At 59.1% G+C, this 749448-nt stretch carries 627 protein-coding genes, 7 tRNA genes, 4 rRNA genes, 20 pseudogenes and 1 riboswitch (1 of these 659 only partly in view); of the genes and pseudogenes, 318 read left to right on the top strand and 340 right to left on the bottom strand.

What is annotated here, in order from left to right:
• Positions 1 to 29 precede the first annotated feature (29 nt).
• Both ACYZTM_RS18965 and aptA read right to left on the bottom strand, forming a co-directional pair.
• The gene (locus tag ACYZTM_RS18965) at positions 30 to 1523 is read right to left on the bottom strand and encodes a CoA-acylating methylmalonate-semialdehyde dehydrogenase (RefSeq protein ID WP_131058949.1); all 1494 of its coding nucleotides are present in this window, start codon (positions 1521 to 1523) and stop codon (positions 30 to 32) included.
• 64 nt (positions 1524 to 1587) lie between these two features.
• A complete protein-coding gene (aptA, locus tag ACYZTM_RS18960; protein WP_131058948.1) occupies positions 1588 to 2937 on the bottom strand; it encodes an omega-aminotransferase AptA in 1350 nt (449 codons plus the stop codon).
• A 124-nt stretch (positions 2938 to 3061) separates the two neighbouring features.
• On the opposite strand from aptA, the gene ACYZTM_RS18955 reads away from it, so the two are divergent.
• The 3 genes from ACYZTM_RS18955 (at position 3062) to ACYZTM_RS18945 (ending at position 5461) form a co-directional block, all read left to right on the top strand.
• Positions 3062 to 3982, top strand: a complete 921-nt coding sequence (locus ACYZTM_RS18955) for a LysR family transcriptional regulator (RefSeq protein ID WP_008006295.1) — start codon at positions 3062 to 3064, stop codon at positions 3980 to 3982.
• 239 nt (positions 3983 to 4221) lie between these two features.
• A complete protein-coding gene (locus ACYZTM_RS18950) occupies positions 4222 to 4872 on the top strand; it encodes a TetR/AcrR family transcriptional regulator (protein WP_131058947.1) in 651 nt (216 codons plus the stop codon).
• 7 nt (positions 4873 to 4879) lie between these two features.
• Positions 4880 to 5461 carry an IMPACT family protein gene (locus ACYZTM_RS18945; protein ID WP_461984026.1) on the top strand — a complete coding sequence of 194 codons (582 nt, stop codon included), beginning with the start codon at positions 4880 to 4882 and terminating at the stop codon, positions 5459 to 5461.
• Between the two features lie 226 nt (positions 5462 to 5687).
• Here ACYZTM_RS18945 and ACYZTM_RS18940 read toward each other — a convergent pair whose 3' ends face one another.
• Entirely contained in the window at positions 5688 to 5963 is a 276-nt protein-coding gene (locus ACYZTM_RS18940) for a hypothetical protein (RefSeq protein ID WP_461984024.1), read from the bottom strand.
• Positions 5964 to 5993: 30 nt separating this feature from the next.
• On the opposite strand from ACYZTM_RS18940, the gene ACYZTM_RS18935 reads away from it, so the two are divergent.
• From ACYZTM_RS18935 to ACYZTM_RS18925, 3 genes are read left to right on the top strand one after another with little or no spacing between them, the layout of a single operon-like run.
• Positions 5994 to 7559, top strand: a complete 1566-nt coding sequence (locus ACYZTM_RS18935; protein ID WP_461984022.1) for an ABC transporter ATP-binding protein — start codon at positions 5994 to 5996, stop codon at positions 7557 to 7559.
• 11 nt (positions 7560 to 7570) lie between these two features.
• The gene (locus tag ACYZTM_RS18930) at positions 7571 to 8677 is read left to right on the top strand and encodes an ABC transporter permease (RefSeq protein WP_461984020.1); all 1107 of its coding nucleotides are present in this window, start codon (positions 7571 to 7573) and stop codon (positions 8675 to 8677) included.
• Positions 8677 to 9603, top strand: a complete 927-nt coding sequence (locus ACYZTM_RS18925) for an ABC transporter permease (protein WP_461984018.1) — start codon at positions 8677 to 8679, stop codon at positions 9601 to 9603. The genes ACYZTM_RS18930 and ACYZTM_RS18925 overlap by 1 nt, the downstream gene beginning before the upstream one ends.
• On the opposite strand, the gene ACYZTM_RS18920 is transcribed toward ACYZTM_RS18925, so the two are convergent.
• On the bottom strand, positions 9600 to 10082 hold the full coding sequence (locus tag ACYZTM_RS18920; protein ID WP_461984016.1) for a hypothetical protein: 483 nt from the start codon (positions 10080 to 10082) through the stop codon (positions 9600 to 9602). The genes ACYZTM_RS18925 and ACYZTM_RS18920 overlap by 4 nt on opposite strands.
• Positions 10083 to 10165: 83 nt before the next feature.
• Between ACYZTM_RS18920 and ACYZTM_RS18915 the strand changes: the two genes are divergently transcribed.
• The 3 genes from ACYZTM_RS18915 to ACYZTM_RS18905 all read left to right on the top strand — a co-directional run bounded on the left by ACYZTM_RS18915 (position 10166) and on the right by ACYZTM_RS18905 (position 12773).
• A complete protein-coding gene (locus tag ACYZTM_RS18915; protein ID WP_131058955.1) occupies positions 10166 to 10516 on the top strand; it encodes a MerR family transcriptional regulator in 351 nt (116 codons plus the stop codon).
• Positions 10517 to 10541: 25 nt separating this feature from the next.
• Entirely contained in the window at positions 10542 to 11228 is a 687-nt protein-coding gene (locus ACYZTM_RS18910; RefSeq protein WP_461984014.1) for an SDR family oxidoreductase, read from the top strand.
• Positions 11229 to 11414: 186 nt separating this feature from the next.
• A complete protein-coding gene (locus tag ACYZTM_RS18905) occupies positions 11415 to 12773 on the top strand; it encodes an 8-oxoguanine deaminase (RefSeq protein WP_461984012.1) in 1359 nt (452 codons plus the stop codon).
• 79 nt (positions 12774 to 12852) lie between these two features.
• On the opposite strand, the gene ACYZTM_RS18900 is transcribed toward ACYZTM_RS18905, so the two are convergent.
• Positions 12853 to 13941 (bottom strand): calcium:cation antiporter, encoded by a 1089-nt coding sequence (locus ACYZTM_RS18900; RefSeq protein WP_461984010.1) that lies wholly within the window; start codon positions 13939 to 13941, stop codon positions 12853 to 12855.
• Between the two features lie 314 nt (positions 13942 to 14255).
• Between ACYZTM_RS18900 and ACYZTM_RS18895 the strand changes: the two genes are divergently transcribed.
• The 3 genes from ACYZTM_RS18895 to ACYZTM_RS18885 all read left to right on the top strand — a co-directional run bounded on the left by ACYZTM_RS18895 (position 14256) and on the right by ACYZTM_RS18885 (position 17512).
• A complete protein-coding gene (locus ACYZTM_RS18895) occupies positions 14256 to 15338 on the top strand; it encodes a BMP family ABC transporter substrate-binding protein (protein WP_461984008.1) in 1083 nt (360 codons plus the stop codon).
• Positions 15339 to 15510: 172 nt separating this feature from the next.
• Entirely contained in the window at positions 15511 to 16476 is a 966-nt protein-coding gene (locus ACYZTM_RS18890; RefSeq protein WP_461984006.1) for a 2-oxoglutarate and iron-dependent oxygenase domain-containing protein, read from the top strand.
• 82 nt (positions 16477 to 16558) lie between these two features.
• Positions 16559 to 17512: an adenosine deaminase gene (locus ACYZTM_RS18885; protein ID WP_131058934.1), complete on the top strand. Its 954-nt coding sequence runs from the start codon at positions 16559 to 16561 to the stop codon at positions 17510 to 17512.
• A 226-nt stretch (positions 17513 to 17738) separates the two neighbouring features.
• Here ACYZTM_RS18885 and ACYZTM_RS18880 read toward each other — a convergent pair whose 3' ends face one another.
• On the bottom strand, positions 17739 to 18473 hold the full coding sequence (locus tag ACYZTM_RS18880; protein WP_131058933.1) for an ArsR/SmtB family transcription factor: 735 nt from the start codon (positions 18471 to 18473) through the stop codon (positions 17739 to 17741).
• 317 nt (positions 18474 to 18790) lie between these two features.
• Complete coding sequence (locus tag ACYZTM_RS18875) at positions 18791 to 19720, bottom strand: LysR family transcriptional regulator (RefSeq protein WP_461979140.1); 930 nt, start codon at positions 19718 to 19720, stop codon at positions 18791 to 18793.
• Positions 19721 to 19838: 118 nt separating this feature from the next.
• Here ACYZTM_RS18875 and ACYZTM_RS18870 point away from each other — a divergent pair, with 118 nt between their 5' ends.
• From ACYZTM_RS18870 to ACYZTM_RS18860, 3 genes are all read left to right on the top strand, one after another.
• Complete coding sequence (locus ACYZTM_RS18870; protein ID WP_131058931.1) at positions 19839 to 20132, top strand: putative quinol monooxygenase; 294 nt, start codon at positions 19839 to 19841, stop codon at positions 20130 to 20132.
• A gap of 32 nt (positions 20133 to 20164) precedes the next feature.
• Complete coding sequence (locus tag ACYZTM_RS18865) at positions 20165 to 21178, top strand: zinc-binding alcohol dehydrogenase family protein (RefSeq protein WP_461984003.1); 1014 nt, start codon at positions 20165 to 20167, stop codon at positions 21176 to 21178.
• Between the two features lie 150 nt (positions 21179 to 21328).
• Positions 21329 to 21499: a hypothetical protein gene (locus ACYZTM_RS18860; protein WP_165557415.1), complete on the top strand. Its 171-nt coding sequence runs from the start codon at positions 21329 to 21331 to the stop codon at positions 21497 to 21499.
• Positions 21500 to 21507: 8 nt separating this feature from the next.
• On the opposite strand, the gene ACYZTM_RS18855 is transcribed toward ACYZTM_RS18860, so the two are convergent.
• Complete coding sequence (locus tag ACYZTM_RS18855; protein ID WP_131058929.1) at positions 21508 to 22704, bottom strand: multidrug effflux MFS transporter; 1197 nt, start codon at positions 22702 to 22704, stop codon at positions 21508 to 21510.
• A gap of 219 nt (positions 22705 to 22923) precedes the next feature.
• Entirely contained in the window at positions 22924 to 23121 is a 198-nt protein-coding gene (locus ACYZTM_RS18850) for a heavy-metal-associated domain-containing protein (RefSeq protein ID WP_131058928.1), read from the bottom strand.
• Between the two features lie 148 nt (positions 23122 to 23269).
• Here ACYZTM_RS18850 and ACYZTM_RS18845 point away from each other — a divergent pair, with 148 nt between their 5' ends.
• From ACYZTM_RS18845 to cueR, 3 genes are all read left to right on the top strand, one after another.
• Positions 23270 to 23653: a hypothetical protein gene (locus tag ACYZTM_RS18845; protein WP_461984000.1), complete on the top strand. Its 384-nt coding sequence runs from the start codon at positions 23270 to 23272 to the stop codon at positions 23651 to 23653.
• 196 nt (positions 23654 to 23849) lie between these two features.
• Positions 23850 to 26243 (top strand): heavy metal translocating P-type ATPase, encoded by a 2394-nt coding sequence (locus ACYZTM_RS18840; protein WP_461983998.1) that lies wholly within the window; start codon positions 23850 to 23852, stop codon positions 26241 to 26243.
• Entirely contained in the window at positions 26240 to 26653 is a 414-nt protein-coding gene (gene cueR / locus ACYZTM_RS18835; RefSeq protein WP_461957074.1) for a Cu(I)-responsive transcriptional regulator, read from the top strand. The genes ACYZTM_RS18840 and cueR overlap by 4 nt, the downstream gene beginning before the upstream one ends.
• Here the strand turns inward: cueR and ACYZTM_RS18830 are convergent.
• Together ACYZTM_RS18830 and ACYZTM_RS18825 are read right to left on the bottom strand one after the other, a co-directional pair.
• A complete protein-coding gene (locus ACYZTM_RS18830; RefSeq protein ID WP_461983996.1) occupies positions 26607 to 27824 on the bottom strand; it encodes an MFS transporter in 1218 nt (405 codons plus the stop codon). The genes cueR and ACYZTM_RS18830 overlap by 47 nt on opposite strands.
• A 199-nt stretch (positions 27825 to 28023) precedes the next feature.
• The gene (locus ACYZTM_RS18825) at positions 28024 to 28917 is read right to left on the bottom strand and encodes a PA4780 family RIO1-like protein kinase (RefSeq protein WP_123369234.1); all 894 of its coding nucleotides are present in this window, start codon (positions 28915 to 28917) and stop codon (positions 28024 to 28026) included.
• Between the two features lie 401 nt (positions 28918 to 29318).
• Between ACYZTM_RS18825 and ACYZTM_RS18820 the strand changes: the two are divergent.
• Positions 29319 to 30407: pseudogene (locus tag ACYZTM_RS18820) on the top strand (cache domain-containing protein); the annotation flags it as partial.
• Between the two features lie 90 nt (positions 30408 to 30497).
• Positions 30498 to 31265, top strand: a complete 768-nt coding sequence (locus ACYZTM_RS18815; RefSeq protein WP_370655161.1) for a methyl-accepting chemotaxis protein — start codon at positions 30498 to 30500, stop codon at positions 31263 to 31265.
• A gap of 124 nt (positions 31266 to 31389) precedes the next feature.
• Here the strand turns inward: ACYZTM_RS18815 and ACYZTM_RS18810 are convergent, their stop codons facing one another.
• On the bottom strand, positions 31390 to 32703 hold the full coding sequence (locus ACYZTM_RS18810) for an IS4 family transposase (protein WP_131063535.1): 1314 nt from the start codon (positions 32701 to 32703) through the stop codon (positions 31390 to 31392).
• A gap of 100 nt (positions 32704 to 32803) precedes the next feature.
• Positions 32804 to 33595: an AraC family transcriptional regulator gene (locus tag ACYZTM_RS18805; protein WP_131058922.1), complete on the bottom strand. Its 792-nt coding sequence runs from the start codon at positions 33593 to 33595 to the stop codon at positions 32804 to 32806.
• 9 nt (positions 33596 to 33604) lie between these two features.
• Here ACYZTM_RS18805 and ACYZTM_RS18800 point away from each other — a divergent pair, with 9 nt between their 5' ends.
• On the top strand, positions 33605 to 34708 hold the full coding sequence (locus ACYZTM_RS18800; RefSeq protein ID WP_461983994.1) for a bile acid:sodium symporter family protein: 1104 nt from the start codon (positions 33605 to 33607) through the stop codon (positions 34706 to 34708).
• Here ACYZTM_RS18800 and ACYZTM_RS18795 read toward each other — a convergent pair.
• Positions 34695 to 35972: an acetyl-CoA C-acetyltransferase gene (locus ACYZTM_RS18795; RefSeq protein WP_461983992.1), complete on the bottom strand. Its 1278-nt coding sequence runs from the start codon at positions 35970 to 35972 to the stop codon at positions 34695 to 34697. The genes ACYZTM_RS18800 and ACYZTM_RS18795 overlap by 14 nt on opposite strands.
• Positions 35973 to 36246: 274 nt before the next feature.
• Between ACYZTM_RS18795 and ACYZTM_RS18790 the strand changes: the two genes are divergently transcribed.
• Both ACYZTM_RS18790 and ACYZTM_RS18785 read left to right on the top strand, forming a co-directional pair.
• Positions 36247 to 37599 carry a 3-oxoacyl-ACP reductase gene (locus tag ACYZTM_RS18790; RefSeq protein WP_131058919.1) on the top strand — a complete coding sequence of 451 codons (1353 nt, stop codon included), beginning with the start codon at positions 36247 to 36249 and terminating at the stop codon, positions 37597 to 37599.
• A gap of 2 nt (positions 37600 to 37601) precedes the next feature.
• On the top strand, positions 37602 to 38456 hold the full coding sequence (locus ACYZTM_RS18785; RefSeq protein WP_461983989.1) for a MaoC family dehydratase: 855 nt from the start codon (positions 37602 to 37604) through the stop codon (positions 38454 to 38456).
• A 164-nt stretch (positions 38457 to 38620) separates the two neighbouring features.
• On the opposite strand, the gene ACYZTM_RS18780 is transcribed toward ACYZTM_RS18785, so the two are convergent.
• The 5 genes from ACYZTM_RS18780 to ACYZTM_RS18760 all read right to left on the bottom strand — a co-directional run bounded on the left by ACYZTM_RS18780 (position 38621) and on the right by ACYZTM_RS18760 (position 43640).
• Positions 38621 to 41008, bottom strand: coding sequence for an autotransporter family protein (locus ACYZTM_RS18780; RefSeq protein ID WP_461983987.1), 2388 nt, complete (start codon positions 41006 to 41008; stop codon positions 38621 to 38623).
• 332 nt (positions 41009 to 41340) lie between these two features.
• Positions 41341 to 41898, bottom strand: coding sequence for a DUF4136 domain-containing protein (locus ACYZTM_RS18775; RefSeq protein WP_131058916.1), 558 nt, complete (start codon positions 41896 to 41898; stop codon positions 41341 to 41343).
• A 54-nt stretch (positions 41899 to 41952) separates the two neighbouring features.
• On the bottom strand, positions 41953 to 42576 hold the full coding sequence (locus tag ACYZTM_RS18770) for a DUF4136 domain-containing protein (RefSeq protein WP_131058915.1): 624 nt from the start codon (positions 42574 to 42576) through the stop codon (positions 41953 to 41955).
• 12 nt (positions 42577 to 42588) lie between these two features.
• Entirely contained in the window at positions 42589 to 43338 is a 750-nt protein-coding gene (locus ACYZTM_RS18765; RefSeq protein WP_131058914.1) for a methyltransferase domain-containing protein, read from the bottom strand.
• Positions 43338 to 43640 carry a MazG-like family protein gene (locus ACYZTM_RS18760; protein ID WP_109627796.1) on the bottom strand — a complete coding sequence of 101 codons (303 nt, stop codon included), beginning with the start codon at positions 43638 to 43640 and terminating at the stop codon, positions 43338 to 43340. Before ACYZTM_RS18760 ends, ACYZTM_RS18765 begins: the two co-directional genes overlap by 1 nt.
• Positions 43641 to 43915: 275 nt before the next feature.
• Here ACYZTM_RS18760 and ACYZTM_RS18755 point away from each other — a divergent pair, with 275 nt between their 5' ends.
• Together ACYZTM_RS18755 and ACYZTM_RS18750 are read left to right on the top strand one after the other, a co-directional pair.
• Positions 43916 to 44209, top strand: a complete 294-nt coding sequence (locus ACYZTM_RS18755; RefSeq protein ID WP_109627794.1) for a hypothetical protein — start codon at positions 43916 to 43918, stop codon at positions 44207 to 44209.
• A gap of 166 nt (positions 44210 to 44375) precedes the next feature.
• Positions 44376 to 45725: an MATE family efflux transporter gene (locus ACYZTM_RS18750; protein WP_131058913.1), complete on the top strand. Its 1350-nt coding sequence runs from the start codon at positions 44376 to 44378 to the stop codon at positions 45723 to 45725.
• A gap of 47 nt (positions 45726 to 45772) precedes the next feature.
• Here ACYZTM_RS18750 and ACYZTM_RS18745 read toward each other — a convergent pair whose 3' ends face one another.
• The 10 genes from ACYZTM_RS18745 to ACYZTM_RS18700 form a co-directional block, all read right to left on the bottom strand.
• Entirely contained in the window at positions 45773 to 46570 is a 798-nt protein-coding gene (locus ACYZTM_RS18745) for a DUF4123 domain-containing protein (protein ID WP_131058912.1), read from the bottom strand.
• On the bottom strand, positions 46567 to 47889 hold the full coding sequence (locus ACYZTM_RS18740; protein ID WP_461983983.1) for a type VI secretion system Vgr family protein: 1323 nt from the start codon (positions 47887 to 47889) through the stop codon (positions 46567 to 46569). The genes ACYZTM_RS18745 and ACYZTM_RS18740 overlap by 4 nt, the downstream gene beginning before the upstream one ends.
• 233 nt (positions 47890 to 48122) lie before the next feature.
• On the bottom strand, positions 48123 to 50036 hold the full coding sequence (gene speA / locus ACYZTM_RS18735; protein WP_131058910.1) for an arginine decarboxylase: 1914 nt from the start codon (positions 50034 to 50036) through the stop codon (positions 48123 to 48125).
• Positions 50037 to 50259: 223 nt separating this feature from the next.
• Positions 50260 to 50631: a translation initiation factor Sui1 gene (locus tag ACYZTM_RS18730; protein WP_131058909.1), complete on the bottom strand. Its 372-nt coding sequence runs from the start codon at positions 50629 to 50631 to the stop codon at positions 50260 to 50262.
• Positions 50632 to 50899: 268 nt separating this feature from the next.
• Positions 50900 to 51457, bottom strand: a complete 558-nt coding sequence (locus ACYZTM_RS18725) for an NUDIX hydrolase (RefSeq protein ID WP_131058908.1) — start codon at positions 51455 to 51457, stop codon at positions 50900 to 50902.
• A 3-nt stretch (positions 51458 to 51460) separates the two neighbouring features.
• Entirely contained in the window at positions 51461 to 52528 is a 1068-nt protein-coding gene (locus ACYZTM_RS18720) for a DUF2333 family protein (RefSeq protein WP_131058907.1), read from the bottom strand.
• Positions 52529 to 52708: 180 nt separating this feature from the next.
• Complete coding sequence (locus tag ACYZTM_RS18715; RefSeq protein ID WP_461983980.1) at positions 52709 to 53158, bottom strand: hypothetical protein; 450 nt, start codon at positions 53156 to 53158, stop codon at positions 52709 to 52711.
• Entirely contained in the window at positions 53155 to 53661 is a 507-nt protein-coding gene (locus ACYZTM_RS18710) for an Hcp family type VI secretion system effector (protein ID WP_461983978.1), read from the bottom strand. Before ACYZTM_RS18710 ends, ACYZTM_RS18715 begins: the two co-directional genes overlap by 4 nt.
• On the bottom strand, positions 53640 to 54350 hold the full coding sequence (locus ACYZTM_RS18705) for a hypothetical protein (protein WP_131058904.1): 711 nt from the start codon (positions 54348 to 54350) through the stop codon (positions 53640 to 53642). The genes ACYZTM_RS18710 and ACYZTM_RS18705 overlap by 22 nt, the downstream gene beginning before the upstream one ends.
• Positions 54347 to 55498 (bottom strand): DUF2515 family protein, encoded by a 1152-nt coding sequence (locus tag ACYZTM_RS18700; protein ID WP_461983975.1) that lies wholly within the window; start codon positions 55496 to 55498, stop codon positions 54347 to 54349. The genes ACYZTM_RS18705 and ACYZTM_RS18700 overlap by 4 nt, the downstream gene beginning before the upstream one ends.
• 326 nt (positions 55499 to 55824) lie before the next feature.
• Between ACYZTM_RS18700 and gcbA the strand changes: the two genes are divergently transcribed.
• The 13 genes from gcbA to ACYZTM_RS18635 all read left to right on the top strand — a co-directional run bounded on the left by gcbA (position 55825) and on the right by ACYZTM_RS18635 (position 74025).
• Positions 55825 to 57495 carry a diguanylate cyclase GcbA gene (gene gcbA / locus ACYZTM_RS18695; RefSeq protein WP_461983973.1) on the top strand — a complete coding sequence of 557 codons (1671 nt, stop codon included), beginning with the start codon at positions 55825 to 55827 and terminating at the stop codon, positions 57493 to 57495.
• 52 nt (positions 57496 to 57547) lie between these two features.
• A complete protein-coding gene (locus ACYZTM_RS18690) occupies positions 57548 to 59494 on the top strand; it encodes a methyl-accepting chemotaxis protein (RefSeq protein ID WP_461983971.1) in 1947 nt (648 codons plus the stop codon).
• Positions 59495 to 59684: 190 nt separating this feature from the next.
• Positions 59685 to 61436 carry a protein-disulfide reductase DsbD gene (locus tag ACYZTM_RS18685; protein ID WP_461983969.1) on the top strand — a complete coding sequence of 584 codons (1752 nt, stop codon included), beginning with the start codon at positions 59685 to 59687 and terminating at the stop codon, positions 61434 to 61436.
• Positions 61437 to 61567: 131 nt separating this feature from the next.
• Positions 61568 to 62020, top strand: coding sequence for a type II 3-dehydroquinate dehydratase (gene aroQ / locus ACYZTM_RS18680; protein ID WP_020797556.1), 453 nt, complete (start codon positions 61568 to 61570; stop codon positions 62018 to 62020).
• Positions 62021 to 62066: 46 nt separating this feature from the next.
• Entirely contained in the window at positions 62067 to 62528 is a 462-nt protein-coding gene (gene accB / locus ACYZTM_RS18675; RefSeq protein ID WP_054044024.1) for an acetyl-CoA carboxylase biotin carboxyl carrier protein, read from the top strand.
• Between the two features lie 17 nt (positions 62529 to 62545).
• Positions 62546 to 63904 (top strand): acetyl-CoA carboxylase biotin carboxylase subunit, encoded by a 1359-nt coding sequence (gene accC, locus ACYZTM_RS18670; protein WP_131058899.1) that lies wholly within the window; start codon positions 62546 to 62548, stop codon positions 63902 to 63904.
• A 430-nt stretch (positions 63905 to 64334) separates the two neighbouring features.
• A complete protein-coding gene (gene prmA, locus ACYZTM_RS18665) occupies positions 64335 to 65213 on the top strand; it encodes a 50S ribosomal protein L11 methyltransferase (RefSeq protein ID WP_461983967.1) in 879 nt (292 codons plus the stop codon).
• Positions 65214 to 65243: 30 nt separating this feature from the next.
• On the top strand, positions 65244 to 66461 hold the full coding sequence (locus ACYZTM_RS18660) for a DUF3426 domain-containing protein (protein WP_131058897.1): 1218 nt from the start codon (positions 65244 to 65246) through the stop codon (positions 66459 to 66461).
• Between the two features lie 185 nt (positions 66462 to 66646).
• Entirely contained in the window at positions 66647 to 67657 is a 1011-nt protein-coding gene (gene dusB, locus ACYZTM_RS18655) for a tRNA dihydrouridine synthase DusB (RefSeq protein ID WP_461983964.1), read from the top strand.
• Positions 67654 to 67974 (top strand): DNA-binding transcriptional regulator Fis, encoded by a 321-nt coding sequence (gene fis / locus ACYZTM_RS18650; protein WP_007907419.1) that lies wholly within the window; start codon positions 67654 to 67656, stop codon positions 67972 to 67974. The genes dusB and fis overlap by 4 nt, the downstream gene beginning before the upstream one ends.
• A gap of 81 nt (positions 67975 to 68055) precedes the next feature.
• Positions 68056 to 69663, top strand: coding sequence for a bifunctional phosphoribosylaminoimidazolecarboxamide formyltransferase/IMP cyclohydrolase (purH, locus tag ACYZTM_RS18645; protein WP_131058895.1), 1608 nt, complete (start codon positions 68056 to 68058; stop codon positions 69661 to 69663).
• Positions 69664 to 69855: 192 nt separating this feature from the next.
• Positions 69856 to 71151 (top strand): phosphoribosylamine--glycine ligase, encoded by a 1296-nt coding sequence (gene purD, locus ACYZTM_RS18640; RefSeq protein ID WP_131058894.1) that lies wholly within the window; start codon positions 69856 to 69858, stop codon positions 71149 to 71151.
• Positions 71152 to 71250: 99 nt separating this feature from the next.
• Entirely contained in the window at positions 71251 to 74025 is a 2775-nt protein-coding gene (locus ACYZTM_RS18635; RefSeq protein ID WP_131058893.1) for a hybrid sensor histidine kinase/response regulator, read from the top strand.
• A 22-nt stretch (positions 74026 to 74047) separates the two neighbouring features.
• Here the strand turns inward: ACYZTM_RS18635 and ACYZTM_RS18630 are convergent, their stop codons facing one another.
• Genes ACYZTM_RS18630 through ACYZTM_RS18620 form a run of 3 tightly spaced genes read right to left on the bottom strand, consistent with a single transcriptional unit; the run spans position 74048 to position 76258 of the window.
• The gene (locus ACYZTM_RS18630) at positions 74048 to 74689 is read right to left on the bottom strand and encodes a hypothetical protein (RefSeq protein WP_461983961.1); all 642 of its coding nucleotides are present in this window, start codon (positions 74687 to 74689) and stop codon (positions 74048 to 74050) included.
• Positions 74686 to 75414 carry a hypothetical protein gene (locus ACYZTM_RS18625; RefSeq protein WP_461983959.1) on the bottom strand — a complete coding sequence of 243 codons (729 nt, stop codon included), beginning with the start codon at positions 75412 to 75414 and terminating at the stop codon, positions 74686 to 74688. The genes ACYZTM_RS18630 and ACYZTM_RS18625 overlap by 4 nt, the downstream gene beginning before the upstream one ends.
• A 58-nt stretch (positions 75415 to 75472) precedes the next feature.
• Positions 75473 to 76258 (bottom strand): hypothetical protein, encoded by a 786-nt coding sequence (locus ACYZTM_RS18620; RefSeq protein WP_461983957.1) that lies wholly within the window; start codon positions 76256 to 76258, stop codon positions 75473 to 75475.
• Positions 76259 to 76516: 258 nt separating this feature from the next.
• Between ACYZTM_RS18620 and ACYZTM_RS18615 the strand changes: the two genes are divergently transcribed.
• Complete coding sequence (locus tag ACYZTM_RS18615; protein ID WP_017336334.1) at positions 76517 to 77113, top strand: MarC family protein; 597 nt, start codon at positions 76517 to 76519, stop codon at positions 77111 to 77113.
• A gap of 21 nt (positions 77114 to 77134) precedes the next feature.
• Here the strand turns inward: ACYZTM_RS18615 and ACYZTM_RS18610 are convergent, their stop codons facing one another.
• The 6 genes from ACYZTM_RS18610 to cobG all read right to left on the bottom strand — a co-directional run bounded on the left by ACYZTM_RS18610 (position 77135) and on the right by cobG (position 96159).
• Positions 77135 to 84226: a TcdA/TcdB pore-forming domain-containing protein gene (locus tag ACYZTM_RS18610; protein WP_461983955.1), complete on the bottom strand. Its 7092-nt coding sequence runs from the start codon at positions 84224 to 84226 to the stop codon at positions 77135 to 77137.
• Positions 84227 to 84338: 112 nt separating this feature from the next.
• A complete protein-coding gene (locus ACYZTM_RS18605) occupies positions 84339 to 91382 on the bottom strand; it encodes a TcdA/TcdB pore-forming domain-containing protein (RefSeq protein ID WP_461983953.1) in 7044 nt (2347 codons plus the stop codon).
• A 419-nt stretch (positions 91383 to 91801) separates the two neighbouring features.
• Positions 91802 to 93502, bottom strand: coding sequence for a precorrin-3B C(17)-methyltransferase (gene cobJ, locus ACYZTM_RS18600; RefSeq protein ID WP_461983951.1), 1701 nt, complete (start codon positions 93500 to 93502; stop codon positions 91802 to 91804).
• Positions 93502 to 94233, bottom strand: coding sequence for a precorrin-2 C(20)-methyltransferase (locus ACYZTM_RS18595; RefSeq protein ID WP_461989162.1), 732 nt, complete (start codon positions 94231 to 94233; stop codon positions 93502 to 93504). Before ACYZTM_RS18595 ends, cobJ begins: the two co-directional genes overlap by 1 nt.
• Positions 94233 to 94859 carry a precorrin-8X methylmutase gene (locus ACYZTM_RS18590; RefSeq protein WP_131058887.1) on the bottom strand — a complete coding sequence of 209 codons (627 nt, stop codon included), beginning with the start codon at positions 94857 to 94859 and terminating at the stop codon, positions 94233 to 94235. Before ACYZTM_RS18590 ends, ACYZTM_RS18595 begins: the two co-directional genes overlap by 1 nt.
• Positions 94852 to 96159 (bottom strand): precorrin-3B synthase, encoded by a 1308-nt coding sequence (gene cobG / locus ACYZTM_RS18585; protein ID WP_461983949.1) that lies wholly within the window; start codon positions 96157 to 96159, stop codon positions 94852 to 94854. Before cobG ends, ACYZTM_RS18590 begins: the two co-directional genes overlap by 8 nt.
• Positions 96160 to 96301: 142 nt before the next feature.
• Between cobG and cbiE the strand changes: the two genes are divergently transcribed.
• The 26 genes and pseudogenes from cbiE (at position 96302) to ureC (ending at position 119975) form a co-directional block, all read left to right on the top strand.
• Positions 96302 to 97513, top strand: a complete 1212-nt coding sequence (gene cbiE, locus ACYZTM_RS18580) for a precorrin-6y C5,15-methyltransferase (decarboxylating) subunit CbiE (RefSeq protein ID WP_131058885.1) — start codon at positions 96302 to 96304, stop codon at positions 97511 to 97513.
• Positions 97506 to 98603 (top strand): cobalt-precorrin-5B (C(1))-methyltransferase, encoded by a 1098-nt coding sequence (locus ACYZTM_RS18575; protein WP_461983946.1) that lies wholly within the window; start codon positions 97506 to 97508, stop codon positions 98601 to 98603. Before cbiE ends, ACYZTM_RS18575 begins: the two co-directional genes overlap by 8 nt.
• Entirely contained in the window at positions 98600 to 99325 is a 726-nt protein-coding gene (locus tag ACYZTM_RS18570) for a cobalt-precorrin-6A reductase (RefSeq protein WP_131058883.1), read from the top strand. Before ACYZTM_RS18575 ends, ACYZTM_RS18570 begins: the two co-directional genes overlap by 4 nt.
• A 56-nt stretch (positions 99326 to 99381) precedes the next feature.
• Complete coding sequence (locus tag ACYZTM_RS18565; RefSeq protein WP_461983944.1) at positions 99382 to 99717, top strand: type II toxin-antitoxin system RelE/ParE family toxin; 336 nt, start codon at positions 99382 to 99384, stop codon at positions 99715 to 99717.
• Between the two features lie 4 nt (positions 99718 to 99721).
• Complete coding sequence (locus tag ACYZTM_RS18560; protein WP_461983942.1) at positions 99722 to 100045, top strand: helix-turn-helix domain-containing transcriptional regulator; 324 nt, start codon at positions 99722 to 99724, stop codon at positions 100043 to 100045.
• A 117-nt stretch (positions 100046 to 100162) separates the two neighbouring features.
• Complete coding sequence (locus ACYZTM_RS18555) at positions 100163 to 100561, top strand: DUF2946 domain-containing protein (protein WP_461983940.1); 399 nt, start codon at positions 100163 to 100165, stop codon at positions 100559 to 100561.
• Positions 100562 to 100609: 48 nt separating this feature from the next.
• On the top strand, positions 100610 to 101089 hold the full coding sequence (locus ACYZTM_RS18550) for a copper chaperone PCu(A)C (RefSeq protein ID WP_131058879.1): 480 nt from the start codon (positions 100610 to 100612) through the stop codon (positions 101087 to 101089).
• Between the two features lie 20 nt (positions 101090 to 101109).
• Positions 101110 to 101559, top strand: coding sequence for a DUF2946 domain-containing protein (locus tag ACYZTM_RS18545; protein ID WP_461983937.1), 450 nt, complete (start codon positions 101110 to 101112; stop codon positions 101557 to 101559).
• Between the two features lie 84 nt (positions 101560 to 101643).
• A complete protein-coding gene (locus ACYZTM_RS18540; protein WP_461983936.1) occupies positions 101644 to 103761 on the top strand; it encodes a TonB-dependent copper receptor in 2118 nt (705 codons plus the stop codon).
• 142 nt (positions 103762 to 103903) lie between these two features.
• Positions 103904 to 105283: a PepSY-associated TM helix domain-containing protein gene (locus ACYZTM_RS18535; protein WP_461983934.1), complete on the top strand. Its 1380-nt coding sequence runs from the start codon at positions 103904 to 103906 to the stop codon at positions 105281 to 105283.
• Positions 105284 to 105429: 146 nt separating this feature from the next.
• Positions 105430 to 105573 (top strand): annotated as a pseudogene (locus ACYZTM_RS18530) (hypothetical protein); the annotation flags it as partial.
• A gap of 168 nt (positions 105574 to 105741) precedes the next feature.
• Positions 105742 to 106530, top strand: coding sequence for an ABC transporter ATP-binding protein (locus tag ACYZTM_RS18525; RefSeq protein ID WP_461983932.1), 789 nt, complete (start codon positions 105742 to 105744; stop codon positions 106528 to 106530).
• The gene (locus ACYZTM_RS18520; protein ID WP_461983930.1) at positions 106527 to 107474 is read left to right on the top strand and encodes an ABC transporter substrate-binding protein; all 948 of its coding nucleotides are present in this window, start codon (positions 106527 to 106529) and stop codon (positions 107472 to 107474) included. Before ACYZTM_RS18525 ends, ACYZTM_RS18520 begins: the two co-directional genes overlap by 4 nt.
• Positions 107471 to 108481 carry a FecCD family ABC transporter permease gene (locus tag ACYZTM_RS18515; protein ID WP_461983928.1) on the top strand — a complete coding sequence of 337 codons (1011 nt, stop codon included), beginning with the start codon at positions 107471 to 107473 and terminating at the stop codon, positions 108479 to 108481. The genes ACYZTM_RS18520 and ACYZTM_RS18515 overlap by 4 nt, the downstream gene beginning before the upstream one ends.
• A 597-nt stretch (positions 108482 to 109078) precedes the next feature.
• Entirely contained in the window at positions 109079 to 109450 is a 372-nt protein-coding gene (locus ACYZTM_RS18510; RefSeq protein WP_131058872.1) for a DUF6124 family protein, read from the top strand.
• Positions 109451 to 109704: 254 nt separating this feature from the next.
• Positions 109705 to 110970: an urea ABC transporter substrate-binding protein gene (gene urtA, locus ACYZTM_RS18505; protein WP_461983926.1), complete on the top strand. Its 1266-nt coding sequence runs from the start codon at positions 109705 to 109707 to the stop codon at positions 110968 to 110970.
• Between the two features lie 180 nt (positions 110971 to 111150).
• The gene (gene urtB, locus ACYZTM_RS18500; RefSeq protein ID WP_461983924.1) at positions 111151 to 112653 is read left to right on the top strand and encodes an urea ABC transporter permease subunit UrtB; all 1503 of its coding nucleotides are present in this window, start codon (positions 111151 to 111153) and stop codon (positions 112651 to 112653) included.
• Positions 112653 to 113732 carry an urea ABC transporter permease subunit UrtC gene (urtC, locus tag ACYZTM_RS18495; protein ID WP_461983922.1) on the top strand — a complete coding sequence of 360 codons (1080 nt, stop codon included), beginning with the start codon at positions 112653 to 112655 and terminating at the stop codon, positions 113730 to 113732. The genes urtB and urtC overlap by 1 nt, the downstream gene beginning before the upstream one ends.
• Positions 113729 to 114601, top strand: coding sequence for an urea ABC transporter ATP-binding protein UrtD (gene urtD, locus ACYZTM_RS18490; RefSeq protein ID WP_461983920.1), 873 nt, complete (start codon positions 113729 to 113731; stop codon positions 114599 to 114601). Before urtC ends, urtD begins: the two co-directional genes overlap by 4 nt.
• A gap of 133 nt (positions 114602 to 114734) precedes the next feature.
• Positions 114735 to 115433: an urea ABC transporter ATP-binding subunit UrtE gene (gene urtE, locus ACYZTM_RS18485; RefSeq protein WP_461983918.1), complete on the top strand. Its 699-nt coding sequence runs from the start codon at positions 114735 to 114737 to the stop codon at positions 115431 to 115433.
• Positions 115434 to 115463: 30 nt separating this feature from the next.
• Positions 115464 to 116303 carry an urease accessory protein UreD gene (locus ACYZTM_RS18480; RefSeq protein WP_131058865.1) on the top strand — a complete coding sequence of 280 codons (840 nt, stop codon included), beginning with the start codon at positions 115464 to 115466 and terminating at the stop codon, positions 116301 to 116303.
• 139 nt (positions 116304 to 116442) lie between these two features.
• Positions 116443 to 116745: an urease subunit gamma gene (gene ureA, locus ACYZTM_RS18475; protein ID WP_074873350.1), complete on the top strand. Its 303-nt coding sequence runs from the start codon at positions 116443 to 116445 to the stop codon at positions 116743 to 116745.
• Positions 116746 to 116754: 9 nt separating this feature from the next.
• Positions 116755 to 117288 carry a GNAT family N-acetyltransferase gene (locus ACYZTM_RS18470; RefSeq protein ID WP_461983915.1) on the top strand — a complete coding sequence of 178 codons (534 nt, stop codon included), beginning with the start codon at positions 116755 to 116757 and terminating at the stop codon, positions 117286 to 117288.
• A gap of 6 nt (positions 117289 to 117294) precedes the next feature.
• Positions 117295 to 117828: a GNAT family N-acetyltransferase gene (locus ACYZTM_RS18465; protein ID WP_461983913.1), complete on the top strand. Its 534-nt coding sequence runs from the start codon at positions 117295 to 117297 to the stop codon at positions 117826 to 117828.
• The gene (locus tag ACYZTM_RS18460; protein WP_008146494.1) at positions 117828 to 118133 is read left to right on the top strand and encodes an urease subunit beta; all 306 of its coding nucleotides are present in this window, start codon (positions 117828 to 117830) and stop codon (positions 118131 to 118133) included. Before ACYZTM_RS18465 ends, ACYZTM_RS18460 begins: the two co-directional genes overlap by 1 nt.
• Positions 118134 to 118274: 141 nt before the next feature.
• Positions 118275 to 119975 carry an urease subunit alpha gene (ureC, locus tag ACYZTM_RS18455; protein WP_461983911.1) on the top strand — a complete coding sequence of 567 codons (1701 nt, stop codon included), beginning with the start codon at positions 118275 to 118277 and terminating at the stop codon, positions 119973 to 119975.
• A 48-nt stretch (positions 119976 to 120023) separates the two neighbouring features.
• Here ureC and ACYZTM_RS18450 read toward each other — a convergent pair whose 3' ends face one another.
• On the bottom strand, positions 120024 to 125312 hold the full coding sequence (locus tag ACYZTM_RS18450) for a dermonecrotic toxin domain-containing protein (protein ID WP_461983909.1): 5289 nt from the start codon (positions 125310 to 125312) through the stop codon (positions 120024 to 120026).
• A 236-nt stretch (positions 125313 to 125548) separates the two neighbouring features.
• Here ACYZTM_RS18450 and ACYZTM_RS18445 point away from each other — a divergent pair, with 236 nt between their 5' ends.
• Positions 125549 to 126676 carry a sensor histidine kinase gene (locus ACYZTM_RS18445; RefSeq protein ID WP_131058859.1) on the top strand — a complete coding sequence of 376 codons (1128 nt, stop codon included), beginning with the start codon at positions 125549 to 125551 and terminating at the stop codon, positions 126674 to 126676.
• A gap of 157 nt (positions 126677 to 126833) precedes the next feature.
• Here the strand turns inward: ACYZTM_RS18445 and ACYZTM_RS18440 are convergent, their stop codons facing one another.
• Positions 126834 to 127139: a chaperone modulator CbpM gene (locus tag ACYZTM_RS18440; protein WP_131058858.1), complete on the bottom strand. Its 306-nt coding sequence runs from the start codon at positions 127137 to 127139 to the stop codon at positions 126834 to 126836.
• 23 nt (positions 127140 to 127162) lie between these two features.
• Positions 127163 to 128113 (bottom strand): DnaJ C-terminal domain-containing protein, encoded by a 951-nt coding sequence (locus tag ACYZTM_RS18435; protein WP_131058857.1) that lies wholly within the window; start codon positions 128111 to 128113, stop codon positions 127163 to 127165.
• A 297-nt stretch (positions 128114 to 128410) separates the two neighbouring features.
• Between ACYZTM_RS18435 and ACYZTM_RS18430 the strand changes: the two genes are divergently transcribed.
• The gene (locus ACYZTM_RS18430; RefSeq protein ID WP_033055595.1) at positions 128411 to 129685 is read left to right on the top strand and encodes an Hsp70 family protein; all 1275 of its coding nucleotides are present in this window, start codon (positions 128411 to 128413) and stop codon (positions 129683 to 129685) included.
• Positions 129686 to 129820: 135 nt separating this feature from the next.
• On the opposite strand, the gene ACYZTM_RS18425 is transcribed toward ACYZTM_RS18430, so the two are convergent.
• The 4 genes from ACYZTM_RS18425 to ACYZTM_RS18410 form a co-directional block, all read right to left on the bottom strand.
• Positions 129821 to 130834 (bottom strand): AI-2E family transporter, encoded by a 1014-nt coding sequence (locus ACYZTM_RS18425; protein WP_131058856.1) that lies wholly within the window; start codon positions 130832 to 130834, stop codon positions 129821 to 129823.
• 246 nt (positions 130835 to 131080) lie between these two features.
• Positions 131081 to 131386, bottom strand: coding sequence for a PsiF family protein (locus tag ACYZTM_RS18420; RefSeq protein WP_131058855.1), 306 nt, complete (start codon positions 131384 to 131386; stop codon positions 131081 to 131083).
• Positions 131387 to 131484: 98 nt separating this feature from the next.
• Complete coding sequence (locus ACYZTM_RS18415; RefSeq protein WP_461983905.1) at positions 131485 to 135903, bottom strand: dermonecrotic toxin domain-containing protein; 4419 nt, start codon at positions 135901 to 135903, stop codon at positions 131485 to 131487.
• 147 nt (positions 135904 to 136050) lie between these two features.
• On the bottom strand, positions 136051 to 136833 hold the full coding sequence (locus ACYZTM_RS18410; RefSeq protein WP_178083811.1) for an AraC family transcriptional regulator: 783 nt from the start codon (positions 136831 to 136833) through the stop codon (positions 136051 to 136053).
• A gap of 99 nt (positions 136834 to 136932) precedes the next feature.
• Between ACYZTM_RS18410 and ACYZTM_RS18405 the strand changes: the two genes are divergently transcribed.
• The gene (locus ACYZTM_RS18405; protein ID WP_131058853.1) at positions 136933 to 137820 is read left to right on the top strand and encodes a DMT family transporter; all 888 of its coding nucleotides are present in this window, start codon (positions 136933 to 136935) and stop codon (positions 137818 to 137820) included.
• Between the two features lie 126 nt (positions 137821 to 137946).
• On the opposite strand, the gene ACYZTM_RS18400 is transcribed toward ACYZTM_RS18405, so the two are convergent.
• The 3 genes from ACYZTM_RS18400 to ACYZTM_RS18390 form a co-directional block, all read right to left on the bottom strand.
• Positions 137947 to 138837 (bottom strand): esterase/lipase family protein, encoded by an 891-nt coding sequence (locus ACYZTM_RS18400; protein WP_131058852.1) that lies wholly within the window; start codon positions 138835 to 138837, stop codon positions 137947 to 137949.
• A gap of 108 nt (positions 138838 to 138945) precedes the next feature.
• Entirely contained in the window at positions 138946 to 139251 is a 306-nt protein-coding gene (locus tag ACYZTM_RS18395; RefSeq protein WP_007947555.1) for a DMT family transporter, read from the bottom strand.
• Positions 139252 to 139890: an FMN-dependent NADH-azoreductase gene (locus tag ACYZTM_RS18390; protein WP_461983902.1), complete on the bottom strand. Its 639-nt coding sequence runs from the start codon at positions 139888 to 139890 to the stop codon at positions 139252 to 139254. It abuts the gene before it with no gap.
• 123 nt (positions 139891 to 140013) lie between these two features.
• Between ACYZTM_RS18390 and ACYZTM_RS18385 the strand changes: the two genes are divergently transcribed.
• Together ACYZTM_RS18385 and ACYZTM_RS18380 are read left to right on the top strand one after the other, a co-directional pair.
• Positions 140014 to 140916, top strand: coding sequence for a LysR substrate-binding domain-containing protein (locus tag ACYZTM_RS18385; protein ID WP_131058850.1), 903 nt, complete (start codon positions 140014 to 140016; stop codon positions 140914 to 140916).
• A gap of 14 nt (positions 140917 to 140930) precedes the next feature.
• Positions 140931 to 141320: pseudogene (locus tag ACYZTM_RS18380) on the top strand (ferritin-like domain-containing protein); the annotation flags it as partial.
• A gap of 104 nt (positions 141321 to 141424) precedes the next feature.
• On the opposite strand, the gene ACYZTM_RS18375 reads toward ACYZTM_RS18380, so the two are convergent.
• Positions 141425 to 143500: an AsmA family protein gene (locus ACYZTM_RS18375; RefSeq protein ID WP_131058849.1), complete on the bottom strand. Its 2076-nt coding sequence runs from the start codon at positions 143498 to 143500 to the stop codon at positions 141425 to 141427.
• A 385-nt stretch (positions 143501 to 143885) separates the two neighbouring features.
• Here ACYZTM_RS18375 and ACYZTM_RS18370 point away from each other — a divergent pair, with 385 nt between their 5' ends.
• From ACYZTM_RS18370 to ACYZTM_RS18340, 7 genes are all read left to right on the top strand, one after another.
• The gene (locus ACYZTM_RS18370; protein WP_131058950.1) at positions 143886 to 144272 is read left to right on the top strand and encodes a hypothetical protein; all 387 of its coding nucleotides are present in this window, start codon (positions 143886 to 143888) and stop codon (positions 144270 to 144272) included.
• A 172-nt stretch (positions 144273 to 144444) separates the two neighbouring features.
• Positions 144445 to 145077 (top strand): TetR family transcriptional regulator, encoded by a 633-nt coding sequence (locus ACYZTM_RS18365; protein WP_010464134.1) that lies wholly within the window; start codon positions 144445 to 144447, stop codon positions 145075 to 145077.
• A 267-nt stretch (positions 145078 to 145344) separates the two neighbouring features.
• Positions 145345 to 145845: an urease accessory protein UreE gene (gene ureE / locus ACYZTM_RS18360; protein ID WP_131058848.1), complete on the top strand. Its 501-nt coding sequence runs from the start codon at positions 145345 to 145347 to the stop codon at positions 145843 to 145845.
• Positions 145842 to 146516, top strand: coding sequence for an urease accessory protein UreF (locus tag ACYZTM_RS18355; protein WP_131058847.1), 675 nt, complete (start codon positions 145842 to 145844; stop codon positions 146514 to 146516). The genes ureE and ACYZTM_RS18355 overlap by 4 nt, the downstream gene beginning before the upstream one ends.
• A 23-nt stretch (positions 146517 to 146539) precedes the next feature.
• Complete coding sequence (gene ureG / locus ACYZTM_RS18350) at positions 146540 to 147154, top strand: urease accessory protein UreG (protein WP_059405780.1); 615 nt, start codon at positions 146540 to 146542, stop codon at positions 147152 to 147154.
• A gap of 29 nt (positions 147155 to 147183) precedes the next feature.
• A complete protein-coding gene (locus ACYZTM_RS18345) occupies positions 147184 to 147756 on the top strand; it encodes a HupE/UreJ family protein (RefSeq protein WP_461983898.1) in 573 nt (190 codons plus the stop codon).
• Between the two features lie 182 nt (positions 147757 to 147938).
• Positions 147939 to 149066 (top strand): AGE family epimerase/isomerase, encoded by a 1128-nt coding sequence (locus ACYZTM_RS18340; protein WP_461983896.1) that lies wholly within the window; start codon positions 147939 to 147941, stop codon positions 149064 to 149066.
• A gap of 119 nt (positions 149067 to 149185) precedes the next feature.
• On the opposite strand, the gene ACYZTM_RS18335 is transcribed toward ACYZTM_RS18340, so the two are convergent.
• The 8 genes from ACYZTM_RS18335 to amaB all read right to left on the bottom strand — a co-directional run bounded on the left by ACYZTM_RS18335 (position 149186) and on the right by amaB (position 159174).
• Positions 149186 to 149956, bottom strand: a complete 771-nt coding sequence (locus tag ACYZTM_RS18335) for an SDR family oxidoreductase (protein WP_131058842.1) — start codon at positions 149954 to 149956, stop codon at positions 149186 to 149188.
• Positions 149957 to 150797: 841 nt separating this feature from the next.
• Positions 150798 to 151514 (bottom strand): ABC transporter ATP-binding protein, encoded by a 717-nt coding sequence (locus ACYZTM_RS18330; RefSeq protein ID WP_131058841.1) that lies wholly within the window; start codon positions 151512 to 151514, stop codon positions 150798 to 150800.
• Positions 151511 to 152386, bottom strand: coding sequence for an ABC transporter ATP-binding protein (locus ACYZTM_RS18325; RefSeq protein ID WP_131058840.1), 876 nt, complete (start codon positions 152384 to 152386; stop codon positions 151511 to 151513). The genes ACYZTM_RS18330 and ACYZTM_RS18325 overlap by 4 nt, the downstream gene beginning before the upstream one ends.
• Positions 152383 to 153666: a high-affinity branched-chain amino acid ABC transporter permease LivM gene (livM, locus tag ACYZTM_RS18320; RefSeq protein ID WP_131058839.1), complete on the bottom strand. Its 1284-nt coding sequence runs from the start codon at positions 153664 to 153666 to the stop codon at positions 152383 to 152385. Before livM ends, ACYZTM_RS18325 begins: the two co-directional genes overlap by 4 nt.
• 3 nt (positions 153667 to 153669) lie before the next feature.
• The gene (locus tag ACYZTM_RS18315) at positions 153670 to 154584 is read right to left on the bottom strand and encodes an ABC transporter permease subunit (protein ID WP_131058838.1); all 915 of its coding nucleotides are present in this window, start codon (positions 154582 to 154584) and stop codon (positions 153670 to 153672) included.
• Positions 154585 to 154756: 172 nt separating this feature from the next.
• Positions 154757 to 155890 (bottom strand): ABC transporter substrate-binding protein, encoded by a 1134-nt coding sequence (locus ACYZTM_RS18310; RefSeq protein WP_131058837.1) that lies wholly within the window; start codon positions 155888 to 155890, stop codon positions 154757 to 154759.
• A gap of 365 nt (positions 155891 to 156255) precedes the next feature.
• Entirely contained in the window at positions 156256 to 157539 is a 1284-nt protein-coding gene (amaA, locus tag ACYZTM_RS18305) for an L-pipecolate oxidase (RefSeq protein ID WP_131058836.1), read from the bottom strand.
• A 144-nt stretch (positions 157540 to 157683) separates the two neighbouring features.
• Positions 157684 to 159174, bottom strand: coding sequence for an L-piperidine-6-carboxylate dehydrogenase (amaB, locus tag ACYZTM_RS18300; RefSeq protein ID WP_461983891.1), 1491 nt, complete (start codon positions 159172 to 159174; stop codon positions 157684 to 157686).
• A 175-nt stretch (positions 159175 to 159349) separates the two neighbouring features.
• Here amaB and ACYZTM_RS18295 point away from each other — a divergent pair, with 175 nt between their 5' ends.
• Both ACYZTM_RS18295 and ACYZTM_RS18290 read left to right on the top strand, forming a co-directional pair.
• Positions 159350 to 160261, top strand: coding sequence for a LysR family transcriptional regulator (locus ACYZTM_RS18295; protein ID WP_461983889.1), 912 nt, complete (start codon positions 159350 to 159352; stop codon positions 160259 to 160261).
• Positions 160262 to 160558: 297 nt separating this feature from the next.
• Positions 160559 to 161827, top strand: coding sequence for an IS110 family RNA-guided transposase (locus ACYZTM_RS18290; protein ID WP_461983557.1), 1269 nt, complete (start codon positions 160559 to 160561; stop codon positions 161825 to 161827).
• A 179-nt stretch (positions 161828 to 162006) separates the two neighbouring features.
• Here ACYZTM_RS18290 and ACYZTM_RS18285 read toward each other — a convergent pair whose 3' ends face one another.
• Positions 162007 to 162816: a helix-turn-helix domain-containing protein gene (locus tag ACYZTM_RS18285; RefSeq protein WP_461989160.1), complete on the bottom strand. Its 810-nt coding sequence runs from the start codon at positions 162814 to 162816 to the stop codon at positions 162007 to 162009.
• Positions 162817 to 162986: 170 nt separating this feature from the next.
• Here ACYZTM_RS18285 and ACYZTM_RS18280 point away from each other — a divergent pair, with 170 nt between their 5' ends.
• The 4 genes from ACYZTM_RS18280 (at position 162987) to nadE (ending at position 167218) form a co-directional block, all read left to right on the top strand.
• The gene (locus ACYZTM_RS18280; RefSeq protein WP_461983887.1) at positions 162987 to 164447 is read left to right on the top strand and encodes an alanine/glycine:cation symporter family protein; all 1461 of its coding nucleotides are present in this window, start codon (positions 162987 to 162989) and stop codon (positions 164445 to 164447) included.
• Positions 164448 to 164579: 132 nt separating this feature from the next.
• Complete coding sequence (locus ACYZTM_RS18275) at positions 164580 to 164849, top strand: hypothetical protein (RefSeq protein WP_461983885.1); 270 nt, start codon at positions 164580 to 164582, stop codon at positions 164847 to 164849.
• A gap of 301 nt (positions 164850 to 165150) precedes the next feature.
• Positions 165151 to 166386, top strand: a complete 1236-nt coding sequence (gene pncB / locus ACYZTM_RS18270; RefSeq protein ID WP_461983883.1) for a nicotinate phosphoribosyltransferase — start codon at positions 165151 to 165153, stop codon at positions 166384 to 166386.
• Positions 166387 to 166390: 4 nt separating this feature from the next.
• Positions 166391 to 167218, top strand: a complete 828-nt coding sequence (gene nadE / locus ACYZTM_RS18265) for an ammonia-dependent NAD(+) synthetase (protein ID WP_131058830.1) — start codon at positions 166391 to 166393, stop codon at positions 167216 to 167218.
• Positions 167219 to 167384: 166 nt separating this feature from the next.
• Here the strand turns inward: nadE and azu are convergent, their stop codons facing one another.
• Entirely contained in the window at positions 167385 to 167831 is a 447-nt protein-coding gene (azu, locus tag ACYZTM_RS18260; RefSeq protein WP_131058829.1) for an azurin, read from the bottom strand.
• Positions 167832 to 168174: 343 nt separating this feature from the next.
• Here azu and ACYZTM_RS18255 point away from each other — a divergent pair, with 343 nt between their 5' ends.
• Both ACYZTM_RS18255 and ACYZTM_RS18250 read left to right on the top strand, forming a co-directional pair.
• Positions 168175 to 168762 carry an LOG family protein gene (locus tag ACYZTM_RS18255; RefSeq protein ID WP_461983880.1) on the top strand — a complete coding sequence of 196 codons (588 nt, stop codon included), beginning with the start codon at positions 168175 to 168177 and terminating at the stop codon, positions 168760 to 168762.
• A 68-nt stretch (positions 168763 to 168830) separates the two neighbouring features.
• Positions 168831 to 169019 (top strand): hypothetical protein, encoded by a 189-nt coding sequence (locus tag ACYZTM_RS18250; RefSeq protein WP_131058827.1) that lies wholly within the window; start codon positions 168831 to 168833, stop codon positions 169017 to 169019.
• Between the two features lie 460 nt (positions 169020 to 169479).
• On the opposite strand, the gene ACYZTM_RS18245 is transcribed toward ACYZTM_RS18250, so the two are convergent.
• The 11 genes from ACYZTM_RS18245 to rnr all read right to left on the bottom strand — a co-directional run bounded on the left by ACYZTM_RS18245 (position 169480) and on the right by rnr (position 186407).
• The gene (locus tag ACYZTM_RS18245) at positions 169480 to 170370 is read right to left on the bottom strand and encodes a transglutaminase family protein (RefSeq protein ID WP_461983878.1); all 891 of its coding nucleotides are present in this window, start codon (positions 170368 to 170370) and stop codon (positions 169480 to 169482) included.
• Positions 170370 to 172856, bottom strand: a complete 2487-nt coding sequence (locus ACYZTM_RS18240) for a circularly permuted type 2 ATP-grasp protein (RefSeq protein ID WP_461983876.1) — start codon at positions 172854 to 172856, stop codon at positions 170370 to 170372. Before ACYZTM_RS18240 ends, ACYZTM_RS18245 begins: the two co-directional genes overlap by 1 nt.
• A gap of 88 nt (positions 172857 to 172944) precedes the next feature.
• Complete coding sequence (locus tag ACYZTM_RS18235) at positions 172945 to 176220, bottom strand: transglutaminase family protein (protein ID WP_461983874.1); 3276 nt, start codon at positions 176218 to 176220, stop codon at positions 172945 to 172947.
• Between the two features lie 397 nt (positions 176221 to 176617).
• A complete protein-coding gene (locus ACYZTM_RS18230; protein WP_131058823.1) occupies positions 176618 to 178921 on the bottom strand; it encodes a YgiQ family radical SAM protein in 2304 nt (767 codons plus the stop codon).
• 186 nt (positions 178922 to 179107) lie between these two features.
• Positions 179108 to 180502 carry a replicative DNA helicase gene (dnaB, locus tag ACYZTM_RS18225; RefSeq protein WP_131058822.1) on the bottom strand — a complete coding sequence of 465 codons (1395 nt, stop codon included), beginning with the start codon at positions 180500 to 180502 and terminating at the stop codon, positions 179108 to 179110.
• A gap of 134 nt (positions 180503 to 180636) precedes the next feature.
• Positions 180637 to 181083, bottom strand: a complete 447-nt coding sequence (gene rplI / locus ACYZTM_RS18220) for a 50S ribosomal protein L9 (protein WP_003197251.1) — start codon at positions 181081 to 181083, stop codon at positions 180637 to 180639.
• A 19-nt stretch (positions 181084 to 181102) separates the two neighbouring features.
• Complete coding sequence (locus ACYZTM_RS18215; RefSeq protein WP_131058821.1) at positions 181103 to 181996, bottom strand: YybS family protein; 894 nt, start codon at positions 181994 to 181996, stop codon at positions 181103 to 181105.
• 36 nt (positions 181997 to 182032) lie between these two features.
• Complete coding sequence (gene rpsR / locus ACYZTM_RS18210; protein WP_002551829.1) at positions 182033 to 182263, bottom strand: 30S ribosomal protein S18; 231 nt, start codon at positions 182261 to 182263, stop codon at positions 182033 to 182035.
• Positions 182264 to 182291: 28 nt separating this feature from the next.
• Complete coding sequence (rpsF, locus tag ACYZTM_RS18205; RefSeq protein ID WP_003217491.1) at positions 182292 to 182714, bottom strand: 30S ribosomal protein S6; 423 nt, start codon at positions 182712 to 182714, stop codon at positions 182292 to 182294.
• 298 nt (positions 182715 to 183012) lie between these two features.
• Positions 183013 to 183780: a 23S rRNA (guanosine(2251)-2'-O)-methyltransferase RlmB gene (gene rlmB, locus ACYZTM_RS18200; protein ID WP_131058820.1), complete on the bottom strand. Its 768-nt coding sequence runs from the start codon at positions 183778 to 183780 to the stop codon at positions 183013 to 183015.
• Positions 183777 to 186407, bottom strand: coding sequence for a ribonuclease R (gene rnr / locus ACYZTM_RS18195; protein WP_131058819.1), 2631 nt, complete (start codon positions 186405 to 186407; stop codon positions 183777 to 183779). Before rnr ends, rlmB begins: the two co-directional genes overlap by 4 nt.
• A gap of 226 nt (positions 186408 to 186633) precedes the next feature.
• Here rnr and ACYZTM_RS18190 point away from each other — a divergent pair.
• The 4 genes from ACYZTM_RS18190 (at position 186634) to ACYZTM_RS18175 (ending at position 189912) form a co-directional block, all read left to right on the top strand.
• Positions 186634 to 186720: transfer RNA gene (locus tag ACYZTM_RS18190), tRNA-Leu, on the top strand.
• Between the two features lie 166 nt (positions 186721 to 186886).
• Positions 186887 to 186973, top strand: a tRNA-Leu gene (locus tag ACYZTM_RS18185).
• A 363-nt stretch (positions 186974 to 187336) separates the two neighbouring features.
• Positions 187337 to 188347 carry an extracellular solute-binding protein gene (locus tag ACYZTM_RS18180; protein ID WP_461983870.1) on the top strand — a complete coding sequence of 337 codons (1011 nt, stop codon included), beginning with the start codon at positions 187337 to 187339 and terminating at the stop codon, positions 188345 to 188347.
• Entirely contained in the window at positions 188347 to 189912 is a 1566-nt protein-coding gene (locus ACYZTM_RS18175; RefSeq protein WP_131058817.1) for an ABC transporter permease, read from the top strand. The genes ACYZTM_RS18180 and ACYZTM_RS18175 overlap by 1 nt, the downstream gene beginning before the upstream one ends.
• 112 nt (positions 189913 to 190024) lie before the next feature.
• Here the strand turns inward: ACYZTM_RS18175 and ACYZTM_RS18170 are convergent, their stop codons facing one another.
• The 12 genes from ACYZTM_RS18170 to ACYZTM_RS18115 all read right to left on the bottom strand — a co-directional run bounded on the left by ACYZTM_RS18170 (position 190025) and on the right by ACYZTM_RS18115 (position 205030).
• On the bottom strand, positions 190025 to 191959 hold the full coding sequence (locus ACYZTM_RS18170; RefSeq protein WP_461956898.1) for a methyl-accepting chemotaxis protein: 1935 nt from the start codon (positions 191957 to 191959) through the stop codon (positions 190025 to 190027).
• Positions 191960 to 192109: 150 nt separating this feature from the next.
• Positions 192110 to 193402 carry an adenylosuccinate synthase gene (locus ACYZTM_RS18165; RefSeq protein ID WP_010464193.1) on the bottom strand — a complete coding sequence of 431 codons (1293 nt, stop codon included), beginning with the start codon at positions 193400 to 193402 and terminating at the stop codon, positions 192110 to 192112.
• Positions 193403 to 193456: 54 nt separating this feature from the next.
• Complete coding sequence (locus ACYZTM_RS18160) at positions 193457 to 194644, bottom strand: ATP phosphoribosyltransferase regulatory subunit (protein ID WP_461978935.1); 1188 nt, start codon at positions 194642 to 194644, stop codon at positions 193457 to 193459.
• A 315-nt stretch (positions 194645 to 194959) separates the two neighbouring features.
• On the bottom strand, positions 194960 to 195829 hold the full coding sequence (gene hflC, locus ACYZTM_RS18155) for a protease modulator HflC (protein WP_131058813.1): 870 nt from the start codon (positions 195827 to 195829) through the stop codon (positions 194960 to 194962).
• Positions 195829 to 197001 carry an FtsH protease activity modulator HflK gene (gene hflK / locus ACYZTM_RS18150; protein ID WP_131058812.1) on the bottom strand — a complete coding sequence of 391 codons (1173 nt, stop codon included), beginning with the start codon at positions 196999 to 197001 and terminating at the stop codon, positions 195829 to 195831. The genes hflC and hflK overlap by 1 nt, the downstream gene beginning before the upstream one ends.
• A gap of 96 nt (positions 197002 to 197097) precedes the next feature.
• Positions 197098 to 198399, bottom strand: coding sequence for a ribosome rescue GTPase HflX (gene hflX, locus ACYZTM_RS18145; protein ID WP_461983867.1), 1302 nt, complete (start codon positions 198397 to 198399; stop codon positions 197098 to 197100).
• 12 nt (positions 198400 to 198411) lie between these two features.
• Positions 198412 to 198672 (bottom strand): RNA chaperone Hfq, encoded by a 261-nt coding sequence (gene hfq, locus ACYZTM_RS18140; RefSeq protein WP_007902656.1) that lies wholly within the window; start codon positions 198670 to 198672, stop codon positions 198412 to 198414.
• A gap of 94 nt (positions 198673 to 198766) precedes the next feature.
• Positions 198767 to 199738 carry a tRNA (adenosine(37)-N6)-dimethylallyltransferase MiaA gene (miaA, locus tag ACYZTM_RS18135; RefSeq protein ID WP_461983865.1) on the bottom strand — a complete coding sequence of 324 codons (972 nt, stop codon included), beginning with the start codon at positions 199736 to 199738 and terminating at the stop codon, positions 198767 to 198769.
• On the bottom strand, positions 199738 to 201648 hold the full coding sequence (mutL, locus tag ACYZTM_RS18130) for a DNA mismatch repair endonuclease MutL (RefSeq protein ID WP_461983863.1): 1911 nt from the start codon (positions 201646 to 201648) through the stop codon (positions 199738 to 199740). Before mutL ends, miaA begins: the two co-directional genes overlap by 1 nt.
• A complete protein-coding gene (locus ACYZTM_RS18125; RefSeq protein WP_461989158.1) occupies positions 201645 to 203024 on the bottom strand; it encodes an N-acetylmuramoyl-L-alanine amidase in 1380 nt (459 codons plus the stop codon). Before ACYZTM_RS18125 ends, mutL begins: the two co-directional genes overlap by 4 nt.
• Positions 203025 to 203072: 48 nt before the next feature.
• Positions 203073 to 203543 (bottom strand): tRNA (adenosine(37)-N6)-threonylcarbamoyltransferase complex ATPase subunit type 1 TsaE, encoded by a 471-nt coding sequence (tsaE, locus tag ACYZTM_RS18120; protein ID WP_461983861.1) that lies wholly within the window; start codon positions 203541 to 203543, stop codon positions 203073 to 203075.
• Positions 203531 to 205030 (bottom strand): NAD(P)H-hydrate dehydratase, encoded by a 1500-nt coding sequence (locus tag ACYZTM_RS18115; protein WP_461983859.1) that lies wholly within the window; start codon positions 205028 to 205030, stop codon positions 203531 to 203533. Before ACYZTM_RS18115 ends, tsaE begins: the two co-directional genes overlap by 13 nt.
• Before the next feature lie 63 nt (positions 205031 to 205093).
• Here ACYZTM_RS18115 and queG point away from each other — a divergent pair, with 63 nt between their 5' ends.
• Positions 205094 to 206158 (top strand): tRNA epoxyqueuosine(34) reductase QueG, encoded by a 1065-nt coding sequence (gene queG, locus ACYZTM_RS18110; RefSeq protein ID WP_461983857.1) that lies wholly within the window; start codon positions 205094 to 205096, stop codon positions 206156 to 206158.
• Positions 206159 to 206273: 115 nt separating this feature from the next.
• Here the strand turns inward: queG and ACYZTM_RS18105 are convergent, their stop codons facing one another.
• Positions 206274 to 206885, bottom strand: coding sequence for a trimeric intracellular cation channel family protein (locus ACYZTM_RS18105; RefSeq protein ID WP_007945604.1), 612 nt, complete (start codon positions 206883 to 206885; stop codon positions 206274 to 206276).
• A gap of 178 nt (positions 206886 to 207063) precedes the next feature.
• Positions 207064 to 207606 (bottom strand): oligoribonuclease, encoded by a 543-nt coding sequence (gene orn, locus ACYZTM_RS18100; RefSeq protein WP_008035288.1) that lies wholly within the window; start codon positions 207604 to 207606, stop codon positions 207064 to 207066.
• Between the two features lie 107 nt (positions 207607 to 207713).
• On the opposite strand from orn, the gene rsgA reads away from it, so the two are divergent.
• The gene (gene rsgA, locus ACYZTM_RS18095) at positions 207714 to 208745 is read left to right on the top strand and encodes a small ribosomal subunit biogenesis GTPase RsgA (protein ID WP_461983855.1); all 1032 of its coding nucleotides are present in this window, start codon (positions 207714 to 207716) and stop codon (positions 208743 to 208745) included.
• Positions 208746 to 208901: 156 nt separating this feature from the next.
• On the opposite strand, the gene ACYZTM_RS18090 is transcribed toward rsgA, so the two are convergent.
• The 9 genes from ACYZTM_RS18090 to motA all read right to left on the bottom strand — a co-directional run bounded on the left by ACYZTM_RS18090 (position 208902) and on the right by motA (position 220325).
• Positions 208902 to 209171: a hypothetical protein gene (locus ACYZTM_RS18090; RefSeq protein ID WP_461983853.1), complete on the bottom strand. Its 270-nt coding sequence runs from the start codon at positions 209169 to 209171 to the stop codon at positions 208902 to 208904.
• 354 nt (positions 209172 to 209525) lie between these two features.
• A complete protein-coding gene (locus tag ACYZTM_RS18085; protein WP_461983851.1) occupies positions 209526 to 210482 on the bottom strand; it encodes a hypothetical protein in 957 nt (318 codons plus the stop codon).
• Between the two features lie 299 nt (positions 210483 to 210781).
• A complete protein-coding gene (locus tag ACYZTM_RS18080; protein WP_461964636.1) occupies positions 210782 to 212038 on the bottom strand; it encodes an IS256 family transposase in 1257 nt (418 codons plus the stop codon).
• A 51-nt stretch (positions 212039 to 212089) separates the two neighbouring features.
• Positions 212090 to 212863: a hypothetical protein gene (locus tag ACYZTM_RS18075; RefSeq protein WP_461983849.1), complete on the bottom strand. Its 774-nt coding sequence runs from the start codon at positions 212861 to 212863 to the stop codon at positions 212090 to 212092.
• Complete coding sequence (locus ACYZTM_RS18070; protein WP_461983847.1) at positions 212854 to 215547, bottom strand: toxin VasX; 2694 nt, start codon at positions 215545 to 215547, stop codon at positions 212854 to 212856. Before ACYZTM_RS18070 ends, ACYZTM_RS18075 begins: the two co-directional genes overlap by 10 nt.
• Positions 215544 to 216110, bottom strand: coding sequence for a DUF4123 domain-containing protein (locus ACYZTM_RS18065; protein ID WP_461983846.1), 567 nt, complete (start codon positions 216108 to 216110; stop codon positions 215544 to 215546). Before ACYZTM_RS18065 ends, ACYZTM_RS18070 begins: the two co-directional genes overlap by 4 nt.
• Positions 216107 to 218200, bottom strand: a complete 2094-nt coding sequence (gene tssI, locus ACYZTM_RS18060) for a type VI secretion system tip protein TssI/VgrG (protein ID WP_461983844.1) — start codon at positions 218198 to 218200, stop codon at positions 216107 to 216109. The genes ACYZTM_RS18065 and tssI overlap by 4 nt, the downstream gene beginning before the upstream one ends.
• 241 nt (positions 218201 to 218441) lie before the next feature.
• Positions 218442 to 219470: a flagellar motor protein MotB gene (motB, locus tag ACYZTM_RS18055; RefSeq protein ID WP_461983842.1), complete on the bottom strand. Its 1029-nt coding sequence runs from the start codon at positions 219468 to 219470 to the stop codon at positions 218442 to 218444.
• A gap of 3 nt (positions 219471 to 219473) precedes the next feature.
• The gene (gene motA / locus ACYZTM_RS18050; RefSeq protein ID WP_131058799.1) at positions 219474 to 220325 is read right to left on the bottom strand and encodes a flagellar motor stator protein MotA; all 852 of its coding nucleotides are present in this window, start codon (positions 220323 to 220325) and stop codon (positions 219474 to 219476) included.
• Between the two features lie 166 nt (positions 220326 to 220491).
• On the opposite strand from motA, the gene ACYZTM_RS18045 reads away from it, so the two are divergent.
• From ACYZTM_RS18045 to asd, 3 genes are read left to right on the top strand one after another with little or no spacing between them, the layout of a single operon-like run.
• The gene (locus ACYZTM_RS18045; RefSeq protein WP_461983840.1) at positions 220492 to 222030 is read left to right on the top strand and encodes an HDOD domain-containing protein; all 1539 of its coding nucleotides are present in this window, start codon (positions 220492 to 220494) and stop codon (positions 222028 to 222030) included.
• A gap of 43 nt (positions 222031 to 222073) precedes the next feature.
• Complete coding sequence (locus tag ACYZTM_RS18040) at positions 222074 to 222889, top strand: rhodanese-like domain-containing protein (protein ID WP_131058797.1); 816 nt, start codon at positions 222074 to 222076, stop codon at positions 222887 to 222889.
• Positions 222890 to 222907: 18 nt separating this feature from the next.
• Positions 222908 to 223768, top strand: a complete 861-nt coding sequence (gene asd, locus ACYZTM_RS18035) for an archaetidylserine decarboxylase (RefSeq protein ID WP_131058796.1) — start codon at positions 222908 to 222910, stop codon at positions 223766 to 223768.
• Between the two features lie 57 nt (positions 223769 to 223825).
• Here asd and ACYZTM_RS18030 read toward each other — a convergent pair whose 3' ends face one another.
• Positions 223826 to 224227: a lectin OAA family protein gene (locus tag ACYZTM_RS18030; RefSeq protein ID WP_131058795.1), complete on the bottom strand. Its 402-nt coding sequence runs from the start codon at positions 224225 to 224227 to the stop codon at positions 223826 to 223828.
• 196 nt (positions 224228 to 224423) lie between these two features.
• On the opposite strand from ACYZTM_RS18030, the gene ACYZTM_RS18025 reads away from it, so the two are divergent.
• On the top strand, positions 224424 to 226202 hold the full coding sequence (locus tag ACYZTM_RS18025) for a molecular chaperone (protein ID WP_461983837.1): 1779 nt from the start codon (positions 224424 to 224426) through the stop codon (positions 226200 to 226202).
• A gap of 145 nt (positions 226203 to 226347) precedes the next feature.
• Here ACYZTM_RS18025 and serB read toward each other — a convergent pair whose 3' ends face one another.
• Positions 226348 to 227562, bottom strand: a complete 1215-nt coding sequence (serB, locus tag ACYZTM_RS18020) for a phosphoserine phosphatase SerB (RefSeq protein WP_131058793.1) — start codon at positions 227560 to 227562, stop codon at positions 226348 to 226350.
• Positions 227563 to 227697: 135 nt separating this feature from the next.
• On the opposite strand from serB, the gene ACYZTM_RS18015 reads away from it, so the two are divergent.
• Entirely contained in the window at positions 227698 to 229230 is a 1533-nt protein-coding gene (locus ACYZTM_RS18015; protein WP_131058792.1) for an AhpA/YtjB family protein, read from the top strand.
• Between the two features lie 249 nt (positions 229231 to 229479).
• On the opposite strand, the gene ACYZTM_RS18010 is transcribed toward ACYZTM_RS18015, so the two are convergent.
• The 7 genes and pseudogenes from ACYZTM_RS18010 to ACYZTM_RS17980 all read right to left on the bottom strand — a co-directional run.
• Positions 229480 to 230193 (bottom strand): PqiC family protein, encoded by a 714-nt coding sequence (locus ACYZTM_RS18010; protein WP_131058791.1) that lies wholly within the window; start codon positions 230191 to 230193, stop codon positions 229480 to 229482.
• 442 nt (positions 230194 to 230635) lie between these two features.
• Positions 230636 to 232903 carry a DNA topoisomerase IV subunit A gene (gene parC, locus ACYZTM_RS18005; RefSeq protein WP_131058790.1) on the bottom strand — a complete coding sequence of 756 codons (2268 nt, stop codon included), beginning with the start codon at positions 232901 to 232903 and terminating at the stop codon, positions 230636 to 230638.
• A 7-nt stretch (positions 232904 to 232910) separates the two neighbouring features.
• Positions 232911 to 233435 (bottom strand): retropepsin-like aspartic protease family protein, encoded by a 525-nt coding sequence (locus ACYZTM_RS18000; RefSeq protein WP_461983834.1) that lies wholly within the window; start codon positions 233433 to 233435, stop codon positions 232911 to 232913.
• The gene (locus tag ACYZTM_RS17995) at positions 233432 to 234421 is read right to left on the bottom strand and encodes an esterase-like activity of phytase family protein (RefSeq protein WP_131058788.1); all 990 of its coding nucleotides are present in this window, start codon (positions 234419 to 234421) and stop codon (positions 233432 to 233434) included. Before ACYZTM_RS17995 ends, ACYZTM_RS18000 begins: the two co-directional genes overlap by 4 nt.
• Complete coding sequence (parE, locus tag ACYZTM_RS17990) at positions 234421 to 236325, bottom strand: DNA topoisomerase IV subunit B (protein WP_461983831.1); 1905 nt, start codon at positions 236323 to 236325, stop codon at positions 234421 to 234423. The genes ACYZTM_RS17995 and parE overlap by 1 nt, the downstream gene beginning before the upstream one ends.
• Before the next feature lie 69 nt (positions 236326 to 236394).
• On the bottom strand, positions 236395 to 237003 hold the full coding sequence (locus tag ACYZTM_RS17985) for a YqiA/YcfP family alpha/beta fold hydrolase (RefSeq protein WP_131058786.1): 609 nt from the start codon (positions 237001 to 237003) through the stop codon (positions 236395 to 236397).
• Positions 237004 to 237209: 206 nt separating this feature from the next.
• A pseudogene (locus tag ACYZTM_RS17980) lies at positions 237210 to 237428 on the bottom strand (DUF6124 family protein); the annotation flags it as partial.
• A gap of 659 nt (positions 237429 to 238087) precedes the next feature.
• Between ACYZTM_RS17980 and ACYZTM_RS17975 the strand changes: the two are divergent.
• Positions 238088 to 239083: an IS110 family RNA-guided transposase gene (locus tag ACYZTM_RS17975; RefSeq protein WP_131063537.1), complete on the top strand. Its 996-nt coding sequence runs from the start codon at positions 238088 to 238090 to the stop codon at positions 239081 to 239083.
• A gap of 584 nt (positions 239084 to 239667) precedes the next feature.
• On the opposite strand, the gene cpdA is transcribed toward ACYZTM_RS17975, so the two are convergent.
• The 3 genes from cpdA to ACYZTM_RS17960 all read right to left on the bottom strand — a co-directional run bounded on the left by cpdA (position 239668) and on the right by ACYZTM_RS17960 (position 241642).
• On the bottom strand, positions 239668 to 240483 hold the full coding sequence (gene cpdA, locus ACYZTM_RS17970; protein WP_461983828.1) for a 3',5'-cyclic-AMP phosphodiesterase: 816 nt from the start codon (positions 240481 to 240483) through the stop codon (positions 239668 to 239670).
• Positions 240484 to 240581: 98 nt separating this feature from the next.
• Positions 240582 to 241034 (bottom strand): DUF1249 domain-containing protein, encoded by a 453-nt coding sequence (locus tag ACYZTM_RS17965; RefSeq protein WP_131058783.1) that lies wholly within the window; start codon positions 241032 to 241034, stop codon positions 240582 to 240584.
• Positions 241025 to 241642 carry an NUDIX domain-containing protein gene (locus ACYZTM_RS17960; RefSeq protein ID WP_131058782.1) on the bottom strand — a complete coding sequence of 206 codons (618 nt, stop codon included), beginning with the start codon at positions 241640 to 241642 and terminating at the stop codon, positions 241025 to 241027. The genes ACYZTM_RS17965 and ACYZTM_RS17960 overlap by 10 nt, the downstream gene beginning before the upstream one ends.
• Before the next feature lie 228 nt (positions 241643 to 241870).
• Between ACYZTM_RS17960 and ACYZTM_RS17955 the strand changes: the two genes are divergently transcribed.
• Complete coding sequence (locus ACYZTM_RS17955) at positions 241871 to 242617, top strand: RsiV family protein (RefSeq protein WP_461983826.1); 747 nt, start codon at positions 241871 to 241873, stop codon at positions 242615 to 242617.
• Here ACYZTM_RS17955 and cytX read toward each other — a convergent pair.
• Positions 242586 to 243878 carry a putative hydroxymethylpyrimidine transporter CytX gene (gene cytX, locus ACYZTM_RS17950; protein WP_461983824.1) on the bottom strand — a complete coding sequence of 431 codons (1293 nt, stop codon included), beginning with the start codon at positions 243876 to 243878 and terminating at the stop codon, positions 242586 to 242588. The genes ACYZTM_RS17955 and cytX overlap by 32 nt on opposite strands.
• Positions 243879 to 244032: 154 nt before the next feature.
• Positions 244033 to 245922, bottom strand: a complete 1890-nt coding sequence (thiC, locus tag ACYZTM_RS17945; protein WP_461983822.1) for a phosphomethylpyrimidine synthase ThiC — start codon at positions 245920 to 245922, stop codon at positions 244033 to 244035.
• 168 nt (positions 245923 to 246090) lie between these two features.
• Positions 246091 to 246196: riboswitch (TPP riboswitch) on the bottom strand.
• Between the two features lie 191 nt (positions 246197 to 246387).
• Between thiC and ACYZTM_RS17940 the strand changes: the two genes are divergently transcribed.
• The gene (locus tag ACYZTM_RS17940; RefSeq protein ID WP_461983820.1) at positions 246388 to 247827 is read left to right on the top strand and encodes a TolC family outer membrane protein; all 1440 of its coding nucleotides are present in this window, start codon (positions 246388 to 246390) and stop codon (positions 247825 to 247827) included.
• A 119-nt stretch (positions 247828 to 247946) separates the two neighbouring features.
• Here the strand turns inward: ACYZTM_RS17940 and waaA are convergent, their stop codons facing one another.
• Together waaA and ACYZTM_RS17930 are read right to left on the bottom strand one after the other, a co-directional pair.
• Positions 247947 to 249224, bottom strand: a complete 1278-nt coding sequence (gene waaA / locus ACYZTM_RS17935; RefSeq protein ID WP_461983818.1) for a lipid IV(A) 3-deoxy-D-manno-octulosonic acid transferase — start codon at positions 249222 to 249224, stop codon at positions 247947 to 247949.
• A complete protein-coding gene (locus tag ACYZTM_RS17930; protein WP_131058776.1) occupies positions 249217 to 250137 on the bottom strand; it encodes a LysR family transcriptional regulator in 921 nt (306 codons plus the stop codon). The genes waaA and ACYZTM_RS17930 overlap by 8 nt, the downstream gene beginning before the upstream one ends.
• A gap of 103 nt (positions 250138 to 250240) precedes the next feature.
• Here ACYZTM_RS17930 and ACYZTM_RS17925 point away from each other — a divergent pair, with 103 nt between their 5' ends.
• The 4 genes from ACYZTM_RS17925 to ACYZTM_RS17910 all read left to right on the top strand — a co-directional run bounded on the left by ACYZTM_RS17925 (position 250241) and on the right by ACYZTM_RS17910 (position 253759).
• On the top strand, positions 250241 to 250573 hold the full coding sequence (locus tag ACYZTM_RS17925) for a DMT family transporter (RefSeq protein ID WP_131058775.1): 333 nt from the start codon (positions 250241 to 250243) through the stop codon (positions 250571 to 250573).
• 200 nt (positions 250574 to 250773) lie between these two features.
• Positions 250774 to 251949 (top strand): NAD(P)/FAD-dependent oxidoreductase, encoded by a 1176-nt coding sequence (locus ACYZTM_RS17920; protein WP_131058774.1) that lies wholly within the window; start codon positions 250774 to 250776, stop codon positions 251947 to 251949.
• Positions 251946 to 252758 (top strand): aldo/keto reductase, encoded by an 813-nt coding sequence (locus ACYZTM_RS17915; protein WP_461983815.1) that lies wholly within the window; start codon positions 251946 to 251948, stop codon positions 252756 to 252758. Before ACYZTM_RS17920 ends, ACYZTM_RS17915 begins: the two co-directional genes overlap by 4 nt.
• A gap of 32 nt (positions 252759 to 252790) precedes the next feature.
• Positions 252791 to 253759, top strand: coding sequence for a metal ABC transporter ATPase (locus ACYZTM_RS17910; protein ID WP_131058772.1), 969 nt, complete (start codon positions 252791 to 252793; stop codon positions 253757 to 253759).
• 102 nt (positions 253760 to 253861) lie between these two features.
• Here the strand turns inward: ACYZTM_RS17910 and hldE are convergent, their stop codons facing one another.
• The 3 genes from hldE to ACYZTM_RS17895 form a co-directional block, all read right to left on the bottom strand.
• A complete protein-coding gene (hldE, locus tag ACYZTM_RS17905) occupies positions 253862 to 255286 on the bottom strand; it encodes a bifunctional D-glycero-beta-D-manno-heptose-7-phosphate kinase/D-glycero-beta-D-manno-heptose 1-phosphate adenylyltransferase HldE (RefSeq protein WP_131058771.1) in 1425 nt (474 codons plus the stop codon).
• 173 nt (positions 255287 to 255459) lie between these two features.
• Positions 255460 to 257262 (bottom strand): lipid A export permease/ATP-binding protein MsbA, encoded by a 1803-nt coding sequence (msbA, locus tag ACYZTM_RS17900; RefSeq protein ID WP_131058770.1) that lies wholly within the window; start codon positions 257260 to 257262, stop codon positions 255460 to 255462.
• A 33-nt stretch (positions 257263 to 257295) separates the two neighbouring features.
• Positions 257296 to 257544 (bottom strand): hypothetical protein, encoded by a 249-nt coding sequence (locus ACYZTM_RS17895; RefSeq protein WP_256656896.1) that lies wholly within the window; start codon positions 257542 to 257544, stop codon positions 257296 to 257298.
• Positions 257545 to 257595: 51 nt separating this feature from the next.
• Between ACYZTM_RS17895 and ACYZTM_RS17890 the strand changes: the two genes are divergently transcribed.
• Complete coding sequence (locus ACYZTM_RS17890; RefSeq protein ID WP_461983811.1) at positions 257596 to 259281, top strand: O-antigen ligase family protein; 1686 nt, start codon at positions 257596 to 257598, stop codon at positions 259279 to 259281.
• Positions 259281 to 260498: an acyltransferase family protein gene (locus tag ACYZTM_RS17885; RefSeq protein ID WP_461983809.1), complete on the top strand. Its 1218-nt coding sequence runs from the start codon at positions 259281 to 259283 to the stop codon at positions 260496 to 260498. The genes ACYZTM_RS17890 and ACYZTM_RS17885 overlap by 1 nt, the downstream gene beginning before the upstream one ends.
• A 172-nt stretch (positions 260499 to 260670) precedes the next feature.
• Here ACYZTM_RS17885 and ACYZTM_RS17880 read toward each other — a convergent pair whose 3' ends face one another.
• The 16 genes from ACYZTM_RS17880 to glnE all read right to left on the bottom strand — a co-directional run bounded on the left by ACYZTM_RS17880 (position 260671) and on the right by glnE (position 279771).
• Positions 260671 to 261555 carry a glycosyltransferase gene (locus ACYZTM_RS17880; protein WP_131058767.1) on the bottom strand — a complete coding sequence of 295 codons (885 nt, stop codon included), beginning with the start codon at positions 261553 to 261555 and terminating at the stop codon, positions 260671 to 260673.
• Positions 261552 to 262706, bottom strand: coding sequence for a glycosyltransferase family 4 protein (locus tag ACYZTM_RS17875; RefSeq protein WP_461983806.1), 1155 nt, complete (start codon positions 262704 to 262706; stop codon positions 261552 to 261554). The genes ACYZTM_RS17880 and ACYZTM_RS17875 overlap by 4 nt, the downstream gene beginning before the upstream one ends.
• On the bottom strand, positions 262703 to 263587 hold the full coding sequence (locus ACYZTM_RS17870; protein ID WP_131058765.1) for a DUF6625 family protein: 885 nt from the start codon (positions 263585 to 263587) through the stop codon (positions 262703 to 262705). The genes ACYZTM_RS17875 and ACYZTM_RS17870 overlap by 4 nt, the downstream gene beginning before the upstream one ends.
• 53 nt (positions 263588 to 263640) lie before the next feature.
• A complete protein-coding gene (locus tag ACYZTM_RS17865; RefSeq protein WP_461983804.1) occupies positions 263641 to 265074 on the bottom strand; it encodes a PIG-L family deacetylase in 1434 nt (477 codons plus the stop codon).
• An 8-nt stretch (positions 265075 to 265082) separates the two neighbouring features.
• Positions 265083 to 265979 carry an antimicrobial resistance protein Mig-14 gene (locus ACYZTM_RS17860; RefSeq protein ID WP_461983802.1) on the bottom strand — a complete coding sequence of 299 codons (897 nt, stop codon included), beginning with the start codon at positions 265977 to 265979 and terminating at the stop codon, positions 265083 to 265085.
• Positions 265979 to 267109 (bottom strand): glycosyltransferase, encoded by a 1131-nt coding sequence (locus ACYZTM_RS17855; RefSeq protein ID WP_131058762.1) that lies wholly within the window; start codon positions 267107 to 267109, stop codon positions 265979 to 265981. Before ACYZTM_RS17855 ends, ACYZTM_RS17860 begins: the two co-directional genes overlap by 1 nt.
• Positions 267093 to 268850 carry a carbamoyltransferase family protein gene (locus ACYZTM_RS17850; protein WP_461956849.1) on the bottom strand — a complete coding sequence of 586 codons (1758 nt, stop codon included), beginning with the start codon at positions 268848 to 268850 and terminating at the stop codon, positions 267093 to 267095. Before ACYZTM_RS17850 ends, ACYZTM_RS17855 begins: the two co-directional genes overlap by 17 nt.
• A gap of 164 nt (positions 268851 to 269014) precedes the next feature.
• Positions 269015 to 269350, bottom strand: coding sequence for a YceK/YidQ family lipoprotein (locus ACYZTM_RS17845; protein ID WP_042932434.1), 336 nt, complete (start codon positions 269348 to 269350; stop codon positions 269015 to 269017).
• A 237-nt stretch (positions 269351 to 269587) separates the two neighbouring features.
• Positions 269588 to 271039, bottom strand: coding sequence for a lipopolysaccharide kinase InaA family protein (locus ACYZTM_RS17840; RefSeq protein WP_461983799.1), 1452 nt, complete (start codon positions 271037 to 271039; stop codon positions 269588 to 269590).
• Positions 271039 to 271791 carry a lipopolysaccharide kinase InaA family protein gene (locus ACYZTM_RS17835; RefSeq protein ID WP_131058759.1) on the bottom strand — a complete coding sequence of 251 codons (753 nt, stop codon included), beginning with the start codon at positions 271789 to 271791 and terminating at the stop codon, positions 271039 to 271041. Before ACYZTM_RS17835 ends, ACYZTM_RS17840 begins: the two co-directional genes overlap by 1 nt.
• Positions 271788 to 272522 carry a lipopolysaccharide kinase InaA family protein gene (locus tag ACYZTM_RS17830; RefSeq protein WP_131058758.1) on the bottom strand — a complete coding sequence of 245 codons (735 nt, stop codon included), beginning with the start codon at positions 272520 to 272522 and terminating at the stop codon, positions 271788 to 271790. Before ACYZTM_RS17830 ends, ACYZTM_RS17835 begins: the two co-directional genes overlap by 4 nt.
• Positions 272522 to 273328: a lipopolysaccharide core heptose(I) kinase RfaP gene (gene rfaP, locus ACYZTM_RS17825; protein WP_131058757.1), complete on the bottom strand. Its 807-nt coding sequence runs from the start codon at positions 273326 to 273328 to the stop codon at positions 272522 to 272524. The genes ACYZTM_RS17830 and rfaP overlap by 1 nt, the downstream gene beginning before the upstream one ends.
• Positions 273328 to 274449 carry a glycosyltransferase family 4 protein gene (locus ACYZTM_RS17820; RefSeq protein ID WP_131058756.1) on the bottom strand — a complete coding sequence of 374 codons (1122 nt, stop codon included), beginning with the start codon at positions 274447 to 274449 and terminating at the stop codon, positions 273328 to 273330. Before ACYZTM_RS17820 ends, rfaP begins: the two co-directional genes overlap by 1 nt.
• Complete coding sequence (gene waaC, locus ACYZTM_RS17815) at positions 274449 to 275510, bottom strand: lipopolysaccharide heptosyltransferase I (RefSeq protein ID WP_131058755.1); 1062 nt, start codon at positions 275508 to 275510, stop codon at positions 274449 to 274451. The genes ACYZTM_RS17820 and waaC overlap by 1 nt, the downstream gene beginning before the upstream one ends.
• 1 nt (position 275511) lies before the next feature.
• Positions 275512 to 276546, bottom strand: coding sequence for a lipopolysaccharide heptosyltransferase II (gene waaF, locus ACYZTM_RS17810; RefSeq protein ID WP_131058754.1), 1035 nt, complete (start codon positions 276544 to 276546; stop codon positions 275512 to 275514).
• A gap of 285 nt (positions 276547 to 276831) precedes the next feature.
• A complete protein-coding gene (gene glnE / locus ACYZTM_RS17805) occupies positions 276832 to 279771 on the bottom strand; it encodes a bifunctional [glutamate--ammonia ligase]-adenylyl-L-tyrosine phosphorylase/[glutamate--ammonia-ligase] adenylyltransferase (RefSeq protein WP_461983795.1) in 2940 nt (979 codons plus the stop codon).
• Positions 279772 to 280154: 383 nt separating this feature from the next.
• Here glnE and aceE point away from each other — a divergent pair, with 383 nt between their 5' ends.
• The 5 genes from aceE to msrA all read left to right on the top strand — a co-directional run bounded on the left by aceE (position 280155) and on the right by msrA (position 290164).
• Entirely contained in the window at positions 280155 to 282800 is a 2646-nt protein-coding gene (gene aceE / locus ACYZTM_RS17800; protein ID WP_131058751.1) for a pyruvate dehydrogenase (acetyl-transferring), homodimeric type, read from the top strand.
• A gap of 11 nt (positions 282801 to 282811) precedes the next feature.
• Complete coding sequence (aceF, locus tag ACYZTM_RS17795; protein WP_461983793.1) at positions 282812 to 284779, top strand: dihydrolipoyllysine-residue acetyltransferase; 1968 nt, start codon at positions 282812 to 282814, stop codon at positions 284777 to 284779.
• A 270-nt stretch (positions 284780 to 285049) separates the two neighbouring features.
• Positions 285050 to 286444 carry an alkaline phosphatase D family protein gene (locus ACYZTM_RS17790; RefSeq protein WP_461983791.1) on the top strand — a complete coding sequence of 465 codons (1395 nt, stop codon included), beginning with the start codon at positions 285050 to 285052 and terminating at the stop codon, positions 286442 to 286444.
• 192 nt (positions 286445 to 286636) lie between these two features.
• Positions 286637 to 289330, top strand: coding sequence for a sensor domain-containing phosphodiesterase (locus tag ACYZTM_RS17785; RefSeq protein ID WP_131058748.1), 2694 nt, complete (start codon positions 286637 to 286639; stop codon positions 289328 to 289330).
• Between the two features lie 186 nt (positions 289331 to 289516).
• Positions 289517 to 290164 carry a peptide-methionine (S)-S-oxide reductase MsrA gene (msrA, locus tag ACYZTM_RS17780; RefSeq protein WP_461983788.1) on the top strand — a complete coding sequence of 216 codons (648 nt, stop codon included), beginning with the start codon at positions 289517 to 289519 and terminating at the stop codon, positions 290162 to 290164.
• A 124-nt stretch (positions 290165 to 290288) separates the two neighbouring features.
• Here the strand turns inward: msrA and ACYZTM_RS17775 are convergent, their stop codons facing one another.
• Positions 290289 to 291128, bottom strand: coding sequence for a 23S rRNA (adenine(2030)-N(6))-methyltransferase RlmJ (locus tag ACYZTM_RS17775; protein WP_131058746.1), 840 nt, complete (start codon positions 291126 to 291128; stop codon positions 290289 to 290291).
• A gap of 260 nt (positions 291129 to 291388) precedes the next feature.
• Here ACYZTM_RS17775 and ACYZTM_RS17770 point away from each other — a divergent pair, with 260 nt between their 5' ends.
• A complete protein-coding gene (locus ACYZTM_RS17770) occupies positions 291389 to 291802 on the top strand; it encodes a hypothetical protein (protein ID WP_461983785.1) in 414 nt (137 codons plus the stop codon).
• Positions 291803 to 291847: 45 nt separating this feature from the next.
• On the opposite strand, the gene ACYZTM_RS17765 is transcribed toward ACYZTM_RS17770, so the two are convergent.
• The 7 genes from ACYZTM_RS17765 to putP form a co-directional block, all read right to left on the bottom strand.
• Positions 291848 to 292171 carry a hypothetical protein gene (locus tag ACYZTM_RS17765; protein ID WP_461983783.1) on the bottom strand — a complete coding sequence of 108 codons (324 nt, stop codon included), beginning with the start codon at positions 292169 to 292171 and terminating at the stop codon, positions 291848 to 291850.
• A 443-nt stretch (positions 292172 to 292614) separates the two neighbouring features.
• Positions 292615 to 293034, bottom strand: coding sequence for a hypothetical protein (locus ACYZTM_RS17760; protein ID WP_461983781.1), 420 nt, complete (start codon positions 293032 to 293034; stop codon positions 292615 to 292617).
• 134 nt (positions 293035 to 293168) lie between these two features.
• Positions 293169 to 293525 carry a hypothetical protein gene (locus ACYZTM_RS17755; protein WP_461983779.1) on the bottom strand — a complete coding sequence of 119 codons (357 nt, stop codon included), beginning with the start codon at positions 293523 to 293525 and terminating at the stop codon, positions 293169 to 293171.
• Positions 293525 to 298306 (bottom strand): RHS repeat-associated core domain-containing protein, encoded by a 4782-nt coding sequence (locus ACYZTM_RS17750; RefSeq protein WP_461983777.1) that lies wholly within the window; start codon positions 298304 to 298306, stop codon positions 293525 to 293527. Before ACYZTM_RS17750 ends, ACYZTM_RS17755 begins: the two co-directional genes overlap by 1 nt.
• The gene (locus tag ACYZTM_RS17745; protein WP_461983775.1) at positions 298306 to 299043 is read right to left on the bottom strand and encodes a DUF4123 domain-containing protein; all 738 of its coding nucleotides are present in this window, start codon (positions 299041 to 299043) and stop codon (positions 298306 to 298308) included. Before ACYZTM_RS17745 ends, ACYZTM_RS17750 begins: the two co-directional genes overlap by 1 nt.
• Positions 299033 to 301051, bottom strand: a complete 2019-nt coding sequence (locus ACYZTM_RS17740; RefSeq protein ID WP_461983773.1) for a type VI secretion system Vgr family protein — start codon at positions 301049 to 301051, stop codon at positions 299033 to 299035. The genes ACYZTM_RS17745 and ACYZTM_RS17740 overlap by 11 nt, the downstream gene beginning before the upstream one ends.
• A gap of 365 nt (positions 301052 to 301416) precedes the next feature.
• On the bottom strand, positions 301417 to 302901 hold the full coding sequence (gene putP, locus ACYZTM_RS17735) for a sodium/proline symporter PutP (RefSeq protein ID WP_461983771.1): 1485 nt from the start codon (positions 302899 to 302901) through the stop codon (positions 301417 to 301419).
• A 462-nt stretch (positions 302902 to 303363) separates the two neighbouring features.
• On the opposite strand from putP, the gene putA reads away from it, so the two are divergent.
• The 3 genes from putA (at position 303364) to ACYZTM_RS17720 (ending at position 310746) form a co-directional block, all read left to right on the top strand.
• Positions 303364 to 307314: a trifunctional transcriptional regulator/proline dehydrogenase/L-glutamate gamma-semialdehyde dehydrogenase gene (putA, locus tag ACYZTM_RS17730; RefSeq protein WP_461983769.1), complete on the top strand. Its 3951-nt coding sequence runs from the start codon at positions 303364 to 303366 to the stop codon at positions 307312 to 307314.
• Positions 307315 to 307571: 257 nt separating this feature from the next.
• On the top strand, positions 307572 to 309374 hold the full coding sequence (locus ACYZTM_RS17725; protein ID WP_461983767.1) for an acyl-CoA dehydrogenase: 1803 nt from the start codon (positions 307572 to 307574) through the stop codon (positions 309372 to 309374).
• A gap of 115 nt (positions 309375 to 309489) precedes the next feature.
• Complete coding sequence (locus tag ACYZTM_RS17720) at positions 309490 to 310746, top strand: IS256 family transposase (RefSeq protein ID WP_461964636.1); 1257 nt, start codon at positions 309490 to 309492, stop codon at positions 310744 to 310746.
• 137 nt (positions 310747 to 310883) lie between these two features.
• Here the strand turns inward: ACYZTM_RS17720 and ACYZTM_RS17715 are convergent, their stop codons facing one another.
• From ACYZTM_RS17715 to ACYZTM_RS17700, 4 genes and pseudogenes are all read right to left on the bottom strand, one after another.
• Complete coding sequence (locus ACYZTM_RS17715; protein WP_461989156.1) at positions 310884 to 311615, bottom strand: methyl-accepting chemotaxis protein; 732 nt, start codon at positions 311613 to 311615, stop codon at positions 310884 to 310886.
• 132 nt (positions 311616 to 311747) lie between these two features.
• Positions 311748 to 312791, bottom strand: a pseudogene (locus ACYZTM_RS17710) (HAMP domain-containing protein); the annotation flags it as partial.
• Positions 312792 to 312936: 145 nt separating this feature from the next.
• Positions 312937 to 313239: a cell division protein ZapA gene (locus ACYZTM_RS17705; protein WP_131061408.1), complete on the bottom strand. Its 303-nt coding sequence runs from the start codon at positions 313237 to 313239 to the stop codon at positions 312937 to 312939.
• The gene (locus ACYZTM_RS17700; RefSeq protein ID WP_461983765.1) at positions 313236 to 313466 is read right to left on the bottom strand and encodes a hypothetical protein; all 231 of its coding nucleotides are present in this window, start codon (positions 313464 to 313466) and stop codon (positions 313236 to 313238) included. Before ACYZTM_RS17700 ends, ACYZTM_RS17705 begins: the two co-directional genes overlap by 4 nt.
• Before the next feature lie 386 nt (positions 313467 to 313852).
• On the opposite strand from ACYZTM_RS17700, the gene ACYZTM_RS17695 reads away from it, so the two are divergent.
• From ACYZTM_RS17695 to selO, 4 genes are all read left to right on the top strand, one after another.
• On the top strand, positions 313853 to 315478 hold the full coding sequence (locus ACYZTM_RS17695; protein ID WP_131061410.1) for a methyl-accepting chemotaxis protein: 1626 nt from the start codon (positions 313853 to 313855) through the stop codon (positions 315476 to 315478).
• Between the two features lie 335 nt (positions 315479 to 315813).
• Positions 315814 to 317556, top strand: a complete 1743-nt coding sequence (locus ACYZTM_RS17690; RefSeq protein ID WP_131061411.1) for a potassium/proton antiporter — start codon at positions 315814 to 315816, stop codon at positions 317554 to 317556.
• A 34-nt stretch (positions 317557 to 317590) separates the two neighbouring features.
• On the top strand, positions 317591 to 320941 hold the full coding sequence (gene mscK, locus ACYZTM_RS17685) for a mechanosensitive channel MscK (RefSeq protein WP_461983762.1): 3351 nt from the start codon (positions 317591 to 317593) through the stop codon (positions 320939 to 320941).
• A gap of 48 nt (positions 320942 to 320989) precedes the next feature.
• Positions 320990 to 322453, top strand: coding sequence for a protein adenylyltransferase SelO (selO, locus tag ACYZTM_RS17680; protein ID WP_461983760.1), 1464 nt, complete (start codon positions 320990 to 320992; stop codon positions 322451 to 322453).
• 6 nt (positions 322454 to 322459) lie between these two features.
• Here the strand turns inward: selO and ACYZTM_RS17675 are convergent, their stop codons facing one another.
• The gene (locus tag ACYZTM_RS17675) at positions 322460 to 322861 is read right to left on the bottom strand and encodes a helix-turn-helix domain-containing protein (protein ID WP_131061414.1); all 402 of its coding nucleotides are present in this window, start codon (positions 322859 to 322861) and stop codon (positions 322460 to 322462) included.
• Positions 322858 to 323154: a type II toxin-antitoxin system HigB family toxin gene (locus ACYZTM_RS17670; RefSeq protein ID WP_131061415.1), complete on the bottom strand. Its 297-nt coding sequence runs from the start codon at positions 323152 to 323154 to the stop codon at positions 322858 to 322860. The genes ACYZTM_RS17675 and ACYZTM_RS17670 overlap by 4 nt, the downstream gene beginning before the upstream one ends.
• Positions 323155 to 323353: 199 nt before the next feature.
• Between ACYZTM_RS17670 and trxC the strand changes: the two genes are divergently transcribed.
• Entirely contained in the window at positions 323354 to 323788 is a 435-nt protein-coding gene (trxC, locus tag ACYZTM_RS17665; protein ID WP_131061416.1) for a thioredoxin TrxC, read from the top strand.
• A 146-nt stretch (positions 323789 to 323934) separates the two neighbouring features.
• On the opposite strand, the gene ACYZTM_RS17660 is transcribed toward trxC, so the two are convergent.
• A complete protein-coding gene (locus tag ACYZTM_RS17660; RefSeq protein ID WP_461983756.1) occupies positions 323935 to 324705 on the bottom strand; it encodes a ParA family protein in 771 nt (256 codons plus the stop codon).
• A gap of 360 nt (positions 324706 to 325065) precedes the next feature.
• On the opposite strand from ACYZTM_RS17660, the gene ACYZTM_RS17655 reads away from it, so the two are divergent.
• From ACYZTM_RS17655 to queC, 23 genes are all read left to right on the top strand, one after another.
• Positions 325066 to 325791, top strand: a complete 726-nt coding sequence (locus tag ACYZTM_RS17655) for a beta-ketoacyl synthase chain length factor (protein WP_131061418.1) — start codon at positions 325066 to 325068, stop codon at positions 325789 to 325791.
• Positions 325767 to 326576 carry a lysophospholipid acyltransferase family protein gene (locus ACYZTM_RS17650; protein WP_461983754.1) on the top strand — a complete coding sequence of 270 codons (810 nt, stop codon included), beginning with the start codon at positions 325767 to 325769 and terminating at the stop codon, positions 326574 to 326576. Before ACYZTM_RS17655 ends, ACYZTM_RS17650 begins: the two co-directional genes overlap by 25 nt.
• Positions 326557 to 326817: a phosphopantetheine-binding protein gene (locus ACYZTM_RS17645; protein ID WP_131061420.1), complete on the top strand. Its 261-nt coding sequence runs from the start codon at positions 326557 to 326559 to the stop codon at positions 326815 to 326817. Before ACYZTM_RS17650 ends, ACYZTM_RS17645 begins: the two co-directional genes overlap by 20 nt.
• A gap of 9 nt (positions 326818 to 326826) precedes the next feature.
• Complete coding sequence (locus ACYZTM_RS17640; RefSeq protein ID WP_007992314.1) at positions 326827 to 327081, top strand: acyl carrier protein; 255 nt, start codon at positions 326827 to 326829, stop codon at positions 327079 to 327081.
• Entirely contained in the window at positions 327078 to 327623 is a 546-nt protein-coding gene (locus ACYZTM_RS17635) for a COG4648 family protein (protein ID WP_461983751.1), read from the top strand. Before ACYZTM_RS17640 ends, ACYZTM_RS17635 begins: the two co-directional genes overlap by 4 nt.
• Positions 327620 to 329302 carry an AMP-binding protein gene (locus ACYZTM_RS17630; RefSeq protein ID WP_461983749.1) on the top strand — a complete coding sequence of 561 codons (1683 nt, stop codon included), beginning with the start codon at positions 327620 to 327622 and terminating at the stop codon, positions 329300 to 329302. Before ACYZTM_RS17635 ends, ACYZTM_RS17630 begins: the two co-directional genes overlap by 4 nt.
• Positions 329303 to 329433: 131 nt before the next feature.
• Positions 329434 to 330168, top strand: a complete 735-nt coding sequence (locus tag ACYZTM_RS17625; RefSeq protein ID WP_461983747.1) for a glycosyltransferase family 2 protein — start codon at positions 329434 to 329436, stop codon at positions 330166 to 330168.
• Positions 330165 to 331112: an LpxL/LpxP family acyltransferase gene (locus tag ACYZTM_RS17620; RefSeq protein WP_461983745.1), complete on the top strand. Its 948-nt coding sequence runs from the start codon at positions 330165 to 330167 to the stop codon at positions 331110 to 331112. The genes ACYZTM_RS17625 and ACYZTM_RS17620 overlap by 4 nt, the downstream gene beginning before the upstream one ends.
• Positions 331093 to 332637 carry an HAL/PAL/TAL family ammonia-lyase gene (locus ACYZTM_RS17615; RefSeq protein WP_461983743.1) on the top strand — a complete coding sequence of 515 codons (1545 nt, stop codon included), beginning with the start codon at positions 331093 to 331095 and terminating at the stop codon, positions 332635 to 332637. Before ACYZTM_RS17620 ends, ACYZTM_RS17615 begins: the two co-directional genes overlap by 20 nt.
• Positions 332630 to 333055: an acyl-CoA thioesterase gene (locus tag ACYZTM_RS17610; RefSeq protein WP_461983741.1), complete on the top strand. Its 426-nt coding sequence runs from the start codon at positions 332630 to 332632 to the stop codon at positions 333053 to 333055. The genes ACYZTM_RS17615 and ACYZTM_RS17610 overlap by 8 nt, the downstream gene beginning before the upstream one ends.
• Positions 333052 to 333654, top strand: a complete 603-nt coding sequence (locus ACYZTM_RS17605) for an outer membrane lipoprotein carrier protein LolA (protein WP_461983739.1) — start codon at positions 333052 to 333054, stop codon at positions 333652 to 333654. Before ACYZTM_RS17610 ends, ACYZTM_RS17605 begins: the two co-directional genes overlap by 4 nt.
• On the top strand, positions 333638 to 335977 hold the full coding sequence (locus ACYZTM_RS17600) for an MMPL family transporter (protein WP_131061428.1): 2340 nt from the start codon (positions 333638 to 333640) through the stop codon (positions 335975 to 335977). The genes ACYZTM_RS17605 and ACYZTM_RS17600 overlap by 17 nt, the downstream gene beginning before the upstream one ends.
• The gene (locus ACYZTM_RS17595) at positions 335974 to 337134 is read left to right on the top strand and encodes a sodium:proton antiporter (protein ID WP_461983736.1); all 1161 of its coding nucleotides are present in this window, start codon (positions 335974 to 335976) and stop codon (positions 337132 to 337134) included. The genes ACYZTM_RS17600 and ACYZTM_RS17595 overlap by 4 nt, the downstream gene beginning before the upstream one ends.
• The gene (locus ACYZTM_RS17590; protein WP_461983734.1) at positions 337121 to 338368 is read left to right on the top strand and encodes an NAD(P)/FAD-dependent oxidoreductase; all 1248 of its coding nucleotides are present in this window, start codon (positions 337121 to 337123) and stop codon (positions 338366 to 338368) included. The genes ACYZTM_RS17595 and ACYZTM_RS17590 overlap by 14 nt, the downstream gene beginning before the upstream one ends.
• A gap of 49 nt (positions 338369 to 338417) precedes the next feature.
• Positions 338418 to 338900 carry a hypothetical protein gene (locus ACYZTM_RS17585; protein ID WP_131061431.1) on the top strand — a complete coding sequence of 161 codons (483 nt, stop codon included), beginning with the start codon at positions 338418 to 338420 and terminating at the stop codon, positions 338898 to 338900.
• Positions 338897 to 340093, top strand: a complete 1197-nt coding sequence (locus ACYZTM_RS17580; RefSeq protein WP_461983732.1) for a beta-ketoacyl-[acyl-carrier-protein] synthase family protein — start codon at positions 338897 to 338899, stop codon at positions 340091 to 340093. Before ACYZTM_RS17585 ends, ACYZTM_RS17580 begins: the two co-directional genes overlap by 4 nt.
• The gene (locus ACYZTM_RS17575) at positions 340090 to 340554 is read left to right on the top strand and encodes a hotdog family protein (RefSeq protein WP_131061433.1); all 465 of its coding nucleotides are present in this window, start codon (positions 340090 to 340092) and stop codon (positions 340552 to 340554) included. Before ACYZTM_RS17580 ends, ACYZTM_RS17575 begins: the two co-directional genes overlap by 4 nt.
• Positions 340547 to 341275, top strand: a complete 729-nt coding sequence (fabG, locus tag ACYZTM_RS17570; protein WP_131061434.1) for a 3-oxoacyl-ACP reductase FabG — start codon at positions 340547 to 340549, stop codon at positions 341273 to 341275. The genes ACYZTM_RS17575 and fabG overlap by 8 nt, the downstream gene beginning before the upstream one ends.
• Complete coding sequence (locus ACYZTM_RS17565) at positions 341275 to 342501, top strand: beta-ketoacyl-ACP synthase (protein WP_131061435.1); 1227 nt, start codon at positions 341275 to 341277, stop codon at positions 342499 to 342501. Before fabG ends, ACYZTM_RS17565 begins: the two co-directional genes overlap by 1 nt.
• A 29-nt stretch (positions 342502 to 342530) precedes the next feature.
• Entirely contained in the window at positions 342531 to 342977 is a 447-nt protein-coding gene (locus ACYZTM_RS17560) for an excinuclease (protein ID WP_461983728.1), read from the top strand.
• A 253-nt stretch (positions 342978 to 343230) separates the two neighbouring features.
• Positions 343231 to 344562, top strand: a complete 1332-nt coding sequence (locus ACYZTM_RS17555) for an S-type pyocin domain-containing protein (RefSeq protein ID WP_461983726.1) — start codon at positions 343231 to 343233, stop codon at positions 344560 to 344562.
• Between the two features lie 7 nt (positions 344563 to 344569).
• Positions 344570 to 344824: a bacteriocin immunity protein gene (locus ACYZTM_RS17550; protein ID WP_131061438.1), complete on the top strand. Its 255-nt coding sequence runs from the start codon at positions 344570 to 344572 to the stop codon at positions 344822 to 344824.
• A gap of 132 nt (positions 344825 to 344956) precedes the next feature.
• The gene (gene queC / locus ACYZTM_RS17545; RefSeq protein ID WP_461983723.1) at positions 344957 to 345655 is read left to right on the top strand and encodes a 7-cyano-7-deazaguanine synthase QueC; all 699 of its coding nucleotides are present in this window, start codon (positions 344957 to 344959) and stop codon (positions 345653 to 345655) included.
• Positions 345656 to 345670: 15 nt separating this feature from the next.
• On the opposite strand, the gene ACYZTM_RS17540 is transcribed toward queC, so the two are convergent.
• Both ACYZTM_RS17540 and ACYZTM_RS17535 read right to left on the bottom strand, forming a co-directional pair.
• A complete protein-coding gene (locus tag ACYZTM_RS17540) occupies positions 345671 to 346549 on the bottom strand; it encodes a queuosine precursor transporter (protein WP_461983721.1) in 879 nt (292 codons plus the stop codon).
• Positions 346549 to 347139 carry a helix-turn-helix transcriptional regulator gene (locus ACYZTM_RS17535; RefSeq protein ID WP_461989154.1) on the bottom strand — a complete coding sequence of 197 codons (591 nt, stop codon included), beginning with the start codon at positions 347137 to 347139 and terminating at the stop codon, positions 346549 to 346551. Before ACYZTM_RS17535 ends, ACYZTM_RS17540 begins: the two co-directional genes overlap by 1 nt.
• A gap of 446 nt (positions 347140 to 347585) precedes the next feature.
• Here ACYZTM_RS17535 and ACYZTM_RS17530 point away from each other — a divergent pair, with 446 nt between their 5' ends.
• The 3 genes from ACYZTM_RS17530 to ACYZTM_RS17520 all read left to right on the top strand — a co-directional run bounded on the left by ACYZTM_RS17530 (position 347586) and on the right by ACYZTM_RS17520 (position 349223).
• A complete protein-coding gene (locus ACYZTM_RS17530; RefSeq protein WP_461983719.1) occupies positions 347586 to 347954 on the top strand; it encodes a DUF6124 family protein in 369 nt (122 codons plus the stop codon).
• 33 nt (positions 347955 to 347987) lie between these two features.
• A complete protein-coding gene (locus tag ACYZTM_RS17525) occupies positions 347988 to 348242 on the top strand; it encodes a hypothetical protein (protein WP_109627596.1) in 255 nt (84 codons plus the stop codon).
• Between the two features lie 159 nt (positions 348243 to 348401).
• Positions 348402 to 349223 carry a hypothetical protein gene (locus tag ACYZTM_RS17520; protein ID WP_461983716.1) on the top strand — a complete coding sequence of 274 codons (822 nt, stop codon included), beginning with the start codon at positions 348402 to 348404 and terminating at the stop codon, positions 349221 to 349223.
• 193 nt (positions 349224 to 349416) lie between these two features.
• Here the strand turns inward: ACYZTM_RS17520 and ACYZTM_RS17515 are convergent, their stop codons facing one another.
• The 3 genes from ACYZTM_RS17515 to ACYZTM_RS17505 all read right to left on the bottom strand — a co-directional run bounded on the left by ACYZTM_RS17515 (position 349417) and on the right by ACYZTM_RS17505 (position 350986).
• Positions 349417 to 349704, bottom strand: coding sequence for an addiction module antidote protein (locus ACYZTM_RS17515; protein ID WP_131061443.1), 288 nt, complete (start codon positions 349702 to 349704; stop codon positions 349417 to 349419).
• Complete coding sequence (locus ACYZTM_RS17510; RefSeq protein ID WP_461983714.1) at positions 349701 to 350006, bottom strand: type II toxin-antitoxin system RelE/ParE family toxin; 306 nt, start codon at positions 350004 to 350006, stop codon at positions 349701 to 349703. Before ACYZTM_RS17510 ends, ACYZTM_RS17515 begins: the two co-directional genes overlap by 4 nt.
• A gap of 77 nt (positions 350007 to 350083) precedes the next feature.
• Entirely contained in the window at positions 350084 to 350986 is a 903-nt protein-coding gene (locus tag ACYZTM_RS17505) for a LysR family transcriptional regulator (RefSeq protein WP_461983712.1), read from the bottom strand.
• A gap of 166 nt (positions 350987 to 351152) precedes the next feature.
• On the opposite strand from ACYZTM_RS17505, the gene ACYZTM_RS17500 reads away from it, so the two are divergent.
• Positions 351153 to 352382 (top strand): MFS transporter, encoded by a 1230-nt coding sequence (locus ACYZTM_RS17500; protein WP_461989152.1) that lies wholly within the window; start codon positions 351153 to 351155, stop codon positions 352380 to 352382.
• A 1-nt stretch (position 352383) separates the two neighbouring features.
• Here ACYZTM_RS17500 and ACYZTM_RS17495 read toward each other — a convergent pair whose 3' ends face one another.
• From ACYZTM_RS17495 to ACYZTM_RS17440, 12 genes are all read right to left on the bottom strand, one after another.
• Positions 352384 to 352896 carry a cytochrome b gene (locus tag ACYZTM_RS17495; RefSeq protein ID WP_461983710.1) on the bottom strand — a complete coding sequence of 171 codons (513 nt, stop codon included), beginning with the start codon at positions 352894 to 352896 and terminating at the stop codon, positions 352384 to 352386.
• A gap of 241 nt (positions 352897 to 353137) precedes the next feature.
• Positions 353138 to 354205, bottom strand: a complete 1068-nt coding sequence (gene hemE / locus ACYZTM_RS17490; RefSeq protein ID WP_461983708.1) for a uroporphyrinogen decarboxylase — start codon at positions 354203 to 354205, stop codon at positions 353138 to 353140.
• A gap of 227 nt (positions 354206 to 354432) precedes the next feature.
• Entirely contained in the window at positions 354433 to 355851 is a 1419-nt protein-coding gene (locus tag ACYZTM_RS17485; RefSeq protein ID WP_131061450.1) for an FAD-dependent oxidoreductase, read from the bottom strand.
• Positions 355852 to 355884: 33 nt separating this feature from the next.
• Positions 355885 to 360330, bottom strand: a complete 4446-nt coding sequence (gltB, locus tag ACYZTM_RS17480) for a glutamate synthase large subunit (protein WP_461983705.1) — start codon at positions 360328 to 360330, stop codon at positions 355885 to 355887.
• A gap of 350 nt (positions 360331 to 360680) precedes the next feature.
• Positions 360681 to 362282, bottom strand: coding sequence for an SPOR domain-containing protein (locus ACYZTM_RS17475; RefSeq protein WP_131061452.1), 1602 nt, complete (start codon positions 362280 to 362282; stop codon positions 360681 to 360683).
• A gap of 10 nt (positions 362283 to 362292) precedes the next feature.
• On the bottom strand, positions 362293 to 363393 hold the full coding sequence (gene aroB / locus ACYZTM_RS17470; protein WP_131061453.1) for a 3-dehydroquinate synthase: 1101 nt from the start codon (positions 363391 to 363393) through the stop codon (positions 362293 to 362295).
• 151 nt (positions 363394 to 363544) lie between these two features.
• Entirely contained in the window at positions 363545 to 364063 is a 519-nt protein-coding gene (gene aroK, locus ACYZTM_RS17465; protein WP_010464421.1) for a shikimate kinase AroK, read from the bottom strand.
• Positions 364064 to 364067: 4 nt separating this feature from the next.
• Complete coding sequence (pilQ, locus tag ACYZTM_RS17460; protein ID WP_461983702.1) at positions 364068 to 366149, bottom strand: type IV pilus secretin PilQ; 2082 nt, start codon at positions 366147 to 366149, stop codon at positions 364068 to 364070.
• Between the two features lie 13 nt (positions 366150 to 366162).
• A complete protein-coding gene (locus ACYZTM_RS17455; RefSeq protein WP_461983700.1) occupies positions 366163 to 366690 on the bottom strand; it encodes a pilus assembly protein PilP in 528 nt (175 codons plus the stop codon).
• A complete protein-coding gene (gene pilO / locus ACYZTM_RS17450; protein ID WP_131061456.1) occupies positions 366687 to 367310 on the bottom strand; it encodes a type 4a pilus biogenesis protein PilO in 624 nt (207 codons plus the stop codon). Before pilO ends, ACYZTM_RS17455 begins: the two co-directional genes overlap by 4 nt.
• A complete protein-coding gene (locus tag ACYZTM_RS17445) occupies positions 367307 to 367873 on the bottom strand; it encodes a PilN domain-containing protein (RefSeq protein WP_461983698.1) in 567 nt (188 codons plus the stop codon). Before ACYZTM_RS17445 ends, pilO begins: the two co-directional genes overlap by 4 nt.
• The gene (locus tag ACYZTM_RS17440) at positions 367873 to 368937 is read right to left on the bottom strand and encodes a pilus assembly protein PilM (protein ID WP_131061458.1); all 1065 of its coding nucleotides are present in this window, start codon (positions 368935 to 368937) and stop codon (positions 367873 to 367875) included. The genes ACYZTM_RS17445 and ACYZTM_RS17440 overlap by 1 nt, the downstream gene beginning before the upstream one ends.
• Positions 368938 to 369154: 217 nt before the next feature.
• Between ACYZTM_RS17440 and ACYZTM_RS17435 the strand changes: the two genes are divergently transcribed.
• Positions 369155 to 371599, top strand: coding sequence for a penicillin-binding protein 1A (locus ACYZTM_RS17435; RefSeq protein ID WP_371928424.1), 2445 nt, complete (start codon positions 369155 to 369157; stop codon positions 371597 to 371599).
• 255 nt (positions 371600 to 371854) lie between these two features.
• Here the strand turns inward: ACYZTM_RS17435 and ACYZTM_RS17430 are convergent, their stop codons facing one another.
• The 3 genes from ACYZTM_RS17430 to rpmE all read right to left on the bottom strand — a co-directional run bounded on the left by ACYZTM_RS17430 (position 371855) and on the right by rpmE (position 374347).
• The gene (locus ACYZTM_RS17430; protein ID WP_449642738.1) at positions 371855 to 373123 is read right to left on the bottom strand and encodes a malic enzyme-like NAD(P)-binding protein; all 1269 of its coding nucleotides are present in this window, start codon (positions 373121 to 373123) and stop codon (positions 371855 to 371857) included.
• Between the two features lie 169 nt (positions 373124 to 373292).
• Positions 373293 to 374105: a thermonuclease family protein gene (locus ACYZTM_RS17425; protein WP_461983695.1), complete on the bottom strand. Its 813-nt coding sequence runs from the start codon at positions 374103 to 374105 to the stop codon at positions 373293 to 373295.
• A 14-nt stretch (positions 374106 to 374119) separates the two neighbouring features.
• A complete protein-coding gene (rpmE, locus tag ACYZTM_RS17420) occupies positions 374120 to 374347 on the bottom strand; it encodes a 50S ribosomal protein L31 (RefSeq protein ID WP_131061460.1) in 228 nt (75 codons plus the stop codon).
• A gap of 224 nt (positions 374348 to 374571) precedes the next feature.
• Here rpmE and ACYZTM_RS17415 point away from each other — a divergent pair, with 224 nt between their 5' ends.
• From ACYZTM_RS17415 to ACYZTM_RS17370, 10 genes are all read left to right on the top strand, one after another.
• Positions 374572 to 376791, top strand: coding sequence for a primosomal protein N' (locus ACYZTM_RS17415; RefSeq protein ID WP_461983692.1), 2220 nt, complete (start codon positions 374572 to 374574; stop codon positions 376789 to 376791).
• Positions 376792 to 377040: 249 nt separating this feature from the next.
• The gene (argS, locus tag ACYZTM_RS17410) at positions 377041 to 378777 is read left to right on the top strand and encodes an arginine--tRNA ligase (protein WP_131061462.1); all 1737 of its coding nucleotides are present in this window, start codon (positions 377041 to 377043) and stop codon (positions 378775 to 378777) included.
• Between the two features lies 1 nt (position 378778).
• Positions 378779 to 379483, top strand: coding sequence for an SPOR domain-containing protein (locus tag ACYZTM_RS17405; protein ID WP_131061463.1), 705 nt, complete (start codon positions 378779 to 378781; stop codon positions 379481 to 379483).
• Between the two features lie 290 nt (positions 379484 to 379773).
• Positions 379774 to 380304 carry an ATP-dependent protease subunit HslV gene (gene hslV, locus ACYZTM_RS17400; protein WP_007899242.1) on the top strand — a complete coding sequence of 177 codons (531 nt, stop codon included), beginning with the start codon at positions 379774 to 379776 and terminating at the stop codon, positions 380302 to 380304.
• 55 nt (positions 380305 to 380359) lie between these two features.
• Positions 380360 to 381697 (top strand): ATP-dependent protease ATPase subunit HslU, encoded by a 1338-nt coding sequence (gene hslU, locus ACYZTM_RS17395; protein WP_131061464.1) that lies wholly within the window; start codon positions 380360 to 380362, stop codon positions 381695 to 381697.
• Positions 381698 to 381825: 128 nt separating this feature from the next.
• Positions 381826 to 382203 (top strand): gamma-butyrobetaine hydroxylase family protein, encoded by a 378-nt coding sequence (locus tag ACYZTM_RS17390; protein ID WP_461983689.1) that lies wholly within the window; start codon positions 381826 to 381828, stop codon positions 382201 to 382203.
• Between the two features lie 258 nt (positions 382204 to 382461).
• Positions 382462 to 384141 carry a class II poly(R)-hydroxyalkanoic acid synthase gene (gene phaC, locus ACYZTM_RS17385; RefSeq protein ID WP_131061466.1) on the top strand — a complete coding sequence of 560 codons (1680 nt, stop codon included), beginning with the start codon at positions 382462 to 382464 and terminating at the stop codon, positions 384139 to 384141.
• 143 nt (positions 384142 to 384284) lie between these two features.
• A complete protein-coding gene (phaZ, locus tag ACYZTM_RS17380) occupies positions 384285 to 385139 on the top strand; it encodes a poly(3-hydroxyalkanoate) depolymerase (RefSeq protein ID WP_131061467.1) in 855 nt (284 codons plus the stop codon).
• 115 nt (positions 385140 to 385254) lie between these two features.
• On the top strand, positions 385255 to 386937 hold the full coding sequence (gene phaC / locus ACYZTM_RS17375; protein ID WP_461983686.1) for a class II poly(R)-hydroxyalkanoic acid synthase: 1683 nt from the start codon (positions 385255 to 385257) through the stop codon (positions 386935 to 386937).
• A 59-nt stretch (positions 386938 to 386996) separates the two neighbouring features.
• Complete coding sequence (locus ACYZTM_RS17370; RefSeq protein ID WP_131061469.1) at positions 386997 to 387617, top strand: TetR/AcrR family transcriptional regulator; 621 nt, start codon at positions 386997 to 386999, stop codon at positions 387615 to 387617.
• Between the two features lie 194 nt (positions 387618 to 387811).
• Here the strand turns inward: ACYZTM_RS17370 and ACYZTM_RS17365 are convergent, their stop codons facing one another.
• The 3 genes from ACYZTM_RS17365 to ACYZTM_RS17355 form a co-directional block, all read right to left on the bottom strand.
• Positions 387812 to 388615, bottom strand: a complete 804-nt coding sequence (locus ACYZTM_RS17365) for a phasin family protein (RefSeq protein ID WP_461983684.1) — start codon at positions 388613 to 388615, stop codon at positions 387812 to 387814.
• A 10-nt stretch (positions 388616 to 388625) separates the two neighbouring features.
• The gene (locus tag ACYZTM_RS17360; RefSeq protein WP_131061471.1) at positions 388626 to 389048 is read right to left on the bottom strand and encodes a phasin family protein; all 423 of its coding nucleotides are present in this window, start codon (positions 389046 to 389048) and stop codon (positions 388626 to 388628) included.
• A 158-nt stretch (positions 389049 to 389206) separates the two neighbouring features.
• A complete protein-coding gene (locus ACYZTM_RS17355) occupies positions 389207 to 389482 on the bottom strand; it encodes a polyhydroxyalkanoic acid system family protein (RefSeq protein ID WP_131061472.1) in 276 nt (91 codons plus the stop codon).
• Between the two features lie 155 nt (positions 389483 to 389637).
• Between ACYZTM_RS17355 and ubiE the strand changes: the two genes are divergently transcribed.
• The 10 genes from ubiE (at position 389638) to ACYZTM_RS17305 (ending at position 397875) form a co-directional block, all read left to right on the top strand.
• Entirely contained in the window at positions 389638 to 390408 is a 771-nt protein-coding gene (gene ubiE, locus ACYZTM_RS17350; RefSeq protein ID WP_007948968.1) for a bifunctional demethylmenaquinone methyltransferase/2-methoxy-6-polyprenyl-1,4-benzoquinol methylase UbiE, read from the top strand.
• Positions 390408 to 391031 (top strand): ubiquinone biosynthesis accessory factor UbiJ, encoded by a 624-nt coding sequence (locus ACYZTM_RS17345; RefSeq protein ID WP_131061473.1) that lies wholly within the window; start codon positions 390408 to 390410, stop codon positions 391029 to 391031. Before ubiE ends, ACYZTM_RS17345 begins: the two co-directional genes overlap by 1 nt.
• On the top strand, positions 391028 to 392632 hold the full coding sequence (ubiB, locus tag ACYZTM_RS17340) for a ubiquinone biosynthesis regulatory protein kinase UbiB (protein WP_131061474.1): 1605 nt from the start codon (positions 391028 to 391030) through the stop codon (positions 392630 to 392632). The genes ACYZTM_RS17345 and ubiB overlap by 4 nt, the downstream gene beginning before the upstream one ends.
• A gap of 81 nt (positions 392633 to 392713) precedes the next feature.
• On the top strand, positions 392714 to 393115 hold the full coding sequence (gene hisI / locus ACYZTM_RS17335; RefSeq protein ID WP_054054645.1) for a phosphoribosyl-AMP cyclohydrolase: 402 nt from the start codon (positions 392714 to 392716) through the stop codon (positions 393113 to 393115).
• The gene (locus ACYZTM_RS17330) at positions 393108 to 393440 is read left to right on the top strand and encodes a phosphoribosyl-ATP diphosphatase (protein WP_008047820.1); all 333 of its coding nucleotides are present in this window, start codon (positions 393108 to 393110) and stop codon (positions 393438 to 393440) included. Before hisI ends, ACYZTM_RS17330 begins: the two co-directional genes overlap by 8 nt.
• 25 nt (positions 393441 to 393465) lie before the next feature.
• A complete protein-coding gene (locus tag ACYZTM_RS17325) occupies positions 393466 to 393744 on the top strand; it encodes a twin-arginine translocase TatA/TatE family subunit (RefSeq protein ID WP_010464483.1) in 279 nt (92 codons plus the stop codon).
• Between the two features lie 10 nt (positions 393745 to 393754).
• Complete coding sequence (gene tatB / locus ACYZTM_RS17320; protein ID WP_461983679.1) at positions 393755 to 394198, top strand: Sec-independent protein translocase protein TatB; 444 nt, start codon at positions 393755 to 393757, stop codon at positions 394196 to 394198.
• Entirely contained in the window at positions 394195 to 394989 is a 795-nt protein-coding gene (tatC, locus tag ACYZTM_RS17315) for a twin-arginine translocase subunit TatC (RefSeq protein ID WP_131061476.1), read from the top strand. The genes tatB and tatC overlap by 4 nt, the downstream gene beginning before the upstream one ends.
• On the top strand, positions 394986 to 395693 hold the full coding sequence (locus ACYZTM_RS17310) for a 16S rRNA (uracil(1498)-N(3))-methyltransferase (RefSeq protein ID WP_131061477.1): 708 nt from the start codon (positions 394986 to 394988) through the stop codon (positions 395691 to 395693). The genes tatC and ACYZTM_RS17310 overlap by 4 nt, the downstream gene beginning before the upstream one ends.
• A gap of 265 nt (positions 395694 to 395958) precedes the next feature.
• Positions 395959 to 397875, top strand: coding sequence for a methyl-accepting chemotaxis protein (locus ACYZTM_RS17305; RefSeq protein ID WP_461983676.1), 1917 nt, complete (start codon positions 395959 to 395961; stop codon positions 397873 to 397875).
• A 363-nt stretch (positions 397876 to 398238) separates the two neighbouring features.
• Here ACYZTM_RS17305 and ACYZTM_RS17300 read toward each other — a convergent pair whose 3' ends face one another.
• From ACYZTM_RS17300 to pip, 7 genes are all read right to left on the bottom strand, one after another.
• Positions 398239 to 398973: an amino acid ABC transporter ATP-binding protein gene (locus tag ACYZTM_RS17300; RefSeq protein WP_131063383.1), complete on the bottom strand. Its 735-nt coding sequence runs from the start codon at positions 398971 to 398973 to the stop codon at positions 398239 to 398241.
• The gene (locus tag ACYZTM_RS17295; RefSeq protein ID WP_461983674.1) at positions 398966 to 399925 is read right to left on the bottom strand and encodes an amino acid ABC transporter permease; all 960 of its coding nucleotides are present in this window, start codon (positions 399923 to 399925) and stop codon (positions 398966 to 398968) included. The genes ACYZTM_RS17300 and ACYZTM_RS17295 overlap by 8 nt, the downstream gene beginning before the upstream one ends.
• Positions 399926 to 400062: 137 nt before the next feature.
• Complete coding sequence (locus ACYZTM_RS17290) at positions 400063 to 400860, bottom strand: transporter substrate-binding domain-containing protein (RefSeq protein WP_131063394.1); 798 nt, start codon at positions 400858 to 400860, stop codon at positions 400063 to 400065.
• A gap of 247 nt (positions 400861 to 401107) precedes the next feature.
• Positions 401108 to 403678 (bottom strand): glucans biosynthesis glucosyltransferase MdoH, encoded by a 2571-nt coding sequence (gene mdoH, locus ACYZTM_RS17285; RefSeq protein WP_131063385.1) that lies wholly within the window; start codon positions 403676 to 403678, stop codon positions 401108 to 401110.
• Positions 403671 to 405503 (bottom strand): glucan biosynthesis protein G, encoded by a 1833-nt coding sequence (locus tag ACYZTM_RS17280; protein ID WP_461983671.1) that lies wholly within the window; start codon positions 405501 to 405503, stop codon positions 403671 to 403673. The genes mdoH and ACYZTM_RS17280 overlap by 8 nt, the downstream gene beginning before the upstream one ends.
• Positions 405504 to 405779: 276 nt before the next feature.
• Entirely contained in the window at positions 405780 to 406217 is a 438-nt protein-coding gene (gene dtd, locus ACYZTM_RS17275) for a D-aminoacyl-tRNA deacylase (protein ID WP_084322529.1), read from the bottom strand.
• Positions 406214 to 407185, bottom strand: a complete 972-nt coding sequence (gene pip, locus ACYZTM_RS17270) for a prolyl aminopeptidase (RefSeq protein WP_461983668.1) — start codon at positions 407183 to 407185, stop codon at positions 406214 to 406216. The genes dtd and pip overlap by 4 nt, the downstream gene beginning before the upstream one ends.
• A 516-nt stretch (positions 407186 to 407701) precedes the next feature.
• On the opposite strand from pip, the gene ACYZTM_RS17265 reads away from it, so the two are divergent.
• Positions 407702 to 408097 (top strand): DUF6124 family protein, encoded by a 396-nt coding sequence (locus ACYZTM_RS17265; RefSeq protein WP_461983666.1) that lies wholly within the window; start codon positions 407702 to 407704, stop codon positions 408095 to 408097.
• Between the two features lie 100 nt (positions 408098 to 408197).
• Here ACYZTM_RS17265 and ACYZTM_RS17260 read toward each other — a convergent pair whose 3' ends face one another.
• Positions 408198 to 408527: a hypothetical protein gene (locus ACYZTM_RS17260; protein WP_461983664.1), complete on the bottom strand. Its 330-nt coding sequence runs from the start codon at positions 408525 to 408527 to the stop codon at positions 408198 to 408200.
• A 344-nt stretch (positions 408528 to 408871) separates the two neighbouring features.
• On the opposite strand from ACYZTM_RS17260, the gene ACYZTM_RS17255 reads away from it, so the two are divergent.
• Positions 408872 to 409591 carry an EexN family lipoprotein gene (locus ACYZTM_RS17255; RefSeq protein WP_461983662.1) on the top strand — a complete coding sequence of 240 codons (720 nt, stop codon included), beginning with the start codon at positions 408872 to 408874 and terminating at the stop codon, positions 409589 to 409591.
• 184 nt (positions 409592 to 409775) lie between these two features.
• Here the strand turns inward: ACYZTM_RS17255 and ACYZTM_RS17250 are convergent, their stop codons facing one another.
• The 18 genes from ACYZTM_RS17250 to hutC form a co-directional block, all read right to left on the bottom strand.
• On the bottom strand, positions 409776 to 410660 hold the full coding sequence (locus tag ACYZTM_RS17250) for a hypothetical protein (protein ID WP_461983660.1): 885 nt from the start codon (positions 410658 to 410660) through the stop codon (positions 409776 to 409778).
• Between the two features lie 229 nt (positions 410661 to 410889).
• Entirely contained in the window at positions 410890 to 414522 is a 3633-nt protein-coding gene (locus ACYZTM_RS17245) for a toxin VasX (protein ID WP_461983658.1), read from the bottom strand.
• Positions 414519 to 415385, bottom strand: a complete 867-nt coding sequence (locus ACYZTM_RS17240; protein WP_131063391.1) for a DUF4123 domain-containing protein — start codon at positions 415383 to 415385, stop codon at positions 414519 to 414521. The genes ACYZTM_RS17245 and ACYZTM_RS17240 overlap by 4 nt, the downstream gene beginning before the upstream one ends.
• Positions 415382 to 417382: a type VI secretion system Vgr family protein gene (locus ACYZTM_RS17235; RefSeq protein WP_461983655.1), complete on the bottom strand. Its 2001-nt coding sequence runs from the start codon at positions 417380 to 417382 to the stop codon at positions 415382 to 415384. The genes ACYZTM_RS17240 and ACYZTM_RS17235 overlap by 4 nt, the downstream gene beginning before the upstream one ends.
• 97 nt (positions 417383 to 417479) lie before the next feature.
• Positions 417480 to 418448, bottom strand: coding sequence for an alpha/beta hydrolase (locus ACYZTM_RS17230; RefSeq protein WP_461983653.1), 969 nt, complete (start codon positions 418446 to 418448; stop codon positions 417480 to 417482).
• Between the two features lie 196 nt (positions 418449 to 418644).
• Positions 418645 to 419592 (bottom strand): choline ABC transporter substrate-binding protein, encoded by a 948-nt coding sequence (locus ACYZTM_RS17225; RefSeq protein ID WP_461983651.1) that lies wholly within the window; start codon positions 419590 to 419592, stop codon positions 418645 to 418647.
• 211 nt (positions 419593 to 419803) lie between these two features.
• Entirely contained in the window at positions 419804 to 420604 is an 801-nt protein-coding gene (gene hutG, locus ACYZTM_RS17220; RefSeq protein ID WP_461983649.1) for an N-formylglutamate deformylase, read from the bottom strand.
• Positions 420605 to 420614: 10 nt separating this feature from the next.
• Positions 420615 to 421820 carry an imidazolonepropionase gene (gene hutI, locus ACYZTM_RS17215; RefSeq protein ID WP_461983647.1) on the bottom strand — a complete coding sequence of 402 codons (1206 nt, stop codon included), beginning with the start codon at positions 421818 to 421820 and terminating at the stop codon, positions 420615 to 420617.
• A 17-nt stretch (positions 421821 to 421837) separates the two neighbouring features.
• On the bottom strand, positions 421838 to 423247 hold the full coding sequence (locus ACYZTM_RS17210) for an amino acid permease (RefSeq protein ID WP_461983645.1): 1410 nt from the start codon (positions 423245 to 423247) through the stop codon (positions 421838 to 421840).
• A 72-nt stretch (positions 423248 to 423319) separates the two neighbouring features.
• A complete protein-coding gene (hutH, locus tag ACYZTM_RS17205) occupies positions 423320 to 424852 on the bottom strand; it encodes a histidine ammonia-lyase (RefSeq protein ID WP_461983643.1) in 1533 nt (510 codons plus the stop codon).
• Positions 424853 to 424985: 133 nt separating this feature from the next.
• Entirely contained in the window at positions 424986 to 426509 is a 1524-nt protein-coding gene (gene hutH, locus ACYZTM_RS17200) for a histidine ammonia-lyase (RefSeq protein ID WP_461983641.1), read from the bottom strand.
• A 160-nt stretch (positions 426510 to 426669) separates the two neighbouring features.
• On the bottom strand, positions 426670 to 427500 hold the full coding sequence (locus ACYZTM_RS17195) for a quaternary amine ABC transporter ATP-binding protein (RefSeq protein ID WP_461983639.1): 831 nt from the start codon (positions 427498 to 427500) through the stop codon (positions 426670 to 426672).
• On the bottom strand, positions 427497 to 428348 hold the full coding sequence (locus ACYZTM_RS17190) for an ABC transporter permease (protein ID WP_053153259.1): 852 nt from the start codon (positions 428346 to 428348) through the stop codon (positions 427497 to 427499). Before ACYZTM_RS17190 ends, ACYZTM_RS17195 begins: the two co-directional genes overlap by 4 nt.
• A gap of 70 nt (positions 428349 to 428418) precedes the next feature.
• Complete coding sequence (locus ACYZTM_RS17185; protein WP_461983637.1) at positions 428419 to 429387, bottom strand: ABC transporter substrate-binding protein; 969 nt, start codon at positions 429385 to 429387, stop codon at positions 428419 to 428421.
• A gap of 68 nt (positions 429388 to 429455) precedes the next feature.
• Positions 429456 to 430928, bottom strand: a complete 1473-nt coding sequence (locus tag ACYZTM_RS17180; protein WP_461983635.1) for a purine-cytosine permease family protein — start codon at positions 430926 to 430928, stop codon at positions 429456 to 429458.
• A 165-nt stretch (positions 430929 to 431093) separates the two neighbouring features.
• Positions 431094 to 432782, bottom strand: a complete 1689-nt coding sequence (gene hutU / locus ACYZTM_RS17175; RefSeq protein ID WP_461983633.1) for a urocanate hydratase — start codon at positions 432780 to 432782, stop codon at positions 431094 to 431096.
• Positions 432783 to 433249: 467 nt separating this feature from the next.
• Positions 433250 to 433819, bottom strand: a complete 570-nt coding sequence (locus ACYZTM_RS17170) for a HutD/Ves family protein (protein WP_461983631.1) — start codon at positions 433817 to 433819, stop codon at positions 433250 to 433252.
• Positions 433816 to 434526, bottom strand: a complete 711-nt coding sequence (gene hutC, locus ACYZTM_RS17165) for a histidine utilization repressor (RefSeq protein WP_177326944.1) — start codon at positions 434524 to 434526, stop codon at positions 433816 to 433818. Before hutC ends, ACYZTM_RS17170 begins: the two co-directional genes overlap by 4 nt.
• 146 nt (positions 434527 to 434672) lie before the next feature.
• On the opposite strand from hutC, the gene ACYZTM_RS17160 reads away from it, so the two are divergent.
• Positions 434673 to 436037 (top strand): formimidoylglutamate deiminase, encoded by a 1365-nt coding sequence (locus ACYZTM_RS17160; protein ID WP_461983629.1) that lies wholly within the window; start codon positions 434673 to 434675, stop codon positions 436035 to 436037.
• 129 nt (positions 436038 to 436166) lie between these two features.
• On the opposite strand, the gene ACYZTM_RS17155 is transcribed toward ACYZTM_RS17160, so the two are convergent.
• Entirely contained in the window at positions 436167 to 436736 is a 570-nt protein-coding gene (locus tag ACYZTM_RS17155) for a lipocalin family protein (RefSeq protein WP_131061243.1), read from the bottom strand.
• 31 nt (positions 436737 to 436767) lie between these two features.
• Positions 436768 to 437022, bottom strand: a complete 255-nt coding sequence (locus ACYZTM_RS17150; RefSeq protein WP_131061244.1) for a hypothetical protein — start codon at positions 437020 to 437022, stop codon at positions 436768 to 436770.
• Positions 437023 to 437052: 30 nt separating this feature from the next.
• On the opposite strand from ACYZTM_RS17150, the gene ACYZTM_RS17145 reads away from it, so the two are divergent.
• From ACYZTM_RS17145 to ACYZTM_RS17135, 3 genes and pseudogenes are all read left to right on the top strand, one after another.
• Positions 437053 to 437262: a hypothetical protein gene (locus ACYZTM_RS17145; protein ID WP_131061245.1), complete on the top strand. Its 210-nt coding sequence runs from the start codon at positions 437053 to 437055 to the stop codon at positions 437260 to 437262.
• Between the two features lie 40 nt (positions 437263 to 437302).
• A pseudogene (locus tag ACYZTM_RS17140) lies at positions 437303 to 438337 on the top strand (HAMP domain-containing protein); the annotation flags it as partial.
• Between the two features lie 93 nt (positions 438338 to 438430).
• Positions 438431 to 439195: a methyl-accepting chemotaxis protein gene (locus ACYZTM_RS17135; RefSeq protein WP_370694726.1), complete on the top strand. Its 765-nt coding sequence runs from the start codon at positions 438431 to 438433 to the stop codon at positions 439193 to 439195.
• 124 nt (positions 439196 to 439319) lie between these two features.
• Here ACYZTM_RS17135 and ACYZTM_RS17130 read toward each other — a convergent pair whose 3' ends face one another.
• The 5 genes from ACYZTM_RS17130 to ACYZTM_RS17110 form a co-directional block, all read right to left on the bottom strand.
• Positions 439320 to 439922 (bottom strand): DUF924 family protein, encoded by a 603-nt coding sequence (locus ACYZTM_RS17130; protein WP_461983625.1) that lies wholly within the window; start codon positions 439920 to 439922, stop codon positions 439320 to 439322.
• Between the two features lie 3 nt (positions 439923 to 439925).
• Positions 439926 to 440936 (bottom strand): class 1 fructose-bisphosphatase, encoded by a 1011-nt coding sequence (locus ACYZTM_RS17125; RefSeq protein WP_131061248.1) that lies wholly within the window; start codon positions 440934 to 440936, stop codon positions 439926 to 439928.
• A 241-nt stretch (positions 440937 to 441177) separates the two neighbouring features.
• A complete protein-coding gene (locus ACYZTM_RS17120) occupies positions 441178 to 442551 on the bottom strand; it encodes a DUF3999 domain-containing protein (protein ID WP_131061249.1) in 1374 nt (457 codons plus the stop codon).
• A complete protein-coding gene (locus ACYZTM_RS17115) occupies positions 442548 to 446135 on the bottom strand; it encodes a DUF2339 domain-containing protein (RefSeq protein ID WP_461983622.1) in 3588 nt (1195 codons plus the stop codon). The genes ACYZTM_RS17120 and ACYZTM_RS17115 overlap by 4 nt, the downstream gene beginning before the upstream one ends.
• Positions 446136 to 446422: 287 nt before the next feature.
• The gene (locus ACYZTM_RS17110; protein ID WP_131061252.1) at positions 446423 to 448873 is read right to left on the bottom strand and encodes a glycogen/starch/alpha-glucan phosphorylase; all 2451 of its coding nucleotides are present in this window, start codon (positions 448871 to 448873) and stop codon (positions 446423 to 446425) included.
• A 260-nt stretch (positions 448874 to 449133) separates the two neighbouring features.
• On the opposite strand from ACYZTM_RS17110, the gene ACYZTM_RS17105 reads away from it, so the two are divergent.
• Positions 449134 to 449574 (top strand): YkgJ family cysteine cluster protein, encoded by a 441-nt coding sequence (locus ACYZTM_RS17105; protein WP_131061316.1) that lies wholly within the window; start codon positions 449134 to 449136, stop codon positions 449572 to 449574.
• A 206-nt stretch (positions 449575 to 449780) separates the two neighbouring features.
• Here the strand turns inward: ACYZTM_RS17105 and typA are convergent, their stop codons facing one another.
• Both typA and thiI read right to left on the bottom strand, forming a co-directional pair.
• On the bottom strand, positions 449781 to 451601 hold the full coding sequence (typA, locus tag ACYZTM_RS17100) for a translational GTPase TypA (RefSeq protein ID WP_131061253.1): 1821 nt from the start codon (positions 451599 to 451601) through the stop codon (positions 449781 to 449783).
• A gap of 139 nt (positions 451602 to 451740) precedes the next feature.
• Positions 451741 to 453195 carry a tRNA uracil 4-sulfurtransferase ThiI gene (gene thiI / locus ACYZTM_RS17095; RefSeq protein WP_461983619.1) on the bottom strand — a complete coding sequence of 485 codons (1455 nt, stop codon included), beginning with the start codon at positions 453193 to 453195 and terminating at the stop codon, positions 451741 to 451743.
• Between the two features lie 330 nt (positions 453196 to 453525).
• Here thiI and glnA point away from each other — a divergent pair, with 330 nt between their 5' ends.
• The 5 genes from glnA to ntrC all read left to right on the top strand — a co-directional run bounded on the left by glnA (position 453526) and on the right by ntrC (position 459108).
• Positions 453526 to 454932, top strand: coding sequence for a glutamate--ammonia ligase (glnA, locus tag ACYZTM_RS17090; protein WP_131061256.1), 1407 nt, complete (start codon positions 453526 to 453528; stop codon positions 454930 to 454932).
• Between the two features lie 300 nt (positions 454933 to 455232).
• A complete protein-coding gene (locus tag ACYZTM_RS17085) occupies positions 455233 to 455742 on the top strand; it encodes a DUF4124 domain-containing protein (protein ID WP_461983617.1) in 510 nt (169 codons plus the stop codon).
• On the top strand, positions 455739 to 456359 hold the full coding sequence (locus ACYZTM_RS17080) for a DUF4124 domain-containing protein (protein ID WP_461983615.1): 621 nt from the start codon (positions 455739 to 455741) through the stop codon (positions 456357 to 456359). The genes ACYZTM_RS17085 and ACYZTM_RS17080 overlap by 4 nt, the downstream gene beginning before the upstream one ends.
• A 230-nt stretch (positions 456360 to 456589) precedes the next feature.
• Positions 456590 to 457675, top strand: coding sequence for a nitrogen regulation protein NR(II) (glnL, locus tag ACYZTM_RS17075; RefSeq protein ID WP_008024908.1), 1086 nt, complete (start codon positions 456590 to 456592; stop codon positions 457673 to 457675).
• Positions 457672 to 459108, top strand: a complete 1437-nt coding sequence (ntrC, locus tag ACYZTM_RS17070; protein WP_131061259.1) for a nitrogen regulation protein NR(I) — start codon at positions 457672 to 457674, stop codon at positions 459106 to 459108. The genes glnL and ntrC overlap by 4 nt, the downstream gene beginning before the upstream one ends.
• A 523-nt stretch (positions 459109 to 459631) precedes the next feature.
• Here the strand turns inward: ntrC and ACYZTM_RS17065 are convergent.
• Positions 459632 to 460072: a hypothetical protein gene (locus ACYZTM_RS17065; RefSeq protein ID WP_461983612.1), complete on the bottom strand. Its 441-nt coding sequence runs from the start codon at positions 460070 to 460072 to the stop codon at positions 459632 to 459634.
• On the opposite strand from ACYZTM_RS17065, the gene ACYZTM_RS17060 reads away from it, so the two are divergent.
• Positions 460071 to 460526 carry a tRNA (cytidine(34)-2'-O)-methyltransferase gene (locus tag ACYZTM_RS17060; protein WP_007949025.1) on the top strand — a complete coding sequence of 152 codons (456 nt, stop codon included), beginning with the start codon at positions 460071 to 460073 and terminating at the stop codon, positions 460524 to 460526. The genes ACYZTM_RS17065 and ACYZTM_RS17060 overlap by 2 nt on opposite strands.
• A gap of 130 nt (positions 460527 to 460656) precedes the next feature.
• On the opposite strand, the gene secB is transcribed toward ACYZTM_RS17060, so the two are convergent.
• From secB to ACYZTM_RS17045, 3 genes are read right to left on the bottom strand one after another with little or no spacing between them, the layout of a single operon-like run.
• Positions 460657 to 461142, bottom strand: coding sequence for a protein-export chaperone SecB (secB, locus tag ACYZTM_RS17055; protein WP_131061261.1), 486 nt, complete (start codon positions 461140 to 461142; stop codon positions 460657 to 460659).
• Between the two features lie 41 nt (positions 461143 to 461183).
• Entirely contained in the window at positions 461184 to 461438 is a 255-nt protein-coding gene (gene grxC / locus ACYZTM_RS17050; protein WP_131061262.1) for a glutaredoxin 3, read from the bottom strand.
• A gap of 1 nt (position 461439) precedes the next feature.
• Positions 461440 to 461853, bottom strand: a complete 414-nt coding sequence (locus tag ACYZTM_RS17045) for a rhodanese-like domain-containing protein (RefSeq protein WP_131061263.1) — start codon at positions 461851 to 461853, stop codon at positions 461440 to 461442.
• 151 nt (positions 461854 to 462004) lie between these two features.
• Between ACYZTM_RS17045 and gpmI the strand changes: the two genes are divergently transcribed.
• The 4 genes from gpmI (at position 462005) to ACYZTM_RS17025 (ending at position 467193) form a co-directional block, all read left to right on the top strand.
• The gene (gene gpmI, locus ACYZTM_RS17040) at positions 462005 to 463534 is read left to right on the top strand and encodes a 2,3-bisphosphoglycerate-independent phosphoglycerate mutase (protein ID WP_461983609.1); all 1530 of its coding nucleotides are present in this window, start codon (positions 462005 to 462007) and stop codon (positions 463532 to 463534) included.
• A gap of 240 nt (positions 463535 to 463774) precedes the next feature.
• Complete coding sequence (locus ACYZTM_RS17035) at positions 463775 to 465070, top strand: murein hydrolase activator EnvC family protein (protein ID WP_461983607.1); 1296 nt, start codon at positions 463775 to 463777, stop codon at positions 465068 to 465070.
• A gap of 34 nt (positions 465071 to 465104) precedes the next feature.
• Positions 465105 to 466424: a S41 family peptidase gene (locus ACYZTM_RS17030; RefSeq protein WP_131061266.1), complete on the top strand. Its 1320-nt coding sequence runs from the start codon at positions 465105 to 465107 to the stop codon at positions 466422 to 466424.
• 1 nt (position 466425) lies between these two features.
• The gene (locus tag ACYZTM_RS17025) at positions 466426 to 467193 is read left to right on the top strand and encodes a divergent polysaccharide deacetylase family protein (RefSeq protein WP_461983604.1); all 768 of its coding nucleotides are present in this window, start codon (positions 466426 to 466428) and stop codon (positions 467191 to 467193) included.
• A 51-nt stretch (positions 467194 to 467244) separates the two neighbouring features.
• Here ACYZTM_RS17025 and ACYZTM_RS17020 read toward each other — a convergent pair whose 3' ends face one another.
• From ACYZTM_RS17020 to ACYZTM_RS16990, 7 genes are all read right to left on the bottom strand, one after another.
• Complete coding sequence (locus ACYZTM_RS17020) at positions 467245 to 468000, bottom strand: substrate-binding periplasmic protein (RefSeq protein ID WP_131061268.1); 756 nt, start codon at positions 467998 to 468000, stop codon at positions 467245 to 467247.
• Between the two features lie 78 nt (positions 468001 to 468078).
• Positions 468079 to 468849, bottom strand: coding sequence for an imidazole glycerol phosphate synthase subunit HisF (gene hisF / locus ACYZTM_RS17015; protein ID WP_121731627.1), 771 nt, complete (start codon positions 468847 to 468849; stop codon positions 468079 to 468081).
• Positions 468850 to 468858: 9 nt separating this feature from the next.
• Positions 468859 to 469596 carry a 1-(5-phosphoribosyl)-5-[(5-phosphoribosylamino)methylideneamino]imidazole-4-carboxamide isomerase gene (gene hisA, locus ACYZTM_RS17010; protein WP_010464588.1) on the bottom strand — a complete coding sequence of 246 codons (738 nt, stop codon included), beginning with the start codon at positions 469594 to 469596 and terminating at the stop codon, positions 468859 to 468861.
• Positions 469597 to 469638: 42 nt separating this feature from the next.
• Entirely contained in the window at positions 469639 to 469896 is a 258-nt protein-coding gene (locus ACYZTM_RS17005) for a DUF2164 domain-containing protein (RefSeq protein WP_008024930.1), read from the bottom strand.
• A complete protein-coding gene (gene hisH, locus ACYZTM_RS17000) occupies positions 469897 to 470535 on the bottom strand; it encodes an imidazole glycerol phosphate synthase subunit HisH (protein ID WP_461983602.1) in 639 nt (212 codons plus the stop codon).
• Positions 470535 to 471128, bottom strand: coding sequence for an imidazoleglycerol-phosphate dehydratase HisB (gene hisB, locus ACYZTM_RS16995; protein ID WP_123367004.1), 594 nt, complete (start codon positions 471126 to 471128; stop codon positions 470535 to 470537). The genes hisH and hisB overlap by 1 nt, the downstream gene beginning before the upstream one ends.
• A 277-nt stretch (positions 471129 to 471405) precedes the next feature.
• Positions 471406 to 473070 (bottom strand): OFA family MFS transporter, encoded by a 1665-nt coding sequence (locus tag ACYZTM_RS16990; protein ID WP_461983599.1) that lies wholly within the window; start codon positions 473068 to 473070, stop codon positions 471406 to 471408.
• Positions 473071 to 473293: 223 nt separating this feature from the next.
• On the opposite strand from ACYZTM_RS16990, the gene ACYZTM_RS16985 reads away from it, so the two are divergent.
• From ACYZTM_RS16985 to ACYZTM_RS16960, 6 genes are all read left to right on the top strand, one after another.
• Positions 473294 to 473698, top strand: a complete 405-nt coding sequence (locus tag ACYZTM_RS16985; protein WP_131061271.1) for an acetyl-CoA sensor PanZ family protein — start codon at positions 473294 to 473296, stop codon at positions 473696 to 473698.
• A gap of 78 nt (positions 473699 to 473776) precedes the next feature.
• Positions 473777 to 476008 carry an AsmA family protein gene (locus ACYZTM_RS16980; RefSeq protein WP_461983597.1) on the top strand — a complete coding sequence of 744 codons (2232 nt, stop codon included), beginning with the start codon at positions 473777 to 473779 and terminating at the stop codon, positions 476006 to 476008.
• A complete protein-coding gene (gene mutY / locus ACYZTM_RS16975) occupies positions 476005 to 477072 on the top strand; it encodes an A/G-specific adenine glycosylase (protein WP_461983595.1) in 1068 nt (355 codons plus the stop codon). The genes ACYZTM_RS16980 and mutY overlap by 4 nt, the downstream gene beginning before the upstream one ends.
• Positions 477069 to 477341, top strand: coding sequence for an oxidative damage protection protein (locus tag ACYZTM_RS16970; RefSeq protein ID WP_008149405.1), 273 nt, complete (start codon positions 477069 to 477071; stop codon positions 477339 to 477341). The genes mutY and ACYZTM_RS16970 overlap by 4 nt, the downstream gene beginning before the upstream one ends.
• Positions 477342 to 477444: 103 nt before the next feature.
• Positions 477445 to 477520 (top strand) — tRNA-Phe (locus tag ACYZTM_RS16965).
• A gap of 326 nt (positions 477521 to 477846) precedes the next feature.
• Positions 477847 to 478308: a DUF4234 domain-containing protein gene (locus ACYZTM_RS16960; protein ID WP_131061274.1), complete on the top strand. Its 462-nt coding sequence runs from the start codon at positions 477847 to 477849 to the stop codon at positions 478306 to 478308.
• Between the two features lie 37 nt (positions 478309 to 478345).
• On the opposite strand, the gene ACYZTM_RS16955 is transcribed toward ACYZTM_RS16960, so the two are convergent.
• Positions 478346 to 478795: a carboxypeptidase regulatory-like domain-containing protein gene (locus ACYZTM_RS16955; RefSeq protein ID WP_461983592.1), complete on the bottom strand. Its 450-nt coding sequence runs from the start codon at positions 478793 to 478795 to the stop codon at positions 478346 to 478348.
• Between the two features lie 262 nt (positions 478796 to 479057).
• On the opposite strand from ACYZTM_RS16955, the pseudogene ACYZTM_RS16950 reads away from it, so the two are divergent.
• From ACYZTM_RS16950 to ACYZTM_RS16935, 4 genes and pseudogenes are all read left to right on the top strand, one after another.
• Positions 479058 to 480117 (top strand): annotated as a pseudogene (locus ACYZTM_RS16950) (PDDEXK nuclease domain-containing protein).
• A gap of 69 nt (positions 480118 to 480186) precedes the next feature.
• A complete protein-coding gene (locus tag ACYZTM_RS16945) occupies positions 480187 to 481161 on the top strand; it encodes an alpha/beta hydrolase family protein (RefSeq protein WP_461983590.1) in 975 nt (324 codons plus the stop codon).
• A 38-nt stretch (positions 481162 to 481199) separates the two neighbouring features.
• Positions 481200 to 481616, top strand: coding sequence for a hypothetical protein (locus tag ACYZTM_RS16940; RefSeq protein WP_131061277.1), 417 nt, complete (start codon positions 481200 to 481202; stop codon positions 481614 to 481616).
• A 6-nt stretch (positions 481617 to 481622) separates the two neighbouring features.
• Positions 481623 to 482075, top strand: a complete 453-nt coding sequence (locus ACYZTM_RS16935) for a hypothetical protein (protein WP_131061278.1) — start codon at positions 481623 to 481625, stop codon at positions 482073 to 482075.
• Positions 482076 to 482153: 78 nt separating this feature from the next.
• Here the strand turns inward: ACYZTM_RS16935 and ACYZTM_RS16930 are convergent, their stop codons facing one another.
• Positions 482154 to 482480, bottom strand: coding sequence for a hypothetical protein (locus ACYZTM_RS16930; RefSeq protein ID WP_131061279.1), 327 nt, complete (start codon positions 482478 to 482480; stop codon positions 482154 to 482156).
• A gap of 362 nt (positions 482481 to 482842) precedes the next feature.
• Positions 482843 to 484234, bottom strand: a complete 1392-nt coding sequence (gene gabP, locus ACYZTM_RS16925; protein WP_461983587.1) for a GABA permease — start codon at positions 484232 to 484234, stop codon at positions 482843 to 482845.
• A gap of 552 nt (positions 484235 to 484786) precedes the next feature.
• Between gabP and ACYZTM_RS16920 the strand changes: the two genes are divergently transcribed.
• From ACYZTM_RS16920 to ACYZTM_RS16840, 17 genes and pseudogenes are all read left to right on the top strand, one after another.
• Positions 484787 to 485560 carry an ABC transporter ATP-binding protein gene (locus tag ACYZTM_RS16920; protein ID WP_461983585.1) on the top strand — a complete coding sequence of 258 codons (774 nt, stop codon included), beginning with the start codon at positions 484787 to 484789 and terminating at the stop codon, positions 485558 to 485560.
• A 13-nt stretch (positions 485561 to 485573) separates the two neighbouring features.
• Entirely contained in the window at positions 485574 to 486320 is a 747-nt protein-coding gene (locus ACYZTM_RS16915; RefSeq protein WP_131061281.1) for an ABC transporter substrate-binding protein, read from the top strand.
• Between the two features lie 78 nt (positions 486321 to 486398).
• Positions 486399 to 487094, top strand: coding sequence for an ABC transporter permease (locus ACYZTM_RS16910; protein ID WP_010464638.1), 696 nt, complete (start codon positions 486399 to 486401; stop codon positions 487092 to 487094).
• Positions 487091 to 487780 carry an ABC transporter permease gene (locus ACYZTM_RS16905; RefSeq protein ID WP_131061282.1) on the top strand — a complete coding sequence of 230 codons (690 nt, stop codon included), beginning with the start codon at positions 487091 to 487093 and terminating at the stop codon, positions 487778 to 487780. The genes ACYZTM_RS16910 and ACYZTM_RS16905 overlap by 4 nt, the downstream gene beginning before the upstream one ends.
• A complete protein-coding gene (locus tag ACYZTM_RS16900) occupies positions 487761 to 488990 on the top strand; it encodes a methyltransferase (protein ID WP_461983582.1) in 1230 nt (409 codons plus the stop codon). The genes ACYZTM_RS16905 and ACYZTM_RS16900 overlap by 20 nt, the downstream gene beginning before the upstream one ends.
• Positions 488991 to 489333: 343 nt before the next feature.
• Complete coding sequence (locus ACYZTM_RS16895; protein ID WP_461983580.1) at positions 489334 to 490158, top strand: FkbM family methyltransferase; 825 nt, start codon at positions 489334 to 489336, stop codon at positions 490156 to 490158.
• A gap of 78 nt (positions 490159 to 490236) precedes the next feature.
• Positions 490237 to 490312: transfer RNA gene (locus ACYZTM_RS16890), tRNA-Thr, on the top strand.
• Positions 490313 to 490483: 171 nt separating this feature from the next.
• Positions 490484 to 490723: pseudogene (locus ACYZTM_RS16885) on the top strand (Arm DNA-binding domain-containing protein); the annotation flags it as partial.
• A gap of 886 nt (positions 490724 to 491609) precedes the next feature.
• Positions 491610 to 492533 carry a LysR family transcriptional regulator gene (locus ACYZTM_RS16880; protein WP_131061285.1) on the top strand — a complete coding sequence of 308 codons (924 nt, stop codon included), beginning with the start codon at positions 491610 to 491612 and terminating at the stop codon, positions 492531 to 492533.
• Positions 492534 to 492812: 279 nt separating this feature from the next.
• The gene (locus ACYZTM_RS16875; protein ID WP_131061286.1) at positions 492813 to 493838 is read left to right on the top strand and encodes a beta/alpha barrel domain-containing protein; all 1026 of its coding nucleotides are present in this window, start codon (positions 492813 to 492815) and stop codon (positions 493836 to 493838) included.
• The gene (locus ACYZTM_RS16870; RefSeq protein ID WP_131061287.1) at positions 493835 to 495025 is read left to right on the top strand and encodes an isocitrate/isopropylmalate dehydrogenase family protein; all 1191 of its coding nucleotides are present in this window, start codon (positions 493835 to 493837) and stop codon (positions 495023 to 495025) included. The genes ACYZTM_RS16875 and ACYZTM_RS16870 overlap by 4 nt, the downstream gene beginning before the upstream one ends.
• Positions 495009 to 495722, top strand: a complete 714-nt coding sequence (locus ACYZTM_RS16865; RefSeq protein ID WP_131061288.1) for an RraA family protein — start codon at positions 495009 to 495011, stop codon at positions 495720 to 495722. The genes ACYZTM_RS16870 and ACYZTM_RS16865 overlap by 17 nt, the downstream gene beginning before the upstream one ends.
• Positions 495719 to 496282: a flavin reductase family protein gene (locus ACYZTM_RS16860; RefSeq protein ID WP_461983576.1), complete on the top strand. Its 564-nt coding sequence runs from the start codon at positions 495719 to 495721 to the stop codon at positions 496280 to 496282. The genes ACYZTM_RS16865 and ACYZTM_RS16860 overlap by 4 nt, the downstream gene beginning before the upstream one ends.
• A gap of 32 nt (positions 496283 to 496314) precedes the next feature.
• On the top strand, positions 496315 to 496683 hold the full coding sequence (locus ACYZTM_RS16855; RefSeq protein ID WP_131061290.1) for an antibiotic biosynthesis monooxygenase: 369 nt from the start codon (positions 496315 to 496317) through the stop codon (positions 496681 to 496683).
• 72 nt (positions 496684 to 496755) lie between these two features.
• Entirely contained in the window at positions 496756 to 497727 is a 972-nt protein-coding gene (locus ACYZTM_RS16850; RefSeq protein WP_131061317.1) for an NAD(P)H-dependent flavin oxidoreductase, read from the top strand.
• A 68-nt stretch (positions 497728 to 497795) separates the two neighbouring features.
• Positions 497796 to 498569: a hypothetical protein gene (locus ACYZTM_RS16845; protein WP_131061291.1), complete on the top strand. Its 774-nt coding sequence runs from the start codon at positions 497796 to 497798 to the stop codon at positions 498567 to 498569.
• Complete coding sequence (locus tag ACYZTM_RS16840; protein WP_131061292.1) at positions 498566 to 499435, top strand: DUF6282 family protein; 870 nt, start codon at positions 498566 to 498568, stop codon at positions 499433 to 499435. The genes ACYZTM_RS16845 and ACYZTM_RS16840 overlap by 4 nt, the downstream gene beginning before the upstream one ends.
• A gap of 43 nt (positions 499436 to 499478) precedes the next feature.
• On the opposite strand, the gene ACYZTM_RS16835 is transcribed toward ACYZTM_RS16840, so the two are convergent.
• The 4 genes from ACYZTM_RS16835 to ACYZTM_RS16820 all read right to left on the bottom strand — a co-directional run bounded on the left by ACYZTM_RS16835 (position 499479) and on the right by ACYZTM_RS16820 (position 504460).
• Positions 499479 to 500669 (bottom strand): LLM class flavin-dependent oxidoreductase, encoded by a 1191-nt coding sequence (locus ACYZTM_RS16835; RefSeq protein ID WP_131061293.1) that lies wholly within the window; start codon positions 500667 to 500669, stop codon positions 499479 to 499481.
• Positions 500670 to 500686: 17 nt separating this feature from the next.
• A complete protein-coding gene (locus tag ACYZTM_RS16830; RefSeq protein ID WP_461983573.1) occupies positions 500687 to 501850 on the bottom strand; it encodes an MFS transporter in 1164 nt (387 codons plus the stop codon).
• Positions 501851 to 501917: 67 nt separating this feature from the next.
• Complete coding sequence (locus ACYZTM_RS16825) at positions 501918 to 502892, bottom strand: LLM class oxidoreductase (protein WP_461989149.1); 975 nt, start codon at positions 502890 to 502892, stop codon at positions 501918 to 501920.
• 8 nt (positions 502893 to 502900) lie between these two features.
• Positions 502901 to 504460 (bottom strand): MFS transporter, encoded by a 1560-nt coding sequence (locus ACYZTM_RS16820; protein ID WP_131061296.1) that lies wholly within the window; start codon positions 504458 to 504460, stop codon positions 502901 to 502903.
• A 158-nt stretch (positions 504461 to 504618) separates the two neighbouring features.
• Between ACYZTM_RS16820 and ACYZTM_RS16815 the strand changes: the two genes are divergently transcribed.
• A complete protein-coding gene (locus ACYZTM_RS16815; protein WP_461983571.1) occupies positions 504619 to 505518 on the top strand; it encodes a LysR family transcriptional regulator in 900 nt (299 codons plus the stop codon).
• Between the two features lie 160 nt (positions 505519 to 505678).
• On the opposite strand, the gene ACYZTM_RS16810 is transcribed toward ACYZTM_RS16815, so the two are convergent.
• The 3 genes and pseudogenes from ACYZTM_RS16810 to ACYZTM_RS16800 form a co-directional block, all read right to left on the bottom strand.
• A complete protein-coding gene (locus ACYZTM_RS16810) occupies positions 505679 to 506389 on the bottom strand; it encodes an SDR family NAD(P)-dependent oxidoreductase (RefSeq protein WP_461983570.1) in 711 nt (236 codons plus the stop codon).
• A gap of 43 nt (positions 506390 to 506432) precedes the next feature.
• Positions 506433 to 507088 (bottom strand): annotated as a pseudogene (locus tag ACYZTM_RS16805) (DsbA family oxidoreductase).
• Positions 507085 to 507306 carry a tautomerase family protein gene (locus ACYZTM_RS16800; protein WP_056745525.1) on the bottom strand — a complete coding sequence of 74 codons (222 nt, stop codon included), beginning with the start codon at positions 507304 to 507306 and terminating at the stop codon, positions 507085 to 507087. The pseudogene ACYZTM_RS16805 and the gene ACYZTM_RS16800 overlap by 4 nt, the downstream one beginning before the upstream one ends.
• Positions 507307 to 507639: 333 nt before the next feature.
• Between ACYZTM_RS16800 and ACYZTM_RS16795 the strand changes: the two genes are divergently transcribed.
• The 3 genes and pseudogenes from ACYZTM_RS16795 (at position 507640) to ACYZTM_RS16785 (ending at position 511932) form a co-directional block, all read left to right on the top strand.
• Complete coding sequence (locus tag ACYZTM_RS16795) at positions 507640 to 508797, top strand: AAA family ATPase (RefSeq protein ID WP_461983567.1); 1158 nt, start codon at positions 507640 to 507642, stop codon at positions 508795 to 508797.
• Between the two features lie 228 nt (positions 508798 to 509025).
• Positions 509026 to 510578 (top strand): annotated as a pseudogene (locus tag ACYZTM_RS16790) (IS3 family transposase).
• Positions 510579 to 511005: 427 nt separating this feature from the next.
• Complete coding sequence (locus tag ACYZTM_RS16785) at positions 511006 to 511932, top strand: LysR family transcriptional regulator (RefSeq protein ID WP_109627420.1); 927 nt, start codon at positions 511006 to 511008, stop codon at positions 511930 to 511932.
• Here the strand turns inward: ACYZTM_RS16785 and ACYZTM_RS16780 are convergent.
• The 7 genes from ACYZTM_RS16780 to ACYZTM_RS16750 all read right to left on the bottom strand — a co-directional run bounded on the left by ACYZTM_RS16780 (position 511849) and on the right by ACYZTM_RS16750 (position 516911).
• On the bottom strand, positions 511849 to 512166 hold the full coding sequence (locus tag ACYZTM_RS16780; RefSeq protein WP_094469616.1) for an AzlD domain-containing protein: 318 nt from the start codon (positions 512164 to 512166) through the stop codon (positions 511849 to 511851). The two genes, ACYZTM_RS16785 and ACYZTM_RS16780, sit on opposite strands and share 84 nt — an antisense overlap.
• On the bottom strand, positions 512145 to 512861 hold the full coding sequence (locus ACYZTM_RS16775; protein WP_131061304.1) for an AzlC family ABC transporter permease: 717 nt from the start codon (positions 512859 to 512861) through the stop codon (positions 512145 to 512147). Before ACYZTM_RS16775 ends, ACYZTM_RS16780 begins: the two co-directional genes overlap by 22 nt.
• Positions 512858 to 513271 (bottom strand): GNAT family N-acetyltransferase, encoded by a 414-nt coding sequence (locus tag ACYZTM_RS16770; protein ID WP_461989147.1) that lies wholly within the window; start codon positions 513269 to 513271, stop codon positions 512858 to 512860. Before ACYZTM_RS16770 ends, ACYZTM_RS16775 begins: the two co-directional genes overlap by 4 nt.
• 46 nt (positions 513272 to 513317) lie before the next feature.
• Positions 513318 to 514067, bottom strand: a complete 750-nt coding sequence (locus ACYZTM_RS16765; RefSeq protein ID WP_461983564.1) for a 2OG-Fe dioxygenase family protein — start codon at positions 514065 to 514067, stop codon at positions 513318 to 513320.
• 232 nt (positions 514068 to 514299) lie between these two features.
• Entirely contained in the window at positions 514300 to 515586 is a 1287-nt protein-coding gene (locus tag ACYZTM_RS16760; protein ID WP_131061306.1) for an OprD family porin, read from the bottom strand.
• A gap of 240 nt (positions 515587 to 515826) precedes the next feature.
• The gene (locus ACYZTM_RS16755) at positions 515827 to 516222 is read right to left on the bottom strand and encodes a nuclear transport factor 2 family protein (RefSeq protein WP_131061307.1); all 396 of its coding nucleotides are present in this window, start codon (positions 516220 to 516222) and stop codon (positions 515827 to 515829) included.
• A 17-nt stretch (positions 516223 to 516239) separates the two neighbouring features.
• Positions 516240 to 516911, bottom strand: coding sequence for a DsbA family protein (locus ACYZTM_RS16750; RefSeq protein WP_461983561.1), 672 nt, complete (start codon positions 516909 to 516911; stop codon positions 516240 to 516242).
• Positions 516912 to 517163: 252 nt separating this feature from the next.
• On the opposite strand from ACYZTM_RS16750, the gene ACYZTM_RS16745 reads away from it, so the two are divergent.
• Positions 517164 to 519254, top strand: coding sequence for a TonB-dependent receptor (locus ACYZTM_RS16745; RefSeq protein WP_461983559.1), 2091 nt, complete (start codon positions 517164 to 517166; stop codon positions 519252 to 519254).
• Between the two features lie 136 nt (positions 519255 to 519390).
• Here ACYZTM_RS16745 and ACYZTM_RS16740 read toward each other — a convergent pair whose 3' ends face one another.
• The 5 genes from ACYZTM_RS16740 to ACYZTM_RS16720 form a co-directional block, all read right to left on the bottom strand.
• Complete coding sequence (locus ACYZTM_RS16740; RefSeq protein WP_461983557.1) at positions 519391 to 520659, bottom strand: IS110 family RNA-guided transposase; 1269 nt, start codon at positions 520657 to 520659, stop codon at positions 519391 to 519393.
• 384 nt (positions 520660 to 521043) lie between these two features.
• On the bottom strand, positions 521044 to 521256 hold the full coding sequence (locus ACYZTM_RS16735) for a hypothetical protein (protein ID WP_131061311.1): 213 nt from the start codon (positions 521254 to 521256) through the stop codon (positions 521044 to 521046).
• A 245-nt stretch (positions 521257 to 521501) separates the two neighbouring features.
• Positions 521502 to 522608 (bottom strand): agmatine deiminase, encoded by a 1107-nt coding sequence (aguA, locus tag ACYZTM_RS16730; protein WP_461983554.1) that lies wholly within the window; start codon positions 522606 to 522608, stop codon positions 521502 to 521504.
• Positions 522609 to 522612: 4 nt separating this feature from the next.
• Positions 522613 to 523491 (bottom strand): N-carbamoylputrescine amidase, encoded by an 879-nt coding sequence (gene aguB, locus ACYZTM_RS16725; protein ID WP_461983552.1) that lies wholly within the window; start codon positions 523489 to 523491, stop codon positions 522613 to 522615.
• Between the two features lie 296 nt (positions 523492 to 523787).
• Entirely contained in the window at positions 523788 to 526700 is a 2913-nt protein-coding gene (locus ACYZTM_RS16720; RefSeq protein WP_461983550.1) for an aminotransferase, read from the bottom strand.
• 175 nt (positions 526701 to 526875) lie between these two features.
• Between ACYZTM_RS16720 and rfbB the strand changes: the two genes are divergently transcribed.
• The 7 genes from rfbB to ACYZTM_RS16685 are packed head-to-tail and all read left to right on the top strand — an operon-like array spanning position 526876 to position 533970.
• Positions 526876 to 527958 (top strand): dTDP-glucose 4,6-dehydratase, encoded by a 1083-nt coding sequence (gene rfbB / locus ACYZTM_RS16715; RefSeq protein ID WP_461983548.1) that lies wholly within the window; start codon positions 526876 to 526878, stop codon positions 527956 to 527958.
• On the top strand, positions 527955 to 528830 hold the full coding sequence (gene rfbA / locus ACYZTM_RS16710; RefSeq protein ID WP_461983546.1) for a glucose-1-phosphate thymidylyltransferase RfbA: 876 nt from the start codon (positions 527955 to 527957) through the stop codon (positions 528828 to 528830). Before rfbB ends, rfbA begins: the two co-directional genes overlap by 4 nt.
• Positions 528827 to 529372: a dTDP-4-dehydrorhamnose 3,5-epimerase gene (gene rfbC, locus ACYZTM_RS16705; RefSeq protein WP_461983544.1), complete on the top strand. Its 546-nt coding sequence runs from the start codon at positions 528827 to 528829 to the stop codon at positions 529370 to 529372. The genes rfbA and rfbC overlap by 4 nt, the downstream gene beginning before the upstream one ends.
• Positions 529369 to 530238 (top strand): dTDP-4-dehydrorhamnose reductase, encoded by an 870-nt coding sequence (gene rfbD, locus ACYZTM_RS16700; protein WP_461983542.1) that lies wholly within the window; start codon positions 529369 to 529371, stop codon positions 530236 to 530238. Before rfbC ends, rfbD begins: the two co-directional genes overlap by 4 nt.
• Before the next feature lie 36 nt (positions 530239 to 530274).
• Positions 530275 to 532083, top strand: coding sequence for a sensor histidine kinase (locus ACYZTM_RS16695; protein WP_131063294.1), 1809 nt, complete (start codon positions 530275 to 530277; stop codon positions 532081 to 532083).
• Positions 532080 to 533474: a sigma-54-dependent transcriptional regulator gene (locus ACYZTM_RS16690; RefSeq protein WP_131063293.1), complete on the top strand. Its 1395-nt coding sequence runs from the start codon at positions 532080 to 532082 to the stop codon at positions 533472 to 533474. Before ACYZTM_RS16695 ends, ACYZTM_RS16690 begins: the two co-directional genes overlap by 4 nt.
• A gap of 40 nt (positions 533475 to 533514) precedes the next feature.
• Positions 533515 to 533970 carry a YiiD C-terminal domain-containing protein gene (locus ACYZTM_RS16685; RefSeq protein ID WP_131063292.1) on the top strand — a complete coding sequence of 152 codons (456 nt, stop codon included), beginning with the start codon at positions 533515 to 533517 and terminating at the stop codon, positions 533968 to 533970.
• Positions 533971 to 534128: 158 nt separating this feature from the next.
• Here the strand turns inward: ACYZTM_RS16685 and cysQ are convergent, their stop codons facing one another.
• The gene (gene cysQ / locus ACYZTM_RS16680) at positions 534129 to 534956 is read right to left on the bottom strand and encodes a 3'(2'),5'-bisphosphate nucleotidase CysQ (RefSeq protein WP_461983538.1); all 828 of its coding nucleotides are present in this window, start codon (positions 534954 to 534956) and stop codon (positions 534129 to 534131) included.
• A complete protein-coding gene (gene nudE, locus ACYZTM_RS16675) occupies positions 534953 to 535519 on the bottom strand; it encodes an ADP compounds hydrolase NudE (RefSeq protein ID WP_109627374.1) in 567 nt (188 codons plus the stop codon). Before nudE ends, cysQ begins: the two co-directional genes overlap by 4 nt.
• A gap of 89 nt (positions 535520 to 535608) precedes the next feature.
• Between nudE and yrfG the strand changes: the two genes are divergently transcribed.
• The gene (gene yrfG / locus ACYZTM_RS16670; protein WP_131063290.1) at positions 535609 to 536271 is read left to right on the top strand and encodes a GMP/IMP nucleotidase; all 663 of its coding nucleotides are present in this window, start codon (positions 535609 to 535611) and stop codon (positions 536269 to 536271) included.
• A gap of 155 nt (positions 536272 to 536426) precedes the next feature.
• On the opposite strand, the gene lysM is transcribed toward yrfG, so the two are convergent.
• Positions 536427 to 536876, bottom strand: a complete 450-nt coding sequence (lysM, locus tag ACYZTM_RS16665; RefSeq protein ID WP_461983535.1) for a peptidoglycan-binding protein LysM — start codon at positions 536874 to 536876, stop codon at positions 536427 to 536429.
• Between the two features lie 137 nt (positions 536877 to 537013).
• Between lysM and ACYZTM_RS16660 the strand changes: the two genes are divergently transcribed.
• The 4 genes from ACYZTM_RS16660 to ACYZTM_RS16645 all read left to right on the top strand — a co-directional run bounded on the left by ACYZTM_RS16660 (position 537014) and on the right by ACYZTM_RS16645 (position 542022).
• On the top strand, positions 537014 to 537901 hold the full coding sequence (locus ACYZTM_RS16660) for a LysR family transcriptional regulator (RefSeq protein WP_131063288.1): 888 nt from the start codon (positions 537014 to 537016) through the stop codon (positions 537899 to 537901).
• A gap of 94 nt (positions 537902 to 537995) precedes the next feature.
• Complete coding sequence (gene fdhD, locus ACYZTM_RS16655) at positions 537996 to 538835, top strand: formate dehydrogenase accessory sulfurtransferase FdhD (protein ID WP_131063287.1); 840 nt, start codon at positions 537996 to 537998, stop codon at positions 538833 to 538835.
• Positions 538832 to 541180: an FdhF/YdeP family oxidoreductase gene (locus tag ACYZTM_RS16650; RefSeq protein WP_461983532.1), complete on the top strand. Its 2349-nt coding sequence runs from the start codon at positions 538832 to 538834 to the stop codon at positions 541178 to 541180. The genes fdhD and ACYZTM_RS16650 overlap by 4 nt, the downstream gene beginning before the upstream one ends.
• Positions 541181 to 541536: 356 nt before the next feature.
• The gene (locus tag ACYZTM_RS16645) at positions 541537 to 542022 is read left to right on the top strand and encodes a glycine zipper domain-containing protein (RefSeq protein ID WP_131063285.1); all 486 of its coding nucleotides are present in this window, start codon (positions 541537 to 541539) and stop codon (positions 542020 to 542022) included.
• 69 nt (positions 542023 to 542091) lie between these two features.
• On the opposite strand, the gene ACYZTM_RS16640 is transcribed toward ACYZTM_RS16645, so the two are convergent.
• The 4 genes from ACYZTM_RS16640 to ACYZTM_RS16625 form a co-directional block, all read right to left on the bottom strand.
• Positions 542092 to 542523: an acyl-CoA thioesterase gene (locus ACYZTM_RS16640; protein ID WP_131063284.1), complete on the bottom strand. Its 432-nt coding sequence runs from the start codon at positions 542521 to 542523 to the stop codon at positions 542092 to 542094.
• Positions 542524 to 542697: 174 nt separating this feature from the next.
• Positions 542698 to 543924, bottom strand: coding sequence for a 3-hydroxyacyl-CoA dehydrogenase (locus ACYZTM_RS16635; protein WP_461983530.1), 1227 nt, complete (start codon positions 543922 to 543924; stop codon positions 542698 to 542700).
• Between the two features lie 230 nt (positions 543925 to 544154).
• Positions 544155 to 546089 carry a RecQ family ATP-dependent DNA helicase gene (locus ACYZTM_RS16630; protein WP_461983528.1) on the bottom strand — a complete coding sequence of 645 codons (1935 nt, stop codon included), beginning with the start codon at positions 546087 to 546089 and terminating at the stop codon, positions 544155 to 544157.
• Between the two features lie 257 nt (positions 546090 to 546346).
• Positions 546347 to 546850: a polysaccharide deacetylase gene (locus ACYZTM_RS16625; RefSeq protein ID WP_461983526.1), complete on the bottom strand. Its 504-nt coding sequence runs from the start codon at positions 546848 to 546850 to the stop codon at positions 546347 to 546349.
• Positions 546851 to 547121: 271 nt separating this feature from the next.
• On the opposite strand from ACYZTM_RS16625, the gene ACYZTM_RS16620 reads away from it, so the two are divergent.
• From ACYZTM_RS16620 to ACYZTM_RS16585, 8 genes and pseudogenes are all read left to right on the top strand, one after another.
• Entirely contained in the window at positions 547122 to 547385 is a 264-nt protein-coding gene (locus ACYZTM_RS16620; protein ID WP_131063280.1) for a hypothetical protein, read from the top strand.
• A 103-nt stretch (positions 547386 to 547488) separates the two neighbouring features.
• A complete protein-coding gene (locus ACYZTM_RS16615) occupies positions 547489 to 548616 on the top strand; it encodes a hypothetical protein (RefSeq protein WP_461983523.1) in 1128 nt (375 codons plus the stop codon).
• A gap of 44 nt (positions 548617 to 548660) precedes the next feature.
• On the top strand, positions 548661 to 548852 hold the full coding sequence (locus ACYZTM_RS16610) for an antitoxin PaaA2 family protein (protein ID WP_461983521.1): 192 nt from the start codon (positions 548661 to 548663) through the stop codon (positions 548850 to 548852).
• A gap of 332 nt (positions 548853 to 549184) precedes the next feature.
• Positions 549185 to 549481 carry a hypothetical protein gene (locus ACYZTM_RS16605; protein ID WP_131063277.1) on the top strand — a complete coding sequence of 99 codons (297 nt, stop codon included), beginning with the start codon at positions 549185 to 549187 and terminating at the stop codon, positions 549479 to 549481.
• Between the two features lie 113 nt (positions 549482 to 549594).
• Positions 549595 to 549708 (top strand): annotated as a pseudogene (locus tag ACYZTM_RS16600) (transcriptional regulator); the annotation flags it as partial.
• A gap of 107 nt (positions 549709 to 549815) precedes the next feature.
• Positions 549816 to 550187, top strand: coding sequence for a DUF1493 family protein (locus ACYZTM_RS16595; RefSeq protein WP_461956637.1), 372 nt, complete (start codon positions 549816 to 549818; stop codon positions 550185 to 550187).
• A 62-nt stretch (positions 550188 to 550249) separates the two neighbouring features.
• Entirely contained in the window at positions 550250 to 550738 is a 489-nt protein-coding gene (locus ACYZTM_RS16590) for a helix-turn-helix domain-containing protein (protein WP_461983519.1), read from the top strand.
• Positions 550739 to 550880: 142 nt separating this feature from the next.
• Positions 550881 to 551735 (top strand): EamA family transporter, encoded by an 855-nt coding sequence (locus ACYZTM_RS16585; protein WP_461989145.1) that lies wholly within the window; start codon positions 550881 to 550883, stop codon positions 551733 to 551735.
• 62 nt (positions 551736 to 551797) lie between these two features.
• On the opposite strand, the gene ACYZTM_RS16580 is transcribed toward ACYZTM_RS16585, so the two are convergent.
• On the bottom strand, positions 551798 to 553339 hold the full coding sequence (locus tag ACYZTM_RS16580) for a phosphoenolpyruvate carboxykinase (RefSeq protein ID WP_461983517.1): 1542 nt from the start codon (positions 553337 to 553339) through the stop codon (positions 551798 to 551800).
• Between the two features lie 179 nt (positions 553340 to 553518).
• On the bottom strand, positions 553519 to 554421 hold the full coding sequence (hslO, locus tag ACYZTM_RS16575) for an Hsp33 family molecular chaperone HslO (RefSeq protein WP_461983515.1): 903 nt from the start codon (positions 554419 to 554421) through the stop codon (positions 553519 to 553521).
• A 138-nt stretch (positions 554422 to 554559) separates the two neighbouring features.
• Here hslO and ACYZTM_RS16570 point away from each other — a divergent pair.
• A pseudogene (locus ACYZTM_RS16570) lies at positions 554560 to 554744 on the top strand (phosphatase PAP2 family protein); the annotation flags it as partial.
• A 172-nt stretch (positions 554745 to 554916) separates the two neighbouring features.
• Here the strand turns inward: ACYZTM_RS16570 and ACYZTM_RS16565 are convergent.
• On the bottom strand, positions 554917 to 555324 hold the full coding sequence (locus tag ACYZTM_RS16565) for an RNA-binding S4 domain-containing protein (RefSeq protein WP_461983513.1): 408 nt from the start codon (positions 555322 to 555324) through the stop codon (positions 554917 to 554919).
• A gap of 116 nt (positions 555325 to 555440) precedes the next feature.
• Between ACYZTM_RS16565 and rimA the strand changes: the two genes are divergently transcribed.
• The 3 genes from rimA to rimK are packed head-to-tail and all read left to right on the top strand — an operon-like array spanning position 555441 to position 557619.
• Positions 555441 to 556220, top strand: a complete 780-nt coding sequence (gene rimA / locus ACYZTM_RS16560; RefSeq protein WP_461983511.1) for a S6 modification regulatory phosphodiesterase RimA — start codon at positions 555441 to 555443, stop codon at positions 556218 to 556220.
• Between the two features lie 17 nt (positions 556221 to 556237).
• Positions 556238 to 556717: a retropepsin-like aspartic endopeptidase RimB gene (gene rimB, locus ACYZTM_RS16555; protein ID WP_010464766.1), complete on the top strand. Its 480-nt coding sequence runs from the start codon at positions 556238 to 556240 to the stop codon at positions 556715 to 556717.
• Positions 556714 to 557619: a 30S ribosomal protein S6--L-glutamate ligase gene (rimK, locus tag ACYZTM_RS16550; protein ID WP_092274955.1), complete on the top strand. Its 906-nt coding sequence runs from the start codon at positions 556714 to 556716 to the stop codon at positions 557617 to 557619. Before rimB ends, rimK begins: the two co-directional genes overlap by 4 nt.
• Positions 557620 to 557790: 171 nt before the next feature.
• Here rimK and ACYZTM_RS16545 read toward each other — a convergent pair whose 3' ends face one another.
• Positions 557791 to 559104, bottom strand: coding sequence for an ATP-binding protein (locus ACYZTM_RS16545; RefSeq protein WP_461956631.1), 1314 nt, complete (start codon positions 559102 to 559104; stop codon positions 557791 to 557793).
• A gap of 101 nt (positions 559105 to 559205) precedes the next feature.
• Positions 559206 to 559946, bottom strand: a complete 741-nt coding sequence (gene ompR / locus ACYZTM_RS16540) for an osmolarity response regulator transcription factor OmpR (protein ID WP_010464774.1) — start codon at positions 559944 to 559946, stop codon at positions 559206 to 559208.
• Positions 559947 to 560306: 360 nt separating this feature from the next.
• Between ompR and ACYZTM_RS16535 the strand changes: the two genes are divergently transcribed.
• From ACYZTM_RS16535 to tauD, 7 genes are all read left to right on the top strand, one after another.
• Positions 560307 to 562631 (top strand): Tex family protein, encoded by a 2325-nt coding sequence (locus ACYZTM_RS16535; RefSeq protein WP_461983508.1) that lies wholly within the window; start codon positions 560307 to 560309, stop codon positions 562629 to 562631.
• Entirely contained in the window at positions 562631 to 563014 is a 384-nt protein-coding gene (locus ACYZTM_RS16530) for a PaaI family thioesterase (protein WP_461983506.1), read from the top strand. The genes ACYZTM_RS16535 and ACYZTM_RS16530 overlap by 1 nt, the downstream gene beginning before the upstream one ends.
• A gap of 292 nt (positions 563015 to 563306) precedes the next feature.
• The gene (gene gshA, locus ACYZTM_RS16525; RefSeq protein ID WP_461983504.1) at positions 563307 to 564890 is read left to right on the top strand and encodes a glutamate--cysteine ligase; all 1584 of its coding nucleotides are present in this window, start codon (positions 563307 to 563309) and stop codon (positions 564888 to 564890) included.
• Between the two features lie 261 nt (positions 564891 to 565151).
• A complete protein-coding gene (gene tauA, locus ACYZTM_RS16520; protein WP_461983502.1) occupies positions 565152 to 566129 on the top strand; it encodes a taurine ABC transporter substrate-binding protein in 978 nt (325 codons plus the stop codon).
• Between the two features lie 16 nt (positions 566130 to 566145).
• On the top strand, positions 566146 to 566940 hold the full coding sequence (gene tauB / locus ACYZTM_RS16515) for a taurine ABC transporter ATP-binding subunit (protein ID WP_461983500.1): 795 nt from the start codon (positions 566146 to 566148) through the stop codon (positions 566938 to 566940).
• Positions 566937 to 567776 (top strand): taurine ABC transporter permease TauC, encoded by an 840-nt coding sequence (tauC, locus tag ACYZTM_RS16510; RefSeq protein ID WP_131060560.1) that lies wholly within the window; start codon positions 566937 to 566939, stop codon positions 567774 to 567776. Before tauB ends, tauC begins: the two co-directional genes overlap by 4 nt.
• Before the next feature lie 143 nt (positions 567777 to 567919).
• Entirely contained in the window at positions 567920 to 568762 is an 843-nt protein-coding gene (gene tauD / locus ACYZTM_RS16505) for a taurine dioxygenase (protein WP_461983497.1), read from the top strand.
• Between the two features lie 145 nt (positions 568763 to 568907).
• On the opposite strand, the gene mgrA is transcribed toward tauD, so the two are convergent.
• Entirely contained in the window at positions 568908 to 569945 is a 1038-nt protein-coding gene (gene mgrA / locus ACYZTM_RS16500) for an L-glyceraldehyde 3-phosphate reductase (protein ID WP_461983495.1), read from the bottom strand.
• 224 nt (positions 569946 to 570169) lie between these two features.
• Here mgrA and ACYZTM_RS16495 point away from each other — a divergent pair, with 224 nt between their 5' ends.
• Entirely contained in the window at positions 570170 to 570430 is a 261-nt protein-coding gene (locus ACYZTM_RS16495; protein WP_131060557.1) for a hypothetical protein, read from the top strand.
• Between the two features lie 27 nt (positions 570431 to 570457).
• On the opposite strand, the gene betT is transcribed toward ACYZTM_RS16495, so the two are convergent.
• Positions 570458 to 572413, bottom strand: a complete 1956-nt coding sequence (gene betT / locus ACYZTM_RS16490; protein ID WP_165557453.1) for a choline transporter BetT — start codon at positions 572411 to 572413, stop codon at positions 570458 to 570460.
• Between the two features lie 425 nt (positions 572414 to 572838).
• Positions 572839 to 573765, bottom strand: a complete 927-nt coding sequence (gene epsC, locus ACYZTM_RS16485; protein ID WP_131060555.1) for a serine O-acetyltransferase EpsC — start codon at positions 573763 to 573765, stop codon at positions 572839 to 572841.
• Positions 573766 to 573959: 194 nt separating this feature from the next.
• Between epsC and ACYZTM_RS16480 the strand changes: the two genes are divergently transcribed.
• From ACYZTM_RS16480 to ACYZTM_RS16415, 14 genes are all read left to right on the top strand, one after another.
• The gene (locus ACYZTM_RS16480) at positions 573960 to 574952 is read left to right on the top strand and encodes a D-cysteine desulfhydrase (protein ID WP_131060554.1); all 993 of its coding nucleotides are present in this window, start codon (positions 573960 to 573962) and stop codon (positions 574950 to 574952) included.
• A 331-nt stretch (positions 574953 to 575283) separates the two neighbouring features.
• Entirely contained in the window at positions 575284 to 576078 is a 795-nt protein-coding gene (gene tcyJ, locus ACYZTM_RS16475; RefSeq protein ID WP_461983493.1) for a cystine ABC transporter substrate-binding protein, read from the top strand.
• Entirely contained in the window at positions 576078 to 576743 is a 666-nt protein-coding gene (gene tcyL, locus ACYZTM_RS16470; protein ID WP_084318303.1) for a cystine ABC transporter permease, read from the top strand. Before tcyJ ends, tcyL begins: the two co-directional genes overlap by 1 nt.
• Before the next feature lie 4 nt (positions 576744 to 576747).
• Positions 576748 to 577503, top strand: a complete 756-nt coding sequence (gene tcyN, locus ACYZTM_RS16465) for an L-cystine ABC transporter ATP-binding protein TcyN (RefSeq protein WP_131060552.1) — start codon at positions 576748 to 576750, stop codon at positions 577501 to 577503.
• Between the two features lie 490 nt (positions 577504 to 577993).
• A complete protein-coding gene (locus ACYZTM_RS16460) occupies positions 577994 to 578758 on the top strand; it encodes a hypothetical protein (protein ID WP_461983490.1) in 765 nt (254 codons plus the stop codon).
• A 405-nt stretch (positions 578759 to 579163) separates the two neighbouring features.
• The gene (locus tag ACYZTM_RS16455; RefSeq protein WP_461983488.1) at positions 579164 to 580405 is read left to right on the top strand and encodes an SfnB family sulfur acquisition oxidoreductase; all 1242 of its coding nucleotides are present in this window, start codon (positions 579164 to 579166) and stop codon (positions 580403 to 580405) included.
• A gap of 38 nt (positions 580406 to 580443) precedes the next feature.
• Positions 580444 to 581649 carry an SfnB family sulfur acquisition oxidoreductase gene (locus tag ACYZTM_RS16450; RefSeq protein ID WP_131060549.1) on the top strand — a complete coding sequence of 402 codons (1206 nt, stop codon included), beginning with the start codon at positions 580444 to 580446 and terminating at the stop codon, positions 581647 to 581649.
• Positions 581649 to 583007, top strand: coding sequence for an LLM class flavin-dependent oxidoreductase (locus tag ACYZTM_RS16445; RefSeq protein ID WP_461983485.1), 1359 nt, complete (start codon positions 581649 to 581651; stop codon positions 583005 to 583007). Before ACYZTM_RS16450 ends, ACYZTM_RS16445 begins: the two co-directional genes overlap by 1 nt.
• A 142-nt stretch (positions 583008 to 583149) precedes the next feature.
• Positions 583150 to 583959 (top strand): MetQ/NlpA family ABC transporter substrate-binding protein, encoded by an 810-nt coding sequence (locus ACYZTM_RS16440; protein WP_131060547.1) that lies wholly within the window; start codon positions 583150 to 583152, stop codon positions 583957 to 583959.
• Positions 583960 to 583961: 2 nt separating this feature from the next.
• Complete coding sequence (locus ACYZTM_RS16435) at positions 583962 to 585083, top strand: methionine ABC transporter ATP-binding protein (RefSeq protein ID WP_461983483.1); 1122 nt, start codon at positions 583962 to 583964, stop codon at positions 585081 to 585083.
• Positions 585073 to 585717 carry a methionine ABC transporter permease gene (locus tag ACYZTM_RS16430; RefSeq protein WP_030128490.1) on the top strand — a complete coding sequence of 215 codons (645 nt, stop codon included), beginning with the start codon at positions 585073 to 585075 and terminating at the stop codon, positions 585715 to 585717. Before ACYZTM_RS16435 ends, ACYZTM_RS16430 begins: the two co-directional genes overlap by 11 nt.
• A gap of 258 nt (positions 585718 to 585975) precedes the next feature.
• Positions 585976 to 587156 (top strand): IS3 family transposase gene (locus tag ACYZTM_RS16425; protein ID WP_461983481.1). Its coding sequence is split into 2 segments (ribosomal slippage): positions 585976 to 586228 and positions 586228 to 587156, totalling 1182 coding nucleotides; the frame shifts between segments, so codons are not numbered across the junction.
• Positions 587157 to 587525: 369 nt separating this feature from the next.
• The gene (locus ACYZTM_RS16420; RefSeq protein WP_131060545.1) at positions 587526 to 587882 is read left to right on the top strand and encodes a DUF6124 family protein; all 357 of its coding nucleotides are present in this window, start codon (positions 587526 to 587528) and stop codon (positions 587880 to 587882) included.
• A 159-nt stretch (positions 587883 to 588041) separates the two neighbouring features.
• Positions 588042 to 588668 carry a class I SAM-dependent methyltransferase gene (locus ACYZTM_RS16415; RefSeq protein ID WP_131060544.1) on the top strand — a complete coding sequence of 209 codons (627 nt, stop codon included), beginning with the start codon at positions 588042 to 588044 and terminating at the stop codon, positions 588666 to 588668.
• A gap of 134 nt (positions 588669 to 588802) precedes the next feature.
• Here ACYZTM_RS16415 and ACYZTM_RS16410 read toward each other — a convergent pair whose 3' ends face one another.
• Genes ACYZTM_RS16410 through ACYZTM_RS16400 form a run of 3 tightly spaced genes read right to left on the bottom strand, consistent with a single transcriptional unit; the run spans position 588803 to position 594020 of the window.
• Positions 588803 to 591856, bottom strand: a complete 3054-nt coding sequence (locus ACYZTM_RS16410; protein WP_131060543.1) for an efflux RND transporter permease subunit — start codon at positions 591854 to 591856, stop codon at positions 588803 to 588805.
• Positions 591853 to 592920 carry an efflux RND transporter periplasmic adaptor subunit gene (locus ACYZTM_RS16405; protein ID WP_461983478.1) on the bottom strand — a complete coding sequence of 356 codons (1068 nt, stop codon included), beginning with the start codon at positions 592918 to 592920 and terminating at the stop codon, positions 591853 to 591855. The genes ACYZTM_RS16410 and ACYZTM_RS16405 overlap by 4 nt, the downstream gene beginning before the upstream one ends.
• Positions 592917 to 594020, bottom strand: coding sequence for an efflux RND transporter periplasmic adaptor subunit (locus tag ACYZTM_RS16400; protein WP_131060541.1), 1104 nt, complete (start codon positions 594018 to 594020; stop codon positions 592917 to 592919). Before ACYZTM_RS16400 ends, ACYZTM_RS16405 begins: the two co-directional genes overlap by 4 nt.
• A 306-nt stretch (positions 594021 to 594326) precedes the next feature.
• Here ACYZTM_RS16400 and ACYZTM_RS16395 point away from each other — a divergent pair, with 306 nt between their 5' ends.
• Together ACYZTM_RS16395 and ACYZTM_RS16390 are read left to right on the top strand one after the other, a co-directional pair.
• Entirely contained in the window at positions 594327 to 595487 is a 1161-nt protein-coding gene (locus ACYZTM_RS16395) for an AAA family ATPase (protein ID WP_461983475.1), read from the top strand.
• Positions 595488 to 595710: 223 nt separating this feature from the next.
• Entirely contained in the window at positions 595711 to 597093 is a 1383-nt protein-coding gene (locus ACYZTM_RS16390) for an IS4 family transposase (protein WP_461983473.1), read from the top strand.
• Between the two features lie 93 nt (positions 597094 to 597186).
• Here the strand turns inward: ACYZTM_RS16390 and ACYZTM_RS16385 are convergent, their stop codons facing one another.
• The 11 genes and pseudogenes from ACYZTM_RS16385 to ACYZTM_RS16335 form a co-directional block, all read right to left on the bottom strand.
• Positions 597187 to 598050 carry a transporter substrate-binding domain-containing protein gene (locus tag ACYZTM_RS16385; protein WP_131060539.1) on the bottom strand — a complete coding sequence of 288 codons (864 nt, stop codon included), beginning with the start codon at positions 598048 to 598050 and terminating at the stop codon, positions 597187 to 597189.
• The gene (locus tag ACYZTM_RS16380; RefSeq protein WP_461983471.1) at positions 598047 to 598829 is read right to left on the bottom strand and encodes an amino acid ABC transporter ATP-binding protein; all 783 of its coding nucleotides are present in this window, start codon (positions 598827 to 598829) and stop codon (positions 598047 to 598049) included. Before ACYZTM_RS16380 ends, ACYZTM_RS16385 begins: the two co-directional genes overlap by 4 nt.
• Positions 598826 to 599485, bottom strand: a complete 660-nt coding sequence (locus tag ACYZTM_RS16375) for an amino acid ABC transporter permease (protein ID WP_131060537.1) — start codon at positions 599483 to 599485, stop codon at positions 598826 to 598828. Before ACYZTM_RS16375 ends, ACYZTM_RS16380 begins: the two co-directional genes overlap by 4 nt.
• Positions 599466 to 600131: an amino acid ABC transporter permease gene (locus ACYZTM_RS16370; RefSeq protein WP_131060536.1), complete on the bottom strand. Its 666-nt coding sequence runs from the start codon at positions 600129 to 600131 to the stop codon at positions 599466 to 599468. The genes ACYZTM_RS16375 and ACYZTM_RS16370 overlap by 20 nt, the downstream gene beginning before the upstream one ends.
• A 572-nt stretch (positions 600132 to 600703) precedes the next feature.
• Positions 600704 to 601486: a MetQ/NlpA family ABC transporter substrate-binding protein gene (locus ACYZTM_RS16365; protein ID WP_461961800.1), complete on the bottom strand. Its 783-nt coding sequence runs from the start codon at positions 601484 to 601486 to the stop codon at positions 600704 to 600706.
• A gap of 302 nt (positions 601487 to 601788) precedes the next feature.
• On the bottom strand, positions 601789 to 602718 hold the full coding sequence (locus ACYZTM_RS16360; protein WP_131060535.1) for a sigma 54-interacting transcriptional regulator: 930 nt from the start codon (positions 602716 to 602718) through the stop codon (positions 601789 to 601791).
• Between the two features lie 54 nt (positions 602719 to 602772).
• Positions 602773 to 603354, bottom strand: a complete 582-nt coding sequence (locus tag ACYZTM_RS16355; RefSeq protein WP_131060534.1) for an alpha/beta hydrolase — start codon at positions 603352 to 603354, stop codon at positions 602773 to 602775.
• 350 nt (positions 603355 to 603704) lie between these two features.
• Positions 603705 to 604559: pseudogene (locus ACYZTM_RS16350) on the bottom strand (fatty acid desaturase); the annotation flags it as partial.
• Between the two features lie 98 nt (positions 604560 to 604657).
• Positions 604658 to 605413: an IS21-like element ISPsy14 family helper ATPase IstB gene (gene istB / locus ACYZTM_RS16345; RefSeq protein ID WP_025163932.1), complete on the bottom strand. Its 756-nt coding sequence runs from the start codon at positions 605411 to 605413 to the stop codon at positions 604658 to 604660.
• Between the two features lie 20 nt (positions 605414 to 605433).
• A complete protein-coding gene (istA, locus tag ACYZTM_RS16340) occupies positions 605434 to 606948 on the bottom strand; it encodes an IS21 family transposase (RefSeq protein ID WP_461983466.1) in 1515 nt (504 codons plus the stop codon).
• A gap of 143 nt (positions 606949 to 607091) precedes the next feature.
• Positions 607092 to 607361 (bottom strand): annotated as a pseudogene (locus ACYZTM_RS16335) (fatty acid desaturase); the annotation flags it as partial.
• Positions 607362 to 607461: 100 nt separating this feature from the next.
• On the opposite strand from ACYZTM_RS16335, the gene ACYZTM_RS16330 reads away from it, so the two are divergent.
• Entirely contained in the window at positions 607462 to 608466 is a 1005-nt protein-coding gene (locus ACYZTM_RS16330) for an AraC family transcriptional regulator (RefSeq protein WP_131060532.1), read from the top strand.
• Positions 608467 to 608546: 80 nt separating this feature from the next.
• Here the strand turns inward: ACYZTM_RS16330 and ACYZTM_RS16325 are convergent, their stop codons facing one another.
• The 4 genes from ACYZTM_RS16325 to ACYZTM_RS16310 all read right to left on the bottom strand — a co-directional run bounded on the left by ACYZTM_RS16325 (position 608547) and on the right by ACYZTM_RS16310 (position 611376).
• Positions 608547 to 609779, bottom strand: a complete 1233-nt coding sequence (locus ACYZTM_RS16325; protein ID WP_461983464.1) for a type II toxin-antitoxin system HipA family toxin — start codon at positions 609777 to 609779, stop codon at positions 608547 to 608549.
• Positions 609772 to 610020 carry a helix-turn-helix domain-containing protein gene (locus tag ACYZTM_RS16320; RefSeq protein WP_461983462.1) on the bottom strand — a complete coding sequence of 83 codons (249 nt, stop codon included), beginning with the start codon at positions 610018 to 610020 and terminating at the stop codon, positions 609772 to 609774. Before ACYZTM_RS16320 ends, ACYZTM_RS16325 begins: the two co-directional genes overlap by 8 nt.
• Before the next feature lie 111 nt (positions 610021 to 610131).
• Positions 610132 to 610497, bottom strand: coding sequence for a response regulator (locus tag ACYZTM_RS16315; protein WP_131060529.1), 366 nt, complete (start codon positions 610495 to 610497; stop codon positions 610132 to 610134).
• Positions 610498 to 610689: 192 nt separating this feature from the next.
• On the bottom strand, positions 610690 to 611376 hold the full coding sequence (locus ACYZTM_RS16310; protein WP_461983459.1) for a Crp/Fnr family transcriptional regulator: 687 nt from the start codon (positions 611374 to 611376) through the stop codon (positions 610690 to 610692).
• Positions 611377 to 611460: 84 nt separating this feature from the next.
• Here ACYZTM_RS16310 and ACYZTM_RS16305 point away from each other — a divergent pair, with 84 nt between their 5' ends.
• A complete protein-coding gene (locus ACYZTM_RS16305) occupies positions 611461 to 611979 on the top strand; it encodes an Mpo1 family 2-hydroxy fatty acid dioxygenase (protein ID WP_461983457.1) in 519 nt (172 codons plus the stop codon).
• A gap of 93 nt (positions 611980 to 612072) precedes the next feature.
• Here ACYZTM_RS16305 and ACYZTM_RS16300 read toward each other — a convergent pair whose 3' ends face one another.
• The 6 genes from ACYZTM_RS16300 to dibA form a co-directional block, all read right to left on the bottom strand.
• Positions 612073 to 613062, bottom strand: a complete 990-nt coding sequence (locus tag ACYZTM_RS16300) for a sulfate/molybdate ABC transporter ATP-binding protein (protein ID WP_131060526.1) — start codon at positions 613060 to 613062, stop codon at positions 612073 to 612075.
• Positions 613063 to 613065: 3 nt separating this feature from the next.
• Complete coding sequence (cysW, locus tag ACYZTM_RS16295) at positions 613066 to 613935, bottom strand: sulfate ABC transporter permease subunit CysW (RefSeq protein WP_131060525.1); 870 nt, start codon at positions 613933 to 613935, stop codon at positions 613066 to 613068.
• Between the two features lie 12 nt (positions 613936 to 613947).
• Positions 613948 to 614766: a sulfate ABC transporter permease subunit CysT gene (gene cysT / locus ACYZTM_RS16290; protein ID WP_131060524.1), complete on the bottom strand. Its 819-nt coding sequence runs from the start codon at positions 614764 to 614766 to the stop codon at positions 613948 to 613950.
• Between the two features lie 69 nt (positions 614767 to 614835).
• Positions 614836 to 615849 (bottom strand): sulfate ABC transporter substrate-binding protein, encoded by a 1014-nt coding sequence (locus tag ACYZTM_RS16285; protein ID WP_131060523.1) that lies wholly within the window; start codon positions 615847 to 615849, stop codon positions 614836 to 614838.
• A gap of 69 nt (positions 615850 to 615918) precedes the next feature.
• On the bottom strand, positions 615919 to 616101 hold the full coding sequence (oscA, locus tag ACYZTM_RS16280; RefSeq protein WP_007945260.1) for a sulfur starvation response protein OscA: 183 nt from the start codon (positions 616099 to 616101) through the stop codon (positions 615919 to 615921).
• A 199-nt stretch (positions 616102 to 616300) separates the two neighbouring features.
• Positions 616301 to 618220, bottom strand: a complete 1920-nt coding sequence (gene dibA, locus ACYZTM_RS16275; protein ID WP_461983455.1) for a phosphodiesterase DibA — start codon at positions 618218 to 618220, stop codon at positions 616301 to 616303.
• 147 nt (positions 618221 to 618367) lie between these two features.
• Here dibA and desA point away from each other — a divergent pair, with 147 nt between their 5' ends.
• Together desA and ACYZTM_RS16265 are read left to right on the top strand one after the other, a co-directional pair.
• Positions 618368 to 619552: a delta-9 fatty acid desaturase DesA gene (desA, locus tag ACYZTM_RS16270; protein WP_131060521.1), complete on the top strand. Its 1185-nt coding sequence runs from the start codon at positions 618368 to 618370 to the stop codon at positions 619550 to 619552.
• 295 nt (positions 619553 to 619847) lie between these two features.
• Positions 619848 to 620837: a GGDEF domain-containing protein gene (locus ACYZTM_RS16265; protein WP_461983453.1), complete on the top strand. Its 990-nt coding sequence runs from the start codon at positions 619848 to 619850 to the stop codon at positions 620835 to 620837.
• A gap of 136 nt (positions 620838 to 620973) precedes the next feature.
• Here the strand turns inward: ACYZTM_RS16265 and ACYZTM_RS16260 are convergent.
• From ACYZTM_RS16260 to gabD, 3 genes and pseudogenes are all read right to left on the bottom strand, one after another.
• Positions 620974 to 621294 (bottom strand): annotated as a pseudogene (locus ACYZTM_RS16260) (histidine kinase); the annotation flags it as partial.
• A gap of 109 nt (positions 621295 to 621403) precedes the next feature.
• Positions 621404 to 622681, bottom strand: coding sequence for a 4-aminobutyrate--2-oxoglutarate transaminase (gabT, locus tag ACYZTM_RS16255; protein ID WP_461983451.1), 1278 nt, complete (start codon positions 622679 to 622681; stop codon positions 621404 to 621406).
• A gap of 197 nt (positions 622682 to 622878) precedes the next feature.
• Positions 622879 to 624321 carry an NADP-dependent succinate-semialdehyde dehydrogenase gene (gabD, locus tag ACYZTM_RS16250; protein WP_131060516.1) on the bottom strand — a complete coding sequence of 481 codons (1443 nt, stop codon included), beginning with the start codon at positions 624319 to 624321 and terminating at the stop codon, positions 622879 to 622881.
• A 349-nt stretch (positions 624322 to 624670) separates the two neighbouring features.
• Between gabD and ACYZTM_RS16245 the strand changes: the two genes are divergently transcribed.
• Positions 624671 to 624747: transfer RNA gene (locus ACYZTM_RS16245), tRNA-Arg, on the top strand.
• A gap of 54 nt (positions 624748 to 624801) precedes the next feature.
• On the opposite strand, the gene ACYZTM_RS16240 is transcribed toward ACYZTM_RS16245, so the two are convergent.
• From ACYZTM_RS16240 to ACYZTM_RS16215, 6 genes are all read right to left on the bottom strand, one after another.
• Complete coding sequence (locus tag ACYZTM_RS16240) at positions 624802 to 625983, bottom strand: Wadjet anti-phage system protein JetD domain-containing protein (RefSeq protein ID WP_461983449.1); 1182 nt, start codon at positions 625981 to 625983, stop codon at positions 624802 to 624804.
• A gap of 285 nt (positions 625984 to 626268) precedes the next feature.
• Positions 626269 to 627525 carry an IS256 family transposase gene (locus ACYZTM_RS16235; protein ID WP_461964636.1) on the bottom strand — a complete coding sequence of 419 codons (1257 nt, stop codon included), beginning with the start codon at positions 627523 to 627525 and terminating at the stop codon, positions 626269 to 626271.
• Between the two features lie 63 nt (positions 627526 to 627588).
• Positions 627589 to 629547 carry an ATP-binding protein gene (locus ACYZTM_RS16230; protein WP_461983447.1) on the bottom strand — a complete coding sequence of 653 codons (1959 nt, stop codon included), beginning with the start codon at positions 629545 to 629547 and terminating at the stop codon, positions 627589 to 627591.
• A 60-nt stretch (positions 629548 to 629607) separates the two neighbouring features.
• The gene (locus ACYZTM_RS16225) at positions 629608 to 630708 is read right to left on the bottom strand and encodes an ATP-binding protein (RefSeq protein WP_461983445.1); all 1101 of its coding nucleotides are present in this window, start codon (positions 630706 to 630708) and stop codon (positions 629608 to 629610) included.
• A gap of 69 nt (positions 630709 to 630777) precedes the next feature.
• Positions 630778 to 631431, bottom strand: a complete 654-nt coding sequence (locus ACYZTM_RS16220) for a DUF4194 domain-containing protein (RefSeq protein ID WP_461983443.1) — start codon at positions 631429 to 631431, stop codon at positions 630778 to 630780.
• Between the two features lie 2 nt (positions 631432 to 631433).
• Positions 631434 to 632885 (bottom strand): DUF3375 domain-containing protein, encoded by a 1452-nt coding sequence (locus ACYZTM_RS16215; RefSeq protein ID WP_461983441.1) that lies wholly within the window; start codon positions 632883 to 632885, stop codon positions 631434 to 631436.
• Between the two features lie 219 nt (positions 632886 to 633104).
• On the opposite strand from ACYZTM_RS16215, the gene ACYZTM_RS16210 reads away from it, so the two are divergent.
• Positions 633105 to 634112 (top strand): Abi family protein, encoded by a 1008-nt coding sequence (locus ACYZTM_RS16210; protein ID WP_461983439.1) that lies wholly within the window; start codon positions 633105 to 633107, stop codon positions 634110 to 634112.
• Positions 634113 to 634447: 335 nt separating this feature from the next.
• On the opposite strand, the gene ACYZTM_RS16205 is transcribed toward ACYZTM_RS16210, so the two are convergent.
• The 6 genes and pseudogenes from ACYZTM_RS16205 to ACYZTM_RS16180 all read right to left on the bottom strand — a co-directional run bounded on the left by ACYZTM_RS16205 (position 634448) and on the right by ACYZTM_RS16180 (position 638503).
• Entirely contained in the window at positions 634448 to 634660 is a 213-nt protein-coding gene (locus ACYZTM_RS16205) for a hypothetical protein (protein WP_461983437.1), read from the bottom strand.
• Entirely contained in the window at positions 634657 to 634923 is a 267-nt protein-coding gene (locus tag ACYZTM_RS16200; RefSeq protein ID WP_461983436.1) for a hypothetical protein, read from the bottom strand. The genes ACYZTM_RS16205 and ACYZTM_RS16200 overlap by 4 nt, the downstream gene beginning before the upstream one ends.
• A 20-nt stretch (positions 634924 to 634943) precedes the next feature.
• The gene (locus ACYZTM_RS16195; protein ID WP_461983434.1) at positions 634944 to 635588 is read right to left on the bottom strand and encodes a hypothetical protein; all 645 of its coding nucleotides are present in this window, start codon (positions 635586 to 635588) and stop codon (positions 634944 to 634946) included.
• Positions 635585 to 636151, bottom strand: a complete 567-nt coding sequence (locus ACYZTM_RS16190; RefSeq protein WP_461983432.1) for an RNA polymerase sigma factor — start codon at positions 636149 to 636151, stop codon at positions 635585 to 635587. The genes ACYZTM_RS16195 and ACYZTM_RS16190 overlap by 4 nt, the downstream gene beginning before the upstream one ends.
• Position 636152: 1 nt before the next feature.
• Entirely contained in the window at positions 636153 to 637853 is a 1701-nt protein-coding gene (locus tag ACYZTM_RS16185) for a vWA domain-containing protein (protein ID WP_461983430.1), read from the bottom strand.
• 89 nt (positions 637854 to 637942) lie between these two features.
• Positions 637943 to 638503 (bottom strand): annotated as a pseudogene (locus tag ACYZTM_RS16180) (YbhB/YbcL family Raf kinase inhibitor-like protein).
• A 139-nt stretch (positions 638504 to 638642) separates the two neighbouring features.
• On the opposite strand from ACYZTM_RS16180, the gene ACYZTM_RS16175 reads away from it, so the two are divergent.
• Entirely contained in the window at positions 638643 to 640172 is a 1530-nt protein-coding gene (locus ACYZTM_RS16175) for an apoptosis inducing factor family protein (protein WP_131060494.1), read from the top strand.
• Between the two features lie 75 nt (positions 640173 to 640247).
• Here the strand turns inward: ACYZTM_RS16175 and ACYZTM_RS16170 are convergent, their stop codons facing one another.
• From ACYZTM_RS16170 to ACYZTM_RS16130, 9 genes are all read right to left on the bottom strand, one after another.
• Positions 640248 to 641753 (bottom strand): YdgA family protein, encoded by a 1506-nt coding sequence (locus ACYZTM_RS16170; RefSeq protein ID WP_131060493.1) that lies wholly within the window; start codon positions 641751 to 641753, stop codon positions 640248 to 640250.
• Between the two features lie 283 nt (positions 641754 to 642036).
• Positions 642037 to 642672: an NADH:ubiquinone oxidoreductase subunit N gene (locus ACYZTM_RS16165; protein WP_461983427.1), complete on the bottom strand. Its 636-nt coding sequence runs from the start codon at positions 642670 to 642672 to the stop codon at positions 642037 to 642039.
• Positions 642673 to 642754: 82 nt separating this feature from the next.
• Positions 642755 to 644203, bottom strand: a complete 1449-nt coding sequence (locus tag ACYZTM_RS16160) for an efflux transporter outer membrane subunit (RefSeq protein WP_461983425.1) — start codon at positions 644201 to 644203, stop codon at positions 642755 to 642757.
• Entirely contained in the window at positions 644200 to 645087 is an 888-nt protein-coding gene (locus ACYZTM_RS16155) for an efflux RND transporter periplasmic adaptor subunit (protein WP_131060490.1), read from the bottom strand. The genes ACYZTM_RS16160 and ACYZTM_RS16155 overlap by 4 nt, the downstream gene beginning before the upstream one ends.
• The gene (locus ACYZTM_RS16150) at positions 645084 to 645293 is read right to left on the bottom strand and encodes a DUF1656 domain-containing protein (protein ID WP_008148151.1); all 210 of its coding nucleotides are present in this window, start codon (positions 645291 to 645293) and stop codon (positions 645084 to 645086) included. The genes ACYZTM_RS16155 and ACYZTM_RS16150 overlap by 4 nt, the downstream gene beginning before the upstream one ends.
• Positions 645290 to 647362, bottom strand: a complete 2073-nt coding sequence (locus ACYZTM_RS16145) for an FUSC family protein (protein WP_461983423.1) — start codon at positions 647360 to 647362, stop codon at positions 645290 to 645292. Before ACYZTM_RS16145 ends, ACYZTM_RS16150 begins: the two co-directional genes overlap by 4 nt.
• Entirely contained in the window at positions 647359 to 647787 is a 429-nt protein-coding gene (locus ACYZTM_RS16140; RefSeq protein ID WP_131060488.1) for a MarR family winged helix-turn-helix transcriptional regulator, read from the bottom strand. The genes ACYZTM_RS16145 and ACYZTM_RS16140 overlap by 4 nt, the downstream gene beginning before the upstream one ends.
• A gap of 130 nt (positions 647788 to 647917) precedes the next feature.
• Positions 647918 to 649393 (bottom strand): Fic family protein, encoded by a 1476-nt coding sequence (locus tag ACYZTM_RS16135; protein WP_461983421.1) that lies wholly within the window; start codon positions 649391 to 649393, stop codon positions 647918 to 647920.
• 143 nt (positions 649394 to 649536) lie between these two features.
• Positions 649537 to 649719 (bottom strand): antitoxin, encoded by a 183-nt coding sequence (locus tag ACYZTM_RS16130; RefSeq protein WP_131060486.1) that lies wholly within the window; start codon positions 649717 to 649719, stop codon positions 649537 to 649539.
• Between the two features lie 165 nt (positions 649720 to 649884).
• On the opposite strand from ACYZTM_RS16130, the gene ACYZTM_RS16125 reads away from it, so the two are divergent.
• Positions 649885 to 650160: a CopG family ribbon-helix-helix protein gene (locus ACYZTM_RS16125; RefSeq protein ID WP_131060485.1), complete on the top strand. Its 276-nt coding sequence runs from the start codon at positions 649885 to 649887 to the stop codon at positions 650158 to 650160.
• Positions 650157 to 650438 (top strand): type II toxin-antitoxin system RelE/ParE family toxin, encoded by a 282-nt coding sequence (locus ACYZTM_RS16120; RefSeq protein WP_461983418.1) that lies wholly within the window; start codon positions 650157 to 650159, stop codon positions 650436 to 650438. Before ACYZTM_RS16125 ends, ACYZTM_RS16120 begins: the two co-directional genes overlap by 4 nt.
• 14 nt (positions 650439 to 650452) lie before the next feature.
• Here ACYZTM_RS16120 and ACYZTM_RS16115 read toward each other — a convergent pair whose 3' ends face one another.
• Positions 650453 to 650698, bottom strand: a complete 246-nt coding sequence (locus tag ACYZTM_RS16115; RefSeq protein WP_131060483.1) for a DUF2789 domain-containing protein — start codon at positions 650696 to 650698, stop codon at positions 650453 to 650455.
• A gap of 140 nt (positions 650699 to 650838) precedes the next feature.
• Positions 650839 to 651300: an aminoacyl-tRNA deacylase gene (locus ACYZTM_RS16110; RefSeq protein ID WP_131060482.1), complete on the bottom strand. Its 462-nt coding sequence runs from the start codon at positions 651298 to 651300 to the stop codon at positions 650839 to 650841.
• Positions 651301 to 651499: 199 nt separating this feature from the next.
• On the opposite strand from ACYZTM_RS16110, the gene ACYZTM_RS16105 reads away from it, so the two are divergent.
• The 3 genes from ACYZTM_RS16105 (at position 651500) to ACYZTM_RS16095 (ending at position 653521) form a co-directional block, all read left to right on the top strand.
• Positions 651500 to 652030 (top strand): NfeD family protein, encoded by a 531-nt coding sequence (locus tag ACYZTM_RS16105; protein ID WP_131060481.1) that lies wholly within the window; start codon positions 651500 to 651502, stop codon positions 652028 to 652030.
• Between the two features lie 2 nt (positions 652031 to 652032).
• Positions 652033 to 652791: a slipin family protein gene (locus ACYZTM_RS16100; RefSeq protein ID WP_131060480.1), complete on the top strand. Its 759-nt coding sequence runs from the start codon at positions 652033 to 652035 to the stop codon at positions 652789 to 652791.
• A gap of 346 nt (positions 652792 to 653137) precedes the next feature.
• A complete protein-coding gene (locus ACYZTM_RS16095; RefSeq protein WP_131060479.1) occupies positions 653138 to 653521 on the top strand; it encodes a DUF6124 family protein in 384 nt (127 codons plus the stop codon).
• Between the two features lie 86 nt (positions 653522 to 653607).
• Here ACYZTM_RS16095 and ACYZTM_RS16090 read toward each other — a convergent pair whose 3' ends face one another.
• From ACYZTM_RS16090 to ACYZTM_RS16070, 5 genes and pseudogenes are all read right to left on the bottom strand, one after another.
• Positions 653608 to 654603, bottom strand: a complete 996-nt coding sequence (locus ACYZTM_RS16090) for a sulfotransferase family protein (protein WP_461983415.1) — start codon at positions 654601 to 654603, stop codon at positions 653608 to 653610.
• On the bottom strand, positions 654591 to 655376 hold the full coding sequence (locus tag ACYZTM_RS16085) for an aspartyl/asparaginyl beta-hydroxylase domain-containing protein (RefSeq protein WP_461983413.1): 786 nt from the start codon (positions 655374 to 655376) through the stop codon (positions 654591 to 654593). The genes ACYZTM_RS16090 and ACYZTM_RS16085 overlap by 13 nt, the downstream gene beginning before the upstream one ends.
• Positions 655373 to 655978 carry an adenylyl-sulfate kinase gene (cysC, locus tag ACYZTM_RS16080; RefSeq protein WP_461983411.1) on the bottom strand — a complete coding sequence of 202 codons (606 nt, stop codon included), beginning with the start codon at positions 655976 to 655978 and terminating at the stop codon, positions 655373 to 655375. The genes ACYZTM_RS16085 and cysC overlap by 4 nt, the downstream gene beginning before the upstream one ends.
• Positions 655962 to 656165 (bottom strand): annotated as a pseudogene (locus tag ACYZTM_RS16075) (TolC family protein); the annotation flags it as partial. The pseudogene ACYZTM_RS16075 and the gene cysC, both read right to left, overlap by 17 nt.
• 1 nt (position 656166) lies before the next feature.
• A pseudogene (locus tag ACYZTM_RS16070) lies at positions 656167 to 656469 on the bottom strand (efflux RND transporter periplasmic adaptor subunit); the annotation flags it as partial.
• Positions 656470 to 656646: 177 nt separating this feature from the next.
• Here ACYZTM_RS16070 and ACYZTM_RS16065 point away from each other — a divergent pair.
• Both ACYZTM_RS16065 and ACYZTM_RS16060 read left to right on the top strand, forming a co-directional pair.
• Positions 656647 to 657012: a type II toxin-antitoxin system RelE/ParE family toxin gene (locus tag ACYZTM_RS16065; protein ID WP_461983409.1), complete on the top strand. Its 366-nt coding sequence runs from the start codon at positions 656647 to 656649 to the stop codon at positions 657010 to 657012.
• Entirely contained in the window at positions 657005 to 657310 is a 306-nt protein-coding gene (locus ACYZTM_RS16060; RefSeq protein ID WP_083375321.1) for an XRE family transcriptional regulator, read from the top strand. The genes ACYZTM_RS16065 and ACYZTM_RS16060 overlap by 8 nt, the downstream gene beginning before the upstream one ends.
• Positions 657311 to 658140: 830 nt before the next feature.
• On the opposite strand, the gene ACYZTM_RS16055 is transcribed toward ACYZTM_RS16060, so the two are convergent.
• The 11 genes from ACYZTM_RS16055 to ACYZTM_RS16005 all read right to left on the bottom strand — a co-directional run bounded on the left by ACYZTM_RS16055 (position 658141) and on the right by ACYZTM_RS16005 (position 672595).
• Entirely contained in the window at positions 658141 to 659718 is a 1578-nt protein-coding gene (locus tag ACYZTM_RS16055; protein ID WP_461983407.1) for an efflux transporter outer membrane subunit, read from the bottom strand.
• Complete coding sequence (locus ACYZTM_RS16050; protein ID WP_461983405.1) at positions 659715 to 660782, bottom strand: HlyD family secretion protein; 1068 nt, start codon at positions 660780 to 660782, stop codon at positions 659715 to 659717. The genes ACYZTM_RS16055 and ACYZTM_RS16050 overlap by 4 nt, the downstream gene beginning before the upstream one ends.
• Positions 660783 to 660808: 26 nt before the next feature.
• Complete coding sequence (locus ACYZTM_RS16045; RefSeq protein ID WP_461983403.1) at positions 660809 to 662344, bottom strand: MFS transporter; 1536 nt, start codon at positions 662342 to 662344, stop codon at positions 660809 to 660811.
• A gap of 219 nt (positions 662345 to 662563) precedes the next feature.
• Entirely contained in the window at positions 662564 to 663484 is a 921-nt protein-coding gene (locus ACYZTM_RS16040; RefSeq protein WP_131060475.1) for a LysR family transcriptional regulator, read from the bottom strand.
• 202 nt (positions 663485 to 663686) lie between these two features.
• Positions 663687 to 664553, bottom strand: coding sequence for an ABC transporter permease (locus tag ACYZTM_RS16035; RefSeq protein ID WP_438658301.1), 867 nt, complete (start codon positions 664551 to 664553; stop codon positions 663687 to 663689).
• Positions 664554 to 664573: 20 nt separating this feature from the next.
• Positions 664574 to 665434 (bottom strand): ABC transporter ATP-binding protein, encoded by an 861-nt coding sequence (locus ACYZTM_RS16030; RefSeq protein ID WP_461983401.1) that lies wholly within the window; start codon positions 665432 to 665434, stop codon positions 664574 to 664576.
• A 5-nt stretch (positions 665435 to 665439) separates the two neighbouring features.
• Positions 665440 to 666465, bottom strand: a complete 1026-nt coding sequence (locus tag ACYZTM_RS16025) for an ABC transporter substrate-binding protein (RefSeq protein WP_461983399.1) — start codon at positions 666463 to 666465, stop codon at positions 665440 to 665442.
• Positions 666466 to 666482: 17 nt separating this feature from the next.
• On the bottom strand, positions 666483 to 667370 hold the full coding sequence (locus ACYZTM_RS16020) for a TauD/TfdA dioxygenase family protein (RefSeq protein ID WP_461983397.1): 888 nt from the start codon (positions 667368 to 667370) through the stop codon (positions 666483 to 666485).
• Positions 667371 to 667692: 322 nt separating this feature from the next.
• Positions 667693 to 669060 carry an HlyD family type I secretion periplasmic adaptor subunit gene (locus ACYZTM_RS16015; protein ID WP_461956530.1) on the bottom strand — a complete coding sequence of 456 codons (1368 nt, stop codon included), beginning with the start codon at positions 669058 to 669060 and terminating at the stop codon, positions 667693 to 667695.
• Positions 669050 to 671206 carry a type I secretion system permease/ATPase gene (locus ACYZTM_RS16010; RefSeq protein WP_461983395.1) on the bottom strand — a complete coding sequence of 719 codons (2157 nt, stop codon included), beginning with the start codon at positions 671204 to 671206 and terminating at the stop codon, positions 669050 to 669052. Before ACYZTM_RS16010 ends, ACYZTM_RS16015 begins: the two co-directional genes overlap by 11 nt.
• Before the next feature lie 36 nt (positions 671207 to 671242).
• Positions 671243 to 672595 carry a TolC family outer membrane protein gene (locus ACYZTM_RS16005; RefSeq protein ID WP_131060468.1) on the bottom strand — a complete coding sequence of 451 codons (1353 nt, stop codon included), beginning with the start codon at positions 672593 to 672595 and terminating at the stop codon, positions 671243 to 671245.
• Positions 672596 to 672953: 358 nt separating this feature from the next.
• Between ACYZTM_RS16005 and ACYZTM_RS16000 the strand changes: the two genes are divergently transcribed.
• Entirely contained in the window at positions 672954 to 684095 is an 11142-nt protein-coding gene (locus ACYZTM_RS16000) for a retention module-containing protein (protein ID WP_461983392.1), read from the top strand.
• Between the two features lie 148 nt (positions 684096 to 684243).
• Positions 684244 to 684582: a tryptophan synthase subunit beta gene (locus tag ACYZTM_RS15995; RefSeq protein WP_131063426.1), complete on the top strand. Its 339-nt coding sequence runs from the start codon at positions 684244 to 684246 to the stop codon at positions 684580 to 684582.
• 137 nt (positions 684583 to 684719) lie between these two features.
• On the opposite strand, the gene lapD is transcribed toward ACYZTM_RS15995, so the two are convergent.
• Together lapD and lapG are read right to left on the bottom strand one after the other, a co-directional pair.
• Entirely contained in the window at positions 684720 to 686666 is a 1947-nt protein-coding gene (gene lapD / locus ACYZTM_RS15990) for a cyclic di-GMP receptor LapD (RefSeq protein WP_461983390.1), read from the bottom strand.
• Between the two features lie 14 nt (positions 686667 to 686680).
• Positions 686681 to 687373 (bottom strand): cysteine protease LapG, encoded by a 693-nt coding sequence (lapG, locus tag ACYZTM_RS15985; RefSeq protein ID WP_131063424.1) that lies wholly within the window; start codon positions 687371 to 687373, stop codon positions 686681 to 686683.
• Positions 687374 to 687593: 220 nt separating this feature from the next.
• Here lapG and ACYZTM_RS15980 point away from each other — a divergent pair, with 220 nt between their 5' ends.
• The 5 genes from ACYZTM_RS15980 (at position 687594) to ACYZTM_RS15960 (ending at position 694641) form a co-directional block, all read left to right on the top strand.
• Positions 687594 to 688304, top strand: coding sequence for a GntR family transcriptional regulator (locus tag ACYZTM_RS15980; RefSeq protein WP_131063423.1), 711 nt, complete (start codon positions 687594 to 687596; stop codon positions 688302 to 688304).
• A 715-nt stretch (positions 688305 to 689019) separates the two neighbouring features.
• Positions 689020 to 689796, top strand: coding sequence for a DUF3050 domain-containing protein (locus ACYZTM_RS15975; protein ID WP_461983387.1), 777 nt, complete (start codon positions 689020 to 689022; stop codon positions 689794 to 689796).
• Entirely contained in the window at positions 689793 to 690722 is a 930-nt protein-coding gene (locus ACYZTM_RS15970; RefSeq protein WP_131063421.1) for a diiron oxygenase, read from the top strand. The genes ACYZTM_RS15975 and ACYZTM_RS15970 overlap by 4 nt, the downstream gene beginning before the upstream one ends.
• A gap of 13 nt (positions 690723 to 690735) precedes the next feature.
• Positions 690736 to 694146: a non-ribosomal peptide synthetase gene (locus tag ACYZTM_RS15965; protein WP_461983385.1), complete on the top strand. Its 3411-nt coding sequence runs from the start codon at positions 690736 to 690738 to the stop codon at positions 694144 to 694146.
• Positions 694147 to 694173: 27 nt separating this feature from the next.
• Positions 694174 to 694641 (top strand): SRPBCC family protein, encoded by a 468-nt coding sequence (locus ACYZTM_RS15960; protein ID WP_461983383.1) that lies wholly within the window; start codon positions 694174 to 694176, stop codon positions 694639 to 694641.
• A 145-nt stretch (positions 694642 to 694786) separates the two neighbouring features.
• Here ACYZTM_RS15960 and ACYZTM_RS15955 read toward each other — a convergent pair whose 3' ends face one another.
• Complete coding sequence (locus tag ACYZTM_RS15955) at positions 694787 to 696667, bottom strand: methyl-accepting chemotaxis protein (RefSeq protein ID WP_131063508.1); 1881 nt, start codon at positions 696665 to 696667, stop codon at positions 694787 to 694789.
• Positions 696668 to 696969: 302 nt separating this feature from the next.
• Here ACYZTM_RS15955 and ACYZTM_RS15950 point away from each other — a divergent pair, with 302 nt between their 5' ends.
• The 4 genes and pseudogenes from ACYZTM_RS15950 (at position 696970) to ACYZTM_RS15935 (ending at position 701940) form a co-directional block, all read left to right on the top strand.
• Positions 696970 to 697470 (top strand): sigma-70 family RNA polymerase sigma factor, encoded by a 501-nt coding sequence (locus ACYZTM_RS15950; RefSeq protein WP_461983380.1) that lies wholly within the window; start codon positions 696970 to 696972, stop codon positions 697468 to 697470.
• Positions 697470 to 698483: a FecR domain-containing protein gene (locus ACYZTM_RS15945; protein ID WP_461983378.1), complete on the top strand. Its 1014-nt coding sequence runs from the start codon at positions 697470 to 697472 to the stop codon at positions 698481 to 698483. Before ACYZTM_RS15950 ends, ACYZTM_RS15945 begins: the two co-directional genes overlap by 1 nt.
• A gap of 88 nt (positions 698484 to 698571) precedes the next feature.
• Positions 698572 to 701073, top strand: a pseudogene (locus ACYZTM_RS15940) (TonB-dependent siderophore receptor).
• 71 nt (positions 701074 to 701144) lie between these two features.
• Positions 701145 to 701940, top strand: a pseudogene (locus ACYZTM_RS15935) (PepSY-associated TM helix domain-containing protein).
• Positions 701941 to 702016: 76 nt separating this feature from the next.
• Here the strand turns inward: ACYZTM_RS15935 and rrf (ACYZTM_RS15930) are convergent.
• From rrf (ACYZTM_RS15930) to ACYZTM_RS15895, 8 genes are all read right to left on the bottom strand, one after another.
• Positions 702017 to 702132 (bottom strand): 5S ribosomal RNA (gene rrf, locus ACYZTM_RS15930).
• 107 nt (positions 702133 to 702239) lie between these two features.
• Positions 702240 to 702355, bottom strand: a 5S ribosomal RNA gene (rrf, locus tag ACYZTM_RS15925).
• Positions 702356 to 702509: 154 nt separating this feature from the next.
• A 23S ribosomal RNA gene (locus ACYZTM_RS15920) occupies positions 702510 to 705401 on the bottom strand.
• Between the two features lie 239 nt (positions 705402 to 705640).
• Positions 705641 to 705716 (bottom strand) — tRNA-Ala (locus tag ACYZTM_RS15915).
• A gap of 9 nt (positions 705717 to 705725) precedes the next feature.
• Positions 705726 to 705802, bottom strand: a tRNA-Ile gene (locus ACYZTM_RS15910).
• A gap of 123 nt (positions 705803 to 705925) precedes the next feature.
• Positions 705926 to 707464 (bottom strand): 16S ribosomal RNA (locus tag ACYZTM_RS15905).
• The 16S, 23S and 5S rRNA genes sit together here with 2 tRNA genes alongside, the layout of an rRNA operon.
• A gap of 642 nt (positions 707465 to 708106) precedes the next feature.
• Positions 708107 to 709327 carry a CaiB/BaiF CoA transferase family protein gene (locus tag ACYZTM_RS15900; protein ID WP_461983376.1) on the bottom strand — a complete coding sequence of 407 codons (1221 nt, stop codon included), beginning with the start codon at positions 709325 to 709327 and terminating at the stop codon, positions 708107 to 708109.
• 13 nt (positions 709328 to 709340) lie between these two features.
• Positions 709341 to 710522: an acyl-CoA dehydrogenase gene (locus ACYZTM_RS15895; RefSeq protein WP_010465741.1), complete on the bottom strand. Its 1182-nt coding sequence runs from the start codon at positions 710520 to 710522 to the stop codon at positions 709341 to 709343.
• 157 nt (positions 710523 to 710679) lie between these two features.
• Between ACYZTM_RS15895 and ACYZTM_RS15890 the strand changes: the two genes are divergently transcribed.
• The 11 genes from ACYZTM_RS15890 (at position 710680) to ACYZTM_RS15840 (ending at position 720782) form a co-directional block, all read left to right on the top strand.
• Positions 710680 to 711579 (top strand): LysR family transcriptional regulator, encoded by a 900-nt coding sequence (locus ACYZTM_RS15890; RefSeq protein WP_131059141.1) that lies wholly within the window; start codon positions 710680 to 710682, stop codon positions 711577 to 711579.
• Positions 711580 to 712014: 435 nt separating this feature from the next.
• On the top strand, positions 712015 to 713136 hold the full coding sequence (locus tag ACYZTM_RS15885; protein WP_461983374.1) for a Re/Si-specific NAD(P)(+) transhydrogenase subunit alpha: 1122 nt from the start codon (positions 712015 to 712017) through the stop codon (positions 713134 to 713136).
• A gap of 15 nt (positions 713137 to 713151) precedes the next feature.
• Entirely contained in the window at positions 713152 to 713475 is a 324-nt protein-coding gene (locus ACYZTM_RS15880) for an NAD(P) transhydrogenase subunit alpha part 2 (RefSeq protein ID WP_131059140.1), read from the top strand.
• Positions 713475 to 714911 carry an NAD(P)(+) transhydrogenase (Re/Si-specific) subunit beta gene (locus ACYZTM_RS15875; protein WP_461983372.1) on the top strand — a complete coding sequence of 479 codons (1437 nt, stop codon included), beginning with the start codon at positions 713475 to 713477 and terminating at the stop codon, positions 714909 to 714911. The genes ACYZTM_RS15880 and ACYZTM_RS15875 overlap by 1 nt, the downstream gene beginning before the upstream one ends.
• Positions 714912 to 715092: 181 nt before the next feature.
• Positions 715093 to 716586 carry an acetyl-CoA hydrolase/transferase family protein gene (locus ACYZTM_RS15870; protein WP_461983370.1) on the top strand — a complete coding sequence of 498 codons (1494 nt, stop codon included), beginning with the start codon at positions 715093 to 715095 and terminating at the stop codon, positions 716584 to 716586.
• Between the two features lie 319 nt (positions 716587 to 716905).
• Positions 716906 to 717121: a DUF1127 domain-containing protein gene (locus ACYZTM_RS15865; protein ID WP_007902752.1), complete on the top strand. Its 216-nt coding sequence runs from the start codon at positions 716906 to 716908 to the stop codon at positions 717119 to 717121.
• A 259-nt stretch (positions 717122 to 717380) separates the two neighbouring features.
• Positions 717381 to 717590 (top strand): DUF1127 domain-containing protein, encoded by a 210-nt coding sequence (locus ACYZTM_RS15860; RefSeq protein ID WP_131059147.1) that lies wholly within the window; start codon positions 717381 to 717383, stop codon positions 717588 to 717590.
• Between the two features lie 143 nt (positions 717591 to 717733).
• Positions 717734 to 718051, top strand: coding sequence for a DUF2388 domain-containing protein (locus tag ACYZTM_RS15855; RefSeq protein ID WP_010465729.1), 318 nt, complete (start codon positions 717734 to 717736; stop codon positions 718049 to 718051).
• A 106-nt stretch (positions 718052 to 718157) separates the two neighbouring features.
• Positions 718158 to 718475 (top strand): DUF2388 domain-containing protein, encoded by a 318-nt coding sequence (locus ACYZTM_RS15850; RefSeq protein WP_131059137.1) that lies wholly within the window; start codon positions 718158 to 718160, stop codon positions 718473 to 718475.
• A 28-nt stretch (positions 718476 to 718503) separates the two neighbouring features.
• Entirely contained in the window at positions 718504 to 718824 is a 321-nt protein-coding gene (locus ACYZTM_RS15845; RefSeq protein WP_131059136.1) for a DUF2388 domain-containing protein, read from the top strand.
• Between the two features lie 32 nt (positions 718825 to 718856).
• Positions 718857 to 720782 (top strand): DUF7844 domain-containing protein, encoded by a 1926-nt coding sequence (locus ACYZTM_RS15840; RefSeq protein WP_461989143.1) that lies wholly within the window; start codon positions 718857 to 718859, stop codon positions 720780 to 720782.
• Positions 720783 to 721015: 233 nt separating this feature from the next.
• On the opposite strand, the gene trpA is transcribed toward ACYZTM_RS15840, so the two are convergent.
• Together trpA and trpB are read right to left on the bottom strand one after the other, a co-directional pair.
• Positions 721016 to 721828, bottom strand: coding sequence for a tryptophan synthase subunit alpha (gene trpA / locus ACYZTM_RS15835; protein ID WP_461983367.1), 813 nt, complete (start codon positions 721826 to 721828; stop codon positions 721016 to 721018).
• The gene (gene trpB, locus ACYZTM_RS15830; RefSeq protein ID WP_131059132.1) at positions 721828 to 723063 is read right to left on the bottom strand and encodes a tryptophan synthase subunit beta; all 1236 of its coding nucleotides are present in this window, start codon (positions 723061 to 723063) and stop codon (positions 721828 to 721830) included. Before trpB ends, trpA begins: the two co-directional genes overlap by 1 nt.
• A 112-nt stretch (positions 723064 to 723175) precedes the next feature.
• Between trpB and ACYZTM_RS15825 the strand changes: the two genes are divergently transcribed.
• A complete protein-coding gene (locus tag ACYZTM_RS15825; protein ID WP_131059131.1) occupies positions 723176 to 724069 on the top strand; it encodes a LysR family transcriptional regulator in 894 nt (297 codons plus the stop codon).
• Here ACYZTM_RS15825 and ACYZTM_RS15820 read toward each other — a convergent pair.
• Positions 724066 to 724392 (bottom strand): ElaB/YgaM/YqjD family protein, encoded by a 327-nt coding sequence (locus tag ACYZTM_RS15820; protein ID WP_010465712.1) that lies wholly within the window; start codon positions 724390 to 724392, stop codon positions 724066 to 724068. The two genes, ACYZTM_RS15825 and ACYZTM_RS15820, sit on opposite strands and share 4 nt — an antisense overlap.
• A 157-nt stretch (positions 724393 to 724549) precedes the next feature.
• On the opposite strand from ACYZTM_RS15820, the gene ACYZTM_RS15815 reads away from it, so the two are divergent.
• Together ACYZTM_RS15815 and ACYZTM_RS15810 are read left to right on the top strand one after the other, a co-directional pair.
• Positions 724550 to 724765, top strand: a complete 216-nt coding sequence (locus tag ACYZTM_RS15815) for a dodecin (RefSeq protein WP_010465710.1) — start codon at positions 724550 to 724552, stop codon at positions 724763 to 724765.
• 122 nt (positions 724766 to 724887) lie between these two features.
• Complete coding sequence (locus ACYZTM_RS15810; RefSeq protein ID WP_461983364.1) at positions 724888 to 725109, top strand: DUF1161 domain-containing protein; 222 nt, start codon at positions 724888 to 724890, stop codon at positions 725107 to 725109.
• 67 nt (positions 725110 to 725176) lie between these two features.
• Here ACYZTM_RS15810 and ACYZTM_RS15805 read toward each other — a convergent pair whose 3' ends face one another.
• On the bottom strand, positions 725177 to 726178 hold the full coding sequence (locus ACYZTM_RS15805) for an LLM class flavin-dependent oxidoreductase (RefSeq protein ID WP_131059129.1): 1002 nt from the start codon (positions 726176 to 726178) through the stop codon (positions 725177 to 725179).
• Between the two features lie 242 nt (positions 726179 to 726420).
• Here ACYZTM_RS15805 and ACYZTM_RS15800 point away from each other — a divergent pair, with 242 nt between their 5' ends.
• The gene (locus tag ACYZTM_RS15800; RefSeq protein ID WP_131059128.1) at positions 726421 to 726852 is read left to right on the top strand and encodes an OsmC family protein; all 432 of its coding nucleotides are present in this window, start codon (positions 726421 to 726423) and stop codon (positions 726850 to 726852) included.
• Positions 726853 to 727087: 235 nt separating this feature from the next.
• The gene (locus tag ACYZTM_RS15795) at positions 727088 to 727321 is read left to right on the top strand and encodes a DUF1161 domain-containing protein (RefSeq protein ID WP_438660436.1); all 234 of its coding nucleotides are present in this window, start codon (positions 727088 to 727090) and stop codon (positions 727319 to 727321) included.
• Positions 727322 to 727327: 6 nt separating this feature from the next.
• Here the strand turns inward: ACYZTM_RS15795 and ACYZTM_RS15790 are convergent, their stop codons facing one another.
• Both ACYZTM_RS15790 and ACYZTM_RS15785 read right to left on the bottom strand, forming a co-directional pair.
• Entirely contained in the window at positions 727328 to 727750 is a 423-nt protein-coding gene (locus ACYZTM_RS15790) for a PA0061/PA0062 family lipoprotein (RefSeq protein WP_461983361.1), read from the bottom strand.
• A 40-nt stretch (positions 727751 to 727790) separates the two neighbouring features.
• Entirely contained in the window at positions 727791 to 728213 is a 423-nt protein-coding gene (locus ACYZTM_RS15785; RefSeq protein WP_461983359.1) for a PA0061/PA0062 family lipoprotein, read from the bottom strand.
• Between the two features lie 60 nt (positions 728214 to 728273).
• Here ACYZTM_RS15785 and ACYZTM_RS15780 point away from each other — a divergent pair, with 60 nt between their 5' ends.
• Positions 728274 to 729365 carry an aminopeptidase gene (locus ACYZTM_RS15780; RefSeq protein ID WP_461983357.1) on the top strand — a complete coding sequence of 364 codons (1092 nt, stop codon included), beginning with the start codon at positions 728274 to 728276 and terminating at the stop codon, positions 729363 to 729365.
• Positions 729366 to 729464: 99 nt separating this feature from the next.
• Here the strand turns inward: ACYZTM_RS15780 and ACYZTM_RS15775 are convergent, their stop codons facing one another.
• The 4 genes from ACYZTM_RS15775 to ACYZTM_RS15760 form a co-directional block, all read right to left on the bottom strand.
• Entirely contained in the window at positions 729465 to 729923 is a 459-nt protein-coding gene (locus ACYZTM_RS15775) for an REP-associated tyrosine transposase (protein WP_461983355.1), read from the bottom strand.
• 123 nt (positions 729924 to 730046) lie between these two features.
• Entirely contained in the window at positions 730047 to 731360 is a 1314-nt protein-coding gene (locus ACYZTM_RS15770; RefSeq protein ID WP_131063535.1) for an IS4 family transposase, read from the bottom strand.
• Between the two features lie 142 nt (positions 731361 to 731502).
• Entirely contained in the window at positions 731503 to 732153 is a 651-nt protein-coding gene (locus ACYZTM_RS15765; RefSeq protein WP_131059123.1) for an HAD family hydrolase, read from the bottom strand.
• A gap of 25 nt (positions 732154 to 732178) precedes the next feature.
• Positions 732179 to 732724 (bottom strand): gamma carbonic anhydrase family protein, encoded by a 546-nt coding sequence (locus ACYZTM_RS15760; protein ID WP_131059122.1) that lies wholly within the window; start codon positions 732722 to 732724, stop codon positions 732179 to 732181.
• 89 nt (positions 732725 to 732813) lie between these two features.
• Here ACYZTM_RS15760 and prlC point away from each other — a divergent pair, with 89 nt between their 5' ends.
• The 3 genes from prlC to ACYZTM_RS15745 all read left to right on the top strand — a co-directional run bounded on the left by prlC (position 732814) and on the right by ACYZTM_RS15745 (position 737304).
• A complete protein-coding gene (prlC, locus tag ACYZTM_RS15755) occupies positions 732814 to 734865 on the top strand; it encodes an oligopeptidase A (RefSeq protein ID WP_461983351.1) in 2052 nt (683 codons plus the stop codon).
• On the top strand, positions 734862 to 735149 hold the full coding sequence (locus ACYZTM_RS15750; RefSeq protein WP_131059120.1) for a YheV family putative zinc ribbon protein: 288 nt from the start codon (positions 734862 to 734864) through the stop codon (positions 735147 to 735149). Before prlC ends, ACYZTM_RS15750 begins: the two co-directional genes overlap by 4 nt.
• Positions 735150 to 735261: 112 nt before the next feature.
• A complete protein-coding gene (locus tag ACYZTM_RS15745) occupies positions 735262 to 737304 on the top strand; it encodes a M3 family metallopeptidase (protein ID WP_461983349.1) in 2043 nt (680 codons plus the stop codon).
• An 8-nt stretch (positions 737305 to 737312) separates the two neighbouring features.
• On the opposite strand, the gene ACYZTM_RS15740 is transcribed toward ACYZTM_RS15745, so the two are convergent.
• Both ACYZTM_RS15740 and ACYZTM_RS15735 read right to left on the bottom strand, forming a co-directional pair.
• Positions 737313 to 737960 (bottom strand): phosphatase domain-containing protein, encoded by a 648-nt coding sequence (locus tag ACYZTM_RS15740; RefSeq protein WP_461983347.1) that lies wholly within the window; start codon positions 737958 to 737960, stop codon positions 737313 to 737315.
• Between the two features lie 235 nt (positions 737961 to 738195).
• On the bottom strand, positions 738196 to 738498 hold the full coding sequence (locus ACYZTM_RS15735; protein WP_461983345.1) for a hypothetical protein: 303 nt from the start codon (positions 738496 to 738498) through the stop codon (positions 738196 to 738198).
• A 222-nt stretch (positions 738499 to 738720) separates the two neighbouring features.
• On the opposite strand from ACYZTM_RS15735, the gene ACYZTM_RS15730 reads away from it, so the two are divergent.
• The 3 genes from ACYZTM_RS15730 to ACYZTM_RS15720 all read left to right on the top strand — a co-directional run bounded on the left by ACYZTM_RS15730 (position 738721) and on the right by ACYZTM_RS15720 (position 742370).
• A complete protein-coding gene (locus ACYZTM_RS15730; RefSeq protein ID WP_461983343.1) occupies positions 738721 to 739779 on the top strand; it encodes a PA0069 family radical SAM protein in 1059 nt (352 codons plus the stop codon).
• A 242-nt stretch (positions 739780 to 740021) separates the two neighbouring features.
• On the top strand, positions 740022 to 740753 hold the full coding sequence (locus ACYZTM_RS15725) for a carbonic anhydrase (protein WP_131059115.1): 732 nt from the start codon (positions 740022 to 740024) through the stop codon (positions 740751 to 740753).
• Between the two features lie 90 nt (positions 740754 to 740843).
• Positions 740844 to 742370, top strand: coding sequence for a SulP family inorganic anion transporter (locus ACYZTM_RS15720; RefSeq protein ID WP_461983341.1), 1527 nt, complete (start codon positions 740844 to 740846; stop codon positions 742368 to 742370).
• 118 nt (positions 742371 to 742488) lie between these two features.
• On the opposite strand, the gene ACYZTM_RS15715 is transcribed toward ACYZTM_RS15720, so the two are convergent.
• Entirely contained in the window at positions 742489 to 743139 is a 651-nt protein-coding gene (locus ACYZTM_RS15715) for a hypothetical protein (protein ID WP_461983339.1), read from the bottom strand.
• Positions 743140 to 743510: 371 nt separating this feature from the next.
• On the opposite strand from ACYZTM_RS15715, the gene coxB reads away from it, so the two are divergent.
• The 4 genes from coxB (at position 743511) to ACYZTM_RS15695 (ending at position 747982) form a co-directional block, all read left to right on the top strand.
• On the top strand, positions 743511 to 744638 hold the full coding sequence (gene coxB / locus ACYZTM_RS15710; protein ID WP_131059112.1) for a cytochrome c oxidase subunit II: 1128 nt from the start codon (positions 743511 to 743513) through the stop codon (positions 744636 to 744638).
• A gap of 82 nt (positions 744639 to 744720) precedes the next feature.
• Positions 744721 to 746313: a cytochrome c oxidase subunit I gene (gene ctaD / locus ACYZTM_RS15705; protein ID WP_131059111.1), complete on the top strand. Its 1593-nt coding sequence runs from the start codon at positions 744721 to 744723 to the stop codon at positions 746311 to 746313.
• Between the two features lie 204 nt (positions 746314 to 746517).
• The gene (locus ACYZTM_RS15700) at positions 746518 to 747069 is read left to right on the top strand and encodes a cytochrome c oxidase assembly protein (RefSeq protein WP_461983336.1); all 552 of its coding nucleotides are present in this window, start codon (positions 746518 to 746520) and stop codon (positions 747067 to 747069) included.
• A 25-nt stretch (positions 747070 to 747094) separates the two neighbouring features.
• The gene (locus ACYZTM_RS15695; protein WP_131059109.1) at positions 747095 to 747982 is read left to right on the top strand and encodes a cytochrome c oxidase subunit 3; all 888 of its coding nucleotides are present in this window, start codon (positions 747095 to 747097) and stop codon (positions 747980 to 747982) included.
• Positions 747983 to 747986: 4 nt separating this feature from the next.
• On the opposite strand, the gene ACYZTM_RS15690 is transcribed toward ACYZTM_RS15695, so the two are convergent.
• Entirely contained in the window at positions 747987 to 748190 is a 204-nt protein-coding gene (locus ACYZTM_RS15690; RefSeq protein WP_094469789.1) for a twin transmembrane helix small protein, read from the bottom strand.
• Between the two features lie 70 nt (positions 748191 to 748260).
• Between ACYZTM_RS15690 and ACYZTM_RS15685 the strand changes: the two genes are divergently transcribed.
• The gene (locus ACYZTM_RS15685; RefSeq protein WP_131059108.1) at positions 748261 to 749001 is read left to right on the top strand and encodes an SURF1 family protein; all 741 of its coding nucleotides are present in this window, start codon (positions 748261 to 748263) and stop codon (positions 748999 to 749001) included.
• Positions 748967 to 749448 carry the 5' portion of a hypothetical protein gene (locus ACYZTM_RS15680; RefSeq protein WP_461983333.1) on the top strand. The gene runs 112 nt beyond the window's last position, so only the first 482 of its 594 coding nucleotides appear in the window; it begins with the start codon at positions 748967 to 748969; its stop codon lies beyond the right edge, outside the window. The genes ACYZTM_RS15685 and ACYZTM_RS15680 overlap by 35 nt, the downstream gene beginning before the upstream one ends.

Genomic DNA, 749448 nt, shown 5'->3' with positions numbered 1-749448 from the left:
CCTTGGGGCTCGGCCTTCTACCCTTCTACTTACAAGCTAGGGAATGCGAATTGCGACGCTTCATGGCTCGCACGCTGCGGCCAGCGCTGGGTGATGGCCTTGCGACGGGTGTAGAAACGCACGCCATCCGGGCCATACGCATGCAGATCGCCGAACAGCGAACGCTTCCAGCCGCCAAAGCTGTGATAAGCCACCGGCACCGGCAACGGCACGTTGACGCCGACCATACCGACTTCGATCTCATCACAGAACAACCGCGCCGCTTCCCCATCACGGGTGAAGATGCAGGTGCCATTGCCATACTCGTGATCGTTGATCAGCTGCATCGCCTCTTCCAGGCTATTGACCCGAACGACACACAGCACCGGCCCAAAGATCTCTTCTTTATAGATGCGCATCTCTGGCGTGACGTTATCGAACAGGCAGCCACCCAGGAAGAAGCCTTCCTCATGACCGGCAACGCTCAGACCACGACCATCCACCACCAAGGTCGCACCAGAAGAAACGCCGTCTTCTATATAGCCACTGACTTTGTCGCGAGCCTGGCCGGAAACCAGCGGCCCCATGTCCAGACCACAGGTCGTACCGGCACCGATTTTCAGTGCTTTGACCTGCGGCACCAGTTTGGCCACCAACGCATCCGCCACCTGATCACCGACGCAAACGGCCACCGAAATCGCCATGCAACGCTCACCGCAAGAACCGTAGGCCGCGCCCATCAGTGCGCTGACCGCGTTATCCAGATCCGCATCCGGCATCAGCACCGCATGGTTCTTCGCGCCACCCAGTGCCTGAACGCGCTTGCCGCGCTTGGTGCCCTCGGCGTAGATGTATTCGGCTATCGGTGTCGAACCCACAAAGCTCAACGCTTTGACTTCCGGCGCTTCGATCAGCGCATCCACCGCAGCCTTATCGCCATGCACTACGCTCAGCACCCCTTTTGGTAGACCGGCTTCCAGCAGCAATTGAGCAATCAACAGCGTCGAACTTGGGTCACGCTCGGACGGTTTGAGGATGAAGCAGTTGCCGCAGACGATCGCCAGCGGATACATCCACAGCGGCACCATGGCCGGGAAGTTGAACGGGGTAATACCGGCCACCACGCCCAACGGCTGGAAGTCCGACCAGGCATCAATGTTCGGACCCACGTTACGGCTGTATTCGCCCTTGAGAATTTCCGGCGCTGCGCAAGCGAACTCAACGTTCTCGATACCGCGCTTCAATTCACCCGCCGCATCTTCCAGCGTCTTGCCGTGTTCTTCGCTGATCAGTTGAGCGATACGCCCTTCGTTCTGTTCCAGCAGCTGCTTGAAGCGGAACATCACCTGCGCACGTTTGGCCGGTGGCGTGTTACGCCAGGCCGGGAACGCAGCCTTGGCCGAGTCGATGGCTTTCTGAATGGTTTCGCGGCTGGCCAACGGCAGCTTGTGGATCGCCTGGCCGGTGGACGGGTTGAACACGTCAGCCGTGCGACCGTCTTCGGTCACCAGTTCGCCATTGATCAAATGCGGGATAAGGCTCATGCGGGGCTCCAGAAAAGTTGTCCACAGGCGCCCTTCAAAGGACGCCTCTATATAGAAAGGAATATCAGTCGATTTTGTTCAGCACTTCGCCGACCGCGTCGAACAGGCGATCAAGGTCTTGGGGCTTGCTGTTGAAGGTTGGGCCGAACTGCAGGGTATCGCCGCCAAAGCGCACGTAGAACCCGGCTTTCCACAACGCCATGCCCGCTTCAAACGGACGCACGATGGCGTCGCCGTCACGTGGTGCGATCTGGATCGCCCCGGCCAGACCGTAGTTACGAATGTCGATAATGTTTTTCGAGCCCCTCAGGCCATGCAGCGCATTTTCAAAATGCGGCGCGACTTCGGCCACGCTCTGCACCAGGTTTTCCTTTTGCAGAAGATCGAGTGCGGCCAGGCCAGCCGCGCAAGCAACAGGGTGTGCGGAGTAGGTATAACCGTGCGGGAATTCCACCGCGTACTCCGGCGTCGCCTGGTTCATGAACGTCTGATAAATCTCGGAACTGGCAACTACAGCGCCCATCGGGATCGCGCCGTTGGTGACTTGCTTGGCAATGCACATCAGGTCCGGGGTCACGCCAAAGCTGTCAGCACCAAACATCGAACCGGTACGGCCAAAACCTGTGATCACTTCGTCGAACACCAGCAGGATGTTGTGCTGATCGCAGATTTCACGCAGACGCTTTAAGTAGCCCTGCGGCGGAACGAGTACGCCAGCGGAACCGGCCATTGGCTCGACGAACACCGCAGCGATGTTCGAAGCATCATGCAGTTCGATCAGCTTGAGCAGTTCATCAGCCAGCGCGATTCCGCCCTCTGTCGGCATGCCACGGGAGTAGGCATTGCTCGCCAGTAACGTGTGCGGCAAGTGATCGACGTCCATCATCGCCTGACCGAACATCTTACGGTTGCCGTTCACACCGCCAAGGCTGGTGCCGGCGATGTTCACTCCGTGGTAGCCCCGGGCACGGCCGATCATTTTGGTCTTGGTGGCCTGGCCTTTCAGGCGCCAGTAAGCACGCACCATTTTCACTGCCGTGTCGGCGCACTCGGAACCCGAGTCGGTGAAGAACACGTGATTCAGATTGCCCGGCGTCAGATCAGTGATTTTCTCGGCCAGTTGAAACGACAACGGATGGCCGTACTGGAAACCTGGCGAGTAATCGAGCGTGCCGAGTTGCTTGGCGACGGCTTCCTGGATTTCCTTGCGAGTATGCCCGGCGCCACAGGTCCACAGACCCGACAACGAATCGTAGACCTTGCGACCCTTGTCGTCCGTCAGCCAACTGCCTTCAGCCGCCACGATCAGTCGCGGATCGCGCTGGAAATTGCGGTTGGCGGTGTAGGGCATCCAGTGAGCATCGAGCTTGAGCTGGCTGGCCAGGGAAGTCGGGGCGTTTTCGGGCAAGTTCATGGGCAAAACCTCGCAGGGCAATAAGCGGCATAGAGATCAAAAGCGTTCTTGCAGCTAAATTGCCACGGGGATAAAGTCGATGAAATCCAACTCTTCTAACGTTCAGTCAGGCCACCACTAAACTATGAGTAGCCGCCGTCCCGATCCACTCGCACAAGTCAGCGACTTTGATATCCGCTTATTGAGGATCTTCCGCAGCGTCGTTGAATGCGGCGGCTTCTCCGCGGCGGAATCGGTGCTGGGAATCGGTCGCTCGGCCATCAGCCAGCAAATGAGCGATCTGGAACAACGCCTCGGCCTGCGTTTATGCCAACGCGGTCGCGCCGGGTTTTCCCTGACCGAAGAAGGTCGCGAGGTTTACCAATCGGCGTTGCAACTATTAAGTGCGCTGGAAAGTTTCCGCACCGAGGTCAACGGTCTGCACCAGCATCTGCGCGGTGAATTGACTATCGGCCTGACCGACAACCTCGTCACCCTGCCCCACATGCGCATCACCCATGCCCTCGCGCAATTGAAGGAGCGCGGGCCGGACGTACAGATTCAGATCCGCATGATCGCGCCCAACGAAGTCGAACAAGGTGTGCTCGACGGACGCCTGCATGTCGGCGTGGTGCCACAGGCCAGTGCGCTGTCGGGGCTTGAATATCAGCCGCTCTACAGCGAACGCTCGCTGCTGTATTGCGCGGTCGGCCACCCCTTGTTTTATGTCGACGACAAGCAGCTGGACGACGAGCGCCTCAACAGTCAGGACGCCATCGCGCCGACCTTTCGTTTGCCGGCAGAAATCCAGGCGCACTACCAGGCACTCAATTGCACCGCCAGTGCCTCGGACCGCGAAGGCATGGCGTTCCTGATCCTCACCGGGCGCTACATCGGCTACCTGCCGGACCATTACGCCAGCCTCTGGGTGCAGCAAGGTCGATTGCGTGCGCTGAAACCCAAGGCGCGCTTTTATGACCTGAGCCTCGCATCGGTCACGCGCAAGGGCCGTCGCCCGCATTTGGTGCTGGAAAGCTTTCTGGAGAGTCTTGCCGCAACCCGCTAAGAACCAACATGCACTGTAGGAGCGAAGCTTGCTCCGGGCGGCGTTCCGACGAAGACGTCGGCTCAATCAACATCAATGCTGAATGTTAAGACGCCTTCGTCGGAACGCCGCCCGGAGCAAGCTTCGCTCCTACAGGGATCTGGGGTGTTCAGGTTTTATCGCGTCGGGACTTGTCTGAAGCCTGTGGGTGCGCTATCAACGCATTTGGTTGCACCCACCCATCCTGTTCGGAAGTGCCTATGACCTTTGAAGTCCCCGCTCACGGCGGCAAACCTGCCAGCCGCATTCGTCAGAAGAACGAAGAGACCATCATCAAAGCCGCCGAAGACGAATTTGCCCGTCACGGATTCAAAGGCACCAGCATGAACACCATCGCTCTGAATGCCGGGTTGCCGAAGGCGAACCTGCATTACTACTTCACCAACAAACTCGGTTTGTACGTGGCGGTGTTGAGCAACATCCTCCAGTTGTGGGACAGCACTTTCAACACCCTGACCGCCGAGGATGATCCGGCCGAAGCGCTGACGCGTTACATCCGCGCCAAAATGGAATTCTCCCGTCGCCAGCCGCAAGCCTCGCGGATCTTCGCCATGGAAGTGATCAGTGGCGGCGAATGCCTGACCGAGTATTTCAACCAGGACTATCGCGCCTGGTTTCAGGGTCGGGCGGCGGTGTTCCAGGCGTGGATCGACGACGGCAAGATGGACCCGGTCGATCCGGTTAACCTGATCTTCCTTCTGTGGGGCAGCACTCAGCATTACGCCGACTTCGCCACACAGATCTGCCGTGTCAGCGGTCGCACCAAGCTGACAAAACAAGACATGGAAGACGCCGGCAACAACCTGATCCGCATCATCCTCAAGGGCTGCGGCCTCACGCCAGTTATCTAAGACACTTATGCCTTTTACCCTCAGCGGTTTTTGCGAATACCGCGAAGAGATTCGCAAAAGCCGTTTCATCACCTTCGCCGCACCGATCTCCAGCCCCGCTGAAGCCCAGGCATTCATCGATCAGCACAGCGATTTGAACGCCTCGCACAACTGCTGGGCCTGGAAGCTCGGCGATCAATACCGCAGCAATGACGATGGCGAACCGGGCGGCACCGCAGGACGGCCGATTCTGGCGGCCATCGAAGCGCAGGATTGCGATCAGGTCGCGGTGCTGGTGATTCGTTGGTACGGCGGCATTCAACTGGGCACCGGTGGTCTCGCCCGGGCCTATGGCGGCGGCGCCAACAAGTGCCTGCAAGGCGCGGCAAAAGTCGAACTGATTAGCCGGGTGCCGGTGAGTTGTGCCTGTGCATTTGGCGAGTTGGCGCTGGTGAAACTTCGGGTCGCGGAATCGGGTGGTTTGGTGGTGGAAGAAACCTTCACCGCCGATGGCGTGGAATTGCAATTGGCGATCGGCAAAGAGCAGATCACGACCTTGCAAACGCAGCTCGCAGACTTGAGTCGCGGGCGCATTGTGTTAAAGCACTGATCGCACCAACAACGTTCACTGGCCTTTCGTCGAGCTTGTTCACTTGCCCACATCTGCTGTGCACCCGGCTGTGGATAACCTGCGCATATCCTGCTGTAACCCTTCTGTCATGCGGCTTTGCGGGCTTTGCTCGTTTTTCGTCCAATCTCCCACACTGAAGAGTAATTCCACGAAAAAACAAACGGTTAGCGTCGGTTATCACCTTTAGAAGATAGCCGCACAGTGCTTATGCCAGTGCTTTCGGCTTGCGCACAAATACTGTGGAACAACCTGTGGATAACCCGTTCATGGCTGGCGCAGCCCTATACCCGGCATAGGTCGCCGCGTGCTGCTCGTTTTTTGACCAATTCACAGCGAGCAAAATCAGAGCCTGATCAAAGACTTTGCCCCCAAGTAGTGCCTGATCGGTGTTCGAAAAATGACGAGGCCCTGTGCCCAATGCCTTTGCCACCAGGGATTTTCGGTTTTCCTGACTCAATGGCCAGGAAATTGCTTTATCCACAAGCATAACTCCTGTCGACCCGAGCCAGTCATGCCCAACCCCGTGCCGATCCCCGATCAAACGCCCCGCCTGCAATTGCGCAGCATCAGCAAACGTTACCCCGGTTGCCTGGCCAACGACGCCATCGACCTGAACATTGCTCCCGGTGAAATCCACGCCCTGCTCGGCGAAAACGGCGCGGGCAAAAGTACGTTGATGAAAATCATCTACGGCGTCACCCACGCCGATTCTGGCGAACTGATCTGGCAAGGCCAACGCGTGAACTTGCGCAACCCGGCGCAGGCTCGCGGACTGGGAATCGGCATGGTGTTCCAGCATTTCTCGCTGTTCGAAACCCTCAGCGTGGCGCAGAACATCGCCTTGGCGATGGGGGCGGCGGCCGGCACGCCGAAACAGCTTGAGCCAAAGATTCGTGAAGTCTCCCGGCGCTACGGCATGGCGCTGGAACCGGAGCGACTTGTCCACAGCCTGTCGATCGGCGAGCGGCAACGGGTGGAAATCATTCGCTGCCTGATGCAGGACATTCGTCTGTTGATTCTCGATGAGCCGACTTCGGTGCTCACACCGCAGGAGGCCGACGACCTCTTTGTCACCCTGCGCCGACTCGCGGCAGAGGGCTGCAGCATTCTGTTTATCAGCCACAAGCTCGGAGAAGTACGCGCGTTGTGTCACAGCGCCACGGTGCTGCGCGGAGGTCGAGTGGCCGGGCATTGCGTGCCGGCCGAGTGTTCGGATCAGCAATTGGCAACGCTGATGGTGGGCGAGGCGGCTGAACTGATGACCGATTATCCAAAGGTGATCGGCGGTGATGGATTTTTGAACGTAAGCGACTTGTCGTGGCACAACCCGGACCCGTTCGGCTGCTCCCTGTCGGACATTACCCTCGAAGTGCGCAGCGGCGAAATCGTCGGTATCGCCGACGTTGCAGGCAATGGTCAGGATGAGTTGCTGGCCCTGCTAAGCGGCGAAGAACGGCTGGCCCGAAACGACAACGCGACGATCCGTTTCGGCGAGCAACCGGTCGCCGATTTACGGCCCGATGCACGACGCAAACTCGGTCTCGCGTTCGTTCCTGCCGAGCGTCTTGGCCACGGTGCGGTGCCCGAATTGAGCCTCGCCGACAACGCCCTGCTCACCGCATTTCAACAAGGGCTGGTCAGCAATGGGCTGATCCAGCGCGCCAAGGTCGAAGCGTTGGCGCAAGAAATCATCAGCCGCTTTGGCGTGAAGACACCCGATACCCAGGCGCCAGCCCGCAGCTTGTCCGGGGGCAATTTGCAGAAATTCATCCTCGGCCGCGAGATCCTTCAGCAGCCGAAGTTGCTGGTGGCCGCGCACCCGACCTGGGGCGTGGATGTCGGCGCTGCCGCCACCATTCACCGTGCGCTGATTGCCCTGCGCGATGCCGGCGCGGCGATCCTGGTGATCAGCGAAGACCTGGACGAATTGTTCCAGATCAGCGACCGCCTCGGCGCCTTGTGCAGCGGACGTCTGTCGCCACTCAGGGCCACGGTCGACACGCGCCTGATCGATGTTGGCCGCTGGATGGCCGGCCAGTTCGACACCCCTCAATCACACGCATCCGCAACGGCTTAACGGAGTTTCACATGCTGCTTTCTCTCGAACCCCGTGGCCAGCAATCGCGCCTGATGCTGTGGTGCTCGCCGTTGCTGGCGGCCGTCCTGACATTGGGCTGCGGTTCGCTGCTGTTTATTGCGCTGGGCCATGACCCGCTGCTCACGTTGCACACCCTGCTGATCGCGCCGGTCAGCGACTTGTACGGGGTCTCCGAACTGTTGGTCAAAGCCTTGCCGATTCTGCTTTGCGCGCTGGGCCTGGCCGTGGCGTATCAGGCGCGGATCTGGAACATCGGCGCCGAAGGCCAATTGCTGCTCGGCGCCCTGGCCGGCAGTGCACTGGCGGTGAACATCATCGACATGCAAAGTCGCTGGGCGCTGGTGCTGATCCTGCTCGTCGGCACCCTCGCCGGTGCCGCGTGGGGCGGGCTGACAGCGTGGTTGCGCACGCGCTTCAATGCCAACGAAATCCTCACCAGCATCATGCTCAATTACATCGCGCTGAACCTGCTGCTGTTCTGCGTGCATGGGCCACTGAAGGACCCGGCCGGGTTCAACTTTCCGGAATCGGCGATGTTCGGCGATGCCAGCCGCTTGCCGCTGTTGATGGAGGACGGCCGGGCTCACGCCGGGGTGTATTTCGCCCTGCTCGCGTTGGTGGCGGTCTGGGTTTTATTGCAGAAAAGCTTTGTCGGGTTCCAGATCAAAGTGCTCGGGCTGGACAAGCGTGCGGCGGGTTTCGTCGGGTTTCGCGAGAAACGGCTGATCTGGCTGGCGTTGTTGATCAGCGGCGGACTGGCAGGGCTGGCCGGGGTTTGTGAAGTCACCGGACCCATCGGCCAACTGGTGCCGCAAGTCTCGCCGGGTTATGGCTATGCCGCGATCACTGTGGCGTTTCTCGGGCGACTCAACCCCATCGGCATTCTGTTTTCCAGCTTGCTGATGGCGTTGCTGTACATCGGCGGCGAGAGCGCGCAGATGAGCATGAATCTGCCGCAAGCGATCACCCAACTGTTCCAGGGCATGATGCTGTTTTTTCTGCTGGCCAGTGACGTGCTGATTCTCTACCGACCGCGTTTGAACCTGCGCTGGACTCGCCGCGCGCCAGCCACCGCCAGACACGCAGGAGCGCTGTGATGGACATCGATCTGCTGAGCAATATTTTCTACGCCATGGTCCGCTGCGGCACACCGTTGCTGTTGGTGGCTTTGGGTGAATTGGTCTGCGAGAAGAGCGGCGTACTGAATTTGGGTCAGGAAGGCATGATGCTGTTTGGCGCGGTGATCGGGTTTATCGTCGCGCTGAACAGCGGCAACCTGTGGCTCGGCGTGTGGCTGGCGATGCTCGCCGGGATGCTGTTGTCGTCGTTGTTTGCGCTGGTGGCGCTGGTGTTCAACGCCAATCAGGTGGCCACCGGATTGGCGCTGACGATTTTCGGCGTGGGCCTGTCGACGTTTGTCGGCGCGGCGTGGGTCGGTAAACCACTGGCGGGTTTTGAGCCGGTGGCGATTCCCTGGTTGAGTGAGATTCCGCTGATCGGGCGGATGCTGTTTGCGCAGGATCTGCTGGTGTATCTGTCGTTCGCACTGTTTGCGCTGGTGGCGTGGGTGATTCTGAAAAGTCGTGTCGGGCTGATCATTCAGGCCGTCGGGGAAAGCCCGGATGCCGCCAGTGCGATGGGCTTGCCGGTGTTGCGTGTGCGCACGTTGGCGGTCCTTTTTGGTGGGGCGATGGCCGGGCTGGCCGGGGCTTATTTGTCCCTGGCCTACACGCCGATGTGGGCGGAAAACATGAGCGCCGGGCGTGGCTGGATTGCCTTGGCGCTGGTGGTGTTTGCCAGTTGGCGAGTGTGGCGATTGCTGTTGGGGGCGTACCTGTTCGGGCTCGCCAGCATCCTGCACCTGGTGGCGCAGGGATTGGGGCTGGCGATTCCGTCGAGTCTGCTGGCGATGCTGCCGTACGTCGCGACGATTGTGGTGTTGGTGCTGCTGTCGCGGGATGCGGTGCGCACGCGGTTGTATGCGCCGGTGTCGTTGGGGCAGCCGTGGCAGGGCGGACATTAGTGATGGCCTGCACCGGCCTCATCCCGAGCAAGCTCGGTCCCACAGTAGACCGAGTTCCCCTGTGGGAGCGAGCCTGCTCGCGATGACACCCGCACTGGCAACACCTGAGCTACGCCCCACGCCAATTCAAAGAACAGGAAAATAGCCAATAGCGAACTCCCGCCGTGGGCCAAGGCATAAGCCTGCCAGGCCGCAAACAAAAACCGCCCCACCGCGTCATACCGCCCATACACTTGCTGCGGATCCCGAATCCGCAGCACCGCCCAGACGCAGACAATCGACCCCAACAGATTGGCCATCAGCATGTGCATCGGCTCAAACGGCGGCAGCTCGCCGGACAATTCGAAAGCCTGACTCACACTCAACAACATCCCATGCAATGCAGCAAAACTCCACGGCGTGACAAACGCCACCATGACGATCAAGTCATACCAGGCGCTGCCCCGCACCAACCGGCGATATTGCGTTGAAGTCCACATCGGCCTTGCTCCATAAATTCAGGGAGCAACTAGGCTAAAGCCTGGAGTATGCTCCAAGGTCAAGCCCCTCTCGAGACGTCATGATGCGCATCGGTGAATTAGCCCAGGCCAGCGCGGTCAGCCGCGACACACTGCGCTTCTACGAGCAGCGCGGACTGATCGCGGCGCAACGCAGTGCCAACGGCTATCGCGACTATCCGCCCGATATGGTGCAACTGGTGCTGTACATCAAGACGGCTCAGCGGTTGGGCTTTACGCTTGGCGAGATCGGCAACAGCGTCGCCGCGATATGGCAATCGCCCGACCCTGACAGCGCCGTCACGCAATTGCTGCAAGACAAGCTCAAGCTGATTGAAACCCGTATGGACGAACTCGGTGCATTGCGAAACGAGTTGCAACAACGGCTCGGGCAACGCTGTCCATTACGTCCATGATCCTCATTTATCAAGGAAGCCACTCATGTCCAAGGCAAAAACCGCACTCATCATCGGCGCCTCCCGGGGCTTGGGCCTCGGTCTGGTGAAAACCCTGCTGGGCGACGGCTGGCAAGTCACCGCCACCGTGCGCAACCCGCAGAACGCCGAAGCGCTGCAAGCGTTGGGCAAGGTACGGATCGAGAAACTCGACATGGATGATCAGCAGGCCGTCATCGCCCTGAGCCAACAGCTCAAGGGTGAAGTGTTTGATTTGCTGTTCGTCAATGCCGGGGTCAAGGGGCCGGAGGTGCAGACGCCGGGCGGCGCGACGTTGGCCGAAGTCGGTCAACTGTTCTTCACCAACGCCGTGGCGCCGATCAACCTGGCACAACGTTTTGCCGGGCAGATTCGCCCGGACACCGGCGTGCTGGCGTTCATGAGTTCAGTACTCGGTAGCGTGACCATGCCGGACGCGCCGGAGCTGGCGTTGTACAAGGCCAGTAAAGCGGCGCTGAACTCCATGACCAACAGCTTCGTGACTCAACTGGGCGAGCAGAAACTTACTGTGCTGTCGTTGCATCCGGGCTGGGTGAAGACCGACATGGGCGGTGAAGGCGCCGACATCGATGTGGAAACCAGTACGCGTGGGTTGGTTGATCAGGTGAATGCTTATGTCGGCAAGGGTGGGCATCATTTTGTGAACTACAGAGGCGAAACCATTCCCTGGTAATCACCGCAATTCGCCTGTGGGAGCGAGCCTGCTCCGGGATTTGCGTCGTCTGGTCGGTCCGGGCTTGCCCGCTGCGTGGTTTTGTTTGAAACTCCGCACCTCGCCCTAGCGGCGACCCTGGATCAGCAGACAGGGTAATCACTGAGCTGGCTAACCTGAACCCCACTTTCAGAGGAGCCGGCCAACATGCCTGCGACCCGTACCTGGTTAAAAACCCCCCTCGCGATCTTTACTGCCAATGACCTCGATGCCCGTGGCGGTCTGGTTGTGCAAGACAGCGTGATCGTCGAAGTGCTCGCCGCTGGCCAGCAACCGTCCGCGCCCTGTGGACAAGTCTTCGATGCCCGCGAGCATGTGATCCTGCCGGGGCTGATCAACACCCATCACCACTTCTATCAAACCCTGACCCGCGCCTGGGCGCCAGTGGTCAATCAGCCGTTGTTCCCCTGGCTGAAAACCCTCTACCCGGTCTGGGCACGCCTCACCCCTGAAAAACTCGCCCTCGCCACCAAAGTCGCGTTGGCTGAATTGCTGCTGTCCGGCTGCACCACTGCCGCCGATCACCACTATCTGTTTCCCGAAGGTCTGGAAAATGCGATCGACGTGCAAATCGAGAGCGTCCGCGAACTGGGCATGCGCGCCATGCTGACGCGCGGTTCCATGAGCCTTGGCGAAAAGGACGGCGGCCTGCCACCGCAGCAAACCGTCCAGGAAGGCGAAGTGATCCTCGACGACAGTCAGCGTTTGATCGCCGAATACCACGAGCGTGGCGATGGCGCGCAAATCCAGATCGCCCTGGCACCGTGTTCGCCGTTTTCAGTGACGCCGAAAATCATGTCCGCCAGTGCCGAACTGGCGAACAAACTCGACGTGCGCCTGCACACGCACCTGGCCGAAACCCTCGACGAAGAAGACTTCTGCCTGCAACGCTTTGGGTTGCGCACCGTGGATTATCTGGACAGCGTCGGCTGGCTCGGCCCACGTACCTGGCTGGCCCACGGCATCCACTTCAACCCGGACGAAATCGCCCGCCTCGGCGCCGCGGGCACCGGGATTTGCCATTGCCCGAGTTCGAACATGCGCCTGGCCTCTGGCATTTGCCCGACGCTGGACCTGACCGCTGCTGGCGCGTTGCTGGGGCTGGGCGTGGACGGCTCGGCGTCCAACGATGCGTCGAACATGATGCTCGAAACCCGCCAGGCGCTTTACATTCAGCGGCTGCGGTATGGCGCGGAGAAGATCACGCCTGAACTGGTTTTGGGTTGGGCGACCAAGGGCTCGGCGAGTTTGCTCGGGCGTACCGATATCGGTGAGCTGGCGGTGGGCAAGCAGGCGGACCTGGCGTTGTTCAAGCTTGATGAGCTGCGTTTCTCCGGTAGCCATGATCCGGTGTCGGCGTTGCTGCTGTGCGGCGCGGACCGGGCGGATCGGGTGATGATCGGTGGCAAGTGGCGAGTGATTGACGGGCAGGTTGAAGGGCTGGATCTCAAAGGTTTGATCGCCGATCACAGCCAGGCGGCCCGGCAGTTGATCGCCGGCACCTGACCGGACGCCTTCGCGGGCAAGCCTCGCTCCTACAGGGATGCGCATTTCCCTGTAGGAGCGAGGCTTGCCCGCGAAGCTTTTAGAGGCCCAGCAGCGACAACATGATGAACGTCGCAAACAATACGAAATGCGTCATGCCTTCGATGGCATTGGTTTCGCCGTCGTTGAGGTTGATTGCACTGACAATCAGGGTGAGGAAGATCATCACCGTTTGCACCGGGGTCATCGCCATCTGGAACGGCTGGCCGGTGTAGAGCGCCATCGCTTCCATCACCGGCACCGTCAGAATCACCGTCGACAGTGACGCGCCCATGGCGATGTTGACCACCGATTGCATGCGATTGGCCAACGCCGCGCGCAACGCGGTCAGAATCTCAGGTGCAGCGGAAATGGCCGCCACCAGAATCGCCGTTATCACCGGCGGTGCGCCCGTGCCTTCCAGGCCCAGGTCGAGGGTCTTGGACATCACTTCGGCCAAGGCGCCAATGACCACCACGCCAAACACCAACGTGCCGATACTCAGCGCCAGATTGACCGGTTCAGGCTCCTCCTCCGGGACTTTCCTGCGACGTTTTTCCGGGTAGCTGTAACTGAAGAAATAACTGTGCGGCCCGACCTGCATACGCAGGAACAGGGCATAGAGCACGACCATCGCGCCAATCGTGAACGCCGAATAAATCTTCCAGTTGGCCTCGGGGATGAACTCCGGCACCACCATGGAAACGCCCATGGCGGTGAGGATCATCACGCTGTAGCTGCGGGCCGAGTCGTCGTTGTAAGACTGTTCGCCATGCTTGATCCCGCCCATCAACGCGGCCAGGCCAAGTATGCCGTTGATGTCGAGCATCACCGCCGAATAAATCGTGTCCCGCACCAGGGTCGGCGAAGCTTCGTTGCTCATCATGATCGCCAGGATCACCACTTCCACCAGCACCGCGGCCAGGGTCAGGATCATCGTGCCGTAAGGGTCGCCGACTTTTTCAGCGAGCAGTTCGGCGTGATGGGCGACGCGCATGGAGGCGACGACGATGAACGCGATCAGCACCAGGCCGGCGGTCAGCGCAATGGGTTGGCCGCTGTGCAGCATCCAGTGTTCCATCGGGTAAGCGATGAATGCTGCGATCAGGGCAAGCAACAAAAACTTTTCTTGCTTGAGGAGTGTGAGCATTCCAGGCCTTTTTGCCGAGTGAAGCGAAACCAGTGTGATGAGCTACTGACTGCGAGGCGGCGCTAACGTTTCGTTACACCTTAGCGCACCAGTGGATGGCGGCTGTGATCGGCGATGCACTTTTATTGACCTTGCGGGCCTCTTCGCGGGCAAGTCGGATCGCCGCACCGCTCGCTCCTACAAGAGCGACGCCGACCTGTAGGAGCGAGGCTTGCCCGCGAAGGCCGTTACACGGTTTCGAATCGCTTGTTGTCCTGTTGGTCAGCAATTTGCATTGCCCCTGCCAACCTCACAACAACATGGAGTTCGAATTCATGCACAAACGTCCGTTGAAGAAGCTGCTTTGCGCCGTCGTCGCAGCCATCGGTCTGAGCGCCAGCCTGACCGCCAGTGCCGCCGACCCGCTGAAAGTCGGCTTCGTCTATATCGGTCCGATCGGTGACCACGGCTGGACGTATCAGCATGAACAGGGGCGAAAGGCGCTGGCCGACAAGTTCGGCAATCAGATCACCACTAACTACGTGGAAAACGTCGCCGAAGGGGCCGACGCCGAGCGGGTGATCCGCAACATGGCCAAGGACAACTACGACCTGATCTTCACCACGTCCTTCGGCTACATGAACCCGACCCTGAAAGTCGCCAAGCAGTTTCCCAAGGTGACCTTCGAACACGCCACCGGCTACAAGCAGGACAAGAACCTCGGCACCTACCTGGCGCGCACGTATGAAGGTCGCTACGTTGGCGGCTTCCTCGCGGCGAAGATGACCAAGACCAAAAAGATCGGCTACGTCGCGTCCTTCCCGATCCCGGAAGTGATCCGCGACATCAACGCCATTCAACTGGCCCTGAACAAGTACAACCCCGGCACCGAGATCAAGGTGGTGTGGGTCAATTCCTGGTTCGACCCGGGCAAGGAAGCCGATGCCGCCAATGCGCTGATCGACCAGGGCGTGGACGTGGTGTTCCAGCACACCGACAGCCCTGCGCCCATTCAGGCGGCTGAACGTCGCGGCGTGTACGCCGTCGGCTACGCTTCGGACATGGCGCACTTCGGGCCGAAAGCGGTGCTGACTTCAATCGTCAACGACTGGGGCCCGCATTACATTCAGGCGACCCAAAGCGTGCTCGACCACACGTGGAAGTCGCAGGACTACTGGGGCGGATTGAAAGAAGGCACGGTTGAGCTGCCAATCAGTGACCTGGTGCCAGCGGCAGTGAAAACCGAAGCCGAGCAGATCATTGCGGACATCAAGAGCGGCGCCTTCCACCCGTTCACAGGGCCGATCAAGGATCAGGTCGGCACCGAGAAAATCGCGGCGGGCGCGACGGCCAGCAATGCGCAACTGGCGTCGATGAACTACTACGTTGAAGGCATGAAGGCCGACATCCCGAAGTAACTCCCAAGGCGAACACAAATCCCTGTGGGAGCGGGCTTGCTCGCGAAATCGGCAGTACATTCAGCATTGATGTTGGCTGACACACCGCTTTCGCGAGCAAGCCCGCTCCCACATTGGATCTGTGGTGTTTGATGGATTGTGATCCAGCCAATACCTCTATCAGGACAGCCGCATGAATAGCCTTCCCATCATCGACATCACCCCGCTCTACAGCAAAGACCAGCACGCCTGGAAATGCGTTGCCGAAGAGATCGACCACGCCTGCCGCGAGTGGGGCTTTTTCTACATCAAGGGGCACCCGATCAGCCCTTCGCGCATCGACGCCGTGCTCGACCATGCCCAACGCTTCTTCGCCCTGCCCGTCGGCGAAAAGCTCAAGATCGACATCACCCAAACCCGTCACCATCGCGGCTACGGCGCCATCGCGACCGAGCAACTTGACCCGAGCAAACCCAGCGACCTGAAAGAAACCTTCGACATGGGCCTCCACCTGCCGGCCGATCACCCGCACGTGTTGGCGGAAAAACCGTTGCGCGGCCCCAACCGTCATCCATCAATCCCTGGATGGGAAGCCTTGATGGAGCAACACTACGTCGACATGCAGGCGCTCGCCCAAACCCTGTTGCGAGCCATGACGATGGCGCTGAACATTGAGCGCGACTTCTTCGACACCCGTTTCGTTGAGCCGGTCAGCGTCCTGCGGATGATTCATTACCCGCCGCGCCACACTGCCAGTTCCATCGATCAGCAAGGCGCCGGCGCTCATACCGATTATGGCTGCATCACCCTGTTGTACCAGGACGCCGCAGGTGGCCTGCAAGTGCGCAACGTCAAAGGCGAGTGGATCGACGCGCCGCCAATCGAAGGCACGTTCGTGGTCAATCTCGGCGACATGATGGCGCGCTGGAGTAACGACCGTTATGTGTCGACGCCGCACCGGGTGATCAGCCCGCTGGGTGTCGATCGATACTCGATGCCGTTCTTCGCCGAACCCCACCCCGACACACCCATTGAATGCTTGCCCGGTTGCCAGGACGAATCACACCCGGCGAAGTACCCGGCCACCACCTGCGCCGAATTCCTGCTCTCGCGCTTCGCCGAGACCTACGCCTATCGACGGGAACAGCCAGCGGTGTGATGAACCGGCTGGTCAGGTTTTGCTAATTGTTTCTACGGGCATCTGTAGAATGCTCGCCATCTGCACCTGATGAGAAAAGACTATGTACGACTGGCTGAACGCCCTGCCCAAGGCAGAACTGCACCTGCACCTCGAGGGTTCGCTGGAGCCTGAGTTGCTGTTCGCCCTGGCCGAACGCAACAAGATCGCCCTGCCGTGGAGCGATGTCGAAACCCTGCGCAAGGCGTACGCCTTCAACAACCTGCAAGAGTTTCTCGACCTGTATTACCAGGGCGCTGACGTGTTGCGCACCTCCCAGGATTTCTACGACCTGACCTGGGCCTACCTGTTGCGTTGCAAGGCGCAGAACGTGATTCACACCGAACCGTTCTTCGACCCGCAGACCCACACCGATCGTGGCGTGCCGTTCGAAGTGGTGCTTAACGGCATCGCGGCGGCGCTCAAGGATGGTGAGCAGCAACTGGGCATCACCAGCGGTTTGATTCTGAGCTTCTTGCGTCACCTGAGCGAAGAAGAAGCACAGAAAACCCTCGACCAGGCGCTGCCGTTTCGCGAGGCGTTTGTCGCAGTGGGCCTGGACAGTTCGGAAATGGGTCACCCTCCGAGCAAGTTCCAGCGCGTGTTCGATCGTGCCCGTCACGAAGGTTTCCTGACTGTCGCCCACGCCGGTGAAGAAGGCCCGCCCGAGTACATCTGGGAAGCCCTCGACCTGCTGAAAATCCAGCGCATCGACCATGGCGTGCGCGCCATCGAAGACGAGCGCTTGATGCAGCGAATCATCGACGAGCAGATCCCGCTGACCGTGTGCCCGTTGTCCAACACCAAGCTCTGCGTGTTCGACCACATGTCCCAGCACAACATTCTCGACATGCTTGAGCGTGGCGTGAAAGTGACGGTGAACTCGGATGACCCGGCGTACTTTGGCGGGTATGTGACAGAGAACTTCCATGCGCTATACACCGATCTGGGCATGACCCAGGATCAGGCCAAACGACTGGCGCAGAACAGCCTGGATGCCCGATTGGTGAAACCATAAGCCCCACCGCATAACCCCTGTAGGAGCGAGCCTTTGTGGTGAGGGGATTTATCCCCGTTGGGTCGCGCAGCGGCCCCAAACCTGCAATAACGCAGTATCAGATACACCGCATGCACTGATTTTGCGACTGCTTCGCAGCCGAACGGGGATAAATCCCCTCGCCACAAAGGCCCGCTCCCACAGGTTCTGTGTTCAGCCGGCTACCGGCTTAGTCCATCAATCGGTTCTAAAGCGCCATTTCCAGCTCGGTTTCCTTGGCAAAACGATGGATCTCCCGCTGCCCCGCGGCCGTGATCTGCAAGGCTCGCGAATCGTTGGGCAGGCTCAACCAGCCGGACTGCATGAACAGCTGCAACAACGCAGCGCCCAGCGAACCGCCCATGTGCGGGCGTCTTTCGCTCCAGTCGGGACACGGGCACGCAACTCTGCTGTTGCGATGGGCCAGGGCCTGGATGAACACTCCGCGCGAGGCCAGTTGAGTGGAACCCTTGTGGGTGATCATGACGCGCTGTTCGAACTGCTCGATCCAGCCCGCATCCAGCAGCCGCTGGTAAAGATCGGCGGCCAGGGTGCCTCCCAAATGGTCATCGCACAGTCGGGCCCGCAATAACGACGAAGGCGCTGCCTGAGGTTTGGCAATGGGGCTGGGGCGCTTGAAAACGTCCGGGACTGGCTGCGGGGTACTGGCCAGCGTCGCGCTGGCCAATGCTTCGATTGCCGCGCCGACTTCAGGCGCGGCCAGGCGGAAAAAGCGTTTGCGCCCACGGATTTCGACTTTCAACAGACCTCCGGCGGACAAACGCCCCAGGTGTGCACTGGCCGAAGACGGTGACAGACCGGTCAGTAGCGCCAGCTCTTCGGTCTGCCGCGCCGAGCCGTCCATCAAGGCCCACATCATTGCGCTGCGCTTGGGGTCAGCCAGTAACGTGGCGATCTGGCTGATGCAAGGTGCATGTTCCATGTATTCACTCCCTGTTGAATCGTTTCGTCTGCTGCTCAGAGACATCTTGACCAGTAATGTGTCATCGGCCAAGACGCGGAAACCGCCATAAGCCGGGCAAAGTCCCTCACTCACCTGTGCCATTGCCTCGCAGGTATCGCGAAGGTCTGATGCCTGGCCGAGGGTCCGTGCCGACTGGAACGCGGACTCGCCATCGCGAGATCGACGGTGCGTACATGAGGCGGGCGCTAGTATAAGCGGGTTAACCGCCGGTTCCTGCCCTTGGGAAAGCGCGGGTGGTGATAGTTCCTGACAGAAATTTCGCTATTTGCCTGCGACTAATGATCGATGCCCGATATCGTCGGAAATTGACTGCCTAAATGAGCGCATCGGCTGGCAAGCATTTCCCGCAAAAGGTTCACCGGCTTACTCAATTGTGCGCGATGGGCGCACAGCAGATTCAGCGGTGCGCGCTCGCAGAGCAACTCCGGCATCAGCACTTTCAATCGTCCGGCGAGCACATCGGCGGCGACATCGAGCCAGGACTTATAAGCAATCCCTGCCCCTGCGACCGCCCACAACCGCACGACATCGGCATCGTCACTGAAGCGATCACCACTGACGGTCAGGCCGACCTCGCGTTTGCCGTCGTGGAAACTCCAGTGGTCATGGACCCGGCTGCCGAGCATGAACAACAAACAATTGTGCTGCGCCAGTTGTTCCAGATGCCGCGGCTCGCCATGCCTGGCCAGATAACTCGGCGCCGCGCAGAGCACACGGCGGTTCTGCGCAGCGATGGGCAGTGCCACCAGGCTTGAGTCTTCCGGTTCGCCGTAACGCAGGGCAATGTCCACCGGCTGGCGGAACAGGTCGGCGATGCGATCACCCAGCAACAGGCGCACGGTCAGTTTGGGATGCTCACGCTGGAATTCGTCGAGCCATGGCAGCAACAGGTTGCGGCCGAAGTCCGACGGTGCCGACAACTGCAAAATCCCGCTGACCTGATCCTGACCGCTGGCCAGCAAACGGCGACCCTCATCGAGATTGCTCAGGGCAGCCCGGGCATATTCCAGAAAGCCCTCACCTTCGGCGGTCAAGCGCAAACTACGGGTGGAACGCGCCAGCAAACGCGCGCCGAGTTGCTGTTCGATGCGCTTCAACGCCGCACTGGCCACCGCCGCCGACATGTCCATCACCCGTGCAGCCGCCGACAAACTCCCCAGGTCCGCAGCCCGGACGAATAACTGCAAGTCATCGAAACGCAGCATTTCCAGCCCCGATTATCAAAAAAATACTGAAAGAGACTGCTCTTTTAGCGGGTTTTATCTTGCAGAGAAATAGCCAATCATCCGTCCCATCGAAATCATCCCGTTTCTGGAGCTGACCATGTCCCAGCCTTTCACCGCCATTGCCACCCTCATCGCCAAAGCCGGCCAGCAAGACGCCCTCGAACAGCACCTGCGTGCGCTGGTTGAACCGACCCGCGCCGAGGCCGGTTGCGGTCAATACGACCTGCACCAGGACCTGGCCAATCCGCTGGCTTTCTACATGATTGAACACTGGAGCAGCGACGAGGCCCTGCAAGCCCATGACGCCAGCGCCCATGTCCAGAGCTTCCGCGCCAAGGCCGACGACTTTCTCGAGCACTTCGAACTCAAGCGCCTGCGCACCGTGGCTTGATCCCTTCTTCTATGACTGTTCAGGAGCCCTACATGAAAGCCATCGCCTATTACGCGTCTTTGCCGATCAGCGACGCCAATTCCCTGCAAGACATCGAACTGCCAGAACCGGTTGCCGGTCCGCGGGATCTGCTGGTGGAAGTCAAAGCCATCTCGGTGAACCCGGTCGACACCAAGGTCCGTCAGAACGTCCAGCCTGAAGATGGCGCGGCGAAAGTGCTGGGTTGGGACGTGGCCGGTGTGGTCAAGGCTGTCGGCAGTGAAGTCACACTGTTCAAGGCGGGCGACAAGGTGTTTTACGCCGGTTCCATCGCCCGTGCGGGGGGCAATAGCGAATTGCACGTGGTGGACGAACGCATCGTCGGCCATATGCCGAAAACCCTCGGTTTCGCCGAAGCCGCCGCGTTGCCGCTGACCGCCATCACCGCCTGGGAATTGCTCTTCGAACGCCTGCAAGTGCGCGAAGGTCAAGACGATGAAGGCCAAAGCCTGCTGATCGTCGGCGCGGCGGGCGGTGTGGGGTCGATCCTCACGCAACTTGCCAGCCAGCTCACCGGGCTGAATGTCATCGGCACCGCTTCCCGTGCGCAAACCCAGAGCTGGGTGCGCGAGTTGGGCGCCGATCTGGTGATCGATCACAGCCAGCCGTTGAGTGAAGAACTCAAACGCGCAGGCGTCGGCCATGTGACCCACGTCGCCAGCCTGACCCAGACCGAGCACCACCTGGATCAACTGGTCGAGGCGTTAGCGCCACAGGGCAAACTGGCGTTGATCGATGATCCGAAAGCGCTGGACGTGACCAAGCTCAAGCGCAAGAGCCTGTCGCTGCACTGGGAGTTCATGTACACCCGCTCGCTGTTCGAAACGGCGGACATGATCGAGCAGCACAAACTGCTCAACCGCGTGGCCGGGCTGATCGACGCCGGTACGCTGAAGACCACGGTCGGCGAGCACTTCGGGACCATCAACGCGGCCAACCTGCGTCGCGCCCATGAGCTGCTGGAAAGTGGCAAGTCCAAGGGCAAGATTGTGCTCGAAGGGTTCTGAAACAAGATGAAACAGGTGTCGTCCATCTGGACGACACCGTCAGTCCGAGAGTTGACCTTTGTCATATTTGTGATCGTATACGGGTCTACAATCGAAACCTCTGCGATGCATTCTTTTACGTAACATCTTTTAAGAGAGGAGAGTTCAGCAATGAAGATCCTGATAAAAGAAGTGGCTAAATCCCAGTGGCAGGTCCGTCTGGACCAACACGCTGTAACGTTCCGCAGCGAAGCTGAAGCACTCGCCTTCACTAAAACCCTTGAAGCGCGATTGCTTGCGCCCCATCAATTCCCCGACCGCCAGCAGCGCGCTGCTGGCTGAGTCCGTCCTCAGACCTGGGCTTGCGCCAATGCCCGGGCATTTTGCAAACGCCGGGTGAGCATCGCCACGCTCACCACCAGAATCCCGCACAGGCTGATGACCATGGCCATCGGCACGGCGCTGCCATCGTGTAAAACACCGACCAACGCCGCAGCACCGGCGGCGACGCTGAATTGCAGGCAACCGAGCATCGCCGACGCACTGCCGGCGCGGGCGCCCTGCCCGTTCATGGCGCAGGCCGAGGCGTTGGGGAGGATGCAACCGAGGCTGGCGATGCAGATAAACAGCGGAATCAGCAGCGGCCATAACTGCTCGGTGTGCAGCGCACTGACGGCGAGCAGCGTCAGGCCCGCACCCAGGTAGATCCACACTGTACGCACCAGCAAGAATGCCGGGCCACGCTTGGCCAGCAGTCGCGCGTTGACCTGCGCCACCAGAATGAAACCCGCCGCGTTGGTCCCGAACAGCCAGCCGAAATGCTCGGCCGGTACGCCGTAGAGTTTGATGAAGACGAAGGGTGAACCGGCGATGTAGGCAAACATCCCGGCAATGGCGATACCGCCGGTCAAGGCGTGGCCGAGGTAGACCGGATCCGACAACAGCCGACCGTATTGACGCAACGCTCCCGACAGCGGCTGACGCGGTACATGGGCCGGAAGGCTTTCCGGCAACCCGATCGCCACGGCCAACCCCGCCAGGGCACTGAAACCGGTCAGCACCAGGAAGATCGACTGCCAGCCCGTCGTATTGACGAGCAGTCCACCCAGCATGGGCGCGAGAATCGGTGCCAGGCCCATCACCAGCATCAGCTGCGAAAAGACTTTCGCCGACCCCACCGCATCGCATTTGTCACTGACCACCGCTCGGGCGATCACCATCCCCGCGCAACCACCGAGCGCCTGAATGAACCGCGCACCGATCAACCATTCCAGATTCGGCGCAAACGCGCAGGCCAGGGAGGCGGCGGTGAACAACCCGACGCCCGTCAGCAATGGAATCCGCCGCCCGAAGCGATCCGCTACCGGTCCGTACGCCAGTTGACCGAGGGACAGGCCCAGGAAATACGCGGCCAGTGTCAGCTGAACGTGTTTCTCATCGGTGCCGAACGCGAGCGCCATCGCCGGGAACGCCGGCAGATAGAAATCGATCGCCAGCGGGCCGAAAGCGCTCAGGGCGCCAAGAATCAAAATGGTACGGAAGTTCATCAGGCATCCAGTTGGGCATAAGTCGGCAGCCCGACAGTCTAGCCGCGCATCGACGCCTTGAACATTCCGTTAGGTCGCTAACTATTAAAATCACTTAATGAATGCAAAACCTGTGGGAGCGGGCTTGCTCGCGAATGCGGTGTGTCATTCAACAGTAATGTCGCCTGATACTCCCTCTTCGCAAGCAAGCCCGCTCCCACAGGAGATTTATGTTGGGTCTTAAGCGAGTTTTACGTTGTAGCCTTCTTCAGTGATCGCAGCGATCACTTGCTCGGCCGACAGCGCGCTTTCAACGCCGACTTCCTTTGCCGCCAGATCAACCCGCACGCTGGCCGCAGGATCCTTGGCTTGCAGCGCCTGGGTAATGGCTTTGACGCAGTGACCGCAGGACATGCCTTGAACGTTGAACACTTGCATGGTGTGGCTCCTTTCATGAGGGTTGCGGGCAGTCTCGAGCTTGCCACCCTGGCAAGGTCAAGTTCTGGAGAGAGCTGCCGGGCTGGCAATCGGCGTCGTGCTCGGCCAAGCTGCGTGCATCAATGACTCGACTTCAGGAGATTCAGCCATGCGCTGGTCAGCTCTCAGCCTGTTTGGCTTCCTCAGCCTATTGGCCGCGACACCTTCGGTTCAAGCCGCCGGGGAGGACTATGGCGTACTGATCATTTCCCGCGAGCGCCTGGAAGTCGCGACCTCCTGCGAGATCGGCGTGTACATCCAGGATCAACTGTCGGCGCGGCTGTTCCAGGAACAAAGCACTTCGTTCAACCTGCCGCCGGGCAATGTGTCCCTGCGCCTCAAACTGTTGCCGGGCCAGGCACCGGGTTGCAACCCGGGCATGCTCGCACCGGGCTCGCAGAACATCACGCTCAAGGCCGGGGATGTGTTGAAATTCCGGATTGCGATGACGCAGGAAGGGATGTACCTCAAGCCCACTGTCCTGGACTACTGACCACCATCGACCCCTGTAGGAGCGAGGCTTGCCCGCGAAAGGGCCGTTGCATTCAGTATCAATGTTGAATGTTACGGCCCCTTCGCGGGCAAGCCTCGCTCCTACAGGGCGGGTTTGAGCACCTCGATCTTTGCGCTTGACCTTGCCAGCATGGCAAGGTTGATCCTGTAGGCATCTTCTACAGGGAGCGCGACCGATGTCCGAATCCACCACTTTCGATCTGCCGATTGCCGGCATGACCTGCGCCAGTTGCGCCGGGCGTGTCGAGCGTGCCTTGAGCAAAGTCATCGGCGCCTCTGCCGTCAGCGTCAACCTCGCCACCGAGCAGGCCCGGGTCCAGGCACCCCGCGACAGCCTGCCGGCCTTGATGGACGCGGTGCAACAGGCCGGATACAGCGTCCCGCAGCAAAGCCTGGAATTGAGCATCGACGGCATGACTTGCGCATCCTGCGTCGGCCGCGTCGAACGGGCGCTGGCCAAGGTGCCCGGGGTAAAAAGCGTCAGCGTCAACCTCGCCAACGAACGGGCACACTTGGAACTGCTCGGACAAATCGATCCGCAAGCCTTGATCGCCGCTGTGACCAAGGCCGGTTACAGCGCCAGCGTCTGGGAAGTCGAACACCCGCAAACCGACCAGCAACAACAGCGCCTGCACCGTGAGCGTTGGGCGTTGATCATGGCGACTGCCCTTGCCTTGCCGCTGGTGTTGCCGATGCTGCTGCAGCCGTTTGGCGTGCACTGGATGCTCCCGGCCTGGGCGCAATTCGCGCTGGCCACACCGGTGCAGTTCGTTTTCGGCGCACGTTTTTATGTGGCCGCCTGGAAAGCCGTGCGCGCCGGGGCCGGCAACATGGATTTGCTGGTCGCCCTGGGCACCAGCGCCGGCTATGGTTTGAGTCTTTATGAATGGGCCACGGCGGCCGGGCGCATGCCGCACTTGTATTTCGAAGCCTCGGCGGTGGTGATTGCCTTGGTGTTGCTGGGCAAATACCTGGAAAGCCGCGCCAAGCGCCAGACCGCCAGCGCTATCCGCGCCCTCGAAGCCTTGCGCCCGGAACGCGCGATTCAGGTGGTCGACGGCCGCGAGCAGGACGTCGCCATCAGCGCCTTGCGCCTCAATGACCTGGTCATGGTCAAGCCCGGCGAACGCTTCCCGGTGGACGGTGAAGTGGTCGAAGGCCAGAGCCACGCCGACGAAGCGCTGATCAGCGGCGAAAGCCTGCCGGTGCCCAAACAACCCGGTGACAAAGTCACTGGCGGCGCGATCAATGGCGAAGGCCGGTTGCTGGTTCGCACCCAGGCCCTGGGCGCAGAAACCGTGCTGGCGCGGATCATCCGTCTGGTCGAAGACGCCCAGGCCGCCAAGGCGCCGATCCAGAAACTTGTGGATAAAGTCAGCCAGGTGTTTGTGCCGACCGTTCTGTTGATCGCGTTGGCGACTTTGATCGGCTGGTGGTTGTACGGCGCACCGATGGAAACCGCGTTGATCAACGCCGTCGCCGTGCTGGTCATCGCCTGCCCTTGCGCACTCGGGCTGGCCACGCCGACCGCGATCATGGCGGGCACCGGCGTCGCCGCCCGCTACGGAATTCTGATCAAGGACGCCGAGGCACTGGAACGTGCGCATGAAGTCAGCGCCGTGGTGTTCGACAAAACCGGCACGCTGACCTCGGGCGCACCGCGTATCGCTCATTTGAGTGCCATCAACGCTGATGAAGCCGCCCTGCTGCAAATGGCCGGCGCTCTGCAACGCGGCAGTGAACACCCACTGGCCAAGGCGGTTCTGGACGCTTGCGCCGAACGCGGTTTGACCGTGGCCGATATCAGCGACAGCCAATCGCTGACCGGTCGTGGCATCGCCGGTACGCTCGACGGTCGTCGTTTGGCGTTGGGTAATCGCAGGCTGCTGGAAGAAAGTGGATTGAGCGCAGGCCTATTGGCTGAGTCCGCAACTGCGTGGGAAACCGAAGGCCGCACCCTCTCCTGGCTGATCGAACAAAGCCCCGAGCCCAACGTACTGGGTCTGTTCGCGTTCGGTGACACGCTCAAACCCGGCGCTTTGCACGCGGTGCAACAGCTCAGCGCACGCAACATCAGCAGCCACCTGCTGACCGGCGATAACCGTGGCAGTGCCAAAGTGGTTGCCGAAGCCCTGGGCATTACCGATGTCCACGCCGAAGTGTTGCCGGCAGACAAAGCCGCCACCGTCGCCGAATTGAAGAAAACCGGCGTGGTGGCGATGGTCGGTGACGGCATTAACGACGCCCCGGCCCTGGCGGCCGCCGACATCGGCATCGCCATGGGCGGTGGCACCGACGTAGCCATGCACGCGGCCGGTATCACACTGATGCGCGGCGATCCACGGCTGGTGCCCGCCGCGCTGGAAATCAGCCGCAAGACCTACGCGAAAATTCGGCAAAACCTGTTCTGGGCGTTCGTCTATAACCTGATCGGCATTCCTTTGGCAGCATTCGGTTTCCTCAATCCGGTGCTGGCCGGCGTGGCGATGGCGTTGTCGAGCGTCAGCGTGGTGAGCAATGCGCTACTGTTGAAAACCTGGAAACCCAAGGATCTGGAGGACAACCGATGAACATCGGCCAAGCAGCCCGCCATAGCGGCCTGAGCGCGAAGATGATTCGTTATTACGAATCCATCGGCTTGCTCAAGGCTGCCCATCGCACCGACAGCGGCTACCGCGTTTATGGCGATGACGACTTGCACACGCTGGCGTTCATCAAGCGCTCCCGGGATCTGGGGTTTTCACTCGAGGAGGTCGGCAAACTGTTGACCCTCTGGCAGGACCGCCAGCGAGCCAGCGCCGACGTGAAGGCCCTGGCCCGCCAACACATCGACGAACTGAACCAGAAAATCCGCGAACTCGGTCAGTTGCGCGACACCCTGCAGGACTTGGTCGAACACTGCCAGGGCGACCATCGCCCCGACTGCCCGATCCTCAAGAACCTGGAGTCGGGCTGCTGCGCGCAACCCGTTCGCCCCTGATCGCGAGTGCCTTCACCACCAGCAACGTGGTGACGGGAATGCCGTGGAACAGCAGCACCACGGCCCCCGGCGTCCACCACGAATAGAACGGCGCGGCGATCAACATGCCGACGCCGAAGCCGGTCATTTGCAGCAACGTCAACAAGCTGAAAATCGGCAGGCGCAGACTGTCCGGTTCACGTTGAAGGCGCGACATCAAGCCGACCTCGGAGAAGCCGTCGCCCAATCCCGCCGGTAACGAGAACAGCAGCAATCCGTAGAGGGTCTGCTGCTGAAACATCAGGATGAAGCCGCAGGACATCAGCAACACGCCGAAGAAAAACCGCCGCTCCAGGTGTGCATTGTCAGAACCTTTCAGGCGACTGGCGATGCGCGCGCCGATGAGTTTTCCACAGGCCCAGACCGCCAGCATCAAACCCAGCGTGGTGCTGGCCGACTCCGGGGTCAGCAGTCTGGAAATGATCGGGAAGCCAACGTTGTGCGCGGCGCTGCCCAGGGTGTCGGCCATGGTGACAGCGAGCATCGCGGCCACCACGGGTGTACTGCGCAGGCCTTGGCGCAGGGCGTGCCACTCACCACGCGCCGGGGTTAGCTCAGTACTGGGCGCAGGTCGGGAAAACCGCAACGGCAGGATAAACAACGCGGCCAGCAGATAAGTGACCACGTTCAATGCAAATACCGTTTCAAAGCCAAACGCCGCCACCAACAAGCCCGCCACCAGGCTTCCGCCGACCATGGCAGTGGACGATGCCGAAGTGATCCAGGCGTTGGTCTTGAGCAGGTGTTCGCCTTCGATCAGGTGCGGTAACTGGCTGTTGAGGCCGATAGCGAACATTGAGTTGCCGAACCCCAGGCCGAACGCGATCACCGGTAAAAGCAGTGCTTGCTGGGCGACCGGCAGCACCAGCAGCAGGCCCAACAACCCCGCGCGCAGCAGATCAAAGGCAATCAGCGGCATGCGCCCGGCACAGCGACGATAGAACGAAGTGCCAATCAGGCTGGCGAAAACCCCTCCGCCCACGCGGCTGGCGAGGAAGATCCCGACGCTCATGGCGCTGTTGCTGAGCAGATAAACGTAAGTGGCCAGGGCGACCATGTTGAGGAAGGCGCCGAAGTCCGAGACCAGACGGGCGGCGATAATCAACTGGGCGTTGCGGGTGGAGGTGTTCACATTCAGTCCTTGAGTGTGGTGGGTATGAAAATTCCGGGGCGCACAGACTGACGCCTTCGCGGGCAAGCCTCGCTCCTACAAAATATTGCTGCCACACAAATCCCTGTAGGAGCGAGACTTGCCCGCGAACCAGGCGACTCGGTCTTTTACCAGGTCATGAACCAAAAAACCCGGCCGAAGCCGGGTTTTCTTTAACCGATCACTGCATCCACGGTGGAGGCGGTTCTTCGGTTTTGCCCGGTGGTGCATCATCTGCCGCACGCACCGCTTGCTTACGCTCTTCATCCAGGCGTGCCGCCTCGATCTCGCGCATGATCCCGCCCACGTCAGCCAACTCTTCAGGCTCGTCGAACTCGCCGGTCAAGACACTGGCCGGGTGCAAGGTGCCGGCTTCGAACAAAGCCCACATTTCCTTGGCGTACTTGGTCTTTTTCAACTCTGGCGCAAACCGCCCGAAATAGGACGCCATGTTGCCAACATCCCGCTCCAGCATGCTGAACGCGTGGTTGTTGCCCGCCGCGTCCACCGCTTGCGGCAGGTCGATGATCACAGGGCCAGTCGGGGTCAGCAATACGTTGAACTCCGACAGGTCGCCGTGCACCAGACCGGTGCACAACATCAGCACGATCTGCGAAATCAGGAACGCGTGATATTCGCGCGCCTGATCCGGTTCCAGCACCACGTCGTTCAGACGCGGTGCGGCATCGCCGTACTCGTCGGCCACCAGTTCCATCAGCAGCACGCCTTCAAGGAAGTCGTAAGGCTGAGGGACCCGAACGCCAGCACCGGCCAGACGGAACAACGCCGCCACTTCGGCATTTTGCCAGGCGTCTTCGGTTTCTTTCTTGCCGAACTTGGAGCCCTTGGCCATCGCTCGAGCCTGACGGCTGTTGCGCACCTTGCGGCCTTCCTGATACTCGGCCGCTTGACGGAAACTGCGTTTATTCGCCTCCTTGTAGACCTTCGCGCAACGTAACTCGTTGCCGCAGCGCACCACATAAACAGCTGCTTCTTTACCACTCATGAGTGGGCGCAGCACCTCGTCGACCAGACCGTCCTCGATCAGGGGTTCAATGCGTTTTGGAGTCTTCATCAGCTTTTATTGGGGGTCCTTTATTACCAAACACGCGAAAGTCATTCGTTATACGGCAATCCGCTCATTCGGGGGAGGGGTTGCCGACCTATGAACGTTCCCATCGACATCAAGAAGCACACACTGTGCCGGATTAATCAGGCAAACCCGACCCTCGTCATCGGCCGCCCCAGATCATAGCTGAGCCAGCGTCACTTGGTGCTGTAAGGCTTGGAGGGTATTTGCGACAGAAGTTGACACCTCGACTCATACCCTTCGTAGGATTTTTCTTAATAGGCCTCAATTTCCGCCTCCATCAGCCGAATTCATCAGTGACAAAGTGATTTGTCCGACAATCGTTCTGCCAATAATCCGCGAGTCATCTGCACTGCGTGGGCCTACAAGAAAAATCTGGAGCGCGGATGAACATCAAACAAAAGTTGACCTGGGCGTTTGCAATCATCGCCTGCTTGCCGGTGGTGCTGGTCGCGACCCTCGTTGTGATGAACTTGCGCAGTGACGCCAAGGACAATTTCGTCGACGGCAGTGGTCGTGAAATTCGTCAGGTCAGCAACGCCATGCAGCTGTTCTTTGACGGCATCAGCCAGAACGTCGATTACCTGGCCAAACAACCCCTGATCAAGGAGTCCGACGACAGCCTCAAGACCTACATGAGCGCCAACGCCGAGAGCATTCCCCAGGGTGAGATGGACAAAAAGGTTTTCAGCCTTCTGCAGGACCTGGGCAACAGCCATCCGTCCTACGCCTATGCCATCCTCGGCACTGCGGCGGGGGGTTACGTTTCCTGGCCGGACGATGCGAAGCTGAGCAATTACGACCCGCGTCAGCGCCCGTGGTACAAGGCTGCCCAGGCCAAACCGGGCAAGCCGTTCCGTACTGAGGCCTATTACTGGGCCCAGGACGACGCGACCTACGTCAGCACCGTGCGCACCATCGACAACAAGTTGGGCACCCATGGCGGCGTGGTCAGCATCGACGTGACGCTCAAGCAGCTCACCGAAATCGTCAAACAGATCAAGCTCGGTGAAACCGGCTACCTGATGTTGCTGGAGAACACCGGCACCGTGCTGGTCGATCCGAAGCAACCGGAACACAACTTCAAGGCATTAAGCAGCCTGGGCGAGGGTTACGCGCAACTGGCCAAGGCCGGTAAAGGCCTGGTGGAAGTCGAGTTGAACGGCGAACGCTACATGGCCAACGTCTGGCCGTCGGAGCAGCTGGGCTGGACCTTTATCGGCCTGATCAAGCAAAACGACGTGATGAGCTCCGCGACCCAGCTGACTTGGCTAATCGCAATCATCGCCGCCGTACTGGCGGTGGTCTTCGCCATCCTCGGCGCCAGTTTCGCCAGTGTCATCGTGCGGCCGATCCGCAGCGTGGCCAGCGGCCTGGAAGGTATCGCCCAAGGTGAAGGTGACCTGACCAAGAACCTGGAAATCCGTGGCAGCGACGAAACCGCTCAGTTGGCCAACTGGTTCAACCAGTTTTTGACGGCGATTCGCAACCTGATCCAAAGCATCGGCGGCGCCGCGACGAAAATCCTCGCCACCTCCAAGAGTTCAACCCAGGTCTCCAGCGACATGGCTGAAGCCGCCGGGCGCCAGCGCGAAGCGGTGGACATGGTGTCCACCGCGTTTCACGAAATGGTTGCCACCGCCAACGAAGTTGCGCGCTCTTGCAGCCAAGCGGCGGAATCCGCCGACAGTGGGCAGCGCCAGGCGCGTCAAGGTCAGCAGCAGATTGATGCGGCAGTGACCAGCGTTGATCGCTTGAGCCAGGAAATCGAACAGTCGGCGCAATCGATGCAACAGCTTGAACGCGACAGCAACGACATTCAGTCGATCCTGGGGACCATTCGCTCGATTGCCGAACAAACCAACCTGCTGGCCCTGAACGCGGCCATTGAAGCGGCTCGGGCCGGTGAGCAAGGTCGCGGGTTTGCGGTGGTGGCGGATGAAGTCCGGGCCCTAGCCAAACGCACGGCGGATTCCACGGCGGAAATCGATGGCTTGCTCGGCAACCTGGCCAAGCGCACCAGCCAAGTGACTCAGCAAATGCATGCGAGCCTGGAAGTGTCGCAACAATCGGTGACCCGCATCGGCGAAGCGCGCAGCAGTTTCGGGCTGATTCGTGAATCGGTGGATGTGATCCGTGACATGAACACGCAGATCGCCACGGCGGCGGAAGAACAGCATCAGGTGGCTGAAGACATCAATCGGCACATCAGCCAGATCCATGGCGATGCGCAGTTGGTGGCGGAACTGGCGAACTCGGCGCGACTGGACTCCCAGAGCCTGGCCGGGTTGTCGAATGAGCTGGATGGGTTGGTTCGCCGTTTCAGGACCTGATCCTGAATCCCGGTGGCCGCTTCGCGGCCATTCGCGGGCAAGCCTCGCTCCTACAGGTTTCGTGTCGTACCTGATTTTGGTACAGACGCCATCCTTGTAGGAGCGAGGCTTGCCCTAATGCCAGTCAGTTAAGCCCTCCAGCCCTCTTTTTGGGGTATTTGACTGGTCTAGGCTTGACCACTCTTGGGTAACTTCGCTCTCGTCTGGCTGGCAGTATGAAGTGCTGAGCCTGGATTCTCAGTTCTGCCAGTCGTTTAGGGATCGTGCCTGGCGTTTCCAGCGGACAGAAGCGCAGCGCATTGCTGACCGCTTGAGACAACCAGAGAAAACTCAAGCGTTGCGGTACCACCTTTATTTCTTCAGCCATCAAGCGCATTTCCTGACGGATCAGGTTGTAGGCCAGCAGAGTTCCCCACAGTTCTTGACGCACCAGATCAGGTTGTTTACTGCGTAATTGCTCTCCTTTGAGCAGGTTTTGCTTGATCTCGCGGTAACCCAACTCGATTTCCCAGCGTTCGTTGTAGTGCCCCGCCACCTGATTGGCAGGGTAACGTTCGGCATCGATCAACGAGGTGAGATAGCGGCGGGGTTTGTCGTCTATCGAGTACTCAATCAGTCTTGCCTGCCAATGGCTAGGAAGGTCTGGACGTTGCTTGAGCGCATCTCTGGAAACCGTCAGTCGCACAAGCCAATCACCGGCGCCCAACTCTTCGATCACCTCGTACTTGAGCGGTTTGCGTGCCCGCATGAGCCAGTGCCGTTCGGTTCCACTGTGCTGCCAGTCGAGCAAGAGGGCCGCCGAGTAATAGGCGCGGTCAAAAATCGTCACCGAATGATCGCTTACCGCTTTCTCCAGACCTTTGGCATAGCGAAGTTCGCCGACAGCAAACTCGCCAAAACAGGCAGCCCGAATCAAGTGACTATAGGTATCCATCAGGCAAACACCGCGCACTTGTGGCCAGGCTCCGTCTCCCGAGTGAGTCCGCCCGCCACCAAAGGCTTGGCGGTTTTCTGGTGTGTCAGGGGTGGACCAAACCACGCCGTCTACCGCAAAGCTGCGTAACCCTAAAAAGCCAGCCGAAGCTGGCTGCTCAGCACCGCCCCATGACTCTGCCAATTGCTTAAACAGTGCGGCAAGGGGCTCTGCTCCCAGCCGTTGCCGGGCCTGGACTGCTGCGCTGGGCACAGGCACCTTTGCTTCGCCCAAAGCCAGTCCCAGCTGCTGCACGATGAGCCAAATCGGCTCGTTCTTGAACAAGGCCAACCCCACCACCAACCAGACAATACGCTCGGCCGGCAGGCGTCTACGGCGCAGAGAAACCGTTCCGGTCGAGGCCAGCGCTTGCTCGATCCACAGGGGATCGATCAGTTGCGCAAAGCGTTCGAAAGAGATCGGATTGAGTTTGGTAACTTCTTGAAGGGCGTTTTGTAGGGACATGAAGCGGGCTCATAAAAACATAAGCCCGTTTCTATTACTGCTGGGCGGGCAAGTCAATTTCTTAACTGACTGGCATTAAGGCTTGCCCGCGAAGGCGTCATCACTGCCGAAACAACTCCCCCGGCGTAAACCCGAATAACCCCTTGAACGCCGCAATAAACGCCGACGTCGAGTCATACCCGCAAGACAGCGCCGCATTGGTCACGCTGTCGCCCTCCTCCAGCAAACTCAACGACGACAGCAACCGCATCCGCTGCCGCCAGCCTCGAAAGCTCAACCCGGTCTCGCGCTGAAACAAGCGCATCAGCGTCTTCTCCGACATCCCCAGGCGCTGCGCCCATTCCTGCAATGTCACGGTGTGCTCCGGGCTTTCGATCAGCTCATTGCACAACCCGAGCAACCGCTCATGCCGCGGCAACGGCAGGGAAAACCCCACCTCCGGCAGATTCGCCAATTGATCGAGCAGCACATTCACCAACCGCGCTTCCTGGCTGTCGCCCTGTGGATATTCCACCGGCAGCAGGCAAAAACTCTTGATCAGCTCCCGGGCCAACGGCGTGACTTCCAGCACCCGGCAACGCCCGTCCGCCCATTCGCAATCCTCGCGGCGCACGTAGAGGCTGCGCATCTCGGCGCGCATCGAGGTCACCACCTGGTGCTCAAGATCCGCCGGAATCCAGATCCCCCACTGCGGTGGCGCAAAGAAGCTGCCCTCAGCAGTGTGCACACCGAGAACGCCGCTGATGGCGTAGGAAAATTGCACCCAGTCGTGGCGATGAGGCGGCGTCCACGACCCGGCATTCAGACTTTCCGCCCGCGCGAACAGCGGACGCGGCAACGCCTTCAGTGTCGGAATCGTTCGTTCGAGGGAAAGTTGTCCGTTAGTCGGCATTGATTGGCCTTGTGTCGCAAGACGGCAGATAGGGCCGACGTTAGGCTAAGTCATCAATTCTTACAAATGTATTCGGTGCCTGTTATGCATGCCTCTAAACACCTCAAACGTGTGGTCACCGACTGGTTCTTGTGCGGCATGCTGATCGCCACGCTGCTGTCCTATTTCTTCCCGGTCTTCGGCGCCACGGGCGGCGGGATGCATGCCGAGTACGTGATCAACATCGGCGTGTTCCTGGTGTTCTTCCTGCACGGGGTCAACCTGTCCAGCGAGCAGATCAGCCATGGCCTGAAAAACTGGAAGCTGCACGTGATGGTTCAGGGCTTCACCTTCGCGGTGTTCCCGTTGATCTGGTGGCTGAGCGACAAGTTGTTGGGTTCGCACATTCCGTCGCTGCTGATGCTCGGCTTCTTCTACCTGTGCGCCCTGCCTTCAACCATTTCTTCTTCCGTGGCCCTGACTGGCAGCGCAGGCGGCAACGTGCCGGCGGCGATTCTCAACGCGAGCCTGTCCAGCGTGCTGGGGATTTTTCTGACGCCGTTGCTGGTGAGTCTGGTGGTCGGCAGCGGTGCCGGCGGCATTGATCTGGGCTCAACCCTGCTCGACCTCTGCGCCATGTTGCTGTTGCCGCTGGTGCTCGGCCAACTGTTGCGACCGCTGTTGGGCAAATTCTTTGCCCGCCACAAGCGTTACACCAACATCGTCGACAAGCTGGTGATCCTGCTGCTGGTGTACTCGGCGTTCTGTAATTCAATGGTCTCGGGCATGTGGCAGCAACAGGGCAACAGCGTGATTCTCAGCGCGCTGATCGGCAGTGCAATCCTGCTGGCGATCATCCTGTGGATGACCACCCTCACCGCCCGCGCCTTGAAGTTCAGCCCCGCCGATGAGATCGCGGCGGTGTTCTGCGCCAGCAAAAAATCCCTGGCGGCAGGTGCGCCGATGGCCGCGTTGATCTTCGGCGCCAACCCGGGCCTCGGCTTGATCCTGCTGCCGATCATGATCTATCACCCGTTGCAGCTGATTGTCTGTTCGGTGATGGCCGAGAATTACGCCAACCGCAACCGCGAGCGCATAGCGCAGCAAAATGCCGAACCGATCAGCGCTCGATAATCGCCGTCACGCCCTGACCACCGGCGGCGCAGATCGAGATCAGGCCTCGGCCCTTGCCCGCCGCGTCGAGCAACTTCGCCAGGTTGGCGACGATGCGCCCGCCGGTCGCGGCAAACGGATGCCCGGCCGCCAGTGAACTGCCTTTGACGTTGAGGCGGCTGCGGTCGATGGAGCCCAGCGGCGCGTCGAGGCCGAGACGGGTTTTGCAATACTCCGGATCTTCCCAGGCCTTCAACGTGCAGAGCACCTGCGCGGCGAAGGCTTCGTGGATTTCGTAGTAGTCGAAGTCCTGCAAGGTCAGGCCGTTGCGCGCCAGCAAACGCGGCACCGCGTACACCGGGGCCATCAACAGCCCTTCGGCGCCGTTGACGAAATCCACCGCTGCGGCCTCGCCATCACGCAAATACGCGAGGATCGGCAAGCCGCGTTCCTTCGCCCATTCTTCACTGCCCAGCAGCACCAGCGACGCGCCATCGGTGAGCGGTGTGGAGTTGCCCGCCGTCATCGTGCCCTTGGCGCTTTTCTCGAAGGCCGGTTTCAGCGAGGCGAGTTTTTCCAGGGTCAGGTCCGGGCGCAGGTTGTTGTCGCGGGTCAGGCCGAGGAACGGCGTCATCAGGTCGTTGTGCCAGCCCTCGGTGTACGAGGCCGTGAGTTTCTGATGACTCTCCAGCGCCAGTTGATCCTGTTCTTCGCGGGGAATGTTCCAGGTCTGGGCCATCAATTCGCAGTGTTGGCCCATGGACAAACCTGTGCGCGGCTCGCCGTTGCGCGGGAACTCCGGGATCAGGTCCCGGGGACGCAGTTGCAGAAACGTTTTCAGTTTGTTGCCGGTGGTCTTGGCGCGATTGGCTTGCAGCAGCACCCTGCGCAAACCTTCACTGACGCTGATCGGCGCATCCGAGGTGGTATCGACGCCACCGGCAATGCCGCAATCGATCTGTCCCAGGGCAATCTTGTTCGCGACCAGCAACGCCGCCTCAAGACCCGTGCCGCAAGCCTGCTGGATGTCATAGGCCGGCGTATAAGGGGACAACCGTGAACCGAGCACACACTCGCGCGTCAGGTTCATGTCTCGTGACAGCTTGAGGACCGCCCCCGCGACCACTTCGCCGATGCGCAGGCCATGCAGGTTGTAGCGTTCGATCAGGCCTTCGAGCGCTGCGGTGAGCATCGCCTGGTTACTGGCGGTGGCGTATGGCCCGTTGGAGCGGGCGAAGGGAATACGGTTACCGCCAATAATCGCAACGCGGCGCAGCTGAGTCATGAAAAGCTCCTTACAAATATTTAATTGTGAACACCGAACCCTGTGGGAGCGGGCTTGCTCGCGAAGGGGCCGATACATCCAACATCTGCGGTGAATGACACACTGCTTTCGCGAGCAAGCCCGCTCCCACACTGACCGCATTTCCCCTGCGAAGCTTGCTGAACCCAGGTTCAACTAATCTGATGAATTCAAGCGTAGGCCTTATCTCGTGGATCGAACGACTGATTGCCATTCGTGGTCCACACTTTGAACCCCAGCTGCCGGAGTGCGTTCCATGTCTGACCGTTATATCGACTTCGCCAATTCGTCCATCGGCCATCGGCTGGTCGGGGCCATGGGACTGCCGTCTCCGGTGCGCCTGGAGCGCTGGCAAGCAGGCCGGCTGCGGCCTGTCGAAGGGGCGCTGTTGATTGGCGGCGGCCCATTGGCGGAGAAAGTCAGTGCCTTCGCCAATCGCCTGACCGACGCGATCTACAGCTACGGCGCCGAGCCGTCCCTGGCCACCGAGTGGATTCCCGGCCACGGCCCCAAGCTCAAAGCCGTGGTGTTCGACGCCAGCGACCTGGTGCAAACCGATCAGCTTAAACAGCTGCGCGAGTTCTTCCAGCCGCTGATGAAAAACCTCGATCACAGCGCGCACCTGGTGATTCTGGGGCGTGCGCCAGAGACATTGACCGACCCGTTCGCCGCCAGCGCTCAGCGTGCGGTGGAAGGTTTCAGCCGTTCGCTGGCCAAGGAACTGCGCAGTGGCGGCACTCTGCAACTGATCTATGTCGGTGAAGGCGCCGAGGATCAACTCGAAGGGCCGCTGCGGTTTTTCCTCTCGCCCAAAAGCGCGTTTGTGTCCGGGCAAGTCGTTCGCTTGAAGGCCTGCGATACGCAGGTGACGGACTGGACTCGCCCACTGACCGGGCGCAAGGCGCTGGTCACGGGTGCCGCCCGCGGCATTGGCGCCTCCATCGCCGAAACCCTGGCCCGTGACGGCGCCGAGGTGATTTTGCTTGACGTGCCTCCGGCCAAAACTGACCTCGATGCACTCGCCGCGCGCCTTGGCGGGCGCAGCATCACCCTGGACATTTGCGCCGAAGACGCCGCTGCGCAGTTGGTTGAACTGCTGCCCGACGGCGTCGACATCGTGGTCCACAACGCCGGCATCACCCGCGATAAAACCCTGGCCAACATGACCCCGGAATTCTGGGACGCGGTGCTCGCCGTCAACCTCAACGCGCCGCAAGTGCTGACCAAGGCACTGCTCGACAGCGGCGCCCTGCATGACAACGGTCGTGTGATTTTGCTGGCGTCCATCAGCGGCATCGCCGGCAATCGCGGGCAGACCAATTACGCCGCGAGCAAGGCCGGGCTGATCGGTCTGGCCCAGGCTTGGGCGCCGCTGCTGGATCAGCGCGGTATCAGCATCAACGCGGTGGCACCGGGGTTCATCGAAACCCAGATGACCGCGCACCTGCCCTTCGGCATCCGCGAGGCCGGGCGACGCATGAGTTCATTGGGCCAAGGCGGCCTGCCACAAGACGTTGCCGAAGCGGTCGCGTGGCTCGCTCAACCGGGGACCGGCGCGTTTACCGGGCAAGCGTTGCGAGTCTGCGGGCAAAGTGTCTTGGGGGCATAAAGATGATCACCGATTGGCACACACTCAACCGCGAACCGAGCCTGACGGGCCTCTACGTGCAGGCGGCGACACGGCGCAAAATCACCGGCACCACGTTGCCCGACACGGGTTTGCGCTGCTGGGTCGAGGTCGATCCGCAACGCCTGGCGGCGTATCGCACGGTCTGCGGTTTTGCCGACAACGGTTTGCTGCCACCGACCTATCCACACATCCTGGCGTTTGCTTTGCAGATGCAATTGCTCACGGCCAAGGCATTTCCGTTCCCGCTGCTGGGGCTGATTCACCTGAGTAATCGCATTCGTGTATTGCGCCCCATGGGCGGGGTGAACCGCGTGCGGGTCAGCGTGCAGGTGCAGAACCTGCAACCCCATGCCAAGGGTGCAACGTTCGATCTGGTGACGTCGCTCGACGATCAGTTGGGGCCGCTGTGGGAGGCTGAAAGTCAGATGCTGTGTCGCGGGGTCAAGCTGGAAGGCGAACCTGTCGAGGAAGTCCTGGCCTCCACCCTGGAGATGCTGGAAGTGGCGCGCTGGAAAGCCCCGGCGGACATTGGCCGGCAATACGCCAAGGTGTCCGGGGATTACAACCCGATTCACCTGAGTGCCGTCAGCGCCAAATTGTTCGAGCTCCCGACAGCCATCGCCCATGGCCTGTGGAACAAGGCCCGGACATTGGCGGCGTTGAGTGAGCATCTGCCCACGGCGAATGCCGAGATTTCGGTGCAATTCAGGAAACCGGTGCGGTTGCCGAGCGAGGTGACGTTGCTGGCCAGCGCGGCAGGGTCAAGCGGGGACTTTCGGCTGGTGGGGGCGGGTGATCTGGAGCACATGGCGGGGCATTGGCGGCCGATTGCCTGATTGATTTCAGGTGTCTGTCAGATTGACATCGCGAGCAGGCTCACTCCCACAACGGCTCACCTGCGTGCACAAAATCTGTGATCGCCAACTATCCAATGTGGGAGTGACGGTGCGACGATTCGACCTGCTCGCGATGACGGTGGCGCAGGCACCACCGAACCCGATCAGAACGCGTAACGCACTTTCGCAGTAAACGTATCGGCATTGAAATCGCTGCCGGTCACGTAGTTATACGAACCACCCACGCTCCAGGCGCCCAGTCGGTAGTTGGCACCGAGGCCTACTTCATAGGTGTCACGCACCGGGGTCGTGCCGCGCGTGGTGAACGAATCGCCCCCCAGCACGAACGCCGAGGTGGTGGCGGTTTTGTCGCCGATGAAGTCGTGCCAGGCCATAACCTTTGCCTCAGGTTCGAGACTGCCGGCGCCGACATCAAACGCAGCGGCCAGCCGCGCACCGACACCCATCTCGCCGACTTCATAACGCTGACTGCCGACATTCAGCGACGCCGAACTGCCCTTCTCGCGATAAGCATCCATGCCCACGTTGGCATAACGCGCGCCGACCTGAGGCTCCAGCAGAAGGCTGTGATTGAGGCGAAAACTGTAGCCGGCCAACGCACTCACACCAAAGATGTCGCTGTCGTAATCGGCCTTGGCGCGAGTGCCGGCGATGTAGCGTTTGGACTCGTTGTCGTTCCAGCCGTACATCAGCGATGAGTCCACGAACCAGTTGTCGTGGGTCCAGTTGCCGTACAGCGTCAGCGCATGGCCGGTTACGTCGGTTTTGCTGCCGGCGTCGGATTTCACATCGGTGTTGAGGTAGCTGTATGCCAGACCGAGGGTGGTATCGGCGTTCAACTGGCCGTCGGCACCCACCGCGATGCCCTGGCTGTCGGCGTCGTAGCCATCGACACCACGGCGAGCGTCCTGATCGGCATTGCTCGTCAGCGCTTGCAGCCACACGCCTTTTTCAGTGGATGAATTCAGTGTGCGCGCGCGGCTCGAACGATCGTTGATCACGCTCGACACCAGCGTCTGACTGTTCGTGGCGGCGTGCAGCACACCACGGCTCACGTCCGGGCTGAGTTTTTCGGCGAGCGCGGCCAGCTCGGCATCGGTGCTGGCATTGGCGAATGCCTGGAATACCGGGTCTTGTTCATCGAGTCCGGGCATGACCGCCGAAGAAAAACGTCCGACTGCCGTAGCGGCGTTACGGGTGCCGCCGGCAACCAGGGTGTTTTGCGCCAGCACCTCTTCCGACTTGGCGCTGACCAGCGCCTTCACGTCGTTTCCTTCGACCCCGAAGCTTTTGACGTCCAGTAAGGCCGAGGTCGAAGAAATGTTCAGGTTCTCGCCACCAATCAGTTCCCCCGAGCTGATCAGGGTGTAGCGATTACCGTCCGCGGTTGTGCGGAAATCGCTGGAACGGGCCTGTAGTTCAAGACGTGCGCCAGCGCCGATTTCCGTGGTGCCCGTGACCTTCAACACCGGTTGATTGACGTCGGTATCGTTGCCCAGGAACATCCCCAGTACCGAATTGGAATCCTGCATGTCCAGATCACCGATGATCGTCGTGTGCGGGCGCAACAGCGTCAGTTTGCCGTACTGCACATCCACATAACCGGACTGGATCGTCGTACCGTCAAAGGTCACATCATTGTCGATGAGCACCCCGGAAAGCCCCATCAGGTTGCCTTTCACATCACCGCCATTCCAGTAGAAATAACTGAAGCCATCGTCGACCTGAATGGCCACCGCACCGCCTTCGATCAGCCCCTGGTTTTGATAAATATTGAATGAGCCCTGACCCGCAGGTTGATGGCTGACATGAATACCAATGGACTGGCCGGAGATCGTGCCCGAGTTCCACACGTCGTAGCGATTGGTGACCGGAGAGATTACCCCGTAGAAGCTCAACGCTTCGGCATTGTTTCCAGTGGCGCGAATACTGCCGCTGTTATTGACGGTTGCGCGCAGGTTCGCGCGGTCCATAAGCACCGCCACGGCGTCATCACCACTGACACTGATCGTCCCTTGGTTGTCGATACCCGCCAGCGCCGTGTGCGAAAGCAAAATGCCGGACGCTTCCGTACCGCGGACTGAAATCTCACCGCGATTGATCAGGCTGCCGGTCACCTGGCTACCAATGTCGTACAGGCCCCTGAAGAGATTGCCTCCCGCTGCGCCGTTGATTTTGATTGAACCGTCATTGACCAGATTGCCGCCGATGACCGAGGCACTACCACCACTTGTCCCCACCTCGATCCCGACACCCGACGTGGCGCCGTCAATGCTGATCGAGCTTCTATTGATCAGGTCATTTTGCGTGGTCAGGCCGTTCAGGCGCACAGCAAAAGTAAGACCCGGGGAAGCAACGGTCACGACATTGGCATTGCCGGAAAACGTCAGGGTTTGCCAGTTATCCTGAAGTGTTGAATAAGGTCCATTGCCCACGTTGTAGTCGAGATTCGCGGCAACGACCGCCCAGGAATGAGAAGCGGCAGCAACAGACAGCGCCAGCAGGGAGCGGCGCAGGCAAGAAGTGTTCAATCGAGAATCCCTTCCGAAACGTAAATGTTCCAGCAGGGCTCGCAGTTTCAATCAGGCATCCCTACCGGCCCGTCAGCAGGCTGCTTGTTCGGGCGCGGCAAATGTACACGAGCCATCATTTAGACACTACAGAAATGTCAAAGTGATGGCGTCAATTTATCAAGCACTGCAAGCGGAGGAGAAAAAGCAGCGCACCCGATGTGGGAACGACGGTGCGGCGATCCGACCTGCTCGCGATGGCGATGCATCAGGCGATATCTGTATCGACTGAACGACCGTCATCGCGAGCAGGCTCACTCCCACAGGGGGCTTGTGGTGTTTGAGGGCTGGGTTTAGCGCGGTGGATAGTTGGCGAGGATTCGCCCGACGGTTTCACGTATCGCCGTGCTGCGATCGGACGGATTCGTTGTACGGCTGAGCATTTGCTCATCGCTGCCACGCCACACCAGTTTGCCGTCCTTGCCATCGAGCAGGTCGATCTGGATGGTCGCCACCTTATAGGTAACGTTGCGGGTTTCGTTGTACATCGGCCCGCCCCAGTAGCCGCTCCAGGGATTACCCCAACCGCCGCCATAGTTGGTGGTCACCTGTTGCTGGCGCTCTTCGACGATCAGGTAGGTCTGAACGTTCAATTCCCCTTTGCTGCCGGCTGCGGCCGGACGCAGGCCTCGCTGATCCAGTTGATCGGCAACCGATTGGCGGATGCGCTGTTCGGTCAGGTCGCTCTTGATCCGTGGGTCATCGGGGCGATATTGCAGGGCGGGTTCCTTCCAGGTCCAGCTGCGATAGGCGGCGAAGTCGCGGCTGGCATCGAAGTCATTATTGACCCGGTTGGCGGCACAGGCACTGAGCAACGCGGCCACAACCAGTAAAGCGAAACGGCGGATCATGATGATTCTCCGGTTGAAGACATGAACCTGTGAAAGGCTTCTCAACTAGAGAAGCTAACTAGGAGGATACGCCGACATGGCCTTTTCCACAGCCTCCCGTATTGCATCGGCACGCTCACTTTGACTACCCCGATTACCGGTTTCGGCGCTGGCACTCCACACCGGCTGACCGCTTTGAGCGTCGAACAAATCGACCCGCACAACCACGACCTGTTCCTGATAAGTGCGCACGATCGGCACCGTGTTGTACATGCCATACCCGTTGCCATAGCGGTTGTAACCACCGCCATAGTAGCCCCCGCCGTAATAACCATAGTCATCCTGAACCTGGCGCAAACGGGTTTCAAGATGCAGATTGGCGCTGACAAACAGGTCGGCCGGGCGGGCGTTATCGTGCAATGGGCGCAAGCCGCGCTGATCGAGGGCGTTGCTGACCGCTTCGGCGACCTGGGCCGAGTCCGCCCAGGCGCTGCCAGGTGGCAGCTGACCGTTGAGCCAGGCCCAGCTGCGGTAACGCCCATAGTCACGCGGCGGTGCCGGGTAGGCACTGCGGTCGATCGTGTTCGCCGCCTGAGGCGGTGCGGGCGGCAAGGGGTTGGAGGTCGCCACATAAGGGTTGCTGCCCTGGCAGGCCGCCAACCCGAGACAGATCACCAGTAACCCTGAACGACTTTTCATGTTGCGCTCCGATCAGACCGGCCGACAGATCCAGTGTAAATAGCGCCCAAGCCCGGCGAAGCTTGGGTGACGGCGGTGGGCCAGCTCCATTTCGAGCAAGTCCACAAGTTCGGCGCGTGCCTGAAATTCCACCGGCATGTAGTCGTGAAAAACCCGCACCCCGCTCTGGGTTTCGACCTGCCACAGCCCCTCAAGTTGCGCCGCCAGTTCACGCGGATCAAGGGGCTGCTGCGGGGTCAGGCTCTGCTTCTCGCCGGCCATGTCGTTCTTGCGCATCTTGCGGAAATGACCTTTGAGCAAGTTGCGGTAGATCAGCGCATCGCGGTTGTAGAAGGCCAGCGACAGCCACCCATCCTGCTTGGTCAACTGATGCAGGACCGGCAGGATCGCATGGGGTTCGGCCAGCCATTCCATCACGGCGTGGCACAGCACCAGGTCGTAAGGTTCGGTGAGCTGACCGAGCAACTCCTGCCACGGCGCCTGAATGAAAGTAGCGGTCTGCCCGGCGTCAGCGAAGCGCTGGCGGGCGCCTTCGAGCATCGGTTCGGCGGGTTCGGCCAGCGTGACGTCATGACCGCGCTGGGCCAGCCACAACGACATGTGCCCCAGGCCCGCGCCGATATCCAGCACGCGCAACGGCCGGTCCGGCAGGGTTTCGGCCAAGTCGGCCTGAAGTACCGCCAAACGGATCGCGCCTTTGGCACCGCCGTAGATTTTTTCGGCAAACCGGGTCGCCAGTTGATCGAAATGACGATCGCTCATCAGCTGAACCTCTTTTCGCTGTCCGCGAGTTTGCTGCGCACCACTTCATTCATGTCCAACCCCAACTCGCCGCACAGCAGCAGTAAATAGAGCACGATGTCGCCGATTTCCTGCCCGGCGTGAGCGAGCTTATCCGCCGGCAACTGGCGCGACTGGTCTTCAGTCAGCCACTGGAAAATCTCCACCAGCTCGGACATTTCCACGCTCGCGGCCATGGCCAGGTTTTTCGGGCTGTGAAATTGCCGCCAGTCATTGCGGTCACGGATGGCGTGCAGGCGTTCGGTCAGTTCAACAAGGTTCATCGGGCTCTCCTGAAGGCGTATAGCTTCGGGGGGATGGCCGGGGATGGCAAGTGGGCAGATTTAATGTGGGAGCCACGGTGCGGCGATCCGACTTGCTTGCGATAGCGGACTGAAATCCAACACCGATGTTGACTGACAGACCGCTATCGCGAGCAAGCCCGCTCCCACAGGGGCTATGCAACCCTCTATGCTTGTGGGGAACTCGGCACCGTGATCCATGGCCCAAGGCTCAAGTCCGGCAAGCACGCCACCACTTACATCAGGACGTTCACGACATGCAGGTAGAAAGTTTTTTTGAATGGCTCGGACAGGCACTCGGTTCGGTCATCCGGTTTATCGTTGATGGCCTCAGCGGCTTGTTCAACCTGTTGAGCCATGCCGGCAGCAATTTTGTCGAAGGCTTGTCCCGTGCGTTGGGGATGGATACTTCGATCATCAGCATCATTGCGCTGATTCTGGGGCTGATGCTGTTGTGGTCGGCGATCCGGGCATTCATGAACGCGTCGATCATCATGGGGATTATCTGGTTGTTGTTGGGGCTGTGGTTGCTGAGCTGGATCATTCACTGACACCACCAATCCCCCCTGTGGAAGTGAGCCTGCTCGCGAATGCGCAGTGTCAGACGACATCAATATCGACTGGACTGCCGCCATCACGCGAGCAGGCTCGCTCCAACAATGGATCGCTGTAGATCTCAAATGTGTCGCTACAATGCCCGCTCCCCAAGGAGCCTGCATGTCCAACCTGATTGCCGACTGGCGCGACCGTCCTACCCATCGTCGGGTCTGGGCGCTGGCCGCGCCGATGATTCTTTCGAACATTTCCGTTCCGCTGGTAGCACTGGTCGACAGTACCGTCATCGGTCACCTGCCCCACGCCCATCAGTTGGGCGCCGTCGCGGTAGGGGCCAGCCTGTATACCTTTCTGGCTTGGGGCATGGGCTTTCTGCGCATGGGCACGACGGGGTTCGCTGCCCAGGCTGCCGGACGCGGGGATGGCGCGGCGTTGCGGCAGATTTTGTTGCAGGGCTTGTTGCTGGCGATGGGGCTGGCCATTGTCCTGGGCGCACTGGGCGTGCCGTTGAGCGGCGTCGCGTTGCATTTCATGCAGCCTTCGGCCGAGCTCGATCAACTGACCCGCGAATTTTTCCACACCCGGCTATTCGGTCTGCCGGCGGCGCTGGCCAGTTATGCGCTGGTCGGCTGGTTCCTTGGCACCCAGAACGCCCGGGCACCGCTGGCGATTCTCTTGAGCACCAACCTGGTGAACATCGCGCTGAACCTGTGGTTCGTCCTCGGTCTGGACTGGGGCGTGGTCGGCGCGGCCAGGGCGTCGGTGATCGCCGAATGGACCGGCGCCGTGATCGGACTGCTGATGACCCGAAAAGCCCTGCGTGCCTATCCCGGCCACATTGCCTGGGCTGCATTGGCGTTGTGGCAAAGCTGGCGGCCACTGCTGGCCGTCAACCGCGATATTTTTATCCGCAGCCTGGCGCTGCAATCGGTGTTTTTTCTGATCACCGTACAGGGGGCACGGCTGGGTGATGCCACCGTCGCCGCCAACGCCCTGCTGCTCAATGGCTTGCTGCTGACCGCCCACGCGCTGGATGGTTTGGCCCATGCTGTGGAAGCCCTGTGCGGGCATGCCATCGGCGCGCGCGATCGAGAAGCGTTGCGTCGTTCATTGGTGGTTGCCTGCGGCTGGTCGTTGCTGGCGAGCCTGGGCTTTGCCGTGCTGTTCGCCTTCGCCGGGCACCTGTTCATCGAGATGCAGACCGACATCCAGAGCGTGCGCGACACTGCGTTTATCTACCTGCCCTACCTCGCCGTGCTACCGCTGATTGCTGTGTGGAGTTACTTGCTCGACGGGCTGTTCATCGGTGCCACGCGTGCCCGGGAAATGCGCAACGGCATGCTGCTGACGGTCATTGCGCTGCTGCCGTTCGCCTGGGCACTACAAGGCTTGGGCAACCACGGACTGTGGATAACGTTCCTGTTGTTCATGGCGTTGCGCAGCCTGACCCTCGGCGCGATTGCCTGGTTGCTGCGCAAGAATGACGGCTGGTTCACAGGCCGAGTTGATTGAGTCGGCATCCGCCGGATAGGGGCCGCCATCAACATCGAACCGTGTGTTCAGGGTTGATCGTTCTGCCACAGGTTGCGCAGGCTATCGAGACGTTCCTGCTGGGTAACGCCCGGCAATGGCTGAACGGGCGTAGCGCCAGGGTACTGCAAGCGCAGCCATAACCAGCCATCGAGCACCACGCGTTCGCTGAAACCCAGCGCCAGCCCTTCCTGCACGTGAGCCCACAGGTGGTGGTAATCGGTCCCGGTGGACCGGCTCCAATGCCAGGCATGCTGCTCAAGCAAGCAGGTTTGCAAGGAGTCCCGCTGACGAGGCGTCAGATTTTCCTCGATGGCTAACGGGCTGACGGCAAGCCCCGGATTGAACAACTGCTGCCAGCCCTGACTGCCGATTGCGCGGTCGGCCCAGGTTCCGCCGAACCAGCGCAACTGACTGATCGGCCCCAGCCAGCGACTCAGTTCCAGGGCATCGCAGGCATCGAAAAAGTAGCTCGCGGTGTGGGGGTTGTAGTAACTCAACAACGCGCGGTGGTGCAGGCCGAAGGTGACCGTGAGCATGCGGCGCAAATGCTCGAGCAGTTGCGCCGACGAAGCCTCACTGACCAGCAACAAACCGCTCCAGATGTGAGGTTCGCGCAGGCACAATTCGGCCAGTGCCGGGCAGCCCTTGAGATCGATCAACAGCGGCCCGTGCTCGCGTATCGGCTGCAATTCGGTGCCATCGAACAGCCAGAACCGTCGGACTTGCGCAAACTGCTGGCGCAGCACCGCACCGGCCCGGGGCTCCCCCGGGACATCGAGCAACAGCCATTGCGCGATGGAGTCGGGCGCCTGGGCTACGATCATGCCGCACCGCTCTGGCCAAACTGCGTTGCTGCCCGGCAGGTGCAGAAGGCTTGCGCACATTGGCTGAAACTGCCCCCGCCGGGCAGCAGACACAGCAGCACGATCGGTTCGCTGGATTGCAACAAACGCAACAGTCCGTCGACCGCAACGTGGTCATCTGTTGCAGCAGCGGGTGGAAGCTCAGGCAAGTCTGACGCTTGGGTGAAGGGTGGGCCGGGAAGAAAACCAGTGATTAAGGGTTGATCCGGATCACCTTCGATATAGCTCACCAGCACCTGCGCACCTTCACTCAACGGCATGACGTGCGCGCCGTCCAGCTCCGGTGCCAACGGCAGCCAGCAGTGGCTGGGCGCAGCGCCTTCGCCCTGATAGACCCAGTCAAATTGCACGGCAACGGGTCTGGATGAATCGGGTTGCGGCTCATCGACATCGACCACCCAGGCCCGCTGCAAGCTGTGTATCCGGGGTTTCATGGTCGAATGAGGCGCCGCGAAAGGAAACTCCCCGGCAACAGCGCGGATCTGGTTGCCATAAGCAAACCCCGGCGTCTGCCCGCCCTGATGCTCGACATGGGTCAGCAGCCAGAGACGATTCCAGTCGGCGCACGGATGGCTTGAAAGCAGAACGCGCTGACCGCTGCGCAGCGTCATCAGGTTCGTCTGACCTTCGCCAGCCTGCGTCTTGCCTTGAACCTTGAACTGCTGCACGCCGGGCTGTTCGGTGTCGGGTTCAAAGACCATCTCGGCTCCCCGCTGAAACTGTCCCTGCCCGTCACCAAAAACCAGACAGTGCCCGCGCCGGCGATGCTCGAAGTGGTAATGAAGCCCTTCCTGAGTACACAGACGCTGGAGAAACCGCAGATCCGATTCCCGGTATTGCGTGCAGAAATCACGGAGTGGGTAATCGCCGCTAAGGTCAAAGCGCCGATCCTTGCCGACAATGCCATGCTCCTTGAGCACCTGGGCGAGGATCTCGGGTACAGAACGGTTACTGAAGATACGCTGGCTGAAACGCTGGGCCAGGCAGGCCAGTTTCGGCCTCAGACGCACGCGACAAAGCCTCGGGGCAGCACCATGACCAGCCTGGACGAGCTCATGCAACTGCCCGTGAAAACCGGTCCCCGGCGGCCCGAGATGCAAAAAGGCCGGACGGTACAACAGGCTTGCCAGGTCCAATGTCGGGTCATCGATCAGCAGATCAACGTCGAACACGAAGGGTTCGTTGATCGCTTCACTGCCGGTAAAGGCCAAGACCTCAACGGGGTCGGGCAGACCCTCTACATCCAGACGAAATGACGGCTCGTTGACTGGATCGAACATCGGCGATTCTCTACAGGAGGGGCGGCCGGGGATTCTCTCTGAGAGAGTTGGCCGAGTAGAGTGCCGAAGTACAACTTAGGAAATGACCTACGCGAAAAGAGGACCACATCGCTTGGATAGCCGGGGATGTGAGTCATTTCGCTTGAAATCAGGGAAGCGTCCCACCAGGTCATCTGAAATTTCCGCAGCGTGCGGAACATTTTCTGACAACCTGATGAGAGCAGTGCCTTACCTCAAGAAGACAGGTAAGACGAACGGGTCAGGCCCAGACGCAAAGCATCGAGGAACTGGGTGCGCTCGGCAGCAGTGATGCGCGCACTCGCGCACTTGTCGCGGTAGTGGGTCATCAGCTCTTCCGGCGACAAGTGCACGTAGCGCAGCATGTCTTCGATGGTGTCGTGGGTTTCGATACCGGCGTGGTACACGCTGCCGTCGGCGTTCTGGTAGATGTTCACCGAATCGGTATCGCCGAACAGGTTGTGCATGTCGCCGAGGATTTCCTGATAGGCGCCGACCAGGAAGATCCCCAGCAGGTAATCTTCGCCTTCGTTCAAACCGTGAACCGGCAGGCTGGTTTCGATGCTCTGCTCGTCGACGTATTGCTTGATCTTGCCGTCGGAGTCGCAGGTCAAATCTTGCAGCACGGCGCGGCGCAGCGGCTCTTCGTCGAGGCGGTGCAGCGGCAGGATCGGCAGCACCTGACCGATGGCCCAGGTGTCCGGCAGGCTCTGGAATACCGAGAAGTTGCAGATGTACTTGTCGGCGAGCTTGTCGTTGAGTTCGTCGAGCACCTGACGGTGCGAACGCTGACGGGCCTTCAACGAGTTGTGCAGGCGACGGCACACGGCGAAGTAGCATTGCTCGGCCAGGGCTTTTTCAGCCAGGGTCATCTTGCCATCGGCGTACTGGGTGGCCACGTCGCTCATGTAGTGCGTCGCGCGCCAGTAGGTTTCGGTGACCATCTCGATGTCGGTCGGGCCCAGCAGGTCAACCAGCCACTGCACGGTTTCCGGCAGCTCTTCCTTGTTCTCGATCTGCGGCACGTCGTCGTTGTGTTTCTCGACGTCGGTCACTTGCACCACCAGCATGGCGTGGTGAGCGGTCAGGGAACGGCCGCTTTCGGAGAAGATGTTCGGGTGCGGCAGGTTCTGCGCGTCGCAGAATTCCTTGAGCATCCCGACCACGACACCGGCGTAATCGTCCATGTCGTAGTTGATCGAACTGGCGTTGCGCGAGTGCGTACCGTCGTAGTCCACGCCCAGACCGCCGCCGACGTCGATGTGGTCAACCGGCAAGCCGAGGTTGCGCAGTTCACCGTAGTAACGAATCGCTTCCTTGAAGCCGTGCTGGTAGTCCGCCAGGTTGGCGATCTGCGAGCCCATGTGGAAGTGCAGCAAGCGAATGCCTTGATCCAGGCCGGCCGCGCGGAAACGCTCGACCACCGACAGCAACTGCGCCGCCGACAGACCGAACTTGGATTTCTCGCCACCGGTGTCCGCCCACTTGCTCGACGCCAGGGAAGACAGACGCACGCGCAAACCAACCTGCGGCTTGACCTTGAGCGAGGCGGCTTCTTCGATCACCAGCGCGACTTCGGATTCTTTCTCGATCACGATGAACACGTTGTGGCCAAGCTTCTGGCCGATCAGCGCCAGACGAATGAACTCGCGGTCCTTGTAACCGTTGCAGACGATGGTGCCGCCCTTCGGCGCCAGGGCCAACACGGCCAGCAGCTCAGGCTTGGAGCCGGCTTCCAGGCCGATGGAAACGTCCTGGGTGGCGATGATGTTTTCGATCACCGCTTCTTGCTGGTTTACCTTGATCGGGTACAGCGCGGTGTACTTGCTCTGGTATTCCAGGCGCTCGATGTTGGCGTCGAACGCACCGGTCAACTGACGCACGCGGTCTTGCAGAATGTCAGGAAAACGCACCAGCAACGGCAAGGACAGGCCGCTTTGGCGCAGCTGGTCGACTTGCTCGAAGAGGTCGATAGGCGAACTGGTCGGACCGTTCGGACGAACTTCGACGCGACCGGCGTCATTGATCGCGAAGTACCCGGCCCCCCAATGGCGAATCCCGTAAACACTGCGGCTGTCCGCAACTGTCCATTGGCTGCCATCGTCTTTGCGTGTGCGTCGTACGGACATTGAAGTCCCCTATAAAGAAGTCATAGAGCGTCGCCTGGGTTCAGGCCGGCGCAGTCTAAAGAATGAAAATGACGATTAGCCTGCATGCAAGGGCCATAGACCTCACATTCAGCGCTGAGTTTAGAAACCGGTCAGAACAGGCTCTGTGAAAACCATGTAGACGACGCCAGGCCAGAGTAGAAACGGGACTGGATCAAGCCGGGGGTGGTTTTCACAGAGGCTGCTAGCCGCCGGATTTCTTCGCTTTGAAACCCAGCTTGATCAGTTCAGCCAAGAGTAGCTCGACATGATCGCCCTGGATTTCGATGATTGCGTCTTTCAACGCTCCCCCGGTCCCGCAACGTTTCTTCAACGTGGTGGCCAGGTCCTTGAGCGCTTCTTCCGCCAACGGCACGCCGGTAATGGTGGTCACCGTCTTGCCACCGCGACCCTTGCTTTCGCGACGCACGCGAGCGATGCCGTCGCCGGCCGGGATAACGGTCTGTTTGCAGATGCAGGCGTCCACCGGTTTACTGCAATCGGGGCAATGACGACCTGCGTCGGTGGAAAATACCAAGCCACCAAGGGCGGCGAAGGATGCGGCTTTTTTGGCCACCGGCAATCCTCTTGGGAGGACAAAGACTGGTCGCAGCAACTCGGGAAGCTGCCATCGACCGCGAAGCCCCACTCAGGCAGGGGCAGCGCTACTGATACGGTACAACCCTGTAGGAGCGAAGCTTGCTCGCGAAGAACGCAAGGACGATGCGTACATCCTGAATGTATGCGTTATCGTTGAAGACCTTCGCGAGCAAGCTTCGCTCCTACAAAAGGTCGCGCAGTGTAACGGCAAAAAGCCGACTTGCTAAGAGCCAATCGGTGCCAATTTATAGCTCTTTTGCGACGTTCTCGCCACGCGCGCGCAGATAGCGCTTCAACGCGGCCAAAGAGTCCGGGCAATAAGGCTTTTGCTGGATTTCCAGCAGGACCTGATCGATGGGGATGAAGCGCGCTTCCAGCACCTCTTCCGGCTGTAGGATCAACGGGCCGTCCCACACCGCCGAAAATGCCGAACACCAGAGGCGATTGCCGGTGTCCTCGAAGAAGAAGTGATCATGAGCGGTCAGTTCTACGCCGCTCACACCCAGCTCTTCTTCCAGTTCACGTGCAGCCGATTCGGCATACGTCTCGGTGGCGAGCACCATGCCGCCCGCCGCCACGTCCCAGTAACCGGGATAAATGGCCTTGCTCAGGGTTCGACGGTGAACGCACAGTTCACCGGCCGAATTGAACAGCATGATGTAGGTGCCGCGCCCGATCAGCCCGCGCTCGCGCAGGTCGGAACGGACCAAAGCGCCGAGCAGGTTGTCCTGCTCGTCGACCCAGGCGATCTGTTCGGCATCCGAGGCCGCGCGGTGGGCAGCCTCTTTGGCAGTATCGACCATGACTCAGCCCTGATTGAGCAATTGACGCAGATCGATCACTGCGGCGTTGGCCCGGGAGATGTAGTTGGCCATGACCAGCGAGTGGTTGGCCAGCACGCCAAAGCCGCTGCCGTTAAGGATCATCGGGCTCCAGACCGGTTCTTGCGAGGCTTCCAGCTCACGAATGATCTGGCGCACGCTGACCGTGGCGTTTTTCTTGGCCAGCACATCGGCGAAGTCGACTTCGATGGCGCGCAACAGATGGGACAAGGCCCAGGCCTGGCCGCGGGCTTCGTAGAACACATTGTCGATCTGCATCCACGGGGTTTCGACGATCTCTTCGTCAACCTGCGGTACCTGACCTGGAGCGACGACTTCAGTTTTCAATGCGGTGTTGAGCTTGACCCGGCCAACACTGGCCGACAGCCGTTGCGACAGCGAACCCAGACGGGTGCCGACATCGCCCAGCCAGTTGTTCAGGTTGTCGGCGCGGGCATAGAACAGCGCGTTTTTCTGCGACGGATCGGACAGGCGCGCCTGATAACGGCTCAGGGAACTAATGCCTTCCAGGTACTCGGACTCGCTGGACGGCAGCACCCAGCTCTTATTGTCGAAGTTGAAACGCGGCTCGGCCTTGGCCAGATCAGAGTCTTCGGCAGATTGCGATTGCGAGCGGGCGAAGTCTTTACGCAAGGCACGCGTCAAGTCACGGACCTGGACCAGCACGCCATATTCCCAGCTCGGCGTGTTGTCCATCCACAGGCCCGGCGGGAAACGGTCGTTGGAAATATAGCCACCCGGCTTGGTCAGCAAAGTACCGGCGACGGTCTTGAGGGTTTCGACCGTGGTGTAGCCGATGACCATTTGCTTGCCTTCTTTCTCGGCGGCCATCTGGGCATTCTGCTGAACCGGGAACAGTGCAGGTTCCTGGCTCCAGTACCAGCCCAGCGCAATAGCCACCAGCAGGTAAATGGCAATCAGAGTGGCCAGCGCCCGGCTGAACAACAGGCCACCCAAGTAACTGCGGGTGGCCGATTTCGGTTCAGCGGCACGTTCAGGCGCGCTGCCCGCGCGATTCTTCCAGTCCAGCATGGCGATATCCTTTCAATCACTTGAGTTCATCGGTTCGACCACAACCATACAACAACGTGCCTTTGGCCGGCACCTGCCGTTGGGTTAATCCAAAAAAATTACGGCCGAACCTGCGGCAATCGTTGCCGATAAACTCAAGCGTCCATCCATGCGCTATACGCCTATGACCTCCATTGAAATCTACCGCACCTCGGCCTGCGCAAAAAGATGGGCGATGCCTTCGCCGTCGGTTCTTCTCTGGGCAGCCTGCCCGTCCACGGTTGCGACGTAACGCTGCTGCGCCAGCGGCTCGGCCGTTATGCTGTCAACGAGGCGGAAAATCCTTGGCGATCGTGAGGTCTGGGCTGGCGCATTTTTCATCAATTCAATGATCTTCTGATCGAAGATCCGGACCGGTATTGGCCAGTCGCCGTAGTCGGCCTCAGCACGGATCAACCGCCACGATCCACGCTCAAGCTGTTCAAGCACCTCGCTGTCGATATCGATCAACAGGCCCGCACGCAACTCGTCAAGACCTTCGATGGGTTGCCGATCAAGCAACGCCTGGCGCACGTGATCCAGCGCTTGCTCACTGGAATAGGCATGTTGGCGCTCCCACGCGGACAGATGAAATTCATTGACCAGCCTCATACCTGCTCCTCGGCGCGCCATTCGTCGGAGCCCATGGTCCGGCTGATCTCATGCCGCCAATAGATCCGCCGGTAACTGAAGTGGACCTTTTCCAGCTGAGTCAGGTGAGCAGTACCGGGATCCTGGCAATGAGGCATGAGCACTTCAGCGCCGACGATCACCGCGTCTTCCAGCTCCATCGTGTAAAAATGTTCCTGGATTCCCTGAGCCGAGGTGCGATACCACTCGACGCGGCACTTGCTGAGCAGTTCCCCGGAACACAAGGCGATGTTGATCAGCGGCGACGACTTGTCGATTGCCTTGGTAATGACCAAGGGCTTGTGCATCCGGCGCCCCGCCCCCGACCCTTTGGGCACGAAAGTGCCATGGCTCAGGGCTTGAATCATGATCTGGTCTTCGCGGCCCAGTTGGTAGACGTTGCCAACCGACGCCTCGGTGAAGGCGCCGGCGCTGATCAAGCCTTGTCTCTCACCATGGAGTGTCATGAAGGCGGGGGTTGGCATGGTGGGGCTCCGTCAGATTTGGATGGGAATACGGGAGTGATCGAATGGTCTTGAATCCGCGCATGCTCGGCGTATTCGAAGGGTAACCAGGGTTCAGCAAGAGTGACGAAGATCAAATAGCGCTGGTCAGTTCGATGACGAGAACGATTGAACGGCTCAAGGTCCAGCATTAGCTGATACCTGTCACCAGCCAACCAGAAAGACATTGCGTACCCTGTCCCGTCCCGAAGCCAAGCTCGCCATTCAGGCGTATCGGCTATCACAGGGTCATCAAGAACTTTCGCCGCAACCCAGCCTTTTTTGCGCCATTGATCATGCAAGCCCAGTACGACTTTAAGAGCGTCATCAAGCGGTAGTGGCTCGATTTGTGGGGATAAACGCACCGTTCCAACCCGTCCGTTCTTGGACGAGATTGTGAAATAGCGGGCCAGTGGCGTGACAAAACCATAATCAGGGTCATTGAAACGCAGGCATACACCGGATCTGGATTTGTTGGACCATACCTTTCCCGAGGGTATGGGGCCGATTGCAGCGTTTGAACGCTGAAGCATATCCTCCCAAGGCTCATTGATAATCAGGGAGATTTCGAAGTCGTCCAGCGTAGAGTCAATACACCAGCGCAGCAACGTCACCGCCAGCACCATCAGCAGTATGAAGCGCCAACCATCGATCCATCGTCGGAAATTCATGGAGGTGCACCACCGGCTGCAATTTCCCGGATCGACTGCTCTAGAGCAGAACGGTTATCGTCGCGCAACAGATCATCGAAACGTTCGGCAGCCCTGAGTACAAATACCATGCGCTGTTCAACATCGGAGAGGTTGGCCAGAGGATTGTTGCCAAAACCAATAGTGCGCCCATCATCAAGTCGCTGACATTGACTGGTAAGTGTCAGCTCGATTGCTTGGGCTACGCCTGAAGGGAAACCCGTAACAAAAGACGCATGATTGCCCTGCAGCAAAGCGGCGAGATGCGAGTCCTCATAAATAGTCGGCTGCAGGATATTTCGCTGTTCATGCTCTGCCAAATGCTCCACGCTCAATGCCACATCGCCTATTTCAATCGCGTCGAAAGCTTTCAAGATTTCGTCGTGTTGCAACCCGAACTGGAGCTTTTCCTGCCCTACCGGCCAAATCACCGGAAATTCCGGATGCCCAAAAATCCCAACCCGCGCTTTCAGGCACGTTTTCAATTCCTTGAGGCCTCGCTTCGCGTAAAACGCATGTAGAGGAAAAATATCCAGAAACAGCGTGGTGTTACCCAATGCCATCATCTCGTGCACATATCGAAATTGCTGCTGCACCAGAGACAAGTCCTCCCCCGTTAAATGCAGGTCAACAAAGGGAACAGGATTGCGCGCGTCTGCTTCTTTATAGTCACGCAAGGCGTCTGCCTGTTCCGCCATTCGGTCGGGCCTCAACAATCCGAACTCTCGGCGGCTATCTCGCAATCGCTGCCTGGTTTCCCGCTCATCACGGATTCGCTCCTCACTGTGCGCCGCACGCAAAAGTCCGCAGCCGACCTGCTTAGAGGCAAACGCAGCCAGCCCAGCCCACTGAAACCGCGAGTCGTGTAACCACAGTCGGGCATACGCAGCGTTGATCGCGCGATTCCGCTCCACTGGATCAACGATCAAAAACCCATCAGGAGCGATGATGTCTTCGGCCTCGCGCTGGTAGATGCGCCATAGGCCTGCGCAAGTCAGAATCGGTACATCGGTAACAAGCGTCTCGCTGCCATAAAGCCGCACCTCCTTACATTCACACTCAGCAACCGGCGTGCTGTTGTGGTTCAGGCGCTGCTCATCGCAGGGGTGTTCTTTGAAACACTGGGTCATGGTTTGCGGACGGCTTTCAAGGGAATCCCTGAACCCTATCAGCCACAAATCCCGATCGGATCATCTGTGCGGAAAATCAGAAATACCTGACAGACGAAGCTTGCCGAGCCCTGGGAAGTTGCCTTGAAATGATCAGGAGACGTCCTGAAACGCGCGATTCATCAGGCTCTATCGGTCAGTGATGCCCCGACCGAGACTCATCGGTCATAAACTGAATAACGTCGCTTTGCAGTTTATTGACGTGCGACACTCATGCGATCGAAAAAGAGGTGCTAGCATAGAGCCACCAGTCGATCTCAGCATGCACCCTAACTAGTAGTCAGGATATGACCGAGCCAGAAGACCCCAGCCGTGAGCGCCTCAAGCACCACTTTACCCAGCGGGTAATTCATCAGGCACGTCAAATTCTTGAGATATGGCAGCGCCTGCAACGCAGCGAATGGTCCACCATCGATTTGTCGGAACTGAGCGAGGCCAACCTGCGCCTGCTGCGGTTTGCCGAGCGTTTCGAACAACCGGAACACACTCAACTGGCGCGCTACATCGGCCAGTCGCTGGAGGCTGTCGACGCCAATCGCGGACGCCTGAGCAGCGGACTGATCACCGACCTCAATCGCTTGATGCAGCGCCTGTCGCGAACCGGTCTGCGCCACGGCGATCAGCTCGATCAAACCTTTCTGCCGCCGCTGCGCAAGCCCATCTACGTGATGCTGCAGGATCATGACCGCGCCGAACGCCTGGCCAAGCAGCTGGAATTTTTCGGGCTCAGCGCCCAGTCCCTGGACAGCGTTGCTGCGTTTCGCTCCTCGATGGTCGAGCGCCTTCCTGCCGCGATCGTCATGGACGTGGACTTCAGTGGCCCCGGCATCGGCCTGAAACTGGCCGCCGAGGCCCAGGAAGGTCTCGACCATCGGCTGCCGCTTTTATTTTTCAGCTTGCTTGAAACCGACACCCCGACCCGCCTCGCCGCCGTGCGGGCCGGTGGCCAGGAATTCCTCACCGGCACCCTCGAAGCCTCGAGCCTGCTGGAGAAGATCGAAGTCCTGACCTGTGTCGCCCAGTACGAACCTTATAGAGTGTTGATCATCGACGACTCCCGCGCCCAGGCCTTGCACACCGAGCGCCTGCTCAACAGCGCCGGGATCGTCACGCGAACCTTGATCGACCCGATTCAGGCCATGGCTGAACTGGCGGACTTCCAGCCAGACCTGATCATCCTCGACATGTACATGCCGACCTGCACCGGCACGGAACTGGCCAAAGTGATCCGTCACAACGACCGTTACGTCAGCGTGCCGATCATTTACCTGTCGGCCGAAGACGATCTGGACAAGCAACTCGACGCCATGAGCGAAGGTGGTGACGACTTCCTGACCAAACCGATCAAGCCGCGACACCTGATCACCACCGTGCGCAACCGCGCGGCGCGGGCGCGCAATCTGAAAGCGCGGATGGTCCGCGACAGCCTGACCGGCTTGTACAACCACACCCACATCCTGCAATTGCTCGAAGACTGCAGCTTCCGCGCCCGCCGCGAGAGCAAGCCGCTGAGTTTTGCGATGCTCGACATCGACCACTTCAAACGGGTCAACGACAGCCACGGCCACCCCATGGGTGACCGGGTCATCAAGAGCCTGGCGCTGTTCCTCAAGCAGCGGTTGCGCAAGACCGACTTCATCGGCCGCTACGGCGGTGAAGAATTCGCCATCGTCATGCCGGACACCGATCTCGAATCGGCCCACAAAGTACTCGATGAAATCCGTCAGCGATTTGCCGAAATCCACTACCCGGCCCAGCCCCAGGATCTGTGGTGTACGTTCAGCGCGGGTGTGGTGGAGCTGTGCGAACACTCCGACAGCCTGATGATGGCCAGCCAGGCAGACGAAGCGCTGTACCGCGCCAAGGATGGCGGACGTAATCGCGTGCAAGCTGCGCGGACGTCAAAGCAAAGTGCCACTTTTTCATCGGAATGGACCCATTCGGTCATAACTCTGTAACAGAAACGCAATAACTTCAGGCGCTTACCATTCTGCCGTTGGTAGACCCGCGATGCGCCTGAAGCTGCTGACCAATCTCAACACCCTCCTTTTAGTCGCCGTGTGCGTGGCCCTTGGCGCGACGCTCTGGTGGTCGCAAAAAGCCCTCGAACGCCCTTATCTGCTGATGGAGCGTTACCTGAGTTTGTCCCAGCAATTTCAAAATGAAGTGGAGCGAAACGTCGACGACTACCTCGCCAGCGGCGATGCCCTGCGCCTGAGCAGCGCCAACCAGGCCATTGACGGCCTGCAAAAGGAACTCGGTGAACTGCCGCCGGCCCTGGCCGACACGTTGCGTCCGAGCCTGTCGAACCTGAATGAATTCAGCAAAACCGACCTGCTGGCCGCCGGCAAACTCGCCGGTGATCCTCAGGCGCTGTTGCTGCAAGCCGAACGCGAACTGGGCGCAAGTCTCGACCAACTCAGCCAGTACGCCAGTGGCAACGCGGCGTACCTTGCGCCCTTGCTCGCTGCGTCCCAGCACCTGGGCAAACTGTCGCTGACCCGGGACAAACTGGTCAGCAGCGGTCGCAGTGAACTGGCCGCTGATGTCGAGCGCGAAGTCGCCAGCATCCGCGCGCAGTCTGAGCTGATTGGCGCCTTGCCGTTGCTCGGCGTGGCGGCCAGCAGCGAATCCGGCACGGATGATTTCGCGGCGATGATGGGCCTGGAGAATACCGAAAAAGCCGTCGCCGAAGATGCCGGTGTCGGCCTCAAACGGGAACTCAACAGCCTGCTGACGCGCTACCCCGCAGAACTTTCACGCACTCGCGACCAGATCCAGAAGCGCACCGACCTCAGCACGGCGACGCACCTGAAAATCGCCGACGTGCAGCAGGCCATCGCCGCACTGGAGCCGGTGGTCCGCGCCCAGCACGGGCAGATTCAGGGCGAAGTGCGCTTGATGCAAGGCGTGATGATCGGCCTGATTCTGCTGATCGCCTTGTTGATCGACACCTTGCAACGGAAACTGGCCCGGACGCTGACCAACCTCGCCCCCGCCCTTTCGACCTGGGCCGAAGGCGACTTCAGCCAGGACATTCAATTGGGCAAAACCAATCGCGAACTGCACGACATTGAAGCGTCGCTCAATCGCATGCGTGCGTACCTGGTGGACCTGGTGGGGACCATTCGCCTGAATGCCGAGCAGGTCGCCGGCAGCAGTCGCACCCTGGCCGAGTTGAGCAACGACTTGCACAGCGGCGCCGAACACCAGGCCGGCGACACCGCGCTGATTCGTGATTCTCTCGGCGAACTGGAAGCAACGATTCAACAAGTCGCCGGCGATGCCAGCCAAGCCGCCGACGCCAGTCGCCATGCCGGATTGGCCGTTGAGCACGGCCAGAAAGTCATCGGCCTGAGCCTCACCGGCCTGCACGCGCTGGTGGGTGAAGTGCAAGGCAATGCGCAGATGATCGAGCACCTGGCTGAAGAATCGGCGACCATCGGCGGCGTGCTGACGGTGATCCGCTCGATTGCCGACCAGACCAACCTGCTGGCCCTGAACGCCGCCATCGAAGCCGCCCGCGCCGGGGAGATGGGGCGTGGGTTTGCGGTGGTGGCGGAAGAGGTTCGCTCACTGGCGCAACGCACGGCCGGGGCCACGGCAGAAATCCAGACCTTGATCGCCGGCCTGCAAACCGCCGCGCGGCAATCGGTCGAAGGCATGCGCGCCCAGGTCGAGCACGCCGAAGCCACGGCCAATCAGGCTCAGGCGGCCGACGGTGCACTCGATAAAATCGTCGGGGCGATCCAGACCATTTCCGACACCGCCGTGCGCATCGCCGATGTCACTGCGCAGCAGAGTGGGGCCGTCAGTGAGATCCGCGATCACAGCGAGCGGATTCACCAATTGGGCGGGGATAACTTGCTGCGCATCGGCGAGGGACGCGAGCAGGGGGAAAATCTGCTGGTGTTGGGCGGGCGATTGCATACAGCCGTTCAGGCCTTCCGCGTCTGACGGCTTACTGATGATCGTTCCCACGCTCTGCGTGGGAATGCCTCAATGGACGCTCTGCGTCCGCTTTTGGGACGCGGAGCGTCCCGGGCTGCATTCCCACGCGGAGCGTGGGAACGATCAAAAACGCCCCGCCCTGCACACCCCGCGACTGTCCGCTATCATGCCCCCAATTCCGACACGCGAGATTGTCATGCGCCGTTTGCTCTGCCTGCTGCTTTTAGTGCTCGCCCTGCCGGCCACCGCCGCCGGGTTGCTGGAGAGCCGGCCCAGTTCCACCCTGGGCTCGATCAACAACAGCGCCGACTTCCTGCCGGTGCGCGAGGCGTTTCAGCTGAGCCTGGTAGACAGCACGCCGCAATCGATCAAGCTGCGTTTTGTCGCGACGGAGGGTTACTACCTCTATCGTCATCGCTTTCAGTTTCGCGCCGATCCGGCCGAGGTCGGCCTTGGCGCGGCGCAATTGCCCAAGGGCGAACAGAAGCACGATGAGTACTTTGGCGACGTCGAGGTCTATCACGGCATTCTCGACATCGAAGTGCCGCGCACCGATCCCCGCGCCTTCACGCTGGCCGTGACCTATCAGGGCTGCGCCGACAAAGGCCTGTGTTATCCGCCCGAAACCGAGCGCCTGAACATTGATGGCATTGGCGCACCGACACCCGCCACGACACAGCGCTGGAGCTGGCGCGAGCTCGCCTTGTTCTTTCTCGCGGGTCTGGGTTTGACCTTCACCCCGTGTGTGCTGCCAATGCTGCCGATCCTTTCCGGCGTAGTTTTGCGTGGTCAGGTCGGCGGGTTGCGCGGCTTCAATCTGTCGCTTGCTTACGTCCTGCCAATGGCCGCCTGCTTCGCATTGCTGGGGGCGTTGATGGGGATGTTCGGTGCTCAGCTCAACCTTCAGGCGCGTCTGCAATCGGCGTGGGTGCTGGTGCCGTTCGCGATGTTTTTTGCGCTGTTTGCCCTCGCGATGTTCGGCGTGTTCGAACTCAAGTTGCCACAGGCCATCAGCAGTCGGCTGGACCGGATCGCCGGCCGCACCGAAGGCGGTTCGCTCTGGGGCGCCGCGGTGCTGGGCGTGGTTTCCAGCCTGCTGGTGTCGCCCTGCGTTTCGGCGCCGCTGGCCGGTGCGCTGCTTTACATCAGCGCCAGCGGCGATGCGCTGGGGGGCGGATTGAAACTGTTCATGCTCGGCCTCGGCATGGGCACACCGCTGCTGCTCGTGGCCACCGGTGGCGCGGCCTGGCTGCCGAAAAGCGGGCCGTGGCTGGTCTATGTGAAAAATGCGATTGGCGTGTTGTTGCTGGGATTGGCGATCGGGCTGGTCAGTCGCGTATTGCCGGGCCAGATCACCTTGCTGCTGATCGGTTTGCTGGCCGGTGGCGTCGGCCTGTTCATGGGCGCTCTGGAATTCGTCTACAAACCTCCTCGAAAACGCCTCGGCCAACTGCTCGGGGTGTTTCTGCTGTTTTACGCGCTGGCCTGTTGGTTCGGGGCGTTCAGCGGGCAGACCGACCCGCTCAACCCGATTGGTCAGCCGCGCATTGTTGCCGGCAATGAACAGCCGAAAAGCTCCAGCGCCTGGCAAACCATCAGCACCCCGGCGGACCTGGACCGCGTCCTCGCCGAAGCCAAATCTTCAGGCACCCCACTACTGCTCGACTGGTACGCCGACTGGTGCATCAGCTGCAAAGTCATCGAACGCGAAGTGCTCAACGACGCCACGGTCGTCGAACGCCTGAAAGACTATCGCCTGATCCGCTTCGACATCACTGCCAGTAATGCCGAGCAACGCGCACTGCTCGATCGCTACAAATTGTTCGGCCCTCCGGCCCTGATGTTTTTCGGCAAGGACGGTGTCGAACGCGCCGATGTGCGAGTGATCGGCGAGATCAACGCGCCAGACTTCGCCGAACGTGTTGCGAAAGCAAATGACCGGATTTAATCACCCGGTCACATATTTCGCGCAAACATCGGCCATCGTGCTGGCTATTGCATAGAACTGGACAGTCACAAAGGCTTTGCGGCATAGTCGCCGGGTTCTGACAACTGCACACAGATAACAAGGAACAGCAGATGGCGACGCTATTGGTTTTGCACGGACCCAACTTGAACTTGCTCGGCACCCGCGAGCCGGGCACCTATGGCGCTACGACACTGGCGCAGATCAACCAGGACCTGGAACGCCGTGCCCGTGAAGCCGGCCACCATCTGCTGCACCTGCAAAGCAACGCCGAGTACGAATTGATTGACCGCATCCACGCTGCCCGCAGTGAAGGTGTGGACTTCATTCTGATCAATCCAGCAGCTTTTACGCACACAAGCGTCGCATTACGTGACGCGTTGCTGGCGGTGAGCATCCCATTCATCGAAGTGCATTTGTCTAACGTGCACAAACGCGAACCTTTCCGCCATCACTCTTACTTCTCCGACGTAGCGGTGGGAGTGATCTGCGGCCTTGGCGCCAGCGGTTATCGACTGGCCCTGGAGGCCGCCCTGGAGCAGCTTGAAAGACCGGCAACAGCTTGAACAACAAGCGTAACGCCCCTGACCGACCCTTGGGAGTTGATGATTCATGGATATCCGTAAAGTTAAGAAACTGATCGAACTGCTGGAAGAGTCCGGCATCGACGAGCTCGAGATCAAGGAAGGCGAAGAGTCCGTACGCATCAGCCGTCATAGCAAGACCCCGGCTCAGCAGTACTACGCACCGGCTCCAATGCACGCTCCGGCACCTGCGCCTGTTGCTGCCGCTCCGGTTGCCGCTGCAGCACCTGCTGCTCCGGCCGCGCCAGTTCTGAACGGCACCGTTGCCCGTTCGCCGATGGTCGGCACCTTCTATCGCAAGTCTTCGCCAAGCTCGCCGTCCTTCGTTGAAGTCGGCCAGACCGTGAAGAAAGGCGACACCCTGTGCATCGTCGAAGCCATGAAGATGATGAACCACATCGAAGCTGAAACCAGCGGTGTGATCGAATCCATCCTCGTCGAAGACGGCCAGCCGGTTGAGTACGACCAACCGCTGTTCACCATCGTTTGAACCGCGGAGAGACTTTGATGACTGCGAAGTTGGAAAAAGTTCTGATCGCCAACCGCGGTGAGATCGCCCTGCGAATCCTGCGCGCCTGCAAAGAGATGGGCATCAAGACCGTCGCCGTTTATTCCACGGCTGACAAAGAGCTGATGCACCTGGGCCTGGCAGACGAATCCGTCTGCATCGGTCCGGCCTCGGCTGCAAAGTCTTACCTGCATATTCCGGCAATCATCGCTGCAGCCGAAGTGACCGGCGCTACCGCCATTCACCCAGGCTACGGTTTCCTTGCGGAAAACGCTGATTTCGCTGAACAGGTCGAGAACTCCGGCTTCGCGTTCATTGGTCCGAAAGCCGACACCATTCGCCTGATGGGCGACAAGGTTTCGGCCAAGCACGCCATGATCGCTGCGGGCGTTCCAACCGTTCCGGGTTCCGACGGCCCACTGCCTGAAGACGAAGAAACCGCTCTGCGCATCGGTCGCGAAGTCGGTTACCCGGTGATCATCAAAGCCGCTGGCGGCGGTGGTGGTCGTGGCATGCGCGTTGTGCATAAAGAAGAAGACCTGATCTCCTTCGCAAAGCTGACCCGCACCGAAGCAGGCGCGGCGTTCGGCAACCCGATGGTCTATCTGGAAAAATTCCTGACCAACCCACGTCACGTGGAAGTCCAGGTGCTTTCCGATGGCCAGGGCCACGCCATCCATCTGGGCGACCGCGATTGCTCGCTGCAACGTCGTCACCAGAAGGTTCTCGAAGAAGCGCCGGCACCGGGCATCGACGAGAAGGCTCGCGCTGAAGTCCTCGCCCGCTGCGTCAAGGCGTGCATCGACATCAACTACCGTGGTGCGGGTACTTTCGAGTTCCTGTACGAGAACGGCGCGTTCTATTTCATCGAAATGAACACCCGCGTTCAGGTTGAGCACCCGGTTTCGGAAATGGTCACCGGCATCGACATCGTCAAGGAGATGCTCAGCATCGCCGCTGGCAACAAGTTGTCGTACACCCAGGAAGACGTGGTTATCCGCGGTCATGCACTGGAATGCCGGATCAACGCCGAAGACCCGAAAACCTTCATGCCGAGCCCAGGCACGGTCAAGCATTTCCACGCCCCAGGCGGCAACGGCGTTCGCGTCGATTCGCACCTGTACAGCGGTTATGCTGTTCCGCCGAACTACGATTCGTTGATCGGCAAGCTGATCACCTACGGCGCAACTCGTGACGAAGCGTTGGCGCGCATGCGCAATGCGCTGGACGAAATCGTTGTCGACGGGATCAAGACCAACATCCCGCTGCACCGCGATCTGGTCCGCGACGAAGGCTTCTGCAAAGGTGGAATCAACATCCACTACCTGGAACACAAGCTGGCTGGCGACAAGCACTAGTCTGTGATCCGATCTAACAAAGCCGCTTTCGAGCGGCTTTGTTGTTTCTGGAGGTTTCATATCTCCCTCTGTTGGAGCGAGGCTTGCCCGCGACGAAGGCTTCTGCAAAGGTGGAATCAACATCCACTACCTGGAACACAAGCTGGCTGGCGACAAGCACTAGTCTGTGATCCGATCTAACAAAGCCGCTTTCGAGCGGCTTTGTTGTTTCTGGAGGTTTCATATCTCCCTCTGTTGGAGCGAGGCTTGCCCGCGAAGGGCGCGCATCAGTCGAACAGACATACCGCGGCGCCTGGTTCGCGGGCAAGCCTCGCTCCTACGAAGAACACGCATATGTCGGCCTTGTCGTCTTCTGCTCCGCGCTCGCGTAAACTTGCGCGCTTCTCGCAGCCCGCTAGGCTGCAATCAATATTTTTCAAAGGTGCCCGCCATGCCTTGGCTGCAAGTCCGTCTCGCCATCAGCCCAGAACAAGCCGAAACCTACGAAGACGCTTTCCTTGAAGTGGGCGCCGTGTCGGTGACCTTCATGGACGCCGAAGACCAGCCGATCTTCGAGCCAGAGCTCAACACCACGCCGTTGTGGTCGCACACGCACCTGCTGGCCCTGTTCGAAGGTGGCACCGAAGCCGCCAACGTGCTGGCCCATCTGGAGCTGCTGACCGGCAGCCCGCTGCCCGAGCATCACAACGAAGTCATCGAAGACCAGGATTGGGAACGGAGCTGGATGGACGATTTCCAGCCAATGCGCTTCGGTCAGCGCCTGTGGATCGTTCCAAGCTGGCACGCCGCCCCTGAACCCGACGCCGTGAACATTCTGCTGGACCCGGGCCTGGCGTTCGGCACCGGCACCCACCCGACCACCGCGCTGTGCCTGGAATGGCTCGACGGCCAGGATCTCAAAGACTGCAACGTCCTCGACTTCGGTTGCGGTTCGGGGATTCTGGCGATTGCCGCCCTGCTGCTGGGCGCCAAGGAAGCTGTCGGCACCGACATCGACGTGCAGGCGCTTGAAGCGTCCCGCGACAACGCCGGGCGCAACAACATTGCCGAAGCACTCTTCCCGCTGTACCTGCCAGAAGATCTGCCGCAGGTTCAGGCCGATGTGCTGGTGGCGAACATTCTTGCCGGACCGCTGGTTTCCCTGGCGCCGCAATTGTCCAGCCTGGTCAAACCCGGTGGTCGTCTGGCGCTGTCGGGCATCCTCGCCGAGCAAGGTGAAGAAGTCGCCAAAGCCTACGCTCAAGACTTCGATCTGGACCCGATCGCCAATCGCGATGGCTGGGTGCGCATCACTGGCCGTCGGCGCTAGAATGAGCGCCTGCATAAACCGGATCGCCGCATGACCGACAGCTTCGTCACCCAGTGCCCGCATTGCCAAACCAGTTTCCGCGTCAGCCATGCTCAATTGAGCGTGGCACGCGGAGTGGTTCGTTGCGGCTCGTGCTTGCAGGTGTTCAACGCCGCCAAGCAGCTGCTAGAGCAACGGGCCGACAAGGACGCGGTCAAACCGGTCGCCCCGGCCATTGTCGAACCGCCGGCCCAGCGCGCCATCAGCCAAAAGCAATGGTCCGCCACCGAACTGGATCTGGACAGCCTGGACCTGGACGAAGAACTCGCCCGGCTCGAACAACGGGAAATCCAGCCGACTACGGAATTCGGCCGGCAACGCGAAGACAGCCTCAGCGCTCGACGCGACTCTAACGATCATGACGAAGCCCCTTGGTCCGACAGCCTCTTCAGCGAATCGGCGGCTGATCGCGCCCAGGCGGTCGAAGCCGACCAACGGGAAACACAGACTGATCCGGGCAAGCACTCGCGCACTGAACCTTCGTTCTCGCTGGAACCGGTTGATCTGGACGACGAGCCCCAGGTGCCGCAATTGCGCCTGAATGATCCGCTCGACATGCCCCTGCACCATGATCGCCTGTCGGCAACCGATGCACCCGACGACGACTTGCCCCCGATTGTCCCCTTGCGCAAGCGACACGAACGCAGCGAGTCGACCGAACGTGCCGACGCCTTGCAAGACCTGACTGACGATCCGCTGCAACTCGATTGGCAAAAACGTCGCTCCCCCTGGGGCCGACGGCTTTTCTGGCTGCTGCTGGTGCTGCTCGGTGCCGCCGCGCTCGCCGGCCAATACGTCGCTTACCACTTTGACGAACTGGCGCGTCAGGACCAGTACCGTCCATGGTTCCAGCAACTGTGCCCGCAACTCGGTTGCACGGTGCCATCTAAAGTAGACATTGCGAAAATCAAAAGCAGCAACCTCGTGGTCCGCAGCCACCCGGAGTTCAACGGAGCCCTGGTGGTCGATGCGATCATCTACAACCGCGCACCCTTCTCCCAGCCCTTCCCGCTGCTGGAACTGCGCTTCGCCGACCTTAACGGTCACCTGATCGCCAGCCGTCGCTTCAAGCCCGGCGAGTACCTCAACGGCGATCTCGAAGGCATGGCGGAGATGCCACCGCAAACGCCGATCCACATCGCACTGGATATCCTCGATCCAGGCGCCAAAGCGGTGAATTACAGCCTGAGCTTCCATTCCCCCGAGTGAAACGGTTCAGTGTTACGGCTTTGACGGCATATTTCTGACTTCGACCGCTCATACCAAACCGCTGGCGATAACAGAATTACTGTTCAGATTTTGTTCAATTCAGCCTTTATCCAGTCATCGAGAGCGGGTATCATGCCAACCCTTTTTCGAACTCTCATGATCCGGCCCCACAACAGGGAAGTCCTATGTCGGCGGTACGCATCGGTCCATATACATTGCACAACGGCTTGATTCTCGCCCCCATGGCGGGCGTCACCGACCAGCCCTTTCGTCAGCTGTGCAAGCGACTGGGCGCAGGGCTTGTAGTCTCGGAAATGGTCACCAGCGACATGAGCTTGTGGAACACCCGCAAATCGCGGATGCGCATGATCCACGAAGGTGATCCCGAGCCACGCTCGGTACAGATCGCCGGGGGTGATGCACAGATGCTGGCGGATGCGGCCCGGGCCAACGTCAAACTGGGCGCACAGATTATTGACATCAACATGGGCTGTCCGGCGAAGAAGGTCTGCAACAAGGCCGCCGGTTCCGCACTGTTGAAGGATGAAGCATTGGTGACCGAGATCCTGCAAGCCGTCGTGGCTGCGGTTGATGTGCCGGTCACCTTGAAGATCCGTACCGGCTGGGACCGCGACAACAAGAACGGCCTGACGGTGGCGAAGATCGCCGAGCAGGCAGGCATTACGGCGCTGGCGGTGCATGGCCGCACCCGTGCCGATCTGTACACCGGTGAAGCCGAGTACGACACCATCGCCGCGATCAAGCAGGCGGTGTCGATCCCGGTCTTCGCCAATGGCGATATCGATTCACCCGAGAAGGCCCGGTACGTGCTCGACGCGACCGGTGCCGATGGCCTGTTGGTAGGCCGGGCTGCCCAGGGGCGGCCATGGATTTTTCGCGAGATCGATCATTTCCTGCGTACCGGCGAGAAACTCCCGGCGCTGGAACTGATCGAGGTGGAACGCATTCTGCTAGAGCATCTGGCTGCGCTGCATGTCTTCTATGGAGACGTCATGGGCGTACGCATTGCTCGAAAGCATGTGGGCTGGTATCTCGCAACCTTGCCGGGCGCCAGGGAGTTTCGCGCCCACTTCAATCGTTTGGAAGATACGGAAGCACAATGCGCCAACGTTCAGGGTTTCTTCGCCGAACGTAACAAGAGCCTGACAGGGGACGGAGACGAGGTGGCCGCATGACGATGATGACCGAGACTTTAGTGAGTGGAACAACACCCGTGAGCGACAATGTGAATTTGAAACAGCACCTCAATACGCCGAGCGAAGAAGGTCAGACCCTTCGCGGGAGTGTCGAGAAAGCGCTGCACAATTATTTCGCCCACCTTGAAGGCGCTGCCGTCACGGATGTGTACAACCTTGTGCTCTCCGAAGTCGAGGCTCCCCTGCTCGAGTGCGTGATGAACTACGTCAAGGGCAACCAGACCAAGGCCAGCGAGTTGCTCGGGCTGAACCGAGGCACGCTGCGCAAGAAACTCAAGCAGTACGATTTGCTGTAAGCATTCAATCAAACCAGAAAGGCGCCCGCGTAAAACCGGTCGCCTTTTTTGCTGACTCCTTTGCTTTTGATGGAAATTGAAATGACCGACCAGACTACCCGCCTGCCGATCCGCCGCGCCTTGATCAGCGTTTCCGACAAGACCGGGATCCTCGAATTCGCCAAAGAGCTTGAAGCCCTGGGCGTCGAGATCCTCTCCACCGGCGGAACGTTCAAGCTGCTGCGCGACAACGGTGTTGCCGCAGTGGAAGTCGCGGATTACACCGGTTTCGCAGAGATGATGGACGGTCGGGTCAAGACCCTGCACCCGAAAATCCACGGCGGGATCCTTGGTCGTCGCGGTATCGATGACGCCATCATGAACGAGCACGGCATCAAGCCGATCGACCTGGTCGCGGTCAACCTGTACCCGTTCGAAGCCACCATCAACAAGCCAGGCTGCGACCTGCCGACCGCCATCGAAAACATCGACATCGGCGGCCCGACCATGGTCCGTTCGGCAGCGAAAAACCACAAAGACGTGGCCATCGTGGTGAATGCCAGCGACTACGCCAGCGTCCTCGAAGGCCTGAAGGCCGGCGGCCTGACCTACGCCCAGCGTTTCGACCTGATGCTCAAGGCCTTCGAACACACCGCGGCCTATGACGGCATGATCGCCAACTACATGGGCTCCGTGAACCAGGCCGCTGACACCCTCAGCACCGAAGGTCGCAGCGAGTTCCCGCGCACCTTCAACAGCCAGTTCGTCAAGGCGCAGGAAATGCGCTACGGCGAGAACCCGCACCAGAGCGCGGCGTTCTACGTGGAAGCCAAGCCAGCCGAAGTCGGCATCGCCACCGCGACCCAACTGCAAGGCAAAGAGCTGTCGTACAACAACGTGGCCGACACCGACGCCGCGCTGGAATGCGTGAAGAGCTTCGTCAAACCGGCTTGCGTGATCGTCAAGCACGCCAACCCGTGCGGCGTTGCCGTCAGCCCGGACGCCGAAGGCGGTATCCGTCAGGCCTACGAACTGGCTTACGCCACCGACACCGAGTCGGCATTCGGCGGCATCATCGCGTTCAACCGCGAGCTGGATGCTGCAACCGCCAAGGCTATCGTCGAGCGTCAGTTCGTCGAAGTGATCATCGCGCCAAGCGTCAGCGAAGAAGCCCGCGCCATCGTGGCGGCAAAAGCCAACGTGCGCCTGCTGGCCTGCGGCGAGTGGTCGGCTGATCGCGCTGCTGCGTGGGACTACAAACGCGTCAACGGTGGTCTGCTGGTGCAGAGCCGCGACATCGGCATGATCGGTGCCGACGACTTGAAAGTCGTGACCAAGCGTGCTCCGACCGAACAGGAAATCAACGACCTGATCTTCGCCTGGAAAGTCGCCAAGTACGTTAAGTCTAACGCCATTGTCTACGCCAAGAATCGCCAGACCATCGGTGTCGGCGCGGGCCAGATGAGCCGCGTGAACTCCGCTCGTATTGCGGCGATCAAGGCTGAACACGCTGGTTTGCAGGTACAAGGTGCGGTCATGGCATCGGATGCGTTCTTCCCGTTCCGCGACGGCATCGACAACGCGGCCAAGGTCGGTATCACTGCGGTGATCCAGCCAGGCGGCTCGATGCGTGACAACGAAGTGATTGCAGCCGCTGATGAAGCCGGCATCGCCATGGTCTTCACCGGCATGCGCCACTTCCGTCACTGATTTTCGCTCTTTGCTTCTGTAGGAACGAGGCTTGCCCGCGAAGGGGACGCCGCGGTGTAACAGCAACATCGAGGTGAGGCCTTCGCGGGCAAGCCTCGCTCCTACAGGTTCGGTGTGGTGGCAGATGCCGCGCACTGGCAGCCAGGCAGCTGAGGCTGCTCCACAGAATTAGCGTCATCCGAGGTTTTTGAAATGAATGTTTTGATCATTGGCAGCGGTGGCCGTGAACACGCACTGGCCTGGAAAGTGGCTCAGGATCCGCGTGTGCAGAAAGTGTTTGTTGCCCCGGGCAACGCCGGCACCGCCATTGAAGCCAAGTGCGAGAACGTCGCCATCGACGTGCTGGCCCTTGAACAGCTGGCCGACTTTGCCGAGAAAAACGTTTCCCTGACCATCGTCGGCCCGGAAGTGCCGCTGGTTGCCGGTGTTGTCGATCTGTTCCGCTCCCGTGGCCTGGATTGCTTCGGTCCGACGGCCGGCGCTGCCCAGCTGGAAGGTTCGAAAGCCTTCACCAAGGATTTCCTGGCGCGCCACAAGATCCCGACGGCCGACTATCAGAACTTCACCGAGATCGAGCCTGCCCTGGCTTATCTGCGTGAAAAAGGCGCGCCGATCGTGATCAAGGCCGATGGCCTGGCTGCCGGTAAAGGCGTGATCGTTGCCATGACCTTGACCGAAGCCGAAGACGCTGTGCGCGACATGCTCGCGGGCAATGCGTTCGGCGACGCCGGTTCCCGTGTCGTGATCGAAGAATTCCTGGACGGGGAAGAAGCCAGCTTCATTGTCATGGTCGACGGCAAGAACGTGCTGCCAATGGCCACCAGCCAGGACCACAAACGCGTCGGTGACGGCGATACCGGTCCGAACACTGGCGGCATGGGTGCTTACTCCCCGGCCCCGGTCGTCACCGCCGAGGTCCATCAGCGGGTCATGGACCTGGTGATCTGGCCGACCGTGCGTGGCATGGCCGAGGAAGGCAACGTTTACACTGGCTTCCTGTACGCCGGTTTGATGATCGACAAAGCTGGTAACCCAAAAGTCATCGAATTCAACTGCCGTTTCGGCGACCCTGAGACCCAACCGGTGATGCTGCGTTTGCAGTCGAGCCTGGTGTTGCTGGTCGAAGCGGCCCTGGCGCAAGCCCTGGACAAGGTCGAAGCGCAATGGGATCCACGTCCGAGCGTCGGTATCGTGCTGGCCGCGGGCGGCTATCCTGGCGACTACGCTAAAGGCGTTGCCATCAACGGTCTGGATGCAGCCGCCACACTGGAAGGTAAAGTCTTCCACGCCGGCACTGCGCTCAAGGACGGTCAAGTGGTGACGGCCGGTGGTCGTGTGCTTTGTGCAACCGCCATGGGCGCCAGCGTTGATGCTGCCCAGCAGCAGGCTTACAAACTGGCGGCAAAGATTGACTGGGAAGGCTGTTTCTATCGCAAAGACATTGGCTACCGCGCCATTGCCCGCGAGCGTGGCGAAAATCAGGAATAAGCGATCCGTTCGGCAGGGCTTGAGCTTCAAGCCCTTGCCGGACTGTTCCGACGCCGCGCATAGTTATAATCTGGCATCAACCTACGAAGGGATTTCGCCGTGCGCTGGCTCAGGATTGCCATAGGTTTAACCGTCACGTTGCTGACCTTGCTCTGCATGCTTCCGGCCCAGGCCGCGCAAGGCAGTGGCTGGGCGGTATTGCTTGACGAACAGGGCGACCTGCAGCTGAGCGACATCCGTTCCGCTCGCTACACCAATCAATTCAGCCCCATCGAACTCGACCGCCTCTCCGCGGCCGAGCCCGAAGGTGCGTTGTGGCTGCGTTTCAGGCTCACGCCCGGCAAGCACGAGCAATTGCTGCGAGTGTTCGCCCCCGACCTGTCGCACCTCAATCTGTATGTGCTCGACGGCGACACGCTGATCGATCAATTGAACACCGGCACCGGCCAGCCCCAGACTGACCGCCCCCTGCCCAGCAGCGATTTCATGTTGCCGCTGCCGCAAAGCGACAAACCCCTGGACGTCTACCTGCGACTGGTGTCCGAACACCAGTTGCGGCCGTACATCACCCTGCAATCGGCGGTCATGACCGCAGCCAATCAGAACCAGATGCTGATTTACGGCCTGCTGTTCGGTTGCATCGGCATGCTGATCCTGCACAACCTCGTCCGCTATGCCTATACCCGCTCGCGCAGCAGCGTCTGGCTGGCCGGATGCGAAGCCCTGTTGATGCTCAGCCTGTTGCTGCTGCTGAATCTGGCAGGACCATGGCTACCCAACTGGCACGCGGTGCAGACGCCCGGCGCTTATCTCGCCTTGCTGCTGACGGCGCCCTGCGGCCTGATGTTCGCCTATCGCTTCTTCGCCCCGCTCGGGTCGCACCCGCTGAACAAGCTGTTGCTGGGGGACATTCTGTTCATCGTGGTCTGCGGCTTGCTGCTGTTGTTCGTCAACACACTGCCGCTGAACATTATTACCTACGCCCTGGTCGCCCTGGCAGGCCTGAGCATGTTGTTCGTCGGTGCCTATCACTGGCAAAAGGGGTATCGCCCGGCGCGCCTGTTCGTGGCGGCGATGGTGGTGTTCAACATTGGTACGCTGATCATGTTGCCCGCCCTGCTGGGGCTGACCCTGGTCGCCCCTCAAGGGCTGATCATCACGCTGTTGGTGTTCATCTGCATCAGTGGCCTTTTGATGAGCATTGCGCTGGGCGAACGTCAGCGTAGCATCACCGAAGATCGTTTCAGCGTCAGCCGCGACCTGGCGGCCAGCAACGCCGAGATTAACGCCAAGGCCGAGTTCCTGGCGAAGATCAGCCACGAAATCCGCACCCCGATGAACGGCGTGCTGGGCATGACCGAACTGCTGCTGGGCACACCGTTGTCGGTCAAGCAGCGTGACTACGTGCAGACCATCCACAGTGCCGGCAACGAACTGCTGACCCTGATCAACGAGATTCTCGACATCTCCAAGCTCGAATCCGGACAGATCGAACTGGACGACGTGCAGTTTGATCTCAACGCCTTGATCGAAGACTGCCTGAGCATCTTCCGCGCCAAGGCCGAACAGCAGAACGTCGAGTTGATCAGCTTTATCCAGCCGCAAGTGCCGCGCGTCATCAGCGGTGACCCGACGCGCCTGCGCCAGACCTTGCTGAGCCTGCTGGAAAACGCCCTGAAGAAAACCGACGAGGGCGAGATCCTGATCGTCGTCGCCCTCGACGAACGCAGCGCCAAACCGCGCCTGCGCATCGCCGTGCAGGACAGCGGCGTGCCGATGGAGGCCGAAGAACGCGACGCCCTGATGCACGCCGAACTGCACAGCAAACACTTCCTCTCGGCGACCAGCCTGGGCGGTAACCTGGGGCTGGTGATTGCCCGTCAGCTGATCCGCTTGATGCAAGGGGAATTCGGTATCAAGAGCGGTGCCAACCAGGGCAGCACCTTGTGGCTGACCTTGCCGCTGGACCCTGATCGTCTCGAGCACCCGACCTCCGACCTCGATGGACCACTGCAAGGTGCGCGCGTGCTGGTGGTGGACGATAACGACACCTGCCGCAAAGTGCTGGTGCAGCAATGCAGCGCCTGGGGCCTGAACGTCAGCGCCGTGCCATCCGGTAAAGAGGCTCTGGCGCTGCTGCGCACCAAGGCTCACCTGCGCGATTATTTCGACGTGGTCCTGCTGGACCAGAACATGCCTGGCATGACCGGCATGCAATTGGCGGCCAAGATCAAGGAAGACCCGAGCCTGAACCACGACATTCTGCTGATCATGCTCACCGGCATCAGCAACGCGCCGAGCAAGATCATCGCGCGCAACTCGGGGATCAAACGCATCCTCGCCAAACCGGTGGCCGGCTACACCCTCAAGACCACCCTGGCGGACGAGCTGAACCAGCGCAACAAAGGCCCGGCCGTCTCGCAGCATCTGCCCACCGGCCCGACGCTTCCGGTCAAGGTCCCGAGTGATTTCCGCATCCTGGTGGCCGAAGACAACAACATCTCGACCAAGGTGATTCGCGGCATGCTCGGCAAGCTCAACCTGCAACCGGACACCGCCAGCAATGGCGAAGAAGCCTTGCAGGCAATGAAAGCCCGGCGTTATGACCTGGTCCTGATGGACTGTGAAATGCCGATCCTCGATGGTTTCTCCGCCACCCAGCAGTTACGTGCCTGGGAAGTCGGCAACCAGCGGATTCGCACGCCAGTGGTGGCGCTGACCGCACATATCCTGGCCGAGCATAAAGAGCGCGCGCGCCAGGCCGGCATGGACGGGCATATGGCCAAACCGGTCGAGCTGTCGCAGTTGCGCGATTTGATCGAGCATTGGGTTGCGCAGCGGGATCAGCAGAACCGCACAGTGTCGACCATCTGAAATCCCTCGGGCTGGCGCTCGGTCAGATGTCCAGAGCGCTCAAGTATTTCAGGGACTGGGACACCACAGACTTCTTCACCTTCTCCCGAAACACGCCGTAATGAAGCGTGTTGAACGTGATCGTGGTTATCTGTTCGGTGCTTTTTTGCTCAAGCGAATCATTTTTGCTGAACAGGAAGCGAGAGATGCCTCCCACCATCGAAAACTTGCGGTGATAGACGGCCATATCCACCTTGTGCGCGCCGTTCATTACGCAAGGAATCATCTGAAAGTAGGCAATGTCTCCCTTCAGGGTCGTGGACTCAAACATTTCGAGCGCCAGCGAATTGCGCTCCAACGCTGTCAGGGCGCGGCTGATGGGTATTGAGAATTTATCACCGATGGATTCCCGGATACGTTGTATCGCTTTGCTGCCCATCGGAGCGGCAGGCGCGGGTGAAAACGTTTGAGGTGTGGGCACATCCCATCCCAGAAATCGGAGTTGGTTGCAGTAGTAGTCGAACCAATCACCCGATAATCCATCATTAACGGCATCGCGTGTGGCTCTTTGCGCAAAAGCCGTGCTCATGTAGACGTCTTCGCGGTGGGACGCAGGCAGACCGCTGGCGAACGACACGATACTGCCGCCGACCACCGCTGCCGGTGGTGCAATCAGATCCGTCATGACCGAACCTCCCCTGGCTCCGTGGTGCTGCAGGCATCGTCGTGCAGGGTCAGCTTTGCAACATTGGTTCCGATCCGGTCTTTGACCTTCAGAGCAATTTGATCCCGTACAGGTGCATATACCGCTTCCGACAGCTTCGCCCGGACGTAACGGCGGCTAATGATGCCCTGTACATCTTCGCCAAAATAGAGGTGCGCCAAAGGGTTGGAACTCAGCAATTGATTGGTTTTGAGCTCGATACATACGCTGCTGAACGACGTCGGTGTTGGCGCCACGATGACCAGTAAACGAATATCCATCGCAGGTGCCGGCACCTCGGAGGACTGCTCCTTGGACACTTTTTGCATATGGCTGCGCAACAAGTTGGCTGCCGGGTCGATGTCCGATTCGTTGGCAATTCGTGACAACACTTCGGCAGTCACATGCCCTTCATCTGCCCCCACTCTGGACATCGCTGCGGCCGCCCACTGAACCGCCGACTCAACACTCGCTGGAGGGAGACTCAAGTCTTCGCGCGCTTTAACGGGCCACATCCAGATACCATCCAAAACTTTCATATAGGTGTCATACCAACTCACACCTGACTCTAGTTCTGTTTTTTTATTGGCTGCCAACTGTGCATACAACACCGTATTGACCACATCATCATAAGTGGCCAGATCCTCTGATTCGGGCACTATCAAAACCGCAGCCCCGACAAACAGTACTGAATAATCACATCTCATTTAAACACCTCCACACAGAGAAGGGCAGTCGTTGTTTCGACCGCCCTTCCAGACCCTATCAAATATCGTAGTCGAGTTTATCAGTCGAGTACTTAACAAGTTTCGATGCAATCAACTCACGAGTAGCCGCAGCCTGCTGATCATTCTTTTCGAAAACTGATTCACCGCGATACAGATTTACATTACGAACATCCACATCGACGAACAGCACTTTTCTCGATGAATTCTCGCGTAGAAAACGTACTGTACCAATGGCAAAAACAGAAGTACCGTTAACATCGATACACGAGCCGGCCGATATGCCACCCACACCATGTTTCAGCAAGTTGCTCTCATAAAGCGTTAATGCGGTATCGCGTTTTTGCAGGGCGGAAATCGCATCCCCCGCGGTTTTCAGCATCAGAGCAGCAGCCGGGCCCGGTACGGCAAGGCCTGTGACTACCGAAGCAAGGATCTCCAGTACCAACTTGTCCATGCGGACACTGGTTCCCGACACGTCCAGATTATTGAAGTACTTGCTAGTCTCCGCCCAACCAATCTCACCCATGACTTTACGGAACTGCGCGTACCATTCCTTGCCCTGGTGCTCCAGTGGAAACTGTTTGTTTGCCACAAGCGTCGCATACTGATAAGCATTCTGTGCATCACTGCGGTTAATACCGGTGAGGTTACCGCTGAAACTAATAAGGCCTTCGCCTACGATCGACCCCTTCGACGGCACTTCAACTTCGTCACCCGACGCAAACAAACCGCGGGACCGAATAAATAGTTGTTCACCCAGGTCATAAGCCTGAAGACTTTTTAAACAGGCAGCAATATGACCTTCACTAGACAAATTATTCACGACTTCTTCCTTATCAACATTAATGCAAGCTCCTCATGAACTTGCTGGAAGAAACGATAAACAAACAAACTCACTCTGACAAACCCAAACTTGTAACATCATCCACAGAATCAATCACAAACAACTAACCAATCAAACTCAGCCGAACAGACTACACGTGAAGAAAAATAACTTTCAGTTCTTTTAAACTCGACACCCACAGACAATTGGCCGACTGATAGACTCCGACTCACCCCTCTCTGGATGCGAGCCAAAACCATGCTCCACGTGTTATTCAGCGTTTACCTGAAGATGCTGGTGCTCTACAGCCCGTTCTTCGTGTTGTCCTGCTTCATCAGTCTGACCCGCGGTTATTCACGCAAGGAACAGCGTCGACTGGCCTGGAAAGTGGCAACCGCCACGCTGGTGTCCAGCGTTTTGCTATACCTGTTCGGGCGGGTAATTTTCAATGTCTTCGGCATCACCGTGGACGCGTTCCGCATCGGTGCCGGCAGCGTGCTATTTATCTCGGCACTGGGCATGGCCCAAGGCAAGTCGGCGGTGCAGACCGACAATGTGCAGCAGGACGTGACCATCGTCCCGCTGACCATTCCATTGACGGTTGGCCCCGGCACCATCGGTGCCTTGCTGGTTATGGGCGTAAGCCAGCCGCATTGGGACGACAAACTCACGGCCATTCTCAGTATTGCCCTGGCCAGTTTTACGGTCGGCGTGGTGCTTTATCTGTCCAACCGCATCGAGCGGATTCTCGGTGATCAGGGGTTGCAGATCGTCAGCCGGCTGATGGGATTGTTTGTGTGCGCGCTGGCGGCACAGATTATCTTCACGGGCGTGAAAGGTTATCTGGTGCCGTAATCAGCCAGGGAGCGCTACGTTCTAAATAGCCGCTTCTGCGATCACCTCGACCTGATAATTCGACATCAGCTCCGTTAACGTTGCGCTGCCGGAAACGCCCTTTTGCCTCAACAACTCGGTGACTATTTCCGACACCGCACGTGATCGATAGCCATTGAGCGAAAGGAACACGTCACCCCGCAACGCCACATCCGCTGAGTAAACGCCGCGAAAAATCAGGCTGTGCCCGCTGTCCAGGCCGTTCATCACCAAGTGTTCATCGACCAGGCTGACCCATAACCGATCCATGATTGAAGCGTCCAGAATCAATTTCCCCGGAATCAAGGGTGGGCGCTCAAGCGGATAACGACAATCGACGATGACCGATTCAAGTTTCAACCACGCCGCCCGGGTCAGCCGGCCAGTCGTTGCCCCTTGACCCATTTTGAGCACCAGGATGCTGACATCATCGGCAATCAACGGGAGAAGGTCATGAGCCGTCTTCGGTCCCTCGACCACCAGGACTTCGGCGTTTCGCTGAACATAGTCGAGCGGCCCGACCGTGCTGTTTTGCGGATAGGTGTGCAACAAACCATCCCCGCGCTCGTGCAGCATCACATTGGTTTGATCCCGGGTGCCCACCAGCGCGTATTGCGCAGTAATGACGGCTTTCGGAACCCGGATCAATCGTCCGGTCCGGACCACATACCACTGAAGGCTATCAGGGTCTATTACGGACAGAAAATCGGCGCATCGATGTGCGTTCGCCAGCGCCGCCAGCCCCTCTCTCAATGGTCGTTTCAGTGCGGTGACCCAGCGGCTGTCCACACCCGTAATCCGTAACGGTTCGTTGTGCTGTAAGCCTACCTCCAGGCCATCGAGCGTCGTCGCCCTCAGGCCAGCACCTTCCACTTTCACGTCGGTAAAGATCCAGGGCGCCCATTCCTGCATCGGGGCGGGCAATGCCTCAGCTTGCAAAAGTCTGGTTCCTTGGCCGAATGCAGCGCCCAATAGTTTCGTATCGATAAAGCGCTGGCTGAAAACCTTGCCTGTTGAAAGATCGAACAACCAGGCGGCCTGATTGTCTGGAGCGATACTCAGCAACCGCACTTCTTTTCCATGGCCAAGATCCGCGAGCAACAGCCGATCGTCCAGGTACCAGGCGCACAAACCGGCGCCCCCGGTAAAGTTGGTCAACCCAAGGAGGGCGAAACTAGCCACCGGGTACCGCGTCGACACCGCTGGCAATGCTGACCACCATTGGGTTCGATCCTTTAACCAGGTTTCAGTCAATCCGCCCAAGTGCAGATACCCGTCCGGCGTCATATTGAAGAACAGGCCGGAGTCGGTCAGGGCGAGATGGCCCTGCTCAACAGCGACAACATTTTTCAGCCCTGTGGGGGCAATCTCTCTGGAGGACCATTGCACGCGCCCCTCCACCATTGACCTTTGCTGTCGCACGAGGCTTCCAACAGGCTTGTCGAAAGTGACGAACACCTCGCCCTCAGCACTGGCGGGAGCAATCAGTAAAAGGGTATTCAAGGCCTTGATCGAATCCTCCCATCCCCGCGCATGGTGACGCCGGGCAGCCGCACGGATGATCAACCCGTCAACATCGCGGACCCAGACCAGATCACGAGACGTGTCTTCGAACTGCCAACAAATCGAAACCAGCGCCCCAGGGCGCCAATTCACGGTATCGATGGACTCTGCGGGCAACACATAATCGCCCAGTACCTGCTTCCAGTCCGTGAGCGTGTCGACCTGTAAAACGGCCGGCAATGCTGGATCGTGACCGCGGGTGATTGAGCCAAGCAACACTGCCCCGTCATGGATCACATAGGTCAGCTCATCGTGCGGGCCTTCCTTGGGAGTGGACCGCTGAACGATCTGAATGCCACCGTTGACCACAGCCTCACAGCGGGCAATCGTCAAGCCATCTCTGAGCAGCAAACGATAGCGCTGAACCAGCGTGCCGGTGATCGCGTCGACCTGCCAGACATCAAAGTTCTCGGGGTGATAGAAGTAGGCCGAGCCCTCGACCACCGCTCCCAACACGACCTCATCGGCCAACAAGACATTCGGATCGCGGATATACAGAAAACGATCCTGAGCCGAGTCGTAATACGCGGCCACTGTCCTCGGCTCGTCCGGCTTTTCAAACGGCACCACAAAGTTGTGAACGGGGGTGTAAGGCATGGTCAGTCGATGTTCACGCGCCAGTGACTTGAAGTGGTCCAGCAACGCTTGCTCCCCGAGCGCCGGATCGGCCTCTTCTTCGACCACCTCCAACGTCAGGGCAACAAGATCAACGCGCATGATTGTGTTACTCGCAAGCTTGAGCAACACATCGTGAACGCCGCCACTGAACTTCACACCCAGCGTATCCGCAACGAGGCTACCCGCAGCGGCTATGCGGATGTCTGCTTCGGCCAGCCAGGGAGCCTGCAGCACCCAGCGCATGGCCGTGTGACCGGGCGCGTGGAGTTCAAGGTTGACCCCGGGATTGAGCAGTACGGAACAGCGGGCGCCTGCTCCTTCTATACGGTAGGAAACCATGCCATGCCACGCCTTTGGCAGTGCAGGCACCACCAGCGAGCGCTCAATGTTGTCGAGACGAACGTTGAACACCGTTGGTTTGTAGACAGGGTTCAGCCGGTTGACCACGTATTCGCCGGGAAACGAATAGAACGAAAACAGAAATTGCCATTGCCCCTGTGCATTCTTTTTCTCCAGCCGACGGGCCGTATCGAATCCGCCGGCATGACGAAACGAGACAAACGGCAGCAACTTGTACTCATAGCCGTACCAGGTTTTGGGTGTGCAGGGCAAAACGATCGCCTGCCCGGGCTGCGGCGAAAAAGACGCCGAGTCGGGCAACCCTAGGCCCACACGGATATCGGTGGCGCGGTTGTAATCCACATCGAAACCCGGAACCCCTAGATGGTCCCGAAGCGGGAACAACCTGGGGCTGTCGAAACGGATGCTGGATGCACGCAAATCAAGATCGGCGAATACCAGCAAAGGGTGCGCAATCCAGGCATTCGAGGCCTTGTCCAGATGATAGCCGTCCTGTAGATAAGCCTTTTCCAGCCCCTCAAAAAACCGGGCGACCTCTTTGGCTTCCTCGGCAATGGTGGCAAATCCTTCGGCCAGCGCAGCGACGCCCACCGCCAACCCGCCCAGAATCACCCCGGCACCGCCCAGCACCGCCGCCACGGTACCCGCGCCCACTAATGCCGCACCAAGCCCGGCTGCGCCCAACACGGCGCTCGCGGAGTCGAATGCCAGCTGCGTCCCGAACTGCGCCTTTTCAATGTCATTGGTGGCATGGCTCAACTGGTAGATATCAAACCCGACATTCACCATCCCCAACACCGTACCGACGCCTTCATTCGCCACATGACCCAATGCCTTTTGCACCAACGGCGCACTGGTACGGGCGATCAGCTTTTCATCGTCCAGCGCCTGACGCACCAGTGCCACAACGCCAATCACATCCACCACGTTGCCGTGGACCAGTTGGGCGTAGTTGACGTAGGCATGCAAACGAATGGCAGTGGTCAGTGCCTTGTCACCACCGCTGACCTCGCCTTCGTGATGGCGCAACGCGTTCATCAAGGCCTGTACGGTAAAACCGGCATTGAGCGTATGGACGCTACCGGCGTCCGTCGCGTCAGCCGAGCCGGCCGGCTCATGCGGTTGCGCTGCCAACGTATGGAAGGTTTCCGAGAGGTAGTTCTTGATCCTCAGGAATCGATGGTCAGCGGTGGTGACGCGCACAACGGTCTGAGCAGGATCGGTATCGACCAGACTGATTTTGTACTCGCCTGTCGGGGTGATCTCCAGTGACTCGAACAACGCAACGGCGCCCGACGACAGCCCGTGTTGCTCCTGCAACTGCCGTGTCGCCTGCGCGATCTGCCCGCCCCACCAGTGTGCGTCCAGTTCCAGTAACGAATTGCCCAGTACCCCATTTTTGACCAGCGACTGTCCTCGCGCGCTGGCCAGCCGCTGCCTGACCCGAGGCGCCTGCTCAGGCAGGCTGTCCGAATCGGAAAGACTGGACACCCGGACACCCGACGACAGCACCGTTGCATTGAGTCGACCCGCGTCGAGCTCAATCAAATCAAAGGTTGGACGAGCAAGCTCGCCATACGCGGCGTAAGGCCTGGCCATCTCTTGCCGAACAAAAAAATGGGTCAGCGCCGCGCTGAGCGCTTCAGCAGTATCGAACTCGAAAACACCGAAATTCGGATCGTAGAAATGATAGGTACTGCGCTCGTCAACGACACTTTTGGCCACCAGCATCGAGTGGTTATCCGAGTTGAGCATCAACGTGCTGCTGACGGTTTTCTCTTCAAGCATCGCAATCACCTGTGCCAGATCGGCGCGCTCCACCGGCCCACCCAGGTCATGAACGTCGACATCGCGAAGCTCTTCGAGAATGCTCACGAATGCCGTCGAATCGCGGGTACCGGGCTCGATGACCGCCAGGTAAAACCGCTCGCGAAGGATGTTGCCCGCTTCGTTCCCTTTGCTGATCGCAGCCGCCATGGCCAATGACAACGGATAACAGCGCCCGGCGATCCGGTCACCGGCGCCCTGGAGCAACAAGTCTTGTGGCACCAGTTTGAAAGTGCCGTGATTGAAGCTTTCGAGCACATCGGTCATACGCTCGCCAATCCGGTCACGGAACTCGAGTTTTGCGACCTGCTGAATACGGGCGACCTGGCGCCCCCATTGCAGCAGGGTCAGAGACTGCTCCAGCGCCTGTTTCTTCAACTCGATGCTGGTCTCGGACAACGCTACGAAGGGTGTCGAGGCGCTGGCCAAACCGGCAACGAAAGCAGGGTGATTTTCTTTGAACAGCTCCCGCTCAATGGCCCCGTAACGATGGGATACGCCCAACTCGGACACGTTGTTGGCGAGGTTTTCCAGCCGTGCACTGACGAGATCAAAGTTGCGTTTATCCATTGCCCGCGCGCCCAGCAACGAACCGATCAACAACCGCTGCCGGGGGTCAAGCTGTTCAACCTGCAAAGTGTCCCGGCCAATTCGATGAAGCAATTCGTCCAGAGGCAAATCCCCGGCCGCCGGCTCACCGACCAACGACGGCGGTAGCGCGATTTCCTGTGCGAGGATGGATTGACGCTCGTCAAAGCCCAGCTGCAACGGCTTGTCGAAAGTCTCCTCACCGGTGGTCCGCTGACTCATCGCTCGCAAAAAGGGTTCGCCAAAGTGTTGCGCCAGGGATTGCAGCAATTCGGTCGACAACACATGTCGACCTTCAATGACAGGCCAGCCATGGTCGAAATGGATCGTCCGGCTCTTAAGCAACTGATCCACTTTCCCCACGTAACGCGCCTTGAATTGCCCGGTCTCCCAACGTTGTTTTTCGTTTTTGAGCCAGTCGACGGTGTCACTTTCGTTTTCTTTCCAGGAGTGGTCCTGCTCCTCCTCGGTGTCCCGGTTCACCGCTGCGGCGGGGTCAATAGCCACATCGTTTCGCCAGACGCCCGCGGCACGAGGGGTGAAGTGCATTTTTGCGTAATCCGCGAGCGCATCGCGCACCGCAGCAGGCCCGGTCAAATAGATGGTCACTTCGCTTTGGGGGCGAATGCCGTCGCTGTAGTAAAAGGTTGCAGCCTTGGCCAGAAAATACAGCGCGAGTTCTACATCCGCCGGCAGAGCATGCAAAAGGCCGAACTGTTCTTCGACGACCTCCAGCGCAATACGACTGATGGCCTCAGCGTCGATAGCGGCGACCTGGTTCTCCATGGCCAAACGGGCCGTAGCATCAACGATCTCATAATTGAGTTTGAAACGATCGATCACGGCGCTCAACATGGCCGATCCGGGATGAGCCATTAGAAACGCATTACTGAGGCTGCCCCCCTCGGTAACCGCTCGCATTCCGTTCGGACGAACGAGACGTTCTTTGGGGGCGCGAAAAACACTGGTCAACTGCGGGCGACTTTTAGCGAAATTTTCCAGCGCCGGTCGATGCTCTTCAGGAATGTACTTAACGTAGCTTTTGTACTGACTCCTCGATGCTTCGCGACCAGGCATCCATTGCGGGTTTTGATCGAGCAACAACTGCATTACGCCCAGGCGTGCATCGCTGCTGAATTGACTGATGTCCACATCGCCCAGCCTCTCCACAAGAGATGGCAGGTTATCGACATCCGCATAATTTCCACCTTCAGCCATCAAGGCCTCAATGCGTACCACATCGGAGGCCGCTGCAAAATTTCCTCGCAGACTGATTTCCCGTTGGTAAATGTCCTGCAAGTGAAGCGGTGTTACATTCGCCGCAAGATCACGAAGTTCCACGCCGGCCTCGCCCAGTGCCGAAATACTCTGGCCATTTTTGTCACGCAAGGCCTTCAGGCTTGCTTCATTCTGGCCGTATCCACGAACCAGAAGATCAATACGTGCGTCATCCGGGTTAACACCGCGCCCTACCGCTTTATTGATATGGGCGAACATTTGTTGTTTGAGAACAATGGCCCGTTCCTCATATTTATCACCAAGATCATTATTGGATTCAGTGCTATGCCCACCATTAATCATCGCATCGGCCTTCGCGGCTTCGACAATGATCCGGTTGGTTTCATAGGCCAGTAATGCATCGCTGTCGTACCAGAGCTTCACGGCATAGCCCTGCCCGGCCAACACCTTGTTCCAGACATTAATGTAGTCACGCTGGATAGGTCCGAGGCCACCTCCAAGCCAGACGAAGTGCAGATTTTTCGGCACTTCGAAAGCCGCGACACTCAGCTGTTCAATGCTGTCGGACAGGCGCACCTGAAAGTCTTCGATTCTGTCGCGGATTTCAGTCAGGCCCGGAGCGGCAGCGCCCTGCTGTGCAGCTGGCGGTTCCATCCCCGCCGCACGTCGACGCCGGCGCTTGGGTTCAACAAAAGACCCGAGCGCCTCGCGCAGCAACCCAAGTGGGGCAAGCATTCTCGGAAAATCGAGCACGGCGATACAAGCGAAGTAATACCGAAACACCGCGTCGTATTCGTCTGTCCCTTTATGCTTCTGTAACGCCTGTTCAAGATCAGACAGTTTAAACAGATCAATAAAATTGACGTAGCCGTTCACACGACGAACAGTTTGCTCACCCATAAAGATACTTCCCTGTATGTAAGAGCGGCCTCAGGACGAGGCCGCCGACACTCACGAAGATTTCTTCTTCGTACTAACGAGGGCAGACACCCACTGGTCACCCCCTGTTTGTTTAGACCGAGTTCAACTTCTCGACGAGCGCCTTCAATTCAAGACTGCTTTCCTCCTGATCGAACAGGGTTTGCCACAGTTCATGGACGTTGACCTCAAGCGTACCGCCAAGGACTTTCACACTCAGTTTCAGCGACTGGGCCAATGCCCACTCCTCGGATTGCGCCGAACGAAAAACAAGGCTGCTGCCGTTGTCGGGGTCAGTGAACACCAGGTGTTTGTCCGCCCGGGCGACACGCCAGTTGTCCTGCGCTCCGGTGGCCAGAATCAGCTGCGTGGGCACAGCATCAACACCCGGCCAGGCAGTGCAATCGACCACAATGCAGTCGAAGTGCTGCCAGTCGGTTTCCGACACGTGATAAGTCGACCCCGTTTCAGCGCAGCCCAAAATCAATGTGCTGACACCGTCGGGCACCAGGGCCAGAAGATCTTTTACCTCTCCCGAAACTTCCAGCGTCATGACTTCACCCTCCCGGCTGGCCTTGTTCGCCGCGACCCACAGAACCTCACTGCTATTGCGGTTGAAAATCAAGCCGTCCACCGGATCAAACAACAGCGCAACGCGCCCTCGTTTCGTACCGAGGAAGTTCGCCCATTGCCCGTCAGCCCTACCGGAAATATCAAATACACGATTGAGTTCGGGTACGTAATAGGCGTAACGGTTGGTCGAATTCCCGATCGGCAGGTAAGGCGCATGTGCCTGACCGGACACTAAATCTTTCAGGCGACCCGCCAGTGCTTCAGTCGACTCCATGTAACGATAGGTCCAGGCGTACTCGACACTGATGATCCTTGCCGGTTCGTCTTCAATCAGTTCAAGATTGACCCCGTCACGGGTACGGCCACGCAAACCGGTGCCGTCGGACAGCACTTCAGAAAACGACCATGGGCTCCACACTTTTTCTGGTTGAGGGAGCGCCTCGGCATTGACCAGATGCAAGCCGTTGCCGAACGCGCGGCTCAACTGCTCAGGCTCGATAAACGCCTGACGAAAGAGCTGTCCAGCGGAAACATCCAACAGCCAGGCCGCCCGACCATCAGGTGTGGTTGCCACTAACCGCACTACCGATGCGGGCCCAAAATCTGCAATCAACCACTGACGGCCGGTATACCAGGCGCGCAACTTTCTATCCCTTGTACTGTTCTCTAAACCAAGAATGGCAACGCTCGACGCTAGATGGTCGTTGGCAACGGCTTCAACCGCTGTCCACCATTCAAAATCAAAGTCTATTGGCCCCTTGGCCTCATTCAGCCAGTCTGCGGTTATCGCAGCCAACTGCGATTGCCCTTGGTCATCGATATCGAAATAAAACCCCTCGAGGGTCAACGCGAGATAGCGACGCTCATTGGGCACGACCTCTATCACATTGTAGGGTTCGATAATCTCGGCCCGCACATTCACGGCGGTAGTGGCCGGGTCGATCTTCCGGCGATAAAGGGTACGATTGCGCTTGTCGAAAAACAGGAAGACATCGCCCGCACGTGTAGCGGGTGTCAGCAATGACGGACTCACCGCCGCCCCCGGCCCTTCGGTCTGCGGCACATCGGGCCCGATCAAAAGGCCATCTGCACCACGCACCCAAGTACTGACCGGATCCTTTTTACCCTCAAACAACGGGGTGATCGAGACAAACTCCGCCGGCTTGTAGTCCACGACCTTCACTTGGGTCAAAGGCCAAAGTTTCGAATCCGTGACCAATAACTCGTAATCCCAAAAGAAGTTTGACCACCCTTTCATCTCCTTCTTGAGCAACAGGCTTTGCTGACGCTCGGTCAGATGGCCGGCGATTGCCATCAACTTGACGTCCTCCTCACCTAACAGGTAGATCACCTCGGCTTCACGCCCTGTGCGCTGTGTCACCTGCTGAACGATGCGAATGACCCCGTGCCCTAGATCTTGAAACACCGAAATGTTCGAGCCGGGCACCGGATCCATCAGACGATAGAATCGATTGACCTGCCCCGTGACCACATCAGAACGCCAGACAAGCGCTTCGCGGGGACAAAAGAAATACGCCTGTCCTCCTATCACCTCGCCCAGGCTGACTTGATCCGCCAGCGCCGATGGCAGGTCTCGAGAGTAGATAAAGCGATCACGGGCCTGCTCATAAAAAGCCGTTGTGAGTTGTGGTTCTTGTGGGTCTGCGAACGGAACCGGGAAATTCTCTACCGCTGTGAACGGGCTGGCCAGACGATGGGTGCGGGCCAACTCCCTGACTCGGACCTGGACAGTCGCGATATCGACAGTCAGATCAGTCTCCAGCCGTTCGATCAACAACTTCCGATCCGTCCAGTCAACCCGATATGAATGATGCGAGGTCTGGATAACCAATTCAGGCGTATCCGTAACCTGGACGTTTATAGCCCCCAGCTTCAGCTGCCCCTCATCAACAACGACATCTGCTTCGTTTAACCAGAGCGCGCGCAAGGTCCAGGCCATGGGACGAGATTTTTGAACCTGGGACAGAGTCACCGATTGCACGCCCGGGTCAAGTGTCAACGCACAATAGCCACCCTCTCCTTCAATACTGTAAGACAACTTGCCGTGCAATGTTTTGGGCAGTTCGGGTACCAGCAACGAACGTGGCGCCTCATCGAGCAAGACCCTGATCGTTGTGTCGACCTCCACCGGATACAAGTTATGCAAAATGTATTCGGAGGGAAATTTGTAAAAGGTAAACCAGAACTGACGATTGCCTGCTGCGTCGTGTTCCAGTTTCAGGGCGGTTTCAAAATGCTCGGATCGCGTGGTCGATAACGGCAGCGCCGAGTAATCAAAGCCGAACCAGGTCTTGGCTACGCAGGGCAGGACGATGGTTTGAAAGGTCGACGGATCGGTGACCGTGGCATGCTCCGGCAACCCGAGACTTGTCCGGATATTAATGGCATTTGAACGATCAGGGTTCTGATCCGGCACATGCAACGTGGTGGTGGTGGCCGACAAAATCTCCTGGCTATCGAAGGTCATTCGCTTCCTGCGCAAATCGATCTCGCGAATGTCTGCGTATGGATTCGGATAAAACACACCCTCCCTGACCGAGTGCCCCCCCGTGCGATAGGCTTTGTCGACGCGGTTCAGGTACTGACCTACCCGCCGCCCTCGCTCCAACGTACCGTTGAACCCTTCTACCAGCGCGCCCACGCCAATGGCCAATCCGCCCAGAATCACTCCGGCGCCACCAAGAAATGCAGCCGTCGTAGTCGCACCGGCAAGTCCGGCGCCCACCCCGGCCACCGAAAGCCCCAGCCCTAGCGAATCGAACGCCAGTTGGGTAGCGTATTGAGCCCGTTGCAGATCGTCCCTGGCATTGGCCAGCAGATAGATATCGAAGCCCACCGTGGCGAGTTGCAACACGGTGGCCAGACCATCTCTGGCAATGTGTCCCAGCGCGTTGACCACCACCGAGGAGGTGGTCCGGGCCACCAGCTGTGCATCGCTCAACGCCACCTGGAACAACTTGACCAGCTCTACGACGTCGAGAAAATTACCGTGGACCAGTTGCGCGTAACTGAGGTAGCCATGCATTCGCACGGCAGTCGTCAGGCTCCGGTCTTCATTGATGTCGCCGACCTGCTCATGGGTTTTGAGCGCCAACAGCAACGCCTGAACTGTAAAGGCCGCATTCAAGGTATGCACGGCACTGACGTCAGTCGGGTCAACCTTGCCCGGAACGGACGGCTTTACTGAAAGGGTCTGGAAGGTTTCTGTCAGATAGGAACGGATTCGCGACAAAACGCCATCTGCGCTGGAGACCCGGACCGTGCGCGCAGGGTCCTTGATATTGACCAGGCTGATATCATATCGACCGCCTGGCACCTCTCGGACGCTGTCGAACACCGGAACGTATTCTTTCCCAAGGTTGCTTTCCGTGCGAAGACGATCAGTGCTCTGCTGAATTTGCTGCGCCCAGTGGCGGGTATCCAGCTCGTTCAAACCGCGCCCCAATCGGGCATTTTCCGACAACGAACGGGCCCTCAATGCGGCTTGATGTTCCCATGGCGTCACGGTCACACCGGCACTGATCGGGTCATGGCTCAGCAAGCCCGACACATTATTGCGCGACGGTAGCCGCTGATCTGCAATGAGCGGGCCATTGAGGTCAACGACGTTGAAAGCAGCGTCCTTCAGTTGACCGATGTCATACAGTCTGGCGAGCTCGGGATTGCCAAGAAACTGCTCTAGACCCAGTCGCAGGTTCTGAACCTGTTCAAACCCGAAGACACCGAAGTTCGGATCATAAAAGCGGTAGCCCATCGACGCCCCATCAACCACTTTTGCGACCAGCAGGGAATGGCTTTCGGTGTTAAGCATCAGTGTGCTGGTGGAAGTCCTGGCTTCCAGTGTTTGCAGGATCTGGTCCAGCCGGGACGCACCCAACAAAGTGCCGGAGCGCGCCATCGGTACCGTGCGCAGCTCATCGAGGGTTGTGAGAAATGCATGGGTTTCATTGGCGTCGGGCGAGAGGTTGGCATTGGCCAGTCTGCCGCTCAAAGCGTCCACGGCAGAGGTGCCCTTTTCGAGGGCCGCTGCCATGGCCAACACCAGTGGATAACAACGCCTTCCGGGATCGCCTTCACCCCTGATCAGCAATCCCTGAGGCATTAACCTCCCGCTGGAAGCGCCCTGTGCAATGAAGGTTTCCAGCACCGTGGCACTGCGCTCGAAAATAACGTGACGCAGCTCGTATTGGGCCTGGAGCTGGATCCCGGCAATGTGCTCACCCCATTGACGTATGCTCAATGGTTCAGCGAAGGCCAGACCTTTGAGCACCGCAGACTTTTCCGTGGTTCGCGTGTCAGGCACGGGTGTATTGAAGCCAGCCTCAAATGCCGCGCTGTTCTGCTCACGAAGGGTCTGCTCAATCTGTTCGTAGCGCGCACCGAGTCCACGATCCTGGGTGTTGCCGGCGAGGGAACGGGTTGCCTCCCAGGCATCAGCGAAGCCCTCGATGTCCAGAGTTGTCGCGCCAAACAGTCCACCGAACACCAAGCGGTGCAGGGGGCTCAATTGCTCAACAGGCAACTTGTTGCCGGCGATCCGTGTCAGCGCTTCATTCAGATTACCGAACAGCTCGGCGCCTACCGATGGCGGCAGCTCAAGGGCGGGCTGCGCCAGGATCATCTGACGCTGTTCGAAGCTGAGGGCGATACGTCTACCGACGGGGATGTCGCCACTCAATTTGTCATTCATCGCACGGATGAACGGCGCGCCCAAATCATCGAGCAATTGTTGCAGAACCGACGTCAACAATACCTGTTTGCCCTCAATGACCGGCCAGCCTTGTTTGAAGGTGAGCGTTTGCTCTTTCAGCAACTCCGTCACATTGCCGATGTAACGAGATTTGAGTTTGCCTGTCTTCCATTTTTCATTTTCTTTTGCCAGCCACTCGTCCTCAGAACCATTGACCGTCCAGCCAGAAACCATTTCTTCTTCGGTGTAGACGTTATAACCCTCGGTCAATTTCAGCCGTGTACGAACCGCCTCCAGATGATCGGGCTCAAGGTGCTTCAACATATAATTAAGCAACCCGCTCGAAGCGGCGCCAGGCCCGGTCAGGGTAATAGTGCCTCTAGCGCCAATGCGAATCCCGTCCTGGTAATACGTGCCAATGGCTTCGACAAGTTTGCTCGTAGAGAAATTAATTGATGCCGGGAACTTCCCTTCAGCCTGTTTTTTCTCAACGACACTCAGAATGACGTCATATAACCGATTTTTATCATCCGGGGTTATACCTTCCGTGCTGAGTTGGCGTTCAACCTCGTGCAGGCAGTCATAATTCAACCGAATCATTTGCATGATGGCTTGAGTCATTCCGCTGCCCGGATGAGCCAGAAAATGAGCGTTCATTTCACCCGCACTGGGTGACCCGAATGCAGTGCCCATGCGAAACCCGTCCCGCGGCACCAAACTTTCCTTCGGGGCAGTAAAGACTTCGCCAATATTAGGTTTGCTGCGGGCGAACGTAAGCAGTGCTTCTTTATGCTCGGCGGGAATTCTGCCAGTTCTATCAGCATAGCGTTGTTGATCGCGACCAGGCATCAAAGCGTCGTTATGATTTAGCAGAAGTTGCAGCACGCCGATTCGTGCTTGCTCGTCAAATCCACTGATATCAACTCCACCCGGCTTTTCGACCAAGGGTGGCAAATAGTCCATGTCACTGTAACGCCCCCCTTCCAGATACTCGGCCTGTAAACGGACAACATCGCTGGCCGCGGCAAAGTTGCCGCGCATGGCGACCTCACGCTGATAGACATCCCGTAGAAAGTGACCGGCAAATTCATGGCGAACATCGCGCAACTGCAGATCAGGCCCGATCATGGACGTATGACTGTCAAGACACCGCTGGCGGAAAGCCTCAAGAATCGCTCGATCCTTGCCATAGGCTTGAACCATCAGGTCAATTCGCGCCTCATCTGCCCGGCCAGCCCATTGTGCTTGATTGAGATGATCCGCCATCTGCAGCTTCAGCACCCGCGCACGATCTTCAATCATTTGCGACAGATTGGCGGGCCTCGTCACCCGATCCCCTCCTGACGCCATCGCATGAACTCTGGCACTGTCAAGAATCACCCGATTCATTTCAAAGGCCAATAATGCGTCGCTGTCGTACCAAAGATTGAATTTGTAATTCTGCGCCGCCAGCATTTCTCGCCAGATATTCATGTAGTCCCGCTGAATAGCGCCGACCTCACTGCCACCTACCCATACAAAGTGCATGATCCTGGGCACGGGATCAGCCACTGTTGAAAGCATGGCCACAGTATTTGCGAGTCTGGATGTATATCGTGTTAGCCCGGCATATGCCTGTTCGAGCAAAGGCAAAGGTTTCGACTTTTGACGAAGCAACGATTCAAATGTGCTTTGGAACAACTTAACCGGCATCAGCTTTTCATTGGGATCATTAATTTCAACGGCGGCCTGATAATACCTCTCTAACGCTTCATACTCTGCGCTCTCAAAAAACTCGCTGAAGCCGCCTTTAATTTTCGAAAACTCTGCGACCGAGGGGAAACCATGACCATGCGCAGCGCTTGTCCAATTCATTACATTCACATCCTTGCTCCAGTATTGGCAGAACTGCCATTCAAGCACGCGAACTCGCTCGCGCATTCAACATTGGCAAGCGCCGTAATCAAATAGAACCTCAGCTGGCTTATGACTCATCACCGTGAAGACGAGCCACTGGTCAACATTCTAAATACCACGCAACGCGCACAACTTGAGAGCAAGCTATTGCAAAAGAGACAGCCATTCAAACTCAACAAACTTCAAATAATGTCATATGAAACATCAAATAACATTCAACTACAGCATCCCGACGATGCTGTACCTATAAATCGTTAAAAAACGACCTATAAAAAAGGCCGTGAACTAGAGAGTCCACGACCTTCTGTAACGACACGACTTGAATGCAGTTCAGGTTCTCCACCTGTAAAACACTCGATCGTTAGACCGCATAGTCATCAGGACGGCGGCTTTGTACCGTACCACCGCGGGGTGTACACCCATTCGCCGCCTTCGGCGCGAGGGAAGGTGCAGGTAGTGGACGAGCCGATCAGCACCATGGTGCGCATGTCCACCTGATCCGCGGTCAACTGCCCCAAAGTGATAACGCGCAGGGTCTGGCCCGGACGACCGACATCTCGCCCCAACACCACCGGTGTTTCGCCATTGCGGTGCTGCGCGACAATCTCTAGTGCTCGCCCTAATTGCCAAGGTCGCGAACGCGAGATCGGGTTGTAGAACGCCAACGCCAGGTCGGCTTGAGACGCCAAATCCAGACGTTTCTCGATGATCGACCATGGCTTGAGGTTGTCCGACAGCGACATCACGCAGAAGTCATGTCCCAGTGGCGCGCCGGCCTGGGCCGCCGTTGCCAGGGACGCAGAGACGCCCGGTAAAATCTCCAGATCAAGGCTGTGCCAGCTCGGATCGCTCGACTCGTGCAATGCTTCGAGCACCGCCGCCGCCATGGCGAATACGCCCGGATCCCCCGACGAAACCACCACCACCGAACGCCCCTGAGCCGCCAGTTCAAAGGCGTGGCGAGCGCGCTGCATTTCCTCGCGGTTGTCAGTGCAATGCAGCACTTGATCATCGCGGAACGGCCCGGCCATGCGCACGTAGGTTTCATAACCCAGCACGTCATTGGCCCGCGCCAGTTCTGCCTTGACCGCCGGCACCATCAGTTCAGCGGCGCCAGGGCCCAGGCCGATCACGGCCAAACGACCGCGCGCGCGACCGATCTGTGCAAGCTCCAGCGGCTGACTGGTCACCGCGATGGCGATGCCGGTATCTGCCGACAGGACGGTAGCGTTCGGCACTGTGCGGGCCAGCTCACTGACGCCGCCGCTGACCGAGGCAAACCGCAGCGGCACGCCCAGTTCAAGCGCGGCTTCGCGCAACGCAGGACTGGCCATGAGCAGATCGCTGGCCAGCAGGCAGGCCAGCGACTGCGCAGCGATGTTCGCCTGATGCAGCGCTGCGCGAATCGCATTCGGCAAATCCGCCACTTCGGCGTTCACCGCCACCAGCACGCTACGCGGGTAGATCAACAATTCATTGGCCGACGGTGTGCGTTCGGCACTGCCGACGTGGATCGACAACTGCGCCTGCGGGTCTTCCGGTAACTGCGCTTGCGCAAGCCACGGCGCGGCGCCTTCGATGCGCACACTTTGGCCGGCGAGCAAATCCGAGACGAAGCGCTTGCCCAGTTCCAGATCACCGAGGGCGTAACCGCTGGGTGGATTGAGCAGGCAGGTGCCGAAGCGCAATTCACCGCTGGTGGTGATCGCCGCAGCGACCTCGAGACTGGCTGCAATCTCCCGCGCCATGACGTTCACGCCACCGAGGCCGCCGAGCAGCGGCACCACGGCGCTACCGTCTTCGGCTACGGCCAGCACCGGTGGCTCCGCGCCCTTCTCCAGCAGCAACGGCGCCAACGTGCGGATCACGATGCCCGCTGCGCACAAGGCAATAATGGGAGTGTCTTGCTGATAAAGCTCGCGCAAGGTCGCGCCGAACTCGTGATAGACACGATCCGCGCCTTCAACCCGTTCGGCCAGGCCGTGGATCAAGGCGCCGGGGTAGACCTGCTGGATCTTGCGCGCGGTCGCGAGGCTGCCATTGCCAAGAATGACAATCGCCGGAACTGGACGGGCCATCAGCCTTGCCACCGTTCGCCTGGAACAATGATCAACGAGAAGTACGGCGAGGACATCGGCTCGACCTGATCCAGCGCAACGATCTTCTGATTGGCCATGGTCGCGCGCTCGACGTACAGCGCACGCTCTGCCAGACCGAGTTCTTCGAGCACCTGACGGACCTTGGGAAAATTGCGCCCCAGCTTCATGATCACCGCCGCATCGGCATCGGCCAGCCGACGTTTGAGGTCCTCGTGAGGCAGCACGCCGGACAGCACCGACAGGCTCTGATTGCGATACACCAACGGCGCGCCCAGTACCGAAGCGCCGCCGAGCATCGAGCAAACACCTGGTACGACTTCGGCTTCGTAGCGTTCGGCCAGTCGATCGTGCAGGTACATGTAGGAACCATAGAAGAACGGATCGCCTTCGCAGATCACGGCCACGTCACGACCGGCATCCAGATGCGCGGCGAGTTCTTCGCCCGCCGCATCGTAGAAATCGCTGATCACTTGCTCGTACGACAGCGGGGCCGGCAGCGCTTCGGTGGTCACCGGGTACACCAGCGGCAACAGCGTTTGCGCGTCCTGCAAATGCGCTTCGATGATGCCGAAGGCGTTGCCCTTTTTTCCCTTCGCGACGAAGTACGCCACCACGGGCGATTCGCGCAGCAGGCGCAGGGCTTTGACGGTAATCAGTTCCGGATCACCGGGGCCGACGCCCAGGCCGATCAAGCGTCCAGGTGACTGCATCATTCGATCTCCGTGGCGAGGGCGTTGACGGCGGCGGCGGCCATGGCGCTACCGCCCAGCCGGCCTTGCATGATGACAAACGGCACGCCGCGACTGTCTGCCGCCAGCGCTGCCTTGGATTCGGCGGCGCCGACGAAGCCGACCGGGAAGCCGAGGATCAACGCCGGTTTCGGTGCGCCGGCATCGAGCATTTCCAAAAGATAGAACAGAGCGGTCGGTGCGTTGCCGATCACCACCACGCTGCCTTCCAGATGCGGGCGCCACAGTTCCAGCGCGGCGGCGGAACGGGTGTTGCCCAACTCACGTGCGAGTTCTGGAACGCTTTCATCGCGCAGGGTGCAGATCACCTGGTTGTTGGCCGGCAAACGCGTGCGGGTCACGCCTTCGCTGACCATTCGCGCATCGCACAGAATCGGCGCGCCGGCGGCCAGCGCCTCACGCCCGGCCTTGCCCGCGCCTGCGGAAAATTGCAGCCCGTCGATGGCATCGACCATGCCGCAGGCGTGGATCACCCGCACCGCGAGTTTTTCCAGATCGGCCGGGATTCGCTCGAGGTTGGCCTCGGCACGAATGATCGCGAAGGAGTTGCGATAGATCTCCTGACCGTCGCGGATGTAATCAAGCATCAAGGGGGCTCCGTGAGCGGGCGTCGAGCAAGGCCGCGACCGCTTCAATAGTAAGATTGCGTGCGTGCAGCGCGCCGAAACCCGGCTGCGCTGCATCGCGAAAATAGAGGTCGTAGTGACCGAGAGAAACCGCCAGCAAAGTGACCGGTGCGATGTGCGCGGCCGCGCAGGAACGCTGGCAGCCGGACAGGTGTACGTTCAGCGCCTGGCCGTGGCGTTGCAGCAGCGCCGCCAGTTGTCGGGCATCGACCTTGGTGTCGGCCAGGCCTTTGCCGCAGCCGGTCGAGCCGGTGCAGGCGATGAGGTGCGCCAGGGCATCATCGGTCGAACAACGCAGGTCGAGGTGTTCGAGGCTGTGGATAACGTGAGGCGCATCGTCGCCAAAGACACCGGGCAATAACAGGCTCTGCCAAGGCGTGAAACGCAACGTGCCGTCGCCCTGTTCGCGCGCCAGTTGTGCGGCGCCCCTGAGCATCGCCGGATTCAGGCGGCCCAGCGGAGGCACAGCACCGATGTAGAAACGCCCGGCGTCACGCTGTGGATGGGTGCCGATGTGCAGGGCGCCTGGAGTTGCCTCGCGCTGCCAAGCCTTGATGGACATCAACGGCACACGCTCGGCGAGGCGTGCGAGAAACGTGTCGAGCGAACACTCGGCGAGCAGGTGCCGCATGCGGGTCTGCTCGGGGCGTGCCAATTCCAGGAACAACTCCAGCACCGCGACCACCAATGCATGGCCCTGCTCCAGCAACACCGCGCCTACGGGCGCGTCGACAAGGCAACCCGCCAGACCGAATGCAAACACCCGCGTACCGTCTCGTTCAGCTGCGGACAACCAAAGATCATGGGGATGCTCGAGCATCACCAGACGTTCGCCGCCATCCAGTTGCACGGCGAACTTGGCGCTGAGGTCGTGGAAGCGTTCATCGCTTTGCAGCGTCGTGAGGATCTGCTCAGCCAGCGGGCGCGTATCGACCAGCATCTGTTGATCAATGCCGGCGCCGGGGCTGAGCATCAGATTGCGCACATCGTCGCCCGCCGCGCTGCTCGGGCCGAGACCCGCCAACATCAAACTGTCGATCAACGCGCCGTGCTCACGGCCTATCCCGCGGATTTGCAGGTTGGCGCGGTTGGTTGCCTCGATCACCCCGCCAGCGAATCGCTCGGCGGCATCGGCCACTGCTTCGGCCTGAGCCACGCTGATCGAACCGCCATTCAACTTGATTCGGCAGATGCCGCCATCCAGCGCCTGGACAATACGCAGCAATCCCGGGCAGGCCGAGGGGCGTAAGGCTGAGGACATCGGGCGTTCGTTCAAGGGGGCGACCGGCAATGGGGAAAGACGCTTCGCGGGCGAAGGCGCGGTATTATGCCTGCTTTGTTCGACGGCATGAAAAGCCTGCCCGTCGGAACAGCTCGTTTGAGACTATTTTTGAGGGCTACAGATGTCACCCTGGCTGACAGTAGTGGGAATCGGTGAAGACGGCTTCAAGGGCCTGGGCAAAAACGCCCGGCATGGCCTGTTGCGCGCTTCGCGGATCGTTGGCAGTCAGCGACAACTGGATTTGCTGCCGGCCTGCATCCGTGGCGAGCGGCAGTTGTGGCCCAGTCCGTTTTCCCTCGACCCTTTGCTCGCGCTTCGCGGCGAACCCGTCTGCGTGCTGGCCAGTGGTGATCCAATGTTCTTTGGCGTCGGTGCCAGCCTTGCGCGGCAAATGCCCAACGATGAAATGCTGATCCTGCCCGCGCCCTCCTCCTGCTCGCTTGCAGCGGCACGAATGGGCTGGCCGTTGCAGGAGGTGGTGACACTTTCGGTGGTTGCGCGGCCCATCACCGCACTGAACGCGCAGTTGTTCAGCGGCGTGCGTTTGCTGGTGCTGAGCAACGATGGCCAAAGCCCGGCCGCCATTGCGGCACTGCTGCGTGAAAGCGGTTTCGGTCCGAGCCGTCTCAGCGTGCTGGAGCATCTGGGCGGCACAGCCGAACGGCGCATCGATGGTGTGGCCAATGACTGGAACGCTCCATCGGTCGCCGATCTGAACCTGATCGCCATCGAGTGCATCGCCGAGCCGAACGCTCCACGCCTCTCGCGACTGGCCGGCCTGCCAGACTCGGCCTTCAAGCACGACGGTCAACTGACCAAACGCGATGTCCGTGCGATCACGCTTGCGCGCCTCGCCCCGGTCCCCGGCGAACTGCTGTGGGATGTCGGCGCCGGCAGCGGCTCGATCGGCATCGAATGGATGCGCGCTCACCCCAGTTGCCGAACGATGGCGATCGAAGCCGATGACGGTCGGCAACAGCTGATCGAACACAACCGCGATGCCCTCGGCGTGCCCGGTTTACAGCTGATTCGCGGCAGTGCACCACAGGCCCTGGCCGGGCTCGAACGTCCGGATGCGATTTTTATCGGCGGCGGGGTCACCCGTGACGGGGTGCTCGACACCTGTTGGGCTCAGCTCAAACCCGGCGGCCGACTGATCGCCAACGCCGTCACGCTGCAAAGCGAAGTAACCCTGATGGCCTGGCGCGAACGCCACGGTGGTGAGCTGACCCGCATTCACGTCGCCCAAGCCCAGCCCCTCGGAGAGTTCGACACTTGGCGTCAGGCGTTGCCGATTACCTTGCTGGACGTGACGAAGCCCTTCGATGCGTGACGAAACCGCCGAACAACCCGCCCCGCTGCGCAGCGGCCTGACCACGGGCAGCTGCGCCACCGCGACCAGTCTCGCGGCGGCGCGTTTGTTGTTGAGCGGGATGAGCGCGGACGCCGTGGAAATCGTTCTGCCCAAGGGCAAACAGGTACAGATGCGCCTGGAGTTCTGCCGATTGATCGACGACGGCGCCGAAGCCGGGACGATCAAGGATGCCGGGGATGACCCGGACGTGACCCATGGCGCCCTGTTGTATTCCCAAGTGCGACTGAGCCACGAGCCGGGCATCCGTTTCAGCGCCGGCCGTGGCGTCGGCACGGTCACCCGGCCAGGCCTGGTACTGGGTGTCGGCGAGCCGGCGATCAACCCGGTGCCGCGCAAAATGATCACTCAGCATCTGACGTTGCTGGCCGAAGAGCTCGGCTTCAGCGGCGGCTTTGAGGTCACGGTCAACGTCGAGGACGGCGAAGCGTTAGCCTTGAAAACCATGAACCCGCGACTCGGCATTCTTGGCGGGCTGTCGATCCTCGGCACCAGCGGCATCGTCCGGCCGTTTTCCTGCGCGGCCTACATCGCCTCGATTCACCAGGGCATCGATGTCGCCAAAACCAACGGTTACCTGCACATCGCCGCGTGTACCGGCAACGCCAGCGAAGACACCATGCGCCGCGTCTACGACCTGCCGGAAATCGCCCTGATCGAAATGGGCGACTTCGTCGGCGCCGTGCTCAAACACTTGCGCAAAGTGCCTGTGGATAAGCTCAGCCTGTGCGGCGGCTTCGGCAAGATCAGCAAACTGGCGGCCGGGCATATGGATTTACACAGCCGGCATTCCAGTATCGACCTGCCGCAACTGGCCGAATGGGCCGCCGCGATGGGTGCCGATGAGGCGTTGCAGCAAGGCATTCGCGAAGCCAATACCAGTCAGCAAGCCTTGGCGATGGCCAGCGCGGCGGGCATCGCCCTTGGTGACGCGGTCTGCCAGCACGCGTTGGATTTTGCCCGCAGCGTGGTGCCGGCACAGGTGCAAGTCGAGGTGTTTGCCATTGATCGCCAGGGCGGGATTGTCGGCCATGCGGGAGCTTTTCAATGAAACGAATCTTGCTGCTCGGCGGCGTGACGGAAGCCCTGGCCATCGCCCGCACGCTGGGGCCAGAACACATTTACAGCTTGGCCGGTGTCGGTCGAGTGCCGACGGACCTGACCTGTGAGGTTCGCGTCGGCGGCTACGGCGGTGCCGAAGGCCTGGCACAGTTCATTCGCGATGAAGGGATCGACCTGTTGCTGGACGCGACCCATCCCTACGCCGCACAAATCAGTCACAACGCCACGACTGCCGCGCAGCTGAGCGGCATTGCATGCTGGGCGTTGCGCCGCCCGGCCTGGCAGCCACAGACCGGGGATGACTGGCGGGACATCAGTGACTGGGCCGAACTGATCGAAGCCCTGAAACCCTTCCACCGACCGCTGTTCACCCTCGGCCGCGAACCGTTGCAGCACCTGCACGAAATCCCACCGGAGCAATTCTGGACCTTGCGTGCACTGGACGTTTACCCCGGTAATGAACGCTGCGAAGTCATCGGCGCACGCGGGCCGTTTCTGATCGAGGATGAACGGGAGCTGTTTGAACGTCGGCAGATTGATGTGTTGATCAGCAAGAACAGCGGCAGCACGGCGACCGAACCGAAGCTGGAAGTGGCACGAGAGCGTGGGGTGCCGGTGATTGTGTTGCAGCGGCCGATGTTGCCGGGGGTGGATCGGGAGCTACTGACGCTTCAAGAAACACTTGATGCGTTGGCCACCTTTGTTCAATAAGGCAGGATCGCTGGCTTGCATGATAAGTAACTTATTTGTTACCTTCAGGGCCGTCTGTGATCACACTCGAAGAATATTTGCAGGAAAACGAAACAAGCCCCTTTGGACGTTGGTTTTCCACCTTAAATAAGCAGGCAGCGTTTAAGGTATCTACTGCCTTGGTCCGACTGGAGCTGGGCAATACTTCCAATATCAAGTGGCTTGAAGGTCTCGGCGAATACCGAATAAATTGGGACCCAGGCTACAGAATCTATCTTATTCAAGAGGGAAAACGCCTGATCATCCTTTTTGGTGGCGGCGATAAGTCCACCCAAAAGGCCGACATCAAACAGGCAAAAACACTGATAGCTGAATTTAGAACCCGTAAGAAAGCTGAACGAACCCGGAGATAAAGTCATGGCGCTCACCCGAAGCTACAAACACACCATCGCCGAGCGTGCCCAGCGTGATCCCGAGTTCGCTCAGGCATTGTTGGATGAGGCTGCTACTCTGTTTCTTAATGGTGAACCTGAAATGGCCAGGATCACTTTGCGCGATCTCGTCAACGCCACCGTTGGTTTTGAAGAGCTGGCGAAGGAAACAGCAAAACCAAGCAAAAGTCTCCATCGAATGTTGTCTGCCAAGGGCAACCCGAGCATGGATAACCTGGCTGCGATATTTGCCGTAATTCGCGCTACGCTTGGGGTAGATATGCAAGTGCATGCGGTACGTGCGCACTGATGGAACGAAAAAAAACTGTTTTTCCTGCGACACCACACCGCACGCTGCTTTTTTACTTATCGGCCCTGATCAGGCTAAATAGCCGCGCCTGATCGCCCACCCAACGGATTTTGTCCCATGTCCCGACAACGGCTCGCAATTGCCTGGATCGCCTGCTTCGCAGTGCTGTTCAATATGCTCGCCATGCCGATGACCGGAGCCATGGCGCAGTCGGCGAAATCACCCGCCGAGCAATTGTTGTGGGGCAGTTTTTGTACGTCCAGCGGCACGAAGATGGTGGCGATTTCTCTGGGCGACCTCGAGCAGAAAGCTCCGCAGAACGACGATCATTCCAACATGCAGCATTGCTGGTGCTGCTCCGGTTCCGCACCGCTGGTGGCGTTACCCGGGCATGTGCCGCAGCTGTATTTCGCCCGTTTCGATGCCAATCGAAGCGTGCCTGCAACCTCTCTTGAAACACCCACCCCGCGCCAGCAATGGCCGTGCCTCAACCCCCGCGCGTCCCCTCTGGTGTGATTCTTTCTCGCAATTGACCTGCGTCTTGAATCGCTCTGGAGAACTGCCATGTTGAACAAACTCATCGTTCTGGCTGCGTTGCTGCTGCCTGCCTGCTTTGCCAATGCCCATGAATACAAGGCGGGCGAACTGGAGATCGCTCACCCGTGGTCGCAGGAGTTGCCGCCGAACGCGCCAACCGTAGCGGCCTATTTTGTCATTCAGAACCCAGGCAAAACCGCTGACCGCCTGCTCAGCGTCGACTCGCCGATTGCAGGTATTGCTCAATTGCATGAGCACATCATGCAAAACGATCTGATGAAAATGCAGCAAGTGCCGAACGTCGATGTTCCTGCCGGTGGCAATGTCACGTTTGCGCCGATGGCCTATCACGTGATGTTGCTGGAGTTGAAAGACCGCAGCCTGCTGAGCGACGGCAAACGCTTCCCGCTGACCCTGCACTTCGAAAAATCCGGTGACGTGACGGTCGAAGTCTCGGTGCAGAAGAAGCCGCCGGAAGACATGAAAATGCACGCCCACGCCCAGTAACCGACTGAGCAGAAAACGCCATGCGCCCGCTTAGCGCCAGGTCATCCGCACACCGTCGTCAGTCGTCAAGCCTGACGCACGGCAGCTGGATCAGCCTGTTCGCCATGCTGATGATCTTTATCGGCCCGCTGATTTCTCAGTCGATGCCGATGGATCAACGCGCCTCGTCGATGTCGATGAGCCTGTCGATGGACATGAGCATGGACATGTCGGCCATGGAGCACGCCGACCACGGCGCGCAACCCGCCGCCGAACACTGCCCGCCCAAAGCCTCGCACCATGTGCTCTGGGAAAAATGCGGCTATTGCAGCCTGTTGTTCAATTGCCCGGCGCTCACCGGCGGCCAGACCTTCGCCGCGTTCGACACGCCAGCAGCCACCACCTTCACCACACCCTCCCCTCGCCTGGGCCATGCCCGGCAAACCTTCTTCCCTGGCGCCCGAACCCGCGCGCCACCCATCGTCACGTAAACACGCACCTCCGATTTCACACGGTTTCGAAGACAGCCACAGGCTGCCGGCCGTGTCGTTTACGACTGTTCGATGGAAATTGTCATGTCCAGGTTTACTGCTGACACACGCTTGAGCCCTGCCCAAGCTACTTTTGCCCCGAACGAATCGAGTATTCGTTTCAGGCACGCCACCGCCGTTCTTTGCGGCGCATTGCTGACACCCACGGTGCTGGCCAACGAACACGCGGGCCACAGTGAAGATCTGAGCCCGACGGTGATCACCGCCATCGCGCCGAGTTCGCCGCTGACCATCGTCACCAACCCCAAGGACCCGCGCCAACCCGTTCCGGCCAGCGACGGTGGCGACTACCTGAAAACCATTCCCGGCTTCGCCCTGGTACGCAACGGCGGCACCAACGGTGATCCGGTGCTGCGCGGCATGTTCGGTTCGCGGCTGAACATCCTCACCAACGGCGGCCAATTGCTCGGCGCCTGCCCCGGCCGGATGGATGCGCCCACCTCCTACATCTCGCCGGAAACCTACGACAAACTCACCGTTATCAAAGGCCCGCAAACCGTGCTGTGGGGACCGGGAGCATCGGCCGGCACGATCCTCTTCGACCGTGAGCCGGAAAGCTTCGGCGAACTCGGTACGCGAGTGAACGCCAGTGTATTGGCCGGCTCCAACGGCCGCTTTGACAAAGTGGTGGACGCCGCTGCCGGCGGGCCGTTGGGTTACGTGCGCGTGATCGGCAACACCGCGCACGCCGATGACTACAAGGACGGCAACAACGACACCGTGCCGTCGCGCTATGACAAATGGAACGGCGATGTGGCAGTTGGCTGGACCCCGGACGCTGACACCCTGCTGGAACTGACCGCCGGCAAGGGCGATGGCGAAGCGCGTTACGCCGGGCGCGGCATGGACGGCTCGCAGTTCAAGCGTGAAAGCCTGGGCCTGCGGTTCGAGAAGTCCAACATCGGCGACGTGCTGGACAAGGTCGAAGCGCAGATCTACTACAACTACGCCGACCACGTGATGGACAACTACACCCTGCGCACGCCGTCCGGCACCGGGATGATGGCCGGCCCGATGGCCTCCAACGTCGACCGCCGGACGCTCGGCGCGCGGATCAAGGCCACTTGGCGCTGGGCCGATGTGCAATTGATCAGCGGCATCGACGCGCAGTCCAACGAACATCGCCAACGTGGCAGCATGGGCATCGATACCTACAAGGACCTGCCGTACACCAAGGATGCCGACTTCCATAACTACGGCGTGTTCAGCGAACTGACCTGGTACGCCGCCGACCGTGACCGGCTGATTACCGGCGCGCGCCTGGACCGCGCCTCGGCCAAGGATTATCGGCAGACCACCGGTTCCGGGATGATGACCCGCCCCAACCCGACCGCCGACGACACCCGCGCCGGCACCTTGCCGAGCGGCTTCATCCGTTACGAGCACGACCTGGCCGACAGCCCGACCACGCTGTATGCCGGCCTAGGTCACAGCCAGCGTTTCCCGGATTACTGGGAACTGTTTTCACCCAAGTCCGGGCCTGCAGGATCGGTGAATGCCTTCGATTCGATCAAGCCTGAAAAAACCACCCAGCTCGATTTCGGCCTGCAATACCAGACCGAAGACCTCGAAGCCTGGGCCTCGGGCTACGTCGGCCAGGTGCGCGATTACATCCTGTTCAACTACACCCCGACCATGATGGGCACCACCTCTCAGTCTCAGAACATTGACGCGCGAATCATGGGCGGCGAACTGGGAGCGGCTTACCCGTTGACCTCCAACTGGAAAGCCGACGCGACCCTGGCCTACGCCTGGGGCAAGAACAGCAGCGATGGCAACGCATTGCCGCAAATGCCGCCGCTGGATGCGCGTTTCGGCCTGACCTACAGCGAAGACAACTGGAGCGCCGGGGCCTTGTGGCGCGTGGTCGCGGCGCAAAACCGCATCGACCGGAACAAGGGCAACGTGGTGGGCAAGGACTTCGACAAGACCTCGGGTTTTGGCGTGTTCTCGCTCAATGGTGCCTATCGCATCAACAAGAACTGGAAGGTCAGCAGTGGCGTCGACAACTTGTTCGGCAAGGCGTACGCCGAGCATTTGAACCTGGCCGGCAACGCCGGTTTTGGCTACCCGGCCAATGACCCGCAGGCCATTAAAGAACCGGGGCGAACGCTCTGGACCAAGGTGGACATGAGCTTCTAAAAGCATCGCGGGCAAGTCGGATCGCCGCACCGCTCGCTCCTACAGGAACACCTCAATCTGTAGGAGCGAGGCTTGCCCGCGAATGACTGCGCAGCAGTCACCAGACAACAACAAAAGAACCAAGCCAAGCGGAGCACAACCGATGAAACAGCCCAAAGTGAATTTCTACAACCTGGCCTGGCGCTGGCATTTCTATGCCGGTCTGTTCGTCGCGCCTTTCATGGTGATGCTGGCCCTGACCGGTGTCATCTACCTGTTCAAGCCGCAACTCGATCCGTTGATGTACGGCAGCCTGATGAACGTCCCGGCCGGGCATCACAGCGTCCCGGCCGACGACCTGCTCAAGCGGGTGAAACAGGCGTACCCACAAGCCACGATCAAACAGTACCTGCCGCCGGTCAACGCCGAGCGCAGCGCGCAGTTTGTGGTGATCAATGGCGGTAACGAGCTTAACGTGTTCGTCGACCCCTACCAGGGCGACATCCTCGGTGAGCAAGACGCCAAGAAGAATCTGCAAGCGGTGGCGCGAGCAATTCACGGCGAATTGATGATCGGCACCGTCGGTGATCGTTTGGTCGAACTGGCCGCCGGTTGGGCCGTGGTGCTGGTGGTTTCCGGCGTATTTCTGTGGTGGCCCCGTGGCCAGGCCGCGGGTATTTTGTGGCCGCGCCTGACCAGTCGCGGTCGGGTGTTGTGGCGCGATTTGCATGCCGTCACCGGTTTCTGGGGCGCCGCGTTTTTGCTGGTGATGCTGCTTAGCGGCATGACCTGGACCGGGTTCTGGGGCCAGAAATACGCGCAGGTGTGGAACGTGTTCCCGGCGGCGATGTGGGACAACGTGCCCAAGTCCGACGTCGAGGCCCGCAGCCTCAACACCGCCACTCGCCAGACCGTGCCCTGGGCCATGGAAAACACGCCGATGCCGATGTCCGGCGCCCACGCCGAACACATGGCCCACGACGGCGCAAAAGCCGGCCCTGCCGCGCCGACCATCAGCCTGCAAGACGTGCAGAACATCGCCGTGCAGCGCAAGGTCGAGCCGGGTTACAGCATCACCTTCCCAACCACTGCAACGGGCGTGTTCACCATCGCCGTGTTTGCCGACGACCCGCGCAACGACGCCACGCTGCATGTCGATCAGTACACCGGCGTTGTCCTCGCCGACGTGCGCTACGAGCAATACGGCACCGTCGCCCGCGCCACGGAAATCGGCGTGATGTTGCACGAAGGCAAGATGTTCGGCGTGCTCAACCAGATCATCGTGTTGCTGATCTGCCTGATGATTCTGCTCAGCGCGGTCAGCGGCGTGGTGATCTGGTGGAAGCGTCGTCCGCAAGGCAAGATCGGTGTGCCGCCGTTGCGCCACGACCTGCCGAAATGGAAAACCGCGATGGTGATCATGTTCGCCCTGGCCGTGGCGTTTCCGCTGGTGGGTGCTTCGTTGGTGGTGGTGTGGCTGCTGGATCGCGTGCTGTTTTCGCGCTTCACCCGGCAAACTGAATCGGCCTCATCTTCATCATGAAACAGGCGAGATGCGTGGCTTAGAGGGATCTGTAGACTTTCCGCGCTTATCTCCCGGTAAATTTTAGTGTTACTGTATAACGCCAAATGCACCGCCTGACCCGCAGCCCTGGCTGCGGGTTTTCTTTTGAAGAAGTGATTCACAGGAAGGCGTTGCGTAACACGACGCTGGGGCTGCAGGTGAACAATCTGTTTGACCGGCAGTATGCGCAAAGCCAATACAATGAGGGGCAGCAGTGGATCCTTGGTGAGCCGCGGTCGTTCTTTGTCACCGCGGATTATATGTTTTAAGCATCCGGCCTCTTCGCGGGCAAGTCGGATCGCCGCCCGCACGCTCCTACAGAGTTGTGTCGTACGTAATATGTGTGACCGACATAAACCCTGTAGGAGCGTGCGGGCGGCGATCCGACTTGCCCGCGAAGAGGTCATGAGCAACACCGAATAATTCAGAGCAGATGCATGACCTCGCTGAACCTCACACACCTCGCCTGGACGCCCTTGGGCCACGGCCATTGTCATCACCAGTTCCAGCTGCGTGATACCTCCTTGCACGTGGCCGCCGGTGAGTTCGTCGGGTTGATCGGCCCCAACGGCAGCGGCAAGACCAGCCTGCTGCGTTGCGCTTATCGCTTCAGCAAACCGGAGAGCGGCGAGGTCCGACTCGACCACCACAATGTCTGGAAGCAATCCTCACGCTGGTGCGCACAACGCATCGCCGTGGTATTGCAGGAGTTCCCCGACGCCTTCGGCCTGACCGTCGACGAGGTGGTCGCCATGGGCCGCACGCCGCACAAGGGTCTGTTCGACGGCGACACCCTCGAAGACCGCAATCTCGCGACCCAGTCCCTCGAATCAGTCGGCCTCAAAGGCTTCGAAGACCACGCCTTCGCCACCCTCTCCGGCGGAGAAAAACAACGTGTGATTCTTGCCCGCGCCTTGGCTCAACAACCGCAATTGCTGGTTCTCGACGAGCCGACCAACCACCTCGACCCACGCTATCAGCTCGAACTGCTGCAACTGGTCAAACGCCTGAAAATCGGCACGTTAGCCAGCATCCACGACCTCAATCTGGCCGCCGCTTTCTGCGATCGTTTGTACGTGATCAATCACGGTCGCATTGTTGCCAGCGGCACACCGAAAGAAGTCCTGACCGCCCCGCTGCTGCGCGAAGTATTTGGCGTCGAAGCGCTGATCGATCAACACCCCTTGCACGGCTACCCTCGAATCACCTGGATAACCCAACCATGACTTTGCGTTCCCTGCTTTGTGTCACCCTGTTACTGGGCAGTGCCCAAGCGTTGGCCGAGACCACTAAATATCCATTGACGATCCAGAGCTGCAACCGCGAAGTGACGTTCAAGCAAGGGCCGAAACACGCGGTCAGCCACGACATCAACATGACCCAGATGATGCTCGCCCTCGGTCTAAAACCGAGCATGGCCGGCTACAGCGGCGTGACGGGCTGGAAGTCGGTCACGCCCCAGATGCAGACTATCCTCGACGGTCTGCCGGAGCTGGCAGCCAAATACCCGTCGGTGGAAACCCTGCTCAACGCCAACGTCGATTTCTTCTTCGCCGGCTGGGATTACGGCATGCGCGTGGGCGGCGACCTCACGCCGCAAACGCTCCAGCCATTGGGCATCAATGTCTATGAGCTGACCGAGTCCTGCGCCTTCGTCATGAAGCGCCCACCGGCCAGTCTGGAAGACACCTACAACGACCTGCGCAACCTCGGCAAAATCTTTGACGTGCAGGATCGCGCCAATGCCCTGATCGCCGACATGCAGGCGCAAGTCGCCGAGGTGCGCAAGGAGCTGCCCGCCGATAAACCGCGCGTGTTCCTCTACGACAGCGGCGAAGACCGCGCCATGACCTCCGGCCGCCTCGGCATGCCGCAGGCACTGATCGACGCAGCGGGCGGGCGCAACATTCTGGACGACGTCGAGGCGAGCTGGACGCGCGTGAACTGGGAAAACGTGGTCGAGCGCAATCCGCAGGTGATCGTGATCGTCGACTATGGCGAAGTCACCGCCGAGCAGAAGGAGCAATTTCTGCTCAATAACAAAGCGCTGCAATCGGTGGACGCGATCAAGAACCAGCGTTTCATCGTGATTCCGTATGTGCAGGCCACGCCGGGCATCGACAACGTGCTGGCGGTTGAAACCCTGGCCAAAGGGTTCCACGGCGAATGATTGATCGTCGCTATGCCTTGCTGCTGGTGATGCTCGGTGCGCTGTTGCTGGTGTCGTGCGTGGTGTCGCTGGGCTTCGGTCCGGCGCGGGTTCCGGTGGAGGTGGTGTGGCGGATATTGCTGCACAAGATGTTTGGTTTCGGCGTTCCGGACTGGGCCGCAGGACAGGAACATATCGTCTGGTTGATCCGTGTACCGCGCATGCTGTTGGGCGCGCTGGTGGGTGCCGGGTTGGCGCTGATCGGCGCGGTGTTGCAAGCGGTGACGCGCAATCCATTGGCCGACCCGCATCTGCTCGGGGTCACTTCCGGCGCGACCCTTGGCGCGGTGATTGTGGTGCTGCATGTCGGTGAAATCGTCGGCCTGCTGACCTTGCCGATTGCAGCGTTTATCGGCGCGCTGCTGAGCATGTTGATCGTACTGATGATCGCCAATCGCAACGGTCGGCTGGACAGTGACCGGCTTCTGCTGTGCGGCGTGGCGGTGTCGTTCGTGATGATGGCGATTGCCAATTTGCTGCTGTTTCTCGGTGACCATCGGGCGAGTTCCGCGGTGATGTTCTGGATGCTGGGCGGGCTCGGGCTGGCGCGTTGGGAGTTGCTTGCGGTGCCGGCCGCCAGTGTGTTGCTGGGACTGGTTTTGCTGCTGGGCATGGCCCGACCGCTGAACGCTTTGATGGCTGGTGAACAGACGGCAGTGACCCTTGGGCTCAACGCCCGCACCGTACGCCTGCGCGTGTTTTTGATTGCGTCGTTGATGACCGGAGTACTGGTGTCGATCAGTGGTTCCATCGGGTTTGTCGGGCTGATGGTGCCGCACATTGCCCGTCGACTGGTCGGGGCCGAACACCGACGATTGCTGCCGGTGTGTGTATTGCTGGGCAGTATTTTCCTCGTCTGGGTCGATGTGGCCGCCCGCACCCTGATCGCCCCGGAAGACCTGCCGATTGGCGTGGCCACGGCGGCGATTGGCGGGTTGTTTTTCATCGGCCTCATGCGCCGCCGCTGATCCACAAGCACACCACGGAACCTGTGGGAGCTAGCCTGCTGGCGATGACGGCGGCATATTCAGCATCACTTTGCCTGACACTCCGCTATCGCGAGCAGGCTCACTCCTACAGGGGTTTACGTCGTTCACAGGTTCCGTGTTCGACACAAATCCACCGTGGGAGCGGGCTTGCTCGCGAAGGCGGCGGCACGTCCAGCATCAATGAGACAGACATACCGCTTTCGCGAGCAAGCCCGCTCCCACAGGGGGATTGTGATTCTGGGGTTGTTTAGATGTGTTTATACGAATGCAAAAATGCCGGACGTTTCCCACGCTTTTTTCAGGTTGTTCGTCGGACGTGGGCTTTCTAGTCTGGGGCTGTCACTGAAGACTCAGTGATCGGGTGTGAGAACCTGGTAGACCTGTTAATCCAACATCAGTACCACCATAATTGCCGCCAGCTTATTCGCTGCCTGCAATGCACTATGGCGGCTGTGTGCGGGCGGACCTCGGTCCGGCCGGATTTGGGGTCACCGGTTTCTCACTCCGCACATAGCTGCCACCTCTTCGTCGCGTGAGAAACGACAAGGAGTGGCTCAAATTGAGTTGACTCCCCAAATGACTAAGAAAATCGTACCCGATCCACCCATCGACACCACCACTCCCGATCCCGAAACATCGCGCGACGACGAACTGCTCAGAGACCGCGAAGCCATAAAACGCGCCCTCGACTACTACCTCGATCCCCCGGCCCACTACGCCGAAAAACCCCGCCACCCCAGCACCATGTTCATGATTGCCCCGGACAACGACACCGAAAGCCTGTTGGTCAATGCCTGTGAATCCTTGGCATCCGCCAGCGTGATGGCCAGCGATTTCGCCGCCGACCTGATCGGCCCGCAACGCCATAAGGCGATGGCAATCCAGCAAATCATCATGCTCGCGGAACTGGCCGTGAACCGCGCGGTGGACAACGTCGCTCCCACCTAGAAACACAGCAACAAAACTGTGGGAGCGAGCCTGCTCGCTCCCACAGGAGATTACCGTTGCTCGCCCCAATGTGGCGCACCTCCTCGCACCAACGTGCCAGACGCGATCCTTCATGGTGCGTTGCCCAACCGGCGCAACCGCTCTAATACGACATTTCCCTGCCTTTTACCGACCGGGCACAGCCTTTGCACAACAGCCTTCAGTAGTCCGCATCTGCCAACCAAGAAAACTCATAAGTTCATGGAGATCGCACAATGAAGCGTCGCAGCTTGATCAAGGCTTTCACACTCACGGCAAGCATTGCCGCGATGGGCATGACCTGGCCTGTCCAGGCCGCCGAGACCATCAAGGTCGGTATTCTGCATTCGTTGTCCGGGACCATGGCGATCTCCGAAACCTCGCTCAAAGACATGGCGTTGATGACCATCGACGAGATCAACGCCAAGGGTGGCGTGAACGGCAAGATGCTGGAACCGGTGGTCGTCGACCCGGCGTCGAACTGGCCGCTGTTCGCGGAAAAGGGTCGTCAGCTGCTGACTCAGGACAAGGTTGCCGTGGTGTTCGGTTGCTGGACGTCGGTGTCGCGCAAATCGGTGTTGCCGGTGTTCGAAGAGCTCAACGGCTTGTTGTTCTACCCGGTGCAATACGAAGGCGAAGAGATGTCGCCGAACGTGTTCTACACCGGCGCGGCGCCGAACCAGCAGGCCATCCCGGCGGTGGAATACCTGATGAGCGAAGAAGGCGGCAGCGCCAAGCGTTACTTCCTGCTGGGCACTGACTACGTTTACCCGCGCACCACCAACAAGATTCTGCGCTCGTTCCTGCATTCCAAAGGCGTGGCGGACAAGGACATCGAAGAGGTCTACACCCCGTTCGGTCACAGCGACTATCAAACCATCGTGGCCAACATCAAGAAATTCTCGGCCGGCGGCAAGACAGCAGTCATCTCCACCGTCAACGGCGACTCCAACGTGCCGTTCTATAAAGAGCTGGCCAACCAGGGCCTGAAAGCCACCGACGTTCCAGTCGTGGCGTTCTCGGTCGGCGAAGAAGAACTGCGCGGCATCGACACCAAACCGCTGGTGGGCAACCTCGCGGCATGGAACTACTTCGAGTCGGTAGAGAACCCGGCGAACAAGAAGTTCGTGGCCGACTGGAAAGCCTACGCCAAGAAACACAACCTGCCGGGCGCCGACAAAGCGGTGACCAACGACCCGATGGAAGCCACGTACGTGGGCATCCACATGTGGGCGCAAGCGGTGGAAAAAGCCAAGTCCACCGACGTCGACAAAGTCCGCGAAGCCCTCGCCGGCCAGACCTTTGCCGCGCCGTCCGGGTACACCCTGACCATGGACAAGACCAACCACCACCTGCACAAACCCGTGATGATCGGCGAGATTCAGGCGGACGGTCAGTTCAACGTGGTGTGGCAGACTGAAGGGCCAATCCGTGCAGAGCCTTGGAGCCCGTATATCTCGGGTAACGACAAGAAGCCGGATTATGCGGTGAAGAGCAACTAAGCCACTGGGTGTCGGGCTTGAGTTCAAATCTCAGGGCCGACACAACTCCCTGTGGGAGCGGCGGTGCGACGATTCGACTTGCTCGCGAATGCGGACTCACATTCAACATCTGAGTCGCCTGACACACCGCATTCGCGAGCAAGCCCGCTCCCACATTTAGTCCGTGCAAGGCGACTTTCTATGCCCACCGCCCTTTACCGCTTGATCCTCGCCCTCGCGCTGTTACTGCCGATGGCCACTCATGCCGGCGACGCCGAAGATTTCATCGCCGCCAATCCCGTGCAGCAAGCCAAGCTTCTGGAAACCTGGGCGGCACAGCCCGACCAGGCTCGCATCGAGCTGATCAACGCCCTGCAGCAAGGCGAGTTGACCGTCGACGGCCAATCGAAAACCCTGCGCCTGAACAACCGCCTGCGCGGTCTGATCGACACCGCGCTGGCCAGCCACCAATTGCTCGCCACCGACGCCAAAATCCGTCTGGCCGCCGCCCAGCAATTGCAGAAAAGCGCCAAACCGGCGCAGCTGAAATTTCTCGACCAGCAACTGGCAGGCGAACAAGACGAAACCGTTCACGCCGCCCTGAGCCTGGCCCTGGCCAACCTGCAACTGGTCGACATCGCCCCGGCCGTGCGCCTCGCGGCGGTGCGTCTGCTTGGCGAAACCGGCGATCCACTGGCGCGCACTCGCCTCGAAAGCCTGCTGGAGCCGGGCATCGAAGCCGACGCCAACGTGCGCACCGCCGCCGAAACCAGCCTGGCGCAAGTCAAACGCAAACTGCTGATCGGCGAGATCCTCGGTCAAGCCTTCAGCGGCATGTCGCTGGGTTCGATTTTGCTGCTCGCGGCATTGGGTCTGGCGATCACCTTCGGCCTGCTCGGCGTGATCAACATGGCCCACGGCGAGATGCTGATGCTCGGCGCCTACTCGACCTACGTGGTGCAGCTGATGTTCCAGCGCTTCGCCCCGCAAGCCATCGAGTTCTACCCGCTGATCGCGTTGCCGGTGGCGTTTTTCGTCACCGCCGCGATCGGCATGGCGCTGGAACGCACGGTGATTCGTCACCTCTACGGCCGCCCGCTGGAAACCCTGCTGGCGACCTGGGGCATCAGTCTCATGCTTATTCAGCTTGTCCGGTTGCTGTTCGGCGCGCAGAACGTTGAAGTGGCCAACCCGGCGTGGCTCTCGGGCGGAATTCAAGTGCTGCCCAACCTCGTGCTGCCGTACAACCGCATCGTAATCATCGCCTTCGCCTTATTTGTGGTGGTGCTGACCTGGCTGCTGTTGAACAAGACGCGCCTCGGTTTGAACGTGCGCGCCGTCACCCAGAACCGCAACATGGCCGCCTGCTGCGGCGTGCCCACCGGGCGGGTCGACATGCTCGCCTTCGGCCTCGGCTCAGGCATCGCCGGCCTCGGCGGCGTGGCGCTCAGCCAGATCGGCAACGTCGGCCCGGACCTCGGCCAGAGCTACATCATCGACTCGTTCCTGGTGGTGGTGCTCGGTGGTGTCGGTCAGTTGGCCGGTAGCGTCCTGGCCGCGTTCGGCCTGGGCATCGCCAACAAAATTCTCGAACCGCAGATCGGTGCGGTGCTCGGCAAGATCCTGATCCTCGCGCTGATCATTCTGTTCATCCAGAAGCGTCCGCAAGGCCTCTTCGCACTGAAAGGACGGGTGATCGACTGATGAACCAGCCTCTGATGCTCACGGCCACGCAAAAGGCCGGCCCCAAAGTCACGATCGCTGTCGGTGCGGTGATCCTCGTTTTGCTGTTGGCGTTACCGCTGTTGTCGTTGCTATCACCCGACAGCGTGTTTCACGTCTCGGCCTACACGCTGACGTTGGTGGGCAAGATTCTCTGCTACGCGATTGTCGCCCTGGCCCTCGATCTGGTTTGGGGTTACGCCGGCCTGCTGTCCCTCGGCCACGGCCTGTTCTTCGCCCTCGGCGGTTATGCGATGGGCATGTACCTGATGCGCCAGGCGTCGGGCGATGGCTTGCCGGCGTTCATGACCTTCCTGTCGTGGACCGAAATGCCGTGGTACTGGACCGGCACCAGCAGCTTTCTGTGGTCGATGTGCCTGGTGGTGTTGGCGCCGGGTTTGCTGGCGTTGGTCTTCGGTTTTTTCGCCTTCCGTTCGCGGATCAAGGGCGTGTATTTCTCGATCATGACCCAGGCCCTGACCTTCGCCGGGATGCTGCTGTTTTTCCGCAACGAAACCGGATTTGGCGGCAACAACGGCTTCACCAACTTCCGCACCATTCTCGGGTTTGGCATCACCGAGCCGGGCACCCGTGCGGTGCTGTTTTTCGCCACGGTGGTGTTGCTGGTAGCAAGCCTGTTTATCGGCTGGCGCCTGGCGCAAAGCAAGTTTGGCCGGGTGTTGACCGCGCTGCGCGATGCGGAAAACCGCTTGATGTTCTGCGGCTACGACCCGCGGGGTTTCAAGCTGTTTGTCTGGGTGTTGAGCGCGGTGTTGTGTGGCTTGGCCGGGGCGTTGTACGTGCCGCAGGTCGGGATCATCAACCCGAGTGAGATGTCGCCGACCAACTCCATTGAAGCCGCCGTTTGGGTGGCGCTGGGAGGCCGCGGCACGCTGATCGGTCCGCTGCTCGGCGCGGGGGTGGTCAACGGGATGAAGAGCTGGTTCACCGTGGCGTTCCCCGAATACTGGCTGTTCTTCCTCGGCGCATTGTTCATTGTCGTGACTTTGTATTTACCCAAGGGTGTGATCGGTCTGCTGAAAAAGAGAGGTGAATCATGAGAGTCACTGCGACGGCCGAATTCATGCTCGAACCGGCGTTTTTTCCGCCACTGGAACCCAACCGCGATGCCGGCAGCAGCCGCGACGCCATCGGCCTCGGGCAACGCGTCGGCCCCGGCCTGAATACGCGCCACGGCACGATCCTGACCTTGGAAGACATCAGCGTCAGCTTCGATGGTTTCAAGGCGCTTAACGATCTGAACCTGTACATCGGCGTCGGCGAACTGCGCTGCATCATCGGTCCCAATGGCGCGGGCAAGACCACGCTGATGGACGTCATCACCGGCAAGACCCGCCCCAGTCACGGCAAAGCCTGGTTCGGTGAAACCCTGGACCTGACATCGATGAGCGAAGTGCAGATTGCCCAGGCCGGCATCGGTCGCAAGTTCCAGAAGCCGACGGTGTTTGAAGCCTTGAGCGTGTTCGAGAACCTGGAACTGGCGCAGAAAACCGACAAGTCGGTGTGGGCCAGCCTGCGGGCTCGCCTCAGTGGCGAACAGAAAGACCGCATCAGCGAGGTGCTGGAAACCATTCGCCTGACGGCCTCGGTCAATCGCCCCGCGGGATTGTTGTCCCACGGCCAGAAGCAGTTTCTGGAGATCGGCATGCTGCTCATGCAAGACCCGCAATTGCTGCTGCTCGACGAGCCAGTGGCGGGCATGACCGACGCCGAGACTGAGTTCACCGCCGAACTGTTCAAAAGCCTGGCCGGCAAGCATTCGCTGATGGTGGTGGAGCACGACATGGGCTTCGTCGGCTCCATCGCCGACCACGTCACCGTGTTGCACCAGGGCAGCGTGCTGGCCGAAGGCTCGCTGGAGCAGGTGCAGGAAAACGAGCGGGTGATCGAGGTCTACCTCGGCCGCTAGACCTGCAAACACCTATCCAATGTGGGAGCGGGCTTGCTCGCGAAAGCGGTGGGTCAGCATGCATCAATGTTGGATGACCCACCGCATTCGCGAGCAAGCCCGCTCCCACAGGGGATATGAGGAGAATTCGAACATGCTGCAAGTCGAAACGCTGCACCAGTATTACGGCGGTAGCCACATCCTGCGGGGCCTGACGTTTGAGGTGAAGGTCGGTGAAGTCACCTGCCTGCTCGGTCGCAATGGGGTGGGCAAGACCACCCTGCTCAAGTGTTTGATGGGTTTGTTGCCGGCCAAAGAAGGCGCGGTGAACTGGGAAGGCAAACCGATTACCACGTTCAAGCCACACCAGCGGGTGCATGCCGGGATCGCTTATGTGCCTCAGGGTCGGGAAATTTTCGGCCGGCTGACCGTGGAAGAAAACCTGCTGATGGGCCTGTCGAGATTTCCCGGCGCTGAGGCCAAGGAAGTCCCGGCGTTCATCTACGAGCTGTTTCCGGTGCTGCTGCAAATGAAGCAACGGCGCGGGGGTGATTTGTCCGGTGGCCAACAGCAGCAATTGGCGATTGGTCGCGCACTGGCGAGCCGTCCACGGTTGCTGATTCTCGATGAGCCCACCGAAGGCATCCAGCCGTCGGTGATCAAGGAGATCGGCGTGGTGATCAAGAAGCTTGCGGCCCAGGGTGACATGGCGATTCTGTTGGTGGAGCAATTCTACGATTTCGCCGCCGAACTGGCCGATCAATACCTGGTGATGTCCCGGGGCGAGATCGTGCAGCAAGGTCTCGGCGAAAACATGGAAGCCGAGGGTGTACGCGGTCTGGTTACGATCTAGTCTGCAACGTCCTGACGATAATTAGAAAATATGAATTTACCTGTACCCACTGTCCTGTTCACCCCCAGCTGGCACGCCGAGCTGGAACTGGGCTACGCCCGTTTCGGCGACAGCACACGCCCGGTCCTGCGCCGACACAAAGGTCCATTGCGGGTGCAAAAGCATTTGTATGCCGAAGGCCCCGAGGTGTGCCAACACATCATCGTCCATCCGCCCGGGGGTATTGCGGGCGGGGATCGACTGGATATCTCGGCCAGCGTCGGCACGCACGCCTGGGCGCAAATCACCAGCCCGGGTGCCGCCAAGTGGTATCGCGCGGCGGGGCCCGCCTATCAGCGGCTGACATTGAAAGTGGCGCCCGGTGCGACACTGGAATGGCTGCCACAAGAGACGATTATCTTCAGCGGCGCTCAGGCCGAGCTCAGCACCTCCATTGATCTGGAGGGCGACGCACGGTTGTTTTACTGGGACGTTGTGGCACTGGGCCGCCCGGCCAGTGGCGAGCGCTTCGACCTCGGTCACTTTCAGGCGCAACTGGATATCCGCCGCGACGGCCAGTTGCTCTGGCACGAACGCCAGCGCATTGTCGGGGATGACAGTCTGCTCGACTCGCCGATTGGCCTGGATGGGCAACCGGTGTTTGCGACGTTGCTGGTGACGGGGGAGATTGATCGCGAGCTGCTGGAAACCTGTCGCTCGCTGCCCAATGACGTGCGCGGGGATTTGACGCAATTGCCGGGGCTTTTGGTGGCGCGGTGCCTGGCCAGTGAAGCGCTGTTGGCGCGGGGCTGGTTGATTGATTTGTGGCGTTTGCTCCGGCCTGCATTGCTCGGCCGGGAAGCCTTGCCCCCAAGAATATGGAGCACCTGAAATACGATTCCTGTAGGAGCGAGGCTTGCCCGCGAAGAACGGTAACGCGGTCTCCCTGTTAAACCGAGGCGCACCCTTCGCGGGCAAGCCTCGCTCCTACAGAAAGCTTTTTTTAACTGCCGATTATGGATTCCAAACAATGGACCTGACCCCACGCGAAAAAGACAAGCTGCTGATCTTCACCGCCGGCCTCGTGGCCGAGCGGCGTTTGGCTCGCGGCGTGAAACTCAACTATCCGGAAGCCATGGCCTACATATCCGCAGCGCTGCTCGAAGGCGCCCGTGACGGCCGTACCGTGGCCGAACTGATGCACTACGGCACCACCCTGCTCAGTCGCGAACAAGTGATGGAAGGCATCCCGGAAATGATTCCGGAGATCCAGGTCGAAGCGACCTTTCCCGACGGCACCAAACTGGTCACCGTTCACCAACCGATCGCTTGAGGCCGCGCCATGAATTACTCCATTCGCGATGCAGCGCATGCCGACTTGCCGGCGATCCGCGACATCTACAACGACGCCGTGCTCAACACCACGGCCATCTGGAACGAACAGGCCGTGGACCTGGGCAACCGCCAGGCCTGGTTCAGCGCACGGCAAGCCCAGGGTTATCCGATCATGGTGATTGTCGACGGCGATAACAGCGTGCTGGGCTACGCTTCATTTGGCGACTGGCGGCCGTTCGACGGTTTCCGCCACACCGTCGAGCACTCGGTCTACGTACGCGGTGATCAGCGTGGCAACGGTCTCGGCCCGCAATTGATGACCGCATTGATCGAGCGTGCCAAAGGTTGCGACAAGCACGTCATGGTCGCCGCCATCGAAAGCGGCAATGCCGCCTCTATTCGCCTGCATGAACGAGCCGGTTTCGTGACGACCGGCCAGATGCCGCAGGTGGGCACCAAATTCGGCCGCTGGCTGGACCTGACTTTCATGCAACTGACCCTCAATCCTGGCGCGGAGCCGCCACCCGCCAACAAGGAGTAACTCCCGATGAACGCCGCTCAACTGCGCCGCGTCAATGTTGAAAGCTTTGCGCACTATCGTCAGGGTTTGATTGATCTGCTGCTCGACGCCGTCGGCTATGGCGCCAGTGTCGGGTTCATGGCCAATCTGGACGCCGCTGCGGCCCGCGCCTATTTCGATGACGTTCAGGACAACCTGAACAAGGGCAACGTGCTGCTGTGGGTGGTGGTCAAGGACGAGCAAGTGCAGGCCAGTGTGCAATTGACCCTGTGCCAGAAGGCCAATGGCCTGAACCGTGCCGAAGTGCAGAAGCTGCTGGTGCGTGAACATGCGCGCCGTCGGGGTCTGGGCCAACAGTTGATGAGCGCGCTGGAACAGGCCGCGCTCCAGCACAAGCGCGGCATGCTTTACCTCGACACCGAGGCCGGCTCCCCCGCTGAAGATTTCTACAAAGCCCTGGGTTACACCAAAGCCGGTGAAATCCCCGACTATGCCTGCGACCCGACCGGCCAGTACAAACCGACCGCCCTCTACTACAAGATTCTCCAGGGGGCCCACTGATGATTCCCGGTGAATACCAGATCCAGCCCGGCGACATCGAACTCAATGTGGGCCGCCGCACTGTCAGCCTGAAAGTGGCCAACAGCGGCGACCGGCCGATCCAGGTCGGCTCGCATTACCACTTCTTCGAAACCAACGACGCCCTGACCTTCGACCGCGCGGCCAGTCGCGGCATGCGCCTGAACATCCCCGCCGGCACCGCCGTGCGCTTCGAGCCGGGGCAGAGTCGTGAGGTTGAGTTGGTGGACCTGGCCGGGCATCGCCGGGTGTTCGGGTTTGCCGGACGGATCATGGGTGACCTCTAACAAAAGTGGTGTCTGTTCTGGCCCCTTCGCGGGCAAGCCTCGCTCCTACAATTGATCGCCTACCCCTGTAGGAGCGGGGCTTGCCCGCGATAGCGAGCTATGCGAGCGGTCTCAAATCCAATTGAATCTCAAGGCAAGCGCATGAAAATCTCTAGACAAGCCTACGCCGACATGTTCGGCCCCACCGTCGGTGACAAGGTCCGCCTGGCCGATACCGAGCTGTGGATCGAAGTGGAAAAAGACTTCACCACCTACGGCGAAGAAGTGAAATTCGGCGGCGGCAAAGTCATCCGCGACGGCCAGGGCCAAAGCCAACTCCTGGCCGCCGAAGTCGTCGACACCCTGATCACCAACGCGCTGATCATCGACCACTGGGGCATCGTCAAAGCCGATGTCGGCCTCAAGGACGGTCGCATTACCGGCATTGGCAAGGCCGGCAACCCGGACATCCAGCCGAACGTGACCATCGCGGTCGGCGCCAGCACCGAAGTCATTGCCGGTGAAGGCATGATCCTCACCGCTGGCGGTATCGACACGCACATCCACTTCATCTGCCCGCAACAGATCGAAGAAGCGCTGATGAGCGGCGTCACCACCATGATCGGCGGCGGCACCGGCCCTGCCACCGGCACCAACGCGACTACCTGCACGTCCGGTCCGTGGCATCTGGCGCGAATGCTTCAAGCGGCGGATGCGTTCCCGATGAACATCGGCCTCACCGGCAAGGGCAACGCCAGCCTGCCGGAGCCGTTGATCGAACAGGTCAAGGCCGGCGCCATCGGACTCAAGCTGCACGAAGACTGGGGCACCACCCCGGCGAGTATCGACAACTGCCTGACCGTCGCCGACCAATACGACGTGCAGGTCGCGATCCACACCGACACCCTCAACGAATCGGGCTTCGTCGAAACCACCCTCGCTGCCTTCAAGGGTCGCACCATCCACACCTATCACACCGAAGGCGCGGGGGGCGGTCATGCCCCGGACATTATCAAGGCCTGCGGCTTCGCCAACGTGCTGCCGAGTTCGACCAACCCGACCCGGCCGTTCACCCACAACACCATCGACGAACACCTCGACATGCTGATGGTCTGCCACCACCTGGACCCGAGCATTGCCGAAGACGTGGCCTTCGCCGAAAGCCGCATCCGCCGTGAAACCATTGCCGCCGAAGACATCCTGCACGACCTCGGCGCGTTCTCGATGATCAGCTCCGACAGCCAGGCCATGGGCCGCGTCGGTGAAGTGATTACGCGCACCTGGCAGACCGCCGACAAGATGAAAAAGCAGCGCGGCCCGCTTCCCGGTGATGGCGAGAGCAACGACAACTTCCGCGCCAAACGCTACATCGCCAAGTACACGATCAACCCGGCGATCACCCATGGCATCAGCCATGAAGTGGGCTCGGTCGAAGTGGGAAAATGGGCGGATCTGGTGCTGTGGCGTCCGGCGTTTTTTGGCGTCAAACCGACCTTGATCCTCAAGGGCGGCGCCATTGCAGCCAGCCTGATGGGCGATGCCAATGCGTCAATTCCGACACCGCAACCGGTGCATTACCGTCCTATGTTTGCCAGCTACGGCGGCTCGTTGCACGCCACCAGCCTGACCTTTATCAGTCAGGCAGCGCAGGCGGCCGGGTTGCCTGAAGCCCTGGATTTGAAGAAGAAAATCGCGGTGGTCAAAGGTTGCCGCGACGTGCAGAAAACCGACCTGATTCATAACGACTACCTGCCGAACATTGATGTCGACCCGCAGACTTATCAGGTCAAGGCTGATGGGGTTTTGTTGTGGTGTGAGCCAGCGGAGGTGCTGCCGATGGCTCAGCGTTACTTCCTGTTTTGATCATTCGAGGGGCCTGACACGCCAGGCCCCTGCGGAAAGCAACCGCGATCAGGTGTTCGGCTGCACGGCAAAAGGGATTTCTTCCCGTTGCAGTTTTGCCCGGTCGATCGCCTGCTGCGTGAGGGTTTTGACCAATGCCTTTTTGTCTTCATCGATGACATTCAACTCAGTGGCATATTCCGCTTCGGTCATGACCCGTCCCGGCGCAAACGCGCTTTCCGGTTTGTTCAGTTCAGCGCCGAGCACCCTGAGTTCTTCCTTCAACTGAGCCTTTTTTTCAAGGGAAAGCGTGGTGTCGGTCGCGCGCGCGTCCAACGCCATGTAGAACTCTGTCGTGGCATCGATCCGGCGCCTGAAGCCTTTGAAAGCACTTCGGCTGGAACCCTCGACGTAGGAAGACCAGAACGGCTGCTCGATGAGTAAATCACCGAGCAGCTCCCCCTCTTCAAGGTCCAGCACACGGCGGTACGCAGACTCGATCATCGCGGGCGTGACGCCGGCGATCTTTCTGAACTGCATTTTCCGAGACTGCCAGGGCAGATCCAGCTGATCGGCAAGATCCGTCATGAATGCCAGGTGAACTTCAACCTCATCAATCGTGCCCGTCACCTCGCCCGTCGCATCAAGGCGCCTGAACTGCTCGCCCTGCGCCTCGCGCTCGGCAATCGTTTTGCGGGCGATCCTGCTCAATTCATCCAGACGTGACTTGCCCCGCGCCAGCGACACCAGCTCACCCTCGACCAACGCGGGATTTGCCAGTTCATAGGCCTCATGAATCAGCACCTCCATCCCCATGGCGTTGAACAGCTGCGCGCCGGCATCGACGCACGCCGTGGGCACGGTGGACATCGTGAAGAGTTTTTGGCGCAGCTCGGTATTTTTGGCCATGGCCTCGAGCATTCGCCAGACCTTGGCAGTTACATCGACACGGAACCCAGGGTCGCGCTTGAAATGCCCCGACTCGGTGAGTTTACGAATTTCATTGAAAAACCCGACCGAGCCGATCTCATCCTCGACGCTGTTCCAGACCTTTTGTTTCGCCACCCACTCCGGCCGGGTCAAGCCGGCCTCCCAGTCGAGACTGTCGCGCACGCCACGAGGCGGATACGGACGGTCCGGGTCCATACCGACGGATTCGATGTACTCCCTGAGCAACTGCAGATTGGACTCCGCCAACCACTGCGGTTCCCGGTTCAACACCGTGCGGGCCAGCAGTTCTGCCTGGACGGACCCTCGGGGCACCGTCGGGATCTGCGTGATTTCGTTACCCTGCAAATCCAGGTAAAAATGCCGAAACCGCGGTTGTGCGAACAACCCATCCGGCCAGGTAGGAATGCCCGTGTCCGCCAGGATCAGCGTATGTAGCATCATCATGCTGCCAATATCCGGGACTTGCCCCAGAGGATTGCCGAGCAAATCCAGGCTCTCGAGCCGTATCAGGTTGCGCAGGTCAGCTATCCCTCGCGCATCCAGAACGATACGGTTTCCTCGCAGGGACAACTCTGTCAGTTTGCGCATCCAACTGACGGGACGAGGAAACCGGGTGAGCGCATTGCCGTTGACGTTGAGCGAACGCAAACGGGGGAAATGATCGAGGAAGGAAACATGCGCATCGGTCAGTTGAGTCCGGTTCAGATTGAGGCGGGTGACGTGATCGAAATTACCCTCCAGTGCGGGCAGGGTGCCCAGATGACGCCCCAGCGGAAAGTTTTCCAGGTCGAGCACAGCGCCTTGCAAATCGCCGAACGAATCCACATCGCGCAACCCGGTGTGCTGCCAGCACTCCCTGACCGCTTTGTATAACGCGTTTCTGGACTGCCATTCGGCGATGCCCGCAGGCGTGAAGCGAAACGCTGCGGTCGGCGAGTTCAGCCAGCGTTGAAAATTGGCGTTGAGCCGATCGAACTCCGCTTCGAGTGCGCTCGCCCTCTGCTCCAGACTGACGTCGCTTCCACCCGCCTGCAAATAAGCCAAGGCCTCGTCCTCCGTCCATCCGGGACGCACGACACGGACTCGCTCTTGCGGCGTCATTGCCCCGGTGACTTGACGCACCCCCTGCGAAACCCCGCGCATGCCGCCACGTAGACGCATCGTGGCAGGGTCGTACGTCGGCTTGCGTATAGGGTTATCCGCGAGAAGGGCACTGAACGTGTCTCGTGGCAACGGCGCTTTTTGAATGGCGTGCTTGAGCGTGGTGCCTTGATTGATGTGATACCCCAGCGCGTTTCGTTCGGCATCAGGCAGGGCATGCAACACCGAGGCGTAAAGATTATCGGCGCCGTGCAAATGAAGATCATCGGCATCGCGTGCCTGGTACTGACCGTCCTCGCTGACCAGGATTCTGCGCTGGGCAGCATCTGCCGGGCCGACGCTGTTGCGCAACGGTCCGTCGAATGAGTATTCGCGGATTTCGATCCGAACGTTTTCGGGCCAGTGGGGCAATGCTTGCAACGAGTGCAACGCCAGCCGTTCGGTGTCCACTCCGTACACCGAATCGAGGAACAGCCCTTCATAAGCGCGCGCGGTTCGTATCGCCTGTAAGGTGACTCTCACACGTTCCTTGAGCTGCAAAGGGATGCGTGACGGTTCGGTGATGTTCGCCAGGTCTTGCGGTTCGATGTCGGCCAGCAACTCCCGGGCAATCGCCGTGGGGAGTCCGCTGAACGCGTCCTGGAGCACCAGCACTTGCGGGTTGTTGGTCTGTTGCAGACGACGATTTAGCGCGTCAAACAGAGGCCCGCGCCGGATACCTGCCCGCCCGGCAAGCTGGTTTTTCAAGGCATCGATGCGGATTTTCGCGTCAGTTGAAATGCCCTGCCCGAGCATCGCGTGGATGTCGGTCTCGTTCGCAAACTTCACGGCAAGCTCTGGCAGTTTTCCTGCACGGACCTCGGCACGGCTTACCTTCAGCGTGTTGGCCGGCAACGCATCGATGTTGCCAAACTTTATTGAGCTTCCCCCGTGCCCGGCGCCATCAACGAGTTCGATACTTTTTTGCTCGGGCCATCTCGGTAGTTCAACCAGCAACCGGGGCACCTGCTCGATGAACGCTTCCGGCACCTCATTGAGCCTTATCTGCCCGGGCAGCTTTTGCACATCAGCCCAGATCCTGAAGCGCTCGATGGTGTCGTTCAGCAACGCTGGCGGCGGATCGCCGACGACATGCAACCTGCGCAATTCGTCCTCCTCCAGTCCACTGACCAGACGAATCTGCTCCAGCGTGTTATCGGGAAAACCCTCGACCGTCGGCCCCATGCGCCGCATGAGTGTGGTTTTGTCCCACTCGAGGGGGCGGTCGAGTTCTGTCTTCCACACGCCGGCACCGCTGTGCTCCAGTTTCGGTTGATAAGCCTGCGGCCGGTTCGGATGACGCAAACGTGGCTGGCCAGTGCCTGGATCACTTATGACTTCGAAGTGTTTGTCTTCATGCTTGAGGATGTCTTTTTCGCTGTGCCGGAACAGCCCCAGCTCGTTCGGCTTCGCCTCATTGGGCAACGCCACGTCGTGCGCGTAGGGCGAAAGGTCCGGGTTCCACAGACGCGTCTTGCCGTCAGGCCGCTCAACCTTTTTCAACTGGTCGATAAAAGCCGATGGTTTGACAGACGCAGCCGCACCGGAGGGCAAGACATGCCCGGCCGCCATGATTGCCAACTGCGCGAAATTGATCATGACACCGGTAAGGTGGGCCGCCGCTTCTTCCTTGTCGCCCTTGCTCCAGTCTTCGATGCCTTCCATGGTTTCGAAGAGCATCTGCCCGACCATAATGGCCAGCATCGCTTCGCCCAGGTAGGGAACCAACATGGCGCCAAAGTTGAACACGTTCCAGCCGATGTTCAGGTAACTGTTCAGGCGATTCCAGCGGGTGGTGGCGTCTTCATCGCCGGTCGGCACGGCGATTTGCCGCGCATCTGCAATCGCTTTTCCCCTGCGCCATAAGCCCATTTGCGGCCAGAGATCGCCGGGGATGATATTGGTGACAGGCTCTGGATCGGGGTTCTCGACCGCGGCTTCTCGCCACCACGGCCCCATGTCCAGGGGTACACGCTGTTGCCAAGTGTACGTCGAGAGGCGCTCGCGAACCCGGGCAAAAAATCTGCCCTTGTCTTTTTGCGCCACAAAACGGCTGAAAAACTCTTGATAGCTGGGTGAGCGCAACTGGCCCGTCAGTTCTTTCATGAAATCAGTGAAGGACGCGTACTCTTTGAAGGGATGCTCAGGATCATCGGGGACATACACAATCAACGTCCCGTCGAGACGACTTTGTTGATAAACATCATTCTTTTGCAACATGGCGTCGACGAGACCACTGGGGCCATTGGCGAAAAACGCCTCGAGCAACTTGAACTGTTCAAACTCCTGTCCCGGGAGCAGGGTCAGACGGCGCGACCAATCCAGCATTGTTCGTTGATGCTGTGGAATGAGATCGTCGTAAATTCTTTTGATTTTAGAAGGGTCTGCTACAGCGCTGAACAACACAATTCCGGCCAGCCTGAAACCCATGATCGAAAGCCGATGGCATTGCAAGGGACGGCGCCCCATCAAAATGCCTGGTTCATTGTCACGAATCTGCCGAAGCTTCCCGTAGCCATGGGAAGTGATGTCTTTTTTCAGATAAGCGATAAGCGCCGACTCATTGAAAGCGGCTTTTTCACTGACCGTACATTGCCGCACAACTGTCGCTTTGCCTGCGGCCTCTTCGGGTTCCAGTAATGCCTTGATGTGCTGCTGATATTGCGCACCGATATCGAGCGCCCGACACAGGGCAGCAAATCTTCCAACCGTCAGCGCATGTCGCTGAAGTTCATTTTCGTTACCCCTGATGAAGATGCCTGAACCCTCGCGAAACGCGCCCTCCTGCGTTTCGGGCTGTTCAAAATTATGCAATGCAGCTTCCAGTAATGAGGACTGTCTGAGTCGACTGGCATTGGTATCGATGCCAATAGCCAGTTTGGCCGGGATGTACAGTCGAATCAGCGTCGCGTTGACGTCCAGTTCCAGATTCAATTGCTCTTTCAATGCCTGAACAAGCAAGGGCTCGGCAAAGGCATGAATGTTTTGCTGCACATTCTCCAGCGTATCGTCCAATGAACCCTGGACGCGCCAGTGCTCGTCAATCAACGCCTTGAGGTACTGGCGATCAATGGCGCTTGAATTCAAATACCATTCAGGAAATTCCGGTTTCGAATGGGCCAATGCAACAAGGCGCGAGGCGGGTGCGTCTTTTATCGGCGAGGGCAGTTTGCTCAGAAGATAGTCACGATAAACATCGCGCGCGCCCTCTGCTCCTACATACCCGGTAATTATCTGTAACGCCGGAGTATCCGAATGTTCGTTCATTTCGCAAATCCTTATGCGATGAAAGGAGCGACCAGATTATTGATTGGCTGCAAAAACAAAAGATCAAAAAACAGTGCTGAAATCAGGAATACATCGAGAACGCATTCGATTTCAGAATCTGAAAAACAGGTAAATACCACCCGAACGCAGCCAAAAGAGCCCCACCGCGCAATGGTAGTTTTTAGCGGGCAGTAAAGGGGCTAAGATGCGCCAGACTTCCCATCAGGAAACCGGCCATGCGCCTACCCGAATTCATCAGGCAACACGTGGACCGTATCGTCGATGAATGGGAGCAGTTCGCCAGCACCATCACCCCGGCGGCCGAGCACATGGACAGGGTCGCCTTGCGCGATCACGCCAAGGCCATTTTGCTGGCCGCGGCGCGAGACATGACCACCGCGCAAACCTCCAGCGAACAGATGGCCAAGGCCAAGGGCGAAGGCCCGGAAAAAACCCCGAGCCTGGACGAGGCCGCCGCCAGTCATGGCGAGTTGCGGCATACCGCGGGGTTTGATCTGGTGCAGATGACGTCGGAGTTCCGTCATTTGCGCGCGTGTGTCATCCGTTTGTGGGTCGCCAGCCTGGAATCACCGGACCTGGCCTATTTCCAGGACATGATCCGTTTCAACGAAGCCATTGACGAAGCACTCGCCGAATCCACTGCGGCCTACGCCGAGCAGGTCAATCGTTCGCGGGATATCTTTCTGGCAATACTCGGGCATGACCTGCGGGCACCGTTGCAAGCGGTGAGCATGTCCACCGAATTGCTGATGCGCAAAGTAACGCTTGAAGGCGATGCACTGGCCTGCGCGATCAATATCAAGCAGGGCGCGCGGCACATGGCGGTGATGGTCAGCGATTTGCTGGAGCTGGTGCGCAGTCGCCTGGGTAAAAGCCTGCCGATCGAACCGGCGCCCATGGACCTGGCCGATGCCGCCCATGCGGCGATTGCCGAAGCCTGTGCCGGTAACCCGGAATGCGATCCGACCGTCAACGTAGTGGGAGATACCCGAGGTAACTGGGATGCCGGGCGGGTAGGTCAACTGTTGCAGAACTTGATCGGCAACGCGTTGCAGCATGGATTGAACAAACGTGACGTAACGGTGACCCTTACAGGCGAGCCAGACACGGTTCGCCTCACGGTGCATAACTACGGCGTTCCGATTTCCGAAGACGCGATTGGCACGATTTTCGATCCGATGGTGCGCAGCGTTGACGAAGAGCTCGGCCAGCCATCCACCAGCCTTGGCCTGGGGTTGTTTATCGTCAAGGAAGTGGTGGATGCGCACGGTGGGACGATTGAGGTCAGCTCCAGTGAGGCTGATGGCACGATGTTTACCGTGGTGTTGCCCCGGAAGGTATGACGGCTTGAGACCGCGTCATCGTTCTTCGTCGGAACGCCGCCCGGAGCAAGCCCGCTCCCACAATTAACCGAGTTCCTTCAGATGGAATACGGTCGAATGTGGGAGCGGGCTTGCTCGCGAAGGGGCCATATCAGGCAACGCAAAACCATCAGGTCAGCTACTCAACCACCAACCGCCCCAACCGCTGCTTGAGCATGCGATTCTCGGCCCGCAGTTGCTGGACCTCCTCAAGCAGGTCCAGCGCCAGGGCGACGCCTTCCCACTCCAGTTCCAGTTCGCGACGCAGCTTCGCGGCGCGCTTGGCCAGTGCCAGCTCATAATCGTTGAAACGCCAATCCTTGGGCTGCGTGCCCTGAGGTTCGAGGATGCCGTGCTCGACGATTTCGATCACGTAGACGTCCGACAGGTCGGTCGCCTCACAGAATTCTGCCATGTCCAGTTGAACGATCAGGGGGTTGCTCATGATCGGCTACTCCGTCTCTTGGATCAGAAATTTTCTCTCGGGTCGAAAGCGGCTTTTTTCGCCAGTTCCTGCCACAGCGCCTTGACCTCGTCGCTCGAGGTCTTGGGCATGACCGCCTTCAATTGCACGAACAGGTAGCCACGCTCGCCCGCCTTGTTCAGCAGACCGTGCCCCTTGGCGCGCATACGCTGGCCATTCTGGCTGCCGGCCGGCACCTTGAGGTTGATCTTGCCTGTCAGTGTAGGCACTGCCACTTCGGTACCCAGCGCCAACTCCCATGGAGCCAGCGGCAAGGTAATGATCAGGTTCTCGCCTTCGACGTCAAACTTGGGGTGCGGCGCAAAGCGAATGATCAGGAACAAGTCACCATTAGCGCCGCCACCGACACCCGGCGCACCCTGGCCCTTGAGGCGGATGCGCTCGCCGTCGGTCACGCCGGCGGGGATTTTAACGTTCAGGCTTTTGCTGGTGTTGCTGACGTGTTGGCCGGCAGCGTTGTACTGCGGCACCTGGAAGGTGACCTTCTTCGACTCGTTCGAGAGAGTTTCTTCCAGAAAAACCGCTAATTCCATTTCCACGTCTTGCCCTCGACGTCCGGCGCTGCGTCCCGACTGTCCACCACCAAAGCCCGGGCCACGGTTGCCGAAGATCGAACTGAAAAAGTCCGAAAAATCGCCCGTGTCCTGACCGCCACCACCAAAACCACCGCCACCACGACCCTGCCAACCCGGCGGCCCCTGGAACGGTTGGCCGTGCTGGCCATATTTGCGCAAGTCGTCGTATTCGGCGCGCTTGTCGGCGCTTTTCAGCGCTTCGTAGGCTTCCGAGGCGTCCTTGAACTTGGACTCGGCGTCCTTTTCCTTGCTGACGTCCGGGTGGTATTTGCGCGCCAGCTTGCGATAGGCGGCCTTGATCGCCTTATCGTCAGCCGTCGGCTCCACACCGAGAATCTTGTAATAGTCTTTGAAGTCCATCGAGGGAATCACCATCCGTTATCGATATCGCGCCGCCACCGGCAGTCTGCGCTCATTGCCAGCCGCCAGGTTGACCGATCTCAAGTTGTTGACCGGGCAGCGCATCAGAAATTTATCGGCAGCGGCGGGCGGTTCTTGCGACCGTCCTGTGGCTGCCAGGCCCAATGCAGACAAGTTTGGGGCAAAGGATAGTCTTTCAAGGCGTTAATAGCTGAGATTTAGCGGATAGTCGGCCTTCGAATATTCGCCGCACTGACATACACTGCGCGGCCGTTTTTTAACCGGAACTCGAAAGACATGAAAAACGCATCTCCAGCCCGTGCCTGTGGTATCGACTTCGGCACGTCCAACTCCACCGTCGGCTGGTTGCGCCCCGGCATGGAAACGCTGATCGCGCTGGAGGACGACAAGATCACTCTGCCCTCGGTGGTCTTCTTCAATATGGAAGAACGCCGCCCGGTGTACGGCCGGCTGGCGCTGCACGAGTACCTGGAAGGCTATGAAGGCCGGTTGATGCGCTCGCTCAAGAGCCTGCTGGGTTCCAAGCTGATCAAGCACGACACCAGCGTCCTCGGCACGGCGATGCCGTTCAAGGACCTGCTCGGTCTGTTTATCGGTCAGCTGAAAAAGCGTGCCGAGACCGCCGCCGGTCGGGAGTTCGATGAAGTGGTGCTGGGTCGTCCGGTGTTCTTCGTCGATGACGACGAAATGGCCGACCAGGAAGCCGAGAACACCTTGGTGGACGTGGCGCGAGCCATCGGCTTCAAGGATGTGTCGTTCCAGTACGAGCCGATTGCAGCGGCATTCGACTACGAGTCGACCATCGAAAAGGAAGAGCTGGTACTGATTGTCGACATCGGCGGTGGTACGTCCGACTTCTCGTTGGTGCGCCTGTCTCCCGAGCGTCGCACCCACGACAACCGTCACGATGACATCCTCGCCACCGGCGGCGTGCACATCGGCGGGACCGATTTCGACAAGCAGCTGAGCCTGCAAGGCCTGATGCCGCTGTTCGGTTACGGCAGCCGCATGAAGAGCGGCGCCTACATGCCGACCAGCCACCACATGAACCTGGCGACCTGGCACACCATCAACTCGGTCTACTCGCAGAAGTCGACCCTGGCCCTGGGCAGCATGCGTTACGACATCGAAGACACGGGTGGCATCGATCGTCTGTTCAAGCTGATCGACCAGCGCGCCGGCCACTGGCTGGCCATGGAAGTGGAAGAAACCAAGATCCAGCTGACCCACGCCGACAGCCGCCACGTGCCGCTGGACCGCATCGAGCCGGGTTTGAGCGTAGAGCTGAGCCGGGCGCTGTTCGAATCGGCCATCGACAACCTGCTGGAGCGCGTGCGCAACAGTGTCACGCAATTGCTGAACGACGCCAACGTGCGCGTCGATCAGGTCGACACGGTGTTCTTCACCGGCGGCTCCAGCGGGATTCCGGCGCTGCGCAACAGTGTGTCGGCGATGTTGCCGAATGCGCGGCATGTGGAAGGGAACATCTTTGGCAGCATCGGCAGCGGATTGGCGATCGAGGCGATGAAGCGTTACGGCACGATGGACTGATCCAAAAGTCCGCGGCGCCTGCTTCGCGAGCAAGCCCGCTCCCACATTTGACCGAGTTCCTCCAGATGGAATGCGGTCGAATGTGGGAGCGGGCTTGCTCGCGAAGAGGCCCTATCAGGCACTACAAATGCCGGATCAAACCATCCCCACCTGCTTCAACTCGCTCTTCAGATACGCGTAATAAATCGGCCCTGCCACCACTCCCGGCAGGCCGAACGCGGCCTCGAACACCAGCATCGCCAGCAGCAACTCCCACGACTTGGCACTGATCTGCCCGCCGACAATGCGCGCGTTGAGGAAGTATTCAAGCTTGTGGATGACAATCAAATAGCCCAGCGCCGCCACGGCCACCCAGATCGACAGCGACAGGCCGACGATGGTGATCAGGGTGTTCGATATCAGGTTGCCGATCACCGGCAGCAGCCCTAGCAGGAACGTCAGCACGATCAGGGTTTTGGTCAGCGGCAGCTTGATCCCGAACATCGGCAGGACCACCGCCAGGAAAATCCCGGTGAAGAAGGTGTTGAGCAGGGAAATCTTGATCTGGGCGAACACGATGTTGCGAAACGCCTGGACCAGCAGGTGCAAGCGGTCGAACAGCGCGGCGGCCAATGGCTTGCGCTTGGTCAAGTCCGGCACGCGCTGCAAGGCAATGATCGCCCCCAGCACCATGCCGATCAGCAGCGTCACAAACATGTGCGCCGCGTCCTTGCCGACCAGTTGCAAGTCGCTCAGGTGCTTGCTCATCCACTCGCCAATCGCCACGCGGAACTCGGCCGCGCTGGCGGGCAGATAGACGTCGATGAACGGCGGCAATTGCCCGCGCGCACGGTCGACCACAACCATGAATTTGTCGAGAGATGCGCCGGGGTTTTCCGCTTCGTGCAGCAAAAAGCTGATGGCACCGGCAAAGATCAGCGTCAACACACTGACCACTAGCGTCCCCAATAACGCCACCGCCAGCCAGCGCGCCCGCCGACCTTCGATCAGCCGCTGCAATTGCGGGGTGAGCATGTTGACCAATTCGAACACCAGCAACCCGGCCAGCAGGCTGGGCAGCAGCCGCAGCGGGATCACCAGCAGCAAACCACCAAAAATGATGACCCAACTGATCAGCAGCAAAACGTGGCGTTGAGAAAACGTTGGCATACAGCCTCAAAACGAACGACGTAAAAGGATTGGCAGTCTGCCAGCGTTCGGAGGCCAGCACTAGGGATTGTGTAGGTCGACCTTAGTGGGCATTGGCGACTTCTTGCAGCGTCCATGCCGCCCCCTTCGCGAGCAAGCCCGCTCTCATCCTCAGTCTAAATCCTGCGCAAGACACAAGCGGGCTTGCTCGCGAAGAGGCCTTCACAATCGCCACAAACTTCCCGGCCCCAACAAAGACCGCTCGGTTTACTTTTTCTTCAGGCAATCACTCATGAAGGCTTTACGCGCATCGCCTTTCAAAGCCTGGGTAGCCGCGGTGGCGTTGCAGGTTTTCATCTTCTCTTGCTGCGGGGTTAGGGCTTTGGCGTCATTGGCGGCCGGCGCCGCTTTGAGGCAGGTGCTCATGAAAGTTTTGCGCTCATCGCCCTTGAGGCTTTTTGCGGTAGCGTCAGCGTTGCAAGTGGTCATCTTGTTCTGTTGCTCAGTGGCGGCGAAGCCCTGGGCACAAAGCAGCAAACCGATCATCAACAAAGGGACACGCAACATCTTCATGGAGTTTTCTCCTTGTTGCCGCACCGAGGGGTGCGGCCTCATTCTGGAGTGTAGACAACCCCTGTTACACCTTCATCAATCGAAGCCTCATATGACCCTCAATCGGCATCCGCTTGCGCGTCCAGGATGTCCTTGAAAGCGTCCAGGTATCGATTGTAAGCATCAACCCGGTTTTCAATGACCGACGCGGGCATCCGTTCGAACGAAACCGGTGTGCCACCCTCGACAGCATAGGTTTGCCCAAGCTCACCCAATGACGTCCATTGGGCGTATGCCGCCGCTCCCTTCTTATACAGCTTGTCGATTTTTATCTGCCGGTACGTGTTCGCCTCGGAAACCGCAGGCAATGTCGCCGGGCCTGGCGGTACTTCATTGATAAAGTTGTAATCGGCCACGGCGGGGCCGGGTGGCAGTGTCATCAATGGCGTTCTGTCAAACTGGAAGTAGCCATTGCTGGCCAGGTGCGCAGCGGGGAATTCCGGCCAGGAGTCAGCAACGACCAGTCCATTGAGATTGTTCAAGTCATCACCAATCACCACATATTGATGATCAAAATCGGAGACTTTGACGATATGAATGCTGGACGTCCGGGGTTGGCTGGCGAGGATCGAAAACGTTACCTTCGAGTTCTCCGAGCAGTTGCCGCCCTTGATTTCGATGGCTTTGCGAGCGGCTTCGGCAGTGGTCAGTTTTGCGGTGAACCCGCCGTCCTCCAGGTCCAGCCCTCTGAGACCTTTTATTTTCGCGATTGCCGAACCGCCGTTTTCCCAGATGCTCGGCAACTGATTGCCCGACAAGGGCAAGAGTTCCTTGGCTCGATAGATCGCTTCCTGTGCCATTTTCAAGTTGGCCATGGTTTGAGCCGAAACCTGAATCGGCTGTTCGTTCGTGGCTACGGCTTGGGACAACCACTCTCCATAGCTACTGAAATCGGCTAGCTCCGGACTTGGCGTTACAGCGTTCTCCCGGACTGAGCGAAACAGCGCCTGGTATTCATTTGCGCGCCCGGTCTGTTCCAGATTCCGCGCATTCATGCCCAGGTTTCGTTCCGACTCCGTGAGCGGCACCAGGCCTTCTTCGGTAAATAGACGCCCGGTTAAAGAGTTGAACTGTTCAGGCAGCATCAGCTTCTGCAAATCAGGCAACGCCTCAATACTTTGAACGATTTCCAGGCCCGGCCCGGCCTCGCCGGTAGCATTGGCTGCGTTCAGTGCATCCCCCAGATCGTAGAAGTAATCCTGCGCAAAGCGCTCGTGCATCAGTTTCAGGCCACGCAGGTAATCGAACCGTTTGAACGTTGAAATGGAAGGGTGAAACGCAAGGTCAATCAGCTCCCCGTATAGATTGCCAATCTCTTCCAAGGCAACACGCTCGCCGCCAGCGTTCGGCACACCACCGCGCAGGCGCATGAATCGAGGATCGTAAGTGATGCGGTCAAGAACCGGGAGATCGTCCAGCACCTTCAGCAACTGATAGGGCCTCAACGCATTGTCCCGCAAGGCCAGCTTCAATTTTGGCCCTTGGCCGATATGGATCTTTAGCGCATTACGCTCGGCATCCGGCAACGCCTGCAAAATGGAGGAAAACAAATCCATGCCTGAATGCAGAGCGTTGCCGTCTTCGTCATACGCAACGAACGTCGAATCCTGAAGCTCGACGAGCGTGCGCTGAATCCCCGCGTCGCTCTTGCCGATACTGTCGAGCAGGCTACCACCGTACTCGAACCGCCGGACTTCAATGCGGACATCGGGATTCCATCCGCGAAGATTCTCAAGCGAGTGCAGCGCCAGTCTGTCCATGTCGGAACTGTCGACCGAGTCCAGGTAAAAACCCTCATAAGCGCGACTGATCCGCACATCTCGAAGGCCCCAACGTGCGAGGTTTTCGAGTCTCGCGGGCAACTGCCCGCGCTCAATCGCCTTAACTTCTGAACGTGTGGCGATTGACAGCAACTCGCGGGCGACAGTGCCAGGCAGGCCCGGCACTTTGGTCTGGATCGTTTTTGCGTTGCCACTCGTGGCGACCTCGATACGACGATAACGCGCGTCGAACAGGGATGTGCGCTTGCTCTTGGCCAGCTTTACCAATTCTGCTCGCAGATTTTTGGCGTTCATTTCGGGTGTGCTGACTTCAATGCGAAATTCGACGTTCAACAAGGTGTTCAGTTGCGCATCATCAAGGTGCGATAACAGCGTCTTGACCAGATCGACGCCGGACAGACGATTGCTGTTTATCCGGATACGTGACCCGCTCGCGCGACCAATGACTCGAAGTACTTCACCACTGGCGTCTACCAGTTCAATCGCCTTGCCGGGCCACACGCCGTCGAGCAGCTGAAATTGCATGTCGGGATCGGCGCTTGAATAGTCTTGCGCCTGTTCGCTGCCCAACTGCTCGATGAAGGTTTGAATGTCGCGGTCGATACGGAACCGGGTCACGGTATCGCTGAGTAGAGGCAGGGGCCGTTCATTGTCGGCATACATTCGGCGGATCGCATTGGCATCGGTCTGACTGACCACGCGGATGTCCCCGTAGGATTGGGCTAGTTCACCCATGTCCGGAGAGAGTCGCGCCATCAAGGTCGTGTCATCCCAGGTGTGAGGCTGCTCGCCTTCAATCACGAATGCACCTTCGCCGTTGCTGTTCAACTCGGGCTGATAGGCGTCTGGACGGTTCGGATGTTTAACCCTGTGTTTGCCGGTCTGCCGATCTTTCGTGAGCTCGAAGTGCTTGCTGTCCAGTTTGAGAATCGGCTTGCCTTCATGCTGGTGCAGCCAGGTTTCATCAGGCTTCGAATCCGCAGCGAGGGTCAGGTTATGTTTCTGATAGGGTTCGAGGTCCTGGCTCCACAGGCGTTTTGCACCGCTGGGAAGCGTGACCGGTTTTGTCGACTCGATGAACGATGACAGTTTGGGCAATACCACCTCCCCTCCGATTTTCATGCCGGCGGCGAATGCCACTAACTGGATGACGCTTTCGACAAAACCAATGATGTGCTCGGCCCCTTCCAGGTACAGACCTTCAGCCAGATCCACGATGCCTTCGACGACCTCATTGACCAACTGATAAACCATGTAACCCATCATTATCTCGCCCACACCGGGTATGAACGGACCCACAACCATCAACGCAACATTGAAGATATCGGAGAGCATTTTTTCCAGATTGTCGAACCACGCCCAGCGCTCCATGCGGTCTGCATCTTGCGTCGAGATGACCATCTCCCGGGCATCGTTGAGGATTTTGTTTTGCTGTTGCTGATAGAGATATAGCCAAGGGTCGCCAGTAAATATTGTATCGATGTCGTACTCGAACCGAACGTGGTCGAAGTACAGGCGCGGATTCTCCACGGGCGTTTCGCGCCATACTGGCTGATCGACGCCCGGGACTTTGTCGTGCTGGGTTATTTCTACCAGCGCGGCGTTGAGTGCTGCAAAAAAGTGGCCCCGTTGCTGATGGTCGACAAAACGGCTGAAGAACTGCTGATAGCTGGTAGTGGAATCCGCTGGGTCCTTTGCAGTGTCACGTAACTGGCGAGTGAGCTCGCGGGCGAATTCGGCTTTTGAAGCGTACTCTTTCAGTGGATGTTCCGGATCGTGCGGCACATAGGCAATGACTCGCCGGGCAGCGTCGTCGTTAATATAAAGATCGGGCGCGATCAGCACGATCCCTCTTAACTGAACATCGAGCATTTTCAGCTGATAGTAACGAACGGGAAGCCCCCCCAACTTCGACTCTTTAATATCCTTGAGCAGGCTTTTTATAGCCAGATAGCCCTCAAACGAGATATCTTTTTTCAGCATAGCCAGAGACAAGGCTGCGTTCAGGGCAGCTTTTTGGCTTCTGATAACTTTGCGTTGCAACATGCCACGCGCCACCCCATCGGCGGGACGCACATAGCTTTCAAGAAAAGCCTTATATTGGGCACCGATGTCCAGGCTGCGACAAAGCGCCTTGTACTGTTCAATACTCATTTTGTTGCGGACATCGGTTATGTCGAATCGATTCGCTTTGTCGGGCCGAGTAATGAATTGCGAGTCGGAAGTTAATACTTCCTTATCGGAAAAATTATGCAATGCCGCATCAAGCAGCGACACAACACGGGACGCTACCCCGTTATTGAAGTTGTTGGCCCAAGGAGATAAATGGACTGGCGAAAACACCTGTAAAAAAGTTTCTTTGACATTGACGTCAACGCCATATTGATTTTTCAGTGCCTGACGGAGCAGAGGTTCGGCAAAGGCGTGCACATCTTGCGCTTCGCGCAGTATGTGGTCGACATCATTTTGCGCACGCCAACTTTCCTCGATGGCACTTTTGAGAAGTCCATGCTCGATCGATGAGGCCGTTTTAGTCCATTCCGGAAGTGGGGCAATGGCGCCTTTTAATGCGCTTATTCTGTGTGGCGAAGCCTGGTTGATCCACTCTGGAATAGCATTTTTCATAAACTCGTGATGAACGCTTTTTTCTTGCGGCGCGGACATCAGCACTTCACGGATCGGAATAACAGTGGTCACATTCACACTCTGCACAAGTAAGTTAAACAGGAACAGCTTATGCAAACAGCGTACAACGTTAATCCTGCGACCCAATGAAGTGCTTTTCTGATTAATCTGTAAGAAACGTCTCCGCCACAACTTTTAAAACTGGTTTTACGAACTAACTCAGATAACTCGTTGTCGCCGATACTGCTCCGGCGTACACCCGGCCTGACGTTGAAACATCGCGATAAATGCCGAGCCCGTGCTGTAACCCATGTCGAAGGCAATGTTCTGAATGCTGCGCTGACTGTCCAGCGCTTCGATCGCCGCGAGAAATCGCAATCGTTGCCGCCATTCGCCGAAACTCATGCCCAACTCGCGGACAAACTGCCGGGCCAATGTGCGTTCGCTGACATGGATCTGCGCGGCCCAATGCGCCAATGGCCGATTGTCCCCAGGCTCGGCTTGCAGGGCCTCAAGTATCCCAAGCAATCCCGAACTGCTGGCGTATGGCAAATAACACTCGTGGACGGGCGCCTGTTGCAGTTGGTCCACCAGCACTTGCGCCAGACGTGTGTCCGCTTCCTGCTCGGGAATTTTCACGTCGCGGGCGGCGAAGTCCTTGAGGATCGCCTTGAGAATGTCGCTGATTGCCAGCGTGCAGGCTTCCTGGGGCAACGTGCGGCACAACCTCGGCACCAGGCAGACCGCGCGATAGTTGATCGGTTGATTGCTGTAGAAACTGTGCTCGGTCTCGGGCGGCACCCACACGGCGTATTGCGGCGGCGACATAAAGCGGCGGCTGCCGATTTCCATGTGCAGCACACCATTGGCCGAATACTCGAGGGTGCCCCACGGGTGACGATGGGTCGAAGCATATTCGTGGGTATCGAAGTCGGCATAACGGAAGTACACCGGGGACGGCAGTTCCGCGAAGTCGAGCAGGTCGATGTGTTTACTGTTCATGCTGTCCGTCATCAAGGGCAAGTTGTCTGGATCGAAGTATAGGCTTGTATCCAGACACGCGGATAATTGCCCCCTCACTTACGTTTCTGGTTTTTTCTGATGCAATACGCTTATCCCCTGCTGGCCATTTTCATTTGGGCTGGCAACACCGTGATTAACAAACTGGCGGTCGGCGCGATCTTCCCTGCGGAAATCGGCTTCTACCGCTGGCTGCTGGCCGGGATTCTGTTCACGCCGTTCATGCTCAAACCGGTAATCGCTCATTGGCCGCTGATTCGCCCGAACCTGGGCAAGATTTTCATCCTTGGCGTGCTCGGCATGGCGGTTTATCAGAGCCTGGCGTACTTCGCCGCGACGCTGACGTCGGCCACCAACATGGGGATCATTTTGTCGCTGATGCCATTGATGTCGCTGGCCATGGCGATTGTCAGCCTCGGCCAGCGTTTGACGGCAGGCGCACTGGCCGGCGCGGTGCTGTCGTTTGCCGGGGTGTTGGTGGTGGTGTCGTCCGGCAGCCTAGGCGCGCTGTTGGAGCATGGCGTGAACCTGGGTGATGCGATGATGCTGATCGCCACGCTGGCCTATGCGATTTACAGCACTCTGCTGAAGAAATGGCAGCTGCGCTTGCCGCCGCTGGTGTTGTTGTATTTGCAGGTGCTGGTGGCGGTGGTGGTGCTGTTTGCGCTGTTTGTCGCTTCACCGAAGGTTGGCCCGACCTTGCAGAATATTCCGCTGGTGCTTTATGCCTGCTTGCTGGCTTCGATGCTGGCGCCGTTGGCGTGGATGCAGGCCGTGGTGCGTCTGGGGCCGAGCCGGACCACGCTGTTTTTCAATTTGCTGCCGTTGATTACTGCGCTGATTGCGGCGGTGGTGCTGCATGAACAACTGGCGATGTACCACTTGGTGGGCGGGGTATTGACGTTGGGTGGGGTGGTGCTTTCGGAGCGGTGGACCACGGTGCTTGGCCGTAAGGTCAGTGTTGCCTGACCCGACGTCTTCGCGGGCAAGCCTCGCTCCTACAGGGTTGGCGTCGTGCCGATTACCGGCGACCGACACAAAACCTGTAGGAGCGAGGCTTGCCCGCGAAGAACGATGACTCGGTCTGACTGACGTTTACACGCCTGCCGCTTTCAACCGCGCCGCATGCTCGACAAACAAGCGCACCGGATCAGCCCCCTTCCCCACCAGCCCCAGCGACTGATTGACGATGTCGAAGTGATCCATCGGATACTCATCGCCAATCACCGTCCCAAGGTGCGAGCTGTAACGCCCGACCATCCCGTCGCAATGCCCGGTTTCGCGCACAAAGGTTCTGGCAAACAGCCGGCAACTGCGATTCGTCCCGTCGAACAGGTTGCCCCCGCGATCCGTCTTGCCCGGCTGCAACGTCCCGGACCAGGAGTAATAGCGCACGCCGTTGACCTCTTCAGGCCCGTGACCGCCCCAGGTTTCAGGCAGGCCCTGTGGATAACGCTGATTGAACAGCGCCACGCCTTGAGTCGTCAGCGAATGGTGCGAAGCCGGGATATCCACAGGCAATTTCGGCCCGCGATAGCCGGTTTCGAGCAGGCTCATCAATGCGCCGATCCAGCGCAGCAACACGCTGAGAACCCGCCCTTTAAACGTGTCGGCCGGGTAGTGTTTTTCCAGATAATCCGCCAGCTCAGAGCCATGATTCGGCCCTGCGACTGAAGTCACGGACGCCACGCGATCCGGGCGTTTGGCCGCCGCGTATCGGGCCGTGAGCGAACCCTGACTGTGGCCGATCAGGTTGACCTTCTCGGCCCCGGTTTCCCGCAGGATTTCTTCGATCCGCGCCAGCAACTGCTCGCCGCGCACTTCGCTGGAATTGAGCGGCGAGACCTGCACCGCAATCACTGTCGCCCCACCCCGGCGCAACGCTGAAATGATCCCGTACCAGTACGGATACAACACCAGACGGATAAACCCGAGCATTCCCGGGACAAGCACCAACGGGTAGCGCGTAGCGGAACCTTGCGACATGGGCGAACATCCTTGTGATCGGTGAGATGAAGCAAGGCGCGATGCAAGACATCAGCCAAGCATCGTCACCCAAGATGACAACTCGACGACCAGTCTATGACATCCACCCTACTTCAGCCCCACCACGCCCGCCACGATCAGCCCCACTGACACCAGTTTGATCGCCGTCAGGCTTTCACCCAGCAGCGCAAAGCCGAGAAACACCGTGCCCAATGAACCGATGGCAGTCCAGATCGGGTAGGCGATGCTCACCGGCAACTCGCGCATGGCCAGGGTCAGGAAGTAAATCCCGCCGACAGCGGCCACCACCGTGATCAGCGATGGCCAAAGCCGGGTGAAGCCTTCGGCGTACTTCATGCCCATGGCGAAGGTGACTTCGAACCCGGCGGCGATCAGCAGAAACAACCAGGCCATCTAGAACTCCCGGGCAAGCGTCAGCAAACGCTGCTCGGCCTCGGCCGCCGAAATCTCGAAAGTACGCGCGGCGGACTCTTCGCCTTCGGCGGCAACCACGGTGATGTCGGTGATACCGATGAATCCCAGCGCGGTGCGCAGCAACGGATCGGCATGGTTCATCGCCTCCAGCTCACCGCCCGGCCCGAAACCGAAGCCGCCGCGACTGGTGACGATCAGGGCTTTTTTGCCTCGCACCAGCGGCTCGTACTGGGCCACGCCATTGTCCAGCGTGTGATTGAACGTCAGCCCGAGCCGCACAATCTGATCGATCCAGGCCTTGAGGCCGCTGGGCACGCTGAAGTTGTGCATCGGCGTGGAAATCACCAGCAGATCGTGGCCGAGCAACTCGCCGACCAGTTCATCGCTGAACGCCAGGTCGGCCTGCATCGACAAGGGTCGCGCGTTAGGCTCGGGGTAAAACGCCGCGACCACAAAGGCTTCGTTGACCGGCGGTATCAAAGCCCGACCGACTTCCCGGCGAGTCAGCTGCGACTGCGGATGCCGCGCCTGCCAGGCAGACAGAAACACTTCGGCCAAACGCCGGGAGTGCGAACGCTCGCCGCGCGGGCTGGCGTGAACTGCAAGAATCTTACTCATCTGAATCTCCTTCAGGGCTAAACTCAAACTGCTTGTGGCTTGCAGCTTGAAGCGCGTAGCCGCCCATCTTCAACTGAGTAGAAATCAGTCTGGATGAATCCATTTCATCCATGGAGTGTTTGAATGTTTGCCTCGTTGCCGCTGACCGCCCTGCGCGCTTTCGAATCCGCCTCGCGCCTGCTGAGTTTCAAGGCTGCCGCCGAAGAACTCTCAGTGACGCCGACGGCGGTGTCCCATCAGATTCGCTCCCTGGAGAATTGGCTCGGCGTGCCGTTGTTCGAGCGGCTACCACGGCAAGTTCGCCTGACTGACTGCGGCGAACGGCTGTTCCGCAGCCTGCACGGCGCGTTGCTGGAGGTGGCACAGAGTGTCGACACCCTGCGCCCGCAACGCAGCGGCGCAAGCCTGACGATTTCCACCACGGCAGCCTTCGCGGCGCTGTGGCTGGTGCCGCGGCTGGGCCGGTTCTACGCCCGTCATCCGAACATCAGCCTGCGCCTGGATACTCATTGCGAGGTCATCGATCTGCATCAGGACGCCAGCGTCGATCTGGTGGTGCGCTACAGCCTGGGTGACTACCCGAATCTTTATGGGCTGTGCCTGTTCGACGAATCGTTCGGCGTCTATGGCTCGCCCGGGCAAGTGGCTCTGGCAGTTGATCGGGTGCCCACGCTGATCAGCGTGCGCTGGCACAACTCCAAACTGTACGCCCACGGCTGGGCGGCCTGGTGCGCGCAGTCCGGCGAGGCCTGGCTGACGGGACAACCGGCGGTCCGTGAGTACGATGAAGAGCATTACGCCCTGCAAGCGGCGATCGCCGGGCAAGGCCTGGTGCTGGCGAGCAACATTCTGGTGTCGGAAAGCGTGGCCAGCGGTTTGCTGGTGGCTTATCGGGGCGAGATTCAGGTGGATGGCGCCGGCTACAGCGCGCTTTGCGTGCCTGGACGCGAGCGACATCCGCCGGTGCGGGCGTTCTTTGCGTGGTTACGCGAGGAGGCGTTGCTGTCCGGGCATGCGCTGGCGTGATCGGCTCGGCCACTGTGGTCTGCGTGTTGCGCTACAAGCGTCACTACTTTATGGGCAGCGGCTTGAAAGCCAACGTCGCGGCCGATGAATTCCTCGAACACGCGACTCAAGAGGCGGAGCACGCCGACCGACTGGCCGAGCGTATCGTGCAGTTGAGCGGCGAACCGGAGTTCAACCCTGACCTGCTGTCGAAAAACTCCCACGCGCAATATGTGGCGGGCAATTCACTCAAGGAAATGGTCTACGAAGACCTGGTTGCCGAACGAATCGCCATCGACAGCTACCGCGAGATCATTCAGTACATTGGCGAGAACGACCCGACGACGCGGCGCATCTTTGAAGACATCCTGGCTCAGGAAGAAGAGCATGCGGATGACATGGCTGACATTCTGAAAGACCTGTAGCGCCTATTAATCAGCCTTCGCGGGCAAGCCTCGCTCCTACGGGCTACATCGTCCCTGTAGGAGGCGAGGCTTGCCCGCGAAGGCGTCTTCACAGACGCTGCAAATCACTTCGTGGGTTTGACGGTCACTGGCGCCTTGCCCGCCTTCATCTGCTCCAGCAACGGCGCACACTGATTCGGCTCGCCCCCGCTCGGTGCCACCAACGCCAGCAACCCCGCCGCAGGCGCCGCAATCAGACCCAACGCAACCATCCCCGCTCCACGCAAAATCAGCGGCACAGCCTTCACGCCCGCATCAGGCTTGATGAACTTGCCCCGCACATACAGCGGCGACCGTAGCGAAATCAACCGCCAGCCCTTGGATTCCGGAGTAATCGTCAGGTCCAGCTGCTCCGTCGCCATGTTCGCCGTGCCATCGACATAGATGATCGCGTTCTCGGTATCGAAGACAAACAATCGCGTGGTGGCCAAACCGGTCTTGATGTCGAAGTCCGCCGCCGCGCAATTGATCTTCACTTCCTTGTCGCCAAAGATCTTGCCCACCACGTAGTTGCCGACGTTGAGCCCGGCCAGTTCCATCAACTCGCGGCTGATGGCACCGTCGTTGATCAGCATTTTCAGATTGCCATTGGCGCTGCCCAACAGCTTGGCGACCGAGTTGCCACGGCCGGTGATGTCGGCGTCGCCATTGAGCTCGCCGAAACTGGTTTTCATCGGCTCAAAGGTCGGGAACAGCTGCTTGAGCTTGAACTTGCGCGCGGTAAGTTTGGCCCGGCCTTCCAAGGGTTCGGTACGGCCATTAAGGCGTATCTGCGCATCCAGGGTGCCGCCCGCCACGCCGAAACGCAGGGGCTCGAGGCTGAGGACACCGTCGGTCAGCACCAGGTGCGTGTAAAGATCCTTGAACGGCAGTTTTTCGCTGTGGACGATGCGCTTGCCGGTGAATTCGACATCGGCGTCCATGTCGCGCCAGCGTTCGGTCTTGAACTCCTCGACTGGCAACACCTTGTCCGTCGGCTGCTTGCTTTCACCACCCCGGGCCTTTTGCTTGGCGTTGGAATCGGCGCCGATCAGCGGGGCGAGGTCGGCGAACAGCAGTTGATTGGAAACCAGCGACCCAGTGAGTTTCGGCCGAGGCTGGCTGGCGACATAGGCCAGGCTGCCGTGGATGTCGCTCTCGCCGATCTTGCCGTTGAACGCTTCATAGCGGAACACCGCGCCGCCAGACTCATGCAGTTTGGCGATCAAATGCCCGTCGGTCGCGTACGGCGGTGTATCCGGCAGCGTCACACCGGTCAGCGGATAGAGATTGCCCAGGCTGGTGCCGGCCAGTTTCAGGCGCAAGTCCAGAGCGCCGAGGTTCAGCGGATCGGTCAGCGTGCCGGCCAGCTCGACACTGGTGTCGGCGATTTTCACTTGCGCCTGAAGCGGGAACGGCCTGGTCGCATCCTGGAACGCCAACAACCCGCCGATCTTGCCTTCGCCCGCGAGTTTCTGATTGTGGTATTGGCCTTTGAACTTCAGCGCGAACGCGTAATCCTGCGGGGCTGCGCCTTTCTCCTGCGCGGTTTTCGCTGCTTTGTCGCCGACGATATCACTGAACGGAATCGGTTTGCCCAGCGGATCAATCAGTACATCGAGCTGAGTCTTGAGGTTCTGGTCGTCGAGAGTGACGTGGCCCCTGTCGAAGCCGATGGCACCGATGTCCACCACCCAGCTTGAAGGCTCGGCATTCGGATCTTTGGGGTCGAATTTGAACGTCCAGTTGGCGCGGCCGTCGGCCAAGCGCTGCAAATCTGCATTCGGCTCAGACAGGTCAATGCGCGGGATAACCACCCGCTGCGCCAGCAAAGCCAAGGGTGAAATGCGCAGCTCGACCCGCTTGAGGGTGACCATCTGCGGTTTCTTCGACCAGTCCGGGTTACCCAGGCTCAGGTCTTCGGCCACTACGTGCGGCCACGGCACCCACGCCCGCCAACCGCCTTCGTCGGGCTCGCGCTGCCAGACCACCGCCAGGTTGCCATTGATGGCGAACGGACGATGCAGCTCTTCAGAGACCTTGGCATTAAGGGGCGGTTTGATCCGGTTCCAATCGAAGAACACGATGATCAGAACCAATACCGCCAGCAAGACAATCAGGCTGGCGAAGGTCCAGGTAACAATTTTACGAGTGCGCGTCATTGCACAGGGCTCCTGATACGACTGAGCGCCCTGACTGCGACGCACGTGTGAAACGTTAGGCCAGAACCGGCCGGCCATGGAATTTAGGACTTGGAAATGGCGCTCAGGTTTAACCGAATAGCCTTTTAACGCTCAAATAATCGGTCGGGGGCACATTGCCCCCGAATCCGGCGTTACCGGCCCCGCACTTTTGTGCGGCACGAGTGGGTTGAAAATACCCACCGCAGGGCAAAAACGTTCGCCGGAAACGCCCGTTCTAGAGCGCCGCGGCAGAACAATCAATTCCGTTGATTATTACCATTGCGTTTATGAACTTTTATATCGACTTATCGAGAGTAGCATTGCCCTCGTACCCACATTATCGCCCCCCAAGGAGCAAACCATCATGAAACGCCAATTACTGCTTAGCCTTACCCTCTCAATGCTGGCCAGCACCGCTTTTGCTCTGCCCGCTGCTGACCAAGCCACTCCGCAAGTCAAAACCAACTACTCGGTGTTTAGCCAAACCGTCGCTGCCGATGGTTCCGACCGCACTCCACAAGGCCAGACCCTTGCCGAAGGTGGTAATGATCGCCTGAAAGAAAAAGGCTTGATCACCCAGGATGGCTCAGATCGTACCCCACAAGGCCAAACCCTTGCCGCTGATGGCTCCGATCGCACCCCACAAGGTCAAACCCTGGCTGCCGACGGTTCCGATCGCACTCCACAAGGCCAAACCCTTGCCGAAGGTGGTGGTGACCGTGTAATCGAACGCAACAGCTCTGTGAGCTGAGCCCATGGTGGCCCTGAAAAAAAGCCCAATCCCCGGATTGGGCTTTTGACTTTATAGGGTTTGACCGTTTTGAAGCTGCACATCCCCGCTTGATCTCCCGATAGTCGTTCGACGCCAGCGAAGCCGATTTGATAGAGTGCGCCGCTGTCCCTGTCCAGAAAACACCCTTGCGATGCTGCCCCGCGCCGAACAGAAACAACAAACCCGCAACGCCCTGATGGACGCTGCCCGTCACCTGATGGAATGTGGCCGAGGATTCGGCAGCCTGAGCCTGCGCGAAGTCGCAAAAACCGCCGGGATCGTGCCCACCGGTTTCTACCGGCATTTCGCCGACATGGATGAACTGGGCCTGGTGCTGGTAAGCGAGGTCGGCCAGACCTTTCGCGAAACCATTCGCCTGGTGCGCCATAACGAGTTCGTCATGGGCGGCATCATCGACGCTTCGGTACGGATCTTTCTCGACGTGGTCTCGGCCAATCGTTCGCAGTTCCTGTTCCTGGCCCGCGAGCAGTACGGCGGATCGCTACCGGTGCGTCAGGCTATCGGACGTTTGCGTGAAGACATCAGCTCGGACCTGGCAGCTGACTTATCCTTAATGCCGAAACTGCAGCACCTGGATATCGCCGGTTTGAGCGTGATGGCTGATCTGATCGTCAAAAGCGTGTTCGCGACCTTGCCGGACATCATCGACCCGCCGGCCGAGGCTCTACCCGAGCACCTGACGCCCCAGGCAAAAATCACTCAGCAGCTGCGCTTCATCTTCATCGGGCTCAAGCATTGGCAAGGTCTGGGCAGCACCGAATAACCCCTGTAGGAGAGAGCCTGCTCGCGATGCGGCGTGTCAGAGAACTATGTGTTGGCTGACACTCCTTCATCGCGAGCAGGCTCACTCCCACAAAAACCACTCAAGGCATCAATTTGGTGCCACTGAAATATCCTCGCACCATTCCAGCTCAAAATTCTGCAACATCCTGAAACACCCGCTACGCTCCGACAGGTATTTCCTACGTATCGCCCGATTGGCAAGCCCCTTGCTCTAGCCTGAGCATTGTCCATTGCTGGAAGCCTCCCGATGCTGGTGATTCATCGCAGAATCGACCCTCAACCCGTCTGGGCCGCCGAGTTGCACCTGACTTTCGAAGCCCGGAGCAAAAGCCGTTTGCGCTGTTTCAGTGCCGAAGGCGAGGACGTCGGGTTGTTTTTGGAGCGCGGTCAGCCGCCGCTGCATGACGGCGAATGCCTGCAAGCCGAGGACGGACGCATCGTCCGTGTCTACGCCCGACCAGAGCAACTGCTGCACGTCACGTGCGCCAATGCTTTCGAACTGACTCGCGCGGCGTATCACCTTGGCAACCGCCACGTCGCCCTGCAAGTCGGCGATGGCTGGTTGCGCCTGCTCGACGATTACGTGCTCAAGGCCATGCTCGAACAGTTGGATGCCCGTGTCGAAAACATCGAAGCCCCGTTCCAGCCGGAACACGGCGCCTATGGCGGCGGCCACCACCATTCGCGCCACGGTGATGAAGACTTCAACTACCCGCCGAAACTGCACCAGTTCGGCGTCCGTTTATGAACCCGGCCTGGGCGCTGCTGCGCCTGGCCAGCCCACAACTGCCAATTGGCGGCTACAGCTATTCGCAAGGCCTGGAAATGGCAGTGGATAACGACCGGGTGAAGGATGCAGACAGCGCGCGACGCTGGATCAGTGATCAGTTACTGCTCAATCTGGCACGTTTCGAAGCGCCGCTGCTGCTCGCCCATTGCATCGCAGCCGCCGAAGAAAACTGGGCTGAGTTGCTGCAACGCTGCGAAGAACACCGCGCCAGTCGGGAAACCCGCGAGCTGCATCAGGAAAGCCGGCAGATGGGCTATTCGTTGCAGCAACTGCTCAATGGCTTGCCGGAATTCGATGCGCCGGCCCGCGCCTTTCTAGAACAGCGCCCGGAACCGCACCTGGCCCTCGGCTGGGCGCTGGCCGCTCGCGCCTGGAAAATCAGCCCGCAAGATGCGCTGGCGGCGTGGCTCTGGAGCTGGCTGGAAAATCAATTGGCGGTGCTGATGAAAACCTTGCCGCTCGGCCAGCAAGCGGCTCAACGCCTGACCAGCGAACTGCTGCCGTTACTGCAACAAGCCCAGCAGGACGCCACCCGAATCAACCCCGAACACTATGGCAGCGCCGCGTTCGGCCTGTCCCTGGCATGCATGGCCCATGAGCGCCAGTACAGCCGTCTGTTCCGTTCCTAGGGCCTTTAAATTTGGAGAATCACATGAACACACAACCCCTGCGTGTCGGTATTGGTGGCCCGGTCGGTTCCGGCAAAACCGCTCTGACATTGGCGCTTTGCCTGGCCCTGCGCGACCGCTACAACCTGGCCGTCGTTACCAACGACATCTACACCCGCGAAGACGCCGATTTCCTGGTGCGCAACGAAGCCCTGGCGCCCGAGCGCATCATCGGTGTGGAAACCGGCGGCTGCCCACACACGGCGATCCGCGAAGACGCCTCGATCAACCTCGAAGCGGTGGATCAACTGAACCGCCGCTTTCCGGGGTTGGATCTGATTCTGGTGGAGTCCGGCGGCGATAACCTCTCGGCGACCTTCAGCCCGGAACTGTCCGACCTGACCATCTATGTGATCGACGTCTCGGCCGGCGACAAGCTACCGCGCAAGGGCGGGCCGGGAATCTGCAAATCCGACCTGCTGGTGATCAACAAGGTCGACCTCGCGCCACTGGTGGGCGCGTCGCTGGAGATGATGGACAGCGACACCCAACGCATGCGCAACGGCAAGCCGTTTGTCTTCAGCAACCAGAAAACCGGTTTGGGCCTGGAAGAAATCATCGCCTTCATCGAACGCCAGGGCTTGCTGACCGCAGCCTGATCACGACTTATCAACAAGGAAGCTTATCCATGACACTTAAACGCATTCTGGGCGCCATGGCCCTGCTGCTGACCCCGGCCATCGCCTTCGCCCACCCGGGCCATGGCGACAACGGTTTGCTCGCCGGCATCAGCCACCCGATTGGCGGCCTCGATCACTTGCTGGCGATGATTGCAGTCGGTCTGTGGGCAGCGCAACAGAAAGGCGCCGCGCGCTGGGCGCTGCCGTGCACGTTCGTTGGCACCATGCTGATCGGCGGGCTGTTGGGTTTTGAAGGTCTGAACCTGCCGGCACTGGAAAGCGGAATTGCGGCATCGGTGCTGGCGTTGGGCTTGGCGGTCGCCTTGGCGGTGCGTCCGCCGTTGAGCGTGGCGGTGGGCGCGACTGCTTTGTTCGCGCTGTTCCATGGTGTGGCGCATGGGCTGGAGTTGCCGGACATGTCGAGCCCTTGGGCTTATGCGGCAGGGTTTGTGGCGGCGACGGCGGCGTTACATGCCGCGGGTTATGGTGTGGTGCGCGTATTGCCGCAAGCGGCGGCGCCGTTGGTTCGATTGGCTGGGGCGGCTTCGGCGGCGACCGGGGTTTGGTTGTTGGCGGGCTGATTTTTTATCGCCTGTCATGGCCTCTTCGCGGGCAAGTCGGAACGCCGAACCGCTCGCTCCTACAGGGGTCATATGTCCTTCTGTAGGAGCGAGGCTTGCCCGCGAAGACGGCCTGACAGACACCGCATCTCTCAGGCCTGCTAACATGTCGCGCAATCAACCTGCCGTGACGACGCCAGCCAATGCCGCTTGTTTCCCGCTCCGCCTCCCAGCCTGAATTGACCGCCCTGTTCGCCTCGGTGCAACAGCATTTCCAGGACGTGATCGTGCCGCTCTGGCAAGGTCCCGGCTGGAATGCCGACATGGCGTTGCCTTATGAAGCGCTGGACGCCGGGCATCAGTCGTTGCCACCCCAGCGCTACCGGGCGATGGCCTGCGCGCGGCAGCTGTATCTGTTTTCCAGCCTGATCGGCCAGGTGCCAGCCGCCGAGGAGCGTGCAGCGGCGCTGTTCCGTTCCTTGCAACAGCATTTCCACGACGCCGAACACGGCGGCTGGTTCTACAGCATCGACCCGCAAGGCGCGCCACTGGATCAGCGCAAAGACCTCTACACCCATGCCTTCATCCTGTTCGCGTGCGCCCATTATTGGGGCAAGGTTCGCGAACCGTTGGTGGAATCGGTCCTCAATGCCACGCTCGAAGTGCTGGCGCGGCGCTTTGCCACGGGCGACGGCCTGTATGAAGCCAGCCTCGACCGTGACTGGTCCTCGCTCAACTCCGGCCCGCTGCAAAATCCCCTGATGCACCTGGCCGAAGCCTTCCTCGCGACCCTGTCAGTGCGCGAAGACATCGCCGTGCAGCGCGCGCTTGTCGAGTTATGCACAGCCATGCAGAAGCGTTTTATCGACCCGCAACACAGCGTGTTGATGGAGAAACCGCTGGGGGCTGTGGATAACTGGTTTGAACCGGGGCATCAGTTTGAGTGGTATTTCCTGCTGGAGTCTTCGCCGTTACTGCGCGGTTCAAAACTGCATACTTCGCTTGAGCGTGCATTTGCGCTCACCGAGCAACTGGGCGTCGATCCGCAAACCGCTGCGGTGCGGGCGTCGCTCGATCTGGACGGCCACCCCAAGGACGCCACCCAACGCATCTGGGCCCAGGCTGAATACCTGCGCGCCCTGACCTTGCGTCCGGACAGCGAAGCATCGGTGCATCGCCAATTGCAGGCGCTGCAGCAACGCTTTCTGCATGTGGATGGATGGTATGAATGTCGCGATGAGCAGGGCGAAGTCAGCCGCAAGGACATGCCTTCGACGACGCCTTATCACTTGGCGACCTGCTATCGCGGGTTGGTCGATTATCTCGGATGACTGGTCGACCGCCTTCGCGGGCAAGCCTCGCTCCTACAGGTTTAACGTGAATCGCAAAGTGGCGTACGACACAAAACCCGTAGGAGCGAGGCTTGCCCGCGAATGGCCATTACTCGGCCTTAAGCATTGCCACCATTGCGCTCAATGGAAAACCCGGCCCACGTCTGGCTCACCGGCATCAGCTCAAGGCTGTTGATGTTGATGTGCGCCGGCGCATTGAGCACCCAGAAAATGGTCTCGGCGATGTCCTGCGGCTGGATCGGCTCGGCACCGGCGTAGGTCGCGTTGTAACGCTCCTGGTCACCCGCAAAACGCACCAGCGAGAACTCACTCTCGCACAGGCCCGGCTCAATATTGCTGACGCGCACACCAGTGCCTTGCAGGTCGCAGCGCAGGTTCAGCGAGAACTGTCTAACGAAAGCCTTGCTCGCGCCATACACGTGGCTGCCCGGGTACGGGTAGTTGCCGGCGATGGAGCCGAGGTTGACGATACCGGCACCGCGACCGTGGGCGATCAGGCGTGGCAACAGCAGGCGAGTGCTGTATATCAGGCCTTTGATGTTGGTGTCGACCATGGTGTCCCAATCGTCGAGGTCGCACTTCGGCGCCGGGTCAACGCCCAGCGCCAGACCGGCGTTGTTGATCAGCCCGCGCAACTTGGCAAAGGACGGCGGCAGGTTGGCGATCGCCTCCTCCATGGCCTTGCGATCACGCACGTCGAGCACCAGGCCATGAACCTCGGTCTGCTTCGACAACTCGGCGCACAGGGCGTTGAGGCGCTCTTCACGACGGCCAGTCAGCACCAGTTTCCAGCCGGCATCGGCAAAACGACGGGCACAGGCTTCACCAAAACCGGAGGTCGCTCCGGTAATAAACAGGGTGTTGGACATCGTGTTCTCCTTGCTTCGGCCGATCGACAGCCATTGGAATAGAAAGTCAGCAGGCAGCATGCCCGGCCTTGCCCACAGCGGCAACCACCGTAAAAGCTGTACGAAAAACGATCAACTCCACCAACACCATAGCCGCCGTGGCTTGTAGGCATGTACACGCACCTTATCCACAGACCGCTCCACAGTTTCCGGGGGCAAGTGATAAAGCTGGAAGCCGCTATCCACAAGGCTTTGCGGGCAGATTACAAAGTTTTTCGCTTGACCCTCGGGTGCCAGCTGTGTAGCTCAAAGCATTTTGCACGATAGGTCGATCAAACCGACGATGGCGCCAAGCCAGTAACTACGGCCCTCAACCGAGTCTTTCCAGAGTTTAACCACAGACTTATCCACAGGCTTGCCCTTCTCATTTCGAGTCAGTTTGGTCGCCAACAAAAAGGTTGACAAAGCCTGTTCAGGGTCCAGCAAAAACGCCTGGTCAAAAAACAACCACATCGCTGCAAGCCACGGAATCAAAGGCTCTCAGACAGCTACTCCCACGTTATTCACAGCCAGTTCCACAGCAAACGGGGACAAGTCAAAACCGTGACAAAACAACTATTTGCAGCGGCTTTATGTCGCGCTTTGAGAGCTTGTGAATATTGTTTTCCACAATTTCCAGAAAGCCTATGCGGCCCTGTGGGGGTGAGCCTGCTCGCGATAGCGGTGGATCAGTAAAAAGCTTGTCGACTGACACTCGGCTATCGTGAGCAGGCTCGCTCCCACAGGGAGGTTAGGGATGTATTGATGGCGTAAAAAAACCCCGGCGATTGCTCGCCGGGGCTGTGGATATTTCGGCAGCGTGTCAGTGCCCGCCGAGATAAGCGTTACGCACTTCCTCGTTGACCAGGAGCTCCTTGCCGGTGCCAGTGAGGCGAATCTCACCGTTGACCATCACGTACGCCCGGTCCGACAATTTGAGGGCATGGTTGGCGTTCTGCTCGACCAGGAAGATGGTCATGCCGGTACTCGCCAGTTCCCGAAGGGTCGCGAAGATCTGCTTCACCACGATCGGCGCCAGCCCCAGGCTTGGTTCATCGAGCAACAACAGCTTGGGCCGACTCATCAGCGCACGGGCGATGGCGAGCATCTGCTGCTCGCCGCCGGACATGGTCATGGCCCGCTGGGTACGCCGTTCTTCGAGCCGCGGAAACAGCTCGAACATGCGCTGCATGTCTTCCTTGGCGTACTTGTCACCAATAGGGATGGTGCCCATCAGCAGGTTTTCCTCGACGGTCATGTCGGGGAACACGCGCCGGCCTTCAGGCGACTGAGCAATGCCGTTGGACGCGATGTAGTGCGACGACTTGTGGGTGATGTCCACGCCCTGATAGATGATCTGCCCGTCAGCCGCTCGCGGCTGGCCGAAGATCGACATCAGCAGGGTCGATTTACCGGCGCCGTTGGAGCCGATCAGGCTGACGGTTTCACCTTCGTTGATATGCAGCGAGACTTTTTTCAGGGCCTGAATCGGCCCGTAAAACACATCCAGATCCTTGAGTTCGAGGATGGGTTGGCTCATAGCACCACTTCCTCTTCATCAGCGCCCAGGTAGGCCGCAATCACTTTCGGGTCGTTACGAATCGCTTCAGGTCCACCCTCGGCGATGACGATGCCGTGGTCCAGCACCACGATGTGGTCGGAAATGCTCATTACCATGCCCATGTCGTGTTCGATCAGCACCACGGTCAGATCGTGCTCGTCGCGCAGCAGACGGATCATCGCGCTCAGCGCTTCGGTTTCCTGAGGGTTGAGGCCCGCAGCCGGTTCGTCGAGGCAGATGATCTGCGGCCGGGTGCACATCGCCCGGGCGATTTCCAGACGGCGCTGTTGGCCGTAGGACAACTCACCGGCCAGACGGTTGGCGCAGTCCACCAGGTCCACGACTTCCAGCCAGTAGAAGGCATGGTCCAGCGCATCGCTTTCGGCCTTGCGGTAGCCCTTGGTGTTTAGGATGCCGGCCAACATGTTGCGATTGACCCACATGTGCTGGGCCACCAGCAGGTTTTCCAGCACCGACATTTCCTTGAACAGGCGAATGTTCTGGAATGTCCGCGCCAGGCCGGCGCGGTTCACCAGGTGGGTGCCGCCGAACATCTTGTAGCGGAGCCGGGTGATGAAGCTTTTCGGCGAAACGAAATCGGTAGCTTTGAACGATTCACCCAGCAGCTGGATGACATCGGTGCGCTGGCCACGTGTATTGAGTTCGATCTTGCCGCCGGACGCCTTGTAGAACCCGGTCAGGCAGTTGAACACGGTGGTCTTGCCGGCGCCGTTGGGGCCGATCAGGGCGAAGATCGAGTTGCGATGCACCTTGAGGCTGACATCACTCAATGCCTTGATGCCGCCGAAGTGCATCATCAGCTTCTCGACCGAGAGTACGACTTCGCTCATGGCGCTACTCCTTTACGCGGGGTCACACCGGTACGGCTGATCCGAATCAGGCCGCGCGGTCGCCAGATCATCATCAACACCATCAGGATGCCGAACAGCAGCACGCGGTATTCCGCGAAGCCACGCAGCAGCTCCGGGGCCACGGTCAGCACGAACGCCGCGATGACCACGCCGATGGTCGAGCCCATGCCGCCGAGTACCACGATGGCGAGGATCAGGGCCGACTCGAAGAAGGTGAACGAGGTCGGGTTGACGAAGCCTTGATAGGTGGCGAAGAACACCCCGGCCAGGCCGGCCGTCGATGCACCGATGGTGAACGCCGAGAGCTTGACCAGTACGTGGTTCAGGCCCATGGAGCGACAGGCGATTTCGTCTTCGCGCAGGGCTTCCCAGGCGCGGCCGACCGGCATCTTGACCAGACGATGCTTGATGTACAGCACGGCCAGCACCACCAGAAACAACACCGCGTAGATGAAGTAATACTTTACGTCCGGGTTATAGGCGATGCCGAAGAACTCATGGAACGGGACACCGCCCTCCTTCGCGCGCTTGCCGAATTCGAGGCCGAAGAAGGTCGGCAACGGAGCCGCCATGCCATTCGGGCCACCGGTCAGGGACAGCCAGTTGTTAAGGATCAAGCGAATGATTTCGCCGAAACCCAGAGTCACGATCGCCAGGTAGTCACCGTGCAGCCGCAACACCGGAAACCCGAGGATGCAACCGGCAAGGCCCGCGGTAATGGCCGCCAGCGGCAGCACCGTCCAGAAACCCAGTCCGAGGTATTGATACCCCAGCGCCAGTCCGTAGGCACCGATGGCGTAGAACGCTACATAACCCAGGTCGAGCAGGCCGGCCAGGCCAACCACGATGTTCAGGCCCAGGCCCAGCAATACGTAGATCAGCCCCAGGATAACCACGCCCAGCAGGTAGGAGTTGGAGAAAAACGGGAACACCACGGCAACGACGATCACCAGCGGGATGATCCAGCGTAACCGGGATTTGTAATCTGGCGGCAGTACATGAACCCCGGAGCCGGTGCTTTCAAAGCCTTCAAGAATTTTCAGGCCCTTGGGGGTTTGCAGAAACAGGCTCAGAGCAAATCGGCCAGCCATGACGATGGCGACAATCCATGCCACCCGGGTCGTTTCCAGATTGAAGCCGTAGCCGTCGAGGACCACGCCGACAATCGGGCCGAACACAATCAGGGCGACAAGGCCGGCAAGAATCGCGTCAACCAGGCTTCTTTTGAGATCAATGGTTTTTTTAGTGGTTGAAGACATCGCTTACACCTTCGACACAAGAGGACGGCCGAGCAGGCCTTGGGGCCGAAAGACCAGAACGATAACGAGCAGCGAGAAGCTGAAAACGTCTTTGTAGTCCGAGTTGACCAAACCTGAGAACAGCGACTCGGAGATCCCGAGAATGATCCCGCCAAGCATCGCGCCAGGCAGCGAGCCAATACCGCCGAGTACTGCGGCGGTGAACGCCTTGATGCCGATGATGAAGCCGGCATAGAAGTCGAACGTGCCGTAGTTCATGGTGATCAGCACGCCGGCCAGGGCCGCCATCGCTGCACCGATGATGAACACGTAGGAAATCACGCGGTCGGTGTTGATCCCCAGAATCGAGGCCATCTTGCGGTCTTGCTGGGTGGCACGGCACATGCGACCGAGCTTGGTGTACTTGATGATGTAGGTCAGCAGGGCCATACCGGCGAATGCGGCAATCAGGATAAACACCTTGGTGTAGGTCAACTGCACGAAGCCGGTGCCGATTTCGACGCGCCACGCTCCCGTCAGCAAGGTCGGAACACCTTGTTGCTTGGCGCCTTGGGCGATCTGGGCATAGTTTTGCAAGATCAGCGAAATCCCGATGGCGCTGATCAGCGGTGCCAGTCGGGTGGAGTTGCGCAGGGGTTTGTAGGCGACACGCTCGATGACCCAGCCATACACCGCCGTAACCACGATGGTGAAGATCAAGGTGCCGAGCATCAGCAGCGGGAAGGATTCAATACCGAAGTATGCCAGCAGAGCCAGACTGATTGCCGCGAGGTAAGCGGAAATCATATAAACCTCGCCGTGGGCGAAGTTGATCATGCCGATGATGCCATAGACCATTGTGTAGCCGATGGCGATCAGGCCATAGACAGACCCGAGGGTCAGGCCGTTGACCAGTTGCTGCAGGAAAATACCATCCATAACGCAATCTCACGCATTTGAGAGACTGCACAGAAGCCGGGTGCAACGGACCGGGGTTCAGCCGCCGGCGCAACTCGGTTGTGTGCAGCTCTACGAGAAAAGACAGGTACTGCACGGACATGTTCTTTGATCTGCCCGGCGCACAAGGCACCGGGCAAATCAGCAGTTCATATCACTTCTGTTTTTCCAGCTGGTGGTATTTGCCGTCCTTGTCCCACTGGTAAACCACGTAGTCGGAGACTTTCAGGTCGCCCTTGGCGTCCCAAGTCTTCTCGCCCATCACGGTTTTGACCGGATTTTTCTTCAGCCACTCGGCGGCTTTCTCGCCACTGTTGGACTTGGCGCCGTTGAAGGCTGCGGCCAGAGTCTGGACCGAAGCGTACGCGTAGAGGGTGTAGCCTTCAGGCTCGGTACCGGCCTTGCGGAACGCGTCTACCACGGTTTTGCTGTCTGGCAGCATGCGTGGGTCGGCGCCGAAGGTCATCAGCACGCCGTCTACGAATTGCGGGCCGCCAGCGGTGGTCACCAGTTCGTCGGTCACGATGCCGTCATCGGACATGAACTTGACGTCTTTGAGACCTTGCTCACGCAGTTGACGAACCAGGGGACCGGCTTCCGGGTGCAGACCGCCGAAGTAGACGACATCGGCGCCAGCGCCGCGGATTTTGGTGACGATGGTGCTGAAGTCTTTCTCGCCACGGGTCAGGCCTTCATACAGCACCGGCTTCACGCCGCGTTTTTCCAGCTGGGCCTTGGTTGCATCCGCCAGGCCCTGACCGTAGGTGTCCTTGTCGTGCAGGACGACAACTTTTTTGCCCTTGAGCACGTCGACGATGTAGTCACCGGCCACGATGCCTTGCTGATCGTCACGCCCGCACATACGGAACATGGCGCTCAGGCCGCGTTCGGTAACCGCCGGGTTGGTGGAACCAGGGGTGATTGCAATGATGCCCGCTTCGTCGTAGATCTCGGAGGCCGGGATGGTCGACGAGGAGCAGAAGTGACCGACCACGCCGGCGACTTTCTGGTTGGTCAGGTCCTTGGCGACCGTCACAGCCTGTTTCGGTTCGCAGGCGTCATCGCCCTTCACCAGTACGATTTTTTCCCCGTTGACGCCGCCCGCCGCGTTGATCGCGTCGGCTGCAGCCTGTGCACCCTTCATGTACTGCTCGCCAAATGCCGCGTTGGCACCTGTCATCGGACCCGCCACACCGATTTTCACATCAGCCTGTGCAAACGCAGAAACACCCAAAGCAGTTGCCACTGCGAGGGCCAGAAAGCCTTTCTTGTAAAACGTCTGGGACATGAGGTGGTGCTCCAAGGTTTTTTTTTAGTTGGCACTGCGACTTCTCTAAATGCTCAGAGCAAGGGCCGTGCCATCGGTTTTTTATTCTGAAAAAAGTCGCTGCTTTATTGTTATTTCGACTGTTTCGATCCCATTTTCATTGGGCGTGCAACCGTCTAAACCGCGGAAGGTGAAACCATTTATTTTTAAAGGCGCAACCCGCACGCGCCATCATTGCAACCGCGGCGCCAAACGACGTGCAACCAGCCTGTAACAACGTGCGTCACCGAAGTGCACACTGCTGGTGCGGTACTGCTACAACCCGCACCTTTTACAGGCTAGTCGCTGCGCGAAAAAGCGCCGCTTCCAGCAACAAATTTCAACAATCAAATAACGATCCGCAAGCACTGGCCTGCGTGATACAGCGAGAAACCTGCCTCGTACAGACAACTGCGCAAACCCACCCCCGCCAGTGGCTGCATAGGGGCGAAGGGTATCGGCAGCGCCTGAGGATTTCCGTTACACAGATAATCGGCAAAGGCTTTACCGACCACCGTCCCCGTCGTCACGCCCCGACCGTTATAACCTGTGACTGCCACTAAACCGGGCGCCGGTTCGAACAAACGCATCAAGTGGTCAGGGGTAAACGCAATGCAACCGGTCCAGGTGCATTCCCATTCCACGGGTTTGAGATAGGGAAAATAGTGCTGCTGAACCCGATCCGCCCAGGCCTTGAGAAACCAGGCCGGTTTCTGATTGCCATTGCCGAGACTGCCGAGTAACAGGCGACCGTCCTTATCGCGACGAATACTGCTGAGTACCTGGCGAGTGTCCCAGGAACCCTGGCCGCCGGGCAGGATTTGCTGCGCGGCGTCTTCGGTCAGCGGGACCGAAGCCACCTGATAGTAATAACCGGGGAAGAAATTGCGCCGCAGCTCGGTCCAGTCGCCTTCGGTGTAAGCGTTGGAGGCGATGACCACTTGCTCGGCGAGCACCGAGCCCTGAGCGGTTTGTACCGACCAGCGTTGGCCCTGACGTTCGAGTCGGGAGACCGCAGAATGATCGAACAGTTGACCGCCGAGGCTGATGGCCGCGATGGCCAGCCCCGTGGTGTAAGCCATCGGGTTGATCGTGCCGGCACGCTTGTCGAGCAACGCGGCAGCGATCTTTTTGGTGCCCGTCGCTTGCTCGCAAGCTTGTCCGGTCAGCAGTTCGACCGGCGCCCCGCGACGTTTCCATTGTTCTTCACGACTGCGCAGATCGGCTTCGCCACGAGCGTTGTGCGCCATGTGCAGCGTGCCCTCGCGGCGCAACTGGCAATCGATGTTGTATTTGTCCACAAGGCTGAACACCAGGGACGGCGCCGCACCCAGCATGCGATTGAGCTGACTGCCGACCACTTCGCCGAACCCGGCTTCGATCTCGTCCGGTGGAATCCACATCCCGGCGTTGACCAGCCCGACATTGCGTCCCGAACCGCCATGACCAGCGCGATGGGCTTCCAGCACGCAGACCGTTTTACCTTTTTCCAGCAGATGCACCGCCGCCGACAGACCGGTGAAGCCGGCGCCGATGACGCAGACATCGACCTTCACTTCGCCTTTGAGCGCCGCGTTGTCAGGCCTTTGCGGCGTCAGTTTTTCCCACAGACACTCTTCGCGTAACGGCATTGCCAGACTCCAACAGAAACCTAACAAACAACAAAGCAAAAGCTTCGCGGGCAAGTCGGATCGCCGCCCGCTCGCCCCTACAGGTGTTGAGTGATCCTGTAGGAGCGAGCGGGCGGCGATCCGACTTGCCCGCGAAGGGGCCCGTCAGTCGAACGTAATGCCCTGAGCCAACGGCAACTCCAGCGAATAGTTCACGGTGTTGGTCTGACGGCGCATGTAGCCGCGCCATGCATCGGAACCGGACTCACGACCACCGCCCGTTTCTTTCTCACCCCCAAACGCGCCGCCAATTTCCGCGCCGCTCGGGCCAATGTTGACGTTGGCGATGCCGCAGTCACTGCCCACAGCCGACATGAACTGCTCGGCTTCACGCACGTCGGTGGTGAAGATGCACGAGGACAGGCCTTGTGGCACCGAGTTGTTTAGGCGCAGGGCTTCGTCGAAGTCCTTGTAACCGACTACGTACAGAATCGGCGCGAAGGTTTCGTTGCAGACCACATCGCTCTGCTCCGGCATTTCAACGATGGCCGGCGAGACGTAGTAAGCGTTAGGGAATTTGTCTTCCAGCTGACGCTTGCCGCCAAACACCCGGCCGCCTTCGCTCAAGGCTTGTTCCAGCGCGTCCTGCATGTTGTCGAAGCTGTGTTTGTCGATCAGCGGACCGATCAGGTTGCCCTCAAGCGGATTGCCGATGCGCACTTTGGAGTAGGCAGCCTTGAGGCGGGTGACGATTTCTTCCTTCACCGACTCATGGGCAATCAGACGACGCAGGGTGGTGCAACGCTGACCGGCGGTGCCGACAGCGCTGAACAGGATGGCGCGAACGGCCATGTCGAGGTCGGCGCTTGGGGCGAGGATCATGGCATTGTTGCCGCCCAGCTCCAGAATGCTGCGGGCGAAACGTGCGGCAATTTTCGGCGCTACTTCACGGCCCATGCGGGTGCTGCCGGTGGCGCTGATCAGCGCGACACGCGGGTCATCGACCAGGGCCTCACCGGCATCGCGGCCGCCAATGATCACCTGGCTCAGGTGTGGAGGGGCGTCGCTGAAGTTCTTCAGTACGCGGTCGAACAGCGCCTGGCAGGCCAGTGCGGTCAGCGGGGTTTTCTCGGACGGTTTCCAGATCACCGGGTTGCCGCAGACCAGCGCCAGCGTGGTGTTCCAGGCCCAGACCGCGACCGGGAAGTTGAACGCACTGATCACACCGACGATGCCCAGCGGGTGCCAGGTTTCGCGCATGTGGTGGCCAGGACGCTCGGAAGCGATGGTCAAACCGTACAGTTGACGGGACAGGCCGACGGCGAAATCGCAGATGTCGATCATTTCCTGAACTTCACCCAGGCCTTCCTGAGTGATCTTGCCCGCTTCCCAGGACACCAGCTCGCCGAGGTCGGCCTTGTATTCGCGCAGGATGTCACCCAGCTGGCGCACCAGTTCGCCACGGCGCGGGGCCGGGACCTTGCGCCACAACTCGAACGCATGATCTGCACGACTGATGTGCTGCTCGACTTCAGCGGCGCCTTCCCAGTTCACGGCAGCGATCTGGCTGCCATCGATCGGCGAATGCACCGGCACTTTGCCGTTCTGGTACAGGGCCGGGTTCACACCAAGACGATCAAGCAATGCGGCAACCATGGGTCACTCCTCAAGCAAAAAACAGAAAACGTGCAGCCGGATATTCACGGCTGATCAGACCTGTAGTTTTAGCTCCCCGGAGGTTACCCAACAAACGACCTTTAAGAGAGATATCATTCCGTTTATTCATGCTTTGAATTGCTGGCAGTAAAAGAAACAAGAAAAAGGACCGTCCATGCTGAATAAACGCTACTTGCCATCGATCACCGCACTGCAGTGTTTCGAGGCCGTCACCCGGCATTTGAGCTTCACCCGGGCCGCCGAAGAGCTGAACCTGACCCAGAGCGCCGTCAGCAAACAGGTCGCGCAACTTGAAGAGTTGCTGCAGCACCTGTTGTTTCGCCGGGTGCGCCGACGCCTGCAAATGACTCCGGCCGGTGATTTGTACCTGGTGGAGGTACGAAAAATCCTCACACAGGTCGAGATGTCGACCCACTACCTGCGTTCCTACGGCGGCGAGACCGAAGTCTTGCGCGTTTCAACGCCTCCGACCTTCGGCGCGCGTTGGCTGGTGCCGCGCTTGAAAGGTTGGCGCCTGCGCCATCCCTCAATCCATCTGGACCTGTGCAGCGAGCAGGAAGCCGATGACTTGCTGCAAGGTCGCAGCGACCTGGCGTTCTACTTCGGCCAGGGCTCGCGGCCCGGCACCGAATGCCTGAAGCTGTTTGGCGAGGAGCTGGTGCCGGTCTGCGCCCCCGGCAGTCTGCCGGACACGCCATTCACCGATCCTACCCAGCTCACCGACCTCGTCCTGCTACAGAACGCCTCGCGACCCCAGGCTTGGCACGACTGGTTCGACAGTCAGGGCTACCACACCGAACACAGCTACCACGGCCCGCGCTTCGAAACCTTTTACATGTGCATCCGCGCAGCCCAGGTCGGCTGCGGCGTGGCATTGTTGCCGCGCTTCCTGGTGGAAGAGGAATTGGCCGACGGCAAACTGGTCATACCCTGGCAGCACGCGATGCCCAGCACTGATGCCTATTACCTGGCGTATCCAGAGCATTCGGCGGAAGTGCCCAAAGTGCGGGATTTTGTGAAATGGATGCTGGAGCAGATTGATAGCCCGGACGCGCCACCCATTTGAAGCTTCACACAACTCCCTGTGGGAGCGGGCTTGCTCGCGATATAGGTAGTCCGTTCCTTTCTCTTCCATACTGATATCGCTGGAAGTCAGTTGTCGGCGAGGAAGGAACATGCACCTGTGGGCTACGAATATGCTCGCGCAGCACTCGATGATTACGCCTTCACCTTCGAGTCCACAGGTGCGCTTGCGCCCTCTAACGAATTCTCAGGGAAAGCCCGACACGGCTCTCTATATCGCCTTCGCTGGACGCAAGCATGCATGTCCCTGCATGTACTTTAGCGCCTGTTGAGGTGTTCCATGCAAACGCTCCTGTCTCAGAGTTTCACTGCTTATATCGGAATTGATTGGGCAGACGCCAAGCACGACATCTGTTTGCAGATAGCTGGAGAGGCTCAGCGCAGTTTCGAGGTCATCGACCACAAGCCCGAGTCGATTGATCGCTGGGCCAAGTCGCTGCATCAACGTTACGGTGGCCCTATCGCGATCGCCGTGGAGTTGAACAAAGGCCCACTGATAGCGGCTCTGCAAAAATATGAGTTTTTTTGTATCTTTCCGATCAATCCGAGCACCTTGGCCCGGCACCGTAAAACCTTCGTCCCCAGTGGCGCCAAGGATGATCCAACGGATGCTCAATGGGCGCTTGAGCTGTTGCTGAATCACCCCGAACGGTTTCCTCAACTGGTCCAGCAAAGCTCCGCCATGCGTTCGCTCGCCAGCCTGACCGAACATCGGCGCGGGCTGGTCGATGACCGGGTCAAGCTCAGCAACCGTCTGGTCTGCATGCTCAAACAGTATTATCCGTTGGCTCTTGAGCTGTTTCATGACCATGACACGCTGGTTTTCTGTGATTTTTTGGCGCGCTGGTCGACCTTTGAAGTGCTTAAGCACGCTCGGCCGGCCAGCGTTTTGAAGTTCCTTCACGCGCACAATGTTCGCCATGCTGAGCTCAATCAGCAGCGTTTGGCGTTGATCGCCAAAGCCATGCCGTTGACTGAAGATCCAGGCGTGGTCAGTCCTTCAGCGCTGTATGTGGTGGCCCTGGTCTCGCAACTGAAAGGGGTTGTCACGGCGATCAAAGACTTTGATCGGGAGATCGAAAAAACTGCCAACACCCTGGCCGACTACCGACTCTTCAAGGCCTTGCCCGGCGCGGGACAGCAGCTTGCCCCACGGTTGATGGTCGCCTTTGGTGAGCAGCGTGATCGCTTCAAGGATGCCAGTGCGGTGCAGCGATATGCCGGAATTGCCCCGGTCACCGAACGCAGTGGCAAGAAAAAAGTCGTCCACTGGCGCTATCAATGCGCAACTTTTTTGCGCCAGACCTTTGTTGAGTGGGCTGCCCACAGCATCAATCAATCGGTGTGGGCAGAGGCGTATTATCGCCAGCAAAGGGCCAAAGGCAGCTCTTACCAAGCGGCCCTCAGGGCCTTGGCGTTCAAGTGGATCCGGATCGTTTATCGGTGCTGGAAGACCAGTACCGTGTACGACGAAAAGGTTTATTTACAGGCCTTGCTCCGGCACGGCTCACCGTTGACCAGCGAGCTGGACACAGCAAAACCGCGTTGACGGAAAGGCTCAGGGCGTGAAGGCGCCAGTACATTCAACATCAATGTTGGCTGGCATTACGCTTTCGCGAGCAAGCCCGATCCCACAGGAATGTGCACCGTCCAAAAAATCGCTGGCAATAACTCGACAGCTACAAAAGCCGATTTGCAGGATTGCGCAGCGTTCCCAAACAACATCCGTCACGCAATAACAAACAGCCCATGGACAACCATGGCTTGAGCGAGTCGTGCACGCAGGTCTTCATCGATAGCCGGGTCATTAACGTCATACAGACGCACCCGTCGATAGGCATCGCTCCGGTTGATTTCCTGCCCCAGATACTCCCAAACAACTCTCGAGCATGCGGGGGCTCGATGATCTGCGGCCGAAACGCCCATCTTCAGGCCATTAAGCCGTGTGATGCAGCTTTTGAAGCTCGGTATGAGAATGGTTTGGCTGATTTCGTTTGAGGTCAGTGACTCGTAATCGATGAGAAACAGGCGATCTCGCAGATAATAAGCAGTGCCGACGTATCGATACCGCTCAAATTCGCCTTCCACCCCGGCAATCTGCAAGCGCTCGTTTCGCTCGTAGACCACGTCCGGTCCGTCTACACGGACATGCACCAACGAGCACAAGATGGAGCCAGGCTCCGTCATTGCGTGATAGTACTCATAGTAATAACCGATGTGGGCCTTAAGTTCTGGAGAGGATTTTCGACGCAGGTGTTCGAGCATTTTCTGTGATTCCGTGCCCTCACCAGAGTGGCTGGTATTCCTCGATTTCACACCAATCAACGTGATGAATTGCTCGGTTGGAAGTGTTATTTCAAACGCCTCAACCCCAAAGAAATCACAGATACGTTTCAGATTAAAAGGTGTAGGAACGCTATTCCCACAAAGGTACTTATTAAATTGACCACGATTAATTCGAATCTTCCTACAGACTTCTGCGACAGATCTGTAGTGACTACACAGAAGCTTTAAGTTGGCAGGAAGAAACTCCCCCATAAATATCCTTGAAACAGGTTGAGAAGGCGCAACCATAGCAGCAACTCGCATCACTTTTAAGCAACTAGCGAAATTGCGCTCAGGGAAATATGGCTGGATATTACGGGTCCCGAAAGGCTTCGGGATTTGGCTATGCCAACAACTCGCCAGCACTTAGCAAGGAGCTTTGAATGCTAGACGTCATCAACGACTTTCTCTCGGGAAAGGTTTTGATTCCTGTAGTCCTCGGACTGGGTAGCTACTTCACCATACGATCAAGATTCGTCCAGTTCAGATACTTCCTGCATGCGTTCTCTGTCCTGCAGGGCAGTTGGCGCACCGGTGGCCATCATGTGAGCGCGTTTCAGGCATTGACCCTCAGTCTTGCCGGGCGGGTGGGTACCGGCAATATCGTCGGGGTCGGGATTGCCGTGAGCATGGGCGGGCCCGGCGCGGTGTTCTGGATGTGGATGACAGCCTTGCTAGGCATGTCGAGCAGCTTCTTCGAATGTACGCTGGGCCAGCTCTACAAACGCAGCGATGGAAATGGCCTGTATCGAGGTGGACCCTCCTGGTACATCCAGCACGGGCTAAACAAACGCGGGCTCGGAATCATTGCAGCGCTTCTACTGTTGGTGACGTTTGGATTTGCAATCAATGGTCTTGAATCTCATGCAGTATCGCACTCCCTCAAAGACGCTTTCGGCTTGGCGCCCATGTGGTCGGGGCTCGCGTTGTCGTTGCTGCTCGGAGCAGTTTTTATTGGAGGGATAAAGCGAATAGCTTCGGTGGCCGACTTGTTAGTCCCCCTGAAGGTGCTCGCTTACATCGGAGTGACGGGGTACGTGATCGTGCTGCAGTTTGATCAGGTTCCCGCAATGCTGATGACTATCATAAGAAGCGCATTCGGTCTGGATCAGGTTTTTGGTGGATTGCTCGGGAGCGCAATCATCATGGGTGTAAGGCGTGGTGTGTTTTCCAACGAGGCGGGACTAGGTAGCGCTCCCAATGTTGCTTCGGTGGCGAAAATCGACCATCCGGCAGCACAAGGTGTGGTGCAAGCATTCAGCGTGTTCGTCGACACATTCGTGATCTGCACCTGCACTGCATTACTCATTTTGCTTTCAGGTTTCTACTCACCGGGATTTGAAGGCGACGGAGTCGCGCTGGCACAAAATTCGTTGGCTGCAGTGGTCGGTGAATGGGGGCGCATGTTCATCAGCGTGGTGCTGGCATTGTTCGTATTCACGGCAATGCTTTACAACTATTACCTAGGGGAGAACAGCCTCCGGTTTATGTTTGGCACCCCTCGAAAAACATTGTTGTTATATCGCTCGATGGTGTTGGTCTTGGTGTTCTGGGGATCGGTCGAAGATCTTTCGACCGTACTCGCTTTCGCCGACATCACCATGACTTTGCTGGCGCTGGTCAATCTTGTAGCCATGGCGCTGCTGTTTAAAATTTGCATGCGGATCTTGCGAGATTACGACAATCAGCGTCGCGCCGGGATAAAGACGCCGATCTTCGATTCCAGCAAGTTTCTTGATCTGGACCTCGATCCTCTGGCGTGGCCCCCGCAGTCAGGAGCTCCACACATGGCAAATCGCAGTGCAACGCCGGTTTCCAGCGGAGCAAGCACGCAATCTGCTTGAGTTAGCCGACTGCTGAGCCATTCGTTTCAGTAATGGCTCAGCAACTTAGTAAATGCCCCCTATCAACTCTTATTGAAGAACAAACCGTTCTTTGATTTATGACGTCAAAAAGAATCTTGAGGATGTCTCGACATGAATCGCTATTTCCCACTTAAAACCAATGCGACCGATACACCCACTTACTTCATAGACTCACATGCCGCACCCAACCAGTTATTCGAAGATGCCTTTTTCAGAATTCGCGCGGCTGTCGGCCTTCTGGACACGTTGACGTCCGTAACCATCAAGCACACCAACGACTCGGATCTGTATCGCCTGATACTTCCCGTTTATGTGTTACTTCAGGATGGAGTGGACGCAATGGAGCAAATCACCTTCAAGGGGAAGTTCACCCCTGCCTGAAACAGCAACTTATGAAATGCTCAGGGCAGCAATGATCAAAGCGGTTGAAACAAACCTCGTTCCTCGCCATTCCCTGCTCGCAGAGTATTTGAACAGCTGGGAGCGTCTTGAGGCCGTCATTCAAGCCGCGCTTGATGGGTATACCGAAACGGACGAGGCTTCTGGCAGCAAAGCATAGAAGGCGTCAGAGGCAAGAGCCGGTGCAAAACAAAAAATCGCTGGCAATCTTCACGTGGGATATGCGCCACTAGCGCCATTGATTGATACCGCGCAACGCGCGGCCCGTCTGGAGAACCGCGTTATGAGCGAGAGCGTGTTTGGCGATCGCATCGTGCAGAACCTGCTCGACACCGACTTCTACAAACTGACGATGATGCAGGCGGTGCTGCACAACTACCCGAACGTGGACGTCGAATGGGAGTTTCGTTGCCGCAACAGTGAGGATCTGCGTCCGTATCTGGCGGAGATCCGCTTCCAGATCGAGCGGCTGGCCGAGTTGAGCCTGAGCGCCGACCAGTTGAGTTTCATGGAGCGCATCAGCTTCATGAAGCCGGACTTCCTGCGTTTTCTCGGGCTGTTCCGCTTCAACCTGCGCTACGTTCACACCGGGATTGAAAACGGCGAGCTGTTCATCCGTCTGCGCGGGCCATGGCTGCATGTGATCCTGTTTGAAGTGCCGCTGCTGTCCATCGTCAGCGAAGTGCGCAACCGCTATCGCTACCGCGAAATCGTTCTGGAACAGGCCCGCGAGCAGCTCTACCGCAAGTTCGACTGGCTCACCGCCAACGCCAGTGCGGACGAATTATCCGAATTGCAGGTAGCCGATTTCGGCACCCGTCGGCGCTTTTCGTACCGCGTGCAGGAAGAAGTGGTGAACGTGCTCAAGCATGATTTCCCCGGGCGTTTCGTCGGCACCAGCAACGTGCATCTGTCACGGGAGCTGGACATGAAGCCTTTGGGCACCATGGCCCACGAATGGATCATGGCGCACCAGCAACTCGGCCCTCGGCTGATCGACAGCCAGATTGCCGCCCTCGATTGCTGGGTCCGCGAGTACCGCGGCCTGCTGGGGATCGCCCTCACCGACTGCATTACCACGGATGCTTTCCTCAACGATTTCGACCTGTATTTCGCCAAGCTTTTTGACGGTTTGCGCCACGATTCCGGCGACCCGGTGATCTGGGCGGAAAAGGCCATCGCTCACTACCACAAGCTCGGCATCGACCCGATGAGCAAGACGCTGGTGTTCTCCGACAGCCTGACACTGCCCAAATCTCTGGATATATTCCGGGCGTTGCGCGGGCGAATCAATGTCAGTTTCGGTATCGGGACTAACCTGACGTGCGATATTCCGGGTGTCGAACCGATGAGCATCGTGCTTAAAATGGCGGCCTGCAACGGCCAGCCCGTGGCAAAGATTTCCGATGAGCCTGGCAAGACTCACTGCAAAGACCCGAATTTCGTCGCCTATTTGCGACACGTTTTCAAAGTACCTGCCGCCCTTTCCAGCACATTTGGCACAACTAGCAAGGAGTGAATTCATGCAAGCCGTACAGCGTGAGATTGCTGAGCAGCTTAACGTTCAACCGCCGTTCGCCGACCATGCCGCCCTCGAGGCCGAAGTCGCCCGGCGTATCAGCTTCATTCAGGATTGCCTGGTCAATTCCGGGCTCAAGACCCTGGTCCTCGGCATCAGCGGCGGCGTCGACTCCCTGACCGCCGGCCTGCTGGCCCAACGCGCCATGCGTGAACTGCGCGAGCAAACCAGCGACAAAAGCTACAAATTCATCGCCGTGCGTCTGCCGTACGAAACCCAGTTCGACGAACACGACGCCCAGGCCTCGGTGGATTTCATCGCCCCGGACGAACGTCACACCGTGAACATCGGCCCGGCAGTGAAATACCTGGCCAATGAAGTGGCGGCCTTCGAAGGCAAGCACGCGGTCTCGGTGGATTTCGTACTCGGCAACACCAAGGCGCGGATGCGCATGGTCGCCCAGTACACCATCGCCGGCGCGGCACAGGGCCTGGTGATCGGAACCGACCACGCGGCGGAAGCGGTGATGGGTTTCTTCACCAAGTTCGGTGATGGTGCCTGCGACCTGGCCCCGTTGAGCGGTCTGGTGAAAAACCAGGTTCGAGACATCGCCCGCAGTTTCGGCGCGCCGGAATCGCTAGTGGAAAAAATCCCGACGGCCGACCTTGAAGACCTTTCACCGGGCAAACCGGACGAAGCGTCCCACGGCGTGACCTACGCCGAGATCGACGCATTCCTGCACGGCCAGCCGGTGCGGGAGGAAGCGTTCAAGATTATTTGTGATACGTATAAAAAGACGCATCACAAGCGGGTGATGCCGTTCGCGCCATAAGGGCGGTGGCGTCTGTACCGACGCCTTCGCGGGCAAGCCTCGCTCCTACAGGTACAGCGCTGTCCTTGTAGGAGCGAGGCTTGCCCGCGAAGAACAATGACACGGTCAAATATCAGGCACAAAAAAAGCGTCCCGATCGGGACGCTTTTTTATGAGCTCGAATCGATTATTTCAGGGTAACCGTACCTTTCATCATCGAGATGTGGCCCGGGAATGAGCAGAAGAAGCCGTACTTCTCGTTGGCATCGAGCTTCGACACGTCGAAGGTCACCGAATCGGTTTCCTTGGCACCAATGATTTTGGTGTGGGCGATGATGCGAGCATCACCTTCCGGCAAGTATTGCTTGTCGATACCAGCAGCCAGGCCAGCGGTGGCGATCGGCTGCATATCAGCTTCTTTGCTCAGCACCCAGTTATGGCCCATGACGTTTTTCGGCAAGCTGCCGGAGTGAGTCAGTTCAACGGTGAACGTCTTGCAGCTTTTGTCGATTTCGATGGCCTTGGTGTTGAAGGACATCTGATCGGTGGAGTCGACAGTGACCTTGCATTCGGCAGCCATCAGTTGGCTGCTGGCCAGTGTCAGCAGGGATACCGCAACAAGTTTGGCAAACATGGTGAATCTCCAAGGCAGGGTTAACAAAAGTGCGAATGGACAGAAGACTGCCTGAAAACTTCGCAAGTTCCTATGACCTGAATCAAAAATTGTATACAACTTTCGGGCTATGACACCTATCGAAACAATCTACCAGCCAGACGTCTGGCCCGGCCCTATCATCAGGGCGTCATCCCTGATCTGGAGCGCCTGTCATGTCCTTTAACAGCCTGTTACGCAGTTTGCTCGCCGCTTATGCCTGTGGCGCCAGCGGCACGTACGAAACACCTGAACGCGAAGTTTAGACCTTGGAGCGCCGCGCGCCTGCCTTTACTCTGTGGCCATCCTGACCATGGAGTAAGGCATGTCTTTAGCGTCCGTTTGTGTATTTTGCGGTGCCAGCACCGGCACCAACCCGGCTTATCGTGAAGCGGCTGTCGCCCTGGGGCGAGCACTGGCTGAACGCAAGCTGACACTGGTCTATGGCGGCGGCGCCGTCGGGCTGATGGGCATCGTCGCCGATGCGGCACTGGCGGCCGGCGGTGAAGTGATCGGGATCATCCCGCAAAGCCTCAAAGACAAGGAAATCGGCCACAGTGGCCTGACTCGCCTGGAAGTGGTCGACGGCATGCATGCGCGCAAGGCGCGGATGGCCGAGCTCAGCGACGCATTCATCGCGCTGCCCGGCGGCCTGGGCACACTGGAAGAACTGTTCGAAGTCTGGACCTGGGGCCAGCTCGGCTACCACGGCAAACCGCTCGGTCTGCTGGAAGTGAACGGTTTCTACAGCAAATTGACCGGTTTTCTTGATCATATCGTCGGCGAAGGCTTCGTTCGCGAAGCGCACCGTGACATGCTGCAAGTGAGCGAATCGCCGCAAACCCTGATCGATACCCTGGACGCTTGGCAGCCGACAGTGGCGCCGAAGTGGACAGAGCAAAAACCCAGCTAACGGCTCGGCACCGATACAGGGCAGAATATGCGCCGCTCAACCTCACCTTCGACCCCAGAGGATCGCCCATGGCTAAACCTAATTATTCCTTCGCCAAACGTCAGAGAGACTTGGCCAAGGAGCAGAAGAAAGAGGAAAAGCTTCAGCGCAAGAAAGCTACAGCTGAAGAAGAAGCAGCAGCACTGAACCCGGATGCCGAAGGCGAAGTGGCTACAGAAGAAACTGAAGCACCGAAAGATCAGGCGCCCGACGCCTGAGACCCTCAGGGCCCGATGATCTGATCAGGCCCACCGGATCTGTGTCCAGGGTCAGCAGTTCCTTGCTGACCCTCACAGGCCAATCTGAAATACCCATCCCGAACTGACTCGCACAGCCTCCTGTGGGAGCGTAATGCTGTTCACTTAAGCGCGGGCACTCATTTGTGGCGAGGGGATTCAGCGAAACGTCGCACCGCCCCGTTCGGCTGCGAAGCAGTCGTAAATCCACACAACTCGGTCTGTCTGAACGGGCGCAGGGGGCCGCTTCGCAGCCGAACGGGGCGGTGCGACGTTTCGCTGAATCCCCTCGCCACAGGTTCTCGCTCGACTGATGATTGTCTTAAGTGAACAGCATTACCTGTGGGAGCGAGCCTGCTCGCGAAAGCAGTGCTCCATTCAACATTGATGTCGACTGTTAGACCGCTTTCGCGAGCAGGCTCGCTCCTACAGTGGATGTTTGTTAGTCCAGTGGCATCACGGTGACGCGGACCTCGGGGTCGTGATTGCCGCCCCCCAGAATCACCCCACGCAACGGCGAAACATCGGAGAAATCCCGGCCCCAGGCCAGGGTGATGTGTTCCAGCGCCGGTTGCACATTGTTGGTCGGATCGAAATCGACCCAGCCCAGTACCGGGCAAAACACTGAAACCCAGGCATGCGACGCATCGGCGCCGATCAGTCGCGGCTGGCCGGGTGGTGGCTGGGTCAGCAGATAGCCGCTGATGTAACGCGCCGCCAGTCCACGGGAGCGCACGCAAGCGAGCATCAGATGGGCAAAGTCCTGACAAACCCCGCGCCGACGTTCCAGCACCTCCACCAGCGGCGTTGCCACTTGGGTCGCTTCTGCGTCGAAGGTGAATTCGCTGAAAATCTTCTCCATCAACGCCTGGACGCCCAGCAACAACGGCCGCCCCGATGGAAAACAGCTTTCAGAAAACTCGACGAAGTTGCGTTTCAAATGCACGTAGGGCGATTCAAACCGGTAACGGCACGCTTCCAGCAACTCAGGGGAAAGCGGCTGACTGCTGTAGGTCAGCGCGTTGCGGGTTTCTTCCCACGCAGGGGATTGAGTGAAATCCAGCGTTGGACGGGCCAGCACCTCAACGGTGAGACACGCATTGACCAGCAATTCATCGTGCGGCCGCTCAAACGCCAACCGGGTGAGCGGATTGCCAAACACATCCAGCTCATCCCGGCGCGAGGTCGGGTCGGGACTGATCTGCAATTGCTGCTCGGTGCAGCGCTGCCAGGCACAGGTCCGTGGCCACAGGTGCGCGAGCTGCTGGGCCAGGGACACCGGGCTGTCGTAGTGATAATGGGTGTCGTGGAGTATCTGGTAATGGGCGCTCATCAGACGGACACCGTGCGCTGGCTGACATCATCGACATGGGCGAAATGGCGCAAGGCCAGACGATCCGACACTTGTCCGCTGGCATCGGCGATCTCTTGCAGCAAATCCGCCAGACCGTTGATGGCGGCGCGAACGCTGGCTTCGCCGAACAGCGAATTCTCCAGGCACCCCAGATCGAAGCGCGCCAAGCGGTCCACCAGTTGCGGCAGACCCGCTTCGCGAGGCGCACCAAAATCATCGTTCAAGCGTTTCAGGGTGCGGGTCACCAGTTTCAACTGGAACAGCACCGCGTGAGGGTTCTGCTCGTCGAGCAGCAAAAGGTCGAGCACCGGGATCAACTGCGCCACCGCCAGATACCGCGAGCGGTAAGTGATGCTGCTGTTGCCCAGTTCCAGCAGCCATTCCAGCCCGGCCTGATCGAAAGCGCCAGCACCGCGCAGAAACGCCGCCAGGCTGGCGCTGAGAAATTGCAATCGCTCGATCCGCCGGCCAATCATCAAGAAACGCCAGCCTTCATCCCGTGTCATGTCGTCCAAGGCAAAACCGGACAGCGCCGCCAGGGACATCACCAGCCGGTTGAGGAAATCCAGCAACTCGCCGAAATCCGGCTCTTCGGTTTCCAGCTCCATAGCTTCGCGCTGCAATTCCACCAGCGCCTGCCAGTTTTCCCGCGAAAGCTTGCCGCGCACTTGCGAGGCGGCCCATTGCAGGCGCTGCAGATTGGAGCGCAGGCTGAAGGGCCAATCATCGCCGAGTAGTGCCGCCAACAGTCGCTCAGGCAACTCGCCTTCGTCGGGCAACAGATTCAGGCGCTCGCCGAGATCGACCGCCGCTTCCAGGGCTTGCGGATCATCACCATCGACGTAGCGCGCCAGCATGATCCGCAGCAGTCGCGCGCTGTCATCACAACGCTCGCAATAACGGCCAAACCAGAACAGGTTCTCCACCACCCGCGACGGCAGGTACGGATCGCGTCGAACCAGGTCATGCACACCTATCGTGCGCTGGGTTTTCCATTGTTCGCCGCTGGGAGGACGATCCCCCAACACCCAGGTGTCCTTGCTCGCACCGCCGCGCTGCATCGACACCACTTCGGCATCCGCTTCGGCGGCCACACGGGTCAAACCGCCGGGCAGCACCCGATAGCCGTCGCGACTGGCTACCGCATAAACACGCATTCCGATGGCCCGTGGTTGCAGTTGACCGTCCTCGGCCTGCCAGATCGGTGCCTGGGACAATTGCGCCAATTCTTGCGCAACATAGGCATAAGGCCGTGCTTGCATGCGCTCGGCCAAGGCCTGACGCTGTTTTTCACTCAGATCGCGGCCAAATATAGGTGCGAAGCTCTGTGACGGAAACGCGGGTTTGATCAGCAATTCCGGCAGTTTTTCCAATGCCTGGGCCAGCACCGGCGCTTCGCCACACCACCACGTCGCAATGGACGGAAGGATCAGTTCTTCGCCGAACAGGAATTGATTGATCTTCGGCAGAAAGCCCAGCAGCCCCGGCGACTCCAACACACCGCTACCGAGGGCATTGGCCACCAACACCCGCCCCTGCCGCACAGCTTCGAGCAAGCCCGGTACGCCGAGGGCCGAGTCGGTCCGCAGCTCCAGCGGATCGCAGAAGTCATCGTCGAGCCGACGCATGATCGCGTGAACCCGACGCAGGCCACTGAGGGTTTTCAGGTACACCGTGGCATCGCGCACCGTGAGGTCGCCGCCTTCCACCAGCGGATAACCGAGCTGGCGCGCCAGATAGAGATGTTCGAAATAGCTTTCGTTGAAACGCCCCGGCGTCAGCAGCACGATCAGCGGCACGTCATCATCGCTTGGCGCCTGACGAGCGAGGGTTTCCTGAAGCGTGCGGAAGAACCCGGCCAGATGCTGCACCTTCAGGTCGCGGTACAACTCGGGAAAGGCCCGGGACACAATGGTGCGGTTTTCCAGCGCATATCCGGCACCGGATGGCGCTTGAGTTCGGTCCGCCGTCACCCACCAGCGGCCGTCCGGTGTGCGCGCCAGATCGACGGCATACAAATGCAGAAAGGCCCCGTCCGGCGGCGTAATGCCCTGACAGGGCCAGAGGAAATTGTTGTGACCGAACACCAGTTCCACCGGCAGCAGTCCTTCGGCAATCAACCGCTGCGGGCCATAAAGGTCAGCCAGCACGGCGTTCAACAACCGAGCTCGCTGAGCGATCCCGGCCGATAAATGCTGCCATTCATCCGCAGCAATCACATGCGGCAGCAGGTCCAGTTCCCACGGCCGATCGGCCCCCTTGGGGTCGGCGTAGACGTTGTAGGTCACGCCGTTTTCCTGGATCTGCCGGGTCAACAGGGCCTGACGCTGCACCAATTGCGCTGGCGTGCTGCGTTGCAATTGGTCGAACAACCGGCGCCAGTGCGGGCGCACGGCGCCGCTGTCGTCGAGCAGTTCGTGATAAGTGCCCGCCGTCAGCGGGTAGCGGTCAAGCAGGTCAGGCATGGAAAGCTCGGCAGACAGCAAAGAACGGTCAGACTAACGCAGGCTCATGACGCCCGGATATACGAAAAATCCGAGCGTCGCGTACGGTTTAGAAACGTCGCAAATCGAGTGTCATTGGCAGCTCGTCGTTAACTTCCAGAATCGGTACAGGAAGTTTCCCCGGGCTGTGTCCGATGCGGAAGAAACGCGCCATCCGCCGGCTCTCGGCCTCATTGGCATTCACCGGCAAACTGTCGTAGTTGCGCCCGCCCGGATGGGCGACGTGGTACTGACAGCCACCCAGCGAGCGCTGCATCCAGGTGTCGAGCAGGTCGAACACCAGTGGTGCGTGGACCGGGATGGTCGGTTGCAGGCAGTTGGCCGGTTGCCACGCACGGAAGCGCACGCCAGCGACGTACTCGCCGACCCGTCCGGTCGGCTGCAAGGGCACCGGAACGCCATTGCACGTCAGTAAATAACGCTGCGGCGCCAGGCCGTTGAGTTTCACTTGCAAGCGCTCCAGGGACGAATCCACATAGCGCACCGTACCGCCGACCGCGCCCTCTTCACCCAGCACATGCCAAGGCTCCAGCGCCTGACGCACTTCCAGTTCGATGCCGCTGACGGCGTAATCGCCGACCTTGGGAAAACGAAACTCCAGGTGCGCGGCAAACCATTCCGCTCGCACGGGATAGCCGGCGACATTCAGATCGACGATTACATCCGCGAAATCCTGCTCGATAAAGTGCGGCAACAGGAATCGGTCATGCAGCTCAGTGCCCCAGCGCGCCAGTTTCGGCGGCGCATAAGGCTCGCGCCAGAACCGCGCCACCAGTGCCCGCAGCAACAACTGCTGCGCCAGGCTCATACGCGCATGCGGCGGCATTTCAAAGGCGCGCAACTCAAGCAATCCAAGACGTCCGGTCGCGCCGTCAGGCGAATAAAGCTTGTCGATGCAGAACTCGGCGCGGTGCGTGTTGCCGGTCACGTCGATCAGCAAGTTGCGCAGTAATCGGTCGACCAGCCATGGCGCGCACTCCTCGCCCGGTTTCGGCATTTGGGCGAAGGCGATTTCCAACTCGTACAGCGCATCGTTGCGCGCTTCATCGACACGTGGCGCCTGGGACGTCGGGCCAATGAACAATCCGGAAAACAGGTAGGACAAGGACGGATGGTTATGCCAGTAGCTGATCAGGCTGCGCAGCAGATCGGGACGTCGCAGAAATGGTGAGTCAGCCGGCGTCGCGCCACCCAGTACGAAATGGTTACCGCCGCCGGTGCCGGTGTGCCGGCCGTCGATCATGAATTTCTCGGTGGTCAGCCGCGTCTGGCGTGCTTCTTCGTACAAAAACTCGGTGCGCTCGACCAGCTCATCCCACGTGGCGGACGGCTGAACGTTGACCTCGATCACGCCTGGATCGGGGGTGATGCGGAAGTTGCTCAGGCGAGGATCGCTCGGCGGCTCGTAGCCTTCCAGCAACACCGGGCAATGCAGTTCCTGCGCCGTGGCCTCGATCGCGGTGACCAGTTCCAAATAGTCCTCGACCCGTTCCAGCGGCGGCATGAACAGGTACAGCCGGCCCTCCCGAGCCTCGGCGCAGAACGCGGTGCGGGTCAGCCAATCGGCGGATTCATCGACCTCCAGATCCCGCTCGACCGCTTCGGCCGGCGCGCCCGGACTGTTCAACTGCTGAGTGTCTGGAAGCGCGGGGAATTCCTGGTTCGGGTCGTTCGGGTAGATGAACGGATACTCGGCCGCCTTCACCCAAGGCTGCGATCCCAGCGGCAATCGATAACCCAGCGGCGAATCCCCCGGCACCAATCGACAATGCTCGTCACGCAGATACCAGCGACCGCTTTGCCATTGATCACCCTTGGCGGTGCGCGCAAGCGGCAGGACCTGGCCGATCACCTTGTCCAGGCCCTGGCTGAAGACTTTACGCAGGCGCGCCCTCTCCAACGGTTCTTCAAGACGTGAGTCTTCGGCGCTGACGTTCTGCGGCAACGTGCCTTCGCGCCAGAGGTAATAGAAATTGTCTTCGTAGGCAGGGAAAACAAAACGTATCGGAATTTTCAGGCGTTCGGCGACACTCGACAGAAAACGCCCGGCCAGCTCGCCATCGGCGCCGTAGTCTTCCTGCTCATCGGCGATCAGCGCGCTGTTGTGCCAGATCGGCACACCATCGCGGCGCCAGTAGCAATTGAGCGACCAGCGTGGCAGTTGCTCGCCGGGGTACCACTTGCCCTGACCGAAATGCACCAGGCCTTTGGGCGCGTAGCGTTTGCGCATGCGCTGGAACAGCTCAGCGGATAACCGACGCTTGTCCGGCCCGAGCGCGGCGGTGTTCCACTCGGCGCCGTCCGGGTCATCGATGGAAACGAAGGTCGGCTCGCCGCCCATGGTCAGGCGCACGTCGCCTTCCAGCAAGTCGGCATCGATTTGCCGGCCCAGCGCCTGGATCGCCAGCCACTGATCTTCGGAATAGGGCTTGGTGACCCGTGGTGCTTCCCAAATCCGCTCCACATACATTTCGTGGGTGAATTCGCACTCGCACGGTTCCACCAGGCCACTGATCGGTGCCGCAGAGCCCGGATCGGGACTGCACGCCAACGGAATGTGTCCTTCACCGGCAAACAGCCCCGAGGTCGCGTCCAGGCCGATCCAGCCGGCACCGGGCAAATAGACCTCGCACCAGGCGTGCAGGTCGGTGAAATCCACTTCCGTGCCCGATGGGCCGTCGAGGCTTTTGACGTCGGCGGTCAATTGGATCAGGTAGCCGGAGACGAAACGCGCCGCCAGCCCGAGGTTGCGCAGCAGCTGCACCAGCAACCAAGCTGAATCGCGGCAGGAACCGGAAGCCTGTTCAAGGGTGTGCTCGGGCGTTTGCACCCCCGGCTCCATGCGGATCAGGTAGCCGATGTCTTCGCTCAGGCGCTGATTGAGTGCCACCAGGAAATCCACGCTCGGCAGCGGTGTGCGGTCGATACCGTCCAGATAGGCCTTGAACGTCGGCGTCAGCGGCAAGGTTTCCAGGTACGGCGCCAGTTCCTTGCGCTCGTCCGCGGCGTAGGCGAAAGGGATCTTTTCCGCGTAGGGCTCAAGGAAAAAGTCGAACGGATTGAAGACCGCCATCTCCGCCAGCAAATCGACCTCGATCCGCAGCTCATCGGTTTTCTCCGGGAACACCAACCGCGCCAGGTAATTGCCCTGGGGGTCTTGCTGCCAGTTGATGAAATGCTGCTCGGGGAAAACTTTCAGCGCATAGGACAGAATCCGCGTGCGACTGTGGGCGGCCGGGCGCAGGCGAACGATCTGCGGACCGAGCTCGACGGCGCGGTCGTAGCGGTAATGCGTGACGTGGTGCAATGCGACATGAATCGACACGGCGTGCCTCCTGCGAGCCCTAAGCGTATTGGAAAGCGCGCAAGACTTATGCCATCCAGCGGCGCTGGCGCTTTCTTCGGTTGCTTGAGGCAGTACAGCACCAAAATCGGGCGATGCGCGAAATTGGATGGGAGGAGTTGCACGGAAATGTTGCGGCCAGTGGCCTGTCAGCTGAATTTGCTGCGACTGTACCGGCCTCTTCGCGAGCAAGCCCGCTCCCACAGGATTTGCTGAGGACACTAAGTTTGGGCACACCACGAAACACTGTGGGAGCGGGCTTGCTCGCGAAGAGGCCAGTTGCCCCAACATAGCTTCCGACCCGGCGCCTCCAGTTTCCTGGCCCAGAAACGCAAAACGCCAACCCGAAGGTTGGCGTTCTGTTCAGCTCAAGCGAGGCTTAGCGCGGCACAACCGGCTTGCGCGCAGGCTTGGGCCCTTTGCCTTTGGCCGCATCCTTGCGCTCCTTGGCCGCCTGCTGGTTGCGGGCAAACGCCGCAGCCTTGGCCTGTTCACGCTTGTCCCAGGGGTTGCCGCCATCGCTGGCGCGCGGTGGCAAGCCAGTGTGCTGGGTCAGGATCTTGGTGGTCTTCTCGCCTGCCACTTTATGGCTGCCAGCCGGCGTCGAGTTCTTGCGACGGGCGCTCTGGTAGCTGTCGGTCGCCGGCTGGTGCAGCGGGATCAACTGATTCTTGCCCGGCCCGATCAGGTCGGCGCGGCCCATGCGAGTCAGCGCTTCACGCAGCATCGGCCAGCCTTTCGGGTCGTGATATCGCAAGAACGCCTTGTGCAGGCGACGCTGCTCTTCGCTCTTGACGATGGTCACGGCGTCGCTCTTGTAAGTGACCTTACGCAGCGGGTTCTTGCCCGAGTGGTACATCGCGGTGGCGGTGGCCATTGGCGACGGGTAGAACGCCTGCACCTGGTCGGCACGGAAGCCGTTGCCCTTGAGCCACAAGGCCAGGTTCATCATGTCTTCGTCGGTGGTGCCCGGGTGCGCGGCGATGAAGTACGGAATCAGGTACTGCTCTTTCCCGGCTTCCTTGGAGTACTTCTCGAACATGCGCTTGAACTTGTCATAGCTGCCAATGCCCGGCTTCATCATCTGGTTGAGCGGACCTTCCTCGGTATGTTCCGGGGCGATCTTCAGGTAACCACCGACGTGGTGAGTCACCAGTTCCTTAACGTATTCCGGCGACTCGACCGCGAGGTCGTAACGCAGGCCGGACGCGATCAGGATCTTCTTCACACCCGGCAACGCACGGGCGCTGCGATACAGCTGGATCAGCGACGAGTGGTCGGTATTCAGGTTCGGGCAAATGCCAGGGAATACGCACGAAGGCTTGCGGCACGCGGATTCGATTTCCGGGGTCTTGCAGGCGATGCGGTACATGTTCGCGGTCGGACCGCCGAGGTCGGAAATGACGCCGGTAAAGCCTGGAACCTTGTCGCGGATCTCTTCGATTTCGCGAATGATCGACTCTTCGGAACGGTTCTGGATGATCCGGCCTTCGTGCTCAGTGATCGAGCAGAACGTGCAGCCACCGAAGCAGCCACGCATGATGTTCACCGAGAAACGGATCATGTCGTAGGCAGGGATCTTTTCCTTGCCGTACGCCGGGTGCGGAATGCGCGCATAGGGCATGCCAAACACGTAGTCCATTTCTTCGGTGGTCATCGGAATCGGAGGCGGGTTGAACCATACATCGACTTCGCCGTGCTTCTGAACCAATGCACGGGCGTTGCCCGGGTTGGTTTCCAGGTGAAGCACGCGGTTGGCGTGAGCATAAAGCACCGCGTCGCCACGGACTTTCTCAACCGACGGCAGACGAATGACGGTCTTGTCGCGGGTCATCCGTGGGCTGGCCAGGATCTGCACGACCTTGGCTTCGCTCGGGTCTTCAACCGGACCCTTCTCCTGCTCGATGGCGCAGGCCTGGGTGTCTTGAGTATTCACGTACGGGTTGATGATCTTGTCGACCTTGCCCGGACGGTCGATACGCGTGGAATCGACTTCGTACCAGTCTTTCGGCGTATCGCGACGGATGAACGCGGTGCCACGCACATCGGTGATGTCTTCGATCTTGTGACCGTAGGACAGACGCTGGGCGACTTCGACGATCGCACGCTCGGCGTTGCCGTAGAGCAGGATGTCGGCGCAGGCGTCGATCAGGATCGAGTTGCGAACCCGGTCCTGCCAGTAATCGTAGTGGGCGATGCGGCGCAGGGAGGCTTCGATGCCACCAAGCACGATCGGCACGTCCTTGTAGGCTTCCTTGCAGCGCTGGCTGTAAACCAGGCTCGCGCGGTCCGGACGTTTGCCCGCCATGCCACCGGGGGTGTAGGCGTCGTCGGAACGGATTTTCTTGTCGGCGGTGTAGCGGTTGATCATCGAATCCATGTTGCCGGCCGCGACGCCGAAAAACAGGTTCGGCTCGCCGAGCTTCATGAAGTCGTCTTTGGACTGCCAGTTTGGCTGGGCAATGATCCCGACGCGGAAGCCTTGCGACTCTAGCAGCCGGCCAATGATTGCCATACCGAAAGACGGGTGGTCGACGTACGCATCACCGGTGACGATGATGATGTCGCAGGAATCCCAGCCAAGCTGATCCATCTCCTCCCTGCTCATCGGCAGGAATGGCGCTGGACCGAAACATTCGGCCCAGTACTTGGGATAGTCAAATAACGGCTTGGCTGTTTGCATGACGATGACCGGTGTTGAGATGAAAAATCGCGGGCGCGGAATATAGCACAAAAAACAACCAATTCCGACGGCTATGGTCGGAAATTGGTGTCGCACCATTCGCGGGCAAGCCTCGCTCCTACAGATTCTACGCAACCTGTAGGAGCGAGGCTTGCCCGCGAAGAGGCCCGACCAGACACCAACTAACTATTCGTCGTCGAAGTTGTAGCTGCCCGGCGCGAGGTTTTCGAAGCGGGTGTACTTACCGATGAACGCCAGCCGCGACGTGCCGATCGGGCCGTTCCGCTGTTTGCCGATGATGATCTCGGCGATGCCTTTGTGTTCGGTTTCCGGGTGGTACACCTCGTCCCGGTACACGAACATGATCACGTCGGCATCCTGCTCGATCGCTCCGGATTCCCGGAGGTCGGAGTTGATCGGGCGTTTGTTCGGACGTTGCTCCAGGGAGCGGTTGAGCTGGGACAGCGCCACCACCGGGCAGTTGAATTCCTTGGCCAGGGCTTTCAAGGAACGGGAGATCTCGGAAATTTCGTTGGTCCGGTTGTCACCGCCCGAACCCGGGATCTGCATCAACTGCAGGTAGTCGATCATGATCAGGCCGACATCGCCGTGCTCACGGACCAGACGCCGGGTCCGCGCGCGCATTTCCGAAGGGCTGATACCCGCCGTATCGTCGATGAACAACTTGCGATCATTCAGCAGATTGACCGCCGAGGTCAGGCGTGGCCAATCGTCATCCTCCAGGCGACCGGCACGGACCTTGGTCTGGTCGATACGGCCGAGAGACGACAACATACGCATGATCAGCGATTCGCCTGGCATCTCCAGCGAGTAGACCAGCACGCACTTGTCGCTGCGCAACACGGCGTTTTCCACCAGGTTCATCGCAAAAGTGGTTTTACCCATCGAAGGACGACCGGCGACGATGATCAGGTCGGACGGCTGCAGGCCGCTGGTCATCCCGTCGAGGTCAGTGTAACCGGTCGACAGGCCAGTGATGGCGTTGTCGGTGTTGAACAAGGTGTCGATGCGGTCGATGGCCTTGGTCAGCAGGTCGTTCACGCTCACCGGGCCGCCGGTTTTTGGCCGGGCCTCGGCGATCTGGAAGATCTGCCGTTCGGCTTCGTCGAGAATCTCTTCAGCCGTGCGGCCTTCCGGGTTGAACGCGCTGTCGGCGATTTCGGTGGCGATGCCGATCAACTGCCGCAACGTTGCCCGTGCACGGACGATCTGCGCATAGGCCTTGATGTTGGCGACGGACGGCGTGTTTTTCGCCAGCTCACCAAGGTAACCAAGGCCGCCGACCTGCGAGGTCTGACCTTCCTTGTCCAATTGCTCGGCAAGGGTCACGACGTCGATGGGGGAGTTCTGGTCGGCGAGCTTGGCGATCGCGCGGAAGATCAAACGGTGGTCATGTCGATAGAAATCGCCGTCCGACACTTGATCCAGCACGCGTTCCCAGGCGTTGTTGTCCAGCATCAGACCACCGAGCACGGCCTGTTCGGCCTCGATGGAATGCGGAGGCACCTTCAGGGAAGCGGTTTGCAGATCGTATTGCTCGGGAGCGGAGATATCGTTCATGGCCACTTGGTTATATTAGAAAAGCAGGGTGTGAAAAACAGGAACTGCAGAAAGACAAAGGGCACGACCTGTAAACAGGATCGTGCCCGATGTTACCGGCAAGCACCCAAGGGTGCCAGCCGATCAAGTGCTGCTTAAGCTGCTACCACGACAACGCGTACGGTGGCTTCAACTTCGGCGTGCAGGTGCACGGCTACGTCGAATTCGCCTACGTTGCGGATGGTGCCGTTCGGCAGACGAACTTCGCTTTTTGCAACTTCAACGCCAGAGGCGGTCAGTGCATCAGCGATGTCGTGAGTACCGATCGAACCGAACAGCTTGCCTTCGTCACCAGCGGTGGCAGTGATAGTCACTTCCAGCTCAGCCAGTTGGGCGGCACGGCTTTCAGCCGAAGTTTTACGGTCTGCTGCGGCTTTTTCCAGCTCAGCGCGACGCTCTTCGAACGCAGCCAGGTTGGCAGCGGTCGCAGCGGTAGCTTTGCCGTAAGGCAGCAGGTAGTTACGACCGTAACCAGCCTTAACGTTTACTTTGTCACCCAGGTTGCCCAGGTTGGTGACTTTTTCCAGAAGGATCAGTTGCATGTGAAAATCCTCTTAACTTTTAACCTTCACCGTTCGCGCTATCGGCGTCTTTCGGCGCCGAACGACCGCGAAAATCAATCAGGCTGTCGACGATGGCCAAGACCACCAGCAACGGATAGATCAGCTGCATGAACAGCAACAGCGTGACATACAACCCCACCAGCCAGAATCTGGCCAGTCGCTTTTGCGCCACTAGCCCGTGAATCAGGGCCAGCCCGGCGAACACCAGCGGCACGCTGCACAACGGCGTCAACATGGCCATCTGTGGACCGATGTTCGGCCCCAGAAGCATGAACGCCAGCAGCAACATCGCTGGTAAAAGCGGGAATCGGATGGCGCGAAACTCGCGACCAAAACCACCCGGGTTGTACAACAACGCCTGCCAGTAGCGCCCGACAATCAGGCTCAGCACACTGACGATTTGCAACAAGGCCGCAATCAGGCCGGTCAGGACCGGTGCAATCAGGGACGCAAAATGCGCTTGCTCGTCTACCGACAACTTCTGGTAGACATCACCGAGTAGCGACGGCATGACCTTTATCAAGGCCTGCGCCAGCATCTCGATTTGGGGAGCAAAAACTGTCCCCAGCACCACTGCAAACACCACTCCCATCGCTATGCTGACCAGCAGCACGCGGTTCCAGGACTCGCTTGCGCGCAAAACCAACGCAAGGCTCCAAGACCCCAGCAGCACCAGAAGTGCGCGTGGGTCATCGGAGTAAAACCACCAGATCAACGCTGGCAGCAGTCCGAGAGCAAGTACGCCAATGGCGTCCTTCAATCCGCGCCGCAGGAGCACAAAGCATCCAGCGGCAGCACCCAACCAATACAACAACGGCAATGCAGCGCATCCAGCCACTACCAGAGTGGCCTGCATACGGCCGCGCATGATGAACTCAGCTATGGCTCGCATGCATTCAATCCTTTGCTACGTGTCGACTGCCCGGTCTCAGCGGCCGTGGCTGTCGGTGTAGGCCAGCAGGGCCAGGAAGCGGGCGCGCTTGATAGCGGTGGCCAGCTGACGCTGATAACGTGCTTTGGTACCGGTGATACGGCTTGGAACGATTTTGCCGGTCTCGGATACATAAGCTTTCAGAGTGTTGAGATCTTTGTAATCGATCTCTTTCACGTCTTCAGCGGTGAAGCGGCAGAATTTACGACGACGGAAGAAACGTGCCATTTGATAGGCTCCTTAAAAGGTCCGTGGATTACTCGTCAGCGTTATCGCTGTTGTCGCTGTCATCACTATCAGCGCTTTCAGCGCCTTCGTGCTCAGGACGGTCGCGACGCTCACGGCGCTCACTGCGGTTTTCTTCAGCCTTGAGCATCTCGGATTGGCCGGTAACGGCTTCTTCGCGACGGATGACCAGGTTACGGATCACTGCATCGTTGTAGCGGAAGTTGTCTTCCAGCTCGGCCAGGGCCTTGCCAGTGCACTCAACGTTCAGCATCACGTAGTGAGCCTTGTGAACATTGTTGATTGCATAGGCCAGTTGACGACGGCCCCAATCTTCCAGACGGTGGATTTTGCCGCCGTCTTCTTCGATCAGCTTGGTGTAACGCTCTACCATGCCGCCGACTTGCTCGCTTTGATCCGGGTGGACCAAAAAGATGATTTCGTAATGACGCATGAATGCTCCTTACGGGTTGTAGCCTGCCGCTCAAAAGCGGTCAGACAAGGAGTGAATGACACTTATGGACTTGCTTGCGATAGACACATGCGTGCCTGCCGTCACAGCAAGGGGCGCAATTGTAGAGAAGGGACAGGAGAGGTGCAAGGCAATTGGTGATTATTTGAACAACCACCGCATCATCCCTGTAGGAGCGAGGCTTGCCCGCGATCGGAGCTCCGCGATCTTTCAGGAATACCGCCTTATCGTTCTTCGCGGGCGAGCCTCGCTCCTACAGAAGCAAGGCTGCCGCGATGATTCAGGACTTCTTGGCGGTTCCGGCGGCTTTGACGCTGCGCTGGCGCTGGGCCTCAAACAGGCAGACGCCGGTCGCCACTGAGACGTTGAGACTGCTGACGCTGCCGGTCATCGGCAGGTGCACCAGGTAGTCGCAAAGATCGCGGGTCAGGCGACGCATGCCGCTGCCTTCCGCGCCCATGATCAGGATGGTCGGGCCGGTCATGTCCTGCTGATACAGACTCTGTTCAGCCTCGCCCGCCGTACCGACGACCCACAAGCCACGCTGCTTGAGTTTTTCCAGGGTGCGCGCCAGGTTGGTCACGGCGACCAACGGAATCACTTCCGCCGCGCCACAAGCGACCTTTCGTACCGTCGGGGTCAGGGTGGCTGACTTGTCCTTCGGCACGATCACCGCCAGCGCGCCGGCCGCATCGGCCGAACGCAGGCAAGCGCCAAGGTTGTGCGGATCGGTCACGCCGTCGAGCACCAGCAGCAACGGTGCGCCTTCGGTGCGATCGAGCAGTTCGTCGAGCATTGCCTCGCCCCAGACCTGGCTCGGACTCACTTCCGCCACCACGCCCTGGTGCACGCCCTCAACCCAGGCATCCAGCTCACGACGCTCTGCCTGGCCGACGGCTACGCGATTTTCCGCCGCCAGCGCGATCAGCGTCTGAACGCGTGGATCACTGCGGCCTTCAGCCAGCCAGATCTGCTTGACGCGTTTCGGGTGGTGACGCAGCAACGCTTCTACCGCGTGCACGCCGTAGATCTTTTCCAACTGACTCATGACTTGGCCTTAGGTTTACGCGCCCCGCCGCTTTTGGCTGGAGCCGAACCCGCTTTCGGCGGGCCTTTACGGTGTTTGCTTGGCTTGCTGCCGGGAGCCTTGTCAGGCGCCGACCGTCCGGCCTTTCCCCCAGACGCCGCTTTACCGCCGCTTTTCGCTTCAGACAGCAACGCCTGTTTCAATTCACGGCTTTTACGCAGTTCGGCATTTTTCGCCGCGGCATCGCTTGGGCGATAGGCTTCGACAGCCTTTTCCTTGGCAGGACGACGACCGGTTTTCGCCGGTGCCGGCTCGGCAGCGGTTTTCGCAGCAGTCTTGGCGGCTGGTTCAGCCTTTTCAGTGCCGCGCTTCTTGCGACCGATCGGTGCGCTGATGGTTTTTTCCGCCATCTCGAAGTCGATCTTGCGTTCGTCGAGGTCAACGCGCATCACGCGCACTTCAACGGTGTCGCCAAGACGGAAGCTGCGACCTGTACGCTCACCGGCGAGGCGGTGGTGCACTGGATCGAAGTGGTAGTAATCGCCTGGCAGCGCGGTGACGTGCACCAGGCCTTCGACGTAGATATCGGTCAGCTCGACGAACAGGCCAAAACCGGTCACGGCGGTGATCACACCCGGGAACGATTCGCCCACGCGGTCTTTCATGAACTCGCACTTGAGCCAGTTCACCACGTCGCGGGTCGCTTCGTCGGCACGGCGCTCGCTCATCGAGCATTGCTCGCCGAGCTGTTCCAGCGCCGCTTCGTCGTACGGATAGATGCGCGCTTTCGGAATGGTCATCGCGCCGGCACGGCGAACGTGCGGCGTGTCCTGCTTGGAATGGATGACACTGCGGATCGCCCGGTGCGTGAGCAAGTCCGGGTAGCGGCGGATCGGCGAGGTGAAGTGGGTATAGGCTTCGTAATTCAGGCCGAAGTGGCCCTGGTTATCGGCGCTGTACACCGCCTGGCTCAACGAGCGCAGCATGACGGTCTGGATCAGATGGAAATCCGGACGGTCCTTGATGCTGGCCAGCAATGCCTGGTAATCCTTCGGCGACGGGCCGTCCTTGCCTTTGTGCAGGGACAGGCCGAGCTCGCCGAGGAAGGCGCGCAGTTTTTCCAGACGCTCCGGTGGCGGGCCGTTGTGAACGCGATACAAAGCGGGTATTTCGTGTTTCTTCAGGAATTCAGCGGTGGCCACGTTGGCCGCCAGCATGCATTCCTCGATTAGTTTGTGCGCATCGTTACGAACAGTCGGACGGATTTCGGCAATCTTGCGCTCGGTGCCGAAGATGATCCGGGTTTCCTGAGTTTCGAAATCGATCGCGCCACGCACGTGACGAGCGCCCAGCAGCACTTTGTACAGTGCGTAAAGCTGCTTCAGGTGCGGCAGAACATCGTTGTACTCGCCGCGAAGCTGACGCGCCTCGGTGAGTTTCGGCGTCTCCAGCATCGAGCTGACCTTGTTGTAGGTCAGGCGCGCGTGGGAGTGGATCACCGCTTCGTAGAAGCAGTAATCAGTCATCTCGCCGGTTTTCGAGATGGTCATCTCGCAGACCATGGCCAGGCGATCGACGTGCGGGTTCAACGAGCACAGTCCGTTGGACAGCTGCTCCGGCAGCATCGGCACTACGCGCTCAGGGAAGTACACCGAGTTGCCGCGAACCTGGGATTCGTTGTCCAGGGCCGAACCGATTTTCACGTAGCTGGAGACGTCGGCGATCGCCACGTACAACTTCCAACCGCCGGAGAACAGGCGCAGCTTGCCCGGTTTGGCTTCACAGTAAACGGCGTCATCGAAGTCACGCGCGTCTTCACCGTCAATGGTTACGAACGGCAGGTGACGCAGGTCAATGCGCTTCTCTTTGTCTTTCTCTTCGACTTCAGGCTTGAGCTTGGCGGCTTCTTTCAAGACCGCTTCAGGCCAGACGTGCGGGATATCGTACGCGCGCAGGGCGACATCGATTTCCATGCCCGGCGCCATGTAGTTGCCCACGACTTCGACCACGTCGCCTTGCGGCTGGAAGCGTGGCGTCGGCCAGTGAGTGATCTTCACTTCGACGAACTGACCGACCTTGGCATTGGCGTTGCGACCCGGGGTGACCAGCACTTCTTGCTGGATCTTCGGATTGTCCGCAACCACGAAGCCGATACCGCCTTCTTCAAAGTAGCGGCCGACGATGGTCTCGTGGGCACGGGAGACCACTTCGACGATCATGCCTTCGCGGCGACCACGACGGTCGAGGCCGGAAACACGGGCCAAGGCACGGTCGCCATCGAACACCAGACGCATTTGCGCAGGGCTCATGAACAGGTCGTCACTGCCGTCGTCCGGGACCAGGAAGCCGAAGCCGTCACGGTGACCGCTGATGCGGCCGAGGATCAGGTCGAGCTTGTCCACCGGCGCATACGTGCCGCGACGAGTGTAAATCAGCTGAGCATCGCGCTCCATGGCGCGCAGACGGCGGCGCAGGGCTTCGATCTGGTCTTCTGTGGTCAGACCAAACTCTTCGACCAGTTGCTCGCGGTTAGCAGGCGAACCCCGATCAGCAAGATGCTGAAGGATCAGTTCGCGGCTAGGAATAGGGTTTTCATATTTTTCCGCTTCACGAGCGGCCTCGGGATCGAGGGACTGCCAATCGGCCATTAGAGAGTTTTCACCTTGTCTATATGCGGGTTAGTTTGGCATAGGCGTAATGAAACGGGAAATTTCAAGCTGTGACAGCCCATCTAAAGCCTTATATCGACAGCGCAAAGCTGATTTAAATGCCGCTGGTGAAATTTTCCAGGTTTTTTTGATGCTGGGGGTTTACAGTTAAAAAGACGCTCCGTATAGTGCGCGCCATCGACGACGCGCTAGCGTTGCCGATACTGCCCAGATGGTGAAATTGGTAGACACGCCAGCTTCAGGTGCTGGTGACCGCAAGGTCGTGGAAGTTCGAGTCTTCTTCTGGGCACCAATTTAGAGCTTGAGATTAGATCAATTTCAAGGCTCAAACAAAAACCCGCGAAAGCGGGTTTTTTGCATTCCAGGGTCCTGATTTATTAAAACCAAATCAGGGGTTTACAGATCAAAATGCTCTCCGTATAGTGCGCCACATCAACAGCGGCAACGCTGATGATTATGCCCAGATGGTGAAATTGGTAGACACGCCAGCTTCAGGTGCTGGTGACCGCAAGGTCGTGGAAGTTCGAGTCTTCTTCTGGGCACCAATTAAAATTCAAGGTCACGATCTTGAATTTCACAAAAACCCGCGAAAGCGGGTTTTTGCGTTTTTGCCTTCCTGAAAGACAACCCCCCTTTGCAAAAGGGTTCTTGTGGCGAGGGGATTTATCCCCGTTCGGCTGCGCAGCAGTCGTAAACCAGTGCATGTGTGTGTGTGTGTTGTGTCCTGTCACATTGGCGGTGCAGGTTTCGGGGCTGCTTCGCAACCCAACGGGGATAAATCCCCTCGCCACGGAGATCGCCACCAGCCCTCCAGCAAAACCCTCTCCGCCTCGCAAGGCGCACTTGAGAAACAATATCGTTTATTATTGTTTCAAGTTTTTGCAATGCGACAGCGAGGAACCCTGCGAATGATGTTTAGAAATACCCTGCGCCGCGGCTTGACCTTCACCCTGCTCGGCCTGGCACTCGCCACCCCCCTCACCCAGGCTGCTGACCCAGTTTCCCTGACTCTCTACAACGGCCAACACAAGGAAGTCGGCGACGCCATCGCCAAAGCCTTCGAAGCCAAGACCGGCATTCACGTCAACGTGCGCAAAGGCAGCAGCAACCAGCTCGCCAGCCAGGTCGTTGAAGAAGGTGATCGCTCCCCTGCCGATGTGATCTACACCGAAGAGTCGCCACCGCTGAACAAACTCGGCGAACAAGGCCTGTTGGCGCTTACCGATACCGCCACCCTTTCCGTTCTGCCGAAAGACTACGTCGCCGGCAATGGCACCTGGATCGGCATCACCGCTCGAGTCCGCGTAGTCGCCTACAACCCGAAACTGATCGATGAGAAAAACCTGCCCAAGTCGATCATGGAATTCTCCGATCCGAAATGGCAAGGCAAGGTCGGCTTCGTGCCTACCAGCGGCGCGTTCCAGGAGCAGGCTGTGGCAATCATCAAAGTGCATGGAATGGACGCGGCCGAAGAATGGCTGACCGGCCTGCGCGCGTTCGGCAAGACTTACAGCAACAACATGGTTGCACTGAAGGCCGTTGAAAACGGCGAAGTCGCCACCGTGCTGGTCAACAACTACTACTGGTTCGCCTTGCAGCGTGAAAAAGGCCAGCTCGATTCGAAACTGCATTACTTCACTGGCGGTGACGTTGGCGGATTGATCACCGTTTCCAGCGCCGCCGTGCTGAAATCCAGCAGGCATCCGAAAGAAGCCCAACAATTCCTCGCCTACATGGCGAGCGAAGAAGGTCAGCGCGTGATCACCCAGACCACCGCCGAATACCCGCTGCACAAAGGCATGCAATCCGATCGCGGGCTCAAGCCGTTCAGCGAACTCGAGGCACCGAAAGTCACCCCGGCTGACCTCGGCAACGCCGAAGAAGCCCTGGACCTGGAACGTGACGTTGGCTTGAACTGATGAGCGCATCGTTATCCGCCCCCGCCTCGCGCGGGGGTTACGTGCCCCGGCGCAGGCGGCCGTCAATCTGGCTGCTGCTGCCGGTTTTGCTGTTGGTGGTGCTCAGCCTTTTGCCGCTGGTGTATGTCGGGCTCAAGACCTGGCAGGCCGGCTGGGCCGAGGCGCTGCATCTGCTGTGGCGGCCTTATGTGTTCGGGCTGCTGCGCAATACGCTGGCGCTGATGGTCGGCGTGACAGTCGCTTGCGGCGTGATCGGCTTGTCCCTTGCCTGGCTGCTGGAACGCAGCAATCTGCCGGGACGACGTTTGTGGGGTGTGATCCTGTGCTTGCCGTTCGCCGTGCCGGCGTTCGTCAGCAGTTTTACCTGGGTGTCCCTGAGCGCGCATTTCGAAGGTTTGGGTGGGGCGATCCTGGTGATGACCCTGTCGAAGTACCCACTGATATTTCTCCCAGTCGCAGCGACCCTGCGCAATCTCGACCCTTCTCTTGAGGAGTCCGCACGGACCCTTGGGCAGAATCGCTGGGGCGTGTTTTTCAGAATCACCCTGCCGCTGCTCTGGCCGTCATTGCTGGCCGGCTCGCTGCTGATCGCGCTGCACATGCTTGTGGAGTTTGGCGCCCTGTCGATCATCGGCCTGCAAACTTTCACCACCGCAATCTATCAGCAGTTCGAACTGGAGTTCAGCAACGCCAACGCGGCGATGCTGTCGGCGGTGCTTCTGGCGCTTTGCCTGGTGCTGTTGTGGCTGGAGCTGCGCGTCCGCGGCAAAGGTCGGCACGTGCGTACCGGACAGGGCGCAGCACGGCAGGCAGAACAGGTTCGACTGGGGCCGTGGACGATTGCCGGACAGGTTTACTGCCTGGCACTGGCGATTATCGGCAGCGGCATTCCGCTGGGGATGCTTGCGTATTGGCTGGCGGTAGGTTCGTCGGCGGCATTCCCGGTGGCGGCGATCAGCGAGGCGCTGCTGTCTTCCTTGGCGCTGTCCCTGGGCGGCGCTGCGCTGTGCCTGGTGCTGGCGGTGCCGGTGGGACTGCTGGTGGTGCGTCATAAAGGCCGATTGGCGATCTGGGCCGAGCGCTTGCCCTATCTGCTGCACGCGCTGCCAGGCTTGGTAATTGCGCTGACGCTGGTGTATTTCGCCCTGCATTACGTGCCGGTGCTGTACCAGACTTCGGCACTGTTGCTGATCGCTTATGCTCTGCTGTTTTTGCCACTGGCTCAGGCACCGATTCGCACGGCGCTGAACAAGGCCGCGCCGCAACTGGAAGAGGCGGCACGCACGCTGGGGGCGTCGTCTTTCAGTGCGTTTTGTCGGGTGACGCTGCCGATCATCTTCCCGGCGCTGGGCGCGGCGTTCGCGCTGGTGTTTCTGGATGCGATGAAGGAACTGACGGCGACGCTGTTGTTGAGTCCGACCGGGCTCAATACGTTGGCGACTGAGGTGTGGGCGCATACCGCGAATGTGGAGTTTGCGGCGGCGGCGCCTTATGCGGCGTTATTGATTTTGGTGTCGGGGTTACCCGTGTACCTGTTAACAACCCGGATGTATTTGAGCCGCTGAAAAGCTTCGCGGGCAAGCCTCGCTCCTACAGGGAATGCGCGATCCCTTGTAGGAGCGAGCGGTGCGGCGATCCGACTTGCCCGCGAAGGCGTCAGACCAGGCAATACAAATCCTACGCCCTGAACTGCCCCAGGCTAGCCTTCAATTGCGCCGCCAATCCATCCAGCACTTTGCCACTGGCCGTGGTTTCCACCACCGCCTGAGCCGCTTTCTCAGCCTGTGCATGAATGGTCTCAACCCGACCCCGCACCGCTTGCGCGCCTTGCGCCTGATGGGCTGCCGCCTGAGTCGCCAGACCAATCGCCGCATGCACCTGCTCGACCGACGCCTGCACCGACTGCTGCAACCGCGCACTGTCACGCAACACCAGCAAACCTTCATTGGCCTGACGCCCGGCCTGGCCAATCGCTGCCACCGCCTCACGCGCACCTTGCTGCAAGGCGACGATGTGCGCCTGGATGTCGCCGGTAGAGCTCTGGGTCTTGCTTGCCAGCGCCCGGACTTCGTCCGCCACCACCGCAAAGCCGCGACCGGTCTCGCCGGCACGCGCCGCTTCGATGGCGGCGTTCAGTGCCAGCAGGTTGGTCTGTTCGGCGATCCCGTGAATCACCGTCAGCACCACTTCAATCTGTTCACTCTGCTGCGCCAGCCGTTCGATGACTTTCGACCCGGTATCGACCTGCCCGGCCAACGCCTCGATCAGGCTACCGACTTTTGCCGAGGTCCGGGTGTTTTCATCGGTGGCCGAACGAATGTCCACCACCTGCTGCAACGCTGCCTGCATGGCGTGGCTTTCTGACTGCGCTTCATCCGCCATCTGCGACAACGCGCGCAGGCTCTCGGCCACTTCATCGCGCTGCATGCCCGCCGCTTTATCGGCTCCAGCATTGCGCAGGGTCATGGCGCCGATTTCCACACCGGTGCGCTGAGCCACATCGCCCGCTTCGCGCACGATTGGCTGCAACTTATCCACAAAGCGGTTGACCGCCGCGGCCATGTCGCCGATTTCGTCTTTGCTGTTGATCTGCACACGCTTGGTCAGGTCACCCTCGCCCGCCGCCAGGTCATCCATCGCGGCGATGAGCAATTTCAAGCGATTGACCACTCGACGGCCCAACACCACAGCGAGCAACAGCAGCACACCGCAACCGACCAACGCCAGGAACATCCCGATGCGCCAGCGCAATGTCGACGCCGCTTCCTGCACGGTGCTGGTGGTGTTGGCCTTCATTTCCGACGCCGTGGCCTGCGCGGACGTCAGACGCGCACGCATCGCGGTGGCGCTGTCGGCAGCCGCGCCTTTGAGGCTGTCGCCGACCAGTTGATCACCACTGGCGATCAGCGCCGCAAAACGTTTATCCAAAGCCGCCAGATCGGTTTCCACCGAAGCGGTGGAAACGCCCATCAAGACCTTACCGATTTCCACGCCGTTGGGGTTGATCGAGGCTTCGAGGTAGTAGACCGACGGATCGTTCTTCGCCGCATCCAGCACCTTGTCCAGCGCACGCTCGCCCTGGCCTTTCTCCAGAAGCGCCTTGTTGATCGGGTTTTCGCGGTTGAGGTAGCGCGTCAGGTGCTGACCTGTGGCGTCGTCGTAAACCACGAACAACACGTTGGGATTGCGCTGCGCCCGGCGGGCGAATTCGGACAGGGTTGGAACGTCGCTGTCCCACATCGCGCGAGGGGCGACCGAGGCCAACAGTTGCGCCATGTCGTTGGCCGAATCTTTCAGATCCTTCTCCAACGTTGCACGCAGTTGCACCTGCTCGTCTTTCAATCGCGTAGACAGGCCGGCGGTGAGTCGCTGACGGGTACTGGTGGAGAGATTGTCCAGGCTCGACGTGACTTCACGCCCGGCCTGCTCAAGCTCGCCAGAGAGTTTTTGACTGTCGGCACCCAGGCGCACACCGAGTTCGGCCTCAAGCGCAGTCACTGTGCTCCGAGTCAGGGCGACAGCCACCAGCACCTGCACCAAAAGGGCGATACCAAGGGTAACGAACACAGGCCGCAACAAACGGCTTTGTAACAATGAGAGAACGGCCGACACTTGGAATCCCTCTGCTTTGGCGCCATTAAATTGATGGCGCGCTGGAAGCGATGCTTTTATTCAACATCACAGCAAAGGTCATGCCGTCCGGCAGGCATAAACGACAAAGGGTCCAATTAAGGACCCTTTGCTTTTTACATCAACGACTTATTAAGCGAACGGGTGACGCAAAACGATAGTTTCGTTGCGGTCCGGGCCCGTCGAAATAATGTCAATCGGCGCACCGACCAACTCTTCGACGCGTTTGATGTAGTTGCGAGCAGCTTGCGGCAGCTCTTCCAGCGTCTTGGCGCCGACGGTGGATTCGGTCCAGCCTGGCATCTCTTCGTACACCGGCTCCAGGCCGATGTAGCTGTCGGCGTCAGTCGGTGCGTCGATCACTGCACCATCCTGGTTCTTGTAGCCAACACAGATGTTGATGGTTTCCAGACCGTCCAGCACGTCCAGCTTGGTCAGGCACAGGCCCGAAATGCTGTTGACGTCGATAGCGCGACGCAGGATGACGGCATCGAACCAGCCGCAACGACGGGCACGGCCGGTGGTAGCACCGAACTCGTGGCCACGCTTGGCCAGGAAGGCGCCAACGTCGTCGAACAGCTCAGTCGGGAACGGACCCGAACCGACGCGAGTGGTGTAAGCCTTGGTGATGCCGAGGATGTAATCCAGGTACATCGGGCCAAAACCCGAACCGGTGGCAATGCCGCCCGCGGTGGTGTTGGAGCTGGTGACGTACGGGTAGGTACCGTGGTCGATGTCCAGCAAGGAGCCTTGGGCGCCTTCGAACATGATGTCTTTGCCAGCGCGGCGCAGCTCGTGCAGCTCGGCGGTGACGTCGAGCATCATCGGCTTCAGCAGCTCGGCGTATTCCATGCACTCGTCCAGAGTCTTCTGGAAGTCGATAGCCGGCTCTTTGTAGTAATTGACCAGGACGAAGTTGTGGTAATCCAGCAACTCGCCCAGCTTGGCGGCGAAACGCTCACGGTGGAACAGGTCACCGATGCGCAGACCACGACGTGCAACCTTGTCTTCGTAAGCCGGGCCGATGCCGCGACCGGTAGTACCGATCTTCAGCTCGCCACGGGCCTTTTCACGGGCCTGGTCCAGCGCTACGTGGTAGGACAGGATCAGCGGGCAGGACGGGCTGATACGCAGGCGCTCACGCACCGGTACGCCTTTCTCTTCCAGCTTGATGATTTCCCGCAGCAGAGCGTCGGGTGCAACCACCACGCCGTTGCCAATCAGGCACTGCACGCCTTCGCGCAGCACGCCCGAAGGGATCAGGTGCAAGACAGTTTTTTCGCCATCGATCACCAAGGTGTGACCAGCGTTGTGGCCACCTTGGTAGCGCACTACGGCGGCAGCATGTTCGGTCAGCAGATCAACGATCTTGCCTTTGCCCTCATCACCCCATTGGGTGCCCAGGACTACGACATTCTTACCCATAACACTTGTCCTCATTCGCGCAAACTTGGTGCCGGCCGCGGCCGGCGGGAAAACTCAAGAAGCCAGTGGCGATACTTGCCAAAGCCCGTTCTGCTGAATCAATTGCCGGTCGCAGTCCGCTTCACGGGCGGCGGCCAAAGGTTGTCCAGGCAACGCCTGAACGACACGCTGACCCTCACTGCGCAACTGACAAACCTGCTGCCAGAGTGCCGCATCCGTACTGTCAGGCATCCAGATACCGCCAGACGGTAGCTCGATTTCAGCACGCCCCAGGGTCACCAGGGTTTTCAAATCGGTAGAGAAGCCGGTTGCCGGACGTGCGCGACCGAAGTCGGCGCCGATGTCGTCGTAACGACCGCCCTGGGCAATGGACTGACCAACACCCGGCACGAACACCGCGAACACTACACCGGTGTGGTAGTGGTAGCCGCGCAACTCGCCCAGATCGAAGTAAAGCGGTAATTCCGGGAAACGCGTGGACAGACGCTCGGCAATCGCCAGCAAATCGTCCAGCGCTGCCAGAACAGGTGCCGGTGCTTTCGCCAGACGCTCGCGGGCAGCGCTCAAAACTTCACGACCGCCACACAAATCGACCAACGCTCGCAGCATGCCCGACAGATCGGCAGGCAAGCCTTCGGTCAAGGTAATGACCTCGTCGATCGCCTTGCGTTGCAATGCATCGAACAACTGCTGCTCAACTTCACCGGACAGACCGGCCGCACGGGCCAGGCCGCGGTAGATGCCGACATGACCGAGGTCCATGTGCACATCCGGCACATCGGCCAGTTGCAGCATAGCCAGCATCAGGCTGATGACTTCCACGTCGCTGCTCGGGCTGGCATCGCCGTACAACTCGGCGCCCAGCTGGATCGGGCTGCGCGAGGACGACAAGGCGCGTGGCTGGGCATGCAGCACGCTGCCGGCATAGCACAGACGGCTCGGGCCTTCGCGACGCAGGGTGTGCGCATCGATGCGCGCCACTTGCGGCGTGATATCAGCACGAAAGCCCATCTGCCGGCCCGATTGCGGGTCGATGACCTTGAAGGTACGCAGATCGAGGTCCGAGCCCGCGCCGGTCAGCAGGGATTCCAGGTACTCGATATGGGGAGTCACGACAAACTCGTAACCCCAGCTCTGGAACAGATCCAACACCTGACGACGCGCGACTTCAATGCGCGCCGCCTCTGGTGGCAGTACTTCTTCGATGCCATCTGGCAGCAGCCAGCGGTCTACCGTTGCCATTACGCCATTCCCCTATGATCCGGGCGGCCAGCCGTTGGGCGAGCCTTGAGTGAAGCAGAAAATGATCGGCTCATGTGCAAACCACGCGCATAAACAACGTGGCGAAAAGCCTGAAACCGGCTTCGCCAACCACTTTCCTCGAAAAACCTGTCGAGCCATTCAACTCGGGCGCCTGCATAAAAACAGCAATCAAACGTGCAGACGCAAAAAAGCCGGGAATTTCCCGGCTGCCGCATCATACACACGTTTTCCCAAAGGATCACCCCGCCCGAGGCTTTAGCCGCCAGGCGGGGGATGATTCAGGTCAACGTCGTATCAAGGCTTGGCTTTTTCCAGGTAACGGAAGAAGTCGCTGCTTGGGTCGAGGACCATGACGTCGGATTTGTTCGCGAAGCTTTCACGGTAGGCGCGCAGGCTACGATAGAAACCGTAGAACTCCTGGTCCTGGCCGTAGGCCTTGGAGTAGATCGCAGCAGCCTGGGCATCACCGTCACCGCGAACCTCTTCAGATTCACGATAGGCTTCAGCCAGCAGCACGCGGCGTTGACGATCGGCGTCGGCACGGATGCCTTCTGCCAGCTCGTTACCCTTGGCGCGGTGCTCGCGAGCTTCACGCTCACGCTCGGAGCTCATACGCTCGAACACACTGCGGTTCACTTCTTTCGGCAGATCGATGGCCTTGACCCGAACATCGACCACTTCGATGCCCAGCTCTTTTTCCGCCATCTTGTTCAGCGAAGCAGTGATATCGGTCATCAGCGCATCGCGCTCACCGGATACCACTTCGTGCAGCGTGCGCTTACCGAACTGGTCACGCAGGCCCGATTCCAGACGACGGGAAAGACGCTCGTCAGCAATCTGCTTGAGGCCGGAGGTCGCGGTGTAGTAACGCTCAGCGTCCTTCACGCGCCACTTGGCGTAGGCATCGACCATCACGGCTTTCTTTTCCAGCGTCAGGAAGCGTTGCGTCGGTGCATCCAGCGTCATCAGGCGTGCGTCGAATTTGCGCACCTGGTTAACGTAAGGCACTTTCACATGCAGGCCTGGCTGGACATCAGCCTGAACCACGCGACCGAACTGCAGCAGCACCGCACGCTCGGTCTGAGCCACGATGTAGAAGCAGTTCCAGGCAGCGATGGCCACGACGACGCCGACAATAAGGGCAATCAGCGATTTATTGCTCATCAGCGACTCTCCCTGGTACGTGCTGGCTGTTGCTGCAGATCAGCTGCCGCACGCGCGCTCGCTTCATTGCTGGTGGCTGCCGCGCCGGTCACAGAAGTGCCGGTGCTACGACCACTCTCGACCATTTTGTCCAGCGGCAAGTACAGCAGATTGCTCTGGCCATTCTTGTTGCCGGTCACGAGAACCTTGCTGGTGTTGCTGAAGACTTCCTGCATGGTGTCCAGGTACAGACGCTCGCGGGTGACTTCAGGTGCCTTGCGGTACTCGGCGACCAGCTTGGTGAAGCGATCGGCCTCACCCTTGGCGCGCGAGACGGTTTCGTCACGGTAACCATTGGCATCTTCGATGATGCGCTGGGCCTGACCACGGGCTTCCGGCACGACGCCGTTGGCATAGGTTTCAGCCTGGTTGCGCGAACGCTGCTCGTCTTCACGGGCGCGGATCACGTCATCGAAGGCTTCCTGTACTTCACGCGGTGCCGCTGCGCTCTGTACGTTGACCTGAGTGACGGTGATACCGGTGCGATAGGTATCCATGAAGCGTTGCAGACGCTCCTTGATTTCGCTGGCCATCAATTCACGACCTTCGGTCAGCACCTGATCCATCGCGGTGGATCCCACCACATGGCGCAAGGCACTTTCGGTCGCGTGCTGCAGGCTGATTTCCGGCTGGTCGACGCTCAGCACGAAGTCCTGCAGGTTGCTGATCTTGTACTGCACGGTCAGCGGCACTTCGACGATGTTCTCGTCTTCAGTCAGCATTTGACCCTGCTTGGTATAGGCACGCTCACGCGTGACGTTTTCCAGGTACTTGCGATCAAGCGGCGGAAAATAGATGTTCAGGCCCGGGCCGACGGTTTCGTAGTACTTGCCGAAGCGCAGCACCACGGCTTGCTCCTGCTCGTCGACTACGTAGACCGCGCTGTACAGCCAAACAGCTGCCAGCACGACGAGGCCGATGCCAAGAATGCCGCCGAAGCCGCCACTCTTGCCCGAACCACCGCCGTCATCCCCACGTTTCTTACCACCACCGAACAACCCGTTCAGGCTTTCCTGCAGCTTTCGGAAGGCCTCGTCGAGATCCGGTGGTCCCTTGCGGTCGCCGTTATTGCGGCGCTTGCCACCCCAAGGATCCTGATTATTCGAGTTGCCACCCGGCTCATTCCAAGCCATAGCGCTCTCCATCTGATAAAGCAAAGACGCACCCACGGCGCGCCGACCAATGCTACAGAATGCCTGTCACCGCGGCACAACCGCTTTCTCAGGCTTTTATTGCAAAGTGTGTTGCTCGATAAACTCCGTCGGCACAACGCCTTCACGGCTGACCAGTCGATTGAGCTCCGAGCGCGGCAATCTAACGGCCAGCAAGCTGACACCTTCTTCGTCGTGTTCTTCTTTCTGCACCACGCCCAGTTCGAAAAACTGTGCACGCAGTCGCGCAAAACGCTGAGGCAAGCGCAAGGTACCGATAAACAAATCACCGCCCAGCAACTCGGCAATGGCTTGCTCAAGCAATTCCAGACCGCTGCCATCACGCGCCGACAACCAGACCCGCTGAGGCTTGCCGTTTTCATCGCGCTGGATTTGTGGCTCAACGCCTTCAAGCAAATCGAGTTTGTTATAGACCTCGAGGATCGGCAAGTCCTGGGCACCGATCTCGCCCAGCACCACCATTACCTGCTCGATCTGCAACATGCGATCCGGTTCGGCTGCATCAATCACGTGCAACAGCAGGTCGGAGTTGCTCGACTCTTCGAGCGTAGACCGAAATGCCTCAACCAGTTTGTGGGGCAAGTGGCGTATGAAACCCACCGTGTCGGCCAGGACAATCGGCCCCAGGTCGTCCAGTTCCAGACGGCGCAAGGTCGGGTCCAGCGTGGCAAACAACTGGTCAGCCGCGTACACGTCGGATTTCGTCACGTTATTGAAGAGCGTGGATTTACCGGCGTTGGTATACCCCACCAAAGACACGGTAGGGATATCCGCACGCGAACGGCCACGTCGCGACTGTTCGCGCTGGCTGCGCACTTTTTCCAACCGGCCCTTGATCTGTCGCAGGCGAACCCGCAGCAAACGGCGGTCAGTTTCCAGTTGGGTTTCACCCGGGCCACGCATGCCGATACCGCCACCTTGACGCTCAAGGTGAGTCCAGCCACGAACCAGCCGGGTGCTCATGTGGTCAAGCTGGGCCAGTTCGACCTGGAGCTTGCCTTCATGGGTACGGGCACGCTGGGCGAAAATATCGAGAATCAGACCGGTGCGGTCGATCACGCGACACTCGAAAACACGTTCGAGGTTACGTTCCTGACTGGGCGTGAGGATGTGATTGAAAATCACCAGATCGGCCTCTTCGGCATGGACCAGGTCGCGTAGTTCCTCGACCTTGCCGCTGCCGATCAGGAATTTGGCGGTTGGCCGATGACGCGGCACGTTAAAAAACGCAACGGTCTCGGCGCCGGCCGAATTAGCCAACTCCTGAAACTCCTGCGGATCTTCGCGCGCCTCAGGGTCCTGTCCATCCAAGTGAACGAGGATTACTCGCTCACCACCACCGTGGCGCTCAAAGAACAAAGGAGACTCCTATCAGGCGTTACCTGGCTCAGCGTCACCTGCTTCGGATTCGGTTGCGCTAGGCAGACGAATTGGACGAACCGGCACCACTGTAGAGATAGCGTGTTTGTAAACCATCTGGCTGACGGTGTTTTTCAGCAGGATAACGAACTGGTCGAAAGACTCGATCGTGCCTTGCAGTTTGATCCCGTTGACCAGGTAGATGGACACCCCAACTTTCTCTTTACGTAAAGTATTCAAGTAAGGGTCTTGTAGCGAATGCCCTTTTGACATGTGCCGCACTCCTTTAAGGATTCAATATAAAAAATAGGTAAACAGATGGCTTGTGGCCGTCACACCCCCAAGGATAGACGGCAATTGCAAGGACTCAGCTCAATATGGAGATGGTCCTCAGGTATTTCAAGGCGCGCGGCAGATTGTCGCAATCCAGGCTGTCCAGCCAGTGTAAATCAGCCCAACTGCGCAGCCAGGTGAACTGACGCTTTGCCAATTGGCGCGTGGCAATGATTCCACGCTCCTGCATCTCGGCTTGTGTCAGCTTGCCATCCAGGTAGTCCCAGACTTGTCGGTAGCCTACCGCACGTATAGACGGCAACCCTGAATGCAGGTCACTCCGTTTACGCAGGGCTACGACCTCGTCAATGAATCCCTGTTCCAACATAACTGTGAATCTTTGTTTAATTCGTTCGTGCAGTACCTGGCGATTTGCCGGAGCAATGGCCAAGTTCGCGACAGTATAGGGCAATTGTTGCAGTCCCGAAGCGGCTGCTTCAGTACTTTGCGCACTTTGTCTCAGTCGCAGCTCGGTCATGCTCTGACCGCTGACGCGATAAACTTCCAGCGCTCGACTGAGTCGCTGCGGATCGTTCGGATGAATCCGCGCCGCAGAAACCGGATCGATGACCGCTAACTGTTCATGCAGGGCTTGCCAGCCAAGGCGTGCAGCCTCTTCTTCGATCTGCGCGCGAACCTCGGGATCGGCCGCCGGCATTTCTGCCAGCCCTTCGACCAAAGCCTTGTAGTAGAGCATCGTGCCGCCTACAAGCAGCGGAATTTTGCCTCTAGAAGTGATCTCGGCCATGGCTTCCAGCGCATCGCGACGGAAATCGGCGGCCGAATAGCTCTCGGCCGGGTCGAGAATATCGATCAACCGGTGCGGGAATTCGGCCAGAATCTCTTTCGAAGGCTTGGCGGTGCCGATGTCCATGCCGCGGTAGACCAGCGCCGAATCGACACTGATCAGTTCGCAAGGCAGGACCTTGGTCAGCTCGATGGCCAGATCGGTCTTGCCCGCTGCGGTCGGGCCCATCAGAAAAATCGCAGGAGGGAGCTGGCTCATCAGCGACCGCGCAAGAACAGTTTGTCCAGATCGTCCAGACCCAGCTGGGTCCAGGTCGGTCGGCCATGGTTGCATTGACCGCTGCGCTCGGTGTTTTCCATGTCCCGCAGCAGACCGTTCATTTCCGGCAGCGCCAGACGCCGATTCGCCCGGATCGCGCCGTGACAGGCCATGGTGCCGAGCAATTCGTTGAGATGAGCCTGAATGCGGTCACTGGTGCCGTATTCCATCAGATCGGCCAGAACATCACTGACCAAGCGATTGGCTTCTGCCTGCTTGAGCAAGGCCGGAATTTGCCGGATCGCCAGCGTTTCCGGGCCGAGACGTTGCAGTTCAAAGCCCAGACGCTGGAACCATGCGACGTTCTCTTCGGCGCAATCGCCTTCGCGCTCGCTCACCGCCAACGATTCCGGGACCAACAACGGCTGACCGCTCAAGCCTTCGCTGGCCATGGCGACTTTCAAGCGTTCGTACATGATCCGCTCGTGGGCGGCGTGCATGTCGACCAGCACCAGGCCCTGGGCGTTTTCCGAAAGAATGTAGATGCCTTTGAGTTGCGCCAAGGCGTAACCCAGCGGTGGAATATCGTCCTGCCCGGCCGGAAGTGAAGCAGCATTAGCTTCTGGCAGCGGTGCAAAAAACTCCTTGTAAGCAGCCTGAGCCTCAGCCGCCGGCACGCCAGACTGAGGACGCGGCGTGTATTGATACTGATAACCGGCGCCTGCGCCCGAGCCCGCCGCGGTGTTGAACGACGGTTGCGCTTGAGGCTGTTCCAGCAACGCATTGGCCGCCAGGCGCATTTCGCCCTGTGGACCGAACTCGCCGGCATCGATACCGGACGGGCGAACAATCGCCGTCGCAACAGGCGCAGCCAAATGATCATCCGGTCGAACATCACCCAAGGCGCGGTGCAACGTGCCGTAGAGGAAATCGTGAACCATACGCCCGTCACGGAAGCGCACTTCGTGCTTGGTCGGGTGGACGTTGACGTCGACACCGGCCGGATCGACTTCGAAAAACAGCACGAACGTCGGGTGCCGACCGTTGAACAGCACGTCGCGATACGCCTGGCGCACCGCGTGGGCCACCAGTTTGTCGCGCACGGCTCGGCCGTTCACAAAGAAATACTGCAAGTCCGCCTGGCTACGGTTGAACGTCGGCAACCCGACCCAACCCCACAAATGCAGGCCATTGCGCTCGATTTCGATCGGCAGCGCCTGCTCGAGGAAACCCGAGCCGCAAATGGCCGCCACTCGCCGCGCGCGGGCCGCGTCGTCATGGGCTTCGTGCAGGCTGAGGATAGTTTTGCCGTTGTGACGCAAATGGAACGCCACGTCGAAACGCGCCAACGCCAGACGCTTGATCACTTCTTGCAGGTGATCGAATTCGGTTTTTTCGGTTTTGAGGAATTTGCGCCGCGCCGGGGTGTTGAAGAACAGGTCGCGCACTTCCACCGAAGTGCCCACCGGATGGGCCGCGGGTTGAACCCGAGGCGCCATGTCCCGGCCTTCGGTCTCGACCTGCCAGGCCTGGTCGGCATCCTTGGTGCGGGATGTCAGGGTCAGGCGCGCCACGGAGCTGATCGAGGCGAGGGCTTCACCGCGGAACCCGAGGCTCATGACCTGTTCGAGGTCTTCGAGGTTGCGAATCTTGCTGGTGGCGTGTCGCGCCAGGGCCAGCGGCAGGTCATCGGCAGAAATGCCGCTGCCGTCGTCGCGCACCCGCAGCAACTTGACGCCACCCTGCTCCACATCGACATCGATACGCCTGGCGCCGGAGTCGAGGCTGTTTTCCAGCAACTCCTTGATCACCGAGGCCGGACGTTCAACCACCTCACCGGCAGCAATCTGGTTCGCCAGTCGCGGGCTGAGCAGCTCGATGCGAGCCGTATTGGTCAGCACCTGGTTCATTCTTTGGACGCCAGTTCGGTGCCGGGAATGGTCAGGGTCTGACCGATTTTCAGCTCGTCACTTTTCAGGTTATTGGCGCTGCGCAAGGTGGCCGGAGACACTTGATAACGCACGGCAATCATCGCCAGCGTCTCGCCCGGGTTTACCCGGTGATCACGCGGACCCTGGGCAATTTTGCCGGAATCACGCAGCCAGGCGATGTAGGTGCCCGGCGGTGGGTTCTGCTGGAAGAACTGGCGCACGCCGCTGCTGATCGAACGCGCCAGCGCCTGCTGGTGGTTTGCTGCAGCCAGCTTGGACGCTTCGTTGGCGTTAGAGATGAACCCGGTTTCCACCAGGATCGATGGAATGTCCGGCGACTTCAGCACCATGAACCCGGCCTGCTCCACACGCTGTTTGTGCAGCGGCGTGACGCGCCCGATGTTGCTCAAGACCTTTTGGCCAACGTTCAGGCTGGACGTCAGGGAGGCGGTCATCGACAAATCGAGGAGCACGCCCGCGAGCATGCGGTCCTTGTCGTCGAGGCTGACGTTGCCAGCACCGCCGATCAAGTCGGAACGGTTTTCGCTGTCGGCCAGCCAACGGGCCGTCTCCGAGGTGGCGCCGCGATCAGACAGGGCGAACACCGACGCACCGAACGCAGCAGCCGAAGGCGCAGCATCGGCGTGGATCGAGACGAACAGGTCGGCGCCTTTTTTGCGGGCGATTTCGGTACGGCCGCGCAACGGAATGAAGTAGTCGCCGGTGCGGGTCAGTTCGGCGCGGAAGCCTTTCATGCCGTTGACCTGGCGTTGCAATTCGCGGGCGATGGCCAGCACCACGTCTTTTTCACGCTGACCGCGAGAGCCCGAGGCACCCGGGTCTTCGCCGCCGTGGCCGGCGTCGATCACGACGATGATGTCACGCTTGCCGGCCGGCGCGGGCGGCAGTTTGACCGGGGGATCGATCGGGGTGACCGGCACCGGCGCCACTGTCGCGACGTTGGTCGGCGCCGGTATTGGCGCGGCATCGGCGGCGTTATCGAACAAATCGACCACCAGGCGATTGCCGTACTGGGCGTTTGGCGCCAGGGTAAAACTTTTTGGCGTGACGGCTTTTTTCAGGTCGATGACCACCCGCAGATCGGTCGGCGTGCGTTGAGCCGAGCGCATGGCAGTGATCGGGCTATTGGCGCTGTTGACGTTCAACGGCGCACCAAGGGTGGCGCCATTGATGTCGATCACCAGCCGATCCGGTGCGGTCAGGGTGAACACGCTGTGTTGCACCGGCCCGGACAAGTCGAACACCAGCCGTGTGTTGTCCGGCGCCCGCCACAGGCGAACGCTGTTGACCTTAGTCTCGGCCACAGCGTCGACGGTCACCGCCAAAAACAACATCCCTACGGCAGCTACCATCGCGCGAAAGCGCATACCTGACCCCATCATTTAATTGGTTTCCAATGCCAAAGCGGCACACCAGGACTCGCCGCGCGAGCCTTGGGACAAAATTTTCAGCGAACGCCCGCTGTCTTGCGGGCTAATGGTAATGGTCAGGTCGGGCTTTGGCAAAAAGCCTGCACCCTTGCGGGGCCATTCGATCAGGCATAACGCGTCGTCTTCGAAGTAGTCGCGGATGCCGAGGTACTCCAGCTCTTCAGGATCGACCAGTCGATACAGGTCGAAATGGAAAGCCCGAATGTCGCCGATCTCGTAAGGTTCGACCAGGGTAAACGTCGGGCTCTTTACCGCCCCGACATGCCCCAGGCCACGGATGATGCCCCGTGACAGCGTGGTTTTCCCCGCTCCCAGATCACCTTCAAGAAAAATCAGACCGTGCCCTTGGGTGGTTTGTGCGATACGTGCGCCAAATGCGGTCATCGCCTCTTCATCGGCCAGGTACAGGGTTACTTCAGACACGGTGCTTGCTCCTCCAACAACTGACGAATGGCTGGGATCAGATCACTGGCCGCCAGCCCACGGCCCGATTTACCTTCTTGCGCGCCAGCATTGGCGTGCAGCCAGACCGCCAGGCAGGCCGCGTCGAACGCGTCCATGCCCTGGGCCAGCAACGCGCCGACCAGGCCGGCCAACACATCACCCAAACCGGCGGTGGCCATGGCCGGATGGCCCTGATGACACAACGAGAGGCGCCCATCGGGGCTGGCGATGAGACTGCCGGCGCCCTTGAGAATCACAATAGCTGTATATTTTTTGCTCAATGCGTGAGCGGCGGCCGGACGGTCAGCCTGAACTTCGGCAGTGCTTATCCCCAGCAACCGCGCCGCTTCACCCGGATGCGGCGTGATCACGCAGTCCTTGGGCAAGCTCACGTGCCTTGAAGCCAGCAAATTCAGCGCATCGGCGTCCCACACTTGTGGCAGCGGCGCATTGGCCGCCGCCGACAACAGACTGCGACCCCAGGAAGCCTGACCCAGGCCCGGGCCGACCACCAGTACGGAAACCTTTTGAAGCAGTTCCATCAGTTGATTGGCCGACGAAGTCCCCAACACCATCGCTTCAGGAATTCTCGCCAACGCCGCCGGAACATGTTCACTGCGCGTGGCCACCGATACCATGCCCGCACCACTGCGCAGGGCACTTTGAGCACTCAGCAGAATGGCACCGCCAAACCCCCGATCACCGCCAATCAGCAATACATGGCCGAATTTGCCTTTATGGGCGGTTGGCGCTCGACCCGCCAGACGCGGCAAATTGCCGGCCGTCAGGCGACGTACATCAACGGCGACCCCGTTAAACGACTCGGCGCTGGCTTGCAGATCGTTGAACACCAGCTCGCCGACCACATCCGCAGCGTCGCCCGTGAACAATCCCACCTTCAAGCCAATGAAAGTCACTGTCAGATCAGCGCGAACAGCCGTGCCGAGCAAGCGCCCCGTATCGGCGCACAAACCCGAAGGGATATCCACCGCCGCCACCGGCAGGCCACTGGCATTGATCGCGGTGATCACGCTGGCGTAGGGCTCTCGTACCTCCCCCGTCAAACCGGTGCCGAGCAGGGCGTCCAGTACGATACCGCGCAACTCTGACTGCATCGTGAAGGTTTGAACCGCGACGCCTTCGGACACCGCCTCGGCATGGGCCAGTGCCGCATCCCCCCGCAAATGCAGGGGATCACCGGCCGCCAGCACCCGCACATGCCAACCGGCACGCCGGGCCAGCACCGCCACCAGATAACCGTCGCCAGCGTTATTGCCGTGACCGGCCACCACGCTCAATTCATTCGCCGACGGCCACTGACGGACCAGCGCACGCAAGGTCGCCCGCGCTGCGCGCTGCATCAATTCGAAGCCCGGCGTACCGGCCGCGATCAGGTTCGCATCGAGGGCTCGCACGTGCGCGGCGCTGTACAGCGCGTCGGGTAAATCATCTTTAGTGTGCGTCATGCGTCTTCGGGCTCCGATGTCTGGCAGAATTATACGCACCTCAGCTCCGGTTTCTCTCGCCTCATGCCCGCTATTACCACAGACCTGCCCGCCCTCGCCCAATCCATCAAGGACTGGGGCCGCGAGCTGGGCTTTCAGCAAGTCGGCATCAGCGGCCTGGACCTGGCCGAGCATGAGCAGCACCTGGAGCGCTGGCTGGCGGCCGGCTACCACGGCGAAATGGACTACATGGGCGCCCACGGCAGCAAACGCTCACACCCGGAAGAACTCGTCCCCGGTACCTTGCGCGTGGTTTCCCTGCGCATGGACTACCTGCCCGGCGATACCCAAATGGCGCAGTTGCTGGCCCAACCGGAAAAAGCCTACGTATCGCGTTATGCCTTGGGCCGCGATTACCACAAATTGATCCGAAAGCGCGTGCAACACCTGGCAGAAAAAATTCAGGCGGTCATCGGGCCGTTCGGTTACCGCGCCTTCGTCGACAGTGCACCGGTGCTGGAAAAGGCCATTGCGGAAAAGGCCGGCCTGGGCTGGATCGGCAAAAACACCCTGGTCTTGAATCGCAAGGCCGGCAGTTACTTCTTCCTCAGCGAACTCTTTGTTGATCTGCCGCTGCCCGTAGACCCGCCGCATAGCACCGAACATTGCGGCCGCTGCACCGCGTGCCTCGACATCTGTCCGACCAACGCCTTCGTCGGCCCGTATGTACTGGACGCCCGGCGCTGCATTTCTTACCTGACCATCGAACTGAAAAGCGCGATCCCCGAAAACTTGCGCCCGCTGATCGGCAATCGGGTGTTCGGCTGCGATGACTGCCAGATTGTCTGCCCGTGGAACCGCTTCGCCCGCCCGTCCGGCGAAAGCGACTTCAAGCCCCGGCACAACCTGGACAACGCCGAACTGGCTGAATTGTTCATGTGGGATGAGGACAAGTTCCTCAGCAGCACCGAAGGTTCACCGCTGCGTCGCGCGGGGTACGAACGCTGGCTGAGAAACCTGGCGGTAGGCCTGGGCAATGCGCCGTCGAGCATTCCTGTGCTGGAAGCGTTGAAGGCGCGCCGCGACTATCCGTCAGAGCTGGTTCGCGAACACGTCGAGTGGGCCCTGAAACAACACGGACTTCTGTAGCAGCTGCCGAAGGCTGCGTTCGAGGCCGCAGGACTCGCTTTGCAGGATTACGACTGCTGCGCAGCCGAACGCCGCCTCGCGCTGCTCGGCAACTGCTACAGGGACCGTGTATCGATCAGGCTTCGTCGTTATAGACGAACTTCGGCATTTCCCAATGGAAACGAATTGCCAGCAACCGCAGCAGAAAACCGCCAAACAGCGTGATCAAAATCGCCTGTTCACCGGGTAATTGCAGGTAAATGCAAAGCATGTAGCACCACGCCGCTGCGAACGAGACGCTGGCGTAGAGCTCGCGACGGAAGATCAGCGGGATGTCGTTGCAGAAGATGTCGCGCAGGATGCCGCCGAAAACCCCGGTGATCACGCCGCTGACCGACGCCACCAACATGCCGTGGCCCATTTCCAGGGCGGTCATGCAGCCGATCAGGGTGAATGCCACCAGACCCACGGCGTCGAGCACCAGAAACAGCGAGCGCAGGTGGCGCATCCAGCGTGCAGCGAAGACGGTGAACATCGCCGCGATCGAGGTCAGCACCAGGTATTCCGGGTGTTTGACCCACGTCAGCGGGTAGTGACCGAGCAGCACGTCACGCACCGAACCACCGCCGAGCGCCGTAATGCACGCGATCAGCACCACACCAAACCAGTCCATCCCGCGACGGCCGGCGGACAGGGCACCGGTCATGGCTTCGGCGGTGATGGCGATCAGGTAAAGCATCAACAACATGGTGGCGGTCCTTGCAGAAAGGCGCGCAGTCTAGCCATTTCGGTGCGGCACCAAAAGAGGGCGTTCAAGCAGATAGACCGCATCGCGCCCTTCGCGGGCAAGCCTCGCTCCTACGGGTACTCGACTAACTGTAGGAGCGAGGCTTGCCCGCGAAGGGGCCAGAGCAGGCACCACGGAATCAGAACTTGATGAAATGCTTGCGGTAGTGCTGCAGCTCGGCGATGGATTCGCGGATGTCGTCCAGGGCCAGGTGGGTGCTGCCCTTCTTGAAGCTGTCGCGCACGTCCGGCGCCCAGCGTGCGGCCAGCTCTTTAAGCGTCGAGACGTCGAGGTTGCGGTAGTGGAAGAAGCTTTCCAGGGATTTCATGTGGGTATAAAGGAAGCGACGGTCCTGGCAGATGCTGTTGCCACAGATCGGCGACTTGCCCTTCGGCACCCATTTTTCCAGGAAGGCGATGGTTTCGGCTTCAGCTTCGGCCATGCTGATACGGCTGTCGCGAACGCGCTGGGTCAGCCCGGAGCCGCCGTGTTGACGGGTGTTCCATTCGTCCATGCCGGCGAGGATCTCGTCGCTGTGGTGGATAGCGATCACCGGACCTTCGGCCAAGGTGTTCAGGTCACTGTCGGTGACGATGGTGGCCATCTCGATGATGACGTCGGTATCAGGGTTCAGACCGGTCATTTCCAGGTCGATCCAGATCAGATTCTGCGGGTTTTGCATGTGTCGGCTCCTAGGCAATGCTGCGCAGTTTAGCCTAGGCCGGTGGCCGGGCGTGCTAAACTCGCGGCCGTTTTACCTAATCGCTGCATTCTTGATACGGAACACCCATGGCCAAACGCCAACTCAATCGTCGTCAAAACTGGCGCATCGAAAAGATTCAGGGCGAGCGCGCTGCCCGCGCCGCCAAACGCGAGTCCTCGGCTGTCGAGGCACTTGAGGGCGGCGACCTGGGTCCGGAACAGACCGGCCTGGTGATCGCGCACTTCGGTGTGCAGGTCGAAGTCGAAGCCCTTGAGGGCGAACTGGCCGGCCAGGTGTTCCGCTGCCACTTGCGCGCCAACCTGCCTGCGCTGGTGACAGGTGATCAGGTGGTCTGGCGTGCCGGCAACCAGGGCATCGGCGTGATCGTGGCGCAACTGCCGCGCAAAACCGAACTCTGCCGGCCGGACAGCCGTGGCCAGCTCAAGCCTGTAGCCGCCAACGTCGACATGATCGTCATCGTCTTCGCGCCACTGCCCGAGCCTCACGCTAACTTGATCGACCGTTACCTGGTCGCCGCTGAACACGCGGGCATCCGGCCGCTGCTGTTGCTCAACAAGTTCGACCTGATCGACGAGCAGAACGCCCCAGCGTTGAATGCCTTGCTGGCGGTTTACCGCACGCTGGGTTACCCAGTGCTGGAAGTGTCGGCGCACCACGGCAACGGCATGGAGCAACTGCAAGAACAGCTGGACGGGCGCATCAGCGTGTTCGTCGGCCAGTCCGGTGTCGGCAAATCTTCGTTGGTCAACAGCCTGTTGCCTGAAGTCGAAGCCCGTGTCGGCCCGCTGTCCGAGTTGTCCGGCCAGGGCACTCACACCACCACCACCGCGCGGTTGTTCCACTTCCCCGGTGGCGGTGAGTTGATCGACTCCCCGGGTATTCGCGAATTCGGTCTGGGCCACGTCAGCCGTGCCGATGTCGAAGCCGGCTTCATCGAGTTCAACGACCTGATCGGCACCTGCCGCTTCCGCGACTGCAAGCACGACCGCGAGCCGGGTTGCGCCCTGCTCAAGGCCTTGGAAGAAGGCCGCGTGCAGCAGCAACGGATGAACAGTTATCGCTCGATCATCGCCAGTTTGCCCGAAACCAGTTACTAGACCGCCACAAAACCTGTGGGAGCGAGCTTGCTCGCGAAGGGGCCATCAGCTTCAACATCACTGTTGACTGACATACCGCTTTCGCGAGCAAGCTCGCTCCCACAGGGTTTAAGTTCCACACAAAAAAGCCGCGATCATCTCGCGGCTTTTTCGTTTTCAGCGTGCGGCTTTTTCCAGCTTCCAGCCCAACGCATCCAAGGCGTCACAACCATCCTGAATCAACATATGCGCAGCATTGGCGAAATGCTCCAGATCGTGACCTTCGGCGTCTTTGACGCACAGGCAAGTGACGCTGTTGAGCAGATTTCGCGCGGCTTTGAGTCGGTGGACGGCGGTCTCAAGAAGATCGGAAGCGCGAGCTTCGGTGTCGATGTACAGCGTCGGGCCGACGCTGAAGTTGCCTTGGAGCGGGTGGTATCTGGACATGGTATGAATTCCTTCTGAAAGATGAAACTCCCACCCTTTTCGCGGCTAATCGAATGGAGTGGCAGCTGTACGTGGGTTAGCCGACCGGTCAGAGGAACCCGGCACACCCGAAGGTGTCCCACGCACAGCCACCATAGACAGATATGTCAGGCAGCAAATTGCGCCGCGATTATACGGGCGCTCGTGCATTCCTCTCAAACGACCGGCTAAGGTCCGTCACCGATTCGTCGGCGACGGACAAACTATAGGTGAGCCTTAAGCGAAGAAAAACCCGGTTTATACGTCTCGGAGACGTCCTACACCTTTCTCAGAAATGCCTCTTTCTTCGATTTTTTACCGCTCGCGGGGGATAGATCAACCTTCTTTCGATACGCCATAACCCTGCTCGTGTTCCAGATCGACAAGCCGAGTGGTAGGGCCATTGGCTTGAAGGCGGTCAGTGACAATCTTTGGCCACAGGTTGCGGGAGCGGCGTTTGGCGATGCGATAGGTGAGTTCTTGAACGCGACAGGTGGGGTAGAAGCAGAGATCGAGTACCAAGCCCAGAACATCGTTACTGCGTAAATAGTTCTTACCTCCGCTCTCTTGCTTTGCCTGTTTTATCCGTTCCAGTGTCTGCTTGAAGCTGTCGCTCATTCTGGGCCGAACGGATAACTGACTTTTTACAAATGCATCCGACTCACTGTGGTTACCGTGTTCATCGAAATAGGGGCCATTGTTCATGTAGGAACGGATGTACTCCCAAAAGCCTTTTTGCATCGCCAGTGATTTACCGAAGTGCGCACCGAGGCTCACCATCAACGCCGTTTCCGGTTTTTCGAATCTGTACACGCGAATTTCCAGCGATGCGCTTTGCATGCCACCAATGTGAGTGCCAACTAGTTGAAATTCATTAGCCACGGCTGAAATGCCATCCCATGGAGTGTGGAATAGTTCGCCTTCGTGATCGAAGTACACTTCGCGAGTGCGGCGGTTAAACAGGATAGGTAGCGGTAGCGGGCGTAGCGTTTCCCATAGGAATGGCATAACAAATAGCGGAGTACATATCGAAAGCATTATGAAAAGGCCCTCGGCTTCACCGCTGTGCATAAGACTGACAAGTCCAAGCCCGATTCCTGCGACCCCACCAATACCGCCCAACACGCCCGTCATCAGTCCTCGATAAGAGTCGCCACCTGCTTGCAAAGCCAAGTAATGCTCGGTGTGTTCATCGGTAATAAACAGCTCCATCGGCTGTTCACCCGCGGGCTTGTCCGCTTCAAGCATGACCGTGGGTTTAGCGCTGTACCGGAGCTGTTCGGGCGTATTCATATCCATGCTCGTTCCATGATTTTTACTGCTGGCAGCGTCAGCCCTTCAAGCGGATGAAAGATCAACTCTCCTTCGATACGCGACAACCCCGATCACGCTCCAGATCGACAAGTCGCGTGGTGGGACCGCCGGCTTTCAGGCGCTCATTGACAACCTTCGGCCACAAGTTGCGGGAGCGGCGCTTGGCGACGCTGTAGGTGAATTCCTGGATTCGAAAACATGGATAAAAAAGAAACGTAAATACGAGCATGACTACATCGCTAGAGGGTGTCCCTGATTTTGTGTAAACGGGATTTCTATTAAACCGTTAACAGCCGATCTTCAAACTGGATACTGAAGCGATTCAAAGCCGCTTTCCAGTCCCGGATCGGCATTGTCCACTTTTTGCTGATGTTGTTCAGCGCCAGATAAAACAGCTTCATCACCGCCTCGTCGGTCGGAAATGACGCACGCGTTTTGATCACTTTACGCAGACTCATGTTGATCGATTCGATGGCATTGGTGGTGTAGATCACCTTGCGAATTTCGGCTGGATAGTCAAAAAACGGAATCACCCGAGCCCAGTTTCGTCGCCATGACAGGCTGATCGATTGGTACTCGGCGTCCCATTTGGCTTCAAATTCGCAGAGCCGTTGCTCAGCCAGCTCGGCGGTGGCCGAGGTGTAAATCAGCTTGAGGTCAGCCGCGACTTCCTTCTGCCGTTTCCACGATACGAAGTTCAAACTGTTGCGCACCATGTGCACGATGCACAGCTGAACGACGGCTTTTGGGTAAACCGTTTCAATCGCCTCAGGGAAGCCTTTGAGGCCGTCCACGCAGGCGATGAAGATGTCCTGCACGCCCCGATTCTTGAGTTCGGTCACCACTTGCAGCCAGAATTTTGCGCCTTCGGTTTGAGCGATCCACAAGCCCAGCACCTCTTTGTGACCCGCCATGTTGACGCCGATGGCCAGATAAACCGCCTTGTTGCGCACGGCGCCGGCATCGCGCACTTTGACGTGAATGCAGTCCAGATAGAGGATCGGGTACAGCGCGTCCAGCGGCCGCGCCTGCCAGAGTTTGACCTCATCACTCACCGCGTCGGTAATCGCCGAGATCAGGCTGGGAGAGACCTCGGTGCCGTACATTTCCTGCAAGTGCGCCTGAATTTCTCTGACACTCAAACCGCGAGCGTACAGCGAGATGACTTTGTCATCGAAGCCCGTCCAGCGGGTTTGATGCTTGGCCACCAACTGCGGCTCGAAGGACGCCTGCCGGTCGCGAGGGATGTCGAGCGGCAGTTCGCCGAAGTCGCCCTTCAGGGTTTTACCGCTGTGACCGTTGCGCGCATTGGCGGCGGTGTTGGTGATCGTCGCGCTTTTGTCGTGCCCCAGGTGTTCGGTCATCTCGGCTTCAAGGGCCCGCTCGACCAGCATCTTGGTGAGCTGTTTGAGCAGGCCGTTTTCGCCGATGAGATCTTCGGGCTTTTTGTAATTGGCCAACAGACTGTCGGCCAGTTTAACCAGCTCAGGATCAGGCTTGACTCGTTTGGCTCGCTTGGGTTTTGACTCGGTCATTGGATTTCCTTGGGGTAGGCAGTCTCCTGCCAAATGACCGTTTACACAAAACTAATTACACCCTCCATCGCTACCACCCAAGTAGTTTTTTCCGGCATTTTCGGCTTTTGTTTTTTTTACGCCATTGAAAGTGTCCTTAAACCAACCGCTCATATTCGGTTTCACGGCCAACTGACTTTTTACAAAAGCATCCGATTTGCTGTGATTACCGTGTTCGTCGAACCAAGGGCCGTTGTTCATGTAGGCACGGATGTATTCCCAAAACCCTTTTTGCATCGCCAGTGATTTGCCGAACGGTGAACCAAGGCTGATCATGAGTGCCGTATCCGGCTTTTCAAAACTCCACACGCGAATTTCCAGTGCGGCGCTTTGCATGCCACCAATATGGGGGCCCACCAGTTGGAACTCATTGGCTACAGCCGAGATACCATCCCACGGAGTGTGGAACAGGTCGCCTTCATGGTCGAAATACACTTCGCGTGTTCGGCGGTTAAACAGGATGGGCAGAGGTAAAGGGCGCAGGACCTCCCAAAGGAAGGGCACCACAAACAAAGACAGACCAAGGCCAAGCATCATGTAGTCAAAAACACCTTGCATCGCCAGCATTAGGGTAAGCCCTACCGACGCACAGCCACCAATTCCACCTAACACCCCCGTCCATAATCCTCGATCCGAACCGCCGCCTGCTTGCAACGCCAAGTATTGCTCGGTGTGTTCATCGGTAATGAACAACTCCATCGGCTGTTCACCTGTCGATTTGTCCGCCTCAAGCATAATCGTGGTTGCAGCACTGCCTCGGGGTTGCTCCGATGTATTCATATCCATGCTAGTTCCATGATTTTTAATGCTGGCAGCGTCAGCCCTTCTTGTGGGGAATAGATCAACTCACCCTCGATACGCTTCAAGTCCCGTACTCCGTCCTCACGGTACACACGGCGATAAGGGGTAACGCCAACTGGTACAGGAATGCGGCTGCCGCTATGTAGTGAAAAGTCTTTGCCCGTCCATTCGACCTTTTTTATCTTCTCGGGATGGTAGCCGAGTGTATCGCCCCACACTTCAATGCCCTTGAAGTGAATCATCGCATCGGTCAACGATACATTTTTCCCTGGCAGGTTGAGCATCAGGTAGGTGGAAGTAACTTGCCCTTGATAAGGGTGCATTTCTGACAACCGACGAGCATCAAAGCTGATGGGAAACAAAATGGGATACAGCTTATCCATGGAGAGGGTGTAGCTCTTTGACCAAACGTCGTCCGGGCGGATACCAAAATGGCTATTTTTTATCCACTGTTCCAGCGGCGAGTCCGCTGTATAGAGTCGGGTAATGACTCCCGCGACAATCACCACGGTGAGGCCAAGTATTTTTATGGCTAGATGCGGTGCGACATTCATCCCCCCTGCAATGGCCGCAGCTTCACCCACCATCACAGCCGCTTGTGCAGCACGGTACGCCCGGAATAGTTTTACATAAAGCACTATGCCGGCCGACTCGACGCTGACGATAGCCAAATCCGTCCCCATGGTGTCGAGGTCGCCCGCCTGATACGCCTCATAGGCTTCGATCCCGTAGATCACCACATCAAAACTAAGGACAACAGCCTGTAACGATGCAGCAACCGCGGCAATGCCCATTGCTCTGACCAGCATGAGCCTTGCTGGAATAGAAGTCCTCCCACTCTGGCGAACTGCCGAAGCCCAATCAACCTCTGCCACTCGCTGAACGACAGCTGCCCCTGCTGCACCAACGCCAAACACAGCCCCGGCAGCACCAAATCTGCTTTGGGCGGTTTGTTTCTCAGAAAGCTGACCCGTCGCCCAAACAAAATTCACCCCCGCCACCAGCGTCACAATCGACTTGATCGGCGCCTTGCTCAGCGCACTTTTCAAATCAAACACACTGCTCAATTCAACACTCGCAGCCAGATTCACTGGCAACGGTGGCAGCTTGGTGCTGGCAGGGACCAAATGCATGAAAGGGATACCGTCAGCCACACCGCTGGCCAGCGGTGCGACGCTCAAATGCGCAGGCAATGTCTGGCGCGTACCCATCAAGTCGCTATACCACTCGCCCAACTGCCGCGGTGTGACGCCCGAGGTCTGGATGCGCTGATCGCTGCGGGCTAGTGCTGCCGCCATGTACAAATACCCGGCTGTGCCGGTGGCCCTTTCACCCTGATGCAATTGCAGCCCAGCCACCGGGGCAATGGACAGAAATAGAGCCTCTATGCTTGAGGCCGGTTTGTGTTGCTTCAGTTTGTCGGCGGTTTTGTTCAACGCATCGGCATAACCAAAGGCTCTGGCAAGTTTGCTGGCGCCCTCTTGAACAGCAGCCTGGTTATCTCGGGCCACATCACTGAAGTCCACAAGGTATTTGATTTCGCCAACACCCAGCCGTGACGGCAACCCAAGCAATGCCCAAAGCAACCATGGCTTACCGGCCTTGTCACCTTCAAGACTGAGGGTAATGGCCTCGGCCCCGACACTGGTGCTGGCCGGCCCCAGGCAGGCTTCGGCGAAATGCAATTCCAGTGCCTCACGCGCCATCGACTGAGTGATGTCGAAATGGCCGCAAGCCGTGTCCATGCTCGACGGTCCAGCCAATTGCAGGGTGTTGAACCACGCCACCCAGAGTTGGGCCAGACGCCGCGTGTCGGCGGTATACCGGTCGTTCTGGGTTTCTTGATCTTTCCACGCCCGCTGAAGTTCGTCATAGCGAGTGATGGACGGCAACTGTGCCTTCAGTTGGCGGTCGCCTTCGCTCAGTGACTTGATGACACTGGCCATCGCCCACGTTTCAGCGTGATGTTCCTGGTAACTGTCGAATGCTTCTTTACGGACACGCATCAATGCGGCGAGGTCGAGCAGCACGCCCCATGCATCATCTATGACGGCGAAGGTCTGCTGTTCGCAACGCCCCATCTGTTTGAGCACTTTCAACCAATCGGGTGCGTGCTCCGTCTCGGGCTCCGCGCTCCAGCTATAGCTCGTCGCATCGTTGTATTCGCCAATCTGCTTGGCGACCGCGTCAACCTTGCCGCTGAACGGCGCAACCCCCGGTACAAAACTGCGCATGATGCGCTGACGTACGGCTGGGTCTTTTTTGGCGGCCTGGTATTGCGCTTCACTCCAGCGAACGGGCGACCAGACCAATCCGGCAGGGTCGCCCGCCCTCAATACCAGATGGGGTTTGACCCGGGTGTCGATTACCCTGCCCGCACGCGGGGTTTGGGTGAGCTGAGCTTTTTCGACCTGATACTCCACCAACTTGGGTGGACTGCTCTCCCAGACATAGAGCCAACCGTCGCGCAACAAACGTAAGGTGTAATTGAGCACATGCCCGGTCAAGTCAGGATGACGAGACCCCAACTCGGGAATCGAGCCGCTCAACGCCGGCAAGTCGTAGGCATCGGTATCGACAGCGACGGTAGGGCCGAGGGCGTATCGCAGGGGCAAAACGGCAGCGAACAGCGGGCACGTTCCAACGCGGATTTTATTTTGGGCACTCATGCGTTTTTCTCCGGGTTGGCTGGAAGACTCAGTGCATGCAGAAGCGGCTCAGGCAGGGTGATTTGCGCGGCCAGACCTTTATTGGCCGGTGCTGAGTCGAATTCCGGTGCCTGGTTTTCCCAAGCGCACACTGTCGCGTTGCCATGGCGTAGCCAGACGCTTTCCACACCAAACCAAAAGCCTGTTGGCCATTGCACGTCGGCCAACCAGGCGCGGCGCAGAACCGAGCCGTCCGCCAGGCGCAACCACAGTTCTCGCTGGTGTTCATCAAAAATGCGCAACCGACGTTGCAGGATCGGTAGCCATTGTTGGGCGCTCTGTGGAGAAGCCAGCCAAACACCGTCCTGCAAGTCAGAGCCGCCCCACCACGCGGCATAGGCTGCGCTGCCAAGCGAGGCATTCAGCAGAAATGGCCCCGCTGCGCCAATCGGCTCGTAGGCGGCCCCCTTGAAAAGCGATTGAGGAGCGTCTGCGCCATAGTGCTCGTGAAGCCAATCGATAGCGTCCTCATACTGGGCACCGTCAAGCAGGAGCAGGCCTTTGTTCGGGGTGATCGGGGTCATACTTCAGCCCTCTCTGTTACCTGATGTTCCTGGGCGGCATCGCATACCGGGCAAATGCCGGAATCGGCCTCACGAAAGACGATGTTCTGTTTGAGCAGGGCTTCCATGGGGAGGGTGTCGATAACCACTGCCTCGGCAGCTTGGGGAACTACTGACAGTGCCGCCTGCCCGGGCAGGCCAGCTAGCGGTGAACCACCCTCGACAATGGCCACGCTGCTGAAGATCCCGCCGGCGTTGATAACGATGTGGTGACCGCCAGCCTTGAGCGTCAGGCTCATCCCCGCATCGATTACCACGTTCGCAGCGGTGACGTGGGCCTGTGAACCGGCCTGAATCACCAGCGTGCCGCCTGCCGTGGTGCTGCTATTACCGGTGATGGTGATCAGTTCATTGCCGCCGATCACCGTGTTGCGCACGCCTTGGGTGGTGTGCAACTCGTCGCCCTTGATCAGGCTGGCGCTGTGGTTGTCCACCTGTTCGAAACGGTCGTTGCTGATCAGGCTGTGGCTGTCCCGAGTGATCTGTTCGCGGCGGTCGTTGCCGATCTTGGTGTCGCTGTCGTTGAGGATCAGCTGTTCGAGGTCGCGCTGCGCCCGCAGATAGATTTGCTCTTGCCCGGCACGGTCTTCAAGCGACAGCTCGTTGTAACCACCGGTGTGTGGGGAGCTGTGGCTGCGCAATACGGTTTTGGTTTTGTGCTCGGGCAAGGTGTACGGCACGGACGTGACCTTGTTAGCCACGCAACCGGTGATCAATGGTTGGTCGGGGTTCCCTTCCAGATAAGTCACTACCACTTCCATGCCGATGCGCGGAATGGTCACCGCCCCAAAGCTTTCACCCGCCCAGCTGGATGACACCCGCAGCCAGCAACTGCTTTTTTCGCTGTCGAGTTCCGCTCGATCCCAAGGCAGCTCGACACGGACACGGCCATATTCATCGCAATAGATCTCCTCGCCGACCGGCCCGGTGACACGCGCGGTCTGGCTGACCAGCACGGTTTTGCGTGAACGCATCGGTGGGCGGTAAAACACATCCCACGGAATGGCGCTAAAGCTGTTGCGGTAGCCTTGGGTAAAGCCATCTTCAGGTTTGACGTCGCTGGTAATGGCCTCTTCCAGTGACTGAGGCTGCTTTCCAGCGTGCGTCACGCTGAGCAACAACCACAAATCGTTACAGGTTTTGCGCGGGTGTTCGGTCAGGTCGAAGTAGTGACCGCAGCGCAGCGTCGGCTGATCACTTTTGCCCTCGGTCAACTGGTAATCGGTGCGGTGCCGCTCCAGAGCCTGACGAGCGAGCTGCTTGCCGAGGTTTTCAGATTTCATCAACACCGGGTAACGATAGTCTTCAAGCTCTGGGCTGAACTCGGCGGTGAAGCGGCTCTCCAGCAGCAGACTCGGCCGTTTCAGGTCATAACCCCGGCGCGTGACCGTGCTGGTCCGGGTGCTGAAACGCATGGAAAACTGGCTGACCACCGGGTGGTCCGCCACCATGCCAGAGTCTTGTAGATAAGGCGTTTCGCCCAGTTTGGGGAACCAGGTCTGGTCGTCGGTGAACACCAACAGATGACCGTCTGCCGAATGCTGGTGATGCCACGCGATGCCGTCCTCGGCGCATAAACGTTGGACGAACTCGAAGTCATTTTCCCCATATTGCGTGCAGTATTTGCGCTCGGGGCTGGTGCTGACATGGAAGGTAAACGCATCGGCCTGAACGCCGTGACCTTTGAGCACCTGAGCAATGATTTGCGGCACCGTCAGGTTCTGGAAAATCCGCTGATTGTGGCTGAACTGCAAGTAGTGCAGCGCCGGTACGAGGGTCAGGTGATAACGGGTCAGGCGTTTGCCGGCCTCACCCACGAATACGTCTTCGATACGGCCATGAAGACCTTCGCCGTTAAAACCGAACTGGAGAAACGCAGGTTGACTGAGCAGACTTTCGAGATCGAAATCCGGATGCTCGCTGACCAGTTCAACCTGGATCGCGTACAAGGCGCTGATGGCCTCAACACCGTCAAAGGCGAGGACTTTGAAATCGTTACGAACAGCGGGGATGTGCAGCGCGAAGTGCGCCGTATTGGCCGATCCGAACATACGCTTATCCTTAAGCAAAGAGGAAATGAAGCGCGATGTCCAAACCCTCCATGGTCTGTGCACGCGAAATTGGCGGGCACGCTAACAAGGCAGGCAAAGGATAGATGTAGGACTAATCTTTAAACCCAGAAGGAAGCTTCGCTATCGAAGGTCAGCCTCTCAATGAACGACAAAATACCGATTGGTAGGATCCCCCCAGCAGGCACAAAAAAGCCGACATCGCTGTCGGCTTTTTTGTGGGTTACTGCTTCGGTGGCTCACCCGGTTTCGGTGCCGGGCTGTCGAAGAGGTTCAAGCGCTCGCGAAGTTCGTGTGCCGGCAACGGTTCTTTATCCGCCGGCAACGCGTTCGGGTCGGCCGGTGTGGCGGGCACTTCGCCCGGGCCACCCTGCCCTTGCGTCGGCTCTGGAGCCGGTTCCGCACCTTGCGAACCTTCGATGGCGCGCTGGGCTTTCTTGGTCAGCACCACGATGTCGATACGGCGATTGACCGGATTGAACGGGTTCTCGCGATCGAACAACGCCGACGAGGCATAACCGACGACCCGCGCCACCTGCGCATCCGGATAGCTGCCGGCGATCAGCGCACGACGCGCAGCGTTGGCACGGTTGGCCGAGAGCTCCCAGTTACCAAAGTCACCGGTGCCCGTGTACGGTTTGGCATCGGTGTGGCCGCTGATGCTGATCTTGTTCGGCACCGCTTTGATGGTGTCGGCCATGGCCAGCAGGATGTCTTCGAAGTACGGCTTCAGACGAGCACTGCCGGAGTCGAACATCGGCCGGTTTTCGGCGTCCACGATCTGGATGCGCAAACCGTCCGGCGTGATCTCGAACAGGATCTGGTCTTTAAATTTCTTGAGTTGCGGGTTCTCTTCGACTTTGTTCTGCAGTTCTTGCAGCAACAGCTCGAGACGCTCCTTCTCGACCTGCTCGGCCATGCCTTCAACCTGCTCGGTGTCGATAGTCACCTTGTCTGGCTGCGGCTGAGATTTCACCTCGGGGTTGAGGGTGTTCTCCGGCGCCAGGGTCGGCGAGCCGCCCAAGTCAATGATGTACGGCGTGCCGCTTTCGGTAAAGCCGACCGGGTCCTTGAAGTAACCGGCGATGGCGATCTTCTGTTCCGGTGTTGCGGTGGACAGCAGCCACAGCACCAGGAAGAACGCCATCATCGCCGTCGCGAAGTCCGCGAAGGCGATTTTCCAGGCGCCCCCGTGATGCCCGCCGGCGATGCGCTTGACGCGCTTGATGATTATCGGCTGGTTATTTTCCATGACTTAGCGACCGCGAACCGCTTGTTCCAGCTCAGCAAAGCTAGGACGGTGCGCCGGGTACAGCACCTTGCGGCCGAACTCTACCGCCAGCGACGGCGGCATGCCGGAAGCAGAAGCGACCAGCGAGGCCTTGATGGCTTCGTAGACGTTCAGTTCTTCCTTGGCATCGTGGGCCAGGGAAGTGGCCAATGGGCCGAAGAAGCCGTATGCCGCGAGAATACCGAAGAAGGTACCGACGAGTGCCGCGCCCACGTGCAGACCGATTGAGGCCTGGTCGCCCTCACCCAGGGAAGCCATGGTCACCACGATACCGAGTACCGCCGCGACGATACCGAAACCGGGCATGGCGTCGGCAATACCATTCACCGCGTGGGACGGATGCTCGAGGTCTTCCTTGAGGCTGTAAAGTTCCATGTCGAACAGGCCTTCAAGCTCATGGGGAGCCATGTTGCCGGAGGACATGATGCGCAGGTAATCGCAGATGAACGCGGTCATGCGTTCATCTTTGAGCACGACCGGGTACTTGGCAAAAATCGGGCTCGCAGCGGCATCTTCGATGTCGCCTTCGATGGCCATCATGCCTTCGCGGCGGCTCTTGTTGAGGATCTCGTAGACCAGGCCCAGCACTTCCAGATAGAACGTGTGGCTGAAGCGCGAACTGAACATGCCCAAGGATTTCTTGAGCACGTGCATCGTCATGTAACCGGGGTTGGCCTGCAGGAATGCGCCAAGGGCCGCGCCACCGATAATCATCACCTCAAAAGGCTGGATGAGGGCGGCAATTTTGCCGTGGGAAAGCACGTATCCGCCGAGCACGCTCGCGAATACGACGATGATGCCGATAATTTTAGCCATAGGTAGGAGAGCACTTACTGAGTCGGGTTCAAGGTCATATTCGGAAGTTAAAAAATCTCTTCTTCTACTTATCGGCAAAACTGCGCCAGACTATAGCCAGTTCAGGCGAAAAGCCAATTTGGCCCGCTCCGGGCATAGGTAATGCAGACGATGATCGCGTCCAACCATGGCTAACGAAACGAACGTTCCAATTCCAAAACCGACCACTCTCGAAGGCTGGGTCAAGCTGCTCGATGGCGTGCGCCTGCCCGTTCCGCAAGCCAGTCACGACCGTGTCTGCAAGGCCCTCGCCGATAACCGCAGTTCACTTCGCGACATTGCCGAACTGTTGCAAGACAGCCCGGCCCTGGCCTTGAGCGTGATTCGCGAAGCCAATCGCCACACCCACGGCAGCATGACCGAACCGGCTGAAAACCTTGAGGTGGCCATCAATCGCCTCGGGTTGAAACGCACCGAAGAATTGCTCGCCCGGTTGCCAGCCGAACCCCAATCACACATACCAGTGGCGTTGCGTCAGTTGCAGTTGATCAGCCAGCATGCGACCCAACAGGCCAACGGCTTTTTCGCCGGTCGCCTAGCGCGGCTCTGGCAGGACATCCACTGGGGCAGCCTGCTGTTTCTCTCGCCGCTGTGGCCGATGGCGTTGACTCATCCGCAGTTGCTCGAAGAGTGGGAGCTGCGGGTCATTTATAAAGGCGAGTCAGCGCGCAAAGTCGAAAAGCAATTGTTCGGCGTTCGCCTGCTGGACATCTGTCAGGCACTGGTGGACATCTGGCGTCTGCCGATCTGGGTGCAGCAAGGTTATCGACTGCTACTCAACGAGCAGCGAGAACTGGTCAAAGTCCTGCGCATCGCCCGCGACAGCGAGCACCCTTTGCGCCAGCAAAACCGTCTCGATGACGATCCGACCCTGCGTCGCTGGCTCAATCAGCCGGCCAATACCGTGCTGCTGGCCAATGGTCTGGCCCTGTCGGCGCAACAAGCCTGGGACAGTCCGCACAGCGAGCGCTGGCAATACCTGACCAGCCTTTACCTGCAAATGCCGATGAACGACGTGCAGCAGCAATTGCATCAACAGGCCGTCAACAGCGCGCACCAGCACGCCATGCCGGACCTCTGGCACCCCGCTATATCGCTGATCTGGCCATCGGGCGTGAATCGCATTCACGCAGGTTTGCTGCCGGCGCCAGCGCCGACCACCGAAGACCTGATGGCGTGGCGTAAACAATGTGCCGAATTGCTGGTCGAGCCGAGCCGCTTCACCAATGCGATGCACTTGACCACCTCTGCCCGGGACGCGCTGGTCGCGTGCGGCATGCGTCGAGTGATGATTTTGATGGCCGACCGCACCCACGCCAATTTGCGTGCGCATCAAACGGCCGGGCTGGAGAAAGAAGCGGCAGGCCTGAACCTGGCGGTCAGCCAGAGCACCGTGCTGCAGCGTCTGCTCTCGCAACAGGCCCAAGTGCGATTAACCCCGGCCAACAACGCCCAGTTCACGGCCCTGTTACCTGCCAACCTGCGCGCGCAATTTCGCGGCGAACATTTGCTGCTGCGCTCACTGGTCAATAATGGCCGGGTGATCATGGTCGTTGTAGCGGATCAGGGCGGCGGGCCATTTTCGGAAATCACCGTGCAAGCTTTCGGTAAAACCGCGCAGTGCATTGAAAAGGCACTCCATAGCTTTAGCCAGCGCGGTCAATGAATGCTGCGCTACAATCCTCCCCTTTGTGCTCTGGAGACCTCACATGTCTGACTTCTCTGGCTTGGCGCTGGTCATCGAGCCGAGCGACTTGCTCCCGCGTCTCGAGTCCCGCGAACTGATTCTGGTGGACCTGACCAGCAGCGCCCGCTATGCCGAAGGGCATATTCCCGGCGCGCGCTTTGTCGACCCCAAACGAACGCAACTCGGTCAGGCACCTGCGCCGGGGCTGATGCCGCCGCAAGCGGCGCTCGAAGCGTTGTTCGGTGAGCTGGGACACAACCCCGATGCGGTCTACGTGGTGTACGACGACGAAGGTGGCGGTTGGGCCGGGCGCTTTATCTGGCTGCTCGATGTCATCGGCCACCGCAATTACCACTATATAGACGGTGGCCTGACGGCGTGGCTGGCAGAAGGCATGCCCATGTCGATCCAGATCCCGGCCCACGTTGGCGGCCCGGTTGCGCTGACCCTGCACGACGAACCCACCGCCACCCGCGAGTACCTGCAAAGCCGTCTCGGCGCCGCCGACCTGGCGGTATGGGACGCGCGCGGCCCGCTGGAGTATTCCGGCGAGAAGGTCCTGGCAGCCAAGGCCGGGCACATTCCCGGCGCGGTGAATTTCGAATGGACGGCCGGCATGGATAAGTCGCGCAACTTGCGCATCCGCACGGACATGCCGCAGATTCTCGACCAACTCGGCATCACCAAAGACAAAGAAATCATCACCCACTGCCAGACTCACCATCGCTCTGGCTTCACTTATCTGGTGGCCAAATCCCTCGGTTATCCGCGGGTCAAAGGCTACGCCGGCTCCTGGGGCGAATGGGGCAACCACCCCGATACGCCCGTAGAGATTTAAGGTTTTTAAGGACAGTTAATGAATAAGCGTTTGTTTATCCTCAGCCAATACCTGCTGCCTCACCACTTGCTCTCGCGACTGGCCGGCTGCATTGCCGAATGCCGCGTGCGCTGGTTCAAGAACGCCTTTACCGCCTGGTTCGCCAAGCGTTATCAGGTGGACATGTCCCAGGCGCTGGTCGAAGACCTGACGGCTTACGAGCACTTCAACGCATTCTTCACCCGAGCACTGAAAGACGGCGCTCGCCCGCTCGATGAAACTCCGGGCGCGATCCTCAGCCCGGCCGACGGTGCGGTCAGCCAACTCGGCCCGATCGAACACGGTCGCGTGTTCCAGGCCAAGGGGCACAGCTTCAGCGTGCTGGAATTGCTGGGCGGTGATGCCGCGAATGCTGCGCCGTTCATGGGTGGCGATTTCGCGACGATTTACCTGTCGCCGAAAGACTACCACCGCGTGCACATGCCTCTGGCTGGCACCCTGCGCGAGATGGTCTACATCCCGGGCCGGATTTTCTCGGTCAACCAGACCACCGCCGAAAACGTGCCGGAACTGTTTGCCCGCAACGAGCGTGTGGCGTGCATTTTCGACACCGAGCGCGGGCCGATGGCCGTGGTGCTGGTGGGCGCGATGATCGTGGCCTCGATTGAAACCGTGTGGGCCGGGCTGGTGACGCCGCCGAAACGCGAGCTGAAAACCTTCCGTTACGACGAAGCCGCCCGTGCGCCGATCCATCTGGAAAAAGGTGCGGAACTGGGTCGCTTCAAGCTGGGTTCGACCGCTGTCGTGCTGTTCGGGCCGGATCAAGTGAAATGGGCTGAAGAGTTGGCGGCCGGTTCTCCGGTACAGATGGGCCAGGGCATGGGCCTGCCAAACGCCTGATTTGGCTGATCCGCCCCGTCGAACGTCTTCGAAGGGGCGGACATTTCGGTAGCGCCGTTACTCTATCTGTCCACGAAAGCCGATCGGCCCCTCGTTGGCGTAGGTATTGGTGCCACTGAGGTTTTTCCCTCCGTCATTGGAGGTGAAGCTCAACGCCACAACGTTCTGATTATCACGGCCGCCGATGACCCACTTGCCACCCGGATGCCATGGAGCGTCGTTGCCGCCCCACTGATTTTCCACGTTGTACTGGTTCTGGCCCGTGCGTTGAGCCTTGAAGCCAATGGGACCTTCACCCGCGTAAGTCATGGTGCCGGTGAAGCTCTTCCCGCCATCGCCCGATTTGATCTCGATCGCGACCACGTTCTGGTTATCCCGCGCGCCTAACACCCAGTCTCCGCCCGGATGCCAGGGTGCCGAACTGCCGCCCCATTGATTTGCCACTACGTATTTAGACATGAACCTCATCTCCTTGAAGTTACAAGAGACCTGCCCTGCGTAGGCAGCAGGCCGTACGACTGTGCGTATCCAGTCGCACGTGTGTCAGATTAGTAGTACACCCGAGCAGCACTCGGCTGACAGACAAACGGTAGACATCCGTAGGTGCTACAGTCAGGTCATTCACGCCCATTTCCCGGTTGGAGTTTTCCACGGCATGAATGAGACCAGTCCCCACCTGCTGCTACGTGCACCGATCCCGACGCAACTGCGCCTGTCGTTCTGTGAACCGACGCCACGCGACCTCAAGCGCTGGATCGCCAACCTGCCCAAAGCCAACATCGGCGAAACCGCCCGCTTGCTCTATCAAGGCTTGAGCGAACTCAACCAACTGCTCACCCCCAGCGACAATCGCCTGCAACTGCTCGAACTGTTGCGCCCCGAGGTGTATTACGTCTGCAAACACCTGGAACGGCATTTCCTGCATCAAGCGATTGTGCTCGACGAGCGTTCGCGCAAGATCGCCAACCTTTGCCAGGCACTGCAAAGTCACCTGGCGATTGGCTACAAACAGATCGTCGTGCGCATCACCCCGCGCTTCAGCAAGGATCGAGCCCCTCTGCTGACCCAGGCGCTGCAGCGGGCGATCCATTGCCTGAACGGCCCGCTGATTCGCTCTACTCAGTTGTATTGCCCGGTGCCGGAAGGCCTGTGGCTGGAGCTGCATCAGCTGTATCGGATCGCCTGCGCACACAAACTCCAGCATCTGAGCCTGCGCGATGAACTGGCCAGCCAGACGAAAACCCTGAGCATCGAACAGACTTACGTGACGGCCCTGCTGCTGGGCGCTTCCCGCTGCAATCAACTGCGCCAGAATCAGATTGCACGGCTCGCCGAGGTGCTGGAGCCCTGGAGCCAATGGATCAAGTTGCAATCCGGCCAACCTGCTGACGGATTGTTTGCCGTCGCGCCGGACCTCGACACCGGTCCGCGCTACCGTTCGAAGTTCAGGGCCGAGCAGCAGGCCGGTTTGCTGGGGATTGATCCGCAGCCACTGGTCGCCGCCATCGAAGCGCATTTGCAAGGCAATATCGGCACTCCGCCGCTGCCGGTACCGACCGGGCTCAGCCTGGATACACTGCAACACCTGCACGCCGCGTGGGGCCAGGCTGCCGAGCGCAGTTTTCAACGCACCGCTGGCCAAGGCACGCTGACCCTGTGCGTGGGCATGAGCGCGCTGCACTTCTATCTGGGCGGGCAACGTTCGTTCAGCGATATTCTGAAAAACCCCGGCACCCGCCTAGCGCAGTTTTCGGCAACGTCCCCGGCAGGCCGGGAGAGCGACCAATGGGGCCAGGCGTTCGACACCGCTCCCCACGGCAGCGCCGATGCCTTGCTGCCCTACGAAGAGATTGAATACCCGCAACTTCAGAACAACGACGGCCACGAGGCGGCTGATAGCAATCGGCATTTTCCGACATACGCCCTGCCGGTCATCAATCACAGCCCCGGCGGCTATTGCCTTGCATGGCCTGGCGCAGTGCCGGCCGAGCTACAAGCTGGTGAAATGGTCGGAATCGAGGACTCCGCCAATCAGGGCTGGAGTATTGCAGTGGTGCGCTGGATTCGTCAGGTACGTGGCGGTGGTACGCAAATGGGGATCGAACAGGTCGCGCCTTACGCCGAGCCGTGCGGGCTGCAACTGGTGCGAACGCGGGACGACCACAGTCAATATTTGCGTGGCCTGTTGCTGCCGGAAATCAGCGCCATCGACCTGCCCGCTACGTTGCTCGCACCGCGCCTGCCCTTTCAGGAAGGCAGCAAAGTGCTGATCAACACCAACGGCCAGGAGCGCCGCGCCGGGCTGGATCGACGGGTGGCGAGTACCAACAGTTTTAATCAGTTTGCTTATCGCTCGCTGGAGGCGGCCAGAAACGACAACGCCGCAGTGAGCGGCGTTGAGGAGGATTTTGATTCGTTGTGGAAGTTGCTTTGAGGGTGAATCTGTAAGACCGTGGCGCCCCTTTCGCGGGCAAGCCTCGCTCCTACAGGTTCTGCGTCGTTCGCGCGATAGGTGTACGACACCAAACCTGTAGGAGCGAGGCTTGCCCGCGAAGAGGCTAGTTTAGTCAATACAAGACTCAGAGCTGCCCGTCACGATCCCGGAAGCCCAGCAGATACAGCACGCCATCCAGCCCAAGGGTGGAAATCGCCTGTTTGGCCGACTGTTTCACCAGCGGTTTGGCGCGGAACGCCACGCCCAGACCGGCAATCGCCAGCATCGGCAAATCGTTGGCACCGTCGCCGACCGCGATGGTCTGTTCCAGACGCAAGCCTTCCTTATGCGCCAGTTCTTTCAGCAGATCCGCCTTGCGCTGTGCATCAACAATCGGCTCGACCGCCACGCCGGTAACCTTGCCGTCGACCACTTCCAGTTCGTTGGCAAACACGTAGTCGATGCCCAACTTGGCCTGTAGTTGCTTGGCGAAGTAGGTGAAGCCGCCCGACAGGATCGCCGTTTTGTAGCCCAGACGCTTGAGTTCGGCGAACAGGGTTTCGGCGCCTTCGGTCAGACGCAATGAAGCACCGATCGAGTCCAGCACACTGACGTCCAGCCCCTTGAGCAAGGCCAGGCGTTCCTTGAAGCTCGCGCGGAAATCCAGTTCACCGGCCATCGCTCGCTCGGTGATTTCAGACACTTGGTCGCCCACGCCCGCTGCCTTGGCCAGTTCGTCGATGACTTCGGCCTCGATCAGCGTTGAGTCCATGTCAAACACCGCCAGGCGGCGGTTACGGCGGAACAGCGAATCTTCCTGGAAGGCGATGTCGACGTTCAGTTCCTGGGCGACGCTGAGGAACTCGGCCCGCAGCGCCTGCGGATCAGCCGCTTCGCCACGCACGGAAAACTCGATGCAGCCCTTGCCTTTGTCGGCCGGGGTGTCCAGCGGCATACGCCCGGACAAGCGATCGATGTGATCGATGTTCAGGCCATATTTGGCGGTGATCGAACTCACGGCCTGCAATTGCCCGGCGGTCACTTTGCGGGTCAACAGCGTCACGATGTGGCGTTTTTTACCCTGGTTACCGACCCACTGCTGGTAATCCTGTTCGGATACCGGCGTGAAACGCACCTGCTGATCGAGCTCGTAACCCTTGAACAGGATGTCCTTGAGCACCGACTTGCCTTGCTCGGTATCAGGAATTTCAACCAGGATGCCGAACGACAGGGTGTCGTGGATCACCGCCTGACCGATGTCGAGAATGTTCACACCACCCTGGGCCAGAACGCCGGTAATGGCCGCAGTCAGACCCGGACGGTCGACTCCCGTGATGTTTATCAGGACGATTTCGCGCAAGGCGCACCCCCGCAAGTGGAAAAAAACCGCATTCTACCCACTTTCAGTGACCATCGGGCACCGTCAGCGCTTTGCCGGTCTAGGGCCTGTCGCTATACTGCGCGTCAACTTCACGGACAAAAGAGCCGAGCTCAAGTGAACCGGCCCACGCCAGTAAAAACCGATAACTTCTTTCTGCTGATCTTCCGTGCACTGCGCCATCGCCGTGTACCGATTGCATTGCGCATCGCCAGCCATAACGTGATCCTGGTCGCTCTGGCCCTGGTGATCTACGCCTGCGTGATGGGTTTGCAGTTCAAGCAGGCCATGCACGAGCAGGCCGATGCGCTGGGCGAAAGCCTGACCACGCAGACCGCCACCTCCGCCACGGAGCTGTTGGTGTCCAACGACATCCTCAGCCTCAACGTGCTGCTCAACAACCTGACCAAAAACAAGTTGGTGGCCCACGCCGCCATCTATAGCGTGGATAACCGCATCCTCGCCGAAGCCGGTCAGCGTCCCAAGCACAGCCTGTTGGGCGAAGCCGAAGGCATGTACCAGAGCAAAATCACGTTCCAGGACGTGACGGCCGGGCAACTGCGCATCAGCCTGGACATGGATCAGTTCCAGCAGCCGATGACCATCAGCCTGCAAAGCATGGGCATTTTGAGTGCGATTCTGCTGGCCCTGTCCCTGGCCTTGAGCCTGCGCCTGGGTCGGCATATCTCCACGCCGCTGCTGCAACTGCGCGTGTGGCTGCGCAATATCGACGAATACACTCCGGCCACCGAGCGCCAGGATGAGATCGGCGACCTGGCCCGCCAGCTGCACGCCAATTTCGCGCCGGAGCCGGCCGAACCGGAACCTGTGCCCGAGCCGGAATACGACGAAAGCGAATACGAAGACGCCGACGATAAAGAGCCGACCTTCGAAGTGCGCAACCTGCGTGATCCGAGCTTTGACGAAACCAAGCCTGTGGCCGGCCTCAAGCCTGCGCTGCGGCGCAGTGTCAGCACCGTTGAAGACGACGATGACGATGATGCGTTTGCCGATTTGCGTGATGAATCGGCCGACGCTGCGCCTAAACCGGTAGCAAAACAGGTGATCTCGAACGTGCCACAGCACAGCGCGGTGCTGGCCGTGCAACTGGGCGCTCAGGATCAACTGCGTCGTCTGCCCCGAGCGCGCCTGGAAGAACTGCTGAAACGCTATCGCGATTGCCTCGACCAGGCCGCGTCGCTCTATGAGGGCGAACTGCATAGCCTCAACGATGGCAGCACGCTGATGGTGTTCCACACCGAAGACAGCGGCGACGACTACCTGACCAACGCGATCTGCTGTGGTGAGCTGTTGCGTGCGCTGGGCCATCAATTGCAGATCGAAGTCGCGGACAGCGGCATCACCCTGCAATTGCAGTTGGGCCTGACACTGGGGGACGAGTTGTTCGGTATGAGCCAGATCGACCTGCTGCTGACCGAAGCCGCTCAGGACGCCCTGGCCTTGTCGCAACACAGCCGCAACCTGCTGCTGGTGGAGCGCAAGATCAGTGACGACGCGCTGATCCGCCAGCGTGCGCGGATCCGGCCGATTGCCAGCCCTGAGGGTGCTTGCTGTGTTGAGCGGTTGATGGAGCCTTATCCGTCGATGCTTGAGCGGCAACTGGCGCGGATGCATGAGCGTCGGGCCTAAATCTTAGCCCCGCAATAACGAAGCCCGCAGATGAGTGATTGTCTGCGGGCTTTTTGTTGCCTGGCCTGACGCCTTCGCGGGCAAGCCTCGCTCCTACAGGTCCTGCGTCGTTCGCGCGATAGGTGTACGACACAAAACCTGTAGGAGCGAGGCTTGCCCGCGAAGACGTCGGGACAAACAATGGAGATACAACCCGCAGAAACAACAAAGCCCGCATCACTGCGGGCTTTGCTTTGGATCAATCCAGGCTTAGAACCTGAACACTTCCATATCGGTCCGGATCGGCGAAGCCATCGGGATCTTCGGTTGCTTTTCCGCTTCCGCCGCTGGTGCCGCCGGCTTGGCTGCCGGCTTTTTCGGCGCTGCGGCGATCGGTGGTTGATTGGCCAGTGGCTTGAGCGCCGTCGACAGTTGCTCGGCCAGACGCTGCAGCAACACACCCTGAGCCTGAACCTGAGCCGCCGTGCCACCGGCATGCTGCTCTTGCAGGTGAATGATGCGGTTATCGCGAACCTGGCCACGACGGTCGATCAAACGCCATTGCGCATCCAGGATCGCCGGTTGCGATTCGCCCGAGTCCAGGCGAGTAATCGTCATCAGCACCTGGACATCCGGTGTAAAGCCAGTGGTCGCAGGCGCCAGCACAACGCGCTGGCTGTCCAGATGACCCGCTACCTGACGCAGCAATAGCTGATCGATGTCGGAAGACAAGCTACCCGCCCAACGACCGTCCAGCGATGCCAGCAGGCTGCCATCGGGCTGTCGCTGCAACAAGGTTTCGCGTTGCAGGTAATCCGCAACCGTTACCGGGCCCAGCAAAACCGCCATGCCCGCGCTTTGCGCAGGCTGAGCCGGACTTCCGCTGTCCAGCTGGTACAGCGACACCGGTTGGTGAACGCTGCAACCCGCCAGGCCAAGAACGCCGGCGAGCATCAAAATAAAAGGAAGGCGCAGAGCAGTCATCGTCCCATCCAGGTGGTTGCCACAAGGCTAACCACAGTGAAAATACTCAATAAATATGAAGAACGCTCGGCCACGCCGGCGCTTGAAAGGCCATATCATCCGTGAATATGCGTTCCGACTCCAGCGCCAATGCGTCGATCTACGCGTTAAATCGTAGATCGAGGCCTCTAGGGGCGTTATCGACTACTTTCCCCACCGCGTTGTCGCCTTAAAGCGGGCCAGGCAAGGCGGAGGCCGCTGGGAATGGTTTTTCCCTTTCCAAGGCCTCCAACGCAGCCTGGCCCGCTTTAAGGCACAACCCGAAGGGCCGGGCCTGCTGTTGTGCAGGGCTGCGTTGCTCGAAGCTTATTTGGAATGACCAAACCTCGCTTCTCACGCCTTGCCCTGTACAACAGCAGACCCGGCGCGGTGGGGAAAGTAGCCGATAACGCCCCCTAGCCGCTTAATTGAGGTTTTCGACGAGCAGCGCATCAACCCGCTGGAAGCCACGTGGCAGTTTGTTACCACGACGCCCACGCTCACCTTTGTAGTGTTCGAGGTCGTCCGCTTTCAGCGACAACGTACGTTTTCCGGCCTGCAGCACCAACGTGGCGCCATCCGGCAGTACGGCGATGTCTGTGACATATTCTTCGCGACTGGCCACACGCTCACCGTTGATCCCGATGATCTTGTTGCCTTTGCCCTTACCTAATTGTGGCAGATCACTGATCTTGAAGATCAGCAGGCGACCTTCGGTGGTCACCGAAGCCAGCCAATTGTTCTCGCGGTCCGTTACCGGGCGCGGAAGAATGACCTTCGAGTTGTTCGGCAAGCTCAACAGCGCCTTGCCGGCCTTGTTCTTGGCTTGCAGGTCTTCACCCTTGACCACGAAGCCGTAGCCGGCGTCGGAGGCGATCACGTACAGCGAATCGTCTTCCGGCATCAGCACGCATTCGAAGGTCGCCCCTGGCGGCGGCGTCAGACGGCCGGTCAGCGGTTCGCCTTGGCCACGGGCCGATGGCAGCGTGTGCGAAGGCACCGAATAGCTGCGGCCGGTGGAGTCGATGAACACCGCGAACTGGTTGGAGCGACCCGGCGCCAAGGCCTTGAAACCATCCCCGGCTTTGTAGGAAAGCCCGGTGGCGTCGATTTCGTGCCCTTTGGCAGAACGAACCCAGCCTTTTTCCGACAGTACGACGGTCACTTTCTCGTTCGGCAGCAGGTCGTGCTCGGTCAGGGCCTTGGCTTCGGTGCGCTCGACGATGGGTGAACGACGGTCGTCACCGTAGGTTTCGGCGTCCTTGATCAGCTCGGTACGCACCAGTTTTTTCAGCTTGGCTTCACTGCCCAGCAGGGCTTGCAGCTTGGCCTGTTCCTTGAGCAGTTCATCCTGCTCGGCGCGCAGCTTCATTTCTTCCAGTCGCGCCAACTGACGCAAACGGGTGTCGAGAATGTAGTCGGCCTGGATTTCGCTCAGGGCAAAACGCGCGATCAGTGCGGCTTTCGGGTGTTCCTCGGTACGGATGATGTGAATCACTTCATCCAGGTTGAGGTAGGCAATCAACAAACCGTCCAACAGGTGCAGGCGGCGCTCGACCTTGTCCAGGCGGAATTGCAGGCGGCGGCGCACGGTGTTGACGCGAAACTCCAGCCATTCCACCAGCAACGCACGCAGGTTTTTCAACTGCGGCTTGCCGTCCAGACCGATGATGTTGATGTTGACCCGGTAGCTCGACTCCAGCTCGGTGCTGGCGAACAGGTGTTGCATCAGCGCGTCGTGGTCGAAGTTTTTCCGCGCGCCCGGAATGATCACGATCCGGCACGGGTTTTCGTGGTCGGATTCGTCGCGCAAGTCAGCGATCTGCGGGGCCTTGGACGGCTTGGCCTGCATCATTGCAGCGATCTGCTCCAGCACTTTGGCACCGGAAACCTGATGCGGCAGTGCGGTGACGATGATGTCGCCGTCTTCAATGTGGTACACGGCGCGCATGCGCACCGAACCCTTGCCGGTTTCGTACATTTTCAGCAGATCGGCGCGGGGCGTGATGATTTCTGCTTCGGTCGGGTAATCCGGGCCCTGAATGTGTTCGCAGAGCTGTTCGACCGTGGCTTTGGGCTCATCGAGCAAACGCACGCACGCTGTCGCGACTTCGCGCAGGTTGTGCGGCGGTACGTCGGTGGCCATGCCCACGGCGATGCCGGTGGTGCCGTTGAGCAGGATGTTCGGCAAACGCGCCGGCAACACCAGCGGCTCGTCGAGCGTACCGTCGAAGTTCGGGCCCCAGTCCGCGGTGCCCTGGCCCAGTTCGCTGAGCAGCACTTCGGAATAACGCGACAGCCGCGCCTCGGTGTAACGCATGGCGGCGAAGGACTTGGGATCATCCGGCGCACCCCAGTTACCCTGGCCGTCGACCAGCGTGTAGCGGTAGCTGAACGGCTGGGCCATCAGGACCATGGCTTCGTAGCAGGCCGAATCGCCATGCGGGTGGAATTTACCGAGCACGTCACCGACGGTACGCGCCGATTTCTTGTGCTTGGAATCGGCGTCCAGCCCCAACTCGCTCATCGCATAGATAATGCGCCGCTGTACCGGTTTCAGGCCGTCGCCGATATGCGGCAAGGCACGGTCCATGATCACGTACATGGAGTAGTTGAGGTAGGCATTTTCGGTGAAGTCAGCCAGTGACCGGCGTTCTACACCGTCCAGGCTGAGATCAAGGGAGTCGCTCATGCGGGCCTCATCGGTTCGTTGTCTGGCGCAGCAGCATGGTGCCACCGCGCTGGGTAAATTCAAGTTTGTTCAGCGCGCTCATACCGAGCAGCACTTGCTTGCCATCCAGGCCTGGCACGACGATGGCGCGCACGTCACGCAGCACAATGTCGCCCAGTTGCAGCCGGTCGACGCGGGTTCGATAACCCTCGGTGCGACCGTTGGCGGTGCTCAGGGTCACCCCGAAGCCTTTTTCCAGTTTCAGCCGTTCGGCCATTTGGGCCGGGATCGCCACATCGGTCGCCCCGGTATCCAGCATGAAATCCACCGGCTGGCCGTTGATCTGGCCGCTGGCGACAAAGTGCCCCTGGGTATTACTGGCCAGTTTCACTTCAACAAAACCTTCGCCCTGCTCCGAGGTGACGGCCACATTGGGATTCTGCTGTCGATCCTCCCACTGGCCGAAAAACCGCGTTGCCAGGAACAGCGCCGCGCACCAGGCCAGCACCATAAACACCCGGCCGGCGCGTTTCCCCGGCGTTTGCTGGCTCACGGCTTGGCACTCCAGCCACCTTCAGGCGCGGCGAAGCGCCAGACAACCGGGCGAGCCTCGCCATCGGCGCGGGCATCGTTGTTGTTGTCGGTGCCGACCCAGGCCCCCTCGGCGTCGACAATCAATGCTTCGGTCAGACCAAACGGATTTTGATAGCGGCGGTGTTCCTGCAAGGCTTCATCGGCAAACGACCAGCAGCGTTCGACCTTGGCCGTCACCGGGTCGCGGCGGCAGATCTGGTAAGCGTTGCGTTCAAGGGTAAACAGCTTGCCGTTGAACAGCGACAGGTCGGCAAAGTCCCGAGTAACGGCTTTGGCCCGTGGAAACTGTGCCGGCTGCATTTCTTTACCCGCTTCGCTCAGCAATACGCAGCCACCGTCGCAATCCCACACCGTCTGTTTGCGCTTGATCAGCAGCAAGCCACGGCTTTGACGCTCGGCGGCGAGCCACAATTGATCGCCCGAAGGGTTGATCGCCAGGCCCTCGAACAGCGCATTGAATTGCAACAGCATGCCACTGGCCCGCGCTTCGCGAACCAGCATCGGCGAGATCTTCAGCCAGGACGAAGGCCCAACAGGCGGCACTTGCAGGATCGCCGCATGGGACTCGCTGACGATGTAGCGATTACCGGCGCTGTCGCAACTGATGCCTTCAAAATCCAGGTCCCCGCCCCGTACAAACGATGCGACCCAGGCCCGCGAACGCAACCCCCAGGGCAAACCGCTGTCAGGCACCGGAGGGACGCCGATGCCAACGGTTTCGGCCTGCCAGACCGTGTCGCGGGTATCGAGGCGGTAGATCTGATCATCGTCGCGGTCGGAGATCGTCCACAGGTCCTTGCCACATTGGGCCAGCCCCGACAGGTTGCCGCCGCGCATGCCATCGACTGGATGCTCGGACAACAGGCGCAACTCCGGTGCCGGTTCGGCAAACGCCGAAACGGAGGTCAGAAGTAACGCACACGCCAGGGCAAAGCCAACCCGCATCAGCCAAGAACCTCGGCGAGGTTGCCTTTGGATTCCAGCCAGGACTTGCGATCACCGGCGCGTTTCTTCGCCAGCAACATGTCCATCATTTCTGCGGTTGCGTCGTAATCTTCCAGCGTCAGTTGCACCAGACGCCGAGTGTTCGGGTCCATGGTGGTTTCGCGCAGCTGCGGCGGGTTCATTTCACCCAGGCCTTTGAATCGCGTGACCTGCGGCTTGCCGCGTTTTTTCTCGGCCACCAGACGATCCAGAATGCCATCGCGCTCGGCGTCGTCCAGGGCGTAGTAAATCTCTTTGCCAAGGTCGATGCGGTACAGCGGCGGCATCGCGACGTAGACGTGACCGGCATCCACCAACGGGCGGAAATGCTGGACGAACAAGGCGCAGAGCAAGGTGGCGATGTGCAGACCGTCGGAGTCGGCGTCGGCGAGGATGCAGATCTTGCCGTAGCGCAGCTGGGCGATGTCCGCCGAGCCCGGATCGACACCGATCGCCACGGCGATGTTGTGCACTTCCTGGCTGGCCAGCACTTCGCCGCCGTCGACTTCCCAGGTGTTCAGAATCTTGCCGCGCAACGGCAGGATCGCCTGGAACTCTTTGTCCCGCGCTTGTTTGGCCGAACCGCCTGCGGAATCACCTTCCACCAGGAACAGCTCTGAACGCATCGGGTCCTGCCCGGCGCAGTCGGCAAGCTTGCCTGGCAGTGCCGGCCCCGCTGTGATGCGCTTGCGCTCGACCTTCTTGCTGGCCTTGAGACGACGGCCGGCGTTGTTGATCGCCAGTTCCGCGAGCTGCATGCCCAGCTCAGGGTGAGCGTTGAGCCACAGGCTGAACGCGTCCTTGACCACCCCGGAAACGAACGCGGCCGCTTCACGGGACGACAGACGCTCTTTGGTCTGGCCGGAGAATTGCGGTTCCTGCATCTTCATCGACAAAACGAAAGCGATGCGTTCCCAGACGTCTTCCGGCGCCAGCTTCACTCCGCGTGGCAGCAAGCTGCGGAATTCGCAGAACTCGCGCATCGCGTCGAGCAAGCCCTGACGCAGACCGTTGACGTGGGTACCGCCCTGAGCCGTCGGGATCAGGTTGACGTAGCTTTCCTGCACGCTGTCGCCACCTTCCGGCAACCACAACAGCGCCCAATCGGCCGCTTCTTTGTTACCGGCCAGGCTGCCGCAGAACGGTTCGTTGGGCAGGCGCTCAAATTCGCTGACCGCATCTTCCAGGTAGGAGCGCAGACCATCTTCGTAATGCCATTCGACTTTCTCGCCGGTGGCCTTGTCTTCAAAACTGACCAGCAGCCCCGGGCACAGGACGGCCTTGGCCTTGAGCACGTGCTTGAGGCGGCTGATGGAGAATTTTGGCGAATCGAAGTACTTCGGGTCCGGTGCGAAGAACACGCTGGTACCGGTGTTGCGCTTGCCGACGGTGCCGATCACTTCCAGCTCGGTTTTCTTGTAACCATTGGCGAAGGTCATCTGGTATTCGTTGCCGTCACGCTTGACGCGCACCCGGACTTCGTTCGACAGCGCGTTGACCACGGAAATACCCACCCCGTGCAGACCGCCGGAGAACTGGTAGTTCTTGTTGGAAAACTTGCCGCCCGCGTGGAGCTTGGTGAGGATCAGCTCGACACCCGACACGCCTTCTTCGGCGTGAATATCCACCGGCATGCCGCGGCCGTCATCGCTGACTTCCAGGGAATGATCGGCGTGCAGGATGACCTGCACCGAGGTCGCATGCCCGGCCAAGGCTTCGTCGACGCTGTTGTCGATGACTTCCTGGGCGAGGTGGTTCGGCCGACTGGTGTCGGTGTACATGCCGGGGCGTTTGCGCACCGGGTCGAGGCCCGAGAGGACTTCGATGGCGTCTGCGTTATAAGAGCTAGCGCTGGGAGTGGCCATGGGGTCTCGTCGTCCGCCTGTAAAAAGTGTTCTGTGAAAAAGAGTATTCTGTGAAAAAGAGGCGACGACTCACAGTGCTGTGAAATCGATCGCCTGATACAAATCTGCGCCGATGCCGGCAAAACTCAGCATTGCCGGAAGTTGCGCGGCAAAACCCTGGAAACTATGGTCGCCGCCGGCCTGGATGCGCAAGGCACAGGCGCGGTAATACTGCTGGGCGAGGCGATAGTCCAGCGTTTCGTCGCCGGTCTGCAACCACACCTGATACCGCTGCGGATCCCGGGGCGCCGGCACTTCCAGCTCGGCCAGGGCCGTCACATGGTCGTGGGTCAATTCCCAGGCCTCATCGGTATACAGGTTTTTCTGCGTCCCCAGGAACCCGTCGAACATCCGGTGCGGACTGACAGCTGGGTTGATCAACAGGGCCTTGAGGCCATGGCGCTCAGCCAAGTGAGTCGCATAGTAGCCGCCGAGTGAGCTGCCGACCAGCAGTGGCCGCCCCAGCTCTTCAATCGCCTGCTCCAGCTGACCGATGGCTTCGCGCGGATGATGATGCAAGGCCGGGACGCGCAATTGATCGCTCAAACCCAGCCGCTCCATCACGTGCACCAGCTGCGTGGCCTTTTTCGACGAAGGCGCGCTGTTGAAACCGTGGATATAAAGGATCGAACCGGACATTTGAACTCCCTGTGCGTCGGGTAAAGAGGCGCAGTTTACAGGGAGTCGGGGGGATCGGGGATAAAGGCAAGAATCAGGTTGCCCAAACGGACGTCATATCGCGAGCAAGCTCACTCCCACAAGTGACCGAGATGTCCAAGCGGACGCGGCCCTATGTGGGAGCGAGTTTGCTTGCGATGAACGATAACGCGGTTTATCTGAAAAAATTATGCTGGATCAACATTATCCAGCGCCCGATTTACCGCCCGTTCGGCCAGCATGACTATCTGTTGAATCGCCATCGCTGTATGCCGGTCCGGCCCATGCAGGCGCGCGGCAAAATCACTGGCCATGACACTCGCCGACGCCAGGGACTCACAGGAATGGGCCAAAAGGCTTTCCGTGTCCATTTCGGGGACGATCATGTACATCGTGCTGGGTTTGCGGGCGGGGGGATTGGGGGTTGGTTTGAACATAGTAGTACTCCAGAGGAAGAGTGGAGCCACTTACAAATTACCGCGACGCAATTTGGGTGGCAGCTGTACGCAGGTTCGCGGACCGATCCTCTGGCAACTCGGCATACCCGAAGGTATCCCGCGCACAGCCGCCATGACACGAAACGACAGACAGCCGAAAGCGCTGTCGTTAGGCGGGGGGCGATTATGCCTGAGAAAACGGGCCGCGAAGCCAGAACGCTGAATGTGTCAGCGACAGGCAAAAGGCTAGAGAAGCCGCGTCTGACGGGCAACCTGAAAACTTCGTGGGAAGGTTCTGAAATTTTTACTGACCATTAAACAGCGTCGTCGGCGAAGCCGCCTTCGCGGGCAAGCCTCGCTCCTTGTATGTTGACCCTGATTCCAACGAGAGAGGTTACGCTTAAGGATTCATACAACAGCAAGTGCGTTTCTGGGGGAGGCCGATCGCTCCTGAAGGCAGGATTTGCTCCTGACCTTGTCTGTAGAGAGGCCCCCCCGCCTCATTGCCCACCACGAAGAGTATCGAGAAGCCGACAAGTCGGACTTCGCATTACAAGGTTGCAGTGGCATGAAGTTCGAGGTCGGGGGAACCAGGAGCAATCTTACCGAAAATCAGGGAAGTGAAAACCATGAATACTCATGTCGGCATAGACATTGGTGCCCGCACGTCTGCTATGGGATGGCGGCAGAACGGTAAAACATCAGGCCAGTGGGACATTCAGCACACCCCCAAGGGGCGTAAGGCTGCCGTGACCAAGATGTTGGGCCTCAAACCGCTGAGCGTGGTCATGGAGGCCACCGGCATTTACTACCTGGACCTGGCGATAGAGTTGCATGCCGCCGGCTTACCGGTCTCGGTGATCAACCCCAAAAGCTTCCATAACTTTGCCAAGCTGATGCTGCAAAACAGCAAAACTGACCAGATTGATGCTCAGTTGCTGGCCGAGTATGGCGAACGCATGGCGCCAAGACTGTGGGTGCCACCTACCGCAGATCAACTGATGCTGCGTGCGATTGGGCGCCATATCAACCGGCTGATTGGCCATCGGACCCGAGCCAAGAACGAGTTGCACGCACTACAAGCGACGCAAACGAGCGTTGAGCTGCTGATCGAGGATGAAAAAGATGCGATTGCAGCGCTAGACACACGGATTGATCGTTTGAAGAAGGCTGCACGCGAGGCCATCGCCAAATGCCCGGATCTGAGTTTGCAGTTTCGCTGCATGATGGCTGCACCCGGCGTGGGAGAGGCCTCGGCCATCGCAGCACTGGCTGAGTTGACGACACTTCCTGTGACGCTTAAATCGGCGCAGGTAAGCCGTTATGCAGGACTCGATGTAAGGCTGACCCAGTCAGGCACCAGCGTGAACCGGCCAGGGCGAATGTCCAAATGCGGCAACGCGTATTTACGGGCAGCGATGTTCATGCCGGCAATGACGGCAATTCGCTGTGATGAGAATGTGAAAGCCTTTTACGAGGCGCTGGTAGCCCGCGGCAAGAAGAAAATGCAGGCCATCGGAGCAGTGATGCGTAAATACCTGACCGGGTTATGGGCATGCATGCGTTCTGGAGAAGAATTTAATACGGCCAAGCTTTTTAGCGAAAAACATCTCGCGAAAGCTTGACCGTGAACAGAGTATCTACAGGGGATAGGGTACATCCACAAACTGCAGGTCGGCTGTCAGGCCGCCATCGCAGGAAAGCCAGCTCCAACAGGGGATGGGGTATATCCGCAAATTGCAGGTCGGCTGTCAGGCCGCCATCGCGTGCAAGTCGGATCGCCGCACCGCTCGCTCCTACAAGGGGTCGACGTACTCGCTTCGCTTCTCACCACTCAACAGGCCGAGCGTTAGCTCGCCTGCAGCTCTTGATCTTGATCCACCCGCCCCTTCGGGAGGCTGAGTGGAGGTGTTCATCCGGGGAGTGGCGCGCAGCGCCGTTCGACGCAGTCGAACACGCTGCATGTAGGTCGTCGCGAAGCAGACCGGAGGGCAGTGTCCCCGGATGGATACCGGAGCGAAGGAACGCCGAGCCTAAGCGAGGGGCCGGACGCTTGGGGCGAGCCTTTTTTTGCTTACTTTTTTTTGGCGTTTGAAAAAAAAGTGAGTTGCCGTAAGGGCGAAACCGCCAGCCGCCGTTACCGCAGGAATGGATATGTACTCGGCCAGCAAGAGCTTGGTCGGCCCGTAGGCCGCCAAGATCGCAACCGTCAGTAACCGTTGGAACCGTAGTCGATCTGAAAGTCGAACCCAGTGACGCGTTCCACACCGGTTTCCAGTTGACCATCAGCCAACAACCGCAACCACCGATACCCAGGCGCCTGCTCCCCAACCTTGAAATCATCACTCCCCGGCTCAAACTGAATGCAAGTCGAAGGCGAAGCAATCAACCGCACCCCATTGCGATCCTGATCAATCTCCTGATGCACATGCCCCCACAACACCGCACGCACCTGCGGAAAGCGATCCAGCACGGCAAACAAGGCCTCAGGATTACGCAACCCGATCGGCTCCATCCACAAGCAGCCGATCGACACCGGATGATGGTGAAAACACACCAGATGATGCCGCTCAGGCGCCTCACTCAGCGAACGCGCCAGCAACTGCAACTGCTCATCCTGCAAAAACCCCGGCACCGACCCCGGCACCGCCGAATCCAGCAAAGTGACCCGCCAGTTACCGACATCCACGACCGGCTCCAGCAACGCGCTTTGCACAGCCGCCTCGGCCATAATCTGCGGTTCATCGTGATTGCCCGGAATCCAGCGCGCCGGCGCATCGAGCTGTCGAGTCAAGTCGCGAAACAACTGATAAGACTCCAGCGTCCCGTCCTGAGACAGATCACCGCTGGCAACGATCAGATCAATCTGCGGCTGCTGAAGGCGCACCAACTCAATGACCTTTTGCAGGCTGTCCCGGGTATTCATGCCCAGCAACGTCCCGTCCGCTTCGGCAAACAGATGACTGTCGGACAGTTGCACCAGCAACGCCGAATCGGCGGTGGTCAATGTGGATACGCTCGGCAAGGCGTTCTCCCAGGCTGAATCACGGGATTGGATGAGTGCCGCAATTATGCTGGGGGACGATCAAAAGGGGAAACCTGTGAACCTGACGCAGTTCACATCTATCGAACGACGGCGTACTCATGCCCACACGCCAGACAATGGCTCAGCCATTCACCCAGGAACATGTTCAACTGGGCCTTTTCATCCGGCTGATGCATTGAGGCATTCGGATAAGGATAGACGCCGCGAAAGCGTCGCGCATGTTCGGCGCTGACCACTTCGGCCATGCACGCATCGTGATAGACCTGCACTTCCAGCTGCGGCACCGGCAGCCACGGCAGGCTGTGTTCCTGGCGCACTTGCAGGGTCGTGGTATACGGACAGACCTGCAGCACCTCAAGGGCCAGCACGCCAAGCATCTGATCGCCGTGGGTCACGGCAATGCGCCGTGCCTCCGGTTCGTTGCGCATGTCCGGCAACAGTCGCATCAGGCGCGCGTAGTTGGCCTCGCAAGCGGCTTGCAGCCCGACGAGGTCCACCCGATAGCGATCGCGCAACTTGTTTACGACCATAGCCCCCTCACTTCAGCGCGGTTCAAAGCTAACCATTGCAAGGCAATGATGCTGGCCGCGTTGGCAATTCGTCCGTCGCGTACGGCCTGCAGGGCATCTTCGAACGCCCAGACCGTGACGCGGATATCTTCTGCTTCTTCCTCCAGCCCATGCAGGCCGCCGACTCCGGTGCTGTCGCAACGCCCCAGGTACAAATGTACAAATTCGTTGCTGCCGCCCGGCGATGGAAAGTATTTGGTCATCGGCCAGAGCGCCCCGAACACAAGCCCAGCTTCCTCCTGCGCTTCGCGGTGAGCAACTTCTTCCGGTACTTCATCCTTGTCGATCAGACCGGCGACCAGCTCGATCAGCCACGGATTGTCGGTCTTGCCCATGGCGCCGACGCGAAACTGCTCGATCAGCACCACTTCATCGCGCTGCGGGTCGTACGGCAGCACGCACACCGCATCGTGACGGACAAACACTTCACGATTGATCTCGCGACTCATGCCACCGGCAAACAATTCATGACGCAAGTGCACACGATCGAGCTTGTAGAAGCCCTCGTAGCACTTTTCGCGCCGAACGATATCAACGGCGGTCGGAATGGCGTTGGCAAAATCAGTCATGACAATCCTCTTTACTGCAAATCCGTTATGAGGCTCCTTTTTGTTACTTGCAACCTCGACTTCGCGCCATCCTAACGCGCTCGCGGCGTTTGATGCAGCCCCTTTCCCGTCAGCGAGATAGACGGTGAGGGCGAAACCAACTCTAATTAGCTTAGTGGCGAACTGACTGCTTCGTTGAGAGTCGAAGCGGATAACTTTTTGCCTTTCCCAGTTTTATGAAGGACACCCATGTCACTTTTTAAAATCGCCTCCGTGGCCGCAATCGCCCTGACCCTGGGCGCCTGCCAGAGTTTGTTTCAACCCAACTTCCGGGCACCGCTGGAAACCACCCGCGACGCCACCGAAACACTGAAACCGGGTTGCACGACACCTGAATGCCCGCTGGTGAACATCGATACGCTGCGCTTCCCCGCCGAGCCTCAGCTCGACGGCATTATCGAAAAACGCCTGCTGCAAATGACCCGCACCTCGCCCGACGCCCCAGCGGCACCGACGCTGGCGGCCTATCGCGATGAGTTTTTGCGCACCGCCGGTCCGCGCAATAGCAGCTACCTGCAAGCCAAAGTACGTGAGCAGCATGACGGCTTGGTGATCGTCGAGTTTTCCAGCTACCTGGACACCGGCGGCGCGCATGGCACACCGGGCCGCAGCTTCATCAACTATTCGCGCCAGCAGCATAAAGTGCTGACCCTGCCGGACATGTTGGTGCCGGGGCAGGAAGAAGCATTCTGGAAAGCCGCGCAAGTGGCGCACAACAGCTGGCTGATCAGCACCAAGCTCGATCAGGAACCGGAGTTCCTGAAGAACTGGCAGTTCCAGAAAACCCAGAACGTGGCGCTGACCTACGGCGGGGTGATCCTCAAGTACGAAGTGAGCACCATCGCGCCTTACGCGCTGGGTCACGTCGAACTGAAGATCCCTTACCCTCGTTTGAACGGCATTCTCAAGCCCGAGCTGTTTCCTGGCCGTAACTGAAGGCCCGGCCCAGCACCAGCTGGAGCAACCCTGCCAGAATCAACGACGGCAGGGTTGCGCCGATGTCCGGATACAGATTGGCCAGCAAGTGATAAGTGCTCACCCCGCCCAACCAGGCGAGCAACGCCGGCCAGCGCAATGCGGCTGACGCCACCTGGCTACTGCGTTTGCGCAGGATGAAGTGATCCACCAGCACCACGCCGAACAGCGGCGCAAACACCGAACCGATCAACAGCAGAAAGTTTTGATACTGGGCCAACGGCGCCAGGCACGCGATCAGGGTGCAGATCACGCCGATGGCCAGCGCCAGGTGCTCTACTTTCAAGCGCAACAGAATCCCGCTGGAAACCGCCGCCGAGTGAATGTCGGCGAAGGCGTTTTCCGACTCGTCCAACAAAATCAGCAACAGCGGAATCCCCAGACCGGCACCCGCCAATGCCAACAGCAAGGCATTCACTTCACCGCTCGGCGCGAACGCCAGGGTGTACGCCACGCCCAGGCTCATCAGCCAAAAGTTGCCGATAAAGAAGCCAATCGCTGTACCGCCAAAGACGTTTTTCGCACGCTTGCCGAAGCGTGAGTAGTCGGCAATCAGTGGCAGCCACGACAGCGGCATCGCAATCGCAATGTCGAAGCCCACGGCGAACGGCATCGAACCGTCACCGGCCTGCGCCCACAATGCTGCCAGATCCGCTTTGGCGAACAGGTTCCAGGTCAGCCAGATGCACGCGGCCAGCAGCACCCAGATGCCCCATTTGCGCAGGATCTGCCGCACGAACGTCAACGGACCGCTGACGGCCAGCAAGGTCGCCAATGCACCGAAGAACAAGGTCCAGAGCAGCGGATTCGACAGCAGGCTGCCTTCGCTGAAGGCACGTGTACCGAGCAGGCTGGCCGCGTCGCGCATCACGATGATTTCGAACGAACCCCAACCGATCAGTTGCAGCAGGTTCAGCACGGCCGGCAGGCTCGCGCCGCGTTTGCCGAGGCTCAGTTTTAGCGCGGCCATCGACGACAGGCCGGTGTCGCTGCCAATCACGCCGACAGCGGCCAGCAGCAGAACGCCGACCAGCGTGCCGAGGAAGATGGCCAACAGCGAGCCCGACAGGCCCAGGCCTGGCGCGAGCAATGCACCGGTCTGCAGCACCATCAGGCCGATGCCGAGGGAGAACCACAGGGAAAACAGATCGCGACCGCCGAAGACACGTTTGTCGGTGGGCACCGCGATATCAGGGGAATAAGTGCTGGGTTGGATGCTCAAGGTGTTATCTCAGAGGGACATTATTTTTGTACCCGCCCCCTGTAGGAGCGAGGCTTGCCCGCGAAAGCGGTGTGTCAGACAAAACACCTTCGCGGGCAAGCCTCGCTCCTACAGGGACTTCGCCAGCCTTGAGAGACTGGCGTTGCAGGTCAGATCAAACCTTTTTGTACAGCTGACTGCCCTCCTGCTTGAACCGCTCCGCCTGTTCCGCCAATCCCTGGGCGACTTCGGCATCGACGGTTTCGATGCGTTGGTTGGCCGCGTACTCGCGAACTTCCTGAGTGATTTTCATCGAGCAGAATTTCGGCCCGCACATGGAGCAGAAGTGCGCGACCTTGGCCGAATCCTTCGGCAGGGTTTCATCGTGATACGAACGCGCGGTGTCCGGATCAAGGCCCAGGTTGAACTGGTCTTCCCAACGGAATTCAAAGCGCGCCTTGCTCAAGGCATTGTCGCGAATCTGCGCGCCCGGATGCCCCTTGGCCAGATCGGCGGCATGCGCGGCGATCTTGTACGTGATGATCCCGGTCTTCACGTCATCCTTGTTCGGCAGGCCCAGGTGTTCCTTCGGCGTGACGTAGCAGAGCATGGCGCAACCGAACCAGCCGATCATCGCCGCACCGATACCGGAGGTGATGTGATCGTAGCCCGGCGCGATGTCGGTGGTCAGCGGGCCGAGGGTGTAAAACGGCGCCTCGTCACAGCATTCCAGCTGCTTGTCCATGTTCTCTTTGATCAACTGCATCGGCACGTGGCCCGGGCCTTCGATCATGCATTGCACGTCGTGCTTCCAGGCGATCTTGGTCAGCTCGCCGAGGGTTTCCAGCTCACCGAATTGTGCCGCGTCGTTGGCGTCGGCAATCGAGCCCGGACGCAGACCATCGCCCAGCGAGAAGCTGACGTCGTAGGCCTTCATGATTTCGCAGATGTCTTCGAAATGGGTGTAGAGGAAGTTCTCTTTGTGGTGCGCCAGGCACCACTTGGCCATGATCGAACCGCCACGGGAGACGATGCCGGTCACGCGTTTGGCGGTCAGCGGCACGTAGCGCAGCAAAACGCCGGCGTGGATGGTGAAGTAATCGACGCCCTGCTCGGCCTGTTCGATCAGCGTGTCGCGGAACAGCTCCCAGGTAAGGTCTTCGGCAGCGCCGCCGACTTTTTCCAGGGCCTGGTAGATCGGCACCGTACCGATCGGCACCGGCGAGTTGCGGATGATCCACTCGCGGGTTTCGTGAATGTGCTTGCCGGTGGACAAGTCCATGACCGTGTCCGAACCCCAGCGAATGCCCCAGGTCAGTTTCGCCACTTCTTCTTCGATGGACGAACCCAAGGCGCTGTTGCCGATGTTGCCGTTGATCTTCACCAGGAAGTTACGGCCGATGATCATCGGTTCCAGTTCGGTGTGGTTGATGTTGGCCGGAATGATCGCGCGACCGCGGGCGATCTCGTCACGGACAAATTCGGGGGTGATGATTTTCGGCACGCTGGCGCCGAAGCTGTGACCGGCGTGTTGCTGGTCCAGCAGCCCGGCGGCACGGGCCACTTCGAGCTTCATGTTTTCGCGGATGGCGACGTATTCCATCTCGGCGGTGATGATGCCTTTGCGGGCGTAGTGCATCTGGCTGACGTTGGCACCGGCCTTGGCCCGGCGCGGGTTGTTCACGTGGGCAAAACGCAGCTTGGTCAGCTCGGCATCGGCGAGGCGTTCCTGGCCGAAGTTCGAACTCAGGCCGGGCAGGCGTTCGGTGTCGCCACGGGATTCGATCCACGGCGAGCGCACATCGGCCAGGCCTTTGCGCACGTCGATGATGACGTTGGGGTCGGTGTAAGGGCCGGAGGTGTCGTACACAACGACCGGCGCGTTGATCTCGCCGCCGAAGTCGGTCGGGGTCACGTCGAGGCTGATTTCGCGCATCGGCACGAGAATGTCCGGACGGGAGCCCTGAACATAGACTTTTTGCGAGCGGGTAAACGGCTGAACCGATTGTTGATCGACTTGGGCCGAGTCACTCAGGTTCGTAGTGTTTTTTAGTTTTATCGTCATCACGGGCTCTCCAGACAGCATCCAGGCAGTGGAATTTTGTCGGAGCGAACCTGTAACGAATGGACGCGACCAATCAGCCGTAACGAAGCCGTTGGTGCTGTGCTCAGTGCTCGAGGGGTGTTCGATTGTCGAACAACATCCCGGACGAAGCACAAGAGGACTCGCCGGGTGACGAGAAATCTTGTTCCCTACGCAGGCGCTAACCTGATCAGGTTCAACGGGATCCGAAATTATTCGATCTCAGCCTCATAGCAAGGCACCCCGACAAGAACCCGACCAGTCTAGACACAACTGGCAAAGAACGCCAACACTGCGGTAAACACATGATGAATGGCGCAATTACAGGATTGTTGCCGCGCGTGGGCGCCACTACACTCGCCAAGCCATGCTGCGCCTTGACGCTGTATGGGCCGCGCCGTAGCCTTGGCGCTCAAATTATCAGCGTAATTTTTTAGGGATGGCCACATGCTGCGCAAACTCTCACTGGCCCTTGCCGTGTCTTGTGCGTCCAATGGAATGGCCTGGGCAGCAGAAGCGCCCTTATCGACCAAAACCGATCTGGTCAGCGTCTACCAGGAAGCGGTGGACAACAACGCCGACCTGGCGGCTGCCCGCGCTCAATATGGCGCCCAGAAAGAAGTGGTGCCTCAGGCCCGCGCCGGGCTGCTGCCCAATCTCTCGGGCGGCGCTGAGCTGGCCAACGTGCGCACTGCAATCGATCAGCCATCGGCCACCGCCAACCGTAATGCTCACTCCTATCAAGCGACGTTGGCTCAACCCTTGTTCCGTGCCGATCGCTGGTTCCAGTTCCAGGCCGCCAAAGACGTCAACGAGCAGGCCGCACTGCAACTCTCGGCGACCGAGCAAAACCTGATCCTGCAAACCGCCGACAGCTACTTCAACGTCTTGCGTACCCAGGACAACCTGGCCTCGACCAAGGCTGAGGAAGCCGCCTTCAAACGCCAGCTCGATCAGTCCAACGAACGCTTCGACGTCGGCCTCTCGGACAAGACCGACGTGCTGCAGTCGCAAGCCAGTTACGACACCGCACGGGCCAATCGCATCGTCGCGCAGCGCCAGGTGGATGATGCTTTCGAAGCCCTGATCACCCTGACCAACCGTCAGTACAATTCGATCTGGGGCATTTCCCATACCTTGCCGATCCTGCCCCCCGCCCCGAACGACGCCAAGGCCTGGGTCGATACGGCCGCCAGACAGAACCTCAATCTGCTGGCCAGCAACTACGCCGTCAGCGCCGCCGAAGAAACCCTCAAGCAACGCAAGGCCGGCCATGCGCCGACCATCGATGCCGTGGCGAAGTACGAGAAAGGTGACAACGATGCGCTGGGGTTCAGCAACCCGAACGCGTTCGGTCAACCGTACAAAGGCAACGTCGAGCAGACGACGGTTGGGCTGCAACTGAACATCCCGATCTACAGTGGCGGCCTGATCAACTCCCAGGTGCGCCAATCGTATGCACAACTGGACCAGTCCGAGCAGCAACGTGAATCCCTGCGCCGCCAAATCGTCGAGAGCACGCGCAACCTGCACCGCGCGGTGAACACCGACGTCGAGCAGGTACAGGCGCGCAAGCAATCGATCATCTCCAACCAGAGCGCAGTGGAAGCGACCGAAATCGGTTATCAGGTGGGGACGCGCAATATCGTCGACGTGCTGGATGCGCAGCGCCAGCTGTACACCTCGGTGCGCGACTACAACAACACTCGCTACGACTACATCCTCGACAACCTGCGCTTGAAGCAGGCCGCCGGCACCTTGAACCCGGGGGATTTGCAGGACCTGGCGCGTTATCTCAAGGCTGACTACAACCCGGATAAAGACTTCCTGCCGCCGGATCTGGCCAAGGCTGCGGCGGCGCAGTTGAAGGCGAATCCACCCCAATAAAAAGCAAAAGCTTCGCGAGCAAGCCCGCTCCCACATTTGATCTCCGTCGCGCACAAGTTTTGTGTTCACAGGAGATCAAATGTGGGAGCGGGCTTGCTCGCGAATGCAGACGACGCGATCTAACGATCGATCAACCGCCCCAACCCATCCAGCAACCGCTGCAACGCGCCCTGATTGGTGCGCATCACTTTCAATCCCGCTTCCGCCATCCGTTGCGCATCACGCGGCAATTCGAACAGCCGCTGCACCGCCTGCGCCAGGCCTTCGGCATTTTCCACTTCCTGCAACGCCCCGGCGCTGCGCAATTGCGCGGCGATTTCGAGGAAGTTAAACAGGTGCGGCCCGCTCAGTACCGGTTTGGCCAGCGCCGCCGGTTCCAGTAGGTTATGCCCGCCGTTCGGCACCAGGCTGCCACCGACAAACGCGCTGTCCGCCAAGGCATACAGAAACAGCAACTCACCCATGGTGTCGCCCACCAGCACCGAAGTCTGCGCAGTGACCGGGTTGCCAGTGGACCGACGCACCGTGGCGAAACCCTGTTGCTGACACAACTCGAACACCGAATTGAATCGCTCCGGATGACGCGGTACCACAATCAGCAACGCATCAGGATGATTGGCCAGCAACTGGCGATGAGCCGCCAGCACTACCTCGTCTTCGCCTTCGTGGGTACTGGCAGCGATCCACACCGGACGTTCCTGAGCCTGCCATTGCGTACGCAACTCAGCGGCACGCTGCAGCAGTGCCGGGTCGATGGTCAGGTCGAATTTGATCGAACCAGTCACATCCACCGTTTCCGGACGCGCACCCAAATCGCGGAAGCGCTGGGCCTCGGCCTCGGTCTGCACCGCGAACAGGCTCATTTCGGCGAGCATCGGCTGAGTCAGTTTGCCGAAGCGGCCATAGCCCTTGGCCGAACGTTCGGACAGTCGCGCATTGGCCAGTGCCACGGGAATCCCGCGCCTGGCGCATTGATGGATATGGTTCGGCCAGAGCTCGGTCTCCATGATCACTGCCAGTTTCGGCTGGACCCGATCAAGGAATCGCGCCGCAGCGCAAGGCAAGTCGTAAGGCAAATAGCAGTGCTGGATTCGCGGCTCGTTGGCGAACAACGCTTGGATTCGCTCGGACCCGGTCGGGGTCATGCAGGTCACGGTAATGGGCAACTGTGGATAACGTTGCAGCAAGGCGCGAATCATCGGCGCCGCGGCAATGCTTTCACCCACGGACACCGCGTGCACCCAAATGCCGCCCGGCTTCATCGCCGGCAAGCCAAGGGAAAAACGTTCGCCAATGCGTTTGGCATATGCCGGTGCCTTGCGCGAACGCAGCCACAGCCGAATCGCTACCAATGGCAGCCCCAGGTAAAACAGCGCGGTGTAGAGAGTTCTATTCATGGCGGCGGAGTTTATCGGTTTTTTCGCCGATCGCCTGCAAGTGCACGGCAAAACGTTCTGCCAGCCAGCGAGCCGCCGGGCCGAGGGGCTCGTCGCGGCGCCAGACCAGTTCCACGACCAGCGCCGGCGGGGTCCATTCGCTGTCCAGTTCGACCATCAGATCCTGATACGCCGGGTATTGCACCACGTGTCGCGGCAGCCAGGCCCAACCAAGACCGCGCACCAGCCACTCAGCCATCACGTAGAAACTGTCGGCACGCCAGACCTGCGGGCTGGCCGGCTCGCTGCCGGGGTAGACGCTGGACTGGGTCGACATCAGCAACTGGCGATGCCGCGCCAGTTGCTGACAATCGACCTGCGCCTGTTTCGCCAGTGGATGATTGACGCCGCACACGGTGACCATTTCGACGCTCCCGAGTACCCGACGCTCCAGCGCTTCGGAAATCTGGTCGTGATAAAACAGCAGCCCCAGATCGGCACGGCGCTCCACCAGTTTGCGCGCCACATCACCTTGGGCAGCACTGGTCAGCTGCACTTCAAGGCTGGGAAATTTTTCGGCCAGGGCTGCAAAGCTTTCGATGATCGGCTGATAAGGCATCGCCTCATCCTGAGCCACCCGCAAACGCGCCTCCTGACCACGCATCATCGCCAGCGCCCGACCGTTCAGGCGTTCGCACTGACGCAAGACTTCGCGCGCTTCTTCCAGCAAGGCATTGCCGGCCTCGGTGAGTTTCGGCTGACGACCGCTGCTGCGGTCGAACAGGCTGACGCCGAGGTCCTCTTCGAGCAGCGCAATCGAACTGCTGACCGCCGACTGCGCCTTGCGCTGATCCCGCGCCACAGCCGAAAACGAACGCTGCTCCGCTACGCTGACAAACAAGCGCAGTTGCTCCAGATTCCATTGCATATTCATGGATCAACCCATCTTAAGAACAGATAGGTAATGACTTTACCGCATCTGGAGAATCTCTAAAATGCCGAACTCAGACAGCAACACTTCACACGAGGATGCACCTATGACCGCTTACTACTACCTGGCCATCGCCATCTGCGCCGAAGTGATCGCGACCGTTTCGATGAAAGCCGTCAAAGGCTTCAGCACCCCGCTGCCGCTGATTCTGGTGATTGTGGGTTACGGCATTGCCTTCTGGATGCTGACCCTGGTGGTGCGCAGCGTTCCCGTGGGCGTGGCTTACGCGGTGTGGGCCGGCATGGGGATCGTGATGGTCAGCATTGCGGCGCTGTTTATCTACGGGCAGAAACTGGATGTGCCGGCAATGCTGGGGATGGCGCTGATTGTGTTGGGAGTGGTGGTGATTCAACTGTTCTCCAAAACCGCCGGCCACTAAGACCTGAAACACGATTCATTGTGGGAGCGGGCTTGCTCGCGAATGCGGTGTGCCAGTCGACACAAAAGTTGCCTGACACACCGCTTTCGCGAGCAAGCCCGCTCCCACAGGGTTTTGCATCCGCCCTATTGATCACCAACAAATCGCCTCTTCTTCGAGTCTGTATACTGCGCCCTCGTCTTGAACACTGAGGTCGCTGCATGCCATCCGTTATTTCCACCGACGTTCTGATTGTCGGCGCTGGTGTCGCCGGCCTCTGGCTGAATGCGCGCCTGCGCCGCCAGGGTTTTTCGACCGTGCTGGTGGAAAGCGCCAGCCTCGGCGGCGGGCAGAGTGTGAAGTCCCAGGGCATCATCCACGGCGGCGCCAAGTACGCGTTGCATGGCGCCCTGACCGGTGCTTCGGAAGCCATCGCCGACATGCCGCGCCGCTGGCGTGAAGCCTTGGCCGGCGACGGCGAGCTGGATCTGTCCGGCGTGCGCCTGCTGTCCGAGGCCCATTACCTCTGGTCCCCTGGCACCCTCGCCGGCAACCTCACCAGCTTCTTCGCCAGCAAAGCGGTGCGCGGCCGTGTCGATCAGGTCAAGGGCGACCAACTGCCGCCGGCCCTGCAAGACAAGCGCTTCAAGGGCAAGGTGTACCGATTGGCGGAACTGGTGATCGACGTGCCGAGCCTGATCCAGCGCCTGGCCGATCTGGCCGGTGATGGCCTGCTCGCCGGTCAGAAGATCGAACCGTTGCTGGAAGGCGGTGTTCTGGTGGGCCTGAAGGTCGACGAGCGCGAGATCCGCGCCCAGCGCATCGTGCTCAGCGCCGGTGCCGGCACAGCGGCGCTGCTTGAAGCACTGGGGCTGAGCCAGCCCGCCATGCAGCGCCGGCCATTGCACATGATCATCGCCAAAGGCCCAAGCCTCAAACCGCTGTATGCCCATTGCCTGGGCGGCGGCACCAAACCGCGCATCACCGTGACCACCCATCCGGCCAGCGATGGCCAATGGGTCTGGTACATGGGCGGCGACATCGCCGAAGCCGAAGGGGTTGCTCGCGAACCTGCCGAGCAAATCGCCACCGCGCAGAAAGAGCTTGGGCAGTTGCTGCCATGGATCGACCTGAGCACGGCGCAATGGGCCACCTTGCGCGTGGACCGCGCCGAACCGCTGCAATCGGGGCTGACTCGCCCTGACAATGCATTCCTTGCCGAAGAAGGCCGACTGCTGGTCGGCTGGCCGACAAAACTGGCGCTGGCACCGGACTTCGCCGACCGGGTCATCACGTCTTTGCAGCGCGATGGCATCCAGCCGAGCCATCCGGCGCCGCTGCCCGACCTGCCAAAACCACCGATTTGCATTCCAGCCTGGGAGCAACTGCTGCCATGAGCCAACCGACCCTGCATGAACTGCATCGCCCCTTGGGCAGCACCGGCCTGCTGGTGTCGCCGCTGGGCCTGGGCACGGTCAAGCTTGGCCGCGATCAAGGGGTGAAATACCCCAACGGTTTCCAGATTCCCGGTGATGACGAAGCGCGCATGTTGCTTAAGCTCGCGCGCAGCATGGGCATCAACCTGATCGACACCGCCCCGGCCTATGGCCGCAGCGAAGAACGCCTCGGGCCGTTGCTGCGGGGTCAGCGTCAGGATTGGGTGATCGTCAGCAAGGTCGGCGAAGAGTTTGCCGACGGCCAGTCGAGCCACGACTTCAGCGCCGCCCACACCCGCGCGTCAGTGGAGCGCAGCCTGCAACGCCTGGAAACGGATTTTATCGACCTGGTGCTGGTGCACTCCGACGGCAACGACCTGGCGATCCTCAATGACAGCGAGGTCTACGCGACCCTCGCCGCGCTCAAGGCAGAAGGCAAGATTCGCGGCTTCGGTTTTTCCGGCAAAACCGTTGAGGGTGGCTTGAAGGCTCTGGAACAAGGTGATTGCGCCATGGTCACCTACAATCTGAACGAACAGAGCGAGAAGCCAGTCATTGACTATGCTGCTGCTCACGGTAAAGCCATTCTGGTCAAAAAAGCCCTCGCCAGCGGTCACGTCTGCCTGAGTCCGGGCGTGGACCCGGTGCGTGCCAGCTTTGAGTTGTTGTTTGGGCACCCGGGTGTTGCCAGTGCTATTGTCGGGACCATCAATCCGCTGCACCTCGCCCACAACGTCGCGACCGTTGCCCAGGTCCTACGTAGAAACTGATGCCGCCCACGCGGCCTTAAGCAGGAGCCGACATGCCGCGTACGCTCATAAGAAAGAACCCGAGCAACTTCAAAACCCTGCCGTTGTACGTCGAAGCGACTCCCGAAGGCTTGAGCTATCTGAGCGTCGGGATGCCGCTCAATTTCTCCCAGACCCTGCAACGTCGCCGCCCGGTGACGGTGCCTGACACCGAGCGGTTCGCTCTGGAACTGGCCAACCTCGGGGTCTCGGTGCGCCTGACCCTGCATTGGCAGAATCGCGATTACTGGGTGTTGGTGCGTCAGCGCCGGCAAGACCGTGGCGATGTGGTGCTCAAGTTGATCTCCGGTTACGTGCCGGCCCATGAGCTGAACCTGCCCCTGCACACGGCGATCCAGGAGATTGCCGAAGAGTGCCTGCTGGAAACCCCGGAAGGCTGGCTCGGTGGGAAGTTCAATGAAACCTGGCTGCCGGCGCCCTACTCTTCCGCGCTGCATTATCGCGAGGCTTTGCCCTTTCGCCTTACGCCGTTTTCCGGCTCGGCTCGGCCAGTGCGCTGCGCCAAAATGCAGTTGATCGAACGTCCACGGGCTTACGTGCACTTGCCGACAGCCTCATTGCAATTGATTTATGACTTGCGCCTGGACGTGCCCAAGGAAGCCAAATCCCTGAGCCTGTTCCATGTCGACGAACGATTGGAAGGCGATCAACTGGTCGCCCGGCTTGATCGCAAGCGCCCCGATTTGTATTTGATGCCCCTGCAGGACGGCCAGCCGATGGCCGAGTTGTATACCTTGAAAAAGGATCAGCTGTACCCGGCGAGTACGCGCGGGTTGTACCTGGCAGAGAGTTTTGCCCGACAGGAAGGCTGGCTGGTGCGCGATGAGCGGATTCGCTGGAAGGACTGGGTGCGGCAGCAGGGGTTGAGCCCGCCAGGGAAGGACTCGGGCCTGGCCCGGTTACGCGGCAAGGCAAAGCAATTACTGAAGAAGATCGTGCCGCGCAAGAAGGTCAGCTCTTAAAAGCAAAAGATCGCAGCCTCGTTTCACTCGACAGTTCCTACATTGAAATGCGATTCCCTGTAGGAGCTGTCGAGTGAAACGAGGCTGCGATCTTTTATGGCATCACTCGGACTTGCGGATCTTCTCGACAATCGCGGTAGTCGAGCTGTTTGCCACCAGCCCCAAGACTTTCACGGTCCCGCCGTAAGCGGTCACGATGTCCGCGCCGACCACCTGGTCGATCCCGTAATCCCCGCCCTTGACCAACACGTCTGGCTTGACCTCACGCAGCAGGTTTTCCGGGGTGCCTTCAGGGAAGCTGATGACCCAATCCACTGCGCCCAGACCGGCCAATACAGCCATGCGACGGTCGACGCTGTTGATCGGCCGACCCGGCCCTTTCAAGCGGCTGACCGATGCATCGTCGTTGACCGCAACGATCAGACGATCGCCTTGGGCGCGCGCCTGCTCGAGGTAGGTCACGTGGCCGGCGTGCAGGATGTCGAAGCAGCCGTTGGTGAAAACGATCTTCTCTTTGTGCGCACGCGCATCGTCGACCGCCAGCAACAACTGCTCAAGGCCCAGCACACCGCGCTCGGAACCTTCCTCACGCTGGATGGCGCGACGCAGTTCCGGGGCGCTGATCGCCGCCGTACCGAGTTTGCCGACGACGATGCCCGCCGCCAGGTTGGCCAGGGCCACCGCGTGTGGCAGTTCTTCGCCCGCGGCAATCGCGGCCGCCAGCGTGGAAATCACCGTGTCACCGGCACCGGTCACGTCGAATACTTCACGGGCACGGGCAGGCAAGTGCAGCGCCGGATGATCAGGGCGCAGCAAGGTCATGCCGTGCTCACCACGGGTCACCAGCAGCGCACCGAGGTCCAGGTCGTGCATCAGCTGCGCGCCTTTGCTCACCAGCTCATGCTCATCGGCGCAGCCGCCGACGATGGTTTCGAATTCGCTGAGGTTCGGCGTGATCAGGCTCGCACCCCGGTAGATCGAGAAATCCTTGCCCTTGGGATCGGCCAGCACCGGTATGCCACGGGCACGGGCGGCCTGGATCAGCACCTGATGGTTTTTCAGTGCGCCTTTGCCGTAGTCGGACAGCACCAGCACCTTGATGCCTTCGAGCAACTCGTCGACTTGCTCGCCAAGCGCCAGGGCGTCGGTGGCGAAGGGTTCTTCGAAGTCGATACGCAGCAGTTGCTGGTGACGGCTCATGACCCGCAGCTTGACGATGGTCGGCTGGTGCGCGATGCGCTGGAACAACGCGCGCACGCCAGCGCCCTTGAGGCTATTGGCCAGGCTGTCGGCCGCTTCGTCATCGCCGGTCACGCCGACCAGCGAGGCCGGTGCGCCGAGGGCGGCAATGTTCAACGCAACGTTGGCGGCACCGCCCGGGCGGTCCTCGATTTGCTCGACCTTGACTACCGGTACCGGCGCCTCAGGGGAAATCCGTGAGGTACCACCATGCCAGTAACGGTCGAGCATGACATCGCCGACCACCAAGACAGGGGCTTGATCGAATCGCGGCATGGACAACTTCATGGAGCAACCCACATACAAAATGAACAGGGGCGCGATATTACCACAGGGTTGACGCTGGCTTGTGCGACGGCTGCAACGGGATGATTCGACAATCAAAACTGGCCGTTTTTTGAGCAGAAATGCCGACAACTGATACAAATCACCGGGCGCATTGCACGCCCGGTGAACAAGGGTCAGGCGATGTCTTCCGCCGGTGCATCAAGGCCCATGGCATTCAGTCGGGCGTAGTAACCGTTGTGCGCCAGGAGTTCGGCATGGGTACCGCGCTCGACGATCCGGCCCTGATCCATCACCAGAATCAGGTCAGCCTTCTCGATGGTCGACAACCGGTGAGCGATCACCAGGGTGGTCCTGCCTTTCATGACCTGGTCCAGCGCCGCCTGAATATGCCGCTCGGACTCGGTATCGAGGGCCGACGTGGCTTCGTCGAGAATCAGCAACGGAGCGTTCTTCAATAGCGCACGGGCAATCGCCAGGCGCTGGCGCTGACCGCCGGACAGCAACACCCCGTTCTCGCCGACCTGGGTGTCCAGGCCTTCGGGCAACTGCGCGATGAAGTCCATCGCATAGGCGTCTCTCGCCGCTTTTTCGATGTCTTCACGGGGCGCCCCCGCCAGATCGCCATAGGCAATGTTGTTGGCCACGGTGTCGCTGAACAGGGTCACGTGCTGGGTCACCTGGGCGATGTGCTTGCGCAGGTTCAGCAGCTTGTACTGCTCCACTTCAACGCCATCGATCAGGATCTCGCCCTTGTCGTGGTGATAGAAGCGTGGGATCAGGTTGGCCAGCGTCGACTTGCCGCTGCCCGAACGCCCGACCAGCGCCACCATTTGCCCCGGCTCTACCGAGAAACTGATGTCGTCGAGTACCTGGCGATCGGTATCGGGGTAGGTGAAGCTGAGGTGGCGCACGTCCAGACGACCGCTGACGGCATCGCGTTCGACGGTGCCCGTATCGATTTCAGGCGCGACGTCCAGTTGCTCGAAAATGCTCTCGGCACCGGCCACGCCTTTCTGGATGGTCGAGCTGACTTCGGACAATTGACGGATCGGCTTGGGCAGCAGGCCGGCCAGGGTGATGTAGGCGACCATGTCACCGGCCGACGCATCGCCGCGCAGGTACAGCACCAGGAACATCAGCACCGCCATGGCGCTGTAGATCACCAGTTGCAGCAACGGCGTGTAGATGGCGCCGGTACGGGTCATGCGCAGTTGCTTGTCGGTGTTGCCTTGACTGGCTTCGTGGAAGCGTTTTTCTTCGTAGATTTCGCCGCCGAAGCTGCGCACCACGCGATAGCCCTGGATGGTTTCCGACGCCACGTGCGTCACGTCACCCATCGCCGCCTGGATCTTCTTGCTCTGCTTGCGGAATTTCTTGCTCGCGGTACTGACCATTACCGCAATCAGCGGCAGGATCGCGACCATGACCAGTGTCAGTTTCCAGTTCATGAACAGCAGCGAGGCAAACAGGAAGATCACCGTCATGCCTTCACGGATTACGACCTTGATCGCATCCGTGGCCGCCCCGGTGACCATCGTCACGTTGAAGGTGATACGCGAAATCAGATGACCCGAGTTATGCTTGTCGAAATACCGATTAGGCAAAACCAGCAGGTTATTAAACAGTTGCACACGTAAATCATGGACCAGCCCGAGGGAAACCTTGGCCAGAAAGTAGTTGCCCAGATAAGATCCCAGCCCCTGCCATGCGGCGATCAGGATGATCAGCAACGGTACCGCCTGCAGCAGTTGCAGGTCGCGCAGGTAAGGCACGGTTGGAAACAGCACCGCCTCGGGGTTGGACAGGCCGTCGACGAAGTATTTGAGGATGTAGCCGAGCATTGGCTGCGTCGAAGCGAAAATCAGAAAACCGACGATGCTGATCAGAAACAGACTGATGTACGGCCGGACATAGCCGAGCAGGCGGAAGTAGATTTTCAAGCTCGATGGGCTTGCGGAGAGACTGGAGTCGGTCATATCACGCGAATGTCGATAAAAAGGACGCTGACTTTAGCACAGCTTCCTCAGTGTTCTGGCAATCGCATAAAGGCTGTTATTGTTAGGCATCAAATTCAGCATCAAATAGCCATCAACCCGAAATGGCCGATCAACTTCAGGATTGAATCTCTCAGCATGCAACTCAGCGGTTTCAATAGCGTGTCCAATCGAGTCTTCGATTTTATCTGCCTCTGGATTCTTCCAGTCGGCTACCTCCTGCTCCTCTGTGCGCTGTTTTTCCTGCCGGGCCGAAGTTTGCATCACAAGCTTTTTTATGGACTGTTCAGCATTCCAGCACTGATTGCCCTTTGCTTGCGGCCTCGCGAATTCAAGGAGTTGCTCCGAGAGCCGATCTTCATTGCGGTGCTGCTGTTTGCCGCCTGGGCGCTGATCAGTTTGTGCTGGGGGCCTGGCAGTGATCGCATCGCCGCCCAGTTCAAACCGCCACTACATACCTTGCTGCTGTTCGCCGGCTGCTACTTGCTGGTGCGTTATCGCAGCGAAATCGTCCAGCCTTTGTTGTTCACCGCCGCGATGGTCGGGCTGATCGGAACGGTCTATAACCTGTTCATGTACGCTTGCATCTACGAGCCAGGCTTGCGCCTTATCGGCGGCGGTGCGTTCGATAACCCGCTGCTTGCCTCCCACATGTACGGCTTTTTTTGTGCTTACTGGCTGAGTCTGAGCATGATTTGCAAGCGCCGGCAGATGCTCTGGCTAAGCATCCCTGCGATGGCAATAATGTTCGCCGCAGTAATCTCCACCGGCTCCAGAACCCCTCTGGTTGCTCTGACAATGGCCGCGCTGTGGCTGGCTTTCATCTGCTGGAACCGCCGCTCCGTTGTCTTGCTCGGCGCCCTGTTCGTCAGCGGTGCATCTGTGACCGTATTGTTTTCACAGATGATCATCGAACGCGGCGACTCCTATCGCCTGGAAATCTGGCAGTTGGCCCTGCACAAAATTGCCGATCACCCTTGGATCGGCCATGGTTACAACGCTGACCTGACCCTCGACCCCGGCGTTGGCTACTCCTTGCAGGAGCCCCACAGTTTTGCCCTTGGCGTGCTCTATTACGTGGGTATCTTCGGTTTGTTGCCGTGGTTGTTTTTCCAGGTTTGGGGATTATTGAGCAGTTGGCGTAATCGCCTTCAACCGCTGTTCATCATTGCCTCGACCTGGCTGATATTTGGTATCGGTGCCGGTTTGACCGAAGGTGGCGGAATCATTTCCCGACCGAAAGAACACTGGTTCCTTCTGTGGATTCCTTTGGCGTTCATCGCCGCGCTGAGCATCAATCAGCGCGCCAAACGTTTATTGGCGATACCGGTCAAGTCACTAAAATCGACCGTCATGCACCAAATGACCGCCAATGCGCAGGTGATAGAAGAGGATGGTCTGGGCCCCAAAGTCCTGCGTCTGGTCGATGGCAGCTTCCTCAAGCTGTTCCGTCGCCGCCGCTGGTACACCTCGGGCAGTTTCAACCCCTATTCCGAGCGTTTCGCCACCAACAGCATTCAACTGCGCAACCTGGGTATTCCAACGCCGCAGATCCTTGATCTGTACCGGCACGAAGACGGCAGTAGCGCCGTCCATTATTCGCCGCTGCCGGGCAACACGCTGCGTCAGGTCCTGCAAGGCATTACCGCGCCAGCGGTGCGTCAGGCACTGGTGGAGCGTTTCGGCAAATTCATGGCTCAACTGCACGAGCAAGGTGTCTATTTCCGCTCGCTGCACCTGGGTAACGTGCTGGTGCTGGAGGATGGCGAGTTCGGCCTGATCGATGTGGCCGACATGCGCATCTATCCTTCGTCGCTGAGCCTGTCCCTGCGGCAGCGGAATCTGCGCCATATGCAGCGCTACACGGTGGATAAGCGCTGGTTGTTCGAAGAACACTTCGAAGCGTTGCTCCAGGGATACGCCATGACGGCGTCGAAATCCGCTGTTGATAACCTGCACAGGCAAGTGCTGTCCGGGAGTTCCCCGGTCCGGACTCATTGATGACTGAAACCAACCCACTCATTGCGCTGGCAGCCTATCTGCTGGCCATCGTAACCGCCGCCCTGTTGCTGCGCGCAGTTCCGAAAATCGCCCGCCACCTGAAACATTCGGGCGAAAGCCGGAATGCCAGCATTGATGGGCTACGCGGCTATCTGGCGTTCGGTGTGTTCGTGCACCATTCGGTGATTACCTGGATCTTCCTGCGCACCGGCGTTATTGAGTTCCCGCCGAGCAACTTTTACTTGCAGCTTGGCCAAGGCAGCGTCGCGCTGTTTTTCATGATCACCGGTTTTCTGTTCTGGAACCGATTGCTCACCCAGGGACGTCAACACGACTGGCTGGCCTTCGCAGTCTCTCGGGTATTTCGCCTATACCCGTTGTACTTGCCGCTGATGCTGATTGTATTTATCACAGTGTTCTACCTGCAGAACTGGGAGCTCAAAGAGCCCGGCATCCGACTCGTAGGGCAGATCCTGGCCTGGCTGACCTTCGACCGACCGGACGTCAATCAGTACCACCAAACCGGCATGCTGATCTCCAATGTCACCTGGACCCTGGGCTACGAGGTATTTTTCTATCTGGCGCTGCCATTGGCCGGTATGGTCTTCATTTATCGTGGTAGCTGGCTGCAAGTGGTGCTGTGCCTGATCGGCATTTATGCCCTGTACCAATTGGTCGGCTGGGAGCACTCACTGAAGAAGCACTTTCTGGCGAGCTTCCTTGGCGGCATTGGTGCGGCGTACTGGATACGCCGGCCACACTTGATGGCCTGGGGTCAGACGCGACTGGCGGGAATTATCGCGTTGCTGGCGCTGGCGATTGCCTTTACGGCATTCAACCGCGCGTTCAACCTGCTGCCGCTGCTGCTGCTTTCCTTGTTTTTTGTGATCGTGGCCTCAGGAAACACCCTGTTCGGCGCTCTCAAACCGCGCAGCATCCGCTGGCTCGGGGAAATCAGTTACAGCACTTATTTGCTGCACGGCTTCGTGCTTTGGGTGATGGTCCAGCGCCTGCCGCTGGTGCTGCACCTGGACGCTCGTGACACCTGGACCTATCTGTCGCTGCTGGCCGTATGCAGTTGCCTGCTGATCGTCATCAGCAGCTTTACGTTCCTGTACGTAGAGAAACCGGGCATGACGGCCGGCAAGAACGTCTTGCAGTGGCTGCGCCAGGGCAAGATGGCTGACAAGAGCCTGGCGGAGAAGATCGCTCGCTGAAGCTTTCAACCCTCCCCTGTCGCAGCTGGCGCAGCCTGCGTCCGGCTCGGGCCGCGTTCGGACGAAGCAGTCGTAAAACCAGAGCACGCGGTGTATCAGGTAGACCGTGCATTCAGGTTTTACGACTGCTTCGCAGCCGGACGCAGGCTGCTACAGAGATCGCGTTACGGCCTTAGTCTTTTTCCAGCGGCGAGAAGTACAGTCGCCCCAGACCGCGCCAGGTCTTCTTGTTCCAGGCCTTGAACGGGATCTGCGCCAGCAGCTCGCGGGCCAGCTTGCGATCTCGGTTGGCGGTCTTGAGGAACATCGAACTGAGGAACTTGTAACGCACCTCGTCGTACAGCGGATGATCGCTGAACAGCGCGTAGGAGCGCAGGATGTTGTCGACCATGAAGCGGTGGTTCTTGTAAGAGTTGGTGGGGTGCTTGCGATAGCGCGCCATCAGCACATTCAGGCCATCGATAAAGTATCCGGCACGGGTCACCTTCAGCTCGATCAGCAAGTCTTCCAGTCGGATGCTCGGATCGAACCCACCCACCTTGTCCAACGCTTCCCGGCGGATCATCAGGGTTGGCGCGGGTGGATAAGGTTTGCGCTCCAGGAACATGTCATCGAAATCCAGACGACGGAACGGCACATCACGGCGTTGACGCTTCTCCGGATAAAGATTGCCGTCGGCGTCGATCAGCTCGATGTTGCCCGCGCAGATACCCACCTCGGGCTTGCCATCCATGTACGCCACCTGCGTCGCGATGCGCTCCGGCAGCATGATGTCGTCAGAACCGAACGGCACGATCAGGCTACCCTTGGAGCGCGCGATAGCGCCATTGAGCGTGTTGGTCAGCCCCTGATTCTGCTGAACCCGGAAATCGAAACCGTGCTGCGCCTGCAAGACCTTGATCCGCTCGACGCTGTCATCCTTTGAACCGTCGTCGACCACCAGGAACTCGATGTTCTTATAGGTCTGGTTGAGGACGCTGAGAATGCTTTCTTCGATGTAGCGAGCGTGGTTATACGACGCGATGATGACGGTTACTAGAGGTTGCGCGTCGCTCATGGTTGTTCCTTGCGGGCCTGATCCAGGCCGGATTCGATCAAGTTCAGGTACTCCTGGCGGAACACCTCGATGTCATGTTCTTGCTGTAGATAACGGTAGGACTGTTCGCCCTTGGCCTTGAGCTCGTCATCTGACAGCCCGAGGTAGTTATCCAGCGCCGCGACCAGGCTCGGCACGTCCTTTGGTGTAATCGCCAGCCCTCCTGCGCCTTCGATCAGCGGCAGCATGGCCGGCACGTTGGAGGCGATCACCGGCAGATGCCCGCTCATGCCTTCGAGCAATGCCAGCCCCAGGCCTTCAGCCAGGGATGGCATGGTCCAGACGTCGAACGCGCGAATGTACTGCAAGGCGATTTCCTTGAAGCCCAGCAGGTGCGCACGACCGGTCAGGCCCAGGCTTTCGATTTCGGCTTTCAGGCGCGACTCTTCGCGACCGGCACCGATGATCGCCAATTGGGTGTTCGGGTACTTGTCCTTGAGCGCAGCAAACGCCTGCAACAGATAAGTATGGCCCTTGACCGGCACCAGGCGACCCAGCGCCCCGATCAAGCGCACCGACGGATCGATGCCCAACAATTCGCGGGCACGCTCACGACTGTGCTGCAAGCCTTCAGCCTGCTCGATGTCGATAGCGTTGGTAATGGCGTAGGTATTCTGGTCGGTGAAACCGCAGTCACAGTCCAGCAGGTACTGTTTGACCGCCGGCGACACACCGACGAAGCGCCAGTGACGATCGATCAGGCGCTGGGTCTGGCGGCGTCGGTAAAACCGGTCGTACTCGCCAAAACCGTGGGAAATGCCGATGCACAGGGGGACCTTCAACCAGCGGTTGAGTGTCAGCATCATGTTCACCGGTTTGAAGCGGTTACAGATCACCACGTCGAACTTTTCCGCGCGGCAAAACTTGTACAGCTGCCACATCGCGCGCAGGCGCATGCCCTTGAGGGACTTGTCGGAAAACTCGAAATACACCGAACGGTCGGCCCGGCTCACAGCCTCGCCTGGCCCAGGCTTGCCACGCAGGAATGCCGCAGTGACCTCATAGCGATCACTCGGCAGCGCCTTGACGATCTGCTCCGCGAGGTCGGCAAAATCATGGGCTTTGACGTTGTAGTCAGGCTGCAATTGCAGAACCTTTGACCGTTGACTCATAACTCTCCCCGGTGGAAACCTGTCGCATCGATGACCCAGTCCGGTTCGGCGGCAATACGCCTGACCTCGGCTGGATCGGGTGGAGGCAACCGTGACCACTCGTTGCGTTTCCAGCAAACGAAGTGGAAATACGGAAACCGGCGATCGCCATCGCGATCATTACTCAAACAGCCATTGCGCCAATACCAGCGATGCGGAAAATCATCCGTGCCGTCGTGCCACTTGATGCAGCCACCCGGGGTGCTGAACGCCTCGGTGAACTCACTGCGACGACGCCACGGATTGAACTTGCCCACCAAGGTGAACAAAGGCTCGGGGAAATTCTTGCGCCAGAGGAAGATCCGACTGAATGCGCCCTCGTCCAGCGCGTGATGCGCCTGATCGGTAAAGCGTTTGCGCCAGTCCTTCATCTGCATGAACAACTCACGCTTGCGGGCGTTGTTGCGCATCAGGCAAAGATGCCCTGCGACCCGTCGCTCGTGAGTCGAGAACAGGTCATAACCGGCCAGCCGATCAGGGGTGAAGTAACTTCGCAGGTCACCGTACACCAGATCAATATCGCCGAACGCCCAGAAATCATAGCCTTGCAGGCGGTCGACATGAATATGCCCCAGCGCCGGCTTGATGTCACAGAGCTTGTAAGCCGCCTCCGGTGCAAAGTCGATATCCAACCGTTGCGACACAAGCGCGCAGTAATCACTGAACGTCATGCACTCGACGGTGACGTTGGGTGGCAGGTTCTCGGGCGTGCCGCAGTCGCTGAACAGCAACCAGTCGATATCGGCGTTGCGACGACAACTCTCCAGGAAAAACGGCATCCAGAACGGCCATTGGCCGAAATATGGAATCAGGAAAACAATACGCGGGCGTGGGTTGATCACAGAAAAATCACTGCAGTTGTTTAAGACGCGGCCATGCTAGGCCCCGAAGTGCTTCATTTCTGCTGTCGAGATGTTTCACCATGCTTCAACAGCCATAACAATTCATGACGCCTGACCGCTTTGCGAAAAAATTCGTTCTCGCCATAAAGGGGCGGCACTCTACGGGCCAACAGCCGCTGTATCGACCGACGCAAACGTCGCTTGAACGGCATGCGCGGTTGCAGGTCGTGCATCATGCCCAGCGCCATGGCCTTATCACGCTGAAGGTCCAGCGACAGCGGCAGGCAGCAAGGCTGCATCGGCGTCGCCGGGTCAAAGGCCGGCGGCAGTGCGATGCCATGCCCCGCATCGCCCATCGGCCAGCGATCGTTATCGTGCAGATGATTGGCGTAGCCGAGCAAGGTGGTCGGCTGCCACTCAAGGCCTTTCAAGGCTTCGAGGACCGCTTGCTGGGCGCAGAGATGATCCGGATGCGGATCGAGCGTCGGATGCGGCAGCACGATCACTTCAGGGCGCGCGCGCAACAACAGTTCACGCAGATCGGCCAGCAGGTTGTTCCAGGTCGGCGCGCCGTCGATGTCGCCCGGCAGAGTAAATGGATTCAATTGGCGATAGGCGCGGGTGTCGCTCAACTCGGCTTCACGCGAACCCATCGGCTGCGCCGGTGCGGCCTGCATCGCCGCCAGTTGCAGGCAGAAATACCCCAGTTGCACGCAATGCGCTTCGGGCACACCCGCCCAACGCGGCACAGCGATGCTGTCCCAGGCGCGCAAACGGCCTTTGAGTCGGGCGGCCTCGACCTTGTTCAGGCCGATCTGCTGATAATGTTCGGCTTCGATTTCGCCAGCCGTCAGGGTGACGATCCAGGCTTCATCGGCCTGGCTGTACAAACCATAGGCGGCCAGTTCGGCGTCGTCGGCGTGAGGCGCGATCACCATCACTCGCTGGCGGCGATAATCCGGTTGCTCGAACGCCCACAGCACGGGCTCACCGAGCAGCCGGCAGAAACGCCCGCGCAGCCGCAACTCACCCCGCGACAGCACTTGCGACTGACCACTGAGGTTCAGATAACGAAGGCCGTTTACGCCACGCTCGAACGTTTGCCTGTCGGGATTCTCGCCACCCGCCAACTCGACCACCGGGTCGATAAAGCGTCCCAGCCACGTGCTTTTTATCCGCAGCGCCAATACCAGCGTGGCGTCGTCGACCAGCATGACCCCCTCGTCCAGCCGCAAACGCTCCCCGTCCAGGTGAACCTTGGGCTTTTGGGTGTACGGCGGAAAACTGTATTGGTAATCGTCTTTCGTCGAATAGAACAAATGGTCGGCAAACCATGCCTCGTGGGCAATCCAGCCCAGCACCGCGAGCATCAGCGGCAACCACCAGGCCACCAGCACGCCGATGGCAATCAACAGCACCAGCGCGATCAACAGGCCGATCCGTTTGTTGCGCCGATGGCGCTTGAGCAGTTGCTGTTTGCGGCTCATGGGTTCACTCACACGGTGAAGACCGGCACGGGATTGCACCAGCGGTCCTTGTATTCTCGATCGGCGCGGCCGAAGGAAAAACGCAAGGGTTTATCCAGGGCTCGCGCATGCTCCCAGGCACTTTGTGTGTTGAGAAAACTCAGCACGCTACCGGGGCTGAACGCGCGCGTTTCAGGATCGACGCCGCCGTTGATGTACTCGACGCTGATCCACTCAGGCGCCTCGACGCGGTACACCAGTTGAATCGCAATAGGTGCATCGTTGAGGAAAATAACTGAGCCGATCAGCAAGTCCCGCAGCAGTTCGATCACCTCGTCCATGCGTTCGGCCCCAGTGGCCGGGAAACCCCAGCGGCGCTGAAAGAGGTCGCAATAGATCGCGGCCAGCTCAGTGCTGGAGAACTCGGCGACCGACCGCACCACCCCGCCGGCCTCTTCCAGCAGACGCAATTCACGGCGCTGGTTGTAGCGAAACTTCTTCGACAACTCTTCGGGCGTGCGGGCCATGGCCAGTTGTTCGGTCTGCAACTTGATGTCGATGAAACGACCTTCACTGAGCGCCGACAAATAACGTCCGCGATGGCGCAGTGGTGCTTGTGCATCAGCGGCGGCCGGCAGGATCAACTCGGCATTGCCGAGGTCGAACAAGCCCTTTTTGCCGCGGCGTTTGAGCACGTCCTTGGACAGTGCCAGGTCGCGTCCCCAGGTCGGAATAGCGGCTTTCACTTCACCGTTTTGCTCCCAGGCCAGGTAACGCACCGGGATCCCGGCCAGCTGTGCCAGACGTTCAACCACCAGAGGATGTGTCGCGACGCTGCCGCCAAATCGTTGCCAGGCCTGTGCATAAGTCGAGGCGTCGACCACCGCCCAGCCCCGTTCGCGCCAGCCTTGAAATCGGTTGAGCATCAGCCCCTCGGTGCCAGTTCGGTGACGTGCGGCAAATGCCAGAAAGCATCGCGTACCGCGCGGTCGGAGAAACGCTCACGCAGGCGATCGAGCATCAGCTCGGCACACTGGTGACGTTGCTGGTCGTCCATCGCGGCCAGATGTTTGAGCCCTTGGGCCAAGTGTTCGGCATCGCCCAGCGGGAACAGAATGCCCACGCCCTCAACGACTTCCTTCGCCCCACCGCACGCGGTGGCGAGCAACGGTACACCGGCAGCCATGGCTTCCAGCAGCACCATGCCGAAGGGTTCGTGATCAGAACTCAGGGCAAACACATCGAAGGCACGGAAGTAGCGACGGGCATCCGGCACTTGACCGAGAAACAGCACGCGATCGCCGATCCCCAATTCCCGGGCCAGGGCCTTGAGGTCCTGTTCCAGTCGACCGCTGCCGAGGATCACCAATTGGCTGTTGGCCGGCAAGCCCGGCAATGCTTCGGCAAAACCGTGCAACAGCGTGGTCTGGTCTTTGTCCGGATGCAGCCGCCCGACGTTGCCGACAATCCAGGCATCCGCCGACAGACCGAGGGTTTCCCGAGCCTCACGCACTGACACCTGACTGGTCTGCAACGCCGGCACATCAACACGGTTATAAAGCGTCTGAATCCGTCCGGCCGGCCATTTCGGCAGGCAACGGCGCATGTCGTCTCGCACCGCATCGGAGACCCCGAGCAGGCTAAGGCGCTTGCGGAAAAGATGGGCGAAGAGTTTACGGGTGCCGCGCTTGTAATCGTCAAACGCGTGATGCACACCGATCACCGGCAGCGAGGTGCCGAGCAAGGCGATGTAGATCGGCTTGAAACGGTGCGCAATGCAGAAACTGAAGTTGCGCGAGGCGGCGATTTTGCGCAGATCGCTGATGGCGCCCAGCTTTAGGCCACGAATGGCCTTGGAGCTGTATTCCATGAACAGCACTTCATCGGAAGCGCAGTTCGCGGCCACCTCGCTATCGGCGGCCCCGGTCAAAAAGACCGTGGTCACCCGATAGCCAGTGCCCGCGAACAGGCTGGCGTACTGCCGCGCGCAGTCCAGAAACGGCCCGTCATAGCCGTGGCAGAACTGCAACACATGGCGTTCAGCCGAGCGTGTCATAAGCGTTGGCGCCCTCTTTGACCACCAGGATGTCTTCCATGATCAGATACTGTAGATCGGAACCGAAGAACATGTTCAGCGCGTCGGTCGGCGAGCAGATCATGGGTTCGCCACGACGGTTGAGCGAGGTGTTCAGCGACACGCCGTTTCCGGTCAGCACTTCCAGTGCCTTCATCATGTCGTAGTAGCGCGGGTTGTATTCGCGCTTGAGCACCTGGGCCCGGGACGTGCCGTCTTCGTGGACGACTTCCGGCACGCGGGTTTTCCACTCTTCCGCCACTTCGAAGGTGAAGGTCATGAACGGCGCCGGGTGATCGATCTTGATCATCTGCGGGGCCACGGTGTCGAGCATCGACGGGCAGAAAGGCCTCCAGCGCTCGCGGAACTTGATCTGGTGGTTGATCCGGTCAGCCACGCCGACAGCGCTTGGGCAACCGATGATCGAACGACCGCCCAAGGCACGCGGACCGAACTCCATGCGCCCCTGAAACCACGCTACCGGGTTGCCATCGACCATGATCTTGGCGATGTTTTCCGGCATGTTTTCGAGCTTGCGCCATACCGGCTTGCTCGGGTGACGAGCGCAGGCAGCGACGACGTCTTCGTTGCTGTACGAAGGGCCGAGGTAGACGTGCTCCATCTTCTCGACCGGTACACCACGGGCGTGGGACACATAGGCCGCAGCGCCGACCGCCGTACCGGCATCACCGGAAGCAGGCTGTACAAACAGCTCTTTGACGTCATCGCGAGCGATGATTTTCTGGTTGAGCTTGACGTTCAACGCACAGCCGCCGGCATAGGCCAGCTTGCCGGTTTCCTTGAGCACGTCGCCCAGGTAGTAGTCGATCATCTGCAGCGAAATTTTTTCGAACAGCGCTTGAATGCTCGCGGCGTAGTGGATGTAAGGCTCGTCGGCGATATCACCTTCGCGCTTCGGACCCAGCCACTCGATCAGCTTCGGCGAGAAGTAGTAGCCTTTGCCCTTCTCTTTATAACGACGCAGGCCGATGACGTTGGCGTAGTCGGTGTTGATCACCAACTCGCCGTTTTCGAACGAGGCCAGGCGCGAGAAATCGTATTTGCTGGCGTCGCCGTACGGCGCCATGCCCATGACCTTGAACTCACCGTCGAGCATATCGAAACCGAGGAACTCGGTGATCGCGCCGTACAGGCCGCCGAGGGAGTCCGGGTCGAAGAATTCCTTGATCTTGTGGATCTTGCCGTTTTCGCCGTAACCGAAGAAGGTCGTGGCGTACTCACCCTTGCCGTCGATCCCGAGGATCGCGGTTTTCTCTTTGAAACCAGAGCAGTGGTAAGCACTGGAGGCGTGGGCCAGGTGATGTTCGACGGGTTCGATCTTGATTTTCTTCGGATCGAAGCCCAGTTGCTCGAGGCACCAGACAATCTTGTTGCGATAGCGCTTGTAGCGACGGTTGCCCATCAGGATCGCATCGAGGGCGCGGTCCGGGGCGTACCAGTAACGCTTGGCGTACTGCCACCGAGCCTTGCCGAACAGGCTGATCGGGGCGAATGGGATCGCGACCACGTCAACGTCGGACGGCTTGATGCCCGCCTGCTCGAGGCAGAACTTCGCCGATTCGTAAGGCATGCGGTTCTTTGCATGTTTATCGCGCACAAAGCGCTCTTCTTCAGCTGCCGCGACCAGCTTGCCGTCGATGTACAAGGCTGCGGAAGGATCATGGCTAAGGGCGCCGGACAGGCCAAGAATCGTCAATGCCACAGGGGTCTAGCCTCTTTAGTCTGCATGCAGGCGACAAGCGCCTCAAAAATTGATGTGCCCCTCGCAAGGGGCGAGAGACAGCTAAAGGGCGGGATTATAGCGTAAACATGGCGGGAATGACCCAGCGCTTATGACCCCTCTTGGACGAAAGCGTGGCGCCCTGCTTATCCGCGGCCTGCCCGCCAGTAAATACCGAGATTGCCGTCTGTAGCCTGGCGGTAAATCGTGTAGGGCAAGGAAACGGTGTCCATGACCCCTGACAGGGTCAGGTCCAGCAATACGAAGGGGACGAGGAAGCCGGTGGGATCAGGCGGGGCATTCAAGATGCAGAAGTCGTAGGCCAGGCCGCTGTAAATGCGGGGAATGGACTGGCAGTAGGTTTTTTGCTTTCGCAGGCCGCGAGCGGCGTCTTCGTCATCTTGCAGCACCGTCAGCGCGGTCCCGCAGCCCGATAAAGCCAGTGAGAAGGTACCGATCGCAACAGCCGTTTTTATGGTCAAAATCTGCCCTCCGTGAACGTCAGGCAAACTAGCATCGTGGCTATTCAGGGCACAGTTCATGGGGTCTGTGGATCATGTAGGACGATTCACAAGAACTTGTCCCCTTAATCGCGGGTGACTGTTCTGGCCCCTTCGCGAGCAAGCCCGCTCCCACATTTGATCTGCTGTGAACACAGAGCCAGTGTGGGAGCGGGCTTGCTCCGGGCGGCGTTCCGACGAAAGGGTCGAAGACCCGATTCAGGCCGCGCCAGAGATGTCTTTGGGAAGCCGCTGATCAATGACCTGATACAGCGCACTGCTCTCGGGCCAGTTACGCATGAATCGCGCCCGGTCCCGCGCATACGCCGGGGCAAAGCTGCTCGTCGAGCCATGCTGACACATTGAATCCAGATCGATCAGCGCCCAGCGATCCTGCTGCCAGAACAGGTTGTGGCCTTTGAAATCCCCATGACTGATCCGCTCACGAATCAGCTCGGCAAACAAATGATCCAGCGCCACCAGTTCAGCCTCGGGCGCATCACCCCGTTCAACGTATGGCGCAAAGCGCTCGATGATGTCCGGCCCCGGCAGAAACTCGGTCACCAGATACGCCCGACTGCGCAGCCACAGAAAACGCTTCTCCAGCAACGCCAACGGTTTGGGCGTGGCGATGCCGAGGAAGGCGAGGCGATTGCCTTCGCGCCACGAGTGCCAGGCACGGCTCGGGCGCCAGAAGCGTTTGAGCCAGTGTGCAAAGCCTTTGATGTTGTAGCGTTTGATTACCAGCGTCCGACCATTAACCTCGACTTTTCCTACGCTCGCCGCACCGCCGGTCTTGTACAGATGGCCCTGGTCGAGCAAGGCATCGGCCTGTTCCAGCACCGGCACCATCGCCGCTTCTTCTTCACGGCGAATCGCACGCAAACCGAACGCCCCGCGCTGAACGCTGAACAACGAACACTCGCGGCCGACCTTGATCAGGTAATCCTTCAAGCGCCAGCTGCGAACCTTGTCGATCTGCTTCTGCAACGCTTCCATCGGCAATGCGTGCTCGCCGTTGCTCAACAGGTAATACACCAGCAATTCTTCGGTGAACGGTTCCAGCGACTTGGGCAACTGGGCAAAAAATACGCCGAGGTTTTCCAGGACCTTCTGCCGTGACAGCGGCTGGCCCGGCGTTTCAGCACAGACGCCGCCGCCATCGATCAGGTACAACCGGCCTCGCTGACGCAACAGGTTGTCCAGATGCAGGTCTTCCTGCCAGAGCCCCTTGCGATGCATTTGGCCAATGGCGCCCAACGCCTCGGCCAGCACGGCCCCTTGCATATCCGCCAACACCGGCAAGTGTTCGACTTTTTTCCAGGTATCCCCCAGGCTTTCGGCGCTTTCGAGGAAGTCGAACAACAGCCAGCCACCCTCGCCCTCTTTCAGGCCGTCCACCAGCAGCTGCGGCGTGGTCAGCCCCTGATCGGCGAGCAAACGCACGCCGTCCAGTTCACGCTGGAAATGCCGCGCCGCCTTGCTGCCGACCAACAACTTGGCCAGCACCGGCCGGCCGCGCCACACGCCGGCACCCACGTAACGCTGTCCCGGCAAAACCCGCAGCAGACTCAGCAGCTGCAACTCGGCGGGACCCGCGGCATCGGCCAGGGAAATGCTCATCGGCAGGCTCGGGCTGCGGCCGGCGTTTTTCAGTTCGGACAACCGCATCAGCGCGTCTCCTTGTGACTGCGCCGCGCGGTCAGGCGCGAAACCCAACTGTCCACCAGCGAACTGTCCTGCGGCTGATCCACGTACACCGCCAGCAACTCGCGCAACTGCGCTTCAGTCCACTCCGGCGCGCGACGCAGCAACGGCTCCAGGTCCTTGATCCGGTCACGCTGACCGAACAGCAACGGCCGGGTCTTTTCCAGGTCGATCAACTGCGCCTGATAACCGTCGCCCGTGGCCTGCAGAAAAATGTGTTTAGGGTAAAAACAACCGTGAAGCTGGTGTACGCCGTGCAGGCGCCGCGCCAGTTCACCACAGGCTTTCATGACGGCCGAATGTTGCGCTTCGCTGAGGTCCGACCAGCGCTGCAACAGCGAATCCAGGTCATCCCAACCATCCAGCGCACGCGTCAGCAGAACCGCCCGCACTTCCCCGTCTACTTTGCGCTCACCGAAAAACGCCGCCTGCAGCGCCGGAATGCCCAGCTTCTGATAACGACTGATGTTGCGAAACTCGCGGGCAAAACTCGGCTCCCCAAACGGCGCATGGAAGGTGCGCGTCAGGTAGTTGCTCTGGCGCTTGAGGTAGTAGCCATGACCTTCCAGATCCAGCCGAAACACGCTGCTCCAGCCGCCACCGACGGTGTTGGGTTCATCCACCGCGTCGAGCTGCTTGGCCCAGAGTGCGTCGAACGTGCCGAGGCCATGACGCTCAAGCAGCGCACGGTCTTCAGCGGCCAGAAAATCAGTCATTCGCGTCCCTCGAAAAATCTCACCACGTGCCGGATCCGTTTTTTGTCGTCGGCATTCAGCCGGTCACGCTGGCGGTATTGCAGGTAAAAGCGCAGGCGCTGGGTGGCCGACAGGTGATATTTGGCCACCTTGTCGAGACACGCCAGGTCCTTGGTGATCCGGTACTTGAGCCAGAAGCCGCGCCAGAAATCGCCATTGGGGCAATCGATCAGGAACAGCTTGGCCTCATCGTCGACCAGCAGGTTGCGCCACTTCAAATCGTTATGGGTGAAACGGTGGTCGTGCATGGTCCGGGTGTAACCGGCCAATTGACGACTGACGGTATCGACCCAGGCGCGGTCCGCCAGCTTCGGATCGTGCCGGTCCGCGAGGGCCGACAAGTCTTCTGTGTTCGGCAGTTCGCGGGTAATCATCGCGCCACGGGCATACGCGGCGCCGCGCCGCTCCAGGCCCCAGGCAACCACTTCAGCGGTGGGAATACCCCACTTGGCGAAGCGCTTGAGGTTCTGCCATTCGGCCTTGACCCGAGGCTTGCCCAGATAACGGCGCAGGCCTTTGCCGGCGCCGCTGTAGCGCTTGACGTAGTAATTGACGCCGTTGCGATTGACGCGGATGACCTCGGACAACGGGTCGCGGGTCAGGCGCTCGCCCTGAAGTGCGAACACCGCTTCCAGGCAGCCAAAATCTTCCGCCAGATCGCTGTAAGCAGGTTCCAGTTTCCAACCCGGCATCAGAGCGCATCCCCGTATCGCTGTTTACGGTCGTAGAGTTTGTTGGCCTTGCCTTCGAGCCAGGCAAGCAATCCGGCTTCCTCGCCCAGAATCTGACGCAAGGGCCGCTGGAAGTAGCCTTTGAGGAATCGCAGTTTGTCGCGTTTGGTCAGGCCGATGTCCAGTGCCGAAAAGTACAGCGCCGCCAGATCCTTGTTGCGCCAGCGTTGAGTGATCGTCGGACGGGTCTGGGCGCGGTGCAGGTCGATCACCGAGAGTTTGAAGTCGTCGGCAGTCACCGGTTTATCGGTGTGCAGCAGGAAGTGGCAGATGTAGCAGTCACGATGGTTGACTCCGGCGCGGTGCATCATGCCGGTCATGCGTGCGACTTCGGCGATCAGTGCGCGCTTGAGTTTGGGCTCGGGCGGGTTCTTGATCCAGTCGATGCTGAAGTCTTCGAGGCTGACGGTGGGCGCCAGTTCTTCGGTGACGATGAACGAATGCTGATCCGCCGGGTTGCTGCCCTTCTCGCCGTAGGCAACCGCCGTCATGGTCGGCACGCCGACTTCTTTCAGGCGCTGAATGGCCTTCCACTCCTGGCCCGCGCCGAGTACCGGCAGCTTGGCCGTCAGCAGGTTCTTGAAGATCTCGCCCCAGCCGATGCCACGGTGGATCTTCACGAAAAAACCATTGCCGTTCACTTCAGTGCGCAACGTCCGGCGCGCTTCCAGTTCACGGTAAACCTCGCCCTGCAAGCCTTCGACTTCGGTGAACGCATCGCGCCCGGCCCAAAGGCTCTTGAACGGTTCAGCCAGCATCAACTTCATTAAGCGTGCTCCGCCAGAATCACATCGGCCGCGTGTTGCGGCATGCTGTAGAGGTCGGCCGTCTCAGCGAAGGCCAGACCGTTGCGGCTCCAGGCCGCCCGTGCTTGAGCGTCGTTCAACATGCCGGTCAGGTACTGAGTCAGTTGAGCCTGATCGAACGGTTCGTCCAACACCAGGCCAGCGTCGGCCTCGGCGATGTAATGGGCGTAACCACAGACCGCGCTCACCAATACCGGCAACCCGGCGACCAATGCTTCGAGCAGCACGGTCCCGGTGTTTTCGTTATACGCCGGGTGGATCAACAGGTCGGCCCCCAGCAGGAAACGCGGGATATCGCTGCGCCCCTTGAGAAACGTCACGTTGTCGCCGAGCCCCGAGGTGGCGCTCTGCATCTGGAATAATTTGGGGTCATCCTGGCCAATTACAAACAGCCGGGTGCGTTTCTTCAGATCAGCGGGCAATGCGGCCAGCGCCTTGAGGCTGCGATCCACGCCCTTGGTCTTGAACCCGGAGCCGATCTGCACCAGCAGCAGATCATCGTCCTTGAGGTTGAACTCGCGACGGAAATCGGCCCGAATCTCGGCGGCATTTGGCGGCGCGCGACGATCCTGTGAGATACCCGGCGGCAGCAAATGGAAGCGTTCCAGCGGCGTGTCGTAATGCTTGATGAACAGCGGCTGCTGGACCTCGGAAATCATCAGCACTTCGGTCTTTGCATCCTTGGCGAACACCGCGCGCTCGTACTCGGCGAAGTGCCGGTAGCGGCCCCAGCGGCGGTACAGCGAATTGCGCAGGTTCTGTGCCTTGTCTTCGAAACAGCCGTCGGCGGCGTAGTAAACGTCCAGGCCCGGCATCTTGTTGAAACCGATCAGACGGTCCACGGGACGCTTGGCCAGGTCCGCTTCCATCCACTCGCTGAGCTTCTCGTTACGCCGATGATTGAAGAACGCTTTGACAGGCGCCACCAGCACTTCGAAACCCGGCGGGACATCGCCTTCCCAGATCAGCGTGTAGACGCGAATCTGATGACCGCGCTGCTGACATTCCAGGGCGATGCGCATGAAGTCGCGCTGCAAGCCCCCGAACGGAAAGTACTTGTACAAGACGAATGCCAATTGCATCAGCGCAGCTCCTCAGCCAGTAACAACGTGCTCAGTCGGGTCGCGACACGCTCGGGATTCAGACGCGTGAAGCACAGGGGCCACTCGCGTTTCAGGTCGAACTGACGGGCATCTTCGGCCGTCGGTTGATAGGTGCATTTCTTTTGCAGGCACGGCGCGCAGGGGAAGTCGCTGGCGATGTGAATCTGTGCCTTGCCGTAGGCGCCGGTCAGGCCCGGGTTGGTCGGGCCGAACAGCGACAGGGTCGGCACGTCGAGCGCGGCGGCCAGATGACCGAGTCCCGTGTCGACTGCCACGCAGGCTTGAGCGCCGGCCAGCACTTTGCCGACACCGGCCAGGTTCAGTTTGGGCAGCACTTCGACATGCCTGAACCCGGCGGCAATGCGCTCGGCCCGGGCTTTTTCGACTGGATTGCCCCACGGTAGCTTCACGGCGACGCCGAGATAGCCCACGCGCTCGGCCAGTTCGCGCCAGTAGGCTTCCGGCCAGTGTTTGGTGTCCCACGTGGTGCCGTGCAGGAACAGCACGTACGGATTCTTGCGCGGCAATTCCACCAGGCGTTCGACGTTCAGGCCGTAATCGCCCAAGCCTTTGGGCAGGTCGTAGCCCAACGCCAGGGCGAACAATTGGCGGACCCGCTCTACCGCATGTTGCCCACGGCCCACCGCCAGACGACGGGAATAAAAGCGCGAGGCGATTGGCTCGCGCGCCGAGTCCTTGTCGAGTCCGGCGACCGGCGCTTTGACATAGCGCGTCAACCAGGCGCTTTTCAGCAGGCCCTGGGCATCAATCACCAGATCATATTGAGTGGCGCGAACGCTTTGCTTGAAGCGCTTCCACTCGCCACTTTTAATGGTTTGCCAGAGGTTTTTGCGCCAGCGACGGATCGCCACCGGAATCACCTTGCCCACGGCCGGGTGCCAGGTCGGGATTTCGGCGAAGCCTTCTTCCACCACCCAGTCGAACGTGATGCCGGGAATCGCCCGCGCCGCGTCGGTCAACGCTGGCAATGCGTGAATCACGTCACCCAGCGAAGAAGTCTTGATCAACAGAACGCGCAAACTATTTGACCTCGACCACAGTGCCCTGCAACCGCTGCAAGGCTTCGTTCACCGCTTGCGGCATGAGCTGGCGCAGGCAGTTGTAATGTCCGAAGCGGCAGGTGCGATCGAAGCAAGGGCTGCATTCGAGGCCCAGGCGCACGATCTCGACGTGCTCGGCCAAGGGTGGCGTGAAGCCCGGCGACGTCGAGCCGTAAACCGCCACCAGCGGGCGGTTGAGCGCGGCGGCGACGTGCATCAGGCCGGAGTCGTTGGACACCACCGCATCGGCGCAGGACATCAGGTCGATGGCTTCGGCCAGAGAGGTGCCGCCGCTGAGGTTCACCGACTCTTCACGCAGGCCGGGAATCAGCCGCGCGCGGATGTCTTCGCCGACCGCGTGATCGTTTTTCGAACCGAACAACCAGACTTGCCAGCCTTCGCGGATCTTCGCTTCGGCGACCTTGGCGTAGTGCTCGGACGGCCAGCGTTTGGATTCGCCGAACTCGGCGCCGGGGCACAGGACCAACACAGGGCGGTCGAGGGCCAGACCGAACTTGGCCAGCGCCGCCTCGCGGGTGACCGGGTCGATCTGCAGGCTCGGCCGTGGATACGGTGTCGGCAGCTCTGTACCGCGCTCATAAGCCAGCGCCATGAAGCGCTCGATCATCAGCGGATAACGTTCTTTATCCAGGGTGCGCACGTCATTGAGCAGGCCGTAGCGGAACTCGCCACGCCAGCCGGTGCGTTTCGGGATGCCGGCGAAGAACGGCACCAGCGCCGATTTCAAGGAGTTAGGCAGCAGGATCGCCTGGTCGTACTGGCCGGCCAGGGATTTGCCGATACGCCGACGCGTCGCCAGCTCCAAGGCACCGTGGCCGAGCGGAAAGCTCAAGGCCTGACGGACTTCGGGCATGCGCTCCAGGATCGGCCGGCTCCACTCGGGGGCCAGGACGTCGATTTCGCATTGCGGGTGGCGTTGCTTGAGACACTGAAACAGTGTCTGCGCCATCACCATGTCACCGACCCAACTGGGCCCAACGATCAGAATTTTCATGTGGTTTCCAAAAACGAACCGGGGAGGCATACGCCTCCCCGCCTCGAGAATTCTACAAAACACTGCAGATCTACTGTGGGAGCAAGCTTGCTCCCACATTGGGTATTGGTGCACATCCAGTGCGGTGCAGCTTAGCTGCCAAAATCTACAAAACAACGCAGATCACCTGTAGGAGCGAGCCTGCTCGCGATAAGGCCATCACTCCAGCATCGAGGGTGACTGACACTCTGCTATCGCGAGCAGGCTCACTCCTACAGGGGTATTCGGTGCTGCCACTGTCCGGTTTCAGCTTAGCCCCAGCTCGCGCCAGATCCGTAATACCTGCCGCCGTTCGTCCGCGAACTGGTCGCCCGGTATCACCCCCGCGTCCTTCTGCAAGGCCTGCCGGTGCGCGGCGGAGCGGTAGGCTTTATAGGCCTCGCGCAGCAAGCTGGCGTCTTCGGCAGGCATCAGCCCTTCGTTCTCCAGCTCTTCCAGAATGCGGATGTTGTCCGTCCAGCGCAGCAATGGCGGGTGTGTTTCGGACCACGCCAGGGCCGCGTATTGCACCATAAATTCAATATCGACGATACCTCCGGCGTCCTGCTTGAGATCGAACGGCGCCGAGGCCTCGAAGGCGTTTGCCGCGGTGCCGGCCGCGGTGCTCTTGCTACCGAGGTTATCGCGCATCTTGGCGCGCATCTCGCTCACCTCCTGGCGCAAGGTCGCGAGGTCGCGCGACTTGCCCAATATCGCCGCGCGGACCTTCTCGAACGCCAGGCCGACATCCTGACTGCCGACCAGCACCCGCGCCCGTACCAGCGCCTGGTGTTCCCAGGTCCAGGCTTCGTTTTCCTGATACCGGGCAAACGCCCCCACCGAACTCACCAGCAACCCCGAGGCACCGGAAGGTCGCAGGCGCATATCAACTTCATAGAGCTGGCCGGAGTTGGTCTGGGTCGTAATCAAATGAATGATCCGCTGCCCTAATCGGGTGAAAAATTGCGCACCGTCGATAGGTTTCGGTCCGTCGGTTTCCGCCTGCGGATCGCCGTCATGGATGAACACCAGGTCCAGGTCCGAACCATGCCCCAGTTCCAGCCCGCCGACTTTCCCGTAACCGACAATGATGAAGCCGGGATCGCACAAGGTGCCGTCGGTGCGCAGTGGCGTGCCGTATTTGGTCACGGTCTGGCGCCAGGCCAGCGCCAGCACTTGTTCGAGAATCGCTTCGGCGAGCCAGGTCAGGTAATCGCTGACTTTCATCAACGGCAGGCTGCCGGCGATTTCCGAAGCGGCGACCCGCAAGCGGTGCGCCAGTTTGAAATGGCGCAGGGCTTCCATTTGTTGCTCGAGGTCGTCTTCGGGAATCCGCGTCAGACGCTCGCGCAATTCGGCGGCCAGTTCCGGCGCCAGGGGCGGCTTGAACAACCGGCCTTCGTTGAGCAATTCGTCGAGCAGCAGCGGGAAGCGGGTGATCTGTTCAGCGATCCACGGGCTCGCGGCGCACAAGGTCAGCAACCGCCGCAGCGCGCCGGGGTTTTCGGTCAGCAACACCAGATACGCGGAGCGACGGGCCACCGCTTCAACCAGCGGCAGCACACGTTCCAGCACCAGATCCGGATTGGCGTGCTCGACTGCCTGAGCCAGCAACCGCGGAATAAACGCATCGAGGCGTTCGCGCCCCAAACGTTGCATCGCGCGCAATTGCGGGCTGCTGCGCAAACCGGCTAACGCTTTCAGCGCCTTGGTGGCATCGGCAAACCCGCCCTCTTCCAACTGGCGGCAAGCGGCCTCTTCATCCTGGGCTTCTTCCCACAGTGGCAGCCATTCACCGCCGACCACCACTTCGCTTTCAGTGCCTTCCTCTTCATCGGGATCGGCAATCACCTGACCGAAGTGCCAGGCCACGCGACCACGCCAATACATCAGCTGCTCATGGAAAGCCTCCCAGTCAGCGAAGCCCAACATAAAGGCAATGCGCGCCTGATCCTGCGCGCCGTCCGGCAGCATTTGGGTCTGACGATCAGCAATCGCCTGGATCGCATGCTCGGTGTAACGCAGGAATTCGTAGCCTTCGCGCAACTCGCTGACCACCGCCGGCGGCAGGTAGCCCTGACCTTCCAGGGTGTTCAGTACTTTTAATAGAGGGCGTTGCTGCAGGCTCAGGTCGCGGCCGCCGTGGATCAGCTGAAACGCCTGGGCGATAAATTCCACTTCGCGGATGCCACCCGATCCAAGCTTGATGTTGTCGGCCATGCCTTTGCGCCGCACTTCCTGCTGGATCAGCTGCTTCATGGTGCGCAGCGCCTCGATCGCCGAGAAGTCGAGGTAACGCCGGTAAACGAACGGGCGCAGCATCTCTTGCAGTTGCGCGCCGGCCACTTGATCGCCAGCCACCACCCGCGACTTGATCATCGCGTAGCGTTCCCAGTCGCGGCCCTGATCCTGGTAATACTGCTCCAGCGCGTTGAAGCTCAGCACCAAGGCACCGGCCGAGCCGTAAGGTCGCAGGCGCATGTCGACGCGAAACACAAAACCGTCGACGGTCATCGGGTCCAGCGCCTTGATCAGGCGCTGGCCGAGCCGGATGAAAAATTCCTGGTTATCCAGCGAGCGCTTCACGCCGACGGTCTCCCCGCCTTCGGGGTAGGCAAAGATCAGGTCGATGTCCGACGACAGATTGAGTTCCACTGCGCCGAGCTTGCCCATGCCGAGGATGACCATCTGCTGCGGCTCGCCGCTGCGCCGGCTGGTCGGCACACCGAACTGCTGGCAATGCCGCGCGTACAACCACTGATAGGCCTGATCGATGCTGGCATCGGCCATGTCCGAGAGGTCGCGACATGTCTGAACCAGATCAGCCTGGCGGGTCAGGTCGCGCCAGATGATGCGCACTTGTTGGCGGGTTCGCTGACGGCGCAAGGCACGACCGAGCTCGTCTTCGGTTTCGGCCGCATTCACTGCCGCCGCGATCTGCCCGCACAACTCGCCGGGGGCAAAGCTGCGATCCAGTTCGCCGGACTGCACCAGTGCCAGCAACATCAAAGGGTCACGCACACTCTGTTCAGTCACGAAGTCGCTGGCGGCGGTGACGCGGGCAAAGCGCGCCCAGCGTTCAGGCGTCCAGGCAGACAGGCCATGGTCGTCTTCCAACTCGCCAACGGCGGTGCGGAATGACTGCTCGGCGCGGGTGACAAACGGCAGGAGAATGCCGGGCAGTTCGGCAAGCGGAGGAAGGCTCATGGTCTATCCTTGATCGGCGTGTAGAGGGCGGCATGTAGTGAATTCTCAAATCGCACTACGTGATCGACTGTCGAACAAAGGTTAGAAATAGCTGAAATCTGTTTCTTTTTGGCAGACAGCATCAAGCTTTCACCTTTTTCGGTTGGCAAAAGACCAACCTTAACGATTATTCTCACAACGCAGCCGGAGGCCACAAGCCGCTCATCTGTAGTTTTACTACTCGTATATACATTCGAAAGGCTGAAATGCCCGATGATTTGTAGTAAAACTACACGCCGCCGGAACAACCTCTCGGCAATCCAAGAATTTATATCGTCTGCCCACAAGGCCAGTCGCAAACTCAGGCAACCGATTCTGGAAGCCTTTCCGCCCTGGAGCAAGCCATGCAAGACCTCGATCCCGTCGAAACCCAGGAATGGCTGGACGCCCTGGAATCGGTTCTCGACAAAGAAGGCGAAGACCGCGCTCACTATCTGATGACCCGTATGGGTGAACTCGCAACCCGCAGCGGTTCGCAGTTGCCTTACGCCATCACCACGCCATACCGCAACACCATCCCCGTTACCCACGAAGCACGCATGCCTGGCGACCTGTTCATGGAACGCCGCATTCGCTCGTTGGTACGCTGGAACGCGATGGCCATGGTGATGCGTACGAACCTGAAAGATTCGGACCTGGGCGGTCACATCTCCAGCTTCGCCTCCAGCGCCACCCTCTATGACATTGGCTTCAACTATTTCTTCCAGGCCCCGACCGACGAACACGGCGGCGACCTGATCTACTTCCAGGGTCACACCTCGCCAGGCGTTTACGCCCGTGCGTTCATGGAAGGCCGCATCACCGAAGACCAGATGAACAACTTCCGCCAGGAAGTCGACGGCCAGGGCTTGTCGTCCTATCCGCACCCGTGGCTGATGCCCGATTTCTGGCAGTTCCCGACCGTATCCATGGGTCTGGGCCCGATCCAGGCGATCTACCAGGCACGCTTCATGAAGTACCTGGAAGCCCGTGGCTTCATCCCTGAAGGTAAGCAAAAAGTCTGGTGCTTCCTGGGCGACGGCGAGTGCGACGAGCCGGAATCCCTGGGCGCGATCTCGCTGGCTGGCCGCGAGAAGCTCGACAACCTGATCTTCGTCATTAACTGCAACCTGCAGCGCCTCGACGGCCCGGTTCGCGGCAACGGCAAGATCATTCAGGAACTCGAAGGCGTGTTCCGCGGTGCTCAGTGGAACGTGACCAAAGTCATCTGGGGCCGTTTCTGGGACCCACTGCTGGCCAAAGACGTCGACGGCATCCTGCAACGTCGCATGGACGAAGTCATCGACGGCGAGTACCAGAACTACAAAGCCAAAGACGGCGCGTTCGTGCGTGAACACTTCTTCAACTCGCCAGAACTCAAGGCGATGGTTGCAGACTTGTCCGACGACGAGATCTGGAAGCTCAACCGTGGCGGCCACGACCCGTACAAGGTCTACGCGGCGTACCACGAAGCGGTCAACCACAAAGAACAACCGACCGTCATCCTGGCCAAGACCATCAAAGGTTATGGCACTGGTGCCGGCGAAGCGAAAAACACCGCGCACAACACCAAGAAGGTTGATGTTGAAAGCCTGAAGTTGTTCCGCGATCGTTTCGACATTCCGGTTAAAGACTCCGAGCTGGAAAACCTGCCGTTCTTCAAACCCGAAGAAGGCAGCGCCGAAGCCCGCTATCTGAGCGAGCGTCGCACTGCACTGGGCGGTTTCGTGCCACAGCGTCGTGCCAAAAGCTTCGACATTCCGACCCCGCCACTGGATACCCTCAAGGCAATCCTGGATGGTTCGGGCGACCGTGAAATCTCCACCACCATGGCCTTCGTGCGGATCCTGGCGCAGCTGGTCAAGGACAAGGAAATCGGCTCGCGCATCGTCCCGATCATCCCGGACGAAGCCCGTACCTTCGGTATGGAAGGCATGTTCCGTCAGTTGGGCATCTACTCGTCCGTCGGCCAGCTCTACGAGCCAGTCGATAAAGACCAGGTGATGTTCTACAAGGAAGACAAGAAGGGCCAGATCCTCGAAGAAGGCATCAACGAAGCGGGCGCCATGAGCTCCTTCATCGCTGCCGGTACGTCGTACTCCAGCCACAACCAGCCAATGCTGCCGTTCTACATCTTCTACTCGATGTTCGGCTTCCAGCGTATCGGCGACCTCGCCTGGGCCGCTGGCGACAGCCGCACCCGTGGCTTCCTGATAGGCGGCACCGCCGGCAGAACCACACTGAACGGCGAAGGCCTGCAACACGAAGACGGTCACAGCCACATCCTGGCTGGCACCATCCCGAACTGCCGCACCTTTGATCCAACCTACGGCTACGAGCTGGCGGTGATCATCCAGGACGGCATGAAGAAGATGACCGAAGAGCAGCAGGACGTTTTCTACTACATCACCGTGATGAACGAGTCCTACCAGCAGCCAGCCATGCCGGCCGGTGTCGAGGAAGGCATCATCAAGGGCATGTACCTGCTCGAAGAAGACACCCGCGAAGCGGCGCACCACGTTCAGCTGATGGGCTCCGGCACCATCCTGCGTGAAGTCCGTGAAGCGGCGAAGATCCTGCGTGAAGAGTTCAACGTTGCCGCCGACGTCTGGAGCGTTACCAGCTTCAACGAACTGCGTCGCGATGGCCTGGCCGTCGAGCGCACCAACCGTCTGCACCCGGGTCAGAAGCCTAAACTGAGCTATGTCGAAGAGTGCCTGAATGGCCGTAAAGGTCCGGTCATCGCCTCTACCGACTACATGAAGCTGTTCGCTGAGCAAATTCGTCAGTGGGTCCCGTCCAAGGAATTCAAAGTCCTGGGCACCGACGGTTTCGGCCGCAGTGACAGCCGCAAGAAGCTGCGTCACTTCTTCGAAGTCGATCGTCAATTCGTGGTGTTGGCAGCCCTGGAAGCACTGGCTGACCGTGGTGATATCGAACCTAAAGTGGTGTCTGAAGCCATCGCCAAGTTCGGGATCAACCCGGAAAAACGCAACCCACTGGACTGCTGAGGAGACACTCTGTGAGCGAACTCATTCGCGTACCTGACATCGGCAGCGGTGAAGGTGAAGTAATTGAACTGTTTGTGAAGGTCGGCGACCGTATCGAAGCCGACCAGAGCATCCTGACGCTTGAGTCGGACAAGGCGAGCATGGAAGTGCCTGCGCCGAAGGCCGGCACCATCAAGAGTCTGAAAGTGAAGCTGGGCGATCGCCTGAAAGAAGGCGACGAACTGCTGGAGCTGGAAGTCGAAGGTGCCGCTACTGCGGCCCCTGCGGCTGCCGCTGCGCCGGCTGCAAAAGCTGAAGCCAAACCGGCTGCTGCTCCTGCCGCCGCTCCAGCGCCTGCTGCCGCACCTGCTGCTGCCGCTTCCCAGCAAGTGAACGTGCCGGACATCGGTTCGGCGGGCAAGGCTCAGATCATCGAGATCCAGGTCAAGGTCGGCGACACGGTCGAGGCTGATCAGTCGCTGATCACTCTGGAATCCGACAAGGCCAGCATGGAAATCCCTTCGCCCGCCGCTGGCGTGGTCGAAAGCATCAGCGTCAAGCTCAACGACGAAGTCGGCACCGGCGACCTGATTCTGGTCCTGAAAGTGGCGGGGGCTGCGGCCCCTGCTGCTGCCGCGCCAGCTCAGGCCGCTGCGCCTGCTGCCGCTGCTCCGGCGCCAGCCGCTGCGGCCCCGGCGGCTGCACCGGTTGCGGACAGCGTTCAGGACATTCATGTCCCGGACATCGGTTCGTCGGGCAAGGCCAAGATCATCGAAGTGCTGGTCAAGGCTGGCGACACCGTCACCGCCGATCAGTCGCTGATTACCCTGGAATCCGACAAGGCGAGCATGGAAATTCCATCGCCTGCCGCTGGCGTGGTGGAAAGCGTTTCCGTCAAGCTGGATGACGAAGTCGGTACTGGCGACCTGATCCTGAAGCTGAAAGTCAAAGGTGCTGCGCCTGCTGCGGCACCGGCTCCGGCCGCCGCTCCTGCTGCTGCACCCGCGGCGGCCAAGGCTGAAGCTGCTCCAGCTGCCGCTGCGCCTGCCGCATCGGCGGCGGCTCCGGCCAAGCCGGGCGCGAAGGTTCACGCCGGCCCGGCTGTACGCCAACTGGCCCGTGAATTCGGCGTCGAGCTGAGCGCGGTCGGCGCAAGCGGCCCGCACGGTCGTGTGCTGAAAGAAGACGTGCAGGTTTACGTCAAAGCCATGATGCAGAAGGCCAAGGAAGCACCGGCCGCTGCTGCTGGCGCAACCGGCGGCGCGGGCATCCCGCCGATTCCGGTCGTGGACTTCAGCCGCTTCGGTGAAACCGAAGAAGTGCCGATGACCCGCCTGATGCAAATCGGCGCGTCGAGCCTGCATCGCAGCTGGCTGAACATTCCGCACGTGACTCAGTTCGATTCGGCTGATATCACCGACCTGGAAGCGTTCCGTATCGCTCAGAAAGCCGTTGCAGAGAAGGCTGGCGTCAAGCTGACCATCCTGCCGCTGCTGCTCAAATCCTGCGCGCACCTGCTCAAGGAACTGCCGGACTTCAACAGTTCGCTGGCACCCAGCGGCAAGGCGATCATCCGCAAGAAGTACGTGAACATCGGCTTCGCGGTCGACACGCCCGATGGCCTGCTGGTACCGGTCATCAAGAACGTCGACCAGAAGAGCCTGTTGCAACTGGCAGCCGAAGCCGCCGTACTGGCCGCCAAAGCCCGCGACAAAAAGCTCACCGCTGACGACATGCAAGGCGCCTGCTTCACCATTTCCAGCCTCGGCCACATTGGCGGTACCGGCTTCACGCCGATCGTCAACGCGCCGGAAGTGGCGATCCTCGGTGTTTCTAAGGCAACCATCCAGCCAGTCTGGGACGGCAAAGCCTTCCAGCCGAAACTGATGCTGCCCCTGTCGCTGTCCTACGATCACCGTGTGATCAACGGCGCCGCTGCTGCACGCTTCACCAAGCGTCTGAGCGACCTGCTGGCAGACATCCGCACCATCTTGCTGTAACACCGACCGGCCCTCCTTCTCCGGAGGGCCTGTCGCGCTCCACGTTTTCCGAGCGCCACGCTCGTACCTCAACCCCGCCAATTTGGCGGGGCTTTTTTTGCCTTGAATAAAGCATCTTCCTACAGCCGTGGCTTACATCGCCCACAACTCAAGTCCACTTCCGCTCGATATTTTTTGCTGCTCAATAACTAGGCTTAGTTCGACAGCATTTTCTTATGAAGACTGCGAACCTCTTTTGCTTAGTTAGCGTTATTTCGAATGGATTCGAACATGTTCAAACCGACTGTCGGCCCTATTATTGGCCACACTACAACTAACCACGTGCGCATTTTTCTGCGCGGCGAACTTCAAGACAACTCATTGGCCTTTGCCGGTATTCGCTACCGGCGTTATGGAGAAGAGCGTTGGTCCAATGGCGTATTTGCCAAATTGTCCTTCTTGCGCGACATGGCCGATGTGATTGCACTCAACGACCTCGCCATCGACACTGAGTACGAATACCAGGCCGGATGGTTCAGCCCCATGAGTCCGGTGCATACCGTGGAGACCGTTCAGGAGCTGCCGCTGCAATGGCCACGGGAGGTTTATCGCTTTCGCACCCAGTCCGGCAAAGCCAACACGCCGCGGGCGTATATCGTTGGCTCATGCCGCTACCTGCGCCTTACTGCAGGTGTGGCCATCGCACCAAAGGCCGGTGACCGGATTTTTGCGTCGATCATCGATCTTGCGCAGCACGCCGAACCGCGCATCAGCGCGATGCTGATGACGGGCGATCAAATTTATGTGGACGACCTGAACGTTATTGCGCCTGACCGGGAATACAAGGAAATACTCATTAAGTACCGCGCGGCTTTTTCCCAACCGAACATCGCCAGGTTAATGGCCAACCAGTCGACTTACATGATCCTCGACGATCATGAAATAGAAGATAACTGGCCAGCCAACGAAAGCAAGGACGATGCTTATTTATATAAGAACGCGATGACAGCCTATGAGATATACCAGGCCAGCCACAGCCCGGCGCATCATTTATTGGCCAACGGTCAAGTAAGCCGAAAGCTGGAACAGTATTGGTATCAGTTCGCCGAAGGCGATATTGAATGGTTTATCACCGACAGCCGCACCCGCCGTAACTTGTCGGCCGATGATCGACGCATCCTCGACGATGAGCAGGAACAGGCGCTGTGTAAATGGCTGATCCACAGCCCGGCCCGGGTCAAGTTCGTGGTCACCAGCGTGATGTTCTACCCCGACCGCAAACTCAACGGGGATGACGCCTGGAAAGCCTTTCCAGAACAACGCCTACGGTTGTTGGAGACGATTCGTACGCATCGCATCAAGAATGTCGTCTTCGTTTCCGGCGATGTCCACGGTTCCATGACCAGTCGCCTGACCCACAGCGAGGATACGGACTTCGAAGTGCACACTATCGTGTCGTCACCCCTGTGCAACAGCAAGCTGCTGCCGTACGCCTCCGCGTCCACCTTCATTCTCGATCAGGCACTGGCGCTAACCGCAGCGGGAGATTACCGGCATGAATTGACCAGCAAGGTGGTCAGCGAAGACAACTTCGCCCATCTGGTGGTTGATCGGGAGCAGATTCAGGTCAATTACCACGACCGGGACGGCAAGCCTTTGCAATCGATCAACATCCCGTTGCGCTAAGGCGATGAAGGCCAAATGCATTAGTTTTCGGCCCTTGCTGGAGAAATCTTCGCCCCTGCCGACATATTCTTATAGCACTTGGCCTTCATGTCTCTTGTCAGTCAGTGTCGCAATGATGCAACCTTGCCGAAGGCAACAGTAAAGAGGGCGAGAGCCCGGCGCGATCAGCACATTCGAAGCGAGTTTCCCTCAATGAAAAGCCAACCCGATGCCGCCAGCCGTATGGTGGCCGAGGTAGTGACGCAATTGCCTGTGCCCTCGCGGCTCGGCATGCTGCGTTTCGAACGGCTGAATGAAGCTAGCTGGGCGCTCCTGTTTCTCGATCCCAATTGCGAACGACAGTTTGGTCTGCCGGCCGTGGAACTTTGTGCCCTGATCGATTCACCTTACGCCAGCCTGATGGAGCCCGAAGCGCGCTATCAACTGCACGACGCGATTCAGCAGCAACTCAGCGACAGCCCGCATTACCTGATCCGCTACAACCTGCACACCGCCAAAGGCTCCCTGAGCCTGCTCGAATTGGGCGAAGCCTACCGCCAACACAATCGACACCTGCTGCGCGGCTACCTGATGGTCGTGGACGGTTTGTTCGAGGGTGAACCGCTGCTGCCGTCGCTGGACCTGGAAACCCAGAACTCGCGCCTGCAAATTGCCCTGGAACTCAACCAGCGCGCCCAGCTGGAACAACTGCAGCATCTGGACCGAGTACGGGCCCAGCAAGATTTGATCCTGCTGCTGACCCGACAGCGCTACAGCACCAACAATTCCCTGCAAGAAGCCGCTGAACTGATCACCCGCAGCGCCTGCGATATCTACGAAATCGACTGCGCCAGCCTGTGGAACCTCGAAAATTCGATGCTGGTGCCGATTTCGGCCTATCACCGCGCCTCCCGGGAATACCTACTGCCGGATCCGATCGACGTCAGCGGCTTCCCGGATTACCTCGACGCCTTGCACTGCAGCCGCGCCATCGACGCCCACAACGCGATGCGCGACCCGCGCACCCGGGAAATGGCCGAGAGCCTGCGCCCGCGCGATGTGAACGCGATGCTCGACGCCAGTATCCGCATCGACGGCCAGGTGGTCGGCGTCCTCTGCCTGGAACAGACCGGCGCAACCCGCGCCTGGCAGTCGGACGAAATCGCCTTTGCCGGCGAGTTGGCAGACCAGTTCGCCCAAGTCATCAACAACCACAATCGCCGCACCGCCACCAGCGCCTTGCACTTGTTCCAGCGTGCGGTCGAGCAAAGTGCCAACGCCTTTTTGCTGGTCAACTGCGATGGCGTGGTGGAATACGTCAACCCGAGCTTCACGGCGATCACTCAATACAGCACCGAAGAAGTCCACGGCCAGCGGCTGTCGGAACTGCCGGCGCTGGAAAACCTCAGCGAGCTGCTGTTCGACGCGCCCTCGGCGCTGGCCAAGAGCAACAGCTGGCAGGGCGAGTTCAAGAGCCGCCGTAAAAACCTCGAACCCTACTGGGGCCAGTTGTCGATTTCCAAGGTGTATGGCGACAACCGTGAGCTGACGCATTACATCGGCATCTACGAAGACATCACCCAGACCAAACTTGCCCAGCAGCGCATCGAGCGCCTGGCCTACACCGACAACCTGACCAACCTCGGCAACCGCCCGGCGTTCATCCGTAACCTCGACGAACGCTTCGCCCGAGACAGCGACACGCCGATCAGCCTGCTGCTGGTGGACATCGACAACTTCAAGCGCATCAACGACAGCCTCGGCCACCAGACCGGCGACAAACTGCTGATCAGTCTGGCCCGCCGTCTGCGTAACAGCTTGAGCCCGAGCGGCAGCCTGGCGCGTTTCGCCAGTAACGAATTCGCCGTGCTGCTGGACAACACCGACCTCGCGATGGGTCAGCAAGTCGCCAACCAGTTGCTGGCGACCCTCGACAAGCCGATGTTCGTCGATAACCAGTTGATCAGCGTCACCGGCTCCGTGGGCCTGGCCTGCGCGCCGCTGCACGGTCGCGACCCACAGACCCTGATGCGCAACGCCGGCCTGGCGCTGCACAAGGCCAAGGCCAACGGCAAACATCAGGTTCAGGTGTTTACCGAAGCGCTAAATGCCGAGGCCAGTTACAAACTGTTCGTCGAGAACAACCTGCGCCGCGCCCTGACCCAGAACGAGCTGGACGTGTTCTATCAGCCCAAACTGTGCCTGCGCAGCGGTCGCCTGCTGGGCATGGAAGCGCTGCTGCGCTGGAACCATCCGGAAAAAGGCATGATCCGTCCGGACCAGTTCATCAGCGTCGCCGAAGAAACCGGGTTGATCATCCCGATCGGCAAATGGATCGCCCGCCAGGCCTGCCGCATGAGCAAAGACCTGACCGCCGCTGGCCTGGGCAATCTCCAGGTGGCGATCAACTTGTCGCCCAAGCAGTTCTCCGACCCGGACCTGGTGGCGTCCATCGCCAACATCCTCAAGGAAGAAGCGTTGCCGGCGAACCTGCTGGAGCTTGAGCTGACCGAAGGCCTGCTGCTGGAAGCCACCGAAGACACCCACTTGCAGCTCGATCAGCTCAAGCGCCTGGGCCTGACCCTGGCCATGGATGACTTTGGCACCGGTTACTCGTCGCTCAGCTACCTGAAAAAATTCCCGATCGACATCATCAAGATCGATCGAAGCTTCATCCACGAAATCCCGGACAACCAGGACGACATGGAAATCACCTCCGCGGTGATCGCCATGGCCCACAACCTGAAACTCAAGGTCGTGGCTGAAGGCATCGAGACCGCCGAGCAACTGGCCTTCCTTCGTCGTCACCGCTGTGATGTCGGCCAGGGCTACCTGTTCGACCGACCGATCCCGGGCGCCGAGCTGATCGAAAAGCTCAAACGCTACCCACGCGGCCCGCTCGTCTGACATAACACCGCGATCCCCTGTAGGAGTGAGCCTGCTCGCGATTGCGGTGTGTCTGTCGCCATCAATGTTAAATGTCCCGCCGCTATCGCGAGCAGGCTCACTCCTACAGGGGTAGTGCGTAACCGGGCAGCATTGGGCAAACTGGCGGTCTGATCCTACATCCCAACCTGACTGAGAGGACTGATCATGGTTCTGCGCTCGGAAATCCTGGTGAACAAAAACGTGCTCCCTACCAAAGAACAAGCTCTGCCTGGCCGCGAATCCCCAATGACCGTGCCGGAAAAACACTTCGTCCACGACGCCCCGCTGCTGGGCCCGTTTGCGATGGACGTGGATTTCGCGATCTTCGGCCTGGGCTGTTTCTGGGGCGCGGAACGCAAGTTCTGGCAACGTGAAGGGGTGGTGAGTACCGCGGTGGGTTACGCCGGCGGCTTTACACCGAACCCGACGTACGAAGAAGTCTGCTCCGGCCTGACCGGCCACAGCGAAGTGGTACTGGTGGTCTACGAGCCGGCAAAAGTCAGCTACGAAGAGCTGCTGAAAATGTTCTGGGAATTGCATAACCCGACGCAAGGCATGCGCCAGGGCAACGACATCGGCACTCAGTATCGCTCGGTGATCTACGCGACCAACCCGACTCAGCTCGATGCGGCCAAGGCCAGCGAGAAAGTGTTCCAGGCTGAATTGACCAAGGCAGGGAAAGGCGAAATCACCACTGAAATCGACGAAGCGCCGACGTTCTACTTCGCCGAGGCGTATCACCAGCAGTACCTGGCGAAGAATCCTGAAGGGTATTGCGGTATTGGCGGTACAGGCGTTACCTGCCCGATCTAACCCCGCACTGATCGTTCCCACGCTCTGCGTGGGAATGCCTCAATGGACGCTCCGCGTCCGCTTCGGCAGGGACTCGGAGCGTCCCGGGCTGCATTCCCACGCGGAGCGTGGGAACGATCACTGGTCAACTCTCAGCAATCAACCAATCCATCTGCCACCCACCCTGGGTCTGCCCAAGCTTCTTGGACAACCACGGCAGCAACTCACGCAATTCCTCTTCCAGCCCCCACGGCGGATTCGCAATCGCCAACCCCGACCCGTTCAGACTGTTCGGCGTATCCAGCGGATGCACCAACAACTCCACCCGCAACAACTTCGGCGCGCCCGAGCCCGCCAAATCCTGATAAAACCGCCGCAACATGCGCTGGTCCTTCACCGGGTACCAGATCGCCGCCACGGTTTGGCGCATCCGGCCAATCGCCTCTTTCAGCGACGCCGCACAGCGCTGCATCTCATCGAGCTGCTCGAACGGCGGATCAATCAACATCACCGCCCGCTTCTCCTGCACCGGCAACATCGCACGCGGCACATGCCAGCCTTCGCCCAGATGCACCTTCACCCGACGATCACCAGCCATATTGTCCTTGAGCAACACACCATCTTCCGGGTGCTTCTCATTGAGCATCACCCGATCCTGCGGCCGCGTCAGACGCCGCGCCAGCTCCGGCGAACCCGGGTAATAGCGCAACTGGCCATCCGGGTTCATGTCGTGCAGCACCTTCATGTAATCGGCGGTCAGCGCCGGCAGATCCGGCTGATCCCACAACCGCGCAATGCCTTCCAGGTACTCACCGGTACGGCTCGCCTGATCGCCCTGCAAGTCATACAGACCAATGCCGGCGTGAGTGTCGAGATAGGCAAACGGCTGCTCCTTGCGCGACATCAGGGCGATGAGGCGGGTCAAAGTCAGGTGTTTGAACACATCGGCGTGATTGCCGGCATGGAAGGCGTGACGATAATTCATGATTGCTCCTGCGAAGGGCGGGAAGTTTACCTTGTACCGAGGCGGACGTCAGGGGTTGGTGGCTGAGCGGGCAGTTGCAGCACATCAACCCAAAAAACCTGTGGTGAGGGTGGCTTGCCCCCGTTGGGCTGCGAAGCAGCCCCAAAACCTGCCATCCGACGATTCCTGACACCCCCGAATCCTCGGTCGACCACAAAAAACACTTACCAATGCCCTAGCGCTACACTGATCCAAACGTCCGACAGGAAGTCGAAAAACCGATGCGTATTCCAGCCATTTTTTTTCTTTGTCTGCTGTATTCAGGCTTCGTCTTTTCTAACGAACAACACACCGAAGAAGCACGTCAATCGCTAAAGAACTATGGCCTAAGTCACTGCATCTTGAAGCCATTCAAAGAAAAGTCAGCATTAGAGAAAGACATCGGACTGTCCGCGGGCGCCTTCTCATTCATAGGCAAAGGAATGCACACCATTCTTCAAAATGAAGACACGCTTCAGGTACTGCACGACCCTTACAAAGAAACAACTGACTACGTGTTAACGGCCTACAAACAGACATCCTCGACGAGCAAGCACTCGAGCCAAAAAATGGTGTTTTATGGGTGTTTGGAAGTTTACAACTCAGTGGCATTCGACCGTTTCATCAAGACTCAAGACCGGTTTATCTACGAATAACGTCTGCGGCGAGGGAGCCTCCGTCGCCACAGAAGCAACTAGACGCTACTCAGAAGGCCGCGCTTTTAACCGCCGCCCAACCACATCGAGCACATCACACCCATCCCGCAACGGAATGGCACACAGCAAAGCGAAATCACTAAGAATGAACGACTCACACTCGACCGAACCACGCATCGACAGGTTCTCAAGCACCTGCGTGACAGCGCGAATTCGATAGTTGGCGGCGTCATATAAAACATCGAGTGGCGCCTGGGTATCGACGAACAGCGTGGGCATGTCGGTGCAGTTGCCGGTGAGGGCCATGAAACGGTTTTTGGGGTGGGGGATTGGTTTTTCGTAGGGTGGATCTGGCGTTAGCGTCGTCATTTGTAAATTCCATGAGTATGAAAATGAGCTGCCAAACGCCCCCTCCTACAGGTTTGGGTGGCAGCCATGCGCAGGAGTAGGAGTACCGATCACTCATGAACCTCGGCCACGCTGAAGCGTGTCCCGCGCACAGCCGCCGCAAACGATCATATGGACACGAGTTAAGTGCCGCAATCAAACGACAGAGCTGTTGCATCATGAGAGAGGGCTCCTACACCCTGCCACCACTTGCGCAGTGACAGCCAAAGACTATCCCTGCAACCCATCGCCCACCAGTTCATGGAAGCCGCCACAACTTGAAGGAAACTTCCGATGAACTTGCCCGGAAATTTCGCAATAGTTACGTGAACTTTAAACAATACTTAAACATTCCGTAGTGTTGGCAATTGGTATTGAGAATACCGACACGTGGAATTCCAGAATGACAGGCACCACCTTTTCCATCACCAGTTGGCCCGATCTTCAAGGCTCGCTAAAAGAAGATCTTCCTTCCAGGTCTCCTGAGCCAAAACATAGACATCTTGAAGAAACCCACGGGGATCTTCCAATGCATACCACTCACCACGCGGCCAACTCCCTGCATCTTCTTCATCTATATCAAACAAACTCCGAAAATCATAAGACGTATCGCTTAGCTTTTCCGCTAGAAAATCCAGCAGCACGAGCTTATGTCGATAGGACAGATAACCTAGATTCAAGCTGTATCTTTTGATCAGCTCCGCTCTGTCAAAGCGATCATTAGGATTAAATATTTCCAGTTCCGCACCCCGAGTTTCCTCGCGATCATAAACATCAAAGACGCCAATAAACCACATCAAATCGGGTTGAAATTCTTCATTTGAAAATGGATCTCGCAACATCATTTTTTCTCCGAGCATAAAGCATAAAGGGGACGGATTTATTTGTTACTCAAGAACCCCTTAATACTGTGACAAATCTCGAAAAGTGGACAGAAATAAATCCGCCCCCTTTGATCTCGACAAATTTATCTACACCATTATTTATCACCACCCTCAGACTTATAACGCTGCAAACAGTTAAGAAGAACCATCATAAACCCTCTCTGATCCTTAACATCCTCATCAAAATAAGTGTCAATTTTTGAAAAGACCCCATCGAAATTGTCACCACAACCTAAAAAATACTCCAAAGTATCAACAAGTAATTGCCGCTCTTTTTGGCTATAGATAAAAAACTCCGGACGAAGCAAGAGATCAAATAGCTCAGTGAGCTCATTTTCATCATTTACGTCCTTCGAAACTATTATTTCTTCCCTTTTCAAGTCACGTGCATTTTCTATATCAAAAACGAAAAGCAAACTACGTATATCCCAAATATCGTAAGAATTTTTCATTAGTCAAAATCCGTAAAAGCTGTAATAGGCTGACCCATTGAATTCAAGTAAACTATTGCTCTAGTTTGTTCACCGTACTGCAAGCCGTCTCTCTTAAATCCCTCGCCTACTTTTTTACCCATTTCAATTGGACGCTTGGAAGCATTCAAACCACTCTGCCTAAAAATCAATTGCGCACGCTGTATTGCATTCATCTGATCACGATGACTGAGAAAGTGTGTCGCCGCAGAGGGTATTACGGGCTCGCCCCTTCGCCTTCCTCTCTCGTACCTTTCTATTTCACCGGTCCCAGGGTTCCTACCTTCTTGCACTCGCTGAAGCTGGGACTGCAGAGGGGTTTGAGCACCATGTTTCTGTAGAAAGTGGGCCTCATCAATTGAATCTTCCATTTCTTTCAATCGCCTATGAACAACCGCCTCCGCTAGCTCATCAATCCGCGCCCTACGCTGATCACCCGTCAGCTTCGGCAGCGCCGGCTCACCCTCATCAACCCTAGCGCCAGTCGTATCATCCGGCGCCTCACACCCAGCCTTACCCGACTGCGGACAATTCCCGCTCAACCCCAACGGATCAATCCATCCCGTCGGATTCGGCGTGTACCGGTACGGGTTCAGCCCACCCGCCAACTTCACCGGGTCCGGCGTCAGATACCGTCCGACCTCCGGATCATAGTACCGATGCCGGTTGTAGTGCAGGCCGCTCTCGGCATCAAAGTATTGCCCCTGAAACCGCAACGGTTGCTCGAGCTGCTCGCCCCCGCCAAACGCCAGACGCGTGATTTTGCCGTAGGCGTTGTACTTCACCGACCACACAATCTCGCCACCAAAATCGGTCAGTTCCTGCGGCGTGCCGAGGTGGTCGAGTTGGTAGTAGAACGGGCAAGCCTTGCGCGGGCCTTTGCCGTCGAGCAGGGCGAGTGGGCGGAAGCTGCCGGGTTCGTAGAGGTAGCTGCGGTAGTGTTCGCGGCTGCTTTCGGCGACTAGGTTGTCGCCTTGCCAGAAGAACTCGGTGGTTTTGCCGTCGACGGTTTTGGCGATGCGGCGGCCGAAGGCGTCGTAGCGATAACTGGTGCAACTTCCGTCCGGCAACGTCACGCCGACCAATCGGTGCTGGCAGTCGTAGCGGTAATCGGTGACGAGTTTTTGCGCGGTGCCGCGCCGTTCGCGGATGAGGTTGCCGAAGGCGTCGTAGACGTAATGCCGGTCGCCCTGCATCAGCAGGCGATTACCTTTAACGGTCGCCAAACCGGGACGATTCTGCATCAGCAGGTTGCCGGCGGGGTCGTGGGCGAAGGTTTCCGGTGGGTCGTCGCGGGTGTGGCGGACGCGGGTCAGACGGTTGAGCGGGTCGTAGTAATAGCTGCGTTGGCCGTGGCGGCTGTCGGCGATGGTCGCGAGGTTGCCGTTGACCGCGTAGCCGTAATGGCGCATGTACAGCGGACGGGTTTGCTGGTTGATCGCGTGGGCTTGCAGCCGGCCCTGTTCGTCGTAGTGGTAGTGGCTGGTGAGCTGGCCTTGCTGGCGTTGTTGTTCGCGACCGAAGGCAAACTGGTGAGTGGTGAGCCGCGCGCCGTTGAGGTCGATGGCGGCCAGCGCGCCGCCCTTGGCGTGGTGGTAGTCGAGTTTGCTGCCGTCCGGCAGGCGCAGGCGGTTGAGTTGGCCGCAAACGTCATAGCCATACCGCAGCGTGCCCCAACCTTGATGCTCGGTGATCAGTCGGTCTTGTTGGTCGTACTCGAATTCCAGCGGATGGTCGTGGCCATCGTCGACGCCGATCAGTCGACCGAGACTGTCGTAGCGGTATTCGACCTTGATGCCGTCGGGCAGGGTCTTGATCAGCAGTCGGCCGGCGGTATCGCGCTCGTATTGCGTGACGAGCTGCGAACCGTCATCGCCGAACTCGGTTTTCTCCAGCAGGTGACCGTTGAGGTCGTAGGTGTACGCCGTGCGTTGGCCATCGAAGCCGGTTTCCTGTCGGATCAATCCGCCGGGCGTGTAGTCCAGGCGATATTTTTCGCCGGATTCGTTTTCGATCTCGGTAAGAAGCAGCTGCGCGTTGTCGTAGCGATACTTGAGCTGGGTGCCGTCGGCATTGAGTCGGCGGCTGACCAGGTGCAGATCGTCGAGGTATTCGTAGCGGGTGACCCGGCCCAGTTCGTCGCGTTCGGCGGTGATTTTTCCGTAGGCGTTGTAGCTGAAGGCGCGAATGGCACCGGTAGGAAGTGTCGTCTGGATCAGTCGGCCGACGGCATCCCATTGGGACTTGGTGACTGCTCCGTGTTCGTCCTGCCGGGTAATCTGCCGCCCCAGCGCATCGTAGGAAAACCGCCGCTGACCGCCGTCCGGCAGCGTCTCTTCGACCAGTTGCCCCAAGCCATTCCAGACGAACACATGCCGACTGGTGTCCGGGTAGCGGATCGACAGCAGCTGACCTTTTTCGTCGTAGTGATAGTGGCTGACGTGACCGTCGGGGTCGGTCGCTTCGGTGATGTCACCCTGGGCATTACGCTGATACTTCCACACAGCTTTGCCGCGATAGCGCGCGTGCAGGAAACCGTTGCGGTACTCGTAGGAGGTTGGTTCGTCTTCGGGCGGAAGCAGCGCCACCAGCCGTCCGACTTCGTCGTAGCGGTATTCGGTGACAGCGCCGAGCGGGTCTTGCTCGGCAATCAATCGCCCCTGGTCGTCATAGGCCTTGAGGTGTTCACCGCCGTCCAGCTCGACCTTGCGCACCAAACGCGCACTATCGTCGTGGACGTAAACCTCTTCGCTGCCGTCGATGTTGTGGACGGTGACGCTGCCCTCGTCATCCCAGGCATAACGGGCGTCCATCTGCGAAAACGACGCCCAGTGACGGATGCATCGGGCCGCCTTGCCGGACCTTTCCCACTCCCAGAAGAAACTCGCCCCACCGGCCAGTTGCCGCTGGAGAATGACGTGCTGATCGTCGTAGTCGTAGCGCTCGCTTTCGTTGGCAGCGTTGGTGACTTCGATGAGTCGAGCGCGTTCGTCGTAGCGGTATGAGACCAGTGTTTGCTCGGTCTGCCAGGCTTCCTCGAGGGACTGGGCCGGGACGAAAACCTGATAATCGACGGCGGCCAGATGGCTGCGGTCATAGCGCAACAGCAAGGCGCGGCCGGCGCCGTTGTCGAGGCGCTGGATGCGGTCCTGGCGGTCGCGGGTGATGCGCAGGCGGTTGTCGTAACCGTCGCTAATGGTTGTGAGAAAACCATTATGAAAATGGTAGAAACGTGCCTCGTCGCCGGCCTGGGCGAGGATCAGTTCTTCGGGTTCATTGCCGAGGTAAATCGCGGCGCGCGAGAGGCTGTTGTGGATCGCCGGGCGTTCGCTGCTCGGCAGCGGGAAGGTGGTGCGACGGTTTTCGTGGTCGATCCAAATGACGGTGTCGCCGTCGATGTCCAGCCGATGAGATAACGAATGGCTCCAGCCGAATCCGAGGCCGGCGTCGACCTCAGCGGCGCTGGTGCGGTAGAGCCGGGTGAAGGCGAACGGCAGGAGGCCGTCCAGCGAACCGTCGGTGAGGGTCAGCAGTTCTTCGCCGGTGACCATCGATACCGGGCATTTATTGGTGGCGGTTTTATCGACGGAGTCGGCGCTGTCGCCGTTGGGGTTCGTGGCCTGCTTTGAGACGTTGTCGTGGTGTTCATTTTGCTTAAGCGTGGTGTTGCGCTTGGCATCCCAACGCAGTTGCATGCGGCCTTTTTTCAGGCCTGCCGCCACACCGCGTGCGGCAACTTTTTTGTAGCGATCAACGTAAGTAATGAAGCTGTTGATGATGTTGAAGATCGCTTTGACGAAACCCACGACAGCGTCGACGATCCGGGCGCCGTAGTTGGCAAGGCGCATACCCAAATAGGCAATGCCCGCACCTGCACCCGCAAAAGTCAGGACAACCCCGATCAGAATGTCGATGAGTAGCTGCACTACCACGGCTGAAACAGCTTCGGCAGTTTTACCGGCGATCTCGCTGGGCGGCAGCATCTCCAACCAGAGGCTGGCCGTGCGCAGCAACAGACAGAGGGCCGCTTCATCACTGGCCAGCAGTTGGACCTTTTCCATCGTTGCCGGAAATTTTTCTGCCAGGTCGGCCAGTTGGGCAGCGCCACTCCCCAGGCGGTCAACGAACTTTCGTGGATCCTGGAGAATGTCCGAGAGCAGGCTGATGCTGTCCCACACACCAGTAATCGAGGCCCAACTTCCCGCGAGCATGCCGTTACCCGCGGCTGCATAAGTCGATTGCGACCATTGCGGCTTGAACCCTTCCCACTCGTTTCGCAGCCAACCTTCCAGCTCTGAGGTCAGGCCATCGTAAGAGGAGAAAAGATCGTCAATTTGAGCCGGGGTCACTTCACTCTGGACATGAACACGGTAGAACTTGCCAGGCACGCCTTTGAACTGTCCCTTGCCGTTCTCGCCGAGCGCGACAGGCGTGCTTTCACCGCCATCAACGGCAATCACATCAACCGAAATATTCCCCAACGGAATGTCATAGACCGATTCAAACTTGCTCTCGATCTCCAGAACTCCGCTTTCCGGACACTGCGCAACACTGGAGAAAAAATCATCGTCACCACTGCTAACCGCCGTCGTGGTGTTGCCGAGTTTTACAAGCCGCTCCATGTCCATCAGCGACGGCATGTCCGTAGCCCGACTGACCCTGTCCGCATTCCGACTCAAGAAGCCGCCAAGTTGCTGACGATACAAACTCAGCGTGTCTTTAAAACCGTCGAGTTCCTGCTCGATCCGTACGATCTGATCCATCAGTTCAGCTCCGCCATCAGGTAATCCACCAAGTCTTGTTTCGGTGCTTGAGGCAGGTCCGGCGTCTGCAGAAAGATCGCGACTTTGTGCCGCAAAACGGGCTCAGAAAACGCCTCAAAAAGATCAGGACGGTCCTCGCTCAACCACTTCACCAAGTTGTTGATGCGAGTTGTCGCGGACTCGGCGGCGAGGTCTTCGAGCAGCGATTCGGAAACTTCCCACCACGGAAAAACCCTGGAGGTTTTCAACGCACTGCCGCCAATATCGAGCGACTGCCCATTGATCAAACAACGATCAATCACCGGCAGTAACTGCGCGGCGCTAACGTCGGAAGAATGAAGAATGGGCAGCAAATAACGCCCATCCCAGAAGCGGAAAAACACCGCATTACCGTTGGGCAAAAGCACTTGAGTGAGGCTGCGCAGATGCTCCCCCAGCGCTTCTTGAGAGGCAGAAGAAACTGCCAACCAACCCCAGTCACGGGACTCGGTCGTGGCGACCCATTCCAGAAACTCACTGCCAGAAGCGACGATTCCGACATAGGGCATCACCGGTTCCCACTCGGCATAGGCGGTGTCGGCCCAGATCGCGCTCGGCGCTTGCGCCGTGGTCGTGTGTTGCCAGGTGCACAAAGGCTGCGCAGCACTGGCGCTGCCGAAAATCGCAAACAACTGCTCGCCAGGTTTGAGCGGTTGGCGTTCCAGCCAGGCGTGAGGTGATAAGCGATCAGGCTGCACAGACACCGTCCTTACAACGCTCGCATTCCTCACAAAACGGTGCGTCGCTTTGCAGGCTCATGATCTGTGCCGCGCTCAGCAGGGCGGCCGGGGCGGCGACGAGTTTCAACGGTGTATTCGGCGACACGGGCGCTGCAGCCATCGCTGGCATCAGCGCGCCGCCGACCTGAATCGGCACACTGCTGAAAATCCCGCCAGGACCAATGTTGATCCACTGCCCGCCCGCCTGGATCGTCGCGCTGGCGCCACCGTCGATCACCACTTGCTGGCCGGCGCTGACATGGAATTGCTGACTGGCATTGAGCGCCTGACTGGTCACGCGGATGTGCCGATCGCCAATCACTACCAGATGATCGTCAAGCTTCACTTCGGCCTGACGCTGACCATGGGTGATGCGTTGTTCATCAGCCTTCAGCTCATGGCGAGCCGTACCCGTGACGACGATGCTGCGCTGGTTATCGACCTGCACCTGTTGATCGTGCAGCACGTGCTGCGTCCAGTTTCGCTGGGCGCGCAGGTAGATTTCCTCGGCACCTTTACGATCCTCGATGCGCAATTCGTTGTAACCGCCGCCTCCTGGACTACTCTGGCTGCGGAAAATGCTGCGGGTCTTGTCGGCGGGCAGATCCAGCGGCACCGGTGTTGCTGCGTTTGGCAGGCAACTCATCACCAGCGGTTTGTCGGCATCGGCGTCGATGAAACCCACCAGCACTTCCATGCCGACTCGCGGGATCAGCACGCTGCCGTAATGGTCGTGGGCCCAGCCCGTGGCGACCCGCAACCAGCAACTGGAATGTTCGTTGAGCTGACCGTCGCGATCCCAGGCGAGCTGAACCTTGACCCGACCGTACTCGTCGCAATGGATTTCGCTGTCGACCGGACCGGTGACCACGGCAGGTTGGTAGCCGAGCATGCGTGGCTTTTCCGGCCCCAGGGGAGGACGAAACGAAACGTCCCACGGCGTCGCCAGAAAGGTATTGCGATAGCCCTGGAAATCATCCGGGTCGTCGCTGGTGGCCGACTCTTCCAGCACTTGCGGCTGTCGGCCACGGTGTTCGATGCCGGTGATCAGCCACAGATCGTTCCATGCCTGACGCGGGTGCTCGGCGAGGTGCAGGAAATGTCCGCTGACCAAGGCAGAATCGTCGCCACGACCTTCAGCTTGGCGGAAGTCCGCGTTGTGCCTCTCCAGCGCTCGTTGCGTCAGCTGTTTGCCATGCTCGCGATCAGTGAATTGACCGGGAAAGTGGTAGTCCTCCAGCACTGGGCGCTGTTCGCTGTCGACCCGACTTTCAAGGGAAAGACGCGGTTTCTGGAAGTCGTAATCACGCCGGGTGACCGCCGTGGTCCGGATCTCCAGCCGTACGTTGAATCGCTTGATGGCCGGCGCATTCGCCGCCATGCCGCTGCCCGGCAGGTACAGCGTCGACTCGGGCAGACGCGGGAACACCGTTTGATCATCGCCGAACACCAGCAGATGCCCGGCGGGGCTGTGCTGGAAGTGGTAATGAATGCCGATCTCGGCACACAGCCGCTGGATAAACGCGAGGTCGCTTTCGGCGTACTGCACGCAGTACTCGCGCGGTGAGTAGTCGCTGCCGAGTTGAAATTCGAACGCATCGCGCTGGATGCCATGGTCTTTGAGGACCTGCGCGATGATCGCCGGCACGCTTTTGTGCTGGAAGATCCGCTGGTTGATGCGCTGACCGAGGTAGGCCAGCCGCGGTACGAGACTGATTTGGTAGCCCGTCAGACGTTTCCCGGAGTCGCTTTGACCGACGCGAAAGATCTGACCGTGTATGCCGCAATCTTGTGCATCGAAACTCAGAAAGGCCTGACAATGCAGCAGGCTTTCGAGCTCGATGTCCGGCCGTTCGCTGACCAGTTCCAGGTCAAAACGGTAGGGTTGGCTGATGGCTTCCTTGCCCGTGAACTCAAGCACTTTGAGCTCACTCTGGACGCCGTCGAGGGTCAACGTGAAACGCGGTTGATTGGCAGGAGCGAACATCCGATGTGTCTCTGCAGAATGAAGGCGGGCGATTCTGCATGAGCGACAAGGGGTGTTGAGTGAGGGACAGGAAAATCAGATTTGCCCTACTTTTTTAGAGATTTATCCTTCAATAATCTGTGTGTTTGGCTACAGACATTTCCCTCAAACCCACCACCAATCCCCTTGTGGGAGCGGGCTTGCTCGCGAATGCGATTCCACATTCAGCATTGATGCAAGCTGACCCACCGCTTTCGCGAGCAAGCCCGCTCCCACAAGGATCTTCAACATCTCGGGATTTGCGTAACCAAAAAAAACGGCCCGCCTCCAAAGGAAGCGGGCCGTTTTCATGTTCGGCGAAAGGTCAGAGCCTCAGCTCATTCCCATCACTTGTTCAGGCGGAAATCAGCCTCGGCAGCAGCGAAGCGCTGAAGCATGCCGGAAGTCGGCGAGCCCAGTTTGCTGACGAAGTAGATCGCCAGGCTGGCGAAGATGAAACCAGGGATGATTTCGTACAGACCCAGCAACTCGAAGTGTTTCCACACGATCACGGTGATCGCGCCGACCAGGATGCCGGCCAGTGCGCCGTTGCGGGTCATGTCTTTCCAGATCACGGAGATCAGGACAACCGGACCAAAGGCAGCACCGAAACCGGCCCAGGCATAGCTGACCAGACCCAGAACGCGGTTTTCCGGGTTAGCGGCCATCGCGATGGCGATCAGGGCAACCAGCAGCACCATGGCGCGACCAACCCAGACCAGTTCAACCTGAGAAGCAGTTTTACGCAGGAAGGTTTTGTAGAAGTCTTCGGTCAGGGCGCTCGAGCACACCAGCAACTGGCAGCTCAGGGTGCTCATGACGGCAGCCAGAATGGCCGACAGCAGTACACCGGCAATCCATGGGTTGAACAGGATTTTGGCCAGTTCGATGAACACGCGCTCTGGGTTTTCGGTCACAGGACCGGCCAGCTCCGGGTGCGCCGAGAAGTAAGCGATACCGAAGAAACCTACAGCGACGGTGCCGCCCAGGCACAGGATCATCCAGGTCATGGAGATACGACGAGCGTTAGCGATCGACTTGACCGAATCCGCCGCCATGAAACGCGCCAGAATGTGCGGCTGGCCGAAGTAGCCCAGGCCCCAGCCCATCAGCGAGATCACGCCGATGAAGGTGGTGTTTTTCAGCATGTCGAAGTTGCTTGGATCTTGCGCTTCGATGGCCAGGAACGTGGTGTCGACGCCGCCGGTGGCCAGCAGCACGATGATCGGCGTCAGCAACAGGGCGAAGATCATCAGCGTGGCTTGTACGGTGTCAGTCCAGCTGACTGCCAGGAAACCGCCGACGAAGGTGTAGGCAATCGTCGCCGCAGCACCGGCCCACAGCGCTGTCTCGTAGGACATGCCGAAGGTGCTTTCGAACAGACGGGCGCCGGCCACGATGCCGGATGCGCAGTAGATGGTGAAGAACACCAGGATCACGACGGCAGAGATAATCCGCAGCAGACCGCTTTTGTCTTCGAAACGGCTGGAGAAGTAATCCGGCAGGGTCAATGCATCGCCGTTGTGTTCGGTCTGCACACGCAGACGGCCGGCGACGAACAGCCAGTTCAGGTAAGCACCGACGATCAGGCCGATGGCGATCCAGCTTTCGGACAGGCCGGACATATAGATGGCGCCCGGCAGGCCCATCAACAACCAGCCGCTCATGTCGGAGGCGCCGGCGGACAATGCAGTCACGACGCTGCCCAGGCTGCGGCCACCCAGAATGTAGTCAGAAAGGTTGTTGGTGGAGCGATAGGCCATGAAGCCGATCAGCACCATTGCTGCGATGTAGATCACGAACGTGATCAGTGTTGGATTGCTTACGCTCATTAAGTTACGCCCTGGCTTTGTTTTTATGTAGCGGCGGCTGGTGAACCGCGCGCAAACGACGACGTTTGACAGACGATTTCAGGTCCCGCGCATTTATGACTGATGTTTCCCCAGGAAAGCCATCAGCCGGTACACCTGTCTTTTATGACCGGTTGCACCTTGGCCGCGAATGCTATTCAACAAAGCAAATAAGGTGCAACCTGTTTCGTGAGAATAAGTTGCACCTAGTCGGATTTATCTGAAAAAACCCTGTTTTTGCTCCCTTTTAGGGCAGTCCTAACGGTTTTCTAGAATTAAAAGCACCTAGCAGGTGCGGTACGTTCGTACCGGAATTTATTTCCTGACGAGCTGCTTATTATTCCGACAAAAAAAGGGTTGCACCCGGTTGCACCTCGACGGTTGCGCGGCTAATCTTGCCGCCAGCTGATGCCACGCGGTCGTGGCAAACATGAGGATAAAAATATGGCTACCACCACCCTTGGGGTCAAACTTGACGACCCGACCCGCGAGCGCCTCAAGGCTGCCGCGACCTCAATTGATCGCACGCCGCACTGGCTGATCAAGCAGGCAATTTTCAATTACCTGGAAAAACTCGAGGGTGGTGCAACCCTGACCGAGCTGAACGGTTTGACCAAGGATTCCGACGACATCGTCGATGCGCCTCTGGATCACGCCCACCAGTGCTTCCTCGAATTCGCCGAAAGCATCCTGCCGCAATCGGTACTGCGCGCCTCGATCACCGCCGCCTACCGTCGCCCGGAACCTGAAGTGGTGCCGATGCTGATCGAACAGGCGCGCCTGCCTGCTGCGATGGCCGAAGCCACCAACAAGCTCGCCTCCTCGATTGCCGAGAAGCTGCGCAATCAGAAGAGCGCCGGCGGCCGTGCCGGAATTGTTCAGGGCCTGTTGCAGGAATTTTCCCTGTCGTCCCAGGAAGGCGTAGCGCTGATGTGCCTCGCCGAAGCGCTGCTGCGCATTCCGGACAAGGGCACCCGTGACGCGCTGATCCGCGACAAGATCAGCACGGGCAACTGGCACCCGCACTTGGGCAACAGCCCGTCGCTGTTCGTCAACGCCGCGACCTGGGGCTTGTTGCTGACCGGCAAATTGGTTGCCACCCATAATGAAGCAGGCCTGACGTCGTCCCTGAGCCGCATCATCGGCAAGAGCGGCGAGCCGATGATCCGCAAGGGCGTCGACATGGCCATGCGCCTGATGGGCGAGCAGTTCGTCACCGGCGAAACCATCGCCGAAGCATTGGCCAACGCCAGCAAGTTCGAAGCCAAGGGCTTCCGCTATTCCTACGACATGCTGGGTGAAGCCGCACTCACCGAGCACGACGCCCAGAAATACCTGGCCTCGTACGAACAAGCCATCCACTCGATCGGCAAAGCGTCCCACGGTCGTGGGATTTATGAAGGCCCGGGCATTTCCATCAAGCTCTCGGCACTGCACCCGCGTTACAGCCGTGCACAGTACGAACGTGTGATGGACGAGTTGTACCCGCGCCTGTTGTCGCTGACCCTGCTGGCCAAGCAATACGACATCGGCCTGAACATCGACGCCGAAGAAGCCGACCGCCTCGAGCTGTCGCTGGATCTGCTGGAGCGCCTGTGCTTTGAGCCGCAATTGACCGGCTGGAACGGCATCGGCTTCGTGATCCAGGCTTATCAAAAGCGTTGCCCGTACGTGATCGACTATGTGATCGACCTGGCTCGCCGCAGCCGTCATCGCCTGATGATCCGTCTGGTGAAAGGCGCGTACTGGGACAGCGAAATCAAGCGCGCCCAAGTCGAAGGCCTGGAAGGCTATCCGGTCTACACCCGCAAGGTGTACACCGACGTTTCCTACATCGCGTGTGCTAGAAAACTGCTATCGGTCCCGGAAGTCATCTATCCGCAGTTTGCCACGCACAACGCCCACACCCTGTCGGCCATTTACCACATCGCCGGTCAGAACTATTACCCCGGTCAGTACGAGTTCCAGTGCCTGCACGGCATGGGTGAACCACTGTACGAACAGGTTGTAGGCAAAGTTTCCGAAGGCAAATTGAACCGTCCGTGCCGCGTGTACGCACCGGTCGGCACTCACGAAACGCTGCTGGCGTATCTGGTGCGTCGCCTGCTGGAAAACGGTGCGAACACTTCGTTCGTCAACCAGATAGCCGATCAGTCCATCTCGATTCAGGCGCTGGTGGCCGATCCAGTGGCCAGCATCGAGCAGATGGCGACGCTGGAAGGCGGCTTCGGCCTGCCGCACCCGCGTATCCCGCTGCCGCGTGATCTTTATGGTGCCGAGCGCGCCAACTCCAGCGGCATCGACATGGCCAACGAACATCGCCTGGCTTCCTTGTCCTGCGCTTTGCTGGCCACTGCTCACAACCACTGGAAAGCTGCGCCGATGCTCGGTTGCGCGTCCAGCTCCGAAACCCCTGCGCCAGTCCTCAACCCGTCCGATCTGCGTGACGTGGTTGGTCACGTGCAGGAAGCGACCGTCGAAGACGTCGACAACGCGATCCAGTGCGCCCTGAACGCCGCACCGATCTGGCAGGCCACCCCGCCCGCCGAACGCGCCGCGATTCTGGAACGTGCCGCCGATCTGATGGAAGGCGAGATCCAGCCGCTGATGGGCCTGCTGGCTCGCGAAGCCGGCAAGACCTTCGCCAACGCCATCGCTGAAGTGCGTGAAGCCGTGGACTTCCTGCGTTACTACGCAGTGCAGGCTCGCAACGATTTCACCAACGACGCCCACCGTCCATTGGGTCCGGTGGTGTGCATCAGCCCTTGGAACTTCCCGCTGGCGATTTTCAGTGGCCAGGTTGCTGCTGCCCTCGCCGCCGGTAACCCGGTGCTGGCCAAGCCTGCGGAACAAACCCCGCTGGTGGCGGCTCAAGCCGTGCGCTTGCTGCTCGAAGCCGGGATTCCGGAAGGCGTGCTGCAACTGCTGCCGGGCCGAGGCGAAACCGTCGGTGCCCGCCTGGTCGGCGACGATCGGGTCAAAGGCGTGATGTTCACCGGTTCCACCGAAGTTGCGCGTCTGTTGCAACGCAACGTCGCCGGCCGCCTGGATGCACAGGGTCGTCCGATTCCGCTGGTCGCTGAAACCGGCGGCCAGAACGCGATGATCGTCGACTCCTCGGCACTGACTGAACAGGTTGTGATCGACGTGGTGTCCTCGGCCTTCGACAGCGCCGGTCAACGTTGCTCGGCACTGCGTGTGCTGTGCTTGCAGGAAGATTCCGCTGACCGTGTCATCGAAATGCTCAAGGGCGCCATGGCTGAATGCCGTCTCGGCAACCCAGAGCGCCTGTCCGTGGACATCGGCCCGGTGATCGACGCCGAAGCCAAGGCCGGCATCGAGAAGCACATCCAGGCCATGCGCGACAAAGGTCGCAACGTGTACCAGGTGGCGATCGCCAACGGCGAAGAAGTCAAACGCGGCACCTTCGTGATGCCGACCCTGATCGAACTGGAAAGCTTCGACGAACTGCAACGGGAGATTTTCGGTCCGGTGCTGCACGTGGTTCGTTACAAGCGCAAAGACATCGATCAACTGATCGGTCAGATCAACGCTTCCGGCTACGGCCTGACGCTGGGTGTGCACACCCGGATCGACGAGACCATCGCCAAGGTGATCGACAACGTCAACGCCGGTAACGTCTACGTGAACCGCAACATCGTGGGTGCCGTGGTTGGCGTGCAGCCGTTCGGCGGCGAAGGTTTATCGGGCACGGGGCCTAAGGCGGGTGGTCCGCTGTACCTGTACCGTCTGCTGTCGACACGTCCTACGGATGCAATCGAACAATCCTTCGCTCGCGGTGATGCCATCGCTGCCCCGGACGTTCGTCTGCGTGATGCCATGAGCAAACCGCTGACCGCACTGAAAGCCTGGGCCGACAGCAACAAGTTTGCCGACCTGAGCACCCTGTGCGTGCAGTTCGCGGCGCAATCGCAAAGCGGCATCACCCGTGTACTGGCTGGCCCGACCGGTGAGCGCAACAGCTACGCCATCCTGCCGCGCGAACACGTGCTGTGCCTGGCAGAAGTCGAAGGCGATCTGCTGACTCAACTGGCGGCGGTGTTGGCCGTCGGCGGTTCGGCGGTGTGGCCGGAAGCTGAATTGACCAAGGCACTGTTCGCACGTCTGCCGAAGGACATTCAGGCGAAGATCAAACTGGTTGCCGACTGGGGCAAGGACGAAGTGGTGTTTGATGCGGTTCTGCATCATGGCCATTCCGATCAGCTGCGTGCGGTGTGCCATCAAGTGGCCAAACGTGCCGGAGCGATTGTTGGTGTACACGGCCTATCGCAGGGCGAAACCAGCATTGCGCTGGAGCGTCTGGTGATCGAGCGGGCGTTGAGCGTTAACACCGCTGCGGCGGGTGGTAATGCCAGCTTGATGACGATCGGCTAAACGCAATAAGGCCGGGCATCCGCAATGGGCGCCCGGTACGCAACCCCCCTGTGGGAGCGGGCTTGCTCGCGAAAGCGGAGTGTCAGTCGACATCAACATCGACTGTTACACCGCATTCGCGAGCAAGCCCGCTCCCACAGTTGTTTTGTGGTGTCTGCTAAGTCGCTGCGCGGCTCCACCATCACGCTCATCAATCATCCTGTTCAGCCTTTATTCCCACGCCTAGACTCGGTCCATTCCAAAAAAGGTAGGCCGCCATGTCCGAGACGTTGCTCAGTTCCCGCAATCTGGCTTTCGAGCTGTATGAAGTCCTCGATGCCGAAGGTCTGACCCAGCGTGAGCGTTTCGCCGAGCACAACCGCGAAACCTTCGATGCCGCCATCGGCACTGCCCGCAACATCGCCGAGAAGTTCTTCGCCCCGCACAACCGCAAGGGTGACGAAAACGAGCCGCGCTATGAAGACGGCCAGGCGATTCTGATTCCGGAGGTGAAACCGGCGGTGGATGCCTTCCTTGAAGCCGGTTTCCTCAACGCCGCGCGCAGTTTCGACGCCGGCGGCATGCAACTTCCTACGCTGTTGTCCCAAGCCTGCTTCGCGCACTTTCAGTCGGCCAACGCAGCGTCGACCTCTTATCCGTTCCTAACCATGGGCGCGGCGAACCTGATCGAAAGCTTCGGCACCGAGGAGCAGAAACAGCGCTTCCTGCAACCGATGATCGATGGCCGCTTCTTCGGCACCATGGCCCTGACCGAGCCGCATGCTGGCTCGTCGCTGTCGGATATTCGTACCCGCGCAGAGCCTGCGTCTGACGGCACGTATCGACTCAAGGGCAACAAGATCTTCATCTCCGGCGGCGATCACCCGTTGTCGGAAAACATCGTGCACATGGTGCTGGCGAAATTGCCGGACGCACCGGCCGGGGTGAAGGGTATTTCGCTGTTCATCGTGCCCAAGTTCCTAGTTAACGACGACGGTAGCCTGGGCAAACGTAACGACGTGCTGCTGGCCGGCTTGTTCCACAAGATGGGCTGGCGTGGCACTACCTCCACCGCGCTGAACTTCGGCGATAACGGCGAGTGTGTCGGCTACCTTGTGGGCAAACCGCACCACGGCCTGAGCTACATGTTCCAGATGATGAACGAAGCGCGGATCGGCGTCGGCATGGGCGCGGTGATGCTCGGTTACGCCGGTTATCTGTATTCCCTGGAGTACGCCCGCGAGCGTCCGCAGGGTCGCGTGCCGGACAGCAAGGACCCGAACACTGCGCCGGTGGCGATCATTCAGCACGCCGACGTCAAACGCATGTTGCTGACCCAGAAAGCCTACGTCGAAGGCTCGTTCGATCTTGGGCTGTACGCGGCACGGTTATTCGATGACACCACGACCCTTGAGACTGAAGCCGAGCGCAAACAGGCCCAAGAGCTGCTGGATTTGCTGACACCGATCGTCAAATCCTGGCCGTCGGAGTTTTGCCTGAAGGCCAATGAACTGGCGATCCAGATTCTTGGCGGCCACGGTTACACCCGCGAATATCCGGTGGAGCAGTACTACCGCGACAACCGTTTGAACCCGATTCATGAAGGCACTCATGGCATTCAGTCGCTGGACTTGCTGGGACGTAAACTGGCGCAGAACGGTGGTTCTGGGCTCAAGCAACTGATTCGACTGATCGCCGACACTGCTGAGCGAGCGCAGGCGCATGAGTCGTTGACCGCGCTGCGTGAACCGCTGGAGAAACTGGTGGCACGCCTGCAAACAGTGACGATTGGTTTGCTGACGGATCTGGGGCAAGGCAAGGTCAACAGCAGCCTGGCGAACTCGGCGCTGTACCTGAAGGTGTTCGGGCACACGGTGATTGGCTGGCGCTGGCTGGAACAGGCGATTCGCGCCGAGGAAGGGTTGGCCAAGGGTAATGCGGCTGATGCGAGCTTCTATAAAGGCAAGCTGCAGGCGGCGCGGTATTTCCTGACGTGGGAAGTGCCGGGTTGCCACCATGAGCTGGCGATTCTTGAGGCGCGGGATGATGTTTGTTTGAACATGCAGGATGAGTGGTTTTAACCAAAGCCTTGTGGTGCTGCTGCAATCCTTTCGCGAGCAAGCCCGCTCCCGAGGGTGTAATTAGTTTTGTGTAAACGGTCATTTGGCAGGAGACTGCCTACCCCAAGGAAATCCAATGACCGAGTCAAAACCCAAGCGAGCCAAACGAGTCAAGCCTGATCCTGAGCTGGTTAAACTGGCCGACAGTCTGTTGGCCAATTACAAAAAGCCCGAAGATCTCATCGGCGAAAACGGCCTGCTCAAACAGCTCACCAAGATGCTGGTCGAGCGGGCCCTTGAAGCCGAGATGACCGAACACCTGGGGCACGACAAAAGCGCGACGATCACCAACACCGCCGCCAATGCGCGCAACGGTCACAGCGGTAAAACCCTGAAGGGCGACTTCGGCGAACTGCCGCTCGACATCCCTCGCGACCGGCAGGCGTCCTTCGAGCCGCAGTTGGTGGCCAAGCATCAAACCCGCTGGACGGGCTTCGATGACAAAGTCATCTCGCTGTACGCTCGCGGTTTGAGTGTCAGAGAAATTCAGGCGCACTTGCAGGAAATGTACGGCACCGAGGTCTCTCCCAGCCTGATCTCGGCGATTACCGACGCGGTGAGTGATGAGGTCAAACTCTGGCAGGCGCGGCCGCTGGACGCGCTGTACCCGATCCTCTATCTGGACTGCATTCACGTCAAAGTGCGCGATGCCGGCGCCGTGCGCAACAAGGCGGTTTATCTGGCCATCGGCGTCAACATGGCGGGTCACAAAGAGGTGCTGGGCTTGTGGATCGCTCAAACCGAAGGCGCAAAATTCTGGCTGCAAGTGGTGACCGAACTCAAGAATCGGGGCGTGCAGGACATCTTCATCGCCTGCGTGGACGGCCTCAAAGGCTTCCCTGAGGCGATTGAAACGGTTTACCCAAAAGCCGTCGTTCAGCTGTGCATCGTGCACATGGTGCGCAACAGTTTGAACTTCGTATCGTGGAAACGGCAGAAGGAAGTCGCGGCTGACCTCAAGCTGATTTACACCTCGGCCACCGCCGAGCTGGCTGAGCAACGGCTCTGCGAATTTGAAGCCAAATGGGACGCCGAGTACCAATCGATCAGCCTGTCATGGCGACGAAACTGGGCTCGGGTGATTCCGTTTTTTGACTATCCAGCCGAAATTCGCAAGGTGATCTACACCACCAATGCCATCGAATCGATCAACATGAGTCTGCGTAAAGTGATCAAAACGCGTGCGTCATTTCCGACCGACGAGGCGGTGATGAAGCTGTTTTATCTGGCGCTGAACAACATCAGCAAAAAGTGGACAATGCCGATCCGGGACTGGAAAGCGGCTTTGAATCGCTTCAGTATCCAGTTTGAAGATCGGCTGTTAACGGTTTAATAGAAATCCCGTTTACACAAAATCAGGGACACCCTCCCGCTCCCACACTTGATCTGCGGTGAACACATAATTTGTGGACACCAGAAATCAAATGTGGGAGCGGGCTTGCTCGCGAAGAGGCCCGCACCGACAACACATCAACTCAATTTGAAACTGCCCATCTGCCGCGCCAAATCATCCGCCAACCGCTGCAAAGTCTTACAATCCTCTCTGCAAGCCCTGACTTCACCCGCCGTCGCCCGAGCCAAATCCGAAATCCCCTGCACATTGCGATTGATCTCTTCCGTCACCGCCGACTGCTCTTCCGTGGCCGTCGCCACCTGATGGTTCATGTCGCTGATGCGCTCGACCTGCCCGGTAATCGCTGTCAGTGACGCTCCGGTGCGCTGGCTCGACTCGACGCCGGTGCCCGTCGCTGCTTGCCCGGAATGCATGGAGGAAACGGCATTCTCAGCGCCCTGCTTGAGGCTGCCGATCATCTGCTGAATCTCGTCGGTGGACGCCTGAGTCCGCCGCGCCAATGTCCGCACTTCATCCGCCACCACTGCAAAACCACGTCCCATGTCGCCGGCCCGCGCGGCTTCGATGGCCGCGTTCAGTGCCAGTAAATTGGTCTGCTCGGAGATCCCTCGAATCACCGCCAACACCTGATCAATCGACGCCACCTGATTGGCCAGCTCGCCCACGGCGCCCGCCGCGATGCCGATTTCATCGGACATGCTTTCTATATGCCGGATCGAACCACCGACCACTTCCCGTGCCTGCATGGCTTCATCGCGAGCATTCTGCGAAGCGACGGCGGCATTGCCCGCGTTCTGGGCGATTTCCTGCACCGTCAGGCCCATTTCGTGGACTGCCGTGGCAACCATGTCGGTCATTTCCTGCTGACGACCAGAACGTTCCGCAGTGTTATCCACCACCCGCGCTACCTGCCCGACGGCGGTGCGCAATCTCTCGCTCGTGGTCAGCACATCGCCAATCATTTCGCGCTGACTGTCGAGGAATCGATTGAAGCCGCGCGCCAGGTCACCCAGCTCATCGGCGCGGCTGGAATCTAACCGGTGGGTCAAATCTCCCCCACCGCTACCGATGGCTACCAGCGCGGCTGTTACCTGACGGATCGGCCGCACCAACCCACGGGCCAGCAAGACCACCAACATCAGACACACCAGTGCCACCGCCAGGCCAATGCCGCTGCTCATCCACATGGCGCGACGGGCTTCGGCGTAGATCTGCGACTGTGGCACTTCGGCCACCAGGGTCCAGCCCAGATCCCGCAATGGCAGGCTCAATGCCAGAAAATCTTCGCCTTCGCGGGTAAAACCGCTGCTGATGGCGGACGCTTTGGAGGTAGAGAGCTGACCCATGACCGTTTGCGCCGCCGCGGCACCGATTTGCTCGGCCAACGTGCGTTTACCACTGAATTGCGCCTCGGGATGAACCTGGATCAAACCGTCGGAACGCACGAGATAGACCTTGCCGCGCTCACCGAAGTTGAAGTTGTGGATCAACTCCGACAGCTCTTTCATGCTCAGGCCAAGCCCGGCAACGCCCACGACTTTGCCGGCCTGCTCGACTTTGAGGTCGATGAACAGCGCCAGTTCTCCGGTCGCGGTGTCATTGTCGATATTGAGGGTGCGCGGCTGGTTGCTGTCGAGGAATGCGTAGAACCAGGTGTCTTTGGGGTTGGAACGACTGAGGGTCCGGTCCAGGCCTTTTTCAGTGAAGTAATGGTTTGAAGCCGTGCCGACGATTAGCGCGGTGAACGCCTTGTGTTCAGCGCGGATGCCTTCCAGATACTGCACGAACGCAGCGGTCTGGGTACTGCTTTCACCCCCGGCCAACCAGTCGCGCACCATGCTGTTGCTGGCGATGTCCTTGGCGGCGGTGAGGGGTTGGACGAGGATTCGTTCGATGTCGTTGCGCATCGCTTTGATGCTCGACGGCAGTGCCTGTTCGACCAGATAGCTCTGGGCGAGACGGTTGACCACGAGGGTATAAATGCCAACCACGATCAGGATGCTGACCAGCAGGGCAGTGCCCATACTGAGGATCAACTGCCATTGAATACTGCGTCGCCAGAACTGCATGGAACACCCCCAAAGAATAAGAGGCTGAAACACTGCAACAGCCGTGCCGATTGTATACAACTAAACCGACAATCTATTCTTTGGTTGTGCGCAAAGCCGATCAGGCCTGATTGATCGTCTTGGAGATCACTTCAACCGTGGCGCTGACTTGCTCTTGGTAACGGTCGAGTTCCTGCTGGTGCTGTTTTTGCATTTCGATCTGCTGGGAACACAGATTCATCGCGGCCAGCACCAGCAAGCGGTCACCGATCAGCGTCGGGTACTTCCTTTTGGTGTCGGCCAAGGCAGCTTTCAACATCATCGCGGCGTCCAGCAGGGTTTGCTCTTCCCCGGCCGGCGCCTTGATCGAATAGTCCTCCCCCAGGATCGAGACGACTTTTACCCCTGCGGCGCCGTGATTCATGCGCTGACCGGGCCGGCGCTGACGCGCTCAACCAGGGCCTGGATGCGAGCCGCGGTGGCGCCTTGTTTCTCTTCCTGTTCCATCAGGCTCAGCTGCAGGCTTTCGCTTTCATCCTTGGCCTGGGCCAGTTCTGCACTCAGGGTCTGGTTAGTGCCGAGCAGCGTCTGGTTCTGTTGCACCAGGTCGTTGACCAGCTGTTCCAATTGGCTAAGGGATGCTTCCAACATTTTGATTTTCCAAGCATTTTCAAAGGGCGCGTACGATAAAGAAAAGTCACCACGGATGCCAGGGTTATTCAGGCGCAGCCCTTGATTTTCCTGGCGGGTGACCGTCCTCGCGAGCTCTAAAGACTGTGATTGGCGAATCTGGTTCCTTCACTTCGTCGCCCGATTTTGTAGGAGCGAAGCTTGCTCGCGAAGGACGTTAACGATTACGCGGGCTGTCTGGATGAACCCGCTGCCTGGATATTTTTCGCGAGCAAGCTTCGCTCCTACAGAAAACAGCCTTTCTGCGACAAAAACGCGCAGGCGCTCAAGACTTTAGTCGCATGACCGATAAGTCACTCATACGTCAGCTTCAGCGCCGCACGGGTGCGCTCACTTTGGTAAACAGCATGTCCCTTCGTAATATGAATATCGCACCGCGGGCGTTCCTCGGTTTCGCCCTGATTGGCGGTTTGATGCTGGTTTTGGGTGTGTTTGCCCTGAACCAGATGAGCAAGATTCGCGGCGCAGGCGAGAACATCGTCCAGAGCAGCGTGCCGAGCATCAAGGCGCTGGATGAGTTCACCCAACTGACGCTGCGTCTGCGGGTCCTGTCCTATCGCCTGTTGACCAACCGCGAACCGGACGTTCAGCAAAAGACCATCGAGCTGTTCGACCAGCGCAATCAACAGATCCGTGCCGCTCAGACTGAGTATGAAAAGTTCATCTCCAGCCCTGACGAGCGTGCGGCTTACGACCAGTACGTGCAGTTGCTTGGCCAGTATCGTCAGCTTGAAGACCGGATGAAGAGCCTGTCGCGCAACAATCAGATGGAAGAACTGCGCACCTTGCTTAACACCGATCTGCTGAACAACTCTGAAGCCGTCAACGCCGTGCTCAACCGCCTGATGCTGATCAACAACCAACAAGCGGTCGACCTTAACCAGCAGGCAGCTGATCAGTATTCCTCGGCGTTCAACCTGGTCGTCACCCTGCTGGTGATCGCCTCCGGGCTGACCGTGCTGTTCGCCTGGCTGCTGACCAACAGCATCACCAAGCCGATCGCCAATGCCCTGAGCGCTGCCGAAGAAATCGCCGAGGGCAACCTGACTCGCCCGATCACCGTTGATGGCGAAGACGAAGCCGGCCGCTTGCTGCTGGCCATGTCGAAGATGCAGGACAAGCTGCGCGACACCCTGCAACGAATTTCCGGTTCGGCCACGCAATTGGCGTCCGCTGCGGAAGAGTTGAACAGTGTCACCGACGAAAGCGCCCGTGGCCTGACCCAACAGAACAACGAAATCGAACAGGCCGCCACCGCGGTCAATGAAATGACCAGCGCCGTGGAAGAAGTCGCACGCAATGCCGTCAGCACTTCCGAAGCCTCGAAAAACGCCACCACCTCGGCCGGTGACGGTCGTGACTTGGTGCAGGAAACCGTCAGCGCCATTGAACGCATGAGCGCCGATGTGCAGAGCACCGCGACCTTGATTGGCGATCTGGCCAATGAATCCCGTGACATCGGCAAGGTGCTGGACGTGATACGCGGCCTGGCTGACCAGACCAACCTGCTGGCATTGAACGCAGCGATCGAAGCTGCGCGTGCCGGTGAAGCCGGGCGTGGTTTCGCGGTGGTGGCGGATGAGGTTCGTGCACTGGCGCATCGCACTCAGCAGTCGACCAGCGAAATCGAACGCATGATTGGCAGCATCCAGAGCGGTACCGAACACGCGGTGGATTCGATGCGTAACAGCACCGAACGCGCCGAATCGACCTTGAACATCGCTCGCGGTGCAGGTCTGTCGCTGGACACGATCAACAGCGCCATCGTCGAGATCAACGAGCGCAACCTGGTGATCGCCAGTGCGGCGGAAGAACAGGCGCAGGTCGCCCGTGAAGTGGATCGCAACCTGGTGAACATTCGTGATTTGTCGGTTCAATCGGCGACCGGGGCGAATCAGACGAGTGCGGCGAGCAATGAATTGTCGCGATTGGCGCTGGACCTGAACAACATGGTTGGGCGGTTTAGCCTCTAAAGAGTCCCCCCAACTCTGTGGCCAGGCGATTTATCTGTGGTGAAGGGATCTTCTGTGGCGAGGGGATTTATCCCCGCTGGACTGCGAAGCGGCCCCCTGCGTTCTTCCAGGCATACCCCGCAAACAGGCCTTGCGACGGCGTCGCCGCCGAACGGGGATAAATCCCCTCGCCACAGATAAAACCCTCGCCACGGTGATTTCAACCGGCTCTGTAGATGTTGTCAGAATTCTATAAAAGCTTTTTGACAGCATCACATTTCAACAGGTTAGAATCGCTGGCACGCAGACTGCATGGTCAGTTTGTGCCCGCCTTTCAGCTTTCTGGAGTACTGCCTTTGAATGCGACGACCATCAACAGCCTGTTCTTGATCGGCGCGTTGCTGGTAGGTGCGAGCATTCTGGTGAGCTCACTTTCTTCCCGCCTCGGCATCCCGATTCTGGTGATCATCCTGGCGGTGGGCATGGCCGCTGGCGTCGACGGCGGCGGCATTATATTTGATAACTACCCAACGGCTTATCTGGTAGGCAACCTCGCACTCGCGGTGATCCTGCTCGATGGCGGCTTGCGCACCCGAGTCTCGAGTTTCCGCGTAGCGCTTTGGCCCGCGCTGTCGCTGGCCACGGTCGGGGTGTTGATCACGACCGCACTGACCGGTTTCGTCGCTGCCTGGCTATTCAACCTGAACGTCATCCAGGGTTTGCTGATCGGCGCCATCGTCGGCTCCACCGATGCCGCTGCGGTGTTCTCGCTGCTGGGTGGCAAAGGCCTGAACGAACGGGTCACCGCCAGCCTCGAAATCGAATCCGGCAGCAACGACCCAATGGCGGTGTTCCTCACCGTTACCCTGATCGACATGCTCGCCAGCGGCCAGACCGGCCTGCACTGGAGTCTGCTTGCCCACTTCGTGCGTGAGTTCGGCATCGGTGCCGTCATCGGCCTCGGCGGTGGCTGGGTCATGCTGCAATTGGTCAATCGCATCAACCTGGCCAACGGCCTCTACCCGATTCTGGTGATTGCCGGCGGCCTGGCGGTCTTCGCCCTGACCAACGCCCTGCACGGCAGCGGTTTCCTGGCCGTCTACCTCTGCGGCTTGGTGATCGGCAATCGTCCGGTGCGCAGCCGCCACGGCATTCTGCACATGCTTGACGGCATGGCCTGGCTGGCGCAGATCGGCATGTTCCTGGTGCTGGGGCTGCTGGTGACGCCTCACGACCTGCTGCCTATCGCCCTGCCCGCTCTGGGCCTGGCGCTGTGGATGATTCTGTTTGCACGGCCGCTGTCGGTGCTGGTCGGCCTGCTGCCGTTCAAAGCGTTCCACGGCCGCGAAAAGGCGTTTATCTCATGGGTCGGATTACGCGGCGCGGTCCCGATCATTCTGGCGGTGTTCCCGCTGATGGCCGGCCTGCCGAATGCCCAGCTCTACTTCAACCTCGCCTTCTTTATTGTGCTGGTGTCGCTGTTGGTGCAGGGCACGAGCCTGCCGTGGGTGGCGAAGCTTTTGAAGGTGACCGTTCCGCCGGAGCCTGCACCGATCTCGCGCTCAGCGCTGGAAGTGCACGTCACCAGCGAGTGGGAACTGTTCGTTTATCGCCTCGGTGCCGAAAAATGGTGCATCGGCTCGCCCCTTCGCGAACTGAAAATGCCCGAAGGCACGCGTATCGCCGCACTGTTTCGGGGCCAGCAACTGCTCCATCCGTCGGGTAGTACGGTGCTCGAAGTCGATGATTTGCTGTGTGTTATCGGCCATGAACACAACCTTCCAGCCCTCGGAAAACTCTTCAGTCAGGCACCGCAACGCGGCCTCGATTTGCGCTTCTTCGGCGACTTCGTTCTCGAAGGAGACGCCCAGCTGGCTGCGGTTGCAGCGCTGTACGGGTTGAAGGTCGAAGGCATCGATCCGGACATGTCCCTGGGCCATTTCATTGCCCAGAAAGTCGGCGGTGCTCCAGTAGTCGGCGACCAGGTGGAGTGGAACAACACCATCTGGACCGTTGCGGTCATGGAGGGGAACAAGATCGGCAAAGTGGGCGTCAGATTCCCCGAAGGAAGTCGCCCGGGTCCGGGACTCTTCCTCTAAACTCCACACTTCGTCTCGTTTTCGATCGGTCTCTATGTCAACCCTGCGCACCTTTTTCATCATCGCCCTGCTGGGCTTGAGTCTTTCTGTCGGTACGTTGCAAGCGGCCGAACCGCCGTCCAGCGAAGCCGTGCAGGCGAGTCTGGACAAAATCGCCGATCGCAAACTGCCGGAAGCGGATCAGAAAGCCTTGCAGAGCATTCTGCAAAGCACGCTGACACAGCTCGGCAACCAGCGTGATTACCAACAAAAGCTGGTCGCACTCAAACAGCAACTGGCCACAGCGCCCAAGCAGAACATCGAGAACCAGCGTGAGCTGACCAAGCTCAAAGCCACCCGTATGCCGCCGGTGCCGCAACGCTACGCCAACCAGTCAATCCAGCAGCTTGAGCAAATGCTCACCGAGCGCTCGACCCAGCAAAGCGACCAGCAGAAGGCGCTGGCGGACGCCAACAGCCTGGTGATTACCGCCCAGACCCGCCCCGAGCGCGCACAGGCCGAAATTTCCGCCAGCCAGACTCGCATTCAACAGATCAACAACATCCTCAAGGCCGGCAAGGACGCCGGCAAAACCTTGAGCGGTGAACAGCGTGACCTGCTGAATGCCGAGCTCGCGGCACTGAATGCGCTGATTCCGCTGCGTCGCCAGGAACTGGCCGGCAACAACCAGTTGCAGGATCTGGGCAATAGCCAGCACGACTTGCTGACCGAAAAGTCCGATCGCCTGGATCAGGAAATCCAGGAGCTGCAAACCCTGATCAACCAGAAGCGCCTGGCCCAGTCCCAGGAGACGGTGACGCAGCAGTCCATCGAAGCGCAGAAGTCCGGCGGCAGCGCGCTGCTGGCCACCGAAAGCGCGGCCAACCTGAAGCTCTCGGACTACCTGCTCAAAAGCACTGACCGCCTCAATGAGGTCACCCAGCAGAACCTGCAGACCAAACAGCAGCTGGACAATGTGACCCAGAGCGATTCGGCGCTGGACGAACAGATCAACGTGCTCAAGGGCAGCCTGCTGCTGTCCAAGATTCTCTATAAACAGAAACAGGCTCTGCCGCGTCTCAAGCTCGACCGCGACCTGGCCGACCAGATCGCCGATATTCGCCTGTACCAGTTTGAAGTGAGCCAGCAACGGGAATTGCTCAGCAACCCGGCGACGTACGTCGATAACCTGCTGTCCACTCAACCGCCTGAGCAAGTCACCCCGCAGCTGCGCAAAAGCCTGCTGGAACTGGCCACGACCCGCGCCGATCTGCTTGAACGCCTGAACCGCGAACTGAGCGCGGTACTCAATGAATCCATCACCCTGCAACTCAATCAGAAACAACTGCTCAGCACCGCGCAAAGCCTGCGGGCGACCCTCGATGAGCAAATGTTCTGGATTCCCAGCAACAAGCCGCTGGACCTGGAATGGATGCGCGCCGTACCGGAGCGCCTGCAACGCCAGGTCACCACACTGCCATGGGCTTCCAGCCTGAGCGAACTGAGTGATGGCCTGACCCAACGGCCGCTGCTGTTCCTGCCGTTGGCGCTGTTGATCGGTGCCCTGCTGTGGCGGCGTAAAAGCCTGTACGCCCGACTAAGCAAAGTTCACCAGGACATCGGCCACTTCAAGCGTGACAGCCAGTGGCACACGCCGCAGGCCATCCTGATCAATATTCTGCTGGCAATGCCGGTCTCGCTGGGCCTGGCCTTGTGCGGCCTGGCCTTGCAGATCGACGCCCGCGGGCAGAACGCCAACATGGGCGCGGCACTGCTGCAAATGGCCCAGGCCTGGCTGGTGTTCTACACCGCTTACCGGATCCTCGCGCCGGGCGGCGTGGCTGAACTGCATTTCCGCTGGGAAAAGCCCCAAGTCGAATTCCTTCAGGGCTGGGTCCGCCGACTCGGGCTGGTGGTGATGGCATTGGTCGCCGTGGTGGCGGTTGCCGAACTGCAACCCGCGACCCTGGCTGATGACGTGCTCGGCCTGCCAGTGGTGCTGACCTGCTACGCCTTGATGGCCTGGCTGCTCAGCCGCCTGCTGATCGCCAGCCCGACGCACCAGAACGCTTCGCTGTTTCGCAAGGCCGTCGGGATCATGTTCACCGTCCTGCCCGTCGCGCTGTTCGTTGCCGTGTGTTTCGGCTACTACTACACCGCGCTGAAGCTCAGTGACCGGTTGATCAACACCCTTTATCTGCTGATGTTCTGGCTGGTGATCGAAGCCACTTTCGTCCGCGGCCTCAGTGTTGCGGCACGGCGCCTGGCCTACCAACGCGCCCTGGCCAAACGCCAGGCCGCCAAAGAGGCTGGCGACGGCGAAGCGGTAATCGAAGAGCCGACGCTGGACATCGAGAAGGTTAACGAACAGTCCCTGCGCCTTATCCGTCTGGCATTGCTTGGCGGTTTCATCGCGGCGCTGTATTGGGTCTGGTCCGATCTGATCTCGGTGTTCTCGTACCTCGACAACATCACCCTTTACGAATACACCAGCGGCACTGGCGCCAACATGAGCATGGTGCCGATCAGCATCGGCGACATGCTCGGTGCGCTGATCATCATCGGCATCACCTTCGCCCTCGCGCGCAACTTGCCAGGCTTGCTGGAAGTGCTGGTGCTGTCGAAGTTGAACCTGGCGCAGGGCAGCGCTTATGCCACAACCACATTGCTGTCCTACGTGATCGCCGGGGTCGGTTTCGTCTCGACCCTGTCGACCCTCGGCGTGAGCTGGGACAAGTTGCAATGGCTGGTGGCAGCGCTGTCGGTCGGTCTCGGTTTCGGGATGCAGGAGATCTTCGCGAACTTCATCTCCGGCATCATGATTCTGTTCGAACGTCCGGTGAGGATCGGCGACACGATCACCATCGGCAACCTGTCGGGCACGGTCAGCAAGATCCGCATCCGCGCCACGACCATCACCGACTTCGACCGCAAGGACATCATTGTCCCGAACAAGACGTTCATCACCGGGCAACTGATCAACTGGTCCCTGACCGACACCATCACCCGGGTGACCCTCAAGCTCGGCGTCGATTACGGCTCGGACCTGGACCTGGTGAAAGAGCTTCTGCTCAAAGCCGCTCGTGACAACCCGCGCGTCCTGAAAGACCCGGAACCCCACGTGTACTTCCTGAACTTCGGCGAAAGCACCCTCGACCACGAGTTGCGCATGCACGTGCGCGATCTCGGTGACCGCAATCCGGTACTCGACGAGGTCAACCGCTTCATCAACCGCGAGTTCAAGAAGCAGCACATCAACATTTCGTTCCGGCAGATGGAGGTTTACCTCAAGAACCTTCACGGCCAGGAATACAAAATGGTGCCGATCGAGCCGGAAGCCAAAACCATCGTGCCGCTGCTGGATGGCAAGTCGCCCCTTGAGCCGCCGCCCGCCAAGCTCGACTAACCGCCCTATCCCTAGCAGAATGCTCGGACATTCTGCTGGAGATGGCCGTTGAAAGCCCTCGACGAACTGACCTTCGATAATCGCTTCGCCCGCCTGGGCGATACGTTCTCCGCCCATGTGCTGCCCGAGCCCATCGACAACCCGCGTTTGGTGGTGGCCAGCCCTGCCGCCATGGCGCTGCTCGACCTCGACCCGGCCGTGGCGCAAACCCCGGAGTTTGCCGAGCTGTTCAGCGGCCACAAACTCTGGGCCGACGCGGTGCCTCGGGCGATGGTCTATTCCGGGCATCAGTTCGGTTCCTACAACCCACAGCTGGGCGATGGTCGCGGCTTGTTGCTGGGCGAGGTCTACAACGAGGCCGGCGAACACTGGGACCTGCACCTCAAAGGCGCCGGCCAGACACCTTTCTCTCGCATGGGCGATGGACGCGCGGTACTGCGTTCGTCAATCCGCGAGTTTCTCGCCTCCGAAACGCTGAATGCACTGAACATCCCGACTACCCGCGCCCTGTGCGTGATCGGCTCCGATACTCCGGTGTGGCGCGAAAAGCAGGAACGCGCAGCCATGGTCCTGCGCCTGGCGCCGAGTCATGTGCGATTCGGGCATTTCGAATATTTCTACTACACCAAGCGCCCCGAGAAGCAGAAAGAGCTCGGTGAACACGTGCTGGCCATGCATTTCCCCGAGTGCCTGGAACAACCGGAACCCTATCTGGCGATGTTCCGCGAAATCGTCGAGCGCAATGCCGAGCTGATCGCTAAATGGCAGGCGTACGGCTTCTGCCACGGCGTGATGAACACCGACAACATGTCGATCCTGGGCATCACCTTCGACTTCGGCCCGTTCGCTTTCCTCGATGACTTCGACGCCCACTTCATCTGTAACCACTCCGATGACCAGGGCCGCTACTCTTTCAGCAACCAGGTGCCGATTGGTCAGTGGAACCTCAGCGCCCTCGCCCAGGCACTGACGCCGTTTATCAGCGTCGACGCCCTGCGCGAAACCCTCGGCCTGTACTTGCCGCTGTATCAGGCCCACTACCTGGACCTGATGCGCCGCCGCCTCGGTTTCACCACGGCCGAAGACGATGACCAGAAACTGCTGGAGCACCTGCTGCAACTGATGCAGAACAGCGGCGTCGATTACACGCTGTTCTTCCGCCGACTGGGGGATGAATCACCGGAACTGGCCGTCACCCGCTTGCGCGATGACTTCGTCGACATCAAGGGCTTCGATGCCTGGGCCGAACTGTACGTCGCCCGTGTGGTTCGTGATGGCGAGGTTAATCAGGAGCAGCGACGCAAGCGGATGCACGCAGTCAATCCGCTGTACATCCTGCGCAACTACCTGGCGCAAAAAGCCATCGATGCAGCGGAAAGTGGCGACTATTCAGAGGTTCGGCGACTGCATACGGTGCTGAGCACTCCGTTCGACGAGCAAACGGGGATGGAGAGCTATGCCGAGCGGCCGCCGGAGTGGGGGAAGCATTTGGAGATCAGTTGTTCGTCGTGAGGCGGGTCAGATAAAGACTGCTACCGGCACATTGAATCGCTCGGCCAACCAGCGAATCTGCCGCAGGTTGAGCTGGCGCTTTCCGCTCAGGATCTCGGAAATGACTGACTGTGTGCCGACACCAGGCAGGTCGCTTTGAGTCAATCCATGTTCACGCATCATGTAACCAAGCACTTCGGCACCTGTGGCTTCGGGCATTGGGCGATGCTTGTGATCCCATTCCTCAATCCAGTCACCGATGATGTCCACCAGACTCATCAGAGGATGCGACTCGTCAACTCCGGTCATCTCGAGTAACTCGTCGAGTGCCTGCACCAGCGTGTCATAGTCGTCTTCGTTTTTGGGTTTGCGTAGCAATGGCGATACGAACTCCCAGTGCTCGGCCGCATTTTTGATCAGAACGCTCATGTTCTTCCCTCCTTCCAATTACCGCGGTCATATTCGCGGTGATCCAGCACATGCTTGATGTAGATTTTTTGATGCTGATATCGAACATAGGCGATCAGCCGTAATTTGTTACCGCCAATATCGAAAACGTGAAACTCACCGACCTTGTCGGTTGCGGGAAATGAAGATTTCATTGCCGCAAAATCACTTGGCTTGACACGCTTTACCATTCGATACCACTGGTCCAGTGCACTGGCCGCCTGCGGCCACTTTTCCTTGGCGTCCCATATTCGTTTTTCGGAAAACACTCGCATGCAATATCCTTATCGCATTTTGCTATGGATGAGTTAATCACAGGGATTTTTTATCGCAAGTTGCGATACCCCTAAGCAGACCAACGGTCTCAATCGGATCCTTCTCTCAGCCTAGTTTCACCACCAGACGCTGCACGATTGAAAATATGAGCAAACGTCTCCACATAGCAGTGATCGGCTTCTTTACAGGACCATCCTCATGACCGACCCACTCCTCATCCCCTGCCCCCACTGCAACGGCCTCAACCGCATCCCCGCCGAACGCCTCGACGATCACCCAAAGTGCGGCCGTTGCAAGGCCGAGGTGTTGTTGAACAAGCCGTTCGAATTGAAGCAAGGTGATTACGCCAGCCAGATCAAGGGCGATCTGCCGCTGCTGGTGGACGTGTGGGCGGAGTGGTGCGGGCCGTGCAAGTCGTTTGCGCCGGTGTTTGAGCAGGCGGCGGGTCAATTGGCGGGTAAATGTCGGCTGGCGAAACTGGACAGTGAGGCGAATCAGCAATTGTCGGCGCAGTTGGGGATTCGCTCGATTCCGAGTCTGATTCTGTTCAGGAACGGCCGGGAAGTGGCGCGCCAGAGCGGGGCGTTTCCGTTACCGCAGTTGATGAGCTGGTTGCGTAGCCAGGGGATTTAAGAACACCGCGATTTCAATGTGGGAGCGGGCTTGCTCGCGAATGCGGAGTGTCAGTCAACATTGATATCGACTGATACTCAGCATTCGCGAGCAAGTCGAATCGTCGCACCGCCGCTCCCACATTTGGTGCGGTGACGTTGGCAGATTCAGGCGTTTTCGAGCAGGTTATGCAGCTCGACGAATTGCTGGGTCAATTTGTGCCGTGGATCGAGGTGGATCAGCGGTGTATTGGCCTGATGGGATTCGCGCATGCGCACCGAGCTGGTCAGGTACACCGGCAGCACCGGTAAACCTTCGGCGATCAACTCGTCGAGAATTTGCTGCGGCAGGCTGGCGCGAGCCTGGAACTGATTGACCACGATGCCTTCGACTTCCAGGCCTTCGTTGTGGTCATCCTTCAATTCTTCGATTTCCGCCAACAGACCGTACAGCGCCTGGCGCGAGAAGCTGTCGCAGTCGAAGGGGATCAGCACCCGGTCCGCGGCAATCAATGCTGATACCGCGTAGAAGTTCAGCGCTGGCGGGGTATCAAGGTAGATGCGGTCGTAATCTTCCCCCAGCTCCTCAAGCAATTTGCGCAGCTTGTTGATCTTGTGTTTGGCCTCAAGCTTGGGCTGCAGGTCAGCCAACTCGGCGGTCGCGGTGATGACGTGAAGGTTGTCGAACGGCGTTTCGTAGATATCGACCTGGTTTTTCTTCGCGAACGGTCCAGAGGAAAGGGTTTGCTTGAAGAAGTCGGCGATGCCCATCGGGATATCATTCCCGGTGAGGCCCGTCAGGTACTGAGTGGAGTTGGCCTGGGCATCGAGATCCACCAACAGGGTGCGATAACCCTCGCTGGCGCTGACCGCCGCCAGATTGCAGGCAATGCTGGATTTGCCCACGCCACCTTTCTGATTGAACACCACGCGCCGCATGTCAAAACCTCCGTGTATCAAAGAATGACCGAGTGTAGTAGTCCACGGCGCTGCTTTGCTACCTCGTCGGCATGGGGACTACACAGTCAGCGGCAATCTCTCAGTAAAAAACCGCCGAACCTGCCATTGATCACGGACAGAGCCGACAGACGTGCCCACCACGCCTGGGGATAATGGCCAAACGACAGCTTTCCCCGGACCAACCAGTACATTTCATTGAGCAAAATGTAACCATCATTTGCTACACGCCCGCCGCGACGGGATAATGCGCGCCATTCGGCGCCAAGCGCCAAGCGCCACGTAAGGTCGTCGCTTTTTTTGCGACTCGCCGCGTCAAGAAAGCCCGCAGGGGCGGGAAGAATGCCTGTGATCAATTTCAACATCGCCCAATGGCGCGCGTGGGCCCCTGGGCTCGAAAGCGTGGACGATTGGCAGGCCTGGAGCCGACAACCGGTCGTTCTTCAGAGCAGCGATGCCGCCCCCGACGTGTCTTTTCTGCCGGCCATGCAACGCAGGCGGCTCAGCCGTCTGGCGCGGATGGCATTCAGCGTCGGCTGGCCCCTGGCCGATGGTCGCCAGGACCTACCGTTGGTCTTTATTTCCCGTCATGGCGAAACACCCCGCACGTTCGAAATCCTGAGCGATCTGGCAGCGGACCAACCGTTGTCACCGACTCAATTCAGCTTGTCGGTACATAACGCGGTCATTGGCCTGTGGTCGATCATGCGCGGAGAAACCAGCGAAATGACCGCCCTTGCCGCCGCAGGCGATGGCCTTGAACACGGCATGCTAGAGGCCGCGGCGCTGCTTGCCGAAGGCGCGCCTGCGGTACTGCTGATCGTCACCGAAGAACAACCGCCCGAAGCCTATTCGGCCTGGATCGAAGACGTGCCGTTTCCCTATGCCGTCGGTCTGCTACTGACACCGGGTACCGGCTGGCAGCTGTCCCTGAACAGCGGTCCGGATACGTTGTCCAAAGCCCAGTGGCCCCATGCCCTGAATCTCTTGCGTACCCTGCTTGGCCAGCAGACCACCTGCCAACATGCCTGGAAAAATCGTGTATGGACCTGGCAACGCAACCTGTAACCGGAAAAAACCGCGACGCCTACTATTGGCGTTTGCTGGCCACCGCCGCAAGCTTCACCCTGTTCGGGTTGGGTGGGCTGTGCCTGCGGCTGGTGGTTTTCCCGTTGCTGAACTGCCTGCCCGGCGATGCGCAGACCCATCGATTGCGGGCACGGCAAACCGTCAGTCGCTGCTTTTGGTTTTTTGTCCGGTTCATGGCCCGCACCGGCGTACTGACCTACGACATCCAGGGTGCGGAAAAGCTCGGTCGCCCGGGCCAGATGATCATGGCCAACCACCCGTCGCTGATCGATGTGGTGTTCCTGATCGGACTGGTGCGTCACGCCAACTGCGTGGTCAAAAAAAGCCTCTGGGAGAACCCCTTCACCCGCGGTCCGCTGCGCCGCACCGACTACATCAGCAACGACGGCAGCATGGACATGCTCGACGCCGCGGCTGACGCACTGAAAAGCGGCCAGACCCTGATCATCTTTCCCGAAGGCACCCGCACCCAGCCAGGCGAACCGCCGGCCTTTCATCGGGGTGGCGCGGCAATCGCCCTGCGTGGTGCGAAAATTCTGACCCCGGTGATCATCAAGGTCAGCCCGACCACATTGACCAAGGCCGAACCCTGGTATCGCATCCCGAAACGTCGCGTGCACTTCAGTTTCCGCGTTGGGGCCGATATAGACCCACAAGCCTTTGCCGCGTGCGGCCCTGCGCCTCAAGCTTCGCGCAAGCTCAACGATTATTTGCATTCTTACTTTATTAAGGAGCTCGCCGAAGATGAGCGATCTGCACCGTGAAATCAAAGAACTGATCATCGAATCCCTCGGCCTCGAAGACATCAGCGCACAAGACATCGGCGATGACCAGACGCTATTCGGCGAAGGCCTGGGCCTGGACTCGGTAGACGCCCTGGAACTCGGCCTGGCAATCCAGAAAAAGTACGGCATCAAAATCGACGCCGACGCCAAAGACACTCGTAATCACTTCAGCAACGTGGCGAGCCTTGCGGCGTTCGTCACCGCAAAACAGGCAGCTTGAGACCGGACCATGCAAACTCGTGACGACATTTTCAACACCCTGCGCGATGCCTTGGTCGAACTCTTCGAGCTGGACCCTGAGCGCGTGAGCCTCGAATCCAATCTGTATCAGGATCTGGAAATCGACAGCATCGACGCCGTCGACCTGATCGACCACATCAAGCGTCAGACCGGCAAGAAAATCGCCGCCGAAGAATTCAAATCGGTGCGCACCGTCAGCGACGTGGTCGAGGCGGTCTACCGTCTGGTTCAACCGGCCGCATGAGTCGACTGATCGGCCTTGGCCTGCTGCTGGCGGGCCTGCTGTACCCCTTTGCGGTGTATTTCGGCATGGAACACTTTGCTCCGTGGCAGTTCGGTCTGCTGCTGGGCAGCCTGTGGCTGGCCCGGGCGCTGCTCGGTGCGCGTCGCCCCGGCAGCCTGTGGATGGCGCTCACCGCGATTGGCTTTTGCCTGTTGCTCGCGCTGTTCGACAGCCCGTTGTTGCTGCGTTGGTACCCGGTGCTGATCAGCGCGTTCATGCTTGGGCTGTTTGGCCTGAGCCTGAAAATCGGACCGCCGATGGTAGAGCGCTTGGCACGCCTGCGTGAACCGCAGTTGCCGGCCAGGGCGATTGTTTATACCCGCCAGGTGACGATCGTCTGGTGTGTGTTTTTCCTCTGTAACGGTTTGCTCGCCGCCGCCCTGACCCTATGGGCGCCGCTGAGTTGGTGGATGTTGTACACCGGCCTGATTTCCTATGGATTGATGGGCCTGCTGTTTGCCATTGAATGGCTCATACGACAACGGGTACGAGGCCACCCATGAATTGGATAACACTTGAGCAGCTGTTGCTCAAGGCTCAGCCGGAGCGTGCCGTAACGGCCGAACCGGCGTTGAATCACGCACACCTGTGCGAACAGGCGTTGAGCCTCGCGGCCGGCCTGCAATCCCAGGGCGTGCAGCGCATTGCCGTGCACCTTGAAGACGCCGCTGACCTGGCGATCGCCCTGTTCGGTGCCTGGCGTGCCGGGGTCAGCGTGCTGTTGCCTGCCGACCTGCAACCGCAGACTCGCCAACGCTGGTCGAGCGAAGTCGATCTGTGGCTGACCGATCTGGCCGATGACGCGCACCTCATCGATTATCGGCATGCGCCAATGTCCCCAGCGGCACTGGATCTGGATGCCTGTCAGCTAAGCCTGTGTACGTCCGGCTCCAGCGGCGAACCCAAGCGCATCGACAAAACCCTGCGCCAGATAGCCAATGAAGTTCAGGCGCTGGAACAGCTCTGGGGCGCCGATCTGGGCCAGGCGTGCATCATCGGCAGCGTCGCCACCCAGCACATCTACGGTCTGCTGTTTCGGGTGCTGTGGCCGTTGTGCGCCGGGCGCCCGTTCGTGCGCAAGCAACTGGCCTTCCCGGAAGACTTGCAGCGCGCCAGCCGCGAACATCCGGCGTTCGCCTGGGTCGCCAGCCCAGCGCTGCTCAAGCGCATGGGCGACAACCTCGACTGGCCTGCCTTGAGTGCGGTTCGCCGAGTGTTCTCCTCCGGTGGCGCGTTACCGGCCGAGGCCGCGCTAAGCCTTCACGAGCGCCTGCAGCAATGGCCGACGGAAATCCTCGGCAGCTCGGAAACCGGTGGCATCGCCTGGCGTCAGGGGCACGATCTCTGGCGGCCGTTCGCTGACGTTGAGCTGAGTCAGGACAGCGATGGCGCGCTGCTGATCACCTCTCCTTACTTGCCGGCCGGCCACATCGAACACAGCGCTGATGCCGCCAGAATCGCTGCCGACGGCAGATTCGAACTGCTCGGACGGCTGGACCGGATCGTCAAACTGGAAGAAAAACGTATCTCGCTGCCGATGCTGGAAAACGCGCTGATGGACCATGACTGGGTCGCAGAAGCCCGCCTCGGTGTGGTCCAGGAAAACCGTGCCTCGCTGGGTGCGCTGCTGGTGCTGACGGACGCAGGCCTGCATGCCTTGCGCAATCAGGGCCGACGCACCCTTACGCAAGAATTGCGTCAGCACCTGAGCCAGCATTGCGAAGCCCTGGCCCTGCCACGACGTTGGCGATTGCTGCGGCAGCTGCCCTTGAATACTCAAGGCAAACTGCCTCAAGCCGACGTCGAAGCCTTGCTGCTGGCCCCCCGCCCCAAGGCGCCGGAAGTGTTGGAACAGGTCGAATTCGAAGGTGAGTGGAGCCTGCAACTGACGGTGCCGCCGGACTTGGCCTACTTCAGCGGACACTTCCCCCAAACGCCGGTGCTGCCTGGTGTGGTGCAGGTGGATTGGGCGCTGAGCCTTGGCCAGCAATTGATGGACCTGCCGGCCAAATTCGCCGGCATGGAAGTGCTGAAGTTCCAGCAACTGGTGCGCCCGGGCGATGAAGTCCAGCTGCACCTGCGCTTTGACCCGGAGCGCGGCAAACTGTATTTCGCCTATCGCAATGAAACCGCGACGTGCTCCAGTGGGCGGATTTTGCTGGAGGCGTCGCGTGATGCATAACCTTGGTGAGTGCTGCGCACTCAATCGCGAGCAGGCTCACTCCCACATTGGATATGTAAACAACGCGGCCCTACTGTGGGAGCGAGCCTGCTCGCGATGCAGTCACCTCGGTTTTTCAGGCGTGCGCCGACATGCATAACCCCTGCGCAATCATCCCGGTCTACAACCACGAAACCGCGATTACCACGGTGGTCGACGCGTTGATCGCCAGCGGCCTGCCGTGCATTCTGGTAGACGACGCCAGCGACCAACCCTGCGCCAGAGTGCTCGACCGACTGGCCCAGCGTGAAATGGTCAACCTGATCCGCCTCGCCGCCAACCAGGGCAAGGGCGGTGCGGTCATGACCGGCCTGCGTGAAGCCTCGCGCCTGGGCTTCAGCCACGCCTTGCAGGTGGACGCCGATGGCCAACACGACCTGCAAGACGTCGCGACCTTCATCCAACAATCACGCGCTCATCCCAATGCGGTGATCTGCGGTTATCCCCAATACGACGCCAGCGTGCCGAAAGGCCGTTTGTACGCCCGCTACCTGACGCACGTGATGGTGTGGATCAACACGCTTTCATTGCAGATCCGCGACTCCATGTGCGGTTTCCGCGTCTACCCATTACCCCCGACCCTGGCGCTGATCGACTCGGCGAAGATCGGCAAGCGCATGGACTTCGACTCGGACATCCTCGTGCGGCTGGCCTGGCGCAATCTGCCGATGCAGTGGCTGCCGACCAAGGTCCATTACCCGCAGGACGGTGTCTCGCATTTCCGTATGTTCCACGACAATGTGCTGATTTCGATCATGCACACCCGGCTGTTCTTCGGCATGTTGCTGCGGGCGCCGGTGATCCTCTGGCGACGGTGGCGAGCATGAGCAGCAACGCAGACAAACAGCACTGGGCCGACCGTCAGGAGCGCGGCAGTTTCTGGCTGATGAAGCTCACCGCATTCGGCGCCAAAGTGCTGGGCCGGCGGCTGCTGAGTCCGCTGCTGTACGGCATCGTTTTGTACTTTTTCCTGTTCGGTCGCAGCGCCCGCCGCAGCGCCTGGCAATACCAGCAGCGCCTCGCGGACTGGAGCGGTCGCAGCGAATTGCGTCCAACCCACTGGCGAGTGTTCAGCCAGTTCATGGCCTTCGCCGATTCGATGCTCGACAAACTCGACGTGTGGAACGGCAAGCTGAGCATCGAGCAGATCGAAATCGTCGACCCGGCGCTGCTGCGCACTCAGCTGCGCGGCACTCGCGGGCAGATGCTGGTGGGCGCGCACCTGGGCAATCTCGAAGTCTGTCGCGCCCTGGCGGAAATCGGTGAGAAGGTCACCATGAACGTGCTGGTGCACACCAAGCACGCCGAGCAGTTCAACCGTTTGCTGGGCGAAGCCGGCGCGACCAATTTGCGGCTGATTCAGGTCAGTGAGCTGGACCCGGTGATCATGCTGCAACTGCATGAACGCCTGGAACGTGGCGAGTGGCTGGCGATTGCCGGCGACCGCGTCCCCTTGCATGGTGGGCGTAGCGTGACCGTGGACTTCCTCGGTCATCAGGCCGCGTTCCCTCAAGGACCGTGGCTGCTGGCCGGCTTGCTGAAATGCCCGATCCATCTGCTGATGTGCCTGAAGAAACCGACGGGCCAATATCGAGTGACCCTCGAACCGTTTGCCGAGACCGTGGTGTGGAAACGCAGCGACCGCGAACAGGTCATTCATCAGTGGGCTTCCCGCTACGCCGAACGCCTGGGTCACTATTGCCTCGAAGCGCCCCGACAATGGTTCAACTTTTACCCTTTCTGGAAGACCGATGACGACGCCAACGCTTGAGCCGGTAACCTTCGGCGAACTCCCTTTGCGCATCGAAGACGTGCTGGCCGCGGCCAACCGTCAGGTGCCGACGCAGTTGCAAAGCGACCCTGCGTACCGTGAGCGCATTGCCAAGGGCGCACGATTCCTCGATTCCCTGCTGGACAAGGAAGGCGTGATCTATGGCGTGACCACCGGTTACGGCGACTCCTGCGTGGTCGCGGTGCCGCTGCACCACGTCGAGGCGTTGCCCCGTCATCTGTACACGTTCCACGGCTGCGGCCTGGGCAAACTGCTCGACGCCCAAGCCACGCGCGCGGTGCTGGCGGCGCGTTTGCAGTCGCTGTGCCACGGCGTGTCCGGGGTGCGCGTGGAACTGCTGGAACGCCTTCAGGCGTTTCTCGAACACGACATCCTGCCGCTGATCCCGGAAGAAGGTTCGGTGGGCGCCAGCGGTGATCTGACGCCACTGTCCTACGTCGCCGCGACCTTGTCCGGCGAGCGCGAAGTGATGTTCCGTGGTGAGCGCTGGCAAGCCGCCGACGTCCATCGCGAACTCGGCTGGACACCGCTGGTGCTGCGCCCGAAAGAAGCGCTGGCATTGATGAACGGCACCGCCGTGATGACCGGCCTCGCCTGCCTGGCCTACGCCCGCGCCGATTACCTGCTGCAACTCGCCACGCGCATCACTGCGCTGAACGTGGTCGCGCTGCAAGGCAATCCAGAGCATTTCGACGAACGCCTGTTCGCCGCCAAACCGCATCCGGGGCAGATGCAAGTGGCCGCGTGGCTGCGCAAGGATCTGGCGATCGACGCGCCGACCGCACCGCTGCATCGCCTGCAAGACCGCTACTCCCTGCGTTGCGCGCCGCACGTCCTCGGCGTGCTCGCCGACAGCCTGAACTGGCTGCGCTCCTTCATCGAAATCGAGCTCAACAGCGCCAACGACAACCCGATCATCGATGCCGAAGCCGAACGCGTGCTGCACGGCGGGCACTTCTACGGTGGCCACATTGCGTTCGCCATGGACAGCCTGAAAAACCTGGTGGCCAACGTGGCCGATCTGCTGGATCGCCAACTCGCGCTGCTGGTGGACGAGCGCTACAACCATGGCTTGCCGAGCAATCTGTCCGGCGCCACCGCTGACCGGGCGATGCTCAACCACGGCTTCAAAGCCGTGCAGATCGGCACCAGCGCCTGGACCGCCGAAGCGTTGAAAAACACCATGCCGGCCAGCGTTTTCTCGCGTTCCACTGAATGCCACAACCAGGACAAGGTGAGCATGGGCACCATCGCCGCCCGCGATGCGATCCGCGTACTGGAGCTGACCGAACAGGTCGCCGCCGCCACCTTGCTCGCCGCCAACCAAGGCGTGTGGCTGCGCAGCAAGGCCGAGGACGCGCGTCCGTTACCGCCAGCCCTGGCCGCCATGCACGAAGAGCTGGCAAAAGACTTCCCGCCGGTCATAGAAGACCGCGCCCTGGAAGGCGAATTGCGTCTGTGCCTCAAGCGTATCGCCGAGCAACACTGGAGGCTGCATGCGTAGCAAGGGAGTGCTTCACGCCGATACGGAAATCCTCGTGCCGTTCTTTGACGTCGACACCATGAACGTCGTTTGGCACGGCCATTACGTCAAATACCTGGAAGTCGCCCGTTGTGCGCTGCTGGACAAGATCGGCCACAACTACACCGCCATGGTCGAGTCGGGTTACGCCTGGCCGGTGATCGACCTGCAATTGCGCTATGTGCGCGGCGCCGTGTTCGGACAGAAGCTGAACGTACGCGCCAATTTGGTGGAGTGGGAGAACCGTTTGAAGATCAATTACCTGATCAGCGACCTGGAAACCGGTGAGCGTTTGACCCGCGCCAGCTCGGTGCAGGTCGCCGTCGACATGGGCAGCCGCGAAATGCAGTTGGCCTCACCGAAGATCTTCACCGATGCCGTTGAAAGGATGCTCGCATGAACCCGTTTTTCAAATGCCTCGGCGCGTTGGCACTGCTCGGGCTGTCATCGATTGCTCACGCCTTCGATTTGCAACAGCTCAGCGATCAGTTGGCCAAGCCTGATGTGATACACGGCAATTTCATTCAGGAAAAACACCTGCGCGCGTTGCCCAAGCCGCTGACCAGCAAGGGCACGTTCGTCCTCGCTAAAAACCACGGATTGCTGTGGTTGCTGAAAACCCCGCTGCAACAGGATTACCGCATCAGCGCCAAAGGCATCGCCCGACGTGACGCCAGCGGCTGGCAAATGCTCCCGAGCAAGAGCGCTGGCGCCGAGCAGAACCGTTTGTTCCTCGCCGTATTGCAAGGTGACAGCAGCGGACTGCAACGGGACTTTGAATTGTCCCTTAGCGGCGACGCGCAGAACTGGAAGCTGACACTGATCCCGCGTTCATTGCTGCTCAAGCAAGTGTTCAACCAGATCAACATCACCGGCAGCGAATTGGTGCACAGCATCGAACTGCTGGAAACCCAGGGCGACAGCACCCTTTTGCGCATGCAGGACAGCACCAGCGCCCAACCGTTGAGCGACACGGAGCAACATGACTTTGCCGAGTGAACGCAGGCTTCCGTGGCTGTTTCTGATCCTGCTGCTGGCGGTGCTCGCGCTCGCCGGTTGGCAATGGCGTGACGGCGCACCGCTGTCGGCCAACCTGATGGACCTGGTGCCGGGCACGGCGCCAGACGCGCTGGAACTGCGCGCCGAACAACGCATGCAAGAACCGCTGAACCGCGAAATGCTGGTGCTGGTTGGCCATAAGGATCGACCGCAAGCCGTCGCCATGGCGCAGAAACTGGGCGAGCAGTGGCAGGCCAGTGGTTTGTTCGAGAAGGTTCAGTGGAACCTGCAAGCCGACTTACCCGCGCTGCGCACGCAACTGCTGCAGGGCCGATTGGCGATGCTCTCGGCGATGGACCGGCAGCAACTGATCGAACATCCCGACGCCTTTATCCAGCAACGCGTGCAAGCGCTGTTCGATCCGTTTACCGGTTTCAGCCTGGTGCCGAGCCAGGATGACTGGCTGGGCCTGACCGGGCGCATCCAGAACAGCCAGCCGCAACACGGCGCCGTGCAACTGGACATCGGCAGCGGTGCACTGGTCGCCGATGCCGACGGCAAGAGCTGGGTGTTGCTGCGGGCAAAAACCACCGGCAACGCCTTCGACATGAGCCTGCCGCTGCAAGTGGCGGACTTGCTCGAACACAGCCGCGAAGAAGCGGCTCAGGCCGACGTGCAATTGCTCGCCGCCAGCGGTCTGCTGTACGCGGCCAACGGTCAGCGACAGGCCACCCGCGAGATGACATGGGTCGGAGGCGGCGCCACTGTCGGTATTCTGTTGCTGCTGTTGCTGGCCTTCCGCCGCTGGCGTGTCTTGCTCGCTTTCGTTCCGGTACTGGTGGGCATGCTGTTTGGTGCGGTGGCGTGCGTGGCGCTGTTCGGTCACATGCATGTGATGACGTTGGTGCTGGGTTCGAGCCTGATCGGCGTGGCCGTCGATTACCCGCTGCATTACCTGTCGAAAAGCTGGAGCATGAGACCCTGGAACAGCTGGCCGGCATTACGCCTGACCCTGCCGGGCCTGACGCTGAGCCTGATCACCAGTTGCATCGGCTACCTGGCCCTGGCCTGGACACCGTTCCCGGCCCTGACCCAGATTGCGGTGTTCTCCGCCGCCGGCCTGCTCGGCGCCTACCTGTCTGCGGTGTGCCTGTTGCCAGCGCTGCTCAAGGGCGTGAACCTGCGACCGGCGCACTGGCCGCTGAGTGTCTGCGAGTGCTTGCTGAACCTGCGCGAAGCGCTGCTCAAACACGTGAGTACGCCGGTGTTGCTGGCGCTGCTGATTGCCTTCTGCGTCGGCGGTCTGTTGCAGCTCGAGAGCAAAAACGATATCCGTCAGTGGATCGGCGCTCCCCAGCAATTGACCGACGAAGCCCAGGCCATTGCGCGCATCACCGGTTATCAGCCGACCAGCCAGTTCTTCCTGGTGCGCGCGGCCAATCAGCAGGAATTGCTCGAACGCCAGACCGCGCTCAGCGAGCGGCTGGATCAGTTGGTCAACCTGGAAAAACTCAAGGGTTACCTGTCACTGAATCAACTGGTCAGCCAACCGAGCGATCAGCACAAAGTGCGCGACGCATTGAGCAAGTTGCCGCAGTTCTGGCAGCCCTTGCTCGACCTCGGCGTACCGGCAGAAGCACTGCAGGCCGAGCTTGCAACGTTGCAGGCGCTGCCCGTCGAAGACATCGACGCATCGCTGGTCGGTCCGCTGGCGGAACCTTATCGCACTCTGTGGCTGGGGCCGACCGATGACGGCGTGGCGGCAATGGTCAGCCTGCAAGGCCTGAACAATCCTGCGCTGTTGCGGGTTCAGGCGCTGGACTTGCCGGGCGTCGAACTGGTCGACCGTCTTGGTGAATTGAACAGCGTTTTCGCCGCGACACAGATCAGCGCGGCGGAGCTGAAACTCGCCTCCTGCGTGTTGATCGTGCTGGTGCTGATCCTGCCCTTTGGTTTCGGTGGTGCGTTGCGCATCGTCTCGCTGCCCTTGCTCGCCGCCCTGTGCAGCCTCGCCAGCCTTGGCTGGATGGGGCAACCGCTGACGCTGTTCAGCCTGTTTGGCCTGTTGCTGGTGACGGCGATCAGCGTCGATTACGCGATCCTCATGCGCGAACAGGTCGGCGGCGCCGCCGTAAGCCTGCTGGGCACCTTGCTGGCCGCGGTGACCACGTGGCTGTCGTTCGGTTTGTTGGCGGTGTCCAGCACGCCGGCGGTGAGCAACTTCGGTCTGTCGGTGAGCCTCGGCCTGGCCTTCAGCTTCATCCTTGCGCCGTGGGCCGGCCGCCGGGTGCATGCCGCCGCCGTCGTGGAGCCAGCAGCATGATGATTGCCCTGTTTTGGCTGATGGCCCTGGCGATGTTTGCCGTAGCCACCCGCGTGGGTCGGCACTTTGGCCTGATCCCGATCGTCAGCCAGTTGCTGCTGGCGACCTTCGGCCTGCCGTTGCTGATGTACTTCTGGATCGAGCCGGGCTGGCAGCTCAGTGGCGCCGAACTGATCTCGCCAGTGTGGCTGAAAAACCTCTACAGCCTCGCTTTTGCCTTGTTGCTGGGGCACATTCTCAGCGACGTGATTGACCTGCGGCTGGATCGCCAGAGCCTGAAAATCGCCCTGCCGAGTTTCTCCATTCCGTTCACCTGCGGGCTCGTCACGTCGGTCTGGCTGTTGCCGCCGCAACCGTGGATCAGTTCGCTGGCGGTCGGTCTAGTGTTCGCCATTACCGCCATTCCGGTGTTGTTTTTGTACCTGCGACACATCAACTACCCACCCGACGCCACCCGGCGCCTGGTGCAAACCGCGATTCTCATCGACCTGACGTGCTGGACGCTGTTCGGCTTCGCTCAGGGCAGCCTGCACCTGAGCAGTCTGTTGCTGCCGCTGGTTGGCGCCTGTCTGCCGGTGCTGTTGCGCCTGTTGGGTATGCGTCAACGGTTGCTGCACAGCGGCTGCTTCTTCGCGCTGCTGGTGGTCGCTGAACACTTCAAGCTCAACGCACTGATTTTCGGCATCGGTTATCTGCTGTGCATGGCCGCGCTGAAAGTGCCGCTGGTGTTGCCGTTGCCGGCGATCTGGATGAGCCGTCTACAGACGTGGATCGCCATTCCGCTGATCCTCACCTTCGGCATCGTGCAGATCAATGTCCACGCCGCCATGGCCAGTCTCGGCTGGGTACAATTGGCAGCGCTGCTGCTGTTGCCGATTGCCAGCAAACTGCTGGGCAACTGGCTCGGTCTCGGCTGGGCTGGCGCCTCGTTTGAAGGCGCCAGTCGCTGGCGCGAAAGCCTGCTGCTGAACATTCGCGGCTTGAGTGAGATCGTCTTTCTCAACCTGTTGCTGCAACAACAACTCATCAGCCCGGCGCTGTACTTCGCGCTGATGGTGATGGGCCTGATCGCCACACTGCTGCCGGCACTCGCTGGCATGCACCAAACCCCTTTGAATCTCGCCGCCCCGGCAAGGAGCCCCCGTGCCAACAGTTGAAATGGAACGTCGCCAGGTCGTCGTCATTGGCGCGGGTCCTTCGGGCGCCATTGCCGCCGCGCTGCTCAAGCGCAAAGGTCACGACGTGCTGATGATCGAACGCCAGCACTTCCCACGGTTTTCCATCGGTGAAAGCCTGTTGTCGCACTGCCTGGATTTCGTCGAAGAAGCCGGCATGCTCGACGCAGTGAACGCCGCCGGGTTCCAGTTGAAAAACGGCGCCGCGTTCGCCTGGGGCGAGCACTACAGCGCCTTTGATTTCGGCGACACGTTCAGCAACGGCAAGCCGACCACCTTCCAGGTCCAGCGCGCCGATTTCGACAAACTGCTGGCCGATCAGGCTGCGCTGCAAGGCGTCGACGTTCGTTATGGCGAAGCCATCGTCAGCGCCGATTTCGACCTGCCGAAGCCGCAGCTCGATGTGCTTCGCGAGGATGGCAGCCAGTACCGCGTCGAAGCTGATTTCGTGCTCGATGCCAGCGGCTACGGTCGCGTGCTGCCACGTCTGCTGGACCTTGAAGCACCGTCGAATTTCCCGGTGCGCCAGGCCGTGTTTACCCACATCGAAGACCATATCGACAGCCCGACCTTCGAGCGCGAAAAAATCCTCATTACCACCCATCCGACCCACCGCGACATCTGGTTCTGGACCATCCCGTTCAGTAATGGCCGGTGCTCGGTGGGCGTGGTTGCGGCCGCCGAACACTTCGAAGGCCGCATGGAGAATCTTGACGAGTGCCTGCGCGGCTTCATCGCTGAAACCCCAAGCCTGGCCGGCGTCCTGAAAAACGCCGTGTGGGACACGCCGGCACGCACCATCGGCGGCTACTCGGCCAACGTCAAAACCTTGCACGGCCCGGGCTTTGCGCTGCTCGGCAACGCCGCAGAATTCCTCGACCCAGTGTTCTCCTCCGGCGTGACCATCGCCATGCGCTCCGCCAGCATGGCCGCCGGCGTTTTGCATCGACAACTGCAAGGTGAAAGCGTCGACTGGCAGACCGAGTTCGCCGCACCGCTCAAGCGCGGCGTCGACACCTTTCGCTGCTACGTCGAAGGCTGGTACGCCGGGACCTTCCAGGATGTGATTTACCATCCGGACAGCTCAGCGGATATCCGCCGTATGATCAGTGCAATTCTCGCCGGTTATGCCTGGGACGAGCGCAATCCGTTCGTCAGCGAACCCAAGCGTCGGCTGCGCGTGCTGTCGGAACTCTGTGCAAGGGATGTCACATGAGTGACTTAAGCGCTTGTTCGCGACGCACCCCCCTTGAAGGTAATGCCTGATGATCCGTTTCCTGCTCCTGGGTTGCCTGCTGTTGCTGAGCGCTTGCGCCAGCCAGGCGCCGCTGCCCGAGCACACCCCGAACCTGTCGTTGCCCCTGCAATTGCACATCCAGCGCCTGGTGGCCGAGCAACGTCAGGACTGGGTGCTGGTGATCCAGCGCGAAGGCCCTGGCATTCGCTGGTCGATGATGGACTTGCTGGGCATTCCGCAGGCACGCCAAAAACTGATCGATGGCCAGTGGCAGGCCGACGGCCTGTTACCGCCCAACCCGGAAGCCCGGGAGCTGTTCGCGGCCTTGCTGTTCGCACTGACGCCCAAGGATGAGCTGTCGGGCAACTACCCCACCGCTTGGCAGCATGGCAAACAACGAACCTTGCCCTCGCACTGGGAAGTCCGTTACTCACAACCGATGAGCTTTGAATTAAACCTGCCCAAAGGTCCCCGGTATCAAGTCACGCCCTTGAGCGGGGACACGCCATGACCGCCTATCTGAACGCCCTCGGGGTGATTTGCGCCCTGGGTCGCGACAAACAGGAAGTCGCCCGCAACCTGTTTGCCGGCGATTGTTCAGGCATGCGCAGCGAGTCCGGCTGGGTGCCGGAGCGGTCGTTGCCGGTGGCGGCGGTGCGTGGCGAACTGGCGCCGATCCCACCGGAACTGGCCGAGCAAAGCAGCCGCAACAACCAATTGCTGCTGGAAGCCGCACTGCAAATTCGCGACGACATCGATTCGGCGATCCAGGCTTACGGCCGTGATCGAATCGGTGTGATTCTGGGCACCAGCACTTCGGGCATCGATGAGGCCAGCCGTGGTCTGGCCCATTACATCCGCGAACATGAATTCCCTGCCGACTACGACTATCAGCAGCAGGAACTCGGCGCGCCGGCCAACTTCCTCGCCGACTGGCTGCAATTGAGCGGCCCGGCGTACGTGATCTCGACCGCTTGCACCTCCAGTGCCCGGGCGCTGATGAGTGCCCAGCGCCTGCTGGATCTGGGCTTGTGCGATGCCGTGCTGTGCGGTGGTGTCGACAGTTTGTGCAAACTGACGCTCAACGGCTTTTCGGCGCTGGAAGCGGTGTCCGAGCAGCGCTGCAATCCTTTTTCAGTCAACCGTAACGGCATCAATATCGGCGAAGCCGCCGTGCTGTTTCTGATGAGCAAAAAGGCCGGCGACAGCCAACCGATTGCCCTGCTCGGCAGCGGCGCCAGTTCCGATGCGCACCATATCTCGGCGCCGGAACCGACCGGCCGTGGCGCCCTGCAAGCGATGAGCAAAGCCCTGAAACGTGCGGATTTGCAGCCCGGACAAATCGGCTACCTGAACCTGCACGGCACCGCGACCCAACACAACGACGCGATGGAAAGCCTGGCGGTCTCGGCCCTGTTCCCGCACGGCGTGCCTTGCTCTTCCACCAAGCCAATGACCGGTCATACGCTCGGCGCGGCCGGCGCCCTGGAAGCGGCGTTCTGCTGGTTGAGCCTGAGCGCGAACAACCGGGAAAACCACTTGCCGCCCCACGTCTGGGACGGCCAGCCCGACCCCGAGTTGCCGGCGTTGCAATGGGTGACCCCGGCCGACCGCCTGACGTCCATTGCACCTCGCTATCTGATGAGCAATTCCTTTGCCTTCGGTGGCAACAACGTCAGCCTGATTATCGGAGACGCCCCATGATTGACTGGCCGCTCGCCGAACTGCTGCCGCACGCTGGCGACATGATCCTCATCGATCAGATCCTGGCGTTCGATGACGAGCAGATTCACACCCGCCTTACCGTCAAGCCCGGGGGCCTGTTCAACCGTCCCGACGGCAGCCTGCCGGCGTGGGTCGGTATCGAGCTGATGGCCCAGAGTGTCGCCGCCTACGCCGGTTGCCATGCGCGCCAGCGGGGCGATGCGGTGGCGCTGGGCTTTCTGCTCGGCACCCGTAAATTCGAATGCAACGTAGAACACTTCCCCGCAGGCACCGAGCTGACCATCCACGGACTGCGCTCGCTGGAAGACGACAACGGCATGGGCGTGTTCGAATGCCACATCAACGCCCCCGGCATTCACGCCACCGCCCGCCTGAACGTGTTCCGTCCGCCTCAGGCCGCGCAATATCTTCATGAATCTCAAGGAGCCAGCCATGACTGAATCCGTATTGGTCACCGGTTCCAGCCGTGGCATCGGCCGCGCCATCGCGTTGCGTCTGGCCCAGGCCGGGCATGACATCGTGCTGCATTGCCGCAGCGGTCTGGCCGACGCCATCGCCGTTCAAGGCGAAATTCAGGCGTTGGGGCGCAATGCTCGAATTTTGCAATTCGACGTCTCCGACCGCGCCAGCTGCAAAGCCATCCTCGAAGCCGACGTTGAAACGCACGGCGCCTATTACGGCGTGGTGCTGAACGCCGGCCTGACGCGCGACGGTGCTTTTCCGGCGCTGAGCGAGGATGATTGGGATGTGGTGATGCGCACCAACCTCGACGGTTTCTACAACGTGCTGCACCCGGTGATGATGCCGATGATTCGGCGCCGTGCAGCCGGGCGGATTGTCTGCATCACTTCGGTTTCCGGGTTGATCGGTAATCGTGGCCAGGTCAACTACAGCGCCTCCAAGGCCGGTTTGATCGGCGCGGCGAAAGCGTTGGCGATCGAACTGGGCAAGCGCAAAATCACCGTCAACTGTGTCGCACCCGGCCTGATCGACACAGCAATGCTCGACGAAAACGTGCCAGTGGAAGAACTGATGAAAATGATCCCCGCACAGCGCATGGGCACCCCGCAAGAGGTGGCCAGCGCGGTGAATTTCCTGATGTCGGCGGAAGCGTCGTACATCACCCGGCAGGTTCTGGCCGTCAACGGAGGCCTGTGCTGATGAAGCGCGTCGTCGTCACCGGCATGGCCGGCATCACCTCACTGGGCAGCGACTGGGACACCATCGCCGGCCACTTCGCGGCCAACCGCAGCGGCATCCGCCGGATGGACGAGTGGGATCGGTTCACCGAACTCAACACGCGCCTGGCCGGGCCTATCGACGACTTCAAGGTCCCGAGCCACTGGACCCGCAAGCAACTGCGCAGCATGGGCCGGGTCTCGCGCCTGGCCGTCGGCGCGTCGGAACAGGCACTGGCCGACGCCGGACTGTTGGGTGACCCATCGATCAAGGACGGGCGCATGGGCGTCGCCTGCGGCTCGTCCACCGGCAGCACCGACGAGATCAAGGCGTTCGGCAACATGCTGCTCAACTCGGTGGCCGAGGGGCTGAATGCCAACTCCTACGTGCGGATGATGCCGCACACGACCGCGGCGAATATCAGCATCTTCTTCGGCCTCACCGGCCGGCTGATCCCGACGTCCAGCGCCTGCACCAGCGGCAGCCAGGGCATCGGCTACGCCTACGAATCCATCAAGTTCGGCCGCTTGCCGTTGATGCTCGCTGGCGGTGCCGAGGAGCTGTGCCCGACCGAAGCCATGGTGTTCGACGCGCTCTACGCCACCAGCCTGAAAAACGATGCCCCGCAAACCAGTCCGCGCCCTTACGACAAAGGACGCGATGGTCTGGTGATTGGTGAGGGCGGCGGCATGCTGGTGCTCGAAGAGCTCGAACATGCGTTAGCACGCGGCGCGCACATCCATGCCGAACTCGTCGGTTTCGGCAGCAACGCCGACGGCCAGCACACCACCCGCCCAGAGCAGGCCACCATGCGCCGAGCCATGGAACTGGCGCTGGAAGACGCCGGGCTGCAGCCGTCAGACATCGGCTACGTAAATGGTCACGGCACGGCTACAGAACAGGGCGACATTGCCGAAACACTGGCGACCAGCGCGTTGTTCGGCGAGCACATGCCCATCAGCTCGCAGAAGAGCTTCCTCGGTCACACCCTGGGTGCCTGCGGTGCGCTGGAGTCCTGGTTCAGCATCGAAATGATGAATCGTGACCTGTACGTGCACACGTTCAACCTTGACGAGGTCGATCCGCATTGCGGCAAGCTCGACTACCTGCGCGGCGAGTTCCGCCAGATGAGCAACGAGTACGTGATGAACAACAATTTTGCGTTTGGTGGCGTCAACACCTCGTTGATTTTCCGTCGCTGGTCGTAACCGAATTAATCAGGGTCAAGGAGACCTTCATGCACTTCAAGAAACTCGCCGCTGCCGCCACCCTGCTGATCTGCGCCCTGCCGGCCGTCAGCCAGGCCCGCGACACACCGGTGTACCTGCCGTTCGACAAAGCCGTGGCCGAAGCCACCCGCACCGGCAAAATCGACGGCAGCGTGAAGTTCTACCTCGCCGGCAACGCGCCTGCCGGTAACGTCACCGTCGTCAGCCCCGGCGCCGTGACCAACAAGAAAACCAACGCCTTCAACAAGACCGACGCCGTGGCCTGTGAATGGGTCGCGCAATCGGCAATTATCAGCCTGCACCAGGCGGCGAAAAGCGTCGGCGCGAATGCGGTGACCAACATTGTCAGCTTCTACAAGAGCAATGAGCGCAAAGACGCCACGACCTATGAATGCCACGCAGGGGCGATCATGGCGGGTGTCGCGCTGAAAGGGGATTTGGCGAAGGTTCAGTAACGCCAGAATCGACAAAGGGCGCCTTACGAGGCGCCCTTTTTTGTTCCCGCACTTTGATCATCCCCACGCTTTGCGCTCGCTTTGCGTGGGAATGCAGCCCGGGACTCTCCCCCCCCCAGCAAAGCCCTGAGCGCCCTCCGGCAACAATATGAAATAGGAAATTTCAGCGCCTCATTTCGGAAACGTCCTAACGCCAGCACCTGTGCCTCCCAAGTAGGTTCGAGGCTCCTCAGCCTCATACAGAAAAGCATCAATGGCGCGCGACAAGGACATCCCCCAAGTCTGGGAAGTTGGAACTGGTGGCGGCGGTAGTGGAATCGGAATTCGCTACCTGCGAGACATGACCCCAACCGAACTGGCCGAACGTGACGCCAGACAAAAATCCTACGAAGCCATGCTCGCCCGACAACAGGCGTATGAAGACCGCCTGCTCGGGCAATCCGAAAAGCGCAAAGACGCCGCGACTAAAGGTTGCGTGTTCGCCAAAAGCTGCGACCTCCCCGACGGCGTCATCAACTACAACAATCCTGCCGGTTTTGTCCCGCTCGAAAGACTCGCCAACTACGGATCATGGGCCGTGCTGGGCACAGACGCGGCGATTACAGCAGAAGGTCTACCGCTCAAATGGTTGGCCGGTTCGGCAACGGGCAGCGCCATTGCCCAACGCCTCGGCGGTTCTCTTGCGCTGTGTTTGCTGGAAGGCTCAGCCGTCGTGGCGGCGAGCGCAGCCGTCGGAACCGTTGCGCTACTGATACCGAATACCAGCCTTTCCCCCGACAGCGCCTTTTACAAAAACGAGCAATACGCCGAACTGGACATGGGGCGAACCCGCGTCCGCCTCAACGCGAAAACACTGCCTGATGGTTCAGTCAACGCTTACGGTTTCTACACGGGCGGGAAGAAAGAATGGGAATTTGTCCGGGTCATTGGAGCCGACAAGAAAGGCGAAAAGTTTGTTGCCGACATCGGCAACGGGATTGGCCTGACCTGGACGCCAGCGGCAAACCCTGATGAGGTCTTGGGCATTCCCGCACTGGAAGGCGCCCCGTCATTGCCGACCGTGTGGGTGTATCCGCCCACTGACCAAGCCAACAAGATACTGGTGAATCCGGAGCCCCCACCCGAGTATCAGGATGCGATTATCTGGTTTCCGGGTACGAGGATTGAGCCGATTTACATTGCGCTCAGTGCCCGGCATGAATCCGGTGTCGTCACGGGTGTGGGGGAAGATGTGTCGGGGACTTGGCTTGCTGGGGCAAATATCGGGCTAGGTGCACCAATCCCAATACGAATAGCAGATGAACTGCGAGGACGTGAATTCAAAAACTTCACAACATTCAGAACCGCATTTTGGACAGCGGTAAAAAATGATCCTGAGCTTTTAAGCCAGTTCAATGAGGACGCACAGGACCGTCTAATGTCAGGCAACGCCCCTGCTGTTCGAGAGCGAGAAGCGGTAGGCAACAGAACTACTTTCGAGCTACACCACCTCGAGCGAATTGCCGATGGTGGAGCTGTCTACGACATAGATAACCTACGTGTGAACACCCCCAAAAACCATATTAATCAACACAGAAAAATGTAGGTGCAAAATGGCAGCCATTAGCGATTACACCGAAAAAGAGTTCATCAAGTTCATTCAACAAATTCGTGCCATCAACAAAGAGGGATCTGATGAAGAGCTCGGCGAGGTACTGGCACAATTCAGGAGCCTATCTGGCCACCCGGATGGTAGCGACCTGATTTTTTATCCAGAGCCAGGTGCAGATAATTCTGCCGAAGGCGTCACAAAAACAGTAAAGGAATGGCGTGCTGCTCAAGGGTTGCCTGGGTTCAAAGAAGGATGACCTGTTGGCAAGAACTGAACATAGGAAAGCGGGGTACCCAATTTCGGAAACGTCCCACAGCCATAATTTGAGCTTCGCGCTAGGGTCAATGCCCCCGTGACACATCGGGGGAATCCCAAGGAAGAACGAACCATGACTAAAAAGGCCGTTATCGTTTTCAGCGGTGGACAGGACTCCACAACCTGCTTGATCCACGCGTTGCCGCTCTACGATGAAATTCACTGTATTACGTTTGACTATGGCCAGCGTCACCGTGCAGAAATTGAAGTGGCGCAGCAGCTTTCGAGAGAGCTCGGTGTGACGGCCCATAAGGTACTCGACACTTCAATGTTGAATGATCTGGCCATTAGTAGTCTGACGCGCACTAACATCCCTATTCCAAGCGTCAACAGTTCCGAAGAAAATGTACCTAACACCTTCGTACCGGGTAGAAATATTTTATTTTTAACATTGGCTTCTATTTATGCATATCAGGTTCGCGCTGAAACTGTAATCACAGGAGTTTGTGAGACAGAGAGCTCTGGCTATCCTGACTGTGGCGATGCGTTTGTAAAATCTTTAAACAGGTCCGTCGAACTGGGCATGGATTATAAAGTACGCATTGATACTCCGCTTATGCGCTTGAATAAGGCTGAGACGTGGGCCTTGGCAGACCATCATGGAAAACTTGAACTAATTAAACACCACACACTGACTTGCTATAACGGAATAAAAGGCAATGGATGCGGCGACTGTGATGCGTGCAATCTTCGGACAAAAGGTATGAATGAGTTTCTGGAGAACAAATTAGCAGTAATGGAAAGCCTGAAAGAAAAACTGCAATTGGAATAATTTTACACCTCCGCCTTATACGACCTCTGCTCCAGTCATATATTTTTTAAATAATGACCTTGCTCCATAAGCAGGTAAAACGTTAAAAACTGCAAAACACATTTTTATGGCGATCTGAATATAAATGATATTTAGAATTTCTGCATTTGCCATTGCCCCGTAGAACGCGACGAAGCAAAAAATGAAGCTATCTATTATCACTGCAAAAAACGAACTTAAAAACACTCGAAAAAATAAAAATCTGGAATTCGTTAGTTCTTTTATTTTGCACAACAAATACGAATTCACATATTCAGAAAAAAGAAAAGAAATTGAGGAAGCTACTAACACAGACGAGAAATAATTGATTACCTCACCATAAGGCGTATCTAGCCTCCAGCCAGGCAGGCCCGGGAGAAAGCTAGTGAAAGTTAGCAAAACAACAATAAAGGCGTTACTTGAAAAAGCAAACAATATTGCTTTTCTTGCGAGTCTAAACCCATAGAATTCGTTTAGCAAATCAACTATTAAAAACGTCAATGGATAGATAAACACACCGGGAGTAACAACAACATCGAACTGTTCCAAATAAACTAGCTTTGCAGCAGCTACATTTGAAAAAATAAAAAGTGTGAAAAGCAACAGATTGAGCACTACATATATAATCCATGAAGCTTCGTGGCGATCAGCCATATCATAAGCAGTCAACACAGTACCTCGAGAATAGAATTTCCTGCATATATCCTTTATTTCCGCCCTACTCAAATCGTCAACAATTTCACTTTTCAAAAGCTGACTTAATTTTATTTTAACAATTTTTCCTGTGGATATAACCATAATCACAGCGAGACTTCTGCTATTCTCAAACCCCAATAGTTTGTATTTCCTATTCTCAACCCCAACGTCGCCACCCATTAAAATCTTTCCTCCATTATTTCCCCAATAATACAAACCACATCAGAATCGATTGAGAGATCATTAACTATAGATAATTCTCTTGTGTTTTTATCGTACACCAGCATCTCTCCACCGCTACTCGATACGCCTTTTTTAACTATTAATAAATCTCCAGAATCATTCGCGCCTCTGATTTCATTCTCCAGAAGTACACCTATCAAATTACAGGCAACGCCAAAATAATAGGTTAGAGGGTGAATTGTGGACAGCTCTCCTATTCTCTTATCTAGACTCTGAATCAGCTGGCTTTCATTGACTATGGGGACCGCAGCAGGATTCATATTCCCTTGCAAGGAGATACTGCTTTCTATTAACTCTTTCTCTTCAAAATCCACACTTTCTATTTCTTTATAAGAAACACCGAAAAAATTAGAAATCTTAATAATTGTAGACTGCTGTACGTTAACGACCCTACCTTCCAGAATGTTATATATCGTAGTTCTAGTCAATCCACTGGAATTACATAGCGACAGCTGTGTCTCCCCACGACTCTTTATTAGATACTTAATATTATTTTTCAGTTTTTCTGCTTTTTCTTTTTTATGCACCATATTGTTACCATCTGATTACTTCATAAACGCACTGACTGAAAAGCGTCGGTTAATTTTTCCACTATCCGCACCCTATATATAGACGACACATAAAAAACAACATTAAATTTATTCAAAATAAGCGTTAGATAATATTTCAGCACAGGGAAAACTCGTTGACGCAAAGAAATATCCTACGGAAACAAGGAAGTCCTTTAGACTCATGACCTCAGCAGTTCACGCCGATGAGCGCCGCCTATGCTTAGGATTGATGAATTTCGTGAAGAAAATCCAACACGTAGAACTATTAATCATTTAACAATGCAAATGTTCAATAACTTGATTAATACAATAAAATTTATAGATTGGTTATTTCCCTGCTCTTGCAACCGACGTACAGTGTTAAAACAAGTCTAGAAAAAACAATGGACTTGCACTTCTTAAACTTTGCTGGGAGATACACTATGAAAAAGAACACCCCTGACTCTCCACAATCAGCCGACGATCTTGATTCACCCAAACTATCCGATATCACTGAACACCGCGTCAGTGCTCGACTGCGCAAACCCGGCCAACCCGATCCTGTCAGCTACTTCTTCACGCTCCAGCCCGGCATCGACACGCTTTCGCTGCTCGCCCATGCCTGTGAAACGTTGGCCTCGCTCAATGTCATGAGCACGGACCTAGCCCGTAATCTCGAAAGCTCCCATCGCAACATTGCACTGGCAATCCAACAGTTGGCGGTGCTGGCCGAACTGTTGATAAATCGGGCACTGGACAACCTGGACCCACCTGGTGGGATGTCTGAGGCTCCAGTCAATAATGCCCACTGAGTCGTCGCGTTTTTTACCGAGTGGAGGTTTGTCATGGATCGATATATGCCTATCACCGGCACCGATAGCACCATCGCATCGCTGCTGATCGACACCGAAGCACCGCTGGACGTGTTGCATGAAACGGCGGCCTACCGGATCCGCACGGCAACTCAACTGCTGGAGAGTCTCGCCTTTAGCGAGGGGGTCTACAGTGAGTTGGCGCGCGTATTAGTCACGTCACTGCGCGACGGCTGCGACTTGCTGGATGTCGTCGGACGACGATTACAGATGCAGCTCTCGGCGTAAAAAAGAAGGTCGACCTCATTGAGGTCGACCCGCGCTGACGCGTTCGGGCAAAATGCGCACCGAACACGTGATGAACAACACATTCGCTTTGGGTGGCGTCAACACCTCGTTGATTTTCCGTCGCTGGCACTGATCTGAAAAACGTTTGGAGTGAAGGGAATGACTCGGTTTCAGCGCATCGGCGCAATGTTCACCATGGCCGTTGTGCTGAGCGGCTGCATCGGCAGCCCGGTGTACACCGCCAAGGAAAACTTTCCCGGCGACAAGGACATGACCGACAACCGCATGAGCCGCGCCATCGTTACTGCGCTGATTGAACGCCAATGGGTCGTGCAGTCGGCCCGACCGGGCATGATCAAAGCGGCAATCACGGTGCGCGACCGACACCACGCCGAAATCGACATCCCTTACACATCCACCTCGTTTGAAATGGACTACCGCGACAGCCGCGGCCTGGACTACAAGAACGGCAGGATCCACGACACCTACAACCGCTGGATCAACTACCTGCGCGACGACGTGGTCATGCAACTGTCCTCCGACCCGGACGTGGATCAGGTCATCGCGTTGCAAGGTGCCTACGAACCGACCTACCAGGATTTCCAGGAAGGCATAAAACGCGCCACAAAAATCGGCCTGCTGGATGGCAGCGTCAAGTTCTACCTGGCGGGAGAAGCGCTGCCAACGCAGGTGCGCAAGCTGAATGCGGTGAGCAGCAGCCGAAAGACCGACGCCGAAGACAAATCCGCCGAAGACGCCTGTTTCTGGGCCCTGCAATCGACCTTGGCGACCTTGCAAAGCAAGGCCAAGAAGGCCGGCGCCAATGCGGTGATCAACATCGCCGGCATCAACAAACGCGACCTCAGCCAGGACACCGGGAACTACCAGTGCAGTGACGACGGGGAGAGACCTGGGCTGGAGGCGCTGAAGGCGGTGGTGTCCGGGGTGGCATTGCGTGGGAATCTGGTACGCGTTGACTGAGGCTGGCACCTCGAGAACGACAAAGGACGCCTTTCGGCGCCCTTCACAAACAGGTCGGCTTGTCATCGCCCTGTACCTGTCCGGCTCTGCGATGGCTGGTTGCCCAGGATCCTCAGAGTCTCACAAGCCCCTTTCGGGAACGCGCGGAGTATTGCTTAGACACCACCAGTCGTCTTTTTTCTTTTGGTTTGACTCAGGTACTGGCGTGTAACTTCAGTCCTAAAGCCTTCATAACTTTAAGAATGGTTCCGAATTCCGGATTGCCTTCACCCGAAAGTGCACGGTAAAGGCTTTCCCGAGAGAGCCCCGCATCCCGTGCGACCTGGGTCATGCCCCGAGCACGCGCAATAGTCCCAAGTGCTCTGGCGATAAATGCTGGGTCATCTCCCGCTTCTTCCATGCTAGCGTCAAGATAATTGGCCATGTCCTCTTCGGTCTTGAGGTACTCGGCAGAGTCCCAGCGAGTGAATTGTTCGGTCATGGGTTTTGCTCCTGCCAGGATTTTGCAATGAGCCTGGCTTGTTTGATGTCACGTGTTTGGCTGCTTTTGTCACCTCCGCAAAGGAGGATGACTAACTGACGACCTTGCTGCTTGAAGTAGACCCGATAACCGGGGCCGTAATCGATGCGGATTTCACTCAACCCTTCCCCAATGGCTTTGACATCACCAAATTGCCCATCGGCCATACGATCGATTCGCACCTGAATACGCATCCTGGCGCGGCTGTCGGCCAGCTTCAATAGCCAGGCAGAAAATGTTGAGCTTCGAAGGATCTCGGTCATGCAGCGAGTGTAGCTCTTGAGCCACACCTGCTCAACCAAGAATTTTAATCAACCGAAATTCCATGATCGCAAAACAGTTACGACTTCAACGGCTCAACCTTCCTCGTCAACAACTCCACAAACGCCTTGGCCATCGGCGACTTCTGGTCCTTGCGCTGCACCAGCCACACCGCCGACACCGCTGCCGGATCGAGCAACGGCCGGTACACCACACCGTCAATGCGCATCCGCTGATAAGACGCCGGCAGCACCGACACACCCAAGCCCGCCGCCACCAACCCGATAATGGTCATTGCCTCGCCCGCCTCTTGTGCAAAGTGCGGGCTGAAGCCGGCATCACGGGCGAGGCTGAGCAACTGTGCGTACAGACCACTGCCATAACTGCGCGGGAAAAACACGAACGGTTCGAGGGCCAATGCCGACAGGAACAATCCTTCTTCACTGTCGTTCACCAGCGGATGTTTGGAGCTGAGCACCGCCACCAGCGGCTCTCGCATCAGTTCCACGACACTGAGGGAATCCGGCAACCCGAGCGGTCGCATGATGCCGACCTCGATCGACTCATCCACCAGCGCTTCGGCCACTTGGGTGCTGCTCATCTCCCGCAAATTCAAATGCACCGCCGGGAAGCGCTGGCGGAACGAGAAAATCGCCTGGGGAATGGTCGAGTTGAAGGGCGCCGATGAGGTGAAGCCGATCTTCAGCTCGCCTAACTCACCCAGCTGCGCACGCCGGGCTACATCCGCCGCTTTGTCGACCTGCGCCAGCACCAGCCGCGCCTCTTCCAGAAACAGCCGACCGGCTTCGCTGAGCTCGACCCGACGATTGGTGCGTTCGAACAGCCGGGCGCCTACCTCTTGCTCCAGCGCCTGAATCTGCTGGCTCAGCGGCGGTTGCGAGATGCCCAGTACCTGAGCGGCACGGCCGAAGTGCAGTTCTTCGGCGACGGCGATGAAGTAGCGCAGGTGACGCAATTCCATGAAAACTCCATTAGGTCGTTAAACCTATCAAATAGGTCGAACAATATATTGGATTGAATCATTAGGCAGCTATATGCTTTTTTCATTGCCTGACCGGCTGCGCCCTCCGAGGTCCGAAGTGAAAACTGCTGTCGCCCCCCTTGCCCATGAAGTTTCGCCCGCAGCGGTGGACGATGTTGTCGCCGAATTGAAAGAGATCTACATCGAAAAAGGCACGCCGATGTTCATGCGCACGGTATTGGCGCTGTTCTCCGGCGGCTTCGCTACCTTCGCTCTGCTTTACTGTGTGCAACCGATGATGCCGCTGTTGTCCCACGAATACTCGATCAACGCGGCGCAGAGCAGCCTGATCCTGTCGGTGGCCACCGGGATGCTCGCCATCGGTCTGCTGATCACTGGCCCGATTTCTGATCGCGTCGGACGAAAGCCAGTGATGGTGACCGCGTTGTTCGCGGCGGCCTTGTGCACCATGGCCAGCGCGATGATGCCTAGCTGGGAAGGCGTATTGATCATGCGGGCGCTGATAGGATTATCGTTGAGCGGTCTGGCAGCGGTCGCCATGACGTACCTGAGCGAAGAGATCCACCCGCAGCACATCGGTCTGGCAATGGGTTTGTACATCGGTGGTAACGCGATTGGCGGGATGAGTGGCCGCTTGATCACGGGCGTATTGATCGACTTCGTCAGCTGGCACACCGCGATGCTGGTGATTGGCGGTGTGGCGCTGATCGCGGCAACGGTGTTCTGGAAAATACTCCCCGAGTCCCGCAACTTCCGCGCTCGCTCGCTGCACCCGCGCAGCCTGCTCGACGGCTTCACCATGCACTTTCGCGACGCCGGTCTGCCACTGCTGTTCCTTGAAGCTTTCGTGCTGATGGGCGCGTTCGTCACGCTGTTCAACTACATCGGCTATCGCTTGCTGGCCGAGCCGTACCACATGGACCAGGTCTTCGTCGGTCTGATGTCCGTGGTGTACCTGTCGGGCATCTACAGTTCGGCAAAAATCGGCTCTTTGGCCGACAAGCTGGGCCGGCGAAAAGTGCTGTGGGCGACAATCGTGCTGATGCTTGCCGGCCTTGCCCTCACCATGTTCACGCCATTGCCGGTGGTGATTATCGGCATGTTGATCTTCACGTTCGGCTTCTTTGGCGCGCATTCGGTGGCCAGCAGTTGGATCGGTCGTCGGGCGATCAAGGCCAAGGGGCAAGCGTCTTCGCTGTACCTGTTCAGCTACTACGCCGGGTCGAGCATCGCCGGTACGGCGGGCGGGGTGTTCTGGCACTTGGGCGGATGGAACGGGATCGGGTTGTTCATCGCTGCGTTGCTGGTGATTGCGCTGTGGGTGGCGTTAAAACTGGCGAAGCTGCCAACCCTGCCTGGCAATCAACCCGCCTGAGTCAGAAAGTCATACGCTTCAGGACTCTGCGTCCGCATAGTTCGTGTTTAATGACGGCTGAAATGTGCAATGCCACTAATATCAACAACAGCGCGCACGTCCAGACATGGATAGCAAAAAACCTGTCGGTCCACAATGAACTTTCCAAGGGCTGCGGAACTAAAAACAAGTTGAACACATTAATGTCGCGATCCATCATTAAAACCCCGGTAATCAGAACAATTCCGGTAACTATATAAATAGCTTTGTGCATCAGACACGCCACGTGATCTATCAGTGTTTTGTTGCGCTCGTCATCGGCGCATGACATTAAAACCAGATACAACCTTAAGGCGAATACTGGAATAAACAACGCGGTCACAGAAACGTTGACGAAGCCTACCCAATCCTTTGTTTGCGGAGCCACCTCAACGACAGAAACATAGAAGCCAGACAACAACGCCCATAAAATCACTGCTGCTGAAAGCCAGTGCAACACTACCTGTACACGTGAATAACCATTTATCTTCATCATACCCACCAACTCTAAGTTAAGGGCATGATTAAAGTTAGTTATAAACAGACGGTCAAGATGAGCACTAATGAGCAAATACTGCACAATGTAAGCAACTATAAAAAGCAGCCAGAAAAAGCAGGAAAGCAAACAATAATTGCCACTGAAAAGTCAGCACCCAGTCAATATAGAAACAACTAGAAGAACTTTAATTTGTGATTGCCACCCGGCTTTATCGCGCGGGCAGCAATCAAGATGAGAATTACTCGTGATATTGCGCCGACAGCTCATGCACCGCACGCAGGAAAGCGCCCGCATGTTCCGGATCTACTTCCGGCGTAATGCCATGACCAAGGTTGAACACGTGGCCACTGCCTTTCCCGTAGCTGGCGAGGATCCGGCCGACTTCGGTGCGAATGGCTTCTGGCTTGGCGTAGAGCACGGTCGGGTCCATGTTGCCTTGCAGGGCGACTTTGTTGCCGACGCGATCACGGGCGTTGCCGATGTCGCAGGTCCAGTCCAGGCCGAGGGCATCGGCGCCAGCGTCGGCGATGCTTTCCAGCCACAGGCCGCCATTCTTGGTGAACAGGATGACCGGCACTTTGCGGCCTTCGTGCTCGCGGATCAGGCCGCTGACGATTTTTTTCATGTAGGCCAGGGAGAACTCCTGGTACGCCGCCGCCGAAAGGCTGCCGCCCCAACTATCGAAGATCTGTACCGCTTGCGCCCCGGCCATGATCTGGCCGTTGAGGTAGCTGGTGACTGTCTGCGCGAGCTTGTCCAGTAGCAGGTGCAAGGCTTGCGGGTTGTCGTAGAGCATGGTTTTGGTCTTGCGGTAGTCTTTCGACGAGCCGCCTTCGACCATGTAGGTGGCCAGGGTCCATGGGCTGCCGGCGAAGCCGATCAGCGGCACGCGGCCGTTCAGTTCGCGGCGGATGGTGCTGACCGCGTCCATGACGTAGCCGAGGTCTTTGTGCGGATCAGGAATCGGCAGGGCTTCGATGTCGGCCATCGTGCTGACGACTTTCTTGAAGCGCGGACCTTCACCGGTTTCGAAGTACAGGCCTTGGCCCATGGCATCCGGGATGGTGAGGATGTCGGAGAACAGGATCGCCGCGTCCAGTTGTGGATAGCGGTCGAGCGGCTGCATCGTGACTTCGCAAGCGAACTCCGGGTTCATGCACAGGCTCATGAAGTCGCCGGCCTTGGCACGGCTGGCGCGGTATTCCGGCAGGTAGCGACCGGCCTGACGCATCATCCAGACAGGCGTGACGTCTACGGGTTGCTTGAGCAGGGCGCGAAGGAAACGGTCGTTCTTCAGGGCAGTCATGTCGGCATCCGGAAAAAAAGTGCGGGCATTTTCTCAGAGCGCGACGCAAAAGGCACGGCAAGAGCCGTGCCTTTTGTCTATCGGGTCAATTTGTCGCGGGGTTCATCGGCTAGATTTGCGCTGATGCGACGGGCCTCTTCGCGGGCAAGCCTCGCTCCTACAGGGTTTACGCGATCCCTGTAGGAGCGAGGCTTGCCCGCGAATGGAGCGACGCCGATCTAGCAGATTTACACGCCCAGGTAATCCAGGATCCCTTCAGCCGCATTACGGCCTTCGAAGATCGCCGTTACCACCAGATCGGAACCGCGAACCATATCGCCACCGGCGAAGATTTTCGGGTTGCTGGTCTGGTGCTTGTACTGGCCTTGTTCCGGGGCTACAACGCGGCCCTGGCTGTCGGTCTGGATGCTGTGCTGTTCGAACCACGACGCCGGGCTCGGGCGGAAACCGAACGCGATGACCACGGCGTCGGCCGGGATGATCTCTTCAGAACCCGGGATCGGCTCGGGGCTGCGGCGGCCACGGGCGTCCGGTTCGCCGAGACGAGTTTCGACCACCTTCACGCCTTCGACCTTGTCTTCACCAACAATGGCAATCGGCTGGCGGTTGTAGAGGAATTTCACGCCTTCTTCCTTGGCGTTTTTCACCTCTTTGCGCGAGCCCGGCATGTTCGCTTCGTCACGACGATAGGCGCAGGTCACCGACTTGGCGCCCTGGCGAATCGACGTACGGTTGCAGTCCATCGCCGTGTCGCCGCCGCCCAGCACCACAACCTTCTTGCCTTTCATGTCGACGAAATCTTCCGGCGACTTTTCAAAGCCCAGGTTGCGGTTGACGTTGGCGATCAGGAAGTCGAGCGCGTCATGCACGCCCGGCAGGTCCTCACCGGCAAAGCCGCCCTTCATGTAGGTGTAGGTGCCCATGCCCATGAACACGGCATCGTATTCTTCGAGCAGTTGCTCGACGGTCACGTCCTTACCCACTTCGGTGTTCAGGCGGAACTCGATGCCCATGCCGGTGAAGACTTCGCGGCGATTGCTCAGCACGGTCTTTTCCAGCTTGAACTCCGGGATGCCGAAGGTCAGCAGACCGCCAATTTCCGGGTTCTTGTCGAACACCACCGGGGTCACGCCACCGCGAACCAACACGTCGGCACAACCCAGGCCCGCCGGGCCTGCACCGATGATCGCGACACGCTTGCCGGTCGGCTTGACCTTGGACATGTCCGGGCGCCAGCCCATGGCGAATGCGGTGTCGGTGATGTACTTCTCGACCGAACCGATGGTCACCGCGCCGAAGCCGTCGTTGAGGGTGCAGGCACCCTCACACAGACGATCCTGCGGGCACACCCGGCCGCACACTTCCGGCAGGGTGTTGGTTTGGTGCGACAACTCGGCGGCCTGAAGGATGTTGCCCTCGGCTACCAGCTTGAGCCAATTCGGAATGAAGTTGTGCACCGGGCACTTCCATTCGCAATACGGGTTACCGCAACCCAGGCAGCGGTGGGCCTGATCGGCCGAATGCTGGGGTTTGAAGGGTTCGTAGATCTCCACGAACTCTTTCTTGCGTTGACGCAACAGTTTCTTCTTCGGATCCTTGCGCCCGACATCGATGAACTGGAAGTCGTTATTCAGACGTTCAGCCATTGTTAAAACCTCATCAAACTCTTCAGGCGCATATCACTGCGGGTTGGCACGGGTGCTGGAAAGCAACGATTTCAGGTTGGCAGCCTTGGGCTTGACCAGCCAGAAACGGCGCAGATAGTCATCGAGGTTTTCAGCGAGGTTACGACCCCATTCGCTGTCGGTTTCCGCGACGTATTCGTCCAGCACGCGCTGCAGGTGGCTGCGATAGGCTTCCATCGCTTCGCCGCTGATCCGCTGGATTTCCACCAGTTCGTGGTTGACCCGGTCAACGAAAGTGTTGTCCTGGTCGAGCACGTAGGCGAAACCGCCGGTCATGCCTGAGCCGAAGTTGTAACCGGTCTTGCCCAGGACGCAGACGAAACCACCGGTCATGTACTCGCAGCAGTGATCGCCAGTGCCTTCCACCACGGTGTGAGCACCGGAGTTACGCACCGCAAAACGCTCGCCCGCGGTCCCGGCGGCGAACAGCTTGCCGCCGGTGGCGCCGTACAGGCAGGTGTTGCCGATGATGGCACTGTCCTGAGTCTTGTAGACGCTGCCCTTCGGCGGAACGATGACCAGCTTGCCGCCGGTCATGCCCTTGCCGACGTAGTCGTTGGCGTCGCCTTCCAGGTACATGTGCAGGCCACCAGCGTTCCACACGCCGAAGCTCTGACCGGCCGTCCCGTTGAAGCGGAAGGTGATCGGCGCATTCGCCATGCCTTGGTTGCCGTGTTTGCGAGCGATTTCACCGGAGATGCGCGCGCCGATAGAGCGGTCGCAGTTGCAGATATCCAGGGCGAAATCAGCGCCGCTCATGTCGTTGATAGCCGAGGTGGCCATATTGACCATTTTTTCGGCCAGCAGGCCTTTGTCGAACGGCGGGTTGCGCTCAACCTGGCAGAACTGAGGTTTGTCTGCCGGGATGTGATCGCTGCCGAGCAACGGGGTCAGGTCCAGGTGTTGCTGCTTGGCGGTCTGGCCTTCGAGGATGTCCAGCAGATCGGTACGACCGATCAGCTCTTCGAGGGAGCGCACGCCCAGTTTGGCCAGCCACTCACGGGTTTCTTCAGCGACGTAGGTGAAGAAATTCACCACCATGTCGACGGTCCCGATGTAGTGATCCTTGCGCAGCTTTTCGTTCTGAGTTGCGACGCCGGTGGCGCAGTTGTTCAGGTGGCAGATGCGCAGGTATTTGCAGCCCAGCGCGATCATTGGCGCGGTGCCGAAGCCGAAGCTTTCAGCGCCGAGGATCGCCGCCTTGATCACGTCGAGGCCGGTTTTCAGGCCGCCGTCGGTCTGCACCCGGACTTTGCCGCGCAGGTCGTTGCCGCGCAGGGTCTGGTGGGTTTCGGCCAGGCCGAGTTCCCACGGAGCGCCCGCGTATTTGATCGACGTCAGCGGCGATGCACCGGTGCCGCCGTCGTAGCCGGAGATGGTGATCAAGTCCGCATAGGCCTTGGCCACACCGGCAGCGATGGTGCCGACGCCTGCTTCTGCTACCAGCTTCACCGAGACCAGCGCCTTCGGGTTGACTTGTTTCAGGTCGAAAATCAGCTGCGACAAGTCTTCGATCGAGTAGATGTCGTGGTGCGGCGGCGGCGAAATTAGGGTCACGCCCGGCACTGCGTAACGCAGCTTGGCGATCAGACCGTTGACCTTGCCGCCTGGCAGCTGACCACCTTCGCCGGGCTTGGCGCCCTGAGCGACTTTGATCTGCAGCACTTCAGCGTTGACCAGGTATTCCGGGGTCACACCGAAACGGCCAGTCGCAACCTGTTTGATTTTCGAGCTCTTGATGGTGCCGTAGCGCGCAGGGTCTTCGCCGCCTTCGCCGGAGTTGGAACGCGCACCGAGGCGGTTCATGGCTTCGGCCAAGGCTTCGTGAGCTTCCGGCGACAGTGCACCAAGGGAGATGCCCGCGGAGTCGAAGCGTTTGAGCACCGATTCCAGCGGTTCGATCTCGCTGATGTCCAGCGGCGTGTCCAGGGTTTTGACCTTGAACAGGTCGCGGATCATCGACACCGGACGGTTGTCGACCAGCGCCGTGTATTCCTTGAACTTGCTGTAGTCGCCTTGCTGCACAGCGGCTCGCAGGGTGTTGACCACGTCCGGGTTGTACGCGTGATATTCGCCACCGTGGACGAACTTCAGCAAACCGCCCTGCTGGATTGGCTTGCGCGGGCTCCAGGCTTCGGCAGCCAAAGCTTTCTGCTCGGCTTCGATGTCGACGAAACGCGCACCTTTGATGCGGCTCGGTACGCCACGGAAGCTCAGTTCGCAGACTTCTTCAGACAGGCCGATGGCTTCGAACAACTGCGCACCGCGGTACGACGTAATGGTCGAGATGCCCATCTTCGACAGGATCTTCAGCAGGCCTTTGGTGATGCCTTTGCGGTAGTTCTTGAACACCTCGTAGAGGTCGCCCAGTACTTCACCGGTACGGATCAGGTCGCCCAGTACTTCGTAAGCCAGGAACGGATAGACCGCCGAGGCGCCGAAACCGATCAACACCGCGAAGTGGTGCGGGTCGCGAGCCGTCGCGGTTTCTACCAGGATGTTGGAGTCGCAACGCAGGCCTTTTTCGGTCAGGCGGTGGTGCACCGCGCCGGTGGCCAGGGAAGCGTGGATCGGCAACTTGCCCGGGGCAATGTGACGGTCACTCAACACGACTTGGGTACGACCGGAGCGCACAGCCTCTTCAGCCTGATCGGCGACGTTGCGGATCGCCGCTTCGAGGCCGACGCTTTCGTCGTAGTTGAGGTCGATGATCGCGCGCTCGAAGCCCGGACGATCGAGGTTCATCAGCGAGCGCCACTTGGCCGGGGAAATGACCGGCGAGCTGAGGATCACGCGCGAGGCGTGTTCCGGCGACTCCTGGAAGATGTTGCGCTCGGCACCGAGGCAGATCTCCAGCGACATGACGATGGCTTCACGCAGCGGGTCGATGGGCGGGTTGGTGACCTGCGCGAACTGCTGGCGGAAATAGTCGTACGGCGTGCGCACACGCTGGGACAGCACGGCCATCGGCGTATCGTCGCCCATCGAGCCGACGGCTTCGTAGCCTTGCTCGCCGAGCGGACGCAGCACTTGGTCACGTTCTTCGAAAGTGACCTGGTACATCTTCATGTATTGCTTGAGCTGGTCGACGTCGTAGAACGCCGAACCGTGGTCGTTGTCTTCCATGGTCGCCTGAATGCGCAGGGCATTCTTGCGCAGCCATTGCTTGTACGGATGACGCGACTTCAAGCGGTTGTCGATGGCGTCGGTGTCGAGGATCTGACCGGTTTCGGTGTCCACGGCAAAGATCTGGCCCGGCCCGACGCGGCCCTTGGCGATCACGTCTTCAGGCTGGTAGTTCCAGACACCGATTTCAGACGCCAGGGTGATGAACCCGTTTTTGGTGGTGACCCAACGCGCCGGACGCAGACCGTTACGGTCGAGCAGGCACACCGCGTAACGACCGTCGGTCATTACCACGCCGGCCGGGCCGTCCCAGGGTTCCATGTGCATCGAGTTGTATTCGTAGAATGCACGCAGATCCGGGTCCATGGTTTCGACGTTCTGCCACGCAGGCGGAATGATCATCCGTACGCCACGGAACAGGTCGATGCCACCGGTAACCATCAGCTCAAGCATGTTGTCCATGCTGGAGGAGTCGGAACCAACGCGGTTGACCAGCGGGCCGAGTTCTTCCAGGTCCATCAAGTCGTTGGTGAACTTGGTGCGACGCGCCACGGCCCAGTTGCGGTTGCCGGTGATGGTGTTGATTTCGCCGTTGTGCGCCAGGAAGCGGAACGGTTGAGCCAGCGGCCATTTCGGCAAGGTGTTGGTGGAGAAACGCTGGTGGAACACGCAAATCGAGGTTTGCAGGCGCTGGTCGCTGAGGTCTGGATAGAAGGCGGACAAATCCGCCGGCATCATCAGGCCTTTATAAATAATGGTCTTGTGCGAAAAGCTGCAGATGTAGTGATCGGTGTCGGCGGCGTTGGCCACGGACGAACGACGACGAGAGGTGAACAGCTTGATCGCCATGTCCTGATCGCTCAGGCCTTCACCGCCGATGTACACCTGTTCGATCTGCGGCAGGCGCTCCAGGGCCAGACGGCCGAGGACGCTGGTGTCGATCGGGACTTTGCGCCAGCCGACGAGTTGCAGGCCGGCGGCCAGGATCTCGCGGTTCATGTTCTCGCGAGCGGCTTCGGCTTTGACCGGGTCCTGGTTGAAGAAGACCATGCCCACAGCGTATTGCTTGGGCAGTTCAACGCCGAAGGTTTCCTGGGCGATGGCTCGCAGGAACACATCCGGCTTTTGAATCAGCAGACCGCAACCGTCACCGGTCTTGCCGTCGGCGTTGATCCCACCGCGGTGGGTCATGCAGGTCAGGGCCTCGATGGCCGTTTGCAAAAGGGTATGACTGGGCTCGCCCTGCATATGGGCTATCAGGCCGAAACCGCAGTTATCCTTGAATTCATCTGGTTGGTACAGACCTGCTTTCATAGACACTTTCTCACCAGGCTGCCTCTTTTCGAGGCAAATTTCTTTTCAATTCAACCACTTGCGATCCGCGCCGAACGTACGCCGGCTTAGCGGGGGCAAAAGGGTGGTCATTGTACACAGCGACACAGAGGCTCACAAATTTGACGACGAACTGTCGCAAATCTATGTCGCATTTGTGAAAGGTTTAAAGCGATCTGCTGTGCTAGTCAAAACTTTTTTAATTCTGACTGCAACGACTCAAAGACTACTGTGACGCAGACACCACAAGGCACGCGGTCTGTAGAGACGGCATGCACTTGCAGAAATTTTGAGGTGCTTGGAGAGGCGGCCTGGGTAAGGCCGCCGAATCTTCAGCGAGTTGTTGCCAGTTCCTGTTGGACGCTGGCGACAGTGCGAGGCCAAGGTTTACCAGCCTGAACCTTCGCTGGCAAGGCCTTGATGGCGGTAAGGGCTGCATCGCGGTTGGCGAAGTTGCCGTAGGTGATGACGTAAAGCGGCTTGCCGTTGAGTACTTTCTTGAAATAACGGTACTCGCCGCCCTGCTCTTTCACGAAGGTTTGCGCGGTCGCTTCGGAGCTGGTGCCGAGGATCTGCACCACGTAGTTGCTCGTCGGCTGCCCGGCATACCAGGTGCCACCGGCGCCTTTCGCAGCGGCGGCAGGAGCTGGTTTCTCGGCAGGCTTGACGCTGGCCACGACGGCTGGCTTGGCGGGCGCTGGAGCCGGCTTCACGGCTGGTGCAGTCGGGACTGGCTTGGCTGTAGCGACCTGAGTCGGCTCTGGCACCGGCTTGGCGGCAGGCGTCGGCGCAGGGCCAGGCTGGATGCCCGCAGGCGGCGCGGTGGTGGTCACGGTTGGCGGTGTAGCGCTGGAACCTTCGACCGGTACACCGTCGTCGCCTTCGGTGATGCCACCGGCCGCTTCGGCCAGTGGACCGCGCATGACCGGTTGCGAGTTGCCGACCAGCGGCAATGGCATCGGTTGCGAATTACCGGCGAATTCGACGGCAGGAGCGCCGCCACTGTTAGGTTGTGGCGTGCCTTGGCCGAGCGGCAGTTGCGCCTGTTCGTTGGCAGGTGCGCCGGTGGTCGGTGCTTTGCTGCGACCCGGCATCAACCAGGCGGCGGCTACCGCGACCACGACGACGGCGGAAATCGCCAATACGTGTTTCTTCGGCATGTTGAACCCCATACTTGGACGCTTGACCGCTGAGCGGCTGGCAATCATGGCTTCGATCATTGCATCGCGGGCAACCTGGTTAATGGTGCCAGGCCAGCCGTCGGAGCTTTCGTGAATATCAGAGATCTGATCTGCGGTGAAAAGTTCGATACCCCGGCCTGCGCCTTCAAGCCGCTGGTCCAGGTATTCGCGGGTTTCTTCTTCGGTGTAGGGCTGCAATTCGATGACGTGGAAACGCTCTTCCTCGAGGCTCAGCGCGTCCAGTTGCGCAATCAGCGAGGATTCACCGAACAGAAACACATGCGGACGACCTTCCGGAGCGCCGGCGGCCAGGGCCAGCAAAGCCTCCAGCGCGGATTCGTCGAGCTGTTCGGCGTCGTCCACCAGCAAATAGACTTCCTGCCCGGTCAGCGCCAGTTGCACGACCTGCGACAGAATCGCGTTGACCTCCGCCTGGGCGACGTTCAGCGCCTGAGCCACCTGACGCAGTACGCCGGCAGCATCGCCAGCGCCACGGGCGGAAACCACCACGCTCTGCACCGACTGCTTGTTCGTGCTGGCCACCAGGGCCTGGCGCAACAGCGTCTTGCCACTGCCTTGCGGACCGGTGACCACCAACAGCAACTGGCTGTAGCGGGCCAGGTGATGCAGTTGCCCCAGCACCGGTTTGCGCTGGGCCGGGAAGAATTTGAAGCCAGGCACCCGTGGAGCAAAAGGGTCATGACTCAACTGGTAATGGCCGAGGAAAGCCTCGTCGGCATGCAAACTAGTCATCGGGATCTTATTAACCTTTAAGCTGAGCCAGGGCGCGGTAATCCGCTCCCAGCGTGGCCTGTAAAACTTCTTTCGGATAATCGTCGGTCACCACCGCTTCGCCCATGTGGCGCAGCAGCACCAGGCGCAAACGACCGTCGATCACTTTCTTGTCAATTGCCATGTGTTCGAGAAAATCGGCTTCGCTCATCTCTTCAGGCGGGATGACCGGTAAGCCGGCACGCTGAAACAGACGAATGCCGCGATCGCGCTCTTGCTCGCTGATCCAGCCCAGTCGCGCGGACATTTCCAAAGCCATTACGGTACCAGCAGCGACGGCTTCACCATGAAGCCAGACACCATAGCCCATATGAGTTTCGATAGCGTGACCGAAGGTGTGACCCAGGTTCAACGTGGCACGAACACCGGTCTCCTTCTCGTCGGCACCGACTACCGCCGCCTTGGCCGAGCAGGAACGCTCGATGGCGTAGGTCAGGGCGACCTGATCCAGGGCGCGCAGGCGATCAACGTTTTCTTCGAGCCAGGTCAGGAACGGCTCGTCGCAGATCAGCCCGTACTTGATGACTTCCGCCAGCCCCGCAGAGAGCTCGCGGGCCGGCAGGGTATTGAGGGTCGCGGTATCGATCAGCACCACATTCGGCTGATAGAAGGCGCCGACCATGTTCTTGCCCAACGGGTGATTGATCCCGGTCTTGCCGCCCACCGAGGAGTCGACTTGCGACAACAACGTGGTCGGGACCTGAATGAAATCGACACCGCGCTGATAGCAGGCAGCCGCAAAACCGGCCATGTCACCAATCACGCCGCCGCCGAGGGCGATAACGGTGGTGCGGCGGTCGTGGCGTGCAGTCAGCAGACCGTCGAAAATCAGTTGCAGGGTTTCCCAGGTCTTGAAGGCTTCGCCGTCGGGCAGCACCACGGAAATCACCGAAAACTGCGCGAGGCTGCGGGTCAGACGTTCGAGATAGAGCGGCGCAACGGTCTCGTTGGAGATGATCGCCACTTGCCGTCCGCGAATGTGCGGGGCCAGCAGCTCAGGCTGATCCAACAAACCTTCGCCAATGTGAATCGGGTAGCTGCGCTCGCCTAGATCGACCTTGAGTGTCTGCATGTGTCCCCACAGTGAAGATGGAATCAGGCGTCCTGCCTTGAATTAACGAATGTCCACGGCGTCTGCTGGTGTGACGCCGTTCGGTAGCCATCCGCCACAACCTTGAGCAGTCGTGACAGGACGCCGAGGATAGCGCATTTCGCGCATCGCTTTAACGGGGAGGTAGCTGCTGCAAGCGTTCGAGAATATCGAGCACGACCATTCGCGGCGGCCGCTCATCGGTTTCAACCACCAGGTCGGCGATTTCCCGATACAGCGGATCGCGAATCGCCAGCAGATCCCGCAGGGTCTTGGCCGGATCGGCGGTGCGCAACAAGGGTCGATTTCGATCGCGGGACGTGCGACCGACCTGCTGCTCGACAGAGGCATGCAGATAAACCACCCGACCGCCGGCGTGCAGCGCCCGACGATTGGCTTCGCGCATCACCGCGCCGCCACCGGTTGCAAGCACCACGCCATCGCAGCCGCACAGCTCGGCAATCATCGCCTGCTCGCGATCACGAAAGCCCGGCTCGCCTTCCTTATCGAAAATCCACGGGATATTGGCGCCCGTGCGCAATTCAATTTCCTTATCGGAATCTTTGAACGGCAGGCGCAGCTCTTTGGCCAGCAACCGGCCGATGGTGCTTTTTCCAGCGCCCATCGGTCCAACAAGAATCAAATTTCGCACAGAATCAATGACTCACAGCAATCGCCTGGTTATTCATGATACGCGGAGTGAGAAACACCAGCAGCTCGGATTTTTTCTCCGAAACCACGTCACGCCGGAAAAGGCGGCCAAGATACGGCACATCACCGAGAAATGGCACCTTATCTACAACCTTGCTCTGAGTATTTGAGAAAACCCCGCCTATCACGATGGTCTCGCCATCATTGACCAGGACCTTGGCATTGACCTCGTTTTTCTTGATCGGCGGTACATCCTGGACCTTGTTCAGGTAGTCAGGTTCGTCCTTGGTGACCTTGACCTCCATGATGATCCGATTGTCCGGGGTGATCTGCGGCGTGACTTCAAGGGACAGCGACGCCTCTTTGAACGACACCGAAGTGGCACCGCTGGAGCTGGCTTCCTGATAGGGAATCTCGGTGCCCTTGAGGATTTTCGCGGTTTCCTTGTCGGACGTGACCACCTTGGGCTGCGAGACGATTTCGCCGTTACCGGTCTTCTCCATCGCGGTCAGCTCCAGGTCCAGCAGCACGTTATCGGTGATGAAGGCGATGCCGATCCCCGAGGTATTGCCCGCAGCGCCCAGGTCGACAAACGGCGAGTTGGTACTGGTGCTGCCCGGGGTTCCAATGGTGGTCGACGAACCATTGCTGACCCCCGATGTGTTCCAGTTGCCCTTGTTCTGCACCGAACCTCCCCAGCGCACGCCGAGGCTTTTGTCGTAGTCGACGTTGGCTTCGACGATTCGTGCCTCGATCATCACCTGGCGCACCGGGATATCCAGTTGCGCAACGATGCGACGAAGTTCGTCGAGTCGGTCCTGGGTCTGGTAGGCAATGATGTTGTTGGTCCGCTCATCAACCGTGATCGAACCCCGTTCGTCGATTTTCGATTCGGCACTGGTCACCGACGTGAACAGCTTGGCGATGTCGGCAGCCTTGGCGTAGTTGACCTGCAACAGCTCTCGACGCAGGGGCGCGAGTTCGGAGATCTGCTTCTGCGATTCCAGTTCCTGACGCTCGCGCGCGGCGATTTCATCGGCCGGCGCCACCAGCAGGACGTTGCCGATCTTGCGCTTGTCCAGGCCTTTGGTTTTCAGCACCAGGTCCAGCGCCTGGTCCCATGGCACATTCTGCAAACGCAACGTGATACCGCCTTGCACCGTGTCGCTGGCCACCAGATTGAGGTTGGTGAAATCGGCGATCAGTTGCAGCACCGAGCGCACATCGATGTCCTGGAAATTCAGCGAGAGCTTTTCACCGGTATAGGCAAAACGCTCGGCATTACGCTTTTGCAGATCATCGACGGTCATTGGCCGGATGCTGACCGTCAGCTTGTTGTCGGTCTGGTAGGTCGAATAATCGAAGGCGCCGCTGGGCTCGATGCTGATCGTGGCCCGGTCGCCTGTGGCACTGGCGTTGACGAACTGCACCGGGGTGGCGAAATCCTTGACGTCCAGACGTACGCGCAATGGCTCAGGCAATTGGGTTTTGGCAAAACCGAGGATGATCTTGCCGTCGCGTTCCTGAATGTCCGGGACGATGGAAGGATCCGACAGATCAATCACCACATTGCCTTCACCCTGCGTACCGCGCTGGAAATCTACACCACGGATGGCCTTGCCCACGGGTGCGTAGGCTTTCGTCGGGGCTGGCGTTGCAGTCGCGGCGCGAGGTGCACTGGTTGCCGGCCGGGACGCCTTGCTGTTGGCGCCTTGCCCCACCACCACGATCAGATTGTTGCCCTCAACTCGTGCGTTGTACGGGGCCAACTGGGTCAGATTGATGATAAGCCGCGTACGGTCCTTGGCTTCCACCACTGTGGCGGTACGGGCATTTCCGCCGCCCAGTTCACGATTTTTACTTTTTAGCTGACTGACCACGCCTGGCAGATCCAGCGCAATGCGTGCGGGCGATTCGGTCGTGTAACCGTGGGGCTGCGGTGGCGGGCCATCGAAAGATAACTTCAACTCGACACGATCACCCGGCAGCGCGGCGACATCCAGCGCTTTGAGGTTGGCCGCTTGTACCATCGGCGACAGCAACGCTATCCATAGCGAGATACCGAGGGTTGAGAAAATCCTGTTCATTATTCGAGTTCCACTATGAGTGCTCTTTCAAAGGGATGGTCCGCGGCCGTTCCAGCCAGGCACCTTCGCCGTCGGGAACGATTTCGACCACATCGACTTGCGAGCCGCTGATGGCGACGATCCGCCCTTCGTTACGCCCCAGGTAATCGCCGACTTTCAGCCGATGCACCCCGCCTGCTCCGCGCAACAGCGCGAAGGAGCCGGTCGCATTGGAGATCGTGCCGACCATTTCAAACTGCTCGATGTTGAAACCTTCGAGGTATTGCCTGGCCCGATTGGGATCGGGCTTGACGTTGCGCGAGCCGCGCTTCTGACCCGCCAGATCGACCCTGACCTGCCGGGAAAACGGGCTGCGCAGGTTGGCAGCGTTGTAGGTGAACGTTGGGTAAGACCGGAAGGTCGGCGTTGGTTCAATCTTGCCCGGTGGCCTGAGGCGCACTTCGTTCATGTAGGCGTCGAGGTCACCGACGTCATTACCGTTGCCGCAACCAGCCAGGCCGGCGAACAGTAAAACCATCAACAAGTAACGAATCGGGCTCATTTCTGCAGCCCCTTGTCGTTGTAGCGGTAGGTCTTGGCCAGGATGCTCATGCGCAGTTTCGGACCACCTTCAGGGTCGGCCGGCGCGAGGTCGAAATCATGCAGCGTAACGATCCGCGGCAACCCGGCCACGCCACTGACGAAGGTCGCCAGGTCGTGATAGGCACCGGTCACGGTGATCTGGATCGGCAGTTCGATGTAGAACTGTTGGGTAACCTCCGGCAGCAACTTGATTTCTTCGAACTCCAGCCCGCTACCGAGCCCGGTGCGGGTGATGTCTTCCAGCAGTCCGGGCACTTCAGTGTCGCTGGGCAACTGGCGCAGGAGCACGCCGAAAGAGTTCTCCATCTCCTTCATCTGCTGGGTGTACAGCTCCAGGTTTGCCGCCATGTGCGCTTTGGTTGCGAATTGCTCCTTGAGTGTCGACTCCTCTTCACGCTTGAGTTCGAGGTGATCTTCCTGATCACTGATGAAAAAGGTGTACCCGAGGGCCAACACCAGAACCATGAGCAAGCCGCCCGCCAGGGCCTTGATGGCCGGCGGCCAGGACCCCATGTTGTTGGTGTCCAGATCGTTGATGTCGATCTTGCGCAGGCCTTCGAACCATTCGGAGGGGCTCATTTAGCAGCCTCCACAACGGCGGGCTGAGTCTGACGGACGGTCAACTGAAAGACGTTGGCCTGATCCAGCTGACCGGCGGTGGTGGCTTTGACTTCCGTGAGGCTCGGCGCATCGAACCAGTCGGACGCATCCAGATTGCGCATCAAGTCCGAGACACGATTGTTCGATTCCGCCGCGCCGGCAATGGACAGGGTTTTGCCGGCCATTTTTACTTCGGTGAAATACACTCCGTCCGGCAGGGTACGCGCCAACTGGTCGAAAATACGCCCGCTGATCGGACGGTTGCCTTGCAGGTCCTGGATGATGCGCATGCGCTCGACGAGCTGCTGGCGACGGGACTTCAGTTCGCTGATCTGCTTGATGCGCTCGTCGACCACGGCAATCTGTTTGCCGATGTAATTGTTGCGGGTCACTTGCCGGTCAATGGCGCCGTTGATGACCTGGTCCGCGATAATAATCGCGCCCACCGAGCACACCAACACACCGACCAGCGCCAGCAAAAAGCGTTTGCGACGCTCTTCACGCAGCTCTTCGCGCCAGGGTAGAAGATTGATCCGCGCCATCAGTCGAAACTCCGCAGAGCAAGCCCGCAGGCGATCATCAGTGCCGGCGCATCGCCTGCCAGGGCTCCGGCGTTGACCTTGCTGCTCAATGCCATGTCGGAGAACGGGTTGGCCACCTGGGTCGGCGTGCCCAACCGCTGTTCGATCAGACGATCAAGCCCCGGGACCGACGCAGTACCGCCCGCCAGCAGGATGTGATCGACCGCGTTGTACTGGCCGGAGGCGAAGAAGAACTGCAACGATCGGGAAACCTGCTGCACCAGCGCATCGCGAAAAGGCTGCAAGACTTCACTGACGTAGTCGTCCGGCAATCCGCCCTGCTTCTTCGCCAGCCCCGCCTGCTCGATGGTCAGGCCATAACGACGCTGGATTTCCTCTGTCAGCTGACGCCCACCGAACAATTGTTCGCGGGTGTAGATGATCCGCCCGTTGTACAACACGCTCAGGGTGGTCATGGTCGCGCCGATGTCGACCACCGCCACGGTCAACCCTTCCTGCGAGACCGCCAACTGAGCCGCCAGCAAACTGAACGATCGCTCCAGCGCGTAAGCCTCGACGTCAACCACTCGCGCCGTCAGGCCGGCCAGTGCCAGGGCGGCTTCACGCACTTCGACGTTTTCCTTGCGACAGGCTGCCAGCAGCACATTGACCCGCTCGGGGTTACGCGCTGACGCGCCCTGGACTTCGAAGTCGATGGCGACTTCATCCAATGGGTAGGGGATGTACTGATCGGCCTCGATCTTCAGCTGGTTTTCCATCTCGTCGTCGGAAAGACCGGCGTCCATTTCGATGGTTTTGGTAATGACTGCCGAACCGGCGACGGCCACGGCGACATTCCTGAGGCTGGTTTTGGCCTTGAGCAGCACGCGCGAGAGTGCCTGGCCCACGCCTTCGAGCTCGGCAATATTTTTTTCGACCACCGCGTTGGCGGGCAAGGGTTCGACCGCATAGGCCTCGACCCGATAACGCTCGCCTTGGCGACTTAGCTCAAGCAGCTTTACCGACGTGGAGCTGATGTCGATCCCCAGAAGCGTGTTGGCTTTTTTATTGAAGAGTCCTAGCACTACCAATTCCCTATGACTATCCGTGTCTTACGGACTCTGTAATACCCGTTGCGTTCAAACCACCCGTCTTGACAGCAGCGCAAATGACGCCCTCGACGGAAAAATGCTTATAATGCCCAGCGTTTTTTTCCGGTTTTTACTGCAAGCGCGGGTCGTTCCCTGTTATCTGGACCCTGTTGCCCAATTCATTCTTTGCCCTGGATATCCCAAAGCCTTGATTCGTCTGCTGAAATTTTTCGGTTGGTCCATCGTCGCCGTTTTCTGCGGACTGCTCCTTGGTCTGAGCGGCGCGTTTCTTTACCTTAGTCCCGGATTGCCATCTGTGGAGGCCCTGCGAAGCATCCAGTTGCAGATTCCATTGCGGGTGTACAGCAGCGACAACAAGTTGATCGCAGAATTTGGCGAAATGCGCCGCACACCGATCCGTTTCGCCGACATTCCCCCCAATTTCATCAATGCGTTACTAAGTGCTGAAGACGACAATTTCGCCAATCACTACGGCGTCGATCCCAGCAGCCTGATGCGCGCAGCGACCCAGCTGGTAAAAAGCGGGCACATTCAGTCCGGCGGCAGCACCATCACCATGCAGGTGGCGAAGAACTTCTTCCTGACCAGCGAACGCAGCTTCTCGCGCAAAACCACCGAAATCCTCCTGGCCCTGCAGATCGAACGGCAGCTGACCAAGGACGAGATCCTCGAGCTGTACGTCAACAAGATCTATCTGGGTAACCGCGCCTACGGCATCGAAGCCGCCGCGCAGGTCTACTACGGCAAATCGATTCGTGACGTCAGCCTGGCGCAGATGGCGATGATCGCCGGCCTGCCAAAAGCCCCTTCGCGCTTTAACCCGCTGGCCAACCCGGCCCGCAGCAAGGAACGTCGCGACTGGATCCTTGGGCGCATGTACAAGCTCGGCAAGATCACCGAGGCCGACTACACCACCGCGATCAACGAGCCGCTGAATGCCAGCTACCACGTGCCGACGCCGGAAGTGAACGCGCCGTACATTGCTGAAATGGCCCGCGCCGAAATGGTCGGCCGCTATGGCAGCGATGCGTACACCGAAGGTTTCCGCGTGACCACGACGGTACCGAGCAATTTGCAGGAAATGGCCAACACCGCGGTCCACGAAGGCTTGATGACCTACGATCAGCGGCACGGCTATCGCGGTCCCGAGTCGCGCCTGCCGGGCAAGACTCGCGAGGCCTGGGCCACCGAGCTGACCAAACAGCGAGCCATCAGCGGCCTTGAGCCTGCCATCGTCACTCAAGTTGACAAGAACGGCCTGCAAGTGATCACCCGCACCGGTGAAGAACACATCGCCTGGGAGACGATGAAATGGGCACGTCCATTCCTGAACACCAACAGCATGGGCGCCAACCCGAAGCAGCCGTCGGACGTGGCTCAGGTCGGTGACCTGATTCGCGTGCAGCGCCAACCGGACAATTCGCTGAAATTCAGCCAGATCCCGCAAGCGCAAGGCGCGCTGGTGTCCCTTGATCCGCAGAACGGCGCCATTCGCTCGCTGGTCGGTGGTTTTGCCTTCGAGCAGAGCAACTACAACCGCGCCATGCAGGCCAAGCGTCAGCCGGGTTCGAGCTTCAAGCCCTTCGTGTACAGCGCCGCGCTGGATAACGGCTACACCGCCGCCAGCCTGGTGAACGATGCGCCGATCGTGTTCGTCGATGAATACCTCGACAAGGTCTGGCGTCCGAAGAACGACACCAACACCTTCCTCGGCCCGATTCGTCTGCGTGAAGGGCTGTACAAGTCGCGCAACCTGGTATCGATCCGACTGGTGCAGGCGCTGGGCGTCGATCGCACCATCGATTACATCAGCAAGTTCGGCTTCAACAAGCAGGACCTGCCGCGCAACTTGTCCCTGGCCTTGGGCACCGCGACCCTGACGCCAATGGAAATCGCCACTGGCTGGAGCACCTTCGCCAACGGTGGCTACAAAATCAGCCCGTACATCATCGACAAGATCGAAAGCCGCAATGGCGACACGCTGTTCGTCGCCAACCCACCTAGCGTTCCTCAGGGCGACGTAACGACCAATGGCATCGCCGCACCGACCGACGCCCAGGCGTTCACGGTTAATGCGACCCCGGGCGAGGCTCCGGCCGCACCCGGCACCGCACCGCAAACGCCAGCCGTGGCCGAGCGCATTGTCGACGGTCGCACCACCTTCATCCTCAACAGCATGCTTGAAGACGTGATCAAACTCGGCACCGGCCGCCGCGCACTCGCCTTGGGCCGCAGTGACATTGCGGGCAAGACCGGCACCACCAACGAATCCAAGGACGCCTGGTTCTCCGGCTACAACGCCGATTACGTGACCACCGTCTGGACGGGTTTCGATCAGCCTGAAAGCCTGGGCAAACGCGAGTTTGGTGGCACCGTCGCGCTGCCGATCTGGATGAACTACATGGCTGCTGCCCTTAAAGACAAGCCGCCTCACACCCAGGCAGAGCCGGAAGGCCTCCTCAGCCTGCGGGTTGACCCGGTCAGCGGTCGCGCGGCCAGCCCGGGTACGCCAGGCGCGTACTTCGAGCTGTTCAAGGCTGAAGATACGCCACCGTCGGCGAATGAGCTGGGTAACGGCAATGCGCCGGGCAGCCCGCTGCCAGCGGATGAAGCGGCGCCGATCGATTTGTTCTGATCGCGTAAAGCAACGCAAAAGCCCCGCCTTCGAGAGAAGTGCGGGGCTTTTTATTGTGGCGCCTGTCAGGGCCTCTTCGCGGGCAAGCCTCGCTCCTACGGATATGAATCGTTCCCAGCGTTTGCGGACAACCCGCCCCTTGTAGGAGCGAGGCTTGCCCGCGAAGAGGCCATTACAACTACTGCAAAACCCTCAGACATAAAAAAGCCCCAACTCAAATGAGCCAGGGCTTTTTGTTTGAAGCGCTACAACGGCTTAGCCGTTGAACACGTCATCCACGCTTTTCAGCGGGTAGTTCTTCGGATACGGCAGGGTCGCTACGCCGGTCTCGATGGCAGCCTTGGCCACGGCATCGGAGATCAGGGTGATCAGACGGGCATCCATTGGCTTCGGAATGATGTACTCACGACCGAATTCCAGCTTGATGCCGCCGTAGGCGTCGCACACTTCCTGAGGAACCGGCAGTTTGGCCAGTTCACGCAGGGCGTTGGCTGCGGCTACTTTCATTTCTTCGTTGATGCGCTTGGCGCGAACGTCCAGTGCACCGCGGAAGATGAACGGGAAGCCCAGTACGTTGTTGACCTGGTTCGGGTAGTCCGAACGGCCGGTGGCCATGATCACGTCGTCACGGGTGGCGTGCGCCAGTTCCGGGGAGATTTCCGGATCCGGGTTGGAGCATGCGAAGACGATCGGGTTGGCCGCCATGGACTTCAGGCCTTCAGCGCTCAGCAGGTTCGGGCCGGACAGGCCCACGAATACGTCAGCACCGGTCAGGGCGTCAGCCAGGGTGCGCTTGTCGGTCGCGTGAGCGAAGACAGCCTTGTACTGGTTCAGGTCGTCACGGCCAGAGTGGATCACGCCGGTACGGTCAACCATGTAGATGTTTTCGATGTTGGCACCCATGCTCACCAGCAATTTCATGCAGGAGATGGCGGCCGCACCGGCGCCCAGGCAGACGATCTTGGCGTCAGCCAGGGTTTTGCCAGCGATTTCCAGGGCGTTGATCATGCCGGCCGCAGTAACGATCGCGGTGCCGTGCTGGTCATCGTGGAACACTGGAATGTCGCACTGTTCGATCAGAGCGCGTTCGATCTCAAAGCACTCAGGTGCCTTGATGTCTTCCAGGTTGATGCCACCGAAGGTGATGGAGATACGCTTGACGGTGTCGATGAAGGCTTGCGGGCTTTCGGAGTCGACTTCGATGTCGAAAACGTCGATGCCGGCGAAGCGCTTGAACAGCACGCCTTTACCTTCCATGACTGGCTTGGAAGCCAATGGGCCGAGGTTACCCAGGCCGAGAATCGCGGTGCCATCGGAAATGACTGCAACCAGGTTGCCTTTGCCGGTGTATTTGTAGGCCAGTTCAGGATCGCGGGCGATTTCGCGTACTGGTTCGGCTACGCCGGGGCTGTAGGCCAGCGACAGATCGCGGGCGGTAGCGGTGGCCTTGGTGAGCTCGACACTCAGCTTCCCTGGACGAGGATGGGCGTGATATTCGAGAGCGGCAGTTTTCAAATCAGACATGTGGGCATTCCGCTTTTACTGTTGGACAGACGGATCGCCGAGGATACGCGTGTCGCAAAGTCCCCACAAGACTGACCAGTCACCCCTGTCAAGCGCCCTGCCCTACGACTTTGGGCCAAGAGCCACGGAACACAAGGGATAGACTGTTCACAATCAACTGAAAAAATGTCTACAATTCTTCCCAAGGCGCCGCTTGCAGCATCGCCGGGGCGGTCAGTGGCAGAAGCCAGCGAGCCTGCCCGGGTTTCAAACCACCGCGGCGCGAACGATCCAGTACCCAGCCACGCGCCTCAATCTGCTTGCCCTTCAGTCGCTCAAGCGATGCCACATCGAATTGCCCGAGCAAATTGGGTGCAACGCGCAATACAACCGAGTCCTGTAACTCAATCCAAACCCCGCCGCGATTGCGCTGAACCTTGCTCACACGACCGCTGAGCACGGCAAAACCGGAAGCGGTGATTTGCTCCGCTTTCAGTACAGGTGATTGCCGCCACACGCCAAGTCCGGCCTGACGGGCGCTACGTTCGGCGGCTTGCTGGCAGCCGACCAAATCGACATTCGGCGCGACCGCCACTTGAAAACCGAGGCCCTCGGCGAGCATCTGCGCTTCGAGGTTGGCGCCATCGGCACCGTAGACATGCGCCAACGTGCGACCGTAATGGTCTTTGCTTTCTTTGCCGGGCAGCAAACCCACGCGCCCGTCGCTGGACGTCACCAGCGCTTCCAGCCGTTTGCGCGCGACCACGGCAAACGGCTCGTCGGAACGGCCCTGTTTGCCCAGCTCAGGCGTATTCAAGCCGATCATGCGCACGCTGCGGCCATCGCGCAGGCGCAAGGTGTCGCCATCCACCACGCGTTGCACGACGACGGGTGTCAGACCGCTCGGCACCGGGCAAAAGGCCTGGGCGCCGGACAACCAAATCGCGGACACAAAAAAGGCGCCCGCAAGGGACGCCTTTTTCAATAGCAAGGTAAAGCCCATGAGGCCTTCGAACCTTACTCTGCAGCAGCAGGTTTCTTGCCGAAAGCACCGAAACGGTCTGCGAAGCGCTGAACGCGGCCGCCAGTGTCCAGAGTCTTCTGCTTACCGGTGTAGAACGGGTGGCACTCGTTGCAAACGTCGATCGGCAGAGCTTTGCCGAAGGTCGAACGAGTTTCGAACTTGTTGCCACAGCTGCAAGTAACAGCAATGACTGGATAATCTGGATGGATTTCAGCTTTCATGGTGTCTTCCTCGGGCTGCGTGCCGCCACCCAACACTATTGTTGAATACCGCACGTAATTAGGCCGCGGATTCTAACAGACATTGCCAATCACGCAAGCTGTCGCTCACACCAGTCGTCTGCTAGGCTCCCGACCCAAAGCGCCATCCCTGTGGGAGCGCGCCTGCTCCCACAGGTTGTTCGTTCAGCCTTCATTTACTGCCCCGCCCAAAGAGAATCCCCCGCGTGCCCGAAGCCATTTTGCGCCTCGCCCTGCCTTCGCCACTGCGCCGTCTGTTCGATTACCGTGCCCCGGCCGGGGTCCTGCGCGCCCAGTTGCAACCGGGCATGCGCCTGCGGGTGCCGTTCGGCCGCCGGGAGATGATCGGGATTCTTGTGGAGGTCACCGACACCAGCGAAGTGCCGGTAGAAAAGCTCAAACCGGCCCTGGCGTTGCTCGACGCCACGCCGCCGTTGCCGCCGGCACTGTTCAAGCTGTGCCTGTGGACCTCGCAGTATTACCAGCACAGCCTCGGCGACACCTTGAGTTGGGCGCTGCCTGTGTTGTTGCGCCAAGGCGAACTGGCCGAGGCGCGCCAGGAACGCTTCTGGTCCGCCGCGCCCGGCGCCAGCCTTGATGACCCGCGCATCGCCCGGGCGCCGCGCCAGCGCGAAGCCCTGGCCACGCTGGCTCAACACCCCCACGGCGTCGCCCATCAATTGCTGAGCAAACTGATGCTGAGCAAGGACAGCCTGGATTTGTTGCTGGCCAAGGGTCTGGTGCAGGTGGAAATCCGCAAGCACGCCCCCGGCGCTCGCCACGAGCACTGGCTGGCGCAACCGGAGTTGCCGCTCAACCCCGAGCAGCGCGCCGCCTATGAGGCGATTCGCGCCGGGTTCGACAGTTATCACGCGTTCCTGCTGGCCGGTGTCACCGGCAGCGGCAAGACCGAAGTCTATTTGCAGCTGATTCGCGAAACCCTCGAAGCCGGCAAGCAAGCGCTGGTGTTGATTCCGGAGATCAACCTCGGCCCGCAAACCCTGGCGCGCTTCGAGCAGCGTTTCAATGCGCGCATCGCCCTGATTCACTCGGCGGTCAATGATCGCGAGCGCCTCGAAGCCTGGCTCGCCGCCCGGGACGGTGACGCCGACATCATTATCGGCACCCGTTCGGCGTTGTTCACGCCGATGAAAAACCCCGGCCTGATCATCATCGATGAAGAGCACGACGGCTCCTATAAACAGCAGGAAGGCCTGCGTTATCACGCCCGCGATCTGGCGCTGGTGCGCGCGCGGCAGGAAAACATCCCGATTGTCCTCGGCTCCGCCACGCCTTCGCTGGAAAGCTTGCACAACGCCTACACCGGTCGGTACGGCCTCCTACGCCTGAACGAGCGTGCTGGCGGCGCCAAGCAACCGCGATTCCTGCGCCTGGATGTCAAAAGCCGTCCACTGGACAGCGGTATTTCCGGGCCGATGCAGCAAGCGATCGGCCAGACCCTTGCGGCCGGTCAGCAAGTGTTGGTTTTTCTCAATCGTCGCGGGTTTGCGCCGACGCTGCTGTGCCACGACTGCGGCTGGATGTCCGAGTGTCAGCGCTGCGATGCGCGGATGACCGTGCACCAGCGCTCCGGCGAACTGCGCTGCCACCATTGCGGCTACGTCGAGCGCGTGCCACGGCACTGCCCGAAATGCGGCAAGGTCGATTTACGGCCGGTGGGTGCCGGCACCGAACGCGCAGAAGAACGCTTGGCGATTCTATTTCCGGACGTCCCGGTGCTGCGGGTCGACCGCGACAGCACCTCGCGCAAAGACGCGATGAATCAGCTGTTCGCAACCATCCAGAAAGGCCAGCCGTGCATTCTGGTCGGCACGCAAATGCTCGCCAAAGGGCACCACTTTCCACGGGTGACGCTGGTGTCGATCCTCGATGCCGATGGCGGGCTGTTCTCCGGCGACTTTCGCGCCAGCGAACGCATGGCGCAGTTGATCGTCCAGGTTGCAGGCCGTGCCGGGCGAGCCGAAGAGCCGGGCAAGGTGATTATCCAGACGCACCTGGCCGATCATCCGCTGCTGGTGCAATTGACCGAGCAAGGCTATTTCGCCTTTGCCGAACAGGCCTTGAGTGAGCGTCGCTCTGCGGGACTGCCGCCGTTTGCGCATTTGGCGTTGCTGCGGGCCGAAGCGCACAAACCGGGACAGGCCGAAGGGTTTCTCGATGAGGCGTGCAGCGAGGCCGAGCGTTTGTTGGCTGAGCAGAACTTGACCGGGATTGAGTTGCTTGGCCCGGTGCCGGCGCCGATGGAGCGTCGAGCCGGGCGTTATCGTGCGCAGTTATTGCTGCAGGCGACAGCTCGGGCACCGCTGCATCGGTTGCTGGCCAGCTGGTTGCTGGCGCTGGAGCAGATGCCGAGCGGACGGGCGGTGCGTTGGTCATTGGACGTCGATCCCGTCGATTTGTATTGATTGGGCGATCGCCTTCGCGGGCAAGTCGGATCGCCGCCCGCTCGCTCCTACAGGTTTGTGTCGTTCACAATATTGGCGAACGACACAAACCTGTAGGAGCGAGCTTTGCCCGCGAAGGGGCCCGATTTTTCACCACATATCCATAACCTGCCCGCTATAGTTGGCAAGCCCGTCTTCGCAACGGATAATGTCCAGTTTTTCCACTAGCGCATCCAGGCGCCGCCGCGCTTGCGGTCGAAAGAGAACACCATGAAAGACACCATTCGCCAGCTGATCCAACAAGCCATCACCCAACTCGTCAACGAAGGTGTGTTGCCTGAAGGCCTGTCGCCGGCGATCCAGGTGGAAAACTCCCGTGACAAGAAGAACGGCGATTTCGCCAGCAACATCGCCATGATGCTGGCCAAACCGGCCGGCATGAAGCCGCGCGATCTGGCGGAGAAAATCATCGCTGCGCTGCCGACTGACGAAAACGTCACCAAGACCGAAATCGCCGGCCCGGGCTTCCTGAACTTCTTCCAGAATACTGATGCCCTGGCCTCTCGCCTGGACGCCGCCCTGGCCGATGAGCACATCGGCGTGCGCAAGGCCGGTCCAGTACAACGCACTGTCGTCGACCTGTCGGCACCGAACCTGGCCAAAGAGATGCACGTCGGCCACTTGCGTTCGACCATCATCGGCGACGGCGTGGCGCGCGTTCTGGAGTTCCTCGGCGACGAAGTCGTCCGTCAGAACCACGTCGGCGACTGGGGCACCCAGTTCGGCATGCTGATGGCCTATCTGCAGGAAAACCCGATCACCAGCGACGAGCTGTCGGACCTGGAAAACTTCTACCGCGCCGCCAAGCAACGCTTCGACGAATCCGAAGAGTTCGCTGACCGCGCCCGTGGCCTGGTGGTCAAGCTGCAAGCCGGCGACCCGGACTGCCTGGCGCTGTGGACCAAGTTCAAAGACATCTCACTGTCGCACTGCCAGAAAATCTACGAACTGCTGAACGTCAAACTGACCATGGCCGACGTGATGGGCGAAAGCGCCTACAACGACGACCTGATCAACGTGGTCAACGACCTCAAGACCGCCGGCCTGCTGGTCGAGAGCAACGGCGCCCAGTGCGTGTTCCTCGACGAATTCAAGAATGCCGACGGCGACCCGCTGCCAGTGATCATCGTCAAGGCTGACGGCGGCTACCTCTACGCCACCACCGACCTGGCGGCCGTGCGTTACCGCAGCGGCCAGTTGAAGGCGGATCGCGCGCTGTACTTCGTCGACCAGCGTCAGGCCCTGCACTTCCAACAAGTGTTCCAGGTCGCGCGCCTGGCCGGTTTCGTGACGCACCCGATGGAAATGGAACACATGGGCTTCGGCACCATGAACGGTAAAGATGGCCGCCCATTCAAAACCCGTGATGGCGGCACCGTGAAGCTGATCGACTTGCTGACCGAAGCCCAGGAACGCGCCTACACCCTGGTGAAGGACAAGAACCCGGAGTTGGCCGAAGACGAATTGCGCAACATCGCCAGGGTCGTGGGCATTGGCGCGGTGAAATACGCCGACCTGTCCAAGCATCGCACCAGCGACTACAGCTTCAACTTCGACCTGATGCTGAACTTCGAAGGCAACACCGCACCGTACCTGCTGTACGCCTACACCCGCGTGGCCGGCGTGTTCCGCAAACTCGGCAAGGACTTCAGCGAAGTCGAAGGCCAGATCGTCCTCGAAGCGGCGCACGAACACGAGCTGGCGGCGAAGCTCGCGCAGTTCGGCGAAGTGCTGAACAGCGTTTGCGACAAGGGCACGCCGCACATCCTCTGCACGTACCTGTACGATGTCGCCGGCCTGTTCTCCAGTTTCTACGAGAACTGCCCGATCCTCAGTGCCGACACTCCGGCGCAAATGCAGAGCCGTCTGCGCCTCGCCGCGCTGACCGGCCGCACTCTCAAGCAAGGCCTGGAACTCTTGGGTCTGGAAACTCTGGAGCGTATGTAAGTTGGCTGCCAAGAAAAAACCTGCACCCAAGCGTGGCGCCAGCCGTTACCAAGCTCCTGCAAAGCAACCGATCCCGGGTTGGCTGTGGATGGCCATCGGCCTGACGGTCGGCGCATTCATTGTGTTCCTGATGAAGCTGGAGCCAGGCAAGGGCAGCGAGAGTGTCAAGCGCGAGAGGATCGAGCAACAGAAGGCCAAAATCGCCGAGGCTAACAAGACCCCGCCGAGCCCGACGCAACCGGTGAAGCCGAAGTACGACTTCTACACCCTGCTGCCGGAATCGGAAGTCATCGTACCGCCGGATGCCGTGCCGGAGAAAACCCTGCCGACGCCGCAAGTGCCAGCCATTCCGACGACGCCGGTCACGCCAGAGCAAGCGGCGAAGATCGATACCGCGCGGGCTCAGGCCGCACTGGCCGGGATCACTCCGCCGCCAGCGCCACCGGTGTCCAAAGCGGCCCCGGTGACCAAGTTCTTCCTGCAGGCCGGTTCTTTCCGCAAGGAGACTGACGCGGACAAGGTTCGGGCCCAGATCATCCTGCTGGGCCAGGCGGTGGCGGTTGAATCCGGAACCGTTAAGGACGAGACCTGGTATCGGGTTTTGGTCGGACCGTTCAGCAACCGCGAACAGCTGACCACGGCGCAGAAACAACTGTCCGGCGCCGGCTTCAGCAACCTGCTGTTACAACAACGCCAGAACCGCTGATTTCCTCAGCGGCACCGCGTTATCGTTCTTCGCGGGCAAGCCTCGCTCCTACAGATAACGCATCGCTCGCATTATTGTGAACGCCGTAAAATGCACCGTTCGCCGTATGTGTGAACGGTGCATTACCTGTAGGAGCGAGGCTTGCCCGCGAAGGCGCCAGAACAGACAACACACCTTCCCCCGCTATTACACCGCTCGTCCCCCGCCAAGTCCTACAGTTGAAAAACGCATCACCACCCCCATATGAGTTTGCATAAGGCATTTTCGCCCCGCTGCGTGGAGACTCTCCCTTGACCACCATCGTTTCAGTTCGCCGCCACGGCAAAGTCGTCATGGGCGGCGACGGCCAGGTTTCTCTCGGCAATACCGTGATGAAAGGCAACGCGAAGAAAGTTCGTCGCCTGTACCACGGCCAGGTGATCGCCGGTTTTGCCGGGGCCACCGCTGACGCCTTCACCCTCTTCGAGCGTTTCGAAGGCCAGCTTGAGAAACATCAAGGCCACCTGGTTCGCGCTGCCGTCGAACTCGCCAAAGAATGGCGCACCGACCGCTCCCTCAGCCGTCTCGAAGCCATGCTCGCGGTCGCCAACAAAGACGCCTCCCTGATCATCACCGGCAACGGCGACGTGGTCGAACCTGAAGAAGGCTTGATCGCCATGGGTTCCGGTGGCGGTTACGCCCAGGCCGCCGCCAGCGCGCTGCTGAAGAAAACCGATCTGTCGGCTCGCGAAATCGTCGAAACCGCGCTCGGTATCGCCGGCGACATCTGCGTATTCACCAACCACACCTTCACCATTGAGGAGCAGGACCTCGCTGAGTAAGCCTGTTTTGGCCACCACGCCACGGCTTACTTTTGCTTGAGGACCGCCAATTATTATGTCCATGACTCCCCGTGAAATCGTCCACGAACTCAATCGCCACATCATCGGCCAGGACGATGCCAAGCGCGCCGTCGCCATCGCGCTGCGTAACCGCTGGCGCCGGATGCAACTGCCCGAAGAGCTGCGCGTTGAAGTAACTCCCAAGAACATCCTGATGATCGGCCCGACCGGTGTCGGTAAAACCGAGATCGCCCGTCGCCTGGCCAAACTCGCCAACGCGCCGTTCATCAAAGTCGAAGCGACCAAGTTCACCGAAGTCGGTTATGTCGGCCGCGACGTTGAATCGATCATTCGTGACCTGGCTGACGCGGCGATCAAGCTGCTGCGCGAACAGGAAATGACCAAGGTTCGTCACCGCGCCGAAGACGCCGCCGAAGAACGCATCCTTGACGCGCTGCTGCCACCGGCACGCATGGGCTTCAACAATGACGACGCGCCATCGGCCGACTCCAACACCCGTCAGCTGTTCCGCAAGCGCCTGCGTGAAGGTCAGCTGGATGACAAGGAGATCGAAATCGAAGTCGCCGAAATGGCCGGTGTCGATATCTCCGCGCCACCGGGCATGGAAGAAATGACCAACCAGTTGCAGAGCCTGTTCGCCAACATGGGCAAGGGCAAAAAGAAGAACCGCAAGATCAAGGTCAAGGAAGCGCTGAAACTGGTGCGTGACGAAGAAGCCGGTCGCCTGGTCAACGAAGAAGAGTTGAAGGCCAAGGCGCTGGAAGCCGTCGAGCAGCACGGTATCGTGTTCATCGACGAAATCGACAAGGTCGCCAAGCGCGGCAACACCGGTGGCGTCGACGTGTCCCGTGAAGGCGTACAGCGCGACCTGCTGCCGCTGATCGAAGGCTGCACCGTCAACACCAAGCTGGGCATGGTCAAGACCGACCACATCCTGTTCATCGCCTCCGGTGCGTTCCACTTGAGCAAGCCAAGCGACCTGGTGCCGGAGCTGCAAGGTCGTCTGCCAATTCGTGTCGAGCTGAAGGCGCTGACGCCGGAAGACTTCGAACGCATCCTCAGCGAGCCGCACGCGTCGCTCACCGAGCAGTACTGCGCCTTGCTGAAAACCGAAGGCCTGGTCATCGAGTTCCAGCCGGACGGCATCAAGCGCATCGCCGAGATCGCCTGGCAGGTCAACGAGAAGACCGAGAACATCGGTGCCCGTCGCCTGCACACTTTGCTCGAGCGCCTGCTTGAAGAAGTGTCGTTCAGCGCCGGCGACCTGGCCAGCGCCCACGACGACAAGGTGATCCTGATCGACGCCGAGTACGTCAACAGCCACCTCGGTGAATTGGCACAGAACGAAGACCTGTCCCGTTATATTCTGTAAGCCAAACTTGTAGGAGCGAAGCTTGCTCGCGAAATCGGTCATTCATTCAACATACATGTCGACTGAACTGACGCTTTCGCGAGCAAGCTTCGCTCCTACAGGGTTCCATCCATAACGGAACTCAGGCCATGACCCAACTCCCCACCGACATCAAACTGCACAAAGCCTCGAAAACCCTGTCGCTGAAATACGCGTCCGGCGAGGAACATCACCTGTCCGCCGAGTTCTTGCGCGTGCATTCTCCTTCCGCGGAAGTCCAGGGCCACGGCAAACCTATCCTGCAATTTGGCAAGATCGGCGTAGGCCTGATCAAGGTAGAACCGGCCGGTCAGTACGCACTGAAATTGACCTTCGACGACGGCCACGACAGCGGCCTGTTCACCTGGGAATATCTGTACCAGTTGGGCGTGCGTCAGGAGGACCTTTGGAACGATTATCTTGGCGAACTGAAAGCCGCCGGAAAAACCCGCGATCCGAATGAATCCATCGTCAAGCTGATGCTCTAGGTCAAGCCTCTTGCTCTTTAGAGGGCATTTTCTAATTCCATCTGTTTGAATGCTCCGCTTCTGGGTCAATGATTGGCCCGCTTGCGAAAAAAATTAAACTCGGGTAACCAATGGAGCTGGCAAGTTCCCTGCAGTGCTCTCTGCCGTAAAAAGCAGCGATGCAGAATTAACGGTCACCCGAGCAGAAGTACCTGGCCTTGGCTGTGTCACTACACAGCTGGACCCAGGTACTCGTCTCAGGACAATGGAGCGTCGTAGATGAGTAACAAGAATAACGATGACTTGAAGTATCAAGCCTCGGAAAACACCTTGGGGCTGAATCCTGTCGTTGGGCTGCGTGGAAAGGATTTATTGGCGTCAGCTCGAATGGTGCTCAGGCAGGCCATCAAACAACCGATTCACAGTGCCAGGCATGTTGCCCATTTCGGCCTTGAACTGAAGAACGTGTTGTTCGGTAAATCGGAGCTTCTACCCACAAGCGATGACCGTCGCTTTGCCGATCCGGCCTGGAGCCAGAACCCGCTCTACAAACGTTATTTGCAAACTTACCTGGCGTGGCGCAAGGAACTCCACGACTGGATCGACGACAGCAATCTGCCGCCCAAAGACGTCAGCCGCGGGCATTTCGTGATCAACCTCATGACCGAAGCCATGGCGCCGACCAACAGTGCGGCCAACCCGGCGGCGGTCAAACGCTTCTTCGAAACGGGTGGTAAAAGCCTGCTCGACGGCCTCTCGCACTTGGCCAAGGATCTGGTGCACAACGGCGGCATGCCGAGCCAGGTCAACATGGGTGCGTTCGAAGTCGGCAAGAGCCTGGGCGTGACCGAAGGCGCGGTGGTGTTCCGCAACGACGTGCTGGAGCTGATCCAGTACCGCCCGATCACCGAGCAGGTGCACGAGCGTCCGCTGCTGGTGGTGCCGCCGCAGATCAACAAGTTCTATGTATTCGACTTGAGCCCGGACAAAAGCCTGGCGCGTTTCTGTCTGCGCAACAACGTGCAGACGTTTATCGTCAGCTGGCGCAACCCGACCAAGGAGCAGCGCGAGTGGGGTCTGTCGACCTACATCGAGGCGCTCAAGGAAGCGGTCGACGTGGTCACCGCGATCACCGGCAGCAAAGACGTGAACATGCTCGGCGCCTGCTCCGGCGGCATCACCTGCACCGCGCTGCTGGGCCACTACGCCGCGATCGGCGAGAAGAAGGTCAACGCCCTGACGTTGCTGGTCAGCGTGCTGGACACCACCCTGGACAGCGACGTGGCCTTGTTCGTCGACGAACAGACCCTCGAAGCCGCCAAGCGCCATTCCTATCAGGCCGGTGTGCTGGAGGGCCGCGACATGGCGAAAGTCTTCGCCTGGATGCGCCCCAACGATTTGATCTGGAACTACTGGGTCAACAACTACCTGCTGGGCAACGAGCCGCCGGTGTTCGACATCCTGTTCTGGAACAACGACACCACACGGTTAACCGCCGCATTCCACGGCGACCTGATCGAAATGTTCAAAAGCAATCCACTGATCCGTCCCGATGCACTGGAAGTGTGCGGTACGCCGATCGATCTGAAGCAGGTCACGGCCGACATCTTTTCCCTGGCCGGCACCAACGACCACATCACTCCGTGGAAGTCCTGCTACAAGTCGGCGCAGTTGTTCGGCGGCAAGGTGGAATTCGTGCTGTCCAGCAGCGGGCATATCCAGAGCATTCTTAACCCGCCGGGCAACCCGAAATCGCGCTACATGACCAGCACGGACATGCCGGTCAAAGCCGAAGAATGGCAAGAAAATTCCACCAAGCACACTGACTCCTGGTGGCTGCACTGGCAGGCCTGGCAGGCCGAGCGTTCGGGCAAGCTGAAGAAATCCCCGGCGAGCCTGGGCAACAAGGTTTACCCGGCAGGCGAGGCGGCGCCAGGCACTTACGTACACGAGCGGTAACCGACACCCCGCCCTCTGTAGGAGCGAAGCTTGCTCGCGAAAGCGGTCATTCATCCAACATGGATGTCGAATGACTTGACGCCTTCGCGAGCAAGCTTCGCTCCTACAGGGGACCGGGATAATTAACCCACAGGGCCTGAAGCATGCCGCAACCGTTCATATTCCGTACTGTCGACCTGGATGGCCAGACCCTCCGCACGGCAGTACGCCCCGGCAAGCCTCACTTGACGCCCTTGCTGATTTTCAACGGCATCGGCGCCAACCTGGAGCTGGTGTTTCCGTTCGTCGCGGCGCTGGACCCGGACCTGGAAGTCATCGCTTTCGATGTACCCGGTGTCGGCGGTTCGTCGACGCCCAATCGGCCGTATCGCTTTCCGGGCCTGGCGAAACTCACGACGCGGATGCTCGACTATCTCGACTACGGGCAAGTCAACGTCATCGGTGTTTCCTGGGGCGGCGCCCTCGCCCAGCAATTCGCGTACGACTATCCCGAGCGCTGCAAGAAACTCGTGCTGGCGGCCACGGCGGCCGGTGCGGTAATGGTGCCGGGCAAACCGAAAGTGTTGTGGATGATGGCCAGCCCACGGCGCTACATCCAGCCGTCTCACGTGATCCGTATTGCGCCAATGATTTATGGCGGTTCGTTCCGTCGCGATCCGACCCTGGCCGCCAGCCATGCCGCCAAGGTTCGCTCGGCAGGCAAACTCGGTTACTACTGGCAGCTGTTCGCCGGACTTGGCTGGACCAGCATTCACTGGCTGCACAAGATCCATCAGCCGACCCTGGTCCTGGCCGGCGACGACGATCCCCTGATTCCGCTGATCAACATGCGTTTGCTCGCCTGGCGAATCCCCAATGCTCAGTTACACATCATCGATGACGGGCACCTGTTCCTGATTACGCGCGCCGAAGCCGTGGCACCGATCATCATGAAATTCCTCGAGGAGGAACGTCAGCGTGCCGTGATGCATCCGCATCCGTCGCCATTGGGCGGTTAACCGGCCCATTGTCGGTCGGCAGGACGCCGCACCGCGCAACAACCCGTAACAGCGTCTATGGTGTTCTGGTTCGATGTGTTTGTATTTGGCCTGAAAGACGAAGGAGTGTTGACACATGCGCGACAAACCAGCGAGGGACTTTTTGCCCACACCCGCCGCGTTCATCAATGCACAGAGTGCGATCACCGGCCTGCGTGGCCGGGATCTGCTGTCGACCCTGCGCAGCGTTGCCGCCCATGGCCTGCGCAACCCGGTGAACAGCGCACGACATGCCTTGAAACTGGGCGGCCAACTGGGCCGTGTACTGCTGGGCGAAACCCTGCACCCGACCAACCCGCAGGACAATCGTTTTGCCGACCCTGCGTGGAGTCTCAACCCGTTTTATCGCCGCAGCTTGCAGGCCTACCTGAGCTGGCAGAAGCAGGTCAAAAGCTGGATCGACGAGAGCAACATGAGCCCCGACGATCGCGCTCGTGCCCACTTTGCGTTCGCCTTGCTCAATGACGCCGTGGCGCCGTCCAACACCCTGCTCAATCCGCTGGCGATCAAGGAGATCTTCAACTCCGGCGGCAACAGCCTGGTGCGCGGCATCAGCCATCTGTTCGACGACTTCCTGCACAACGATGGCTTGCCCAGACAAGTCACCAAGCACTCTTTCGAGGTCGGCAAAACGGTCGCCACCACCACCGGTTCCGTGGTGTTTCGCAATGAGCTGCTGGAGCTGATCCAGTACAAGCCGATGAGCGAAAAGCAGTATTCAAAGCCGCTGCTGGTGGTGCCGCCGCAGATCAACAAGTACTACATTTTCGACCTGAGCCCGCACAACAGCTTCGTCCAGTTCGCCCTGAAAAACGGCCTGCAGACGTTCATGATCAGCTGGCGCAATCCGGACGTGCGGCACCGCGAATGGGGCCTGTCGTCCTACGTCGAAGCGGTGGAGGAAGCGATGAACGTCTGCCGGGCGATCACCGGCGCTCGCGAGGTCAACCTGATGGGCGCTTGCGCCGGCGGGATGACCATCGCCGCGCTGCAAGGCCACTTGCAGGCGAAGCGGCAACTGCGGCGGGTGTCCAGCGCGACGTACCTGGTGAGCCTGCTCGACAGCCAGATGGACAGCCCGGCCACGCTTTTCGCCGATGAACAGACCCTGGAAGCGGCCAAGCGTCGTTCGTATCAGAAAGGTGTGCTGGACGGCCGCGACATGGCCAAGGTATTTGCCTGGATGCGCCCCAACGATTTGATCTGGAGCTATTTCGTCAACAATTACCTGCTGGGCAAAGAGCCGCCAGCGTTCGACATTCTCTACTGGAACAACGACAACACGCGCCTGCCGGCAGCCTTGCATGGCGACCTCCTGGACTTCTTCAAGCACAACCCGCTGGGTCATCCGGGCGGTCTGGAAGTGTGCGGCACGCCGATCGACTTGCAGAAAGTCAACGTCGACAGCTTCAGCGTAGCCGGCATCAACGACCACATCACGCCGTGGGATGCGGTGTATCGCTCGACGCTGCTGCTGGGTGGCGAACGACGCTTCGTGCTGTCCAACAGCGGTCATGTGCAGAGCATCCTCAACCCGCCATCGAACCCGAAAGCCAACTTCGTCGAGGGCACGAAACTGAGCAGCGACCCTCGGGCCTGGTATTACGACGCCAAGCAAGTCGACGGTAGCTGGTGGACACAGTGGCTGGGCTGGATTCAGGAGCGCTCGGGGGCGCAAAAAGAAACCCACATGACCCTCGGCAACCAGAACTATCCACCGCTGGAGGCGGCACCCGGCACTTACGTACGCGTGCGCTGACTGACAACGAACCACGGCACACGTCTGCCGTGGCATGACTCGACCATTAAGAAGACTGGATGAAAACCCGCGACCGGATCCTCGAATGTGCCCTGCAATTGTTCAATCAGAAGGGTGAACCGAACGTTTCGACCATGGAAGTTGCCAACGAAATGGGCATCAGCCCAGGCAACCTCTACTACCACTTCCACGGCAAGGAACCGTTGATTCTCGGATTGTTCGAGCGTTTCCAGTCCGAGCTTGCGCCACTGCTTGATCCTCCGGCCGATGTGGAGTTGGCACCAGAGGACTACTGGCTGTTCCTGCACTTAATCGTCGAACGGCTGGCCCATTACCGGTTTCTGTTTCAGGACCTGTCGAACCTGGCCGGGCGCTTGCCGAAACTGGCCAAGGGCATCCGCAATCTGCTCAATGCACTGAAGCGCACGCTGGCTTCATTGTTGGCACGATTGAAGGCTCAGGGGCAGTTGGTCAGCGATACGCAAGCGCTGGGGCAGTTGGTGGAGCAGATCACCATGACGCTGCTGTTCTCGCTGGACTATCAGCGGATTCTTGATCGCGAGGGGGAAGTCAGGTTGGTGGTGTATCAGATCATGATGCTGGTGGCGCCGCATTTGCTGCCGCCGATCAAGGTGGCGACGGAGCAGTTGGCCCTCCAATACCTGGAAGAACACGAATAACCCCTGAACACCGTCGCCCCCTGTGGGAGCTAGCCTGCTAGCGATAGCGATTTATCCGTCGACATTGTTGTTTACTGATGAACCGCTATCGCTAGCAGGCTAGCTCCCACAGGGGGCCGCCGTGTGTGCAGAACCGTGCACAAACAAAAAACGCCCGACCTTTGCAGGCCGGGCGTTTTCTTGAGCCCTGAAAATCAGGACTGACTGGTTGGCGTCGATGGAGCTGGCGCGGCAGTCGGGGTTACAGCAGGAGTCGGCGCAGTAGCAGAGTTCGATGTGCTGACCGGAGTCGACGAGGTTGCCGGTTTGGCGGCAGCCACTGCTGGTTTTGGTGCGGCAGCTTTAGGCGCGGCCGGCTTTTTCACTGCTGGCTTCTTCGCTGCGGCCGGTTTGGCTGCGGCTTTGGCGGCGACCGATTTGACCGCTGCCTTGGCTGCTGCAGGTTTAGCGGCGGCAGTTTTAGTAGCGGACTTGGCTGCGGACGCGACTTTCGACGCGGCTTTAGCTACCGGTTTAGCGGCAGCTTTTGCCAGCGGCTTGGCAGCAGTTTTTGCCGCTGCGGTTTTCGCTACGACAGGCGCCACCTTGGCACCGGTGAGTTTTTCGATTTGCTTGGTCAGGGTATCGACCTTGCTGTGCAGCGCTTTCACTTCATTGCGGCTCGGTACACCCAGGCGCGAAATGGCGCTGTTCAGGCGCTTGTCGAAAGCCCCTTCCAGCTCATCCCACTTGCCCAGCGCACGATCTTTCACGCCGCTGATGCGCGACTTGGCCGACGAAGCGGAATCCTTGACGTCATCGACTTTCTTGCCGACAGCGCTCTTGGTGAGCTTCTCGGCTTTCTCGCCGTCTTTAACCAATGTATCGAAGAGCTTGCTGCCGTCAGTGTCGATCTTCGAGTACACGCCTAAACCAGCCAGCCAGATTTTGCGGGAGTAGTCTTCGACTTTCCCGATCCAAGAGCTGCCTTCTTTTTCGGTGTTCTTTTTACCAGCCATCCCGTTCTCCTTAAGATTTACGCGCGACGCGTTCGAGCAATGCCGTCAGCTCATCGAGCTTAGCAGAGAGTGTCTCAACGTCATGTTTAGACGGAATGCCGATACGATTCAAGGCACTTGCGACACGCGAGTCAAAAGCCTTCTCGACCTTGTCGAGTTGAAGTTCGACCTTGGCTTTGAATGTGCTCACTTCACTCTTGGCTTCATCAATCTCTGTGTTAGCGGCTTCAAGTTTCTCGGCAACTACTTCTTTGCCTTTTTTTTCAACAGCTTGACCCGCGACGATCAACTCTTGAAAGTACTCGTTGCCCTCTTGGCCGACCCTGGTGTAGGCCCCCAGGCCTGCCAGCCAGATCTTGCGGGCGTAAGATTTAACGTCGCTCAGAGCAGTCGTCGAAGCGTCGATTTTTTTCTTCAAAATAACTTTGGCCATGGTGCACCTCACGCGCAGAAGGTTTGAGGAACTGCCCGCGAAAGTGTCGGGCTCAGGCACAAAGTAGGGAGAAAAATTAGAAACAGCACCCTAACAACTGACATAAACGTTTGGGTACAACGCTCCCACAGGAATTGCATTCACAAATCCACTGCCGGTCAAGCCAACGCTTTATCGAGGGCCTTCTCGATTTCCGATTTGATGGTGCCGCTCATGGCCGACATCAACAGGCCCAGTTCGACATCGACCTTGATCGAGTCCTCGCTCACATGCACTGCGCCTTTAACGCCGGAACGTTTGAGATTCAGGGTGTCACCGGACCACTGCGGTTCCAGACCATATTGATCGGACAGCTTTTGCGCCAACTTGTCGGCCTTCTCGCGGGCCGCTTCCTTGCCCAGGCCGTGGGCACGCTCAACACTAATACGGGCCATCGAATGACTCCTGCTTTATGAATACTTTCCTGAAGCATCTTGACCGCTGCTGCGGCAAAACGTCCCGGTGGTTACCTATCTTACCTGCAGCCTTGCCAAGACAAAGCAGGCCACCGGGATTAGAATGTCCCGCATTCTCTTTTGGTGACAGCGATATGACTGATCAGCGCAAAGGCAGCGATGCCGAACCCACCACTCACTTCGGCTTCAAAAACGTTCCGGAAAGCCAGAAAGCGGAAAAAGTCGCTGAGGTTTTCCACTCGGTAGCCGCCAAGTACGACTTGATGAACGACCTCCTGTCGGGCGGCATGCACCGTTTGTGGAAGCGTTTCGCGATCGAGCTGTCGGGCGTTCGCACCGGTAACCGCGTGCTGGACATCGCCGGCGGTACCGGTGACCTGACCAAGAAGTTCTCGCACCTCGTTGGCCCGACCGGCCAGGTGGTGTTGGCCGACATCAACGAATCCATGCTCAAGGTCGGTCGTGACCGCCTGCTGGATCTGGGTGTGGCCGGCAACGTCGAGTTCGTTCAGGCCGACGCTGAAAAACTGCCGTTCCCGGACAACCATTTCGACTGCGTGACCATCGCCTTCGGCCTGCGCAACGTGACGCATAAAGAAGACGCCCTGCGTTCGATGCTGCGCGTGCTGAAACCGGGCGGTCGTTTGCTGGTGCTGGAATTCTCCAAGCCGACCAACGCGCTGATGTCCAAAGCCTATGACGCCTACTCGTTCGCCTTCATGCCGTTGATGGGCAAGCTGATCACCAACGACTCGGAAAGCTATCGATACCTGGCCGAATCGATCCGCATGCACCCGAATCAGGAAACCCTGAAGTCGATGATGGTCGAGGCCGGTTTCGACCGCGTGACCTACCACAACATGACCGCAGGCATCGTCGCCCTGCACCGCGGTATCAAACCCTGATGTTGCTGGCCGGCCTGCTCGCCAGCGTTGAACTCGGTCTGAACCGGGTGCTGCGTCTCGACAGCACGGCGCTGCCGAGGCTGGCGCATTTGAGCGGCAAGGTGATTGCCGTCGACTGCCGCAGCCCGGCGTTGCAGCTATTCATCCTGCCCAGCGACGAAGGCCTGATGCTGGCGTCTCACTGGGAAACCGGCGCCGACTGCACCTTGCGGGCACCGGCCTCCAGCCTGCTGAAACTGGCCATGAGCAAGGACAAGACTTCGGTCCTGCATGCTCCCGAAGTCGAACTCGACGGCGACAGCGGCGTGCTGCTGGAACTGGCGGCGATCCTTCAGGACCTTGAGCTGGACTGGGAGTACGAACTCTCGCGCTGGCTGGGACCGGTCGCCACGCAACTGGTCGGCGGTCACCTGCGCAGCCGCGCACGCTGGTATCAGCAAGGGTTCGCCAGCCTCAATCAGAATCTTGGCGAATACCTGGCCGAAGAATCGCGCACCCTCGTCGGTCAGCGCGAAGCTGAAGCCCGTTTCAATGAACTGGACCAGATCAAACTCGATCTGGACCGTCTCGAGGCGCGCTTCGAGCGCCTTTCCCGATCCCTCGACCCAAGCGATAACGCATGAAGCTGCTTGCCGCCCGCCGTTTGTTGCGCATACAGCGCGTTGTGATTCGCTACCGCCTCGATGACCTGCTGTTCGCCCTGCCATTGCCCTGGTTTCTGCTGGCGCTGCGCTACGCCTTACCGTGGCGCTGGTTCCCACGCAAGACGCTGGACCTGAGCCGTGGCGCACGATTGCGTCTGGCGTTGCAGGACCTGGGACCGATTTTCATCAAGTTCGGCCAAATCCTGTCCACCCGCCGCGACTTGTTGCCTGAAGACATCGCTGATGAGCTGATGAAGCTGCAGGACCGCGTGCCGCCGTTCGACTCGCAAGTGTCGATCAAGCTGATTGAAGAGCAGCTCGGCAAAAAGATCAGTGAAGTGTTCAGCCGCTTCGACGTCGAGCCACTGGCCTCGGCCTCCGTGGCGCAGGTGCATGCCGCGCAGCTGAAAACCGGTGAAGAAGTGGTGGTCAAGGTCATCCGCCCGGGCCTCAAACCGATCATCGCGCAGGATCTCGCGTGGCTGTTCATCCTCGCCCGCGCCGCCGAAAAGCTCTCGGCCGACGCGCGCCTGCTGCACCCGGTGGACGTGGTACTGGACTACGAAAAAACCATCTACGACGAACTCGACCTGCTGCGCGAAGCGGCCAACGCCAGCCAGTTGAAGCGCAACTTCGACGGCTCGGAGCTGCTCTACGTGCCGCAAGTCTATTGGGACTGGTGCCGACCGAAAGTGCTGGTGATGGAGCGCATCTACGGGATTCAGGTCACCGACCTCGCGACCCTGGCCGACCAGCGCACCGACATGAAAATGCTCGCCGAACGCGGGGTGGAAATCTTCTTCACCCAAGTGTTCCGCGATAGCTTCTTCCACGCCGACATGCACCCCGGCAACATTTTCGTCAGCACCGTGAACCCGTGGAGCCCGCAGTACATTGCGATCGACTGCGGCATCGTCGGCAGCCTGACCCCGGAAGATCAGGATTACCTGGCGCGCAACCTGTTCGCGTTCTTCAAGCGTGATTACCGTCGTGTCGCGCAGCTGCACATCGATTCGGGCTGGGTGCCGGCGGAAACCAAACTCAACGAATTCGAAGCGGCGATCCGCACCGTGTGCGAGCCAATCTTCGAAAAACCGTTAAAAGATATTTCCTTCGGCCAGGTGCTGATGCGCCTGTTCCAGACCGCTCGACGCTTCAACATGGAAGTGCAACCCCAGCTGGTTCTGCTGCAAAAAACCCTGTTGAACATCGAAGGCCTGGGCCGTCAGCTGTACCCGGACCTCGATTTGTGGAACACCGCCCAGCCGTTCCTCGAACGCTGGATGCGCGAACGCGTCAGCCCCAAAGCCTTGATCGGCAACGTGCAGAGCCAATTCGAACAACTGCCGCACCTGGCCAACATGGCCCGCGACCTGCTTGAGCGCATGTCCCAACCGCACGCTTACGACCCACCGCCGCCGTGGCACCGGCGCAAGGACGACTGGTTCATGCGCTTGCTCGGCTCTGCGCACCTGGCAGGCGGCACGATACTCGCGGCCGGTGGGCCGTTGAACGAACTGGGCCATTGGCCGGCCGGCATCATGGTGGCCGTCGGTTTGTATCTGGTCGTTCGCCGATAGCCAGCGCCCCCGCACGCTGGCACACTGTTTCAACGCTTGGGTTCTACTCATGTAGTGTGGAACCCGCTGTCGGAGTCGAAGATGAAAAACTGGCTGGACGAGATCAAGTGGGACGCTGATGGCCTGGTGCCGGCGATTGCCCAGGATCACAAGACCGGGCGCGTCCTGATGATGGCCTGGATGAACCGCGAAGCACTGGAACTGAGCGCTGCCGAAAACCGTGCCATTTACTGGTCACGTTCCCGTGGCAAGCTGTGGCGCAAGGGCGAAGAGTCCGGCCACGTGCAAACACTGCATGAGATGCGCCTGGACTGTGACGCCGACGTGATCATCCTGATGGTCGAGCAGATCGGCGATATCGCCTGCCATACCGGCCGTCAGAGCTGCTTCTACCGCGTCTTCGAGAACGGCGACTGGAAAACCGTCGACCCGGTTCTGAAAGACCCGCACGCTATCTATTCCGCAGGACACACCCATGAGTGACACTCTGACCCGTCTGGCCGAGGTGCTGGAAGAGCGCAAAGGCGCCGCCGCCGACAGCTCGTATGTCGCCAGCCTGTACCACAAGGGCTTGAACAAGATTCTGGAAAAAGTCGGCGAAGAGTCGGTCGAAACCATTATTGCCGCCAAGGATGCCGCCATCAGCGGTGACTGCAGCGATGTGATCTACGAGACCGCCGATTTGTGGTTCCACAGCATGGTCATGCTCGCCCAACTGGGACAGCATCCGCAGGCTGTGCTCGATGAACTGGACCGTCGTTTCGGTCTGTCCGGACACGCCGAGAAAGCCTCGCGCCCGTCCGCCTGAACAACTATTAGAGAGGAGCAGCAACATGGGCATTTTTGACTGGAAACACTGGATCGTCATCCTGGTTGTTGTCGTTTTGGTGTTCGGCACCAAGAAACTGAAAAACCTCGGCACTGACGTGGGCGAATCGATCAAGGGCTTCAAGAAAGCCATGAACGACGACGAAAAACCGGCTGATCCGACTGTTACCCCGGCACAACCGGTGCCACCGGTTCAGCCACAGACCACGCAGTCCGTGAACCAGCCGCACACCATCGACGTGCAGGCGCAAAAGGTCGAAGAGCCGATCCGCAAAGACGTGTGAGCACTGACTAATGTTTGGTATCAGCTTCTCTGAACTGCTGCTCGTCGGCCTCGTCGCCCTGCTGGTGCTGGGTCCCGAGCGTCTGCCGGGTGCTGCGCGCACCGCCGGCCTGTGGGTCGGTCGTCTGAAGCGCAGCTTCAACGCGATCAAACAGGAAGTTGAACGTGAAATCGGTGCCGACGAGATTCGTCGGCAACTGCACAACGAGCACATTCTGTCGCTGGAGCAGGAGGCGCGGAAGATTTTCACGCCGACACAGCAGGAAGCCACACCGGTTCAGCCGGTTGAGCCGGTCGCGGAGCAGACGATTCATGCTCCTGCCGCCGTGCCTGCACCGGCGGCCACAGAGCCTGCGCCCGTCGTTGCAGCGCCACCGGTTGAACCTGCCACGCCTGCGGCTGCGCCTGTTGCGCCGGCCCCTCATGACCCAACACTGGCGCCGCGAGCCCCATGAGCGATCTTCCTGAAAATGACCAGCACATGCCGCTGGTTTCGCACCTCACCGAGTTGCGTACCCGCCTGCTGCGCTGTGTAGCGGCGATCTTCATTATCTTCGCCGGGTTGTTCGCCTTCACCCAGCAGATCTACACCTTCGTCTCGACGCCGCTTCGCCAGTATCTGCCCGTGGGCGCGACGATGATCGCCACTGACGTGTCGTCGCCGTTCCTGACACCGTTAAAGCTGACCATGATGGTGTCGCTGTTCCTGGCGATCCCGGTGATCCTGCATCAGATCTGGGGCTTCATCGCGCCGGGTCTGTACAAGCATGAAAAACGCATCGCCGTGCCTTTGCTGGTATCGAGCATCATGCTGTTCTACGCCGGCATGGCCTTCGCCTATTACCTGGTGTTCCCGCTGATCTTCAAATTCTTCGCCGCCGCCACCCCGGCCGGCGTGGAAATGATGACCGACATCAGCAGCTACCTCGACTTCGTCATGACGCTGTTCTTCGCCTTCGGCGTGGCGTTCGAGATCCCGGTGGCCGTGGTGCTGCTGGTGTGGATCGGCGTGGTCGACGTCAAATACCTGAAGAAAATCCGCCCGTACGTGATCATCGGCTGCTTCGTGGTCGGCATGATCCTGACGCCGCCGGACATCTTCTCGCAGACGCTGTTGGCGGTACCGATGTGGCTGTTGTTCGAGATCGGCATCCTGTTCGGCGGCCTGATCAGCAAGCGCGGCGAACATCCCGACGACCAGCCGGCTGACGACCACAACGACCAGCCGCCAGCGACCCAGCCGTGAACCTGCTGCTCCTCGAAGAGGCCGACTTCATTGCGGCCGACCGGGTGATCCTGCGGGATCGCCGGCTGACTCACATGCAGGAAGTTCATCGATCCGTGGTCGGCGACAGTTTGCGGGTCGGGCGTATCGGTGGGCTGATGGGCTCGGCCGAGTTGCTGCGTCTGGACGCCGATGAAGCCGAATTGCGCGTCACGCTCGACCAGCCGCCACCGGCCAAGCTGCCACTGACGCTGGTGCTGGCCCTGCCACGGCCGAAAATGCTGCGCAGGGTGTTTCAGACCGTGGCGGCCATGGGTGTGCCACGAATCATTCTGGTGAACAGCTATCGCGTCGAGAAGAGCTTCTGGCAGACGCCGTTTCTGGAGCCAGAGGCGATTCGCGAGCAACTGATCCTCGGCCTGGAACAGGCCCGGGACAGCGTACTGCCGGAAATCGTCATCGAGAAACGCTTCAAGCCGTTCGTCGAAGACCGTCTGCCGGCCGTTACCGAAGGCACTCTCGGCCTCGTCGGCCACCCTGGTAACTACCCGCCCTGCCCCCGGGGTCTGGACGAACCGGTAACCCTGGCCATCGGCCCCGAAGGCGGCTGGATCCCTTACGAAATCGACCTGCTGGCCAAGTCCGGTCTGCAACCGGTACAACTCGGCGAACGCATCTTACGCGTCGAAACCGCCGTCACTGCGTTGCTCGCCCGCCTCTTTTAAGGTCAAACACGGTCCACTGTGGCGAGGGGGCTTGTCGGAACGCCGCATCGCCCCGTTTGGGCGCTAAGCGGCCACCGCTTTTTCCTGCAAAACCGTATCTGCCTATTTGCGACTGCTTCGCAGCCGAACGGGGCGGTGCGGCGGTCCGACAAGTCCCCTCGCCACAGGTATTTACTCGCCTGAACATTGCGTTGCGCCTACAGATTAGTCGTCGCCTGCCGATACAGTTCCCATAAAACCAATGAGTGTCCGAGGGAGTAGCAGCATGTACCGTTGGCTAGCCGAGAATCTGGGAAACGTAAGCGTCAATCGCAAACTGGGGATCGGCTTCGGTCTGGTGCTGCTGCTAACCTTGCTGATCACCTTTACAGGCTGGACCGGCCTGACGGGCGTGATGAGCCGTGGTGACAAGCTCGGGTTCATCGCCAGTCTCAATGACCTGACCAAAGACCTGCGCCTGGCCCGCATGGACTACGACATGCGCCGCGGAGAACAAGGCCCGGCCGCCGTCAACGACCTGCTGAGCCGACTCGACGCCGGCCTGCAAACCGCGCGCAAATTGATCGAACAGCCTTCTGACGTGGCGATGATCGAGCAGCAACTCGCCGCCGTCGGCCAGTACAAGCAAGCCTTCATCGCGATGACCCAGGCCGGCGCCACCCGCGAAGACGCCCGCAGCAAACTGGGCGCGACCGCCGACAACGCAGTGGCCCGCGTCGCCGAGGTCGAAAAATCCATGCTGCAAGGCGACAGCGTCGCCGATTTCAACAGTGTGATCGACCTGAGCAAGCTGATTCAGCAGGCCCGCTTCCAGGTTCGCGGCTACACCTACAGCGGCAAGACCGAGGCCGAGCAACCGGCGCTGGACGCCATCGACAACGCCCTGAAGAACCTCGAAAGCCTGCCGTCCAAACTGCCGGAGCAGCACATCGCCAACCTGCAACAGGCCACCGATTCGCTCAAAGCCTACCGCGCCGCCGTCAGCCAGTTCCGCGACTCCCAGGTTGCCAGCGCCGCCGCCCTCAAACGCATGGCCGAGCAAGGCGAGATCCTGCTCGACGTCAGCAAAAAACTCACCGTTTCGCAAACCATCGTCCGGGACACCGACGCTGCGCACGCCAAGAACCTGCTGCTGATGGCCACCGTTCTGGCCGTGGCGTTTGGCTTGCTGGCGGCATGGGCAATCACTCGCCAGATCGTGGTTCCGTTGAACCAGACCCTCAAAGTGGCCGAGCGCGTGGCCGCTGGCGATCTTACGCAAAACCTTGTTTCCGAGCGTCGCGACGAATTGGGCCAGCTCCAGCGCGCCATGCAGAGCATGACCCTGGGCCTGCGCGAACTGATCGGTGGCATCAGCGATGGCGTCACGCAAATCGCCAGCGCCGCCGAAGAGTTGTCGGCCGTGACCGAGCAGACCAGCGCCGGGGTCAACAGCCAGAAGGTCGAGACCGACCAGGTGGCGACCGCAATGAACGAAATGACCGCCACCGTGCAGGAAGTCGCGCGTAACGCCGAAGAAGCCTCTGAAGCCGCCGTTGCCGCCGATCAACAGGCTCGCGAAGGCGACAAAGTGGTCGGCGAAGCCATCGCCCAGATCGAGCGCCTGGCCCTCGAAGTCGGTAATTCCACCGCGGCCATGGGCGATCTCAAACGCGAGAGCGACAAAATCGGCAGCGTGCTCGACGTGATCAAATCCGTGGCCCAACAAACCAACCTGTTGGCACTCAACGCTGCGATTGAGGCCGCCCGTGCCGGTGAAGCCGGACGCGGTTTCGCGGTGGTCGCCGACGAAGTCCGCAGCCTGGCCCAGCGCACCCAGAAGTCCACCGAGGAAATCGAAGAGCTGATCGTCGGCCTGCAAACCGGCACCCAGCAAGTGGCAACCATCATGGACAACAGCCGCAGCCTGACCGACAGCAGCGTCGAACTGACCCGCCGCGCCGGCAGCTCGCTGGAAAGCATCACCCGCACCGTGTCGGCGATTCAGTCGATGAACCAGCAGATCGCTGCGGCGGCCGAGCAGCAAACCGCGGTGGCCGAGGAGATCAACCGTAGCGTGCTGAACGTGCGCGACGTGTCTGAGCAGACCTCGGCAGCCAGTGAAGAGACCGCGGCCTCCAGCGTTGAACTGGCACGGTTGGGGACGCATCTTCAGATGCTGGTTGGGCGGTTCAAGGTTTGAAACCGAGGTGATGCTTTCGCGGGCAAGCCTCGCTCCTACAGTAATGCTGTTCACTTAAGACAATCATCAGTCGAGCGAGAACCTGTGGCGAGGGGATTCAGCGAAACGTCGCACCGCCCCGTTCGGCTGCGAAGCGGCCCCCTGCGCCCGTTCAGACAGACCGAGTTGTGTGGATTTACGACTGCTTCGCAGCCGAACGGGGCGGTGCGACGTTTCGATGAATCCCCTCGCCACAAATGAGTGCCCGCGCTTAAGTGAACAGCATTACGCTCCTACAGGGCTTTGTGTACCGCTCGATTGAGCCACGACACAATACCGTAGGAGCGAGGCTTGCCCGCGAAGGCGTCAGGACAGGCGCTGAAGTCAGAGAACCTGGCGCAAGAAGGCCTGCGCCCGCGGATCCTTCGGCGCATCGAAGAACTCGGCCGGCGAGGCATCTTCCAGCAATTTTCCGTGATCGAAGAACAGCACCCGATCCGCCACTTCCCGCGCAAACCCCATTTCGTGGGTGACGCAGACCATGGTCATGCCTTCCACGGCCAGGGTTTTCATCACGTCCAGCACTTCGCCGACCATTTCCGGATCAAGCGCCGAGGTCGGTTCGTCGAACAGCATGACCTTGGGTTCCATGGCCAATGCCCGGGCGATGGCGACACGCTGTTGCTGACCGCCGGACAGGCGCGACGGGTACTCGTTGGCCTTCTGCGCAATTCCAACCTTCTCCAGCAATGCCAACGCCTTGGCCTCGCGTTCTTTCTTTCCGCGCTTGCGCACGACTTTCTGGGCCAGACAGAGGTTTTCCAGCACGGTCATGTGCGGGAACAGGTTGAAATGCTGGAACACCATGCCGACTTCGCGGCGGTAGGCATTCACGTCGGTTTTCGGGTCGGCCAGTTGCAGGCCGTCGATGCTCACCGAACCGGAATCGAATTCTTCCAGGCCGTTGAGGCAACGCAGGAAGGTCGACTTGCCGGAACCGGACGGGCCGATCACCACCAGCACTTCGCCCTTGGCCACGTGCGTGGTGACGTTATCCACCGCGCGCACCACCTGGCCACGGGTGTCGAAGACTTTTACCAGATCGCGGACTTCAATCACTTTGTGCGAGCCTCCGCTCAAGCCGGCTGGCGATTTTCGACAGCGGCAGGTTGATCAACAAGTACAGACCGGCCACGCAGAACAGGATTTCGAACGGCGAGAACGAGGTGGTGATGACTTCCCGGCCGCTTTTCAGTAGCTCGGTAATCGCGATCACCGACACCAGCGAGGTGTCCTTTACCAGACTGATGAACTGCCCGGCCAGGGGCGGCAAAACGCGTTTCAAGGCTTGCGGCAGCACCACATGGCGCATCGACTGGCCAGCGCTCAAGCCCAGGGAGCGCGCGGCTTCGTTCTGGCCTCGGGCGATCGACTGCACGCCGGAGCGGATGATTTCCGCAACATAGGCCCCCGTGAACAGCGACAGCGCGGCGATCCCGGCAAATTCCCGCGACAGGTTCATCACGGTGCCGATGAAGAAGTAGAAAATGAAAATCTGCACCAGCAATGGCGTACCGCGCACCAGTTCGACGTATATCGTCGACAGATCACGCAGGGTCGGGTTGTTCGACAGACGGCACAGGCCGGTAGCCAGACCGATCAGCAAGCCGAGCACGCCCGACACCACGGACAGCCACAAGGTGGTCCAAAGACCCCACATCAGCGGTCCGGCAGCCCAATGACGAGTCACGCCAATCACGTCGCCTTCGGCCACATCATCGCCCTGGGCGACTTGCAGGCTGTTGTCGTCGACGATCAGATGCTGCTCGGCACCGGCGTCGTTGCGCAGGGTCACTTCAGCCTGGTCGCCCTTGCGCACCAGTTCGCTGACGGTGGAGATGTCGGCGGCGCGCTGGGATTCTTCGGCGTGGTAGGCGAAGTACTGCGGCACGCGGTTCCAGCGCCATTCGTAGGACATCAGCGAGGTGGCGTAATACAAAGCGCCGGCCAGGCCGATCAGCACCAGCACGGTCAACACGTGCCAGGGCCATTGGGCTTTTTTCTGTTTCATTGAGTCTGAAGGTTCCGAATTCTGTGTCGCTAGGAAAGCCGTCTTCGCGGGCAAGCCTCGCGCCTACATTGGAATGCCTTCCCCTGTAGGAGTGAGCCTGCTCGCGATTGAAGCGACGCGGTCAGTCTGACCGCCGCTTATTCCATGTCCTTCTGCCAAGCGGTGTCTTTGAACCACTTGTCATGGATGCGATCGTAGGTGCCGTCTTTGTGGATCTGGTGCAGGAAGTTGTTGATGAAGTTGATGCTGTCGTAATCACCCTTCTTCAGGCCGAAAGCCAGAGGCTCATAGGTGAACGGCTTGTCGAGGAACACCAGTTTGCCGGCGCCGACCTTGTTCACGGCCACGACGTTGTACGGCGCGTCGTAGATGAAGGCGTCGGCCTTGCCGTTGACCACGTCGAGCACGGCTTCCTGCTCGTTGTCGTAGCCGTGGTACTTGGCTTTGGAGATCAGCTTCTTGGCGACCATCTCTCCGGTGGTGCCGAGCTTGGAGGTGATGCGGTAGTCGGCGGTGTTCAAGTCTTTATAGGACTTGATGGTGCCTTCCAGTTCCTTGCGGATCAGCAGGGTCTGACCCACCACGATGAACGGTTCGCTGAAGTTCAGGCGCAGGTTGCGCTCCTGGGTCAGCGTCATGCCGCTGCCGATCATGTCGAACTTGTCAGTCAGCAGGGCCGGAATGATGCCGTCGTAACCGGTGGACACCAGCTCCAGCTTGACGCCCATGGCCTTGGTCATGGCCTTGAGGATATCGACTTCGAAACCGATGATCTCGCCGCGCTTGTTGGTCATTTCGAATGGCATATAGGTCGGGTCCATGCCGACTTTCAGCGTGCCGCGCTTGACCGCGTCATCGATGGCACCGGCCTGCGCCGCGCTGACTGCAACCAATGCCGTGACGCCGACCAGCAGCATCGACAGATACTTCTTCATCATCAAGTCCCCAAAACCATTGCGTTGTGAGGCGCGCAAACGGCGGGTTTCCTTTGGGAAACCGGCAGATACGAACAGAAAATAGTCCGGGCGCACCAATTCGGGGACGGATGCTAACGCACTCGTCCGTTTGCACAAGGGTTTAAGCAGGAATTGTTGCTCTAACGCTGATCGTTCCCACGCTCTGCGCGCAGAGCGTGGGAACGATCAGCAGCGCAAAAAAACCCCGCTTTCGCGGGGCTTTTCGTTATGCCAACTGAGGCTGCGCACTCAGTGGTTTGAGCGGTAGCAGCGGCGCATGGGGATCGGCTTTCACCGATTTGCGCCAGGCGGCGAGCCACTCGGGGTGGCTTTCATTCCAGATCTGCTCATGCAAGCGAGCCAATGCCACCGGATCGCTCAGCAGCTGCACACGCTCATTGTTGTTCAGACCGTCAGGCCCGACTTTCAATGCGTGGCGCACCCGCTCGATCCGCAACCACTCGATCGGCTCGGCCTGACCGTGACGCGACGTCGCCAGCGAGCACGCCAAGGCGTTCTGCTGTGGATCCACCACCGCGCGGGTGAAGCCGTCGTTCAGCGCATGCCAACGGTTTTCGTGGGTGTACTGGTCGGTTGCCAGCAATGCCTGTGGCGGATTGTATTCCTCAGGGATCAGGAACAGGCTTTCGTCACGGGACTTGAGGCCCAGGCCGACTCGACTGGAGATCACCGACACCGGAATCGACAGCATCAACGAACCGACGATCGGCACCAGCCACCAGAGAAAGCTCGGGTTCAGCCAGATCACCAGCAGGGCCCAGAAGAAGCCCAGCAAAGTTTGCGGGCCATGGCGTTTGACCGCTTCGCTCCATGGTGTGGAGTCGTCGTCACGTTGCGGTGAGTTCCAGGTCGCGGCCCAGCCGAGGAACGCGGCGAGCACGAAACGGGTGTGGAAAATCATCCGCACTGGCGCCAGCAGCATGGAGAACAGCATCTCCAGCAGCATCGACAAGGTCACCTTGAACTTGCCACCGAACTCTTTCGCGCCCTTGGCCCAGATCAGGATGATGCTCAACAGCTTCGGCAGGAACAGCAGCACGATCGTCGTCGAGAACAGTGCAATCGCCTTGTCCGGGTGCCATTGCGGCCACAGCGGATAGAGCTGACGGGGCTCAAGGAAGTACTGCGGCTCCATCAGCGTGTTGACCGCCAGCAGCGCCGTCGATAGCACGAGAAAGAAGAACCACAACGGCGCCGACAAGTAAGACATCACGCCCGTCAGGAACACCGCACGGTGAACCGGGTGCATGCCCTTGACCAGGAACAGCCGGAAGTTCATCAGGTTGCCGTGACACCAGCGACGGTCACGCTTGAGTTCGTCCAGCAGGTTCGGCGGCAGTTCTTCATAGCTGCCCGGCAAATCGTAGGCAATCCACACGCCCCAGCCGGCACGGCGCATCAGCGCAGCTTCAACGAAGTCGTGGGACAGAATCGCACCGGCGAAAGCACCTTTACCGGGCAGCGGCGCCAGGGCGCAGTGCTCGATGAACGGCTTCATGCGGATGATCGCGTTGTGGCCCCAGTAGTGGGATTCACCCAACTGCCAGAAGTGCAGACCGGCGGTAAACAGCGGACCGTACACACGGGTCGCAAACTGCTGCATACGCGCATACAGCGTGTCCATGCCCGACGCACGCGGCGCGGTCTGGATGATCCCGGCGTCCGGCGTGGCTTCCATCAAGCGCACCAGACTGGTCAGGCAGTCGCCACTCATCACGGAGTCAGCGTCGAGCACGACCATGTACTTGTAGTCACCGCCCCAACGACGGCAGAAGTCGTCGAGGTTGCCGCTTTTACGTTTAACGCGACGGCGACGGCGGCGATAGAAAATCTTGCCGAAGCCCTTGGCTTCACGGCAGACGTCCAGCCAGGCTTGTTGCTCGGCAACGCAGATATCGGCATCGTTGCTGTCGCTGAGGACAAAGAAGTCGAAGCGATCCAGGTTACCCGTGGCCGCAACCGACTCGAAGGTCGCCCGCAAACCGGCAAACACCCGTGGCACGTCTTCGTTGCAGATCGGCATCACCAGTGCGGTGCGAGCGTCCCTGGGAATCGGCTCGTCGCCGGCGCTTTTACCGGAAATGCGGTATTTGTCGTGTCCGGTGAGCAACTCGAGGAAGCCCATCAGCGCGGTCCAGAAACCGGCCGATACCCAGCAAAACAGAATCCCGAACAGAATCAGGATGCTGGTTTGCAGTGCATATGGCAGGACTTGCGTGACAGTTTGCAGGAACGGCTGATGCAGGACTTCGTTCAGGTCGACGAACGACCAGCCCTGGTACGGCATGATGCCTTTCATGTACCAGCCGGCAACGATGGTCTGACCGAGCATCAGTACCAGCAGAATGTAGCGGCGGATCGAACCGACGGTGCGCCAGCGAGCCGCCGGCAGCACGTTTTCGTCCTTCGGCGGAGCCGGCGGATTGGTGCGACCGGTCAGACGACGCCAGCCACGCACCAGAATGTTGGTGCGCCACGGCTCCGGCACGACTTTGGTCCGACGGATCGGCGGGGTGGCCTTGAGGCAAACCCGACCACTGGCGTCGAGCACCAGCATTTCCGCTTCTTCCAGCTCTTCAGCGGTGTTCAGGGTCAGGCGACGGCCCACCGAGGCTTGAGCAGCCTCGGCCGGTGCGTCAAACGTCGAAGACGACAGACGCTGGTGCAACTCGCTGAAGGACTGGCAGCCCGCGAGTTCCGCGCGCTGCTGGTCGGTCATCGGTAGATGCGCCAGATACTCGGCAAGAGTCTCTGGCTGAACTTGAGAATTACTCATCGGCAGGCAACTGGTAGCTCCAGGTCTCGGTCAGGACTTCTTCAGTCGAGGCCGATTCCGGTGTGGCTGGGGCCGCGTCCGCAGCAACAGGCTGCTTGGCGTCTTTGTTGTCCTTGTCCTTGGTATCGGCAACTGGCTTGGCGTCGGCCTGCTTGGCTTCGGCTTGCTTGGCGTCCTTGGCTTCCTTGGCTTCCTTGTCCGCCTTCTCTTGTTGCTTGGCGGCCACTTTGTCGGCCTTGGCAACCGAAGAGTTGGAGACTGGAAGCGATGTCTTGGAGAGGTCGCCCGGCACGATGTTCTCGACCAGTGCTGCACGCATCTCGGTAGGCTTGCCCGGATCCTTGATTTTCATCCGCAGGGTCAGGCGCCAGCCCTTGGTTTCAGGGTTGTAGCGCACGCTGTTCTCGACCAGCTCGGCATTCTCGCCAACGCTGACCTGGCTGCGAACGTCCGCAGTTTCCGGCAGTGCTGCAAGGGACGGACCTTCGAAGTCCACCAGATAGGCAACGCTGCCGTCCGGCTGACGGATCAGGTTGGACTGTTTCACGTCACCTGTGGAGCGCAGGGTTTGTTGGACCCAGGCGCTGTCCGGTGCGTGAAGTGCGGCTTCGTCGATGGTCCAGTGCATGCGATAAGCGACGTCCAGCGGCTGGCCAGGCTCAGGCAGTTTTTCCGGACTCCAGAACGCAACGATATTGTCGTTGGTTTCGTCGGCAGTCGGAATCTCGACCAGATCGACGGAGCCCTTACCCCAATCGCCTTCTGGTTCGATCCAGGCACTTGGACGCTTGTCGTAGCGGTCGTCGAGGTCTTCGTAGTGGCTGAAGTCGCGGCCACGTTGCAGCAAGCCGAAGCCACGCGGGTTCTCGATGGCGAAGTTGCTCACCGACAGGTGTTTCGGGTTATTCAGTGGACGCCAGATCCACTCGCCATTGCCGGCATGGATCGACAGACCGCTGGAGTCGTGCAGTTCGCGACGGTAGTTCAGCACTTTCGACGGCTGATTGGCGCCGAACAGGAACATGCTGGTCAGCGGCGCAACGCCAAGCTTGGTGACCTTGTCACGCAGGTACATCTTGGCCTTGACGTCGACAACGGTGTCGCTCCCCGGACGCAGGGTCAGGCGATAGGCACCGGTAGCGCGTGGCGAATCCAGCAGGGCGAAGATCACCAGGTGCTTGTCACCCGGTTTCGGCTGTTGAATCCAGAACTCGGTGAAACGCGGGAATTCTTCGCCGGACGGCAACGCGGTATCGATGGCCATGCCGCGAGCGGACAAGCCATAGACGTGACCCTTGCCAACAACGCGGAAGTAACTCGCGCCGAGCATGGTCATGATTTCGTCTTGTTTGTCAGCCTTGTTGACCGGGTACAGCACACGGAAACCGGCATAACCCAGTTGTTCGGTGGCTTTAGGATCGAACTTCACGTCGCCGAAATCGAAACGACTTGGGTCGTATTTGATCTCTTCGACGGTGTTGGCCGTGATTTCGTTGATTTTCACCGGCGTATCGAAATGCATGCCCTGGTGATAGAACGAAAGCTTGAACGGGGTCTTCTGATCGGCCCATTCGGCTTTTTCAGTGCGGAAACGAATTTTTTGATAGTCCGCGAATTTCATTTCGCGGAATTCGTTCGGCAGGTTACTGCGCGGGGCTTCGTATTTTTGACCGGCCAGCTCTTTTGCCTTGACCGATACATCATCCAGATTGAATGCCCAAAGCTGGCCGGCGCTGAGCAGGCAGAGCAGTGCAGAGCCCGCTACCAGAGCGCTTCGGAACCGTTTGGCAGTCATATTTGGTGCATTACAGGGACTAACAATCACGAGCAACCCTCGCCGAAAACAGATCAAAAAACCAACGGCCAGCTATCTATATGCCAGGTTGGCGAGCATTGTTCCGACTCCCATGGGGCTAAATGATTCCCCAACAGGTCCCGGACAAGTCTCTACCTAAGTCAAAATGGACCAACGAACGCTGATCCCCGTAGCGCGCGATTATCTAGTAGGCCGCGTTACAACGCATCAGGGGTAACAAAGTATTTATCGCGAAAAACCCCTGTTTTCAGTCGAAAAGCCCTGAAAAACATGTTTCAAGGGCTTTCACGTCTGTAACAGGAAGGTGACCGGGCCATCATTGACCAGGTGCACCTGCATATCCGCGCCGAATCTACCTGATGCCACAGTGCCATGCACCTGTTTCGCTTTGCCTAATAGATAGTCGAAAAGTTCCTCGCCCAGGGCCGGAGGGGCAGCGGTCGAAAAACTCGGGCGCAACCCGCTCTTGGTATCGGCGGCCAGGGTGAACTGTGAGACCAGCAGCAACCCACCGCCTACATCCGCCAGGGACAGATTCATCTTGCCCTCGGCGTCACTGAATACTCGATAGTTAAGCAGTTTATGCAGAAGTTTGTCGGCGCTGGCGCGAGTATCCTCGGGTTCGACCGCCACTAGCACCAACAACCCCTGATCCACCGCCCCCACCACCTCTCCCGCTACCTCGACTCGCGCGCCACGCACGCGTTGCAGCAGGCCCTTCATGCTTCTTCGGGCGGCAGGTCGAGCAAGCGGCGAGCCATCTGGCTGGCGGCCCGTACCAGCGCATCGGTGATACCCGGCTCGGACGCAGCGTGGCCAGCGTCGCGGATCACCTGGAGTTCGCTGTTCGGCCAGGCTTGATGCAGTTCCCAGGCATTATCCAGTGGGCAGATCACGTCATAACGACCGTGGACGATCACGCCTGGCAAATGGGCGATCTTGTCCATGTCGCGAATCAGCTGGTTCGGCTCAAGGAAGGCATTGTTGGTGAAGTAGTGACATTCGATGCGTGCGATGGACAACGCGCGTTGCGGCTCGGAGAAGCGATCGACCACCAGCGGGTTCGGACGCAAGGTCGCGGTCCGGCCTTCCCAGGTGGACCAGGCCTTGGCCACGTGCATCTGGGCGATCTGATCGTTGCCGGTCAGACGCTTGTGGAAAGCGCTGAGCAAGTCGCCGCGCTCGTCCAGTGGAATGGGCGCGACGTAGTCCTGCCAGTAATCGGGGAACAGACGGCTGGCGCCACACTGGTAGAACCACTCGATTTCCTGTGGGCGGCAGAGAAAAATCCCGCGCAGAATAAGACCGTGTACGCGCTCCGGATGGGTTTGCGCGTAGGCCAGCGCCAGGGTCGAGCCCCAGGAGCCGCCAAACAACACCCATTTTTCGATGCCCAGGTGTTTGCGAATCCGCTCAAGGTCGGCGACCAGATCCCAGGTGGTGTTGTTTTCGAGGCTGGCATGGGGCGTGGAGCGACCGCAACCGCGCTGGTCGAAGGTCACGATGCGGTACAGGTTCGGATCGAAGTACCGGCGACTCTGGGCATCACACCCGGCGCCGGGGCCGCCGTGGATGAACACCACCGGCAAACCTTCCGGTGAACCGCTTTCGTCGACATACAGGGTGTGAGTGTCATCGACGGCCAGATCGTGCCGGGCGTGGGGTTTGATCTGCGGGTACAAAGTCTGCATTGCGCGCTCCGTAAGGGGTCGAGGTCATCCCTGGGGGGACTTCTATTATTCTGCCGTCCGGCATCATAAACCCGAATTACGCCAATGAGCATGCCCTTGCGGAGTCAGAGTTTTTCAGCCCGTTTTTTCAGACTCGTTCTTGCCAACATTTCGGAAGTCAAACACCGCTAGACAGCATTTGTTTAAAACGCCTCAAGGTTACTTCCTGCAAGCTACAACACCTTGCGTCGTTGCCTACGGCTACGCCAGAATCCGCCGGCTTGTGCGCCTTGGGGGCGGTCGGTAACTTGGTTCCTGTCACTGCCCATCAATGATCGGGTTTAGCAGCCCGTCTTGACGAAGCGCATCTGCATCCAGACAGTCAGGCCATTTCATGCCTGCACTTCTTGGTAGCTGTGCGCAGGGCGCCCTCGGGCGCGCCGGATTCGTCTCCACCGGTCTGCTAACCTGCGCACAGCTGCCACCCTGCGTTTAGCAGCGATTCGGTGACGGCTCCACGTTGTTGGAGAATTGAATATGTTCAAGGTCACACCCAACCCACCAGACACCGATCCAGCTTCTCCCTACGAAAGCCCCGATTCAAACAAACTCAACGAAGCCGCCGAGCGCGCCCTCGACCATCACTTCCCGCCAGCCGACCCCAAACCACCGAAACGCAACGGCCAGCTCTTCAGCGTCTGCCCGGGCATCAACCCTGAAACCCTTCTCGCCAATGCCTCGGAAGATTTGCTGTCCATCAGCGCCATCGCCGCCAACCTCGCCGACGATGTGGACGGTTCCCGCCGCTCCGTAGCCCTGGCGCTCAGCCGGATGACCGACGGGGTGCATTTGATGGTGGAGCGAGCGCTGGATCATCTGGATGAGCCGGAAATGGCAGCGATACTCGCCAAGCAACAAAATCGAGTCAGCTGATTCGTCAGGCATAAAAAATGGGCACCCAACCTCGTTGGTGTGCCCATTTTTTTATCCCGCTCACCCGCTACGCGGGAAGTCGGTGCGTGTTACGGACAGCTCATGCGCGACGTTTGTCCGTCGGATACAAGCGCTGCACTTCGGCAAAAATCTCGGTGATCGGGCGTCGCGGTTGGCGTTTGTGCAGGGCGCGGACCTGTGCGCTCAGGCGCAACAGTTCTTCGCTTGGCTTGGCCCATTGCTCTTTCGGCAGCGGTTCGGACCATTGGCGCATCACTTCGGGCATGGCCTGAGGGCCCAGTTTCTGGAGGCGACGGATTTCCCATTCGGTCAGGTGGTTGGGAATCGTCCACAGCGTCATGACGTGATACAGGTACCAGAAGAAGCTGGACACTCGACCCCGTTGGCCGTCGCGGATTTGCTGATGCATACGCGCCCGGGCGTTGTGGAAGGTGTGCAGGCCTTCGTGGGGCGGTCATTCGGACCTTGCAGGTCTAGCGGGTCCTGGATGGATTTGAGGTCGTGGATTTCGTATTCCATGTAGCCGCGGATGGCTTCCCAGTGGCTGATGGCGATGGCAGGCCGAAGCAGGGGTGATGGCCGAGCGCTAATTGTGGTTGAGGCGCCAGACACCAGGCCCGATGAGTAGGACTAAAAAGCTGGTTAGTAGGTTGCAGAAAGATTCGGAAACAACCTACATGAAAAGTGGAGTCCCCCTGCATCTTTAACTTGGCTGGCTTGCCAAAGTCGCCGTTTTTAAGAGTGATGACCGGCATGAGCAATCCCAACACACCAACGCCAATTTACTTGTCAGCACCTACAGGAAAGAGTGTAAGACTCTCTGTTTTATTGATTTCCTCTTTTGTACTAGCTGGATGCGGGGACGACAAAGCACCGACAGTTGAATGGTTTGTCGATAATCCATCCGAGATATATCGAACGCTAAGAAGCTGTAACAACTCAACAAGATACAACCCTATGCCGCACCACACATGGTGCGCTAATGCACGATTTGCATCTGAAACCAGGAGTATGAGGCTAAGCATACGTGAAGAAGAAAAAAACTTGGAGGATGCAATAAATACGCCTGAGAACCTCAGAACTATCCAATGGTATGAGCGCAATCGTCATGCACGACAAGCGAAACTCAAGGAGTGCAAAATAAGTATAGGGAATGGAGATGTAGAGTTTGACCCCGCCTGTTTTAAAGCTACTCGAGCCGGAATGAACCTGTATGTGAGGGGCGGGGCTGACGCATTCAGTGGCGAGACCATGTCTGAGTTGACGCGGATCCTGCGCGCTATATCTCCACTGCCAACGCCGGTGCCGCCCGACATACGCCAGCATCGTGAAGCCCGCGGCATTGCGCTTGAGCAAGCGGTTCCGGCGGGCAAGTCTCTCCCTGGACTGGAGCCAGTCGTGCTCCATAAACGAGTGGTCAAAGAAGTCGCTCCCCCCCCGCTGGCCATTGAACACAAACCTCTAACTCCATAATGCGCCGGCTGTACTCATTGCCGACTTCGATCCGCGTTTAGATAAGCCGGCTAACGAGCCGCGTTGCTTACTTAATATAGAGATACGACCCTCACTGCAGGGACTTAGGCGAATGACGTGAGTTCGGGAAACACACGCACCATTGGTGTTTAAGGTCTGCGCGTATACACGTAGCCAAAACACTTCATGCGTGGCGTTTGTCCGTCGGATTCAAGCGCTGCACTTCAGCAAAGATCTCGGTAATTGGTCGGCGAGGTTGGCGTTTATGCAGCTGTCGGACCTGATCGCTCAGGCGCAGCAGTTCTTCGCTCGGCTTGGCCCATTGTTCCTTCGGTAATGGCTCGGACCATTGGCGCATCACTTCGGGCAAGGCGTGCGGGGCCTTTTTCTGGAGGCGGCGGACTTCCCATTCGGTCAGGTGGTTGGGAATCGTCCACAGCGTCATGACGTGGTACAGGTACCAGAAGAAGCCGGACACTCGACCACGTTGGCCGTCGCGGATCTGCTGATGCATACGCGCGCGGGCGTTGTGGAAGGTGTGCAGGCCTTCGTGGGGTGGATCGTCGGGGCCTTGCAGGTCTAGCGGGTCCTGAATGGATTTGAGATCGTGGATTTCGTATTCCATGTAGCCGCGAATCGCTTCCCAGTGGCTGATGGCCAGGGAAAGACCGAAACAGGGGAACTCAACGCTGGTCAGGGTCTCGCCGTGCTGGAAACCGATGCCCATGCCGTATTGGCGGTGGATGCCGTACTGGGTGGCGCCTTGGGCTTCGATGACCCAGGCGGAGAGGGATTCCCAGGGGACGAACACGGGTTCGGTGGTGTCTTCGGGCATGAAGCAGACTTCACGGCGTTGGCGGTTGAAGCGGGTGGGGATGATGTGGAGGCGTTTTTTGTGGTTGTGGTGCCAGACGCCGAGGCCGATGAGTAGAGAGCAAAAGCCACCTACTAGCGCGTAGCCATAGCTTTCATCAAACACGCCGAGTATCGAGTCCCAGATTTCTACTTGGTTGTAACCGAACACAACCCCGAGGAACGCAGCAAGCATTGGAGGTAGAAAAGCGAGCATTAAAGTGCCGCTAAATGGCCCACCTAATATGACCTGCCATGAAAATATCTGCGGCGAACCCAACCCGAAGTCCATGTACACCTCATTTAATTCCCCGATATGAGGGCCAAGCGGCGGCAGCGATGTCGGCAATGGCAATGGCGCCAGATAGGTGATTCTCCCACTGGGAAACGGTTCGACATCGCCAGCCTTGCGGGATTGCTCAAGGTGCGGGGAAGGCAGAGGTATATCAATCTTGGTGGGCATGGTCGGCCAGCTCCAGCAGATGGGTTTCAACCAGCAACAGCGGTGGATGCTTGGTAACGGATTGACGGGGCAACGAAGGAAAATGGCCCTTACCGCGCGGGTTGAGGTGAATAACGTCAGTCAGCGATTCCCACACCCCCTTGGCGTTCAAGGTCTGTATGCAGACGGCCAGCTCCAACGTTTCGGACGCCGGGGTAAATTCAGAGTCAGGATCCACGGGATATTGCAGGCACAGCACCAGCCGATCGGGTCCTGTTTGTACGATGCGCAGGCTGTTTGCGACTTCCTGACTAATGACGTCCTTGCGCTCTCGCGGCGTGCCACGGCTGTGGAGAGGAATGGCAATGCTGTGGGCGCCGATCCCCAGGCGATGAGCCGGTTGTCCACTCAACGGTGGCTGGAAATCGCTGAGCTTGAGCCTTGGCAGCACCAAGTGAATATCGCTGGGCTTGGCTTTTAGCAGCAAGTTTTTCAGCCACGAATCATGCTCGTTCAGGCCCAGTTGCGTATACGGAGCGTTCAGCAAATAGGCCAGATAACGCTGATATTCATCCAGGGTATGGTCGCCGCGATGATCGGTGTCCAAGCTCCAGGGTGTGGTTTTCAGCCATTTATCATGGGCACTGATGTTGTAACGGTTGTACAGCCAGGTTCCGCCCAACTCCAAAATGGTAAACAGGGCGCCGGCCAGATTGAAGCGGAAGAACACCGTGGAGAGACGTGTACCTGCCGCGCCCCAGGCCGCTGTTCTTGCTGCCGCACCCCGTGCTGTCAGTACTTTGAAAGTAGCGCGGACAGTATGGTTTAGGCCATAGGCATTAGCAGCCGTCATGCCGCCTGCACCCAGTGTGGCAAGCGCCGCACTAGTTTGTGCCGAGCGATCTCCGGTACGCGTCGCCTGCTGCCATTTCTGCTGTTGGGAATTGAAGCTGGACAGAGATGACACAAAACCAAAAAGGTAGGTAAAGAAACCCAGTCCAACATGCATCTTGCCCATCTGCACCTGCACATTCTGCAAAGCATGGTGTTGAAGTCCGGCAACGAGTTCCGTGCTACGCGCCTTCAGAGCGGTATCTGCCAGACTTTGCGCCGCCGTAAATCCCGCGGCACCCGTAGCGGCAAACGCGGCAAAGAACTCGGCCCGTTTCTTGGGATTTTTGGTCTGATTCATCATCTCTCGATACACCGAAACCAAATTCACCCCCTGCACCAAAAACACCAACAACCCCATCCCCTCGCTCCGAATCAACTTCGCATTCGGCACACTCTGAACCCCCAGCCGAATGTCCTTCAACAAACTCCGCACCTCCAACTGCTGCGCCGGTGGAAACACCACCGTCACCCCCGCCCGAGCCGGCGTCGCGCCGTACAGGCGCACCGACTGATCCGGCAACTCCGCAATCGGGCTCAGCGCCCCGGCCAATCGGCCTTCAAGTTGCGTCAACTGCCCGCGCACCCGCACGATCTCACCCTGCAACTCCACCGCCCGTGGCGTCTTGTGCCCCTGGCGGTTTTTGTTGTGGGTGAGCTGGTTACGTTCACGGGTCAGGGTTTTCAGGTAGTCGCGCTCCCTGAGCAGTTCCTTGAGGTTGGTTTGCAGCGCCGCGTGTTCCGCCGGGCTGGCGACAGTAAAGGTCACCCCGGTGGTTTTCGCCGCATCGAGTATGCGTGGCAACAAGGCTTTGGGCAGGCGCAGGAACAGTTCGTCGAGGTCGGGGATTTTCTCTCCCGCCAGATCGAAGCCTTCCAGCGCCCGACTCAGACCCAGGTTCAGCGCCGGGCTGAGGCTGTGCTGGGCCGCGTCAGCGACGGCGCGGGTGTGCTCGGGCAGATCGTCGAGGGCCGGCAAGTGCGGTTGTTCGATTTTCTGCAACTCGCCCAGCCAGTGCGGCAGGTTGTTAAACACCCCCATGCCGGCGTTGAACAACGTGGCGTATTGCGCGGCCCGTTCCGGCAGGAGGCGCAGGGGCAAGGTGTAGAACAGTGGTCGGGTCAGTTCCGGGTGTTTCTCCAGATAACCGAGGAGGATTTCGCTGGCGTGATCGCTGCGGCAGATGTCCTTGAGGCAGGCGTATTCGGTGGTGAAGGCCTGGTGGAGTTGCTGTTGATCCTGCGCGTCGTAATACCAGGCCGAGCGATGGAAGCGTCCGGCACCCACCAGCATGGTGCGGTCAGCGGTGATGCGCTCGAGCAAGCGGTTCCAGCGGCCAAGGTCGTCGCGATGCTGAAACAGCGCCGCGTCCATGGCCGGGCGGTCGATCAAATCGTTGACCCCGCGTTTGCCACTGAAACTGGAGCCTTCGAGCACATCGATGATGCGTTTGTTTTGCTCTCGGCCGAGTTTTACCAAGGTATCGAGGTGACGTTCGACGAAATCGTCGGGGGCGACCTTGAAATGTTGGCGCGTGTAGTAACGGCGGTCTGCCTCGTCACTGGCGCGGCGATGGGCGGTGAAGTCGGGTGTGGCGCCCTGGTACTTGGCGAGTTTGAACGCTTCGGCATGCGCCTCTTTGCGTGCTTGCTCCAGCGCCGGGGGCACGGGAGCGTCCAGCGACTCGACCTTGCCGCCCTTGTTCAGGTAATCCAGCAAGGCTTTGCGGGTGTGCTCCCGATCCGGTTCGGGCAACTGCTCCAGATCGCCAAAAAGCGCCTGGACTCGCGGATCGTCGCTGGCGTCGACCAGATTGCCGATATCCCCGGGACTGAGCCGGCTCAAGGATTCGATGTAGCAAGCCAACAGGTAATCGCGTTCGTTGTGGTCGGTATTGCTCCAGTCGTCGACCCAGCCGACCACAGTGTCCTGATAGTCGGCCAGATCGCGCAGCACGCCGAGGTCATCCTGCACCACAAGGAACAGCGTGTCGTCCTGATAGGCCGGGCGCACCCGTCCGAGCAACTCGCCGATGTGCGCCTCGCGAAAGCGCCGCGGCTGCTCCCACAAATAGAGTTCACGTTCGTGCGCGGGGGCATCGCTGACCTGCACGGTCGGCAATAGAACGGCGTCCGATGGCGACTCGGCTTCCTGTTCCGTACGGTCTTGTGCGGCTTGCGCCTGCCGGGCCGGATCGGTCGCAATCTCCGCCAGCCACTGTTTGCCTTGCGCGACCGTCAGTAGGTGTTCGCCGCCAGTTTGGCAATGCACCGGGCCGAGATCGACGGCTTGCATGAAGTGTTCGCGTTCCTCACGGCTGTCGAGCACTTGCGTGCATTTGGCCGCCGTCCACTGCACTTCGGCGAAGGTCACATGCAGGGTGCTGCGTCTTGAAAACACCAGTGCAGGACGCTCTTCGATGGGCGTGCGCTGATCGCCGGCAACCTTGGCGCCCTTGTGCAGCAAGGCGCTGACCAGTCCGTTGAGTACTTGATACTCGTGGAGATGGCCGGTCACGCTGTCGATGACGTACAACCAGCCATCGCGCAGCATGCGAATGCCCAGCGGGCGGGTCGTCAGGGCATACGGCAGCTTCAGTTCGGCACTCGGGTCGACGGGCTTTTCCACCAGCCCATAACGCAAAGGCAGCAGTTGCACGTGGGTTTGGCGCAAGGGGCAGGCACCCAAAGAGCCAATGGGCGATTTGGATGCCGCAGCTGCGGCGAGGTTGGCGGGTGAAGTCATGGGTGGCCTCGTTGGCTGGCCCACTGGTGGGCGAGGTCAGCGGCCAGCGCCACGCGCTCGCCGGGGGATTGCAGCGACGGCGTATGCAGCAATCGGTTGATGTGCGGGTGCTGATCGAGCGATGAGCCATCCAGCGAGGCCATGACGTTGGCGTAATAAAACAATTCGGACTGGCTGCTCAAACCCAGCGCGCTGGCCTCAGCCTCCAGTTGTTCCAGCATTGGCCAACGTTCAGACACGCTTTCGCCGCGAAGGCGTTCGGGGAAATGCGTGAGCAGATGAGCGTCGAGTTCGAGCAATACGCGGCGCCGATCAGCGTGGTCCAGCGCAGAATTCTGTTCAGCGCTCAGGCGATAGGGCGTTAGCAATTCAGGGCACTCGGCCAGCCGAGGTTGGTGCTGTTGCCAATTAACCTCGACACCGTCGGCGGTTACCACACAGGACAGAGACCCAAACAATCGCTGATCGCCGCTACCGAACAGGATTCGCGCTACGGCGGCGTCTGCCAGTCGCAGCAAGACCGGCAACCCCTCTGGCAATTCAACTGTCAGCAGTTTGCGCAAATGCTGAGCGACGTCATGCGCAGGCGCGGTGCTAAACAACAGCACGCCCCACTCTTCATGCGCCTGCTGCAGATAGAACTGAACGAGTGGCTCGTCAGGTTGTTGAACGGCCACCAACAGCGGTGATATATCCCGCAGCGCAGTGAACGACGGGCAGTCATACAGCGCGACGGTGGTGGCGCCGGGACTCAGTTGTTTCAAGCGTTCCGGCAAATCGCTCAAGGTCGCACCGTCCAGCAACAGGAAAGCCTGTTGCTCGTTCCATGGCAGGTTTTCAGGCAGAGAGGTCGAGAGGTTCATGCTTGGGCTGCCTCACAAATCAGGCAGCGCGAGGCGCGGGTTGAAATCAACGCATGGCGCTGCTGGACCGCATCGAACGTCACTTTCAGCAGGGGCAAGGCGCCCGGCATCAGAGGCTCGGCGGGTAGACCCACGGCCGGGGCACCGCCCACTAGAATTGGCACGCTGCTGAAAATGCCTTCCGGCCCCAGCGTCAGCCAGTGACCGCCCGCCTGAACTGACAGGCGCGCGCCGCCATCGATGACGACTTGTTGCCCGGCGCTCAGGTGAATGTGCTGGGTGGCATTGAGCAGGTGATTGGTGGTTCGGACGTGGCGGTCGCCGTGAACCAACAGATGATCGTCCTGCTTGAGTTCTGTTAGGCGGTTGCCGTGGGTCAGGTGATGTTCTTCACCGCGCAGGTCGTGGCTGGCAACCCCGCCGATGACCACGGTGCGCTGGTTGTCGACTTGAAGGCGTTCGTCGTTGAGCACGAGCTGGACGAAATCGCGCTGGGCACGCAGGGCAATTTCCTCGGCGCCCTTTTTGTCCTCGATGCGCAACTCGTTGTAACCGCCGCCACCGGGACTGCTCTGGCTGCGGAAAATGCTGCGGGTGTGCTCAGCCGGCAGATCCAGTGGCACCGGGGTTGAGGCGTTGGGCATGCAGCCAAGGACGAAGGGTTTGTCGGGATCGCCGTCGGTGAATCCCACCAGCACTTCCATGCCGACCCGCGGGATCAGCACGCTGCCATAACGGTCATGGGCCCAACCAGTAGCGACCCGAAGCCAGCAGCTCGATTGTTCGTTGTGCTGACCTTCTCGGTCCCACGGCAGTTGAACCTTGACCCGACCGTATTCGTCGCAGTAGATCTCTTCGCCGGGCGGGCCTGTGACGATGGCATGCTGGTTGCCCGTTATTCGCGGCTTGGCGTGTTCAAGAGCCGGCCTGAACAGGACGTCCCAAGGTGTCGCGACGAAGTGGTTACGGTAGCCCTGACTGAAACCGTCCTGCGGACTGGCATCGGTGATCGACTCCTCAAGCACTTGGGGTTGCATGCCAACATGTTCGACTTCAGTCAGAAGCCACAGGCCATTCCAGTCAGCGCGGGGGTGTTCGGACATGTCGACGAAATGGCCGCAGCGCATGGCGCACTGATCGCTGCGCCCTTCGGCTAGCTGGTAATCGGCACGGTGGCGTTCCAGGGCTCGATCAGACAGATGTTTACCGCGTTCACGATGGGTGAACTGCCCTGGGAAGGCATAATCCTCAAGGTGTGGCAGCAGCGGACTTTTAGTCTCGCTGTCGAGTTGCAGGCGCGGTTTCTCGAAGTCGTAATCTCGACGGCTGACATGGGTCGGGCGGGTTTCCAGTCGCAACTTGAAACGGTCGATCACCGGCGCTTCGGCGACCATGCCACTGCCTGGCATGTACGCGGTTGACTGGGAGGGTTTCGAGAAGCTGGTTTGATCGTCGCCGAACACCAGCACATGTCCGTCGGGGCTGTGCTCGAAATGAAAGTGCAGGCCTTCTTCCTCACACAACCTTTGGAGGAAATGCAGTCCGGTCTCGTACTGCACGCAATAGAGCCGTGGCCGATACTCGGCGCTTAGTTGGAAGCGCCAGGCATCGGACTGCATTCCCTGGTCTTTCAGTACTTTTGCAATGATCTGCGGCGCGCTCTGGTGCTGAAAAATACGCTGATTGTGGCTGTGGGTGAGGTAGGCGAGTTGGGGCACCAGGGTCATCTGATAGCGGGTCAGTCGTTTGCCTGAATCACCTTGGGCGATTCGATAGACCTGCCCGTGAATGCCGGAACCGTCAGGACCGAAGCTCAGAAAAGCCGAGCGATGCAGCAGAGACTCGAGGTCCAGGTCAGGGCGTTCGCTGACCAGTTCGAGTTTGACTTCGTAGGGCTGGTTAAGCGCTTCCTTGGCGCGGAATTCGAGTACCTGAAGGTCGTGGGAAAAACCGTCAATGTCGAGTTTGAAAGCGACCTGCTTGGCATCGCTGAGCATCCACATGTCCCTGTGTCTATTTGAAGGCACGGGACTTTGCGTGGATCTACCAATCGGCGCAGTCAGACGAATCGATATTTAGCGTAGGACGCTTCCGTTAAGCCGAATGGTTGTCGAATATCGTTTTCAAATAGCCGAGCAGCATTTCATAGAGCGCCTCGACCTCGGCGACCTGCCCCCGAGCCCGCAGACAGCCGTGAACCAACCCATCCCCGTAATAAAGCGTCGCTGCCACACCTGCTGCGTTCAGTCGCTCGGCGTAGAGCACACCGTCATCGCGCAGCGGGTCGAATTGAGCCACAGCGATCAAGGTCGGCGGCAAACCACTGAAATCCTCGGCGAGCAACGGCATCGCATAGGCACCCGATTGTCGGGTGCCACGCAAGTACAGGGCGTGATAACAATCGACATCGCTGCTGGCGAGCAACGGCGCGTCGATGCATTCGCTGCGCGATGGCAATCGCTGATCACCACCCAGCCCCGGATAAATCAGGACCTGCGCAGCCGGCAATGGCTCGTCCGCATCGCGCAACGCCAGACACAACGCCGCAGCAAGGTTGCCACCGGCACTGTCCCCCGCCACCAGCGTACGCTCGGGATCGAGCTTGAATGGCCCGGTCCGCAGCGCGCGCCAGACACGCAGGCAATCATCGAACGCCGCTGGAAACGGATGTTCCGGCGCCAATCGGTAATCGACAGCGATCACCAGCACGCCGAGTGTCGACGCCAGTTCGGCGCAGATGAAGTCGTGGGAATCCAGATCCCCTACCACCCAACCGCCGCCATGCAGATACACGATGCACGGCGCACCGCCGGTCAGTGGTGAAACCGGCGGCTGATAGGACCGCACCGGTACACCGGCCAACTCGAAATCGACCACGTAAAGCCCGGCGGGACGTGGCGGGGTGAACGCCCGGCACATTTCGCTATAAGCCTGACGCAGGCCTTTGAGGCTGCTGTCGGTGCTGTCGGTGCTGTCGGTGCTGTCGGTGCTGTCGGTGCTGTTGAAGCTGACGGTTTTCTCGACGAACGCCGTCATCTGTTTGGAGAGTGGGTAAGGGGCCATGGGTTTGCTGCCGGTCCATCAAGAAATTTGTGAATGGGGCCTTTGTGGCGAGGGGGCTTGCCCCCGTTCGAGTGCGCAGCACTCGCAAGATCCAGGTTCAATCCGACATTCTGGGGCCGCTTCGCAGCCCAACGGGGCGATGCGGCGTTCCGACAAGCCCCTCGCCACAGGATGCGCACTCACCCTTACGGGTTCATCAGTTTTTTAAACTGGCCTGAACGGTAGCCGCGCCATCCTTGCCTTCAAAACTGCTGACACCCGCCAGCCAGCGCTGAAGGTCTTCCGGATGATCACGTAGCCATTGTTTGGCAACGTCCTGAGGTGTTTTGCGCGCCATGATCGGCACCATCAACTGGCTTTCTTGGGCGGCGGTGAAGGTCAGGTTTTCCAGCAGGCGGTTTACGTTCGGACAGCGCTGGGCGTAGTCCGGGGCGGTCACCGTGGAAACGGTTGCGGCGCCCTCGTTCGGGCCGTAAACGTCTTCGCTGCCGGTCAGGTAGGCGACTTTCATGTTGATGTTCATCGGGTGCGGGGTCCAGCCGACGAACACCACGAATTCCTTGCGATTCACCGCCCGTTGTACGGCGGCAAGCATGCCGGCCTCACCGGACTCGATCAGCTTGAAGTCCTTCAGGCCAAAGCGATTGGTCTCGATCATGGTTTTGAGGGTGGTGTTGGCGCCACTGCCCGGCTCGATGCCGTAGATCTTGCCGCCGAGCTGATCCTTGAATTTGGCAATGTCGGCGAAGGTTTTCAGGCCCGCTTCGGCGACGTACTCAGGTACGGCGAGGGTTGCCTGAGCGTCGGCCAGGCTCGGCTTGTCCATGACCTTCACTTGATTGGCGGCCACGAACGGCGCGATGTTTTTGTCCATCGCCGGTTTCCAGTAACCGAGGTAGATGTCCAGACGCTTGTCGCGGATGCCGGCGAAGATGATTTGCTGCACGGCGCTGGTTTGCTTGCTTTCGTAGCCGAGGCCGTTGAGCAGCACATCCGCCATGCCACTGGTGGCGATGACGTCGGTCCAGTTGACCACGCCCATGCGCACAGCCTTGCAGGAAGCGTCGTCACCGGCCAAGACGCTGGTGCTCAGAAGAGCGGTGCCGCAGAGGATTGAGAGACAGCGGGTGAACAGTCTTTTCATTGGGAGGGTCTCGTGCGGCAGCGGATTATTATGGGCCCGGTGTCTTCATGCACCGTGCCCAGAACAATACGCAGCGTCGAGAGGGTAAAAGCGACCTGTAGCGACCGTGTTTTGCACGGTGGCGACAGTTTTTGCACGTTGATCGTTCCCACGCTCTGCGTGGGAATGCAGCCCGTGAGGCATTCCCACGCGGGAGCGTGGGAACGATCAGTCACCGGTAGTGCTTTTGGCCCCAGGCCAGCAGCCCTTGCAGCAATTCCTTGAGCACCACCTGGGTCGGTGCCGACAGATCCGGGCGGTAACGGAACGGCTCGAACTCTTCCATGTACGTGCACTGGCCCAACTCCAGTTGTACCGCATGGATGTTCTCGGCCGGATTGCCGTAATGGCGAGTGATGTGACCGCCCTTGAAACGACCGTTCAGCACATGGCTGTAGTCGCCGTGGCGCGCGCAGATGGCTGCCAGCTGAGTGGCCAACTGTGGATCGCAACTGGCGCCGTTAAAGGTGCCGAGGTTGAAGTCCGGCAGCTTGCCGTCGAACAGGTGCGGGATCACCGAACGGATCGAGTGCGCATCGAACAGCAATGCGTAGCCAAACTCGGCTTTCAGTCTTGCCAGTTCCTGCTGCAAGGTGGTGTGGTATGGCGTCCAGATCTGCTCCAGATAAGTCGCTCGTTCTGCGGCCGATGGCTCATGCCCTTCGCGGAACAACGGAATACCGTCGAACAGCGTCGCCGGGTACAGGCCGGTGGTGGCGCCGACATACAAAGGCTTGTCGTCAGACGGTCGGTTCAGGTCGATGACAAACCGCGAGTACTCGGCGGCCAAGGTGCTAGCACCCAGGTCGGCAGCAAATTCGTACAACTGCGGGATATGCCAGTCAGTGTCCGGCAGGCTTTTGGCGTCGGGGATCAACCCCGCTTCCACCGCAGGGGTCAGACGTAGACCCGCGTGGGGCATGCTGATCAGCAACGGCACGCGGCCTTGTTTGAAGTTCAGAACCTTATCCACAACTGCTCTCCTAAACGCTTGTTTCGACGCCGTGACGCACGACGCGTTTTTCCAGGTCACCGCCCAGCCAGTACGACAGATCGGCCGGACGATCGATTTGCCAGGCGACGAAATCCGCGACCTTACCGACCTCCAGCGAACCATGAGTTTCAGCCATCCCCAACGCGGTGGCGGCATAAATTGTCGCGCCCGCCAGGGCTTCTTCCGGGGTCATGCGGAAACAAGTGCACGCCATGTTCAGCATCAAGCGCAACGACAGCCCCGGTGAGGTTCCAGGATTGAGGTCGCTGGCGATGGCGATTTTCACCCCGTGTTTGCGCAAGGCGTCCATCGGCGGCAACTGGGTCTCGCGCAGGAAGTAGAAGGCGCCGGGTAGCAACACCGCGACGGTGCCGGACTTGGCCATGGCGATGGAGTCGTCTTCGGTCATGAATTCCAGGTGATCGGCCGACAATGCGTGGTAACGCGCCGCCAGACTCGAACCGTGCAGGGACGACAACTGTTCGGCGTGCAGCTTCACCGGCAACCCGAGTTGTTGTGCGGTGACGAATACGCGCTCGACCTGGGCCGGCGAAAACGCCAGGTACTCGCAGAACGCATCCACCGCATCCACCAGACCTTCGGCGGCCAGGGCCGGGAGCATCTCGGCACAGATGTGATCGATGTAGTCGTCGGCACGGTCCGCGTATTCCGGCGGCAAGGCGTGAGCAGCCAGGCAGGTGCTGCGCACGCTGACCGGCAGTTCGGTGCCGAGACGGCGAATGACCCGCAAGATCTTGCGTTCGCTGGCCAGGTCGAGACCGTAGCCGGATTTCATCTCGACCGTGGTCACGCCGTCACGCATCAGGCTCTTCAGGCGTTTGGCGGCGCTGGCGAACAGTTCGTCTTCAGTGGCCGCGCGGGTGGCGCGTACGGTGCTGGCAATGCCACCACCGGCCGCTGCGATTTCGGCATAGCTGACGCCTTGCAGACGCTGTTCGAATTCACCGCTGCGGTTACCGCCGAACACCGTGTGGGTGTGGCAATCGATCAGACCCGGCGTCACCCAGGCCCCTTTTAGGTCATAGACCGCCGGGTATTCGCCCGCCGGCAGCTCACTGCGCGGGCCCACCCACTCAATGTGCGCTCCTGACGTCACGATGGCCGCATCCTCGATGATCGAGTAGACGCCTTGCGCCATGGTTGCGACGTGGCAGTGTTGCCAGAGAGTTTTCATCCGTGGCCTCCGTTAGGTTATCGATGAGAAAAAGAAGGTTCCTGCTCCACCGGTACTGCCTTCCCTGCCGCCGGTTTCACCCACGTCAGGTAGGCCAGCACCAGCAACACAATCCAGACCACGCCTACGATCAGAGCTGCCTGGGTGTCCGGGAAATAGCCCAGCACGCCGAAGATGAACAACATGAAGGCAATCGCCGCCATCGGTGCATAGGGCCAGAACGGCACCGGGAATTTCAACTGTGCGACCTGCTTCGCGCTCATGGAACGACGCATGGCCACTTGGGTGAACAGAATCATCAACCAGACCCACACCGTCGCAAAAGTTGCGATGGAGGCGATCAACAGAAATACGTTTTCCGGAATCAGGTAGTTCAGCAACACGCCCAGCAGCAGCGCACTGCTCATCACCACTACCGTCAGCCACGGCACGCCATTGCGCGACAACCGGGCGAAGCCCTTGGGCGCGTGCCCTTGCAGGGCCAGGCCGTACATCATGCGGCCAGCGCCGAAAATGTCGCTGTTGATCGCCGATATCGCCGCCGAAATCACCACGATATTAAGAACAGTCGCCGCCGAACTGATCCCCAGATTGTCGAAAATCTGCACAAACGGGCTGCCCTGGCTGCCGATCTGCTGCCATGGGAAGATCGACATCAGCACGAACATGGTCAGCACGTAGAACAGCAAAATACGCAGCGGTACGGCATTGATCGCCCGGGGCAGCACGTGCTGCGGGTCTTTGGCTTCACCGGCGGTCACGCCGATGATTTCAATGCCGCCAAATGCAAACATCACCACCGCGAACGAAGCAATCAGGCCGCCCACGCCATTGGGCATGAAGCCGCCATGGCTCCAGAGATTGCTGATGTCGGTCGCCTGGGCGCCGGGCGCAGTGCTGATGCCGAACAGCATGATACCGAAGCCACCCAGGATCATCGCGACGATGGCCGCGACCTTGAGCAGCGACAGCCAGAACTCCATTTCACCGAAGACTTTGACGTTGCACAGGTTCAAGCCGCCGACCACCGAAACGATGCCCAGTACCCAGATCCAGCGGTCGACTTCCGGAAACCAGAAGCCCATGTAAATACCGAACGCGGTGACGTCGGCCATACCGACGATGACCATTTCAAACGCGTAGGTCCAACCGAGGATGAAGCCCGCCATCGGTCCAAGGTAAGTGCTGGCGTACTGGCCGAAAGACCCGGTCACCGGATTGTGCACCGCCATCTCGCCGAGGGCGCGCATGACCATGAACACCGCCGCGCCACCGATAAGGTAAGCCAGCAGTACCGCAGGCCCGGCCATTTGAATGGCCGAGGCAGAACCGTAAAACAGCCCGGTGCCGATCGCCGACCCCAGTGCCATGAAGCGAATATGTCGGGCAGAGAGCCCGCGTTTCAAACCCTTTTCTGGCTGTTGCATTGCTCGTCCCTAATTATTCTTATTGGCGGAAATGATCGTTCCCACGCTCCCGCGTGGGAACGATCAGCAGACTTACAGGCTAGGCAGCAATTTCGCCGGTACCAGCGCGTTCAGGCAACGGGTCGCCAACAACTCGCTCGCCGCGTTGATGTCCGGCGCAAAGAACCGGTCCTTCTCATAGAACGGCACTTCTTTACGGAGAATCGCCCGGGCCTCTTCCAGCTTCGAAGAAGTCTTCAAACCATCACGCAGATCCAGACCCTGGCACGCCGCCAGCCACTCAACCGCCAAAACGCCGCGAGTGTTTTCGGCCATTTCCCACAGACGCTTGCCGGCAGCCGGGGCCATCGACACGTGGTCTTCCTGGTTCGCCGACGTCGGCAGGCTGTCCACCGAATGCGGATGGGACAACGCCTTGTTCTCGCTGGCCAGTGCCGCCGCTGTCACCTGGGCGATCATGAAGCCGGAGTTCACGCCGCCATTGGCCACCAGGAACGGCGGCAGTTGCGACATGTGCTTGTCCATCATCAGCGAGATACGACGCTCGCTCAGGGAGCCGATTTCAGCGATGGCCAGGGCCATGTTGTCAGCGGCCATGGCCACTGGTTCGGCGTGGAAGTTACCGCCGGAGATCACGTCGCCTTCAGCAGCGAAGACCAGCGGGTTGTCAGAAACCGCGTTAGCTTCGACGACCAACACTTCGGCGGCTTGACGGAACTGAGTCAGGCAGGCGCCCATGACTTGCGGCTGGCAGCGCAGGGAGTACGGGTCCTGAACCTTTTCGCAGTTCTGGTGCGAGTCGGACACTTCGCTGCGCTCACCCAACAAATCGCGGTAAGCGGCAGCGGCGTCGATTTGGCCTTTCTGACCGCGAGCGGCATGGATCCGTGCGTCGAACGGCGAGCGCGAGCCCAGCACGGCTTCGACGGTCAGGGCGCCAAGCGCCACAGCGCCAGCGAACAGGTCTTCACCTTCGAACAGACCACGCAGCGCGTAAGCGGTGGAAACCTGAGTGCCGTTGAGCAGCGCCAGACCTTCTTTCGCCGCCAGGGTCAGCGGGGTCAGACCGGCGACTTTCAGCGCTTCGGTCGCTTCCAGCCATTCGCCTTTGTAGCGAGCCTTGCCCTCACCCAGCAGCACCAGCGACATGTGGGCCAAAGGCGCCAGGTCGCCGGATGCACCGACCGAACCTTTCAATGGGATGTGTGGGTAAACCTCGGCGTTGATCAGGGCGATCAGCGCGTCAATGACCTTACGACGAATGCCCGAGAAACCACGGCTCAGGCTGTTGACCTTCAGTACCATGACCAGCCGAACCAGCGCGTCGCTGATCGGCTCGCCGACACCGGCGGCGTGGGACAGCACCAGCGAGCGCTGCAGGTTTTCCAGGTCTTCACTGGCGATACGGGTCGAAGCCAGCAGGCCGAAACCGGTGTTGATGCCATAAGCGGTGCGGTTCTCGGCGAGGATCTGTTCCACGCAGGCAACGCTGGCTTCAATCTGTTGCGAAGCGCTGTTGTCGAGGGTGATTTTGACCGGCTGCTGATAGATATCACGCAGTTGGGCAAGGCTCAGTTGGCCGGGAATAAGGTTTAACGCAGTCATTTTCGTGCTCCTTTTGAGAGTTTGTCTTCTTCTTAGGTGAAGAGTACTCACCAGACGCTCCGGAGATGTCCGTTGTCCGTCGCTTCCCACCTTTTGGGGGGCTGCGCCTTGGCACGCTGGTGTTTTGTGGAAATCAGTTCAGGTTCGGTAAAGCCTTGTGCAGCAAAATCGGGTCTTTCAACACGCTGGCAGCCGCCGCAATATCTGGAGCCAACCAACGGTCCTGATCGTAGGCCGGGACGCGTTCACGCAGCAGACGCCACGCGGCATCTGTGCCTGCGCCAAAACGTTGTTCTTTCAAAAATTCAAATGCCTGAGCCGCCAGCAAATATTCGATCGCAAGAATCTGCGTGCAGTTTTCCAGGGCGCGATGCAGCTTCAGCGCGGCGTTGGTGCCCATGCTCAAGTGGTCTTCCTGCAGGCCCGAGGTGACGTAGTTGTCGAGCACGGCCGGCTGCGCCAACTGGCGATTTTCCGCGCACAGCGAAGCGGCGACGTACTGGACGATCATCATCCCGGAATTCACCCCCGGGTTGGCCACCAAAAAGGCCGGCAGGCCGCTGACGTGCGGGTTGATCAAACGGTCCAGGCGACGCTCGGCGATGGAGCCGATTTCGGCCATGGCGATGGCCAGCAAGTCAGCCGCCAAGGCCACTGACTGGCCGTGCGGATTGGCCTGGGACATGATGCGGAAATTATCCGGCGTGCCCAGCAGCATCGGGTTATCGGTGACCGCGTTGAGTTCGGTTTCGATCTGCGTTTTGGCGTGCTCAAGCTGATCGCGCGCGGCGCCGTGAACCTGTGGAATCGAACGGATGCTCAGCGCATCTTGAGTGCGAATGCCAAGGCTTGAAGCAATCACTTCACTGCCATCCAGCAGCGCCCGCAGATTGATGCCGACCTGCTGCATGCCCGGATGCGGCTTGAGCGCGATGATCTCGGCGTCGAACGCCGCGATCTGGCCACGCTGGGCCTCGAAGCTCATCGCGCCGATCACGTCAGCCCATTGCAGCAGGCGAGTGGCATCAGCAATCGCCAGGCAGCTGAGGCCGGTCATGCACGGTGTGCCGTTGACCAGGCACAAACCATCTTTGGCGCCGAGCTGGACCGGTTGCAGACCTTCTTCGGCCAAGGCTTGCTGCGCGGACACGATCTGCCCGCGATAGCTGACATTGCCAACGCCCAGCAGCGCGATGCCGACGTGCGCCATGTGGGTCAGGTAACCGACCGAACCCTGGGACGGCACTTGCGGGGTGATGCCGCGATTGAGCAGCGCCAGCAGCGCTTCGACCACCCGACGATGAATGCCGGATTTGCCGTGGCTGTAATTGCGGATTGCCGCGCACATGATCGCGCGGGTCTGTTCGTCGCCCAGTGGAGCGCCAACGCCACAGGCGTGACTGAGCAACGTGTTACGCGACAGTTGGCTGAGTTGCTCGTCTTTGAGCGAGACATTGCACAACGCGCCAAGACCGGTGTTGACGCCATAGGCGCGCTCGCCGCTGGCGACGATGCGCTGGACGATGGCTTGGGCATTCTCGATCCGCGCCCAGGTCTGTGGCGACAGCTCAAGCTGTGCGCCATGGCGGGCTACGGCGACCACATCCTGCCAACGCAGGTGGTCGCCTGCGATAACGATTTTTTCAGCCTGGGACATCATTAACCTCTTACCTGAATATTGATGCAGCTTTGCCGGCCTCTTCGCGGGCAAGCCTCGCTCCTACAGGATTTAGGTTTGCCGTCCAATGTAGGAACGACACAAAACCTGTAGGAGCGAGGCTTGCCCGCGAAGGCGTCCGAACAGCCTCCGCAAACCTTTAAACCACCGCAGTCCGCCGCTGGACAAAGCGGTCGACATACTCATCCGCCGGCGAATGCAGGATCTCTCGCGGCGTACCCACCTGAATCAGGCGCCCGTCCTTGAGAATCGCAATCCGGTTACCAATCCGCACCGCCTCATCAAGGTCGTGGGTGATGAAGACGATGGTCTTGTGCAGGGTCTTTTGCAGCTCCAGCAACTGGTCCTGCATCTCCGCGCGAATCAGCGGGTCGAGCGCACTGAAGGCTTCGTCCATCAGGATGATGTCGGTGTCTGCCGCCAGGGCACGGGCCAGGCCCACACGCTGACGCATGCCGCCCGAAAGCTGGTGCGGGTATTTGTTTTCGTAGCCCTTGAGGCCCACGGTGTTGATCCAGTGCAGCGCGCGCTCGGAGCACAGTTGCTTAGTCTCGCCACGCACTTTCAGACCATAGGCGACGTTATCCACCACGGTCTTGTGCGGCAGCAGGCCGAAGCTCTGGAACACCATGCTGATCTTGTGCCGACGAAATTCGCGCAGGGCTTCCATGTCGTATTGCAGGATGTCCACGCCATCCACCAGGATCGCGCCGCTGGTCGGGTCGATCAGGCGGTTGAAGTGGCGCACCAGCGTCGATTTGCCGGAACCTGACAGGCCCATGATCACGAAGATCTCGCCGGTGCCGATGCTCAACGACAAGTCGTTCACGCCGACCACGCAGCCGGTTTCGGCCAGCACCTGATCCTTGGTTTTGCCCTGGCCAATCATGCCCAGCGCTTCCTTGGAACGGTTGCCGAAAATCTTGAAGACGTTTTTGACTTCGATTTTACTGATGGCTTCGTTGGTCATTTGCTCACCTCATGCCGTGGCCGACCATACGCCTGAGTAATGCGGTCGATAACCACTGCCAGAATCACGATCGCCAGACCGGCTTCAAGGCCACGTCCGACGTTGAGGGTCTGAATCCCCACCAACACGTCTTCACCCAGGCCACGGGCACCGATCATCGAGGCGATGACCACCATCGACAGGGCCATCATGGTGGTCTGGTTAATCCCGGCCATGATGCTCGGCAGGGCCAGCGGCAGTTGCACGCCAAACAGTTGCTGCCAACGGTTGGCACCGAAGGCATTGATCGCTTCCATCACTTCACCGTCGACCTGGCGAATGCCCAGATCGGTCAAGCGGATCAGCGGTGGCGCGGCGTAGATCACGGTGGCGAAAATCGCCGGAACCTTGCCCAGACCGAACAGCATCAGCACCGGAATCAGGTACACGAAACTCGGCATGGTCTGCATGATGTCCAGCAGCGGCATCAGCACCGAACGCAAGCGATTGCTGCGCGCCGAGAGAATGCCCAGCGGAATGCCGATCAGCACCGAAATGACCGTCGCGACCATCATCAGCGCCAGCGTCTGCATCAGCTTGTCCCAGAGGCCAACCGCGCCTACCAGGAACAGCAAACCGACGATCACGGCGGTGGTCACGACCTTGCGGGTCGCGTGCCAGGCAACGCCCGCCACGATCGCCAGCATCAGCCACCAGGGCGCCGCACGCAGCAGGCCTTCAAGATTGACGATGGCCCACAAGAGGGTGTCGGAGATGCTGCGGAACACGTCGCCGTAGTTGGTGACCAGCGAATCGACCCAACCGTTGACCCAGTCGGCGATGGAAAAGGTAAAGCTTTCGGGAAACATAAGAGACTCTCAATCAAGGGGTTGCGATCAAGCGTCCGACTGCCGCTCAGGGCAGTCGGAGAGGCTCAACCTACAAGGCCGCGTCGATCTTTTTGGCTGCGTCTTCGCTCACCCATGCATGCCAGACTTCAGGATGTTCCTTGAGGAAGATTTTCGCCAGTTTTGGTGACTCGATCCGCTCTTTGGCCATACGCCCGAGATTCTGGTTGAGCAGGTCGATTGGCAGGTTGACCTTTTCCAGCACAGCCACCAGTTCCGGGGCTTGCTCGTGGAAGGTCTTGGACAGGCCGACCTTGATGGTCACGCGCTTGTCCACGCCTGGCTTCTCTTCGAGTTTAACCAGGTCCACCTGGCCCATCAGCGGGGTTGGCGACCAGTAGTAGAACAGGATCGGCTCGCCACGCTTGTAGCTCGACAGCACCGCGGCATCCAGCGCCGGACCGGTGCCCGGACGGAAGTTGGTGTAGGTGCTTTCCAGACCGTAGCTTTTCAGCATTTCGCTGTTGTCCAGCTCACAGGTCCAGCCGGCCGGGCAGTTGTAGAAACGGCCCTTGGATGGCTCTTCCTGATCCTTGAACACGGCGGCGTATTTGGCCAGGTCGGCGATGTTTTTCAGGTCCGGCGCCTTGGGTTCCAGCTTGCGCTTGGCGTCGCCTTCGATCACGTAACGCGGCACGTACCAACCTTCGACCGCACCCACCACCGGAGCACCGACACCGACCACCTTGCCGGCCTTCTCGGCCTTGTTCCAGACCTCGCTGCGCCCGACCCACTCTTCGGCGAACACTTGAATGTCGTTGCTGCTCAGGGCGTTTTCCATGGTGATGGAGTTCCCTGGCAGGCTGTCGACCTTGCAGTCGTAACCTTTCTCCAGCACGACCTGCATCACGTCGGTCAACAGCATGCCGCTTTCCCAGTTCAGGCCGGCGAATTTCACCGGTTTGCCCGACTCGCACCAACCGGCTGCCTGAGTAGCGCCGGCACTGGCCAGCAGGCCCATGGAAAGCAATGTGGTCAGCAGGGTCTGATTCGATTTCATTGTGTGACGCTCCTAATCATGAATTGGCTTACGGCAGTCAAGAGGCATCCAGCCCTGTCCACGTCCAATCAGGCCTGCGCCGCAGCGCGACCGGCCCCGCTTTTTTTAGGTTGTACAACGCTGTCCTGCTCGACCGGCAGAATCAGTTGATTGGGTACGGCGCCATGCCATTTTTTTGCGCACACGTAATACAGGGCTGCGGGAAGCACCAGACCGATGATCCAGGAAATATCCACACCACCCAGGGCGTCTACCAGCGGACCGGTATAGAACTTGGTGGAGATGAACGGCAGTTGCACCAATACACCGAAGACATAGACGCTGATACCGAGGGGGTTCCAACGGCCGTAGCGACCGTTCGGATCGGCCAACGCCGGCACGTCATAGCGCTCGCGGGTGATGCAGTAGTAGTCCACCAGGTTGATCGCGCTCCATGGCGTAAAGAACGCCAGCAAGAACAGGATGAACGACTTGAACGCACCGAGGAACGAGTGCTGACCGAGCAGCGCGATCAGGGTCGCAGTACCGACGATGACCAGCACGAAGACCAGACGCTGCAAGCGCGTGACCTGCAGGTGACCACGGAAACCGCTGATGATGGTCGCGATGCACATGAAGCTGCCGTAGGAATTCAGCGTGGAGATGGTGACCTTGCCGAACGCGATGCTGAAGTACAGCAGCGCAGCGGTGGCACCGGTACCGCCCAAACCAACGATGTAGGCTACTTCGTGGCCGGCGAATTGCCCATTGGCCGTGGCGGCGGCAAACACGCCGAGGATCATCGCCACCTGTGCGCCAATGACCGAACCCGCGCCAGCGGCGAAAAAGGTTTTCACCGAGGACGTCTTGCTCGGCAGGTAGCGTGAATAGTCAGCCACATAAGGACCGAAGGCGATCTGCCAGGACGCCGCAAGCGACACCGCCAGCAGGAAGCTGCTCCAGCTGAAGTGGCGGATTTGCAGGAGTGCGCCAACGTCGGTCTGGCTCATCAGACGGCTGAACAGGTAAACGAAGGCGATCACACCAATGACACTGGCAACACGGCCAATCCAATGGATCACCCGATAACCGAGCACCGTGACCAGCACGATGACACTGGCGAAAATCAGGATGCCGACGCTGTCGCTGACGCCAAACAACTGGCCCAGCGCCTGACCGGAAAGCACGGTTCCCGTTGCCGTGAAGCCGAGGTACATCAAACAGACCAGCACGATCGGGATGGCCGCGCCATAAACCCCGAACTGTACCCGGCTGGAGATCATCTGCGGCAGGCCAAGCTTAGGCCCTTGCGCTGCGTGCAACGCCATCACCCCACCGCCCAGCAGTTGACCGATCAACAGACCGATCAACGACCAGAACACATCACCACCGAGCACCACCGCCAGCGCACCCGTCACAATCGCGGTGATTTGCAGGTTGGCACCCAGCCACAGGGTGAATTGGCTTAACAGACGACCGTGTCTTTCCGCTTCCGGGATGTAGTCGATCGAGCGTGTCTCGATCAACGGTTTACTGCCTGCACGATCGTCATTAACAGCCATTGTTCAACCTCTGTGGATTGTTATTAGGGGTTCAACGTGGAAACCGCTTTATGTGGGAGCGGGCTTGCTCGCGAAAGCGGTGGGTCAGCCAGCACAGATGTTGAATGTGCCGGCCTCTTCGCGAGCAAGCCCGCTCCCACATAAAGCAGCTCCACAGGTACTGCGTTATTTGCCGGTGATCATCGGCAGGTTCAGCCCTTGTTCCTTGGCGCAGTCGATCGCGATCTGGTAACCCGCATCGGCGTGACGCATGACACCGGTAGCCGGATCGTTGTGCAGTACGCGAGCGATACGCTCGGCCGCTTCGTCAGTACCGTCGCAGACAATCACCATGCCCGAGTGCTGGGAGAAGCCCATGCCGACGCCGCCGCCGTGGTGCAGGGAAACCCAGGTCGCGCCGCTCGCGGTGTTGAGCAGCGCGTTGAGCAGTGGCCAGTCGGACACGGCATCGGAACCGTCCTGCATCGATTCGGTTTCGCGGTTTGGGCTGGCGACAGAACCGGAGTCCAGGTGGTCGCGACCAATCACGATTGGCGCGGACAATTCACCGCTACGAACCATTTCGTTGAACGCCAGACCGAGCTTGGCGCGCAGGCCCAGGCCAACCCAGCAGATACGTGCCGGCAGACCCTGGAAGCTGATGCGCTCGCGCGCCATGTCCAGCCAGTTGTGCAGATGGGCGTCGTCCGGGATCAGTTCTTTTACTTTGGCGTCGGTTTTGTAGATGTCCTGCGGATCGCCCGACAGTGCAGCCCAACGGAATGGACCGATGCCGCGGCAGAACAGCGGACGGATGTAAGCCGGTACGAAGCCTGGGAAGTCGAATGCGTTTTCCACGCCTTCTTCTTGCGCCATCTGACGGATGTTGTTGCCGTAGTCGAAGGTCGGAATACCCATTTTCTGGAAGTCGAGCATCGCTTTAACGTGCACGGCCATCGATTGCTTGGCGGCTTTGACCACGGCAGCAGGCTCGGTCTTGGCGCGAGCGCGGTACTCGTCCCAGGTCCAGCCGGCTGGCAGGTAACCGTTGAGCGGGTCGTGGGCGCTGGTCTGGTCGGTAACCATGTCCGGGCGCACGCCGCGCTTGACCAGTTCTGGAAGGATTTCAGCCGCGTTGCCGAGCAGCGCGATGGAAATCGCTTTGCCTTCCTTGGTGTATTTAGCGATGCGCGCCAGCGCGTCGTCGAGGTCAGTTGCTTGCTCATCGACATAACGGCTGTTCAAACGGAAATCGATACTGACTTGTTGGCATTCGATGTTCAGCGAGCAAGCGCCGGCCAGGGTGGCGGCCAGTGGCTGAGCGCCGCCCATGCCACCGAGGCCTGCGGTCAGGACCCAACGACCTTTCAGGTCATCGTTGTAGTGTTGGCGACCGGCTTCGACGAAGGTTTCGTAGGTGCCTTGAACGATGCCCTGGCTGCCGATGTAGATCCAGCTGCCGGCGGTCATCTGGCCGTACATGGCCAGGCCTTTGGCGTCGAGTTCGTTGAAGTGTTCCCAGCTCGCCCAGTGTGGCACCAGGTTGGAGTTGGCGATCAGTACGCGCGGGGCGTTGCTGTGTGTCTTGAACACGCCGACCGGCTTGCCGGATTGCACCAGCAGGGTCTCGTCGTCGTTCAGGTTGGTCAGGCTTTCGACGATCTTGTCGTAGCATTCCCAGTTACGCGCCGCACGACCGATACCACCGTAAACCACCAGTTCTTTAGGGTTCTCGGCGACTTCCGGGTCGAGGTTGTTCATCAACATGCGCAGCGGCGCTTCGGTCAGCCAGCTCTTGGCGGTCAGCTTGTTGCCACGGGCAGCGCGGATTTCGACATTGCGGTATTTAGTAGGTTTCTGGGTATTGTCAGTCACGAAAAAGACTCCTCAGCGATCAATCCAAACCAACCCTGACGGTGGGTAAGCCAGCTTGTGCGCATCGTTGCGCCACAAGCGAATCAGTGGACGCTGCGGAGAGTCTCAGTCGACTCATACGCATACGTCTTTACTTGTACATACAAGCATATGCAATCAAGCGGCCAACTTGCTGGAAGGCTGTTCAAGAAAAGTTTTGAAAGGGCTGGAAAGCGCATGGATCAAGGGTTTTGGCAAAGATGAAATTTTTCGGGGGGATTTTGCGAGAGGGATTACAGCTGTTACTTGAGCGGGGGTTTGCGCCACGCTGGGGCGTTCGGTAACAAGTTGGTGCGCATTTGGGAACGGATTTGCTCGGTGAAAAAGCTTCGCGGGCAAGCCTCGCTCCAGGTTTTGCGTCGATCACCAATAGTTGGATCGACATCAATCCTGTAGGAGCGAGGCTTGCCCGCGAAAGGGATTTTGAATCAGCGTGTGATCAGCTCAATCACACAGCACGAGCCGTTAATGGAGACTTCCAAAAGCCCGGTATTACCGTCAAGTTGCAGGCAATCATGGCGGCCAAGATGTGAGGCGCTGTTACCGACCTTCACTTCAAGCTCGTCGGTGACACTGAACACGAGCACAGTGCCCGCCGAGGTGAAAAACCGCTGCTCGCCGTCCAGCCACTGCAACCGCGCGTTGTAACGCTGCGGCGCATAAATCAGGTTGAAATCGCGGATCGGCCCGCCGAGCAATGTGCAGGACACCTGGCTCTCGCCACTAAAGGCAAATGGATCGAGCGGTAACAATGAACGCGTGATCTGACCATCAACCGATAAGGTCATACCGTCGCCTTGCAGCACGGTGATGATCCGCTCGTAACCGGCGAACATTGAAAAGCCGCCCGACTCACCAATATCGGCAATCGACAGGCGCCAGCCGAAACCGTCGAGGCCTGTACCTGCATCACGGGTGATTTCTTCAGTGCTGCCGCCGCCGTTTTTCCACGGCATGCGCGGGTAATCTTTTGCGCGTAGAACCTTTACTTGACTCATTTATGAAAGCGTCCTTCCAGACGATGACGGGAACCAGGGTGGATCAAACGGGCGGCGGTCACCGGCTGACGACCGGACCAGGTGCGGCGACGAATCAGCAGGCACGGCTCGCCTTTCTCAATCTGCAGCAACTTGCATTCGCTGGCCTCGGCCAGAATCGCCTCGACCACATGCTCGCCTTCAGTCAGCGGCGCGACCTGGTTCAGATAGGCGTATGGCGTTTGCAGGGTGAAGTCCTGCTTGAGGTAGTCCGGCGCCACCAGCGCGTTGACGAAACGGTCTTCGATTTGTACCGGGATATCGTTTTCGAAATGCACGATCAGCGAGTGGAAAACTTTCTGGCCTTCGCGCATGTCCAGCGCCAAGGCGCGCTCGGAACCGGCGGCCTCTTCTTCGAGGGTGATGACCTTGCAGGTATGACGATGGCCACGGGAGGCGATTTCGTCGGCGATGTTGTGCACTTCAAACAGCGCGGACTGACTTTTCGGCTCGGCGACAAAAGTCCCGACACCTTGCATGCGCACCAACAGACCGTCGGCGGTCATCTCGCGCAGGGCACGGTTGATAGTCATGCGGCTGAAACCCAGTTGGTTGACCAGCTCGCTTTCCGACGGAACGCGGTAGTGCGGCGGCCAGTTTCCACTGTCGATTTGCTGGGTGATCATCTGTTTGACGCGGGCGTACAAGGGCGCCGGACTGTCGCCCATGTGTGCGGCCAACGGTGACACTGGGGGCGGAGTCGGCACGGTTAATCCTTGTTCGTTGAAAAGAGATTGCTAGCTTGCCGGAGTTTACCGAGCAGGCAAACGTCTGTATATGTATATACAAATAACACACGATGGGGTGCTGAACCATGTCCGCCTTCTTTGCCGAACGCGCGCTGCTGCCTAGTGGATGGGCCAATAATGTACGTCTTGAGGTCAGCGCCGATGGCGTGTTGACCCATATCCAGGCCGATTCCCACGCAGATGGCGCCGAACGGCTGAGCGGTCCGCTGCTGCCGGGCATGCCGAATCTGCACTCCCACGCCTTCCAGCGGGCCATGGCCGGGCTGGCGGAAGTGGCAGGTAATCCGAACGACAGTTTCTGGACCTGGCGCGATTTGATGTATCGCCTCGTCGGAAAAATCAGCCCGGAGCAGCTCGGCGTCATCGCTCGTCAGCTGTACATCGAAATGCTCAAGGCCGGTTTCACCTCGGTCGCAGAATTTCACTACGTACACCACGACACCAACGGTCAGCCGTACGCCGACCCGGCCGAACTGGCGCTGCGCATCAGCCAGGCCGCCAGTTCCGCCGGGATCGGCCTGACCCTGCTGCCGGTGCTCTACAGCCATTCCGGTTTCGGTGGCCAGACCCCGAACGAAGGCCAGCGCCGCTTTATCAACAGCACCGAAAACTACCTCAAGCTTCAGTCGCGCTTGCAGCCGATCCTGGCGCAGCAACCGGCGCAGTCGCTGGGTTTGTGTTTCCACTCGTTGCGTGCGGTAACACCGCAGCAAATCAGCGAAGTGCTGGCCGCCAGCGACAAGCAGTGCCCAATACACATTCACATTGCCGAACAGCAGAAGGAAGTCGATGACTGCCTGAGCTGGAGCGGCCGTCGCCCGCTGCAATGGCTGTACGAAAACACCGAGGTCGACCAGCGCTGGTGCCTGGTCCACGCGACCCACGCCAACCCGGAAGAAGTCGCGCTGATGGCCAAGAGTCGCGCCATCGCCGGTCTGTGCCTGACCACCGAAGCGAACCTTGGCGACGGAATTTTTCCGGCGGTGGATTTCCTCGCGCAGGGCGGACGCATGGGTATCGGGTCCGACAGCCATGTGTCATTAAGTGTGGTGGAAGAATTGCGTTGGCTGGAGTACGGCCAGCGCCTGCGCGATCAGCGGCGCAATCGCTTGTATGGCGCGGATCAGCCGATGGTTGGCCGCACACTGTATGACGCAGCACTGGATGGCGGCGCTCAGGCGCTGGGCCAGCCGATTGGTGCATTGGAAGTCGGCAAGCGTGCGGACTGGCTGGTGCTGGACGGCAACGATCCGTACTTGGCAACAGCCAGTGGTGACGGGATTCTCAATCGTTGGCTGTTCGCCGGTGGCGATCGCCAGGTGCGGGATGTGCTGGTCAATGGCGAGTGGGTCGTGCGGGACGGGCGGCATGCCGCAGAAGAAGAAAGTAACCGCGCGTTCACCCAAGTCCTGCGCGACCTTCTGAGCTAACTCCCCCACTGATCGTTCCCACGCTCTGCGTGGGAATGCCTCAATGGACGCTCTGCGTCCGCTTTGGGACGCGGAGCGTCCCGGGCTGCATTCCCACGCGGAGCGTGGGAACGATCATTAGCGGAGTAATCAGTTCGAGGTCTTGGCCATCTGCGTATCCGACGCGCGCCAGATCAGCCGCGTGGTGTCGTAGCCCTGCTGACGCGCCTTGCTCAGCAGTTCTTCACGCACTACACCGTTAACCGACGGAGTTCGCGACAGCAGCCACAGATACTTGCGGCTCGGGTCGCCGACGATGGCGGTCTTGTAATCTTCGCTGACGTACAACACCCAGTATTCCCCCTTCGCCACACCCGGCAGCAATCGCGAGAACCAGGTATCGAACTCGACCCACAATTTGTCGGTCTTGCCCGGCACTTGCGGATAAGCCACGCCCTTGGCTTCTTCCCATTGCCAATCCGCCGTCAGGCAGCGGTTCAGCACCAACACGTTGCCGTCAGGCTTGAGCGTGTAATGGGCTTCAGATTGCGCGCAGTTGCGCTGGAAATACATCGGCAGACGGGCCAACTCGTACCAGGTCCCTTGGTACTTCTTAAGATTGACGCTGTTGTCAGTTTTCGGTGCCAACGGATCTACGCCGGAAGTGGCGCAGCCAGCCAAAACCAGGCCGGCTAAAAGGACTATCAGTAACCGTTTCATTGTTTTTCTCCCGTGGGCGCTTAGCCCCGGATTACTTCAGGCCTTGGCCGGAAAACATCAGCACTTGGTCACCGGCGTACTGCACGCTGATAAAACTGTTCTTGTCACCCCAGGTACAACTGGACATGCCGAGCGCGCCCGAGCAGTCGGTGGGTTTGCCCAGCAAGGTTTCTACCTCGGCCTTTGGCATGCCTGACGACAGCTTCGAGTAGTTTTCCTGATTGACCTTGCTGCACGCGGCCAACAACACGCAAAACGAAAGCAGGGCGATAGAACGCAGCGACATTGTGTAGCTCCTGGGGCGAAGGGGAATGGCATGACTGCCAAGCTGAAGCTTAGAAGAGAAAACCCCTGTCTGGTTCCGTGGCTGGCCGGCTATTTGTGGGCCGCTCGTCTGTCTTTCGTGAAATATCAGGAACTTTCGTTGGTTGTTGAGTGTTTCGTCGGTTTTCGTAAAAGCCGCCTAATCTTTGCCGCCGCTCAGTCGACATATAAGCAGCGCAAGCCCACGACTGTGGCAAATTGACGCCCCTTCGCTGACCAGCCCCTCCGCGGTAGTGCATTTAATGACCAGAAACATGAAATTCAGCCACAAGATCCTGCTGGCAGCCGCCCTCGTGGTCGCCGTTGCGTTCGCCTGCTTTATCCTGTTCAACGACTACCGCCAGCGCCAGACATTGCGCAGCAGTACCGAATCATCGATGCAGGAACTCGGCAGCCTGACCACCAGTAACATCCAGACCTGGCTGGAAAGCCGCATCCAGTTGCTGCAATCGTTGTCCCAGCAGATCGCCGTGGACGGCAGCGTCCCGGCCAACCTCAAGCGCGCCATCGACTTGCCGGCCTACACCGGCAACTTCCAGTTGAGCTACTTCGGTGGCACTGACGGCGTGATGTTCTCGGTCCCGGCCGGCAATCGTGCGGCGGATTACGACCCCCGCGCCCGCGGCTGGTACAAGGCGGCCAACAGCGCGCAGCAGACCATCGTCACCGAACCGTATATCGCCGCATCGTCGGGCAAACTGGTGATCACCGTCGCCACGCCGGTCAAACATCAGAATCAAATGATCGGCGTCGCCGGTGCGGACATCGACCTGTCGAGCGTCAGCGCGATCATCAACTCGCTCAACTTCGGCGGTCACGGCCACGCGTTCATCGTCAGCGCCGACGGCAAGATCCTGATCCACCCGGACAGCAAACTGGTGCTCAAGAGTCTCGCCGAGGCCTACCCGAACGGCGCGCCGAAAGTCAGCCCAGGCATGAAAGAAGTCGATCTCGACGGCAAGACCCAGTTCATCTCCTTTACCCACGTCAACGGTGTGCCGTCGGCAGACTGGTACGTGGCGCTGGTGCTGGACAAGGAAACCGCGTTCTCGATGCTCAACGAATTCCGCACTTCGGCGATCATTGCCATGGTCATCGCCGTGGTGATCATCATCGCGCTGCTGGGCATGCTGATCAGCTTCTTGATGCAACCGCTGCTGACCATGGGCCGCGCCATGCATGACATCGCCGAAGGCGAAGGTGACCTGACCAAACGCCTGACCATTCATGGCCAGGACGAGTTCGGTGCGCTGGGCACCTCGTTCAACCGCTTCGTGGAACGTATTCACACGTCGATTCGCGAAGTGTCCTCGGCCACCGGCCAGGTCAACGAAGTGGCGCTGCGTGTGGTGGCGGCCTCTAACTCATCGATGTTCAACTCCGATCAGCAAGCCTCGCGCACCAGCAGCGTCGCTGCAGCGATCAACGAACTGGGCGCCGCCGCCCAGGAAATCGCCCAGAACGCCGCCCTCGCCTCCCAGCACTCGAGCGATGCCCGAGCGTTGGCCGAAGACGGTCAGCAAGTGGTAGATAAAACCATCGCAGCGATGCAACAGCTCTCGGCGAAGATCAGCGATTCGTGCGGCAACATCGAAACGCTCAACAGCAACACCGTGAACATCGGGCAGATTCTGGAAGTGATCACCAGCATCTCGCAACAGACCAATTTGCTGGCATTGAACGCAGCGATCGAAGCAGCGCGTGCCGGTGAAGCCGGCCGTGGTTTTGCCGTGGTCGCGGACGAAGTGCGCAACCTCGCCCACCGCACTCAGGATTCGGCGCAGCAAGTGCAGAAGATGATCGAGGAACTGCAAGTCGGCGCCCGTGAAGCGGTGAGCACCATGACCGACAGCCAGCGCCAGAGCGAAAGCAGCGTCGGCATCGCCAACCAGGCAGGCGAACGCCTGGGCAGCGTAACCCAGCGCATTGGTGAGATCGACGGGATGAACCAGTCCGTGGCGACAGCGACTGAAGAGCAGACCGCTGTGGTGGAGTCGATCAACGTCGACATTACCGAGATCAACACGCTGAACCAGGAAGGTGTGGAGAACTTGCAGTCGACCTTGCGTGCGTGTGCGGATCTTGAGCAGCAGGCGGCGCGGTTGAAGCAGTTGGTGGGCAGCTTCAGAATCTAAGGCGCTCTCACTGGCCCTTTCGCGGGCAAGCCTCGCTCCTACAGGATTGGTGCAGCATTGAGACTGTGCATAACCTGTAGGAGCGAGGCTTGCCCGCGAAGGCGGCGTCTGCAACAACGAAGAGTTAGAACCGAGACCCAGGCCCGCTCAGAAACTCCATTTCCTCAGCTGTCGACTCCCTTCCCAACACCGCATTCCTGTGCGGAAACCGTCCAAACCGCGCAATCACCCGCTGATGCTTCTCGGCATAACTTAGGTAATCGGTAAACAGCTTCTGATCCGCCTCCGGCTGCTGCGCAACCAGATCGATATAGCGGGAAATCGCCTCGTTCTGCATCGCCAGATTCTCGCAGTGCTCAAACACCAAGTAGATAAACACCCGCTGGATCGGCCGCAACTGCCGATCGAAATCCGCAGCAATGCCTTGCGCCACCAGTGCCTGAGCCCTGAGATCGCCTGAAAAGGATTTTGGAGAGTCGCGATAGATCATTCGCGGGAGTTGATCGAGTAGCAGCACCAGGGCCAGCCAACCGTCGGGGCGTTGCGCCCAGTCGGTCAATCCGCCGGCCAGTGCCTGCTCGACCCAGTCCCCGAAACGCGTCTGCGCTTCGAGGTCCTGGCTGTCGCGCTTGCCGAACCATAACTTGCCCTTGTCAGCCGCTATTTCGTTGGGGGATTCGAGCGTTCCGAACCACCATTCGAGCAACGGCTGCCAGGGCGCGGTCATGGTTTATTCCTTGTGGTAAGCCGTGACGCGTGCGACTTCTTCTTTCGAGCCGAGGTACACCGCTACGCGTTGGTGCAGGCCTTCAGGCTGAATGTCGAGGATGCGCTGGTGACCGTCGGTGGAGGCGCCGCCGGCCTGCTCAACCAGGAACGACATCGGGTTGGCTTCGTACATCAGACGCAGCTTGCCCGGCTTCGACGGCTCGCGGCTGTCGCGTGGGTACATGAACAGACCACCACGGGTCAGGATGCGGTGCACGTCCGCGACCATCGCCGCGACCCAACGCATGTTGTAGTTCTTTTTCAGCGGGCCTTCATCGCCCGCCAGCAATTCGCCGACATAGCGTTGTACCGGTGCTTCCCAGTGACGCTGGTTGGACGCGTTGATCGCGAATTCCTGAGTGGACTCCGGGATCGTGATGTCTTCATGGGTCAGTACGAAGCTGCCCATTTCACGGTCCAGCGTAAAGCCTTTCACGCCATCACCCAGGGTCAGCACCAGCATGGTCTGCGGGCCGTAGATCGCATAACCGGCAGCGACCTGCTGGGTGCCTGGCTGCAAGAAGGCCTTTTCGTTCAAGGCTTCGTTCTGGCTCAGGTATTCGCTCGGGCAACGCAGCACCGAGAAGATCGTGCCGACCGGTGCGTTGATGTCGATGTTCGACGAGCCGTCCAGCGGGTCGAATACCAGCAGGTACGCGCCTTTCGGGTATTTGCCCGGGATCTGGTAGGCATTGTCCATTTCTTCGGACGCCATGCCGGCCAGGTGACCGCCCCATTCGTTGGCTTCGAGCAGGATCTCGTTTGAGATCACGTCGAGTTTCTTCTGCACTTCGCCTTGGACGTTTTCAGTGCCCATGCTGCCCAGAACGCCACCCAGGGCGCCTTTGGACACGGCGTGGCTGATTTCCTTGCAAGCACGCGCCACCACTTCGATCAGGAAACGCAGATCGGCAGGGGTGTTGTTGCTACGGGTCTGCTCAATCAAATAGCGACTCAGGGTAACGCGAGACATGGAAGGCTCCGGTGGAATGGGGGGCTAAAAACCCGCGCAGTTTAACGCGAGTCGAGGCGCATTTCCTCCTATCAGACGTGATACGCCCAAGAGAGTTCATGCACCGGGTTGAGCGTAGTTCGAAACGGACATTTTTACCGACCGAAGAACCGCATTCGCGAGCAAGTTCGCTCCCACAGGTTTGCGCATTCCACTGTAGGAGCGAGGCTTGCCCGCGAATGGCGCGCAGCGCCAGCCATTCTCAGGATTTGACCGGCGGTTTACGCAGCAAGCTGAACGCCATCGCCGCCAGGAATAAAACGCTCAACAACAACACCGCCCACAACCCGAACTTCTTCCAGTTCGCGTCCGTTGCCGCTGCTGCGGTCACCGTGGATGTGCTGCTCACCACCGCCGCACCTTCCACCGAAGCCTTGCCCAGCGCCGCCCACTTCGCCGCGCTGTAATCCGGAATCAGCGTCGACAACGACAGGTTCGCCGCCTTCACCGTCGCACTCCCGAGCGCCAGCGTATAAGGCCCCGCCCCGCGCGCCAGGAACACCAATTGCGTCGAGCGCACGGCAAACTTCACCGTCGGCGCTTCAGCGCCCAAGCCACCGCCGCGCTCATCCACGACAAGCTTCAACTGCTGCACGGTCTGCCCCGACAGCTGCAATTCGTTTTGCACCACGTCCTGGCCACTCTGGGTCAGGCGATAGAGCAAACCGCTGGTCAGCGGCTGCCACGGCAGACTGCTTTCGCGACGACCGGACAACGTCACCGGCGCCAGGCTGTTGGGCTGACTCAGCTCAATCTGCACCCGTTCGACATTCAGCCCCATCGGCAACTGCCACGTGTACTCCCCCGCCTTCACGCTGTTGCCCGCCAGCGGTTGCGACCAGACCAACGGCAGCGGCAGGCTGCGGGGGCTCGCGCTTTGCAACTGCGCGGACGTCAGCGCCGGCGCCGATTGCGGTGAATTCCACAGCAAACGCAGGTAACGCGCCGATTGCCCGGGCAAGCCAACTTCATGCTGCTCGACCCGCTCGTCAGCAAACGTAAGCCGCGCCACCTGCCCTTCGCCCCACGACTGCCAATGCTGTAAGTCGTCGCTGGCCTCGATGGTGAAACGCTGAAAGCCATCGCGCTCGCTGGTCCAGTCAAGGATCAACTGCTGCAACGGCGCCTTGATGCCGCTGGCGTCGAGCAACCAGCCGCGCAGCACTTCTTCACCCGCCTCCAGCTGACTGGAAGGCTGCACTTCGACCAACGTGCCGTTCGCGCTCGATTGCACGCGTATGCCCGGCACGCGTTCCGTGGCGTCCGCCGAGGTGTACAGCGGGAACCATTTCACATCGGTCAACGTTCGATTTTCACGGGTTGACGCTGCTTCGCGAGCCAAGGCGTAGGCCTGCGCTTCGCCGACAGCGTTGAAGACCCGAACATCGCTGAGATCCGTTTGCCGCGCATTCAGTTGCACGGCCAAGGGCAATTCGAGACGATACCAAGGTCCCTCGCCGCTCAGCGACAACGGCACCTGTGTGGCGAAGTCCGCCGGTTTTTCCTGAGCGCTGGCGGACAGCGCCACACCCAGCGCAACAGCGCCCAACCAGCCCAGGTTCAGCTTCTGACTCAAGACGACACTCCTTCGGTTTCTGGGGCCGGCCTATCAGCATCCGGCGCAGCCTCGGCACGCTTGGGTGGCAGCGGAGCGAAATAGCCCACCACCAGCAGCAACACGCCGACGCCGATAAACGACACGATCCGCGCAAGTCCGCCGCGGTTACTCAATTCGACAAAGAACAGTTTTGCCACCACCACGCCGATCAGCGCGGCACCGATCAGCCACACTTCGCGGCGATGGCGCAGATGGCCGCCGATCATCAGACTCAGCGCCATCAACGTCCAGACGATGGACAGACCGGCCTGCACCAGCATCGACTCAAGCAACGCATCCATCTCGAACGGCACACCGCCCCAATGGTGCGCGGTGCGCATCACCAACGCAGTGAAGAAAACAAACAGCGAACCCCCGGCGATCAGTTGGGTGGCGTGATCCACGTAGTCCTTGCGAATCGTCAGTTGCGCCACGGCGCTGCGGGACCAGACGTAGACGCCGAACAGCGCAAACAGCAGGCCCAGTTCCAACGGATTGATCAGCGGAACATACGGCAGAGGCTCGGCCGTGCCGTCGCTGACTATATTCGCCAGCCAGAACCAGCCGAGCATCAGCACTGCCAACGGAGCCGCCGCGTAGAAGCGGTATTCGCGAGGATAGGCCGCCACTGGCCAAGGCCAATTGCGCGGCACCGCCATAAGCACCAGATACAGGCTCGGCAGGATCGCCCAACCCAGCCAGCGCCAGGCGTTGTACTGCTCGGACAACAGCAGCAAACCGTAACGCAGCTCCAGCGCCAGCACGCCGATCAACAGCCAGCAGCCGAGCACATGGGCGGTGCTCAGGGCGCGTGCCGGCAACATCGGCGCCAAGCGGCGCAGGGAGATGAAGTGCACGACGACCACCGCCGTCCACACCAGCCAGCCGAAGTTGGCCGCAGGATGATAACGCGAGTGCCACGCAGCCAGCAGTACCAGACCGGCAGCAGGAATCAGCAATGTGCAGAGCAGGCCCAGCGCTGACCATTTCAAACGCAACGCCAACACCGTCCACAGCGCCACGCTCACCGCGGCAACAGCCAGCAGCAAGGTCGCTTGCAGATTCAGCGGTGCAAAGCGCAACACTTCGCTGATCCACGCCACCGCCCACCAACCCGCGCCCCACACCAGCAACACTTCGGACAAACGCTTCAAGCTCAGCACATCGAACGCCGAGGCATGGTTGCCAAGCTGCAAGCGCCACGCCCCGACCATGGCGGCCAGGCCCAATACCAGCGGTGTCCAGAAGCCGCTATGGGCCAGCGGTTTCAAACCTTCGCTGGCCAGCGGCCCGAGCAGGTCCGGCCCGGCGAACAGGAATGCCGCGCCGCCAATCACCTGCAACAGCAGGCCGAAGACAAAACTCACACGCTGCTTGAGGTACAGACTGAGCCAAATGATAAACAGGCCACTGGCCGCCCACACCGCACTCGCGGTTTGCCATGGCAGCACGAACAGCACCGCCAGATTGATCAGCACCAGTCCGGCCAGCAACACCACCGACAAGCCGCGCAGCAGTCGAATGTCGTTGCGCACCATCTCATCGCGAGCAGCGAGCAACATGCCGGCGATCAACGCCAGGCCAATTAACGACGCGCTGAGCAAACCGCTCCAGCCCGCGCTGAACACGGCAGCCGATTCACCACTGGAACCTTGCAAGCGCAGCAGGAACAACGCACCACCGAGCAACTGCACGGCGAACGCGGTGAACAGGAACGTGCGCGATTGCAGACGCAGGCCGACAAACAACGTCGCCAACCCCGCCAGCGCCCAACTGATCGCGGTGCCGTGAGTCAGGAAGAACAACGGAGCCAGCAGATAGAGGAAGATCAGGCCGAGGCAGGCCAATACCGGCAGCCCTTTGCGTTCCCATGCCGATGTTTGTTCGGGCAAAGCTTTGCGCAATTGATAGAAGCTGAACAACAAGGCTGCGCCGAGCATCAACGCGCCCAGTGGAGCGCCGTCGAGCAAACTGCCGTCGCCGATCCGCAATTCGCTGACAAACGCCAGCGCCGAGCCCAGTTGCAGCAGCAAGGCAAACGCGCGAGCCAGCGGTCGTTGCTGACGCAGGCCAAGCCAGAAAATACCAGCGCCTTCGACGGCCCAAGCGGCAGCCGTCCAGCGAGCATCGAGCCCCAACGGAATCGCGAGGCTGGCGAAGATTACGCCCAGCGCCAGGCAGGTTTCCGCGAGCAGCAATGCACGGCCGCCCATCAGCAACCGGGCCAGTCCCATGTAGATCATGCCCAACGCCAATGCGCTGAACGCCGCGGCAAACTCCAGGTGTTGGACCAACGCAAACTGCAAACCGAAACCCACCAGCGGCGGGCCGAACAGCATCGTGCCGTCGACGTAATCACCCTTACGCGCGGACCAGCGCAGCAGTGCCTCGCGACTGCCGTCCTCGGGGGCGTCGCTCATCTCCAGCAGCTTGCGTCGGGCGAACAGCAGGCCGATGGCCAGGTACATCAGGAAGAACAGGATCAGGAAGGGCTCGGTGCTCCACAGCAATTCAGGTGTGTAGGAGCGCAGGCCCCAGGCGAAACCGATGCCGAAGGTGCCGACGAAACCGATCAGGTTCAGCAGTCGCCAGGCCTTGAACCAGGCGATGGCGAGGATGCCGGCGTTGAGCAAGGCGAAATAACTGAACAGCGCGACGTGGTTGCCGGCGCCGGTCGAAGTCAGGATCGGTGCGGCGAAACCGCCGAGTGCCGCGGCAACCGCCAGGCCCAACGCATCCTGAGTGATGGCGAGAATCGCCGAGAACACTGTCACCGCGACCAGCAGACCCAGCGCGGCTGTAGGATCGAGCAATGGATGCAGGCGCATCGCGGCAAACACCGTCAGGTACAACACGGCAATCCCGGTGCCTTGCAGCATCAGCGCGTAATTGCTGTTGCGTGTTCTGAGCCACCAACCCAGACCAAGCAAGCCCAATGCAGCCGCCGCAACCCCGGCGTAACGCAGTTCGATCGGCACCACCATGCCTTCGGTGGCATAACGCAGCAGGAACGCCAGACCGAGGAACAACAGCACCACGCCGACCCGCAGCACGGTGTTGCCACCGAACAGCCAGTTGCGCGCGCCACTGATGGCCCGCTCGATGAAATTCGGGCCGCGAGGGATCGCAGGTTGTTGCGGTTCGCGGGCGACCGGTTCGGGTGTCCAGACATCGTCGGGCAGCGGACGGCTGGGTTGCGACGCCGTTGCGGCCATCGGTTCGAGTTCGGGTGGGAGCTCCCAGATCATCTCCGGGGATTCGAGAGGAATTTCATCGAGTGTGAATTCTGGAGACGGGGCGGCTTCGCTGGCAATCGGTTCGCTGATTTGCGGCGCTGTGGCGCCAGACACCTCCAGCAATGCCAGGCGTTGCTGCACCCCATTCAGCGCAACCTGCGCCTGCTCCAGCAGGCGGCGCTGCTCGGCCGCTTCTGAATCCAGGCGGCCGAGGCGAATGGCCTGGCCAATAACCAGCCCGAGCAACGCGCCCAACAGCGCATCGCTGAACGACTCATCGAGTGTCCAGCCCAGCACCAGCCCAATCAGCATGAACATCCATTGCATGGTCGATATCCCTAAGCAGCCCCGCTGCGGGGCGAATCCGGGCGAAGCAGCCTCTGCTCCAGTCTAGTGACCAGACACCCGGAATCCAGTGTGAAAGCAGATTGCATCTGCACCACAAATCCAATGTGGGAGCGGGCTTGCTCGCGAAGGGGCCATCACATTCAATATTGATGTTGAATGTGATGGCCCCTTCGCGAGCAAGCCCGCTCCCACAAGGGTCAAGTTGGCGCCTAGTATATCGATCAGGCCCAACGGACGTTGGGCCTTGCGCACATTTGTCGCCAAAGTTACTCCAACGCCTTCCAAATCTCCGTGGCGTACTCGCGAATGGTCCGGTCGGACGAGAACCAGCCCATCCGGGAAGTGCTCAACACCGCCGACCGCCACCAGGCTTCAGAATCGTGCCAATGGGCTTCCACGCGCATCTGCGCGTCCCAGTAGGAATCGAAATCGGCGCAGACCAGGAAGCGGTCGTAGTCGATCAACGAATCGATCAAACCTGCGTAACGGGACGGATCATCCGGCGAGAACACCCCGCCGCGAATCGCTTGCAGCACGTCGTTAAGCCGATGGGACGCGGCAATGTCCGGCGTCGCATTGAACTCATGGTTCTGCTTGCGCGCTTCAACCTGCTGGGCGCTGAGGCCGAAGATGAACATGTGCTCGACGCCGATGCGCTCGCTCATTTCGACATTGGCACCGTCCAGCGTACCGATGGTCAGCGCGCCGTTGAGGCCGAATTTCATGTTGCTGGTGCCCGAGGCCTCGAAGCCTGCAGTGGAAATCTGCTCCGACAAATCCGCCGCCGGAATAATGCTCTCCGCCAGGCTGACGTTGTAGTTGGGCAGGAACACCACTTTGAGCAGGCCGCGCACCGTCGGGTCGTTGTTCACCACCCGGGCGATGTCGTTGGTCAACTTGATGATCAACTTCGCCTGGTGATAACTGGCTGCGGCCTTGCCGGCGAAGATCTTCACCCGCGGCACCCAATCGATTTCCGGCTCGGCACGAATCGCCTGGTACAGCGCGACGGTGTGCATCAGGTTGAGCAACTGGCGTTTGTATTCGTGGATCCGTTTGACCTGCACGTCGAACATCGCCGCCGGGTTGACCGCGATCCCCAATCGTTCATGAATCAGGTAGGCCAAGGCTTTTTTGCTGTGCAGACGCTGCTCGGCGAAGGCTTTGCGGAACGCACTTTTCTCGGCGAAGGGCTCCAGTTCCAGCAGGCGTTCTTCTGCGTTGTCCAACAGATCCGGGCCGAGGGCATCGACCATCATCGACGTCAGTTCAGGGTTGGCCTGATAGAGCCAGCGGCGGAAGGTGATGCCGTTGGTCTTGTTGTTGATCCGCTCCGGGTAGAGCTTGTGCAGTTCGGAGAACACAGTTTTGCGCATCAGTTGCGTGTGCAGACCGGACACGCCGTTGACGCTGTGGGAACCGAGGAACGCCAGGTTGCCCATGCGCACGCGGCGGCCGTTGTCTTCTTCGATCAGCGACACCGCGCGCAGCACGTCGAAGTCGTGAATGCCTTTGGCGCGCAACGAGTCGATGTGCTGAGCGTTGATCAGGTAAATGATCTGCATGTGCCGAGGCAACATCCGCTCCATCAAACCGACTGGCCAGGTTTCCAGCGCTTCCGGCAACAGCGTGTGGTTGGTGTACGAGAGCGTGTCGACGGTGACCTGCCACGCGGCGTCCCACGCCACGTCGTAGACGTCGACCAATTGCCGCATCAGCTCAGCCACGGCAATAGAAGGGTGCGTGTCGTTGAGCTGGATCGCCGCGTGGTCACCCAGGGTCAGGACCGAGGTGTGCATGTTGCGATGGCGGCGCAGCAAATCCTGCAAGGACGCGGCGACAAAGAAGTATTCCTGGCGCAGACGCAATTCCTGACCGGCTTCGGTGCTGTCCGCCGGGTAGAGCACGCGGGAGATACTTTCCGCCCGGGCGACTTCTGCCACGGCGCCCAAGTGGTCACCGGCGTTGAAGCGTTCCAGGTGCAAATCTTCCATGGCACGGGCACGCCACAGGCGCAGCGTATTGACGCTCGCCCCGCGCCAGCCGACCACCGGCGTGTCGTAAGCAATCGCCCGTACGGTTTCCCCCGGGGACCAGACTTGCTTGGACTTGCCGGCCTCATCGGTCACGGTTTCGACACTGCCGCCAAAGCCGATCGGGTAAACAACTTCAGGCCGCTCAAATTCCCACGGGTTGCCGAAATCCAGCCAGTGTTCGGTCTGCTCCTGCTGCCAGCCGTCGACGATGGCCTGACGGAACAAGCCGTGTTCATAACGAATGCCGTAGCCATGGCCTGCGATGCCAAGGGTCGACATGCTTTCCATGAAACACGCCGCCAGACGACCAAGGCCACCGTTGCCCAAGGCCGCGTCGGGCTCCAGCAGGCGGATGCGCTCAATATCGACGCCGAGTTCGGTCATGGCTTCGCGGGCGACGTCGAGCAGGCCGAGGTTGCTCAGGCTGTCGTAGAGCAGCCGGCCGATGAGAAATTCCAGGGAGAGGTAGTAAACCCGTTTCTGACCTTTGCGGTAAATCTGCCGGGTGTGATCCATCCAGTGCTCGACCATGTGATCGCGCGCTGCCAGGGCGATGGCTTCGAACCAGTCGTGGTCGAAGGCGTGATCCGGGTCTTTGCCCACCGCGTAGGTGAGTTTGGTCAAGACGGCATCGCGAAATGCGGCCACCTCTGCTTCGCGAACAAGTGGTTCTTGAGTCATCGATAGGACCTCGAGCGAGCGTTGAGTTGTCTGAGCCTAGACGGTCTGACAGGCGGTCGGGGCTCTGGTTCGGCAGTTTTTCCTGATAGTGCGAGATAGGCCGGCATTACATTGTCATGTACTTGAATCAATGCAGGGGCCGTGCCGGATTAACGGTGTTATTTGGGTGACAGAGAAAAAATCTGGCGAAAGGTTGTTCAAAAATCCACCAGTCCCGGTATGATCGCGCGCCCTGATGCACACGCTGGTAACAACCGATGATGAAGTCCAACCTGATCGCTGCCGCAGAGATCGATCGCCTCGATACCTGGGCCAAATATTCTGCGCCGATGTGCGGCTCGTGTGTATCCAGCTGCTGCACGCTGCCGGTCGAGGTCAAGATCAAGGACCTGATCCGCATCGGCATCGTCGACGAGTTCGAGCGCGGCGAGCCAGCGAAGAACATTGCCAAGCGCCTGCAGAAGGAAGGGATCGTCGAGCGCTACAGCCAGAAAACCGAGATCTTCACCCTCCAGCGCATGAGCAACAACGATTGCCTGTACCTGGATCGTAAGAGCCGTCTGTGCACTATTTATGAAAAGCGTCCGGACACCTGCCGCAATCACCCGAAAATCGGGCCACGGCCGGGGTATTGCGCTTACAAGCCGAAAGAAGTGGCGCGTGAGACCAGCGAAAGCCGTCGCACCCTCGAAAAATTCTAAAGCCCCCTACATGATCATTCCCACGCTCCGCGTGGGAATGCAGCCCGGGACGCTCCGCGTCCCAAAGCGGACGCAGAGCGTCCATTGAGGCATTCCCACGCAGAGCGTGGGAACGATCAACAAACACCGCACAAACCCCAGACAAACAAAAACGCCCCCGACCTTGCGGTCGGGGGCGTTTTTTTAAGCGCTAACTAAGTCGAGACTCAGTTACCGGCTTTCTTGGCAGCGCGGGTACGCTCGCTTTCGCCCAGGATCTTCTTGCGAAGACGGATGGACTTAGGAGTGACTTCGCACAATTCGTCTTCTTGAACGAATTCCAGAGCCTGCTCCAGGGTGAAGCGGATAGGCGGAACCAGAGCGATGGTTTCGTCTTTACCCGAAGCACGCATGTTGTCGAGCTTCTTGCCTTTGGTTGGGTTGACGCCCAGGTCGTTGTCGCGGCTGTTGATGCCGACGATTTGACCTTCGTACACGTCTTCACCGTGACCCAGGAACAGTTTGCCGCGAGCTTGCAGGGTTTCCAGCGAGTAAGTCAGAGCCTTACCGGTAGCAACCGAAACCAGCACGCCGTTCTGACGGCCGGACATGTCGCCGGACTTCATCACGTCGTAACGGTCGAAGATCGAGGTCAGGATGCCTGCACCGGAGGTCAGGGTCAGGAACTCGTTACGGAAACCGATCAAGCCACGAGCCGGGATGTTGTACTCAAGGCGCACACGGCCCTTGCCATCCGGAACCATGTTGGTCAGGTCGCCTTTACGGATACCGATCTGTTCCATGATCGCGCCCTGGGATTCTTCCGGCAGGTCGATGGTCACGTTTTCGTACGGTTCGTGCTTGACGCCGTCAACCAGACGGATGATCACTTCCGGACGACCAACACCCATTTCGAAGCCTTCGCGACGCATGGTTTCGATCAGTACCGAGAGGTGCAGCTCACCACGGCCGGAGACTTTGAACTTGTCGGCGGTGTCGCCTTCTTCAACGCGCAGAGCAACGTTGAACAGCAGTTCCTTGTCCAGACGTTCCTTGATGTTACGGCTGGTGACGAACTTGCCTTCTTTACCGCAGAAAGGCGAGTCGTTTACCTGGAACGTCATGGAAACGGTTGGTTCGTCAACGGTCAGCGGCTTCATCGCTTCGACGTTCAGTGGGTCGCACAGAGTGTCGGAGATGAACAGCTGGTCAAAGCCGCTGATGCAGACGATGTCGCCGGCAGCTGCTTCGTCAACGTCGATGCGGTGCAGACCGTGGTGACCCATCAACTTCAGGATACGACCGTTACGCTTCTTGCCGTCAATGTCGATAGCCACAACTTGAGTGTTCGGCTTGACGCGACCACGAGCGATACGACCAACGCCGATAACACCCAGGAAGCTGTTGTAGTCCAGTGCCGAGATTTGCATCTGGAACGGACCGTCACGGTCAACTTTTGGAGCTGGAACGTGGTCAACGATCGCCTGGTACAGCGGGGTCATGTCTTCCGCCATGGCGGTGTGTTCCAGACCGGCAATACCGTTCAGGGCCGAAGCGTAAACAACCTGGAAGTCCAGTTGTTCTTCGGTAGCACCCAGGTTGTCGAACAGGTCGAAGATCTGGTCCAGAACCCAGTCCGGACGTGCGCCTGGACGGTCAACCTTGTTGATGACCACGATTGGACGCAGGCCGGCTTCGAAAGCCTTCTTGGTCACGAAACGGGTTTGCGGCATAGGGCCGTCTTGAGCGTCAACCAGCAGCAGAACGGAGTCAACCATCGACATTACGCGTTCAACTTCGCCGCCGAAGTCGGCGTGGCCCGGGGTGTCCACGATGTTGATGTGGTAGCCGTTCCAGTTGATGGCGGTGTTTTTCGCCAGAATGGTAATACCGCGCTCTTTCTCCTGGTCGTTGGAGTCCATCACGCGCTCGTCGTTGAGCTCGTTGCGCTCCAGGGTGCCGGATTGACGCAAGAGTTTGTCTACCAGGGTGGTCTTACCATGGTCAACGTGAGCAATGATGGCGATGTTGCGTAGATTTTCGATCACTTGTGTATCTCGATCAGAGGATTCGGTGTGCTGACAGGTCGTGGCAGCGATTAACAGTAGAGTCAGGCCTTGCCGTTACAGCTTGACGGCAGAGTCGGGGGGCCGGTGACGCAGGCCACAGGCAAACAGCCCCGGGCTCTTAGCTCGGTCGATAAACGCGCACATTGGCATGCCCCTCACTGAGCAAATGGTGGGCATGCAGGCGACTCATCACGCCTTTGTCGCAATACAGCAGGTACTGGCGAGTAGGGTCCAGTTCCTTGAAACGAGCGTTCAATGCATAAAACGGCATCGTTTGTATGTCGATGCCAGCCAAGTCCAGCGGGTCGTCTTCAGCGGCGTCCGGGTGACGGATGTCGATGACGATCTGACCGGCCAGCGCTTCGCTGACTTCTTCAATCTGCACATCCTGGCCCAATTCGTCGATCACGCGATCGATCGGCACCAGTTTGGCGTTCTCGAGCGCACGCTCAAGTACTGCCATGTCGAACTGTTGTTCTTCGTACTCCACGCGCGGACGCTTGGCGTGGGTCTTGGGGTTCACCGAGATGACCCCGCAGTATTCCGGCATGTGCTTGGCGAAGTCGGCAGTACCGATTTCGTTGGCCAAGTCGATGATGTCCTGCTTGTGACTGGCGATCAGCGGACGCAAGACCAGCTTGTCGGTCACGCAGTCGATCACGGACAGGTTCGGCAGTGTCTGGCTCGACACTTGGGAAATCGCCTCTCCGGTAACCAGCGCATCGATGTCCAGCCGATCGGCAATACGGGAAGCAGCGCGCAACATCATACGCTTCAAAACTACACCCATATGACTGTTATCGACTTTCCCGAGAATTTCTCCCAGTACTTCCTCGAACGGCACACTCACAAATAACACGCGTTGGGAGCTGCCGTACTTCTTCCAGATGAAGTGCGCGACTTCCATAACGCCCAGTTCATGGGCCCGTCCGCCCAGATTGAAGAAGCAAAAATGGCTCATCAGCCCGCGGCGCATGATCTGGTAAGCGGCGACGGTGGAATCGAAACCGCCAGACATCAGCACAAGTGTCTGTTCCAGGGCACCCAGCGGATAACCGCCGATGCTGTTGTGCTGGCTGTGGATCACAAACAACCGTTTGTCGCGAATTTCGATACGAACTTCGATTTCCGGCTCTTTCAGCGAAATTCCGGCGGCGCCGCACTGACGACGCAGTTGGCTGCCGACGTATTTCTCGACGTCCATCGAGCTGAATTCGTGCTTGCCGGCACGCTTGCAGCGCACCGAAAAGATCTTCCCGGCCAACGCATCACCGAAGTGCTGCTTGCACTTGGCGACGATGTCGTCGAAGTCGCCCAGCGGGTATTCGTCGACCTGCAGAAAATGCGCGATGCCCGGCATGCAGCTCAGGCGCTCGGTCATCTCCTTCAGGGCTTTGGGCTCGCTGACGCGCGTTTCCAGCTCGAGATTGTCCCACACACCGTTCACCACCACAGCCGGGTCCAGGTCGCGGAGCACGGTACGGATGTTTTTGGCCAACTGGCGGATGAAACGCATCCGTACCGGGCGGCTCTTGATGGTGATCTCGGGGAAGACTTTTACGATTAGTTTCATGAAAACAGCGCGCGCTGGGCCAGCCGAAAAAGGGGGGCGCGGATTATAGCGGAAATTGCTCAAGGTTTAACCAGTTAATGTGCAGAAGGTTTTGCGCGCACCAAAACGGGTCATTTATTGATTCTGACGCTACATTGTAGGGCGAGATTTTCAGCTTACAGGCGCTTTGTACCTTTATAAGCGTGTTATTGGGGCAAAAAACCCATGGTGGGGCACTGGCATGCAATTTGCTCCCTTGTGAGGCAGGTTGCCTTGGCAGAGTATTCGCGCCGGCATCACCCATATTCCAAGGGCATCCACTACTAAGCCCGAAGCCACCCGGAGGACACTATGTCGAAGTCGGTTCAACTCATCAAAGATCATGACGTCAAGTGGATTGATCTGCGCTTCACGGACACCAAAGGCACTCAGCACCACGTGACCATGCCGGCTCGCGACGCGCTGGATGAAGCTTTCTTCGAAGAAGGCAAAATGTTCGACGGTTCCTCCATCGCTGGCTGGAAAGGCATCGAAGCTTCCGACATGATCCTGCTGCCGGACGACAGCACTGCCGTTCTCGACCCGTTCACCGAAGACCCAACGCTGATCATCGTGTGCGACGTCATCGAGCCGTCGACCATGCAAGGTTACGATCGCGACCCACGTGCGATCGCCAAGCGTGCCGAGGAATACCTGAAGTCGACCGGTATCGGCGATACCGTATTCGTTGGCCCGGAGCCTGAGTTCTTCATCTTCGATCAGGTGAAGTTCAAGTCCGACATCTCCGGCTCGATGTTTAAGATTTTCTCCGAACAAGGTTCCTGGATGTCCGACCAGGACATCGAAGGCGGCAACCATGGCCACCGTCCAGGTATCAAAGGCGGTTACTTCCCGGTTCCACCGTTCGACCACGACCACGAAATCCGTACCTCCATGTGCAACGCCATGGAAGAAATGGGTCTGGTCATCGAAGTTCACCACCACGAAGTGGCAACTGCCGGCCAGAACGAAATCGGTGTGAAGTTCAACACCCTGGTCGCCAAGGCTGACGAAGTTCAAACCTTGAAGTACTGCGTGCACAACGTTGCTGTCGCTTACGGCCGCACCGCGACCTTCATGCCTAAGCCTCTGTACGGCGATAACGGCTCGGGTATGCACGTTCACTTGTCCATCGCCAAAGATGGCAAGAACACCTTCGCTGGCGAAGGCTATGCCGGCCTGTCCGACACCGCTCTGTACTTCATCGGCGGCATCATCAAGCACGGTAAGGCCCTGAACGGCTTCACCAACCCGTCGACCAACTCCTACAAGCGTCTGGTCCCAGGTTTCGAAGCGCCGGTCATGCTGGCCTACTCGGCTCGCAACCGTTCCGCTTCGATCCGTATTCCTTACGTGTCCAGCCCTCGCGCTCGCCGTATCGAAGCCCGCTTCCCGGATCCGGCAGCCAACCCGTACCTGGCCTTCGCTGCCCTGGTAATGGCTGGCCTGGACGGCATCCAGAACAAGATCCACCCTGGCGACGCAGCTGACAAAAACCTGTACGACCTGCCGCCTGAAGAGGCGAAAGAGATCCCACAAGTTTGCGGCAGCCTGAAAGAAGCCCTGGAAGAGCTGGACAAAGGTCGTGCGTTCCTGACCAAAGGCGGCGTGTTCTCCGATGACTTCATCGACGCTTACATCGCTCTGAAAAGCGAAGAAGAAATCAAGGTACGTACCTTCGTACACCCACTGGAATATGAGCTGTACTACAGCTGCTGATCCGGTAGCGCTGCGGCACGCGGCGTGACAAAAAAGAGGCCTCCTTCGGGAGGCCTTTTTTGTGGCTGCGATTCTATGGCTGACAAAAATCCAATGTGGGAGCGGGCTTGCTCGCGAATGCGGTGTGTCAGTTACATAAATGCTGACTGATACACCGCATTCGCGAGCAAGCCCGCTCCCACAGGGGGTTTTGTGGCGTTTGAGGGTTTTTGGCAGTTCATGCCCAAATGTTTACAACTTGGGCCAACCGCCCCCTCTGACCTATGCTGCAATCCAACGCGTTCGTTTCTGGTCGATTTTATGGGTCGTGGTTTTCTATTCATCTTGCTGCTGATCGCCCTGCCCGCCGCAGCGCAGATCTATAAGTACACCGACGCCTCCGGCAACACCGCCTACAGCAATCAACCGCCCGATGGCGTCAAGGCGCAGCCGGTCGAGTTGCCACCGCTCAACAGCGTTGAGCGCCAGGCGCCTCCAGCTCCGTCTGCCGAAGCCAGCAACAGCGAACAACCGCGCAGCGCCTATGAGGTGCTGGAGTTGACCGGTTTACCCACCGACGAAGCCCTGCGCGCCAACAACGGCACGTTCACGGTCAGCGTCAAGATCAAACCGCGCCTTCAAGCGCCGCACCTGTTCAGGTTGCTGCTTGATGATCAGCCGTATGGGCAGTCGAGCAACGTACCAATCCTGCAACTGGTGAACATTGACCGTGGCGAACACAGCCTGGCGGTGCAGGTGATCGATGGCGAGAACATCGTTCAGCAGAGTCCGGCGGTGACGTTCACCGTGCAACGGGTGCATAAGCCATGAGGTTGTGGCTGCTGATCGCCTGCCTGATCGCGCTGCCGGTAACGGCCGAGGTCTTTACCTACGTCGACGCCCAGGGCAACCGGGTCTACACCGACCAGCCGGGCTCGGGTAATGCCAAGCGCGTGCCGCTGGCGACGAGCAATCGCATGACCGCCAACCCTACGAGCGCGCGCCCCGTTATTGCCGAGCAGAAGAATGAAGAACGGCCGCTGTTCCATTACGACATGCTCCGCGTGCTGGTCCCGGAACCGGACGCTACGGTCCGTAGCAATGCTGGCGAGTTGATCGTCAGCGTTACCAACGAACCCGGCCTGCAACGGGGTCATCGCTACCGATTGCTGCTCGACGGCCAACCCACCGCTGAGCCCGGCCTCAGCCCGGTATTTGCCCTGAGCAACATCGATCGAGGCAGCCACAACCTGTCCGTGGAAATCCTCGACGAACAAGGCCGCACCGTTGAGCGCACGGCCAATCAACCTTTCCAGATGCTGCGCATTTCCCTCGCGCAGAAACGCAAGGTCAAACCTTGCGTCCTCACCGACTACGGCCAACGGCCGGAATGTCCGCTCAAAGACAAACCCGCAGAAGAAAAAAATCCGTTCCTGCGTTTCTTCTAACCTCGCTCAGGTTTGCGCACTATATTGGTGCAATAGGTTGCACCGTTCCCACATCTCAACCCATTTTGGTTCGAAAGTACCCGCGAAAGCTGGCAGAACGCCACGCAAACGAGCGTCAAACGCCCGTTTCAGGCTTTAAACGCTTCTTTTCGGAGCCTTGGTTTGGTTTTTGCATTTTCCTCGTATCGGCGCGTTATCCACGCGCATGCCCTGCTCCAAAAGAGGTCCTAATGACCATCAGTGACGCACTGCATCGTCTGCTTCTCGACAATCTGACCACCGCCACCATTCTGCTCGACGCCGAACTGCGCCTCGAGTACATGAACCCGGCGGCGGAGATGCTCCTGGCCATCAGCGGTCAGCGTAGCCATGGGCAGTTCATCAGCGAGTTGTTCACCGAATCCACCGAGGCGCTGAACTCCCTGCGCCAGGCGGTCGAGCAGGCGCATCCGTTTACCAAACGCGAAGCGATGCTCACCGCCCTCACCGGCCAGACCCTGACCGTCGACTACGCGGTCACGCCGATCCTCGCCAACGGCGCCACCATGCTGCTGTTGGAAGTCCACCCTCGCGACCGCTTGCTGCGCATCACCAAGGAAGAAGCGCAGCTGTCGAAGCAGGAAACCAGCAAGATGCTGGTGCGCGGCCTCGCTCACGAAATCAAGAATCCTCTCGGCGGGATACGCGGCGCGGCGCAATTGCTGGCTCGCGAGCTGCCGGAGGAAAGCCTGCGCGACTACACCAACGTAATCATTGAAGAGGCCGACCGCCTGCGCAACCTGGTCGATCGCATGCTCGGCTCCAACAAACTGCCGTCGCTGGCGATGTGCAACGTCCACGAAGTGCTCGAACGCGTCTGTCATCTGGTGGAAGCCGAAAGTCAGGGCTGCATCACGTTGGTACGCGACTACGACCCCAGCATTCCCGACGTGTTGATCGACCGCGAACAAATGATTCAGGCGGTGCTGAACATTGTGCGCAATGCGATGCAGGCCATCAGCAGCCAGAACGAGCTGCGCCTTGGCCGTATCAGCCTGCGTACCCGCGCCATGCGCCAGTTCACCATCGGTCACGTGCGTCATCGCCTGGTGACCAAGATCGAAATCATCGACAACGGCCCGGGTATTCCCGCGGAGTTGCAGGAAACCATCTTCTTTCCCATGGTCAGCGGCCGCCCGGACGGTACCGGGCTGGGCCTGGCCATAACCCAGAACATCATCAGCCAGCACCAGGGCCTGATCGAATGTGACAGCCACCCAGGCCACACCACGTTCTCGATCTTTCTGCCCCTGGAACAAGGAGCCACATCGACATGAGCCGTAGTGAAACCGTGTGGATCGTCGATGACGACCGTTCTATCCGTTGGGTCCTGGAAAAAGCCTTGCAACAGGAAGGCATGACCACGCAAAGCTTCGACAGCGCCGATGGAGTGATGAGCCGCCTGGCGCGCCAGCAACCGGACGTGATCATCTCCGACATCCGCATGCCGGGTGCCAGCGGTCTGGACCTTCTGGCGCGGATTCGCGAGCAACACCCACGGTTGCCAGTGATCATCATGACTGCGCACTCCGATCTGGACAGCGCTGTCGCGTCCTATCAGGGCGGCGCGTTTGAATACCTGCCAAAACCGTTCGACGTTGATGAAGCGGTGTCACTGGTCAAACGTGCAAACCAGCACGCTCAGGAACAGCAAGGCCTGGAAGTCCCGGTCGCCCTGACCCGTACCCCGGAAATCATCGGCGAAGCGCCGGCGATGCAGGAAGTGTTTCGCGCCATCGGGCGCTTGAGCCATTCCAACATCACCGTGCTGATCAACGGCGAATCCGGGACCGGTAAAGAACTGGTGGCCCACGCTCTGCACCGTCACAGCCCGCGCGCGGCTTCGCCGTTCATTGCGCTGAACATGGCGGCGATCCCGAAAGACCTGATGGAATCCGAGCTGTTCGGCCATGAGAAAGGCGCTTTCACCGGCGCGGCCAACCTGCGTCGCGGGCGCTTTGAACAGGCTGACGGCGGCACGCTGTTTCTCGATGAAATCGGTGACATGCCGGCAGATACCCAGACCCGTTTGCTGCGGGTATTGGCCGACGGCGAGTTCTACCGTGTCGGCGGCCATGTGCCGGTGAAGGTCGATGTGCGAATCATCGCCGCGACTCACCAGAATCTGGAAACCCTGGTGCACGCCGGGAAGTTCCGTGAGGACTTGTTCCACCGCCTCAACGTCATCCGCATCCATATTCCACGGCTGTCGGACCGTCGCGAAGACATCCCGACCCTGGCCAAGCACTTCCTCGCCCGCGCCGCGCAAGAACTGGCGGTGGAGCCGAAGCTACTGAAAAGCGAAACCGAGGAATACCTGAAAAACCTGCCGTGGGGCGGGAACGTGCGTCAGCTGGAAAACACCTGCCGCTGGATCACGGTGATGGCTTCGGGTCGCGAAGTGCACATCAGCGACCTGCCGCCAGAGCTGCTGAGCCTGCCGCAGGACTCGGCACCGGTGACCAACTGGGAGCAAGCGTTGCGTCAATGGGCTGATCAGGCGTTGGCGCGTGGTCAGTCGAGCCTGCTCGACAGCGCCGTGCCGGCCTTCGAACGAATCATGATCGAGACCGCCCTGAAACACACCGCCGGCCGGCGTCGCGATGCCGCGGTGTTGCTGGGCTGGGGGCGTAACACCCTGACGCGCAAGATCAAGGAGTTGGGGATGAAGGTTGATGGTGGGGATGATGATGAGGCAGATGAGGGTTAAGCACTCGGTCTAATGTGGGAGCGGGCTTGCTCGCGAAGGCGTCATCACACTCAACATCGATGTTGAATGAAACACCGCTTTCGCGAGCAAGCCCGCTCCCACATTTAGGGCTCAGTGCACCGCACCAATGCACCGTGACCCGCAATCGCGCACGACAACTGATTCGAAACCCCGCCTGCTTCTGCAATAGAACCCATTCTTTAAAAACACGAAAGCCCCGGAATACGGGGCTTTCGACGTTTCAGCGCGACATTCTGTTTCAACTTGTTAAAACCTGGCACGCCCCCTGCAATAGTCCATTCAGTGATTCAGTTCACCACCCGGTTTCGGGGACCTTGGTACAGGCAGGCCGGGGATTCCCCTCTTTACATCGGGCTCACACCGCACTTGCGACGAGCCCACGCAGTTTTGGGGCCCTTGATACAGGCAGGTCAGGGGTTCCTTCTTTACACCGGGCTCGACGCAATGCGCGAGCCCTGCCGTTTTGGGAACCTTGGTACAGGCAGGCCGGGGATTCCCTCTTTTATTGCTCCCGGAGATGGATCTCCAGCCGCCAGCGGTCATCGACCTCGCTACCGGTCCACTCGCCCTGCAGTGGCCGGGCCGCCACTACCGTCAGCAACAACCCTCCATCACTCAAGCGCGTCCGCCAGTTCACGACCTTGTCGTTGAGCTTGAGCTGACCTTTCTGCGCCTTGCCTTGCGCCTCGAACAGCAACGCGAGGCTGCCGTCGACGAACTCGCCATGGGTCCTGGGTTCGTTGTTGAACCACACCACCAGCCCATCGTTCGTCACCTCGACCTGTTGCAATTCGCTGGGGTCAGGCGTGGTCAGGCGACCGATCATCAGCCCCACCATCAGTCCGACAATCGCCAGCGAAGCCATTACGCGCGGTAATAGTTTCGAACGTGGATCGACGGGCGGCGTAGAATGCCCGCCATCATTACCTTCGGAGCCGTGCATGTTTCACGTCATCCTCTTTCAACCAGAAATTCCGCCGAATACCGGCAACGTTATCAGGCTGTGCGCCAACAGTGGCTGCCACCTGCATTTGATCGAACCGCTGGGCTTCGAGATGGACGACAAGCGCCTGCGCCGGGCCGGCCTCGACTACCACGAGTATGCCACCCTGCAACGCCACGCGGACCTCGCCAGTTGCCTGGAGAGTCTCGGTCATCCACGGCTGTTCGCCTTTACCACCAAGGGCTCGCGACCGTTTCACGATGCCAGTTTTGCGGAGGGCGACGCGTTCCTGTTCGGCCCGGAAAGCCGTGGCTTGCCGGCCGAGGTGCTCGATGCACTGCCCGGCGAACAACGCCTGCGCTTGCCGATGCGTGAAGGCTGCCGCAGCCTGAACCTGTCGAACACCGTGGCGGTTGCCGTCTACGAAGGCTGGCGCCAGCTCGGTTTCAAATAACACCGCATAACAAATGTGGGAGCGGGCTTGCTCGCGAAGGGGTCATAACATTCAACATCATCGTTGACTGTTACACCGCATTCGCGAGCAAGCCCGCTCCCACATTGGACTTGCTTTGACTCAGGACCGCTTACTGAACGGTCGGAGTCTCGCCAGCCGCCTGCATGCGTTGCAGTTCTTGTGCGTACAGCGCGTCGAAGTTCACCGGAGCCAGCATCAGGGCCGGGAACGAGCCGCGGGTCACCAGGCTGTCCAGGGTTTCGCGAGCGTACGGGAACAGGATGTTCGGGCAGAACGCGCCGAGGGTGTGGCTCATCGAAGCGTCGTCCAGGTTCTTGATCAGGAAGATCCCGGCCTGTTGCACTTCAGCGATGAACGCCACTTCGTCGCCGTTTTTCACGGTGACGGACAAGGTCAGCACGACTTCGTGGAAGTCGCCTTCCAGCGCCTTTTGACGAGTGTTCAGATCCAGACCGACGCTCGGTTCCCACTGCTGGCGGAAGATCGCCGGGCTTTTCGGGGCTTCGAACGACAAGTCACGTACGTAGATGCGCTGCAAGGAGAATTGCGGTGCGGTGTCTTCTTCGCTAGCTGCAGTGTTCTGTTGGTCAGTCATCTCAGATCCTTTCTGATCTTGGGGTCTTACAGGGAAGGCGTTCAGGCCTGGAGCATGGCGTCGAGCTTGCCGGCGCGCTCAAGGGCAAACAAATCATCACAGCCACCGATGTGGCGCTCGCCGATCCAGATCTGCGGCACGGACGTACGTCCGGCCTTCTGGGCCATGGCGGCACGCACCTGTGGCTTGCCATCGACCTTGATCTCTTCGAAGGCCACGCCTTTGTTCTCGAGCAGGTACTTGGCTCGCGAACAGTAAGGGCAGTAATCGCTGGAATAGACGACGACGTTGCTCATATCACTTCACCAGCGGCAGGTTGTCGCCTTTCCAGCTGGAAATACCGCCGGACAGCTTGGCGGCGGTGAAGCCGGATTTCATCAGTTCGCGGGCATGGGTGCCGGCGGTCTGGCCCATGGCGTCGACCAGAATGATGGTCTTGGCCTTGTGCTTTTCCAGTTCGGCAACGCGAGCAGCCAATTTGTCGTGGGGAATATTCAACGCGCCAACAATGTGACCGGCGGCGAAATCCTTGACCGAACGAATATCGATCACAACGCCGGCGTCCTTGTTGACCAGCCCGGTCAGTTCACCGGTGCTCAGGCTGCGGCCGCCGCCTTGCATCTGATAAGCGATCAGCAACGCCAGCAGTACGACGAAGATACCGACGAGCAGATAGTGGTTAGTGGCAAATTCAATCAGGTGAGCAACCATCGAAGGAGGTTCCAGGGCGTTAAAATGTCGGCCAGTATACACAGCCACTATGGCGGGCCAAACCCCGTCCGGCGGTGACGTGGATTGAACTTGCCTTTAAACTGCCACTCCCTTTTCCATCGCCCTCTTAATTCAGCCACGAGTGGAATCCATGACTACCACGCCTAAACCTTTGGTCCTGATTATTCTCGACGGCTTCGGTCACAGTGAGAGCCCTGAATCCAATGCCATCTATGCGGCCAGGAAGCCCGTGCTGGACCGCCTGACCGCTACCGTGCCGAACGGCCTGATCTCGGGCAGCGGCATGGACGTCGGCCTGCCGGATGGCCAGATGGGCAACTCCGAAGTCGGCCACATGAACCTCGGGGCCGGCCGCGTGGTGTATCAAGACTTCACGCGCGTGACCAAATCGATCCGCGATGGCGAGTTTTTCGAAAACCCGACTATTTGCGCCGCTGTGGATAAAGCCGTTGCTGCCGGCAAAGCCGTGCACTTCATGGGCCTGCTGTCCGATGGCGGCGTTCACAGCCACCAGGATCACCTGGTTGCCATGGCCGAACTGGCCTTCAAGCGCGGCGCCGAAAAAATCTACCTGCACGCGTTCCTTGATGGCCGCGACACGCCACCGAAAAGCGCCCAGTCGTCCATCGAACTGCTCGACGCGACCTTCCAGGCCCTCGGCAAAGGCCGGATCGCCAGCATTGTCGGCCGTTACTTCGCCATGGACCGCGACAACCGTTGGGACCGCGTGTCCCAGGCCTACAACCTGATTGTCGACGGCAACGGCGAATTCAACGCCGCCACCGCACAGGAAGGCCTGCAAGCCGCTTACGAGCGAGGCGAGAGCGACGAATTTGTCAAAGCCACCTCCATCGGCGAGCCCGTTAAAGTCGAAGACGGCGACGCAGTGGTCTTCATGAACTTCCGCGCCGACCGCGCCCGCGAACTGACCCGCGTGTTCGTCGAAGACGGTTTCAAGGAATTCGAACGTGCACGCCAGCCAAAACTGGCCGGTTTCGTGATGCTGACCCAATACGCCGCCAGCATTCCCGCGCCATCGGCCTTCGCCGCCGGCAGCCTGGACAACGTGCTGGGCGATTACCTGGCGAAAAACGGCAAGACCCAACTGCGCATCGCTGAAACCGAGAAGTACGCCCACGTGACCTTCTTCTTCTCCGGCGGTCGTGAAGAACCGTTCCCGGGCGAAGAGCGCATCCTGATCCCGTCGCCGAAAGTCGCCACCTATGACTTGCAGCCCGAGATGAGCGCCCCGGAAGTCACCGACCGCATCGTCGACGCCATCGAAAACCAGCGTTACGACGTGATCGTGGTCAATTACGCCAACGGCGACATGGTCGGCCACAGCGGCGTGTTTGATGCCGCGGTGAAAGCCGTTGAATGCCTGGACCTGTGCGTTGGCCGTATTGTTGATGCGCTGGACAAGGTGGGTGGCGAAGCACTGATCACGGCCGACCACGGTAACGTAGAGCAGATGGCCGACGAGTCCACCGGCCAGGCGCATACCGCCCACACCACCGAACCGGTGCCGTTTATCTATGTCGGCAAGCGTGACTTCAAGATTCGCGACGGCGGCGTGCTGGCGGATGTGGCCCCGACCATGCTGATGTTGATGGGCCTGGAAAAACCGGCGGAAATGACTGGCACTTCGATTCTGGTGTAATCGGTATCTCAGACACCACTAAACCCTGTGGGAGCGGGCTTGCTCGCGAATGCGGAGTATCAGTCAACGTTGATGTCGACTGACACTCCGCATTCGCGAGCAAGCCCGCTCCCACATTGGTTTGGCGGTGTTTTCACCCCCGAACCTACTCCAGTCATCACACAGCCCCAATTGGGCGTTTTTTTTGCGGCGCTTGGCGGGCATACTAGGCCGTCCCTTTCCTTGGTGTCGCCCGCCTCTATGCTTCGCGTCCTGATAGCCCTTGCTCTGACTTGCCTGCTCCAACCGGCCTTCGCTGACGAGCGCGCGCAAACCCAACAACAGCTGGACGCCACGCGTCAGGACATTGCCGAGCTGAAAAAACTGCTGGGCAAGCTGCAGGAAGAAAAATCCGGTGTGCAGAAAGACCTCAAAGGCACCGAGACCGAGATGGGCAAGCTCGAGAAGCAGGTCGATGCCCTGCAAAAAGAGCTGAAGAAAAGCGAATCCGAGCTGCAGCGTCTCGATGGTGAGAAAAAAAAACTCCAGAGCGCGCGCACTGAACAGCAACGACTGATCGCCATTCAGGCTCGTGCGGCCTATCAGAACGGCCGTCAGGAGTACTTGAAGCTCCTGCTGAACCAGCAGAATCCGGAAAAATTCGCCCGCACCCTCACCTATTACGACTACCTGAGCCAGGCCCGCCTGGAGCAGCTGAAGAATTTCAACGAAACCCTGCGCCAACTGGCCAATGTCGAAAAAGACATCGCCTTGCAGCAGGCGCAGTTGCTGGTGCAGAAAAGCAGCCTCGACAGCCAGCGCGATGAACTCGACAAGGTTCGCAAGGAGCGCCAGCAGGTCCTGGCCAAGCTGAGCGACGACGTGAAGGCTCGCGATCAGAAGCTGGCTGCCCGCGAGCAGGATCAGGCCGACCTGTCTAAAGTCCTTAAAACCATCGAAGAAACCCTGGCCCGCCAGGCTCGAGAGGCTGAAGAAGCGCGCCAAAAAGCGCTCATCGCCCAGCAGGAAGCCGAAAAAAAGCGATTACGTGAGGCTCAGGAACAGGCCGATGCCACGACTGATGCCCCACGCAAACCCGTTAAATCGACACCCGGCGCAATGGTTTCAAGTTCAGGCGAGACCTTCGGCGGTGCTTTTGCTTCAACTCGCGGCAAACTTCCATGGCCCGTCGATGGTCGACTGCTTGCGCGCTTCGGTGAATCCCGTGGCGACGACGCCCGTACCAAGTGGGACGGCGTGATGATCAGCGCCTCCTCCGGCAGCCAGGTGCACGCCGTGCATGGCGGTCGCGTGGTGTTTGCCGACTGGCTGCGTGGCGCCGGGCTGCTGGTGATTCTCGACCACGGCAACGGTTTTTTGAGTCTTTATGGTCACAACCAGACGCTGCTCAAGTCTGCGGGTGACGTGGTAAAAGCCGGTGAGTCCATCTCCACTGTCGGTAGCAGTGGCGGGCAGGACACACCAGCGCTGTATTTCGCTATTCGTCAGCAGGGTCACCCGAGTGATCCGGCGCAATGGTGCCGCGCGCAAGGATAGGCGTTGAGTCACCTACATTAGGAGTTCGTTCGACATGCTGCATTTGTCCCGCCTTACCTCGCTGGCTCTGACGATCGCCCTGGTGATCGGCGCGCCTCTGGCGTTCGCCGCTCAACCTGCCCCGGCTGTCGCGCCTGCGGGCACTGCTGCGACCACCAAGGCGCCGTTGCCTCTGGAAGAGTTGCGCACCTTTGCCGAGGTCATGGATCGGATCAAGGCAGCCTATGTCGAGCCGGTGGACGACAAGACCCTGCTGGAAAATGCCATCAAAGGCATGCTCAGCAACCTCGATCCGCATTCCGCCTACCTGGGCCCGGAAGACTTCGCTGAGTTGCAGGAAAGCACCAGCGGCGAATTCGGCGGCCTGGGCATCGAAGTCGGCGCCGAAGACGGATTCATCAAAGTGGTTTCGCCCATCGATGACACGCCGGCGTCCAAGGCTGGCATTCAAGCGGGCGATTTCATCGTCAAGATCAACGGCCAGCCGACTCGCGGCCAGAGCATGACCGAAGCCGTGGACAAGATGCGCGGCAAGATCGGCCAGAAAATCACCCTGACCCTGGTGCGCGACGGCGGTACGCCGTTCGACGTGACCCTGTCCCGCGCGATCATTCAAGTGAAGAGCGTCAAGGCGCAGCTGCTTGAATCGGGCTACGGCTACATCCGCATCACCCAGTTCCAGGTCAAGACCGGCGAAGAAGTTTCCAAGGCTCTGGCCAAGCTGCGCAAGGACAACGGCAAGAAGCTCAACGGCATCATTCTCGACCTGCGCAACAACCCGGGCGGCGTACTGCAATCGGCGGTGGAAGTGGTCGACCACTTCATCACCAAGGGCCTGATCGTTTACACCAAGGGCCGCATCGCCAACTCTGAGCTGCGCTTCTCCGCCACCGGCAAAGACGAAAGCGAAGCCGTGCCAATGGTTGCTCTGATCAACGGCGGCAGCGCCTCGGCTTCGGAAATTGTCGCCGGCGCCTTGCAGGATCAGAAACGCGCTGTGGTCATGGGCACCACCAGTTTCGGCAAAGGCTCGGTACAAACCGTGCTGCCGCTGAACAACGAACGCGCACTGAAGATCACCACGGCGCTGTACTACACGCCGAACGGCCGCTCGATCCAGGCCCAGGGCATCGTCCCGGACATCGAAGTGCGCAAGGCCAAGATCACCAACGAGCAAGACGGCGAGTACTTCAAGGAAGCCGATCTTCAGGGCCACCTGGGCAATGGCAATGGCGGCGCCGACAAACCGACCCGTTCCGGCGGCAAAGCCAAGGCCATGCCACAAGATGACGATTACCAACTGGCCCAGGCGCTGAGCCTGCTTAAAGGGCTGAGCATCACCTCTGGTCGCTGAGGTGCGCCTGCGGTTCTTGATCGGCCTGCTGTGCTGTCTGGCGGGTGTTGCTCATGCAGCGCCCGCCCCTCAAAAGGCCTACATCACTCTGATCATCGATGACCTGGGGCAGAACCTGCCCCGGGATCGTCGCGTGCTCGCCCTGCCCGGCCCGGTGACCGCGGCGATCATGCCCGACACGCCCCACGCCACCGAATTCGCCCGCGAGGCTCATCGCGCCGGCAAGATCGTCATCCTGCACATGCCCATGGACCCGGCCACCGGCCCCTTCGCCTGGCATCCCGATTTGCCCATCGACGAACTTGAGAAACGCCTGAGCGCGGCGTTCAAGGTCGTGCCTTATACCGCCGGCATCAACAACCATATGGGCAGCCGCATGACCGCTCAACAACCGGCCATGGCCTGGTTGATGGCGGACTTGCAGCGCCGGCACAAGCTCTTCGTCGATAGCCGCACCAGCGCGCAGACGGTTGCGGCGGCCGAGGCGCAGAAGATCGGGTTGGCGAGCGTTTCGCGGGATGTGTTTCTGGATGATGAGCGTACTGAGGCGGCGATTTTTACGCAGCTGCAGACGGCGATCAGCTTGGCGAGAAAGCAGGGCTCGGCGGTGATGATCGGGCATCCGTATCCGCAGACGTTGGCGGTGCTGGAGCGGGAGTTGCCGAAGCTCAAGGCTCAGGGGATTGAGTGGATTGATATCAAGCAGATGATCAGTGTGCGCAGCAATCGAGCGACGGCTGCGCATGGAAAGGACGGCGTGTACCGTTAACCGCCAAACACCACTTTAGATTGTGCATGGCACAGGATTCAGTGTTGGGCTTTAGAGATACCGCGCCATGATGTCGTCCACCACGCCTTCCTTGCGCAGCTGATCCAGCGCGGCCTGAAGCTTGGCCACCACTTCATCCGGTACATCTTTGTTCAACGCCAGATAGAGCTCGGCGCTGTTGAAGCGCAGTACCGTTTTGAGGCCGTTAACGCCCTCTTGCCGCGCCAGATACCGTCCGGCCGGATCACCCGTCGCCCACAAATCAATCTGACCGCTGACCAGCTTCTTCGCATTGTCCTGATCGCGCAGCACAACAATCGGCTTCAACCCCTGCTTGGCCAGCGTCTCGGCAATCGCATCGCCCTTGTACGCACCAATCTTGTATTTGCGCGCCTGTTCCAGCGACTCAAGGCTGATCTTGCTGTCCGCCTTGGCCAGCATGATCCAGTCATCCGGGCCAATCGGACCGACCCATTTGAACAGCTTCTCGCGGTCCGGCAAGCGCGCCATCACGAATACGCCGTAACCGGGTTTCTCGAGGGCGAGTTTGTAGATTCGCTCCCAAGGGAAGCGCAGCGTCAGGCTGTAGGTGACGTCCGCACGCTTGAACATCTCGCGGACGATGTCCACGGCGATACCGTTGATGTTCTCGTCCTGAGCGAAGTTCTTGCCGTTCTTCGCCATGTTGTACGGCGGGAAATTTTCCGTCAGCAGCACCAGGTCGGTGTCGGGACTTTCTTCAGCGTGGACTCCATTGATGAGCAACAGAGAAGCGCTGGCGAGGACAAGAAGAAGGCGTTTGATCATGTCGGGCTACCGAAATCCATGGCGTGCCCAAGAGTGCCTTGAGCCCGCCATGCTGTCCACTGGCCTGCATTGATTTGTTTAGCGCATTACGATCCCGCGATGCGCCATGTAAGCCTTGGCTTCCTGCACGGTGTATTCGCCGAAGTGGAAAATACTCGCCGCCAACACTGCGCTGGCGTGGCCTTCGATGATGCCGTCGGCCAAATGCTGCAAGTTGCCGACGCCGCCGGAGGCAATCACCGGGATACCCAGTGCATCGCTGATGGCGCGGGTGACGCCCAGGTCGAAGCCGTTTTTCATGCCGTCCTGGTCCATGCTGGTCAGCAGGATTTCGCCGGCACCGAGGCCTTCCATTTTCTTCGCCCACTCAACGGCGTCGAGACCGGTGGGTTTGCGTCCGCCGTGAGTGAAGATTTCCCAGCGCGGGGTTTCACCCGGCAAAGAAACCTTCTTCGCGTCGATGGCGACGACGATGCACTGCGAACCGAAATGCTGCGCCGCTTCGCCAACAAACTCCGGGTTGAACACCGCTGCGGTGTTGATCGAGACCTTGTCCGCACCGGCATTCAGCAGGTTGCGAATGTCCTGCACAGTGCGCACGCCGCCGCCCACGGTCAGCGGGATAAACACCTGGCTGGCCATGCGCTCAACGGTATGCAGCGTGGTGTCGCGGCCGTCGACGCTGGCGGTGATGTCGAGAAAGGTAATCTCGTCGGCGCCTTGTTCGTCGTAGCGACGGGCGATCTCCACCGGGTCGCCGGCATCACGAATGTTCTCGAACTTCACACCTTTGACGACCCGGCCGTTATCCACGTCCAGGCAAGGGATGATGCGTTTGGCCAGCGCCATGGTCAGTCCTCAGCCTTTGTACGAATCGCAGAAAGCTTGCGCTTCAGCGACGTCGAGGGTGCCTTCGTAGATCGCCCGGCCGGTGATCGCGCCGATGATGCCGGGCGCCTTGGCGTCGAGCAGCGACTTGATGTCACCGAGGTTGTGAATACCGCCGGAAGCGATGACCGGAATGCGCGTAGCAGCGGCCAGCGCAGCGGTGAACGGTACGTTGCAGCCCTGCATCATGCCGTCTTTGGCGATGTCGGTATAAACGATCGCGGACACGCCATCAGCTTCGAATTGCTTGGCCAGGTCAATCACCTGAATGGTGCTGATTTCAGCCCAACCGTCAGTGGCGACAAAACCGTCTTTGGCATCCAGACCGACGATCACTTTGCCCGGGAACGCGCGGCAAGCTTCAGCAACGAAGGCCGGATCTTTCACGGCTTTGGTGCCGATGATCACGTAGCTCACGCCCGCTTTCACGTAGTGTTCGATGGTTTCCAGGGAACGGATACCGCCGCCGATCTGGATCGGCAGGTTCGGGTAGCGCTTGGCGATGGCGGTAACCACTTCGCCGTTGACCGGCTGGCCTTCAAAAGCGCCGTTCAGGTCGACCAGATGCAGACGGCGGCAACCGCCCTCCACCCACTTGGCAGCCATGCTCACCGGATCATCGGAGAACACTGTGGAATCTTCCATGCGGCCCTGGCGCAGACGAACACAGGCACCGTCCTTGAGATCGATAGCGGGAATAATCAGCATCTGGCAAACCTTCAAATTCGAGTGTTCAGCTTCGCTCGGAAATCAGTTTTTCTCGAGCGCCCACAAGTCGCTTTCGATGCTTTCGAACCTCTCTTTGAGGTGCGTCTGCACATCGAAAATCGCCCTGTTGTAATAGTGCGGCGCAATTTCACGGGTAAACAGCTCAAGGATTTCAGCCGCTTCGAACGAACCCAGGTCCAGTTCGAAGCGATCCTCCATGAAGCGTTTGATCTTGTGATTGGCCTCGTTCTCCTGCTCGGGAGTGAGGGTCAGGATCGGCGGCTTCTTCTTGACGGCCATTTACCAGCGACCGTCCCACGCAGCGAAGTTCTGCAGCAATTGCAGGCCATGGGTATGGCTCTTCTCCGGGTGGAACTGCACGGCGAAACGCGAGCCGTCGGCCAGCGCCGCAGCGAAATCGACACCGTAGTGACCGCCACCCACCACCTGCCGCGCATTGCCGGCAGCGATGTAGTAGCTGTGCACGAAGTAGAACCGCGCCAGGTCCGGAATGTTGTGCCACAGCGGGTGACTCACCGTCTGCTTCACTTCGTTCCAGCCCATGTGCGGGACTTTCAGGTGTTCGCCGTCTTCGTGCAGGTCTTTGCCAAAGAACCTCACCGCGCCCGGGAACAGGCCGATGCAGTCGACGCCGTCGTTCTCTTCACTGCTGTCGAGCAAGGCTTGCATGCCAACGCAGATGCCGAGGAACGGACGGTCCTGGCTGACTTCACGCACCAGCGAATCGAAGCCCAGACGACGGATCTCCGCCATGCAATCGCGAATCGCACCGACACCGGGGAAAACCACCCGGTCGGCTTCACGAATCACGTCGGCATCGCTGGTAATCAGGACCTTGCCGGCACCGACGTGCTCGAGGGCCTTGGCCACCGAGTGCAGGTTGCCCATGCCGTAATCGATAACCGCGACCGTCTGCATTACAGAACGCCCTTGGTCGACGGCATCTGACCGGCCATGCGGTCATCCAGCTCTACGGCCATGCGCAGGGCGCGGCCGAAAGCCTTGAACACGGTTTCGATCTGGTGGTGGGTGTTGGTGCCACGCAGGTTGTCGATGTGCAGGCTGACGAGGGCATGGTTGACGAAGCCCTGGAAGAACTCCTGGAACAGGTCAACGTCGAAGCCGCCAACGGTGGCGCGAGTATAGGGAACATGCATCTGCAGGCCCGGACGGCCGGAGAAGTCGATCACCACGCGCGACAGCGCTTCATCGAGCGGCACGTAGGCATGGCCGTAGCGACGGATGCCTTTCTTGTCGCCGATGGCTTTGGCGAAGGCCTGACCCAGGGTGATACCGACGTCTTCCACCGTGTGGTGGTCGTCGATATGCAGGTCGCCCTTGCTGACAATATCCATGTCGATCAGCCCGTGACGGGCGATCTGGTCCAGCATGTGCTCAAGAAAAGGAACACCGATATCAAATCGGGCCTTTCCGGTGCCATCCAGGTTGATCGAGGCTTTGATCTGGGTTTCCAGAGTGTCGCGCTCGACTGACGCCTTACGTTCGGCCATCACCAGCTCCGCAAAATCATTGGGCGAAAAAGGCAACCATTATAGGGGCGCGGGCCGGAAACAGAAACACGAGAGGTGATATCCCTGACGGACAGGACCCCGTGTTTTCGGGGATATACATGTCAGTACAAGCGGACGAACACAAAAATTCGTGTTCATGAAGATCAAATAATGTGGGAGCGGGCTTGCTCGCGAAAGCGGAGTGTCAGGCAACATTGATGTCGACTGACACTCCGCTTTCGCGAGCAAGCCCGCTCCCACAGGGTGTTGCGCTTACTTAGTGGAAGAGGACTGCAGTTTTCTGCAGCGTCACCCAAACACCCCACGCCAACGGAATGCCCACCACCAGCCACGCGGCAATCGCCAGCGGCTTGGTGCCTGCATCCGCTTTCCACTCCAGCACGGTGCTGGCATCAGCACCCTTGTCGTGGCCCAGCGCCTGTTCGGCGGCCAGTTCAGCGTCGGTCATGAAGTACTTGTCGGCCACCGGTCGAACCATGAGGTTGCACAGGAAGCCCAGCACCAGCAGGCCCGCGAGGATGTACAGGGTGATGTCGTAAGCCGCGGCGCGTTCAACGCCGATGCTCAGCTGATATTCACGCAGGTAGTTCACCAACACCGGCCCCAACACACCCGCCGCCGCCCACGCCGTCAGCAGACGACCGTGGATCGCGCCGACCATTTGCGTACCGAACAGGTCCGCCAGGTAAGCCGGCACCGTCGCAAAACCACCGCCGTACATCGACAGGATGATGCAGAAGGCCGCCACGAACAGCGCAACGTTGCCCAAGTGACCGAGGTTTGGAATCAACGCGTACAGAGCAAAGCCCAGGGCGAAGAACACGAAGTAGGTGTTTTTGCGACCCAGGTAGTCGGAGAACGACGCCCAGAAGAACCGGCCACCAATGTTGAACAGACTCAGCAAACCGGTGAAACCGGCCGCAATTGCCGCGATCGAAGCCAGTTGCCCGGCGTCCAGTTGACCGAATGGCAAGTCAACACCGATCAATTTACCGCCAAACACTTCCTGCAACAGCGGCGAGGCCATGCCCAGGATGCCGATACCGGCCGACACGTTCAGGCACAGCACCAGCCACACCAGACGGAATTGCGGAGTTTTCCACGCCACATTCACGTGAACGTGACGGTGAGTGATCATCGCGTTCGACGCTTTCTTCGCCGGAGCGGTCCAGCCTTCAAGCTTCCAGCCGGTTGGCGGCACGCGGTAGGACAGTGCGCCACCGATCATGAACACGAAGTAGATCGCGGCCATCACCAGGAAGCTCTGCCATACGCCGACGCTGTCTGCCGAAGCGAAATGCCCCATCAAGGCTGCGGCCAGCGGAGCACCGACCATCGCGCCACCACCGAAACCCATGATCGCCATGCCGGTCGCCATGCCGCGCTTGTCCGGGAACCACTTGATCAAGGTCGACACCGGCGAGATGTAACCCAACCCCAGGCCGATACCACCAATGACCCCGGAGCCGATCCACATCAGCCAGATCTGGTGGGTATAGACCCCCAGCGCTGAAATCAGCAGACCACCACACCAGCACAGCGCCGATACGACGCCAGCCTTGCGCGGCCCGGCGTGTTCCAGCCAGCCGCCCCAGATCGCTGCCGAGCAACCGAGGAAGATGAAGAACAGGGTGTAGATCCAGCCGAGCATAGAGATCGGCCAGTCACATTGCGACGAGAACACTTGCGAGATGAAGCTCATGTCCGGCGCGCAAGCCACTGCCTTGGTCACGCCCAAGGCTTTGGACAGCGGCAACCAGAACACCGAGAAGCCGTAGGCCATGCCGATGCAAAGGTGGATGGCCAAAGCGGCCGGTGGTACCAGCCAACGGTTGAAACCGGGCTTGGCGATGATGCGTTCCTTTGACAGGAACGCGGGCTGATCGGCTTTAAGGCCGTCCGCCGTGATGCTCGTGGTCATTGTGTATCCCCCAATTATTAGTATGGTTCGCCAGCCACTCTTCGACCCCAGCCTTATGCGCACGCATGACTGTCTTTTTCAGGTGAAGCTCCATTTTGGTGCGACATCACGTCGCAGAAGGACGGACGAACTGGCAGAGGTTACCATCTGTACGTGACAGAAAAACCAAAGTGATATCACCTTTATGTAAGTCGTCCGTTCTCGTACCACTGAAGGAACCGCCATGCCGATCATTGTCGAGCTGCTGCACGAAGCCACTTACCAGGATCAGCAAGACCTGCAAAAAATTTACCGCGACGCCCCGGACTGGCTGTTCGCCCCGTATTCAGGGGATGTACAGCTGATTGAAGGCTGCCTGGGCGATGGCACTATGATCGCCGGACGCTTCAATGATCGGCTGCTTGGGGCGGCTCGCTTGCAGCGCCAGTCTGATATTTGGCACTTGTCCCAAATATGCGTACGAAAAATTACCCGTCGTCGTGGCGTTGCCGAGCGCCTGGTGAACGAAGCGCAGAAAATGGCGTCGCAGTCGGGCGCGACATTGCGCTTGCTGGCGCCTGCCGGGCATCTCCAAGCACAGGCCCTGGCCGCCAAGCTGAAAGTGCCGCTGGATGTACTGCCGGCGTGATCGCTGACCGGTCGTCCGCTTCGGAGCGCTATACTCCCCGGCTAAATTTCGAATTCGACTAACTACAAGGACTCGCCCATGAAAGCGTTCGGCAAAATCCTGGGTCTGGTACTTCTCGGGCTGTTGCTGATCATTGTGGCGCTGGGCTTTGCCCTGACCCACCTCTTTGATCCCAACGACTATAAAAACGAGATTCGCCAGATTGCCCGCGACAAGGCCCACATCGAGCTGACGCTCAATGGCGATATCGGCTGGAGCCTGTTCCCGTGGCTGGGCCTGGAATTGCACGATGCCAGTGTCGCGACCCTGGCCAAGCCCACCGAGCCGTTCGCCGACTTGCAGATGCTCGGCCTGTCAGTGCGCGTGCTGCCGCTGCTGCGCCGCGAAGTGCAGATGAGTGATGTGCGCGTCGAAGGCCTGAACCTGCGCCTGAACCGCGACAAGGATGGCCACGGCAACTGGGAAGACATTGGCAAAGTCCCGGCGCCAGCCACCCCGGCCACCCCTCCAGCCACTCCTGGCGAACCTGCACCCGCGCCGGAAACCACCGCTCAGGTGGAAAAACCGGCCCAGCCGATTCGCCTGGACATCGACAGCCTGACCGTCAACAACGCCCGCGTTGAATACAGCGACGAGAAGACCGGCAAGCAGTTCAGCGCCGAAAGCATCCAGCTGAGCACCGGCCCGGTCCACGATTCGACCAACATTCCGGTCAAACTCACTGCGTTCCTCGGCACCAACCAACCGGTCCTGCGGGTGCGCACCGAGCTGAATGGCGAGTTGCGTTTTGAACGCGCATTGCAGCGCTACAAATTCGAAGACATGAAACTCTCCGGTGAAGTCGCCGGCGATCCGCTGCAAGGCAAAACCATGACCTTCGCCGCCCAAGGCCAGTTGCTGCTGGATAAAGCCGCGAACGTCGCCGAATGGACCGGCATCAAGATCTCCGCCAACCAACTGCGCGCACTGGGCGAACTGAAGGTCAACGACCTCGACAAGACGCCGCAAATCAGCGGCGGTATTTCGATTGCTCAGTTTGACCTGGCGAAATTCGTCGACAGCATCGGCCAGAAACTCCCGGCCATGGCGGAAGGCAGCCTGAGCAAAGTCGAGCTGGTCAGCCGTCTAGCGGGCACGCCGACCAGCGTGTCGTTCGACAACATCAACCTGAAAGTCGATGACAGCAGCTTCAGCGGCCGCATCGCCGTCGAGGACTTCGCCAAGCAATCGCTGCGCGCGACCCTCAAGGCTGACACCTTCAACGCCGATCGTTATCTGCCACCAAAATCCGCCGAGGCCAATAGCGCGACACAAGTGCGTCAGGCCGAAGTCGCCAGCACCGAAGCCGATGCCATGGCGGGCGCCGGCAGTACACCGCTGCCGAACGCACCGACCAAAACCGCGTGGAGCACTGAACGCCTGTTGCCGGTAGAACGCCTGAGCAAACTCGACGTGGACGCGGACCTGACCTTCGGCCTGCTGACCCTCGACAAACTGCCGATCCAGAACGCAGCACTCAAGGCCAACGGCCAGGGCGGCCTGCTGACCCTCCAGAACCTGCGCGGCGACCTCTACGGCGGCAACTTCGAAGCCAAGGGCATCCTGGACGTGCGCCAGGAAGTGCCGGCGCTGAGCATGCAGACGAGCATCACCAAAGTGCCTGTGGAAAAAATCCTCGAAAGCCAAGGGAAGAATCCACCGGTCAAAGGTCTGGTGACACTCAACAGTGCGCTGGCCGGGAGCGGCAATAGCCAACAAGCACTGATCGACACCCTCAACGGCAACGCCAGTATCGTCATCAACAACGGCGTGCTGCTAAATGCCAATCTCGAGCAACAGCTGTGCAAAGGCATCGCCACCCTGAACCGCAAATCCCTTAGCGGCGAGCCACGGGGCAAGGACACGCCATTCCAGGAGCTCAAGGGCAACCTGACCTTCCGTAACGGCGTGGCCAGCAACCCGGACCTGAAAGTGCGCATCCCTGGCATGACCGTCAACGGTGACGGCGACGTCGACTTGCGGGTGCTGGGCATGGATTACCGCGTGGGCGTGATCGTCGAAGGCGACAAGAGCGACATGCCGGACCCGGCCTGCCAGGTAGGCGAGAAGTTCATCGGCATCGAGTGGCCGCTGCGCTGCCGTGGCCCGCTGGAACTGGGCGCCAAGGCTTGCCGCCTCGATAACGAACGCATGGGCCAGGTCGCCACCAAACTGGCGGGCGAAAAAATCAGTGAAAAAATCGACGAGAAGCTTGGCGACAAGGTCAGCCCTGAACTGAAAAACGCGCTGAAGGGGCTGTTCAAGCGATGAGAGCCGAGCAGTTTTCATCGGCGGTGCTGGACTGGTACGACCGCCACGGCCGCCACGATTTGCCTTGGCAACAAGGCATCACGCCGTATCGGGTGTGGGTCTCGGAAATCATGTTGCAGCAAACCCAGGTCAGCACCGTGCTGAATTACTTCGACCGCTTTATGGCCTCGCTACCGACGGTCGAAGCCCTGGCCGCTGCGCCGGAAGACGAAGTGCTGCACCTGTGGACCGGCCTCGGTTACTACACCCGCGCGCGCAATCTGCAGAAGACCGCGAAGATTGTCGTGGCCGAGTACGGCGGCGAGTTTCCGCGGGATGTCGAGAAGCTTGTCGACTTACCGGGCATCGGCCTGTCCACGGCCGGCGCCATCGCCAGCCTGAGCATGGGCCTGCGGGCGCCGATCCTCGACGGCAACGTCAAACGGGTCCTGGCGCGCTTTACTGCGCAAGAGGGTTATCCGGGGGAGCCGAAAGTCGCCAAACAGCTGTGGGCGAACGCTGAGCGCTTTACGCCCCATGATCGGGTCAACGCCTACACCCAGGCGATGATGGATCTGGGCGCCACACTTTGTACCCGCAGCAAACCGAGCTGCCTGCTGTGTCCGCTGGAAAAGGGCTGCGAAGCCCACATGCTCGGCCTGGAAACCCGCTACCCGATCCCAAAGCCGCGCAAAGCCGTGCCACAGAAGCGCACGTTGATGCCGATGCTCGCCAACGGCGAAGGCGCGATTCTGCTTTACCGCCGCCCTTCCACGGGCTTGTGGGGCGGTCTCTGGAGCCTGCCGGAACTCGACGACCTCGACGACCTGCAACACCTGGCCACGCAGCACTCCCTGGAACTGGGCACGCAACAAGCGCTGCCGAGCTTGGTGCACACCTTCAGCCATTTTCAGTTGTCCATCGAACCCTGGCTGGTTCAGGTCCAGGAGGCCGGCCATCACGTGGCCGAGGCCGACTGGCTCTGGTATAACCTCGCCACCCCGCCGCGCCTGGGCCTTGCCGCCCCGGTCAAAACCTTGCTCGAACGCGCGGCCGCCGTATTGAACGCAGGAGAGTTGTCATGACCCGCACCATCATGTGCCGCAAGTACAAAGAAGAATTGCCCGCCCTGGAGCGCGCTCCATTCCCGGGCGCAAAAGGTCAGGACATTTTTGACCACGTCTCGGCCAAGGCCTGGGCCGACTGGCAAAAACACCAGACCCTGCTGATCAACGAAAAACGCCTGAACATGATGAACGCCGAAGACCGCAAATACCTTCAGGGCGAGATGGACAAGTTCTTTTCCGGCGAGGAATACGCCAAGGCTGACGGCTACGTTCCGCCAGCTGAATAATCCTGCTTTCTCGGGGGTCGGATCGTAAGCGACGGTAATAATTAAATATTTTTTGAAGACTTGCTTGACGACCCCCTGAAAAACCCGTTTAATGCGCCCCGTTGCCCAGATAGCTCAGTCGGTAGAGCAGGGGATTGAAAATCCCCGTGTCGGCGGTTCGATTCCGTCTCTGGGCACCAAATACCGAAAACCCTGAATCGCAAGATTCAGGGTTTTTTTATGCCTGGGATTTGATAACGACAGCCCACCGCAGCGCAGATGCCGAAAAACAATCACGCTTTACTACTCGGGCACGATGATGGCACCGTGCTATGATTTTGCGCGTGCATGGAATAAAGCCAACATTGATCCCGATGCTCCCGCATCCGAATCAGTCGATACAGGATAGAGACAGCGCAAGGAGTGCGTGCTTTTTACCCCTCCCCGCAAAACACTGCCCTCCCCCTGCTCGACGACAGCTTTCCAGGCACGCCCCCTTCTCGAAAGCCCTGAACATGGAACAGTTATGTCCGACATCAATGAACTGAAAGACAAGATCAACACCAAAACCTTGAACATGGTCCTGCTGTCGATTGCGACCGCCGGCATCTACTTGCTGTTGTGGTTGTACAAGAGCAACCAGAAGATCAACGAAACGACGAAAATCAAAGTGGTCGACGACACTTACGTTGTTTGGATCGCCGTCTGCCTTGGCTGGAGCGGCATGTTGTCGAACCTGGGCGACGTGTTGTTCGACTCACTTTCCGGCATTCTGCTGATCGCATTGAACGCGCTGTACGTCGTATGGGCCTTCAAGGCAAAAAATGCGCTGTCGGAATACGCCCTCAACGAGCACAAAATCGACCTGCGCATGAACGGGTTCTATACCTTCTTCCTGAACATTTTCTACGTAAATTACTGCATCAACGACTTGCCTGAAGAGCAGCGCAAACAACTGATCCTGCGCGGCCAGACGACGCAAGCCTGATCAACTGGCGAGGGGCAGTCTCGACAGACTGCCACTGTCACTCATCACCCTTCCAGTTGAACACCAGATTACGCACGCCAGCGCTGCCGACATCTGTCGTGTCGCGCTTTTCCTCACCATTACGAGTGGCGACCACGGTGTACTTGCCAGCCGGTAACTGGACATACACCAGAGGCCCGGCCTGACTGAGTGTCAGCACTGATCGACCTTGAACACTCTGAATCACCAATTCAACATCCGGTACATATTTGCCCTCCGGCCCAATGGAAAAGGTCATGTGCAGGTTGTAGCCGGCCGTTTGCTGAATGGCCTTCGCCTCATCCTCGCCAATACCGCCGGACAAGTAGGAAATCCCGTTCTGTTCCTGCCGCTGAATCTGCACGCCTGAACTGTCGACGGGCTCGAGGCTGGCGGCAACTGACATTGCAGAAAACATCAGCACACCGACGGTGGCGATGGGCATCATTAGGAAATGGATGGACTTCATGATGACGACTCCTGGGCTCCACAGCGCCCTCCTGGTCCTTCACTTTTGATTTCCCGGGCGACGGCCAAGTTTTAGATTGATTCGGTCTTGAGCTCACCGCGAAATGGACTACGCCTTGTATTCTCCTGTCTGTGCTGCCGTCGGCATGCTCCTGCAAAACGAATCCGGCATTTCCTTCTGGCTTCCCAGACGCGCCCTGCATCTTCGCCCTGCCCTCTCTTGTCATTCTCTTTCGCCTGTTCCTCCAGCCGCGGAAGACTTCATGAGCATTGTCAAAACCGAAAACACTCAAGACCCACAACTCGCCTCTCTCGTAGGCAACCTTGGCGAACTGATTCGTCAGGCGCGCCAGAAGGTGCTGCGAGCGGTCGATACCGTTCAGGTGCAAACGTGCTGGCAGATTGGACGGCACATTGTCGAGTTTGAGCAGGAGGGGGCACGACGGGCGGCATATGGGAAGCAATTGCTCGCAACGCTGGCGATGGTGCTGACATCGGAGTTTGGGAAGGGGTTCGATGAAACCAACTTACGGAAAATGCGACTGTTTTATCAGGCGTTTCCAATTCGAGACGCACTGCGTCTCGAATTGAGCTGGACCCACTATCGCAGGTTGCTACGAGTCGACAGTGACATGGCACGCAAGTGGTACATGGACGAAGCTGCCAACCAAAACTGGTCAAGCCGCGCTCTGGAACGCCAGATCAGCACTCTCTACTACGAACGCCTGCTTATGAGTCAGGACAAATCTGCCGTCATGACGGAAGCCATTACGAATATCCAGGCGATGAACGACAATCCCAGAGAGTTCGTCAGAGATCCCGTGATGCTGGAGTTTCTTGGTTTGCCCGATACCGGGGTGATACTGGAGACCGAGCTTGAACAAGCACTCATCGAGCAACATCAGGGCTTCCTGCTTGAGCTGGGAAAGGGTTTTGCCTTTATCGCTCGACAACAGCGAATAAGCACCGAAGGGCAGAGACTTCTATATTGATCTGGTGTTCTACAACTACTTGCTGAATTGCTTTGTCATCTTCGACCTGAAGCGCGGCGAATTAACCCATCAGGATGTCGGACAGATGGACATGTATGTACGCATGTACGACGACCTTAAGCGCAAAGACACAGACGGTCCGACCGTTGGCATCATTCTTTGCGCTCAAAAAAACGAGTCAGTGGTGCGTTACTCAGTATTACAGGGGAACGAACAACTGTTCGCCAGCAAATACAAACTAGTGCTGCCAAGCGAAGACGAACTTCGCGCTGAACTGGACCGGGAACGGGCGGCAATAGAAGAGCGCCTGCTCGATCAAATCCGCCTATAAACACAGATGGATTGTCCACTGGCCGCACGAAGACTATCGTCGGCAACTACCCGAAAAGGCCAAACGTCGATGAATCTGCAGGACATGCCTTCACTGGCACCGACTCAAATCGAATTGTCGCTGACCACCGACACTGCTGGCGAACCGTTCAAGGAGCCCGCCGCAGACGGCTTCATCCTCGGCGGCTTCACTTGGAAGCACGCCTCTCAGGACAGCGCGCGCCCGGTGGTTATCATCAACGCGGCCACCTCGGTTCGTTGCCGGCACTATTCGCGCTTCGCCGACTACCTGTTCGCCAACGATTTCGATGTCATCACCTATGACTACCGCGGCATCGGCGAGTCGCGCCCGACGTCGCTGAAAGGGTTGGAGGCTTCATGGTCCGATTGGGGCGCGCTGGACTTCGAGGCGATGCTGAACCGCGCTCAGCGCGAATTCCCCGGCCAACCCATCGACGTAGTCGGCCATAGCTTTGGAGGCTGTGCAGCGGGCCTGGGAGCGTCGGGGCATTTGATTCGGCACTTGGTGACGGTCGGCGCGCAATTCGCTTACTGGCGCGACTATGCGCCCGCCCATCGCTGGCGGATGTTTGGCAAATGGCATGTGGTGATGCCGTTGATGACCCTGCTGTACGGCTACTTCCCCGGGAAACGTCTCGGCTGGCTGGAGGACACGCCCGCCGGTGTGGTTCGCGACTGGAGCACGCCCACTGCGCGCTACGAAACACGGCCCAGCGGTCGCCTCATGCACGCAAAAAACGGTCAGCTTCCCTTTTCCTCAGTCACCGCAAAAACCCTGGCCATCAGCATCAGCGATGATCCTTACGGTACGATCGCGGCCATTGAACGCCTGCTTGGCTACTTCACCGGCAGCACAAACACCCATCTGCGAATCGCCCCCGAAGACATCGGCGAAGAAGAAGTCGGACATTTCGCCTTTTTTCGTAGCGCATACCAAGCCACACTATGGCCCATTGCATTGTCCTGGTTGCAGACCGGCGAACTGGCCCCCGATACACCCGGGTGGCGAGTGCCACGCAACTGATCGACCCGCCCCTCTCATCGAATTACGGAACGACACCCATGGCATCCGCCAACAAGCAGAACAAACGCGCCACCCGCGCGAAAGCCAAGGCCAAGCAGAACCGCACCCAGCGGGCCGCCGCGCCGGTCGAGCTGGACCCGAACGACGATCGCATCGATTTTGAATCGGTTGACCTCACCGACCTGTTCAAAGAAATGATCGATGCCGAAAAAATCAGCCAACAAGCCATGTGTGCAGCTTTCCTCGAACACCCGCTGCTCGCGCTGGTGCTGGTGCAAGAAGGCGAAGAAACAGCTACAGACTTCATCATTGGCGCGCTGATCGAATATCGCCAATGGTCCACCGAAGTCGACGAAGCCGGCGCCTTGGCCTGGATCGAGTCCCCAGCCTTCCAGGTTGATTACGTGGCGGCTTCCGAAGCCATCGCAGCCCAAAACCAACAGAAACCGAACTGAGTTCCCATGGCATCCCTGAACAAGCAGCAAAAACGCGCCAAACGCGCCAAGATCAAAGCCAAGCAAATCAACATTCACGGCCGAAAACCCGCCGCGCTGGACGATGACTTGGGCGAAATCGGCGAGCCGATCCCTGAGTACACCCTGGCGATGTTCAGCAAAATGCGCGACGCGGAAGCCACCAGCCGTAACGACATGCTGCTGACCCTGCTGTCGAACCTCGCCGAAATCATCAGCGACCATCCAGAACTGCTGGACATGGAAAACGCCGACAACGAAGCCATGGCCGCTACTCACCTGGCCGCCGACATGCTGATCGACTACCGCATGTGGGCCGACGGCATGGACCGCGATGCCGCACAGGCCTGGCTGACCGATCCGCAGTTCATCACTGATTTTGGCGATGCGCTGGATAGCTATCGTCAGTCGCTGGATGCGCAGGAAGAAAAGGGCGAATAACCACTCGCCCTCGAATGCAAAAACGGCCGCTTGTCATCACTGACAGCGGCCGTTTTTTGCAAGCCTGAAAAACAACAATCAGGCAGCAGCACCTTCCAGACGCGGAATTTCAAAGCCGATCTTGGCGCTGGCATAGCTCAGTTCGCCTTTGGCGATGGATTGAGCCTTGTAACCGGCAGCGATCAGGTCCTGCACGTACAGCTTGTTGTAGATGAACATGAAGACCAGGTTGCTGAGGCTGAACGTGAAGCAGGCCACGACGAACATGATCGCAGCCCACTTGAAATCACCACGGAACAATGCCGGGAAAAAGCCAAAGAAAAACACGGTCCACGAGAAGCCGATCGGCGCTTCTTTCATGGCACCGGTGTTAGGGTTTTTGAACACAACCGATGTAAACGCCATGCCTGTCTCCTTGATGCCCCAATGGGTTGGCTGAATGGCCGGGCTATCTCCATGCAGCTCTTTTAAACGGCAAGCACACGCAAACGCATCCGTGACTGACGTCAGATGAGGGAACAGGCAAGAAAGGGTCGGGGGGCTTTAGCCAGGAAGGCTGGGGGCGTCGAACAATCCATGTCCTGAAACTCCATCGCATCTCGCAACAGCGAGATACATATTCGACAAGAAGGCTACTATCTCGCCATCATCGTGTCCATCAGATAGCGGCTCGATCACTCGCCTGAATGAAAGCAAAAACGACCGCGATCATTTCTGATGGCGGTCGTTTCTGTGTTTCAACAGCGTTTGAGCTGGAGTCAGAAGACTCAGCGCGCTGCGGCTGCGATCAACTTCTCGTTGCGACGACGGCGCGCCACAAACAAGCCAGCAGCCACGACCAACAAGCTCAGCAGACCGGTCGCGAGGATTTCCACGCGATGGGCGTCCTGGAACAGCATGATGGTCAGGGCCACGACAATGAAGATGATCACCGCGTAGGTCAGGCCCGGAAACAGCCACATGCTGAAGGCGATTTTTTCACCGCGAGCCATACGCTGTTTGCGCATACGCAGTTGCGAAATTGCGATCACCAGGTACACCAGCAGCGCGATGGCGCCGGAGCTGGCCAGCAGGAAGTCGAACACCGCGGCCGGAGCCACGTAGTTGGCGAACACGGCGAGGAAGGCTGCGCCAGTGGACAACATGACGGCCCAGTACGGCGTGCCGCTTTTGTTGGTGCGCTGGGAAACGGCCGGTGCATCGCCGCGTTTGCCCAGGGAGAACATCATGCGCGATGCGGTGTACAGCGCCGAGTTCAAGCAACTGGTCACAGCAACGAGTACCACGATGTCGACGATCAGCTTGGCATTCGGGATGCCCATGCGCTCAAGCACGGTCTGGTAGGAGCCGACTGCGGCCAATACCGGGTCGTTCCATGGCACCAGGGCCACAACGATGAAGATCGACACGAGGTAGAACAAGCCAATCCGCCAGATCACCGAGTTGGTGGCCTTGGAGATTTGCTGGCCTGGGTTCTTCGATTCGGCGGCCGCGATGGTCACGATCTCGGTGCCCATGAAGGAAAACATGGTAGTCAGAATGGCGCCCAGTACCGCGCCCATGCCGTTTGGCAGGAAGCCCTGGGTGTCGAACAGATGCGAAACGCCGCTGACCTGGCTGTTCGGCAGAAAGCCGAAGATCGCCATGATGCCGAGGCCAATGAAGCCGATGATCGCGATGACTTTGACCAGGGCGAACCAGAACTCGAACTCACCGTAGTTCTTTACGCTGAACAGGTTGGTCACTGTCAGCAGCAAAGTAATGACCAGGGTGAAGGCCCAGATAGCGATGTTGGGAAACCAGGCATGCAGGATGGTCGCGGCGGCGTTGGCCTCCAGCGGGATCACCAACACCCAGAACCACCAGTACAACCAGCCGATGGTGAAACCGGCCCAGTGACCGATCGCGCGATCGGCGTATGTCGAGAAGGAACCTGTATCTGGCGACGCGACGGCCATCTCGCCAAGCATGCGCATGACCAGCACCACCAGAGCACCGGCGGCGGCGTAAGCCAGCAGAACAGCCGGACCTGCGGCGGCGATGGCGTGGCCGGAGCCGACGAACAGGCCGGCGCCGATAACCCCGGCGATCGACAACATGGTCACATGACGCGGTTTGAGCCCCTGTTCGAGGCCATTGGAGCTTGGGGTACTGCTCATTGAAACTACCTTTGTAAGGGAAAGCGATTTGCATCCATCCCGTCTGGCGTTCCTTCTCGTAAAAAGAAACCAACAGGGCGTTCCGAATTCTGCACGCAATAATTGCGCCAAAATGTTTCAGCCTCCTCAAGCACGGGGCCTGTGGCGTGACCGGACAGTCATCGCAAGTCATTGAGATTAATGGCAATTCGCCAGAGCGTTACCCTGCGACCCACTTCAGGAACGAAACAGCGCACCGGAAACACCCCCATAAATGAGCCGATGCACAATAAAAGTGCAGATCAGGAACGTTTGGCCGGTTAGCGCTTCCAACACCCCGTCAAAGCTGGCAACATCGCGCCCTTTTTTACACGACACCCGCGGGGCAGCTGGTTCAAACGGCTGTTCGGTTGATAGCAGCGCGACAGTCTGCTGCACCGATGCGACAACCTGCCACATGCCACCCGTTTACCGCCCGTAGTGCTGTTGGCTGCCGTTCGAACGCTATGCTAGCTTGGCCGCCTCGCCAGGAAGGCCGCCAACAGCAGGAGCGAAATACTATGAGGAATGCACATGGCTGAGGCCACACCCGCGCTTGAAATCCGCAACTTGCACAAACGCTACGGCCAGCTTGAGGTGCTCAAAGGCATCTCGCTGACCGCCCGCGACGGCGACGTGATCTCGATCCTGGGTTCTTCCGGTTCCGGCAAGTCCACATTCCTTCGTTGCATCAACCTGTTGGAAAACCCGCATAAGGGTCAGATCCTGGTGGCCGGCGAAGAACTCAAGCTCAAAGCCGCGAAAAACGGCGAACTGGTCGCAGCCGACGGCAAGCAGATCAATCGCCTGCGCAGCGAGATCGGTTTTGTGTTTCAAAACTTTAATCTGTGGCCGCACATGAGCGTGCTCGACAACATCATCGAGGCCCCGCGCCGGGTGCTCGGTCAAAGCAAAGCCGAAGCCATCGAAGTCGCCGAAGCCCTGCTGGCCAAGGTCGGCATCGCTGACAAACGCCACGCCTACCCCGCGCAACTCTCCGGCGGTCAGCAACAGCGCGCGGCCATCGCTCGCACGTTGGCGATGCAGCCCAAGGTGATCCTGTTCGACGAACCCACCTCCGCCCTTGACCCGGAAATGGTTCAGGAAGTACTTAATGTCATCCGAGCATTGGCCGAAGAAGGCCGCACCATGCTGCTGGTCACCCATGAGATGGGCTTCGCCCGTCAGGTTTCCAGCGAAGTGGTGTTCCTCCACCAGGGCCTGGTAGAAGAGCAAGGATCGCCACAGCAGGTGTTCGAAAACCCGCTTTCGGCGCGCTGCAAACAATTCATGTCCAGCAACCGCTAACGGAGCTACCCGCATGCAGAACTACAAAAAGGTCTTCCTGGCAGCCGCCGTCACCCTGGCCTTCAGCGCCGGTGCCATGGCCGAAACCCTGAAGATGGGCATCGAAGCGGCCTACCCGCCGTTCAACAACAAAGATGCCAGTGGCAATGTCGTCGGCTTCGACAAGGAAATCGGCGATGCCCTGTGCGCCAAGATGAAAGTCGACTGCACCGTGGTCACGTCCGACTGGGACGGTATCATCCCGGCCCTGAACGCCAAGAAATTCGACTTCCTGATCTCCTCAATGTCGATCACCGACGAGCGCAAGCAAGCGGTGGACTTCACCGACCCGTACTACTCCAACAAACTGCAATTCATCGCCAAGAAAGACGTCGACTTCAAAACCGACAAGGCTTCCCTGCAAGGCAAAGTGATCGGCGCACAACGTGCGACCCTCGCCGGCACCTGGATGGAAGACAACATGGAAGGCGTTGAAGTCAAACTCTACGACACCCAGGAAAACGCTTATCTGGACCTGACCTCCGGTCGTCTGGACGGCATCCTGGCGGACAAGTACGTCAACTACGAGTGGCTGAAAAGCGACGCCGGTCGTTCGTATGAATTCAAGGGCGACCCGGTGGAAGAAAGCGACAAGATCGGTATCGCTGTACGTAAAGGCGACACCCTGCGCGCGAAGCTGAACCTTGCCCTGAAGGAAATCGTCGAGGACGGTACTTACAAGAAGATCAACGACAAGTACTTCCCGTTCAGCATCTATTGATTCTGACTTGCCTGACTGGCGCCGTTCCCTGATGGCGCCAGTCCCTGGCATTGCCTGCTGCAAATTGAAAAGAAATCCATGACTATCGATCTCTACGGATTCGGCCCGGCGCTCGCCGCTGGCGCGCTGATGACTGTGAAACTGGCACTCTCGGCCCTGTGCCTGGGGCTGGTGCTCGGTCTGCTCGGCGCCTTGGCCAAGACTTCCCCGTACAAGCCGTTGCAATGGCTTGGCGGCACTTATTCGACGCTGGTTCGCGGCATCCCGGAATTGCTCTGGGTGCTGTTGATCTACTTCGGTACGGTCAACCTGATGCGTGCCCTGGGTGAGTTCTTCGGCAATCCCGACCTCGAACTGAATGCCTTCGCCGCCGGCGTGATCGCGCTGGGGTTGTGCTTCGGCGCCTACGCCACGGAAGTGTTTCGTGGTGCGATTCTGGCGATCCCCAAAGGTCATCGTGAAGCCGGCGTGGCGCTGGGCCTGTCGAAGTTTCGCATCTTCACCCGGTTGATCATGCCGCAGATGTGGCGCATCGCCCTGCCCGGCCTGGGCAACCTGTTCATGATCCTGATGAAGGACACGGCCTTGGTGTCGGTGATCGGCCTGGAAGAAATCATGCGACACGCGCAAATCGGCGTGACCGTGTCCAAACAGCCGTTCACCTTCTATATGGTGGCCGCGTTCATGTACCTGGGCCTGACGATTCTCGCCATGACCGGCATGTACTTCATGGAAAAACGCGCCGCTCGCGGCTTCGCGAGGAGCACGCAATGAACTGGGAAGTCATCATCAAGTGGCTGCCGAAACTGGCTCAGGGCGCAACACTGACCCTTGAGCTGGTGGCCATCGCCGTCATCGCCGGGTTGCTGCTGGCAATTCCGCTGGGCATCGCTCGCTCGTCGCGCCTCTGGTACGTGCGGGCATTCCCCTACGGCTACATCTTCTTTTTCCGTGGCACGCCGTTGCTGGTTCAGCTGTTCCTGGTCTACTACGGCCTGGCGCAGTTCGACGCGGTCCGTAACAGCGCGATGTGGCCGTACCTGCGCGATCCGTTCTGGTGTGCCACGGCGACCATGACGTTGCACACAGCGGCCTACATCGCCGAGATCCTGCGCGGCGCGATTCAGGCGATTCCGCCGGGCGAGATCGAAGCGGCGCGCGCGCTGGGCATGTCCAAGCCAAAAGCGCTGTTCTACATCATCCTGCCCCGTGCTGCGCGAATCGGCCTGCCGGCCTACAGCAACGAAGTGATCCTGATGCTCAAGGCCAGTGCCCTGGCCAGCACCGTGACCCTGCTGGAACTGACCGGCATGGCTCGCACCATCATTGCCCGGACCTACCTGCCGGTGGAGATCTTCTTCGCCGCGGGCATGTTCTACCTGCTGATGGCTTACGTGCTGGTTCGTGGCTTCAAGCTGCTGGAGCGCTGGCTGCGCGTCGATGCCTGCCAAGGACGCTGATTCCTGCGTGTTGACGGGCGACGCCTTGCTCGCCCGTTTCGCGACGCTGGATGCTTTTCTGATTGAGCATCAGGCGTTGTGGAAACCTCGTCCGTTTACTCATCTGCAGCTTCCTTGGGAAGCGTCCTACCCGGAACTGGCGATTTGGCTACGCGGACGGTCGCTAGAGGAAGCGGAAAGCAGTCATAACCAACCTGGTTTGCTGGATGCGCCGGAGCCGTTTGCTTCGTTGGCGGCGCGGTCCTTTGAGCTGAGTTCGGTGGGTGAGTTGCCCGTGCATGCGCTGGAAGCGGCAGGGCATCGTTTGAATGTCGACGTGCCCGGGCGCAAGTGGCAGCAGATTGAAGCGTTCGCCAGTTGCTTGTCGTTTGCCTCGCCGTCCAAGCATTGGCTGGATTGGTGCTCAGGCAAAGGCCACTTGGGTCGGCGTTTGCTGCAACACGGACAACAAGTGATGTGCCTGGAATACGACCCGGCGCTGGTTGCCAGCGGCCAGGCGCTCAGCCAGCGTCATCACATGCATGCGCTGTATGTCGAACAGGATGTGCTTGCGCCTGACGCAGCTTCTTTATTGAACGCCGATCACACACCCGTCGCGCTGCATGCTTGCGGTGATTTACATGTGCGGTTGATGCAGCTCGCCAGTGCGGCAGGCTGTGAACAACTGGCCATTGCACCGTGCTGCTATAACCGGACCAGCCTTCCTGCGTATCAGCCGCTTTCCTCCGACGGTATGCGATCCGACCTACAACTCTCACTCGATGATCTCTCGCTGCCAATGAGCGAAACCGTCACCGCCGGTGCTCGCGTCCGGCGTCAGCGTGACACCTCGATGGCCCGGCGTCTTGGTTTCGATTTGCTGCAACGGCAACTGCGCGGTGTTGACGACTACCTGCCAACTCCTTCCCTGCCGAGTGCCTGGCTGGACAAATCCTTCGCCGATTACTGCCATCATTTGGCCGCACTGAAAGAGTTATCCACAATAGGCCCGCAAGATTGGTCCGCACTCGAAGCCGCCAGCTGGCAGCGACTCGCCGAAGTACGCAATCTGGAGCTGCTGCGCGGCCTTTTCCGACGCCCGCTGGAGCTTTGGCTGGTACTCGATCGGGCACTTTTCCTTGCCGATCAGGGCTACAGCGTTCGCCTAGGCACCTTCTGCGAAACCCCGCTCACGCCGCGCAATTTGCTGCTCCTGGCGGAACGCCCCTAAAAACCCTCAGCCTGTGGATAACTCTGTTGATGAAATTATCGTGGATCCAATATAAGCGCCTGTTTCAGGGGTGAAAGGCTACTGTTCGATTTTCGTACACATGATAAAAAACCGAGAAAAACAGGCATTTGCGTACAAATGAGAACGGGTCCGCAAAAAAGTCATGAGCGTCACTTCCGAGTACGCCCGTTGTGCATAAGCATTCGATCAAAAGACATAACCGCCGGATCCCGGTCGCGTTCGGCGGAAAATTGCGCGTTGCGATCACCCTTGATATACAGGCAGACAAGAGCGCCGACAGTGCGCCCACGAACAAGAAATCTCCGACAGACAGGAAGCCACAGTGACGTTCATTTCTTACGCACAGAATTTCGAAGACATACGCCTGTGGCGCGCCCTCAAAACCGTTGAAAACGGCTTCTACATCGACGTCGGCGCCAACCACCCCTCACACGACTCCGTGACCAAAGCCTTCTATGACCTTGGCTGGACCGGCATCAACGTCGAACCGATGCCCAATTATTACGACGCCTTGTCCCAAGAGCGCCCCAAAGACACCAACCTGCAATGCGTGGCCGGTGAAAGCGCCGACGACCTGACCTTCTATGGCATCGCCGGCACCGGCCTCTCCACCCTCGACCCCGCCATGGCGCAAATGCACAAAGACGCCGGCATGGATGTGCGCAGCCAAACCGTCAAATCCCGCACCCTGACCTCCATCTGCGAAGAACACGCCCAGGGCCGCGAGATTCACTTTCTGAAAATCGACGTCGAAGGCCACGAAGAAACCGTCCTGCGCGCCATGGACTTCACCCAATGGCGGCCGTGGGTGATCCTCATCGAAACCCCATGGGACCGCGACCAGGCCTGGGAAACCCTCGTCACCGACGCCGGCTACCACTCCATCCTGTTCGACGGCATCAACACCTATTACCTCGCCAACGAACATTTGAACCTCAAACCCGCCTTCGACATCCCACCCTGCAACCTGGACGAGTTCCAGTTCTGCAAAGGCCACAACTTCAGCCACCCCGTCAGCGACGCCGAACACCAGCTCGCCGCCGCCCTGCAACGCGCCGAACAGGCCGAAGCGCAGTTGCGCGCGATGCAAAACAGCCGAACCTGGAAAGCCCTTCAGAAACTCAAGAAAACCCTCCTTCGCGCCTGACTTGAAGCCTGCGTAAAAATAGTCTGAATTCAGGGGTTTACAGAACCATCCCAATCGCTATAATCGTCGCCCTAACACGCCGGTATAGCTCAGTTGGTAGAGCAACTGACTTGTAATCAGTAGGTCCCGGGTTCGACTCCTGGTGCCGGCACCATACAAGGTTTCAGAGAAGGCTTTCAAAATCTCTGGAACCCCGAAAAACCCGCCTTCTGGCGGGTTTTTTCGTTTTAGCGCTCCGTCAGACTCCGGTGAATCCTGGTGGATTCCAACCGGTTTAAGGGTAGAGTTTGGGGTAAAGGTCACTTCGATAAAAGGGAGTACCCTTATGTCGCGCACCACTGCCCCACTCTCTGATTCGGCTTGCCGCTCAACCAAGCCCACCGACCGCGCCTGAAAGCTTTTCGACGGCGACGGCCTCTACCTTCTAGTCCAACCCAATGGCCACAAAGGCTGGCGGCTCCGTTACGTCGAACCTGACGGACGGGAAGGACCGACCTCGTTCGGCAGCTACCCCGTCATTGGCCTCGCCGATGCGCGCCGCAAGCGCTTGGAGATCAAGCAAATGCAGATGGAGGTTGTATCGTGCGGGGCACTTCTATAAATTTTTTGAAGCCGTACTCTTTTTTGATTAAGTCTGGATCTGAACAGAAAGTTTAAAAGCTTCTATCTTTGAATGAGAGAAATGAGTTTCGCCTAAGGTAATCCTCTGGAAAATCTCAAGTGCGGGGTTTCGGTCGCGACTCAGCCAACAGTGTATGGGGTGCACTGCAATGGGATAATCCCGCGTTCGGTGCGACTCAACACTCGCACAGTACAACGATAAAAAATCCAATAAGTAGAAAATTTTCAGCACTTAATAAACTCTTTCATTCGATTTAGCAGTGCCCCTCCTCCAATTGTAACTATAAGCAATTACTTTCAACCCATCACATCAATTCGCCTTTCCGATCGTCCACAGGAGCCTTATGAACAACTCAGTCAAGAATCGTACCTTCAATAGCAGGATCAACGAACAAGTAGAACAACATACTTGGAACATCGTATACCCTTAACTTATTCGTCTTAAGGTCAATGGCTCAAAGCCTCTCGATTCATGTTTATATTCTGATCGCGCCATTCCGGGGACCATTCAGATTACGCAGTGACATAGCCGCCTCACCAGGGGAAGCAAAGCCCACGTCACACTACGCTAGCGTGGATCTCGGTCGAATATACAACCCAAAAACATGCCGCAAGAGGCAGAATACCGGACGTTTCTGTCCTGTATGATCCGACATTCCCGGTACACATCGACCACGCGCAAAGACCTAAGATCACGACGGACTCCAGCCTGCTCATTGGATGCGAATCGATGCTTAGATATCGCTGAGCTTCATTGGATAATTACTATGGGTCGGCTGCTTTCAGCGGTCTAGGGTTTTTACCGTTGCTATTTAAATAGGGAATACTAAATGTCGCTGGCAACCAGGAATAGAACTGCTTCGAATGCTGAGCCTGCCATCTTTAGCCAGAGCGCACCCCATTTTAACTGGGAAGATCTTCGCTACTTCGTGACGTTTTCACAAGTTAGCTCCTTGAGCGGTGCGGCGCGAATTTTGGGCGTTGAGCACGCAACAGTGTCTCGACGTATCGCGTCCCTTGAGAAATCCCTGAACGTAAAATTAGTTGATCGACGGAAGCGACTCTACGAACTTACGGCCGACGGACGCAAACTCGCAGAAATCGGATCACAAATAGAAACTCAGACGGAAGCTATTGAGCGACTGGCCGCCGCCGCCGCCCAGACCCTACAAATTGCCGAAGTTACGATTAGTGCCCCACCGTCCGTGACTTCTGAAAAGCTTATACCAAACCTTGGGCGCTTCCGAGCTAAACACCCGAGCATAGTTTTGCGCCTGCTAGGGGATAATCAGTATTCGTCGCTATCAACTTGCCAAACACATTTGTGCATCCGCTTTGCGAAGCCCCGCCAGATAGGCATTGTTGCCCGGCGAATAGGTTCTGCATCATTTTCATTCTACGGTGCAAAGACCTATCTTCAGGACCGCCGTCCAGAGCAATACGAGTTTATCGGTTATGAAACCGAAGCTATGACACTTCCTCAGAACGACTGGCTCAAAAAAATTGTCGGACATCGCCCATGCGTCCTCAAGGCGAAAACGGTTGATCTGCAGGTTCGGGCAGCAGAGGCGGGTGTAGGGATTGCGCTGCTGCCCAGCTTCGCAGTAGGACATCACTCACAGCTGTGCAAGCTTGAGCTTGCGGACCCGCTGATGGTGGATGTTTGGCTAGGTGTTCACGAGGACTTCCGTGCGATCCCTTCAATCCAGGCCGCCATGGATTACGTTGAGACCTGCTTCCTCAGCCGTGACTGAAAGCAATCACCTGAAGGCGCGCAAATTTGCAGGTGAATCGGCTCCGGCATGGGAAAAAATTCACAGGTACCGGTGATTATCGCGAATTTACAAACCTGCTTGTATTGACGAGGATCAATGGAGAGCACCTTAAAAGGTGTTTCGAAAAACCGAAGCGCAATCAGATCCGCTCGGACACGCTGATGAAGGCCATCTCTTACAAAAACAACAACTAGGATTTCGTGGCCTTTCTTCAAATTGTGCACACCTCGTTACTGCCATCAAAAGCAGGAGATTATCATGGGGAAAGTAAAAGTTCTCGACGTCACGCTACGTGACGGTGGGTATCGCAATAATTTCAACTTCACGGATGAACAGGCCCTGGTAATAACATCAAGCTTGGCAGAGGCCGGCGTTGATTTGTGTGAAGTTGGTTACTGCAGAGGGTCGTTCGCGCCCAAAGCGGAGCATGGACTCACTAGCAATATAAGCGCTGAGTTTATCGAGAAAGTTCGCCATGCTGGAGGTGGTCGAATTGAGCTTGCGGTGATGGTCCACCCAAAGAACGTTGGTGATCAGGATTTCGCCATGCTAAAGGAGCAAGGCGTCTCTATGATTCGAGTCTGCTTGCGCCGAGAGCAGTTGGCTGAAGGGCTTGCCACTCTTTCACTCGCTCGCGATTACGGCTTCAGTGTCAGCGCCAATGTCACTCATGTGACGACACAGACTCTCAGCGCCGTGATTGACACTTCCGTCCGAGCCGAAGGTGCTGGAGCAGACATCATTTGTTTTGCTGACTCTAACGGGCATATGCTCCCGAGCGATGTCGAGCGATTGATCAGTCGCCTCTCTAATCGACTTGCAGTGCCATTGGGTTTCCACGCTCATAACAATCTTTCGATGGCCTTGGCCAATGCTGCCGCCGCCATCGAATCAGGTGCCGAATATATCGACACCTCCATTTGTGGAATGGGGAAAGGTGCCGGCAACTTACATCTAAGTATGCTGGTCGCTTATCTCGAACGCATCGGCACTAGCCATGGGTTTGACCTCGTCAAAATTCTAGAACTGTCAAACCTGACAGCGGCTTCGATCCCATTCAATAACATTCCAAGTCCTCTCCTGGACATCATTATGGGGGCGTACAACTTCCCGTTCGACAGTGCAAAACGTATGCAGGAAACGCTCGAGCGCTTTCAGCTAACGTCCGAGTATCGTGCCCTCGAGATCATGCATCAGCAGGATCAGGTCGCACGCCTTGCTCCGAGAGCCATCGCGAACATCTACGGCAGCGCTACCAAGATTGCACAGGAGATAGCGGGATGAGCGACTTCCACACTCGCAAGCGTATTTGTGTCCTTCCCGGTGACGGTATCGGCATTGAAGTCATGAATGCCGCACTGCCCGTCCTTCAGGCTTTGAATCTGCCCTTCGATCTAGAGTTTGGGGACATTGGTTGGGAATGCTGGAAGCGAGAAGGCAATACCGTCCCGGATGAAACCTGGAAGAAAATCAGTGATTGTGACGCCACATTGTTGGGCGCTATCACGAGCAAACCCCTTGCCGAAACGGAAGCCGAGCTGCCCCCTCACCTTCAGGGGCAAAACCGCCGTTATGTCAGCCCTGTGATCCAACTCAGGCAGAACCTGGACCTTTACGCAAACGTGCGGCCAGTCACTGACATGACAGGCGAAAACCGATTCCGCTTCGTCGTCATCCGGGAAAACACTGAGGGGCTGTACGCCGGCCTGGATTTTGGCCGGATACCTGATGCGTTCTTGCCATTACTGGAAGAACGGGAGGCATTGGGTGCGCCATGGCACCGGGATGGCCAGGAGGACGCGACGATTTCAGTGCGTTTACAGACACGCAGCGGGCTTGAGCGCATCTTCGAATACGCTTTCGAATATGCGGCTAACCAAGGATTCGAGCGGGTCACGTTCGTAGACAAACCCATGGTACTTCGTCACAGCAGTGCCTTCGCCCGACGTGTATTTGAAGGTGTAGCTCAGAGATATCCCGGCATTGAGGGTGTGATCGAAAATGTGGATGCCGTAGCGCTGTGGATGGTGCAGCGCCCAGAGCGTTTCTCCGTTGTAGTGGCCGAGAATATGTTCGGAGACATCCTCTCCGATCTCGGTGCAGGCGTTATGGGTGGTCTGGGTTTCGCACCGAGTGGGAACTTCGGAAAGCTGGGGGCATATTTCGAGCCGGTTCACGGGAGCGCCCCTGCGCATGCAGGGCTCAACAAGGCCAATCCTAGCGCGATGTTCATGGCCATCGCGCTCATGCTTGAGCATTTGGGTTATCCGCAGGAAGCCCGGTACGTCACGGCTGCGGTCAGCCGGGTCTCGCGTTCAACTGTGCGCACCTATGACATGGGTGGCTCACACACCACGGCACAGGTTGGCGAGGCAATTATCGGCGAGTGCGTTTCTATGGCCGCGCTAACCTCGACGGAACGTCCCATCTCAAATTCACACCTGGGAGCAACACATGTTGAAGCCCTTTGAGTCGACCGAAATCTCTCAAACCTTGCTGGACGAATGCGAAAGATTGGACACCGCGTCTCTGTCCGACGCTTTGGATAGCCTGGAGGTTCCTGGTGGCCTGCTGGGTATCGGCACGCAAGTGCCTGGAACTCGCTGCGTGGGCATCGCTTTTACCGTGCAGTATGAACCGGTCGGGAATTCACACGGGTTCAAAAATGCTGCTAATTACATCGATCAGGTCCCGCGCGGAGCAGTGATCGTTAGCTCCAACGCGGGGCGCCAGGACTGCACTGTCTGGGGCGATATCATGACGCATTTCGCGGTGGCGAGAGGCATCAAAGGGACGGTGATCGATGGAGTGGCCAGGGATATCGATACGGTCGTCAAGCTCGGTTATCCCCTGTTCAGTCGCGGACGGTTCATGCAGTCAGCAAAAAACCGAACACAGCTAAAAGCAGTGCAGGTCCCGATTGAGATCGGTGACGTCACTGTCAATCCAGGAGACCTGATGGTCTGCGATGGCAGCGGCTGTCTTGTTATTCCGCAGCAGATAGCTGCCGAGGTCATTCGCCGTGCGTGCGCCGTAGAGCACACCGAACGGCAGATCATCGGGGCGATAACAACCGGGTCTTCACTTGAGGACGCTCGGAAGACCTACCGCTATGACCAGCCTTGGCTGGGTGCTGCTGAAAAGGTTGAAACGGAGCTGAGCCAATGAGCCTTTCAAGTGAGTACTTAGCCAGTGCCAGCGCCTTAAGCGCGCCCCTGCAACAGCATTCCTTCACAGATAAGGGTTCGATCACTGACGCCTTCAAGAAAGCGATGCGTCGCCTGACCTCCACGGTCACCCTCATTGCGACTGAACATCAGGGCGTTCCTTTTGGAATGGCTGCAACCGCCGTAACGTCGGTATGCACCGACCCTTCGTCCATCCTTGTCTGTATCAACCACGGCGCAAGCATGTACTGGCCTCTCATTGACCATGGAAGGTTCTCGGTGAATCTGTTGCGGGTTGGCCAAGAGGATCTGGTGAAAGTCTTCGGTGGGGCAGTCAACGGCCCGGCCCGATTCGAAACTGCCGACTGGCAGCATTCCAACGGCCTGCCGTTTCTGCGAAGTGCACAAGCCTCACTTTTTTGCACCGTTGCTCAACGCATGAGCTACGGGACCCACGAAATAATCATCGGTCAAGTTGACGACGTTGTGGTGGCCGAAGCCATCACGCCATTGCTTTGGCAGGACGGAATGCCAACGGGATCAGTTCCCGTCTTCTCTTAAAACGCTCGTAACTCACTATTGGAAGATAAACCATGAAAATGGAATTGTTTGACCCTCAATCTGTTTCGGACGACACCGCGGTTTACCTCGTGAATGTGGTGCATGTCCAAGAAGGCGCGCAGGACCTCGCCGTGAAAATTCTGGAAGACACGGTCAACTACGTCGCAAGAACGTACAGCGCTTTCCAGTGGAGCCGTTTGATGAAGAGTACGGACGGTAAGACGGTCATCAACCAAGCTCAGTGGAGTGATCGCGGGCAGTTCGAATCGCTCTTCACCGACGAGGAATTTCTATCGCGTTACTCGCGCTTGAAAGAAACGGGTACTTGGGAATACCACCTGTACACCGTCGCCACCTACATCACCCCCGCCACCGCCACCGCCCTCGAAACTGTTGGCTAGCTGCAACCGCGTGCGCAGCGCTTGGCGCTGCGTACCGCCCAAGCCTATCAATATTCGATCAAGGAAGAAGTTATGGTCGCAATTCATTCAGCGTTAACAACATTCCTGGGCATCCAGCACCCACTGGTTCTCGCACCCATGGGGGGAGCGTCCGGAGGACGGTTGGCGGCAGCAGTTTCAAACGCAGGTGGCCTTGGCCTGGTGGGAGCAAGCTACGGGGACCCTGACTGGATGGCTCAGCAGTTGCCGCTCATGCAAAATTTGGACAAGCCGTGGGGCATCGGGCTTGTCATGTTCACTGTCGCGAAACGTTTCGAGTTACTGCATTTGGCGTTGGATTATGGCCCGGACGTGGTAGCCCTGTCCTTTGGCGATGTCCGTCCATTTATCGAACCCATTCATCAAGCGAACGCGAAAGTGATCGTTCAGGTGCATGACGTTGACCAGGCGCTCTACGCCCTCGACGCCGGCGCCGATGCATTGATAGTGCAGGGTGCGGAAGCAGGGGGGCATAGCTTGCGCAGATCCTCCATGCCTTTATTCCCGGCAGTCCGGGATGCTGTGGGCGAGGATGTAATCCTGATCGGAACCGGTGGGATAGCTGACGGCCGGGGAATGGCCGCGGCGATGGCGCTCGGAATGGACGGGGTCATGATGGGAACGCGGTTCTTGGCGTCCGACGAAGCGCTCCCCTCAGAACGGGTGAAAAGCAGACTGGTCCACGCCGTCGCAAGCGATACCGTCAGAACCCGCATCTTTGATGACGTGCGCGGAATATCCTGGCCCGCGGAGTACAGCGGGCGAGCAATTGCGAACCACTTTTCCGAGTCATGGGTAGGCAATGAAAAGGCGTTCTCGGCCGCAATTGATCAGTTGCGGCCTCAGTACGAACAGGCCCTGGCAGAGGATGACATCGGTACTAAGGCTATTTGGGCAGGCGAGGTGGCAGATCTAATCAAAGACGTACAGCCAGCGCACTCAATAGTCGAGGCCACTATGAAAGGCTATGCCGACGTCGTAGCAAAGCTCGGTCTCACCCTCTAACCGGATCCACTGATCACAATCGGCCCGCTTGTAAAAGTGGGCTTCGTTATTTCTGCAGGAGCAAAGCAATGAACCAGGACGTGCAATTCAAAGAGTATGGGGAAGGGAAATTGTCCGTTTTTGTTCTTTCCCCGGTCATGCCTGTGTGGGATGAAGGAGCATTTATCCAGCCCCTGATAGGCCACTTTCTCAGCGCAGGCTATCGGGTGGTGGTGTTTGATTCGCTCTCGATACCGGTTGTCGCAGGTGAGACTTTGAAAGCCTTTAGCGAGCGTTGGGCTGAGGTACTGCAACCTTGGGGCGTACCCAACGTACTTGTCGGCGTCGCGTTAGGCGGCGCGCTTGCCCTGGAACTGGTTAGCTCCTCTTCTCTTGCGTCCACGGCGGCTCTGCTGCTGCTCTCATCCCCGGCCAAAGCCAACGCGTTACTGGATGCCAGACTCGGGCGAATGGCAGAGCTTGCAAAGCTTGGCCAAGTTGAAGAAGCCAAGCGCCTATTGGATGCGCTCGTTTTACCCGAGGGCGGGGTTCCTCAGCAGACCGCAGAGAGTCAAAGTAACGTTCCCCTCGTGGTACAGGGGCAACGGCTAGTGCGTGGTTTTGGATTTTTGGCCGGTATCGATCTCAGTCACAGCCTGCAGAAATATCAAGGAAGGGTCCTGAGTATTTTTGGCGAGCGATCTCAACTTGTTACGCAGACGCACGCGATAGAAACCACCGGAAACAATCAACGCACACTCTGCATCAAGGGGGGAGGTATGCGACCTTTGGCTGACGACCTCGATTCGGTGCTGAGCGACGTCGACACTTTTCTAATACCCCTGTCGGAACGCGCGGCATGAACGATCTCAAAGGTAATAGCCACTCCCCAAGGTTTATAGACCTGCACTACCACGCGAATCCGGACGCGTTCATTCGCCGCCACGGAGCGATAGATGCCGGGAAGCTGTACGCAGCAGCAAAAGGCTGGGTCGTACTGAAAAATCACATGGGGTGCACTGCCGGGCAAGCCTGGGAGGCGCGCTCGCAGGGTTTTCCCGTCAGCGGCTCTTTGGTTTTGAACGAGATTGCAGGAGGTGTGGACTTCAGGGTCGTGGAGCGAAGCCTGTGTGTGCGCGGCGACGAACCGGGACGCTTCATTGTCCACTTTCCTACAGTGACAGGACGCAAGCACACCAGCACCCTCGCGCGTAATGTCAGCCATCCGCTCTTGCTAAGCAAACCGATCAAGCCCCTCCGCGTGACAACAGACGCAGGGCGACTAACGCCCCAGGCGTTGGATGTACTCAAGATGGCGTGTGACTACCCTCTTGTGATATCAACCGGCCACGCTGACGCGCGCGAGGTTCGTGCTTTAGTTGATGAATCCGTTCGGTTGGGCGTGCCACGTTTGATGCTCAACCAACCCGCTAATCCGCTGACTGATTTGAAGGCTGCCGAACTTTTAGAGATCGCCGCGGCCCCAAATGTGTATATCGAGCAGACAGCGCTGACCTATCTTTTAGGGTATCAACAAGAAGAGGATTTTCGCGAGGTGTTGTCGTCTGTCCCCAATGTTGTCTATAGCTCAGACTTGGGGCAAACGAGCCAGATGGACGTCAACGGCTGGCTCGAGCGAAGCCAACAGTGGTTTGATACGTTTGAACTCGATGTCTCTCGCCGCGCGGAAGTGACCCTTTCTAATCCGCAAAAGATGTTGGAAATCTAAGTTAGAGTTGGGCCCCTAGGCTAATTCGCCGGGGCCCCAACAGTTATGCCACTTCCACAGCCGCCCGCTCCTCTTTTGGCGCTGGTAGAGCATCTTTAAGGAATGGCTCGCGCAAACCTGCAGCCTCCATGAGTGGTTGAACGCCCGCCACGAAGTCCTTGATCCCTTGGTGGTAGTCCAACCATGTAAGCGCGATGCCGTCGATTCCCCAGTCTGAATATTTCCGGAAGAGCTCTACAATCTGTTCTGGCGTTCCTACCAACGGTACGCCAGCAAAGCCAGCCTTGAAGTGAAAACGGAACCGGACCGCATCTTCCGGCGTGAAGATTCCGGTCTGAATGCCCAGTTCGGTCGTGATGATGTCGCACCCTTCGTCGTCGCCCACTTGGTTTGCGTAATAATCAAGGTACGCTTCGGCTTCTTCCTGCGTGTCTTTCTGAACAACGTAGCCATAGCACCAAATTTTGAGGTCTCTGCCGAACTCGTTCTTGGCGAGATCCTTGTAGGAGGCGATCTGTTCACGCACAGCCGCTTCGCCATCCAAGTGCTTGATGATTAAGAACGCCGCATCACAATGCTCTGCACAGAACCGCTTCCCGCGAGGGGAGCCGCCAGCGTTGATAAGGTAAGGCTTGTTGATTGGCTGCGGTTGAGAGATCGCGTCGCAGATCGTGAAATACTCCCCTTTGAAGTTAAAAGGGGTCTGCTGCTGCCAGGCGTTTTGCGCGATGTGCAACCACTCCTCAGCGTAGTCATATCGCTTGTCGTGTTCCATCATCTCGCCGCTGAACATCCTCATCTCAGCGCCATACCAGCCACACAAAATGTTTAGACCGAAACGCCCGCCGCTGATGTGATCGATTGTAACCGCCTGTTTAGCGGCGAACAGAGGGTGCACAGTCGGCAAATGCGACGTCGTGAACACCGCGATTTGATCAGTCAGTGCAGCGATACCCGCCGCCCACGTGTAGGTCTCGTAACACACACCACCGGTGTTATTGGCGCCACCAAATCCCTTCCAACGGCCGACCGGGATGAACGCTTCAAAACCTGCCCGGTCCGCATCCTTCGCGATCTCCAGATTGCCTGCCCAGTCATCCCCTCGAATCCGCTCTGGCGCATTCGTCACCGTACAACCACCCTCCGTGTTAGTGGAAAAAACCCCTAATTGCATCTTGTTGCGGCTGACACGCATTGGATTAGGTTTAGCAGGGTTGGACTTTGTAGAGCGCATGATGACCTCCTAGGTCGTCAGTAGTAGTGAACTTCTTCCTTGTTTCTTGCGACGAACCAGGCTGCGAGTAGCGCACAGCTAGCGAGCAGACCTGCCAATGTGTAAGCACCGACGGCCAAGTTAGTTCGGTCGATCAAGAAACCAGTGGCTACAGGCAGTAGGCCAGCGGGCACATAGCCGCCCATGTTGAGCAATGCATTTGCCTGCGCCCGCTTGTTGTCCGATACCCTCAAGGCTATTAACGTCAGCCCCCCCAGTTGCCCCAATCCCTGACCGGCACCGGCCAGCAACGCGGCGATAATCAGAACCGCGGGAGAGGAGATCGCTATCGCAGTGGAGATACCCAGCATCGAGGCGAAGGTCGCGGCAGCACTGAAATAGAAAATGTGTTCAACGGTTCGCCGACGCAGCACAATCTGTACGGCGAAAGCCGAGATAAACATTAGAAACGCAGTGGCACCTGCCATCAGCGGAGTTTTAATGTGGAGCAGACTTGCCAGTAGAGACGGTCCCAACGACAAGACAAAGGAAGTAGCTGTGATTCCCGGACCGAACAGCGCGACACCTAGCAGTATGTGAAGGCGATGATGTCGCTCTACCGAAGGGAACCTCCATCTGGCGCTGCCTGTTCGTTGGGTGTCATTCGCTCCGTTTGGCATCGTCCAGGCGATCAGAAAAGCGAGTGCAAGTATCCCCAACTCCAGGGTAAACACTTTTTCGATCGGCCGGCTGGCAAACGTGGCGAGGCTTCCAGCCAGCAAAGGCCCGAGGCCTGCACCCAGCACCATCGACATTGAGGCCACTAACGAAGATAGTCTTCGCCTCTGCACACCCCCCTGATCAACAACACTTGCCATCCCCGCGGAGACGATAATCCCCACGGCAATGCCTGTCAGTAGGCGTGCGAAAAGCAAGCCTTCAACCGATTCGGCGGACCTGAACAGCAATGCAGCCGACATAGCGCAGACTAGACCGGGCAGCAGTACCACCCTGCGACCATAGCGATCAGATACTTGTCCAGCAATCAGCAAACTGAGCAACAGCCCCAAGATATAAGCCGCGAATATCAACGTGAGGGTTGACGATGCGAAACCGAGTTGCCCCTGCCACAAAACGTATAGCGGGGTCGCAGTATTGGACAAGATAAACACCGACACTACCATCCAACCAGCGAACCACATACGTATGGGGCTCCGGGGCAGGTCGGTACTTTGGTTCAACAAATCTTGAGCAGACGGAGCGTTTCGATCAGACAAGGCTCACTCCCTGTGCCGGAAAAAACGGCAGCACGTATTCTGCAAGTTCCTGCAATACTTCCCTTGCAGGCCGTCGTAATGGCTTCAGGTTCAATGCGACATGTGAAACACCTTGCGCTTGTTGTCGCTGCCACAAGTCAATGAGCGCATTGCGGCCGGTGCTTATCCCTCGTCCAACCTTCAAGGGGGCGTCGGGGTTTTCTTCCAGGTTGAAGAATGTCGCATAGCCGTAGGGTTTGAACGTGTCAGGCTCAGTACAGGACTGCCATTGCTCAATCAAGTTGGGCAGGCTGCCAAAGTCGCTTTGGTGCCAAAGCCATCCATCCATATGCGATGCCAACCACTTCATGTCTTGCCCGCAACGGCCAACAGCGAGCATTGGCATTTGCGTGGACCATGGCTTTGGAAGCAAATCCAGCGTCCCGTCGAGCCTGCCATAGTGACAAAACTCATATTTGGGAAAAGACTGTTGGGTAGCGATACGCAAAATTTCGCAACCTTCTCTGAATCGCTCCGCTCGGTTGTCGAAGTCCTGGCCGAATGCTGGATACTCGCTGGGCCGATCTCCCGTTGAGAGTCCGAGTAGAAAGCGGCCCTGCAGTAGCACATCAAGGGTTGCGGCTTGCTTGGCGACCATCAAGGGATCGCGTAGCGTCAGTACCACCCCGGCAGTACCGATACAGATTCTTTGAGTGACCGCCCCTAAGTGAGCTGCGTACACCAAGGGATCAAACATCTGGCCCGCGTCTCCAAACTCCGGATCCAGCAGAGGCACGTCGCGTAGCCAGATCGCTGAGAAACCAGCGACGTCAGCTTGTCGGGCCAGATCAACATGATCTTGCATAGTCGGAGCCATGAGGTTGGGATATCCCTCCAGCGGCGCGATTAGGCCAAACGTAAGATGGCCTGGTGCGAACACACGGGAAAACGCAGGGTGAGCCTCATTGGATTCGCCGCTCGTTCGTATCCGCCCGATCACTCGCGGTCACCCACGATCACGGGACGGACTGCTTCTACTGGTTGATGATCATGCGCGCTAACTCGACCGAGCGTTGCGAACACAGCAACTGCCGTGAGCACGCTGCCAGCACCCAAGATGAAAAGCAGATGACGAAACGCGTTCGCGTACTCGTGGCGCAAAAGCTCTGACTGCCCTGGCAGTTGATTGCCGGCATTCTGCAGATCGCCGAGCGCAGCCCGGCTGGATGCCTCCATTATCTGATGCGGTGCAAAATTCGTGGCGGCGTCGAATAACCCCCATTGAATGAAGGTCGCCAGCAACGCCCCGGCGACGGCGATGGCTATACCGTCGGCGGAAACGCGAACAGCGTTAAAAATCCCTGTGGCCATGCCAGCGCGTTCTTTTTCCACCACGCTAACGGCCATGCCATCCATCAAACCCCAAGGCAGGCCAATGCCGATGCCGATCAGCGCCATAGGCATTACCGCATTACTTACTCCGCTATCTAGCACGACGCCGAGCCAAAACAGCCCGACAGCCACCAACATCAGCCCGACCGCCGAGAGCATCCCTGAGGTGTAGTGTCGCGCGAGCTGAGCAGCCAGAAACGGCACGAGCAGCAACGGTGCGGCCAGCGCGATCATCATCTGTCCGGTCTGCAAAGCACTCAGCCCATCGACTCCGATGAATCGCGCCGGGAGCATGATGATGAGGACGACAAAAAAGAATGCAGGGCTCGCTGCAAGAATCTGCACACCTACAAACTTGGATTGCTTGAACAGCGACAGGTCAAGCATAGGACTACTGGTTCGGCGCTCTATCATCACGAAGATGATAAACAGCAGGATCGCGCCGGCCACACTCCCCAAAACGATTGGGCTGGCCCAACCGTCCTCAGGCGCGAGGAGAATGCCATAGGTGAACAAGGTCAGTGCGGCCGTGAAGCTGAGAGCACCAGGCCAGTCCATACCATTGTTAGCCGGGTCTTTAGAATCAGTCGCGCTCACGCAGACAAGTATGAAGCCCGCTACGCCTATCAATGCCGTAGCGTGGAACGTCCATTTCCAGCCTGCGGAGTCGACCAGTAGCCCCGCTGCCAATGGGCCGAAGGCTAATCCAATGCCGAAAGTCGTCCCAAGGAGACTGAAAACCTTGGTGCGCTCAGCACCGTGGAATACCTGAGCTAGAGACGACATGGCGCCAGCGAAAGCAGCTGCTCCGCCCAACCCCTGTACAAGCCTCAGGATATCGATCTGCAAGACAGTGGAAGAGAAGGGAATAGCGATGGTAGACAACACAAAGATGACTAGACCAATCAGCCATACCCGCTTGCGTCCATAGATATCCGTCAGACTCCCTGCCGCCATCATGGCGCTGCCATAAGTCAGGATATAGGCGTTGACAACCCAACTGAGCTCGACGGCAGATCCTCCCATGGCAGCGCTGATGGAAGAGAGGACAACTGCGGGCCCTGTGAAGCAAAGCGGGATGAGAACGCCTGTCAGGCAAGCTGCGAATAGCTGTATCCACTTCAATAACGGGGGAGCCGTCTGAACGCTGCGTGTTGAATTCATCTGAATGTTTCCCTGATTGGTGTGCGGAGGTGTTGGTCCTCGGCGCACGGTTGTCTGCGGTGATCGGCCCACCAAGAGGTTAGGGCTTGCGTCCGCAAACAAAAACAGGCCTATAATCCGAACATATCGGACATTGGTGTCCGTAGTGAGGACAGCCCTTGGAATCGCTTGGCAGCATTTCACTATTCGTATTGGTGGCTGAGACTCGAAGCTTTACAGAGGCAGGAAAACGACTAGGTATTTCATCCTCTGGCGTCGGCAAAAGTATTGGTCGGCTGGAGGACAAACTCGGTGTACGCCTATTCCAGCGCAACACCCGCAGTATTGCCCTGACGTTAGAAGGGTCACTGTTTCTCGAGCGGTGCCGACGGATACTGTCGGAGCTTGAAGCCGCAGAAATGGAGCTAAGCAATGCGCGTGAACAACCGAGGGGCAAATTGCGAATCAGCTTGCCTCTAGTCAGCGATCTTGTGATGCCAGCAATCATTCAATTCATGCGCACATACCCCGAAATAGAACTCGACATCGATTTTACTGATCGAATGGTCGACGTTATCGAGGAGGGCTTTGATGCTGTATTGCGGACAGGCGAGCCTAGTGACTCTCGGTTGATTTCTAAAAGACTGGGGGGGTTTCAGCTCCAGATTGTGGCGTCTGCGGACTATCTCGCACAGTACGGTGTACCCCAACGGCCAGCGGATCTTGCTACGCATTCATGTTTGTTACACAAGTTTCCTTCGACAGGGAAGATTGAACCGTGGCCGCTACGCGTTGAGACCGGAGAGCCGGATTTCGAGCTACCTCAGACCATGGTGTGCAACACGACTGAAGTGATTGTCGATGTGGCACGTTCAGGTTTGGGAATTGCTTGCCTACCTGACTTCATGACTTCCAAGTCCATCAAAAACGGCGAACTGGTTCGGGTGTTAGCAGACTATACGGTTCACACTGGGGTGTTCAGGCTTCTATGGCCATCGAGCAAACATCTTTCTCTAAGACTACGGGCCTTCATAGATTTTATGCACAGTCATCTATTCACTAGCGACCTGCATGGATAGCTCCTTTATCTGCTTGCCGACGCAGCTCACCTTCACCTTCATAAAATCATTAATGGCAAATCGTTAAATATCCATTCGACTCCTGATGCCGCACCATACAAAACAAAGCCCTCGGAGAAATACGAGGGCTTTGTTGTTTTTGGCGTTTGGAAAAGCGGTCTTAGTGCCCCGCGCTCTGCCCACCATCCACATGCAGAATCTCCCCAGTAACAAAGTTCGCGCTATCCAGATAAACAACAGCCTGCGCAATGTCACTGATCTCACCCATATGCCCAACCGGATGCAGATTCCCCAGCGCCTCATGAGTTTCTTCACCATGCATCGGCGTCTTGATGATGCCAGGTGAAACCGCGTTCACCCGAATCCCACGCTTGGCGTACTCAATAGCCAGGGACTTGGTCGCAGCGTTCAAACCACCCTTAGTCAGCGAAGCCAGCACCGACGGCACACCATCAATCGCGTGGTCGACCAGGCTGGTGGTAATGTTGACGACGTGGCCTTGGCCTTGTTTCTCCATCTCGGTGATCGCGAGTTGGGTGATGTAGAAGAAACCATTCAGGTTCACCGACAACACCGCCGCGTAGTCTTCAGGGGTGTAAGCGGTGAACGGCTTGGCAACGAAGATCCCGGCGTTGTTGACCAAGGTATCGATGCGGCCAAAACGTGCGATGGCTTCGCGGATCACTTGCTGGGCGACCGCCGGGTCGCCGATGTCACCCGCCACGGTGAGGATATCCGGGTCGGTGGACGGTTTGATCGAACGCGATGTGGCGACAACTTTGTAATCCAGATCACGGAACGCCTTGACCATGCCGGCGCCGAGGCCTTGGGATGCGCCGGTAATAACGATGACTTTTTTCGAATTGCTCATGATGAACCTCTACAAATAAATGATGGTTTGAAAAAGTAAGTAATCAGGCTTCGGCGGGGGCCTTGGCCATTTGTCTCAACATCTGTTCGTAGTACTCGACCGACTGCGAGCCGGACACCAGGTGTCGACCGTTATGCACCATGGCCGGGACCGAGTTGATGCCGTGCTGGCGGTAAAACGCTTCAAGCTCACGCACTTCTTCGGCAAACGCGCCGGACGCCAACACCTCTTGAGCAGCCGCCGCATCCAGTCCCGCTTCAGCCGCCAGACGAACCAGCGTCTCGCGATTACTCGGGTTCTCGCCGTCGGCGAAATAGGCGCGCAGCAGGATCTTCTTCAGTGCGACCTGCCGCCCTTCCTGCAACGCCCACAACAGCAGCCGATGCGCATCAAACGTGTTGTAGAAGTGAGTGCGCTTCTCCAGATCAAACTTGAAACCCAGGGCCGCGCCACGTTCGATTTGCATCGCTTTGCCGGCGGCGACGTCTTCGGCAGTCCTTCCATATTTGCGCATCAATGCTCGACCGCTTTTTCGCCGACTGCCGGCATGTCCGGGTTCAACTCGAAGGGCTTGTAGGTCAGCTCCACCGAAATCTCACCGGCCACGTTCTCTATCGCTTGCTCCAGCGCCGTCGCACCCAACGCACACCACGGGCACACCACGTCGGAGATGAAATCGATGGAGACGGACGCGGTCATGACTGGCCCTCCGCCTCAGCCAGTTGCTTTCGGTACTGGGTGGTGGTGATGCCGGCGTAGCCCCAGTTATCGGTGTCGACTTCTTCGATCACGATGTGGGTCAGGTGCGGATCCTTCTTCAGGACGCGTTCCAGGGTTTCAGTGATTTCGGCGATCACCTGAGCTTTCTGCTCAGAGGTAACGCCATCGCGGGTGATGCGTACGCTTACGAAAGGCATGAGGACTCTCCAGTGACCTTCCCTTCGGAATGAATGGGTAGGCGTTGGAGCTCAATGTATGGAGTTAGCTGGAGGGGATAAAGGTGGGGGCGGGAACATCATTAATTACGTAGTGTAATAGGTGCGCGATTTCACGCCTGCTAGGCGTCGAAACTCCCTTTTCAGCTCAATCATTCGTATGTCGTTGCCAAGCGACATGTCAGTCAGCATTCCTTCTTCGCTCAAAAAACCCTCAGAAACAGCGATCACACTGGCTTCAGGCTGTATTTGAACCTTTATGCTAAATTATGGCTGGCCAATAATTATGGCGTATCCATAAAAAGAGGTAATTGCATGAGCAGTATTTTTCAGCGCCCTGAATTGGCCGAAGAGATGGCGAACCAGCTTCTCAATCCAGGCGTTCTCGATGAAGGTTTGCGCTCAGGTCTGTTTTTATCCGGCCTGCGCAGGACTGGGAAAACGACATTCCTGAGGAGCGACCTGATCCCTGCGCTGAAAGATGCGGGGGCTCTGGTCATTTACGTCGACCTATGGAGTGACACGCTGGCCAATCCAGCGACACTGGTGCATGACGCCATCCGTAAAACCCTGCAGGAGCTCCAAACACCGGGCTCCGATTTGCTCGAAATGCTCAAGCGTGTCAGCGGTGCTGATGTAGGCGTTGCAGGATTCAAGTTTGGTTTCAAACTCGACAGCATCGGGAACTCAGGTGGGCCAACCCTGGCGCAGGCGCTGACAGAGGTTGTTGATCAAGCGAACACCAACTTGGTGCTGATCATCGACGAAGTGCAGCATGCCATTTCTTCCGACGATGGTAATCAGCTGCTTCTGGCACTCAAAGCTGCTCGTGATGCGATCAATCCTCGACCAGATACACCGGGTTACTTTCTATTTATTGGAACGGGATCGCACAGGGCGCAAGTCAGCGAACTCACGGCAAAGAGGAACCAAGCGTTTTCTGGTGCGACATCGACAGCGTATCCGGTACTGAAAGGGGATTACGTTGAATACTTGCTTAACCGGCTCGCTGCGACGGTGAAGAAAGAAAAGCTACCTTCACTCGAAGTCGCCATCGAAGCATTCAATACCTTGGGAAACCGGCCCGAGGAAATGCTCAAAGCGTTGCGACAACTCATGCAGCAAGAAGGTGACCCTGATCTTTTCCTACCGGTTATTGCCAGCACATTGCGCTCGGCGGCGGCCAGCATCGAACTTGAAAAAGTGGAGCTGTTAGGCAGCCTGGCTCAGGCTATTTTCAACAAAATCGCGTCTACGCAAGGCGATGCTCGGGGTATTTTCTCCATCGATGCTGCAGCTGAGTATTCGAAGACTGTGGGCCGGGAGGTGCGTGTAGAAGAGATTCAGCCGGTGGTGATTGCGCTGGTTTCTGAGAACATCATCATGCGGCGCGGGCATGGAATTTATGCGATTACGGACCAGTTTGTTCAGGAGATTTGGTTGGAAGAACGAGCGTTGATTGAAGCTAGCTAGCCGATTGGAGCGCCGATACCGTTGCTTGAAGACCAGGTGGTTTCACGCCCACGCCACCACCTAGCCACGATTGCGCATCCTTCCCCCTCAAGCCAACTTCAAACCGTCGCTGCCAATTCAGCGACCGGGCCTGAGAACTCGAATTCGATGTAGCCCCCGGTGTCAGGATAGTTGTCGCCTCTCCGAATTTTCCTGAAAAAGCATATCGGGGGCGGAAAGAGACTGGTCGTGCCGTACTATTCACCTGAACGCAAAGCCGCATTACTCAAGATGCTGCTTCCCCCGCTGAACCTGACGATGGCCGAGGTTTCCCGGCGTGAAGGGGTTAGCGAAATGTCTTTGTCCAACTGGCGCAAGAAGGTCAGTTCTGAAGGAAGCGCAGTGCCTGAAGACAAGCCACTCCCCGAGAACTGGTCTGCTGAAGCCCGGTTCGCTGTCGTCCTTGAAACCGCCGGTCTGTCGCAGCTCGAACTGGGTGAGTACTGCCGACGAAAAGGTCTGTACCCCGAACATGTCAGCGCCTGGCGCCAAGCCTGTATCACGGGGCAGCAGAGTGTTCAGAACCAACAAAAGGTCGACCGCGAACAGTCTCGCAAGGACAAGAAACGTATTCAGCAACTTGAGCGCGAACTGCTGCGTAAAGACAAGGCGCTGGCCGAGACCGCCGCGTTGTTGGTGCTGCGAAAAAAGCTCAACGATTACTGGGGGATCGACAACGAGGACACCTGACCTCTTTGCCGGAACGGCAGTTGTTGGTGGCTTGGTTGATCGAAGCCATCGTGGCCGGTGCTCGAAAAATCAGAGCGTGCCAGGAGGTGGGGCTGTCGCTCAGAACCTTGCAGCGATGGACGCAGAGTGAGGATGTTTAAGCCGATGCCCGCACAACCACCGTGCGGCCCACGCCACGTAATGCGTTGAGCGAGATCGAACGACAAGCGATCGTGACCCTGTGTAACAGCCCGGCGTATGCCCATTTGCCGCCGAGTCAGATCGTACCGAGGCTGGCTGACGAGGGGCGTTATCTGGCGTCGGAAGCGACGTTTTATCGCATCCTGCGTGCAGCCGGTCAGCAACATCATCGGGGCCGTAGCCAGCGACCCAGACGGCATGCGGCACCGACGACGCATGTCGCCAAAGCGCCCAATCAGGTGTGGTCGTGGGACATCACGTATTTGCCGTCGCCGATACGCGGCAAGTACTACTACCTGTATTTGATCGAAGATATTTACAGCCGCAAGGCCGTGGGCTGGGAAGTTTACGAAGAAGAAAGCGGCGAAAAAGCGGCTGCGCTGCTGCAACGCAGCGTGATCGGCGAGCAGTGTTTACACGAGCCGCTGGTGCTGCACTCGGACAATGGTGCGCCGATGAAATCGCTGACGCTGTTGAGCAAGATGTACGACCTGGGCATCACGCCGTCCCGTGGCCGACCGCGAGTGAGCAACGACAATCCGTACTCGGAGTCGCTGTTTAGAACGCTGAAATATTGCCCGCAATGGCCGCCGGAGGGTTTTGCCGGCTTGGACGCCGCACGCGCTTGGGTGAGAGATTTTATGCGTTGGTACAACAACGAGCACCGGCATAGCCGGATCCGCATCGTGACACCGGCTGAGCGGCATCGAGGGCTGGACCACCAGATCCTGGCGCGGCGGCATGAACTGTACCAGCGAGCGCGCAAGAAAAGCCCGGAACGTTGGTCAGGCCAGACGCGGAACTGGGAGCCGATAGGAGCGGTGATGCTGAATCCGGATCGGGAGCAGCAGGACGAGAAAAGAGCGGCATAGTTGAACGGTTGACGCGACAACTACCTTGAAAAATGCTGCCGCCGTTGAATTGGGGCACCGTCGAACTGACCCCAAACGCATAAAAACGATTTTACTTGCTCAAAAACGATCATAAATCTGGCTTTTTGCACAAAAACGTTTCGAAACCGGACAATCTCACTGAGCCCTCACAACTGAACCCCCGCAATGCCGTCCCTTCCAACCAAAAAAATGCCCAAACCTCTCGGTCCGAGCATTTTTTTGACCCTGATCACCCATTCCTCCCCAAAAACCTCGACTCTATGTAAGCCTCCAGCCATCGGACGCAGCATCATTTCGCTACTAAACTCGGGACAAGCGTGTTCATGTGCAGGATTATAGCCAGCACGTATCGCCCAACCGGCCAGGTACTCAACAATAGCCAGCCCACTTTAGAGGGCATTACCCAATGGATAGCAGAACCTTACGCAACCTGATGCGCATTGTGCAGACCGGCTCTTTGTCGGCGGCGGCAGAGCATTCCTGTTTAACGGTGCAGGCGTTGGCCGCGCAGTTGAACAAGGTCGAAGAGCAGTTCGGTTTTCGGTTGTTTCGTCGCTCCAACAAGGGGTTGACCCTGACCCCGCAAGGCACGGAACTCACGCCTTACATGGACAAGGTGTTGGTCGCCACGCGGCAACTGGAAGAAAAAGTGGCCGCGCTGAAGGTGCCTGGGCAGCGCACGCTCAAGGTGGCGCTGAACACGACGCTGTCGGCTGACTTCAACCGGCGAATGATCGGACGCCTGATTGAGGTGTTTCCCGACTATCAGCTGGAGTTCAGCTACGCCGAGTCGATGGAAAATCTCAGCAAGCTGAAGAATGAAGACTTCGACCTGGCGGTGCTGATCGGCCCGCAGAAGCCGGGGTTGCCCAGCATCATCCTGCCGGAGGTCCAGGTACAGGTGGTCGGTGCGCATTGCGGTCAGGAACATGATCCGCTGGTGTTGCTCGGCAACAAGTTTCAGGTGCGTCCGGCGGACGATTGTCCGTATTCCCACAGCTTCCTGCGCTTTCTCGACGCCGGTCTGGGCAACTACGAGTCGGGCAAGCGGATGGTGTATTCGTGCAGCGAAACCCTGACGTTGTCGTTGATCACGCAAATGGACGGCCTCGGCATGGTCTCGCGGGATGCCGCCCAGCGTAACGGCTTGACCATTTTCCCCGGTTTCGAGGATGCCCTCGAAGTGCGGTTGGCGATCAACAATCCGGAGTTGTCGGGTCAGGCCTTGCACGATGTGGTCGACCTCCCGCTACATGAACGAGCCGAGCGCAATGTACGCAGCCGTTCCCACCGCAACGGAGAGAAAGAGGTTTTTGCTGAAATACGCACATAACAACGTCGGAATCGCGGCGTAAAATTCCGGGCGATCGAGCTGCACGTGCTGATCCTTGATCAACAACGGCGTAAGGCTGATTGCAGCGACGATCGCCACCGGCAGGTATTCCAGCGCCCGGGCGACGAAGGGCGGCCAATGGTCAGTGTTCACTTGCAGCGGCAACGCGCGCGGCAGGAAGGTCACGGCCATCATCAGCGCGACGACCAGAATCAGGAACGTTTGGTCAGGCATACGCCCACCCCGCAGCCCACGAATGTGGCGATAAATACGTTGAAAGGCGAGCTGCCGACCAGGCTCAGCGCGCCCATGCAGGCGACGGCGGCCAGTGCGGCGATGAGCTTGTTACGTGTGTTGCACAGCGACACCAGCACGTAGAGCATCATCGCGGTCAGCGCGTAGTCGAGCTGATACTTGATCAAGTGCGCCGCGTACTGCGCACAAATCGCCCCCAGCAAACCGCCGAGCACCCACGAGGTGTGGCAATACAGATTGAAACCGATCAGGTAACGCACGTTGACGGGCGAGCCCTTGCCCAACTTGACGCTGTGAAAGGCGAACGACTCATCGGTCAGCCCGCCCGCGTAACACCAACGCTCAAACCGACTGAGCCCCATCGCCTGCAACGCTTTGGCCATATAGACCGACATCAGCATGTGCCGCGCATTGATCAGAAACGTGGTGAGGATGATGGTGGTCAGCGAAGCGCCGCTGGAAATCAGCGCCAGGGCGGCAAACTGTGAAGCGCCGGCATAGACGAACAGGCACATGGCGACCGGCAGCCACACGGGCAACCCGGCGTTCACCGCCATCAAACCGAACACAAACGACACCGTGAAGTAACCCGCAACTACCGGACTGGCCTCGGCGAAGGTGCGCGACGCGTGCGGTTCGACCATCAGCGGCTGGCTGCTGGAGGTCTCATTCATAGGTCCCTCTCAAATGTTCTTTCGCCGCGCGGTTCGCAAAAACCCTGGGCACTCCAAAAGCGTTGGCCGGCAAGGTTAGCATCGTCGACAAACAGGAACATCCGCAGCACGCCCACGCGTTTCATATCGGCCGACGCGGATTCAACCAGTCGTTGACCGACACCCTGGCTGCGATACAACGGGCTCACTGCCAAATGGTTGATCGTGCCGCGACTGCCGAGCATTCCGCCCAACACCGCGCCGACGATTTCGCCGCTGGCATCCAGTGCGATAAACGCGGTGGTGGTCTTCTGCACCAGCACACTGCGCAGGCATTTGGCGTCCTGCCATTCACAGAAAGACACTTCTTCGAATTGCCGAAAGAAGCGTTCCAGGCGCTGTGCATCCTTGGCCGTGGTGCGCCGCAGCATCACCGGTGCAGGGCACTCGGCGAGGCTGGCCACGGTGTTGTACTGTTCAGCGAACAATGTCGAAAGCGGTCCCGGGCCGCGAGAAAGAGATCGCCAGAATCTGCCGGTACGCCATGGCGTGAGAATGGGTATTGCGTGCCGGTGTCACGTAGTGACGCATGTCGCGATCGAGAAAGTAGGTGGTGTCGAGGATTTCCTCGTAGGTCGTCGATGCCACTTGCTCTTGATTTTGAGCTTCGTACAAACGGCTCTCCGCCCCCTCAACGTTATTGCGGCCCCAGAAGTGCACCCCACTGAACGGATAACCGTCGCAGTGAATACCTTCCGGGGTGATTTCCAGTTGTTTGCCGGGCTTGATCTCGATGCGGATCTGATGAATCTGGCATTGCCAGATTTCCTCGTGCAATTCGGTCGGCAGCACGTTTTTATACACTTCAAAATCGATGTCGATCAGGCTGCGCATCACTGGCGAATTGATGACCTCATCGGAAAAGTCCTGGAAGTGCCGCACAACCCCGCCCACATAACTGTTGTTGGCCTTGGACTGAACATAGGCGCGATGCGCCAGCTGCTTCAGGTCGCGGGTGACCGGGTTGTACTCAAAATCGCTGTAGCGACGGTACCGCATGCCCGCCTCGGCCTGACCGTAGTAACTGTCCGGCTCCATGCTTTCCCAGCTTTTAGTCAGTCGAACAAAATCGGCGAAATGACCGTAGAGATTGAAGTCAGCACCTTGGACGTTGGCGTATTTGTTACGCCGTAGCGATTCGCCCACTTCTCTGTTCAAAACGATCATTTTCAGAAATCTCCGTACATTTAGCAGCCTAATCTAGAGAGCGCAGGATTTACGTCCATGAGAAAGAATTTGAGGCATATCAAGCGCTGCTTGAAACGAAGCATGACGTTGCTTTAATTCGACTTTTTATGATCGAAAATGGCCGTTTCATGCTTTTTTCAATGATTGTCAGGCGAAAAAAAACCCCGAACCAGTCGGGGTTTTTATCGAGTGTTGAACACTCAATCGATCATCAGAAGATGTTGATCGGATAATCCACAAACACTCGCACTTCGTTACCGCTGACGTTGTACTCGCTGGATTTCTGCGAGACACGCAGGATCGAGCTGCGCAGTTTCACGCTCAGGTCTTTGGCCGGACCGCTTTGCACGACGTACTTGAACTGGTTGAAGATTTCGCGCTCGGTGCCGCCTTCGCTGGTGGACGTGGTGATGTTGTCACCGCGCACGTAGGCGAAGTTGTAGCTCAACCCTGGAATACCGAAGGTGCTGAAGTCCAGGCCGTAGCCCAACTGCCAGCTGCGTTCGTCTTCGGCGTTAAAGTCGGACCAGTAGGAGTTTGCCAGGTAGATGGTATTGCCACCGTCGCCGACACGACCTTGATCTTTCTGGTAACCGCCGTAGGCGTAGCCCAGGTTGCTGTCGCCGGTGCTGCGCTGGTGAGCGAGGGTGAACGAGTGCGGGCCGGTGGCGAAGGTCGCTGCCAGGCTCCAGATCTTGTTGTCGTCGCCGGTGAGACCGTTTTCGCGGACGTAGGAATCATCCAGCTTGGTGCGATAGCCGTTGAAGTCCAGGGTCAGGGACTGATCCTTGTCGATCGGGAACACGTAGTTGGCGTTCACGTATTGCTTCTTCAGCACGTCTTCGACGTCGGATGCGTAGACCGCAGCCTTGAATTGTTCGGTGAACTGGTAGCTACCACCCAACACGTTGATCGACTTCAGGCCACCACTGTCACGGCCTTCAGCGCTTTTGCGCGATTCGGCGGTGAAGCGACCGGCGTTCAGCTCCAGGCCTTTGATCTCCTTGGAGGTGATCAAGGTGCCGGTGTAGCTTTCTGGCAGCAGGCGCCCGTTGTCGTAGCTCAGAACCGGCAGGGCCGGCATCTGGTCACCGTAGGTCAGCGTGGTGCTGGAGAGACGGAATTTGACCGCTGCGCCGCCCTTGGACAGGTCGTCAGCCGCGTTGCCGCTGTCGCCCTTTTTAAAGAAGTCGATGCCTTGAGCGCCGGTGCGACCCTTGCCGCCATCCAGACGCAATGCATATAGACCGAAAGCATCCACCCCGACACCGACGGTGCCTTGGGTAAAGCCGGACGAGAACGTACCGATGGCCGCTTGGCCCCACTCGGCTTTGTCCGGGTTGCCATCTTTGTAATCACGATTGATGTAGGCGTTGCGCATCAGCACTTTGAGGCTGCTGTCTTCAACAAATCCCTTGGATTCGGCCTGGTCGTTAGCCATGGCCTGTGTAGCGCTCAACATCCCCAGAGCGATCAGGCTGATTCGCTTATTCAACATTTTGTTCTTTTCCTTATTACCGGTTGATACGCGCTGTGTCGAACGGCTGAAATGGCGCTATCGCACTCTTTTTTCACCCCAAAACAAAAAGGCCCGCCCACGAGAAAATCGTGGCGGGCCTTTTTATTATTTTGTGAGTCATGGCGGTTAGCCACAGGCGTTGGGCGAATGCTAGCCGCGCCCTTAACGACGTGTCAATTTCATGAATCGTCTATGAAAAGCTGACAATCGTCTAAGCAATTACTTGCCAGCGATCGCCAGTTGTACCGTATGGCTGTCGACGAACTGTTCGAAGTGCGTGACTTTGCCATCGGCCAGGGTCCACAAATGCGCAACGCGAGCGTTCATCGGAAGGCCGGTTGCCTTGTAGATTCCGCTGTAATTGCCGTACGCAAACACCTTGTCGCCCTGTGCTACGTAGTCCTCGATCTTCAACTGAAAATCGTCCCATTCAGTGGCCAGACGCTTGAACACGTTCTCGACGATGGCATCGAAACCGACGTAGGTGCCGGCGTAAGGAAAGCCTGCCGCCTCGGTCCAGCGGGCATCAGCGGCCAGGGCCGCAGCGGTGTTGCGTGCGTTTTCCTGGGCGTTGGCGCCTTCGTAGGTGCTTTTGATCAGGCTCAGATTGTCCATGGTGACTCCGGATGAATTCAAGGGGCACAGCCGTCGATGCCACAAGCTTGTACGGGGGCTGACGAGGTTTGTGCGGGAAGCGATTGGCATAACCATTGCGCGAACGCTTGAGGCTTGCCGAGCCAGGGTCCGATATCGACCAGGGTGAATTGGCCATCCTGTTCAAGGGCGAAGGTCGGAAAACCCTGTCCGCCGACCTTGGCCAAGAGTGCGCGGCTCTCTTTTATATGGCGATCGGTTTCGGCTTCTTTGAATGCCATCTGGAAGGCTTGAGATTCGAGGCCGATATCGTTGGCAAGCTCCAACAACACCGCTTCATCGGCGATGCGCCTACCTTCCACGTAATGAGCCGTCTGCAAACGCCCCAGCAACTCAAGTCCACGGCCCGCAATCTGTTCGGCTGCCAACACCGCAGCAATCGGCGGCGTGGAATCGAACACGGCAGTCTCATCGCGTAACAGACCTTCGAAATACGCTTCGCCAAATGGCTGGCCGGTGTACTCGGCGATACGTCGGTCGTGGGGCATCACGTAGTTGCGCAGTTTTGGGGAAACGGTTTGGCGGCTGGCGCCGCTCATCATCCCGCCACCGTGGGCGATTACCGCCAGCACGCCTTGGGCGGCTTGTACCAGCGGTTTGGCGCCGTAGCACCAGCCGCATAAAGGGTCGTAAATGTAGTGAAGGGTCATAGGAGACTCCGGCAACCATCAGGAAAACTCAGTGCCGGCAGACTAATCCTCGGACCGTTGCGGAAAAACGCTGAAATAGCTTTCAGACTGTTTCAGGAATCGGGCGAATGATCTCACCGAGATTCTGTAGAAATTTCGACACAACTCGAAACAATCAAACAACGGAACTTTTCAAGAATAATTAACTAAAGCAAATAACAAGCATTACCATTCGCGCCCTCGAATTCTTCCACCCTTTCGGATGCGCTTCAGATGCCTGCCCCCTTCCGCCTTACGCCCGTAACCCTTGGGCTTTCTGCCTTCCTGTCTGCCGGTTTCACCTGCGCCGCGACCACCGTTTTACCCGAAACCTCGATCAGTGCCGAAGCTGAAGCCGAAGACCCGCGTGTGAAGGAAACCAGCACCGCGACCCGCACCGCAACACCGGTACGCTACGTGCCTCAAGCCATCGATTCGATTAAAACCGCGAACGTCGTGGATTACGGCACCAATGATCTGGGCACTGCATTGAGCGGCATCCCCAACGTCAGCAGCGGCGCCGACACCCGTTTCGACAGCCTGCGCATCCGGGGTTTCGACGCCAGCAACGACTTCTATCTCGATGGCATTCGTGACGACAGCCAATACGTGCGCGACTTGCACAACATCGAGCGTATCGAAGTCCTCAAGGGCCCGGCCGCCGTGTTATACGGCCGTGGCAGCCAGGGCGGGATCGTCAACCGGGTCAGCAAACTGCCCGAGTTCGGCCGTCGTTCGACCGTCGAAGCCCAAGGCGGCAGCGATGATTTGCGCAGCCTTTATGCCGACCTCAGCACCGATCCGTCGGAGAACATCAGCCTGCGCTTGAACATGGGCAACATGGATCAGAACAGCTTCCGCGATGGCGTCAGCGGCAACCGCCAACTGTTCGCGCCGTCGATGAGCTGGCAACTGACGCCGGACCTGAACTGGCTGGTGCAGTACGAATACAGCCGCTACAACCGTACACCGGATCGCGGCATCCCTAGGGTCAACGGGCGCCCGGCAGACGTAGGACGCGATACGACCTACGGCAGCGAGCACGATTTCATCGACGACAAGTCGCAATCCCTGCGCTCCAAACTCAGCTATGAACTCAGCGACAACTGGCAGCTGCGCCACACCCTGGGCGTGTTCAAGCTCGACAGCGATTTCGACAACACTTACCTGACCGGTTACACCCCGGCCACCAAGGTCACGCGTCAGCACTGGCAGCAGGATCTGACCACCCGCAATGTCTATAACAACGTCGAACTGGAAGGGGGTTTCAATACCTTCGGCCTGGAGCATCGCCTGCTGACCGGCATCGAGACTGGCAGCCAGCGCCGCGATCCGACCTTGTACAACGCGGCCACTTCCGGACCGGGCAGCTCACCAGTGCCGGCGCTGGACTTGTACAACCCGAATCGCGATTTGCGCCATACCGGGCGCATGCAGGTGTCCAGCGACAACCACACCGAAGTCGAAAGCCGTGCGGTGTATGTACAGGATCAATTGCGCCTGAACGATCAATGGCAACTGCTGGCCGGTTTGCGCTACGACACCTTCGACATCGAATCGACCAACAAGCTGCGCAACATTTCCGAAGATCGTGACAGCCACAGCACCAGCCCGCGTGTAGGCCTGGTCTGGACGCCGCTGCAGAATCACTCCTTCTATGCGTCCTGGACCAAGACGTTCTCGCCAGTGGGTGGCGGTTTGATTGGCATCACGCCGGGCGTTGCCGGCAACAGCAACGATTTGAGCCCGGAGCTGACCAAGCAAAAGGAAATCGGCGTGAAGAGCGACTGGCTCGACGACCGTCTGAGCACCACCCTGGCGATCTACGAACTGGAACTCTACAACCGCCGCACCAGCGATCCGCTCAACCCGACCATCACGTTGCTCTCGGGCCTGCAACGTTCCCGTGGCATCGAGCTGACCGGCACCGGCAAAATCGCCGGTAACTGGTACGTGCGCGGCGGCGTGGGCGTACAGGACGCGACGGTCGAGAAGGACAACAACGGCTTTGAAGGCAAACGCATCAGCAACGTAGCCAAGCACAACGGCAGCCTGTTCCTGACTTGGAAACCGGAAATGGGCTGGTATGCGGAAACCGGGTTGACCCTGGTGGGCCAGCGTTATGCCGATAACCTCAACACCGTTGTGCTGCCGGGTTATGGCCGTTGGGATGCACTGGCCGGGTTCCGGCAGAAGGATTGGGACTTGCGCGCGGCACTGAACAACATCAGCGACAAGACCTATTACTCGTCGGCCACCAGCGCAGCACAGATTCAACCCGGCGAACCGCGCAGCCTGGTGGTGACTGGGACCTACAGCTTCTAATACCGTTTAACCGGTGTGGAGCACAAACAATGTGTCCACACCGATCACCTGTGGGAGCGGGCTTGCTCGCGAAAGCGGTAGTTCAGTCGACATCGATGCTGAATGATCCACCGCCTTCACGCCCTGAGCCTTTCCGTCAACGCGGTTTTGCTGTGTCCAGCTCGCTGGTCAACGGTGAGCCGTGCCGGAGCAAGGCCTGTAAATAAACCTTTTCGTCGTACACGGTACTGGTCTTCCAGCACCGATAAACGATCCGGATCCACTTGAACGCCAAGGCCCTGAGGGCCGCTTGGTAAGAGCTGCCTTTGGCCCTTTGCTGGCGATAATACGCCTCTGCCCACACCGATTGATTGATGCTGTGGGCAGCCCACTCAACAAAGGTCTGGCGCAAAAAAGTTGCGCATTGATAGCGCCAGTGGACGACTTTTTTCTTGCCACTGCGTTCGGTGACCGGGGCAATTCCGGCATATCGCTGCACCGCACTGGCATCCTTGAAGCGATCACGCTGCTCACCAAAGGCGACCATCAACCGTGGGGCAAGCTGCTGTCCCGCGCCGGGCAAGGCCTTGAAGAGTCGGTAGTCGGCCAGGGTGTTGGCAGTTTTTTCGATCTCCCGATCAAAGTCTTTGATCGCCGTGACAACCCCTTTCAGTTGCGAGACCAGGGCCACCACATACAGCGCTGAAGGACTGACCACGCCTGGATCTTCAGTCAACGGCATGGCTTTGGCGATCAACGCCAAACGCTGCTGATTGAGCTCAGCATGGCGAACATTGTGCGCGTGAAGGAACTTCAAAACGCTGGCCGGCCGAGCGTGCTTAAGCACTTCAAAGGTCGACCAGCGCGCCAAAAAATCACAGAAAACCAGCGTGTCATGGTCATGAAACAGCTCAAGAGCCAACGGATAATACTGTTTGAGCATGCAGACCAGACGGTTGCTGAGCTTGACCCGGTCATCGACCAGCCCGCGCCGATGTTCGGTCAGGCTGGCGAGCGAACGCATGGCGGAGCTTTGCTGGACCAGTTGAGGAAACCGTTCGGGGTGATTCAGCAACAGCTCAAGCGCCCATTGAGCATCCGTTGGATCATCCTTGGCGCCACTGGGGACGAAGGTTTTACGGTGCCGGGCCAAGGTGCTCGGATTGATCGGAAAGATACAAAAAAACTCATATTTTTGCAGAGCCGCTATCAGTGGGCCTTTGTTCAACTCCACGGCGATCGCGATAGGGCCACCGTAACGTTGATGCAGCGACTTGGCCCAGCGATCAATCGACTCGGGCTTGTGGTCGATGACCTCGAAACTGCGCTGAGCCTCTCCAGCTATCTGCAAACAGATGTCGTGCTTGGCGTCTGCCCAATCAATTCCGATATAAGCAGTGAAACTCTGAGACAGGAGCGTTTGCATGGAACACCTCAACAGGCGCTAAAGTACATGCAGGGACATGCATGCTTGCGTCCAGCGAAGGCGATATAGAGAGCCGTGTCGGGCTTTCCCTGAGAATTCGTTAGAGGGCGCAAGCGCACCTGTGGACTCGAAGGTGAAGGCGTAATCATCGAGTGCTGCGCGAGCATATTCGTAGCCCACAGGTGCATGTTCCTTCCTCGCCGACAACTGACTTCCAGCGATATCAGTATGGAAGAGAAAGGAACGGACTACCTATATCGCGAGCAAGCCCGCTCCCACAGGGTTCAATCGTGATGATGAGCCCGTATTCCACACAAAAACCATCACCCATAAAAAAGCGCCGCCATCCCGGCAGCGCTTTTATCAATCCTTTGTTTTTTCTTCTTATCCTTCCATCACATCCCACAACGCTTCCAGTTCCGCCTCGCTGAACAAACCAGCGGGGTAACGCTCGATCATCATCCGGCGCGGATCAGGTTCTCTGATCTGACGCGTTCCATTGGACTTCAACCAGTGCGCCAGGACCTGGAGCGATTCGCTATTGACTGCCAGGGGATGCAACGCCCGCTCGCTCACTACGTTCACTTCGGCGATCATTTCAGCGCTCTCTCCTGGTTCGTGAGCGGCTAACTTATCCAAGGTTTATGACAGAACATCGCAGTCCTCCCCCTCCCTGTTTTACACCTTGAGAGATACAAGAGCTGTGCCAATGTTTCTCAAGTGTCGACAAGCGGATACAAAGAAGCCCGCAGTCCTTTGGGGCTGCGGGCTTCTTGATTAACGGCGGGGATAAACTTGAGCCTCAGTGATTTTTCAACCGGTTCAGGCTGTTACAACCCCACTCACTCCTTGTGCGGCGCCGGTTGCTGTTGGGTAAGGCAGTGGATGTTGCCGCCTCCCAGTAACAGTTCGCGGCCCGGCACCATCACCACTTCGTGCTGCGGGAACAGACCCTGCAAAATCTCTTTCGCCGGACCGTCCAGCGGGTCGTCGAAACTCGGCGCGATAATGCCGCCATTGACGATCAGGAAGTTCACGTAGGAGCCGGCCAGACGAACGGTCGGATTACGCTCCTGAGTACCGTCCACCGGATCCACGCCAGCGCACTCTTCCTCGGTCGCATACAGCGGCCCCGGGATCGGCATCTTGTGCACCGTGAATGGGCGACCCTTGGCATCGGTGCTGATTTCCAGCACCTTCATTGCCGCCTGGCAGCGCGGGTAGTTCGGGTCCTGCGGATCATCGGTCCAGGCCAGCAATACTTCACCCGGACGCACATAGCAGCAGAAGTTATCCACATGGCCGTCGGTTTCGTCGTTGAACAATCCGTCCGGCAGCCAGATGATTTTATCCACCGCCAGGTTGGCGCTGAGCACCGCTTCGATTTCCCCACGGTTCATGTGTGGGTTGCGATTGCGGTTGAGCAGGCATTCTTCGGTGGTGATCAGGGTGCCTTCACCATCGACGTGGATCGAACCGCCCTCGAGCACGAAACCTTCGGTGCGGTAGCGCTGGTTGCGCTCGATCTCGAGGATCTTGCCGCCGACTTGTGAGTCGCGATTCCACGGCGAATACAGACCACCGTCGAAACCGCCCCACGAATTGAAGTCCCAGTTCACACCACGGACTTCGCCGCTGTTATTGATGACGAACGTCGGACCCGTGTCGCGAACCCAGGCGTCATCGCTGGACATCTCGACCACCCGAATATTCGGCACGTCGAGACGGGCACGGGCGTTTTCGTATTGGCCGGCGGAGACCGCCACGGTCACCGGTTCAAAACGGGCGATGGCTTTTGCCACGGCCACGTGCGCGGCTTGCGCGGGTTTGCCGCCCAGGCGCCAGTTGTCCGGGCGCTCTGGCCAGATCATCCAGGTTTGGGTTTGTGGCGCCCACTCGGCGGGCATGTAGAAGCCGTCGGCGCGCGGGGTGCTGTTTAAAGTGGTCATGCGATCAGGACTCCAGGGAACCGTCGAGGGTTTTGATCGCATTGTATAGGTTCGGGCGACGATCGCGGAACGAACCCCACGCGCTGCGAATGTGCTCCAGTTCGTCGAGGTCGAAGCTCTGCACCAGCACACCTTCTTCGGTTTTATCGAGTTCCTGGACCTTCTCGCCGAACTGGTTGGCGATGAACGACGAGCCGTAGAACGTGATGTCGTAGCCGTCCTGTTCTTCGTTGCCGATGCGGTTGCTGGCAATCAGCGGCATCAGGTTGGCGCCGGCATGGCCTTGTTGCACACGTTGCCAGTGGTTACGGGACGAAATGGTTTTGTCGTGCGGCTCGCTGCCGATGGCGGTCGGGTAGAACAGGATTTCCGCACCCAGCAACGCCATGCTGCGGGCGCACTCCGGGAACCACTGGTCCCAGCAGATGCCCACGCCGATTTTCGCGTAGCGGGTGTTCCAGACTTTGAAGCCGGTGTCGCCCGGGTTGAAGTAATACTTTTCGTGGTAGCCAGGGCCGTCCGGGATGTGGCTTTTACGATAAATCCCGAGGTTGCTGCCGTCGGCATCGATGATCGCGATGCTGTTGAAACGCGCGCGGCCGGCCAGCTCATAGAAGCTGATCGGCAGCACCACTTGCAGTTCCTTGGCGACTTTCTGGAAGTGCTTGATGGCGACGTTGTCTTCGACCGTCGTGGCCAGTTGCAGGTAATCCGCGTTCGGCTTCTGGCAGAAGTACGGTGCCTCGAACAGTTCCTGGATCAGGATGATCTGCGCGCCTTTGGCCGCGGCCTCACGGACCAGTTTCTCAGCGGTCTCGAGGTTGGCTTCAAGGTCCCAGGAACAGGCCATCTGGGTGGCGGCGACGGTAACGATACGACTCATGAATCATCTCCGGGCAAGTGCTGTGGGTCGAGGGTGGAATCGACCGATGACAGAAACGGGAAGCACGGGCGCAGTGATTAACGCCGTGAGCAATGGCGACTTTATAGCCGATAAAAATCGGCTTTAAAAGCTATTAATCTTCCATCTGTCTATTTTTAAGCAATTAAACCCGATAACAATCGACATTCTTGAGGACGCCTTCGCGGGCAAGCCTCGCTCCTACAGGTGATGCGACAACGTTTAAATCGCGCAATTTCTGTAGGAGCGAGGCTTGCCCGCGAAGGCGATCTCAAGCCTTACAACCCTTCATCCAACACCTTCGCCAGCATGTCGACAAAGAAATCCACACTCCGCCGCGAGGTCACCATCGGCGGTTTGATCTTGAGCACGTTCAAATAATCCCCCGTCGGCTGCATGAAAATCCCCAACTCCCGCAACCGATCACACAGCGCCGTGGTTTCTTCGGTCGCCGGTTCAAGGGTGTCCCGGTTGCGGATCAGCTCGACACCCAGGTAGAAGCCGGAACCATGCACCGCGCCCAACAGCGGATGAATATCGATCAGCGCTTCAAGCCGCTCCTTGAAATAGCCACCCACGACCTGGGCGTTTTCCCAGAGCTTTTCTTCTTCCATCACATCCAGCACCGCCATGCCGATCTGGCAACTCACCGGGCTGCCCCCCGCCGACGAGAAGAAATAACCCTCGGCCTCCAGCGCTTCGGCGATTTCCCGGCGGGTGATCACCGCGCCCAGCGGCTGGCCGTTGCCCATGCCTTTGGCCATGGTGATGATGTCCGGCACCACGCCCTGCTCTTCGAAACCCCAGAAAAAGTTGCCCATGCGCCCGTAACCGACCTGAACTTCGTCGGCGATACACACGCCGCCCTGCGCGCGAACCAGCGCATAGACCTGTTTCAGATAACCCGGTGGCAGCGAGATCCCGCCGGCATTGCCGTACACCGGTTCGCAGATGAAACCGGCCAACTGGCGTTTCTGTTCAGCGATTTTCGCCAGGTTGTGTTCGACGCTGCGCACGTAGTCCGGCGCGCTGTCGAGCCCACGGAATTCGCCGCGATAGATATTCGGCGCGGTCACCGGATGCACCCAATCGGGACGGCTGCTCAAGGCTTTCGGATTATCGGCAATCGACGTCGAGACCGCGTCCGCGCCCACCGTCCAGCCGTGATAGGCCTCCAGCACGCTGAGCATGTCGCGACCGCCGCTGTAAGCCCATGCCAGACGAATCGCCAAGTCATTGGCCTCGCTGCCGCTGTTGACCAGGAACACCCGGTCCATGCCCTTCGGCGACAACTTCAGCAAGCGCTCGGAAAACTCGGCCACCGCGGCGTAGTTGAAACGCGAGTTGGTGTTGAGCAACGACCACTGACGGCTGGCCACCGCCGACATGCGCGGATGACCGTGGCCAAGCACCGCGACGTTGTTGAGCATGTCGAGGTAGGAACGGCCCTGCATGTCGATCAGGTGATTGCGCCAGCCGCGCTCGATGCGCGGCGGGTCGACGTAATAGTGCTTCTGGGTCCGCGCGAAACTGGCGTCGCGGCGCGCCAGCAATGTCTGCGAATCGAGTTCTGCTTCAGCATCGCAAGCCAGCCCCAGCAACGCCGCCGGTGATGGGCACAACGCTTGCCAGGCCAGTGCGCGAGACGGCGTGCAAAACAACGGCGCATTGAACGAAGCGCCTCGGCACAACTGCACAATCAACGGCCCGCTGACCGCACCCAGCACCTGACCTTTGACCAACGCTGCGCCGGTGTGCAGCGACGGCGTCACGCCCCACAACCGCACGCTCAATTGCGGACCGTCCAGTTGCAGAACCCCCACCGCCGGCTGATGAACCACACCGGCAAACGGCGATTCGACCGCCGTGCCGTTTGGCACGCGCAACTCCACGTGCAACGGGCACGTGTCGGGCTCGGCGGCGCGGTCCGGTCGGGTGCGGGACAAACGATATTGGCCATACCGACTGGCCGCCAGACCGTGAGCCGCCGCTGCTTCAGTCAGCAAGCGCTGATCAACGCCCTCCTGCTCCCAGTTACCGACTTCAAAATGCGGGCTCAGCACGCCCAGATCGATCAAGGCAAATTCACGCCCCACCAGGCTCGGCAGCAACGGCGCGAAACCTTCGCTACCAATGCTCGGCAGTGTCTGGCCGACGCACGTCAAAATCGCCGCTTCCATCAATTCCAGCGGCAGCGACGTAGCAACGCGGAAGATCTCCCACTCGTGGGTCAGGTTGTCGCGGCTGTATTCATTACCCGGATCAATGCTGACTTGCTGTTCGCCACTGAGCACCAGCACCGCCGCACGCGCGACGATCAGCGGCCACAGCGCCAGCAGCTCTTCGTGGGTTAGCGGATTGACGGCGTGATAAGCCTGAACCGCCGGCAAGATATAGAACGGATCGCCACCGGCGTGATGCAGCAACGCCGCGCAGGTGACCGAAAGATCGGTAATGCGCCAGGTGCGGATCAAGTCGCCGAAATCGATCACGCCCTGCAACTGCCACTGGCGCTGCGAGTCCCGCTGCCAGACCACGTTGTCGTCGGTGATGTCCATGTGAATCGCCTGCACCGGCAATTTATCCACCAGCGGCTGCAAATGCCGCTCGGCCCGTTCGGCCGCCTCGGCGATCGACCGGCGTTGCGCGTCATCCTTGATGACTGGCAGCAAATGGCCAATCAGCGCGTTGGCGTGGCGGGCGTCCCATTGCAGTGTGCGCTCAAGGCCCGGATGCTCGAATGCGGCCAGCGCCAGGTCCATTTCGCCGCAGAGCCGACCGAAACCGGCCACCACCGAACCGGGCAGATGATCGAGGTGCGTCAGCGACTGGCCTTCGATGTAATCGAGCAGGCGCACATGCAGGGCCTGCCCACCGACTTCCAGCGTGAGCAGGTCTGCACCACTCTTGGAGGGAATCACTCGCGGCACATGCACGCCGGAGTGTTCCCCCAACTGCTTGAGCCCGGCATGCTGGGCTTGCAGCTCCAGCGCCGAATAGTCGCCCCGGCAGATTTTCAGGACGAAACGCCCCCGGTCGCTGTCGACCCGAAAGTTGAGGTCCTGCTGGCTGCCCAGAGCGTGTAATTTTCCACTCAGCCCGTAATGCCCCTCCAGCAGCTCTAGTGCTTGCTCCGCAGACACTTGCGGGCTGGGCAAACTGGCGCGGTGAATCAACGTGGCAAGTGGCATACAACGACCCCTGAAATTTTATTAGGCGCTTATATCGCCACTGCATCGGCCGATAATCAACCCCCGTCGGCGCGGCAAAAGCCAAATACGACCAACAACCCTCTTGCACCGCCCTGCTCCTGCCGACAAGCTATGCTCATTCGCTTTATCGTCTTACAGAAAAAGGCTGGCCAACATGCGTATTCTCATCACCGGCGGTGCCGGTTTCATTGGCTCTGCCCTGATTCGCCACCTGATTCGGCATACTGAGCATGAAGTGCTCAATCTGGACAAACTGACCTACGCCGGTAATCTCGAGTCGCTGACCAGCATTGCCACCGACACCCGCTACGAGTTCGTCCAGGCCGATATCGTCGACCAGGCAGCCGTGAGCGCGGTACTGGCACGTTTTCAGCCTCACGCGATCATGCACCTGGCGGCGGAATCCCACGTCGACCGTTCCATCGACGGTCCGTCGGATTTCATTCAGACCAATATTGTCGGCACCTACAGCCTGCTGGAGGCCACTCGCGCTTACTGGCAGACGCTGGCCGAGCCGGAAAAAAGCGCTTTCCGCTTCCATCACATCTCCACCGACGAGGTCTATGGCGACCTGCACGGCGTCGATGATCTGTTTACCGAAACCACGCCCTACGCGCCGAGCTCACCGTATTCCGCGAGCAAAGCGGCGTCCGACCATCTGGTCCGCGCCTGGCAGCGTACTTATGGCCTGCCGGTGCTGCTGACCAATTGCTCGAACAATTACGGGCCGTTCCACTTCCCCGAAAAATTGATCCCGCTGGTGATCCTCAACGCCTTGGCCAGCAAGCCGCTGCCTGTTTACGGAAATGGCTTGCAAGTGCGCGACTGGCTGTTTGTCGAAGATCACGCCCGGGCGTTGCTCAAAGTGGTCACCGAAGGCGTGGTCGGCGAGACCTACAACATTGGCGGTCACAACGAGCAAAAGAACATCGACGTGGTGCGTGGCATCTGCGCACTGCTTGAAGAACTGGCGCCGAACAAGCCTGAAGGCGTGGCGCAATTCGCTGACCTCATTACCTTCGTCCAGGACCGTCCGGGCCACGACCTGCGTTACGCGATCGACGCCAGCAAGATCGAGCGCGAACTGGGTTGGGTGCCTGAAGAAACGTTCGAAACCGGCCTGCGCAGAACCGTTCAGTGGTACCTGGACAACCTTGAGTGGTGCCGCCGTGTTCAGGACGGCAGCTATCAGGGCGAACGCCTGGGCGCCATCAATACCAAGGAGCTGCTCGCATGATGAAAGGCATTGTTTTGGCCGGTGGCTCCGGCACGCGCCTGCACCCGATCACCCTCGGCGTCTCCAAACAGCTGTTGCCGGTGTACGACAAACCGATGATCTACTACCCGATTTCGGTCCTGATGCTGGCCGGCATCAAAGATATTTTGCTGATCTCCACGCCTCAGGATCTGCCGCAGTACCGCAACCTGCTGGGTGACGGCAGCCAGTTCGGCGTCACCTTCAGCTACGCCGAACAGCCGTCGCCAGACGGTTTGGCGCAGGCCTTTCTGATTGGCGAAGAGTTTGTTGGTGATGACCCGGTGTGCCTGATCCTTGGCGACAATATCTTCCATGGTCAGCACTTTGGCGAGCAGTTGAAGAACGCCGCAAAACGCCCCTCCGGCGCTACCGTGTTCGGCTATTGGGTCAAGGATCCGGAGCGCTTCGGCGTGATCGATTTCGACAGCGAAGGCCGTGCCTTGTCGATCGAAGAGAAGCCGAAAAAACCGAAATCCAGCTATGCCGTGACCGGCCTGTATTTCTACGACAACGATGTGATCGACATCGCCAAAGCCGTGAAGCCCTCACCACGCGGCGAGCTGGAAATCACCGACGTCAACAACGCTTACCTCAAGCGCGGTGACCTGCAGGTCGAGCGCTTCGGTCGCGGTTTTGCCTGGCTCGACACCGGCACCCACGACAGCTTGCTTGAAGCCTCGCAGTACGTGCAGACCATCGAGCATCGCCAAGGCCTGAAAGTCGCCTGCCTCGAAGAAATTGCCTACGAAAATGGCTGGATCAGCCGCGAGCTGTTGCTGGAGCGCGCCAGCTATTTCGGCAAGACCGGTTATGGTCAGTACCTGTTTAAGCTGGCCGGGGAAGAACAATGAATGTGATTGAAACCGCTCTGCCCGGCGTGCTGATCATCGAGCCCAAGGTCTTCGGCGACGAGCGCGGTTTTTTCTACGAAAGCTTCAATGCCAAGGCGTTTGAAGAAGCGACAGGCCTGGACACGCAATTCGTTCAGGACAACCACTCCCGCTCGCAGAAAGGCGTGCTGCGGGGCCTGCACTATCAGCTGGAAAATACCCAAGGGAAACTGGTGCGGGTGACCGTCGGTGAAGTGCTCGACGTCGCGGTGGACATCCGTCGCAGCTCGCCGAATTTCGGTCAGTGGGAAGCGGTGCGCCTGTCCGCAGAAAACTGCCGCCAACTCTGGGTGCCGGAAGGGTTTGCCCATGGGTTCGTGGTGCTAAGCGATTTCGCCGAGTTTCTCTACAAGACCACCGACTATTACGCGCCGTCCGCCGAGCGTTGCATTCGCTGGGACGATCCGACGCTCGCCATCGACTGGCAACTGGATGAAGCGCCCAAGCTGTCGGCCAAGGATCAAAACGGCAAACGCCTTAAAGAGGCTGATCTGTTTCCATGAGAATTCTTATCAGCGGTCAGAACGGTCAGGTTTCGCGTGAATTGCAGCGCCGCTTGGCCTCCCTTGGCGAGTTGGTGGTATTGGGGCGCGATCGACTCGATCTGGCTCAACCGCAGCAGATTCGCCAGCAAGTGCAACGAGTTCGCCCGGACCTGATCATCAACGCGGCGGCTCACACAGCGGTCGATCAAGCTGAAAGCGAGCCGGAGCTGGCGTTTGCCATCAACGCGACCGGCCCGGGCGTTTTGGCCGGAGAAGCGTTGGCGCTGGGTATCCCGCTGATTCACTACTCCACCGATTACGTGTTCGACGGCAGCAAGAACGAGCCGTACAACGAAGCCGACGCGCCGAACCCGCTTGGCGTTTACGGCAAAAGCAAACTGGCCGGCGAGCAAGCGATTACCGAGGTACAAGACCAGCATCTGATCCTGCGCACCAGTTGGGTCTACTCGACCCACGGCCGTAATTTCCTGCTGACCATGCAACGCCTGCTGCAAGAAAAACCGGAGATGCGCATTGTCGCAGACCAGATTGGCGCGCCAACCTGGGCCGGCACGATTGCCAGCAGCACCCTGGCACTGATCGAGCGGTGGCAAGCGGGACAGGCCGGTGCCTGGGGCATTTATCACCTGACCGCTCAGGGCGAAACCTCCTGGTTCGGTTTCGCCCAGGCCATCGGCGAAGCGCTGCGGGAACAGGGCAAGCCTTGCGCAAACCTGCTGCCGATCCCCTCCAGCGACTATCCGACACCGGCCGTTCGGCCACTGAACTCGCGCCTGGATTGCAGTCGCCTGCAACGCGAATGGGGCGTCAGTCAGCCTGACTGGCAAACCGCGCTGCGCGAGTGTCTTGCCGAGCAAGCCTAGGCATAATGCGCCTGTACCCACAGGCGCCCGATGCTCATGACTCCGACCCTCCCCCGCAGACCCCGCTGGCGCAGCCTCGCACTGCTTGCGCTGTGCCTGGCGCCGTTGCTGTGGCCGCTGGAGCATCTGGCTGAGCGTTATTACCGCAGCGAGCTGGCCGGGCAGAACCGTCAGACCCTCGACCTTTACGTCGCCAACCTGCTGGGCACGCTGCACCGTTATGAAGTGCTGCCGCAGATCCTCGGCGATCTGCCAGCCCTTCGCGCGGTACTCGGGGCACCGGACGACAGCGTCACCCAGGGCAATGCCAATCGCCTGCTGAAGAACATCAGCGCCCAGACCGGCGCCGAAGTCATGTACCTGATGGACACCACGGGCAAGACCCTCGCAGCATCCAACTGGGACAAACACGACAGTTTTGTCGGCCGCAATTTTTCCTTCCGGCCGTATTTCAGCGAAGCCATGGCCGGGCGGCTCGGACGCTTTTTCGGCTTGGGGACGACCTCGGCCAAACGCGGCTATTTCTTCGCCGCCGCCGTGCGCAACGGCGAGAAAATCATCGGCGTGCTGGTGGTCAAGGTCGACCTGGACCACACCGAAAGCCTCTGGGGCAAAACCCCGGAACAATTGCTGCTGACGGACCATAACGGCGTGGTCATCCTCACTTCGCGACCTGAGTGGCGGTTCCGTTCGACCCGCCCCTTGAGCGAAGCCGAAAGCACAGCGATCACCGCGATTCAGCCGTATCCGACCCGCGATCCGAAACCGTTGAAGCTCAATCCCAACGCCTGGCTGACCCAAACTCAGCAGATCGCGGAAACCGGCTGGAACGTCAGCATCCTCGCCCCACGCACCCTGATCGACCGCCCGGTGCGCACCGTCGTCGCCATTGGCGGCGCGACGTTGCTGGTCTTGATGCTGCTGCTCGGCCTGATGATGCAGCGCCGCCGCCACTACCTCGAACGCATCGCCTTCGAGGCCAAGGCCAGGCGCGAGCTGGAAGGCCGGGTCGCCGAACGGACCAGCGACCTCGAAGGCCTCAACCGTCGACTGAAACAGGAAGTGCTGGAGCGCGAACACGCCCAGCAGGAACTGGTGCGCGCCCAGGACGACCTGGTGCAGGCCGGCAAGTTATCGGCGCTGGGGACGATGTCCGCGAGCATCAGCCACGAATTGAATCAACCGCTCGCCGCCATTCGCAGCTACGCGGAAAACGCCGAAGTGCTGCTCGATCATCAGCGCACCGACGACGCCCGCGGCAACCTCAAATTGATCAGCGAGCTGACCGGGCGCATGGCGTCGATCATCGCCCACCTGCGCGCCTTCGCCCGGCGCGATCGCCATGCGCCGGAAAGCGTCGCCCTGCAACCGGCGCTGGATGACGCGTTGGCGTTGCTGGCCAAGCGGCGGCGCAGCATGGAAGTCGAGTTGATCCGCGATTTACCGGCTGCCACGTTGTGGGTAGAGGCGGGGGAAACCCGTCTGCGTCAGGTGCTCGGCAACCTGCTGGCCAACGCCCTCGACGCGCTGACCGAAAAAGGCCCGCCGCGTAAACTCTGGTTAAGTGCCCAATCCACGGCGGACGGCGTCACTCTGTACATTCGCGACAACGGCCCCGGCTTTTGCATGGAAGCCCTTGGTCGCGCCAGCGAGCCCTTCTACACCACCAAGACCCGCACCCAGGGGCTTGGCCTGGGGCTGGCGATTTGCGAAACCCTGATGCGCGCCTTCGGGGGTGAACTGTCGTTCGCCAACCACAAGGAAGGCGGCGCCCTGATTACCCTGAAGCTGCGCGCAGGCGCACCGGGTGTGAGCCTGCAACCGTCCGAGGACCGAAGTGCATGACCATCGACAACCGCATCCAGGTCGTGCTGATCGACGACGATCCCCATCTGCGCCAGGCCTTGAGCCAGACGCTGGACCTGGCGGGCCTGAAAATCCTGCCACTGGCCGAAGCCAAGGGCCTGGCCGGGCAACTGGAACGCGACTGGCCGGGCGTGGTCGTCAGCGATATCCGTATGCCAGGCATGGACGGCCTCGAACTGCTGACCGAACTGCATGCCCAGGACTCGGATCTGCCGGTGCTGCTGATCACCGGCCACGGCGATGTGCCGCTGGCCGTCCAGGCCATGCGTGCCGGGGCTTATGACTTTCTGGAAAAGCCCTTCGCCAGTGACGCGCTGCTCGACAGCGTGCGCCGCGCCTTGGCCTTGCGCCGCTTGGTGCTGGACAACCGCAGCCTGCGTCTGGCCCTGAGCGATCGCAATGAACTGAGCACCCGACTGGTCGGCCAATCGGCGCCAATGCTGCGCTTGCGCGAGCAAATTGGCGCGCTGGCGGCGACCAAGGCCGACGTGCTGATCCTCGGCGAAACCGGTGCCGGCAAAGAAGTCGTGGCCCGGGCGCTGCACGATTTGTCGAGCCGCCGCAGCGGTCCGTTCGTGGCGATCAACGCCGGGGCATTGGCCGAGTCGGTGGTGGAAAGCGAGTTGTTCGGTCACGAGCCGGGGGCGTTCACCGGCGCGCAAAAGCGCCGCATCGGCAAGTTCGAATTCGCCAACGGCGGCACCTTGTTCCTCGATGAAATCGAAAGCATGAGCCTGGACGTGCAGGTAAAACTGCTGCGGTTGCTGCAAGAGCGCGTCGTCGAGCGTTTGGGCGGCAATCAGCTGATCCCGCTGGACATCCGCATCATCGCCGCAACCAAGGAAGACCTGCGCCAGTCCGCCGATCAGGGGCGCTTCCGTGCCGACTTGTATTACCGCCTGAACGTCGCGCCGCTGCGCATTCCGCCGCTGCGTGAGCGCGGCGAAGATGCGCTGATGCTGTTCCAGCATTTTGCCGACGAAGCCAGCGCCCGCCACGGCTTGCCGCCCCATGTACTGCAACCGGGGCAGCGCGCCCTGCTGCTGCGCCACACCTGGCCGGGCAACGTGCGGGAACTGCAAAACGCTGCCGAACGCTTTGCCCTGGGCCTGGAACTGGCCCTGGATAACAACACCCCTGAGGGCGCTGCCGGCATGACGGTCGATGTGTTCAGCGGCGGCCTGAGCGAGCAAGTGGAAAACTTCGAGAAGAGCCTGATCGCTGCCGAACTGACGCGCCCTCACAGCTCCGTGCGCAGCCTCGCCGAAGCCCTCGGCATTCCGCGCAAGACCTTGCACGACAAACTGCGAAAACATGGCCTGAACTTCGCCGACGGTGGCGCCAGCAGCCACACCGACGAACTCGATTGAGCTACTGTCCAATCAACATCTTCAAAAAAGAGACCCGTGAATGAGCCGCGACCGTCGCCACCTGGAATCAGTCCTCCATCACGATATTCCGCTGACGCGGGACATGGGCCTCAAAGTACTCGACTGGCACGACCAGCAACTGCGCCTGCACTTGCCGCTGGAAGCCAACGTCAATCACAAAAGCACCATGTTCGGCGGCAGCCTGTATTGCGGCGCTGTGCTGGCCGGTTGGGGCTGGCTGCATTTGCGTTTGCGTGAAGAAGGGGTGGAAGGCGGGCACATCGTTATTCATGAAGGGCACATCACTTACCCGCTGCCGGTGACCATGGACGCGATCGCGATATGTCAGGCGCCAAGCGCGGTGGTGTGGAAGAAGTTTTTGGCGACGTATCAGCGGTATGGACGGGCGAGGCTGGCGTTGCACTCGCGGATCGTCAATGCCGATAGCGATGACGATGCGGTGAGGTTTACCGGGCAGTACGTCCTCCACCGCTAAACCTGCGTAGCCACAAAACCTGTGGGAGCGGGCTTGCTCGCGAAGGGGTCATCAGCTTCAACATCAATGTTGACTGATACACCGCTTTCGCGAGCAAGCCCGCTCCCACATTGGTTTCACTCAGCTGGTTTGTTTTGGGGAAAGTTATCTCGTCCCGATCAGAAACGCGCAAGTTCCAGCAGTTTTTCGCGCCATGCAGCCTTCGCCGGCAGCGCCAGGAAGAACTCATTCAACAACGACTCCCGCGCCGGATAACAAAACAGCGCACCGCTCAAATCCAGCACCTCGCCACCCGCCCCTTCCAGCACACCTTGGGCCGCCGCCGTGTCCCACTGCGAAGTCGGCGCCAGGCGCGGATAACAATCCGCCGCGCCTTCCGCCAACAGGCAAAACTTCAATGAACTGCCGATGTTCGCCAGTTGCAGTTCACCCAGACTGGCGCTCAACCCGGCCAGCAAGCGTTCCTGCTCGGGGCTTGAATGCCGACGGCTGGCAACAACGGTGAACGCTTCGCCCGGCGCGGGAACCTCGCGAACCTGAATCGGCAGCGCCTCGGCACCTTTATCACCACGCCACGCGCCCAGGCCGGCACCACCGACATAAAAGCGCCCGTTGGTCGGCATCGACACCACGCCAAACACCACCCGGCCTTGCTCGATCAGCGCGATGTTGACGGTGAACTCCTCGCTGCCAGAGATGAACTCCTTGGTCCCGTCCAACGGATCGACCAGCCACCAGCGCTGCCAGCCGGCACGCACGCTCAGGGGAATGTTGGCGTCTTCTTCGGACAGCACCGGAATGCTCGGGTCCAGCGCCGTCAGCCCATCCAGAATCAAATGATGAGCGGCCAGGTCTGCTGCAGTGACCGGAGAATCATCAGACTTTGCAGTAACCACCACGCCTGAGCGCCAGAACGGCAGAATCGCTTCGCCAGCCTTCAACGCCAGTTCAACCACCGGCGCCATCAACGGATGCGGGAAATTCATGGCAGAAATACCCCGCGCTGAGTCAGCAGATCACGGGCCAGGTACAGCGCCGCCAAGGCACGGCCCTCAGTGAATCGCGGGTTCTGCGCCAGGGCCGACAACTCGCGCAGGTTGATCTTGTCCACGCCCATCGGCTCGGGCTCATCGCCCTCCAGGCTTTCTTCGTACAGATCGGTGGCCAGCACCACCTGGATCTTCTGGCTCATGTAACCGGGCGACAACGACAACTCGGTCAGGTGCTCCAGCTGCCGCGCGCCATACCCGGCTTCTTCCTTGAGCTCACGCTCGGCCGCCGCCAGCACGTCCTCGCCCGGCTCGATCAAGCCTTTGGGCAACGACAACTCATAGGCATCGGTGCCGCCGCAATACTCTTCGACCAGTACGGCGTGATCCGCATCGAGCATCGCCACGATCATCACCGCGCCATACCCGGCGCCTTTGCCGACCAAACGCTCGTAGGTGCGCTCCACGCCATTGGAAAAGCGCAGCTTCAGCTCCTCGACGCAGAACAAACGGCTGGTGGCGACGATCTCGCGGGCAAGTACGGTGGGTTTCTGGCGCATAAAAGGCTCCTTGGCGATAGCGGGTTACTATACCCGGCCTATCCTGATTGTTGACCTCGGATATCCTTTTACCGCTGGAGAAGTTTTTTATGTCCCTGCTGCCCTGGCGCGACATCGACACCGTTCTGCTGGATATGGACGGCACGCTGCTGGACCTGCACTACGACAACCATTTCTGGATGGAGCACCTGCCTCAGCGTTACGCCGAGTTGCACGGAGTAAGCCGAGCCATGGCCGAGATGGAATTGCAGCCGCTGTTCGAGCGCAACGCCGGTCAGTTGCAGTGGTATTGCCTGGATTTCTGGAGCGCCGAGCTGAAGCTGTCGGTGCGTGAACTGAAGCTGGAAACTGCTCACCTGATCGCCCTGCGCCCGGATGCAGACACGTTTCTGGCGGCGATCAAACAGGCGGGCAAGCGCGTGGTGATGATCACCAATGCGCACCGTGATTCGCTGTCATTGAAACTGGAAAGGATTGAACTGGCGCCCTACTTCGAGCGGTTGATCAGCTCGCATGACTACGGTTTTCCCAAGGAGAATCCGCAGTTCTGGGAGGCGTTGCAGGCCGACATCGGTTTCGACCCGGCGCGTAGCCTGTTTATCGACGATACGTTGCCGATCCTGCGCAGTGCGCGCAGTTTTGGGGTGGCGCATTTGTTGGCGGTGAGTGAGCCGGACAGTCGCAAGGGGCCGAAGGACACGGCGGAGTTTGCGGCAGTGGGGGATTATCGGGAGCTTATTGCAGGGCTTTAGACCTTATCGCCTGCTTCGCGGGCAAGTCGGATCGCCGCACCGCTCGCTCCTACAGGTTCAGTGTGTACGCAATATTCGCGCACGACATGGACCTGTAGGAGCGAGCGGTGCGGCGATCCAACTTGCCCGCGAAGGCCATTACACGGTGTCGAGGGTTACACAGGAATCCGCAACGACTGACCCGGATAGATCTTGTCCGGATGCTTGAGCATCGGTTTGTTAGCCTCGAAGATTTTGTTGTACTTGTTGGCATCGCCATACACACGCTTGGAAATGGCACTCAGCGTGTCGCCCTTCTCAACCGTGACAAACTTCGCGGGTGTGGCCACCGGTCCGGTCACCGTGATCTGGTCATCAACACCACTGATACCGGCCACGTTACCCAGTGCAAGAAGGATTTTTTCCTTCTCTTCCTGGCTGGCGGCTTCGCCGGTGGCAATGATTTTTTCACCCTCGACCTTCACCTGGATCTTGGAAGTGTCGATCCCCGTCAGGGCGTCCTTTATGTGCTTGGTCAGCGCCTCGCTGTTGGCTTCGGCCTTGTCCGGCGTCAGCGCATCGAGAATTTTTTCACCGGCTTCTTTTAGAAAACTGAAAAGGCTCATCGTTTGCTCTCCTTGGGTTTTAGGTTCCAGACGCAAAAGACTAGACCAAGCTGGTAACCCCCGGTTCCAACCCGACCAATGACGTTGATCTGGCGCAAGCGCTAGAATCCCCTCCTTCACCGCGCCCTGGAGCGAAGATGGACATCAAGCAGCTGAAATTCCTCATCGCCCTCGACGAAACACGGCACTTCGGCCAGGCCGCGGCGCGCTGTCACATCACCCAGCCGACCCTGTCCATGCGCTTGCGCAGCCTCGAACAAGAACTGGATCTTCCACTGGTCAATCGCGGCCAGCGCTTTGAGGGCTTCACCGCGCCGGGCGAGCGTGTGTTGGCGTGGGCGCGTACGGTGCTGGCGGCCTACGACGGCTTGCAGGCCGAGGCTGCCGCCTGTCGCGGCAATCTGGTCGGCACACTCAGGCTGGGCGTGGTGCCGCTGTCGAGTTTCGACCCGCTGCCTTTAATGCAACGCCTGCATGCCGAGCACCCGAACCTGCGTTTTGAACTCTCGGCCCTGAGTTCCGAACAAATCCTCGAACAGCTGGCGAACAATCGCCTGGACCTCGGCGTGTCATATCTAGAGCGTCTGGACGGCGAGCGCTTCGACTCCCTGGCCTTCAGCGAAACCCGCATGGGCTTGCTTTACGATCAGCGCTTCTTCAGCTTCGGCGAGGCACCGTTGAGTTGGGAGTCATTGATCGAATTGCCGCTGGGCATGCTCACCAGCGGCATGCATTTTCGCCAGTCCATTGACCACAACTTCCACAGCCGTGGCCTGACGCCACAACCGCTTCTGCAAACCGATGCCGTCCACCAATTGTTACAAGCGGTACACGGCGGTCTCTGCTGCGCAGTGATGCCGCTGGAGGGCGGCCTGGAAAACCTGACCGATCACTTGCGCCTGCAACCCATCGAAAACGCCCAGACCCTTGCCCGGCTGGGGCTGATCATGCGCCGCAGTGCCCCTAGATCAGCATTGGCAGAAGCCTGTTTTGCGATTTATCAACAATCGCTAATGGCCTCTTGATCGACGCCATCTATCAACGGATCAGTAATAGCGATTAGACGTGACAACTTGACGCGCATAGGCTTAAAGCTGACTAAACCGTCGGTGATGCCTCATGAACACCAAGCGCCCTGTTTGCGCGGCGCCAGCCCTCGACACGCCCGCGCCCGCTGCCAGCCAGACGTACAGTTACAGCGATCTTCAATACACCGAATCGGCCAGCACCGCGCTCGCCGAAGAAGTCGCGTTGGCGATCGCTTATAACGGCATCAGTCAGGCTGTGATGCTGGTGACCCCGACGGACCTGGAAGACTTCATCGTCGGGTTCAGCCTCGGCAGCGGCATCATCGAAGACGTATCCGACATCTATGACCTGCAACTCAGCGGCTCTGGCTCGGCGCAATTCGCGCAAGTGACCATCGCCAACCGCGCGTTCTGGAACCTCAAGCAGCAGCGTCGGCAAATGGCCGGCACCAGCGGCTGCGGGCTCTGTGGCGTGGAGGCGGTTGAGCAGGCGTTGCCAGACCTCAAGGTGTTGGCCGGCGCACCCTTGCCGCCCGCCGAATGGCTCGATGGTTTGCGTCAGCGCATCGGCGCGTTCCAACCTCTTGGCCAGTACTCCGGCGCGGTGCACGCGGCAGTGTTCATGAACGGTCAGGGCGAATTGCTGCTGGGCCGCGAAGACATCGGTCGGCATAACGCCCTCGACAAACTGATTGGCGGGCTGATCCGCCAGAAGATCCCGACTGAGGGTGGCCTGGCGATTGTCACCAGCCGTTGCAGCCTCGAATTGATCCAGAAAGTGTTGCGCGCAGGCATCCAGACCCTCGTCAGCCTGTCGTCGCCCACGGGCCTTGCCGTGCAATGGGCCCGCCGCCACAACTTAAACCTTATCCATCTGCCCCAGAAGAATGCGCCGCGGGTCTACAGCCCGGCATTGGAGAATCAAGCGTGAGTCAACACCGTCAAGCCGACCAGAAACCCGTCCCTCGCTACAAGCCCTACAAAGGCCCGGCCGGTGGCTGGGGCGCACTGGCCAGCGTTGCCCGGGCCTGGTTGACCAGTGACAATGCGCTGAAAAACCTGCGCATGATGCTCAAAACCAACAAGAACGGCGGCTTCGACTGCCCCGGCTGCGCCTGGGGCGATTCCAACGAAGCCGGCATGGTGGCGTTCTGCGAGAACGGCGCCAAAGCGGTGAACTGGGAAGCGACCAAACGGCGTGTCGACGGCGCGTTCTTCGCCAAGCACAGCGTCAGCTCGTTGCTGGAACAGAGCGACTATTGGCTCGAGTATCAGGGCCGCTTGACCGAGCCGATGAGCTACGACGCCGAAACCGATCGCTACAAGCCGATCAGCTGGGAAGCGGCGTTCGCGCTGATCGGTAAGCACTTGCAAGGGCTGTCGAGCCCGAATCAAGCCGAGTTCTACACCTCGGGCCGCGCCAGCAACGAAGCGGCGTACTTGTATCAGCTGTTCGTGCGCGCCTACGGCACCAACAATTTCCCCGACTGCTCGAACATGTGCCACGAGGCCAGCGGCGTGGCGCTGGCGCAAAGTGTCGGCGTCGGCAAAGGCACCGTGACCTTCGACGACTTCGAACACGCCGATGCGATTTTTGTCTGGGGCCAGAACCCGGGTACCAACCACCCGCGGATGCTCGAACCGCTGCGCGAAGCGGTGAAACGCGGTGCTCAAGTGGTGTGCGTCAACCCGCTGAAAGAGCGTGGCCTGGAACGCTTCCAGCACCCGCAGCACCCGATCGAAATGCTCACCAATGGCGACAAGCCGACCAACACGGCGTATTTCCGTCCAGCGCTGGGCGGTGACATGGCGCTGCTACGCGGCATGGCGAAATTCCTGCTGCATTGGGAGCGCGAAGCGCAGCAGACTGGCCAGCCTTCGGTCTTCGATCACGACTTCCTCAATGAACACAGCGCCAACGTCCTGGAATACCTGGGCGCCATCGACGACACACCGTGGGCGCAGATCGTCGAGCAGTCCGGCCTGACCCTGGTGGAAATCGAGCAAGCGGCGCGCATGTACGCCAAAGGCAAGAACGTGATCATGTGCTGGGCCATGGGCATTACCCAACATCGCCATTCGGTAGCGACCATCCAGGAAATCGCCAACCTGATGCTGCTGCGCGGCAACATCGGCCGGCCGGGCGCCGGTCTGTGCCCAGTGCGTGGCCACAGTAACGTGCAGGGCGACCGCACAATGGGCATCAACGAACGCCCGCCGGTGGCGTTCCTCGATTCCCTGGAGCGGCGCTTCCAGTTCAAGGTGCCGCGTGAAAACGGTCACAACGTGGTCGAGGCGATCCACGCCATGGCCGATGGTCGTGCGAAAGTCTTCATCGGCCTGGGCGGCAACTTCGCCCAAGCGACCCCGGACAGCACACGCACCTTCCAGGCCCTGAGCAATTGCGACCTGACCGTGCAGATCAGCACCAAGCTCAACCGCAGCCATTTGGCCCACGGGAAAGACGCGCTGATCCTGCCGTGCCTGGGTCGAACCGACATCGACATCCAGACCGAAGGCGCGCAAGCGGTGACCGTCGAAGACTCGTTCAGCATGGTCCACGCCTCCAACGGCCAGTTGCAGCCGCTGTCGAACCAGATGCGTTCCGAGCCGTCGATCATCGCCGGCATCGCTGCCGCCACCCTGGGCAGCAAACCGGTGGACTGGAACTGGCTGGTGGCCGATTACAGCCGCATCCGCGACCTGATCGCCGATACCATTGCGGGCTTCCGTGACTTCAACGAGAGGGTCAAAAACCCTGGCGGTTTCTACCTCGGCAACAGCGCCGGTGCGCGCAAGTGGAACACCCCGTCAGGGCGCGCCAACTTCCGGGCGAACGTGCTGCCTAAAGACCTGGTACACGAACGCACCCGCGCCACGGGCGTTTTGCCGGATCTGATCATGCAGTCGATGCGTTCTCACGATCAGTACAACACCACGATATATGGGCTTGATGACCGTTATCGTGGGGTGAAAGGTCAGCGGGATGTGTTGTTCGTCAATGAAGCCGACATCATTCGCCTGGGGTTCAAGCCTGGGCAGAAGGCTGACATCGTTTCGATCTGGGATGATGGGCGTGAGCGTCGGGTGAAGGGCTTTACGTTGCTGGCGTTTGATATTCCTGCCGGGCAGGCGGCGGCTTATTATCCGGAAGTAAATCCGCTGGTGCCGCTGGAAAGCACCGGGGATGGCAGCCATACGCCGACGTCGAAGTTTGTGGCGATCCGGCTGGAAATGGCGAGTGAGACTGGATTGATTTTGGCCAAGTCGGCTTAAAGCGACTGCAGGTCTAGTCTCTTCGCGGGCAAGCCTCGCTCCTACAGAATCCGTGTCATGTACGAAAATGCGTACGACACAGAACCTGTAGGAGCGAGGCTTGCCCGCGAAGGCGTCCGACATGGCAATACATGATCGGAACCATTCGGCAACTTTCCAATCGCCCACAAAAAAGGCCGTTTTTTCACAAAAACGGCCTGTCCGAAGTAGCTAAAGACCGGCGAAAAACACTTAAGTTCCGCCCAAAAAACAGCAACTTATAGAAATGTGCTCAAGTCGTGTTACTCGTCGGATTTCGATTGTCACGACCATGACACAGCCTCAGGATCGCGCCGTCATCCCCTTGAGGTTCCTCTATGAAGTTCTCCTCGATTCTCTTGTTGTCCCTTGGCCTGGTCAGTGGCTTCGCTTCTGCCGGCGGCACCACCGAAGCAGGTGTGGGCGGCGCATTGGGCGGGGTTCTGGGCTCGGTCGTCGGTCAGTCATTAGGCGGCAATACAGGTTCCACCATTGGCGCGGCCCTGGGCGGCGCGGGTGGTAGTGCTGTTGGCGCAGACAAACGCAGCCGTGGCGAAGCAGCCATTGGCGGTGCGTTGGGCGCAGCAGGCGGTAACGTGGTCGGCCGCAGCATGGGCGGCACCACCGGCAGCCTGATCGGCTCCGCAGCAGGCGGCGGCGCCGGTGGCGCGCTGGGTAACTACATGGGCAACAAGAGCGATGACGACGATGATCGTCGCTCCTATCGTCGTGGTCATGATGATCGTCGCTACTACCGTGACGGCCATCGGGGTCGCGGCCATGCCTACGGCCATCGCAAGAATAAACATCGCCATGACGACTGAGGCTTGAATCGCCTCGTGGACCGGTAAATCAAATAATCGCAGCCCTCGGGCTGCGATTTTTTTTGCCTGTCAAACTACCAAGCGCTCCATTGCATCGCGCAACCCGGCGGGAATCGCCACGGGTAGATTCGACACCCTATCCACAAACACATGCACGAAGCGCCCCGCCGCGCAGGCTTCGTCTTCCCCGGCCTTGAACACGGCCAGCTCGTATTGCACCGAGCTGTTGCCCAGCTTGCCCACACGCAGACCGATCTCGATCCGGTCCGGAAAGGCGATGGAAGCAAAGTAATCGCAAGACGAACTCACCACAAAACCCACCACCTCGCCGTCATGGATATCCAGGTCACCGACTTCGATCAGGTAGGTGTTCACTGCCGTGTCGAAGAAGCTGTAGTAAGTGACATTGTTGACGTGACCGTAGGCGTCGTTGTCGTGCCAGCGGGTGGTGATGGGCTGGAAGTGCGGGTAGTCGGTGCGCTGGGGCATCGGGTTGGACATCAGTGTCGATTCCTGGAGTTGGATTGCCAGTCTAAGGCGAAAACCGCGTTATCGTTCTTCGCGAGCAGGCTCGCTCCCACCTCTAATCTTCAGTGAGCACAGATTTGTGTATCACCGGGGTTCAATGTGGGAGCGAGCCTGCTCGCGAAAGCGCCGGCACAGGCGCTGCATCAATTACCTGTCAGCAAACCCCTTACCCACCGCCTCCAACTCGCCAATCAAGCGCGCCGGTTTCCAGTGATCACCCTGCCGGGTCTCCAGCGCCATCAAACGCTGATGAATATCCGCCAGCCCTTGCTGATCCGCCCACGCCATCGGCCCGCCCTTGTCCGCCGGGAAACCATAACCGTTGAGGTACACCAGATCGATGTCGTGCGCCGACCCCGCAATACCTTCCTGAAGGATTTTCGCCCCTTCATTGACCAGCGCCAGCAGACAACGCTCGAGAATTTCCTCAGGGCTAATCTCACGACGCTGGAAGCCCAACCCTTCGCTGACCTGCAACACCAGCGCATCGACTTCCGGATCGTACTCAGCCTGTCGGCTGCCCGGTTCGTAGTGGTAATAGCCGTCGCCACTCTTCTGACCAAAACGCCCCAGTTCGCACAGACGGTTATCTACCTGTACCTCGGGTGCATCCTGCCCTGTTCCAGCCAATTCCCGAGCGCGCCATCCCAGGTCGACGCCAACCACGTCGTACATGCGGAACGGCCCCATGGCAAAACCGAATCCTTGCAGCGCCGCATCCACCTGATAGGGATAAGCCCCCTCAAGCAGCATCTTGCGCGCTTCGAGCACGTAGGTATTGAGCATGCGGTTCCCGATGAAACCATTGCAGTTGCCCGCCACCACGCTGACCTTGCCCATGCGCTTGCCCAGCTCCAGCGCCGCATCGAGCACTGCCGGCGAAGTCTGCGCACCGCGGACGATTTCCAGCAACTTCATGATATGGGCCGGGCTGAAGAAGTGCAGGCCCAGGACCTGAACCGGACGGCGAGTCGCCGCAGCGATGGCGTCGATATCCAGCGCTGAAGTGTTGCTGGCCAGAATGGCTTCAGGTTTGAGCAGCCCGTCCAGTTCGCGGAAGATCTTTTGCTTGAGCTCCAGATTTTCGTAAACCGCCTCGATCACCAGATCAACATCGCGGATCGCCGCATAATCAGCCGCCGCCGTGACCCGTGCGATACGTGCGTCCGCCTCGGCCTGATCGATCCGGCCCTGTCGCACATTGTGCGCGTAGGTATCCGCCACGTTGGCCAGCGCCTGTTCCAGCATCTGCGGGTTGTTATCGACCCACTGCACCGGAACGCCGGCATTGGCCAGGCACATGACAATGCCACGACCCATGGTGCCCGCACCGATGACGGCGGCGCGCTGAATGTTGAACGGTGTCTGGCTCATGTTTGTTCTCTTGTTGGCGATCCGAAGACAGCCCTCACCATAGTCAGCCGCAGGGCATTTTTGAAATTTATTCCTGTGATGAGCAACATTCAGCGGATGGATCTACCCGCGAATACACCAAAGATCCCTGTGGGAGCGGGCTTGCTCGCGAAAGCGATGTGACAGTCAGCGATGATGTCGACTGACACTCCGCTTTCGCGAGCAAGCCCGCTCCCACATTGGTCCGCGTTTCAACTGGGCAGATGCGCTTCAGCCCATTCCCGCACGTCGGCGTAAGGATAATTTTCCAGCGCAGCAAACCCCGGAATCGAACGCGCCTTCAGCTTGGTAAACAACGGCACGCTGATCCCGCACAAAAACCGGGTTACCCGCTCAGCCGACGGGACATTGCCGGTGTGCTGTTCATGCCTGTGGATAAAATCACCGCACAGTGCTTCGAAGTTTTTATCCACAAGCGCGGGCAATTCCGGTGGCGTTGGCAACCGCGCCACGTGCCCATGACACACCGAACAATGCCCGCACTGTCGCGGCGCGTTTTCGTCGCCGAAGTACTCGGCCAGGCGATAACCCAGGCAGTGGTCGGTGGCGAACAGATCCAGCATGGCGTGAATCCGCGCGATCTCGGTGCGTTCGTGCTGGGTGAAATAGGCGTGCAGTTCGGCGCTCAGTGCCTGACTGTCGACATTCGATTGCAGCAGGCTGTAGACCTCGGTCATCTGCTTGCTTTCCAGTTCGACCCAGCCTTTCTCCTGGAAATAATCCAGCGCCTTGACCACCCGGTTGCGCTCGGCTTGATGCTGCTCATACAGCGCATCGAAATTCACCGTGGCCCAGGTCCGCGCGCGGCTGGAGGTCTGGATGATTGCGGCGACAAAGTCTTTGCGCTCGCCCTCGAAGCGGGCCAGCAAGGCTTCCGGTTCTTGCAAATACTTGAAGCGGTATTCGGCGTAATAGGCGTAACGCGGGGCAATCAAACCACGCAGTTCGAGTTGCACCAGCAAGGTCTTGAGCGGCAATTGGCGAATGTTGCTCTGGTCCGCCAAAGGTCCCAACAGAAACTCCCACTGCCCCTCGGGCGCAGCAGCTTGCAACTCGTCGAGCACGCAGCGAATGCCATCCAGCTCCGGCGTGTCGCCGTAGACGAAGTTTTCCAGCACGTTGAGGCTGTCGCGGTTGGCCAGTACCAGGCAGTCGGAGGGCTGCCCGTCACGCCCGGCGCGGCCGATTTCCTGGCTGTAGTTTTCGATGGATTTGGGCAGGTCGAAATGCACGACGTTGCGGATGTCGCTCTTGTCTATACCCATGCCGAAGGCGATGGTCGCGACGATGCAATTGGACTGCCCGCCCATGAAACGTTTTTGAATGGCTTCGCGTTGTTCGTGGGGTAAACCGGCGTGATAGGCCTCAGCCTGAATGCCATTGCGACCCAAGTGTTCGGCGATGTGTTCCGCGGTTTTTTGTAGGGTGACGTAGACGATGCTCGGCTGGCCCGGACGTTCGCTCATCCATTCGACCAAGCGTCGGCGCTTGTCCTGACCGCGTACCGGCTCGACCAGCAGATTCAGGTTCGGCCTGTAGAAACCTGTGGTCACTACATCTTCCGGGGCGATGGCGAATTTGGCCTCCATGTCCGCGATTACTTTGGGCGTCGCGGTGGCCGTCAGCAGCAACGCCTGCGGAATGTTGAACTGACGTTGATAGTCGGGAAGCTTGAGGTAGTCGGGGCGGAAGTTGTGGCCCCACTCCGAGATGCAGTGCGCCTCGTCCACCACCAACAACGATATCGGCACCTGCTGCAAGAAATTGCGGAAACGCTCGTTCTTCAAGCGCTCCACAGAGATCATCAAAATCTTCAGCTCGCCGGACTTGGCCCGGGCCATCACATCGCTTGCGTCGTCACGACTCTGGGCCGAATCAATACTGCCCGCCGCTATGCCGTGGCGTTGCAGGAAGGCCAACTGATCCTGCATCAATGCCAACAGCGGCGAGACCACCAGCGTCAGGTGCGGCAGCAACAGCGCCGGCAATTGATAACAAAGGGACTTGCCCGAGCCTGTGGGGAAAATCGCCGCTGCCGAGCGCCCGGCCAACACCGCGCTGACCGCCGCCTCCTGGCCGGGCCGGAACTGTGGATAACCGAAAACCTGTTCCAGGGTGTTGTGCATAAGCTGTCACTCCGTTGACCGCTGCGAAGCCCAAAGCCTAGCCGGCAAACGCAGCGAGTCGAGAAAAGGTCGGGGAACAAAACGATACGGGATAATACAGCGGATGCAGCGAGGACAAGGTAAGGCTTGAGGGATTGGATGGCTGGCAGAATGCATTCGCGAGCAGGCACGCTCTCACAGGGAAATGCATTTCAAAATGTGAGAGCGAGCTTGCTCGCGAAGAGGCCAGCAAAGTCACCACAAACAATTGAATAAGCTCAGGGCACCAACACCGCCACACGCAATTGCTCATTCAGCGCCTGCTCATGAAATGTCTGGCTTTTGCTCGCCCAAACCGCATGAGCCGGGGTGATTTCGCCCGTGAAGGCCGCTGCCAACTGACGCAAGTCGGCGACGTTTCGCACACGGGGGCAGAAGGGTTCGCCGTCGCAGTTCTGACTGGCGCTGCGGTAGGTGGACAGCAACCGATCCCACAGCCCGTCACGCACTTGCCTGACCGACTTGAGCTTCACTTCCTGCACGCCCAGCCGTTGTTTCAGACTTTGCTCGTCGAGCCTCTCGCTGGCCAGCAGTGCCTTGCCGAACATCAACACTTCGGCGCGGGACGCGGTGTCCACGTTCGCCTGGCTGTTCAGGGCATCCGGCCAACCGGTGCGATCCATATTGGCGAGGACCACCGAGTTGCTCGCGTCAGCCGCGCCCGTCAAACGACAAACACCCGCCCACAGCAACAAAATCGCGGCCATACGTTGCCATTGCATACTTAATTCCCTTTAAGCGTTGGACAGACGTTTTCGAAACGCCCTACAGATTCTGGCGCGCACCATACAGAGGATTGATGCGCTGCGCCTGACAAACACGTAGGAAATTCGACCTCTAGGGGTATTGCTGAAAAAAGCCTCGGGGTACACGTAGGCAAAAGGCGACAGCGCAGGTAAATCCCCTACAAACCCCGTCCATTTGCGCGGTATTGCGACGGCTGAACGCACGCCTCTATAGTTTGCCGCGCCGTTGAACACAGGGACTGACCTCATGCAAGACCGCTATCGCCCGCTCAAAACCAGCTACAGCGAAACGCCCGTGCTGGTCATCGACACCGCCGCCAGCACCGGCGCCGTCCTCGACGCCGCTCACCAACGCCTGCGCGCCGCCAGCGACCTGCTCGAAACACTTTATTGCCTGTGCTTCAAACAGGCTGACGTGAAAGACATTCCACATATAGTAAATGCGCTTTATTTATTAACGCAGGACGGATGCGAACTTCTCGACGTAGCAAGACAACGAATAGAACACTGACTGCAAGAATAGACCCCTCACAAACATCGAAACAACTAACCACTTCATTATTCAAATAACAAATACTAGTCTGCAAGCTCTTAAACCAATCAAGAGCACTACAGTGACTACATTAACTATTTTCTTTTGCGGCACCGGTTCGACCAAGTTCGACGACACTCATGAAAATTTTTGGGACGGTGAACTGGTTTCCACACTTGCCTCTCACCATACCGGACGCGAGTTCGCCGAATGGATTGTGGTCGACGGTCCCGGCAGCGGTAACCTGCAAGCCGATGACCTCTTTACCAAGTCCAAGGACTACGGCCTCAGTGGCTCACTGTTCGGCAAAGGCTGGGCGGAGAACGTTCAACACGCGATCAACATCATCAAAGGCCGATGCGACTGGCAGCGCGAGCAACTGACCGAAGCAGAATATAACCGCCTGAAAGCTGCCGGCATTCCCATCGAAGACGTGAAAGTTGAAGGCTCGTGGTTCTGGCGCAAATACAACTATGGCGACCGCAGCGTGACCCAACAAAAATTACAGGAACAAATTATCAAGACGTTCCGCAAAGACGGTGTTATTCCCACCCAAGTCAATCTGGTGGGTTGGAGCCGCGGCGGCGTAAGTTGCCACATGTTGGCCAATGCCATGCTCAATGACAATGAACTTAAAAACATTCCGGTGAACATCTTTGCCCTTGATCCAGTGCCGGGCACCGGTAACTTTCAGGAGGACAAAGTCAAACTCGGCGCCAACGTCAAAGAGTATGTAGGTTTCTATGCCCAGGACGAACGCTCGAAAGGCTTCTGCTGCGTCATCCCGCAAACTGCCACAGGCACCAAAACCCATATCTACCCCATGGCCGGCCGCCACGCCACCCTGGCGGGCAACGCGTCCCCTACTGGCACTAACGGCCCGAAAACCCTGGCCGAGCCAGGCCGGATCGTCCGCCACCTCGCCGAAGTCTGCCTCAAGCGTTGGGGCGTGCAGTTGGACAAACCGTTGAACCTGACCCAGGCCGACCTGGAAAACCTCAGCAACGCCGTGGCCCGCGACGAAGCGAAGTACCAGCTGATGCACAAATACTCCTACACCTACTTCACCGAACTGGATCAAGGCGAACGCTACGTTTCGCTGGGCAGCAAAGGGGTCAGCTTCTCGACGGTGAAAGGCACGATCTACGCGCCAGAGACCGGGTTGAGCACTAGCCTGCTGGATGTTTCGGCGTATCAGCACATTGGTTGAGTGATGGGTGCGGGGGTCGGCAGCTCAACTGTAAACAATTAGAGATGAAACCGATGAAGGAAAAAACACCATGCAAATGCTGTGGGGCTCCCATCGACAAGGCTGCCTACGAGGCGTGGTTCATCAGGCAGGTTCAAGCCAGCATTGATGATCCACGGCCGAGCATTTCTGATGAGGACGCAAGGAAGCTGATGGCGGAAAAACGCGAGAAAATACGTCGCGGAAAATTCCTATAGAAACGGCCTAACGAAGGTTCGGCCCGTTCCTACAAGCGGGGACTCTTTGTCGTCTATCGCTGGCTGGTGGCTCGTATCTATAGTCGTGACTGTCGCTGCTGATTCAGCGGCTCGGGCTTGGTCACCCGAATGGAGCACAGATACGCTTCCGTTGTATGCTGCCGACACCTCAAGTGTCTGCATATTTTATGGTGGCTGTGTTTGGGACGCCTTCGGGCGTGCCGGCAAATGTGTGCTCTCTCACCGGTTGACCAACCCGAACACAGTCCGCCTCCCATCGCTTGGTCACGATGGTGGCGACACCTTTTTTGATTCATTTGAGAGTTTGCACAATGAACGCATTTAATGAGCTCACCGAACGCTACCGTCCACTCAAAACCAACCTCACCGATTCCCCGCCCCTGGTCATCGACACAGAGGCCAACCCTCAGGACATCCTCGAAGCCGCCCTCCAGCGCATCCGAGCCTCCAGTGACCTTCTCAAAACCCTGCACTGCGTTTGCTTCAAACACGGCGACGTCGAAGACATCCCGCACATCACCCACGCGCTCTTCCTCTTAGCCCAGGACGGCTGCGACCTGCTCCAAGTCGCCCAACAACGCATGATGGACTGGAAAGCACCTGCCTGACGCCGAGTGAAGATCGTTCCCACGCTCTGCGTGGGAATGCCTCTACGGACGCTCCGCGTTCGACCCTTGGAACGTCGAACGTCAAAAGTCGTCATCGAACACCGGAGATAACCATGAGCAAATTTTTCGATGAGCTAATGGAAAGCGTGCAACAGATGAACGAAATCATATGCGGTGAGCGTGAGCCTTCCCGCGAATTCCATGTTGATGCGTTGCAAGTCAAAAAAACCGTGGATCGATCGGATGTCTGTGTGGAAGCGATCAACAGATCCTCCCTTCCCCCCAAGCCAGACGCCCAATAAGATCCGCGTAAGCCCAACCGGACACCTCCACCATGAACCTCGCCCCCAACTTCCCCGACGATCACACCATGCACCTGCTCATGCAGTTGCTACACGAAGAGCTCGGCCTGCCCGAACGCAAAACCATTAACCTCACCACCTCGATCAACTTCGACCTAGGCTGCAACGGTGCCGATGCGCGACACCTGATGGAAGCGCTGGAAGAACAGTTCGGGATCGACTTCGTGGACTACGACGCCTATCGCTACTTTCAGCCGGAAGGGTTTGATGTGCATCTCAAGCGAAGAGCAAAGGGTCGCGGTGACAAAGTCCCGCTGACCATCGGCATGCTTTATCAAGCGGTCAAGACGCAACGCTGGGATACACAGGAAATGGAAAGCAAAAACAGCAGAAGCGGCGACTGAAAAAGCCCATAACTGCAATTATTCTGGCGCTATCACCTCAGAAGTGAAGGAATATTAGCTGCATGGCTAGAAAAACAGCGCCACTGCTTCCTCGTACTAAACGACTGCTTACCGAGTTCGGCGGACGCCTGAAACTGGCTCGTTTACGTCGAAGGCTGACCGCCAAAATGGTGGCAGAGCGAGCGGGTATGTCTGTCATGACTTTACGCTCACTGGAGTCGGGTGCTGCTGGGGTGACAATGGGGGCGTATCTGTCAGTGATGCAGGTATTGAGTCTGGAGCAAGACTTGAACAAGCTTGGCGAATCCGATGAGATGGGACGTCGATTACAGGACGCTCAGTTAAGTCGAGCCCCAAGTCCAAAGATCAAAAAAACCAGACACGAACAAAGCACCACTACCGCCAAGGTAAGCAAACCATTCGGCTCTCAGACAGGTGGTGTTGTTCGTGGGTCAGATTACAGCGGGTTTGACCCGGACGACTTCCCACTGAATGCCCACGCTTTCTCCGCTTTATCTACGGAAAAAAAGAAGCCTGAATCCAACACATAACGAGGCATGTAGATTGGGGCGCGTGCGAGGATTTAATACTGGGAAACCGCTCTCCTCGATTTCACCAGCTATCGCCACTTCCAACCCAAGGTTACGATGCGCTCCCCAAACACACCTAAAAGGACATAGCGTGGACGTATTGATGGGTTTGCTCGCTGCCTTGCTTTGGGGCGGCACGGATTTTCTGGTGGGTTTGAACGCCCGCGCGGTCGGCGTCAAGCGCGCGGTGTATTTCGGTCAGGCGCTGGGCTTCAGCATCATGAGCCTGTTGCTGATCGCTTTTCCTGCCTTCATTCTCAAATCGATGTCGGCATCGCTCGATGTCTGGCTGATCGGCATTGTCGCCGCTGTGTTGACCGTGTCCGGTGCCCTGGCCTTGTCCAAGGCGTTCGCCCTCGGCAAGGCCTCTATTGTGGCGCCGCTGGTAACGTCTTACGGTGTGGTCACCACGTTGCTGTCCTGGGCGGGCGGTGAACAGATCAGCCTGGTCCAGTTGCTGTGCATCGCGCTGTGCGTGGTCGGAGTTGTCCTTTCCAGCATCCACTCTGACTCGAAACTTCCACACACCACTCAGGCCAGCAGTTCGATTGCCTATGCGCTGTTGGCGGCTGTTTTTTATGGCACCAGTTTTTGGCTGCAAGGCCGCTTCGTTCTGCCGGTGCTGGGTCCGGTGACGATGCTTTGGCTGGCCTATCTGATCGGGCTGATCGTGCTGGTTGTCATGGTGTTGAAGATCAAGGATGGCTTGAAAATTCCGCCGTTGAAAAACTGCATGACGTTAACAGGTGCCAGTCTGATGAACCTCGGTGGGTTCTCTTCATTTGCCTGGGGCGCGGTGGCGGGATCGGTTTCCGTGGTGACCGTGATCAGCACGCTGTCCGGAGGAATTGCGGCGATTCTGGGATACGTGTTCTTCAAGGAGAGGCTGGCGAAAACACAGGGGCTTGGCGTGGTTTTGGTCTTGGTCGGCGCGTTCGTTTTACACCTGAAAACCTGACCCGAACGCCCACAAAAAAGCCGCCCTCAAAGGGCGGCTTTTTCATTCACTAAATCCAAGCCTTACAACTTAGGCCCAGCAGCCTTGATCGCGTCGCTCACTTCAAACTTCTTGAAGTTCTCAACAAACAACCCGGCCAATGCCTTGGCAGCTTCATCATAAGCAGCCTTGTCAGCCCAGGTGTTGCGCGGGTTCAACAGGCCAGTCTCAACGCCCGGCACAACCAACGGCACGTCCAGGTTGATGGTGTCGAGGTGCTCGGTTTCAGCACCGATCAACGCGCCGCTCTGGATCGCTGCGATCACGCCACGAGTGGTCGGAATGTTGAAACGCTTACCAACGCCGTAGCCGCCGCCGGTCCAGCCGGTGTTGACCAGGTAGACCTTGGAGCCGAAGCCGCGGATGCGCTTGATCAGCAGCTCAGCGTATACGCCAGCCGGACGCGGGAAGAACGGTGCGCCGAAGCAGGTGGAGAAGGTCGATTTGATGCCGCTGCCGGAACCCATTTCGGTCGAGCCCACCAGTGCGGTGTAGCCGGACAGGAAGTGGTAGGCCGCTTGTTCTTCGCTGAGGATCGACACGGGCGGCAGTACGCCGGTCAGGTCGCAGGTCAGGAAGATCACAGCGTTTGGCTCGCCACCGAGGTTTTTCTCGGAACGCTTGGCAACGTGCTCCAGCGGGTACGCGGCGCGGCTGTTCTGGGTCAGGCTGACATCAGTGTAATCGGCGTGCTTGGCGTCATCGATAACGACGTTTTCCAGGACTGCGCCGTGCTTGATGGCTTTCCAGATGACTGGCTCGTTCTTCTCGGACAGGTCGATGCACTTGGCATAGCAACCGCCTTCGATGTTGAAGACAACGCCTTCGCCCCAACCGTGTTCGTCGTCACCGATCAGGTAACGGCTTTCGTCGGCGGACAGGGTGGTTTTACCGGTGCCGGACAGACCGAAGAACAGGGTCACGTCGCCCTCTTCACCGATGTTGGCTGCGCAGTGCATTGGCAGCACGTCGGCGGCCGGCAGCAGGAAGTTTTGCACCGAGAACATGGCTTTTTTCATTTCACCGGCGTAGCGCATGCCGGCGATCAGCACTTTCTTCTGAGCGAAGTTGAGGATCACACAACCATCGGAGTTGGTGCCGTCACGCTCTGGAACGCATTCGAAGTTGGCGACGTTGAGCACCTGCCACTCTTCACGGCCAGCCGGGTTGTACTGGGCCGGGTTGATGAACAGGCAACGACCGAACAGGTTCTGCCAGGCAGTCTGCGTGGTCATTTTCACGGCCAGGTAGTGATCGGCAGACGCACCTACATGGACGTGGGAAACGAAATGCTCTTGCGCGTTGTTGAAGGCCTCGACGCGGTCCCACAGGGCATCGAACTTGTCGGCCGGGAACTTGCGGTTGATCGGGCCCCAGGCAATGGCGGCCTGAGTGGACGGCTCTTCAACGATAAAACGATCGACTGGCGAGCGGCCGGTACGGTGACCGGTGCGAACAACCAGCGCGCCAGTGTCGGCAAGCTCGCCTTCACCGCGATTCAGGGCTTCTTTAACCAGATCATCAACACTCAGATCGGTGTACACGGCGTTATTGGCTTGCGTCATGAGGTTCCCCGTCGGCCAGTGGCCGAGTGCTCCAAACGTTTTGTAGTAGAAAGTCGTGCACTACTACCGCGAAAAAAGTGGGCCGGATTATGCCAGAAAAGCCCAAAAATAGTAGGGCCCTCCCGTCAGAACGGCGTTATTCCGGCGCTGAGCAGTGAATTTACCTGCGCTGAACCGGTTTAGTGCCGGGTATCTGACGGCGTATCGACCCCCGCGCCAGCGAACAATTGGCTGATATCGGCCGCATCAAACAGGTAACGCTGGTTACAGAATTGACAATCGATCTCGATGTTGCCGCCGTGCTCGATGACCAGCGCTTGCGCGTCTTCCATACCCAGACTGACCAGAGCATTACCCGAACGTTCTCGCGAGCAACTGCAACGGAAACGCAGTTTCTGCACGTCGAACAGACGCACCTGCTCCTCGTGGTAGAGGCGATGGAGCACGGTTTCGTTGTCCAGGCTCAGCAATTCGTCGGCGGTCAGCGTCCCACCCAGCGCGGTGATGTGCTGCCAGCTGGCGGCGCGCTCTTCCTCGTCTTTCAAACGATCGGCAGGCAGTTGCTGCAGCAACAGGCCACGGGCGCGACGGCCATCGGCGTACAGCCAGAAACGGGTGCCGACTTGTTGCGACATGACGAAGTAATTAGTGAAGCACTCCGATAGGGTTTCGCCATCCAGATCGACAATACCTTGGTAACGCTGGCCTTGTGTCGGGTCGATGGTCAACGCCAGCACGCCGTTGGGCATCAGGTCGGCAAGCGTCGCGTCGGGGGCAATCCGGTCGGCTTCATAACGGGCCAGACCACGGATTTCGCGCTCACTGGAGCATTCGATCATCAGCAGCGGAATCGGGCCCTCGGAACGGGCCTGAAGAATCAGCAAGCCGTCGAACTTCAGGGTGCCGACCAACAACGACGCGGCTGCCATCAGCTCACCGAGCAATTGCGCGACCGGCTCCGGATACGGGTGTTTGGCGAGGACTTCGGCGTAACTCCGTTCCAACGAAACCAGCTCGCCGCGGGTGTCGCTGTCATCGAAGATGAAGCGTTGGGTGTAGTCGGTATCCGGTAGATCGGTCATAGGTCTGGGTTCTGAAGTAATGACAAAAGGTTACAAAACGTGAAAATTGCGCCTTTGCAGCACCCCACTGGGTGCGCGATGTTCAGCCATGGGAGGCATTTTATGAACAATCCGGGTTAGTTCCAAGCAAGGTGGAACTTGCGCCGGTTGGTTCTAGCAATTTTGTGCCTCTGACGCTGCTGGCCTTTTGGTTATGGCCTACAGGTCAGATGCTGTGTGCGATTTTCGACGAGTGGCTATTTCAGCTGCTGAATGCGCCGCGGGCTAGTTACCCGATATGGCTACACATCTGGGTGATTGCAAGTCAGCGCCCGTTCGATGTGTAGGGCGGGGGTGCGGATGAGTGTGGTGAGTAGCGGTTGATTCTGTGGTGCTGCCGGCGAGTGCTGCGCACTCGATCGCGAGCAGGCTCACTCCCACAAAGGACTGCGCAATACCTGTGGGAGCGAGCCTGCTCGCGATAGCGTCAGCCCAGACGACACAGAAGCAACATCCTCATTCGTCGTTGCTACTGCCACGAAACTTGAACAAATCCCGCCGCTGTTTCTTGCTCGGTTTGCCATCGGTGCTCACGCCCAACGCACCCGCCTTGCGCATGGCCGCGGCCGCTTCGCGCTTGGCGACGCTGGCATCGGTTTCCGCATACAAGGCCTGAGCCTCTGGCGCGCCGCGGCGCACAATCGATAGCGCCTGAACCACCACCGTGCGCTCCTCGAACCCTGTACGAATCTGAAATTCGTCGCCGACCCTCGGCTCCTTGCCCGGTTTGCAGCGTTCACCCCGGCAATGCACCTTGCCGCTTTCAATCGCCGCCTTGGCCAAGGCACGTGTTTTATAAAAACGCGCAGCCCACAACCACTTATCGAGACGGACCTTGTCGTCCTCTTCCTGTTTTTGTGCCATATGAATTCCTCTTTCAACCAATAGTCGGAACTGTACTACCGTTTCTGTCGGGCGCAAGAACTCGGCCCTCCGGATAGACTGTGATCTTGGCCGGCTCACCGGCATGGAGTGATCGAGTGACTATATTCCCGTCTTCATTGACCTCGCCGCAGGGCGGTTGCCAAGGCTGTCAGCAAAGCGAGCCGCTGGGCTTCGATTTTTCTTTTGCCTACCAACCGATCGTCGATCTGCGTGACCGGTCGATTTTTGCTCATGAAGCGTTGGTACGCGGCATTGCCGGGGAAGGTGCGCTGTCGGTGCTCGACCAGGTCAACGAGAAGAACCGCTACCGTTTCGACCAGCTCTGCCGGATGCGAGCGATTGAGGGTGCGGCCAATCTAAACATGCAGACACACTTGTCGATCAACTTCATGCCCAACGCCGTGTACCGCCCGGAGCTATGCATTCGCAGCACCCTGGAGGCCGCGAAAAAACACAATTTCCCGATCAACCGTCTGATTTTCGAAACACTGGAAAGCCAGCACGTAGATAACTATCGCCATTTGACTAATATTCTGCGTGAATACCGCGAATTCGGCTTCAAGACCGCTATCGACGATTTCGGCGCGGGCTACTCGGGGCTCAATCTGCTGGCTGATTTCCAACCGGACCTGATCAAACTCGACATGGCACTGATCCGCGATGTCGACCGCGATCGTGTTCGTCAGGCTATCGTTCGAGGGATTGTCACAATCTGTGCGGAGTTGAACGTTACAGTCATCGCCGAAGGCATCGAAAGCGCCGGAGAACGGGATTTCCTGGCGGACTGTGGAATATTTCTGATGCAGGGTTACTGGTTCGCCAAGCCTGCATTCAAAGCGCTGGCCCAGGTAACGCCTGAGGCCTGGACGCGTTAATCGCCGGTTTTTTCCTATTGAAGACATTTGACCATTTGACCGTTATCGGTCTGCGCGAGTGGGTGGCGCTCCCGGATTTGGGAGTCGCGGGCCTGCGCGCAAAAATCGATACCGGTGCCAGTACCTCAAGCCTGCATGCCACCGACATCGAGCCGTTCGAGCGCGACGGTGAAAGCTGGGTGCGCTTCACCGCGCACCTGGGCACGGTGGTGCAGTTGCGTCATCGACGCTGTGAGGCGCCACTGGTGACGCGCAAAACCATTAAAAGCTCCAACGGTCACGCGCAGATGCGTTACGTGGTCAGCACTACACTGGCCCTGGGTGATCGGGTATGGCGGGTCGAATTCACCCTCGCCTGCCGCAAGTCCATGCGTTATCGCCTGCTCCTCGGTTCCAAAGCCCTGATCGACGGCCAACTGGTGGTCAATCCGGGCATCAAATATGTACAAGACAAGCCGGTGTTCCCGGTATCTACCTCTTCCACAGGTGTTGCATGAAGATCGCTGTGCTGTCGCGGAACCCGCGTCTGTATTCCACTCGTCGTCTGGTCGAAGCCGGTACCGAGCGTGGCCATGAAATGGTGGTGATCGACACCCTGCGCGCCTATATGAACATTGCCAGCCACAAGCCGCAGATCCACTACCGCGGCAAGCCGCTGGAGGGTTTCGACGCGGTGATCCCGCGGATCGGTGCGTCTGTGACATTTTATGGCTGCGCGGTGTTGCGCCAGTTCGAAATGATGGGGGTTTTCCCGCTCAACGAATCGGTGGCCATCGCCCGTTCGCGGGACAAGTTGCGGTCGCTGCAACTGTTGTCGCGCCGGGGGATCGGTTTGCCGGTGACCGGGTTTGCGCACTCCCCGGATGACATTCCCGACTTGATCGACATGGTCAACGGCGCACCGCTGGTGATCAAGGTGCTGGAAGGTACGCAAGGCATCGGTGTGGTGTTGTGTGAAACGGCGACGGCGGCAGAGTCGGTGATTGAAGCCTTCATGGGCCTGAAGCAGAACATCATGGTTCAGGAATACATCAAGGAAGCCGGTGGCGCGGACATTCGCTGCTTCGTGGTCGGTGACAAAGTGATCGCGGCGATGAAGCGCCAGGCCAAGCCTGGTGAGTTCCGCTCCAACCTGCATCGGGGTGGCAGCGCTAGCCTGATCAAGATCACCCCGGAAGAACGCATGACCGCGTTGCGTGCAGCGAAGGTCATGGGGTTGGCGGTGGCGGGTGTGGATATCCTGCGTTCCAATCACGGGCCGCTGGTGATGGAAGTGAACTCGTCGCCAGGGCTGGAAGGGATTGAGACCACCACCGGAAAGAACGTGGCGGGGATCATCATTGATCATCTTGAGAAGAATGGCGGGCCGAATATGACTCGGACCAAAGGCAAGGGTTAACTCCGGAATCATGTGGCGGCAGGGAGGGCGCCTTCGCGAGCAAGTCGAATCGTCGCAGCGCCGCTCCCACACTGGGTCGTGTCGGACACAGATTTTGTGTTCACAGCAGATCAAATGTGGGAGCGGGCTTGCTCGCGAAGGGGCCATCAGCTCCACCAAAAATGCCAGCTCTTAAACCGCATCCCGAGGAAGCATCAACCCAAGCGGCAACCGCACCCGAGCCTCAAGCCCGCCACCCGACCGATTGCGCAACTCAACATTCCCGCCATGCATCGAAGCAATCCGCTTCACGATCGCCAGGCCCAACCCTGTCCCCTTCCCGCCCCGAGCACGATCACCCCGAGTGAAAGGGTTGAAGATCGCTTCCAATTCAGAAGGATCAATCCCCGCCCCACGGTCCATGACGCTCAGCACCACATACGGCGCGCTGGTATCGCCAGACACATAAGCCGCCACCTCAACCCCGCTGCCAGCGTGATGCAAAGCGTTACCGATCAAATTGTTCAGCAGCCGCTTCATCGACACCCGACGCAGGGGAAACGGCTGGATCGGTTCCAGGCGCAGCCGCACTTTTTCTTCGTTCTGGTTGTACGGCGCAGCGACTTCACGCACCAGGTCGCTCAGGTCCACTTCCTCGACAGACTCGTCACGACCATCGCGAATAAACGCCAGGAACTGGTCGAGGATTGCGTCCATGTCTTCGATGTCGCGCACCATCGCGTCGGTCAGGTCGTTGTGGTCGCCCATCAACTCCAGGGACAACCGCAGACGGGTCAAAGGCGTACGCAGGTCGTGTGACACCCCGGCCAGCATCAGCTCGCGCTCGCGACCCGCCTGCTCAACGTCTTCCGCCATCTGGTTGAAAGCCCGGTACACCTCGGTCATCTCGCTCGGTGTGTCGCTGATCGGCAGACGTATGCTACGCCCCTGGCCGAGTTGCCTTGCGGCATAGACCAGACGTTTCAACGGTTGATTGAGCTGGCTGACGAAGATCCACGCCGATGCGGTGGACAGCAGGCCGATAGCGAGGAACCAGCCGAGCACGTTCCAGATTTTCTGGCCGCGCAACGGATGCGGATAGAGCGGCACTTTCAGCCAGCCATCGCCCAGGCTAGGCGCCCGAACCCACAGGGCCGGCGGCGAGTGCATGCGCAATCGAACTTCAGTGTCGGCACCCAGTTCGGCCTGCATCTGCCGCTGATAAATCTCGCTGTAAGGCCAGTGTTGCTCACCTTCCGGCACACCCGCGCCCACTACCCGGATCAGGGTCGCGGCATCAGCAATTTTTTCACGGTTTTTTTCATCGGCAGCCCAATAGGCACGCAGCGTCAGGGCGACGCCGTGGCTGTATTGGCGGTCCACCAGCACGTCTTCGTTCATCAACAGATAAACCAGGGTCAGTGCCTTGGAGAACAGGACGACGATCAGCACCAGCCACAGGGTGCGGGAGAAGAAACTCTGGGGGAACCAAACGGGGGTTTTCATGAATAACCGCTACACACTTGCAGGAGCGAGCGATGCTCGCATATTGCGGATCGCGAGTCTGCGAACAATCGTGCGCAAGACCCGCTCCTACAAATCGCCGATCACTTGGTGGCGGCGCCATCCGGAACAAACACGTAACCCACGCCCCAGACCGTCTGGATGTAACGCGGTTTGGATGGATCGGGTTCGATCATCCGGCGCAGACGGGAGATCTGCACGTCGATGGAACGCTCCAGGGCATCCCATTCTCGGCCACGGGCCAGGTTCATCAGTTTGTCGCGAGTCAGCGGCTGACGCGCGTTCATGACCAAGGCCTTGAGCACCGCGAACTCACCGGTGGTGAGCATGTGCACTTCGTCACCGCGCTTGAGTTCGCGGGTGGCCAGGGACAGCTCGTAGTCACCGAAGGTCACGCTTTCGTCTTCGCTGCCCGGTGCGCCCGGCACCGGCGTCGACTGACGGCGCAGGACCGCTTTGACACGGGCCATCAGCTCATCCGGGTTGAAGGGCTTGGCCAGGTAATCGTCGGCGCCCAGTTCCAGGCCCTTGATGCGACTCAGTTCATCGCCCTTGGCGGTCAGCATGATGATCGGGATCTGATTGTTCGCCGTGCGCAGGCGGCGGCAGGCGGTCAGACCGTCTTCGCCGGGCAGCATCAGGTCGAGAACGACCAGGTTGAACACTTCACGGGCCAGCAGGCGATCCATTTGTTCGGTGTTCGGCACGGCGCGGGCACGGTAGCCCTTGCTGACGAAAAAACGTTCCAGCAGGCTGCTCAGCCCCGGATCGTCGTCAACAATAAGAATTTTTTCGCCTTCAGCATTGTTTGCAGTGCTGCTCATTAGATGCTCCTTTGATCTCGGCGCGCATTATGGCGTAGCTGCCGTTATACGCACCGTGTGCATTGTTAGCAGATTTTTCCTTCACCGCCAGAAATCCGGCCTTCGCGCTACCGCCAGTGATGCCCCTGAATGATAGAACGCTGGTTATAATGCGCGGCCTTTTGTGTCAGGCAACGTCTGATCATGGCTGCAGGTGGCCGCTTTTTATTTTCATGGTGCCGGCAGTCATTGTTCGATTTCACGGGTCAACGGGATACCTGTTGATCCAGGTAGCGGCGCACGCCAGGCCGCTCAACCAGACTCGCCGAGCCTTTATCTCTGCGCCTGCGAGCCTGCTTTCACAATTTGTCAGGTGGTTTTATGGACAGCATCAACAGCCGCATCGCCGAGGAACTCGGTGTACGCCCACAACAGGTCGAAGCGGCCGTCGCGCTACTCGATGAAGGCTCTACCGTTCCCTTCATCGCCCGCTACCGGAAAGAAGTGACCGGCAGCCTCGATGACATTCAGTTGCGTCATCTGGAAGAACGTCTGCGCTACCTGCGAGAACTCGACGAACGGCGCATCAGCATCCTTGCCAGCATCGAAGAGCAAGGCAAGCTGACCCCGCAACTCGAACGCGACATCAAACTCGCCGACACCAAGACCCGCCTCGAAGACTTGTACCTGCCGTACAAGCAGAAGCGTCGCACCAAGGGCCAGATCGCCCTGGAAGCCGGCCTCGGCGAGCTGGCCGACGGCCTGTTCAACGACCCGAGCCTGACGCCGGACGCTGAAGCCGCACGCTTCATAAACGCTGAAAAAGGCGTGGCAGATGTGAAGGCCGCCCTCGAAGGCGCCAAATACATCCTGATGGAACGCTTCGCCGAAGACGCCGGTTTGCTGGACAAACTGCGCAGCTACCTCAAGCAGGAAGCGACCCTCAGTGCCCGCGTCATCGCCGGTAAGGAAGAGGAAGGCGCCAAATTCCGCGACTACTTCGAACACGACGAACCGCTGAAAAGCATGCCGTCGCACCGTGCGCTCGCCATTTTCCGCGGACGCAACGAAGGCATTCTGAGTTCCGCGCTGAATGTCGGCGACGAGCTGCCAGGCACCATGCACCCGTGCGAAGGCATGATCGGCCAGCAATTCGGTATCCAGAACCAGAATCGCGCTGCCGACAAATGGCTGGGCGAAGTGGTGCGCTGGACCTGGAAGGTCAAGCTCTACACCCACCTGGAAACCGACCTGCTGGGCGAACTGCGCGATGGCGCGGAAACCGAAGCGATCAACGTGTTCGCCCACAACCTGCACGACCTGCTGCTGTCGGCCCCGGCCGGCCCGCGCGCCACGCTGGGTCTCGACCCGGGCCTGCGCACCGGTTGCAAGGTCGCCGTGGTCGATTCCACCGGCAAGCTGCTGGATCACGCCACGGTTTACCCGCACGTACCGCACAACAAGTGGGATCAGACCCTCGCCGTGCTCGCCGCCCTGTGCGCCAAGCATGCGGTGGACCTGATCGCCATCGGCAACGGCACCGCCAGCCGTGAAACCGACAAGCTCGCCGCTGAGCTGATCAAAAAATACCCAGCGATGAAGATGACCAAGGTCATGGTTTCCGAGGCTGGTGCATCGGTTTACTCGGCATCGGAACTGGCTTCCAAGGAATTCCCGGACCTCGACGTGTCGATCCGTGGCGCGGTGTCGATTGCCCGCCGCCTGCAGGATCCATTGGCCGAGCTGGTGAAGATCGATCCGAAATCCATCGGTGTCGGCCAGTACCAGCACGACGTGTCACAGCTGAAACTGGCGCGCGGCCTGGACGCTGTGGTCGAAGACTGCGTGAACGCCGTGGGCGTCGACGTCAACACCGCTTCCGTGGCGCTGCTGGCCCGCATCTCCGGCCTCAACGCGACCCTGGCGCAGAACATCGTCAGCCACCGTGACGAGCACGGCGCGTTCAAAACCCGCGCGGCACTGAAGAAAGTCGCGCGTCTGGGCGAAAAAACCTTCGAACAGGCGGCCGGTTTCCTGCGCGTCATGAACGGCGACAACCCGCTGGATTCGTCGGCGGTTCACCCGGAAGCCTATCCGCTGGTACAGCGCATCGCCGCTGAAACCGACCGCGACATTCGCTCGCTGATCGGCGATGCGAGCTTCCTCAAGCGTCTCGACCCGAAGAAGTACACCGACGAAACGTTCGGTCTGCCAACGGTCACCGACATCCTGCAAGAGCTGGAAAAACCTGGCCGCGACCCGCGTCCGGAGTTCAAGACCGCCGAGTTCCAGGAAGGCGTCGAAGAGCTCAAGGACCTGCAACTGGGGATGATCCTCGAAGGCGTCGTCACCAACGTGACCAACTTCGGCGCGTTTGTTGATATCGGAGTGCATCAGGACGGTTTGGTGCACATCTCTGCGCTTTCGGAGAAGTTCATCAAGGATCCGCGCGAAGCGGTGAAGGCTGGTGACGTGGTGAAAGTGAAAGTCATGGAAATCGACATTCCGCGCAAACGCGTTGGCCTGTCGATGCGCATGAGCGACACCCCGGGCGAGAAAATCGACGGTGCCCGTGGTGCACGTCCGGGTTCGGCTCCGCGCCAGTCCCAGAACACCGCACCGCGTAAAGAAACCACGGCGGCGGCCCCGGCCAACAACGCCATGGCTTCGCTGTTCGCCAACGCCAAGCAGTTGAAGAAACGCTGATGGACTTCCCTGCCGGGCTGACCGAAAGCGCGTTTTTCAAGCTGCTGGGGTGTCGCTTGCACAGCCTGGAATCCGGGGTGGCGCAAGTCGCCCTGGCGCTTGAGCCAGAACTGCGTAATCGCGGCGGCAAGCTGCACGGCGGGGCCTTGTTCAGTCTGGTGGACATTGCCATGGGGCTGGCGTGTTCCAGCACCCACGGCTTTGACCAGCAGAGCGCGACCATCGAATGCAAGATCAATTACATTCGCGCCGTTTCTGACGGTGAAGTGATGTGCACGGCGCGGGTGATTCACCCGGGGCGCCGCACGCTGGTGGTCGAAGCTGACGTGATGCAAGGCGACAAACTGGTCGCAAAAGCACAAGGCACGTTCGCTGTCCTGTAGCTAGTGGTCATCAATTTGAGTTAATTTCGGCGCTGTAACCGCAGCGCCGGAGTTCCCTGTGGGAGCGGGCTTGCTCGCGAATGCGGTGGGTCAGATGACTTTAATGTTGCCTGACCCACCGCTTTCGCGAGCAAGCCCGCTCCCACAGGGGATTGCGGCGATCAATCATTGGCTGGCTGCCAGCCGCCGTGTGCGATCCAAAACCAGGCGAAAACGCCAGTTTTAACTTCACCCTTGTAGACCGTCTTGCCCACCCCCATATTGGGGCGACTGACGCGTGAAGGAATCCAACTTGAGCGAACTTCTCAACCGCCGCCTGGCTCTGCTCGGCGAGCGCGCTAACCTCTCTCTGCTCGAACAGTGCCTTCACGGCATCGAACGTGAATGCCTGCGCGTGACAGGCGAAGGGCGCCTGGCGCAAACGCCGCACCCCGAAGAATTGGGTTCCGCGCTGACCAACGAACAAATCACCACCGACTATTCCGAGTCGCTGCTGGAGTTCATCACGCCCGCCCTGCCCGATCCGGCAGACACCCTGGCGAGCCTGGACAGCATTCACCGTTTTGCCTACAGCAAGCTCGGCAATGAGTACCTGTGGAGTCCATCGATGCCGTGCCCGTTGCCGGCCGAGGAAGACATCCCGATTGCCTATTACGGCACGTCCAACATCGGTCAGCTCAAGTACGTCTATCGCAAGGGCCTGGCCCTGCGTTACGGCAAGACCATGCAGTGCATCGCCGGGATCCACTACAACTTTTCCCTGCCGGAAAAGCTCTGGCCGCTGCTTAAAGAGGCTGAAGGCTTTGTCGGCACCGACCGCGACTATCAGTCGTCGGCCTACATCGCCCTGATCCGTAACTTCCGTCGCTACAGCTGGCTGTTGATGTACCTGTTCGGTGCTTCGCCAGCGCTGGACGCCGGGTTCTTGCGCGGTCGCTCGCATCAGTTGGAACAGCTGGACCCGGACACGTTGTACCTGCCGTACGCCACCAGCCTGCGCATGAGCGATCTGGGTTACCAGAGTAACGCCCAGGCCGGTCTGACGCCGTGCTACAACGATCTGACCAGCTACACCGACAGCCTGCGCAAAGCGGTTGCCACGCCGTATCCGGCGTACGTCGAAGTCGGTACGCACCAGGACGGTGAGTGGGTTCAGCTCAACACCAACATCCTGCAGATCGAAAACGAGTACTACTCCAACATCCGTCCAAAACGCGTGACTTACACCGGTGAGCGGCCGATCCAGGCGCTGGTGGCCCGCGGCATTCAGTACGTCGAAGTGCGTTGCCTAGACATCAACCCGTTCCTGCCGATGGGCATCGACCTGCCGGAGTCGCGCTTCCTCGACGCGTTCATCCTGTATTGCGCGCTGAACGACAGCCCGCTGCTGACCAATACCTCGTGCAGCAATGCGACCTCAAACTTCCTCAGTGTGGTCAAGGAAGGTCGTCGTCCGGGCCTGCAATTGCAGCGCGACGGTCAACCGGTCGACCTGAAGGAATGGGCCGCCGAGTTGCTGGAAAAAATAGCTCCCCTCGCGGCGCTGCTTGATCAAAGCCACGGCGGCGATGCCCACAGCAAGGCATTGGATGCGCAGCTGGCCAAGGTCAAGGACCCGTCCCTGACGCCGTCGGCCCAAGTGCTGGCAGCGATGGCCGCGCACAAGGAGAGCTTTGCCCAGTTCTCCCTGCGTCAGAGCCAGGCGCATGCGGAGTTTTTCCGCAGTGAGCCGTTGAGCGGCGAAGATCAGGCGAAGTTTGAAGCACGCGCGCGTTCCTCGCTGGCTGAGCAAGTGGAGCTGGAGCAGAACGAAGTCGGCGATTTCGATGTGTTTGTCGGGTCGTACCAGGCGAGCATTCTGGCGATCAGCAACTAACCTGCCAGTACAAGTCCCCTGTGGCGAGGGGGCTTGCCCCCGCTGGACTGCGCAGCAGTCCCCTGCATTTTTCCGATAAACCGAGTTGATCAAATTACGACTGCTTCGCAGCCGAACGGGGGCAAGCCCCCTCGCCACAAAAGCCCCTGCTTAGAATTTTCCGCTCATAAGCTCATTCGAAAAAGTTATTTATTTTCGGATTCTTAGATCATTTAGTCTCCTTTCACGCCGACTCTCGGTCGCCTGACAAGGAGCTTCCCAATGAAACTGAATTTCCCTCTTCGCCTCCTGGCGGCCGCGTCTCTGGCTGCGGCGAGTTTCCTGGCCCAGGCGGCCGACGTGACCGTCGCCTACCAGACCACCGTTGACCCGGCGAAAGTCGCCCAGGCTGACGGCGCCTACGAAAAAGCCACCAACGCCAAGATCGACTGGCGCAAATTCGACAATGGCGCCGACATCATCGCGGCCATCGCTTCCGGCGACGTGCAGATCGGCTACCTCGGCTCCAGCCCTCTGACAGCAGCGATCACCCGCAAAGTCCCGGTTGAAACCTTCCTCATCGCCACGCAGATCGGTGCCGCTGAAGCCCTGGTCGCCCGCGACGGTTCCGGGATCAAGACCCCGCAGGACCTGATCGGCAAGAAAATCGCCGTGCCGTTCGTTTCCACCGGCCACTACAGCCTGCTGGCCGCGCTGAAACACTGGAACATCGACCCGTCGAAAGTCACCGTGCTCAACCTCGCACCGCCCGCGATCATCGCTGCGTGGAAACGCGGTGACATCGACGCCACTTACGTGTGGGATCCAGCGCTCGGTGTGGCCAAGGAAAACGGCAAAGTGCTGATCACCTCCGGCGAACTGGCCAAGTTCGGCGCGCCGACCTTCGATGCCTGGATCGTGCGTAAAGACTTCGCCGAGAAGCACCCGGAAATCGTCACCGCGTTCGCCAAAGTGACCCTAGGTGCCTACGCCGATTACCGCAAAGACCCGAAAGCCTGGCTCGCCAACCAAAGCAACGTCGACAAGCTGGTGAAACTCTCCGGCGCCAAGGCCAGCGACATTCCGTTGTTGCTGCAAGGCAACGTCTACCCGCTGGCGGCTGATCAGGTGATCACCCTCGGCGCGCCGACCACCAAGGCCATCACCGACACCGCCGCGTTCCTCAAGGAACAAGGCAAGGTCGAGGCCGTGCTGCCGGATTACGCCCCCTACGTCAGCGCCAAGTACATCACCAACTGACCGGGAGTTAACTGCGATGGCTTTGCTACAGCTGGAGCGCATCAGCGCACAGTACCCCGGCAGTCCGGAACCGGTACTGACGGATATTTCCCTGAGCCTTGGGCCCCAGCAGTTGCTGGTGGCCCTCGGCCCGTCCGGCAGTGGCAAGACTTCGCTGTTGAACCTGATTGCCGGTTTCGTCGAGCCCAGCGCCGGGCGCATCACCCTTGACGGCGTGCCGGTCAAAGGCCCGAGCGCCGAACGCGGCGTGGTGTTCCAGGACGACGCCTTGCTGCCTTGGCAGGACGTGTTGGCCAACGTCGGGTTCGGTCTGGAACTGGCCGGTGTGTCCCGGGACAAACGCGAAATCCGTGCTCGGGAAATGCTCGCGCTGGTGGACCTTTCAGGTTTTGAAAATCGCCGAATCTGGCAGCTCTCGGGCGGCCAGAAGCAGCGTGTCGGTCTGGCCCGCGCCCTGGCAGCCGACCCTCGGGTTTTGCTGATGGACGAACCCTTCGGCGCCCTCGATGCTTTCACCCGTGAACAAATGCAGGAGCTGCTGCTGCAAGTCTGGCAGCGCACCGCCAAGCCGGTATTTCTGATTACCCATGACATTGAAGAAGCGGTGTTCCTCGCCACTGACCTGATTCTGTTGGCGCCAAACCCTGGGCAAATCGTCGAGCGCCTGAGCCTGGATTTCGGTCAGCGTTACGCCGCTGGTGAGTCGGCACGCTCGATCAAGTCCGACCCGCGCTTTATCGAAACCCGCGAACACGTGCTCGCGAAAGTGTTCTCCCAACGCAGCACCGCCCAGCGGCAGGAGCGCGCATGAGCAGCTATGAAATTCCGGCCGCGACGGTAAAAACCAACGGCCAATCGGTGGTCATTCCGGTACGTCGCAGCCTCAGCACTCGGTGGATCAGCGTGCTGACGTTGGTCGCGCTCGTGGTCGTTTGGTGGGCCGTCACCGCCACGGGGATGATCGAACCGCTGTTCCTGCCACCACCCTCCGCCGTGCTGCAAAAAGGCTGGCTGCTGGCGACCACCGGCTACATGGATTCGACCTTGTGGCAGCACTTGGGCGCGAGTCTCAGCCGAATCGGTTTGGGTCTGGGTTTCGCGGTGCTGACCGCCGTGCCGGTCGGCATCGCCATCGGCCACAACCGCATCGCTCGCGGCATTCTCGATCCGCTGATCGAGTTTTACCGCCCTATCCCTCCATTGGCTTATCTGCCGCTGATCGTGATTTGGTGCGGCATCGGTGAGCTGTCGAAAGTTTTGCTGATCTACCTCGCGATCTTCGCCCCGATTGCCATCGCTACCGCCACCGGTGTGCGCACGGTCGACCCGGCCAAATTGCGCGCGGCGCAATCGTTAGGTGCAACCCGGGCGCAGTTGATTCGCCACGTGATTCTGCCCAGCGCCTTGCCGGACATTTTGACCGGTGTGCGCATTGGCTTGGGTGTGGGTTGGTCGACGCTGGTCGCCGCCGAATTGATCGCCGCCACCAGCGGGCTGGGCTTCATGGTGCAGTCGGCCGCGCAGTTCCTGGTCACCGATGTGGTGGTGCTGGGGATTCTGGTGATCGCGTTGATCGCCTTCGCCATGGAGATGGGCTTGCGCGCCCTGCAACGTAAATTGGTGCCGTGGCATGGCCAGGCTCACTAAACATTTTTAATGTGGGAGCGGCGGTGAGACGATTCGACTTGCTCGCGAATGCAATCTGTCAGTCGATATCCATGTGACTGATACACCGCTTTCGCGAGCAAGCCCGCTCCCACAGTCGGCGCCCCGGATTGAAGAGAAAGACCATGAGCATCCTGACAATCGTCCCCCTTAGCTCGGCCCTCGGCGCGCAAATCAGCGGCGTCGACATCAGCCAGCCGCTGAACCTGGAACATCGCGACGCCATCGAGCAGGCATTGCTCAAGTATCAGGTGCTGTTCTTCCGCGAGCAGCCAATCGAGCCACAGCAACAAGCGCGATTCGCCGCCAATTTCGGCGACCTGCATATTCACCCGATCTACCCGAATGTGCCGGAACAGCCCGAAGTGCTGATCCTCGACACCGCCGTCACCGACGTGCGCGACAACGCCATCTGGCACACCGACGTGACCTTCCTGCCGACCCCGGCCATGGGCGCAGTACTCAGCGCCAAGCTGCTGCCGGAGTTCGGTGGCGACACACTGTGGGCCAGCGGCATCGCGGCGTATGAAGCGTTGTCCACGCCGATGAAAACCTTGCTCGAAGGGTTGACGGCTACCCACGACTTCACCCGCTCGTTTCCGCTGGAACGTTATGGCAACACGCCTGAAGCGTTGGCCCAGTGGGAAGAGGCGCGCAGGAAGAATCCGCCGTTGTCACACCCGGTGATCCGCACACACCCCGTGAGCGGGCGCCGCTCATTGTTCGTCAATGAAGGCTTCACGTCGAAGATCAATGAGCTGTCGGAGACCGAAAGCGAAGTGATTCTGAAGTTGTTGTTTGCTCATGCGACGCGACCGGAATTTACCATTCGCTGGTGTTGGCAGAAGGATGACGTGGCGTTCTGGGATAACCGCGTGACACAGCATTACGCCGTGGATGATTACCGGCCGGCGCGGCGGGTGATGCAACGGGCGACGGTGCTGGGGGATGTGCCTTTCTTTCGGTGATCCGCGGATTTTATGCTGAATGACAGGGCCCCTTCGCGAGCAGGCTCGCTCCCACAGGGTCTGTGCCTGACGCAAATCCACTGTGGGAGCGAGCCTTGCTCGCGAAGAGGCCGGAACAGGCGCCGGAAGACCCGGCGCCGAGCGCTTATTCAGCCGTCGAAGGTTTCTCCCAAAGATTGACCCCACCCTCTTGGGCAAACCGGTCAATCTCCGCCAATTCCTCCGCGCTAAAGCTCAAATTCTTCAACGCCCCGACGTTCTCGACAATCTGCTCCGGACGGCTCGCACCGATCAATGCCGAAGTCACCCGCGGATCGCGCAACGTCCAGGCCAATGCCAGCTGCGCCAGACTCTGACCGCGACGCTTGGCGATCTCATTCAGCGCACGCACATGAGCGATGTTGGCTTCGGACAGGTGCGATGTCTGCAACGAACCACCGCCCGGACGATTGACCCGCGCATCCGCCGGCACACCGTTGAGGTACTTGTCAGTCAACAAACCCTGAGCCAGCGGCGTGAACGCAATCACACCCGTACCGAGTTCGTCCGTCGTATCGAGCAGGTCTTTTTCCACCCAACGATTGAGCAGGTTGTAAGCCGGTTGGTGAATCAGCAACGGGACTTTCCACTCTTTCAACAACGCAGCCATTTCACGGGTTTTAACCCCCGAGTAGGACGAGATGCCGATGTACAGCGCCTTGCCCTGTTGCACGGCGGTGGCCAGTGCGCTGGCGGTTTCTTCCAGCGGCGTGTCCGGGTCGAAGCGATGGGAGTAGAAGATGTCCACGTAGTCCAGACCCAGGCGTTGCAGGCTTTGATCAAGGCTGGCCAGCACGTATTTGCGCGAACCGCCGCCCTGTCCATAAGGGCCGGCCCACATGTCCCAACCGGCCTTGCTCGAGATAATCAGCTCGTCGCGATGCTGCTTGAAGTCTTCGCGCAGCAAACGACCGAAATTGATCTCGGCGCTACCGTACGGAGGGCCGTAGTTGTTGGCCAGGTCGAAATGATTGATGCCCAGATCAAACGCGGTGCGCAGCAATGAACGCTGGGTGTCGATCGGCGTGCTGTCGCCAAAGTTGTGCCACAGGCCCAGAGACAGTGCCGGCAGCACCAGCCCGCTTCGCCCCACGCGGCGGTAAGGGATGGAGTCATAGCGGTTTTCGGCAGCGGTGTAGGTCATCGAATCCTCTCTTGTCTGTTTTGAATGTGGTATCGACTGCTTCGCAAGTTGCCCAGCATACGCCCAGACAAACGCCGATAAACCTCTGACTCGAGAAAATGCTGAAACGTTTCATAGATGATCGTTCCCATGCTCTGGTCAATGGCGGGCTGTTTTAACTAAGCTCACACTGACACCGCAGTGCCGACTCAAAGGCAACACACACCTGAAGGGCGGAACACACCATGCACACCACCATCATCATCACCTTCGGCCTGATCCTGCTGGCGCTGATGCTGTTTATCGGCGAGAAAATCGGTTTCAGCCGCCAGACCCTGACCTACAGCTTTGTCATGCTGTGGTTCGCGCTGACGTTGATCAACGGTGCAGTCGGCATGGTCAGTGCTGGCCAGCCCTTTAGCACGGAGCTGGTAGTCGGCAGCGCCGTATTCGGCGTGCCGGTGGCGGCGATGGTGCTGTTCATGGTGTTGAGCGCCGAGACCTGAAAAGGGCCCGGCGCCACCGGTTCTCGATCAACGCACTAAATGCAAAAACTGCAAATGCCGTTCGTACTGATCAAGGATGTCGTTGATGATCTGCTCCTTGGTGTAACCCACCAGATCGTAGTCCTGACTGCCCTCGCTCAAATGCACTTCTGCCCGGTAGTAACGACGGTTGTTGAGTTCCTTGGAACCCATGCCGCCACGGGCAAACGATGGCGTGAAGTAGCCACGCATCTGCACCTGATAGATAAACGGATGCTCCTCGCCGTGACCGATTTCCAGGCTGACGTTGTCGTTGGCCGGATCCGGCTGAGTGACCACGTTCAAACCCTTTTCGACGAACACCGCCGAGACTTCTTCAATCGCCGGGCGCACCGTCGTATCGAGGAAGCGATAAACCTCATCGCGAGACGGGAAATGCACGGCCTGGGTCAAGCGTTGACGCCAGCCGCCACGCCGCGAGCCGGACACCGGCGCCAGGGAATGCAGCTGCGCGATCTGCTTCTGCGACTCCAGATAGAACGCCTTGTGCAGCCCCCACATCATCAGCAGCAAGATCAGCGAGAACGGCAACGAGGTCAGCACCACCGCTGATTTCAGCGCATCAATGCTGCCGGAGAACAGCAGCGCACTGGTCACCAGCGCCGTCATCGCACCCCAGAACACTCGCAGCCATTTCGGCCCGTCTTCATCCGGATTACCGCCCTTGGCGGACAGCGTCGACAGCACCACGGTGCCGGAGTCGGCCGATGTGACGAAGAACACGAAGCTGATGAACACCGTCACCGCGATGACCGTTTTGCTCCACGGATAGGTTTCCAGCAGCAGGTAGAGGGTCATCGACGGGTTGTCGATGGCCGACATGCCGAGCGCGCTCATGCCGTGGTTGAGCACCTGGTCGATGGCGCTGTTGCCGAAGATCGACATCCACGCCAGGGTGAAGCCGAGCGGAATCAACAGCACGCCGAAGACGAATTCGCGGATGGTCCGGCCACGGGAAATCCGTGCGATGAACAGGCCCACGAACGGCGACCATGCAATCCACCAGGCCCAATAAAACACGGTCCAGCCGCCCAGCCAGTCGCTGGGTTTGTCGTAGGCGTACAGGTCGAAACTCTTCATCGGCAAGGCGCCGAGGTAGTCGCCGATGTTCTGGATCAAGGTGTTGAGCAAGTGCTGCGTGGGCCCGGCAAACAACACAAACAGCAGCAGCGCACAGGCCAGCAGCATGTTGATGTCGGACATCACGCGCACGCCCTTGTCGACGCCGGACACCGCCACGAGGATCGCCGCGCCCATCATCAGCGTGATCAGCCCGACCTGAATCCACTGGGTGTGAGCGATGCCGAACAGGTAGTCCAGACCCGAGTTGAGGTGCAACACGCCAAAGCCCATGTCGGCGCCGAGGCCGAACACCGTGGCGATGATGCCAAAGCCGTCCACCGCGTAACCGATCGGGCCGTTGATGCGCTTGCCAATCAGCGGATAGAGCGCCGAGCGCAAGGCCAGCGGCAGGTTGTGACGGTAGGCGAAATAGGCCAGGGCCATGCCGACGAAAGCGAACACCCCCCAGCCGTGCAGGCCCCAGTGCAGAAACAGAATCTGCATCGCCTGACGCGCCGCATCTGCCGTGCCGGCTTCGCCTTGAGGCGGTTGCGCCAAGTGGGTCAGCGGTTCGGACACGCAAAAGAAGAACAGCGTGATGCTGATCCCGGCGGCGAACAGCATGCCGGCCCAGGACAGGTAACTGAATTCGGGCTCGTCGTGGTCGGCACCGAGCTTGATCTTGCCGTAGCCGGACAAGGCGGTGACCACCACGAAGACCAGGTACAAGGTCATCGCGAGCATGTAATACCAGCCGACCGTGTTGGCCGCCCAGTTTTGCGCTTCCAGCAGCCAGGCACCGGCCTGTTCAGGCATGGCGATGACGACGATGCCGAACAGCAAAATAAACGTCGCCGAGAAGTAAAACACCGGCGGATTCATGCGGACCTGGCCGCTTGGAGGGAGGGACGATGCACTCATGAAAGGTGCACCTCGAAAGGGTGAAACAGGTCAATCAATAACGGACTCGGCAAGGCAAGCCTCCTGTTGTGAACGGGCAGCAAACCGGCGGTTTAACTTGAATGAGCGTTCAAGTTAAACATGAATAGGGTGCTAAGGACTAATCGCAGGGCTCGGCGGTCACTTTCCTACGCTAGCTCAAGGATGGGTATGACGGGGGATTTGGAGGATTCGTTCAGAGGGAAATTATCTAAATGCCAGTATTTGGGTTCGGCTTAAAACCATTCGCGGGCAAGCCTCGCTCCTACAGGTTTTGTGTCGTTCACAAAATTGTCGTTCGACACAGACCCTGTAGGAGCGAGGCTTGCCCGCGAAGAGGCCGGGTCAATCAGCCGAGATTTCAGGGCTTACTTCTGCGTCCCATCATCATGCTGCAAATTCGCCTGCGTCAGGTTGCACCCGGCCGGCACGCTGCGGGTCAGCCAGACGTTGCCGCCAATGGTCGATCCCTTGCCGATGGTGATCCGCCCCAAAATCGTCGCGCCGGCATAGATCACCACATCATCCTCAACAATCGGATGCCGTGGATGGCCCTTCTGCAACTGGCCGTCCTCATCCGACGGGAAGCGCTTGGCGCCCAGCGTCACGGCCTGATAAATCCGCACGCGTTCACCAATGATCGCCGTCTCGCCGATCACCACACCGGTCCCGTGATCAATGAAGAAGCTGCGACCGATCTGCGCGCCTGGATGAATGTCGATACCGGTGGCCGAGTGGGCGATTTCCGCGCTGATCCGTGCCAACAGCGGCAGCCCCGCGCGGTACAAATGGTGTGCCAGACGATGGTGGATCACCGCCAGAATGCCCGGATAGCAGAGCAACACTTCATCGACGCTACGGGCCGCCGGGTCGCCGTGATAGGCCGCCAGCACATCGGTGTCCAGCAAGCTGCGCAGCCCCGGCAATGCGAGGGCGAAGTCCTGAATGATCGAAATGGTCTTGGCCTCGACTTCGGTGTCGGCCTCGGCACTGTGGCGAGCGGCGTAACGCAGTTCGAGTCGCGCCTGCGCCAGCAACGCATTCAAGGCGACGTCCAGCGTGTGGCCGACGTAGAAGTCTTCACTCTCCTCACGCAAATCCACCGGTCCCAGACGCATCGGGAACAGGGCACCGCACAGCGCTTCAAGAATCTCCGCCATGGCTGCCCGCGAAGGCAACTCGCGACCGCCCTGCTCGCCGCTGGCACGGCCGTTTTGTGCGCGCCACTGGTCGCGCGCTGTACGCAGTTGGCTGACGATGGTCTGCAATTGCCAATGGCTTGAACGTTCGCTCACGGTAAAAACTCCTCACGGGCGGGCGGCCGGACTGCCTGGCCACGCTGACGGCGATTACTTTACGGCAAGGTCTTGAAGCCGAATTAAGAACCAATTGTGCTGTGTTCTTCACTTTCGGATATAAGCGATTGGCGGTTGCCCACGCATATTGGCGTGCCTATAGTCCTGACATCTTCCTTGGCCAGTACGGACCCATGATCAAACAACAGCTTGCCCGCTTTAACCGCCTCGACCTTCTCGGCCACCCTACCGCACTTGAAAAACTCGAACGCCTGTCGACCTGGCTCGGCCGCGATGTGTACGTCAAACGCGATGACCTGACACCGCTGGCCATGGGCGGCAACAAGCTGCGCAAACTTGAATACCTGGCGGCCGATGCCTTGGCACAGGGCGCCGACACGTTGATCACCGCTGGCGCGCTTCAGTCCAACCACGTGCGTCAGACCGCCGCCATTGCAGCCAAACTTGGCCTGGGTTGCATAGCGCTGCTGGAAAACCCGCTGGGCACCGACGACCCCAACTATCTCGGCAACGGCAATCGGCTGTTGCTCGACCTGTTCGATGCCAAGGTCGAGCTGGTGGAAAACCTCGACAACGCCGACGAGCAACTGCAAGCCTTGGCCGATCGTCTACGCAACAACGGCAAGAAACCGTACCTGGTGCCAATTGGTGGCTCCAACGCACTGGGCGCCTTGGGTTATGTGCGCGCCGGTTTGGAACTGGCCGAACAGATCAAGGACACCGGCCTGGAATTTGCCGCCGTGGTTCTGGCCTCGGGCAGTGCCGGCACCCACAGTGGTCTGGCGCTGGCACTGAGTGAAGTACTGCCGGATTTGCCAGTGATTGGTGTCACGGTTTCCCGTAGCGATGAAGATCAGCGCCCGAAAGTCCAGGGCCTGGCCGAGCGCACGGCCGAGTTGCTGGGCGTGAGCCTGCCGGCGAGTTTCAAGATCGAACTGTGGGACGAGTATTTCGGTCCACGCTACGGCGAGCCGAATGCCGGGACGCTCGCGGCGGTGAAGCTGCTGGCGGGTCAGGAAGGTTTGTTGCTGGATCCTGTGTACACCGGCAAGGCCATGGCCGGGTTGCTCGACGGCATCGGTCGTCAGCGCTTCAATGACGGCCCGATCATCTTCCTGCACACCGGTGGGGCGCCGGCGTTGTTTGCCTACAAAGAATTCCTGTAGTGATCAGCGATCGTTCCCACGCTCTGCGCTCATCGTTCTACATAACTCTGTTTTCAAGTATTTTGGAAACTCGGAAAAATGGAGAGCGATGAGCGCAGAGCGTGGGAACGATCTCGAACACGAGATCGCGTGAATCTAATATGCAAATAAAGAATAACAAACTGAATATTTATTATTTTCCTATCTAAAGGCGCCATCATATAGTCACGCCGCAGGCGAATTTGCAGCGAGACGCATACGCTGCTTTAGGGCAGGATATTGCAGTCGTCCAAATCCCGATTTTGCCAACATTCCTAAAAAGCGTCTTCATAAGAAAACACAGGGGCTTGTCATGAATTTTTCCGCACTACGTCGAAATCTGCTGGTCGGTTCGCTGGGCCTGGCACTGAGCGCCGGTCTGCTGGGGCAAGCGGTTGCTGGTGAGCAGCTGCAAAAAATCAAAGACGCGGGCGTGATCAACGTCGGTCTGGAAGGCACTTACCCACCGTTCAGTTTCGTCGATGCCGACGGCAAACTGGCCGGTTTCGAAGTCGAGTTCTCCGAAGCCCTGGCCAAAGAGCTGGGTGTGAAGGTCAAACTGCAACCGACCAAATGGGACGGCATCCTCGCGGCGCTGGAATCCAGACGTCTGGACGCGGTGATCAACCAGGTCACCATCTCCGAAGAGCGCAAGAAGAAGTATGACTTCTCCGAGCCGTACACTGTTTCCGGGATTCAGGCGCTGGTTCTGACCAAGAACAAAGACACCATCAAGACCGCCGCCGATCTGGACGGCAAGAAAGTCGGTGTAGGCTTGGGCACCAACTACGAACAATGGCTCAAGGACAATCAGCCGAAAGCCATTATCAAGACCTATGACGATGATCCGACCAAGTTCCAGGATCTGCGCGTCGGCCGCATCGACGCCATTCTGATCGACCGCCTCGCTGCACTGGAATACGCCAGGAAGGCCAAGGACACTGTCGCCGCCGGCGAAGCGTTCTCCCGTCAGGAAGCCGGTATTGCCCTGCGCAAAGGCGAGCCTGAGTTGCTGGCTGCGGTGAACAAAGCCATCGACAAGCTGCGTGCCGACGGTACGCTGAAAAAGCTTTCGGAAAAATACTTCAGCGCTGACGTCACTCAATAATGGAAGAAGCTTTCCAACTCGCACTGGACTCCCTGCCCTTCCTGCTCAAGGGGGCCTACTTCACGGTCATCTTGAGCCTGGGCGGGATGTTCTTCGGCCTCATGCTGGGCTTCGGCCTGGCACTGATGCGCCTGTCGCGCTTCAAGCTGGTGAGCTGGATCGCCCGTATCTACGTGTCGTTCTTTCGCGGCACGCCGTTGCTGGTGCAACTGTTCGTAATCTATTACGGCTTGCCGCAATTGGGCATGGAGCTCGATCCGCTGCCCGCGGCCCTGATCGGCTTCTCGCTGAACATGGCCGCTTACGCCTGTGAAATCCTGCGTTCCGCGATCAGCTCCATCGAGCGCGGTCAGTGGGAAGCTGCCGCCAGCATCGGCATGACCCGTGCGCAGACCCTGCGCCGGGCCATCATCCCGCAAGCGATGCGTACCGCATTGCCGCCGCTGGGCAACAGCTTCATTTCGCTGGTCAAAGACACTGCGCTGGCCGCCACCATCCAGGTGCCGGAGCTGTTCCGCCAGGCGCAGCTGATCACAGCACGCACCTTCGAAGTGTTCACCATGTACCTTGCCGCCGCGCTGATCTACTGGATTCTGGCCACGGTGCTCTCGCACCTGCAGAACAAGTTGGAAGAGCGGGTCAATCGGCACGATCAGGAGTCCTGACCCAATGATTGTCGTGGAAAAACTGACAAAGCAGTTCAAGGGTCAAGTAGTGCTTAACGGCATCGATCTGGAAGTGAAGGAAGGCGAGGTAGTGGCGATTATCGGGCCTAGCGGCTCGGGTAAAACCACCTTCCTGCGATGCCTGAATTTTCTGGAAGAACCCACCAGCGGCCGGATCAAGGTCGGCGACATCGAGATCGATGGCAGCCGCCCGTTGAACCAGCAGCAGAGCCTGGTGCGGCGCTTGCGTCAGCACGTCGGCTTCGTGTTCCAGAGCTTCAACCTGTTCCCCCATCGCACCGCCCTGGAAAACGTCATCGAAGGCCCGATCATCGTGAAGAAGATCCCGCACGCCGACGCCGTTGCCTTGGGTAAAAAACTCTTGGCCAGGGTTGGCCTGGCGGGCAAGGAAGACGCCTACCCGCGACGCCTTTCCGGTGGTCAGCAACAGCGTGTGGCGATTGCCCGTGCACTGGCGATGGAACCGGAAGTGATCCTGTTCGATGAACCTACCTCGGCGCTCGATCCGGAGCTAGTCGGTGAAGTGCTGGCGACCATCCGCAGCCTGGCCGAAGAGAAGCGCACCATGGTCATCGTCACCCACGAAATGGGCTTTGCCCGGGACGTGGCCAACCGTGTGGTGTTTTTCGACAAAGGTGTGATCGTCGAGCAAGGCGAAGCCAAGGCGCTGTTTGCCAACCCGAAAGAAGAGCGCACGAAGCAGTTTCTCAGCAAGTTCCTGAATAACGCCAGCCACTAATATCGCTTCATTACTTGTTAACTTCCATGGATGGAAGTGACAACTATCCCCGCTGCAAAAATCTTCCAACACTCTCTCATCGTTCATTCGAACAATGGATTATTCTCTACAGCCACGTGCGGTACATATATATGTCCTGCAACAGATTTACCTCGGCTAAAATTCGCCAAATCCAACGCCATCTTCGAGCACAGGGTCGCCGCCACCCACCTATGAAAATCGATAAATACGCGGCCAAATTCGACAGAGCGATGCGGCTTATTAACTTCAAAGCGTAGGATTTTTCTGAATAACACTGAATACACTACTTAACTAGCCGGCTCTATTGACACCTATTCAAGCGCACTCTTATCTAGTCGCCAGCAGGCGTCAGCCATCGTTCCAAGTCATTATTTAAACTTGCAAATAGTGATCAACTTTGTTGCTCGGTAATTCACGCCTTTTGATCTTTCAGAAACGGACTTCGCTGCAAGGCTTCAAGGAGAAACCCATGACAAGCATCTCGAATAAATCCGGACTTGCGGCCCCTACCCTGGCGCAATCTCACAAGACCGGCATCAATGTCACGTCGGCGGCCCATCTGCTGATCGACGTGGCGCCCTACCCCGGCATGGACGAAGGCGACCTGATCGAACTGTTCTGGGACAACTGCTACGTCGCCTCCCGCGTCCTCACGGCCGATGACGTCGGCGAAGTTGTCAGCCTGCGTGTGCCGCAAAGCTTCATCGCCAATGGCGCCTCCTGCATTCACTACCGCGTCATGCAGGTCGGACAAGGGCCGGCGCTGTCGCTCGCCACCCGGTTACAGATCAAGCTCGATTGCCCGGGCGGCCAGCCGCTGACGCTGTGCGGTCACGAAAACGAACACCTGGCACTGGTAGGCATCCCCGAAACCATTCGCCGTCAGGGGGTCAATCCGAACCAGATCAAGCGCGGCGTGCCGTTGACCATCGAGCCTTACCTGAACATGGCCGTCGACGACGAAATCACTCTGCGCTGGGGCGACATGCGCATGGACCTGCCGAAGCTCAAGGCTGGGGATATCGGCGAGCCGATTCAGGTCTGGGTGCCGCCGGCGATCATCCTCGAAGCCGGCGAAGACCTTCGGCTGGAAGTGACTTACTGCATCCTCGATCGAGTGGGCAACAACTCCGGCTGGGCACCGCCGCGCAGGTTGAAGATCGGTTGCGCCAATCCTTATCTGAAAGTGCCGATCAAAGAGGAATTGAAAGCCGCCGAACCGCGCAAGCGCTGAGATCCCATAGCAGCTGGCGAAGCCTGTGGGAGCGAGTTGTGGCGAGGGGATTTATCCCCGTTGGACTGCGAAGCAGGCCCAAGATTTTGGGGCGGCTGCGCCACCCAACGGGGATAAATCCCCTCGCCACAACTCGCTCCCACAGGGCTTCGCCAGCGACCACAAGGACAGGTGTTGCCCTACGAACGGCGGCCGACGACACCCTTCTATGCATATTCCTAAAAGTTAGTTTATTAATTTTTTATACACGCTTAGGGTATATGCACCGGACCACCGGACATTCTTGATTTTCGTTCGCCGCATCCATCGCGGCGACTCCATGAGATGTGAGGTAGGTATGGTCCGGAACACAATCACCCCAGTGCAGATCGCCAGGGCATTGCGTGCAGCCAAGGAGCGGCACTGATGTCCAGTCTGGCAGATGCAATCGTTCAGAGTGATCTGGACATCGCCCCGTTGTTGTTGCCCGCGCAAGTCTTGCGCAACGACGCACAAGCCATCAAGGCCGCCCATGAGCTGGCGCAAGTCGCCCGCCTGCAAGCAGCCAAACGTGACCGGCAGCGCAAGTTGCCGTGGTCGGAAATCGAACAGTTCACCTGTAGCGGATTAGGCAGCATTGCCATCCCGCGCGAGTACGGCGGCCCACAGGTTTCGTTCGTCACCCTCGCTGAGGTCTTCGCGATCATTTCCGCGGCGGACCCGGCACTGGGACAGATCCCGCAGAACCAGTTCGGCATCCTCAATCTGGTGCTCGGCAGCGCCACCGAGGCGCAGAAAAAGCAGCTGTTCAAAAGCGTGCTCGAAGGCTGGCGCATCGGCAATGCCGGGCCAGAACGCGGCACCAAAAACACCCTTGAACTCAAGGCACGGATCACCGCTGACGGCGACGGTTTTGTCATCAGCGGCCAGAAGTTTTACTCAACCGGCGCACTGTTCGCCCATTGGGTGGCGGTCAAAGCGCTGAACGACGACGGCAAGCAAGTGCTGGCCTTCGTCCGCCGTGGCACACCGGGCCTGCGCATCGTTGATGACTGGTCGGGCTTCGGTCAGCGCACCACCGCCAGCGGCACCATTTTGCTCAACAACGTGCGAGTCGACGCCGAGCTGGTGGTGGACAACTGGAAGATCAACGACAGCCCGAACATCCAGGGCGCCGTGTCGCAGCTGATTCAAGCGGCCATCGACGCCGGCATCGCTCGCGGCGCCATCGACGACGCCATCGAGTTCGTGAAAACCCGCGCCCGGCCGTGGATCGACGCCAAGGTCGAACGGGCCAGCGACGACCTCTACGTAATCGCCGACATCGGCAAACTGAAAATCGAGCTGCATGCCGCCGAAGCGCTGTTGCGCAAGGCCGGGCAAGTACTCGACCAGGTCAACGCCGCGCCACTCACTGCCGAGTCCGCCGCGTGCGCCTCGATTGCCGTGGCCGAAGCCAAAGTGCTGACCACCGAAATCTCGCTGCTCGCCAGCGAAAAGCTCTTCGAGCTGGCTGGCAGCCGCGCCACCCTCGCCGAATTCAACCTCGACCGCCACTGGCGCAACGCCCGCGTGCACACGCTGCACGACCCGGTGCGCTGGAAATACCACGCTGTTGGCGCTTATTACCTCAACGGCACGCTGCCCGCACGGCATTCCTGGATCTAACGACCAGAACACTTTTGACCAGATCTCTGGAGAAACACATGACTCTTTCTCACCACATCGCGGTCATAACCAGCGATGAGCAAGCCCTGATCGTCGCGACCGATCTGGCCGAAGACTTCAAACGCGACAGCGCCCTGCGCGACCGCGAACGCCGTCTGCCGCACCCGGAGCTGGAAGTGTTTTCCCGCTCGGGTCTGTGGGGCATCAGCGTGCCCAAAGAGTACGGCGGCGCTGGCGTTTCCAACGTCACCCTGGCCAAAGTGATCGCGTTGATTGCCCAGGCTGACGGCTCACTCGGACAGATCCCGCAGAACCATTTCTACGCCCTCGAAGTGCTGCGCGTGAACGGCAGCGAAGCGCAGAAAAAACGCCTGTACGCCGAAGTGCTCGCCGGCCAGCGCTTCGGTAATGCCTTGGCGGAACTGGGCACCAAAACCGCCCACGACCGCGTCACCAGCCTGACCCCCGATTTGCATGGAGAGCGCAACGGCTACCGCATCAACGGTCGCAAGTTCTACGCAACCGGCGCGATCTACGCGCAACGCATTCCGACCTCGGTCGTGGATGAAAACGGCGTGCAGCAACTGGCGTTCGTCCCCCACAACAGCAAAGGCCTGACCGTCATCGACGACTGGAGCGGTTTCGGCCAGCGCACTACCGGCAGCGGTTCGGTGGTGTTCGAAGACGTCTACGTCGCCGCCGAAGACGTCATCCCGTTTCAAAGTGCCTTCGAGCGCCCGACTCCAGTCGGCCCGTTGGCGCAGATTCTTCACGCCGCCATCGACACCGGCATCGCCCGCGCTGCTTACGAAGATGCGCTGCACTTCGTGCGCACAAAAACCCGGCCGTGGATTGACGCCACCCATGAAAAAGCCACTGACGACCCGCTGACCATCAAGAGCTTCGGCCACCTGAGCATCCGTTTGCACGCGGCTGAAGCACTGTTGGAACGCTCCGGCGAATTCCTCGACAAGGCCCAGGCCAACTCCAACGCCGAGACCGTCGCCGCCGCCTCGATTGCCGTCGCCGAAGCCCGCGCCATCAGCACCGAAATTTCCCTCGCCGCTGGCAGCACGCTGTTTGAACTGGCCGGGAGCCAGGCGACGCTGATCGAACATGGCCTGGATCGCCACTGGCGCAACGCTCGGGTGCATACGCTGCATGACCCGGTGCGCTGGAAGTATCACGCCGTCGGCAATTACTACCTCAACGATGAAAACCCTCCGTTGCGAGGGACCATCTGATGGCCAACGCCAAAAAGAAGATCCTGCTCAACGCCTTCAACATGAACTGCATCGGGCACATCAACCATGGCCTGTGGACGCATCCACGGGACACCTCCACCCAATATAAAACCATCGAATACTGGACCGAACTGGCGCAGTTGCTGGAACGCGGGTTGTTCGACGGCTTGTTCATCGCTGACATCGTCGGCGTGTACGACGTCTACCAAAACTCCGTCGACGTGCCGCTGAAAGAGTCGATCCAGCTGCCGGTCAACGACCCGCTGTTGCTGGTTTCGGCCATGGCCGCGGTGACGAAAAACCTCGGCTTCGGCCTCACCGCCAACCTGACGTACGAGCCGCCGTATCTGTTCGCCCGCCGCATGTCGACGCTCGATCACCTGAGTCGCGGCCGGGTCGGCTGGAACATCGTCACCGGCTACCTCGACAGCGCCGCCAAAGCCATGGGCCTGAGCGAACAGGTGGAACACGACCGCCGCTACGACCAGGCCGATGAATACCTCGAAGTGCTCTACAAACTCTGGGAAGGCAGCTGGGAAAACGGCGCGGTGCTGAATGACCCGCAGCAACGGATCTACGCCTTACCTGCGAAAGTGCACAAGGTCGAGCACAAGGGCGAGTTTTATCAGGTCGAGGGTTATCACCTCTGCGAGCCGTCGCCGCAGCGCACGCCGGTGCTGTTTCAGGCCGGCAGTTCCGATCGCGGTTTGCTGTTCGCCGGGCGTCATGCTGAGTGTGTATTTATCAGCGGGCAGAACAAACCGTCGACCAAGGTTCAGGTGGACAAGGTCCGCGCCAGCGCCATCGAAGCCGGGCGTAATCCCGAAGACATCAAGGTTTTCATGGGCTTGAACGTGATTGTCGGCGCCACCGAAGAACTGGCCTGGGCCAAGCATGCCGAGTACCTGAGCTATGCAAGTGCCGAGGCCGGTGTCGCGCATTTTTCGGCGTCGACCGGGATCGATTTCTCTGAATACGAGATCGACGAACCGATCCAGTACGTGAAGAGCAATGCGATCCAGTCAGCGACCAAAAACCTGCAAAACAACGACTGGACCCGGCGCAAATTGCTCGAGCAGCACGCCCTCGGCGGCCGCTACATCACGGTGGTGGGTTCGCCTGAACAAGTGGCGGATGAACTGGAATCGTGGATCGCCGAGACCGGGCTGGATGGCTTCAACCTGACACGGATTGTCACGCCGGAAAGCTATGTGGATTTCATTGAACTGGTGATTCCAGAGTTGCAGCGGCGTGGGTCGTACAAGACGGCTTATGACGACGGCAGCTTGCGAGAAAAGCTGTTTCACGGTGAAGCGTATTTGCCTGAGCAACATACCGGATCCGCGTTCCGCCGCTAAAAGCATCGCGGGCAAGCCTCGCTCCTACAGGTTCAGAGTGTACCGGTCATTTGTGAACGACCAATACCTGTAGGAGCGAGGCTTGCCCGCGAAGAGGCCCGCCCAAACACCCAAAATTTATGCACTGACTGGAAAACCCATCATGAAAAAGACCCACCTCTCCCACCCAGTCAAAGCACTGGCCCTGGCCCTCGGCCTCTTCAGCTCCATCACCTTCGCTGCCGACGCGCCGCTGAAGGTCGGCACCACCGCCGCCTTCGCCATCCCGCTGGAAGCCGCCGTCGAGGAAGCGAAAAAACAAGGCCTGCAAGTCGACCTGGTGGAGTTCAGCGACTGGATCGCCCCCAACGTCAGCCTCGCGGCCGGCGACATTGATGTGAACTACTTCCAGCACGTCCCGTTCCTGGAAAACGCCAAGGCCGCCGCCGGTTTTGACCTGGTGCCGTTCGCGCCGGGGATCATCAACAACGTCGGCCTCTACTCGAAGAAATACAAAAGCTTCGACGAGTTGCCGCAAGGCGCCAGCGTCGCGATTGCCAACGACCCGATCAACAGCGGTCGTGGCCTGCAACTGCTGGCCAAGGCCGGGCTGATCACCCTCAAACCGGGTGTCGGCTACAAGGCCACCGAAGAAGACATCATCGCCAACCCGAAGAAAATCAAAATCCTTCAGGTCGAAGCCGTGCAACTGGTGCGCGCCTATGACGACGCCGATCTGGTCCAGGGCTACCCGGCCTACATCCGTCTGTCGAAGACCTTCGATGCCGGTTCGGCCCTGCTGTTCGACGGCCTCGATCACAAGGAATACGTGATCCAGTTCGTGATCCAGCCGAAAAGCAAAACCGACCCGCGCCTGATCAAATTCGTCGATATCTATCAGCACTCGCCGGCCGTTCGTGCAGCCTTGGATAAAGCCCACGGCAAGCTCTATCAAGCTGGCTGGGAAAGCTGAGGATGACGGCCGCCACTCAACGGCGACTGGAAATTCCAGAGCCCCACAACGCGATACACACTGAACTGCATCCGGCCCTTAACCGTGCTCACGTGCGCTTCATTGGCCTGGGCAAAACCTACACCGGCCAGCAAGGCCCGGTGGCGGCGTTGCACGGCATCGACCTGGCGATCCAGCGCGGCGAGGTGTTCGGCATCATCGGTCGCAGCGGCGCCGGCAAGTCGTCGCTGATCCGCACCATCAACCGTCTCGAACAACCGAGCACCGGCCGGGTGCTGATCGATCAAGTGGACATCGGCGAGTTCGATGAAGACCGCCTGGTGGCGCTGCGCCGACGGATCGGCATGATCTTCCAGCACTTCAATCTGATGTCGGCCAAGACGGTGTGGCAGAACGTCGAGTTGCCGCTGAAAGTCGCCGGTGTGCCCAAGGACAAACGCGAACAGAAAGTCCGCGAACTGTTGGAACTGGTAGGCCTGCAAGGCAAGCACAAGGCCTATCCGGCGCAGCTGTCCGGCGGGCAGAAACAACGCGTCGGCATCGCCCGCGCCTTGGTGCACGACCCGGAAATCCTGCTGTGCGACGAAGCCACTTCGGCGCTGGACCCGGAGACCACGCAATCGATTCTCGGCCTGCTGCGCGAGATCAATCAGCGCCTGGGTTTGACCATTGTGCTGATTACCCATGAGATGGCGGTGATTCGCGATATCTGTGATCGGGTCGTGGTGCTGGAACACGGGCAGATTGTCGAGCAAGGCCCCGTGTGGGAAGTGTTCGGCAACCCGCAACATGAGGTCAGCAAGACCTTACTCGCGCCGCTGCAACACGCTCTGCCGGAAGAACTGCAAAGCCGCTTGCGCCCGCAACCGCAGTCCTCGGATGCCGCGGTGGTGTTGCGTTTGCAATTCACCGGCAGCGCCACGGACGAACCGGATCTGGCGGCGCTGTTCAGCGCCCTCGGTGGCCGCGTGCGCTTGCTGCAAGGTGGCGTGGAACGGATTCAGGGTCATGCGCTGGGGCAATTGCTGCTGGCGGTAACAGGTTCGTCGCTTGGCGCTGAAGAATTGCGTCAGCGCGCTGGCCACTGGGCGCAACAGGCGGAGGTGCTGGGTTATGTGGTTTGATCGCTTGCTGCAAGGCTTCATCGACACATTCTTGATGGTCGGTGTGTCGTCGCTGATTGCGCTGCTGGCGGGCATTCCGTTGGCGGTGATTCTGGTCACCAGTTCCAAGGGCGGCATCTACGAAGCACCGGCGTTGAACCGCGCACTGGGCGCGTTCGTGAACCTGTTCCGCTCGATTCCGTTTCTGATTCTGATGGTGGCGCTGATTCCGTTTACCCGGTTGATCGTCGGCACCACTTACGGCGTCTGGGCCGCCGTGGTGCCGCTGACGATCGCGGCCACGCCGTTCTTTGCGCGCATTGCGGAAGTCAGCTTGCGCGAGGTGGATCACGGCTTGATCGAAGCCGCGCAGGCGATGGGTTGCCGGCGCTGGCACATCGTCTGGCATGTGCTGTTGCCTGAAGCGTTGCCGGGGATTGTCGGGGGGTTCACGATTACGCTGGTGACCATGATCAACTCGTCGGCCATGGCCGGGGCGATTGGCGCGGGCGGGTTGGGGGACATTGCGTATCGGTACGGGTATCAGCGGTTTGATAGCCAGATCATGTTGACGGTGATTGTGTTGCTGGTGGTGTTGGTGGCGGTGATTCAACTGGGCGGGGATCGGTTGGCTCGGGGCCTAAACAAGCGCTAGACCTGTTGCGAACACTTTTTGTTGGTGAAGGGGCTTTTGTGGCGAGGGGATTTATCCCCGTTGGGCTGCGAAGCAGCCCCAAAACCTGACGACTTGGTTTGCCTGACACACCTCTTTGAATGGCTTGAGGGGCTGCTGCGCAGCCCAACGGGGGTAAACCCCCTCGCCACAAAAGCGTCCTCGGCACAGGCAATTGTAGTGGTCTAATTTCCCCGGACACCTCGATAGGTGGAAAATGCATCTATCGAGGAGTTTTTCATGACCGACAAACGCAGAACATTCGACGACAGCTTCAAGCTGGAAGTCGTGAAGATGATCAAGGATCAGGGCCTGAGCGTTTCACAGGTTTGTCGTGATCTTAATATCGGTGATACGGCCGTTCGGCGCTGGGTACAGCAGTACGAGGCCGAGCAGTTGGGACAGGCCGGGATGGGCAAACCGCTGACGTCCGAGCAGCAGCGTATTCGGCAGTTGGAGCAAGAAAACCGCCAGCTCAAGATGGATAACGATGTATTAAAAAAAGCTACTGCCTTCTTTGCCCGCGAGCTGAAGTAACGTACCGATTGGTTCGGCAACTGCAACAGAAGGCTTATTCGGTGGCGCATGTCTGTCGGCTACTGGGTATTAGTCGATCCGGTTTCTACGAGGCCAACAAGCGCGCTGAAGTTCCGGCATCGGTTTGTCCGATCACGGTTCAGCTCAAGGCGTCGTTTGCCAAGAGTGGCGGCTGCTATGGCAGTCGCCCGTTGCGTAAAGCTTTACGCGCCAAGGGCATAGAAATAGGCCTTTATAAGATCCGCCGCTTGATGCGTACCAATGGCCTGCGTTCGGCCTGGAAGCGTAAGTTTGTGCACACGACCGATAGCAAACACAACCTGCCGATTGCCGAGAATGTGCTGAATCGCCAATTTGAACCCGAGGCAGCGAACAAGGCCTGGGTGGCAGACATTACCTACATCCGGACCCGTAGCGGCTGGTTGTACCTGGCCGTGGTGCTGGACTTGTTCTCACGCAAGATAGTGGGCTGGTCCATGGCCCCGAACATGCCGGCTGAGCTGGTGTGCAGTGCAATGCAGTTGGCGGTTGCTCAGCGTCAACCGCCACCGGGCCTGATCGCGCACTCGGATCGTGGCAGCCAGTACGCGAGCGCGAGCTACAGATCCCTGCTGGCAAGAAATGACATGCAGCAAAGCATGAGCCGTAAAGGTAACTGCTGGGACAACTCAGTGATGGAGCGCTTCTTCCTGAGCTTGAAAATGGAGCGGGTATGGCGGCGCGATTACGCCAACCACGCCGAAGCGATACGTGACATTACTGAATACATCGTTGGGTTTTACAACAACGAGCGGCTGCACTCGAAACTCGGGTATCTGCCACCGACCGTTTACGAACGGGAGATGGCGTCGAAATCACCTATCGAGGTGTCCGGAATTAGTTGACCACGACACAATTTCCCTCGCTATGGAGGGAACATTTCCCACAGGAAAATCAGCGTGCCTACAGGCCTGTTCCCTTTCATTTGCAGGACGTTTCCTAGATCATTCAGCTCGCTTGCGCCGGTGGATTCTCGCGGCTAGTCTCCGTCCGTCACTGCTCATCAGTGATCGGGTTTAGTCGCCCGGACCGGACGCATAGCGCCACCCATTCTCAGGCATTTCCTTTGCCTGAAATCTATGGTGGCTGTGCGTAGGGCACCTTCGGGTGCGCCGGTTCCCGGTGTCCGGTCGACTAACCTGCGTGCAGCCGCCACCCCTAATTCGTTTAGTCGCGAGATCGGTTGGCTCCAACTAATCACCGGAGTTTTACCAATGAAAAGATCTGTTCCCGATCCACCTCCCGAAACCTCCACCAAAAATAAACCCGCCGACGACCCGCCAAGAGACCGTTCCGCCCTTTATCGCGCCATCGATTTCTACCTCACCGGAGAACAGCCTTCGGCACCCGATGAGCTGCGGTTCTACAACGTCAGCGACGACGTGAGTTTCGAAGACACCCAACTCTATGTCGCGGATCTGCTGCGCTGCGCGTCCGTCACGGCGTATCAATGTGGTGACCACCTGAAAGGCGCGGACCGGGCCATGGTGTTCTCCATTTGGCATCTGCTGGAGATAGCCAAAGCCATGGTTGATCGTTCCATTGATTGTTTGGGGATGAAGCAGGGCTGAGTCATCGGTCGTCAGTGAAATTGCCTTCGCGGGCAAGCCTCGCTCCTACAGGGAAATGCGATCAACTGTAGGAGCGAGGCTTGCCCGCGAATGGCTGCGCAGCAGCCACCGGCCTCATGGCGTATATTCGGCAAACCCCAATTGCCTGCGCAGCCCACCATGAAACAAACCCCCGACGACCTCAAACAGATCACCTCCACCACCCTGGGCCATTACAACTCGGTGGCCGAAGGTTTTCGCGAGGGCACTCGCGATCATGATGTCAGCCAGAACATCGATGCCCTGCTGCGGCATATCCAGGGCGAGGCGCCGTTCGACATTCTCGATTTTGGCTGTGGGCCGGGGCGTGATCTGCAGACGTTCACGCGCATGGGCCACACGGCTGTCGGGCTGGATGGGTCGGAGAAGTTTGCGCAGATGGCGCGTGAAGATAGTGGTTGCGAGGTGTGGCAACAGGACTTTCTGAAGCTGGATCTGCCAGATGAACGCTTCGATGGGATTTTTGCCAATGCCGTGCTGTTTCATATCCCGCGCCAGGAATTACCTCGGGTGTTGAAGGCGTTGCGCGGGGCGTTGAAGCCAGGTGGTGTGTTATTCAGTTCCAATCCGCGGGGTGAGAATCAGGAAGGGTGGAATGGGCCGCGGTATGGGGCGTATCACGATCTTGCGGCTTGGCAGCAATTGCTGACTGAGGCGGGGTTTGTGGAGTTGGAGCATTACTACCGGCCGGCGGGGCTGCCGCGGGAGCAGCAGCCTTGGTTGGCGAGTGTTTGGCGTAAGGTGTAAGGCCTTAAGACTTGCGGTGTCTGTACTTGCGTCTTCGCGAGCAAGCCCGCTCCCACAGTTGACCGAGTTGTCCAGACTGACGCGGTCAAATGTGGGAGCGGGCTTGCTCGCGAATAGAGTGCGAAGCGCTCGCCTTACTGCACCTCTTTTTTCGGTTCGCGGATTTTGTACCAGGCGACGTACAGCGCCGGCAAAAACAGCAGCGTCAGCAACGTCGCAATAATGATCCCGCCAATCATCGCGTAGGCCATCGGCCCCCAGAACACTTCCCGGGCAATCGGGATCATCCCCAGGCTGGCCGCCGCAGCAGTCAGCAGAATCGGTCGGCGCCGATGCTCCGTGGCCTGCGCCACGGCATCCCAAGGTGCAACGCCCTCTTTCTCCAAGGCATCGATCTGCGTCACCAGAATCACCGAGTTGCGGATGATGATGCCGATCAGCGCCAGAATCCCCAGGATCGCCACAAAGCCCATCGGCGTGCCCGTCGGGATCAACGCCAGCACCACGCCAATCAAGCCGAGCGGCGCGACGCTGGCCACCAGGAACAGCTTCTGCACGCTGTGCAGCTGGATCATCAGGAAGGTCGCCATCAGAAACAGCATCAACGGCACCACTTTGGCAATCGGCCCCTGAGCCTTGCCGCTTTCCTCCACCGTGCCGCCCGTGGCGACCGAGTAACCCACCGGCAAGCTGGCGGCGAATTTATCGATGTCGGGTTTGAGCTGTTTCACCAGGTCGGTCGGCTGAATCTCGTCGCGCACTGCGGCTTTGATGGTAATCGTCGGTTTGCGGTCGCGGCGCCAGACCAGCGGTTGCTCCAGTTCATAGCGCACCGTGGCGAAGGCCAGCAGCGGAATCGAGGTGCCGCTCGGCGTCACGATCTGCAAGTTCTGCAGGGTTTCCGGCGTGCCGCGTTCCGCGTCCACCGCGCGGCCCACGACATTGATCAGGTAGATATCGTCATCGACCTGAGTGACCGGCGAACCGACCACGATGCTGTTCATCAGGTTGGCCACATCTTCCGACGACAACCCCAATTGACGCGCCTTGTCCTGAGCGATGTCGATGCGCAGGACTTTGCCCGGTTCGTTCCAGTCGTAAATGATCTCGCCGATGTGCGAGTTCTTGTCCAGCTCGGTGGCCAGGGCAATCGCGTGCTTGCGCACCTGATCGATGTCCTTGCCGCTGACCCGATACTGAATCGGGCGACCCACCGGCGGGCCCATTTCCAGCGCCTGGACGTAGCTGCCGATACCGACAAAATCTTTGCGCAGCCGCTCGCGCAAGCGCTGGCTGAGGACGTTACGCGATTCCAGGCCTTTGCTGACGATCACCAATTGCGCGTAGTACGGGTTCTGCAATTGCTGGTCGAGGGGCAGGTAGAAACGGATCGCACCCTCGCCGATGTATGTGCTCCAGCGCACGATGTCCGGATCGTCCTTGAGCGTCGCTTCTAGCTTATCCACCGCTTTGCGGGTTTCGGCGATCGAGGCGTTTTGCGGCAGGTTCAGGTCGACGAGGATTTCCGGGCGGTCCGAGGACGGGAAGAACTGGTTCTGCACGAACTGCATGGAAAACACTGACGCCACGAACAGCGCAATTGTGATGCCGATGGCCCACCAGCGGTTGCGCATCGCCCAGAGCATGCCGTAATTGAACGTCCGACCGATGCGCCCCGGTTCTGCGTCGTGAGGTTTCACGTTGACGCTGAGAATGTGCACGCCGATCACCGGGGCGAACAGCACCGCGACAATCCACGACACGATCATGGCCACCGCGATCACCGCGAACAGCGTGAAAGTGTACTCGCCGGCCGAGCTGGCGTTCAGGCCGATGGGCACGAAACCGGCCACCGTCACCAACGTACCGGTGAGCATCGGGAACGCCGTCGAGGTGTAAGCGAACGTGGCCGCTTGCTCCTTGGTCTCGCCCATTTCCAGGCGCGTGACCATCATCTCGACGGTGATCATCGCGTCGTCCACCAACAAGCCGAGAGCGATGATCAGGGCGCCGAGGGAAATCCGTTGCATGGTGATGCCGCTGTATTCCATGAAGACGAAGACCATCGCCAGCACCAGCGGAATCGAGCAGGCCACCACCAGTCCGGCGCGCACGCCGAGGCTGATGAAGCTGACGATCAGCACGATAACCACCGCTTCGAACAGTGCGCTGGTGAAACCGCCGACGGCTTTTTCCACCACTTCGGCCTGGTCGGAAACCGTGTGCACACCGACGCCCACCGGCAAGTCCGCAGTCAGGTCGGTCATGCGCTGGTGCAACGCCTTGCCGAACTCCTGGATGTTGCCGCCCTTCTTCATGGCGATGGCGAGGCCGATGCCCGGATGGCCGTTGAAACGGAACTCCGGTGTCGCCGGGTCAACGTAGCCACGGCTGATGTCGGCGATGTCGGCCAAACGGTAGAAGCGATCATTGAGCCGCAGGTTGACGTTGGCCAGGTCTTTCTCGGAAGCGAACTGCCCCGAGGTGCGTACCGAGATGCGCTCGGGACCGGCCTCGATCACCCCGGCCGGGGTCACCGCGTTTTGGGTTTGCAGGCTCTGCACCACCTGGCGCTGATCGATGCCCAGCGCCGCCAGTTTGCGGGTGGAGAAATTCAGGTAGAGGACTTCGTCCTGCTCACCGACCATCTCGACTTTGCCCAGCCCCGGCACTTCCCGAATTTCGGCGCGGACCTGTTCCACGTAATCGCGCAACTGGCGCATCGACAAGCCGTCGGCGGTAAAGGCGTAGACGGAACCGAACACATCACCGAACTCGTCGTTGAACCCCGGCCCTTGCAGGCCCTGAGGGAAGTCGCCGCGAATGTCGTTGATCTTCTTGCGCACCTGGTACCAGATTTCCGGAATATCTTTGGCGCTGGTGGTGTCGCGCAGGTTGACGAACACCGTCGATTCGCCGGGCCGCGTATAGCTTTTCACGTAGTCGAGCGAATCAAGTTCTTCGAGCTTTTTCTCGATGCGGTCCGTAACCTGCTTGAGGGTTTCTTCCTGGGTCGCGCCCGGCCAGCGGGTCTGGATGACCATGGTTTTGATGGTGAACGACGGGTCTTCTTCGCGGCCCAGGTTCATGTACGAGAACACGCCCATCAGCAGCGCGACGAACATCAAATACCAGACAAACGACTGATGCTTGAGGGCCCATTCGGATAAGTTGAAACTCCCTTTCATTGTGGGCTGTCCTCATCGATTTTCACTTTTTGCCCAGGTTTCAGGCTGTTCACACCGGCGCTGACCACCCGCTCACCGGACTTCACGCCACTGGCCAGGATCATCGTTGAATCCGTGCGGCTGACCAGGCTGACGTCTCGTGGGGCAACGGTCTGAGTCTGCGTATCGATGACCCAGATGCGGGTTTTGCCATCGACCTCCTGAAGCGCACTCAAGGGCAGTTCGATGCGTGGTTTGATCGCGGAGCTGAGGGTCACGCTGATCGCGGTGCCCAGGCGAAAACCGGGCGGTGTGTCGGTCAGGGTCAGGCGGGCTCGACGGGTACGGGTCGCACTCTGGGCCTGGGGCTCGATTTCACGAACGATGGCGGTGGTGGTGATGCTCGGGTCCAATTGGGCCGTAACTTGAAACACGACGTCGGTCGGCAGCTGGTCGACCAAGGTGTCCGGCAGGTCGATCACGGCTTCCTTGATGTCTGGCTGCGCCAGGGTCACCACTTGCTGGCCGGCGGTGACGACTTGCCCGGCTTCGGCATTCCACGCGGTGACCACGGCTTTGTGGTCGGCGCGCAGTTCGACGTAGTTGAGCTGGTCCTTGGCCTGATCGACCGCCGCCTGCGCTTGATCGAGGGAGGCCTGGGTGGTTTTGAGGTCGGTCTGCGCGATGTCGAGTTGCGCCTGGGCGCCGACGCCGCGATCGAACAATTCCTTTTGGCGCCGGGCGTTGGCCTGGGTGTTGATGAGTTGCGCCTGGATGCTGGCCAAATTGCCTTGGGCGGAACGCAGTTGGTTCTGTTGATCGGTGGGGTCCAGCGTGGCGAGCAGAGCGCCCTTTTCGACTTCGGCACCGACATCGACGCTCCGGCTGGCGATGCGTCCCGGCACGCGGAACCCGGTATTGCTTTCATAGCGGGCCTGGATGCTGCCGGCGAAGCGGCCGAGATTTTCCTCATCCAAAGCCTGGACTTTGACCGATAGCACCGGGCGTACCGGCTCCGGCGGTGCATCTTTTTCCGAGCAGGCCGCCAGCATCAGCGCGGTGCACACCAGTAACAGACGCTTCATGGCTGGGGTTCCACTGCTAAATCCTTGTAGGTGTTTTCGGCGATTTCGACTTTCACGCCGGGGTGCAGTAACTGGCCACCCGCGATGACGACTTTTTCGCCACCCTGCAGACCGGCGCTGATGATCACTTTGCCGGTCAGGTAACGACCGACCGTGATGGTGTGCAGTTGCGCCTTGCCCTCACCGTCCACCAGCCATACCGCCGGATCGCTGAGGTTTTTGGTCAGCGCCGACCACGGCAGTTCCACGGCGAACTTGCCCGGCGTCTTCGCCGTGGCGCTCACCACCGAGCCCAATTGCATGCCTTCGGGCAGACCGTCGAGGGTGACTTTGACTTGCACGGTGCCGGTCTGCGCGGACACGGCCGGGGTGATTTCCCGAACGGTGCCGGTGGTTTTGATCGCCGGGTTGTCGAGCAGGCTGACCACGATGGTTTTATCCTCCGGCGCCTCGGCCAGCAGCGATTCGTAAACGTTGAACACCGCGTCGCGCTCACCATCGCGCGCCAGGCTGAAAATCGGCACCGTCGCCTGCACCACCTGGCCGACCTCGGCCTGACGCGCAGTAATCACCCCCGGCGCATCGGCAATCAGCGCGGTGTAGCGCAGTTGATCGCGAGCGTTGGCGAGTTGCGCCTGGGCAGCGGTCAACGCGCTCTGACTGCTGCGCAACGCGGCTTGGGCGGAATCGTATTCGCTTTGGCTGGTGTAGCCCTTGGGCAGGAGTTTTTGCTGGCGAACGAAAGCGGCGGCGGTCTGTGTGACCCGGGCCTGCTCGGCGACGACCTGGGCCTGGGCCGAGTCGACGTTGGTCTGCAGATCCTTGGGATCGAGTTTGGCCAGCACTTGCTTGGCCGACACCCGGTCACCGACATCGACCCTGCGCTGAATGATCTTGCCGCCCACGCGGAACGACAATTCGGTCTGGACCCGGGCCTGAACATCGCCGGTGAGCGTCACCGACGCGGCGTAATCCTTGGGTTTGACCTCCTGGACGAACACCCGTGGGCGGTCCTTCTCGACCGGCTTCTTATCGCCGCACGCGGTCAGCAGGGCGAGGAGGCTCAGGCCAACCATTATTTTCAATCCGGGACCAGCCATGCAGACTCCTTTGCGTTGTACGGACGTGCCAATGGCGATAGGACTGTGAGCTTAGAACAGGGTTCCACGGGTGCACCTGACGGCTTCAAATAAAGCGATCACGCCACAATTTCTTGTAGTAGCTGGCGGAGCCCCTGTGGGAGTGAGCCTGCTCGCGATAGCGGTGTATCAGCCAACATTGATGCCGACTGAAACGCCGCTATCGCGAGCAGGCTCACTCCCACAGGGGCTTCGCCAGCTGCTACAGGGGATCACGGTGCTACTGACAATAAGGCAAACTGGCGGCCTCTGCTGCAGGAAGCGCTTATGCTCAAAACCCTCGCGGTGGCCAATTACCGCTCGATCAATAAATTGGTGATTCCGCTGGGCCGGTTGAACCTGATCACCGGCCCCAACGGCAGCGGCAAATCCAACCTCTACCGCGCGTTGCGGCTGCTGGCGGAAACCGCTCAGGGCGGCGTCGTCAATGCCTTGGCCCGTGAGGGCGGGCTGGATTCGACGTTTTGGGCCGGGCCGGAAACCATCACCCGACGCATGCGTAATGGTGAAGTCCCGATTGAGGCGACCGTGCGCCACGGCGCCAAGCGTCTGCGTCTGGGGTTTGCCGGTGAGGATTTCAGCTATGCGATCGCGCTGGGTTTGCCGGAGCCGAGCCTGTCCGCGTTTTCCCTGGACCCGGAGATCAAAAAGGAATGCATCTGGAACGGCCCGTTTTACCGCCCGGCCAGCCTCATGGTGGAACGTAACGGCCCGATGATCCGCGCCCGGGTCGGTCGCGACTGGGACGTGCTGGCCCAGCACACGCCGAATTTCGACAGCCTGTTCGATCAGGTCGGCAGCTTCCGCACCTCGCCGGAAGTCATGCAATTGCGTGAGTTCATCCGCCGCTGGCGCTTCTACGATCACTTTCGCAGCGATGCCGATGCACCGGTGCGCCAACCACAACTGGGCACCCGCACGCCGGTATTGCATCACGATGGTCGTGACCTCGCCGCCGCGTTGCAGACGATTCGTGAAATCGGCGACCCCGAGGCGTTGCAGTCGGCGATCAGTGACGCGTTCCCTGGTGCGCGATTGAATATCGCGCCGTTGCAGGGCGGGCGGTTTGCGATTGAGTTTTTTCAGGAAGGGCTGCTGCGGCCGTTGTCCGCGGCTGAACTGTCGGACGGGACGTTGCGTTATTTGCTGCTGGTGGCGGCGTTGCTGACGCCCCGGCCACCGTCGCTGATGGTGCTGAACGAGCCGGAAACCAGTTTGCACCCGGACCTGTTGCCGGCGTTGGCACGGTTGATTATCCGGGCGTCGGAACAGTGCCAGGTGTGGGTGGTGTCCCATGCGCGGCGGTTGATCTCGGCGTTGCAGGAAGATCCGGAATGCAATTGCATTGTGCTGGAGAAGAACCTCGGCCAGACCGGGATTGTCGGGCAGCGGTTGCTGGATGAGCCGGCGTGGCATTGGCCGGATTAGTCGGCGCCTGAACCACCGCTATCGCGAGCAGGCTCACTCCCACATTTAGACCGCGTCCGCCGGTGCAACTCGGTCAAATGTAGGAGCAAGCCTGCTCGCGAAGGCGTCCGAAAGATCACTGCAAAGGTTGAAGACTACTAATCGTTCCCACGCTCCGCGCTCATCGTTCTACATAACTCTGTTTTCAAGTATTTTTGAAACTCGGAGAAATGGAGAGCGATGATTGAATTGGGCACAGGACGAAATGAAAACCGCCGACTTGGGTGATGGCCGTTTAAATGCCAGGCTCGCCAGCTTTTTAGGACGCCTAGCCGATCATCCCGGCAACAGCATCCCAACTGCTTGTCGAGGGCTGGCAGAAACGACGGCGGCTTATCGATTTCTTGATAATGAGAAAGTCACGTTCCAGAAGGTGTTGCGGCCCCATCAGGACGCGACCCTGCAACGGATGCAAAACAGTCCCGTGGTGCTGTTGGCGCAAGACACGACCGAGATGGACAAATGGGTCAATCTCGGTCCCAAAGGGATGGGCACGATCAAGGCGCAGAAGAAGTTTTCTCGACGTCTGCACCCAACTATTGCCTTTACCCCCGAACGTATTTGTCTGGGCGTCGTCGATGCTCAGTGGTGGAGCCGCGATAAACCAAGCCCCCGCCATGAGCGCCGAGATAAAGGGATTGATGAGAAAGAGAGTCAGCGCTGGATTGACAGTTATCAAACCAGTTGCGCGATTCAGGGGCAGCTACCGCAGACCTTGGTGGTCAACCTCGCCGATGCTGAGGGTGATCTGTACGAATGGTTTATTGATTATCAGCAATTCGCTCCAGACACGCAGGCCCAATGGATCGTGCGGGCGGCTCAAGACAGGCGCTTGTCAGGGCCTGACAACGGGAAGTTGTGGTCGGTACTGGATCAGGCACCCTCTTTGGGAACACTCAAGGTTGAAGTCAAAGCGCGCGTCCAACGCCCCGCCCGGCTGGCTGATGTCACATTGCGCGCAGCAACCGTGACCCTGCGCGCCCCCGACAGGTCGGGTTATAAATTGCCCAGTGTCTCGATCAATGCTGTTTTGGCCCGTGAAGAAAACGCCATAGACGGCGTTGAGCCTCTGGAGTGGATGCTGTTGACCAGTCTACCGGTCACCCGCCTGGAACAGGCGAGCACCGTGGTTGAATGGTACGGGGTACGCTGGTCTATCGAAGTGTTTTTCAATGTGCTGAAGAATGGCTGTCAGGTCAGTCGATTGCAGCTGGAAACCGAGGAACGGTTGTTACCCTGCATTGGTTTGTACTTGATCACGACATGGCGCGTGCTTTACGGCCTGATGCTGGGACGTGCTTGTCCGGATTTAAGCTGCGAGATGGTGTTTGAGGCTTCGGAGTGGAAAGCGGCCTATATCGTGGTCAAACGGTGTCAACCGCCCTCTGCACCTCCTTCTTTGGGCGAGATGGTTTTACTGGTCACAAGCCTGGGAGGTTACTTAGGGCGCAAAAATGACGGACCTCCCGGTCCTAAAGCCATGTGGATAGGGATGCAACGAATACGTGAGTTTGTTATCGCATTAGAAGCCCAGCGTGCGCTCATCGAGAGTTGTGTAGAACGATGAGCGCTCCGCGTGGGAATGCAGCCCGTGACGCTCCGCGTCACTGGACGCGGAGCGTCCCTAGAGGCATTCCCACGCGGAGCGTGGGAACGATCATCACCCCTGCCACTTCCCACCCTCGACAATCACGCTCTCAGGCTTGGTGTCATCGCTCAGCTCTTTACGCACATATTGGTCGTAAAGCTTCAGCAAATACTTCTCCTCACCCAGTTTCGCCAACTCGGCATTCACCCAGTCACGCAGTTCGATATTGCCCTTCTTCACCGCCGGCGCAATCGGTGCTTCTGCGCCCAGCGTCTGGGTCAGCACGCGGTAGCCAGGGTTCTGCTTGGCCCAGCTGAACAGCACCAGATTGTCCTGTGCATAAGCATCGCCGCGCCCATTGGCCAGCGCTTGCAGAGACTCGGAGTTTTTCTCGAACTTCAGCAGTTTCCAGTCCGGGTGATTCTTGGTCAGCCAGATATCGGCCGTGGTGCCCGTGGTCACGATGGTGGTGCGAGTCGCCAGGTCATCGAGGTTTTTCACCGTGCTGGCTTGGGGAACCAGTGCCTGCACCGCGACCTTGAGGTTCGGGTTGGTGAATTCCACCGCTTCCTTGCGCTCCGGGGTAACGGTCATGTTGGCCAGGATCAGGTCGACCTTGTCGCTTTGCAGGAACGGAATCCGACTGGCAGGTTCTACCGCGACGAACTCGACTTTGTTCTCGTCGCCCAGCAGGTCCTTGGCGAATTGACGGCCGATGTCGGTATCGAAACCCACATAACGCCCGGCCTCATTGACGAAGCCAAACGGCGGTTTGTCGGTGAAGACGCCGACGATCAGCTTGTCCCGTGCCTTGATTTTTTCCAGATAGCTGGCGGTGGTCGCAGGCTTGGCGGGTTCTTCGGCTTTGTTGCAACCGGCCAGCAACGCGAGGCCGAGCAGCGGGAGTAGCAGCAGTGAAGTCTTGGCAGTTTTCATAGCGGTTCCAGTTCCTTTGTTTGAGTCGTTTTGGGTAAAGCGGCGACGTAGAAGAACTTCTCCAGGAACTGCTGCGCTCGTGCGGTTTGCGGGTTCGTAAAGAAAATCTCGGGTGGGTTTTGTTCGAGGATTCGCCCGGCATCCATGAACACAATTCGGTCCGCCACGGCACGGGCAAAGGCCATTTCGTGGGTGACGATCAACAGGGTCATGCCCTCGCGGGCCAGGCCCTGAATGACTTCCAGCACTTCCTTGACCATTTCCGGATCGAGGGCGGCGGTGACTTCGTCGAAGAGCATGACTTTGGGGTTCATGCACAGCGAACGGACGATGGCGATGCGTTGCTGCTGGCCACCGGAGAGCTGACGCGGATAAGCGTCGCGCTTGTCCAGCAAGCCAACGCGCGCCAACAAGGCTTCGGCCTGATCCCGGGCTTCGCGGCGGTCGCGTTTCTGCACTTTGACCGGGCCGAGCACCAGGTTGTCGAGCACGCTCATGTGCGGGAACAGGTGATAACTCTGGAACACCATGCCGATCAGCTGCCGCACTTCGCGCCAGTCGGTGCCCTTGTCCAGCAGCTCGCGCCCGGCGAAATTCAGGCTGCCGCTGTGGGCGACTTCCAGTCCGTTGAGGCAGCGCAGCAAGGTGCTTTTGCCACAGCCGCTGGGGCCGAGGATGACAATCACTTCGCCTGACTTCACGTGCAAGTCGATACCGTCCAGCACTTGCTGCTCGCCGAAAAACTTGTTGAAACCCTTGAACTCGATCAATGCGCTCATGCTTGCGTCCAGCGCCGCTCCAGCACGCGCGAGGCAGCCGACAGCGGGTAGCAGATGAAAAAGAAAAACAGGAACAGCGCACCGTAGATCAGCACTGATTCATAGGTGCGTTCGATGATTTGCTGGCCGACCTTGATCACGTCCACCACGCCGATCAGCACCGCGAGGGAGCTGGTCTTGATGATTCGCGTGTAGACGTTGATGGTCGGCGGCGTCATGCGTTTCAGCGCCTGGGGCAGCAGCACGTAGCCGTAGAGTTGCGGGCCGTCCAAACCAATCGACAACCCCGCTTCACGCTGCCCGCGCGGCAACGAATGCAACGCGCCACGCACCACTTCGCCAACTTCGCTGGCGCCCCACAGCGACAGCACCAGCACTGCGCACCAGAAGCTCGGAATGCTCAGGCCAAAAAAAATCGGCAAGCCAAAAAACAGCAGGTACAGCCACACCAGCACCGGGATAGCCCGAAACAATTCCAGGTAGATCCGCAGGATCACGTTCAGCCATTTCACGTTCAGCGTGCGCAAAACGCCGTACAGAACGCCGCCAACGGTGCTGATGGCGATGCTCAAGAATGAAATCGACAAGGTTTGCGCCGCGCCCTTGCCCAGTTGCGGCAAAGACACCCAGAGCAATTCAAGACCCGAACTGGCCATGCTGGAGCCTCCTTTCCAGACGGCTGAGCAGCAGCGACAGCGGCAAGAACAGCAGCACGCAAATCAGCGTCAGCACGGCGAGCATTTCGTAGGTTTTGTAGTAGAGCGCGATGTAGCTTTTGGTGGTGTAGAGAATTTCCGGCACCGCCACCGCCGAGACCACGGTGGTCTCCTTGAGCAGGAAGATGAAATTGGCGAACAGCGACGGCAGGCTGAGAATCCCGGCTTGCGGCAGGATCACGTAGCGCAGCAATTGCCCGTGGGACAAGCCGATGGAGCGGCCGGATTCGAGTTGCGCCTGTGGCACCGCATCCACGCCAGCGCGCAGCACTTCGGTCAGGTAAGCACCGCCGAGAAAGGTCATGGTGACGATCGCCGCGGCAAACCCCGAGACCTTGATGCCCAATGCCGGCAAGGCGAAGTACACGAAGAACAGCTGAATGAGCAGCGGCGTATTGCGCGCCAACTCGACGTAGAGGCCGACCAGCCGCTGCAGGTAGGGCGTGCGAAACACCAGGATCGTTGCGTTGATCAGGGCCACCAGCAACGATGTGCCGATGGCGATCAAGCCGACCTGCAGCGTCACGCCCACGGCTTTGAGAAACGCCGGCAGGGTGCTGAGGATAAAAGCGTAATCGAAGTTCATTGACCATCCTGGACGTCGCGGGGGTAAGCGACGGTGGTGCAGTCCATGGGCAGTGGTAACCACCCGGCAGGAACCGACTCTAAAGGTATAAAAAGAAGAATTTAAATACCGTTAAAGCATATTGATATCACGCAAAAAACTATCCGCCGGATTTGCCCAGGCGAAGGAAGACGACTATTTTCCTTCCAGCTGTCGGAGGGATCCTTTTTTCAAAAAGCCCCTCCAAGGACGCACAGCTTTTGGTCAGACTCCCTGGCCGAACTATCACAAGGAAGAGAAAATGGCTGAGGTGAAAGTGCCACAGCGGTTGGATCCGCAAGAAATCGTGAAATTGTTGGTGGCGTTGCGCAGGGCGCTAGAGGCCAGGGTGGCCTGACCCGGTTCTTGGGGCTGATCACCCCCCTGTGGGAGCGGGCTTGCTCGCGAAGGCGGCGTGTCAGCAACATCAATGTCGACTGACACTCCCTCTTCGCGAGCAAGCCCGCTCCCACATGGAATGTGCAGGCACAAAAAAACGCCGACGCTATTCCAGCCGTCGGCGCTCGAAACCTTGAAGGGGTTTATCTCGCGAATCAGAACGCCGGCAGTACCGCGCCGCTGTACTTCTTCTCGATGAATGCTTTCACTTCCGGGCTGGTCAAGGCTTTGGCCAGTTTCTGGATGGCAACGCTGTCCTTGTTGTCCGGACGAGCCACCAGGAAGTTCACGTAAGGCGAATCGGCACCTTCGATCACCAGCGCGTCTTTAGCCGGGTTCAGGCCTGCTTCCAGCGCGTAGTTGGTGTTGATCATGTCCAGGTCGACCTGGTCCAGAACACGCGGCAACATCGCGGACTCAAGCTCCTTGAACTTGAAGTTGTGCGGGTTCTTGGCGATGTCTTTCGGGGTGGCCAGGGCGTTTTTCGGGTCTTTCAACTCGATCAGGCCAGCCTTCTGCAGCAGGATCAGGGCACGGCCGCTGTTGCTGCCTTCGTTCGGGATGGCAATGGTCGCGCCGTCCTTCAGCTCAGCCAGGGATTTGACTTTCTTCGAGTAGCCGCCGAACGGTTCGACGTGTACGCCGATCACGGTCACCAGGTTAGTGCCTTTGCCATCGTTGAAGCTTTTCAGGTACGGCAGGGTCTGGAAGTAGTTGGCGTCCAGACGCTTCTGATCGACCTGTACGTTGGGTTGAACGTAGTCGGTGAAGACTTTGATTTCCAGGTCCACGCCTTCTTTGGCGAGGGTTGGCTTGATCAGTTCAAGAATCTCGGCGTGTGGAACAGGGGTTGCCGCAACCACCAGTTTCTCGCCAGCCTGGGCCAGGCCCGCAGTCAGGGCAGCCGCCAGTGCGGTGAACAACAGAACCTTTTTCATGCAGTGTCCTTATCGAAAATCACGGTCGTCATCGACGACGGCTATTAGTACGTGTGCCAGCGAAGTGCTATCGCTGGTGTGAAGCGGACAATACCGGGATTTTTTATTCCCGAATAATATCTTTTATTCACTTTGATATTCCATTTTGTTCATACAGCTCTAGCTTGCGTGCTTTACCTGTAGGAGCGAAGCTTGCTCGCGAAAGCGTCTTCCCTGACACACCGCATCGCCTGGTTCGCGAGCAAGCTTCGCTCCTACACGGAACGCGTTTTTTCCGATAGATCGCGTCGTCTGCTTCGCTCCTACAGAAGCCCGGTCTGCTTGAGCAGTTGTTTCAAGGCGACTTTCTCGGCGGCGGAACCGCTTCCGATAATCTGCCGAAGTTGCTGTTCGATCTGCACCAACGACACAGGCACTTCAGGCAGATTCAAATGCTCCGGCAAAATCTCGTCACCGGTGCTGACCAGCAGCGCAAAGTGAATGACGTTTTCCAGCTCCCGAGTGTTGCCCGGCCAACTGTGCCGCTCCAGCACAAGTTGCGCAGCCTCGCTGATCAGCGGCACCGGCAGGTCGAGGCGCTGGCTGTAGATGCCGAGGAAATATTCGGACAGCGAAAGAATATCGCCGACCCGCTCGCGCAACGCGGGCAGTTCGAGCTGGCCTTCGCTGAGGTAGTGATAAAGCCGTTCATGGAATTTTCCAGCCGCCACCGCTTGTGCCAGATCGATGCTGGTGGCGGCGACGAGACGCACATCCACCGGGCTAGGCTGAGGCGCGCCAACGCGGGTGACTTCGTGGTTTTCGAGGGCGGCGAGCAATTTGATCTGGATCGGCAGCGGCAAGTCGCCGATCTCATCCAGGTAGAGCGTTCCACCGTTGGCCGAACCGAACCAGCCCGCGCGGCTGCTGGCCGCGCCGCTGTAACTGCCGGCGGCATAACCGAACAGTTCGGCGTCGGCATAGGTCGGGCTGATGGCACCGCAATTGACCGAGACGAATAACCCGCCGCGATCACTCGCGCGATGAATGTGCCGCGCGAGTAATTCCTTGCCGCTGCCGGTCTCGCCACGGATCAACACCGAGATCGAGCGCGGCGCCAGTTGCTCCAGCTCCTGGCGCAATTGCCGGGAGCGTGGATCGACAAACACCAGCGCCTTGGCGCGAATGCTGAGGGGGCTTTTTTCTGCGTCGGGGAAGGTCAGCAGTGGCTGACCGAAAGCTTCAAAACTCATGGCAGACTCCCGCCCAAAACCGCCGGGAGACGGGGGGCGTTTTTACAAAAAGGTTTAAGCGCGTCGCAGGGCGTGGTGTTCCATTCGGTTTTGCAGGCGATAGAGATAAGCAAAACCCTGCTCCCAGCGTTGATGACCGGACTTCACATTGATGTGCCCGGCACCCGACAAAATCCCCGCCTCGGCGCCCCAGTTGCGTGCCAGTTCCAACGCACGCGGTGTGCTCACGGCGCTGTCGTTGTCGGAGCTGACGACTTGGCTCGCAAAGGGCAAAAGGGTTGTTGGAATCGGTGCGAAGTTGCGCAGGGCCGGTGCGCAGGCCGGGCGCTCGACGTCCGCAGGGGCGACCAGCAAGGCGCCGCGGACCTGACGCAAAAACTGCACGGGCGCAGTGGCAGCCCAATGCGCGACAGTGATGCAACCCAGGCTATGGGCGATCAGGATCACTGGCGTGCTGTCGGCGGCAATCGCCTCGGCCAGTGCCGCCACCCAGTCTTCACGACGCGGCGTCAACCAGTCGGCCTGCTCCACCCGCGCGCTGTTCGGCAGGCTGTTCTGCCAATGGCTTTGCCAATGATCTTCTGGCGATCCTTGCCAGCCCGGCACAATCAGATAGCGAATTGATTCGTTGCGCATGGGGGGAGTTCTCCTGCTGCGTGTCTGTTCCTGAGCAAGTATAGGGAGGAGAGTTATATCCGTTAAGGAATAAGAAGCTATTTATTAAGATCTATAAAGCATATGCTCCAGTTTGGAGCAGGCAAAAAAAGGGACCGCACCCTGCCAAGGAGACGGCCCCGGAAACTCAAAATCTGCTAGCGCTGATCAACATCATTGGATCGATGATTAGCTGAAACGGTTATCTAATAAAGGAATATTTAATTACTTTATTAGGCCGAAATTGCATATGGCAATCACTCCTTGCTGCACAGCTTAGCGTCCCTTTGGGTCAAATTGATGACCAGCGTTTGAGTGTCCGAGCGCATCGATCAAGCCTGAGCGGCACGAACCTCCTGCGCCTCTGTTGTTTCTTTGCGCACAAACCGGTTCGCCCGCCAAAACGTCCCGAAATCATTGAACCGCACTCCCATCTCGCGCATGACCTTATGCGCCACCGGCACGGTCATCTGACGGATGTAAAACGGTTCCTTCACCACAAAATGATGGATGCCGTGGCTGCTGCCAAAGTTGAAGCAGAACGCCTGCAACGGCCACATCCACCACGGATTCAGCACCTGGGTCTGCTGGATCACGTTGCCCGGCTCAATATCACCGTAGTAGTGCATGTTCGAGCTGACGAAATGCAGGCAAAAGGTACGCAACACGTTCGGCCCGATGATCACGACCGCCGCGATATCGATGACATGCATCACCGACAACGTGGTCGCCGACCATTCGATCGGCGTGCCCAGCAGGTGAGCGATGCCCTTAGTCGCATGGAAGCCCAGGAACAGGTACCAAGCGCCCCAATGCACCAGCGCCAGTGGCGCGTAGACCTTCAGCGCGCGCTTGATGATGCTGATCTTGTGAGCCCAGGTCTTGGCCCGCAGCATACGGATGAACGCCGACATTACGTTGTCGCCGACCATCAACAGCCGCGCGAACCCCCACGGCTCGCCGTTGGTGATGGCGCGCTCTTCCATGTCGGATTCTGTGCCGGAGACTTTGTGGTGATTGAGGTGCAGATGCCGGCGAATGCACGGATTGATCGTGCTCGGCCGCGCCAGCCACACCATGCCCATCATCAGGTTGTGCGGCACGCGCTGTTTGCGAAAGTACATGCTATGAATCAGGTCGTGTTCCAGCTCATGAGTCAACGAGGCGAAAAACGCATTGAGTGCGCATTCCACGCCATCCGGCCACTCAGTCCACCAACATCCGGCCACCTATTCCACGGTCATCCGGCCGGGCAGTCGGAGCGCAGCGACGCAGGTTTGCATTGTTAGTCTGAAGTCTCTGTCGCCGTCAATTTCGTTGCGCGTCTGCGCATCGATTCGCCCTTCAGTTCGATCCGATAAGCGTTGTGCACCAGCCGGTCGAGGATCGCATCGCCCAAGGTTGGATCGCCGATCAGCGCATGCCATTTGTCCACCGGCATTTGGCTGGTCACCAGCGTCGAGCGGTTGCCGTAACGGTCGTCCAGCAGTTCAAGCATGTCGCGCCGTTGCGCAGCGGTAAACGGCGCCAGGCCCCAGTCGTCCAGGATCAGCAAGTCGGTCTTGGCATAGCCCGCCATCAGTTTCGCGAAGCGGCCGTCGCCGTGGGCCAGGCCCAGTTCTTCCATCAGGCGCGGCAAGCGCAGATAACGCACGCTGTAACCGTCGCGGCAGGCCTTATGAGCCAGCGCGCAGGCGAGCCAGGTTTTGCCTACGCCAGTTGGGCCGCCGATGATCAGGTTCAGGCCGTCGCGCAGCCACTGGCCGCTACCCAGTTGCAGGATCAGAGATTTGTCCAGGCCGCGCGGGCTGCGGTAGTCGATGTCTTCCAGGCAGGCGTTATGGCGCAGTCGTGCGGCCTTGAGGCGAGTAGTCAGGCGGGCGTCTTCGCGCTCGGTCAGCTCGCGGTCGACCATCAGACCGAGGCGTTCGTCGAAGCTGAGATCGTTGATGTCAGGCGTTGCGTGTTGTTCGCCAAGCGCCTTGATCATGCCGTGCAGGCGCAGGGTTTGTAGCTTGTCGAGTGTCGGGTTGGGCAGCATTTTGGTGCTCCTTTTTCAGGTCAGTGGTAGTAACCAGGGCCGCGCAGGTTGATGTGTTCTTCGGGCAGTAACGGCAGGTTTTGCTGGGCAAGCGGCAGCCGTTCCAGCCCTTGGCGCAGGATCGATTCAAGGCTTTTGTAGCTGCACGCGCCCAGTGCCAGCGCTCGCTGGCAAGCGGCTTCCAGCCGCTCTTCGCCGTGCTGTTTGCTCAGACGCAGGATCCCCAGGCAGGCGCGGAAGCCGTGCTGCGGATGGATCCGGCGTTCGAGGATGTAGGCGATGACGCCGGCCGTATTCGGGCCTGTCTGCTCTGCCCAGTGGATCAGTCGCTGCGGCGTCCATTCGGCATGTTCGCGGTGATTTTTGGGCATGTGCTCGGTTTGGGTGGTGTGGCGGCCTTTGTGCGGCGAGCGCAGATGGCTGGCCACCCGCTGGTTGGCGTGGAAGCACTCGACGGTCTTAGCGGTTAGCCGCACTTCGAGTTGGTGCTTCACCAGCTGGTACGGCACCGAGTAGTAATGGCCGTCGACCTCGACGTGGTAGTCGATGTGTACGCGTACCTTTTTCCATTCGGCGTAGACGTAAGGGTGTTCCGGCAGCGGTTGCAACGCAGGTTGGTCGATGGTCTCGAAGGCTGACCGGCGTGAGCCGGGCAGCTTCTTGAAGGGCTTCTGATTGAGGCGATCCAGCAGCAGCGCGATGGCTGTGTTGAGTTCGCCCAAGGAGAAGAACTGGCGGTTGCGCAGCACCGCCAGGATCCACCGCTCGACGACCTGTACGCCGACTTCAACCTTGGCTTTGTCCTTGGGTTTACGCGAACGCGCGGGCAGTACGGCTACGCCGTAATGCTCGGCGAGATCGCGGTAACTGGGGTTGATGTCCGGCTCGTAGCGATGCGCCTTGGTGACGCCGCTGCGCAGATTGTCGGGCACCAAGATCTGCGATGTGCCGCCAAGAAAAGCGAAGCAGCGGGCGTGCGAGCCCAGCCAGTCGGGCAGTTTCTGCGACCAGGTGGCCTCGGCGAAGGTGTAGCTGGATGCGCCGAGGACGGCGACGAAGATCTGCGTTTGGCGGATCTCGCCGGTTCGCTGATCAATGACTGGCACGGTCTGGCCGGCGTAATCAACGAACAGCTTCTCGCCGGCACGGTGTTCCTGGCGCATGACCACGTCGACCTTGGCGGCCCAGAGGCGGTAGTGCTCGCAGAACCAGCTGTACTGGAAACCTTGCGGGTGGCTGAGCCGATACTCTTGCCAAAGCAGGGCCAGGGTGACGCCGGGGCGACGTAACTCGGCATGAGCCCATGCCCAGTCGGGCATCGGACGCTGATCGCTGGGAACGGCGGGCGGCGGTGGAAAAAGCCGCCGTTGCAACTCGGCGTCCGTTAGCGCAGACGGCCAAGTCAGGCCGCTGGCAGCAAAGCGATTGAGGTACTCACCGACGCTGGCTCGACCCACTTGCAAGCTGACAGCGACCTGGCGGGCAGATAGGCCGACCTCGAATTTGAGACGTAGTACTTCTCGAATCTTACGCATGGATAACCGCTCCACGACGACCTCTCCGCTTCGATAAAAGAGGTCGATGGTAGTGAATTAATCCTGCGTTGCTGCCTGCTTTAAGGGTGGCCGGATGAGCGTGGAACGGGTGGCCGGATCACCGTGGAATCAGTGGCCGTATGTTCATGGAATAGGTGGCCGGATGGCCGTGGAATCCGCACATTGAGCAACAAACACGCCCACCACGCCATGTGCCCAGTCATGTAGAGCGTCGCCGAGCCGATCATCCCAACTAGAGCGAAGGCCAGAATGCCCGCGCCCAAGGCGTCCTGATGGTTGAGAATCGGATAGCGCTGACGCAATTCAACACCCTTGGCCAGCACCACTTCACGAATATGCGCTGATCGTTGAGCTGCATTCAGTTGCTGGGGACTTGCAGAAGTACCGTGCATGCTTCCATCCTCTGGTTATTGATGTTCGCATCCTGCCTTGTGAACCCTCGCAAAGCGGTAGCCGTGAACGCCAACCTGTTGACCGGAAGCGCCAATCAGCATGACTGAACCGACCTCCCTCGCCAGCTGGACCCGCGCCCTGCGTAAGCAACTCGATGCGCTGGGCCTCGACAGCACCGCCCTGTGCCAACAGGCGGGGCTCGACCCGCAATTGATGGACGACCCGAACGCCCGTTACCCGTTGTCGGGCACCACGCGCCTGTGGGAAATCGCCGTGCAGGTCAGCGGCGATCCGGCGATTGGCCTGCGGGTGTCGCGCTTTGTCAGCCCGACCACTTTTCATGCCCTCGGTTATGCACTGGTTGCCAGCGGCAGTCTGCGCGAAGTGTTCGAGCGCATCGTGCGTTATCACCAGGTGGTCAGCGATGCGCTGGAACTGGAGCTGACCCGCGCCGAGGATCGCTACCGTTTCCGCCTGAAAATTCCCCTAGGCAACCCCGCACCAGCGCTGGAGGCCATCGACGCGTTCGCAGCGATCTACGTGCGCACCTGCCGCAATCGCCTGGGCCGCGATTACGCACCGCTGGCGGTGTACTTGCGCCGGCCGGAACCTGCCGACCCGCATCAATGGCACAAAGTCTTTCGTTCACCGGTGTATTTCGCCGCCGACGAAGACCGACTGGAATTTGCGCTCGTGGACTTCGACAGTCACTTGGACGACGCCAACCCGGAACTGGCCGAACACAACGAAGCAGTGCTTAAGCGCACCCTGGCGCAACTCAAACCGCTGACCTGGGAGCGCAAGGTCCGCGATGCCATTGAAGAACAACTGCCCGAAGGTGAACCCAGCGCCGAGCACATCGCCAAGGCCCTGCACCTGAGCTTGCGCAGCCTGCAACGGCATCTGGCGGACGAAGGCTATCGATTCGACACGCTGCTCAATGAAAGCCGCGAAAACCTGGCGCTGCTGCACCTGCGCGACCCGCAATGCTCGTTGAGCGAAATCAGTTATTTGCTGGGGTTCGCCGATACCAGCAGCTTCAGCCGCGCATTCAAACGCTGGACCGGGATGACGCCGGGGCAGTTTCGGGATGGGTTGCGGTGACAGGATCCGGAAGGTGGGCTGGATATACCGGCCTCATCGTCGGAACGCCGCCCGGAGCCGGCTCGCTCCCACAGTTGATCTCAGCTTTTGACCAGACTTCGTGCAACACCTGATGTCCACTGCTCCATCATCGCGTCGCCAACCTCGGCAAAACCGTTGTTGACCCGAATGTAGTGAGCCATCTCACCCATCGCCACATCCATCCCATGAGCAACCTGTTGCAGCAGCTCATTGCAGCGCCCTTCCGTCAGGTTGCAGGCCGACCGACCAAACCGCATCAGCATTTTGTACTTGGGCCATGCTTTTGATCCGCCTAACAGCAATGCCATGCTGTCGGACTTGATGTAGACCGACGTCGTAACGATGTCGTAGGCCGGAGCAAGGCTGATCTGCGCATCGTTGGCGCATTGTTCATACAGCACGCCAAAGTTCTTTAGGTGAGCGTCGCCATTCTTCACACCGGACGAGAGCGCGACGATCTTGAAAAAAGATTCAAGTGCCTGGTTGAGCAATGGCGGGGAGATGAATTCTTTGATTTGCTTCGCGGCACCTTCATACGAGCCATCGTATTTGGCTTTCGACGGCCAGGCATTGAGGACACAGAAATCCTCGAATCCCAAATAACCGTTGTCATTCAGATCAAAGCGTTCGACGACCAGAAATTTGCCGTGCTCGCTGAGTTCAAATGTCGGCACTTCAAGTCCGCAATGCAACGCGGCACGCATGCAGAAATATTCGTTGGCTGCGAGTTCAGGGTATTCCTCTGGACGAAAGGATTTGACCAGATGGGTCGCGCCTCGATGGGTCAGCCGGTCGACCGTTGTCGCACTGTCCCGGACAAGCACTTTCGGCTGCACACCCGAAACACCCGAATACTGGCCATACGTGTGTAACAGATCATCGAACAAACCTTGCGCACCGTCATGCACCAGAAGATCCGCGAGGCTGGTTTCAGGGGGCCGTTCACTCGCATCTGGCGCGTTCGCAATAGCCACTCGCCCAAGCTGATACGGGCCGACGATCGCCAGCATCGCGAAATCATCAAACCCGCGGACCGCTTTGCTGAAACGACGAACCAATGCATCGCGCAGAGCGCCCTCTGGCAGGTTCATTTCGAAAATGGGCGGCACACCTTGCTCCCACGTGTAACTCTCAAGACGAGTCGGCATGGTCAGCGAGACTGCGTTTTCCTCCTGCGCGTTTTCGGTGTAGGTAAAAACCGAATCGCCGCGAGACTGACCACGACCGAGAGTGCCGACTACCGTTTCAGAAACACTGATGTGCAGCCTGTCCTTTTCCTGCTGCTCACTCATGGAAGTTAACCTTCTTCAGAGAGTCCAGAGTTGGACGCTTCGACTGACGAGGTACGGCGGTTAGCTCGTACCCAAAACCGTTCAGGATCGCCTCAACCTTGCGCAGACCGATTTCCGAGATAGTGTTGTTCTCGATACCTGAAATCGTGGAACGGCTCATGCCGTACTGTTCTGCCAGTGCCTGCTGAGAAAGCTTTCGCTCTTTGCGTAAAGACCGGATGAGTTGGCCTAGGTTTTCCATTACTTAACCTGCATCGTATACCGTGCAATTTTTTACAAAATATGGATATGCATTGTATTTAGTGCAGATTTGAGAAGATGTCCAGCTCATTTTTTAACCAGTCTCGAAACACTACCGCCCTCGATCCCGCCGCAACAACTTGCGCACCCGCGCCACCAGCTCGCTCACGGTAAACGGCTTGAGTAAGTAGTCATCGTCATGCAGCTCCAACCCGCGCAGACGATCTTCGATGCCATCCTTTGTCGTCAGGAACAGCACCGGCGTATCGCCGAGCTTGCGGATCTGTTGCTGCAACTGCCAGCCGTTGAGCCCCGGCAGCATCACGTCGAGGATGATCAGTTCGTATTCGCCGGACTCGATAAAGCGACGGCCGTCCATTCCGTTGAGCGCCACGTCGACCGAATAACTCGCCTCGTTCAGGCCGTTGGCCAGGAGTTTGGCGGTCTCCGGTTCGTCTTCTACTAACAGCACACCCATGGCACACCTCGATTGTCGTCATCACAGGCTAGGCGTGTTCGCAGCGGTTGCCCATCACAATATCTCTTTTCACCCTAATCAATTGTGGGAGCGAGCCTGCTCGCGATTGAGGCCATGTCAGCCGCCATCAATGCCATCTGACACTCCGCTATCGCGAGCAGGCTCGCTCCCACAGAGAATGTGTTCAACACGTCAGATTGTCGCCAGTGCCCGCAACCGCTCGGCATCGACAATCTCGATCTCGCCATACTTCAAATTCAGAATGCCCTGCCCCTGCAAGTCCTTGAGGATCTGGTTGGTGGTCTGGCGCGACAGCGACAACATCGACGCCAATTGTTCCTGAGGCAATTGCAGCACCCGGCGCGGCGGATCGTATTCGCCGTAACCCTTGGCAATCATCAGCAGGCGATGAGCCAAGCGTGCCGGGGCGGGCATCAGACTCAGCTGTTCGAGGCTGATGAAGGTCAGGCGCAGTTTGTGGCTCATCAGCAGCGCCAGTTGTCGCCAGTACACCGGTTGTTCATCAAGCAACGCCAGCAGCGCAGCCTGCGGGATGTGCAACAGGGTGCACTGGCCCACGCCGAACGCATCGTGGGTGCGTGGCTGGCCGTCGAACAGACAGATTTCGCCGAACCAATGGGGCGATTCCACGAGGCTCAGCAACGCTTCCTTGCCCTGCTCGCTGACCGCGCCGATGCGCACCGAACCTTCGAGCACCGCGTACAACCCGCACGGCGGATCACCGCGCTTGAACAACAGCTGCCCCGTCGATAACCGCCTCACCCGCGCCGCAGCCAGCAGACTATTCTGTAAGGGAACAGGCAAATGACTGAACCACTGCCCCGACTCCAGGCGCGCACGCCAAACCTGCATGTCCATGAAAACTCCTGGAGATTGTCGCCTGCCTGACAGAGCGAAAGGTGAACCCGAGGCATGATCAATCACCCTACAGGAGGAATAACAATGAAAAGCCTCGTTGACCATCTCAGTCAATACGCCGCTTACCACCGTGACTCGCGCAATATTGCCAGCCACTTTATCGGTATTCCGCTGATTGTAGTGGCGGTGGCAGTGTTGCTGTCGCGGCCGCAATGGACCGGGGGCTGGGTTTCGCCGGCGGTGCTGGTGGCATTGGCGACGGCGTGGTTTTACCTGCGCCTGGAAGTGCGGCTCGGCGTTCTGATGACCGTGTTGCTGGCGCTGTGCGTTTGGGCGGGTCAGGTTCTCGCGCAGCAAAGTACGCTGGTGTGGCTGGCGAGCGGTATCGGGATGTTTGTGGTGGGGTGGGCGATTCAGTTTGTCGGTCATCATTACGAAGGGCGCAAACCGGCGTTTGTCGACGATGTGACGGGGTTGATTGTCGGGCCGTTGTTTGTGGTGGTTGAGTTGGCGTTTTTGCTGGGGTTGCGGCGGGATTTGAAAGAGCAGATCGAGGCGCGGGTTGGAGGAGTGCGGATCAATCCGAATCGCGCTGCGGCATAAGACGCCTTCGCGGGCAAGCCTCGCTCCTACAGGGGATCGATGTACGCCATAGATTCCCTGTAGGAGCGAAGCTTGCTCGCGAAGCTTTTGCTCTTAGATGTTGGCGAGTTTCTGCCAGACCTTAGGTTTGAAGAACAAAGTCTCGCCCTTCGCCAGGCCGATCAGGCTGTCGTGATCCTTCACCACTTCAGCTTCGATCAACTCGCTCTGGCCTTCGACCTTCAGCGTTACTCGAGTCGTCGCGCCCAACGGACGAATATCCCGCACTTCTGCTGCGTGATGGTCTTCCAGTTCATGCCGCGACAGCGACACTTCGTGCGGACGGAACAGGACGTGGTTGTCTTCACCCAAATGCAGACGGTTCGAATCCCCGAGGAAGTGATAAACGAAATCGCTGGCCGGGTTTTCGTAGACATCACCCGGTGAACCGATCTGCTCGATCACGCCTTTGTTCATCACCACGATACGGTCGGCGACTTCCATGGCTTCTTCCTGGTCGTGGGTCACGAATACCGAGGTCAGGTTGATGTCTTCGTGCAACCGCGCCAACCAGCGACGCAGTTCCTTACGGACCTTGGCGTCGAGGGCACCAAACGGTTCGTCGAGCAGCAGGACTTTCGGCTCGACCGCCAGGGCACGGGCCAGCGCGATGCGCTGACGCTGGCCACCGGAGAGTTGTTCCGGGTAGCGATCCGACAGCCAATCGAGTTGCACCATGTTCAGCAGCTCGTGGACTTTCACCGCGATCTGGCTTTCGCTCGGGCGCTGGTTTTTCGGCTTCATGCGCAGGCCGAAGGCGACGTTGTCGAACACGGTCATGTGGCGGAACAGCGCGTAGTGCTGGAACACGAAACCGACGTTGCGATCACGCACGTCATGTCCGGAAACGTCTTCCCCGTGGAACACGATGTTGCCCTTATCCGGGGTTTCCAGGCCGGCAATGATCCGCAGCAGCGTGGTTTTACCGCAACCCGACGGGCCAAGCAGCGCCACGAGCTCGCCGCTTTGAATGTCCAGGCTGATGTTGTCCAGCGCCTTGAACGCATTGAAATTCTTGCTGACGTTACGCACTTCGATCGACATGAATTATTCCTCCGCGGCGCTGGCGCGCAGGCGGTTAATACGGTTTTCGCTCCACTGCTTAAGCAGCAGGATGAAGAGCGCCATGATCAGCAACAGGCTCGCTACCGCGAACGCGGCCACGTGGTTGTATTCGTTGTAGAGGATCTCGACGTGCAGCGGCAAGGTGTTGGTCACCCCGCGAATGTGCCCGGAAACCACCGACACCGCACCGAATTCACCCATCGCCCGCGCAGTACACAACACCACGCCGTAGATCAGGCCCCATTTGATATTGGGAACGGTGACGTGCCAGAACATCTGCCAGCCATTGGCCCCGAGCAAGCGCGCGGCCTCTTCTTCCTGGGTGCCTTGCTCCTGCATCAGCGGGATCAGCTCACGCGCCACGAACGGTACGGTGACGAAAATAGTCGCCAGCACGATGCCCGGCAAGGCGAAGACGATCTGGATGTCGTGATCCTGCAGCCACGGCCCGAACAGGCCTTGGGCGCCGAACATCAGCACGTAGACCAGACCGGCGATCACCGGCGAGACCGAGAACGGCAGGTCGATCAGCGTCACCAAAATGCTTTTACCCCGGAACGAGTACTTGCTCACGCACCACGCGGCGCTGACGCCGAACACGAGGTTCAGCGGGACCGAAATCAACACGGCGATGACCGTGAGTTTCAGCGCCGACAGCGCGTCGGGTTCAAGGATCGCGGTGAAGAACGAACCCAGACCATTCTTCAAACCCTGGGACACCACGATCACTAGCGGCAGCAACAGGAAAAGGGCAAACACCAGCCAGCCAAGACCGATCAGGATTCGCCGTGAATTGGCACTGCCACGGCGGGCAGCGTTCGAGGAAGCAGCAGCAATAGATGATTGGGACATTTCTGCGCCTCCTTATGGGGTTTCAATACGGCGTTGCAGCAAGTTGATCAGCAGCAACAGGACGAAGGAAACCACCAGCATCAGAACACCAATGGACGTGGCGCCGGTGTAATCGTACTGGTCAAGCTTGACCATGATCAGCAGCGGCAGAATCTCGGTTTTCATCGGCATGTTGCCAGCGATGAAAATCACCGAACCGTACTCGCCGACCCCGCGGGCAAAGGCCAACGCGAAACCGGTCAACCACGCAGGCAGCAGCGCGGGCACCAGAATATGGCGGAAAACCTGCAAGGGTTTGGCACCCAGGCACGCCGCCGCTTCTTCGACTTCACGGGGTATATCGGCCAATACTGGCTGTACCGTACGTACTACGAATGGAAGCGTTACGAAAGTCAGCGCCAGCGTGATACCGAGGGGGGTATACGCGATCTTGAAACCCAGGTCCGCAGCAAACTGACCCACCCAACCATTCGGCGCGTACAGCGCAGTCAGCGCGATACCGGCCACGGCAGTAGGCAAAGCGAAGGGCAAATCGATCATTGCGTCGATGATCTTGCGGCCAGGGAAGCTATAGCGCACCAGCACCCAGGCCAGCAGCGTGCCGATGATGCCGTTGATGATCGCGGCATAGAGCGCGGTGCCGAAGCTCAGCTTCAACGCTGCCAGCACCCGCGGCGCCGAGATAATCGCCCAGAACTGATCCCAGGTGAGTTGAGCGGCATGCACGAACATCGCCGCCAGGGGAATGAGCACAATCAGGCTGAGGTACACCAAGGTGTAGCCCAGCGTCAGCCCGAAGCCGGGTATGACGGGGGAGATACGACGCGACATAAAAGTCCTTGGTTGAGAACGCGCAAAGCCCCGAATGTAAATCCGGGGCTCGTTGATGGCTATTTAAAACTATTGCGCCTGGTAGATCTGGTCGAACACGCCTCCATCGTTGAAGAATTTCGGCTGAGCGGATTTCCAGCCGCCGAAGTCCTTGTCGATGGTCACCAGGTCCAGCGTCGGGAACTGCTTGCTGTATTTGGCGGCCACATCCTTGTCACGTGGACGATAGAAGTTTTTCGCGGCAATTTCCTGGCCGGCCGGGCTGTACAGATGCTTGAGGTACGCTTCGGCGATCTGCTCGTTGCCCTTCTTCTCGGCGTTTTTGTCGACCACAGCCACTGGTGGCTCTGCGAGAATCGACAGCGAAGGCACGACGATTTCGAACTTGTCAGCACCGCCGTCTTCTTTCAGCGCCAGGAACGCTTCGTTTTCCCAGGCCAGCAACACGTCGCCCTGACCGTTGTTGACGAAGGTGATGGTCGAACCGCGAGCGCCGGTGTCCAGAACCGGAACGTGTTTGAACAGGGTCTGCACGTATTCCTTGGCCTTGGCTTCATCACCGCCGTTGGCTTTGAGGCCGTAGGCCCAGGCCGCGAGGAAGTTCCAGCGCGCACCGCCGGAGGTTTTAGGGTTCGGAGTGATCACCGACACGTCATTCTTGACCAGATCGCCCCAGTCCTTGATGCCTTTAGGGTTGCCCTTGCGCACCAGGAACACGATGGTCGAGGTGTAAGGCGTGCTCGCCTCGGGAAGACGCTTCTGCCAGTCGGCTGGCAGGGTCTTGCCGAGTTTGGCGATTTCGTCGATGTCACCGGCCAGGGCCAGGGTCACCACGTCGGCCCGCAGACCGTCGATCACGGCACGGCCTTGTTTGCCCGAACCACCGTGGGATTGCTGGATTTTCACGTTGTCGCCAGCGTGGTCTTTTTTCCAGAAGTTAACGAACTCGGCGTTGTAATCCTGATACAGCTCGCGAGTCGGGTCATACGACACGTTGAGCAGCTCGTAATCCTTGGCAACCGCGGAACCAGCAAAAAGGGCACTGGCCAGGGCGGCCAAAGCGAAATGACGAATCGACGACATGGTGAAAGCTCCTGGAATTCTTGGTGTGTTGGCTTTTTTTATGGTGTGCTGGAATCGGGTTGCCGGTTTTTAGCTCGGTTTGTTGCTCGGGTTCTGCAAACGGAATTTCTCTTTGCGTTCGATCTGGACCACCTGGGCGTTGTGCACGGTGATTTCCACGGCGCCAAAACGCAGGTCGCGCAATGCGCTCTGGATCTCACGCAAGATGGTGGCTTCGTCTTGACCGTCAACGCTACGTAGGGATGCGCTCATGGTGCTGCTCCTTCAACTGAGAGGTCGCCTGGCAGTGGCGGCACTGCTTGCGGCGTGAGAGCAATAGTAGAGACGTGCGGATATTCTTAAAAAGACTATTTAAGAATGTTTATATAACCAGAAAACCGATCGTTCCCGCGCTCTGCGTGGGAATGCATCCGGTGACGCTCTGCGTCACGGTTTTTATGGAGACGCAGGCTTAGCGGATTTCCGGCGTGTACGCCCACCCCAGCAGCTCGGCCGGAACCGGTCGCCCAAACCAGTAGCCCTGCCCCAGATCACAGTCCTGTTCGAGCAGGAAACGCGCCTGCTCGACCTGCTCGATACCTTCGGCATGCACTTGCATCCCCATGCTTTGCGCCAGCGCGATAATCACTCGCACGATCGCCGCGTCATCCTCGTCCCACGGCAAGCCTGCGACAAAACCCTGATCGATCTTGAGCTTCTGCACCGGTAAACGCTTGAGTCGCAGCAGCGACGAATAACCGGTGCCGAAATCATCGATGGCCAGCCTTACACCCAGCTCACGCAGGCGATGCATCTGCTCCAACGCCACTTCAGGGTCTTCCATCACCGCGCTTTCAGTGACTTCCAACTCCAGATACGCCGGATCCAGGCCGGTTTCGTGCAGCACCTGAGCCACCTGCTGATACAGCTCACGGCGGGCAAACAACCGCGACGAAACATTCACCGCGACGAATGACAACGCCACGCCGGCGGCTCGCCACTGACACATCTGCTGGCAGGCATGGCGCATGACCCAGGCATCGATCTCGGCAATCAGCCCGGTGCGTTCGGCGATGGGAATGAACTCTGCCGGCGACACCAACCCGCGCTGCGGATGCTGCCAACGCACCAGCGCCTCGACGCCGATCAAGCGGCTGGTCTTGAGGTCATGCACGGGCTGGTAATGAACCCGCAACTCCTGCTTTTCCAGAGCGCGGCGCAGTTCGAACCCGATCTCTACCCGTTGCTGGGCATGTGCAGTCAATTCTTCGGTGTAAAGGGCGTAGCCGTCGCGGCCGGCGCTCTTCGCCTTGAACAGTGCCGAATCGGCGTTGCGCAACAATTGCTCGGCGCTCAAGGCATCGCTGGGAAACAGGCTGATGCCGATACTGGCGTTGATAAAAAGCCGATGCCCTTCGATATGCAGCGGCTCGCGCAGGCCATCGATGATCCGCTGAGCCAGCGCCCCGGCGTGCACCAGTTGCGGACAGCTCTCAGCGAGCACCGCAAATTCGTCACCGCCCAGACGCGCCAACGTGATACCCGGGCCGAACATGGCGTTCAATCGCTCGGCCACGGCTTTGAGCAATTGATCGCCGATCGTGTGCCCGAGGCCGTCGTTGATCATCTTGAAGTGATCCAGATCGACCAGCAGCAACGCGCAGCCGCGTTTGTGGAGTTGCGCCGACGCCAGTGCCTGCTCGGCGCGGTCGGTGAAGAGCAGCCTGTTTGGCAACGTGGTCAGCGGATCGTGGTGGGCCAGGTGCTTGAGCTCATGCTCCGAGTTCTTGATCGCACTGATGTCGGAAAACACTGCGACGTATTGGCTGACCTGCCTCTCGTCGTCGCGAATGATCCGGATGGTCTGCCACTGCGGGTAGATCTCGCCGCTTTTACGCCGGTTCCAGATTTCCCCACTCCACTCGCCGGTATTGTCCAGCGTGGCGAACATCGTCTGATAGAACGCCGGCGGATGATGCCCGGACTTGAACAGGTTCGGCCGCTGCCCCAGCACTTCCTCGCACTGGTAGCCGGTAATTTCCATAAAGGCCCGGTTCACATGAACGATCAGCCCTTCGCTGTCAGTGACCAGCACGCCTTCACGGGTGCAATCGAACACCGCGGCCGCCTGACGCAAACGCTCCCGGTCTTCACTGCGCTCGCGCAACTTGGCGCCGATCCCCAGACACCGGAACAATCGCGCTCGGGCGATGAAAATCAGCCCGGCACTAAACGCGACCCAGACGTAACCGTTGATCAGTTGCCATCGCAGTAACTCAGGAGAGTTATCGAAGAAACTGTTCAATAAGTAGCCGCTAAACTGCAGCCACACTGCGGAAAGCAACAGGTAAAGCAGCGCTGCGCGCAAGGCATCGCGATAGGTGGCAGACATTCGGCCGTCCATGTCCCTACAAAATGGTTGGGATTATAGGTTAAAGAAACATCCGGCCACTCTTATCTGAAAGGGCGACTGGTTTTATCTGTGGGCTTAGTGATAATGCAACGGCTGTTTTTTTCTTTATCGAGGGCCCTATAGCCTATGTGGTACGAAGGTTTTCTCGGCTTGTCGCCCTGGTCACTGGTGGCAGTCACCCTGCTGATGACCCACGTGACGATTGTCGGCGTCACGGTCTATCTGCACCGTTATTCAGCCCATCGCTCGCTTGAGCTCAATGCAGGCCTGAAACATTTCTTCCGCTTCTGGCTGTGGCTGACCACGGCGCAGAACACCCGCGAGTGGACCGCTATCCACCGCAAGCATCACGCCAAATGCGAAACCGTCGATGACCCGCACAGCCCGGTCATCAAGGGCCTGTCCACCGTTCTGCGCAAAGGTGCCGAGCTGTACCGCGCCGAAGCGGAAAACCCGGAAACCCTGCGCATCTACGGCAAGAACTGCCCCGAAGACTGGATCGAGCGCAACCTCTACAGCCGCTACCCGCTGCTGGGTGTGGCGATCATGGCGGTCATCGACCTTCTGCTGTTCGGCACCATCGGCATCACCATCTGGGCCATCCAGATGATGTGGATCCCGGTGTGGGCCGCCGGCGTGGTCAATGGCCTGGGCCATGCCATCGGTTACCGCAACTTCGAGTGCCGCGACGCGGCAACCAATCTGGTGCCTTGGGGCATCCTGATCGGCGGTGAAGAACTGCACAACAACCATCACACCTACCCGAACTCGGCAAAATTGTCGGTGAAGAAGTGGGAGTTCGACCTCGGCTGGGCCTGGATCCAGGTCTTCAGTTTCTTCCGCCTGGCCAAGGTCCAACGGGTTGCGCCGATCGCTCACCGCGTCGAAGGCAAAGGCAGCCTGGACATGGACACCGCCATGGCGATCCTCAACAACCGCTTCCAGATCATGGCCCAGTACCGCAAATTGGTGATCGCGCCGCTGGTCAAGCAAGAGCTGGAAAAAGTCGATCACTCGGTCCGTCACCAGTTTCACCGGGCCAAGCGTCTGCTTTCGCGGGAAACCAGCCTGCTGGACGAAAAACACCACCTGCGCATCCAGACCATGCTCGAGCACAGCCAGGCGCTGAAGGTAATTTACGAGAAACGCCTGGCCTTGCAGCAGATCTGGGTCAAGACCAGCTCAAATGGTCACGACATGCTGGCCGCCATCAAGGATTGGGTTCACGAAGCCGAAGCCAGCGGGATTCAATCCCTGCGCGACTTCGCCGACCAGCTGAAAACCTACTCCCTGCGCCCTGCCGCGGTCTGACCCTGCTGATCGGCGTCCCTGCGGCAATGGGGCTTGTTTGTGGTGAGGGGATTTATCGGAACGCCGCATCGCCCCGTTCGGCGACGAAGTCGCCGTAAGTCGCCGTAAGTCCTGCGACGCGTTTTAACTGAAAAAACGCGTCGCCAGTACCGCCCGGCGGGAGCAAGCTCCCGCGCCCCAAAGGGCGGGAACCAATCTCCAAATCCTCTATCTCAAAGACACTTCGCCACCCGGCGGGCTTTGCTGTAGCCGCTTTCGAATTTCGAGCGGCGTACGCCCTTTGAGATTTGTCCCGATGGTCCCCAAAAACCCACAAGACTCATCCCCTCCTCAGTGGCCGGACGCCGCTCAAACCCTGATGGCGCTCATGCATGCACAGGGCGAAGTGGCGCGCCTGAGCGAACGCGAGCAGCTGTTCAGCTCCCTGCTGGTGAGCGTGAACGCGGTGCTTTGGGCATTCAATTGGGAAACCCGTCAGGTGCTCTACGTCAGCCCGGCCTATGAGCGGATTTTTGGCCGTTCCGCAGGCCTGTTGCTGTCCGACTACAACGAATGGCGCGACAGTATTTACCCCGATGACCTGGATTACGCCGAGCGCAGCCTGGCTGAAGTACTGGTCAAAGGCGCCGTTGAAGACCGCGAATACCGCATCATCGCCGCCGACGACCAGGTCCGCTGGCTCAGCGACAAATGCTTCATCAACCGTCAAGCCGAGCCGGGCCAACCGGTGATCATCGTCGGTATTGCCGAAGACATCACCGAAAAGAAACGGATGGAAGCCGAGCTGCAGCGCCTGGCGACCACCGACGTGCTGACGCAAAGCAGCAATCGCCGACACTTCTTCGAATGCGCCCAGCGCGAGTTTGCACAGGCGCGCAAGCAAGGCGCGCCGATGGCGTTCCTGTTGCTGGACATCGATGACTTCAAAGTGGTCAACGACACTTACGGCCATCAAGCCGGCGACAACGTATTGCAACGAATCGCCGAGAGCGGTCGTGCCGCCTTACGCCGGGGGGATTTTTTCGGGCGGATCGGTGGCGAGGAATTCGCAGCGGTGTTCCCGGGATGCGCACCCGACATGGCCATGCAAGTCGCCGAACGCCTGCAACGGCAGATTCAGCAATTGAGCTTCAGCCATGACGACCAGACGTTCGGCATCACCGTCAGCCAAGGCTTGACCAGCCTGACCGCGGAGGACGATTCCCTCGACAGCGTGTTCGCTCGCGCGGATTCCGCGATGTATGAAGCCAAACGCCAGGGCAAGAACCGCATCATCTCTGGTTGATCCAAAATCCAGATTCAACACAAAACCCCTGTGGGAGCGAGCTTGCTCGCGATAGCGGTGTATCAGGCAACCTCTACGCTGGCTGACACACCGCTATCGCGAGCAGGCTCACTCCCACAGGGGTTTTGTGTGAAGTTTATTTTTTGCGCAGGCGCATCAATTCCGGCAAGCCTATCTTGAGCAACCGCACGGTCCGGCTCTTGGCCAATACCTCAATGCCCTCATGCTCGGTCAAACGCGCCAATTGAGCAGCGATGTTCATCACCAGCGCTTCGCGGGAGTAAACCCCGCCACCGAGCTGGTAGACCGCTGCAATCAGCTCTCGCAACTCCAGCGGCAGACGCCAACGGGTGCGCAGCGCCGAACCGTAAGCCGCGCCGAAGTCGGCCAAGGCCTTTCCCACCTCCTCCCATTCATCCAGCTCGCCACCGGCCTGCTTCCATTCCTGCAAACACCTCTTAGTCAACACTCGCGGCTCGATACAGAACAAATGCCCTCAATGTGTTTCAAGAGGCGAAAAAAAACCCGCCGAAGCGGGTTTTTGTCGATCAGGTCACACTTGGCAATCAGAGCTCGGAGAAACACTCTTCGATGATTGCCAGACCTTGGTCCAGTTGCTCGTCCGGCGAAGTCAGCGGAACCAAGACGCGCAGAACGTTGCCGTAAGTGCCGCAAGACAGCAGGATCAGACCCTTGTCGCGAGCCTTGGCCACAACCGATGCCACAGCGGCAGCGTTTGGCTTGTGGCTGTCGCCGTCGACGAACAGCTCAACCGCGATCATCGCGCCCAGGGCACGGACTTCGCCGATCACCGGGTATTTCGCCTGGATGGCTTTGAGGCCAGTGACCAGACGCTCGCCGACAGCCTTGCAGCGATCCAGCAGGTGCTCTTCTTCGAACACTTCCATCACGGCCAGGGCCGCGGCGCAAGCGATCGGGCTACCGGCGTAGGTGCCGCCCAAGCCGCCTGGAGCAATGGCGTCCATGTATTCGGTTTTGCCGCACACACCGGCCAACGGGAAACCGCCGGCGATGGATTTGGCAAAAGTGGTCAGGTCGGCGGAAACGCCCATCTGCTCCATGGCGAAGAAGGTGCCAGTACGGCCAGCGCCAGTTTGTACTTCGTCAGCGATCAGCAGGATGCCGTGTTGGTCGCACAGGGCACGCAGGCGCTTCATGAACTCTTTAGGCGCGACGTAGAAACCACCTTCGCCCTGAACCGGCTCGATGATGATGGCAGCGATGTCACGCGGCTCAGCGTCGTTCTTGAAGATACGTTCGATGCTGGCGATCGAGTCGTCGACGCTCACACCGTGCAATTCGTTCGGGTACAGCGCGCGGAACACGCCGCCTGGCATCAGGCCCATGCCGGCCGAGTAAGGCACGACTTTGCCGGTCAGGCCCAGGGTCATCATGGTGCGACCGTGGTAAGCGCCGGTGAACGCGATCACGCCGGCACGGCCAGTGGCGGCACGGGCGATTTTCACGGCGTTTTCAACGGCTTCGGAACCGGTGGTCACCAGCAGGGTTTTCTTGGCGAAATCACCTGGCACCTTGGCGTTGATTTTTTCGCACAGCTCTACGTACGGTTCGTAGGCCAGTACCTGGAAGCAGGTGTGGGTCAGCTTGTTCAGCTGCGCGGTCACGGCGGCGATGATTTTCGGGTGCAGGTGACCGGTGTTCAGCACGGCGATGCCGCCGGCGAAGTCGATGAACTCGCGACCTTCAACATCGGTCACGGTGGCGTTCTTCGCGGACTCGGCGAAGATCGGGTGAATCTGGCCAACACCGCGTGGTACAGCGGCTTCGCGGCGTTTCATCAGGGATGCGTTAGTCTTGCTCATAAAGTCCTCATTCACCGCTCATCGGGCGGTGTGGTTCAAGGAAAATGCGGCGGGGAGGCAACTACGGCAGCATGCGATGATCGACTGCCACAGCGTTCCCGGCCACAGAGAAAATTCCGTTTGAAGCACGCAAAGGGTCAGCGCTCTCGTGCCCTTTGCGTTTGAAGCAATGCCTTGCCGGGCTTATCCCTTCGAGCTTAGATGCCCAGGCAGAGGTATTTGATTTCCAGGTAATCTTCGATGCCGTACTTAGAGCCTTCACGGCCCAGGCCCGACGCCTTGATGCCGCCGAACGGCGCGACTTCGTTGGAGATCAACCCGGTGTTGACGCCGACCATGCCGTATTCCAGGGCTTCCGCCACACGGAACACACGACCCAGGTCGCGAGCATAGAAGTACGAAGCCAGACCGAACTCGGTGTCGTTGGACATCGCGATCACTTCGGCTTCGTCTTTGAAGCGGAACAGCGGCGCCAATGGACCGAAGGTTTCTTCCTTGGCCACGGCAGCGTTCTTCGGCACGTTGGTCAGGATGGTCGGTTCGAAGAAGTTGCCTTCCATGACCTTGCCACCCGCCAGAACGGTTGCGCCTTTGCTGATCGCGTCAGCAATGTGTTCTTGAACCTTGGCCACGGCTTTTTCGTCGATCAGCGGACCCGTGGTGGTGCCTTCTTCCAGACCGTTGCCGATCTTGAGTTTGGCCACGGCCACTTTCAGCTTCTCGGCGAACGCGTCGTAGACCGAATCCTGAATGTACAGACGGTTGGCGCAGACGCAGGTCTGGCCGTTGTTGCGGTACTTGGAAATGATCGCGCCTTCGACGGCCTTATCCAGGTCCGCGTCGTCGAACACGATGAACGGCGCGTTGCCGCCCAGTTCCAAGGACACTTTCTTGATGTCCTTGGCGCATTCAGCCATCAACTGACGACCGATTTCGGTCGAGCCAGTGAAGGACAATTTACGCACGATCGGGTTGCTGGTCAGCTCGCTGCCGATGTCGCCGGCGCTGCCGGTCACAACGCTGAACACACCGGCAGGAATGCCGGCACGCTGGGCCAGTTCAGCCAGAGCGAATGCGGAGAATGGGGTTTGCGAAGCAGGCTTGAGCACCATGGTGCAACCGGCGGCCAGGGCCGGGCCGGCTTTACGGGTGATCATCGCGGCCGGGAAGTTCCACGGGGTGATTGCAGCGGTCACGCCGATTGGCTGCTTGATGACGATCAGGCGCTTGTCTGGTTGGTGGCCCGGAATCACATCACCGTAGATGCGCTTGGCTTCTTCGGCGAACCACTCGATAAAGGAAGCGGCGTAAACGATTTCGCCCTTGGCTTCGGCCAATGGCTTGCCCTGTTCCATTGTCATCAGGCGAGCCAGGTCGTCCTGGTTTTCGATGATCAGTTCGAACCAGCGACGCAGTTTGTTCGCACGGTCCTTGGCGGTCAGTGCACGCCAGGCCGGCAGCGCTTTGTCAGCGGCTTCGATTGCACGGCGGGTTTCGGCAGCACCCATTTTCGGCACAGTGCCCAGAATTTCGCCCGTTGCCGGGTTGTTGACCTTGATCGTCAGACCATTGTCCGCATCAACCCAAGCGCCATCGATAAAGGCTTGCTGGCGGAACAACTGGGTGTCTTTAAGCTGCATGTCGGCTTTCCTTAACAGCACCGCGGCAAGCGCGGAGCGAATTATGATTGTAGAAAGGCGCCTTAAAGGCTGCCGTCAGGGAAATCATTCACCGGGCTGAAGCACATAAATAGCGCACTGTTCGAAACTCGTGCGGTTCAGCACCCAGACAAGAGCGTTTGAAATCTCAAACGGATCGTAGGATCAAAGCGCCTAAAGGACAAGACTCTGTTCGAAAAAAAGAACGAAAACGGCGCATTTGCCTAATTTTTCTGATCAACGTAGCAAACGGTTGTTACGGTTGCGAAAACCACAGTCGATTCAGCAGCATGGACGCCCGCGGTGCATATGAGTATCATGGCGCCCGCTTGCACCAGTAGCTCAGCTGGATAGAGTACTGCCCTCCGAAGGCAGTGGTCGTGGGTTCGAATCCCGCCTGGTGCACCATATTAGTAGAAGCGAGAAAGCCTCAGACCGTAGGGTCTGGGGCTTTTTTGTGGGTCACCCACACTCCAATGCTACCAGCGCTGCTTGGAACCACTGGTAGCTGACGTACTCCTGCTCCAACCGCAAGCCATTCTGGATTCGGTTATCCCTCAGCTCATCGAAAAGAGCCCTTTCTTTTTCGGTGAGGTTCGGCAGGTCATGTACAACCTGATCGGCCTCCTCTCCCCATAGATCTTTATGGGCCAACAGCGTGTTGTGGTCCATCAGAAAAGACTCAACATGATCAAAGCGGCGGCGCAGTTGGTCCAGAATAGCGAACCCATGCGTGTCGATGTCCCCCCAATAATGAATGGAGCAGCGCGAGAGCCAACGGGCTCGCCCCAGTGATTGCCAGCCATAACCCGCTCCAAAAATCACAATGGAGTTCGATATGGGAGGGAAAGCGAGAAAGTTGGTTTCGTTCTCAGTAATGAACACATGTTCCACGGATAAATCCAGCCTGGCAAAATTATCCGAGTCCAACGTAATGTCGGGCAATATTAAGACGTGCATTAAAGCAACCCGATCGTCCAGCACTCGAAAGCGTATTCGTACCGGTTTACCTAGAAAGCCATAGCGAGCGGAAAATTTCCCGACACCCGCTTGCTCAAGAGAGACGGCTTCCTCCGGCAACACCAAATCGAATAGCTCACAAAGCACTCCCCTGTACCTTTCGATGAATTTGCTGTGAATACCCGGAATGTCCACCTGCCTCAGGTAAATTCCCGGACGTGGATGCTCGGTGATCCAGTTAACTACTTTCAGAAAATTGGGCCATTGCGCTGCAAGCTCGATAGCGAGTAACGGCCGCGCACTCAGCCAATTGACCAATGAAGGTTGTTCGTGGCGCGTAAGAGCGAGCACCTCCACAAAACGCCTCAAATCTCCGCGCCTTCCAATCAGCGAAGTTGCAGCTTCTAGAGTGTCCACCCAGATGGTATTGGGAAGACGTTGAGCACCTAAAACCCGGTGATTGACGTCACGCCATTCAATTCGGATATAGGGAATGGTGGTGATACTAGTAAGCCATGACCTTACCGAGTCGAATTGTCCGCTCAACTCCCCAGAGCTTGGGGCTGTCAGCTTTAATCGTCGAGGTGTCCATGCATCACCCATCACAAGGGGACGCAGCAAATCGCCACGCTCCCAAAGACGTCGAAGTTGATCCTCAAAATCCTTTGCTGTTGACCAGCTCATGATGAGAAGTCTGCCTTGTTCAACCGATACTCTTCGATTGATAAGTTGCGCAACTTGGACGCCCGACCACCGTCGTTCTGAACAAAACCCACACTGGAGACGAAAGGTTCGATGATGTGGATTTTCTGCAAGGGGGTGACGATGAGTAGTTGCAAGTTGAGCTGCTGAAAGAGCCTCAAGCCGTACTGTGCAGACTCGTCAGAACCACGCCCAAAGGCTTCGTCGATAACGACAAAGCGGAACGAACGCGAGGGTGTCCCTGATTTTGTGTAAACGGGATTTCTATTAAACCGTTAACAGCCGATCTTCAAACTGGATACTGAAGCGATTCAAAGCCGCTTTCCAGTCCCGGATCGGCATTGTCCACTTTTTGCTGATGTTGTTCAGCGCCAGATAAAACAGCTTCATCACCGCCTCGTCGGTCGGAAATGACGCACGCGTTTTGATCACTTTACGCAGACTCATGTTGATCGATTCGATGGCATTGGTGGTGTAGATCACCTTGCGAATTTCGGCTGGATAGTCAAAAAACGGAATCACCCGAGCCCAGTTTCGTCGCCATGACAGGCTGATCGATTGGTACTCGGCGTCCCATTTGGCTTCAAATTCGCAGAGCCGTTGCTCAGCCAGCTCGGCGGTGGCCGAGGTGTAAATCAGCTTGAGGTCAGCCGCGACTTCCTTCTGCCGTTTCCACGATACGAAGTTCAAACTGTTGCGCACCATGTGCACGATGCACAGCTGAACGACGGCTTTTGGGTAAACCGTTTCAATCGCCTCAGGGAAGCCTTTGAGGCCGTCCACGCAGGCGATGAAGATGTCCTGCACGCCCCGATTCTTGAGTTCGGTCACCACTTGCAGCCAGAATTTTGCGCCTTCGGTTTGAGCGATCCACAAGCCCAGCACCTCTTTGTGACCCGCCATGTTGACGCCGATGGCCAGATAAACCGCCTTGTTGCGCACGGCGCCGGCATCGCGCACTTTGACGTGAATGCAGTCCAGATAGAGGATCGGGTACAGCGCGTCCAGCGGCCGCGCCTGCCAGAGTTTGACCTCATCACTCACCGCGTCGGTAATCGCCGAGATCAGGCTGGGAGAGACCTCGGTGCCGTACATTTCCTGCAAGTGCGCCTGAATTTCTCTGACACTCAAACCGCGAGCGTACAGCGAGATGACTTTGTCATCGAAGCCCGTCCAGCGGGTTTGATGCTTGGCCACCAACTGCGGCTCGAAGGACGCCTGCCGGTCGCGAGGGATGTCGAGCGGCAGTTCGCCGAAGTCGCCCTTCAGGGTTTTACCGCTGTGACCGTTGCGCGCATTGGCGGCGGTGTTGGTGATCGTCGCGCTTTTGTCGTGCCCCAGGTGTTCGGTCATCTCGGCTTCAAGGGCCCGCTCGACCAGCATCTTGGTGAGCTGTTTGAGCAGGCCGTTTTCGCCGATGAGATCTTCGGGCTTTTTGTAATTGGCCAACAGACTGTCGGCCAGTTTAACCAGCTCAGGATCAGGCTTGACTCGTTTGGCTCGCTTGGGTTTTGACTCGGTCATTGGATTTCCTTGGGGTAGGCAGTCTCCTGCCAAATGACCGTTTACACAAAACTAATTACACCCTCACGAACGCGAACGCACCGCTCCCCACTCCAAACCGAACTGATACGCAAGGCTTGCCGCTAGGATGGTATAGGCAAGCTTTTCCTTTTGACCTCCGGACTTGCCGCCAGAATCGGAGTAATGCTCGTGCTCTCGGTGGTCCTCGCGCCAACGTTCGCTGGCGGCAAACAGAAACCAATTCCGCACGTCAGTAACTTTGGTCGTCCAGCGCCGATCCTGCTCAGAAAGACCCTCTCGACCACGAAATCGATCGATGATGGTTTTGACCTGCCGAAATTTAACCTCTGAGTACTGGGCGTCGTCGGAACCCGTTAGTGCCCCTTCGGTGCAGGCACGCAGCTCGGTCTGAAAATCTCGAATCTCGGCATCTGGACTGACCTGCGACTCTAGTACGATATAGCGTCCTGGGTTGTAGTCGATCTGCCCTAAAGACTCGTTGATTCTCGCAATGCGCTCTTTGATGGTTTCACGTTCGCGCGCGAGCTGACCATTGAAATTAGCGATTTCGTTTATTGTATTGACGTTAAGCAATTCCTTGAAACGCAACTCAAAGCGCGGCAGATCGTCTCGGTTCAGTTGATCAAGAAGATCTCGATATTCAGGAGCAGCGCTCAAGTCTGCATCAAACTCACTCGTCTCAAGTTTGTAGGCCTCTTTGAAGGCCGCCATCGCCTTGATGATCTTATCTCTAAGCCGCTCCAGCACCTTTGCTTCGGCATCTATCCTTTCCTGCAGTGCCTTGCGTATCTCGCTTTCACGGTTGTCACAGGACTCAACAGATAGCTGGTGATCGCCCAGTACGTCCGCACGCAACTCATCTAAGCGAGAACGGGTTTCGGTCAAGATGTCAGTCAGTAGGTTGCTCGTTTCGAGGTGCAGTGCCGTAGCAGACTCATGTTTCGACCCGACGCTACCGATCTCCTTGTCCAGATTCGACAAGTCGCTCTCGATGACACTCAACTCAGCCTGCACCTTTACGAGTTGGGCACTAAGTTGCAACAAGGTGTCACTGGCGGCTTCCAGCTGCGCCTTCTCATCCTCTAATCGCGCGACGGCAGCAGCGCAGCTAGCCCAGTCGAGATCCCGGTAATCATTGAACTCGTTGAGCGCGGCCAATGCTTCCAGTTGCTGACGCCATTGCCCTCGACGCTTTTCGCCCTCAGCTATTTCTGAGCCGATTTTGCCCAACCGTAGTTCAAGAGTGCCTTTCGTAGTCTCCAGCGCGGCTATTTTGGCGGCGTTGCTCCAACCCAGGACGAAGCGACTACGGTCATCCAGTCGATGACGGTCATCTTTTTCATGACGTTCACCAGGCATCTTGATCTGGCCAGACTTGGAGATAGCGCGAGTTTCTCGGCGAAATTGCTCTGATGTCTCACAGCAGGCATAGTTGAAGCGATAAGCGAGTTCACGCTCCAACCAGTGATAAAAAGTCGAATCGGGTTTGACGCTTAATTTCCTGACCAATGATTCCGGGTGTAAATCTGGCGTATCAGCCTGACGTGGCGACCGAACCCGAAAGTACACCAGCCGACCCGCCAAATGAGTTCGGTCGACCCATTCCGCTACTTGGGCGTAGTACTCGTCCGGGACTAATAAGGCCAAACCGAAATTATGCAGGACGCGCTCAATAGCACCCTCCCAGCCAAAATGCTCCTCTCGAACCTGAAGCAATTCACCGACGAAGGGCATAGATTCTTCGTCGAATCCCAGCGTATTGCACATGGATGCGCGCATGTTAATCTGGGCCGACGGAATATTGCTGCGCCGTGCCTTGAGACTGTTGATTTCGCGGAGCAACAGATCATGCTCACGCTTGCCTTCACGAAGTGATACGCCCCATTCAGTGATCTGATTCTGTAGATCGGCTTCCTGCTGGCCGATCTCTTCGCGGTGAACCGATGTACGCAGCCTCAGTCGGATGAATTCATTTTCATCATTGCCGGGAGACTCGCCCAATGCGGAAAGTAATTGTGCATAACGCTTTGCACGTTGTTGTCGCCGACCACGTTCGCTTTCCTACTCGTGTATTTCCGCAGCTAACTCCTCCAGCCGCGCACCGCCGTGATCTGCCACCGCACGCTTGAGAGACTCTACCTCTTTACGCCGCCCGTCTCGTTGTTCAGTGCCGCGCTCTTTTTTCTTGGCCAACCGCACCAAATCCTCCGCCAACGATTGCAACCGCTTATCCAACAAACTGAGCTTGAGCTCCGAGAACCATGGCTTAAGGGCCTCGCGGCAATTACGTAAGCTTTCATGCTCCGCTGCTTGTATTCGGTGTCGGTCGCAATCATTCACCACAGGCACGAGCAGCTCCACTTGATGCTTAGCTTTAAGCACGGCCTCATGGGCCCGGCTCAAGTCATCGAAGTGAGTGATCAAGGCACTGATACGTTGCGCCGCATCGAAGGGTTCAAGCATATGACTACGTACGAAGTCGGTAAGATTGCCTACTGACTTCATCGACACCGTTTGATGGAAGAGCTCTAACGCCTGATCATTGTCTATACCAAGGCGGCGCCGAAACCAGGCGCCATACTTGGGGAAACTGTCCTCGATATCGGCGCCCAGAGTTCGAAGTCTTTTACGTAGCAGCGCGAAATCCGAATCGAAGTTGGCAAAGTCCTTGGCGATTGAAAGATCTCTTTCGACTCCAACAAAGAAGCGAGCTGGCTGGCCTTGGGCTTCCTTCATCCAAAATACTTGAGCTAAGGTGACCGTCTGGTCATACCCAGCGTTGTGGAATACGCCAAGAATCACCGAATAGTTATTGTGATTGCGCAAGGCAACAGGTTTGGCCGTACCCGTCACCTCATTGCGTTCTGACTTGTAATGCCCAAGGACGTACGAGCGTAGCGTTCGCTCCTTGTTATCGGCACCTGCAGCTTTGTTGTAGGCGATACGATGGGCAGGTACCAGCAATGTGGTGATCGCATCCACCAGGGTGGATTTTCCGGAACCTATATCACCTGTGAGCAAACTGTTTTTGCCGTCGGGCGATAACGTCCAGACCCGGTTGTCGAAAGTGCCCCAGTTGAACACTTCCAGCCGCTGCAGACGAAAGCCTGACAACGTGTCATCGCCGACAAAGTCCAACCCTAACGGTTGCGGTTCATTCATTGTGTATCTCCTTAAGTATGCACAGCTATCGGCAGATGCACTTCCATGTCCTTCTGCACTCCCGCTTTTCTAATCCTTACCACCCTCCAGCCCCACGAACTCACTCGCGAGGCGGGCTTGATACTGCGCCAACCGAGCGTCGAATTCCGCCAACCATTGAGCATCGACGAAAGCCTTGAGAATGCGTCGTACCTCATAGCTGACCGATCCACTTGCCGTCTTAAGACGACGCAAAAAGCCCAGTTCAACAATCTTGGTGATGTGAGTGTCAATCTGGTCGATAAGCTTTGCTTCGTTACTGCTCTCAGGCAGGAATACTCGTATCAGCTCGACAATGTCGTCACGCGTCAGGACTAGCCGTGTATCACCGCCACTGGCATCGAACTCGGCAAGCTTCTTGCGTAGAAGGGCCAACAGCAGGCTGACAGGGAAAGACAAGGGGCGACGGGCGACCAGTCGGGGAATCTTCAGAGCAACGTCTTCTTCGCAGAGTTCGGGTCGGCTCTTGAGGAAAGCGTAGCCCTCAGCCTCATCGAGCATCAGGTCAAGTCCCAAAATAGCTACGTAATCACGAATCCGAGCCTGCAATTCGAGAAGCGTCCCCCACAAACGCTCATCGCCTTCACGGTAAATAACTCCCTTTAGCAGCGAAACTACCAGTGTAGAAAGGTCCATCTGGGCAGGATATATGGGAGCACCAAGCGCGGTTTGCTCTTCGCTCATTCTCACCTCACAAAAATAATGCGTGGCAGCAGAGCCTGCTTGCTCACTAATGCGCCATCGCGGGCCGTCGCATGCCAATCAATAGACTCAGGTGTAGTTTCGTCCACTACCATTTTGAACGAATCGGTGCCTAACTGGAGATAAGCAATCAGCTCTGCCAACCCCTCCTGTAAGGGCTGTAACTCGGTCAGCTCACGCAGTGTGATTTGTGAACGATTCTGCAATGCGTGACGGATATGGCTTGCCAGCCGTGCAGTATCAACCACCTTTTGTGAATACAATGCATCCGCATCTACGTCCTCTTCTCCAGCTTGCAAAGCAATTTCTGCAAACACCGGTTTGAGGGATGGCGTATACAGGGGCCGCTCCATGGTCAGCTCAATATCCGCAGCCAATTCGGCGATGTTCATGAACTCGCCCAAGGGTGGGTCAGCACGTGCATTCAAGGCTTTGGCTTCAATGCCATGCAGGATGTCCATAATCCGACGGTTCTCCAACCAAACCTGATCGTCCAGAAAACGTCGCAATTGTTGTGAAAGTTGAGCGACCGTTCGTTGCGTGTGCTCGCCCGCCTCTAGCCAGTCGTAATGTACTCGTCGAGTGCGGATGTCTGGCTTTAGCTCGGCTACGGGCGCCAACGCAAGTACACGATCAAGCAGTTCAGTCAATTCCTCCTGACGACGGCTTGACATCAGAAACCCCCAAAAAGCTCTAAAACTGCGTCCTTGATCAGAGTCCGAGATCGCATCTCGCTCACCCATTATTTCTTCCAACAGGGCACCCTTGGCTCCATCCCACAGTGCTATCCGCTCGCGCACATGCCGATCAAGCAAACGGAAGTTATGCTCGACCTCTCGGAAATCGGAAAGTAACTCTCGTGCCAACTGAGTGAACTGCTGAAACCGATCCTTTAATGCAGTGTCATCCAGCAACGGGATGTTGCCTGCCAGGATTTGTGCAATTTCTACATCGAGGTCATCACGCCGCTTTTGCAATTCGGTGATGCGTTTGCCAGGATCGGCTTCACTGCCTTCGCTCATTTGCTTCAGCAGCTCGAACAAGGTTAATAGTCGTGACTCCGTGCCGACGAAGCCACGCTCAGTCAGGGTGTCCAACCACGAAATTGCTTTCTCGGTTGAGGGTGTCAGATCGAATTGCGGCTCGTCAGACCCCTGACGATAGAATTTGCGTAACCAACCCTTCTCTGGGCTAGCCCATTCATTCAGGTAGTACAGTGCCGGCTTGGGAAAGGCATCGTCGTCCAACCGTCGACGCAATACGTACAGCTCATCCTCCAACGCTTCAGCCAAGTCGGTAGCGGATATGACACGTACATTAGTAGTTACAAACACTCTATGCAGAAAGCTGACCACCAGCGGCGCATGATCCGAACGCAATAACCGCCACGCTGGATGGTGCGCTCGCATGGCATCTAGGGTGGCGTAATCGATCACTGATTGATTCCTGAGCGGCAGTCGGCGACTCGACAATGTCCCCCCTCTGCTGAATTTACCAGCGCTGAATTGTTTCACCATCCGTATAGACAATTACAGAATGGTGAACAGATTTATGTCGGTTATCTTTGATCCTAGGCCATCCCAAACACCTTTCAACAAGCGCCAGTAGCGGAAGATGGAATACTTCTGAAACCTGGCAATAAGGATGATGACCACATGACGCACGGCTATCCCAAACCGTGGCAGAGCTATAAAGAGCAACTCGAATTGCTACTGGCTCGCGGGATGGTGGTGACGGATCAACCCAAAGCGCTGGAATATCTGGAGCGTATTGGTTACTACCGCCTCAGTGGCTATTGGTTTGCCTTTCGCGAGCGGACTGAACTCTGCTGTCCACTCGATCCGCAGGGCAGTAAAAAGCCATCCAAAACGAAGCCGACTCGCCTACCGCTCGATGATTTCAAGCCTGGGACTACCTTCCAGAATGCGGTCGACCTGTACGTGTTCGATAAGAAGCTGCGGCTATTGATACTGGATGCCCTGGAGCGCATCGAAATTGCATTACGAGTGGACATTTCCCACGGGCTTGGCAAACACGAAAAGTTTGCCTACCTGCGGCCTGAGTTGTTCCATGAAAGCTTTTCAACCCGCCTGGATAGCCAAGCAGGCCTGACTAAACATCATGTCTGGCTCGGTAAACACGCCGCGTTGATCAATCGCTCGAACGAAGACTTTATTCGCCACAACAAGGAAAAGTACGGACTTCCGTTGGCGGTCTGGGTGGCGTGTGAGGTTTGGGATTTCGGTACGCTTTCGACCCTTTATGCCGGCATGACAGAGGCTGATCAAGACGCTATTTCGCAGGAATACGGCGTCAGCAACGGCAGGATCTTCGCCAGTTGGCTCCGAAGCCTGAACTATCTACGCAACGTGTGCGCCCATCACAGTCGCCTGTGGAATCGAAACATCGTAGATCAACCGAAACTGCCCCCAGCAGAGCAGGCCCCGGCATTGTCTACCTTCCATGACGACGCACATCGTCGAGCTCGTCCGTTCATGCTTTTGTGCATCACCCAGCACCTGATGAAGGTCATAAACCCATCATCGAGCTGGGGTAAACGCTTGAAAGCACTGCTAGAAAATGATTTCCCGGATCTGACTCATCTGGATCTCAGCCTGGACGGCATGGGGATCGATCAAGACTGGCAGCAACGCGACTGGTAAGGCGGAAAAATTCAGGCAAAAAAAAACCCCTGAGCAGTCTCAGCGCCGAAACGCATCAACCGACAGGGGCCGTGTTGTGGGCGATTATAAGGGTTGAATAGGTCTCGTCAACTACAGATAAGCAGTGGTGCCCCTATGAACGCAGAGGCAACTATCAAGGAATACTTGACAGTTCAGTTCGACGGCTCGTGCCAAGTTCGCCCCATTTCTTGGGTAGTTCCAGGGTGGTTCTAGGGTAGTTTTCTTGGGTGGTTTCTTGGGTAGTGCGCAAGAATTGCTGCTGAAATTCTTAAATTCGACCTCCACCCAGCGCAATTTCGAATCGATGGAGATCTCTACGTAACGTTTTGCTCAGCTTCGATGCCATCAATGAGCGCATAAAGCTCCGCAAACACTATTTCGGCAGCAAAATCTGGGCGCGGATCACTACGGCAAGCTGCAATGGCCTCAGCTTGAACCCGATCAAGCACCTTCTGCGAGTCCGTGTATGACGCGCGCTTAGCCGCCAAGCCGCCATGATCGGGAAGGTGCATAATGCGGCTTTTCATTCCGTCGTCCAATCAAACTCGTCGTACTCATCATCCTCTTCGTCCTCAACCTCTTCATCATCAAGAACGTCTTCCTCCAGCGCCTCCTCTGCCTGCTTCGCCAGAAGAAACTCCTTACGACTCTCAGTCACAGCACGCCGCAATTCCTCGCCCTTGACCGGGCAGTTGAGCATTTGGGCGATGCGGTCGATTTTTTTTGCCACGGCATCCTCCAACGCATCGGCTATAGGCCGATAGTGCGCGCTTTCGGGTGTTGATGCCAAATCGCTGTCCGCTTTGCCTCTCAGTTTTTCTGCAGATTCTTAAGCCGGAGCACGAGATTCTCCTTGGGAAAGCGTTTGTGCAAGGTCGCCATCAGGTCGTCGGCCGCTTTAGTCTGACCGGCATTTTGCAGGCGTATCACTTCGCGTAATTGATCGTCGAGGAACTTCGGCGGGGCCGCGAAGCGTTTACTGACCTTCGCTTCTTCAGCCATGTCAGCGCTGATCGATTCGCTCTGCGCGGGTGCGGCAAAATCGGCCATTGGCGCCACAGGCGCAGGCGCTGGCGCGGACATCGCGCCAGCCGGGGCAGCCGGGGCAGCCATTGAGCGGGCAACCGATGCAGGCGCTTCTGCGGCTTCTTTCTTGGCCGCAAAAGATGAGATTTTGGGTGCAGGGCTGGAATCGAACGCTGGCACTTGCTCGGGCGTACGTTGCACCAGCGCCAACATCAGCGCGACACCAACAAGGCTGGCAAACGCGACTTGCCAACGGGGTTTCTGGCAGGCCTCGACCCAGCGTTGCCACAGGTTCGGTTTCGGCGCAGGCGCTTCACGGTGTGCAGCGGTGAGAATGAACGCGTCGAGATGGGCCGGTGGTTCACCGGTCGCGTGCTCACGAAAATGCTTCACCACATCGTCTTCCGGTGTTTTGCGGGCGTCAGTCATGTCAGTACCTCCTCGGTCAGCAGCCGACGCAGTTTCTGCTGGGCGTAGCGCAAGCGACTCTTGACGGTTTCCAGGGGTGTTTCGGTGAGGGTGGCGATCTGCGGCAGGTCGAGATCGCCGTGGGCGCGCAGCAGGAAGACTTCGCGCTGGTCGGCGGGCAGGTTTTGCAGGGCGGCTTCGAGGCGCTGGCTGTCGCGGCTCAGGCTCAGCAGTTGCTCCGGGTCGGTCGACTCATCAATCACGGCGTGGGTTTGTTCGTCATAGGTGTCGTGCAAAGGGTTGTGGATTCCATGTTTGCGCCAGTGATCGATCAATCGGTTGCGGGCAATCTGAAACAGCCACGTACGAAAATTCGCCCGGCCTTGTGGTTGACTGGTGCTGCGGATCAGGCTCAGCCAGGTTTCCTGGTAAACCTCTTCGGCGAGTTCGGGCTTGCCGCTCAAGCCGAAGAGGAATCGGTAGAGGCCCTGGCGATGACGGGCGTAGAGAATCTCGAACGCTGGCCCGTCGCCTGCGCGATACCGGACCAGCAGCGATTCGTCGCTCGGTTCAGGCGCAGACATGTCAGTTGTACTCTCCTTTATGCGACTCACTGTTGGAGGCGGAGGTGGTCCGCAGGCTCTGCGCCAACTCCACCAATTGCACGAATTCTGCCCGCAGACCGAATCGGTCGTCACCCCGTGCACCGCGAGCCAAAGCCTCGGTGTCCTTCATGTTGAAATCACCGGTATAGCGCCCGTCCTTGAGCTGCTGGGAAAACGCTGCCACGGCCGCCGCAAATCGCAGGTCATCACTGGCTTTGCCGATCGAAGCACCCGCAATCGGCCGCTCGATCAAGCGACTGTTCCCACCTTCAGGCAGCTGATAACGCACACGCAGCATCGCCAATTCCCCGGTTGCAACAGAAGCAGCCGACTCAGACTTGCCATACCGCAGCGGCTCCAACCAGCCCTTCTCACCCTTGGGCACAATTTCATACAACGCCGTCACCGTGTGTCCTGCACCGATTTCACCGGCATCGACTTTGTCATTGCTGAAATCCTCACGCTTCAACGCCCGATTCTCATAACCCAGCAGCCGATATTCGCTGACCTGCGCCGGGTTGAACTCCACTTGCAGCTTCACGTTCTTCGCCACCACCGCGAGGGTAGAACCGAGTTGATCCACCAGCACCTTGCGCGCCTCGCGCAGGTTGTCGATGTAGGCGTAGTTGCCATCGCCGGCGTCGGCCAGTTGCTCCATCAGGTGTTCATTGTAGTTATCCACACCAAAACCCAGTGTGGTCAGGGAAACACCGGTCTTGCGTTTATCCACAGCCATTTGCTTGAGGCTGTCGAAATCACTGATGCCGACGTTGAAGTCACCGTCTGTGGCCAACAGGATGCGGTTGATGCCTTTGGCAATGAAAGCCTGCTGCGCCATCTGATAAGCCAGTTCGATGCCCGAGGCTCCCGCCGTCGAGCCACCGGCGGTCAATTGATCGATCGCTGTACGAATTTTCGCTTTTTCCCGTCCGGAAGTTGGCTCCAGTACCACACGCGAATCGCCGGCATAGACCACCAGCGACACCCGGTCCTGCTCGCGCAGTTGATCGACCAGCAGCTTCAGCGTGCTTTTGACCAGTGGCAGACCTTCGCGCCGGTCCATCGAGCCGGACACGTCCACCAGAAACACCAGGTTAGCCGGGGCCAGTTCCGCTACCGCACGGTCCGAGGCCTTGATGCCGATGCGCAACAAACGGGTATGCGAGTTCCACGGCGACGGTGCCAGTTCGGTGGTCACGCCGAAGGGCGAGCCATCGGTGGGCAACGCGTAGTCGTAGGGAAAATAATTGACCATTTCCTCCAGCCGCACCGCGCCTTCGGGCGGCAGGCGTCCCTGATTCAGCAAGCGGCGAACATTGGCGTACGCGCCGGTATCGACGTCAGCACTGAAGGTCGAGACCGGTGCCTCGGCCACGCTGTGAATCGGATTATCCGCCAGCGCTTGATATTGCTCGCGCTGCTCATCCCGATAACCCGGCGCAGCCATCTCTGGCGCAAAGCCCGCCATGGGGGCCGGACGAATGCTGCGTTTGGCCATCGAGGCATCTGCCGCAACGGACTCGTTGCGCACCAGCGCCTCAGTCGTCATTGCACCTTGAGCCGGTGGCGACACCACAGCGGAGTCAGGTTCAGAGGAAACGCCGCAACCGGCAACGGCCAGCAGCAACCCGACGGCGAAACCCTGGGCGGCCGGGCGGAGGAAATGCAGAGGGAGGGACATGGGGGCTGACCTCAGGAGGAAATTGATCCATTCATCCTCTGAGACGAGCCCCCGTTCAGGTTCGGGTTAAACCGGCAGAAAAATTATCTTCAGCGGTGATAACGCCGCACCACGCTGCTGTTTTTCAGCACATGGCCTTTGATTTTCTCCAGCAACTGCGCCCGCGTCAGGCCGGAGGGCAAGGCGTCCGGAGCGAGGTCCAGGGCGTAGAGCTGAATAATGTAGTGATGCGCACTGTCGCCAACCGGCGGGCAAGGACCGACATAACCGGTGGTGCCTTTGCTGTTGGTGCCGCCGACGCCTTCAAGGGCGGATTTTGCGCCAACACCGGCCGCAATCTGGTGCGTTGTGGCTTTGATGCCGTAATGCACTCAGTGATCGACACCCTGACCTTTCTGGCCGTCGGGATCGTGCATGACGATGGCATAGCTCAAGGTGCCCGCCGGGCCAGTGTTCCAGTTCAGCGCCGGTGACGCGTTGTGCCCGCCGCAACCCGGGGCATCGCTGGCGGCGGCCGAGGTGAACAGCCGGTCATCCGTGACACCCGGGATATTCAGGGTGAAACGCTCCTGGGCCTGCGCCGGAAATTGCACACATAGGGCGACTGCAACGGCCGCCAGCCAAGGGTTCAGAGAGGTCAATCGGGTCATTCCGGAGCACCTTGTGCGGATGGGGCCTTCTTCGGCTTGCGAACTATAGCGGTACCGTTCATGCGGTGGCAGTGGGAATTGGCTGAACCTCGGGTTAAGCGCCAAACTCTTAAGTGAATCGCCTGCCTGGAGAGTGATCATGGCCCTGCACCGCGTCGCCCGTTTCGCCGATGTGCCCGAAAACCGAGGCCTGGAAGTACGGATCGCGGACACCAAAATCGTTTTGCTGCGGGTCGGCGATCAATTGCGCGCCTATCAAGGCGAATGCCCCCACGCTGGGGCGCCGTTGGCCGAGGGTGCGCTGTGTCATGGGCGCCTGATCTGCCCGTGGCACAAGGCCGCGTATCGGATCGAGGACGGCGGGTTGTGCGAACCGCCGGCCCTGGACAGTCTCAAGCGCTATCCCCTGGAAATGCGCGATGACGAGGTCTGGGTCGACGATCAGCCGCTATCGGATCCCCACACACCGCCGGCCGATGATGAGCGCACGTTTGTGATCGTCGGTGCCGGGGCCGCCGGTACGGCCGGTGCGGCGGCATTGCGCGAGAAAGGCTTCGGCGGCCGCGTCGTGTTGATCGACCGTGAAGCCGAGGCCGGTTACGACCGGACGGTACTGAGCAAATTCGTGATTGCCGGGGAGATGCCGCCAGAAGAAGTCCCGCCGCTACGAGACGAAAGCTTTTACCGCGAGAAGCGGATCGAGCGAATCAACGGTGAAGTGGCGAGTCTGGATGCAGTAAACAAAACACTGCGACTCGCTGACGGTCAGTCGCTGACCTATGACGCTGCGTTGCTCGCTACCGGCGGCACACCCAACCCCCTCGCGCTGCCCGGCGCCGACTTGCCGCAAGTTTTCCTGCTGCGCTCCAAGGATCAGGCGACGCAGATTCTGAGCGCCGCGAAACCAGGCCAAAGGGCGGTGATCATCGGCGACAGCTTCATTGCCTTGGAATCGGCGTCAGCCCTGCGCGAATACGGTCTGCAAGTCACCGTTCTGGCCCGCCACACGGTGCCGTTCGCCAAGCAGTTCGGCGAAGCGGTCGGCAAGGCGATTCGTGCCCTGCACGAGGCCAACGGCGTGGTGTTTCATACCGACAGCGAAGCCGCGCAGATCGAAGGCACGGACAAGGTCGAAGCGGTGAAACTGGAAAACGGTCAACGTTTGCCAGCAGACCTGGTGCTGGTCGGCATCGGTGTCAGCCCGGCAACGGAACCGTTTGCCGATCTGCCCAAAGAAAAGGATCGTTCACTGCAGGCCGACGACGGCATGCGCGTGGCCGAAGGGCTCTGGGCGGCGGGTGATATCGCGACCTTCCCGCTCAACGGCCAGCCGCAACGGATCGAGCACTGGCGCCTGGCCCAGCAACAGGCACGCATCGCCGCGACAAACATGCTGGGCGGCGACGAACACTACCTCGACGTTCCGTATTTCTGGACCTGGCACTTCGGTAAAAACTACGACTACCTCGGCCATGCCGAAACCTGGGACGAAGTCGAGTTCAAGGGCAACCCTGACCATCCTCCTTTTATCGGTTTGTTCAGCAGGAACGGCGTGGTCGCGGCAGCAGTTGCCTGCGACAAAGAGCGCGCGATGGCGATGCTCGCTGAACGGATGAAACAACCGTTGCCGGTGGATGAAGCGTGGCGGCTGATTCGGGACGTGGATTAGCGTTAAACACCACACAGCAAAACGCCCGGCGTCTGCGTGTCGCAGAGGCCGGGCGTTTCGTTGAAGCGAGCGGTTTTACTGAATCGGTGCAACGCCGCCGAGCTTGCTCATCACGAAGCCGACAAATTGCTCAACGGTCATATTCTGGCCATTGAACTCCACCTGATTGTTGGCGTAGTGCAATTGGGTGACGATGTCGTTGCCTTCCAGTTTGGCCAATTGCGTACCGACCGCCATGCTGCTGAACATGTCCGCGGTCGCCGTCGCCTGATCGGCAACGAGCTTGACGTCGGTCTGACCGTCGATTTCCGATTGCACGGTGAGAAGGTCAACGAGCATTGGCTTGGACACTTTCAGATTGAAATCCAGCAGCGCAATCAGCTGTTGGGTCAGTTGGTCTGGCGGCAGGTCCATGGACTGCGGCTTGGTCAGGTCGAGCACCAGGTTGGCGCGGCTTTCACCATTGGTGGACTTGAACGACAGATTCTCCAAAGCCACCTGCGGGCCAGCGGCGAGCAGTTTTTCCAGATTGGTTTTGACCTGCGCCTCTTCGGCCGGGGTCAAGACCAGTTCTGGAGCCGGTTCACCGGCGGCAGCAGCCTCAGCGGCAGCCTTTTCGTACGGCTGCAGCTTGGTCTGGTAGATCTGCATCAGCGCCATGGTCGCCGGCATATCGAGGTTCTTCAGGCTCATGGCCATCTGCGCAGAGCCGACAGTCTTGCCATTCAACGACACTTCGCCAACCTTGTAATCGGCACGTCCCGAACCACTGGTGCCCGATTCTTCGGTCAGGTTCTTCATTTCAAATTTCTTGAGACCCAACACAGACTGCTTGGCACCGAAGGTAGTTTTGCTATTGGTCAGCTCCAAGGTGTTGTCGCCGATGTAATAGCCGTAGCTGCTTTTGGTCAGGTTGCTGGCCACGGTCAGGCCGTTCAGCTCGACCTTCACCGGCGTCTGGTCTTCAGCCACCGTGGTCAACGTCATGCTGTCCATGTAGCCGTTGGCCTTGACCTTTTGGGCCTGGGCGCTGGCGGCGACGTCGAGGTTCAGGCCGGAAAATTTCAGGTTGGACTTGGCATCCAATGCGATGTCCAGCGGCAGGAATTCAAGGGTGCCGTTGGTGGATTCGTCGTAACCGATATTGACCAGGCCCTTGAGTGGAGACTGGTCCTTGGCAGCGGCGAACCATTTTTCGGTGGCCGGGGTTCTTTCCAGTTCGTAGTGACTGGTGGCCATGACCGGCAGCCATTTCAGCGACACCAGACGCGAGAACGGCAGCGGACCGTGTTCGATGTGGTCGACGAACAACAACTCGACCGGCGCTTCACCAAACATTTCACCTTCGCCCTTGAGGCGGTAGTGCGCGGTGCTGCTGAACACATGGCGCTCCAGCGACACCAGTTCCAGCGACGCCGTGCCGTTGGAACCGACCAGCGCGGCATTCAGCTCTTTGTTGGCGTCGGCGATCGAGGTGTTCAGCACGCCTTCGATTTTGGTGCCGGTGTACCAGGCACCACCGGCGCTGATTGCACCGATGGCAACGACGATTCCAAGAAGCACGCCTGCTGATTTATTCATGAATTACCCGATCAATGTCCGTTGTTGAAAATGTGGTCGTCTTCCCTGAACCCATGACGGGTTGCGGTCGCGACTGCGCTGAAAGTGCGATGCAGATTAGCATCAGGCGCACCGGGCGGCCCAATGTTTAAAGGTTAAAGAGTGTCTATTGACTGCGCATGAGGGTTGAGAGTTCGGCGGGCATGAAATCGCCTTCGCGGGCAAGCCTCACTCCTACAAGGATTATGCAATACCTGTAGGAGCGAGGCTTGCCCGCGAAGGCGTCGGTACCGACAACATCAATTCAGGAGTATTGGACCTCCATCTCATCCAGCTGATGATCAAAGCTCTTGAGCCGCGCCGTCCACGTATACACCAGCACTTCAAAATCGCGATTGATCACCGCCCCGCCCGTCACTTCCGCACGCGGATCGCAGAAGTCCAGCTGATAGCGTTCACGGGCCATGGCAGTGGCAACATCGGAGAGTTCACGGGCATTGTTGAGCCAGTGCCTGCCGTCGTCGCAGACTTGCTTGTCCAGCTCAAGGCATTGCTTCTTCAAGGTCTCGAGGCTTTTTTCCAGCGGCGTGCCGGTGAGTTCGCCCATGACTTCCTGGAACGTGCGCCCCGGTTGCCAATAGCTGCCCCAGAAATACCGGTCAAACACTGTTTCGACCCGACGCAACGCCACCTTGGTGTCCCAGATCAGCACCAGGGTCTTGCCTTGTTCAAGTTGTCTTTTTTTGATCCGCTGGCCCTGGACTGAAGCCCAGGCCACCACGACGATTGCCATCACCGCAATCAGCGCCGCGGCGCTGTCCAGGAACACCAAGGCCTTGTCGATCTGGTGGGCCAGCATGATGCCGTAGAAATAGGTGGCCGACAGCAGAACCAATGCTGCAATAGCGCACCAGAAGCCGGGAGCATAAGGGTTTTTCATTATTAGAGTCCCCATGACCAACGCGAGCCTTGATCGAAGAGGTCAACGCGTGACCTCATCAAATCAAAGCATAGCAATGGCCTCAGGGTTTGCCGGGCTGTGACGCTTGCGTTCGTCCGCTTTCCCAACCACCGCCCAAGGCGAGGAACAAATCAATCTGGCTCATGGCAACCTGGGTGTTGGCGGCAGCCAATTGGGCCCGCACATCGGTGTAAGTGCGGGTGGCTTGCAGGTCCGCCAGGAACGACGCGCGGCCGGCCTGGAAGAAGCGGTGGGTCTGGTCTGCAGCCAGTTGCGCCGATTGTTCGGCGTCGGCCAACGCATCGCGGCGTTGCAGCAGTGCGGAGTACTGCGCCAGGCTGGTCTGGGTCTCACGGATGGCGTTGAGCACCACGCCATCGAAGTGCGCCAGCGTGCCTTGGGTCGTCGCTTCAGCCTCGCGGATTCGCGCCCGGGAGCCGTTGGACGGCACGGTCCAGGTCAGCAAAGGGCCGAAGCCCCAGCGATTGGTCGCCGGTTTGCCGAGATTTTCGAGGATACCGACAGTACCGACGGTCGCGCCGATGCTGATGTCCGGGTACAACTCGCCCGTGGCGATGCCGATGCCGGCGGTCGCGGCAGCCAGTCGGCGCTCGGCCTGGCGCACATCGGGTCGGCGTTTAAGCAAGGTTGCGCCGTCACCGACCGGCAACAATTGGGTGATTTTCGGCAGTTCGGTGCAGGTGGCGGTTCCGGCAGGCAACTGCTCGACCGGTTTGGCCAACAGCATCGACAAGCGGAACAACCCGGCCTGACGCGCGGCTTCATAACGCGGCATGTCGGCACGCAAGGATTTGAATTGGGTTTGCGAGCGAGTGACCTGGGTTTCATCGCCGCGCCCGGCGTCGCGCAGACGCTGGATCAGGGTGGTGCCTTGGGCTTGCAGGTCGAGCGAATGCTGGGCAATTTCCCGCTCCTCGTTGGCCGCGCACACCTGGGTGTACGCCCGGACCACATCGGCCACCAAGGTGATGCGTGCGGTATCGGCGGCGGCCTGGGTCGCATCGGCATTGGCCTTGGCCGCTTCGATACCGCGCTGCAAGGTGCCGAACAAATCGAACTGATACGAAGTGGTAATGCCGATCTCGCCGACGTTGGCCACCGGCACTTTCTCCGGTAGCAAGAAGGCTTCGCCGGACTCCTGCAAACGCTGGGCGCCAAGCTTCACACCGGCGCTCCAGCCGCCCGCCGCCTGCGCTTCGTCGACCTGCGCGCGGGCACGGGCCAGGCTCGCCGCCGCCACGCGCAAATCGGTATTGGTGACCATGGCTTGCTGCACCAATTGATCGAGGCGTGGGTCCTGATACAAGCGCCACCAATCGGCGGGCACTGGGGCCGAAACGACGTTTTTACCGTTCACCGCCAGGTCGCCCTGCAAGTCTTCACGGTGAATGGCGGCCTCGTCCGGCAAGTGATAATCCGGTCCGACCACCTGACAGGCCGACAGCAACAAGCCTAATCCGGCGACGGCCAAACCCGAGGCCCTGCTCATTTCGCGGGCTCCTGCGGTTGGTCATCCATGATCGACACTGTCGCGGTGCGCCCGGCGATCATGCGGAAGTCCGCCGGTACGTCATCGAAGGCAATCCGCACCGGAATCCGCTGGGCCAGTCGCACCCAGCTGAAGGCCGGATTGACGTTGGGCAGCAGGTTGCTGCCGCTGCTGCGGTCGCGGTCTTCGATGCCGGCGACGATGCTTTCCACATGGCCGCGCAAACGCGCGCGGTCGCCGACCACTCGAATGTCGACCGATTGGCCGACATGAATGCCGTCGAGCTTGGTTTCTTCGAAATAGCCATCAATGTGGAACGAATTGCTGTCCACCACCGACAACACCGGCCGCCCGGCAGTGACGAATTCCTGTGCACGCGGCGCGCGGTCGTTGACGTAGCCGTCCACGGGGCTGCGGATGGTCGAACGGTCGAGGTTGAGCTGGGCGCTGTCCACCGCCACCTGAGCTTCCATCAAGGCCACTTCGGCACGGGCCACCCGCGACTGGCTTTCTTCCAGTTGCTCGCCCGGCACCAGATTGCCGAGGCCACGGTTCCGCTTGGCTTCGCGTTGCGCCTGGGCCAAGGTTTCCTGACGGTCGGCGACCGCTGCCTTGGCCTGACGCAAGGCCAGTTTGAAACGGTCCTGGTCGATGCTGAACAGCACCTGGCCGCGTTTCACCAACTGGTTGTCGCGCACTTCCACTTGCTGGATCAGCCCGGACACGTCCGGGGCGATCTGCACGATGTCGGCACGGATGTGCCCATCCCGTGTCCAGGGCGCGAACATGTAATACATCACCATGCGCCAGACCACGACGACGGCGAAGGTCACGATCAGCAGGGTCAGGACCACGCGACCGAGGGTCAAAAAAGGCTTTTTCATGTCATCAGGTATCGACTGAGTGAGTCCACGGCGCCGAGCAGCAAGGCGTAGAGAGCCACGTTGAACAATGCCCGGTGCCAGACCAGACGGTAAAAGTGCAGACGCGTCAGCAACCCGTGCACCAACAGGAACAGCACGTACGTAATGCCCATCAGCACCAGCAGCGTGGGCAGGAACACCCCGCTGATATCCAGATCACCGATCATAAAGGCGCTCCATCGATGCCATGGGGAAGCGGTTCTTCAAGTTCGCCCGAGGCGACGAATTCCACCCCGGGCAGCAGCGACAGACGCAGACCGCTCAAGGCATGCAACAGGTGCAGACGCGCGCCTTCATCGCACTCGGTGTTGAGGGCGCGGCGGGTGCGGTCGAGGGTCATCAGCAGCGGGCTCGGTGCCGGCAATCGCTCGCCGGCCTTGAGGCAGGCTTTGAAATACTCGCCAACTTCGGCCACCACTTGCTGCAGCAGCACTTGCGGTGCGCCGAGCACCCGCGGCGTGTAAGCAAGCAGGTCGAGCAAGTTCAGCGCCACGCGCACTTCCCGCAGTGCAATGCCGGTGTCTTGCCCGGTCATGGCCAGACGTGGCAGATGCTGCATCAAGCGGTCGAGCATCTGCACACCCAAATGCCGGTGTTCGGCCAATGTAGCCGGCTCAGTCAGGCTGACAATGTCGCGCCAGCTGAATCGGGTCAGGCGCTTGGCCGCCAGTTCCGCACCGAACGGCCGGGCGATCAGCGTCCAGACAAAGGCAAACAGCAAGCCAACGGGGCCGGCCAGGTTGGAGTTGGCGAAGCTGAGGAAATCCGCGTCGTAAGCGCCCTGAATGCTGATGAACGACGAGGTGTTGACCAGGGTCAGCAGCATGCCCAGGTAAAACTGCGGCTTGACCGTCAGGGTGCCGATGCAAATGAACGGCACGGCAAACGCCAGCACCAGCATCGGGAAGTCATGCAGATTCGGCAGCACAAGGAACAGATAAAGACTGGCAAACAACACCGACATCGCGGTCCAGAAAAAGAACCGGAATATCTGCGGTGCCGGGTCGTCCATCGAGGCGAAGAAGCTGCACGCCACCGCTGCCAGAATCACTGCGGCACCGCCGTCGGTCCAGCCGAGCAGAATCCACAGCACCGACGCGACAATGATCGCGGTCACCGTGGACGCCGCCGAATAGAACATCAGCCCACGGTCAAGAAACGGCGACAGGCGACCCAGACGCCAATGCCTATACACCGCGCGCCAGCTGTCCTGGCTTTCGCACTGAATGGCGTATTGCAGGCTGCGGCAGTCTTGCCACACATCGATCCACTCGCCGAGGCGATACAGGGCGTTGGAGAACAGCAGCTGTTTGCGGTCATCCAGCGCTTCGGCGGACGGTTGCAGGGCTTCTAGTTGATCTTTCAGCGCCTGCCAGCGGCCGAGGTCGGCATCTTTGTGGCCAAGCCATTCGGTGGTCGCGGCCAACAGCGGCGCGAACTTATCCACAAGCTCGGGGGTTCTTCGTTCAAGGGCATAGAGTGCGTCGTCGAGCGCGTCGATCACCGGCAACAGGTGAATCATTCGCCCGCGCAGTTCTTTGGTGTTGCGCACCGTCTGCGGCCGCGCACCCTCGTGTGGCAACTGACCGATCATCAGTTCCAGGCTGTTGAAGGTCGCCACCATCGCCGAGCGCAGGGCACTGACTTCGTCCGGCTGCACGTTGCGGCTGAGGAAACGCAGGCTGTAAGTCGAAGCATCGGCGAACCATTTGTTCACCGAATCGTTGAACACCGGCGCCAGCCGCCGTGGCCAGAACATGGCACCGACCACGGCCGCAGCGGCGATGCCGAGGAAGATTTCTTCGGTCCGCGCTTCCGCTACATCCCACACCGCCAGCGGGTTATCCACCACCGGCAAGGCAATCAGCGGCAACGTGTAACCGGCGAGCATCAGCGCGTAACTGTTGGCCGTGCGCAAATGCAGGGACAGAAACAGCAACGTCCCGGTCCACAGCGCGATCACCACCACCAGCACATACGGGCTCTGGACAAACATCGGCACGAAAAAAACCGCTGCCGCCGCACCGAGCAAGGTGCCGACCGCGCGGTATAAAGCCTTGGAACTGGTAGGGCCGACGAAAGGGCTGGAAACGATGTACACCGTGGCCATCGCCCAATACGGACGCGGCATTTGCATGAGCATGGCGATGTACAGCGCAATCATCGACGCCGCGAACGTGCGCACCCCGTAGAACCAGTCCCGCGCCGGAGGAACGCCGGTGAAAAATCCGCTCAAGGGTTCGCCACCGACGGCGGGGTGGCCGCTTCAAAGGCTCTCAGTACCCGCAGCGTCGCTTCCAGATCACTGCGGTCAATGCCTTCGAGCACTTCATTGCGCAACCGCACCAGCTCGGTCTCGACAGCCTGCACCAACTCCCGACCGGTTTCCGTCAGGCTCAGGCATTTGGCGCGTCGGTCATGGGCGTCTTCGGTGCGACGGACGTAACCGGCATGGCACAGCTGATCGAGCAGACGCACCAGCGAAGGACTCTCCATCCCCGCCGCCTGCGCCACCGTCACCTGCCGCACCCCCTCGCCCAGTCGCCCGATCATCAACAACGGGACGGCACAGGCTTCGGAAATTCCATAATTGACCAGCGTGGTCTGGCAGATCTTCCGCCAATGCCTGGCGGCCACCACCATGGAGCTGCTGATGTTCATCTGGAGAGCGTCGAGGTTTTTCGGCACGAGGGGAAACACACACTGTTAGTTTGCTAACTATCAATATGGCATTGGAGGGGAAAGCTGGTCAAGTTTTGAAACAATTCTGGGACCGGAGGGATGCCTCTCCTTAGCCATCACCCAACAATCTTCCCGCTTCTCCCTCTATAAAATCCAAAACCTCCTCCGACACGCTGTACTGAAATTGCTTGCGTCGGTGTTTTGAAACCTTGCCGTCGTTGTCCAGGCACATCATCACCAGCTTCGACAGATCGCTACCCCGTACATCGAAACGCTGATTAACCGCTTTGACCACACGGTCGTAACGGTCCAGAAACTCAGTCTCCTCTCGCAGTTCAATTTCCAGCGCGCGGCGTGCCATCTGCAACGTAAATTCGACGCAGCGAGTGGCGTCCCAGAAACGATAGATGGAGGGGTGGCCAATGAATTCGAAGGCCATTTGATCGGCGTCCAACCAGGTGACGTTCCAGAAGTCGCGAGCAGGTTTTGAGAAATCCTTCAGCGTTTCCAGGTAGTTCGCCTCCTCGTGTTTCATCGCCACGGAGACGGGCAACAGCAAACCATTTTCCAAGGCGCCGGAATGGCAAAGGGTCTGGTGAATCAAGAAGCGCGAAAGTCGACCATTGCCGTCCATGAACGGATGAAGGAAGACAAATCCGAAAGCGGTTACGGCAGCCGCTACCAGCGGGTCGACTTGCCTTGAAGACTGATTGGCGAAGGTCATCAACTCCTCCATCAGTTCACGGCACAGATCCGGTGCGGGTGGGACATAGCTGACCCCAGCAGCGCCCCGCAAACCGTTATGCAAGTGGTTCTGTTCATGACGAAACAGGACAGCTTTGTCGAAAGGATTGGAAACGGTGCTGTTCTGCAACTCGACCAGATAGTCTTCACTCAGCTCACGCCCTTCATGGGCCTGGCGCAGTAGTTGAACAAAGCGGCGTGATTTTTCTTCGCTGGGTTCTTCTTTCTCGATGGCGAAGGAATCGCGGGTTTCGTGCAGGTAAGCCCAGTTGATGGCTCGGTCCATCATTTCGGGCGGTAATGTCGCCATAAAGGCTTTAGCTCGGCCGAGAATGTCGAGACTGAGCAAGGCTTCGAGTTCAGGCGTTCGTTCTACGGTGGCGCAGTAACGCAGAGAGCCAAGCCCATTGAACTCAATACGCCAACGCGTGTTTCTAACAATCGGGCCAGTTACATAACGTGCGGGGTCGAAAAGCGGCGCAAACCTGCTGTTTATCGGGATTGCATAATCGAGTCGCCGATTCGTCAACTCTTCCCAGAGAAAGCAGGCCTTTCGAACAAAGACGCCATTCGGTGCTTTTGCCAGTTCTTGAAGCAATTGCCCGGCAGCAACAGCTTCAAGCGCGGCGGCCAGAATTCCGAGATTGATGCCTTCATGTTTAAGCGCAAAAAAAATGTGTTCAAGAGTTGAATCGGTTGACGGTGCTACCGATTGAGGAACAGCCAGGCAATCCCCAATCATCGAGATGCGCGTGACAGGTTTGACCATAGCCACACGCGTCGGCGCGATAACTTTGAGTTTTAAAGCATCATGGAGGTGTGCGTATCCAACCAGGGGCATTGTGCGTGTCCACAGAAAAAGTTCACAAACGCGATTAAAGCCCAGATTTCTGCAACGCCTGTAAGTTTTTTGCACATTTCGGTCGTTTCGCTAAGATTTTTACACCCCGCCAGCGTTTTTTGGCACGCGTAAATGGTTCGATCTTAGAGATCATCCAGATTTACTGAAATCGGTTTTTCATGCCGGCGTGAACGAATAATTTCCAACAACTCACGGTCATCGAGGCGTTCCATCGCGCACTCGAAAACATCGGCCGGAACCAATGTCACAGGCTCGCCAGGTGAACATTTCAGTACCGCTGATGGATTTTTCTTCACTTCAGACATTATTTTTTAACCCCCGATGCTGACCGGTTCGGTGCCTAGGCCAAATTGGTTATGAACAGAAAAGGCAGGCTGCGGGCACCGCGCGTCGCGTCGATTTCCCCTCAGGCCATGGTTTGTACTGACGACGTATATACTTTGTCAGTACATCAGTCGAGGATGCAGACCATGTCAAAACAAGCCGTCTTTACAATGAAACTCGAACCGGAATTGCGCGAGCAGTTCATGGCCGAAGCCGAAGCGTCGCATCGCCCTGCTTCGCAGATTGTTCGTGACATGATGCGGCAATTCGTTCAAAAACAGCGCGAGTCGCGTGAGTACGAAGCGTTTTTACAACGCAAAGTAGACCGCGCGCGATTGTCCATGAATGCAGGTGAAGGCCTGCCGAATGATGAAGTTGAGGCAGAATTCGCCGCCAGGCGTGCGAGGGCTGCTAAAGGATGAGGATTATTTGGACGCCTGCAGCAGCACAGGATCGTGCAGAAATTTGGGATTATCTCCATGCCGTCAATCCAAAAGCAGCCATCGACATGGACACCCGTTTCACTCACTCAATATCTCAGCTGTCCCAATACCCTGAAAGCGGCCCCGCCGGAATCATTGCCGGCACACGAGAGCTGATTCCGCACCAGAGTTATCGCATCGTCTATGAACTGGGACGGGACGCGATCTGGATACTCGCGCTGGTTCACACTTCTCGACAGTGGCCGCTGGAGAGTTGAAGTACTCCTCAGATTTACACCCCCCGCCCCTTCCTCATCAGCACATCCAGTTGATCCACCACCTCCGCCCAATCCGCGTCATCCAGAATCTCCTCCCGCAATAACTGCGCTTGGCCCTCGCTCCAGAAAAATGCATCGGCCAAATGCAATTCAGGCTTGAGCGGTGAATGGGTGGCGATGAATTTATCGATGCTTTCGGCGTCGTCCGGCAGGCCGAGTTGTTTGAACAGGGAAGGGAGGCTGTGGGTTGGGGATTCCATGTCGGGCTCCTTTTTTATGGCAGATGATTGGGTGATTGCTTTGCAGTCAATCGCGGGCAAGCCTCGCTCCTACAATGGACAGCGTGACCCTGTAGGAGCGAGGCTTGCCCGCGAAGGCGATGTAACTGGCGCCGCAAAACTCACTGGCTCAACTCTCGCACCTCCGCATGCGGCACCATTTTCAGAAACTCCGGCATGTTCATGTGCACCAGATTGTTGTGGTTGCCGGCTTCGAGGTAGATGTCTTTCTGCCGGGTCAGCAGTGGGTCGATGACCATGTCCAGGCCATAGGATTCACCGAGCGCGGGCACGGCGCCCCGTTCGCAATCTTCGAACAGATGCGCCAGGGTGCTTTCCCGGGTGATCTGCCATTCGCCGCTGGCGCGAACTTTACTCAGGTCAAGGTGACGGCTGGCGGGCAGCACAGCCATCAGAAAATGACCGTGGTGGTCGTCGAGGATCACCGATTTGGCCACCCGTTCGGCAGGAATGCCCGCGACCCGCGCCGTTTCAAGGCTGCTGGCCGAGTGTGGGTGGGTGACAACGTCATATTCGCAGTGCGCCTTGTCCAGGCTGCTCTGCAGGGTTTTTGCCATACGCATGATGCACCTCGGTGTCCGCAAACACTGTTTGGCGGACGATGGTTAACACTTTTCTTCGTACTGAAAGTCTAGGCCTGCTGGCGCGTTTCAGAGTGAAATCCGCCCGCCGGGCCAACGTCAACAACTGGTCAAAATTCGTACAATCCACAGCTCAGCTAGACTGTATAAAGAACCATCAATGACTCTCCCGGAGGGTCACGTGAACACTCGTTGCTGGGCAATTGCGCTGTTGTTGGCCTTGAGCGGATCGGTCTTCGCCGCGGACACCGTCGTCCTGCTGGCGCCCAACCCCATGGGGATCTGGCTGATCACGTTCGGCATCGCGTTTCTGATCGCCGAGGCGGCACTGCCCAATTACGGCGTGATCGGGCTCGGCGGCATTGTGATGTTCGTGATCGGGGCGGTGATCATGACCAACACCGAAGTGCCTGTGCCGTTGATGATCGGCCTGGGACTGATCAGTGCGCTGCTGTTGATCTTCCTTTTGGTCCACGCGCTGAAAACCCGACCGCGCGAAAACGTCAGTGGCGATGCAGGACTGGTGGGTAGCGTGGCCCCGGTGTTGTCGCTGGCCGGCAATGCCTACAACGGTTGGGTGCACCTGCAAGGAGAAAAGTGGCAAGTCCTCAGCGTCACGCCGCTGCAACCCGGGCAAAGGGTCCGGGTGGTGGCGCGCAAGGGATTACTGCTGGAAGTGGCCGCGGCTGATGCGGCGTCGAATGGAGAATAGACATGGGCCTGCAACTGGGTTTTGCCGCGCTGCTGTTACTGCTGATCGCGCTGGCGGGGTCGACCTTCCGCATCCTGCGCGAATACGAGCGCGGGGTGGTGTTCCAGCTCGGGCGTTTCTGGCAGGTCAAGGGCCCTGGCCTGATCCTGTTGATTCCGGTGGTCCAGCAAATGGTCCGCGTCGACCTGCGCACCGTGGTACTCGACGTACCGCCGCAAGATGTGATTACCCGCGACAACGTCTCGGTCAAGGTCAACGCGGTGCTGTATTTCCGCGTGCTCGATCCACAGAAAGCCATCATCCAGGTCGAAGACTTCCTCATGGCCACCAGCCAACTGGCCCAAACCACGCTGCGGGCGGTGCTCGGTAAACATGAACTCGATGAACTGCTGGCCGAACGGGAACGGCTGAACATCGACATCCAGCAAGTGCTCGACGCCCAGACCGATGCCTGGGGCATCAAGGTGGCGAACGTCGAGATCAAGCACGTGGACCTCAACGAGTCGATGGTTCGCGCCATCGCCAAACAGGCTGAAGCCGAGCGGGAACGCCGGGCCAAGGTGATTCACGCCGAAGGTGAGTTGCAGGCCTCGGAAAAACTCATGCAAGCAGCCGAGATGCTGGGGCGTCAGCCTGGGGCCATGCAGTTGCGGTACATGCAGACGCTGAGTTCGATTGCCGGTGACAAGACCTCGACGATCGTCTTTCCGCTGCCGATCGAATTGCTCAAGGGGATGGCGGATTTGTCGTCCAAATCTTGACCTTCTGCAAAAACACCAACGTCTGGTAACTCCGTCGGAGATTTCCTTCAAGTTGTAGTGGTGTTGGTGAACTTGTTCCGGCCTGAACCCAGGTCTAGTCTGGGTTTGTCACTGAATAAACGGTGACACGGACGTGCAAGTCCGACGAAACTGTTTAGGTCGCAATTGCCATATCTCTCATTGAGCATTTAAGTGTTCACTGCTTTATGGCGGCTGCGCGCAGGAGATCCTCGGATCTGCTGGGTGTCCTAAACAGTCCCGGTCTTGCACACCTGCGCACGGCCGCCACCCCATTCGCGTGCAAGCGAACGGTGACGGCTCCAACTTACTGTTTAGGATATTCCATATGATCAAGATAACGCCCAATCCTCCAGAGAACTCTGACGCCCCGTCAGAAGAATCTCTCGAGGCTGAAAAACTCAAAGAAGCCGCTGACCGCGCCTTCGCCCACTACTTCCCCCCGGCTGACGGAAAACCAGCCAGGCGCCGCAAAGGCGCGCTCTTCTCAGTTTCTCCCGACATCGACACCGAAGCCCTGCTGGCCAACGCCTCCGAAGATTTGCTGTCCATCAGTGCCATTGCGGCCGATCTTGCGGACGACGTGGACGGGACACGGCGCTCGGTAGCCCTGGCACTCAGCCGCATGGCCGATGGCGTGCAGTTGCTCGTAGAGCGGGCGCTGGATCATTGGGAGGCGTTGCAAATGGCGAAGGCTCAAACCAAGGTTTAGCCGGGTACATTTGTGGTGAATTGACCACCGCCATCGCGAGCAGGCTCACTCCCACATTGGATCTCCGTCGTACACATAATATGTGTTCACTGAAGATCAACTGTAGGAGTGAGCCTGCTCGCGATGGCGTCAGTACTGTCAATGCATGACTTGGCAACTAGCGCGTCATAAGGCACCCGCGCCCAACGCTCCACCCGCTCACGCAAAAGCGCCGAAGCCTCACGACGCTTCTCATCACCGTCCCCGCCAAACACCGCTGAAGGCTGTTTGGCATGCCGCCCCACCGCTGCAAACACTTGCCCACGCTGCAAATCATCCAATCCGAAAAACCCAGCCAACCGCCCCGCCATCGCACCGGGCAACTCACTGTAATTCACCGCCAACCCACCAAATTCCCTGCATCGCGCCAACCCCGATTCCAGCAACCGCCCCAACCGCCGCGCAATGAAATCCTCACGACTGTCGAACGGCAATTCGTCATCCAGCCCACTCGCGCCAATCATCCCCGGCACCATGTGCATGCCCGGGCGGCGTACATGAGAAACAGCGATTTCCAGAGGATCGCGGTACACAAACAACCAAGGCGTTTCGGGAAAACATTCGCGCAACAGGGGCAATTCAGCGATGTTCCAGGCATCGAGCTTGATCACCAACCGTTGCTCCTTACCGAGCCGACGCTGACCATAGGCGGACAACAACCCTTCGACGGCGGCACGCCGTTCGACGGCTGGCAAACCACTGCGCAACAAGGCATCCAGCGGCGGCGGTTCGCTGATGACGATGTGGTTATCGAGTTGCGCGAGCATCTGACTGATCAGGGTCGAGCCGCAGCGCGAAGCATGAAAGATAAACGTACTCGGCGCCAAACCGGGACTGAGGGCCTGCCAGTCGCCGAGAACAGCCAACGGCGTTTGCCGACGAAACGCCTGATCGAACGGCAACCGCAGCGCCTCTTCCACGGCATCGCGAAAAAATGGCTGATGCAACGACGTGTCGCCGAACCAGCACCAATCGACCTGCCACTCGCCAGCCGGCTGCCAGACCCGAATCGGCAGCCAGCCTTCCAGGCTCAGGCGTTCCATTGTTCATTCCAGCGGCGACGGCCGTTGCGCATCGCAGCACGCAGTTCTTCCCGAGAGAAGACCAAGCCTCTCTCAGTGGCCAATTCCAGCGTCCGGGTGATGAAAACCTCAGTGTCCTGTAAGCCCTGTAACGTCTTCGAAAGCTGCGGATCGCTCGCCACTAACCGCTGAAATTGCAGTAAAGCTCCGTCCCCGATATCAGGTGAAGGCGTGGTGCGTAAACCCTCGAAAATCGCCTGCTCCAACCCAACACCAGGACGGCAATCGAGCACCAGATGAACCCGTGCCGAACTGTCGCGATTGTCCACGCGATGGGGCCGCGACAAATCGAGAAACCAGCATTCCCCCGCCGTCATCGGCATGCGCTGGCCATCGAGCATAAAGTCGACGAGAGGTGGGCTGAGCAAAGGAATGTGCAGTCGCAGATCAGCGTCTGGCTCGCCAAGATCGTAATCACAATGTTCGTGAATCTGCCCGCCCGGACCGAGCCGCAACAGACGCGCGCTGACGATTTCCAGCGGCAAATCGCGCAAGCCCTGCTGCCATCGCAGATCCCGCAACCACGGCGCGCGCAACAGCGGTTCGCCACACCCCGGCGACAGTTCCGTCAGCGCATCCACCGCCGAAACCAGCGCCACACCACTCCAGTCTTCGGCGTAGTAATCACTGTTGAAATGCGCATGCCACGCGTCCTCGCCAATCGCCGCCAACGCTTGCAACAACAGCGGCAAATCCAACGTCACCGGCAGGCGGGAAAATGCCGGTCGATTCATCGCTTCGGCAGCACCGCACATTCGCCGAGCCAGGTCAGCAACCGGTCGAGGCAGGCCTCGACCGACTGCACGCCGGTGTCGAGCACCAAGGAGGCGGACGACGGCGGTACATAGGGCGCGGAAACACCGGTAAACCCTGCCAGGTCAACGCGACGGGCCCGAGCGTAATGACCTTTAGGATCGCGTTGCTCGCACACCGCCAACGAAGCGCTGCACCAGACTTCGCGGTAGTCCTCACCCAGTCGCCGAGCAAATACTTCACGCAGCTCCACCAGCGGCGCGATCATCGCGAGGATGACAATCTGCCCGTTCTCCACCAGCAGCGCCGCAAGCTCGCTGGCGCGGCGGATGTTCTCCAGGCGATCGTTGTCGGAAAATCCGAGGTCGCGATTGAGCCCGACCCGCAACCCGTCGCCATCGAGCACCACGCTCTGCACGCCGCGCTCGAACAGCTCGGCGTTCAGCGCCTGGGCCAGCGTCGATTTGCCCGCCGCCGGCAAACCGGTCAGCAGGATCGCGGTGCCGTGATGACCGTTGCGGGTCTCCCGTTGTTCGCGATTGATGCTCGCGGTCGGCACCCGCAGATTATTGGACCGGAACATGGGCCACCGGCACTGTGATGTTGCCCGACGCCCAAGCGGCTTCACGATTCGCCAGCGCGGTGGCGATGGACTGGACTTCGGTGGACTGAATCTCATCCGGCATCGGGTCGAGGCCGGCGCTGGCGAAGATTTGGCCGTAGGCGTTACGCAGATCGGCGTAGGACAGGTCCCGGCGCAAATCCGTTTGCGCTGGCGGCCTGCGCCGCATTGAGCTGGGCCTGATAAGCGGAACAGTCGAAACGCGCCAGCGTATCGCCCTTCTTGAACGACTCGCCCTCACTGAACGGCAACTCGACAATGCGCCCGGACAACTCACTGGCAAGCACCGCCTGATCCCGGGCACGCAACACGCCACGGGCTTCGCTGCTGGCCGTCGCATTGCTGCCAGTGGCGCTGTTTCCCAACAGCGGATCGTCTGGCGCCGGCGTTTGCGCCTGAACGGCGCATGTCACCAAGGTCAATCCAATAACCCAAACACGAACACGCCGCATAACCGTATCTCCCTGACGGATGAGCGGAGTCTATGACAGGGTGGGTGGGCGTCAAGTGGATAGCCGACACTTGTTGGAAAAGCGAAAGAGCGGGAAAGGCACCGTTGGCTAAAATGGCATCAACCTATCGAAAATATAACCTTGATGGAATATTCCATAGGGTGCATATTCCGCCCCATGAATTGGGATATTGAATACACCGACGAGTTCGGCGACTGGTGGACGGATCTGAGCGAAAGCGAGCAGAGCTCTGTGGCTGCAAGCGTCAAGCTGCTAGGCCAATTCGGCCCAGGCCTGAGGTTTCCCCACAGCTCAGGCATAAATGGCTCACGCCACGGCCATCTCAGGGAACTACGAATTCAGCATGCAGGGCGTCCGTATCGCATCCTGTACGCATTCGATCCCAAGCGGTGTGCCTTGCTGTTGATTGGCGGTGATAAAACCGGTCAGGATCGAGGGTATGAAGTCAATGTACCGCTGGCCGATCAGCTGTACGATGAGCATCTCGACACATTGCGCAAAGAGGGTCACAACGATGGCTAAGAAATTTGCCGAGCTCGAAGCGCGGATGACACCCGAATCCCGGGCACGCGCCGAGTCGATTTATGAACAACATATCAAGGAAATGCCGTTACACGAATTGCGTCAGGCCAAAGCGCTTAGCCAGGCCACGCTTGCAGAAACGCTGCATATCAATCAGGCAGCGATTTCAAAGATGGAACGTCGTACGGATATGTACATCAGCACTTTACGCAACTACATCCGCGCGATGGGCGGCGAACTTGAAATCATCGCTACTTTTCCGGATGGCCAGGTAAAGATCGAAAATTTCGCTGGTTGAGCAGCCAACTGGCTGCTCTATCGCGTCCTGCCAGAAACATTACGATAACCCCGCCAAAATGAGGCTGGCCAACGATCCCCACCAGCATAATCCCAAGACAACCCACATCCAGTTTATTGGGCTGAGTGTTGAATTTTGTCTACCCGAAGCATCGTCCGCCAGATAATTTATCGCCATTTGCACACGCATCAAGCAACTGACTTGAAGGGTCAGAAGCAACATCAGCATCGCAAGACTTAGATGCAGATCCAGATGCGCGTGGACTCAAGGGCACACAGCAGAATGAACGTTAAAGCCAGAAACCTTGGATACCATTTGTATCGAAAACCCGTGGCATTTATGCGCCGATCGATAGCTCTGACCAGGGCATAGGTGAACCACACACTCATGACCGCGCGTATTGATGGCATGACCCGCACCGCAGTAGCCGCTCGATAGTTTTTCCAGTTTCGATACGACCAATACATGAAGTACAAGCCAGAGGTTGCGACAAACAGGACTGCGAGCTTGCGTTTAGACACGACATAGAAGGGACAAAACATGTCGTTGTCCATGGCGCAGTCTGCAGCCGGTGGCGAGTAAGGGTTAGAAGGCATGACGGCGCTTGTTAGGCATAGGGGCCGCAATATTAACGCCGGTTCAGGTGGACCAAATCCCACATAAAAAATCAGGACATTTCCTACGAGATAGTCCGTTGGTCAATCATTGCTTTCAAAATCATTTGGCCCTAACTTCAGCATAACTGAACCTTGTACGCAGCGATTAAGTTCGCTGGCCGTTAGGGTGAGAAAACCGGCCTCGGCCGGTTTTTTCGATTTACCCCCCACGAATTAGCGCTGTGCCGTCTCTGCCAGCGGATACACCGACTCCCATCCCCCGCCCAACGCCTTATACAAACCCACCATCGCCAGCGACACCCCGGTCGAGCTCTCCACAAACTGCTCCTGAGTCGCCAACAACGCGCCTTGAACGGTCAGCACGTTGACGAAATCCACCACCCCTTCCACATATTGCTGCTGCGCGGTGCGCAGGGCGATCTGGTTTTGGCGGACGGCTTCGGCGAGGCTGTCGCGGCGCAGTTGGCTGGCGTTGTAGGCGCTCAGTTGGTCGTCGATTTCATGCCACGCGCGTAGTACGGTTTGCTGGTAGGCGATGGCGGCTTCCTGTTGCTGGGCCTCGCGCAGATTCAGGACCCCGCGCAGGCGGCCGCCGTCGAACAGCGGCAGACTGAATTGCGGGCCGATACCGAACGAGCGCGAGCCCCAGGAACCGAAATCGCTCAGCTGCATGGCTTGTGAACCGATGTTGCCCGACAGGGTGATCCGCGGATAGAAATCACCCTTGGCCACGCCGATGCTCGCGGTGGCGGCATGCAGGCGGGCTTCGGCCTGACGGATATCCGGGCGGCGTTCGGCCAGCTGCGACGGCAGGCCAATGGCGACCTGACGTGGGGTTTGCGGTACGGGCACGTCGCTGGATAACTCGGCGTGCAGCGCTTGAGGCGGTTCGCCCATCAGCAAGCTCAAGGCGTTGATCAGCTGTGATTGGCGCTGTTCCAGCGCGGGCAGGCGCGACTCGATGGCGGCGACTTGGGCGGCCGCTTCGGCGACGTCCAGGTCAGTGGCAACACCATCGGCCAGACGCAGTTGCGAGAGTCTCAGGCTGTGGCGGGCGACATCGAGGTTTTGTTCGGTAACAGCCCGAGTGCTTTGTGCGCCGCGCAGTTGGATGTAGTCCTGAGCGGTTTCGGCGAGCACCGACAGCAGCACACCGCGGCGATCGTTTTCCGCGACTTCCAGCGTCGCGTCGGCGGCTTCGGTTTCGCGGCGCACACGGCCCCAGAAATCCAGTTCCCATGACGCGGAGAAGCCTGCGTCCCAGAGGTTGAACGCCGAGTCGCCGTTGTTGCCTGATGGATCGTTCAGGCCTTCGCCGCTGTTACGTTTGCGCCCGTAGCTGCCGGTGACAGCGGTGTTCGGATAACGGTCGGCGGTGATCGCCTGGCGTGCGGCGCGACTTTGCTGCAAGCGGCTGCTGGCGAGTTTCAGGTCGAGGTTGTCGGTCAGGGCGCGCTGGGTCAGGGCCGAGAGTTTCGGGTCGTTGAAGACGTCCCACCAGCGCTCGTTCATGTCGGTGGGTACGGCTTCACTGGCGGCGGCTTTGGACGGTTTCGACCACTCGGTGATTTGTTGTGCTTGAGGTTTCTGGAAGTCGGGGCCGACGGTGCAGGCTGTAAGGCTCATGATCAGCAAGGCGCAAAAGGTGAGTTGAAGCCACCGGCCTCTTCGCGAGCAAGCCCGCTCCCACAGGGGATCTCTTTTTGCGCACAAAACTTGGGCACCCCGCAGATTAAATGTGGGAGCGGGCTTGCTCGCGAAGGCGTCAGTCCGGTCAACAAAGCTCTTCATCGCTGAACCACCTCAGACGCCGTCGCCGCACCGGCCGTATCAATCCTCGCCTCCACCGACATCCCCACCCGCAACCGGCCGGCCAATGCCTGACCCGGTTCCAGAACAATCTTCACCGGAATCCGCTGCACAACCTTGGTGAAGTTGCCGGTGGCGTTGTCCGGTTTGATCGAAGCAAACGTCACACCGGTGGCCGGCGCGATGCTCTCGACGCGCCCCGTCAAAACCTCGCCACCGAGGCTGTCGACACGCACTTGCACGTCCTGCCCCGGCTTCACGTCGATCAGTTGGGTTTCCTGGAAATTGGCGACCACGTAAGCCTGCGCCAGCGGCACCACCGCCAGAATCTTGCTGCCCGGCGTCACGTAAGCACCGACCCGCACCGCCCGCTCGCCCACCATGCCGTCCTGAGGGGCAACGATGCGCGTGTAAGACAGCTCGTAGCTGGCCATTTCCAGCGCCGCTTGCGCGCGCTTCAATCCACCGTCTGCCGCGTCGCGCTGAGCCGTGAGGATCTCCACCTGCTTACGCTCCGCCGCCAGCACCGCCGTGACGTTGGCCAACTGCGCCGCGGCCTGATCGATGCGCGTGCGCGCTTGCTGAGCATTCTGCACCGTGCCGGCACCGACCCCGGCGAGGTGGTTGTAGCGGTTCAATTCGTGCTCGGCGAAGGCCATTTCAGCCTTGGCCGACACCACCGTGGCCTGGGCCTGAGCGATCACCGAAGTCTGGCGCTCAAGGGTTGCCCGAGCGTTTTGCAGTTGCGCCCTGGCTACCAACGTCTCGGCGTCGGCGGCTTGGGCGGCGGCACGCAGGTCCCTGTCATCGATCAATGCCAGTAACTGTCCGGCCTTGACCTGCTGGTTGTCTTCCACCAGCACGTCCTTGATGAACCCGGCCACCCGAGGCACCACCAGGGTGAAGTCCGCCGAGACAAAGGCATCGTTGGTGTTCTGCTGCGTGCGTTTACCGAAAAGACCTGGCGTCAGCAGGTAAATCAGCACGCCGACCGCCACCACTGCGGCGACGCCGACAACCACTTTTTGCTTTGTTTGAGTCGTCATAAAAACCTTCTGTTTCAGTGAAGCGTTCATGTCGGTGCGCGCGGTGGATAAATCCGCGTCGGCAGCCAGAAAATCAGCAGGATCAGCACCAACGCGACGCCGGTCATGCACAGATAAAGATCCGATGACGTCAGCACCACGGCCTGCTCATGCAGACGATGGGCAAGGCCAGCGCTGTCGCTGTCGGCCAGAGGGGAGTTGCCGAGGTTGTCCACCAGCATGGTCGAATGGAAATGCAGCCTTGCCGTGGTCAACGCCTCGATCACACCGGTGGCGACCACCGCTGACAGGCCTTTCACGGTGTTGAACCAGGCTGAGGCGTACGGGCCTTCCATCGGCGTGATGCTGCCGGTGGAGAGCATCAGCAGCGGCAGTACCGCCATGGGCTGACCGAAGATTTGCAGCCATTGCAGCACGTAAAAGTCGTCACGAATCCACACCGACGTCAGCTGCGAACCACCGATGCAGGACAGCGCCAACATGCTCAGACCGAGCCCCAGTACCCAGCGGCAATCGACCCAACGCAGGTTGCACAGCGCCGCCACCAGCGGCAGCGCGATCAACTGTGGCAGGGCCGCCAACAACATGATCGGTGCGGTCTGAACCGGGCGATAACCCTGGACCTGCGCCAGATAGCTGGACGGAATAATGATCACCGCCAGCAGCACCACCAGCACCCCGGCCAGGGTCAGCAAGGCGAACGCCAGGTTGCGGATCCCGAGCATCTGCATCTTGAAAAACGGGATGGGCTGCGACCACTCGTTGATCAGGAAAAGCACCAGCATCAACAGCCCACCGCCGAGCAATCCACAGATCAGGCTCGACTCGAACCAGTCCAGCCGATTGCCCTGCAAAATGCCGATCACCAGCATGCAGATCGCCGGAAACCCCAGCAGCAAGCCGCGCCAGTTGAATTGTTTGAAGCGCTCCAGACGCAGCGGATCCTGCGGCAAGCCGTAGGCCACGGCCGCCATGGCAATCAGACACGGCGCGATGATTTGCCAGAAGGTCCATTGCCAGCCGACGTATTCGGTCCACAAGCCGGCCAGTGGTGTGCCGAGCCCAGGGCCGAAGGTGGCCGTCAGCGCGTAACCCGCCAGACCGTAAAGCTTCACGTTGGCCGGCAAAAAGCGCAGCGCGACGGTCATCAGCATCGGTGGAAGCGCGCCCCCAGCCAGGCCTTGCAAAGTACGCATCAGCAGCAGGCTTTCGTAGTTCGGGGCGAACGGGCACAACACGCCCAACAGGGTGAAGGCGCTGATGGCGCAGAGGGTGAAGCGCCGCAACGAGAACGTCACCGAGCACCACGGCGCGAAGGCCATGGCGGCTACGGAGGTCGCCGTGTAGCTGGCGACCAGCCAGGTGCCTTCGTCATAGCCGATGGCCAATGCGCCGCGAATGTCGGCCAGAGCGACCTTGGTCACCATCTCGTTGAGGCCCGACACCAGCACCGCCAGCAACACGCCCACCAGACCGATGATGATCCGCGGGCCGAAGACCGGGGGCGTAACGGCGGCCGGACTGGCCGCGGCGAAAGGTGCCGTGACCGTGAGGGAAGTCATTTACTGCAAGCTCCGGGGTTTGAATACCGAAGCAGTTTAAGAAGCGCGGGACGTTACGAAAACTGACTTATTGACAGGTAATAAGTGCGTTTCATGCAGCAATAATAAACCCTGTGGGAGTGAGCCTGCTCGCGATAGCGGTGGATCAGTCAACATCTGTAGTGAATGTGATGGCCCTATCGCGAGCAGGCTCACTCCCACAGGGGTTGGGGGTGAACTTCAAGAGGGTTGCGCGGCCAGCCAGGTCTCGTCGCAACAGGCCTTGAGCGTTTCACGCAGCCAGCGATGCGCCGGGTCCTTGTCGAAACGCGGATGCCATGCCTGGGTCAGCATCAGGGTGGGCAAGGGAATCGGCAGGGTAAACGAGCGCAGCTTCAAACCCAGGCGTCGTACGCTCAGTAACGCTTCCTTGGGCACCGGCAAAATCAGATCGGAATCCGGCAGCGCAAACATCGCCGCGTGGAAACTCGGCGCAATCATCGCCACCCGCCGCTCCAGCCCAAGGGCATTGAGTGCGGCATCAATCGGCCCGCGAGCAATGCCGCGACGGGACATGCTGATATGGGAGAAACCCGCAAAACGCTCGGCCGTAATCTCTTCGTCGAACAGCGGATGGTCCTCGCGAACCAGGCCAACGAAATGAGTGGAAAACAGATTCTGAACCTTCACTTCCGGGGTCAGCGGCCGGGTATTGCTGATGCTCAGGTCGATCCGCCCTTCGCGCAGCGCTTCATCGTCGCCGTCGCCTTCGGGGACGAAGCGCAACTCGCAATGCGGCGCCTGACGGTCCAGGGTGTCGAACAGCTTGCCGCCGTAGACACCGACGAAAAAGTCATTGGCGCGGATGCTGAACCGCCGACGCAACGAACCCAACTCCACCGCATCGGCCGAGCGAAACAGCAAAGCGGCCTGCTCCACGACATCGCGTACTTGCTCGCGAAGCTCCAACGCCTTGGGCGTTGGCACCAAACCACGACCGGCGCGCACCAGAATCGGGTCGCCGATGGCCTCGCGGATACGCGTGAGTGTTCGGCTCATAGCCGCCGGGCTGAGGTTCATCCTCCGCGCAGCGCCCACCACACTGCCCTCGTCGAGCAAGGCGTCGAGGGCGACCAACAGGTTCATGTCCGGGAGTTGCATGCTGAGCACTCGTGTCTGGGCTGGATTGATTCAGACGCAATGCTAGCAAACATCGCCAATTATTGTGTTGGCTGGACCGGCCTCATCGCGAGCAGGCTCACTCCTACAGGGGTTTTGTGTTGAATACAAAATCTGCATCCAATGAAGATCCACTGTAGGAGCGAGCCTGCTCGCGAAGAGGCCGGATCAGACACCGCAAATCTTAGCGCTGCATCCCCCACCGCTTCACCGTGACCCGCTCCAGCGTGTCAAACACCAGGTTCTCCACCAGCAACCCAATCAAGATCACCACCGCCAACCCAGCAAACACTTTGTCGGTGTACAGCTCATTACGATTCTGAAAGATGTACCACCCCAACCCGCCCTTGCCGCTGGTGGCGCCAAACACCAATTCCGCTGCGATCAGCGTTCGCCAGGCAAACGCCCAGCCGATTTTCAACCCGGCAAGGATCGACGGCAGCGCCGCCGGGATCAGGATGAACAGCACGAAGCGCATACCCTTGAGGCCGTAATTGCGCCCGGCCATGCGCAGGGTTTCCGAGACGCCAAGAAACCCGGCATAGGTATTCAGCGCCAAGGCCCAAAGTACTGAATGCACCAGCACAAAAATCAGGCTGTTCTGCCCCAGACCAAACCACAGCAGCGCCAACGGCAATAGCGCAATCGCCGGCAGTGGATTGAACATCGAGGTCAAGGTGCTCAGCAGATCGCGGCCGAACTGCGTCGACACCGCCAACGTGGTCAGGCCAAACGCCAGGACGATGCCGATCAAGTAACCCTTGAGCAGCACCACCAGCGAAATCCAGACTTTGCCCAGCAGTTCACCGCTGAGCAAGCCGTCATACAGCGCGCTGCCGGTTTGCAGAAAACTCGGCAGCAGCAGGTCGTTGTTCTGAACGCGGGCAACCACCTCCCACAGCACTGCGAGCAAAATCAGGATCAGGCTTTTACGTAGCCAAGCCTGTTGCCAGAGGCGCTGACCGAGCGGCAATTCCCGCTCCACCGGCACGCTCGTCAATGGCTGCAAAACGGTTTCGAATTCTTCACGCGCAGATGATAAATGGCTCATCGGGCACTCCTCTCAATGGCTCAATAAGCGATGCGAATGTCGGAAAAATCCAGCTCACGCTCGGTTTCCGGCGACTGACCTTCATCGAACAGCAACCAATGAATCCTTCGCGCCGACTCCTGAAACGCTACGCCACCGAGGCTGTGCAAATCGTATTGATGGCTGTGGACTTCGGCCCGCACCCGACCCGGATGCGGCGACAGCAACAGAATGCGATTGCCCACCACCAGCGCTTCTTCGATGGAGTGCGTGACGAACAGCAGCGTGAAGCGCACCTCTTCCCAGAGCAGCAGCAATTCTTCCTGCATCTTGCGGCGAGTCAGCGCATCGAGGGCGGCGAAGGGTTCGTCCATCAGGAGGATTTTCGGCTGCATCGCCAACGCCCGGGCGATCGCCACTCGCGCCTTCATGCCGCCGGACAATGTGTGAGGATACGCATCGGCAAACGCCGCCAGACCGACCTTTTCCAGATAGTGCAACGCCCGTTCTTCGGCCTCTTTGCGCTTGAGGGTTTTCGAGGCCAGCAGCGGAAACATGACGTTCTGTTTGACGGTTTTCCACGGCGGCAGTTGATCGAATTCCTGGAACACTACAATCCGGTCCGGCCCCGGCGCATGAACGGTTTGTCCTTGCAGCCGGATCTCGCCCTCGCACGGTTGAATGATTCCGGCGACCGCTTTGAGCAGCGTCGATTTACCGCAACCGGACGGACCGAGCAACACAAAGCGGTCAGCCGGATCGATTTCAAAACTGACTTGATGCGTTGCCCGAACCACACGCTGCGGCGTGCGGTACTCCAGGCTGACATTGTCGACGGACAGCAGCGCCTGGGCTGCTGAGATCGGGTTGCTGGCCGTGTGGCCTTGCAAAGGGGCGTTCATCTCGATCAGCTCCCTTGCAGCGGTTTGGCGTCCTGGAAGAAGTAATCCTTCCACGAATCCGGTTTGGTTTTGATCGCGCCGACGCGATATAGGAATTCGGCCAATGGGTAGGTGTTTTTCGGCGTGACGCTGAATTCAAACTGCGGGTTATCGATGATTTTCAGCAACGCGGCACGGTCGATTTTGGCTTTGGTGACACGGATGTAAGTGTCGGCGGCCGCGCCTTTGTCGTTCTGGGCAAACTGCGCCGCTTCGGTCAGCGCCTCGACGAAGGCCTTGTAGGTTTTCGGGTTCTCGTCGCGGAATTTCTCGGTGGCGAACAGCACCGTCGGTGAGTTCGGGCCGAGCAGGTCATAGGTATTCAGCACCACGTGCACGTTCGGGTTTTCCAGCGCCTGGTCCTGGAACGGCGGGTTGGAGAAATGCCCGGTCAATTCGGTGCCACCCGCGATCAGCGCGGCGGTGGCGTCCGGGTGCGGCAACGCGATGGTGTACTTGTCGAGGCGATTGAAGTCCTTGTCACCCCATTGCTTGGCGGCCGCGTATTGCAGGAAGCGCGACTGCACCGACACCCCGACCGCCGGCACCGCGATGCGGTCCTTTTCGGTGAAGTCCGCGATGGTTTTGACCTTGGGATTGTTGCTCACCAGGTAATACGGGAAATTGCCGAGGGAGGCCACGGCTTTGACGTTTTGCTTGCCGTGGGTACGGTCCCAGATGGTCAGCAAGGGACCGACGCCCGCACCGGCAATATCAATCGAGCCCGAGAGCAGCGCATCGTTGACCGCCGCGCCACCGGACAACTGGGTCCAGTCGACTTTGATGTCGATGCCTTCCTGCTTGCCGTACTTCTCGATCAGGTTCTGATCGCGCACCACGTTGAGCAACAGATAAACGATGCCGAACTGCTCGGCGATGCGGATTTCACCTTCGGCGTGGGCCACGGTCGGCGCCACCAGACTGCCGGCGATCAGGCTCAATCCCAAACCGATGGCAGCGGCCAGCGGCGCGAAAGGAAGACGTTTGGACATGGAAGTTCTCCGACAAATCAGAAAGGCGCGTCGCCCTGGATGGTGGTGCGATACAGCTTGCGGCGCAGATGGCTTGGGCATCCGGCGGCGAGGTGGATCAGCGAGCGGTTGTCCCAGAACACCAGGTCGTGGGCCTGCCATTGATGGCGGTAGATGTTTTGCGGCAGCACGCTGTGAGCGTAGAGCTCATCAAGCAGTTGCTTGCTCTCGTCCTCCGGCAAACCGACGATGCGGGTGGTGAAACCTTCGCTGACGAACAACGCCTTGCGACCATTTTCCGGGTGCGTGCGCACGATCGGGTGGACCACTTCGGCCACTTGAGCCAGTTGCTCCGGCGTCAGGGTCGGGCGCCAGTTGCCTTCGAATTTGGTCTCGCTGTAGCGCGCCGTGTAGGAATGCGCCGCCGGACGACCTTCGACCGCTTTGCGCAGCGCCTCGGGCAGGTTGTCCCAGGCTTTGTGCATGTCGGCGAAGAGCGTGTCGCCGCCTTCGGACGGCAGCTCCTGGGCGTGCAGCATCGAGCCCAGGCTCGGCAATTCTTTATAGGAAAGGTCGGAATGCCAGAACTTGCCGGCGTCGCCGAGGCCGATGGATTCGCCATTTTCGATGATGTTGGAAACGATGAGAATTTCCGGATGCCCGGCCAGCAGAAATTGCTTGAGCACGTGGATCTGCAACACGCCGAAACGGCGGCTGAAAGCGATCTGCTGCTCGTGGGTAATGCGCTGGTCGCGGAACACCACGACGTGATGATCAAGGTGCGCGCGGTGGATGCGGGCGAAATCCTGATCATTGATCGGGCGGGACAGGTCCAGACCGATGATTTCGGCACCGACAGCGCCGCTGAACGGGCGAACATCGAAGGTTTGTGGCGCGATTGCGGATGACGCAGAGACGGCTGACATAAAAATCACTCCCACGCACGGCACGCTTCAAAGCGCGCACGTCGATCAAGAAACTCACGGAGGTCCCGTGTTGGTTCGTGTCGTGCGGCGCGCCGATGGGTCGGCAGGTACGCAGGAGAGTGACTTTATAGGTATAAAAATTTAAATTTAAATACCGTTAGCGAATAACGATATGGCTTTTGGATTGTGGCGTTTTTGAGGCCGCCTTCGCGGGCAAGCCTCGCTCCTACAGAGGTTTGTGTCGTATGCCAAATATGTGAACGATACAAATCCTGTAGGAGCGAGGCTTGCCCGCGAAGAGGCCATCAGCCGCGCTCAAGAACTACCGCTCGTGCAACGCCTCAGCCCGAGCCCGAATAATCGGTTTCAGCAGATAGCTTAGAACGGTCTTCTTGCCGGTAATGATATCCACCGAAGCCACCATCCCCGGGATGATCAGCAACGGCTTTTCATCCGTCCCCAGGTGGCTGCGATCAGTGCGCAGCTTGATGATGTAGTACGTGGTCTTCTTGTCTTCATCGGTGATGGTATCGGCACCGATCTGTTCAAGCCTGGCCTTCAGCCCACCGTAAATGGTGTAGTCGTACGCCGTGAACTTCACCGTCGCTTCCTGCCCCGGGTGCAGGAACGCGATGTCTTGCGGGCGGATCTTCGCTTCCACCAGCAAGGTGTCGTCCAGCGGTACGATTTCCACCAGGTCGCTGCCCGGCTGAATCACGCCACCAATGGTGTTCACCAGAAGCTTGTTGACGATGCCGCGCACCGGCGATGTCACCAGGGTCCGGCTGACCCGGTCTTCCAGCGCTTTGCCGGTGGCCTGGGCCTTGTTCAGGTCCGTGCGGGCTTCGTTGAGCTGGGTCAGGGCTTCGCTGCGGAACTTGCCGCGTGTCTCGTCGATCTTGCGCTGCACTTCCTTGATCGCCGATTCGGCGCGCGGGATCGCCAGCGTCGTGGCATCCAGTTGCCCACGGGTTTCGACCTCGGCACGCTTGAGTCGCAACACCTCGACCGGCGACACCGCGCCCTGGGCCACCAGCGGCTCGGACATGTTGATTTCCTGACGCTGCAACGACAATCCATTGCGGTACTGGGACTGTTTGGAAGTGAATTCGCGCAGCTCTTGCTGACGCTGGATCAACTGCTCCTGCAAACCACCGATCTCATCGTGCAGTTGCTGACGACGGCTGATGTACAGCGACTCCTCACTGGCCGCCTGACCGGGAACAGCCTTCAGCACATCGGCGGGGAAGTTCAGCGGACGGTCATCGACCTCGGCGCTCAAGCGCTCCACGCGCAGCAGCATCGACAGCCGATCGGCTTCGGTCTCGCCCACGTTGGAGGCAAACCGTGTGTCGTCCAAGCGAATCAGCGGCGCACCGGCGTCGACAATCTGCCCTTCGGTGACGTACAGCTCGGAAACGATGCCGCCCTCAAGGTTTTGGATTTTCTGGATCTTCGACGACGGAATCGCCTTGCCGTCGCCCTTGGTGACTTCGTCGATCACCGCGTAATTGGCCCAGAGCATCAGGAACACGAAGAAACCGATGATCGCCCAGATCGTCAGCCGCACCACCCGCGGGGCGTCTTCGATGAGGGCTTTGTTGACCTCGGGAAGTGGCTGGCCATGCAGCGACTCGGAGCCTTTGAAGTAACGGCGAATCGAATCCTTGAAACCCGACTTAAGCAACACTGATCTGCCCCTTTTTCAACGCTTCCATCACGGCGGCTTTCGGGCCATCGGCGAGAATTTGTCCACGGTCGATGACGATCAAGCGATCCACCAGCGACAACAGCGATGCCCGGTGCGTCACCAGCACCACGGTCTTGTTTTCAATCACCGCGGCGAGGCGTTGCTTGAGGCGTTCTTCACCGGTGTTATCCATGGCGCTGGTCGGTTCGTCGAGCAGCAGGATCGGCGGATTGAGCAGCAACGCACGGGCCAGGGCCACATTCTGGCGCTGACCGCCGGACAGGTTCTGCCCGCGCTCACCGACTTGCAGTTCATAACCTTGCGGGTGCAGACGGGCGAACTCGTGCACGCCGGCCAGTTCGGCGGCTTGCAGCACCATTTCGTCTTCTACATAGCGCGCACCCGAGACCAGGTTGTCGCGCAGGGTGCCGGCCAGCAGCTGGATGTCCTGCGCCACATAGCCGATGTTGTGGCGCAATTCGCTGACGTCGATCTGACGAATGTCGACGCCGTCCACCAACAGCGCGCCGTCGTCCGGTTGATAGAGACCCACCAGCAGTTTGGCCAGGGAGCTTTTGCCCGAGCCGCTGCGACCGATGATGCCGATCTTCTCGCCCGGCTTGATGACCAGGTTGATGTTGTTCAGCGCCGCGTTCTGTTGGTTCGGGTAGGTGAAATTCATCTGCCGGCATTCGATGGCGCCTTGCAGCACCTTGCGGCTCAACGGGCGCTCTTCGAAGTTGCGTTCTTGCGGCAGCTCCATCATTTGATCGACCGAGGTCATGGTCACCCGCGCTTGCTGGTAACGGGTCAGCAGGCCGGACAACGAAGCCAGCGGGCTGAGCGCGCGACCACTGAGCATGTAGCAGGCGATCAGACCGCCCATGCTCAGGTTGCCGGCGATGATCTGGTACACGCCGAAGACGATCATGATCACCCCGGCCAGTTGCTGGATCAGCAGGGTGATGTTCATTGCCAGACCCGAGAGCATTTTCACTCGTAGCTCGAGGCGGCTGAGGGTGCCGATGGTCTGTTCCCACTGATACTGGCGTTCGCTTTCGGCGTTGTTGACCTTCACCGCATCAAGGCCGGCGAGGGTTTCGATCAGGCTCGACTGTCGCTCGGCGCCCAGGGCCATGGTTCGTTCCATGGTCGCCACCAGCGGTTTCTGCAGCGCATAGCCGATCAGCAAGGCAATCGGGAACGCCAGCACCGGAATCCACACCAAGTGCCCGCCGAGAATGGCGATGACCATGAAGATCAACAGCGTAAACGGCAGGTCGATGAGGCTGGTCAGGGTCAGCGAGGCGAGGAAGTCGCGCAGGCTCTGAAACTCATGGATGTTCTGGGCGAAGCTGCCGACCCGGGCCGGGCGGTACTTCATGGCCATGCCGACGATGCGCTCGAACAATGTCGCCGAGATGATCAAGTCGGTTTTCTTCCCGGCCAGGTCCAGACACAAGCTGCGCAGGCTCTTGAGGATCAGGTCGAACAAATATGCCCCGGTGATGCCGATGGCCAGCACCCAAAGCGTCGATTCAGCCTGGTTCGGCACCACGCGGTCGTAGACGTTCATCACGAACAGCGGCGCGGCCATGGCGATGATGTTGATCAGGAAACTGGCGGCGATGGCGTCGGCGTACAGCCAGCGCGAACGCTTGAGGGTGTCGCGAAACCACGAGCGCGCGCGCGGGATCAGCGTGCCGTGATTGACGTCGAATTTGTGCTGGGGTTGAGCGAAGAACACCTTGCCAATGTAATCGTCGGCCAGCAGTTCACGGCTGACGAGGCTTTCGCCACCGTCGCTTTCACTGATCAGCAGGCGGGCCTGGTCTTCACCGTGCCAGCCGAGCAGGACGGCACTGCGGCCATCCTTGAGCAGCAACAGCGCCGGCATCGCAATCGCCGGAATCTGCTCCAGCTTGCGCACCAGCACGCGCCCTTGCAGGCCGGCGCGAGCGGCAGCGCGGGGCAGCAGCTCAACGCTCAGGCGCTGCTTGGGCAAGGGCAGGCCGGTGGTCAACATCGCGGCGCTGGCCGGCTTTTGATGCAGGGTGCAAAGGGCTAGCAGACCATCCAGTAACGGATCGTCGTGCAGCGCGCGTGGATCATGAATGAGTTGAACTCGACTGACTTCTGATTCCACGCTCGGCACTCTTGGCTAACAGTAAAAAGGGAAGACTCAATTCATCCCGGGTAGCTGGACCCTGGGCTTCACGTCGTTCTGCACAACGGATGCCAATGGTGCGACCACTCCCTGGCTCTTGAGCAACTCGCCCATGGTCGCCTTGATTCGGTACTGAGTAAATAACTGAATGTTTTTGATCTCCGCCAGGCGACGGGCAGCGGTGAACAGTTCGTTTTCACTGTCGAGCAGGTCGAGCAAGGTGCGCTCGCCCAGGCTGAACTGCTTCTGATACGCGGTGCGCACGCTGGTGCTGTGATCGACATATTGCTGGGCGATCGGCACTTGGGCGTTGGCGTTGTTCAACGCATTCCAGGCCAGGCCCAACTCTTCGTTCAATACGCGCAGCGCGTTATTGCGGATATCCAGCGCCTGATTGGACAGGTACGACTTGGATTCCAGATCAGCCTTGTTACTGCCGCCGGCATACAGGTTGAAGCGCATGCGCAACATGGCCTGCCATTCGTTGCTGTGACCGTTCTGACCGTCGAGATCGTTGTCGGCGGAGCGACCCAGTTCGGCATCGAAGCGCGGGTAGAAGGACGATTTGGCGGCGTCGTACTGTTTCTCGGCAGCGGCGATGTCGGACTCGGCAGAGCGCAGGATCGGGCTGTTTTCCAGCATCTGCGCGCGGGCTTCATTCAAGTTGGCCGGCAACAGCGCGAGGAAATCGGCAGGCCGCTCCAGTTGATCGGGCATCTGGCCCACGGCACTGAGGAAGTTGGTCTCGGCGTCAGCCAGGTTGGTCTGTTCGGTGATCAGGTTGTTGCGGGCCTGGGCCATACGCGCTTCGGCCTGATCAAGGTCGGCACCGCTGCCGACGCCGCGCTGGGTGCGCAACTTGATCTGGTCAAAAATGCGTTCGTGGCTTTTCAGGTTGTCTGTGGCCAGGCGCACGAATTCGCGGCGGGTCAGTACATCCAGATAAACCTGAGCCACGGTCAGCGCGGTGCGTTCGGATGTGCCCAGCAAGGAATAAGCACGGGAATTAACGGTGGCTTGTTGACGCCCCACTTCACTGGACGTCGCAAAACCGTCAAAGACCATTTGCGACAGACGCAAACTTGACTCGCTGCGGTTCAGGGTTTCCCAGTGATTGTCGTTACCGGCAGCGCGCGTGGTGACGCTGTCCGTGCCTTCGCGACCATAACCGCCCAGCAAATCGACCCGGGGAAGGTATCCACCTTTTGCTGCCTTTAACTGATAATCCGCGGCCAATCGACTATTAACACCTGCCTGGATCTCCGGATGGACATCCAACGCCTGTTGCATGGCCTCCGGAAGTGATTGCGCCTGAACAAAACTGGCGGCAAGGGCGAAGGGTAAAGCCTTGAACAGGTGCAAACGCATGGTTGGAATTTCCCGGAATTACTTGTCTTGAATCACTGCAGAACGTGCCGCTGCATCGGATGATGACCATCGGAATGACCGTGTGTCGGAAAGTTGGAATTTGGAACTGAGCCACACTCTTGGGGCAGGTAGTTACCTAAATATCAATGTGACATTACGGGGGCGAGTGTTTAGGATGACAGCACTAAGGTCAATAGTTTGGCATATAGTTTATAGCGAAAAAATATAGCCAATTTGCTGACGCTTAAGCGCGTCAACGTTGTGCCTCGAATACCTTGAAAGTACGTCCAGACTGATTTGGCGAACACGCCATCAGGTTTATGGAAGTCAACTGAACGTGACACCCGGAGAGTCTTCAATGAGCAGTGTTGTTGCCATCGTCAAAAGCATTGTCGGTCAGGTTTTCGCGGTGTCCCCAGAGGGCATTCGCCGCGTACTCGTTGAAGGCGACCGGTTGTTTGTCGGCGATCAGGTAGACACGGGTGCCGCTGGCGCCGTTACGCTCGAACTGGCTGACGGCCGGACCCTGGACCTGGGCCGCGACACTCAATGGAGCGCCAGCGACCCGGATTCCAGCACTGACTTGTCAGAAGCCACTGCACAAGCCGCGCCATCGGTTGAAGAACTGCAGCAAGCCATCGCTGCGGGTGCCGACCCGACCACTGAACTCGAAGCCACCGCAGCCGGCCCGACAGCTGCGGGCTCGGGCGGTGCGGCAGGTGGCGGTCACAGCTTCGTGATGCTGGATGCAACCGCTGGCCGGGTCGACCCGACCATTGGTTTCCCGACTGCGGGCCTCAGCACTGCGGCACTGGCCGCCCAGAACACCCTTGGCGGCCAGACGGCAAACACCAGCGCCAACGTGCAGCGCGAATCGACCCTGAGCCTGAGCGCCACGCCGACCATTACCGAAGCGGGCGGCGTACTGGTTTACACCGCGAACCTGACCCAGGCACCGCTGACCGACCTGACCATCACGCTGTCCAATGGCTCGGTGATCGTGATCCCGGCTGGCCAGTTGACCGGCACCGTCAATGTCCCGCTCGCGCCGAACGACACGGTTTATAACGACTCGACCCAGATCAATGTGAGCGTCACCGGCACCACGGGCGGCAACGGCATCACCGTTACTCCGCCGACGACCCCGGCTGTGACCCAGGTTACCGACACCGTCGACACCACCACGGTCACCTTGACCGCCGGCGCCAACGTCACCGAAGGCGGCCAGATTACTTACACCGCCACACTGACCAACCCGGCGCAGACACCGGTCACCATCACCCTGTCCAACGGTTCGACCATCACCATCGAAGCCGGCAAAACCACTGGCAGCGTTGACGTGTCTACACCGGCCAATGACGTCTATCAGAACGGAAGCACCGTTAGCACCACGATCACTGGCGCCAACGGCGGCAACTTCGAGAATCTGGTGCCGAGCACCACGCCAGCGGTCACCACCATTACCGACTCGCCGGACACCACCTCCGTCACACTGACGGCGGGTTCGACGGTCACCGAAGGCGGCCAGATCACGTACACCGCCACCCTGACCAACCCGGCTCAAACCCCGGTCACTGTCACCCTGTCCAACGGTTCGACCATCACCATCGAAGCCGGCAAAACCACCGGCACCGTGAACGTCGACACCGCAGCCAATGACGTTTATCAGAACAGCAGCACCGTCAGCACCACGATCACTGGCGCCACCGGCGGCAACTTCGAGAATCTGGTGCCGAGCACCACGCCAGCAGTCACTACCATTACCGACTCGGTCGACAACACCGGCCTGAGCCTCACCGCCACTGGCACCGTCGTCGAAGGTGGCCAGATCACTTACACCGCAACACTGACCAACCCGGCCGGCACGCCGATGAGCGTGACCTTGAGCAATGGCTCGGTCATCACCATCGAAGCGGGCAAGACCACCGGCAGCGTGATCGTCGATACGGCGGCCAATGACGTCTACAACAATGGCAGCACCGTCAGCACCACCATCACCGGGACCACCGGCGGCAATTTCGAGCAGCTGACCCCGAGCACCACGCCAGCCGTCACCACCATCGCCGACTCGGTCGACAACACCGGTCTGAGCCTCACCGCCACTGGCACCGTCGTCGAAGGCGGTCAGATCACCTACATCGCGACACTGACCAACCCGGCCGGCACGCCGATGACCGTGACCTTGAGCAATGGCTCGGTCATTACCATCGAAGCGGGCAAGACCACCGGCAGTGTGACTGTCGATACCGCCGCGAATGACGTCTACAACAATGGCAGCACCGTCAGCACCACCATCACCGGGACCACCGGCGGCAATTTCGAGCAGTTGACCCCGAGCACCGAGCCGGCGCTGACCACCATTACCGACTCCAGGGACGACACTGGCCTGAGCCTGTCGGCGTCCGCCGAAGTGGCCGAGGGCGGTCAGATTCTGTACACCGCGACCCTGACCAATCCGGCTGGCACGCCAGTGACCGTCACCCTGAGCAACGGTGCGGTGATCACCATCGCGGCCGGCGCCACCAGCGGTTCCGTCAGCGTTGCGGCGCCTACCGATGACGTCTACAAAGATGCCGGCAAGGTCGAAGCGACCATCAAGGACGCTACGGGCGGCAACTTCGAGAACCTGGTGCCGAGCACTGTTGCGGCGGTGACTGACGTTACGGACACCCTCGATACCTCGACCGTCAACCTGACCGCGACTTCTTCCGTGGCCGAAGGCGGTACCGTGGTGTACACCGCGTCCGTCAACGCTCCGGTCACCGGTTCGCCGGTTGTGGTGACGCTGTCCAACGGCCAGACGATCACCATCCCGGTCGGTTCGAGCTCCGGCAGCGTGAATTTCGTTGCGCCGAACGATGCCCTGGCGGGCGGCGCTTCGTTGAGCGTCAAAATCGACGATGCGAAGGGTGGCAATTACGAGAAGCTGGATGTCGACGGCAAGTCGGCGGATACCTCGGTTACCGATACGGCTGACATTACGACTCTTAGCCTGAGCGCGACGGATTCTGTGGCTGAAGGCGGTTCGATCGTTTACACCGCCAACCTGACCAATGCGGCCGGCACGCCAGTGACCGTCACCCTGAGCAACGGCGCCGTGATCAACATCGCTGCTGGTGCCACCAGCGGTTCCGTGACCGTCAAGGCACCTGCCGATGACGTCTACAAAGATGCCGGCAAAGTCGAAGTCACTGTCAAAGATGCCGCCGGCGGAAACTTTGAAAATCTGATCACCAATCCGGCAGCAGCGGTGACTGACGTTACCGACACCGTCGATACCTCGACGGTCAGCCTGACCGCGACTTCTTCCGTGGCTGAAGGCGGCACCGTGGTTTACACCGCATCCGTCACTGCTCCAGTGACCGGTTCGCCGGTCGTAGTGACCCTTTCGAATGGCCAGACCATCTCCATTCCAGTTGGCGCCAGCAGCGCCAGCGTGAACTACTCCGCACCGAATGATGCCTTGGCTGGCGGCGGCTCCCTGAGCGTGAAAATCGACGATGCGAAGGGCGGCAATTACGAGAAACTGGATGTCGATGGCAAGTCGGCCGATACCTCGGTGACTGACACTGCCGACACCACCACCCTCAACCTGAGCGCAACCGATACGGTTGCTGAAGGTGGTTCGATTGTTTACACCGCCACGCTGACTAATGCTGCCGGCACACCAGTGATCGTCACACTGAGCAACGGCGCCGTGATTAACATCGCTGCTGGCGCAACTGTCGGTTCAGTTACCGTCAAAGCGCCTGCCGATGACGTTTACAAAGACGCCGGCAAAGTCGAAGCGACCATCAAGGACGCGACTGGCGGCAACTTCGAAAGCCTGGTCAAAGACCCGGCAGCCGCCGTGACCAGCGTCACCGACACCCTCGACACGTCGACCGTCACCCTGACGGCCACCAGCACGGTGGCTGAAGGCGGCACCGTGGTTTACACCGCCTCGGTCGGCGCACCTGTCACCGGTTCGCCTGTGATCGTGACGCTGGCCAACGGTCAGACCATCACCATTGCGGTCGGCGCCAGCAGCGGCACCGTCAACGCCGTGGTCTCCAACGATGTGCTGAGCGGCCACGCGCCGGTAAGTAATTCGATCACCAACGTCAGCGGTGGCAACTACGAAAACCTGGTCGCCGATAAAACCCCGGTCAGCACCAGCGTGACCGACACCGTCGACACCACCACTCTTTCGCTGACTGCCACTGGCAACGTCAATGAGGGTGGCTCGATCGTTTACACCGCGACCCTGACCAATCCAGCCGGCACTCCGGTCACTGTGACCCTGAGCAATGGCGCCGTGATCACCATTGCGGCCGGCAAAACCACCGGCACCGTGACCGTTGACGCACCGAAAGACGACGTCTACAAGGACGCCGGCAAAGTCGAAGTCACCATCAAGGACGCCGCCGGCGGCAACTTTGAAAACCTGGTCACCAGCCCGAATCCGGCCGTGACCAACGTCGCCGACACCACCAACACCACACAGCTGACCCTCAGCGCTGACAAGTCTGTGCTCGAAGGTTCGAACATCACCTACACCGCGACCCTGACCAACGCCGCGCAAACCCCGGTGACCGTCAAGCTGAGCAACGGCGAGACCATCACCATCGCGGCCGGCAAGACCAGCGGTTCGGTCACCATCGCGGCGCCAAGCGACGACGTCTATAAGGATGCCGGCAAGCTCACCGTCAAGATGACTGACGCCAGCGGTGGTAACTTCGAAAAACTTGACATCAGCAAGGCGTCGGTAAGCACCACCGTCAAAGACACGGTGGACACGACGTCCCTGTCCCTGTCGGCCAGCCATACCGTCGTCGAAGGTGGCCAGATCACCTACACCGCCACCCTGAGCAACCCGACGGACACGGCGATGACCGTGAAGTTGAGCAACGGCGCAGTGATCAGCATCGCCGCCGGCGCCACCACCGGTTCGGTGAACTTCGCCGCACCGGCCAACACGCCGTACATCGACGGCGGCAAAGTCCAGGCGACGATCGCCAGCCAGAGCGGCGGCAACTTCGAAAAAGTTGTCACCGATCATTCGCCAGCGGTCACCACCGTCACCGATTCGGCTGACACTACCGACCTGAGCCTGAGCGCCACCGGTTCGGTCGCCGAGGGCGGCTCAATTGTCTACACCGCAACCCTGACCAACGCCGCTGGCACCGCCATGACCGTGACGTTGAGCAACGGTGCGGTGATCAACATTGCCAAGGGCGCCACCACAGGGTCGGTGAACTTCGCCGCGCCAAAGGATGACGTCTACAAAGACGCGGGCAAAGTCGACGCCAGCATCACCAAGACCACCGGTGGCAACTTCGAAAATCTGGTAGCCGACAAGACGCCAGCGGTCACCGACGTGACCGACACCATCAACAACAGCACCGTGGCCCTGACTGCTACAGCCAGCACGGTCGAAGGCGGCACGGTGATTTACACCGCTTCGGTCAATGCGCCAGTGACCGGTTCGCCGGTAGTGGTGGCTTTGTCCAACGGCCAGTTCATCACCATCCCGGTTGGCGCCAGTTCAGCTAGCGTGAACTTCGTTGCACCGAACGATGCTCTGGCCGGCGGCAGTTCGCTGAGCGTGAAAATCGACGGCACCACCGGCGGCAACTACGAAAACCTGGTGGCGAATCAAACCCCGGCGGTCACTTCGGTGAGCGACGTCAAAGACACCACCACCCTGAGCCTGAGCGCTTCGGATTCGGTGGCTGAAGGCGGTTCGATTGTCTACACCGCGACCCTGACCAACGCCGCCGGCACCCCGGTCACCGTGAACCTGTCGAACGGCGCGGTGATTACCATCGCGGCTGGTGCGACTGTCGGCTCTGTGACGGTCAAGGCGCCTGCCGATGACGTCTACAAAGACGCTGGCAAGGTCGAAGCGACTATCAAAGATGCTAGTGGCGGCAACTTCGAAAACCTGGTCTCCAGCCCTGCGGCTGCGATCACTGATGTAACTGACACCGTCGATACGTCGACCGTCAGCTTGACAGCCAATAGCAGCGTAGCGGAAGGCGGCACCGTGGTTTACACCGCGTCCGTCACTGCTCCAGTGACCGGTTCGCCGGTTGTTGTGACCCTGTCCAACGGCCAGTCCATCACCATTCCAGTTGGCGCCAGCAGCGCCAGTGTGAACTTCACCGCGCCGAACGATGCATTGGCCGGCGGCGGATCCCTGAGCGTCAAAATCGACGACGCCAAGGGCGGCAACTACGAGAAGCTGGATGTCGACGGCAAGTCGGCGAACACCTCGGTTACCGATACGGCTGACACTACGACCCTTAGCCTGAGCGCAACGGATTCCGTGGCTGAAGGCGGTTCGATCGTTTACACCGCCAACCTGACCAATGCGGCCGGCACGCCAGTGACCGTCACCCTGAGCAACGGCGCCGTGATCAACATCGCTGCTGGTGCCACCAGCGGTTCCGTGACCGTCAAGGCACCTGCCGATGACGTCTACAAAGATGCCGGCAAAGTCGAAGTCACTGTCAAAGATGCCGCCGGCGGAAACTTTGAAAATCTGATCACCAATCCGGCAGCAGCGGTGACTGACGTTACCGACACCGTCGACACATCGACCGTCAACCTGACGGCCACGTCCACCGTGGCTGAAGGCGGCACCGTGGTTTACACCGCATCCGTCACCGCGCCAGTAACCGGTTCGCCGGTCGTAGTGACCCTTTCGAATGGCCAGACCATCTCCATTCCAGTTGGCGCCAGCAGCGCCAGCGTGAACTACTCCGCACCGAATGATGCCTTGGCTGGCGGCGGCTCCCTGAGCGTGAAAATCGACGATGCGAAGGGCGGCAACTACGAGAAGCTGGATGTCGACGGCAAGTCGGCGGATACCTCAGTGACTGACACTGCCGACACCACCACCCTCAGCCTGAGTGCAACCGATACGGTTGCTGAAGGCGGTTCGATTGTCTACACGGCGAGCCTGACCAATGCTGCCGGCACACCAGTGATCGTCACACTGAGCAACGGCGCCGTGATTAACATCGCTGCTGGCGCAACTGTCGGTTCGGTTACCGTCAAAGCGCCTGCCGATGACGTTTACAAAGACGCCGGCAAAGTCGAAGCGACCATCAAGGACGCGACTGGCGGCAACTTCGAAAACCTGGTCAAAGACCCGGCGGCGGCGGTTACCGATGTGACCGACACCATCAACACTTCGACCGTCAACCTGACCGCGACATCCTCCGCGGCTGAAGGTGGCACTGTCACCTACACCGCCACTGTCGGTGCACCGGTAACCGGTTCGCCAGTGACCGTTTCCTTGGCCAACGGCCAAACGATCACCATCGACATCGGCAAAACCACCGGTTTCGTGACCACCCTCGCGCCAAACGACGCACTGAGCGGCCACACGCCACTGACCAACGCCATCACCAACGTCAGCGGCGGTAACTACGAAAATCTGGTTGCCGACAAAACCCCGGTCAGCACCACCGTGACCGACACCCCCGACACGACCACCCTGTCGCTGAGTGCGAGCAATTCGGTGGCCGAAGGCGGCCAGATCATCTACACCGCCACCCTGACCAACGCCGCCGGCACACCTGTGACGGTGACGCTGAGCAACGGCGCGGTGATCACCATCGACGCCGGCAAAACCACCGGCACCGTGAGCTTTGATGCGCCGAAAGACGATGTTTACAAAGACGCGGGCACGGTCCAGGCGACCATCAGCAACGCCACCGGTGGCAACTTCGAGAACCTGGTCAAAAGCCCGGCGGCAGCCGTCACCAACGTCACCGACACCCTCGACAGAACCGAAGTCAGCATCACCGGCAGCACCTCGGTGACCGAAGGCCAGACGGCCAGTTACACCGTCAGCCTGACGAACCCGGCACAGACCGAAGTCACCCTGAAGATCACCTACAGCGGCACCGCCGCCGACGGTTCGGACTTCACCGGCGTGTACACCGTGAAAATTCCGGCGGGTGGCAGCACGGCGAGCTTCAACATCGCGACCCTGGACGACAGGATCACCGAAGGCACCGAAAACTTCGTAGTCAAGATCGACTCGGCCACCGGCGGCAACTTCGAGAACCTGGCGATCAGCGCGTCCAATGGCAGCGTCAGCACCTCGATCGTCGACAACGATGCACCGCCTGTGCTCGACCTGGATGCCAACAACTCCAGCGGTGCCACGGGAGCCAACTACAACGTGACCTTCACCGAAGGCACCACGGGCCAAGGCGTATCAATCGGCGACACCGACCTGAAAATCACCGACCCGGACAGCACAATGCTGACCGGCGCGACCATCGTGCTGACCAACCGTCAGCCGGGTGATGCGCTGAACCTGGGCAACAACGTCAACGGCATCACCATCAATGCCAACAGCAAGGAGGGCACCGTCACGCTGACGTTGTCCGGCAACGCGACGCTGGCCGACTACATGCAACAGATCAAAAACATCAGCTTTACTAACAGCAGCGAAGACCCGAGCACCGTGCCGCGGATCATCACTGTGACGGTGACCGATGGCAGCAACTACTCCAACACCGCGACCACCACCGTCAACGTCGTGGCCGTGAACGATGCACCGACCGCCGCGCCGGTTAACGTCACCGGCACCGAGGACACCCCGCTGATCCTCGGCTGGTCGACCTTCGGCGTCAGCGACGTCGACAGCCCTGCCGCCAGCCTCGGCGTGAAAATCACCGGCCTGCCGGGCGAAGGCAAATTGCAGTACCTGAACGGTTCGACCTGGACCGACGTGACGACTAACCAGACCCTGTCCAAGGCTGACATCGACGCGGGTAAAGTGCGCTTCCTGCCGGATGCCAACGAATCCGGCGCCAATGGCTACGGCGGCACCGGCGTGGGCAACAATCTGGCGGACTACGCACAGATCAAGTTCCAGCCAACCGACGGTTCGCTGCTGGGCAACACCGGCACGATCAAAATCGACATCACGCCCGTTGCCGATGCTCCGTCCCTAAGCGTTGCGGACAACGGCGTCAAATCCACCGGGCTGATCAAGGAAGTCTGGACCGGCCTGTCGGGCCTCGGCACCGATGGCAGCGGCGCCTCTTCGGGCACGCTGAAAAGCGTCATCGATGGCGCGGGCAAACCGAACACCAGTGGCACGGTGACCAATGTGCAGTCCGACGGCAGCGTCGCGGCCGGCACGGCGTCGAAAACCTCCGGCCTGATCTACCTCGAAGCGGGCAAGACTTACACCTTCAGCGGTACCGGCGATGACAGCCTGCTCGTGACCATCGGCGGCAAAAACGTCGCGGCGATCACGTGGGGTGCGGGCGGCAAACTGAGCGGTTCGTTTATCCCGACCACCAGCGGTTACTACACGCTGGACATCTACCACCACAACCAGAGCGGCCCGGGCAGCTATGACGTCAACCTGTCGGTCAACGGCGCTGCAGCAGTCGACCTGAGCAGCGCCGGCGTGCCGCTGTACACCGGCGTGGCAGACCTGGCCGCTTCCGGCGTGACAGTTTCCGACCTGCACGGCACTAACGGCGAAGGCTACTACGACGGCTACAAGCTCAACGAAGCGGCCGAAGGCACCAGCGTTCACCTGTCTGCGATCAAGACTGCACTCACCGATACCGACGGCTCCGAAAGCCTCATCGTTAAGATCAGCGGCATCCCGGCGGGCTCGGTGCTCACCGATGGCGCCGGCCACACCTTCACCGCCAGCACCACGTCGGGCGAAGCCAACGTCACCGGCTGGAACCTCGGCACCCTGACCGTGACCCCGCCGCCGTACTACAACGGCCAGTTCAACCTGACTGTGACCTCAACCTCCACCGAGGCACTGGGCGGTTCGGCGCTGAGCACCACGACGATCCCGGTCAAGGTTTACCCGGCGGTCTACAACGCCGTCACCGCCACTGCGGCCGATGACACCATCACCGGCACCGATGGTAACGACATCATGGTCGCCGACATCGGCGGGCTGACCGTGGTGCCGGGCACCAACTACAACATCGCCTTCATGGTCGACAGCTCGGGCAGCATGAGCGCGTCGTCGATCAACGCCGCCAAGGACTCGCTGACCTCGGTGTTCAACACCCTCAAACAGAGCATGGGTGGCAACTCCGGCACCGTGAACATCTTCCTCGCGGACTTCGACAACCAGGTCAACAAGTCTGTCTCGGTGAACCTGAACGACCCGAATGCGCTGATCCTGCTCAAAGCGGTGCTTGATTCCATGGTTTCCGGCGGCGGCACCAACTATGAGGACGTGTTCAAAACCACGGCGAACTGGTTCCAGAGTGCCGACGCCATGGCGAACACCGGGGCGAAGAACCTCACGTACTTCATCACTGATGGCAAGCCGACCTACTACCAGAGCGGTGAGCAGACCAACCCGACCCTGTTCGGCAACGTGAAGCTCGATGACGTCATCACCACCACCAATTACAAGTTGGGTCAGACCTATTCCGGCTATCTGGACAGCACTCACTACTTGACCATCGATAACTCCGGCACCGTCACGCTGCAGACGTACAAGAACTCGAAGGGCGGCTACTGGAGCAGTGACGAGCTGGGCACTATTCGCGCCGAGGGTAACGGCACGTACGAGCTGTCTTATCGCGACGGCAACGGCAGCAGCACCGGCTCCAGCGCCATCGACAACTCCACCGACAGCTTCGCGCTGCTGGGCAAGGTGTCGACGGTAGAAGCCATCGGCCTGAACAAAGACGTCACCCTCAACGACCTCAAGCCGTACGACACGGACAAGACGCCGCAAACCAACATCGATCCGAAAGACTTGGCCAACTCGATCATCGGCCACACCGAAGCGACAATGCCGGGTTCCGACACGGTCAATGGCGGCAATGGTAACGACATCCTGTTCGGTGACCTGGTGAGCTTCAACGGCATTGCCGGCGAGGGTTATCAGGCGATCCAGGCGTTCGTCGCCAAAGAGACCGGCGTGGACGTCAGCAAAGTCACGACCAGCAACGTGCACCAGTACATCACTGAGCACTCCAGCGCATTCGATGTGTCCGGTGCCCATGACGGCAACGACACGCTGTTGGGCGGTGCGGGCAACGACATTCTCTTTGGCTCGGGGGGCAATGACCTGCTCGACGGCGGCAAGGGCAATGACATCCTGCTCGGTGGCACGGGTAACGACTCGCTGATGGGCGGTCAGGGCAACGACATCCTGATTGGCGGTTTGGGCGCCGACACCTTCGTCTGGAAGGCTGGCGATACCGGGAACGACGTGATCAAGGACTTCAAGGCCAGCGAAGGTGACCGCATCGACCTGCGCGATTTGCTGCAAGGCGAAACCGGCAGCACCATCGACAACTTCCTGAAGATCAGCACCGTGGATGGCGTGTCATCGCTGCAAGTCAGTTCCGGCGGCAAGTTCAACGGCGCCGACGCTGCAGCGGCCGCGCCGGATGTGACGATCAAACTGGAAGGCAACAACTGGTCCAGCGCCAACATTCACACGTTGATTGCCGGCAGTGACCCGACCATCAAAGTCGACCACAACAACAGCTGATCCAACGAAAAACGGCCGCCCTTATGGGGCGGCCGTTGCGTTTGTGCCCATCCCCCCGGTGACGATTTCGTCGCCGCACCGCATACTCGCGTCCAGTTGGCCTATGCTGCTGACAGCATGACGCTGGTTCATTTCTGAGGGATGCTCAATGTTCTACGTGCAACGCGATGCGCAAGGTCAGTTAGTGCGCGTGGAAGCCGCGGCCTACGCCGAGGCCACGGAAACGCTGCCGGCTGACAATCACGAGATCCAGGCCTGGTACGCCAACGAAGTGATGGAAACCAGCCTCAAACAGCTCAAGCAAAGCGACCTGGAAATGATCCGGGTACTCGACGACTTGATTCAGGTGCTGACCAGCAAAGGAGTGATCCGCGTTACCGACTTGCCGGCCGCTGCTCAGGCCAAACTGATGGACCGGAACCAGGCCCGTGAGGCGTTGGGTGGGTTGAGTCATTTGATTGATGATGACGAGACGGGGTTGATTTAAGGTCTCGTCATTGTTGTGTCTGTACAGACGCCTTCGCGGGCAAGCCTCGCTCCTACAGGTTTACGCCAACGCACGACCTTGTAGGAGCGAGGCTTGCCCGCGAAGGCGGACGGACTGACGACTCAGCTATCAAAGCCTCACTGCCAGGGCTTCGGCTCACCAAACAACTGCCCCTGAACCCCGTACAGCCCCATCTCCCGAATCACCACCAACTCCCCTTCGGTCTCCACCCGCTCGGCAATCAATGGCAGATCAATGCTGTGCGCCGCCCGCTGGATCGCTTCGATGAACAGGCGCTTGTCGCTTTCCTGATCAATCGCCCGGATGTAACTGCCGTCGATCTTCAGATACGCCAACCCCAGCCGCGCCAGGTTGCCGATCATGCTGAAGCGCCCGCCAAACCGTTGCAGGCTCAAGGAGAACCCGAGCTCACGCAGACGCCGCGTCAGTTCTTCCAGCATCGATTGCTCGGGCAATTGCTCCTCGCCGATTTCCAGGGTCAGCCGTGGTCCGAGGTCGGAGTGAACACGCAAAATCTCGAAGACTTTATTCAGCGCCTGCGGATCGGCCAACGTCGCCGAAGACAGGTTCAGCGCCAGCGACTCTTCATGCTCGGCCATCTGCTCAAGCACCAGCTCCAACATCAGCCGATCCAGGCGCGCGGTCCAGCCAAAGCGCTCGAGCCACGGCAGGAAGCGTCCGGCGGGAATGGTCTGGCCGTCGTCGTCGATCAACCGTGACAGCACCTTGTAATGCAGGACCAGTTGCGTGTCCTGGCTGGCCACCACCGGCTGGAAATACAACTGGAAACGCCGCTGATTCAGCGCCTGATCCAGCAAGTTATTCCAGGCGTGATGGTCATCCCCGACACTGGCCGAGGCGCTGTGATCGAGGCACGCCCAACTCTGTTCACCCTGCCCTTCAGCCTGAGCCAACGCCTGATCGCCCAACCCGAGTACCGCTTGCGGTGAATCGCCATGAATAAACGGCGCTAGCCCGATCGACGCCACCGAAGCCACGTCAGTGGCGCCGGTCGCATGCAGGCTTGCCAAGGCACTGTCGAGGTTCTGCGCCAATTGCAGCGCTTCTTCGCGCACCAGCCCCGGCGCCAGCACGGCGAACTCACCGCCACGGATCCGCGTGACGAGGTTTTGCGTTTCCGGGTACTTGGCGCACTCGCGGGACAGCTGCTCGCCCACCGCTTGCAACAATTGGTCGGTGCGTTGACCGCCCAGCCGCTGGTTCAAACCGGCCAGGTCCTTGACCCGCAACAACAGCAGATAACCAGAGCTCGCCTGTTCCGGATTGCTTACCCGGGCGTTCAGTTGCATCTCGAAATAGCGACGGTTCGCCAGGCCCGTGAGGTTGTCCTGATAGGACTCGACCCGCAGCTTTTCACTGCGCTCGGCCTGTTCCTGAAACAGCGCCTTGAGCTTCTCGACCATCTGATTCATGGCCTGCACCACACGGCGCAGTTCCGGTGTGCGCGGCAGCTCCGGCAGGCTGAGGAATTCGCGGCGAGCAATGGCGTGGGATTGTTTGACCATGTAGTCCAGCGGTTTCAGTTGTCGGCGCAGCAACAGCGCGCCCAACACCGCGCTCACGGCGCCGCAGATCAGCAACCAGCCGAGGCTGCCCAACGCGCTCTGCCACAGTTTGGCCAACGCGAACATCGGATGGCTGACCACCTCGACCCGCGCCGCCTGTTCCCAACCACGGCTGACCAGCGCATCGCCACCGGCCGGCTCCAGGCCGATCATTTTGACGAACCAGTCCGGCACGTTGTTCACCGCTGGGATGCCGCTGCGCTCGACGATGGTCTGGTCAGTCTTGAGGTCGACCACACGGATGCTCGCGTAATAACCGCTGTCGAAGATCGAACTGACCAGCAGCTCGACCATTGCCGGATCGTCGATGTTCGGCGTCAGGGACAGCGCCAATGCTGTCGCAGCGTCCTGGGCGTGGGAGCGCAACTGGTTGACGTACTGGGTGCGCGAGCTTTCCAGGCTGACCATGAAGCTGCCGGTGAAGGCGACCACCAGAAACAGACAGATAGCGATCAACAGCTGTTTGAACAAAGACATCTGAGCGCGTGCTCCTAGTTAGTCGTCTCGACCGGGAAACCTTCGGCCTGCATTTTCTTCAACACGTCCTGCCAACGGGACAGGCGTTTGGTGTCACCGACTTTCTTGTTGCCCTTGGCGCCCGGCAACCACAACCCTTCGGCATTGAAAGAGTAGACCGGCAGCAGATCGGTTCGTTGGCTGGCCGGTTTAATCGCATCGATCAGGCTGTCGAGTACCAGCGGCATGGCCTCGGGGCTCGAGTAGTAAGTCAGCACCATGTGCGCCCGATTCAGCCGCAGAGCCTTGACGTAGGTGATGCGCAGTTTGTCACTGGAAACGCCGAGATGGCGCAGGCTGAAGTACTTGGCGATCGCGTAGTCTTCGCAGTCGCCGGCACCCTTCCACAGGGCTTCGATGGGGGTTTCCCAATAATCGACCTCGTGCCACAGGTCGATGTCCTCGACGTAACGCATCTGTTTGTTGAAGAACTGATTGACCATCTTGAGCTGTTCCAGCTCGTTGACCTGTTTTTGCGTGGACAGCAAATGCTGCCAGGCATCGATGCGCGACTGCCCTTCACCCAACGGTCCGTACAAGGCCTGCGCCTTGCGGCTGATCAGCGAAAAATCCCAATCGGCATGCAGCCCGCCCAGCATGACGCCGGCCAGCATTAACGCGCAGCACAGCCAGCGCAAAGTCCGAGGGATCGCGAAACGTACCGCCAATGCGAGGCATCCAGGTCAGGCAGGTGGAATTCGGTTGATGGTGCAGGTTAGCCCGGTAAAAGACAATGGCACGGTGCAATCACTGGCGACGGGCTAGACTTTGAATGGTGGATGACATGAAAAGTCGCGGATGGTGATCTTCAGTCCGTTTGACAAGCTGCATGGCAGTCACTAGTGTCCATTTGGATCCAAATATTTCAGCCAAACAGGGTGCGTAGTAGTGACACAGAAGCCCAACCCCCTCAGCAGTATCAAGGTCAACGGGCCGATTCCCGCTCACCTGGCACGTTCGGTGATCGAAGAAACCCTGCGTTCGGCCATTCTCGACGGGCGTATTCCCTGCGGCACCGCGTTGCGCCAGCAAGATCTGGCCGACCTGTTCGGCGTCAGCCGCATGCCGGTGCGCGAAGCCTTGCGCCAGCTTGAAGCCCAGGCGCTGCTCAACGTTATCGCCCACAAAGGCGCAGTGGTTGCACCGCTGGTTCAGGGCGATGCCGTCGAAACCTATGCGTTGCGAATCCTGCTGGAATCCGAGGCACTGCGCCTGTCGATTCCCTTGCTGGAGAAGGAAGACTTCGAACAGGCCGCCAAGCATATCGACGACATGGAAACGGAACACGATTACAGCGAGATCGGCCGCCTCAATCGTCTCTTCCACATGGCGCTTTACTGCAAGGCGCCTAACCGCCGGCTGTTGCTGCTGGTCGAGGACGGGTTGAACGAAGAAGAACGCTTCCTGCGCTTCAACCTGGAAGCCATGGGCCTGGGCAAATTATCCCAGGAAGACCACCGAGCGCTGTTGTTGGCGGTCGAGGACCGCGACGTTGAGCGCTCGGTGAAGCTGCTCGACAATCACCTCAATCGCGGTGTCGAGGTGATCACGCGCTACCTCAACAGCCCTGAAGTGCTGAACAAGAAAACCTCCAGGTAACCCTCCGCAAAAAACCTGGGCGCGCAGTTCGAACTGCGCGCCGCGTTTGCCGTGAATAATCTCCTTACACATCCCCTGCGCTAACACCGAGCTATTCGGCGACCGTACTTCCCTTCCCCAAAGCCTTGCCATCGATAGACCTCCCTCAGTTCCATCAATACGCCAGCAAAGATGACGTCCGCGGCGATAGCGGCGGCCGTGATTTACGCCCACTCTTGGGCTGCCAACGAATAATGAACGGGCGACGCACCGCATTGGCGGCGCAGTCCTCGCACCAAGAACCTACGGAAGGAGTCTTGTCACGGGAAAGGAAGCACCGGCGTCAATCCCAGCCAACTTCCACCCCTTGAAGCATTCAACGGAACAACTTTGAAAGTTGCTTTGAGTGAGGCATTCACTCTTTATTTGAATTTTGACGATACTTCGTCGAAAGGAGCAACTACGCCCACATAAAACTGCCGCTTAAAGTTTTATCGGAACGTGTCGCGCGCAAGAAAACACAACTTGCAAATAATATAAAAATAACTTGCTCGACACTTTACTCGTGTATTAGTTTTTCTCCGCCGCCAGCAAACACGGCACCCAAACGACTTTATCGCACTCGATGACATCAATTTAATTGAGGCATCCGCTCGCCAACAAAAAACGTTAAACGACCGTCACTTATAGATCACAACACCCTTAACGGCATTTCAGATCACTTATAGGCTCGCTCATGAAAACGAATAAAGACCGCCTCATCCAAAAGAAAGCAGAACTTAGTGCGCACCCGATCTTCTCTGAAATACATTCACTGTCGGTACTTCAACGTTTCATGGAAAGCCATGTTTTTGCGGTGTGGGATTTCATGTCGCTGACCAAGCGTCTGCAACAGGAACTGACCTGCGTTCAACTGCCCTGGCTGCCGCCGCGAGATCCGCAGGCCGCGCGTCTTATCAATGAGATTGTGCTGGGTGAAGAGTCCGATGATCGTCCGGCCCAGGGTCATTACAGTCATTTTGAGTTGTACCTGGATGCGATGCGCGAAGTCGGTGCCAGCACGGTCGCTGTCGAACGCTTCGTGGCGTTGCAACAAGAAGGTGTGAGTTACGACGTGGCGTTGCAAAGCGTTGATGTCGATCCGGCGGCCGCGCAGTTCGTGCGGCACACCTTGCACACCGCGCTGCATGCGCCGGGACACAGTGTTGCCGCTGCGTTTCTGCATGGTCGTGAGAGCGTTATTCCGCAGATGTTCCAGCGGATTCTCGACGACTGGGGCATTGGCATCGAGCAAGCGCCGACCTTCCGGTACTACCTGGAACGGCACATCGAAGTCGACTCTGAGGACCACGGCCCGGCAGCAGAAAAACTCCTCGCACGGCTGGTCGATGGCGATTCGCAACGCGAAGAAGACGTCTACGCCAGCGCCATCGCCGCCGTGGAAAGCCGCATCGCCCTGTGGGACGGCTTGCGCCTGAGCATGAGCGAACCTATGCCTGAGGTGAGCGCATGAACGCCGCCGACTACCAGTCCTTCGCCGACGCCTGGGAGAGCCGCGCCACCATCCGCACGCGGCCCCGGCGGGTGCTGGAGAACGATGACAAGCTGATCTATCCGTTGAGCCGCCAGCCACTGGTGTTGAGTGAAACCTTCCTGCGCGAATGCCCGGAACAACGGGACTTTGCGCTGGTGCAGACGCTCTACAAATTCATCAACGACGTGGTGATTTTCGAAACCGAGATCGTCGACAAGACCGCCCGCAGCATCGCCAAGAATCGCTTCGCCGTGGCGTTCCCGTTTGCCTGTCGGTATGACGCCATGACCGTGGTGGTGGACGAGGATTACCACGCGCTGGTGGCGATGGATTTCATGCAGCAGACCGTCGCCATGACCGGCATCACGCCGATCCAGCTGCCGGATGAAATCGAGCTGAGCCGGGCAATTCCGGCGGCCGTGGCCCTCGCACCGGAACACCTGCGCAGCGCCGTGGAACTGATCTGCGTGGCCATCGCCGAGAACACCGTGACCGGCGATGTGGCAGCGTTCGCCAAGGACGACACGGTCAAGCAATCGATCAAGGGCCTGATGGCCGACCACTTGCTGGACGAGGGCCGCCACTCCGGGTTCTGGTCGCGGATGGTGCGCATCTACTGGCACACCGCGAGCGAAGACGACCGCCAGCGGATCGCACAGATTCTGCCGGTGTTCATCGGCCATTACCTGACCAACGACATCCAGAAGTCCTTCGACTTCCGCTTGATCGAATCCTTGCAGATCAGCGACTCGGCACGCCAGGCACTCAAGAACGAAATCTCGGGGATGGCCTTCCCGATCAATCGTCATCACCCGCTGGTCGCCAACATCGTGCGGTTTTTCCGCAGCAGTTCGCTGCTCGATTCGCCGTGCGTGCAAGACGCCCTCAGCGACTACCTGGTTTAACGAGGAGAACATCATGAGACGTCTCGACATTCTGCTCATTGGGCAAAGCCAGGCCTTGACCGACCTGGCGCTGGAACTTGAACAGCATGGTCATTCGCTGGTGCGGCTTGGGGCATTCGACGAGCTGCCGTCATTTGATCTGCTGATCGACGACGCTAGCCAAGCGTTTTCAGTCCTGAGTGATGCGCCGCAACTGACATTGCAACTGGACGTCGGCGAGTCAGGCATCTGCGGGCTGCCGCCGATAGACCTGCTGTGCATGCACGGATCAAGACTGTTCACTCGCGTGCCGATTGCCGATGAAACCTCGGGAAACGGCCAGGCATTGCGCCTGCGAGCTGTGGCGGAACTGGTGGATCACGTCGCGCTGCTGGTCAGCCGCTTCTCCCGGGATGAAGGGTATTTTCTGCACGCCGAGCCGGCAGCGGCGGCTCACTTCGAGCGGCTGGAAAACCTGCAATTTCTAGAGGGTCTGGCGTTCGTCCATCAACTCAACAACACAGCTCAACCGTGGCTGCAGCACCTCGCCCGGATCCCGATGATCGAGCGCCTCGAACAGCGCTTCATCGAGTCCGCCGAACGTCCCGCGCTCAACATCGACGGCACCTCGGTCAGCTATCGGCAATTGCACGCCCACAGCCGCGCGATCCAGCAGCGTTTGCTGCCATTGCTCGCTCAGCATCAAGGACCGTTGGTGGTCGGGATTTGCATGCCGAAATGCAGTGCGCTGTATGCGGGGATCCTGGCGATTCTGGGCAGTGGCGCGGTGTACTTGCCGCTGGAGCCGAGCCATCCGCTGCAACGTCAGCAGTACATCCTTTCGAATGCCGGAGCGGTGTTGTTGTTACATGACGGCCAACATCCCCTCGCCGACGAAATGCAGGGCCTGGACATCAGCCGTATCGACTGCGCTGACATCGACCTCGGCCAACCCTTGATGCGCCAGCGACCCGACCTCGATGCGCCCTGCATGGCGCTCTACACCTCGGGCACCACCGGGCATCCCAAAGGGGTATTGCTCAGCCAGGCCAACCTCGCGCACTTCACCGCGTGGTACGCCGACTATGTACAGCTGACCGAGCACAGTCGGGCCTTGCAGTTTTCGTCGTTGAGTTTCGACTCGTCGCTGATCGATATTTTCCCGACCCTGCTTCAGGGCGCCGAGCTTATCGTGCCGAGCGACGACCAGCGCCGCGATCCCTTGCAACTGGTCGAGCTGATCCGCCATCAACGCCTCAGTCACGCGTTTTTACCGCCGGCACTGTTAAGCATTCTGCCGCTGGATCAGCTGCAGGTTCTGGATCATGTGATGACCGGCGGCGACGTCTGCGAGCCCTATGTCATCGAGCAGCTCACCCGTCAGGGCAACCTCTACAACCTCTATGGCCCGACCGAAGCCACGGTGCTGATCACCGCGCGTCAGCTACGCGCCGGCGACAGCAACCGCACACTCGGGGCACCGATTGCCAACAGCCAGGTGCTGATTCTCGACGAGGGGTTTCAACCGGTGACCGAGCAGACCGTCGGTGAGTTGTACATCGCCGGGCCAGGGGTGTGCCTGGGTTATCTGAACAACCCGCAGCAGACTGCCGAGCGTTACCTGGACTTGAATCTGCCGGACGGCCAGAGCCTGCGCGCCTACCGTACCGGCGACATGGCGAAATGGACCGCCGACGGAGTCGAGCTGTGCGGACGGCGGGACAATCAGGTGAAGATCCGCGGCTTTCGGGTCGAGCCGGAAGAGATCGAACGCTGCCTGCGTGACAGTCAGTTGTACCGTCAGGTGGCGGTGGTCATCGACAGTCAGCGACGAATTCTGGCCTTTCTCGCACAACCTCAGGAGGAACAACCGGGCGTCGCTCGCGAAGCCTTGAAGGCTCACTCGACGCAGTTTTTACCGGACTACATGCAACCCATTGCCTGGACCGAACTGCCGAGCATGCCGTTCGCCAGCAACGGCAAAGTCGACCGCAAAGCCCTGCTGGCAATGCCGGTGAATGTTGCCGAAAACACCACGCGGCGCTTGCCCACCAGTGCCGATGAAACGCTGTTGCTGGTGATCTGGGCCGAGCTGCTGGAGCTGCCGGCCAGCGATATTTCGACCGACGAAAGCTTCTTCAATCTGGGCGGCCATTCGATTCTGTTGTCGCGGATGCTGCTGCGATTGCGTGAAGAATTCGGCCGCAGCATCTCGATCAACCGCTTCATTGAATTGCCGACGATTACGAAGTTGGCAACGTTGGTGCGAGGCTCCGGTACCGAGGAAGTCCTGAGCGCGCAGGCACTGGCGGATGCCTTCCGCGAGCTGGATATTCAGCCGCTGCCCATCAGCCGCATGGGCGATGTGCACAAGGTGATCGTCACCGGCGCCAACAGTTTTGTCGGGGTGCACATCGTCGAGGCGTTGCTGGCGTGGGGCGTCAGTGAAGTCGCCTGCCTGGTGCGCGATGGTGGCGGGCAATCGGCGGCAGAGCGCTTCGCTCATGCACTACGGGAAAACCGTCTGGAGCATCTGGACCTGAGTCGGGTGCAGGTTTACGCGGCGGATATTGCGCACCCGGCATTGGGTCTCGATGCGGACGTTTACGAACGCCTCGACCGGGAGTTCGGCGCGTTGGTGCACAACGCCGCCAACGTCAACCACGTGCTCGATTACGAGTCGCTGGCGCGGGACAACGTCGAGCCGATTTTCGAATGCCTTCGGCTGTGCGAGGGGCGCAGCAAGAAGATCTTCAATTTCGTCTCCACGCTGTCGGCGTCCAGCACGATTGCCGACGATGGCCGGGTGCTGGAGTTGCCCGCCGCGCAGACTCCGCCGATCTACATCAAGAACGGCTACAACCTGTCCAAATGGGTCGGCGAACGAATCCTCGAACGGGCGCGCGAGCGCGGGGTGCGGGTCAATCTTTATCGACCCGGCAACATCAGTTTCAACAGCCTGACCGGCGTCTGTCAGCCGCATAAAAATCGCTTGATGCTGATGCTCAAGGGCTCGATCCAGCTCGGCCAGGTGCCGGAGTTCGCGCTGAACTTCGACCTGATGCCGGTGGACTTTCTCGCCCGCTTCATCGCCTTCCACGCCAGCCGTTATTCGCCTGAAAAAGCGGTGTTCAACCTGCACAACCCCGAACCTTTGAGCTGGGACGATTACGTCGCGTCATTCCGTGAGGCTGGCCGGGAGTTTGCCATGGTCAGCGTGTCCGACTGGCAGCAGCAACTGGGCCGGGTCGACAGCGACAACGCGCTGTTCGGCGTGCTCGGTTTCTACCTCAACGGGTTCGAGGAAGACATCGGCGACATCTCGATGATCGGCCACGACAACGCCCAGGCGGGCGTTCGGCAGATGGGCGCGCACTACCCGGAAAAATCCCCAGCGCTGCTGCGTCGCGGCTGCGACTACCTCAAAGAAATCAATTTCATCTGATTCACTCAAACCCAATGGAGCAAGACCATGAGCACTCTGCAACCCGATACCCTGATCAAAAACCCTCAAGGCTGCCACGTCGTGTCTTCAGTAGAAGTGCCGGCTGACTCAGCGAAGGTCTGGGCGGTGGTCGGCAACTTTGCCGGCTTCGATCAATTCATTCCGGCGCTGTCGCACATCGAGATGACGGGCGAAGGCGTGTCGTCGCTGCGCAAGAAATTTTTCAAGGACGGTAACCTGGTGGTCGAGCAACTCAACTCGCGGGATGACCAGGCGTTGAACATGACGTGGACCACGATTTACAACACGCTGGGCGTGGCCAATTTGTGGGCGGCGATGAGTGTTGAGCCGCTGGGTGCGGGCCAGTCGCGGGCGACCTGGACCATCATTGCCGAACCGGCGCAGGGGGGTGATGAGGCGTTGCCGGGGTTCAAAGATTTTGTGCAGGGGTTTGCGGATGATGCGATGAATAATGTGTTGAAGCTGTTTGCGTAGGGCTTTGGTTTGGCGGTGACTTTTCTACCGCTTTCGCGAGCAAGCCCGCTACCACATTTTGACCGGTTTGCCTCGGAAGGAATGCGGTCGAATGTGGGAGCGGGCTTGCTCGCGAAGAACCATAACGCAGTAGAACTGACCTGAATCAGATCTTGAAGCTATCCACCAACTGCTTCAACCGGTTCGCCTGCAACGACAACGCATCGCAATCCTTCAACGTTTCATTGAGGTTGGCCACGCTCTGCTGGTTCAGCAAGTTGATCTGGTTGACGTCGACGTTGAGGGTTTCCACCACGGCGGTCTGCTCTTCGGTCGCCGCGGCCACCGACTGGTTCATGCCGTCGATTTCGCCGATACGCTGGGTCACGCTGACCAGTCGCAGACCTGCCTGGTTTGCCACTTCGACAGTCTCTTCGCTGGAGACCTGACTGGCGTTCATGGTCGTCACGGCCTCGCGAGAACCGATCTGCAGCGAAGTGATCATCTTGTGGATCTCTTCCGCCGACTCCTGCGTGCGATGCGCCAGGTTGCGCACTTCGTCCGCCACCACCGCAAAACCACGGCCGGCCTCACCGGCACGCGCCGCTTCGATGGCGGCGTTGAGCGCGAGCAAGTTGGTCTGCTGAGAGATGCCTTTGATCACATCCAGAATATGCCCAATGTTGTCAGTGCTGGCGTTCAGGGTTTCGATCTGGGTGCAGGACAGGCTGATTTTCTGCGACAGTTCGGTCATGGCCAGGATGGTTTTCTCCACCACCTGACGACCGTCGTCCGCCTGCTCGCTCGCGCCGCTGGCATGCTGCGAAGCATCGGCAGCATTGCGGGCGATTTCCTGAGTAGCGGCGCCCAGTTGGTTGATCGCCGCCGCCACGCTGTTGGTACGCGCGCTTTGTTCGTCGGAACCGACGATCGAGGCGTTGGACGATGCCATCACCCGTTGCGACAAATCGTGCACCTGACGGGTCGCCGAAGACACTTCAGAAATCGATGCGTGAATCCGCTCCACGAATTGGTTGAACGAACCGCCCAACTCGCCGAATTCGTCTTTGCTTTCCACGGCCAGACGACGGGTCAGGTCACCTTCACCCTGGGCGATGTCCTGCATCGCGCGGCCCATGGTGGTCAGCGGACGCATCAGCACGTTGATCAGCAAACTCAGCAGCACTGCAATAACGCTGACGGCGATGAACATTGCGATCAGCGCCGAGGTGCGGAATTGGCTCAGTGGTGCGTAGGCCTTGTCCTTGTCGATCGACAGACCGATGTACCACTCGGCATTCGGCAAACCGCTCACCGGGGTGAACGAGAGGATGCGGTCCTGCTTGTTCAGGGTGACGTCCTGATTGCCCTTCTCGATGCGCACGCCCGAATTTGGATAAATGTCCTTCAGGTTTTTCATCACCTGGTCTTTGTCCGGGCTGACGATCACCTGACCGTCAGCGCTGACCAGGAACGCGTGGCCGATGCCACCGAAGTCCACCGAGTTGATGATCTTCACCAGGGTTTCCAGGCTCAGGTCACCGCCGACCACACCGAGCAATTCGCCGTTCTTCTTCACCGGCATCGCGATGGTCACCACCAAACCACCGACGGCGGCCATATACGGCGGCGTCAGCATGGTCTTGTCGGCAGCCACGGCTTGTTTGTACCAGGGACGCTGACGCGGATCGTAACCGTCCGGCATCTTCGCGTCGGGGCGTTGCGTGAACACGCCATTGGCCTGGCCAACGTAGGTGAACTGGAAGTTCGAGGTGAAGGCTGGTTGATCAACCAGACCTGGCAGGTCCGCGTTGGCGCCTTGATGAGCGACGTTCTGTGCGAGGTTTTCCAGCACCAGCACACGGCCGCTCATCCAGTTAAGCACGCTGCTGGCGGTCAGATCGCCGGCTTGCTGGACGGAGGATTCGAGGTTTTGCCGGATGGTGTTTCGCTGCAGATAGTCGTTGTACAAAGTGAACAACGCAAAAGCCAGCACCACGACGCCAGAGGCGGCCAGAAGGATTTTATGGCTGAATTTGAGATTCATTTCATGGGACTTCTTATGCAAAAAGTGGGGATGCGTTCCAGGTGCAACATTCCATGTAACAGCGCAGGCGGCATTCTTCGTCCGCTCTACTTTGGTGCACGCATGTCTCACCAGTCTGTCGGCACGAGTCGGAGAAATCTTAGGGGTTTGTAAGAAAAGCCCGGCATTCCCGCCGAACGGCATGCTAGAGCGGTTGAATAGCATTTTTGTGATGACGGTTGTTCGCCCGGCAGTTGCAAATTCCGTGACCCTTGATGACAATGCGACTAATTATCATTTGTGACGTTCGGGCTGTCGCGTTCATGTCCTCACCTGAGTTTGCAGTACAGACGCTTTACAGTAGCCATCACGGTTGGCTCAACGCGTGGCTGCGCGCTCGATTAGGCAATGCAGCCGATGCGGCAGACCTGGCGCAGGACACCTTCGTGCGCCTGTTGCAAAGAACCGAACGCCTGGAACTCAAGGCGCCCCGCGCCTTTTTGCGAACCATCGCCCGTGGCTTGGTCATCGACCATTGGCGCCGTGAGGAAATCGAGCGCGCCTACCTGGAAACCATCGCTCGCTTGCCCGAAGCCCACACCCCGAGTGCCGAGGCGCGGGCGCTGGTGCTCGAATTGCTGGAAAGCATCGCCCGCATGCTTGAAGGCCTGAAGCCGAAAGTGCGTCAGGCATTTCTGCTGGCGCAGTGCGAAGGACTTACCCACAAGCAGATTGCCGGGCAGATGGGCTTGTCCATGCGTTCGGTGGAGCGTTATGTCGCTGATGCGCTGTATCACTGCTACGTCTTGCGGTATGAAGCGTGATGTCTGTGGATAACTCGTCACTTCACCGGCGCGGCGAACCTCATCAGCAGGTGGTCAAACAGGCCATCAATTGGCTGCTGCGGCTGCGCAACAACGCGGCCAATCCGAGGTTGCGCCAGCAATGCGATGTCTGGCGCGCAGAGCATTTTGAACACGAACTGGCTTGGCAGCGGGCGCAGTCCCTGCAAGCAGAGTTGAGCAGCAATCTGCGCGCGGTGCCCGGCGCCCAAGTCGCGTTCAACACGCTGGAAAACAGCGCTCAGGGATTGGGACGACGACAGGCTCTGAAGTTGCTGTCGGGCGCATTACTGATGGGTTCTGCGGCATGGCTGGGCAAGGATGCGGTAGGTTGGCAGCAGTGGACCGCCGACTTCGCAACCGCCACCGGCGAGCGACGTGGTTTCCAATTGCCCGACGGCACCCGCCTGGAGCTCAACACCGCCAGCGCGGTGGATCTCGATTACACCGCGCAGCAACGGCTGATCAAACTGACGCGCGGCGAAATCATCGTGACCTGCGGCGGGATCGACGAAGCGTCTTCATTTGATCGACCGTTGCGGGTGCACAGTCGTCACGGCGTGTATGAAGGTGTGGGGGCGCGGTTCATCCTGCGTCAGGAGGATGACTGCACACGCCTCAGTGTCACCAGCGGCATGGTCGCGATTCATTCGCCACGGGCCGCCGACGGTGAGCCGATTCGGGTACAGGCCGGACAGAGTTATTTGATCGATGACCACCAGGCGAAGCTGGCTGCGCCTCTGGATATGGATGCCGGTGCGTGGGTCGATGGCCTGATCGTCACTCGCAACATGCGCCTGGGGGATTTTCTCAATGAAGTCGCACGTTACCGACACGGTTATTTGACGTGCTCAGCGGACATTGCGGACTTGCGGCTGTCCGGAGTCTTCCGTCTGGAGAACTCCGATAAGCTGCTGGCCATACTCCCGCAAACCCTGCCGGTGCAGTTGCGCTACCGCACTCGTTGGTGGGTGACGCTGGAGCGGCAAGTCTGAATTATTTTTGGCGGGTTTTCCGTGCAAGCCCGGCTTAGTCAGTAAGCACTTCAACTCTGACTTCAGCGACTTCCTACGGAAACCTACAATGACTGTGCGCGCCATCGGTAAGAACCTTCCTTGTTTCACTGCGGACACCTGCATTTTGCACGGTGCCGTTCGCGCGGCGCTGTTCTCTACCGTGCTGGGGGTCGGCTGGTTGCCAACACTTTCGGTTGCGGCGCAGAACAGTGAAGTCAGCAGCCATCGCTAAAACATCGGTGCCGGTCCATTGAGCGATGTGCTCAACCAGTTTGCGCGTCAGGCCGGCATCACGTTGTCGACTACGCCTGCGCAAACCAGCGGGCGCCATTCACCGGGTGTGCAGGGAGACCATTCAGTCGATCAGGCGCTGAATCATTTGCTCGATGGTTCGGGCCTTGAGGCCTTGCGCCAGGATGGCAGCAGCTATGTGCTGCGTCCTGCCGCTGAAACTGGATCACTGGCATTGCCCACCACCGACATCAAAGGCTTTGCCCTCGGTAACGCACTGGGCAGCATGGACGGCTACAACGCGACGCACAGCCAGATCGCCACCAAGACCAGTACCGCGTTGCTGGAAACGTCGCAAAGCGTGTCGGTGGTCACCCGCGAGCAAATGGACGACCAGGGCTCGCAAACCGTCTCCCAGGCCATGCGCTACACCCCGGGCGTGCTGACCAATCCATATGGCGCAACCCACCGTTATGACTACGTGGCGATGCGCGGCTTCAACGACGGCTCGGTGGATAACATCTACCTCGACGGCCTCAAATCCATGGGCGATAGCGGCACCTACAGCACCATGCAGGTGGACCCGTACTTCCTGGAGCGTGTCGACATTCTCAAAGGGCCTTCATCGGTACTTTACGGTCGCAGTTCGCCGGGTGGCCTGGTGGCATTGACCAGCAAGAAACCGCTGTATGAGCCCTATCATCAGATCCAGGCCACCGTGGGCAGCCAAGGCCAGCGTGGCATGGGTTTCGACTTCAGCGGCCCGGTGGATGACGACAAGCGCATTGCCTATCGTCTGACAGGGTTGGCGGATCAGTCCGACACGCAGTTCGATTACAACAAGGAAAAGCGTTTCGCCCTGGCGCCTACGGTGAGCCTCGACTTCACCGAAGATACCTCGCTGACCCTGCAGGCCTATCTGCAACACGATCCCGACGGCGGCTATCACGGCGGCATGCCGGCCAATGGGACAATTCATCAGCGCAACGGCAATCGCATCTCACCGCACTTCTTCGAGGGAGAGCCGGGCATTGATGGTTTTCAGCGTGATCAGCAATCCTTCGGTTATCAGTTTGAGCATCGCTTCAACGACGTCTTAACTGCACGGCAGAACTTCCGTTATCTCGATTCCAAGGTGAAGCTGGATCAGGTCTACGCCTATGGCTGGACCACACCGAGCAGTCATGAGTTGAATCGTTACTACACCGGTGGCGACGAGAAACTTCATGCCTCCATTGTCGATAACATGCTGCAAGCGGAGTTCTTCACCGGCGCAACCAAACACACGGTACTGTTGGGTGCGGACTACCAACGGCGCAAGACTGTCGTCGACTGGACCAGCGGCGCCCTTGCACCGATTGATGTGTTCAACCCGGTGTATGGCAACTCGAATATCGACTTCTATGGCACGACCAGCTACCTGCGTCGCCTGGAACAGACTGGCGTCTACCTGCAAGACCTGATCGAAATGGACAAGTGGCGCTTCTCCCTGGGCCTGCGTCAGGACTGGGTCGAGACCTCCGATGAAAACCGACTGGCCGAAGCGCAGCGCCCCGTCGGCACAGAAATCAGCGACAAAAGAACCAAGCTGACCGGTCGTGCAGGCGCGTTGTACCTGTTCGATAACGGCATTGCGCCTTACATCAGCTACTCCGAGTCCTTCAACCCGAACTCCTACTCGGACAGTGCCGGCAATCCTCTGGCACCGACCGATGGGACGCAGTGGGAAGTGGGCGTGAAGTATCAGCCATCGGGCACCGACAACTTGTTCACCGCGTCACTGTTTCGCATCGATCAGGAAAACCTTGCGACCAAACTGCCGCAAGAAAACTTCTACCGCGCTGTAGGCGCCGTCCGCTCCCAAGGCCTGGAACTGGAAGCGCACATGCAACTGACCGACAATTTGAAAGTACTCGGCAGCTACACCTTCACTGACATTGAATACTCGAAGTCTATGGTCAGCACCCTGAGTACGCCCACCGACGTCATCGAGAACAAGGGCCACTCGCCGACCCAGGCGCCGCGTCATATGGCGTCGGTCTGGGCAGATTACAAATTCGACAGCGCGGTACTCGATGGCCTACGTCTGGGCGGTGGTGTGCGGTATGTCGGCTATAGCTGGGCCGATGCGGAGAACACCATGAAGGTGCCGTCCTACACGTTGTTTGACGCCTCTGTCGGTTATGACTTGGGCAAGATTGGGTTGAAGGACGTGGACGTACGCCTCAATGCGAACAATCTGACAAACGAGTCGTACGTGGCGTCCTGTGCCAGCCTGAACTTCTGCTATCTGGGCGAAGAACGCAACGTCGCCGCCACGGTGAGTTACCAGTTCTAATCACTCGTTATTCCTACAAAGCCAGCGCCTGACTCCAGGGGCTGGCTTTGTCGTCTCTGCAGGAAAATTCCATGCGCACACTTCTGGTTTTACTTCATCGCCACATCGGCTTGGCCACAGCGTTGTTTCTGCTGATGGCAGGGATCACATGCAGCATTCTGGCGTTCAATCATGAACTGGATGAATGGCTCAACCCAGTGTTCTATCTGGCGACATCCGAGGGTGAGCGTCTGCCTCCTGGGGATCTGGTCGACAAGCTGCAAAACGAGCATCCGCGCCTTCAGGTCTGGTACATGAAGTACCCGGACGATGTGGGGCATACGGCCTTACTCGCAGCCGTTGCACGTACCGATCCATCGACTGGAAAACCTTTCGCCGAGCCCAACCAGGTGTTCTATCTGGACCCAGTAAATGGTGAGCAGAAGGGGCTGAATCCCGTGGGCTCATAGCCGCTGAGGAATGGGGCCTGACTCGACTGAGTTATCAACAGGCTTATGAGCGTGCGCTGAAGCAAGGTCAAAGACTGGAGTTGACGGCGTCGATCGGGGAGTTGTATTACAGCTTTGAGTACAACTTCTATGGGGCGGGTTTTGGGCAACATGATACTGAGGCCCATTGTAAATCCTGGCTGTTCTTCCATGGCGCAGACGGGCGTTTATTAGGACAGGAGATCGCGGGGCAGGGCACTTTGGGAGAACGTTTTTACAGGCTGCAATTGCCGATACACGGAGGGCGAATCATTGGATTCACCGGGCAAGTCAAGTTGCCGTGTTGGGTATTTTGATTGCAGTGCTGTCGGTGACCGGGAACTATATCTGGTGGCGCAAGTTGGTGGCTCGCAGAAGCAGTAAGGCGCGCAAAGAGTAGTCTGGAGTGAAGTTTTTAGGGCTCCAGAACGACAAAACCCCTGTCTGCGTTAGCAGACAGGGGTTTCGGAATTCAATCTTGACGATGACCTACTCTCACATGGGGAAACCCCACACTACCATCGGCGATGCATCGTTTCACTGCTGAGTTCGGGATGGGATCAGGTGGTTCCAATGCTCTATGGTCGTCAAGAAATTCGGTGACCAGCCCGTTACAGCCGTAACGTGCCAGCAAAATTGGTGACTTCTACTAAAACAAAACCCCTACCTGCATACGCAGATAGGGGTTTCGGAATTTAATCTTGACGATGACCTACTCTCACATGGGGAAACCCCACACTACCATCGGCGATGCATCGTTTCACTGCTGAGTTCGGGATGGGATCAGGTGGTTCCAATGCTCTATGGTCGTCAAGAAATTCGGTAGCCAGGTCGTGGGCCTTTTCAGGTTCACGCTCCAGCGAATGGGTATGCGATAGTTTGGTGTTTTGTGAGTATCTCGAACTTTCGGTTCGTTTCGTCTTCACACACCGCAATCTGGCTTTTACGCTCAAATTGCTTGGGTGTTATATGGTCAAGCCTCACGGGCAATTAGTATTGGTTAGCTCAACGCCTCACAGCGCTTACACACCCAACCTATCAACGTCGTAGTCTTCGACGGCCCTTCAGGGGACTCAAGGTCCCAGTGAGATCTCATCTTGAGGCTAGTTTCCCGCTTAGATGCTTTCAGCGGTTATCTATTCCGAACATAGCTACCCGGCAATGCCACTGGCGTGACAACCGGAACACCAGAGGTTCGTCCACTCCGGTCCTCTCGTACTAGGAGCAGCCCCTCTCAAATCTCAAACGTCCACGGCAGATAGGGACCGAACTGTCTCACGACGTTCTAAACCCAGCTCGCGTACCACTTTAAATGGCGAACAGCCATACCCTTGGGACCGGCTTCAGCCCCAGGATGTGATGAGCCGACATCGAGGTGCCAAACACCGCCGTCGATATGAACTCTTGGGCGGTATCAGCCTGTTATCCCCGGAGTACCTTTTATCCGTTGAGCGATGGCCCTTCCATACAGAACCACCGGATCACTAAGACCTACTTTCGTACCTGCTCGACGTGTCTGTCTCGCAGTCAAGCGCGCTTTTGCCTTTATACTCTACGACCGATTTCCGACCGGTCTGAGCGCACCTTCGTACTCCTCCGTTACTCTTTAGGAGGAGACCGCCCCAGTCAAACTACCCACCATACACTGTCCTCGATCCGGATAACGGACCTGAGTTAGAACCTCAAAGTTGCCAGGGTGGTATTTCAAGGTTGGCTCCACGCGAACTGGCGTCCACGCTTCAAAGCCTCCCACCTATCCTACACAAGCAAATTCAAAGTCCAGTGCAAAGCTATAGTAAAGGTTCACGGGGTCTTTCCGTCTAGCCGCGGATACACTGCATCTTCACAGCGATTTCAATTTCACTGAGTCTCGGGTGGAGACAGCGCCGCCATCGTTACGCCATTCGTGCAGGTCGGAACTTACCCGACAAGGAATTTCGCTACCTTAGGACCGTTATAGTTACGGCCGCCGTTTACCGGGGCTTCGATCAAGAGCTTCGCGTTAGCTAACCCCATCAATTAACCTTCCGGCACCGGGCAGGCGTCACACCCTATACGTCCACTTTCGTGTTTGCAGAGTGCTGTGTTTTTAATAAACAGTCGCAGCGGCCTGGTATCTTCGACCGGCATGGGCTTACGCAGTAAATGCTTCACCCTCACCGGCGCACCTTCTCCCGAAGTTACGGTGCCATTTTGCCTAGTTCCTTCACCCGAGTTCTCTCAAGCGCCTTGGTATTCTCTACCCAACCACCTGTGTCGGTTTGGGGTACGGTTCCTGGTTACCTGAAGCTTAGAAGCTTTTCTTGGAAGCATGGCATCAACCACTTCGTGTTCTAAAAGAACACTCGTCATCAGCTCTCGGCCTTAGAATCCCGGATTTACCTAAGATTCCAGCCTACCACCTTAAACTTGGACAACCAACGCCAAGCTGGCCTAGCCTTCTCCGTCCCTCCATCGCAATAACCAGAAGTACAGGAATATTAACCTGTTTTCCATCGACTACGCTTTTCAGCCTCGCCTTAGGGACCGACTAACCCTGCGTCGATTAACGTTGCGCAGGAAACCTTGGTCTTTCGGCGTGGGTGTTTTTCACACCCATTGTCGTTACTCATGTCAGCATTCGCACTTCTGATACCTCCAGCAAGCTTCTCAACTCACCTTCACAGGCTTACAGAACGCTCCTCTACCGCATCACCTAAGTGATACCCGTAGCTTCGGTGTATGGTTTGAGCCCCGTTACATCTTCCGCGCAGGCCGACTCGACTAGTGAGCTATTACGCTTTCTTTAAAGGGTGGCTGCTTCTAAGCCAACCTCCTAGCTGTCTAAGCCTTCCCACATCGTTTCCCACTTAACCATAACTTTGGGACCTTAGCTGACGGTCTGGGTTGTTTCCCTTTTCACGACGGACGTTAGCACCCGCCGTGTGTCTCCCATGCTCGGCACTTGTAGGTATTCGGAGTTTGCATCGGTTTGGTAAGTCGGGATGACCCCCTAGCCGAAACAGTGCTCTACCCCCTACAGTGATACATGAGGCGCTACCTAAATAGCTTTCGAGGAGAACCAGCTATCTCCGAGCTTGATTAGCCTTTCACTCCGATCCACAGGTCATCCGCTAACTTTTCAACGGTAGTCGGTTCGGTCCTCCAGTTAGTGTTACCCAACCTTCAACCTGCCCATGGATAGATCGCCCGGTTTCGGGTCTATTCCCAGCGACTAGACGCCCTATTAAGACTCGCTTTCGCTACGCCTCCCCTATTCGGTTAAGCTCGCCACTGAAAATAAGTCGCTGACCCATTATACAAAAGGTACGCAGTCACCCAACAAAGTGGGCTCCCACTGCTTGTACGCATACGGTTTCAGGATCTATTTCACTCCCCTCTCCGGGGTTCTTTTCGCCTTTCCCTCACGGTACTAGTTCACTATCGGTCAGTCAGTAGTATTTAGCCTTGGAGGATGGTCCCCCCATATTCAGACAAAGTTTCTCGTGCTCCGTCCTACTCGATTTCATGACTAAGAGATTTTCGCGTACAGGGCTATCACCCACTATGGCCGCACTTTCCAGAGCGTTCCGCTAATCTCAAAGCCACTTAAGGGCTAGTCCCCGTTCGCTCGCCACTACTAAGGGAATCTCGGTTGATTTCTTTTCCTCAGGGTACTTAGATGTTTCAGTTCCCCTGGTTCGCCTCTTAAGCCTATGTATTCAGCTTAAGATAACCATCTTATGATGGCTGGGTTCCCCCATTCAGACATCTCCGGATCAAAGTCTGTTTGCCAACTCCCCGAAGCTTTTCGCAGGCTACCACGTCTTTCATCGCCTCTGACTGCCAAGGCATCCACCGTATGCGCTTCTTCACTTGACCATATAACCCCAAGCAATCTGGTTATACTGTGAAGACGACATTCGCCGAAAATTCGATAATACTCAATTAAGAGCAACTCACAAATTTTACCTTAGCCTGATCCGTTACCAGTGAAAGTAACGTTCAGTCTATCTTTCTATCACATACCCAAATTTTTAAAGAACGATCTAATCAAAGACTAGAAATCAATATTCACTTCAGAATATTCATTTCTAAACTCTAACAGCAGAAGCAGTTAATGGTGGAGCCAAACGGGATCGAACCGTTGACCTCCTGCGTGCAAGGCAGGCGCTCTCCCAGCTGAGCTATGGCCCCATACAAAATTGGTGGGTCTGGGCAGATTCGAACTGCCGACCTCACCCTTATCAGGGGTGCGCTCTAACCAACTGAGCTACAGACCCAATTTCGAGCGCGTAACTGTTAGCTGTGAGCTATCAGCTTGGAGCTTAAAGCTGCTTCTATCGTCTTCTTCAATGAATCAAGCAATTCGTGTGGGAACTTATGGAGCAGCTGATGTCGTCGATTAAGGAGGTGATCCAGCCGCAGGTTCCCCTACGGCTACCTTGTTACGACTTCACCCCAGTCATGAATCACACCGTGGTAACCGTCCTCCCGAAGGTTAGACTAGCTACTTCTGGTGCAACCCACTCCCATGGTGTGACGGGCGGTGTGTACAAGGCCCGGGAACGTATTCACCGCGACATTCTGATTCGCGATTACTAGCGATTCCGACTTCACGCAGTCGAGTTGCAGACTGCGATCCGGACTACGATCGGTTTTCTGGGATTAGCTCCACCTCGCGGCTTGGCAACCCTCTGTACCGACCATTGTAGCACGTGTGTAGCCCAGGCCGTAAGGGCCATGATGACTTGACGTCATCCCCACCTTCCTCCGGTTTGTCACCGGCAGTCTCCTTAGAGTGCCCACCATTACGTGCTGGTAACTAAGGACAAGGGTTGCGCTCGTTACGGGACTTAACCCAACATCTCACGACACGAGCTGACGACAGCCATGCAGCACCTGTCTCAATGTTCCCGAAGGCACCAATCCATCTCTGGAAAGTTCATTGGATGTCAAGGCCTGGTAAGGTTCTTCGCGTTGCTTCGAATTAAACCACATGCTCCACCGCTTGTGCGGGCCCCCGTCAATTCATTTGAGTTTTAACCTTGCGGCCGTACTCCCCAGGCGGTCAACTTAATGCGTTAGCTGCGCCACTAAGAGCTCAAGGCTCCCAACGGCTAGTTGACATCGTTTACGGCGTGGACTACCAGGGTATCTAATCCTGTTTGCTCCCCACGCTTTCGCACCTCAGTGTCAGTATCAGTCCAGGTGGTCGCCTTCGCCACTGGTGTTCCTTCCTATATCTACGCATTTCACCGCTACACAGGAAATTCCACCACCCTCTACCATACTCTAGCTTGTCAGTTTTGAATGCAGTTCCCAGGTTGAGCCCGGGGATTTCACATCCAACTTAACAAACCACCTACGCGCGCTTTACGCCCAGTAATTCCGATTAACGCTTGCACCCTCTGTATTACCGCGGCTGCTGGCACAGAGTTAGCCGGTGCTTATTCTGTCGGTAACGTCAAAACACTAACGTATTAGGTTAATGCCCTTCCTCCCAACTTAAAGTGCTTTACAATCCGAAGACCTTCTTCACACACGCGGCATGGCTGGATCAGGCTTTCGCCCATTGTCCAATATTCCCCACTGCTGCCTCCCGTAGGAGTCTGGACCGTGTCTCAGTTCCAGTGTGACTGATCATCCTCTCAGACCAGTTACGGATCGTCGCCTTGGTGAGCCATTACCTCACCAACTAGCTAATCCGACCTAGGCTCATCTGATAGCGCAAGGCCCGAAGGTCCCCTGCTTTCTCCCGTAGGACGTATGCGGTATTAGCGTCCGTTTCCGAGCGTTATCCCCCACTACCAGGCAGATTCCTAGGCATTACTCACCCGTCCGCCGCTCGCCACCAGGTACAAGTACCCGTGCTGCCGCTCGACTTGCATGTGTTAGGCCTGCCGCCAGCGTTCAATCTGAGCCATGATCAAACTCTTCAGTTCAAACATCTTTGGGTTTTTAAGAAACCCTAAACTTGGCTCAGCAATCGTTGGTTACATCTTTGATTTCTCGCTGAGTAACTTGTGATGCTGATAATCTTGTTGACTACCAGTCTGACTCCACAAGCACCCACACGAATTGCTTGATTCAGTTGTTAAAGAGCGGTTGGTTAAGATCTTTCGTCTCAACCGAGGCGCGCATTCTACAGCAGCCTCTGTTGCTGTCAAGCGGTTATTTTCAGAAGTTTTCAAAGTTTCCTTTGCAACTTCAACCACTTGCGCTTCCGATCTCTCGTTAGCGGGAGGCGAATTCTACAGCGTTACTCGCTGCTGTCAACACCTCTTTTACACCGCTTTCGACCGAGAAGATCGAACCGTCAATCAAGCCAAACCCACCTGCTTGATCAACTCCTTCTGCGCTTCGATAACCTGAAGCAACTCGCTGTCGAAAACTGCGTAACTCTTTGTTTACCAAGGAGTTTTCCGTTTCGACTGCGCCGGAAGTGGGGCGAATTATAGACGTCCAGAATCTGCCGTCAACACCTAATTCAGCTTTTCTATCAATAACTTGCAGAAAGCCAAAAAACAGGCTGATTCCCTTCTATATAGGAGAGCAAAACCACTCTCTCTATATAGAAGGAGTCTTCAGAGTACCCCCGCCACTTTAAAAGCGGCGACCGCATCAGCATCCAGACCCAACACCCGCTGCAGAACCTCCAGCGTGTGCTCACCCAATAAAGGAGGCGCATTACGATATTCCACCGGTGTCTCCGACAGGCGAATCGGGCTCGCTACCTGCGGCACCATCCCGGCCAGTACATGGGGCAGCTCGATAGCCAACCCACGCGCCTTGACCTGAGGATCGGCAAACATCTGAGCCAGGTCATTGATAGGTCCACAGGGCACACCCGCCTGCTCCAGCTGCAGCACCCATTCAGCCGTGGTCTTGAAGACCGTCGCCTGACGGATCAGCGGAATCAACGCCGCACGATTCGCCACCCGCAGCTTGTTAGTCGCGAAACGCAGGTCATCCGCCCACTGAGGCTGCCCAGCCACCTCCGCAAACTTGCGGAATTGCCCGTCATTACCCACGGTGAGGATGAAGTCGCCATCCGCCGTAGGAAAATCCTGATATGGCACGATGTTCGGATGAGCATTACCCAGGCGCTTGGGCGCATTGCCCGTAGTCAGATAGTTCATCGCCTGGTTGGCCAGGCACGCCACCTGAACATCCAGTAACGCCATGTCGATATGCTGACCGCCACCGTCATGATCCCTATGAGCCAGCGCTGCAAGGATCGCCACAGTCGAATAAAGCCCGGTCAGGATGTCTGTCAGTGCCACACCGACTTTCACCGGCCCTGCGCCCTCATCGCCTTCAGGTCGACCTGTCAGGCTCATCAGCCCACCCAAGCCCTGGATCATGAAGTCATAACCCGCACGCTTGGCGTAAGGCCCGGTCTGGCCAAAGCCGGTAATGGAGCAATAAATCAGATTCGGATTGATGGCCTTAAGCGACTCATAGTCCAGCCCATAGGCTGCCAGGCCACCGACCTTGAAGTTCTCGATCAGGATGTCCGACTTGGCCGCCAGGTCACGCACCAGCTTTTGCCCCTCCGGACGCGTGAAGTCGATGGTCACCGATTGCTTGTTGCGATTGGCCGACAAGTAATAGGCGGCCTCGCTGGTGTTCTCGCCATAGGCGTCTTTCAGGAAGGGAGGCCCCCAGGCGCGCGTATCGTCGCCATTGCCCGGGCGCTCAACCTTGATCACTTCGGCGCCAAGGTCCGCAAGGATCTGCCCGGCCCAAGGCCCGGCCAGCACTCGCGATAAATCCAGTACCCGCAGATGCGAAAGCGCGCCCATGGACGTTCTCCTATTAATAGAACGCCTGGATGCCGGTCTGCGCGCGACCGAGGATCAGTGCGTGGACGTCATGCGTACCTTCATAGGTATTCACCACTTCCAGGTTGACCAGGTGACGAGCAACACCAAACTCATCGGAAATGCCGTTGCCGCCCAACATGTCACGCGCCATGCGCGCGATGTCCAGGGACTTGCCGCAGGAGTTGCGCTTCATCATCGAGGTGATCTCGACTGCCGCTGTGCCTTCATCTTTCATACGACCCAGACGCAGGCAGCCTTGCAGTGCGAGGGTAATTTCGGTCTGCATGTCGGCCAGTTTCTTCTGGATCAGTTGAGTAGCGGCCAATGGACGACCGAACTGCTGACGATCCAGGGTGTACTGGCGAGCGGTGTGCCAGCAGAACTCGGCTGCGCCGAGGGCGCCCCAGGAAATGCCGTAGCGTGCGGAGTTAAGGCAAGTAAAAGGGCCTTTCAAACCACGGACATCCGGGAAGATGTTTTCTTCAGGAACAAACACGTTGTCCATGACGATCTCGCCGGTAATAGATGCGCGCAAGCCAACCTTGCCGTGAATCGCCGGAGCGCTCAGGCCTTTCCAGCCTTTCTCCAGAACGAATCCACGAATGTCGCCCGCATCATCCTTACCCCAGACCACGAACACATCGGCGATCGGGCTGTTGGTGATCCACATCTTGCTGCCGGTCAGGCTGTAACCGCCTTCGACTTTGCGTGCACGAGTAATCATCGCGCCCGGGTCGGAACCGTGGTTAGGCTCTGTCAGACCGAAGCAGCCAATCCATTCGCCCGATGCCAGTTTCGGCAGGTACTTCTGTTTCTGGGCTTCAGTGCCGAATTCATTGATCGGCACCATGACCAGCGAGGACTGCACACTCATCATCGAGCGGTAGCCGGAGTCGACGCGCTCGACTTCACGAGCGATCAGCCCGTAGCTGACGTAGTTCAGGCCGCTGCCACCGTACTGCTCGGGAATGGTCGCACCCAACAGGCCCACTTCACCCATCTCGCGGAAGATCGCCGGATCAGTCTTCTCATGGCGGAAAGCTTCAAGAACACGCGGTGCAAGCTTCTGCTGAGCGAATTGCTCTGCAGTGTCGCGGATCATGCGTTCTTCTTCGGTGAGCTGTTGATCCAGCAGCAGGGGATCGATCCAGTTGAAGCTAGCTTTACCGCCCATGAGTGTGTCCTCTCGAATCGGGTCAAATAACGTGGACTGATCCTAGGCCGGGTTTAGCGCTACGGCAAACGAGGATTTTGCATACTGTTGTGCTAATTTCTCACTCCGTAACGTCGCAAGATAGCCTACATGCGATGTATTAGTGAGGTTGAAGTACATGCGCCGGAAAATCCCTAGCACTACCGCCCTGATCAGCTTTGAAGCGGCAGCGCGCCACGAAAGCTTTACCAAAGCGGCGCAGGAGCTTTCGCTCACCCAAGGCGCTATTTGCCGACAGATCGCCAGCCTGGAAGAGTTCCTCAGCGTCGAACTGTTCCGACGCTCGCGACGCGGAGTGAAGCTGACGGAGGCCGGACTTTCCTACAGCCGCCGCGTAGCCACCCAACTCGACGCGGTTGAACGGGACACCTTGTCGGTGATGGGGCAACAAGGCGCGAACGTGATCGAGCTGGCCGTCGTGCCGACCTTTGGCACCCAATGGCTGCTTCCACGGCTCAAGGATTTCCAGCACAAACACCCGGAAGTGACGGTCAACCTCACCAACCGCACACGCCCCTTCCTGTTTGCCGACACCGACTTCGATGCCGCGATTTATTTCGGCGATGCGGATTGGTCGGGTACTGAATCCCACAGGCTGATGGGCGAAAATCCGATGCCGGTGTGCAGCCCAACGCTACTGGGCAAAAAAGCCAACCTGACTCCCGATCAAATCGCCGAATTGCCCCTGCTGCAACAGACCACGCGGCCTTATGCCTGGCGCCAATGGTTCAACTCCCAGCACCTTAATGTTCCGCGAGACATGACAGGACCGCGCTACGAGCTATTCTCCATGCTTGCCCAAGCGGCGATGCACGACATGGGGATTGCGCTGATACCGCCATTCCTGATTCAACGCGAACTGACCGAGAAACGCCTGGTGATAGCCAACACCCAAGCACTGTCGAGCATCAAGGCCTATTACCTGATGATTCCAGAGCGAAAGGTCGAATCGGCCTCCTTACGGGCCTTTCGCGATTGGCTGGTCACCCAGGCACATAGCTACAGCCTAGAAGGATAAAGGCTTACACCCACTAGCTGACCCGGTAGTCAATAAAATCAAAGCCCTACAGATGTACGTATTTGTCGCATATTCGTAGACTGTATCTGCAAGCAGTACAAACGTCCCACAAGCGCCTGAATACGTGGCTTTTAGCCTGCATTTCCCAGATATGACACCTCATTCACCGTAACGATTTGTAATTTCCTAAAACTTGCCAAAAACCCTTACAAGTCACGGTTTACAAGGGATCGAACCGGTAAGTTGCGACATTCGGTCACGGGGTGACTTGTAGTTAATTTTCCGTCACCCGTCATAATCCCTTGAAGGGCACAAAGTTCGCCTGCAAAATGCCGCGCCCCGCCGAGATTTGGCGGGATCGTGCTGATCGGCCGCCCCAGCCGTACCATCCGAAGTGCCTGGGTTTACTCAATAAGATCACGCAGGAGATTTGACGTGCACATTGGTGTTCCTCTCGAAACCCAGACGGGTGAAACCCGGGTTGCTGCAACCCCGGAAACCATCAAAAAGCTGATCGGCCAGGGTCACAAGGTCACTGTGCAAAGCGGCGCCGGCATTAACGCCAGCGTTGTCGACAGTGCTTATGAAGCGGCAGGCGCAATGATTGGCAGCGCCAACGATGCGTTTGGTGCCGAGCTGATTCTCAAGGTGGTCGCCCCCAGCGACAGCGAACTGACGCTGATCAAGAGCGGCACCGTTGTGGTGGGCATGCTCAACCCGTTCAGCAATGAAACCATTGCCAAGCTGGCTGAGTGCGGCATTACCGCGTTCGCGCTGGAAGCGGCTCCCCGCACCTCCCGCGCTCAAAGCCTGGATGTGCTGTCCTCCCAAGCGAACATCGCCGGCTATAAAGCCGTGTTGCTGGCCGCTCACCACTACCCCCGCTTCATGCCAATGCTAATGACGGCTGCGGGCACCGTGAAAGCGGCACGCGTGCTGATTCTGGGTGCCGGCGTTGCGGGCTTGCAGGCGATCGCCACGGCGAAACGTCTGGGTGCAGTGATCGAAGCGTCCGACGTGCGTCCTGCGGTAAAAGAACAAATCGAATCCCTCGGCGCCAAGTTCGTCGACGTACCGTATGAGACCGATGAAGAGCGCGAATGCGCTGTCGGTGTCGGCGGTTACGCCCGGCCAATGCCCGCCAGCTGGATGCAACGTCAGGCCCTGGCCGTGCACGAGCGCGCCAAGCAGGCTGACATCGTCATCACTACCGCACTGATCCCGGGCCGCAAGGCACCGACGCTGTTGAGCGCGGAAACCGTGGCGCAGATGAAACCAGGCTCGGTGGTCATCGACCTCGCGGCAGCCCAGGGAGGCAACTGCCCGCTCACCGTGGCCGACCAGGTCGTGGTCGAGAATGGCGTGACCATTTGCGGCCCGACCAACCTGGCCGGCGCAGTCGCGGCAGATGCTTCGGCCCTGTACGCACGCAACCTGCTGGACTTCCTGAAGCTGGTCTTCAACAAAGAAGGCCAGTTCGAGATCAACCTCGAAGACGACATCGTCGCCGCGTGCCTGATGTGCCGCGACGGCCAAGTCATCCGCAAAAACGCCTAAGCAGGGATTCAGACGATGGAAGAGTTTATCTCCCCCGGTATCTACAACCTGATCATCTTCGTGCTGGCGATTTATGTCGGTTATCACGTGGTCTGGAACGTAACACCAGCACTTCACACGCCTCTGATGGCGGTGACCAACGCCATTTCGGCGATCGTAATCGTTGGCGCCATGCTGGCGGCGGCTTTGACCGTGACGCCACTGGGCAAGACCATGGGCACCCTCGCGGTGGCTCTGGCGGCAGTGAACGTGTTTGGTGGCTTCCTGGTGACTCGCAGGATGCTTGAGATGTTCAAGAAAAAAGCCCCGAAAGTCGTAAAAGAAGAGGCGCCGAAGTAATGAGCATGAATCTTGTAACGACGCTCTACTTGATCGCGTCGATCTGCTTTATCCAGGCCCTCAAAGGCTTGTCCCACCCGACAACCTCCCGACGCGGCAACGTGTACGGCATGCTTGGCATGGCGCTGGCGATCCTCACCACCGTGGGCCTCATCTATAAGCTGGGCGCTGAGCTGGCCACTGCCGGCATCGGTTACGTCATCGTCGGTCTGTTGGTCGGCGGCACTGCCGGTTCGATCATGGCCAAGCGCGTTGAAATGACCAAGATGCCGGAACTGGTCGCCTTCATGCACAGCATGATCGGTATGGCTGCAGTGTTCATCGCGATCGCGGCGGTCGTTGAGCCGCAATCGCTGGGCATCGTTAAACAGCTGGGTGATTCGATTCCTGCCGGTAACCGCCTGGAGCTGTTCCTCGGCGCCGCCATCGGTGCAATCACCTTCTCCGGTTCGGTGATCGCGTTCGGTAAGCTATCGGGCAAGTACAAGTTCCGACTGTTCCAGGGCGCACCGGTACAGTTCGGTGGTCAGCACAAACTGAACCTGGTGCTGGGCCTCGCAACACTGGCGCTGGGCATCACCTTCATGCTGACCGGCAACCTCAGCGCCTTCGCACTGATGCTGGCCTTGGCCTTCGTACTGGGTGTGCTGATCATCATCCCGATCGGCGGCGCAGACATGCCGGTGGTTGTGTCGATGCTCAACAGCTACTCCGGCTGGGCAGCGGCAGGTATCGGCTTCTCGCTGAACAACTCGATGCTGATCATCGCCGGTTCGCTGGTGGGTTCGTCCGGTGCGATCCTCTCGTACATCATGTGCAAGGCGATGAACCGTTCGTTCTTCAACGTATTGCTCGGCGGTTTCGGCAACACGGTAGATGAAACTGGCCCGGCAGGCTCGAAAGAGGCCCGTCCGGTGAAATCCGGTTCGGCTGACGATGCGACCTTCCTGCTGACCAACGCCGACACCGTGATCATCGTTCCGGGTTATGGCCTGGCGGTGGCACGCGCCCAACACTCACTGATGGAGCTGGCGGAGAAGCTGACTCACCGGGGAGTCACCGTGAAGTTTGCAATCCACCCCGTCGCCGGTCGGATGCCAGGGCACATGAACGTCCTGCTGGCCGAAGCCGAAGTGCCTTACGAGCAGGTGTTCGAGATGGATGACATCAACTCCGAGTTCGGTCAGGCCGACGTGGTGCTGGTGCTCGGCGCCAACGACGTGGTCAATCCGGCGGCGAAGAACGATCCGAAATCGCCGATTGCCGGCATGCCGATTCTCGAGGCTTATAAAGCCAAGACCGTGATCGTCAACAAGCGCTCGATGGCCAGCGGCTATGCCGGTCTGGACAACGAACTGTTCTACCTGGACAAAACCATGATGGTCTTCGGCGACGCCAAGAAAGTTATCGAAGACATGGTCAAAGCCATCGAGTAAAACCTGCGGAAGCAGCAATACCCAAAACCTCAGCCTTTAGTAGGCTGGGGTTTTTTTATTCCCCGCGAAACCCGACCAAAGGCTCTAAATCAGGCCTCTGCATTCGACCATGGTAGCGGGACGGATTTTTTTCAAATCACTAGACTGCACACCTTGCTTCCGTTACCCGAGATAACAATCCATGTACCGTGATCGTATTCGCTTGCCTTCGTTGTTGGATAAGGTGATGAGCGCCGCTGACGCTGCCGCTCTGATTGAGGACGGCATGACCGTCGGCATGAGTGGTTTCACTCGCGCTGGCGAGGCCAAAGCCGTGCCCCACGCATTGGCCGAACGCGCCAAAATCACCCCGCTGAAAATCACCTTGATGACCGGCGCCAGCCTGGGCAACGACCTTGATAAACAGCTCACCGAAGCCGGCGTACTGTCACGGCGCATGCCCTTCCAGGTCGACAGCACCTTGCGCAAGGCCATTAACGCCGGTGAAGTGATGTTCATCGACCAGCATCTCTCGGAAACCGTGGAGCAACTGCGCAACCAGCAGCTCAAGCTGCCGGACATCGCCGTGATTGAAGCCGTAGCGATCACCGAGCAGGGCCATATCGTGCCGACCACTTCGGTGGGTAACTCGGCCAGCTTCGCGATTTTCGCCAAACAGGTGATCGTCGAGATCAACCTGGCGCACAACCCGAATCTCGAGGGTTTGCACGACATCTATATCCCGACTTACCGCCCGACCCGCACACCTATTCCACTGGTCAAGGTCGACGATCGCATTGGCAGCACCGCCATCCCGATTCCGCCGGAAAAGATTGTCGCGATCGTGATCACCAATCAGTCCGACTCGCCCTCCACTGTGCTGCCGCCGGACGTCGATACCCAGGCCATCGCGGATCACCTGATCGACTTCTTCAAGCAAGAGGTGGCCGCAGAGCGCATGACCAACAAGCTCGGCCCGTTGCAGGCCGGTATCGGCACCATCGCCAACTCCGTGATGTGCGGCATGATCGACTCGCCGTTCGAAGACCTGACCATGTACTCCGAAGTACTTCAGGACTCGACCTTTGACCTGATCGACGCCGGCAAGCTGAGCTTTGCTTCAGGCAGTTCGATCACCCTGTCGAGCCGGCGCAATGCCGACGTTTTCGGCAACCTGGAGCACTATAAGGACAAATTGGTTCTGCGGCCGCAGGAGATTTCCAATCACCCCGAGGTGGTCCGGCGGCTGGGCATCATTGCCATTAACACCGCGCTGGAATTCGACCTGTACGGCAACGTCAACTCCACCCATATCTGCGGCACGCGGATGATGAATGGCATCGGCGGCTCCGGGGACTTTGCGCGCAATGCGCACCTGGCAATCTTCGTCACCAAATCGATCGCCAAGGGTGGCGCGATTTCCAGCGTGGTGCCCATGGTCAGCCACGTCGACCATACCGAGCATGACGTCGATATCCTTGTGACGGAGATTGGTCTGGCGGACTTGCGGGGCCTGGCGCCGCGTGAGCGGGCACGGGTGATCATCGATAACTGTGTGCACCCGGATTATCGCCCGGCACTGGATGACTACTTTACGGCGGCTTGCGCATTGGGCGGACACACCCCGCATATCCTGCGCGATGCCCTGCGTTGGCACATGAACCTGGAAGAAACCGGGCGAATGCTGGCGGTCTGATCCAGAGAAAAAACAGCTGACGCAAACACAGTTGCGTCAGCTGTTCCTTGCCACATGCGATTCTGTTTAAAACTGTACTGCTGTACCGGTCTTTTCCTACCGTACTTGCCTACCAATTCAAACCAAACCATCAATAATGCACCACTTTAGAGCGGACAGATACAGTTGCCTCAATTTCGACCAGTACACCGCCTATTAACAGTTAACTGGTCCCTCACAATACAGGTGAACTGTATCTAGAGAGACTCGCCAAACGAGAGGATCATTGGCATCAGTTAAACCACTACCTAATCCCGCCACAAGCGGAAGGATGTCAATCATGGAACGTACACTCAGTTCCGAACTGTTCTTCGAAGATACCGCTGCAAAAACCCAGGCTTCCATGCCTCTTCGCGTTATTGCCAACCTGATGCTGTGGCAGCGCCGCATCTCCAGCCGCCATCAATTGGCTCGCCTGGATTCGCGTCTGCTGGCTGATGCCGGGATTAGCGAAGCACAACGCTACGAAGAGCTGAGCAAGCCGTTCTGGCGCTAACCTAGCGTCGCTGGCTCTGACCCACCGGGTCCACCGCCAGCACTCCAAATTGAAAAAACAAAGCCCGTCGTGGGAAACCTCGACGGGCTTTGTCGTTTTCGGCCTTTGTAAGTGCCGGTACAAAAGGAATAGTTGGAGACAGGTACAGTTCTAACAATTATTACATTGCATCAGTACAATTTCATGACGGTGTATCTGTCGGTCCAAACGTGAAGGGCTCAACATGGAAGGCATCACCCACCGGCAAAAGGATTGCGCCATGAATAACCTACTGAATGTTTCCGCTTCAGCCCCTCAAACGAAGCGTCGATTCCACAGGTTTCAACAGTTGCTGAAAGTACTCGCCGCCAACCTTGAGAGGGCTCGAACCCGGCGTTTGCTGGGTCAGTTCGATGATCGTCAACTATCAGACCTAGGCATCAGCCACGCAGATCGGCTCAATGAATTGGATAAACCGTTCTGGCGCTAAGGTCAGCTTTAACAGAAGGGACTGTTCGAACCGATAAAAGCAGGCCTAATATCAAACCAGAACGTGGCGAGCGCTGTACGACAGGCGTCTGACTCAACAGCTGCCTCATCACTTTTCAATCGGTTATCCAAAGGAGTTACACCATGTCCCGTCTTCGTCTGCTCAGCGCTGCAGCCCTGCTTGCCGTGGCTGCCAATTCCCACGCGACCAGCTTTATCGTGACCACGGACGCCGTTGTCGGCGCGCTGAAGTCCAGTTCCGATGCAACCTCCGATGTCACTTCTTCCTTTCGCGATGACAAGATCGTGCGCGCAGCCCGTGACGACGCCGCCAGCTTCGTCGCCAGCGAAGGCGCCATTCGTGGTGTGAAACTGGAAAGCGCACTCGACCACATTCGCCACCAGGCGCCTCAGCTGAACGCTACCGATGCACAGCTGGCACAGGCCATCCTGACGATCTAAGCGACACAGTTACGTGGGACACGCTTGTCGTGTCCCAATGTTTCGGCGCTGGCTCTAGCCCGGGCATTGCGCTAGCCTCTGGACTCGCTTTCAGCAGTCGAGTCTCATGCGTTTTCTTTCAAAGCGGTTTTTCACTTCAGTATTTCTCGCGGCTTTTTGGTCGGGCGCGACCTATGCCTACGACGCGTTCAACCTGTCGACACAAGGCATTGTGGTCACCGGTTACGCCACAAGCATGGTGACCGCCGCCCCCTTCGACCGTAAGCTGCTGATCGCGGCACACGATGACGCTGCGGCGTTCATCGCCAGTGACGGCCAACTACGCGGGGCGCAACTGGAATCCGCGCTGGTTTACCTGCGCCAGACCCAGCCAAAACTTCATGCAAGCGACCTTGAACTGGCGCAGGCAATTCTCGTCCAATAGTTATCCTTTGTCCTTGCGGAGTCGTTCCATGCGTAGCCCTCTGATTGCTGTTGCCCTTAGCCTGCTTTTAATGGCCGATGTGACCCAGGCGCATACCCTGGTCGCCACCAGTAACATCATCATCAATGCCACCCAGCGCACCCTTGATTTCACGTCCGATACCACCACGTCGATCCGCGATTCGAAGATCATCCGTGAAGCCCACGACGATGCGGCCAGTTTCGTTGCCAGCGATGGCGACATACGCGGCGCGCACCTTGAAGCGGCCATCAACACGCTGCGCACCCGTGTGCCGGAAGCCCGGTACGCCAGTGATCAGGTGCTCGCCGAAGCCATCCTCGCACTGTGAAGTCGACAAGCGCCTGGCTGCTGGCCGGGCTGATGTTGCTGCTCTGCAACGCGGCCCAGGCTGACCTGGAATTACGGCTCAAGACCTTGGGTCTGAGCCCCGAACAACAGCAAGCCAGTCAAGCTTTGCTCGATGAAGCCATGCAGGCCTTGCCGCCACGCTTCATTGAGCGACTGGACCGGCGCATTGATGTCGGCTGGACGGATGACATGCCGAGCAATGCCTATGGCCAGGCATCGCTGGTGTCCGAACTCGATCTGAACCGCAACTTGCTCGCCAGCCTCACGGACGGCAGCGCCGCGACAAAGAAAACCTATCGCCCCCATGGCACCGTCCGCCGCGAAATGCTCGCAACGGTGTTGCATGAACTCACCCACATTTACGACCGTTCGCGCCTGTGGCCGGACACGGAGCGCACGCTGATCCAGCGCTGCACCCGGCGCAACAGCAGTTCCGGCCTGGTCGGCATCCCGGATGAATGCCGTGGTCAATCCGACCGCCGCTTTACCCTCAGCGATGACCCGCGCCTGCTCGACCTGGCCGGCTGGCCGCAGTACGTCGGTCGCCGTGGCGAGCGCGAACAGCACAACCGGCAAATCGCCCGCAGCCCCGACATCTACGAAACGAGTAGTCCCAAAGAGTTCGTCGCGGTCAACATGGAGTATTTCCTCCTGGACCCGAGCTATGCCTGCCGGCGCCCCGCGCTGTATCGCTACTACAAAAAACATTTCGATTGGGCACCCGCCGCCAAAGATGCTTGCGGAAAATCCTTTGCCTTCCTCAATGCCGGCAACGACTTCGCCAAACAACCGCTGGGCCAGGTCGACCCGGAACGGGTGTACGCCGTCGACTACCTGCTGGCCGAAGCCAACCAGAACTGGGTCAGCCGCTGGGGGCACAGCATGTTGCGCCTGGTGATCTGCGCGCCGGGTCGGCCACGGGGACCGGACTGTCGACTCGATCTCGACCAGCATCTGGTCTTGTCCTACCGCGCCTTCGTCGGCGACGTACAGCTGTCGAGCTGGGATGGACTGGTGGGCAAATACCCGTCGCGGCTGTTTGTCTTGCCGTTGGCCCAGGTGATCGACGAATACACCAAGACTGAACTGCGCAGCCTGGCCTCGGTGCCGCTGAACCTGTCGCGCAACGAAATTGAAGACGTGGTGGAACACGCTGCCGAGATGCATTGGAGTTACGACGGCAACTATTATTTCCTCTCAAACAATTGCGCGGTGGAAGGCCTGAAATTGCTGCGTAGCGGCAGCAATAACGCGAAACTGGTCGGGCTCGACAGCATCATGCCTAACGGTTTGCTGGAAGTGATGAAGGGTCGCGGACTGGCGAATACCAGCGTGTTGGATGATCCACGCGAAGCGCTACGCCTGGGCTATCGCTTCGACTCCTTCCGTGATCGTTATCAAGCGATGTTCGAAGTGTTGAAGAAGCACCTGCCGATCAAACAGGACAAAGTCGAAGACTGGCTGGCCTTGAAAGCTGAAGAACGTCGGCAATGGTTTGAGCAGGCTGACTTGCGCACCAGTGCCGCATTGCTGTTGCTGGAGCAGGCGAGCTTCCGTCAACAGTTGGTGTTAGCCCAGGATGAAGTGAAACAGCGTTATCTGGGCGCTCGGGAGTTGAAGAACGGCGGCATGGACAAGGCGAACGCGACCTTGCAGCAGATTCTCGCCAACAGCGGCTTCCTCAGCCGTCCCGCGGAGCTGCTCGGCACCGGCGGCTATGGATTGCCCCAACCGAATGAATGGCAGCGCCTGGAATCGGAAAGCAACCTGCGGCAGAAACAGCTTCAAGTGCTGACCGGCGATCTGGACAAGGAAGTCAGAGCGCTGCTCGAACCGAGCCGGGCGGCTGAGATGGCCGCCAATGAAGCCAACCTGAAACAGGTTGGCGAACATTTGCGCAAATTGCATAAAGCCGCGGGCGGACTGGAGTTGCCATAAACAAGAAGGCTTCGTGGATGATCCACGAAGCCTTCTTTTTGCCCGTACGTTAAATCAAAGCACGCCTTCCAGTATTTCATAGACGATCCCGGTGCCCACGGCGATCAGCACAATGGTCTTTCCTCACTGCACATACAGCAAAAAGGGCTTCAGAACGTAGTACTGAAGCCCTCGGTCTTGCTGTTTAGTCTGTGCCGCGAGGCTCTAATTCCTCTGTACCAGGAACTTTACCTTCAGCTGACGCGGGCCTTACGCACGCCTTCAGCCAACGCCGAGCAAAGACTAAGCACGCCATCAACCGCCTGTTCCGGCGTGGTGGCATTGGCGATGTGATCGATCAACGCCGAACCCACCACGACACCATCGGCCAGACGCGCGATGGACGCCGCTTGCTCCGGTGTACGAATACCGAAACCGATGCTGATCGGCAGATCGGTGTGGCGACGCAGGCGAGCAACGGCCTCTTCAACATGCTCCAGGGTCGCTGCGCCCGCACCGGTCACACCGGCAACAGAGACGTAGTAGACGAAGCCGGAGCTGCCATTCAGAACGGTCGGCAGACGCACATCATCAGTCGTCGGCGTGGTCAGGCGGATGAAGTCCAGTCCCGCTGCCTGAGCCGGGTCGCACAGCTCGCCGTTATGCTCCGGCGGCAGGTCGACCACGATCAAGCCATCAACACCGGCTTCGACGGCGTCGGCAATGAAACGCGGCACGCCGTACATGTGAATCGGGTTGAAGTAACCCATCAACACCAGCGGCGTCTCGGTATTGCCTGCACGGAACTCGCGAACCATTTGCAGGGTTTTAGCCAGGTTCTGCTTGGCGCCCAAGGCGCGGATGTTCGCCAACTGGATCGCCGGGCCGTCAGCCATCGGATCGGTGAAGGGCATGCCCAGCTCGATCACATCGGCGCCAGCACCGGGCAAGCCTTTGAGGATCGCCAAGGAAGTGTCATAGCTCGGGTCGCCAGCAGTGACGAAAGTCACCAGGGCGGCGCGATTCTGTTCCTTGAGTTCGGCAAAACGCGTTTGCAGGCGGCTCATCAGTGTTTCTCCTGCTTGGACTGCTCTTGTTGAGAGTTTTCCATGTGGTGCATCACGGTTTGCATGTCTTTGTCGCCACGACCGGACAGGTTGACCACCATCAGGTGATCTTTCGGCAGGGTCGGTGCGCGCTTGAATACTTCGGCCAACGCGTGGGCGCTTTCCAGTGCAGGAATAATCCCTTCCAGACGGCAGCATTTGTGGAACGCATCGAGGGCTTCGTCGTCGGTTACCGAGGTGTACTGAACGCGACCGATGTCATGCAACCAGGCGTGTTCCGGGCCGATACCTGGATAGTCGAGGCCGGCGGAAATCGAGTGAGCGTCGATGATCTGGCCATCGTCGTCCTGCAACAGGAAGGTACGGTTGCCGTGCAGCACTCCCGGGACGCCACCATTCAGACTGGCGGCATGCTTGCCGGTTTCGATGCCGTAACCGGCGGCTTCCACACCAATGATTTCGACGCTTTTGTCATCGAGGAACGGGTGGAACAGGCCCATGGCGTTGGAACCGCCACCGATGCACGCCACCAGGCTGTCCGGCAGGCGACCTTCCTGGGCTTGCAGTTGATCGCGGGTTTCCTTGCCGATAACGGCCTGGAAGTCGCGAACCATGGCGGGATAAGGGTGCGGGCCGGCCACGGTGCCGATCAGGTAAAAGGTGTTGTCGACGTTGGTCACCCAGTCACGCAGCGCTTCGTTCATCGCATCTTTAAGTGTGCCGGTCCCGGCCACAACCGGGATCACTTCGGCGCCCAGCAATTTCATGCGAAATACGTTGGCTTGCTGACGTTCGATGTCAGTGGTGCCCATGTAGATCACGCAATCGAGGCCAAAACGTGCAGCCACGGTGGCAGTCGCCACGCCGTGCATACCAGCGCCGGTCTCGGCGATGATGCGTTTCTTGCCCATGCGCCGCGCCAGCAGAATCTGGCCGATGCAGTTGTTGATCTTGTGCGCGCCAGTGTGGTTCAGCTCTTCGCGCTTGAGGTAAATCTTCGCGCCGCCGCAAAATTCGGTAAGACGCTCAGCGAAATACAGCGGGCTTGGACGTCCGACGTAGTCGCGCTGGAAGTAGGCCAATTCTTCTTTGAACGCCGGATCTTCCTTGGCCAATTCGTATTCACGGGCCAGGTCGAGGACCAAAGGCATCAAGGTTTCCGCAACATAGCGGCCACCGAACGAGCCAAACAGGCCGTTGGCGTCGGGGCCGTTGCGCAGATCAGTCTGGGTCATGGGTCGCTCCAGTGGGATTCGTGAGATGACAATGACGGTCACTCTACCCCTGACGCCCCAGCCTGAAAACCGATAAGATCGCCACAACCTGTCAGGAAAACTCACAGATCCCATGAGCCACGACCTTCCCCCGCTGAACGCCCTTCGCGCCTTCGAAGCCACGGCACGGCTGAACAGCGTCAGCCAGGCTGCCGAACAGCTGCACGTTACTCATGGCGCGGTCAGCCGGCAACTCAAGGTGCTTGAAGAGCACTTGGGCGTGAGCCTGTTCATCAAGGATGGACGCGGCCTGAAACTCACAGATGCCGGCGTCCGATTGCGCGATGCCAGCGGTGAAGCCTTTGAGCGTCTGCGCACTGTTTGCGCAGAGCTGACCCAAACCACCGCCGACGCACCGTTCGTACTGGGTTGCTCGGGAAGTTTGCTGGCGCGCTGGTTTATTCCACGCCTGGGACGATTGAATGCGGACCTGCCGGACCTTCGCCTGCACCTGTCGGCCGGGGAAGGCGATCTCGATCCGCGTCGACCGGGGCTCGACGCCTTGCTGGTGTTTGCCGAGCCCCCATGGCCGGCGGACATGCAAGTCTATGAGTTGGCCAGCGAACGAATCGGACCGGTCATGAGCCCACGCTTTGCGGGTTATGAAAGGCTGCAAGGTGCGCCGGCCACAGCGCTATTGAATGAGCCATTGCTGCACACCACCTCGCGCCCACAAGCCTGGCCGAGCTGGGCACAGCAAAGTGGCCTCGACGCCAAGGCGTTGAAGTACGGTCAGGGTTTCGAGCATTTGTATTATTTGCTGGAGGCTGCAGTGGCAGGCCTGGGGGTGGCGATTGCACCTGAGCCGTTGGTGGCCGAGGACTTGAAGGCGGGTCGCCTGGTTGCGCCCTGGGGATTCAGTGAAACCCCGGCGCAACTGGCTTTGTGGCTACCCAAGCGCGCCGCGGACGGGCGCGCTCAGCAGTTGGCGCAGTGGCTCAAGGCTGAACTGCGCCAGACAGATTAGTCGCCGCGTTTGAACAGCAGGTACGCCGCGAGCAGGCCCAGTGCACCCACAGCGACACCCGCTGTAGTCCAAGGGTGTTCCTGGGCGTAGTCCCGAGTGGCAATTCCGGTTTCGCGGGTTTTGACTTTGACTTCTTCATACGCATCACTGAGCAGATGGCGCGAATGCTTCAGCGCGTTCTCGGCGTTGCCTTTCAATGCTTTCAGGGTTTTACGCGACTCGTCCGAGGCGTCGTCTTTCAGGTTTTCCAAAGATTTCAGCAGACTCTCGATCTCGGCTTCCATGCTTTGCAATGAGGCTTTACGTAAAGAGGTGTTGGCCATGGTGGCTCTCCTTCATTGGTGATGAGTAGCGTGTGTTGGTTGGGACTTCAGGGGTTCGAGAAAGTGCAGTAAATCTGAACTTCCGCGTCGCATGAGCCGACAGAAGTAATACGAAAAATCACTGCTAGGCTGTATTTCACACCTTGAGGAGAACGCCATGACCGATCATCACACCTACAAAAAAGTCGAACTCGTTGGCTCGTCCACCAGCAGCATTGAAGATGCAATCAACAACGCGTTGGCCGAAGCTAATAAAAGCATCAAGCATCTGGAATGGTTTGAAGTGACCGAAACCCGCGGGCACATCAAGGACGGCAAGGCTGCCCACTTTCAGGTGACGCTCAAAGTCGGGTTCCGGATTGCCAGCAGCTGAGTTTGAGCTAGTGTTCTGAACTTGCGCGCTGGCCGCGTGCCATAGGGAATGGCAAAGCGCTATATGAGTGCCTCCAGCTGATGGCTGGATGCTCCCTTTGATCCGACCAGGGAATGCGACCGATGAAGCATTTTATTTTTGCGGTAGGTTTGTTGAGCCTTGCCGGAACAGCGTTTGCTGAAGGCAAGTCGTGCGAAGAGCTGAAAGCCGAAATCGCAGTGAAACTTGATGCCAAGGGCGTTGCCGGCTATTCACTGGAAATCGTCGATAAAGACGCTGCTGCCGTCGGTAAAGTCGTCGGCACCTGTGAAAAGGGCACCAAGGTCATCGTCTACACGAAGTAGGCTGATTCCCGCACAAATCAAAAAGCCGACGCACCGCGTCGGCTTTTTTATGGGCGTCGTCCGAGCCTCAGCCCTTCATGACCTTCGCCAGCAGCTCATAGGAGTGCACGCGATCGGAATGTTCGTACAGGTCGCAGGTGAAAATCAGCTCGTCTGCCTGGGTCTGCTCGATCAGCACCTCAAGTTTGGCGCGGATTTTCTGCGGACTGCCCACCATCGCAAGACCGAGAAAATCACCTACGGCTTCTTTCTCATGGGGCAGCCACAGGCCATCCATGGTTTTCACGGGCGGACGTTGCACCAGGCTTTGGCCGCGCATCAACGCCAGGATGCGCTGATAGACCGACGTCGCCAGGTAATCCGCTTGTTCGTCAGTGTCAGCGGCCACCAGCGGCACGCCAAGCATCACGTAGGGCTTATCCAACACCGCTGAAGGCTTGAAGTGATTGCGGTAGACGCGAATCGCCTCATGCATGAAGCGCGGTGCGAAATGGGAAGCGAAGGCGTAGGGCAAACCGCGCTCACCGGCCAGTTGAGCACTGAACAGGCTAGAGCCCAGCAGCCAGACAGGGACGTTGGTGCCGGTGCCCGGCATCGCGATGATCCGCTGGTCCGGCGTACGCGGGCCGAGGTAACGCATCAGCTCGGCGACGTCTTCCGGAAACTCGTCGGCACTGCCGGAACGTTCACGACGCAAGGCACGGGCGGTCATTTGATCGGAACCGGGGGCGCGGCCCAGCCCCAGATCGATCCGCCCTGGATACAGACTTTCGAGGGTGCCGAATTGCTCCGCGATCACCAGCGGCGCGTGGTTGGGCAGCATTACGCCACCCGACCCGACACGAATGGTCGAAGTGCCACCAGCCAGGTAGCCGAGCAGTACCGAGGTTGCCGAACTGGCGATGCCATCCATGTTGTGGTGTTCGGCAACCCAGAAGCGGTTATAGCCGAGTTTTTCGACGTGCTGCGCCAGGTCCAGGGAGTTGCGCAGCGACTGGGCCGCGCTGCCGTTCTCTCGCACGGGCACCAGATCAAGGGTCGAGAACTTGATATCGGACAGTCGTTTCATATGCCTGCTTCTCCAATTGAGGGCGCAGGTTTTTTCTCGCGAACGAAAACCTGCCGAATCTATAAGCGTGCTTCATGCAATGAGGGCATATACCCGAGTTTCAATAGCCAGGACTAAATTTCCTACGGAAATGGTAGGACTAATGAGATCAGGTGAACTTTGCACCACCGTCTATCCTCAGAACCCTAGCAACCGAAAACCACGAAGGTGCGACGTTCGCACCGGATCTTGAGGAGGCAGACATGGCTATTACGAAGAAAGCATCGGCTCATTGGGAAGGTGACCTGAAAACCGGTATCGGCTCGATCTCCACTGAAACCGGTGTACTCAGAGAAGCGCCCTACGGCTTCAAGGCACGTTTCGAAGGCGGCAAAGGCACCAATCCGGAAGAACTGATCGGCGCAGCCCATGCGGGCTGCTTCTCCATGGCGTTTTCGATGATCCTGGGCGATGCCGGTCTCAAGGCTGACAGCATCGATACCAACGCTGAAGTCACCCTGGATCAGGTCGACGGTGGTTTTTCGATCACTGCGGTGAAATTGATCCTCAAGGCGAAAATCCCCGGGGCCACACAGGCGCAGTTCGAGGAACTGAGCAACAAGGCCAAAGAAGGCTGCCCGGTGTCCAAAGTGCTGAACGCGAAGATCAGTCTGGATGCGACGTTGGTCAGCTGATAATCAGGCGCTGAATGCACTGACGCTTTCGCGAGCTCGCTCCCACCTTTGAAACAAGTACCAAATGTGGGGGCGGGCCTGCTCGCGAAAGCGATCTTGTAAACGACTCAATACCTACGGCAAAAAACATAAGCTTTGTGAGCGATGTCAGAACTCGCCTCGCAAAATTGTGGTCGAATAAATGACAGCAGCCGAAATGCAGTACCCTGCGCGCTGCCTCAATGGAGCTTCAACCATGAAACGTTTTGCCTTGGCGATTATCTGTTGCGCACTGGCCACTTCGGCCCTGGCGGCACCGAAATCCTGTGAAGAGCTCAAGGCCGAGATCGAGGCCAAGATCCAGGCCAATAACGTCTCGTCCTACACCCTGGAAATCGTCACCAATGACGAAGTGCACGATCAGAACATGGTCGTCGGCAGCTGCGAAAACGGCACCAGGAAAATCATCTACCAGAAAAACGACCGCTGATTCACCTCACGGGACGCAATAGGCCTGCCGATCTTCAGCGACGATCTCCCGCTTGGCGTTGAACAATCGGGCGCCGGGGGTGAATGCCATTGAACGGCCCTCCAGCACATAGCGCTGGCCGGCTTCGAAATGATCGTAGTTGACGGTCAGGTAGCACAGCCGTTCCACGGGGGAGCTCATCATGCCCATGCCCCCACCACCGGGCACTTCAAAGTCGAATCTGACCACCAGCTCATGGCTGCCGGGCGTGACCTGGAAAAAACGCCCGTCGCGCATTCGTTGCTTGTCCAGTCGCTCAGCCATCAGCAATTTATCGTTGGGGAATGGCGTCGAGAACTCGACCCAGGCCATCTGCGGATTTAACGCCGGTAACGGGCTCTGGCAGCCTGCAACCACACTTGCAGCGAGCAACAGCATCAACCTGCGCATGATGAATGTCCCAAAGGATGGTCATTCAGCATAGCGCTGATCAGCTGCGTTGGCAGCCCGCCGGTGTACCCTGGCCAATCACTTTCCGTTGCTGATCATAGAGCTTTGCCCACGGCCGGAAACCGATATTCCCCGCTTGCAGCTGATACCGCTCACCGGCGTTGAAGTCGTTGAATTTCACATTCAACTGGCAGTCACGCCATAGAGGCTGCGCGTCGGGGCCGATGTTGGTGGGCTGGACCGGGAACTGGTAACGAACCGTCAGCTCATGACTGCCCGGATGAACCTCGAAATAGCGCTTGTCGGTGGATCTCTTGTCATCGACTTCCAGCGCTTGCAACGCGGTGTCTTCTTGCTGTGATTCCAGGTCGATCCACGCTTGAGCCGGATCATGGTGGGGTAATCCAAATCCGGCACAGCCGGTCAGCATCAACAAGCCTCCCGTTAGCATCAACTTGCGCATGGCGGAGCTCCAGTCAGGCGGGATAGTCTTGCGGGCAGACTCTCCAGGGATGATTTTATTTTGATCAGGCCGCTTCCAAGCCTTGGGTTACTTGATCGCGTTTTGCGCGTTTTGTTTCCGGGTGTGTTGCTTTTATTGCTCAGCGGTTGCGCGGGCGTCAGCTATTACAGCCAATTGGCCAGTGGTCAGTTGCAACTGCTGCGAGCCAGGGAGCCGGTGGCCGAGGTGCTTGCCGATCCGTCTCGCGATCCGATGCTGCGTGCGCATCTGACCCAGTCGCAAAAGGCCCGGACATTCGCTAGCCAGCAGCTGCATCTGCCGGATAACCAGAGCTACCGCCTATACGCCGACATTGGCCGGCCGTTCGTGGTCTGGAACGTCTTTGCCACGTCGGAATTTTCCCTGACACCGCAAAACCATTGTTTCCCCGTCGCTGGCTGTGTCGCCTACCGCGGTTATTACAGCCAGAGTGCCGCCCGCGGCGAGGCTGCCTTGCAGCGTTTGCAAGGTATGGACGTGTCGATTGGCGGCGTCGAGGCCTATTCGACGCTCGGCTGGTTCAATGATCCGATTATCAGCTCAATGATGGGTTGGGGCGACGAGCGGCTGGCGACGTTGATCTTCCACGAGCTCGCCCATCAGCGCTTCTATGTAAAAGACGACACGCAGTTCAACGAGTCTTTCGCCACCTTCGTCGAACAGGAAGGCACCCGGCAATGGCGTGCATCGCGCGGTCTGGCACCCGACAACGGTGCGCAGGCGCAGCAACGGGACCAGTTCATTCAATTGGTTCTGGATACTCGCACACGGCTTGAAAAGCTCTACGCCCTGCCGATACCCGTCGACCAGATGCGCCAACGCAAAGCGGCGGAGTTCGAACAGCTGCGCCATGAGTATCGACAACTGCGCGACAGCCGATGGGCCGGCGACAAGCGCTACGACGGGTGGATCAATGCACCGATGAACAATGCCCGGTTGTTGCCGTTTGGTTTGTACGACCAATGGGTACCGGCGTTTGCGGCGCTGTTCAAGCAGGTCGGTGGGGACTGGTTGAAGTTTTATGCGGCCGTCGAGCAGCTTGGTGCGTTTCCGGTGATTGAGCGCAAGGTAGCTTTGAAGGCATTGGCTGGACCATTAAACTTCGGTGGCTGAGCGGGCCTCTTCGCGGGCAAGCCTCGCTCCTACAGGAGCTGGGTGAGGCTACATAAATCCTGTAGAAGCGAGGCTTGCCCGCGAAGGCGTCTTCAAACTTCACAACCAGATCGCATCCCACAGCGGATAATCCCCCACCTTCTCGACCAAGCCCGCTCGCAACGGATTGGCGACGATGTAGCGAGCAACCGCCTGTAGATCTTCTTCCTTACGAACGGCTCGATCGTGATAACCATGTTGCCAAACCGGACCTTGGCGTCCTGACGAGCGATTTAGCGTCACTGCGATGCGTGATTTGGTTCGAGCCATCAACTTGGGTAACTGAGTATTATGCAACTCGATCAGCCAATGGAAATGATCGGGCATGACGACCCAGGCCAGTGACGTCGCAAACCCTTCTCGCTCGGCAGTTCTCAGAGCGTCTACTACCAATCGCCCACTCTTGAAGTCGCGGAATAACGGTTCCCGATTCAAAACCACGGCGGTCAGCAGGTAGATCTGTCCGGACTCCGAATATCGTCCAGTGCGCAATCGATGAGCATTTTTTAACTCTGGCAAAGATGATCCTCCTTGATCGTGGCCTTAGTCTTTGAGGCTAGGACGATTAGAAGGAATTTGAGTGATAACTGTTGCTCAGGATGTGTCTGGAAGGACGCCTTCGCGGGCAAGCCTTAATGCCAGTCAGTTAAGCCCTCCAGCCCTCTTTTTGGGGTATTTGACTGGTCTAGGCTTGACCACTCTTGGGTAACTTCGCTCTCGTCTGGCTGGCAGTATGAAGTGCTGAGCCTGGATTCTCAGTTCTGCCAGTCGTTTAGGGATCGTGCCTGGCGTTTCCAGCGGACAGAAGCGCAGCGCATTGCTGACCGCTTGAGACAACCAGAGAAAACTCAAGCGTTGCGGTACCACCTTTATTTCTTCAGCCATCAAGCGCATTTCCTGACGGATCAGGTTGTAGGCCAGCAGAGTTCCCCACAGTTCTTGACGCACCAGATCAGGTTGTTTACTGCGTAATTGCTCTCCTTTGAGCAGGTTTTGCTTGATCTCGCGGTAACCCAACTCGATTTCCCAGCGTTCGTTGTAGTGCCCCGCCACCTGATTGGCAGGGTAACGTTCGGCATCGATCAACGAGGTGAGATAGCGGCGGGGTTTGTCGTCTATCGAGTACTCAATCAGTCTTGCCTGCCAATGGCTAGGAAGGTCTGGACGTTGCTTGAGCGCATCTCTGGAAACCGTCAGTCGCACAAGCCAATCACCGGCGCCCAACTCTTCGATCACCTCGTACTTGAGCGGTTTGCGTGCCCGCATGAGCCAGTGCCGTTCGGTTCCACTGTGCTGCCAGTCGAGCAAGAGGGCCGCCGAGTAATAGGCGCGGTCAAAAATCGTCACCGAATGATCGCTTACCGCTTTCTCCAGACCTTTGGCATAGCGAAGTTCGCCGACAGCAAACTCGCCAAAACAGGCAGCCCGAATCAAGTGACTATAGGTATCCATCAGGCAAACACCGCGCACTTGTGGCCAGGCTCCGTCTCCCGAGTGAGTCCGCCCGCCACCAAAGGCTTGGCGGTTTTCTGGTGTGTCAGGGGTGGACCAAACCACGCCGTCTACCGCAAAGCTGCGTAACCCTAAAAAGCCAGCCGAAGCTGGCTGCTCAGCACCGCCCCATGACTCTGCCAATTGCTTAAACAGTGCGGCAAGGGGCTCTGCTCCCAGCCGTTGCCGGGCCTGGACTGCTGCGCTGGGCACAGGCACCTTTGCTTCGCCCAAAGCCAGTCCCAGCTGCTGCACGATGAGCCAAATCGGCTCGTTCTTGAACAAGGCCAACCCCACCACCAACCAGACAATACGCTCGGCCGGCAGGCGTCTACGGCGCAGAGAAACCGTTCCGGTCGAGGCCAGCGCTTGCTCGATCCACAGGGGATCGATCAGTTGCGCAAAGCGTTCGAAAGAGATCGGATTGAGTTTGGTAACTTCTTGAAGGGCGTTTTGTAGGGACATGAAGCGGGCTCATAAAAACATAAGCCCGTTTCTATTACTGCTGGGCGGGCAAGTCAATTTCTTAACTGACTGGCATTAGGGCAAGCCTCGCTCCTACAGATCACATCGACCTGAGCGAGGCTTGCCCGCGAAGGCGATCTAATTAGCGTTGCAAAAACGCCTGATGCATCTCGTCCAGCGTTTCGAAGTGAAAGGCCGGCGCTTCTGCGCTCAATTCTTCCCGGCTGCCAAAACCGTAACCAACCGCCGCCGCATCCAGCCCATTACTGCGCGCGCCGATCAGGTCGTGTTTTCGGTCGCCGATCATCAGGGTGTTGGCCGGGTCCAGACCTTCTTCGGCGATCAGGTGAGCAATCAACTCAACCTTGTTGGTGCGTGTCCCGTCCAGTTCGCTGCCGTAAATCACTTTGAAGTGCTGGGCAAAGTCGAAGTGCCGGGCGATTTCGCGGGCGAAAACCCATGGTTTAGAGGTTGCGATGTACAACTGCCGACCTTGCCCGCTGAGGGTTTCCAGCAGCGGTGTGACGCCGTCGAACACACGGTTCTCGTACAGGCCGGTGACCTTGAAGCGTTCGCGGTAGAGGTTCACCGCTTCCCAGGCCTTGGGCTCGTCGAAGTCGTAGAACTGCATGAACGCTTGCAACAATGGCGGGCCGATGAAGTGTTCGAGCCTGGTCAGGTCGGGTTCATCAATGCCCAGTTTGCTCAGGGCGAACTGGATCGAACGGGTAATTCCTTCGCGCGGGTCGGTCAGGGTGCCGTCGAGGTCAAACAAAACGGTTTGGTAATGCATGTTGAATCCTGAATAAGGGCGCGGGTCAGAGCTGGTCGTAGCCTTCAGCCAGGTGCAAATTCTTGAGCTTCACGTAGTTCGCCGCGCTGTAGGTGAAAAAGGCATTTTCCTTGTCTGTCAGCGGACGGATCTGCTTCACCGGGCTGCCGACATACAGAAAGCCGCTTTCGAGACGCTTGCCCGGCGGCACCAGGCTGCCGGCGCCGACAATTACATCATCCTCGATCACCGCGCCGTCCATGACGATGCTGCCCATGCCGATCAGAACCCGGTTGCCGACGCTGCAGCCATGCAGCATGACTTTATGGGCAATGGTCACGTCGTCTCCGATCAAGCAGGGAAAGCCATCGGGATTGAACGGCCCGGCGTGGGTGATGTGCAGCACGCAGCCATCCTGGACACTGGTGCGCGCACCGATTCGGATGCGGTGCATGTCGCCACGAATTACCGTCAGCGGCCATACGGAGCTGTCTTCACCGATTTCGACGTCGCCGATCACCACCGCCGAGCCGTCGACAAAAGCGCCTTTGCCCAGCAGTGGCGTGTGGTTCTGATACTTGCGAAGGGTCACGATAGGGTTTCTCTCTGTTGCCGATTGCTGCGGTGAGCGTCGATTGTAATTAAGATGGCCGCATGTTTCTTCCAGCCAAGGTGCCAACCGTGAGCGTGAACAACCCTCTTTTGCAGTCCTACGACCTGCCGCCGTTCTCGGCGATCCGTGCCGAACACGTGCAACCGGCCATTGAACAGATCCTGGCTGACAACCGCGCCGCCATTATCGAGATCCTCGACACCCAGGGCAAACAACCGACCTGGACCGGACTGGTGCTGGCGATGGACGAACTGAACGATCGTCTGGGCGCGGCCTGGAGCCCGGTCAGCCACCTGAATGCCGTGTGCAACAGCGCTGAATTGCGCGAAGCCTACGAGTCCTGCCTGCCAGCGTTGAGCGCCTACTCCACCGAGTTGGGCCAGAACCGTGAGTTGTTCGAAGCCTTCGAAGCCTTGGCTAACAGCCCGCAAGCCGCCGGTTTCGACGTGGCGCAGAAAACTATCCTGGAACACTCGCTGCGTGACTTCCGTCTGTCGGGTATCGACCTGCCGAAAGCAGAGCAAAAGCGCTACGCCGAAGTGCAGAGCAAATTGTCGGAGCTGGGCAGCCGCTTCTCCAACCAGCTGCTCGACGCGACGCAAGCCTGGACCAGGCACGTGACCGACGAAGCCACCCTCGCCGGCCTTACCGACTCGGCCAAGGCGCAAATGGCCGCCGCGGCCCAGGCCAAAGATCTGGACGGTTTCCTGATCACCCTGGAATTCCCGAGCTATTACGCGGTGATGACCTACGCCCAGGACCGTGCCCTGCGCGAGGAAGTCTACGCCGCCTACTGCACCCGCGCGTCGGACCAAGGCCCGAACGCCGGTCAGAACGATAACGGCCCGGTCATGGAAGAAATCCTCGACCTGCGCCAGGAGCTTGCAAAACTGTTGGGCTTCGCCAGTTTCTCGGAACTGAGCCTGGCCACCAAAATGGCCGAATCCAGCGATCAGGTGCTGAGTTTCCTGCGCGACCTGGCCAAACGCAGCAAACCGTTCGCTGCTCAGGACCTGGAACAGCTCAAGGCCTACGCCGCCGAACAAGGCTGCCCGGACCTGCAAAGCTGGGACAGCGGTTTCTACGGCGAAAAGCTTCGCGAACAACGTTACAGCGTTGCCCAGGAAGCACTGCGCGCTTACTTCCCGATCGACAAAGTGCTGGGCGGCCTGTTCGCGATCGTTCAGCGCCTGTACGGCATCGAGATTGCCGAACTCAAAGGCTTCGACGCCTGGCACCCGGATGTTCGCCTGTTTGAAATCAAGGAAAACGGCCAGCACGTCGGCCGCTTCTTCTTCGATCTCTATGCCCGCGCCAACAAGCGTGGCGGTGCCTGGATGGACGGCGCCCGTGACCGTCGCCGCACGATCAGCGGCGAGCTGCAAAGCCCGGTGGCCAATCTGGTGTGCAACTTCACCCCGGCCGACAGTGGCAAACCGGCCCTGCTGACTCACGATGAAGTCACCACGCTGTTCCACGAATTCGGTCATGGCCTGCATCACCTGCTGACCCGTGTTGAACACGCTGGCGTATCGGGCATCAACGGCGTGGCCTGGGATGCGGTCGAGCTGCCAAGCCAGTTCATGGAAAACTGGTGCTGGGAGCCGGAAGGTCTGGCGCTGATTTCCGGTCACTACGAAACCGGCGAACCGCTGCCGCAGGACCTGCTGGGCAAGATGCTCGCGGCGAAGAACTTCCAGTCCGGCCTGATGATGGTCCGTCAGCTGGAATTCTCGTTGTTCGACTTCGAACTGCACGCCACCCACGGCGACGGCCGCAGCGTGCTGCAACTGCTCGAAGGTGTGCGTGACGAGGTGTCGGTGATGCGTCCTCCGGCCTACAACCGTTTCCCGAACAGCTTCGCCCACATTTTCGCCGGCGGTTACGCGGCGGGTTACTACAGCTACAAGTGGGCTGAAGTGCTGTCGGCCGACGCCTTCTCGAAGTTCGAAGAAGACGGCGTACTGAATGCCGAAACAGGTCGTGCGTTCCGCGAAGCAATCCTGGCGCGCGGTGGTTCTCAGGAGCCGATGGTGCTGTTCGTCGACTTCCGGGGCCGTGCGCCATCGATTGACGCACTCTTGCGCCATAGCGGCCTGAGTGAGGACGCGGCAGCATGAGTGAGGGGCCTGTGATCACGAAAAAGCGCTTTATCGCCGGCGCGGTCTGTCCGGCATGCAGCGAGCCGGACAAGTTGATGATGTGGAACGAAGACGAGGTCCCGCATCGCGAATGCGTGGCCTGCGGTTATTCGGACACGCTCAATGAACAAGGCCTGTCGGTGCCCAAGGAATTGGGCACGCGGGTCAATACGTCGGCGCTGAAGGTGCCGGACGCCAAGGTTCAGGCCGTGCAGTTCTTCCCGAACCCGAAGCTAAAGAAAAAGCCTGACGAGCAACAGTGAGTCAACGCCACCTTCCACCCTTTGACGGGGTGGAAGGTGGTATCTATTTACCACCCTTCCCCTGCGCTTCCTCCTTAGGCTGATTCCTTCAGCCCTATTCAAGGAAGACGCCATGCCTGATACCAATCCGCTGCTGCAGCACTGGGACCTGCCGCCTTGGACGGACATCCATGCCGAGCATCTGGTGCCCGCCATCGACACCCTCATTGCTGACAATCGCCAGGCCATTGCCGAGATTGTCGCGAGCCAATCCGCAATCCCGAACTGGGACGATCTGGTATTGGCCGTTGATGAAACCGATGCGCGCCTCGATGAGATCATGAGCGTGATCGAAACCCTCTCAATGGTGAAACGCGAGGGCAAGGCTTGGGACCTGGCCAGCGCGACTTGCAGCGATGCCGCCGCGCAGTACAAGTCTGAAAAGATGAGCAATCAGGCACTGTTCCGGGTTTATCAGCGGCTGGCGCAGAGTCCGGCCGCGGTGAATTACGATGAGCCGCGCAAAGCGGTTTTGCACAAAGTTCTGCGCCGGTTTCGCTTGTCCGGCATCCACTTGCCCATCGAACAACAGCAGAAGCTGGGTCGGCTGAATCGCGACATCGGTGTGCTGCAAAGCATGTTCCTGAGCAACCTGGAACGCGCCAGCGCAGCCTGGAGCAAGCGCATCGACGACGTCACGCAATTGAACGGTTTGTCCGCGGCGACACTGGAGCGTCTGGCTTTCAACGCACAACAGGCAGGGCATGAAGGCTGGCTGATGCGCTTGGACCAAGACACCTACACTCGAGTCATGGCGTATGCCGAAGACCGATCCCTGCGCGAAGAATACTTTGTCGCCTACTCCACCCGGGCTTCCGATCAAGGCCCCCACGCCGGGCAATTCGATAATGGTCCGGTGCTGGAGTTCCTGTTGTCGCTGCGTCACCAGAAAGCCAGGTTGCTGGGGTATGAGAACTTCGCGCAACTCAGCCTTGTAACGGAAATGGCAGAATCCACCGAGCAAGTGACCGGTTTCCTGCGGCGGCAAATCATGCAGGTGACACCCGACTTCGAACAGGAGGTACAGGCGCTCAAGGCGTTAGCTCTTGAGCGCGGTATGACTGAGGTCCACCCTTGGGACCATGAATTTCTCGCCGAGCAATTGCGCCAGCAACGTCTCGGCGGGGCGCTGAAAAACCTGCGAACGTACTTCCCGCTGGACGGGACATTGCAACGGCTCTGTCTGTTCAGCGAGCGCATGTTTGGCATACAGATCGTCGAGCAGTCGGTATTCAGCCACTGGCATGACAGCGTGCGCCTGTTCGAGATCAGCGAGCATGGCCAAGTCGTCGGGCACATTTACCTCGACCCTTTTCATCGGGATGAAGCGCCGGACTTCGCCTGGACCGCCACACCACGCAATCGGCGGTTGGACGCCGAAGGTCGATTGACGCTGCCGATCACTGTGCTTCATGGCAACTTCACGCCCGGGAATGTTGAGCATCCTTGCCTTCTCGCCCATCAGGACCTGCGCGTCTTGTTCCATGAGTTCGGCCATTGCTTGCAGCACATTCTTACCCGCTCACCTCACCATCGTCTGTCGGGTATTACCCAGCTGGGACGCGACACCGCAGAGTTCACGGGGCAATTGTTCGAGCTTTGGTGCCTGTCGGGTGAGTTTCTGCTGTGGCTGGCCGCTCATTACCAGACCGGCGAGCGCCTGAGCGAAGCGCGAGTCGACGCAGCGCTGACCGCCATTCACACCCAGACCACTCGGCAAACCGCCGAGCTGTTAATGACCGCATTATTCGACTTCGAATTGCACCGCAGCCAAGGTGATGGACGCAGCGTTGAGCAAATCTTCGACGACGTGCTGCGCGAGATTCCCCACCTGCAACTGCCGCCCTACTGTCGATTCGCCAACAGCTTCGATTACATGGTGACCGGATACGCGGCGTCGGTTTACGCCTACAAATGGTCGGGTGTACTGGCGACCGAGGCGTTCAAACGGTTTCAGCACGAGTGGGTGTTCAACCCGCAAACAGGCAGGGCCTTTCGCGAAGCCTTTTTTTCACCGGGCGATTCGCGCTCACTGCTGGTCGCCCTGGAAGAATTCCTCGGACGGCCGATCGCCGACAATTTTTTCGTGTCTGTGCCAGCCACCGCTGCCAGTTGAGCCAATGCTTATTCAACGTGGGCAGATTTGAACCAACTCTTCATCGAGCAGGCCGCAAACGGACTGGTGCTGCAATCGCCGTTGGCTAGCGCGGTCCGAAGTTTTTCGGCATCGGCCTGCATCATGTAACGCACGCCATCCTTGAAATGGATGCTGTCACCGAAGCCACCCTGGGTCATTTCGTTCAGAGCGTCTTCCTTGCTCCAGCCTTGCACCACCACCCGATACATCGCCGCCATCAGGCCGGTGCGGTCCGAACCGTGTTTGCAGTGCATCAGCACCGGGCCATTGGATTCAGCGGTGTGGATGGCGCGAAGGGCCTTGAGTACTTGTGCGTCGTCCACGTGATTGGTGCGATAAGGCAGCTGCACCTGAGCAATGCCTGGCGTGGACAACCAGCTTGAATCCGACTCGGGCAGAAAAGTGATCACGGTGGCAACGTTGAGTTTCTTCAACAACGGTACGGCACCGGCGTCGGGCAAAGCGCTGCGGTAAAGCGTCGGGGACATTTGATAGAGGTTGTATTGCACCTCGACCGATTGAGCCCATTCCGCCGGGCGGGGTGGGCCGGTTTCATCTGCGCAGGCCAGTGTCAGATTGAAAAGGGCGGCCAGCGACAACAGGAATGTCGCAGGTAAAAGGCGCAATCGGGACATGCTCGGACGACCGTATGGGGAGAAGGTGGTTAGATGCCACATAGTTTCGACACTAAACAGTCAAAGTCCTGTGAGTCAGCTGTCAAAGAATCGTGAACTGGGCCGTTTACACCTTGTTTTTTCAGGGGCAAGTAACGAGCAACAAAAAAGCGATACGGATTTCCGTACCGCTTAATTCAACCCAAGTCAGGCACACTCATACCCATACTTCAAAGTTGCATGTGCTCGATAGTCATCAAGGATTGGTGATTTTCGAATACGCTTTCGCCAGCGCAATCAGAACAGTCTTGTCCTGCGCGTCGATATCACCATCACCGTCCACATCAGGGGTGTTTCCCATTGTGAAGGTCACGCCGCCGTCATTCGACACAGCCTCGCGGAAGGTCGAATCCAGCAGGGAGTGAGTGGCGCTGCGGTTTTCCGGGTCGTAACCCTCTTCCTTCAAAGCAAACTGCATGGAAACCCGAACCTCTTTCGGACTAACGATAGACGGGGGCAACCGTTGAAGAAAGATACCGCGCTGATTGTAATTCGACATTGATTAAATCCTTTTAATAGTTAGAACACGACAACTTCGTGTGCAGCGCATACTACCGACTGATAACAACTAAGCGACTGTCTATCTGTTTCTCATAATTACAAGGAGCTCACCAGTAACGAACAACTAGACAATAATTAACAATTTTCAGGCGCCGAACGGCACTGGCCTATCCGGCTGCGCCCCTATACTGTATGAACATACAGCTCAAGGATCCTGTCGATGGCTATCCCTCTGCCCCCTCGCGGCCGCGGCACCGCAACCAACCCGCACAACCGCTTCGCCCCGAATCGCTCGGTGGCCGAGGATGACGGCTGGTATCAGGAAGCGCCGGTCACGCAGGGCACGGAAGTGCGCATCGAAACGGCGAAAACTATCATCACCCGCAACAACTCCCCGGACTTGCCTTTTGATCGCTCGATCAATCCCTACCGCGGCTGCGAGCACGGTTGCATCTACTGCTATGCGCGCCCCAGCCACGCCTATTGGGACATGTCACCCGGGCTCGATTTCGAAACCAAGCTTATCGCCAAGACCAACGCCGCCGATGTGCTGGAAGAACAGCTGTCCAAACGCGGCTATCAATGCGCGCCAATCAACCTGGGTTCCAACACCGATCCCTATCAGCCGATCGAGCGCGAACACAAAATCACCCGCAAGACCCTTGAAGTGCTGCTGCGTTACCGCCATCCAGTGACCATCATCACCAAGGGCTCGCTGATTCTTCGGGATCTGGACCTGCTGGCCGAACTCGCCGAGCAAAGGCTGGTGGCGGTGATGATCAGCCTCACCACCCTCGACGATGAACTCAAACGCATTCTCGAACCGCGCGCGGCTGCGCCCAAGGCCCGGCTGCGAGCCATTCGTGTGATGCGCGAAGCCGGGATCCCGGTGGGCGTGCTGTGTTCGCCGATGATTCCGATGATCAACGACAGCGAACTCGAAAGCCTGCTCGCCGAGGCGCATGCCGCCGGCGCCCAGAGTGCGGCCTACATGATGTTGCGCCTGCCGCTGGAAGTGGCGCCGCTGTTCGAAGAATGGCTGGCCGCCCACTATCCGCAGCGGGCCGCCCATGTGTTGAGCCTGATCCGCCAGAGCCGTGGCGGGGAGCTCTACGACAGTCGGTTCGGCGCCCGGATGCGCGGTGAAGGGCCGTTTGCTGATCTGTTGGCGCAACGTTTTGCCAAAGCCATTAAACGCTTGGGGCTTAATCGTCGGGAAGGATTCGACCTGGACTGTGACGCCTTCTGTCCGCCGGGTCGCCAGATGTCTTTGATTTGAAGACAATTGGCCTATTGTTGAGTAGTGGGAAAGCGCTTGGCCATTAGGCTGGTCACGTTTTTCGTGACCTGGAACACATGTCCTAGAGCGCTTGATTCAGTTTGAGTTAAGTTTCGGCAGATACCTTGTTCATCGAGTGACTGATGGGTCGAGATGTTCGGCCTGGATGTTTTTTAAACAGCCACTGGCTTCACACCGGACAAAACGGGACAATTCCCTGACTCCGCCAAAGAGGATGAATCATGAGTGACAAGGATAAACAGCCGTTGGCTGCGTCGGCTTCAGCCCAACCCGAGGCGGAAACCGCCGATGCAGCGCTGAAGCATATCGTTGACGGCTTTTTGCATTTTCATCACGAGGTTTTCCCCCAGCAGGAAGAACTCTTCAAAAAACTCGCCACGGCCCAGAGCCCCCGAGCGATGTTCATCGCCTGCGCCGATTCGCGCATCGTTCCTGAACTGATCACTCAAAGCGCCCCCGGCGACCTGTTCGTGACCCGCAACGTCGGCAACGTTGTGCCGCCTTACGGGCAAATGAACGGCGGTGTTTCCACGGCCATCGAATACGCGGTCCTGGCCCTCGGCGTTCAGCACATCATCATTTGCGGGCACTCCGACTGTGGCGCGATGCGCGCCGTGCTCAACCCGCAAAGCCTGGAAAAAATGCCCACGGTCAAAGCCTGGCTGCGTCATGCCGAAGTGGCAAAAACCATGGTCCAGGAAAACTGCCATTGCGCTGACGAAAGCGAAAGCATGCACGTCCTCACCGAAGAGAATGTGATCGCCCAGCTTCAGCATTTGCGCACCCACCCTTCCGTGGCCTCGCGCATGGCCAACGGTCAGCTGTTTATCCATGGTTGGGTCTACAGCATCGAAACCAGCGAAATCAAAGCTTACGACGCCGACAAAGGGTGTTTCCTGCCGCTCGATGGCAGCCATCCGATTCCGGTGGCGACGCCTAAAGCGCGCTTCTAAATCCTCCTAAATCCTTGTGTGGTTTAGCCGGGGCTGCTGATCAAGCAGCCTGGCTTTGCCACGCCTGAAGAAAACTTCGGGAGAGTCACCATGCGTGCTGCTCAACTTAAAGCTGTTCTGCCACGGGAGCTGCTGGCGTCCGTGGTTGTGTTTCTGGTCGCCCTGCCCTTGTGCATGGGCATCGCCATTGCCTCGGGCCTGCCGCCGGCCAAGGGTTTGATCACCGGGATCATCGGTGGTCTGGTGGTGGGCTGGCTTGCCGGCTCACCGCTGCAAGTCAGTGGCCCGGCGGCGGGTCTGGCAGTTCTGGTGTTCGAACTGGTGCGCCAGCATGGCATTGCCATGCTCGGGCCCATTTTGCTGCTGGCGGGTTTTCTGCAACTGGTGGCCGGGCGCTTGAAGCTGGGCTGCTGGTTTCGGGTCACGGCGCCTGCGGTGGTGTACGGCATGCTCGCCGGGATTGGCGTGTTGATCGTGCTCTCACAAGTGCATGTGATGCTCGACGCCGTGCCCAAACCCTCGGGACTGGATAACCTGGCAACCTTCCCGGCGGCCGTGATTCAGGCCTTGCCCTCCCTGGGCTGGCAAGCCGGTTTGCTGGGGCTGTCGACGATTGCGGTGATGTGGCTGTGGGAGAAATTCCGCCCTCATTCCCTGCGTTTCATTCCCGGCGCGCTGCTTGGCGTAGGCTTGGCGACCGTCGCCAGCCTGATGCTCGCCTTGCAGGTCAAACGCGTGGAAGTCCCGGCCAATCTGGCGGAGGCCATCGACTGGCTGAAGCCTGCCGACTTGCTCAATCTCGCCGACCCGACCTTGCTGATCGCTGCTTTCGCTGTAGCCTTCATCGCCAGCGCTGAAACTTTGCTCTCAGCAGCAGCGGTGGACCGCATGCACAGTGGCCAGCGTTCCGACTTTGATCGGGAATTGTCAGCACAGGGCGTCGGCAACATGCTTTGCGGTCTGCTCGGTGCGCTGCCCATGACCGGCGTGATCGTGCGCAGTTCGGCCAACGTCCAGGCCGGCGCCACCACACGAATGTCGGCGATCTTCCACGGCCTGTGGTTGCTGGCTTTCGTATTGCTGCTGTCCAGCGTGCTGCAAAGCATTCCTGTGGCGAGCCTGGCGGGTGTTCTGGTGTACACCGGTTTCAAACTGGTCGACCTCAAGGCCTTTCGCGGCCTGGGCCGTTATGGCCGGATGCCGATGTTCACTTACGCGGCGACTGCTCTGGCAATCATCTTCACCGACCTGCTGACCGGCGTGCTGATCGGCTTCGGGCTGACCTTGGCCAAACTGGCCTGGAAGGCTTCACGGCTGAAAATCAGCCTGATCGACCTGCCCAAGGACGGTGAAATGGAACTGCGATTGATGGGTGCAGCTACGTTCCTCAAAGTCCCGGCGCTGACTCAAGTGCTGGGGACTATTCCACCGGGCGCGACGGTGCATGTGCCGCTCAACAACCTGAGCTACATCGATCACTCGTGTCTGGAGTTGCTGGAGGAATGGGGTCGGGCCAATGCGGCGAAGGGTTCGAAGCTGTTGATTGAAGCGCGGGGGTTGAAGCGCAGGTTGGAAGGCCGATTACGTACGACCACCGGAGTCGGTTCAGCCGCGTAGGTAACAATGTGGGAGCGGGCTTGCTCGCGAAGGCGGTGTGTCAGTCGACATTAATGTTGAATGATTGACCGCATTCGCGAGCAAGCCCGCTCCCACAGGGATTGTGTCGGACTAGAGATCAAGCGGCTGGTTGATCCAGCTCCAGGCCCACGCCCAACTGTCGCGACAGGCACGGCCAGCGTTTCCACGCGGCGCCGGTGTCCGGGCTGTTGAGTTTTTCGCGGTAAGCCTCAACAGACTCCAGCGCGAAACTGTCTTCATTAAGCATCTCGTCCACGGCGTGATGCACCGCCTCATCCAGTTGATTGGCGAATTCCTCGCCGATCAGTTGATGGGCAATCAGGTTGGCGACAGTCATGTCCAAGGGGATCAATGGCTGGCCAAAATGCTTGATGTACAGGTCATTCACCTCTTCAACCAACCGATGCGCCAGATAGGCTTCGTCGAGCAGGCTGTCCAGACCGACATGACCGGTCATGATTGCCGGAGGCTGGAGGAAGAACTGCTCGGCGATTTTCAGCACCGGTTTGATCTGTGATTCGATGCCCGCTTCCCTGGCGACTTCATTGGCTGCGTCCAGCAGGTCTGGCACTTGCTCTATATACGCGGCCACAAAACGCGTCATCACGCCGTTGGCGTCGACATCCGGCAATTGGATGGCGGAGTGAAGGTGTGGCAATTGAGTTTCCAGCTGACGAGTCAGCAGGCCGGTCTCGGCCTCGTGTTGTTGGGCTTTTTGGATCTGCTCGCGCAATGCGGCGGTGTTCATGAAAACTCCAGGAAACAAAGGCAATGAAATAGGGAAGACATAACTTAGCTTGCTTATGAAAAATGCTAAGACGCATTTGTCATAATTGTTTCATCCTTGAGACGCCTCCGTTATATCGATTTGCCGCCACTCGTCTGCATCCTTCTCCATTCTTGACCTTGAACACAAGTCCCAGCTGTTTCAGATCATTTACGCCATCACGTTGCGAGGTAGCAGTCGCTGTCTATACTCGGGTGGGAATGGAGTTAGCTGATGACGCCCGACTGCACACGCAGCAAGGCTCGGCGATTCAAGTTCGTAGTCTGAAAAAGCCGCTCCCTTGCCGCAGGTGAAAGCCGGCGGGATAACAAGAACGATAAGGGGAACCCGCAATGATGCGACATCCACACGTCTGGATGGGCCTCCTGTTGTGGTCGATTTTCAGTCCGGCACACGCCGAATGGGCTGTGAATATGGCGCCGGGAGCGACTGAAATCAGTCACGCAGTATTTGACCTGCACATGACCATTTTCTGGATCTGTGTAGTGATCGGCATCATCGTCTTCGGCGCCATGTTCTGGTCGATGATGGTCCACCGCCGCTCCACAGGGCAGGTGGCCGCAAAATTTCATGAAAGCACCACCGTTGAAATCCTCTGGACCATCGTGCCCTTCCTGATCCTGGTGGCCATGGCGGTTCCTGCGACGGCAACCCTGATCAAGATGTACGACGCCAGTGAGCCGGATATCGATATCCAGGTCACCGGTTATCAGTGGAAGTGGCATTACAAATACCTGGGCCAGGACGTCGAGTTCTTCAGCAACCTGACGACCCCCGCCGACCAGATCCACAACAAGGAAACCAAGGGCGAGCATTACTTGCTCGAGGTCGACAAGCCGCTGGTGCTGCCGATTGGTGCCAAGGTGCGCTTCCTCGTGACTTCCGCCGACGTCATCCACTCCTGGTGGGTGCCGGCCTTTGCGGTCAAGCGTGATGCGATTCCGGGGTTCGTCAACGAAGCCTGGACCCGCGTCGACAAGCCCGGCATCTACCGCGGGCAATGCGCCGAATTGTGCGGCAAGGATCACGGCTTCATGCCAATCGTGGTCGAGGTCAAGGAAAAGGCCGATTACGAAAAATGGCTGGGCGAGCGCAAGGCCGAAGCCCTGCAACTTAAAGAGCTGACCAGCAAGGAATGGACCCTCGACGAGCTCAAAGAGCGCGGCGACAAGGTCTATCACACCAGCTGCGTCGCCTGTCACCAGGCCGAAGGTCAGGGCCTGCCGCCGATGTTCCCGGCACTCAAAGGCTCGAAAATCGCCACCGGACCGATCAAGGATCACTTGAACATTGTCTTCCACGGCAAGCCCGGCACCTCAATGGCGGCGTTCGGCAAGCAGCTCTCGGAAGTCGATATCGCGGCGGTCGTGACCTACGAACGTAACGCCTGGGGCAACAACAAAGGCGACATGGTCACTCCTAAAGAAGTGCTGGAGCTGAAACAGGCGGAAAGCAAATGACCCGGTCTATTGCGCACGTAAGGAACCGGTCGGGGCTACGCGCCCTGGCCTGCCCAGCCCATCTGTTTGCAGGAGACAGGACATGACTGCTGTCGTCGATGACCATGTTCATACCGGCACCACCCACGCCCACGGCCCCGCCAAAGGCCTGATGCGCTGGGTGCTGACCACCAACCACAAAGACATCGGCACGCTGTACCTGTGGTTTGCGTTCTCCATGTTCCTGTTGGGCGGTTCGTTCGCGATGGTGATTCGCGCCGAGCTGTTCCAGCCTGGGTTGCAGATCGTCCAGCCGGAATTCTTCAACCAGATGACCACCATGCACGGTCTGGTGATGGTCTTCGGTGCGGTGATGCCGGCGTTCGTCGGCCTCGCCAACTGGATGATCCCGCTGATGATCGGCGCGCCGGACATGGCCCTGCCGCGGATGAACAACTTCAGCTTCTGGCTGTTACCGGCGGCGTTCATTCTGCTGGTGTCGACCCTGTTCACCCCCGGCGGCGGTCCGAACTTCGGCTGGACGTTCTACGCTCCGCTGTCGACGACCTACGCACCGGAAAGCGTGACGTTCTTCATCTTCGCCATCCACTTGATGGGGATCAGTTCGATCATGGGCGCGATCAACGTGATCGCCACCATCCTCAACCTGCGCGCACCCGGCATGACGTTGATGAAAATGCCGCTGTTCGTCTGGACCTGGCTGATCACCGCATTCCTGCTGATCGCGGTGATGCCGGTGCTGGCCGGTTGCGTGACGATGATGCTGATGGACATCCACTTTGGCACCAGTTTCTTCAGTGCCGCGGGTGGTGGTGATCCGGTGCTGTTCCAGCACGTGTTCTGGTTCTTCGGTCACCCCGAGGTGTACATCATGATCCTGCCGGCCTTCGGTGCCGTCAGCTCGATCATCCCGACCTTCTCGCGCAAGCCGCTGTTCGGCTACACCTCGATGGTCTATGCGACGGCGAGCATTGCGTTCCTGTCGTTCATCGTCTGGGCGCACCACATGTTCGTGGTCGGCATCCCGCTGGTGGGCGAGTTGTTCTTCATGTACGCCACGCTGCTGATCGCGGTACCGACCGGGGTCAAGGTGTTCAACTGGGCCAGCACCATGTGGCAGGGCTCGCTGACTTTCGAGACGCCGATGCTGTTCGCGGTGGCGTTTGTGATTCTGTTCTCCATCGGTGGCTTCTCCGGGCTGATGCTGGCCATCGCCCCGGCGGACTTCCAGTACCAGGACACGTATTTCGTGGTCGCGCATTTCCACTACGTGCTGGTGCCGGGGGCGATCTTCGGGATCTTCGCTTCGGCCTATTACTGGCTGCCGAAATGGACCGGCCACATGTACGACGAAACCCTCGGCAAGCTGCACTTCTGGCTCTCGTTCATCGGCATGAACATGGCGTTCTTCCCGATGCACTTCGTGGGGCTGGCGGGCATGCCGCGGCGGATTCCGGACTACAACCTGCAATTCGCCGACTTCAACATGGTGTCGTCGATTGGCGCATTCATGTTCGGCGCCACGCAGATCTTCTTCCTGTTCATCGTGATCAAGACCATCCGCGGCGGCGCGCCAGCACCGGCCAAACCGTGGGATGGAGCGGAAGGCCTTGAATGGAGCATTCCGTCACCAGCGCCGTATCACACCTTCACCACACCGCCGGAAGTGAAATGAAACACCTCTCGGCTGGCGCGATCCCTGTGGCGAGGGGATTTATCCCCGTTGGGCTGCGAAGCGGCCCCAAAACCTGCAACCCTGGTGTATCAGGCACACCGTGTTGGATGGATTTACGACTGCTGCGCAGCCGAACGGGGATAAATCCCCTCGCCACAGGGCAGTGTTCTTCCTTGTCAGGATTCGGGGTGGAGGGTTCGTGCGATGGCTGACTCGATTTCGATGAAGAAGCTGGTCACCCGACTGCTGCTGGTGGTGGTGGCGATGTTTGTCTTCGGGTTTGCCCTGGTGCCGATCTACGACGTGATGTGCAAGGCGTTCGGCATCAATGGCAAGACCGGCGGGCAGTACGATGGCGAACAAACGGTCGACACTTCGCGGCAGGTTCGCGTGCAGTTTCTGACGACCAATGCCGCCGGCATGTCCTGGGATTTCTATCCCAAAAGTGACGAACTGACGGCCAACCCGGGAGCCGTGAGCGAGATGATTTTCATCGCGCATAACCCGACCGATCGCCCGATGAGCGCTCAAGCGGTGCCGAGCATCGCGCCGAGCAATGCAGCGGCGTATTTCCACAAGACGGAATGTTTCTGCTTTACCCAGCAAGTGCTGCAGCCCGGTCAACGGATCGAGATGCCGGTACGTTTCATCGTTGACCGCGACATGCCCAAGGAAGTGAAGCACCTGACGCTGTCCTACACGCTGTTCGATATCACCGCCCGACATCCACCGGTGGCTGTAAACACTGGCGGCTGAGCGTGCCCGATAAGGAGAACAATAAATGGCAACTCATGAACACTATTACGTACCGGCCCAAAGCAAATGGCCGATCATCGCCACCGTCGGTATGTTCGTCACGGTGTTGGGCCTGGCCACCTGGTTCAACGACCTGAAGGCTGCGCGGCCGGAATCCCACGGCCCGCTGATCTTTTTCGTCGGCAGCCTGCTGCTGGCGTACATGCTGTTCGGCTGGTTCGGAACGGTGATCAAGGAAAGTCGCCAAGGGTTGTACAGCGCGCAGATGGATCGCTCGTTTCGCTGGGGCATGAGCTGGTTCATCTTCTCGGAGGTGATGTTTTTTATCGCGTTCTTCGGCGCCCTGTTTTATGTGCGGCACGTGTCCGGTCCGGCGCTCGGCGGTGAAGGCGCGAAAGGCCTGGCGCACATGCTCTGGCCGAACTTCCAGTTCGCCTGGCCGCTGCTGAATAACCCGGACCCGAAACTCTTTCCGGCGCCCAAGGACGTTATCAGCCCGTGGGGCCTGCCGCTGCTCAATACCGTGCTGCTGGTCAGTTCCAGCGTCACCGTGACCATCGCTCACCACGCTTTGAAAAAGGGCCATCGCGGCGCGCTGAAAATCTGGCTGGCGCTGACCGTATTGCTCGGTTGCGCATTTCTTGGTTTCCAGGCCGAAGAATACATCCACGCCTATCAAGAACTGGGCCTGACCCTGGGTTCCGGCATTTACGGCGCAACGTTCTTCATGCTCACCGGATTCCACGGCGCCCACGTCACCATCGGCACCATCATTCTGTTTGTGATGCTGATGCGGATCATGCGCGGGCACTTCGATAACGAGCACCAGTTCGGGTTTGAAGCGGCGAGTTGGTATTGGCACTTCGTGGACGTGGTGTGGATCGGGTTGTTCGTTTTCGTCTACGTACTCTGAGGCTTTACCAAGGCGCAGTAGAAACCAGCTGGCCGCTGAAAAAACCCCAGGCGATCAAGCCGACGGTGATGGCGGCCAGCGCAACACGAACACTCAAGGCAATGACGAGGCGGTTCGAGCTGCTGTCGTCCTTGACCAGAAAAAACAGGCCGCTGAACAGGCTGACAACCGTGGCAATCAGCATCAGGACGATGGCTGCTTTGAGCATGGTGAGACTCCGGGGGAAAGGCGATGCACTTGAGTATAGCTATCGCGATTACTGACTTTCTGGCGACGCCATGAAGCGCTTTCGGCCGGGCATCGTGCCGACCCTGGTGGTCGCGTTGTTGCTGCCCATGCTGGTGTCACTCGGGTTCTGGCAATTGAGCCGGGGTGCGGAGAAAAGTGCGCTGTTGCAAAGCTACACCGAGCGCCGGGCGGCGGAGCCGATGGCCAGCACCGAGCTGCCACACACCGAGGATCCGGCCTTTCGCCGGGTCCGACTGCACGGCCAGTTCGATGCCGCGCACAGCCTGTTGCTGGATAACCGTCAGCGTGACGGCAAAGTCGGCGTCGAGCTGCTGCAACCGTTTCAGGATCAGGCGACCGGGCTCTGGCTGCTGGTCAATCGCGGCTGGCTGCCGTGGCCGGATCGGCGCAACCCGCCGCAATTCACTACACCCAAAGAGGCGTTGAGTCTCGATGCCTGGGTCTACGTCTCCCCCGGCGCCACCTTCCAATTGCACGCCGACCCCAGCTCCACCAGCTGGCCACAACTGATCACTGCCGTCGAACCGGCCAAGCTATGGAAGTCCCTCGATCGCGAAGGTTTCGCCTACGAATTACGCGCAGAAACCGGCCCCGCGTCCTACCAGGCCGATTGGCCGGTGGTGGCCATGGGGCCGGAAAAACACATCGCTTATGCCGTGCAGTGGTTCGCCATGTCGATCGCCCTGTTCGGCCTTTATCTCTATCTCGGCTGGCACAACGCAAAGGAGAAACACCATGGGAGCGGCCATGAATCCACCCAGCATGTCTGAGGCGAAAACGCCGGCAAGTCGGCGCAAAGGCCGCTTGCAGTTAATGCTGATCCTGCTTGGGGTGATCGGTCCGATGATCCTCGCCACCGGCATGTACAAATTGCAGTTCTGGGTGCCGGAGGGCCGCAGTTATCACGGAGAACTGATCGGCAACGGCCAGACCCGTGCGGACCTTGGCGTGCAGGCGCAAGAGGAGCGTTGGCAATTGCTGGTCACGGCGCCCAAGGAATGTTCGGTGGACTGCCAGCAGCTGGTTTATCTGGCGCGGCAGATCCAGATCGGTCTCGGCCGCGATGCCGGGCGTGCCAGTCACGCCCTGGCCGCGGCCCAACCGCTGACGGCCGATTACGACGCCAAGCTGACCCGCGAATACCCGCAATTGCAGCGCTATCCCATGGACCTGACCCCCTTCACCAAAACATCGGGGGACAAGACCGCGCCGCAACT

The organism is Pseudomonas sp. MDT2-39-1 (assembly GCF_054898085.1).
Note: the sequence above shows the minus strand (reverse complement) of the source record. Positions and strands in the feature narration are given on the sequence as shown.

Excerpts from the sequence above, each read along its gene's own strand:
- ACYZTM_RS18740 (WP_461983983.1), bottom strand. The coding sequence starts at position 47,889 with ATGTTCGATCCAGTCAACGAGCCGTCATTTCGTCTGGATGTAGAGGGT.
- ACYZTM_RS17365 (WP_461983684.1), bottom strand. The coding sequence starts at position 388,615 with ATGGCTGGTAAAAAGAACACCGAAAAAGAAGGCAGCTCTTGGATCGGG.
- ACYZTM_RS17610 (WP_461983741.1), top strand. The coding sequence starts at position 332,630 with ATGCGTAGCAAGGGAGTGCTTCACGCCGATACGGAAATCCTCGTGCCG.
- ACYZTM_RS15685 (WP_131059108.1), top strand. The coding sequence starts at position 748,261 with ATGAAGCGCTTTCGGCCGGGCATCGTGCCGACCCTGGTGGTCGCGTTG.
- ACYZTM_RS18725 (WP_131058908.1), bottom strand. The coding sequence starts at position 51,457 with ATGGTCGATACTGCCAAAGAGGCTGCCCACCGCGCGGCCTCGGATGCC.
- ACYZTM_RS17180 (WP_461983635.1), bottom strand. The coding sequence starts at position 430,928 with ATGGCTGTTAATGACGATCGTGCAGGCAGTAAACCGTTGATCGAGACA.
- mscK (WP_461983762.1), top strand. The coding sequence starts at position 317,591 with ATGTCAACCCTGCGCACCTTTTTCATCATCGCCCTGCTGGGCTTGAGT.
- tcyL (WP_084318303.1), top strand. The coding sequence starts at position 576,078 with ATGGAAGAAGCTTTCCAACTCGCACTGGACTCCCTGCCCTTCCTGCTC.
- ACYZTM_RS16040 (WP_131060475.1), bottom strand. The coding sequence starts at position 663,484 with ATGCAACTCCCGGACATGAACCTGTTGGTCGCCCTCGACGCCTTGCTC.
- ACYZTM_RS18115 (WP_461983859.1), bottom strand. The coding sequence starts at position 205,030 with ATGACGCACACTAAAGATGATTTACCCGACGCGCTGTACAGCGCCGCG.
- queC (WP_461983723.1), top strand. The coding sequence starts at position 344,957 with ATGACTAAAAAGGCCGTTATCGTTTTCAGCGGTGGACAGGACTCCACA.
- ACYZTM_RS17910 (WP_131058772.1), top strand. The coding sequence starts at position 252,791 with ATGCCGCGTACGCTCATAAGAAAGAACCCGAGCAACTTCAAAACCCTG.
- tauD (WP_461983497.1), top strand. The coding sequence starts at position 567,920 with ATGAGCATCCTGACAATCGTCCCCCTTAGCTCGGCCCTCGGCGCGCAA.
- tssI (WP_461983844.1), bottom strand. The coding sequence starts at position 218,200 with ATGTTCGGATCGGCCAATACGGCGCACTTCGCGCTGCACATCCCCGCT.
- ACYZTM_RS16765 (WP_461983564.1), bottom strand. The coding sequence starts at position 514,067 with ATGATCGTTTTGAACAGAGAAGTGGGCGAATCGCTACGGCGTAACAAA.
- ACYZTM_RS18525 (WP_461983932.1), top strand. The coding sequence starts at position 105,742 with ATGACCTCGCTGAACCTCACACACCTCGCCTGGACGCCCTTGGGCCAC.
- yrfG (WP_131063290.1), top strand. The coding sequence starts at position 535,609 with ATGTCCCTGCTGCCCTGGCGCGACATCGACACCGTTCTGCTGGATATG.
- ACYZTM_RS17580 (WP_461983732.1), top strand. The coding sequence starts at position 338,897 with ATGACCGCCTATCTGAACGCCCTCGGGGTGATTTGCGCCCTGGGTCGC.
- aguA (WP_461983554.1), bottom strand. The coding sequence starts at position 522,608 with ATGACCACTTTAAACAGCACCCCGCGCGCCGACGGCTTCTACATGCCC.
- ACYZTM_RS18615 (WP_017336334.1), top strand. The coding sequence starts at position 76,517 with ATGCTCCACGTGTTATTCAGCGTTTACCTGAAGATGCTGGTGCTCTAC.
- ACYZTM_RS18315 (WP_131058838.1), bottom strand. The coding sequence starts at position 154,584 with ATGGATGGTATTTTCCTGCAGCAACTGGTCAACGGCCTGACCCTCGGG.
- ACYZTM_RS18180 (WP_461983870.1), top strand. The coding sequence starts at position 187,337 with ATGATGTTTAGAAATACCCTGCGCCGCGGCTTGACCTTCACCCTGCTC.
- hisF (WP_121731627.1), bottom strand. The coding sequence starts at position 468,849 with ATGGCGCTGGCCAAACGCATCATCCCTTGCCTGGACGTGGATAACGGC.
- ACYZTM_RS18450 (WP_461983909.1), bottom strand. The coding sequence starts at position 125,312 with ATGAACGAACATTCGGATACTCCGGCGTTACAGATAATTACCGGGTAT.
- rpmE (WP_131061460.1), bottom strand. The coding sequence starts at position 374,347 with ATGAAAGCTGAAATCCATCCAGATTATCCAGTCATTGCTGTTACTTGC.
- ACYZTM_RS16460 (WP_461983490.1), top strand. The coding sequence starts at position 577,994 with ATGACAAGCATCTCGAATAAATCCGGACTTGCGGCCCCTACCCTGGCG.
- aguB (WP_461983552.1), bottom strand. The coding sequence starts at position 523,491 with ATGAGTCGTATCGTTACCGTCGCCGCCACCCAGATGGCCTGTTCCTGG.
- cysQ (WP_461983538.1), bottom strand. The coding sequence starts at position 534,956 with ATGAATTTCCCGCATCCGTTGATGGCGCCGGTGGTTGAACTGGCGTTG.
- ureC (WP_461983911.1), top strand. The coding sequence starts at position 118,275 with ATGAAAATCTCTAGACAAGCCTACGCCGACATGTTCGGCCCCACCGTC.
- ACYZTM_RS18685 (WP_461983969.1), top strand. The coding sequence starts at position 59,685 with ATGCGCCGTTTGCTCTGCCTGCTGCTTTTAGTGCTCGCCCTGCCGGCC.
- ACYZTM_RS17670 (WP_131061415.1), bottom strand. The coding sequence starts at position 323,154 with ATGCGAGTGTTTTCCGAAAAACGAATATGGGACGCCAAGGAAAAGTGG.
- ACYZTM_RS17085 (WP_461983617.1), top strand. The coding sequence starts at position 455,233 with ATGGGTCGTGGTTTTCTATTCATCTTGCTGCTGATCGCCCTGCCCGCC.
- ACYZTM_RS16990 (WP_461983599.1), bottom strand. The coding sequence starts at position 473,070 with ATGACCACGAGCATCACGGCGGACGGCCTTAAAGCCGATCAGCCCGCG.
- ACYZTM_RS17455 (WP_461983700.1), bottom strand. The coding sequence starts at position 366,690 with ATGAGCCCGATTCGTTACTTGTTGATGGTTTTACTGTTCGCCGGCCTG.
- ACYZTM_RS16945 (WP_461983590.1), top strand. The coding sequence starts at position 480,187 with ATGAATCTGCAGGACATGCCTTCACTGGCACCGACTCAAATCGAATTG.
- ACYZTM_RS18370 (WP_131058950.1), top strand. The coding sequence starts at position 143,886 with ATGAAACGCCAATTACTGCTTAGCCTTACCCTCTCAATGCTGGCCAGC.
- ACYZTM_RS16115 (WP_131060483.1), bottom strand. The coding sequence starts at position 650,698 with ATGGAATCCCCAACCCACAGCCTCCCTTCCCTGTTCAAACAACTCGGC.
- ACYZTM_RS17565 (WP_131061435.1), top strand. The coding sequence starts at position 341,275 with ATGAAGCGCGTCGTCGTCACCGGCATGGCCGGCATCACCTCACTGGGC.
- ACYZTM_RS16435 (WP_461983483.1), top strand. The coding sequence starts at position 583,962 with ATGACGGCCGCCACTCAACGGCGACTGGAAATTCCAGAGCCCCACAAC.
- istB (WP_025163932.1), bottom strand. The coding sequence starts at position 605,413 with ATGCTGCCCAACCCGACACTCGACAAGCTACAAACCCTGCGCCTGCAC.
- ACYZTM_RS18335 (WP_131058842.1), bottom strand. The coding sequence starts at position 149,956 with ATGTCCAACACCCTGTTTATTACCGGAGCGACCTCCGGTTTTGGTGAA.
- ACYZTM_RS16495 (WP_131060557.1), top strand. The coding sequence starts at position 570,170 with ATGCACACCACCATCATCATCACCTTCGGCCTGATCCTGCTGGCGCTG.
- ACYZTM_RS16530 (WP_461983506.1), top strand. The coding sequence starts at position 562,631 with ATGGACTTCCCTGCCGGGCTGACCGAAAGCGCGTTTTTCAAGCTGCTG.
- ACYZTM_RS18435 (WP_131058857.1), bottom strand. The coding sequence starts at position 128,113 with ATGGACTTCAAAGACTATTACAAGATTCTCGGTGTGGAGCCGACGGCT.
- ACYZTM_RS16845 (WP_131061291.1), top strand. The coding sequence starts at position 497,796 with ATGAACCAGGACGTGCAATTCAAAGAGTATGGGGAAGGGAAATTGTCC.
- ACYZTM_RS16125 (WP_131060485.1), top strand. The coding sequence starts at position 649,885 with ATGTCAAAACAAGCCGTCTTTACAATGAAACTCGAACCGGAATTGCGC.
- ACYZTM_RS16240 (WP_461983449.1), bottom strand. The coding sequence starts at position 625,983 with ATGAGCTGGTCAACAGCAAAGGATTTTGAGGATCAACTTCGACGTCTT.
- ACYZTM_RS17875 (WP_461983806.1), bottom strand. The coding sequence starts at position 262,706 with ATGAGTCAACGGTCAAAGGTTCTGCAATTGCAGCCTGACTACAACGTC.
- ACYZTM_RS18905 (WP_461984012.1), top strand. The coding sequence starts at position 11,415 with ATGCCTGCGACCCGTACCTGGTTAAAAACCCCCCTCGCGATCTTTACT.
- ACYZTM_RS16195 (WP_461983434.1), bottom strand. The coding sequence starts at position 635,588 with ATGACTGACGCCCGCAAAACACCGGAAGACGATGTGGTGAAGCATTTT.
- ACYZTM_RS18790 (WP_131058919.1), top strand. The coding sequence starts at position 36,247 with ATGTCTGACCGTTATATCGACTTCGCCAATTCGTCCATCGGCCATCGG.
- queG (WP_461983857.1), top strand. The coding sequence starts at position 205,094 with ATGCCCGCTATTACCACAGACCTGCCCGCCCTCGCCCAATCCATCAAG.
- hisB (WP_123367004.1), bottom strand. The coding sequence starts at position 471,128 with ATGGCCGAACGTAAGGCGTCAGTCGAGCGCGACACTCTGGAAACCCAG.
- ACYZTM_RS16775 (WP_131061304.1), bottom strand. The coding sequence starts at position 512,861 with ATGAATGAGACCTCCAGCAGCCAGCCGCTGATGGTCGAACCGCACGCG.
- ureA (WP_074873350.1), top strand. The coding sequence starts at position 116,443 with ATGGACCTGACCCCACGCGAAAAAGACAAGCTGCTGATCTTCACCGCC.
- waaA (WP_461983818.1), bottom strand. The coding sequence starts at position 249,224 with ATGAATAGAACTCTCTACACCGCGCTGTTTTACCTGGGGCTGCCATTG.
- ACYZTM_RS16135 (WP_461983421.1), bottom strand. The coding sequence starts at position 649,393 with ATGCCCCTGGTTGGATACGCACACCTCCATGATGCTTTAAAACTCAAA.
- pilQ (WP_461983702.1), bottom strand. The coding sequence starts at position 366,149 with ATGAACAGGATTTTCTCAACCCTCGGTATCTCGCTATGGATAGCGTTG.
- ACYZTM_RS17600 (WP_131061428.1), top strand. The coding sequence starts at position 333,638 with ATGACTTTGCCGAGTGAACGCAGGCTTCCGTGGCTGTTTCTGATCCTG.
- ACYZTM_RS18955 (WP_008006295.1), top strand. The coding sequence starts at position 3,062 with ATGAGTAGCCGCCGTCCCGATCCACTCGCACAAGTCAGCGACTTTGAT.
- ACYZTM_RS16005 (WP_131060468.1), bottom strand. The coding sequence starts at position 672,595 with ATGCGTTTGCACCTGTTCAAGGCTTTACCCTTCGCCCTTGCCGCCAGT.
- ACYZTM_RS16565 (WP_461983513.1), bottom strand. The coding sequence starts at position 555,324 with ATGGCACAAAAACAGGAAGAGGACGACAAGGTCCGTCTCGATAAGTGG.
- ACYZTM_RS16155 (WP_131060490.1), bottom strand. The coding sequence starts at position 645,087 with ATGAAAAAGCCTTTTTTGACCCTCGGTCGCGTGGTCCTGACCCTGCTG.
- purD (WP_131058894.1), top strand. The coding sequence starts at position 69,856 with ATGAATGTTTTGATCATTGGCAGCGGTGGCCGTGAACACGCACTGGCC.
- ACYZTM_RS17865 (WP_461983804.1), bottom strand. The coding sequence starts at position 265,074 with ATGAGCCGCAAACAGCAACTGCTCAAGCGCCATCGGCGCAACAAACGG.
- fis (WP_007907419.1), top strand. The coding sequence starts at position 67,654 with ATGACGATGATGACCGAGACTTTAGTGAGTGGAACAACACCCGTGAGC.
- ACYZTM_RS16935 (WP_131061278.1), top strand. The coding sequence starts at position 481,623 with ATGGCATCCCTGAACAAGCAGCAAAAACGCGCCAAACGCGCCAAGATC.
- ACYZTM_RS18805 (WP_131058922.1), bottom strand. The coding sequence starts at position 33,595 with ATGCCGACTAACGGACAACTTTCCCTCGAACGAACGATTCCGACACTG.
- ACYZTM_RS18855 (WP_131058929.1), bottom strand. The coding sequence starts at position 22,704 with ATGAACTTCCGTACCATTTTGATTCTTGGCGCCCTGAGCGCTTTCGGC.
- ACYZTM_RS18445 (WP_131058859.1), top strand. The coding sequence starts at position 125,549 with ATGCGCCTACCCGAATTCATCAGGCAACACGTGGACCGTATCGTCGAT.
- hslO (WP_461983515.1), bottom strand. The coding sequence starts at position 554,421 with ATGACCGATCTACCGGATACCGACTACACCCAACGCTTCATCTTCGAT.
- ACYZTM_RS18660 (WP_131058897.1), top strand. The coding sequence starts at position 65,244 with ATGACCGACAGCTTCGTCACCCAGTGCCCGCATTGCCAAACCAGTTTC.
- ACYZTM_RS17235 (WP_461983655.1), bottom strand. The coding sequence starts at position 417,382 with ATGCTCAGCGATGCCAAGCAGGTCGCTTTCAAACTCGACATTGACGGT.
- ACYZTM_RS16085 (WP_461983413.1), bottom strand. The coding sequence starts at position 655,376 with ATGAATCGACCGGCATTTTCCCGCCTGCCGGTGACGTTGGATTTGCCG.
- ACYZTM_RS16690 (WP_131063293.1), top strand. The coding sequence starts at position 532,080 with ATGACCATCGACAACCGCATCCAGGTCGTGCTGATCGACGACGATCCC.
- ACYZTM_RS18030 (WP_131058795.1), bottom strand. The coding sequence starts at position 224,227 with ATGTCTAAATACGTAGTGGCAAATCAATGGGGCGGCAGTTCGGCACCC.
- ACYZTM_RS18880 (WP_131058933.1), bottom strand. The coding sequence starts at position 18,473 with ATGGAACATGCACCTTGCATCAGCCAGATCGCCACGTTACTGGCTGAC.
- ACYZTM_RS18285 (WP_461989160.1), bottom strand. The coding sequence starts at position 162,816 with ATGGGGGAGTTTCTTCCTGCCAACTTAAAGCTTCTGTGTAGTCACTAC.
- ACYZTM_RS18915 (WP_131058955.1), top strand. The coding sequence starts at position 10,166 with ATGCGCATCGGTGAATTAGCCCAGGCCAGCGCGGTCAGCCGCGACACA.
- ACYZTM_RS15715 (WP_461983339.1), bottom strand. The coding sequence starts at position 743,139 with ATGAACACCGCCGCATTGCGCGAGCAGATCCAAAAAGCCCAACAACAC.
- rpsF (WP_003217491.1), bottom strand. The coding sequence starts at position 182,714 with ATGCGTCATTACGAAATCATCTTTTTGGTCCACCCGGATCAAAGCGAG.
- ACYZTM_RS17425 (WP_461983695.1), bottom strand. The coding sequence starts at position 374,105 with ATGGGCTTTACCTTGCTATTGAAAAAGGCGTCCCTTGCGGGCGCCTTT.
- hemE (WP_461983708.1), bottom strand. The coding sequence starts at position 354,205 with ATGACTGCCCTGAAGAACGACCGTTTCCTTCGCGCCCTGCTCAAGCAA.
- ACYZTM_RS16140 (WP_131060488.1), bottom strand. The coding sequence starts at position 647,787 with ATGAACATCAGCAGCTCCATGGTGGTGGCCGCCAGGCATTGGCGGAAG.
- ACYZTM_RS16535 (WP_461983508.1), top strand. The coding sequence starts at position 560,307 with ATGGACAGCATCAACAGCCGCATCGCCGAGGAACTCGGTGTACGCCCA.
- ACYZTM_RS17880 (WP_131058767.1), bottom strand. The coding sequence starts at position 261,555 with ATGAGCGACGCGCAACCTCTAGTAACCGTCATCATCGCGTCGTATAAC.
- ACYZTM_RS15725 (WP_131059115.1), top strand. The coding sequence starts at position 740,022 with ATGAGTGACAAGGATAAACAGCCGTTGGCTGCGTCGGCTTCAGCCCAA.
- ACYZTM_RS18920 (WP_461984016.1), bottom strand. The coding sequence starts at position 10,082 with ATGTGGACTTCAACGCAATATCGCCGGTTGGTGCGGGGCAGCGCCTGG.
- ACYZTM_RS18090 (WP_461983853.1), bottom strand. The coding sequence starts at position 209,171 with ATGTCCAGATACCACCCGCTCCAAGGCAACTTCAGCGTCGGCCCGACG.
- ACYZTM_RS15965 (WP_461983385.1), top strand. The coding sequence starts at position 690,736 with ATGAGACGTCTCGACATTCTGCTCATTGGGCAAAGCCAGGCCTTGACC.
- cysC (WP_461983411.1), bottom strand. The coding sequence starts at position 655,978 with ATGTTCCGGTCCAATAATCTGCGGGTGCCGACCGCGAGCATCAATCGC.
- ACYZTM_RS16065 (WP_461983409.1), top strand. The coding sequence starts at position 656,647 with ATGAATTGGGATATTGAATACACCGACGAGTTCGGCGACTGGTGGACG.
- ACYZTM_RS18480 (WP_131058865.1), top strand. The coding sequence starts at position 115,464 with ATGAATTTACCTGTACCCACTGTCCTGTTCACCCCCAGCTGGCACGCC.
- hflC (WP_131058813.1), bottom strand. The coding sequence starts at position 195,829 with ATGAGCAATAAATCGCTGATTGCCCTTATTGTCGGCGTCGTCGTGGCC.
- ACYZTM_RS18215 (WP_131058821.1), bottom strand. The coding sequence starts at position 181,996 with ATGCGAGCCATAGCTGAGTTCATCATGCGCGGCCGTATGCAGGCCACT.
- ACYZTM_RS15800 (WP_131059128.1), top strand. The coding sequence starts at position 726,421 with ATGGCTATTACGAAGAAAGCATCGGCTCATTGGGAAGGTGACCTGAAA.
- ACYZTM_RS18590 (WP_131058887.1), bottom strand. The coding sequence starts at position 94,859 with ATGCTTGATTACATCCGCGACGGTCAGGAGATCTATCGCAACTCCTTC.
- ACYZTM_RS16910 (WP_010464638.1), top strand. The coding sequence starts at position 486,399 with ATGACTATCGATCTCTACGGATTCGGCCCGGCGCTCGCCGCTGGCGCG.
- ACYZTM_RS15975 (WP_461983387.1), top strand. The coding sequence starts at position 689,020 with ATGAAAACGAATAAAGACCGCCTCATCCAAAAGAAAGCAGAACTTAGT.
- coxB (WP_131059112.1), top strand. The coding sequence starts at position 743,511 with ATGATGCGACATCCACACGTCTGGATGGGCCTCCTGTTGTGGTCGATT.
- ACYZTM_RS17715 (WP_461989156.1), bottom strand. The coding sequence starts at position 311,615 with ATGGTTGCCACGGCAGTCCACGAAATGGGCCTGACGGTGCAGGAAATC.
- ACYZTM_RS16860 (WP_461983576.1), top strand. The coding sequence starts at position 495,719 with ATGAGCCTTTCAAGTGAGTACTTAGCCAGTGCCAGCGCCTTAAGCGCG.
- ACYZTM_RS18510 (WP_131058872.1), top strand. The coding sequence starts at position 109,079 with ATGACTAAGAAAATCGTACCCGATCCACCCATCGACACCACCACTCCC.
- asd (WP_131058796.1), top strand. The coding sequence starts at position 222,908 with ATGAATAAGCGTTTGTTTATCCTCAGCCAATACCTGCTGCCTCACCAC.
- nadE (WP_131058830.1), top strand. The coding sequence starts at position 166,391 with ATGCAAGCCGTACAGCGTGAGATTGCTGAGCAGCTTAACGTTCAACCG.
- ACYZTM_RS16685 (WP_131063292.1), top strand. The coding sequence starts at position 533,515 with ATGAGCCGCGACCGTCGCCACCTGGAATCAGTCCTCCATCACGATATT.
- gcbA (WP_461983973.1), top strand. The coding sequence starts at position 55,825 with ATGACCGAGCCAGAAGACCCCAGCCGTGAGCGCCTCAAGCACCACTTT.
- ctaD (WP_131059111.1), top strand. The coding sequence starts at position 744,721 with ATGACTGCTGTCGTCGATGACCATGTTCATACCGGCACCACCCACGCC.
- ACYZTM_RS17510 (WP_461983714.1), bottom strand. The coding sequence starts at position 350,006 with ATGACCGAGATCCTTCGAAGCTCAACATTTTCTGCCTGGCTATTGAAG.
- ACYZTM_RS17955 (WP_461983826.1), top strand. The coding sequence starts at position 241,871 with ATGTCACTTTTTAAAATCGCCTCCGTGGCCGCAATCGCCCTGACCCTG.
- ACYZTM_RS17965 (WP_131058783.1), bottom strand. The coding sequence starts at position 241,034 with ATGGTCGTAAACAAGTTGCGCGATCGCTATCGGGTGGACCTCGTCGGG.
- ACYZTM_RS17995 (WP_131058788.1), bottom strand. The coding sequence starts at position 234,421 with ATGCGGGTTGGCTTTGCCCTGGCGTGTGCGTTACTTCTGACCTCCGTT.
- cysW (WP_131060525.1), bottom strand. The coding sequence starts at position 613,935 with ATGTCCCAATCATCTATTGCTGCTGCTTCCTCGAACGCTGCCCGCCGT.
- gltB (WP_461983705.1), bottom strand. The coding sequence starts at position 360,330 with ATGAAAGCAGGTCTGTACCAACCAGATGAATTCAAGGATAACTGCGGT.
- urtB (WP_461983924.1), top strand. The coding sequence starts at position 111,151 with ATGCCCACCGCCCTTTACCGCTTGATCCTCGCCCTCGCGCTGTTACTG.
- ACYZTM_RS18425 (WP_131058856.1), bottom strand. The coding sequence starts at position 130,834 with ATGCCAACGTTTTCTCAACGCCACGTTTTGCTGCTGATCAGTTGGGTC.
- ACYZTM_RS18930 (WP_461984020.1), top strand. The coding sequence starts at position 7,571 with ATGCTGCTTTCTCTCGAACCCCGTGGCCAGCAATCGCGCCTGATGCTG.
- ACYZTM_RS16840 (WP_131061292.1), top strand. The coding sequence starts at position 498,566 with ATGAACGATCTCAAAGGTAATAGCCACTCCCCAAGGTTTATAGACCTG.
- ACYZTM_RS16585 (WP_461989145.1), top strand. The coding sequence starts at position 550,881 with ATGGGTTTGCTCGCTGCCTTGCTTTGGGGCGGCACGGATTTTCTGGTG.
- ACYZTM_RS16590 (WP_461983519.1), top strand. The coding sequence starts at position 550,250 with ATGGCTAGAAAAACAGCGCCACTGCTTCCTCGTACTAAACGACTGCTT.
- ACYZTM_RS17595 (WP_461983736.1), top strand. The coding sequence starts at position 335,974 with ATGATGATTGCCCTGTTTTGGCTGATGGCCCTGGCGATGTTTGCCGTA.
- ACYZTM_RS16320 (WP_461983462.1), bottom strand. The coding sequence starts at position 610,020 with ATGGAAAACCTAGGCCAACTCATCCGGTCTTTACGCAAAGAGCGAAAG.
- livM (WP_131058839.1), bottom strand. The coding sequence starts at position 153,666 with ATGTCTTCAACCACTAAAAAAACCATTGATCTCAAAAGAAGCCTGGTT.
- orn (WP_008035288.1), bottom strand. The coding sequence starts at position 207,606 with ATGCAAAACCCGCAGAATCTGATCTGGATCGACCTGGAAATGACCGGT.
- ACYZTM_RS16315 (WP_131060529.1), bottom strand. The coding sequence starts at position 610,497 with ATGGGTGTGCTGTTAGTAGAAGACGAACCGGAGACCGCCAAACTCCTG.
- ACYZTM_RS18630 (WP_461983961.1), bottom strand. The coding sequence starts at position 74,689 with ATGACGGATCTGATTGCACCACCGGCAGCGGTGGTCGGCGGCAGTATC.
- ACYZTM_RS18750 (WP_131058913.1), top strand. The coding sequence starts at position 44,376 with ATGTCCAACCTGATTGCCGACTGGCGCGACCGTCCTACCCATCGTCGG.
- tauC (WP_131060560.1), top strand. The coding sequence starts at position 566,937 with ATGAGCAGCTATGAAATTCCGGCCGCGACGGTAAAAACCAACGGCCAA.
- ACYZTM_RS18515 (WP_461983928.1), top strand. The coding sequence starts at position 107,471 with ATGATTGATCGTCGCTATGCCTTGCTGCTGGTGATGCTCGGTGCGCTG.
- speA (WP_131058910.1), bottom strand. The coding sequence starts at position 50,036 with ATGTCCGTACGACGCACACGCAAAGACGATGGCAGCCAATGGACAGTT.
- ACYZTM_RS16855 (WP_131061290.1), top strand. The coding sequence starts at position 496,315 with ATGAAAATGGAATTGTTTGACCCTCAATCTGTTTCGGACGACACCGCG.
- ACYZTM_RS15770 (WP_131063535.1), bottom strand. The coding sequence starts at position 731,360 with ATGTCCCTACAAAACGCCCTTCAAGAAGTTACCAAACTCAATCCGATC.
- ACYZTM_RS16220 (WP_461983443.1), bottom strand. The coding sequence starts at position 631,431 with ATGAGCGAAGAGCAAACCGCGCTTGGTGCTCCCATATATCCTGCCCAG.
- ACYZTM_RS16265 (WP_461983453.1), top strand. The coding sequence starts at position 619,848 with ATGGTCCCCAAAAACCCACAAGACTCATCCCCTCCTCAGTGGCCGGAC.
- ACYZTM_RS18610 (WP_461983955.1), bottom strand. The coding sequence starts at position 84,226 with ATGGGTGAGCAAACTGTTCGTCGTGTGAACGGCTACGTCAATTTTATT.
- ACYZTM_RS17160 (WP_461983629.1), top strand. The coding sequence starts at position 434,673 with ATGTCCGCCTTCTTTGCCGAACGCGCGCTGCTGCCTAGTGGATGGGCC.
- ACYZTM_RS17265 (WP_461983666.1), top strand. The coding sequence starts at position 407,702 with ATGTTCAAGGTCACACCCAACCCACCAGACACCGATCCAGCTTCTCCC.
- ACYZTM_RS18535 (WP_461983934.1), top strand. The coding sequence starts at position 103,904 with ATGAAACAGCCCAAAGTGAATTTCTACAACCTGGCCTGGCGCTGGCAT.
- ACYZTM_RS18245 (WP_461983878.1), bottom strand. The coding sequence starts at position 170,370 with ATGAGCGCCCATTACCAGATACTCCACGACACCCATTATCACTACGAC.
- ACYZTM_RS18385 (WP_131058850.1), top strand. The coding sequence starts at position 140,014 with ATGTTTGCCTCGTTGCCGCTGACCGCCCTGCGCGCTTTCGAATCCGCC.
- ACYZTM_RS15890 (WP_131059141.1), top strand. The coding sequence starts at position 710,680 with ATGCGCCGGAAAATCCCTAGCACTACCGCCCTGATCAGCTTTGAAGCG.
- ACYZTM_RS17895 (WP_256656896.1), bottom strand. The coding sequence starts at position 257,544 with ATGCAAACTTCGGCCCGGCAGGAAAAACAGCGCACAGAGGAGCAGGAG.
- ACYZTM_RS15955 (WP_131063508.1), bottom strand. The coding sequence starts at position 696,667 with ATGAATCTCAAATTCAGCCATAAAATCCTTCTGGCCGCCTCTGGCGTC.
- ACYZTM_RS17635 (WP_461983751.1), top strand. The coding sequence starts at position 327,078 with ATGAGTCGACTGATCGGCCTTGGCCTGCTGCTGGCGGGCCTGCTGTAC.
- betT (WP_165557453.1), bottom strand. The coding sequence starts at position 572,413 with ATGAATCCGCCGGTGTTTTACTTCTCGGCGACGTTTATTTTGCTGTTC.
- ACYZTM_RS18330 (WP_131058841.1), bottom strand. The coding sequence starts at position 151,514 with ATGAGCCAACCCATCCTCGAACTCAAGGATCTGGATGTGTTTTACGGG.
- ntrC (WP_131061259.1), top strand. The coding sequence starts at position 457,672 with ATGAGCCGTAGTGAAACCGTGTGGATCGTCGATGACGACCGTTCTATC.
- ACYZTM_RS18910 (WP_461984014.1), top strand. The coding sequence starts at position 10,542 with ATGTCCAAGGCAAAAACCGCACTCATCATCGGCGCCTCCCGGGGCTTG.
- ACYZTM_RS16415 (WP_131060544.1), top strand. The coding sequence starts at position 588,042 with ATGAAACAAACCCCCGACGACCTCAAACAGATCACCTCCACCACCCTG.
- ACYZTM_RS15855 (WP_010465729.1), top strand. The coding sequence starts at position 717,734 with ATGTCCCGTCTTCGTCTGCTCAGCGCTGCAGCCCTGCTTGCCGTGGCT.
- ACYZTM_RS18540 (WP_461983936.1), top strand. The coding sequence starts at position 101,644 with ATGTCCAGGTTTACTGCTGACACACGCTTGAGCCCTGCCCAAGCTACT.
- ACYZTM_RS17750 (WP_461983777.1), bottom strand. The coding sequence starts at position 298,306 with ATGGATCAGATCGTACGGATCGAGCAGGAACTCGACGGTTTTAAAGAC.
- ACYZTM_RS15900 (WP_461983376.1), bottom strand. The coding sequence starts at position 709,327 with ATGGGCGCGCTTTCGCATCTGCGGGTACTGGATTTATCGCGAGTGCTG.
- ACYZTM_RS15880 (WP_131059140.1), top strand. The coding sequence starts at position 713,152 with ATGGAAGAGTTTATCTCCCCCGGTATCTACAACCTGATCATCTTCGTG.
- ACYZTM_RS15845 (WP_131059136.1), top strand. The coding sequence starts at position 718,504 with ATGCGTAGCCCTCTGATTGCTGTTGCCCTTAGCCTGCTTTTAATGGCC.
- hutI (WP_461983647.1), bottom strand. The coding sequence starts at position 421,820 with ATGAAAACTCTCTGGCAACACTGCCACGTCGCAACCATGGCGCAAGGC.
- ubiE (WP_007948968.1), top strand. The coding sequence starts at position 389,638 with ATGACTGATCAGCGCAAAGGCAGCGATGCCGAACCCACCACTCACTTC.
- pip (WP_461983668.1), bottom strand. The coding sequence starts at position 407,185 with ATGCAGACTTTGTACCCGCAGATCAAACCCCACGCCCGGCACGATCTG.
- ACYZTM_RS16395 (WP_461983475.1), top strand. The coding sequence starts at position 594,327 with ATGCTCAAAACCCTCGCGGTGGCCAATTACCGCTCGATCAATAAATTG.
- rfbD (WP_461983542.1), top strand. The coding sequence starts at position 529,369 with ATGAGAATTCTTATCAGCGGTCAGAACGGTCAGGTTTCGCGTGAATTG.
- ACYZTM_RS15810 (WP_461983364.1), top strand. The coding sequence starts at position 724,888 with ATGAAGCATTTTATTTTTGCGGTAGGTTTGTTGAGCCTTGCCGGAACA.
- gabD (WP_131060516.1), bottom strand. The coding sequence starts at position 624,321 with ATGCAGCTTAAAGACACCCAGTTGTTCCGCCAGCAAGCCTTTATCGAT.
- ACYZTM_RS17660 (WP_461983756.1), bottom strand. The coding sequence starts at position 324,705 with ATGCGGCGCGTGGTGTTCAATCAGAAAGGTGGCGTGGGCAAATCCAGC.
- ureG (WP_059405780.1), top strand. The coding sequence starts at position 146,540 with ATGAACACACAACCCCTGCGTGTCGGTATTGGTGGCCCGGTCGGTTCC.
- ACYZTM_RS16355 (WP_131060534.1), bottom strand. The coding sequence starts at position 603,354 with ATGCGCAACGAATCAATTCGCTATCTGATTGTGCCGGGCTGGCAAGGA.
- ACYZTM_RS16030 (WP_461983401.1), bottom strand. The coding sequence starts at position 665,434 with ATGAACGCCCCTTTGCAAGGCCACACGGCCAGCAACCCGATCTCAGCA.
- ACYZTM_RS16760 (WP_131061306.1), bottom strand. The coding sequence starts at position 515,586 with ATGTTGAATAAGCGAATCAGCCTGATCGCTCTGGGGATGTTGAGCGCT.
- ACYZTM_RS16635 (WP_461983530.1), bottom strand. The coding sequence starts at position 543,924 with ATGAGCCAGACACCGTTCAACATTCAGCGCGCCGCCGTCATCGGTGCG.
- ACYZTM_RS16750 (WP_461983561.1), bottom strand. The coding sequence starts at position 516,911 with ATGACCCTTCACTACATTTACGACCCTTTATGCGGCTGGTGCTACGGC.
- aroQ (WP_020797556.1), top strand. The coding sequence starts at position 61,568 with ATGGCGACGCTATTGGTTTTGCACGGACCCAACTTGAACTTGCTCGGC.
- ACYZTM_RS18625 (WP_461983959.1), bottom strand. The coding sequence starts at position 75,414 with ATGAGATGTGATTATTCAGTACTGTTTGTCGGGGCTGCGGTTTTGATA.
- rfbC (WP_461983544.1), top strand. The coding sequence starts at position 528,827 with ATGAATGTGATTGAAACCGCTCTGCCCGGCGTGCTGATCATCGAGCCC.
- ACYZTM_RS17775 (WP_131058746.1), bottom strand. The coding sequence starts at position 291,128 with ATGAATTATCGTCACGCCTTCCATGCCGGCAATCACGCCGATGTGTTC.
- ACYZTM_RS17495 (WP_461983710.1), bottom strand. The coding sequence starts at position 352,896 with ATGATGAAGATAAATGGTTATTCACGTGTACAGGTAGTGTTGCACTGG.
- urtD (WP_461983920.1), top strand. The coding sequence starts at position 113,729 with ATGAGAGTCACTGCGACGGCCGAATTCATGCTCGAACCGGCGTTTTTT.
- ACYZTM_RS15960 (WP_461983383.1), top strand. The coding sequence starts at position 694,174 with ATGAGCACTCTGCAACCCGATACCCTGATCAAAAACCCTCAAGGCTGC.
- lysM (WP_461983535.1), bottom strand. The coding sequence starts at position 536,876 with ATGAGCCTTTTCAGTTTTCTAAAAGAAGCCGGTGAAAAAATTCTCGAT.
- ACYZTM_RS17105 (WP_131061316.1), top strand. The coding sequence starts at position 449,134 with ATGAAGTCCAACCTGATCGCTGCCGCAGAGATCGATCGCCTCGATACC.
- ACYZTM_RS16095 (WP_131060479.1), top strand. The coding sequence starts at position 653,138 with ATGATCAAGATAACGCCCAATCCTCCAGAGAACTCTGACGCCCCGTCA.
- ACYZTM_RS16035 (WP_438658301.1), bottom strand. The coding sequence starts at position 664,553 with ATGAGCCATTTATCATCTGCGCGTGAAGAATTCGAAACCGTTTTGCAG.
- ACYZTM_RS17830 (WP_131058758.1), bottom strand. The coding sequence starts at position 272,522 with ATGCCGGGTTGGAAACTGGAACCTGCTTACAGCGATCTGGCGGAAGAT.
- rfbA (WP_461983546.1), top strand. The coding sequence starts at position 527,955 with ATGATGAAAGGCATTGTTTTGGCCGGTGGCTCCGGCACGCGCCTGCAC.
- ACYZTM_RS17645 (WP_131061420.1), top strand. The coding sequence starts at position 326,557 with ATGAGCGATCTGCACCGTGAAATCAAAGAACTGATCATCGAATCCCTC.
- thiC (WP_461983822.1), bottom strand. The coding sequence starts at position 245,922 with ATGACGATAAAACTAAAAAACACTACGAACCTGAGTGACTCGGCCCAA.
- ACYZTM_RS16875 (WP_131061286.1), top strand. The coding sequence starts at position 492,813 with ATGGGGAAAGTAAAAGTTCTCGACGTCACGCTACGTGACGGTGGGTAT.
- ACYZTM_RS16305 (WP_461983457.1), top strand. The coding sequence starts at position 611,461 with ATGAAAAGCCTCGTTGACCATCTCAGTCAATACGCCGCTTACCACCGT.
- ACYZTM_RS16740 (WP_461983557.1), bottom strand. The coding sequence starts at position 520,659 with ATGCAAACGCTCCTGTCTCAGAGTTTCACTGCTTATATCGGAATTGAT.
- ACYZTM_RS18295 (WP_461983889.1), top strand. The coding sequence starts at position 159,350 with ATGCTGAATAAACGCTACTTGCCATCGATCACCGCACTGCAGTGTTTC.
- ACYZTM_RS16225 (WP_461983445.1), bottom strand. The coding sequence starts at position 630,708 with ATGAATGAACCGCAACCGTTAGGGTTGGACTTTGTCGGCGATGACACG.
- ACYZTM_RS15870 (WP_461983370.1), top strand. The coding sequence starts at position 715,093 with ATGTACCGTGATCGTATTCGCTTGCCTTCGTTGTTGGATAAGGTGATG.
- cueR (WP_461957074.1), top strand. The coding sequence starts at position 26,240 with ATGAACATCGGCCAAGCAGCCCGCCATAGCGGCCTGAGCGCGAAGATG.
- ACYZTM_RS18460 (WP_008146494.1), top strand. The coding sequence starts at position 117,828 with ATGATTCCCGGTGAATACCAGATCCAGCCCGGCGACATCGAACTCAAT.
- mgrA (WP_461983495.1), bottom strand. The coding sequence starts at position 569,945 with ATGACCTACACCGCTGCCGAAAACCGCTATGACTCCATCCCTTACCGC.
- ACYZTM_RS17110 (WP_131061252.1), bottom strand. The coding sequence starts at position 448,873 with ATGACTCAAGAACCACTTGTTCGCGAAGCAGAGGTGGCCGCATTTCGC.
- ACYZTM_RS17475 (WP_131061452.1), bottom strand. The coding sequence starts at position 362,282 with ATGACTAGTTTGCATGCCGACGAGGCTTTCCTCGGCCATTACCAGTTG.
- ACYZTM_RS17700 (WP_461983765.1), bottom strand. The coding sequence starts at position 313,466 with ATGTTGGAAGCATCCCTTAGCCAATTGGAACAGCTGGTCAACGACCTG.
- ACYZTM_RS17755 (WP_461983779.1), bottom strand. The coding sequence starts at position 293,525 with ATGAAAAATTCTTACGATATTTGGGATATACGTAGTTTGCTTTTCGTT.
- ACYZTM_RS16820 (WP_131061296.1), bottom strand. The coding sequence starts at position 504,460 with ATGAATTCAACACGCAGCGTTCAGACGGCTCCCCCGTTATTGAAGTGG.
- ACYZTM_RS18075 (WP_461983849.1), bottom strand. The coding sequence starts at position 212,863 with ATGGATATGAATACATCGGAGCAACCCCGAGGCAGTGCTGCAACCACG.
- ACYZTM_RS17920 (WP_131058774.1), top strand. The coding sequence starts at position 250,774 with ATGCCATCCGTTATTTCCACCGACGTTCTGATTGTCGGCGCTGGTGTC.
- ACYZTM_RS16310 (WP_461983459.1), bottom strand. The coding sequence starts at position 611,376 with ATGGACATGCAGGTTTGGCGTGCGCGCCTGGAGTCGGGGCAGTGGTTC.
- glnA (WP_131061256.1), top strand. The coding sequence starts at position 453,526 with ATGTCGAAGTCGGTTCAACTCATCAAAGATCATGACGTCAAGTGGATT.
- ACYZTM_RS18280 (WP_461983887.1), top strand. The coding sequence starts at position 162,987 with ATGCTAGACGTCATCAACGACTTTCTCTCGGGAAAGGTTTTGATTCCT.
- istA (WP_461983466.1), bottom strand. The coding sequence starts at position 606,948 with ATGCGTAAGATTCGAGAAGTACTACGTCTCAAATTCGAGGTCGGCCTA.
- ACYZTM_RS18795 (WP_461983992.1), bottom strand. The coding sequence starts at position 35,972 with ATGACTCAGCTGCGCCGCGTTGCGATTATTGGCGGTAACCGTATTCCC.
- ACYZTM_RS17605 (WP_461983739.1), top strand. The coding sequence starts at position 333,052 with ATGAACCCGTTTTTCAAATGCCTCGGCGCGTTGGCACTGCTCGGGCTG.
- glnL (WP_008024908.1), top strand. The coding sequence starts at position 456,590 with ATGACCATCAGTGACGCACTGCATCGTCTGCTTCTCGACAATCTGACC.
- ACYZTM_RS16770 (WP_461989147.1), bottom strand. The coding sequence starts at position 513,271 with ATGCTGCGGCGCACCACGGCCAAGGATGCACAGCGCCTGGAACGCTTC.
- ACYZTM_RS16905 (WP_131061282.1), top strand. The coding sequence starts at position 487,091 with ATGAACTGGGAAGTCATCATCAAGTGGCTGCCGAAACTGGCTCAGGGC.
- ACYZTM_RS16810 (WP_461983570.1), bottom strand. The coding sequence starts at position 506,389 with ATGAGCAATTCGAAAAAAGTCATCGTTATTACCGGCGCATCCCAAGGC.
- ACYZTM_RS18690 (WP_461983971.1), top strand. The coding sequence starts at position 57,548 with ATGCGCCTGAAGCTGCTGACCAATCTCAACACCCTCCTTTTAGTCGCC.
- ompR (WP_010464774.1), bottom strand. The coding sequence starts at position 559,946 with ATGAGCAGCACTGCAAACAATGCTGAAGGCGAAAAAATTCTTATTGTT.
- ACYZTM_RS17915 (WP_461983815.1), top strand. The coding sequence starts at position 251,946 with ATGAGCCAACCGACCCTGCATGAACTGCATCGCCCCTTGGGCAGCACC.
- ACYZTM_RS18440 (WP_131058858.1), bottom strand. The coding sequence starts at position 127,139 with ATGAGCAACCCCCTGATCGTTCAACTGGACATGGCAGAATTCTGTGAG.
- ubiB (WP_131061474.1), top strand. The coding sequence starts at position 391,028 with ATGAAGCTGCTTGCCGCCCGCCGTTTGTTGCGCATACAGCGCGTTGTG.
- dtd (WP_084322529.1), bottom strand. The coding sequence starts at position 406,217 with ATGAAGGGCCTGCTGCAACGCGTGCGTGGCGCGCGAGTCGAGGTAGCG.
- tauA (WP_461983502.1), top strand. The coding sequence starts at position 565,152 with ATGAAACTGAATTTCCCTCTTCGCCTCCTGGCGGCCGCGTCTCTGGCT.
- ACYZTM_RS16430 (WP_030128490.1), top strand. The coding sequence starts at position 585,073 with ATGTGGTTTGATCGCTTGCTGCAAGGCTTCATCGACACATTCTTGATG.
- ACYZTM_RS17675 (WP_131061414.1), bottom strand. The coding sequence starts at position 322,861 with ATGAGCGTTCTGATCAAAAATGCGGCCGAGCACTGGGAGTTCGTATCG.
- ACYZTM_RS18760 (WP_109627796.1), bottom strand. The coding sequence starts at position 43,640 with ATGAACCTTGTTGAACTGACCGAACGCCTGCACGCCATCCGTGACCGC.
- ACYZTM_RS17575 (WP_131061433.1), top strand. The coding sequence starts at position 340,090 with ATGATTGACTGGCCGCTCGCCGAACTGCTGCCGCACGCTGGCGACATG.
- ACYZTM_RS16380 (WP_461983471.1), bottom strand. The coding sequence starts at position 598,829 with ATGAGCGCATTGATCGAGTTCAAGGGTTTCAACAAGTTTTTCGGCGAG.
- ACYZTM_RS17790 (WP_461983791.1), top strand. The coding sequence starts at position 285,050 with ATGTTCAAACCGACTGTCGGCCCTATTATTGGCCACACTACAACTAAC.
- ACYZTM_RS15735 (WP_461983345.1), bottom strand. The coding sequence starts at position 738,498 with ATGTCGAATTACAATCAGCGCGGTATCTTTCTTCAACGGTTGCCCCCG.
- ACYZTM_RS17855 (WP_131058762.1), bottom strand. The coding sequence starts at position 267,109 with ATGACACGCTCGGCTGAACGCCATGTGTTGCAGTTCTGCCACGGCTAT.
- tatC (WP_131061476.1), top strand. The coding sequence starts at position 394,195 with ATGAGCGATCTTCCTGAAAATGACCAGCACATGCCGCTGGTTTCGCAC.
- rlmB (WP_131058820.1), bottom strand. The coding sequence starts at position 183,780 with ATGAGTCAGTTGGAAAAGATCTACGGCGTGCACGCGGTAGAAGCGTTG.
- ACYZTM_RS17170 (WP_461983631.1), bottom strand. The coding sequence starts at position 433,819 with ATGAGTCAAGTAAAGGTTCTACGCGCAAAAGATTACCCGCGCATGCCG.
- ACYZTM_RS17770 (WP_461983785.1), top strand. The coding sequence starts at position 291,389 with ATGCGTATTCCAGCCATTTTTTTTCTTTGTCTGCTGTATTCAGGCTTC.
- ACYZTM_RS15860 (WP_131059147.1), top strand. The coding sequence starts at position 717,381 with ATGAATAACCTACTGAATGTTTCCGCTTCAGCCCCTCAAACGAAGCGT.
- ACYZTM_RS17925 (WP_131058775.1), top strand. The coding sequence starts at position 250,241 with ATGACCGCTTACTACTACCTGGCCATCGCCATCTGCGCCGAAGTGATC.
- ACYZTM_RS17030 (WP_131061266.1), top strand. The coding sequence starts at position 465,105 with ATGCTGCATTTGTCCCGCCTTACCTCGCTGGCTCTGACGATCGCCCTG.
- ureE (WP_131058848.1), top strand. The coding sequence starts at position 145,345 with ATGCTGGTGATTCATCGCAGAATCGACCCTCAACCCGTCTGGGCCGCC.
- ACYZTM_RS15945 (WP_461983378.1), top strand. The coding sequence starts at position 697,470 with ATGTCTGTGGATAACTCGTCACTTCACCGGCGCGGCGAACCTCATCAG.
- ACYZTM_RS16630 (WP_461983528.1), bottom strand. The coding sequence starts at position 546,089 with ATGCACAACACCCTGGAACAGGTTTTCGGTTATCCACAGTTCCGGCCC.
- ACYZTM_RS18900 (WP_461984010.1), bottom strand. The coding sequence starts at position 13,941 with ATGCTCACACTCCTCAAGCAAGAAAAGTTTTTGTTGCTTGCCCTGATC.
- ACYZTM_RS16060 (WP_083375321.1), top strand. The coding sequence starts at position 657,005 with ATGGCTAAGAAATTTGCCGAGCTCGAAGCGCGGATGACACCCGAATCC.
- ACYZTM_RS18850 (WP_131058928.1), bottom strand. The coding sequence starts at position 23,121 with ATGCAAGTGTTCAACGTTCAAGGCATGTCCTGCGGTCACTGCGTCAAA.
- ACYZTM_RS16785 (WP_109627420.1), top strand. The coding sequence starts at position 511,006 with ATGGATAGCAGAACCTTACGCAACCTGATGCGCATTGTGCAGACCGGC.
- nudE (WP_109627374.1), bottom strand. The coding sequence starts at position 535,519 with ATGCGCCAGAAACCCACCGTACTTGCCCGCGAGATCGTCGCCACCAGC.
- ACYZTM_RS18755 (WP_109627794.1), top strand. The coding sequence starts at position 43,916 with ATGCAGGTAGAAAGTTTTTTTGAATGGCTCGGACAGGCACTCGGTTCG.
- desA (WP_131060521.1), top strand. The coding sequence starts at position 618,368 with ATGTGGTACGAAGGTTTTCTCGGCTTGTCGCCCTGGTCACTGGTGGCA.
- ACYZTM_RS17840 (WP_461983799.1), bottom strand. The coding sequence starts at position 271,039 with ATGCGGTTGTCCGAACTGAAAAACGCCGGCCGCAGCCCGAGCCTGCCG.
- ACYZTM_RS17585 (WP_131061431.1), top strand. The coding sequence starts at position 338,418 with ATGATCCGTTTCCTGCTCCTGGGTTGCCTGCTGTTGCTGAGCGCTTGC.
- secB (WP_131061261.1), bottom strand. The coding sequence starts at position 461,142 with ATGACTGACCAACAGAACACTGCAGCTAGCGAAGAAGACACCGCACCG.
- ACYZTM_RS17080 (WP_461983615.1), top strand. The coding sequence starts at position 455,739 with ATGAGGTTGTGGCTGCTGATCGCCTGCCTGATCGCGCTGCCGGTAACG.
- dusB (WP_461983964.1), top strand. The coding sequence starts at position 66,647 with ATGTCGGCGGTACGCATCGGTCCATATACATTGCACAACGGCTTGATT.
- ACYZTM_RS16450 (WP_131060549.1), top strand. The coding sequence starts at position 580,444 with ATGACTCTTTCTCACCACATCGCGGTCATAACCAGCGATGAGCAAGCC.
- ACYZTM_RS17060 (WP_007949025.1), top strand. The coding sequence starts at position 460,071 with ATGTTTCACGTCATCCTCTTTCAACCAGAAATTCCGCCGAATACCGGC.
- ACYZTM_RS18355 (WP_131058847.1), top strand. The coding sequence starts at position 145,842 with ATGAACCCGGCCTGGGCGCTGCTGCGCCTGGCCAGCCCACAACTGCCA.
- amaB (WP_461983891.1), bottom strand. The coding sequence starts at position 159,174 with ATGGTTGCCGCATTGCTTGATCGTCTTGGTGTGAACCCGGCCCTGTAC.
- rpsR (WP_002551829.1), bottom strand. The coding sequence starts at position 182,263 with ATGGCACGTTTCTTCCGTCGTCGTAAATTCTGCCGCTTCACCGCTGAA.
- grxC (WP_131061262.1), bottom strand. The coding sequence starts at position 461,438 with ATGAGCAACGTCGTCGTCTATTCCAGCGATTACTGCCCTTACTGTTCG.
- ACYZTM_RS16735 (WP_131061311.1), bottom strand. The coding sequence starts at position 521,256 with ATGATCGCCGAAGTGAACGTAGTGAGCGAGCGGGCGTTGCATCCCCTG.
- ACYZTM_RS17560 (WP_461983728.1), top strand. The coding sequence starts at position 342,531 with ATGCACTTCAAGAAACTCGCCGCTGCCGCCACCCTGCTGATCTGCGCC.
- ACYZTM_RS17630 (WP_461983749.1), top strand. The coding sequence starts at position 327,620 with ATGAATTGGATAACACTTGAGCAGCTGTTGCTCAAGGCTCAGCCGGAG.
- ACYZTM_RS17540 (WP_461983721.1), bottom strand. The coding sequence starts at position 346,549 with ATGGGTGGCGACGTTGGGGTTGAGAATAGGAAATACAAACTATTGGGG.
- ACYZTM_RS18365 (WP_010464134.1), top strand. The coding sequence starts at position 144,445 with ATGCTGCCCCGCGCCGAACAGAAACAACAAACCCGCAACGCCCTGATG.
- dnaB (WP_131058822.1), bottom strand. The coding sequence starts at position 180,502 with ATGAACGATATCTCCGCTCCCGAGCAATACGATCTGCAAACCGCTTCC.
- ACYZTM_RS17260 (WP_461983664.1), bottom strand. The coding sequence starts at position 408,527 with ATGCATCAGCAAATCCGCGACGGCCAACGGGGTCGAGTGTCCAGCTTC.
- ACYZTM_RS17985 (WP_131058786.1), bottom strand. The coding sequence starts at position 237,003 with ATGTCCGGTTCGATCCTTTATATCCACGGTTTCAACAGCGCGCCTTCG.
- glnE (WP_461983795.1), bottom strand. The coding sequence starts at position 279,771 with ATGAGCCTTCCTCCGCTTGCCGAACTGCCCGGCATTCTCCTGCCGTTT.
- ACYZTM_RS16835 (WP_131061293.1), bottom strand. The coding sequence starts at position 500,669 with ATGCGCTCTACAAAGTCCAACCCTGCTAAACCTAATCCAATGCGTGTC.
- ACYZTM_RS17150 (WP_131061244.1), bottom strand. The coding sequence starts at position 437,022 with ATGTCGCTGCGTTCTATCGCCCTGCTTTCGTTTTGCGTGTTGTTGGCC.
- ACYZTM_RS18845 (WP_461984000.1), top strand. The coding sequence starts at position 23,270 with ATGCGCTGGTCAGCTCTCAGCCTGTTTGGCTTCCTCAGCCTATTGGCC.
- msbA (WP_131058770.1), bottom strand. The coding sequence starts at position 257,262 with ATGACCGACTCCAGTCTCTCCGCAAGCCCATCGAGCTTGAAAATCTAC.
- oscA (WP_007945260.1), bottom strand. The coding sequence starts at position 616,101 with ATGAGCGCATCCCTACGTAGCGTTGACGGTCAAGACGAAGCCACCATC.
- ACYZTM_RS16640 (WP_131063284.1), bottom strand. The coding sequence starts at position 542,523 with ATGTCCAACCCGATGCCCCAGCGCACCGACTACCCGCACTTCCAGCCC.
- ACYZTM_RS18575 (WP_461983946.1), top strand. The coding sequence starts at position 97,506 with ATGCGTGACGAAACCGCCGAACAACCCGCCCCGCTGCGCAGCGGCCTG.
- ACYZTM_RS16480 (WP_131060554.1), top strand. The coding sequence starts at position 573,960 with ATGATCAAACAACAGCTTGCCCGCTTTAACCGCCTCGACCTTCTCGGC.
- hisA (WP_010464588.1), bottom strand. The coding sequence starts at position 469,596 with ATGCTGATTATTCCCGCTATCGATCTCAAGGACGGTGCCTGTGTTCGT.
- parC (WP_131058790.1), bottom strand. The coding sequence starts at position 232,903 with ATGAGCGACTCCCTTGATCTCAGCCTGGACGGTGTAGAACGCCGGTCA.
- tatB (WP_461983679.1), top strand. The coding sequence starts at position 393,755 with ATGTTTGGTATCAGCTTCTCTGAACTGCTGCTCGTCGGCCTCGTCGCC.
- azu (WP_131058829.1), bottom strand. The coding sequence starts at position 167,831 with ATGTTTGCCAAACTTGTTGCGGTATCCCTGCTGACACTGGCCAGCAGC.
- ACYZTM_RS18770 (WP_131058915.1), bottom strand. The coding sequence starts at position 42,576 with ATGAAAAGTCGTTCAGGGTTACTGGTGATCTGTCTCGGGTTGGCGGCC.
- ACYZTM_RS15700 (WP_461983336.1), top strand. The coding sequence starts at position 746,518 with ATGGCTGACTCGATTTCGATGAAGAAGCTGGTCACCCGACTGCTGCTG.
- ACYZTM_RS17620 (WP_461983745.1), top strand. The coding sequence starts at position 330,165 with ATGAGCAGCAACGCAGACAAACAGCACTGGGCCGACCGTCAGGAGCGC.
- ACYZTM_RS16120 (WP_461983418.1), top strand. The coding sequence starts at position 650,157 with ATGAGGATTATTTGGACGCCTGCAGCAGCACAGGATCGTGCAGAAATT.
- ACYZTM_RS15850 (WP_131059137.1), top strand. The coding sequence starts at position 718,158 with ATGCGTTTTCTTTCAAAGCGGTTTTTCACTTCAGTATTTCTCGCGGCT.
- miaA (WP_461983865.1), bottom strand. The coding sequence starts at position 199,738 with ATGAGCCAGCTCCCTCCTGCGATTTTTCTGATGGGCCCGACCGCAGCG.
- ACYZTM_RS18400 (WP_131058852.1), bottom strand. The coding sequence starts at position 138,837 with ATGTCGCAAGGTTCCGCTACGCGCTACCCGTTGGTGCTTGTCCCGGGA.
- hfq (WP_007902656.1), bottom strand. The coding sequence starts at position 198,672 with ATGTCAAAAGGGCATTCGCTACAAGACCCTTACTTGAATACTTTACGT.
- ACYZTM_RS15815 (WP_010465710.1), top strand. The coding sequence starts at position 724,550 with ATGACCGATCATCACACCTACAAAAAAGTCGAACTCGTTGGCTCGTCC.
- ACYZTM_RS18550 (WP_131058879.1), top strand. The coding sequence starts at position 100,610 with ATGTTGAACAAACTCATCGTTCTGGCTGCGTTGCTGCTGCCTGCCTGC.
- waaF (WP_131058754.1), bottom strand. The coding sequence starts at position 276,546 with ATGAAAATTCTGATCGTTGGGCCCAGTTGGGTCGGTGACATGGTGATG.
- trxC (WP_131061416.1), top strand. The coding sequence starts at position 323,354 with ATGACCGACCCACTCCTCATCCCCTGCCCCCACTGCAACGGCCTCAAC.
- ACYZTM_RS16980 (WP_461983597.1), top strand. The coding sequence starts at position 473,777 with ATGAAAGCGTTCGGCAAAATCCTGGGTCTGGTACTTCTCGGGCTGTTG.
- ACYZTM_RS16920 (WP_461983585.1), top strand. The coding sequence starts at position 484,787 with ATGGCTGAGGCCACACCCGCGCTTGAAATCCGCAACTTGCACAAACGC.
- thiI (WP_461983619.1), bottom strand. The coding sequence starts at position 453,195 with ATGAAACTAATCGTAAAAGTCTTCCCCGAGATCACCATCAAGAGCCGC.
- ACYZTM_RS17655 (WP_131061418.1), top strand. The coding sequence starts at position 325,066 with ATGCCTGTGATCAATTTCAACATCGCCCAATGGCGCGCGTGGGCCCCT.
- ACYZTM_RS18010 (WP_131058791.1), bottom strand. The coding sequence starts at position 230,193 with ATGACTGCTCTGCGCCTTCCTTTTATTTTGATGCTCGCCGGCGTTCTT.
- amaA (WP_131058836.1), bottom strand. The coding sequence starts at position 157,539 with ATGCCGTTACGCGAAGAGTGTCTGTGGGAAAAACTGACGCCGCAAAGG.
- ACYZTM_RS17325 (WP_010464483.1), top strand. The coding sequence starts at position 393,466 with ATGGGCATTTTTGACTGGAAACACTGGATCGTCATCCTGGTTGTTGTC.
- ACYZTM_RS17245 (WP_461983658.1), bottom strand. The coding sequence starts at position 414,522 with ATGACTTCACCCGCCAACCTCGCCGCAGCTGCGGCATCCAAATCGCCC.
- ACYZTM_RS16170 (WP_131060493.1), bottom strand. The coding sequence starts at position 641,753 with ATGAATAAATCAGCAGGCGTGCTTCTTGGAATCGTCGTTGCCATCGGT.
- ACYZTM_RS17295 (WP_461983674.1), bottom strand. The coding sequence starts at position 399,925 with ATGAAACAGAAAAAAGCCCAATGGCCCTGGCACGTGTTGACCGTGCTG.
- cobG (WP_461983949.1), bottom strand. The coding sequence starts at position 96,159 with ATGTCCTCAGCCTTACGCCCCTCGGCCTGCCCGGGATTGCTGCGTATT.
- ACYZTM_RS16880 (WP_131061285.1), top strand. The coding sequence starts at position 491,610 with ATGTCGCTGGCAACCAGGAATAGAACTGCTTCGAATGCTGAGCCTGCC.
- ACYZTM_RS16620 (WP_131063280.1), top strand. The coding sequence starts at position 547,122 with ATGCAAGACCGCTATCGCCCGCTCAAAACCAGCTACAGCGAAACGCCC.
- ACYZTM_RS16455 (WP_461983488.1), top strand. The coding sequence starts at position 579,164 with ATGTCCAGTCTGGCAGATGCAATCGTTCAGAGTGATCTGGACATCGCC.
- ACYZTM_RS17390 (WP_461983689.1), top strand. The coding sequence starts at position 381,826 with ATGACCCAACTCCCCACCGACATCAAACTGCACAAAGCCTCGAAAACC.
- ACYZTM_RS15745 (WP_461983349.1), top strand. The coding sequence starts at position 735,262 with ATGCCTGATACCAATCCGCTGCTGCAGCACTGGGACCTGCCGCCTTGG.
- dibA (WP_461983455.1), bottom strand. The coding sequence starts at position 618,220 with ATGTCTGCCACCTATCGCGATGCCTTGCGCGCAGCGCTGCTTTACCTG.
- ACYZTM_RS18605 (WP_461983953.1), bottom strand. The coding sequence starts at position 91,382 with ATGAATTGGACAAGCGCTGCGCATGGTCATGGTTTCCCCTCGGTCGCA.
- pilO (WP_131061456.1), bottom strand. The coding sequence starts at position 367,310 with ATGAGCCCCTCCGAATGGTTCGAAGGCCTGCGCAAGATCGACATCAAC.
- ACYZTM_RS16440 (WP_131060547.1), top strand. The coding sequence starts at position 583,150 with ATGAAAAAGACCCACCTCTCCCACCCAGTCAAAGCACTGGCCCTGGCC.
- ACYZTM_RS17020 (WP_131061268.1), bottom strand. The coding sequence starts at position 468,000 with ATGATCAAACGCCTTCTTCTTGTCCTCGCCAGCGCTTCTCTGTTGCTC.
- ACYZTM_RS17650 (WP_461983754.1), top strand. The coding sequence starts at position 325,767 with ATGGACCTGGCAACGCAACCTGTAACCGGAAAAAACCGCGACGCCTAC.
- ACYZTM_RS18045 (WP_461983840.1), top strand. The coding sequence starts at position 220,492 with ATGGCTAACGAAACGAACGTTCCAATTCCAAAACCGACCACTCTCGAA.
- urtA (WP_461983926.1), top strand. The coding sequence starts at position 109,705 with ATGAAGCGTCGCAGCTTGATCAAGGCTTTCACACTCACGGCAAGCATT.
- ACYZTM_RS15825 (WP_131059131.1), top strand. The coding sequence starts at position 723,176 with ATGAGCCACGACCTTCCCCCGCTGAACGCCCTTCGCGCCTTCGAAGCC.
- lapD (WP_461983390.1), bottom strand. The coding sequence starts at position 686,666 with ATGTCTTTGTTCAAACAGCTGTTGATCGCTATCTGTCTGTTTCTGGTG.
- ACYZTM_RS18390 (WP_461983902.1), bottom strand. The coding sequence starts at position 139,890 with ATGAGTAAGATTCTTGCAGTTCACGCCAGCCCGCGCGGCGAGCGTTCG.
- ACYZTM_RS16100 (WP_131060480.1), top strand. The coding sequence starts at position 652,033 with ATGGGCCTGCAACTGGGTTTTGCCGCGCTGCTGTTACTGCTGATCGCG.
- ACYZTM_RS16385 (WP_131060539.1), bottom strand. The coding sequence starts at position 598,050 with ATGAAAACTGCCAAGACTTCACTGCTGCTACTCCCGCTGCTCGGCCTC.
- ACYZTM_RS16205 (WP_461983437.1), bottom strand. The coding sequence starts at position 634,660 with ATGAAAAGCCGCATTATGCACCTTCCCGATCATGGCGGCTTGGCGGCT.
- hflK (WP_131058812.1), bottom strand. The coding sequence starts at position 197,001 with ATGGCTTGGAATGAGCCGGGTGGCAACTCGAATAATCAGGATCCTTGG.
- ACYZTM_RS17640 (WP_007992314.1), top strand. The coding sequence starts at position 326,827 with ATGCAAACTCGTGACGACATTTTCAACACCCTGCGCGATGCCTTGGTC.
- ACYZTM_RS17115 (WP_461983622.1), bottom strand. The coding sequence starts at position 446,135 with ATGCAATGGATGTTCATGCTGATTGGGCTGGTGCTGGGCTGGACACTC.
- ACYZTM_RS16960 (WP_131061274.1), top strand. The coding sequence starts at position 477,847 with ATGTCCGACATCAATGAACTGAAAGACAAGATCAACACCAAAACCTTG.
- ACYZTM_RS15785 (WP_461983359.1), bottom strand. The coding sequence starts at position 728,213 with ATGCGCAAGTTGATGCTAACGGGAGGCTTGTTGATGCTGACCGGCTGT.
- ACYZTM_RS16090 (WP_461983415.1), bottom strand. The coding sequence starts at position 654,603 with ATGGAACGCCTGAGCCTGGAAGGCTGGCTGCCGATTCGGGTCTGGCAG.
- ACYZTM_RS16020 (WP_461983397.1), bottom strand. The coding sequence starts at position 667,370 with ATGTCAGCCGTCTCTGCGTCATCCGCAATCGCGCCACAAACCTTCGAT.
- ACYZTM_RS17370 (WP_131061469.1), top strand. The coding sequence starts at position 386,997 with ATGAAAACCCGCGACCGGATCCTCGAATGTGCCCTGCAATTGTTCAAT.
- ACYZTM_RS18250 (WP_131058827.1), top strand. The coding sequence starts at position 168,831 with ATGGCTAAACCTAATTATTCCTTCGCCAAACGTCAGAGAGACTTGGCC.
- ACYZTM_RS18965 (WP_131058949.1), bottom strand. The coding sequence starts at position 1,523 with ATGAGCCTTATCCCGCATTTGATCAATGGCGAACTGGTGACCGAAGAC.
- msrA (WP_461983788.1), top strand. The coding sequence starts at position 289,517 with ATGGTTCTGCGCTCGGAAATCCTGGTGAACAAAAACGTGCTCCCTACC.
- ACYZTM_RS17705 (WP_131061408.1), bottom strand. The coding sequence starts at position 313,239 with ATGAATCACGGCGCCGCAGGGGTAAAAGTCGTCTCGATCCTGGGGGAG.
- ACYZTM_RS18570 (WP_131058883.1), top strand. The coding sequence starts at position 98,600 with ATGAAACGAATCTTGCTGCTCGGCGGCGTGACGGAAGCCCTGGCCATC.
- ACYZTM_RS18715 (WP_461983980.1), bottom strand. The coding sequence starts at position 53,158 with ATGAGGCTGGTCAATGAATTTCATCTGTCCGCGTGGGAGCGCCAACAT.
- ACYZTM_RS17760 (WP_461983781.1), bottom strand. The coding sequence starts at position 293,034 with ATGATGTTGCGAGATCCATTTTCAAATGAAGAATTTCAACCCGATTTG.
- ACYZTM_RS17065 (WP_461983612.1), bottom strand. The coding sequence starts at position 460,072 with ATGCACGGCTCCGAAGGTAATGATGGCGGGCATTCTACGCCGCCCGTC.
- ACYZTM_RS16795 (WP_461983567.1), top strand. The coding sequence starts at position 507,640 with ATGAGCAGTATTTTTCAGCGCCCTGAATTGGCCGAAGAGATGGCGAAC.
- putA (WP_461983769.1), top strand. The coding sequence starts at position 303,364 with ATGGCTACCACCACCCTTGGGGTCAAACTTGACGACCCGACCCGCGAG.
- rimK (WP_092274955.1), top strand. The coding sequence starts at position 556,714 with ATGAAGATCGCTGTGCTGTCGCGGAACCCGCGTCTGTATTCCACTCGT.
- ACYZTM_RS16175 (WP_131060494.1), top strand. The coding sequence starts at position 638,643 with ATGGCCCTGCACCGCGTCGCCCGTTTCGCCGATGTGCCCGAAAACCGA.
- ACYZTM_RS18555 (WP_461983940.1), top strand. The coding sequence starts at position 100,163 with ATGTCCCGACAACGGCTCGCAATTGCCTGGATCGCCTGCTTCGCAGTG.
- ACYZTM_RS18785 (WP_461983989.1), top strand. The coding sequence starts at position 37,602 with ATGATCACCGATTGGCACACACTCAACCGCGAACCGAGCCTGACGGGC.
- ACYZTM_RS16595 (WP_461956637.1), top strand. The coding sequence starts at position 549,816 with ATGAACCTCGCCCCCAACTTCCCCGACGATCACACCATGCACCTGCTC.
- ACYZTM_RS16165 (WP_461983427.1), bottom strand. The coding sequence starts at position 642,672 with ATGAAAAACCCTTATGCTCCCGGCTTCTGGTGCGCTATTGCAGCATTG.
- ACYZTM_RS16720 (WP_461983550.1), bottom strand. The coding sequence starts at position 526,700 with ATGCCACTTGCCACGTTGATTCACCGCGCCAGTTTGCCCAGCCCGCAA.
- ACYZTM_RS16045 (WP_461983403.1), bottom strand. The coding sequence starts at position 662,344 with ATGACTTCCCTCACGGTCACGGCACCTTTCGCCGCGGCCAGTCCGGCC.
- ACYZTM_RS18105 (WP_007945604.1), bottom strand. The coding sequence starts at position 206,885 with ATGTTGTTGATGCTTTACCTGATCGCCATCACCGCCGAAGCCATGACC.
- ACYZTM_RS18700 (WP_461983975.1), bottom strand. The coding sequence starts at position 55,498 with ATGACCCAGTGTTTCAAAGAACACCCCTGCGATGAGCAGCGCCTGAAC.
- ACYZTM_RS16365 (WP_461961800.1), bottom strand. The coding sequence starts at position 601,486 with ATGAAAAAGGTTCTGTTGTTCACCGCACTGGCGGCTGCCCTGACTGCG.
- ACYZTM_RS16285 (WP_131060523.1), bottom strand. The coding sequence starts at position 615,849 with ATGTCGTCGATTCGTCATTTCGCTTTGGCCGCCCTGGCCAGTGCCCTT.
- rnr (WP_131058819.1), bottom strand. The coding sequence starts at position 186,407 with ATGGCCGATTGGCAGTCCCTCGATCCCGAGGCCGCTCGTGAAGCGGAA.
- ACYZTM_RS16605 (WP_131063277.1), top strand. The coding sequence starts at position 549,185 with ATGAACGCATTTAATGAGCTCACCGAACGCTACCGTCCACTCAAAACC.
- ACYZTM_RS15970 (WP_131063421.1), top strand. The coding sequence starts at position 689,793 with ATGAACGCCGCCGACTACCAGTCCTTCGCCGACGCCTGGGAGAGCCGC.
- ACYZTM_RS17355 (WP_131061472.1), bottom strand. The coding sequence starts at position 389,482 with ATGGCCCGTATTAGTGTTGAGCGTGCCCACGGCCTGGGCAAGGAAGCG.
- ACYZTM_RS15790 (WP_461983361.1), bottom strand. The coding sequence starts at position 727,750 with ATGCGCAGGTTGATGCTGTTGCTCGCTGCAAGTGTGGTTGCAGGCTGC.
- ACYZTM_RS17960 (WP_131058782.1), bottom strand. The coding sequence starts at position 241,642 with ATGACTGATTTTGCCAACGCCATTCCGACCGCCGTTGATATCGTTCGG.
- ACYZTM_RS15995 (WP_131063426.1), top strand. The coding sequence starts at position 684,244 with ATGTTCTACGTGCAACGCGATGCGCAAGGTCAGTTAGTGCGCGTGGAA.
- mdoH (WP_131063385.1), bottom strand. The coding sequence starts at position 403,678 with ATGAGTAATTCTCAAGTTCAGCCAGAGACTCTTGCCGAGTATCTGGCG.
- ACYZTM_RS16050 (WP_461983405.1), bottom strand. The coding sequence starts at position 660,782 with ATGACGACTCAAACAAAGCAAAAAGTGGTTGTCGGCGTCGCCGCAGTG.
- ACYZTM_RS17625 (WP_461983747.1), top strand. The coding sequence starts at position 329,434 with ATGCATAACCCCTGCGCAATCATCCCGGTCTACAACCACGAAACCGCG.
- ACYZTM_RS16405 (WP_461983478.1), bottom strand. The coding sequence starts at position 592,920 with ATGAAGCGTCTGTTACTGGTGTGCACCGCGCTGATGCTGGCGGCCTGC.
- parE (WP_461983831.1), bottom strand. The coding sequence starts at position 236,325 with ATGGCCACTCCCAGCGCTAGCTCTTATAACGCAGACGCCATCGAAGTC.
- ACYZTM_RS17515 (WP_131061443.1), bottom strand. The coding sequence starts at position 349,704 with ATGACCGAACAATTCACTCGCTGGGACTCTGCCGAGTACCTCAAGACC.
- ACYZTM_RS16830 (WP_461983573.1), bottom strand. The coding sequence starts at position 501,850 with ATGTGGTTCGCTGGTTGGATGGTAGTGTCGGTGTTTATCTTGTCCAAT.
- ACYZTM_RS15765 (WP_131059123.1), bottom strand. The coding sequence starts at position 732,153 with ATGCATTACCAAACCGTTTTGTTTGACCTCGACGGCACCCTGACCGAC.
- ACYZTM_RS17930 (WP_131058776.1), bottom strand. The coding sequence starts at position 250,137 with ATGAATATGCAATGGAATCTGGAGCAACTGCGCTTGTTTGTCAGCGTA.
- ACYZTM_RS16375 (WP_131060537.1), bottom strand. The coding sequence starts at position 599,485 with ATGGCCAGTTCGGGTCTTGAATTGCTCTGGGTGTCTTTGCCGCAACTG.
- ACYZTM_RS18230 (WP_131058823.1), bottom strand. The coding sequence starts at position 178,921 with ATGCAAACAGCCAAGCCGTTATTTGACTATCCCAAGTACTGGGCCGAA.
- ACYZTM_RS16025 (WP_461983399.1), bottom strand. The coding sequence starts at position 666,465 with ATGTCCAAACGTCTTCCTTTCGCGCCGCTGGCCGCTGCCATCGGTTTG.
- ACYZTM_RS17725 (WP_461983767.1), top strand. The coding sequence starts at position 307,572 with ATGTCCGAGACGTTGCTCAGTTCCCGCAATCTGGCTTTCGAGCTGTAT.
- ACYZTM_RS18160 (WP_461978935.1), bottom strand. The coding sequence starts at position 194,644 with ATGGCAACGGTAGACCGCTGGCTGCTGCCAGATGGCATCGAAGAAGTA.
- rplI (WP_003197251.1), bottom strand. The coding sequence starts at position 181,083 with ATGCAACTGATCCTTCTGGAAAAAGTCACCAACCTGGGCAACCTGGGT.
- rfaP (WP_131058757.1), bottom strand. The coding sequence starts at position 273,328 with ATGAAGTTGATGCTGGCTGAACCGTTCAAGAGCCTTTGGGCCGGGCGC.
- ACYZTM_RS17485 (WP_131061450.1), bottom strand. The coding sequence starts at position 355,851 with ATGGCTGAACGTCTGAATAACGACTTCCAGTTCATCGATGTCGGGCGC.
- ACYZTM_RS16780 (WP_094469616.1), bottom strand. The coding sequence starts at position 512,166 with ATGCCTGACCAAACGTTCCTGATTCTGGTCGTCGCGCTGATGATGGCC.
- ACYZTM_RS18290 (WP_461983557.1), top strand. The coding sequence starts at position 160,559 with ATGCAAACGCTCCTGTCTCAGAGTTTCACTGCTTATATCGGAATTGAT.
- phaC (WP_461983686.1), top strand. The coding sequence starts at position 385,255 with ATGCGCGACAAACCAGCGAGGGACTTTTTGCCCACACCCGCCGCGTTC.
- ACYZTM_RS18815 (WP_370655161.1), top strand. The coding sequence starts at position 30,498 with ATGGCTGAAGCCGCCGGGCGCCAGCGCGAAGCGGTGGACATGGTGTCC.
- ACYZTM_RS16190 (WP_461983432.1), bottom strand. The coding sequence starts at position 636,151 with ATGTCTGCGCCTGAACCGAGCGACGAATCGCTGCTGGTCCGGTATCGC.
- ACYZTM_RS17195 (WP_461983639.1), bottom strand. The coding sequence starts at position 427,500 with ATGACCAACGAAGCCATCAGTAAAATCGAAGTCAAAAACGTCTTCAAG.
- putP (WP_461983771.1), bottom strand. The coding sequence starts at position 302,901 with ATGAGCGTAAGCAATCCAACACTGATCACGTTCGTGATCTACATCGCA.
- ACYZTM_RS18375 (WP_131058849.1), bottom strand. The coding sequence starts at position 143,500 with ATGACGCGCACTCGTAAAATTGTTACCTGGACCTTCGCCAGCCTGATT.
- ACYZTM_RS18240 (WP_461983876.1), bottom strand. The coding sequence starts at position 172,856 with ATGCCTGACCTGCTTGACCGCTACCCGCTGACGGCGGGCACTTATCAC.
- motA (WP_131058799.1), bottom strand. The coding sequence starts at position 220,325 with ATGGCTAAAATTATCGGCATCATCGTCGTATTCGCGAGCGTGCTCGGC.
- ACYZTM_RS16055 (WP_461983407.1), bottom strand. The coding sequence starts at position 659,718 with ATGAAGAGCTTTGTTGACCGGACTGACGCCTTCGCGAGCAAGCCCGCT.
- ACYZTM_RS18340 (WP_461983896.1), top strand. The coding sequence starts at position 147,939 with ATGCCGCTTGTTTCCCGCTCCGCCTCCCAGCCTGAATTGACCGCCCTG.
- ACYZTM_RS18865 (WP_461984003.1), top strand. The coding sequence starts at position 20,165 with ATGAAAGCCATCGCCTATTACGCGTCTTTGCCGATCAGCGACGCCAAT.
- ACYZTM_RS18175 (WP_131058817.1), top strand. The coding sequence starts at position 188,347 with ATGAGCGCATCGTTATCCGCCCCCGCCTCGCGCGGGGGTTACGTGCCC.
- ACYZTM_RS16695 (WP_131063294.1), top strand. The coding sequence starts at position 530,275 with ATGACTCCGACCCTCCCCCGCAGACCCCGCTGGCGCAGCCTCGCACTG.
- trpB (WP_131059132.1), bottom strand. The coding sequence starts at position 723,063 with ATGACCCAGACTGATCTGCGCAACGGCCCCGACGCCAACGGCCTGTTT.
- ACYZTM_RS17345 (WP_131061473.1), top strand. The coding sequence starts at position 390,408 with ATGTTGCTGGCCGGCCTGCTCGCCAGCGTTGAACTCGGTCTGAACCGG.
- ACYZTM_RS18745 (WP_131058912.1), bottom strand. The coding sequence starts at position 46,570 with ATGATCGTAGCCCAGGCGCCCGACTCCATCGCGCAATGGCTGTTGCTC.
- ACYZTM_RS18825 (WP_123369234.1), bottom strand. The coding sequence starts at position 28,917 with ATGAAGACTCCAAAACGCATTGAACCCCTGATCGAGGACGGTCTGGTC.
- ACYZTM_RS15690 (WP_094469789.1), bottom strand. The coding sequence starts at position 748,190 with ATGCTCAAAGCAGCCATCGTCCTGATGCTGATTGCCACGGTTGTCAGC.
- ACYZTM_RS18545 (WP_461983937.1), top strand. The coding sequence starts at position 101,110 with ATGCGCCCGCTTAGCGCCAGGTCATCCGCACACCGTCGTCAGTCGTCA.
- ACYZTM_RS17130 (WP_461983625.1), bottom strand. The coding sequence starts at position 439,922 with ATGACCGCGCCCTGGCAGCCGTTGCTCGAATGGTGGTTCGGAACGCTC.
- ACYZTM_RS15805 (WP_131059129.1), bottom strand. The coding sequence starts at position 726,178 with ATGAAACGACTGTCCGATATCAAGTTCTCGACCCTTGATCTGGTGCCC.
- aptA (WP_131058948.1), bottom strand. The coding sequence starts at position 2,937 with ATGAACTTGCCCGAAAACGCCCCGACTTCCCTGGCCAGCCAGCTCAAG.
- accC (WP_131058899.1), top strand. The coding sequence starts at position 62,546 with ATGACTGCGAAGTTGGAAAAAGTTCTGATCGCCAACCGCGGTGAGATC.
- ACYZTM_RS16150 (WP_008148151.1), bottom strand. The coding sequence starts at position 645,293 with ATGATCGGTGATCTGGATATCAGCGGGGTGTTCCTGCCCACGCTGCTG.
- ACYZTM_RS18895 (WP_461984008.1), top strand. The coding sequence starts at position 14,256 with ATGCACAAACGTCCGTTGAAGAAGCTGCTTTGCGCCGTCGTCGCAGCC.
- ACYZTM_RS17290 (WP_131063394.1), bottom strand. The coding sequence starts at position 400,860 with ATGAAGAAGTATCTGTCGATGCTGCTGGTCGGCGTCACGGCATTGGTT.
- ACYZTM_RS18405 (WP_131058853.1), top strand. The coding sequence starts at position 136,933 with ATGCAATACGCTTATCCCCTGCTGGCCATTTTCATTTGGGCTGGCAAC.
- ACYZTM_RS16940 (WP_131061277.1), top strand. The coding sequence starts at position 481,200 with ATGGCATCCGCCAACAAGCAGAACAAACGCGCCACCCGCGCGAAAGCC.
- ACYZTM_RS15695 (WP_131059109.1), top strand. The coding sequence starts at position 747,095 with ATGGCAACTCATGAACACTATTACGTACCGGCCCAAAGCAAATGGCCG.
- ACYZTM_RS16330 (WP_131060532.1), top strand. The coding sequence starts at position 607,462 with ATGACTGAACCGACCTCCCTCGCCAGCTGGACCCGCGCCCTGCGTAAG.
- ACYZTM_RS18255 (WP_461983880.1), top strand. The coding sequence starts at position 168,175 with ATGTCTTTAGCGTCCGTTTGTGTATTTTGCGGTGCCAGCACCGGCACC.
- mutY (WP_461983595.1), top strand. The coding sequence starts at position 476,005 with ATGAGAGCCGAGCAGTTTTCATCGGCGGTGCTGGACTGGTACGACCGC.
- ACYZTM_RS15865 (WP_007902752.1), top strand. The coding sequence starts at position 716,906 with ATGGAACGTACACTCAGTTCCGAACTGTTCTTCGAAGATACCGCTGCA.
- ACYZTM_RS18710 (WP_461983978.1), bottom strand. The coding sequence starts at position 53,661 with ATGCCAACCCCCGCCTTCATGACACTCCATGGTGAGAGACAAGGCTTG.
- ACYZTM_RS16915 (WP_131061281.1), top strand. The coding sequence starts at position 485,574 with ATGCAGAACTACAAAAAGGTCTTCCTGGCAGCCGCCGTCACCCTGGCC.
- ACYZTM_RS16545 (WP_461956631.1), bottom strand. The coding sequence starts at position 559,104 with ATGAAAACCCCCGTTTGGTTCCCCCAGAGTTTCTTCTCCCGCACCCTG.
- ACYZTM_RS15895 (WP_010465741.1), bottom strand. The coding sequence starts at position 710,522 with ATGGGCGGTAAAGCTAGCTTCAACTGGATCGATCCCCTGCTGCTGGAT.
- ACYZTM_RS17125 (WP_131061248.1), bottom strand. The coding sequence starts at position 440,936 with ATGTCTCGCGTTACCCTGAGTCGCTATTTGATTGAGCAGACCCGTAGC.
- hldE (WP_131058771.1), bottom strand. The coding sequence starts at position 255,286 with ATGAAGTTGTCCATGCCGCGATTCGATCAAGCCCCTGTCTTGGTGGTC.
- prmA (WP_461983967.1), top strand. The coding sequence starts at position 64,335 with ATGCCTTGGCTGCAAGTCCGTCTCGCCATCAGCCCAGAACAAGCCGAA.
- accB (WP_054044024.1), top strand. The coding sequence starts at position 62,067 with ATGGATATCCGTAAAGTTAAGAAACTGATCGAACTGCTGGAAGAGTCC.
- ACYZTM_RS17330 (WP_008047820.1), top strand. The coding sequence starts at position 393,108 with ATGAGTGACACTCTGACCCGTCTGGCCGAGGTGCTGGAAGAGCGCAAA.
- ACYZTM_RS18925 (WP_461984018.1), top strand. The coding sequence starts at position 8,677 with ATGGACATCGATCTGCTGAGCAATATTTTCTACGCCATGGTCCGCTGC.
- ACYZTM_RS17720 (WP_461964636.1), top strand. The coding sequence starts at position 309,490 with ATGACCGAGTCAAAACCCAAGCGAGCCAAACGAGTCAAGCCTGATCCT.
- ACYZTM_RS16660 (WP_131063288.1), top strand. The coding sequence starts at position 537,014 with ATGGACATCAAGCAGCTGAAATTCCTCATCGCCCTCGACGAAACACGG.
- ACYZTM_RS17740 (WP_461983773.1), bottom strand. The coding sequence starts at position 301,051 with ATGTTCGCTCCTGCCAATCAACCGCGTTTCACGTTGACCCTCGACGGC.
- ACYZTM_RS17210 (WP_461983645.1), bottom strand. The coding sequence starts at position 423,247 with ATGCAACAGCCAGAAAAGGGTTTGAAACGCGGGCTCTCTGCCCGACAT.
- ACYZTM_RS16800 (WP_056745525.1), bottom strand. The coding sequence starts at position 507,306 with ATGCCTTTCGTAAGCGTACGCATCACCCGCGATGGCGTTACCTCTGAG.
- ACYZTM_RS18310 (WP_131058837.1), bottom strand. The coding sequence starts at position 155,890 with ATGTCCCAGACGTTTTACAAGAAAGGCTTTCTGGCCCTCGCAGTGGCA.
- hutH (WP_461983643.1), bottom strand. The coding sequence starts at position 424,852 with ATGACTGCGTTAAACCTTATTCCCGGCCAACTGAGCCTTGCCCAACTG.
- ACYZTM_RS17305 (WP_461983676.1), top strand. The coding sequence starts at position 395,959 with ATGTACCGTTGGCTAGCCGAGAATCTGGGAAACGTAAGCGTCAATCGC.
- ACYZTM_RS18705 (WP_131058904.1), bottom strand. The coding sequence starts at position 54,350 with ATGAATTTCCGACGATGGATCGATGGTTGGCGCTTCATACTGCTGATG.
- ACYZTM_RS18595 (WP_461989162.1), bottom strand. The coding sequence starts at position 94,233 with ATGCAGTCACCTGGACGCTTGATCGGCCTGGGCGTCGGCCCCGGTGAT.
- ACYZTM_RS17520 (WP_461983716.1), top strand. The coding sequence starts at position 348,402 with ATGACTCGGTTTCAGCGCATCGGCGCAATGTTCACCATGGCCGTTGTG.
- ACYZTM_RS18325 (WP_131058840.1), bottom strand. The coding sequence starts at position 152,386 with ATGAGCGAAGTCGTACTCTCGGTCGAGAAGCTGATGATGCACTTCGGC.
- ACYZTM_RS16370 (WP_131060536.1), bottom strand. The coding sequence starts at position 600,131 with ATGAACTTCGATTACGCTTTTATCCTCAGCACCCTGCCGGCGTTTCTC.
- argS (WP_131061462.1), top strand. The coding sequence starts at position 377,041 with ATGAAAGACACCATTCGCCAGCTGATCCAACAAGCCATCACCCAACTC.
- ACYZTM_RS15740 (WP_461983347.1), bottom strand. The coding sequence starts at position 737,960 with ATGTCCCGATTGCGCCTTTTACCTGCGACATTCCTGTTGTCGCTGGCC.
- ACYZTM_RS15950 (WP_461983380.1), top strand. The coding sequence starts at position 696,970 with ATGTCCTCACCTGAGTTTGCAGTACAGACGCTTTACAGTAGCCATCAC.
- ACYZTM_RS17045 (WP_131061263.1), bottom strand. The coding sequence starts at position 461,853 with ATGGTTGCTCACCTGATTGAATTTGCCACTAACCACTATCTGCTCGTC.
- cobJ (WP_461983951.1), bottom strand. The coding sequence starts at position 93,502 with ATGGCCCGTCCAGTTCCGGCGATTGTCATTCTTGGCAATGGCAGCCTC.
- ACYZTM_RS17135 (WP_370694726.1), top strand. The coding sequence starts at position 438,431 with ATGTTCAACTCCGATCAGCAAGCCTCGCGCACCAGCAGCGTCGCTGCA.
- ACYZTM_RS17505 (WP_461983712.1), bottom strand. The coding sequence starts at position 350,986 with ATGGAATTGCGTCACCTGCGCTACTTCATCGCCGTCGCCGAAGAACTG.
- ACYZTM_RS17835 (WP_131058759.1), bottom strand. The coding sequence starts at position 271,791 with ATGACTGATTTTCTGGCCGCTGAAGACCGTGCGCTGCTTGAGCGTCAT.
- ACYZTM_RS18275 (WP_461983885.1), top strand. The coding sequence starts at position 164,580 with ATGAATCGCTATTTCCCACTTAAAACCAATGCGACCGATACACCCACT.
- ACYZTM_RS16870 (WP_131061287.1), top strand. The coding sequence starts at position 493,835 with ATGAGCGACTTCCACACTCGCAAGCGTATTTGTGTCCTTCCCGGTGAC.
- ACYZTM_RS17445 (WP_461983698.1), bottom strand. The coding sequence starts at position 367,873 with ATGGCGCGGATCAATCTTCTACCCTGGCGCGAAGAGCTGCGTGAAGAG.
- ACYZTM_RS16850 (WP_131061317.1), top strand. The coding sequence starts at position 496,756 with ATGGTCGCAATTCATTCAGCGTTAACAACATTCCTGGGCATCCAGCAC.
- ACYZTM_RS18085 (WP_461983851.1), bottom strand. The coding sequence starts at position 210,482 with ATGAATACGCCCGAACAGCTCCGGTACAGCGCTAAACCCACGGTCATG.
- tauB (WP_461983500.1), top strand. The coding sequence starts at position 566,146 with ATGGCTTTGCTACAGCTGGAGCGCATCAGCGCACAGTACCCCGGCAGT.
- ACYZTM_RS18065 (WP_461983846.1), bottom strand. The coding sequence starts at position 216,110 with ATGACCCCGATCACCCCGAACAAAGGCCTGCTCCTGCTTGACGGTGCC.
- ACYZTM_RS17615 (WP_461983743.1), top strand. The coding sequence starts at position 331,093 with ATGACGACGCCAACGCTTGAGCCGGTAACCTTCGGCGAACTCCCTTTG.
- ACYZTM_RS17185 (WP_461983637.1), bottom strand. The coding sequence starts at position 429,387 with ATGAAATCGAATCAGACCCTGCTGACCACATTGCTTTCCATGGGCCTG.
- hslU (WP_131061464.1), top strand. The coding sequence starts at position 380,360 with ATGTCCATGACTCCCCGTGAAATCGTCCACGAACTCAATCGCCACATC.
- urtE (WP_461983918.1), top strand. The coding sequence starts at position 114,735 with ATGCTGCAAGTCGAAACGCTGCACCAGTATTACGGCGGTAGCCACATC.
- motB (WP_461983842.1), bottom strand. The coding sequence starts at position 219,470 with ATGGAAAATAACCAGCCGATAATCATCAAGCGCGTCAAGCGCATCGCC.
- ACYZTM_RS16130 (WP_131060486.1), bottom strand. The coding sequence starts at position 649,719 with ATGTCTGAAGTGAAGAAAAATCCATCAGCGGTACTGAAATGTTCACCT.
- ACYZTM_RS18395 (WP_007947555.1), bottom strand. The coding sequence starts at position 139,251 with ATGGCCTGGTTGTTTCTGCTGATCGCCGCCGGGTTCGAAGTCACCTTC.
- ACYZTM_RS18125 (WP_461989158.1), bottom strand. The coding sequence starts at position 203,024 with ATGTTGTTTTTGGCGGTGACCGTCGACGCTGTGGCCGAGACTAAGGTC.
- ACYZTM_RS16645 (WP_131063285.1), top strand. The coding sequence starts at position 541,537 with ATGAAGTTCTCCTCGATTCTCTTGTTGTCCCTTGGCCTGGTCAGTGGC.
- ACYZTM_RS16400 (WP_131060541.1), bottom strand. The coding sequence starts at position 594,020 with ATGGCTGGTCCCGGATTGAAAATAATGGTTGGCCTGAGCCTCCTCGCC.
- rsgA (WP_461983855.1), top strand. The coding sequence starts at position 207,714 with ATGGCCAAACGCCAACTCAATCGTCGTCAAAACTGGCGCATCGAAAAG.
- ACYZTM_RS17785 (WP_131058748.1), top strand. The coding sequence starts at position 286,637 with ATGAAAAGCCAACCCGATGCCGCCAGCCGTATGGTGGCCGAGGTAGTG.
- ACYZTM_RS17230 (WP_461983653.1), bottom strand. The coding sequence starts at position 418,448 with ATGGCCCCTTACCCACTCTCCAAACAGATGACGGCGTTCGTCGAGAAA.
- ACYZTM_RS18860 (WP_165557415.1), top strand. The coding sequence starts at position 21,329 with ATGAAGATCCTGATAAAAGAAGTGGCTAAATCCCAGTGGCAGGTCCGT.
- ACYZTM_RS17885 (WP_461983809.1), top strand. The coding sequence starts at position 259,281 with ATGACTGAAACCAACCCACTCATTGCGCTGGCAGCCTATCTGCTGGCC.
- ACYZTM_RS17975 (WP_131063537.1), top strand. The coding sequence starts at position 238,088 with ATGAATACTCATGTCGGCATAGACATTGGTGCCCGCACGTCTGCTATG.
- ACYZTM_RS18465 (WP_461983913.1), top strand. The coding sequence starts at position 117,295 with ATGAACGCCGCTCAACTGCGCCGCGTCAATGTTGAAAGCTTTGCGCAC.
- gabT (WP_461983451.1), bottom strand. The coding sequence starts at position 622,681 with ATGAGCAAGACTAACGCATCCCTGATGAAACGCCGCGAAGCCGCTGTA.
- ACYZTM_RS16300 (WP_131060526.1), bottom strand. The coding sequence starts at position 613,062 with ATGTCGATCGAAGTGCGTAACGTCAGCAAGAATTTCAATGCGTTCAAG.
- fdhD (WP_131063287.1), top strand. The coding sequence starts at position 537,996 with ATGAACACCAAGCGCCCTGTTTGCGCGGCGCCAGCCCTCGACACGCCC.
- purH (WP_131058895.1), top strand. The coding sequence starts at position 68,056 with ATGACCGACCAGACTACCCGCCTGCCGATCCGCCGCGCCTTGATCAGC.
- ACYZTM_RS16745 (WP_461983559.1), top strand. The coding sequence starts at position 517,164 with ATGCCTGCCCCCTTCCGCCTTACGCCCGTAACCCTTGGGCTTTCTGCC.
- ACYZTM_RS16625 (WP_461983526.1), bottom strand. The coding sequence starts at position 546,850 with ATGCAATGGCAACGTATGGCCGCGATTTTGTTGCTGTGGGCGGGTGTT.
- ACYZTM_RS18070 (WP_461983847.1), bottom strand. The coding sequence starts at position 215,547 with ATGAGTGCCCAAAATAAAATCCGCGTTGGAACGTGCCCGCTGTTCGCT.
- ACYZTM_RS16930 (WP_131061279.1), bottom strand. The coding sequence starts at position 482,480 with ATGGCGTTTACATCGGTTGTGTTCAAAAACCCTAACACCGGTGCCATG.
- tcyJ (WP_461983493.1), top strand. The coding sequence starts at position 575,284 with ATGAATTTTTCCGCACTACGTCGAAATCTGCTGGTCGGTTCGCTGGGC.
- ACYZTM_RS15875 (WP_461983372.1), top strand. The coding sequence starts at position 713,475 with ATGAGCATGAATCTTGTAACGACGCTCTACTTGATCGCGTCGATCTGC.
- ACYZTM_RS18080 (WP_461964636.1), bottom strand. The coding sequence starts at position 212,038 with ATGACCGAGTCAAAACCCAAGCGAGCCAAACGAGTCAAGCCTGATCCT.
- ACYZTM_RS17005 (WP_008024930.1), bottom strand. The coding sequence starts at position 469,896 with ATGGCCGTCAAGAAGAAGCCGCCGATCCTGACCCTCACTCCCGAGCAG.
- ACYZTM_RS16325 (WP_461983464.1), bottom strand. The coding sequence starts at position 609,779 with ATGAGTGAGCAGCAGGAAAAGGACAGGCTGCACATCAGTGTTTCTGAA.
- ACYZTM_RS18775 (WP_131058916.1), bottom strand. The coding sequence starts at position 41,898 with ATGATCCGCCGTTTCGCTTTACTGGTTGTGGCCGCGTTGCTCAGTGCC.
- hutC (WP_177326944.1), bottom strand. The coding sequence starts at position 434,526 with ATGGGCGACAGTCCGGCGCCCTTGTACGCCCGCGTCAAACAGATGATC.
- hisH (WP_461983602.1), bottom strand. The coding sequence starts at position 470,535 with ATGCAGACGGTCGCGGTTATCGATTACGGCATGGGCAACCTGCACTCG.
- ACYZTM_RS16410 (WP_131060543.1), bottom strand. The coding sequence starts at position 591,856 with ATGAAAGGGAGTTTCAACTTATCCGAATGGGCCCTCAAGCATCAGTCG.
- ACYZTM_RS17225 (WP_461983651.1), bottom strand. The coding sequence starts at position 419,592 with ATGAAAAGACTGTTCACCCGCTGTCTCTCAATCCTCTGCGGCACCGCT.
- ACYZTM_RS16160 (WP_461983425.1), bottom strand. The coding sequence starts at position 644,203 with ATGAGCAGGGCCTCGGGTTTGGCCGTCGCCGGATTAGGCTTGTTGCTG.
- ACYZTM_RS16445 (WP_461983485.1), top strand. The coding sequence starts at position 581,649 with ATGGCCAACGCCAAAAAGAAGATCCTGCTCAACGCCTTCAACATGAAC.
- cysT (WP_131060524.1), bottom strand. The coding sequence starts at position 614,766 with ATGTCGCGTCGTATCTCCCCCGTCATACCCGGCTTCGGGCTGACGCTG.
- ACYZTM_RS16185 (WP_461983430.1), bottom strand. The coding sequence starts at position 637,853 with ATGTCCCTCCCTCTGCATTTCCTCCGCCCGGCCGCCCAGGGTTTCGCC.
- ACYZTM_RS16985 (WP_131061271.1), top strand. The coding sequence starts at position 473,294 with ATGCCGATCATTGTCGAGCTGCTGCACGAAGCCACTTACCAGGATCAG.
- ACYZTM_RS18720 (WP_131058907.1), bottom strand. The coding sequence starts at position 52,528 with ATGCTGGACTGGAAGAATCGCGCGGGCAGCGCGCCTGAACGTGCCGCT.
- ACYZTM_RS15795 (WP_438660436.1), top strand. The coding sequence starts at position 727,088 with ATGAAACGTTTTGCCTTGGCGATTATCTGTTGCGCACTGGCCACTTCG.
- ACYZTM_RS18040 (WP_131058797.1), top strand. The coding sequence starts at position 222,074 with ATGTCTGACTTCTCTGGCTTGGCGCTGGTCATCGAGCCGAGCGACTTG.
- ACYZTM_RS18885 (WP_131058934.1), top strand. The coding sequence starts at position 16,559 with ATGTACGACTGGCTGAACGCCCTGCCCAAGGCAGAACTGCACCTGCAC.
- ACYZTM_RS18410 (WP_178083811.1), bottom strand. The coding sequence starts at position 136,833 with ATGAACAGTAAACACATCGACCTGCTCGACTTCGCGGAACTGCCGTCC.
- ACYZTM_RS16900 (WP_461983582.1), top strand. The coding sequence starts at position 487,761 with ATGCCTGCCAAGGACGCTGATTCCTGCGTGTTGACGGGCGACGCCTTG.
- ACYZTM_RS18520 (WP_461983930.1), top strand. The coding sequence starts at position 106,527 with ATGACTTTGCGTTCCCTGCTTTGTGTCACCCTGTTACTGGGCAGTGCC.
- ACYZTM_RS18875 (WP_461979140.1), bottom strand. The coding sequence starts at position 19,720 with ATGCTGCGTTTCGATGACTTGCAGTTATTCGTCCGGGCTGCGGACCTG.
- ACYZTM_RS17940 (WP_461983820.1), top strand. The coding sequence starts at position 246,388 with ATGCTGCGCAAACTCTCACTGGCCCTTGCCGTGTCTTGTGCGTCCAAT.
- ACYZTM_RS17155 (WP_131061243.1), bottom strand. The coding sequence starts at position 436,736 with ATGAAACGGTTACTGATAGTCCTTTTAGCCGGCCTGGTTTTGGCTGGC.
- ACYZTM_RS18810 (WP_131063535.1), bottom strand. The coding sequence starts at position 32,703 with ATGTCCCTACAAAACGCCCTTCAAGAAGTTACCAAACTCAATCCGATC.
- ACYZTM_RS15820 (WP_010465712.1), bottom strand. The coding sequence starts at position 724,392 with ATGGCCAACACCTCTTTACGTAAAGCCTCATTGCAAAGCATGGAAGCC.
- ACYZTM_RS17695 (WP_131061410.1), top strand. The coding sequence starts at position 313,853 with ATGTCCCTTCGTAATATGAATATCGCACCGCGGGCGTTCCTCGGTTTC.
- ACYZTM_RS18840 (WP_461983998.1), top strand. The coding sequence starts at position 23,850 with ATGTCCGAATCCACCACTTTCGATCTGCCGATTGCCGGCATGACCTGC.
- trpA (WP_461983367.1), bottom strand. The coding sequence starts at position 721,828 with ATGAGCCGCCTGCAAACGCGTTTTGCCGAACTCAAGGAACAGAATCGC.
- aroB (WP_131061453.1), bottom strand. The coding sequence starts at position 363,393 with ATGCAGACACTCAAGGTCGATCTAGGCGAGCGCAGCTACCCGATTCAC.
- ACYZTM_RS15750 (WP_131059120.1), top strand. The coding sequence starts at position 734,862 with ATGAGTGAGGGGCCTGTGATCACGAAAAAGCGCTTTATCGCCGGCGCG.
- ACYZTM_RS17820 (WP_131058756.1), bottom strand. The coding sequence starts at position 274,449 with ATGCAATTGGCATTCGTCTTGTACAAGTACTTTCCGTTCGGGGGCTTG.
- gpmI (WP_461983609.1), top strand. The coding sequence starts at position 462,005 with ATGACTACCACGCCTAAACCTTTGGTCCTGATTATTCTCGACGGCTTC.
- ACYZTM_RS18025 (WP_461983837.1), top strand. The coding sequence starts at position 224,424 with ATGAATGAGACCAGTCCCCACCTGCTGCTACGTGCACCGATCCCGACG.
- ACYZTM_RS16235 (WP_461964636.1), bottom strand. The coding sequence starts at position 627,525 with ATGACCGAGTCAAAACCCAAGCGAGCCAAACGAGTCAAGCCTGATCCT.
- mutL (WP_461983863.1), bottom strand. The coding sequence starts at position 201,648 with ATGAACCAGGTGCTGACCAATACGGCTCGCATCGAGCTGCTCAGCCCG.
- ACYZTM_RS17525 (WP_109627596.1), top strand. The coding sequence starts at position 347,988 with ATGGATCGATATATGCCTATCACCGGCACCGATAGCACCATCGCATCG.
- ACYZTM_RS16000 (WP_461983392.1), top strand. The coding sequence starts at position 672,954 with ATGAGCAGTGTTGTTGCCATCGTCAAAAGCATTGTCGGTCAGGTTTTC.
- pncB (WP_461983883.1), top strand. The coding sequence starts at position 165,151 with ATGAGCGAGAGCGTGTTTGGCGATCGCATCGTGCAGAACCTGCTCGAC.
- phaZ (WP_131061467.1), top strand. The coding sequence starts at position 384,285 with ATGCCGCAACCGTTCATATTCCGTACTGTCGACCTGGATGGCCAGACC.
- ACYZTM_RS18560 (WP_461983942.1), top strand. The coding sequence starts at position 99,722 with ATGGCGCTCACCCGAAGCTACAAACACACCATCGCCGAGCGTGCCCAG.
- hisI (WP_054054645.1), top strand. The coding sequence starts at position 392,714 with ATGAAAAACTGGCTGGACGAGATCAAGTGGGACGCTGATGGCCTGGTG.
- ACYZTM_RS17035 (WP_461983607.1), top strand. The coding sequence starts at position 463,775 with ATGCTTCGCGTCCTGATAGCCCTTGCTCTGACTTGCCTGCTCCAACCG.
- gabP (WP_461983587.1), bottom strand. The coding sequence starts at position 484,234 with ATGAGCAGTACCCCAAGCTCCAATGGCCTCGAACAGGGGCTCAAACCG.
- ACYZTM_RS16865 (WP_131061288.1), top strand. The coding sequence starts at position 495,009 with ATGTTGAAGCCCTTTGAGTCGACCGAAATCTCTCAAACCTTGCTGGAC.
- ACYZTM_RS16360 (WP_131060535.1), bottom strand. The coding sequence starts at position 602,718 with ATGAGTTTTGAAGCTTTCGGTCAGCCACTGCTGACCTTCCCCGACGCA.
- ACYZTM_RS15720 (WP_461983341.1), top strand. The coding sequence starts at position 740,844 with ATGCGTGCTGCTCAACTTAAAGCTGTTCTGCCACGGGAGCTGCTGGCG.
- ACYZTM_RS18765 (WP_131058914.1), bottom strand. The coding sequence starts at position 43,338 with ATGAGCGATCGTCATTTCGATCAACTGGCGACCCGGTTTGCCGAAAAA.
- ACYZTM_RS16755 (WP_131061307.1), bottom strand. The coding sequence starts at position 516,222 with ATGGACAATCTGAGCCTGATCAAAAGCACCTACGAAGGCGCCAACGCC.
- ACYZTM_RS17145 (WP_131061245.1), top strand. The coding sequence starts at position 437,053 with ATGACTGCCAAGCTGAAGCTTAGAAGAGAAAACCCCTGTCTGGTTCCG.
- ACYZTM_RS17360 (WP_131061471.1), bottom strand. The coding sequence starts at position 389,048 with ATGGCCAAAGTTATTTTGAAGAAAAAAATCGACGCTTCGACGACTGCT.
- ACYZTM_RS15730 (WP_461983343.1), top strand. The coding sequence starts at position 738,721 with ATGGCTATCCCTCTGCCCCCTCGCGGCCGCGGCACCGCAACCAACCCG.
- ACYZTM_RS18870 (WP_131058931.1), top strand. The coding sequence starts at position 19,839 with ATGTCCCAGCCTTTCACCGCCATTGCCACCCTCATCGCCAAAGCCGGC.
- ACYZTM_RS17430 (WP_449642738.1), bottom strand. The coding sequence starts at position 373,123 with ATGTCTGATTTGAAAACTGCCGCTCTCGAATATCACGCCCATCCTCGT.
- ACYZTM_RS17555 (WP_461983726.1), top strand. The coding sequence starts at position 343,231 with ATGGCGCGCGACAAGGACATCCCCCAAGTCTGGGAAGTTGGAACTGGT.
- ACYZTM_RS16955 (WP_461983592.1), bottom strand. The coding sequence starts at position 478,795 with ATGAAGTCCATCCATTTCCTAATGATGCCCATCGCCACCGTCGGTGTG.
- ACYZTM_RS18950 (WP_131058947.1), top strand. The coding sequence starts at position 4,222 with ATGACCTTTGAAGTCCCCGCTCACGGCGGCAAACCTGCCAGCCGCATT.
- ACYZTM_RS18430 (WP_033055595.1), top strand. The coding sequence starts at position 128,411 with ATGAAAAACGCATCTCCAGCCCGTGCCTGTGGTATCGACTTCGGCACG.
- ACYZTM_RS17190 (WP_053153259.1), bottom strand. The coding sequence starts at position 428,348 with ATGTTTCCCGAAAGCTTTACCTTTTCCATCGCCGACTGGGTCAACGGT.
- ACYZTM_RS16210 (WP_461983439.1), top strand. The coding sequence starts at position 633,105 with ATGACGCACGGCTATCCCAAACCGTGGCAGAGCTATAAAGAGCAACTC.
- ACYZTM_RS16610 (WP_461983521.1), top strand. The coding sequence starts at position 548,661 with ATGAAACCGATGAAGGAAAAAACACCATGCAAATGCTGTGGGGCTCCC.
- ACYZTM_RS17240 (WP_131063391.1), bottom strand. The coding sequence starts at position 415,385 with ATGAACCTCTCGACCTCTCTGCCTGAAAACCTGCCATGGAACGAGCAA.
- hutH (WP_461983641.1), bottom strand. The coding sequence starts at position 426,509 with ATGTCCCAGGCTGAAAAAATCGTTATCGCAGGCGACCACCTGCGTTGG.
- tcyN (WP_131060552.1), top strand. The coding sequence starts at position 576,748 with ATGATTGTCGTGGAAAAACTGACAAAGCAGTTCAAGGGTCAAGTAGTG.
- ACYZTM_RS16110 (WP_131060482.1), bottom strand. The coding sequence starts at position 651,300 with ATGCGTATGGCAAAAACCCTGCAGAGCAGCCTGGACAAGGCGCACTGC.
- ACYZTM_RS17860 (WP_461983802.1), bottom strand. The coding sequence starts at position 265,979 with ATGCTCAACCGATTTCAAGGCTGGCGCGAACGGGGCTGGGCGGTGGTC.
- ACYZTM_RS17765 (WP_461983783.1), bottom strand. The coding sequence starts at position 292,171 with ATGACGACGCTAACGCCAGATCCACCCTACGAAAAACCAATCCCCCAC.
- ACYZTM_RS18345 (WP_461983898.1), top strand. The coding sequence starts at position 147,184 with ATGACACTTAAACGCATTCTGGGCGCCATGGCCCTGCTGCTGACCCCG.
- ACYZTM_RS17530 (WP_461983719.1), top strand. The coding sequence starts at position 347,586 with ATGAAAAAGAACACCCCTGACTCTCCACAATCAGCCGACGATCTTGAT.
- ACYZTM_RS17255 (WP_461983662.1), top strand. The coding sequence starts at position 408,872 with ATGAGCAATCCCAACACACCAACGCCAATTTACTTGTCAGCACCTACA.
- cbiE (WP_131058885.1), top strand. The coding sequence starts at position 96,302 with ATGTCACCCTGGCTGACAGTAGTGGGAATCGGTGAAGACGGCTTCAAG.
- ACYZTM_RS17550 (WP_131061438.1), top strand. The coding sequence starts at position 344,570 with ATGGCAGCCATTAGCGATTACACCGAAAAAGAGTTCATCAAGTTCATT.
- ACYZTM_RS18420 (WP_131058855.1), bottom strand. The coding sequence starts at position 131,386 with ATGAAGATGTTGCGTGTCCCTTTGTTGATGATCGGTTTGCTGCTTTGT.
- ACYZTM_RS18165 (WP_010464193.1), bottom strand. The coding sequence starts at position 193,402 with ATGGGTAAGAATGTCGTAGTCCTGGGCACCCAATGGGGTGATGAGGGC.
- ACYZTM_RS18935 (WP_461984022.1), top strand. The coding sequence starts at position 5,994 with ATGCCCAACCCCGTGCCGATCCCCGATCAAACGCCCCGCCTGCAATTG.
- phaC (WP_131061466.1), top strand. The coding sequence starts at position 382,462 with ATGAGTAACAAGAATAACGATGACTTGAAGTATCAAGCCTCGGAAAAC.
- ACYZTM_RS16970 (WP_008149405.1), top strand. The coding sequence starts at position 477,069 with ATGACCCGCACCATCATGTGCCGCAAGTACAAAGAAGAATTGCCCGCC.
- fabG (WP_131061434.1), top strand. The coding sequence starts at position 340,547 with ATGACTGAATCCGTATTGGTCACCGGTTCCAGCCGTGGCATCGGCCGC.
- ACYZTM_RS17250 (WP_461983660.1), bottom strand. The coding sequence starts at position 410,660 with ATGCTCGCTTTTCTACCTCCAATGCTTGCTGCGTTCCTCGGGGTTGTG.
- ACYZTM_RS16580 (WP_461983517.1), bottom strand. The coding sequence starts at position 553,339 with ATGACGCAAGCCAATAACGCCGTGTACACCGATCTGAGTGTTGATGAT.
- urtC (WP_461983922.1), top strand. The coding sequence starts at position 112,653 with ATGAACCAGCCTCTGATGCTCACGGCCACGCAAAAGGCCGGCCCCAAA.
- rfbB (WP_461983548.1), top strand. The coding sequence starts at position 526,876 with ATGCGTATTCTCATCACCGGCGGTGCCGGTTTCATTGGCTCTGCCCTG.
- ACYZTM_RS18945 (WP_461984026.1), top strand. The coding sequence starts at position 4,880 with ATGCCTTTTACCCTCAGCGGTTTTTGCGAATACCGCGAAGAGATTCGC.
- aceE (WP_131058751.1), top strand. The coding sequence starts at position 280,155 with ATGCAAGACCTCGATCCCGTCGAAACCCAGGAATGGCTGGACGCCCTG.
- ACYZTM_RS15840 (WP_461989143.1), top strand. The coding sequence starts at position 718,857 with ATGTTGCTGCTCTGCAACGCGGCCCAGGCTGACCTGGAATTACGGCTC.
- ACYZTM_RS18470 (WP_461983915.1), top strand. The coding sequence starts at position 116,755 with ATGAATTACTCCATTCGCGATGCAGCGCATGCCGACTTGCCGGCGATC.
- ACYZTM_RS16420 (WP_131060545.1), top strand. The coding sequence starts at position 587,526 with ATGAAAAGATCTGTTCCCGATCCACCTCCCGAAACCTCCACCAAAAAT.
- ACYZTM_RS18890 (WP_461984006.1), top strand. The coding sequence starts at position 15,511 with ATGAATAGCCTTCCCATCATCGACATCACCCCGCTCTACAGCAAAGAC.